Raw genomic sequence first — 922746 nt, 5'->3', positions numbered from 1 at the left:
TGCCTGCAAACGCCGTTTTCTTTATTCAGGATGAAATCAAACTTGAACAGGTCTGGCCTTGTGCACCAGCTCGGAATCAAACCAAAACTCAACCCCGTCAAATACTCTTGTGTGCAAGCGCCACCCAATGAAAATTCCGAGACTTTTATTTCCAGTGCAGGGAGTCTCGAGGCTGCAGGTCTGGAGCTGAGATCCTGTGCATTTGGAAACATGCTTTTTGTCTGCGCGTAGGCGTCTTTGCCAAGGCGACTGTTTTTCCAGGGAGAGTCTATTTGGTAGCTGAAGCTAGAGATGATTTCCTGTGTTCCAGTTCCAGCGTGCTCGTTGATTGTCGGCACGGTCGCATAGGAGGTACAGCCGGAACACAGCATCGCGATACTGACAACAACACATCCATGAGCTATTAAGCGGCGCATTCTAAATTTCAGTCCTGGTTATTGATCAGCCATTGCACTGGCGTTTTTCTGGCCTGCTTCGGCCAGCTTCTTTTGCACATAAAAAAGCATCAGCACCGAGTTTCTCTGAGCTTGCCGAGACTGTTGTTCGAACAACGTCACAAGTTCTTCTTCACGCTTGCACCCAGCATTGACATTGCCCTTTGCAAATTCGCAGGTACCGTATTGGCCCCAGCCTTTGCGGGCTTCATCGGTGTCTCGTGCGGGGTAAACCCAATACGCGTTCCATGCACCGTCGACGACAGGTTTACCGGCCGCGTCTATCTGCCCTATCGCTTGCAAGGTTGCTGTGGCAGCGGCGTCCAGAAAACGTCGAGGGTTGGCATCGGCTTTACCCGCCCCATCACGAAGCGCCTGACACTGCGCGTCAGACAAGTCGAACACTGGCAGGGCTTCAATACTTTCGAACTCATCAAACGGATCGGCATGATTGCCCGGTAACTTTGCGTGGTAAGCCGGCACCACATGGCCGGGTACGCTCATGTCCTGTATGTAGTGCAAGACCCTTCCCGCTTGCTCGTAGACCTCAACCGGGTCGGCATCAGGTTTCACCAGCAACTCGTTCAGCTTCTTGATGCGTTTGTTGAAAATCGCGTCCAGATTGCGCTCGAAGAACCAGAATGGCTCAAGCTTTTCGTTGCGGTTGTAGAAATGCCAGTGGGTGGCGCGCTGAAGGATCGTCCGCGGGCTTGAGTCTTCTGCATCCGTGCCTTTAGCCAACGCCTCGCCCAACTGCACAGGTAGCTTTACTCCGGGGCAGCGCTGAAACGCCTGCGCTGCTTCTAGCGCGTAGGCCGAATGCAGCTCGGGGGTAAAGGCCATGGCCGGGGTTGAGGGGTTGAACAGCAGTGACAAGCCCAGTACTGCCCAGTAACGGATCGGGGCTGAACGGTCTACCGGGGTGGCTTCCATGCTGTTGCTCTCCATAAACCCGCGTGATTGCGGGAGACTTGCGTTGCGACGCTAATTTAGCATCGTTAAGGGAGGCCGCTAAGGCCTCTTTCAGTGAGGGTTTTCGCCCACGCTGACCTTGATCGGAGTTGCTTGGGAAATCTTGTGCTGCCGGGTCGCCTGCCAACACAGTAGCGAACCCACCGTCACCAGCACGGCGCCCTGCCAGAACTGCATCTGCAAACTGACGCCAAGCCACACCGCAGCGAATGCCGACGACAGCACGGGCGCGGAGTAGGACGCGGTCGCCAGCAAGGTCAGGTTTCCCCGCAGAATGCCGATGTTCCAGAGTGCGTAGCCACCGGCCATGGCGATTCCCGCCGCCAGCAGTTCCAGAGAGTTTGCCCAGGTGAATGGCGGAATCTGTTCGAGGCTGAGGAACCACTTCAACCACAACACCACGGACGTCAGTACGAAAAACAGCACCACCAGATTCTGCCCGCCGGCATAACGACGCGTGACATTGCAATACAGCGCAAAAGTAATCGCACAGGTCAGGGCCAGGCTGTAGCTCAACGGGTTGGACTGAACATTGCGCACAATCCCCGGCAACGATAATCCCTCGCCACTGACCACCCACAAGATGCCGAAAATCGCCAGCGCGGAGCCTGGGATGATGAACCACCGGGTCTTCTGCCCGTTCATGACAATCGCCAGCACCACGGTCAGGCACGGCCACAGATAATTGACCACGCCCAGTTCGATGGCTTGATGACGATCACTGGCGAAACCCAACGCCAACGACAGGCACACCTCATAAGCGACGAACAAAGCGCTGCCCAGCACCAGATAGAGCCTGGAGGTCGAGCGAATCCGCGGGCGGCCGAGGAACACCAGCAAGAGCATCGCGCCCAGCGAATAGATCAGCGCAGCGCCCCCCAGCGGGCCGAAGTGCTCGCTGACGCCTCTGATCAATCCGGCTGCGGTACTCCACAAAACGATCGCTACCAAACCACACGCCGTGGCGGCCCGCTCACCTTTGATCAGCATCATGACTCCTGGCACAAAATGGCAAACCGACCGCACAGGCTAACCAGCGCAAGAGGATCAATAAAGGAACATTTTTGCCGTGCAAACCATGAGCTGTCGTTATGTCACGACCTTGATTGACCTGCGTCCAACTGTCGCAGCAAACAGCCATTGGAAAATTCCATACAAGCCTTAGAATCCGCGCGCTCTTGCAGTCGCCAGAGTTGGCGCCCGACTTGAAGGGCTAGCCACACCTCATTGACGAGTGGCCGACTCAACCGCCCTGCCCGTTCGGCAGGCATTCGCACCACACATTTTTTCGGCTTGGCAATCGCATGCGCAGAGGCGCACGTTCTGCTGTTCGATCTCCAGAGGTTTTTATGTCTCCGCGTTTGCTGGCCATGGCGCTGGCGCCCCTGCTCGGGCTGTTCATTGTTGCGCTGGGCAACGGTTTTCTATCTTCGCTGACCACCCTTCGACTCGACGCCGCCGGTGCCTCGGCGACGATGATCGGTGTCGTTTCATCGGCCTACTTCATCGGTCTGACCCTGGGTGCGGTGTTCAATGACCGTTTGATTCTGCGCATCGGTCATATCCGCGCCTACGGCAGCTTTGCTTCGCTGATCGCCGTGACCATCCTGCTGCAGGGCTTGTTCTATGACACCTGGGGCTGGTTCGCCCTGCGCCTGATCAACGGCTGGGCCACGGTCGGTGTGTTTCTGGTGATCGAAAGCTGGCTGCTGCTGGCGGGCGACGCGAAGATTCGCGGGCGCTTGCTCGCGTTGTACATGATCGTCTTGTACGGCGCCGGTGTGCTGGGTCAGGCAACGCTGGGCAAAATCACCGGGCTCAGCGACAGCGCGCCGTTCATGGTCGCCGGCATGCTCGCCTCGTTGTCGGTGCTGCCGATCGTAATCCTGCCGCGCGTGTCGCCACTGCTTGATCAGGTGGAACCGCTCAAACCACGGCAACTGCTGGGCGTGACCCCGACCGGGCTGGTCGGCTGTTTCGGCTCGGGTGTGACCATCGCGGCGATCTACACCTTGCTGCCGTTGTATCTGCAGCGCAGCGGTCTGAATGTCGGTGAAGTCGGCAGCATGATGGCCTGGACGATTCTCGGCGCGATGCTCCTGCAATACCCGGTCGGGCGCTGGTCCGATCGCAAGGATCGCTTGCAAGTGCTGACCATTCTGACGGTGGCGTGCACGCTGTTATCGCTGGTGATCGTCCTGGTGCCCTTGTCCAAGACGATGCTCGCGGTGATGTTGTTTCTGCTTGGCGGTGGTGTGTTCGCGCTGTACCCGGTCGCGGTCAGCCACGCCGCAGACCGCGCCCCTGCCGAAGCCTTGGTGCCAATGATTCAGGGCTTGCTGCTGATCAATTCGCTGGGCTCGGCGATCAGCCCGATGATGATCTCTCCGGTGATGAATTCGTTCGGCGCCAATGGTTTGTTCTGGGTATTTGCGCTGGTCAATCTGTGCATGGTCACCTTCTTCCTGTGGCGCCGTGGCAAACGTCCGGTTCCGGCAAATCCCGCGCCGTTTGCAGCGGCAGCAACCTTCTCGCCGACAGGTGCGGAATTGCGAGTGACCGAAGATCTGCGTCAGGCAGTGCAGGAGCATCCGCCAATGGTTGATGCACTGAGCGGCGAACCTTCGCCACAATGTGAGACGCGCTAAGGGTTGCGCCAGTCTGCGTCAAGCGCAGGCTGGCTCGCAGCACTATTCAGATTCGTGGGTGATGTCCACGAGCGGAATCGGCTCAATGGCCCAAGCGCGAATCTGACGACGTTCAGGGCTGGGTATTGCGCAGGCTTTGCGTCCAGTGAACGTTCGCGCGAGGCGGCCTTCATCAATGCGCCAGCCGCGCTGCTCCAGTGCCTGCACGTCTTTGCGAAAAGCAATCTGCAGCGCATCGGATTTCAACGAAACCTCCTGCTGGAAAGAGTCCGGCACACGTTCGGGCCGGACGTTTTTCAGCACGGCATGATCTTGTTCGAAGATGCGGATATTGCTCGCAATGAACCTGCGATCCAGCAGTCGGGTGCGCAGGAACGTTCTGCCCATCATCCACCAGGTGCGCGTGCGATTGGCGTCAATCGGAACATGCGCCGAGACGATGTAGATCCGCCAGCCGTTGGGCAACTGAAGCTCAAGCGTTGTACAAGGGCCGGACAGGTGAAACCCCGGAACAGTGCCGACGCTGACAAACTCAGTGGAGGATTTGCGCCGCAGCAGCCCCTTGCGTGCCGGCCTGCGCATGACTATTTGCGCGCTGCCGCTCCACGCATCGCTTGCGACCTCGAATGATTCAATCTCGGGATGATCCGGATCGCCGAAGGTTGAACCATGGACAAACGGTGCGTGCGCGAAGTCCAGACCGTTTTCAATAATCCGGTCCCAACTGGCCTGCCAGTCAAAGTGGCCCGAGACCACGCGGATGGCGGGATCGTCGATCCAGTCGAGCGCGGGCAAGGGTGGACGTTCAGACTCAGGCAGATCACCTAAAAACGCCCAGATCCATCCGTATCGCTCCAGCGTCGGGTACGCATCGACGCGGGCCTTGGCGGGAATCCGCAGGTCGGGCTGCGCCGGTATCAGCGTGCACACTCCATCAGTGCCAAACCGCCAGCCGTGATAAGGGCACTGCACGCTATTGCCCACTTTGCTGCCGGCGGACAGCGAGCCGCCGCGATGCACGCAAATATCCGACAGCACGTGAGCGACACCCGCGTCATCGCGGAACGCCACGAAAGGTTGTCCGAGCAATCGAACCGGCATCAATCCACCAGTCAACTGTGACGATGGGACAACGACATACCAGAGGTTTGTGAGCATGGGGGGCGTGTGATCCGTCAGTACGGTGAGCTCAGATCAGAAAAACCTGAAATTCAAATTCAACCAGCGCCTGCGCATCGACGATCAGCCAAGCACTCTATAGATCTCTGCAACTACCTGAGTCGTTGCGGCTTCGATGGTTCCCTCATTACGGCACAACACCCAGCCATGATCGGCAACCGCCTGCTCGAACATCTCGCTACAGACGACATGCTCGGTGTGTTTCTGGATCACTGTGCCGCCCAGTCCTCGTGATCGGGCCGTTGCCCGTGCCCATGAAATGTCCGGCGCGGTGACGACGCCGACATGCAGATCCGGCACGCGCACGCCTAGCTGCATGTTCAGATGCAGAATCTCGGCAAACGGCACGCTATGGCGAAATGCGGCATCCGACGGATACCAGCGGTCGATCAGAATGATGCTGTCCAGCGGCTGTTTGGGCAGCACCCGCTCAGAAATCCAGCGACGGCTATCGGCAAGGCGCTGACACACCGCCCACTCCAGATCCCGGGACGGATGTCTGGCGAGTTGGTTGACCAGGGCCATGGTTTCGCCGCGGTACGGATCGCTTTTTCTCTCGCACAGGCGGATGACTTTCTGGTTGTTTGCCCGCAGTGCAGCGGTAACGGCCTCCAGCAGTGTGGTTTTGCCGGTGCCCTTGGGCCCATCCAGAGAAATAAACAGCGGCAGCTTCATGGTTCACGCAACGACAGAGACATTGCTGAGCACTCTAACCTCATTTGCGCATTTCGATGAGCTGATCCCTGCCCTTTGCCTACACTTGCTTGCCAAAGATGTTTAGCCCTGCCAAAGGAGTCACCATGTCCAAGCTCTATCCGAGCATCGATCCCGAGGGATTGGTCGAGTATTCCGTGGTCTACACCGACCGCTCGCTGAACCACATGTCGCAGTCCTTTCAAGGCGTGATGAAGAACATTTCCATGACCCTGAAACAGGTCTACCACGCCGAGGCGGTGGCGGTGGTTCCGGGCAGCGGCACATTCGGCATGGAAGCGGTGGCGCGACAATTCGCCACCGGCCAGCAGTGCCTGGTGATACGCAACGGCTGGTTCAGTTATCGCTGGAGCCAGATTCTGGAGATGGGCAACATCCCGGCGGCCACTACGGTGCTCAAAGCCCGGCCGGTTGAGACGGGTCGCCAAGCCGCCTACGCCCCGCCACCTCTGGACGAAGTGCTGGCCGCCATTGCAGCGCACAAGCCGAAAGTGGTTTTCGCGCCCCACGTTGAAACTTCATCCGGAATCCTCCTGCCCGATGAGTACCTGCGGGAAGTCGGCGACGCCGTGCATGCGGTGGGCGGTCTGTTCGTGCTGGACTGCATCGCCTCTGGCACGATCTGGGTGGATATGCACCAATGCGCGGTCGACCTGCTGATCAGCGCACCGCAGAAAGGCTGGAGCGCCTCACCTTGCTGCGCCTTGGTGATGTTCAGTGCTGCGGCGCTTGAGCGTATCGAACAGACGCAAAGCAGCAGCTTCGCTTGCGACCTGAAAAAGTGGCTGCAGATCATGCAGGCCTACGAACAGGGCGGACATGCCTATCACGCGACCATGCCCAGCGATTCCCTCGCGCGGTTCAACGACGTGATGAAAGAGACGCAAGCGTACGGCTTCGACAAGGTTCGCGACGAGCAACAGGCGCTGGGCGATCGGGTGCGTGCGCTGTTGACCGGCAAAGGCATCAAAAGCGTGGCGGCTGCGGGCTTTCAGGCCCCCGGCGTGGTGGTGAGCTACACCGATGATGCCGATATCAAAAGCGGCAAGAAATTTGCCCAACACGGCCTGCAGATCGCTGCCGGCGTGCCGCTGCAATGCGACGAGCCGGCCGACTTTCAGACCTTCCGCCTCGGGCTGTTCGGACTCGAAAAACTGCAGAATATCGAGCGCACAGTCAGCCTGCTGGAGCAGGCACTGGATGAGGTGATGGTTGAGTAAGCCCTCCTCTGCCCGCCGCAGATAACCAACGTTTGAACGCCAGGAAGGCGAAATAGAACCCCTCCTGGCAAGAAGGGTCTGCTCTCCTATGCCCCCTTCAGGAATACACCTCATGTCCGCACAACACAGCCTCGTCATACTTGCTCGGGGAGGCTACGCCGCTCGGGGAGTGCTGTATCTGATCATCGGTATCTTCGCATTGCTCGCCGCCCGGGATTCGACCCGACCCAAGGACAGCCACAAGAGTCTGGAGGCTTTGCTAGGCCAGCCATTCGGCTACTTTTTAGTTGGGTTGGTGGTGGCGGGTCTGCTCGCCTTTGCGGCCTGGCGTGTCCTGCAAGCTACGCGTGATGTCGATCATCACGGCAAACAGCTCAAAGGCCTGGTGATTCGCGCCGGCCTGTTGGCGGGAGGTCTGGTCAATGGGGCTCTGGCGTTTTTTGCCTTGGGCCTGCTCGTAAGCGGTATTCGAAGCTCGGGCAATACCGGAGGGCAGACCAAAGATTGGCTAGCGCATCTCTTGTCGTGGGAATACTCGAATGTGTTGGTGTATGTGATCGCCCTCGTTCCGCTCGGTGTTGGCATTGCTCACATCATCAAGGGCTGGAAAGCGTCGTTCGAAAGGTATTTTGAGGCCGATGAAGAAGTCATGCGCTACGTCCGCCCGGTATCCCGGTTTGGTCTGATCGCTCGCGGACTGGTGTTTATAGAGATTGCATTGCTCCTGGCAATCAGCGGTTCCACCTATCAAGCCATGGATCCACCGGGTCTGAAAGAAGCGCTCGATGCGCTGCAGAGTCTGCCCGCTGGGTGGCTGGTTTTGATGATGATGGCCCTGGGGTTGATTGCCTTCTCGGTTTACAGTTTTTCTGAAGCGTTCTGGCGCAAGATCAATATGGATGTGCCAGGCGTCTCCAGGCAGTAGGGCTTCATAAAACAGCCGAAAATGCAGCGCATCCTCAGATGCGCTGCAGGCTGTTTTTACAACGCAAACGTAGTCCCGCGAGTATTCACAAACAGTGAGTAGATCGAGTGACTGCTGGCCATGAACAGCCGATTCCCTTCGCGTCCCCCAAAGCACAGGTTCGGGCAGCGCTCCGGCAGGGAAATATGCCCGATGGCCTTGCCCTGCGGATTGAAAACGCGCACACCGTCGAGTTTTTCCAGGTCGGCCTTGGGATCACCATTGCCGCCCCAGCCGCACCAGAGGTTGCCCGCTTCATCACATTTGATGCCGTCGATCGCGGCATACTCCAGCCCTTCGATGTGCTTGCGACGTTCGCCCAGTGTGCCGTCGTCTTTTACGACAATCGCCCAGATCAGCCGATTGGGTTTGGCGCGACCTTCAACGACGTACAGGGTTTTTTCATCGGGCGAAAAGCACAGACCGTTGGGGCCGTTGAGGTCGTCGATGACCCGGGTGACTTTTTTGCTTTCGCCGTCGATGCGGTACACGGCGTGGGGCTGGCTCGGAGTGATTTTGTGGCCTTCGTAGTTGTTGCTGGTCTGGAATGGCGGATCGGTAAACCAGATCGATCCGTCACTTTTGCAGACGATATCGTTGGGCGAGTTGAAGGGCTTGCCGTCGAAGCTGTCGGCCAGCACGCTGATCGTGCCATTGGCTTCGGTGCGCGTGATGCGCCTGCCTTCGCTGGTTGTGGTGGAGCCTTCGCAGACAATCAGGCGCCCTTGGCGATCCCGGCACATGCCGTTGGAAAAGTTCGAATGTTCGCGGTACACACTGAAGGTGTCGGTGATCTCGTCCCAGCGCATGATGCGATTGTTGGGGATGTCGCTGACCAACAAATAGCGGCCATCACCGATCCAAACCGGCCCTTCGGCCCAGCGCATGCCCGTGGCAAGTTTTTCAACACTGGCGTTGAAAACACGTAGTTCGAGAAAGCTGTCGTCGAGGATGTGGATCAGCGGATCAGGGTAGCGCTGACTCAAGGGTTCGGCGGCCTCGGCGAGTCGGGTTAGCGCGGTACTGCCGACGGTGGCGAGCGTGGCGGAAACGGCGAGGGATTTTTTCAGGAAACTGCGGCGGGTATTGCCTTTCGCTGGGTCAAGGCTTTCAGAATTGGCGGACAGGGATGAGTCCATGTAGCGATCTCCGTGATTTTATTTTTTTTGGGGGAAACACAGTAATACCTTGTGATAGGACATCGTACAAGTGCTGCTTTGCGACGGCTGTATGGCGTATACAGCGGTGAAAACCTCTCCCCGCGCTTTGCGTTACTCCATCCAAGATAATGCTCGCGATGCGCTGCTCGGGTCGGCAAGTCGTTAGCCAAACATCGTTTTATAGCGTTGAAGCGTTAAGTCTCTCGATAGTTGCTGAAGCATTGCTGCCTCATGCTGCAGTAAGCCGATTATCTCAACGACGCTGTTTGCCTCCTTGTTCGTCAGTTTTTGCAGAATGCTTAACAAGTCAGCGGCGCAGCTTTCGTTCACAGCGGCAGACTCAACCAGTCTTAGCTGAAGATTTTGAAGGTCACGCAGAGGTTTCATCGGCTTAATCCTTCGACGAGGGCATTATCTGAGGTCTCACCCCCATTCTCAGGACTCATCAAGAGTTTTCCTATCAGACTGTTCCTAAAATCGCGCTGAACTTGATTTGAAACGGGTTGAGTTCTCGATTGATAACGGTGCCCTGGATGCGCACCGTTTTTGAAAGGCCTGGCCGAAGTCACGGGGGCGTGGAACACGCCAAAACGATACGTTCCAACGCTACTTTCCCTCCACCGGCATGGCCCAAAAATGGAAATGGCGTTAGCATTTCACCCATTCGGCTTAACAAGCCTGTTTTTTCAGATCAGGGTCGCAAAGTGGAAAAGCTAAAACGCCTTCAAAGCGGAATCGAAGGGCTCGACGCGCTGCTTCAGGGTGGCCTGGTCGCGGGTGCTTCGTACATCGTTCAGGGCCGCCCCGGTTCCGGCAAGACCATCCTCGCCAATCAGCTCGGCTTCAATCATGCCCGTAATGGCGGTCGCGTTCTGGTCGCCACGTTGCTGGCCGAGTCTCACGACCGACTGTTTCAGTTTCTGTCGACCATGAGTTTTTTCGACGCATCCCGAGTGGGCGCTGAAATACAGTTTGTCAGCGCTTTCGATACGCTGGAAAACGAAGGCCTCGATGAAGTGGTGAAACTGCTGCGGCGCGAAATCAGCCGGCAGAAAGCGACGGTCATGGTCGTCGACGGTTTGCTCAACGCCCGCTCGAAGGCCGACTCACCGATCGACACGAAAAAATTCATCTCCGAACTGCAAGGCCATGCGGCATTCGCCGGTTGCACCGTGCTGTTTCTCACTAGCTCGCGCCTGGACGACGGCAGCCCGGAACACACGATGGTCGACGGCGTCATCGAAATGGGCGAAGAGCTGTTCGGCACGCGATCGGTGCGACGCATTCACCTGCGCAAGACCCGCGGCAGCGGCGCCTTGACCGGTGTTCACGAGTGTGAGATCACCGAAAACGGCCTGGTGGTCTATCCGCGCCTGGAAAGTCTGTACAAGCGCCCTTCCGCCCCCGACAGTGCAGACATGACACGCATTCCCAGCGGCATCGCTTCGCTGGATGACATTCTCGGTGGCGGCTTGCACAGCTCCAGCGTCACGCTCGTCATGGGGCCTTCCGGGATCGGCAAAACCACGCTGGGGCTGAAGTTTCTCGCGCAGTCGACGGCCGAAGCGCCGGGCCTGCATTTCGGTTTCTATGAGAGCCCGCAACGGCTACGACTCAAAGGCCATTCGCTGGGCATCGATATTGAACAAATGGAACACAGCGGTGCGCTGAGCATTGCCTGGCAGCCGACCACCGAGGGCTTGCTGGACGCCCTCGGTGCGCGCCTGCTGAGCCTGGTCGATGAAAAAGGTATCAAACGCCTGTTCATCGACAGCCTCAGCGGCATGACTCGGGTTTCAACCACACCGGAACGCATCACCGACTTTTTCAGTGCACTGATGAACGAGCTGCGATCCCGAGGCGTTACGGTCTTCGCCTCCTGGGAAATGCGCGATCTGTTCGGCTCCGAGGTCAGCGCACCGAATTCCGACCTGTCCAGTATTGCCGACAACCTGATTCTCATGCGTTTCTTTGAAAATCACGCTGAACTTCGCAGGACGCTTTCCATTCTCAAGATACGTGATAGCTCCTATAACCCTTCGCGGTTCGAGGTAGTCATCCGTGATCAAGATGTGTTCCTGGAAAAGGCTTTGAGAAATGAACCTTCCGTCTCATCTGAGTCATTGCCTGGTTCAATATCGTAAGTCTTCGAGCGGGTTGAAATAACATGACCACCATCCTGGTAGTCGACGACGAGTATCTGATTGCTGACATTCTTGGCTTTGCGCTGGAGGATGAAGGCTTCATGACGGTGACGGCCAGCAATGGCAAGAAAGCCCTCGAAGTGCTGGAGAGAGAACGGCCAGCACTGATCATCACGGACTTCATGATGCCGGTCATGGACGGCCTCGAATTCGCCGAAGCCGTGCGTGCCCAGCCTTGCGTCAAACACCTGCCGATCATTCTCATGAGTGGAGCGCAGGCGCACATTGGCATGCAGCGCTCGGATCTGTTTGACGTGGTGCTGCCCAAGCCTTTCGACATTGAAGTGATTGTGGCTGAGGTGAAGAAGCTGTTGGCCTCCTCATAGATACTCAACGACAAAGGCAATTTCGGCATTGGCATTGCCCGCTCTCATTTGTGAATTGGCGGGTTCAATGCGCACGAAGCGCGCTTGCAAGTCTACAGCTGCATTCCCGCCTTCCGATGTAGGCGCTTTCGTTATGTAGTTCTGATTCAGCTTGAGTGGCTTCCCGTCTCTGAAGCGCATCTGCAATGCCAAACCTTTGGCAGTGGAGCTACTGTTCAGATTTACCATGCCAGTATTAGCGTCCCACGCAGGGCTGCCCGCAGTGGGCGAAAAGGAGTAGCGGAAGTTATTTATTCCGGCAGGACAGTTTTTCATACTGAGAAAAAAGTATTGCTCCTTGGCATAGGCACCGTTCTTCGGGAAATCGCTCAAGTTATAACTACCCATATCAACTTTCACATCAGGTGTTTCGCAAGACTGTGAGACGACCCTGGTGCCATTTGTATTCATTGCCAGAGGCTCGATTTCAGCGGCGACAAAGACTCCCAATTGGCCTGAGGGTATCGTCGCACTCCCTGAAATAGTGCCCGTCTTTACGAGCCGCAAGATGTGCTCACTGCCATTCCAACCCCAACCGCCAGCAACGTCGCTGTCTCCCGGAAAGCCTTTCCATGCTTTACCCGAGGGTGGTCGAATCCATTGCCAGCCGATCCCGGTATTTCCAACAGGAAAAATCTGCGCGCCTGATTGGGTGACACCCACAGAGTTGCGCACACCTTCATTGTGTACCGCAGAGCACCTGAACGAACTGGGAATGGCTCCCAGGGTCACGATTGGGCTTTCATAGATAACCGTGCCGTTCGGTGTGTCCTGCGGCACCGAGATCGTGGCCGGAAGGACAACGTGGACATTGCCCTTGGAGTTGTCGGGATAGAACTCGCATACCGCCGCCATTGCATTTGACGACAGCACATACAAGAGCCCGACAATTAATATATAGCATAACTTCATAACACTCTCTCTGACTCTGCGTTGCATGCAAACAACTGAATGATTGACGATGGTGCGAATATTCAACCGGCAGCAAAATCACCACAACCGGAGCGAGAAGATAATGAATAAATAGCACTTGGGCAAAAAGTTTATTTATTCAACAATCAGACAATTCTCATGGATTTATAGTCAACTAACTAAATCTTTAAACCTATAAAAAGGACGCGTTGTTGAACACCTCCTTTACCAGCGCAAATAACCAACACCCAATTTAAGACTCGTCTTAAAGGCGCAACGGAACTCGGCCATTACACTGGCCGCTCGTGATAGGAGAAACGATTCCGTGAGAGCCCTCGATACCCTCAATAGTCCAAAACCCCAGAGCAACGCCGCCATCTACTGCCTGACGATTCTGGCACTGGCGCTGATCGCCATGACTGTGGTCGCCGGTTACCAGCTCAATGAACTGTTTCCACTGAAGGCTGTGGTGCAACAACAGGAGGTCCAGCTCACCCACCGCGCCGATGCTATCCAGTCAATGAGCGCAGAACTCAAGCGTCTGGCAGAACAGAAGCAAGCCCTGGAAACCGACCTGCTTACCACGAAGGAACAAGTGAAGGCCGCCGAGGCGGCAAAGACGGAGCTCGAAAACACTCAACGCGCGGCGCAAACCAGCGCCGCGTTAGAGGACGAAGATTCTCTGTGCGCGATCATCGAGCAAAATATCCGCCTTGTAGCGGATCAGCTCAGTCGCGACGACTTCTTTCGCTTGCGTGATGAGCGCGAAGCTGAAGCCGAAGCCGTGCTTGAAAGCTATGAAAAACAACTCGCCACCTGCATTGAACAACTGACGGCACAAACCGCATCGCCAGCTCAGAATTCTGCACCCGATGCGCAAGACTTCACTTCACCGATCAAGCACTGATAAAAAAGCCCTGGCAACCAGGGCTTTATGCTCACAGTCAGAGCTTGAATTCCTTGGTCAATTTGTTCAGCGACGCCGCTAACTGCGAGAGCTCCGCCGATGCAACCGCCGTCTGTTTCGAGCCTTCTGCGGTTTCGCAAGACAGGTCGCGAATGCTGATCAGGCTGCGATCCACTTCGCGCGCAACCTGAGCCTGCTCTTCGGCAGCGGTCGCCATCAGCAGGTTTCGTTCATTGATAAGATTCAGAGAGCCAGTGATGTCGGTCAGCACTTCGCCGGCGATATTGGCCATCTCGAGCGTTCTTTCGGCCTGAGAGCGGGTGTGGCTCATGGAAGAAACCGCCCTGCTGGTGCCCGATTGAATGGAGCTGACCATGGACTCGATGTCTTCGGTCGATTTCTGCGTACGCTGGGCCAGCCCTCTCACCTCATCTGCGACCACGGCAAAGCCACGGCCCGCCTCCCCCGCCCGCGCAGCTTCGATCGCTGCGTTCAAGGCAAGCAGATTGGTTTGTTCGGCGACTTCTCGGATGACGTCCAGCACGCTGCTGATATCGCTCGCCATCGTAGAAAGCGCCTGCACTTCTGCCGAGGTGCTATGCACGCTGGAAACCATCAGGTTAATTGCCGCAACCGTTTCGCTGACCCGGGTTTTACCGGCGATGGCTGCGGCGCTTGATTCCGACGTCAGTTGCGAGGTCGATGCGGCGTTGTCCGCAACCTGTTCCACCGCGGCACTCATTTGCGTCACGGCCGTGGCGGCCATTTCGATTTCATGGCTCTGACGCTGAGTGATACGCGAGATATCTTCGGTGACGCCGTGCATGACTTCCGAGGTTTCGGCCAACTGCGTGGACGAGTCACGGATCATGATCAGCGCATCACGCAAACTGGTTTGCATCGCCGCCAGTGACGACAGCATCTGCGCCGCCTCATCGGAACCATCCAGCGCGATGGTTTCGCTCAAATCGTTGGCAGCGATGCATTCCGCTACCCTCAGCGAGCCTGCAATCGGCACCGTCAGGCTGCGCGTGTACAACACCGCCAGGGCCAAGGAAGCACCGATGGCAATGACAATGAACACACTGACGATCAATAGCGTGTGTTCGTAGACATTGTCGGCCTGCTTGCCCGCTTCATATGCTTCGATCTCGTTGAGAGCAATCAGCTTTTTGAGCGCGACCTGCACGCCGTCCGAGGCGGCACGCATCTGATTCTTTGACAGCGCAATGGCCGCTTCAAGCTGCCCTTTTGCCACGGTTTCAAGGTATTGGTCCTGCGCCTGATCATTGACTTGTTGTGCTTTGGCGAACGCCTCGAAGGCCTCACGCCCAGCGTCAGTTGCCAGCAGATCAATGAGTGCTCGCTGATGATTTTTGATGAGCTGACGCGACTGCTGAATGTCCATCAGAGCCTGAGCCTTGCGCTCAGGGGTTTCGATAGGGTTGCGCAGGCGGGCGTTATTACCCTTGATTTCGATGAGTTCACGATCCAGTTGTCCGAGCAGCTTGATGCTTGGCACGATGGTCGTCTCGACATAGGTCTCTGCCTTGTTGAGCAAGTCGACTTGCTGCAAGGCGATCAGTCCGATCGCGATAATCATGAGACAGAACAAGCCAAAACACAGCGCCGAACGCGGCGCGAGATTGAGTTTACGAAGCAGCATGATGCCTTACCTTAGAGTGTATTCAAGACAATGGGGCAAACGAGTGGGCAGCACAGCAGGCGCTGGGCAATAGCACCTCAAAGCACAAGCGGATTACCGCGCGAAGGCGCAACAGCTAGCGGTTTGCACCTGAAGGAAGCGTGGAATCGGATGAGGCCGGCTCCGCCAGTTCCTTGAGCGTCGGGTCGGCCAGCATCAGAAAATCCGCCAATCGCGGCAGATTGATTTTCGAGACCAGACGCATCCAGCGTTGCGGATGCGGGTTGAAGAAGGTCTTCGACCACTGATGATCATCACTGGGGTTGAAAATCAGCAGGTGACGAATCAGCGGGTTTTCCCCAAAAAAATCGAGCGGATCCATCGCCATCTCGTTGAGCAACTCAGCATTGACGACGACCAGGCTTAGCCGTTGGGGGCAGTAATACGTCAGTACTCTCAGGTCACGATAAGTACAGACATTCACTACGCTGAGACAGCCCAGCTTGTTGAACTGTTGTTCAATCGACAGACCTCTACGCACGTCGTTATCGGCGATCAGGATCCGCAAGGATCGACTTCGGTTATTTTCAAGAAACATCGGACACCTTTGGCAGCTCCATTCTTCCTTTCAAGAAAATAACCAAGGGCCAACCTGTCCGATATGAGACTTGTCTCAAAATGACCACGGGGATCGCTGAACGAAAACCACACCTTGATGACAAGCCCGCGCTAGCGGGGCCCGGCCTGGTTCAAAGTCTTTGGAGGGAGGGGGTTTGCAACGGTGGCGAGCGGCGCAATGCCAGAAGCGCGGGACGGTTGTGTACGAACCAGACAATTCTCATTATTAACGCCCCTTGTTGTCAGTAACCTTGAAACAAGAGGCGCAAACTCATTCTTTCTCAGTCCATCAAGGCAGCGTCAGCGTCACGACGTAATTGCCAGTCGTTATCTGATGGCCCTTGTTGTCCGTGAGCAGCAAACGCTGGTCGTAATATTTTTCCTGCTCGTGGGTATCGGCAATCATCCTCACGAACACTTGCTGGCGCGGCTCACCCCGCCCTGTCGCACTGACGTTGGTCACCGAGAACATCTGACCAGTGCTCGCCTGCGGACAATCAAGCAGCTCGACAGAAGCAGAAGCACGGCTGGCGCCACTCGCCATGCAACTTGCCTCGACGATCTGTCCGCTGAAGCGAATCACTCCGCTGACGGGTGCAGACTGGGCCGCGCTGACGGTGTCAAAACCCAGCAGGCAGAGACAGGCAATCAATAAAGGACGTCGAATGATCATCGCGAAACTCCATGGTTATTAACCAAGGTATCGCCCGTTGCAAAATGATCTTTAGCATCCCCCTTCAATGCAAGGCCAGTCAGCAGAGCCCTGCGCCAATACGGTTACAGCTCGACCCGTTTGATTTTCTTGATCAGATCAGCCTGTGCATGCTCCAGCTTCAACGCGCTGCGATTGATATCCAGTGGATCGATGACCGGCGCTTCGCACTCGGCCTCAAGCTCGTTACACGCCTCAATGACCTGATGCTCGGCGACGATGCGCGCCGCGCCCTTGATCCGATGTGCCAGGTCAGCCAACAGCCCGGGATCGCTTTCGGGTATCAGCGAATGCAGTTCCTCCAGATCCTTCTCACAACTCGACAGCGCCTCGCGCAGCAGTTCTTTCATCATGTCGAGATCGCCTCCGGTGAGCTCGTTCAGACGCTCGCGAATCGATCCCAGCTCCTTGATACCCGCCGCAGGCGGGCTTTCCACTGGCTCGGTTTCGACGTTCTTTTCCCAGCCGGCAAGCAGGGTCGACAAGGTGCTGAGGCTGATCGGTTTGAACAGACAGTCATCCATCCCCGCCTCTCGGCATTTCACTTTTTCTTCCGGCTGCGCGTTGGCTGTGAAGCCCAGCACGATACACGGCGCTTCACCACTACCGCGTTCGTCCTGGCGAATGGTGCGGGCCAGTTCATAGCCGTTCATGACCGGCATGTTGCAGTCCGTGATCACAATGTCGAACGGCTCCGAGCGCCACAACGCCAATGCCTGGGCACCATCGGCAGCATCACGCACCGCCTGGCCAAGAAAACTGAGCTGCTGCGTCAGCAACAAACGGTTGGCGCTCTGGTCGTCCACTACCAGAATCCGCAGCGTCGGCACTGGCTTGTCCTGGACAACCGAAACAGGCAGCACCTTGCCGCCGAGCGGACTGAGGATATTGAAGAACAGCGACACTTCCAGGCAGGTGCCTTTGCCCAGCGTACTGGTGATGTTCAGCCGCCCGCCCATCAACTCGCACAACGAACGTGAAATCGCCAATCCCAGACCGGTGCCGCCCCGGTTCGAGGGACCGTGATTGGCTTGCGAAAACGGCTGGAACAGGTTCTGCAGATCAGCACTGGAAATACCGATGCCGGTGTCTTCGACTTTGAGGTCGACTTGCAAACGTTCGTCAGCAAGGCGTTGGCCGCGAATCGAGACGCTGACATGCCCGGTATCGGTAAACTTGATGGCGTTGCCCACCAGGTTCGAGAGCACCTGCTGGAAGCGCATCGGATCAACCAGTACGTCACAGCCGACAGTGGCGTCGATGTCGAGCTTCAATATCAGACTCTTCTGCCTGGCCAGGCCGTCGAACACTCGCGCCACGGATTCGACCAGCTCGCGCAGGTTGGCACGTTTCGGCGAAAGACTGACATGCCCAGACTCGATGCGAACCACATCGAGGATATCGCCGATCAGCTCCAGCAGGCCTTTCGCCGAGTCGTAGGCCACTTCAATCGCCGGTCGATCGAAGTGGCCCTGCTCGGCACGCTTGAGAGTGAGTTCGAGCATGCCGATCACAGCACTCATCGGCGTACGGATCTCGTGGCTCATGGTCGCCAGGAACGTGGTTTTGGCACGGCTCGACTCATCGGCCAGTTCTTTCGCCGAACGCAACTCCTCGATCAGTTCGCGGCGTTCGCTGATGTCGATCCAGCCGCAGATCACGCCTCTGACTTCCCCCGTCGTGTCGTGATACGGCTGGATCCAGTGATAAATGATCAGCCGCGTATCACCGACATGCAGTGTGCGATCCACCTCGTAAGGTTCGTCCCGCTCGATGACGCGCAGATAGTCATCGTGAAATTGCAACGCTTCCTGGCGATTGCGCTTGCCGCTTTCGAGCACGGTCTTGCCAATCACGTCCTTTTCCAACAGGCCAAACGTCTGCAGATAATTGTTATTGCAGGTGACAAGCCGACCTTCCCGATCGCGAACGTAAATGGGATGCGGCGTGCCGTTGATCAGCGCCCCCATGAACTTCAGTTGATCGCCGAGCAAGCGCTCTGCCCGACTGCGCTCGCGGATCTGCCGGCGGATATAGAAATTCCACGCCAGCGACCCGAGGATAATCAAGAAAGCGCCAGCGCTGATCTGGTAGATCAATACCTTGTAATCGCGCCACGATAAACCCGAGAACGCAGCAATGGGACGCCAACGGTTGAGAATCACGTCCAGCTCGTCTGGTGGAATGCTCAGCAGAGCCTTGTTCAGAATGCTGACCAGTTCGGTATCTGCACGTCGGGCGGCGAAGGCGAGGAAACCCTTGTTCATGCCGACGATGTTGGAGATGCGCAAACTGTCACTGTAGATGTGAGCGATGTAGTAGCGCGCACCGTGCAGCGTGGTAATCATCGCGTCCGCTCGGCCATCCTTCACGTCAGCCAGCGCACCCAGCACTGTTTCGCTGTCGACAATTTCAATGTCGGGATAATCCTTGAGCAGCTCACGCTCCGCCGAACTCTCGGGAACGGCGACGCGCTTGCCGCGTAGCTCCTGCAAGCTTGAAGGCGCGCCTGCGTCCTTGGCGGTAACGATCACAAAGGGACTGGCGAGGAACGGGTGGGTGAAACGCATACCGACTTCACGGGAGACGGTTGGCGTCAGCAACGAGATATCGGCGCTGCCATCCAGCAGGCGGGTGCTCAAGCTGGAAAAACTGTCGGTGCGCTTCACATCGATCTGCAAACCGGTGCGCCGCTGAATCAGTTCCAGCAGATCGGCGCCGATCCCGCCAAAATTGCCATCGCCATCAAAGAACGCAAATGGCGCCTGATCGTCATTGATGACGAACCGCGCGACCGGGTGCAGCTCAAGCCAGCGTGCTTCGCCGGGTGTCAGATCGATACGTTTGGGTGTCAGTGCCCCGCCGCCACCGGACCAGCGCTTGGTGATTTCGGCTATCTTGCCCTCACCCATCGACTCGATGACCGAGTCGATCAGACGCAGCAGTTGATCATTACCTCGGCGCAGGGCAAAGCTGAAACCGTTGGTTTGCGTTTTGACGAAAGAGTGCAGGCGCACATAATTGAAGTAGTTGAGGTTGATCAGATAGTTGCTGGACACCGTGTCGCCCAGAAACAGATCGACTTTGCCAAACGCCAGCGCAGCCAGTGCCAACTCGTTGGATGGGAAGAGTACGAACTCGGCGTTGGGATACAAGCCATGCAGCTGACTGGATGGCAGGTAATCGTCGGCAACCGCAATACGCAAACCGGCCAGATTGGCAGGCATCGGTCGCCGATCATCGCCGCGCATGAACATTGCCGGCACGTCTTCGACATAAGGTTTGCTGAGCGTGACGAGGCCGTCGATCAACTCGAAACTGTTGGAGCTGCCCAACATGTCGATGTCGCCGCGTTCAAGCGCCGCCATGGCATCGCGACGGTCGGGATATGCCTTGACAGTAACTTCGACATGCAGGGCCTGACCGATAATGCAGGCGATGTCGGCGGCAATTCCCTCGTAACGCGTACCGCTGGCGGTCATGACATAAGGCGGGAAATCCGGAAGCGCCGATCCCAATACGAGACTGCGTTTCTGCCGTAGCCAACTCCAGTCTTCATTGCCCAGATCGACCTGCACCTCCTTGCAGTCTGATCGACCGAAAACCTGCAGAGTGCGCGGCTCTGCTGCCCACAACGACCCGCTACCGACTACGAAAAGCACACTGACTAGCAAAACACCGCGCAACAGATGAAACATAAGCGTGTTATCCCTGGTTATCGGCTGTCAGGCTGTGCTGCAACTTGAACAGCTCTGCATCACCACGAATGCCAAGCTTTTTGAAAGCGGCCTGTTTTTGCCCACTGATGGTTTTGCGACTTCGGGAGAACTTCAAAGCGATCTGCGTCACCCCCATACCCTCGAGGCAGCAGCGCAAGACTTCTTTTTCTTTCGGCGACAGCAAAGGATTGCTCAGGAAATCGTCGCTGTGCGCCGCGCCGTCATCACTGGCACCAGCAGGCTCATCGACCGACGCAGGCAGCACATCAAGTTCGAAGGCCATTGCCGGCGACAGGTACAACTGGCCGGACGCTGCGCAGCGGATACCCGTGATCAGATCATCGACTGGCTGGGACTTGCCGAAGAATCCGCTGACGCCCGCTCCGATCGCCATGTTCACCACCGCCGGGCGCTCTTCAGAGGATGAAACGAGGATGCGCATGCCCGGATATTGCTTGCGCAGCAGGCGAATCAGATTAAGCCCGTCCAGTTCGCCATCGTGCAGCTTGTAGTCGAGTATCAGCAGGTCGATGTCGATCTCGCGCAATCCAGCGAGCAACTGCGCACTGCTCCCGTACACGCCCACGACACTGAACTCGGCTTCGCGCGTCAGCCGCGATTTCATCGCCAGACGTATGAGCGAGTGATCATCAAGGATGGCAACGCGTAACGGATTCACGACTGACCAATGCATGAGCAGCTCCATGATGAGGAGGGTTGAAGGATCATCAGCACTTGGCAACCGCAGCAGATCCCGGGCATCACCGAAGCTTTCAGGTGCATCTGATTGATTTCTCGGCACATGATGATTGTTTTGAAGATGTGACGAAATAGGGCTTTGTCCCAAAAGTCAGACCGCGTGCGCTCATTAAACGTCCGACGTGCCTATTGCGCGGCGCCAGGACGACTTTTGACCCTCGAAACGCCAATCGACCAGGTGCGCCCAATTCATGGGTCGGGCATAGAAGAAACCCTGCCCCCACTGGCAACCGAGTCGAGCCAGGTGATGAACCTGGTCTGCGGTTTCAATGCCTTCTGCCACCACACGCATGTCCAGTTCGCGCGCCAGGGCCAGAGCACCGTGGATGACCGCACTGTAGCGAGCCTGCTGGAAATTCTGCACGAAGCCGGCGTCGAGTTTGATTTCGTTGAACGGCATCTGACACAGTCGCTCCAGCGAAGAATAGCCGACGCCGAAATCATCGATCGCCAGGCTGAAGCCGAGCATGCGCAGGCGCACCATGTTTTCCATGCTGATCTCGGGCATCTGCAGCAGACCGGTTTCCGTCAGCTCGAATATGAGCCCGGCTGGCGAGGCGCCGTGTATGCGCAACAGTGCCTTGATCCGGTCGACAAGATTCGGGTTGGCCATCTGCGTCACGTCGAGATTGAATGCCAGCTTGAACGGCTTGCCGTGGGACTGCACAAAACGCTGCAGACTCAGTCCTTGCGTGAGCAGGCTGAAAAACATTTCGTCGAGCAGCCCGCAACGCTCGATCGTTGGCAGGAACATACCCGGTGAAAGTAGCCCGCGACTGGGGCTTTGCCAGCGCACCAGCACCTCGGCGCCATCCACCTCACCACTGCGCAGATGGAACTTGGGCTGGAAGTACGCGCGAAATTCCTGCCGACGTATCGCTTCGAGCACTTCGTTCTCCGAAGGCTGATCCAGATGACTTTCCGCCACTTTGGCATCGACCTGGCTGTGCGGCCGATAGCGCGCCAGCAATGGCGCCAGCACATCGACCATCAACGGCTTTGCGACACTGCCGAGCAATTCCAGGCCCTGCAACGTGACAATTCGATCAACCGTGCGCAACAAGTCTTCAGGCAATGAACTGCAGATGATCACTGCGCGAATCAATCCGGCCTCTCTCGCCAGGCGCAAAAAGGTCAAACCATCCATCCCCGCCATGCTCAAGTCACACAACGCAATGTCCACGCCCCCTGCCTGGGATATCACAGCCAGCGCATCCTTGCCGTCAGCCGCCTGAAAGATATTTTTGTAACCCAGACTATTAAGCGCGCTGACCGCAGCCGTGCGCTGGAAGGCGTGATCTTCCAATACCAATATACGAAGCGTGTTCACAAACCGGGAACCTCTTTCTATCAGCCATTAATAGCAAAACATCTGAATTATCTTTCAAGCAGAAAGAACACTGACAAACTTTGCATTGACTGAGAATTTCTGCATCCGCGAATACTAACCAAATAGAACCCGTGCGACTTTGAGAATTGTCTCATTTGATCCGTCATACAATTGACTGAAAATATAAATACGCACTTCCGATGTTACTGACTTGCTCGAACTTGCCACGCTTTAAGACAAATCTCAAAGACCCGCCACCATCACCGACCTAAGATGGCCGGGCATTTCAAATGCAGCACTTCACAATAACTTCGGATATAAACATGAAAAAGTTCGCTTTCGCAGTACTCACTCTTTCCGTGCTGGCTGCCTCCACTGGTGCACTGGCTGAAGAAGCCGCTAAAGCCGTCAAGGGCGGCAGCGGTCAAATCAGCTTCACCGGCGTCATCAACAACGATGCGTGCTCGGTAGATGGCGCTTCGGGTAACGACAAGATGATCGCCGTGGACATGGGCAGCGTATCGATCAAAGACATGGGCACCGATTCTGCTCCGGGTGCTGGTCGCGTGGCTGCAAACGATTTCAACCTGAAAGTGAACTGCAACGCCGGCACCAAGGTGTCGATGCTGTTCAAACCAACCGTCAACGGCGGTTCGGGCCTGGTTGATGGCAAGAAAGTTCTCAAGCTGCAAGGTACTGATGCGGCCAAAGGCGTAGGTATCGCGTTGCTGGACAGCAACGGCCAGTTGATCGACCTGAGCTCCGAAGCCACAGCCAAAGTACAGACCAGCCTGACTGGCGACGGCACCACTGGCGGCGACGGCACCCTGTCGTTCGCAGCCGCTTACGTCACCACCGGCGACAAGACCACCGCTACTGCAGGTACCGGTAACGCCACTCTGCCGTTCGTTCTCGAATACGAATAAGCAGCGCGTAATACCTGGACGGGGCCGCTGTGCCTCGTCCTTCCCGACCAGATCAATCGGTGAAAACTATGTTAAGTCGCTATTTTCCGCTCTGCCTGGGGCTTGCCGGGTTGTTGATGACGCACTCGGCATTCGCCAGCATCTCCTTGAGTTCCACCCGGATCATCTTCGATGGCGCGCACAAAGAGGCAAACGTCACCGTGCGCAACGGCGGGCAAACCATCCTCGCGCAATCGTGGCTGGATGCCGGCGACACGGCTGGCAGCGCGCCGCCATTTGCGGTGACTCCACCGCTGGCCCGACTCGAACCCAATCAACAGCAGCTGTTGAGGATTCTGTATGAAGGCCGCGGCATGCCTGCGGACAAAGAGTCAGTGGTGTGGCTGAACGTGCAGGAAATCCCTCAGGCCAGCGCTGCCGATGTCAACACCCTGCAACTGGCGGTGCGTCAGCGCATCAAGGTTTTTTTCCGCCCGAACGGACTCACCGGTGACGCCGCGCAAGCGCCGGTGCAACTTGTATGGCAATTGGTCACGCAAGCTGGCAAGTCGGTACTGAAAGTAAAAAATCAAAGTAATTACCACGTATCGCTGGCCGACCTGAAAGTCGCTGCAGGAAAAAAAGCAGAGTTGGTGATTGATTCGACAATGATCGTTCCGGGCGAAGTTCGTTCATTCAACTTGAAAGAGTTGCCACCTGGATCTCCGCGTCTGACTTTTTCAGCCATTAACGATTACGGCGCACAACAACGATTCGATGCACCACTCAGCGCTACCGAAAGTCATGCCGAGCGCTTGAAAGATGCATCCGCCCAATAACTTCCCCGCCCCACCCCGCCAATTTACAAGCTATTTACGAGTTCCGGACTCCGGTTGAAGCAACACGGACTGATAAGGCAAATTGCATGTTTTCCTCCCAACACCACACATCTTCAAGTTGTGTAAAGCATCACGTTGCGCGCCATAAAAACAAAACGGCGTTGGGCTGCCTGCATCCATTGTGCTTTGCCATCAATATGGCCATTTGTGGATTCGCCATGGGTGCCGAAGCCCCCGCCGCGGTAGCGGGTGAGGCGTTCAATACCTTGTTTCTGGAAGGTTCATCGGCGGTCGATCTGCAACCCTTGTTGAATGCCAACAGCGTTCTGCCAGGCCGATATCGCGTTGACGTGTTCAGCAACGGCACGCTGGTCGGTCGTCGCGACGTTGATTTCGCGGCCAACCCGCTCAACGGCAAAGTCGAGCCACGTATCACCCTGGAATTGTTACAGCAGCTGGGTGTGGACATGCGCAAACTGCGTGAGCAAGGTCTGGTTGATGAGCAACGGCCTGCCGATCACTACGATCTTGCGTCGATGATCGAGCAAGCCAGTATCAGTTTTGACGCCAACCGCCTGCGCCTCAATATCAGCGTGCCGCAGGTTGCGATGGCGCGTGGCATGCGCGGCTATGTTGACCCAGAACTTTGGGACGATGGCGTGGCCGCCGGGTTCATCAACTATCAGTTGAGCAGCACCCGCAGCAAAACCGATTACTCGACGCAAATCTCCAATAATCTGGGGCTGCGCAACGGCATCAACTTCGGTGCCTGGCGTTTGCGCAACGAGTCCAACCTCAGCAGTGCCACCGGCCGGCCCAATCGGTTTGTCAGCAATCGCACGTTCATCCAGCGCGACCTCACGGCGATCAAGGGGCAACTGAGCGCGGGTGAAATCTTTTCCGACTCAGACCTGTTCGACAGCGTGCGCTATCAAGGCGTCAAGGTGGCCTCTGATGAGGGCATGCGTGCAGACAGCGAGCGCGGCTATGCGCCGATCATTCGTGGCGTGGCTGAAACCAATGCGAAGATCGAGGTCCGCCAGGATAACTACATTCTTTACACCACCAACGTGCCGCCGGGGCCGTTCGAGATCAGTGATATCTATCCGTCGGGTTCCAATGGCGATCTGGAGATCACCATTGTCGAGGCGGATGGTCGGCGCAAGGTCACCCGACAGGCGTTCTCCGCCCTGCCGACGATGGTGCGTGAGGGACAGTTGAAGTACAGCCTGTCGAGCGGCAAATTCAACAACAACAGCGAGGGCTACGACAAGCCGGCCTTCCTGGGCGGCACTTTCGCCTACGGTCTGACCAGCAACCTGACAGGCATTGCCGGCATTCAGGCCAGCAACGGTTTCAAGGCGCTTTCCGTCGGTGCGGCGAAGAACACTTCGATTGGCGCGATGTCACTGGACGTCACGCAATCGTCCAGCAAGGCATTCGGCAAAACGACCCAGGGCAGCAGCGTACGCGCGCTCTATGCAAAGACCTTCACCGGCACCGATACCAGCTTCACCCTCGCCGCCTATCGTTATTCGACCGAGGGTTACCGCACGCTGACCGACCACGTTCAGGACACCAGCACCGGCGCTACGCGGCGCGCAGGTAACGCCAAAACCCGTACTGACCTCACGGTCAACCAGACCCTGGGCGAAGCGCGCCAGTACGGCTCGCTGTACTTGAATGCCAGTGATCAGCGCTATTGGGATCGCGGTGGCTCGCGCAGCTTTTCTGCCGGTTACAACAATAATTGGCGCGACCTGAACTACAACATCAGTTTGAGTAAAACCGAAGAGTTCGGCGCACGCGGCGACACCACTCACGACACCCAACTGAGCGTTTCGATCTCATTCCCGCTCGGATCGACACCTCGCGCACCTCGCGCCTATATTTCCAGCAATCATCAAAATACCGGCACCAGTACACAAGCCGGGATCAATGGTTATCTGACTGAAGACAGTGACACCTACTATTCCGTACAGACCGGGCGCAGTGTGCAAGGTGACCGCTCCGGCTCGCTTAGCCTGAGTACCCGGACAGCGATGGGCGATCTGGGATTGGGCTACAGCCGAGGCAGCGGTTATGAATCACAAAACCTGAGCGCGGCCGGATCGATCGTGGCCCACGCGGGGGGCATCAACATGGGCCAGACCGTGGGCGAAACATTCGCACTGGTGGCGGTGCCTGGCATGTCAGGGGTAGAAGTCAGCAGCTACTCCGGCGTGAAAACCGGCCTCAACGGCTATGCCGTCGTTCCAAATGCACAGCCCTATCGCGTGAACTGGGTGACGTTGGATACACGCAATCTCGGCGGTGAAATCGAGTTGGACAACGCCACTCAACAACTCGTACCGAGACGAGGTTCAGTCGTGCTCGCGCGCTTTGAAGGCAGCAAAGGGAGGCGGATCCAGTTCGAACTCTACGATGCCGAGGGCAAACCCCTCCCATTCGGAGCGGTTTTGATGGACGCCGATGGTAAACAACTGGCACTTTCTGACCCCACCGGCAAGGCGTTAGCGCTTGTTACCAAAGATCAAGGCATCATTACAATCAAGTGGCAGGGTAAAAGTTGCCCCGCCCCTTACAAGCTTCCAGAACGACTGAAGGATTTGAACTATGAGCATTACCGGCTTTCTTGCTCTACCAGCGTAGACACATCGAAATAACACGTTCAATTCGTCAATCTTCAACATCAAGGCTCTGATTTATTCAGAGCCTTGTCGTTTCTGCGCGTCTAGCCATGGCGCATAAAAACAAGACAATTCCTATGTCCATGCGCAGAAGGCTCATTACCATAAAAGGCGTAGTGAGCACTCCCGCGCAACCGTGTGAGATCAATAGCCCCACCGCCCTATAGGCGAGAAAGCCAAGAGAATTAGCCATGCCAAAAATCAGCGCAATCAGCGTAACCACCTATAAGAAAAAACCAGAGGACAACCAACACATAAAATCAGATTCGCAAAACCATCTATCACTCACGAAGAAAACCACAAGCGACGACAAGTTTAGAATTGATTCCAGCGAAGAAGGAGTTAATACGGTCAAACAGCCGATTAGTGCAGTCGAGCTCATAAAAAAACAAATTGCCGAGATCCAGCAACAACTTGCAACTCGCAAAGCTGAGCTGGCTAAAACCGAAAGAATGAATATGCCAGAAGAAGAGAAGGCTCAAAGAACAATCGAGATTCAAAATCAGATTTCTGTATGCGCTGGCAACCTCCACGCGCTGCAGGCAACATTGATCCAAATGACACTCAGCGTTGACACACACGCTTGAAATCCCCGCCGATGGCCGCACTGGCACGGGCCAACGCCTCATGGCGCGTCGCAACGCGACGAGCCGAAGGTACGTGGCCCGAGCCAGTGCCTACCCATCAGCAACTGCCGGGCGGGATGCCTTCCTTGTTAAAATCTTTAAGGCGCTTTTGCTCTTCCTCTGTGGAATGCGCAGGCGTCGATTGATCCGGTACTTCTTCCTCTGGAAATTGTGCTGTTTCTTCAGTCATTGCTTTGCCCTCGTTCTGGTTACGCATTCGGCATCGGCCGAGGGCTGGCAGTTCCAAAACTTCGCTCTTCTCCCTCTCGGCGAGCAAGTGCTCTTAAGTCTCTGGATAGCGCAACCTCACACCACTCGCGCTTCGTTTCAAAGCGGTTACGACCAAAAACCCTTGTGCGGCTCAGCCGCCTCCCCCTCCAGCATCGGCCCCAACACACTGACCTTGCGCTGCCCCTTGGCGAACACCTCGCGGCACGGCAAGGAGAACGTCGGGTTCTCCGGATGGTCACCGGTCAATCCCAGTAACGCATGCTCCGACAAGGCATAAACCACCCGCCCGATGCCGGTCCAGTACACCGCGCCGGCGCACATGCAGCAAGGTTCGGCGCTGGTGTACAGCGTGCACAGTTCCAGCTCTTGCGGTGACAGCAATTTTGCCGCTGCGGCGGCTGCTACCAACTCCGCGTGCTGCGTCGGATCGCCTTCCGGCGGCATCGAGTTGTTTCCCGCTTCGACAATCACCTTGCCGTTGCGGTCGGCCACCAATGCCGCGAATGGATGGCGGCCGCGTTGCTTCGATGCCTCGGACAAGGCGATGGTCTGGCGCAGCAAGGTCAGATCAAGCGCGCTGACGCCGGCCGGAATGAGCTGAGTGAATTGATTCATGGGTAACTCCTGGGCAGTGGAAAACAAAAGTCAGTCGGCCAGTTCAGCGCCGAGGGTTTCGGTCGATTTTTTGTCGTTGTTGAGCAGGACGTTGAGGACGATGGCGGTGATTGCGCCGAGGAAAATCCCGCTGTCGAGCACCAGTTTCAGGGTCGGGCCGACGTGTTCGAACAATGCCGGAAACGACATCGGTAGCACGCCGACGCTCACCGATACGGCGACGATGATGCCGTTGCGCGTCCCTTCGAATTGCACCCGTGACAATTCCTGAATCCCCGCCACCGTGGTCATGCCGAACATCACGATCGCGCAGCCACCGAGCACAGGCGTCGGCACGGCGGCGATCAACGCACCGAGTTTCGGGAACAGGCCCATCAGCACCATGATTGCCCCGGCCGCAGCGACGACGAAGCGGCTTTTCACGTTGGAAAGCGCGATCAAACCGGTGTTCTGAGTGAAGGCGTTGTAGGGAAAGCTGTTGAACAAACCACCGAGCATGGTCGATAAACCGTCGGCGCGAAATGCGTTGCCGAGGGTTTGTTGCGTGGTCGGTCTGCCGGTCAGTTTGCCGATCGCCAGGCAGTTGCCGGTGGTCTCGGCCATGATCACCAGCATCGCCAGGGTCATGATCAGAATCGGCACCGGCGCGAATTCCGGGGCGCCGAAGGCCATCGGCGCACTCAGCTCAAACCACGCGGCTTCGCTGACCTGATTGAAGTGAGTCATACCGCAAGCCGCGGCGATCAGGCTGCCGACGAACAAGCCAATCAGCACGCTGAGGTTGCCGATGAAACCCTTGAATTTGGCGTAGATCACCAGCGTCACGCTGACCGTGGCCAGGCCCAGCAACAAGTTCGCGGGATTGCCGAAATCCGCCGAGTCGGGATTGCCGCCGCCCAGCCAGATCGCCGCCGCCGGCATCAGCGAGATGCCGATAATGGTGATCAGACTGCCAATCACTACCGGTGGAAAAAAACGCAGCAAGCGGCTGAACACCGGCGCCAGCGCAATGGTGATAAAGCCAGCGGCGATCACCGCACCGAAAATCTGACCGAGACCGAATTCCTTGCCGATCATGATCATCGGCGCCAGAGCAATGAACGAGCAGCCCTGAATCAGCGGCAGCCGCGCGCCGAACTTCCAGAAACCGAGGGTCTGAATCAGCGTCGCCACACCCGAGGTCAACAGGTTGGCGTTGATCAGCAAAACCACCTGCGCCGAGGTCAGTCCCATCGCGCTGCCGAGAATCAGCGGCACGGCCACCGCTCCCGCGTACATCACCAGCACATGCTGCAAGCCAAACGTGAACAACTGTCGCAGTGGCAAAATCTCGTCCACCGGATGAATGCGTTGTGTGGTCATTTCACACGCTCCTGAAGGTGCGGCATCTGTTGAGATCGCGGGCATGCTCAGGGGCGTTTGAAAGTCAGATCCACCCCGGAGATCGTTTGACGCGGGGCCATGGTTGAACGTTTATTGCGATGAACCAAATTAGCAACCATCGCTTTTTTCGATGGCACGAATCTAGCATTCGTAATCTGCTTTACCCCCCATCCTTGACCCGGGAGTCCACCGCTTGCGCTTCTCACTCGATCAACTGTTGATGTTCGTCCAAGTGGTCAAAAGCGGATCGTTTTCCGCCGCCGGGCGCCAACTGGGCAAGACCCAATCGACTATCAGTGCGGCGATTGCCAACCTCGAAACCGACCTTGGCGTCGACCTGTTCGACCGCAGCAACCGCAGCCCTGCCCTCACCGCCAGCGGCCACAAATTGCTGGTGCAGGCCGAAGCCGTGCTCGAACGCTGCATGACCTTCGAAGCCCACGCCGATTGCCTTTCGGACAACGTCGAAACCAGCCTGACGCTCGCCATTGAAACGCCGTACGGCCCGATCATGCCGGTGCTCAAAGCCTTCGAGGCCGCGTTCCCCTTTGTCGACCTGATCATCCGCCACCCCGTTTACGGCGACGTCAGCGAACTGGTCAGCAGCGGTGAAGCGGTACTCGGCGTGGCCTTTTCGCAGCCTGGCTATCCCAAGGAATTGGCGTTCCAGCAACTGGGCAAACTGATCATGCTCCACGTCTGCCACCCCGATCATCCATTGGCGCAACTCGACAACGTCACCTTCGACGACCTGCACGTCCATCGCCGCCTGGCTTTCAGCGCTCATGCGAGCAAACTGCCAAGCAGCGAATACCTGCGCTCGACCCAGTTGTGGCAAGCGGAAAGCTATCTGGCGTTACTGGAAATGGTCCGCGCCGGGCTCGGCTGGGCCACCCTGCCCCGCCAGCTCGTTCAGCGTGAACTGGCCAAGGGTGAACTGGTGGAACTGCAGCTCTCGGCGTATCCGCATACCGACTGGCAGATTGGTGTGGATTTGCTGTGGGCGCGGCAACGGCCGCTGGGTAAAGCCGAACGTTGGTTGAAGGAGAAATTGCAGGGCAACAAGGTGTACGAACTGGATCGCAACGGACAGATCACCACGCTTTGACGTGGGGACAAAGAGGCCCGCGAAAGCGGGCCTCGATTGCAGGCGTTGTCGCTACGCCAGTTTGACTGTTTCAGTCTGAGCCTGGTGCTCAGGGCGGATCTTGAACCAGATGGAATACATCGCCGGCAGAAACACCAGCGTAATGATAGTGCCGACGAACGTGCCGCCAATCAGGGTGTAAGCCAGCGTGCCCCAGAACACCGAGTGTGTCAGGGGAATAAACGCCAGGATGGCCGCCATTGCCGTCAGCAGTACCGGCCGCGCACGTTGCACCGTGGCTTCGACCACGGCGTGGAACGGGTCCAGTCCTTCCTGTGTGTTGTGGTGGATCTGCCCGATCAGAATCAGCGTATTGCGCATCAGGATCCCCGACAACGCAATCAACCCGACCAGCGCATTGATGCCAAACGGCTGATTGAAGATCAGCAGCGTCGGCACCACACCTATCAAGCCTAACGGCGAAGTGAGGAAGACCATGATCATCGCCGCGATCGAACGAACCTGCACAATGATGATGAGCAACGTCATGGCGATCATGATCGGCAGCAGGGGCAAGATTGCCTTGCCCGCTTTGCCGGACTCCTCGATGGCACCCGCCTGCTCGATCCGGTAACCGGAAGGCAGTGTTTCGATGATCGGCTGCAACTGCTTGAGGATCGCACTCGAAACATCCGGTGGCTGCAAGCCTTCGGCAATGTCTCCACGCACGGTGATGGTTGGCGTGCGATCACGGCGCCGCAGAATCGGATCCTCCATGCGCACATCGACCTCGCCGATCTGCGACAACGGGATGCGTTGCCCCGTCGCGCCGACCAAGGTGAAACCTTTGATCTGCGCCGGGTCGAGCCGGATATTACCGGCGGCACGCCCGACGACCTGCACAGAACGAATATCCTCGCGCACCGCCGTAATCGGTACTCCGCTCAGCAGAAACTGCAGTTGCTGGGCGACCGCATTCGAGGTCAGCCCCACTGCCTGCAGACGGTCCTGATCGAGACTGAAATGCAAGGTCGGGGTCAGCGGTCCCCAGTCAGTGTTCACCGTTCTCATCATCGGGCTGTCTTGCAGCACGCCGCGTACCTGCTCGGCGATATCGCGCAGCTTCGCCGGATCAGGGCCCATCACCCGGTAGGCAACCGGAAACGGCGAATAAGGGCCAAAGACAATTTGCGTTGCCCGCACACGAGCCTCCGACGCGAGGCCTTCAGCAACTGCTTCGCGCAGTCGGAACTTGAGGGTTTTGCGTGCGTCCTGACTGTCCGTCAGCACCACGATTTTGGCGAACGAAGGATCAGGTAATTCCGGCGCCATCGCCAGAAAGAAACGTGGCGCACCCTGGCCGATATAGGCCGTGACGATTTTTGCCTCGTCCTGCTTGTGCAACCAAGCCTCAACCTTGGCGGCCGCGGCGCTGGTCTGCTCGATCGAAGTCCCGTAGGGCATCTGCACCTCGATCATCACCTCGGGGCGGTCGGAGGTCGGGAAGAACTGCTTCTTCACCAGCCCCATGCCTGGCACGGCGACGAAAAACAGCGTGACCACCGTGCCCGCCACCAGCCATTTGCGCGCGATCACCGCGGTCAGCAGCCGGCGGAAACGGTTGTAATTCGGCGTGTTGTAGATCGCCGCGTGGCCACCTTCGACCTTCTTGATGTCCGGCAACAACTTCACGCCCAGATACGGGGTGAACGCCACCGCGACGACCCAGGAAGCGATCAGCGCAATGCCGACGATCCAGAACATATTGCTGGTGTACTCACCGGCAGTGGACTGGGCAAAACCGTTCGGCAAGAAACCGATTGCCGTCACCAGCGTTCCGGACAGCATCGGCGCCGCCGTATGGCTCCAGGCATACGCGGACGCTTTGATGCGGTCGTAGCCCTCCTCCATTTTCACCACCATCATTTCAATGGCGATGATCGCGTCATCAACCAACAGCCCGAGCGCGAGGATCAATGAGCCGAGGGTGATGCGATCAAAGTTCTTGCCGGTGGCGGCCATCACCACGAACACGATCGCCAGGGTCAACGGCACAGCTGCAGCGACCACCACCCCGACCCGCCAGCCCATACTCAGAAAACAAACGAGCATGACCACCAGCAGCGCGACGAAAAACTTGACCATGAACTCGCCGACCGCCGAGTCGATATTGACTGCCTGGTCGGTGACTTTGGCGAGGGTCATGCCCAATGGCATTTCTGCATTGATCCTCGCGGTCTCCGCATCCAGCGCCTTGCCCAGATCCAGACCGTTCCAGCCCTCGCGCATCACCACACCCAGCAGCAGCGCGTCTTCACCGTTATTGCGCACAAAAAAAGTCGCCGGATCTTCATAACCGCGTTCGACCGTCGCTACATCAGAGAGCTTGAGTGTGCGCCCCTGCACGGAGACCGGCGTGTCGCGAATTTTCTGCACCTTGTCGAAGGCACCGTCGAGACGCAGAAAAACCTGTGGCCCGTTGGTTTCGATGGAGCCGGCGGGCGTCAGCACGTTCTGACTGTTCAGCGCGGCAAAGATGTCCTGCGGTGACAGGCCGAGGGTCGCCAAGCGCTCATGGGAAAACGAAACGTAGATGCGCTCGGCTTGCTCACCGATGATGTTGACCTTCTTCACCCCCGGTACATGCAGCAGACGCTGGCGCATGGCTTCCGCATCACGCACCAGCAAACGCTGCGGCTCGCCTTTGGCTTTCAAGGCGAACAGCGCGAAGGTCACGTCGGAAAACTCATCGTTGACCATCGGCCCGATCACACCGGCCGGCAACCTGATGGCTTCATCGTCGAGTTTCTTGCGTGCTTGATAGAACTCTTCCTGCACTTGCGCGGGCGGCGTGCTGTCGAGCAACGACACCATCGTGAACGCCAGTCCAGGTCGGGTGTAGGTTTCCGAGCGGTCGTACCACTTGAGTTCTTGCAGGCGCTTTTCAAGGGGTTCTGCGACCTGATCCTGCATCTCTTGCGCCGTCGCACCGGGCCACGCGGTAATCACGGTCAACTGCTTGACCGTAAACGGTGGATCCTCCGCACGCCCCAATTGAAAGAACGACAACGTCCCGGCAACGGCAATCAGGAAAATGAGGAACACGGTGATCGCCCGCTCGCGAACGGCGATGGCGGACAGGTTGAATCGCCCCTGGCTCATGGACGACTCCCGGCAACGCTGGCTTCGCTCTGTTGCGGTAATCGCACCGCTTCGCCATCGCGCAGCAGATGGGCGCCCAACGCTACAACCTGCTCACCAGCAGTGAGGTCTCCGGCGATGCGGGCCGAATCATCGCTCAACCCCAACACCTGAACCGCTCGCCAGCTCACGGTTGCCGGCGTCCCGGCGATGACCCACACACCGGGGCCTTTGCCCGGGTCGTAAATCGCTGCGATGGGGACTTGTAATGCCTGTGTCTGGGGCGCGCCCTCGGCAATTCTGAGGGTCACGGTCGCACCGATCGGCGCGTTGGCCAGTGGCCCCTCGAGCACATAGCGCGCCTCGAACGTGCGCGTTGTGCGGTCTGCCGAATCTGAAAGCAGCCGCAGTTTTGCCGTCACCGCCGCAGAATTCACCCCGTAGAGGCTGGCTTGCGCGGTGGCGCCGGCAGCCGGGCGCAGGGTTTCGGGCAGATGCACGATGGCTTCGCGCTGACCTGCGCGCGCCAGTCGAACCACCGGTTGTCCCGGGCTGACGACTTGTCCAGGTTCGGCGAGTGTTTCCACCACTACGCCGTCCGCATCAGCGACCAGCAGCGCATAACCCGACGCATTGCGGGCCACGTCGGCTTGCGCTTGCGCGGCATTGAGCTGCGCCTTCGCAGTCTCCGCAGCGGCTCTGTACTGGTCGTAGGCTGATGCCGAAATGGCGCCAACGCCGACCAGTTTGCGATAGCGAGCCTCGTCGTCGGCTGTCTGTTTGGCGCGAGCACGAGCAGCTATGACCTCCGCCTGCTGCGCCCGCGCTTGCAGTCCGAGGTCACTCGGGTCGAGACGCATCAGCGGCTGCCCTTGCTTCACGGCCTGTCCTGTATCAACCAGGCGTTCGAGCACCTTGCCCGATACGCGAAACCCCAGGTCGCCCTGAACGCGCGCCGCCACGACACCGGTGAAAGAACGAGCGATGTCAGGTGACGCTTGTACCGCAGCGGATCTGACCAGCGGCGCCTGTGTACGGGGATCTGCAACACTGGAAGATTCGCCACAGGCGGTCAGTGCAAGAGGCAACAAGCATGCGGCAATGGGGAAAAGTCGGAGCCGGCGCATAGGTTCACTTACTGAGGAATAGGATGATCATCATATTCTCAGTCTTGTGACCAATATCGTCAATAGTCACAATCTGCATCCTGACCACCTGCGAGATCGAACCATGAATCGACCGACAGGCCTGACTAAAAACGGTAGCTCACCGAAGTGCCGAATCCGCTCGCACTGTTCTTGTATCTGGCACTGTAGGCACCTCTCGATGCCGAGGTGTCGTTGACCTCGACGCTCTCCTCCCAAAGGTAGGAATAAGCCAGGTCGATCGTGACATTTTCCACGGGCGTCCAGCCGGCACCGAAGCTGAGCACCTTGCGGTCGCCCGTCGGAATGCGCGGCCCCCGATTGGTGTTGTTGGCCGGTGACTGATCAACCGAGAAACCGGCGCGCAGCACCCATTGGTTATTCAATTGATAGGCTGCACCGATCGCGTGAGCCCAAGTGTCATGCCAGTTCTGCTCTTCGCTGATCGTGCCCAATTGGCCACTCAGCAACGGCGGCAAGCCACTGTTCTCGATCGTCAGTTCCTTGAAGCGGCTCCAGCGCGTCCAGGTACTGCCGACATAAAGCGTCCAGTCGTTATTGAATTGATGCGTGACCGAAACGTCCACCGACTCCGGCGTGTCCACGTCCAGCGACGCGTCATAGCTGCGGCCGCTGACACCCAGCACGCTGAAAATGCCATCGGTGACCTTGGTTTTCGCATCCAGGTGGTAGCTGACCTTGGAGTGATAGGTCAGCCCCAAGCGAGTCTGGTCTGTCGCCTGCACCAGCACGCCAGCGTTGAAGCCCAGCGCGGTGTCATCGCCCGTGCTTTTCAGCTTGCCGTCATTACGCCCCGGGCTGAGCGGATTGGGGACCATGCCCGATATCTCGCCGCTGATACGGTTAATGGTCGGACCGAAACCGATCGAGACTTTTTCGTTAAAGGCGTAGCTGATGGTCGGCTGGAAAGTCAGCGTGGTGACTTCGCTCTTGTTGGCGTAATAGCGTCCGGCAAAGCCACTGCCGTAGTCGGTGATCAGCCCGAACGGTACATAAAATCCGACGCCGAATGCCCAGTGGTCATCAATGGGTTTGACGTAATACCCCATCGGCACTGTGGTCGTCGGCACCATGTCGCCATCTTCATTGCCGCCGAACGTACTGCGCGTGCGGCTGATATCTGACTTGGCGAACAGCGTCGCCGCGCCCACGCTGACCTGCTCTCGTTTAAGCCGCGCCATGCCCGCCGGGTTGCCGTAGATCGTACTGGCGTCTTCGGCTGATGAAGATCGCCCGGCAAAACCGGAGCCCATCCCGCTGATGCTTTGTTCGTTGAGTGCAAAGCCACCGGCAAACACATTGGAAGACGCAAGCACGACGGCCAGGCCCACGGGGCTCTTGAGCATTGTTTTTTTCATTATCGGGACTCTATGGAGATCACTGGAATAGAACATCGAGCACTACAGCGCAGCCATATTATCCATGTGACCAATTCAGTCAATGGTCACGGCGAGCTAAATTCAACGCCCTCCCGGCACTGATGTGCCGGTGGTCAGGAAACGTAATGGGGGGAGGTCGTTTGACTCGAATCGCCTGGAAACCTTGCTCAGCGATGGGTCAAGGCATGAGGCTGCGCAGGATGAGGTTTGTAGTCAGCGTGGGCGCTTGCTCGATCAGATCCAGATTGTGTTGCAGCAGCAGCGGGTTGACGAAAGGTCGCAACGCCAGATTGATCGCTTCGACGGTCTCGTCCAACGGCGTCTTGCGCTCGAACTCCCCCGCTTCTCGACCTTGACGCACGATATCGAGGATAAAGCCCTTGATCTGCGCCTCATACACCTGGGCGCTGTTCCAGCGCTCCGATGCGGAAAACGCCGCGATGTCGTAGAGCTTGCGATCGTTGAAGAACAGGTCCACACCCGTGGCGATCACAGTTTTGACCAACCTGCGCAAACGCTCGGTCGCTGAAAGCGCTTCTGCGTTAATCGCTTGTTCGACTGCTGCAGCGATTTGCCCCAGGCAGTTGGCGCAAATGGCCTCGCCAATTGCCTGCTTGGAATCAAAGAATTTGTAGATATAGGCCTTGGAAAAACCGATGGCCTTGGCCAAGTCGGAAACCGTGGTTTTACCGTAGCCGTATTGGCTGAAATGCTCGTTGGCCGCGGCGACAATCTGGTCACGAATGTCGTGTTCGGCGGGGCCGCGAGTGCTCGGCGAGGAGGTAGATACAGATGGCTGATTCATGGGCGCAGCTTACTCACCCTGTCGATGACTGACAACGTGTGATGCTCTATGAACAGCGCATTTCACCCCCACCCCTGCGCCTCTTCAATGAAGTGCAGCACCGCGCTGGACCTTTCATCAATGCGCGAAATCAGCGAAAGCTCGCTGACCATTTCCGCTTGCGCCAGCGGTACGATGCGTATGCCCGGCATGGTCAACCGCGTCATCGTTTCCGGGACGATGCTCAGGCCGATGCCGGCCGCCACCAGCCCCGGAATGCTCATCAGCGACGGCACGTGCATGATGTTCTCGGGGTGCAACTGGTTCTGCCGGCACGCCTGGAGGGTGTGTGAGGTCAGGCCGATGCCGGCGCTGTCCTGCAGGAACACGAATTTCTCATGGCGCAGCGTCGCCAGTTCGCCGGTAAAACTGTCCGCCATGTCATGGTTGTCCGGCATCAGCAGCACCAGCCTCGATTGACTGAAATGATGGGTGCGCAGGCGATCCGGCAGGTGGTCCTTGAAAACCCGGGCGAAGGCCAGGTCAAGCTTGTGGTCGAGCAACATGTCGAACTGCGCGCGAATACCGGCGTCCACCAGCGACACTTTGACTTCCGGGAAGGTGCTGAAGTAATGCCGCAGCAACTGCGGCAAATTGGCCTCGAACAGCGCCGAGTGATAGCCGATGTTGATCTCGCCCACCTCACCACGGCGCGCTCGCCGTGCAGCAGCAATCGCCAGTTCACTGGATTCGATGGACTGCCGCGCATGGGGCAGAAATGCCTCGCCGGCAGCGGTCAACGCGACGCCACGGTTTTCCCGCCGGAACAATGCCAAGCCCAGTTCGGACTCGAGGGTTCGCATTAACTGGCTCAGTGCCGGCTGTGCAACACCCAACTGTTCAGCCGCGCGACTGAAGTGCTGCAGGTCAGCGGCAACGACAAAGGCTTTCAGGTGACGCAGTTCCATACTCGCTACTCATAAGGTCGGCTTATCTATTTGTCGTGATTTCGATAATTATTCTGCAAGCAGGATGCGCTAACGTCTAGCCACCTCGACGATTCCTGCCCATTGCGTCGTTACTGCGCAGAACCGTCCGGGCATCCCGACACTATAAAAATAATGACGAGCACCCTTATGAGCACAATCAGTCACGAGACTCATGATTCGCGCATGCCTCGCAAAGCGGTGACCGCTGCGACGATCGGCACGGCCCTCGAATGGTTCGACTTCACGCTGTATGGCGCGATGTCTGCGACCATTTTGCCCAAGTTGTTTTTCCCCGCCATGGAACCAACCGCCGGCCTGCTCGCGTCTCTGGCAACGTTCGGTGCCGGCCTGGCCGCTCGGCCATTGGGCGCCATTACCTGTGGCTACCTGGGAGACAAACTTGGCCGCCGTAACCTGATGCTGGCCACCGTGACCATGATGGGGCTGGCTTCGATGCTCATGGGTTTGTTGCCCACCTACGCTCAGGTGGGCATCTGGGCGCCGATCCTGCTGGTGCTGCTGCGGATCATTCAGGGCTTTGCGCTGGGTGGCGAGTCCACCGGTGCGCAACTGATGGCGCTGGAACACGCCTCCCCCGATCGCCGCGGACGTTATTCCGGCATGCTCGGCTTGTGCTCACCGCTCAGCCAGATATTGGCCAACGGCGTGTTGATGGGTCTGGCGGCGACACTTTCAGGCGAGCAATTCGAAACCTTTGGCTGGCGAATTCCTTTCCTGATGAGCTTCGTGCTGGTCGTGGTGGCGATTTTCATTCGCCTGAAAATCGATGAGACCCCGGCTTTCGTGGCCTTGAAAAAGACTCCGGTCAAACAGGAAAAAAGCCCGCTCAAATCCGCGGTCGGCAGCCACTACAAAACCATCCTGCGCCTGATGCTGTTTTTCTGCTCGCCCGCTGCGCTGTTCTATCTGATCGTGATTTTTTCCCTCAGCTACCTGACCAAGCACCTGGGTTTCAGCCAATCGACGGGGTTCATGTCACTGATGGTGGCTAACGTCTGCGCGATTTTCGGTGCGCTGGCCGGCGGTTATCTGTCCGATCGCTGGGGCCGAAAAAAGGCATTGGCGCTGGGTTCATGCATGACCCTGCTGATCCTGTTCGTGTACTTCCCGATCCTCAACACGCTGAACGTTGCGGCGATCATGGCAATCATGGGGCTGTTTCTGGGCTTCACCCAATTCCAGAGCGGAATCCAGCCTGTGGCTTTCGCCGAGGCGTTCCCGACCCAGGTTCGCTATTCGGGTTCGGCACTGGCTTACACCGGCGCCAACCTGGTGATTGGTGGGCCGATACCGATGATCGCTGTATGGCTGATGAGCCAGTCGAACAACTCGCCGTGGCCGCTGGTGACCTTGTGCGCGGTCATCAACCTGATCTCCCTGGCGATGATTGTCATCGGCCCGGAAACCCGCGGCATTGACCTCAACGCCGTCGCCAGTGACGACACTCTCGACACCCGCGCCACCGCCCTTCTTTCCAAATAACGCAGCAGGACAACCATGAACCGCACCGTCTTCATCCTCAACGGCCCAAACCTCAACCTGCTGGGTCGCCGTGAGCCGCACATTTACGGCCACACCACACTCGAGCAGATCCGCCAACGCAGTGAAACACTGGCCGCGGAACTTGACCTGATCTGCGACTTTCGCCAGACCAACCACGAAGGCGTGATGGTCGACTGGATTCAGCAGGCGTTCGAGCAAGGTGCGGCCGTCATCATCAACCCGGCCGGACTGTCGTTCCACTCGATTCCGGTACTGGATGCGCTGAAGCTGCTCGACACACCGCTGATTGAACTGCACCTGTCGAACATCCATGCACGGGACGAACTGCACCGCCATTCGATCATGTCTGGGGTGGCCAATGCGGTAATTTGCGGCATGGGCGCCGACGGATATCCCCTCGCCATCCGCGCCGTCGATGACTTGTTGCGGCGTCAGGCAGGCGACCGCTAACCAGCCTTTGCCGGACAGTTAGTTGGCGGTCGTTTTCGTCTCTTGGCTTAAATTCAACAACCGGCGAAGCCTCGACCGAACCCTCATTGGTGGTGTATGCGCCGGCCCGGGCTTCGAAAGGAGGAAGAACCTCAGCGGACTTGGGCAGTTCAATGCATCCAACGCAACCAATTGTCCATTGAATGCCTCAAGAGAGTGAATCGCCGGATTCCAGAGTGCGATGCCCAACCCTGAGCGGGCGGCTTCGATTGCCTGGGCGTAATCACCCAGCACCCTGTCGGCGGGCCTGGAGGTCAGGCGTTTGCCGTGATGGCTCATCCACGCTCGCCACAATGTCGTATCGCCGGTGTGCAGCAGTGCAGTGTTCTGTATCAAGGACAACGGCTGTTCATTCATGGAGATGACGTCAGGTGATGCCACAGGGCAAAGCGATTCGTCGAATAACGGCTCTTCGTCACCATCATTCCATTGTCCGCGCCCGTACCTGATGGCCAGATCGACCTCGCCTGAGGAAAGGCTGGCATTCAGCGCAGAGGTGACCAGTTCGATACGCAGATCCTGAGGCGAGCCTTCCAGTTCGATCAAACGCGGGATCAACCAGAAACGCGCAAAGGATGCCGTCGTGGCCAATTTGACGACGGGCAACGTCTGGCCGCCGGGCCGCAGCTGTCGCGCTTGCTTAAGCTGATCGAAGGCATGAGCAACCTTGACCAGCGCGATTTGTCCCGTGGCCGTAACGGTGACACCGCGCGCATGCCGGTCGAACAAGGCGCATTGAAACCATTTTTCAGCCAATTCAACACGTCGGCTGATGGTCGCATGGGTAACCTCCAGTTCCTCCGCTGCTGCAGTGAAGGAGCCGGTTCTGGCGGCAGCAAGGGCAGCTTGCAGCGCTTCAAAGGGCGGGAGAATATCGTCTGAGCTGTACGTCATATGCACAGCTTATGGATAAGTTGCGCTATAGGTCAACAGCTCAAGGTTGCCTATGCTGCGCTGCCTTGTACATTGAGATAGCAGCATGTCGTCTTTCAAAGCGCTTATTTCGCTACTGATGCTCACCGCTCCAGCGCTGGGGCTGTGGGCGGGCAATTATTGTTACGCCGACTCCAGCGTACAAAGGCCCATCGTACGAGGTTACGAAGGGAATGGCGGCGTCACCGTTGAACTGGTCATGTCAGGCACGCCTGAAAACGAATGGGCATTGCTCAGGATTCGAGGAGTGGCAACGGAAACGGAGTCAGTAGTGCATCAAGCCAGTGTTCAACGCTCGCCGGTGTCGACGTCCTTCGTAGAAACTATCAACGGGGTTTCACGGACCATTTTTGAGGTGCGGATGCATCAGGGTTTTCTTCCGCGTCAAGATCAGGAGAACCATGTCCTGGGAGAAAGCGCTCGCCTGGAGCGCCTGAGTGATATCGGCAGTGAACTTCCGAGGTTCGAGTCAGAGCGTTATTCCACTCACGCGGCAGGCACTCAGGCGGTGATATCCGCAAGCCGTCCTTGAGGAGGCCGTTTGCTGCCTTGCGCGACTGGCAGAAAACGGCCCAAAGCTGTTGGTACATTCAGTCACCGGTGGAGTTAACTGTACGCAGTCACACCACGGCGGCTTCAATCGTTCTGGAACGCCACGCAAACCCCAACACCATCAGCAACCCCAGGCCCGCCATTGCGGCGCCGGCGAGGGAGATCGCCGGATAACCCAGCCCGCTGCTGATCACCGCGCCGCCCAGCGCTGCGCCAATCGCATTGCCGAAGTTGAAGGCGCCGATGTTCACCGCCGAGGCCAGATTGGGCGCGTCCTTGGCCGCTTCCATGACGCGCATCTGTAGCGGCGGCACGAGGGCGAAGCTGGCGATACCCCAGATCAGGATGGCCACGGCGGCCGGCAGCGGCCAGCGCATCAGTACGGTAAACGCCAACAAGACCACAATCAGCACGCTCAGCGAGACGATCAGAGTGCGATCTATCGAGCGGTCAGCGGCCTTGCCGCCCCACATGTTGCCCAGCGTCAAACCGACACCGTAAAGCATCAGCATGGCGGTGATGAAGGCGGTGGACGCATGGGTCTCGCTGCTGAGAATCGGCGCGATGTAGGTGAAAACGGTGAACATGGCACTTGAACCGACGACGGTCAGGGCCAGCGCGGCCAGCACCGGGCCGCGCCCCAATACGCGGATTTCCGCCATGACACCGACGCTTTGCGGCGCCCGCACGTTGGGCAGAGCGAACCACAACGCGGCCATGGTCACCACGCCGAGGCCGGTAATCCCCCAGAAAGCCGTGCGCCAACCGAACAGTTCGCCAAACCAGGCGGCCAGCGGCACACCGCCGATGGTCGCCAGGGTCAGGCCCATGAACATCGCCGCAACCGCCCCGGCACGTTTTTCCGGGGCGACCAGGGTGGCGGCGACAACTGAGCCAACGCCAAAGAAGGCTCCGTGGTTCAGTGACGTCACCACCCTGGCGACCATGAGGCTGTAGTAATCGGTGGCCAGGGCAGACATCAGATTACCCAGAGTGAAAATCGCCATAAGCCCGATCAGCAAATAACGCCGGGGAATCTTGCCGGTGGTCAGGGTCATCAGTGGTGCGCCGAGCAATACGCCCAGCGCATAAGCACTGACCAGCAAACCGGCAGCGGGAATGGAAACGCCCAGATCCGCAGCGATACCCGGCAACATGCCCATGGGGGCGAATTCTGTGACGCCGATGCCGAAGGCACCGATGGCGAGTGCGACAAGTGGTGGATTGATACGCATGGAAAGCTCCTTATCTATGCCGCCAATGCTACGATCCTGTCTTTTCAGGCGGTAGATAGCATTTTTGGCAATCACCTTTGCGTAGGAGGCACAAGTGGATTTCAACGGCAGGTCAGGTGAAATGAGCGTGTTCACCACCGTGGCGCAGGAAGGTAGCCTGTCGGCCGCCGCGCGTGCGCTGGGCCTGACGCCCTCGGCCGTCAGTCGGATCATCGCGCGCACCGAGCAGCGGCTTGGCACCCGCCTGCTGTTGCGCACCACCCGAGCGATCACCTTCACCGCCGAGGGCGAGGCGTTCCTGCGCGGCGCTCGACGTATCCTCGCCGACATGGACGAGGTAGAAGAAGCCATCGCCGATCAGGGCGTGCCCAAGGGGCGTTTGCGCGTCAGTGCCGCCCTTGGCCATGGACGCTTGGCCATTGTTCCGTTGGTCGCAGCCTTCAGCGCGCGTTACCCGAACATCGTCGTCGACCTCACCCTCGGCGACGAAGTGGTCGACATTCTTGGCGGGCAGGCCGACGTCGCAGTGCGCTTTGGCCATCTGCCCGACAGCCCGCTAACCGCACGCAGGATCGGCACCACCGGCCAGGTCGTGGTGGCATCGCCCGAGTATCTGCAGCGTCACGGCGTCCCGCAGGAACCGGAGGACCTGCTGCAGCACAACTGCCTGCGCTTCAATTTCAAGCGTGCCGAACCCAACTGGCCATTTATCCGCGATGGCAAAGCGTTTTCCCTGAAGGTCAGCGGTAACATCGAATGCAGCAGTGGTGAAGCGCTGGCACAACTCGCGCGAGTGGGCGCCGGTATTGCCCGTATCGGCGCGTTCAGCGTGAGCGAGGATCTGCAGCGCGGCGATCTGATTGCGCTGTTGGAAGCGTGGAACCCGGGGGATCAGGAGCCGATTCATGCGGTGTTCGTCGGCGGCGCGGCAATGCCAGCACGGGTGCGATTATTCGTCGACTTCTTGCTGGAGCATCACCGGATGTCAGCGCAGGTATAAGCTGATATTTGCGCAGTTGTATTGCGGACAATTCGGCGCGTGTGAATGACCTCCCAAACACAAGGTGCGAGCAAGGAAGCCACCCATTGAGTACATTTCGAAAGTATCTTTGCCTGGACTTGTTACTTTGGATCTACCTCGGTTGTTGGAATACCACGCTACCTCTGATCATCTTGCAGCGAGGAAGCCTGCTGGAGCTGGCCGCATACGAAACAGCGCTCGCGCTCGCGGCGATCATTTCAATGTTGTGCCTGGCGCCGCGTGTTGAGTCGATGCGCCGCAGTACGGCGCTTAAGGTCGGCTGTTTTGCGGTATTGATAGCTAGCGTATTGCGATACTTTTTTGCCGCAAACTGGTATTCGCTTGATGCGCTGATACTGATCGATGTGATCGGCGCATCAGCTTTTGGAATGATCCAGCCTCTCTTGGGCATCTATCCTGCGGAAACCGTTGATAAACATCCTGCGGACGCTGCTTTTCGCGTCCGGCGCATCGTTGTTACTGTCGCCAGGGTTGCGGGGCCTTTGTTGGCGGGTATTGTGATAACGGTTTCTTCACTGGAAATCTCGCTGCTATTTGTGTCGTTGCTCGGACTCGTCATTTTGCACTCTGTGCAGCGACACAAGCCGACGAAATCTGGCTGTTGAGTGCTTGCCTGTTTTTCGCCGGGGCGGCGAGTGCATGTATTACGATGGTCGGAATGGACAAGAGACTCATGTCGATCCCCTCCGGCGTCCGCGTACGACTGATGGCATCCACATTAGTGATCAGTCAACTGGGAAGCTCGGTTTCATTCATGATGACGGGCGCCATCATGTCCCAATCCGGCGCAACCAGTTTGATGTGGCTTTATCTCGGGGTATTTCTGATTATCGTCATGTATTCCATGGGATCAAAAAAGGTATGGCACTTCCTGGAAGATGACGCTGAGTCAGAGTTGTATTACGCAAACAACCATCCAAAACTGGCTGCGATCATGAGTTCATGAAGTGCGCTTGAGACATTACTCAGCGAACCCAAAGTGGGCACCAAACTTTGAATTGATCACTCCCGCCATCTCTCAACATCGCCATGACTCACGCCAGAGATTGCAGTTTGTCATCACAGACAGCAGAGCGCCTGAGCTCCAGGATCGTGCGTTCATGCACTGCTCCCCACTCTCGCATCGCACTCACCAATGGCGCGAGTGAGTGACCTAACGCTGTAAGCGAATACTCCACTTTGGGTGGCACCTCGCGATAGATTTCGCGATGAATCACCCCGTCAGTCTCCAGTTCTCTCAGCTGGAGTGTGAGCATTCTCTGCGTGATATCTGGAATTAGCCGACGCAGCTCGTTGAAGCGCTTCGTGCCTGACATCAGGTGAAAAAGTATGAGCGATTTCCATTTTCCACCAATGACATCGACAGTGAACGCCACGGGGCACGCGAAAGCCTCGATTTCGTCTTGAGGGTTACATTTTTTCACTGTTATCACCTAGGTATAAAAAGTGTGCCTACCGCACAAAATTGTGCGTACTTACGTCAATGTGCTGCAAAAGTTAGCATGGATTCCATATTCACCACTATGGAATCGGACAGATGAGTTTGTTGTTATCACCCTATGAAATTAAGGGCCTCACCCTCAAAAACCGGGTCGTCATGTCCCCTATGTGCATGCATATGGCGGCGGATGACGGTTTCGTCACTGACTGGCACCGCGTTCATTACGGCGCTCGTGCTCTGGGTCAGGCGGCGCTGATTTTTCCCGAAACGCTGGCCATTCAGGCTGACGGTCGTATTGGAGCCGGTGACCTTGGCATCTGGAGCGATGAGCACGTTGTCGGCTTGAAGGCGCTAACAGAGTTGCTTCACGGCTTTGGTGCAAAAGCCGGCGCTCAGATCGGCCATGCGGGTCGCAATGCTGACCTGCCCGGTCTGATTCACATCGCGCCGTCGGCGATTCCATTCACGGAAACCAGCCCTGTTCCTCGCGAACTTGCGGCTGACGAGATTCCGGGGCTGGTTAAACTTTTTGGCGATGCCGCACGGCGTGCCAGCGACGCTGGATTCGATGTGCTAGAGATCCATGCCGCGCACGGCTACCTATTGAGTGAGTTCCTCTCCCCGCTGGCCAACAACCGTGATGATGAATATGGCGGTGATGCCAAGCGTCGTTACCGCTTCCTGCGCGAGGTACTGGAAGAGGTCAAAACTCATTGGGGGGATCGCCCTCTATTTGTTCGCATCTCGAGTTCTGATTACGCCGAAGGCGGAAACACGCCCGAGTCGTTTCTCGAATACGGTCGCTGGATGAAAGAACAGGGAGTTGACTTGATCGACTGCAGCTCAGGTGGGATCAAGATGGTGAAGGTCGAGACCTACCCAGGTTATCAAGTACCGGCCGCTGAATTACTCCGCAAGGAGTTGCATATTGCGACAGGCGCAGTGGGTGTGATCCAGAGTGGGCGTCAGGCGGAAGAAATCTTGCAGAACGGCCGAGCTGATCTGGTGTTTGTCGGGCGGCAAATGCTCCGAGATCCATTCTGGGTTCGCACCGCTGCAGATGATCTTGGAGAAATCATTGAAATTCCTGCCGCCTACACACGATACGGATCTGTCTGGCTTGATACCAAAGCCTGATGCCTTCGTTGCACTAATCCTATGAAGCAGGAGCAAGCACATGAGCAAACCGACTTACGTGGAAGAATACCAAGCCATTACCGGGGTACTTAACAAGTACATTGAGGGCTGCAAGCAGGCCAAAAGCAGCATCATGAAGCCAGCGTTCAGTGAGCAAGCAACCATGTTCAGCGTCGATAGCGACGGTAAGCTGGCTGGGGGGGCGATTTCAATACTGTTCGAAGGGATCGACAAGGGTTTCCGCCCTTCTCCTGACGCACCGGCAGCTATCGTCCGCGTCGAAGTCGTCGGTACGGCGGCTAGCGCTCGCATTGACGCCAACGACATGTCAGGTATCTCTTTCACTGACTTTTTTCATCTGCTGAAAGTTGATGGAAAGTGGACTGTGATCAGCAAGATTTTTCAAACGCATGCAGCGCCTTGATGACTTGCGCCGTCCGGCGGCTTAGTTTTCCACTCTCCCTGCTTATGCGTTGACATTAGGATCTGCGGGAGAATCAGCTGCGATGGGCGAGAAAAAAGGCGCCAAATTGGCGCCTTTACGTTATTAAGCGACTTTGATCACAACCTTGCCAAATGCTCCCCTCGCGAGATGCTCGTAAGCTTCTCGTGCTTTCTCGAACGGATATACCTGATCGATCACGGGACGGATCTTGTGCTCGTTGAGGAAAGCGTTCATCCGGTCGAATGATGAGCGCGGCGCCACGGCGATTCCGCGAATGGTCGTCTGGCGGAAAATGAGGGGCATCAGATTCAGTTCGACAGTTTGCCCTGTCAGAAAGCCGATCTGTGCAATACGCCCCGATGCTTTGGTTGCTGCGACCGATTGATTGATACCACTGCCACCGGCGACATCGAGTAGCAGATCCACACCCTTGCCGTCGGTTAGCTTGAGCACCTCGTCCGCCCACTTCGGGGTGGTTCGGTAGTTGATGCCAGCCACGGCCCCCAGCCCCGTCACGGTTTGCAGATTCTGGTCGCTGCTCGATGTTGCGATGACCTTTGCGCCAAGTGCAGTAGCAATCTGCACGGCAAATATCGATACCCCTCCAGTGCCTTGAACCAATACGGTTTGCCCCGGCTGGATCTGTCCAAAGTCCACCAGCGAATACCAGGCTGTGAGCGCAGCAATAGGCAGTGTTGCCGCCTCCTCGTCGCTCATGTTGTCGGGGGCACCGACGGCGCTGTCTTCATGGATGATCATGTATTCGGCCAGACCGCCTGGCAACGGCGAACCGAAGCAATAATCGGGTTCGTTCGGCCCTGGCTCACCATCCAGCCAGCGTGAATAAAGGTGGGAGTTGACGCGATCACCGACTTTAAAACGCGTGACGTTGTCACCAATCGCGACCACCGTGCCGGCTGCATCGCTTACGGGAATCAGCGGTTTGGGCACCATGTGCGGTTCATAAATGCCGTCGACGATAGCCTTGTCGCGAAAGTTGAGCGAGACAGCACCGACTTTCACCAGTAACTCGCCAGCCCTGGGTTGCGGGGTCGCTACCTCTCCCAATTGCAGGTTGTCGAGTCCGAAATCTTTCAATAACCAGGCTTTCATTGCGAATCTCCAATTACACATCAATGGCCACGAACCAGAGCCGGTTCCGCCTTGGGTGCATTTTTCGCTGTTGATGGCGCGCAATAAATGCGTGGAAAAAGACATGATTGTTCTATTCTTGGATAACAATCATGCTCAACCTCTTGATTCAATCGGGGTTCACGGGAAAGCGTCATGGAATTGCTTCAATCAATGCGCCTGTTCGCCAGGCTTGCCGAACTTGGCAGCTTCACCAAAGCCGCCGAATCGCTAGACATTGGCCGACCTCAGGTCACTCGGTATATCCAGGAACTGGAAACGTCATTGGGCGTGCGTTTGTTCCAGCGCACCACGCGAAAGGTGGCACTCACCGCCGAGGGCGAGAGGTTCTATGAACGGGTACAGGAAATTCTGGCGGGTATTTCTGCTGCGACCTCAATGTTTGATCGATCCGGAGTCACGCTCACTGGCCGGCTTCGCGTCGATATTCCAAGCGCCTTCGCGCAAATGAAATTCATCAATAGCCTTAAAGAATTCACCGTCTCCTACCCAGGCATCAACATGATTCTGGGCGTGACTGATCGGGCCGTCGACTTGATCGGCGAAGGCGTCGACTGTGCGTTGCGTATCGGCGATCTACCAGATTCGAGCTTGATCGCTCGCCCTGTCGCGATGGCGACGATGGTGACGTGTGCCGCGCCCGAGTATTTGAACGAGCATGGCGAACCCAAGACACTCGACGATCTGGCCTCCCATCGAGGCGTCAACTTCTTGTCCGGTCAGAGCAACAGAACATTGCCCTGGCATTTTTCGCTAAAAGGTCAGGATCGATCCTTTGTGCCTGATGCCGGCATCACCGTCACCGAGTCGAATGCGTACGTCCAGTGTGGCGTGTCGGGCTTCGGAATAATCCAGGCGCCCGGGATCGCCGTGGCCGACCATTTGGAAAGTCGCGGTTTGGTTGAGATTCTAAAGCCCTATCGGCCAGCCCCTCGCCCTGTGTCGTTGGTATACCCGAGCCGGACTCATCTGGCACCGCAGGTTCAAGCTTTTATCGAGTGGCTGCAAGAGCGTTTTCCGCAGCTTGATTCTGACTGGCTGGAACGTGCTATCCACGACCCGATCACTCATACCCGATAATACTCGCGATACCAGCGTACAAACTGCTGCACACCGGCTTCAACCTCCACCTGCGGCGAAAACCCGATCCAGTCTGCCAGCGCCGAAACATCCGCCCAGGTCTTGATGACATCGCCTGCCTGCATCGGCAACAAATTGCGCTGAGCTTTTATGCCCAATGCCGTCTCCAGGCAGTCGACAAAATCCAGCAGCGCTATCGGCCTGCCCCGCCCCAGATTGAAAATCCGGTGGCAACCCTTGGCGTCTTTGTCCGGCATCGGCGGCTTCGGGCACAGGCGGAAGATGCTTTCGACAACGTCATCGACGTAGGTAAAGTCCCGCGCCATCTGGCCCTGGTTGTAGATATCAATCGGCCGCCCCTGCAGGATCGCCTCGGTGAACTTGAACAGCGCCATGTCCGGTCGACCCCATGGCCCATAGACGGTAAAAAACCGCAGCCCGCTGGCCTTGAGGCCGTAGAGATGGCAGTAACTGTCGGCAAGCAATTCATTGGCGCGTTTGGTGGCGGCATACAGCGACACCGGATGTTCGACCGGGTCATCAACGCTGTATGGCAGCTTGCTGTTGGCGCCGTACACCGAACTGCTGGACGCGTAGATCAGATGCGCGGGCGGATAGTGGCGGCAGGCTTCCAGCACATTGAGAAAGCCCAACAGATTCGACTGCGCATAGGCATCCGGGTTGTCGAGCGAATAGCGCACACCCGCTTGAGCAGCCAAATGCACAACCTCGGTGAATCCCTGCTCTTCGAACAGCGTCATCAACGCTGGCTTATCGACAATGTCCATGGTCTGAAAATGGAAGCCGCGCAGGTCGCTCAGTTGCTTGAGGCGCGCCTGTTTGAGTTCCACGCTGTAATAATCGTTGAGGTTGTCGATGCCGATTACTTGATGGCCTTGCAATATCAATCGTTTGACCGTGTGATATCCGATAAAGCCTGCAGCACCTGTAACAAGAACGGACATATTCGCCTCTCCAGTCAAGTCGCCAAGGCGATTAGTTATAGCGTTGGCCGAGTTACCGCGTCCAGACTTTATAACTACCCAAACTATAGCGATTAGTGCCTGATCTAAATAGCGAGCCACGACTCTGAAGTGACAGTAAAGTTTCTAGCCTTCCGACAAAAGGATGACGCCTTAAAAAACAATAACCTGCGCGCGAGTGCCATCACTAGCGGATAAATGGCGTGTTTTTTGACTGGGAACGTTTGACAGACCACAAAGACTGGCCGATAACTACCAAGGTTAATTTTTACAGGGCGCGAGCAACTTTTACTCGCGCCCTGTCGTTTCAGAGACAACTACTTAGTTACCTATCGTTAGAGCTGCATGAGCAGACCGTGCGGTAGCTTTGTCTCCTGAAAAGTTAAGCCGCGGCATATGCCCTATGCGCCGCACAATATAGCGTCACGCCCCAGTTAAACGCACCTTAATGAAACGCTGTATGATTCAAGATTGAAACACCTCAGTGTTAATAAAATAAGAACAGACTTTCGCCCCTTGCCCTTACTTAGCCCTCGATAGAGCTTCTGCCTGCATAAACTTTCGATCATTACAGAGTTTACCAGCATGCCAGTTATCAGCTCCGAACGTCCCTTTTGGTACCTTTTGCAATGCAAGCCACGTCAGGATGAGCGCGCTCACCTGAACCTGCTCCAACAGGATTACGTGGTATTCCATCCCCAACTACTCAGTGAACGCATCATTCGCGGGAAACGACAGCGAGTGCGCGAATCGCTGTTCCCCGGGTATCTGTTTATCCAACTCAGTCGTAACGACAATTGGGGACCCTTGCGTTCTACACGCGGGGTCAGTCGTATCGTCGAATTCAATCACGGGCCTGCGACGGTGGCAGAGCATGTCATCGAGCACCTGCGTGTGCGCTGTATCGAATCATCCCTGGCGGAGCCGGATCAGGCCCTGAAACCAGGGCAGAACCTGCAGATCGTCAGCGGCCCGCTGGCTCCCTTGGAGGGCGTGTTTCTCGGCTTGCACGGCAACGACCGGGTGATGGTCCTCTTGCAGTTTCTGAATCGCGAACAATCCGTTTGCTTGCCACTCAGCGTGATCGAACGTCAACAACCCAACGTTCAGAACTATCACTAACCCTTTGCCTTATAAGCCTTTGCTCAGGAGCTATAACATGGCTTTGAAGTCACGATGCCCTGTCGCACTGCTGATGGCCTCTCTCTATCCTGGAATGGCCTGGAGTATCGATCCGCAAGCCATTAATGTTTACGGATTCGATTTCACACCATCCTTTTTGTTTTCAGAAAGTTATGACGATAACTTTCGCGAAGTGGAAAACAGTAAACAGTCATCGATGGTCACCAAACTGGCGCCGACCTTCGAGCTCAAGGCCGAAGATCGCAACAGCGCCACTCGACTGATCTGGCAGCCCACGCGTTATATCTATCACGACGATTCCGATGCCTCGAACACCGCCCAGCGCGTGCGTGCCGACAGCATCATGGAGTTCACCGACCGCCATCGTCTCAAACTCGACGCCGAATACCGTAAATGGGAGCGCACCGAGTCGACGGCAGTCGAGGGCATCAACGACAAGCTCAACAATAAACGCGTGGGCGGTCTCTACACCTTCGGCGCTAAAAGTGCCGACAACCAAATCGATGTCGGCGCCAGTTACGCGCAACTTCGCTACGACAATGCCGACGGCATCAACGACGACAAGGAACGCAATACCACCGCCCTCACCAGCACCTGGTACCACCGCATCGGCAGTAACACCCGCGGCCTGCTGGAATATGACCACACCGACTTTGATTACCAACAGGCCAACAGCCCGCGCAGCAGTAAATCCGATGCGGTACTGGCCGGCGCCGTGTGGGACTTCACCGCACGTACGACGGGCAAAGTGCGCCTCGGTTATGAGCGCAAGAACTTCGACAACAGCGAATCCAAAGACCTCAACAACCCGACCTGGCAAGTGGACTTGCAATGGAAACCGCGAACCTATTCGACGTTTACCTTTGTCGCCCGTCAGGCCCTCGCCGAAGGCGACGATGGCGCTGATGCCGTGAAGTCGACGTTCACTCAGGTCGGTTGGCGCCACGGCTGGACCGAACGCATCACCACCGTGGCACAAGCCGGGTTTGGCCGTTATGTCTACGAAGGCCAAAGCCGTACCGACGATCTCCAGGACTACAACCTGGCCGTGGTGTACGCGATGCGCCGCTGGCTGGATATCGAACTGGGTTATCGGTACCGCGACAACGATTCCGATGCCGACAATGAAAGCTTCACCCGCAACGTGTTCCAGATCAGTTTCAACGTCAGCCTTTAAGAGGGTCTCGACATGAACACACGCACACTCGTCTTGCTGTTCGCCCTGTGTTTTGTACCCCATACCTTTGCCGCAGACCCCAGCACCCAATACAAACTGGCCGCTGGCGATGTCTTGCGCATCATCGTCTTCGGTGAGCCGGAATTGAGCCTGAAAAAGATCCGTCTCAGTGATGCCGGCACTTTTTCCTACCCTTTTCTCGGTGAGATCTCCGCCAAGGGGCTGACCCCCGGCCAAGTCGAAAAAATCATCGTCGACGGGCTGAAGCAGGGTTACCTGATCGACCCGAAAGTCAGCCTCAGCCAGATCGAATACCGGTCTTTCTACATCAACGGCGAAGTGAAGAAACCCGGCAGCTACCCGTTCGTGCCCGGTCTGACTCTGGAGAAAGCCATCGCCTTGGGCGGTGGCCTGACCGAGCGGGCCTCGATCAAGCGCGTGACCATTTTGCGCGGCGATGGTGGCGCGACCCTCACCGATGACGTGACGCGCAACACCACGATTGCCCCCGGCGACACCATTTCCATTGCACAAGGCTTTTTCTAATCATGGACAACAGCCCTAGCACCTACGTCGAACGTCCTTTGCAAGCGCATCTGCATCAGCAGTACAGCGAAGACAAGGACACCCTTGACCTGTTAAAGCTCTGGAGAGTGATCTGGCGCGCCAAATGGAGCATCGCCTGGCTGGTGCTGGCGAGCGCTGCGCTGGCCGCGATTGTGGTCTCGAACATCACGCCGCAATACATCGGCAGCACTACCTTGCTGTTCAACGATAAAACCCCGCCGCTGATGTCGTTCCAGCAAGTCAAGGATTCCGGCGGCAACGCCACGGATTACTTGCAGACTCAGCAGGCACTCCTGCAATCGCGCGATCTTGCCGAACGCGCAGTGAAAAAACTCGGCCTGACCACCCACCCGGTCACCGACCCGCGCCAACAAGCAAAGCCCTGGTTCACACCGCGCCAGTGGCTGGCGGATCTCGACCTTGATCAATGGATCCCGGAGCTGAGCCGGGTGATGCCGCTGACCAACAAAGAGCAGCCCACTGAAGAAGATGTTTTCAATCAGGTCACGCAGAACCTCATGCTGCACACCAGCGTCAAGTTCGTCGGCAAGAGCCAGTTGCTCGAAATCGAGGTCGAGTTGCCCGATCCGGCTCTCGCAGCCGCAGCGGCCAATGCGTTGGCCCAAGGCTTCACCGACAGCCAGCTCGACACCAGCGAAAAGTCCTCGCAAACCACCACAGCCTGGATGAACACACGGCTGGTGAAGTTGCGCGACAACTTGCGCGTCGCCGAGAAAAAGCTTCAGGGCTACCGCGAAGAACAAGGTCTGGTGGACGTTGGCGGCGTTGCCACCATCAGTGCCAACGAACTGGAAATGACCGGCAATCGCATGGTCGACGCCCGGCGCAACCGCGCTGAAGCCGAGAGTGAGTACCGCCAGGCGAAGGCTTTGGGCAACGGTGATCTGAGCCGACTGTCCAGCGTGCCTGCGGTGCTGAGCAATCCCTTGGTGCAGAAATTCCAGGCCGACCGCGCTGTGGCGCAAGCCAAGGTGGATGAACTGGCGGGCCGCTATGGGCCAAAACACCCGAGCCTGCTTTCTGCGCAGACCGAATTGCGCACCGCCACCACCAGTCTGCAATTGCAGGTGCAGCAAGTGGTCGCCGGTATTGAGCGGCAATACCAACTCGCTACCGCCAGTGAAGCCTCGCTGCGTCAGTCGTTCAACAGCAACAAGGCGCAAATCCAGGACATTGCGCGCAAAGAGTTCCAGTTGCGCGAGTTCCAGCGTGAGGTCGACAGCTCCCGCGCGCTGTATGAAACCTTCGTCACCCGCTTGAAAGAAACCACCGCCACCGCCGACATGGACTCGACCAAGGTGCGCATCGTCGACCCAGCCATTGTCCCGGTCGATGCGAGCAAACCGCGTAAAACCCTGATTGTCGCGATCGTCGGGTTGATCGCTGCGGTGATCGGCGTTGCCTTGGCGCTGCTCTTCGACAGCCTGAGCAATACCTTCAAAACCGATGAGTCGATCGAAAACGCGCTGAACATTCCATTGCTCAGTGTCGTACCACTGGTGACGAAGAAAACCCGTCGGCAACTGGCGCGCTTGTTCGAGGATAACGACAACCCGCGCTTTTCCGAGACCATTCGCAACCTGCGCACCTGGTTGATGTTGCAAAGCAGCGAAATGCCCTCGCAGGTGGTGCTGGTGACATCGACCGTTGCCGGTGAGGGTAAAAGCACCATTGCCAACAATCTGGCCAGCTCGCTGACGTCACTCGAACGAGTGCTGTTGATCGATGCCGACATGCGTCAGCCAACCCTGTCGCTGAACTTCGATTTCCCACCGGACAGCCCGGGGCTGGCGAATGTCATTGCCGGCACCGCCAGACTTGAAGACTGTATTGTTTCGGTGGGCAATCTGGACATGTTGCCGGCCGGCAAGGTCCTGCCGTCACCGCTGGACATGTTCGCCGCCCCGCGCCTGCCATCCCCGGCCGATACGCTCAATCCGTTACAGCCACCGCCGCAGGATCTGCTCAGCTCACCGCGCATGGCGCGCATGCTTGAGGCGCTGAGGTCGCGTTATCGCCACATCATTATTGACTCCCCTCCTGCGGAGATGATCAGCGACGCGCTGTTGCTGGCGCGGCATTCGGATGCCGTGATCTATGTGGTCAAGGCCGACAGCACGCCGATCAGCCAGGTGCAGCGCGGCTTGGCCGTGTTGCAGCAGAGCCATGTGCCGGTGTTTGGCACCGTGCTCAATCAGGTCGACCTGCGCAAGGCGCGCAAGTACGGCTATCACCACTCCCGGGCGTTCTATAACTACGATTTCGCGCCCAGGTAACACCAGGCGAATACGCCAACCGCTACGCCCCCTTCTGCCCACGCACAACCCGCTTCACCTCTGCCGAGCTACGGAATAGCCATCGGGCGACACGTCCTGTCCGTTCGATTAGCGCTGATGCATGACTGCTGCCTTGAGGTTAAGCCCATGACGCCGCTCTATACCGCTCACCTGACGCATCGCCGAGGCCTGACCTTCTGGGGCCAGTGGCTGTGTGCACTGTCGCTGACCACCGTATTGCTGATGTTGCTGGTGCATTGGCGCGTCGGCAGTCTGAACAGCGAATACCGCATCCTGATCATTCTCGCCGTGCTCGGCTCGGTGCCGATCTACAGCGTGATGCAGGTTTACCACAAGCGCCATGGCCTGTTGGTCGGCCTGGGCCGATTGCTCGCAGCGTGGCTGATTCTGCTGGCCGTGCTGGCGGCGATTGCCTTCATTACCCAGACCAGCGCGATCTACTCGCGGCAAGTGATCATGGTCTGGGCGGTGCTGGGTTTCGTCGTCCAGGCTTTGAGCTTTCTGCCCTTGCATTATCTGGCCCGATTGCACTCGCGCAGGGTCTGCAAAGAGCGCCGTTCGGTGATCATCGGTACCTGCCCGACGGCCCATGAGCTGGCGAAAAAACTCTCGCGACCGAACCGCGCGCTGGTGCTGGGTTTCATCGCCGCCGCCGACAATAGCGGCCCGGCCCCGAGCATTCTGCCGCTGCTCGGCCACGTTGCCGCGATCCGCGAAATCATCACGCGTCTGGAAGTGCGCCGCGTCTACATCGTGCTGACCATGACGCACGCCGCGACCATCGAAGCGCTGTACATCGACCTCTTGGACATGAATGTCGACGTGGTGTGGATTCCGGATTTCGGCAGCATGGTGCTGCTCAACCATTCGATCTCGGAAATCGAGCGAATGCCGGCGATCTACCTCAATGAAAGCCTGATCAGCTCGCACCCGGCGAGTCTGTTTTGCAAGGACCTGTTCGAGCGCAGCCTGGCTGCGCTGGCGATTGCTCTGCTCAGTCCCTTGCTGCTGGCGGTGGCTGTCGCCGTCAAGCTCACCTCCGCAGGCCCGGTGCTGTTCAAGCAGGCCCGCCACGGGTGCAACGGTGAAGTGATCAAGGTCTGGAAGTTTCGTTCGATGCACGTCCACGACGATCGCGAGGTGCGCCAGGCCACCCGTGACGATGCGCGTCTTACGCCGATCGGCGGCTTCCTGCGCCGCAGTTCCATCGACGAATTGCCGCAGCTGTTCAATGTCGTCTCCGGGCAGATGGCCCTGGTCGGCCCGCGCCCGCACGCCGTCACCCACAACATTTATTACACCGGCAAGGTGCGCGCCTACATGGCCCGCCATCGCCTCAAGCCGGGCATCACCGGCCTCGCTCAGATCACCGGGCATCGCGGCGAAACCGAGACCGTGGAAAAGATGCAGCTGCGCGTCGCCCAGGACCTCAACTACATCAACCAATGGTCGCTGTGGCTCGACATCAAAATCCTCATCAAGACGCCCTTCACGCTGTTCTCGAAAAACATCTACTGACCCCTGCCCGAGCGCTTGATCCCCGCCCTGCCCCTGCATTGACAACCTTCACCACGATCCGAGGTTTGACCATGAATGTGAGCGTATTCGGTATTGGTTACGTGGGCCTGGTCCAGGGCGCCGCACTGGCCGAGGTCGGGCACAACGTGCTCTGCGTCGATGTCGACGCGGCCCGGGTCGAGGCGCTGAAACAAGGCACGCTGCCGATCTACGAGCCGGGCCTGAAAAGCCTTGTGCGTGACAATTATCAAAGTGGTCGCCTGCGCTTCGGCACCGACCTGGCCGACGCCGTTCAGCATGGCGATGTGCTGTTGATCGCCGTCGGCACACCGCCCGACGAAGACGGTTCGGCCGATCTGCAATACGTGTTGAGCGTGGCGCAGACCATCGCGCTGAACATGGATCGGCATCAGATCATCGTCGACAAATCGACAGTACCGGTCGGCACGGGCGATCAGGTACGTGCGTGTATCGAGCAGGTGCTGGCAGACAATGATCGCCGTCACCTGACGTTCGATGTGGTGTCAAACCCGGAATTTCTCAAGGAAGGCTGCGCGGTCGAAGACTGCATGCGCCCGGACCGGATCATCATCGGCACCGACAGCGCGCATGCCGAAGCGGTCATGCGCGAGCTGTATGAACCGTTCAATCGCAGCCGCGACAAAATCATTGTCATGGACCTTCGCAGCGCTGAGCTGAGCAAGTACGCCGCCAACTGCATGCTGGCGACCAAGATCAGCTTCATGAACGAAATGGCCTGCCTCGCGGAAAAGCTCGGCGCCGACATCGAAAAAGTCCGCCACGGCATCGGCGCCGACCCGCGCATCGGTTACCAGTTTATCTACCCGGGCGTGGGCTACGGCGGCTCGTGCTTTCCCAAAGACGTCAAGGCGCTGATCCACGCCGCGACCGCTGTCGATATCGACGCCCGCCTGCTCAAGGCTGTAGAGGCGCGCAACCAGGACCAGAAAGCCAGTCTGTACAGCAAGATTTTCAATCACTTCGACGGCCATCTGCGCGGCAAGACGTTTGCCCTCTGGGGCTTGAGTTTCAAACCCAATACCGACGACATGCGCGAAGCCCCCAGCCGCGTATTGATGGAAGCCTTGTGGCACGCCGGCGCGAGCGTTCAGGCGTTTGATCCGAAAGCCATGGAAGAGGCCCAGCGCCTGTATGGCGCGCGCGATGACCTGACGTTGGCGGGGACCAAGGAAGCGGCGCTGAAAAATGCCGACGCGTTGATCATCGTCACCGAGTGGCAAGCGTTCCGCGCGCCGGACTTTGACTTGCTCAGCCAGCAGCTCAAACAACCGTTGATTTTCGACGGACGCAATCTGTTCGATCCGCAGCGTTTGAGCAAACGCGGCTTCACCTACATTTCCGTGGGGCGGCCAACCCCTTCAGTCATTTGAAGGAGCCGCGCCATGTTGCAGCTGGAACTGGTCGGGCATTACTCGGCGAAATTACTGGAGGCCAACCAGGCCTATTCCTTTATCAACTTTGCCTCCATCGGCAGCGTTTTCCAGCAGACTCCGGGCAGCGTCGCCTATTTCTGCGACGGCATGCTGATGTCGACCTTCATGTCGCGGGTGACCGGCAGGGCCATTGGCCGGGTCAGCTTCGACTTCACCTCGATCGCCGATCTTGTCCTCGGCAGCGCCGAGCAACTGGGTAAACGCGTGTACTTCGTCGGTGCCCGGCAAGCCGAGCTGGAGCTGTTTATCGTCAAGATCAGGGCGCTTTATCCGCGGCTGATTATCGCCGGTTACCACAACGGCTATTTCGACGCCGTCGAGGCTGAAGATATTCAAGCGGACATCTGTCGCAGCGCCGCCGACATCCTGATTGTTGGCCTCGGCGCCGGGCTGCAAGAACAGTTCGAACAGGATGCCCTGCGCGCAGGCTTTCGCGGTGTTGCCTTCACCTGTGGCGGGTTCATCCGCCAGGAAGCCCTGGCCACGCGGCAATACTACCCGGCGCTGATCAATCGCCTGCACCTGCGCGCGTTCTATCGAATGTACCGCGAGCCGCACACGATCAAACGCTACCTCGTCGATTACCCCAGCAATTTCTTGCACCTGCTGACGATGCTCGCCCGGCACAAAGTCGCCATCAGCGTGGGGGAATGACCATGCACATCCTGTTTATCCTCAAGGATTTCAAGCTGGGCGGTGGCGTCGAGCGCGTTCAGCAACGGCTGTCCGAGCAGTTTCTCAAGGACGGTCGCCGGGTGAGTTTTTTCGTTATCAACGCAGACGTGCCAGATACGCCCGGTGTGCAGCGCTTCAACGGCGGCGGCAGCGGTCTTGTCGGTTTGCTCAAGTCCATCGTTTTGTTGCGCCGGCTCATACAGCGTGAAGGCGTCACACACCTGATCGCCGCCAAGGAGCAGGCCAATCTCTGCACTTGGTTCGCCACCTTGGGCCGTTTGTGCAAAGTCATCTATTGCCGCCACGCGACCCTCGATTGCAGTGAACAGAACACCGGTCCCGCCAGCCTGCGCTTGCTCTACAGCTTGTACCTGTGTGGCAGCGGCAAGGTCGTCACCGTCTCCAATGCCTTGCGCCAGACGCTTATCGAATTGCTGCCCTGGGGTCAGCAGCGCATCCGTTATTGCCCCAATGCGGTGGTCACCGAGCAACTGTTTCAAGCCTCGCAGGCGCCGCTACCCGCCGGAATGCCCGGTGCTTACTGGCTGGGCCTGGGCCGTTTGGTCGAACCGAAAGGTTTTCAGTTGTTGCTCGATGCTTACGCACTGGCATTGCGCAGCGCTGCGCTGCCGGATCTGCTGATCGTCGGCGATGGCCCATTGCGCGACGCACTGACGGCTCAGGCCAGTCGTCTGGGCATCGCCCCGCGAGTGCATTTCACCGGGTTCCTGAGCAACCCCTATCCGCTGCTCCGGCACGCGCAACTGTTCATTTTGAGTTCCGTGCAGGAAGGCATGCCGACGGTGTTGATCGAGGCGCTGGCACTGGGCACGCCGGTGCTGGCCAGCGACTGCGAGACCGGCCCTAGAGAACTGCTGGACAACGGTCGACTGGGCCAACTGGTGAAGGTTAACGACGTACCGGCGCTGGCCGACGGCATGCTGCGCAGCCTGGCACCACGCGATGACGTCGCCTTCAGCGAAACCAGACTCACTGACACCCTGCGTCAGTACACCAGCCAGTACGCGGCGCAGGCGTATTACCAGGTATGGAATCAATGAAAAAACTGCTGATCATCCTGCATGACCTCAGCGCCGGCGGGGCTGAGAAAATGATGGCGCGCCTGGCCGGAGCGCTGGTGGACGCGGGCAATGACGTGACCTTGCTGATGCTCACCGGCGGCGGCATTCACGCCGCGCACCTCGACCCGCGGGTGAAAAAAGTTGAGTTGAATAGTCCGCGCAGCGTCCGTGCAGTGCCGGCACTCACGCGTTTTTTGCGGGCCAATCGCTTTGACGCACAACTGGCGGCCCTCACCCACGTCAACGTGGTGGCGATCGCGGCGTCGATTTTGTCCGGCACGCTGGCACGCCTGCACGTCAGCGAGCGCAATGCCTTTTCCCATGACAAGCACGTCAATCCCGACTTCATGGTGCGCGTCGCGTACCTGCTGGCGCCGCTGCTGTATCGGCTGATTCCCAACCCGGTGATCTGTGTTTCGCGGGGTGTCGCCCAGGACCTGGTCGACACCACCGTCGCCCGCCGCCAGGACGTGACCATTGCCGATAACCCGGTGCTCGACAACGACTTTCGCCAGAAAGCCCCGGGGCTGCCCAGCCACCGCTGGCTGCTGGAAAAGTCCGGCCCGGTGATTGTCGCCGTGGGTCGACTGGCGCCGCAAAAAGGCTTCGACACCTTGATCAGCGCGTTCGCCGCATTAGCGGACAGCAATGCCCGCCTGATCATTTTTGGCGAGGGTGCACTCAGGCCCAATCTGCTGGAGCAGGCGCGCGCACTGGGGGTGGCGGAGCGCTTCGATCTGCCGGGCTATGCCAATGCCCCGTTGGCAGAGGTCGCCGCCGCCGATTGCTTCGTGCTGTCGTCGCGCTTCGAGGGCAGTCCGAACGCGTTGGTAGAGGCGTTATCCACGGGCACGCCAGTGGTGGCTACTCGTTGCCCCCATGGCCCGCAAGACATCCTCATTGGTGGTGTGGTCGCGCCACTGGTAGACGTCGACGATCCGCTCGCCCTGGCTCAGGCGATTGCCCTGCAACTGGCTACACCGCGCAATCTGCAACGTGAATTGCGTCTGGAGGCCGCGGCCCGATTCATCAATGCCAGCGCGGTGCAGACCTATCTCAAAGCGTTGATCGGGAGCCCGTCATCATGAGCACATTGGCGATCAGGTATTCAACATTACGCGACGGCTTCACCTTGTTCGGCATCCTGTTCTACATCCAGGTGATTACCTTTGTCCTCGGCCTGGGCGGCGCCGCCAGCTTCGGCGATATCGATAAAGACCTCGAAGGCAACGTGGCCAATCAGATCTGCGGACTGATCACGCTGCTGGTGCCGTTATTCTTCTTCATCCGCAACAAGGTCTTCCTCAGCAAAACCTTCTATCGCAGCAACTTCTTTCTGTTGCTGTTCATGTTTTCTGTCATCGCCTCGATCGGCTGGTCCCACGACCCGATGCTGAGTTTCAAGCGCTTTATCGCGATGCTCAGCATGGTGTTTTTCGCCGGTTTCATTGCCTACAACTATTCGCTGGAAAAAATCACCTTCATGCTCGGCTGCGCCATCGGCGGGGCGGCGTTGATCGGCTTGATCCTCGCGGTTGTCATGCCTGACGTCGCGTTCCTCTCCGGTGGGATTCGCGACGGCGCCTTCAAAGGGATTTTTGCCGAAAAGAATGCCGGTGCGCGGCTCAACGCGATCGCTATTCTGTTGTTGCTACCGATGATTCCCCGACGCAATCACTGGGCGCTGTTCTGTGCATTCTTTTCGCTGGTCGCGATCCTGCTCGCGCAGTCTGCAACCGGGGTAGCGCTGATTGTTTCAGGCGCGATCAGCTACTGGTACTTCCTGACCTTGATCCGTTTGCGCGTCAACCATTCGCCGCTGATGTTCCTCGGCTGCACCCTCCTCTACCTGCTGGTGTGCCTGTTCCTCTACAGCAACTTCGCGGTGCTGCTGGAAATGGCCGGTCGTGACCCGTCACTGACCGATCGTACCTTGATCTGGGAACTGCTCGGGCCGTTTATCGACGGGCAGTTCCTCAAGGGTTACGGCTTCGGTGCCTTCTGGTCCAGCCCCGATGCCGATGGCTTCATTACCCGTTGGGGTTACATCGGTAACGCCCACAGCGGCTACGTTGAAACCCTGCTCAACGGCGGTGTCATCCAACTGACCGCGCTGGCGCTGATGTTTGGCGAAGCCCTGCTCAAGCAGTACCGCGCCGTGACCGCGAATCAAACGGCGCAGTTTCGCGCCAGTGCCCTGGTGATCATCGGCTTGTTCGCCGTCACCAATTATGTGGCGTACGTGATCCCCAACTATCGCTCCGCCGAGTTTCTGGTGTTCTGCACCCTCGCCCTGTCTTTCCGCCATCACCTCGCGACCTACCCCGCAACCTCACCGGCAACACAGCGTCAGCGTTTGTCTGGCAGAGCACTGCCGCGCGATTCAGCCAACGCGTAACCCAAGGAGAACCACCCGTGCCCAATCAAGCCCTCCCTTCCGTGGATTCAGTGTGCGTCGTCATCCCGATGTACAACGGTGCCGACAGCATCGAGCAGACATTGGCGTCGCTGGTCGGGCAAACCCGCCTGCCGGATCACGTCATCGTTATTGACGATGGCTCCACCGATGACGGACCGCAACGGGTCAGAGACTTTGTCGCGCCGTTTCGCCTGACGCTGCTGCAGCAAGCCAACGAAGGCCAGGCCAGCGCGCGTAATCACGGCATGCGGCACTCGCAAGAAACCTTTGTGGCGATGCTTGATGCCGATGACCAGTGGCACCCGCAAAAGCTTGAGCTGCAACTGGCCCTGTACGAAGAACTCAGTCGTCAGGGCCGGCCGGTGGGGTTGATCGACTGCTACGCGCAGGTCAATTACAGCGACGGCCGGCGGCAGCTGGACAACCGCCGCAAAAGCGGCAGGCACTTCTACGACTTCATCCACGCCAACGTCGTCAATGGCGTCTCCACCGCGCTGGTCAGACGCGAGGTGATCATGCAGCTCGGTGGTTTCGATGCCAGCCTGCGTTACTCCGAAGACCGCTACATGTGGACGCGGATCGCCGAACATTGGGAGGTTCACACAGTGCCGCAGGTACTGCTGGAGCGCACGGTCAACGGCGGCAACATGACCGCGCAACCGAAAAAGTACTACCAGAACAAGATCCATTTTATCGAGGTGTACCTCGCCCGCTACGGCGAGATGCTCAGCCAGCAGCAACGGATCAATTTCGTCCTGAGCAACCACACCGATTTTCTCGAAGCGTTTTCCCGACGCGGCGAGCATGACCAAGTGCTCGGCGTGTACCGGCGAATGCTCGAGTGCTCCTGGCAAGCGCTGATCTTCGCCAACGGCAAAGCGACCTTGCGCTATCTCTATGCGCGCGCCAGAACATGGCGCAAGGCAACGGCGTCAACTCCAGCTCATTGAATCGGTAACCGCCATGGCCAATCACCGTCTGGTGACATTGAGCTGGATCTTCACCGAGAAATTCGGCCTGATCCTGCTGTCGATGATCACCTTTGTCGTCTACGCGAAACTGCTCTCGCCGGCCGAGCTGGGTGTGGGCACGATCATCATTGCCATCGTCGAGCTGATTGGTCTGGTGTACTCATCGGTGCTGGAAGATCCGCTGGTACGCCTTGAACGGCTGGAAGACAAACACATCTGCACGGCTTTCTGGGCCGGGGTGCTCGTCAGTCTGGTGTCGATTGTCATCATCTCGCTCGCGGCATTCCTGTACACGCCCGACCCGCTGCTGCAATGGCTGACGGCAGTGGCCTCGGTGAAAATCCTGTTCACCATGATGGCGCGGGTTTATGTGGCGCAAATGCGCCGTAGCGGCAATTTCAAGATGCTCGCGTCGCGCACGTTACTGGGCAAAGTCGCGGGTGGTGTCGGCGGCATCGCGGTGGCGCTGTGCGGATGGGGTGCGTGGGCAGTGATTGCCCAAGCGCTGATCATGGAATGGGTGTCGATCATTGTCCTGATGGGTGCAGACCGGCGACGCATCGCGTTTGCCATCGACCGGACGGTCTTGCGCGAACTGTTGAAGGCTGGTGCACCGGTTGCAATCAATTCACTCAGTTCACAAACCTTGCAGCGCGGCGTCAACGTGGTGCTGGGGATGACGGCCGGGGCGAATGCGGTCGGCATGTTCAACATGGCGATGCGCATCATCGAACTGCCGCGCACGGCGATTTATAACGGTCTGCTGAGTTATGCGCTGCCGGCGTTCGCCCGGCGCAGTGCAGAACCCAAGCGCCTGCTCGGGATCATTGGCGACTCGACCGCGGTCAGCGGCTTTGTGTTGACGCCGCTGTTCATCGGCCTCGCGCTCACCGCCAACGACCTCATCCTGTTGATCTTCGGCGCCAAGTGGGCTGACGCCATTCCATTGTTGCAAGCGCTGGCTTGCACGGCTGCCATTGGCAACACCGCCATGTACGCCACCACCGCACTGGTGGCGGTCAACCGCAGTCACCTGACGATCAAGGCAGAAGTGCTCACCACTGTTCTGGCTCTCGCGCTGGTCTACAGCCTCGGCAATGTTTATGGCGGCATGGCCGCAGCCGGCGCTCTGCTCGTGCGCATGCTGCTGATCACGCCGCTGCAGATCCGCGGCCTCAACCTGGCCATCGGTTACAGCTGGCGACGGTTTGTCGAGGCCAATTACCGCAGCGTGATTGCCTCACTGGTCATGGCCGCGACCGTGCTGCTGGTGTCACCGCAACTGGGCTTTCAAGGCTACCTGCACCTGATCGGCAACATCGCGCTGGGCGCGCTGAGCTACGCCGTGGCGTACAGCCTGATCCACCCGCACTGGCCGCAGGAATTCAAATCGGTTTTCACCGCCCGCTGATTCAGTCCCTGAGACAGGAAGACCTCACCATGCGCAAAACCACGTTGATTACTGGAGGGGCCGGTTACATCGGCTCGCACACCGCTTTGGCGCTCATCAATGCCGGGCACCGGGTGCTGGTGCTCGATAACCTGTGCAACAGCTGTCAGGAGTGCATCGCGCGCCTTGAGCAACTGACCTTGACCCGGATCGATTTCATCAAGGGCGACATCCGTGACTCCGACCTGCTGGACGACATCTTCCGGCGCTATGACATCAATGCCGTGGTGCATTTTGCCAGCCTCAAATCCGTCGCCGAAAGCGTGCGCAAGCCGCTCGACTACTACGCCAACAACGTGGCCGGTACGCTTGACCTGTGCCGGGCCATGGCGCGCAACAACGTCTTCCGTCTGGTGTTCAGCTCATCGGCCACGGTTTACGGCGAGCCGACCCGTACGCCGATTGCCGAAGACTTCGGCACCGGTAAACCGGTCAATCCCTATGGCCGCACCAAGCTAATGATCGAAGAGTTGCTGACGGATTTGTGCGAGTCCGATCCGCGCTGGAGCATTGGCCTATTGCGCTACTTCAATCCGATTGGCGCCCACGAAAGCGGGATGATCGGTGAAGACCCGCGCGGCCGACCCAACAACCTGCTGCCGTGCCTGACCCAGGTCGCCATTGGCCGGATACCGGAACTCACGGTGTACGGCAGCGACTATCCCACCGTCGACGGCACCTGCGTGCGCGACTACATCCATGTTGTCGACCTTGCCATTGGCCACCTCAAGGCACTGCTGGTGTTGCAGCAGAACCACGGCATCCGTTTCTGGAACCTCGGCACGGGGGTCGGCTACAGCGTGCTGCAGATCATCCACAGTTTCGAGGACATCACCGGCATCAGCATTCCCTACCGCTTTGCACCGCGCCGTGAAGGTGACATTGCCAAGTGCTGGGCCGACCCGGCCAAGGCCGGACGGGAGCTGGGCTGGACCGCGCAACGCGATCTGCCACAGATGATTGTCGATGCCTGGCGCTGGCAGTCGTGTAATCCGCAGGGGTATCAGTCTTCCTTCGAAATTCCAGCGCTGCTTGCGTTCAAATGATGATTAAACGATCGCTGGCGGGACTACTGCTGTGGCTATCACTGGCGTGCAGCGCAGCACCTTCGCCCCCGACTGCCGGGCTGGTGCTGTGGCTGGACGCAGCCGATGCGTCCAGCCTGAGCCTGAATGCGCAGAACCGTGTGCAGCGCTGGGGCGATAAATCCGGCCAGTCCCATGACGCCAGGGTCGACGAAGGTGCCGAACAGCCGCAACGCCTGGAAAATGCCGTGAATGGCCATGCCGTCGTGCGTTTGAGTGGTACTTCGGCGTTTCTGGGCAAAAGCATTCGCAGCGCAAAAGGGCCTGTTACGGTATTGATCGTATCCCGTCGATTGCCCGAACAGGCTGGGGTCGACCCTTGGCAACGGTTGTTCAGTTCACGTGCGCAAACCGCCCACAACGATAATGTGCTGCCCAACTTCGCCATCAGCCTGGCGCAAACCGCCGCGTATGAACCGACGGTTTCCGTCCTGGAACTGCAGGATGTGCCGATCGGCCCGTATGCCGTCGGGCGCAATGCCGTCGGCACGTCGGAAAACTTTCGCGGCGACATCGCTGAGGTGCTGGTTTACGACCGCCCGTTCGCGTCCTTGGCAGAGCGCCAGCAGGCATTTCAATACCTGGCACAAAAATGGTCAGTGGCCGTCCCCAGCCATGCCGATACCTGGACCCGCGTCGGGCCGCTCGGCAAAGTTCCGACGCATCAGCACGCCTATCTGCCGCTGTCCGACCAGGCCAATGCCGGGCGCTGGGCATTCAACACGACGCTGTCTGACGACTTCAACGGCAGCACCCTCGACCCCGCGCGCTGGCACGTCAACAATGCCATCGGCAACGAATCGCTCGGACGCAAACCGGCGCTGTTCACCCCACGCAATGCCAGCGTCAGCAACGGCCATCTGAACATTGTCTTTCGCAAGGAAACCTTGCCGCAGAAGTACGTCGAGCTCGGTTTCAAGGATTACACCTCAGCCATGGTCCGTACCCGTGAACGCGGGTTCTACGGCTACTACGAAGCGCGCGCCAAACCGATGAACTCCGCAGCGTCGAGCGCATTCTGGCTGGCGTGGACGGGCTTCACGGACAACGCCACCGAGATCGACATCTTCGAAATTGGCGGCAAGACCAAGAACGCAGCCTCGGATCGCTCCTACAACATGAACGCCCACTTATGGGCGACGCCACAGAGCAACGAACACATCGCCAACGGCAGCACCTGGACCAGCCCTTGGCGCCTGGCCAGCGACTTTCATGTCTACGGCTTCGACTGGCAGCCCGACACCTTGCGCTGGTACGTCGATGGCGTGCTGGTCAGGGAATCGAAGAACCGCCACTTCTTCTTCCCGATGCAGATCGTCTTTGACAGTGAGGCCATGTGGAAATGGTTCGGCGTGGTCGACGACGCTGACCTGCCGTCCACCTTCGAGGTCGACTACATCCGCATGTGGCAACGCGGTCCATAACCGTCACGCAAAGCCTGGGACAGTCGATGCCCCGTGCATCCATAGCTTTCGCCTTGGGTCGAATTTCACTCGGCAGAGTCGTCAGTTCTCGATCAGCGCTAACACGTCCGGAGCGCCCCTACATGAACAACCGACGACTGAAGGAACTGGACTTGCTGCGCTTTCTGGCAGCGCTCGCCGTGGTGATTTTTCACTACGCGTTTCGCGGCTATGCGCGGGGCGATATGTCAGTCATGCCCTACCCGCTGCTGGCCGAGGTGGCCAAGTACGGTTACCTGGGTGTGGAGCTGTTTTTCATGATCAGCGGATTTGTCATCCTGATGACGGCTTCAAGCAACAATCTGCAAGTGTTTTTCATCTCCCGCGTGGTGCGCCTGTGCCCGGCGTTCTGGGTCTGCTGCACGCTCACCTTTCTGATCACACTGGCCTTCGGTCAGCCGAGGTTCAGCGCGGATCTTTATCAATATCTGATCAATATGACCTTCCTTGGCGACCTGCTCGGCGTCCCGCCCATCGACGGCGTGTACTGGTCGCTGTTTGTAGAAATCAAGTTCTACCTGATGATCTCGATTCTCCTGGCCTTGAAGAAAATAGACAAAATCGAACCCTGCCTCGTGCTCTGGCTACTGGTCTCGGCCACCGCGGAAGTCCTCGCTTTTGAAAAGCTGCGCTCGATATTGATCACCGATTACGCGGCCTATTTCATCGCCGGTGCCACGTTCTACCTGATCTGGGCGAAGGGTATGACAAAACTGCGCATTGCCCTGGTGGCGGGAGCATTGGCCTTGGCCACCTTCACCGCCATTACTTGGGCCGAGTCGATCGAAAGCAAATATGCGACGGAGTACGATCCGTCGATCATCGCCAGCTTCATTATCGTGTTCTTCATGACCTTCCTGTTGATCGCAACCAACAAAACAGCCGCCATCGGGCAATTGAACTGGACGACCTTGGGAGCGCTCACATATCCGCTGTACCTGCTCCATCAAATGATCGGTTTCATCATCTTCAACATGGCCTATCCGACGGTCAATGCGCACCTGCTGCTGTGGGGCACCGTCGTTTTAATGATCGGTGCGTCCTATGTCATTCACGAAAAAATCGAAACGCCGATGGCCAGACTGATGAAGAGGTCCCTGTCATTTTCCTTTAATCGTCTCCGGGCTAATTAACCCGCGGAGACGAAAGCTGAAGCGATTTAGCGAACCTTTCCCGCGAAAACAGCGTCCGAGCTAAGGCGTTAACGCTTACCGCTCACCACGAGGTTTCCGTTTGAAAGCAGCCATCGTCAGAAAATACCGTTTGATCATCAAGACTCTGGGCTATGTCGGCTGGGCGTTGTTCTGGCTGCTGCTCTGGGACATCGCCGTCACCGTCGATTTCATGCTGTTCCTCAACGCCAAGCTGAATCTGCCATTGATGCCCCTGACGTTATTGGGTTCGGCATTGATCGTGCTGATCAGTTTCCGCAACAGCAGCGCTTACAACCGCTGGTGGGAAGCACGCACGTTGTGGGGTTCGATGATCAACAATTCGCGCAGCTTCGCCCGCCAGGTGCTGACGCTGCTGGATGATCCCGATGGCGAGGTCAATCCGGTCAAGTCGACCCTGTTGCGCCGCCACGTCGCCTATGTGAACTGCCTCGCGGCGCATCTGCAAGGTCAGCCTTGCCCTGAGGAAGTTCGGGCGTTTATTCCCGCCGAAGAATTCGCGCGCAGTGGCACGACCAATAACTTTGCCAACGATATCCTCACCGGATCAGCGACTTTGCTTGCGCGCGAATACAAGGCCGGGCGCCTGGACAGCATTCGTCTGGCACGGCTGGAATCGACATTGGTGGATTTGTCCAACAGTCAGGGTGGTATGGAACGGATCGCGAATACGCCGCTGCCCTACCCTTATGTGTATTTCCCACGGCTGTTTATTTCGCTGTTCTGCCTGATCGTCCCCGTCGGCCTGGTGGAATCGTTGGGCTGGTTCACGCCGCTGGCCTCGACCGTGGTGGGTTTTATGCTGCTGGCCATCGAACGCATCGGCACCGATCTGCAAAGCCCGTTTCGCCACAGCGAACACCAGATTCAGATGGAGGCGCTGTGCGAAACCATCGAGAAAAACCTGCAATCGATGCAGCGTGATTCCTTGGGCGATGTGCGCCGGCTTGAAGAGAACGCTTGAAGATGTCGGGAGCCGTCAGCATTTCTGGCGGCTCCCGACTGAGTCAGAACGCCGGCACCACATCGCCGTGATAACGCTCAAGAATGAACTGCTTCACTTGCGGTGAGTTAAGCAGCGCGCCGAGCTTCTGCACGGCCGGGGCGTTGGCCTTGTCGCGACGCACGTACAGGTAATTGGCGTACGGCGACTCCGAACTTTCGATAAACAGCGCGTCTTTGTGCGGCACCAGTTTGGCTTCCAGCGCGTAGTTGGCGTTGATCAACGCCATGTCGACCTGATTCAACACCCTTGGCAGCATCGCCGCTTCGAGTTCCTGGAACTTCAGATGCTTGGGATTGCTGACGATGTCCAGGCGCGTCGCCATGATGTTGTCGGGATCCTTCAGGGTGATCAGGCCTTGCTTGGCGATCAGCAGCAGCGCCCGACCGGAGTTGGTCGGGTCGTTGGGAATGGCGATCGTCGCGCCATCCTTGAGTTCGCTGATGTTGTTGATCTTCTTCGAATAGGCGCCAAACGGTTCGATGTGCACGGCCACAATCGGCACTTGATCGCTGCTCGGCCGGTCTTTTTTGTAGGCCTCGTAATACGGTTTGCTCTGGAAGTAATTGGCGTCGAGCAAGCCTTCATCCGTCTGCCGGTCGGGCTGGATGTAGTCAGAGAAGACTTTGACATCCAGCGTCACCCCTTCCTTGGCCAGCTCCGGTTTCAAGAACTCGAGGATTTCGGCGTGGGGCACAGGCACCACGGCGATTTTCAGGGTTTCGGCATAGGCATTGCCCAGGGCGGCGACCAGCAGTGCTACGGAGAGCGCGACGCGTTTCACGATAGTTTTCCTTCGAAGCGTTTCAGGGAGAAAGAGGACAGATCCAGGTCGCTCGAGCCGCGCATGCACCACTGCGCAAATGCTTCGCCGAGCGCGGCGGAATGCTTGAAACCGTGCCCGGAACAGGCCGAGACGAACAGGGTGTGTTGCAGCGACGGATGCTCATCGATGATGAAATGGCGATCCGGGGTCACGGTGTAGGCGCAAACCGCCGACTTGAGCACTTTCGAGGTCACGCCGGCGATGCGCTCGTGCATCTGGTGCTCGTACATGTCCTGCGCTTCGGCCGCTGAAACCGTACGGTCGATGGCCTGAGGTGACGTTGCGGTGTGGTACTGCGCGGTGGCGATTTTCATGCTGCTTTCGCCGGGTAGCGCGGGAAAGCCGTAGTTGATTTTGTCGTCGCCGCGACCGTGGGTGAAGATGAACGTCGGTGAGTGGCCGACCAGTCCGGCGTTCTCTTCCAGTTCGAACCAGAACAGCTTTTGCCGGTAAACACTCAGCAGATTCTCATACGGTTCACCGAGCAACTCGCCGTTCCAGTTGCCCGCGCTGATCACCAGCTTATTGGCAAACAGCGTGCGCCGGTCCGTGGTGACCGTGACCCCTTCTTCGTTCGAGCTGATAGCGGTAACGGTCTCGCCTTTATAAAGCGTCGCACCGTGTTGCTCGGCCAGTTTGAGCTGCACATCGATGCAGCGTTCCGGGCGCACGAAGCCGCCGCCCGGTTCAAAATAGCCGATGGCTGAGTCGTGCACGTTGGCGAATTGCGGGAAGCGCTGGCGAATCTGTCCGGCGGACAGGACTTCGTGCTCGATGCCGTAAGTCCGCGCCAGGCCGATGGTGCGCAAGGTGAAGTCGGTCTCATCTTGAGGATCGAACTCGGCGCTCGACGTCAGCACCAACAGGCCCGATTGCTCGAACAAAGACTCTCCCGTCAGTGCCTCGAGCTCACGCCAGACGCGATGAGAATTGCGCACGATCGGCACATATTGCGCACCTTCTCCGACCGAAAGCCGAGTGATTCGAGTATCGCCGTGGCTAGAACCGAGGTTGTGCGGCGGATGATGGCGGTCGATGCCGACTACATTCACCCCCGCTTTCGCCAACTGATAAACCGTGGCAGCGCCCATCGCGCCCAAGCCCAGAACCACCACCTCACACCGCTCGGACATAAATAGCTACCTATCAAAAAGGCGCCAGTTGAGCGGTAAACCGTGGCGAATTCCAAGATTAAAAAAGCATATCCATATAGCTCGATGCGTCCTTAGACCGCTCTGGAACGGGCTGACTGGCGGTTATTCGTCGCATTTACAACCCGGTGAAAATGGATTATGCCTGAGGGCGCGGCATCCGATATCTGTCACAACTCACAATCAATCTGACAGAACAGCGATATTTGTGCGCATTTCGACAGACATTTCCACATCTGCGCCCCCCCGCAGCGTGAGTCAAAACCGCGAACTAAGCTTCACGTTGAAATTTGTGATTTAACTAGGTAGTTACCTAACTATATAATGCGCGCCTCATTTCAACGGGACACTCAACGTGAAGCAGAGTCAACGCCTCTCGGGCATATCGAAATTCATTCTGATCGGGCTGGGCGTCGTCATCGCCCTGCTCGGCTTGGCGCTGGCTGCGGGCGGCGTGAAGTTGGTCAGCCTGGGAGGCTCGTGGTACTTCCTGGTGGGTGGCTTGGTCATGGCCGTTTCCGGTCTGCTGATCGCGCGCTTCAAGCTGGCCGGTGCGTGGTTGTTCGCCGCGTTCCTGGTGGGCACCACGATCTGGGCGGTGAGTGATGCCGGCCTGGTGTTCTGGCCGGTGTTCTCGCGCCTGTTCATGTTCAGTGTGATCGGCCTGGTCGTTGCACTGGTCTATCCGCTGCTCAAGCGTGCCAACGGCGGTGTTGCCGGTCGCGGCGCTTACGCCGTGGCTGCGGTGCTGGCGGTCGGCGTGGTTGTAGCGGCCGGCAATATGTTTGTCGCCCACCCGACCGTTGCCGCCACCGGCACCGGCCCGGGCCTGACCCCGGTCGAGCCGGACAAGGCGCAAAAGGACTGGGCGCACTACGGGAATACCGAAGGTGGCAGCCGCTTCGCTGCGCTGGACCAGATCAACCGCACCAACGTCGACAAGCTGAAAGTGGCGTGGACCTACCACACCGGTGACGTCGCCGAGAGCGATGGCAACGGCGCTGAAGATCAGCTGACCCCGCTGCAGGTTGGCAACAAGGTGTTCATCTGCACCCCGCACAACAACCTGATCGCCCTCGATGCCGACACCGGTAAAGAGCTGTGGAAGAACGCAATCAACGCTCAGTCGAAAGTCTGGCAGCGCTGCCGTGGCATGGCCTATTTCGACGCCACCAAAGCGATTGCTCAGCCGAGCAACTCGTCGATCATCGAAGCCAAACCGGCGCCGGCCGCCAATTGCCAGCGTCGCCTGCTGACCAACACCATTGATGCGCGCCTGATCGCGGTCGATGCGGACACCGGCGAGTTCTGCCAGGGTTTCGGCAACAACGGCCAGGTTGATCTGAAGGCCGGTCTGGGTAACGTGCCGGACAGCTACTATCAGTTGTCGTCCGCGCCGTTGATGGCCGGCACCACCGTGGTGGTTGGCGGTCGCGTAGCTGACAACGTGCAGACCGACATGCCGGGTGGCGTGATTCGTGGTTTCGACGTGATCACCGGCGCCATGCGCTGGGCGTTCGACCCGGGCAATCCGCAGGATAAAAACGCACCAGCCGAAGGCAGCACTTATGTGCGCAGCACGCCGAACAGCTGGGCGCCGATGTCCTATGACCCGGCGACCAACACCGTGTTCCTGCCGATGGGCAGTTCGTCGACCGACATTTATGGTGTCGAGCGCAGCAAACTCGATCACACCTACGGTGCTTCGATCCTCGCGCTGGACGCCACCAGCGGTGACGAGCGCTGGGTATTCCAGACCGTGCACAACGATCTCTGGGACTTCGACCTGCCGATGCAGCCGAGCCTGATCGACTTCACCAAAGACGGCAAAAGCATTCCGGCGCTGGTCATCGGCACCAAGGCCGGGCAGATCTACGTGCTCGACCGCGCCACCGGCAAACCGCTGACCGACGTGAAAGAAGTGCCGGTGAAAGCGGCGAACATTCCGAACGAACCGTACTCCCCTACCCAGCCGAAATCGGTGGGCATGCCAGAAATCGGTGCTCAGCACCTGACTGAATCGGACATGTGGGGCGCCACTCCGTACGATCAGTTGCTCTGCCGCATCGACTTCAAAGGCATGCGCTACGACGGCCTGTACACCGCGCCGGGCATGGATAAATCGCTGAGCTTCCCGGGTTCGCTGGGCGGCATGAACTGGGGCAGCATTTCCACTGACCCGGTGCACGGTTTCATCTTCGTCAACGACATGCGTCTGGGTCTGTGGATTCAGATGATTCCGTCGCAGAACAAAGGCCAGGCCGCTGGCGGTGGCGAAGCGCTCAACACCGGCATGGGCGCCGTGCCGCTGAAAGGCACGCCTTACGCGGTGAACAAAAACCGCTTCCTGTCGGTAGCCGGCATTCCTTGCCAGGCACCACCGTTCGGCACGCTGACCGCGATCGACATGAAGACCCAGAAAATCGCCTGGCAGGTTCCGGTCGGTACCGTTGAAGACACCGGTCCACTGGGCATCCGCATGCACCTGCCGATCAAGATCGGTCTGCCAACCCTCGGCGGCACCCTGTCGACCCAAGGTGGTTTGATCTTCATCGCCGGCACCCAGGACTTCTACCTGCGCGCGTTCAACAGCGGCAACGGTGACGAAGTCTGGAAAGCACGTCTGCCAGTCGGCAGTCAGGGCGGCCCGATGACCTATGTTTCGCCGAAAACCGGCAAGCAATACATCGTCATCACCGCCGGCGGCGCGCGTCAGTCGACCGATCGCGGCGACTACGTGATGGCTTACGCCCTGCCGTAAATCACGGTGTCCACGTAAAGCGCGGCACCTTCGGGTGCCGCGCTGCTTTCCCCCCTATTGCTCATGTTTTCTGCAGGAAGATTTACATGCTATCGGCTGTTGGTTTTTCCCGTTCCGACCTGTTCAAAGGCCTGTTGCTGGGCGTCGCGTGCACCACCACCCTCCCCGCGTTGGCCGACAACGATTCCGATCTGTTGACCCGCAGCACCCTCACCGGTGACTGGGGTGGCTTGCGTCACCAGATGGATGAACAAGGCATCAAGTTCACCGGCGATTACAGCGGTGAAATGGCATACAACGCCGACGGCGGCCTGCATCGCTCGGCGCGCTACTCGCAAAACATCAAACTCGGCGTGCAGTTCGACCTGAGCAAACTGTACGGCGTCGACAATGCCGGCAAAGTCCAGTTGACCATCAACGACCGTCGCGGCAACAGCGCCTCGGAAGACCTTGTCGGCAACCGCTTGCCGATCCAGGAAAACTACGGTGGCCTGTACACGCGCCTGACCGAGTTGAGCTACGAGCGCAGCGTGTTTACCCCGGCGCTCAATGTGAAACTCGGTTACATGGCCATGGGCAACGACCTCGGCGGCCTCGACAGCGGCATTCTGTGCAACTTCATGAACGCCGGTTTCTGCGGCCATCCGCTGAACATGTCCGGCGGCAGCGGCTGGACCAACTACCCCAATGCCCATTTGGGCGTGCGGGTGAAATACGATCTGTCGTCCTCGTGGCAACTGCGCGTGGCCGCATTCAACGTCGACCCGCAAAGCAACGGCAACTCCAGCCGCGCCTGGCACCTTGGCCCGAAACACACCACTGGCACCGTGGTGCCGATCGAGCTGGTGTACAAACATGCGGGTGAATTGCCCGGCGAATACAAGCTCGGTTACTACTACGACAGCTCTGATGTAAAACGCATCGGCAGCGATAAAGAAGTGTCCGGTCGCGGCGGTCATTACCTGCTGATCGATCAGGCCGTCTGGAACTCGCCAACGTCCGAAGGCCGCAGCCTGCATGCCTTCGGTCAGTACTCGGCGGCCAGCGAAGCGGCTTCGCCGTTCAGCAAGTGGTACGGCACTGGCGTGGTTCTGTACAAACCGTTCGAAGGTCGTCCGCGTGACACCGTAGCGCTGGGTTATGGTCGCGCCGTACCGAACCCGCGCAGCCGCGACGTGCTGCAGGACGCCGCATTGAACAATGGCACGGCATTCCCGAACCTGGACAGCGCCGAGCAATTGATCGAACTCGGCTACGGTTATCAGGCCACGCCTTGGCTGACCCTGCGGCCGAATCTGCAGTACATCATCGAGCCGGGCGCGTTCTCCGGGCAGGACATCGACAATGCGCTGGTGTTTGGTTTGCAGGTCAAAGCGGCGCTCTGATCTGCAAATAGCAGGCAATAAAAAACCCGGTTTGAATGCCGGGTTTTTTATTGCCTTCAAGATCACTTTTTCTTTTTAGCCGGCTTGTCAGCCTTCTTTGAATCCTTGGCCTTCTCAGGCTTGCTATCGGCTTTCTTGGCAGACTTCTTCGGCTCGGCATCTTTCTTCTTGTCTTTCTTGTCCTTGTCGGAGGACTTTGAAAGCGCCGAAGCCGCTGCTGATTTCTTCTCAGGCGATGACTTTTTGTCCTTCAAATCCTTGCTGGCTTTCGAAGCGTCACCTTTGTCTTTGCTTTTCTTTTTGTCTTTAGCCACGTTGACCACCTCTCGGAGTGTGCCGTGACTGACACAGGGCCTGTGCGATTGACCACAAGCTAATCATTAGGCGAGCAGGCCTCGGAGCGGTTCAGATTATTTTGCGGCATTAGAAACAAGCTAAATGAAGGCCGCGCCAGCTGTCGCCAGCGCCACCTTCAACAACAGCCCGTTAATCAGGCCTTGTTGCCCGCCGCCTCCAGCGCCTTTTCAGCGTTGAAGCCGTCGAAGTTTTCGAACACGCCCATGAAACCTGGCACGGTTACCTCTCGCGCCCAGTCGCGTTGCAGTTCGCAGTACATTTGCACGCGGCTGATGAGCTTCGCACCCGCCTGCTCCATTCGGCGCAACGCCGCGTCGTGCGCAGCGAGCGACGTGCCTCCCACCGCATCGACCGGCACGTAAACCTCATAGCCTTCCTGGATCGCATCGAGCACCGGGAAGGTCAGGCACGCTTCGGTCCACAGCGCGGTCATAATCAGTTTCTTGCGCCCGAGCGCCTTGACCGCTTGCTTGAACTCGGTGTCCTCCCAACTGTTGATCGATGTGCGGTCATAGGTCGGCAGATGACCGAGCACCGCTTGCAACTCTTGAATCGGTGGTTTGTTGCGGCCGGTCGCGACATTGACGGTCGAGTGGATGATCGGCAGGTTGTAGTTGAGCGCCGCCTTCGCAACACTGGTGATATTGAAGACCAGTTCATCCCGTGGCATCGAGCGGATCGAGGACACCTGAACCGGTTGATAGTCGATGATGATCAACGCTGAATTGTCGGGCGTCAGCAGTTGATCGGTGTGGGGGTTGCGGATTGTTTCGCTTGCCATTTGCAGGTCCTTTTGTATGGGTAACGCACGTCGGTGCAGCGGCCGTGGCCCGTGCGGCTGATGGGTTCCAGAACACTGGCGTGTGACGCCGCGGCTGGAAAAGCCATTGTGCTGTTCCCCTATTCGCTGCAGTAGTAGCATCCCGAGGCGAACTGTGTCGCGCCAAGGGGAACGCGAAAATGGATATCGAAGAACTGCAAACCTTTGTCGAAGTGGCGGATGCCGGGGGTATTTCACAGGCTGCGCTGCGGCTCGGGGTTTCGAAATCAATCGTCAGCCGCCGGCTGGCCCGGCTTGAAGCAGAACTGGGCGTGCAACTGCTGGCACGCTCGACGCGCGGGGCATCACTCACCGAGGCCGGCGCGACGTTCCGCGATTACGCCGCCCGAGTCTGCAGCGAAATCGACATCGCCAAGGAAACCATCTTGCCCGCCGGCGCCCTTCGCGGTCGCTTGCGCGTAGCAGTGCCGTTGTCGTTCGGGCCGACACACTTCGCCCCGGTGCTGGCGGAAATGGCGCGCCGTCACCCTCAATTGCACATGCAGACCTGCTACAGCGATCGCTTCGTTGACCTGATTACCGAGGGCTACGATTGCGCCATTCGCGTGGGTTATCTGCAGGACTCCAACTTGATCGCAAGACGTATCGGCCCGGTCTTCACCAAGCTCGTCGCAAGCCCCGACTACATCAAAGCGCACGGCGCCCCCGAAACCCCGGACGAACTGCACGCCCATCAGGCACTCATGCAAGGCACCGAAGCCTGGCAATTCATGGAGGCTGACAAGATCATCACGGTTCGCCCGCAAGGACGCTTCAAGGCTGACAACGGCACTGCCCTCGCCGCAGCCGCGACTGCCGGCCTCGGCGTCGCCTACTTGCCCGATTGCCTCACCCACGAACACATCGCCTCGGGTGCACTCGTACCGATCATGACCAACCATCCACCGCCCCCGGCCGGTGCCTACATCCTCCGCGCGCCAGGCCCGCATCCCGCGCGCAAGATCCGCGTGCTCACGGATCTGCTGATCGAGTACTTCGGCGAATCCCCGCACCTCGCGGTGCAGCCGCTGTCACAGCACGATGAAGCGCAGGCGTTTAGCTGAGGAAGAATCAATGCTGAAGCCATCAAAGGAGAAGTGAGGTGCCGCAATGGCCACTTTCAGCGGATCAAACTCTTGTTCCGTTTTGATAAAAGTGGTCAACGCAATAGGCTCTTCCTTTGAGTGCATGTTGTTTGCAGTCCTTCGCCAGGCAAGAAGACGTATCCAGACCGCCATGATTCTCGACGATGCGTAGCTTTATCAAGGATTCCATATCAACTGATTCCCAGCCTTCGGGCGAGTCCAACTTGCGGGCGTACAGGGTTTGATACTTATCCCACTCATCGGTGCGCCAAAGCTGCCCACACTCGGGGCATTGCAATAGTTTGACCCAGTCCGCCGTTGCAAGGCAGCGCATTCCTGCGACAAACGCCGTGTAATGCTGACCAATCTCTACCAGATCGCTTCTGCCACTGCAGGTACAATGCACTGTTTAACTCCTGATCTTCTTGCTTCTACTCGCTGTAGGGCAAACCTCGGCTTCTGCCCGAACCCCTTGCTTAAGGCGTTCTCTGCGCATTATCGAAGCGGCGATCGAAAGCGTTATCCCTATAGTCGCTTTACTTCTGGAAAAATGTATAGCCGACGATGTAGCTACCTATTTTGTTTGCTCGGGCCCTCACCCACACAGCATTCGTGCCTTGTTTTATTTTTTCATTCAAGTCCGCTTTATTCGTACAAAGCTTAATTTTTCGGTGCGTGCGTGAATCTACGATCCATAATCCTGCCTCGCAATGACCGAACCTTGAAGAGGAAGGGCCAGGATAGGTTATTTCATAGGCGGATTCATATTCAATGATCTCGCCAGGCATAAGGTAGGCGGCGGCATCATAACTATTTACAGATAAAATCAAACCTAAGCAAAACCAACCAATAAAAGAATCGAAAACTTTTCTTGCGGTGTTACCGTCAGGGCGCCTGTGCATTGTTCGACCCGCCGCAACAAGTCCAGCAATAGCGCTTATCAGCAAATACGTCTGCCACTCGGGGACTTCAGGCATTAAAACTGTTCGCGCTGAAATGCCGACAGACCAAAACGCATAACTAAGCCATGCACCAAAAAGCAAAGTCACTATAATTTTAACGACTATTCTTTTCGATTTTTTCTCAGGCGAGCTTAGTTTCATCTATGTCTGCTCTGCCATGTAAATAGCTTGAATATTTTTTCAAAACTTTATTTGAGTTAAAGAAGAATTTCAGGGGCTGACAGCCTCTGCCCTAGTGCTTATTCTTTCTGCGCAGGACTGGCCCACTGCCCGATAAAGTCGCCAACTTTGCGCTCAATGTCACTCTCAACTGTGCGCAGCCGCAGAATGGGAATGCCACTTCTAGCCAGAATCTCATTTTTCATGGCGTCCCGAGCAGCCTGCACAGGTTGGTCGTGGTACCCGCCATCGACCTCGATCACACCTATCGGTTGCTTGCCCACTTTGAAATAGATCACGAAATCGCAACTGGCGCGCCGCATGAACGCCCGCTGCGGCTCCGTCCAGTCGAGGCCAGCCGGCGATGCAAGCTTATCCAGCTGGATCTGTGTGTGGTACTTCAATGCCTGGCACGCCGGGGCGGACAGCGCTTCGCGCAGCAACTGTGCCACGATCTGCTCGGACTTGTAGCGTGAATCCTCGGGCCGCAAGCGGGCATCCAGTCGTGCCAGAGACTGGTCGTACTCGCGGTACAGCAAGTCGAATGCCGACACCACCGGCGCGCGTACGATCTGCTCATCCTGCGCGTAATAGCTGATGTAGCGGATCAGCGCGGCGATGTGGCCATTGTTGTCCGTGAACACCTCGTCCCCGGTCACCAGAGTGAAGCGATGTTTGGCCCGCGAAACGGCCACGTTGATCATGCGGGGGTCGTCGACAAAATCCAGGCGTGTTCGCGCCTGGTTGTAGCGTTTCTTGTCGAGCACGCTGGAGAACACGATTTCATCACACTCGCGCCCCTGAAACTTGTGCACGGTGTCCTTGACGAAATCCGCCGGCAAGTGCGTGCCGGACAAATTGACTTGTGCCCTGAACGGGGCAATGTAACCTCGGCCCTCGCCGTCTATTCCGATGGGCTGCCCCTCCTCCTCAAGCACCTTCAGCAGGGAGTCCAGTTCCCGAAGGTTGGTGTTCTGCCTGGCGTGGTTGCCCTTGGCGGTCACCACCAGTCGCAGGGGCTCTTCGCCGTTGTCCTCGGTCATCGGCACCAGTGCATTGTCGTAAAACTGCTGGTTGCAGAACTGAATGATCCGGGGGTGGCAGCGGTAATGTTCTTTCAGCAGGGTTCTGGGCAGCGCGTCCTGGAACACGGCAATGCACGAATCCAGCAAGCTGTAGCGCTCGCAATCGTAGGCCTCGGCGGGCGCTTGAAGCCCCAGTGCCACGGGGATATGCGGCAACTGGCGGTTGTCACCCACGACGATCAGGTTCTTGGCGCAACCCAGTGGCAGGATGCCCGGCACGATGTCCTGCAAAGAGGCTTCATCGATGATCACGTAGTCGAGGACTGCTCCCGGCGCGATCGAATTGACGATCGAGTGCGTGCCGCTGCCAAGGATAGGGAAGCGCTGCAGGAAGGCATCGAAATGCCTGCGGTAAGTTTTGACATCGAAGCTGTCCGACGGCGGTACCTGAAGTTGCAGGTGGTGCTTGAGATGCTGCATCGATGCGGTTGTCAGTTCTTTCAGCAGCGCCGTGAAATTCGCGCGTGCCAACGTTTCACGGCACGCCCGCAACTGCGCTTCCTTGTCCCGCAGCGACTTGTCGTAATAATGCATTTGCAGTGCATGGAAAACGGCCATCCGCGCCTCGGCGTCGGCGAATGGCCTGGTGCGAAAGATCCTGAATTTGAACAGTAGCTCGATACGGTCTTTGAGATGAATGCGCTGCTCGCCGAGGTAAGCCAGGTAGGCCATGAGGTCCGCCGTCTTGCGCGGTGTCAGGCCGTACTTGTCGAGCGAACCGTTGGCCTGCACCTCGCTTTCTGCCTGCCACTGCTGCAGGTAGCGCCGCTCGATGACCAGCTCGTCCAGCTCGATTTGCAGTTGCGCCGCCCTGTTGTGGTCTTGCAGGTGCTGCTTCAAGCGGGCCAGCAAGGCCTGGATCTCATCCAGGGACAGTGCTGGCTCGGGCAGACTTGATGGCCACGCAGGCAAGTCGGCGAAGAAGGCCTGGCGTTTGTCTTGGTTGCCAAGCTTGGCGACCAAGTGGCCCAGGCCGTATTTCTCCAGCTTTTCGTAGACGTTTTCCACGGCAGCATTGTTGTTGGACAACACCGCTACCGTCTGCCCACGTAACAGAATATTGGCGAGGATGTTGAGGATCGTCTGGGTCTTGCCGGTTCCTGGCGGACCCTCGATCACGCAGACTTGCGCGCTGAACGCCCGCTCGACTGCCTGAAGCTGACTCTCATTGAGCCCGAACGGATAGATGAGCCCCTGCCCCGGAGCCAGCGTGCCGTTGCGCCCCGTACAGTAGGCTTGCAAAGCAGTGCCAGCGATGGCGGGCAGAGCTTCGAGTTGGCGCAGCACATTGTCGGCAATCTCACGATCAGTCTGCGACGCAGCGTGATCCTTTCGGGCGTTCGCCACTGTATTGAAATAGCGGAAGACCGGCGTGTCCTTCATCGGTGTCGGAACGGAAAAGCCAATGCCGTCCATCTTGTAGACATAGGGCTTTTTGCTGCCCGGATAGTGCACAACAGCATAGCGTTCGCCGTAAATCGTAGCGTTGGCAATGGGCTTGACGATCGTGCTGCCGCGCTTGTGCAGCAAGACATTGGTCAACTCGCGGGTGGGCGAAACCAGACAATCACTGAGCGGGCGGGTGTCTTTTTTTCTGGAGGGATAATGACAGGTCAGCTGCAGAAATGCGTCCCTGTCGCTCCAGCGAATCGCCCAGTCGCTGATCTTTGCGGTCTTGTCCTCACCATCCATTTGAATCGAAGCCATATTCCTCGTCCCTATACGCATGACATCCGGCTTCGCTTCGCGCCGAATGCTACCTCTCCAGTAGCTGCCATATTGCCATCATTGCATGCAAGGTCGATAGCCCGGCCTTTAACGCCTGCGCAGCGCCGGACGCATTGAAGAATCGCCGAGCAGATGCAGGGTTTCGTCAAGGACGTCGACATCGGCAATGACGCTGGCAAAATCCCAGTAGCGGTTGAACCTATCGGATGTGTGGTGGTAGGTATTCGAGTCATAGAAATCATGCCGCTTCATGCCTTCCTCAACGCCTCCTTTGAGCAAGTCGCTGCCGGTGCTCACCTGCACCGTGGGGATATCAATCCTGGCAAAACTCGCCTGATCGGAGCGGAAAAAATATCCCGCCGAAGGCTCTTCATCGAGACTGATTGTGCGCCCCAGGGTGTGGGCGGCACTGACAAAGGCATTGGGCAAATCGGACTGATCGCCGTCCACCAGAAACAGATCACGGGTTCTGCCAATCGGTACGAAACCATCGACGTTAAGCGCCGCCACCACCTCCAGCCCCGTCTCGCGGATCAACTGTGCGACCCGTGCGGAACCGTGCATGCCGACCTCTTCAGCAGACGTCCAGGCAAAGAGTACCGTGCGCCGCAGCGGCGTGGAGTCGGCCAGACGTCTGGCCAGCTCAAGCAAGACCGCCACACCGATCGCGTTATCGACAGCGCCCGGGTAATAACCGCTGCCGTCGGCGGTTTTGCCTAGGTGATCCAGGTGCGCGCAGAACAGGACACATTGGCGGGGAAACAGTCGGCCCTTTTGCATCGCCAGCACATTCCGACAATGCCGGATGCCAATGTCGCAATCGAGCCGCAGTTGCAGGTGTGCATCGAGACGGCACAGGCGCCCCGCCATTGGCCTGGGTGCGGCGATGAATGCATCAAGGTCAACACCGCCGTCAGCTAGCAATCGCCGTGCGAACCTTTCGCTGCAGAACCCTTCGAAATCCAGCCGACTGCGCACCGCGTGCGGAAGAAAGCGAAACGGCCGGCGCATTTCGTCCTGCACCAGATGAAACGCGCTGCCGAACAGTTCATCGGTGTGGACGATGATTACGCCCGCCGCACCTTGGCGGGCCGCTTCCTCGTATTTGTACTCCCAGCGCCCGTAGTAACTCATGCGTTGGCCGAGGAACAGTTCGCCTTCCGGGCTGTTGCGTCCGGGATCGTTGGGCAACACCACGACCACTTTGCCAACGACATCCAGTCCGGCGTAATCGTCCCAGTCAAACTGCGCTGCGACAATGCCATAGCCGACAAACACCAAAGGCGCGTGGTCGAGCGAAACCCTGGTTTGCTGTGAGCGGATCAGCAGTTCATCGTCCTGTTCGAGGTTGTAGCGGGTATCACCCTGAATGATCGCCCGGCAGCTTTTCGCATCGGATCGCACCGTGGCGCAACCGAGGGGGACTGACTGGAACAGGCCCCGGCGGCCCTGCCAGGGCGTCAACCCTAGCGCTCGGACTTTTCGCGCAATCCACAGTGATGCTCGCCACGCACCGGGTTCCCCTGCCCCGCGCCCGGCAAAACGGGCGCTGGACAAGGTCCGACAAACTTCGGCGAGCGCTGCCGCATGGAGCTTGTTTTTCAGGTAACCGCGAAAGACCGGAGCGCGAGCGTTTTTTTGCCTGGCTTTTTTCAGGAGCGCGCGTCGCATGTCGGCTCCCCTTCGCCCGGCCACTTGAACAGCCGTGCGGCGTTGTCAAAGAACACCTGCCGGTGGTGCTGCTCGTCGATGGCACTGGCGCACGCGGCCACGTACCCAGGGTAATCGACGCTGGGCCAGCCCGAACCGAAGAGGAACCGCTCCGGTTTGCCGGTGTAATCGAGCATCCAGCGGATCGGTTCGACCATCAACCGACCAAGCGTGGCTTGCGAAACGTCGCTTAGCGAACCTTCGATGATCGAACTGAGTTCGAGCCAGACGTTGTGGTTTTTCGCCGCCAGCACAGCGGCATCGGTAAACCACGGGTTAGCGCTGTGAACCAGAACGAAATTCACGTCCGGATGGTCGACGATGACCTCGTCCAGACTGAGCGGGTGGGCGTACTTGAGCTTGGAGCGATGCCAGCCTGTGTCGCCACTGTGGAACAGCACCGGGACATCAAACTGGCGCGCCAGGGTGTACAGCGGCATGAGCCTGTGATCGTCAGCATGAACATGCATGAATCCCAGATTGATTTTGATGGCCCCATAGACACCGCACGCCAGGTCCTGCGCCAGCGACTCTGGCGACCACTCAGGCTGAGCGATGACCGCGCACCTGGTCACGCCTAGCGCCTGCAACTGCCCGGCATCGCAACCGGGGTTATGCGAATCCGTTACGGATGCGCGGATGTCGAAGCGCGCTTGCAGCGCCTTGAAAGCTTGCAGACTGTCCGCCCGCGCAAATTCGGTATGCACGTGCGCATCGAAAACAGGCCCGGAATAACGACTCATCGAGAACTTCCCTGTGTGGACGATCGCAATTGCCGCGCATTCAGTTGCGCGGCGGCTCAAACGCTAGCTGCTGGCACTGCTATAGGAACGCAGCGCAAACAGCCAGAACACCCGTGACAGACAAACAAACGCGACGGCAAAAAGCAGCGCGCCCATGACCTCCTGCCAGCCGACCATGCCCATGGCCGCTGCTACCGGGACATTCGAAACGAAATACACCGGGACCAGAAACGTCAGGATCATGCGGATCGTCTGCGGAAACGCCGTGACCGGAAACCGCGCGATCTCCATGAGCGTGTAGCTGATGATCCAGACATCACCAATCTTCACAAACCAGATCGACAAGGTGCAGGTGATCAGAAACAACGAGTAGAAGATCGCCACTCCTGCCGCCATCAACCCCAGAAACGCCGCGAGATTGCCCACCCCTAGCGCACCTTCGCTGTGCATCGCATACACAACGACCGCAAGCCCGATCAATACACGAGGCAGTTCCCAAAGGCTGATTTTCGAGCATGACACCAGAAACTGGCTGTCGACCGGGCGCACCAGCATGTAGTCCAGATCCCCGGTGCGCACTTGCTCCGACAGCGCGTGCAGGCTGGGAAACAGCCAGACCTCAAGCAAACCTTCCAGCACCAGGGCCACGCCGAACAGCGCGAGTACCTGATGCAGGTTCCAGCCCCCCAGACTTCCGACTTCGCTGAACATGGCATCGAGGAAGTACAGCGCCAGGAGCATCCCGACCACCGTGTTCAGGGCATTGGTGACGGCATTGATACGAAATTCCAACTCCGCAAGCATCGAATGCCTGATCAGGGCCAGCAGCACTTTCAACGGTCGCAGGTTCATATGCCGGCCCCCGAAAAACGCTTCAACCCTTGGCGCCACAGCCTTCGGCGCAGCCCCACCAGCAGCACCACCCAGAACAGCTGCACCGCGAAACCCTGCAGCAGATCGCCGTCGGCCGCCTTGCCGATCAATACCTTGACCGGAAAATCCAGTGAGGCAGAAAACGGCAGCAACGCCACCAGATGACGGGTCGCTTCGGGAAACAGGTCGACCGGAATCAGCATGCCGCCCAGCACCGTGTACATCGACCAGACCATTGCATCCAGCGCCAGCGAATTGGCCATCCAGAACGCAAGCAGGCCGACGCAGTAATAGATATGGAAAATAATGATCCAGGCCAGCACCAGCGAGACGAGGAACAACGGTAATCGCCAGGCGACCGCTGCCAGGTCGATGGCAAACAACGAGGCCCCGATGCAGAACACGGTGATGACGATCGGTGCGCGCACCACCATCTGCCCCAAATGCTCCGCCACATGAAACCAGAAAGGTGCGACCGGTTTCAGCAGGCGACCGGACAGCGTGCCTTGGCGGATTTCGTCGTTCAAAACGAAGATGACCCATACGGCAGTCAGCTGTCTGACCAGATAGATGCCGAGGAAATACGCTACGAAATCACTGGGCGCATAGCCGCCGATGACCTTGTCCCGAGACAGCTCCCACCAGATCATCATCATGAACAACGGTGCAACGCCGCTGATCAACCAGACAAACAACTGCGCCCGGTAGACCACCGTCACCAGCACGCTTGTGCGCAGCAGGCGCCCGGCGATGCCGGGCCACGAAGCCAGAGCAACCATCACGCGTGCTCCTTTGGCAGCAACAGGCGCGGAAACGCCTGCTCCAGGGATGGCGTCTGGATCGAGATGTCCGTCACCGGAAAGTTCGCCAGCAGTTGCGCCACGGTGGCGGCGAACTGCTCTTCAGGCACCAGCAGCTCGGCGCTTTCACTGTCCAGGCTGAGCAGAGTGCCGTAAACGCTCAGTTCGTCGCTGCCGACTTGCGAGGAAAAGCGCAGGCTGACCTGGCGTTCGTTGACGTGCGCCTTGACCAGTGCCTGACGTGCGCCATCGAACACCACGCGTCCTTGGTCCAGCACAATGACGCGGTTGGCCAATGCCTCGATGTCCGCCATGTAATGGGAGGTGAGAATGATCGTGGCGCCAGACTCGCGGTTGTACTCGAGGAGGAATTTGCGAATGGCGACCTGCATTTCCAGGTCAAGGCCGATGGTCGGCTCGTCGAGAAACAGGATACTCGGGCGATGCAGCAGCGAAAGAATGAGCTCGCATTTCATCCGTTCGCCCAACGACAGCTTCCTGACTGGACGCCGAATGATGTCGCCGGCGGACAGCAACTGGCACAGCTCATCGATCCGGCGCCTGCATTCGACAGGCGCAATATCGTATAGCGCACCATGAAGATGGAAGGACTCCAGCGCTGGCAGATCCCAGGTCAACTGCTGCTTTTGCCCCATGACCAGCGCGATCGACTTGAGAAACTCCGCGCGCCGCTTGAACGGGTCATGGCCCAGTACCGAGAGGTGCCCTGCGCTGGGTCGCACGATACCCGAGAGCATTTTCAGCGTGGTGGTCTTGCCCGCGCCATTACCGCCGAGAAAGCCAACCACCTCACCCGCGTCTATCGAGAAGGAAACATCCGTAACAGCCGGCACGTACGTCTTCTCGCGACGAAAGTAACGCAGCAGGCTGCGCGACTGGTCATCACGGGCCCGGTAAACTTCGTAAACCTTGCTGATACCACACAGCTCGATTGCTTTTGACATACCTTTCCTTGAAATCCCGCATCCTTCACTTCAGTCAACACGCCAGCATGTAGCGGTGGCGATCCCTGTATGTTGGCGTACTCAGCCACGGCGAGCCAGCAGTTGATCGTGATGGTCTTGCACAGACAAACCGTCGTCGATCACCAGGCAAACCGCAGGCACCAGACTCGATTGCGCCAACAGGCCGAGGCCGAGTACTTCTTGCAGTTTGAAACCGGCCGCCAGCAGCGTCGCCTTCGTCCGATCGACGTCAACCGTGATCAGGTGCACCAGACACGGCGCCGCCATCAGCGCGGTCGACGCGTTGCCGGGTAATGTCTGACGATCAAGAAAGGCCAGACGCTGCTGGCCGATCATCAAGCGTCCCGGCTCCATTGCGATGCTGATCCGGTCATCCAGGTGTGTGAAGTAATGGTGTTGTTCCTGCTCGGGCCGGGCACAGAGCAAGGACACCCCGCCGAGCGCAAACAAACCGTTATCCGAGACTTGAGTGGCAAGGTCGCCACCGATGCCGCGCACGTACTCGATGAGCGACAGACTGACATCGTCCGTACTGCCAGTGGGTACGTTGGCGATCAGCCAGGCCGGCGCCGTCTCCCCCGCCGGAGCCTTGGCCGACATGGACAGGGCCGCGCGTTGCGACGGCAAAAGGCACGCCAGATGTGCCACCAGATCCGTTGAACACAGCCAGATTGAACAACCTCGATCGCTCCCATCCAGATTGCCCGAGCAGAACTCCAGATACCCGCCACTCAACCGGAAGAATGCGCTGACGCGGCCATCATCGTGACGCACTTGTCGCGTATGCGCCGTGAAGCCTGCACGGGCAAACTGGCCGATGACCTCATCGAACAGGCCTTGCGACACAGGGTAGACGACGTGATCCAGATGGGAAATCACCGGCGCCTTCCCGGCAACGCGCATGGCTCACCCGCTACACCTGGCGACCGCGGCAATGGTTTTTTGCGCTGCGTCACGCGGCTACGCCTGTCGAGGTTTTTGTACCTCGGGTGCACAGCGTTACGCCATGCTCTTGCACGCCACCACTTTTTTCCTCTTGGCTGACACCTTGCAGGCCCGCCGCTTTGAAGGCTTCGAGGTATCGGCTTCGTGGCCAGCGTGTCAGCTTGACCTCCAGCTCTTGCTCCCATCCCTGCGACTCTTCGCTTTCTTCGTAATAGTCCACCATGACAATCAGCTCGCCACCGGGCGCCAGCAGGCCGGCGGCTTTTTCGATGGCGGCGGTGATGTCTTCGAAGTAATAGAACACCTCCATGGAAAATATCAGATCAAACTGCATGCCCGCCGGCGGCTGCCAGTTCATGAAGCTTTCGACATCGATGTCGACGTTGTCGTAGTTCTTGACCTTGGTTTGGCAAATAATCGCCATTTCCTGACTGAGCTCCACAGCCCGGCAATAGCCGTTGGCAAACTTCGAGCGGGCCATATACTCCAGGGCATATCCGTTGCCCGGACCGATCTCCAGGTAGCGACCTGTAGAGGGTTCAAGCGCGGACAATACCGGTTCGACCCGCGCCCAATGCTCGCGGGCCATGTCCACCGCGCCATCCTCGATGGCCCATTCGTCGAAGAGCGTCTCGACTTCCTGTTCGTGACTCATCCAACACTCCTGTTTACTGCCGGGGTTCGATCCACGCTAGCGGATCCATTGATAAAAATGCACAGCGTTACGGTGCGAGCCAATCACCAGGTGCCCATCATCCGTGAGCAACGGCGAGGAATGAAATCCCGTGTCGTGCTCCAGTTGCCACAAGGTTTGTCCGCTATGTTGGGCCAGGCAGTGCAAGCGCTCGTCGGTGCCAACGAACAACGCGTCGCCGCTTGGCAGCACGGTAAAGGGTGTGTAGCGGAATTCGCAGGCGAGATTGACCCGCCACAACATCTTCAGGCTGTGCAGATCAATGCCGTACACGTGACCGTCATTGCTGCCGACATACGCCACACCTTCGGGCGACAGGCTCGGGCAGGACACCACGAAACCGTCGGTGTGAAATTGCTGCAGCACCGTGCCGTCGGCAGCATTGAAGACAATGATCTTGCCGTCGACTTCGGTGCCGATGATCCCGCGTCCCGAGGCATGGTCGATCGCAGCAGTGCCTTCAAACCGGCTGGTTTCGGTGATTCTCCAGCGCTCCTCGCCTTCGGGGCTGAAGCACATCAGCACATTGTCCGTACCGACGATGACATTGCCGTTCCCGTCCAGTGCCGGTGAACTGTAGAGGTCGTCCTCAACCTGATCGTCGAAGGATTGCTTCCACAGCAACGTGCCCGAAGCATGATCGACGGCGTAGAGCGTATGGTCGTAGCTGCCGGCGTAGACGATATCCCTGGCCGAGTCGATGGTCGGGCTGGCGTGAAACGGCCCCTGCGCCTGAAACGTCCACAGGCATTCGCCGTCACGGGAGATGCGACGTAGCAGATGGTCCTCGCAGCCCACGACGAAACTGCCGTCTGCCGACACGGCTGGCGAGCTGTAGACCGGTCCCTGAGTCGCAAACCGCCACTGTGGCTCGCCGTCACTCAAGCGTACGCACTGCAAGCTGTTATCCCAGCAGCCGAACAGAATCCGGTCATCAGCGATCCTGCCGGGAATGCTCCAAACCCTCTCGTCGCAGGACACCGTGCGTTGAAAAGTCGGAGGAGCCTGCCAGTCCTTGTGCGAGCTTTCCCGCCAGGGTCTGTGACTGCGCAGCGCCTGGTTGTTTTTGTACCAGGTGCTTAGCAGGTGCTGCGCATACACCGTTCCGGGTGCCGCGCGATCCGAGGTAGCGCTCAGCATGAGGTGTACCTGGCACTTTCGATACCGCCGCCGTACTTCTCGGAAATTTCGACCTTGTAACCGTTAGGGTCAATAAAATAAACGGAACGTGAAGAATGATATTGAACTTCATAGTCTGGCAGCAACTTGACGCCATGATCGCGAAGTTGCGTCAATACTCGATCAAAGTCCTCCACCAAAATCCCGAAGTGAGTAATTTCAAGACCATCGTTTTTTACGCCGCGACCTTCTGCATATTCATGCATGCATAAATAAAGTGTTTCATTGGCCCCGATCGTCATCCAGCGAGTAAATGCGCGAATACCCACTTCCTTGACTTCGAAGCCAAACACTCGCGCATAAAAATCGCGACTCTCTTCAATGTCAGCGACGTCCAGTTGAATATGATCGACAGCGACTATCCTGATCTTGTCGAGTGCGACGCTCATTGGACTAACCCTCGATATTCGTCGGGCAATATACCGTCAGCATGCCAGCGGTCGATGCAGGACTTGAAGTAAGGCAACTGTTCTGGAACATGTTCTCGGGCCACCCCATAACCGGCGACGCCTGCGGATATATTGGTATTGTCCAGCGACAGGGTGTCCTTGAATGCCGCCAATGCCTGATCGAAGTTGCCCATTTGCTGATGACAGGCACCCATCATGTACTGCGAGTAAGTCACTCGTGGAAAACCGATATCGTAAGCTTGCTGGTAACGTTGCAACGCACGCTGCCATTGCTGATCCTTGACTTCGATCTCGGCAGCCTCGTGGTAGGAGATGCTCCAGTGGGGATCGTAGGCGATCAACTCGTCAGCCACCTGGCGGGCGCTCTCGATGTCGCGGGCGACATAGAGCATTTCCTTGAGCTTGGATTCATAAACAGTCTTGCGCGCTTCCCTTGCCGGGATACTCGCGCCTTTTTCACCACGTATGACGGCATCGGCATATTCTTCGGCCAGCAGCATGTATTGCCGCGTGGTTGCCACATCGCCCCGGGCTGCCGGCACCATGGCCAGTCCGCGATAGAACGATGACAGCGAAACCAGATCCACCGGCGCGTCGCTCGAGGCAATCTGCCGGGCAGCCTTTTCGCCAGCGTCGATGAACCATTTGTTCAGCTCATCATCGATGGAGTCGCCTTTCAATTTCCAGACAATCGCCTGCGAGCAAACGTCCAGAACCCGCGACGGTGGCATACGCTGAGCCTGCAGCAATGCTTTGAGCGCAGTGAAGTCTTCCTGATGCGATGTGGTCATTTCAAGACGGTTCTGGATGGCGAACCGGGTCAGATGAAATGTCACACGCTGGTCGGGAAACAGTGCCTCGTAAGGGATTTTCGTCAGGACCTGATTGGCGTAGCGGTACCTGCAACTGGCGGCCAGACATTGCGCGAGGCTCAATTTCTGCACTGGCGGGGCCCACTCCAGCATGTCGGCCAACCACTTGACCTTGGTCACCGGGCCATCCATCGGGTAGGAAAAAAACTCCAGTTCGTCGACACCTATGGCGTGGCGCTGCGCCACTTCAATCAACGTCGAGGGTTCAAGCAGTTGAGGCACCCGATAAGGCACCTCATCGAAGTTCTGTTCCGCCAGCCCCGCACACACGGAGCGCGACCAATTCGTCGGATGAGCGCCTGAGTCATCATAGAAAAACACGGCGCGCGAAAACGCATCGTCCAATTTGCTGTGCATATCACTTTCCCTAATGACATGTAGAAACTGCGCTGTCGAGATTAAATACGGCCGAAGCAACGCTTCGGCCGTACCTCACAAGACACCGGTATCTTGTGTACAGCGGACAATCAGAGGATGAACAGTGCCGAAAGAATTCGGTTCTGTACGCTATTGAACTTAATCATGTTGAAGCTCCTTTTTTGAAAGTATGCATGGAGTATCCATGCGATTCCGTTACTTCATTCGCAGCCAAGTCTTTCAACACGACCGGAATAAAAGTTACCGCTTCTCAGAGGATGAACAGCGCCGACAGCATCCGATTTTGTACGCTTTGATATTTGATCATTTCACTATCTCCATGTGATTTAAAGTTTGCTGCAAATTGCAGCGCCGTAAGATTTAGCTGTCATCCGAAGATACGTCAAGAAAGTTTGTGAAAGGCACTTTCCAGGTTAAAACGAACCTTCTAGTTAGTTCCAATGGCGTTTTTCGACGTGTATCAATGGTTTAAATGAAAAATAACCCGATCATGTTTTTTGCGATTTTTGACGGTGTACAGAAAGTTACCCGCCGTCGCGCCTCGCGATTTCGGCACCTTCCGCGTTGAAAGGTACAGCAGAAACAAATTGCAACATTCCGTGGTGAATTGACGCACCTGCAAACCTCAACTAGTTTAAACAACCGTCAGCGGTGGTAACTGGAAGTATCCGCCGTGAGACAGCGCATTCGAATGGAGTTCGACCGGCCGACAACCGCCTCGTCAGCCGTATGATCAGGAGCGATCAACCATGAAGTCCCTTAATCTGGGAATCCTCGCGCACGTCGATGCCGGCAAGACCAGCCTTACCGAACGGATCCTGTTCGATGCCGGTGCGCGTCTGCGCCTGGGCAGTGTGGATTCGGGCAACACCTGCACCGACAACCTGCTGCTGGAACGGGAGCGCGGCATCACGATCAAATCCGCCGTGGCCTCGTTCGAGTTCAACCACCTGCTGGTCAATCTGCTGGACACCCCCGGACACCCGGATTTCATTGCCGAAGTGGAGCGTACGCTTGCCTTGCTGGACCTCGCCGTCGTCGTGGTGTCGGCCGTCGAGGGAGTTCAGGCGCAAACCCGAGTACTGGTCAATGCCCTGCAACGCATGGCGATACCTCATGTGTTCTTCATCAACAAGGTTGATCGGAAAGGCGCCGATTTTCTGCGCGTTCTGGAGGCTCTCGAAGTACAACTCAAGAGTCGCCTGCTGGCCTTGTACGCTGTGCACGAGGCCGGAACGGCGCAGGCGACGGTCGAGCGCATTGACCCGGCGTCAGCCGAGGTCACTTCACAGTGGCTGGACGTGTTGTGCGAACACGATGAGACGTTGTTGCACGACTACGTGACGGCGGCGCAAACAATCGACGGTTCGCGTCTTGAGCAAGCAGTGCGCGAGCAACTGGGCAGAGGACTGATCAATCCGGTGTTTGCCGGGTCCGCCATTACTGGAGTAGGTGTCGCACAGATGATCGAGACGCTCACGCGGTTGGCCCCGGCCAAATGTCACGATGCCGAGGCGCCCGTGCTCGCCTCGGTATTCAAAATCGACCGGGGCTGGGGTGGGCACCGGCGTTTTCATGTTTGCGTCCAGGCCGGCACGCTGCACGTACGCCAATCAATCGAGACGCCGCAAGGCACCAGCAGAATCACCGCCATTCAGGTCTCCGAGAGCGGCGGTCTGCAACCGGCAACCCTCGCCCGCGCAGGCCAGATCGCTTGTATCAGCGGGCTTGAAGGCGTACGCATCGGTGATCGGATCGGCGCGTGCAAAGAACGAAACACCGCCGCGCACACCTTTACCCCACCGGCGATCGAAACCCATGTTTCAGCCGCTTTGCCAGCGCAGACCAAAGCCCTCTGGGAAGCCTTGAGCCTGCTGGCAGAACAGGACCCGCTGATCGATTTGCGTCGAAATCCAGCAGGGCAAATGTTCGTCTCGCTGTACGGCGAGGTGCAAAAGGAAATCATCCAGGCCACGTTGCAAGAGGAGTGCGCCATAGAGGCGGTCTTCGAGGAAAGCTCGGCGATCTGCGTTGAAACCCTGCAAGCGTCTGGTCAAGCCCAGGAATCTATCGATGAACCCGACAACCCGTTTCTCGCCACCGTCGGTATTCGTGTCAGTCCAGGGGCCGCGGGCTCGGGGCTCACGTTTATTCGGCAGGCCCATGCAGGGCTGATGCCGACGAGTTTCTACAAAGCGATCGAAGAATCCGTCTTCGAGAGTCTCAAGGAAGGCCCGTGCGGCTGGATGGTTCACGATTGCGAGGTGACATTGACCACCGTCGACTATGCATCGCCCTCAAGCACTGCAGCTGATTTTCGACACCTCACACCGCTGGTACTGGCAGCAGCGATCACTCGCGCCGGCACCGAGGTCTGCGAGCCACGCAGCCAATTCAGCATCGAAGTGCCGGCGGCCATGAGCAGCGCGGTTCATGGTTTGCTGGCCAAGGCTGGAGCCACAATCCATGGCACCACGCTGGACGCAGAGACCGCGCGGATCGAAGGCTCGATCGTCACCACGCGAATCTACAAGTTGCAACACCAGATACCCGATGTCACCAGTGGCCTCGGTTTTATGGAGAGCCAACTGGCCACGTATACGCCGATCGCGGGTACCGCGCCTCGACGGGAGCGCACCCTGGCCAACCCTTACAACCGCCAGGATTACCTGCGGCAAGTCAGGCTGGGCTTGCGCGTCGGACGGCCGGCAAGCAGTGCCTGATGGCTATGTAACCGGCGGCTGGCTGATCTGGTTGAGATGACTGACATCGGCGGCCGGCAGGTGCAGTTGCGGGGACGCCATGATCTCGCGCAATTGCTCGACAGTACTGGCCCCCACCACGGGCGCCACCACCGCTGGTTGCGCCAGCAGCCAGGCGAGTGCCACTTGCGTACAGGTACTGTCGCAGTCCCGCGCAATCCGACGCAGTGATTCAAGGATCTGCCAGTTGCGCTCATTGAAGTAGTCTCTCTGTACACCCGGCGCGCGCGGAGAATCCGGCAATCCTGCCTGCGGGTGGTACAGGCCAGACAAAAAGCCCTTGGCGAGCGGGTTGTACGGCAGCAGCCCGACGCCCTCTTCCACGCACAATGGCTGCAGTTCGGATTCGACTCGACGCCGTTCGAGCAGGTTGTAGCGCTCTTGAACACTGACATAGCCGACCAGTGCGTTGCGCTCGCTGATCGCCAGTGACTTCATCAGGCGCCAGGCTTTGAAGTTGGAGCAACCGATGTAACGCACCATCCCCCGCTGCACCAGATGTTCGAAGGCGCGCAGGGTTTCTTCGACCGGAACGTCATCGTAGTCATCATGGGCCTGATACAAATCGATGCAGTCGACTTGCAAACGCGCAAGCGAACCCTCCACAGCCTTGACGATATGTCGCCAGGAAAGCCCCTCGTCATTCGGCCCGGCCCCCATGCGCCCGGAAACCTTCGTTGCGAGCAATACCTGGTTGCGGCTGGCCGTGGTTTTCAACCAGCGCCCGACGAACTCTTCCGAGGCCTTGCCACCGACACCGTCGCCCAGGACCGGGTAGACATCCGCCGTGTCGATCAGGTTACCGCCCGCTTCCACATAGGCATCGAACAAGCGGCGTGAAGTAGGCTCATCCACCCACCAGTTGCATTGCGCGGTTCCCATCGCAATTGCGGAAACCTTGAGTCCCGAGCGTCCCAGTCGTCTGTAGTTCATGATCGATATCGCCGTCCCTGTTACGAAGCTTCCATGATGTCGCGGGGCAGTATAGTGGAGTCGCGGCGCCTGCCCCCTTCAAGGCTGACTGCTTTTGCAGGTGTCACAAATACCACCGATACTCCCGCGCACTGATGTCCTGCATGAACGCCAAATGATCCTGGCGTTTATTCTCGCAATACACATCCACAAACTCTGCGCCCAAGCCCTCACGCAACTGCGGCTGATGCTGCATCGCGCGCACGGCCTCGAACATCTCTTTGGGGAAATCGATCCCGCTGTTGCGGTCTTCATTCAGCGGTACGATCGGTTCTTTGCCCGACTCCAGCCCGTGTTCAAGCCCGACCAGAATCGCCGCCAGCACCAGATATGGATTGGCATCCGCGCCCGCCAAGCGATATTCAACCCGCAGGTTTTTCGCGTCCGACTCGGGAATCCGCAGGCACGCATCACGGTCTTCAAAACCCCAACTGGCCTTGGTCGCCGTATTCACTGTGCCGCCCAAACGGCGCATCGAGTTCTGGTTCGGCGCGAAGATCGGCATGCTGTGCGGCAGCAATTCCAGGCACCCGGCGACCGCGTGGCGCAACGCCTGTTGCTGATTCGCGGCCAACAGATTATTTCCCTCAGCGTCGTAGAGGCTGACATGCACATGCATGCCGCTGCCGGGATGCTGCAAGTACGGCTTGGCCATGAAACTGACGCGATAGCCGTGTTTAAGCGCAACACCGCGCGTGCTGCGGCAGAACAACGCTGCCCAATCCGCCGCACGTAAACCGTCGTCGAGATGGCCGAAGTTGATTTCAAACTGGCCGGGGCCAAGCTCAGCGGTAATCACCGTGGCGTCGATGCCCTGCGCCCGTGTGGCTTCGACCATGTCATCCAGCACCGGCGCGAAGCGTGAAAGCCGCTCGATGTGCAGGTTCGGTTGATCATCGGCGTCGTCAGTCAGGTCGTCGCGGGGGAATTGCGGCAGGCCGTCGCGCAGCTTTTTGTCGAACAGATAGAACTCCAGCTCGAACGCTACCACCGGGTGAATGCCTTTGCGTGCCAGACGCTTAAGCACCTGCGCGAGGACTTCACGCGGTTCGAACTCGATCGGTTTTTCAGTGCCATCGGAAGTGATCAGCATCTGCCCCAGCGGCTGCGCTTCCCAGGTCACCGGCGTCAAGGTGCCCGGCACCAAACGGCGCACGGCATCCGGGTCGCCATCGTTGAAGCAGTAATCGCCAATCGGAAACAAACCACCCTGCACGCCCAGCAGTACGCAGTTCTGCGGCAACTTCAGGACGCTGCCAGCGGCGACTTTTTCGAGCATGTCGACTGGATAACGCTTGCCGTAAAAGTGCCCGGGAATGTCCAGGGAAATCAGGTCGACATAACGCACCTCGGGGTAGCGTTGGCGAAAGGCACGCACTTCGGCGAGCAGGTCAGCGCAGACAGCGTCCATCGTGTTCATCCTTTGTTGTGATCAGGTGTAGACCCAGAGCACGCGGGTCAGCTGCTCGGTGAGGTTGCCATAGCGGCACCGGGTGTGGCTGTCGAACTGGAAGCTGTCGCCGGCCGTCAGCGTGGTCGGTTCTTCGTCGTCGCCCAACCATAAAGTCAGTTCGCCTTCGAGGACGTAACCGCCCTGCTCCGAACTGTCGGTCAGATGGCGATCACCGCTACTCGCGCCGGCTTCGAGATGGCTTTCGAGCATGGAGAACGAGGCGCGGATCTGCGGCGATACCAGAATGTCGGTGATGCCGTTGGCGTAATACAGCGTGCGGCGCTCGTCCGGGCGCGTCACCCACGGCAACTCCTTGGGCTTGGGCAGGCTATAGAAGTAGGTGGTCGGCACGCCGAAGGTTTCGCTGATTGCGGTCAGGTCCGCCACCGTCGGCCGCGACAAACCGCGCTCGACCTGCGAGAGAAAACCCACTGAACGGCCGATCTTGTCGGCCAGTTCCTTGAGGGTCCACTTCTTGTGCTTGCGCAGGTCGTGGATAAGGATCGCCAGCGCGGCGATTTCTTCTTGCTTGTTCATGGACGCGATTCCGAAAAAAGTCTCATCAAATGCTGTCGCGCAGTCGATACCAGGCCTTGCCGATGGCTTCCAGCGGCGCCGCGAAATGTTTGCCGCCGGGGAAACGGCCATTGCTCAAGCCCTGATACAACGCCAGTTCATCCGCGTCGCCAAGAATCGCATCGGACACCGCGCGTGCGGCGGCCAATGTCGGCAATACGCCGTGGCCTGAATAGCCTTGCAGCCAATAACGATTGTCCGCGCCGCCGACATCCGGCGTGCGCTTGATCGTCAGGTCGATATGCCCACCCCAGGCGAACTCGATGCCGACACCTTTAAGCTGCGGGAACACCCGCTCGAGAAACGGCCGCGTCGCCGCCGCAATGTCCTTGGGCATGCCACCGAGATACGTGCAGCCGCCGCCAAACAACAAACGGTTATCCGGCGTGCGCCGAAAGTAATCGAGGACGAATTGGTTATCGGTCACGCAGACATTGCGCGGCAACAGCGCCGTGGCCTGCTCAGGTGTCAGCGGTGCGGTGGCGACCTGGTAAGTACCTACTGGCAGAATGCAGCTGGACAGTTGCGGGTCGAGTTCATCGAGATAAGCGTTGCACGCCAGCACCAGCACATCGGCGCGCACCGAGCCGCGCTCGCTGTTGACCCGGAAACCACCGCCCTGCTCCTGATAACTCAAGGCTTTGCTTTGTTCATGGATACGCCCGCCGGCTCGTTCGATGGCATCCGCCAGGCCCAGTGCCAGTTTCAGTGGATTGAGGTGCGCGCCCTCAGGATCGTAAAGCCCGGCCTGATAGCGATCGGTGGCCACCCATTCCGGCAATTGTTCACGAGGAATGAATTGCAACACATCGTGGCCCCACTTGTGGCTGGCCTCATGTTGCCATTCGCGGAGCAGACTGACCCGCCGTGGTATTACCGATGTCCAGAGGTGCCCAGGGCGATAATCGATATCGAAGCCGTGACGACCCGGTAATTCACGCAATTCCCGAGCAGCCCAACGCATGCCGTCCCACAAGCGTTTCGCCCGCTCATGACCGAGCGCAGCTTCCAGCGGCGGCATATCGCACGACCAGCCGAGAATCGCCTGCCCGCCATTGCGCCCCGACGCTGCCCACGCCACGCGACTGGCTTCCAGTACCGTCACGCGTTTGCCAGCCAAGGCCAGACGCAGCGCCGTGTGCAGGCCACTGAAACCGCCGCCGATGATCACCACGTCGGCGTCATGTTCACCGTCCAGAACAGCGCGATGGCGCAGAATATCGGCGCAACTGTGGGCGTAATAGCTGTCGACGTGCTGGCTGGATTGCAGGAACATTCGCGACCTCATGAAATTATCTTTTTATAATTTCATGAAAATCTATAGAGATATTTTCACCAAAGCAACTCTGAAATCATGGACGGACGATGGTCCAGCCACGCTTAGGGAATACAGCCAGTCATTCGTAAGCAAAAAAAATTGCCATCACTTTGACAGCAACCAAAGTCGAGGCTAAGCCTTATGCAGGTTCAAGGATGGAGAAATGAATGCGTCTGACAGGGATATTTCTTGCGGCCTGCCTGACCAGTGGTTGTTCCGTTGTCACTGTAAAGGGCGCTCAAACGCAGCAACGCTTCATCAACATCGGCCCGGTCAATCTACAGACCGACATGCCTGCGCGAGCCATTGTCACCAGCGCCTTCGGTGTCGGTGCCACCAGCGTTCAGGGCACCAACAATATTGGTTACCTGAATCAGGAAGTTGTTGTTATCCCCTCCCCATCCTCCTGCAACCTGATCCTGATCGTTCGCGACCACAAAGAAATTGAAAACATCAAAAGAGCATTGGGTGAAACCATCAACCACGTGTGCTCGAACTCTGCAGAGGTCTCCCCTTGAAACGCTATCTTGTTCTTTCGCTTGCACTGGTCGCCACCGGCTGTACCAGCAAAACACCTTTGGTCTTCGTATCGAAAACATCCGTGGGTGTAGAGGTCTCAGCCCCCGGCACGGGCACCGGAGAATTCGGAGCGTCGATCGGCGTGAATACTCTCGATGCGGCCTATGTTCCGGTTGTCGAACGCATCAAAAACGGAACCTCTGAATCAGTCCACGAGGTGAAATCTGGCGAGTCGTTAACCGAGGAGCAGCGTGCAAACCTTGCAGCTTTCCTGGCTAATCAGATCAGTATCGAAAAAAACAACATCAGCGCCGCCCAAGCAACGCTTGCAGGGAAGGTAACGCCTGAAACACGGGAACAAGGCGAGAAAGCTATTAACGAGGCAAACCAAAAGATCCAGAATCTGAGTGAGGACTTGAGCAACGTATTGAGTCGGGTTGACGCTCTTTCCGTGTTCTCGGCATTCGACTCAAACACACTCCTGCGAGCAGACGCTGCGGGCCAGGGAATAGGCAAAGTGTTTGCCACCGGGTTGGCGGCACAGCATGTGGCTCGAAACTTTAGTCAACAAGCCCAGGCACAAGCGAGCTGCAAAGATAAAATCGCGCCCACTGTGGCTAAACTGGCGGAGGTAGGCGACCAGACCAACAGGGACTACGCGATCAAATTACTGGAAGCTTGTGAATAGCATCAGAGTGCCTTTAAAAGCTTTTTGAGGAATTCATTGATTTCACTATCGGCGATCTTGGTATTCAGGCTATCGCACAATTTATCGTTCTTTTTCCAATCAAAGGTGGGTGATCCGCTTTTGATTGTGATGACGACCGTTTTGTCTGGATCGTCCCCCTGAGCGGCCTGTTGTGCGATCTCTTTGGTAAAGGCATCCAGCGCTCGTGGGTCCGGCGCTGAATCGGGATGACCACTGGAGAGTGCAGCAAACAGTGATTTCACATAGGCGTTGTACTTTTCGTAGTGTCGGAAGCGGGTTTTGCCTGGACAGCTTTCAAACTATGAATCTGCTGTGTCTGGGAAAGGCAGCCTGCTTGCAAAACTAACGCGGCAAACAATGGAATTGTTCTTGCGAGCGTTTTAAAGGGCGTCATCTCATGCATCCTTGCTGTGGTTTACAGCGATAAGTTGCTCTGAACATTAGTACAAGTTTGCGATAAATGCGGTCCGTCCCGCCGATCACCGCCTCAGGCCATTGCGTTCAGTTGCCGTCCGCCAACGCACTCAGCCGGTGATTTCCGTGCAGATTTCAGCAGTCAGCGAGACTCTTCGACGTACTCAGTCATTACAAAATGCCAGCATGCAGACCAAAACCTTCTACTCTGCAAATCAGGACGCAACTTATAGAGGACGTAAGCAATGCGCGCACTCATTACCATCATTGCTTTGGGCCTGATTCTTCAGGGTTGTGCCCCACTGAAACAGTACCACCCTGCTCCGCCCTACTTTAAAACCTATGATCTCGACACTCCTCTGGCCTCCTGCCCGAATGACAGCGCGAAGAAGGCAGGCTTTCAGCATGGGTTCATCGAGTTCGACGAATACGGCAATCTGTTGAACCCTGACGCCTTCGAAAGGCAGATGGCCGACATCAGGGCGGTCAACGGGCCACTTCTACTTGTGACGTACTTGCATGGCTGGCGACACTCCGCAGCGCCAGATGATGACGATGTTCGTGAGTTCAAGCTGGCAATGCGCAACATCGCCGCCATGGACGGTTGCAAACGTACCGTTGTCGGGCTGTACATGGGCTGGCGGGGCCAGGTATTTGCGTGGAACTCACCGCTGGATCTGATTACGTTTTGGGATCGTAAACAAACAGCGCACAGCGTCGGTAGCGGAGCAGTCACCGAGGTGTTGCTGCGCCTGGATAAAGAACGCGTTCGACGCAATGACAACAGCCAACTGCAAGCAAAGAGCAACACGCAGACCCGCTTGGTATTCATTGGCCACAGCTTCGGGGCGGCAGTGCTCTATACAGCGCTTGCACCGATTCTGATCGAGCGTTTCACGCAAAGCAGTGGTTTCGATCCAGCCAACGACCTTGCGACCACCGGCTGCGAGAAAAACCCGCGGGAGCCTCTTAAAACGGTTGGTGATCTCGTGGTATTGATCAACCCGGCATTTGAGGCGATGCGTTTGGCGACCTTGCAGAAGATGAGCATGGGTTGTCATTACACCGAACATCAAGCACCTGTTGTGGCAATCGTAACCGGGACCACTGACCTTGCGACGAAGTGGGCTTTTCACATTGCACGCGCGCCCAGGGCAAGATTTCAAAAATACACGGACGATGTCGTTGAAGGTTATTCCGCCAATTCGACAGCCGTCGGTCACTATGAGCCTTACCAGACCCACTTTCTTTCTTCGCCAACTTTTTCGCCTGACAACGCTGACCGGGAAACTTTCAACGGTTGCGAGCAATACATCGATCCCCTCAAATCTGACTTGCGCATCAGCCTGACAACGCTTTCCACTTCAGAACCGTCGCGCACAGTCCGTTTTACATCGCAACAGAAGCAGATTGACGGTTCGCAGAAGTTCTTTGATCTGCATCTGGAAAAAAATCCGCAGCTGAAAAATTCTCCAGACCACAATCCGGTACTAAACGTCAAAGCTTCCGCTCCGATCATTAATGGACACGGAGGGATTTACAGTTGCCAGCTCATGACGTTCATCGGTGGCCTGATTACTCAAACGATAACCAACTGAGTCTGGAGATCAGCAATGGACATGAGTGAATATCAGTCTTTTGATTTTGAGCATTCAGACTACACGCATACCGTCTATAAAAAGGGCGACGGAGCTCCTGTCCTGGTCATGCATGAACTGCCGGGGCTGACCCGCGATACCCTGCGATTCGCCGAACGGTTGATCAGCGCCGGTTTTCAAGTCTACTTGCCGCTGTTGTTCGGGAAACCGGAAGAAACGGGGTGCTTGGTCAAGGGGCGCCTCCATTGCATCAGCAAAGAATTTGCGTACCTCAAAGCCGGGCGCAGTGCACCGGTCAGTGACTGGTTGCGAGCGCTGGTACGAAAGCTGGGCGTTGACCATGGCCACCAACGTATCGGGGTCATTGGAATGTGCGTCACCGGTGCATTCGTGATTCCACTGATTCTCGAAACCAATGTGGCCGCCGCAGTCGCTTCCCAGCCAGCCATACCCTTTAAATTCAGGTACTGGCTAACGGGCCGAGGCAAAGGTCCGTGGATGAGCGAACTGAACATTGCCGATACCGAACTGGAGGCGGCAAGCCAGGCTGCCGCGACGAGAGGCTGCGCCGTGCTCATTCAGCACTTCAGCGATGATCGACTGTGTACGCCGGCGCGGATCAATCGACTTGGACAAGCATTTGCTGCGACCGGCGTTGTTTACACATACGCCCCACCAGCAGATGGTCGTAGCACCCATCATGCGTTACTGACGTACGAATACGATTCGGCGAAAGCCCCCACGCCAAACCATCCAACACGAGTGGCTTTAAAGCGTGTGATTGATTTCCTGCATGCTCATTTATAGGGAAGAGCATTGTTCGACAGCAAAAAACCTCCGACGGATCTGCGCGGGCGCGCGGGCCCGCAAGAGATTGTCGGAACTATCCGCATCTAAATCGGTAATTCCACACGAGCCACCACTCCCCCAGCGCTGTGATTACTCAACGTCAGATCGCCGCCCTGCTCTCGAATGATTGTCCTGGCTGCCGAAAGCCCCAGCCCAACACCGCCCGTGTCTCGATTGCGTGAGGTTTCCAGGCGCAGGAATGGGTCGAACACACGCTCCAGCGATTCCTCGGGAATGCCGGGCCCCTGATCAATGACCTCAATGCGTATCGCATAGGCATCACTGCGCAGGGAAATGCGCGGGGCACACGCGTACTTCACGGCGTTTTCCAGCAAATTGACGATCACCCGTTTGATCCCCAGCGGCCGACCCTCGTACACCAGATGCGCCGGGCCTTCGAAATCGACATTGATCTGCTGGTCACGGTAATCATCAACGATGGTTTGCAGCAGCTCCGACAGATCGAACGCAGTGGTCTCCTCGCGATGCGTGTCCTCACGGAAGAACGCCAACGCAGCGTTGATCATCGACTGCATCTCTTCAACGTCACGAATCAGTTTGCCCTGATGATCGAGGTCTTCCATGAATTCGCTGCGCAAGCGCATGCGGGTCAGCGGTGCACGCAGGTCGTGGGAAATCGACGCGAGCATGTGCGTGCGCTCGGCGATGAAATGCTGGATCTGCGCCTGCATGGTGTTGAAGGCGATGATCGCCTGGCGGATTTCGTCGGGGCCTTCGAGCTTGATCGGCGGTGCGCGCAGATCGGTGCCGAAACGTTTGGCGGCACGCGTGAAACGCTGCAGAGGGTTGGCCAGTTGCCGGGTGGCGACCCAGGCGACGAGCAATGTGGCAATCAGTCCCAAGGCGATGACGATCGCGATACGCACGCCAAATTCCAGGCCCCAGCTGCGCTCCGGCGGGATAAATGACAACCAGCTGCCATCGACCAATTGCACGACGGCGGCGTAATGCGCCTGGGGACTGCCGTTCGGCCAGTCGCCCGGGCTGAACACCTCGATTTTTCGATCATTGCCCAACAGTTGCTGCAGCACCGGCACCCTGCTCGCTGGCAGGCGAAGGCCGTCATTGGGCAGATCGAAGTCGGCGCGCTGTGCTTTCCACGACACTTGCAGCATGGCGCTGCTCGCCGCTGCGGCCAGTTGCGGGCGCAGGTTGGCCGGGGCGGCTTCGATCACCCGCGAGGTCGCGGCAATCTGCTCCAGCAGGCCGGTGCGTTCGATCGGCGGCCGGGCCCAGATGCCGGCGACTTGCACGAACAGCGCATTCAACGCCAATGAGGCGACCATCGCCGCCACGATGGTCAGGGCGATGTGCCGGCGCAGAGTGTCGCCGCGCCACAGTCGGCGGATCACGAGCGAGTGACCTTGGCCGTAAACAGATAGCCGCCGTTGCGCACGGTGCGAATCAGGTCCGGGCGTTTGCTGTCCGGTTCGATCTTGCGGCGCAAGCGGCTGACTTGCACATCGATGCTGCGATCGAACGCGTCATGGCCGTGGCCGTGGGTCATATCGATCAACTGCTCGCGGGTCAGAATGCGCTGTGGATGGTCGAGGAACACCACCAGCAAATCGAACTCGCCACCGGACAGCGGAATCATCACGTTTTCCGGGGAGCGCAGTTCGCGGCAGGTGATGTCCAGATGCCAACCGGCGAAGCCGATCACCGGCCGCGAAGGTTCAACCGTTTGGCGCTGTTCGCCGGCGCGACGTTGCAAGGCACGCACTCGCGCGAGCAATTCCTGCGGCGCGAACGGCTTGGTCAGGTAATCGTCCGCGCCCAGTTCCAGACCGACAATGCGATCGCTCAGTTCGGCCATGGCTGTAAGCATGATGATCGGAATGCCCAGTTGCGTATGCACCTTCTGGCACAGGCTCAGGCCGCTTTCGCCGGGCATCATCAGATCAAGAATGATCGTGTCCGGGCGCTGCTGCGCAATGGCCGCCCACATCGCCTCGCCGTTGGCAGCAACGTCGACCTCATAAGCATGCTGCACGAAGAACTTCTTCAGCAGCGCGAGAATTTCTACGTCGTCGTCGACGAACAGCAGTCTGCTCACAGTGACAGGATCCATGCACCAAAAAAAGCCAATCTAAAGCCATTTCGCCGCCCGGGTCATTTATTTCAATCGAGCAACATTTCTACGCGCCAGACATCAAGCGGACATCCTCCGGCAAAACCGCGCGGGCACTCTGCAGCTATTTCCAACGGGGGGATTGGCATGAAGGTATTGAACAGCAAACCGGGCATCACGCAGCACAACGGTAATCGGCCGTTGATTCTCAGCCAGCGCACCGCAGCGCTCGGCCCGGACACACCGGTGGTGTTTCAGGAATCGTGCATGGGGGTTTCCCCTGATCAAAGCACAGTGGTGCTGCGCCGTTACTTCGAGCATTTCAGTCCGACCAACGCGCACTGGGTGGAATACGTGCACAGCGTCAACACGGCTGATCTGATGAACTGGATCATGGCCCAAGGCCGATTGCACATCGAATGCTCGGACAACCTGGCGCAGAACAAGGAAGCCGTTTGATGTCGCGCATTCGTTCGCTGTCGCTGTCCATTGCCACCACGTTGAGCCTGGCGGCGTGCAGCAGCAAAACGCCGGAACACTCAGGCTTTCTGCATGACTACAGCGTGTTGGCCGAGCGCCAGTCGCCGTCCGGTCAGCCCGTGTTGGCGTGGGTCAGCCCGGCCCTGGCCCGGGGTCGATACGCCCAGGTTTATCTGGCGCCGAGTCAGTTCTACCCGAGTGCCGAGCCGACGCAACGGATTCCTCTGAGCACTCTGTCCGGCGTCACTGACTACTACGATGCGGCGCTGCGGCTGGAATTGAGCAAAGTGCTGCATCTGGTCAGTCAACCCGGGCCGAACACCCTGATAGTGCGCCCCGCTATCACCCAAGTGGCGACCAGCACTCAGGGTTTGCGCTTTTATGAGTGGTTGCCGGTCACCCTCGTCGCTGCCGGTGTGAGCACCGCCACCGGCATCCGTGATCAGGACAGTGAAGTCGCCACCGAAGTGTCGTTCGAGGACGGTTCGACTGGCGAAGTGATTGCCGAAGTGGTGCGCAAAGGCACTGGTGTGCCGCTGGAGAACGACCAACAGGTGTTGACCGCTGATGATGTCAAAGTCGTGCTGGATGGCTGGGCCAGCGACCTCGGCAAATCCTACGCGACCCTCCGCCGGTAGCAGCATTCCCCTGTAGGAGCTGCCGAAGGCTGCGATCTTTTGATGTTGCCCTTTAAAAGCAAGATCAAAAGATCGCAGCCTTCGGCAGCTCCTGCACAGGTGCGCCAAGAAAAAAAGCAGCGAGCAGTGAATTATTTCGTGTCCTCATGTATCTGAGCCAAAGAGTACGCGCCATCAAAAAGATGGCATCTACGCGGCACGATGGATCAGCAAAGAGAAGACCCGGATGAAATCACGCAAGAAAACCGTCAAGCCGATCGGCCTGAAAGACATCACCATTGTCGACGACGCCAAGATGCGCAAGGCGATCACCGCCGCCGCACTCGGCAATGCCATGGAATGGTTCGACTTTGGTGTCTATGGCTTCGTCGCCTATGTGCTCGGCAAAGTGTTCTTCCCCGGCGCCGACCCCGGAACGCAAATGATCGCCGCGCTGGCGACGTTCTCGGTGCCCTTCCTGATCCGGCCGCTGGGCGGCTTGTTCTTCGGCGCGCTGGGCGACAAGTACGGACGGCAGAAAGTCCTCGCCGCGACCATCGTGATCATGTCGCTGAGCACCTTCGCCATCGGCTTGATTCCGTCCTATGCCTCGATTGGCATCTGGGCGCCGATCCTGCTGTTGCTGGCAAAAATGGCTCAGGGTTTCTCGGTCGGTGGCGAATACACCGGCGCGTCGATCTTCGTCGCCGAATACGCGCCGGACCGCAAGCGCGGCTTCCTCGGCAGTTGGCTGGACTTCGGCTCGATTGCCGGTTTCGTCCTCGGTGCCGGTGTGGTGGTGTTGATCTCGACGACGCTCGGCGAAGCCAAGTTCGAGGAATGGGGCTGGCGTCTGCCGTTCTTCCTCGCCTTGCCACTGGGCATGATCGGCCTGTACTTGCGTCACGCCCTGGAAGAAACCCCGGCGTTCCAGCAGCACGTTGAAAAGCTTGAACAAGGCGATCGCGAAGGCCTCGCCGGTGGCCCGAAAGTTTCGTTCAAGGAAGTCGCGACCAAACACTGGCGCAGCCTGATGACCTGCATCGGCGTGGTCGCGGTGACCAACGTCACCTACTACATGCTGCTCACCTACATGCCGAGCTACCTGTCGCACAACCTGCATTACAGCGAAAACCGTGGTGTGCTGATCATCATCGCGATCATGGTCGGCATGCTGTTCGTGCAGCCGGCAATCGGTTTCATCAGCGACAAGATTGGCCGTAAACCTTTCATCGTCGTCGGCAGCATTGGTTTGTTCATTCTGGCGATCCCGGCCTTCATGCTGATCAACAGCGGCAAGATCGGCTTGATCTTCGCCGGCCTGCTGATGCTGGCCGTGCTGCTGAACTTCTTCATCGGCGTCATGGCCTCCACGCTGCCGGCGATGTTCCCCACGCACATTCGCTACAGTGCGCTGGCGGCGGCTTTCAACGTTTCGGTATTGATCGCCGGCCTGACCCCGACCGTGGTGGCCTGGCTGGTCGAAAGCACCAACGATCTGTACATGCCGGCGTATTACCTGATGGTCATCGCCGTGGTCGGTCTGGTCACCGGTGTAACCATGAAGGAAACCGCCAACAAGCCGTTGCGTGGCGCCGCGCCTGCAGCGTCCGACCTTGAAGAAGCGAAAGAACTGCTGCAAGAACACCACGACAACATCGAACAGAAAATCGAAGACATCGACGCTGAAATCGCCGCACTGGAAGCCAAGCGCAAGGAACTGGTTCAACAGCATCCGCGAATTAACTGAGCCGGATGCCGCGGTCAGGCAAAGCGCCTGACCGCGGCATCGATGAACTGACGAACCTTCGCGGTCTTCTTTCGATGCGCCGTGTACAGCAGATGCATTTGTCTGCTCGGCGCTTCGAATCCCTCCAGCAACCTGACCAGCTCACCTCTGCACAACGCCGGCTCAAGAAAATCGGCAGGCCCCAGCACAATCCCGAAACCATCTACCGCCGCTGATAACAACGCCTTGCTCTCGTTGACGTGTAAGCGACTGCTGACCGGCACGCGCTCGACCTGCGCACCGTTGAAAAACGACCACTCGTGATCGGCGGGCCGTGACCAATAGGCATAACCCAGGCACTCATGCTGTTGCAGATCGGCGGGCACCTGCGGCGTGCCGTGTTCGGCCAGATAGCGTGGCGCCGCGCAGACGATCAGTCGATACGGAGACAATGGCCTCGCGGTCAGGCTGGCCGTCGCCAGCGGGCCGATCCGAAAAGCCACCTCAAAACCCTCCTCCACCAGATCCACGGCGCGGTCGGTCAAGTGCAGGTCGATTTCCACCTCGGGGTACTCGCGCAAGAAAGCGGTCACGAACGGCATCAGACTGTAAGAGCCAAAGCTCACCGGCGCGCTGACCCTGAGCTTGCCGCGCGGTGTGTCGTTCATGATTTGCGCCAGTGAATCAGCGGCTGATGCCTCACTGACGATGTGCTTGCAGCGCTCGTAGTAGGCCTGGCCCAACTCGGTCAGGCTCTGCCGGCGCGTGGTGCGGTTGAGCAAGCGTGCGCCGAGCCGCTGCTCAAGGGCGGCCACGTGCTTGGCGACCATTTGCGCTGACATGTCCAGGCGTTGCGCGGCGCTGGCATACGAGCCGGCTTCAGCCGCCATCACGAAAGCCGCCATGCTGGTCAGCCGATCCATTCGATACTCCTGTTAGCGAAAGTAAGTAACAGAGTGCGATTTATCTGCACCTGATCAGGAATCATCATAGTCGCTCCCCACCTGACAGAGGACACACCATGCGCATTGGAATCGTTGGAGCCGGCTTCATCGGGCGCGCTGTCGCGCAAATCGCCCTCGCCGCCGGGCACGAAGTGATGCTCAGTAACTCACGCGGCCCGCAGACCATGAGCAGCGTGCTCGCCGGCATCACCGGCTGCCAGATCGGCACGGCCGAACAGGCCACACAGTTTGCCGACGTGGTGTTGGTGGCCATCCCCTACGAACACATCCCGAGCCTGCAACCCGCCTGGTTCGAGGGCAAAACCGTGCTCGACGCCAACAACTATTACCCGGATCGCGACGGCCACATCGCTGCGCTCGACACGTTCCAGAGCACCACCAGCCGCTTGCTCGCCGAGCATTTGCGCGGTGCCACGGTGGTCAAGGTGTTCAACGCCATTCTCGCAGCGGATTTGCTTACGGATGGCCGCCCGCATGATTCCAGCGAGCGGCGCGCACTGCCCATTGCAGCGGATGACGCGCAGGCCAAGGCGTTGGTCGCGGGTTTGCTGGATGACCTCGGTTTGGATGCGGTCGACACCGGAGGCCTTGATGACAGTTGGCGATTCGAGCGGGCAAAACCGGCCTACTGCGCGCCGCTGGACAAGTCCGGGCTGGAACAGGCGTTGGCTGCGGCCGAGCGCGAGGTTGAATTACCGTTGGGCAGTTGGCGGCACGGGTAACGCCCGGTCGCTCCCGCGCTTAACCCTTCCGGCAGGTGGATCGAGATCAGTGCGGCTGGCACCGGCCGCACACGTCACCGTTACCTATCTGTCGTGGCTCTCTGGCCACCGGGTTACGCCGTGGCGGCCGAGGCATGCTCGCGCACATGCACCCTGGGTGCCGAAAGCCTGATCAAGGTGCGTTGACCACCACATACGTGACGTCACTGCCCTGATACTGCGGCTGGTACCAGGTCGAACCGCACTGCATGTAGGCGACGTTGTACTGAATCACCTGCACACAACTGCTGGGCATTTGCGCCGGGGTAAAGATCGCCCCAACCACCGCCGCAGTGGCCGCGACGGTTGCCGTTACCGCCACTGCGGCCGCCACCGGATGGTAGTGATCGTCGTAGCCATAACGGCCATGCCCGTCGACATCAATATCGACATCGCGACTGTTGTCGATGTTGACGTTTCGGTTACCGTTGTTGACGTTCGTGCGGTTGCCGACGTTGTTGCCGGCATTGACCCGATTGCCCGAACTGACCCGATTACCGGCGCTGACATTGTTGGTGCGCTGCGGCGCATTGATGCGCTGCGCACGTTGCGCGTTCGGCGCCGGCGCCCGGTTGACGTTGGCGCGCGCATGTCCCTGAGCGCGTTGCCCCCGGGCATCGGCTTCGGCGACATAACCGGCGGTCAGCAGCGTGGCGGCGGCCAGCGACAACAACAGACTCCACGTCATCGACTTGTTCATGTCACTGCCCTCCCTGATCGCTGGCTTTTTTAAACGCAATCGCCACATCGCCTTTGCCCGGTTTGAAGGTGAACTGCGTGTCCGGAATGGTCGGCTTGAGGTTCCACTGATACACCGCGCTGTACTCGGGATAGCTCTTCTCGTCAGTGGTGGTGATCACCAGTTTGCACGGCAAGGGTTTGTCGGAGCGGGTCAGCCACAACTGCCAGTCGATACCTTCCTGACGAAACGCCAAATGGTCGCAGAGCTGGCCCTTGATGACCGACGGCCCGACATACAGCGCGGCTTTCAAGGCATCGATCTGCGCCTGATCACTGCCGAACAGAAACAGATCCTCCATCGGCACCTGCACCCCGTAGAAGTTCTCGACCTTGTGCAGGGTTTCCGCCACGGTGGCCGGCGCATCGACCGTGGTGTAGTACTTCAGGTATGGCGAATACTGGGTGAGTTTTTTACCGTTATAGAAAAACTCGCGGGTGCGCACATCGCCTTCGCTTTTCGCATACAGGCGATCCTGGCCGAGCACTTTCAGGGTGTTGGCGGATTCGGTCTTGATCTTCTGCCCTGACTCCAGAACCGTGTCGCGCGAGACTTGGGCATCGACCTGGAATTTCGGCAGGCTGCGCAGGTAATTGCCCATGTCGATGAGCTTGTCGACCACTTGCGGGTTGATCAACGGCGCATCGTCCGTGGCCTCGGCAGTGGGTGCAGCCGGCGGGTCTTCGGCGCGGGCTCCCGGCGCGAGAACCAGTGTGAACATCAGGCAGACAATACTGGCTGTGGCTTTCATCGGTTCCGCTCCTGTCCCTGGGTGGGCGTTGCGCCCGAAGGGCGACTGATTGACCAGCCTAGACCTCAGTGTGGGGGTACGCCAATGCGTCAGCGAGAGGGATGAGTGTCACGGCAGATGTTCTTTGCGCTGGCTCTCCAGAAGCTCGCTGACATCGGCCGGTTGATACACCCAGCCGATGAACAATTCGTAGCCAACCGCCAGAATCACCGGCCCGGTGAACAAACCAATAATGCCGCTGGTGACCATGCCGCCCAGTGCGCCAATGAGCACCACCGGCATCGGCACCGCGACGCCGCGACCCAGCAACATCGGTTTGAGCACGTTGTCCGCAAGCCCGGCAATCGCCATCCACACCGCAAAGATAATCGTGCCGGCGCTGACCCCGTCCACGGCGAAGACATAAATCACGATGGGCAGCGAGATCAGCAGCACCGGTAATTGGGTGATGCCCAGCAGCAACACCATCAAGGCGAGAACACCGGCCGCCGGCACACCCATGACCACCAGTGCCACGCCGACCAGCAGCATCTGAATAAAGGCGATGCCGACCACACCCTGCGCCACGGCGCGGATGGTTGCCGTGCACAATTGGGCAATCTGCGGGCCGCGCACCGGCCCGGAAATGCGGGTGGTGACAGCCACCGCTGTGCGGTGGCCGCGCTCGCCGTGGTGCATGATCAACCCGGCGACGATCAACGCGACCACAAACACCACGATGCCCGCCCCGACACCGGCGGCTTGATGCAACACCACTTTGCTCCAGTCCTTGAGATGTGGCGCCAGTTCCTGAAACACCCAGCTCAGGTCCTGCGAAGCGTGCATCCAGATGCCGTAAAGCGGCGCGCCAATCAACGGCCAGCCTTCGACACTGGCCGGTGGCGGCGGTATCTCGAACTGCCCCGCTTCGAACGTGTGCATGCTGCCCTTGATCGACTCGGCAATCGACGCGCCCAGCAGGCTTAACGGCAACATCAGAATCACCAGGCCCAGCAGCACCAGAATGATTGCCGCCCAACCGTAGCGATTACCGAGTTTGGCGCCCAGAGCCTGATTCAGCGGATACAGCGTGACGGCCAGGATCAGCGCCCAGAGCATGACATTGAGAAACGGATGAAAAATGTCGTAGCAGAACAGCACCAGAACGGTGATCAGACCCGCTCGAATGAGCACGTCGAGCAATGCTCTGGAACTCTGAAACGCTATCAGCGGTTTGTCTTCCATGTCGGCGCTCCTGGGTGGGCCATCAATGAACCGCTGTGAGCCTAGTTCACAACCGGCATATCGTCTCGACGGGGGCCCGACACGAGTCGCACATGATGGCGGCGATCAGCGCTCCAGCATGCCGTGACACAACAGATTCAAAACCCCGCGCATATGCAAGGCGTGCGCGGCCCGATCCGGGACTTCCTGCGTGGCGAGGCGAATGAACGCCATGTTCGCGTATTGGTTGAACAGCGTCGCCACCACGTCGAGATCGATCGATTCGCGCACTTTTCCCGCTTGCTGAAAATGCAGGAGCAGCGCTTTGGTTTCTTCGATCACGGCCGCGTTCCACGGACTCATCGCTTCGGCCAGTTCACCGGTCAGCAGAAATGGCGCCAGTTCCCGCCACAGCGAAGCCGGCATCGCCTGTAGCTGGTAATCGGTCATCAACCCTTCGAACTCGCACAACGCCTCCAGCGGATCGCTGTCCTCGTCCAGATTGGCCCGCGCCTCGCGCATGGCTTGCTCGTCGGGTTGCTTGAGCAAAGCCAGCAGAATCTCCTGCTTGCCGCCGAAATAGTTGACCACGGTGGGTGCGGAAACCCCCGCCTGCACGGCGATCTGGTCCAGCGTGGTGGCCGCAAAGCCGTTGCGCTTGAACAACTCGAGCGCCGCTTCGGCAATCACCTGCCGGCGCTGTTCCTTCTGCCGTTCTCTGAGTCCGCTCATGTTGCCTCTGATGATCCTTGCCAATGGCTCTCAGCCTACGGAGATCTTTTTTCACCGACAAATATTTTCTTTACAAAAATATTTTTAGATGACAAAACTTTCTCCGTGCAGCGCTGCAACGAGCTCACTCACTTGCCCTTTGCTCTGGAGATCCGCCATGTCCGCCGAACTCGATTCGACCCGCAGTACCCGCGATTACCAAGCCTCTGACGCTGCTCACCACATCCACGCGTTCGTTGATCAGAAGGCCCTCAACGAAGAAGGACCGCGAGTGATGGTCAGCGGCGATCGGCTGGCGTTGTGGGACAACGACGGCAATCGATATCTGGATGGCATGTCGGGTCTGTGGTGCACCAACCTCGGTTATGGGCGCAAGGATCTCGCCGCTGCCGCGACCGCGCAGCTGGAACAACTGCCCTACTACAACATGTTCTTCCACACCACTCACCCGGCGGTGATTGAGCTGTCCGAGCTGCTCTTCAGCCTGTTGCCCAAGCACTACAGCCACGCGATCTACACCAACTCCGGCTCCGAAGCCAACGAAGTGCTGATCCGCACCGTGCGCAAGTTCTGGCAGGTAATGGGCAAGCCCGAGAAGAAAATCATGATCGGCCGCTGGAACGGCTACCACGGCTCGACCCTGGCCGCGACGGCGCTGGGCGGGATGAAGTTCATGCACGAGATGGGCGGCACCATCCCTGATGTAGCGCACATTGATGAGCCGTATTGGTTCGCCCACGAAGGTAATCTCAGCCCGGAAGAATTCGGCCTGCAAGCCGCGCGGCAACTGGAAGACAAGATTCTCGAACTGGGCGCCGACAAGGTTGCAGCCTTCGTCGCCGAACCGTTTCAGGGCGCGGGCGGCATGATCATTCCGCCGGCGACTTACTGGCCGGAAATTCAGCGTATCTGCCGTAAGTACGATGTGTTGTTGTGTGCGGACGAAGTGATTGGCGGTTTCGGCCGCACTGGTGAATGGTTCGCGCATCAGACGTTCGGCTTTGAGCCGGACACGCTGTCGATCGCCAAGGGCCTGACCTCCGGTTACATCCCAATGGGCGGTTTGATTCTGTCGCGACGCATGGCCGAGGCGCTGGTGGAAAAAGGCGGCGTGTTTGCCCACGGCCTGACCTATTCCGGCCACCCGGTGGCGGCCGCTGTGGCGATTGCCAACCTCAAGGCCTTGCGCGATGAAGGCGTGGTCACCCGGGTGAAAACCGACACCGGCCCGTACCTGCAAAACTGCCTGCGCGAAGTGTTCGGCAATCACCCGCTGGTGGGTGAGATTCAGGGCGTCGGGCTGGTGGCGGCGTTGCAGTTTGCTGAGGACAAAGCGACGCGCAAGCGTTTTGCCAATGAAAACGACATTGCCTGGCGTTGCCGCACGATTGGTTTTGAGGAAGGCTTGATCATTCGTTCGACATTGGGGCGGATGATCATGGCGCCGGCGTTGGTGGCCATGCGCACGGAGCTGGATGAGCTGATCGACAAGACGCGGATTGCGGTGGATCGGACGGCGCGGGAGTACGGCGTTTTGTGATCGGCTGAAGGAATATGGCGGCCGGAATACAGCTATCGCGAGCAGGCTCACTCCTACATTTGAAATGCGTTCCCCTGTAGGAGTGAGCCTGCTCGCGATGGCGTCAGTCGGGTTGAAAACAGGCAAGATTCAATCCCGCCGATTACTCCGCGCGCCGCTTGGTGTTAAATAGGCGCCAGTCTTAACCTTGTCGCTTATAGCTGTGCAACGAGAACCGATATGAACACCCATTCCAGGAAAAACACCCAAATTCAAACAGCGGTGAGCGCATGATCGAAGTCACCGAAGTTTCCATTGCCCAACTGCGCGCCGCCCTTGAGTCCGGCCAGACCACCGCAGTCGAACTGGTGCAGGCGTATCTGGCGCGTATCGACGCCTACGACGGCGCCGACACACCGACGGCGCTGAATGCCGTGGTCGTGCGCAACCCGGAAGCGTTGAACGAGGCACGGGCGTCCGATGCCCGTCGCGCCAAAGGCGAAACCCTCGGCCCGCTCGATGGCATTCCCTACACCGCCAAAGACAGTTATCTGGTCAAGGGCCTGACCGCTGCGTCCGGCAGCCCGGCCTTCGCTGATCTGGTCGCTTATCGCGATGCCTTCACCATCGAACGCTTGCGCGGCGCCGGGGCGATTTGCCTGGGCAAGACCAACATGCCGCCGATGGCCAATGGCGGCATGCAACGCGGCGTCTACGGTCGCGCCGAAAGTCCTTACAACGCCGCTTACCTGACCGCGCCGTTTGCCTCCGGCTCGTCGAACGGTGCCGGCACCGCTACCGCCGCCAGTTTCGCCGCATTCGGTCTGGCCGAAGAAACCTGGTCGAGCGGGCGTGGCCCGGCGTCGAATAATGGTTTGTGCGCCTACACCCCATCGCGCGGGGTGATCTCGGTGCGCGGCAACTGGCCGTTGACGCCGACCATGGACGTGGTCGTGCCTTACGCGCGGACCATGGCTGACCTGCTCGAAGTCCTCGACATTGTGGTGGCAGAAGACCCGGACACCCGTGGCGACCTGTGGCGCCTGCAACCGTGGGTGCCGATCCCGAGCGTCAGCGAAGTGCGTCCCGCCACTTACGCCGATCTGGCCGCTGACGCCAAAGCGCTGACCGGCAAACGTTTCGCCGTGCCGCGCATGTTCATCAATGCTGACCCTGAAGCCGGCACCAGTGAAACCCCGGGTATCGGTGGCCCGACCGGCCAGCGCATCAACACCCGCGCTTCGGTGATCGACCTGTGGAAGCAGGCGCGTCAGGCCCTCGAAGCCGCCGGTGCCGAAGTCATCGAAACCGATTTCCCGCTGGTCTCCAACTGCGAAGGCGATCGTCCCGGCGCCCCGACCGTGTTCACCCGGGGTCTGGTCTCCAAAGAGTTCCTCCACCATGAACTGTGGGACCTGACCGCGTGGGCGTTCGATGACTTCCTGCAAGCCAACGGTGACCCGAAACTCAATCGTCTGGTCGACGTCGACGGGCCGAAAATCTTCCCGCACGAACCAGGCACGCTGCCTAACCGTGAGGGCGATCTGGTGGCGGGCATGGATGAATACGTGCGCATGGCCGAGCGTGGCATCACGCCGTGGAATGAAATCTCCACCGTGCCCGATGGCCTGCGTGGCCTCGAACAGACTCGACGCCTCGACCTCGAAGACTGGATGGACAACCTAGGCCTCGACGCCGTGCTGTTCCCGACGGTCGCTGACGTTGGCCCGGCGGACGCTGATGTCAATCCTGAGTCGGCCGACATCGCCTGGAGCAACGGCATCTGGGTGGCCAATGGCAACCTCGCGATCCGCCACCTCGGCGTGCCAACCGTCACCGTGCCGATGGGCGTGATGGCCGACATCGGCATGCCGGTCGGCCTGACCTTCGCCGGCCGCGCCTACGACGACTCGAACCTGCTGCGCCTGGCCGCCGCGTTTGAATCGACCGGCAGCAAACGCCAGATCCCGCCGCGCACGCCGCCATTGTCGTAACGCGATCAAAACTGTAGGAGCGAGCCTGCTCGCGAAAGCGGTGTGTCAGCTGATAGAAATGTTGCCTGATGTACCGCATTCGCGAGCAGGCTCGCTCCCACAGGTTTTGTGTGATGCCGTTCATTGAGCACATCCGCTCAATCTCTCACGCTGCAATCCCTCGATCATTCCAGCCACCTTAATTGCCGCTGGCCACTGACCATGATCGACCGCTTCCCCTCGCGCCTCACCCTGCTCGCGCTGCTCTGCGGTCTGAACCCAACCGCCCACGCCAGCGGTTTTTTCGACGATGCCCAAAGCGAAGTGCTCAGCCGCAACTTCTACCTGAGCAACGACTATCGCTCGCCTTCGCCCTCCGGAAAAAATTATAAACAGGAATGGGCTCAAGGCTTTATCGGCACTTTCTCATCCGGTTTCACATCCGGTGCAGTCGGTTTCGGCATCGATGCCCACGCCTTCGCCGGGTTGAAACTGGACGGCGGCAAGGGGCATTCCGGGACCGGTCTGCTGCCGGTCGACAGCGACGGTCGCAGCGCAAACGACTACTCCAGCGTCGGCGGCGCGCTCAAGCTGAAAGCCTCGCGGACCACCCTCGCCTTCGGTGAAATGACCGTCGAAACCCCGGTATTCGACACCTCCGACAAACGCCTGCAACCGGAGTACGCCACCGGTTTCCTGCTCAACAGCGCCGAGTTCGACCACGTCAATCTGGTGGCCGGGCATTTCACCGCGTTCAAGAATCAGGACAGCTCATCTGGCAAAGGCGACTTTTACGGTTACGGCGCCAATACCGAGGCCGGCGGCATCAGTTTTCTCGGCGCCGACCTGTTCGCTGATAACCCGATTGGCGGCGCGTTGTACGCGTCTGAACTCAGCGACACGTGGCACCAGTACTACGGCAATCTGCATTTCAAGCAATCCGGCATATTGCTCGACGCCAACCTCTACCACACCCGCGACACCGGCCGCGCACTGGCCGGTGCCATCGACAACAGCGCGTTCAGCCTGTCCGGCAAATACGCCTTCGGCCCTCACGCGGTAATGCTTGGCTGGCAACGGATCAATGGCGACACGCCGTTCGACTTCGTTGGCGGCGACTCGATCTACCTCGCCAACTCGATCAAATACGCCGACTTCAACGGCGCCAACGAACGCTCCTGGCAAGCGCGCTACGACCTCGACCTCGGCGCCTTCGGCATTCCCGGGCTGAACTTCATGACCCGCTACGTCACCGGCAGGCACATCGACGGTACTCACGCCCCTAGGGGCGGCGCCTATAACCCGTTTGATCCTGACAGCGGAAACTATCAGCCGCAGCAAGGCAATGGCGGCAAGCACTGGGAGCGCGATATCGATTTGAAATACATCGTGCAATCGGGCGCGGCGAAGGATTTGTCGGTGCAGCTATCGCACGTATCGCACCGGGCCAATGAGGCGCAGGCGGGTGATGATATCGACCGGATCTACGTAGTCGTCCAGTACCCCTTGAGTTTCTGACAGAACGCGATCGATGGAATTGAAACATCCTCAAATAATAATATTTCTCGTTTGGCACTAAATCCCAGCCCTACCCCTCGTCTTTGAACAAACGGAATTTTTCCCTCGAAGACAAGGAGTCGGCTGCGATGTTCGCGCCCATTACCCGTTCCATGACCCTGACCCTCGGCCTGTGCAGCGCTGCGTTCAGTGCCGATCTGCTAGCTGAAACCGAAGCCGAAAAAACGCCACAGCCTGCCAACACGGCGCTTGAGCTGGCGGCGACCAACGTCAGCGCACAAGGCTTGGGTACCACCACCGAAAACACTGAGTCCTACACCACCGGCGCCATGAGCACGGCTACGCGCCTGAACCTGTCGATCAAGGAAACCCCGCAATCGGTGTCGGTGATCACCCGCCAGCAAATGGATGATTTCAAACTCGGTACATTGTCTGAAGCGATGCGCCAGACCACGGGTGTGGTGGTGCAGCATCTGGATTCGGACCGAGTCAGCTATTCCTCGCGCGGTTATGCGATCAACAACTTCCAGATCGACGGGATGCTCAACACCTTCGATCGCATGAAGTCCGATTCCGACACCATCATTTACGACCGTATCGAGGTGGTGCGCGGTGCCACTGGGCTGACCACGGGGGCCGGTGATCCATCGGCGACCATCAACATGGTGCGCAAGCGTCCGACCGCGCAATGGCAGGCGCTGGCCGGGGTCAGTGGTGGCAGCTACGACAATTACTACAGCTACGTCGACGTCGGTGGGCCGTTGGCTTTCGAGGGTCGCCTGCGCGGTCGCACGGTGTTGGCCTATCGCGACAACCAGTCGATCAAAGACAAATACGCGCTGCAACGGGAGGTCGGTTATGGCGTACTGGAAGCCGATCTGACTGACTCCACCGTGCTGGCAGTCGGTTACGACTATCAGAACAAACACGTGCAAGGCTCGTCCTGGGGCACCGTGCCCTACTGGAATGCCGATGGCAGCAAGGCCGGTCTCGGGCGCTCGACCAACATGGCGACGTCGTGGAGTTCCTGGCCGCTGCAAGACAAGACCGCGTTTGCCACCCTCGATCAGCAACTGGGCGGCGGCTGGCGCCTGAAAGCCGCGTACACCCACCGCGAGAGCAATACCGACGGCAAGGTCTATTACGGTGGTGCCGGTTTTCCCGCAGCGGACCGCAGCGGCATGATCGCCTACACCTCGCACATGATCGGCACGCAGAAAATGCAGGCGTATGACTTCAATGTCTCCGGCCCTTACTCCCTGTTGGGCCGTGAGCACGAAATGATGTTCGGCTACGGTGAGGCCGAACGCCGCTCGAACTCTCCGTACACCATTGCCGGCGCACGTTCCAAGGACTACGGGACCATCCGCGACTGGAAATACATGGGCGACATCGCCAAGTTCAGCGACACCGTCACCGACCTCACCGGGTCCAAGGACGATACCCGGCAGAAAGCCGGGTACATCGCCACGCGCCTGAGCCTGACCGATGATCTGCACGCCGTGCTCGGCAGCCGATATGGCAGTTGGCAAGCGTCCAGTACCAGCAACAGTTACGACGCCAATCGGCAGCTGACGGAGGTCGATTACACCAGCCAGAAACAGAACGACGTCTGGACGCCTTACGCCGGGCTGCTGTATGACCTGACCCCGGAATACACGGCGTACGTGAGTTACACCGACATCTTCAAACCTCAGGGCAACCGCGACAAGAATCGCAAATACATCGACCCGGTGGTCGGCAAAAACTATGAAGTGGGCATCAAGGGCAGCCTGCTCGAGGAACGCCTGAACCTGTCCACGGCGGTGTTCTGGAGCAAGCAGGATAACGTCGCCGAACTCGACAACTCGGTCCCGGCAGATCCGGTTACCCGCGAGCAGTTCTACAAATCCGGCGGCAAGGGCAACAAGGTCAACGGCTTTGAAGCCGAAGTGTCCGGGGAAATCCTTCAGGGCTGGAACATGACCGCCGGTTACACCTACACCCACTCGGTCAACGGCGAAAGCGCGCGCACCAACACCAATCAGCCGATGAACCTGTTGCGCGTGTCCACGGCGTACCGTTTGCCGGGCGAATGGCAGGCGCTGACCGTGGGCGGCGCGGTGAACTGGCAAAGCGATGTGTATGGCACGTCGAGCCGACCGGTTGCCGGCGACACCGAAGAAGCGCGAATCGCCCAGAGCGCCTACACCGTGGTCAATCTGATGTCGCGCTACGAGTTCGATCGGCATCTGTCGGCATCACTGAACGTCAACAACCTGTTCGACAAGAAGTATTACGACAACGTCGGCTTCTATAACGGCGTGTACTGGGGTGATCCGCGCACGGTAACGGTGAGTCTCGACTGGAAGCTCTAAGCCTTCCCCTTCGACGCGGCGTGCCTTCGCCTGATGGCCGCCGCGTCTGTCAGATATCGCGCCGCAACATGCTGCAAAACCTACACTGAACCGGCGTTAACCCCGTGTTAATTCATGCCACCCAGACTCTCTTCCGAGATCTGCTTCATGGACGAACAGCTCCCACTTGTTCAGTAGGAGGCACCATGAAAATCACCACCATAATCCTTGCCGGGCTGTTTGCCCTGGGTTCTGCCAGCGTCTTTGCCGAAGGCGGCGCTGAGCGCATGCGTTATTACTACGACAACTTCCCGGTTCACCACGCCCAGAGCGAGCAGAAGAGCGACGCCAACGCGAAAGAAATTCGCGTTCCCGCCGACCAGACGGCGCAAGTGACCGAGTCCTATCGCGACTGAGATTGACCGAGCAACCGATGGACCTCCCGTGGCTCCGCTCTGGCCCGGGAGAAGACAGTTTGGCGCCCTGATTGGGGCGCCTTTTTTTTGGGGCATTGAGATGGGTGTTCGGCATTCTACTGTGGCGCACTCGCCCCTCATCGGAACGCCGCCCGCCCAGCCCTCTCCCGAGGGAGAGGGAGCTGTTTTGTGGTGTTTTCAAGCCTGAGTTCGACTCGATATTTCAGGTCGGCGTACCTCGTCCAAACACCTCGGTCAGTCCCCTCTCCCCCTGGGAGAGGGTTAGGGTGAGGGGCTTTTCAGGCTTTCAGGTCTGCAGATTCTTGATCCAGAACAGCATGCGCCCGTGATTCGGGTCGAACATGCCCGGCGCGAAGCCGAATTTGCTGTAGGCATTCTGCGCCACGGCGTTGCCTTCCAGCACTTCGAGGGTGATCTTGCAGCAGCCGCGCTGGCGAGAGATTTCCTCGACTTTCTGCAGCATTTTCTGGCTCAGACCGAGGCCGCGAAATTTGCCCACCACCGCCACGTCGTGGACGTTGACCAAGGGTTTGCAGGCAAACGTGGAAAATCCTTCGAAGCAGTTCACCAGACCTGCCGGCTCGCCACCGACGAAGGCCAACACGCTGAACGCATGCGAGCGTCGGGCCAGTTCTTCGGGCAGTCGACGCAGCAGATCGGGGTCGAGCGAATGACCGCCGCCCATAGGGTCTTCTGCGTAATGATTGAGCACGATACCGATGGCTTCGGCATGCGTTGGATTGCTGTAGCTGGCTTGAAGCACAAGAATTTCTGCGGAATCCATTTCCATCCCCGAACACACAAAAGCCCCGGCGCGCAAAGTGCGCACTGAAAGGCTGTCTGACCTTAGCGCGAGTGTGGACCGGCCGACAATCTTTTGTCTCGTCAGTGGCCCCAGATCAGTTCTTCAGTCCAGCCCAGTTCGGCAAAATCCTCGGCGCGCAGGCCGCTCTCACCGACACAGAAGAACTCATCCAGTTGCGGCGGCTTCACCGCGGTGTCGCTAAGCATCGCATGCACCTGACCACGGTGATGAAGCTGATGCTCGAACAGGTGCGACAGCATGCGCAAACGACTGTCGTGCTGCGGCGTATCTCGGGCGATGGTGACGATTCGAGGCAGATCGGCATCGCGCAGTTGCTCGCAATAAGCAATCAGCCGTCGATCAACGTGAGCCTGCTCTTCACGCAATTGCGGGCCGTCGGTAAACGGCTCGTCGACATTGAAAAACACATAGCAGTCGGGATGCGGCTCGGCCCCGCGCAGTTCGCGCTCCAGTGCATCGACGTAGAACCAGTCGCAGGTGAGGATGTGATTGAGGGTCAGACGAATGCTCGGGAAGAAGCTCACCCGGGGCGCGGCCAGATCTGCCGCGCCGAGCTGGCTCCAGGCCTTGGCCAGACGATGATTAGCCCAGGCATTCTGGTAAGCCATGGTCAACAAATGATGGGATAACGCTTGGCTCATGTCGGCGCCCTCTTCACTCAAGCTTCGGCAAAACGCTGCAGCTGCATTTCCTGCAAACGACTGAGGGTGCGGCGGAACGGGAATTCCAGATAACCCTCGGTGTACAGCGCATCCATTGGCACTTGCGCTTCGATGTACAGCGGCACCTTGCGGTCGTAGCACTCGTCGACCAGCGCGATGAAACGCCGCACGCCGTCGTCGTGAACCGACAATTGCGGCAACTCGCGATCACCGGCCACCACCCGTTCGGCGCCATCTTCGGTACCGCGCGCGATGCGCCCTTCACGTTTTTGGGCGCTGAGGTTCGGCACTTCGCTCAACAGAATAGCTGTGTAGCGATCGCACAGCGCGATGAAATCCATGGCGGCGAACGGTTGCTCGCAGAGATCGGCGTAGCGGCACCACACCACCGTTTCACTGGCCTGCACCACGTTCAACTGGCGATGCCCGACCGACACCGGTTCAACGCTCGCCGGTTGCCCGGCGGTCAGTGCCTGAAAGACTTCGTCCAGCGCACTGAGCGAGGACGTGGCCACAAAGTAGCGTTGCAGACCCGCCCCCGGATGCAGGCGATGATCCTCGGCGCCATTCACCGCGACCACCTGCATATGCGCCTTGATCGCGGCAATTGCCGGTACAAAGCGGTCGCGATTGAAACCATCGGCGTACAAGTCATCCGGCGGCAGATTGGAGGTGCAAACGATCACCACGCCTTCGTCGAACATCACCTGAAACAACCGACCGAGAATGATCGCGTCGCCGATGTCGTTGACGAACAGCTCGTCGAAGCACAGCACCCGCACCTCGGCCGCCAGCTCTTTGGCCAGCGCGCGCAACGGATCGGCAATCCCGGTCAACTGGAACGAGCGCTGATGCACCCAGCCCATGAAGTGATGAAAGTGTTGGCGTCGCGCCGGCACCCGCAGGCTCTGATAGAACTGATCCATCAGCCAGGTCTTGCCGCGTCCGACCGGCCCCCACAGATAAACGCCGGTGACCGAACGGGCACCGGTGTGCAGGGCTTCGTGGCATTTTTGCAGCGCCCAGACTGCGTGTTCCTGGGCTTCATCCTGGATAAAGCCCTTGTGTTGCACGGCGTGTTGCCAGGCGCTGAGAGGAGAGTCGAAAGTCATGCGCGGCAGTATGCCACGACTGTTACTACGCCAAAGACCAGCATTGGCAAATGCCCGTTCATCATCACGCCGCGCAGCTCGAATGACCGATGAGCAACAAGGCACTTGACGCTGAATATTATCAGCATCATATTGACGAAAATATGTTGCTCGTAATTTTTACTCTTGCCACGCTTTCTATCTGGAGCATCGCCATGCATTACAAGGTTTTCGGCCGCAAAACCGGCCTGCGCGTATCGGAACTGGCGTTGGGCGCCGGCAATTTCGGCACCGGTTGGGGTCACGGCGCCGAACGTGACGAAGCCAAGCGGATCTTTGATGGCTTTCTCGATGCCGGCGGCAACTTCATTGATACCGCCAACGGCTATCAAGGTGGACAGTCGGAGTCGATGCTCAGCGAATTCATCGCCCCGGAGCGTGATCGGCTGGTGATCGCCACCAAGTACAGCATGGGCACGACCCCGGCCGACGGTATTTCCCACACCGGCAACAGCCGGAAAAACATGGTTCGCGCAGTAGAAGAAAGCCTCAAACGCTTGAACACCGATCACATCGATCTGTTCTGGGCCCACGTAACTGATGGCGTGACACCCATGGAGGAAATCCTGCGCGGTTTTGATGACCTGGTGCGCGCCGGCAAGATTCACTATGCCGGCTTGTCGAACTTCCCGGCGTGGCGCGTTTCCCGCGCTGACGTGTTGGCGGAACTACGCGGCTTTGCGCCGATCGCCGCGATTCAGGTTGAATACAGCCTCGCCGAACGCAGCGCCGAGCGCGAATTGCTGCCGATGGCCGAGGCGCTCGGACTCGCGGCGACGCTGTGGTCGCCGCTGGCCGGTGGCTTCCTTACTGGCAAGTATCGCGGCGGCGATGACAACAACCGTGCGAGCAAACTCGGCATGCTGGTGCACGCGGAAAAAAGCGCCCGCGAAACCGCCCTGCTCGATACGTTGCTGGCGGTGGCCGCAGAAATCGGCGTCAGCCCGACCCATGTCGCTATTGCCTGGTTACGCGAGAAGGCCCGGCGCTCGACGACCGCGCTGATTCCGATCCTCGGCTCGCGTACCCGCGAACAACTCGACAAAACCCTGGGCGCACTCGAGGTGCAACTGAGCGAGCAACACATGGCGCGGCTTGAGGAGATCAGCGTCGTGCCGGCCGGCGTACCGCACGAGACGATTGCCAGTGCCACACCTCGCTTTACCGGCCCGCAAACGTTGTACCTGCCGATCATCCCGGTGGCCTGACCCGGCTGTGAGTGCTTGCTCGCGAAAGCGGCGGGTCAGTCGACAAGAGGTTGGCTGATCCGACGCCTTCGCGAGCATGCTCGCTCCCACAGGGGTACGCAGTGTTGCGTCAAATATCGACTTTGTGTCGGGCGGCATAGAGGCAGAGCATTTCCATCGCCAATGTGGCGGCGGCCAATGAAGTGACCTCGGCATGGTCGTAGGCCGGGGCGACTTCCACCACGTCCATGCCGACCAGGTTGATCCCGCGCAAACCACCGAGAATTTCCAGCGCTTGCACGGTGCTCAAGCCTCCACAGACAGGGGTGCCGGTGCCCGGTGCGAAGGCCGGATCCAGGCAATCGATGTCGAACGTCAGGTACACCGGGTTATCGCCCACCCGCGCGCGGATCGCTTCGACAATCGCCTCGCAACCACGGCGATGCACCTGCCGGGCATCCAGTACCTGAAAACCCATGTGATCGTCATTGGTGGTGCGCAAACCGATCTGCACCGAACGCGCCGGATCGACCAGTCCTTCGCGCGCCGCGTGCCAGAACATGGTGCCGTGGTCGACCCGCTTGCCCTCCTCGTCCGGCCAGGTGTCGCTGTGCGCATCGAAGTGGATCAGCGACAGCGTGCCGTGCTTGCGAGCATGGGCCTTGAGCAGCGGATAGCTGATGAAGTGATCACCGCCAAATGTCAGCATCGCGCTGCCGGCGTTGAGAATCTGCTCGGCGTGGCCTTCGATGCTTTCCGGGACGCTGTGCGGCGAGCCGAAATCAAAGTCGCAGTCGCCATAGTCGATGACTGCCAGATGATCGAACGGGTCAAACGTCCACGGCCAGTGGCGTTCCCAGGCAATGCCGGTGGACGCGGCGCGAATCCCCCGTGGCCCGAAACGTGCGCCGGGGCGATTGCTGGTGGCGGTGTCGAACGGCACGCCGCTGACCGCGACATCAACGCCGCGCAGATCACGGCTGTAGCGGCGGCGCATGAAACTGGTGATGCCGGCGTAGGTGCTTTCGGCAGCGGTGCCGTAGAGGCTGTCACGGGTCAGGGCCTGATCATTCTGCATGGGCACATCCATCGTGGTGCTCCTGTTGTTATTGATGGCTACGGAAAGTGGTCCACAGACGCGTGCGCTGACGCATGTCCTTGAGGCTCATGCTGCGGTCGGCGTAGAGCCGCGCACGCACGTCGCTCGGCGGATAGATGTCGGGATCGTTGCGCACGGCTTCATCCACCAATGGCGTGGCGGCCTGGTTGGCGGTGGCAAAAAACAACGTGTTGGTCAGTTCGGCCACAGAGTCCGGGCGCAGCATGAATTCGATGAACGCCCGCGCGGCTTCGGGGTGCGGAGCGTCTTTGGGGATGGCCAGATTGTCCTGCCACACCAGCGTGCCTTCCTTGGGAATGCGGTAGGCCACTTCGTATTGTTTATTGGCCTTGCGGGCCTGATCAGCGGCCATGCTCGCGTCGCCGTTGTAGGTCAGCGCGAGACACACATTGCCGCTGGCCAGATCATTGATCTGCCGACCGCTGGCGACGTACAGCACCGACGGCTGAAGTTTCTGCAACAACGCCTCGGCGGCAGCCAGATCATTCTTGTCGGTGCTGTAGGGATCTTTACCCAAGTAATGCAGAGCCAAACCAATGACCTCCTGCGGCGAATCGAGAATGGCGATACCGCAATCCTTGAGCTTGCTGGCGTTCTCGGGTTTGAACAGCAGATCCAAGCTGTTCAGCGGCACCTCGGGCAACCGTTTCTTCACGGCCTCGACGTTAATACCCAGACCCAGCGTGCCCCAGGTGTACGGCACGCCGAAGCGATTGCCGGGGTCGACAGCGGCCATTTTTTCGAGCAAATCCGGATCAAGATTGGCGTAGCCCTTGAGGCTCTCATGGGAGATTTCCTTCAATGCGCCGGCCGCCAGTCCACGCGCCAGAACGCTGGACGACGGCACCACCACGTCGTAACCGCTGCCGCCGGTGAGCAATTTGGTCTCCAGCACCTCGGAGGTATCAAAGGTGTCGTAGCGCACATGAATGCCGGTTTCCTGCTCGAACCGTTGCAGGGTTCGCGGCGGCACGTAGTCGGCCCAGCTGTAGAGGTTGAGGGTGTTGTCCTCGGCCTGAGCCTGAACAGCTACGGACAACAGCAGCGCGGGTAAACACAGCTTGAACACGGGAGCCATGACGAACACCTGACCGGAGGAAGTGGTTGCAGGATGCGTCGTCGGATACATTAGAAAAATAGCCGAATAATTATCCTGACTTTATCCCGGAGTAATGTGATGTTGGGTCAATTGCACGACGTCGATTTGCAGCTGTTGCGCTTGTTTGTGCGGGTGGTCGAGTGCGGTGGCTTCAGCGCTGCCCAAGGTGATCTGGGCCTGAGCCAATCGAGCATCAGCCAGCAAATGGCCAAACTGGAAACCCGCCTTGGTTACCGTTTATGCAGCCGTGGCAAGGCTGGTTTCAGCGTTACGCCCAAGGGCGAGCAATTGCTGATCGCGGTGCGTGCATTGTTTGAATCGATCGAAACCTTCCGCCATCAATCCAACGGCGTCGCCGGGCGTTTGATCGGTGAAGTGCGTCTGGGGATTTCCGAGTCGGTCGATCAATCGGTATTGCAACGGGTGGCGGTGGCGATCCGGCGCTTTCGCGAGCGTGATGAGTCGGTGCGCATCGAACTGATCAGTGCCATGCCCGGCGAGATGGAACGGTTGTTGTTACAACAGCGGCTGGATCTGGCCATCGGTTATTTCTCGCAAGTGCAAAGTGCCTTCGACTATCAGCAGTTGTTCAGCGAAACCCAGCATCTGTACTGCGCTGCCGGCCATCCCTTGTTTACCGATGAGAAGCCCAGCGATGCAGCCTTGCAGACCTGCGACCGGGTCGATCACCCCTATCGGTTTTTTCGCAGTGACGAACCGTTTCAGGGCAAGGTCTGCTCGGCGCGCTCGGAGCAGGTTGAGGGCACGCTGACGTTTATTCTGTCCGGCAAACATGTCGGCTATCTGCCGGATCACTATGCGCGGAGCTGGCAGGAAAAGGGCCTGCTGCGGCCAATTCGTGAGGGCGAGTTGAGTTTCGAGGTGGGGTTTCATCTGGCCCGGCATCGGGCACAGGTGCCGGGGGATGCGCAAAAGGCGTTTGAAGAAGATCTGCTCAGCGCATTTGCATGAATCGATTTAGCGGGCAACACCCGAAAAACCTGACCTTTCAGGCAGTTATTGCTCGTTGCCCTCGCCGCCCTCTTCCGGCATCCTGCGCCTCCATTTTCTGACCCGGCCCCGCCTCGCGGCGCGCAAAACACCATGACCGCCTCTGAAAAAGCCCCGCGCAACAACGACCTGATCTACGGTCTCAACGACCGCCCACACCTGACTGCCACCGTGTTTGCCGCGCTGCAACACGTATTGGCGAGCTTCGTCGGCATCATCACCCCGACCCTGATCATGGGCGGCGCCCTCGGTCTGCACAGTGAAATCCCCTACCTGATCAGCATGGCGCTGTTCGTCTCCGGCCTCGGCACGTTCGTTCAGGCCAAGCGCTTCGGCCCGGTCGGTTCGGGATTGTTGTGCCTGCAAGGCACCAGTTTTTCCTTTATCAGCGTGATTCTCAGCGCCGGGTTCATGGTCAAGGCGCGCGGTGGCGGCACCGATGAAATTCTCTCGACGATCTTCGGCGTGTGCTTTTTCGCCGCCTTCATCGAAGTGGTGTTGAGTCAGTTCATCGGCAAACTGCGCATGCTGATCACCCCGGTGGTCACCGGCACCATCATCACGTTGATGGGCCTGTCGCTGATCAAAGTGGCAATGACCGACATCGCCGGCGGCTTCGGCGCGCCGGATCTGGGTGCGGCCAGCCATGTGTTTCTGGCGGCGCTGGTGATCGGCACTATCGTCGTGTTGAACCGCGTCGACGTGCCGTTTCTGCGCTTGGGCGCGATCGTTATCGGCCTGACTTTGGGCTATGTGGTCGCGTGGCTGATGGGCACGGTGGATTTCGCCTCGATGCCCGAGGTGCCGTTGGTCAGCGTGCCGGTGCCGTTCAAGTACGGTTTCAACTTCGACTGGGTGGCGTTCGTGCCGGTGGCGGTGATTTTCCTCGTGTCGCCGCTGGAGGCTGCCGGTGATCTGACCGCCAACTCGATGATCTCGCGGCAACCGGTCAAAGGCCCGTTGTATATCCGTCGGATCAAATCCGGCCTGCTCGCCGACGGCCTCAACTCGGCGATGGCTGCCGTGTTCAACAGCATGCCGATGGTGACCTTCGCGCAGAACAACGGCGTGATTCAGCTGACCGGCGTGGCCAGCCGTTACGTGGCCTTCTTCATTGCCGGTTTGCTGGTGCTGCTGGGGCTGTTCCCGATGATTGGCGCGGTATTGCAACTGATGCCGAAACCGGTACTCGGCGGCGCCGAACTGGTGATGTTCGGCACCGTCGCGGTGGCCGGGATCAAGATCCTCGCCGAGGCCGGCCTGCATCGGCGCAATATGCTGATCGTGGCGATTTCGCTAGGCATGGGCCTGGGCATCGCGGCGGTCCCGGAAGTCCTGCGCGAGTTGCCGCAAGCGCTGCGCAACATCTTCGAATCGCCAATCACCGTCGGTGCGTTGTGCGCTATCGTGCTGAACATCTTCCTGCCGGAAGAGTTCATCGAGCTGGAAGAAGACGATTTCGATCCGGAAGCTTCAATTCTTCAGGTCATGGAAAACCCGGACATGCCGGCCAAAGGTGAACCTGCCCCGGCGGCGGCTGTCGCACAGTTGAACCGCTAACGTCTGGCCTTTGCTAGAAAGGGCTGAGCCGGAGACGGTTCAGCCCTTTTTTGTTGAGAGACTGTTTATGCGCCGCTTCCAAGCCGTCATTCTGTCACTGCTCCTGCTGTCGCTCAGCGCCTGTGCGCTATTCCCCAACCGTGATCCGGTCAACATCAACGTGGTCGGTCTCGAGCCGTTGCCGAGTCAGGATCTGGAAGTGCGCTTCGCCATCAAGATTCGCGTACAGAACCCCAATGAGACGGCCATTGATTACAACGGCATCGCGTTGGATCTGGAGGTCAACGGCCACTCGTTAGCGTCCGGTGTCAGCGATCAGAGCGGTTCGATCCCACGCTTTTCCGAAAGCATCGTCACAGTACCGGTCAGCATCTCGGCGTTCTCGGTGCTGCGCCAGACCTTGGGCCTGAGCCAGACGCAAACCCTCGACAACCTCCCCTATGTGCTGCGCGGCAAGCTTGCCGGCGGTCTGTTTGGCACCATGCGTTTTGTCGACAGCGGCAAGCTCAGCCTGCCCAAGGCTACCGCCGCCACCTGGTAAAAATGCGCTAACCTGCTTCGTTCATTGAAGACAGTCATGGAGGCTGCAGGTTTATGGAAGACATACCGACGCTGTACACCGAACGACTGATCCTGCGCCCATTGCAACTGGCCGATGCCGACGCCGTGCAGCGCGAATTTCCGCATTGGGACGTGGTGCGCTATCTGAACGCTGCCGTGCCATGGCCGTACCCGGAGGACGGTGCCCTCGCCTATCTGCGCGACATTGTCTTGCCGGCGGTTGCGGCGGGCAAGGAATGGCCTTGGACGATCCGCCTGAAATCGGCACCGGAACTATTGATCGGCAAGATCAGCCTGATGGATCAGGCGGACAACCACCGCGGCTTCTGGCTGGCCCCGGCGTGGCAAGGCAAGGGCTTAATGACTGAAGCCAGCGCGGCGGTGACCAATTACTGGTTCAACGTTCTGCAACGCCCAGTGATGCGCGTGCCGAAAGCCGCGCCGAACATCGGCTCGCGCAAGCTCTCGGAGCGCGCGGGGATGCGCTTGATCCGTACCGATGAAGGCGATTTCGTCGGTGGGCGTTTCCCGCGGGAGCTGTGGGAAATCACCCGCGAAGAATGGCAGCAACGCCACTGACTCCCAGACACACCACCGATCCATTGTAGGAGTGAGCCTGCTCGCGATAGCAATCTGTCAGTTAACGATTATGGTGTCTGGCAGACCGCTATCGCGAGCAGGCTCACTCCTACAGGTTTTGTGTCAGCCAGTGGGTTATGTGTTGAATCGCACCCCGGGTTTCACGCGTTCATCGACCGACAACTCAAACACATCCGGCCGCGCATAGTGGCCGACCACATCGTAGTCATAGCGCGCACGCACCAGTTCATCGGTGTCGATTTCAGCCGTGAGCAACCCCGCCTCCCCGCGCAACGGCCCTGCCAGCACATCGCCCATCGGCCCGACAATCACGCTGCCACCGGCAATCAGCGGTCGCTCCGCCGGCCAATTGGCAATCTCCACACCCATTTCATTGGGCGAAGCCTGCACCTGACAGGCACTGACTACAAAGCAGCGGCCTTCATGAGCAATGTGGCGCATGCTGACTTGCCACATTTCACGCTCGTCCACGGTCGGCGCGCACCAGACTTCAATGCCTTTGGCGTACATCGCCGTGCGCAGCAGCGGCATCATGTTTTCCCAGCACACCACGGCGCCGAGCTTGCCAACCGGGGTGTCGAACACCGGCAAGGTCGAACCATCGCCCTTGCCCCAGATCAGCCGCTCGGTGCCGGTGGGCATCAGTTTGCGGTGTTTGCCGACGAGGCCGGCCTGCGGGTCGAAATACAGCGCGGTGCAATACAGCGTGCTGCCGAAGCGTTCGATCACACCGATTACCAGATTAGCCCCGGTGCGCGCCGACAGGCCGGCCAGTGCTTGGGTCTCGGCACCGGGCACGTCGATCGCATTGGCAAAATAACGGGCGTAGGCTTCACGCCCTACCGGCAGGCGATAACCCAATTGCGTGCCGAAACCCTCGCCTTTCGGATACCCGCCCAGCAGCGCTTCGGGCATCACCACCAATGCCGCTCCGGACTCAATGATCGCGCCTTCCCAACTGAGAATCTGTTCCAGAGTCGCGTCTTTGCCTTCGGGCAAGGCGCCGATCTGCAGCGCAGCAACGATTGATTTGGCCATCGCGGTAACTCCATCAGGTTCAGTGGTTGCTGATTCTGCGGCGTCACGCGATCATGAATAAAGCCCCGTTCACTGCTGAATGATATGAGCCATATGAATATCGCCACCGTCGACCTCAATCTGCTGAAAGTCTTTGAAGCCCTGCATGAAGAATCCAGCGCCAGCCGCGCAGCGTTGCGTCTGGGCGTCACGCAATCGGCGGTCAGTGCGGCGCTGCGCCGGTTGCGCGAGGTCTACGGCGATCAGTTGTTCGTGCGCACCGGCCGCGGACTGGCGCCGACGCTCCAGGCCAATCAATTGAAACCGGTGGTCAGCGAAGCGCTGAACAAATGCCGGCAGAGCCTGGCAATGGTCGACCCGGCGGCCAACCAATACGAGGGCCGTTCGGTCACAGTCGGGCTGTCGGATGACTTCGAGATTGCCTACGGTCGCCGCCTGATCGAGGAAATTGCCCGCAGTGCGCCGAAGCTGCGCCTGATCTTTCGTCAGACCCACAGCCAGATCGTCGCCCGCGCGCTGATGGAGCGCAGTATCGACCTGGCAATCACTGCTGGTGGCTTTGCCGAGCGTTTGCTCAGCCGTCAGGTGTTGGGCGAAGGTGGATATGCGTGTCTGGTCGATCCAGCGAGCCTTGCGCCCGGTCAGCAGTTGATTGATCTTGAGGCATTCGTCGCCCGCGAGCACATCCTGGTGTCGTCCGGCGGTTTTATCGGGATCACCGATGAGGGCTTGGCGGCGCTGGGCCTGAGTCGACGGGTGTGCGCCTCGACCACGCATTTCGCCGCGTTGCCGTATCTGCTCAAGGGCAGCCGGGCGGTGGCGACGATTCCGGCGCATGCCGCCGAAAGCATCGCAGCACTCAGCGGTCTGGCGCTGCTGCCCTGCCCGCTGAAGTTGCCGCGCTATCCGATCGAACTGGGCTGGCGCACCAGCACGCAGATCGATCCGGTGGTGGTCAAAGTGCGTGAAGCGATTGCCGCGACGTTCAGTTGAGGCGTTACTTGTTGGCGGCCATCAGGCGATTGACTTCACTGCGCACCATGTTGGCGAACTCCGGCGGCGACATGCCGTCCAGTTCCGCGCGGACCCACTCGGCCCATTTGCCTTTGCGCTTGCCGCGCTCGCCGAACAAACGCGCGGCTTCGCCTTTGGCTTTGCCCAGATTGTTCTGCCAGAGTTCGAACAGACGGGATTTCTCGTCTTCCAGCGCAGCGCGCTCTGCGAGGGATTTGTCGGCCAGATTGAAACTCATGGGGAATTATCCTGCTGCGTAAAATGGCGACATCTTACACGCTCGACGGAAATCTCCCGCGCAGGTTTTTCTTTCTGGCCTAAATTCAGTGCAACTTTTCAGCAAGCGCCACACTCCATTGATCACTGTCCATTCAACTGCAAGGAGTCACCCAATGGCCCGCAAATCCGCCGTGCAAGCCGCCGAAGATCAAATCAAGGATCAGGCCTTCAGCGAACTTCAGGCTCTGATTCAAGAGTCCGACAAACTGCTCAAGAGCAGCGCCTCACTGGTCGGCGAAGAAGCGGAAACGCTGCGCGGACAAATCGCCCTGAAACTGCAGCAGGCACTGGATTCGGTCTCGAGTGTACGTGACCGCACCAAACCGGCAGTCGATGCCACCGAAAGCTACATTGGCGGTCATCCATGGCAGACCGTGGCGATCTCCGCCGGTTTCGGTCTGGTGGTCGGTTTGCTGCTCGGCCGTCGCTGAGTCAAACGCAAACAAAAAGGCGAACCCACTGGGTTCGCCTTTTTTATGCCTGCCTGATTTTTGCTGTTCAAATCCTGAATTCAGCTCGGTATCCCACGTCGGCGTACCTCGCCCATTCACCGCGGTCAGTCCCCTCTCCCTCCGGGAGAGGGTAAGGGTGAGGGGCCTTTGCTCTTCGCTCACACCCCCGCCAACTCACGCAACTGCGCCAATGTCTGCCCATCCAGCACAATCCCCTCCGCCAGCGACTTGCTGCGCTGCCAATGCCGACGATCCCCCGGCAAACGCTTGAGCCCGACGCCGTGCATCTGCCGCACCAATTCCCCACTGCGCTCGGCAAAACTCTGCCCGGCGGCTTTGCTCGGGTCGATGACGATCAACAATTGCCCGGTCCACGGCGTTTTCGCCCCAGGATGATTGGACCAGTCGAACTCGAAAGAAAAATTCCCCCCGGTCAGCGCTGCGGCCAACAGTTCGACCATCATCGACAGCGCCGAGCCTTTATGGCCGCCAAACGGCAACAACGCCCCGCCCTCAAGAATCGCCTTGGGATCCTGAGTCGGTTGACCGAGGCTGTCCACGCCCATCCCGGCCGGCAGCCGCTCACCTTTGCGCGCAGCAATCTGCACGTCGCCATGGGCGATCGCACTGGTGGCGAGGTCGAAGACAATCGGCGCCGCACCGGCCCGTGGCGCGGCGAACGCGATCGGGTTGGTGCCGAACAGCGGCCGGTCGGCGCCGTGGGGCACCACGCAGGTCATGCTGTTGACCACGCTGAGCGCCACCAGACCTTCATCGGCAAATGGCTCGACGTCCGGCCACAGTGCGGCGAAGTGGTGAGAGTTGCGAATCGCCAACACGGCAATCCCGGCGTTGCGCGCCTTCTCCACCAACAACGGCCGGGCGGCGGCAAGTGCCGGTTGAGCGAACCCGTTGCCGGCATCGACACGGACAAATCCCGACGCGACATCTTCGACGTGTGGCACCGCTTGGCCGTTGGCCCAGCCGCTCTTGAGGGTCGAGACATACCCGGGCATGCGGAACACGCCATGGCTGTGGGCGCCGTCGCGCTCGGCCCCGGCGCAGTTGGCGGCCAGTACTTGCGCGACGTCGGCGGAGGTACCGTGGCGCAGGAAAATCGTTTCAAGCAATTGCGTCAGCGCTTCGAGGGATAACGAGGACGAGACAGCAGAGGACACCTGATCGTGTGGCGCAGACATCTGAAGCTCCAGAATGATTATTGGAGGGAACAACAGCGTACGGACGACTTGCTCGCCGATTAACCATGCCCTGACAACTGCCTGTCAACCCTTGGCCGTGAGATCAGCAAACTTCGCCGCCAGTGCGATAACTATCTACCACCGACGCAGCACCTGTGCTTTGTAGGCTGGGCCTCACTTGCGTGCCGAACACGCGCGCCCTACCGAGGCTTGATCATGTCTGAACCGGCGTCCCCCCTGTTTTTCTCCGAAACCTTGAATTCGCCCGGCTTGTGGCCATCGCTGCGCAAAACCCACGGCCTCGACGAGGCGGACTTCAAATGGCTCGCCCATATCAAACTGGCCACCCATGCGATGCGCAGCAAACAATCCCCGCCGATGCATGCCCAACGTATCCGCCTCAATGCCGGCAAACTGGCCCCCGTCACATTGGCGGGCAGTTTTATCCTCAGTGAAAACGCAGAGGACAAACGAGCGATTCTCTACACGCCCTACGAGGGCATCAAACAATACGAAGACCTGAAAACCCTTAAAACCTTGCTCGAAATACGCGTGAACAAAGCCGATGAAGAGGATGACATTCTGGCGTTTCTGGCGTTATCCGAGCGCAGAAACGTCGCCGAACAGAGTGGCATTACCCTGACCTACGAAACCCTCGACGACGATATTTTCGACACCCAGATCGAAGTTGTTCGCGCCGCCCAGCGCCTCAATGCCGAGGCTGTACTTGGCGAATTGAAGCAACTGCCATCGCTCTCGTCCCTGCTGGAAACAATCCTCGATAATCTGTTGCGCGAGGACTTTCCCAACGTCCGCCAGGCCCTCACCCGGGTGAATTTCTATACCGATGCGTCTGCCGGCGACACCCGCTCCACGGCGGTAGCGAACAAGCATTGGCACGCCTCCATGAGTTTAAGCGAAGCACTGCTGATGTTTTATCGGCACCCGCAATGGCCTGCCGAGCAGTTGCACGAATTCTCCAACCCCGGGCGCGCAGCGTTTGCCGGCGATCAGGCGCTATGGGAAAACGCGCTCAAGCAAGCCTCGGAAAAACTCCAGGTGCTGCTGTTTGGCGAAATGGAAAAATACTGGAGCTCGCCGGCCATCGCGGGATCCGCGCGCCGCGCTTTTTTCAGTCAGGTACTGGAGGAACAGGCTCGCGCCGAACTGTTGATCAAACGCGAAAGCGGGATCATCGACGCCACGCAGTTCGCCATATTGCATCACATCATCAAACCCACAGCGGTGCCGGCACGCCGCCCGACCATCGAGAACGTGCGCTTGTGGGAGTACGAGCCCAATTACGTCGAACTCGCGGGATCGTTGATGATCACTCAAGCCAACGCGTGCCTCTACACGCCGACCATGGGCCTGCAAGTCCTGCACGATTATCTGGATCTGAAAAACACCGTGTTGAGCAAATTCCGCGCCCCCGGTCACGAGGATGAGCTGTATGGGCTGCTGAACCTCGAAGAGCGCAAACGCTTCGTCGGCTTCGACCACCCGCATGTCACCGGAGAAAACATCGGTGGCGAGACCTTCAAAGTATTGTTCGAAGCCATCATCACCAAGCAGCGGCAAAACATTGCCTACGCCACGCAAGTGTTCCGGCAAAGCGATGGCACCGTGGATATCCATGCTCTGTTCGACAAGGCCTTGGACATCCGCGCGATGGTTCATGAGCGCTTGCTGGAACTGGACGCCGGCGAACGCTGGTCGACCCGGCCGGTACTGGCCGGCGTCCAGCAGCCGTCCGTGGTGCTCGCCCACAAGGCAGAAGAGGTGATTCGGTCCTTTTCGGGAATCGATGCCTTGCTCACGGGCATGTTCAGAAGCCAGCCGTTGGTGACGCCGACGTTGCAACGGCGCTTTCTTGAAAACATGAAGGACAAACTCGCCCACTCACTGTTTGTCGGCGTCACAGGGGAAGCCGCGCTACGAGTGCTCAGTGGCTCGCTCGACACGGCTGCGCAGGCCATTGTCGATACCGTGTTCCATCCTGATCAACCGAGCCGTGACACTCGGCGTTCACTCAATGGCTTTCGCCCTGACGCCTGGTCGCTCACAGTGCAGCACCCCAAGACCCAGGCGCCACTGCCACTGGCTCACTGTGTCTTGCTGACCGAGCGCGGTGGTCTTGACGACGTGCATTCAGGTCGGGCGATTGTGTGGACGCCCGCTCAGGGGCTGGAAGTTTTCCCGAGAGTTACCCGTGCGCGACGGGCACTGGAGCGACGCCTGAAGGACAGTGTCGGACGCCTGTCGCTGCTGGAAAACCTGGCCCCCGAGGACTGGCTGTTCCATCAGGACTACACCTTGGGCGCGTTGCGCCTGATCGAAGACAATGTGCTGCACAACCGCGTGCAATCCGGCATTGAGCACTTCCTTGCGCGTTGCGATCGCGCGCGCGAGTGGTTCAAAGACCAGTCCGGACTGACTCCGACACTCAATGGTCTGAAAAAAACGCCTATTGCTACCAACCTGCTGCGCGGCATCGACCTCGCCAAGGCGATCAATCAACAGCAGTCACTTCCCGCCTGGCTCGGCATGGCGCAAGTCGAAGAGCAGCAAATGCACCTCGAACTGCTGGAGCAATGGCGTCACAGCGTCGTCGACCACAAGGATTACCTCAGCGGCCTGACCGCCCTGCCCGACTACGTCAACAAAACGCTGAAAACGCTCCTCGATGGACGATTTCCCGGGCAGCAACTCGACCCGCAGGACATCGAGATCATTCCCAACCTGGCTTTGGCGGGTCCCGCCCGCATGCTGAGCGAATTTGCCCTTAACCACGTCAACATCGCCCAAGGCACAGGCTTCTCGGTCATCTCGAAAACCGCGAAAGCGTTGCCGCCTGATCTCGATCAAAACGCGGTACGGCAACTGTTGCTGTCACTGGATATACCGACGACCTACGCCAACGCCGTGACCGCCGCGCTGTCGGCTGGCCACGCCGAGGCCGACGAACGCCAACAGCGTTTCTTTCGCCAGTTGCCTTGGCAATTGCTGCAGCACGCCCATGAACTGAAGCTACAACAACAGTTGTCGAGTGGTGCGTTCGATCAACTCTGTCAGGTGCTCGACATGCCGGACGGCATCGCACGTGCCGCGGTTGAGGGCGCCCATGCCATCGTCTCGCCTTTGTCACTGATCAAAACCGCCGGCGCCAGCGCGGTGCAAACCCTGGGTCTGTACGTGATCGGCCCCGGCAAGGGCCATCCAGGGCCACTGGTGCTGTACGCGCCGTATGCCGATCAGGTGCTACGAGAATTCACTGACGAGGCCAGCCTTATCGCCGCGGTAAACACGCCGGGCGTCTTTCAGGATCTGCTGATTCGCCGACTGCCGGCCGCGCAGCAATCGGTGTTTACAGGGTTATTGCAATCGAGCGAGGGTGAAACCAGTGAGATGACTGTGTCGAGCAACGCCATCACCGGCAATCTCCTGCACAGGTTCTACGCGGACAATCTCAAGCTCCTGCCCCAGTTGCTCGCCTGTCAGTTGAAGAGCCATGCACAAGCCGACTGGGAGGCTGCGAAGCACCTGTTCAGTCGAGGTTTCCAGGTAACCGCAGGGCTGCTGCCGGGCAAAATTTCGTACGTAACGTTTCTATGGCAGGCCTACAAAGCGTTCAAGGATTCGGCGGAAAACCTGCAGGATCATCACTGGTCTCGCGCGTTGAAGTCGTTTATCGAAGGTGCCATCCAGATGATCAGCCTGGGGCGGCTGAGTATCGAGTCCACGGAAGCCACTGCTGCAGCGACGACTACCGCGTCCCCGCCTGAAGAGAGCGACATTATCGACACGACCTCCAAGCCGCCCGCGCCAGCGCCCGCTGCCTGGTCGCAGCTGAAGATCACTTCGCCCTGGCGCACTGAACTGCAGACCTTTGAAACGCCCGCCGTGGCACTGGAAGACCTCAAGCGCCAGACTAAAAAAGGCACTTTCGAAGACCCGGTCAGCAGGCGTACTTACACCGCCGTTGATGGCAAGGTTGTGCAGATAAAACAGCCAGGCGCCATGTGGCAGATGGTCAATGACGGCATCGCCGGCCCGTCATTGACCCAGGTGGGATCGCGACTTTTGCTGGCGCCCGACCGCCATGCGGTGCATTACGGCAAAGCCATGTCGACCTTGTACAAACGCTACAGTGTGAATCAGGATCGCCGTGCCCTGATCAATATCGAGGCGATGGGCATGAACGAAATCCGGCGCAATTATCCGCATAAGGCCCGTGTTATCCAGCACGCCGTCGACCTCGCCCGTTTTTATGCTTTCAACTGCCTGCATAACCTCGCGCAACTGAAAGCCAACGTACCCGGTACGCGGCTGGACGGCTTTCTCAGGGTGTTTTTCGGTGTTCCCCAGGTTGATCTGAACCTGCTGAGCAAACTCAACACAGCGATCGTGCCCATCTGCAAGGCGTTGGTGGACCCTGACGATGACCTGATGAATACCGAACGCTTCGTGGTCGGCTCCAACACCTATTTTTCCTCGATCATTGCGTTTGTGCTGAACAACGACGACCAGAAAAAAGTGCATTTCACCGAGAACTTCTTTCACCCGCAACTCGATGGGTACAAACCGGTCATGCCTGCCGATTTCAACATTGATGGCCATGCCCAAGCGGCGACACTCATCCACGAGTTTGCCCATCAGTTTTCCAACGCTGAAGATATCGCTTCGCTGGAGGCGCGCCGACCGTTTCACGACCTGATCACCACCCTCACCTCATATGGGCGGGCCATTCAGGAGGAGCTGGTGCGGTTCCAGGCCGATGCCCTGTCCATCACAACACCTCGCGATGAACTGTTTGCGCGATGGAGCAGGCAAGAAGATTCCTTCGTAGACCTGGATCAGTTTGTGGGGGGCGAGGACCTCGGCAAGGAAATCCTCACATTGACCCGCAGCCCTGATATGGAGAAGGCTCGGGATGCGTTTCTGGATCAGGGTTCACCCGATGTTCGTATCGACGTGATCTTGCGCAACGCTGATTCGATTGCCCGTTTGGTCTGCGAAATGGGCCGGCAACTTGACCCGGTGCCGCTGCCCTGAAACAGGCGCAAAAAAAAGGCGCAGGTCGAAACCTGCGCCTTTTGCCAATCAGCGGCGGGCGCGTTGATCAGTCTTTCTGATCCCGCAGTATATTGCCCGACGCGCCGTCGATGCGGAACTCGTAGACAACGCCATCAGCCTTGCGCCCCTCGCCCTTCCAGTAGCCGTTGTTGTCGGCCTCGATCTCATAAACCTCGACATAACCGGCCTTGGTCTTGATGGTCTCGATGGCTTTTTCGATGGTGATCCAGCCCGCACCCGGCCGATCGGCCAACGCGGCACCAGCGCTGAGCAAACTGGCGGTGGCAATTAACGCTGCGAATGTCTTTTTGATCATTTTTTCACTCCATTTGTGGATAGTGTTCATAAGCGTCCTGCTTTTTGGGTGCCGGAGCGAAAAATAAGTTCCAATTTGATGGGTAAATGCCATGACGGATGTTCTCGGCCACTTCCCGACAAGGTTAGAATGTGCGAAATCAGGACGAGTCAATGACCCAAGACACCCTCTCGGAAGCCGAATACGATGCGATCACCGATGCCGCTGCGCATTGGTGCATGCGTGTGCACGCCGCCGACTGCACGGACGAAGAGCATCGCGCATTCAAGCAATGGCACGACGCACATCCACTGCATGCGTTCGAATATGAAGCCATGCTGGAAATCTGGGACGTGGCGGAACACTTGCCTCGTCCGGAATCTGCGTCAGTCGTGCCAGCCCCGCGACCTTCGCGCTCATGGCGTCAATTCGCTATTGCAGCCGGTGTCTGTGCGCTCGCCCTGCCCCTGGCCGCTTACACTGGCTGGAACCTGGGTTGGCTGCCCGACAGCTATGAGCATTTCGCCGCCACCGATAATGTCCGGCAGGTCACACTGAGTGACGGCAGCCAGATCGAACTGAACCTGAACACCGATCTGACCTTCAGCAATTACAAGGACGAACGCCGCGTCACCCTGAAAAAAGGTGAAGCGTTCTTTACGGTCAGTCACGACACGGCCCACCCGTTTGTCGTCCGCGCAGGCGAAGGCAATATTCGGGTCACGGGAACACGGTTCAACGTCTGGATGTATCAGGACCAGGTGCGCGTGAACCTGATCGAAGGTTCGGTGCTGGTCACCAGCAATCGTTCATTGCCAGGTGACGGCTTGCGCCTCGGCCCGTCGATGCAGGCGCGCTACAAGCAAGGCGATTACATGCCGCAGATCAGCCAGACCTACTCCGATGACAGTTCATTGGCCTGGCGCAACGGCAAACTGGTGTTGGATAACCTCGCGCTGAGCGAAGCACTGCCACTGATCAACCGTTATCTGAGCAATCCACTCGAACTGGCTGATAACAGCACCGGTTCGATTCGCGTGGGTGGCATCTACAACATCAAAGAGCTGAACAACCTCGCCAACAGCCTGCCCAAGGTGCTCCCGGTCTACCTGAGCCGCAACAAGGAAGGTAACCCGGTGATCAACTCGATACCGCAACAGCCGCCAAAAAGCTGAAGGCCGCAACCCTTGCAGGATGCGGCCTTCAGGCTCGTCGCCACTAACGCTCGGGTTTATTGAGCGGCAACGTTCCCCGCCTTGTCCAACGTCTCACGAACAGTCTGCACCTGATACTGCGGATCAGCCTGAATCTGCTGTTCGGTGAACGGCAACACACTCCACTGCTTCTTCGAGAACGCCTCGGTCTGGTCCCGCGAATACTTCGACGCAGGATCGCTCGACAGCGAGAACGCCAGCAGCCCTTGGGCGTGCGGGCCCTTGTCGTCAAAGGTCACGACTTGCAGGTAGCTGGTGCCACTGACCACTTCGAGTTTGCCGTCCTCACGGGGCACGCTCTGGATGGCGTTGTAGATTCCCAGGGTAGCCGGCCCGCCGTGAATCGGCGTCTGTTGCCCGCCACTGCTGACCACCTGGATATCACCCCAGCGGGTTTGCGGCTTGAGACCCATTTTTGTAGTCGATTCGACCGACGCCAGCATGGCCTCACGCAATGCCTTGGCCACCGCCGGCTGCTCGACGGCCAGGCCACGCGGAGTGTGTTGCGCATCCTTGGGATCGAACGCCACGCGCCAGACATCCGGCGAAGCCTGCAACGCCTGCATGATGTTCTGGAAGTGCACCAGGCCCACGCCCGAATCGAGATTGGCCCGGCCATCCCAGGCCTTGAGGCTGACGCAAACCGGTTTAAGGGCCTGAGCATCGGCGCCAAGGTCCGCGGCACAGAACTTCAGTAGATCCGGCACCACCTGCGTCGCCAGATACACCTGATCGTCCATCACCATCTGCTGCAGATCCTTCACCGCCAACGGCCCTTTCTTGCTCAGCGTGCTCAAACGATCCAGAGCAAACCGGGCGCGCAAGCCCAGCGGCTGGCCATCCTGACTGATCAACGGCGAGAAACCGGTTAGCGGTTGCGCCGGGTTGGCCAGCCATGCCGAGTCATTGGAGTGCTGGACGAAATCCTTGCGCAGCAGTTGCGGCAGTTGGCTGGAGGCATAAATGCCTTTCTGTGCAGCTTGCGGGTCGATGTCCCATGCGCACGCACTGTTGGAACCGTCCAGCACGATCATTTGTGTGCCGATACGCGGGTCGCTGCACTTGGCTAGCTTCTCGGCGTTGACGTTTGGCACCACCGACAGGTTCATGTACAGCGTCTGGCCCTTGTCATCGACGGCCAGGGTGTTGACCCACGGAATACCCTGAATCTTGTGCACCGAATCCTGCAGCTCCGAAAGTGTGGACGCCTGATTCATCGTGTACCACTGGTTCAGCACCCGATCATTGTCGATATTGGCGTCGCGCAAGCTGTAGGCGAACTGGTTGTCCCAGTCGAGCTTGCCCGGCCATTGCACAATCGGCCCGAATTGTGAGCTGTAGACATCACGCGAGACCGGCACCACTTGCCCGTCGGCCTGTTTCACCTGCACGGTGACGGTCTGCTTGTTCAATGGCAGAGATTTGCCATCGAGCAGATAGCGCGTGGAATCCTTCGGATCGAGTTGCAGACGATAGAGTGTGAAATGTTTCGATGAATCGACCGTGTGCGTCCAGGCCAGGTGCTGATTGAAGCCGATATTGATCATCGGCAGGCCTGGCAAGGCAGCGCCCATGACGTCGAGCTTGCCCGGAATGGTCAGGTGCATCTGATAAAAGCGCATGCCACCGACCCAAGGGAAGTGCGGATTGGCCAGTAACATCCCGCGCCCGTTGAACGAGCGCTCGCTGCCCACCGCGACAGCGTTACTGCCACGGTCCAGGGCAAAACGCTGCTGACGCGCATCGGCCAACTGATAGGCCTGCGAGTTTTGTTCGATTGCGGCGCTCGCATGCGGCGGTGTAGCACCGGCCAAGGCCTCGGCGAACTGGCCAACACCGCCCTCGACCAACAGACGGCGGGTCAGCTTCACCAGATCTTCCGGTGCAATCTCTCGCACCCACTCGCCCTGACACTGTTGCGGCAAGCCTTGCGGACGGCGCTCGGCCAGATAACGGTTGTAACCGGCCGCATAGCCCTCGACCAGATCACGCACCTGCGCAGGTTGCGCCTGCCAGAATGCTCTGACCGCTTCAGGCGTATTGAGCCAGGTAAAGAACACATCGCTGACGCGGTTTTCGCGTTGTTCGACGGTGAACTGATCCGGGCCGAAGTAACGTGAGCGCTGGCCGTTGACCGTCACGATCTCGTTGGCCAACAGGCACAGATTGTCCTGCGCATAGGCATAGCCGATGCCAAAACCCAGCCCGCGCTCGTCTTGCGCGCGGATATGCGGCACGCCAAAAGCAGTGCGGCGAATATCGGCGCTGACATCCGTGGCCGGGCTAAACGCATGGGCTGAACAACTCAGACCAAAAACCGTGCTGGCCACTGTAAGTTGCAAGCTGCGAGCGACAAGCTTCGAGCAAAAGCCATATTTGACATTCGAACCGAAGTTTTCAACTTGCCGCTCGAAGCTCGAAGCTTGCAGCTGCTTCAATCCCGTTAACTGTCTGGAAATAATCACGCTCGCTCCTGATCGACATGCCAAAGAGCGGGTCCGGCGCTGACGCGGACCCACCCTGGAAACACCCACGCGTCCACGCGCAATGAGCCTGTCGAAGAAACGAAGTCAGAGGAAAAAATTTAGGCTCTCCACGCCCCCCCCCCCAAAGCAGAATCAAAAGCCCCTCACCCTAGCCCTCTCCCGGAGGGAGAAGGAACTGACCGAGGTGATTGCGAGAGATACCGCGACATGAAATACCGAGCCGCACTCGAATTCGGAGCAAATCAAAAGCCCCTCACCCTAGCCCTCTCCCGGAGGGAGAGGGAACTGACCGAGGTGATTGCGAGAGATACCGCGACATGAAATACCGAGCCGCACTCGAATTCGGAGCAAATCAAAAGCCCCTCACCCTAGCCCTCTCCCGGAGGGAGAGGGAACTGACCGAGGTGATTGCGAGAGATACCGCGACATGAAATACCGAGCCGCACTCGAATTCGGAGCAAATCAAAAGCCCCTCACCCTAGCCCTCTCCCGGAGGGAGAGGGAACTGACCGAGGTGATGGCGAGAGATACAGCGACATGAAATACCGAGCCGCACTCAAATTCGGAAGCAAATCAAAAGCCCCTACCCTAGCCCTCTCCCGGAGGGAGAGGGAACTGACCGAGGTGATTGGGGAAGCTGCGCCTACATAAAAAACCGAGCCGCACTCGAACCCAGAAACAAATCAAAAACTACACCCTCCCCGCTCCTCACCACTCAACAGGATGAGCGTTAGCTCGGCTGCAGCTTTTGATCTTGCCGTGCTGGCCCCTTCGGCAGGCTGAGTGGAGGGATTTATCCGGGGGTGGGAGCGCAGCGACCGTTCGACGAAGTCGAATGCATCGAGAGGAGGTGCAGCGAAGCAAACCGTAGGCGATGCCCCCGGATAGATCCCGTAACGAAGGAACCCGAGCCACGGCGAGGGCCGAACGCCGGGGCCCAGACCTTTGGTTCCTTTGGGGCGTTTGCCAAAGGGACTCGCTGTAAGAGCGAAACCGCCAGCGGCAACACCCGCAGCAACGGATATTCCCCCAAAACCCAACAGCATGGTCGGCCCAAAGGCCGCCAAGGCCAACCCAATTCCAACCCGCAATCACAAGAAAAAGACAAACCCCCGACAAATTTTCTACATTTTTTCTTTCATGATTTGTCGTGCTGAAACGTCTTGTTTAGAGAGAGCAAAAAAACCCTCCCCGATCAGGCTCTGAAAAGGAGTAATCGCATGTACAACTCGCAACTACCAACGGACGGTAGCCAGGCACCCAAAGGAGTTTCCATGAGCCCCCACGCGAGCGATTTCGGGCAACGCGTCGAGCGTCACGGTAACGAACGCATCCGCTTGCTGCTGAAAAGTTTCGGGCTGCGCACCAGCCTGATTCGTCTGAAAGTCATTGATGCCCTGCTGGTCGCCGCACAAAGCGAGCGGCGTCTGGGCGTGCGCGGCGTCCACAGCCAATTGCTGGACCTGGATATTCCGCTGTCATTCCTCAGTGTGCGCGAAGTGCTAAAGCGTCTGTGCGCCGAAGGGGTGATCACCTTCAATGAAGACAAGAGCTACAGCCTGCATCCACAGGCTGCGGCAGTCCTCAACAACGATTGAATCGTGCGGCAAACGCCGTCAAGGCTTGACCTTGCGGCGCATGACGCCGTTGATGACGACCACGATCACCGCCACACCGATGGCGACGAACTGGAAAGTCTTCTCCGAAATCATGCCGGCGTTTTGCAGCCAGGACAGACCAAGCATGATGGCCAGGACCGACACGGCGATCAGAATCGAATAAATCAAGCGTTGCTTGTGGGTCATTACGGCTTCCTGAAACGTTGAAATGTATCCGTTTTGTATCCGTTTGCATGCCATGCACATACCGTTCTACGGGGATGCGCCGCTGCAATCGGGGTCTCATGTTACAGCCGATGAAGAGTTTTGGCTTCATGACGGCGTAACCATGAGGAATTTTCAAAATGCTGCGTCGAATCACCTGGCTGATTCCCGTTCTTGCCCTGCTGACCCTGAGTGGCTGCATCATCTTCCCCCACGGCGGCTGGCATGACGATCACCACCGTTATTACCAGGGTGGCCCTGGTTATTACCAACATCGCTAGAACAGGATTGTTCGCCCTGCCCGCTTACCCACAAACAGATTGAGGCAGGAAATCAACAAGCCCGATCAACTTCAAACAAAGCCCGCCCTGTTGCGGGCTTTTCTGTTTTTTGCCGACGGCTTCTGGCGCGCAGTTGAAACTTGCCTGACAAGCAAAGCGGACTTGCTAAACAAGTTGCAAGCATTTGAAATCTAATGTCGCAGCAAAAGAATAGGTGACACAAGCCTCTGCAACTAGTCTCTGCCAACTTTCTCCCACTTACTGACAGGGACGTTTATGCAGAGAACACTTATAGCGATCGGGCCACGGCAAGTACTCGGATTTTGTTTGGCACTGAGTGCTTTTGAACTTCTGACGTATATGGCAAGTGACTTGATCATGCCAGCCATGTTGGGTGTGACAACAGAACTTCAGGCCGATGTACGACATGTTCCAAACGCGTTCAACTTGTATCTGATCGGCGGAGTCTGCCTGCAATGGCTGATTGGGCCGCTGTCCGATCAATGGGGCCGGCGGCGGGTACTGTTGATCGGCTGCGCATTGTTCGCGGTGGCCTGCGCAAGTGCATTTGCCACTCAGAACATTGAAACCTTCAATCTGCTGCGACTGTTGCAAGGCATGGGCCTGGGTTTCGTGGTCGCGGTCAGTTATCCCGCCCTTCAGGAAGTATTCTGCGAGGCCGATGCGGTGCGCTTGATGGCGCTGCTCGGCAATATCGCGCTGCTTTCACCGCTGATGGGGCCGCTACTGGGCATTGTCTTGCTGCAGTGGCTGTCTTGGCGCGAACTGTTTCTGGGCTTGGGTTTTGCCGCATCAATGGTCTGGCTGGGGCTTTTCGTCTGCATGCCGGAAACGGTCGGGGTCACTCGCCACGATGGGCAAGTGCAGGCCGCCGTACGTTTTTCCTGGCGCCAGACCGGTCAGCGCTACCGAGCCCTCTTGAGTAATCGTCGCTTCCTCGCTGCCAGTCTTGCACTGGGGCTCATGAGCCTGCCGCTGATCGCCTGGATCGGCCTGGCACCGTTGCTGCTGATCCAGCTGCTCGGGCTGACGCCGCTGGAATATGCCTTGTGGCAGATTCCGGTTTTTTCTGCCGTTATCACCGGCAATCTGATCCTCGACCGCTTGCTGGACACGCATTCTTTGTCCCGGTTGATCCGGTTGGCGCTCTGGCCTTTTGGTCTGGGTCTTATGGCATTGATTGCCTGCGCGCTGTCAGGTGCCGGACTGGGCGCAGTGGTTGCCAGTCTGGGGCTGTACGCGGTCGGGCTGGGAATGAGCAACGCTGCGCTGTATCGGTTGGCGCTGTTTGCCAGCGACGACAGCAAGGGGTTGGTTTCGGCGCTGGCCGGCATGATTTCGATTGCGGTGATGGGGCTCGGCGGCTCCCTGATTGCCGCCATCGGCGGCGGCACCCAACTCGAACTCTTCGCACTCTGCGCCGCCTTCAGTGGCCTGATGTGCCTGCCCCTGTTGCACGGCTTGTTGCAACGCAAACATCCCGACTCCGCCTCTACTCAATAAAGGAGTATTGAATGAATCAGTTCCCCGCCAGCGATGCGCTTTGCGCATTGCCACACCCCTATTGCCCGGCTTCCGTGCCAGCAGGCCTGTTCGATCAGGCCATGACCGAGATCAGTCGCTTTCATTGCCAGCACACTCCCGGCTATGAACATTGGCTGAACGCCAACGGCCTCGATGTGAAGGATCTGGACAGCCTCGATGACTGGTCCCGGCTCCCGCCGATTCTGGCCAATTTTTTCAAGCAGCAAATGCTGCTCAGCCCCACCGCAGAGAATGCCCTGGAACTGACATCGTCCGGCACCAGTGGCCAAAAAAGCCGCATGCGCTATGACCCGCGCAGTCTGTCGGCCGCGCAGTTCATGGTCGAGCGAATCTTTAGTCATTACGGTTGGCATTCAGCGCAGACGCCGTGCAACTACTTGCTGCTGAGCTACGAACCGCAGGGAGCGATCACACTGGGGACGTCCTTCACCGACCAATTTCTCTGCCGCTTTGCGCCCGTCAACCGAGTTGTCTACGCCTTGCGTTGCAACGGCGATGGCCACCAGTTCGATGTGTTCGGGGTCATCGCGGCTCTGCAATCGTTCGCCGAAGAAGGCCTGCCTGTGCGCATTTTCGGCTTCCCGGCGTTTCTTTGGCAGACCTTGCAGCAGATGCAGGCCACCGGCGTGCCTGCGCTGAAACTGCCAAGTGATTCATTGGTGTTTTTCGGCGGTGGCTGGAAAACCCTCGCGAGCAAGGAAATTCCAAAACAACAACTGTATGGGCGTATCGTCCGGCAACTGGGCATCGAACTGTCGCAGTGCCGCGACGGTTACGGCGCCGTCGAGCATGCGGTGCCCTACATCGAATGTGCCCAGCATCATTTTCATGTCCCCGTTTACGCCAAGGCTTACGTGCGCAATCCGCAGGATTTTTCCATCCAGCCCTACGGTCAGCAAGGCTTGCTGGGATTCGTCTCCCCCTACATCTCGTCCAGCCCCGCGCACGCGGTGGTCATGAGCGATCTGGCGACGCTGCATCCCGGGTCGAGTTGTGATTGCGGCCTCGCCAGTGACTGGTTCGAACTGCAAGGTCGCGCAGGCACCACGGCCAGTAGAAGCTGTGCGATGGCCGCTTCCGAATTGCTGGGGGGGCACTGACATGTACCTGATCAACGGAGAACTGCTAGCAGACGTCGACCTCGACAATGCACTGGCGCTGCTGCATCAGACTTTGCCGCAACACCTCTCTACACCGCTGGACAACGCCACCGTACTAAGCGCCGCCGCACAGTTTGCGCAGCAATTGCACAACGCCGAACTGCCGCTGGACGATGAACAACGCCAGGCGCTGATCGCCTTCTGTCAGCCTCACGCCTTGCAACTCAAGCTTGAGCGCGAACTCGGCGATCAGGCTGAATCGTTGCGACGTGTCGATTATCGGCAATCGCGTTTTGAGCGCTGGAGTCCGCTCGGCCTGGTGGTCCACGTCACGCCGGCCAACGCGCCGCTGCTGGCGTGCTGCGCAATGATTGAAAGTCTCTTGGCCGGCAACATCAACTGGCTACGGCCCAGCAGCAGTGACCAAGGCCTGACGGCGCGCCTGTTACATACCCTGGTGCAATGCGACCCAAGTGGTGAGTTGCGCCATTACGTCGCTGTGTTGCCGGTGGCGACAGCCCAGATCGGCAGTTTGTGCAAAATGGCCAACGGTGTTTCGGCATGGGGTGGCGAAGCGGCGCTGCACGCGATCCGCCAACAGTTGCCGCCCGGATGTCGCTGGATCGACTGGGGGCACCGCATCAGTTTTGCCTACCTGACGCCGGACGCGGCCTCGCCACAGGCGCTGGACGCGCTGGTCGATGAGGTCTGCCGACTGGATCAGCAAGCCTGCTCCAGCCCGCAATGGTTGTTGGTCGATAGCGACGACCCCGCCGTTCTACAAGCAATCGGCGGCGAATTGGCCAAGGCGTTCGAGCGCCGCGCCGGGCAATGGCCGGCACTGATCCCGACGGCTCAGGAGGCCAGCGAAATCACTACCCGCACCCTGATGACGCGCCTGAGCCAGAGTTTTTCCGAAGTGACGGCGCAAGTCTGGAGCGCACCGGGATGGCGGGTGATCTGGAGCCATGATCAGCTGCTTGCGCCCTCGCCGCTGTTTCGCACGGTGTTGCTCAAACCCCTGCCACGTACGCGTCTGGCGCAAAACCTGCTGCCTTGGCGCAATGTTTTACAGAGCTGCGCACTGGTGTGTAACGAAGCGCAGATCGGTGCATTGTCGCGAACATTGATTGCCGCCGGCGTCAGCCGAATTGCGCCGATTGATGCAATCCATGATGGCTACGATGGCGAACCCCACGACGGTGTCTATGCACTGCAACGCCTGAGCCGGCGGGTGTCGGTCAGCGTCGCCGCGACGCAGTTGTCCACCCACATGACCCTCGACCGGCCACCTTGCAAACCGACGATGGCGGGCGTGGCGATCACCGACAAAGAGGCGTTTATCGCGCGACCGACAACAGCAGCCGCGCAACTGTTTTTCCGCTCTGGCGGCAGCAGCGGCACACCAGCGTTGGCGGGATACAGCTACCGCGATTTTCAACGGCAAATGCGCGCAACGGCCGACGGGTTGTTTGCGGCGGGGCTCGATCCGAGCCGTGACAAGGTGATGAACCTGTTCTTCAGTGGGGGTCTGTACGGCGGCTTCTTCAGTTTTGCCAAAGTGCTGGAAACGCTGGGTGTCAGCCACCTGCCAATGGGCGCTCCCGCCGACGATGACTACCGCGATATTGCACAAGTCATTATCGAGCAACAGGTCACCGTGCTGATCGGCATGCCCAGCACCCTGCATCGTTTGTTCCTCAACGAACAGCAGCGCCTGAGCCGTTATGGCGCCATCGAAAAAGTCTTTCTCGGCGGTGAACACATCAGTGATCAGTGCCGCGAACTGTTGCAGCGCTGTGGCGTTGCCAGCATCCGCTCGGCGGTGTACGGCAGTGTCGATGCCGGCCCCTTCGGGCATGCCTGCGCCGCGACCGGCGATGGTGTGTTTCATCTGATGGACGCGATCCAGCATCTGGAAATCGTTGCGCTGGAGGAGGACGTACCTGTCGTTGGCAATGAAGTCGGCCGTTTACTGTTCACCTCAAAAGCACGCGAAGGTCAGCAGGTACAGCGTTATGACGTCGGCGACACGGGGCGCTGGTTGCCCGGCGATTGTCCGTGCGGGCTGAGTTCGCCGCGTTTCGAGTTGCTGCAACGGCACGGCAGACTGCTGCGTATCGGCACCGATTTCATCTGCCTGAACGAGCTCGCCAAACACCTGCAAGCACCGTTTCAGTTACATCTCGATCACGCCCCTGATGGCCTCGAACGCCTGCTGATTCGCAGCCCCGCTGCCCCCGCCGACATCCTCCGCCGACTGGAAGGCTACGTGACGCTGGCGACCCTCGTGCGAACCGGGCTGCTCACCGTGCAAGGGCAAACCTGCGAGCCACAACAGTTCGACAGAAACAGACACAGCGGAAAGATACCGGCAGTGGTCGACGCTCGCCGCTGAAGGCCAAACATCGTCCATTATCAGAACAATTAAAGAGAACACCATGAACACCACACTTGAACTGAACAAGTTGCTCGCCTTCGCCCGACAGCACTCAACTTATTACGCCAGACATTGGCAAGGCGTTAAGCCGCAGATCAGCACACTGGATGAACTTCCGCCGATTGATCCGCAACAATACTGGGCCAGCAGCAATAACTTCGATCAATGGCCAGTACTGACTTCAACAGTCGAACGCGCACTGGTGTTCAAGACTGGTGGAACAACCAGCGCAGGTAAGCTTTCGGTATTCACTCGTGAGGAATGGCAGACACTTGTGCGCGACTTCGGGCGCCATCTGGCGAGCCAACTCAATCCGGGAGACCGGGTTGCAAATCTGTTTTTTGTCGGCGATCTGTATGCCAGTTTCATCTTTATCCACGACGCCTTGGCGCACGAAACATCGGGTATTACCGAATACCCCTTCACCGGCGACGTCGACTTTACGGTGCTGGCTGACTCGATCCGCCAACACCGGATCAATGTGTTGGCCGGCGTGCCTGCACAACTGCTGACCTTCGCCAGCGTGCTGGAGCGCCAGGGACAAACCCTGGTCGAGGTCGAAAGCGTACTTTACGGCGGCGAAAGCCTGTTCGCCGGGCAATTGCAGATGTTGCACCGAGTGTTCCCCAACGCACGGATCGCCTCCATCGGCTACGCCAGTGTCGACGCAGGGTTCATCGGCGCCACAAGCCGCGATTGTGCCTTGGGCGAACACCGCATGCTGGCCAGCCACAGCGTGCTGGAAATCATCGACGAGCACACCGGTGAAGTGATTGAAGAATGCGATCGCACCGGGCGTTTGCTGATCACCAACCTCACTCGTCGGCTTATGCCATTGATTCGTTATCCCGTGGGTGACCTCGCCTGCTGGCGAGAACCGGCCACGGCGCCCATGCGCAAATTTGCCCTGATGGGTCGCAGCATGAGCAGTCAGCGCGTACGAGTCAGCAGCCTGACCCTGCTGATCGAAGACATCGACACAATCATTCAGCGCAATACCGTCAGCGACGACTGGCAACTGGTCATCAGCCAATCGGCAAACGTCGATATCTTGTGTCTGAAGTGGGTGCCCGAGGCGCTGAAACCCGAGACGACTCAGGCCAGTACAGCCTTGCAAAACGGCTTGATCGAACATTATCCGCTGATCGCGCAACTCTGTGCTGATGGCCAACTTGAGCTACAGGTCGCCCATTGCACAGCCGATGAGCTCGCTCGCCATCCGCGCTCTGGCAAACGCCAACGAGTCGTCGACCTTCGCGACTACAACGCCCCACGTCCGGAGCAACGCCCATGGACAACGTGACGCTGCGCAGCTATCGCCGCTCCGATGCCGCAGCGGTCAGCCGTCTGTTCCGGGAAGCCTATGGTGACCATTACGTGCAGCCGCACGTGTATATGCCGCTGATGATCAACCAGAACCACGGCGATGGTAGATGGCATTCACTGGTGGCGGAATCCGGGAAGAAAATTCTCGGCCACGCCACGTTGTGCAGAAATGTGGGAACGCGCACGGCGGAACTGGCGTTGAGCGTGGTCCATCCTTCAACACGCGGGCAAAACATTGCGACGCAGTTGGGCATGCGGCTGTTGATCCATGCCCAGGCACTCGGTTGCCACGGCGTGACCATCAAACAGGTGACGCAGCACCCCTACACACAACGCATGGCTGACCGCCTCGGTTTTTGCAGCACCGGGTTATTGCTCGACTACGTACCCTCACCGTTTGGCGAGCCACTGCCGGAGTCCATCGTCATCGGCTACACCCCTGTCGAAGGCTATCGCCGCCCGCTCCCGGCATTGTCCTGGCCGCAAAGCTGCCACGATTTCATGGCGCATTTGTGCGGCATATACGGGACCCAGGAAAAAGAGGCGCTTTGGGTGGGAGAGTCGATGCAGGTTGAACAATGCTCAGGGCGTTATGACGTGATACTGAAAAAACTCGACGCCGGCTTGCTTCAGCAACTACGACGACTACCCGAACACTGGATGATCTCGATCAGACTCAGGCTGGCAACGGGTTTCGCCAGTGCCGTGGAAAGCCTCTCGGCGATGGGTTTCGTCTTCACCGGGATTGCCCCGAATGAACGTTGCGCGGGATGGCTGGCGTTGTTTCATCGTGGATATCAGCCGCGTACGCTGGAGTTGCGCTGCCCGCACATCCAGCGACTGCATGATCAGGCGCAACAACACATTGCCCCGAGCGCCAGCGAGGCGCCGCCGCTGTCTTGAACCAAAAGTCTTTACCTCGACCAGCCCGTTCAAGCGTTGGACGGGCTACACCGGTGGGGCTCAAGCCTTGGCTTTGACACCCTCGTCGGCCGGTTTCGCGGCGTTGCCTTCACCGTAGGTCTTGAGGTTCTGCAGAACATAGATCGCTTTCTTGAACTCGGGAATCAGGTTCTTGCCGTAGGCGTTGCCATTGAGCCCGTTGGTCTGGATGGCATCGAGTTGGGTGGCGAAATATTCCAGCGCATTGAATTTCGCATCGACATCGGTCGTCACGCCGAAACGGTCGAACTTGTCACCGGCGTTCATCAACGTAAACGAAGTGATCTCGGAGATCAGCCCGCGGCCACGCAGAAACGCGCTCAGGTTACCCAGTTGTTTGACCGACACATTCGCAGGATCAAAACCCTTGATCTGCTTGCGCAAACCCTGCTTGTCCATTTCAGCAGTATTCAGTGCGTTGGGATCGTTGCCGACCATGGTCAGCATCTGCTGCACCTTGACGCTCTGGGCCACCTGTTTTTTTGCGCCGGTGTTACGAACCAGAACCCCTGCCTTGCTCTCCCAACCACCGACAATACCGATCGTCATGAGAAGACTCCCTGTGAAATGACCACGAAAATGTAGGTGCCAAGCACCATTAATGGGCGCGAGTATCGACGGGCGAACTGATGGCACCAACCTTTTTCTGAACTTTTTTACAATTCTTGTACATTCTCGATACAAAAGCCAAACACCCCGCAAATCCTGACCCAGAGCTGTCATGACAATGAAATGAAAATCGGGGTTACGCGCACTGGGGCGGGCTGATACGCGTTTGTGTATCGAACCTGATACTGACCAGTCATCGGCACCTGCATGTTTTAGGACGTGAGTACCTAAAGCTTCCCGTCGCAACGACGATACGCTGTGGATACCCGCACTGTTTTAACCCTGCCCCCTAATAAGAAACGCTGCTCAAGGACCGGTCTCCATGCCCGCATTCCGCACTATTCAGGCTCGCTATACGCTGTTTCTGGTTCTGTTCATCCTGCTGCTGTCGGTGTTGACCGTGGTCGGCATCAGCCAACTGGTCGCCCCCAAGCTGCGGCATACCGAAGAACAGGTAGTCCTCAACCGCATCGCCGAAGTGGCCGAGCAGATTCAGGGCGAGTTGAACAAAGTGCAGGCGCAACAGCGCAGCATCACCCAGACCATCCCGCTGCTCGACAGCGCCGCCATCGACACGGTGCTGCCAGGCTTGGTTGATCAGTACGGCGAGTTGAAGGTGTTCGGCGGCGGGATCTGGCCACTGCCGGGGCAGCGTGAGGCCGGGCGCAACAAATTCAGTACGTTCTGGCACCGCGACGCGTCGGGCAAACTCGCCGTGAACACCTTCTGGAATAGCGACGCGGCCCCCAACTATTACGATCAGAGCTGGTACAAGGGCGGCATGGCCAAACCGCGCGGCCAATGCGCGTGGGCGGCAGCGTATAAAGATGACGCCAGCGCCGAGCCGCGCACCAACTGCGCCATGGCCATCCAGAAAAACGGTAGCGCCTGGGGTGTTTCAACCATCGACGTAACCCTCGGCTTCTTCAACGATCTGGTGGCGCGCAAGGAGAAAGACCTCAATGCCGAAATGCTGATCATCGAAGCCGACGGCAAGATCATCAGTAACAGCTCGCGCATCAGTGGCCCGATTGTGCTGAAAAACATCAACGAACTGGCTGGCACGTCGACCTTCGCCAGTCAGGTCAAAGCCGCGTTGCAGAACCGCGATCAGGCACAACGCATCGAGTTCGACAACAACGGTGAAGCCAGCACCTTCTTCATGCGCCCGATTGAAGGCACGCCGTGGTTCCTCGCCAGCGCCCTGCCGACGAAAATGCTTACCGCACAGCGTGATGACGTCCTCAGCACCTTGAGCCTGTTGCAGATTCCGCTGGTGATCCTGCTGGTGCTGTTGCAGGTCTACGCGATTCGCCAGTTGGTGCAGCGCATGAAAGCGTTGAAAGCCAACATCGATTTGCTGTCCAGCGGCGATGCCGACCTGACCCGCCGCATTACCATTCGCGCCGAAGATGAACTGGGTGCTATCGGTCATTCGGTCAACACCTTTATTGCCTACCTGCAAAACATGATCGGCGAAGTCACCCAGGCTACCGGTGCCATGGCCTCGAGCCTCGATAACCTGCAACGCACTTCGGCGAACACCAGCCAGATCCTGCTGCGTCACGCCTCGGAAACCGATCAGACCGTTACCGCCATCACCGAGATGAGTTCGACGGCAGAAAGCGTCGCGCAGAATGCCGCCGAAACCGCCGCGTTCACCCAGCGTGCCAATGAAAACGCCGACCGTTCCCGGGTGGTGGTGGGCGAAGCGACCAACAGCGTCGTGGCGCTGATCGATGAAGTGGCCAGCGCCACACACAAAGTTGAAAACATGCAGCAGGACGCCCAGCGCATCACCGAGATCCTCGGGGTGATCGGTGCGATCGCCGGGCAGACCAATCTGCTGGCGCTCAACGCCGCGATCGAAGCAGCACGCGCCGGTGAACAAGGCCGTGGTTTTGCCGTGGTCGCCGATGAAGTCCGCGCCCTCGCCGCCCGCACCCAGGCCAGCACTTCGGAAATCAACGAGATGTTGACCCGCCTGACCCAAGGCGTGAGCTCGTCAGTCAGCGCCATGGAAAACACCCAGGCCAGTTGTCAGTCTGCCGCCGACGCCACCGCGCGGGTCAACTCCGGTCTGGATGAAATGGCCGGTTCGGTCAGCCACATCAACAGCCTCAGCACCCAGATCGCCACCGCCGCCGAACAACAAAGCGCGGTGACCGAAGAGATCAACCGCAGCATGGTGCAGATCCGCCACATGGTTGATGAACTGGTGCAGAGCGGCAAAGCCAGCGAACTGAATACCCATCAGTTGCTCGAAGCCAACAGCCGGGTGAGCGCAATCATGGGGCGTTTCAAAGTCCGCTGATTCATGCCGGGGTTACTGCCAACCAGATAACCCCTGTGGGAGCGAGCCTGCTCGCGAAAGCGTCCTGTCAGTCACTGCATCCATTGCCTGACACACTGCCTTCGCGAGCAGGCTCGCTCCCACAGGTTGGTGCTGCGTTTTGCAACAACTGGAAACATTGCGTTGATGCCAAGCAGGAAAAACCGGTCAAAATGCGTTCTTTTCTGATCGTCAACCGAGCCGAGAATCCGCTATGCGAACCCACCTGCGTCTGGTCGCCCTGAGCGCCCTCTTCATCTCCTCCCTGGCCCAGGCCGCCGATCTGATCCCGATCGAAGTGCACCGCGACGCCAATTGCGGTTGCTGTAAAAAATGGATCAGCCACCTCGAAGCCAACGGTTTCAAAGTCGAAGACCACGTCGAAAGCGACATGAGCAGCTTCAAGCAACAACATGGCGTACCGCCGCGCCTGGCCTCGTGCCACACCGCAATCATCAACGGCAAATTCGTCGAAGGCCACGTGCCGGCGGAGCAGGTCTTGGCTCTGAGCAAGCGTGACGATCTGCTCGGCGTCGCCGCACCGGGTATGCCGATGGGCTCGCCGGGCATGGAAATGGACGGCACGAGCGATGCTTATCAGGTCATCGGCCTGAAGAAGGATGGCGCTGACGTCGTCGTGGCGGACTACCCGGCCCATTGATCGGCGCCGCTTACTTCGGGCTGTTCTTTGCCGCGTTCGGTGCGGCCACCTTATTGCCGTTGCAGTCCGAAGCATTGCTGGTCGGCTTGATCGTCAGCGAGCGTTACTGGCTGTGGGGTCTGCTCGCGGTGGCAACGCTAGGCAACGTACTCGGCTCGCTGGTCAACTGGTGGCTGGGCCGTGGCATCGAGCGCTTTCAGGATCGACGCTGGTTTCCGGTCAGCCCCGCGCACATGGCCCGGGCGCGCAAACACTATGAGCGCTACGGCCACTGGTCGTTGCTTCTGAGTTGGTTGCCGATCATTGGCGACCCACTGACACTGATTGCCGGTGTCATGCGCGAGCCGCTCGGGCGCTTTCTGTTGATTGTCACCCTGGCCAAAGGCGCCCGTTACGGCGTGCTGGCCATGCTGACGCTGGGCTGGCTGGGTTGAACGTTCGGGTGCGGGCATTGCCTGTGTTTAACGTCGGCATAATCCCGCCATTCCAGCATCGGCCGATTTCAAACGGAGTTTGACCTTATGTCTGTCACGTTTTCCCGTTGGCTCCCCTCCCTGCTCCTCTGCGCCGCCCTGCCCCTGTCGGTGCAAGCTGCGACGTCAAGCGCAGCCGCGCCGGAAGGCCCGGCCTATGGCCCGGAGCTGCAAGGCTTTGAATACCCCTACACACTTAAACACTTTGCCTTTCAGTCTCAGGGCAAATCCTTGCAGATGGGTTACATGGACGTCGCCGCCCACGGCAAGGCCAATGGCCGCACCGTGGTGCTGATGCACGGCAAGAATTTTTGCGCAGCGACCTGGGACAGTTCGATCAAGGCCTTGAGCGAGTCCGGTTACCGGGTGATCGCGCCGGATCAGATCGGCTTCTGCACCTCCAGCAAACCTGACAACTATCAGTACAGCTTTCAGCAACTGGCGACCAACACTCAACAGTTGCTCAAAGCGCTGGGCATTCAGAAATCCACGTTGCTCGGTCACTCCACCGGCGGCATGCTCGCCACCCGCTATGCCTTGCTGTTCCCCGAGCAGGTCGAGCAATTGGCACTGGTCAACCCGATCGGTCTGGAAGACTGGAAAGCCCTCGGCGTGCCCTATCGCACGGTAGATCAGTGGTATCAACGTGAGCTGAAAGTCAGCGCTCAAGGCATTCGCGATTACGAACGCACCACTTACTACGACGGCCGCTGGAAACCGGAATTCGACCGCTGGGTGGACATGCTCGCCGGGCTGAGCAAAGGCCCGGGCAAGCCCCAGGTCGCCTGGAACTCGGCGCTGATCTACGACATGATTTTCACCCAGCCGGTGTACTACGAGTTCAAGGACCTGAAGATGCCGACCCTGCTGCTGATCGGCACCTCCGACACCACAGCCATCGGCAAAGACCTCGCACCGCCTGAGGTGAAAGCGAAAATCGGCCATTACGACGTGCTCGGCAAACAAGTGGCCAAGCTGATCCCGCAGTCGACGCTGGTGGAATTTCCCGGCATGGGCCACGCGCCGCAAATGGAAGAACCGGCGCAGTTCCACAAGGCCCTGCTCGACTGGCTGAATACATCCAATCCCGTTCGTTGATGAGGTAAGGCTGATGGCGGTGCAGATTGCAGTGATCGATGACTGGCAGGACGTGGCCCGCGACGTGGTCGACTGGTCAGTGCTCGATAGCCTCGGTGAAGTGACGTTCGAGCATGATTACCCGGCCGACAACGCGACACTGGCCGAGCGCCTGGGCCGCTATCAGGTGATTTGCGTGATGCGCGAACGCACGCGGTTCGACGAAGACCTGCTCAAGCGCTTGCCCAATCTGAAGTTGCTGGTCACCGGCGGCATGCGCAACGCGGCGCTGGATATGCAAGCCGCAGCAAAACTGGGCATCAAGGTCTGCGGCACCGACAGTTACAAGCATGCCGCGCCGGAATTGACCTGGGCGCTGATCATGGCGGCCACGCGCAATCTGGTGAATGAGGCCAATGCCCTGCGCGGCGGTAAGTGGCAGCAAGGGCTGGGCGGTGACCTGCATGGCAAGACCCTCGGGATTCTTGGTCTGGGCAGCATCGGCCAGCGGGTTGCACAGTTCGGTCAGGTGTTCGGCATGAAGGTCATCGCCTGGAGCGAAAACCTCACCGCCGAACGGGCTGAACAGGTTGGCGTTACGTACGTGGACAAGCAGCAACTGTTCGAGCAGGCCGATGTGTTGTCGGTGCATCTGGTGCTCAGCGAGCGCAGTCACGGGCTGGTCGATGCGCAGGCCCTGGGGTGGATGAAACCGACGGCACTGCTGGTCAACACCGCACGCGGGCCGATTGTCGATGAAGCGGCGCTGATAAAGGCCTTGCAGAAACAGCACATCGCCGGGGCAGCGCTGGATGTGTTCGAACAGGAGCCGTTGCCGGCCATGCACCCGTTTCGCACACTGGACAATGTCTTGGCGACGCCGCATGTCGGGTATGTCAGCCGGCAGAATTATGAGCAGTTCTTTTCGCAGATGATCGAAGATATTCAGGCTTGGGCGGCTGGGGAGCCGGTTCGCCTGCTGAATTGAGACCTTCATGAATACGGTGGTGTAGCGACCACTGCTTTCGCGAGCAGGCTCGCTCCCACAGGGGATCTTCAGTGGGCAGAAAATCTGTTCCCGGCGCAGATCCAATGTGGGAGCGAGCCTGCTCGCGAAGGGGCACTCACTGTCCCCCCATCAACAAACTGCCCGCCCCACAACAGTGCAACCACCCTTCCCGCTAGCACAAATCGTGACCGCCCAGTCACCGTTTTGGCCCTCCCTCACAGAAAAACCTGCACTTCGTCGGTGCGTTTCCCCCTCAAAAGTTCGGTTTACGCGGCATGCCAACCGATTGTCGAACAATTTACCCATTTGCGCCGCCCCGCTCTAGGATCTGGCCTAGACTGACTTTCGCGGGGTAAAACCGACCAGTCACATTGCCGAAAAAAAGTCGAAACTTTTGCGCGCGGCGGCGGGTCATCTGAAAGGCAGGGCCAAAGCGACTGGTGCAATCCTTGCAACGGCCCGATCACCCATTCTGCTTGCGCGTGTTGGGTAGCGTTTGCTCACCGATGCGTGGCGCGTTTGCGCCCGGCCACAGGACTTGGCCATGGACATCGCTTGTTCAAGACAAGAATCAGATCAACGATACGGGAGATTCATATGATCAGTGCGGCATTGGATATTCAGGGAGAGCGTGCTCAGCAGGCGGTTGGAGAATCGAGCACCGTCAGTGTTCCCGGCAGCCGACAGATCAACGTCCCCGGCACCAAAACGCTGACTCCAGTAGCGAGCCAGAACCCCAACAAGAAAAAAGTATTGTTCGTCACCTCGGAAATCGCCGATCTGGTCAAGACCGGTGGCTTGGGTGACGTTTCCGCCGCCCTGCCGCGGGCCATGGCCCATCTGCACGATGTGCGCGTGTTGATCCCCGGCTACCCGCAAGTGATGCACAGCGAGAACCCGATCCACATCATCGGCGAACTCGGTGGCCATGCCGCTCTGCCACCGTGCAAGATCGGCCGTATGGACATGCCCGACGGTCTGGTCATCTACGTGCTGATCTGCCCGGAACTTTACGAGCGCGAAGGCTCGCCCTACGGCGCCAACAACGGTCGCGACTGGCCGGACAACCACATTCGTTTCGCCCGTCTGGGCCTGGCCGCTGCGGACATCGCCGCCAATCTCGCGCAAATTCACTGGTGCCCGGATCTGGTGCACGCCCACGACTGGCCGGCCGGTCTCGCCCCCGCCTATATGCACTGGCGCGGGCAGCGCACGCCGACCCTGTTCACCATTCACAACCTCGCCTATCAAGGCGTGACCAGCCTCGGTTCCTGCCCTGAACTGGGGATTCCCAACCATGCTCTGCAACAGGAAGGCATGGAGTTCTACGGCAAGATGTCGTTCCTCAAGGCCGGCATGGCCTATTCGAGCCACATCACCACAGTCAGCGCCACGTATGCGCAGGAAATCACCACCCCGGATTTCGGCTGCGGCCTCGACGGCTTTCTCGCCGCCAAGACCCAGCAAGGCTTGCTCAGCGGCATCCCCAACGGCATCGATGAGAGCTGGGACGCCGCCACCGATCCGCACCTGTTCGCACCGTTTGCCATCGGTGACTGGGAAGGCAAAGCGGTCAACGCCGCGCATGTGCGTGAGCTGTTTGAATTGAATGACTCAGAAGGCCCGCTGTTCGCCGTGGTTTCGCGACTGGTCTATCAGAAAGGTCTCGACCTGACGATCGCGGTATCCGAGTACATCGTTAAAAACGGCGGACAGATCGCCATCATCGGTCGCGGTGAGCCGGAAGAAGAACAAGCCATGCGCGAACTGGCGCTACGCTTCCCCGGGCAGATCGGTGTGCGCATCGGCTTCAATGAAACCGACGCCCGCAGGATGTTCGCCGGGAGCGACTTCCTGTTGATGCCATCGCGTTACGAGCCTTGTGGTTTGAGCCAGATGTATGCCCAGCGTTTCGGCTCGCTGCCGGTCGCACGCAATACCGGCGGGCTGGCCGACACCATTGAAAATGGCGTCACCGGTTTCCTCTTCGATGAGTCCACCGCTGAAAGCTATCAAGAGGCCCTGAGCCGCGCGTTCAAGGTCTTCGCCTTCCCCGAACTGCTCAACGCCATGCGTTGCCGGGCCATGGCCGCGCCGTTCAACTGGTGCAAAGCGGTTGAACCGTACGCCGAACTCTACGAACAACTGGTGGCCAAGGCGCTGGGTAAAGCTCACCACAAATAACCAGGGAGGTTCACCACGATGCCGTTACGGTCTACTGAAACCTGGCCCCACGGCGCGATCATGCTGGACGCCGAACACACACAGTTCGCGCTGTGGGCACCCGATGCGTTTTACGTCAGTGTCGAGCTTGAAAATGGCCAGTCGCTGCCGATGCTGTCTCAGGCAGACGGCTGGTTTGTGATCAAGACTCGCTGCCCGGCGGGCACGCGTTACCGCTACAACATCGACGGCGAACTGGAAGTGCCCGACCCGGCCTCCAGAGCACAGGATGGCGACCTCGACCGCCACAGCGTGGTGGTCGATCCGCTGGCTTATCAATGGCGCCACACTGCCTGGCAAGGTCGGCCGTGGAGCGAAGCGGTGATCTACGAGTTGCACGTCGGTGCGCTCGGCGGTTTCGCTGAAGTCGAACAACATCTGGCGCGCCTCGCGGGCCTGGGCATCACCGCCATCGAACTGATGCCGCTGGCGCAGTTTCCAGGCGATCGCAATTGGGGTTACGACGGTGTTTTGCCCTACGCACCGCAAGCTTCCTACGGCACCCCGGAACAACTCAAACACCTGATCGACAGTGCCCACGGCCACGGTTTGGCGGTCATTCTTGATGTGGTCTACAACCACTTCGGTCCCGACGGCAATTACCTGCATCGTTACGCCAAAGGCTTTTTCCGCGAGGACAAACACACGCCATGGGGCGCGGCGATCGATTTTCGCCGCAGCGAAGTTCGCGAATTCTTTATCGAAAACGCCCTGATGTGGTTGCTCGAATATCGCTTCGACGGTCTGCGCCTGGATGCGGTGCATGCCATCGAAGACCCGGACTTCCTCACGGAAATGGCCCAGCGTGTCCGCGCGCAGATTGACCCGAGCCGGCATGTCTGGCTGACCGTGGAAAACGAACTGAACCAGTCGAGCCTGCTCGAATACGACTACGACGCGCAGTGGAACGACGACGGCCACAACGCCTTGCACGTCCTGCTCACTGGCGAAACCGACGCCTATTACGCCGACTACGCCGCGCAACCCACCGAACAACTGGTGCGCTGCCTCAGTCAGGGTTTTGTTTTCCAGGGGCACATCACCCGTCACGGCGAACCGCGCGGCGAGCCTAGCGAACATCTGCCCTCCACCGCGTTCGTGCTGTTCCTGCAAAACCACGATCAGATCGGCAACCGCGCGTTCGGCGAACGCCTGCATCACCTGGCCGATCCGCGTGCCGTGCAGGCAGCGACCGTGTTGTTGCTGCTGTCACCGATGATTCCGCTGATGTTCATGGGCGACGAGTTCGCCGCCGAGCAGCCGTTCCTGTTTTTCACCAGCCACCACGGTGAACTGGCGAAACTGGTGCGCGAGGGTCGACGCAATGAATTCGCCGCGTTCAGTGCCTTCACTGATCCGCACAAGCGCGAGCAGATTCCTGACCCGAATGCTGAAAAAACCTTCCACGCCTCACAGCCAAGGTTGATCGGCCATGGCAGCGCAAAACAGCAGGAAACCCTCGCGCTGTATCAAAAGCTCCTGCAATTTCGCCATCAATACATCATTCCCCATCTGTCCGGCACGCAAGCGCTCGGCGCGCACATGCTCGGTTACGGCGCGGTCAGTGCACGCTGGCGGCTTGGCAATGGCAGCGAGCTGCGAATTGACCTGAACCTCAGTGACACGCCAGTGGTCAACCCTCCACAGACCGAGGCCGTGTGGTTGTTTCAGCAGCCATCCAGCGCCGATCTGTCGGAATCGGGCGAACTGCCCGCGTATTGCGCGCTTGTCAGCCTCACGGCCGCAACCCCTTTGCAACCTCTGAATGGAGAGCGCCTATGAGCGATGCGCAACTGGAAATTCTTGCCAGCCGAGCCGGCCTCGCCGTCGACTGGATCGACGCCAACGGCCGTCCGCAGAAAGTCGCCCCAGCGGTGCTGCGCAATGTCCTGATCGGACTCGGCCACCCCGCCAGCACGGCGCAGGAAATCGACGCAAGCCTGCTGGAACTGCAAGCCGTGCAACAAGACCGCCACTTGCCGCCGCTGTTGACCGCCGATGTCGGTGTCGGCGTTGATCTGGCGCGTTATTTCGCTCCGCAAACGCCGTGTGAAATCCACCTTGAAGACGGCTCGCGGCTGAACCTGAAACTCGATTCCGAGGCGATACTGCCGGGGCTGATCCCGGTCGGCTATCAACAGGTGCACATCAGCGACCAGTATTTCACCCTGGCCGTGGCGCCGGAGCGCTGCTTCAGCGTCGGCGATGCGGTGGATAATCCGATTCCCCGCGTCTGGGGGCTGAGTGCGCAACTGTATGCCTTGCGCCGCGCCGGCGACGGCGGCTTCGGCGACACTCAAGCACTGGAAGACCTGGTCCGCGTGGCTGGTGAGCGCGGCGCCGATGCCTTGGCGATCAGCCCGCTGCACGCCATGTTCAGCGCCGATACCGGGCGCTACAGCCCTTATTCGCCATCCAGTCGGTTGTTCCTCAACTCTCTTTACGCCGCACCCGGGGCCATTCTCGGTGAGCGCGCCTTGCGTGATGCGATCGACGCGGCCGGCCTGGCCGAGCAGTTCGCGCAACTGGAAGACCTGACACTGATCGACTGGCCGAGCGCCGCCGACGCCAAGCAAAAGCTCCTGCAAGCGTTGTACGAAGGTTTCATTGCTGGTGACCATCCGTTGCACCCGGATTTCGCCAGTTTCCGCCACGCCGGTGGCGAAGCACTGGAAAATCACTGCCGTTTCGAAGCGATTCAGGAAATGCGCGCCGCCCGAGGTGAAAACCTCGACTGGCGGCAATGGCCGGAACACTGGCACGACCCACGCGGCGCGGCGCTGGAGGCCTTTGCCGAGGAGTACGCCGAGCGCATCGGCTATTTCGCGTTTTGCCAATGGCTGATCCACCGTTGCCTGGAACGTGCGCAAACCGCCGCACGCAGCGCCGGCATGGGCATTGGTCTGATCGCCGACCTGGCAGTGGGCGCCGACGGTGCTGGCAGTCAGGCCTGGAGTTTTCAAGATGAACTGCTCGCCTCGCTCACCGTCGGTGCGCCGCCGGACATTCTCAATCGCTCGGGTCAGGGCTGGGGCATTTCCGCGTTCTCTCCGGAAGGCCTGATCCGCAACGGTTTTCGCGCCTTCATCGACATGCTGCGCGCCAACTTCGCCCACGCCGGTGGTTTGCGCATCGACCATGTCATGGGCCTGCAACGTTTGTGGGTGATCCCCAATGGCGCCGCGCCGGCCGATGGTGCGTACCTGTATTACCCGGTCGATGACTTGCTGCGCTTGTTGTCCCTCGAATCCCATCGTCATCAGGCGATCGTCCTTGGCGAAGACCTCGGCACCGTGCCCGACGGCCTGCGCGAGAAACTCATCGCCCGCTCCATGCTCGGCATGCGCGTGTTGCTGTTCGAGCAGGACAACACCCATTTCAAACCGATTCTCGACTGGCCGGACAACGCACTGGCGACCACCAGCACCCACGATCTGCCGACGCTCAACGGTTGGTGGCATGGCCGCGACATCGACTGGAACGCGCGGTTGGGATTTGTCGATGCCAACGGTGAAATCGAATGGCGCCAGCATCGTCAGCGTGAACGTGAAGGCCTGCGCAGTGCCTTGAGTCAGGACCCGCAGAATTTTCGCGAGGAATCCCACGAGGCCGATCAAGTGGTCGATGCCGCGGTGCGCTTCCTCGGTCACACCCGCGCGCCGCTGGTGCTGCTGCCGCTGGAAGATGCTTTAGGCATCAACGAACAAGCGAATCTGCCGGGCACTATCGACAGCCATCCGAACTGGTCACGGCGCTTGCCCGGCACCAGTGAGGCGCTGCTCGACGGCGCGGATGCGGCGCGACGCCTGGAACTACTCGCGTGCGCGCGTCTTCAGGCTGCCGAGCGTGACCAATGAATCAAGCGCTCATCCAGCCCCTGCGCGCGACATTGCGCCTGCAATTTCATAAAGGTTTTACCCTCGAACAAGCCGTACCATTGGTGCCGTACTTCGCCCGGCTCGGCATCAGCCATATTTATGCCTCGCCGCTGCTCGCGGCACGGGCCGGTTCCATGCACGGTTACGATGTGGTCGACCCGACCCAGGTCAACCCGGAGCTCGGTGGCGAACCGGCGTTAAGGCGCTTGGTCAGCACCCTGCGTGAACACAACATGGGGCTGATCCTCGACATTGTTTCCAACCACATGGCGGTCGGTGGCAGCGACAACCCGTGGTGGCTCGACCTGCTGGAATGGGGGCGACTGAGCCCTTACGGCGAGTTCTTCGATATTCAGTGGCACTCGCCGGACCCGTTGATGGAGGGTCAGTTACTGCTGCCATTTCTCGGCAGCGATTACGGCGTGGCGTTGCAGGAAGGCACGCTGAAGTTGCTGTTCAAGGCAAGCACCGGCAGCTTTTACGTCGAGCACTACGATCATCATTTCCCGATCTGCCCGAGTGACTACGGTGAGATCCTCAAACACCAAGAGACGCTGAAATCCCTCGCTGACCGGTTCAGCACGCTCAGTTATCAAACCGATGCACATTCGCTGGCGATGCCACTGAAGGAAGAGTTGCGCGAACTGGCGAGCGATCCGCAGACGCTTGAAGCGATTCACAGCAACCTGCAGCATTTCGACTCAACGACCGAAGCAGGCTTCCAGGCGCTGCATCAGTTGCTCGAGCGCCAGAGCTATCGCCTCGCGAGCTGGCGCACCGCAGCGGACGATATCAACTGGCGGCGTTTTTTCGACATCAACGAACTCGGCGGCCTGCGTGTCGAACGTCCGGCGGTGTTCGAAGCCACCCACGGCAAAATCTTCCAGTTGATCGCCGAAGGCTTGGTCGACGGTTTGCGCATCGACCACATCGACGGCCTCGCCGACCCGCGCGGCTACTGCCGCAAACTGCGCCGCCGCGTTGACCTGCTGGCACCGGGCAGGCATTTGCCGATCTACGTCGAGAAGATCCTCGGCGCCGGCGAAACCCTGCACCGCGACTGGGCGGTGGACGGCACCACCGGTTACGAATTCATGAATCAGCTTTCGTTGCTGCAACACGATCCGGACGGCGAATACGTCCTCGGTGATCTGTGGCAACGGCGCACCGAACGCTCGGCCGCGTTTATCGAAGAAGCGCAACTGGCGCGTCAGCAGATTCTCAACGGCTCGCTGGCGAGCGACTGCGAAAGCGTCGCCCAAGCGCTGCTGCAAGTCGCTCGCGATGACCTGATGACCCGCGACCTGACCCTCGGCGCGATCCGCCGGGTGTTGCAGGCGTTGATCGTGCACTTCCCGGTGTATCGCACTTACATCAGCGCCATGGGCCGCTCGGCGCAGGACGAGGTGTTTTTCCAGCAGGCCATGGACGGTGCGCGGCAAACGCTGAGCGAAGCCGATTGGCCGGTACTCGACTGTGTCGCTGCGTGGCTCGGTGGCACACCGTGGCGACGCAAACCGCGCGGCCGCTCGCGCAAAATCCTCAAACACGCCTGCGTACGCTTTCAGCAACTGACCTCACCGGCAGCCGCCAAAGCCGTGGAAGACACCGCGCTGTATCGCTCGGCGGTACTGTTGGCGCGTAATGACGTTGGCTACAACACCGAGCAGTTCAGCGCCCCGGTCAGCGATTTTCATGCAGTCAATCAGCAACGGCTGGACGCGTTCCCCGACAACTTGCTGGCCACTGCCACCCACGATCACAAACGTGGCGAAGACACTCGCGCACGGCTGGCTGTGCTCAGCGAGCGCAGTCACTGGTACGCCGAGCAGATCGAATTGTGGCGCGCCCTCGCCCGTCCCGTTCGGGTTGACGAGCAGATGCCGTCGAGCGGCGATGAACTGATCCTCTATCAAGCATTGCTCGGCAGTTGGCCGCTGCAACTGCGCGATGACGATCAGGCCGGGTTCGCCGACTACGCCAAACGCGTCTGGCAATGGCAGCAGAAAGCCCTGCGCGAAGCCAAGCTGCAAAGCAGTTGGAGCGCGCCTAACGAAAGCTATGAAAACGCCGCACAGGCGTTCACCGAAAAACTCCTCACCGGTGAAGAAGGCGAACTGCTGCGCGCCGCGCTGAGCAAGACCGTCAACAGCATCGCCGCTGCCGGCGCCCTCAATGGTTTGGCGCAAACCTTGCTGCGCATGACCGTGCCGGGGGTGCCGGATCTGTATCAGGGCAATGAGTTCTGGGACTTCAGCCTGGTCGATCCGGACAATCGCCGGCCGGTGGATTACGCCGCTCGTGAGCACGCCCTGCAGGAGCCTTTGCCACCTGTGGAGCTGCTGGCGAACTGGCGTGACGGACGCATCAAGCAAGCCTTGATCGCCGAGGTGCTGAACCTGCGTGTCGAGCATGCCGAGCTGTTCCGCCGGGGCACTTACCAGGCCCTGGAAGTGCTCGGCAGTCAGGCGCACAACGTGCTCGCGTTTGCCCGCGAGCACGAGGGCAAGCAGGCCATCGTGATCGTGCCGATCCGTTGCGCAACCCTGCTGGAAAACGGTGCTGTACCTCAGGTCGATGCGCTGCGCTGGGGCGATACGCGGGTGGTTTTACCGTTCGCCGCCTCTGCGACAAACCTGAAGGGACTTTTTTCAAGCAGCGCAGTCACAAAAAACAGGGAGCTGAATATCAGCGACGCGCTGGGGGATGTCCCGGTCAATCTCTTTATCCAACACTTAACACAAGCATGAGTTCAGTTCAGGAGCATTGCGATGAGTACCGACGATAAACGCATCCGCGAATTCGCCTATCAAATCTGGGAATCGGAAGGCCAGCCTGACGGTCAGGAGGCGCGCCATTGGGAGATGGCACGCAAGCTCGCTGAAGCTGAGGCGCTGGCACCGAAGAAACCGCCAAAAGCCGCTGGCAGCAAAACCGCGGGCAAGGCCACTGAGGCCAAGGCCCCGGCCGCCAAACCGAAACCTGCGGCCAAAGCCAAACCGGCCAGCGCCGCCAAAGTGATTCCCCCGGGCGAAAAAGCCGCCGAGAAAAAGCCTAAAGCGCCGCGAAAGCCTTCGGCGATCTGACGCTCACCGGAAATATGAATTGAATGACCGTGTGGCGGGTCCGCTCGCCACCGAGGACGCGTTCGTCCTCAAGAAACACACAAAACCCCCTGTAGGAGTGAGCCTGCTCGCGATAGCTATCTGACATTCAACATTGATGTCGCCTGATAGACCGCTATCGCGAGCAGGCTCACTCCTACAGGGGGATGTGTAAGCCCAGAATTTACCCGTTTTGCAGGAGCAATCATGACCCGTCCAAAGAAAGCCGAACCCACCGCGCACGCCGAGCCGTCGAGAATCCGTGAAGGTCTGCCCTTCCCGCTCGGTGCGACCTGGGATGGTCTGGGGGTGAACTTTGCTCTGTTTTCCGCCAACGCCACCAAAGTCGAACTGTGCATCTTCGACGATGCCGGCGAGGTCGAACTCGAACGCATCGAACTGCCGGAATACACCGACGAGATCTACCACGGCTACCTGCCTGATGCGCACCCGGGGCTTATCTACGGTTACCGTGTCTACGGCCCGTACGACCCGGCCAACGGTCACCGCTTCAACCACAACAAATTGCTCATCGACCCGTACGCCAAGCAATTGGTCGGCCAATTGAAATGGTCAGAAGCACTGTTCGGCTACACCATCGGCCACCCCGACGCCGACCTCAGTTTCGACGAACGCGACAGCGCGCCGTTCGTGCCCAAGTGCAAAGTCATCGACCCGGCGCACACGTGGGGCAATGACCACCGCGTCAGCGTGCCGTGGGACAAAACCATCATTTACGAAACCCACGTGCGCGGCATCAGCATGCGTCACCCGTCGGTGCCGGAGAACGTGCGCGGCACTTTTGCCGGGCTGATGGTCGACGATGTCCTCGAACACATCCGCAAGCTCGGCGTGTCCACCGTCGAGTTGTTGCCGATCCATGCCTTCGTCAACGACCAGCACTTGCTGCAAAAAGGCATGACCAATTACTGGGGCTACAACAGCATTGCGTTTTTCGCCCCGGACCCGCGCTATCTGGCCAGCGGCAAGATTGCCGAGTTCAAGGAGATGGTCGCGCACCTGCACGAAGCCAACCTCGAAGTGATTCTCGACGTGGTCTACAACCACACCGCCGAGGGCAACGAGCAAGGTCCGACCCTGTCGATGCGTGGCATCGACAACGCTTCGTACTACCGCTTGATGCCCGACGACAAGCGCTACTACATCAACGACTCCGGCACCGGCAACACCCTCGACCTGAGCCACCCGTGCGTGTTGCAAATGGTCACCGACTCGCTGCGTTACTGGGCTAGCGAAATGCATGTCGACGGTTTCCGTTTCGACCTGGCGACCATTCTCGGCCGTTACCACGATGGTTTCGATGAGCGTCACAGCTTCCTCGTTGCTTGCCGTCAGGACCCGGTGCTGCGTCAGGTGAAGATGATCGCCGAACCGTGGGACTGCGGCCCTGGCGGCTATCAGGTCGGCAACTTCCCGCCGGGCTGGGTCGAGTGGAACGACAAGTTCCGCGACACCGTGCGCGCCTTCTGGAAAGGAGACGACGGCCAGGTCGCCGATTTCGCCAGCCGCATGACCGCTTCCGGTGAGATGTTCAACCAGCGTGGGCGGCGTCCGTATTCCTCGGTGAACTTCATCACCGCGCACGACGGTTTCACCCTCAACGACCTGGTCTCGTACAACGACAAACACAACGAAGCCAACGACGAGAACAATCAGGACGGCAGCAACAACAACCTGTCGTGGAACCACGGTGTCGAAGGTCCGACCGACGACCCGGAGATCAACGCCCTGCGCCATCGGCAGATGCGCAATTTCTTCGCCACCCTGCTGCTTGCCCAAGGCACGCCGATGATCGTCGCCGGGGACGAATTCGCCCGCACCCAGGACGGCAACAACAACGCCTATTGCCAGGACAGTGAGATCGGTTGGGTCAACTGGGACCTGAGCGAGGACGGCAAGGCACTGCTGAAATTCGTCAAACGCCTGATCAAATTGCGCCTGACCTATCCGATTCTGCGCCGTGGACGTTTTCTGGTCGGCGAGTACAACGAGGACATCGGCGTCAAGGACGTCACCTGGCTGGCACCTGACGCTACCGAGATGACCACCGAGCATTGGCACGATGCGCACAATCGCTGCCTGGGCATGTTGCTCGACGGTCGCGCGCAGGAAACCGGGATTCGCCGCAAAGGTGCGGATGCGACATTGCTGCTGGTGGTCAACGCCCATCACGACATCGTCAATTTCACCTTGCCGGAAGTACCGGAAGGCAGTTTCTGGACTTGCATGATCGACACCAATCAACCGTCGATCCGTGGCCAGGAACGCTTCGATTTCGGCCACCAATACTCGGTCACTGGCCGCTCATTGCTGATGTTCGAACTGCAACGTGATGAAGAAGATTGATATGGATCTGCACCGTTATCTCGCCCGGCGTCCGGCGGATTATCCGCACACCGTAGCGCTCGGCAATTGCCTGCGAGCGCTGGTTGAAGCCGGGCTGGATCGTTTGCCATTGCCGGGCGGTGGCCGCACGCTGGAACGTTTCCAGCAATTGGCGGAAGTCGGCGGACATGATCTCGGTTTGTGCAAACTGTTTGAAGGCCACACCGACGCGTTGGCGATCATCGAACAACTGGGCGGCTCGCCGACACCGGGCAGCACTTGGGGCATGTGGGCAGCGGAACCGCCGCAAGCGCGGGTCAAGATCAGCCCGGCCGGGCACATGGTCGCGCTGCACGGGCGCAAGGCGTGGTGCTCCGGGGCCGCAGTGCTCAGCCATGCCTTGCTCACCGCGTGGGATGCCGATGATCAGCAACAACTGGTCGCCGTTGCCCTCGACCAACCGGGCGTGACTGTAACGGAGCAAGGCTGGCAAGCGGTGGGCATGGCCGCCACTGGCAGCGTGGAGGTGCTGTTCGACGGCGCCGAAGCGCAGGCCATCGGCAATCCCGGCGACTATCTGCAACGCCCGGGTTTCTGGCAAGGCGGGATCGGCATTGCCGCGTGCTGGTACGGCGCCGCGCGGCAAATCGGAGAAGCGTTGCGCGCGCAGTGTGGTCAGCGCCCGGAACCGCACGCCCTCGCCCATCTCGGCGCGGTCGACAGTGCCTTGCAGGCGGCCGCCGATGTGCTGCGTTTCAGCGCGCTGCACATCGATGCCCATCCCGAAGAAAACGCCGAATTGCTCGCTCGTCGGGCCCGCGCGGTGGTCGAGCAGTCTGCCGAACAGGTAACGCGTGAAGTCGGTCGCGCTCTCGGCGCCGGGCCGTTTTGCAAGGATCGACACTTTGCCCGGCTCAGCGCCGACCTGCCGGTGTTCTTGCGCCAGAGTCATGCCGAACGTGATCTGGCGGCACTCGGGCAGTTGATTGCCGAACAAAGCGGCGAGGCATGGACGTTATGAAAACCAACCCGATTGTCGGTCAGGGCACGAGCCTGCATCAGTGGCAGGCTTCGCGGCATCTGGCGGAACTGGACAGCATCGACATCCTCAGTCTGGTGCCACCGGGCGCACGGGCAGTGATTATCGCGCCACACCCGGACGACGAAGTGCTTGGCTGTGGCGGCCTGCTGCAATTGCTCGCCGAAGCTGGCCGACCTCTTCAACTAATCTCGGTGACAGACGGCAGCGCGAGTCACCCCGGTTCCAGTCTTTGGCCGGTTGAACGTTTGAGCGTGGTACGGCCGCAAGAGTCCGCCGAAGCGCTGCGCCGACTCGGTCTGCCGATGCATCGTATGAAATGGCTGCGCGGCGGTTTCAGCGACACGCAGGTCGCCGCTCAGGAAGCTGAACTGGTCGATTTCATCGCGCGTCATCTGCGTCCCGACGACGTGCTCTTCACCACCTGGAGCGAGGACGGTCATTGCGACCACGAGGCCGTCGGCCGCGCCAGTGCCGAGGCTGCCCGTCGCGTCGGTGCGACTTGCCATGAATTGCCGGTGTGGACCTGGCACTGGGCAACCCCGGAGGACGCCTTCGTACCGTGGCAACGAGCACGCAAGATTCTCCTGACGCCGGCGCAAGTCGCGCGCAAGCGTCACGCGGTGTACGCCTTTGCCAGTCAACTGGAAGGCGATCCTGACGCCGGACTCGGCCCGGTGCTCGCGCCCTATGTGCTCGATCGCCTGCTGCAACCCTTCGAAGTGGTGTTTCTATGAGTGTCGACGATCGCTATTTCGACGGTCTGTTTGCCGGCAACGACGACCCCTGGGCCTTCCGCGAGCGCTGGTACGAGCAGCGCAAACGCGCGATCACCCTCGCCGCCCTGCCGCGTCCGCACTACCGGGCAATCTTCGAACCGGGCTGCGCCAACGGCGAGTTGAGCGCCGAACTCGCCGCGCGTTGTGATCGCTTGCTGTCCTGCGACACCGCCGGTGCGGCGGTTACGTTGGCGCGCACCCGTTTGAGTCTTTTCGATCACGCCGAAGTGCGGCAAAACCGTCTTCCCGGCGACTGGCCGGAGGAAAAATTCGACCTGATCGTATTTAGCGAGATCGGCTACTACCTCGACGGCCAGGATCTGACAGAAGTGATCCGTCGAGCCAGTGATTGCCTGACTGCCGACGGCCAGTTCCTCGCCTGTCACTGGCGTCCGCCCATCGACGGCTGCCCGCTGAATGCGCGGCAGGTGCACGACCTGATCCACGAAAAACTGCGTCTGCCGCGAGTGGTTCTGCATCAGGAAGCGGACTTCATTCTTGAGGTGTGGAGCCGCGAACCGCGCTCGGTGGCGGCACTGGAGGGCTTGCGATGATCGGCATTCTGATCCCGGCGCACAACGAGGAAGAGTTGCTCGACGAATGCCTGAGTGCGGCCGTGCGCGCCAGCCGGCATGGCTTGCTGGCCGGCGAGCGCGTCGAAGTGCTGGTGGTGCTCGACAGTTGCACCGATCGCTCGGCGCAGATTGTCAGTCGCTATCCGGTGCTGAGCCTGCACATCGACGCGCGCAACGTCGGCCAGGCACGGGCGGCCGGTGCACAGCTGTTGCTGGAGCGCGGCGCGCGCTGGATCTCCTGCTCGGACGCCGACAGTCGCGTCGCCGACGACTGGCTGGTGGCGCAGTTGGGCTTGGGTGCGGACGCCGTCTGCGGTACCGTCACCGTCGAGCGCTGGCACGAGTCGTTCGATGCAGCGGCGCAAATCCGCTACCACCGGCATTACCGGGCCTGCGATGGCCATCGGCACATTCACGGCGCCAATCTGGGCATCAGCGCCGATGCTTATCGCTGGGCCGGAGGATTTAAACCGTTGGCATGCGACGAAGATGTGCAATTGGTGCGGGAGCTGGAGCGGGATGGCGCCAACATCGCCTGGAGTCATCGCCCACAAGTGCTCACCAGCGCTCGCTTCGACAGCCGTGCACGCGGTGGCTTTGGTGACTATCTGCGAAATCTGGCACAGATAGAGCAAAAAAAAGCGGATCAGATTGATCTGTGACGCGACGAAGTTCGCTTCATGAGCAATACTCTGCTGCGCGGCAATCCAGGGTTCGGAGCGTCGCAGGGCAATCAACCAGCCTTCACGGGTCGGTAGCGTCGGGCAATCACTGTCACGCGCACGACTGAGGGCGAGTCAACACAAGGACGTCATATCATGAAACCGTTAACCCTCAGCGACAGCAGTTCGTCGACGCAAATCTGGAACAGCGCCGCGCAACTGGACAACATCCCCGTGATCAATACCCGCAGTCTGGTGCCCGACGGTGCCCGCGCCGTGGTCATCGCGCCGCATCCGGGCGATGAAGTGGTCACCTGCGGCGGTCTGCTGCAATTGCTCTCCAGCCTAGGTCATCCGCTGCAATTGCTCTCGATTACCGATGGCAGTGCCAGCCATCCGGGCTCGCGACAGTGGTCGGAAAAGCGCCTGAGCGTATTCCGCCCGCAGGAAAGCGTCGAAGCCCTGCGCCGCCTCGGCCTGCCGATGCACAGCCTGAAATGGGTGCGTGGCGGCTTCACCGACAACGCCCTGTGCGACCAGCAGGCACAAGTGACCGAATTCATCAGCCGCTACCTGCGCCCCGGTGACGTGGTGTTCAGCACCTGGCGCGGTGATGGCAACGACGACCATGAAGCGGTGGGCCGGGCCAGTGCGCAAGCGGCTGAACAGGCCGGCGCGACCTTTCATGATGTACCGGTGTGGGCCTGGCATTGGCCCGAGCGCGACCAGCAACTGATCCCTTGGGAACGCGCGCGCAAATTGCGCCTCGACACCTGGACCGTGGCGCGCAAGAGCCACGCGACCCACGCCTATGCCAGCCAGCTCAAGGGCGAACCGGCGATCGGCATTGCGCCGATGCTGCCGCCGGTGATTCTCGAAAGAATGCGTTTGCCCTACGAAATCGTCTTCGTCTGAATCTTTACGACACTGCCGAGCTCTTTGTAGGAGTGAGCCTGCTCGCGATAGCGGTGTGTCATTGACGCAAATGTTGATTGATCCACCGCTATCGCGAGCAGGCTCACTCCTACAAGGTTTTGTGGATTGATCAGAAGGAACTGCCGCCCCTCCCCATCAGTCGCATGAATAAGCGGCCCGCAATCCAGAGGAGTGAACGTGTCCAGCGATCCCGAGCGTCATGTTGTCGACGCGCCCGTCATCCATCGTCTCCGGGTGTTGACGGTCAACACCCACAAAGGCTTCACCGCGCTCAATCGGCGATTCATCCTGCCGGAACTGCGCGAAGCGGTGCGCAGCACCTCCGCTGACCTGGTGTTTCTGCAGGAAGTAGTGGGAGAACACGAACGGCATTCGAGCCGTTACAACGAATGGCCGCAAACCTCGCAATACGAATTTCTCGCCGACAGCATGTGGAGCGACTTCGCCTACGGGCGCAACGCCGTCTACCCCGACGGCCACCATGGCAATGCGCTGCTGTCGAAATACCCGATCCGTGAATACCGCAACCTCGATGTCTCGATCACCGGCCCCGAACGCCGGGGTCTGCTGCACTGTGTACTGGACGTGCCGGGGCATGCCGAAGTGCATGCGATCTGCGTGCATTTGAGTCTGCTGGAAAGTCATCGGCAGTTGCAGTTGCAGCTGCTCTGCCAGTTACTCGAATCCCTGCCCGATGACGCCCCGGTAATCATCGCTGGCGATTTCAATGACTGGCAGTTGCAGGGCAATGTCGCGCTCGCTCGTCGCGACTATCTGCACGAAGCCTTCGAGCGTCATCACGGACGCCCGGCCAAGACTTACCCGGCACGTTTTCCGTTGCTGCGGCTGGACCGGATCTACCTGCGCAATGCCAGCAGCCATGACCCACAGATCCTCGGCAACAAGCCGTGGACCCATCTGTCGGATCATCTGCCGCTCGCTGTAGAGGTGCACTTGTAGCCGCAATAGTGACAGCAATACAGGACGGAATGGGGCAACTCATTCGGCGGTTAAAAATTACCGGCAGACCATCTGTCGGTAACTGAATGCCTCTGGATCGGGGCTTTCGCTGCGTTTATCCATGCAAACAACCACTTAGTTATGTGCAGAAAAACAAACGCTTGCAAAGCCCGTTTTACCACTACCGCTCATCGTTCAATTTCTTGACGGGGGCGCGCGACTCTTCTTATCTCTACCTTACTACCCCCGGAATCACTACCCGGGACGAGCCTTCGGACACTCGCGAAATCGAGCGGCCACGGTTCGCCCCGCTCCATTCGGTCGCCCCTCGTTCGGGGTAGGAGAGACGCCACACAGAGAGAATGCATGCGCCTGCAAGGTAGACCTCCATGAAAACTTCCATCAGCCCACACGAGATCAAAATCACTTTCTGCACAGTGTCGAGTTCAATCTTGCTGTGCTCATCCATGGAGGCGCAGGCCGGTCCTGCAGCGGATGAAACGACCCCGTGGTATCGCGCGGATGTGCCCGTGATGACGTTGCCCACCACCGTCATCACCCCCGGGCCACAACGCTTCAGCCCACGGCCCGATCTGCAAGGCACACGCCTGATTACCGAAGACCTCGCACCGTCGGCCTGGGATGAGCTGTACGGCAGAAGCGCCCGGCAGGCGCAGACCGATGTGCTGTCGTCAGGCTACGCGATGCCCGGCAGTGGCGACTTCAAAGGCCCCGCCGTGCTGACTCTGCAAAGTGCTAGCCATACCCAGAAAATCGGCCTGATTGGTGGTCTCAACCAGATTCAAGCCAATGGCAACGGCGTGCTCACCAGTCGCGCGTTGGCCGATCCGAACAGTGACACGCTCAATCTGCAAGGCCAGAGCCTCGGCGCTTATTACAGCCTGATCGGCGCCCAGGGCTGGCACGTGGATTTATCCGCCAGCGGCGGCCGGGTCAGCGGCTTCAGTCGCAACGGCCAAGGCGCGCGGCAAGCCACAGAAGGCAGTGCGATGACCTTCTCGGTCGAAGGCGGTTTTCCGATTGGCCTGAGTGACAACTGGGTGGTCGAACCGCAGGCGCAATTGATCAATCAACGCATCACCCTCGACACGCCATACGCCGGCTCGGGCAATGCTTCTTCCACCGATCTGACGGCGTGGAGCGGTCGCGTCGGTGCACGGTTGAAAGGCAGTTACGATTTGAATGGCTTGCCGGTCGAACCCTATGTGCGCACCAACCTCTGGCACACGGTCTACACCGGCAGCACGGTGACGCTGGATCAGGTCGACAAGATCAGCAGCAGCCGCAAATCATCCACCGTTGAGTTGGGCCTGGGCCTGGTGGCGCGGGTGACGCCGGCGGTGAGTCTGTATGTCAGTGCCGATTACAGCAGTGATGTCGATGACAATGATCTGAACGGGATCATTGGCAGCCTTGGGGTGCGGATGCGTTGGTAGAGTTTGGCTTGGCGGCGATAGTGTTTGTGCTGACGCCATCGCGAGCAGGCTCACTCCTACAAGGGGAACGCATTCCAAGTGTAGGAGTGAGCCTGCTCGCGATAGCAGCAACTCGGTACTGGATCAGCCTTCCGGTTTGAGGATCAACACGGCCAACGGCGGCAGGTTCAGTTCCAGCGACAACGATTGGCCATGGCTAGGCACTTCCTCGGTAAACGCCCCGCCGCCATTGCCATAATTGGAACCGGCATAGGTGTCGGCATCGCTGTTGAGCAATTCAGTCCAGCGCCCGGCAAACGGCACACCGACGCGATAGGCCTGACGCGGCACCGGCGTGAAGTTGGCCACCACCAGCACTGGCTTGCCGTCCTTGCTCCAGCGCAGCCAGGCATAAACGCTGTTGATCGCATCGTCACCGATCAACCATTGAAAGCCCTGCGGCGCGTCGTCCTGATCGTGCAGCGCTGGCTCGTCGCGATACAGCCGATTGAGGTCGCCCACCAGTTTCTGCACGCCCTTGTGCTCGGAATACTGCAGCAGATACCAATCCAGTTGCTGATCGTGATTCCACTCGCGCCACTGGCCAAACTCGCAGCCCATGAACAACAGTTTTTTGCCCGGATGCGTCCACATGAAGCTCAGATAAGCGCGCAGGTTGGCGAATTTCTGCCAGCGATCACCCGGCATCTTGTCGATCAGCGAATGCTTGCCGTGCACCACTTCATCGTGGGAGATCGGCAGGATGAAACGCTCGGACCAGGCGTAGACCAAGCCAAAACTCAACTCGTTGTGATGGTGCGCGCGGTACACCGGGTCCTGCTGGATGTAATGCAACGAATCGTGCATCCAGCCCATGTTCCATTTATAGGCAAAGCCCAAGCCGCCCTGCTGCGTACTTTGGCTGACACCGGGCCACGCGGTGGATTCTTCGGCGATGACCAGCGCACCCGGCGCTTCCAGTTCGACCACGTCGTTCAAATGCCGGAGAAAGTCGATGGCTTCCAGATTCTCGCGGCCACCGTGGCGGTTGGGCACCCATTCACCAGCCTTGCGCGAATAGTCGCGATAAAGCATCGAAGCCACCGCATCGACGCGCAAACCATCGACATGGAAATGCTTCAACCAGTGCAGCCCCGAAGCCAGCATGTAGCCATGCACCTCGGTGCGCCCGAGGTTGTAGATCAGCGTGTCCCAGTCCTGATGAAAACCTTCCAGCGGGTTGCCGTACTCGTACAGCGCAGTGCCGTCGAACTGCGCCAGACCATGGGTATCGGTGGGGAAATGCGCCGGCACCCAGTCAAGGATCACGCCGATCTCGGCCCGGTGGCAGGCGTCGACGAATTCGGCGAATTGCGCAGGCGAGCCATACCGCGCGCTCGGCGCGAATTGCGAGAGCAGTTGATAACCCCAGGAGCCGCCAAACGGGTGCTCCATGATCGGCATCAGTTCGATATGGGTAAAACCCAGTTCCTTGACGTACGGAATCAACCGCTCGGCGAGTTCCGGCCAGGTGTACTGGCGCGCCACTTCGCCCAGATCGTCCAGCTCGCATTGCCAGGAACCGGCGTGCAGTTCGTAGATAGACAGTGGCGCCGAATGCTTGTGACGGTCACGGCGGCTGCTCATCCAGTCCTGATCCTGCCAGTCGATCTGCAGGGGTTCCGCGACTTTTGACGCGGTATCCGGCGGCAGGCTGGTGGCCAGCGCCATCGGGTCGGCCTTGAGCGGCAGAATCCCGTGAGCGCCGAGAATCTCGTATTTGTACAACTCCCCAGCTTGCAGGCGCGGGATGAACAACTCCCAGACCCCGGACGGATGACGCAAACGCATTGGATGCCGGCGACCGTCCCAGACGTTGAAATCCCCCACCACTGACACGCGTCGGGCATTCGGCGCCCACACGGCGAAACGCACGCCGTCGACGCCATCCACGGTTTTCAGTTGGGCGCCGAGGCACGCACTGAGGTCGCGGTGATTGCCCTCGGCGAACAGATACAAATCCATTTCACCGAGCAGTTGACCGAAGCTATACGGGTCTTCGGCGACTTGCTCGCCGCCGGCCCAGCGCGTGCGCAACTGGTACGGTCGCGCCTGATCGAAATGGCCGACAAACAGCCCCGGCGTTTCGGTCTGCTCCAACGGACCGCGCTCTTCACCGCTGTCCTTGTCCAGCACCACGACGCTCAACGCACCGGGTAGATAAGCGCGAATGAACTGCCCGCCAGCGCCATCGCCGTGCGGGCCAAGAATGGAAAAAGGGTCGTGATGTTCAGCGCGGACCAAGGCGTCGATATCTTTTGCCGAGGGCAACAGTGCTTCTTTGACCTGACCCTGTTCCTTGTTCGAGAAACTCATGACTACTCTCCACCAAGATCGGAAAAGGGTTTAAGCCCCGTCAATAACCCGTACAAACCGTGCAACGGCACGGGCAGCCACGTGGGGCGATTTTCGGCTTCATAGGCCACTTCATAGGCCGCCTTCTCCAGTCCGAACAACGCAAGTGCTGCGTCGGCACCTTCAGGATCTTGCCAGGCATGATCAAGACTAGCTGCCGCACGGCGATATGCCTGCACAAATGCCTCACGGGCCTCACGCAGATAGCGCTCGGCGACCAGACGCCGCGCGGTTTCAGACTCCGCGCTATGGTCAACGTTGTGCACGTTGATGGTCATCGCTGCCGCGTAATCGAAAGAGCGCAGCACGCCGCTGACATCTTTGTACGGACTGTGTTTGCCACGCCGCTCGCTCAATGGCCGCGCGGGTTCACCCTCGAAGTCGATCAGATAGGCATCGCCCTTGATCACCAGCACCTGGCCCAAATGCAGATCGCCATGGACGCGAATGCGCAAACCGCCGACGGCTTTCTTCGCCAGCTCCTGCACATGGGCGAGGATGGTTTTCTTCTCGTCGACCAGACGTTTGACCAGTTTCTGATCCGCTGCGCTGAGTTCGCCCTGATGCTGCTTGAGCAGTTTCAAGGCGTGCTCGACCTGGGCCACGACATCCTTGCCCGTCGCCTGCATGTCTTTGGCCGTCGACACCTGCGGCGCGAAGTCGGGATTGTTGGTTTTCGCGGCGAGCACCTTGTGCATCTCACCCAGACGTTGCCCAAGCATGCCGGCGAAATCCTTCAACTCGCCGAGGGCGTTGTAATGCTGTTCCTGCTCCGACATGGCATCAGCCAGCTCATCACGCAGCGCCCGTTCGAGGTTGTTCTGCGTCCACTCCCAAGCGTCGCCCTGATTGCTCAGATAGCCTTGGGCGATCATCAGCAGGTTGTCTTCGCCCTTGGCATCGTGGCGAATCACCGAGCCGAGCAGCGGAGAGATATTGGCAAATCCGGCCTCGGTCAGGTAAGCGCTCATCTCCAGTTCCGGGTGTACGCCAGAAGCGACTTTACGTATCAGCTTGAGCACCAGGCTGTTGCCGATTACCACCGAACTGTTCGATTGCTCGGCGGACAGATAACGCACTTCCGACTCTGCACCGAGGCCGAGTTTTTCCAGATACGGCGTCGGTGCGAAGCGGACTTCACCCTCATTCGACTCCAATACCGTGTTGTTCTGCATGCCTTGCAGCACCGCACGAACAAACGCTTCAAGGCTGAACGCGTCGGTGATCAGGCCGACTTGTCGCACGCGTCTTACACGGGACAGAGCCAATTGCTGCGGCAACGCCGGGCCAACCTGATCTTCGGCAATAAAACCAAACGGCAATTGATAACGACTGGTCTGCCCAGCGCTGGTGACTTCGATTTCGCTGAGCAGCACCGGATGCTGCGCATCGCCAAAGCGCACGCCGTAGGCCAGATGCACCTTGTCGATGGCCGCATCCTTGCCGGCGAACCAGCGACGATTTTGCAGCCAGCTCGGCAGAATGCTCTGCTCCAGCGTCGTACGCGACGGCGCTTCGAGCAATTCTTCCATGCGTTTTTTCAGCACCAGCGTGGTGAAGTCCGGCAGGCTCTGCGCCGGTTCGACGTGCCAGCTCGGCATCTGGTTTTCTGCCGCCAGGGCGAACCAGTAGAAACCGTAGGGGGCCAGGGTCAGGAGGAAATTCAACTGGCCAATCGGCGGGAACGCATTACCGCCGAGCATCTCCACCGGCACCATGCCGACATAGGCCGACAGATCCAGCTCCACCGCTTGCGCACTGCGCGAGACGTTGGCCACGCACAGAATGATTTCGTGTTTGCCGTCGACATCGGTGAATTCGCGGGTGTAGGCCAGCACGCGACGGTTGTTCGGCGAGAGCATTTTCAAGGTGCCACGGCCAAAAGCCTTGGACTGCTTGCGCACCGCAAGCAGACGGCGGGTCCAGTTCAACAGCGAATGCGGATCGCCGGACTGGGTTTCGACGTTGACCGACAAATAGCCGTACTGCGGGTCCATGATCGGCGGCAGTACCAGACTCGCCGGATCGGCGCGGGAGAAGCCGCCGTTGCGGTCGATCGACCATTGCATCGGCGTACGCACGCCATCACGGTCGCCGAGATAAATGTTGTCGCCCATGCCGATCTCATCGCCGTAATACAAAGTCGGCGTGCCAGGCATCGACAGCAGCAGACTGTTGAGCAGCTCGATGCGGCGGCGATCACGCTCCATCAACGGCGCCAGACGCCGGCGGATGCCAAGGTTGATCCGCGCACGGCGGTCAGCGGCGTAGTAATTCCATAGATAGTCACGTTCTTTGTCGGTGACCATCTCCAGCGTCAGTTCATCGTGGTTGCGCAGGAAAATCGCCCACTGGCAGTTGGCAGGAATTTCCGGGGTCTGGCGCAGAATATCGGTGATCGGGAAGCGATCTTCCTGGGCCAGCGCCATGTACATGCGCGGCATCAGCGGGAAGTGAAACGCCATGTGGCATTCGTCACCGTTGAGGCCTGCCGCATCCGTGTCGCCGAAATACAGCTGCGTGTCTTCGGGCCATTGGTTGGCCTCGGCGAGCAGCATGCGGTCGGGATAATTGGCGTCGATCTCAGCGCGGATCTGCTTGAGGACGTCGTGGGTCTCGGGGAGGTTTTCGTTGTTGGTGCCGTCGCGCTCGATCAGGTACGGAATCGCGTCGAGACGCAGGCCATCGATACCCATGTCCAGCCAGTAACGCATCACCGACAGCACGGCTTTCATCACTTGCGGGTTGTCGAAATTCAGATCCGGTTGGTGCGAATAGAAACGGTGCCAGAAGTACTGACCGGCGACCGGGTCCCAGGTCCAGTTGGATTTTTCCGTGTCGAGGAAAATGATCCGCGTGCCGTCGTACTTCTGATCGTCATCCGACCACACATAAAAGTCCCGCGCCGCCGAACCGGGTTTGGCCTTGCGCGCACGCTGGAACCACGGGTGCTGGTCGGAGGTGTGGTTGATGACCAGCTCGGTAATCACCCGCAAGCCGCGTTTGTGCGCTTCGGCGATAAAGCGCTTGGCGTCGGCCATAGTCCCGTAATCGCTGTGCACGCCACGGTATTCCGCAATGTCGTAGCCGTCATCGCGGCGTGGCGAGGGATAGAACGGCAACAGCCAGATGGTATTGACGCCGAGGTCGGCAATGTAATCGAGTTTGGCGATCAGGCCGGGAAAGTCGCCGATCCCGTCGTTGTTGGAGTCGAAAAACGATTTGACGTGAACTTGATAGATCACCGCGTCCTTGTACCAGAGCGGGTCTTTGATAAAGGTGGCTGCCTTGGGTTTCTTCGCCATGTGAAACTCCTGTTCAATTCTAGAAAAACCGTGAGCCGATCACCTGACTCGAAAACGCTGAGCAACCTGTAGGAGTGAGCCTGCTCGCGATCGCGGTTTCATATTCGGCAGAGTTGTCGCCTGCAAGATTGCTATCGCGAGCAGGCTCACTCCTACAATGGATCTGTGTTCAGGCAGTGATTCGCCAGATGCCAAACGGTTGATACGCCGGGTCCAAACGCATGAACTGGTATTTGCCATGCCAGTCCCAGCGATGCCCGTTCATCAAGTCTTCGCCGTGGGTCGTCGCATCGTCGGGCAGGCCCATTTCCCACAGCGGCAGTTCGAAATTCGCTTCCTGCACGTTATGCGGATCGAGGCTGACCGCGACCAGAATGAAGTTGCTGCCGTCAAAACTGCGTTTGCCGAAGTACAGAATGTTGTCGTTCCACGCGTTGTAGATCTTCAGACCCAAGTGTGTGTGCAACGCCGGGTTCTGCCGGCGAATGCGGTTGAGTTGGGCAATCTCGGCAATGATGTTGCCCGGCGCTGTGAAGTCGCGGACGCGGATCTCGTATTTCTCCGAGTCGAGGTATTCCTCCTTGCCCGGCACTGGGGCCGACTCGCACAGCTCAAACCCCGAATACATGCCCCACAAGCCCGAACCCATGGTTGCCAGCGCCGCGCGGATCAGAAACCCCGGACGCCCGGACTCGTGCAGGAACGCCGGATTGATATCGGGCGTATTGACGAAGAAGTTCGGCCGGTAGCATTCGCGCCACGGCGATTCATTCAGCTCGGTGAGGTACGTGGCCAGTTCGTTTTTGGTATTGCGCCAGGTGAAGTAGGTGTAGCTCTGTGTGTAGCCGACCTTGCCCAGACGCGCCATCATTGCCGGTGTGGTGAAGGCCTCGGCAAGGAAGATCACTTCCGGGTACAGCGCCCGCACATCGGCGATCAGCCATTGCCAGAACGGCAACGGTTTGGTGTGCGGATTGTCGACGCGGAAGATTTTCACACCCTCCTCTACCCAGCCGATGACGATGTCACGCAGCTCGATCCACAGACTCGGAATGGCGTCCGGCGCATAGAAGTCGACGTTGACGATGTCCTGGTATTTCTTCGGCGGGTTTTCCGCGTATTTGATCGTGCCGTCGGGGCGCCAGTTGAACCAGCCCGGATGCTGCTTGAGCCACGGATGATCCTGGGAACACTGGATGGCGAAATCGAGAGCGATTTCCAGTCCGTGATCGGCGGCAGCGGCCACCAGTCGGCGGAAGTCTTCGCGGGTGCCAAGTTGCGAGTGGATCGCCTCGTGACCGCCTTCCTCACTGCCGATGGCGTAAGGGCTGCCGGGATCATCGGGGCCGGCGGTCAATGAGTTGTTGCGACCCTTGCGATGGGCGCGGCCGATCGGGTGGATCGGCGTGAAGTACAGCACGTCGAAGCCCATGTCCTGAATCATTGGCAGACGTGAGTGCACATCGTTAAAAGTGCCGTGACGGTGGGGATCGTCGGTGATCGAACGTGGAAACAATTCATACCAACTGGCGAACTCGGCCAGTTCGCGTTCGACGTCCATGGGGAATTCAGGACTGACGCTCAAGTAGGCGCGGTGATCGGCCTCAGCCATCAATTGCGCACTGCGCGAGTGCAGAAACAGTGCGACCTGCTCGGTTTCGAGCAACCCGGACAACTCGTGGTGCAACGCGGCGAGCTGTTCGCTGAGCTGGCCTTCGCTGCGTTCAGCGGCCTGTTGCACCATCGTGCGGCCTTCTTGCAACTCGAGCGAAACCGGTACGGCGGCGGTGTGTTTTTTCTCCAGTTCGTACTGGAAACTCGCGAAGTGATCGATCCACGCTTCGATGCAATAGAGAAAACGGCCCTGCTGTTCAGGGCGGAACTGGCCTTGCCAGCCGTTATTGCCCTGATCAGTCATGACTTCGCTTTGCCAGGTCTCTTCACCTTCCTCGCGCCACCGGATGCGCACGGCGAGTTTGTCGTGACCGTCGGCAAACACCTTGCTGGTGACCACCACTTCACGGCCGGCAATCGACTTCACGGCGAACTGTCCGCCATCGAGCGTCGGCATGGTGTTTTCAATGACAATGCGCGGCAGCAGCAACGCCTGCGACAGTGGCATGTGCGGGTTGTAGCTTTGTTCAGAGGGTTTTTCAGCAGTCATTGAGCATCTCTCCTTAACGCCCCAAGGACGCTCTTGTGCCGGTTCGGCGTTCACAATCGAGCGCCTGCCCGGAATGAACTCACTTAGGTTCCGAGCGACCGGCGCCGGGAAAAGTTCAGATGAAATTGCCGTGTCAGGAAAGCGGATCGAATTGCGCGCAGGGTGGTCAATCCACTTAAGCACTTCTCACGCCATGTGCCACACGGAGGTCATCAGATGAACATCCCTATCCCGGCCGAAACGCCCGATCCGAACATCGACAAACCCACCCTGCCCGAGACCGAGCCGCAACCGGTTCCCGAACAGGAACCGCCCGGCACCACGCCACCGCCGAAAGAAGAACCGCCGAGCACGATGCCGCCCGTGATCGTTTAACTTCGCGAACTGATCATTCCCACGCTCCGCGCAGGAATGATCAGTGGTCGTCAGTCTTCTCCTCTTCTTTTTCGAAGAGTTTTACGATGCGTGGCATCACGCTGAAAATTGCCAGCGCCAGAAAGGTGCTGAGCAATGCCGTAGCCTCTCTGCCCAACCCGGCCGCCACACCAATGGCCGCCGTCATCCACAGCCCGGCAGCAGTAGTCAAGCCTTTGACATGGCCTTCATCGCCTTCCTTGTTTTTCAGGATAGTCCCGGCACCGAGAAAGCCGATCCCGGCAATCACCCCCTGCACCACCCGGCTCATCGCATCGGACTCGGCCCCGGACGTCTGCGGCACCAGCACAAACAACGCCGCCCCCAGCGCTACCAGCATGTGCGTGCGCACCCCGGCAGCCTTGCCCTTGTGCTCGCGCTCGAAGCCGAGAATTCCACCGAGTACCGCCGCCATCAGCAGGCGCACGGTGATGCGCGTCAATTGCGAAGCATCTCCGACGTCGGCGAATTCCGCTTGCAGGGTTTGCCACACTTCATGCCACCACGCGTTCATCGTGCAGTCCTTGTTATTGGCTGGATAAACGATGGACAGCGGCGACCATTAATCAGTTGCGCAGAACGATCGGCGAAGTGTGCGCCCTAACCTTGCAGACCTCCCTGAAAAAAGGACTGCTCCTATGCCTCTTCGAGTCGATGAATCCAACCCCGAGCAAAAAGTGTGTTTTTTCACCGTTGAACATGGCGAGGAAATTCGCATTTGCGACACCTTGGAAGTCATGACGGATAGCGAAAAATCCATGTCGTTCGTGGAAATAGAAGGCCGGCGCGTTTACATCACCGAGGCAGAAGCTGACGCCTTGACCGTCGCAGGCGCCAAGGACGGTCGCAAACACCTGAAAGCCGACGAGAGTGATTCGGTGATTTGACTGACCTTGATCAACACCGCGCGCAAACGTCTGCGATAGGCGTTTGCGCCCACGCCTGCGGGCTGCTTCAACTTGTCGCAGGCGCCGCGCGAAAACGCATCTGATCCGCTTTTTATTGAAATACCTGAGTCTGTTATGCAAACAGATCGACACTCATAGTGCTCTGGCCTGATGGAGGCTGATGAGCGAATGACCATGAGCGAACAAATCCCCGTCCGAACCGTAGAAGTAACGCCCACTATAAAGAGTGTGCCCGCACGCCCAATGAAGGCGACGGCCAAATCCAGCGACAACCAGATCCACACCCGCAGCTTCACCGGCCTGTTCCGCACCCTGCGCATGAGCGGCGCGGGTTTTCTGTTTGTGCTGTTTTTCGGCACGGTGTGGCTGAACTGGGGCGGACGTCAGGCGGTGCTCTGGGATCTTTCCGAAAGCAAATTCCACATCTTTGGCGCGACATTCTGGCCGCAGGATTTCATTCTGCTTTCGGCTCTGCTGATCATCGCCGCGTTCGGCCTGTTCGCCATCACCGTGTTTGCCGGTCGGGTCTGGTGCGGCTACACCTGCCCGCAGAGTTCGTGGACGTGGATCTTCATGTGGTGCGAGAAGATCACCGAAGGCGAGCGCAACCAGCGAATCAAACTGCAAGCCGCGCCGTGGAGTCTGAACAAGCTGGCTCGGCGCGCGGCCAAGCACACCCTATGGCTGGCGATCAGCGTGCTCACCGGCCTGACTTTCGTCGGTTACTTCACGCCGATCCGGCCATTGGCCGAAGAACTGCTGACCCTGCAAATCGGCGGCGTCAGCCTGTTCTGGGTGCTGTTCTTCACTGCTGCCACTTACATCAACGCCGGTTGGCTGCGCGAGGCGGTGTGCATGCACATGTGTCCGTATGCGCGGTTCCAGAGCGTGATGTTCGACAAGGACACCCTGGCGATTTCCTACGACGTCGCCCGTGGCGAGAACCGTGGCCCGCGTAAACGCGACGTGAAACCGCTGGAAGCCGGCCTGGGTGATTGCATCGACTGTCAGTTGTGCGTGCAGGTCTGCCCGACCGGCATCGACATTCGCGACGGCTTGCAGATGGAGTGCATCGGCTGCGCCGCGTGCATCGATGCCTGTGACTCGATCATGGACAAAATGAATTACCCGCGTGGTTTGATCCGCTACAGTTCCGAGCGCGAATTGCAGGGTGGCAAGACCCATCTGCTGCGCCCCCGACTGATTGGCTACAGCGTGGTGCTGGTGGCGATGATCGGCGCGCTGGCATGGGCGCTGGTCGAGCGGCCGATGGTCTCGCTGGACGTGACCAAGGATCGTGGGCTGTTCCGCGAGAACGGTCAGGGGCAGATCGAAAACATCTATAGCCTGAAAGTCATCAACAAGACCCAGCAGCGCCAGGATTACAACCTGAGCCTGGTCGATGGCGACGGCTTCCAGTTGCAAGGCAAGACGGAGTTGAGCCTGGCCCCGGGTGAGATTGTCGATGTGCCGGTGTCGGTGGCGATGACCACGGAACGCCCGGCCAGCAGCTCGCAAACCTTGAGTTTCAAGATTGCCGACAGTGATGAGCCTGAGGTTTACAGCGTGGCGAAGAGCAGGTTTGTTGCGCCGATGAATCGCTGAGCCGTTAGAATCTTTTCCCCTCACCCCAGCCCTCTCCCAGGGGTAGAGGGGGCCGACCGAGGTGTCTGTCGCTATACATCGACCTGAGAAACCGAGTCGATTATGGATTCAACAAAGCATTCTCAGGTCGAGTCGATTACGGATTCGGCGAAGCACTTTCAGGTCGGTGTAGTTCACAAGCATCCCCCAATCAGTCCCCTCTCCCTCTGGGAGAGGGCTAGGGTGAGGGCTTCCTCCCTGACACACCTCAATAACACCAGCACCAAGGTACTCGATGAAACGCTACGAAAAATTCGCCGACGACATCGCTGAACTGATCCGCTCCGGCGTCCTTGGCCCCGGCCAGCGCGTGCCTTCGGTGCGCTACGCCAGCCAGACCTACGGCGTCAGCCCGTCCACGGTGTTTCAGGCCTACTACCTCCTTGAACGTCGTGGCCTGATCCGCGCCCGACCGCGCTCCGGCTACTTCGTCAACACCCATGCACCGAGCCCGTTTTCCGAGCCGGTGATCAGTAGCCACGTCAACGACTCCACCGAAGTCGACGTCAGCGAACTGGTGTTCTCGGTACTCGATTCGATCAAGGACCCAAGCACTATCCCCTTCGGCTCGGCATTCCCCAGCCCTACCCTGTTCCCGCTGCAACGTCTGTCGCGCTCGCTGGCCAGCGCTGCCCGCGAGATGGATCCGCGCATGGTCGTCACCGACATGTCGCCGGGCAACCCGCAACTGCGCCGGCAGATCGCCCTGCGCTACATGGTTGGCGGCCTGATGCTGCCGATGGAAGAATTGCTGATCACCAACGGCGCCCTCGAAGCGCTGAACCTGTGCCTGCAAGCCGTGACCGAACCGGGCGATCTGGTGGCGATCGAAGCCCCGGCCTTCTACGCCAGCCTGCAAGTACTCGAACGGCTGAAACTCAAAGCAGTGGAAATCCCCGTACATCCACGCGACGGCATCGACCTCGGCGTGCTCGCGCAAACCCTCGAACGTCACCCGATCAAGGCCTGCTGGTGCATGACCAGTTTCCAGAACCCGATGGGCGCCACCATGCCCGAGGCGAAGAAACAGGAACTGGTCGAACTGCTGCGCCGCCATCAGGTGCCGCTGATTGAAGACGATGTCTACGCTGAACTCTATTACGGTCAACAGGCACCAAAACCGGCCAAGGCTTTCGATACCGAAGGTCTGGTGATGCACTGCGGCTCGTTCGCCAAGAGCCTGGCCCCCGGCTACCGCATCGGCTGGGTCGCTGCCGGGCGCTATGCGCAGAAAATCGAACGACTGAAACTGATGACCTCGCTGTGTGCCTCGATGCCAGCGCAAGCAGCGATTGCCGACTACCTGCAACACGGCGGCTACGACCGGCATCTGCGCAAACTGCGCTACGCCCTGGAAGAACAGCAGAGCGCGATGTTAGCGGCCATCGCCCGTTACTTCCCGGCGCAGACGCGGGTCAGCCAGCCGGCGGGCGGTTACTTCTTGTGGCTGGAACTGCCACCGCAGATGGATTCGCTGAAGCTGTTTCAGATGGCACTGGCGCAAGGCATCAGCATCGCGCCGGGGCCGATTTTCTCGCCGACGCAGCGCTTCAGGAATTGTATTCGGTTGAATTATGGCAGCCCTTGGACCGAGGATTCGGAGAAGGCCATGGAGACGTTGGGGCGGATTGTGCGGTCGTTCTGACAGATTATTGCTGCCCCGTCAGAAGCTATCGCGAGCAGGCTCACTCCTACAGGGGAACGCATTCCAAATGTAGGAGTGAGCCTGCTCGCGATAGGGCCAGAGCGGTCACCGCTGAATTAACGCCCGCCCCCCAAATCAACAAACGTCCCGGTCGCATACGACGCCTTGTCCGACAACAACCAGACAATCGCCTCCGCCACCTCATCCGGCCGCCCGCCACGGGCCATCGGAATTGCCGACTCCAGCTTGCTGACCCGATCCGGATCGCCGCTCAACGCGTGAAAATCGGTGTAGATATAACCCGGGCGCACCGCGTTGACCCGAATCCCCTCGCCCGCGACTTCCTTGGACAAACCGATGGTGAAGGTATCGAGCGCACCTTTGGACGCCGCGTAATCGACATACTCGTTCGGCGAGCCGAGACGCGAGGCCACCGACGACACATTGACGATACTGCCGCCCTGCCCGCCGTGCTTGGGCGACATGCGCAGGATCGCGTGCTTGGCGCAGAGGATCGGCGCCAGGACATTGGTTTTCATGATCTTGAGAATGCGGAATTCGGACATTTCGTCGACCCGCGACTTTTGCCCGACGGTGCCAGCATTGTTCACCAGGGCGGTGACCCGGCCCAACTCGGTGTCGACCCGATGGAACAGCGCGATCACTTCGTCTTCGATGCTGACGTCGGCGCGCACGGCGATGGCCTGGGCGCCCAATGCGCGAACTTGCTCCAGCACGCTTTGCGCGGCTTGCTCATCCGACTGATAGTTGATGCAGATCCGATAGCCTTGCTCGGCAGCCAACAACGCCGTAGCGGCGCCAATCCCGCGCCCGCCACCGGTGATCACAATGACTTTATCCATGCTGGCCTTTCCCCCCAATGCACACGTAACAGTCGGGGGGAAGAATAACCGCCATTGGCGGGTTTTGCATGGAGTCTGTGGTGTCTGGACAGACGTCTTCGCGAGCAGGCTCGCTCCCACAGGGGTATGCATTCCAAATGTGGGAGCGAGCCTGCTCGCGAAGAACGATAACGCGGTCGATCAGACCACCGCCACCTGCTCGCCCCGCGCAATATCCCGCATGAATTTATCTGCCGGCATCGGATGCCCCAGCAGATAACCCTGCAACGAATCACAGCCCAACTCAGTCAGAAACGCCTGCTGCACACCGGTTTCCACGCCTTCAGCGACAATCCGCAACCCAAGCGCCTGCCCCAACGCAACGATCGCCGAGACGATCGCCGCATCATCACTGTCATGCTCAAGATCGCGCACAAAACCACGGTCGATCTTCAGCTCGTTGGCCGGCAAACGCTTGAGGTACATCAGGCTGGAATAACCGGTACCGAAGTCATCGATCGACAGATCTACGCCCATGTCCGACAACTCCTGCAACACCGTCATGCTCGCATCGGCATCGCTCATCGCCGTGGTTTCGGTGATTTCCAGGGTCAGGCTGTTGGCCGGCAAGTGGTGGGTGGCCAGCGCCTTGGCCACGCTGCGCACCAGACCGGTGTGGCAGAACTGCAACGCCGACAGGTTCACCGCAATCCGCCAATCGGTGTAACCGAGCACGTACCACTCGCGCATCTGCCGGCAGGCCTCATTGAGCACCCATTCACCGATCGGAATGATCAGCCCGGATTTCTCCGCCAGTTCGATGAACTTGTCCGGCATCAGCATGCCGTGAACTGGATGCTGCCAGCGCAGCAACGCTTCCGCGCCGACCGGACGGCCATTGGCGGCGTCGAACTTCGGCTGGTAATACAGACTGAACTGGCTGTGCTCCAGCGCCGCGCGCAGATCTTGCAACAACTGCAATTGCTTGCGCGCGTTGTTGTTCATCGACGCGTCGAAGAAGCTGTAACCATTTTTGCCGCCGCCCTTGGCGTGGTACATCGCCGCGTCGGCGTTCATCAGCAGTTCCTGCGCGTTCTGGCCATTGCCCGGATACAAGGCGATGCCGACGCTGGCGGAGATCTGCAAGTCATGCTCGGCGACACGAAACGATTGCGCAATCAGACCGACCTGACGTGCCGCCAGCCCGAGCGCGTCATTGGGTTCGGTCAGGCGCACCAGCAACACGAATTCATCGCCACCGATGCGCGCCAGTGTGTCCGGGCCGCGCAAGTCTTCACGCAGACGCAACCCCACTTCGCGCAACAACTGGTCGCCCATATGGTGACCGAAGGCATCGTTGACCGGTTTGAAGCCGTCCAGATCGATGAACATCAAGGCAAAACAGCCGCCCTGCTCGTGGACCTTTTTCATCGCCTGATTGATGCGGTCGTCCAGCAGCATGCGGTTCGGCAGGCCGGTCAGGGTGTCGTGCAGAGCCAGTTGCGTGAGTTCGCGGTTGGCCACAGTCAATGAGTGCGCCAGATCAGCGGTGCGCGCTTCCAGGCGTGCGTCGAGAATCGAGGTCAGCAAGGCAATCGAAAGCACTGCCAACGTGGTGATCAACACCAGACTGTCGAGGCCGTTGCCTTTCAAGCCATTGACAGTGGCACCGCAGAAACTGCCGTCAGGAAATTGTGCAGCCGCCATGCCGGTGTAATGCATGCCGACAATGGCGATGCCCATGATGATCGCCGCGCCGCCACGAATCAGGCGCACGTACGGCGAGTGCTGACGCAGGCGGAAAGCGATCCACAGTGCCGCAGCCGAGGCGCCGACGGCAATCAGCAACGAAGCGCCAAACAGCGTCGGGTCGTAATCGATCCCAGGCGTCATGCGCATCGCCGCCATACCGGTGTAATGCATGGCACTGATTCCGGTGCCCATGATCAACGCGCCAAACGCCAGTTGCAGAATCGGCAGCTTCGGCTGGCTGACCAGCCACAAGGCGAACCCGCAGGACAACACGGCAATCAGCAGTGACAGCGCGGTCAGAGTGATGTCGTAGCCAAGGTCGATCGGCAGTTTGAAGGCGAGCATGCCGATGAAGTGCATCGACCAGACGCCGATGCCCATGGCAAACGCACCACCGGCGGTCCAGAAATGCACCGCACGGCCCTTGGCCGTGGCAATGCGACCGGTGAGGTCGAGCGCGGTGTAGGAAGCGAGAATCGCCACGCACAACGAAATGAAAACCAGGGTGGAGGAATAACTACCGATGAGCATGGGATTTCTCGTGGCCACCCAACGCGGATTGCGTCCATTCTCGGTCGGGCAAATGCGGCGATTGTACTGATTGCGCAGAAGAACGCACTGACAAAGTAAGCAATTGGCCATCAAGCCGATGAAACGCTCGTTTGATCGGCCGACGAGGCTCTGGCGCGGCGTTCATAGCTTTGCTCAAAACTGAAATACATACCCGTAGGAGGCACATGGCGTCAGTTGGAGTTGCTTACGTCCAGTTGCCCGTCCCAACCACCGCCCAGCGCCGCTATCAATTGCACGCTGGCGATCAAGCGGCTTTGCAGAATGTTCAGCACGCTGCGCTCGTTGCTTAACGCTGTCGCTTGCACCACCACCACATCGATGTAGGCAATCAACCCGGCCTTGTACTGGTTTTCCGTCAGGCGCAGGGAGTCGCGGGCGGCATCGAGGGCTTCCTGACGCACCGCTGCTTCGTCTTCGTACACCTTGAGCTGCACCAGATAGTTTTCCACCTCGCGGAAACCGTCGAGCACGGTCTGGCGGTACTTGGCCACGGTCTGGTCGTACACCGCCTCGGTGCGCTCGACTTCTGCCGAGCGTATGCCACCGTCGAACAGCGGCAGCGCCAGTTTCGGCCCGACCGACCAGAAACGGTTCGGCAGGCTAACCAGATTCTGCGAGGTACTGCTGCTGTAGCCGCCGCTCAGGCTCAGGCTCAGGTCCGGGTAATACGCCGCTTTGGCCACGCCGATGTTGGCGTTGGCGGCAATCACCGAACGCTCTGCCGAAGCAATGTCCGGGCGGCGCTCGAGCAATTGCGATGGCAGGCTCAACGGCACCTGCGGCAGCTTTGGAATGGTCTGCACTTCGGCAATGTTGAAATCCGCCGGCGCTTGCCCGGTCAGCACGGCAATCGCATTTTCGAACTGCGCGCGTTGCCAGATCAGATCGACCAGATCGGCCTGGGTGCTTTTCAGTTGCGTCTGCGCTTGCGCTACCGCATCGCGCCCGGAAACCCCGGCGCGGTATTGGTTCTGGGTCATTTTCAGCGAGCGCTCATACGCCGCCACCGTGGCTTCGAGCAGACGTTTTTGCTGATCGATCACGCGCAATTGCAGGTAGTTCTGCACCAGCTCCGATTGCTGGCTCAGACGCATGGCCGCCAAGTCGGCAAAACTGGCCTGGGCGCTGGTCTCATCGGCTTCCAGTCCACGGCGCAGCTTGCCCCACACATCGGCTTCCCAACTGACACCCAGCTCAGCGTTATAGGTATCGCGAATACCACTGGACGAACTGCTCAGACTCGAACTGCTGCTGCCGGTGCCCTGACTGGAGCGGGTCTTGCCCAGGCTCAAGTCAACGCTGGGATAAAACGCTCCGCGAGCACTGCGCACCAAGGCCTGGGCCTGACGGTACTGGGCTTCCGACTGCGCGACGGTCTGGTTGGCGTTGTTGAGTTTTTCGATCAGTCCGTTGAGCTGCTGATCGCCGTATAACTCCCACCACGCACCACGGGCCAGCGAATCGCTCGGGTTGGCCTGAGTCCAGCCCTCGGCTTCCTTGTACTGGGCAATTTCAGCGGTCTGCGGACGCTGGTAGTCCGGGCCGACAGCGCAGGCGCTGAGCATCGCCACGCACAGCGACAGGCTCAGCAGACGCGAGCCGCGAGCAGTGGCCAGATTGAAAAGCGAACGGTCAGTCATAGCGGAGTTTCCAGAGCGGCGTCAGTACGCACGCCACGCCATTTGTTGAAACGATGGCGCAGCTTGTCGAGATAGAGGTAAACCACAGGTGTGGTGTAGAGCGTCAGCACCTGGCTGAAAATCAGTCCACCGATGATGGTCAAACCGAGCGGCTGGCGCATTTCCGCGCCTTCGGCCCGGCTGAGCAGCAACGGCAAGGCGCCGAGAATCGCCGCCAGCGTGGTCATCAGAATCGGCCGCAGGCGTTGCAGACAGGCACTGCGGATCGATTCCAGCGGCGACAGCCCTTGATGCCGTTCCAGTTGCAGCGCGAGGTCGATCATCAGAATGGCGTTTTTCTTCACCACGCCAATCAGCAGGAACAACCCGAGCAACGAGATCAGACTGAACTCGCCGCCCAGCGCATAGATCGACAGCAACGCGCCGACACCGGCCGAAGGCAAGGTCGACAGAATCGTCAGCGGGTGGATGTAGCTTTCGTACAGCACGCCCAATACCAGATACACCGCCAACAACGCCCCGAGAATCATGAACGGTTGGCTCTTCTGCGTAGCGGCAAAGGCGTCGGCCGTGCCGGCCATTTTCGCGATGACATCTTCCGGCAGGCCGAGCTTGGCAATCGCCCGTTCGATTGCGGCACTGCCCTGCTCCACTGTCACGCCTTCGGCCATGTCGAAAGAGATGTCCTCGGAGGCGAACTGGCCTTCGTGGCTGACGCGATCATCTTCCAGGCTGCTCTCATAATGAGCGATCGTCGACAGCGGCACCCGCGCACCGTCAGCGGTGATCACCTGCACTTGCTTGAGAGTCACCGGGTCCTGGGCGTATTTCGGATTGACCTCCATCACCACCTGATACTGGTTGAGGCTGTCATAGATCGTCGAAATCTGCCGCTGGCTGTAGGCGTTGTTCAACACCGAGGTAACCATGTCCATGTCGATCCCCAGGCGCTTGGCCTGATCGCGGTCGACAATCAACGTCACTTGCTGGGCACCCTTGCCTTCACGCGCATCGATCGCGGTCAGTTCGGGCAACGCCCTTAACGCGGCAACCACTTTTGGATACCACTTGCGTAACTCGCCCAGATCGCCACTCTGCAGGATGTAGCTGTACTGCGAGGTAGTCTGTTCGCGGCCGCCGCCAAATTGCAGATCCTGATCCGCCATCAGCATCAGTTGCGCGCCGGGCACCTTGGGCATTTCCTTGCGCAGGCGCTCGATGACTTTCTGCGCGTTGAGCTGGCGCTCCTTGATCGGCTTCAGACGCACCAGCATGAAAGCGTTATTGGTGCCGTTGGAGCCACCGATGAACCCGGCGACACTTTCCACCGCTTCGTCCTTGAGCACGGCGCGGCGGAAGATTTCCATTTTCGGCTGCATCACACTGAACGACAGACCGTCGTCACCGCGCACGAAACCGATCAACTGGCCGGTGTCCTGCTGCGGCATGAAGGTTTTCGGCACCACCACGTACAGCGCGACGTTGACGCCGACGGTGATCAGCAAGCTGAGTAACGTCAGGCGCCGGTGGCGCAACACCCAGTCGAGGCTGGTGGCGTATTTGCCAACCATCCAGTCGTTGGTGCGGCGGCTCCAGCGTTGCAGGCGGTTTTCCTGCCCCGGTGTGTGCGGTTTGAGCCAACGGGCGCAAAGCATCGGCGTCAGCGTCAGCGAAACCACCAGCGAGACGACGATGGCCGCGGCCAGGGTGATGGAAAATTCGCGGAACAGACTTTCGACAATCCCACCCATGAACAGAATCGACAGAAACACCGCGACCAGCGAGACGTTCATCGACAGCAAGGTGAAACCGACTTCCTTGGCCCCGAGGTACGCGGCCTGCATCGGTTTGACGCCTTCGTCGATGTGCCGGGAAATGTTCTCCAGCACCACAATGGCGTCGTCCACCACCAGCCCGGTGGCCAGAATCAGCGCCATCAGTGACAAGTTGTTCAGCGAGAAACCGTAGAGGTACATCACCGCAAAGGTGCCGACCAGCGACACCGGCACGGCCAATGTCGGAATCAGCGAGGCGCGGAAGTTACCGAGGAACAGGAACACCACCAGAATCACCAGCGCCACGGCAATCAGCAGGGTCATCTCGGCTTCATGCAGAGTGGCCTTGATCACCGGCGAACGGTCCATGGCCAGATTCAGTTTCACACTGGCCGGCAACACCGCTTGCAGGGCCGGCAGTTGCGCCTTGATCTCGTTGACCGTCTCGATGATGTTAGCGCCGGCCTGGCGGTTGATCACCAGCAGCACCGCCGCGTCATCGTTGAAGAAGCCGCTGTTGTAGCGGTCTTCGACGCCGTCGCTGACTTTGGCCACATCCTTGAGGCGCAGCGCGGCGCCGTCGGCATAGTGGATGATCAGTGACTCGTAATCCTTGGCTTTTTCCAACTGGTCATTGGCCTGGATCTGCCACAACCGTTGGCCGTCCTCAACCGAACCTTTGGGCCGGCGCACGTTGGCATCGGCGATAGTCTTGCGCACATCGTCGAGCGCCACGCCGTATTGGTTCAGCGCTTGCGGTTCGAGTTCGATACGCACCGCCGGCAACGAACTGCCGCCGATCTGCACTTCACCGACGCCCTGCACCTGCGACAGGCTCTGGGACAGAATGGTCGAAGCCAAATCGTAGAGCTGGCCTTTTTCCAGCACATCGGAGGTCAGCGACAGCACCATGATCGGCGCTTGCGACGGATTGACCTTCTTGTAGGTCGGCATGCTGCGCATACCGCTCGGCAACAGGTTGCGCGAGGCGTTGATCGCCGCCTGCACTTCCCGCGCGGCACCGTTGATGTCGCGGTCGAGATCAAATTGCAGAATGACCCGGGTCGAACCCTGACTGGAGCGGCTGCTCATGGTGTTGACGCCGGCGATTGCGCCGAACGAGCGCTCCAGTGGCGTCGCCACGGTGGACGCCATGACCTCCGGACTGGCGCCGGGCAGGCTCGCCTGCACGACGATCACCGGGAAATCCATTTGCGGTAACGGCGCCACCGGCAGCAGACCGAAGCTGACGCCGCCGAGCAGCATGATTGCCAGGCTCAGCAGCATCGTTGCGACTGGACGCTTGATGAAAGGACCGGAGAGGTTCATTGACCGCGATCCCCGACTTCACACCCATCCCCTGTAGGAGTGAGCCTGCTCGCGATAGCGGTGTGTCTGTTTACATAGATGTTGCAGGTGCCGGCCTCATCGCGAGCAGGCTCACTCCTACAGGGGTTATGTGTTCGGACAGTCATACCGACACCTCTTCAGCATCCGCATTGGTCTTGCCAAAGCGTCGCCCGAGGCGGTCGAAATACAGGTAAATCACTGGCGTGGTGAACAGCGTCAGCACCTGACTCACCAGCAGACCGCCAACCATCACCAGACCCAGCGGCTGACGCAATTCAGCCCCGGAACCGGTCGCGAGCATCAACGGCACCGCACCAAACAGCGCCGCCAGCGTGGTCATGAGGATTGGCCGGAAGCGCAGCAACGCCGCCTGATAGATCGCCTGTTCCGGCGCCATGCCCTGATTGCGCTCAGCATCGAGGGCGAAGTCGATCATCATGATCGCGTTCTTCTTGACGATACCGATCAGCAGGATGATGCCGATGATCGCGATCATGCCCAGGTCATTGCCACTGAGCAGCAGCGCCAGCAAGGCGCCGACCGCCGCCGACGGCAGGGTCGAGAGAATGGTGATCGGGTGAATGTAGCTCTCGTAGAGCACGCCGAGCACGATGTACATGGTCACTACCGCCGCCAGAATCAGCAGCAAGGTGCTCGACAGCGACGCCTGGAATGCTTCGGCCGCGCCTTGGAACTGGGTCTGCACGCCGACGGGCATGCCGATGTCTTTCTGCACCTGTTCAATGATGTCGACCGCATGCCCCAGCGCCACACCGGGGGCGAGGTTGAACGACATCATCACCGCCGGGAACTGGCCGATATGGGTGATCGCCAGTTGCGCCTGACGTTCCTCGATATGAGCCAGACTCGACAGGCGTACCTGCGCGTCATCGGTGGTCTTGACGTGAATCTGGTCCAACGCCTGCGGGCCGATTTTCTCACCGGCCTGGGCTTGCAGCACCACGCGGTACTGGCTGGCCTGGGTATAAATGGTCGAGATCTGCCGCTGGCCAAAAGCGTCATAAAGCGCATCGGTGATGTTCGCCACCGAAACGCCAAGGCGTGAGGCGGCATCGCGATCGATCACCAGATAAACCTGCAAACCCTTGTCCTGCAAATCACTGGCAACGTCGGTCAGTTCCGGACGCTGGGCCAGCGCTTCGACGAGACGGCCGCTCCACTGGCTGAGCAGTTCGGAGTCCGGCGAGGACATGCTGAACTGATACTGAGTACGGCTGACACGGTCTTCGATGGTCAGGTCCTGCACGGGCTGCATGAACAGGCGGATGCCGACCAATTTGTCCAGTTGTGGCTGCAGGCGCGCAATCACTTCAGTAGCGCTCAGATCGCGATCGCCATGGGGTTTGAGGTTGATCAGCAAGCGCCCGCTGTTGAGCGTGGCGTTATCGCCGTCGACACCGATATAGGACGACAGGCTCTGCACCGCCGGATCTTCGAGAATGATTTTCGCCAGTTCCTGTTGACGCTCGCCCATGGCCGCAAAGGAAATCGACTGCGGCGCCTCGGAAATGCCCTGAATCACCCCGGTGTCCTGCACCGGGAAGAAACCCTTCGGCACGACCATATAGAGGAACACGGTCAACGCCAGTGTGCCGATCGCCACCAGCAAGGTCAGTGGCTGGTGCTTGAGCACCCAGCGCAGCATCCGACCGTACTCAGCGATCATCCAGTCGATGACAGCGCCGCTGGCACGGTAGAAACGGCCCTGTTCATGTTCCTCGGGTTCACGTTTGAGCAAACGTGCGCACATCATCGGCGTCAGGGTCAGTGAGACCACCAGCGAAATCAGGATCGCAACGGCCAGGGTGATGGCGAATTCGCGGAACAATCGCCCGACCACGTCCGCCATGAACAGCAGCGGAATCAGTACTGCAATCAGCGACAGGGTCAAGGAGATCAGGGTGAAGCCGATCTGCTTGGCGCCCTTGAGCGCGGCCTGCATCGGGCTGTCGCCCTCTTCGATAAAGCGCGAAATGTTTTCCAGCATGACGATGGCATCGTCGACCACAAAACCGGTGGCAATGGTCAGCGCCATCAAGGTCAGGTTGTTTACCGAGAACCCGGCCAGATACATCACGCCAAAGGTGCCGATCAGCGACAGCGGCACGGCCACCGACGGAATGATCGTGGCACTGGCGCGACGCAGGAACAGGAAGGTCACCATCACCACCAGGGCGATGGCGATGAGCAATTCGTGTTGTACGTCGGTGACCGAGGCGCGGATGGTCTGCGTGCGGTCAGTCAGCACCGTCACTTCGAGGCCGGCCGGCAGGTTGTCGGTGATGCTCGGCAGCAGCGCCTTGATGCGGTCGACCACCTCGATCACGTTGGCACCCGGCTGCCGCTGGATGTTCAGCAACACCGCCTGATTCTGGTTGGCCCATGCAGCGAGGCGTTCGTTTTCGGCGCCATCGACGATTTCCGCCACGTCCTTGAGCCGCAACGGTGCGCCGTTCTTGTAGGCGAGGATCAGGTTGGCGTAATCCTTGGGCGAGGTCAGTTGATCATTGGCGTCGAGCATCGACACCCGCGTCGGGCCGTCAAAGTTGCCTTTCGGCTGGTTGACGTTGGAGGCGCTGATCAAGGTGCGCACGTCCGACAGGTTCAGACTGTTGGCCGCCAGCGCTTCCGGGTTGACCTTGATCCGCACGGCCTGGCGCTGACCACCGGCAATGCTGACCATGCCGACGCCGCTGATCTGGGCGATTTTCTGCGCCATGCGCGTATCGACCAGATCGTTGAGCTTGGGCAGCAGCATGGTTTTCGAGGTGATCGCCAGGGTCAGCACCGGGGTGTCTGCCGGGTTGACCTTGTTGTACACCGGCGGCGCCGGCAAATCAGTCGGCAGCAGATTGGTCGCGGCGTTGATTGCGGCTTGCACCTGTTGTTCAGCGACGTCCATGTTGATGTCGAGGCTGAAACGCAGGGTCAGCACCGACGCACCGCCGGAACTGGTCGAGGCCATTTGCGTCAGGCCCGGCATCTGCCCGAACTGGCGCTCGAGCGGCGCGGTCACGGCACTGGTCATCACATCCGGGCTGGCGCCGGGATACAGGGTCATGACACGGATGGTCGGGTAATCGACCTGTGGCAACGCCGATACCGGCAACAAGCGATAAGCAATCAGGCCGGCCAGAACTATGGCCAGCATGCTCAGGGTAGTGGCTACCGGTCGGAGGATGAACAGCCGCGAAATGTTCATGCGCCCTTCTTGGCCTTGTCAGTGACCACAGCGTCTGGCGTCTGGGCAGCGGACTTGCCTTGCAGGTGTTCGGTCGGCGTGGTCGGTACTTGATTGCTGTCGTTGACCACTTCCACTTCACTGCCTTCCTTCAGGCGGTCGGTGCCTTCCAGTACCACGCGGTCGCCGGCAGTCAGACCTTCGGTGATGACGGTGTTTTCGCCGTCGCTGGCACCAATCTTCAACTGGCGAATGGTGACTTTCTTGTCGCCGTCCAGCGCATAGACGAAGGTCCCGTTGGTGCCGAACTGGATGGCCGCCGATGGTGCCAGCACCACGCCTTTCAGCGTGTCAGCGAGCAAGTGAACGTTGACGAACTGGTTGGGGAACAGCGCCTGATCGCGGTTGTCGTAGCGGGCCTTGAACTTCAGGGTGCCGGTGGCGACGTCGATCTGGTTGTCGAGGCTTTGCAATACGCCGGTCGCTTGCAGTTTGCTGTCACCGCGATCCCAGGCTTCAGCCGGCAGCTTGGCGCCACTGCGATAACGCGCGAGTACGGTTTCAAGGCTGTTTTCCGGCAACGTGAAAGCCACGCTGATCGGCTGGGTTTGCGTGATCACCGCGAGGAACGTGGTGTCGTTGGCGGTAACGAGGTTGCCGACGTCAACCTGACGCAGACCGACGCGACCGGCGATTGGCGCGCGGATCTTGGTGAATTCGAGATTGAGCTTGGCGTCGTTGACCGCGGCCTGATTGGTCTTGACCGTGCCCAGATACTGGCCGACCAGTGCTTCGGCGGTGTCCAGTGTCTGTTTGGCGATGCTGTCCTCTTTGTACAGACCGCGATAACGCTCGACGTCGACCTGGGCGTTTTTCAGTTGTGCCTGATTCTGCAGCAAAGTGCCTTCAGCCTGCAGCAAGGCATTCTGGTATGGACGTGGATCGATCTCTGCCAGCAGGTCGCCGGCCTTGACCATCTGGCCCTCTTCGAAGTTGATCTTGACCAACTCGCCGCCCACCCGGCTGCGCACATTGATAGTGTTGAGCGCGGTCACGGTGCCCAGTGCCTTGTAATACAGCGGGAAGTCGCCGGTGACCGCCGGCGCCACGCGCACCGGAATCGGCCCGGTGCCGCCACCGAAGCCCGGCCGCATCATCCCCGAACGCCCGGTGTGCCCGGCCGCCGCCTTGTCAGCGCCCTCTTTGTGGGCTGAACCGGCGGGCCAGAATTTCCAGCACAGGACGGCGATCACCAACAAGACAAGCAGGCTGATCAGCCAGCGGCGGGAGTTACGAGGGGACGATTGCATGGAGTCATTAACCATTGGGCGCGTGGGCTTCTTTTACGGGAGGCTGAACGATAAGCACTAGTGGGGAAATAGCAAAGCAGCTTTACCGGCAATTTACTTACACCTTACGTTTCAAGGTGTGAGGCAAAACACTGATACACAAATGAAAACGGCCTGGACAGGGCCAGGCCGTTAACAATTGTAAAAGCGCTTACTTGAGAACGGACAGTGCCGCTTCGTAGTTAGGCTCTTCAGCGATTTCCTTGACCAGTTCGCTGTGCAGGACGTTGTCGTTTTCGTCCAGAACCACAACGGCGCGAGCGGTCAGGCCTTTCAGCGGGCCGTCAGCAATGGCCACGCCGTAGTTCTCGATGAACTCGGCACCGCGCAGGGTCGACAGGTTCTGTACGTTTTCCAGACCTTCAGCGCCGCAGAAACGCGCTTGTGCAAACGGCAGGTCAGCGGAGATGCACAGCACCACGGTGTTAGCCACTTCGTTGGCCTGAGCGTTGAACTTGCGCACCGAGGTGGCGCAGGTCGGGGTGTCAACGCTTGGGAAAATGTTCAGCACTTTGCGCTTGCCGGCAAAGTCTTTCAGGGTGACGTCGGACAGATTGCCGGCAACCAGAGAAAAGGCTGGCGCCTTGGAACCGGCTTGTGGCAACTGGCCGTTGACTTGAACCGGATTGCCTTTAAGGGTGACTTGAGCCATGACTTGAGTCCTTCTGATGTTTTGATTGGAAAGCATGCAAGAGGCCGAAGTTAACCACGAAATTGTCCGACGACCTATGCCCTGTTTGGAAATTGTTGGGTGCCTGCCTGAAAAATTGTATACAAAACCAAAACCATTCCCCTGTAGGAGTGAGCCTGCTCGCGATAGCGGTGTGTCATATACGCAAATGTTGACTGACACTCCGCCATCGCGAGCAGGCTCACTCCTACAATGGATCTGCGGTGTGAAAAATTCTCTGCATCTTTTACCAGAGACCCTGTCGATTCACCGCTGGCCCGTTCGACTAAGCAATGAATCCCACCAAACTCACGGAGTAACCGCCATGCGATTCATGATCCTTGTCAAAGCCAGCGCCGACTCGGAAGCCGGCATCATGCCCAGCGAAGAGCTGATCACCGCGATGGGCAACTTCAACGAAGAACTGGTCAAGGCCGGCATCCTGATCGATTGCGATGGCCTGCATCCGAGCAGCAAAGGCGCCCGCGTGCGCTTCTCCGGGGACAAACGCACGGTCATCGACGGGCCGTTCATCGAGACCAAAGAACTGGTGGCGGGTTACTGGATCTGGGAAGTGAAATCCAAAGAAGAAGCCATCGAATGGGTCAAGCGCTGCCCTAATCCAATGTCAGGCGATTCTGATATTGAAATCCGCCAGATATTTTCTGCCGAAGACTTCGGCGCCGAATTCACCCCCGAAGCACGTGCGCAAGAAGAACGCGCTCGCGAACAAGCCAAGAAAAACAGCTGAACCGGATATCCCCATGTAGGAGCTGCCGAAGGCTGCGATCTTTTGATTCTGTTCTTAAAACACAAGATCAAAAGATCGCAGCGTCGTTTCACACGACAGCTAAAGATTCGATCAGTCGGGCATAGAGCGGATGATGTCAGCCAGATCATCCTTGGTTATTTCATTGGCCTTGATCGCAGCGGCGACATCTATTCTGGAAAGCGGAAAACGTTTGAAAGTTTCTTTCAAGGTTTCCTCATCAACATTGTCCAGCCAGAGCGGATCGATAAATGAACCGCCATATTCAGGCTTCATGGGAATTTCTTCGTGTGCAATTGCACCTCTATGGTTGAGATACACCACATAGCGGTCATGCCCTTCAGGAAAGCTTTTATCGTGATAAAGCGTAGTGCCCAAAGGCAGAACATAGTAGTTCTCGTCGCCATTTGGGCCTTCAATCAGCAACGGCTCTTTGGTTTTGATCATTTTCCTGTCGTGCCCTTTCCCGATATCACCAAAAATCAGAAAAGCCAAAAAAACTGCATTGACGGATAAAACTACCGCCAGCCATAGGCTAATTCGCCTGTTCGTAACCATCTTCCTTATCAAACCTTTGCTCCTGCAATTGTCACGGTTATGCCCGACCGTAATTCAAGGGACGCTCCGCGTTCCAGCTTGCGAATTTGACGCAGAGCGTCAGGGGCTGCATTCCCACGCAGAGCGTGGGAATGATCATTCAATGGATCAGTTCTTGAGTTCGACGTGATCCAAGGCTTGATTCACCGCCAGTTCCCCCAGCATGACGACCTGTGCGATCCCCAATGCAGTCTTGCGCTGAGAAGTTTCCAGCGAGGCGGCGAAGTTGATCAGCATTTCGCTGGCCGAGCCGAGGGTTTCGCTGGCGTTGGCGAGCAGGGATTCGGTGTTGTACCTGGGATTGGCGAGGTACATGGGTTCCGGCTCGTTGACGCTGGACATGATATGGGCGGAGGGGTTGAGGTAGAAATCGAGGGCGCGGTCGGCGGCTTCGTGGAGTTTTTTACTGTCGACTGAGGCGTAGGGGGATGTGGTGTCGGCGTCTGATTCAGGGGGATTGGGTGTTGGCTTTTTCATGGTGTTTTCTCTATCCGAACGGTGGAGCTGGCCCATTCGGCTTCCGGTCGAATGGGTGGCAGCTGTACGCAGGCTGGAAACCCGGGGGACAGAGAAACCCGGACGACCCGAAGGTCCCCCACGCACAGCCGCCATAACTAAGTACGCACCAAAAAAGGTGCGCAAGCATACGTCATGAACGGTGCTGTTGCGTTCAGTTTTCCCCCGGGGTTTCCAGTCCCGGTCGCTGATTTGGCAGCGACGAACACAGGCTAGAGACCCGACGTCCGACGGACAACCTGAAAACCTTGTGGGAACGTTCCGCAAATTCGAAACAACGTTTAAACATCCCGAATTGAAATACGCATAGGTAGCTGCCAAATGCTCGGGCCGTGATCGGACGATCTTTTGATTTCGCATTTAAAAAACAAGCGCAGCCTCGTGTCACTCGACAGCTCCTGTCGCCAGTGCGCCGGCCGCTTGCAGGGTCAGTTGGCGGTTGATGCGCGGCGACGGCGGCAACCCGTACTGCTGCTGGTTCGTCGGCCAATAAGCAACAGCTGAGGACTTTTCCACGCGAAACAGGTAGGGTGCGCACAATCAAAGTGCCACCACTGGACCGCGTCGAAGGTTTTCATGGAGTTGTACACGCAATGAGTTGCTGGACCGTCCTTGGCCTTACGGCCGACGCCGATACGCGCAGTATCAAACGACAATATGCTGCCCTGCTCAAACAGACCCGTCCAGACGAAGACGCCGAGGGCTTCCAGCGCCTGCGTGACGCCTATGAGCAAGCCCTGAATTACAAGGAATGGGCGCAGGCCAACGAAGACCTGGAGGCTGAAGAAGACGCCTGGGACTTGACCGGCCTGACGGTAGTCGAGGTCGATGCCTTGCAACAGGCGACCCGCTCGCTGCACGGCACCAGCCTTGCGCAGTTGCAACAACGCCATGCCCTCGCCGTCGAGCAGGGTTGCGCGCACATCCTCGAAGAGACCCTGCTGCAGCATTGCATCGAGCACCCTGAAACATCGGCGCCGATGGTTGATTGGGCGGTTCAGACCTATCACTGGTTCAGTGCCTGGCAGCGGCTTGAGCTGGATGAAGAGTCGATCGAGCTGTTGCTCGATCAGCAGCGGGAACGCATCACTCGACCGCTGCGTGATGCCCTCGAAAGTGAAGACACTGCAGCCTTTTTGCAGGCCTACGCACAGTGCGCCGAATGCCTCTGGCTCGACGCTGAGGTACACCGGCAGTGGTTCAACCTGTTTCTGAGTCGATTGCTACTGGACAGCGAACACTGGTCCTCCGCTATTTTCGAGCAGGTTTGTGCGGGCCAGGGCTGGCACACCGGCCCGGCCAACCGTTGCCCGCAAGACGAATGGAAGCGTCTGATCGCTCGCCATGAAGCTCCGCTTTTTATCGCGCAGCAACGACAACTTGCCCAAGAGCCGCCAGCCACTGCCGAACACCGCGCCGCGCGCCTGTTGCTCGGCAGCGGCCCGTTCAGTCAGCGTCGCGCGCTGGCCCGACGCCTGCGCGAAGAGGATTGGGCGCAATGCCGCCAATTGAGCTCGGCACTCTATGCCAATCACCCAATGGTCTGCGCAGAGTTGCCCGGTGGCACCGCGTTTTTCTGGCGCGACTGGGAGCTCGGCCGTGGCGAATGGCCGACATACCTTGGCGTAGTGCTGGCCTGCCTGATCGGTGCTTTTGCGCACTTCATCCCGCTGGGGCTACGCGTCACCGGCCTGTTCAATATTTTCATGGTATCGATCGTGGTGTTCGGTGTAATTGCCGCCGGCCTCAATTGGCTGGCGCACGATCTGGCGCACCGTTATTGGCTGCAGGATGACTGGCTCAGCGCGCGGCTGTGTCCGGGGATCGTGGCGCCATTCGGTGTACTTCGCGACTTGATTCCCTGTGCGCTGATGGCGGCCGGACTCACTTGGCTATTCGGCCCCGTCGGCGGGGTGGTCTATGCGACGACGTTGGCGATTGTCGGTCTGGTACGGCGGCGCCAGATCCAGCCACATGTGTCCTGGGAACAACGCAATCCACTGCTGAAGATTTGCCTGGTGATCCTCGGCGTTGTTGCCCTGGTGATCGCCCTCTGCGTGCTCAATGTGATTGCCAGCAAAGACACGGTTACCCGCAATCAGGGACTGCAACCCTGGGCCGAGCGCTTGTGCAGTCGTCTGCCCGCCTCGGCGACCGGCTGCGGTGCGCCAGCCACCCGTGAGCAATGGTATGGCGCGGAGGCAAAACCATGAGTTCGAGAATGATGTTTGGCAGTGGCCTGCTGATCGCGCTGCTGGTGATGGGATTGTCGGGAGCAACCACGCCGTTCCTGCAACTCGATCTGTGGCTGGACAATCGCGACGCGCCCGTCACCGCTCAGGCCAACGCACTCAGCCCGATCATCACCTGCGTCAACCGTGTCGACGTGCATTGGCAGGTGGCCTATGAGCAATACAAAAATCCGAAACCGCCCAAGGATTATTCTGCCGCCAATTGGGTCCCCGAACCACGGGACTTCGAGGACAGTGATGCGCGCATCGTGCAGGACATCCAGAAGGATGTCTGTCTTTCCAACATGAACCTGAAGCTCGATCTTCTGGGCTATCAGCCGGGCCTCTCGCAAAGCGCCCGGGCCTATGCGAAAGCACTGCAGGGTGTAGCAACGGTATCGATGCCCTCACGATTCGATAGAAGTGCAAGTTTCGTTTCGGTGTTCCCGAATCCGTCAGGGGGCTACCGGGAGCGGTACCTGAGCGCCATCGCTGACTACCTCCAAACATCGGCGGCTCTGAGAAAAGACCTTGTGGCGCTCGATGTCGCCCAGCGCAACGAACAACTGAAACGCCTCGAAGCACGTGTGGGCAAGGATATCCACTGGTCTCTGCTGGCTTTCATGATTGAGGCCCGGGAGACACTGGAGCGACTGGAAGACGGGATGAAGCACCGAACGCTGACACCGCAAACCGTGGCGGACACCACCGCCAGCCTGCAACGAGCGTGGGATCGCCGCGAGCCTTTCATGCGCTTGCCCGAGCGCGGATTACGCACCAAGGACGACGACGCGAGGGAACTGTGGGAGTACATCCGTGAGCCATCGCAACAGTACCTTGAGGCGCTGAACACACTGCACAAGGACTGGCAAAACCACGCCTCGCCGCAACGCTTGAGCGACGACTACTACGCCGTCACTCGCGGTTACGACGCCCTGCTCAGTCACTACAACCGCCGGGCGCGCGCTGACTTTTGAGGGTGTGCACAGGCCGGAGAATCCTCGCGGACCTCCGGCCGTATGCACTTATTTGCCGGCCTTGAGCTTCAGATACGACTGACGCAGGTCTGCGGCCCAGCCATCGATGACGGGTTTGACGTCATTGGCGCTCATTGCCTGCGAATCATTTTCCAGTGGCTTGCCGGTACCTTTGCGCACCACTTGTGCGACGACCTTGTTATTCGCGCCATCGAGGAACACCGCTTCGGTGGCCAACGTGGTTTCCTGATCGCGAATACCGCTGGCCGTGCTGACCGCAGCGGCGACCAACGCAATCGGAATCACCTCGTAAGCGTGCAGGCCTTCGGTGGAACTGCTCACGGCGGTGATCGCCGCACGCACCACAATCACACCTGGACCTGGGCCAGTCGCCAACGGCAGATCTTTGCCGATTTCACGCTTGAGCGCTTGATCGTAGTAGGAAGTGATGCCATTGAGGGTTTGCTGGGAGATCTTCGCGGTCGGTTGCGGTTTCGGGTAGAGCTGGGTCGGCTCGATATAAACGCTGGTGAATTTCCTGACGTCGACCTTCGGATCGATCCAGCGCATGACCTCGGCACCTGACGGGGATTTGGCCTCCTTGAGTTGGCTGTAGTCTTTGAGGAAGCCGGAGTACTCTTTCGGGTCGACGGTTTTGCTGGAACAACCTACCACTGCGAGGGTGGCAAAACACAGTGTGCCCATCATCACTGCTAGCTTCATGCTGTAACTCCTGTCAGAAGGCCGAAAACTTTGCCTAGGGGAGTTACAGGTATAGCTAAAACCTCAGCAATTGCGATTGCAAAGCACAATATTCACGCAAGGCTGCGCGGCGGATCACATGCATCATTTGAAAGACGTCGCGCATCCGGCAACGCTGCCTCGAGCACTTGGCCATTGGTGAGCTTCAAGAATCCGCTGCATTGGAGCAATCTGAGCCAGGACGCCCGCAGATGCTGTTGCAGGGGTGGAAGAAGATGAATATGGGGGATCCGGCGCTTAAGTGATTGGCTGGAAATTGTCTTCCCTCACCCTAGCCCTCTCCCAGAGGTAGAGGGGACCGACCGGGGGATATTCGAGAGATGCACCGACGTGACCGATTGGCTTTGAATCCATAATCGACTCGGTCTTCCACGTCGGTGCAGGACCCCAGACAACTCGGTCAGTCCCCTCTCCCTCTGGGAGAGGGTTAGGGTGAGGGGCTTTTCTGGGGTTCACCCCGTTACCAGGACGAAGTCTCACCACTGCGCAACGCCATCTCCCGCCGGCTGTTGATGTGCATCGCCTTGATCAACGACACCGTGCCCACCAGCAAAATCGCCGCACCCAACAGGAAGTCGATGTTGTACAGCTGGAAATCCTGGACCGGCCCGATCAGCAGCACCCGCACGATCGCGGCGCCCAACAGCGTGGCAAGGAAGTCGATCCCCGGTTCATTACGGTAAAACACCAGCAGCAACGGCAGACACAGCACCAACAGCAGCAACAACACGACTACCTTGAATGAACCTTTACGCTCCACGCTGAAGGCACATTCGTGCGGCCCGTAAGCCTTGTAATCGTCGTCGCGGATCATCGAGTTGTTCTCGTTGATGTAGTCGACGCGGTTGTACTTCTGGATCGGTGTGAAGGTGTTGGACATCTCCATCAGTGTGGTGATGTTCTTGAAGCGCAGATCAATGCGCTCACTGCCCTTGAGGTAATAGAGCACCGGTTTGTAGCCGTAGCGATAGGTGTCGAAGGGGAATTCGGTGACCTGACCCTGCACACCGATCGGGCGCGGTTCGAGTTCGGCGTAGGCGCTTTTGTTGGTCGCGGAAAGGTTGCGGCTCAGCGGCTGCACCTTAACCTGCTCAAGGAAGATCGGCGTGACGCCGTAGGACCACTGCAACGGCTCCAGACGCAAACGCAGTTCATTGCGAGCGAGGTCATAGCGGTTGAAGGTACGTTCCGAGACCACCAGCGAACCACTGAGCATGAACTCGCCGCGCAGGTTATTGGTGACGCGCAAGGTCAGTTGATCCTTGCCCAGCAACGCCGCTTCCGTGGACGGCGGCGTGCCGCACCACGCGGTGCTTTCGCCGACACCGCCGAGCTGGCCGCTGCGGTTTTCCTTGAATACGTAAAAGTAACTGGCCCACAGCGTCACCATTAACAGCAACGCTGTGAGGCCGAGGATTTTTTTGCCCGGACTCACTGATCAGACTCCCTTCTTCGGTTCCATCGTCCAGCCGAAAACCCGCTGGCGACGGCGACTCTACCAAAAGGCCACCATCGACCCAAGGGAAAATGCCCGATTCATGAGGTTTCTAGGGGTTTCCCCGGTGTACATCGAAGATCAAAAGATCGCAGCCTGCGGCAGCTCCTACACGCAATCCACTGTAGGAGCTGCCGCAGGCTGCGATCTTTTTTAACCGTCAACGCCGACGAAAAAGCGGACGCGGCTCGATCACCGAACGCCCATACAACACGCTCATGCCGGCCAACCCCTTCAGCGCATCCTCGGCAGACTTGTCCTCGCGCACCGCGAAACTGTCGAACCCGCACTGGCGCATATGGCTGAGCTGATCGCGCAACACATCGCCAATCGCGCGCAACTCCCCTGCCCAGCCGAACCGACTGCGCAGCAGATACGCCTGACTGTAGGCTCGACCGTCGCGAAAACTTGGAAAATCCAAGGCAATCAGCGGCAACGAACCCAGCCACGGCACCAGGCTCTCGACCTCATCGTCCGGGCCGAGCCACACGGCGTGGGTCGACGGCGATTGCAGCCAGTGCATCAGCGGCAAGATCAGCAAACCTGCAGGCCTTGGCGTCGATGGTTCACGCACCAGCGTCCACGGATCGTCCTTCGCAATCCGCGCCACACCCTGCTCCAGCCGCAACAGATTGTTCATGCCGTGGCCTCCAGCGTTTTCGGATAGACCCGTTCCTTGAACGGCTCCAGGCCAATCCGTGCCACGGTATCGACAAACAATTCTTCGTGCTCGCGATAGCGCACGAAGGTGCCAATGATCCGCTCGATCACCTGCGGCACTTCGGCGGCGCTGAACGACGGGCCGATGACTTTGCCCAATGCGCTGTTTTTACCTTGGGCGCCACCGAGGGTGATCTGATACCACTCGCTGCCATTCTTATCGACGCCGAGGATGCCGATATTGCCGATGTGATGATGGCCGCAAGCGTTCATGCAACCGGAGATGTTCAGGCTGATATCGCCCAGATCATGCAGGTAATCGAGGTTGTCGAAGCGCGCCTGAATCGCCTGGGCGATCGGAATCGATTTGGCGTTGGCCAGTGCGCAGAAATCGCCACCCGGGCAGGCAATGATGTCGGTGAGCAGGCCGACGTTGGCGCTGCCCAGATCATGTTTGCACGCCAGTTGCCACAGCGCGTAGAGGTCGGTTTTCGGCACATCGGGCAAGACGATGTTCTGCTCATGGGCGATACGAATTTCGCCAAACCCGAAACGCTGCGACCAGTCGGCCACCGCCAGCATCTGCACAGCGGTCACATCTCCCGGCGGCGAAGCCATGCCCGGTTTGGTCGACAGCACCACGCTGGTGTAACCCGGCACCTTGTGCGGTTGCACATTGCGCGCGACCCAACGGGCGAACGCCGGGCTTTCCGCCAGGCGCGTGCCGAAGTCCAGATCGGTGTCGGCCAGGGTGTGATAAACCGGCGGCACGAAGGCACTGGCGACCCGTTGATATTCGGCCTCGGTCAGTTGCGCCGGGCCGTCCTTGAGGTGCTGCCATTCCTCTTCGACTTCCTTGGCAAACGCTTCGATGCCGAGTGCCTTGACCAGAATCTTGATGCGCGCCTTGTACTTGTTGTCGCGCCGGCCGTGCCGGTTGTACACGCGCAAAACCGCTTCGACGTAGGACAGCAAATGCTGCCACGGCAAACCTTCACGAATCTGCAAACCGAGAATCGGCGTGCGCCCCAGACCACCGCCGACGATCACTCGCAGCAACATCTGCCCGTCGCGCCCGGGGTAAAGATACAGGCCGATGTCATGCATCATGATCGCCGCGCGATCCTGCTTCGCCGAGCAGATGGCGATCTTGAATTTGCGCGGTAGGAAGAGGAATTCCGGGTTGATCGTCGACCACTGCCGCAGGATTTCGGCCAACGGGCGCGGGTCGATCAACTCGTCCGCCGCGACCCCGGCGAAGGCCTCGGTGGTGATGTTGCGCACGCAGTTGCCGGAGGTCTGGATCGCATGCATGTTGACCTGCGCCAGGCGTTCGAGGATGTCCGGCACCTCGGCCAGTTCGATCCAGTTGAACTGCATGTTCTGCCGCGTGGTGAAGTGGCCGTAACCGCGATCATAGTCGCTGGCGATGCTCGCCAGCGTGCGCATCTGCTTGGCGTTCAACGTGCCGTAGGGAATCGCCACGCGCAGCATGTAGGCGTGCTTTTGCATGTACAGGCCGTTTTGCAAGCGCAGCGGCAAAAACTCCTCTTCGCTCAGTTCCCCGGCCATGAAGCGCTCGACCTGATCGCGAAACTGCGCAACGCGCTCGAACACCAGCGCCCGGTCGTAATCATCGTATTGATACATGCCACTGCCACCTCATCAGGACGCACACAATTCCTGTAGGAGTGAGCCTGCTCGCGATAGCGGTGTGTCAGGCAACTGAGATGTTGACTGACACACCGCTATCGCGAGCAGGCTCACTCCTACAGTTTTCTTCAGAGCACTATGACGAAGCAGCGCAGCACGTTACAGATTCACCTGAGGCGATAAAAACCATATCAGAGCGCGGCAGAACGCCGCAGTCAGCCATTCAATCTGATCCGCACAAATCAAAGATTCCTGAGCCTGTTTTGTTTCTGGTGGGGTTTCTACAGTGCAGCTCATGCCAGACCGGGTGGCCTGGCAAGACTTTGCAACCGTGGATGAACTGACCATGAGTACAGCAACAATCGGACAGGCTTATAACTACAAGGTCGTCCGCCAATTCGTCATCGCCACAATTTTCTGGGGTGTGGTGGGCATGGCGATGGGGGTTTTTATCGCCTCGCAACTGGTGTGGCCGGAGATGAATCTGGACCTGCCGTGGACCACTTTCGGCCGCTTGCGCCCGCTGCACACCAGCCTGGTGATTTTCGGTTTCGCCGGCAGCGCGCAATTCGCCGCCAGTTACTACGCCGTGCAGCGTACCTGCCAGGTGCGGCTGTATTCAGACAAACTCGCGGCGTTCACCTTCTGGGGCTGGCAATCGGTGATCGTGATCATGCTGATCACCCTGCCGCTGGGCTACACCACCACCAAGGAATACGCCGAAATCGAATTCTCCGGCGCGGTGTGGATGGCCGTGGTCTGGGTCGCCTACGCCATCGTGTTTTTCACCACCGTGGTGCAGCGCAAGACCAAGCATATCTACGTCGGCAACTGGTTTTTCGGCGCGTTCATTCTGGTGATCGCCATGTTGCATGTGGTCAATCACCTGTCGATTCCGGTGGACTGGTTCAAGTCCTATCCGGTGTATTCCGGGGCTACCGATGCCATGGTGCAGTGGTGGTATGGGCACAACGCGGTGGGCTTTTTCCTCACCACCGGGTTCCTCGGGATGATGTATTACTTCGTGCCGAAACAGGTCAATCGGCCGGTGTATTCGTATCGTTTGTCGATCGTGCATTTCTGGGCGCTGATCACCCTGTACATCTGGGCCGGCCCGCACCATTTGCACTACACCGCGCTGCCGGACTGGGCGCAGTCACTGGGCATGGCCATGTCACTGATCCTGCTCGCGCCGAGCTGGGGCGGGATGATCAACGGCATGATGACCTTGTCCGGGGCCTGGCATAAGTTGCGCACCGACCCGATTTTGCGCTTTCTGGTGCTGTCGCTGGCGTTCTACGGTATGTCGACGTTTGAAGGACCGATGATGGCGATCAAAACGGTCAATGCCCTCTCCCACTACACCGACTGGACCATCGGCCACGTCCACGCCGGCGCCTTGGGCTGGGTGGCGATGATCACCTTCGGTGCGACTTATCACATGGTGCCCAAAGTGTTTGGCCGCGAGCAGATGTACAGCACGCCGCTGATCAACCTGCACTTCTGGCTGGCGACCATCGGCACGGTGTTGTACATCGCCTCGATGTGGGTCAACGGCATCACCCAGGGCCTGATGTGGCGGGCGATCAACGAGGACGGCACGCTGACCTATTCGTTTGTCGAAGCGCTGCAGGCCAGTCACCCGGGGTTCATCGTGCGCTTTGCTGGCGGGGTGTTTTTCCTCACGGGTATGTTGCTGATGGCTTACAACGTGTGGCGCACGGTGCGGGTGGCGGACGTTGCACTGGCGCACCGCGAAGCGCAGATCGCCTGAGGCAGGGAGCCGAATGTGATGGATATTTTTTTCAATGTGTTGGGCGTGGTGTTTCTGTGGCTGGCGGTGGAGTACTGCTTGCGGCGGGAGACGGCGGACAGTCTGGATGAAGCGAGCATGGTGCCGTTTGCCGATGACCCGGAGGTCGCTCGGCGGGTTGAGCTGGCCACTGGCAAGACAGTGAAAGCGGTGGCGCCTGAAGTAGCGAAGCCGGGGTGGGTCAATCTCGATATGTGAGGGTGTCAGGTGGGCTGCCCTCACCCTAGCCCTCTCCCAGAGGGAGAGGGAACTGACCGAGTGGTTTATGCGAACTACATCGACCTGAAATATCTAAGGTGAATGCAATCTCAAAAACGATGAAGATCGGCCCCCTTTCCCCCTCGCCCCCTTGGGGGAGAGGGCTGGGGTGAGGGGGTAAGCTCTTGATCTTAACTACGATCCCGAGGGATCAGGCTCTGCAACTGCTGGGCGAGGAAGTTGGCATCAAAGGCAAACGTATCCGGATCCTTCAAACCATTGGTCTTGCGCCACTGCCACTCACCATTCGCCAGTCCCACCAACGAAATGCTGCCATAACGCGCCGCCGTCAGCCCCATCACCGCAAGCGAAATCTGCCCCGCACTGCCCATCACATCCGGCACGAACTCCACCGGCTTGCCGGCAATCACAATACTCAGTTTCTCGGTCTTGAAGGTCGAGGTCTCCACCGGGTTGCTCGGCCCGAACGCGACATACGCCTCACGACTCACCTCCAGCAGATTCGGTGTCTGCACCGGCTCCAGCCATTGCTGAATATCACCGAACAACGCGGTAATCCGTGTAGCCCAAGCCGCCGATTGCGTCTCGAACAGTTGCTTCTTGTGCGCTTCACTCTCGGCGTAATGACGAAGCATCTCGCCCAGTTGTTGTACGTCGTCCATAGCGGTGTTCCTCGGAAAGGAGCTGCAAAGGTCGATAGTGGCAGATACCAGCCTCTGCGTACGTTTAACCTGCAGCATGCCCGATGAAGCACCATGACACTTGCGTGAAAGATCGGCAGTACAGTCACTTGTTACTGGCATCGAACGCTGAACAAAAGGAAACTCCGCGCAAACCTGAACGTTCGACACTGTCATATGCCTGAGGACATCCAATGCGCACCATCGGCCTGATCGGCGGCATGAGCTGGGAATCCAGCGCCGAATACTATCGACTCATCAATCAGCAAGTCCGTGATCGTCTCGGCCCGTTGCGCTCGGCACAATTGCTGATGTACAGCGTCGACTTCGGCCCTGTCGAACAGGCCCAGCACGCCGGGCGCTGGGACGATGCCGCCGCCATTCTGGTGGACGCCGCGCGCAGGCTCGAAGCCGGCGGCGCCGAATGCGTGGTGCTGTGTACCAACACCATGCACAAGGTTGCCGAACAGATTCAGGCGGCGATCAGCATTCCGTTCCTGCACATTGCCGAACCGGCCGCGCAGGCTGCCCTGTCGATCGACGCACGCACGGTGGGATTGCTCGGTACGGCATTCACGATGGAGCAGGACTTTCTCAAGCAACGCTTGGTCGCCAAGGGTTTGACCGTATTGGTGCCGGACGAAACAGAGCGCAAGGACGTGCACCGGATCATCTACGACGAACTCTGCGTCGGTGTGATCAGCGATCAGTCGCGAGAAATCTATCAGCGGGTGATCGAATCCCTCACCGCGCGCGGCGCGCAGGCGATCATCCTCGGCTGCACGGAAATCGGCCTGTTGCTCAAACCCGAACACAGCGCCCTGCCCCTGCTCGACACCACCGAGCTGCATGCGCAGTCGGCGGTGGCCTTCGCTTTGGGCGAGTGAGTCAGGTTTTCGGACGACTGCGCAGACGGGCCATGCTCAGGGTGTCGACCCACTGCCCGTCGCGCACCGCGTAATCGCGAAACAGGCCTTCGGTCTCGAAACCGAATTTGCGGTAGAGCGCGATGGCGGCCTCATTGTCGGCGTAAACCGAGAGTTCGACGCGGTGCAGGTTCATCCAGTTGTCGGCGATATCCAGCGCCGCCGCCAACAATCTCGAACCGACGCCTTTGCCCTGCCACGCCACAGCGACTGCCATACCGACGCTGCCGGCGTGGCTGCGACGAATCCGTGAATAGTTTTCCAGCCCCAGATGGCCGATGACCTGCCCCTGATGCAGCGCGACCAGCTTCAACACCCGTTCATTTTCCGCCAGCAGCCGTTGGCGCCAGACGTCGACGGACTGAAACGGCATCTGCAACACCTGCCGGGTGACGGCCCGCTCGTTGTAGAGCGCAGTGACAGCCTCGAGGTGCGACTCGCTGAAGCGTTCGATGTGAATGGCGGCGTTGTGGTCGGGCATGACGGATCCTTCCTGGATCGATGTGTGGCTGACCACTCTAAACCGCCAAACACGACATCAGCCATAGGTAAATACTTGTAGGAGTGAGCCTGCTCGCGATAGCGGTGTGTCAGTCAATATTGATCAATCTGACAGAAGGCTATCGCGAGCAGGCTCACTCCTACAGGGGAATGTGGGCACAGGAGGATTGCGTCAGGGCTGGAACCATTCGTGGCGTTCGTTGAAGGTGTGGTGGATGAGGTCGGTCAGGGTTTGGACTTCGCTGATATTTTGTGAGTCCGCGTTGACCGCCAGCCATGCCTGCAATTGCATGGGCTCGGCGAACAATCCGGGCAGCGCGATCAGGCCCCGATCAAAGCGGCTCATATACGCCGGTAATAAACCGATGCACGCGCTGCAACGAATCATCTCCAGCATCAATTCATAAGACTGCATCTGCACCACCCCGGCCAAGCGCTGTTCAACCAGTTCATTCCATGGGCGAAAGCTGTCGATCTGCCGATCATGTTGCCATTGCACCAGCATGAAATCGGCAAGGTCATCAGGGGTGTCCGGCCGCGCGGTGACGCGGGAGTAGCGTTTGGCGATGTGCGGCAGGTAGTCGAGACGCGCCAGCGGTTGCGGTTCGCTGGTGGCAAAGGTCGGTCCCGGGTGTGGGGTTTCGCCGTTGGCCAGCCAGAGGACGATGTCGGCGCTGACCGCGCGCAGGGACAGTTCACTGTCCAGCGCGATGATTTCCAGACGTACGCTGGCATTGCGGCGCAGCAGTGCGATGAGGTCGCGGCCGAGGATGTCGTGCAGGATCGATTCGGCGACGGCGAGGCGAATCAGCGGTTGTTCGATCACCGGGAGTTTGCGTTCGTTGGCCAGCGCTATCAGTTTGGCCTGCAATTGCTGGCCTTCGCGGGTCAGGCTCAAGGCGCTGCCTTGAAAGCTGAACAGCGTGTGCTGAAGCTCTTGCTCAAGCTGCGCCAGTTGTTTGCGCAGCAAGGTCGAGCGTACGTTGAGGCTGCGTGCGGCTTGCATGAAGCAACCGCAGCGGGCGCTGACCAGGAAGTATTGGGCGACGTCGGCGTCGATGGTGGCGGCGTGTGCGAGCCACGGTTCGCTGTTGTCCTGTGGCCAGCGGTAATCGCTGGTGCCCGGTCGTCCTGCGGGTTCGGTGAATGACATCGATGACTCCCTGTCGATCTTTGTATTTGTCTTAACGCAGCTCCCTGTAGGAGTGAGCCTGCTCGCGATAGCGTCCGGTCAGTTGACATTGACTAACCTGACCCACCGCTATCGCGAGCAGGCTCACTCCTACAGGGGGTTTGTGGTGTAGGTGAGATTAGTGTTTTTCCTCGAGGACTTTGTTGAGTTCGGCGCCATCGATGCTCAGTGTTGCGGTGTTGAGCATGCCGTCGAGATAAGCCTGGGCAATCTGCTCCTGGCGCTGCGCACGCAAGGCCTGGGTCAGTTGATCGCGCAGTTCATCGAGGGTCGCGGTGCGTGCCGGTTGTTGCTCGGTGAGTTTGATCACATGGAAACCGGCCGCGCTTTGTACAGGATCGGAAACCGCACCGAACTTGAGCCGCGCCACGGCACCACGCACCTCAGGCACCAGTTGCTGCAACGGTTGAAGGCCGGTATCGCCACCGCGTTCAGCGGTGACGCGATCCTGCGAATACTGAGTCGCCAGCGCGGCAAACTCCGCTGGCGTCGCCTGCGCTTTCTTGCTCAGGTCAAGCGCCTGCTTGCGCACCGATTCAAGATTCTGCGGATCATTCACCCCAAGGAAAATCTGACTGACCCGATACAACGCCGGTGTCTGCCAGCTTGCCTTGCCCGCGTCATAAGCCTGCTGCAATTCCGCCGCACTTGGATAATCCGCCGGCACCTGGCTGACCGAACGCAAGTAATCACGGAACACAATCTGCTCAGTCGCCGCACGGGTCTGCCGGGCCACGTCCGGGCGCTGCGCCCAGCCTTGGGCATCGGCCTGCTCCAGCACCGCTTTCTCGGCCAGCCGCGTGCGAATCCAGCGCTCCAGCACTTCTCGATTACCACTCAATTGTTCGCGGGTCTCTGGCGGGACTGTCGCCAGCAACGTCTGAAGTTCCGCAGGGCTTACCTGCTGATTACCCAACCGCGCCACCGCCGGCCCCGTTGCAACCACCGCCACAGACGACGATTGCTGGGCGGCGACCGGGTCACTGCCCGGCCGCACCACCAGCGCCACGGCCACCACCAACAGCGCCACTGCCGCAGCGCTGATCACCATGGCAGGCTTTTTCACAGCGCGACTTCCTCTTGCTCGGCCACGGCGACTTTCGCGGTAGATGCTTGCGCGGCTTGAGTGAAATCACGCAGATAAACGATGAACTCCTGCAACAGGCGATCCCACAATTCGAGGTTGCCACGCACGTGCTCGTTGCTCACGCCCGCCGCCACCACCACGTCCATTTCCATCACCAGAAACTCGCCCTGCAACGACAACCGCGCAAAACGGCGCGTGGCGTTCCACTGCTCGGCCACACCCTGTGGCAACTCACCCTGCACCCGCAGCGCACAGCTGAAAGTGAAATCGACGTAGCTGCCCTGCTCCACCGCCGGGTTGCCGAAACGCACGGCGTAGCCGATGCCCTGACTGGCGCTGAGCAATTGAACAATACCGTTCTGCTCGGTTTCGTTGACGCGATAACCCGCAGCTTGCAGGACTTCGGTCAGAGATTTTGGCGATACGTGGCTGATCAATTGAGTCATTGTTTCTTCCTTGTCTATCAGTGCGAGAGCGCAGCTTGCGGCGCGTCGAATTGAGTCTTGTAGAGCTCGTCACCGAACCCCTGAGCCAGTTCATCGAACTTGACCCGGGCACTGCCCGCAAAGGGTTGGCGGATCTTCATCACCTCGGCCACATCGATGTTTTCGTAGGCAGTGAGGATCTGCTTGGCGACGCCGTACATCTGCTGATTCTTGACTGAACATTGCTGCACTTGTGTGTCACGTTCAGCCAATTGCGCTTGAAGCTTAGACCGTTCTGCCTCTTTGGCACGCGCCATGACCAGCAACTCGTCATAGGCCTTTTTGAACTTGCCGGTCTGCTCGGCGCTGGCTGCCACTTGTGCCTGCGCCTGGCTGTGCAGGCTCTGTTGCTGCCCGGCGAGCTGTTCGGCAACGCCTTTGGCCTTGGCCAGTTCGGCAGTCAATTGCTTGATTTGCGCCTGCGCAGCCTTGGCCTCGTTCTGCGCCGCCAGTTGCGCGGCGCTGGCCTGGGCCTGCTGACTTTGCAGGGCCTGCAACTGTTGCGTGGTGCTGCGCAATTGCGTGCGCAGGCGTTCTTCCATGCCTTCGGCATGCGCTCCAGTGGCGATCAAAAGCCCGAGCCCGAGCCACACAAATCGCGTTTTCATAACCCTCTCCCGGCGCCTTAGAAGCGCGTGTTGATCTCAAGCTGCAAGACGTCGATGTCGAACGGCGCGCCGTACACCGCTTCGGTGCTCATCCAGCGCCCGGTGGCATAAACGTTCTTCGCCAGACCGTAGTTGCCGCCAATGAAATAGCCCTTGGCGTTGGTGCCGCCGAGGTGGAACGACGAGTCGTTGAAGCCGTCCGGCAAGGCGTCGGGCTGGATGTATTTGTAACCAGCGAACATGTTCCAGTCGCCCTGCTTTTTCAGGTCCAGCGCGCTGCCGAGGGTGAACTGCACCATCCACGCATTGGCGCCGCTTTCGATGTCGCCGTTGTTGTCGAGGTTGTTGACGATCTGCCCGGCCGAACGCTTGCGCATGTCGCCTTCGTCGTAGGCGAGGTTGTGGATATAGTTGCCCTGGCTACGCAGTTTGAAATCTTCCGGCAGATCGGCGTCCCAGACCACGTTCAAGTCCAGCAGATTGAATTCCGAAGCAAGGCCAACGAACTGCGGCTGCGGCGTGGTGGTCGGGTTGAGCGGGTTCGGCGTGATGTCGCGCAGCAGGAACACGCTGTTGCCCTTCTGCATGAACGCTGCGCGGCTGCCATCGCTGTCGCAACCCGGTGCGCCGGCCCACGGTTCGCAAGGGCTGGAGCGCTGGCCTTGAATGTCGTCGAAGCGGTAGTAAGCCAGTGCGCCTTTCAAGCGGTTGTTGCTGTTGATCGCCCACTTGGCGCCGATCTGCGCGCCGTACAGCCACTTGTTGTCGCTCTCTTCCTTGTCAAAGCCGTTGCTGCTGGCGGTGTCGTTGGTGTAGTCCACCGGGAACGCACCGACGGTGCCGAACACGCCCCAATCGCGGTTGAGCTTGTGGTCGAAAATCGCTGCCACGCCGTCGAAATTCAAGTCGTTGGAATAGAGCATGTCGGTGGACATGAACGGGTTGGCGAAGCGCCCGCCGGTCAGGGTCAGCTCATCCGTAGGCTTCCAGTTCAGGTAGCCCTGATCGAGCCAGATGTCCTTCTTGGCGAAACCGCCACCGAGGTTTTGCGTGGTCGACACCGGGTTGTTGTCCGAACCGGTGCCGATACGAATACCGGCGGTCCATTGCGGCGAGATCTCGGCTTTCATGCCCAACCGTGCACGAATGCGGAATTGATTGGTGCGGTCTTCGCGGGTGTTGAGCAATGGCGGCAGACTGGTGCTGCTGTTGGGGTTTACGTCGTACGGGCCGTTATTGTTGAGCTTGGCGAAGTCGACGATCTCGTTGCTGTTGCTGTCCGAGTAGTAGCGCGATTCGTTGCGCAAGCGAATGTCGCCGTCGAAACTGATGCGCGCAGCCCATTCCGGGAAGCTGTTGGGCGCGGCCCAGTTTTCCTGTTTGGCGGTAGCCATGACTTCGGCTTTGACCTGATCGCGAATCTGGTCACGCACCGCTGCCGGTACGTATTGCACACGGACATCGCCCGGTGCCGCCACTGGCCCGGCCGCCACGGCGGTGGATGTCGCTGCTTGTTTAGCCTGGGCCGCTTCGTTCTGCGCCTGAGCGATAAGCGCGTCGGCCTTGTCCTGTTTCAGAATGCCCTGCTCGACCAGCAAGCGGATCAGATTGATCGTGGCGTTCTCCGAGGGCGCGGGCGCTGCCACGGCCTGACCGACCAGGGTCGCAATGACCATGCCGACCGCCAGGGACAATCGATTCACGTTGGAAATCATCTGCACACAACTCCTTTTGGCAAAGCGTAAATAAGTGAATTAACCCGGACGCCGCCCTTGCAGGGACAGGCGCACAGGCAAAGTGATGGAGGCCGGTGGCCGTTCGCTCAGTGCCGGCGCGCCACGCAGCGCGGCCAACACTTGCGTATCAATCTCGGGGTTGCCGCTGGACTTGATCAGCTCGACCCGGGTGATCTCGCCAACGCTGCTCAGCCAGACATCGGCCTGCAGCGAGAACGCGAGGTTGCGCAGTTCAGGGTTCTCACGGAGCAAACGCTGGAAGGTGAACGCCAGAAACTGGCTGTATGTCCCCGTACCCAGACGCCCGCCGCCAGCCCCGGCCATGCCGCCGCCCTTGCCCGCGCCGATATTGAAAGCGTCGTTGCCGCTTTGAGCATCACCGTCCATTTGCATCGGGTTGGCCAGATCGTCGGCCGGCGATGGCGGCGCTTCTTCCTCGGGCTTGACCTCTTCTGGCTCGGGCGTTGGCTCCGGCTCGACGACTTTTTCTTCCACCGGGGTTTCCGGTTCCGGCGGTTTTTCTGGCGGCGGTGGTGGCGGTGGCGGCAATGGAATGATCGTCGGCACCTTCGGCGCTTCGCGGCGGATGCCACTCATGTCGTTGGCCCACTGCCACAAAAACCACGCAGCGAGCGCGCCGATGAGCAAGCCGGCGCCCCACTTCGCATAACGCAGCGCTGGTTTTTTCACCGGCAACGGCTCGATCGGGAGTTGTGCGGTCATGACTCAGCCCTGACTCGGTTTGCCGGTGACGAGACCGACCTGGGACAGTTCGAGCCGGCGCAACAGATCCAGCACTTCGATGACTTTCTGGTATTGCACCGTCGCGTCGCCGCGCACGATTACCGGGAAATCCGGACTCTGCGCCTTCTCGATGCGCAGGCGTTCTTCCAGTTCAGCCAGGGTCACCGGGTAAGCGTCGAGGAACACCTGGCCGCCGTCGTTGACCGAAATCGCCTTGGTCTTGGCCTCGGACAGCGACACCGAAGCGCTGGCCTTGGGCAGGTTGATCTGGATCCCCGAGACCTGCGCGGTGGCGGTGAGGATGAACATCACCAGCACCACCATCAGCACGTCGACCAGCGGGGTGATGTTGATGCTGTCTACCGCTGCATCTTCGTCATCATCGTGGGAGGCATTTACGGACGCCATGTCAGTGCTCCTCAGGCCGGTACGGAGTGGTTGGCGTGATGGCCGCGATGCGACGACTCACTGAACTGGCTCTCGCCGTGCATCTCTGCCAGACGGGTGATGAACTCATCGACGAACACGCGCATGTCGGCGCTGACTTCCTTGTTGCGGGTGATCAGGCGGTTGTAGCCAAACAGCGCCGGGATCGCGACGAACAGGCCCATCGCCGTGGCCAACAACGCGGCAGCCATACCCGGCGCAATGGCGTTGATGTTGACGTCGCCGGCCATTGCCGTGCCGAGGAACACCACCATGATCCCCAGCACGGTGCCGAGCAGGCCGATGTATGGGCCGCCGGCGATGGCGTTGGACAGGGTCGAGAGTTTCGAACTCAATTGCTGGTTTTCACGGGTGCGCACGCCGTCCATCGAGCAGCGGATGGCTTCTATGGTGGCCGCTGACACCGAGGAGGTATCGGCGCCCTGCTCGCGGCGGGTGCGGATCTCCTTCACCGCCACCAGATACAGGCGCCACAGCGACGAATGCTGCAAACGCTGGGCGAGTTGGGCGTCGTCGGCGAACATCTCCAGACGCGTGCCAACCTTGGCGAACTGCACGCGGAAGTCTTCGTTGGCGGCAGACACGCGGCTGAGGCTGCGGTTCTTGCGCAGCATGATGATCCACGACTGGAACATCATCAGCACCAGCACGGCGATGATCACCCAGGCGTCGATTGGCACCGCATTGAGCAGGAAGCCGAGGCTGCCGAAACCGAAACCGGACTGTTCTTCGTCGACACCGTAAGCGACCAGTTTCGACTCGGCACCTTGCGAGGTAGCGTCGGCCAGCAACAGCGCTGCCGGGCGCGAAACCTTCGACAGGCGCAATTCATCGATAGCGCCCACAAACGGCTGGAACGGGCCTTCGTGCACGTCAGCGCCGATGGCCATGACCGAGTTGAATGCCGGCATCGCCAGAGCAAGCGTGGCCGCTTCGCGACCGTTGATGAACAGGGTCACTTTGGAACCTTCAGCGGTCAGCGCGACATGCTGCCATTGGCCCGGATTCAGCGCTTGTGTGGCGACGGCACGTTGACCGTCGATTTCAACAAACGGCACACCTTGGTTGGCACCGATCAGCAGGCTATTGGCGCCTTCACGACGGGCGAGAATCAGTTGCTCGCCACTGGCCTGATCAAGTCGCAGCCAGGCACTGAAGGTGAATGCGCTACCAGCGTTGTGTTGCAGCGAAGGACTTGCCGGCAGCAGCAACGGCTGGCCGCTGAACTGCAAGGCGCGCCCGACGACGCCGTCAATCGCCGCGCCGGTCGCGCTTTGTGCGGTATTGCCGTAGGCGGTGGTGTCTTTGGCCGGAGTGCCGGTGGCACCGTCGAAGTGATACAGCGCGGTGTAATTCGGGTCGAAGGTCAGTTGGCCGTTGCCGGTCGCCGGAGCCTTTTGATTGCCGTAGTACATCCAGATGTCCTGGCGCTGACCGCCCTCGACATTCGGCACATCGACCCAGATCAGCGCCATGCCCATCAGTGCGTCGAAGCTTTCGATCTGGTGGTTGAGCACGGTCTTGTCATCGGCAGCGACGAAGCGCAGATCCGCGCCGTCCTCCTTCACGCCATCGAAGGTGAAGTTGCCAGTGTGCAGGCGCACCAATAACGCGGTGCGGCCGAGGGCCTGATTGATCGCCGCGCCTTGTGGCGTGGTGTCGACGGCGATCTGTTTGCGGTAATGCCAGTCGTCCTGCCACCAGGCCTGAGCCGTGGCCGGGAGCACGAAGCCCAGGCAGATCAACAACGAAAGGAAGAGGCGCTGCATGAACGTGCTCCTTGTTAGAAAGTGGCTTGAAGGTTGAAGTGCAGGCGCGATTCCTGTTTCGAGGTGTTCGGCCCTTCGAGTAGCGGGTAGCCCCAGTCGAGGCTGCCGGACAGCCATTTGCTCAGGCTGGCGCGGGTGCCGAGGCCGACGCTGGCCAGGGCGTAATGGGCGTCCTGATCCGGCAGTTCGTCGCGCAGGTAAAGCTGCGCGCCTTCGGCGAAGGCATAGAAACGCCAGTCCTGCATCCACGTGCCGGCGTACTTGGCCAGCGACGGCGAGCGCACTTCCTGGCTGAGCAGCAAGCCGTCATCGCCGGTGCGTTCGGCGGCCAGATAGCCACGCACCGAGGTCGCGCCGCCGGCGGAGAATTGTTCGTTGGAAACCAGCGGCCCGGACGCGAGCTGGAACGCGGCTTTGCTTGCGCTCTGCCAGTCGCTGTCGAAGGTCCAGGTGTAATTGGTGTCGCCCTTGAGCACGGCGAAACTCGGTTTGGCGCGGTAGCGTTTGTAGTCGAAATCTTCGTCGGAGCTGCCGTAGCCGAAAATGCTGCGAGTGGCGGCGACCAGACTCAGGCCGAGGCCGAGCTGGCTCTTCTCGGTGTAGCGATAGCCGTTGTAGGCGAAGGTGAACGGCGCGTATTGCAGCGGGACTTTGTCGCTATCACCGGACAGGGTCAGGCGTTCGTCGAAGTCCTTGAAGTCGATGCCGGCCGACAGCGAGTTCGACCAGTTGCCGCTGGAGGGCAGCGTATAAATCGCCGAGACGCCATAGGAATGGCCCTTGCCCAACACGTTGCTGCCGCCGATGGTGGCGACGTTGCTGTCGGACTGGTAACCGGAGAACTGCACGCTCCAGCGCTCGGTCAGCGGCGCGGTGTAGGAGCCGGACCAGACCTTGGCGTTGTCGGTTTCCTGCGGCGCGGTGAAGTACGTCAGCGAGATGCTATGGCCAAGTTGCCAGAGGTTGTTGTAGCCAAGGCTGGTGACAGTGCGCAGCTTTTCCGTGTCGGCGCTGTAGTCGTTGTTGAGGCCAACGCTCGCGGTCCACGGGTTCTGGTCTTCGACCTGCAGATCGACGTCCATGGTGCCGGGGCGCTGACCTTCGCGCACCAGCGGCATGACTTGCCGGCCCGGGGTTTTGTTGAGTTGTGCGAGTTCGCCTTGAACCTTGGCGAAGTCCGGCACCTCGCCTTCCTTCAGCGCCGGGACGTCGTCGCGAATATCCAGCGGCGAATAGTGTTTGGCGCCGACCACACGTACCCGGCCGACCTTGGTTTCGCTGACTTGCAGATAGACGATACCGTCGGCGACGGCTTGCTCCGGCAGCTCGACGAACACCGACTGATAACCGCGTTGCTGATAGGCCTTTTGCAACGCGTCCCGAGCGCCTTCGATATCCGTGAGGGCTTTTTGCGGGCCGAGGAACGGGTACACCGCTTCTTCAATCGCCCGCGCATCGAGCACGGTGTTGCCGCGCACGAAGTATTCGTTGACGTCGACCAGACGCTGCGCTGCGGTGTTTTGCGCAGCCTCTTCGGCCAACGCCGGCTGCACGCCCGCCGTCACCAGCAGCCAGCCCCACAGCGCCAGCCGTGACTTGAAAATCGGTTCCACACTACCCCCTGAATTCGCGATGACCTGTTGGCGTTTCGAACGCCGCGTGTATGGCGTCAATTGCTGGCTGTCGAGGCGCAGGCGTGTTTGCCCAGCCACGTGTGCAAAAGCGCGAAGTTCAGCGAGAACTCGGGCATTTGCAGCAGCGCGCCGCAGAACACTTCGCCGATGATTTTTTGAATAAGCAGCACCGCGCGCGGCTCGTTGAGCAGCGTGGCGATGTCGCGACTGAGGGCGTTGAAGCTCCAGACTTTCTGGTTCAGGCCAAGACCGACGAACCAGCGGAACAACAGGTTGTAATTGAGCTGTTCATACAGTTGCTGCTCGCTGGGCACCGAATACAGCAGTTGCAGGAGCAGGATGTGCATCACCGTTTGCGCGGGAATCAGCATGCCCGGCTCGGCATTGAGGTCGTGCAGGAGGTCGCGGTGGGCATCGAGCAGGTCGTCGATCTGCGGGCGCAGCAACACCAGCGAATGGCCCGGCGGAATGTAGCTCGACACCTCTTTCAAGGCGCCCTGCCAGTCATCCTGCGAGACGATCCAGACCCACGGCGCGCCGTAGCGATACACCGAAACCGGCTTCTTGCGCGCGGCTTCGACGATCTTCGACAGGCGTTGATCGAGTTCCTGCATGCCCACTTTCGAGTAGCGTTCCATAGTCCCCATTGCCTCACTCCCGGCGTCCCGCCTCGGCTTGTGAAAAGCGCCCCGTTGGGCCCCTCAAGCGCGTTACATAGGCATGACCGGACTGGCGATGTGCTACCGAACTTTTGTCATAAAAGCTTCATTACGGCGTATGGGTGTACACACATCCGATGTAGGAGTGAGCCTGCTCGCGATAGCGGTGTGTCAGCCAAAGAAATATCAACTGACAGGACGCTATCGCGAGCAGGCTCACTCCTACAGGGGATTTGTGGTGATTTTGGGTCAGGTGTAGACGGGCCAGGTGTCGACGATTTTGCCACCGCGCACGGCGAGCAGATCGCCGAATTGCAGCAGTACGGCCTCGGTCTGGGTCGGGCGCAGGAAGACTTGATCTTCGATGGTCAGGCCCACGGCATTGGAACCGTTGACCATCTCCTGATTAGAACTGCGACCGTAGACGCTGTTGCTCTGTAAACCCTTCGGCGATTCGAACTCGGCCATCCAGTTGCCGCCATAGATGAAGAAGGTCTGACGCTGATTCTGATCCCACCACGAGAACAGCTTCGACTTGTCATCCAATGCAGGAATGTTCACCGCGCCAGTGCTTTTCAACACGGGCGTGGCGATGTAGGTCGCGGGGACATGTTCGGTGAGCGATGGCAAATCGTAGTGCGTCGGTTTGAGCATCGCCGTGCCCACCGACACTTCCGTGCTGAGTTTTTCGTTTTCGTGAATGCGATAACTCGGGCTGCCGGCGGTGTTCAGGCACAAGCCGTCGTGCCACAACGCGGGGAACTGCTGCCGGGTGAAATCGACGCAACGCTGATAAATCACCATGACCTTGGCGAACAACTCTTCCGGCGAGCCGAGAATCCCCGGCACGCCCATACCCACGAACGGGTCATAGCCCATGAACCCGGCGAATTCCAGATGCTGGGGGTTGGCGCTGATCAACGTGAGCATCTGCCCCAGCGCATTCACATCACTGACGCCGCCGCGATGCAGGCCGACATCCAGCTCGATGTTGATGCGCATCCGTGTGCCCATTCCTTGAGCCAGCGCAAGGTATTGCTGCAAACGTTCGGGGCCGTCGAGCAGCCATTGCAGTTGCTTTGCGGGATCAAACGGGCCTTTGTGGGTTTGGTAGAACAGCTCTGCCGAGCGCACCGGCAATGGCTTGCCGAGCAGAATGTCGGACTGCGGAAAAACCTGCGCATCGTGATTGAGAAACGGCTGATGAAACGACATCAGCTTTTGCGTGCCGGCACGTTGCGCGATGTAGCTCAACAGCCCCGGCGAAGGCAGCGACTTCTCCACCAGCCGCAGGTGTTTGCCCCCGCGTTTGACCGACTGCATCACCACATCGATGTTGTGATCGAGGCGATACAGATCGATCAACAGCACCGGGCGCATCGGGCCTTTTTCCTTTAACTCTTTGTTCAGTGCGCGGAAATATTCGCTGTACGGCGCGCCTCGATCGCCCGGTCGCAGCCATGCTCCAGCCCCCACCAGCAACGCACCGACACCCAGCGTACCCAGTAGAAAATTGCGCCGATTGACCGCCATCAGCTCACCCCCAAAATCGACGACAAATGCGCATTGAGAAACCGCCCGCTCGGATCCAGCGCCTGGCGCACGTCGACAAACTCGCGCCAGCGCGGATACAGCGGTTGCAGGTTTTTTGCGTTGAGCGAGTGCAACTTGCCCCAGTGCGGACGCCCGTTGTACTTCCAGAAGATCGGTTCGACCGCCGCAAAGAAGTTGTGATGATCCATCTGATAATGCTGGTGCACCGAGATCGAACAGCTGTCGCGACCTTCGAACATGCTCAGCGGAATATCGTCAGCTTTGACGTAGCGGTACTCAATCGGAAACCAGGTGCGCAGATCCTTGTCCTGAATCAGCTTGAGAATCTCGCGCAGGCACGCCGGGCCGTGTTCGGCGGGCACCGAGTATTCCATCTCATTGAAACGCACCGTGCGCACATTGGCATAGATGTCGAACGAGTCACCGACGCGGTCATCGAAACTGGCCAGATGACGCAAGTTGTTGAGCAGCGTGCGGCGCAGGTCAGGGAAGTCGCTGCCGTACTTGTCGATCTTCTCGATCAGGGTGACGAACTCGTTGCCACCCTCCTCTTCAGGCGGGATCGGCGGTGTAGCCGGGTCATCGGTTTCGTTGAGGGCAATGGACAAGGCGTAGTCGGAATGGGTGACGACGAGCATTTCCCAGTGCTGGTTTTCTCGGGTGTTCTTGTCGAGGTCTTCGAGCAGTTCTTCGGTCTTGGCGATCCACTGGCGTTCGTGCAGGCGATAGGCCGGGCGGTTTTGCAGGCGGATTTTAGTGGCGACACCGAGTGCACCGAGGGAGACGCGGGCGGCGTTGAGTACTTCGGGGTGCCGTTGGCTGTCGCAGTCGAGCACCTCGCCATTGGCGGTCACCAGTTGCATGCCGCAGACGTGGGCCGAGTAGGACTGGAAGTTTTTGCCGGTGCCGTGGGTCGACGTGGCAATGGCTCCGGCGAGGGTCTGGTAATCGATGTCGGCCATGTTCTGCAAACCTTGGCCGATGTCTTTCAGCGGCTGGCCCATGCGTGACATCGGTGTGCCGGCGGCGAATTCGGCTTGCAGGGTTTTTGCGTCGTGGTCGAGCAAGCCGTTGAAATAGCTCAGCGACAACAGCGTGCCGTCGGTGGGCACCAAGGCGCTAAACGAGTGCGCCGAGCCGACCGGGCGGATCTTGCCTTGCGCCTGCTGGATAGCGGCCACCAGCTCATCAAGATTCTTCGGCGCCAGTCGCGCCGCCGGCAGGCAACTCTGCCCGCCCGACCAGTTGCGCCACGGAATCAAGCGCGGCGCACGCAGCAATTGACCCAATGCCGGACAGCTCGCCAACGCACTGAACGCGCCGACAATACTTGTCCGTTGCAACAACTGACGCCGTGTCAGATCCATCGTCATGCCGGGCACCTTATTGAGGGAGGGGCTGGTCGGCCATGAAGCCGATCAACTGCAGGAATTGTTCTTCCGAGCACTCGACACACTGGCCCATCGGTGGCATGCCGTTGTAGCCGTTGATGGCGTGGTCGAGCAGTGTGTCGGTGCCTTGCTGGACGCGTGGCTCCCAGGCTTTGCGATCACCGGTCAGTGGTGCGTTGGCGGCGGGGTTGGCGTGGCAGAGTTGGCAGCTGTTGGCGTAGATCTGCGCCAGTGCCGGGTCTTTCGGCGTGGCGTTGCTATTGACGCTGGCCGGGGGGTTGGGGGCTTCGCCGCAACCGGGCAGAGCCAGGGCCAACACCAGCAGTAGAGTGAGTCGGATTGCCCGCATAACGGCCTCGCTTATTGTTGTGCTCACACCTTAAGGCAGCAACTGCAACGGGTTGAGGGCATTGCAGGCCAGAGAGGGGGCATCCGGGGACATGACCTCCCATGCAGGAGTTGCCGAAGGCTGCGATCTTTTGATCTTGACCTTCCAAAAGCAAAATCAAAAGATCGCAGCCTTCGGCAGCTCCTACAGGGTTTTCGGTGGGAATCACCGCTCTGCTGTGCGCCTTTGCGTGACATTCGGGTGACATTTGCGGGTTTAAATTTCGGCGCATTCAGGCGTATAACCTGTAGAGACTTTTTTGATCTGCATGCGGACATCAACACGGGGTAGCGACATGACCACAGCAAACATCCTTGGCAACCTGTTCCCTTCTGTCAGCGACATCCCGGAAAAATACCGCCTCGACGGTCAGGTCGAGCAACGCGAATATCTGGTAGACGGCCAGTTGCGCCGCTGGGACGGCCCGCTCGCCACCGTGCGCAGCCCGGTCTACCTGAAAGGTGACAACGGTGACGAACAAGTCATCCTCGGCAGCACGCCGCTGCTCGATGCTGACACCGCCCTCACCGCCCTCGACGCCGCCGTCCGCGCCTACGACCGTGGCCAGGGCCTGTGGCCGACCATGCGCGTAGCCGAACGTATTCAGCACGTCGAAGCCTTCCTCGGCCGCATGCGCCAACAGCGCGATGCCGTGGTGAAGCTGCTGATGTGGGAAATCGGCAAGAACCTCAAGGACTCGGAAAAAGAGTTTGATCGCACCTGCGACTACATCGTCGACACCATCAATGCGCTCAAGGAACTCGACCGCCGCTCCAGCCGTTTCGAACTGGAACAGGACACACTCGGGCAGATCCGCCGCGTGCCGCTCGGCGTCGCCCTGTGCATGGGCCCTTACAACTATCCGCTGAACGAAACCTTTACCACGCTGATCCCGGCGCTGATCATGGGCAACACCGTGGTGTTCAAACCGGCCAAGCTCGGCGTGCTGCTGATTCGTCCTCTGCTGGAAGCGTTCCGCGACAGCTTCCCCACCGGCGTGATCAACGTGATCTACGGCAGCGGCCGGGAAACCGTCAGCGCCTTGATGGCCAGCGGCAAGATCGACATCTTCGCCTTTATCGGCACCAACAAGGCCGCCAGCGACCTGAAGAAACTGCACCCGAAACCTCACCGCTTGCGTGCTGCGCTGGGTCTGGATGCGAAAAACCCGGGCATCGTTTTGCCGGAAGTCGATCTCGACAATGCCGTCAGCGAAGCGGTGACCGGTTCACTGTCGTTCAACGGTCAGCGCTGCACAGCACTGAAAATCCTCTTCGTGCATGAAGATGTCGTCGACAGCTTCATCGAGAAATTCAACACCAAACTGGCCACGCTGAAACCGGGCATGCCGTGGGACAGCGGCGTGTCGCTGACGCCATTGCCGGAGTCGGGCAAGGTCGATTATCTGCACGGTCTGGTTGCCGATGCGCGCAGCAAGGGTGCCGAAGTGGTCAACCCGAATGGCGGCGAATCACGCGAGTCGTTCTTCTACCCAGCGGTGCTGTACCCGGTGAACCCGCAAATGCGCGTCTATCAGGAAGAGCAATTCGGCCCAGTCGTGCCGATCGTGCCGTACCGTCATCTCGATACCGTGATCGACTATGTACTGGAGTCGGACTTCGGTCAGCAGTTGAGCATTTTCGGCACCAACCCGGTGGCGGTCGGCCGTCTGGTCGACACCTTTGCCAACCAGGTCGGGCGGATCAACCTCAACGCACAATGCCAGCGCGGCCCGGATACTTACCCGTTCAACGGCCGCAAGAATTCCGCGGAAGGTACGCTCTCGGTACACGATGCGTTGCGCGTGTTCTCGATCCGTACGCTGGTGGCGACCAAATTCCAGGACAGCAACAAGGACCTGATCAGCGAAATCATTCGCGGGCGTGATTCGAGCTTCCTGACCACCGATTACATCTTCTGATCAACTGTCACGCGGATCTGAATAAGCAAAAAGGCGACGGCAACCGCTTCTGATCCAAAGTCGCCAAGCGCCCGGCAAATCAGTGGCTACACTGATGCCAGCACTGTGCTGGATGCCGGGAGCTTGACCATGCTGGATTACTTTGCGCTAGGGGTTTTGGTGTTTGCCGGGCTCGTACTGTTTTACGGGATCATCGTGTTGCACGACATTCCCTATGAGATTGCCGTCCATCGTAAACACCCGCATCAGGATGCGATCCATGCCACTGGCTGGGTCAGTCTGTTCACGCTGCATGCGCTCTGGCCTTTCCTGTGGATCTGGGCGATGGCCTATCGAGAAGATCGCGGCTGGGGATTCGGTGACGGCAAATCCGTGCAAAACCATGTCGTTCGCCTGGAGCAACAGGTGGTCGAACTGCAAGGACGCCTCGAACGACTCGAAGCGCTGAATGCCACTGCTCCCCACAACGGGGAGGGCTGAACACCATGGATCTGCTCCTTGTCCTGACTTACGCCGCGATCTGCGTCGCAGTGTTCAAGATCTTCCGTATCCCGCTGAACAAATGGACGGTGCCCACCGCCGTACTGGGCGGCATCCTGATGATCGGCGCCCTGATTTTCACCATGAACTACAACCATCCCTACTCCGAGGTGGCGCGCACTTACTTCGTTTCCGTGCCGGTGATTCCCATCGTCAGTGGCCAGGTAATCGACGTGCCGGTGAAGGGGAACGAGCCGCTGGAAAAAGGCGACGTGCTGTTTCGCATCGACCCCACACCGTTTCAAAACCGGGTGAAATCGCTCAAGGCGCAATTGATCGCCGCCAAGGGTGATCGTTATCGCATCACCGAACTGATCCGCCGTAATTTCGGCACCCAACGCGAACTGGATGCGGCCATCGCCCGCACCGATGATCTGCAGGCGCAACTCGACAACGCCCAGTTCGAGCTGGACAACACCACCGTTCGCGCGCCAAGCAAAGGCTTCGTCACCCATGTTTCGCTGCGGCCGGGGATGATGGCGAGCAAGTTGCCGTTGCGCCCGTCGATGGTGTTCATTCCCGAGGAAGGCCAATATTTTGCTGCGTGGATGCGCCAGAACAGCCTGCTGCGCCTGACCGTCGGTGATGAGGCGGAAGTCGCGTTCGACGGCATTCCCGGCAAGGTGTTCGCCGGCCGGGTGAAAAACGTCATCGGGGTGATTGCCGAAGGTCAGGTGCAACCGTCCGGCACTTTGATCGGCTATACCGGTTCGCCGCCGGCCGGGCGTGTGCCGGTGATCATCGAAATTACCGATCCGGAATTCGCCCAGTACAGCAAGCTGATGCCGGGCGGTGCTTACGGGCAGGCCGCGTTGTACAGTCAGCACTTCCACCACATTGGCACGATGCGCAAAATCCTCCTGCGTATGGCAGCATGGATGAATTACATTTTCCCTTTCCATTGACCCGAAGCCCAATCACGAGAGGCCCGCACTGAGTACTTACAGCACCCATCGACTTCCGCCCTTGCTGCGCCGTGTCTTGCGTCCGTTGCTTGATCCTTATCGACGTTACCGGCACGCGCGGCTGATTCATGCGGTGCGCGTGGCCCTCGGGTTGCTGGCAACGATCCTGCTGACCACCGGCATCAACCTGCCCCACGGCGAATGGGCATCAGTGACCATGCTGGTGGTGATCGGTGGTTTGCAGCACCACGGCAACATCGGTAAAAAAGCCGCCGAACGCGCCACCGGCACCTTGATCGGTGCTGGCGTCGGCTTGCTGCTGGTGGCGCAGCAGGCGTGGCTCGGCATGCCGTGGCTGACGTATTTTGCGATGGCGGTGGTCTGCGGTTTCTTCTCTTATCACGCCATTGGCAAGGGTGGTTATACCGCCCTGCTCTCGGCGATCACCGTGTTCATTGTCGCCGGGCATGGCGACAACCCGATCACCGATGGTTTGTGGCGCGGCGTCGACATCCTCATCGGCATCGCCCTCGCTCTGGCCTTCTCTTTCGCCCTGCCGCTCTACGCGGTGTATTCGTGGCGCTACAACCTCGCCGATGCTTTGCGCGATTGCGCCACGGTGTATGGGCGGATCATCGGCGGACAGCCGGTAAGCGCCGACGAGCATTTGAAGTTGATGGGACGACTCGGCGCGGTAATGGTGCAGTTGCGCTCGCTGATGCCGTCGGTGTCCAAGGAAGTGAAGATATCCATGACCGAACTCGACGCGATCCAGCGCAATCTGCGCATGTGCATCAGCACGCTGGAGATCCTCGGCAACATCCGACCGGATGCCAACGATCCAGAAGCCATGGCGCATCTGCAATCAGCGCTGAAGGCCGAGCACCGGCAGATTCGCGTGCAACTGATCGGTATGGCCCGGGCGCTGAAAACCGGCGCTTCGCAACGCCTGGACAAGCCGCTCGAGTTGCCGGAAGCCAACCTCGATGCGCCGGTTTACAGCGCGCTGGATGGCTACCGACTGTTGACCCGGCAACTGGCGTCGAATATCGGCGAGATGCGCCAGCGCTTGGCGAAAACCGCAGCGCACTGGAACATCTGAGGGTTACTGCGCGGCCAGTCGCCGGCTCTTCAGGCCCCAGCCCTGCTGCATGCCGGCAGCGGCCAGCAGGATCGCCGCGACACCGATCCATTGCAGGATTTCCAGGCGATGGCCGAACGCAAACCAGTCAACGAAGATCGCCGCAATCGGGTAGATGAACGACAGTGCGCCGGTCAACGCGGTCGGCAACTTCTGGATCGCGCCGTACAGCAGCACATACATCACACCGGTGTGGACGATGCCCAATGTGACCAGACTGGCCCAGGCACTCGGCGCTTGCGGCAATGCGCTGAAATGCGCAAACGGCGCCAGCAACAAAATCCCGGTGCAGACTTGAATCAATGCAATCAGATGCGGTGGCGTGCCGGTCAGGCGTTTGATGATCAGCGCGGCAATGGCATAGAGAAACGCCGCACCCAACGCCAATGCAATGCCCATCAGATAGTCGTTGCCGCTCTCGCCCTGAGTGCCGTGGGCACTGACGATTGCCAGCATGCCCATGAACGAAATCGCCAGCCAGAACAGCTTCTGCAAAGTGATTTTTTCGCCCAGAAACAGCGCTGCCAAACCGACCAGCATGAACGGCTGGACGTTGTACACCGCTGTGCCGATGGCGATCGAAGCGCGGGAATACGAAGCAAACAACAGCACCCAGTTACCGACAATCGCCATCCCGCTGAGCACTGCGAGCAAAAATGTGGTGCGGGTCAGAATGCCTGGGCGCAAAAAGCCGAAAGCGGCACAGATCAACAACAAGGTGCCGGCACCGAACACGCAGCGCCAGAACACCACGTCGAGCACCGGTTGCCCGGAGACCAGCACGAACCAGCCGATCGTCCCGGAAATCAGCATGGCAGCGGTCATTTCAAATGAGCCGCGACGGATTGTATTGTCCATCTTCAATCTCCTGTCTTTGTGACAAAAGTATGCCAAGCAAACCCGCAGGCGCTCCAGCGCAAAAAGCAGGCTAAACTCGGTATCTGCCTTTTTTATCGTGGGTGGTTTTCACCAATTGCCTAATGCTGGAGTTTTTCATGACTGACGATATTGATCAGATCCTCATCGGCGCATTGATGGAGGATTCGCGGCGCTCGCTCAAAGCCTTGGCGCAAATCAGCGGATTGTCGTCGCCGAGCGTGGCTGAACGCTTGCGGCGGTTGGAAGAACGCGGTGTGCTCAAGGGCTACACCGTCGAGATCGATCCGAAGTGTTTTGGTTATCAATTGCAGGCCATCGTCCGGGTGCGTCCGCTGCCGGGGCAGTTACAGGAAGTCGAACGGCAGATCCTGTCGATTCCCGAATTCACCGAGTGCGACAAGGTGACGGGCGAAGACTGCTTTATCGCGCGCCTGCATGTGCGCTCGATGGAACAGCTCGACACCCTGCTCGACCGCCTCAATACCTTGGCCGAAACCAACACTGCAATCGTCAAGAAGACCCCGGTCAAGCGCCGCTTGCCACCGATGGCCTAAGTGCATTTGCTGCACGTTCAGCGTAGATTGAGGTTTTTCCGGCGAAGGATTGGCGGTATGAAAGTTCAGGCAATGATGCTGAGCGCATTAATGTTAAGTGGTTGCGGGACAGTGCAAACGGTCATGCGCGACGACCAGGTCGCCGTGGACGATTTGAGATCGAACAAATCCTATTGCGGGGCGGTGCCGAGGATCTACAGCGGTGTGATGTATGACTTTTGTAGCCTGCATGCGCCGATAGACGAAGGTAACAAGTACAACGCCGCCCTGCCCGGTTGGGCGATTGATGCTGTGGCGTCCGGGGTGCTCGACACGTTGTTGTTGCCTTACACCATTTACAAACAGCAGACTGACGGCAGCATCGTGATCAACTGAAAAAGCCTGCGCACGCCGAAACGTGCGCAGGCTTTTCGCTGCTTACTCCAGCAGTTGCTGCAGGCTCGGGTCACGCATGACTTTCTGCAATGGCTGCGGCGTGGCGTTGTTGGTGGAATTGAGCATTTTCAGTTTCATATCCGACGCTTTGCTGCACGCGTTCTTGCCGTCGGCGTAGATGCCGCTCATGTTGCATTTCCACTTGAAGTAATTCACCAGACCGCCGGACAACTGCAGGCTGTAGTCAGTGCTTTGAGTGCCCGGCGTGAAAGCATGGCCGGCCGGAATGTTCTGGAACCACTTCATCCATTCAGGCGAACCCGGCTTCGGCGCATTGGCCTGGAACGTTGGATTCATGATCGCCACTTGCGGCGTTTCGGCGGTTGCATGGCAGCTCAGGCAGGAACTGTTGGGGTTGTCCACCGGACCATTGAGGCGACCGTTCCAGCCCAGATGGGTGGGTGGCAACTCCTGGGTCTTGGCGTTGATCGCGGTCTGTTGCAACGCGGGATTGATCTTGGTCTGCGTTGGTTGCGGGTTGGTGAAGTCGTTGCCGGTTTCTTCCGGATCGTTGCCCCACATGATCCCAACCGGGACGAGGTTGTCCCAGCCCGGCTTGCCGGTTTTCGCGCCGTTGTACTGAAAGGTGCCGAAGATCCAGCCCGTGGCGCTCATGCGCTGATCGCGCACGGCGATGTCCATCTGAATCAATGCGACATCTTTGACCTTGCGATTGGCCGACGTGAACGTTTCGGTGATGTAGCCCTTCCACAACACCGGATTCACCAGGAACGGCACGGTGCTGCGATCGATATCGGCGAACAGGGCTTTGCAGACTACGGTGCCGTCGGGGAAGCTGTTGGGTGCCGATGTGTACTTCGGATCAGGGTTGTTCGGGTCTTTCCAGACCTCTCCGATGGTATAGGCACCGATGTCATTATAGATGCCCACCGCGTAAGTCTGGCCGGTGGAGGTCTGCGTGGCGGCGAGTTGCTTGACCTGGATCTGCGCCTCTTTGGTCAGGCCGTGAATTCCTTCGCGTCCCAGCGGGCCGTAGTGCTGCCACGGCATGTGATACCACTGACGTTTTTTATTGTTCTGCACGTACCAATCAGCCTCGACGTTGCCTTCGAGGCAATAGGTTTTGACTTCCTCCATGTACGCACGCCAAGTCTCAAAATTGTTATCTGGCTTGGTTGGTAGATTCTTGAAAAAACCGGGTAGCGGTACTTGCGGCGCGGTTGCCGGGTAACTCTGGCTCAACTCGAACAATGGGCCAGAGTATTGGCTGGAAGGTGGCTGATAGCCGAAGTCAGGATAGACGCCGGCGAAGGTTGACGCGCTGAACAGCGCGGTGGTGACGGCCAGTACAGCCAGTTTTCCTTGGGGCTGGTTCATCGATGATCTCCTTGATTGGGACAACGCCCGCAATGGCAGGGCCTCCATTATTTTTCTGGTATCAGGGTCCCGGTCGTTCGCCGGGATACGGTCACGGTGCATGGCATTTGGCGTGGTTCACCTCCCGGTTTTCACTGGACGAACGAATACAGTCGCTCTCGACCGAAAGGCCTGGCGATCAACAGCGAGGGAAGTGAATGCGAGGGACGCAGGAATTACACGAGGGGGCTGGTTACCGACTCCTGTCGATCAGGCTACTGCTCTTCCTTGGTAATTAGGTGTAGGTGATTTCCAAAAAGACGCCACTATTTTCAGATCATTTTATAGGTAAAAGGCCACTACGCTTTTCGGCGAGCAACAAAAAACCCGCCGAAGCGGGTTTTTTGTTGAAACGACTAACGATCAGTCGTCGCGGCTCATGATGCCGAAGATCTGCAACAAGCTGATGAACAGGTTGTAGATCGATACATACAGGCTGATGGTCGCCATGATGTAGTTGCGCTCACCGCCGTGGATGATGGCGCTGGTCTGGAACAGGATGCACACCGACGAGAACAGCACGAAACCTGCGCTGATCGCCAGTTGCAGACCGCTGACCTGGAAGAAGAAGCTCGCCAGCGTTGCACCCAGCAACACGAAGAAACCAGCGGTGATGAAACCACCGAGGAAGCTCATGTCCTTACGGGTGATCAGCACGTAGGCCGACAGACCACCGAACACCAGCGCGGTCATCGCGAACGCCGAGCTGACCACTTCAGCGCCGCCCTGCATACCCAGGTAACGGTTGAGGATCGGGCCGAGCAGGAAACCCATGAAACCGGTCAGCGCAAAAGCGGACACCAGGCCCCACGCGGAATCACGGAGTTTGTTGGTGAGGAAGAACAGCCCGTAGAAGCCGATCAGCACCACGAAAATGTTCGGGTAGCCAACACGCATCTGCTGGGCAACGAAAGCCATGACGCCGCTGAATGCGAGAGTCAGAGCCAGTAGGCCGTAAGTGTTGCGCAGGACGCGGCTAACCTCTAGCTGCTCAGCCTGCACGCTGTTATTAACTGCGTAATCCTGTTCGCGCATGGCGACACTCCTGTTGGTTTGAAACGTTCAGTCGCAAAGATCATAACAGACGCTCTGTAACAAGCCATGCAGAGAGTTTGACAGTGTGTTTCATTCAGGTATTATGGCGCCCGCAACGCAACGGAGGTGTGGCCGAGTGGTTTAAGGCAACGGTCTTGAAAACCGTCGACTGTAACAGGTCCATGAGTTCGAATCCCATCGCCTCCGCCATCTTAAGTACGACAAAGCCCTGATTATTCAGGGCTTTGTCGTTTCTGGGGTTTGAGATTTCTGCCGCGCTGATTGAAAAACTACAAAACTTTCTGACCTTCTCTGCCGTCCTGCCGACCGTCACCAATCCAAAATCCTGCATCTCGTCGAAGTGCTGTAGCCAGATCGCTACCTCGGCAAGCTGCACGCGTTACTGCATCAGCAAGATGTTGAAGCCGCCGGTTACGCTGACATTTAATCAAAAGCCTCATCGAACCAACCTCCCTGCTTCGACCTAGCGATTGCAGCTTTTCTAGCTACGCTTGCCGACAAGAGTCTGGCGAAAGTACGCCTACTGCTTATCAGTCAAGGGAGCCAACATCCATGGATAGCATGCAGGGCGTTTATCCATCAGCAACCGTTCTGGTGGTCGACGATACCCCCGACAACCTGATGCTGATCGCCGAGTTACTCAAGGACAAATACCGGGTCAAGGCCGCCAACAGCGGTGAAAAAGCCTTGCGCCTTCTGCAGGCCGACCCGCTCCCCGATCTGATTCTGCTGGACATCATGATGCCGGGCCTGTCTGGTTACGACGTTGCCGAACGGCTCCAGCATGACGCCCGCCTCGCTCACATACCGATCATTTTCCTGACCTCCATGACGGCCACAGAGGACGAGATTCGCGGCTTGAGCCTCGGCGCCGCCGACTACATCACCAAGCCGATCATTCCTCCGGTGCTCATGGCCAGAGTGGAGACTCAGGTCAAGCTCAAGGCCGTCGCCGACTTTCTGCGCAATCAAAACGATTTTCTGGAACAGGAAGTGCAACGCCGTACCCGCGAAGTGATTGCCATCCAGGATGTCACCATCCACGCCATGGCCTCGCTGGCCGAAACCCGCGACAACGAAACCGGCAACCACATTCGCCGCACCCAGCACTACATAAAGTTGCTGGCCGAACGGCTGCGCGAGCACCCGCGCTTCCGTCACTTCCTCGACGAGGAAACCATCAAGCTGCTATTCAAATCCGCACCGCTGCACGATATCGGCAAGATCGGCATTCCTGATCGCATCCTGCTCAAGCCCGGACGTCTCACTCCGGAAGAGTTCGAGATCATGAAGACCCACACGACCTTGGGACGCGACGCCATCCAGCACGCCGAGGACCAGTTGGGAATCGACGTCGACTTCCTTCGCCTGGCCAAGGAAATCGCCTACGGCCATCAAGAAAAATGGGATGGCAGTGGCTATCCGCAAGGGCTGGCCACCGACGATATTCCGATCAGCGCGCGTTTGATGGCTGTGGCGGATGTCTACGATGCGCTGATCAGCCGCCGCGTATACAAGCCCGGCATGCCCCATGAGCAAGCAGTGGAAATAATCCGCGAAGGCCGAGGCAAACATTTCGACCCGGACATCTGCGATGCATTTCTGGCCAATGCCGGGCAGTTCCAGAACATTGCCGTGCAGTTCGCCGACAGTGACCAGGACATGGCCAGACAACTGGCCTTGCTTGAACAGATCGCTGACCAACCCTGAACCCTGTGTAGCACTCTGCCCCCTGTTGAACGAGGCCCTTTATGAACAGACTGTTCGAGATGCTCGAGCGCCTGTCCCTGCGCAGTAAATTGATCATCGGCTTCGCCGCGTTGCTGATATTGGTTCTGATACTGGGGGTGCAAAGCCTGCGTGCCCAGTATTCGCTCAGGAACGAAATGCAGCAGTTGTACCAGCAGGATCTGGTGGGTATCCAGCATGTGCAGGAAGTCCGGGTGCAGTTGCCGCATCTTTTGCTGGCCATGCAACGTGCGATCTCGACCAACAACGCGGACATCCGCATCAGCGCCAGAGCGCAGATGAATGTTGCCCAGGAACGACTCCACGAAGCCCTGGAACAGGTGCGCCCGACGCTGCGGCGACAGAGCAGTCTCAGCAGTCTGCTGGAATTCGAAATGCTCTTGCGGCGTCTGCAAAAAGACGGCGATGACGCCTTGGAATTCGCCGGCAAGGGCTCGCTGGGTCAAGCCTGGATGTTGCTCAACAGTAAGGATTTTCTCGCGCTGGAACAGGGCAGCGACGGGCTGCTCACGCAGATAGAGAACAACAAGCAAGCCGACATCCACGATACGGCGAAGAATCTGGCCGAATATGCGCAGCGCAGTACCACGATCACGTATGTGTTGCTGCTGGGCGGGTCGACGCTGGCGTTGCTGTTGACCTGGCTAGTCAGTTATTCCATTCGCGTGCCGCTCAATCGTGTCCGCGTGGCGGTGGACGAATTGGCGTCCGGCAAGCTGGACGGGCAAATCCCCCACACCGACCTTCGCAACGAAACCGGTGACCTCGCCCGTGCCATCGCCAAGTTGCAGGTGGAGGCTTGTCAGCTTGAGCGCCAGCGCTGGGTTAAAAACCACACTTCACTACTGCAAGTGGCTCTGCAACAGGCGGAAACGCCGCAGCAGTTGGCCCAGGCTTTTTTTAGCCAAATCGCGCCGCAACTGGGCATGTGCCAAGGGGCGCTTTACGTCCTCTATGAAGGCGCCTCGCGCCTTCGACTGGTTGGCGGTTACGCGGTGGACAATGAGCATCCTCTGCCCGTTGAACTTGAGCTCGGTGACGGCTTGCTTGGCCAGTGCGCACTGGATCGTCAACCTCGCCACCTGCAGAATCTGCCCAAAGCGTTTTGGCATGTACGCACGCAGTTGGGCGCAGCCCCCGCCAGCGTCCTGATGGTTCAACCCGTGCTGCGTGGCGAACGCCTGCTCGGGGTGGTGGAAATGGCCGGTTTTCGCCAACTGGAAGAGAACGAAGCGCTGCTCTTGCAAGAAGTGCTGCCCAGGCTGGCCGGTGCCATGGCCATCATGGAACGCAGTGAAGCAGCCCAGGCGCTGCTGCTGGAGACTCGCCGTCAGGCGGACGAAATGGGCGCGCAGACCTTGCAACTGGAACATCAGGCCAGCGAACTGGAGGCCCAGCAGGCAGCATTGCGCGCCACCGAGGCCTGGTATCGCGGCATCATCGAGGCAGCACCGGACGGTATGCTGGTGCTGGGGGCTGACGGTCGCATTCTGATGACCAACCCGCAAATGGACAGCCTGTTTGGTTATGCCCCCGGCGAGTTGATTGGCGCCAGCATCGAGCGTCTGGTGCCGCAGGCTGCGCGCGAGCGCCATGTCAAATTGCGCGACGGGTTCATTGCCAGCGGCGGCACCCGGCAGATGGGTGGCGACCTGGAGGATCTGAGCGGCGTGCGCAAAGACGGCAGCCTGTTCTCCGTGGAAATTGGCCTGTCCCACCTGCCCCGCCTGGAGGGTCGTGGCGTCTGCGTCTGTGCCTCGGTGCGCGACGTGAGTGAACGCCGGGCGATGGAAGCCAGACTGCGCACTGCCAGCGATCGCCTGAACCTGGCGCAAGAGGCTGGCGACATCGGTCTGTTCGATGTGGATCTTATCAGCGGCACAAACTATTGGACGCCCCAGCTCGAAACCCTGTTTGGTCTTGAACCAGGCGCCTTCGGCGGAACGCTGCAGCACTGGCAGGCGCTGGTGCATCCCGAGGATGTGGCGCGGGTCCGCAGCACCTTCGAGAGCGCCGTGCAGAGTGGCGATGATCGCGTCGAATTCGACTTTCGCATCGTGCGCAAAAATGACGGGCAGATACGCACGTTCCGCTCGCTCAACCGTTTCTCACGCACACCGGACGGCAAACCATTGCGCGCAACCGGCATCAACATCGACGTGACAGCGCTGGCAGAAGCAAGAGCAGCGGCCGAAGAGGCCACTCAGGCAAAGAGCGAGTTCCTTGCCAACATGAGCCATGAGATCCGCACGCCGATGAACGCCATCATCGGCATGAGCCACCTGGCGCTGCGTACCCAGCTGGATAATCGCCAGCGCAACTACATAGAAAAGGTGCATCGCTCGGCGGAGAACCTGCTGGGAATCATCAACGACATTCTCGATTTTTCCAAGATCGAGGCCGGCAGGATGAGCCTCGAACAGGCGCCATTTCGCCTGGAGGACGTGCTCGACAGCTTTGCCGCCATGATTGGTCTGAAGACCGAGGACAAGGGTCTGGAGTTGTTGTTCCAGATCCCGCCTGACCTGCCCACGGCCCTGCTCGGCGATCCCCTGCGGCTGGGGCAAGTGCTGATCAATCTGGGCAACAACGCGGCCAAGTTCACCGAGCACGGTGACATCGTGGTCGGCGTGGAAGAAGTGGGTTCAGACAACGAACACGTGCAACTGCACTTCTGGGTGCGCGACACGGGCATCGGCATGACTGCCGAGCAGTGTTCACGCCTGTTCGAGTCGTTCAGTCAGGCTGACAGTTCGATCACTCGCAAGTACGGCGGCACCGGGCTCGGCTTGTCCATCTCGAAGAAGCTGGTGGAGCTGATGGCCGGCCGAATCTGGGTGGAAAGCCAACCTGGAGTCGGCTCGACATTCCATTTCCAGGTGCAACTCGGCGTGCAGCAAGGCGCGCAACCGCGCCGTATGTTCAAAGCCGGCGAGCTACTGGGGATGCGGGTACTGGTCGTGGATGACAATGCCAGTGCGCGTGAAATTCTCTCGGGCATGGCGCGCAGCTTTGGCCTGGAAGTGGATGTCGCGCAGAGCGGTAGTCTGGCCCTGCGCATGTTGGCCGACGCCGAGCACAAGGCACTGCCTTACAATCTGGTCTTGATGGACTGGCGGATGCCCGGCATGGATGGCATGGAAGCCGTGAGCAAAATGCATTCCGCCAGCCTGATGCGCACGCCATCGGTGATCATGATCACCGCATTTGGACGCGAAGAAGCCCGCGAAGAAGCCGAGCGTCAAGGCATCCAGTTGCCGGTGGTGCTGACCAAGCCCGTCACGCCGTCCTCGCTGCTCGAAGCCATCGGCGTGGTGCTGGGCCGAGAAACACTGAGTGACACGCGAACGGGCGAACGCTCCCAGCACAATGCCAACACCGTCGCCAGCCTCAATGGCGCGCGGCTGCTTCTGGTCGAAGACAACGATCTCAATCAGGAACTGGCCAGCGAGCTGCTGGAAAGTGTCGGGATACGCCTGCGACTCGCCACACACGGTCAGGAGGCGCTGGACATCCTCGCCGAGGATGGCGACTTCGATGGCGTGTTGATGGATTGCCAGATGCCGGTGATGGATGGCTACACGGCAACCCGACAAATTCGCCAACAACCGCGCTTCAACACTTTGCCAGTGATCGCCATGACCGCCAACGCGATGGACGGTGACCGCGAGCGCGCCCTCGAATGCGGCATGAACGACCATATCTCCAAGCCACTCAATGTCGAAGCGATGTTCGCCACCCTGGCAAAATGGATCAAGCCACAAACCGCTCAAGCATCGCTGAACGCAGGGTTCGCCGATGGCTTGCCAGAGCGTCTTGAGGGCATCGACCTCGCGGCGGGTCTCGCCACCTGCATGGGGCGGCGGGATCTCTACTTGCGCCTGCTCTGCAAGTTTCGCGACACCCAGACAGGCTTTATCGAGCAGTTCCACACCGCACGGATCGATCCGGATGCTGGCGCCGCTGAACGACTGGCGCACAGTTTGCGCGGCACCGCCGGCAACATCGGCGCCAAGGCCTTGGCGCAAGCCAGTGCTTTACTGGAACAGGCCTGCCATGACGGCGAGCCTGACGCGCAGGTACAAGCGCTGGCGAAGCAAGTCGAATATTGCCTGCATCCGATTCTGGTCGCACTGGCCGACCTCAAGACAGACACACCGGCCAGCACAGGTGACGACCTGCTGAACGACTCGGCAATCAACGAGCAACTGAACAGACTCGTGGGTCTTTTGGACGAAGGTGACACGGCGGCTTTGGATGCGCTCGCGGGACTGCGCAACATGCGACTTGGTCGGGCGTTAGAAGAGCGCCTGGCTCTGGTCGCGGTACAGGTGGAACGGTTCGATTTCGATCGGGCTTTGAAGCTTTTGCAGGATGGGTGATTTGAGGAAGGACTGTAGCTGAGCTTTTTTGGCCGATAGCTGCTGCTGTCGAACGATCGTTTTTGTCCAGAAGCGGCCATCGCGTGCCTACAAAAGCAGAAGCTGCTTACAGCGATTCCGGATTACTCAGGTGATGCTGACTCGTAAAACGCTTCATTAGCAAGGTTCGAACGGTCGACACATCTCTAAATCAAGACTTGCATGATGCCGACAGCATCAAATAGCCATTACATAAGAGACCTGATTTGCCTGATACTACGCGCCGCAACTTGGCCTTAATCAGGAACACTCTCTCATGGACGATTTTTTGCAAACTGTGGCTCTGCTGCGCGCGAGGTATCAGCGCCCTGCAGACTTCAACCTCTTCTCCGTACTCCGCAGCGCGAGTGACGAGGTTCGGCTTCACTCGCGCTACCTCGCCTTTTTGCTCGACCCAAAGGCAACCCACAATAAAGGAACAGCGCTGCTGAATCTCTTATTGAAGCGACTGGGCATCCAGAACTTCGACTCAGAGAATGCGATTGTCGAAGTCGAGTACCAGAACATCGACATCTTGGTCCGCAACCAGTCCAAGCAGGCAGTGATCATCGAGAACAAGATCTACGCTGGCGATCAGGACGAGCAGCTCTGGCGCTACCACCAGCGAATGCAAGCGGAAGGCTATGGCGAGATTTGGACCACGTATCTCACCCTGGATGGTTCCGAGCCCAGTGAACAGAGTCGCAAGTCGCTGCCTGTAGTTCTTCTCAGCTATGAAGCTGAGATCATCGCTTGGTTGAAAGACTGCATCCCACTGGTTGCCCGCGAGCCCGGCGTGCGGGAAAGCGTTTTCCAATACATCGAACTACTCCAAAAGCTGACATCCAGTGACCAGGGTGAGATCTATATGAGCAAGCTAAAAGAACAGATCCTGCTTGGCGAGAATCTCTTCGTGATCGCCGACATCAACCACGCATTCAAATCCGTACTGGTCGATCTGCAACTCGATATTTGGGAGCGCATGACGGCTTACCAAGGGAGCCATTATCCGCAACTCGGCAAGCCCGAAAATTCGGCCACGAAGGAGGCTATTTCCGCCTATTACAAAAAGGCCAAAAACAGCAAATACATTGGCCTCACTTTCCCCTTCACATTTATGAATGGTGGCGTGTACATCGAACTCGACCACCGCCTTTACGTTGGCTACTACTGTGACGGTGAGCAGTTCCCGGAAGATCGTGAGCAACTTTTGGCGCTGAGTCGAGAAATCGCACCCAATACTCGGAATTCGGGAAAAATGTTTTGGAAGTACTCTACGTTTAATGTGAACCTACATGCCCCTTCCAACGAGGACCTGGCCCTTCTCCGAGATCCGGAAACAAGGGATTCGATTGCCGTCAACCTGATCGATGACGCTCACGAGCTGTGGCAGCGCGCTCACCAGCAGTTCGCCTGACGAACAAAAAGGCGCAAAAAGGGGACTGATTTATTTCTCAGAAAATAAATCAGCCCCCTTTTCTCCTTTTCTTCTCCGCTTTCCGAACGTCTGCTTTTGGCCACCCTCTGCCTGTCACGATGGGCGGAATTCGGCCAGAAACGGTTACTAATGCGCGTCCCCTTTTAGCTTTTCAATTATGAGATACAAGCACTAATGAAAACCATATTTGAAGACATCATCACGCGATATGGCACAAAGCGCGCAGAGTTTATCGCAGAGACTTGGCCGAAAAACCCAAAATGGCTTGATTTCATCAAGGTGTCGGACGCCCCAAGAGCGGAGGAGTACTTTGATCAGGAGATGGAGTTTTACAGGGCGTTCGAACTGGAAATTGATGCTATTCCCAAATTGAGAAATAAAAAAATCAGCGCACCTCAATGGGAGGAGGTTGTTCACTTTTTAAAAATTCACAACGAGAGACTATCATCTCAGATTGATAACTCGACGACGCTCACCGCCACCTTCGTTTTTATGGGGTCTCTATTTCTTCTACTTGCAAACTACATCACCAATATTTTCTACATCCCATTTGCATTCCTGTCTGTTTTCGCCATACAGATTTTTCTACAGCGGATGGGCCGTCGGCATGAGCTGGCTAGAAATAAAGAGCTTGTGATTATTATCGAGAATTACATCAAAAAGTGCCGCACATCTTCTTAAATTAATTTGTAGTGAATCGCCCTGGGTTTCGTAGATGGCGACTGTCCGCTCTTTGCCGAAAGCTGCCACACGCCAACCGTCACCAATCTGTTGACCCGTGATTCGACTAAGGAGAAGCGATCGGAACGTATTGGCCCGGATCGCTCCGAAGTGAAGCAACCGTGTTGTCAGGGCGCAATTGTCCACGACTTGCCAAGTGCCAGCCGGTGCCCATCGTCAACCCTTAGGCGAGAGAGAAGGCTTTTGGGCGCAGACAGAGAAAAGAACACCCAGTGCCCAGAACCATCAGCCATGGGTTCGTTGTCGGCGACATAAAGCGCAACCTCGCTCTCAGGCATTTTTAGGGCAACAGACAGTTCCGCTTGGGTCAACTTTCGATAATCATTCATCAGATCACTCCTTGATCCCGGCTCCATGCCGGTCCTATAGCAATAGCGCAAAAACTGGAATCCCTCCACCGCCCGGGCATGCACCGGCGTATTCCGCGCCCCCTAAAGCCCCCAATTCACACAACAACCCTTATGTAACCCAAAAACACGCCGATACCGTCGAGCAGCACGGAAGCACCGCAGCAGCACTGACTCCCTAGAAGGAAGGAACCCGATCAATGTTGGAATACCTCTGGCGCAGCATTCATTCCCCGGACTACTTGCCCAACGTACTGGAGTGGATGCTCCATATTCTCCTCAGCCCGTTCATGGTGATCATGTGCCTGATGGTCGGCGCGCTGGCCGGTAAATGGTGGCGGGCACTGCCCTACGGGAGTCTGATTTGTTATGTGGTCTTTCTGAGCCGGTCCTCTTTCTATCGGTGGGAAAGCATTTTCCCCTTAGCCGGCTTGCCTGCGCTGGCGATAGATGGCGCTCCTTGGTTTTTATTTGAAAGGAGTACTCAGAACCCGCGCAGACGCAAAACCCGAAGGCCATTGGCTGCGCAGGCTTTATCAAGGCCTTAAGGTCTTTCTGCTGACGGTCATGGTGATGTTCTGGGGATTGGTCGTGCTGTTTGTCGTGGTCTTCACTGTCTCGGTCGCGACCCAACCGTCAGTGGCGCATTGATCAGCCTTCTGCTTGATCAGACAAATCGGGACTCCGGATCGCCGGAAACAGCGCTCGAATGAGCTGCCGACTCAACAAGATGAACTTCAGTGGCGTTGCGACCCGCCAGCCAGGCAAGTACAGACGCGGCGATCAACACCGCAGCACTGAGCTCGAATGTGGCTTTGTATCCGCTCAGGTCAAAAGCCAGACCGCCAATGATTGCGCCTCCGGCGATCGCCAGTTGCACAATGGCGACGAGCAAACCGCCTCCGGCTTCCGCATCATCCGGCAGCGTCTGCGCCAGCCATGTCCACCAGCCGACCGGCGCGGCCGTGGCGACGAGTCCCCAGAGGCCGAGTAATACGGCGGTCAGCAGCGGTGATTTGCCGAAGCTGACCAACGCCAGCGCGATGGCCGCCATGATCAGCGGGATGACGGTCAACGTGCGGTACAGGCCACGGCCCATAAACCTTTCGATCAGAAAGGTGCCGATAAAACCGGCCAGTCCCAGCCCCAGCAGCATCAAGGACAAGGTTGAGACACTGACGCCCGTTACGCCTTCAAGAAAGGGCCGCAGGTAGGTGAACAGCATGAACTGGCCCATGAAAAAAACGCTGACGGCGACCATGCCCAAGGCCACTGGCAATTGCTTCATCAGCCGCAAAACGTTGCCGCTGCCTGCCTGACGCTCCGCCTTGAAGGACGGCATACTCATCAGCAGCCACACGGCGGCCAGCACTGCGACCGGAACCACGCAAAAGAATGCCCCGCGCCAGCCGATCAGCGAGCCGAGAAAGCTCCCCGCCGGAGCGGCGATGACCGTCGCCAGGGCGTTACCGCCATTGACGATGGCCAGCGCTCGCGAAACCTGTTCAGGCTGCACCAGACGCATTGCAGTCGCCGCCGACAATGACCAGAAACCGCCGATCGCGATCCCGATCAGCGCACGTCCGAACATGAATGACGGGTAGCCTGGCGCGACCGCGACGACCGTACCAGAGACGATCATCAGCAAGGTCAGGCCCAGCAGCAGCTTCTTGCGTTCGACGCGAGCAGCGACCGAGGCAATCAACAGGCTGGTGATCAAGGCAAAGGCACCGGACACGGAAATCCCCTGCCCGGCCTGGCCTTCAGTGATGTGCAGGTCTGCGGCGATCGGCGTCAGCAGGCTGACCGGCATGAATTCTGAAGCTACCAAAGCGAATGCGGCCAACGACATGGCCAGCACAGCGCTCCAGCCGCCTGTTCTTTTAGAAGGATCTGTAGAAGGAATCGTCATGGGAACTACCTGTGGTGCGAAAACGTGTGGGTGTGATGCGCAGGGGCTCAGGCCTTTTTTCGCCTTTGCGGGCACTGCCCCTGTAACAGATAGACACATTCTCCCGGTCAATCCGGCCCTTCCCTAGCGCATTCCTCTTGAATGCTTGCCTGATCCTCTGAGGATGCAGGGTGATGGATAGGAAACGTCTCGCGCGCGGATTAGAGTTCGGTCAACAGGAGTGACCCGCCATGATCGATACCCCACTGCGTCAGGAATCACCGTTGGCGCTGAACATTGACCCGCGCGTGAGCGCACCGGGTGACTTCGCCACGGCCATCCCCGGCTTGTCGCTGTTTCGTCGCGACCAACCGGCGCCCCCGGCCGTGTGCATGATCGAACCGAGCCTGATTCTCGTCGGTCGCGGCGAAAAGCGCTTGTGGGTGGGTGGCGAGGGTTACAGCTATGACCCTTCGCGGTTTCTGGTGACCTCACTGGATCTACCCGCCAACTCCGAAGTGATGCTTGCCAGTCCCGAACAGCCCTGTGTCGGCCTCGTGCTGAAACTGGATGTGAGCATGCTCGCCGAAGTCATCACCAAGAGCGGCTTGCCGGCCAAGCGGCAGCCAGCAACGGGCACGGGCGCCGCGATTGGCAGCCTGTCGTCTGCGCTGGAGGGCGCGCTCGATCGGCTGCTGGCATTGCTCGATGAGCCCGAGGCCATCCCGGTGCTGGCGCCGCTGGTTCTGCGCGAAATCCACTATCGGTTGCTCCACACCGATCAAGGCACACGCCTGCGGCAGATCACTGCCGTCGATGGCCAGGGTTATCGCATTGCCAAGGCCATTGACTGGCTCAAGGTCAACTACACCGATGCCCTGCGCATCGACGATCTGGCCGCGCGGGTGCAGATGAGCGCGCCGACCTTTCACCATCATTTCCGCCAGCTCACTGGCATGAGTCCGCTGCAGTACCAGAAATGGCTGCGGCTCAACGAAGCGCGGCGGCTGATGCTGGTCGAGCGCCTCGACGTTTCGCGGGCGGCGTTTGCGGTCGGCTATGAAAGCCCTTCGCAGTTCAGCCGCGAATATGGCCGCCTGTTCGGCACCGCGCCGAGTCGAGACATTGCCCTGTTGCGCGGGCAGCCGTTCGAGGCAGAAGCGCTCAGTACAGTAGCGAATTGAACGAAAAACGCTGATGCGCCTCGCCGCGCGTCACCGAACATAACAATGCAAGTCAACCGATGATCAGCGGGTGAACCATGGAACTACGAATCAACCAGAAGACCTATCAGGTCGATGCCGACGCCGATACGCCCTTGCTGTGGGTGATCCGCGATGATCTGGGCATGACCGGGACCAAATACGGCTGCGGATTGGCGCAGTGCGGCGCCTGTTCGGTGCTGGTGGATGGCAACGTCGTGCGCTCGTGCGTCACGCCGGTGGCCGGTGTGGTCGGCCGCGAGGTCACCACCATTGAGGCCATCGAAAGCGATGACGTGGGCAAACGGGTGGTCGCGACCTGGGTCGACCTGCAGGTCGCGCAGTGCGGCTACTGCCAGTCCGGGCAAGTGATGGCCGCCACCGCGCTGCTCAAACAAAACCCTAAACCGAGTGATGCGCAGATCGAAGCGGCGATGGTCAATCTGTGCCGCTGCGGCACTTACAACGCCATCCATGCCGCCGTGCATGAGCTGGCCGGCAAGGGAGACGCGTGATGAACGTTCGAATCGACCCTGCACTGCAAGCCTCAGCACTGGATCTGCACGAACCGATCAATGTTTCGCGCCGACGTTTTCTCACCGGTACCGCCGTCGGCGCCCTGGTTCTCGGCTTCGGCTTGCCGCTCGGTGCGACACGCGTGCAAGCTGCCGTTGCGGCGGCGACGGCCGAGCGCGGCACGCAGGTCCCGGCGTTTCTCGAGATTCGTCCGGACAACCGCGTGCGTCTGCTCTGCCCGTTCATGGAAGGCGGGCAAGGCACGTTCACCGCTATGGCGCAAATCGTCGGCGAAGAACTGGATGCCGATCCGTCGACCTTCCTGGTCGAAGCCGCACCGCCCGGCGAAGCCTATGTGGTGCTGGAAAACGGCATGCGCATCACCGGCGGCAGCATGTCGGTGCGCATGAGTTACCCGGTCATGCGCCGCCTCGGCGCCCTCGCCCGCGCCATGTTATTGCAGGCCGGTGCGCAGCAACTTGGCGTGCCGGTGAGCGAGTTGGGCACCGAGCCTGGCAAAGTCGTGCACGCCAAGTCGGGCCGCTCGCTGGCCTACGGTGAACTGGCTGAGCGGGCGATGGATCTGCCGGTTCCCGATCCTGCTTCGGTGCAACTGCGTGATCCGAGCCAGTTCCGCTGGATCGGCAAACCGGTGAAGCGCCTCGATGCTTACGACAAGTCCACCGGCAAGGCGCTGTACAGCATCGATCTGAAAGTCGACGACATGCTCCATGCTGCCGTGCAACATGCCCCGCGCTTGGGCATGACGGTCGGCAACCTGCGCAACGAAGAGCAGGTCAAGGCAATGAAAGGCGTGCATTCCGTGCATCGTCTGCCGGGTGCCGTGGCGGTGCTCGCCGAGCGCTGGTGGCATGCCAAACGTGCCGTCGAGGCGATCCAGGTCGACTGGCAAGAGCCAACGGCCGAGAGCAAAGTGCGGCCGATGCCCGCCGACTTTTCCAGCGATGCCTGGTTCAAGCGCCTCGCTGAAGATAAAGGCCCGGCCAAAGATGATGAAAACCAAGGCGACGTGGCTTCGATCCTCAAGGATTCCAAGACCCGCATCGACGCCACTTACCACAACCAATACCTGAACCACGGTCAACTGGAACCGCCTTCGGCGCTGGCCCGATTCAACCCGGACGGTTCGCTGGAAGTCTGGTTGCCGAATCAGGCGCCGGACATGTTCCGTGCCGACATCGCCAAACGCACGGGCCTCGATCTTTCGCGCATCACCTTGCATTCGCCGCTGCTGGGCGGGTTCTTCGGTCGGCATTTCCTCTACGATTCGGCTAGTCCCTACCCTCAGGCGATTGCGCTGTCCAAGGCCGTTGGCCGTCCGGTCAAACTGATCTGGAGTCGCGAAGAAGAGTTCCTGCGTGACGTGCTCCGTCCCGTGGCTGCGGTGAACTTCCGCGCCGCGCTGGACAACGACGGCTGGCCGCTGGCAATCGAAGCGATCAGTGCCACCGAAGGCCCGACCGAAGCCCTCGCCGGCAAGCAAGGAGAAAAACTCGACCCCACGGCGCTTGAAGGGTTGTCGGGCAAAACCTATGCGATCCCCAACAAGCGCATCGCGCAGATCTACGTCAAAGGCCCGGCGATGCTCGGTTACTGGCGTTCGGTGGGCAATTCGCTCAACGACTTCTTTTATGAATCGTTCCTCGATGAACTGGCCGATAAGGGTGGCAAAGACCCGTTCGACTTGCGCCTGCATCTGCTGCGTGACAACCAACGCCTGACCACTTTGCTGCAAGCGGTGGGTGAACTGTCCGGAGGCTGGAAGCGCGGGCCGTTTACCGCCGAAGACGGCAGCAAACGTGCGCGCGGCGTGGCCATGGCTTCGCCGTTCGGAACGGAGACAGCGGTGATCGCCGAGGTGTCCATCGAGAACGGCCAGGTCAAGGTGCACGACATCTGGCAGGCGATTGACCCGGGCAGCATCGTCAACCCGGCGATTGTCGAGGCGCAGGTCAATGGCGCTGTAGCGCTGGGGTTGTCGCAAACCCTGATGGAAGAAGCCGTGTGGATTGATGGCAAACCCCGGGCGCGCAACTACGACTTGTATCCGATTCTGCCGCCTGCGCGGATGGCGCGGGTCCACGTGCGGGTGGTCGAGAGTGGAGAAAAAATGGGCGGCATCGGTGAACCGCCGTTGCCCGCGGTCGCGCCCGCCGTCGCTAACGCGGTGGCAAGGCTAACCGGTCAGCGGGTGCGCAGCCTGCCCATGAGCCGACACACCTTCACTTGATCAGCGCCGGAGCGTCCATGAATAACAGCCGATTCGCAAGAACCGCTGGCTGGCTGGCAGTGCCGTGCCTGGTCGCGGCAGGCCTGCTGGCCTGGTATGTCACCCGCGAGCCTGTCTCGCGCCTGGAAAACCATCAGATCGCCGTGGCCGACATTGACCCGGCGCTGGTCGCCCGTGGCGAATACGTCGCCAGGCTCAGCGATTGCGTGGCCTGTCACAGCGTGCCAGGGGGCGCGCCATTCGCTGGCGGCCTGGAAATGGCCACGCCGCTGGGCTCGATCCATGCGACCAATATCACCCCGGACACGGAAACCGGCATTGGCCACTACAGCCTGGCGGACTTCGACCGAGCGGTGCGCCACGGCGTGGCACCCGACAGTCGCCGTTTGTACCCGGCGATGCCCTACCCGTCCTACGCCAAGCTCAGTGACGATGATGTGCGTGCGTTGTATGCGTTCTTCATGAAAGGCGTGGCGCCGGTCAAACAGGCGAACATCCCGAGTGCGATTCCGTTCCCGCTGAACCTGCGCTGGCCGATTGCACTGTGGAACGGTGTGTTTGTCGACGCCGAACCGTATGCGGCCAAACCGTCGCAGGATGAACAGTGGAACCGTGGTGCTTACCTTGTTCAGGGTGCCGGGCACTGCGGCAGTTGCCATACGCCGCGTGGCTTGGCGTTCAACGAGAAGGCACTGGATGAATCCGGTAAACCGTACCTCGCTGGCGCCCTGCTGGATGGCTGGTACGCGCCGAGCCTGCGTGATGACCACAACACTGGTCTGGGCCGCTGGAGCGAGCCGGAGATCGTGCAGTTCCTCAAGACCGGTCGCAACCAACACGCGGTGGTCTACGGCTCGATGACCGAAGCGTTCAACAACTCCACGCAGTTCATGAGCGATGACGATCTGAGCGCGATTGCGCACTATCTGAAGTCACTTCCCGGGGATCGCGAACGCGATGGCGCACCTTGGCAGTATCAAGCGGTGTCGGCAGCGCAACGTCTGGATTCGCCCGGTGCGCATACCTACGTGGCGCGCTGCGCTTCGTGCCATGGCCTGGACGGCAAGGGGCAACCTGAATGGATGCCGCCGCTGGCCGGCGCCACCTCGGCACTGGCCAAGGAAAGCGCCTCGGCGATCAACATCACCCTGAATGGTTCGCAGCGTGTCGTAGCCGCCGGTGTACCGGACGCCTATCGCATGCCGGCCTTCCGTGAGCAGTTGTCGGATCAGCAGATCGCCGAAGTGCTGACCTTCATGCGCAGCACCTGGGGCAATCAGGCCAGTGCTGTCGATGCGCAGACGGTGAGCAAACTGCGTGAACATACTGATCCGGCCAGCAGCAGCCCGATCATTCTGCAGATGCGCTAAGAGGAGACACTGATGGAAAGCATCGACTTGCTGGTCCTGCGCACGGCGCGGGACTGGCTTGCCGCCGGCGAACGTGTGTTGCTCGCCACGGTGGCGCGCACCTGGGGTTCGTCACCACGGCCGACCGGGTCGATGATGGCTTTGCGTGACGACGGACGCGTGGTGGGCAGCGTGTCCGGCGGCTGCATCGAGGATGACCTGATCCATCGCTACACCACGGCCCATGGCGGCAGCGCTTTTAGTGACAGCGTACCGCAAGTCGTTCGATATGGCGTCAGCGCCGATGAAGCGCATCGCTTCGGCTTGCCGTGCGGTGGCACGCTGGAACTGATACTTGAGTTCAACCCGGGGTGGCAGTCTCTTGATGAACTGCTGACGCAACTGGACGCCGGGCAACTGGTTCGTCGCCGCCTCGCGCTGGCGACTGGTCAGGTCATGCTCGAACCGACCGCGACGCCGGAACAATTCAGCTTCGATGGCGCGCAGATGCTCAACACCTTGGGACCGGGCTATCGGATGCTGATGATCGGGGCCGGCGCGCTGGCCGAGTATCTGGCGACCATGGCCTTGTTCAACGGTTTCAAAGTGGCGGTGTGCGATCCGCGTCCCGAGTACATCGAGACGTGGGCAGTAGACGGCGTGGAGCGCATCGTCGGTATGCCGGATGACGTGGTCCGCGACTTCGCGGTCGATCTGCGCACCTGCATCGTTGCCTTGAGTCATGACCCGAAACTCGACGATCTGGCCCTGCTCGAAGCGCTGCACAGCCCGGCGTTCTACATCGGCGCCATCGGCTCGCGGCGCAACAGCCAGCTGCGCCGCGAACGCCTGATCGAGCATTTTGGCGAGACCGAGGCGTCACTTCAGCGTCTGCACGGACCGATCGGCGTCTACATCGGCAGCAAGACGCCTGCAGAAATCGCCGTCAGCGTGATGGCCGAGATTCTTGCAGCCAAGAACGGTGCGAACTTGCCGAGTGAACTCGGCATCGCCCTGGCTAAACATGCCATCGACGCGGTGGCGATTGATTGAGCGAACGCGCCGACTCAAGTCGAGCCTTGAATCAATCAGTGATCCGCCACTCACGACAGTCCATCGAACCAGCCCAGCACGCGCATGACCTTGGTGTAGGTTTTTTGATTGGCGAGGAGTGTCAACAGCACCAAAGCGCCGCCCAACACCGTGAAAAGCACGCCGCCGGTGCCATCGATGAACAGCAGAAACACGCCCAAGGTCGCGAATGCCGCCCCCAGCGCGCCCATCACCTGTCGGCTCTGCTTCTGCTCGGGATACTTGCCAAACATCGTCCTGATCTCATTCAGTCGTTGGTATCGATCACTCTAGAACAGGTGCACACGGCTCCTGATCGTTTTTGCGTCACGGAGGCGCACATCCGTCGCAGTAAAGCGTTTGCAGATGTGCTGCAATAGGCGTCGAAAAAGTCGCATGACGGGTTAACTGGCCTGATCCGTTAACCGTCACCAAAGGAGCCCTGAATGCCGAAAAAACCGCCGGTCAATAAAGAGGCCGCCACCGCAGCAGACATCGAACGCTCTATTCAGGCCTTGAACAAAATGGCCGAGCGTCTGTGGGGGGATGGGCGTGAAGCCGAGGCCAAAGCGCTGCTCGATGCGCTTGATGCCTTGAACCGCGCACTCGACAGAATCCGTATCGGAGAGAGCCGCCGCGTTGTCACCCTGCATTGAATTGCGTATTGATCATCAGCCCTGCCAGCGTGGCAGGGCCCGATCTGCGCCTTAGGGTTTGAGTATCAGCACCGGCTCACCCTTCTTGACGATGTACGTCGCCAGCTCTGAGCCTTTGTCTTTTCCGACATTGCGGGCGATATGCGCTACGCCCTCAGGGATGAACAGCGAATCCCCGGCCTTCAATGTGACCGGCGCCCTGCCCTCCAGTTGATATTCGAACGTGCCGCTGATCACATAGGCGACTTCCACACCCGGATGGGCGTGTCGGGGCGAGGTCACGCCCGGCTCGAAATCAACCCGTGCCTGAATCACTTCGCGCTCGGCCGCGCCGAGATCCTCGCGGACCAGATCGGTGCGGCTCAGCCCATGCTGCCAGCTCTTGGGTTGAGCGTCAGCCGCGTATGCGAAGCCGATCATCGAAGCGAAGATTGCTGCGGTAGCCAGAAACAGTGGACGGTGCATGGCGGTGCCTCTCAAAGGTCATGTTGAGGTGACCTCTACTGTGGGCGCGGCATGTAGAAGGGATGTGTCGCAAATCCTCGTTTTGTTGTTCAGGTGTGTCCTTGCACGGGATTGATACACGCTTATACAAATGCCTCGCTGGAGGAGCATTGCGCCAACAGCCATGTCCTGAACGCCACGATCTTGCGGGTATCGGCGGTTTCATGGGGCGTCACCAGGTAGAACCCCAAGTCGTCCTTCAATCGCAGATTAAACGGGGCGACCAGCCGGCCCGCACGCAGATCATCGTCGACATACGTCGAACGCCCGATGCACACCCCCTGCCCGTCCACCGCCGCTTGCACGGCCATCATTGCCAGATCGAAGGTCAGGCGCGGACGCTCGGCGAATTGCGCAGGCTCACCGGCGGCGCTCAGCCAGTTGTTCCAGTCGCCGGCGGTCATGCCGCTGACTTGCAGCAACGCGTGCTCAAGCAAATCGGCCGGTGTGCTCAGGCTTTTCGACGCGCCGAGCAACGCCGGACTGCACACCGGAAAAATCTCATCGGACATCAGGAAATCGGCGCGCAGCCCTTTCCAGTCGCCACGCCCGTAACGAATCGCGGCATCGATGCCGCCCCGGCGAAAATCCATCAATTCAGTGGACGCGCTAATGCGCACATCGATCGCAGGAAACACCTGCTGAAATGCCGGCAATCGCGGCAACAACCATTTGGAGGCGACCGACACCAAAGTATTGATGGTCAACACACTGTGATAGTGCGACTCCAGTAACGCCTGCGTCGAAAAGCGCAACTCGTGGAAGGCCGCACGAATGCCGGGTAAGTAAGTCTGGCCGTGCTCAGTCAGCGTCAGCCCATCCTTCAGCCGCAGAAACAGACTCACGCCCAATTCTTCTTCCAGACGACGGATCTGATGGCTGATGGCGGTTTGCGTGACGTTCAGTTCTTCGGCAGCCTTGGTGAAACTCATGTGCCGAGCGGCACACTCAAACGCTTTCAAGCCATTGAGCGAAGGGAGTCTGGCGACCATGACGAGTTCGGTACTCATGAGATTTTGTCATACGCTAACACTGCAAATGACCTTTGCGAAGGCCTGCCCCGCCGATGGATGCTGACACTTCCTCATTCACTGGAAGTGCCATGAAACTGTATTTTGCCCCCATGACCTGCTCGCTGGCGCCACACATTGTGTTGCGCGAAACGGGCCTGCCTTTCGAGCTGATTCGCGTCAACAACCAGAGCAAGCGCACGGCCGATGGACAAGACTTTCGCGACATCAACCCCAAGGGCTACGTCGCTGCATTGCTCCTGGATAACGGCGAAGTGCTGACAGAAGGCCCGGCGATTTTGCAGTTCCTCGCCGACCAGATCCCCGAAAGCGCACTGGCGCCGACACCCGGCAGTTGGGAACGGACACGCTTGCAGGAATACCTGAACTTCATCAGCACGGAAATTCACGGTGGCTGTGCGCCGCTGTTTGATGCACAGATTCCACAGGCTGCCAAAGCGATTTTTACGCAAAAACTGTTCAAACGCCTGGACTACCTGAACCGCAGGCTGGCGGATCAGGACTATTTACTGGGCACGTTCGGTGTCGCCGATGCCTACCTGTTCAGCGTGCTGACGTGGCTGCCCAGCTTCAGTATCGACCTGCAGGACTGGCCAGCGCTGGCCGCTCACTCCCGCCGTATCGCCGCCCGCCCCAGCGTCCTTGCGGCCATGGCGGCTGAAGCGGCGACGCCGCCTGTTTGATCGCCCTCTACGCTTTCACTGCGGTGGCGGCTGATCATTTGTCCGTTGGCCGTGAATCTGTAAACTGGCGCGATTTACTCGCTCAAACAAGGGATCCGCATGGCTAACCAAGACATCACTTTTACCCCCGATCCGGACGCAGACTCGATTTCCTCGGACGTCACCACGTTCAACGGGATCATGATGTCCACGCAGATCCCGACCCGCGCCGATGGCAGCCTGGAACTGGGCGATATCACCCTGCAAAGCGAGTGCACCCTGCAAGCACTGAAGGTTGCGCTGGAACGTGCCGGCAGTTCGATGGACCGGGTGATGCACCTGACTATTTACCTGACCGACATGGCTGATCGCGCGGCATTCAACGAGGTTTACAAGCGCTACTTCGCCAAGCCATGGCCGGTGCGTGCGGCGGTGGGTGTGGCGTCGCTGGCGGTTGAAGGCATGCGTGTGGAAGTGACTGCGATGGCCGCCAAGGCCTGACCCACCACCCCAGCCCCTGTAGGAGCTGTCGAGTGAAACGAGGCTGCGATCTTTTGATCTGAGCTTCAAGATCAAAGATCGCAGCGTGCCGCAGTTCCTACTGGTCCGGAGTGGAAGATCAAAGTCGCCTGTGCCATCGGGCAGCACGGGCGTGCCGGGCGCGCGTTTCACGGGTAGAATGCGCGCCTAACCGTGACAGCCTGACTAAAAAAACTATGTCCTTGCCCAAGCATCATCTGGAATTGCTCAGCCCTGCCCGCGATGTCGCTATCGCCCGTGAGGCGATCCTCCACGGCGCTGATGCCGTGTACATCGGCGGCCCAAGCTTCGGCGCGCGCCACAACGCCTGCAACGAAGTTGGTGAAATCGCCGAACTGGTGGAATTTGCCCGCAAGTATCACGCGCGCATTTTCACCACCATCAACACCATCCTGCACGACAACGAACTGGAGCCGGCGCGCAAGCTGATCCATCAGTTGTACGACGCCGGGGTCGACGCGCTGATCGTTCAGGATCTGGGCGTGATGGAGCTGGACATTCCGCCGATCGAGCTGCACGCCTCGACGCAGACCGACATCCGCACCCTGGAGCGAGCGAAGTTCCTCGATCAGGCCGGTTTCTCGCAGCTTGTTCTGGCCCGTGAGCTGAACCTGCAGGAAATCCGCGCGATCGCCGATGAAACCGACGCCGCCATCGAGTTCTTCATCCATGGCGCGTTGTGCGTGGCCTTCTCCGGCCAGTGCAACATTTCCCACGCGCAAACCGGGCGCAGCGCCAACCGTGGCGATTGCTCGCAGGCCTGCCGCTTGCCGTACACCCTCAAAGATGAAAAGGGTGGCGTGATCGCCTACGAAAAACACCTGCTGTCGATGAAAGACAACAACCAGAGCGCCAACATCCGCGCCTTGGTTGAAGCCGGTGTGCGTTCGTTCAAAATCGAAGGTCGCTACAAGGACATGGGCTATGTGAAGAACATCACCGCCTACTACCGTCAGCGCCTCGACGACGTACTCGAAGATCGCCCGGACCTGGCCCGCGCCTCCAGCGGCCGCACCGCGCACTTCTTCCTGCCCGATCCGGAAAAGACCTTCCACCGTGGCAGCACCGACTACTTCGTCACCGATCGCAAGATCGACATCGGCGCTTTCGACTCGCCGACCTTCACCGGCCTGCCAGTCGGCACCGTCGAGAAAGTCGGCAAACGCGACATGCAGGTCATCACCCACGAGCCGCTATCCAACGGCGACGGCTTGAACGTGTTGGTCAAGCGCGAAGTGGTCGGTTTCCGCGCCAACATCGCCGAAGCCAAAGGCGAGTTCGAAGAAGACGGCGAGAAGCGCTACCGCTATCGCGTCGAGCCGAACGAAATGCCCGAAGGCCTGTACAAGCTGCGCCCGAACCACCCGTTGAATCGCAACCTCGACCACAACTGGCAACAGGCGCTGCAAAAGACCTCGTCCGAGCGTCGCGTGGCCCTGAGCTGGGTCGCACGCCTGCGTGAAGAGCAACTGGAAGTCACCGCCACCAGCGAAGAAGGCATCAGCGCCAGCGTTACCCTCAACGGCCCGTTCGGTGTGGCCAACAAGCCTGAGCAAGCGCTGGAACAGTTGCGCGACCTGCTCGGCCAACTCGGCACCACGCAGTACCACGCCACCGACATCAAACTGGATGCGCCACAGGCGTTCTTCATCCCTAACTCGCAGCTCAAAGCCCTGCGCCGTGAAGTGATCGAGAACCTGACCACCGCCCGTGTCGCTGCGCACCCGCGTGGAGGCCGTAAGGCTGAAACCAGTCCGCCGCCGGTGTACCCGGATTCGCACCTGACCTTCCTCGCCAACGTCTACAACCAGAAGGCGCGCGACTTCTACCACCGTCACGGCGTGAAGCTGATCGACGCCGCGTATGAAGCCCACGAAGAGCCGGGCGAAGTGCCGGTGATGATCACCAAGCACTGCCTGCGTTTCTCCTTCAACCTGTGCCCGAAACAGGCCAAAGGCGTGACCGGCGTGCGCACCAAGGTTGCACCAATGCAGTTGATCCACGGCGATGAAGTGCTGACGCTGAAGTTCGATTGCAAGCCGTGCGAAATGCACATCATCGGCAAGATGAAGGGCCACATCCTCAACCTGCCGCAACCGGGCAGCGTGGTCGGCCACATCAGCCCCGAAGACCTGATGAAAACCATTCCGCGCGCACCGCACTGAGTGGACGGCGTGCGCGGTGCTTCGGCGCCGCGCACGCCTGCTGTACCAAGCCTGGCCAAATCGCAGGCATAAAAAAACGCCAACTTCTTGCGAAGTTGGCGTTTTTTCGAATATGGCAGGGGCGGCTGGATTCGAACCAACGCATGGCAGGATCAAAACCTGCTGCCTTACCGCTTGGCGACGCCCCTACTGCTCTTTCCAGCTACTCCGTTAGTTTCGCTGTGAGAACGGGGCGCAATTTACCAAGGTTTTTTTGCTTTGGGAAGCGCGAAGTGAAATATTTTTTGTTTTAAAACAGCGACTTATTATTTTGGCCTGAATCCAGTCAATGTTCGGTGGATTTATCGCTGTGTATCACACTGTGTACGAACCCCACTGCGACACATCGACTTTCGATAAAGCCGTTCTTCGACACAGGTCAGATACGTCTCCGCGCTCAAATGCACTCAAGGTTTCAAGGGTTCATTCAGGCCCCTTGGCCAAAGGCTCGCAAAGGAGACGTCACCATGAAGATGGCACTGCACACCCGCAAAACCGCGTTCGGCTTGTCGATTCTGGCTTTGTCGTTGCTCGGCGCTTTTGGCAGCGCTCAGGCGCAAACCACTGAACCTGCGGGCGTCAGCTATTCCGCGCCCTCGCCTTTCGGCCCGCTCAAGCATGTGAAGGCCGGCGTGCTCGACGTCGCCTACGCCGAAACCGGCCCTGCGAATGGCCCAGTGGTGATCCTGCTGCACGGCTGGCCCTACGACATTCACAGCTACGACGAAGTCGCGCCGTTCCTCGCGGCCAAGGGTTATCGGGTGTTGATGCCGTATGCGCGCGGTTATGGCGATACGCAGTTCCTTTCCAAAGACACCCTGCGCAATGGCCAACCGGCGGCGCTGGCCAGTGACGTCATCGACTTCATGGACGCGCTGAAGATCAAGCAAGCGGTGCTCGGTGGTTATGACTGGGGCGCGCGTTCGGCGGACATCGTCTCGGCGCTGTGGCCGGAACGGGTGAAGGCGCTGGTGTCGGTGAGCGGTTATTTGATCGGCAATCAGGCCGCCGGGCAAAACCCGCTGCCGCCCAAGGCTGAGTTGCAGTGGTGGTACCAGTTCTACTTTGCGACTGACCGTGGCCGTGCCGGGTATGAGAAGAACACGCATGATTTCGCCAAGCTGATCTGGCAAACCGCTTCGCCGCAGTGGAAGTTTGATGACGCCACGTTCGATCGCAGCGCCAAGGCGCTGGAGAACCCCGATCATGTCGACATCACCGTGTTCAACTACCGCTGGCGGCTGGGCCTGGTGCAGGGCGAAGCGAAATACGCCGCACTGGAACAGAAGCTCGCTACCGCGCCGTCGATCAGCGTGCCGACCATCACCCTTGAAGGCGATGCCAACGGTGCACCGCACCCGGCGCCAGAGGATTACGCCAAACGTTTTACCGGCAAATATCAGTTCCGTTTGATCAATGGCGGGATTGGCCACAACCTGCCGCAGGAAGATCCGCAGGCGTTCGCCAAAGCCGTGATCGACGCCGATCACCTGTAGAAACAAAAAAGCAGTCAGCCGCAATGGCTGACTGCTTGATTACTTGAGGATGGGATTAAGGGATGGTCACATTTTGCAGATTCTTTGCCTGAACTGGCGTCATCGCGAGCAGGCTCACTCCTACATTTGAAATGCGTTCCCCTGTAGGAGTGAGCCTGCTCGCGATCACGCCCGACCAAACACCCTCAATCCCGACTAACGTGCGCGATCACTCAGTTGGCACAACCAGATCCAACGCTCTGTTCACCGCCAATTCCCCCAACATGACCACTTGCGCAATGCCCAGCAGCGTATGACGATCTGCGCCCTCCAGCATTCCGGCAAAATTACCGAGCATGACCGACGCGGACGCCAACGACCCGCAAGCATTGGTCAGCAACGACTCGGTGTCTGCTTGCGGGTTGGCCATGAACAGAGCGTTGGGCGTATAGGGTTCGGCCATGATCGCGGCAGGCAACAGGTAATGGTCGAGCGCACGCTCTGCCGCTTCGTGCAGCTTTCTTGAATTGGGCGACGCGTACGGCGATACCAGATCTGTGACCGGTGGTTCGGGTGGCTGAGACATCAGCTGAAACTCCAGACAAGAACCGTTGGCGGCTCTTTAATAGAAGGCCTGAAGCGCCCCGATTGCGGACGCTTCTGTGCAATGAGGGAGCGAGCCCCCTCACCCATCTGCATCGTGACTAGTGCGGCAATCGCTGGTTATCCAGGACTCGTCCGACTACCAACTCACTGAGCATGATCACCTGTTGCAGGATCAGCATCTTTTTGCGCTGTGAAGGATCAATCGAATCGGCGAGTTCACGGGCCATGTCAGTGGCGGAGGACAATGTTTCAGTGGCTTCGACGAGCAGGGTTTCGTTATCTACTGTGGGGTCGATGAGGTAGATCTTGCCGGTCTTGCGGGTGGGTATTGAGGTCTTCAGCGCGGAGGGATTGAGGTAGAAGTTGATCGCGCGGTCGGTGGCCTCTTTGATGTTTTGAGGTTCGAGCGCGGCGTCGTAGGGGATTGGATCGGTTTCTGGCGGGTTTGGCGTAATTTTGAACATAGATGACACTCGCTTAGCAAAAAATAAGGAGCCATCACTCACGCTACCAAACGAGGTGGTGACCATTGCGCAGGTTGGTAGACCGGTCTAAGCGAGTAAACCCCGGCGCTCCCGAAGGAGCCCCACGCATGGCCACCATATAAAACCGAGCCCCGAAAAGAGACTGCATATAGCGGCGCATTACGCTTAGAAAACGGGCTACCAAACCCGATCACTGTTTTGCAGTGACAGGGAAACGATACAGCCCGCCTCAAGGCGCGTAAGCCGGCGGATTCTGGCGTACGCGTAGGTAACGGCGCAAGGTGTTGTAGCCGTTATGGCGTAACAGTGCGTGTAAGTTAAACGTGTGTGGGTGCTGGTGTTTAAAAGCCCCTCACCCTAGCCCTCTCCCAGAGGGAGAGGGGACCGACCGTGGTGTTTGGGAGAGGTACGCCGACGTGAGATATCGCGTCGAACTCTGGTGAGGAAGCGGTTGGTGCCGCCTACAAATTCCCTCACTCTGGCCTTCTCCCCGAGGGTGAGGGGACCGACCGGGGTGTTTGGGCGAGATACGCCGACGTGGGATACCGAGGTGAATTTTGGTGAGGAAGCGGTTGGTGCCGCCTACAAATTCCCTCACTCTGGCCTTCTCCCCGAGGGTGAGGGGACTGACCGGGGTGTTTGGGAGAGGTACGCCGACGTGGGATACCGAGGTGAATTTTGGTGAGGAAGCGGTTGGTGCCGCCTGCAAATGCCCTCACCCTAGCCCTCTCCCAAAGGGAGAGGGAACTGACCGGGGTGTTTGGGCGAGGTTCGCCGACGTGGGATATCGAGGTGAATTCAGGTGGGTGACGGCTTGGGTTATTTGACCAGGCGTTTTTCTTTGGAAGGTCTGTAGCCGAAATATGAGCTGTAGCATTTGCTGAAATGACTTGGGGAAACGAAGCCGCACGCGACCAGCACTTCCACTTGTGACAGCTCCGTGTGTTGCAACAACCGCCGTGCTTCAGTGATGCGCAGTTCCAGGTAATAGCGTTGCGGCGTGGTGCCGAGTTGCTCTTTGAACAAGCGCTCCAACTGCCGACGTGAGCGTCCGGCATACACCGCCAGTTGCTCCAGCTCCAGCGGCTCTTCCAGATTTGCATCCATCAGTTTCACCACTTCACGCAGCGGCGCACTGACGCAGATGTTTTCATCCGGTTTGATCCGCCGGTAACGCGACTCCTCGAACGCCAGAATGTCTTCGATGCCCTCGACCAAGGCTTTGCCGTGCAGGCTTTTGATCCAGTCCAGCGCCATGTGGAAAGCCCCGGACGGACTCGATGCCGTGAGGCGGTCGCGATCAATTACGTAGGGTTCACTGCTGACGTGGGTGGTTTTGGCGATTTCGGTGAGTGCCGGGCGGTGCTCCGGGTGGATTGCGCAGCGATAGCCATCGAGCAACCCGGCGCGGCCGAGAAACCACGAGCCATTCCATAACCCGGAGAGCGAGATGCCGCGCTCCGCTGCTGATCTGAGCAAGCCGATAAACTCATCACTCGCGCGCAGTTCGGTGCGATACCCGCCACACACTACCAGCAGATCCAGTTGCTGAAGCGCGGCCGAATCCAGCCGTGCATCGGGGCGGATCACCAGGCCCAGGTCACTGATGACTTCGCCGTCGCCCAAGCCAAACGTGCGCGAGGAAAACAACCCCGGGCGCAGCAAATTAGTGGTGACAACCGTGTCCAGCGCCTGGGTAAACGCCGGCAGTGAAAAATGTTCGAGCAGCAGAAAACCGGTGCGGGTCATGCGCGGGTCTTCCGCGCTTTGCTCATTCAGATAGCGGAGGTTTTTCCCCTTCATGCCTCCGCTGAATTGGCGTCGTTCGATCAAGTTATGGTCCATCGGTCATGTTGTTATGCGCCGATAGTTGGCTTGATCCGCCAAAGAGTCAATCACGCTGGTGAATGGCGAACAGTTTCACTGGGTGGTTGTCCGCCAATCCATCTCTGACTCAAACGGCCGAGAAAACCCCGGCACCTAGTCGTCCCTCAAGCCGACCACAGAGCACGTAGTGCTGATAGGCGCTGGAGAAGCCTCCCTGGGCGACCGCGATCCTGACATCGTCATTCAATCGAAGGTATTGGGCTTCATCAAAGTTTTCTGCGCTGACTTCGCCGGCACGCCCCAGTTGCTCGCTTTCCACCGGCAGACCCTGGCTGGCACGCTGCTCGAAATCGATGATGCGATTCACCGCGTGCCGCTCCAGCACTCCCTGATTGGGATGCATCGAGTAGATATGCAGGCCTTTATTGGCGCAGCGGTCGCACATGTCGACACAGTTTTTCTGCGTCGATTTGCGTCGTGTCAGTTCTGCAAGCGGCATGTCGAGATACTTGCCGACCTGATACTCGGTCTGATTGAAGATCGTGCAGCACAGCACCGTGTTGCCATTGCAGTCGATGACCAGCCAGTCATCCTTGAGCGTGCACGCCATCTTGGGAAAGTTCTGGATGACGTTGACGAGATCGTCGTACGGCGGCAGTGCGAGGCGTTTCAGGGTGTCGATGTCCGTAGCCGTGACAGACGGGTCACGCTCGACAATGGCCAGTGTCTTCTCCAGCGGCATCATCACGGAGTACCCGGTGGTGAACATGAAGCCAAGACGCTCACTGAACTCGCGCATCAGTGATTCTTCTTCGATGTTATCCAGGTAGCGGTGATAGTAAACATCAACGCGGGTCCTCAGACCCAGGCGCTGCTTGATCTCCTGCAGGGCGATCATGTTTTGTTTTACAACTTCGATATCGCCGCCGACATGGCCCTTTTCGTAGGTCTCCTGGTAAAAACCGGAGAGCGAAATACGGAAGTAACTCGGCTCGGCCATCAAGGCCTTTTCCATATTCTTGGCGAGGTTCAGGTTGGTGCTGATGCCGCTGCCCATGCCGGCAGCATTGATGACCTCGATAAACTCGCCAATTTTTGGATGAATCAGCGGCTCGGTCCAGTTATAGAGGTAGATCGTGTTGACGCCCTCTGTCTTGGCCTTATCGACAATCTGCTTGAACATCTCGAGCTGCATGGCTTTTTTGAAATTGAGATTTTCCGAGTTGCCCATTGGGCAGGACGGGCAGCTCAGATTGCACGCACCGACGATATCGATGTACATATTCATGCGGGTGAAGCTCCTAGAATTGAAAGCCATGCATCTCATCACTACGGGCTTTCAAGTCGCCTGATTGTGTTGGTATTTTGACGGCACTGGCACAGAAGCTAGCAATAACTGCACCACAATGCTGCTACGCCATCAATTCAACGACCCAATCGATGAACACGCGCAATTTCAGGCTGACATGCCGGTTCGGCGGATACGCGATGTAGAGCGGCATCGGCGCGAGTTTCCAGTCTTCGAACAGCGGCACCAGTTCGCCGCGCGCCTCGTGGGCGGCAGACATGTATTTGGGCAGCCACAGCACGCCCATGCCCGCCAGACCTGCCGCGAGATAAGCGTTGCCGTCATCGACTGCCAACACGTGACGCCCCTTGATCTGCAGGTTTTCGCTGGTGTTGTGCAAGGCGTACGGTACTGGTCTTCCGGTGCGTGCCCAGAGAAAAGCGACGACCCGATGATGGCTGTCTTCCAGGTCCCGTGGGTGCGCAGGCGTACCGGCGCGGGCCAGATATTGCGGTGCGGCAAACACCCCCAACTGCAGATCGGCAACCTTGCGCGCCATCAGCGACAGGTCCATGAGTTCGCCCCCGCGCACCACGCAGTCGACGTTCTCATCAATGATGTCGACGATGCGGTCGCTGACGCCCATGTCGATCTGGATGTCCGGATAACGCGCGTGAAACTCAGGCAGGGCCGGCACCAGAATCAACCGTGCGAACGGACTCGGCACATCCACGCGCAGCCGGCCCGAAGGCAATGCCGCCGCACCCGGCAAGCTGCTTTCGGCATCCTCCAGATCGGCGAGCAACTTGATCACCCGCTGGTAATACGCCGCGCCATCGGCGGTGACGTTGACCTTGCGCGTGGTGCGATTGAGCAATTTCACCCGCAACCGTGCCTCCAGTTGCTGAACCAGTTGAGTCACGGTGGTCTTGCTCATGTGCAAGGTTTCCGCCGCTTTGGTGAAACTCCCCGCCTCGACCACCCGGGCAAAGGCCTGCATTGCGTCAAAACGGTCCAAGGTGCGCCCCCGATTGTTTGGATTTTACAAACAGTGAACGCCAAGCTTGCGCGTTTATCGGTCAGCTGCAAATACCTACAGTGGGCCCATCAACTCACCGATGGAGACACCCCCGATGACCCAGCGCGATGCAGTTTTCCCGCCCGCACGCCGCACGCTTTACGAACGCCACCGTTACTCGCCAGCCATTCGCTCCAACGGTTTTCTGTTTGTCTCGGGACAGGTCGGCAGCACCGAGGACGGCACGCCCGAACCGGACCTGGAGAATCAGGTGCGCCAGGCCTTCAACAACCTGAATGCGATCCTCACCGAGGCCGGATGCAGCTTTGACGATGTGGTCGATGTCACCGTATTCATCGTCGACCCGCCATCGAAGTTCGAGACGATCTGGAATGTTGTGCTGACAGAGTTCTGGGGCGAGGCGCCGCATCCGACGGTGACGGCGGTGGGCGTGACCTGGCTGTATGGGTTTGATTTTGAGATCAAGGTGATTGCGAAGCTGCCTGGATCCTGACATGCATAAAACCTGAGCTGCGGCACGCTGCGATCTGTTGATGTTGATCTTTAAAATCAAAATCAACAGATCGCAGCGTGCCGCAGCTCCTACAAGGGACAGGGCGTAAAACATCGTGAAGCTCCAATGCTGGCCTTTGCCGCCTCGAATGCGTATAACCTCGCCGTTTCGTCTACCCTGAGTTTGCGCCTCACGTCGCCACTTCAGCCCTTTTGACGCTTACGAAACGGAGAATTCCATGCTCAAACGAACCCTGGCACTGACCGCCGGCCTGGCCCTGTCCTTTTCTACGTTGATGGTGCAAGCCGCCGACGTTTTGCGGGTCAGCGCGATTCCCGATGAAGCGCCGACCGAGTTGCTGCGCAAGTTCGAGCCGCTGGGTGCTTATCTGGAGCAGCAACTGGGCATGAAGGTGCAGTTCGTGCCGGTAGCCGATTACCCGGCAGTGGTTGAAGCCTTGGCGACCGATCGCCTCGACATGGCCTGGCTCGGCGGTTTTACCTTTGTGCAGGCGCGTTTGAAAACTGACGCAACGACGCCAGTCATTCCGCTGGTTCAGCGCGAGCAGGACGCGCAGTTCACCAGCAAATTCATCACTGCCGACCCGAACGTGAAGAGCCTCGCCGACCTGAAGGGCAAGACCTTCGCTTTCGGTTCGGTGTCATCGACTTCCGGCAGCCTGATGCCGCGTTACTTCATGCTGAAAAACGACAACATCAAGCCTGAGGGCTATTTCAGCCGTGTCGCCTACTCCGGCGCCCACGACGCCACCGTGGCATGGGTGCAGGCTGGCAAGGTTGACGCCGGTGTACTGAACGCCAGCGTCTGGCAGAAACTGGTCGATGCCGGCAAGGTCGACACCAACAAGGTCAAGGTCTTCGCCACCACCCCGACCTACTTCGATTACAACTGGACCGTGCGCGGCACTCTCGACCCGGCTCTGGCAGCGAAAATCAAGAAAGCTTTCCTCGATCTGGACCCGGCCAACCCTGAGCAGAAAAAGATTCTGGATCTGCAAGCGGCCAGCCGTTTTATCGACACCAAGCCCGAGAACTACAAAGGCATCGAGGAAGCCGCCCGCGCCGCCGAACTGCTGAAATGACCCTACGCCTCAAACAAGGCAGCCTGCGCCACGCCAATGGAGTCGACGCCCTGCGCGGTGTCGACTTGCAGATTGGCGTCGGCGAACAGGTCGCCATCATTGGCCCGTCCGGGGCCGGTAAGTCGAGTTTGCTCAACCTGCTGGCCACCGCCCTGCGGCCCAGCAGCGGCGAGATTGAAGTGCTCGGCGAACGCGCCTGGCACTTGTCCGCCCGCCAGCGTCAACGCCTGCGTGCGCGAATCGGTCTGGTGCATCAGGCACCGCCGTTGCCGCCGCGTCAGCGCGTGATCACAGCGGTGCTGGCCGGCAAGCTCGGCCAATGGAGTCTGGGTAAAAGTCTTCTGAACCTGTTGCATCCACTGGATGTGGCGGGTGCGCGCGCGGCGTTGGCGCGGCTGGATCTGGGTGACAAGTTGTTCGCCCATTGTCAGCAATTGTCTGGCGGTCAGCTGCAACGTGTTGGCATCGCTCGCGTGTTGTATCAGGCGCCGGAAGTTCTCTTGGCTGACGAACCGGTGTCGGCGATGGACCCGGTGATGGCCGGGCACACCTTGTCGATCCTCTCGCGGCATGCCCGCGCACATAACGTCACGCTGGTGGCGAGCCTGCATGCGGTGGACCTGGCGCTGTCGCACTTCCCGCGAATCATCGGTCTGCGCGACGGGCAGATTCTGTTCGACAGCGCCGCCGATCAAGTCAGCCCCGAGATGCTCGACGCGCTGTACGCCAACGAAAAACTGCAATCGCCGACCGCTGCGGTGGCGCCTCTGACTGTGCAGATTCCACGATGCTGAAAGGCGATTCACGCGATCCCGCCGCATGGCCACGTCTGCTGCTGACGTTGCTGGCGATTGCTTTGCTGTGGCCGGGCATTCAGCTCAGCGAGCTGAATCTGGGCGTATTGCTCCCCGACAGCCAGAATGAAATGGGCCGTTTTGTCGCGCAATTCTGGCCACCGGCGCACGACGAAGCGTTTCTGCAGTTACTGCTCAAAGCCACCCTGCAAACTCTGGCCATCGCCACCGCCGGCATGGCTTTGGCGCTGGTGTTGGCGATACCGGCGGGCCTGGTTGCCAGCCGCGCGCTGTCGCTGTCCGCCGCCTCGCGCGGTGGCGTGCCAAGCCGCTTGGGGCGTCTGCTGCGCTGGCCGGTACGCGGCTTGCTGATCTTTTTACGCAGCGTGCCGGAAATCGTCTGGGCACTGTTGTTTGTCCGCGCTGTTGGACTGGGTCCGGCGGCGGGCGTACTGGCGATCGCCATCACCTACAGCGGCATGCTCGGCAAGGTTTACGCGGAGATTTTCGAGTCGACTGACCAGCGCCCGGCGCATGCATTGTTGCAGGCCGGCAGCGGCCGACTGGCGGCATTTGCTTACGGCACGTTACCCAATGTCGCGTCGGAACTGCTGTCGTATACGGTCTATCGCTGGGAGTGCGCGATCCGCGCATCCGTGGTGATGGGGTTTGTTGGCGCCGGAGGGTTGGGTCAGCAGATTGACCTGTCGATCCGCATGTTCGCCGGCGGTGAAGTCGCCAGTATTCTGCTGTGCTTCCTGATTCTGGTGCTGGCCGCCGATCAACTCAGCCGCTTGTTGCGCTGGAGGCTGACATGAATCGCCTGCTCAACCTGCTGCTGATCGCGGCCATTGCGTTGGCGGTCATCGCCTCCTTCGTTTATCTGGGGCTCGATCTCGGCGAACTGGGCAGCGCCACCAGCCTCAAGCAGATGGGCGCGTATGTGCAGCGTTTTCTCAGCCCGGATCTGAGCGCCGATTACCTCAAGGCAATCTTCCACGGTTCGTTGGAAACGTTGGCAATGTCGGCCCTCGGCACGCTACTCGCGGCGGTGTTCGGCATCGTCCTTGCGTTGCCTGCCGCCGGGCGTTTCGGCTGGCCGCTGCAAAGCGCCTCGCGCCTGCTGCTCAATGCCTTGCGGGCGATTCCGGAACTGGTCTGGGCCGCGCTGATGGTACTTGCCGCCGGCCTCGGGCCGAACGCCGGCACTCTCGCCCTCGCCCTGCACACCACCGGCGTGCTCGGTCGCTTGTTCGCCGAAGCCCTGGAAAACACCCCGCCACAACCGGCCGAAGCGATTCGTTTGCAGGGCGGCAACCCGCTTCTGGCTTTCTGCTATGGGACGTTGCCGAACCTTGCGCAGCAGTTGCTTGCGTACATTCTGTATCGTTGGGAAAACAACATTCGCATGGCCAGCGTGCTGGGTTTTGTCGGTGCCGGCGGGCTTGGACAGATGCTCTATGTGAGCCTCAGCCTGTTTCAGGAAGCGCAAGCCAGTACGGTAATTCTGGCCATGCTGGTGCTGGTGTTTGTGGTCGACTGGCTGAGTGCGTGGAGTCGTCAGCGCTGGGTCAAAGCCTGATGCGCGGGCCGGCGGGTGGATATCTGGCAAAAGCTGATTATGCTTCAGGAAACCTTGCAGCCATGCGAGGCAGTCAGACTGTGCAAGTTTCACGCGAGAGCAGTTGCGGCATACGCCACAAGGCCAGAGTGCGATAAGCGGTAACGGGGGACTCCGGCCTTCAACAATAAGCACGACGGAGAACACCCATGGCCACAATCGACACAGCATCCACCGGCAGTCCACCGCGCAGCGGCGGCATCACCAAGGAGGAGCGCAAGGTCATCTTCGCGTCTTCCTTGGGCACGGTTTTCGAGTGGTACGACTTTTACCTGTACGGTTCACTGGCGGCGATCATCGCCAAGCACTTCTTCGCCGGCGTCAACGAAACCACCGCGTTCATTTTTGCCTTGCTCGCCTTTGCCGCCGGGTTCGCGGTGCGGCCGTTCGGTGCGATCGTGTTTGGCCGGCTCGGTGACATGATCGGACGCAAACACACGTTCCTCATCACCATTGTCATCATGGGGGTATCGACAGCGATTGTCGGTATATTGCCCGGCTACGCGACCATCGGTGTCGCTGCCCCGGTCATCCTGATTACCCTGCGCCTGCTGCAGGGTCTGGCACTGGGTGGTGAGTATGGCGGCGCCGCGACCTACGTGGCCGAACACGCGCCGCGCAACAGACGCGGCTTCTTCACTTCATGGATTCAAACCACCGCGACGCTCGGCCTGTTTCTGTCGCTGTTGGTGATCCTCGCTTGCCGCACGGCGCTGGGCACTGAAGCCTTCGAAGCGTGGGGCTGGCGGATTCCGTTTCTGCTGTCGATCCTGCTGCTGATCGTCTCGGTGTACATCCGCCTGCAACTGAGCGAGTCACCGGTGTTCCAGAAAATGAAGGCCGAAGGCAAGGCGTCGAAAGCGCCGCTGACCGAATCCTTCGCGCGCTGGGACAACCTCAAAGTGGTGATCATGTCACTGCTCGGCGGTACGGCCGGACAAGCAGTGGTCTGGTACACCGGGCAGTTCTACGCGTTGTTCTTCCTGTTGCAGACGCTGAAGATCGACCCGCAGACCGCGAACCTGCTGATTGCCGGTTCACTGCTGATCGGCACGCCGTTCTTCGTGATTTTCGGCAGCCTTTCTGACCGCATCGGGCGCAAGCCGATCATCATGGTCGGTTGCATTCTGGCGGCGCTGACCTACTTCCCGATCTTCCACGCGCTGACCCAGTACGGTAACCCTGACGTGTTCATCGCCCAAGAGAAGAACCCGGTCAAAGTGATCGCCAACCCCGACCAGTGCTCGTTCCAGTTCGACCCGGTGGGCAAGGCCAAATTCACCAGTTCCTGTGACCTGGCGAAGACCCTGCTGGCGAAACGGGCGATCCCCTATGAGAACGTGATCGCCGAACCGGGCACCGTCGCGCAAGTGCGCATCGGTGACAAAGTTGTCGAGAGTTTCGAAGGCAGCGCCCTGCCGGCCGCCGACTTCAAGACGCGCAATGATGCGTTCACCGCAACCCTCGGCACCGCACTCAAGGAAGCCGGTTATCCGGAAAAAGCCGACCCGGCGAAAACCAACTACCCGATGGTGCTGCTCCTGCTCACCGTGCTGGTGATCTACGTGACCATGGTCTACGGCCCGATTGCGGCGTGGCTGGTCGAGCTGTTCCCGACCCGCATCCGCTATACATCGATGTCGCTGCCGTATCACATCGGCAACGGCTGGTTCGGCGGTTTCCTGCCGACGGTAGCGTTCGCCATGGTTGCCGCGACCGGGGATATCTACTACGGCTTGTGGTACCCGATCGTGATCGCGGTGATGACGGCGATACTGGGCACGTTCTTCCTGCCGGAAACCAAGGATCGCGACATTCTCAAGGATTGAACACCGTGCGCGCCCTCTCCATCGCGGGAGGGCGCCATTCGGCATAACCTGGCAAAAATATCGAACGCCTGCCGCACTGCCTGCCTCCAATGTTTACACCACTGGAGGTCAGCAAAATGAACAGCGACGATAAAACCCCGAACGCACCGCCAACCGACACGTCCGGCAAACCGGTGAACGTAGTCGAGCGCGATCTTGAAGACAGGGACGATGACACCAAAGCCGTGGATGAAGTCATCACGCCCTCGTCCACAAGAGTTAAGGAACAGGACGCCGAGACGCTACAGCGCAAGATCGATGAGATTGAACGCAAAGTGGCCGATGGTAATTAGTGTTTTTCAGGCGATCGCAACAGTCTGCTGGCTCCACCCCCCACCCCAGCCCTCTCCCCCAAGGGGGCGAGGGGGAAAGGGAGCCGATTTGTGCGCTTTTCAAATCTTGCGTTCAACTCGGTCTTTCAAGTCGGCGTAACTTGCACAAACACCTCGGTCTGTCCCCTCTCCCCCTGGGAGAGGGCTAGGGTGAGGGTTTTTTCGCCAGGTTGAGTTTCACGGCCGCCTGAATCTGCGCCAGCGTCAAGGCGTTGCCCAGCGCTGCGCCGCTGGCGGTGTTGTCGAAAATACACCAGGTCGCCGCACCTGCCGTGGCCGCTGATTGCAAGGCTTGTGCGAGATTTTGCAGGTAAGGTGAATCGTAGGCGCTGTGGTAAATGCGCGGTGAGCCGTGCAGGCGCCAGTAACGGGTTCCCGCCCAGCCACTGGGCGCTGCATCACCTCTGATGCGCGAGGGATCGACGGCCGCTAGGGCGATCTGACAAGTCTTCAACATTGGCTCAGCGCTGACCCACGATTCATGCCGTGGCTCGAGCACCACGGGGCCGGAGAACCGCTCGCGCAATGTTGTGAAGCAGGCTTCGGAGATCGCTTCGTCAAACGCCAGTGATGGCGGCAATTGCACCAATAGGCAGCCCAGCCGATCGCCCAACCCGCCGCACTCAGCCAGAAATGTGTCCAACGCTGACTCGCAGTTCGCCAGACGCATTTCATGGGTGATGTGTTTGGGCATTTTCACCGAAAAGCGAAAGTCCTCCGGTACGCCATCGGCCCAGCGCTCATAGGTTTGCCGACGATGCGGGCGGTAGAACGAACTGTTGATTTCCACGGCGTTGAGGCGCCCGGCATAGCGCTGCAAATGCGTGCCTTCCACGGGAAATGCCGGCCAATGCTCGCGCCCCAGACTCCAGCCTGCGCAGCCAATGAAAATCAAAAACACACCTCCTCACCTGTACGCGCTGATCGTTCCCACGCAGAGCGTGGGAACGATCAAATCAAGCCTGCGCTAACCGGTTATTTTTTGCCGGGCAACACGGCGCCAAGCACCTGCTTCGCGGTTTGCACGATCACCCCGGCCTCATCCGGGTCGCCCTTGAGCAGCGTCGTAGCGAACTTCTTCGCCTGCTCAAGCTTGATGTGCGGTGGCAATGGCGGCACGTTCGGGTCGGTCTTGAACTCGATCAGCACCGGCACTTCCGAGGCCAGTGCCTTTTCCCAGGCCGCGGCGACGTCTTCTTCGCGATCGACAAAAATGCCTTTCAGGCCAATGGAAATGGCAAACAAGTGGTAAGGCACATCGGGAATGCTTTGCGAAGCTTCGAACTTCGGATCACCCTCCATCACCCGCTGCTCCCACGTGACCTGATTGAGGTCCTCGTTGTTGAACACCGCGCAGATCCATTTCGGGCTCGCCCACTGTCGCCAGTATTTGGCGACAGTAATCAGCTCGGCCATGTTGTTCATCTGCATCGCACCGTCGCCTACCAGGGCAATGACCGCGCGCTCGGGGTGAGCGAATTTGGCGGCAATCGCGTAAGGCACCGCGGCGCCCATGGACGCAAGTCCGCCGGACAACGAGCATTGCATGCCACGGCGGATTTTCAGATCACGGGCAAACCAGTTGGCGCACGAGCCGGAGTCGCTGGTGATGATTGCCTGATCGGGCAGGCGCGGCGACAACTCATACACCACCCTTTGCGGGTTGACCGGATCGGCTTTGGCCATCGCGCGTTTTTCCAGGGTTTTCTCCCAGCTACCGCGCCAGCCTTCGATTTTCTTGCGCCACTTGCTGGAAGTTTTCTGTTCGAGCAGTGGCAACAACGCCGCGAGGGTTTCCGCCGAGTCGCCGACCAGATTGACCTCCATCGGGTAGCGCAGGCTGAGCATGTCGGGTTGCAAATCGATCTGCACACCGCGCGCCTGACCTTCCTTGGGCAGGAACTCCGAGTACGGAAAACCCGAACCGATCATCAGCAAAGTGTCGCATTCGCTCATCAGTTTGTAGCTCGGCTCGGTGCCGAGCAGGCCGATGCTGCCGGTGACCCAAGGCAGATCATCCGGCAACACGGCTTTGCCCAACAGAGCCTTGGCGACGCCGGCGCCGAGTTTTTCGGCGATGGCGATAACTTGCTCGGTTGCCTGCAAAGCACCCGCTCCAACTAGAATCGCGACCTTCTCTCCCGAATTCAAAACATCGGCGGCGCGCTGCAGATCGGCGTCATACGGCACTACTTTCGGTTTCGTGTAACCCACCCCGGAATGCGCGGTGCCATGGGCACGCGCTGGTGCTTGGTATTTCAGGTCCTGCAAATCGTTGGGCAGAATCAGCGCGGTCACCCGGCGTTCACCCACGGCCGTGCGCACTGCGCGATCGAGCAAATGCCGCACCTGCGAAGGCGCCGACGCCTGCTGCACAAAGGCCCCGGCGACGTCCTTGAACATCGACACCAGATCAAGCTCTTGCTGGTAGTGACTGCCCAGCGCCGTTCGCGCCTGCTGACCAACGATGGCCAGCACCGGCATGTGGTCCAAGCGCGCGTCGTAGAGGCCGGTGATCAGATGCGAGGCGCCGGGTCCGGAGGTGGCGATGCACACGCCCAACTCGCCGGTGAACTTGGCATGTGCGGAGGCCATGAACGCGGCCATTTCTTCATGCCGCGCCTGAACGAATTCGATCTTTCCCTTGGCCCGGCTGAGCGCGCCGAACACGCCGTTGATGCCATCCCCCGGATAGCCAAAAATCCGCGTAACGCCCCATTCGCTGAGCCGCTCAACCAGAAAATCTCCCACTGTCATCGTCATCTCGATCCTCGCCGTTCTCCGGTGCATGGAGCTGTCCCGGCAGAACATCCGCCGGGAGGTGTAAGGGTCTGGACAGTTGGGTTGTTGGCGAAGTTTCGATGGATTTCCCTGCGCGATCCTTGTTTGCGCACCAAACCGCCAGAGCGGCACAATGCGCGCATCGAAAATCGCAAGGACAAAGACATGGATTTCCCTGCAGCATGGCGCAGCCAATTTGCCGGTGCGGCCATCGAACAGCAGACCATTGGCGAATCGCGCGCTGATGTATGGCGGATTACGCCTGCCGGGGCGGCGCCGCAGTTCGTCAAAACCGAACTGGTGATGACCTGGGGCGAGTTGCCCGGTGAAGTGCAGCGGTTACGCTGGATGGCGACTCAGGATCTACCCGCACCGCGTGTGCTCGACACCACCACGCAAACGCAACACAACTGGCTGTTGATGACTGCCGTGGCCGGTCGCGATCTGGCCAGCAGCGAGCACCTCTCGCCCCAGCAGATCGTCACGCTCGCAGCAGAGGCATTGCGCGCACTGCACACAGTCGCGATCGAAAGCTGCCCGTTCGATCACAGCCTGGAAGCAAAAATCAGACTGGCCCGCGAACACCTGCTCGCCGGGCTGATCGACGAAGAAGACTTCGACGACTCGCGCCTCGGGCAATCCGCCGAGGAAGTGTTCCAGCAGTTGCTCGCCACACGTCCGTCGCAGGAAGACTTGGTGGTGACTCATGGCGATGCGTGCCTGCCCAATCTGCTTGCTGCCAATGGCCGCTTCAGCGGGTTTGTAGACTGCGGACGGCTGGGTGTCGCTGACCGGTATCAGGATTTGGCCTTGGCAGCGCACAGCATCACGGACAACCTCGGCGCCCAGTGGCTGCCGTTGTTTTTCGAGGTGTATGGCGTGGAGCCGGATCTACAGCGGATCGCCTTTTATCAGCTGCTCGACGAGTTTTTCTGAGGCACCCCACAAGACCTGCCTATCGGTGGTGAGGCCATTCGCGAGCAGGCTCGCTCCCACAGGGGATCGCGGTTTAAATGTGGGAGCGAGCCTGCTCGCGAAGGCGCCAGAACAGTCACCGCTGAGGCGGGCCTTTCAACAATGCGGATGCACCGTCCACGCCACCAGTTTGATCACGATCGGCCGCACGACGAGGATGCACATAAACGCTGCGGGCATCGCCAGCTTGTAGGCATGCAAGGCATTGCTCAGGTAATCGTTATCAATGCCGGAGTTGGCAGCGGTGATCACCAGCGACATCAGAAACGCCATGATCGTCGCCATGTACAGTGCAAACACATACGGCGTGGCACGCGGCGACAGCTTGCGGCGGCTGATGATCAAAGCTTCGGCGTTGGTTCTTTGATTCATATGGCTTTTCCATCCAGTGACAGGGAGACCGCACGTTAGCAAGGCTGCCCCCGCGCAACTAGACGCTCAACTGCAGGTACTTTATAAAGCAGATCTTACGAATCAACCCTCAGCGGGCCATGGATGAATCTGTTAGCGGCGATTGCCAGTTTTATCAAAGTGGTGGAATCAGGCTCGATTGTCGGCGCCGCCAAGACCCTGGGCGTCAGTGCGGCGGCGGTGAGCCAGACGCTCAATCGGCTCGAAGTGCACCTCGGCGTGCGGTTGTTGCAACGCACCACGCGCAGCATGGCACTCACCGAAAACGGCGCGGTGTATTACGAGAAAGTCCGCCGGATTGCAGCGGATCTGGAGTCCGCGCAAAGCTCGATCAGCAGCGATGAAACCGAGTTGCAGGGCCGACTGAGCATTGCCTCGACATCTGCGTTCGGCCGTCATGTATTGGCATCGCTGATCGCTGGTTTCACCGAACTGCACCCGCGCCTGCTCATCGAACTGTCGACCACCAATGGCAAGATCAACCACATTCAGGACGGCATCGACCTAAGCCTGCGCATCAAGCCGCAACTGGAGGACGGCATCGTCGCGCGCAAGATCGTTTCGCTACCCTTCATCATGTGCGCCGCGCCGGCTTATCTTCAGCGCGCCGGGTGGCCGCAATCGCCGGATGATTTGCAAAACCATGCCTGCCTGGCCTTTCGTTATCCCTTGGACGGGCGCTTTCTGCGCTGGAGTTTTATCCGCGACGGCGAGCGTTTCGACGCCAATATCAATGCCACCGCCATCAGTGATGACATCGATGCCCTGGCGCAAATGGCGGTCCACGGTGCCGGGGTCACGCGACTGGCGGAGTTTGTTGCGGCGCCTTATCTGGCGAGCGGGCAATTGGTGCCGCTGTTTGAACACAGCGTTGTCGAGCCGATGGACATCTACGCCTGCGTACAAGAACGGGCGGCGATGACGCCGAAGGTCAGAGCCTTTCTGGATTATTTGACAGCGCATCTGGCCACGCGCTGGCCGATGGAAAATGTTTAACACGAAGCGTTCAAAGAGGCTCGCTGAAGCGCGCGAATTCGGGCAAAGTCCATCTCGCCCAAACGCCCCATCACGGAAGATAACAACAATGAAAAAATCTCTCGGCGCTCTGCTCCTGGTCTGCTTGAGCAGCCACGTATTCGCTGACGCCCAACCCGTTGGTTTCCAGTACGCCACGCTGGCCGATCCGCGCAACGAACGCCCGCTGAAAATGGTCGTCTGGTACCCGAGCTCGACCACCGCTGCGACGCCACAATTGTTCGGCGACAACCCGGTCTTCGTCGGCGCCCCTGCCGTGCTCGACGCTCCGGCCGCCAGCGGCGCGCATCCATTGGTGGTGCTTTCCCACGGCAATGGCGGTAGCTGGATCAACCAGACCTGGCTGGCCAGTGCACTGGCCCATCAAGGTTATATCGTCGCGGCAGTCAACCACCCCGGCACCACCAGCCGTGATCGTAGCGCGCAGGCAGCGGCGCAGTTGTGGCAACGCCCGGTCGACCTGAGCCGCGCCATCGATGCCGTGACGGCCCAGCCGGAAAAGTTCGGCGCGGTGGCGAAGGATCGAATTGCTGTTGTGGGCCATTCTCTCGGCGGCTGGACGGTGCTCGAAACCGGCGGCGCGCGCTTCGACCCCGAACGTTTTGCCAAAGACTGCAAGGTCCACACGCAACTGGCCAGTTGCACCGCCTACCAACAAATGAATACTGCAAGCACCGCGCAAGCCAAAGCTCAATTGGCCGCCGACTGGCGTGACAAACGCGTCACCGCCGTGGTGTCTCTGGACCTGGGGCTATCGCGCGGAATGACCGATGCAAGCCTGGCGGCCTACCCCGTGCCGATCCTGGTAATTGCTGCCGGTGTACCGTCGAAAGAGCTGCCTGCGGAACTGGAATCCGTCGATCTCGCCAAACGCCTGCCAAAAAACTCATCGCGTTATGTCGAGATCAGCGATGCCAGTCACTTCAGTTTCATGGCGAACTGCAAACCTGGCGCCGTGGCCATGCTCGACAAAGACGTACCGGGCGACAGCATCATCTGCACCGATGGCGAGGGTGGCCGTCCACGCCCGGTGATTCAGCAGCAGGTGATTTCCCTGATCACCGGATTTCTGGCGCAGTCACCTGAAAGTTTGAAACAAGCCATCACCTACAAGGATCCGCAATAACAATGCTCACGCCCTCCCCTCAGACCTTCCGGGGCAGTTGCCTGTGCGGAGCGGTGAAGTACCAGATCCGTTCAAGGCCCAAGGCGCTTTCGCATTGCCATTGCAGCCAATGCCGCAAAAGCCACGGCGCGGCGTTTGCCAGCTATGGCAGCGTGCAGCGCCAGAACCTGGAATTGCTGGAGGGTGCCGACCAGCTGAAGTCGTATCAATCGTCTGAATCGGTACAACGCCAGTTCTGCACGCACTGCGGCTCGTCGCTGTTCTGGGCAAGCAATCAAGGGGAGTTCAGCGGCTGGATCTCGGTTGCGCTGGGCACGCTGGACACAACGTTCACCACAGAAAAACAGCAACACGTCGAAGTGACATCGAAGGCGCCGTGGTTTGAAATCAAGGATCAATGGCCGCAGCGCTGAGATTGATCGTGTGCCAACCGGTAATGAACGCCCAACGGAGGGATTGTAAAAAACACCTTCGACTCATTGGGCTGTGGAATACAAAGCGGGTTCTGTGGTGTCCTGTCTATTCTCAGCAGGTATTTTTCCACTCGCCAACGATGAGGCCCCTTAGATGAGCAAAGCGCCGTACGTTCCGCCCCAAGTCTGGCAACACGAAGCCCCGTCCGGTGGCCAGTTCGCCAGTATCAATCGGCCGATTGCCGGCCCCACCCATGACAAGCCCCTGCCAGTCGGCAAGCATCCATTGCAGCTCTACTCGCTGGCCACGCCCAACGGCGTCAAAGTGACGATTCTGCTGGAAGAGCTGCTGGCGCTGGGGCACAGCGCTGCCGAGTACGATGCCTGGCTGATCCGCATTGGCGAGGGCGATCAGTTTTCCAGCGGTTTTGTCGAGATCAATCCGAATTCGAAAATCCCCGCACTGCTGGACCGTAGCGTTGAGCCTCCGATTCGTGTGTTCGAATCGGGCTCGATCCTGCTGTATCTGGCCGAGAAGTTCGGTGCATTTCTGCCGAAAGACCACGCTGGCCGCACTGAAACGCTGAACTGGTTGTTCTGGCAAATGGGCGCCGCGCCGTATCTCGGCGGCGGTTTCGGACATTTCTATGCCTATGCGCCGGAGAAAATGGAGTATCCGATCAACCGCTTCACCATGGAAGCCAAGCGCCAACTGGATGTGCTTGATCGACGCCTGGCCGAAAGCGCTTATCTGGCCGGCGACAGCTACACCATCGCCGACATCGCGGTCTGGCCGTGGTACGGGCAACTGGTGCGCAACAATGTTTATTCGGCGGCCGAGTTTCTTGCGGCGCATGAATACACCCATGTGCAGCGCTGGGCAGAGGAGATTTCCAAGCGGCCGGCGGTCATTCGTGGGCAGCGCGTCAATCGCACATGGGGCGATGAAGCGACTCAAGTGCCGGAGCGGCACCAAGCCGAAGATCTGAACTGACACCCCTTGATTACCCTCGTCAGCGAGCCGATCACACGTTTCTGTGATCGGCCCGCTGTGCCTCGATTCGCCCCGCTCTCCTCCCCCGAAAAACCAGAACCCTGCGCTAACCCGCGACGCAGAGCGCCCGGCCAATTGTGAAAAATTCGTTAACTAACTGAACCGTACGACTTTCTTCGCCCGGAATGATCTGACACACTAATGCGAATAATTCCTACACGCACTCGCACCGGATTCGTTTTCGTATCATTTGGGGAAGCAGATTGATGTCGTTTCGCACCATTCACCGCCGCTCAAACCGTTCACCTAACCTGTTGGCGCTCGCCATCTGCATGGCCAGCATCGCGCCGGCATTGGCCGACGAGACAACGCCCGCCACGCCTGAAAAAACCGCGCCGACCACGCTGGAACTGGATGCGACGGAAATCGGCGCCACACAGATGAGCAGTACCACCGAAGACACCCAGTCCTATACCACTGGTCCGATGCGGACGGCGACCAAGCTGTCGCTGACCATGCGCGAAACGCCTCAGGCAGTGACGGTGATCACCCGTCAGCGCATGGACGACCAGAACATGACCAGCATCAACGATGTGGTGAAAGGCACACCGGGACTGTTTCTCAGCCAGACCAGCGGCCCGGGGCGGCAGACTTACAAGGCGCGCGGCTTCGACATCGACAACATCATGTACGACGGCCTGCCCAGCGCGTACTCGCCTTACTCCATGGCAGTGCAACCAAACCTGGCGATGTTCGACCGTGTCGAAATCGTCCGCGGTGCAACCGGGCTGGTCACCGGTGCCGGCAACCCGTCGGCAGCGATCAACATGGTGCGCAAACGTCCGACCGCCGATCAGCGCGTGACGCTCACCGGCGCGGCCGGCAGTTGGGACGACTACCGTGGCGAAATCGACGCCTCCAGCCCGCTGAACGACAGCGGCACCTTACGCGGTCGAGTGGTCAGTTCCTATCAAGGCGCCGACAGCTTTCGCGACAAGGAAGAGAACGATCATGGCTTGTTCTACGCCATCGGTGAAGCCGACTTGAGCGACAGCACCACCGCGACCCTCGGTTTCTCCCGGCAGAATGAACAGACCAACTATTTCTGGGGCGGTCTGCCGCTGGGCACCAATGGCCACCACCTCGATCTGCCCCGCTCCACCTACCCGGGCACCGATTGGGAAAACCGCAAGCTGCAAATCGACACCGTGTTCGGTGAAGTGGAGCATCGTTTCGACAACGACTGGAAACTTCACGTCGCCGGCTCCTCGTCGACCCTTGACGGCGAGTTCTCCGGAACTTACCTGTCGCGTTACGCCGGCCCGCTGGAAACCACCGCCTATCAATCCCATCACACCGACAAGCAGCGTGCGTTCGACGGCTTCGCCAGTGGCCCGTTCGAGGCGTTCGGACGTACCCACGAACTGGTCGTTGGCGCGAGCAACCGTGTGTATGACGCGACCACCAAAGAGTACGACCCGTACACCACCGCCTGGCCGATCGGCGCGCCAAAGCCCGACTTCGTCCGTGATGGCAAAACCCGCAGCGTCACCACCCAGGACGCCGTGTACCTGACCACCCGGCTGAGCCTGGCCGATCCGCTGACGCTGATTCTCGGTGGCCGGCTCGATTGGTACGACTACGATGACCGCACTGCCGATGGCGACTACAAAGTCACGCGCAACCTCACCCGCTATGCCGGCCTGATCTACAAACTCGACGACCACCACTCGGTGTACGCCAGCTACACCGACATCTTCACACCGCAAACCCAAAAGGATCTCGGCGGCAAGGTGCTCGAGCCGATCGTCGGTGAAAACTACGAAGTGGGCATCAAGGGCGAGTACTTCAACGGCGCCCTCAACGCCAGCCTGGCGGTGTTCCAGATGGACCAGACCGGCCGCGCTACCCAGGCCGACACTCAGTTCGGCTGCCCGGTCCTGACCTGCTACAACTCATCGGGCAAAGTGCGCAGCCAAGGCGTCGACATGGAACTGCAAGGCGCTCTGACCGAGAACTGGCAGGTCGGTGCCGGCTACACCTACACCCGTGCGCACTACATCAAGGACGAGAACCCGGCGAACAACAATCAGCGTTTCGATACCGACACGCCAGAGCATCTGTTCAAAGTCTCCACCGTGTACCGCTTCCAGGGTCCGCTGCAACACCTGCGCGTAGGTGGCAACGTCTACTGGCAGAGCCGCATGTACAACGATGTCGCCCTGGCCAATAACGGCAGCTACCGCCTCGAACAGGGTGGCTACGCGGTCACCGACTTGATGGCTGGGTACGAGGTCAACAAACATCTGGATCTGCAGGTTAACGCGAACAATATCTTTGACCGCGTCTACTACTCCGCGATTGGCTCCAATGTCACGTGGGGTTCCAACGACAACTACGGCAACCCGCGCAGCTACATGCTGACGGCCAAGTACAAGTTCTGAGTCGTTGACGTTCGAACCAGCGATAAAAAAGGGCGCCCGGGAAATCCGTGGCGCCCTTGTTCTTTGTGGCTAGCGCATTGGTCATGTTCGGCAATAACAGATAGTCTCTGAGCGAACTCTTCACGAAGCATCACACCATGACCAATCCGGCATTTACCCCCGACATCGACGCGATCCGCAGCATTGACGCGGTGCCGGTCATCCTGAGCATGGTCAAACACCTCACCGGCATGCGTTTCGCCGCGGTGGCACGAGTCACTGAAAGCAACTGGGTGGCGTGTGCTGTCGATGACTCGATTGATTTCGGGCTCAAACCCGGTGGCGAACTGGTGCTCGAATCAACCATCTGCCACGAGATCCGCCAGCATCAACAGCCGGTGATCTTCGGTCACGCCAGCGCGCACCCGGTCTTTTCGCTTCACCACACGCCGAAAACCTATGGGCTGGAAAGCTATATCTCCATTCCCATCGTCAAAGCCAACGGTGACTTCTTCGGCACCCTCTGCGCCATTGACTCCGTGCCGGCCAACCTCGACGAACCGGCCATCGCCAAGACACTGACCCTTTTCGCCCAACTGATCGCCATGAGCCTCGACACACAAAGCCGCTTGGAAGCGACCAAAGCCGAACTCAACAACGCCAATGAACTCGGACGCCTGCGCGAACAATTCATCGCGGTACTCGGGCATGACCTGCGCACACCACTCAGCGCCGTGCGCATGAGCGCCGACCTGCTGCAAAGCAAAACCGAAGACAAACGCTCGCTCAACCTGATTGCGGCGATTCGCAACAGTTCGGTGCGCATGGGTGTGTTGATCGAAAACATCCTCGACTTTGCCCGAGGACGACTGGGCGGCGGGATTCCGGTGCAACGCAAGTTGGTGGATGACTTGCAGCACACCCTGCAATTGACCCTGGCCGAGGTGCAAGCCTCCCATCCGCAAGCGGTGTTTATCCATGAACTGGATGTGCCGGCAGGCGTCTATTGCGATGCGCTGCGCATCAGCCAATTGCTCTCCAATCTGCTGGGCAACGCCGCGACCCATGGCTCGAACAGCGCGCCGATCGTTCTCAAAGCCTATGCGGAAAATGACGAGATCGTGATTTCCCTGACCAATCAGGGCACGCCGATTTCGGCGCAACTGATGCCACTGCTGTTCGAACCGTTCTCCCGAGCCGAAGCCGGGCAGCGTTGCGAAGGTTTGGGGTTGGGACTTTATATCGCGTCGCAGATAGCGACAGCACACAACGGCACGCTAAGCGTATCCTCAAGCGCCGAGTCGGGAACCTGCTTTGTGGCGAGATTCCCGGCCCGGTTCAAATGGGTTTAAGCCGCCTGCCGACGCATCGTCAGAATCGCCGCACCAAAACCGATAAAGGTCGAACCGACCACACGACTGACCCAACGGGACAAGGCCGGACGGGTCAGCACACCCTTCGCACGCGCGGCGAGCGCGGCGTAAACGCACAGTGAAGACACCGACAACGCCATGAAGATCGAAGTCAGGATCAGAAACTGCGGCAGCAGCGTCGCGCCCTGATCAATGAACTGGGGAAACAACGCAGTAAAAAACATCGTCGCCTTGGGGTTGGTGACCGCCGTCAAAAAGGCCGATTTATACAACTTGCCGCGAGTCGGCCGCACCTTGCTCGCCTCCCCCTCAGTCCCTTCCGGCAACATCGGCCCCTTTTTGAACAACTGCCTGACCCCGAGGTAGAACAGATACCCCGCACCGATGATCTTCACCGCGTTGAACAGAATTTCGGAACTGGCCAACAACGCCCCCAACCCCAACATCGCCGCTGCCGACAGACAAAACAGCCCACTGGCATTGCCCAGCGACGACCAGATCGTACTGCGCTGCCCGTGAGCAAGGCTATTGTTGATCGCCATCAGCGTCGCCGGCCCCGGACTGGCGATGGCAATTGCGGCGACCAGAGTGAAGGTCAATATCGAGTGAGAATCCATTTTCGCTGCTCGTATGATTGAAGTAGCCGCATGTTACAACAACCGGCCACATAGCCCAGATCAAAAGCCCCTCACCCTAGCCCTCTCCCGGAGGGAGAAGGAACTGACCGAGGTGAGGGCGAGAGATACACCGACATGAAATACCGAGCCGCACTCGAATTCGGAGCAAATCAAAAGCCCCTCACCCTAGCCCTCTCCCGGAGGGAGAGGGAACTGACCGAGGTGATGGCGAGAGATACAGCGACATGAAATACCGAGCCGCACTCGAATTCGGAGCAAATCAAAAGCCCCTCACCCTAGCCCTCTCCCGGAGGGAGAGGGAACTGACCGAGGTGATGGCGAGAGATACAGCGACATGAAATACCGAGCCGCACTCGAATTCGGAGCAAATCAAAAGCCCCTCACCCTAGCCCTCTCCCGGAGGGAGAGGGAACTGACCGAGGTGATGGCGAGAGATACAGCGACATGAAATACCGAGCCGCACTCGAATTCGGAGCAAATCAAAAGCCCCTCACCCTAGCCCTCTCCCGGAGGGAGAGGGAACTGACCGAGGTGATTGCGAGAAATACAGCGATATGAAATACCGAGTTGAACTCAATACTGCACCAGATCAAAAGCCCCTCACCCTAGCCCTCTCCCGGAGGGAGAGGGAACTGACCGAGGTGATTGCGAGAGATACACCGACATGAAATACCGAGCCGCACTCGAATTCGGAAGCAAATCAAAAGCCCCTCACCCTAGCCCTCTCCCGGAGGGAGAGGGAACTGAGCGAGGTGATGGCGAGAGATACAGCGACATGAAATACCGAGCCGCACTCAAATTCGGAGCAAATCAAAAACTACACCCTCCCCGCTCCTCACCACTCAACAGGATGAGCGTTAGCTCGGCTGAAGCTTTTGATCTTGCCGTGCTGGCCCCTTCGGCAGGCTGAGTGGAGGGATTTATCCGGGGGTGGGAGCGTAGCGACCGTTCGACGAAGTCGAATGCATCGAGAGGAGGTGCAGCGAAGCAAACAGTAGGCGATGCCCCCGGATAGATCCCGTAACGAAGGAACCCGAGCCACGGCGAGGGCCGAACGCCGGGGCCCAGACCTTTGGTTCCTTTGGGGCGTTTGCCAAAGGGACTCGCTGTAAGAGCGAAACCGCCAGCGGCAACACCCGCAGCAACGGATATTCACCCAAAACCCAATAGCATGGTCGGCCCAAAGCCCGCCAAGCCCAAACAAAAAAAAACCCCACAACCCCATAAGGCCGCGAGGCAAAAAATTGGTTGGTTGCGGCCAACCAAAGGAGCTCAGTCAAATACGTACAAAAGCCAAAATCAGATGCAATCCTGCGCAGCCCGCTCAAAACTCGAAGGCAAAAGATTCGAAGCCAACAAATGCCGCTCGTAGATAAACACCTTGCCGCCATTACCTGCCTTGTACGCCTCCAACACGTTGTCAGCAGAAATCTTGCTCGGCACCACAATCCGGTAACTGCGCTGAGTCTGCGAAACCGTCGGGGTCAACGCACTGCCCTGCAACTTCGGCACAACACAGTCGGCGTACTGCGCAGGCGTCTTGCTGGTCTGCAGAGTAAGGCTCGGATTATTCGGCGCCGAAGCACAACCGGCGAGCAACAAAGAGGCAACGGCCAAAGCAGGCACAAAGAAAAGACGCATCGGTGTCATCCTGAAAATAAAGGTTCGGTTCAACCGGCAACGGTTCAGCCTCACGGAGCCGCCGTCGCCATTTATGTTTTAAGTAATCAGCTCGACGCCACCAGCGCCTTGAGCGACACATCGAATTGCTGCAACGCGTGGAGTTGCAGGTCACGCTGCTTATCGATCTGCGCAGCGATTGCGGTTGCTGCCTGGTTATGCACCCACACCGAAGGCAACTGCTTCTCGACAGCGCCTTCAGCCTTGCCGATGTATTGCAGGTCGGCGTCGTAGAAACGTGCGGTGAAACGCGCTTCGACCAGGCTGTTTTGCTGCGTCAGCAAACGATTGAAGGTGTCGAGCTTCACCACGATGTCCGGATGCGCCTGTACCAACGCATCAAGGTTGTCGTAAACCGTCACGGACAAGAACTGCTGTTGCAGCGAACTCACCAGCCAGTCGATGGCCAGTTCCGGATCAGAACTGCTGACAAAGGCTTCACGAATCCGCGAATCCAGCGCATCTTTAGCGCCACTGACCGCCATGTCGTGGTAACGCTCAAGGTATTGCAGGTTGTCCAGGGTATTCTCGCTGAGCAACACACCCACGGTTTGCGAGTGCTGCAACGTGGCGCTGCTGCCCGTGATGGTCTGGAAATGACACGACCCGGCGTCGGCTGCGTAAGTCGGGGCTGTGAACAGTGCGCCGCCTGTCAGCAAGGCGACCAAAGCCAGTCGGGTCAATGTGTTCATCGCGCAAATTCCTTGAGCTGCGTATTCGATGGAAGTGATTTTCCGCCGATCGCCGACAAAGCAGAACTTGCGTTTCGTGATGGTCACTATTACTTCTAGCAATAGTTGCGCGACGTACAGACTGGTACACACTCAACTACAACGAGAAAAACATGAAATGAGGAGTTCGCCTTGAGAACGTTTGACCTGATCCGTGACGCCGTTCTGCCCGATTTCCGCGAGCGTGTGGCCGAGTATCTGGTTCAGTACGAAAGCGTATTGCTGAACGAAGGCATCACCGACCCGCAGCTCATCATCGACACCGCCAATCAGTTGCGCGGTTACCTGCGCGGGCTCAACACCACGCGCGTGCTGGGCATGGCCTACTGGGAGGAACTGGATCGTCGAGTCGTCGACACCTGGCTCACGCCCAAGTAATGACCGAACGGCATGTGGTCAGGGTGGCGGCTGACGACTGCGCCCTCCCGTAGCCAATGGTCTGCGCGGCAATAAGGCCTCTGCGAAAAAACCGCCCGAACGCTTACAATCGCCGGTCTAATTGCCAATCAGACAGGCTCATCAAGAAATGCCGCTCGACCCACCTACGATGTTGACCATTTCCATCGCCCTCGCAGCCGCTGCCGCGCTGTATCTGGCGATCGAATGGCGCAGCATTCGTGAGCCTTCGCTACTGTTCTGGAGCGCCGGTTTCGCCACCATCACCGTCGGCTCCACCCTGGCCCTGCTGCGCAGCAGCGGCTTTTTGCTGATCGGCATCTGGTTCGCCAACGGCTTGCTGGTGACCGCGCACTTCCTGTTCCTGCTCGGCGTAGCGCGCTTCACCCAGATACGGTTGTCGCCGGCCTGGTACCTGATCTTTGTCACTTGGCTGATCATGCTGTTGCTGCCGGACGGGCCACTGTGGTCGAAGGTCATGCTGGCGGCCAATTCGTTGCTGGTGGCGCTGGCGACCCTCAAGGCCAGCTCACTGCTGCGCCCCCATGGCAAATCGTTGAGCGTCGGCGCGGTGCAATTGCGCTATGTGCTGCTCGGTCACGGAATTTTCTACGTAGCCAAAGCCCTGACGGTGGTGATCCCCGGGACGTTGATCGATCTCGCGGCGTTTCGTGGCGAGATCATCCAGATTTCTCTGGTTGAAGGCGCGATGGCGATCATGTTGATCGCCCTGTCGATGACCGGCACCGAACGCTATCGCCGGGAAAAACAGATCGCCCGCCTCGCCGAGCGCGACCCACTGACCGCCCTGTACAACCGCCGCGCTCTGGAAAAACGCGCGCCGCGCCTGCTCGAACAGGTTTCGCCGGAGCATCCCGGCGCCCTGCTGCTGATCGACATCGACAACTTCAAACTGGTCAACGACCAGTACGGTCACACCGCCGGCGATCGTTTGCTGATCGCGTTGAGCGAGATGATCCGCTCGGTGCTGCCGCGCAATGCGCTGACAGCGCGTCTGGGCGGTGATGAGTTTGTCATCCTCCTCAACAGCGCATCGAGTGAGCGCGTCATGGAACTGGGCAACACATTGCGCGAGCAGTTTCTCAGCACCACTTCGCAGACATTCCCCACCACCGCTGCCGTGACCCTGAGCATCGGCGCCAGCCTGTTCGACAACCCGCCGGCCAACCTCACCGCTCTGATAGAACAAGGCGATGCCGCCCTCTACGAATCGAAACGCGGCGGACGCAATCGCCTGCGCCTGACCGGACTCACCACTCCAGGATAATAAAAACCATGTCCAGCCTCGTTACCCCTCTGCAAGACCTCGCCGCGCCAGAAGGCGTTTGCTACGGCTGCGGCGGCCGCAACCCCCACGGCCTGCACGTCAAAAGCCACTGGCATGAAGACGGCGAGCACGTGATCGCCGAACATCTGCCGGAGGCCAAGTACTGCGGCTGGCCAGATCTGGTCTACGGGGGCCTGATCGCCATGCTGGTCGACTGCCATTCAAACTGGACGGCCATGGCCTACCACTACCGCGCCGAAAACCGCGAACCCCGCAGCCTGCCGCGCATCGACTGCGTCACTGGCAACCTTGGCATCAAATTCATCAAGCCGACGCCGATGGGCGTGACGCTGGTTTTGCGGGCAAAGGTCGAGGGTGAAGTTGGGCGCAAGACGCGGGTTATCTGTGAGGTGTATGCCGGGGATGTGCTGACGGCAGTGGGTGATTCGGTGTTTGTGCGGGTCGATACCGGGCAACTGGCGGATTCGGCGCATGGGCGAAAAAGCAAAAGCCCCTCACCCTAACCCTCTCCCAGAGGGAGAGGGGACTGACCGAGTTGTTTGGTTGAAATACGCCGACTTGAGATATCGAGTCGAACTCGGGTTTTGAAAAGCTCACAGATCAGCTCCCTCTCCTAGGGGAGAGGGCTGGGGTGAGGGGTGAATCCACCGCCAAACTCAATGTGAAACAGCCTTAGCCCTGCTTCACATTCGCCCGCGCCGTGTGCAACTTCTTATAGCTCTCAATCAAGCGCAAATGCCGATCCAGCCCTTCCAGCTTCATGCTGGTCGGCGTCAGACCGTAGAAGCGCACACTGCCGTTGACCGAGCCAATCGCCGCATCCATCCGCTCATCGCCGAACATGCGACGGAAGTTGGCTTCGTAATCTTCCAGCTGCAGATCCTCGTCCAGTTCCATCTCCAGCACGACGTTGACCGCTTGATAGAACAAGCCGCGCTCAACGGTGTTGTCGTTGTATTGCAGGAAAGCTTCAACCAGATCCTTGGCCTGCTCGTACTTCTGCAGCGCGAGGCAGATCAGCAGGCGCAGTTCCAGAATGGTCAGCTTGCCCCACGGCGTGTTGTCGTCGAACTCGACGCCGATCAGCGTGGTGATTTCGGTGTAATCGTCCTGCTCGCTGTTTTCCAGACCTTGTGCAAGGTTGCGCAGGCCGACCTTGCTGAGGTTGTGCAGGTTGAGAATGTCGGCGCGGAATTGCAGGGCTTTGTTGGTGTTGTCCCAGATCAGGTCTTCGACCGGGTAGATCTCCGAGTAATCCGGCACCAGAATCCGGCAGGCCTTGGCGCCGATGTGCTCGTAGACCGCCATGTAGACTTCCTTGCCCATGTCTTCGAGGATGCCGAACAGCGTCGCGGCCTCTTCGGCGTTGGAGTTTTCGCCATCGCCTGAGAAGTCCCACTCGACGAATTCGAAGTCCGGTTTGGCACTGAAGAAACGCCACGACACCACACCGCTGGAGTCGATAAAGTGCTCGACGAAGTTGTTCGGTTCAGTGACGGCCTGACCGGAGAAGGTCGGCTGCGGCAAGTCGTTGAGGCCTTCGAAACTGCGGCCCTGCAACAGTTCGGTGAGGCTGCGTTCCAGCGCCACTTCCAGGCTCGGGTGCGCGCCGAACGAGGCGAACACGCCGCCGGTGCGCGGGTTCATCAGGGTCACGCACATCACCGGGAATTCACCGCCCAGCGAGGCGTCCTTGACCAGCACCGGGAAGCCCTGCTCTTCCAGACCTTTGATGCCGGCGAGGATGCTCGGGTATTTTTCCAGGACTTCCTGCGGCACGTCCGGCAGGGCCATTTCGCCTTCGAGGATTTCGCGCTTGACCGCGCGTTCGAAGATTTCCGACAGGCACTGCACCTGCGCTTCGGCGAGGGTGTTGCCGGCGCTCATGCCGTTGCTGAGGTAAAGGTTTTCAATCAGGTTGGACGGGAAGTACACCACTTCATTGTCGGACTGCCGCACAAACGGCAGCGAGCAGATGCCGCGCTGGGTGTTGCCGGAGTTGGTGTCGAACAGGTTCGAACCGCGCAACTCGCCATCACGGTTGTAAATCTTCCGGGTGTAGTCGTCGAGAATCTCGCTCGGCAACTCATCTTTCGGACCTGGTTTGAACCACTGTTCGTCCGGGTAGTGGACGAATTCGGCGTTGGCGATTTCTTCGCCCCAGAACTGGTCGTTGTAGAAGAAGTTGCAATTCAGGCGCTCAATGAATTCGCCCAGTGCCGAGGCCAGCGCGCCTTCTTTGGTCGCGCCCTTGCCGTTGGTGAAACACATTGGCGAATGGGCATCGCGGATATGCAGCGACCAGACGTTGGGCACAATATTGCGCCACGAAGCGATTTCGATCTTCATCCCCAGGTCGGCCAGAATGCCCGACATGTTGGCGATGGTCTGCTCCAGCGGCAGGTCTTTGCCGGCGATGAAGGTGCCTGCGTCCGAACCGGCCACCGGCATCAACAGCGCCTGAGCATCGGCGTCGAGATTCTCGACTTCCTCGATGATGAATTCCGGACCGGTCTGCACGACCTTCTTCACCGTGCAGCGATCGATGGAACGCAGGATGCCCAGGCGATCTTTCTCGGAGATGTCCGCCGGCAACTCGACCTGGATCTTGAAGATCTGGTTGTAGCGGTTTTCCGGGTCGACGATGTTGTTTTGCGACAGGCGAATGTTTTCAGTCGGAATGTTGCGGGTGTCGCAGTACAACTTCACAAAGTACGCCGCACACAACGCCGACGATGCCAGAAAGTAGTCGAACGGCCCCGGTGCCGAGCCATCGCCCTTGTAGCGGATGGGCTGATCGGCGATCACCGTGAAGTCGTCGAACTTGGCTTCAAGTCGAAGGTTGTCGAGAAAGTTGACCTTGATTTCCATGCGGGATTACCAGAATACGGCTAAACGAATGGCGGCCATTATCCGGTTTTTGCGCGGGAAGTCTTGCCCTTTCGGGATTGGCCGCTGATCGGCGTCCTGCACTTGGGAAGACAAATCACGCGGGGTTCACTACGCTTTCAGAGCAGTCGCCGAGAACAATCTGAACATTGCGCCCACGCCGTGGTTCTAGATTCAGAAGACAGCGGATCAAGGACGAGCACATGGACCTTTCCAGCTATGCAGCCCCGCTTCCACCGCGCCAGAGCGCCGTCACTCGCCGCCTGGCCTTCGCGGTCGGAGCGCTGTTCGTCAGTGGCGTGATTGCGGCGGCAGTCGCTTTGCTGGGTATCGCCGAGCGCCTGGACAGCGAAGAGGTCACCAAAACCCGCTTTTACTCGGCTCGCGCGCTGGAAAACCGCATCACGGCCTCGAAAAACTACATCACCAGCTACGCCTACTGGACCACCGCCTACGAGCATTTGAGCGGTCAGGTCGACACGAATTGGGCCTACACCGAGCAGAACCTCGGCAAAACCCTGTTCACCAGTGACGGCTATGACGGCGTGTTCGTGCTGAACCGCGAAGGCACCCGTTACGCGGTGGTGCGCGGGCAAATGGTCGATGCCGAGCTGTCCGCGTTCGTTCAGGTAAGCGCCACGGAGTTACTGGATCAAGTGTTGGGCCAAGGTGATCTGACCAAGCCAGTCAGCCGCTATTCACTGTTCGAAGGCTGGCCGGCGCTGGTGTCGGCGGCGACGATCATTCCCAACGATGAACGACCACTCGGCGATCCGCAGACTTCTTCGGTGCTGGTGTTCGTCGACAAACTCACACCGACCAAATTGCGTCTGATTGGCAGCGGTTACGGCTTGAACAACCTGACTCTGGCGCCGGACGAGACGATCGACCCGCAGCGCCCTCGGGTGCCGCTGGACAGCACCGGTTACAGTCTGGTCGCTGATCTGGAGCGACCCGGGCAACATTTATTGTGGTCCTTGCTGCCGCCACTCGGCGCGACGATTGTGGTGCTGATGCTGCTGACCGCGTACTTCTTCCGTCACGCCTTGCGTTCATCGCAGTACGTCGACCAGAGTTTCGCCGTCATGCAAACCTCCAATCAGGCGCTGGAAAACGCCAACCGTGAGCTCGAAGCGAGCGAAGAACGCTTTCGCGCGGTGGCCGAAGCCGCGTCGGACTGGATCTGGGAGGTCGATCGCGCCCTGGCGCTGACGTATCTGTCGGCGCGCTTCAGCGAAGTGACCGGTTACCCGCAAACCTTGTGGCTGGGGCAAGACATCGGCCACCTGTTGAATTGCGACACCACGCCACTGGAACTGTGGCTGAAAAACCTCACCGAGGAGAACAGCGCCAGTGACTTGCGTTGCACCTACCGTGACCACTCCGGCCAGCAGCGCCACTGCCGGCTGTCCGCGCGGCCGATCTTCGACAAGCACACGGTCATCGGCTATCGCGGCACCGCCAGCGACATCACCGACGAAGTCGCCGCTCATGCGCAGATTCAGCATCTGTCGATGCACGACGCCCTCACCGGCCTGCCCAACCGCAACAAGCTTGCGCGTTATCTGGATGAAGCGCTGCTGCTCAAGGAACACGCGCCACCGCTGTCGCTGCTGATGATCGACCTCGATAACTTCAAACCGATCAACGATTCGCTCGGCCACCCGGCCGGTGACGCCGTGCTGCAGGAAGTCGCCGTGCGCCTGCGTGAGTGCACCCGCGAACACGACATCGTCGCGCGTCTGGGCGGCGACGAATTCATCGTGGTGCTTAACGGTATGGACAGTCCGCACGAAATCGACAAATTCTGCACCCGCCTGATCGGCAGCCTGCATCAACCGGTGGTCTTCGAACACCATCCGCTGCACATCGGCGCCAGCATCGGCATCGCACTCAGCCGGCGCCACGGTTACTTGCCCAGCGATCTGATCCGTTACGCCGACATCGCCCTCTATCAGGCCAAATCCGAAGGCAAGAACACCTGGTGCTATTTCGAAGCGCACATGAGCGATCAGATCCAGACCCGCCGGCAAATGGAAGACGACCTGCGCCACGCGCTCAAGCACAACGAGTTCATCCTGCACTATCAGCCGCGCTACAAGGTCGATGGCAAACACATTGTTTCGGTCGAGGCGCTGGTGCGCTGGCAGCATCCGACCAAGGGATTGCTTGGCCCGGACTTGTTCATCCCGTTGGCGGAGCAGACCGACCTGATCGTCCCGCTCGGTCGCTGGGTGTTGCGCGAAGCCTGCGAAACCGCACTGGGCTGGCCGGAAGACATCCTGCTGTCGGTGAATCTGTCGCCCGCGCAGTTTGCCGTCAGCGATGTGGTCGAGGATGTTCGCGAAGTGCTGGTGCAAACCCGCTTCCCAGCCAGTCGCCTGGAACTGGAGATAACCGAAAACGTGATGCTCAACGACACCGACGGCGCCCTGACCACCATGAATGCCCTGAAAGAACTCGGCGTGCGCCTGAACATGGACGACTTCGGCACCGGCTACTCGTCCCTCGGTTACCTGCGCGCTTATCCTTTTGACGGGATCAAGATCGACAAGCGCTTCATCGCCTCGATCAGCAGCGGCACCAATGATCGCGCGGTGGTGCAGGCGATCATCGGCCTGGGCAAAGCCATGGGCCTGACCGTGACTGCCGAAGGGGTCGAGACCGAAGAGCAACTGGATATTCTCGGGGTCGATCAATGCAATGAGGTGCAGGGTTACTTCATGAGTCGGCCGATCGACAAAGTGGCGTTTGCGCGGCTTTTGCGCGACTCCAGAGGCGCGCAACAGAAGCTGAAGAAAGGCCGGGTGATCTGAGCGTTTTGAGATCTCCGCGCACTGATTAGCTGTGTGTTCGTCCCGGGTCACCGGTAAACACATTGCCCGCATCGCGCACCAACTGCCGCCACTCGGCGCTGGTGATCAGCCCCTGTTCCTCCATTTCATCGGCGGCCTTGAGCAGTTCGTCGTACTGTTGTTCCGGGTCCAGACGCATCTGCGCTTGCGTCGCCAGTTTGCGCCATGCCGCCAGTTTTTCTCGTTTACGCTGATCGAACATCGGGGATGATCTCGTGGGGGACGTCCTCCATAGAAAGACATGAGCCCCCAGTGGTTCAGCGTAATCGACGGATGGACTGCTCACTTCAAAGGGGTAGTACTTGTCAGCAATGCAGGAAACTCCACCAACCCCTGTGGGAGCGAGCCTGCTCGCGAAAGCGGATTGTCTGTCCCGAAAATATTGGCTGACCCACCGCCATCGCTTGCAGGCAAGCTCCCACAGAGATTGGGGTGGTTTGTCAGAACTTCCCGGCCACGCGCCGGTACGGATAATCCGGATCGCGGTACTTGCCCGGCTTCTGCCGTTTGGGTAATTCGACCTTGTCGCGCTTCACATCCTCATACGGAATACGACTGAGCACATCGGTGATGATGTTCAGCCGTGCGCGGCGCTTGTCGTTGGAGTCGGCCACCAGCCACGGCGCGTGTTCGGTATCGGAGTGTTTGAACATTTCGTCCCGCGCCCGTGAGTAGTCGTACCAGCGGCTGTAGGACTTAAGGTCCATGGGTGTCAGTTTCCAGGTCTTGCGCCCGTCGTTGATGCGCGCTTCAAGTCGACGGGTCTGCTCTTCGGGGCTGACTTCCAGCCAGTACTTGAGCAGGATCACCCCGGACTGAACGATGGCGTGTTCGACCAAGGGAATCGATTTGAGGAATTTGTCCGCCTGCTCGTCGGTGCAGAAGCCCATCACCCGCTCGACACCGGCGCGGTTGTACCAACTGCGATCGAAGATCACCACTTCACCGGCCGCCGGTAGATAAGGCAGATAACGCTGCACATGCATCTGGCTTTTCTCGCGATCGGTCGGCGCCGGCAGCGCCACCACGCGAAAGACACGCGGGCTGACGCGCTCGGTCAATGCCTTGATGGTCCCGCCCTTGCCAGCGCCGTCGCGGCCTTCGAAAACGATGCAGACCTTGACGCCCTTGGCGATCACCCATTCCTGCAACTTGACCAGTTCGACGTGCAGTTTGCGCAAATGCTCGAGGTATTCCTTGTTTTTCAGCTTCAGACTTTCAGGCGCCGTGGCGGCCTTCTTTTTGCCTTTTGCCATGACCTTGGCCTCTCTCCAATAAATGCAGAAACAGAGTGTTGATTGACGGGACAAACCAGACACGTGAGGTTAGTTCATGACGTGCCGTTTGCCATGACCGGGCAAAAAGCAAAATTGCCATGTGTTTCCTTCGTTCTTTCTTGCGTCGCACTGTTCATTGCCCTGCCCTTGTCTGCCTGGAGTTTTCTCGATGCCCGCGTCCAAATCCCTGCCCACCGCCCTGCTCGGCCTGGCCCTCGCCTGCCCGGCAATGGCCGAGACTCAAGGTCTGGAACTGGGGCAAGTGCTGATTTCGGCCGAGGATCGCAACGGCAGTGATGTCTCTGTTGAGGAAGCCAAGGCCCGCCTCGATCAGGTGCCCGGCGGCACCAACGTCGTCGACATGCGCCAACCGCTGCAGGGCCGCGTGGCGAGCAATCAGGATGTGCTGGCGTATCAACCTGGGGTTTATGCACAGTCGGCGGGCAACGAAGGCGTGAAAATCTCGGTCCGTGGCTCGGGCATCAACCGCGCGCCGGGCGCCCACGCCTCGGGGCTGTACACCATGCTCGATGGCCTGCCGCTGACTGGCCCGGGTGGCACGCCGTATGAATTGCTCGAACCGCTGTGGGTCGATCACGTTGAAGTGCTGCGCGGCGCCAACGGTTTTGATCGCGGTTCGCTGGCGCTGGGTGGCGCCATCGATTACGTCAGCCACACCGGCTACAACGCGCCGAAACTGCAAGTGCGCTACGCCACCGGCAGCCATGGTTATCAGCAGCGTCAGGTCAGCTCCGGGCAAGTGCTCGGCGACTTCGATTACTACGTGTCGCTCACCGATTCCAACGCCGACGGCTATCAGGATCACACCGCCAGCGAAAGCAAAGGTGTGATCGCCAATTTCGGCTATCGCTTCAACCCGAACCTGGAAACGCGCTTCTATATTCGTTACCGCGAGACCGACAACGACCTCGCCGGCCGGGTGACCAAGCACTCCATCGAACACTCGCCGCGGGCGGCCAATCCGTCTTACGTGTCGCGCGATGACAGTCGCAAGCAGCCGGGCAGCACCTTCATCGGCAACAAGACTACTTATTACATCGACGACGATTCGAGCATCCAGACCGGCCTCGTTTACCACGACTACCCGATGGACCTGCGCGAGGGCCCGAACCGCTTGAAGGTCGCCTATACCGACGTCAGCGGCACGTTTGACTACAAACGCCGCGACACGATTTTCGGCATGGAAAGCCACAGCAACGTCGGCCTGCGCGTGACCAAACACCTGCCCAACGATGGCGCCAGCGAGTTCGTGCGCATTCCTTCTGGCAACACCGCCAGCTACGTGCCCGGCACGCGCATGCGCAACTTCACCTATCAGGGTTCGGACACCGTTCTGCACTTGGGCAACGACCTGGAAATTGCCGACGACCTGTGGCTGACTACGGGTCTCGCCGCCATCTACACCCGCCGCGAAAGTGCTGTGACCTACCCGCAGAGCGGCGGCAAAACCAGCATGAACGACTGGGATTACGCGCCGCGCCTCGGCCTGCGTTACCAGATCACCCCGGACCTGCAAGTGTTCGGCAACCTCAGCCGCTCGGTTGAAGCGCCGCACCCGTGGTCGCTGATCTACAGCTCCAACGTGCGCTTTCCGGCTGGCAATGGCGCCGCGAGCGGTACACAGAAAGACCCGATCAAACTGCAGAACCAGACCGCGACCACGCTGGAGCTGGGCGGTCGTGGCGACAGCGTCGTCGGTGAATGGAGTCTGGCGTGGTACTACGCGCAGGTGCGGCATGAACTGCTGTCGGTGTTGCCGGATGCCAATGCCGTCACGCCGTATGAACTTAACGCCAGCCCGACCGTGCACCAAGGCGTGGAAGCCAGCCTCAACAGCAAACTCTGGTCGGCTGATGATGGCCGTCAGTTGAGTTTGCGTCAGGCGTATACCTTCAGCGACTTCCACTATCGCGATGATGATCGTTTTGGCGACAACCGCCTGCCCGGTCTGCCGATGCATTACTACCAGGGCGAATTGCGTTACGACTGGCCGCAGGGGTTCTTTGCGGCAGTGAACACGCAACTGGTGTCCAAGGTAGCGGTGGATTACGCCAACAGTTATTACGCCGATCCTTACGCACTGTTCGGCGCGACGCTGGGCTACAACGCGCCGAAGGGGGACTGGCAGACGTGGGTGGATATGCGCAACCTGACCAACAAACACTACGCGGCAACGGTCACGCCGGGGTATGACGACAAAGGGCTGGATGCGGCGCGGTCTACTCCGGGTGAAGGGATGGGGGTTTATGTCGGGGTGTCGTGGAGCCTGCTCTGACACCTAACCCTGTGGGAGCCAGCCTGCTGGGGAAGGCGGCGTGTCTGTTGCGAAGAAGCTAACTGACCGATCGCTATCGCTTGCAGGCAAGCTCCCACAGTGACCAGTGTTTCACCCCACTCGCATCGACAGCTCAATATCATCCGCAAACGGCACAGACAGATAACCGCTCTGCGGCGCGCGCACGTAAGCCAGGTACTCAGGGCAATAGTCGGTGTTGTCCGCCACCACCAACGCGCCCGGCTTCAGGTGTTTTTCGACCATACTCAACACGTCGCCATACAACGCCTTCGCGCCATCAAGCAGGAGCAGATCGACCGAGTCCGGCAGATCCGTCGCCAGCGTCACCAGTGCATCGCCTTGACGAATCTCCACCAGATCGCTGACACCGCCTTCAACGAAGTGATGCCGCGCCAATTCGATCTTCGAAGGCTCGAACTCACTGCCGATCAGCACACCGCCACCGTTATCGCGCAACGCGGCCGCCAGGTGCAGCGTCGAAAGGCCGAATGAGGTGCCGAACTCGACAATGGCTTTGGCTTGGGTGTTGCGCGCCAGCATGTACAACAGTTTGCCGGTATCGCGGGAGACCGGCAGCCACAGGTCTTTGAGCATTTCATAGAGTTTCAGGTATTCGGTTTTGCTGTGCATCAGGCGTTCGCGTTCTTCGCCAGACACTGTTTGCAGCACCGGGCTGGTGGCAGCGCTGGCTTGGGTGTAGAGGCGTTCGATCAGGCTCGCCAAGGGTTCAGTGGTCAGGGTGGTCATGATTGCTTTCCGTTAGTTGGGGATTAAAATGCGAGTGATTCGTCGCATTTAAATGATGCGAGCGATTCGCTTCTTGCGCTATTCGCATTCCCACGGACGCCCGAGCTGCCCATGACCAACCGCCAGACTGCCCGTATTTCCTCACGCAAACAGCCGCAGCAGGCACGTTCCACCGAGCTGGTGGCGGCGATTCTGCAAGCGGCTATTCAGGTTTTGAGCGAGCATGGGGCCAGCCGTTTCACCACCGCACGGGTCGCAGAAAAGGCCGGTGTGAGCATCGGCTCGCTGTATCAGTATTTCCCCAACAAGGCCGCAATCCTGTTCCGATTGCAGAGCGATGAATGGCTGCACACCACGCAGATGCTGCAGCGGATTCTGCAAGACTTTGAGCAGCCGCCACTCACTCGCCTGCGCACCCTGGTGCAGGCATTCATTCGTTCAGAGTGCGACGAAGCGCAGATGCGCGGCGCACTGAACGACGCCGCCCCGCTCTACCGCAACGCCCCCGAGGCCCACGAAGTGCGCGCGGCCGGGCGGCGGATTTTCGCCACGTTCATGGACGAATTGCTGCCTGAGGTCGGTGAACAAATCCGCACGTCGGCGTGCGATTTGATCCTGACCACGCTCAGTTCGGTGGGGAAAGACTTTTCCAGCAGCCCCCGTACAGAGGAAGAAATCTCGGTATGCGCCGACGGGCTGGCGGATATGTTCAGTGCTTACGTGCTGGCGCTGAATGAGCAGCGTGCACCGCTCACGCGCGCTTCGGCAGCTTCCAGTTCGGGCGAATGAAATGGCAGGTGTAGCCATTCGGAATACGCTCAAGGTAATCCTGATGCTCCGGCTCTGCTTCCCAGAACGGCCCCGCCGGTTCGATTTCGGTCACCACGCGGCCCGGCCATAGTTTTGACGCATCAACATCGGCAGCGGTGTCCTCGGCGATATCACGTTGCGCTTCGCTGAGATAATAAATCGCCGAGCGATAGCTGCGACCGAGGTCATTGCCCTGACGGTTTGACGTGCTCGGGTCGTGGATCTGGAAGAAAAACTCAAGGATCTGTCGGTAGCTGATCACGGCAGGATCGAAGGTGATTTCGATGGCTTCGGCGTGGTCGCCATGGTTGCGATAGGTGGCATTCGGCACGTCGCCGCCGGTGTAACCGACGCGAGTCTGCAACACGCCGGGATAGCGCCGCAGCAGATCCTGCATGCCCCAGAAGCAGCCACCGGCGAGGATGGCGGTTTCGGTTTGAGTGGTCATGGCGTGTCGTTCCTCTTCGGGGTGTTGGGTATAGCGATGGTTATGAGGGCGGGTTGGCGGATTCCAAGGGGCTGAGCCAATACAACTCCATCAAGCACCTGCAGCGGAATAAAAAACGCTCGCAATCAGCGAGCGTTTTGCGAGCCGGGCCACAAGGTCGGACTCACTTACAAACCTACTTGCTTCAAGCCATTACGCATGCCTTGATCCGCCTGTTCGCACCATTCCTTGAGACTGAGCGTCGGCGGCAGGTTACCCTCGAGCTTCTGGTATTCACCGTTCATAAACATCTCACCCTTGCGTCCCTGAGCTTCGATTTTGTCGCCGTCACTTTTGTCCACTGGCCCAGGCATGCCCTTAATAAAGTCGTTCATCTTCTTGGCGTTCTCAGTACTGTCAGCTTTCAAGAATCCCTTGTCGACGCAGTGGTTGATCAAACCAACCGAGTTGCGCCCCATGTCATAGGCATTTTTCAGCGCTGCAGGATCCATCTCTTCCGCATGGGCGAAACTGGCGGTGCCCAGGGCTGCGGTCATGGCGAAGATCAAAGCGGTGTATTTCATGTTTAGTCCTTTAAGGTTTACAGCGGGGGTATTGATTGAATCCAGAATGATTGAGTACCTAGCTGATCACGGCGCCTTTCGGCCCGCTCGCAATCAGCGCAGCACCGCAGGCGGTTTTAATGCCGTCGAGGGCGATGGGCGTGCCATCGACGGTGTAGGTGCTGCTGCCCTCGGCGATCGGAAAAATCCCCTTGCACAACGGGCAACTGACCTTGTGACCAACCCCGGCAATCGGTTTGCCGTTGAGGTCGGTCTGAGAAAAGGCTTCGAGCACCTTGCCACCGTGGGTGGTGGAGTCGCCCAGGCGAATCGCGTCTTTCATGTTGTCACTCCTTTGACTTGTGGTCCGGAAACAATCAGCCCGGCCGTCCCGGCATTGCAAGAAACGCTGCAAAACTTTCCGCTACCTGATCAATTTCACCCGTTTCATGGGACCACAACACAACGACAGGCTCTCCGGTTTGCCCATTTACCGCATAGTTGAAGCAGTAATAGTCGCCTGTGCCAAACTCGGCGAACGGTAGAAGTGCCGAGAAATCGGTGGAGGTATCGGAAAAATTCTCCAACCACTCCTGCCAGTCTTTTTTAAAGTGGTGAACGATCGACTCCCACGTCTTCCGTGGGTCACGAGCGTCACGCACAGGAAATATCGTTAACGCCCCCAAGGACTTTCCGTTATTTGCCAAAAGCCAATCCGAAAAGGATTTTGGCAGTGTTCGGCCGAGTTCCTTTTCTGCCGCTTGAATAGCGTCTGTCGATGTACCGATTACACGTGTCTTGGACATAAATTCTCCGTTACGGCAGCGCCCCTCGTTTAGGCAGACTTAACTTACCCGTTCCAGGAGTATTAATAGGGACAGACTACGATTAATAAACTCCAGCTCACGGCCTGTCTCCATGCCCCCTTAGGGCTTACTCAATCAATGAGCTAGTAGTGGCAAAGAAGCCAATGACAGGCACTCACCCAGACGAGATGATTTAATATGTGAGTGCTGCAGACAAGCATCCTCATATGCAATATTTTCCCCATCAGCAATATCAGACAAATATCTGTCGATCGCGAAAAAATCACAATCCGAGGGGATATCCACTGCAAACAGCGACATTTCCTGACTAACTGAGCACGAGGCACCCAACTGATGAAGATGAGCGATTATTTTACTTCTCTCTTCAGTATCACTGGCAAAGGCAAAAACTCTGACAGTCGAATGGCCACCCTGTTTTGCGACACGCACAGCTATCATCTCATTGCCACTGGACTTTACCTGCACGGAATCTCCCTTACTCACGCCATAAACGTAATAGGGAGTATTGTCTAAGATATGGGTACCATCACCGGCATAGATGCCCCAAATAGACTCAGCGGATACAGGAGGATAACCATCCTCGCCAGGCGTTAACTCAAAGACAATCTTGTGAAAAATTTCGTTCATGTCCATACACTCCGGGTGAGGAGCCGCAGGCAGACTGTGCTTGACTAACAGTCAAAAAACTTGATCTGCCCGTTAAAAACTCTTCATTCGTAAAACTGTTTCATAGTAGGCCTGACCAGCTCTACGTAACCCTTATCGATTTTTTCCATTTCCAAGAAAGCTTCATCTTCAATGGCCTTAATCAGAGTCATAAAGTGTTTTCTTGACAATCTTTCACTCCAGACATTCAGATAACTTAAAGAAAGCGGCGAGTTGTAAAGATCGTTAAATATCGCACAGATCGCGTCAGGAACGTCTTTCATAATATTTTTTATGTATTTGTCCCACTCGGATGATGAATACTCCCATCGCTCATGAATTTCTTCCCAAGCAAGATCTGTTTCTGTGTCTAAAGGCACTTCCATAAGCTGAGCCTGAATGACTGCCTCGATTAATTCGTCAGAAATTTCAATCTGGAAGTCATCGGTATTCAACCAATATGTTCTGGCAGACACACTCTTTATAAGTTGAATAGAATTGGCGCTCTGGCTTAGTGCTCGCTGGCTAGCAATTGAGTCAAGCTCAGCAAATCTTCCAGAAATTGAATCGCTAAGCTTTGAGAGCTTTTGGACAAAATCGTTTTTTGTCTTATTTATTCTTTCCTCTCTAAAATCTGCATCGTAGTAATAGTCAGCATCTCCATTCATTAACTCCAGAGTCGCCGCTCTGGCGATATTTTTTATACCATCAAGATTATCAGCAAAACGGTCCCCTAAGAGCTTTGCTGAAAAGCAGTCGGTGCTCGCAATAAAAATAATATGATCAAAATTCATTTATCGGCCCGCTGGAGCTATGGGATCTTTGTAAGATTGGCGCATGCCGTACAGCCTGAACAACAGGAAAAGTGCACGTTCACAGACGTAGCGAACGGTGCGACCTGGTTCTCCGTCGCTTTGTGTCGGGCGGCGTTCAAAGGTAAGCTTGTCGCCGTCCCAGCGCAACCGGCAAGTTTCGCCTCATATTGCTACTACGCTGTTCCCTGCCTAGCGATCTTTAAATTCATTTAAATTCAAAATACTCAATCATCATTCTCATTGGCATCGTCATATCCACTTTCAAGAATCCCAGCACCTCAAAAAACCATGAAAGATTATCTCCCATTACAGAAACATCATCTTCATCATTTGACAGCAGGCAGATAGCTAGCCGCGCCAGTAATACGTCCCTGTCTTGAAAGCCTCGTATTGCGACTTTCTCATCGATTTTTGCCCACCAAACCGCAGCCTCAGCCTTACAGGTTTCAATGGGTATCCTGCCATCCACATAGCCCTTAGCAAGACGCAAAGGATCATTCTCGCAATCAGAGAATTTGATATCCTATGCATCCACAGCTTTTACCAAAAATCCGATCTACTGCTTAAGCGCGACGGAATTATCTGCTGGACGAATAATCGAGCCGACGTTACATCTCTTAAAATCAATTGAATTCATCCCAGTTTTATTCACCCATAGCGCTTTAAGGTATAAGACTTCGGAAGCTCGACCTGCCAACCCTATTATCCACCTCTTTGGGTACGGCAAAGACCCTAACAATTTCCTCATCACATGCGGGGTCATAAAATCTACTTTCATAAAAATCGAAGATAGCTTCGCCACCTATTTTATGAAATTTATTTATCACCTCTTTCACTTCTTTCGACACGGTTATTGCGCTTTTTTCTTTTATCTTATCGATAAATCCAACTGAAGCCGCCCCGGGATAAACAAAAATATTGGGGACAATAACCTCCCGCTCATCTATTCCATAAAAATCCGTAAAAGTGATGGCATAGAAACTACACTTATCCGTTTCGCGCATTATCTTTATCAGATTCATCAAAAAGATAGCACCCCCCCGCCAGCACTTCCGAAACCTTATCGTTGCTCATCTCTCTTTTTAGAAAATCCAACCGCTTGTATCTAGACACAAGCGGTATCTCTTCGAAGCCCTCGTAACTTTCAAAGAATACACCCATATCTTTATAGGGTTCTTTGCTTATAATTTTTCTATAAATTTCAGCCAGCATCATTTAAAGATTGCTCATCCGGGATAGTTCAACCACTCCAAGTCTGATCAAAGTCTTCGATAGGCGCCCGGTCGCTATGACGTATTGATACCGAGTCAGGGTGGCCATTCATTACCGTGCTAGACATTGAACTTTTGGTAATATCTCTCAAAGATTCAAAAAACCCGGTCTATCCACGAACAATTCAAGCTTTCGAATAAGGCAAACCACGCTTAAAAAACCTTCAGAAACGTGGTCTGTCCCAGAGCAGTTTTCATCAACTCGTGCACAGGTGATTTTCTTCAGAGACCGGTTTAGGGCTAAATCGCATGACGACGCTCCCATTTCTCACTGCTAGCGCGCCAAACGCTAACCCCATCAATTTTTGGTTCATCACGCTCTACGATCACGGTGTATCGATAACGTTGTTTCAGCCCTTTTTTTCTGACTGCCTGAATATTCGTTTCCTTATCTAGCTGTTCTTCGGTATCAGTCAAAATGGTCTGTTCATACTCCGGAGGCTGTCCAGTACCTAATGTATCGAGCCTTGCTGATCCAAGGGCAATTGAAGCTTTCACACTCAGATTTTCAGAGAATATCGCTTCCAACCTTGATTTTGCCGCTTCATTCGCCTTAGTCCGATACCCCGAATCCGTCTTATATGCGTCGCATCGCTTCTCGGCATGAAATCCCACCTCCCACTCATGCATCTGCGAAAGAAAATTTTGTAATCGCTCACTAGGTGACATAAAACGCTCCTATCAACAATCGCACGAACAAGGGTTGTGGAATAGCCGACTTTCAGTATTCCCGTCAACTCTCGCCTGGTACAGAACAGAATGAGGTCGAGTGGCACCTTCATCGTACTGAGGGGTGACACGTACTATTACGTTACTACCGCCTTTAACAGCTTCGGCAATATCTCCCTCAAAGTCACGGAACTCACCACGGTTAACACTAGGGGCTTGAGGAAAAATGTTCCCCTTACCACCGCTTCCACCCAGTCGATTTCCGATGGCATGGCCAGCGTCGTCCGTATTACAGCCCAAGTTACGCGCAAACCCCCGTGAACTGGTGTTGGTATTTGTCCCAGTTCCCAAATCTTCCGGTCGAATTTTCGCGGTTACGCTCTTCAGCGATCCGTTCTCATTGTGACGATATTTTGTTATCGGGTTTGAGCCCCAAAGGCCCAATGGATCCACCCACTCAACCGGATTCGCTGCATAGGCATAAAGGTTAATGCCTCCGGTATAACTTATCGGATCTTTGCTTATGAACCGACCAACCCCCGGATCATAGTACCGATACCGGTTGTAATGCAGCCCTGTCTCATGATCGTGATACTGCCCTTGGAATCTGATCGGGTTCACCACCCCATGCTGCCGCGCCCATTCCGAACGCTGTTCCGTCACCTGCCCCCACGCCTTGTACTGCGCGGTCCACGCCATGTTGCCTTGTGAATCAGTCAGCTCTTGCGGGGTGCCGAGGTGATCACACTGGTACCAGGCCAACGCGTCAAACGGTAATGCTGTGGCCTTGTGATTCCACAACGGGTCCTCGTCCAGACTGTACTCACCGCTGTAATCCGGCAGCCCAATCAGATCGATTGGCGCGTGCCGTACAGCCTGTGCAACAGGGACAAAAGTCCCCGGTTCGAAGACGTAGTGCACCGTGCGGCCGGGCTCGCCATCGCTTTGCGCTGGACTGTTTTCCCAGGCGAGGTTGTCGCCATCCCAACCGTACAAGGTGAAGCCGCAACCCAGCTCGCGCTGTTTGCGCGCGTGTTCGTTTCTGTTCCAGAGAGAGCCTGCTTCAGGACGCTGTTTGTAATGCGCGCGGGAGTTTTTGTGCAGGCGGCGTCCCAATGCGTCGTAGGCGAAGTCAACGCTCAGACGCGGGTCTTCGAAATGCACCAGTCGATCAAACAGATCCCAGCGCAAGTCGCTGCGTTGGCCGTTGTGCCAGCGCTGGATCTGGTTGCCGCGTTCGTCGTAGTCGTAGTGGGTGCCGGCGTATTCGCGCAGCAGGTTGTCGACCAGTTTGCTGCGCGGTGGTGTCAGGTCCAGTGGGCGGCGAATTTCTGTCGCTTTGTCGTCAAGCAGGTTGCCGGCCGGGTCGAAGGCGAAGGTTTCCACGCCTTGACGTGTGGTGGCGCTGAGCAGTCGGCCGACCGGATCGTAACGATAGGCGAGCGGGCCACGACGGCTGTCGTTGATGTCGGTCAGTTGGCCGGCGGCGTCGTAGCTGTATTCGCGTTTGAGCAGTGTGGATTTGTCGTCGCTGCGTCCCAGCAGTTGTTCTTGCAAACGGCCGGCCGGGTCCCAGCTTTGGGTTTGCAGCAGGTGGTTGCCTTGATGGCGGGCGACTTCGCGGTGCAGGTCGTCGCGTTCGTAGCCGATCAGTTCGTGTTCGTCGAGGCGCAGGCCGAGCAAATGGCCGCTGCCGTAAGTCAACCAGCTGACGCGGTGGCCGTCGGGGCGCACGCTGGCGATTCGTTGGTTGAGCACGTCGTACTCGTGCTGCCAGATCGCGACGGTGGGTTTTTCCAGGCCGAGATAATGCTGGTGTTCGCGCAGCAGATTACCGGCCGGGTCGTGAAACCATTGCAGGCGGCTGTCGGCGTTGTCGGCCAGCACCAGGTTACCGTTGCCGTCGTAGGCAAAGATTTCGCTTTGCGACTGCTCGCCCAGGGTGGCGCGACGTTCGGTCAAACGGCCCATCGAGTCGAAGCTCACCGAGATCACACGGTTGCCATTGATCGATTGGGCAAGGCGACCGGTTTGCGCATCGTATTGATAGCGTGTGGTGCGGCCGTCGAAGCCGCTTTCTTCCAACACGCGTCCGACCGGATCGTAATGGAAATGCGCGCGTTGTTCGTTTTCGTTTTCCAGCGCCAATAGCTGACCCAGGCGGTCCCAGCGATAGCGCAGGGTTTGCTCGGCAGCGTCCACGCGTTCGGCGATCAAACCGGCAGCGGTATAACTCCAAGTGGTGCAGCGATCCAGACCATCGACATGCGCCAACAATCGACCTTCGGCATCGCGCTCAAAGCGCTCCTCGGTCTTGTCCGGGTGCTTGATCAGCACCAGTTGGCCAGCCTTGTATTCGTACTCGGTGGTGTTTCCGGCGGCGTCGGTGAAGCAGATCATCTGCCCCAGTTCGTTGTACTCCCAGGCGCTGGTTTTGCCCGAGCAATCGACGTACTCGACCAGTTGCCCGGCGTCGTTGTAGTCCAACGTTTTTTCGTTGCCGTTGGCGTCCTTGATCGCGGTGGGCTGGCCGGATTTGTTGTAGGCGTATTCGGTTTTGTTGCCGAGCGGATCGAGCGCTTCGACCAGATTGCCTTGGTCGTCATAGGCGCGTTGCCACTGACCGCCCTCGGCATCGCTGATCTTGATCAGCAGGTCCTGATCGTCGTAGGCGTAATGCATCACCGTGTGATCGGCGCGGATGTGTTCGAGCAGGTTGCTGCGTTCATCGTAGCTGTAGCGATCGGTGCTGCCGTCGGCATTGACGCGGCGCACGATGTTCTTCGCCTCGTCGCGGAAGAACCATTCCGAACGTTCATCGGCGTAACGGATGCGGTAGGTGTAGCCAAGGATGTCGTAGTAGTGCCAGGTCTCGTTGCCGAGCGCGTCGGTGACGTAGGTCAGACGAATGTTTTCGTCCCATTCCAGACGCGTGTCGAAACTGCCGTCGTCGGCCCATTCGCGCACGGCTTTGGCCTTGGCGCTTGAACCGTCCCACTGCAGGTTCATGCCGCGGCCGGTGCGGTCGGTGTAGCGGGTGATCAGGTGATGCTCGAACTGATACGACCAGACTGCACCGTTCTCGTCTTGTGCCTGAATCAGGTCGCCATAGGCATCGTACTGATAGGCACAGAGCTGGCGCAGTGGAGCGCCGTCAACGATCTGCCAGAGACCGATAAACCGGCCGTGCTCGTCGATCATCGTGCCGAGGTGCAAATGGACTTTGGTGAAGTCGTTTTCCTGATAGGTGATCAGGTCGGAGAGCAGCGAGTGTTCGCCGTGACGGTGCTCGTAATGCAGCATGATCCCGGCGCCGTTGCGCAGCGAAATGTTGCTCAGCACATAGCGCTGGCCACGGCGGACGTAGGTTTCCTTGCGCTCGAAACCACGGCACAGCAGCAGTTGATCTTCGCTGTTGCGGACCAGGGTGATGTCTTCGATGGCGTCGTAGTGGAACAGGCCGACCTTAGGCAACGGATAGCTGTGATCGCGGCCATCGGCGCCATAGAACATCAGGCCATCGTCAACGCAGTCAAAGCGTGTGGTGAACTCAGAAATCCAGCGAGCGCCGAGTTCGCTGTGATCGTAGGCATCGAGGCGTGAGTTGTATATGCGCGTCCACTCGACAGGGAAAGGCCCCGGCAAGCTGAAATCAGTATGACTGAGTCTTTCAGAACCCAAGGCAAAACTGATGCTGTTGCATGTGCCCGTGCAGGCGCCGTTTTTCTTCGGCTCGGGCGCGCCTTTCGCAGGAGCCTGTTGACCACTGGATCCCAATTGACCATCGGACGCCGTGTGCTTTGCCTGTCCAGTCTTGTCTGGATGGACCGCGGCGCTCTGACCATGGGCATTGCGCTTGCGCCACAGGGTGACGGCGCTGGAGAGGATCAGTAGCAACCAGCCAATGGAGTTCTGCACCGACTCATCGTCGAGTTTGCTCAGTTGGGTACGCAGCTCCGGGCCCATTACCCGCAGTTTTTTGGTTTCTTCAGAGACGTTTTTCTTGAAGTCATCGGGCACCAGATTTTGCGCCACGCTGTTGGCAAGGCCCTTGCCAGCCGCTTTATAAACACTCGCGGCAGCCCCGAACACATTGCTGAATGAGGCCAGCGGATCATTCTTGAATTGATCGACTGCTGCGCTCGCTTGGGCGCTGGCTGCATTCAGATCACCTTTGGCATCCAGATTGCCGAAAGCGACCGCCTCGATGCCTGTGGCAATCTCATTTATGACCTCTTCGCCGAGCTTGCCAGCGTCCGCAAGAATCCCGGGCAACTTGCCTTTGGCCTGTTCAACAAAATCATCCAGCGTGCCGATAATCGAGGCGTTCAGGTGCCCGATCAGCACCTCGATCACGGATGCACTGAGCAGCATTTTGCTGGTGGCCTTCATCTCTTGGCGTACCAGAAACAAAGTCGGGCGCAGGGTCATGCGCGCCGCCGCCATGGCCGGCGGTAATGGCAATACACCGATCAGATTGATGCCCAGGCTGGCCCACGCCAGCAGGTCGCGCTTCTGGGCATTCGACAGGGTGACGATGTCACCCAGCGCATCGACCAACGCCATGATGTTGCCCACCACGGGTAAGGCGCCGGCGACGTTCTTGATCCGATCAAGGGTGACCACGCCATCCGTGGCTGATTGCAACCAGGCATCGAAGGTCGCTGCGCTGCTGGCAACGTCCTGGATGTCAATGGCGTTCAGTGGAACGATGGCAACTTGAGGTTCACGTTTTACGATTTCAGTGGTCATGACAGCATCTCACCCGCCAACAGGCCCGGGGTTTTCAAGGAAGGTTTTGGAAGCGTTGGTGCCGGAAGCGTGGGTAACTGGCCGCCCTTGCTCGCCGCCCCAAGAATCCCCGACGCACTCGGCACGGCCGCACTCGCCAGCTTCGGCAACCCGGCCACCCCGCCCTGCACCACACCTTTCACTTGCTGCGCTGTTTGCATCGCACCTTGCGCCGTCTGCATCGCACTCATCCCTGTTTGCGCCATGTCCTTGCCCTTCTCCAACAGGTCCCAATTCTTGCTAGGTAATACCTGCGCGACCATCGCCTGCACCTGACTCGGTACTTCTTCGGCCCCCGGTGGATTCAACGGCCACTCCGGTTTGCCGATGTAACTGCCATCGCTCCAGGTATCCGCCGGATCCTTGCCGAACAGCACCCGCGCAGGCCCCGGTGCAGCACCGGCGACGCTGGCGAAACCCTTGCCGTCGAGCTTGCCCTTGATGCTTTTGCCCAGGGCATCGATGACTTCGTAATCGCCTTCCTTGATGCCTTGGCGCCCGGCGTATTGGTTGAACAATTCCAGGTTGCCCTTGCCCGGTTTCGGCGGCTCCGGGAATACCCCGGCGAGACTTTTCGCGCCGGTGTAGGCGAAGTTCGCCGCGTGCGCGGTGTACGGGCCGCTGGTGGCGTGGGTGATGCCGCCGGCGTTGTAGGTGGTGGCGCTGCCACCGCCCTGAATCACCAGTTCGGTCTTGGCGGTGATGGTGATGCGGTCGGCATTGGCGGTGATGTTGAGTTTGGCCAGCAGGTTGATGCTGTCCTTCAGCGCGCGCACGTCGATGTCGCCGGACGCCGCGACCAGACGCCAGCCCATGCTCTGCACGAACAGGCGCATGCCACGGCTGGCACTGGCGAGCAGGCGTTTGCCGATCGACAGGCTGGTGTGGCCGGTACTGCTCAGCGCCAGGTGTTCGCCGGTGGCAATGTGGCTGGAGCGTGGCGTGGTCAGGGCGATGCCGGCCGGGCTGGCGAGAACCAGATGCGGCTCGGTGAATTCGGGGAATTCGTTGGCGGTGAGATTGGCCGGCCCCGAGCCAAGCACGCCTTGATGCTGGGCGTGCAGCGCTTTGGCGACGTCGTCCTGATCGCCGGCTTCCTGGGCCTGAAGCTCTTTGGCTTGCACGGCAAAACCGTCTTGCTGATCGCTGGCCGTGGCGAGGCGTTCAGCGGTTTCCGGCAGATCCTTGTGGTGCTTGGATTCGTTCGGCCGTGGCTCGGTAGTGATCAGCAGACCGGCACCCGCACGTACCGCACCGTGGCGATCGGTTCTTAACTCAAACCCTTCGCCACGCGGCTGACCGCCGCTCGGGCGCGGATGGGTCAGGTAACCGAGGTTGATCGCACTCGCGCCGTGGTCACTGCGCAGCGCAATGCTGATCTCGCTGGTGGTGTCGTCGATGCGCAGTTCGTTGGCGCGGCTGCCCTTGTATTCCTTGCTCTTGACCGTGGCCAGGGTCTTGAAATCCGGCAGTTTGTACGGCGGCAGATTGGCGCCGTGGTACAGGCAACCGGTGATCAGCGGCTGATCGGGATCGCCTTCCAGAAAGGTGATCAACACCTCCATGCCGACCCGTGGAATATTGATCGAGCCAAAGGTTTCGGCCGCCCAGCTCGACGCGACGCGCATCCAGCAACTGGTCATGTCGTCGTGCTTGCCTTCGCGGTCCCAGAAGAACTGGACTTTCACCCGGCCGTACTGGTCGCAGTAGATCTCTTCGCCTTCAGGGCCGCAGACCACCGCACTTTGCGTGCCGAGGACTTTCGGTTTCGGATGATCGAGCGGCGGACGATAAGGCACGTCCCACGGAATCGCGCTGAAGCGGTTGCGATAGCCCTGGTGGAAATCGTCCTTGTTGTCGGTGGTGTCGCTGGTCACCGACTCTTCCAGCACTTGCGGCTGTTTGCCTTCGTGGAAGATCTCGGTGAGCAGCCACAGGTCGTTCCACGTCGGGTTGGCGTGTTCGGTCAGGGCGAGGAAATGCCCGCTGACCAGGATCGGCTGATCGCTGTTGCCCTCGGCCAGTCGATAGTCGCTGCGATGGCGCTCCAAGGCGCGATTGGCCAGGTGTTTGCCGCGCTCGCGATCAACGAAACGGCCCGGGTAATCGTAGTCTTCGAGGTCTGGCTGAGCCGAACTCTTGGCGTCGCTTTCCAGCTCGATCTTCGGTTTGACGAAGTCGTAATCGCGGCGCGTGGTGCGGCTGGTGCGGGTGACCAGACGCAGGCCGAAGCGCTTGACCACCGGTTTGTCAGCGACCAGTCCGGAGTCTTGCTGATAGGCCACTGGCGCGAGTTTCGGGAACACCGTTTGGTCATCGCCGAAGGTCAGTTTGTGGCCGCTGGACGTGTGCTGGAAGTGGTAGTGAATGCCCTCTTCTTCACACAGGCGCTGGATGAAATCCAGATCCGATTCGTCGTACTGCACGCAGTAGATGCGCTCGGGGTAAATCGCGCTGAGTTGGAAGTGGTAATCGCTGGCGAGGATGCCGTGTTCTTCCAGCACTTGGCTGATGATCTGCTGCACGGTCATCTGCTGGAAAATGCGCTGGTTGACCCGGTGCGCGAGGTACGCCAGTTGCGGGCGCAGGGAAATCTTGTAGCGCGTCAGGCGCTTGCCCGCCTCGCCCTGGGCGATGCTGTAGACCAGCCCGTGAATGCCAGTGCCGGTTGGCGACAGCTGAAGAAATGCCAGTTTGTGCAGCACGCTTTCGAGGTTGATCGAGGCCTTTTCACTGACCAGTTCCAGCTCGAATTCGAACGGCGTGTTGAGGGCCTCACGACCGGTAAACGACAGCACTTGGAAATCGCTGTCGACGCCATCGACGGTCAGATTGAAATGAGGCTGGTTGGCCGGTGAGAACATCCCTTGTTCCTCGCGCAGTGCTGCGATGCGCAACAGCCCGCTGTGGGGCTATTGGCAAAAATTCTTTAGAAGTGAGTGCGCCCCAACCGGTCATGCCGGTCGGGGCGGTACAACCATCAGCCGTAATTAAACGACTGGAGCACGCCAGTCATCGGAACCCGAAGTACCGGATACTTCGTGGGTCCAGGTGATTTTACGGTAGGTGAACTGCACTTCTTCCAGGTGGGTGAAGTGCGAGTTGCCTGGATCCTGGCAGTTGTGCATTTTGTTGTTGATGGCGACGATGATCGCGTCTTCCAGTTTGGTGGTGTAGTAGTGCTCTTGGGTGCCTTGAGCAGAAGTACGGAACCACTGGATAACGATTTCGCTCATGCGCTCGCCGGAGGTCAGAGCAGCTTGCAGCAGAGGCGAAGCCTTGTCGTAGACCTTGGTGATCACAACTGGCTTGTGCACGCGCTGACCGGTTGGCTGACCGGATTGTGGGTCACGCGGGATGATCACGTCGTGGGTGAAAGCCTGAACCATGACCTGGTCTTCGTGGCCTTCCTGGTAGGTGTTGCCTACGGAGTCGGCGGTGAACGCGCCGGCAGTGATCAGGCCTTGTTTTTCGCCAGTGACGGACATGTACGCTGGTGTTGCCATGGGGATGCTCTCCTTGCTTGAAAGACATACCTCTCAGGCACCATTGCCTGAAAGGATGGCCATGCGCCATCAACGTTCATACCAGCTTTTATGCAACCCATACAGATCAAGGCTTTGCGGCCATCGATTCACTTTTCTTGACACTAAACCGATGAAAAACCAAGAGAAGTGCGCAACTTCTTGCGCAGTGGTGTGCAAGAAGTTGCGCACTTGGCTGGAGGCCAATAACGACGTGGGCTACAGGGCATTCACCCGAGAAAAAAAGAAAGTCACTGCGCAACTTCTTGCGCACTTCAAAAAATGAGCTGCGTTGAAAAACCTTCAGTGCCCAACCACGGCCGCCGCTTCCGCCCCACGCGGCCCAGCTCTGAACCCATGCGCTCGAGCACTCCAGGCAATCACAAAACCCACCGCCACCAACACCGCCATCGCCCATGGGAAAGCGGCAACACCCCATCGATCCAGCAGCACCCCGCCGACCACGCCGCTGCCCGCAATCGCGCTATTCCACGCCACCACATTCAACGACAACGCCACGTCCGCGCCATCCCCCGCCGCATCCGCCAGAGCCGTCTGCAACAGCGTCGCCGCACCGCCAAAACTCAATCCCCACACCAACACGCCCAGATAAATCACCTCCGGCACCCGTCCGTAAAAGCCGAACCCTACGCACACCAGTGCAAACGTGGCCAGACTCACCAGAACGGTCTTGCGCAACAGCGGCTCAACCAATTTGGCCGTCAGCCAGATCCCCGCCAACGCTGCGAGACCAAACACCAACAACACCAGATCTACACGATCCACCAACCCCGCCGGAGCCACAAACGGCGCGATGTAGGTGTAGAGAATGTTGTGCGCCAGCATCCAGCTGATCACCACCGCCAGCACCGGCCGCACACCCGGCGTGGTCAACACGCGGCGCAACGACAGACGCTGATGCGCAGGCTGTGGTGGATAATCCGGCACTTTCACCAACACCCAAACGATCAGCATCAAAGTCAGGGCCGACATCAACCCGAACGTCGTGCGCCAACCGACCAGCCCTCCCAGCCAAGTGCCGAGCGGCACGCCCAGTGACAAGGCAATCGGCGTACCGACCATGGCCAGTGCCAGCGCTTTGCCCTGTTGATCCGGCTCGACCATCCGCCGCGCATAACCAGCCAACAGACTCCACGCCAAGCCTGCCGCCACTCCGGCGAAGAAACGCGCCACCAGCGTCACACCATAGTGCGACGACAGCGCCGTGATCGAGTTGAACAGCAGAAAACCAACGATGGTCAGCAACAACACATTGCGCCGACGCCAGCCGCGCGTGGCGATGGTCATCGGAATCACCGCCAGCACCGAGCCCAGCGCATACGCGGTGACCATCTGCCCGGCCATCGAAGGCGAAATCGCCAAGCCGTCGCTGATCAGCGGCAACAGCCCGGCGGGCAAGGTTTCGGTGACGATGCAGATAAAACCGGTCATGGCCAGCGCCAGCAAGGCGCCAATGGGCAGGCTTTTCGGCGCTGCCGATAGAGTCATTGAGGGTGTCACGGGAAACTCCTTGAGTTTGGAAATTCAGACTTGCGTACCGATCGATATAAAATACTGGCGGCAGCCGAGGCCCGTTGTCAACGACTTATGTATCGACTAGTATCCAAATCACTTTCCGAGGAGTTTCAGCTATGGCCAGAACCGGCCGCCCCCGCGCATTCGATCGCGACGACGCCGTCGACCAGGCCATGCAATTGTTCTGGCAACACGGCTACGATTCGACGTCCCTTTCACTGTTGAAGGCTGAACTGGGCGGCGGCATCTCCGCCCCCAGCTTCTACGCCGCGTTCGGCTCCAAAGAAGCCCTGTTCGACGAATGCGTGCAGCGTTACCTCGCGACCTTCGCCCAAGTCACCGAATGCCTGTGGGACGAAAGCCTGCCGCCACGCCAAGCCATCGAAACCGCGCTGCGCCAGTCGGCCCGCATGCAATGCGACGACGGCCACCCCAAAGGTTGCATGGTCACCCTCGGCGTCATGAGCGCCCCGAGCCGGGAAAACGCCCACGTCGCTCAAGCCCTCACCCACTCCCGCGCCCGAACCCGCGCAGGGATTGTGGCGTGTGTCGAGCGTGGTGTGAGTGAAGGGTTGTTAGCGGACGACACGAACGCAGCTGCCATGGCGACGGTGTTCGACAGTTTCCTGCAGGGGATTTCCATCCTTGCTCGGGATGACACGCCGATTGAGAGCATTGATGCGGCGATTACGCAGGTGATGCGGACATGGGATGTGGCGGCGGTGAGTCAGACTTAATTGGGTTTTGCGGTGATTGAAAGGCTCGCGTAGCTAAAAACCGGACGGTTACGCGACCACCTCAACATAATTCGACTCCCCACCACCCTCGGCCCCCGACAACCACCCCCACACAAACCGCAACGTCGTCCGCCCCGCCTCATCAACTCCCACCACGCCCCGCGACCAACCCGCGCGGATCTCGCCATCGGTGGTGATGCATTGATAAAGCAGCTCGATACTGTCAGGCCCGGTCACCCGCCCGACCTGGTTACCCATGCGAATATGGCCACCCGCATAAGTCCCCCAAACCGCCGCGCCTTCGACGAAGTAGTGAAACACCGTGCGTGCATCGGACAAGCCCTGAGCGTTATTCGCCACGGAAAACCGACGGTTTTGCAAACGCTCGATGACTTGCGAAAAAGCAGATTCCATAAACCACACATCCTTAGTCGAGAAGATCCATTCCAGCCTTCGGGCATCCTAATCCATTACCTCCGCGCAGCAAGGCTCTACAGCCGTTTTCTGCCAACCCGACCGCACTGCCACGTTTGACGGTCCTACCCGCCGCACCTAGTCTGCCCAAACACCCTGACAGCCAAAACCGAGTTCACGAGAGGCAAGATGAACAACTTCCCAATCGTCGCCACCGTTCTCTCGATGATCCTCGGGCTCTCCGTCACCCGCCTCCTGCTCGGCGCATTAACGGTGTTCCGCATCCGCCGCGTCGCCAAGCCCGACTGGGTGGCACTGGTCTGGGCGGTGATGCTGTTTACCATGCAGCTGCAATTCTGGTGGGCGTCAACGCACTGTCGGCGGTGAAACAGAGCTTCTCGTTTCTCGAATTTCTATTGTTGGTGATGCTGACATTGTCGCTGTTCGTCACGGCCGCGTTGCTGCTGCCGAGCCGCAGTGAGGATGAGCAGAACGGATTGCGCGTGTATTTCGAGCAGGATGGGCGCTATGCATTGCTGTCGCTGTCCACGTATCTGTGCCTGGGGCTGATCGTCAATGTCACGTTGTTTGAGGCATCGCCGGTGGCGCTTTGGGGGTTGCTGGATGTGATCATGATTGTGTTGCCAATTGGCGCGTTTATGGCTCGGTCGCGTAAAGCGTATGCGGCGATTACGCTGATTTATGTGCCGATCAATGTGATCGACACGCTGATTTCGCTGGCGAATTAACTCCCCCCTGTAGCGAGAGAGCTTGCCCCCGATGGATCGCGAAACGGCTCCCGCTCCTCCAGTCCACAAAGACATCGCAAAAACAGCTCGAACTGCCCTGTTGAAGCAATTCCCGGACTTTGTTTAAAGACACCCCAAGTTACGTCATCCCAACCTACAACGCCTTGCGCCGTTGCCTACGACTACGCCAGAATCCGCCGGCTTGTGCGCCTTGGATGCGGGTTCTATTGTGGTTCGGTCACTGAATAGCAGTGATCGGGTTTGGTAGCCCGTGTATACAAGGTGCGCAATTCCACTATTGGCGAAAGTCTTCGCCTGGCTTTTATGGTGGTCATGCGCAGGGCGCTTTCGAGCGCGCCGGTTTTCCCTGTGTCCCGGTCTACCAACCTGTGCATGGCCGCCACCCATCGTTTGGTAGCGAGTGGGTGATGGCTCCTTTTAAGCGACACAAGGGAGTTACATCATGTTCAAGATCACACCGAATCCGCCAGAAACCGACCCGATCGCGGGCGACGAATCCCCAGACGCAAAGAAATTCAACGAAGCCGTCGACCGCGCCCTCTCCCACTACCTCGGCCCTGCCCCGGAAATCATGCTCACCCCGTACCAAACCAACACGATGTTTATCGCCAACCCGAACACCAAGACTGAGGAATTGCTGGTGAATGCCAGCGAGTCGCTGGGCTCGGCTTCGGTGATGCTTGGGGATGTGATCGGTCTGGTTCACGGACCGGCGCGCAAGACACTGCAAGGCATTGCACAGGTGGTAATGCTTGGGGAGTTGGCGGTGAATCGGGCGTTGGATAACGTAGTGCCGACGGAGTAAAGAAAATTCCTCCATGACGGCTTGGATGTCGTCATGGAGGTTGATCAGACATACGCACGAAGACAGAATGATTACCACCACTCAAGCCAAGGCCGGTATGAGATATTTGATGTTCGCTTTTCTAATTTCGCTTTTGCTTATTCTGAATACAGGCTTCTATAACGAAGTTTCAGGCAGCGAAATCACTCGAATATATTTCATCAAAAAGCATCCGACCTTTCGAATGCAGTTTTTCAACATTCATGCGAATGACGGAAATTATCGACGTATAGAAAAACTCACGAACGAGCAGCGACAAGACATTATCGATTATTGTAAATACAGATTAGGCATCGACTCAGAGATAACCACCCAAGCCGACATCGAAACGTGCGCAGAGCGATAACACCAAAAAATAGACACAGATGAAATAAGGAAAATTCGGAACAGGACCGCCTCTTAATTATGCTTTGCATCGATATATTGACGATGTGAACCCATCTTGCTCTGCAAACTACAGTCTGCTGGCGATCTCCTTCCAGATGTAGGCGTAGTTGTATTCCAGCCAACGCACCAGCACCTTGTCGAACTGTCGACGAAACCAATTACGCTCTCTCGCAGCCAACCTTTCCTCAATCGACTCTCTGAGAGTTTCGGGGTCAAAGCCTGTCCACACCGGAGGTACAGCGGCCACAAGATTGGTGAAACACACCGGCGCGACCTCTGAATAAAGGATTTCGTAAAGGACGTCAGGGTCGACGCCTCTTACCTTATCCGCGACAAAATCATACTCGACCGGGAAGTCGTTGAATGGCTCTGAAAGTGCCGCTAGGATCTTGATCAGTTGTGGTTCACTCAGAAGATGCCGCAATACAAAAACCCCATCCGTCCTTTATCCAATTAACTCGCAACCGCTTCGCCCCCGCCCCCGCCCCCGCCGGCGAACACATTTCTAATTATCAACCACTTGGGAATATCGCCAGACCATTTTAGATTATGGTGGTCTGGCCCTTTTAGCTCCATGTAGCTCCACGTAGCTCCACGTAGCTCCACGTAGCTCCATGAAAGGTGAGGCCTATTTCTGAAAGTAGCTTCACCTCTTTTCTCGAATCTTCATAGTATTCAGAAGGGTATATCAGGATCAATCTTTGGATTGCTCCCAACCGATACAGGAGCATTCGATATAGAAACCTGTTCGTCGGCAGGGATATCGGATAAGACCGGGACGAGTATGGGTAGGACTTGGGCATCAGCAGTGCTAACGACAAAATCACCATCGCCATTTATGCTAATGCCATCTTGAGCATCTTCCGAAAGTTCATCCGGATCTAGATCTACATAATCATCGCCCATCATCATTTTGTAGTGTGCGTCATGCTGAGCGGCCTTGAAGATCTTAAAGAAAATCCTCATATAGTTGGCTGCCATGTTTTCACCGATAGCCACATATAGCTCATCAGGAGCGTAGTGGGAACCGTCATTGACCCAGCTAATTAAGGACTGACACTGTACTTTTTCGATACCTTCAAATTTTTCGACTAGAACGTAAGTATCGACACCCCCCAAGATTTTGAAATAATTCTCCAAAATCCTTCGCATGGTGTTTTGTAACGTAAGCGCTGGAACAGGAGTTTTCTTCAACTCTGCCCAAAGCAATTGATAGGACGTTCTGATGGGGTTGCTCGGATGAAATTCGACTATAGAGTAATTTCCAGGTTTGCGGACGATCCAGAAGGTTTCATCACTGAGAGAGGCCTCTGACTTCCTCCTTTGATCGTAAGTTATTTCTTTGTGAAAATGGACGTTATGGGTCAACACAAAAATCTGTTTGAGATGACTGCTCTTTTTTCTGACCTCCGAAAACAACTCTTTAATCAGACTACTGACAATAAAAAGCACATCACTATCGAGACTTGAAACTGGGTCATCAATAACTACAATCCGATCACTCGTAATGCCTGACGCCGTGGTACTGCCTCTAAGCAGATGGTAGAAATAAAGGAACGTTACAAAGGTTTTTTCTCCTTCGCTAAGAGTTTGCTTGGCGTCTTTACCATCACTTCGGATTAGCCTGTAGGAGTTACCTAAGCAGGCCGGATCGAGTGAAAAACTACGAAACCCGAAATTTCTTAGGATTTTATTTATTGCAATTACTGTCGGCTTCACACTTGTCAGTTCTGTTTCAATCTTGTCAATCTCGACCTCAGCAGCGCTGATATTATCCTGTGCCTTGTCCCGACTTAAAGCGATGCCAACAATGGACTTTTGCAAACTATCCTTCGCGGACGAGTAGTCGGTTAACGTACTTTTAAGCTCAGTTTCAACGATGTACTTCCACACTTCTCCAGTGAGTTTGCTTTGTTCAGCTGTGAAGCTCGCTACAAGACGATTGTGCTCAGAAACTTTCACATTGGCAGCATCGACAATCAATGTTAAATCATCCCGAATCCCCCCAGTCCCTCTAGTACAACCTCAGAGCTCGGATTGGAAAGTTTTTTATCCACTCTATCCTTGTTGACAAGGATCACAGCTTCAAGCGATTTAATCTCAAGACTGAGCCTTTCTTTATCAAGATGAGTGCAATCAAAAGTCAATAAAGCACGGGCCTGAACCAATATCTCTTCAGCAATCTGAAAATAGCTCGAGCGCAAAGCCGCAACTGCTCTGGAATCAGCTTCAAAGGTTTCATCAAAATAGTCAGTAAGATTTTTTTCGAAATCATGGGGGATATTCTGTTGGCAAAACGGACACTTTTCGTCTGTATGCTCCAGAAACTTCACACCCTGCAGAACCCAGTCGCTATTACCCAACCTCTGAATAATAGCTGAGATACTGACATCGTCTTTACCAATTACCTTCTTTATTAAAACCGGACTATCTTCAAACACAATTAACCGTCCCAAGTCCAAATTTGGAACAGAAGAAATTATCGAAGGTTCTTCACCATATAGCACCAAGGCTCGTGCTTGCAGGTCGGCCAAGTCGACCAATGGCGAAGTATTACTCGCATACTCTTTCAGAACCCTAGCTTTGAACGCCTCTTTATTGTTTCTCAAACCGGAGAAAGCACCCTTGAAAAGCTCGTCATGTTTTGTTTTTTGCTCCCAGCACCGAACGACCAGTTTTGCCTCTAAAGAGACAAGTTCGGCATTCTTTCCTGTTTTACCATCCTCACCGTCAAGAAGAATGGTTGACTTCGTCTTAATCTGTTCGTGGCGCTTTTTTTCATCCTTGAGTAACGCCAAGCGATCAAGCTGGTTTTGCTCTGCCTTCCCAAGCGTGAAAACACCTTGAAGTTCTTTCGAGTCAGTAAAGTTAGAGGTAATAAAATCATTGTTGTAGATCATTGCTGGGATCTGGATGCTCCTCAGCCACTTGATTTGAGAATGTACCGAAATGGCGGGATTCCCGATTAACCGGCTGATCGTGGTCTTGCCCGCGCCGTTTGCTCCGTAGAAGAAATTTATTGGTTTTAGGTCAACGATTTCTTCGGATTTATCGGGGCTGTAGGTGGCGATATTAGAAAGGCTAATCGACTCGATCATTCTTCGTACCCATGCAGGAAGCAGAGCCAGGCTGGCGGCGCTCACTTAAATATCGAGGGTCGTGACCGCACGGATAGCAGTCTGCCCACACCTCAATCGCGTACTGGCGATTAGCTATCCAGCCTAGGCGTCCCGGCTGGCTTTGCAAGTAAACGCCTGCGAATTTTCTTTTCTGCTAACCGCCCCGACAGCAGGAGGCACACCCACCATCTCTGCCCTTGTGAGTTCTCTTCTAGCTCAACTTTTTTACCGATGGCCCTCGCCCGAAGCATTTCAGATCCCAAGCTGCCTGCAATCATCCTCATAGTTTCAAAAAAGCGATTTAATAAAAGAAAGCCTAATTATTTCCGCCCTATGTCACCTTAATCCCTCTTCTTAAACACCTTATTCAAGTAATACCTCAAACTCCACCGATCCTTCGGCCGCGGCTTATAGTGCGTTTTATTCCTCTGCCCCGGCTCCCCGCCCACCCCACTCGCCGTGTAGTAATAAAGCGCAATCGACCGCCGAGTGATGTGCTCCGGCGTAGTCAACGGCTCCGGATGCCCGTGATTGCTGTCCTTATCCGTATTGAAAATCACACACCGGTTATAAACCGGCAGCACCTTCTTCAGGCACTTCCTCATCCCCACATCCCAAAGCTCCAGGTTGCCGCCGTACGCCTCCTGCCAGTCCTCGGTCAGGTAAATGATCACGTTCAGCCGCCGTTCAACGTTGAGCTTTTTGTTCAGCCGAAAATCCGAGTGCACGCCGAGGAAGCCGCCGGTTTTGGTTTCGTGCAGGCCGCCGCCGGCGAAATAAGGGTCGGGGATCAGGCCTTGGATGCCGGTGAGTTTTTCGAGGAATTCCAGCATGGGCGCGGAGTTGAAGGTGTTGAACACGTTTTTCAGGTACGGGCTGCAGGCGTTGGGGCTGATCTGGCGTTTGAGTTGGCCTTTGTAGCCGCGTTCGTAGGTCTGTTCGTTGTTGGTCGGTTCGACCGGGAAGTGTTCGCGGATGCTGGCGATGACGTCTGCTTGCAGGAAGTTGTCGATGACGATGTGCGGGAATGGCGTGGCCTGGGTGTATTCGCGGGTCAGCGATTCGCCGAAAGCGCTGGCGGCGTTTTGGTCGAAGTCGAGTTCTGGGGTCAGGGTGATGGGGAGTGTTTGTGTGTTGGCTTGCATTGCCGCTCCAATTAACTTGAATGCTTTCAGGTCGTGTCAAACAGGGCCAAACGCTGAGTGCATCGCCGCTATTTGTTTGCTGAGTACAGTTGCGAGCAGGTTGCCATGTTGGCCATGGCCTGCCGAGTGTCCTTCGCTTAAACATGGCGCGGCGCTGTAACGGCATGTTTCTGACTGTCACAAACCCGTCATATTGCCTCTGCTAATCTCCTCGGCGCCCTGCCCTACACCCCAGTCCTAGAGCCCCCAAACGAAGGTGCCGCCAAGGTGTTTCCGACTCCCGTTCGCCAGCAAATCATCCTGCGCTCCGACAATCTCCGTTCGGACGACTTCGGTGCACTGTTTTCCAGATTGTTTGGCAATCGTTATGCCGACAATCCGCCGCTGCCGTCGAACATCATCATTGGCGGGGTCTACGGTCGGCACGATGGCGTGAGTTTTCGGCGGATGCATTATCACGGTGATTTCACCGTCGCTTTCCCCGATCCACAGGATGAGATCACGTTCGTCATTCCCACTGCTGGCAAGATTGTTTTCAACCATGCCACCGAGTCTATCGGTATGTCGCACGTGGGGCTGGCGATCGATAAGGCGGATATCCGTTCGATGCACTTTCTGGATGATCACGCGCATCACGGGATGTCGATCAATCGTCTTCAGCTCACCGAGCGGTTATCGGCGCTGTTGGATAAACCGATTCTGCAGAAGATCGTTTTTGAGCCGAGCGTGGATCTGAATTCGGCAGCGTTTCAGGGGATCAAGGCGTTGATCGATCTGGCCACGGGGACGGAGTTTGATTTGTTGATCAACAGCGGGACGTTGATGCCGTCGCGGTTGCGCGAGATGTTGATTGATGCGGTGCTGGAGGCGTGGCCGCATAACTTTTCCGAGGCGTTGCGGCGGCCGACGGCGATGGTTGCGCCACGGCATGTGAAGTTGGCGGTGGAGTTTATTCAGGCGCATCCGGAGCAGTTGGTCAGTGGTGTGGATCTGGCGCGGTTGAGCCATGTCAGTCAGCGCGCGTTGCAGGAGGGGTTTCGGCGGTTTGTCGGGATGTCGATTGTGGCGTATCAGCGGCAGGTGCGGCTGGAGCGGGCTTATGAGGTGTTGAAGCAGCGGGGTTTGGGGTCGGTGACGGAGGTGGCGTTGCGGTTGGGATTCAGCAATGTGGGGCGCTTTTGTCGGTATTTTCAGGGGGCTTATGGGGTGAGTCCGGCGGATTTGCGGGGGCGCGGTTGATCGGTTCGTAAGTTGGAAAGCTAACTGTGGGGGCGAGCTTGCTCGCGAATGCGGTGGGTCAGTCGATGTTGCTGTTGGCTGATCTGGCGCTTTCGCGAGCAGGCTCGCTCCCACATTGGGTTTTGGGGTGTTTGTTGGATTGGGGGTCATCCTTGATCCCGCGTGTGTTTTAGAAGGCGTAGCTGGCCTTGAGGCCGCCGTTGAAGCCGTGGCTGTCGCCGCCGCCATTGGCGCCGATTTCTGCGCCCAGGCTCAGGGCGCCGAGGCTGGCCATGAGGTTGACGCCGCCGCTAAATTGGTCGCGGTTGTCGAAGGCGGCGCGTTGTTCGATGTCGAGGCCGAGCAGGTGGCTTTGGCTGTCGACCTGGTTGTCGCCCAGTGTGCGTTCGTAACCGACTTGTACGCCCGGCACCAGTTGCCATGCGCCCATCGCCACCGGGGCGAAGGCAACGTTGAGGTTGGCGACGGCGCTGCGGCGGGTGGCGCTGTTGTCGTCGACGTCGAGTGCCAGTTCGCTGCCCTTCTCTTTGAAGCCGCTGAGGTCGAGGTGGCTGACGCGCAAACCAAGGCTTGGTTCGAAAGTCATGCCGTTGACCGGGGCGCGGTAGCCGAGGGCGACAGTGGCGCCGGTGAGGTTGCCGTGGCTGTTGCCTTTCGCGGTGCCGAGGCCGCCGCCGAGGTCGCGTTTGCTGTCGTAGTCGATGTAGCCGGCGCTGGCGTTGGCGTCGACGAACAGGCCTTGTTCGAGGCTGGTGAAGCCGTAGCGGGCGCCGACGTTGAGGAAGGTGAAGTCGGTGTCGGCTTCACCACCCGCGCCGCCAACAGTGCCTTTGCTGTAGCCGAAGCCACCGCGTGCGCTGAGTTGTTCGCTGAAGCGCTGGGTGATGCCGACCATCAGGCCTTGGCTGTGCTCATTGCTGCTCTCGGCGTGGGCCGAGCCGTCGGTGCCGAGGTAGCTGGCGAGCGCGGTGGTCCAGAGGCGATATTGGCCGACCTTGAGGTCAGTGCCGCTGGCGAATGGCGCGGCGGCTTGTTCGATCATTGCGTTTTGGCGCAGTAGGTAGCTGGCGGCGTCGGCGTGGACTTGGCCGCCGACCTGCGTTTCAACACCGCCGAGGGTGCCGGCATCGATGGCCGATTGCAGGTAGTAGTTGTAGGCGCTGTAGGTGCCGGACAGGTTGGTGTTCTGCAATTCGCGGAGCAATTCGGCGCCGGTGGCGGCGTTGCCGATCAGCCCGGCCTGACCCGGCAGGCTGTTGTATTCGACCAGTTTGCCGCGCAGGACGTAGATGGTTTCCTGCGACAGGCCGAGACCTTGTTTGAGGTAGTTGTCCATGCTGCCGTATTGCGCAGCGACCTCGTCGAAGCCGGCTTGCAGGTAGCTGGCCTGGACACCGAGCAGTGGCTCGTAGACGGTGGCCATGCTTGGCGGCATGGCTTTCAACGTGGCGGCGACGCGGGCGGCGGTGTAGTCGTTGGTCGCCAGATAATTGGCCATGATGGTCGCATTGCCGACACCGGCGATGCTCTGCAACACAGCGGCGGTCCAGCCGGTGCGGTCCTTGCCGGCGGTGCAATGGAACAGTTGTGCGCCGTCGGTGCTGGCCAGTTCGTTGAACAGTTTGTTGAACTGGCCGCGCATGCCAGCATCGCTGACGAACGCGCGATTGGTCTGCTCCATCATGGCGATGGCGTCGGCGGCGCTTTTGAAGGAGATGTTGCTGATGTTCGAGCCAGAGGTGGTGCTGCCGATGATGTCGATGTTCTGCCAGGTCGCGCCGCTGATCATTGTGTCAGGGGTGGCGGCAATTTCGCTGGGGGTGCGCAGGTCGTAGACGGCTTTGATGCCAAGGCTGTTGAGGGTCGACAGGTCAGACGCCGTCGGGGTTATCGCGTTGGCGCGGTAGAACACGCCAGCGCGCATGGTACCGTCGTGGGCGGTGGAATACGCGATGGTGGTGCCGGCGACATCGCGGAAATTGTCCATGCCCTGCAGGCGCGGCGTGTCGAGCGTTACAGACTCGGCAGCATGGGCGGCGGCGATGGACAGGCTCAGTACGGACAGCGAACACAGCAGACGTTGAAACACAGTGCAGCCTCATTGTTTAAGCGTTGGGCTGGTCACTATGGGTAGGCAAGTGATACTGAATATGACAGTTTCGCTTTGAACGGAAATGGCTGCGCGAATGGGCCGTGGGGTGCGTGATCTGTCCATCCGCCAGAAGGTAATGTCTCAGGGATTAACGAAAATGGACTTTCAGATTAGAACGGCAACCCGCGACGATGCGGCGGTGATCAGTGAACTCATCGTGAGGACTTTGCATGAGTCCAATGGACGCAACTATTCAGCGCAAATCATCGACCAAGTGCAGCGCAACTTTTCACCGCAGGCGATTCTGGCATTGATGGTCAGCCGTCAGGTTTATGTGGCGACCTTCAATCAGCGCGTCGTGGCAACCGCCAGTCTTGATCAGGACGTTGTGCGCAGCGTGTTTGTCGAGCCTGCGTGGCAGGGCAAAGGGCTGGGCAAGCGGCTGATGGAAAAGCTTGAGTCGGTCGCTGTCAGCCAGGGTTTCACCAAGCTGCATGTGCCCTCTTCGATCACGGCTGAAGGTTTTTACCGATCGCTTGGGTTCGACAGGATTCGGGATGAATATCACGGAGCCGAACGCACGATCATCATGCAAAAGAGGTTGTGACCAAGCGGCAGAACCACTGTAGGAGTGAGCCTGCTCGCGATAGCGGTGTGTCAGCCAACCGATGTGCAGGATGACACTGCGCTTTCGCGAGCAGGCTCGCTCCCACAAGGATCGGTGTCAGTTGGTTTGATTGACCACATTGATGTCCGTTATCCCTACTCGCTCGGCATGTTCGAGGATCTGCTCGGGTGTCGAATCTGCGGTGGGCATGAGCAGGCCGTTTTCCGCGTCGCCCAGATGTAACTCCAGCAGATGCATCGCGGCTTCGTGGACGGCCAACTGCTGTTCTTTGAGTTCAAGCAGAAAAGTCCGAGGCTCTCCGTTGAATCGATATTTGATGTGATAGGTGTACATGATGTCATCCGCGTCAGTAGAAAAAGGCAACTGATTATCCTGACGCAGTGGTCAGTTTTTAGTTCAAATTGAATCACTCCTCAGACCAATCCGGAATTCATGGCAAACTTTTCGCTCGCCGGGGCGTCCCTTTCTTAAACCCCAACCGGCTGATTTCAGCCAAGGACTGGCGATGACCTTCTTCATTTTTCTTCTGGCCTGCGCAGCAGCGGCAACCACTGGTGTCATGTTCAAGCCGGGGCCGTGGTACGAAGGGCTGAACAAACCCGGGTTCACCCCGCCTAACTGGGCGTTCCCGGTGGCCTGGACGATTATCTATCTACTGCTGGCGTGGGCCGGTTATCGCTTGAGCCTGATCCCCGGCAGCCAGACTGTGCTGGCGTTATGGGCAGCGCAGATTGCGTTGAACACACTGTGGACGCCGGTGTTCTTCGGCGCGCATCAGGTGCTGGCGGCGATGGTGATTCTCACCGTGTTGTGGCTGGTGGTCGCGGCGATGGTGGTGCTGGCGATACAACTGGATTTGATCACTGGCTTGATCCTGTTTCCCTATCTGGCGTGGCTGTGCGTTGCCGCTGCGTTGAATTTTTCCATTCTGATCAAGAACCGCTGATGACCGATGCCAATTGGGGTAGTGAAGCGCCGTGGCCGCAGGGCGAGCGTGAATTGGCGCAGGTGCGCGCCTTCAACCGCAAACTCGCCTGGCTGCCGCGTTTCAAGATCCGCAACCGCCTGACGCCACGCTTGATTCAAGCGCTGTTGCGTGTCAGCCAGATCGGCGGCTCCGGCGTGTTGCGCAAATTTGGCCTGACTGCTGAGCGCCAACTGATCGGTAAAGTGCCCGTGCGGATCATCCGCCCCAAGGGCCCGGCGAAAGGCGTGGTGCTGGATTTTCACGGCGGCGGCTGGGTGATCGGCAATGCGCAGATGGACGATAACTTCAACGCGGCCATCGTCAATACCTGCGAAGTGACGGTGGTTTCGGTCGACTATCGATTAGCGGTTTCAACGCCAATTGAAGGTCTGCTGCAAGACTGCCTCAACGCTACGCGCGGAGTATTGAGTGATGCCGAATTTGCCGGTCTGCCTGTTGTAGTGGTCGGTGAATCGGCGGGCGGTCATCTGGCGGCTGCGACCTTGCTGGCGCTGAAACAATGGCCCGATTTACTGCAACGCATCCGCGGCGCACTGCTGTATTACGGTGTCTACGACCTCACCGGAACGCCAAGCGTACGCAACGCGCCGGCGGACACCCTGGTGCTGGACGGCCCCGGCATGGTCGAGGCGCTACGTCTGCTCACACCCGAGTTGACTGACGAGCAGCGCCGTCAGCCACCACTCTCTCCGCTGTACGGCGACTTCAGCGGCTTCCCACGGGCGCTGCTGTTTGCCGGCGAACTCGATCCACTGCGCGACGACACCCTCGACATCGCCAGGCGCTGGGCGCAATCGGCGCCGGTCGAGATGTACCTGCTGCCCTCCTCGCCCCACGGTTTTATCCACTTTCCCACGGCCATCGCTCAAGGCGTACTGGCCTACAGTCGGAAGTGGATTTCGGCGCGTGTCGAGGCCGTTAAGGTGCCTGACGAACTGGCGTAAACGTTGAGGCTTAGGCGAGGTAAAAGAAGTACAGCGCCAAACCCAGCAACTGCATGATCAGCATGATTGAAAGAACATGATTGCAAGCCTTCCACGCCTTGCTCACCGGTTTGCTCTTTGCCACCCGGTAGCGAAGATAACTGTCGAGTGACAGCGACGCCGTGGGGATCAGCACGAACAGCAACGTCAAAAAGAAATTAAACATTTCCTTTGCCCATCGACTCCCAACATGAAACCGGATTTGTTCGCTGCATCGTGCGCTGCTCAAGTCGTTTGAGCAGACAGCTTAGCTGATCGGCATGCCCCCGAAATCCGTGGTGTGCTGCACCGCAGTGATCCCTGGCAATGACACTTGGTGGGGACAAGTCAGTGACATGCAAACCCTCAAGTCCGTCATTCAATGGCAGAATCCCCTAACCCTGATGATTTCGGAGACCACAATGCTGCGCGTGTTTGAACAACGGCTCGACCCATTCCCTCCCGACGAAGCACCACCTCCGCCCGTCGGCCTGATGCGGTTCCTGTGGGCCTGCACGCGCGGCGCACGCGGTTATATCCTCGCGCTGGCGCTGCTCAGTGCCGGTGTTTCAATCTACGAAGCCTGGCTGTTTTCCTTTCTCGGCCAGGTCGTCGATCTGCTCTCGACGTGGCAGGCCGGCGGCGGTGTCAACGCGCAGGAAAGTCGCGTGCTGTGGGGCATCGGCATTGTGTTGTTTATCAGCATCGGGCTGGTGGCGCTGCGCACCATGGTTCAGCACCAGATCCTGGCGATCAATTTACCGTTGCGGCTGCGCTGGGACTTCCATCGACTGATGCTGCGGCAAAGCCTTTCGTTCTTCTCCGATGAGTTCTCCGGGCGGGTCACGACCAAGGTCATGCAGACCGCGCTGGCCGTGCGCGAAGTCTTGTTCACGCTGATCGAAATCGCACCGGGCATTGGCGTTTACTTCATTGCGATCATCGCCCTGGCTGGCGGCTTCGCCCTGAAACTCATGCTGCCGTTCATTGCCTGGCTCGCATTATTCGGGCTGGCCATGGTTTATTTTGTGCCGCGCTTGGGGAAGGTCGGCCAGGAACAGGCCGATGCTCGATCATCGATGACCGGGCGCATTGCCGACGCCTACACCAACATCACCACGGTGAAACTGTTCTCGCACTCCAAGCGTGAAGCGCACTTCGCACGCGCCGCCATGGAGGATTTCAAGCTCACTGGTTTTCGCCAGATGCGTCTGGTCAGCCAGTTCGAAATCGTCAACCAGGCACTGGTGGTCGGGCTGATTATCGGTGCCGGCGGCTATGCCCTGTGGCTGTGGCATCTTGGCCAGGTCGGCACCGGCGCGGTGGCGGCGATTACCGCCATGGCGTTGCGCATCAACGGCATGTCGCACTGGATCATGTGGCAGATGACGTCGCTGTTCGAAAACATCGGCACCGTGCAGGACGGCATGGCCACCCTCACCCGTGGTCCCAAAGTGCAGGACGCGCCGAACGCCACTGTGTTGGTGCCGGCTGGCGGCGCGGTGTCTTTTGACAAGGTGAATTTCAACTACAACGGCGAACGCCAGGTCCTCGACAACTTGAGCCTGCACATTCGCCCCGGCGAAAAGATCGGTCTGGTCGGCCGTTCCGGCGCGGGCAAATCGACTTTGATCAATCTGCTACTGCGCTTTTACGATGTCGACAGCGGTGAGATCCGTATCGACGGGCAAAACATCGCGCACGTGACGCAAGACAGTCTGCGCAGCGCGATCGGCATGGTCACCCAGGACACGTCGCTGCTGCACCGCTCGATACGCGACAACATCGCCTACGGCCGCCCGGACGCCACCGACGAAGACATCCGCCGCGCCGCCGCCAATGCACAAGCCGACGGTTTCATCAGCCAACTCAGCGACAAGCAAGGCCACAGCGGCTACGACACCCTGGTCGGTGAGCGCGGCATCAAGCTCTCCGGCGGCCAGCGCCAACGCATCGCCATTGCCCGGGTGATGTTGAAGAACGCGCCAATCCTGCTGCTCGACGAAGCCACCAGTGCGCTGGACTCGGAAGTCGAAGTGGCCATTCAGGAAAGTCTCGATGAAATGATGCAGGGCAAAACCGTGATCGCCATCGCCCATCGGCTGTCGACGATTGCGGCGATGGATCGACTGATTGTCATGGACGAGGGACGGATTATCGAACAGGGGACGCACACTGAATTGCTCAACAGAAACGGCATTTATGCACGGCTCTGGCAGCATCAGAGTGGTGGGTTTCTGGGTGAGGATCAGGGCGTGGCGGCGGCGATGGATCAGGCTTGAGGGTGTGGGGCTGGTTGGGAATGAAAATCGAATACCCTTGCTTTTCATCTCACAGATGTTGGCCAGGTTGACGGTGCCCGCAGTAAAGCGGGCACCGCTTCCTATCTGGGAAAAAGGTCTACACGTCTGCTTACCACTTGTAACTCACTTTGGCGGTAATCTCGCGACCCGGGTTGTAGAAGTTGGCGGTGCCGGAACCGACCACGTGCTGCTCATCCAGCAGGTTGCTGAGGTTCACCGCAAGGTCGGTGCCCTTGGCGATCTTGTAGTTGAACGCGGCGTCGAACAGCGTGGTGCCATCGCTTTTGCCGGAGTTGGCGGCATCGAAGTAGTAAGAGCCGACGTAGCGCGCACCCAAGCCAACGCTGACATCAGTGGCAGGCACGTCGTAATAACTCCAAAGCGAAGCTGAGTGCTTGGGTGCGGTGGCGAATTCATTACCCTTCAGGGAGCTGCCGTCGTACAACGAACCGCGCTGTACCTCGGACTCCATATAGGAGTAACCACCGATCAGGCTGAGGTTCTGCGTCACCTGCGCCTTGGCCTCCAGGTCGAGGCCACGCGCCCGCGACTCGCCCACTGTCTGTTGCTCAATAATGCCGCTCGGCAGCACCACGGCGATGGTGACGTTTTCCTGGGTCAGGTCATAAACGGCTGCGGAGAACAGTGCGTCCATCCCCATCGGCGCATACTTCACGCCTATCTCGTACTGCCTGCCCGTCTGCGGTGTGACGCCAACCTGCGGCGGCGAGACGGATTCGACCATGCTCACATAGGTGGACACTTCATCGTTGACGATATAGGTCAACGCACCTCGGTAGGAGGTTTCGGAGAAGGTGTCTTTCTCCGTGGACTCCAGACCTTTGCTGGTCAGGTCCATCGAGTCGTTGCGCACACCGCCGGTGACGATGAAACGCTCGTAGAACGACAGGTTTTGCTGCAGGAATACGGCCTTGGTGGTCGCGTCTCGCTTGTTCACGGCATACGGCGCGATTGAGCGTGAAACGCCAGTAAACACGGGGTTGGCAATGTCAATCGAGGTCGTCGGAGCGTAGACCGAGCTTTCCTTGGTGGTCGAATCGAGGTACTCCACGCCCACCAGGCTGCTGCTGTCGATGTTCTCGAAGCGGGCATCGTATTGCAGCATCAGATTGCCGTTGAACTGGTCGGCTTCGGTGTCCGTTCCAAACTGATAGCGGTCAACGGTGGTACCGACCCGTGCAGCGCTGTCGCTCAGATATACGTAGCCAAAATCATCGGTCAACTTGCTGTAGCGCAGATTGCTGCGCAGTACGAAGCCGTTGTCGAAGTCATGGGTGACGTTGCCGCTGAGGCTGGTGCGCTCGACATCGTGAAAGTTGTAGCTGGGCTCGCCATAAAACTTGCTGCGGTCGTATTCCTTGTCCAGCGGATAGCCACCACTGTTTGGCGAACTTTCGGTTTTCAGGTAGTCCAGAATCATCGTCGCCGACGTGTAATCCGTCGGTGCCCAGGTGAGCCCCCCCATGAACAACTGGTTGTCGTCCTGAGAGTGGTCGTATTCGCGGTCGCTGTTTTGGCCTTTGGCAGTAAAGCGGCCAGCCAGGGTTTTCTCGTCGTTCAGCGCATCCCCGACATCGATGCCCGTCTCGACATGGTCAAACGAACCGTAGGTCACATAGCCTTGGCCAAACTGCTCGAAGCGCGGCTGTTTGGTCACGAAATTCACCGAGCCGCCCGGGTCCGCGGGGCCAAACAGCGTGGAGTTGGCGCCACGCAGAATTTCGATACGCTCGTAAGCGAATGGATCTTCGCGTACGCCGCGCATCGAACTCAGGGTCAAGCCGTCACGGTAAGTGGTGGCCTGGAAGCCGCGGATCTGGAAATAGTCGTTGCGGTCATCCGTCCCATAGAAGTCCGTGATCACGCCCGGCGTGTATTGCAGCGCCTCTTCCGTGGTACTGACGCTACGTTGTTCCATTTCCTTGTTGGTAACAACCGATACCGATGCCGGGGTATTGAGAATGCTGGTTGCCACCTTGCCGCCAACCCAGAGCTCCTTGGCGACCACCGAGTTGGCGTCGTCGTCGGCACTGACCCTGACCTTGGCATTGATGATGAGGGGTGCAAGGCGGTAGTCCTCGACGTCCGTTGCGTCGAGTTCCAGCGGGCCGGCGGTCTTGGCTTGAGGGACCAACAGGTAGGCGTTCGGGCCTTGCTGTTCGATCTGCAATTCGCTCCCCTGCAGCAACGATGACAGCGCTGCCGAGGTATCGAGCGAGCCATTCACGCCAGCGGTGGTGCGGTTCGCAACAGTCGACGCGTCGAAGGAAAGACTGACGCCAGCCTCACGCGCAAAGCGATCAAGCGCTGGCGCCAGTGGGCCGGCAGCGATGTTCCACTGCTTGACTTGATTGCTGTGGTCAGCGCCCGACGTTTGCGCCAGCGATGGCAATGCGTAGCTGCTGACGATCAAACCCAACATCGCACCTTGCAAGGCACGATTTAATGGATGGCGCTGTGAAACCGGGGACGAACTCATTTTCTCGCTCCAAGAAAGGACATCGGCGGACTGGCCTGTATTCCGGCCTTCCTTAGAAGTCGAACGAGAATGCGAAACCACCTCATTATTTTTCAGGCAGCGCAAAAAAGTTGTGATGGACTCAGGTGGCAGCGGTCACGGTCACCCAATAACGGGTCCGATAATCAATGTGCAAGTGCAGTGATTGCGCGATCAATGCCAGCACCTGATCGTTGTCGGCGAGCTGGAAAGTGCCGGAAACGCGAAGATCGGCAACCTCTTCGGCGCAGCGCAATACCCCGGGGCGATAACGCGACAACTCCACGATGAAATCATTGAGGCGCATATTGCGCGCACTGATCACCCCGTCCGCCCAGCTCCATAGATCAAGGCCGTTGTCCCTGAACATTCGCGCGCCACTTGCTGTGAACAGCAACTGATTGCCTGCCTGGACGCTGCGGCTCGCAGGCGTTTGACTGGAGCCGGGGAAAACCGTAACTGACCCATCCTGAGCCGCGACCAGCGTGCCATCGTCACGTTCGCGCGCCAGAAAGCGCGAACTCTGCGCGCGCATGATCCCGTCACGTGATTGCACCCAGAACGGTCGCGCTTGAGGCGAGTGTTGATCCGCACCGACATTCACGATGATTTCACCCCGTCGCAGGATGATCAGGCGTCGCTGGGCGTCGAAATCGCTGTCGACGGCGCTGTCGCTATTGAGCTGGATAAGGCTGCCGTCATCGAGTTGGAAGCGTCGTTGCTCGCCGGTGCTGCTGCGTTGTTGCGCAAGCATGGCGGGAACGGGTGTGTAGTCGCGGCCGAGCCAGGCTGCCGTGCCAACAGTCGCCAATATGCCCAGTAGCTTCAGGCTTTCCCGCCGGCGCATTCCTTGATTGCTGCCATTGAGGGTTTGTCGGGCCAGTTGGGCTGGCACGCCTGCGAGTTCATCCCCAAGCGTTTCCACTCGCTGCCACGCCAAGACATGATCTTGGCGCTGCTGCAGCCAGTGCTCAAAAGCGCGCTGTGTTTGTTCATCGGCTGGATTGAAGCGAAGGCGCACCAGCCATTGGATCGCCTGCTCGACAATGGCCGGATCCAGCGCCTGCGACTCACGACTCGACATAACGCAAGCGATAGCAATGTTGCAGGGCCGTGGCCAGGTCGCGTTCCACCGTCGCGCGGGAAACACCCAGCTTTTCGGCGATTTGCGCGCACGTCAGGCCGTCGAGTCGGGCAAATAAAAACGCCTGGCGAACTCTCGGTTTAAGCAGACCGAGCATGCGGTCTATGCGCTCGAGCGCATCAAGAATCAGCAGCCGGCTTTCTTCCGAGGGGACCTCGTGTTGAGGCAGCAATGCAACGCTTTCCAGGTAGGCACGTTCGAGTTCGCGACGACGATACTGATCAATCATCAGTCCGCGAGCGATGCTGCTCAAATAGGCGCGCGGCTCGCGCAAGGGGCTGGACTGACGGGAATTGAGCAGACGTACGAAAGTGTCCTGCGCCAAATCTGCTGCGTTATCGCGACATCCAATGCGTCGGATCAGCCAGCCGTGTAACCACGAGTGGTGGGTGCGATAGAGCAGCCCTAGATCTGCAGTACCTAGCGTTTCGTCGCTGCGCATCGGAATTCCGGAAAGTACACAATTGATAATTAATCGCATTCTACTCACGCGACAGGGCCTTAGGCAAATACGCGGCACTCAGCGTTCGCATTTGTACGGATGGCGTCATTCTGTGGGCTTCGAGTGAAAGAATGCATTTAGCGTCAGAAGAGTTTCAAAGTGCTTTCATTCCGCCAGCGAAATGGTGTTGGTCAGTGCGAGGATGGCAGGCAGGATCATGAGTACTCAGTGATGGTCATCGCCGAAGCAGCGTCGGTCGGAGTTTCGGAGTGCACGCCGTTGCGCTGGAAAAACATCGACAACTGAGTGACTGGATTTGGCCGATAGCAATCGTTCGTGAGCGGATATCGGCCAGAAGCAATCATCCGAGACATGGAAATATTTACCCACTATTCCCCAAGACGCAGTCTATCGATGGCCCAGCTCTTGATGGACACACATTTTCAACTCACCGGCACCGCAAACACCGCACTGGCCCGCGCCACCGTACGCTCCCCAACATGCAAACTGACAGCAGCAAACGCCAACTGCCGGCCTTTTTTCGAGTACTCCAAACGCACTTCCAGCCACTCGTTCATTTTTACGGCGCCGAGATAATCCAGAGTCATGCTCGCCGTGATCAATGGCTGCGGAGGGTCGCTGGAAAAGGCCATGGCGTAGCCCATGCCGACATCGGCCAACGTCGCCAAGACACCGCCATGCAACGTGCCACGGCCATTGGCATGGCGTGAGTCAGTCAATAAGCCCAGCTCCAATTGCAGCCCGCTACCCCTCGCGTAGATCGGGCCAAGCAAATCCAGCAACGGGCTGCTGCGGGTAAACGGGGCGAAACCTTCGGGAATTGCGGTGACGTCCATGATCCCTCCTCGTGCCGGTGACTCACCGGCTTCATTGACCTGAACAGGAGGGTTTATGGGCAATCACCTGATGGAGCAAGAACTATACGGATGCAGAATCTGCTGTGATAACCCGTCCCGAGCGATCAGCCCGTCGACGCCAGATCCGTACGCTCCATCATCCGAACACTGGCAAACGTCGATTCATTACGTGCCTGATCAAGCGTCGTCAGCGGCCTGAGCATTGACGGCTGCATTACCGGTTTGCGACTCATCTCGGAACCTGAGCGCTCGTCACTCGGTGGCACGCCAAAGTGCTCGCGGTAGCATTTGGAGAAATGCGGCGTTGAGACGAACCCACACACATACGCCAGCTCAACGATCGACAAAGACGTCTGCTTGAGCAGTTGTCGTGCGCGAATCAGCCGCAACTTCAAGTAGTAGCGCGACGGCGTGCATTGCAGGTATTTCTGAAATAGCCGCTCCAACTGTCGCCGTGACAGATCGACGTATTCGGCGAGGTTATCGAGATCGATCGGTTCCTCAAGATTGGCCTCCATCAACGCCACCACTTCCTGCAACTTGGGCTGATGCGTACCGACCACATGCTTGAGCGGCACGCGCTGATGATCCTGCTCGTTGCGGATGCGCTCGTAGACGAACATCTCGGAAATGGCAGCGGACAGTTCACGGCCATGATCGCGGGCAATCAGGTGCAGCATCATGTCCAGCGGCGCAGTGCCGCCGGAACTGGTGAAGCGGTTGCGGTCGAGGGTAAAGAGGCTGGTGCTGACGCTGACGCGCGGGAAAGCTTCCTGCATGGCCGCCAGAAACTCCCAATGCACGCTGCATTCGTAGCCGTCGAGCAACCCGGCTTTGGCCAGCGCCCAACTGCCGGTGCACACCCCGCCCAAGCGCTTCGATTGACGCGCCAAGGCTTGTAACCAAGTCGTGTGCTCGCGGGTAATCGAACTCTGGATGCCGACGCCACCGCAGACGATGACCGTGTCCGCCACAGCGGGATTGCTCCACGCTCCATCCGGCGTGATCGGCACGCCGTCGCTGGCCCAGACCGCCGCGCCACCGGGGCTGAACGTATGCCAGCGATACAGCGTTCGCCCTGTCAGTTGATTGGCCATGCGCAATGGCTCGACGGCGGACGCCAGCGACATCAGGGTGAATTTGTCCAACAGCAGAAAACCAACGGTTTGAGTTTTACCGTCGGCCACGGAGGGGGTCGATGACATCATGTCCTCATAAAGATCGGCCTGAGATGCAGGCGTCGGTCATATCCCTCGGCCTTCGCCAAGGGAGTATCAGGTTCGGCGCGAACGCCTACCACACCGACGTGACCCTCGCCGCCGGCGCAGGATGACGCGACGTCACCAGGCCGATAAAGGAAATCGCCAACGCCAATCCAATGGTTGTGGTGACTTCGGTGCGATGTTGCGGAGTGATCATCATCACCGCCAGCGCCGCGCAGATGAACACGATCACCAGCCACGTCAGCCACGGAAACAGCCACATGCGAAAGGTCAACTCGACGTTGCGCTGTTGCAAAATCCGCCGCATGCGCAACTGCGAAACCGCGATCGCCAAGTACACCAGCAAGGCAATCGCGCCGGAGCTGGCCAGCAGGAATTGAAACAGCCCGGCGGGCATGAAGTAGCTCCACACCGTGATCAACGCCCCCAGCACGGTGCTGGCGATAACGGCCGCGCGGGGCACGCCTGCCGATGAAGTCGCCTTGAGGATTTTCGGCGCATCGCCACGACGGCCCAGCGAGTAAAGCATGCGCGAGGCAATGTAGATCGAGGAGTTCATGCAACTGGCCACGGCGATCAGCACGACGACGTCGACCATGAACTTGGCGTGGGGAATGTTCATGATTTCCAGGGCACGCTGATAAGAGCCGACCGAGGCCAGCAACGGATCATTCCAGGGCACCACGGAGATCACGACGAAGATCGACAGCAGGTAAAACACGCCGATACGCCAGATCACCGAGCGCGTGGCCTTGGCAATGTTTCGCGACGGGTCGTTGGATTCGGCAGCGGCGATGGTCACCGCTTCGGTACCGATGAAACTGAACATGATAGTGATGAAAGCGCCGACCACCGCCGACAGACCGTTGGGCGCAAATCCGCCGTGGTCGGCCATCAACCCGCTCAACCCGCTGACTTCCCTGTCGGGAATCCAGCCCATCAACACGGCAAAACCGACACCGATAAAACCGATGATCGCCACAACCTTGGCCATGGCGAACCAGAATTCGAATTCACCGTACTTGGACACGCTGAAAAGGTTGGTCACCACCAGCGCAATGATCGAGCCCAAGGCGAACAACCAGGCATCGACCTGAGGAAACCACTGGTTCAAAACATGGCCGGCCGCCAACGCTTCGATGGGAATCACCAACACCCAGAACCACCAGTAGAGCCAACCGATGGTGAAGCCCGCCCAACGACCGATCGCCTGATCGGCATAAGTCGAGAACGAGCCGGTGTCCGGGTTAGCCACCGCCATTTCGCCGAGCATGCGCATGACCAGCACGACGAGCAGACCCGAGAACAGATAAGCCAGCAGAACCGCCGGCCCCGCTGCGGCAATGGCATGCCCTGAGCCTACGAACAAACCGGCACCGATAATCCCGGCGATGGATAGCATGGTGACGTGACGAGGCTTGAAGCCCTGCGCCAATTGGCTACTCGAATCCATGGAGTTAGGGCTGATCATTAGTTTTTTATTCTCTGCTGATCGACATTTAAGCGAGTTGCTGTGAGCAAACGATCATCATCGTTGCCTGTAAAACTCCCCGAAAGAAGCCCCCTCAACCGCCGCAGTTCTTATCAACCCCATGATCTGCATGGGGTTATCTTGACTTAAAGACACCTCACCTTACCCGGCCTGCCCGGTGAGCCAGTAGACTGATTGCGCCATGATCGTGTCTGATATCGACATTCGAGAACTACGTGTTCACGATGAAAACCAAGTGGTCACCGTGCGCACATTGCAACCTATGTTCGCTGCAATGCCTCATGACTCGGCAACGCAAACACAACCCGCGCCCCACAAGGCGCATTCGCCTCCGCCCACAAGCGTCCGCCATGCGCCTCAATGATCGTGCGACAGATCGACAGCCCCATCCCCAGCCCGGTGGCTTTGGTGGTGTAGAACGCGGTGAAGACTTCTTCCGCGCGCTCACAGGCAAACCCCGGCCCGGAGTCACTGACCGTGATCCGCACGTCTTCGCCGACGTAATCACTGGTGATGGACAGCCGGCGCTCGCCCTCCTCCCTCACAGCCATCGCCTCCAGGGCGTTGACGATCAGATTGAGCAGGACCTGTTGCAACTCGACCCGGTCCGCCAATACCGCCGGCAAGTCGCTGGCCAGTTGCACGGACACCACAGCCCCGTATCGAGTCGCCTCACCACGGGTAAACCCGACCATTTCGTCCACCACCGCATTGAGGTCCAGCGCTTGCCGTTGCGGCGGCGTCTTGCGGATCAATGCGCGGATTCGGCCGAGTACGTCGGCCGCGCGGTTGCCATCGCTGATGATGCACCTGAGGCCCTGCTCGACTTCATCGGTGTTCGGCGGTTGTGCGCCGAGCCAGCGCAGCGCGGCGTTGGCATTGGTAACGGTGGCGGCGATCGGCTGGTTGACTTCGTGAGCGATGGACGCCGCAAGCTGGCCCATGGTCGCCACGCGGTTGGCGTGGGCCAGTTCCGCTTGCACCTGACGATAGCGGCGTTCGCCTTCGCGCACTTGTTCTTCCGCTTGTTTGCGCTCGCTCAGGTCGAGGACGAACGCCACGCCCTGTTGCTGACTGGCTTCAAACGCGGCCAGACCGACGATCACCGGCAGGCAACTGCCGTCCTTGCGGATGTATTCCTTTTCGAACGGCTGAGTGCGCCCGGTGCGGATCGCCGTCGCCAGCGCCGCTTCGCTTTCGGCGCGCCGAGCCGGCGGGGTCATGTCGCGCCAATGCACGTTTCCCGAGAGCAGATCATCGCGCTGGTAGCCGACCATGCGCAGGAACGCGTCGTTGGCCTCGATGATTTCCCCTTCGACACTCCAGACGATGATGCCGATGATGTTGGCATCGACCAGCCGGCGAATCTTCGCTTCACGCTCGGCGACGTCGCGATACAGCCGCGCGTTGTCCAGCGAGATGGCAGCTTGTGAAGCGACCAGCCGCAGAATGGCAATACGCGCTGGGCTGAACACCCCCGCCGACAGATTGTTCTCCAGGTACAACGCCCCGGCGACCCGGCCCTGATTCATCAACGGCAGGCACAGGATCGAGCGGGCGCCGTGCTGGTGCATATAGGGGTCAGCGGCGAATGCCGGATCGGCGACGGCATCGTCCAGACACAGATTTTCGCCGGTGCGCAAGGTCTGGTAGAGCACCGACTCCGCCAAAGCCATCGCATTGACCGGTTCATTGCAAAGTAATGTGCTGCTGTCGCCAATGCGGGTGCGCGCGGCGATATACGGCGTCTCGCCTTCGGCAAGAATCAGCACACCCTGCTCGGCGCCGGCCTGTTCGATGGCGGTGCGCATGATCGTTTCGATCAGCCGGTCGAGAACAATTTCGCCAGACACGGCTTGGGAAACCTTGAGCACCGTGGCCAGATCCAGATGCTCGACGGCAGTGGTGATGGTCGCAGTCGGGCTGGGCAGCGCGTCTTCCTGGCGCAGAAAACGGTGCCGTCGCTCCAGTTGTCGCACCTTGCCATCGGCGCCCCAACGCAAGTAACCGTAGCGCGCATCTTGCAGGTAGACACGGGCGATTTTCGCCAGACCGCGAGCACCGTAGAAACGCGCCGCCAGTTCGTTGGCCAAAGCCTCGATGTGAACGAAACCGTTATCCGCCGCCAATTGAATCGCCCGTTCGTACAGCAACTCTGCTTCGATCAGTTGCCCCGCAACCCGCGCGATTTCCGCGCCGACCAGTGCCACGTGACTGGCGAAGGTTTCGGCACACTGTTGCGCCCAGGTCTGCAGTTGATCGTGGTGTTCTGCCAAGCGTTGCAGTTGATGGCTATTGGCATCGCCGTGGGCGGCCAATGTCAGCGCGGCGTAGAAATGGTATTCGGCTTCCTCGAAAAACGAGGAGATCACCCACATCAATTCCCGCGCTTGAGCCGCGCAGTCAGCGGCCGCCGCGTAATCCCCGGCCAGATAGCGCGCCTGCAACTTGCGCACCCAATACTTGCCCCGAGCCAGCGCCAGATCAGGCGCGGCGAGGTTCGCCTCGAAACGCGCTTCATCGAACTGTTCATCGTTGAAACTACCGAACTGCGCAGTCTGCCCGCGCAACATGCGGATCAGTGCCCGCTGGCAACTCATGAAGCTGATCACCAGCCCGAAGCGGATTTTCTGCGCATAAGCCAGCCCCGCCTCAGCTTGAACCTGCACTTCCGCCAGCGGTTCGCCAATAAACAACAGGTCGGAAATCAGGCTGTTGCCGGCATAGGCTGCATAGGGCAAATCGCCGCTGCGGTTGCCGGCGCTGAGCGCGCGGCGCAGCAACTCACGGCACTCGCGCACCGGGCGCATCCAGCGCACCACGAAAATCGAGAAACACAGATACGTGCTCGCCTCGTAGCGTGTCAGGCCACGGCGGTCGACCAGATCGCAGCCCAAACGGCCAAAGCGGTAACCGCTGGTGTAGTCACCGAAGCGCCGCCCGGCGACCCGCACAACGTTGGCGTAGAGCATGCAGGAGGCGTCGCAATTGCCGTGCTCCAGACTCAGACTGACGGCTTTACAGATGGTCAGGCATGCGAGGTTCGCATCGGACTGCAACGCCGGGGCCAACAGTTTGCTCAACGCATCCAGCGTCACCAGTGAGGCCGGATCTTCCATCAGCGGCAGGTCGATCAATTGGTCGATGCTGCGCTCACCCAGTTGCGTCCAGATCTGCTGGTATTCCCGGCGCACTTGCTGATCGTCCGGATGCGCCGTCCAGTCGATGCCAACCTGACGCAGATAGGCCAGGCAGACTGCCACCGCGCGGTCGCTGCGATCGAGCAACAGGTAGACATCCATGTGCAAACACGTCACGGCCGCACGCTCCACGGTGGTTGCCGCGCGCTCGGCCAGACCCTGCAAACGGGCATCCGCCAGTGCCAATTGCCCGGTGAGAAATTCGCACTCGGCGCGGTTCAGCTCCAGGGCAAACGCCAACTCATGGCGGCTGTCGAAGCCTTGTGCGCCAAGCACTGTTGCACCCGCGCCCAGGTAGGTCAGCGCTGAGGTGTAAGCGGTCGAAGCCTTGGCGCGCTGACCGGCGAGCAGATTGAATTCGGCCAGTTGTTCACGCTCGGCCCGGGCGCTGATCAGGCTGGTGCCACGGTTGAGTTGGCCGACGATTTCAAAGATCGCCTCTTCGCGCCCCTCGCCCGGCGTTTGCAGCGCCAATAGCCGGCCGATGCGCAAATGCGTCTGCGCACGTTCGGCTTCGGCGATCAGCGAGTAAGCCGCCTCATGCACACGGTCGTGGGCAAACGCACAGGCGCCGTCCAGACGTTCAACCAGATCCTGGCGCACCGCCGGCCACAGCGCCGCGTGTACGCGCGCCGTGGACAGATCGAGCACGGTGGCCAGGGTGTCGATCCGCGCGACGTTGCCCAGGCACGCCAGTTGTTGCAGGGCCTGCCGGGTTTCCAGCGGCAAACGCGCAAGCTTGCCGACCATCAGATCGACAACGTTGTCGGTGTAGCCTTTGCCGTTGATCAGCTCAAGATCCCAGCGCCAACGATTGAGCTGATGGTCGTAAATCAGCAGTTCTTCCTCGGCGAGGGCTTGGAGGAACTGGATGACGAAAAACGGATTGCCGCCGGTCTTGTCCAGCACCAGTCGCGCCAACGTGACGATGCTCGCGGGTGGACAGCGCAACGATTCGGCGATCAGTTGTTCGATGTGCACACCCGCGAGCGGGGTCAGGCGAATCTCGGCGATGTGCGCGCCGGCACTACGAATGGCTTTGAGTTTGCTGCTGAGCGGGTGGTCGGCATCGACCTCGTTATTGCGGTAGGCGCCGACCAGCAGCAGGTGGCCAACCTCTGCGCGGGTCAGCAGCTCTTCGAGCAGATCCAGCGTCGCCGCATCCAGCCATTGCAGGTCATCAAGAAACAGCGCCAACGGGTGTTCCGGTCGGGCAAACACGCTGATAAAGCGCTGCAACACCCGCAGGAAACGCTGCTGCGCTTGTTGCGGTTCAAGCTCCGGCACCGCTGGCGGATCGCCGATGATCAGTTTCAGTTCGGGGATCAATTCGGTCATCAGCCGCGCGTTCGGCGACAGCGCCTGCAACAGCGCCGCGCGCCATTCAACGAGCACTTCGCGGCGCTTGCCCAGCAGCGTGCGCACCAGCCCTTGAAAGGCTTGAACCAGCGTCGCATAGGGAATATCGCGCTTGTACTGATCGAACTTGCCGGAGGCGAACAGCCCCCGCGACGGCACCAGCACTTTATGCAACTCGCTGACTACCGAGGATTTGCCAATGCCTGAGTAACCGGACACCAGCACCAGTTTCGGCGATTGGCTCTGCACCACGTGTGCGAACGCATCGATCAGCGTTTGCACTTCGCGCTCGCGCCCGTACAGTTTCTCCGGGATCAGCAGGCGATCGATCGCGCCCTGTTCGTTCAGGGTAAATGTCTCGATGTGCCGGGCGCGCTGCCAATCGTTCAGGCAACGACGCAGGTCATGCTCGACGCCGGCTGCGGTTTGATAGCGCTCTTCGGCGGTCTTGGCGAGCAACTTCATGACCACCCGCGAAAGCATCGCCGGCACGGTGGCCACCCGTTCGCACGCCGGCATCGGTAACCGCGCGATGTGGCAATGCACCCATTCCATCGGTTCATTGGCGCTGAACGGCAGTGAGCCGGTGAGCATCTGATAAAGGGTCACGCCAAAGGCATACAGATCACTGCGCGAATCGATCGAGCGGTTCATCCGCCCGGTTTGTTCCGGCGCCATGTACGCGAGGGTGCCGGCGATGGTTTCCGGTGGTTCCGGCGCCTGTCGTTCACGGGGCAGACGTGAGGCGAGGCCGAAGCCGGTCAGGCGTGTCTGGCCGTCGCTGCAATTGACCAGAATGTGTTGCGGCTTGAGGTCTTTGTGCACCAGCCCGCACTGGTGCAGGCGGCCCAGCGCCACGGCGATGTTGATGGCCAGCAGCAGGCCGGTTTCGGTGTCCAGCGGCGCGATCAATAAACGTGACAGCGGCTCGCCGCCGGGGTCGTCGAACAGCAGACGCGTGGTTGCGCCTGCGCGTTCAAGGGCTTGCGGTTGCAGCGCCCATTCACCGTTGAGATCGTCCTTGAGGTTGTATTCGTGCGCCAGTCGATCGAGGGTCGCAGGCAGCGGCTGAGCGAGGGTCGGGCGCATTACCAGAACATTGCGGCTGCCCTCCCCCTGGCCGCGTTCGCGGGTAAACACCCGCTCGCCGTCGTCCCACAAAATCTGTTTTTTGCTGGCCATCTGTGTCGACACCGTCAAAGGGTTTTCTGCCACGCGGTGGATGACCCGCGATTTTTAGCGAAGACCGCCGTTCAAGCGTTGCGCCGCGCCGGCTCGATGCCCAGGGCTTCGGCGATGCGCACCAGATCCGCCACCGAGCGTGCCGAAAGTTTCTTCATCATCTGGCCGCGATGAACTTTCACCGTCACTTCACTGAGGTTGAGTTGCGCGGCGATCTGTTTGTTCATCAGCCCGACAATGACAAAACTGAGCACCTCACGTTCGCGCACCGTCAATGTCTCGTAGGCCTGGCGCATAACCGCGCCAGACTGCTCGGCAAGCAACCGCGCACTGTCGCGGGCCAGCGCGCTGGCCACGGCGTCGAGCATGTCCTGATCGCGAAACGGCTTGGCGAGAAAGTCCACCGCGCCGGCCTTCATCGCCTTGACGGTCATGGCGATATCGCCGTGTCCGGTCATGAACACAATGGGAATGCGCACGCCGGTCTTTTCCATCTGCTCCTGTAAAGTCAGACCGCTTTCACCGCGCAGGCGCACATCGAGCACCAGGCAACCGGGCACGTCACGTTTGGCCGATGCGAGAAAATCCTGGGAGGTTTCGAAGGTCTGCACCTGCAGGCCGATGGAGCGCAGCAAACCGTCGAGGGCCTGGCGCATCGAGGCGTCGTCGTCGACCACATAAACCACTGGCTCGCGCAACGTCGGCGGGTTGGCGCTGGGGCTGGGGCTGGGGCTGGAATGCGACCACAGGGTCATGCTGTCTCCTCGGCGAGATCGCAACGCGTACGATGTGCAGGTGAATAAATCTAGTCCATGATGGCAAACGCAGCCAGAGGCCAGCCAAACGGTCGCGCAGCAGGCTAGCAGTCGGCGCGCGTTGCCGACAGGCCAGAAAACCCTGAAAATCGGCCATGTCGCCTCCGCCCCACTTCAGCCGATTGAACAGGCAGATTTTGATGTCCAGCGCCTTCCCACAGCCTCGCACTTCTGCCGCGCAATCACGCGACGTGGTGTTCATTGCCTACCCGCGCATGAGCCTGCTCGACCTCAGCGGCGCACAAACGGTGTTCTGGGCGGCGAGCAAAGCCTTGGCCGAACGCGGTCAACCCGGTTATCAACTGCACACCGCCAGCCTTGACGGCGGTTTGGTGTACACCGTCGAAGGTCTGGCCGTGGACACCCGCGCGCTACGCGATCTGGACATTGCCACGCTGGACACCCTCGTCGTCCCCGGTGCACCGGACATCTGCCAGACCCTCGACGAGCATGGTCAACTGACCGACTGGCTGCGTCGCAAGGCGCCAAGCGCGCAACGCGTGGTCTCGGTGTGCAGCGGCGCATTCCTGCTGGCCAAGGCCGGCCTGCTCGACGGCTGTCGCGCCGCGACGCATTGGGCCATTTGCGAAACGTTGCGCGAGCGCTTCCCGGCAATCGAGGTGGATGCCGATGCGATCTTCATCCAGCAAGGTTCGGTGTGGACATCGGCCGGGGTCACGGCCGGTATCGATCTGGCGCTGGCGCTGGTCGAGGCTGATGGCGGCCGCGAAGTGGCCTTGCAGGTCGCTCGCGAACTGGTGGTGTACCTCAAGCGCCCCGGTGGTCAGGCGCAATACAGCACGCTGCTGCAAGCGCAAGTGCAGGAAAGTCCGTTGTTCGACTCACTGCACCTGTGGCTGATGGACAACCTCGGCGATCCCAAGCTGAGTGTGGAGCGTCTCGCCGAGCAGGCCAGAATGAGCCTGCGCAACTTCACCCGGGTCTACAAACAGAGCACCGGCCGCACGCCGTCCAAAGCCATCGAATTGTTCCGCCTCGAAGCGGCCAAGCGTCTGCTGGAAAACTCAGCGCACAACATCGACAAGGTCGCGCGTCTCTGCGGCTTTGGTGACGAAGAGCGGCTGCGCGCCTGCTTTCAGCGGCACCTGTCGATTTCACCGCGTGATTACCGCAGCCGCTTCAGCCGTGAAGGCTGATGGCCCGAACGGCTGAGAGTCAAAGGGTCTCGACCGACTATACCTAGGTATAGTTTTGCGCCAGTGCGGACGGCGTATGGTGCAAGAACGACAGGAGTCGTAACGCGTGCCCATCCGGCCAGGGAGCCTTATGCACAACACGGTTGTCATTGCAGTGGTTGACGACGACGAGGCCATTCGCAGTGCGCTGAACAGCTTGCTGCGCGCCAGTGGCTACCGGGTGCTGAGCTATTCCAGCGCCTGCGCGTTTCTTCAATCAACAGGCCCCTCGCAGACGCACTGCCTGATTTCCGATATCCAGATGCCCGGCATGAGCGGCCTGCAACTCCATGAGGCATTGCACGCGCAAGGCTGGCGCATTCCGGTGATTTTCGTCACTGCTCATCCCGATGACGTGAACACCCGAGTCCCCGGAGTGGTGGCTTGCCTGCCCAAGCCCTTCCAGGCTGATGACTTGCTCAGCCATATCAAACAAACCCTGAATAAAACACCTCCCGCGTAGGAGCTGCCGAAGGCTGCGATCTTTTGCTGTTGCCCTTTAAAAGCAAGATCAACAGATCGCCGCCTTCGGCAGCGCCAACAGTTCGATACCTTCGTATACCTCCCCTCAACGCATGCGTAATCGACGCACACCGATGGACAACTGCGCCCGCAGCCCCGACGCCATAGCATTGTTTTCGACAGCGGGCGACTAAGCGCCATGCAGTACGGCAAGCAGTTTGCGGCGGCCAGTGATCGTCTCGCCAGAGTCGAAACCACGACTCGGTTTATCCAACCATCAGCGTCAGGGAGCATTTTATGAAACAGCAATTATTGGTGATCGGTGCAGGATTCGGCGGACTCTGGAGCACGTTGAGCGCCGCGCGTTTGCTGGACATGCATGACCGTCACGACGTGGAGATCACTCTGCTCGCCCCGCAAGCCGAACTGCGCATCCGTCCGCGTTTCTACGAACCCGACGTGCACAGCATGTATGCGCCGCTCGACGCACTTTTCGACGCTGTCGGTGTGCGCTTCGTCAAAGGCACCGCTGAAAGCATCGACGGCCAGGCACGTCGCGTCGGCTATCGCGATGAAAACGGTCGCCCGGGCGAACTTTCTTACGATCGCCTGGTGCTGGCCAGCGGCAGCCAACTGGCCCGTCCGCCAGTGCCGGGCCTGAAAGAACACGCCTTCGACGTTGACCAGATCGAATCTTCGGCGCGGCTGGAACGCCACCTGATCTCGCTGGCCAGTCAGCCGGCCAGCAAGGCCCGCAACACTGTGGTCATCGCCGGCGGAGGCTTCACCGGGATCGAAACCGCAACCGAAATGCCGGCCCGTTTGCGCGCCATTCTGGGTGAGGGTCAAGACGTTCGAGTGATCATCGTTGATCGCAGCAAAGACATCGCCGCGACCATGGGCGACGGGATTCGCCCGTCCATCATCGAAGCCTCGAAAGAACTGGGCATTGAGTGGATCGTCGACGCCTCGGTCGCCGGCGTGGATGCCAACGGCGTAACTCTCGCCGATGGCCGCCACATCGAAAGCAACACGGTGATCTGGACCGTGGGTTTCCGCGCCAGTCCATTGACTGAACAGCTCAACGCCGAACGCGACGTCCAGGGTCGTCTGCACGTCGATGGCAACCTCAAAGTGCAAGGTCTCGATCACGTATTCGCCGCCGGCGATGTCGCCCGCGCCGCCACCGACGACGTCGGTAACTTCTCGGTGATGTCTTGCCAGCACGCCATCAGCCTCGGTCGTCACGCTGGCAACAACGCCGTCGCCGATCTGCTCGGCGTGGCGCCAACCACTTACCGTCAGCCGAAGTACGTTACCTGCCTTGACCTGGGTGCCTGGGGCGCCGTGTACACCGAGGGCTGGGATCGCCAACTGAAACTGGTGAAAGCCGAAGCCAAAGAATTGAAGACGCAAATCAACAGCGTGTGGATCTACCCGCCGGCCGCCGAGCGCAGCGCCGCGCTGGCCGCTGCCGACCCGGCAATTCCGGTGGCTTGATCGCCCCCCTTCAACCTCGAACCGATGTCTTGCCTGAGTACAAGGAGAACACCATGACCGTGCATCTGGATTCCTTCACCGCCAATAGCGCAACCCTGCAAACCCCGCCCGAAGAACTGGTGCCGTCGCGCTACGCGCTGCGCCTGGGTGACATCGACGTGATGGTGATCAGCGACGGCGTCCTGCCGCTGCCGACCCAGACCATGTCGACCAACGCCGATCCCGAAGCCCGTGCTGCGTGGTTCAAGGAGATGTATCTGGGCCCCGACGCATTCGACTGGGCACTCAACGTGCTGGTGGTGCGTAGCGGCGAACAGGTGATCCTCGTCGACGCCGGCCTCGGCGGGCAGTTCCCCGGGTTCCCCCGCGCCGGACAATTTCCCAAACGCCTCGCGGCGGCCGGTATCGACCTACGCGATGTCACCGACATCGTAATCACCCACATGCACATGGACCACATCGGCGGCCTGCTCGTCGACACCGTGAAAAACCGTCTGCGCGACGACGTGCGCATCCACGTCACCGCCACCGAAGTCGACTTCTGGACCTCGCCGGACTTCACTTATACCGACATGCCCGCACCGGTGCCGGATGTATTGCGCTCCACCGCCAACGCGTTCATCCAGCAATATCAAAGCAAACTGCGGATCTTCGAAGACACGTTCGAAGTCGCCCCTGGCGTCGTCGCCAAACTCACCGGCGGCCACACCCCGGGCCACTGCGTGGTCTACGTGAGCTCCGGCGACGAACGCCTGACCTTCGCCGGCGACGCCCTGTTCCCGGTGGCCTTCGACCACCCGGACTGGCACAACGGCTTCGAGCACGACCCGAATGAAGCGGTGCGCGTGCGCGTCCGGCTATTGCAGGAAGCTGCGGCCAGTGGCGAACTGTTTGTCGCCACGCACCTGCCGTTTCCATCGGTGGGCCGTGTTGCCGTGAATGGCGAGGCGTTTCGCTGGATTCCGGCGATCTGGGATTATTGATCGCGATTGCGTTGTGCACCTTCGCCCGGCCTGTGTCGGGCGAAGGTGTGTCTGGGCCATGGACAATCCATCCTGAATTATGGCGACGCGCCGTGGCTCGTCGCACTGCCCGGATGGCAGCGAAGATATTTTGTGCTCGGGCGCCAGTCGCGTAGGCTGACGCTTTTGCGCAAAACAATTTGCCCCCGCAAGGACGCACTGCCCGATGAACACCACACAAGACTGGCTGACCCGGTTGGCACGCAAGCAAGGACAGCCTGCCACTTATGAGGACTACCGACGCAACGAGGCGCTGGAAATACTCGCTCACGTCGGCAGCACCGGCACATGGGCAGACGTAAGTAATCACGCCAACGGTTTTGTTCGTGAAGTCGCTGTGCGAGAAATGTGCAGGCAAGCGTCTGCCGAAGCATTGGCGGTGTTGATCGAACGCCTGAACGATTGGGTCCCGCAGGTGCGCGACCTCGCGGCGGCAGGCCTGCAACACTACTTGTCGCCCGCCCACACTCAGGCTTGGTTGTCCGCCCTTGGACCGTTGATGGCACTGGCAGCGCAACGCCGGGTCGACCACAGCCAGACGCTGTCGACGGTGCGCGCACTGCTGCAATCGGCGGAATGCCGGGATGAGGTGTATGCCGACTTCTTGCATCGTCAGGGTAAAACCGCGCGCTACCTGTTTACGCTGTTGCTGGAAAACCCTGAAAATCCCGAAACCCTGCTGCGCAGTGCTCTGGCGCATCGCGAGTTGACCGTACGCTTGATGGCAGTGCCGGCGAGTGCGATGTTGCCGGCGGCACAACGTCTGCCGTTGCTGCTTGAAGCGATGTCACACCCGGGCGCCAAAATCCGCGCGCTCGTGCTGTATGCGCTGCTCCCGCTCCTCGCCGATCCAAAACCTGTTCTGCGCGAAGCCTTATTGGATGTGTCACCCGCGGTGCGCAATCTGGCACTGTGGGCCGCACCGCGTAACGACGTTGAGGCGCATACGGTCCTCGCCGAGCGCTTGAGTCAACCTTTGCCCACAGCAAAACAACACTGGCTGGGCGTGCTCGGCCTGACCAATGAACTCGCTGACACGTTGCCAGAGCACTGGCATGCCCGCGCATTACGCTCGGCTTTTGTCACCGTGCGACAGGCAGCAGCGCGCCTGCTTCGCGATGATCAATTGCCTGAACTGTTCGCGGCACTCGACGATCCGTCGGATAAAGTTTTTTCGGTGGTGATTGCGCGACTGGACAAAGTGTCCTGGCCGCTGTTGATCCGTGGAGTGAAAGCCAAACTTGATCAAGACTGGCATGAACTCCCGTTGGCGCGGCGCAGCGCCATTTTCCAACTGCTGCCGACCTGGCAACAAGTCGGCTACTTGTTAAGCCGCCTCGACACGGGGCATGCCGGACAGAATTACTGGATCAGCCAAATCGAATCGTGGTGCGACAGGCAGTATCTGACTGCCGATCCGATAACGCCCAAGGCCGAGCGCGACGCATTGCGGGAAAAGATTCGGGAATTGACGTCAAAGGGGCTGATCCGCTCGGGTGTGCGTTTGCTCTCCTGAGTGATCCGGACTGATCAGCGCGGACGTTGTGAATCGCCTATTAGGCACCGGATCGAACAACCCACGCCGTAAATCGGGAGAGCGCTGGCTTGATCAATTACCTGATTCGAAAGGCTACGCATACAGATGCGCCGGCCATCAGTCGAACCATCACCCACACGCTGCGCGAGTCCAATGCGCAGGATTATTCTCCGGAAATCATCAATCAAGTGACGCAACACTTTACGCCTGAGGCGATCCTTCAATGGTTGACCGAACGCCAGGTACTCGTCGCAACAATCGACAGCCGAGTCGTCGCAACGGCAAGTATGGATAAGGACGTTGTCCGCAGCGTATTTGTCGACCCGCGCTATCAGGGCAAGGGCATTGGAAGACACCTGATGGCGCAGATTGAATCAAGCGCACTCGACGCAGGCGTGGAGGTGCTTCGTGTTCCCTCCTCAATCACCGCGGAGGGCTTTTACGCTTCGCTCGGCTTTCAGAAAATCCGCGACGAGTTCCACGGGGCGGAGCGCACGATCATCATGGCGAAAGCATTGGACCTGTAGCGCTGCTGCTTCGCCCGGCCTTCACCGGACGAAGTTGTTTTCACCGTTTGCCTGTCCGTTCCGGGACAACCGCTACCTTTCCTCTTTTACATGGAACGACGGTCGATCCTTGTTCTCTACCGCTGAACCTACAGCGGAGGGATTGACCATGATTGCCCTTGAAACCGGTATGAAACCGGGTGAGCGTTATCGCATTGAAAGCGTCGAGCGCGCGCCGCAATTTGCTGGGTTTTTCCTCGACGGCAAGTATTACCTGGGCCCCGAGTTGCAAACGGCCGTGGGCTGGCTCGAAGGGCAGAAATTCCTGTATGACCAACTCGATCCCAATGGTGATCCGGTTTATCCGGACAGAATCGTCGGCACTATCACCGCACGGACACTTGAGCTGACAGACGGCCTGCGTCTGAGCATCGAGGAAATGCCGTTTCAGGTAGAGGTCATTACGCCATTGCAGACGCTTGACGAAATAGCCATTGAAACCCGACCTCGGGCGATATCGCAGCGGCATACAGCAGCAGGCTTGCGCCAACCGATGCAACCTTCGGCGCTCCTGGTTGCAGGCGCTGCATTGCTGGTCGGGCTGTGCCTATTGGCGATCAATCGTTCTGGTCGTCGAGTCAGGTAGCCTGCGAATGATCCCGGCAGTGACCGTGACTGGATTGCTGCCTGCGATCAAAAACCAAGTACAGCGCTTGCTTCGCGCATGAAGATTTCCACGGTTTTCGGACCGATGCCGTCGAACTCCGCCAGCCGTTTCTCAAACGCCTGGCGGTCAGCGCTGGCCTCGACCATATGGCTGACCTTGCCCGAGTACTCATCGTTAAGTTTGCGTGCCAAGGCGTGCAGCCGCACTGCGGTGGTCTCGTCGTAACGCACGTAATGCGCCTCCCCGAGCATCGCGACTAGTTCACGGTGGCTGCACGCAGCCAGCTTGCGCGGTGTATCGCGCCCGTGTTTATCGGCAATCACCCGATAGGCTTCGGCGGCAATTTCGGCCTGTATCCGCTTGCCCATCAGGAAACTGGCAAGCAGCCATTTGAACAGGGAACCGTCATCGTTGTGCTTGAGCAGAATATCCAGATCCTCGGCACTGATCGTCTTGTTCACCGGGACCTCCGGGGGTGAGTTCGTTGAGACTGTTCGTCCGCGTATCTGCCTGGCAGACGCTCGATCTTTAGGCCACCGCCGGTTCCAACCGTTCAAAGCAAAACAATTGCCAGCGGCCTGAAACAAACCGCGAAAATCCTTTGAATTTTTTTCGTCGACAAAACTCATTTGCGTATGAGCGTAAGGAGGAACTCATGAGCAACGTCGACATCTTCGTCATCGAATACAAACTTCACGGCCAGCCAAAATCATTCGTCATCCGCGCGAAAACCATGCGCAATGCTGACGCATGGCATTGGGCGAGCTGCGATGCCGGCATTGCGCCGATTCCCAAACCTGGCAAGCCACCGTTGAAAGTCATCTCCAAACCCCAGGCCGAGCGGTTCGGCATTACCGAGGTGAAATGGCGCGAAACGGCAACGGTGGACTGGATGGAGGCGTAGTCATGCTCAAACAAATCGGCAACACGCTGATCCGCCGTGACCACCGCGCGAGTTGCCACTGCGGCGCCGTTATCCTCGAAATCCACTTGCCCGAAGGCCTGCCCACGCCCCACCGCTGCGACTGTTCGTTCTGCAAACGCCGAGGCGCGATCGTCGCAGCGGTGCCGGCTACGGACTTGAAGGTCATTCGCGGTAAGTCTGCGTTGTTGAAGTACAGCTTTGGCCAGCAAGTGGCTGAGCATTTTTTCTGCGGTAACTGCGGCATTTACACCCATCATCGACGCAGCACCAATCCGCATGAGTTTGGTTTCAATGTGGGGTGTCTTGAGGGGATCAATCCTTATGATCTGGGTGAGGTGCCGGTGGCGGATGGTGGGCTTTGGCACTCGCCTTGAGCGCGAATGCCCGCTGGCGAGCACATCAAGGCTCGCCAGCGGATCTATCAGAACGATCGGCGTTAACGAAGGAAACTTGCCTTACTGCACTTTCAATTCAAGCAACTCACCGCCCTCTTTGCTCAGACGCTCCAGGTACGCACCGGCATCGAGCAACTGATAAGGGAAGTACAGACCTGCCGGAGTGGGTGGCTTGCCATCCAGCCCGAGCAGTCGTTCCAGCAACATGGCCACGCTAAGCCCTGTCAACGCTGCGGCACCTGCCGGGTGAACGACGGCATGCCGTGTGTGCAACGTCCGACCCTTGCGATCCTCGCCGACCATTTCGATAAGGATCTCAGTCGACATCGGCCGACCCGCGCGCCGCGAAGAACTGACCCCGCTGGCCAGATTGAACTGCACATTTGGCGCGTCGGTAGCGGCAGCCAGCCCGCTAACATCGATGGACGAGAAGCCAGAGGCTTGCATCGACGTGCCGTCCAGCGCACGGAAGCTGACGCTCTGCTCCTCACCTTCACGCCAGATGTAATTGCCATCGCGCCGAGTCAGGGCGGCGGGCAGCATCTTGTTCAGGTGCTCGAAATCCTTGGCCACGGTCGGCCCGCCGCCGTCCTCCTCGTCGACCAGCGCATCAATGCGGATATCGCGCACCCGGGCAAACGCCTCAGCAATGTGCAGCGCCGCCACCGTCGTCGCGCCCACCATCCATTCGTAACCCAGCACGATTGGGGATGCGTCAGGGCGATGGATGTAACTGGCGATTTGCGGCGCAATCTCGAAAATGCCGGACGAAATGCTCAAGTGCGGCACCTTGCGTTGCTGCGCGAAACGCAGTCCGGCCAGGGAATGATCCATATAGAAAACCGCCACGGCGCTGACCGGGCGATCACCCAGCCCCAGGTCATCGGCAGCAGGATCAATGACTACGCCCTGCGCCCCGCCCATTTCCTCGGCAGCCTGTTGAGCCTTGGCGAGGTCGCGGCCGCCGATCAGTAACGGCACCTCAGGATAGGCAGCACGCAACGCTTCGGCAGAACGGTGGCCGATGGCGCCGGATCCGCCCAGAAACAAAATCGGATGAACTGACATGGGTATCCTTCCTCGTCTTTTTGGGTTGCAACTTAGTGTTGGTGCGTACCTTGGCGTGAGGGTTCCAACGCAATGATCTGAGTATTGACGCATGCCATTTTGAACGGCGTGTTGATGAGGCGTGTTTACGAGTTTTCCATCACTGTTTAAAAGACACGCCGCGTTACCGGCTCAAGGCTACAACGTCTTGCGCCATTGCCTACGACTACGCCAGAATCCGCCGGCTTGTGCGTCTGGGGCGCGGGTTTTATCGTTTCCGGGTCACTGAAAAACAGTGATCGGGTTTGGTAGCCCGGTATTTCCAGGCGCATCGCGCACCTCTCTCAGAGATCGTACCTCTTGATCTCCGTTTTATGGTGGCCATGCGTAGGGCGTCCTCGGGCGCGCCGGGTTCCTGGACCGGTCTACCAACCTGTGCATGGCCGCCACCCTTCGTTTGGTAGCGAATCGTGATGGCTCCTCAATTGTTTCCCAGGAGTGTCATCTATGTTCAAAGTCACACCCAACCCACCAGAAACCGACCCAGTTTCACCCTACAAATTCCCAGATTCCCGAACACTCAACGACGCGGCCGAACGCGCCCTCGACTACTACCTAACGCCAACCCAACGCATCATGGGCAGCGAAAAAAAACACGCTCCCATGTTTCTGGCCAACTCCGACTACGACAGCGAGTCCCTGCTCGTCAACGCCAGCGAGTCCCTCAGCTCAGCCACCGAAATGCTCTGCAACTTCGCCGCCCTCCTTGACCCAGGCCACCGCAAAACTGCGCTGGGGATTGCGCAAGTGGTGATGCTGGGGGAACTGGCGGTTAATCAAGCACTGGATAATGTTGTGCCGGTGGATTGATGGGTAATCCCTTTGTGGCGGGTCTCTGGCTGCTGCCACAAAGGGATCAAGATTGCATTGGGTGTCTGCTTTAGTCGAGCAGCGACCGGTCGCCTGATAAATAAATCTTTCCCCATTCCACCCGGCAAAAAGTTCCCCTTCCTTGAACCATGAAGGCAATGTGATAGCATGCGTTCGCCCCCCGGAGAGGGGGAATTTTTCTACATCCTGCAAGGAATATGCCCCGTGAAAGACTTCGTCATCAGCGTCAACAACACCGTCCTCTATCTCTCCCTGGCGTTCATCTGGCTGGTCGCTATCGTCGCGATTTTCACCAGCGGGTTCCTCCCGGCACTGGGTATCTTCGTGGCCGGCACCCTGTGCTGGTGCATCATTTCCGGCTTCTGGTTCGTCCAGTCGGCGACCTACGAAGAACTGCGCAAGCTAAACGCGAACAAAGGCTGAAACGTCAGGGTGGAGCAATAAGTCCCCGCCCTACCCTGAGCGCTTGGTTCCGTGCCGAGCGCTCTCGCCCACTTTGAATGGCTCGCATAAATCCCGCATTCTCCGAAATCCTGAAATTCCCGCCATTCCTTTTCTGCCAATAAAGCCCAGTACTATCTTTCTGACGTCATCTGGTTCGACCCGGCACGTGACGGTGCACCTCGCGTACAGAATGCCCACCTGGTTTGTATAAACCGCTAGTACTCCCATCGACCGAAGAGCACCGGACCGCATAGCCAAGGTTGAAGACTTTATGAATCATCGTCTCTTCATCAACCTCTTCTCCTGCCTCCAATGTGTTTCCGCCCGTTCCCCCTTTTGATATGCGATAGGCAACCACGCCGGTATCCCTGCGTTTCATTCTCACCGGGAACAACTCTGTGCCATTGTTGAGAACAAAACTGAAAGCGCGTGAAAAACGATCCTGATCCACTGCCATGGACAAATTTCCTTTACGGTAGGTAAAGGAAACTGTAGTTGATCCATGTTCTCTCGGAGTGCCTGAGCGCTGGGGGTCAGGCACGCGCCCGGCTCTCAGCGAATACGGCCATTCGCAGATCGTACGTTCTGAGGCTATGATCGCAGCACTCCAGCATCTCCCGAACCCAACCCAATGCCCACCTCAAAAACCCGCCCAACCCCCGCCCCGTTCCTCAACCCCGGCGAATCCGTAGTCCTGTTCGATGGCGTGTGCAAACTCTGCAATGGCTGGGCGCGTTTTTTGATTCGCCACGATCATCAACGTCGCGTGCGTCTGGCAGCGGTGCAGTCGCCGGAAGGACAGGCCTTGCTCGCGTGGGCCGGCCTGCCCATCGACCAATTCGACACCATGGCCGTCATCCGCGACCGCCACTACTGGGAACGTTCAGACGCGTTCCTCGAAGTCATCAGCCAATTACCCGCCCGCTGGCAGCCATTGCGACTGCTGCGCGGACTCCCTCGCGGCCTGCGCGACTGGGCCTACGACCGCATCGCGCTGAACCGCTACCGACTGTTCGGCAAGTACGACACTTGCCTGCTGCCCTCCCCGGATCATGAACAGCGCTTTCTGAAAGCAACGGCCTCTACGTCAGCAAGCTGAACAACTGCAGGGGCGTCATCTTCGTCACCATAATCAGGACGATGACAAACATCCCGGCAAACCCGAGCACGCCCATCCAGAACCATTTGCGGTAAACCGCTTGATATTGTTCATCAAGTCCGCCCCCCACCTCGCCCGCAGTCGACGCCAACACATACAGGCGCTTCTGCAGGAGCAACACCGGCAACCACAACGAGCCGACGCAGAAGAAGATGATCAACGACGTCAGCACCCACTCGGTGCTCATCGACAACCCCGAAAGTCGCATCAGCAGATAACCCGTGATGATCTGCACGAATCCGGCCGGTGTGGTGATCCAGGTGTCAAAGCCCACGACCATGCGCGCAACGTGGGCAATCACTTGTGGATTGCGCGTGCGGCTGGCGGCGATCAGGTAGAGGTAGGAACCCATGCCGAAACCGAACAGGAAGATCGCGGCGATGATGTGCAGGTACTTCAGGCACAGATAGAGCATGTCAGCGCTGCCCGTCCGAGAAGTGCACGGCCAGACTCAGGTTGTCGGGATCGTTGATCGCGGCCATGTACTCGGCGACGCTGATTTCGCCCACGCAAGGTCGGGCGCCGGCGGTCGGCACGTAGCCCTGAGCCATTTTCGTGGCCAGCGCTACGGCGGCGCAGCTGGGGATTTCCGGGCCTTTGTCGTTCAGGGCGGTGAGTTGCGCGGTCATCGACAGCGGTTTGCCGTCAAACCCAAGGCCCCGAACGTCGATGTACATCGCGCTTTTGCCATCGCCGAAACGCTCGAAGCGCAGGCCCAGTCGATGCAGTCTGCCGGCCCACAGCGCATGGTCGCGCACCAGCCCCACCTTGAGAGCCTGCGCCAGCAAGCCGTTGGCGATGCCGCCGAGTTTCAGCCCGGCGCCGGCCTTGAACTTCAGGGTCTGCGCGCCATAACGGCTGGCGAAGATGTCCATGTCCGGGACATCGACGTTGGCCAGCAGCCGGGTGCCCATCTGCGGCATTTTGCGCAAGGTCAGGTCCAGCCAGCCGGACACTTCATGCACCTTGCCGTTCTTCAGCTGTTTGATCGGCTTGCCGGCATAGGCGAGTACGCCTTCGATGGTCGACAGCCCCGGCATTTTCGCCGATGAGGAAATGCCGTGTTCGATCGAGTCGATGCGGGAAAAGCGCTGGCGCTGTTCATCGATGATTGCCGACGACAGCGTTGGGACCGAACTGCAACCGCTGAGAATCGCCACGCCGGCCAGTTTCGCCCGCGCATCGAGCACGTCGATGCCATTGACGAAAGTTCGGCAGTCGGCCAGATCGCAGTAGTTCACGCCCGCGTCGATGCAGCTCTCGGCGACGGCATAGGATTGCCCCTGAAACGGCCCGCCGGTGTGGACGACCAACTGAATGTTCAGCGCCCGCAATGCGTCTTTGAAATCGGCGCCCATGGCATCGCCGCACCAGCCTTCGCAGACATTGCCCGATTGACCATTCAGTTCATCGACTTTGCGCTGCAATTTTTGCGGATCACGGCCGGAGAGTACCAGGCCGATCTGCGGCATCAACGCCAGATGCCGGCACACGATGCTGCCGAAATTTCCGTAACCACCGACCACCATCACCCTGAACGGCATGCAATTCTTCCCTAAGTCATTCCATCACACAGGCGTGCAGGATATAGGGCCGAACGTCGGCAAGCCATTCAGATCAAAGCGATCGCTCAGGCGTCCATAGGTGGTACTGGCAGATCCAGATTGAGGAGCACTCATCGGCAAGTTGACGAACGGTCTGTCGAATGTTCAGATGCCGGCCAGTTTCAGGTGTCCCATGCCGCCGTGCATGGGGTGAAACGGGAAACCGGTACGTTCTTTTCGAACAAGTCCGGTGCTGCCCCCGCAACGGTATGCGCGTGATGCTTTCGATACACCACTGTGGCCAGACGGCCATGGGAAGGTGAAAGCCTCGATACGCGCGAGCCCGGAGACCGGCCTGGAATTTCGTTTGGCAAAATCCTGCGGTGGGCGGGCATGGGCCGGTATTGGCTGTGCGCGATGCCTTCTCTTGCATGCTCTTCTGCGAAGATCCTTTTCGAGAAGACAATGATTCGACCTTTCAACACTTCTGCTCCAACCCTCTTGTTCGGCTGCCTGTTCAGCCCACTGCTGCTGGCCGACGACGCGCCGCTCGAACTCAATCAGCAAATCGTTTCTGCACCGTCAGTGGAATCCACCACCGTCGCCGAGATGGCGAAGTTCGGCAGCAAGGTCGAGATCGTCAGCCGCGAACAGATCGAACGTGCCGGCCCCAGCGCCGATGTCAGCCGCGTCATGCAGATGTTCATTCCCGGCCTGTATGTCGCGCCAAAAAACGGCCCGTTCGACTACGGCACCTATTCGCTGCTCGGCGGGCGCAACGACGACACGCTGATCCTGCTCGACGGTGTGCGTTTGAACAATCGCCTGTACGGCGGCCTCTATCTGGACACCCTGCCGGCCAACGCCATCGAGCGCATCGAAGTGCTCAAGGGTGGCCAGAGTCTGTTGTTCGGCACTCAGGCCGTTTCCGGCGTGATCAACATCGTCACCCGCAGCCCGCAATCGCGCAAAGCCTCCGGCGAGGTCAACCTGGGCGTCGACAGCTTCGGCGGCACCACCGAAGATGCGCGGGTCGAAAATATCGTCACTAATGGATTCGGCGATCTCGGTCTGCTGGCGTATGTCAGCCACAACGTTTCCGACGGTTACCAGCCCTATCGCAACCGCGACATGAAAAACATCAGCGAGAAGCGCCGCGCCTACGAAGTCACCACGTTTGGCGGCAAGGCCATTCAGTCGTTCGGCGAGGATGCGCGGCTGGAACTGTTCTACCAATACGCCGACGCCAACCTCGACTTCGCCCGCCCGGTCGACAACCACAACACCACCAACGACCGCGTGCAACAGATCGCCACGGCGACCTTCGAGCAGACCATCAATGAGCGCCTGAGCTACTTTGTCAAAGGGCATATCAACGACTGGGACACGCGCTACACGCGGGTCAACAACGTCGTCGGCGGTGGCACCAAAGTCATTAACCACAACGACTATTGGGGCTTCACCGATTGGGGTGTGCAGGCCGAAGGCAAGGCTGAACTGCCCGGCGGCCATGTGCTGGTGTTCGGCACCGACAACCAGTGGTTCAAGGGCCAGGACGATGTGCTGGTCATCGACAACGACAAGGCTGAAGCCCATGCGTTCTACACGCAATTGCGCCCGCAGATCGACGCCCTGCCCGACTGGCACCCGAGCATCGGCGTGCGTCATGAAGCCATGAGCGGCGGCGACAGTGCCACGGTCGGTATGCTCACTTCGCTGTATGACCTGAATGACAACTGGTCGGTGCGCGGTCAGTACGGCAGCGCTTACAAACTGCCGAACGCCGAGCAACTGTTCGTCAACGAACCGGGCGACGAGATCGGCAATCGCAACCTGAAACCGGAAAAAAGCCGCAACGTTGAACTCGGTGTCGACTACAAAGGCTTCTTGCTCGATCGCGAATTCAGCGCCAGCGTGACCCTGTTCAAACGCAAGATCGACGACTTGATCACCCTCGACGGCATTCAGTGGGTCAACGGTGAAGGCACGATCCAGATGCGCGGTTTCGAGGCCGACGCCAAACTGGCGCTCAACGATCAGTGGAGCCTGCAAGCGGACATGACGCGCAACCTCACCGAATCGCGCACCGGTGTGACGATCAACGACATTCCAAGCTTTTTCGCCCGCTCGCGGGTGGGTTATGAATCGGAAAACCGCCTGTGGGGTGCCGGCGCTGCGATGCGCTACATTCGCGACATCAAAAGCTCGAAGCAAGTCGAATACGGCAACTATTCAGTGGTCGACGCCGACGCTTATCGCTATCTCGACAACGCCCGCCAACACCGCGTTAGCTTGCTGGTGGAAAACCTTTTCGACCGCGATTACGTCACCAGCCGCTCAAGCAACGTCGACAACCTCGGCCGGCCGTTCACCTCCGAAGTGCGCTACACGTACCGCTTCTGATGAGTGAAATCACAACCGTCGACGGCGTCGACACGCACCCGGACTGGTCGCACGTGCCCGAGCATGCGCGCCATGTGTTCCTCTGCACCGGCCCGCGCTGCACCCAGCGCGGCGCCTTGCAGTTATGGAAAACCCTGCGTCGGCATTTGCTGGCGCACGATCGCATCGAGACGCCAGGCGGCGTCTTGCTGACCCGCACGCACTGCCAGTTTCCGTGCAATCTGGGGCCGATTGTGACGGTGTACCCGGAACGCTGCTGGTATGGCGTGCACAGCCATGAAGATGTGCAGCGGCTGGTCGAGGGGCATCTGGTGGGCGGTGAAATTGTCGCGGATTTGCTGATCAAGGCGCGGGGATGAGATCGATTATGTTGGCGCTTGGCGCCCTGCTCTGCTCAACGCCAGTGCTCGCCGACAGTTTCAGCAATTGCGCCGAGGACTGGCACTTTGCGACAACACCACCCTCGCGAATTGTTGCGCTCAACCAGCATGCGGCCGACATTGTGTTGGCGTTGGGCGCGGGGTCATCGTTGGTCGGGGTCGCCTATCTGGATGACAACGATGCCGGTCAGCGGCAAGCCGATTATTTCGGCGTGCCGGTAATCGCGCGGCAGTACCCGGCCAGCGAAGTGCTTTACGCTGCGAAGCCGGATCTGGTGATCGGCGGTTTTGCCACGGCGTTCGGCGACGGGGTGACCTCACGCTCGGGACTGGCGCGCAATGGCGTGGGTTCGTATCTGCTGGAATCTGCCTGCAACGGGCACTCGCTGGACTATTTCGCGCATGTACGCCATGACCTGCTGACGCTGGGCAAGCTGCTGCACCAGCCGCAAAAAGCCCAAGCGTTGATCGACTCCATGGAAAAGGACCTTGCCAGCGCCCGAGCCTTGGCCGGTGCCGGTAAACCGTTGTCCGTGTTCTATCTCGACAGCGAAGTCAAAGGCCTCGACAGCGAAGGTCAACGCGGGTTTGTCACCCCGCTACTGGCCGCCGTAGGGGCACGCAATGTGTTCGCCGACATCAACCTCTATCGAGTCACCGTCAACAGCGAAACCCTGCTGGCCAGCGACCCGGACGTAATCCTGCTGGCCGACGCCGAATGGTCGCCCGCCAGGCGCAAACGCTATCTGCTGACCCACGACCCGGTGTTGTCGCAACTGCGCGCGGTGCGCGAGAACCGCATCATCGAGATCCCTTTCACACACCTGCTGCCGGCTTTCAACAGCGGCCGCGTAGCCTTGCAACTGGCGCGGCAGCTCAATGCACTGAAGAAAAATAAATGAACCCGTCGCACCGCACGCCACCTAACGAACAGACCATCAGGAGGTAGCCAATGCAAATCGAAACCGTGTGGATCGTACTGGCGGCAGTTCTTCTGCTAATCGAACTCTGGGCCATCAATCGGGTGCGCAAGAGTGAGGGGAAATCGAGCAACAAAGGTGTATGGATTGTGCTGATCGTGTTTGTGCCGCTGTTCGGCTTGATTGCCTGGGCGTTGGCGGGGCCCAAGCATGTCAGTCATAACGCGTCGTCGTAACCTGATTCATTCGCTGTCGTGCGGGGCTTGCCACCGGCAGCGCCCCGCTGTTCAAGCTCGATTTAACTGGCGGGCACCAGCGGCGGCATCTCCTCCATCTGCGCCAGCGGCACTTCACTGCTGCCGGGGGTCAGAATGACCTTGCGGCAGTTTTCCTCTTTCTTGTCAAAGATCTTGTAACCCTCGGCGGCCTGCTCAAGGGACAGTCGATGAGTGATGATCGCTTCGGGTTGCAATGCGCCGGTTTCGATGTAGCCGAGCAACTCGGGCAAGTAGCGCTGCACATGGGTCTGGCCCATTTTGAACGTTAGTCCTTTGTCGAAGGCATCGCCAAACAGAAAGCCGTGGATGAAGCCCGAATACACGCCCGGCACGCTCACTACCCCACCTCGACGCACGGCAGCAATGCACTGGCGCAACGCTTTGCCGCTGCTGCCTTCTAGCTTGAGGGTGGCGAGGATCGTTTCGGTGGTGCTGCCCTTGGCTTCAAACCCTACGGCATCAATTACTGCATCGACGCCACGACTGCCCGGAGTCTGGCGAATGATGGTATCTGCCGGGTCATCGTCGTCATCGAAGTTGATCGGTATCACGCCGTAGGTGCGTTGCGCGTAGTCAAGCCGATATGGGTGGTGATCGACCATGAAAATGCGCTCGGCGCCGAGCATCTTCGCGCATGCCGCGCTGAGCAGGCCAACCGGTCCGGCACCATAAATCGCAATGCTTGAACCCTGACCGATGCCAGTATTGGTCACGGCTTGCCAGGCGGTTGGCAGAATGTCCGAAAGGAACAACACCTTCTCGTCCGAGAGTGTCCCCGGCACTTTGAACGGCCCCATATTGGCCTTCGGCACCCGCACCAGTTCCGCTTGGCCTCCAGGGATTCCACCGTACAGACGGCTATAGCCAAACAGCGCGGCGGGTGGCGGGATGATTTTCTTGTTCATTGCCGAGCCGGGGCCGGTATTGGTGGTTTCGCACGCGGCATACAGTTCCTGCTGACAGAAAAAACAGTCGCCGCATGCAATCACGAACGGAATCACCACCCGGTCACCGCGCTGCACTGCGGTCACCGCCGAACCGGTTTCCTCGACGATGCCCATGAACTCATGGCCGAAGATATCGCCATGCTCGACCGTCGGGATCTTGCCCCGATACAGGTGCAGATCCGAGCCGCAAATCGCCGTGGCCGTCACCCGCAGAATGATGTCGTCGGCGGCTTCCAGTTTCGGGTCCGGCACGGTTTCGACTCTGACGTCATGGGCGCCGTGATAGGTCATTGCTCGCATGGTGAGTTCCTCGATCATTTGAGTGAAATGGCTGCTGTTTCCATACGGCAGGGCAACGCCAAAACGAGTTCAGAAGGCTTTCGCACATTCGGATCAGCGGGCCATGAATTGCTGCGAAGCGGTGATCTGCAATGCCTGCGCTCCCCGCTTCATGCAGGCTGCACGAAGGCTTTTTGCCTCTGACCGCGCAAGCCCTTGATCCATAGCGCTTGAACATTTGCCACGAACTGGCACGGCAAATGCGGTTGAGTCAGGGCATTCACAGATCCGTGAGAAAACGGCCTGTGTCCACTCCGTGACAGCAGAGGCAATCCCATGAACGCCATCGACCTTCTCAAAGCCGATCATGCCAAAGTCAAAGATATCCTGAGCCAACTGAGCGACTCGACCGAGCGCGCGCTGAAAAAACGTGTCGAGCTGCTGGGCAAGCTGGAAATGGAAATTTCCATCCATACCCGACTCGAAGAGGAAATCCTCTACCCCGCCTTCAAGGCCGCCGGCAGCAAGGAACAGGACGTCATGTATTTCGAGGCCAAGGAAGAACACCGCACCGTCGACTCACTGGTGCTGCCCGATCTGAAGCTGACCGACCCCGGCACACCGGAGTTTTCCGGTCGGGTGAAAGTGGTCAAGGAACTGCTTGAACACCATATCGAAGAGGAAGAAACGGAAATGTTTCCTCAGGCGAAAAAGCTCTTGGGCAAGGAAAAACTTGAAGAACTGGGTGCGCAGATGGAGGCCATGAAGGCCAGTTGCAAAAAGGAAATGGCCGCCGGAAACATGGCTGCTTAACCCGTTGAAAGCTGACGAGCCCGGCTTTCGCCGGGCTTTTTTCTGGTTGCCACTCGGCCCCCACCGCCCAGAGCGTTTTTTTCAGAATTGCGGAGGCGCTTGATTTAGACTTGGCGGCTTTTTGCAGCAAGGGATTTGCACATGCAACGCATCGTCATTCTGGGCAACTCGGGCAGCGGCAAATCCACCCTTGCTCGCGAGATGGGCAGGCGCCTGGGTCTGCCAGTGATTCACCTCGACCCGCTGTTCTGGGAACCGGACTGGGTAGAGCCGGACAATGAAGTGTTCCGCGAACGGGTTCGCCAAGCCGTGGCGGGCGACGCCTGGATCTGCGAAGGCAATTATTCGCGGCAAACCCTCGATCTGCGCCTGCCCCGTGCCGAGCTGGTTATCTGGCTGGATACGCCACGGTTGACCTGCATCAAGCGGGTCATTCTGCGCAGCGCACTGAATCGCCCACGCGCTGATTTGCCGTTGGGCTGCACCGAGCGTCTGAACCGAGCCTTTCTGCATTTCCTGAAATACGTGTGGAATTTTGACCGTATCAATCGCCCGAGCATTGAAGCAATACGTGCTACCGTCGGACCGCAGATCCCGGTCATTCACGTGCGCGGCCCCCAGCAGATTTCAGCGTTTCTGGCTGAACTGGCCGATGTGCGAAAACCTCAATGCACCCGACGCTGACACACTGACATTCAAGGAGCGCAGCATTGACGTTACGCAAGGACGTGTCATTTGCCTATCAGGATGTCTACCACTACCTCGTCGGATTGATAGAGGCCTCAAGTGGCACGACTGAACAGAAACTGCCGTCCTTGCGACAACTGGCCCTGCGCCTTGGCGTTTCGGTGTCGACGACCAAATACGCCTATGCACTGCTTGAGGACGAAGGCAGAATCCAGGCCAAAGCCAGGTTCGGTTATTTCACCCGGGCAACACCGGCGGCGCGTGTGACAGGCAGCGCAGACAGCCTGCTGGACAACGTCTTCGCCAGTGCCCGTCAGCCGGCCATGCTGGCCCTGAGCAGCGATGCCCCGGCGATGCTGTTGTCGCTTCAAGGTCCGCTGTTGACGATCGAGCGCGAACTGACCCGCCAATACCCGCACTCGCACGCACCGCTTTATCAGCCCCTAGGTGAACCCGAATTGCGCGCGGCCCTGGCTGAACGCTATACGCGCTCCACTCACGACCACTGGCAGGCCGAGCAGGTGTATATCGGCGCGGACCTGCGCAGCGTGCTGGAATTGTCGCTCAGCGCCTTGAACCTCTTTGGCAGCGTGGCATTGGTGGAGTCGCCCTGCTCATGGGCGATTCTGCGCCAATTGCAGGCTGCCAACATCCGCGTCATCGAGATGCCCCTCGGCGAAGACGGCCGCTTCAACTTGCCTGCGTTCAACGAACTGCTCACGCGCGAACCGGTGCGCCTGGCGGTGCTGTCCTCCACGGTGAATATTCCCCAAGGCCAGTTGATGCCGGCACAGGATAAACAGCAGATCTGTCACTGGCTGGCCGAGCGCGATGTCTGGCTGTTCGAAAACGATGCTTGGGGCGAGTTGTGTTTCTCCGATTCACCCGCGCGCTATCGCGATTTTGCCAACCCGGACAAGCTGCTGGTGTTCTCGACGTTCGACAAGATCATTGGCGGCGAAGCGCCGTACGGCTACGTGCTGTGTCGCCAGCAGACCGCGCAATTTCATCGACTGTTTATGCAGCGCGGATTTCGTCTCTCGCCGATGCGGCAGAAAGCGATTGCCAGACTTTACAACTCCAGGCGCATTGACCAGCACCTGACTATGCTGCGCGCACTGTTGGTCAAGCGCATGCAACAGCTGCAGACCTTGCTGGAAAAGCACGGTAGCGGCCAGTGGCAGGTAGTCGCCCCTCAGGGCGGTGCGAGCTTCTGGCTCAAGGCTGTGCGGGCGATCGACATGCAACGGGTGTTCGAGCGCCTGCTGGCCGAGCGGATCGTCATCGCCCCCGGCGAAATCTTCAGCCAGCAAGGCGCCTGGAAGCAGCACCTGCGCCTGAGCTACACCCTCGACTGGGAAAAGGACATCGGCCACGCGGTGAAACAACTGGCGCAAGCTATCGGCACAGAACATCCGGCGTAATCAGAGTCCATAACAATGCCGCGCTTCCGGAAACCGCCCATGGCGCACATCCTCAGCAAACTGCGCGCAGGCCTCACTGATCACTGCGCCGACATCGGCGTAGCGTTTGACGAAACGCGGCAGATGCTCACCGCCCAGGCCGAGCACATCTTCGGTGACCAGCACCTGCCCGTCGCAGGCCGGTGAGGCGCCAATGCCGATGGTGGGCATTTTCGACTCCAGGGTAATCTGCCGCGCCACGCCCTCGGCCACACCTTCGAGCAACAAAGCGAAAGCGCCTGCCTCTAGATTGGCCCGGGCATCTTCGGCAATCACTGCACCGGTTTCAGCCGTCAGGCCCTGAGCCTTGAAACCGCCCATGACATTGACGAACTGCGGCATCAACCCGACATGGGCCATGACCGGAATCCCGCGCGCCACGAGAAACTCGACCGTCGGCGCCAAGGTCTTGTTGGCCTCCAGCTTCACCGCATCACAACCTGTCCGCGCCAGCACCTGAGCGCAATTGCGAAAGGCCTGTTCACTGGATTCCTGATAACTGCCAAACGGCATGTCGGCCACCACACAGGCCAGGCGCGTGCTATCGACCACCGCCCGCGTGTGGCCGATGATTTCTTCGAGCTGCATGCTCAGCGTCGAGGCGCGGCCATAACCGACCATGGCCGTGGAATCGCCGACCAGAATGAAGTCGACGATCGGGTCGATCAGTCTGGCGATACTGCTGGAGTACGCCGTCAGCGAGACGATTTTCTGTTGGCCTTTCATCGCGACCAGTTGCGGCACGGTCAGGCGTTTGGTGCGGGTATGCAGGCTCATGGGCGACTCCTTGAGGCAGCCGTCCGTAAACGATAGATGTCGTCAGAATCAACGCGGAAAATTTCCATACAGTGCTCATTCCAAAAGGTTTCGAGCGCTCGATTATTCGCCTGACGTAAAAACATTCAATGCACAGATTTTCCTGAAAAAGCGACCCAGGTGCACCCTGCTTCGGACGTTCTCGGTGAAATGCCGATAGCCGCCGGGATGTTTTATTCAGCCGGTTTACCGCAGGATACGACGCTTACGAAGGATTCAACCGATCGACTTTGATCACAGTTTACAACTCGAAACGGAAGTCACCTCATGCTCGAACGCAACAGACTGGTCCCGGAATTGATGGTGAGCAACCTGCAAGACAGCCTGCGGTTCTGGGTGTCTTGCCTGGGATTCAGCATCGCTTATCAGCGGCCCGAAGACGGTTTCGCCTACCTGAATCTGAATGGCGCACAGGTCATGCTCGAACAAGTTGATCCAGATGCCGGCCAATGGTTGACGGCACCGCTAAGCAAGCCCTTCGGACGCGGCATCAACCTGCAGATCGATGTTGCCGAAGTCGCTTCGATCATCCGTCTTCTCGGGCAGGCAGGTTTTGCGCTTTACCGTGATTGCCAAGACACTTGGTATCGCGCTGACAACATTGAAGTCGGCCAACGCGAATTCATCGTTCAGGATCCCGATGGGTATCTGATCAGACTGGTAGAACGCTTGGGTGAACGAGCAATTTGAGCTTTACCCTGACGCAACGCTACGATTGCCGAACAACACAGGAGCGCCATTCATGGAAGAAGTCATTACCTACCGAACCGCCACCGCCGAAGATGCTCTGGCGATGTGCGAACTGGGCCAATTGCTCAATTCGGTTCACCACGCCGCCCGCCCAGATATCTACGCCGCCGCGACCGAAGATTTTGTCCGCGACTTGCCGCACTGGTCTGGTGTTTTCGAGAAGCCCGGTCAGATCGTCTTCATTGCCAGCGCCGGTGACCGTCCCGTCGCGTTCATTACGGCCAACCTGTCCGCCAGTTCCGGGCCGTTGATGCAACCGCAGAATGTTGTTCGCATCGGTTCGGTGTGTGTCGCCGAGCCGTTCTGGGGCAAAGGCATTGGCCGCGCGCTGATTCAACGGATCAAGGACTGGGCCATCGAGCAGAATGCACAGGACTTGCGCCTGACGGTCTGGCCATTCAACGAGCGCGCGGTGCGCATGTATGCCGAGTTCGGCTTCGAGACCCGCGCCTTTGAGATGGGCGTGCGTTTGTCAGGAGCGCCCAGGTCCGATCATCAATAACCCCGGCGAAATATCCGCATGCCCCCTATCGAACGGTCATATCCTGCCGACAACATCCTGTGTGGACGGCGAGAGGTTTCAACGATGCAAGTCCGTCCCGTAAAAGCTACTTTCAATGACGATTCAAGAGGCTGCACCCATGAGCAATGCCTGGAACGAAGGTTATTTCACCGACGAAGGCTACACCTACAGCTATAGCCGGGAAATCAATCCGGTTTTCCAGCGTTACTGCCTGTTGTTGCGCGGCTTTGCCGGTCTGGACAATCCCGACGGCTATCACTGCGAACTCGGTTTTGGTCAGGGTGTGTCGATCAATATCCACGCCACCGCCAACCCGGCAGGCTTCGTCGGTACCGACTTCCACCCCGGTCAGGCGGCCCATGCCATTGAACTCGCAGCGCTGGGCAACAACGGTGCGCGGCTGTATGACGACAGCTTCGAGCAACTGTTGGCGCGTCATGATCTGCCGCAGTTCGACAGCATCAGCCTGCATGGCATCTGGACCTGGGTCAGCCGTGACAACCAGAAGCTGATTGTCGAATTCGCCCGCCGCCACCTCAAACCGGGTGGTCATCTGTACGTCAGCTACAACGCCTTCCCGGGCTGGTCGCCTGCAGCGCCGTTGCGCCAGTTGTTCAGCCTGCATGACCGCTTTGCCAATCACTCGACGCGGGCCGATCAGCGCATCGATGCCGCGTTGCAGTTTTCCGAAGCGCTGCTGGCGGCCAACCCCAAGTACGCCATTGCTGCGCCAAGCCTGGGCGCGCGCCTGCAGACCATCAAAGGTCAGGATCGCCAATACGTCGCCCACGAATATTTCAATCGCGACTGGAACTGCATGTATTTCGCCGACATGGTCGATGCGCTGGCCCCGGCCAAGCTAGATTACGTCACGACGGCGGTGCCGCTGGATTCGGTCGACGTACTCAACCTGAGCGCCGAAGGCCTGGCCTTTCTCGACGGGATCGAACACCCGGTGATGCGCGAGCAGGCGCGTGACTACTTCGTCAACCAGGCTTTCCGTCGCGACCTGTACGTGCGCGGTGCCAACCGACTCAGCGCGACCGAGCGCCGGTCGCGCATGCTCAGTACGCGTTTTGTCCTGATGCAACCGACAGAAAACGTAGCGTCCAGCGTCACCGGCCCGGCTGGCGAAGCATCACTGCAAGCGGAAATTTATGGCCCGGTCCTCGATGCACTCGCCGGCCAGACGTATGAAGCCAAAACGATGCAGCAGTTGCTCGATGCGGTGTCACCAATGGCCTATGACGATCTCGAACAGGCCATCGCCATCCTGGTCAGTATGGGCGCGGTAGCCCCGTGCCAGAGCGAAGCCGCCGAGGCGCTGGTGTACGAACGCTGCGCCGCGTTCAACCTGCAATTGTGCAAGCGCGCGCTGCTCAACGCCGACATTCAGGTGCTGAGTAGCCCGGTTACCGGTGGCGGCGTTACCGTCAGTCGTTTCCAGCAACTGTTCCTGATTGCGATCCGTCAGGGCAAGCAGCACCCGGCGGAGTGGGCGCAACTGGCGTGGAGCGTCATCGCCGAACAAAACGAAGTGTTGGTCAAGGACGGCAAAGCGTTGACCACCGCCGAAGCCAACATCGCCGCGCTGACCGAACAGGCCCAGGCATTTGCCGAGCAATCACTGATCGTGCTGAGCGCGTTGAGAATCGTCTGATCGCCCTGTTGGCGCGCAGCGGTGCAGACTGGAGTCTGCTGCCACTCGCGCCATCAGCACACACCACTGCAAGTTTTCAAAAAGCCCACGGCGGCGCGGGCGCGAACTTCGCTTCGAGCCATTGCTTGAACGCGACGACCACCGCCGTTGGAAACCGCGCCGATGGTCTGACCAGATAAACGCCTCCAGCGCTGTCGAGTTGCCAGTCAGGCAGGACATGAATCAGCTTTCCGGCGGCGATATCGCGGCTCATCAACCAGTCTCCCGCGCCCAGAATGCCGGCATCTGCTCGGGCAGCGGCAAGCAGCGACTCGCTGTCACTGGCGGTCAGGTTGCCTTTGACGCTGACGGTTTGCAGTTCATGACCACGATGAAGGCGCCACAGCGGAAAAGATGCCAACCCACTGAAGCGTAGGCAGTTGTGCTGAAGTAAATCCTCAGGTGTTGCGGGCACGCCATGGGCCTGGAGGTAGGCTGGCGAGGCGCACAGAATCCGCCGGTGGTCGCAAAGCTTCGTCGCGATCAACCGATTATCCTCCAGCTCGCCAATACGAATGGCGGCGTCAAAACCCTGCTCGATGATGTCGACCAGCCCCTCGCTGTAGTCGGCAATAATCGAGACCTGCGGATGCGCCTTGAGAAACTCCGGCAACATCGGCCCCAGCCAGAGGCGGCCCATGGCAGCCGGCAATGCGAGGCGCAACGTGCCGCGAATTTCGCCGGCACCCTGCGCCGCTTGCTGCTGCGCGTCGTTCATCAGCTCAACGGCGGAGCGCAGGCGCTGTTCGAGTTGGGCGCCGGCCTCGGTGATGCGCACCCGGCGGGTCGAGCGCTCGACAAGGCGAACACCCAGGCGTTGCTCCATGGCGGCAAGGCGCTTGGAGATGATCGTCGGATGGCGTTGCAGCAGCCGCCCCGCCGCGACAAAGGAACCCTGCGAGGCGACGGCGAGGAAGGCAGCGATTTCGTCGCCGTGCTGATTGCTCAAAACATCGAGATTCATGGTTTTAGAATGATCGCCCCTGAAGATCGGCCCGATTCCAGGTCGGCATGGGCCAACGCGGCATCGGCCAATGGATAGCTTGCCCAGATATGCGGTTGGATAATACCGGCTGCGACAGCGGCCAGAACATCTTGCGCGCGCGCCTGATACTCAGCGACCGTTGCCGTGTGCGCGGCCAGTGAGGGACGCGTCAAAAACAGCGAGCCCTTGCTGTTGAGTGTCGCCAGTTCCACCGCTGCCGGCGCACCGGATGAGGCGCCGAACGACACCATCAAACCACGTGGACGCAGGCTGTCCAGTGACGCCTGAAAAGACAACCGCCCGATCGGGTCATACACCACATCGACCTTCTGTCCATCGGTGAGTCGCGCGACGTCCGCTGCCAGGGTCTCGGCGTCGAACACCAGCACCTCATCACAACCCGACGCCCGAGCTTTTTCGACACTGGCCTGCTTCGACACGACACCGATCACCGTCGCTCCCAGATGCTTGGCCCATGACGCCATGATCGCCCCCAAACCGCCCGCCACCCCGTAAAGCAGAAGGGTGGTACCCGGCCCTACGGGATAAGTGGATTTCAACAGGTACTGCGCGGTGATGCCCTTGAACATGACTGCGGCTGCCTCATCGCATGACAAGGAGTCAGGAATTCTGACCAGGCGCTCAGCGGGGAAGAGCCGCGCCGAGGCGTAAGCCCCCAATGGCCCGGTGGCGTAGGCGACACGATCCCCGACGCTGATGTTGCTCACACCTGCACCAATCGCAGCCACACGTCCCGCGCCCTCCAGTCCAAGGCCGGAAGGCAGAGGAACCGCGACCGCGCCCTTGCGTTGGGTCACGTCGAGAAAGTTGACACCTACCGCTTCCTGCTCAAGCCAGACTTCACCGGGCCCTGGTGCCTGCCAATCGGTTATCTGCATTTGCAGTACGTCTTGATTGCCAAACTGCTCAAGCCGGATCACGGAAACCATGGTTATCTCTCCTTTCTGGAAGTTGCTTCAACGTCAGTGGTTCCAGTCTGATAACCGATGAGTCGACGAACAAGACCCTCAACATGCAGATCATTGCTGCGTATTTTGCAGCAATTCAATCGCACATCAATAACAGCTGACGGCGACCGTGGCTCAGCGCTACGGCTTAATCAAATGCGCCGTTGAGCACCTCATAAATCAGCCCGGTTGCCAGCGCGACCAGGATCAGATCCGTGCCCACCTGCTGCCATTCGTAGCCATCGTAATGCGGCAGGTGCCCTACCAGGCGTCCATCGAGCTTTTTCGCGATCCCGGGCGGCAGCGGTTTGCCGCGTGCAAGGTTCTTTTGGATGCCCGGCGGCAGCGCGGGGCCCGGGCTCCAGTAGTCGCGGTAGCCGCCAACAATTCCGAGCACATTGCCGCGATCGATGCTTGGGCCATGACTCCAGTCACCCCCAGCGTTGTTGCCCTTGTTGCCATTACCTTTCTGGTTACCGTGGCCCTGCATGTTCTGCGGATTACCCTTGCCATTGCCCTGCCCCTTTCCGTTGCCGGGATCGGCCAATGCCATCGCCGAGCTGAAAACCAGCGCCAGCGAAGAAACCGTTGCAATCAACCTGCGTGACTTGATCATGCGGCGCGCCTTCATGGTGGGTTGCTCCTGTGTCATCTTGACGTTACACATCAGCTTAGTTTATTCCGGCTGACCGTTCGTCGATGACAGCCCGGCCCATCGACACCGCCCGACAGGAGCTATTTCATGGATTTGAAGTTCAGCCACATCGACGTACTGGTCAAAGACCTTGAACAAGCTTGTGCCTATTACGCGCAGATACTGCAGGCGCGGATCTCCACAACGCAGATATGGAATCGCGGGGGCCTGCACGTACGCTATGCCGTCGCGTTGATCGGTCAGGAACGCTTCATGCTGGTCCAGCCGCTGGCGGGCAATCTCAAGGATCTGTTGGATACGGTTGGCGAAGGCATGATTTACCGCCATTGCTACACGACCCCTGATATCGAATTGGCCTACGACGAACTGCTCGCCAGCGGGGTTCAGCCGGAGGACGAAAACGGCCAGCCGCTGACTCGCGAGAACCTGCAATCGCCGTCCGGAACGCGCATCATCTGGCTGCCGAAACGCTTCGGACATTTCTCGATCGAGATTCTTGAAGAGCAGGCGCTGGGGGCGTTTATCGAGGCAGCGTTCGCTTCTGAATGAAACTCCGCCAGCCCTGATCGATACGTCTACGCTCTCTCCATTCCCCCTACGCCCGGAGACTTCGTCATGACTCGTCCGCTACTGGCCGCCCTCGCCCTTACTGCCCTGAGTTTCCAGGCTTATGCCGACGTCGTCCCCTTCCCGCCGACCTTCCACACTCAGGACATCAAGGTCGAAGGCGCGACAATGCATGTGCGGGTCGGTGGCAAGGGTCCGGCCGTGGTGCTGTTGCATGGCTTCGGTGATACCGGCGACATGTGGGCGCCGCTGGCGGCGGATCTGGCCCGCGATCACACCGTGGTGGTGCCGGATCTGCGCGGCATGGGTTTGTCTTCGATTCCGGCGGACGGCTACGACAAGAAGACCCAGGCCGGCGACATTCGTCAGGTGTTGAGCGCGCTGAAGATCGAGCACTCGGTGGTCATCGGGCATGACATCGGCACCATGGTCGCGTTCGCCTATGCCGCGCGCTATCCCGAACTGACCGAGCGCCTGGTGGTGATGGACGCGCCCGTGCCCGGTATCACACCTTGGAACGATATCGTTCGTTCGCCGATGCTCTGGCACTTCGACTTTGGCGGTGCGGACATGGAGCGTCTGGTGGCTGGACGCGAGCGCATCTACCTCGACCGCTTCTGGAACGAGTTCGCCGGCACCCCGGCCAAAGTCGATGAGGGCACCCGCCAGCACTACGCCAGGCTTTACGCCCGCCCTGGCGCCATGCACGCCGCGTTCGCGCAGTTTCGCAGCATTCGTCAGGACGCCCTCGACAACGCCCCCGTCCTGCACAAACACTTGAGCATGCCGGTGCTGGCCGTGGGCGGTGAAAAGTCCTTCGGCAACAACGAAGCGATCGTCATGCGCAATGCTGCGGACAACGTCACCGAGGTGGTGATTCCGGCGGCAGGACATTGGTTGATGGAAGAAGCCCCGGCGCCGACCATCAAGGCTGTGCGCGACTTTATCGCGATGTGAAGAATTGGCATTGCCTTGGACGGAAGCTTACGTCAGGATTCGCGCCTTTTTGAGGGCAAAGTGCATATCTTGTGGATCGCCCCTTGATGCATACGTTTACGCCCTTCGCTAGTCGCTATTCAAACTTGTAGGCCGGACAGAAAACATGAATCGTCAAAAGAAACTCAAGCAGTTATTCAAGGAAAAGGCCAAAAAGGCCAGCGCCAAACTCGCGCCGAAAAAGCCCAAGTACATCAGCAAGGCTGACCGGGCGAAACTGGAAGCTGAAGCCGCAGAGCCAGTCGAAACCAGCGAAAGCTGAAATCCCTCTCGCCTGGCGAAAATCCTCTGCATTCTCCAACGGTCTGTCCAAGGCACAATGGGTCGCATCAACTACTGAACGGTCAATGGCGCACACGAAGGCGAAGAAACATTGCGTGCAGGTGCCCTGATCCCAAGGCGATTGCCAGTAACACCAGCAAAATCAAAAACCAATCGCCCGGACTTGGGAATTGCCCGAATATCGCCATCGAGCTGAAGATCCCGAACACAGGGATCAACAGCGACAACGGCGCCACTCGCGACATCGGGTATTCGCGCAACAGCAGGTTCCATCCCCAGTAACTGAAGTGCGTCGCGGCGTAGACCTGAAACGCGAGTGAAAACACGGTTATCGCATTGAGCTGCGACGGCAATGCCGTGAACGGTGCCGAGCCATGCAGCAGCCACGTCAGCAGCATGAGCGGGATCGGAGGAAACAAGCTCGCCCACACCACGAATGCGAAAATCTCCCGCACCTTCGAGACTTTGATCACGACGTTGCCAATGCTCCACGCCACGGCGCTGCCAATGACCAACGCCAAACCCGCCGTTGATGCGTCGCCGGGGCGGCTCAGTACGATGCCTATCAGGCCGGCGGCGGCCAGCAGAGTGCCAAGCCATTGCAGCCGTCCCAGGCGCTCGCCGAAGAAGACCACGCCCCAGCCCAAGGTGAAAAATGCACTGACCTGGATCAGCAACGATGCCGTTCCGGGGGGCACGCCCCACGCAATACCAAGGTTGATCAACGCCCACATCGCCACACCGAAAATCAATCCGTAAGCAGCCAGCCAGTGGAACGCTACGCGTGGACGCTCGACGAAAAACACCCAGGGCAATGCAGCCAACGTGAAACGCAGCGCGGTCAGCAACAGCGGGTCGATAGCGGCCAGTCCGAGTTTGGTCACGGGGAAATTCAATCCCCAGACAGCCGTCACCAGAACGGCGAGTACAAGATGCTTCTTTTGCATGGTCAATCTTTCCCGGCGCCGAGCGGAAGTACTCGGGCGCGGAGAAATATGCCGGCAATCTGCATGGCCTGCTTTCAGTCACAGGCCAACTTTCATTAGAATCGGGCCATGCGAGAAATCTCCAGCCATCCCTATCAGAACACCCCGCGCGATGCCGTCGTGACTGCCATTGACTACGCGGACGGCACGCTGTTCCCACTGCACGATCATCAGCGCGGCCAATTTGCCTACGCGGCCAGCGGCGTCATCACCGTTTTTACCGATGACGGCAACTGGGTCGTGCCGCCGCAACGCGGCATCTGGGTACCCGCGCAACTGCCGCACTCCATGCAAATGCGCGGGCCTGTCAAGCTGCACAACACCTATATCCGCAAACAAGCGGCGCAGCGCCTCGGACTGCCGGGGCACTGTCAGGTACTGGACGTGTCGCCGTTGTTGCGCCATTTGCTGTTGAAAGCCATCGATGTACCCGCGCGCTATTCCACTCAAGGGCATGACGGCCATTTGATGGGCTTGCTGCTGCATGAAATCGCCAGCATGCCGGCGCTTTCGCTCAATGCGCCGTTACCGGCAGAACCTAGACTGGCAATGGTGTGCCGCGCGTTTCTGCAACAGCCTTCGCTGGAGGTCGGTATCGACGACATGGCGCAACGTGCTGGCATGAGTCGACGCACCTTCACCCGACACTTTCGACTGCACACCGGGATCAGCTACATCGAATGGCGGCAGCAAGCCTGTCTGCTGGCGGCGATTGTCATGCTGGGCAAAGGTCAGTCGGTCACAGAGGTCGCGATGGACTTGGGCTACAGCAGTTCCAGTGCGTTTGCGACGGTGTTCAAGCAAGTGTTGGGGGAAGTGCCGAGTCGGTACTTTTAGAGGCTGTCGCTTTTACACGTCAGCCACGCCTCCCAGAACAGGCAGCTGAAAAACCGCGGCGCCTCGCCAAACCCCGCCTCAGGCCGGTCGCGTACCTAGACTGGCCGCCACGCGAGGAAAAATTCATTCGCTTCATGCCCTGCATTCCTTGCGGGAATGAGGGCGTGTGAACCGTGTGTTGTTAAAGCTGAGCGAGCAATGCCTGCAGCCCGCTGTGCCCCTCAACGATCAGGCTTTGGATCAGTGCCTGATAGTGCTCAGCGGTATTCAGTTCTTGAGGATCGAAACTTGCCGACCAACTGATGAGCGTTTTGTTCTGTCCCGTTAAAGCGACCAACTTCACGCTGGCCACGTAGTTGTCCAGCGGTAAAGGTGCCTCTTCAAAGCGATAGGACAGCGATAATGCTGAGTCATCAATCGCCAACAAGCGTTCTCTGACAACCGCGCCATCGGTCAGCGTGAGGGTGCGAATGCAACCCACCCTCTGCGCCGCCCCGCCTTCGATCTGGCTGCTCACGATCGAAGGATGCCAGTTCTGAATCTGGCCAAACTGCTTCAACACACTCCAGACCTGTTGTGCATCGCCGTCCACGACAGCGTCAAACTCAACCATCGGCATGACAAAAATCCTCTTATGTTGATCCCCGGCAGCGAGATGCCGGGAGCGGTCGGTATTCAGACCTCGAACTGGTGATACACCTTGGCGATGACCTTCCAGGCTCCGTCGATTTTGATCAGGGTCAGGTAGTCGTTGTAGTCGGCGCCAATTGCATCCGTTTCCATGTCCACACGCACCACCGCAGTGGTCGGGGTGATCGCCAGCACGTCGAGTCGCGTGCTGATTTCGGGGGCTGCGCCGTTCTTCTCGACAAAATCAAACAGGTTCTTGATCGGGCCGCCGAGCAGTTCGCCGTTGGTGAAACCGTACATCACTGCCTCTTTATGGAAGGCTTGAGCGACGCCTTGCGCGCTGCCAATGCGAAGGCCTTCGACGTATTGATTGGCGGTCGCGATGACAGCGTTGTATTCAGCCGTCGGCACGGCTTTAATGTTCTTGGACATGGTTGTTTCCTATCGTTGGGGGTGAGTGACAAAGGCTGCCAGGAACCAGGATTGGCACCCGGCAGCAGGAACAGCCGACGGTTACCAGTCCTGGCGCGTCGGCGAAATGATCAGGTCGTTGACGGTGACGTTTTCCGGCTGATTGAGCGCGTAGATCACGGCACGCGCGATATCGTCAGGTGCGATGGCGATGCGGTTCAGTTCCTGGGCAGCCTTGCGCCCTTGTGGATCACTGACCTTGTCCGCCCAGCCGGTATTGATGACACCGGGGCTGACCGTGTTGACGCGGATGCCGTGCTGCACACCCAGCTCTTTGCGCATGGACTCCGTCATGGCTTGCACGAAAAATTTGGTGGCGCTGTAAACACCCGCCGCCGGCCCGACCTGATGGCCGGCCACCGAGTCCATGTTGAGGATCTGCCCGGACTTGTGCTCCAGCATCATTGGCAGCACGGCTGCTGTGGCATTGAGATAGCCCTTGATGTTCACGTCGATCATCTTGTCCCAATCCGCCACGGCCAGATCGACCCAGTTGGAGAACAGCATCAGCCCGGCGTTGTTCACCAGAATGTCGACAGCGCCATAGGTGTCCTGCGCGAATCTGGCGAGCGCCCGGGTTTGATCCAGCCGGGTCACATCCGTGGTAAATGCAGCCACGTCATGACCGGCCTCACGCAACTCGGCGACGAAGGCTGCCAGACCGTGTTCATCCAGCGCGGCGGCAACGACGCGAACGCCGTGTGCTGCCAGCGCACGTGTGGTTGCCGCCCCGATACCGGACGATGCGCCGGTGACGATGGCGACTTTGTTGTGCAGATAGTTCATGTTCCGTTCCTCTTTACAGTGAATGCGATTGCGTCCGGGCAGTCATTCAAGCGTTGGCGGTTGGCCAGTCGATGTAGCCTTTGGCGCCCCCGCCGTAGTAACTCTCACGCGGCGCAATGGTCAGTTCGAGACCGTGCCGCAGACGTTCCACCAGATCGGGGTTGGCAATAAACAGGCGACCAAACGCCACCGCGTCGATACGCCCCTGCGCCCGACGCTCAAGCGCCATCGCCAGGTCATAGTTGTTGTTGCCAATGAACGCGCCTTCGAACTGCGCACTCAGCGCGTCCAGGTCCACGCCCGCCGGCACGGTTCGAGATGTGGCGGTGGCGCCTTCGACGAAATGCAGGTAGGCCAGATTGAATCGATTGAGTTGCTGGATCAGGTAGCCGTATGTCGCCATGACATTGCTGTCGGGCGGCGTATTGCCGGCATCGGGGGTTACGGGTGAAAGGCGGATACCGACGCGGTCGCTGCCCCAGATGGACACCACCGCTTCGGTGACTTCCAGCGTCAGCCGCGCACGGTTTTCGATGGCGCCGCCGTATCGGTCCGTGCGCTGATTGGTCGAATCGCGCAGAAACTGGTCGAGCAGATAACTGTTGGCCGAATGCACTTCCACGCCATCGAAACCGGCGCGCTTGGCGTTCTCAGCAGCCAGTTTGTACTGCTCGATGATTCCCGGAATTTCCGAGGTCTCAAGCGCACGCGGCATCGACACTTCGACAAAACCTTTCTCGGTGTACGTGCTGCCCTCAGCCTTGATCGCCGAAGGTGCCACAGGCGATTCGCCATTGGGCTGCAACTCGACACTGGAGAAACGCCCGACATGCCACAACTGGCTGACGATTTTTCCGCCGGCCGCGTGTACGGCATCGGTGACTTTCTTCCACCCGGCGACCTGCGCTTGCGACCAGATTCCCGGGGTCATCGCATAGCCACGGCCCTGAGCGGAAATGTTCGTCGCTTCGGCGATGATCAAGCCTGCACTGGCGCGTTGGGCGTAATACGTCGCGTGCATTTCATTCGGCACACCGTCATCAGCCATCCGGCTGCGCGTGACGGGCGCCATGACAATTCGATTGGCCAATTGCAGCGCACCCATGGCCATGGGCGAAAAAAGGTCGGTATCCACAGCGTTATCAATCATAAACCCTCCAACTCAATAGACCGGTCGTCTAGTAAACAGACCGAAAAAAAACGCCCCTTTGTCAGCGAGCGTGCACTCGTCATCAGTGCGGTTTAACAAGCAGATATCCGTCGTGCCGAGGTGCGACTAAAGACTCACACTTCGGCCGCAGGACGAACGCGTGCAGGTTCAAGCGTTGCTCTTTCCCACTTGGCAATCACCAGCGGTGCAATGGCATTGCCCAATACATTCAGCGTGGTCGTACCGCTGTCGATGATCCTGAAAATACCCGCGATCAATGCCACACCCTCCAGGGGCAAACCGGCTGAAGCCAACGTTGCGGAGAGAATGATGATGGCAAACCCGGGCACACCTGCCGCGCCTTTCGATGTCAGTACCATCGTCACCACCAGCAGGATCTGCTGCGACAGCGACAGGTCGATGCCATAGAGTTGCGCGACGAAGATCGTCGCGACGCCAAGGAAAATCGAAGCGCCGTCCAGATTGAATGCATAACCCACCGGCACCACGAAACTGACGATCCGACGCGGTACACCGTAGCTCTCCAACCGGGTCATCAACTGCGGCATGACGGCGGCGGATGCGGCACTTGAAAACGCCAGAATCAATTCACTGCGGAAGTAGCGAATCAATTTGAAAATGTTCTCGCCAATCAAGTAGCAAATTCCGCCGAGTATCACCAAGGCGAAAACCACCAGCGCCAGGTAAACCACGCCGATCAACTTGAGCAACGGCAACAGCGAGGCAAACCCAAACGTCGCGACAGTCGCGCCGATCATGCCGAAGACACCTATCGGTGCGTAGGCCATGACGATTGAGACAACCTTGAACATCGCATCGGAAATGCTCTGAACCAGCGCAATGGCCGGTGCACTTTTTTCTCTCGGCAGCGCGTTCAGGGCGAGGCCGAACAGCACGGCGAAGAACAGCACCGAGAGCAATTTCGCTTCCGACATCGCCACCAGAACATTGTCCGGCACGATGTTCTGCAGGATCACCAGCGCACCTTTTGACGGCTCCATGTTGATCGACGCCGTGCCGTGGGACAGGCCGGAAATATCGGTGCCGGTACCCGGCTCGAAGATATTTGCGAAACACAGGCCGACCACAATCGCCAGCGCGGTTATCGCAAAGAAATACCCCAGCGACTTGATGCCCATGCGGCCAAACGACTTGTTATCGCCACCGCCGGCAATGCCCAGGATCATGCAGCAGAACACAATCGGTACCACCACCATCTTCATCATCTTGATAAAGATGTCGCCCAGAGGCTTCAAGATCTCCGCACTCACCCATGTTTGATACTGCGGATGGGTGTTGAAATACCAACCGACGAGCACGCCAAGCAACAGCCCGGCAACGATTTGCCACACCAGGGGAATACGTTTCATGTCTAGCCTTTTTGTTGGAATGAAAGGTCTGCGCTAAGGGCAGTTGCTAGAGTCATGAGCTTCCAGCTCACTTGAGACCGAATGGCACAACCGGGTTGTGCCATGCCGCCTGTCATTTGGCGAAGAGCTGGCTCATATCCTTGAAAGCCTTGAATTCCAGAGCGTTGCCGCACGGATCAAAGAGAAACATGGTGGCTTGCTCGCCGACCTGCCCCTGAAAGCGAATGTACGGTTCGATCACAAACTCGGTGCCAAAGGACTTCAGGCGTTCGGCCAATGCTTCCCACTGTTGCCATCCCAGAATGATGCCGAAGTGCGGAACCGGAACGTCGTGACCGTCGACCGGGTTGCTGTGAACACTTTCCTGGGACGCGGTTTTCGGGTGTTCGTGGATGACCAGTTGGTGGCCATAAAAATCGAAGTCGACCCACTGAGTACTGGAGCGCCCTTCTGCAAGACCAAAGACTTCACCGTAAAAGGTGCGCGCTGCAGCCAGATCGTAAACGGGGATAGCGAGGTGAAAAGGCGAGAGGCTCATCAGAACTCCGATCATATTGTTGTGGGTTGGCGAACATTCCTGCCGTCATCGGCGCCTTAGGATTCAGCCGCTGCCGGGGAATGGGAAACATCCTAGGACGGAAAACCAAACATAAAAATCAATATATATTTCTTAGAAACACAATTAATATTTGTGAATGATCAAAGAACTGAAGACACTCATCACCGTCGCGCGCGAAGGTACTTTCGCTGCTGCAGGCAACAAAATCGGCCTCACGCAGGCCGCCGTCAGCGCACAGATCCAGCGCCTGGAAGCTGAACTCGGCTTCGAGCTTTTCGACAGGAAGGGGCGCTCGGCACACCTCAACAAAATGGGCCAGCAGATCCTCCTGCAGGCGCAAGAACTGCTCAGGCTCTACGACAGCCTCGGTTCGACAACGATGGGACTGCCGCCCAACGTGCTGGTCAACATTGGCGCGATTGCTTCAGTGCAGCGCTCTTACTTGCCGGACGCGTTGGCTAAGTTTCACCAGCACTGCCCGCAGTGCCGATCCCGCGTGGTGCCTGGGTTGTCGATGGAACTGGTCAACCTGGTGGATGTTGGCGAGATCGACATGGCCGTGATCATCCGCCCACCCTTTTCACTGCAAAGCGACCTGCGCTGGACGACGCTGGCACTGGAGCCTTACCGGTTGATCGTGCCGCGTGATATGCCGGGAGATGACTGGACCCAGTTGCTTTCCAGCCAGCCGTTCATTCGATATGACCGATCTTCCTTTGGCGGCAGGCAGGTCGACCGCTTTTTGCGGCAGATGCATTTCACACTGCGAGAGGTCTGCGAGCTGGATGAGCTGGAGGCGATTATCAGACTCGTCGAAAACGGTGTCGGAGTGGCACTGGTGCCGCAGACCGCGCCCGACTTTGCATGGCCTGCCGGTGTCCGGGTGCTGAACTTGGGGCAACACACTTTCCACCGCGATATCGGCCTGGTGCACCGGTCGCGGCAGACCTTCACCGAGCCGGTGCGGATGCTGGCTGAACTGATCAGTGCTCAGGTGAAGATCGGTTATGCGTAAGCCTGATTTACGCCTTGATGACTTCAGAAAGCCCAATCATTAACCGCGCCAATAACAGCCATTGATTCAATGAAGTTCTCTTATCAGGCTCACGGCGTAAGATCGGCTCCAGACCCAACCACTACCCCACGGAGCACACACTCATGAAACGCCAAGCCCTTCTCAGCATCGCTTTCTCACTGTTCGCCCTGAATGCTTTTGCCGCTGAACCTGCCACCCAGACTGATCCACTGTTCAGCGATGCAGTCGCCGCTGCGACCCAGACTGATCCGCTGTTCAGCGACGCAGTTGCCGCCGCCACTGAAACCGACCCGCTGTTCAGTGATGCCGTTGCCGAAGGTGGTTCGGACCGCTTGATTGAACGCCGCGCCGTCTGAATGCAGTGCTTCAGCGCCGTCACCGAAGAAAGGCCCGACCTTACCCGTCGGGCTTTTTTCGTCTGGACACTTGCTCACCTGCCCTGCTTTGCCGGAAAGTTTTCCTCCCCGATCGGCTCGATCACCTAACCTCATAGACTGTGTGATCCATTCGAGCCGCCTCACCCATGCGCAACACACTGAAGTCGTTGTTTTTTGTCGCGTTCATGCTGCTTGTTTGCGGCAGTCCGCCGCTGTGGGCAGCCGATTTGCCGGCGCCGGCCACCGCCGCCGCGCCGTTACCGGTGATTTCACAAAGCGATCTGCAGGCGTTGCAACAACGCCTCGACGGCCTCAAGCAACAGATTTCCGCAGCGAACAATTACAACCAGCTCGAAGGCCCGCAGGATCGGGTGCAGGCGTTTATTCTGGATGTCGATCGGTTGTCGGCAGCGTTGTTGCCGCAGCAGGCGCAACTGGCCGTGCAGCTTGGGGTGCTGGGGGCTGCGCCGGATGCCGATCTGGCGGCCGAGCAGGCAGATATCGTCGCGCAACGGGCATCGCTGGCCGAGCAAAAGAGCAAGGTCGACGGCACGCTGAAGAGCCTGGCTGCGCTGAAGCAGAGCGCAGCGGACCTTATTACGCAGATCGCTGGCATCCGTCGCACACTGCTTGAAAGTGAGCTGACGCTGGGCACTGACAGCGTGCTGAGCCCGAGTTTCTGGTCGCCGCTGGTGAGTCCGAGTGACGACGACCGTCAGCGTTTACGCTTTTTCGTCACGCAGGTGCGCGATACATGGTCCACCGTGTGGGCGCCGGGCGAACGCGCCTACACCAGTGTACTGATGGCGTTGGCGCTGATCATCTGGACATTCGGCCGCAGACTGGCCGAACGCGGCCTGACCTGGGTGTGCATTTACCGCATGCCCGAGGGGCGTCTGCGCCGCAGTGCACTGGCGTTCGCCTCGGCGCTGGCGACCATCGCTACCACCGGCATTGCCTTGCAATTGTTGTTCTACGCCTGCACCCGCCACCAAAATTTGCCGCCGGTACTGGAAACATTCTCCGAAGAGTTCGAGAAGGTCGTCTATGCCTGCGTGCTGATCACCGGTTTGAGCCGCGCGTTGTTGTCGACCGAACATCCCTCGTGGCGCCTGCCGGCGATTGCCGATCAGGTGGCACTGGCGCTCAGGCCCTACCCGCGCATCTTGTCCTGCACGTTATTGGTGCTGGTGACGCTGGTGCAGGTCAGCAACGCCACCGGCATGAGCAGCCAGATCGTGATTGCCGGGCGCGGGGTCATTTCGATCGTCGTGCTAGCGATCGTGACGGTCCTGCTGTTGCGCGTCGGCAAGGTGCGCAAGGCACTGGTCGCGGCCAATGATGCAGCGGCGGCCAACAGTACGTTTGCCGGGGTGATTTACACCATCGCGAGCATTTCGATGTTTGTCTCGGCGATTGCCCTGCTCACCGGTTACGTGTCGCTGGCGCGGTTCATCAGTTATGAGCTGGTGTGGGCGTACATAGTCTTGTCGGGGTTCTACTTGCTGATTCAATTGGTCAAGGACGCCTGCGAACACGTGTTTTCACCCAGACATGCGAGCGGCAAGGCACTTAAACAGTTGCTCGGCATTGGCGATCGCCGGCTTGATCAGATCGAGATTCTGCTGTCCGGTTTCAGCCGGGCCGCGCTGTTGTTGCTGGCGGTCATCGCCCTGTTTGTCGGCGGCATCGGCACCACGCTGGGACAACTGGCGAGCAACATCATGGCAATCCTCGGCGGCGCCGGGCTGCGCAAGCTGAACATCGTCCCCGGCCACCTGCTCAATGCCGTGCTGGCGCTGATGATCGGCATCTGGCTGATCCGCGCCCTGCGCCGTTGGCTCGACAACGAGTTCCTGCCCAAGACCGAGATGGACCCGGGCATGTGCGCCTCGCTGAGCACGCTGTTTTCCAACATCGGCTACGCCTTCGTGATTCTGCTGACGCTGTCGTCGCTGGGCGTGCAGTGGACCAATCTGGCGTGGATCGTCAGTGCGTTATCGGTGGGCATCGGTTTCGGCTTGCAGGAGATCGTGAAGAATTTTGTCTCGGGGCTGATTTTGCTGACTGAACGGCCGGTGAAAGTCGGCGACTTGATCAGCATCAGTGGCGTCGAAGGCGATATTCGCCGCATCAATGTGCGCGCCACGGAAATCCAGCTCAGCGACCGCTCGATTGTCATCGTGCCCAACTCGCAACTGATCTCGCAGAACCTGCGCAACGTGACATTGGGTGGCAGCGCGCAAGGCGTGGCGTCGCTGGAACTGGTGTTCCCGCTGGACATCGATCCCGAAGAGGTGAAAGACCTGTTGCTCAACACTTATCGGGAGAACGAAACCATCCTCGATAAACCGGCACCGTTCGTGCGCTTCAGCAAGTTGTCGCCGGACGGGATTACTTTGACGGTGACCGGTTATGTGGGCAGCCCGCGGATTGTCGGGGTGACCAAAAGTGATTTGTTGTTTGAAATTCTCAAGCGGCTGGGTGCGGCAGAGATTGCGTTGGCGAAACCACCGGCGAGTGGGTAATGAATCGGTGAAGCTGTGGCATGGAATATTTTCGCTGTCTGAAAAATCGCTTTCGCGAGCAGGCTCGCTCCCACAATTTTTGCGCGGTGAAGGGTTATTCCGGAAGCGCCTAAATGCCGGCTTTTTAGGTCTTTATTGGCGGTCAGACAGCAACCTTATACTCGAGCGGTTTACTCATCGTTCAATAAGGATGTTCCATGCCTCGACGTTTTCTACTGGCGGCGCTGTTCGTCGCCGTCGCCGGTTGTGCCAGCCCTCCTCCTGCGTCCGTTCACACCCATGATCCCGCCAGTTCGACCCTGCAAGGTGATACTTCGCGGCCGGCGCAGGCGCAGTGGATTCGCACCGAGTTGTACTTCTCCGTGGGTTCGATCGATGGCAAGGAAGGTGCGGTCAGCCCGGCGCGCTGGCGCGAGTTTCTTGATCAGGAGGTTACGTCGCGGTTTCCTGATGGATTCAGTGTGCTTGATGCTTATGGGCAGTGGCGGGATAAGGGCGCGAAGGAGCCTGAGCGCTTGAGCACCAAGGTGATTGTGATTTTGCATGAAAATAGTGCGAAGAATGGGGCCAGCATCGAAGCGATTCGTTTGGCTTACAAGCGTAATACGGGGGACTTGTCGGTGCTGCGGTTGTCGCAGCCGGCGGAGGTGTCCTTTTAAGAGCCCCTCACCCTAGCCCTCTCCCAAAGGGAGAGGGGACCGATCCGGGGATATTGGAGAAGTACGCCGACCTGAACGTACTTCACTGAATCCATAATCGGCTTCGACCAGTATTTGCTTCACTGAAGCCATAATCGATTCGGTCTTTCAGGTCGATGTATCCCCCAAGACACCTCGGTCGGCCCCCTCTCCCTCTGGGAGAGGGCTGGGGTGAGGGTTTAGCGTCAGTCGGCTCAACCCGGCCAACAGCACCAAGCCCACCAGCAACACCGCAATCCCCAAAAATGCCCCAAACCCCACCACCGTCACGCTGGAATACAGCATGTACAGGCACAACCCGAAAAACAGCAGCGGCAACAGCGGATACAACGGCACCTTCACCGGCCTCGGCACCTCAGGAAAGCGCCGTCGCAGGATGATCAGCGCTACGCTGCTCAAACTCAGAAACAGCCAATAAACCGGGGTCAGGTACTCGACCATGGTGTTGAAGCCGCTCTGAGTAAAACTGCCAAACAGCACCAGCAACAATGCCACCGCTCCTTCCGCCAGTAACGCTTTGCGCGGTACACCATGGCGGTCATCCCAGGCGCCGAAGCTGCGCAGTTGTGGCACATCGCGCGCAGCAGCGTAAGTGGTGCGAGCGCCGACCAGCAGGGTCGAGTTGATGGTCGCGATCGCGGCGATACCGACCATCAGCAAAATCAGCATGACACCCGGTGCACCGAAAGCACGGTTCAACAACTCAACCGCCGGTGCATTGCTGGCGGCCAGTCCAGCGAATCCCAAGCCCTGAACGAACGCCCAATTGAGCGCCAGATAGATCGCCATCAACACGCTCAGCGCACCGAGCATGGCGATGAAAATCCCCCGCCGGCCATCACGCACTTCCGCCGACAACGTCGCCGCATCGCTCCAGCCGCCGAATGCCAGAAAGACGAAAATCATCGCCGCCGAGAACCCGGCCATGCCGGTGTTTTCCACGACGGGCGCAAGACTCGGCGCAGGCGCTTCGATACCTTGCCAGGCCAGAAAAACACCGGCACTGGCGATGCTCAAAAAACCCAGCGCCAGCAGCCCCACCAACAAGGTCTGGGTAATAAAACCAGTGTGTTTACCGATGAGATTAAGCGACACCAATGCCGCAATCACCGCCCCGGCAAACAACCCGGAGCCGTACTGCCCCAGCGGCACCACCGCATCGACGTAATCGGCAAACATGAACGCCGATAACGCTATCCACCCGGTGTGCATCACCGAAAACCGCGACCAGGCGAACAAGAATCCCATGCGTTCGCCATACGCCGTGCGCAGAAAGTGATAGTCGCCGCCCGGATGCGGAAACGCCGTGGCCATCTCTGCAAAACACAGCGCGCCAATCATCGACGCGACGCCGCCCAGCACCCACAACAGGTAGAAATGCTCCGGCCCGACATTGAGGGCCACGGTCGGCGCGGTTTTCAGGATGTCGGTGGTGATCACCATGCCCAGCGTGATCAGCAACGCCTGAAACACCGGCAGATGCCGCCCCGGCCCCGCGTCAGAAACCATAGGTGGCGCGGGCGTAGTAGTAGGCGCCGTTGGTGCCGATTGGCGAGAGCACGTCGTACGGCAGGTTGCCGCCGTAGTTGATCGCCGAACCGGAACGTTCCGGGTAGTTGTCGGTGAGGTTGTTGCCGCCCACGGCAATGTTGAATTTCGGGGTGAATTTGTAGGCCACTTCGGCGTCCAGCTGCCACACCGCGCCGTAAGTTTGCTCCGGTTGCGAATCGCCGAAATCGAACACGCGAGTGGTCTCGCCCTGGCGGGTCAGACGCCCGAGCAAGCCCCAATGCTCGCTGGCCCAATTGGCGGAAAAGATGAAGCGATCCTTCGGCGCCGCGTCGGTCAGGGTGTTGGTTTCCTCGACACCAACGAGCGCGTCATTGCCAACGCCCAGCGCCGTCAGTTGCGACGGCGTGCCTTTGGTGCTGGTGACTTTGGTGTGGTTGTAGGTGTACGCGGTGGTCAGGCCCAGTTGCCCTTCGTAGAACGGTTGGTGGTAGTTGAGCACCAATTCGGCACCGTCGGTGCTGGTGTCCGCCGCGTTGGTGAAGAAGTTGACGTCGTGCACGCCAGCAACGCCGAAGTTGTCGTTGATGTAGTTTTCCAGAGCATCGCTGCCAATGCGTTGCGACAGGGTGATGCGGTCTTTGACGTCGATGCGGAACACGTCCAGCGACGCGTCGAAGCGTTCGTTCAACTGGAAAGTCAGGCCAAGGCTAAAGTTCTTCGAGGTTTCCGGATCGAGTTTTTCAGCGCCCAGTGCGCGGGCGATCGGGTCGTTGACCGAGAGCACGCGGATATCGGTCAGCGTACCGCCATCGCCGAAGTTGCTGGTGGTGTTCTGGAAGCCACTCTGGGCCAGCGACGGTGCACGGAAGTTGTTCGACACCGCACCGCGCAAGGCCCATTGCTCGGTGAGTTTGTAGCGACCGCTGAGTTTGCCGGTGAGTTTGCTGCCGGCATCGTCGTAATGTTCCCAACGCGTGGCGGCGTCGACGAAGAAGCGGTCGGTGAGATCGCCGGACAACTCGGCGTAAGTACCGAACACATTGCGATCCAGATCCGACTCTTCGCTCGGGCGCAGACCATTGGCGCCGTCGGCTCCGGAGCCGATGTAGGAGGCCTCGTCACCGGCATAGGTCAGGTAGTTTTCGTAGCGGTATTCGCCGCCAACCGCGAGTACGAAGGAGCGCTCACCGAGACGCAGTTCGCGGCTCAAGTCGAGGTTGCTGGTGGTCTGGCGCAGCTCGTAATCGCCGGTGTCGAACTTCGTCGGTGAGTCTTCGCCGAGACTGGCGTTGAGCGTGTGCCGGGTCGATCCGTCGAAGCGGTTGCGACCGTGGGTGACGCTGCTGTCGAAGTCCCACTCGTCACCGATCAGGCCTTTGAAACCGGCGGTGGCGGAGATGTCTTTGTTGTCGCCGAGCGATTGCGGCAAGTAGCCGTTGGGGTAGAACTGCGGCTGTTCGTACGGGTAGCGATAGAACTCGGCGCCGGTGGTGTGGCGCTGGTTATAGGTGCCGAAGCTGTAGGCCTTGCCGCCGGCCAGTGGCAACTCACTGTTGAACCAGAGGTTGACGTCGCGCGCGACGCCGTCGCCCATCACATAGTTGCGCTGGCCAGGGCTGTCGGCAAAACCGTCGAAACCAGCGCGGTTGGTGGGGTTGCGATCCTTGTATTCGGTGCCGCCACGGATAAACCCGCCCTCCTCGCCCAAACGCGTGCCGATCTTCGCCGTGGTCACGCTGTTCTGGCCGTCGGTGGTGGTCTTGTCGATCGCGTCCTGACGGGTGTGATAGGCGCCATAACTGGTCGACACCTCACCGCCCTCGGGGGCGTCGTCGAGGATAATGTTGATCACCCCAGCAATCGCGTCGGAGCCGTACTGCGCGCCGGCACCGTCACGCAGCACTTCGATGCGTTTGATCGCGCTGATCGGTATCGAGTTGAAATCCACGGGGGCAGTACCGCGACCGATCTTCGACGAATCGTTGACCACCGCCGACGTGTGGCGGCGCTTGCCGTTGACCAGTACCAGCACCTGATCCGGGCTCATGCCGCGCAGTTGCGCCGCACGCACATGGTCGGCGCCGCCGGAGTTGGATTGGCGCGGCAGGCTGAAGGATGGCAACAAAGTCTGCAATGCCGCGCCCAGTTCACCGTCAGCGGCGCCGGCGGATTTGAGGTCTTCAGCGGTGAGCACATCGACCGGCACCGGCGAATCCAGCACGGTGCGCGAAGTGCCACGGGTGCCGGTGACCAACACGGTACCAAGTCGGGATTCACTGTCAGCGCTTGCCGAAGTTTCTTCGGCGTTGGCCGGAAGTTGCCAGATAGCGGACACGACAGCAGCCGCCAGTAATGAACGGGAACGGTAATGCATATAACAGCTCCTTGAATCGCAGTTAATACCCGGCCGTTGCCGACAATAAAAGTTCGGCAAGCAATGCGCGGAAATGTCTGCTGTAGTTTTGGATTTCTGGAAGGCAGTGAAGGCTTTTTTACGGTGAGTTGCAGTTTCCCCAGCGTGAGACGTTTCCCCTTGAAAGCCGATGCTAGACGAGCTGCCGTCGATCGCAAAAGAACCAATAACGCTTAGGTTAGATCGCTCTAAAAAGTTGTTCTTAGTTCAACAGAAGTGTTGCTGAGCCAACACCTGAACCAACCAACACCAATTTTTTATATTGAAATGCAGTCCCCCTGTAGGAGTGAGCCTGCTCGCGATAGCGGTACATCTGTCGACATCACCGTTGAATTTAAAACCGCTATCGCGAGCAGGCTCACTCCTACAGTTTTGATCTGCGTCGGGCACTACTTAGTCGAACTCTTTTTCCAGCCAGGCATTCTCGGCAATATCCAGTTCATCCCCACTGAAACGCTGTTCGGCAAACGGATCGGCGTGCAGATGAAAGCCATTCTGCTCCCAGAACCCCGGTTGTTCCTGCTCGACGAATTCAAGCCCGCGCAGCCACTTCGCGCTCTTCCAGAAATACCGCCCCGCCACCACCAGCCGCAGTGGCCAGCCATGTTGTGCGGTCAGCGGTTGGCCGGCGTAATGGGTGGCCAGCAGACTGCCCGGATGCAACAGATCGTCGAGTCGCAAGTTGGTCTGGTAATCGTGGTCGGCATGGGCCATGACAAAATCCGATGTTGGCTGGATATCAAATGCCTGCAACAGGTCCTGCAGATGCACCCCGCTCCACTCGGTGTCGAACTTCGACCAGCGCGTCACGCAATGGATGTCGCAGCGCAGTTGCCGTTGCGGCAGCGTCTGCAGATCGGCGTAACGTAATTCGATTGGCCGTGCGAGTGTGCCGAACAGGCGCAGCGACCAGTTGGCGAGGTCGTAATCCGGTATTTCGCCTTCGTGGAGAATTGGAAAACGCTCCGTCAGCACCTGGCCTGGGGGTAGTCGTTTACCGAGCGCCGTATCGGTTTTCGGGGAACGGCTTTTGCGTAAGCGGTCAGCTTTGTTGTGCATAGTCACTCCATTTTCAAGGGTGCCCCCAATTCCCTGTAGGAGTGAGCCTGCTCGCGATAGCGCTGGGTCAAGCGCCAAAGATGTCGACAGACCTGACGCCATCGCGAGCAGGCTCACTCCTACAGGGGATCGTTGTCGGTAGGAGGATCTAGTTGACCACCGGGATCCACGCCGCCCGTGCGACATTCGCGGAATCACCAAAGCTGGGGAGCTTCTGCGCCAGATCTCGAACGTTTTTCACATCCAGATCCAGCAACTGCTGGCGGGTAATTAACGTCGGCGGTACCAGCACCTGATGCCCCGGGTTTTCCCCGGCAATCAACATCGCCAGACTGCGCACGCTGATCGCCCCGGCGACTTGCGGATTGACCGCCGCCGTCGCCGCCCAGGCACTGTCCGGTTCTTTCATGATCTGAATATCGGCGGTGGAAATATCGGCGCTGTAGATCTTCACCTTGCTGGTCAGCCCAGCCTCATCGACGGCGATTTTCGCACCTTTGGCGAACTCATCGAACGGTGCGAAGATCACGCTGATGCCTGGATTGGCTCGAAGCACGGCGCTGGCCTGATCCGCCACCGAGTTGGCAATCGGCGGATTCAGCGTGCCAAAGCGTGCCTTCTCGACGATCCCCGGATTGGCTTTCTTCACCTGACTCCAGATTTCATCGCGGCGCTCCATCGGCGTAAAGCCGCTAATGTACACGTAGCCGGCATCAAACTTTGTGCCGTTGTCCTTGATGGCCTGATCCAGTGCCAGACGCGCCAGCGCATGGTGATCCTGCTCGACCTGAGTCACTTGCGGGGTGTTCAGATCGACATCGAAAGCGACGACTTTGATGCCTTTGGCGATGGCCCGATCAATCGGCGCTTTCAGGGTTTCGGCCAGGCCGAGCTGGACGATGATGCCGTCGACGCCGAGATCGACCGCCTGATCGATCATCTCGCCCTGACTCGCCGCTTGCTGCCGGGCATCGAATACGCGCAGGTTGGCGCCCAACGCTTCAGTCTGTTTTTCCACGCCACGCAAGTACGCCTCGGGGAAGTCCCCGGAGAACAAGTAACCCACCAGTGCGATCTGTACCTGACCTTTGTCGAACGGTGCCGGCGCACCTGGCAAGGCTTTAGCCTGAGCGCCCAGCGCCACTGCCGAGAGCAACGCACCGGCGAGGCAATGACGGGCGAACTGTGTGATTGAACCGTGCATGCAACTTCCTTGAATAAAGCGGCTCAACGCGCCCGATGCGCGAGGCCGAACGTGAACATCAGGGCCAGCACCAGCACCAGTCCCTTGACGAAATCCTGCGCGTAATACGGCGCGTTGAGCATGGTCAGGCCATTGAGCAGCGCCGCCACCAGCAGCGCCCCGACCAGGGTGCCGAAGGCATTGGGCTTCTTCGCACCGAGCACGGCAAAACCGATCAGCGCCGCGCCGAGAGCATCCAGCACCAGACCGTTGCCCGAACTGACATCGCCGCGACCCAGGCGCGCTGCCAGCAACAACCCGCCGAGCGATGCGAGCAACGCCGAGAGCACGTAAGCCAACAACTTGAAGCGCTGCACCGGAGCACCGGCCAGACGCGCCGCTTGCTCGTTGCCGCCGATGGCATAGAACAAACGACCAATGCGCGTACGTTCGAGAAACAGCCACACCGCCACTGCTACCACCGCCGTGATCAACACCGGAATCGGCACCACCTCCCACAACCGTCCACGCCCCAGCGCCAGAAACGCAGCACTGAACGTACCTTCGGTTTCCTCACCGCTGGGCAGCGTCATGCCTACCGCAATCGAGCGTCCGCCAGTGGGAATCAGTTGCACGCCAATCACCAGAAACATGCTGCCCAGCGTCGCGAGAATGTCCGGCACCCGCAGTTTGACGATCAGCCAGCCGTTGAGCAGACCGACCAGCGCCCCACCGGCCAGACTGATCAACACCGCCGGCACCGCGCCCCAGCCGAGCACGACCATCACGTAACTGGCGATCATCAGGCTCATCGCCGCCACCGCGCCAATCGACAGATCGAGACCGCCGACCGCCATGGTCAGCGTCACGCCGAGCGCCAGCAGCGCGACAATCGACACCGATTGCAGGATGCTGAACAGATTGCCGACGCGCAGGAATGCCGGCTCGGCCACACTGAAAAACACCACGATCAGCGCCAGCAGCCATAACAGGCCGTAACGGATCAACCCGTGCAGCAGACGTTCGGCGCGTGCCGGCTCGGTCGATAACAGTAAACTTGAATCAGGCACTCGCTCTGCTCCTTGGCGTGGCTTGAGGGGAATGTTCGGTCACGTCGCTGCCGGCCAGTGCAGCGACCAGATCAGCACGATCGAGGCCGGCACGCGGGTACTCGGCGACCACGGCGTGATCGCGTACCAGCAGAATGCGGTCGGCAATTTCCAGGGCTTCATCGACGTCGGCGCAAATCACTAAAGTCGCGCGCCCCTCGGCGCTGTCGCGCAGCAGTTGGCCGATGTCGCGGCGGGCGCGCACGTCGACGCCTTGAAAAGGTTCATCAAGGATCAATACTCGCCCATTGCCGAGCAGCCAGCGGCCGAGCACGACTTTCTGTTGATTGCCGCCCGACAACGCGCTCATCGGCACATCGATGCCGGCAGTCTTGATCCCCAGCGCTGCCACTTGTGCCTCGACCGCTGCGGCCTCGGCGCGGTTGCGGATAAAACCGCCACGTGTGAAGCGCTCCAGAAACGGCAAGGTCAACGTCCGGCGCAGGGAAAAATCCGCCACCATCGACTGACTGGCGCGGTCTTCGGCAGCAAAGAACACCCCGCTTTGAATGGCCTGGCGCGGTGAGTCCGCACGCCAGTCAGCGTTATCCAGTTGCACGCGGCCCGAGGTCGCTTTACGCAGGCCGAACAGCACCTCGGCGATTTCACTTTTACCGGCGCCCAACAGCCCAGTGAGCACCACCACTTCGTTTTCGTGCAGTGTCAGGTCGAACGCGGCGGAGCGCGGCAGAATTTGCATGGCGTTGAGTTTCAACACCTCGCGCCCGGCCACGCACGGCTGATAAACATGCTCGGCCAGCGCCTGCCCGAGCATGGCGCTCACCGCTTCCGGCAATTGCCGAGCGGTGAACTCACCCGCGAACTGACCATCACGCAGAACGATGGCGCGATCCGCCACGCGTTGCAGGTCGGAGAGTCGATGGGAGATGTACAGAATCGCCACGCCGCGACTGCGCAAGGTGTCGATCAAACCAAACAGGCGCTGCGCCTCGGTGTCGGAGAGCGCTGCCGTCGGCTCATCGAGAATCAGCAGACGCGGCTGCAAGGCCAAGGCCCGAGCAAGCACCACCAATTGCCGTTCGGCCTGACCGAGATGCTCGATCGGTTGCTCCAGCGGCAAGGTCAAACCCAGCCCGGCGGCGATGCTCGCGGCGCGTTCCAGCAGGCGTTTGCGATTGAGCCAGAAGTCCGCGTCTGGCTTGCACAGTTCATCGAGCAGGAGGTTTTCCGCGACGCTCAAACCGGGTGCAATGCCCTCGTTGATCTGTTGATGCACCGCGACAATGCCGAAGCGCCGCGCCGACAGCGGCGAGCTGAAATGCCGTGGCGCGCCTTCCAGCCAGATCTCGCCAGCGTCGGCAGTCTGGCTGCCCGCGAGGATCTTCACCAGGGTCGACTTGCCCGCGCCATTGGCACCGAGCAGCGCCACTACTTCGGCGGGATAGATGTCCAGGCTGACGGCATCCAGCGCCCGGCTCGCGCCAAATATTTTGCTCAACTCACGCACACGAATCAGTGGCTCGCGAACTACAGCGACCGGCACACTCATACAAATCCTTAGCGGCGATGCGCCAGCGAACGAACCAATCGATCACCCAGGCTTTGCACGCCTTGGACGAGGATCACCAACACCACCACCGTGGCCACCATCACTTCATTGTTGAACCGCTGATAGCCGTAACGGATCGCCAGATCACCGAGCCCGCCGCCACCGATCACCCCGGCCATCGAGGAAAAACCGATCAGCATCACCAGCGTCAAGGTGATCCCGGCCAGCAATGCCGGCAGCGCTTCGGGCAACAACACTTTGAAAATCACATGGCCGATGTCGCCGCCCATGGCGAGAATCGCTTCGATGCGGCCCTTGTCGACTTCGTCCAGCGCGTTTTCGACGATGCGGGCGAAGAACGGAAACGCGCCGATGGTGATCGGCACCACAGCGGCGGTGCTGCCTAGTGTTGTTCCGACCAGCAACCGCGTCAGCGGAATCAGGGCGATCAGCATCACCACGAATGGCAGTGAACGGCCGAGGTTGACCATACTACCCAGCGCGGCATTCAAGCGTGGCAACGGCAACAGCCCGTCGCGACGACTGATGAACAGCAACACGCCCAGCGGTAAGCCGATCAGCAGCGTGAACAGCCCCGCGAGCAAGACCATGTACAGGGTTTCACCGGTGGCGTTGAACACCAGTTGCAGGATTTCATCCCAATTGACCGTGCGGTTCATGAGTGCGCCGCCCGTACGCCGTATTGTTTAAGAAAACTCAGGCCCGGCTCAGCGTGACCCAGTGGCAAGCCGCAGGTCGGCCGCAGCGAAGCGCCCAGTTGCGATTGCGCATCGGCCAGCAGCCTTGGCACCGGGCCGGCTTCGACCAGACGTCCGTTGGCCATGAACGCAGCGTGATCGCAGATCGACTTGACCACCTCCAGTTCATGGGTGATCAACACGATGGTCACGCCCAATTGCCGATTGATGTCGCGAAGCAATTGCAGGATCGATTCGGTGGTCTCTGGGTCGAGCGCACTGGTGGCCTCGTCCGAGAGCAGGTACGCCGGCTCTGCGGCGAGGGCGCGGGCAATGCCGACGCGCTGTTTCTGGCCGCCGGACAATTGCGACGGGAAGGCCTGCGCCTTGTCACTTAAACCGACCAGTTCCAGTAATTCGCGAACCCGCACATGGCGCCACGGTTTGCCGATATTGGCAATCTCCAGCGGCACCGCGATGTTGTCGAACACCGTGCGCGAATGCAGCAGGTTGAAGCCCTGGAAGATCATGCCGATGCGCTGGCGTTGTTTGCGCAGGTCACTGTCGGACAGCGTCAGCAGATCCACACCGTCAATCAGAATCCGGCCGCTGTCCGGACGTTCGAGCAGATTGAGACAGCGCAGCAGCGTCGACTTGCCCGCCCCGCTACGCCCGAGAATCCCGAAGACCGCACCGTCGGGAATGCTCAGCGAGACCTGATCGAGTGCCGGTTGCGCGGCCGAAGGATACGTCTTGCTCAACTGCTCGACGGCGATCATGGCTTGCTGCCCGCCACCGGAATCACTGAACCGGCAAAGTTGTCGGTGATGTATTTGGCGACTTCTGGCGAAGTCAGGTCCTTGGCCAGTTGCGCGATACGCGGGTCGTGCTCCAGCTTCGGCGTGGTCACCAGAATATTGGCGTAAGGATTGTGCTCGGCTTTCTCCAGGCCCAAGGCATCCTTGGCTGGCACCAAGCCTGCGTCGAGCGCGTAGTTGCCGTTGATCACGGCCAGATCGACGTCGTCCAGCGAGCGCGGAATCTGCGGTGATTCGATTTCGAGAATCTTCAGCTGTTTCGGGTTCTCGGCGATGTCCTTGGGCGTTGCCTGATCGGCCGCCGGGTCATTGAAACCGGATTTGAGTTTGATCAGGCCGTTGTCCTGCAACAGGTACAGCGCGCGGCTCAGGTTGGTGACGTTGTTGGGCACGGCGACTGTGCCTTTTACCGGCACGTCGGCGAAGCTTTTGTGCCGGTGCGAGTAGATGCCCAAGGGTTCGATATGCACCGTGGCCGCCACCGCAAGTTTCTCGCCGAGGGCCTTTTCCTGGGATTTCAGGTACGGCAGGTGCTGGAAGTAATTGGCGTCGACATCACCGTGCACCAACAGCTCATTGGAGTTCACCCCGTTGGGGATCTCGATGACTTTGAGATTCAGCTGCGGATCGATTTTCTGGATGTACGCCAGAATCTGCGCGTGGGGCACCGGGTCGGCGGCCACGCGCAACGGCTCCAGCGCCTGCGCACCGAACGACGTCACTAGTGCGCCGAGCACGGCCAGGGTCAAACCTGCTTTCTTGATCATGTGCGGAGTCCTTGAGCGAGTGATGAGTCAGGCGGATTTACGAACGGGCGGTGGCGGCAGCAACGCATCGGCGTAGAAGCGCTGCGCGACATCCGGATGCGAGCGCAGACGCCCCTTGAGGTAGTTCCAGCCAACATCGCGAAACAGCGGATTGAGCGGATCACTCGCCGGCCCGCGCGCCTCGCGCAACAGTGCGGTGGGCAGCGGATACAGCGGCACCACGGCATCCAGTTGCGCACCGAGGAAGAACGCGACCGACAGGCGTTCGCTACCCGCCGGTGGCGAAACCACGCGATGCACCGTGGCCCGCAGATAACCGTTGCTGGCCAGTTCGAGCAGTTCGCCGATGTTCACCACCAGGGTGTTCTCACGCGGCAACGCGTCGATCCAGCGCCCCTCTTCGATCTCGACCTGCAGACCGGCCTGCTGGTCTTGCAGGAGGAAGCTGAGGAAACCGGAGTCCTTGTGCGCGCCGACACCCTGGTGGCTCGACTCGCTGGACTGGCCGGGATAGCGCATCAACTTGATGTGTTCGTTGGGTTTGTCGCCGTAGAGCTGATCAAACGCGTCGGCCCGCAGCGACAGTGCCTGAGCGAACGCACGCAGCAGGCGCAACGACATCCGCGTCATCGCCTCTTGCCATTCCAGCAGCAAAGGTTTCAGTTCCGGCAGTGCCGCCGGCCATTGGTTGGGGCCTTGCAGCCGCGCCCAGAACGGGCTGTCCGCCGTCAATGGCAGCGCCTCGCGCTCGGCGCCCAGATCGAACTGTTCACGCAGATCAGGCTGGCCACGGGTGATCTCCGAGGCGGCACGGTTGTACCCGCGAAAGTGCGGTGAGTTGATCATGCCGACGGCGGTTTTCTCACTGTCGGGCAAGGCGAAGAATTGCCGGGCGTGGGCCTGCACCTGCTTGAGCAAGTCGCTGTCGATACCGTGGCCGGTCAGGTAAAAGAAGCCGACGTCGCGGGCGGCGTGGCGCAGGTTTTCGAGAAATTCGTAGCGCTGCTGAGCTGTGCCTTCGAACTGCGACAGGTCCAGCGTCGGTAATGCGGTGATATCGAGGGTATGCGGCATGATTCACTCCCGTGTGAATCAAACCTGAAGAACCTGTGATCGATTCAGCGTGTGCCGTCATGGCAATCGGGGGTCTATCGGTTTGATGCGTTTTGATTCGTCGTTGCGACAAAACTAAACGATCTTAAAAATACGTAGCCAATATCTTTTTCGCATTACCTTAGGTCTGAATTCCCCTCACCCCAACCCTCTCCCGAGGAGAGGGAGCCGACCGAGTTGTCTTGCGGTATACATCGACCTGAACAACCGGGTTGGATTCGGCGAATATCGTTCACGTTGGCGTGACGCTCAAGATCACCTTGATCAGTTCCCCTCACCCCAGCCCTCTCCCAGAGGGAGAGGGAGCCGACCGAGTTGTCTTGCGGTATACATCGACCTGAACAACCGGGTTGGATTCGGCAAATATTGTTCAGGTCGACGTAGCGCTCTAGATCACCTCGGTCAGTCCCCTCTCCCTCTGGGAGAGGGTTAGGGTGAGGGGCACTGACGACTCGGTATCAAGCGTCCTGCAACGCACGCGGTCGTTGGCTGCGTTGTTCGGCACTGGCTTCAGGCGCCTGCTGCAACTGGAAGTCGAACTTCAGCTCCGCATAACGCCCCAAAACCGCGTCCTCACGGAACACCACTTCCCCGACCAAGCCTTCACGGGTCGCATAGGCGAAGTCATCCCACAGGTATTGATCGCCCGACAGATTGATCTGCGTGGTCAGGTGCCGATGCCCCGGTGCGCTGATGAAGAAATGCACATGGGCCGGACGCTGGCCATGGCGGCCGAGCTGGTTCAGGCATTCCTGGGTCGGCCCTTGCGGGTCGCAGCCATAACCGGACGGAACGATGCTGCGAGCGCGGTAGCGGCCCTCGGCGTCAGTGATGATGCGTCGACGCAGGTTGTACTCGGACTGGCTCGGGTCGAAAAACGAGTACGTGCCCTTGGTGTTGGCGTGCCACAGATCAACGGTGGCACCGGCCAGCGGCTGGCCATGCAGATCGAACACTTGGCCTTCGAGGTGCATAACGGTGGCGACGCCCTCCTCGCTGCCGTCATCCATGCGACACTCACCTTCGCACAACGGCGCGCCGGCCACGTACAGCGGGCCTTCGATGGTGCGTGGCGTGCCGCCGGTCAAGCCGATCTGTGCATCCTTGGCGTCCTGCAACAGGTCGAGAAAATGCTCGATTCCGAGGCCGGCGACCAGCAGCCCTGCTTCCGAGCGAGCGCCCAAACGGTTGAGATAGTCGACCGATTTCCAGAACTCGTCCTCGCTGATGTCGAGGTCTTCGATGATGCTGGCGCTGTCCTGCAAAATGCGCAGGACGATGGTTTTCAGCCGGGAGTTGCCGTCGACCTTGGCAAAACCGGCGGCTTCTTTGAAAAACGTTTGCAATTCGGCGGTGTGGGCAATTTTCACGGTCATGGTGGTTACCTCATCTTGTTGTTTTGTCGACGCGGTTCTTGAGTTCCAGCACCGTCCCTTGTAGGAGTGAGCCTGCTCGCGATAGCGGTCTGCCAGTTGCCATCGATGCTGAATGAAACACCGCTATCGCGAGCAGGCTCACTCCTACAGGGACCGGGTTGGGTCAGCGGTCGTCGCTGTGGATCGACGACGGATGCCGGCACAGGCCATCGACCTCGATGTCCATGTAGGGAAACAACGGCAAGCGCATCAGCGTGTCGTGCAAGGCCTCAACGCTCGGCACATCGAACACGCTGTAATTGGCGTAGTGCCCGGCGATGCGCCACAGGTGCCGCCATACGCCGTCGCGTTGCAGCCGTTGGGCCAGTTCCTTTTCGTCTGCCTTGAGCCGGGTGGCCAGCGACGGGTCCATGTCGACGGGCAATTTCACGGTCATTTTTACGTGGAACAACATGCTGGTTCTCCTGATTCAGTGGCGGCGATAACGCGCCAGACGCTCTTCGTCCAGCGTCAGGCCAAGGCCCGGGGTTCGCGGGATGTGCAGGTGGAAATCGCGGTACTGCGGCGTTTCAATGACGATGTCTTCGGTCAGCAACAACGGCCCAAACAGCTCCGTGTCCCAGGTCAGTTGTTTGAGCGTGAGGAAGGCGTGCGCCGAGGCCAGCGTGCCGATGGAGCCTTCGAGCATGGTGCCGCCGTACAGCGCGATGCCGGCCGCCTCGGCGATCTGCGCGGTTCTGAGCACGGCACGCGGGCCACCGTTCTTGGCGATTTTCAGGGCGAACACACTGGCAGCACCGTCGGCGGCAAGGCTGAAAGCATCCTCGACGCTTTCGATCGATTCGTCGGCCATGATCGGCGCCGGGCTGCGCTGATTCAGGCGAATCTGCCCGGAGCGGTTGACCCGCGAGATCGGCTGTTCAATCAGGTCGATGCCGTTGTCACCCAGTACCTGACAGCCGCGAATTGCCTGGGATTCGTCCCAATACTGGTTAACGTCAACCCGCACACTGGCGCGCTCGCCCAAGGCTTTTTTGATCGCCACCACATGCTTGAGATCCTGCTCCAGCGGGTTGGCGCCGATCTTCAATTTGAAGATGCGATGGCGACGCGCTTCGAGCATTTGCTCGGCTTCAGCGATGTCGCGGGCGGTGTCGCCGCTGGCCAGGGTCCAGGCCACTTCTAGGCTGTCCCGTACGCGGCCGCCGAGCAGTTCGCTGACCGGCAGACCGAGGCGTTTGCCTTGCGCATCGAGCAGCGCGCTTTCGATGCCGGACTTGGCGAAAGTGTTGCCCTTGGCAATTTTGTCGAGCCGCTGCATCGCCGCGTTGATGTTGTTGGCCTCCATGCCTACCAGCGCCGGCGCCAGATGCGCATCGATATTGGCTTTGATGCTTTCCGGGCTTTCATAACCGTAAGCGAGGCCGCCAATGGTGGTGGCTTCGCCGATACCTTCAATGCCATCGCTGCAGCGCAGGCGCAGAATCACCAGGGTCTGCTTCTGCATCGTGTGCATCGCCAGTTTGTGCGGGCGGATGGTCGGCAGGTCGACGATGATCGTCGTCAGGTTTTCAATCAGGATTCGCTGCATTTCAATGTCCCTTGAAAACTAATCAACCGAGGTCGCCGCCACCAACCGGCAGAGTCACACCGGTGATGTAGGAAGCGTCGTCGGAGGCGAGAAAGAGGATCGCGCCAACCTGTTCGTCGAGGCTGCCGTAGCGTTTCATCAGGCTGCTGTCGAGGGTTTGCGCGACGATCTCCTGATACCAGGCCTGCTCCTGCGCCGACGGTTCGGCGGCATTGCGCGGGATCCGCCGGGGCGGTGCTTCGGTACCGCCCGGTGCGGTAGCGTTGACGCGAATCCCGCGCTCGGCGTTTTCAAAGGCCAGGCACGCGGTGAGCGCATTGATGCCGCCCTTGGCCGCGCCGTACGGCACGCGATTGACGCTGCGGGTAGCAATCGATGAAACGTTGACGATGGCGCCACGACCTTGCTTGAGCATGTACGGCAGCGCGGCGTGGCAACACCACAGCGTCGGGAACAGTGAGCGGCGCACTTCAGCCTCGATCTGTTCGACTTCGTAATGCTCGAAGGGCTTGGCCCAGATCGTGCCGCCGACGTTATTGATCAGGATGTCGAGTCGGCCGAAGGTGTTGATGGCTTCCGCCATCACCCGGGCGCAATCGGCGTATTGCTCAAGGTCAGCGGTCAGTGCGAGAGCGCGCTCGCCTTGCAGCTCGTGAACCAGCTCTGAGCGGTCTACGGCGACCACTTGTGCGCCTTCGCGCAACAGGCGTTCGCACACGCGGCGGCCGATACCCTGCGCCGCGCCAGTGACCAGTGCGACCTTGTTGGAGAATCTGTTGTTCATGACAACCTCGAAAAAGGATTTCAGGCAGCCGCAGCGGCAAATTTTTCGTAGTAGAAATTCGCCGGGGTGATGCCCTGCTCGCGGATGTATTGGCTGACCGCCTCAACCATCGGCGGCGGCCCGCACAGGTACACGTCGACGTCGCCTTCATTGAGATGGCGCGGCTCGATGTGCTGGGTGACGTAACCCTTGAGCGGATGCGCGCTCTGCGGATTGGCCACGCAGGCGCCGAAACTGAAGTTCGGGATGCGGGCGGCGAAGGCTTCGAGACGATCGAGTTCGACCAGATCGAAGTCATTGGTCACGCCATAGATCAAATGCACGGGATGATCGCTGCCCTGCTCGGCGATCTTTTCCAGCATCGCGGTGAACGGTGCCAGGCCGGTGCCGCCAGCGAGCAGCAACAACGGCCGCTTGATCTCGCGCAGATAGAAGCTGCCCAAGGGACCGGCCAGCGTCATGCTGTCGCCAGCCTTGGCCAACCCGGTAAGGAAACTGCTCATCAAGCCGCCAGGCACGTTGCGAATCAGGAAACTGACTTCGCCGTCTTTCTGCAATGAGCTGAAGGAATAAGCGCGGGTCTGTTCGCTGCCCGGCACTTGCAGATTGACGTATTGACCCGGCAGAAACGCCAGTTTGCTCAGCGCCTCGCCCTTGATCGACAGCGCGATGGTGCTTTCGGACAACTGCCGGACATCGCTGATCGAGGCCTGGAAACTGGCCTGTTCGGTCTTGCACAGCTGCGAGCCTGCCGGCACTCGCACCACACAATCGCTTTCAGCGCGCATCTGGCAGGTCAGCACATAACCTTGTGCGAGTTCGTCGGCGCTCAAGGCGTCTTCGATGAAGTTGTCGCCCATGTCGTAACGCCCGGCCTCGGCGAAACATTTGCAGTTGCCGCAGGCGCCGTCACGGCAGTCCAGCGGGATGTTGATGCCTTGGCGATAAGCCGCATCGGCGACGGTTTCATGGCCGCCAGCCTCGATGAAACGGGTGACGCCGTCTTCAAAATTAAGCGCGATCTGGAAATTCATGGTGCACCTCGCCGTGTCGACTAGATGTGGTAGATGTCGATGACCTGACGGACGTAATCGTTTTTCAGCACGACTTTCTTGGCCTTGATCAGCGGCTGTTCGCCGCGCAGACCGAGGGTGTAGAAACTGCTGCCGAAGTAGCTGTCAGTGACCTGGTAACGAAAGCTCAGGGTGTGCCAGTTGAAGCGCACCTGACACTCGTCTGCGCTCTGCTCGACGATTTCGATGTTGCTCAGGTTGTGCGAGGTGCGGGTGTCGGGAATGGTCGCGCTGGAGCGCTCGGTCTTGATCCGGAAAATGCGGTCTTCGAGGCCGCCACGGTTGCCGTACCAGATCAGCGAGATTTCGCTTTGCGGGTCTTCGGTGAGGGTGTCGTTGTCGTCCCAGGCCGGCATCCAGAAAGTGGCGTCGGCGGCGTACAGCTCCAGCCATTGATCCCACTGGCCGTCATCAAGATAACGCGCCTCGCGGTAGAGAAAATCGCGCACGCAGTCGTAGAGGTTGCTCATCACACGGCCTCCACGGGGATCAATTGTGGCTCGGAGGCAGCGGCCTTGAGCATGGTTTCCTGCCAGTACTTGTGTTGCAGTACAAACAGGCCTTCGTCTTCGGTGCGCATGCCGGAGAGCAACGGTTTGAGATCGATTTCTTCGGCCGCTGCGTCCGCGCCCTCGACCCAATGCGTCGCGCCACGGGACATGTCGTTCCAGCCACGGCCGGCGCCGTAACCGGTCTGGCACGAGCGGAATTCTTCCAGGTCATCCGGCGTGGCCATGCCGCTGACGTTGAAGAAGTCTTCGTACTGACGAATGCGCTTGGCCCGCGCTTCAGCGCTCTCGCCTTTGGGAGCGATGCAGTAGATGGTGATTTCGGTCTTGTCGACCGAGATTGGCCGGGCAATGCGGATCTGTGAGCTGAACTGATCCATCAAGTACACGTTCGGGTACAGGCACAGGTTGCGCGAGTTTTCGATCATCCAGTCAGCGCGGGCCAGACCGAAATCCCGGGCCAGTTCGTCACGGCGCTCATAAGCGGGACGGTCTTCGGGGTTGGCCCAGCGAGTCCAGAGCAGCAGATGGCCGTGATCGAAGGAATAGAAACCACCACCCTTTTTCGCCCAACTGCCGGCGCTCATGGTCTTGATCGCCTCACCTGCTTCGCGCTGTTGACGCTGGTTCTGGGTGGCGGCGTAGTTCCAGTGCACCGAGCTGACATGGTAGCCATCGGCGCCATTTTCAGCGGTGAGTTTCCAGTTGCCTTCGTAGATGTAAGAGCTGGAACCGCGCAGCACTTCCAGGCCTTCTGGCGACTGATCGACGATCATGTCGATGATCTTGGCGGACTCACCCAAGTGCTCGGCGAGGGATTTCACATCGGCATTCAGGCTGCCGAACAGAAAGCCGCGATAGGACTCGAAACGCGCGACTTTGGTCAGGTCATGGGAGCCTTCGCAATTGAAGCCTGCGGGATAGCCGGCTTCGCTCGGGTCTTTGACCTTGAGCAGTTTGCCGCTGTTGTTGAACGTCCAGCCGTGGAACGGGCAGGTGTAGCTGGAACGGTTGCCGGACTTGTGCCGGCAGAGCATGGCGCCACGATGGCTGCAGGCATTGAGGAACGCGTTGAGCACACCGTCCTTGTTGCGCGCGATGAAGATCGGCTGACGGCCCATGGTGGTGGTCAGAAAATCGTTATTGTTGGGGAGCTGGCTTTCGTGGGCGAGGTAGATCCAGTTGCCTTCGAAGATGTGCGCCATCTCCAGTTCGAACAGCCGCGGATCAGTGAACATCTCCCGCTTGCAGCGGTAGGCGCCCTTCTCCTTGTCTTCTTCAAGCATGGCATTGAGGTAGTCGATTCCCAGGGACATGGCCGGGGCCTCCATTGTTATTGTTCAGGCCAGGTCAGATTAGGGAGGCGATGCACGGGGCAATAGCCGAATCCTGCAGATCGCTATCCGTTTTGTGCAGGATGGCGCGGCAGATGATTCGGCGTGTTTCGGAGAGGGTTTAGCGCTGTGTTTTAGTGGCGGCGTTTGAAGGTCTGCGACGGCAGTTCGCCGTACTGTTGGCGATAGCTTTCGGAGAAGCGACCGAGGTGCAGGAAGCCGTAGTCCAGGGCCAGTTCGGTGAGACTGCGCACCGGGCAACTTGGATCGCTGAGGCAGGTGTGGATGCGCGCCAGTTTGCGCTGGCGGATGTATTGCATCGGCGTGACGCCGAGTTGGCGTTCGAACAAAACGTACAGCGAGCGCGGGCTCATGCTCGCCTGTGCGGCCAGATGTTCGGCCGGCAAATCCAGTTTCAGATTGCGCTCGATGTAATCGACGATGCGCTCGAAGCTGACGTTCGGTGCGCTTAGGCACTCACGGCTGACATTGGTGTTCATCAGCGAGATCAGTTTGCTACCGATGATCTGCGCGTAATGCTCCTGCACCCGCAGCAACGGGTCGCTGGCCTCGGCTTCCTGACAGATCATCGCCAGCAGATTGGTGAAGCCTTCCAGCTCATCGAGCCGATAGTGATTGCGCAGGAAACGGATACCGTTTGCCGGACGCTGCCAGCGCTGCTCGTCGCACACCGATTCAAGCACGCTGACCGGCACCTTGAGGATGAATTTCTCGCAATCATCCGAGTAAGTCAGATCGACCGGATCATCCGGATTGATCAACAGCAACTCGCCCGGCACCAGATGCTGCTCGCGCTTGTGCCCGCGCCACAGGCAATTGCCTTGCAGCAGCACTTGCAGGTGGTAAACGGTCTCCAGGGCCACGGAGGTCACGCGTACGCTGCCGCCATAGCTGATGCGGGCCAGATCGAGATTGGCGAGTTTGCGATGGTTGAGGCTGGCTTGCGGGTGGGCGGTTCTGGACAGGCCGATGAAGTGCTGGCCGACGTGCTGATTGACGTAGTCGGAGACGGCATAAGGGTCAGCGTGACGAAACACGCTGCTGCGATCGCTCAGCAGATGGCTGTCCATGGGAGGTGCTCGTTGTTGTCGTTATTTTGGTTTCACGGGGTTTCAGGCATCACGCGTCACAGTACGCCGGAGTGTCAGGGTGGGCAATTGGACGAAGGTTTGGGTACTCGATAATCGAACACTTTTTGTGGATTACAGAGTGTGTTTGAACAACGCCTACACTTGCCGAAGAAATGCCCTACACGCCAAAAAAACCCAATATAGAAAAATCCTACTTATGACAGTTTTATAAAACAAAAAAAAGCCCACTTCAGTCGAAACTGGAACGGGCTTCCCCCACCTCAACGGCCGTTACTTCAGGTCGTCAAAGTGGTCTCGCAGGAACTCGTAAAAGCGAAATGCTTTAAACAATCTCCATACAAGGCTCAGCGTACGCAGCAAAAGCTTCATACGTTTTGGCCTCCGGGGCTGGGGGCCAAACCTCCGGCAAACTTACCGGATCATGCTTGCCTTCAGCCTGCACGTTAAAGCAGCTAGTGAGGCGGCCGGTTGAAATCCCTCCGAAACATCATTCCGGCACGGGTGCAAAACCGTGTCAAAGGGCATGAAACCGTTTAGTCACCAGCCTGGCCTCACCGCTGCTCGAACAAGTGAGCGCCCGCATCATAACCTTCATTCAAAGGCTTTCAGGAAAAGTAATTTTCTGTTTTGTTAACCATTATTTCTGCCAGCTTTTTCTGGAAATGAAATAGCACAAACAACCAGCTTCATACGAACTTTAACCTTGCAAGGGGGCACAAAGACTCCTACCATGAGCGAACGTTAAAGCAGCTAGTGAAGCAACAAACCTCGGTCGCAACCCAAGGTTTACAAAAGAACCGCCCCGCAAAGGCGGTTTTTTTTCGTCTGCCTTTTCACTGCACCCACCGATGAAAATCAGATCACAACGCCCGCGCCCACGTCTGACTCACCAGATCCTTGCCAAAGCTGTGAACAGCTTCTTCCTCCACCAGTTCAAACCCGGCCTGCTGATAAATCTTGCGTGCAGCCGTCAGGTTACTGGTCGTCCACAGGGTCATTTTCTGGTAGCCAATCTGCCGGGCAAAGCGCAGGCACTCCTCGACCAGACGACTGCCAATGCCCAAGCCCCGCGCGCTGGCGTCGACGTAGAGCATGCGCAGTTTGGCAGTGGTGGCGTCCTGGCGGACGATGAACACGGAGCCGATGACCTTGCCGTCCTTTTCCGCAATCCAGCAGCGCTCGCTCGTCGGGTCGTAATCACGCAGGTACTTGGCGACCACCTCCGCCACCAACACCTCGAACTCCGCGTTCCAACCGTATTCGCGGGTATAGAGTGCCGCTTGTTGTTGCATCACCGTGCCCATGTCGCCGGGCTGCGGATCGCGCAACAGGTAAGTTGAATCCTTGCTGCCCTCCAGCAGTGCCTGGATCAGCGTCATGGCGCCGATCAGTTGTTTTTGCTGCGGTTCAGGCAATCGCTCGAGCATGGCGACGATCTGTTCGCGGGAAGCCTTTTCCAGCGGGACCAGAATTTCGCGCCCGATGTCAGTGAGGTGCAATTGTGCAGCGCGGGCATCCGTAGGCGACGGGACTTTCTGGATCAAGCCGCGCTTCTCGAAACCGCTGATGATCCGGCTCATATAGCCGGCATCGAGGCCGAGCATCTGGCGCAGATCAGCGCTGGTCAGGTCACCACGCGAGGCCAGTTCATACAAAATGCGCAGCTCAGTCAGCGAGTAATCGCTTTGCAGCAGATGCTCCTGCAGTACGCCGATCTGATGGGTGTAGAAGCGGTTGAAGCCGCGCACAACGTCGGCTTGTTCGAGGAGATGGCTGCTGGACATGGCAGATACTCAAGTAGTTGCTTAAGGCAACTATATATTTGCCTGAAGCAACCATGTCAACAGAAAGCTATTTGCATTTGGCCAAGACCACCTGACAGGTATCCGGCGTGCCTCCAGACCGACCGGCATAGCGGATGCAGTTGTTCATCGACTTCTGCCGAGCCATGTTCAAACTGGAGCCCCAGGCCAGACCGCCCTCGCCGACCGACGGCAAGGCTTTGGCGTAGCAGGCATCGCCAACACCCGACGGTGGATAGTGTTTTCGGCTGGAACAGCCTGCGTTAAACGTCAGGCTGAGGCCGATCAGGGTAAGCATGCCCCAGAGCGAGCATCGGTTGAGCATCGTATTTCACCTGCCGCCAAAGGGGTCGTGACCTACAGAGTCTAGCCCCCTCACCTGCACAAATCTTCTAAACGCCCTTCACCATTGCGCGGTATTTTATGGAGCCGCACCTTTGTAACGCCGAACACTGGAGACTTCGTGGATAAACGCAACTGGATCGATCTTTCCCAGGATGTCGACACCGGGATTGAATCGATTCGCGCTCACTTTGAGGGCCATGCCTACGATCCGCACTGGCATGACAGTTTCCTCGTCGGCGTCACCGAGCAAGGTGTGCAGCAGTTCAATTGCCGCCGCGTGCGCCATCGCAGTACGCCGGGCAACGTGTTCCTGCTGGAGCCGGGGGAAATCCACGATGGGCAAGCGCCGACCGAGGAAGGTTTTACCTATTCGATGCTCTACCTCGATCCGCACTGGCTGGAGCGTGAAATGCACGCGCTGTTCGAAGACGCCCCGGCCGACAGCCAGCCCGGTTTTGCCGACACGCTGAGTCAGGATCCGCGTCTGGCCACAGCGATCAGTCAAGCCTTCCATGCGCTGCATGACGGCGATCTGCGCATCGTCCGGCAGACCGCCGTCGATGGTTTGCTGAGCTCGCTCACGCGCCATCTCGACTGGCGCAAGCGCCAGGTTTTCGATCCGCGCCTGCCATTGGTGGCGCAACTGGCGCGGGATTATCTGCACGCGCACACCTATGAAGATATCGGTCTCGATGATCTCGCGCGGATCTGCGGGGTAGACCGTTTTCGTCTCAGCCGCGCCTTCAAGTCTGCTTTTGGCCTGGCGCCCCACGCGTATCTGATCCAGTTACGGCTGGCCAAGGCGCGGCAGTTGCTGGCCCGGGGTGAAACGCCGGCGCAGGTCGCCAGCGTGCTCGGTTTTGCTGACCAGAGTCATCTGGGCCGCTGGTTCCGCCGCGCCTACCAGCTTACCCCCGCCGACTACCGCAAGCGCTGCTCAAACCTTCCAGACTGATCCACAACGGCTGGCGATCATGGCTTCCTGTGTTTACTTCCAAGGAATCCGCCCATGGCGTCATTATTGCCCTTCCTGCTGTTTGCTTTCGTTGCCTCGATCACGCCGGGGCCGACCAATATTCTGGTGCTGAGCCACAGTTCGCGCCAAGGCTTGCTCGCCACATTGCCGATCATTTTTGGTGCCTGCGCGGCGGCGGCACTGATTGTATTGGTGGTCGGCCTCGGTGCCGGCGAAACCTTGCTGCGCTACCCGCGCGTGCAGCAAGCGATGGCCTGGGGCGGTGTGCTCTGGTTGAGCTGGCTGGCGTGGCAGATCTTTCGCAGTGCGCCGCCGTCGCTGGACCCGACGGATACGCAGGAAGAAGGTTTCAGCGTGCTCGGCGCGGCGATGCTGCAACTGGTCAACCCCAAAGTGTGGATGATGGCTGTGGCGGTGGTCAGCGTGTTTGTCGGCGGTGGTGACAAGACCCTGCGGCTGCTGGTGTTGTCGCTGGCGTTTCTGCTGGTGTCGTTGCCATGCATGACGTTGTGGGCGTTGCTGGGTGTGGGCAGTGCGCGATTGATGGGGTCGCCGAAAGCGTTCAAGCGGATGAACGCGACGCTTGCCTTGTTACTGCTGCTCTCGGCATGGCTGACTGTCCTGGCTTAACGCCCTCGTAGGAGCTGCCGAAGGCTGCGATCTTTTGATCTTGATCTTAAAAAACAAAATCAAAAGATCGCAGCCTTCGGCAGCTCCTACATTGCTTCTCAGTGCCATTTCATCAGGGTGAGGTGGCCTGCCGGTACTCACGCGGCGTAAACCCGGTCGACGCCTTGAACTGGCGGGTGAAGGCGCTGTGATCGGTATAGCCGCATTGCAGCGCCACTTCGGTAATCGGCAGGTCGGTGTGCAGCAATCGATGCGCGTGTTCGAGGCGTACTTTCTGGATCATCTGCCGTGGCGTCAGGTGAAACACGCGTTTGCAGTAACGCTCCAGCTGCGCCACGGAAATGCCAGCGATGCGGGTCAGCTCACCGAGGGTCACGCGGCGATTGAAATTCGCGCGGATATGCTCATCGACAGCCGCCAGCCGCTCGAATGCCGGGTGCGTTTCACTGGCCGATTGCAGGTCCACGGAAATCCCCGCCAGGCCAATGATCACTCCGTCACGGTTGTACAGCGGCTGCTTGTGCGTCAGGCACCAGCCTGGTTCGCGGCTGCCGTACAGATGCAGTTCAAGCTGATCCTCCAGCACAAAGCCCTCCTCCAGCACTTTGCGATCCTGCTCGGTGTAGCCCGGCCCGAGTTGCGCCGGGAATACCTGCGCGCTGGTTTTGCCAAGTAGCGGACGCAGATCCTTCAAGCCACAGCGTTGCACCAGCGTGCGGTTGGCGAGCACGTAACGGGCCTGCACATCCTTGATGAAAATCGCCGCGTTAGGGATCACATCGAGCATCGGCAGCAGCAGCGCCGCGCCGGCCAACAGCTCCTCAAGTGTCTGCGGACGATGCCCATCAATGCCTTGAGACAGGATCGAGAACGCCTGCTGCATCAAACAATCCCCTCGTAACGTGGATGGACGAAGCGCCCGCCATGCGGCCTTCGCGTGCAGATTGCAGCATGGTTCAAAGCATGTCGAGGGCCACGTTTATTCAGCGCGACTGTGCTGATTTCGTCATCGAAGCCGCCGCAAAACATCAATCGCCACAGCGTCGACACGTTCAAAGTCTGGGCGTCCCAGTGACACAACTGCCTATCCAATAACTCACAAGAAGGCGATGCCATGTCAGGCCAAGGCAAGTTCAAAAAACAGCTTTCACTGATCGACCTCACATTTATCGGACTCGGGGCGATTTTCGGCTCCGGCTGGTTGTTCGCGGCCAGTCATGTGTCCGCCATCGCCGGGCCGGCGGGGATTTTTTCCTGGCTGCTGGGTGGTTTTGCCGTGTTGTTGCTGGGCATCGTCTATTGCGAGCTAGGCGCTGCATTGCCGCGAGCCGGCGGTGTGGTGCGCTATCCGGTTTATTCCCACGGGCCTCTGCTCGGCTACTTGATGGGCTTCATTACCCTGATTGCGTTTTCCAGTCTGGTGGCGATCGAAGTGGTTGCCTCACGCCAATACGCAGCAGCGTGGTTTCCCGAGCTGACCAAGGCTGGCAGCGGCGATCCGACGATTCTCGGCTGGCTGGTGCAGTTCGGCCTTCTGTGCGTGTTTTTCCTGCTCAACTACCGCAGCGTGAAAACCTTCGCCAAGGCCAATAATCTGGTCAGCGTGTTCAAGTTCATCGTGCCGCTGTTGGTGATCGGCGTGCTGTTCACCTTCTTCAAACCGGCGAATTTCCAAGTACAAGGTTTCGCCCCGTTCGGCTTGTCCGGTATCGAAATGGCGGTGTCGGCGGGTGGCGTGATTTTCGCTTACCTGGGGCTGACGCCGATCATCTCCGTGGCCAGTGAAGTGAAGAATCCACAGCGCACCATTCCCATCGCACTGATCCTCTCGGTGCTGCTGTCGACGTTGATTTATGTGCTGCTGCAAATGGCCTTTCTCGGCAGCATCCCGACGGAAATGCTCGCCAATGGCTGGGCCGGGATCAGCAAGGAATTTTCCCTGCCGTACCGCGACATCGCCCTGGCACTGGGTGTGGGCTGGCTGGCGTATCTGGTGGTCGCCGACGCGGTGATCTCGCCGAGCGGCTGCGGCAACATCTACATGAACGCCACCCCACGCGTGATCTATGGCTGGGCGCAGACCGGGACCTTTTTCAAAGTCTTCACTCATATCGATGAGAAGTCCGGGATTCCGCGTCCGGCGCTGTGGCTGACCTTTGCTCTGTCGGTGTTCTGGACCCTGCCATTTCCGTCGTGGGAAGCGCTGATCAACGTGGTTTCCGCTGCGCTGGTGTTGAGTTACGCCGTGGCGCCGGTGACCGTGGCCGCGCTGCGCCGTAATGCGCCAGACATGCCACGACCGTTCCGGGTCAAGTGCATGGGTCTGCTCGGGCCGGTGTCGTTCATCATCGCCGCGCTGATTGTCTACTGGTCGGGCTGGAACACTGTGTCGTGGCTGCTCGGCCTGCAAATCCTGATGTTCGTCGTCTATCTGCTCTGCGGTCGTTTTGTGCCGACCGCTCACCTGAATCTGGCCAGCCAAGTGCGTTCCTCGGCATGGTTGATCGCCTTCTATGCGGTGACCATCGTTCTGTCGAAACTCGGCACCTTTGGTGGCCTCGGCATCCTCGCTCATCCGTTCGACACCATCGTCGTCGCTGCTTGCGCCACCGGCATTTATTACTGGGGTGCCGCAACCGGTGTGCCGGCGCATCTGCTGCGTCTGGAAGAGGACGATGAGGAAAGCGAAGTCAACGCCCCTGCCTCGACCGTTTCTGCACGCCCTGCCGGCGCCTACTGAAATCAACCAACGGGATCTAATCATGAAAGAACTACACGTCATTGATTCCCACACCGGCGGTGAACCCACGCGTCTGGTGATGACAGGCTTCCCGAATCTGCCCGGCAACAGCATGGTGGAAAAACGCGATGCGCTGCGCACTCAGCATGATCAATGGCGCCGCGCCTGCCTGCTGGAACCGCGCGGCAACGATGTGCTGGTCGGCGCGTTGTATTGCGCGCCGGTCTCGCCGGACGCCACGTGCGGGGTGATTTTCTTCAACAATGCCGGTTATCTGGGTATGTGCGGCCACGGCACCATCGGCCTGATCAACTCGTTGCAGTACCTGGGGAAAATCGAGCCAGGCATCCACAAGATCGACACCCCGGTCGGCCCGGTCAGTGCCACGTTGCATGACGACGGAACCGTCACCTTGGGCAACGTCCCCGCTTATCGTCACCGCAAACAGGTATCGGTGGATGTGCCGGGTTACGGCCGTGTATTCGGCGATGTCGCTTACGGCGGCAACTGGTTTTTCCTCGTCTCCGAGCACGGCCAGACGCTGACCATGGACAACGTCGAACACCTCACGGCGTACACCTGGGCCATGCTCAAGGCCCTCGAAGATCAGGGCATTTTCGGCGAAGACGGTGCCGTCATCGATCACATCGAACTGTTCGCCGATGACGATCGGGCCGACAGCCGCAACTTCGTCATGTGCCCTGGCAAAGCCTACGACCGCTCCCCTTGCGGCACCGGCACCAGCGCCAAACTCGCCTGCCTTGCGGCCGACGAAAAACTGCAACCCGGCGCAACCTGGGTGCAGGCGAGCATCACCGGCAGCCAGTTCGAAGGCCGCTTTGAATGGCATGGCGAACGCATCCGCCCGTTCATCACCGGCCGTGCCTACATGACCGCCGACAGCACGTTGCTGATCGACGAAGCAGACCCGTTCGCGTGGGGCATCTGAGCCGCCGCGCTGACTTTTCACCTCAATTTGAACGATGTGCCAAGGAGTTAAAGCAATGAGCGACAACATCTTCACCGGTTGCATGCCGGCCCTGATGACCCCGTGCACCGCCCAACGCAAACCGGACTTCGACGCGTTGGTGGCCAAGGGTCGCGAGCTGATCGATGTCGGCATGAGCGCCGTGGTTTATTGCGGTTCGATGGGCGACTGGCCGTTGCTCACCGAGGCTGAACGGCAGGAAGGCGTGGCGCGTCTGGTCGCCGCCGGGATTCCAACCATTGTCGGAACCGGCGCAGTGAACTCGCGCGAAGCGGTTGCCCATGCGGCGCACGCGGCGAAAGTTGGCGCGCAGGGTTTAATGGTGATTCCACGCGTACTGTCCCGTGGTGCTTCGCCGGCCGCGCAAAAAGCCCACTTCGCCGCGATTCTGCAAGCCGCGCCGAACCTGCCGGCAGTGATCTACAACAGCCCCTACTACGGCTTCGCCACCCGCGCCGACCTGTTCTTCGAACTGCGCCGCGAGCACCCGAACCTGATCGGCTTCAAGGAGTTTGGCGGTGGCGCCGACCTGCGTTACGCCGCCGAAAACATCACCTCCAAAGATGAAGACGTGACCCTGATGGTCGGCGTCGACACCCAAGTGGTGCACGGTTTCGTCAACTGCAACGCCACCGGCGCGATCACCGGTATCGGCAACGCGCTGCCCCGCGAGGTGCTGCAACTGGTCGCGCTGAGCAAGCAAGCGGCCAAGGGTGATGCCAAAGCCCGTCGTCAGGCGCGGGAGCTGGAATCGGCGCTGGCCGTGTTGTCGTCGTTCGATGAAGGCTGCGACCTGGTGCTGTATTACAAACACCTGATGGTGCTCAACGGCGACAAGGAATACACCCTGCACTTCAACGAAACCGATGCGTTGAGCGATTCGCAGCGGCGTTATGCCGAGAAGCAGTACTCGCTGTTCCGTCACTGGTACGAGAACTGGTCGGCGGAACAGAGCTTCGCCTGACACTTCAGCCTCACCTGCCGCGATGCGTAGTGCTACGCGGCAGGCATTTCCCTTTTCATCAGGAAGACACCATGACTCTGACGGGCCACATGCTGATCGGACAGCACTCGGTTGCGGGCAATCGCGCCGCCATTCGCGGGATCAATCCGGCCACCGATGAAGCGCTGCAACCAGCGTATGCCGGTGGATCGGCCGAGCATGTCGAACAGGCCTGTGCTCTGGCTTGGGCAGCGTTCGATGTTTATCGCGAAACTACCCTGAATGTCCGCGCCGAATTTATCGAAAGCATTGCCAAGGAAATCGAAGCCCTCGGCGATGAACTGATCGAGCGTGCCCACACCGAAACCGGCCTGCCGCGTGCGCGTTTATTGGGCGAACGCGGGCGCACTTGCCAACAATTAAGAATGTTCGCCCGCACGGTCCGCGCTGGTGAGTGGCTGGATGTGCGCGTCGATAGCGCGCAACCGCAGCGCCAACCACTGCCGCGCGCGGATCTGCGTCAACGGCAGATTGCACTGGGGCCGGTCGCGGTGTTCGGCGCGAGCAATTTCCCGCTGGCGTTCTCCGTGGCCGGCGGTGACACCGCATCGGCGCTGGCCGCCGGTTGCCCGGTGATCGTCAAAGCGCACAGTGCGCATCCCGGCACCAGCGAACTGGTCGGCCGCGCAGTCGCTCGGGCGGTAAAAACCTGTGGTTTGCCGGAAGGCGTGTTCTCGTTGCTGTACGGTTCCGGCCGCGAAGTGGGCATTGCGCTGGTCACTGATCCACGGATCAAAGCAGTGGGTTTCACCGGCTCGCGCAGCGGCGGTCTGGCATTGATTCAAGCGGCGCAAGCACGGCCCGAGCCGATTCCGGTATACGCGGAAATGAGTTCGATCAATCCGGTGCTGCTGTTTCCTGCGGCGCTGGAGAATCGCACGCAGGCGTTGGCTGAAGGGTTTGTGGCGTCGCTGACGCTGGGCGCGGGCCAGTTCTGCACTAATCCGGGCTTGGTGATTGCCTTGAAAGAACCGGCGCTGGACAGATTCATTGGCGCCACCACCGAAATTATTCAACGCAGTCCGGCGCAAACGATGCTCACACAGGGCATCTTCAGTGCTTACGAATCTGCCGTGAATGCGCTGGCCGAGAATGCCAGTGCGAACATCGCGGGTGTTGGTCTAAGCGGCAACGGCCCGAATCAATGTCAGGCCCGTGTATTCGTGACCGAAGCCGCCGACTTTCTCGCCGATCACCGCCTGCAAGCTGAAGCCTTCGGTGCAGCTGCATTAATTGTGCAATGCGAAAGTGAAACTGAAATCCGCCAGGTCACCGAACATCTGGAGGGCCAGTTGACCGCGACATTGCATCTGGATGAGCAAGATCTGGAACAGGCACGCGACCTGCTGCCGACACTGGAACGCAAGGCCGGTCGGTTGCTGGTCAACGGCTGGCCCACCGGCGTCGAGGTGTGTGACGCAATGGTGCATGGCGGGCCGTTCCCGGCCACATCCGATGCGCGCACTACATCCGTCGGTACAGCGGCGATCCTGCGTTTTCTGCGTCCGGTCTGCTATCAGGACTTCCCGGAGAACTTGCTGCCTGAAGCGTTGAAACATGACAACCCGCTGCAATTGCGACGTCTGCTCGATGGGCAAAGGGAAGCGCAGTACCATGACCAATAACGTCTCCCGCGACATTGCTGTGGTCGGCGCCGGCATCATCGGCGTCGCCTGCGCACTGCGTCTGGCGCGCCAGGGATTGCGTGTGGTGGTGATTGATCAGCAGCCACCCGGCCACGGCGCCTCGTTCGGCAACGCCGGGCATCTGGCGACCGAGCAGGTGTTTCCAATTGCCGACGCGTCCATCCTCAAGCGCCTGCCAGCCATGCTGCTGGATCCGATGGGGCCATTGCGGCTGGACTGGAAATACCTGCCGCGCGCCTTGCCGTGGTTTACCCGGCTGTTGCTGAATCTGCGCCCGGCGCCTTTTCAGAATACCGTAGCAGGCTTGCGCGCCCTGAATGAAAGCAGTCTGGAGGCCTGGCAGCGCTTGCTCGCCGACATCCAGCGGCCGGACCTGCTGAAGATCGATGGATCGTTACTGGTATTCGAGCGCCCCGAATCGCGTCAGACCATCCAGGCATTACAGGCCCGGATGCATCAGCAGCAAGTGCCGGTCGACCTCTGGCAGGCCGGCGCCATACGCGACACCGCGCCGCAACTCAGCGAACAGATTCAGGGCGGCTTGTTCTTTCCGCGCACCGGGCACTTCATCGACCCGTATCGCGTGGTGTGTGAATTGGTCGAAGCGGCCAAGGCCAGCGGCGTGAGCTTCGTACAGCAGCAGGTTCAGGGTGGCTATGTGCAAGAGCACGGGGTGACGCTGACCACCGGCAATGGCGGTCTGACTGCACGCCGCGTGCTGATCGCCTGTGGCGCACATTCGGCGAAACTCACCGCCGCCCTCGCCGGCAAAAAAGTACCGCTGGACACCGAGCGCGGGTATCACCTGATGCTGCCTCAGGAACACGACCGACTGCCCTTCCCCGTGACCTCGCTGGAACGCAAGTTCATCATGACGCCGATGTCCGAAGGGTTGCGCCTGGCCGGCACCGTTGAGTTCGCCGGGCTGGAAAAGCCACCGAGCATGGAACGCGCGTGGCAGTTGCATCGGTTGAGTCAGGGCTTGTTTCGCCAGGATCTGAGTGCTGAAGCGGCGACGCCGTGGATGGGTTTTCGACCGTCGTTACCGGATTCGTTGCCGGTGATTGATCGGGTCTGTGGAGGTAAGGTGTTGCTTGCTTTTGGGCATCAGCATCTGGGGCTGACACAGGCGGCGGTGACAGCGGAGATGGTGGTGCGGATGGCTCGGCCAGCAACGACGCATCAGGTGACTGATCTGACGGCAGATGAACGCTTCAGACTCGATCGTTTCTGAACGGCGGGTGCCGATGCGATTGAGCGTCTGCCCTCAAGTGATCGGTTGTAACGCTTCTATCAGCGCTCCTGACAACATTGCAACTAGCCGTTCCGCCGGGAGCATCAGCTCCCCTTTTCATACAGCGCCAATATCATCAACCAGACATTGTTCCCACGGCGGACAAGGAGACCACGCGTCTAAAAGCTTATCGATGAACAGGCGGATCTTGGGCGAAAGATGTCGTTTGCTGGGATAGATGATCCGGATGGGTTCTGCGGCCTCAGCGTATTCTTCGAGCAGTTGAACAAGCTTGCCGCTGCGTAGTTGGTGGCTCACTACGTACGACGGCAGTGTCGCAATACCCAAGCCCGCCATCGCGCACTCATGCAGCGCTTCCGCGCTGTCCATCTGTAGCCGCCCACCTTGAGTAAAGGCAACCGCTTGGCCGTCTACTCGAAAATTCCATGGAAGTAATCGTCCCCCGCTGACGAAATGCAGACATTCGTGCGTGGACAGTTCTTCGGGCGTTTGTGGCCGTGGATGCTCAGCCAGATAGTGGGGTGAAGCACAGGTGATCATTTGCTGGTACGCCACCGTGCGCGTCAGCAATCGAGAATCCTCTTTGGGCGGGCCAATTCGCATGGCCAGATCAAACCCCTCATCAATGAGGTCTACCAGTCGGTCGGAAAACGTAACGTCGACACTTAGCGAAGGCCAGTCCTTCAGACAGCATTCGATATGAGGGAGAACGTGAAGCCTACCCAGCGCAACCGGCAGACTCATACGCAATCGCCCACTGGGTGTCGAGCGACGAAACGCCAGTGCATCTTCGACATCGTCAAGATCTTGAAGGATGCCAACGCAGCGCTCGTAGAGAACCTGACCGTCGTCCGTCAGGCTCAGACTGCGGGTTGTGCGGTTGAGTAACCGCACTTGCAATCGAGCTTCCAGCCTGACAATCGATTTACCCACTGCCGAACGAGTGAGACCTAATTGCTTGGCAGCTGCGGTAAAGCTTCCGGCATTTACAGAACTCACAAAAGCCGCGATGTCGTTCAGGTTATGAATTTCCATACTTCCTCACTCGCTCAACGTTCGGGCGCCACGGCACTCGCTATGGGGAACCCTATTCCCCAATCAAGAGAATAGTATCTCAATTAGCTAATCCAATGCCCTCCTTCAATCGAGATCACTATGAATACGAAAGTAAAAGCAGCCGTTCAAACCTGGGCCAACAGCCTGAGCGATTTGGTACCTGTCCTCAAAGGCATTGATACCACCACGAAAATGAGCGATATCCGCGACGCCTACGCAGGAATGCTCGCGCTAAATCCAGCGCCCACCGGCGTCAGGTTCGAAGCAGTCGACATGGGCGGTGTTCCAGGAACCCTGGTGACACCCGATGAAGTCAAGACCGACGCAGTTGTGATGTACATCCATGGCGGGGCTTACATTGTCGGCCGTCCAGATGGCTACCATGGCATTGGTGGCAACTACGCGAAAATGCTGGGCGCTCGTGTATACATGCCTGACTACCGCCTGGCCCCGGAGCACAAATTCCCCGCCTCCATCGACGATACCCTGCGCGCCTACGAGTGGTTGCTTGAGCAGAAAATCCCGGCTGAAAAAATCGCGTTTTCCGGCGAGTCGGCTGGCGGCGCAATGGTTGTAAGCGTGATGGTGGCTGCCAAATCCAAAGGGCTTGCGTTACCTGCGGTGGGTTCTTCGATCTCGCCTTGGGCAAACCTCGAACACACCGGCGCCTCTATGAGCAACCGTGAGGGCCTGGACCCGCTGAATTCCAAGCCTGTTCTGGATATTCTTGCCAGAACATTCCTTGGCGAGACACTGGCCAACCATCCTCTGGCATCGCCGGTTTTCGCGGACGTCACTGGACTCCCACCCATTCTGGTACAGATTGGCGAGAACGAGCTGATGCTGAGTGACGCGATGCGGCTTGCCACCCATCTGGCGGACAACCGTGTCCGGGTCAATCTCGAGGTATGGCCTGCCATGTTCCACGCCTGGCACTTCTACTCTGCCATGCTGCCAGAAGGTCAACAGGCAATGGAGAGCTCAGTACGTTTCATTGAGGCGGGTCTGGCCGAAGCCAGTCGCTGAGTAAAATTCAAACGGCGGGAGCTTTTCAGTTCCCGCCGTTCTGCCTTCAATAGAGCGTCGGCAAGGCAAAAAAAGTAAAGAGCGATTGACCGGTTACGTTGCCCGCCGCTCTAATCGTAAAACGCCTCAACGGACACTCGGCTGCCGACAAAGAAACTATCCGCCACCAAGCGCAACGGCTGCACATCCAGGTCACTTGCCTTGTCGCCAATCAACTGCTGAAAATGCCGATACACCGCTGCGTACTCACCCTCCTCCGACACCGCTTGGCGCACACCGTCAATGCTCAACAGCGCACCACCGTTATCCAGGCGCAACACGCCTTCAGCGCAACGCACCTCGATACTCCACAGCTCATCATGGCCATGGTCGAAGTCGAACTCCGCACGCACATCGAGTTGATGCGCATCAGCCATTTTGATCGACGCAGCAATCGGCGATTGGCAGTTGCTCGGTACACGCAGTTCGGCCGATTCGACAAACAGCGGCAGCTTCAGCAGATGGGTGACGATCGACAAGGCATTGATGCCCGGATCGAATACGCCGAGGCCGCCGGGTTGCCAGATCCAGGTCTGCCCGGGGTGCCATTTGCGCACGTCTTCTTTCCAGTCGATCTGCACGCTTTGCAGCGTGCGCGAGGCGAGCCAGTCGCGCGCGGCTTCGATACCGGGCGCATAGCGTGAATGCCAGGCAAACAAGGCGCTGACGCCCTGCTCTGCTGCCTGATCAACCAAGGCCAATGCCTCACCCAAAGTGGCACACGGTGGTTTTTCCACCAACACGTGTTTGCCGGCGGCCAGCGCTTGCTGCACCAGCGCAAAACGACCTTGCGGCGGCGTGCAGAAGGCAATCGCGTCAACCTGCGGGCCGTTTTCCAGCAGCTCGCTCAGCGAACGGAAATTTTCGACTCCGGGGCAAGGCTGGCCCTGGGTGGCGACGGAGACCAACTGGAAAGCGGGATTGGCGAGGATTGCCGGGACGTGTTGATCCTGGGCGATCTTGCCGTAGCCCACCAGACCGAGACGGATTGGTTGCATCAATGACTCCTGTTTTGATTTTGTTGTCGTCAGTGAATCGGGAGATTACCTGCAAACGCCACGAGCGTCTGTCCGCGCAATGTCACAACAACGCACAGGATCAGGCAAGGATTGCACAGGAATGCACTAGTGCCCGCAGCGCTGAAGCAGAAACAATGCCTTACGACAAACCGATCGAGGATGTTCCCATGCTTGTACAAGCCTACGGCGCCCACGCGGGCGACAAACCCCTTGAGCCGATGCAGATCAACCGCCGCGCGCCGGCCGCCCATGATGTGCAGATCGACATTGCGTTCTGTGGCATCTGCCATTCCGACCTGCACCAGGTGCGCGCCGAATGGGCCGGCACGCAATTCCCGTGCGTACCGGGGCACGAAATCGTCGGTCGCGTGTCGGCCGTCGGCGCACATGTGTCGGACTACAAGGTCGGTGATCTGGTCGGCGTCGGTTGCATCGTCGACAGCTGCAAACATTGCGATGATTGCGAAAGCGGCCTGGAAAACTACTGCGACGGCATGATCGGCACCTACAACTTCCCGACCCCGGACGCACCGGGCTGGACGCTGGGCGGTTATTCGCAAAACATCGTCGTGCATGAACGCTACGTCCTGCGTATTCGCCATCCCGAAGCGCAACTGGCCGCCGTCGCGCCGCTGCTGTGTGCTGGCATCACCACTTACTCGCCGCTACGTCACTGGAACGCCGGCCCAGGCAAGAAAGTCGGCGTGGTCGGCATCGGTGGCCTTGGCCACATGGGCATCAAACTGGCCCACGCCTTGGGCGCCCACGTGGTGGCGTTCACCACCTCTGAATCCAAACGCGAAGCGGCCAAAGCGCTGGGCGCCGATGAAGTGGTGGTTTCGCGCAACGCCGAAGAAATGGCCGCACACACCAAGAGTTTCGACCTGATCCTCAACACCGTCGCCGCGCCGCACGATCTCGATGCATTCCTCGTGCTGCTCAAGCGTGATGGTGCCTTGACCCTGGTCGGTGCCCCGGCCACCTCGCACCCGTCGCCGAACGTGTTCAACCTGATCATGAAGCGTCGCACAATTGCCGGTTCGATGATCGGCGGCATCCCTGAGACTCAGGAAATGCTCGACTTCTGCGCCGAGCACGGCATCGTCTCCGACATCGAACTGATCCGCGCCGACCAGATCAACGACGCCTACGAGCGCATGCTCCAGGGCGATGTGAAATATCGTTTTGTGATCGACAACGCAACGTTGGCCGGCTAAACCTCAGCGCCCATTGGCCATTAAGCGCGGCCAATGGGCCATTGAATTCCGTCGCCGGGATTTGACAGGCCCGACGTTGCTCGCCAGAGTTGCACCCCTTTGCCTGCCATCAAGGGGTTGCCGTTGAACGAACAGACATTGTCCATGCGCCTCGAGCGGGTGGCTGCCCACGTACCTGCCGGTGCGCGACTGGCGGATATCGGCTCGGATCACGGCTATCTGCCGGTGGCGCTGATGCGTCGTGGTTTGATCAGCGCGGCCGTGGCTGGCGAGGTTGCGGCGACGCCGTTCCACGCGGCTGAACGCACTGTGCGCGAAAACGATTTGCAGCAGCACATCTGTGTGCGCAGGGCCGATGGTCTGGCAGCAATCAAACTTGACGACGGCATCACCGCCGTCAGCGTCTGCGGCATGGGCGGTGAAACCATCCGCGACATCCTCGACAGCGGCAAGGCTCACCTCAACGGCCAGGAACGTCTGATCCTGCAACCCAACGGCGGTGAACAACCTTTGCGCCAGTGGCTGATGGAAAACGGCTACCGCATCCTCAGTGAAGAAGTGCTGCGGGAAAACCGCTTCGACTACGAAATCATCGTCGCCGAACGCGCCGAACCGGTGAGCTATTCCGACCAGGAACTGTACTTCGGCCCGCTACAGATGCAGGCACGCAGGCCAGAGTTTCTGGCCAAGTGGCAACGCATACTGAACGAAAAGCAAAAGACCCTCGGTCAGTTCGCCCGGGCGCAGCAGGCTTTGCCCGAGGCGAAGGTACGAGAGATCACGCGACAGGCTGAATGGATCGCGCAGTTGCTGGCTTGAGAAGCCGTGGCCGGCAGGTGCGCATGCGCCAATTCCGCGGGCAAGCTCGCTTCCAGATTCTGGTATTGACCTCACGTCAACACTTCGCCCTTTCGTCCCTGGGCTTTGCTTTTGTCACCGTCACACTTGAACGGGAGTCCAAGTGTGACGGTGACGTGATGCTGCCCTCCCTTGAATTACAGTTGAGGGATAACGTTGTAAATCTCTGGCGGAGAGAGTTCTGAGTTCGCTTGAAAACCCTGACGTCATTGCCTTCCTCCGCAGCCGCTACCGCCCACTGCATTCAAATTACATTTCTTCACTAAGGTCAAACGCCACGCCGCTGGCTCTCCGTCAGCGGCATTACAGCACTCAGCTGACGACCGCACCCTTCGGGCCACTGGCAATCAGCGCAGCGCCACAGGCGGTTTTCATGCCATCGAGCGCGATGGGCGTGCCATCGACGGTGTAGGTGCTGCTGCCCTCGGCAATCGGGAATATCCCTTTGCACAACGGGCAACTGACGTTGTGCCCGACCCCGGCAATGGGTTTGCCGTTGAGGTCAGTCTGCGAGAAGGCTTCGAGGACCTTGCCACCGTGAGTGGTGGAGTCGCCCAAGCGAATGGCGTCTTTCATGTTGTCACTCCTTTGACCAAGCCGCTGATATTCCAATTGATCCACGGGATCAATCAAACGCGAAACCGGTGGTGAACCGGCTTCAACACTCCTTACTCAGCCATCCAGACATCTTCATAGCCGGCTGTATCGATGATGAATTTTGCGCCAGTGGGCAGACAAAGATAATTCACAACCTGAGGCAACATTTCACTCAGGTGGTGAACATGGACAGGCTTGTAGAAGTCATCCGCGTCAGAGAACTCACCACAGTGAATAAACCAGCTGATATTGCCGTCTTCCGGCAATTGAACTCTTGTGCCATAAATCGGCGACTTGCCAAGCGAGTCAATAGCGATCGCGACCATCTCTTCGGGCGGTTGCACAGGCATTCCATACTTGCTACAGATTTCTGTTTGCGCCTGGTCCGGATAAACAGCGTCAGCCTTTTGCATAAATCAGATTCCCAGCTTGGTTTTCATACATTTTGAATACGATGATGCATGCCCACCCTGTTTTTTTGAGCAGACGGGGCAGTGTGACTGCACAGCCAACAACGAGGACTGATGCGTCACATCGTTAGTGCCCGTTCGATAATACTCCACCACCAAGGCATCTTTGTGATCAGCAACCATTTTAGGCGCCACGGTTCCACACACCACACAAGGTAGGCCCTGTACCGAGGCGGTTTGCGCCGTAGTAGGCCCACACGCCGAACTTCGAGCGTAAGGCTTTGTAATGCCAGGTTTTGGAGCAAATTGACTCTTGTCGGGAATACCCAGATTGTTCATCGGAACGGTTTTCCCCGTACCGTCTGGGGTATTCGTCAAGCCTAGAGGGTCAATCCAGCCTGTGGGGTTAGGCGCGTAAGCGTAGGTGTTCAAACCACCTGCATAACCTACCGGGTCCTTGCTTATGAATCGACCGACACCAGGGTCATAGTAGCGATGGCGGTTGTAATGCAGGCCGGTCTCGACATCGTGGTACTGCCCCTGGAAACGTATCGGGTTGGCCAACCCCAACTGCTGTGCTCGAGCGGAACGTTGCTCACGAACCTCTCCCCATGCCTTGTAGTGAGCACTCCAGGCAATCTCACCGTTCTCATCAGTGAGTTCTAATGGTGTCCCCATACGATCGCACTGGTACCAGGCAATCGCATCGAAACTTTGTACAGTCGGTTGGTGATTCCACAAGGGATCGTCGTCGAGCGTGTAGTCGCCAACATAATCGGGCAGTCCTGACAGTTGTATCGAGCCGTTGGAAACAGCCTGGGCTACCGGAATGTAAGTGCCTGGCTCAAAAACGTAATGAACCGTTCTCCCCGTTCCGTCATCTGCTTGAGCAGGACTGCTTTCCCACGCCAGGTTATCTCCGTCCCAGCCAAATAACGTAAAACCGCAGCCTAACTCTCTTTGTTTACGAGCATGTTCGTTGTGATTCCACTGAGACCCTGCCTCTGGACGCTCCTTGTAGTGAGCATTGGAGTTTTTGTACAGGCGCCGGCCCAACGCGTCATAAGCGAAATCGACACTCAAACGTGCATCGTCGAAATTCACCATTCGATCAAACAGATCCCAGCGCATACGGCTGTAACTTCCGTTGTGCCATCGCTGGATAAGATTGCCACGCTCGTCGTACTCATAGTGAGTACCGGCGTATTCACGCAGGAGGTTATCGAGCAACTTGCTGCGCGGCGTGTCCTGATCAAGCGGTCTTCGAACCTGCGTAACCGCGTCATCCAACAGATTACTGGCCGGATCGAATGCAAATGTTTCGGTGCCCAGTCGGCTGACGGCACTGATGAGACGGCCAACCGGGTCGTAGCGGTACGCCAATGGGCCCCGTCGAGTGTCGTTAATCTCGGTCAACTGGCCCACTGCATCGTACTTATACTCGCGCTTGAGTAGAGTCGATTTGTCGTCAGAGTGCCCCAGCAGTTGCTCCTGAAGCCGCCCAGCCGGGTCCCACTTCTGGGTTTGTAGTAGCCGATTACCTTGATGGCGTGCCACTTCACGGTGCAGATCGTCGCGCTCGTATGCAATCAGATCATGATCGTCCAGTCGTAACCCCAGAAGGTGGCCACTTCCGTAGGTCAACCAGCTCACCTTGTGCCCGTCTGGGCGAACCGTCGCTATGCGTAGATTGAGAACGTCGTATTCATGTTTCCAGACAGCGACAAGAGGCTTGTCGAGATCCAGATAGTGCTGGTGTTCACGAATAAGATTGCCGGCAGGATCATGAAACCAGTTCAGGCGACTGTTGCCGTTGCTAGCCATGACCAGACGACCATTTCCGTCATAGGCATACGCTTCACTTTGAGACTCACCGCCCAGATTTGCATGACGATCAGTCAGGCGCCCCATGGAGTCGAAGTTGAACTTGATGACACGCTGGCCATTGAACTTGCTATCCAGGCGCCCGGTTTCAGGATTGTATTGATAGCGAGTCGTGCGTCCGTCGAACCCCCTCTCCTCCAACAAGCGGCCAAGCGGATCGTAGTGAAAGTGGGCGCGTTGTTCGTTCTCGTTCTCCAAGGCAACCAGACGACCCAAACGGTCCCAGCTGTAACGCAGGCTCTGCTCGGCGGCATCTACACGCTCACTGACGAACCCGGCCGCGGTATAACTCCAAGTCGTGCATTGCCCCAATGCATCAACGTGCGCCAGCAGTCGCCCCTCTGCGTCCCGCTCAAAACGCTCTTCCGTTTTGTCAGGATGTTTGATCAGCACCAGCTGACCATTTCTGTATTCGTATTCAGTGCTTTGTCCGGCGGCGTCAGTGAAGCAGATCATCTGGCCACGCGCATCGTACGCCCATGCGCTGGCCTTGCCAGAACAGTCAACGTACTTGGTCAGTTGGCCGGCCTCGTTGTATTCGATCGCTTTTTCATTGCCGTTGGCATCTTTGATGGCAATTGGCAGGCCGGCCTTGTTATAGGCGTACTCCGTCTTGTTGCCTAAAGGATCTATCGCCTCAACAAGGTTGCCGCGGTCGTCATACCCTCTTTGCCACTGACCACCTTCTGCGTCACTGATTTTGATCAGTTGATCATGGTCGTCAAACGCGTAGTACTCGACGCTGTCATCCGGGCGGATGTGTTCAACCATGTTCCCGCGGGCGTCGTAGCTGAAGCGATCGGTACTTCCATCTGTATGAACATGACGAACCAGATTTTTGGCGTCGTCACGAAAGAACCATTCAGAGCGCTCATCCGGATGACGGATGCGATAGGTATAGCCAAGGATGTCGTAGTAATGCCAGGTCTCGTTGCCATACGCGTCCGTCACATAGGTCAAACGAATATTGTCATCCCACTCAAGACGCGTATCGAAGCTGCCATCGTCCGCCCATTCCCGAATAGCCTTTGCGTCGGCGCCACGCCCCTGCCATTCGATGTTCATGCCCCGGGCGGTTCGATCGGTATAGCGAGTGATCAAGTGATGCTCGTACTGATACGACCAAGCGGCTCCATTTTCATCCTGGGCCAGAATCAGATTGCCGAAGGTGTCGTATTGATAACTGCACAGTTGACGCTGAGGCACGCCATCCTTGATCTCCCACAAACCGGTGAGACGTCCGTGATCATCAATTAACGTGCCCAGATGCGAAAGCACTTGAGTGACTTCGTCCTGATAAGTCATCAAGTCCGACAGGATCGATTCGTCACCGTGACGATGCTCGTAATGAAGCATGATCCCGGCACCGTTACGAAGTACAACGCCAGCCAACAGATAGCGCCGACCATGACGGACGTAGGTTTCCTTGCGCTCAAAGCCGTGGCATAACAGCAACTGATCTTCTCTGCTGCGGATCAGCGTGACGTTCTCTATAGGGTCATAGTGAAAAAGTCCGACCTTGGGGAGTGGGTAGTCGTGGCTTCTGCCATCGGAGCCAAAAAAGACCAGACCCTCTTCTCGGCAATCGAAGCGTGTGCTCAGTTCGGTTACCCAGCGTGCACCCAATGAGCCTTGGTCATAGGCATCCAGTCGAGAGTTATAGGTTCTCGACCACTCGATTGGAAAGGCACCGGGCAGACTGAAGTCGATATGACGAAGTAGCTCTGAGCCCAGCGAAAAACTAATACTGTGGCAGGTCCCCGTACAAGCGACGTTCTTGTTTGGATTGGCTGCACCTTTGGCCGGTGCTTGATGACTGGAGGCCTCTAATCGACCTTCCCCGGCCTTGCGTTGTGCCTTGCTAGTCGCATTGGGTTTGACGCTCGCGCTCTGACCATGCCCACGGCGCTTGCGCCACGTCAAAACAGCACCGCTGAGCATTTGCAATAACCAGCCGATCGAATGACGTGTACCTGGATCCCCCAACTTGCTCAGTTGGGTTTTTATCTCAGGCCCCATAGCTCGCAAGGTTCCGGTATGCGTCAACACCAGCTTCTTGGCTTGATCCGGAAGCAGATTCCTGGCTGCACTGTTGGCGACACCCTTACCTACTGCTTTGTAAGCACTGAAGGCGGCACCAAAAATGTTCCCGATGGCCGCTTTAGGATCACTGAGCAGTTGATTGCCCGCCGTGGTGATTTTCTGACTGGCCGCGCGTGCATCGCCTTTCGCGTCAAGCTTGCCGTTGACGACGGCCTCAAGCCCTTTGGCAATTTCGCTGACCGCGCTTTCGCCCAGTTTTCCAGCGTCAGCGAGTATCCCGGAAAGCTTTCCTTGGGCTTGTTTGACGAAGTCATCAATCGTGCCGACGATGGTTGCATTCAAATGACCGACCAATACTTCAATCATTGAATCGCCCAACAGCATTTTGACGCTGTTGCGCAGTTCCTGACGAACAAGAAACAGGGTCGGACGCAAGCTCATGCGCGCTGCAGCCATCGTGGGAGGCGCGGGCAAGACACCAATCAGGTTGATGCCCAGGCTCACCCAGTCGAGCAGTTCGCGCTGCTTGCTTTTGGTGAGGGTCACGATATCGCCAAGCGCATCAACCAGCGCCATGATGTTGCCGACAACAGGCAGGGCTCCAGCTACACCCTTGATACGATCCAGCGTAACCACATCGCCACTGATAGATCGCAGCCAGGCATCAAATCGAGCCGCACCGCGCCCGACATCCTGCACATCCAGAGTGTTCAACGGTACAACGGCGACCTGTGGTTCACGTTTTTGCGCACCGGCTGCTTCAGTCATGACAGTACTTCTCCGGTCAGGAGGCTTGGAGTTTTAACAACAGATTTCGAAATCGTCGGCGCTGGCAGACTCGGCAATTTGCCCGCCTTGCTCGCCGCTCCAAGAAGACCCGAAGCACTCGGCAACGCCGCACTCGCCAGCTTCGGCAACCCGGCCACCCCGCCCTGCACCACACCTTTCACTTGCTGCGCTGTTTGCATCGCGCCTTGCGCCGTCTGCATCACACTCATCCCTGTTTGCGCCATGTCCTTGCCCTTCTCCAACATCTCCCAACTCTTGCTCGGCAACACCTGCGCGACCATCGCCTGCACCTGACTCGGTACTTCTTCGGCCCCCGGTGGATTCAACGGCCACTCCGGTTTGCCGATGTAACTGCCATCGCTCCAGGTATCCGCCGGATCCTTGCCGAACAGCACACGCGCAGGCCCCGGTGCAGCGCCGGCGACGCTGGCGAAACCCTTGCCGTCGAGCTTGCCCTTGATGCTTTTGCCCAGCGCATCGATGACTTCGTAATCGCCGTCCTTGATGCCTTGGCGCCCGGCGTATTGGTTGAACAATTCCAGATTGCCTTTGCCCGGCTTCGGCGGTTCCGGGAACACGCCGGCGAGACTTTTCGCGCCGGTGTAGGCGAAGTTCGCCGCGTGCGCGGTGTACGGGCCGCTGGTGGCGTGGGTGATGCCGCCGGCGTTGTAGGTGGTGGCGCTGCCGCCGCCCTGGATCACCAGTTCGGTCTTGGCGGTGATGGTGATGCGGTCGGCATTGGCGGTGATGTTGAGTTTGGCCAGCAGGTTGATGCTGTCCTTCAGCGCTCGTACGTCGATGTCGCCGGACGCGGCTACCAGACGCCAGCCCATGCTCTGCACGAACAGGCGCATGCCACGGCTGGCACTGGCGAGCAGGCGTTTGCCGATCGACAGGCTGGTGTGGCCGGTGCTGCTCAGCGCCAGGTGTTCGCCGGTGGCAATGTGGCTGGAGCGTGGCGTGGTCAGGGCGATGCCGGCCGGGCTGGCGAGGACCAGATGCGGTTCGGTGAATTCGGGGAATTCGTTGGCGGTGAGGTTCGCCGGACCGCTGCCGAGTACGCCTTGATGCTGGGCGTGCAACGCTTTGGCGACGTCGTCCTGATCGCCGGCTTCCTGGGCTTGCAGCTCTTTGGCTTGAACGGCGAATCCATCTTGCTGATCGCTGGCGGTGGCGAGGCGTTCAGCGGTTTCCGGCAGATCCTTGTGGTGCTTGGATTCGTTCGGACGCGGCTCAGTGGTGATGAGCAGACCGGCCGCCGCACGCACCGCACCGTGGCGGTCGGTTCTTAGCTCAAAACCTTCACCGCGCGGCTGACCACCGCTCGGGCGCGGATGGGTCAGATAGCCGAGGTTGATCGCACTCGCGCCGTGGTCGCTGCGCAACGCGATGCTGATCTCGCTGGTGGTATCGTCGATGCGCAGTTCGTTGGCGCGGCTGCCCTTGTATTCCTTGCTCTTGACCGTGGCCAGGGTCTTGAAATCCGGCAGTTTGTACGGCGGCAGATTGGCGCCGTGGTACAGGCAACCGGTGATCAGTGGTTGATCGGGGTCGCCCTCAAGGAAGGTGATCAACACCTCCATGCCGACCCGCGGAATGTTGATCGAACCAAAGGTTTCCGCGGCCCAACTCGACGCGACGCGCATCCAGCAACTGGTCATGTCGTCGTGTTTGCCTTCGCGGTCCCAGAAGAACTGGACTTTCACCCGGCCGTACTGGTCGCAGTAGATCTCTTCGCCTTCAGGGCCGCAGACCACCGCACTTTGCGTGCCGAGGACTTTCGGTTTCGGATGATCGAGCGGCGGACGATAAGGCACGTCCCACGGAATCGCGCTGAAGCGGTTGCGATAGCCCTGGTGGAAATCGTCCTTGTTGTCGGTGGTGTCGCTGGTCACCGACTCTTCCAGCACTTGCGGCTGTTTGCCTTCGTGGAAGATCTCGGTGAGCAGCCACAGGTCGTTCCACGTCGGGTTGGCGTGTTCGGTCAGGGCGAGGAAATGCCCGCTGACCAGGATCGGCTGATCGCTGTTGCCCTCGGCCAGTCGATAGTCGCTGCGATGGCGCTCCAGGGCCCGATTGGCCAGGTGTTTGCCGCGCTCGCGATCAACGAAACGGCCCGGGTAATCGTAGTCTTCGAGGTCTGGCTGGGCGCTGCTTTTGGCATCGCTTTCCAGCTCGATCTTCGGTTTGACGAAGTCGTAATCGCGGCGCGTGGTGCGACTGGTACGCGTGGCCAAACGCAGGCCGAAACGCTTGACCACCGGTTTGTCGGCGACCAGTCCGGAGTCCTGCTGATAGGCCACTGGCGCGAGTTTCGGGAACACTGTCTGGTCATCGCCGAAGGTCAGCTTATGCCCGCTGGACGTGTGCTGGAAGTGGTAGTGAATGCCCTCTTCTTCACACAGGCGCTGGATGAAATCCAGGTCGGACTCGTCGTACTGCACGCAGTAGATGCGCTCGGGGTAAATCGCGCTGAGTTGGAAGTGGTAATCGCTGGCGAGGATGCCGTGTTCTTCCAGCACTTGGCTGATGATCTGCTGCACGGTCATCTGCTGGAAAATGCGCTGGTTGACCCGGTGCGCGAGGTACGCCAGTTGCGGGCGCAGGGAAATCTTGTAACGCGTCAGGCGCTTGCCCGCCTCGCCCTGGGCGATGCTGTAGACCAGCCCGTGAATGCCAGTGCCGGTTGGCGACAGCTGAAGAAATGCCAGTTTGTGCAGCACGCTTTCGAGGTTGATCGAGGCCTTTTCGCTGACCAGTTCCAGCTCGAATTCGAATGGCGTGTTGAGGGCCTCACGACCGGTAAACGACAGCACCTGGAAATCGCTGTCGATGCCATCGACGGTCAGATTGAAATGAGGCTGGTTGGCCGGTGAGAACATCCCTTGTTCCTCGCGCAGTGCTGCAACACGCCTCAGGGTGCAAGAGCCTGAGGCGAAGAATTCCTTGATCGAACAGTGAACTCGACCAGTCAGACTGGTCGAGTCGGTATCACTATCAGCCGCGATTAAACGACCGGAGCACGCCAGTCATCGGAACCCGAAGTACCGGAGACTTCGTGGGTCCAGGTGATTTTACGGTAGGTGAACTGCACTTCTTCCAGATGGGTGAAGTGCGCGTTGCCTGGATCCTGGCAGTTGTGCATTTTGTTGTTGATGGCGACGATGATCGCGTCTTCCAGTTTGGTGGTGTAGTAGTGCTCTTGGGTGCCTTGCGCCGAAGTGCGGTACCACTGGATAACGATTTCGCTCATGCGCTCGCCGGAGGTCAGAGCCGCTTGCAGCAGAGGCGAAGCCTTGTCGTAGACCTTGGTGATGACCACTGGCTTGTGCACGCGCTGACCGGTTGGCTGACCGGATTGCGGGTCACGCGGGATGATCACGTCGTGGGTGAAAGCCTGCACCATGACCTGGTCTTCATGACCTTCCTGAAAGGTGTTGCCAACGGAGTCGGCGGTGAATGCGCCGGCAGTGATCAGACCTTGTTTTTCGCCAGTAACGGACATGTACGCTGGTGTTGCCATGGGGATGCTCTCCTTGCTTAAAACACACAACCGACAGGCACCATTGCCTGTCCGGGCAGGCTTGAGCTATCAAACTCCATGCCAGCTATCACAAAACCATTATTCTTCAACGCCTTAAACAAACAGCCCGTACGCCGACCTTTGAATAAACGAGATTAAACAAATAAAAGTGCGCAACTTTTTGCGCAGTGGTGTGCAAGAAGTTGCGCACTAGGCTGAAAGCCGCGGTTCATAAGGCCTGCACAGACTTTCCCGGATGAAAACAGGCCAGGTACTGCGCAACTTCTTGCGCACTTCACCGCACGCAGCCATTTGATACACCACATCACAAATGATGTACCTCAAGCCCCATTTATCAATTCCCGCCCTCCCCCTAAAGTCCTCTCCAACAGCCGCCCATCACTCCGACGGGCCAGCGACTGGAGATACCTCAAATGCCTTTCATCAGCGTACGTATCACCCGTGACGGCGTGACCCGGGAACAGAAAGCCCAGGTCATCAAGGAAATCACCGAAACGATGCAGCGGGTGCTGCACAAGGACCCGAAACTCACCCACATCGTGATCGAGGAAGTCGACACCGATAACTGGGGTTATGCCGGCATCACCACCACCGAGTATCGCCAACAGTTGGCGGATTCGCAGTCATGAGCCGGGCCGTGAAAATCGATTTCGTCTCGGATGTCGTTTGCCCCTGGTGCGCATTGGGCGCCACCGCTCTGGAGCAAGCGATCCGCAACCTGGCAGGCGAAGTCGACGTGGAGCTGACCTACAAACCGTTCGAACTGAACCCCGACATGCCCGCCGAAGGTGAGCACGCCATCGAGCACATGATGCGCAAATACGGGCGCAGCGCTGAGCAAGTGGCGGATCGCAACGCGATGATCATCGAACGCGGCGAGCAGATCGGTTTTCACTTCGACCTCGGAAAACGCAGCCATTTCCACAACACCTTCGACGCCCACCGACTGCTGTTCTGGGCCGCCACACAAGGACGTCAGCGTGAGTTGAAGCAGGCGCTGCTCAAGGCCTACTTCACTGACGGCAAGAACCCGAATGACCACGCCACCCTGGTGATGCTGGCAGGCACAGTCGGACTCGACAGCCAGCGTGCACAAGAGGTGCTGGCCAACGCTGAGTTCAGCCAACCAGTGCGCGAACTCGAACGGTTTTACCAGCAGCGCGGCATCGATTCGGTTCCGGCCATGGTCCTGGATGACAAACAGGTCATCCCCGGTTCCCAGTCCGTCGCTTATTACCAGCAAGCGTTACGTCAGGCAGCACAGGTTGCGGCTCACGCCTGACCTGCGAAATCCGTTTATTCAAACCATCCAGATTGCATGAGGAAACATCATGAACACGTCCAAAAAAGTTGTAGTGATCACTGGCGCCTCGCAAGGCATTGGCGCAGGTCTGGTCAAAGGATTCCGTGAACGCGGCTATCAGGTTGTCGCGACCTCGCGCTCGATCAAACCATCCACTGACCCGGACATTCTCGCCGTCGCCGGCGACATCGCCGACCCGCAAACCGCCGAGCGGGTGATCCGCGAAGCCGTTGCACGCTTCGGTCGTATCGACACGCTGGTCAATAACGCCGGGATATTCGTCGCCAAACCCTTCACCGAATACAGCAAAGAAGACTACGCACAGGTCGTGGCGACCAACATGAGCGGCTTCTTCCATATCTCGCAACTGGCAATTGCCGAAATGGAGAAAAACGCCAGCGGCCATATCGTCAGCGTCACCACCAGCCTGGTCGACCACGCGATTGACGGCGTACCGTCGGTGCTCGCTTCGCTGACCAAGGGTGGCATCAACGCGGCGACCAAGTCTCTGGCCATCGAGTACGCCAAGCGTGGTATTCGGGTCAACGCGGTATCGCCCGGCATCATCAAAACACCGATGCACGGCGAAGAAACTCACGCCGCCCTCGGCAGCCTGCACCCGGTCGGACATATGGGTGAGATCGATGACATCGTGCAGGCGATCCTCTACCTGGACGGCGCGAACTTCGTCACTGGCGAAATCCTCCATGTCGATGGTGGTCAAAGCGCTGGCCATTGATACCTCACCACGGCACTGCCGGTGTGTACCGGCGGTGCCGCTTCATGAGATAAACCTGAGAATGAACCGTCAGTTGATCCTCAGGCTTACTCCATGAAGCGCCACTTTGAAGACTTGCAGTTAGGCAGCATCGAACTCTTTTGCCTCGCCGCTGAAGCCGGCAGTTTCACCGCTGCCGCCCAGCTTGCGGGTGTAACGCCGGCAGCGGTGAGCCGGTCGATTCTGCGTCTGGAACAGCGCTTGGGATCGCGCCTGTTTGCGCGAACCACGCGCAGCATTCGCTTGACCGAAGCTGGCAGAAACTTTTTCGTCCAGTGCAGCCAGGCGCTGACGCAACTGGTCGAAGCGCAACAGGAAGTCATGGGCGCACAGACGTCACCCTCAGGGCTGTTGCGCATCAGCCTGCCCACCACTTATGGGCATCACCGTATCCTGCCGCTGCTGCCAAAATTCCGCGCGCTCTACCCCGACGTCACCGTCGACATCCACTTGGGCAACCGCAATATCGACTTTGTCGGCGAAGGCTACGATCTGGCAATCCGCGTCCGCGCCCAACCGGATTCGACCATGGTCGCGCGCCTGCTGGAGGATGCAAAACTGGTGGTGGTCGCCTCTCCCGACTATCTGAAAAAGGCTGGCGTACCGCAGACGCTTGAGGATCTGGTGCAACACGAATGCATTCAGTTCGAACTGCCGAGCAGCGGACGGCGGATCTCCTGGCTGTTCCAGGAAAACGGCGATGATCTGGAAGTGATTTCCGAGGGAGGCTACTCCTGCTCAGACGATGTGCTTGGCGGCGTCACCCTGGCCAAACACGGCGCGGGGGTCTTCCAGACGTACAAGTTCATCGTCGAAAAGGAGCTGGCCGACGGCAGCCTCGTTGAGGTGCTACAGCCTTACGCCGGACGCTCGCGACCTTACACCTTGCTCTACCCGCACGGCCGCTATGTGCCGCAACGGGTCAGGGCGTTTGTCGATTTTCTGCTGCAGTTTCGTGATGAGTGGGCCGGGGCTTAGCGCTGAAGTCCACGCGGTGGCAGTCACTGCAGTTCAATGCCGCAGCAATTTGCGCAGCGGCACGCCATCCTTGAGTACGGGCGACTTGATGACGATGTAACTGAAGTACTTGGAAATGCCGATATTTTTGTCCAGCAAGCTTTCGATCACTTCCTGATAATGCTGGATGCTGCGGGTCATGAAGCGCACCAGATAATCGTAGCCGCCGCTGATCAGATGACACTCAAGCACTTCGTCGACCAAACGAATATTCGATTCGAATTTGGCGAAATCCTCGCGTTTGTGATCGCTCAAGGTGATTTCGGTAAACACCGTGACCGAGTCGGTGATCTTCGCCAGATTCAGGTGCGCTTTGTAGCTGGAAATATAACCCGCTGATTCCAGTCGCTTGACCCGTTGCAGACACGGACTGGCCGACAGCCCGACGGCATCGGCCAGGCTGACGTTGGTCATGCGGCCATCCTTCTGCAACTCGACCAGAATGCTGATGTCGATCCGGTCCAGTTTTACTATCCCTTCCATTGCATACCTCTGACTGCCATTTGTAGGACAATCTTCTAGCAAAATCAGCGCCGTAATGACAGCTGATGCTGAGTCACCAGGTCCGCCATGCTGTTGATGCAGTATTGCGCCGAGCAGGGCGTGGGTTGCCTGCCCCGATCACGACTGATCAGGCACACGTCATTCTCCGACCCTCGGCGCGCACCTGCGCGCGTGATATGGAGAATGTCGCCCGGTACCAGTGCGTTGGCGCTCAGCCAATTGGCGTCCTGCAACGGTGCGTCAGCCAATGAAATGAAGTCGTCGGCATTGATCCCCAAACGCTCGCACAGCGGGCCACGATCTTCGGCATCGCGGTCACCCTGGACCAGCAGGCGGTAGAACTTGCGCAGGTACAACATCGCACCTGGCGCGTCTTCGAACAATGACCATGCCGCCACCGACCGGGCAAAGCTCATGCCCTCCTCCCAACTGGCATTCAAGCCCCAGCGTTCGGCGAGTTGACGATGGGCGAAACACAACATGCCACTGAAGCCTAGCTCAGCGAAACGCGGATACAGCGCATGCAGCACTTCACGGTATTCAGCCAGCACCTGATCCTTGTCCGGATGACCACCCCGACTGACCAGCAGCGGTAGCAATGCCGTCCAGACTCCCGAGTCGCGGTCGACCAGCGCTTCATCGCAATCAATGAGCAACGCTCGATAATCAATCAGTCCCATGGCGTGCGAAGCCTCCAATGATGCATTCCATCCGTCCATGCTCCACAAATGCTCACAAGCGATGCGCTGACGCACCGCCGCGAGCGCACAGGCACTCAGTTCAAGACGCGTGCCAAGGCGCTTTCGAGAATCTGCAAGGCTTCGTCGATCTGCGTCGGCGTGGCCACCAGTGGCGCGAGAAAACGCAGAACATTGCGGTGCACACCGCACTTGATCACCAGCAAGCCGCCCTTGCGCGCCTCATCGATCAAGCGTTGATTCAGATCCGCATCGGGTGTACGCGCGTCGTCAGGCTTGATCAACTCGATCGCCAGCATGAAACCGGTACCGCGCACGTCGCCGATTTGCGCGTAACGGCTCTGCAACTTCAACAAACCCTGACGCAAGTGTTCGCCCAGCGCCTCGCCGCGTGCCAGCAACTGCTCCGCCTCAAAGGCCTCGATCACCGCCAGCGCCGCTGCGCATGACAACGCGTTGCCGCCGTAAGTGCCGCCCAGACCTCCGGGCAACGGCGCGTCCATGATGGCCGCTTTACCGACCACCCCCGACAGCGGCAAACCACCGGCCAGACTTTTCGCCACGGTTACCAGATCAGGCTGGATGCCCGCGTGCTGGAAACCGAACCATTTGCCCGTGCGGCCGAACCCCGTCTGGATTTCATCGAGAATCAGCACGATGCCGTGCTTTTCGGTCAGCGCGCGCAGGGCCTGAAGGAACTCGGCCGGTGCCGCGAGAAAGCCGCCGTCGCCCTGCACGGGTTCGATGATGATGGCAGCCACCCGCTCAGGCGCCACTTGCGTTGCGAACAGTTCCTCGAGGGCCTTGAGCGCCATGTCACTGGTCAGGCCGCGATAGGCATTCGGGTAAGGCGTGTGAAAGACCTCCGGTGCAAACGGGCCGAAGTTCTGTTTGTAAGGCTGGCTCATGCCGGTCAGCGTGGTGCCCAGCAAGGTACGGCCATGGAAGCCGCCACGAAAGGCAATCACCGCCGAACGGCCGGTGTGAGCCCTGGCGATTTTCACTGCGTTCTCGACCGCTTCGGCGCCGGAGGTGAAGAACGCGGCCTTATAGGCTTGCTGGCCGCCGATCATTTCACACAGGCGCTGGGCCAGATCCAGATAAGGTTGATAGGCGACCACCTGGAAGCAGGCGTGCGAAATCTTGTGCAATTGCTGCTGCACCGCCGCCACCACTTTGGGATGGTTGTGACCGATGTTCAACACGCCGATGCCGCCGACAAAATCCAGGTAGCGCTTGCCGTCCACGTCCCACAACTCGGCGCCCTGGGCGCGATCAATCACCAATGGGTGAGCGGTAACCAGGCCTCGCGGCACGAATTGATCGCGCTGACGGAGCAAATGAGGGGTGTCGTCGACTTTGCTATTCATGGCATTTCCCATCGTGAGTCCGGCAACCTGGAGGTGGTTGCGATGGTGTTCAGATTAAGGCTTGCGCGAAACGAACTACGCCGAACTTCCCCCCTGAGAAATTCGGATCGACTGTTTTGACCCTGCCAAACGGCAGATTCCTTCAGCCCGCCGAATCTGCCGCCGTCGCGTTCATCGAGCGTGACGCAGACCGTTTGCACTGACGCTTTCGACAGATCCTGCGCCGGCATTGCGCGATCATGAAAGCACCTACCCCTTTCAGGAATTGCTCATGGCCCTGCTTTATAAAGCTGACCCTGTACGCGGCGAACAGTGGCAAGCGTTGTTCGCCGAACACGCCCCGGACATCGAATGGCGCGCCTGGCCAAATATCGGCGATGCGGCCGATATTGATTACCTGGCTGCGTGGCAAGCGCCGGACGATCTGGCTGCGGTGTTGCCAAACCTGAAAGTGTTGTTCGCGCTGTCGGCCGGTGTCGATCAACTCGATCTGAGCCGCATTCCACCCAGCCTGCCGGTGGTGCGCCTGCTTGATCCCGGCATCACCCGTGGCATGTGCGAATACGCCAGTTTCGCCGTGCTCAGCCTGCACCGCGACATGCTGCGTTACCGTCAGCAACAAATCGCGCGTTGCTGGCAAGCGCATATGCTGCAACCGGCGCACACGCGGCGGGTCGGGGTAATGGGGCTCGGTGCGCAGGCGCAACAGATTCTGGCGACGTTGCAGCCGCTGGGGTTCGCGTTGAAAGGCTGGGCGCGCAGCCGCCATCAAATTGCCGGCGTGGATTGCTTCGCGGGTGACGCGCAACTGTCGGCGTTTCTCAGCCAGTGCGACATTCTCCTGTGCGTGTTGCCGCTGACCGAACAGACCCAAGGGATTCTTGATCGTGACGTGTTCCGGCAACTGCCGCACGGTGCGGCGCTGATCAATATGGGCCGTGGTGGGCATCTGGTGGAAAGCGATTTGTTGCAAGCACTGGACAGCGGACAGCTCAGTGGCGCGGTGCTTGATGTATTACAAGAAGAACCAGCACTGGCGGATCATCCGTTCTGGGCGCATCCAAAGATTCTGCTGACGCCGCACATTGCGGCGATGACGCAACCGCAAAGCGCATTTGCGGTGTTGCTGGAAAACATTCGCCGGTTTCAGCGCGGGGAGCCAATGGCGGGCCAGATCGACCGCCAGCAGGGTTACTGAAAACATCAATAACCCAAGTGTGCGAGCCTGCTCACGAATGCGCATCGTCAGTTGATCGTCTCCGGGCTGACACCGCTTTCGCGAGCAGGCTCGCTTCCCCAGGCTGATTGACGTGGGCTTAAAGGATGTCGGCGATGGCTTTACCGACGTCTTGCGTCGCGCCTTTTCCGCCGAGATCCGGGGTAATCGGGCCGTCGGCAATCACCTGCTCGATTGCCCGCAATATCCCGTCATGCGCGGCCCGATAACGCTCATCACCGTTGCCGAGAAAATCGAGCATCAACGCACCGGACCAGATCATCGCAATCGGATTGGCAATGTTCTGCCCGTAGATATCCGGCGCCGAACCATGCACCGGTTCGAACAACGAGGGAAAACGCCGCTCAGGATCGAGGTTGGCCGAAGGCGCAATGCCGATGGTTCCGGCACACGCCGGCCCCAGGTCGGACAGGATGTCGCCAAACAGATTCGAGGCCACGACCACATCAAATCGATCCGGTTGCAAGACGAACCGTGCGCAGAGGATATCGATGTGTTGCTTGTCCCAGGTAACTTGCGGGTAGTTAGCCGCCATCAACGCGGTGCGCTCGTCCCAGTAGGGCATGCTGATGGAAATGCCGTTGGACTTGGTCGCCGCCGTCAGACGCTGGCGCGGACGGGTCTGGGCCAGATCGAAGGCAAATTTCAGAATTCGGTCGACACCGCGACGGGTGAACACTGACTCTTGCAGCACGAACTCATGCTCGGTGCCTTCGAACATTTTTCCGCCGACCGAGGAATACTCGCCCTCCGTGTTCTCGCGGATCACCACGAAGTCGATGTCGCCCGGTTCGCGCCCGGCCAGCGGGCACGGGACACCGGGAAACAGACGCACCGGACGGATATTCACGTACTGGTCGAAATCGCGGCGAAACTTCAGCAGTGATCCCCACAACGAAATGTGATCGGGCACCTTGTCCGGCCAGCCGACCGCGCCGAAATAAATCGCGTCGAAGCCCTTGAGCTGCTCAAACCAGTCATCGGGCATCATTTGCCCATGCTCCAGGTAATAATCGCAGTTGGCCCATTCAAGAACTTCAATGTTCAAGTCCAACTGCCATTTGCTCGCAGCCTTCTCCAGCACACGCAAACCTTCGGGCAACACTTCCTTGCCAATGCCGTCGCCGGCAATCGCGGCGATCTTGAATGCCTTGCTCATTGAACCTGCCTCCCCATGCACGTGAATTACAGCCCGCCGATGTGGAAGGCTTTGACTTCAAGGTATTCATCCAGGCCGTACTTGCTGCCCTCGCGGCCCAGCCCCGATTGCTTGATACCGCCGAACGGCGCGACATCCATGGAGATGATTCCGGTATTAAGGCCGACCATGCCGAACTCCAGCGCTTCGCCGAACCGCCAGGAGCGGCGCAGATCCTGGGTGAAATAGTAGGCACCCAAGCCATACGGCGTGGCATTGGCCAGAGCGAGGGCTTGTGCCTCATTGTCAAACCGCATCAACGGCGCCACCGGGCCGAAGGTTTCTTCGTTGGCCAGCAGCATGCCGGCATGGGCATCGCCCAGAACGGTGGGTTGCACGAACTGGCTGCTGGCATCAGGCATGCCGCCACAGAGCAAACGCGCGCCCTGGGTCAGCGCATCGTCAATGTGCCGCGCGACTTTGCTTACTGCGGCCGGGTTGATCAGCGGGCCAATCGTGACATCAGCCTCCAGGCCATTACCGACCTTGAGCTTGCCGACCTCTTCCACCAGTCGCTGAGCGAAGCGTTCATAGATGCCGTTTTGCACAAGGATGCGGTTGGCACAGACGCAAGTCTGGCCGGCATTGCGAAATTTGCTGAGCATGACCCCGGCCACGGCCTGCTCCAGATCGGCGTCATCGAAGACAATGAAGGGCGCGTTACCGCCCAACTCCAGACTCAAGCGCTTGATGTGCTCGGCGCTCTGGCGCATCAGCAAACGGCCTACAGAGGTCGAGCCGGTAAAGGAAATCTTGCGAACTGTCGGGTTGCCGGTCAGCTCTTCGCCAATGCCGGCGGGCATTCCGGTCACCACATTGAACACACCGGCCGGAATACCGACACGCTCTGCCAATACCGCCAGCGCCAGCGCCGACAACGGTGTGAGATCCGACGGTTTGACAATGATCGGGCAACCCGCCGCCAGCGCCGGCGCGCATTTTCGGGTGATCATCGCATTGGGGAAGTTCCACGGCGTGATCGCCGCGCAGACGCCGACCGGTTGTTTCAAGGTCAGCAGCCGACGGTCGCCGCCAGGTGCCGGCATGGTTTCGCCGTAGACACGGCGGGCCTCTTCAGCGAACCACTTGACGAACCCGGCACCGTAGCGGATTTCGCCTTTGGCCTCGTTCAGCGGCTTGCCCTGTTCGCAGGTCATGATCAGTGCCAGATCATCGAGGTTGTCGACCATGGCCTGATACCAACGCTCAAGCAAAGTGGCGCGTTCGGCGGCCGGGCGCGCACGCCAGGCGGGCCAGGCCTTGTCGGCGGCCTCGATGGCGCGGCGGGTCTCCGCGCCTCGCATGGCCGGCACCCGGGCAAGCAACTGACCGCTGGCCGGATCAATAACGTCGAGGGTCGCGGCGTCATCGGCGCCGATCCACTGCCCGTTTATATAAGCGAGTTCTGCCAAAAGGCTGGAGTCTTTCAAACGATTCTTGAGCATGGTCGAGTCCTGATTCGAGACATGCTCCAGTCTAGGGAGGTACTACGGGGGAGGATGCTGAAAGCGCTTTGAGGACGGCGTCGGATGCTGAAATTTTCGCCGCAACAGCAGATCAACACAAAATCCTGTAGGCGCGAGCCGGCTCGCACCTACAGGCACCGTCATTGTTTCAGCGACCCCAGCAAACCCTGAAGAAACCGCTCCCCGGCCTCCATCTGACTGACCTCGATAAACTCATCCGGCTTGTGCGCCTGCTCGATCGAACCCGGCCCGCACACCACCACCGGCACATCCAGACGCTGCTTGAACAAACCGCCTTCCGTGCCGAAAGAGACCTTGGACACACCGGTATCCGGCGCGGCGAAGTTTTTCAGAAAGCGCACGGCTTCGACGCTCGGATGCGTGTCGAGCCCGGGATAGACGTTCAGCGTTTCGATCTCGATGGCGGCGACGCTCGACAGTAAACGCGCCTCGCGCACGATCAGCTCGGCGCGCTCCTGCATCTGCGCGAGAAACTGGTCCAGATCATCGGCCGGCAAGTTGCGCACCTCGAAGTCCAGAGTGCACAGATTGGGCACGATGTTCAGGGCGCGCCCGCCACCAATCTGACCAACATGCACCGTGGTGTAAGGCACGTCGTAATCCGTATCCTGGGCGCCCTGCTCCTGCAATTGGCGCTGACTGTCGCGCAGTGCGGCGATAAAGTCGCAAGCCACGTGAATCGCATTGACCGAGCGAGGCGCCAGTGAGGAATGCGCTTCCAGGCCACGACAGTAGGTGCGATAGGAGCCCTTGCCCTTGTGCCCGAGTACGAACTGCATGTTGGTCGGCTCGCCAATCAGGCACAGAAACGGGCGCACCGGGGCCAGATGCAAAACGTCGAGCAAGCGCCGCACACCGACGCAGCCGGTTTCTTCGTCGTGGGACAATGCCAGTTGCAAAGGCCGGTTCAGCGAATGGTCGGCAGCGTCGAGCATCGCGTCGATGGCCAAGGCAATGAACCCTTTCATGTCGCAACTGCCGCGCCCGTAAATTCGCCCGTCCTGCAGCGTCGCCTGAAACGGCTCAACCGTCCACGCCTGCCCTGCCGCCGGCACGACGTCGGTGTGCCCGGACAGCAGGATACCCGGCAAGGTTTGCGGGCCGGTGCTGGCGAACAGGTTGGCTTTCCTGCCGGTTTGGTCTTTGACGACCAGCGAATCGATGCCCTTGCTCAGCAGCAATTCGCGGACGTAGTCAATCAGGGCCATGTTCGACTCCGAAGAGACTGTGTCGAACGCCAACAAACGTTTGAGAATCTCCAGTACGCGCGGCTTCATGAGGCTTTGCTCCGTTGCTCGGTCAGGGTGGCGAACCGGCGGATGGAGAACGGTTCAATCGAAGTGCTGGTGCTGCCGGTGCTGATCAGTTCGGCCATGACGTCACCCACGCCAGGGCCGAGCTGGAAGCCGTGGCCGCAGAACCCGAAGGCATAGAACAAACCGTCAACCGTGCCGCTCGGTCCCATGATCGGCAAGGAGTCCGGCAGATAACCTTCAATGCCACTCCAGACGCGGATGATGTTCAGATTGCCGACACCTGGCAGCAGGCGCCGCATCTGTTCCATCTGATTGAGCAGACTGCGCGGCTCGAAATAGGCGCGGCGATTGAGCATGTCCGGCTTGCTGCGGTAGCCGCCACCGATGACGATGTTGCCGCGCGGAATCTGCCGAAAATAGATCACTTCCTCGGCGATCTTGGTGTAAACGCCAATCACCGTCGGCAACGCGTACGGCACCGGCTCGGTCACCGCCATTTGCGGGCCGTGGGTGTCCAACGGCACCGGTTCGCCGAACTGTTGCGACAGCTTCTGCCCCCACGCACCGGCAGTAATCAACAACTGCGCCGCGCTGAACTGGCGGCCATCGGTGGTGCTGACGCGAAAATCACCAGCAACCTTTTGCACTTCGGCCACTTCAGTCTGTTCTTCGATCCGCGCCCCCAGACGCCGTGCTGCCCGGGCAAATGCCGGTGCCGCCAGGCGTGGATTGGCGTGGCCATCGTGCGGGGCGTAAGAGCCGCCCTTGACGTCCGGGCCGAGGAAGGGAAAGCGCTCATGCAACGCTTGGCCACGGTAGATTTGCAGATCCAGCTGCGCTGCTTCCGGCGCGTTGGCATACGCCTCCAGTTCGGCAATTTCGTCGTCGCGATAACACACGCGCATGTGCCCGCTGGCGATGAACTCCAGGTCGTCATCGATCAGTTCCGGCAAGCGCTTCCACAATGCCCATGAACGGTTGGCCAGTTCCAGTTGCCCCAGATAGCGGCCCTGACGACGGACGTTGCCGAAGTTGACACCGCTGGCGTACTGGCCGATCTGGTCACGCTCAAGCAGGATCACCGAGTGCCCGCGACGACGCAGGAAAAACGCTGCCGCCGAGCCCATCAAGCCACCGCCGACAATCACCACATCAGCTTTTTCAACAGTCATGGCGACACCTCCTCGGTTAACATCGAAAGCGGTTTGACCGGCGCCTGGCCGCGTTGTCGACCGACCTGCTGCACGCTGACACCCGCCGCTGCCGCGATCACCTCGGCCCCGGCCTGGGAACAATAACGGCCCTGACAGCGGCCCATGCCGACCCGGCTGAACGCTTTGGCACGGTTGACCTCACAGGCGCCCTTCTCGCTGACAGTGCGGCGCAGCTCACCGGCGCTGATCATTTCGCACCGACAGACAATGGCAGCGTCCGGCAACGCCGAGGCTTGCTGCGCAGGCCAGGGAAAGGCTTGCGCCAGGCCAAGACGAAACTGATCCATCACCACCAGCGCCTGCCGTTGTTGCTCACGCAGACCGGCGTTTACCGGTTGGTTCAAATCTTCCAGCAAGGCCATGGCCACCAGTCGCCCGGCGTGCTCAGCCGCATCGGCACCGCGAATTTTCGCGCCGTCGCCGGCAGCGTAGACACCGCTGACCGACGTGCGCCCTGCTTCGTCGACCGCCAGCCACCACTGGCCGGACGCCTGGTCAAACGCCATCCGGCATCCCGCCAGATCCGCCAGCTGAGTTTCCGGACGCAAGTGATAACCCAACGCCACGGCGTCGCAATCCAGACTCAGCGTTTCACCTTTACCGGTGCGTATCCGCACGCCGCTGACACCGCTGGCTGCATCACCCAGGACCTGCAACGGCTCGACGCCGAGGTGCACCGGTATCTTTGCCCGATACAACTGCGCCAACAATTTCATCCCGGTCAACAGCACGCCGGGGCGCGCGAGCAATTTCGGCAGTGCGCCGATGCGCTTGTGCAGCGGCGAGGTGTCCAGCACCGCGGCCACCGTCGCCCCGGCTTTCACATACTGACTGGCCACCAGATACAGCAACGGCCCGCTGCCCATGAACACAACGCTGCGACCAATCGACACCGCCTGCGACTTGAGCGCAATCTGCGCCCCGCCAAGGCTGTAAGTGCCCGCCAGTTGCCAGCCTTCAATCGGCATCAGCCGGTCAGTGGCGCCCGTGCAGAGCAGCAACGCGTCGTAATCCAGCGTCGAGTGCCGGCCCTGACTGACGCAGCACAATTGTCCCGGCGTGAGGTTCCACACCAGGGTGTCCGGACGATAGTCGATCCGCTCGCGCAGGCGATCAAAGCTCTCATGCAGGTCTTGCGCCTTATGCGCTTCGCTGCCGTACAGCGTGGCGTAATTGCGAGTGAAACCCTCGGGCTGGCGACGATAGATTTGTCCGCCGTCGCGGCGATTTTCATCGATCAGCGTCGGTTTGAAACCGGCCGCCACCAGCGTTTCGGCACAACGAATGCCCGCAGGCCCGGCGCCGACAATGACTATGCGTGCAATGGCCATTTTGCCTCCGGTTGCGTGGTGACAATGTCCAGGCCTTCACGCACTTCATTGGAACAGGCGCGCAAACGCTCGCCGCTGCGCGTCCAGACCCAGCAATCCTGGCAGGCGCCCATCAGGCAAAACCCGGCGCGTCGACCTGAATCAAACTCCGATTGACGCAAGGCATTGCCGTGAGTCAGTAAGGCAACCATCAACGTGTCACCCTGCAACGCTTGCACCTGCGCACCATCCACCGTCAGGTTGACGCTAGGTCGCCCCTGTTCGGCCAGCCTTACAAAACGCCCGCTCATGCATAGGCTCCCTGACTCAGATTGATGACATCGCGCTGGGTTTTCAGCAGTTCGATGCTGTCGTGGTGACAGAGAATTTCACTGCCGCCGTCAATGTTGCGACGCGCAGGCGCGCTGCGATTGCACAGGCCATCGACCCGCACCGGACAGCGGTCGAGGAACGTACACAGTTCTGGTTCGTCGGATCTGGCCCCCACCGGCGGCAGTTCCCCACACGTCGTGCCGCAATTCTCCAGCCAGCCCTGGCGCAGTTCCGGGACAGAATGAATCAGCAAGTCGGTGTAGGGGTGAAACGGCGGCTGGGCAAATGCCTGACGCGTCCCGGCCTGAACTTTGTGGCCGCTGTACATCACCACAATGTCATCGCACAGCGCGCGCACGGTGGAGATGTCGTGACTGATAAACAGGTACGAAACACCCAGCTCCTGACGCAGATCGCGCAACAGTTCGAGAATCGCCGCACCCACCACCGTGTCCAGTGCCGAGGTCACTTCATCGCACAGGATCAAGTCCGGTTTTGCCGCCAGCGCACGCGCCAGGTTGACCCGTTGTTTTTGCCCGCCGGACAGTTCATTCGGGCGACGTTCGGCCAGGGTTCGGGGCAAACGCACCAGATCGAGCAGTTCGCCGATTCGTTCGTGCAACGCCGCGCCCTTGAGGCCGAAATACATTTTCAGCGGCCGACCGAGGATGGTGCTGACACTGTGCATAGGGTTAAGCGCGGTATCGGCGTTTTGAAAGACCATCTGTATCCGTCGGAACTGTTCATCGGTGCGCTCGGACAGGCAGCCGCCGAGTGGCTGACCATCGAAGGTCAACCCGCCCAGCGCCGGACACAGCAACCCCGCCACCACCCGCGCCAGCGTCGACTTGCCGGAACCGGACTCACCGATCACGCCGATGGCCTGCCCGCGACGCACGGTCAGATCAATGTCTTCCAATACGCGGATCGCCGGCATGCCGTGCGTGTTCTTGTTGCCGTAGCCTGCGGTCAGGCCTTTGATGGTCAGCAGCGGTTGCTCTTCAGCAATGCCGCAGGGTGGCCGGATCGAGGTGTCCGGGCGCGCGGCGGCCAACAGGCTGCGGGTGTATTCATGGGACGGCCCCTTCAACAACGGCGCGGTAGCGCTCTGTTCGAATATCTGGCCGCCATTGAGCACCACAATCTGGTCAGCCATTTGCGCCACCACCGCCAGATCGTGGGACACGTAGACAGCGGTCGCACCTCGTTCGCGAACCACCCGTTTGAAGGCACGCAACACGTCGATCTGGGTGGTCACATCGAGGGCGGTGGTCGGTTCATCGAGGACCACCAGCAACGGATCGCTGATCAGCGCCATCGCCGCCATCACCCGCTGCAATTGCCCGCCCGACACCTGATGCGGATAACGTTGGCCGATGCGCTCAGGGTTCGGTAATGCGAGGTCGCGAAACAACGCGATGGCTTTGGCTTCGAGCACCGCACGGGTGCCCAAACCGTGAATCAATGCGCCCTCCACCACTTGATCGAGCAGTCTTTTTGCCGGATTGAACGCGGCCGCCGCGCTTTGCGCGATGTACGACACACGGTTGCCGCGCAGTTTTTGCAGTTCTTTTTCGCTGAGGGCCAGCATGTCGTGCTCACCGACCTGCACCACTCCGCCGGACAACCGGCAGCCACGCCGGGCGTACCCGAGCAAGGCCAGGGCGATGGTGGTTTTGCCCGACCCGGACTCACCGATCAGCGCCAATACTTCGCCTTTTTCCAGAGCGAAACTCACGCCTTTGACGATTTCGCTTTCACCGCGCTCGCCACACGCGACCACCCGCAAGTCTTCGACTCGAATCAATTGGCTCATTTCAATGACCTCCCGAACGGCGACTGCGGCGAGACGACAGCCTGTCGATAAACAGATTCACGCCAATGGTCAGGGTGCCGATTGCCAGTGCCGGAATGACGATGGCCGGCGCGCCCTGATTGAGTCCACCGATATTTTCGCGCACCAGCGAGCCAAGGTCGGCGTCGGGTGGTTGCACGCCCAGGCCCAGGAAGCTCATGCCACTGAGCAGCAACACAATAAAGCCGAAGCGCAGGCCCAGATCGGTCAGCACCGGGTTGAGCATGTTCGGCAGGATTTCCACACAGGCAATGTACAGGCGCCGTTCGCCACGGGTACGCGCCACTTGTACGTACTCCAGAGCCTCGATGTTCACTGCCATGCTGCGGGCAATGCGAAAGGCCCCGGGAGCGAAGCTCAGCACGGCGGTGCATACCAGCAACATCACCGACGAACCAAACGCCGAGACCATGATCAGCGCGAGCATCTTGCTCGGGATCGAGATGAACGCGTCCATCAGGCGACTGATCACTTCGTCCAGCCATTTTGGCGACACCACCGCCAGCAGCGCGCAACTGGTGCCCAGGCCACTGGCCAATATCGCCGCAATCAACGCCAGGCCCACCGTGAAGCGGGCGCCGACGAGCACGCGGCTGAGCATGTCACGGCCCAGATAATCCGTGCCGAACGGGTACAGGGCACTGATGCTGTCAAAGACATTGTCCGACACCACTTCGCCCACCGGATGGGGTGCCAGCCACGGGCCGAACATTGCCACCAGCAACCACAGAAGGCACATTGCAGCACCGATCAGACCCAGCCAGGCCGGGCCATGGGACACCTTGCCCACCGACAGGTCGGGCGCTGAAGGCGTCGATTTCACAATGAGATTGTTCATTGGTTTCGCAGCCTCGGGTTGGACAGAATGGCGCACAGGTCGGCGAGCAGCACCAGCCCCAGGTACGCTGTACAGAACAACATGGTGCAGGCCTGAACCAGTGCCATGTCACGGTTGGTCACGGCATCGACCATCAGGCTGGCGATACCGGGATAGTTGAAGATGGTCTCGACGATGACCACCCCGCCCAGCAGGTAGGAAAGGCTCAGGGCGATGGCGTTGGCAATCGGCCCGATCGCGTTGGGCAAGGCGTGCCGCAGTACGATACGAATCGGGCTGACCCCTTTGAGCCGGGCCATTTCCACGTAAGGACTGTCGAGTTGATCGATCACCGCTGCGCGGGTCATGCGGGCCATTTGCGCGACGATCACGCAACACAGGGTCATCACCGGCAACGCGTAAGTGCGCATGAATTGCCACGGTGAAGTGATGTCGCTGGCATAGGACAGCGCCGATAACCAACCCAGGTTTACCGCGAAGATCAGCACCGCCAGGGTCGCCACCAGAAACTCCGGAACCGCGACCATGGCCAGGGTAAAAAAGCTCAACAGGCTGTCGAGTCGCCCGCCCCTACCCATCGCCGAACCGATGCCCAGAATCAGCGCCACCGGTACCGAAACCAGTGCGGTTGCGCCGGCCAGCATCAAGGTGTTGGGGACGCGCCCGGCCATCAGCTCACCCACCGGCATGGCGTTGGAAACCGACAGGCCCATGTCGCCACTGAGCAAGTTCATTAGCCAGTGCAAATAGCGCAACACGCCGGGCTGATCGAGTCCCAGTTTCAGGCGCAACGCCGCGACCTGCTCCGGCGTGGCGAACTGCCCCAGCGATTGTTGCGCGGCGTCGCCCGGCAATACCGCCGTGATCGCGAACACGACCATGGACACAATCAACAACGTCACGATCGCGGCGCCCATGCGCCTACCGATCAACCACAAGGTGTTGCTGTTCATCGCCTGTCCTCCTGCACTGTTACTGCCGCTCAAACCGACGGCTTATCAAGCGTCCAGCCAGACCTGCTCGGCGAACATGTAACCCATGAAGCCGCCCAGCGGATTGCTGCTGTAGCCTTTGATGCGTTGGTCAACGCCATCGATGTTGCTGATGAATACCGGCACGCCGATGCCGCTGTGGTCGTGCACCAGCGTTTGCATATCGGCGTACATCTTGCTGCGCTTGGCGTCGTCGGTTTCGGCGCGGGCGAGCATCAGCAATTGGTCGAACTGATCGTTCTGCCAACCGGACTCGTTCCACGGCGCTTTCGACTGGAAGAACTGCGAGAACATCACGTCGGCGTTCGGCCGCGGGTTGATGTTGCCGAAGCTCAGCGGGTGCTTCATCCAGTGGTTGGACCAATAGCCGTCGCTCGGCAGACGGTTGACGTCGAGTTTCAGCCCGGCCTGTTTCGCCGATTGCTGCAACAGCACCGCGATATCCACTGAACCGGTGGCGGCCGGCGATGCGACCAGCGGCATGCTGATGTTTTCCATCCCGGCTTTCTTCAGCAGGAACCGCGCTTTTTCCGGGTCATAGACGGTTTGTGGCAGGTCGGCGTTGTAATAGCGCGAACCCGGCGCAATCGGATGGTCGTTGCCGACCACGGCAAAGCCACGGAACACCGCCGATTTGACCTGCTCGCGGTCGAGCAGATACTTCATCGCCTGGGTGAATTCGGCGCTTTTGCCGGGCATCTGATCCTGACGAATGATCAAATCAGTGTAGTTGCCCGAAGGCGCATCAACGACCCGATGCTTGGCACTGGCTTTGATCCGGGTGGTAGAACGCGGATTGACCTCGTTGATCATGTGTACGTCGCCGGAAAGCAGCGCGTTGACCCGCGACGGTTCGTCACCAATGGCGATGAACTCGATTTCGTCGAGGTACGGCAGGCCTGGTTTCCAGTAACCGGTGTTGCGCGCAGCCACCGAACGCACGCCCGGTTTGAATTCCTTGACCTTGAACGGCCCGGTGCCGATGCCCTGATTGAAGTCGGTGGTGCCTTCGGGAACGATCAGCAGGTGCGACACAGCGAGAATCGACGGCAGCTCTGCGTTGGGGGCGCTCAGGCGGATCTGTACTTCGTTGGTGCCGGTAGCCTTGATCTCGACGAACTGCTCCATCAGCGGCATGACTTTCGAACCGGTGAGCGGGTCCTTGTGCCGCGACAACGAAAACACCACGTCGGCGGCGCTCAGGGTCTTGCCGTTGTGGAAGGTCACGTCTTTGCGCAGGGTGATGGTCCACACGGTGGCGTCGGTGTTGTCGATGCGCTCGGCCAGTTCCAGTTGCGGCACCAGATGCGAGTCGAATCGGGTCAGGCCGTTGTAGAACATGTAGTGGCGCACATAGTCGGTGGACAACGCGCCTTTGGCCGGGTCGAGGGTGTCCGCCGTGGAACTGGACATCCCGGCGACACGAATGCGCCCGCCCGGTTTGCCTTTGCCCGGTGTTGCCGTTTCATCGGCGAACAGCTTGCCCGCGGCGCCAAACAGGCTGCTGGCGCCCGCCGCGGCAACCCCCGCGACACCGAGCATTTGCAGGGCATGACGGCGTGACATGCCACGATTGAGGCCCTCGAAAACCCGCAGGCTTTCTTCGCCGGAGATCAGGGGTGAGTCGTTCTTGTTGTCAGTCATATCAGTGCTACCTGTCGAAGATGAGAAGGCTCGAGTGTTCCGGTTGACCGGAACGTCCTGAAACGCAAACGACGGTGACGCCACAACAGCAACTCAATGCAGATAATCCTGAAAGCGGTAATACGCGCCCACGAACGGCAAAAACCACGGCTTGCCGAAATGCCCGGGGATGGCTGGCCATTCAAGTTCGCGCCATGGATTGGCCTCAACGTTACCCGCCATCACCTCGGCCATGACCTGGCCCATGTGTACCGACATCTGTACACCGTGGCCGCTGTAACCCATGGAGTGAAAAACCCCGCCATGCTGACCGGCCCGAGGTAGCCGATCGGAGGTCATGTCGACCAGCCCGCCCCAGCAGTAGTCGATTTCCACCTCGGCCAATTGCGGGAACATCTGCACCATGGCGGCTTGCAGGACCTTGCCGCTCTTGGCGTCGTTGACGCTGTCGGACATGGCGAACCGCGCGCGGCCGCCAAACAGCAAACGGTTGTCCGGGGTCAGGCGAAAGTAGTTACCGATCATGCGGCTGGTGACATAGGCACGACGACACGGCAGCAATTGGTCGATCAACGCGTCTGGCAATACCTCGGTAGCGATGACGAAACTGCCGACCGGAACGATGCGCCGCCGATACCAGCTCAAGCCGCCGTGTTGACAAGCGCCAGTGGCGAGCAGCACCTGCCCGGCGTGCAGCGAACCCTTGCTGGTATTGACCTGATAGCCGCCGGCCCTGGCCTTCCAGTCCAGTACCGAAGTGCCTTGATGGATCAGAGCACCGTGCCGCGCCGCCGCTTCGGCCAAGCCGACGCCGAAGCGGCCGACGTGCATTTGCACGCCGTTGCGTTGCAGCAGAGCGCCGTGAAACTGTGCCGAATTCACTTCAGCGCGGGTCTGCTCAGCGGACAACAACTCGACATCGGCATCGACCTCACGACGAATCAGCTCACAAGTGCGCGCCAGGCCTTCGTAGTGCATGGGTTTGGCGGCCAGTTTCAGCTTGCCGTTGCGGATCAGGTCGCAGGCGATCTGCTCCTGTTCCACCAGCGAAACAACACTTTGCACTGCTCGCTCATACGCCTGGTAATAGGCGCGCGCCTTGTCCGCACCGAGGCTGGCACTGAGGCCGGCGTAATCCTGGGCCACTCCGGTGTTGCATTGCCCACCGTTACGCCCCGAGGCTTCGCCGATCACTCGCCCGGCTTCGAGCACGACCACACTGGCACCCTTGAGCGCCAAGGCGCGGGCCGCCGCCAACCCGGTGAAACCACCCCCCACGACGGCCACATCGACCTGCGCGGGCAATGCGCCGAGTTGCCCACCGGTGAAAGCCGGCGCGGTGTCGAGCCAGTAGGATTCACTGCCCATGTCTGATTCGCCTATGCCAGAAAAAAAGCCGATGCCGATGCAACTCAGAGACCGACCAGCGCCGGCAGTCCGCCGATGTCAGTGATCTGCTGATAGCCGTAAAACGCATTGCCCGGAACTTCGTGACCACGGGCGACGAAGGCCTTGTTCTTGATCTTCATGTCGTGTGCCGGCATCAAGTCGTAACGGAAGCTGGAGGACACATGCAAGATGTCTTCCGGGCCGCAGTTGAGGTTGTCGAGCATGAACTCGAACGCCGCCAGGCGTGGCTTGTAGGCTTGTGCCTGTTCAGCGGTGAAGACCTTGTGAAACGGCGCGCCGAGTTTGTCGACGTTGGACATGATCTGACTGTCGCTGGCGTTGGAAAAAATCACCAGCGGGATCTTGTCGGCAATTTTCGACAGACCGGCCGGCACATCCGCGTGTGGGCCCCAGGTTGGCACGGCGTCGTAGTACAGCTGACCTTCGTCGCGGTACTCGACGCCCCAACGCTTGCAGGTACGCGCCAGTGCTGTCTTGAGAATCTCGTCGTAAGGCATCCAGTCGCCCATGACCTGATCCAGGCGATAAGCCGAGAAATCCTTGACGAACTGGTCCATCTGCTCCGCTGGCACGCGATCGGCGAAGAGTTCGCGCGTCATGGTGCCCATGTGGAAATTGGTCAGCGTACCGTAGCAGTCGAACGTAATGAATTTGGGACGAAGAAAGCTCATTGGGTGCGATCCTGAAGTTCGTTGAGGTCATGGCGCGGCCAGCATTCGCTTGATTGGCAAGCGGTGATGCAACGCTGCAGCACACCGTCATTACAACACTGTGAATTCAGCAGATGGCGTTAAAAGCGACCTCTGCTCGATACAAACCACCGTTTTGGCCACCTGCCTCAGCAGACTTTGCGGCTCGCTCCAGCCTTGGGCAAACCCTGTATTTGTGCGCCCTTATGGACCTCTTTTGGCTGTTTGCGCGCAGGTTTTCCTGCATTCACCGCAGAAACTGCGCCGAGCAAAACGAAAACGGGCGCGTCCCTAAGGACGCGCCCGTTTGGCGGCTGATGCAAGCGTTACTGATGCCACTGGATGACCCGATCTCTGCGAGCGCGAACCTGCTCGCAAAGCGCTGTGTCAGGCAACATCAATGTCGCCTCAGGCGCCCTCTTCGCGAGCAAACTCGCTCCCACGGCTTGATCGGCATTACTGAACAATATCGATCAGCACACTCTTGAAGCGCAGATTGGCCTCGAACGCCTCGCGCCCCAGGTCCTTGCCGATACCGGAGCGTTTATAGCCACCGGTGGGCAGGATGTAATCGTTACTGCGCCCGTAACGGTTGACCCACACCGTCCCCGCCTCCAGTTTGCGCACCAGGCGCAAGGCGCGATTGATATCAGCGGTGTGTACGCCCGCGGCCAGACCGTAAGTGGCGTGCGCAGCCAGACTGAGTGCCTGCTCCTCGTCATCGAACGCCTGCACCGTCAGCACTGGCCCGAAGATCTCTTCGCAGACCGCCGGATTCTGATTGTCGACGCCGGTCAGCAACGTCGGTTGATAGTAAGCACCGCCCATTTCTTCAAACAGTCCGCCGCCGGTCAACACCTCGGCCCCGGCCTGGCGCGAACGCTGAACGATGCCATCGATGCGACTGGCCTGCAGACGCGAAATGATCGGCGACAGCGTGCTTTGCGACGACCACGTAGGGCCGGGACGCAGCGTCTCGAAGTAAGTCTGCAAGTGCGCCAGGAAGGGTTCCATGATCGAGCGTTCAATCAACAGCCGTGAGCCGGAGACGCACACCTGGCCAGCGTTACCGGTAATTGCCAAGGCCACGGTGCGCGCGGTTTTGGCAATGTCGGGGATATCGGCGAAGACCAATTGTGGACTTTTGCCACCGAGTTCCAGTGTGACCGGTTTGGGCCCGACCAGCGCGCACGTCGACATGATGCTCGAACCGGTTGCCGTGGAGCCGGTGAACGTCACTTTACCCACACGCGGATGCCGACACAGTGCGTCGCCCGTCACACGGCCATCCCCCTGCACGACGTTGAAGATGCCGGCCGGCAGCCCGGCGAGCAACGCCAGTTCAGCAAAGCGCAGACTGGAGAACGGCGTCAGCTCTGAAGGTTTGAGCACCACGGCATTGCCCGCAGCCAAGGCTGGCGCGACCTTCCAGGACGCCATGCTCAGCGGAAAATTCCATGGTGCGATGGCGGCGATCACCCCATAGGGTTCTGCAATCTGCATGCCCAGGCGATCAGTCTGGGTGGCGGCGACCTGACCGCCATGCTTGTCCGCCAGCTCGGCAAAAAAACGAATGCCTTCGGCCACATAGGGAATATCCCAGGCAATCACATCTTTGTGCGGGCGGGTTGAGCCGACAGCTTCCAGAGGCGCAAGAATCTCCGCGTCCGCCTCAATCAGATCGGCCCAGCGCCGCATCACCCGCGCTCGCTCGCGCGGTGGACGGCTGGCCCAGTCACTGCGATTGAAGGCCTGCCAGGCATTATTGACGGCTTCGTCCACCAGGTCGGCATCCGCCACCGGCAGTTCGGCATAGACCTGGCCGTCGGAGGGGCGAACCACTTCCAGCCCTGAATGCGCATCGCGGTATTGACCGTCAATGAAGTGGGCGCTGCGAACAGCGATAAGGCGGGGATCGAAGCTATTCATGGAGCACTCCAGAAGAGGGGCCGGCGAGTCATTACTCAGGCCTCCATCGTAGAAAAAAAGCCCAAGCATTTGCTGCCGACCTTGCCGTGCAAATAAGTAGTAAGTGTGGTCTTGCGGGCATCGTCTCGCCGAATCTGCCGAATGCGCGATCGCCCCTTGTCAGCGCTTCACCCAGATGGGATACAGGCACCATCGCGCCGCAAAACCGGGCGCTCGCGCACATTGTTCAACGGAGACTCGCCATGTCCGCCTCACACCCGTCCGCTTATGTTTATCGCCCGATGACCGCCGCCGATCTCCCCGCCGCCCATGCCTTGTCCGTGCAGCTGAAATGGCCGCATCGACTGGACGACTGGGCGATGCTGCAACGGGTCAGTGCCGGTTTCGTCGTGCTTGATGGCGAACGGTTGATCGGTACGGCATTCGCCTGCCCGCAAGGTGATTTCGCCACCATCGGGCTGGTCATCGTCAGCGACGACTACCAAGGCAAAGGCATCGGGCGCCAGTTGATGGAGCAAGCCCTCGATGCCTGCCAGGCGCGAACGCCCATGTTGAATGCGACCCTCGCCGGTGCGCCGCTGTATGCCAGTCAGGGTTTTGTCGAGTTTGGCAGGATCCAGCAACATCAGGGCCAGGCGCACGCACCGGCGCTGAGTGCGCTGGCCGAGGGCGAAGCATGTCGTGCCCTGACGGCTGCGGATCAGCAACAACGGTTGACGCTGGCGAACGCGGCCAGCGGCCTGGATCGGCGCGCTGTGCTGGACGACCTGGCGCCGGTGGTGGAGCAGTCCGTCGGCATTCAACGCGACGGCCAGTTGCGCGCCTTCGCGCTGATGCGCCCGTTCGGACGCGGCCGCTGCATAGGCCCGGTGGTTGCTGAAAACCTCGAACAAGCAAAGTACTTGATCGGCACATTGTTGAACCAAGTACCGGACGCCTTTGTGCGCATCGACATTCCGGCCGATTGTGGCCTCGCCGAATGGCTGGAAACAGCCGGACTCAAGCAGATCGACACCGTCGCGCAAATGGCCCGAGGCACGCCTCCTGCGGCCGCCAATGGCATGCGCCAGTTTGCTCTGGTTACCCAAGCCATCGGTTGATTGCGCTGTTGCAGTGCCTCAACGTTTTCTAATGGAGTGTTCTTCGTATGTCGCAACCTACTGTTCTGCTGTTGGCTCGCGCCGACGGTGGCCGCATCGCTACGTCTTTCGAACAGATGGCGCTGAGCGCCAGAGATCCTTTTGCCGCTGGCCGACGCGTTGCTTGGCACGGTGATGACAGCATCAGTGCAGGCATCGTTGAGGTTGGCGATTCGATGGAAATCGAGGATTGTCCGCACACCGAAACCATTGTCGTGCACGCCGGGCACGTGCGGCTGAAAGCCGGCGAACAGACATTGGCATTGGCTGTCGGCGGCAGCGCAGTGATCGGCCGTGGCACCTCGCTGCGAATAGAGGCTCAGGTCGGAACGCAATGGGCTTTCTGTGCAATGACCACTGACACCCCGACACCCGGCCTCACCGGCCTCGATCCGTTGGCGATGCTATCGCCGTCGGCGGCACCGCAAGAACAGATTCTGATTGGCGCGACACCACAATGCCGTTCCCGCAATGCCTTCGAAGATCCGGTAACCGATCTGCGTGTCGGTGTGTGGGATTCGACGCCCTACGAACGCCACGGCCGAGCACACACACTCAATGAGTTGATGCACCTGATCGAAGGCAGCGCCGCATTACTCGCAGCGGACGGATCGAGCGTTACAGTCGATACCGGCGACAGCGTGTTCGTACCGCGCGGCGCGTCCTGCGCGTGGAAGAGCACGCGCTATGTGCGCAAGGTTTACGCGGTTCGATAGTCGCCTGTTTTTTCAGAGCTCTGAGGATCCACCATGACTGTGGCGAGGGAGCAAGCGCACTCGCCACAGGTTTTTTTCTCTCGTGCTATCGCTTGGTTGCGTCGGCTTGGAATTCAGAGTTTCACCTGCCCGCTTGATCAACCCGCGCCGTGCTGTCGCGCTTGGTCAATGCGAACGGCAATACCACATGCCGTTGCGGCAACGGCTGTTTCTCGATCAGCGCGATCAGCATTTCCACGGCTTTCTCGCCGAACATTTCGGCGGGTTGGGAAATGGTCGTCAGCGGTGGATCGGAGTACGCGGCCATTGGAATATCGTCGAATCCGGCGAGAGAAATATCCTCCGGCACACGCAGCCCCTGCTCTTTGATCCGCTTGAGCGCGCCGATGGCCATTTCGTCATTTTCACAAAACAGCGCGCTCGGTCGGCTGTCGAGCGCGAGTAGTTTGCCGGCACCCGAATAGCCCGCGTCGAGCGTGAAATCGCCGTGACAGATAAGCGTGTGATCCAGCGCGAGACCGGCATCGCGCAGGGCCGCCTCATAACCCGCCAGACGATCACGCGTGAGCGGGCTGCCTTTGGGTCCTTTGATCAGTCCGATGCGCTGATGCCCCATCGCGATCAGGTGCTCGGTCATGGCTTTGGCCGCCGCAACGTTATCCAGACTGATCGTTGGATGCCGTCCGTGCCGGATGACTTCGCAGGCATTGACGATCGGGGTCAGTGCTGGCTCGGCGGCAGATTCTTCGAAGGGATCATAGGCGCGCAACTGTATGACGCCATCGGCTTGATGGGCGTGCACCAGATCAGCGAACTGGCGCTCAAGTGATGCCTGGCCCTGGGTGTCGCACAACAGCAACCGGTAACCGGCGGCCTGCGCGGCTTTTTGTGCGCCGCTGATCACTCTGGCGAAAAAGGTGTTGGCAATGGTCGGGACCAGAATCACCAGGTTTCCCGTTCTACGCGAGCGAAACTGCACCGCCATCAAATTCGGTCGATAGCCGGTTTGCTGGACGGCGGCCATGACCCGATCGCGGGTATCGGGCAGCACCCGCTCGGGGGACTTCAATGTTCTCGACACCGTTGCCACCGAGACACCCGCCAGCCGTGCCACTTCGCGGATATTGGACAAGACTGCCTCGCTCTTTCAATCAAATCGGCCGTCGAGCTTACCGCACAGCGTCACGCGCCGAAACGTTGGCATTCGTCAGATGCGGTTTGACACTCGCTGATTTCAGGCCTAGATTTTGCCGACAATGTAACCGGTTACATCATCAATGTTCCGCATGAATCCACTGAGACAATTGCCATGATTGCTGCAGGTCGAAAAATAAGAATGGGCTTCGTCGGCGGTGGTGAAGGCGCCTTCATCGCCCAAGCACACCGGCAAGCCGCCGGTCTTGATGGACGCTTCGAAATGGTCTGCGGTGCGTTCAGCCGCGACGCACACAACAATCAACGCAGTGGTGCGGCGCTCGGGCTGCCTGCGCAACGCTGCTATGACGACTGGCAGAACATGCTGGCCGCCGAACACACACTGCCGGCCGATCAGCGCATGGAGCTGCTGGTGATTGTCACGCCCAATCATCTGCACGCCCCTATCGCCAGTGCAGCACTGAGTGCGGGTTTCCATGTGTTCAGTGAAAAGCCTGCAGCGCTGAATCTGGCGCAAGTGCAGGACCTGGCCCGCGTGGTCAACAACAGCCAGCGAATTTACGCCCTGGCGCACACCTACCTGGGGTATGCGATGGTCTGGCAGGCACGCGAGATGGTCGCCAGCGGTGAAATCGGGCGCCTGCGCAAAGTCCTCGTCGAATATCCGCAAGGCTGGCTCAGCAGCGATGTGGCTGGCCAAGGCAACAAACAGGCGGGCTGGCGCGACAATCCTGAACAATCCGGCATCGGTGGCTGCATCGGTGACATCGGCACGCACGCGTTCTCCCTCGCGGAGTTTGTCGCCGGTCAACCCATCCAGTTCATCAGCGCGATGCTCGGCTCACATTTGAGCAGTCGCCAACTGGATGACGACGCCTCGATGCTGTTCAAAATGGCCGACGGCGCCAGCGGCGTATTAATCGCCAGCCAAGTGTGCGCCGGCGAAGAGAACCCGCTGAAGATTCGTCTGTATGGCGATAAAGGCGGGCTGGAATGGCGTCAGGAAGAGCCCGCCAGTTTGATCCATCGACCCTTGAATGAACCGATGCGCGTGCTGCGCTCGGGCCTTGGTCAACCTTGGCTGTGCGCAAACGCCACGCGGCGCATGCGCTTGCCCGCCGGACACCCGGAAGGCTACCTGGAGGCCATGGCCAATCTCTACGGTGACCTCGCGCAGGCCATTTTCAACGGTGCGAGCGGCCCTGACGCACCGGGCGTTCCCGGTATAGCCACCGGGCTGCGCGGCATGGCCTTCATCGAGACCGCCATCGCCAATCATTGCGGCGAAGCCAAATGGACTGCAATACCTGACCTTGCCAATGGAGCAACCGCCAATGAACGTTAATCAACAACGCCCGAGCGGGATGCGCGGCCCCGGCATTTTTCTCGCCCAATTCATCGCCGACGAAGCGCCTTTCGATACCTTGGCCAACATCGCGCAATGGGCAGCTTCTCAAGGCTACAAAGCCATTCAGTTGCCAACCCTCGGCACGCGCTTCATCGACCTTGAACGCGCCGCCGACAGTCAGGATTATTGCGACGAACTCATCGCTGTATGCGCCAAGGCCGGTGTGGTGATCAGCGAGCTGTCGACACACCTGCAAGGCCAACTGGTCGCGGTGCATCCAGCGTTCGACGCACTTTTCGACGACTTTGCCCCAGCAGCGCTGCGTGGCAATCCGCAAGCACGCACCGAATGGGCGATCAACCAGTTGAAACTGGCGGCGCGCGCCAGTCAGCGCTTGGGGCTGACGGCCCACGCGACCTTTTCCGGCGCCCTGCTCTGGCCATACGTCTACCCGTGGCCGCAACGTCCTGCCGGCCTGGTGGAACAGGGCTTTGCCGAATTGGCGAAACGCTGGTTGCCGATCCTCGAGTGCTTCGATGAGGCCGGTGTCGACCTCTGCTACGAGATCCACCCCGGTGAGGACTTGCACGATGGCGCCTCTTTCGAGCAATTCCTCGAAGCGGTGAATCATCATCCCCGCGCAGCGATTCTGTATGACCCGAGCCATCTGTTGCTGCAGCAAATGGACTACCTGGGCTTCATCGATCGCTACCACGCGCGCATCCGCATGTTTCACGTCAAGGACGCGGAGTTTCACGCCAGCGCCCGGTCCGGCGTCTACGGCGGCTATCAGGGTTGGGTTGATCGCCCGGGCCGGTTTCGTTCACTGGGCGATGGCCAGATCGACTTCAAGGCGATCTTCAGCAAACTGACTCAATACGACTTCAACGGCTGGGCCGTGCTGGAGTGGGAATGCTGCCTGAAAGACGCGGCACAAGGCGCTGCCGAAGGGGCGGCCTTCATCGAACGCCACATGATCACCCGAACCCGCAAGGCATTCGACGATTTCGCCGGTGTGAGCGCTGACGAGCTATCCAACCGGCGTCTGCTGGGCCTTGGCGAACGCTGATTACCACGCTGTTACCGACATAAAAATAATACGGTGATTGAAATGAACGTAATGAATGCGCGACTCAGCGTCATGATGTTTTTGCAGTTTTTTATCTGGGGCGGCTGGTTCGTCACCCTCGGCACTTTCCTCACCACGACACTGGCAGCAAGCGGCGGCCAAGTGGGAATGGCGTTCTCCACGCAGTCGTGGGGCGCGATCATTGCGCCGTTTGTCGTTGGTCTGATTGCTGATCGTTTTTTCAATGCCGAACGCATTCTGGCGGTGTTGCACCTGCTGGGCGCGGTGTTGCTCTTTCAGCTTTATCGGGCAGCTGATTTCAGCGCGTTTTATCCCTATGTGCTGGCCTACATGCTGGTCTACATGCCAACGCTGGCCTTGGTCAACGCAGTAGCCTTCCGCCAGATCAAAGACCCGGCCCGGGAGTTTTCCCGCATCCGCGTGTGGGGCACCGTTGGCTGGATCGTCGCCGGCATCGTGATCAGTTTCGGCTTTGCCTGGGACGCTCAACAGGCGATTGCTGCAGGCGGTTTGCGCAACACGTTCCTGATGTCTGCCGTGGCCTCGCTGGTGTTGGGGCTCTACAGCTTCAGCCTGCCGAAAACCGCACCGTTGAAATCCACCGCCGATGCGCCTGGCATCAAACAGATGCTGGGGGCTGACGCGTTGGGCCTGCTCAAGGATCGCAGCTATCTGGTGTTCTTTCTCGCGTCCATCCTGATCTGCATTCCTCTGGCGTTCTATTACCAGAATGCCAATCCGTTCCTGGCCGAAATCGGTGTCACCAATCCCACCGCGAAGATGGCCCTCGGTCAGGTCTCCGAAGTGCTGTTCATGCTTCTGCTACCCCTGTTCATCCAGCGTTTCGGCATCAAGATTGCGTTGCTGGTCGGCATGCTGGCCTGGGCCTTGCGCTATGTGTTGTTCGCCTACGGCAACAACGGTGACCAGGCTTTCATGCTGTTGATCGGTATTGCGCTGCATGGCGTGTGTTATGACTTTTTCTTCGTCTGTGGGCAGATCTACACCGATGCCAAAGCGCCCGAGCGCTTCCGCAGCTCGGCTCAGGGCCTGATCACCTTGGCGACTTATGGGGTGGGCATGCTGATCGGATTCTGGGTGGCGGGACAGATCACTGACCACTTCACCGCGCAAAACGGCCACGACTGGAGAAGTATATGGCTGTTCCCGGCAGGATTTTCGGTGGTGGTTCTGCTGTGTTTCGCACTGGCGTTCAAAAGCCGTGGCGGCGAAAAGGAAGGGATGCCGTCGACCGTCTAGAAACGCCGTTCTGATAGGCGCAGCGGCAGAAAACAGAAAAAGCCTGCTTTTCAGGGCAGGCTTTTCGTTTGCAGCGCGCAGGCTTACTTCTGCTGAGCGGTCAGCGCCGAGTAGCTGTTCATCAGGTTGCGGTAGTTCGGAATCCGCTGCGACAGCAGATTGCCCAGCCCTTCAATGTCGTTGCGCCAGTCGCGGTGCAGCTCACAGGCCACCGAGAACCAGTTCATCATCTGTGCGCCGGCCTGAGTCATGCGGCTCCACGCGGCTTGTTGCACGGTGGTGTTGAAGGTGCCGGACGCATCAGTCACCACAAACACCTCAAACCCTTCCGCCAGCGCCGACAAGGTCGGGAACGCTACGCACACATCCGTCACCACACCGGCAATGATGATCTGTTTACGGCCGGTAGCCTTGATCGCTTTCACAAAATCTTCGTTGTCCCACGCGTTGATCTGGCCTGGGCGAGCAATGTACGGCGCGTCCGGGAACATCTCCTTGAGCTCTGGCACCAGCGGGCCGTTCGGGCCTTGTTCGAAACTGGTGGTGAGGATGGTCGGCAGTTCGAAGAACTTCGCCAGATCAGCCAGGGCCAGCACGTTGTTCTTGAATTCGTTTGGCGAGAAGTCCTGCACCAGGGAAATCAGGCCGGTCTGGTGATCAACCAGCAGCACGATGGCGTCGTCTTTGTTGAGGCGGTTGTAGGTTGGAGTAGTCATGGTGTGCGTCCCTTTTGAGTTTTTGAAGTTGTTGTTGCGTTCAAGTTGGGTACAGATTACTGACGCACAGGGACGGGATAAATCGGCTGAAAAGCGTTTCACCGTCAACTCAAAAAGGACAATACCGATCAGCCAGGCACTTCTGCACTGTCGGCGGACATCAGCAACGACGCGGTCATTTCAGCGTGGCATACCGCAAGGATTTCATCGGCCAGCGCGGAATCAGCCGGGCAGGCCCGCGACAGGATGATCGCGCCAACCGCACGCGCCAGCATGTCGATCATTTTCACTCGCCCCTCACCAGATGCCGCGTCGGGCCCTGTCGGGTACTTGTCGCCAAGCGTCTGCAGCGTGCGCTCGATGCCGTCGGCAAACGCGGTTTTCACATCGTCAGACTGACGCGCTGCGTCGCCGCACAAAGCGGCCATGGTGCAACCGCTGCCCCGCCCGTCGCGATGTTCTTTCGACACATAGGCGTCGATGAAGCCTTGAACATCGACCATTTCGGCACCGGCTAACGAGCGCGCAAGGCTGTTGGCCGAGGCTTCGGACATCAGGTCGGCCTTCGAGCCGAAGTGTTTGTAAAAACCACCGTGGGTAAATCCGGCTGCCGCCATCAGGTCCGCGACGCCGACACCGTCAAAACCTCGCTCACGAAACAACACCGAAGCGGTCTCGACGATGTGCTCGCGGTTTGCCTGCGCCTGGGCTTTGCTCACTCTCACGTGCAATACCTCCGCTGAAAAATCATGCGCAGATGATACATAGATGTCAGCCATAATCAAAACCGTTGACAGTTTAGATTTCGATCATCATCCTAATTACAGACATTATCGCTGCTCATCCACAGGCACGGATCCAACCCCATGACCGATCAAAATCTGTTCACGCCGTACACGCTTGGCTCCCTGACGCTGGCGAATCGCATCGTTCTCGCGCCGCTGACCCGCAATCGAGCGGGCGAAGGCTTTGTGCCCAGTGAGTTCGCAGCCACCTATTACAGCCAGCGCGCCTCCGCTGGCCTGCTGATTTCTGAAGCGACGCAGATCTCCCGACAGGGCCAGGGCTATCAGGACACCCCGGGGATTTACACGCAGGCGCAGATCGATGGCTGGCGCAAGGTGACCGCTGCGGTACACGAAAAAGGCGCGAAGATCTTTCTGCAACTGTGGCATGTCGGCCGCGTTTCGCACGTTGACCTTCAAGAAAACGGCGCCGCACCTGTAGCGCCCTCGGCGATACGCCCGGCGACCAAAGTGTTCGTCAACAACCGCTTTGAAGACGTTTCCGCGCCGCGAGCACTGGACATCAGCGAACTCCCGGGGATCGTCAACGATTTCCGTCAGGCAGCGGTCAACGCGATCGCCGCGGGGTTTGATGGTGTGGAAATCCACGGTGCCAACGGCTATTTGCTCGATCAATTCATCAAGGATGGCGCCAACGTGCGCACCGATGCCTACGGCGGCTCGATTGAAAATCGTGCGCGCTTGTTGCTGGAAGTGACGGCCGCGGTCGTCGCCGAGATTGGCGCAGATCGCACTGGCATTCGCCTCTCGCCGGTGTCGCCGGCCAACGGGGTTTCAAGCAGCGACCCGCAAGGGCAATTCGACTACATCGTCGAGCAACTCGATGCGCTGGGCATCGTTTATCTGCACGTGGTCGAAGGCGCAACCGGTGGGCCGCGCGATATCGCGCCGTTCGATTTCGGCTCTCTGCGCCAGCGTTTCAAAAACACCTACATCGCCAACAACGGCTATGACCTCGACCTGGCGAACGCGCGAATTGCCGAGGACCACGCCGATCTGATCGCCTTCGGTCGCCCGTTCATTGGCAATCCCGATCTGGTCGAGCGCCTGGCGGCCGGTGCGCCATTGGCCGGTTTCAACCCCGCCACCCTGTATGGCGGCGGTGCGGAAGGCTACATCGACTACCCGACCCTGGCTGAATGGAGCACTGCTGCTCAGTAAGCCGAGCTTCAGCGCATTTACTGCCTCTCCTTAATCGATGTTATTGAAAAGAGATGACCCTATGAACGCCCACCCTGCTGTTCTGATCACTGGCGCCTCTACCGGCATCGGCGCGGTCTATGCCAAACGCTTCGCTCAACGCGGGCACGATCTGGTGCTGGTCGCCCGCGATCTCGAGCGCTTGGAAACACTCGCCGCGAAACTGCGTAGCGAACACAGCGTCACCGTGGATGTGCTTCAGGCCGACCTGACCCAACTCAAAGACCTGACCACCGTCGAATCGCGCCTGCGCGACGATGCGCGTATTGGCATCCTCGTCAATAACGCGGGTGCCGCGCAGTCCGGCAACTTCATCGAGCAGAGCACCGACCAAGTGGCCAATCTGGTCGCCCTCAACACCACGGCACTGGTGCGGCTCGCCAGTGCCATCGCTCCCCGTCTGGCGAAGGCCGGTGACGGCGCCATTATCAACATCGGCTCGGTGGTCGGTCTGGCCCCGGAGTTCGGCATGTCGGTGTACGGCGCGACCAAAGCGTTTGTACTGTTTCTGTCGCAGGGCCTGAGCCTGGAACTGTCGCCACTGGGCGTCTACGTGCAAGCCGTGCTGCCGGCCGCGACGCGTACCGAGATCTGGGATCGCGCGGGCATCGACATCAACACCTTGAGCGAGATCATGGAAGTCACCGATCTGGTCGATGCGGCGCTGGTCGGTTTCGATCGTCGCGAGCCGGTGACCATTCCGCCGCTGCATGAAAGTGAGCGCTGGGATGCCTTGCAGACCGCGCGGCAGGGCCTGCTGGCGCAGATCCGCCAGTCGGCAGTCGCCCAGCGCTATCTGGCGTGATTGCAGTGGAACACATGCCTTTCGTCAACGCCGCCAACCAATCGATTTTGGTTGGCGGCACGGCGTTCGCCTATCGAGACCTCGGCCCGAAATCGGCGGTGCCGCTGATCCTGCTCAATCATTGGGGCGCGGCACTTGACGACTTCGACCCGCGAATCGTCGATGGTCTGGCGCGAACCCGGCGCGTGATCGCCATTGACTATCGCGGTGTCGGTGGCTCAGCCGGCACAGCGCCCCTGACCGTCGCGCAGATGGCCGACGACGTCATCAGCCTGATCGCAGCGCTGAAATTCACCAGCGTCGATCTGCTGGGTTTTTCCCTCGGCGGATTCGTTGCTCAGGACATCGCGCTCAAAGATCCCGCCTTGGTGCGGCGCCTGATTCTGACCGGCACCGGACCGGCTGGCGGAGTCGGTATCGCCAAGGTCGGTGCGGTTTCCTGGCCACTGATGTTCAAGGGTTTGTTGACCCTGCGCGATCCCAAGTTCTACCTGTTTTTCACCACGACCGCCAACGGACGGCGGGCCGCGACAGACTTTTTGCAACGCCTGAAAGAACGCCGCAAAGATCGCGACAAGCGCCCGACACCCAGCGCTTTTCTACGGCAGTTGAGAGCCATCAAGGCATGGGGAAAACAGACACCACAGAACCTTGGCGGCCTGAAAATTCCGACATTGGTGGTCAACGGTGACAACGACATCATGGTGCCCACGGTCAACTCGATTGACCTGGCAAACCGGATTCCCTACGCGCAACTGATCATTTATGAGGACGCCGGACACGGCGCGATTTTCCAGAACTACGCTGACTTTGTCAGCAAGGCGCAGGCGTTTCTCGATCGCTGAACCAGTCTGCTCAGACAACACTGCCCTCCCCCAGAACCGTGAGAGCCGCCCCCACCATGAAAGCTTATTTTATCGATCGCTACGGCAAGCAGAACGGGCGTATTGGCGATATCTCCGAGCCTGTAGCCGGCGCCCATGACGTGCTGATTGAAGTACATGCTGCCAGCGTCAACGTACTCGATTCAAAGATTCGCAGCGGCGAATTCAAACTGATTTTGCCGTACTCATTCCCCTTGGTGCTGGGCAACGATTGTGCCGGCGTGGTGATTGCGGTTGGCGCAGCGGTCAAGGGTTTCAAGCCCGGCGACGCGGTGTATGCGCGCGTGCCCGAACAGCGAATCGGCACGTTCGCCGAGCGAATCGCCGTCGACCAAAACGCGGTGGCCTTGAAGCCCGCCAACCTCGATATGGAGCAAGCCGCGGCTATTCCTCTGGTCGCCCTGACAGCCTGGCAAGCGCTGGTCGACATCGCCCGTTTACAAAAGGGTCAGAAGGTCTTGATTCACGCCGGTTCCGGCGGTGTCGGCAGCATCGCCATTCAACTGGCCAAACACCTCGGCGCGGTTGTCGCGACCACCACCAGCACCGCGAATGTCGAATGGGTTAAAGCGTTGGGCGCAGACGTGGTGATTGATTACAAACAGCAGCACTTCGAGGAGGAACTGCGCGACTACGACGTGGTGCTGAACAGCCTCGGCACCGACGTGCTGGGAAACTCGCTGAAGGTACTCAAACCGGGTGGTCAGCTGATTTCCATTTCAGGCCCGCCAACTGCCGAGTTCGCCAAGGCGCAAGGCCTGGCGTGGCCGCTGCGGCAAGTCATGCGCTTGTTGAGCCTGAGCATTCGGCGCAAGGCGCGCAAGCAGGATGTCCGTTACAGCTTCCTGTTTATGCGGGCCAACGGTGCACAGCTGCAAGAAATCACCACCCTGATTGAAGCCGGCGAAATAAAGCCCGTGCTGGATCGCACCTTCGCCTTCGAGTCAGCGGGCGAAGCCCTGACTTACGTCGAACAGGGCCGTGCGAAAGGCAAGGTAATTGTGCAGATCAAATAGTTGCCTGCCTGTAATCATCTGGCGAAAGACCCATGGATAACGTTGCCTGCGACACCGAAAAGCCCCCCGCCGACGAATTGCAAGACACGGAGAACAAACACCCACCTGAACCCGCGAACCACGAAACGCCCGACCCTAAGCAGCACAACGCAATACTTGGTGTTGCTCCGATCGTCTGGCGGCCCTTGATGCTTGAGCCCTAGGTGTTCAACGGCGATTGCGGTGTATCCGGATTGAGTTGCCGGCGGCGAAACTGTCCCGGCGGCTGACCGTGAATCTGCCGAAAGCGTCGCGAAAAATAGGCTTCGTCAGCGAAGCCGCACAACCGCGCCACCTCGCCCACCGAGCGCGTGCTGTTGAGCAGAAAATTGCGCGCCGCGTGCATCCTGCGTTCGAGCACCAGTTCGGTGAAGGTCTTGCCGATCTCCTTGCGCAACCAGTGCGTCAGATAGGTCGGCGACAGGTACGTCGCCGCAGCCACCTTGATCAGATTGAGATCGGGGTCGGCAATATTCTTGCGCAAATATTCGAACATGCGGCCCAGCGCATCCCGACGGCTGACCTCGGCCGCATTCTCTTCGGCCAGACGCTTGAGTGGCTCGGCGTAAAGAAAACACACGCTGCCAATCAGTTGCAGCAACAAGCCCTTGAGCATCTCGCGCGTCCCAAACTGACGGTTCTCGTCCAGCGTGCGCATCTGCTCGATCAAGGCACAGACCTTGGCGAAGTCCTCATCCCCAAGAATGAAATCCAGATGCTCCTGAAAGCGGAATGGCGATAACTCCGGCGCCAGCAGGATCGACACTTCTTCCAGATCCATCGGGTCGCACTGCAAATGCGGCAACAGAAAGGTCTGGGAAAAATTGATCACCATGAAATTGCTGTCCGCTGGATGCGGGATTACGTGCACCCGGTGCGGCAGGATGAATGCCAGGGTGTTGCGCGGGAACGGACGCTCGACGTTGCCGATGTGCTGCACGGTGTCGCCACCGAGGTTGATCTGAATCTGGAAATACTCGTGTCGATGGGGACTGGTCTCGGCGCGCCGGCCCTTTTTGTCGCGAATGTAGAAGTCGGTCAATTCGCTGCGCTGCTGCATGACATAGGTGGGAATACGGCTGAGTGACGACATCTGCGCAGAATCCTCGACAAGTATTGGCAGTGAGCTGACGACCCTAATCTTGCAGACATGTACGCAATACACGCAAGCAGTCATACGACGACCTGCCTTTCCAAGGATTTTTTATCCTCGATATGGCGTTTAGCCTGTCCAAAACCGTCGAGAACGCATCAAGATTTTTTATTGTTAATAATCAATGGATTAACAGCAATGTCTAAAAAGACACTTAGGAAATCATTCGATTTATTTTTTGGACAGGTTTAGCAACGCCGCTTTCATAGAAAAAAAACGTTCTAACCCCTCGGTTGCTTTACCAACGTTGTACGACCACTGTGAGCCGACGCAGCCCAACCTCTTCCAAAAACAATCACAGGTGTGCACGTCATGATTCTGCTATTCCCCCTCGCCACCCCTCCCGACATTGCCCCGATCACGCCGACTGGAAGACGTTTCTGAACGTCTGACGCTGGCTGCTCGCACCGTTCGTTTCAGTATCGATTGGCATGCCCCGACCATCGCGGGCAAACGCCTTCGGCTGCACGAAAACATCTCGACTCTTCTAACAATAACGAGGTCTCTTCATGTCGAATTCACATGCTTCCCAAGCCACCGTGCCGCCGGTGATAGACGGCGCCCGGGACGCCGTCGTGCCGCAACGCCTGCCCTCGCGGCGGCGCTGGTTCATGCTCTCGTTGCTGCTGATCGCGACGATCATCAACTACATCGACCGGGTCAATATCTCGATTGCCGCGCCGTTCATGGCCAAGGATCTTGGCTTGGACAAGATCGAGATGGGCCTGATTTTCTCGGCATTTGCCTGGACTTACGCCTTGGCCCTGGTGCCGGCCGGGTTCATCGCCGACCGCTTCGGTTCGCGCTTCACTTACGGGGTTTCCCTGATCAGTTGGTCGACGGTGACCGTGTGCCAGGGCTTTGCCACGGGCTTCGCGTCCTTGTTCGGGTTGCGTCTGGCGGTCGGTGCGATGGAAGCACCGGCGTTTCCGGCCAACAGTCGTGCGGTGACGGTGTGGTTTCCGGCGCGGGAACGCGGTCTGGCCAGCAGTATCTACGTCTGCGGGCAATATCTGGGGACGGCGCTGTTTACCGGTGCACTGCTCTGGCTGGCAACCACCTTCGACTGGCGTCACGTGTTCTACAGCACCGGCGTACTCGGCATCGTGTTCGGGGTGTTGTGGCTGTACCTGTATCGTGACCCGCTGAACTGCAAGAAAGTCAGCAAAGAAGAACTGAAGTACATCGAAGCCGGCGGCGGTCTGGTCAAAAGCAGCCAGGAGCGCACCCGCTTCAACTGGCGGCAAATCGCCGAATTGTTCAGCTACCGCCAGATCTGGGCGATTTGCATCGGCAAATTCGCCAGCACCTCGGCGCTGTACTTCTTCCTGACCTGGTTCCCCACCTACCTGATCGAAGAACGCAAGCTGACCATGATCAAGGCCGGGATCTTCGCTGTTCTGCCGTTTGTAGGCGCGACGGTCGGCATCCTCCTCGCCGGCATCGTCTCTGACTTGTTGATCCGCCGTGGCTACTCGATGTCGTTCGCCCGCAAGTTGCCGCTGGTGATCGGCTCGATGCTGGGCATGTCCATCGTGCTGGTGAATTTCACCGACTCGAACACGATCTGCATCGCCGTGCTGACCATTGCCTTCTTCGCCCAAGGCATCGCGTCGTCTTCGTGGGCGGCGGTGTCGGAAGTTGCGCCCAAGGAGTTGATCGGCTTGACCGGCGGGATCACCAGCCTTGCCGCCAACATCGGCGGCATCGTCACGCCGATCGTGATTGGCGCGATTGTGCATGCCACCGGTTCCTTCGCTTGGGCCTTCTGGTTCATTGGCGGCGTAGCCCTGATCGGCACCCTCTCCTACTCGCTGTTGCTCGGGCGCTTGTACCGCATCGAATTGAAGGTGCGCTGAAGCCAACAGCACCGTTTTCTCCAACTGCAGGCGGCTTTCGTCCAACTTCACCAACGACTGCCGCCGTACGCTGAAGCTACCAACAGGACTCTTAACAGGATGAACATGACCGAATACGTCTTCACCCCGGATCTGCCCGTGACTTTGCCGGTTGTCGGCAGTGAGCAGCGCTTTCCCGTCGGTCGGGTGTTTTGTGTCGGCCGCAACTACCCGTGGCCAGACGCCATCGGCCAGTCGCGCCAGCCGCCGGTGTTTTTCATGAAACCGGCGAGCAATGTCGTCGACGCCGTTGGTGAGGTGGCATTCCCTTCGCTGACCGATGATTTCGCCCACGAAATCGAACTGGTGGTAGCCATCGGTGAAGGTGGCGCGAATATCCCCGAAAGCGAAGCGCTGGCCTATGTCTGGGGTTACGCCGCCGGCCTCGACCTGACCCGCCGTGATGTTCAGCGCGCCGCCAAGAGCAATGGTTTGCCGTGGGAAGGTGCCAAGGTATTTGACGGGGCCGCGCCGATGACCGCGATTGTCCCGGTGACCCGCGCTGGCCATCCCGAAGGCGAATTGTGGTTGAACGTCAACGGCGAGGAGCGTCAGCGCGACAGTCTCGACAGCCAGATCTGGTCGGTGGCTGAAGTCATCAGCCGGATCTCCCGGTCAGTGGCGCTGAGGGCCGGCGACCTGATCATGACCGGCAGCCCGGCCGGCGTCGACGGCCTGCAACCGGGCGATGTGATCAACGCCGGAATCGACGGCATCGGCCAACTGGAAATGCGTGTCGGCCGCAAGGCTTGAACGCCCTGCACGCCTCAGTGATTTGAAGACAGGAGAACAACAAAATGTCCATCACTCAACCTTTGAAAGTCGCGCTGGTCACCGGCGCCGGCAGCGGAATCGGCCGCTCTGTGGCGCTTGGCCTGTTGGCCGACGGCTACACCCTGGTGCTTGCCGGTCGCCGGCCGGAACCGTTACAGGCGCTGGTCGAACTGGCGGCAAGCGAGGGGCACGAAGCCCTGGCGGTGCCCACCGATGTGCGCGACCCGGCCAGTGTCGATGCGCTGTTCGCAACCATTGCCGAGGTTTACGGACGGCTGGATGTGGTGTTCAACAATGCCGGGGTCAATGCCCCCGCCGTGCCCTTGGATGAGTTGACGTTCGAGCAGTGGCGCAACGTGATCGACACCAACCTCAACGGGGTTTTCCTGTGTGCTCGGGGTGCCTTCGGCCTGATGCGCCGTCAACAGCCTCAGGGCGGACGCATCATCAATAACGGTTCGATTTCGGCACACACGCCACGTCCATTCAGCAGCGCCTACACCGCCAGCAAACATGCGGTGCTGGGCCTGACCAAATCGCTGGCGCTGGACGGTCGTGAATTCAACATCGCTTGCAGCCAGATCGATATCGGCAACGCCCTCACCGAAATGTCGGTACGCATGACCAAAGGCGTGCGCCAGGCCAACGGCAGCATCGCCGTGGAGCCAATGGTCGACGTCAAGCATGTCGCCGATGCGGTGCGCTACATCGCCGGCCTGCCGTTGTCGGCCAACGTTCTGAACATGACCGTCATGGCCACCGCCATGCCGTTTGCCGGCCGCGGTTGATCCGGCCTTTTTATTCGGTAAGAGAGGTTTACATGAAGCCAGAAATCCTGCAGCTCAGCCCGATCCTGATTCCTGAAATCAATGCGCGTCTCGATGAACTGTTTACGGTCCGACGCTATTTCCAGCAGGCCGACAAACAGGCGTATTTGCAGGAACACGGCGCGAATATTCGCGGAGTGATCACCGGTGGCCATACCGGCATCACCCAAGCCGTCATGGCGCAACTGCCGAATCTTGAGGTGGTGGCGGTCAACGGAGTCGGCACCGACGCGGTTGACCTGGCTTACGCCCGTGATCGCGGCATCCGCGTGACCGCGACCATTGGCGCGCTGACCGAAGACGTCGCCGACCTTGCCATCGGTTTGCTGATTTCCGTGTGTCGCGGGCTGTGTACCAGTGATCGCTATGTACGCTCGGGTCAATGGCCGCACAGCGCCACACCGCTGGCGCCTCTGCCGCTGGCACGTCAGGTGTCCGGCATGCGTATCGGTATCGTCGGCATGGGCCGGGTTGGCCGCGCGGTGGCCAGCCGAGCGGCCGCCTTCGGCTGTCCGATCAGTTACACCGACCTGCAACCGATGAGCGATGTACCCCACACTTTCGTCGCCGACCTCAAGCAATTGGCCCGCGACAGCGATGCGCTGATTCTCGCCGCCGCTGCGGACAAGGCTGAAGCCATCATCGATGCCTCGGTGCTCCAGGCCTTGGGCAAGGACGGTTATCTGATCAATGTGGCACGGGGCAAACTGGTCAACGAGGCTGATCTGGTGGCGGCGCTGAATGCCGGAGAGATCGCCGGTGCGGGGCTGGATGTGTTTGTTGATGAGCCGAATGTGCCAGAAGCCTTGTTCGGTAACGAGCAGGTGGTGCTGCAGCCGCACCGTGCCAGCGCGACATTGCAGACGCGCACGCGCATGGGGGAAATGGTAGTGGCGAGTTTGCTGGACAGCTTTGCAGGGAAAACGCCGCAGGGTTGTATCACTGGTTAAGTGGCAGGTGCCGAACAGCGGCCCTCACCCTAGCCCTCTCCCCCAGGAGAGGGAACCGATTTGGGGATATTGACGATAAACGCCGACCTGAAATAACGCCTGTGAATCCAATGCCGTCAAGCATTACCGATGGGCCCGTAATCGACGCGATCTGTCAGGTCGATGCATAACCCAAGACACCTCGGTCGGCCCCCTCTCCCTCAGGGAGAGGGCTGGGGTGAGGGGCCGCCGTTGCAGCGTCGAACGCGGCTTACAAGGTGTAGGAAATCCCCACCTGCACCGTTCTCGGCGCACCCGGATAGGCGTAGACATTACCGAACGCGCCCTCTTCATAATCCCGATCAAACAGGTTCTTCACGTCAAGATTGAGCCGCACTTTCTCGTTGACCTTATAGAAACCGAGCAAATCGACAACGGTGTAGCTGTCCATCGAGAAGGCAGTATTGGCGGTTTGCCCGGCGCGTTCGTCGACATATTTGAGTCCGGTACCCAGGCCCAGGCCTTTTAGCGCGCCGTCCTGAAACTCGTAAACGTTGAGCAGGCTGAAGCTATTCTGCGGAATGTTCATCAGCCGCGTGCCCGAACGGATCACGTTGTCTTTGGTCACTTCGGCATCCACGTAGGCGTAGCCGCCGATGACGCGCCATTCGGGTGTCAGGTTGCCGGCGACGTTCAGGTCGAAACCACGGCTGCGCACTTCCCCGGCCGCCACACTGAAGGTCGAGTCCACCGGGTCGGTGGTCAGCACGTTGCGTTTTTCGATCTGATAGATCGCCGCGTCGACGCTCAACTGATGATCCAGCGCTTCCCACTTGATGCCCATTTCGTAAGACTTGCCTTTCTCCGGGGCGAAGCCTCCGCCCACGCGGCTTGCACCGGTATTGGGCTTGAACGAGCGCGCAGTGTCGGCGTAGACCGCCAGCGTGTCGGTCAGATCGTAGGTCACGCCGAGTCGTGGAGTCACCGCGTTGTCGCTGGCCTGCCAGTTTTTGCCGCCTGGCACGTAGGTTTCATAATCGTGCTCGAATCGTTCGAACCGCGCCCCGGCCAGCACTTTCAAGCGCTCGGTCAACGCCACTTGGTCCTGCACGAATGCGGCGTAGGTCTTGAGGTTTTCCTTGTCGTGGGTCGGCGTGCGGGTCAATGCCGGGCGTGGCTGACCGTAAACCGGATCAAAGATGTCGATCGGGTAGGCGCCGATCGCACCACTGGAGCGCTGAATGATCGACTTGTAGTCGTAATCTTCGTATTCGATACCGGTCAGCAAGGTGTGCTGCAAGCCACCGGTGCTGAAATGCCCGGTCAGATTGAGCTGGGTGTCCTTGTCGGTCCACTCCAGTTTGCGGTAGTTGAAATTGCGCCCCAGGGTTCGACCGTCATCGGCAATGCCGTTGGCTTCGATGGCATTGCCCTCAAGCGAGCCGTCGAGCCACTGGAAACCACCGCCCAGCGTCCAGTCATCATTGAGCAGATGTTCGAAGCGCAGTTGCGCCATGTTGTTGTCGTTGTGCAATTTGCCGGCGTCTTTTTCGCCGAAAAACGTGTCCCGCGAGGCGGTGCCAATCTGCTTGGCGTAACGCGTCACACCGCGATCCAGCGGATGATTGTTGCGCATGAAATCACCCTCGAAGATCACCCGGGTGGCATCGCTGGCCTGCCAGGTCAGCACTGGCGTGATGCCGTAGCGCTCAGTCTCGACGTGATCGCGGAAGGTATCGCCGCCCTCACCCACCACGTTCAGTCGATAGGCCAGGCGCCCCTCTTCATCCAAAGGGCCGGAGGCGTCCAGCGTGCCGCGCTTCATGCCTTGATCATTCAACTGGCTGCCCAACGTGACCGTGCGCTCGGCCAACGGCTGCTTGGACACGACATTGAAGGTGCCGCCCGGATCGCCACGGCCATAGAGCATCGTCGCCGGCCCGCGCAGCACTTCCAGACGCTCGATGGTGTTGGCGTCGGGCATGTTCGGGTAGCCGCGATTGATCGGGAAACCGTTGCGGTAGAACTCGCCAGTGGTGAAGCCGCGCACGGTGAACGTGGTCAGGCCCTGCCCGCCGAAATTGTTCGCGCGGCCGACGCCGCCGGCGTAATCCAGCGCGTCTTGCAGACGGGTGGCGCCGAGGTCTTCGACAGCATCTTTAGTGACCACGCTGATCGATTGCGGGGTTTCATGGATCGAACTGTCGGTGCGCGTGGCGCTGGCCGAGCGCGTCGCGCGGTAACCCTGCACCGGGCCGTCGGCCCGTTCGTAATCCGCTGTACCGACCACGTCGGTCGCCTCCAGCTCTAGCGCTGAGGATGTTGAATCGGCCTGTTCGGCCCACGAGGAAGAAGACAACGCCTGCAGCACGCAAATGGAAAGCAGAGTACGACGCATGAAATGAAAACCTTGTGAATAGGCCAGAACGAAGGGTGAAACCGCCAGAACAGCGGCGCGGATGGTATACCAGAGATCATGTAATTGAAACTTATTCTTATTTGTCATGTTGGTCAGGATTCGTGAGCCGGACTCATGACTCCATCCTGGCAAGGCGCATTATCAGATGCGTTTCAATGGCCTAGGCTCGTAGGCGATATGGCCTGCAAACGCTGGCGCTGAGGCGCCCGGCGTTGTCCGCCAGCCCGCCTGAAGAGGAAATCAGTGATGAAATTCGACACACCGGCCGGCACTAATCCGATCGATCAATTGAACGTCATCGGCAAGCCCGCCGACCGCATCGATGGCAAGTTGAAAACCACCGGGACCGCGCCCTACGCGTATGAACAACATGCCGCAGTGCCCAACTCCGCCTATGGCTATGTGGTCGGCGCCGGGATCGGCAAGGGACGAATTGCCTCGATCGACTCGACGCAGGCGAGCAACAGTTCCGGGGTGATCGCGATAGTCACCTACGAGAATGCCGGGCCTTTGGCCAAGGGCGAGTTCTATGTCGCGCGCGCCTTGGCCGGCCCGCAGGTGGACCACTATCACCAGGCTGTCGCGATCGTCGTCGCGCAGACATTTGAAGAGGCCCGCAGCGCCGCCCACCTGCTGGAAATCACCTATGTGGCCGAACCCGGCGCGTTCGATCTGGCGGCCGCCAAGGATTCGGCCACACCGCCCCCACCCGCCGGTTTCGGCCCACCGCCGCAGACGCAGACCGGAGATTTCGAAGGTGCCTTCAGCGCCGCGCCGGTCCAGATCGACCAGCACTACAGCACGCCGGATCATGCGCACGCGATGATGGAACCCCACGCCACCATCGCCCAGTGGAACGGCAATTCGCTGACGTTGTGGACGTCGATACAGCAGATCAACTGGGGCGTGCGCGATCTGGCCAGGACACTCGGTATACGCAAAGAAGATATTCGTTTGATATCGCCCTACATCGGCGGCGGTTTCGGCGGCAAAGGTACGATCTTGTGTGACGCGGTGCTGGCGTCGCTGGCGGCACGCCACGCCGGGCGCCCGGTGAAAGTCGCGCTGCCACGTCCGCTGATGTTCAACAATTTGACCCATCGCCCCGCGACGCTTCAACGCATTCGCATCGGTGCCAGCCGCGAGGGTTTGATCACTGCCATCGGCCATGAGAGTTGGTCAGGCAACCTGCCCGGGGGCCGGGCCGAAGCCGCGACGGCCTCGACGCGTTTGCTCTACGCTGGCGCCAACCGCATGACCCGCTTGAATCTTGCCGTGCTGGACATGGCCGAAGGCTCGGCCATGCGCGCGCCGGGGGAAGCACCGGGGATGATGGCGCTGGAAATTGCCATGGATGAACTGGCGGAAAAACTCAGCATCGACCCACTGCAGTTGCGCCTGCTCAACGACACCCAGGTCGACCCCGAACAGCCATCACGACCGTTCTCGACACGGCAACTCGTCGAGTGCTTACAAACCGGCGCCGAGCACTTCGGCTGGCACCAGCGCAACGCAAGCGCCGGCCAACGTCTGGAGAATGGCTGGCTGATCGGCATCGGTCTGGCGTCTGCCATACGTGGCGCGCCAACCACCGCCTCGGCGGCCCGTGTGCGCCTTGACCGGCACGGCACAATCACCGTCGAAACCGACATGACTGATATCGGCACCGGCAGCTACACGATCATTGCGCAGACCGCCGCCGAGATGATGGGTGTGGAACTGGACCGGGTCGAAGTGCGCCTTGGCGACTCGCGCTTTCCGGAGTCGTCGGGATCGGGCGGGCAATGGGGTGCAGCGTCGTCTACCGCCGGGGTCTATGCCGCTTGCGTCAAGTTGCGCGAAGCCGCTGCCCGCGCCGTCGGACTTGATCCGCAAACGGCCGAATTTGCCCACGGCGAGGTGCACGATGGCACGCGGCATTTTCCTTTGGCTCACGCGGCGGCCGCAGGCGATCTCGTTGGCGAAGACCGCATGGAATTCGGCGATCTGGCCCAGCGCTTTGCCCAGCAGACCTTTGGCGCACATTTCGCCGAAGTCGAGGTCAACGCGGCGACCGGCGAGATTCGCCTGCGTCGCCAATTGGCGGTCTGCGCAGCAGGGCGGATTCTCAATCCGAAGACCGCGCGCAGCCAAATCATCGGCGGCATGACCATGGGCGCCGGGGCCGCACTGATGGAAGAACTGCAGGTCGACAAGCGCCTTGGTTTTTTCGTCAACCATGACCTCGCCGGTTACGAAGTGCCGGTGCACGCCGACATTCCCCATCAGCAGGTGATTTTTCTCGATGAGGTCGACCCCTACGCCACGCCGCTCAAGGCCAAAGGTGTCGGCGAGTTGGGCATCAGTGGCGCCGCAGCGGCCATTGCCAATGCGATTTACAACGCCACCGGCGTGCGCGTGCGCGATTATCCGATCACGCTGGACAAACTTATCGCGCACTTGCCGGAGCAGATTTGACGCCCTGTTCAGTCAGCCCGGCGCGCGCTGGCTGAACACTTCCTTGAACACCGGCACGGCGGAAAACGCATTCGGCCATCCGGCATAGAACGCCAGTTGGGTAATCATTTCCGCCGCTTCGGTCTGGCTCAAACCGTTGTCCATCGCCCGACCCAGGTGATAGCCGACCTGGCCGGTCTGCCCGTTGGCCACCAACGAACTGACCGTGATCAGGCTGCGATCGCGAGGCGCCAGACCTGGCCGCAACCACAGATCGCGGAACAGCGCTTTGGTGGTGAACTCGACCAGCCCCGGCGCCACTGATCCCACCGCCGCATTCACGCGCTCCACGCGGTCAGCTTCGCGAGCCTGGTCCAGCGGCAGCAATGACGGCGCAACCGGTGCCAGTTTCTCAGCATCGATGTTGCGGGCGATGAACACCTCGGCGGCGATGGGCAGAGCCGCTGATGCATTGCCCCAACCGGAATAAAACGCCAGGTGATTGAGCGTTTCGGACAGCTCAAGCGGCGTGACACCGTTGTCCAGCGCAAGGTTGAATTGCGCGGCCATCTCGGCGGTTTGCCCGCGTGCGATCAACACCGCAACCGTCACCAGACTGCGGTCACGCGGTGACAAGCCCGGGCGTTTCCATACTTCGCCAAACAACATGGCGTCGGTGTTATGAGCCAGTGCCGGGGACACGGCAGCCGCGGCATCGGAGGTCATTGCAAGTGAACGTTTCATGGAGGTCGAACCTTTTTCAGTTGAAGCACAGGCTGTCAGCAACAGTGCGATGGCTGTCAACAGAAGTCGGCTGAAGTGGGTCACGCTACGAACCGGGTGTGCTGGCATCGCAAAGCTCCTGCTGGCGGGATAATCAGCCGCTACGTTAAACCGACGAGGATCCCGCGACTATCTGCGCTCAGCGTCATGAAGTCATGAACACCGTTCATCAATCTGCATAAAGCGAATGGTGCCAAAAACTGGCACTGCCCCGTTATAGAGTCGGTGTCATGTCCACTCTCGGAAGGCGAACCCAACATGTCAGCAGGCTATAAACGTATTCAGTACTCGTGCTACGGCGGCCCGGACGTGATGCGCGTCGAAGCATTCCCGCTGCCGGCCCCCGGCAAGGATGAAGTGCTCGTGCAGGTCAGATTTGCAGCGATCAACCCCATTGACTGGAAGTTGCGTCAGGGCCGGATGAAGCTGATCACCGGCAGAACATTTCCGCGCGCGATGGGGATGGATTTCTCTGGCGTGGTTCTTGCGGTTGGCGCGAGCGTCAGCCGCTTCCAGGTCGGCGACGCGGTTTTCGGGCTATCCCGCTTCAAAGAAAGTGGCGCATTGGGTGAAGCCGTCGTGACCAGAGAGGACTTTCTGGCGAGCAAGCCGGATACTCTTTCCTTCGCCGATGCGGCGTGCCTTGGCACACCGGGCATTACCGCGTGGAACGGGCTGATCGACAAGGCCAGACTGCAAGCCGGTCAGCAGGTTTTCATCAATGGTTGCGCCGGGGCTGTCGGCGAAGCGGCGGTGCAGATCGCCCTGATGTCGGGGGCCACGGTATCGGGCAGTTGCAGCGCGTCGGACGCTGCCCGGGCACAGGCGCTGGGGGTATCGACCGTCTACGACTACCGGTTAACGGACCTGAAGAGGCTGCCGACGCGCTTCGATGTGGTGTATGACACGGCCGCGTCGATGACGGTCTCGACCGGTATCGGATTGCTGCGTCCGGGCGGCTGTTTGCTTGATCTCAATCCGGGTCCGGGTAAATTCCTGCGTGGCCTGATTGATCGGCGACTGAAACTGGTCATTGGCACACCGCGACACGAAATCCTCGAAACACTGGCCAGCGCCGCCAGTGAGGCACGCTTGAAGATTCGGCTAGGAGAAGTGGTGCCGCTGGACGGCGCCATACAATTGATCCGCGAGCTCGAACAGGGCCGCAAACTCGGCGGCAAAGGCGTCGTCGCCATGGAGCGTTAATGGCCAGAAGTCATCGTCTGTTTGAGCTGATGCAAGCGCTGCGGCGTCATCGTCGCACGGTGTCCGGCAAAGCCTTGGCGGCTGAATTGGGCGTGTCGTTGCGCACGATTCGCCGCGACATCGTCACGCTGCAAGGCATGGGGGCCGAGATCGACGGCGAGCCGGGTCTTGGGTATGTGCTCAAGCCCGGTTTTGTCCTGCCGCCGTTATCGTTCAGCGCCGAGGAAATACAGGCTTTGGTCATCGGCGCGCAATGGGTCAGCCGGCAGACCGACAGCCAACTCGCGAATGCCGTCAACAATGCCCTGGCGAAAATCAGTGCCGTGCTGCCCGCGCAGATGCGGCCGATTTTCGAAGACGAAACCTTTTACGTGGCCAAGCCGCACAAGCCCGGCACAACCATCGACCTCAGCGAGATTCGTCGGGCGCTGCGCGAGCAGAACAAGCTGCGCATCGCACTAGCGCTCGAACATGCGGATGCCGCCGAACACATCATCTGGCCGATCATGTTGGGCTTTATCGAAGGCAAGCGCTGCATTGCGGCGTGGTGCGAAAGCGACAGCCGGTTTCGCGTGATCGATATGGCTGACCTTGCGACGGTGCAGGTGCTTGTCGAACACTACGCGCCTGACCGCCGGCGCTTGATCAAACAATGGCGCGCCGAGGATGTGCGGCCCTGCAACAGTCAGGGCGAGGCGTGTTGAGTCATGTAACCTGGGCCACAACGGCCCCACCGCTCATACCGCCAGCAGTTGTCGGGTCATCGCCATCGAGGTCTGCAACGACTGCCCGGTGCGCTGCAATTTGTTCAGCAAACTGGCGCCCAACCACAGCTGATACAAGGTTTCCGCCAGATGCCGGGCATCGCCCTGGGGCAGGCTGTTTTCGGCTTGACCCTGTTCTATACACAAGGAAATGCGCGCCACCACTTGCTCGGCACCATCGCGCAAGGTCAGGCGCATCGACTCCGACAAATCGGCGACTTCGGCGCTGAGCTTCACCACCAGACATTCGTCACCGTGGCCTTCGAGGGTGCAGCGGTTCTGCCAGCCCTGCCAGTAATCCATCAACCGCTCATAGGCGCTCAGCCCTGGCAGCGTCAGGCGCCGCTCCATGTCAGCGAGGTAGCCGACGAAGTAATCCGCAAGCAACGCCTGGCCGTACAGTTCTTTGGATTTGAAGTAGTGATAGAACGAACCCTTGGGCACACCGGCGGTTTGCAGGATTTCGTTGAGGCCGACACTGGTAAAGCCTTTCTCGGCCATCATCCGGTGGCCGGTGTCGAGCAAATGTTGGCGGGTGTCGTCGTAGGTCGGTTTCATGGGGCGCAAATTACCAGGCAATAGACCAGTCGTATTTTCGGAGGAACGGAAGTTTGCCATACCTGTCGATGAAAAACCGCAGGATAAAAAATTACTAGACGACCGGTCTAATTGGAATCTATGCTGCGCCCCGACAAACGTTTTCTGACCGGTGTGGCCGATGGGCGAATCCTTCGCTCAATCGAAGACACCTGATCGACTCAAGGTGCTCTATGAAAATCCTGATGGTTTTGACTTCCCACGATCAACTCGGCAACACCGGCAAGAAAACCGGCTTCTGGCTGGAAGAGTTCGCCGCGCCCTACTACGCCTTCAAGGACGCCGGTGCCGACGTCACCCTGGTCTCGCCGGCCGGTGGCCAACCGCCGCTGGACCCGAAAAGCGATGAGCCCGATGCGCAGACTGCCGAGACTGATCGCTTCCGCAAAGACTCCGCCGCGCAACAGGCACTGGCCAATACCGGCCTCCTGGCTGACGTCAGCGCTGATGATTTCGATGCGGTGTTCTACCCGGGCGGCCACGGCCCACTGTGGGACCTGGCCGAAGACAAGCAGTCGATCGCGTTGATCGAAGCGTTTGACCGCGCCAACAAACCCCACGGTTTTGTCTGCCATGCGCCGGGTGTGTTGCGTCACGCCCTCACCGCTGACGGCAAACCGCTGGTTCAGCATCGCCAGGTCACCGGTTTCACCAACTCCGAAGAAGAGGCCGTCGGGCTGACGGACGTGGTGCCGTTCCTGATCGAAGACGAGTTTCAGCGTCTCGGCGGTTATTACTCGAAAGTGGCTGACTGGCAGGTTCATGTGGTTGCCGATGGGCAACTGGTCACTGGCCAGAATCCGGCCAGCTCCGCCGCTGTTGCTAAAAAGCTTTTGGAAATGCTCGGCTAAAACCCTACAACCTCATCGAACGCCGGGGGCGTATCACCCGGCGTTATTTTTTCGCCCACCAATTAGTCGACTGGTCTAATAAACCCAAAGACAAGGTAATCCATGAATAGCAGCCCGTTCTTCACCCCGGCCAGACTCGGCCATCACACCCTGAAAAACCGCATCGTCCTGCCGCCACTCACCCGCCAGCGCAGCACCCAACCGGGCAACATTGCCAATGATCTGATGGCCGAGTATTACCAACAGCGCGCCGGCGCCGGTTTGCTGGTCACCGAGGGCACGCAGATCGAGCCTCGTGGCCAGGGTTACGCGTGGACGCCGGGCATCCATACCGCAGAGCAAATCGCCGGATGGCGCAAAGTCACCGAAGCCGTACATGCCGTGGACGGGGTGATTTTCGCCCAGCTGTGGCACGTCGGCCGCGTCTCCCACACCGCGCTGCAACCCGATGGCGCAGCGCCGGTTTCGGCCTCCGCCGTGGCTACAGATCGGGTCAGCGTGTTTATCGAAACCGCCCCCGGCGCCGGTGAACTGGTGCCACCGTCGGCACCGCGTGCACTGAGCACCGACGAAGTGCAGGAACTGGTTCAGCTGTACATCCAGGCCGCACGCAACGCCATGGACGCGGGTTTCGATGGCATCGAATTGCACTGCGCCAACGGTTATCTGGTCAACCAGTTCATCTCGGCTCACAGCAACTTGCGCGACGATCAATACGGCGGTTCGCTGCACAATCGCCTGCGCTTTTTGAAGGAAGTCGTCGCCGGCGTCGCCGAGTGCATCGGCAAGGAAAAAGTCGGCGTGCGTTTCGCCCCGCTGTTCACCACCACCGATGAAGCGCGCACTTACCTGGGCATGGTCGAGGAAGATCCGCACGCCACTTACATCGAAGCGATCAAAATCCTGCAAGACGTCGGCATTGCTTATCTGTCCATCGCCGAAGCCGATTGGGACAACGCCCCGGCGATGCCACAAACGTTCCGCCAGGCGGTGCGCGACACCTTCAGCGGCGCGATCATTTATGCCGGGCGTTACACCGCCGAATCCGGCGCGCAACTGCTCGATTCGGGGCTGGCAGACTTGGTCGCTTTTGGCCGCCCGTTCATGGCCAACCCCGATCTGCCTGCGCGGATTGCCAATGACTGGCCGTTGCATGCTCTCAACCCGGCGACGGTGTATGGCGGCAACGCCGAAGGCTATACCGACTACCCCGTTTATCCCGGCTAAGCCTTTCCACGCGGCGTCAAGCGCTCCCGCAACAGCGGGAACGCTCATCCGAGTCGGAGTGCAAGCCCTTGTGGGAGCGAGCCTGCTCGCGAAAGCGGCGTGTCAGTCAGCCAACATGTTGAATTTGACGAAGCCTTCGCGAGCAGGCTCGCTCCCACAGGGGAGATCTGAATATCACGCAATTCACCGCACAAAAACCTATACACAGACTACAATCTGTACAACTATCTGGACTTGATGCTTAAACGTCCACTCGGCAGCCTGCTGCTCACTACGCTGAATCCGCTAAATGAACAAAACCCATCGGCTGTGCCTCGTTCTGGGTGACCAGCTCTCTTTTGATCTGGCTTCATTGGCAGGTCTGGATCGCGAACAGGATCGTGTGCTGCTGGTCGAGGTTATGGAAGAAGCCAGCCATGTTGCCCATCATCCGCAGAAGATCGCCTTGCTCTTCAGCGCCATGCGTCATTTCGCTCAGGCACTGAAAGACCAAGGCTTTCAGGTGCATTACGTGACCCTCGACGACCCGCACAACAGCGGCTCGGTGCCCGGCGAATTAAAGCGCTGGCAGGTGCTGCTGCAGGCCGACGAATTGCACATGACCGAATGCGGCGACTGGCGTCTGGAGCAATCACTGAAGGATTGTGGCTTGCCGATCCACTGGCATGCCGACAACCGTTTCCTGTGCAGCCGCGACGAATTTCGCGCGTGGGCCGCTGGCAAAAAGCAGCTGCGCATGGAGTTCTTCTATCGTGAGATGCGCCGCAAGAGTCGCCTGCTGCTCAACGGCGACGGCACCCCGGTCGGTGGCGCCTGGAACTTTGATGCCGACAATCGCAAAACCTTGCCCAAAACGGTAAAGGCGCCCTACCCGGCGGGTTTTACCAACGATGCAATCACCCTCGAAGTTCTCGCACTGGTCAAGGATCGCTTCGCCAGTCACTACGGCAGCCTGGATGATTTCAACTATCCGGTGACCCATGCCGATGCCCAGGCACTCTGGGCCTGGTTTCTCGATTACGGCCTGGCCGGATTCGGCGACTATCAGGACGCCATGGCCAGCGACGAACCGTTTCTGTTCCATGCCCGCATCAGCGCTGCGCTGAACATTGGCTTGCTCGATCTGCGTCAACTCTGCAGTGACGTGGAGTCTGCCTATTGGTCAGGCAACATTGCCCTGAATGCCGCCGAAGGCTTCATCCGCCAACTGATCGGCTGGCGCGAATACGTTCGGGGCGTCTACTGGCTGCACATGCCGGAATACGCCGAGGGCAATGCCTTTGGTAACACGCGGCGCTTGCCAGAGTTTTACTGGACCGGCGACACAAAGATGAACTGCATGCGCCAGGCCATCGGCCAAAGCCTCAAACACGCCTACGCCCATCACATTCAGCGCCTGATGGTGACTGGCAATTTCGCCCTGCTCGCCGGCATCGCACCGAGCCAGATTTGTGAATGGTATCTGGCGATTTATATGGACGCTTTCGACTGGGTCGAACTGCCCAACACCCTCGGCATGGTCATGCACGCCGACGGCGGTTACCTCGGCTCCAAGCCTTATTGCGCCAGCGGCCAATACATCAACCGGATGTCCGACTACTGTCGCGGCTGTGCTTACTCGGTGCGCGAAACCACCACTGACAACGCCTGCCCGTTCAATGCCTTGTACTGGCATTTCCTGATGCGCCACGGCGACCTTCTGCGCAGCAATCAGCGCATGGGCATGATGTACAAAAACCTCGATCGCATGCCGCTGGAAAAACAGCAGGCTTTGTGGCAACGCGGGCAGAGTCTGCTCGACAGAATGGATCGCGGCGAATCGCTATGAAAACGCGTGTGCCTTTGGCCCGTGTGCAACTTAAACATGGGGCCCCGGGTCAATGGCTGACAAAGCTTGTGAGGCCGATGGTTTGAAACACGCCAATTGAACGCAAGCCAACCATCAACGCATGAAGGGTGAACATCCTGAAACAGCTTACTCGCGAGGAGCTTGAGTCTGAGGTCACGCGCCTGCGTCTGGCCGTCAAGGCGACCTGCGACGCCGTCTGGGACTGGGATCTGAAAACCAATCAGGTCATCTGGAACGACTCGCTGCAACAGGCGTATGGCTACGCGTCAGCAGCCATCGAGCCGACGTGTGACTGGCGATTTGCGCAGATTCACACGCAGGATCGCGCGCGCGTGACAACCTCGATTCGCTCGGCGATTGACGGCTCCGGGACGACCTGGAGCGCTGAGTACCGCTTCCTCTGCCAAGATGGTTCATACGCCGAAGTGCTGGATCGCGGCCATCTGATCCGCAATGCCGATGGCCAGGCCGAACGCATGATCGGCGCGATGCTCGACCTGACCCGCTCACGCAGCGCCGAAACCGCACTGCGCCAGAGTGAAGAGCGCTTCAGCACCATTCTGGAAACCATCGAGGCGGCGTTCGCCATCGTCAAAGTCAAATTCGACGCCGACGACCACCCCATCGACTATTACTTCGTCGAGGCCAACCCGGCATTCGAACGTCAGGCCGGGGTCAATCTGCGCGGCAAGTGGGTTACCGAGTTTGCGCCCAACCTGGAAAAATTCTGGTTCGAGACCTACGGCCATGTGGCCAAGACCGGCGAGCCGGCCAACTTCGAGAACTACGCCAATACCTTCGAACGTTGGTTCGATGTACGCGCCGTCCGCGTCGGCGACCCGGCCGATCGGCAGATTGCGATCTTCTTCAGCGATGTCACCGAGCGCCGCGACGCGCAAGAACGCTTGCGCATCAGCGAGGCCGTCGCCCGGGAAAACGTCGAACGTGTCCAGCTGGCCCTGGCCGCCGGCGCCATTATCGGCACCTGGCACTGGCACTTGCCCAGCGATCGTTTCAGCGTCGATGAGGCCTTCGCGCGGGTTTTCGACCTCGATCCGGCCTGGGGTCTCGACGGTTTGAGCCTGGAACAAGTGGTAATGACCGTGCACCCGGACGACAGGGAAGGACTCACCACCGCGATCAACGAAGTCATTGCCCGTGGCGGTGCCTATTCGCACCAATACCGAGTGCGAGGCGCGGATGGCCAATACACCTGGATTGAAGCGAACGGCCGCGTCGAGTGCGCCGAAGACGGCACGCCTTTGCGCTTTCCCGGCGTGCTCATCGATGTCGAAGACCGGCGCAACGTCGAAGCCGAGCGCGACCGGGTCACCGCCGCGTTAAAAGCCCTCAACGACACACTGGAACAACGGGTCTCGGCGCGCACAGCGGACCTGATGCAGGCCGAAGAAAAGTTGCGGCAATCGCAGAAAATGGAAGCGGTCGGGCAACTCACCGGCGGTCTGGCCCATGACTTCAACAACCTGCTGGCGGGCATCTGCGCATCCCTTGAGCTGATGGACAAACGCATAGCCCAGGGTCGTTCGAACGACATCGACAAATACATGCAGATCGCCCAGGACGCCGCCAAACGCGCCACTGCCCTCACCCACCGTCTGCTGGCCTTCTCTCGACGTCAGACCCTCGATCCACGTCCGACTGAAGTCAACGCGCTGATTGCCGGCATGAGCGAACTGATCCAGCGCACCGTCGGCCCGAGTATTCGCCTGAAGACGGTCGCCGCCGCCGATCTGTGGCCGGCGCTGGTCGATGCCAGCCAACTGGAAAACGCCCTGCTCAACCTGTGCATCAACGCCCGCGATGCGATGCCCGATGGTGGCAGCATCATCGTCGAGACCGCCAATCGAACCCTGGATGCTGAATCAGCACGCTTACGGGAAATGCCCGAAGGACAATACCTGTGCCTGTCGGTCGCCGACACCGGTACCGGTATGAGTGCGGAAGTGATCGCCAAGGCCTTCGACCCGTTTTTCACCACCAAACCGCTGGGCCAGGGCACCGGGCTCGGGCTGTCGATGATCTACGGTTTCACCAAGCAATCCGGCGGGCAGGTGCGGGTGCAATCGACTGTGGGTCAAGGCACCACCATGTGCGTTTACCTGCCGCGCTACCTCGGCGAAGCGCAGCGCAATCACGATGACGCGCAAAGCTCGGCGACGCCTCATGCCAAGGCCGGTGAGACCATCCTGATTGTCGACGACGAACCCACCGTCCGCATGCTGCTCAAGGACGTGCTGAGCGACCTCGGCTACGACTTGCTCGAAGCGGGCGACAGCGTTGAAGGATTGGAAGTGCTGCGTTCCAGCGCGCACATCGATCTGCTCATTACCGATGTCGGTTTGCCCGGCGGCATGAACGGCCGGCAGATGGCCGATGCGGGCAGGCAAATCAGGCCGAAGTTGAAGACCTTGTTCATTACCGGGTACGCGGAAAACTCGGTGATCGGTAACGGTCAACTCGGCCCGGGCATGCAGGTGCTGACCAAACCGTTTGCCGTCGACACGTTGGTGTCACGCGTCAGTGGCCTGCTGTCCATCGAAGTCGAGTAAGGCTTGCGCGCGAGACGCCATGAAGCGGTTGCGCCCGGCCAACTTCGCTTGGTACAGCGCCTGATCGGCTGACTCGATCAAACCGTGCACCGGGTCCAGGTGCGACCCGCGCGCGGCGGCGATGCCAATGCTCAGGCTCACGCGGGCCACCGGGCTTGTCGGGTGGTCAATGTTGGCTTTCTGCAAGCGCTCGATAATCAACTGCGCTACCACGGCGGCACCGTCGATGTCGGTGGCGGGCATGATCACCGCGAACTCTTCACCGCCGTAGCGCGCGACCAGGTCTGACGGTCGCCGCACGCATTCATCCAGCACCCTGGCGACAGCTTGCAGACAAGCGTCGCCGGCAACGTGCCCGAGCGCATCATTGAACAGTTTGAAATAGTCGATATCGATCATCAGCAAGGCCAGCGATGAGCCGTCGCGCTGTGCCCGCCGCGCCTCTGTGGCCAGGGTCTGGTCGAAGCAGCGCCGATTCGCCAGACCGGTCAGCGCATCCTTCATGGCCAGCAGTTCCAGTTGTCGGTTCGAGCCGAGCAACTGCTGCTGAGCAATGCGCAGTTCGCCTTCAACCTGGGTCCGGCGCCGGATATCGAGGATCAAGCACCAGCCGATCAGGCCGGTCAGTCCCAACAGCCCCGCCACCACCACCGCCGACAACAGCGCCTCGGTTCGCCAGGCCGTGAGCGCTTCACGCTTGCCGATGGCGACCGTGGTGATCAGCGGCAATTTTTCACTTTTGCGGAAGGCGTAGAGGCGTTCGACGCCATCCAGGCTGGAGGTATACGACGCGGTGCCGACCGATTGATCGACCAGGTACTTGGCGTAGATCGGCGACTTGGAAAAGTTGCGGCCCATGTCCTGTTCGCGGAACGGATAGCGCACCAGCAACGTGCCGTCGGTATACGACAAACCGATGGCACCTTCCTGCCCGACGTCGAGTTTGCCGAACAGGCGCAGGAAGTTTTCCACGCCCAAGGTCACGGCCACGACCCCGGCAAACTCGCCGCGATCATCATTGAAACGGCGGCTGACGGTGATCACCCACTCCTGATTGGAGCGGCTACGGATGGGTGGCCCAATAAAGGGTTCGCGGCTCGGGTCGTCGCGATGATGAATGAAGTAGGCCCGATCACTGCTGTTGGCCCCCGCCGGAATCGGTCGGTTCGACGACATCAGCCAATGGCCCTGACGGTCATAGATGGTGATCCCGCTCATTTGTGGCATCAACGGCTGTTGGCGGTTGATCAACGCACCCAAGCGCTGGATCTGCGCGGGGCCACTGCCTTCGGTTTCCAGGCGCTCGACCAGCCCGAGCAACAGCAGCGAACTTTGCCGGACAATGCCCTCGGAATAGGTCTCGAGTGCCTGGGTCAGGTTCAACCCGTGCACGTTGACTTCCTCCAGCGCGCGATCGCGCGAGGACAGCACTTTCCAGATGGTCAGCGACGCCAGGGAGCAGCCGATGACCAGCAGCAAGAGGATGACGAGGTGGGTATCACGCTTCACGAAAGTACCTAATGGAAAGTCCGGTTTCCCGTTCCGGCCGTTACTGATTCAAGGCAATAACAGCGGTCGTATGTCCTCGACCGGCGCAAGGATACAAGTAGCGCGTCGAACGTGCAGCAACCGTATGACGGAACGTCGTTTTCAGCCCCTTGGCGTTGTTTCGCAACGACACGGCAGCGGCCTGCAACTTATATTCACGGGCGCAGGTCATTAGGCTTGCTGAGGTGGAATCCATCCGCAAACCTCAAACATTGAAGACACCGCCGTGGCCGCTGACCTCGATCGCCGCAACAACCTGTCCCTGGACAGCCTGAACTTTTTCCTCGCCGACGTGCGCGACGGCCTCGGCCCCTATCTGGCCATCTATCTGTTGGCGGTGCATCACTGGGAGCCGGCCAGCATTGGTCTGGTGATGACCATCGCCGGGGTCGCCGCGCTGATCACCCAGACACCCGCCGGCGCCTGGGTCGACAACAGCCGACGCAAACGTGCGTTGATTGCGATCGCCGCGCTGCTGGTGACCGGCAGTTGCCTGCTGCTGCCGTTCGTGACGTCGTTCACTTGGGTGGCTTTGACGCAAACCCTGAGTGCAATGGCCGCCTCGATATTCGCCCCGGCCATCTGCGCGATTACCCTGGGCATGACCGGACCACGGGCGTTCACCCGGCGAACCGGGCGCAATGAAACCTTCAATCATGCCGGCAATGCCTGCGCCGCCCTCCTCGCCGGTGTATTCGCTTATCTGTTCGGCCCGGTGGCAGTGTTCTACCTGATGGCGGCCATGGCCCTGGCCAGTGTCATCGCCATCGCCTGCGTGTCGCCAGAAGCGATCGACCATGATCAGGCCCGCGGGCTGGACCCGGCCGACGCTGGGCATCGCCAACCCTCCGGGTTATCCGTGCTGCTGGGTAACCGGTCGCTGCTGCTGTTCGCCATTTGCTGTGCGCTGTTCCACCTCGCCAATGCGGCGATGTTGCCGCTGGTGAGCCAAAAACTTGCGCAAGCCAATCTGCAGATGGCCACCCCGCTGACCTCGGCCTGCATCGTCGCGGCGCAACTGGTGATGGTGCCGGCGGCATTACTGGTCGGGGCAAAAGCCGATCTGTGGGGACGCAAACCGCTGCTGCTGGCCGGTTTTCTGATCCTGCCGTTGCGCGGTGTGCTCTACACGCTGTCGGACGATGCTTATTGGCTGGTCGCGGTGCAGCTGCTCGACGGCGTCGGCGCCGGTCTGTTCGGCGCCTTGTTTCCGATCATGGTCAAAGACCTCACCCAGGGCACCGGCCACTTCAACGTCAGCCTCGGCGCACTGACCACGGTGTTCGGGCTGGGCGCAGCACTGAGCAACGGACTTGCCGGGTTCGTTGTGCAGGAGGCCGGTTACAGCGCGGCATTTCTGACCCTGGCCGGTATTGCGGCGGTGGCGGTTGTGCTGCTTGGGATTGGGGTTCCGGAAACCCTGCGCAGTGGCCGTCAGGCTGAAACCGGAGTGGCCGACGCCAGCGCTGAATCCTCAGCGTAATCCATATCCCGTGCCTGCCCTCTGATCGCCGCCATATCGTGTCTGCGCGGCGTTGAAAATCCAGACTCAGTGGATCAGGCAAGCAATCCAGAGGAATGCACTACGGCGCTGAGGCGCTGATCGAGAGAATGTTCGTGCACAGGCTCAGACGAATAAACCCTCAATCGCAAGGACATTCCAGTGAAAGGTTTTTGCTTGGCCTTCGGGCTGCTCTTCAGTACTTTTTCAGCCATGGGAGCCGATATGTCGAACGGCGCAGACAACTTCTACACCAGCGATAAAGTGACCGTGGAAAAGGTCACCTTCAAGAACCAGTACGGGATGAAGGTCGCAGGCAATCTGTTCAGCCTGAAGAACCTTGACCCGCAGTCAAAAAATGCCGCGATCATCGTCGGCCACCCGATGGGCGCAGTGAAAGAGCAAAGCGCCAATCTCTACGCGACCAAAATGGCGGAACAGGGTTTCGTCACGCTGTCGTTCGACTTGTCCTACTGGGGCGAAAGCGAGGGCCTGCCACGCCAGTCGGTTGCACCGGACATTTATGCCGAAGACTTCAGCGCGGCGGTGGACTTTCTCGGCACTCGCCCGCTGGTCGATCGCGAGCGTATCGGCGTTATCGGTATTTGCGGCAGCGGCAGCTTCGCCATCAGTGCCGCCAAGATCGACCCACGTTTGAAGGCGATTGCCACCGTGAGCATGTACGACATGGGCGCCGCCAACCGTAACGGCCTCAAGCATTCGCTCACGCCAGCGCAACGCCAATCCATCATTGAACAGGCGGCGCAGCAGCGTAACGCGCAGTCCTGGGGCGGCCCGGTGCGCTACACCGGCGGCACACCGCTGAAACTCACCGGCAACGCGGTGGGTGACGAGTTCTACGATTTCTACCGCACCCCGCGTGGCCAGGTCACCCCGGCCGGCGCTTCGCCGCAGACCACCACCATGCCCACACTGATCAGCAATGTGAAGTTCATGAACTTCTACCCGTTCAATGACATCGAGAGCATCTCCCCGCGCCCGCTGCTGTTCATTGCCGGCGCTCAGGCGCACTCCCGCGAGTTCAGTGAAGACGCTTACCAGCGCGCGGCCGAGCCCAAAGAGCTGCTGATCATTCCGGGGGCCGGCCATGTCGACTTGTACGACCGGGTCAACCTGATTCCCTTCGCCAAATTGACCACGTTCTTCAGCCATAACCTGAAGTAACGCCATCGCAACGCTGCCAGCGCTTTCAAGCGCAGACACGACAAAAGCCTGCTTTCAAGGCAGGCTTTTGTTCGGTCGCGTCAGCTTACTTCTGCTGGGCGGTCAGCGCCGAGTAGCTGTTCATCAGGTTGCGGTAGTTCGGGATCCGCTGCGACAGCAGATTGCCCAGCCCTTCGATGTCGTTGCGCCAGTCGCGGTGCAGCTCACAGGCCACCGAGAACCAGTTCATCATCTGTGCGCCGGCCTGAGTCATGCGGCTCCATGCGGCTTGTTGCACGGTGGTGTTGAAGGTACCGGAAGCGTCGGTCACCACAAACACATCAAACCCTTCTGCCAGCGCCGACAAGGTCGGGAACGCTACGCAGACATCCGTTACTACACCGGCAATGATGATCTGCTTGCGGCCGGTGGCTTTGATCGCTTTGACGAAGTCTTCGTTGTCCCACGCGTTGATCTGGCCTGGACGAGCGATGTACGGCGCGTCCGGGAACATCTCTTTCAACTCTGGCACCAGCGGGCCGTTCGGGCCTTGTTCGAAACTAGTGGTGAGGATGGTCGGCAGTTCGAAGAACCTGGCCAGATCAGCCAGGGCCAGCACGTTGTTCTTGAATTCGTTTGGCGAGAAGTCCTGCACCAGGGAAATCAGGCCGGTCTGGTGATCAACCAGCAGCACGATGGCGTCGTCTTTGTTCAGGCGGTTGTAGGTTGGAGTGGTCATGGTGTGCGTCCCTTTTGAGTTTTTGAAGTTGTTGTTGCGTTCAAGTTGGGTACAGATTACTGACGCACAGGGACGGGATAAATCGGCTGAAAAGCGTTTCACCGTCAACTCGAACAGGACAATCAGGCAATAAAACACGCTCCGCGCCGAACTTTCTGGCGATCCTTGTCATACTGTTGCGATGCATTACGTATGAAAAAAGGAGATGTTCATGCTCGGACGCCGTCCGCCAGAGCCGAACACCGTAGACCCAAGCAGAGCCGCCTCTGCCCGCAACGCCGTGCGCGCCGGCTCGACATTCCGCCTGACGGTCAGCTTTATGCTGGTGGTGGTATTGGCCTTTTTGACGGTCGAGAGCTGGCGCACCTGGCGCGACTATCGCGCTGCATTCGCCTCGGCGCGCGATTCGGTGACCAACCTGGCCCGCGCCACCGCGCAGCACGCCGAAGACACCATTCGGCAAATGGATGTGCTGACCGCCGCCCTGAGTGAGCGGATCGAAGGCGATGGCCTGCAGAATCTCGACGTGCCGCGTATTCATAAACTGCTGGTGCAGCAATCGAAAATCATGCCGCAGCTGCATGGCTTGTTTATCTACGGGGCGGATGGGCAGTGGCTCGTCACCGACAAGGAAGTCACGCCCGAGACCGCTAACAACGCCGATCGCGATTACTTTCAATACCACCGCAGCCATGATGATCGGCAGGTGCGCATCGGTGATGTGGTGGAAAGCCGATCGACCCATGACCTGATCATTCCCGTCTCCCGTCGTCTGAACAATCCCGACGGCTCGTTCGCCGGGGTGCTGCTGGGCACGGTCAAGGTCAGCTACTTTGTCGACTATTACGGCGACTTCAGAATCGATGACAAAGGCGCACTGGTGCTGGCCAGACGCGACGGCACCATCCTCGTGCGCCGGCCGTTCATCGCCTCGGTGATCGGCAAAAGCCTGGCCAACAGCGAGATCTTCAAGGTCTACCTGCCCAACGCCAACGCCGGTATTGCGCAAGTCCGCGCGGTGGTCGACGACACTGAGCGGTTGTATGGCTATCGCGCGCTCACCACCTATCCGCTGGTGGTCGAGGCCGGGCTTTCACGGGACTCGATCATCGAACCGTGGCAGCAGGATTTGCTGAAAAACGGCTTCGTGCTGGTGTTTCTGATTTTGGTGCTCAGCGGTTTCGGCCTGGTGGTGCTGCACCAGTTGCGCCAGCGCATGGCCATGGAGCGGGAAATTCGCTACGCGCACCAGACCATGCGTGACATGGCGCTGACTGACAGCCTGACCGGACTGGGCAACCGCCGACGTCTGGACAATGCGCTGGCGGACGAAATCCGTCTAGCGCGGCGACAAGGTTCGGCGCTGTCATTGATCATGCTCGATGTCGACCACTTCAAACGCTACAACGATCAGTATGGCCATGCGGCGGGTGATGATTGCCTGAGCGCTGTCGGGCAGGCGATCCAGCAAGCAGTCAAACGACCGAGCGACCTGGCGGTGCGCTACGGCGGCGAAGAGTTCACCGTGCTGCTGCCCAACACCGACAATGCCGGCGCCATTCAGGTTACCGAAGACATACTGCAGGCCATCCGTGCACTGAAACTGGAGCACGCCGGGCATCCTTTGGGTTATGTCACCGCCAGCGCCGGGATTACCACTTGGCATCCAGTCGATGACACGGTAACCCCGGCGACCCTGTTGAAAGCAGCCGATACCTGCCTGTATCAAGCCAAGCAGCAAGGCCGCAACCGCTGGTGCTCACAGGGCAAGCAACCCGACGTCGCGGTTATGAGCAAATAACACCTTCATTAAACCGTCGCTCAAACGTTGTACTAGGATAGGATCCAAGTCTGCGGTATTTCGTCGACCAAGGAGATCGTCGACAGTGCGGCAGATGTTTATGAATTAACGTCTCTCAGGGATGACACGCAAATGAATTCACACTTGTTCCCCCACATCGGCAAGGTTATTGCCAGCACCGGCAGCCGGCACTTTCCGCGCATGCTGCATGACCTGATCCTGACGCAACTGGCGGTCGACGCCACGCACATCCGGCAGATGCGTGTCGAACCGGTCGGCCGCACGTCGAGTCGCAGTGAGCCGGAGCCGCTGAAAGAGCCGGCCCTGATCGCCGAAACGGTGTTTTCCGAGCACAGCGCAGCGCCCGCCCATCATTTGCAGAACCCGCCAGCCGCGACCAGCGCAGAAGCCTCGCAACTGCACCTGACCCGACGCAAGGACGGCTACCGCTACGTGATTTCGGTGTACCGCAACGGCGAATCGCAGCGCTTTTCCGCGCAGGAGCGCAGCCTGTTGCAGGACATTTCCCCGGTGCTGCTGCCGATGGTGGAAAAACACATCAACGCCCTGCAACCGGCCAACCCTGACTCACAAAGCCCACCCGAGGCCGTCGAAGGCAACGGCCTGGAAACCTTGCGCCTGCGCTTTGACGAGCGCCTTGAGCAACTGGGGCTGAGCCTGTCGAACCGCGAAACCGAAGTGTGTGTCGGCCTGCTCGCCGGCCGCACGGCGCCGGAACTGGCGGAACAATTGGCGTTGAAGGTCAACACCGTGGAGAGTTATCTGAAACGGGCGGCGATCAAGTTGGGTATCAGCGGACGGCATTCGTTGATGCGCTGGATGTATTCGCCGTTGGAGGCGTTGGCGTCGAGTGCGGCTTGATACGCAGGGATTGAGAGGGTTTCGGTTTTTTGGGTGTGTCAGTGAGATTCCCCCCTCACCCCAGCCCTCTCCCCCCAAGGGGGCGAGGGGGAAAGGGAGCCGATCTTTGCACTGTTCAAAACCTGAGTTCGGCTCGGTATCCCACGTCGGTGTACCTCGAAAGAACACCTCGGTCAGTCCCCTCCCCCCTGGGAGAGGGTTAGGGTGAGGGCAATCCAGCGACGTGCTCCAATGCCTGATTCACCGCCAATTCCCCCAACATCACCACTTGCACGATGCGAGGGAGCAGGCTCCCTCACGCGGCTGTTTCGCAATTAGTTGGGCAAGCGCTGGTTGTCGAGGACGCGACTCACCACCAATTCACTCAACATGATCACCTGTTGCAGGATCAGCATTTTTTTGCGGTGAGGACTGTCGACCAAGTCGGCAAGGTCGCGGGCCATGTCACTGGCCGATGACAACGATTCGTAGGCTTCAACGAGCAGGGTTTCGTCGTCGATGGTGGGGTCGATCAGGTAGATCTTGCCGGTTTTGCGAGTAGGTTTTGAGGTTTTGAGCGCGGAAGGATTGAGGTAGAAATTGATCGCCCGTTCTGTGGCCTCTTTGATGTTTTGAGGTTCCAGTGCGGCGTCGTAGGGGATTGGATCGGTATCTGGTGGGTTGGGTGTGGCTTTGAACATAGATAAAGTCTCGTATCGAAATTAACCGGAGCCATCACTTTCGCTACCAAACGAAGGTGGCGGCCATGCGCGGGTTGGTAGACCGGTCGATACGGAAACCCGGCGCTCATGAATGAGCCCCACGCATGTCCACCATATAAAACGCAGCCGCAAAAAAGAGACTGCATAAGGGGGCGCCATACGGCGGTACCGAAGCGGGCTACCAAACCCGATCACTGATTTGCAGTGACAGGCAAACGATATATCCCGACCCATAGCCGCGTAAGCCGGCGGATTCTGGCGTACGCGTAGGTAACGACGCAAGGTGTTGTAGGCGGTATGACGTAACGGGTCGTGTAATTTAAACGCACTCACGGTATCGTGTTTATTGATGGAAATTCTGGATGGCGGTGGTTCGAGTTTTTGCGGTGTGTCAGTTGGATCTACCCCCTCACCCCAGCCCTCTCCCCCAAGGGGGGCGAGGGGGAAAGGGAGCCGATTTTTGTGCTGTTCAAAACCTGAGTTCGACTCGGTATCCCACGTCGGTGTATCTCCAGCAAACACCGCGTTCAGTCCCCTCTCCCTCTGGGAGAGGGCTAGGGTGAGGGTCAGCTCTTAATCCCGTGCCAACGCCTCAATCGGATCAAGCCGCGAGGCATTCCGCGCCGGCACAAACCCGAACACAATCCCGATCAACGTCGAGCACACCACCGCCGTTAGCACCGACGCCAACGAAAACACCATCTCCCATTCCTTGATAAACACCGAAAACAGATGCCCGATCGCATACGACAGGGAAATTCCGATCGCCCCGCCCAACAAACAGACCATCACCGCCTCCACCAAAAACTGCTGACGAATGTCCGACTGCCGCGCGCCCACCGCCATGCGAATGCCAATCTCGCGGGTACGTTCGGTCACCGACACCAGCATGATGTTCATCACGCCGATACCGCCCACCACCAACGAAATCACCGCAATCAGCGACAGCAACAGCGCCAGCGAGCGGCTGGTTTTCTGCACGGTCTGCAGGACGCTGTCGAGGTTGTTGGTGAAGAAATCCTTGGTGCCGTGACGTTGCAGCAGCAGTTGGGTGACGTGCTCCTCCACCACTTTGCTCGGCTGGCCGTCCTTCATGCGCACGCTGATGCTGTCCAGATAACGCTGACCCAACACCCGCCCGGCCGCCGTTTCGTAAGGCACCCAGACGTTGAGGGTTTTACCCGAGGCAAACAGGCCTTTATCTTCGGCGGCCACGCCGATCACCGTGCACGGCAGGTTGCCGATCAAAATCACCTGACCCAACGGATCGACATCCTGCCCGAACAGACGCTGCCGGGTGTTGTGATCGATGACCACCACCTGCGCCTGGCGCCGTGCATCGTTTTCGCTGAACGGGATACCCGCTGCCATCTTGATCCCGCGCACCTTGAAGTACTGATCGCTGACGCCGTTGACCTGCGCATCCAGGTCGATATTGCGATAGCGCAGCAACAGGCTGCGGCCGATCATCGGCGTGGCGCTGTCGACGTAGTACAGCTGATTCAGCGCGGTGACATCGGCCGGTGTCAGGGTTTCGATGGCCGCTGCACGTTTGTCGCCGTAACTGCTGCCGGGATAGACATCGATGGTGTTGCTGCCAATCGCGGCGATGTCCTTGAGCACGTAGTTCTTGGCGCCCTCGCCCACCGCTGAAATTGACACCACCGAGGTGATGCCAATGACGATGCCAAGCATGGTCAGCAAGGTGCGCATGCGATGGGAAATCAACGCCACCCACGCCATGGCGAACGCCTCTTTGAACAAACCGAGACTGGCAACAAGACGTCGAGAGGCGGTGGCTTTCGGCGTCACCGGTTCGTCGCTGAGCAGCTGCGTGGTGTCGCGTTCGTTGGCGCGGTCGCTGAGGATTTCGCCGTCGCTGACTTCGATGATGCGCTCAGCGTTGGCCGCGACTTTCGGGTCGTGGGTCACCAGAATCACCGTGTGCCCTGTCGCGTGCAGCTCCAGCAGGATGCGCATCACCTCTTTGCCGCTGGCCGTGTCGAGAGCGCCGGTCGGTTCGTCGGCGAGGATTACTTCGCCGCCATTCATCAAGGCCCGGGCGATACTCACCCGTTGCTGCTGACCGCCGGAAAGCTGGCTCGGCCGATGCGTCAGGTGCCCTTCCAGACCCAATCGCGCCAACAGCTCACGGGCGCGGGCATGGCGCTGAAGCTGCGGTGTGCCGGCGTAAATCGCCGGCATCTCGACGTTGTGCATCGCGCTCAAATGCGGCAGCAAGTGATAACGCTGGAAGATGAAGCCGAAGTAGTCACGGCGCAGCTCGGCCAGGGCCTGATTGTCCAGATCGCGGGTTTCCTGGCCGTTGATCCTGTAGCTGCCGGCGGTGGCGTAATCGAGGCAACCGAGGATGTTCATCAGCGTCGATTTGCCGGAACCGGAGGCACCAATGATCGCGACCATTTCCCCGGCATTGATCGTCAGATTGATGTTGTTCAGCGCGAGAAACTCGCGGTCGCCGGCGGTGAAGCTGCGGGTGATGCCGGTCAGCTGTAGCAGCGGCTCAGTCATGCTCAGGCCCCCGCCACATTCGTCAGCGGATCACCGATGACCACGCGATCACCTTCCGCCAAGCCATCATTGATCTGCACTTTGACGTTGTTGTTGATCCCGGTCTGCACATTGCGCGACTGCGCGTGGCCCTTGGCGTCCAGCACCCGTACCGAAAAACTGCCATCGGCATTGCGCGGACCGAGCGCCGCCACCGGCACGGTCAGCACCGACTTGGCGGTGTCGAGGATAATGCGCACCTGCGCGGTCATCGAGATGCGCAGGCGATGATCGGGATTGGGCACCTCGAACAAGGCGTTGTAGAACACCGCGCTGCTTTGCTTAGGCGTGCCGGCGGGCGGTGTTTCAAGAAAGTTCTGCGGCGCCGGGTCGGTGCCGCGCAGCTTCGCGTAGTAGCGTTTGTCCTCGCCAAGAATGGTGAAATACACCTCTTGCCCCGGCGCAATGTGGATCACATCGGCCTCGGACACCTGCGCTTTCACCGTCATGGTGTCCAGATCCGCCAGTTTCAGCAGGACCGGCGCCAGTTGGCTGGCGATCACCGTTTGCCCTTCCTGTGTTACCACGCCGACCACATCGCCATCGATCGGCGCAACAATCCGCGTGTAGGCCAGATTGACCTTTGCCGTGTCGATCTGGATGTGCGCGCTTTTGATCTGCGCGTCCAGTGACATCAGATTGGCCTGCTGCACCTGATAGTTCGACTCGGCGGTTTCGAAATCCTGACGGGAGATCGAGGCGTCGTCCTGCAAGTTCTTGTAGCGCTCGTAAATCGCTTTGGTCTGCCTCAGTTGAGCCTGCGTGGCGCGTTTTTGCGCCTGCAGGTTCTCCTCATCGACCTGGGCCTGACGCAGGGTGTTCTGCAACACCAGCGGATCGATTTCCGCCAGCCACTGGCCCTTCTTCACCTTGTCGCCAACCTTGACCTTGAGCGACTTCAATTGCCCGGACACTTGCGCGCCGACGTCCACTTGTTTGATGCCTTCAAGCAACCCGGTGGCCAGCACCGCGTTTTCAATATCACTGCGTTCAACGGGCGCCGTCAGATATTGCGGCGCCTCGGCCGGTGCCTGCACCGCATAGAACGCCAATCCCGCGACCGCCACCAACGCCAGACCCATACCGACTTTGCGCAACTTCGACTTTTCCATAAATGACCACAAGTCCGTTCAGGGGTGAGCCCGGCCAGCGGCCGGGCTCTGGTAGATAAACAACAATCAGGAAACCACTTGGCCGGCCGGCACTTTCAGGCCGTCATGCCACCACGCCGCGAGACTGAAGACGTTGGGCGCCTTGAGAATCGTGAAGTGGTTGCCCGGCCCGTACCACACCGCCAGATCCGCAACCTGGCGCTGCCAACCCTCGACCATCGCCGCTTGCTCGCGCTGATTGCCCCACGCATCCAGCGTCGGGTCATCGACCAGCGCCAGCCGCACCGGGCCGGTGTAGGCCAGTTGCGGTTGATAGACCGTACGCAATGCCGTGGCGAAGGTGCGCACCGGGCCGTGCATCGCCTGCGCTGACGAACGCGCAGACAACACACCCGCACGCACCATGCCCTCGTGCAACAGGCGCATTTGCGTGGTGTCGTCAGCCTCGGCGAACGCCAGCGGATCGATGCCCAGGGACTTGCCGCTGGACAATTGCAGCGTCTCGATCAAGCGTTCCAGCGCGGCAGTCGTCGTGTACGGCTTGCCCGCCGTGCCATTGCCGCCGGGAGATTCGCTGTCGATCAGGGTCAACGACGCTACCTCACGTCCGATCGCCTGCAACTGCGTGGCCATGGCATGCGCGACCCAACCGCCGAACGAATGGCCGATCAAATGCACCGGGCCTTGCGGATACAGTTGCTCGACGGCTTGCAGATAACACGCCGCTGCCGCTTCTACCTGACTGTGCGGCACGCCGTGACCATCCAGGCCACGCGGTTGCAGACCATAGATCGGCCACTCAGGACCGAGCGCTTCGGTCAGGTGAATGAACCCGGTGACACTGTCGCCCGCCCCCGGCACACAGAAGATCGGCGCATGCCCGGCGTGCCCACTCTGGATCGTCAATACTGGCTGATACACCTGTGGTTGCGGGACCCGCGCCGCCGCCATGGCCTGACTCAAAGCCTGGCCGAGCGCCTGGATATCCGGGTTTTTCATCATGCTGCGGTGATCCCCCGGCACATCGATGCAGCGCAGCAAACCTGTACCGACCTTGTTCTCCCAACCACGGGTCGGACTCGGCTGTGCCTGTCCCGGCATCAATGCCTGGGCGCGGAACAAGTGCACCGGCTGGCTGGCCGGGCTGACGCGGTAATGCGCCAGCGCCAGGCCATGAGCGGCCTCACGATCAAAGTAACTCCAGGCATCCGCTGCGCTCAGTGCGGCCAGTTCCGGGTCAGGCAATTGCTGTTCGCAGCAGCGCTGGAACAGTTCGTCGAAGCCGGTCAGCTCGACTTCAGCCTCAAGCCTTTCGACGTCAGTCAATGCTTGCTGCCCTTCTTCACCGCGCATCTGTGAGCGCGCCCGGCAATGTTCGAGCAATTGACGCTTGTCGCGATGCTCGCCGCTCCAGCGGGTTTTATCCTGGCTGGCTGGATGCGGTGCGTAAGTATCAAGCAGGCCGACAAACGCCACCGCCTCATCGAGACCGAGCAATTGCTGCGCGACTTCGTACGCCAGCAAGCCGCCAAACGACCACCCGGCCAGATGATACGGCCCATGCGGCTGCACCGAGCGGATAATCCCGACCATCCGCGTGGCCATGCACTCAAGGGTGCGCAGTTGCGGCTGCCCCAGTGGCACACCGGGCAAGCCGTAAATCGGAAACTCGCCCTCGATATGCAGGCCCAATGCCGGGAAATATACGTCCCGGCCGCTGAATTCATGAATCAGGAATAGCGCATTACCGCCCTCGCCCGGCCGCACCACGACCAGTCCTTCCGGCTGTTCAGGCACGCCACTGCGCTGGCTGATCAGCGCTGCCAGTGATTCGATACTCGGCCGCTGGAACAGCTCCGCCAGCGTCACCTGTTGCCCCGCCCGCTGCAGCAAGTTGACCAGACGAATCGCCAGCAGCGAATGCCCGCCCAATTCGAAGAAATTGTCGTGACGTCCGACCTGCTCGACATTCAGCACCTCAGCCCAGAACCGTGCCAACACGGTTTCAACCTCGCCTTGCGGTGCTTCGTAGTGGCGGCTGAGCACGGCGTCGAGCCCCGGTGCCGGCAGTGCCTGACGATCGATTTTGCCATTGGGACTCAAGGGCAAGGCGTCGAGCGCAACAAACGCGCCCGGCACCATGTACTCCGGCAACTGCTCGAGAATGAACGCGCGCAACGTATCGATAGCGGGCACTGCACTGCCCTCGCGCACAGTAAAATACGCGACCAGACGCTCGTCGCGCATCAGCACCACCACCTCGCGCACCTGCGGGTGCTGGATCAATCGCGCTTCGATTTCACCGAGTTCCAGACGCAAGCCGTGCAGCTTGACCTGAAAGTCGTTGCGCCCGAGGAATTCGAGGTTGCCGTCGGCGCGGTAACGCACCAGATCGCCGGTGCGGTACAAGCGATCACCGGCCACGAACGGGCTGTCGATAAAGCGCTCGGCCTGCATCTGCGGCAGCCCCATGTAACCGCGCGCCACACCGATGCCGCCAATGTGCAACTGGCCGATGACGCCAATCGGCACCGGTTGGTCATGCGCATCGAGCACATACACACGGGTGTTACAGATGGCCTTGCCAATTGGCAATTCGGATGACGGTACCGGCATGTGCGGTTCCAGTGTCCATGCCGTGCTGTCGACCGTGGCTTCGGTCGGGCCATACACGTTATGCAGGCGCACCCACGGCAGTTGCTGGCGCACGGCAGCGGCCAGTGCCGCCGTGAGTTCGCCGCCACCACAGAAAATATCGCTGAGGCTGGTGCATTCACTGACCTCCTGCAGCTCAACAAACTGCTGCAACAGCGCCGGCACAAACTTGACTACGGTAATCCGTTGCTGACGAATCACTTGCGCCAGATACGCCGGTTCCCGATGACCGCCCGGCCGTGCCAGTACCAGGCGTACGCCGGCCGTCAGCGGCCAGAAGAACTCCCACACCGAGCCATCGAAACTGAATGGCGCTTTCTGCAACAGCGCGCCGTCTGTGGTCGGTGGGCAAATCTGCGAGCCCCAATGCACCAGATTGCACAAGCCACGGTGTTGGAGCATCACGCCTTTCGGTGTGCCGGTAGAACCTGAGGTGTAGATCATGTACGCCAGATTCGAAGGCGTCAGGCCAGGCACCTGCGGATTGCCCTCCGATTGCGCGTGCCAGTTGCATTGGTCAAAGTCGATCACAGCTACGTCGGTCCCGGCAAACAGCGATCGGGTGGCCGAGTGAACCAGCACTGCCACCGGCGCGCAGTCCCTGAGCATAAAGTCGAGGCGCTCCGTCGGGTAAGCCGGATCCAGCGGCACGTAGGCGCCACCGGCCTTGAGAATGCCGAGCAGCCCGACCACCAGATCGAGTCCACGCTCGACGCACAGCGCCACCCGCGCATCCGGCCCCACGCCCTGCTCGCGCAGGTGATGCGCGAGACGGTTGGCACGGGCGTTCAGCTCGCGATAGGTCAGGCTGTGTTCGCCAGCCTGCACGGCGATGGCATCCGGCTGACGCTGCGCCTGCGCTTCAAACAGGCTCTGAATCGGTTGTTCGACCGGGCAATCAACCGCCGTCGCGTTGAAGTCGCCGAGCAAGCGCTGCTGTTCATCCGCCGCGAGCAGGTTGACCTGCGCCAACACAGCTTGGTCATCGCTGACCAGCGCTTTCAGCAAGCGCTGCAAGTAACCACTAAAACGCCGCACGGTCGCCTCATCGAACAACGCCGTGGCGTAGCGCAGCGCGCCACGGATGCCTTGCGGGTTTTCCCCCAGGCTCAGCGACAGGTCGAACTTCACAAAGTGATTTTCCCCGGCCACGCCTTCCAGCGTCAGACCGCCCAATGCCAGGGCCGGCGCGACGCTGCTGTCCCAGCTCACCAGGGTCTGGAACAACGGGGAGTGGGAAAGGCTGCGCAGCGGTCGGGTGATTTCCACCACGTGTTCGAACGGCAGATCCTGATGCGCCTGCGCGGCCAGGGTCTGGGCCTTGACCCGCGCCAGCAGCGCTGCGCCCGTCAGATCACCTGAGGTATCGACACGCAACGCAAGGGTGTTGACGAACATGCCGATCAACCCTTCGATCTCGACGCGGGTACGGTTGGCCACCGGCGAGCCGATGACCACATCGGACTGCCCGGACAAACGAGCGAGCAACATTGCCCAGGCGCTCATGAGCACCATGTACGGTGTCACGGCGTGACGCTGACACAACGCCTTGAGACCGACGCTGGTCTGCTCGTCCAGCACGATCTCGACACTGCCACCGCGATGATCCTGTTGCGCCGGGCGCGGACGGTCGGTCGGCAGGCTCAACAAGGCCGGGGCGCCGGCCAGCGTCTGCTGCCAGTAATCGCTCTGGCGCTGCAGCACCTCACCGCTGAGCCAGCGACGTTGCCACACCGCGTAGTCGGCGTATTGCAAGGCCAGCGGCGGCAGCGGGTCGTCCTCGCCGTAACTGAACGCCTGATACAACGCCATCAATTCACGAGTCAGCACGCCCATCGACCAGCCGTCGGAGATGATGTGGTGCATCGTCAGCAAGAGCACATGGTGCTCATCGGCCAGCCGCACCAACCGTCCCCGAATCAACGGACCGTCCTGCAAATTAAACGGTCCGCGAGCTTCAGTTTCGATCAGCGCGCGCAATGCCTCGTCGGTCTGCGGCTGTTGCCGCCAATCCTCTTCAATCAGCGGCAGGCCACTGTCGACCGGAGCAATCAGCACCTGTGCTTCGTCGTTCAATTGCGCAAAACGACTGCGCAGGGTTTCGTGACGAGCGGCGATCCGCGCCAATGCCCGTTGCAGGGCCACGGCGTCGAGTCGGCCGCGCAAATGCAGGCCCAAAGGAATGTTGTAGGCGGTATTGCCGCCGTCCATCTGCGCGAGGAACCACAAGCGTTGCTGGGCGAACGACAACGGCAGCACCTGATCGCGCGGCGCCGGCAGAATCTGCGGCAAGCTGCTGCGTTCGGCCTGACTCAACACTTCGGCGACTGCCGCCAGTTCCGGGTTGGCGAACAGATCAGCCAGCGCCAGTTCCACACCCAATTGCTGGCGCACCTGGGACAGCATGCGCATGGCCAGCAATGAATGCCCGCCGAGTTCGAAGAAGTTGTCATGGCGCCCAACCTGTTCGACCTGCAACACCTCGGCCCAGACCTGTGCGAGGCTGATTTCCAGTGGATTGGCCGGCGCCTCGTAAACCCGGCTGAGCAGCGCCTCCTGCGTCGGTGCCGGCAGTGCCTTGCGGTCGACCTTGCCGTTGTTGTTCAACGGCAATACGTCGAGTTGCACCCACGCCGTCGGCAGCATGTATTCCGGCAGTCGTGCGTGCAGCTGCGCGTGCAGATCGGCGTTGTCCAAGGGTTCATCGTGCGCCGTGTAGTACGCCACCAAACGCGTGGCGTCCTGACCGTCGCGGCGCGCCAGCACCACCGCTTCCTTGATCCCCGGGCATTTCAACAGGCGGTTTTCGATTTCCCCCAGTTCGATGCGGAAGCCACGGATCTTCACCTGATCATCGTTACGCCCGATGCAGTCGAGTTGCCCCGGTGCCAGCCAGCGTGCGAGATCGCCGGTGCGATAGAGCAACGCACCAGGCGTCTCGCTGAACGGATCGCGGAGGAACTTCTCGGCGGTCAGATCCGGCCGGTTCAGGTAACCCAGCGCCACGCCCTGCCCGCCGATATACAGCTCCCCGGTGACGCCCATCGGCACCGGTTGCTGATACGCGTCGAGCACGTACACCTGCGTGTTGCCGATGGGGCCGCCAATCGGCACGTTCTCGGCGTCCTGCGCCACTTCCTGCACTTCGAATGTGGTGGCGTAGGTGGTGGTTTCGGTCGGGCCGTAGCAATGCACGATGCGCAACGCGGGTGCTTCGGCCAACAGTCGACGGAACGCCGCCGGATCACCACGTTCACCACCACACAAGAGGATGCGCAAGCCCTTGAGCGCCTGCGCAATCAGCTGCACGTACTGGTTGAACAGCGCGGTGGTGACGAACAGGATCGTCGCGCCACTGGCACTCAGTTCGCGGCCGAAGGCATTCGGATCGAGCAGGGTTTGATGGTCAATGATCACCACGCGACCGCCATTGAGCAGCGGCCCCCAGATGTCCATGGTGCTCGCATCGAACGCCGGGTTCGAGGCGAAGACCACACGATCCTGAGCATTGAAATCGGCATAACCGTTGTTGAGCACCAAGCGGCCGATGCCCCGATGCGGCACCATCACCCCTTTCGGCGTGCCGGTGGAACCCGAGGTGTACATGATGTATGCCAGCGTCTCCGACGACTGCAACAGGTTCGGATTGTGCGTCGGCTGGCCGCTGAGGGTCAGCATGTCCAGATCGATACGCGGTGCGGCGTAGTCGATGACTTCGCCGCTCAAGGTCAACAGCGCCACCGCTTGGCAATCATCGACCATGAACGCCTGGCGCTCGCTCGGTGCATTGATGTCCAGCGGCACATAGGCCGCCGCGCATTTGGCAACGGCCAGTTGCGCCACCAGCAACTCCAGCGAACGTGGCAACAGAATCGCCACGTGATCGCCCGGCTGCACGCCGTGAGCAATCAGGTGATGGGCCAAGCGGTTGGCTTGCGCGTTGAGTTCAAAGTAGCTCAGTGAATGTGCACCATGCACTGCCGCCACAGCCTTGGGATGCGCGGCTGCCTGCTGTTGGAAAACCCCGTGTACGGTCAGTGTTTGCGGGTAGTCACGCGCCGTGGCGTTGAAGTCGTACAGCAAGCGCTGGCGCTCATCGTTTGCCAGCAATGGCACACGTTCCAGCACCGTTTGATCATCGATAACCATCGCGTCGAGCAGACGTTCGAAGTAGCCGATGTAACGCTTGATCGTCAGCGCATCGAACAGCGCCGTGGCGTAGTTCAGCGTGCCACGAATCACCCCGTTGACCTCGCCCAGTGTCAGCGTCAGGTCAAACTTGGCGACCTCGCCCGGCCCGGCAACACCCTCCAGTGTCAGCTCGCCCAACGCCAGTTGCGGGCCGACACTGCTGTCCCAGCTCAGCGTGGTCTGGAACAACGGGCTGTGCGCCAGACTGCGCAGCGGTCGGGCGATTTCCACCACTTGTTCAAACGGCAAATCCTGATGCGCTTGCGCCTCCAGTGTCCGCGCCTTTACCCGCGCCAGCAGCGCTTCGACACTCGGCGCGTCCGAGGTGTCGATGCGCAAAGCGAGTGTATTGACGAACATGCCGATCAAGCCTTCGATTTCAGCGCGGCTGCGGTTGGCCACCGGCGCACCGATCACCACATCGGTTTGCCCGGACAGACGACTCATCAGCAGCGCCCAGGCGCTCGTCAAGGTCATGAACAGGGTCGTGCCGTGACGCTGGCTCAACGTTTTAAGGCCAGTGCTCAAGCGTTCGTCCAGCAACACCTCGACGTTGCCGCCGGTGTAATCCTGCTGCGCCGGGCGCGGGCGATCGGTGGGCAACGTCAACAAGGCCGGCGCGCCGTCGAGGGTCTGCTGCCAATAGTCGCTTTGCCGCTGCAGCACTTCACCGCTGAGCCACTGACGTTGCCACACGGCGTAGTCACCGTATTGCAAGGTCAGTGGCGGCAGCGGATCAGGCTGACCGTGGCTGAACGCTTGATACAACGCCATCAACTCAGCGGTCAGCACGCCCATCGACCAACCGTCGGCGACGATGTGATGCACGGTCAACAGCAAAACACAGTGATCGTCGGCCAGGCGCACCAACCGTCCGCGAATCAACGGATCGTTGTGCAGATCAAACGCTGTCGAGGCTTCCTGCGCCATCAATCCCTGCACGGTGTGCTCGGCTTGCAAGTCCTGGCGCAGATCTTCCACGCGCAACAGTAAACCGCTGTCGACCGGGGCAATCGACACGTGTGCGCTGTCGTCGAGGCTGATGAAACGGCTGCGCAAGGTTTCGTGGCGGGCAACGATGCGTGCCAGCGCCGCTTGCAGGGCATCAACGTGGAGGTGGCCGCGCAGGCGCAAGCCGAGGGGAATGTTGTACGCCGAGTTGCCACCCGTCATCTGCGCCAGGAACCACAGGCGTTGTTGGGCGAAGGACATCGTTAACGGTTGATCACGCGGTACCGGCACAATGTCCGGTAGCGCGCTGCACCCGGCGCGATTCAATACTTCAGCGACTGCGCTCAATTGCGCGTCGGCAAACAGGTCACTCAGCGCCAGTTCGACGCCGAGGCGCTGACGGATCAGCGAGACCATGCGCATCGCCAACAGCGAATGACCGCCGAGTTCGAAGAAATGATCGTGACGGCCGACCTGCTCGACTTGCAGCACTTCGGCCCAGATCTGCGCCAGTGCGGTTTCCAGTTGGCCTTGCGGCGCCTCGTATTCGCGGGCCGGCAACGCGGCCAGATCCGGTTTCGGCAACGCTCGGCGGTCGACCTTGCCATTGGCGGTCAGCGGCAAAGCTTCGAGCCGGACAAACGCTGCCGGCACCATGTAATCCGGCAACTGCGTCAACAGCTGTGCGCGCAAGTCGCCCACCGCCAGTGGCTCGGCCCCCGTCTGTTCGGTGAAATAGGCCACCAGTCGCGGCTGACCGGGTTGGTCTTCGCGGGCCAGCAGCACCGCTTCGTTAATCCCGGGGAGCCGATTGAGGCGGGTCTCGATTTCACCCAATTCAATGCGCATGCCACGGATTTTCACCTGGTCGTCGTTACGCCCCAGGTAGGCGAGCGAGCCGTCTTCGCGCCAACGGGCAAGGTCACCGGTGCGGTACATGCGCGCATTCGGCGTGTTGCTGAACGGGTCTTGCAGAAAGCGCTCGGCGGTCAGGTCGGCGCGGTTCAGATAACCCCGGGCCACGCCCGCGCCACCGACGTACAACTCGCCCAGGACGCCCATGGGCACCGGACGTTGCTGCTCGTCGAGCAAGTACACCGCCGCGTTCGCCACCGGTTGGCCGATGTGCAACGCCGCACCGACTTCAATACGTCCTGAAGTGGCGACCACAGTGGCCTCGGTCGGGCCGTAGTTGTTGATCACCGCGAAGCGCTGCTGACGGCTGAACTGGCGCAAGCGATCGCCACCGATCAACAGAGTGCGCAAAGTCGGGTGATCGAGGTTCTGGCTGAACGCGTATTCGGCGACCGGGGTCGGCAAAAAGCTCACGTCCAGCGGTTGCGCACGCCACCATTCGAGCAAGGCATCGACGTCTTCCGCGCCGTCGTGAGTAGGTGCCAGATGCACCGTGGCGCCCGCGCACAGAGCCGGCCAGACTTCCCACGCCATCGCATCGAAGCCAAATCCGGCAAGGCTTGAGGTGTGGCTGCCGGCGTGTAAATCGAATGCATCACAGTGCCAGTCGACCAGATTGGACAGCGTCTGATGCTCGACCATGACCCCTTTGGGCAGACCGGTCGAACCCGAGGTGTAGATCACGTACGCCAGATGCGTAGCGCTCAGGCCCGGCACTGCAGGGTTGTGCTGCGCCTGCGCTGGCCAAGCGCACAGGTCGACATCGATCACTGGCACGGTCAGCAGTGGCAGTCTCTTGTGCAGATCGCTTTGCGTGAGCACCGCAGCCGGCGCGCTGTCGCCGAGCAAATAGCTGATCCGCTCGGCAGGATGCGCCGGATCGATCGGCACATAGCCGGCGCCGGCCTTGAGGATGGCGACCAGCCCGACCAATGTATCCAGCCCCCGGCGGGCGACAATGGCCACGCGGTCATCGGGTTTCACCCCGATGGCGATCAAGTGATGAGCCAAGGCATTGGCCTGGCGATTGAGCTGCAAGTAAGTCAGTGGCTGTCCGGCAAACAGCGCTGCAATAGCCTGCGGACGCTCGGTGACCTGCGATTCGAAGCGCTGGGTAATCGTCAGCTCACGCGGGTAGTCAGCCTCGGTCGCATTGAAATCCACCAGCAACTGTTCGCGCTCATCTGCCGGCAGGATCGACAACCGGTCAAAGCCCACGTGCGGCGTGTGCTCCAGTGCCTCCAGCAAAGTCATCAACGCACCCTGCATGTACCCGCAGATACGCTGTGCATCAATCCCCGCACCGGCCAATACCTTCAGGCGGAAGTCTTCGCCGAGATCATCAACGCTGAGGGTCAGGCGATAGTTGCTGTGCTCCTCGGCTGCCAGCAATTGCATGCCCTGCCACGCCGTTTGCACCTCGGCGGATATCGGCCCGACCGGGGTGCTGTGACGATAGTTGAGCAGCGTGCTGAACAGCGGTGTGCCCGCCGGCATCGCGCTGCACTGTTGCACCTGCGCCAGTTGCGCATGTTCATGAGCCAGCAACTGACTCAAGCGTTCATGAGTCGCCAGTGCGGCGCCTTTGACGCTATGGGCGTTCAGCTCGATGCACAGCGGCAAGGTATTGATGAACACACCGAGTGCCCGCTCCGATCCTTCACCGCCCTGCAATCGCCCGAGCAACACCGTGCCAAACACCACGGCGTCGCGTCCGGACAATTGCCCCAGCACCTGTGCCCAGGCGAGGTGCATCAGGCTGGCGGCGCTGACACCCAAGCGCCGAGCCTGTTGACGGACGCTGTAGCTGAGGGTGTTTTCCAGCGCCAACTGCGCTTCTTGCGCGGGCCCGTCATGGGCCAGATTCTGGCCATAGGGCAAGGTCGGCTCATTGACCGCGCCGAGCATTTCGCGGAAGAAGCTTTCGTGCTCTTGCGCGCTAAGCCCGGCGCGGGTGTGCGCCACGTAATTGCGATACGGCACCGGCTCGCTCAAGTGTGCGGCGTTGCCCAGCAGAAACGCCTGCATCTCGTGCTGCAACACCTCGAGCGCCACGTGATCCATGACCAAATGATGGAACAGCAACAACGCCACCACCCGTTGATTGACGGCATCACGGCTGTACACCACGCGCATCAGCGGCGCCTCGGTGACGGGCATGCGGAAGTTATCGATGCTGAAGCGGTCACGCAACTGGCTCAGCGCATCGCCCGTTTCGGCATCCAGCGCCAAGGCCTCGCAGCTCAGCGAAGCCTGACGCCAGACCACTTGCACCGGCTCATCCAGCCCCTCCCAGAACAGCGAAGTACGCAGAATGTCGTGGCGCTCGATCACCCGTTGCAGTGCCTCGATGAAAGCTTGCAAACGCTGCTCGTCGGCGAAGGCAAACTGCGCCTGCAACACGTACGGATCGCCCTGCGCGGCCGACAGATGATGGAACAGGATACCGGTCTGCAAAGGCGCCAGCGGATAGATGTCCTGCACGTTGCGCACACCGCCGGGGACACTCGCAACGATGCGGTCAAGCGTCGCTTGATCCAGCGCCACCAGTGGCAGCAGTTCGGGCGTGATGCGCGTGCAATCGGCCGGAACAAGATTGGCCGGCACCGCTGCCTCAGGCTCTCCGCCCACCGCCGCTGCCAATGCGGCCAGCGTCGGTTGATCGAACAGCACGCGGATATCCGCCGACAGGCCGGCCCGGCGCATGCGCGCGACCAGATTGACCGCCAGCAGCGAGTGGCCGCCCAGCTCGAAGAAATGATCAAAGCGCCCGACCCGCTCGACCTTCAGCAGCTCGGCCCAGAGGCCGGCAATGACCGTTTCAACTTCACCGAGCGGGGCTTCGTACTCGCGGGTCAGCAGTGCAGTCTGGTCGGGAGCCGGCAAGGCTTGACGATCCAGTTTGCCGTTGGGGCTCAGCGGCAAGGCCTGCAAATGCACAAACACGGCAGGCACCATGTAATCCGGCAGATGCTTGAGCAATTGGCTGCGTAGCTGATCTGTTTCCAGTGGCTCGCCGCTGTAATACGCCACCAGCCGCTGATCGCCCGGCACGTCTTCACGGGCCAGCACGGCCGCTTCACGCACGCCATCAATGTGCGCCAGATGCGCCTGAATCTCGCCCAGCTCAATCCGCAAACCACGGATCTTGACCTGATCGTCGTTGCGCCCCAGGTACTCGATGTTGCCATCGGCCAGATACCGTGCGACGTCCCCGGTGCGGTACAAACGCGCGCCGGCCTGATCACTGAACGGATCGTCGAGGAAGCGTTCGGCCGTCAGCTCAGACCGATGCAGATAACCCCGCGCCACCTGCCCACCGCCCAGATACATCTCACCAACCACACCGAATGGCACCGGTTGCTGATGAGCATCAAGGATATACACGCGGGTATTGCACAGCGGTTTGCCGATCGGCGGCGTGCCGTCCGGCACCGGCGAATCCGCCTCCAGCGTCCACACGGTGCTGTCGACGGTGGCTTCGGTCGGGCCATACACGTTGTGCAGGCGTACCTGCGGCAGACGCTCGCGGACGCTGCGCACCAACGCGGCAGTCAGCTCACCGCCGCCACAAAACACATCAGTAAGACTGCGGCACTCGCCCACCTCTTCCACTTCAAGGAATTGCCGCAACAGCGCCGGTACAAACTGGACGACATTGACCTGTTGCTCACGAATCAGTTGCACCAGCGCGGCCGGATCGCGGTGATCATCCGGGCCGGCGAGAACCAGGCGCATCCCGCAGCTCAACGGCCAGAACAGTTCCCATACCGAGGCGTCGAAACTGAACGGGGTTTTCTGCAACAGCGCGGCGCCGGTAGGAAGCGGACACAGTCCGGCGCTCCAGTGCAGCAGATTGCCCAGGTTGCGGTGCTCGACCATCACGCCTTTCGGTGTACCGGTGGAGCCGGAGGTGTAAATCACATAAGCCAGGTTCGCGGCGCTCAGGCCGGGTACCTGCGGATTGTTTTGCGCCAGGTTTTGCCAGGTGCACTGGTCGAAATCGACCCGCACGCCCGCCCACTCGCCGATCAGCGCACGCGTCGGCGCATGCACCAGCAGCACCGTTGGTGCGCTGTCCTCAAGCATGTAGACCAGACGTTCGGCAGGATACCCCGGGTCGAGCGGCACATAAGCGCCGCCAGCCTTGAGAATCGCCAGCAGACCGACCAGCAACTGCGGCCCGCGTTCGACACAGATCGCCACCCGCGAATCGCTACCCACGCCGCACTGGCGCAGGTGATGGGCGAGTTGGTTGGCGCGGCGGTTCAGTTCGGAGTAACTCAAACGCAATTCACCGGCCACCACGGCATCAGCGTCTGGCGTGCGCAACACCTGCGCTTCGAAGCGACCATGAACGGTCTGCTCGAGATCGTGGGCGACGGCGGTTGCGTTGAGATCGAACAGCAGATGCTGACGCTCGTCATCCGCCAACAACGCCACCTGCTCCAGCACCGCTTGATCATTGCTGGCCATCGCCTGCAACAGGCGCTGGAAGTAGCCGACGTAACGTTGAATAGTCGACTCATCGAACAAGGCAACGGCGTACTCCAGCACACCGCGAATCCCGTCCGGCACCTCTGCCAGCGTCAGTGACAGATCGAATTTGGCAAAGTGGCTTGGTTCGGCGACGCTTTCCAGTGTCAGCTCGCCCAGACTCAGGCTGGCGCCGTGGCCGCTGTCCCAACTGAACATCGCTTGAAACAACGGGCTGTGTGCCATGCTGCGCAGCGGCCGGGTGATTTCCACCACTTGCTCGAACGGCAGATCCTGATGCGCTTGCGCATCCAACGTCCGCGCCTTGACCCGCGCCAGCAGCGCCTCGGTGCTCAAAGCGCCCGAGGTATCGATACGCAAGGCCAGCGTGTTGACGAACATGCCGATCAAGCCTTCGATCTCGGCGCGGGTACGGTTGGCCACCGGCGAACCGATGACCACTTCCGATTGCCCGGACAAACGACTCAACAGACTCGCCCAGGCACTGAGCATGAGCATGTACATGGTAACGCCGTGACGCTGGGCCAAGGCCTTGAGCCCGGCACTCAGGCGTTCGTCGAGCACCACGTCGACGGTGCTGCCGGCGTAATCCTGCTGTGCCGGCCGCACGCGGTCAGTCGGCAGCGTCAACAGTGCCGGAACGCCCGCCAAGGTCTGTTGCCAGTATTCACTCTGGCGCTGCAACACCTCGCCACTGAGCCAGCGTCGCTGCCACACCGCGTAATCGGTGTATTGCAGCGGCAGCGGCGGCAGTGGATCCGCCTGACCCTGGCTGAAGGCCTGATACAGCGCCATCAGTTCGCGGGTCAAAACGCCCATCGACCAACCATCAGAAATAATGTGATGCATCGTCAGCAACAGCACGTGATGATCGTCGGCCAGACGCACCAGCCGTCCGCGAATCAGCGCATCGTCCTGCAAATCGAACGGCCCCGAGGCTTCGCCCTGAATCAGCGCCTGCAAGGCCTGGTCCGGTTGCGGGTGTTGGCGCAGGTCTTCAACGCGCAGCAGCAGACCGCTGTCGACCGGGGCGATCAGCACTTGCGCCTGGTCATTGAACTGGGCGAAACGGCTGCGCAGGGTTTCGTGACGCGCAACGATACGCGCCAAGGCTTGTTGCAGCGCATGCTCATTCAGTTGCCCACGCAGGCGCAGGCCGATGGGAATGTTGTACGCGGTGTTGGCACCTTCCATTTGTGCGAGAAACCACAAGCGTTGCTGGGCGAACGACAGCGGCAACGCGCCGTCACGGGCCACCGCGACAATCTCCGGTTGCGTGCTGCGCCCGGCCTGCGCCACCGCCTCGGCAACCGCTGCCAGTTCGGCGTTGGCGAACAGATCGCCCAGCGCCAGTTCCACGCCAAGACGCTGGCGAACCTGGGACACCATGCGCATGGCCAACAGCGAGTGACCACCGAGTTCGAAGAAATGGTCCTGACGCCCGACTCGCTCGACTTGCAGCACCTGCGCCCAGATCTGTGCCAAGGCGCTTTCCAGTTCGTTGTGCGGTGCCTCGTATTCGCGGGTGAACAGCGCCGCACGCTCAGGTTTCGGCAGGGCCTTGCGATCGACCTTGCCATTGGCGGTCAACGGCAATGCGTCGAGTCGGACGTAAGCCACCGGCACCATGTACTCCGGCAACTGCGTCAACAGGTGCGCACGCAACTCGGCCACCGCCAGCGGTTCAACCTGACTCTGCTCGGTGAAATACGCCACCAGTCGCGGTTGGCCGGGTTCATCTTCACGCGCCAGCAACACCGCTTCCTGAATGCCGGGCAACTGATTGAGGCGGGTTTCGATTTCACCGAGTTCGATGCGCACGCCGCGGATTTTCACCTGATCGTCGTTACGCCCCAGGTACTCGATCGTGCCGTCGGCGCGCCAGCGTGCGAGATCGCCGGTGCGATACATGCGCGCATTCGGCAAGGCGCTGAACGGGTCATGGAGGAAGCGTTCGGCGCTCAGGTCGGCGCGGTTCAAATAACCGCGCGCCACCCCGGCGCCGCCGACATACAACTCGCCCATGACGCCAATCGGCACCGGACGCTGCTGTTCATCCAGCAGGTACACCGTGGCGTTGGTCACCGGTTTGCCGATGTGCAAGGCGTCACCCGCCTCGATTAGCCCGGAGGTCGCAACCACGGTGGCTTCGGTCGGGCCGTAGTTGTTGATCACATCGAATTGCTGGTTGCGGCTGAACTGGCGCAAGCGGTCGCCACCGATCAGCAGCGTACGCAACGTCGGGTGTTCGAGGTTCTGGCTGAAGGCGTATTCGGCGACGGGCGTCGGCAGAAAACTGACGTCCAATGGCTGCGCGCGCCACCAGTCGAGCAGCGCATCGATATCCTCGATGCCTTCGTGAGTCGGTGCCAGGTGCAAGGTCGCGCCGGCACACAACGCCGGCCAGACTTCCCAGGCCATGGCGTCGAAACCGAACCCGGCAAGGCTTGAAGTGTGGCGCCCGGCGCACAGATCAAACGCTGAGCAATGCCAGTCGACCAGATTCGACAAAGTGCGGTGTTCGACCATCACGCCTTTGGGCAGACCGGTGGAACCAGAGGTGTAGATCACGTAGGCCAGATGTGCGACGGTCAGTCCCGGCACCTGCGGATCAAGGGTCTCGCTCAGCGGCCAGGTCAGCGGATCGAGATCGATCACCGGCACCTGCAGCGCCGGCAAGCGGTCCCGCAGATTATTCTGGGTGAGCACGGCGACGGGGGCGCTGTCGCTGAACAAGTAGTGCAGACGCTCGGCCGGGTGCGCCGGGTCGACCGGTACATAACCGGCGCCGGCCTTGAGAATGGCGACCAGCCCGACCAGCGTATCGAGGCCACGGCGGGCGACGATGGCGACGCGATCATCAGGCTTCACCCCAAGCGCGATCAGGTGATGGGCCAAGGCGTTGGCATGCCGGTTGAGTTCGGCATAACTCAATTGCTCACCCAGGCACTGTGCTGCCAGCGCTTCTGGTCGCTGCGCCACTTGCGCCTCGAAACGTTGGGCAATGGTCAACGTTGCCGGGTAGTCGGCCTGAGTGGCATTGAACGCCAACAGCACCTGCTCGCGCTCGGCCGCCGGCAGAATCGGCAACTGGTTGATTGCGGTATCGGGCGCCTGCTCCAGTGCCAGCACCAGACTTTCCAGGGCGCAGTGCAAGTAATCGCAGATACGCTGTGGATCGACCTCGGTGGTAGCCAGCAAGGTCAGGCTGAACGCATCGCCGAAATCATCAACGCTGAGGGTCAGCGGATAGTTGGTGCGTTCTTCGGAGCTGATCGTGCTGATGCCTTCCCAGGCGGCAAGCACCTCGGCACTGGCCGTCGCCGCCGTGTGGCTGTGACGGTAATTGAGCAAGGCACTGAACAACGGCGTCGGCGCGACCACACCACTGCAACGCTGTGCCAGGGCCAGCGGCGCGTGTTCGTGGCGCATCAGCGTGGTCAGGCGTTTGTGGGTCGCCTCCACCGCCGCACGCACGCCTTGCGCATCGACATCGACCCGCAGCGGCAAGGTATTGATGAAAATTCCCAGCGCCCGTTCGGTGGCTTCGGCGCCCTGCATGCGCCCCATCAGCACCGTACCGAACACCACGTTTTGCTTGCCAGTGAGCACCGCCAGTACCTGCGCCCAGCCCAGATGAAACAGGCTCGCGGCACTCACGCCGAGCTGCCGCGCCTGCGCGCGCAGACGCTGGCCGAGCAACGGGTTGATCGGCAGGCTCAGTTCGGCGATGCCGAGGCCGTCACCCTGCACATCCTGCAAACCGTAGGGCAGCGTCGGCTCGGCAATGTCAGCGAGCATCTCGCGGAAAAAAACCTCGTGCTCGGCTTCGCTGATGCCCAGCCGCGCTTGCGCCACGTAATTGCGAAACGGCACCGGGCGCCCGAGCGTTTGATCCTGGCCGGTGAGGCAGGCGAGCAGTTCGTGACGCACTACATCGAGTGCCGAGTGGTCCAACGCCATGTGATGAAACAACAACGTCGCGACCACGCGCTGACCGTCCTCGTCCCATGCGTAGGCCAGACGCATCATCGGCGCGCACCGGACGTCCAGACGGAAATGCCGCGCATCGAAACGCTCGTGCAGTTGCTGCAGCGCAGCGCTTGCGCCGTCTGCCAGCACGACCTCTTCGATCGGCAACTGTGCCTGACGCCAGACCACTTGCAGCGGCACGTCCAGCCCCTCCCAATGCACCGCTGTGCGCAGGATGTCGTGGCGATCGATGACTTTTTGCAAGGCTTGAGCGAAGTCCTGCAGACGCTCATGGCTGCTGAACGCGAAGTACGATTGCATGACGTAGGGATCGCCCTGCTCGTTGCTCGCGTGGTGATAGAGAATCCCCTCCTGCAACGGCGCCAGTGGGTAGATATCCTGCACGTTGGCGGCGCCGCCCGGTACCTCGGCGAGCAAGCGGTCAAGGGTCGGCTGATCCACGTCAGCCAGAGTCACCATCGCTGGCGTGATGTGCGTGGTGCCGGGAAGAATGCCGTTGGCCGGCACATCGATCTGGCCAACGCGGGTGGCCGAGTATTGCCCGGCCTTGATCAGTTCGATCAGTGCCGGTTTGTGCTCGCGCAGCGCCGCCAGCAGCGCCGGATCGCTCAATGCCTGCTTGTTGCCGTTGACGCGCAATTGCTCATCGGTCACCGCCAACTGAATGTCTTTTGCCTTCAGGGTTGCCAACAGTTCCAGCACATTCACAGGACGATCTCCATTCTTTCGGTAATTGCGGCGTAGCCGGCCAGGGTCGGTTGTTCGAACAACGCCCTGACATCGGCTTCCATGCCTTCCTGACGTAACCGGCCGATCAGACTGACCGCCAGTAATGAGTGACCACCCAGTTCAAAAAAGTGATCGTGACGCCCTACCCGCTCGACGTTGAGCAGTTCGGCCCAGAGCCGTGCGAGGGTGATTTCGACGTCGCCGACCGGGGCTTCGTATTCGCGGGTTTCCAGCGCTTGCCGGTCCGGCGCCGGCAGGGCCTTGCGGTCGAGTTTGCCGTTGGGGCTCAGCGGCAAAGCGTCGAGATGCACAAACACCGCAGGCACCATGTAATCCGGCAAATTTTCCAACAGTTGGGCGCGCAGCACGTCGATTTCCAGGCGTTCACCGGTGTAATACGCGACCAGACGTTTGTCGCCGGGCACCTCTTCGCGAGCGACCACCACGGCTTCCTGCACACCTTCGATCTGGGCCAGGCGTGCCTGAATTTCGCCCAGTTCAATACGCAGGCCGCGGATCTTCACCTGATCATCGTTACGCCCCAGGTACTCGATATTGCCGTCCGGCCGATAGCGCGCGACGTCGCCAGTGCGGTACATGCGCCCGTGCGGATGAAACGGATCCTCGAGGAAGCGTTCGGCCGTCAGCTGCGGTCGGTTCAGATACCCGCGCGCCACCTGCACGCCGGCGATGTACAACTCGCCGATCACGCCTTGCGGCACCGGTTGCTGTTGCGCATCGAGGATGTACATCCGAGTGTTGGCGATCGGTTTGCCGATCGGCGTGTTGTCCGGAACCTGCTCGATAGGCCCGGCGCAATCCCACGCGGTGACATCGACGGCGGCTTCAGTCGGACCGTACAGGTTGTGCAAACCACTGCCCGGCAATTGCAGTTTGAAACGTCGCACCAGACTGCCCGGCAACGCCTCGCCGCTGCACATCACCTGCCGCACGCTGTCGCAGCGTGTGGTGTCGCTGTTGGCGAGGAACACGTCGAGCATCGACGGCACAAAGTGCAGCGTGGTGATGTTTTCGGTTTCGATCACTTCAGTGAGGTATTGCGGATCCTTGTGTCCGCCGGGCCGCGCCATGACCAGTCGCGCGCCGGTCATCAGCGGCCAGAAGAACTCCCACACCGAGACGTCAAAACTGAATGGGGTTTTCTGCAATACCGAATCGGCAGCGGTCAGGCGATAGGCGTCCTGCATCCACAACAAACGGTTGACCACCCCGGCGTGCTCGTTGACCACGCCTTTCGGTTGGCCGGTCGAGCCGGAGGTGTAGATCACGTACGCGCTGTGCTGTGGCGTCAGCGCCGGGATCTGTGGATTTTCGGCAGACAAGGATTGCCAAGTGTTCTGGTCAAGATCGACCACTGCCGCGTTGACATCCCCCAGCAACCCGCTGGTAGCCCCGTGTACCAACACCACGGCCGGCGCGCTGTCCTCGAGCATGTAGGCCAGGCGCTCCGGCGGATAGGCCGGATCGAGCGGCACATAACCAGCGCCGGCCTTGTTGATCGCCAGCAGACCGATGACCATTTCCAGGCTGCGTTCAACGCAGATCGCCACCCGTGAATCCACTTGCACGCCAAGGCTGATCAAGTGCAGGGCCAAGCGATTGGCGCGTTCGTTCAGCTGCGTGTAGCTCAATGCGTGTTCGCCGGCGACGACGGCCACAGCCTCTGGCGTACGCTGCACCTGCGCCTCGAACAAGCCATGCAGCGTCTGCTGCAAATCGTAATCGACGTTGGTGTCGTTGAGGCCGAACAGCAACGCCTGCCGTTCCTCCTCCGGCAACACCATCAAGCGGTTCAACGGTTGCAGTGGTGTTTGTTCCAGCGCTGCAACCAGTGCGATCAGCGCGTTGTGCATGTACTGACCGACGCGTGCCGCACCAATGCGCGACGGCGTCATCACTGTCAGTTGGAAGCCACTGCCCAGATCGTCGACGTTGAGGGTCAACGGGTAATTGGTCCGTTCCTCGCCGGTCAGCGATTCAATGCCTTGCCAGGCCTCACGCTTGGTATTTTGCTGAGTTTCACTTTCGCTATGCCGGTAATTGAGCATCGCGCTGAACAGTGGCGACGGTGCCGCGATACCACTGCAACGCTGGGCCAGTGCCAGTGAAGCATGTTCGTGGGCCAACAGTGCACTGAGCCGCGCATGGGTCGCCTTGACCCCGGCGCGCACGTTGCTTTCGTCGACATCCACGCGCAATGGCAAGGTGTTGATGAACATGCCCAAGCCGCGATCCGCGCCCGCGCCGCCCTGCATGCGCCCGAGTAACACGGTGCCAAAGACCACGCGTTCCTGACTGGACGTTACCGCCAGCACCCGCGCCCAGGCGAGATGGAACAGACTGGCGACGCTGACACCGAGCAAGCGTGCCTGACTGCGCAGACGCTGCGCCACCGCAGCAGGCAGTGGCTGGCAGACTTCCTCGATGTCATTGCCGTCGCCGTGCACGTCCTGCAAGCCGAATGGGAGCGTCGGTTCGTCGATGTCGCCGAGCATTTCGCGGAAGAACACTTCGTGCTCTTGTTCGCTGACGCCAAGGCGGGTCTGCGCGACATAATTGCGGTACGGCACTGCGGGCACAGGCAATCGTTCATCACCGCGCAAAATCGCCTGCATTTCTTCGCTGACCACCGCCAGCGCGGTGTGGTCCATGGCAATGTGATGGAACAACAGCATGGCGACGACACGCTGATTGTCCGGATCGAGGGCATACACCAAACGCAGCAACGGTGCCCGATCAAGTTCCAGACGCCAGTGCCGCGCATCGAAGCGCGCCCGCAGTTGATCGATGGCCTCTCCCTGCGCGGGCTCCAGCGCCACAGCTTGTACCGGCAACTCCGCCTGACGCCAGACCACTTGCACCGGCGCCGCAAGGCCTTGCCAGACTATCGAAGTGCGCAGGATATCGTGGCGCGCCATGACTTGACGCAGCGCCGCAGCGAACCCTTGAAAACGTTCGATACTGTCGAACGCCAGACACGATTGCAGCAGATACGGATCGCCTTTCACGGCGCTGAGGTGGTGATACAGAATCCCTTCCTGCAACGGCGCCAGCGGATAAATATCCTGCACATTGGCCGCGCCGCCCGGCACCGTGGCGACGATGCGCTCAATGCTGGCCTGATCCAGTTGCACCAGTGTCAGCATGTCCGCGGTGATGTGCGTGCAATCGGCAGGAATCAGATTCTCCGGCACTGCAACCTCACGCCCACTGCCCACCGCCGCCGCCAGTGCAGCCAGGGTTGGCTGGCTGAACAGCACGCGCACGTCGGTGCTCAGATCGACCTGACGCATGCGTTCGATCAGCGTCACCGCCAGCAACGAATGCCCGCCCAATTCGAAGAAGTTATCGTGACGCCCGACCTGTTCAACGTTCAAGACGTCCGACCAGATCTGCGCCAGGGCGATTTCCACCGAACCTTGTGGCGCGGCGTATTCGCGGCTCAGCCACGCCGTTTGATCCGGCTCCGGCAACGCCTTGCGGTCGAGTTTGCCATTGGCGGTGAGCGGCAGTGCTTGCAGACGCACGTAAGCGGCGGGCACCAGGGCTTGCGGCAATTGCGTTTGCAGATGACTGCGCAGATCCTCGATGTCGACGCTCAGGCGTTCGGTAAACCACGCCAGCAACTGCGCGTCGCGCACCAGCACCACGCAATCCTGCACGGCCGCGTGACTGCTCAACGCCGCTTCGATTTCGCCCAGCTCGATGCGCACACCGCGTAGTTTCACCTGATCATCGTTGCGTCCCAGATACTCGATTGTGCCGTCGGCGAGCCAGCGCGCGAGGTCGCCGGTGCGGTACATGCGCGCCTGCGGTTCGTCGCTGAACGGGTCGTCGAGGAAGCGTTCGGCAGTCAGCTCGGGGCGATGCAGATAACCGCGCGCCACGCCGGCACCGCCGACATACAACTCGCCCGCGACGCCGATTGGTACCGGGCGCTGCTGGTCGTCAAGCAGGTAAATCTTCGCGTTGGCCATCGGCCGGCCGATATGCAGCACCTGCCCGGACTCGACCGCGCCGGAGGTGGCAACCACCGTGGCTTCGGTCGGGCCATAGTTATTGATCACCGCGAAGGTCTGCTCGCGGGGGAACTGGCGCAGTTTGTCGCCACCGATCAACAGCGTGCGCAAAGTCGGGTGGCCGAGGTCGCGACTGAACGCGTATTCGGCCACCGGAGTCGGCAGGAAACTCACCTGCAACGGCTGCGCACGCCACCATTCCAGCAACTCATCGAGGTGCTCGTTGCTCACCGTTTGCGGCGGCAGGTGCAGGGTCGCGCCGACACACAGCGCCGGCCAGACCTCCCACGCCATCGCATCAAAACCGAAACCGGCGACGCTCGACGTGTGGCTGCCGGCGCGCAGGTCAAACGCCTCGCAGTGCCAGTGCACCAGGTTTTCCAGTGTTGCGTGTTCGACCATCACGCCTTTCGGCTGGCCGGTAGAACCCGAGGTGTAAATCACATAAGCCAGATGCGCCGGGGTCAGCGTCGGTAATTGCGGATTGCTCTCGGACAAGTGCTGCCAAGTGGGATGGTCCAGATCAATCAACGGCACGGCGCCGAGCAAATCAGCCGTCGCAGCCTGCGCCAGTACCGTCATCGGCGCGCTGTCCTGCAACAGATACGCGATGCGTTCCGCCGGGTACGCCGGGTCGACCGGCACATAACCGGCGCCGGCCTTGAGGATCGCCAGCAACGCGACGAGCATCTCCGGGCCACGGCGCAGGCACACGGCGACGCGGTCATCGGGCTGCACGCCAAGCCCGAGCAAGTGATGGGCCAGGCGATTGGCGCGCTGATTGAGCTGCACGTAGGTAAGGTGCTGCGTGCCCTGCACCACCGCCAGTGCGTCCGGCTGCTGCTCGGCCTGCGCCTCGACCATGCGCTGAATCGTCGCGCCACGCGGATAAGCCGCTGAGTGCTGGTTGAAGCCGACCAGCAAGTGCTCGTACTCGGCCACCGAAAGCACTGGCAAACGGTTGAGCGGACATTGCGGCGCCTCTTCCAGTGCCGTCACCAGATGTTCGAGTGCGGTGTGCATGTAACTGCAGATCCGTTGCGCACCAATCTCGGCGACCGCCAGCACGTCGAGGACAAAACCTTCGCCCAGATCATCCACCGACAGGGTCAGCGGATAATTGCTGCGCTCCTCGCCGCCAAGCATGCGCACGCCTTGCCAGATGCCCTGGCCGTCCTGCGGCTGTTGCTCGGCGGCACTGTGTCGATAGTTAAGCAACGCGCTGAACAGCGGCGCGGAACCGACCATGCCACTGCATCGTTGAGCCAGCGCCAGCGATGCATGTTCATGAGCGAGCAGCGCCGTCAGCCGCGCATGGGTGGTTTTCACCCCGGCACGCACGCCTTCAGCGAGATCGACGCGCAGCGGCAAGGTATTGATGAACACCCCCAGCGTGCGGTCGGCACCCTCACCACCCTGCATGCGCCCCATCAACACCGTGCCGAAGACCACGTCACGGCGTCCGGAGACCACGCCCAACACCTGCGCCCAGGCCATGTGCATCAGGCTCGCCGGGCTGACACCCAACTGTCGCGCCTGTTTGCGCAGGCGCAGATTGAGAGCGACATCGACCGCTTGCAGCGCTTCTTCGATGCCCCGCCCATCGCCCTGAACATCCTGCAGACCGAAGGGCAAGGTCGGCTCGTCGATATCGCCGAGCATCTCGCGGAAGAACGCTTCATGTTCCTGCTCGTCGGCGCCCAGGCGGGCCTGCGCCACGTAGTTGCGGTACGGTATCGGCGGCGTCAGCGTGTCGATCTGATCGAACATCAATGCGTGCATTTCCCGACCGATCACGTCCATGGCGGTGTGGTCGAGAATCGAGTGATGGAACAGCACGGTGGCGACGACTTGCTGTTGCGCCGGATCCTCGGCGTAGACCATGCGAATCAGCGGTGCCTGATTGAGGTCGAGGCGGAAATGCCGGGCATCGAAACGCGCGTGCAACTGTTCGAGAATATCGCCGTCCTGTGCATCAAGTGACACTTGCTGGACGACCATCTGCGCCTCGCGCCACACCACTTGCTGTGGGTTGGGCAAGCCTTCCCAGACCACGCTGGTGCGCAGAATGTCGTGACGGGCGATGACCTGCTGCAAATGCGTGGCGAAGGTTTGTAAACGCTCGAGGCTGTCGAAGGCCAGACGTGATTGCAGCAGATACGGATCGCCCTGCTCGGCGCTGAGGTGGTGATAAAGAATGCCTTCCTGCAACGGCGCCAGTGGATAGATATCCTGCACATTGGCGGCGCCGCCCGGCACCGTGGCGACGATGCGTTCGATGCTGGCCTGATCGAGTGTGGTCAGGGTCAGCATGTCCGGTGTGATGTGCGTGCAACCGATCGGAATCAGATTGGCCGGCACCTCGATTTCCCGTCCACTGCCCAAGGCCCGTGCCAGCGCGGCCAGGTTCGGCTGATTGAACAGCACGCGCACATCGGCGCTCAGACCGACCTGACGCATGCGTTCGATCAGGCTAACCGCCAAAAGCGAATGGCCGCCCAGTTCGAAGAAATTGTCGTGGCGGCCGATCTGCTCGATATTGAGCACGTCGGCCCAGATCTGTGCCAACGCGATCTCGACCGGGCCTTTCGGCGCTTCATATTCACGGCTGAGCCACGCGTCCTGATCCGGTTCGGGCAAGGCCTTACGGTCGAGTTTGCCGTGTGCGGTCAGCGGCAGGCTGTCCAGTCGCACGTAAGCCGCCGGCACTAAAGTGTCGGGCAGTCGCGTTTGCAGATGCTGGTGCAAGTCGCTGATCTCGACCGACTCGATCTCAGTGAACCAGGCGACCAATCGTCCGTCGCGCACCAGCACCACGCATTCGCGGACCGCATCATGTGCGCTCAGCGCCGCTTCGATTTCGCCGAGTTCAATGCGTACACCGCGTAGTTTCACCTGATCGTCATTGCGTCCCAGGTATTCGATATTGCCGTCCGCCAGCCAACGCGCGAGGTCACCGGTGCGGTACATCCGTGCGTGCGGCTCGTCGCTGAACGGGTCGTCGAGAAATTGTTCAGCGGTCAGTTCCGGGCGATTCAGATAGCCGCGTGCGACCCCGGCACCCCCGACGTACAACTCACCCTGCACACCGGTCGGCACCGGCTGTTGCTGGCGGTCCAGCAAATAGACTTTGGCATTGGCAATCGGCCGGCCAATGTGCAAAACCCGCCCGGGCTCAATGCGCCCGGACGTCGCCACCACCGTGGCTTCGGTCGGGCCGTAGTTATTCATGACGTCGAAGGTCTGATCCCGTGGGAACTGGCGCAACTTGTCGCCCCCGATCAGCAGCGTGCGCAGGGTCGGATGGCCCAGCCCGCGACTGAAGGCATATTCGGCCACCGGGGTCGGCAGAAAGCTCACCTGCAACGGCTGCGCGCGCCACCATTCGAGGAGTTCATCAAGGTGTTCATTACCGATCGCGGGCGGTGGCAGGTGCACGGTCGCGCCGACGCACAGCGCGGGCCAGACTTCCCAGGCCATGGCATCGAAACCGCAACCGGCGACGCTGGCGGTGTGGCTGCCGGCATGCAGATCGAAGGCTTCAGCGTGCCAGTGCACGAGGTTTTCCAGAGTGCGGTGCTCGACCATCACGCCTTTTGGTTGCCCGGTGGAACCCGAGGTGTAGATCACGTAGGCCAGATTTTCCGGGGTCAGTCCCGGCCGTTGCGGATTGTCGTCAGGCAGGTGCCGCCACTCGCTGGCATCCAGATCAATCACCGGTACAGCGCCGAGCAGGTCGCGCGTCGATGCCTGCGCCAGTACCGCAATCGGGTCGCTGTCCTGCAACAGGTAGGCGATGCGTTCTCGCGGATAATCAGGATCGATCGGCACGTAACCCGCGCCGGCCTTGAGAATCGCCAGCATTCCAACAAGCATGTTCGGGCCGCGACGCAGGCACAGCGCGACTCGGTCATCGGTTTGCACGCCGAGGCCGATCAAGTGATGAGCGAGACGATTGGCGCGCTGATTCAGTTCGCGGTAGCTGAACTGTTGCTCACCCTGCACCACCGCCAATGCTTCGGGATAAGCCAAGACTTGCGCTTCAAAGAGCCGCGGCACTGTCTGCGCGGACGGGTATTCACGACCGCTGATGTTGAAACCAACCAGCACACGCTGCCGCTCGCCCGGCGACACGATCGATAGCTGCTGCAACGGCGCCGTTGGCGTGTACTCCAGTGCTGTGACCAGGCTGTGCAACGCGGTTTGCAAGAAGTCGCAGACCCGCGCGCCATCCACCTGAGGCACGGCTTGTACGCTCAAGCGGAACCCTTCGCCAAGGTCGTCGACACTGACCACCAGCGGATAATTGCTGCGCTCGCGCGAACTGAGAATCTGCACGCCATCCCACGTTACAGCGGCCGACTCCGGCGCACTGTGGCGGTAGTTGAGCAAGGTGCTGAACAGCGTCTGCGAACCGGCGACACCACTGCAACGCTGGGCCAGCGCCAACGAAGCTTGCTCATGGCCGAGCAATTGCGCCAGACGTGCATGGGTGGCACGCACGCCGAGTTCTACCGATTCAGTACCGACGCTGACACGCAGCGGCAAGGTGTTGATGAACATGCCCAGCGCCCGATCAGCGCCCTCCCCACCCTGCATGCGTCCGAGCAATACCGTGCCAAACACCACATCCTGCTGGCCGGACACCTGCGCCAACACCTGAGCCCAGGCTTGATGCACCAGACTGGCCACGCTGACACCCAGGCGCGGCGCCTGCTCGCGCAGGCGTTCGCCGAGGCCGACGTCCAGCTCGGCATGACTGTCGAGGATATCGCTGCCGTCGCCGTGCACGTCCTGCAAACCGAAGGCCACGGTCGGCTCGTCAATGTCGGCAAGCATTTCGCGGAAGAACGCCTCATGCGCCTGATCATCGGCGCCAAGGCGCGCCTGCGCGACAAAGTGGCGGTACTGCACCGGCGGCGGCAGGTCGCTGCTGCAGCCGAGCATGACGTCGCTCATTTCCGCCACCAGCACGTCCAGCGCGGTGTGATCGAGGACGATATGGTGCATCAGGAGAATGCCGACCCACCGGTTGTGCGGCTGATCTTCGGTGTAGACAAAACGCATCAGCGGCGCGCGATTGAGGTCCAGACGATAGTGGCGTGGATCGAAACGCGCCTGCATCTGCTGGAGCACGTCGCCGTCGAGTTCATCGGCATCGACGCGTTCCAGCGCGAGTGGCGCCTCGCGCCAGACCACTTGCACGGCTTCCTCAAGCCCCTCCCAGACCACGCCGGTGCGCAGAATGTCATGGCGTTTGATCACGCCGTTCAAGGCGCGGACGAAGGTTTTGATCTGTGCCAGACCGTCGAAGGCGAATTGCGCCTGCAACACATACGGGTCTCCGGCGCTGGTTGCCAAGTGGTGATAGAGAATCCCCGCCTGCAACGGCGCCAGAGCATAGATGTCCTGCACATTGGCGATACCACCCGGCACGGTTGCAACGACACGGTCGATCGCGGCCTGATCGAGATTGGCCAGCGGCAACATGGCCGGAGTAATGCGCGTGCAACCCGGTTCGATCAGGTTGTCCGGGACAACGATGGCACGTTCGCTGCTCAAGGTCGCTGCCAGCGCCGCCACGCTCGGCTGACCGAACAGTACGCGCACGTCGCAATGCAAATCCTGTTGGCGCATGCGCTCGATCAGCTTCACTGCCAACAGCGAGTGACCACCGAGTTCGAAGAAGTTGTCATGGCGACCGACCTGCTCGACACTGAGCAATGTCTGCCAGAGACCGGCTATCAGGTTTTCCACGGCACCGACCGGCGCTTCGAAACCACGTCGGGCGAAGGCATCGCTGTCCGGTGCCGGCAAGGCTTTGCGGTCGAGCTTGCCATTGGTAGTCAGCGGAAAAGCGTCCTGGCGCACGAAAGCGCTTGGCACCATGTAGTCAGCCAGCGTCGCCAGCAAATGATCACGCAATTGCGCCACATCAGGCGCGGCATCGGCGTCAGCCAGCCAGTACGCGACCAGACGCTGGTCACCGGGGCTGTCCTCACGGGCAATCACCACGGCTTCGCGCACGCCTTCGCAAGCAGACAGCCGCGCCTCGATCTCACCCAGCTCAATGCGGAACCCGCGAATCTTCACCTGATCGTCGTTGCGCCCCAGGTATTCGAGGCTGCCGTCCGCCGCCCAACGCGCAAGGTCGCCGGTTTTATACAACCGCGCCTCGGCATTTGCGCCAAACGGATCATTGATAAAACGCTCGGCCGTCAGTGCTTCGCGATTCAGATAACCGCGCGCCACCCCGGCGCCACCGACATATAGCTCACCGATCACGCCGACGGGGACCGGTTCACGCTGCGCATCGAGGACATACAGTTGCAGGTCGGGAATGCGCACGCCAATCGGGCTGACGCCGAGCAATTGCGCGTCGGCGGCCTGCAACGGCCGATAGGTCACGTGCACCGTGGTTTCGGTGATGCCATACATGTTCACCAGCCGCGTTCCGGCATTGCCGACCCGCGCGTACCACGGCTTGAGCAATCCCGGTTCCAGCGCTTCGCCACCGAAAACCACTTCCCGCAAGGAATGCTGCAAGGTGCTGCGGCCCTGAGCGGCGATCAGTTGGCGGAAGGCGCTCGGCGTCTGGTTGAGCACCGTGACGCCGGTTTCGCAGAGCAGTGCATAGCAGTCGTCCGGCGAGCGGCTGACGGCTTGCGGGACCAGCAGCAATTGCCCGCCGAACGCCAATGCACCCCAGATTTCCCACACCGAGAAGTCGAACGCGAAGGAATGGAACAGCACCCCGATGTCTTGCTGGTTGAACTGGAACCAGTCATGGGTGGCAGAAAACAGCCGCGCCACGTTGCGGTGCTCGACCATCACGCCTTTGGGCAAACCGGTGGAGCCGGAGGTGTAGATCACGTACGCCAGATGCGCCGGGGTCAGCTCGGGGATCTGCGGATTGCTGTCGAGTTCGGCCTTGAGGTGAGCGCTGCCGAGGTCGATCTGCGGCACATCGAGAGCGGCCACGCGATCGCGGGTCGCCGCCTGCATGAGAACCGCCGCCGGGGCGCTGTCCTGCAAGGTGAAACTGATTCTGTCGAGCGGATAGGCCGGATCGATCGGCACATAACCGGCGCCTGCCTTGAGCACGCCAAGCAGGCCGATGATCATTTGCGGGCCACGCTCGACGCAGATGGCGACACGGTCGTCAGGGCGAATGTTCAGCGCCAGCAAATGGTGGGCGACCTGATTGGCGCGGCGGTTGAGCTCGCCGTAGCTGAGCGTCTGCCCTTCGAAGATCAGCGCCGTGGCGTCCGGGCGGGCCTGTGCATGGATTTCAAATTGCTGGTGGATCAGCGGGGTGTCGGGGAACTGCGACAGCGGCAAATTGCTGCCGTACAGCAGGTGTTCGCGTTCGCTGGCGGGGAGGATTTTCAGTTCTTGCAGCGCCACATCGACGCTGGATTGCAGGGCCGCCGCCAGACTCTCCAGCGCCGTGTTCAGATAAGCCGCCATGCGCTCGGCACCCAATGCCGGATCCGCCAGTGCGGTGATGCGCAAGTCTGCGCCGAGGTCATCGATGTTGATGGTCAGCGGGTAGTTGGTGCGCTCGCGGGCACCCAATACCTGCACACCGGGAGCAATGTCGACCACATCAGCGACTTCTTCGACGCTGCTGTGCCGGTAGTTGAGGATCGCGCTGAACAGCGGCGTCGGCACCGCGACGGCGCTGCAGCGTTGTGCCAACGCCAGCGAAGCCTGCTCATGCGCCAGCAACGCAGTCAGGCGCTGATGGGTCGCCCGCACGCCGGCGCGCACGCTTTGCTCACCGACATCAACGCGCAGCGGCAAGGTGTTGATGAACATCCCCAACGCCTGCTCACCGCCCTCGCCCGCGTCCATCCGCCCCAGCAGTACAGTGCCGAACACTATCGCTGTGCGCCCGGACAATTGCCCGAGCACCCGCGCCAGCGCCAGATGCGTCAGGCTCGCGACGCTCACGCCGAGCTGCCGCGCCTGCTCGCGCAACTGCCGGCTCAAGCGGCTGTCGAGCATCAACGAAGACTCCTCGATAGCATGGCCGTCACCCTGCACATCCTGCAAACCACACGGCAGCGTCGGCTCGTCGATATCGGCGAGCATCTCGCGGAAAAACGCTTCCTGTGCCTGCTCGTTGCCCGCACTGCGGGCCTTGGCCAAGTGATCACGATACGGCACCGCCGCTGGCACTTGCGCAGTCTGCCCGAGCAGACAGGCCTGGATTTCCCGGCGCAGTACGTCCAGCGCCACGTGATCCATGATCATGTGATGAAACAGCAACAGCGCGACCACGCGGCCCTGAGCAGGATCCTGCGCGTAGACCATGCGCAGCAAGGGCGCTTGCTGCATGTCCAGACGAAAGTGCTGCGGATCGTGACGTTCGAGCAATTGCGTTAGTACGTCGGCGCCACTGTCGACGTTGATTTCCTCACACAGCAGCGGCGCTTCGCGCCAGACCACTTGCACCGCCTCGTCGAGGTATTCCCAGACAAACGAGGTGCGCAGGATGTCGTGACGTTTGACCACCCAACGCAGCGCGTCGGCGAAGGCGTCCAGCCGTTGCTGGCTGTCGAACACGAAGCGCGCCTGCGAGATGTAAGGGTCACCGGCAGCGGCCGAAAGATGGTGGTACAGCATGCCTTCCTGCAACGCCGACAGCGGATAAATGTCCTGCACGTTGGCCGCGCCACCCGGCACCGTGGCAACGATGCGGTCAAGGGTGTCTTGATTCAGCGTCACCAGCGGCAGCATGTCCGGGGTAATGCGAAAGGCCGGGCTCAGCCAGTCGCCGCCATGTTGGGCTACTAGCTCCAGCAGTTGCGCCTTGTGCGCCGAAAGGCTGTCCCACAACGCGTCATCCAGCGCGTCGTCGCTGCCCAGAATGACCAGGTCTTCATCTTCCTGTTGAAGGCGGATCGCATGGGTGGAAATAACAGCCATCAGTTCGCTGAAATGCATGAGGTAACCTGCTGTAAATACGGAAAAAAGGAGCGCGCAGCAGCGAGTCCGTGCAGACGGCGCGCAGCCTGGAAAAACTAAAACATCGGGGCGTGGGTGTCTGACATGGGAAGCGGGGACAAGCCATACCGGACAGGAGCCACACAACCCCCCGTGTAGGAGTGAGCCTGCTCGCGATGGCGTCAGGTCAGGCGATATGTTCGTGACTGACCCACCGCAATCGCGAGCAGGCTCACTCCTACAGGGTTTGTGTGCGCCGTTAGAGGCGGCGTTTGCGGTTGAGGTTGGGGATGGTGGTCGGGGCGATCTCGACCTGCCTGGCCTGCCGCGAGGTCTGTGCCGCCAGCGCGGCCAGTGTCGGCTGACTGAACAGCGTGCGCGCGTCGACATGCAGGCCGGCCAGACGCATGCGCGCGACCAGACTGACCGCCAATAGCGAATGCCCGCCCAGTTCGAAGAAGTTGTCGTGACGCCCCACCTGCTCGACGTTGAGCACCTGCGCCCAGATCTGCGCCAAAGCACTTTCCACGTCACCTTCGGGTGCCTCGTAAGGACGGCTGAGCAGTGCCTCCGCCCCCGGCTCCGGTAATGCCTTGCGGTCGATTTTGTCGTTGGGCGTCAGGGGCAGCACCGCCAGCATCACATAGGCACCGGGCACCATGAACTCCGGCAACTGCGCCAATACATGCGCTCGCAATGCTTCAAGCGTCGGCGCAGCCAGCTCGGTACGCAGGGTGTAATAAGCCACCAGCCGCTCATCGCGCACCAGCACCACTGCCTCACGGATCGCCGGATGTTCAAGCAGGCGCGCTTCAATCTCGCCCAGCTCAAGGCGCACCCCGCGCAGCTTGACCTGAAAGTCGTTGCGACCGAGGAATTCGAGGTTGCCATCGGCGCCGTAACGCACCAGATCACCGGTGCGATACAAGCGATCACCGGCCACGAACGGACTATCGATAAAGCGCTCGGCCTGCAATTGCGGCAGGCCCAGATAGCCGCGCGCCACGCCCACTCCACCAATGTGCAAATGCCCGCTGACGCCAAGCGGCACTGGCTGATCGCAGGCATCGAGGACATACAGCCGCGTGTTGCTCAGCGCCTTGCCGATTGGCACCAGTGTCGGCGGCAGCGGCTCGCCGGGCTCCAGGGTCCAGCCGCTGCTGTCGACCGTGGTTTCGGTCGGCCCATAGACGTTGTGCAGACGCACCCACGGCAGGCGCTCGCGCACTTGCCGGGCCAGGGCGACGGTCAACTCGCCGCCACCGTTGAGCACATCGGTGAGGCTGGTGCACTGGCTGACGTCGTCTTGTTCGATGAACTGCTGCAACAGCGCCGGCACGAATTTGACCACGGTAATATTCTGTTCGCGGATCACTTGCGTGACATACGCCGAATCACGGTTGCCGTCGGCCCGCGCCAAGACCAGGCGCATGCCCGAGCACAGCGGCCAGAAGATCTCCCACACCGAACTGTCGAAACTGTACGGAGCCTTTTGCAGCAACGCGCCGTGTTCAGTCGGCGGCGACAACTGCGAGCCCCAGTGCACCATGTTGCAAGCGCTGCGCTGTTCGATCATCACGCCCTTCGGCGTGCCGGTGGAGCCGGAGGTGTAGATCATGTAGGCCAGATTCGCCGCGCCGAGACCCGGAACCTGCGGATTATCGTGCGGCTGCTCCTGCCAGGCACCGAGGTCGAGATCGATCAGCGGCACGCCGGGCTCGCCGAGCAGATCGCGCGTTGCGGCATGCACCAGCAACGCGACCGGTGCGCTGTCCTGCAACATGTAGTTCAGGCGTTGCAGCGGATAATCCGGATCGAGCGGCACATAAGCACCGCCAGCCTTGAGAATGCCCAGCAGACCGATCACCAACTCAGGCCCACGCTCGACGCAGATCGCGACTCGCGAATCCGGTTGTACGCCGAGCCCGCGCAGATGATGGGCCAAGCGGTTGGCCTGCTCATTCAGCTCGCGATAGCTCAGGCGTTGCTCGGCGAATTGCACGGCGATGGCATTCGGTTTGCGCTGCACCTGTTGTTCAAACAGCGCCTGAAGTGGCTGGTCCATCGGGCAGTCGACCGCCGTATCGTTGAACTCGATCAGCAGCCGTTGCAGTTCTTCCTGTGGTAACAACGGCAAGCTATCCAGCGCCCGCTGCGGCGTGGTCTCCAGCGCCGCGACCAAGCCATTCAGCGCCGACTGCACATAACTGCAAATGCGCTGCGCACCAATGCTCGACAGGGTTCGGGTGGTCAGACGCAAGCCCGTGCCGAGATCATCGACACTCAGGGCAAACGGGTAATTGGTGCGTTCCTCGTTGGCCAGGGTCTCGATGCCCTGCCAGGTTTGCCGGGAAGTCTTTTGCTCGACATCATCGCTGTGCCGGTAGTTGAGCAAGGCACTGAACAGCGGCGCTGGCGCGGCAACGCCACTGCAACGCTGGGCCAGCGCCAAAGAGGCATGTTCATGGGCGAGCAAAGCGGTCAGCCGTGCATGGGTGGACTTCACCGCCGCGCGCGCGCCTTCACCGACGTCGACCCGCAGCGGCAAGGTGTTGATGAACACCCCCAGCGCCCGGTCGGCACCCTCGCCGCCCTGCATGCGCCCCATCAACACTGTGCCGAACACCACGCTTTGCTGGCCGGATGTCGTCGCCAACACTTGCGCCCAGGCGAGGTGGATCAGGCTGGCGACGCTGACGCCCGCCAGACGTGCCTGCTGCTGCATGCGCTGATAGAGATCGCTCGCCAGGGTTTGCTCGGCTTCTTCGATGTTGCTGCCGTCACCCTGTACGTTCTGCAAAGCGAACGGCAAGGTCGGCTCGTCGATGTCGGCGAGCATCTGGCGGAAAAACGCTTCATGCTCCTGTTCACTGACACCCAGTCGCGTCTGCGCCACATAGTTGCGGTATGGCACCGGCGGCGCCAGCGGTTCAGCGCTCCCGGACAGGCAGGCGTGGATTTCTTCGCGCATCGCCTCCAGCGCAATGTGATCCATCGCCAAATGATGGAACAGCAAGATGCCGACCACCCGGTTGTGCGCGGGATCACGGGCATACATCAGGCGCAGTAGCGGCGCCTGACTGACGTCGAGGCGATAACGCCGTGCATCGAAACGCTCGTGCAACTGATCGATGATCGCGCCGCCAACAGGGTCGAGTTCGACTTCCTCCACCGGCAAAATGGCCTCGCGCCACACCACTTGCACTGGCGACGTCAACCCTTCCCAAACCACCGCCGTACGCAGGATATCGTGCCGCGCCATGACCTGACGCAACGCAGCGGCGAAGGCCTCGACCCGTTCGAGGCTGTCGAACGCCAGCAGCGATTGCAGCAGGTACGGATCGCCCTGCGCGGCGGTGATGTGGTGATAGAGAATGCCTTCCTGCAACGGCGCCAAGGGGTAGATGTCCTGCACATTGGCGGCACCACCCGGCACCGTCGCGACAATGCGCTCGATCATCGGCTGATCCAGTTGCACCAGCGGCAGCAGATCCGGCGTGATGTGCGTGCAATCGGGCGCAATGCGGTTGGCCGGCACCTCGACTTCGCGGCCGCTGCCCTCCGCTGCTGCCAATGCGGCCAGTGTCGGTTGGCTGAACAACACGCGAACATCGCTGCTCATGCCAATCTGGCGCATGCGTTCGATCAGGCCGACGGCGAGCAAAGAGTGGCCGCCCAGCTCAAAGAAGTGGTCGTGACGCCCTACCCGTTCGACTTGCAAGACCTCGGCCCAGATCTGTGCCAAAGCGATTTCTACGTCACCTTGGGGCGCCTCGTATTGCCGCCGGATCAGCGCTTCCGGCCCCGGCGCCGGCAAGGCCTGGCGATCGAGCTTGCCGTTGGCCGTCAGCGGCAACGTCGCCAGACGGATATAGGCGGCCGGCAGCATCGCTGCTGGCAAGCGCGATGTCAGGTGCGCGTGCAGTTGCAGGATGTCCAGCGTTTCACGTTCGGTGAACCACGCCAATAGCTGGCCGTCACGCACCAACGCCACGGCTTCCTGCACCGCGTCATGGCTGGCGAGTGCCGCTTCGATTTCGCCCAGTTCGACACGCACGCCACGGACTTTCACCTGGCCATCGTTGCGACCGATGTACTCAAGATTGCCGTCGGCGCGCCAGCGGGCGAGATCGCCGGTGCGATACATGCGCGCATCCGGCTGTGCACTGAACGGGTCGTCGAGAAAGCGTTCGGCGGTCAGCCCCGGGCGATTCAGATAGCCCCGGGCCACCCCGGCGCCGCCGACATACAGCTCGCCGATGATGCCGATCGGCAGCGGGCGCTGCTGATCATCGAGCAAATACGCCGTGGCATTGCTCACTGGTTTGCCGATGTGCAACGCCTGCCCGGACATGATCAGCCCCGAGGTGGCGACCACAGTGGCCTCGGTCGGCCCGTAATTGTTGACCACCGCAAAACCCTGCGCACGGTTGAACTGGCGCAGACGATCACCGCCGATCAGCAAGGTGCGCAAGGTCGGGTGACCCAGTTGTTTGCTGAAGGCATATTCGGCAATCGGCGTTGGCAAAAAGCTGACATCCAACGGCTGCGCACGCCACCAGTCGAGCAGCGCGTCGATGTCTTCGTTGCCTTCGCTTGCGGGCGACAAGTGCAATGTCGCCCCGGCACACAACGCCGGCCAGACCTCCCACGCCATCGCGTCGAAACCGAAGCCGGCGAGGCTCGAAGCGTGCTGTCCGATGCCGAGCCCGAATGCCTCGCAGTGCCAGTCGACCAGATTGCCGAGTGTGCGGTGCTCGACCATCACACCTTTGGGCAATCCGGTTGAGCCGGAGGTGTAAATTACATAAGCGAGGTTTTTCGTGGTCAACCCCGGCACGTCAGGATCGACCATGTTATCGAGCGACCATTCGCGCCGATCGAGCTCGATCACCGGCAGCGCTGTGGCGGGCAAACGCTCACGCAGATCGCTTTGGCTCAGCAACGCCACCGGAGCGCTGTCACTGAGCAAATAGCTCAGGCGCTCGGGCGGATGCGCCGGGTCAATCGGCACATAAGCGGCGCCAGCCTTGAGAATCGCCAGCAACCCGACCAATGTATCGAGGCCTCTGCGGGCAACGATCGCTACCCGGTCATCCGGCCGTACACCGAGGCCCAGCAGATGATGGGCCAACGCGTTGGCTTGCCGGTTCAGTTCGGCGTAGCTCAGCGTCCGCCCCTGACAAGTCGCGACCACAGCGTCCGGTTGTTCGGTCACTCGGGATTCAAATCGCCGTTGAATCAGCTGGCCCTGCGGATAACTGACTCGGGTGTCGTTCCACTCATCGAGCAGGGCCAGCTCTGCCGGGCTATTGAGGTTGAAATCGGCGATTGCCAGCGCAGGGCATTCCAGGCCTTGCTCCAGTATCAACAACAAGTGTTCGGTCAACGACGCGATCTCGTCTGCCGTGAAACAGGCCGGCGAGTACACCAGATGCAACCAGGCCTTATCGGTGTAACGGTTGCTGCGCAGGTGAAGGGCCAGCGGTGTCGCCTCGTACTGGTTGGAGACCTTGACCGAGTGTCCCGACGCCTCACCGTAACGGTAGTCATGGTCGTCCTGTTCGTACGACACCGACAGTTCGAACAGTTGCGCACGGTCTTCACGCAACAGGCCCAGCGCGCGGTTCATCTCGCTCAGCGGGTAGCGTTGATGGCGGAAATCCTGCTTCAGGCCAGCGCCGATCGCCTTGATCAATTCACCAAATGACAGTGCCCGGCCAAACTCCATACGCATTGCACTGACCTGGGTGAATAACCCTAGAGTGCTTTTGAAGCGGGCACCGGAGCGATTGAGAATCGGCAACCCGACCACCCACTCGTCACGTTGCGCGGTGCGACTGAAATACACGTGCAGCGCCGCCAGCAACACGTGAAAGGCCGAGCCACCCAATTGCCGCGCGCAGTCCTTCATGCGCTCGTGCAGCACGGTTGGAAAAGCCTCGACGTGGATGCGACTGGGGGCGGCTTCAACGTCGAGGGATTCGCGATGGCGGGCAGTCAACAAGGGTTCGGGCAAGCGGCGGTACTTGTCCAGCCAGTAGCGTTGATCTCGCTCATAACGGGGTGACTGGTGGTAGCGCGCGTCATCTTCGATAAAGCCGACGTAGGACGGTGCCGCCCCACTCGGGCGCTCGCCAAGGCACAACGCGCTGTAGATGTCGCCCAGCGACTTGAACAGCAGAGCGAAAGCCCAGCCATCGATAATCAAGTGGTGGGCCTGCGCTGCCAACCAGTGGCGATCGCGATCGAGGCGAATCAGAGTGAAGCGGAACAACGCTTGCCCGTGCAACACGAAGGCATGCGCCATCTGCTCTTCGACCAGCGTGCGGGCCGCCGACTGCGGATCGGGGTGTCCACTGAAGTCATGCAGCGGCATGGCCACCGGCAACGCCTGGGCAAACCCTTGCAACGGCAGCCCGTCGTGACCAACTTCCGATCGCAGAACAATGCGCAAGGCATCATTCGCTTCCACCAGACACTCAAGCGCCGATTGCAGCAATGCCGGATCCAGCGGCCCGGTCAGCTCCACATAACCGCCAATGTTATACAGCGGCGAATCTCCACGGCTCAGTTGGTCCAGCCAGATATCCCGTTGAGCGGCAGTCAGCGCGAATGTCTCGACAGGCACGGACAGATCGTCCGCCACGTTGGCAGAAGTAGGCTGCATAAGATCCTTCTCATGTGATTTTGCCGGTATTCAAGCATCGGCCCCGAGGCTGACATGACACCTGAAACCCGGACAACCGCGAGGCTCGAACACGCCTGTCTGACGTTACGGGCGTGTTTATCGTAGGCACTGTCGAAAAGCTCGGAGAGGAAATACTGAAAAGCTTGTAGGAAAAAAACCACATAGCAGCGCCGCCATTTGCCCGAGCGCTGCCGATCAGAACTCCCCTTCGCCAGGTTTTCCGGGGCTTGAGCGTGACTGAACAGTCACTCATGCCGGTACACCTGGGTTCATCGGCGTCAGAACCCCGGCGCCAAGATTCAGAAATAGTGGCACTTTGTGTCCCTGTTTTCCCCTACAGACGTAGGACAAATCCATAGGCTTAAATCCCGCTCCAGATCATGTTCAAGGAGAAATGACTGCGTGGGCGGCTTTTACAGAGACGGCAGACGATTCAGTGATGGCTCTGAACCAGGGATGAAGGATATGAATCTGACCGGCACTATTCGCAACACCGAAAACCCGCATTTCTACTGGCAACTCGGTGAACTGATTGCCAGTACCGGCGATGATCACTTCGCCACGAACATGTTCCAGTTGGTCGACACACTGGTGCCGGTCAACCGGGTGGATCTCAGTGAGTGGACGCTGGATGAGCGACAGGCCAGCGTGGTCGAGATCAAGCCATTGGGCAGCGCCGGTCCGGCACAGACGTGTGCGCCGCCCGATCTGCTGGAGAGTCCCGACGATCATCCGCTGTTGCAGAAGATGATCGAGATGAACGACTCGTTGCTGATTCAACTGAAAGCCTCGCTCCAGCCTCGCCATCCGCAGCACAGCGCCCATCAATGCAATCTGGTTTCGCGTACGTCCAACCGCCGTTGCGTGATTTCGTTTTACCGACCGCATACCCAACGGGTGTTTTCCCTGCCGGAGCTGTCGTTTCTCAAAAGCCTGTCCGATACCCTGCTGCCGCTGATCGAACGTCACGCGCAGATCAGTCGGCAAATCCTCGCCCGGCAACCGCGCCAACCGTTGGCCGAACTGGATCAGGCGCCGCTGGCACAGGTGTTCGATGAGCGCCTGGCATTGAGCGACATCGCCCTGTCGGTGCGCGAGAAAGAAGTCTGCCTCGGCCTGTTGACCGGCGGTACCGTGCCGCAAATGGCGGAAAAACTGCGGGTGAAAAACAGCTCGATCGAGACGTACCTGAAACGTGCCACCGCCAAACTCGGCGTCAGTGGCCGCCATGGTCTGGCGAAATGGATGGCCGGGGCCTGAGCACAACGCTCTTATATGCATGAGGCAGTTCGATGTTGACGTTGCGACTTTCCCTGCTGTCCATCGCGGTGCTGATGGGCGGTTGTTCATTGATTCCCGAGTATCAGCGCCCCGCATCCCCCACCGCCGCGCAATATCCGACAGCAACGCAAGCGGCCAGGAACGGCGAAGACTGGCGCACACTGTTCACCGACCCGGCGCTGCAACAGCTGATTGAAAGCGCCTTGGTCAACAACCGCGACCTGCGCGTAGCGGCTCTTAACGTCGAAGCCTTTCAGGCGCAATACCGCATTCAGCGCGCCGACCTGTTCCCGGCGGTGTCGGCCAACGCCAACGAGTTGCGCCAGCGGATGCCGCCGAGCGTGACCCAGGGCAAAGCGCTGATCAACTCGACGTACTCGGCCAACCTCGGCATCAGCGCCTATGAACTGGATTTCTTCGGGCGCGTGCGCAGCCTCAGCGAGGAGGCCTTGCAGACCTGGCTCTCGACTGAAGAAGCGCGGCGCAGTGCCGAGCTGAGTCTGGTGGCCAGCGTCGCCAACGCTTACCTGACCTGGCGCGCCGATCAGGAACTGCTGGAACTGACCCGCGACACCCTTGCCGCCGATGAGCAGAGCCTGCACCTGACCACGCGCAATCGCGAGGCCGGCAAATCGTCGGCGCTGGAACAGGCGCAGGCGCGGACCAGCGTCGACAGTTCCCGGGCCAATCTGGCGCGCTACCAGCGTCAGGTCGCCCAAGACTTGAACAGCTTGACCTTGCTGGTCGGCGCACCGGTGCCGGACGCCCTGCCCGCCCGTCCGCTGGCCAGCGATCTGGTGCAACAACTGCCGGCCGGACTGCCTTCGGACCTGTTGCAGCGCCGTCCGGACATTCTCCAGGCTGAATACAAACTCAAGGCCGCCAACGCCAATATTGGCGCAGCGCGGGCGGCGTTTTTTCCCAGTGTCAGCCTGACGGCGAATGCCGGCACCTCCAGTCGTGACCTGTCCGGATTGTTCGGCGGTGGCTCGGGCGCGTGGAGCTTTCAACCGCAGATCAGCCTGCCGATCTTCAATGCCGGCAGCCTGCGCGCGAGTCTCGATTATTCGAAGTTGCAGAAAGACGTCGCAGTGGCCGAATACGAAAAATCGATTCAGACCGCGTTTCAGGAGGTCGCCGACGGCCTCGCCGCGCGCAGTACGTATCAGCAGCAATTGCAGGCGCAGCGCGATCTGGTCGCGGCCACGCAGACCTATTACAACCTGGCGCAGAACCGTTATCAGAATGGCGTCGACAGCAGCCTGACGTTCCTCGATGCGCAGCGTTCGTTGTTCAGTTCGCAGCAGGGTCTGATCACCGATCGCCTTGCGCAACTGGTCGCCGAGGTCAATCTGTACACCGCGCTGGGCGGTGGCTGGAGCGCTGACGAGTCGCGAATGCAGTGAGCCATCGTCACTTTTTCTTACACCTTTTGTCGCTCGATCCTGTGCCGTGCGGCGATCCGTGGCCGGCCTCTGCCCTCAGTTTGGTATCATGCGCCGCTTTTACGGTTAACCCCCCGCCAGTCCTGCTGACTGACGGGCTGCAAAAGGCGGTATTAGATGACGGCTTTGTTGACTCGCCGCAAGGTGCTTGCGGGAATGGGCGTGCTCGGGCTAGGCCTGCTCGCCGGCTGCGACACCCGCGGCCAACTGTCGTACAAGTACGGCAAGGATCTGAGTAACAAGATCATGGGGCGCACCTTCAAACTGAAGAACACCGACGGCGAAACCATGACGCTGTCGAGCTTTCGCGGCATGATGCCGATGGTCTTCTTCGGTTTCACCCAGTGCCCGGCGGTCTGCCCGACCACCCTCGCCCGCGCAGCAAAAATCAAGAAACTGATGGGCGCCGATGGCGATCGCTTGCAGGTGATCTTCATCAGCCTCGATCCCGAGCGCGACACCCCGGAAATCCTCGACGCCTACATGAAAGCCTTCGACCCGACCTTCGTTGCGCTGTACGGCACGCTTGAGGAAACCGCGGCCACGGCCAAGGAATTCGACGTGTTCTACGAGAAAGTCCCGGCCGGCGACACGTACACCATCTCGCACACCGCCACCAGTTACGTTTACGACTCCAATGGCGGCTTGCGCCTGGGTCTGTCCACCTCGCTTTCGGCAGAACAATGCACGGAAGATTTGCTTACTGTTATGGAGGTTTGCTGATGCAACCTGTTCTGAACCACCTCAAACGCGCTGTTATCGGTCTGTCTCTGCTGGGCCTGGCGTTCCAGGTCTCCGCGCAGACCAAAGTCGACGACGCCTGGGTGCGTGCCACCGTGCCAACCCAGACCGCCAGCGGCGCGTTCATGACCCTCACCGCCGACAGCGACAGCAAGTTGCTCAGCGTCGCGACGCCGGTGGCCAAAGATGTGCAGATCCACGAAATGACCATGAAGAACGACGTCATGAGCATGGGCCCGGTAAAGTTCGTCGAGCTGCCGGCCGGCAAAGCCGTCAAGCTTGATCCGAACGGCTACCACGTGATGCTGATGGGCCTGACCGGTCAGCTTAAGGAAGGCGAAACAGTGCCGCTGACCCTGACCGTGGAAAACGCCAAGGGCGAGAAAGAAACCATCGAAGTTAAGGCACCGGTTCGTGCGCTGACCAACATGGAAGGTCACGATCACAGCAAGATGCATTGATCACTGAGCGGCAGTAAAAAAGGGGCGGCCCGATCGATGATCAGGCCGCCCCTTTTTTTGTTTTTGATGTGTGCCGAATTAACGCTTGCGGGCCAATGCCTTGCGCACGCTTTCCCGTGACATCCCCGAGCCGGAACGGGTCACGGCTTTCTCTACGGGCGCCTTGGCCAACTGTCCCTTGCGCTTTTCCACCTCACGCCACTGGTAACCGAGATATCCGCCTGCCGCCACAATCCCCAGCCAACCGAACACCGAACTGACGAAGAACCACAGCCCGAGGGTGATCCACACGTTTTTCGAGGTGAACAGCTTCAAGCTGTCATCAGCAGGCAACGGTTCAACCGGTTCAACCGCTGCCTGCTGCGTCACCGGCACTCTATGCACGCCATCCAGATCAATGCGCCAAGCGAAGTCCGCCCCGGCCACCGGAATGTCTAGCTGATTGCCTTCAGCACGATGCCCCCGAATGTCGCCATCGACGAGCGACGTGGAGCTGAAACTGATCTGGGTTTCATAGTGAATCTCGCCGTTGACCTGGGTCACGACCGTTCGTTTTTGGTCAATGCGGGTGTCGCGCATGTCGATTCCTTGAGCGTTCCACGTCGGACGACGTGCGAAGGGATAATCCGTTGGGCTCGAATGCTACTGAGTGGTTATTACGCTGTCCAGAAGGCGTGCTTTTAAGCTACTGACCTAGGCGAAAATCCTCCGGCATGAGTCTGTTCTAGGCTACCAGCCATGATGGAAAGTGTGCTTTACATCGAATAAATCTTCAGCGACCATGTAAAGGGTCTTTTACATAGGAAGTGAAGAATGAACCGGTACTACCTCGAATTGGGCGCAGCATTAATCATCTACATGCTGGTCCTGACAGCCTCATTGATTGCCTCGCAATACCTGATGGACGCCCCCATCGTGCTGCGCTCGGCCGTCGCACTGACGCCGATCATTCCGGCGGGACTGATGTGCTGGGCCATTGTGCGCAACATGCGGCGCATGGACGAAATGCATCTGCGCATCCAGTTCGAAGCGCTGGGCTTCGCCTTCGCCGCCTCGGCACTGTTGACCTTCAGCTACGGTTTTCTGGAAAACGTCGGCGCTCCGCACATTCCGTGGACGTGTGTGTGGCCGGTGATGGGGCTGATGTGGATTGTCGGCCTGCAAATTGCGCGACGCCGCTACCAATGAAAAACCGCCTTAAGGAATTGCGCGCCGAGCGCAAGTGGTCGCAAGTCGATCTGGCTGAACGCCTGAGCGTGTCGCGTCAGACCATCAACGCGATTGAAAACGAACGCTACGACCCGAGTCTGCCATTGGCTTTTCAGATTGCCCGGGCGTTCGAGATGCCGATTGAAAGCATTTTTGATGATGGCGAACCTTGAATGAAAAAAGGGGCAACACACGTTGCCCCCTGTTGTATCAACTCCCCGCGCCGCCATGCGCCTCTTCAAAGAAGTAATCCTTCCAGCTGTCGGCCTTGTTCTTCAGCACGCCCAGTTCCTGCAATTTCTCGGCGTAGATAAAGGTGCGCTGCGGCACCACGGTGAAATCGATTTCCGGGTCTTTGACGATTTGCTCGACCAGGGCCAGCGGCAATTTCGACTGCTCGACACGAATGTACGCCTGAGCCGCTGCCGGCTTATCAGCCTTGATAATCTTCTCGGCCTCGGCCAAAGCGTCGTAGAACGCCTTGTAGGTTTTCGGGTTTTCGTCGTGGAATTTTTCCGTGGTGTACAGCACGTTGAACGTCGCCTGCCCGCCAAGCACGTCGTAGGAACTCAACACTTTGTGCACGTTGGGATTCTGCAGGGCCTGGTACTGGAACGGCGGACTGGAGAAGTGCGAGTTGATTTCCGAGCCGCCGGCGATCAGCGCGGCGGTCGCATCGGGGTGCGGCAGGCTGACTGAGATGTCATCGAATTTCTTGTACTGCGCGTCACCGAACTCCTTGGCGGTTTCGATCTGCAAAGTACGCGACTGGAAGCCGACACCGGCGGCCGGCACAGCAATTCGGTCCTTGTCGGTGAAGTCCTTGAGCGTCTTGATGTTCGGGTTATTGGTCAACAAATAGTTGGGCATCGAACCCAGTGCGGCGATGGCTTTGACGTTCTGTTTGCCTTTGGTGCGATCCCACACGGTGAGCATCGGCGGCACGCCCGCCGAAACCACATCGAGCGAACCAGTCAGCAGCGCCTCGTTCATTGCTGTAGCGCCGGAAATGCTGTTCCAGTCGACCTTGATATCGAGGCCCTGCTCCTTGCCGTGTTTTTCGATGAGGTTCTGATCGCGCACCACATCGAGAATCAGGTAACCGATGCCGAATTGCTGGGCGATGCTGATCTTGCCTTCGGCCTGAGCGCCGGTGCTGAACAACGCACTCGCGGCCAGAGAAGCGGCCAGCAGAGTCAGTGCGGAACGTTTGAACGGTGTGGCCATGACAACCTCGCAGCATGGGGTGGTTTGCTGAAAGGCCTGACTTTATCGCTATAAAAAATAGAAATTAAATATCTTTATCGCATATCGATAGCACGGGTTGTTGAGCGGAATGAGGCTGCAATCTTTTGATTCCGGGTTTCGATAACAAGATCAAAAGATCGCAGCGTCCCGCAGCTCCTACATTGGAATTCGGTGGCGGCTCGAAGGGTTAAACAGCCTGAAACAATAAATCCACCAGCCTCAATATCGTCGATTGCCGTGCCACGCGAGGGCCGGTCAGGGCTGCAGACGCGACATCACCTTCGAAAGCTCGCGCACCAGCGCATCAGCTGTGCGTTTAAAAGGGCGATCAGACAGCCCACCCTTGGTATCATCGCGCACACTTTTATGACGATTTAATGGCTGGAAGGTCTTTTTTGTGAGCGCTCTTTTTAACCGGTTGCGGCAGCCGTATGCCCGCCTCTTTTCGCTGATTTTTCTCGTGTTGATTGTGCCGGTGTGCCTGCGTGCAGCACTGGGCTGGTCAACACCGCTGGGCTATGTGTCGGACCTGGCCATTGGCAGCCTGTTGGTGGTGTTGCTGCATCGCCGGGCGTGGTGGCTGGCCTTGCCGGTATTGGTGTTCTGGGGATTGCTGGCGGTGGCGACGGCTGAGCTGGTCAGCGCGGTCGGGCGTCTGCCGACACCTTCGGATATTCATTACCTGATCGATCCGCAGTTCGTCGAGAACTCCACCGGCGGCGGGCTGGCGCATCCGGCATTGGGCATCACCTTGCTGCTCGCCCTGCTGTTTTGGCTGCTGACTCAATTTGCCGGCCGTGGCATGCAGCGTCCAGCCCTGCCCCGCGCGGTCTGGGGCGCGCCGCTGGCGCTGTTCGCCGCGCACTGGGGCGCGCAAAACCTGTGGCCAAGCGAAGCGGATCCGTGGCGCCAGTACAATCTGCCGCACCAGTTGCTGGCGACCGAAGTGGCCGATCTGCAGATCCGGGCCGAGGAATGGCTCGATGGCGATGTCGAAGAACCCGCGCCGGCCATGGCCGGACTCACCGACGTCGACCTCAACGGGCAGAAACTGCTGGCCGTACCAGGTCAGGCGCGCAACGTACTGATCATCGCCCTCGAAGGCATTCCCGGCGCCTACATCCGCGCCAACCGCGAGGCCATCGGCAGCCACTATCAGGAAGACCTGATGCCCAACCTCAGCCGCTGGGCCGAGCGCGGCATGAACACCCCGGATTACGTGCTGCATACCCACCAGACCATTCGCGGTCTGTACGCGATGCTTTGCGGTGACTACGACAAACTCAACAACGGCACGCCCAAAGGCGTGGAAATGCTCACCCTCAACGAACGCAATCAGGCCTGCCTGCCGGCGCAACTGCGGGAGCACGGCTTCAGCACGCACTATCTGCAAGGTGCCGGCCTGCGTTTCATGGCCAAAGACAAGATCATGCCGCACATCGGTTTTGATGCGACCCACGGTCTGGAGTGGTTCAGCAACAGCAACTATCTGGAATTCCCGTGGGGCAAGGATGACAAGGCATTTTTCGAAGGCGCGCTGGACTATGTCGGCCAACTGAAAAAGCAGAAAAAGCCGTGGATGCTGACGTTGCTGACCGTCGGCACCCATCAGCCCTACTCCGCGCCTGAGGAATATCTGGAGCGCTACGAAACGCCGAAACAAGCCGCCGTCGGTTATCTCGACGATGCGCTGGAACAGTTCCTCAGCGGCCTCGAACATCAGGGCGTTCTGAAAGACACGCTGGTGGTGATCACTTCCGACGAATCCCACGGCATCGACGGCGTGCGCCTGGCCTCTTCATGGGGCTTCAATCTGACCTTGGCGCCGGAGCAAGAACAGCTGCCGCGGCTGAATAAAGGCGTGTATGGCCACGTCGATCTGAGCACCTCGATCCTCGACTACTTCGACTTGCCGGTGCCCTCCGCGCTGAGCGGTCGTTCGCTGTTTCGCGACTACGACAGCGGCCGCGAAATCATGTCGTTCACCAACGGCAAGCTGCGTTATCACAACGGTCAGGGGATCTTCTCCGAGTGCGACATGCCACGCCGTTGCCGCTATTACGAAAGCGCCGGCTTCATCGCCGAAAGTGCCACATACAAAGGCAACTACAGCGGCCACCCGGCCCGGCAGATCGCCGCCCGCGCCAATGCGCTGGACCTGTCACTGCTGCGTACGCCGCTCAATCATCGCTATCAGTTCGGCAGCACCAACGTCATCCCGCTGCAGGCGCAGATCAAGGATGACTGGGCCGACAATCTGATCGGCGCGCAGTACCTGGAAATGCCCAAAGGCTCGCACACCCGCGTGCGCCTGACCGTACGTTCAGTCGACCCGCAGCAGGCTGCGTACATTCAGCTCAAGGCCAAGGAGTTTGAACAGGACGTACAGATCGGTTTGCCACAGGAGATGGTGGCAACCGCCGACCAGCCACTGCAAATGAATTTCAGCTTCGACAACCCGCAAGAGCGCAAAGCGTTTTCTTTCCATTTGCTGGGGTATGGGTTGGGTGCGGTTGAGGTGACGGACTTCAGTGTGATTACTGAATTGCCGGGGCAAGAGGATATTCTCGACGACGTGCCGGAGGACGACACCGCCCAATCCACCTGACCAAGGTTCTATACGGGCGAGCGCGCAGTAAAAGGTTCTGACTATCAATGTCCAATAGTCGGCCTATTAGCTGACTCTCCAAGTCGGGTCTAGCCTTACTAGTCCGAAGTCGGCACGAGCCGGCCGTAGCAGACCTGATAAGGACCCGAACATGGCAAACGAATCGAAATGCCCGTTCAACCACGCCGCCGGTGGTGGTACGACGAACCGTGACTGGTGGCCGAATCAACTCAACCTGAAAATCCTCAGTCAGCATTCGCCAAAGTCCGACCCACTGGGCAAGGATTTCGACTACGCCAAAGCCTTCAAAAGCCTCGACTTTCAAGCCCTGAAACAAGATCTCAATGCGCTGATGACCGACTCCCAGGACTGGTGGCCGGCCGACTTCGGCCACTACGGCCCCCTCTTCATCCGCATGGCCTGGCACAGCGCCGGCACCTATCGCACCGCCGATGGCCGTGGTGGCGCCGGCTCCGGCCAGCAACGTTTTGCGCCACTGAACAGTTGGCCGGACAACGTCAGCCTCGACAAGGCCCGCCGCCTGCTGTGGCCGATCAAGCAAAAATACGGACGCAATATTTCCTGGGCCGACCTGATCGTTCTGACCGGTAACGTCGCGCTGGAATCCATGGGTTTCAAAACCTTCGGTTTCTCCGGTGGCCGCCCCGATGTGTGGGAGCCGGACGAAGACGTCTACTGGGGTTCGGAACACGAATGGCTGGGTGGCGACAGCCGCTATGGCAAAGACAAGTCCGCCATGCAGGAGCCCGGAGACGGCACGCTGGTCGCCGAGCCGGATTTACACGGTAAAGAGGAAAGCCGCACCGATCAGGGCGAACGCAATCTGGAAAACCCGCTCGCTGCGGTGCAAATGGGCCTGATTTACGTAAACCCCGAAGGTCCGGAAGGCAATCCGGACCCGGTCGCGTCGGCCCACGATATCCGCGAAACCTTTGGCCGCATGGCCATGAACGATGAAGAAACCGTCGCGTTGATCGCCGGCGGCCACGCCTTCGGGAAAACCCACGGTGCCGGCCCTGCCGATAACGTCGGGCCGGAACCGGAAGCGGCCGGCCTCGAAGAACAGGGCCTCGGCTGGCGCAACGCGTTCGGCACCGGCAAGGGTGGCGATACCATCACCAGCGGCCTCGAAGTGACCTGGACCACCACACCGACAAAGTGGAGCAACAACTACCTGGAAAACCTGTTCGGTTTCGAGTGGGAGCTGACAAAAAGTCCCGCTGGTGCGCACCAGTGGATTCCGAAAAACGGCGCCGGTGCCGGCACCGTTCCGCATGCCCATGATCCGAGCAAAAAACTTTCGCCGACCATGCTCACCTCCGACCTGGCGCTGCGTTTCGATCCGGCCTACGAGCAGATCTCGCGGCGCTTCCTCGCCAACCCGGATCAATTGGCCGACGCCTTCGCCCGCGCCTGGTACAAACTGATCCACCGCGACATGGGCCCGCTGTCGCGCTACCTCGGCCCGGAACTGCCGAGCGAAGAATTGCTGTGGCAGGATCCGATTCCGGATGTCACTCATCCGCTGATCGACGACAGCGATGCGGCGGCGCTGAAAAGCAAAGTACTCGCCTCAGGCCTGTCGGTGTCGCAACTGGTCTCCACCGCCTGGGCGGCACTCTCGACGTTCCGCGGCTCAGACAAGCGCGGCGGCGCCAACGGTGGTCGCCTGCGTCTGGCACCGCAGAAGTTCTGGCAGGCCAACCAGCCTGAGCAACTGGCCAAAGTGCTGCAAACCCTTGAGGGCATTCAGGGCGAGTTCAATGGCGGCGGCGCTGGCAAGAAAGTCTCGCTGGCAGACCTGATCGTGCTGGCAGGCAATGCCGGGGTCGAGCAAGCGGCGAAAAACGCCGGGCACTCGATCAGCGTGCCGTTTAATCCCGGACGCACGGATGCCACTCAGGAGCAAACCGACGTCGACTCCTTTGGCTTCCTTGAGCCGATTGCCGATGGTTTCCGCAACTACAGCAAAGGCAAATACACCGTGTCGGCCGAAGCGTTATTGATCGACAAGGCTCAACTGCTGACGCTCACCGCACCGGAAATGACTGTGTTGCTGGGTGGTTTGCGGGTGTTGAATACCAACGTCGGGCAGACCCGTCATGGTGTGTTCACATCGCAAACTGAAGCGCTGACCAACGACTTCTTCACCAACCTGCTGGACATGGGCGTGGAGTGGAAGCCGACTTCAAGGGATGCGGATGAGTTCGAGGGGCGCGACCGTAAAACCGGCAGTGTGAAGTGGACCGCGACGCGGGTGGATCTGGTGTTTGGTTCCAATGCGCAGCTAAGGGCGTTGGCTGAGGTGTATGCCAGTGCGGATGCCAAGGAGCAGTTTGTTAAGGATTTTGTTGCGGCTTGGACGAAGGTCACCAACCTGGATCGTTTCGACCTGAAGTAACTTTTAGCCAATAAAAACGCCGCATTATTAATGCGGCGTTTTTTGTGTGTACGGTTTGGGATTTGTGGTGATGCTTGAATCCTACCCCCTCACCCCAGCCCTCTCCCCCAAGGGGGCGAGGGGGAAAGGGAGCCGATCTTCGTGCTGTTCAAAACCTGAGTTCGACTCCGGACTTTCAGGTCGGCGTAACTCGAACATTCACCTCGGTCAGTCCCCTCTCCCACTGGGAGAGGGTTAGGGTGAGGGGCCCATCAAGCCAGGCTCTTGCTCACCACCTCATACACATCACTCGACAGCTGCCCCGACGCCCGAATCCGCTCCAGCTCGCCCTTCATCAAGGCCTGACGCGCATCGTCATATTTGCGCCAGCGGGTCAGCGGCGCCAGTTGCCGCGATGCAATCTGCGGGTTAAAGCCGTTCAGCTCGATCACCAGATCCGCGAGGAAGCGATAACCGGAACCGTCCGCCGCGTGGAAGTTGATCAGGTTCTGTCCGGCAAATGCACCGACCAGTGCACGCACCTTGTTCGGGTTCTTGATGTTGAACGCCGGGTGCTGCATCAACGCTTTCACGCGCTCCAGACCGCCTGGCAAAGTACTGCCGGCCTGCACGCTGAACCACTGATCCATGACCAGAGGATTGTCCTTGAAGTGCTCGGCGAAACTGGCCAGTGCCAGTGCTTTCTGCTCTTCGAACGGCGAGTTGACCAACACCGCCAGCGCCGTCAAGCGCTCGGTCATGTTGTCGGCGCTTTCGAATTGCTCCAGCGCCGCCGCCAGTACTTCCGGCTTGCCGCTGAGCATCAGGTACGACAGCGCAATGTTCTGCAGCGCGCGACGAGCAAAGTGCTCGGCCTCGGCCACATACGGGGTCTTTTTCGACAGATCACGATTGGCTTGATAACGCAGCCAAAGGGCTTCGAACAAACCTTCCGCCAGTTGCTGACGAGCGAACTCACGGGCGATGTGAATGGCATCGACATCAGCCACTTCGCTGATTTCAGTGAGGTACGCCTCACCCGGCAGCGAGAGCATTTCCGCGACCATCGCCTGATCCAGCGACTCATCCGACAGCACCGTGCGCAACGCTGAAACCAAACGCGGATCGAGCTTCAGGCTTTCGCCCTTCTGCTGCTGGCCAATCAGCTCTTGCAGCACTTGCACTGACAGTTGCTGACCGGCATCCCAGCGGTTGAAGCCGTCGCTGTCGTGTTGCATCAGGAACATCAACTGATCGCGGTTGTACGGGAAGCTCAGTTTCACCGGCGCCGAGAAACCACGCAGCAGCGAAGGCAGCGGCTGTTCAGCGATGTCAACGAAAGTGAAGGTCTGCTCGGCTTCGGTCACCGAGATCACGCGGGTGGTGCCTTGCGCCGACGCTTCGCCGCTCAGACGCAGGGCAATTTCGTTGCCCTTGCTGTCGAGCAGGCCCAACTCGACCGGAATCACGAACGGCAGTTTTTCAACTTTGTCCGGGGTTTCCGGGCAGCTCTGGCGGAAGGTCAGGCTGTAGGTTTTCGCGGCAGCGTCGTAAGACTCGCTCACCGCCAGACGCGGTGTGCCGGCCTGGCTGTACCAGCGCTTGAACTGGGTCAGGTCGACGCCGTTGGCATCTTCCATCGCCTTGATGAAGTCGTCGCACGTCACGGCTTGGCCGTCATGACGTTCAAAGTACAGATCGCTGCCCTTACGGAAACCTTCAGCGCCGAGCAAGGTATGGATCATGCCGACCACTTCCGAACCCTTCTCATAAACAGTCAGGGTGTAGAAGTTGGAGATTTCGATAAAGCTGTCCGGGCGCACAGCGTGAGCCATCGGGCCGGCATCTTCGGCGAACTGGTGGGTACGCAGGTAGGCGACGTCCTGAATGCGCTTGACCGTGGCCGAGTTCATGTCGGCGGAGAAGCCGGAATCACGGAACACGGTGAAACCTTCTTTCAGCGAGAGCTGGAACCAGTCGCGGCAGGTCACGCGGTTGCCCGACCAGTTGTGGAAGTATTCGTGAGCGACGATCGCTTCAACGCGCTGGTGTGCGGCGTCGGTCGCGGTTTCGGCGCGGGCCAGTACGGCGCTGGAGTTGAAGATGTTGAGGCCTTTGTTCTCCATCGCACCCATGTTGAAGTCGTTGACGGCGACGATCATGAAGATGTCCAGATCGTACTCGCGACCGTAAACCTCTTCGTCCCAGCGCATCGACTTCTTCAGGCTGTTCATCGCGTGCTGGCACTTGTCGATGTTTTCCGGCTCGACGTAAATGCGCAGTGCAACATCGCGGTTGGTCATGGTGGTGAAGCTGTCTTCAACGCACCACAAATCACCGGCCACCAGCGCAAACAGGTACGCCGGTTTCATGAACGGGTCTTCCCACGTCGCCCAGTGCCGGCCGTCTTCGCCCGGGCCCGAGGCGATCGGGTTGCCGTTGGAGAGCAATACCGGATAGCTGTGCTGCTCGGCGACCACGGTGGTGGTGAACTTGCTCATCACGTCCGGGCGGTCAAGGTAGTAAGTGATCTTGCGGAAACCTTCAGCCTCGCACTGGGTGCAGAACATCGTGCCGGACTTGTACAGGCCTTCAAGCGCAGTGTTGGTTTCCGGGTGGATCCTGACGCTGGTGTCGACTGTGAAGGTTTCGGCGGTCGGCTGCAGGGTCAGATGATTCTCGGACAATTCATAGTCAGCAGCGCCAAGCTCTTTATCAGCCAGCGTCACCGACAACAACTCCAACTGCTGGCCATCGAGCACCAGCGGCGGCAGGCCCGGGCCACGTGCCGGGTTGCGGCGCATGACCAACTGCGCGTGCACCAGGCTGTGATCCTCGAACAACTCGAAGGTCAGGTGTGTTTCGTCGATCAGGTACTCGGGCGCCTGATAGTCCTTCAGGTAAATCATCTTCGGTTGTTCGGTGCGCATGCTGGGGTCCTTATTGATGCACGGCGAGCTGATAAGCCGTGTACTTGCGAATATTGATCACGCCGGTATCGAAGATCAGGTACTGGCCTTTGATCCCCAACAACGTGCCTTCGGCAATCGGGTTCTTGTCCAGGTTGAAGCTGACGATTTTGGCCGGGTATTGCTCGACCGGATAGCGGATTTCCAGCGGTTCGACATCGGCAATGGTCTGAATCGCCTGCAGGCCGAATCGCTCTTGCAGGCCTTGCAGACCTTCAGCGCAACTGTCGAACAGTTGATCGCGCACTTGTGCCAGATTGACCGCCACCGCATCGCCCTTGAGCAACGCGCGCCAGTTGGTCTTGTCGGCCACTTGGCTGCGGAACAAATCTTCGACGAAGCCCGACTGCTGCCGCGTCGAAACGCGCATGATCGGCAAGGCCTGACACGCGCCCTGATCGATCCAGCGGGTCGGCAGTTGCGTTGCACGGGTGATGCCAACCTTGATGCCAGACGAGTTGGACAGGTAAACCACGTGATCGGTCATGCAGAACTGCTCGCCCCACGCAGGATCGCGGCACGTGCCGGCGTCATAGTGGCAGCGCTCCGGGCTCATGATGCACAGGTCGCACTGCGCCAGTTTGGTCATGCACGGGTAGCAATAGCCCTGACTGAAACTGGTCTTGGTTTTACGCCCACAATGGGTGCAGTGAATCGCCCCCAGGTACTCCAGACGCACCGTGGTGCCGATCAACGGGTTGACCGGCACCTCGACGTCATCCAGACGAAACGCGTATTGCACATTCGGCCCGTCCAGGCGCGCCGACATTTTGCTGATTGCACCGCGGCCAATCTCGATCAATGGATGGCATCCGACTTGAACAGGATGTTCGGCACTTCGATCGACTTCGATGCACATTCCTGCGGGCCCATGTAACCGGTGCGCTGGTCTTCAGGCAGGTTCTGGATTTCCCAGGCGATCATCGCCTGCAACGACAGCTCGCGCTGCTCGGCGGTGAGCTTGCCACCGTCGGACCATTTGCCGATTTCCACGGCCAGCTTCAGGCTCTCGTAGATGTCCGGGGTGATGTTGTTGATCATGTCGTTAAAAGAGGACATCAGGGTCTCCGTGCTCTTTATCTACAGAAAAATTTTAGGCGGCCAGTTTACGGCGGTTATACAAACCGCCCAACAAACCGGTGAAGCATCCGATGAGTAACCCGCTGACATGCGCGGCGTTGGCGATTTCGCCGAAGCCGATTACCGAGATCAGCCCCGACATGCACACCAGCAACCACACCAGCATCATCACCAGCACGCCACGCGGCAGGCGATAGGCCGGGTTCGGCGCCAGCAGCTGGAAGATCCAGCAGTGCCCGAGCAAGCCGTAAAGTACGCCGGACAGCCCGCCGAACAAGGTCGCGCCGCTCCAGACAAACTGCGCGTAGTTGGAAACGAGGCTGAACAGCAGCGTCAGCCCGATCAGGTTGATGCTGCCCTGACGCGACTCGATGCGCCGCCCCAGCTCCCAGTACCACATGCCGTTCATGGCCAGATGGAGGATGCCGAAGTGGATCAGCATCGGTGTGACCAGACGCCACCACTGCCCCGCCGCCAGACTGTCGGCCAACGGCGTGAAATGGATGTACTCGCCGACCACCTGAAAATCGAGGAACGTCAGCCAGCGCAAGGTCTGCAGGTTCTCACCGAGGTATGTCAATCCGCCAACGATCAGGCACAACAACAGGATGAACCCGGTGGCCTTGGCGTATTTCAGTTGCTCGGCGAAGCTCGGTCGCTTGAAGGTTGGCGCGGCGGGGATGTCCATTTGCTGATCGGGATCACCTGCCGGGAAGCGCTCGTACAGCGAGCGCACGTCTTCGCTGATTTCCGCCGGTGCCCACAGCACTTGTTCGCCGGCCTCTTCGCTGACGCGATGCGGCACTTGCATGCGTTGCAGCAGTTTGACGAAACCACTCAAGTCCACCGCCAACGGCAGACGCAATACTGCTACCGCACTCATTGCAGCACCTCCGGCCGCTCGACATCGACCCAGACAAATTTATGCGGATCCAGACGTGTTTCCTGATCCAGACGATAGGCCACCAGTTTGCCGTAGAGCACCGCGCTGTAATCCAGACACGCGAGGTTCGGGCGGATCGGCGCCGGTTTGCCGCTGCGCCAGTAGTGGCCGACGAACAGCAACGGCTCGTCGACACCGTAGCGCAGCAGGTTATTTTTTTCGCTGGAGGTCAGCGGCTTCTGCGCCACCGGATCGGGCAGCGCATCGGGCTGGAAGACGATATCGCCGTAGGTCTTCGGATCGTCTTCCCAGAACTTGGTGCGGAAGAACGAACGCACCAGGCCATCGCCGCTGGTCATGGTCAGACCATCCGGCAGACGCATGTCGGTGCCGCGCAACAGGCGGTCGAACACGGTGCAGGCGAAACTGTCCGGCACCGCCGAGGCCTGCAGGAAGTGTTCATCGATGCAGCCGTTGGGGAACAGCGCGCGCAACGGTTCGATCAGTCCGGCATCCCAACAGGCATGCACGACGCGGAAACGTCCGGCGTCGACAAACAGCGGCAGCTCATAGAACCAGCGCTGGAAATCATGCCAGTCGCCTGGATGGTCTTCGAACTGGGTCAGGGTTTCGTGCAGCAGACGCGCATGGCGCGGCGTGTGTTCGCGGACGAACTGCTTGCCGCTGCCCGGCGGCGCCGGCGTGCTCCAGCCGAGGGCGTTGAATTCGTGGTTGCCCATGATGCACAAGGCCTGTCCGGCCTCGACCATGTCGTGAACGATGTGCAGCGCCTCGCGAATGCGCGGGCCACGGTCGATGATGTCGCCGACGAACACGGCCATGCGCGATGGATGCCGCCAGACCCCGCCCTGCTTGTGATAACCGAGGCGGTCGAGCAAGTGTTCGAGGGTCAGGGCGCATCCGTGCACGTCACCAATCAGGTCATAACTGCGCGCGGGATCGAGCATCAGTCGCCTCCACCGCCCAGCTTGCTGCCCCAGCCGAGCTTGGTGCGGCAGACTTCGTAGTAGTTGTGATCAAGCGGGTGAATCAGGCGCAGCTTCTGCGCTTTCTTGCTGACGGTGATGGTGTCGCCCGGCGCGCAGGTGAAATGGTTCTGCCCGTCACAGGAGACTTGCGGGTAAATCTGCATGTTTTTCGACACGACGATTTTCAGCTCACTGTTGCCATCGACCACAATTGGCCTGCTCGACAACATATGGGGGTACATCGGCACAATCACAATGGCATCGAGCTTGGGATGCATGATCGGCCCGCCGGCAGACAGCGCGTACGCGGTGGAACCGGTCGGCGTGGCGACGATCAGGCCGTCGGCCTTCTGGCTGCAGACGAACTGACCGTCGATGTACAGCTCGAACTCGATCATCCGCGTTGATTTGCCGGGGTGCAGCACGACATCGTTGAGCGCATCGCCCTGACCAATGGCCTCGGCGTGGCGGCGCACTTCGGCTTGCAGCAGGAAGCGGTTTTCCACCAGATAGTGGCCGTCGAGCACCTTGGCGACTTCGACTTCCAGCTCATCCGGGCGAATATCGGTGAGGAAACCGAGGCTGCCACGGTTGATCCCCAGCACCGGAATATTGTGTTTGGCCAGCGCTCGCGCGGCACCGAGCAGGCTGCCGTCACCGCCAACGACGATGACCATGTCGCAGACTTCGCCGAGCATCTTGCGCGACGAGGTTTGCAGGCCGTGGCCCGGCAGGACTTCGGCGATGGTGTCTTCGAGGATCACATGCAGGTGACGATCGAGCAGAAACCGTTTCAGTCGGCGGACGGTATCCAGCACCTGGGAACTGCCCAGGCGACCGATGATGCCGATATTACGAAATTGCTCCATGGGACCTCTGCGGACAATCGAAAACGCGAAAAACCCGATTATGGGCGAAAGCGCCGGTTAGACAAAATCCTTTCAGCCTCAAGGGTGTGCTCGTGTTTACGGCTATGCTCGCAAGATGATCCTATTTCCCGACTTGCTTCAGTTGCCTCACCAATTACGCCATCCGGAAGTGCGCGATCTGGCGTGGGTGATCCTCGCCCCGCCGATGCTTGCTACCACGCCGTGGCCGCAGCGCCATCCGCTGGCGGGCAGCGATTGGGTGCATGACCCGCAGCGACTGGAGCACTGGTTGCGCCAGCTCGACCGCGACAGTTATGGCTTATTGCATTGGCTGTCGCAGGCGCGCACGCGGCGTCTGGGCTTGTATTACGAACGGCTGTGGCAGTTTGCCGTGGAGCATGCGCCGGGCATTGAACTGATCGCCGCCAACCTGCCGATCCGCCGCGAGGGCCACACCCTCGGCGAGCTGGACATGCTGTTGCGTGACCGCGACGGCGTGCATCACCTGGAACTGGCGATCAAGCTTTATCTGGGCCCGCAAAATGGCGACGGTCGTGATCCCGCGCAGTGGCTAGGCCCGGGTTGTCATGATCGGCTGGATCGCAAACTAGCGCATCTGGCCGAGCATCAACTGCCGATCTCCGCGCGTCCGGAAAGCCGCGAAGTGCTGGCGGCGCTGGATATCGAGGTGTTCAGCGCGCAGCTGTGGCTGGGTGGTTATTTGCTGTACCCGTGGCCCGGGCAGGCTGAATCACCGAACGGTGCGCATCCGCAGCATTTACGCGGGAGCTGGTTGCATCAGAAGGATTGGCCGGCATTTGTTGCGCAACGTCCGGCCGGACGCTGGCAACCCCTGCCCCGCCATGCATGGCTGGCGCCGGCGCATTACCCGGCGGATCAGACCTGGACATTGGAGCATTTACGGATGTGGCTGGAAGACCTCGAGCCGCTGGCACCGGCACAGCTGATGGTGCGCCTGATCGAGAATTCGCAGGGGGAATGGGAAGAGGCTGAGCGGTTGTTTCTGGTCTCCGATCTTTGGCCGAATGTACCCGGCCAGCCCTGAAGTTTTTGTGGCGTTTGTACAGGCCCTATCGCGAGCAGGCTCACTCCTACATTGGAATGCGTTCCCCTGTAGGAGTGAGCCTGCTCGCGATAGGGTCACCTCGGTCTAAAGGGAAAGCCGCAAAGCCAAAGCCGCCAACGTCACCAACAACACCGGCACCGTCAGCACAATCCCGACCCGGAAGTAATAGCCCCAGCCAATGTGAATCCCCTTGCGCTCCAGCACATGCAGCCACAACAACGTGGCCAGACTGCCAATCGGCGTAATCTTCGGCCCCAGATCGCTGCCAATCACGTTGGCATAGATCATCGCTTCCTTGACCACCCCGCTCGCCTGACTGGCATCGATCGACAACAAGCCAATCAACACCGTCGGCAAGTTATTCATGATCGACGACAGCAACGCCGTCAGCACCCCGGTGCCCATGGCCGCGCCCCAAACACCATGACCGGCGAAGACATCCAGCCAACCGGCCAGATACCCGGTCAGTCCGGCGTTGCGCAGGCCATACACCACCAGGTACATGCCGAGCGAGAAAATCACGATCTGCCACGGCGCTTCTTTCATCACCTTGCGCGTGGAAATCTTGTGACCGCGAGCGGCGATGCCCAACAGCAGTGCGGCGCACACGGCGGATATCGCACTGATCGGAATGCCCAGCGGCTCCAGCGCAAAACAACCGATCAGCAGAATCACCAACACCGCCCAGCCGGTATAAAACGTGGCTTTGTCATGGATCGCGGTTTCTGGATGCTCAAGTTGCTCAGGGTCATACGTCGATGGAATGTCGCGGCGGAAAAACCACAGCAGCATGCCCAGCGTCGCCGCGACGCTGACGAAGTTGACCGGCACCATCACCGCTGCATAGCGGTTGAAGCCGATGTGAAAGAAGTCCGCCGAAACGATGTTGACCAGGTTCGACACCACCAGCGGCAGGCTCGCGGTGTCCGCGATAAACCCCGCGCCCATGACGAAGGCCAGCGTCGCCGCCGGGGAAAACCGTAGCGCGAGCAACATCGAAATCACGATCGGGGTGAGGATCAGCGCCGCGCCGTCATTGGCAAACAACGCCGACACCAGCGCGCCGAGCAGCACCATGAAGGCAAAAAGCTTGCGCCCACTGCCGCGTCCCCAGCGCGCCACATGCAGCGCGGCCCAGTTGAAGAACCCGGCTTCGTCGAGCAACAGACTGATGATGATCAGCGCGACGAAGGTGCCGGTGGCATTCCAGATGATCTGCCACACCAGCGGGATATCGCTCAGGTGCACAACGCCGAAGATCAGCGCCAGCACCGCGCCAAGCGTCGCACTCCAGCCGACGCCGAGGCCTTTGGGCTGCCAGATCACAAGGGTAATGGTCAGCAGGAAAATCAGTGACGCAGCGAGCATCCGCAACAGCCTTAAATTGAAATGGGGTTATGAAGCCAACACAAAACCTGTAGGAGTGAGCCTGCTCGCGATAGCGGACTGTCAGTTACCAATTGGTCGACTGACACACCGCTATCGCGAGCAGGCTCACTCCTACATTGTTCCGTGTACAGGTTACTTCTTGTGTTGTTCTACGAATTGTCCGTACGCATTGATAAAACTCTGCAGAAAAGGTTTCACCGATTCGCTCAATTTTCCCGCCTCATCAAACGCCGAACCCGCGCCGCCCAGGTACGCTTCTGGCTGCTGCATGCACGGCACATTGAGAAATACGAACGACTGGCGCAGATGCTGGTTCGCGCCGAAACCACCGATAGCGCCGGGCGATACACTGATCACCGCGCCCGGCTTACCACTCCAGACAGCTTTGCCATAAGGCCGCGAACCGACGTCAATGGCGTTTTTCAACGGCGCCGGCACCGAACGGTTGTATTCGGGCGTGACAAACAGCACCGCGTCGGATGAACCCACTTTTTCCCGGAAAGTGCTGTAGGCTGCCGGCGGTGAATCACCGTCGATGTCTTCGTTGTAAAGTGGCAGATCGCCAATTTCGACAATCTCAAGTTTGAGGTTCGCCGGTGCCAGCTCCGCCAGTGCCAGGGCGACCTTGCGATTGATCGATGCTTTACGCAGGCTACCGACCACTACAGCGACGTTGTAGACATTGCTCATGGAAGACTCTCGATGGTCCGTGGGAGGAGCCAGTAGTTATAGATGATCCGGTGACGATTCCACCAGCACACAATGGGAAATTCCCGCGCGCTGATTATTTTTTTCCTGTAGGAAAACTTACAGGCCTTGATGGCGGTCTACCAAGCCGCAAATCAAGCGTTTTATCTCCAGAGGTTCTAAGCAGATGGCAGCAGTACTCGTCGGTCAGTTCCATGCAAGAGATGCGGAAGGCCGCGTTTATTCCGTGCATGAGTTCCAGGAATCCACCCCGTCGGACGACGGTCTCACTGGCTCGGAGCCGATTTACCGACTGGCCATTGGCGATCGCATTAAAAAGATCGATGACCAGACATTCGAACTGGTTCAGTCCGGCATCACCCTGATCCGCGAACCCGAGCCAACCATCGCTTCATAACTGGCCGTTATGAGCAGAAGTCATATGCGCAGACTTGGGGTAGGATTCAGCCACTGACCCCACCTGCTGAACATGGACTTCACGCATGCGTTTACGTCATATCGAAGTGATTCAGGCGCTCTTGCAGACCGGTCACCTGGGCACCGCCGCCGAATGGCTGCAGTTGCCGGTGGCCGAGGTCGAAGAGCGTTTGCGCGAAGCCGAGAGTCAGTTGGGGTTCATGCTGTTCGCCAGCGTGCGCGGACGCCTGCAATCGACGCCCGAAGCACGGGCGTTGCAGGTGGAAATCGCCCACGTTTATGAAGCTCTGGAACCCGTGCAACGGTTGGCCAGCAGCCTCAAGCAATACCTCGCCCCGCCACTGCGCATCATCGGCACCCCGCCGCTGGCGCAACAGTTACTCCCGCAAAGTCTCGCCGCCCTGCGCCGACGTCTGCCCGACGCACCGTGCAGCCTGCTCAGCGCGCCGACCCGCGACATCGTCCGCAGCCTGTTGCTGCGCGAGAGCGATCTGGGCTTGAGCCTGCACGATCCCGAACACCCCGACATTGATTGCCGGCCACTGGCCCAGGGCAAGCTGCAATTGCTCGCGCCCCACGGTTGGTTGCAACCGAAGCAGAAATACATTTCTTTGCAGGATCTCGCTGGCCAGGCGATGGTCGGCCTAGAAGGTCAGGACCCGCTGAGCCCGGCGCTGGAAAACAAGCTGCAGGCCTTGCGCCCGGCGCCAAGCATCCAGACCCGCGTGCAAACCCATCAGATGATGCGCAGCATGGTCGAGGCCGGCGAAGGCCTGGCCATCGTCGACCCGTTCACTGCATTGGGCGCACGCTCTGCCGGGCTGGATGTCTGCCCGCTGTCGCCAGCGGTGCCGATCAGCCTGTACGCCCTGACCTTCAAGCACGCCGCGCCGTCAGCGGCGATTCAGACCCTGCTCGCCATCGTCACGGAACAAGCCGAGGCGATGCTGTCGAACTGAGCGGGTTTTCCAGTGGATTATCGAACAATCGGTACCAGAACAGCGCCACTTCGGCGGTGTTCGGATCAATGCCGCGATAGCGCAACTGGTCCACGCCACCAATCACGTAGCCGCAGCGCTCATACAACCGACAGGCGCCGAGGTTGTTGTTCTGGGTTTCGAGCATGATCCCCGGCAGCTTTTTCTTGCGGCTCCAGAACTGCGCGACATCGAGCAACGCCTTGGCCACACCATGCCGACGAGCCGGCGCGTGCACCGCCAGCTCGTCGATATGCGCGAAGCCGTTCCAGTTGGTGCTGATCACCAGATGGCCAACCGGCTCATCGTCGAGATAGGCCATGAAAATCGCGCTGTCCGGCGCGTTGTGAAAGGCGCTGAACTCCTCCGGATCGATGCCGTAACACTTGCGGTACGGGATGATCGGCGTCACCCGCCATTGCTCGACCGGCTGGCCAATCACGGCCGCGCCATAGGCGGCGACTTCGAAACTGAAGTCGCTGCCCCAGATATACGGCGCAAAGCCTTCATCGGCGACACGCACCGACAGCCCTGGGTATTTCGGATTCATGACCGGTTGCATACTGGGAAATGTCCTCATTCCTTGACGCAATCGACGGTGTATTGCCGTCCATTGCCTTCGTCTTCGTGCTGCAATCCATGCACATCCACGACAAAACCGGGGAAGCTGCTATCGAACGTGCGAGCAAATTTCAGGTAATCAATGATCGAGCGCGTCGATTCGGTAAAGCGTTCGCCGGGCATGATCAGCGGAATCCCCGGCGGATACGGCACCAGCATCACTGCGGCAATGCGTCCTTCGAGCTCATCGATGGGCACCGCTTCGACTTCACCACGTACCAGATGATCGTAGGCATGAGCCGGTTTCATAGCAATTTCCGGTAGCACGGTGTACATGCGTTTAAGGTGTTTGGCCGTGGCGTTGCTGCGATAGCAGGCGTGCAGTTGATCACACAAATCGCGCAGGCCCATGCCGCGATAACGCGCGGTGTCTTCTTGTGCCACGCACGGCAGGCAGGTTTCCAGACGCACGTTGGCATCGTAACTGCGTTTGAATTCCAGCAACTCGGTGAGCAGCGTGCTCCATTTGCCCTTGGTGATGCCCATGGAGAACAACACCAGAAATGAATACAGACCGGTTTTTTCAACAACCAGGCCACGCTCCCACAGAAACTTGCTGACCACCGCCGCCGGGATGCCCTTCTCGCTCAGTGCACCGCCGGCGTTCAGCCCCGGCATTACCAGCGTGACCTTGATCGGATCGAGCAGGACGTAATCGTCACTGACTTCACCAAAACCGTGCCAGTCGGCCTGCGGTTGCAGCAGCCAGTCCTCCGTCTGTACGCGGTCAATGCCCTCGACACCCGGCGGCTGCCAGATCGAAAACCACCAGTCATCAGCGTCGATATGCTGGCGCAGATTGGCCAGCGCGCGGCGGAAGCTCAGCGCTTCATCGAAGGTTTCCTGCAACAGCGAACGCCCGGCCGGGCCTTCCATCATCGCCGAGGCAACGTCCAGCGAGGCAATGATGCTGTACTGCGGCGACGTCGAGATATGCATCATGAACGCTTCATTGAAACGATCGCGATCCAGTTGCCGCGCGCCGCCGTCCTGCACATGAATCATCGACGCCTGACTAAACGCGGCAAGCAATTTGTGCGTGGAATGGGTGGTGAACACCAGCGGGCTGTCTGCGCTGCGCGAGGTGGCCATACCATAGCGCCCGGCGAAGAATTCGTGAAACGCCGCGTAGGCGTACCAGGCTTCGTCGAAATGCAGTACTTCGACACTGTTGCCGAGGCTTTGCTTGATCAGTTCGGCGTTGTAGCAGAGGCCGTCGTAGGTCGAGTTGGTGACCACCGCGAGTTTGACTTTCGGCGCACGGTCCTTGGTCAGCGGGCTGGCATCGATCTTCGCCTGAATCGATTCGCGGCTGAATTCGCTCAGTGGGATCGGGCCGATAATTCCCAGTTCATTACGCTCCGGGCACAGGTACAACGGAATCGCGCCGGTCATGATGATCGCGTGCAACACCGACTTGTGGCAGTTGCGATCGACCAACACCAGATCATCGCGGCCAACCATCGAATGCCAGACAATCTTGTTGGCGGTCGAGGTGCCATTTATCACGAAAAAGGTGTGATCGGCGCCGAAATTGCGCGCCGCACGCTCTTCGGCTTCGGCGAGCGGCCCGGTGTGATCGAGCAGCGAGCCAAGCTCCGGCACCGACACCGACAAGTCCGAACGCAAGGTGTTTTCGCCAAAAAACTGGTGAAACGCCTGCCCCACCGGACTCTTGTGATACGCCACGCCACCACCATGGCCGGGGGTGTGCCAGGAATAATTGGAATCGGCGGTGTGCTGCACCAACGCTTTGAAAAACGGCGGCAGCAAGCCGTCCAGATACTTGCGCGCCGCCCGCGCCACTTGCCGGGCCAGAAACGGCACGGTGTCTTCAAACAGATAGAGAATGCCGCGCAGTTGATTGAGCTCGGCCATGGCATCGGCCGGGGCATTTTCCAGGGTAACTTGCTCGCCCAAGGCAAAGATTGGCAAATCCGGTGCGCGCACCCGCGCGAGACCAATCAGTTCGGCCATGTTCTGCAGCAGATGGGAATTGGTGCTGGCGTCCTCGGCGGCAATCAGCATGCACGCGAGGCCGTGGTGGGTCGACGCCACCAACCGCCCTTCAGTGTAGTCGATAGCCGAAACGATATTGAAACCTTCCTGCTCCAACTCCCGGGCGATGCCACGGATACGGTCACCGGCGACCGTGTCGGCTTTGATGTCGCGATGGACGATCAACACCGGAAACTTCAAATCTTTGTACATGGGGCTCAGTGTCCTGAGGCGGCGGCTCAATGTCTGCCAATGCACTCAGGGTAGAGGGTTGCGGCGAATGTGGCGAGGGTGGCCACTTGGCTTCATACCGCCAAAAACAAAAGATCGCAGCCTTCGGCAGCTCCTACAGAGGATCGCATTCCAATGTAGGAGCTGCCGAAGGCTGCGATCTTTTGATTTTCAAGCCTGAGCGTCCGCCTCGGCGATTTGCGTCCACATCGCCGGGCCACCGGCAGACTTGGCAATAATTTCCAACCGCGCCAGATGCGCCGCCAGTTCATCTTCCGTCGCACGAATGATCCGCGCTGGCTGACGATCCGCCGGCAAACGACGAATCTCGGTCGCCGAGTTGTCCGCGCCATCGCCGGTGCCATTGCCGTCAGACGCATTGCCCGCCAGCGACAGACTGGTCTGGCCACCGGTCATGGTCAGGTAGACGTCGGCGAGAATCTCCGAGTCGAGCAAGGCGCCGTGCAGTTCACGGCCGGAGTTGTCGACGCCATAACGTTTGCACAAGGCATCGAGGCTGTTGCGCTGCCCCGGGTGACGTTCCCGGGCCATCATCAGGGTGTCGAGGATCGAGCAGTGCTGCGTGATGTCAGCGCGATCCTGCTGGCCCATCAAGGCGAATTCGTTGTTGATGAAGCCAACGTCGAACGCCGCGTTGTGGATGATCAGCTGCGCGCCTTTGATGAACTCGAAAAACTCATCGGCGACTTCGGCAAAACGCGGCTTGCCGACCAGGAATTCGTTGGTGATGCCGTGAACGCCGATGGCGCCTTCATCACTCTCGCGATCCGGTTGCAGGTAAACGTGAAAATGCCGGCCGGTCAGGCGTCGGCCGATCAGTTCGACACAGCCGATTTCAATGATCCGGTGACCATCGGTCACCGGCATGCCGGTGGTTTCGGTATCGAGTACAACGGATCTGGTGGCCATCAGTGTTCAGCTCTCAACGGGTCGTTCTTGCAAAAAAACGCGGATGTTAACACGCTCGGCGGGGTGTTTCAGTCAGACCGTGGCGTCCCATTCGCGAGCAAGCTCGCTCCCACAATGGATTTGTGTTGTGAACACGACCCAGTGTGGGAGCGAGCTTGCTCGCGAAGGGCCGCACCACGGTTCAGAGGCGAAATCAGCTCTGCTTGTAACCGCGGACCTCATCCACCCCACGATTAGCCAACTGGTCCGCCCGCTCGTTACCATGATGGCCAATATGCCCACGCACCCATTTCCAGGTGACCTTGTGGCGGTTGACCTGCTCGTCCAGTTCTTTCCACAGATCAGCGTTCTTTACCGGTTCTTTCGCGGCGGTTTTCCAGCCACGCTTTTTCCAGTTGGCCATCCACTCGTTGATGCCCTTCATCACGTACTGCGAGTCGGTCACCAACAGCACTTCACACGGACGCTTCAAGGCTTCGAGGCCACGAATCGCGCCGAGCAGTTCCATGCGGTTGTTGGTGGTATTGGCTTCGCCGCCCCACAGTTCCTTTTCGACGCCCTTGCACACCAGCAAGGCGCCCCAGCCGCCCGGGCCGGGATTGCCCTTGCAGGCGCCGTCAGTGAACAGTTCTACGGTGTCGACGCTTTCAACGCTTTCGCTCATGCCAATCTATCCAGAAAAATGCCTGTCTTGCCGATCACGGACCGACAATGACCGAGGCCGGGACAAGCCCGACCACAAATAAAGAAGGTTTACGGTTCGATGCGCCGGCGATTGACCTTGGCCATGGGCAGCGGAATCAGCTTGCCCATCGGCTCGCGACGCTCCTGACGCAGCGGCCGCAACCCAACCACGATCTTGCGCGCGACCAGTAAATAGAAGCCGCCGCCCGACAACTGCCAGTCACCGGCCTTGCGTTCCCAGCCGGCCAGACGGGCCTGCCACTTGGGTGACGCGAGCGGCGGACGATAGCACCCGAAGCGGCGTTTCTCCAGCGCGAAGCCCAGCAGATTGAGCCAGTCAGCAACCCGCGACGGCGAGATGCAGCGTGCCTGGCGCAAGGCGTCGTGGGCGAAAACATGGCGCAATCCCCAGGTGCTCCACGGGTTGATGCCGATGATCAGCAAATGCCCGCCGGGGCGCACACTGCTCGCCGCTTCACGCAGCAAACCATGGGGCGACAGGCAGAAATCCAGACCGTGCTGCATCACTACCACGTCGGCAGCATGCTCGCTCAGCGGCCAGGCCTGTTCTTCGCAGACGATCTCGACGCCGGGCAACGGCGCGCCAAGGCGCACATTACGCTGCACTTGCGGCGCCGCCGGCGGGGTTTCGGCCGACGGCCCGTAATGCACCAGATAACCGCCAAAGAACCGACCCAACTCGTCTTCGAGCATGCGCCGCTCTTCATCGAGCAGAAATTGCCCGAGCGGGCCGGACAGCCATTCACGGGCTGCACCGATCAAGGCCAGCCAGTCAGGATCAGCCTGTGCGAACGCTTTATCACTCATCGCATTCTCCAAAGCGCCAGGAACTACTAAGATGCGCCAATGTTTCCCGCTTGGCGAATTCCGACAATGATACAGATCAGTGCCCTGCCCGCGTTCACCGACAACTACATCTGGTTGTTACAGGATCACCGCACCCAGCGCTGCGCTGTGGTCGACCCGGGCGATGCCGCGCCGGTTCAGGCGTGGCTTGCAGCGCATCCGGGCTGGGTGTTGAGCGATATCCTGATCACCCACCACCATCATGATCACGTCGGCGGCGTCGAACGCCTGAAAGCGGCGACCGGCGCCAAGGTCTACGGGCCGGCCAGCGAAAACATTCCGGGACGCGATGTGGCGCTCAAGGATAACGACACAGTCAGCGTGCTCGGCTGGGACTTCGACGTCTATGCGGTGCCCGGTCACACCCTGGGACACATTGCCTATTACCACCACGGTCTGCTGTTCTGCGGCGACACGCTGTTCGCTGCCGGTTGCGGACGTTTGTTCGAAGGCACGCCGGAGCAAATGCACCACTCGCTCAGCCGCCTCGCCGCGTTACCGGAAGATACGCTGATCTACTGCACCCATGAATACACTCTGAGCAATCTGAAGTTTGCCGCCGCCGTCGAGCCGGGCAACCCGGACATTGCCGCCCGTCTGGAAAAAGTCACCCAGCAACGGCAAAACGGCGTGATGACCCTGCCTTCGACCCTGGCCCTGGAAAAACTCACCAACCCGTTTTTGCGCACCACTGAAACATTAGTTACACAAAAAGTGGACGAACGGGCAGGCGCTCAAAACCGGGCGCCGAGCGAGGTATTTGCGGCTCTGCGGGCCTGGAAAGATACGTTCTAAGTGACCCAGCACTTGATACAAAAATTCTGAATGGTTGACCTAGGGGGGTGCGCTTTCTAGAATCGCCCGACATTTTTGCCCGGAACTTACTTCCAGCCAATGTCGTCATCCATACGTAAGTCCGTCAATTCAGACGCATTGACCCGCCTGGCGCAAGCCATCGCGGTGGCTGTGTCCGCCACGCTGGCGGGCTGTTCCAGCCATGCTCCGCAGACTGAAGCGACCCATACGCCGAACATTGCTGCGCGAGCCAAGCAGAAGCCGATCTGGCTGACCGAAAAGCCCAGCCCACAGGTTCCTCAGGACATCTGGGAACGCATGCGCCAGGGCTTTCAGCTGCAGGAAGGCCTCGGCGTCAACCCGCGCATCGAGCAGCAGCGCCTGTGGTTCGCCAGCAATCCCTCTTTCCTCGAGAACGCCGGCGAACGCGGCAGTCTCTATATTCACTACATCGTCGAACGCCTCGAAGAACGCAACATGCCGCTGGAACTGGCCCTGCTGCCAGTGATTGAAAGCGCCTACAACCCGATGGCCTATTCACGGGCCGATGCTGTAGGGCTGTGGCAGTTCATTCCTTCCACCGGGCGTTACTTCAACCTGCGTCAGACCCGCTTCTATGATGGCCGTCGCGATATCACCGCTTCGACCACGGCAGCCATGGACTACCTGACCCGCCTGCACGACATGTTCAACGGCGACTGGTTGCTGGCCCTGGCGGCGTATAACGCCGGTGAAGGTACCGTCAGCCGCGCGATCGAACGTAACGAAAAGCTTGGCCTGCCAACCGACTACTGGAACCTGCCGCTGCCGGCGGAAACCCAGGCGTACGTGCCGAAACTGCTGGCATTGTCGCAAGTGGTACTGGCGCCGGAAGCCTACGGCGTGAACCTCAACCCGATCGCCAACGAACCGTACTTCCAGGTCGTCGAAATCAACCAGCGCATGGACCTGTCGAAAGTTGCTGCGGTGGCCAACATCGACGAAGACGAACTGTTCCAGCTCAACCCGGCCTTCAAGCAGCGCACCACCATCGACGGTCCTCAGCATTTGCTGGTGCCAACGTCGAAGGCGCAATTGCTCACTGCCAGTTTGCAGACCATGCGGCCTGACGAACTGATCAGCCCGCGCTCGCTGAAGCCGGTGTTCGAGGGTGCCGATCCTTCCGAAGTGGCAAAACTCAAGCGTGCTTATCGCGTGAAGCGTGGCGATAACCTCGGTTCCATTGCCAAGGCCAACAAGGTCGAAGTCAAGGATCTGCAACGCTGGAACAAGCTGACCGGCAAGAACCTCAAGGTCGGCCAGACCCTGGTCATGCAGGACACCACCAAACGCGCACCGGCTCGCAAGTCCGGCCGGGTCAACACGGTGGTTGCGGCCAACAGCAAGAGCAAAGGCAAAGACGACAGCGCGCAGCAGACTCAGTACAAGGTCAAGCGCGGCGACACGCTGTACGTGGTGGCCAAGCGCTTCAACGTTGAGATGCAGCATCTCAAGCGCTGGAATCCGGGTGCGGGTAAAGCACTGAAGCCGGGGCAGATGCTCACGGTTTATCAGCCGCACTGACAGATGAGCCCCTGAGATTTCGGGGGCTTTTTTTTGGTGATGTTTTTGTGGTGTGCTTTAGATCCATCCCCCTCACCCCAGCCCTCTCCCCACGGGGGCGAGGGGGAAAGGGAGCCGATCGAGGGCTTTTCAAAACGTGAGTTCGACTCGGTATTGCACGTCGGTGCAACTCTCGCAAACACCGCAAACAGTCCCCTCTCCCCCCGGGAGAGGGTTAGGGTGAGGGGCTCTTCGCGCAAACGATTAACCGCGCATTAACCCGCATCTTTTTCCTGTCCAGACAAGCTGTTACTGTACGGCCCACTAAGCCCAAGCCGCCTGGATCGGATCTGACTTGAAGCGTCCCCTCCTCCTGCTCCTGATCAGCCTGGCCTTGAGCTCAACCGCAAGCGCGACGATTACCCAAAGTCACGGTTATGCGCAATTCGGCACGCTCAAGTACCCGGCCAGATTTACCCACTTCGACTGGGTCAACCCGCAAGCGCCCAAGGGCGGTACGTTGCGGGTGATGGCGTTCGGCACCTTCGATACGGTCAACCCGTACACGTTCAAAGGCACCAGCCCGGTCACCACAGCGAATTTCCTCCAGTACGGCATCAATGAGCTGAACGAGCCGCTGATGGTCGGTACCGGTCAATATTCGCCGTCCGGCGACGAGCCGGCGTCGAGCTACGGCTTGATCGCGCAATCGGTGGAGTACAGCGAAGATCGCAGCTGGGTCGTCTTCAACCTGCGTCCTGAGGCGCGTTTTCACGACGGCACGCCGATCACCGCTTATGACGTAGCGTTCTCCTATCGAACGCTGCTCAAGGACGGCCATCCGCTGTACCGCACTGCGTTGCAGGAAGTACTGCGGGTCGACATTCTCAACAAACAGCGCATCCGCTTCGTGCTCAAGCGCTCGGGCAATCCGCTGCTGATCCTGCGCCTCGGTGAGTTACCGGTGCTGCCGCAACATTACTGGAAAGACCGCGACTTCAAGGCCACCACCTTCGAACCGCCACTGGGCAGTGGCCCCTATCGCATCACTTCGGTGACGCCGGGTCGACAGTTGATCTTCGAACGGGTCAAGGATTACTGGGGCAAGGACTTGCCGGTCAATCGCGGCAAGTACAACTTCGATCGCATGGAAGTCGAGTTCTACCGTGACAGCGATGTCGCCTTCGAAGCGTTCAAGGCTGGCGAGTTCGACATCTACATCGAGCATCAGGCGAAGAACTGGGCCAACGGCTACAACTTCCCGGCCATACGCCGTGGCGATGTGATCAAGGCACAGATCCCGCATCAGATCCCGACCCAGAGTCAGGGCCTGTTCATGAACACCCGCCGTGCGACGTTCTCGGACGTTAAGACCCGTGAAGCGCTGGGCCTGATGTTCGATTTCGAGTGGACCAACCGCGCACTGTTCAGCGATGCCTACAAACGCACCACCAGTTACTACCCCAACAGTGAATTCACAACCTCCGGCCTGCCGGTCGGGGGTGAATGGCTGATGCTCAAGCCGTACAAGGAACAACTGCCGGCCAAGCTGTTCACCGAGCCGTTCACCCTGCCAAAAACCGACGGGCGCGGCATTCCCCGGGAAACCATGCGCAAGGCGTTGGCATTGCTCGCCGAAGCCGGCTGGAAGCTCAACGGCCAGCGCCTGCAAAACGCTAACGGCCAACCGCTGCGGTTCGAGCTGCTGCTGGTCAATCCGAACCTGGAGCGCCTGTACCAACCCTACATCGAGAACCTCAACAGCATTGGCATCGACGCGCGCCTGCGCACCGTGGATCGGGCGCAATACAAACAGCGCCTCGATCAATTCGATTTCGACATGATCTCGATGACGCTCAACCAGACCCTAAGCCCGGGCCTTGAGCAGTGGCAGTACTTCCACTCCAGTCAGGTGAACGTCAAGGGCAGCAAGAATTACGCGGGCATCGCCAACCCGGTGGTCGATCACCTGCTCGAACAATTGCTCGCCGCGCGCACTCGCGACGAACAGGTCGCCGCTGGCAAGGCGCTCGACCGCGTGCTGCTCTGGCAGCATTACAGCATTCCCAACTGGTACCTCAATTATCACCGTCTGGCCTACCGCAACCGGTTGGCCTTCGTCACCACGCCGCCCTACACCCTGGGCCTGAGCGCATGGTGGCTGAAGTCTTCGGAGAAAGATCGATGAAACCCATCCGCGCCCTGCTCGTCCAGGCCAGCGGCTTGCTGTTCGCCGGGCTGGCCTTTGCCGCCCCGCAACACGCCGTGACCCTGTACAACGAGCCACCGAAATACCCGGCTGATTTCAAGCAGTTCGATTACGTGAATCCCGATGCGCCCAAGGGCGGCGTTTTTCGTCAGGCCGGATTCGGCGGCTTCGACAGCCTCAACCCGTTTATCAGCAAAGGTGTGCCAGCCGATGACGTCGGGCAGATCTACGACACCCTGACCAAACACAGCCTCGACGAGCCGTTCACCGAATACGGCCTGATCGCCGGCAAAATCGAAAAAGCCCCGGACAACAGCTGGGTGCGTTTCTACCTGCGCCCCGAAGCACGTTTCCATGACGGCCACCCGGTGCGCGCCGACGACGTAGTATTCAGCTTCAATACGCTGACCAAGGAAGGCTCGCCGATGTTTCGCGGCTACTACAGCGACGTATCCGAAGTGATCGCCGAAGACCCGCTGAAAGTGCTGTTCAAGTTCAAACACAGCAACAACCGCGAATTGCCACTGATCCTCGGCCAGTTACCGGTGCTGCCGAAACACTGGTGGGCCGATCGCGATTTCAACAAGGGCAACCTGGAAATCCCGCTCGGTAGCGGCCCGTACAAGGTCGCCGAAGTGAAGGCTGGCCGTTCGGTGCGTTACGAGCGGGTCAAGGATTACTGGGGCAAGGACCTGCCGGTCAACCGTGGCTTCTACAATTTCGACACGATGACCACCGATTACTACCGCGACAACACCGTCGCCCTCGAAGCGCTGAAGGCCGGGCAGTTCGATTACTGGCTTGAAATGACCGCGAAGAACTGGGCCAACGCCTACAACATTCCGGCGGTCACCGAAGGTCGCCTGATCAAGGAACAGATCGCCAACAGCAACCCGACCGGCATGCAGGGTTTCGTCTTCAATCTGCGCCGCCCGCTGTTCCAGGACGCGCGAGTGCGTCAGGCGCTGGGTCTGCTGTTCGATTTCGAGTGGACCAATAAACAGCTGTTCAACGGTGCCTACTTCCGCACTCGCAGCTATTTCGAGAACTCGGAAATGGCCGCCACCGGCCTGCCCGATGCCGATCAACTGGCGATCCTCGACCCGTTCCGCAGCAAACTGCCGGCGCAAGTGTTCAGCGAAGCCTTCGAAAACCCGAAGACCGATGCCAGCGGCATGATCCGCGCCCAGCAGCGCGAGGCCTATCAACTGGTGCAGGAAGCCGGCTGGAAGATCGTCGACGACAAAATGGTCGACGCCACCGGCAAACCCGTGGTGATCGAGTTCCTGCTCGCGCAGACCGAATTCGAACGCGTACTGCTGCCGTTCAAGCGCAACCTCAGCGACCTCGGCATCGATCTGGTAATCCGCCGCGTCGACGTTTCGCAGTACATCAACCGCGTGCGTTCGCGTGATTTCGACTTGATGGTCGGCAGCTTCCCGCAGTCCAACTCGCCGGGCAACGAACAGCGCGAATACTGGATGAGTGCCGCCGCCGATAAACCGAGCAGCCGCAACACCATGGGCTTGAAGGATCCGATCGTCGATCAACTGGTCGAGAACCTGATCAACGCCGACTCGCGCAAAAGCCTGGTGGCCCACGCCCGTGCACTCGATCGAGTGCTGCAATGGGGTTATTACGTCGTGCCCAACTGGCACATCAAGACCTGGCGCGTGGCTTACTGGAATCACATCGGTCACCCGAAGGTCTCACCAAAATATGACATCGGCATCAATACCTGGTGGATCAAGCCGGACGCGAAACCGGCGATAGAAGTCGAAACCAAACTGCAAACCGACCCTGTGGGCACGGAGTAATCAGATGCTGGCGTATATTTTTCGGCGACTGCTGCTGATCATCCCGACGCTGTTCGGCATCTTGCTGATCAACTTCGTGATCATTCAGGCCGCGCCCGGTGGCCCGGTGGAACAGATGATCGCCAAGCTCGAAGGCTTCGAAGGCGCCACCAGCCGGATTGCCGGCGGCGGTGCCGAGGTGTCCGTGGCCGGTTCGTCCTATCGCGGCGCGCAGGGTCTGGATCCGGCGCTGATCAAGGAAATCGAGCACATGTACGGGTTCGACAAATCGGCCCCGGAACGCCTGTGGATCATGGTCAAGAACTACGCGACGCTGGATTTCGGCGACAGCTTTTTCCGCGACGCCAAGGTCATCGACCTGATCAAGGAAAAGATGCCAGTGTCGATCTCGCTGGGGCTGTGGAGCACGCTGATCATGTACCTGGTGTCGATCCCGCTGGGGATCGCCAAGGCCACGCGACACGGCAGCCACTTCGATGTGTGGACCAGTTCGGCGATCATCGTCGGCTACGCGATCCCGGCGTTCCTCTTTGCGATTCTGCTGATCGTGGTGTTTGCCGGCGGCAGTTATCTCGACTGGTTTCCATTACGCGGACTGACCTCGAACAACTTTGATGAACTGAGTTTTGGCGGCAAGATCCTCGATTACTTCTGGCACTTGGCGCTGCCGGTGACGGCACTGGTGATCGGCAACTTTGCGACCATGACCCTGCTGACGAAAAACAGCTTCCTCGACGAGATCAACAAACAATACGTGGTCACCGCCAAGGCCAAAGGCCTGACCCGTCATCGCGTGCTCTACGGCCACGTGTTCCGCAACGCCATGCTGCTGGTAATTGCCGGGTTCCCGTCGGCGTTCATCGGCATTTTCTTCACAGGCTCTCTGCTGGTGGAAGTGATTTTCTCCCTCGACGGCCTCGGGCTGATGAGTTTCGAAGCGGCGATCAACCGCGACTACCCGGTGGTGTTCGGTACCCTGTTCATCTTCACCCTGCTCGGGCTGGTGGTGAAACTGATCGGCGACCTCACCTACACCCTGGTCGATCCGCGCATCGACTTCGAAAGCCGGGAGCATTGAGATGAACCTGTCCCCTCTCAACCGCCGCCGCTTCGAACTGTTCAAGGCCAACAAGCGTGGCTGGTGGTCGCTGTGGCTGTTTCTGATCCTGTTCGGCCTGAGCCTCGGCGCCGAGCTGATCGCCAACGACAAGCCATTGGTGGTGCATTACGACAACAACTGGTACTTCCCGGCGATCAAACGCTACCCGGAAACCACCTTCGGCGGCGAATTCCCGCTGGAAGCCAACTACAAGAGCCCGTACATCCGCGAATTGCTCAAGGCCAAGGACGCGTGGGTGCTGTGGGCGCCGATTCCCTACAGCTACCAGAGCATCAACTACGACCTGAAAGTCCCGGCCCCGGCCCCGCCCTCGGCGGACAACCTGCTCGGTACCGACGATCAGGGCCGCGACGTACTGGCGCGGGTGATTTACGGCTTCCGCATTTCCGTGCTGTTTGCGCTGACCTTGACTGTGTTGAGTTCGATCATCGGCGTGATTGCCGGTGCGTTGCAGGGCTTCTATGGCGGCTGGGTCGATCTGGCCGGGCAGCGTTTTCTGGAGATCTGGTCGGGGCTGCCGGTGCTGTATCTGCTGATCATTCTCGCCAGTTTCGTCCAGCCGAATTTCTGGTGGTTGCTGGGGATCATGCTGCTGTTCTCGTGGATGAGCCTGGTCGACGTGGTGCGCGCCGAGTTCCTCCGTGGACGTAACCTTGAATACGTGCGTGCGGCGCGGGCGCTGGGCATGCAGAACGGCGCGATCATGTTCCGCCATATCCTGCCCAACGCGATGGTCTCGACCATGACGTTTATGCCGTTCATCCTCACCGGCGCCATCGGCACCCTCACCGCGCTGGACTTCCTTGGTTTCGGCTTGCCGGCCGGCAGTCCGTCGCTGGGTGAACTGGTCGCGCAGGGCAAATCCAACCTGCAAGCGCCGTGGCTGGGCATGAGTGCCTTTGCCGTGCTGGCGCTGATGTTGAGTTTGCTGGTGTTTATCGGCGAGTCCGCTCGCGATGCCTTCGACCCGAGGAAGTGAAATGAATCAGGACAATCTGATCGAAGTGCGTGACCTCGCCGTCGAATTCGGTTTCGGCGAGCGCGTGCACCGGGTCGTCGAAGGCGTGAGTTTCGACATCAAGCGCGGTGAAACCCTGGCGCTGGTGGGCGAATCCGGCTCGGGCAAATCGGTGACCGCGCACTCGATCCTGCGCCTGCTGCCCTACCCGATGGCCCGTCATCCCGCCGGCAGCATCAACTATGCCGGGCAAAACCTGCTGGGCCTCAGCGAAAAGACCATCCGGCATATTCGCGGCAACCGCATCGCGATGATCTTTCAGGAGCCGATGACTTCGCTGAACCCGCTGCACTCGATCGAGAAGCAGATCAACGAAGTGCTCGGCATCCACAAAGGCCTGACCGGTAAAGTCGCGACCAAGCGCACGCTGGAGCTGCTGGAGATGGTCGGCATTCCCGAGCCGCACAAGCGCCTCAAGGCCCTGCCCCACGAATTGTCCGGCGGCCAGCGTCAGCGGGTGATGATCGCCATGGCTTTGGCCAATGAACCGGAACTGCTGATTGCCGACGAACCGACCACGGCGCTGGACGTGACCGTTCAGCTGAAAATCCTCGATTTGCTCAAGCAATTGCAGGCCCGATTGGGCATGTCGCTGTTACTGATCAGTCACGATTTGAACCTCGTGCGAAGAATTGCGCATCGCGTATGTGTCATGCAGCGCGGTTGCATCGTCGAACAGGCATCGTGCGCAGAGCTGTTCCGTTCGCCGCAGCATCCGTACACTCGCGAATTGCTCGGCGCGGAGCCCAGCGGAGGCCCGGCGAGCAATAAAATCGGCGCGCCGCTGCTTGAAGTCGAGGACCTGAAAGTCTGGTTCCCGATCAAGAAAGGCCTGCTCAAACGCACGGTGGATCACGTCAAGGCAGTGGACGGCATCAATTTCAGCCTGCCCCAGGGTCAGACCTTGGGGATTGTCGGGGAAAGCGGTTCCGGCAAATCCACGCTGGGTCTGGCGATTTTGCGGCTGATCGGTAGCAAAGGCGCGATCCGCTTTGAGGGCAAGCAGCTAGACTGCCTGACGCAGAACGAGGTTCGCCCGTTGCGGCGGGAGATGCAGGTCGTGTTTCAGGACCCGTTTGGCAGCCTGAGCCCGCGCATGTGCGTCGGCGATATCGTTGGCGAAGGCCTGCGGATTCACAAGATGGGCAGCGCCGAGGAGCAAGAAGCGGCGATTATTGCGGCATTGAAGGAGGTAGGTCTGGATCCGGAAACCCGGCACCGCTACCCCCACGAATTTTCCGGTGGGCAACGGCAACGAATCGCCATTGCCCGGGCCTTGGTGCTGAAACCGGCGCTGATCCTGCTGGACGAGCCGACTTCGGCGCTCGACCGGACGGTGCAGCGGCAAGTGGTGGAGCTGTTGCGTTCACTGCAAGCCAAGTACAACCTGACGTATTTGTTCATCAGCCATGACCTGGCTGTCGTCAAAGCGCTGAGCCACCAGTTGATGGTGGTCAAGCATGGCCAAGTGGTCGAACAGGGAGACGCGCAAAGTATTTTTGCCGCCCCCCAACATCCGTATACACAGCAGTTGCTGGAAGCCGCTTTTTTGGCACCAGCCACTGCGCAATAACCTGAAAGAGGAGCAACACATGGGTTTTCTCGCCGGTAAGCGCGTACTGATCGTCGGTGTCGCCAGCAAGCTGTCCATCGCATCCGGCATTGCTGCCGCCATGCATCGCGAGGGCGCTGAGCTTGCCTTCACTTATCAGAACGACAAACTGAAAGGTCGTGTTGAAGAATTCGCCCAAGGCTGGGGTTCGAGCCCTGAGCTGTGCTTCCCGTGCGACGTGGCCAGCGATGAAGAAATCGCCAAGGTCTTCGAAGCACTGAGCAAGAAGTGGGACGGCCTGGACTGCATCGTTCACTCCGTTGGTTTCGCCCCGGGCGACCAACTGGACGGCGACTTCACCGAAGCCACCACCCGTGACGGTTTCCGCATCGCTCACGACATCAGCGCCTACAGCTTCGTGGCCCTGGCCAAAGCCGGCCGCGAAATGATGAAAGGTCGCAACGGCAGCCTGCTGACCCTGTCGTACCTGGGCGCCGAGCGCACCATGCCGAACTACAACGTCATGGGCATGGCCAAGGCTTCGCTGGAAGCTGGCGTGCGTTACCTGGCCGGCTCTCTGGGCCCGGACGGCACCCGCGTCAACTGCGTATCGGCTGGCCCGATCCGTACCCTGGCAGCCTCCGGCATCAAGAACTTCCGCAAGATGCTGGCCGCCAACGAAGCGCAAACCCCGCTGCGTCGCAACGTCACCATCGACGAAGTCGGCAACGCCGGCGCCTTCCTGTGCTCCGACCTGGCGTCGGGCATCAGCGGTGAAATCATGTACGTCGACGGTGGCTTCAACACCACCGCCATGGGCAACATCGAAGAGTGATCTTCGCTTAGCCAATAAAAAACCCGCCTTTCAGGCGGGTTTTTTATTGGCCGAAACACTGTCCCCTGTGGGAGCGAGCTTGCTCGCGAAGACGTATTCCGCCACACCGATAACCTTTCTGACGCGCCGCCGATTGGTCACCTGATCTTTCCGAATATTGGCCGTTTGAATGCGCCACCCTGCGGACTACTGTGATTGCACTCCCAACCCTCACAGGTAGCCTGCCATGAAAGCCCTGCCCTTCTTCGCCGCCGCCCTCGCCCTGAGCCTTTGCACCTCGGCCGCTTTCGCTCACGATCCCTCGGAAAAAGTCACCGTCCTGCAAGACCAGATGCTGAAAAACGCCCCGGGCAAAAAAGCCATGATGATCGAGGTCGACTACAAACCCGGCCAGTCTTCCATTGCCCACAAACACGACGGCACCGCCATGGCTTACGTGCTCGAAGGTGAAGTGATTTCCCAGGTCAAAGGTGAACAGGCGATCACCTACAAGAAAGGCCAGTTCTGGTACGAGCCCGCCGGCTCCGAACATCTGGTGTCAAAAAATGCCAGCAAAAGCAAACCTGCCAAGTTGCTGGTGTTCTTGGTGCTGTCCCCGGATGAACAGGTGTTGATCCCGCTGAAAAACTGATGGCTGTTTAATCAGCCATAAATAAACGGGCGCAAATCGACGATTAGCGCCTTTTTATTTCCCTGCGCAATTAGCCGCTACGGGTTAAAGCCAATCAAACTATTGCTCTGGTTTTATTACAGCAAATTGTCAGCTTGGCGGGTTTAGTCTGAATTAACTGTCGTCGCCGACGGCATTTCAAACTTTCCGACTGATGTTGTTTCACGGGAGAAACACCATGAAACTTGCGTTCACCAGTGTACTGGCGATATCGGTTTTGGCTCTGTCCGCCTGTTCGGTACCCACCGCGCCGCAAGCCGTTTCCTCACTGGATACCCTGCTCCCCCATCCCACCGGCCGCAGCAGCGCCGCGCAAGTGAAAAGCGGTCCCGGCGTGTCCTTGGGCGTGATCTACAGCCCAAGCACCCAGACCAACCGCGAATACCTGCGCGACTATCAGGCCAACGCTGGCACCGGTTTTGGCCAGAGCCTGCTGGTGCAACCGATCCATGACGCCTACGTCGCCAGCTCGAAACCAGACATGGCGGTGGAATGGGTCAACGCATCCTTGCAACGCCAGTTCGGCTCGGTGACGGTGTATCCGAATATGCAAAGCCTGCGTGCGGCCAGGCCGGATGTGGTAGCAATCGTCGACACCCACAGTCAGTTGATCACTTCGCGCAGTTCCGATATCAAGGCCGATGTCAGTGCCGACTTTTATGATGCGCAGTTGAACTATATCGGTACGGCGAAAGGTTCCGAGGCGAGAGAGTTGACGCCAGTATGGGCGGACTTCAAGCGGTCGGAAGAGATAGTTGCCGATATTAATCAGCAGCAGGATGTGCAAGTTCGGGCGCTGCAGAAGTTTGACCAGTCGCTCAACAATTTAGTCGCGCGGCCTGCGGATAAAGTGTCGATGCTGGATAGTAAACAAGGTCAGAAGTTGTATTGACAGTAAGGGCCTCTTCGCGAGCAAGCTCGCTCCCACAGGGGAACGCATTCCAAATGTGGGAGCGAGCCTGCTCGCGAAGGGGCCAGACCTAACACTACAACCCCCTCAGACATAAAAAAGCCCCAGCATCTCTCGACGCTGGGGCTTTCTCATTCAAGCACTACTTACGCCAGTTCAAGCTCGGCATTCGCAGCAACCGCAGGCACTACCGCTTGCCCGCTCAACGCCAGATCCAGCAGTTCCCGGTTGGCCACTGCATACATGGCGTAGTCCGTGCCGCTCGCCGCACGGATTTCCACCAGCATGGCGCGCCAGCGCGAGATCATGCTTTCGTGCTGTTCCATCCACAGCGCCAGACGTGCTTCCACATCCAGCGTGCCGTCGCCCTGTTGCAGGACGGAGATGGTGATCGCACGTTGCTGCCAGTCGACATCGTCACGGAACGCTTCACGAGCCAGGGCTTGCCAGTTGTTTTCAACCGGCAGCGCGCTGATCTGTTGCAGGTACCAGGTGATGTCCAGCGCACTGCCCACAGCGAAGTAGGCCTTGGCCACTTCAGCAGGGTTCTGGCCAGTCACGTCGGAGGCTTCGATGATCGGCAGCAGCGTGTACAGGTGCGAGGTGCCCGCGACCATACGCGCCAGCAATTCCGGTACACCGGCTTCGACGTAAGCCTGATAACGCGCCTGCCAGTTTTCACGGATTTCGCCGCTCAGCAGTTCGTCGAGCTTAAGACCCAGCTCTTTCAGGTGCGGACCGAAGTGCGCGACGTCACGGGCAGCGTTCTGCTCGTTGCGGCGGGCACGCAGGAACCAGCGCGTGGCGCGACGGCCCAGACGCATCAGCTCATCCATCAGCTCCAGCTGCACGTCAGCGGATACCTGATAGTCCAGCGCTTCGATCTGACGGAACCAGTGCGGGAGGTGGAAGATGTCGCGCACGATCACATAAGCACCCGCCACGTTCGCCGGGCTCATGCCGGTCGACTCTTTGAGTCGTTGAACGAAGGTGATGCCCATGTGGTTGACCAGGTCGTTGGCGATCTGGGTGCTGACGATTTCGCGCTTCAGACGGTGACGACGCATGGCTTCGGAGAACTTGCTGACCAGGGTCGGCGGGAACGCCGTTTCCATGTCGCGGGTCAGGTAATCGTCGTCCGGAACCAGCGAGCCCAACAGCTGCTCTTTGAGGTCGATCTTGCTGTAGGAGATCAGCACGGACAGCTCAGGACGGGTCAGACCGTGGCCTTCAGCAATACGCTCGGCCAGTTGCTCTTCGGTCGGCAGGAACTCGATGGCACGGTCCAGCTTGCCACGGCCTTCCAGATCGCCCATCAGACGCTTGTACTCAGCGATGCGCGCATAGGCACGGCGCGCCGCCAGGGACAGGGCCTGAGTCTGCTTGTAGTTGTTGCCCAGCACCAGATTACCGACTTCGTCGGTCATGCTCGCCAGCAACTGGTTGCGTTGCTTGTCGGTCATGTCACCGGCCTGAACCACTTCGTTCAGCAGGATCTTGATGTTCACTTCGTGGTCGGAGCAGTCCACGCCACCGGCGTTGTCGATGAAGTCGGTGTTGGAACCGCCGCCATTCAGACCGAACTCCACACGACCCAGTTGGGTCATGCCGAGGTTACCGCCCTCGCCAACGACTTTGCAGCGCAGTTCGTTACCGTTCACGCGCAGCGCGTCGTTGGCCTTGTCGCCGACATCGGCGTGGCTTTCGGTGCTGGCCTTGACGTAAGTACCGATACCGCCGTTCCACAGCAGATCCACCGGCGCCTTGAGCAAGGCGTTCAGCAGTTCGGTCGGGGTCAGCTTGTCAGCCTTGATGTCGAAGCGTTCCTGCATTTGCGGGGAGATCGCGATGCTCTTCGCGCTGCGCGAGAAGATACCGCCACCTTCGGACATGATGCTGGTGTCGTAGTCGGTCCAGGCCGAACGCGGCAGGTCGAACATGCGCTGACGCTCGACGAAGCTGGTCGCCGGATTCGGGTTCGGGTCGATGAAGATGTGCATGTGGTTGAAGGCCGCGACCAGTTGCAGCTTGTCCGACATCAACAGGCCGTTACCGAACACGTCACCGGCCATGTCGCCGACGCCCACTACGGTGATGCTGTCTTCCTGAACATTGATGCCGCGCTCGCGGAAGTGGCGTTGTACGCCGACCCACGCGCCTTTGGCGGTAATGCCCATTTTCTTGTGGTCGTAACCGGCCGAACCACCGGACGCAAACGCGTCACCCAGCCAGAAGCCGTAATCGATGGCGATGCCGTTGGCGATGTCGGAGAAGGTTGCAGTGCCCTTGTCCGCTGCGACCACCAGGTACGGGTCGTCATCGTCGTGGCGAACCACGTTCAATGGCGGTACCAGCGCGCCGTCTTTCAGGTTGTCGGTGATGTCCAACAGACCGGAAATGAAGATGCGATAGCAGGCGATGCCCTCGGCTGCGATCTCGTCACGGCTGCCGCCCAGTGGCAGGCGACGCGGCAGGAAGCCGCCCTTCGCGCCCACTGGCACGATGACCGAGTTCTTCACTTGCTGGGCTTTTACCAGGCCGAGGACTTCAGTACGGAAGTCTTCTTCACGGTCGGACCAGCGCAGACCACCACGGGCGACGTTACCGAAGCGCAGGTGCACGCCTTCAACGCGTGGCGAGTAAACGAAAATTTCGAACTTCGGCACTGGCTTCGGCAGTTCAGGGATCGCGTGCGGGTTGAACTTGAAGCTGAAGTACGACTTGTTCTGGCCGTTGGCGTCAGTCTGATAGAAGTTGGTCCGCAGGGTGGCTTTGATCAGGTCGAGGTAACGACGCAGGATGCGGTCTTCGTTGAGCACCTGGACGTCGTCCAGTGCGGTCAGAATCGCTTGTTCCAGACGCAGTTGCTTGTCTTCCAGATCGTCGTCGCTGAGTTTGCGCGCCAGATAGAAGCGGGTCTTGAACAACCGGGTCAGCTCGCGAGCGATGTCGGTGTGGTTGTTCAGGGTGCTGGCGATATAACCGAGGTCGAAGCCCAGACGAATCTGCTTCAGGTAACGCGCGTAAGCACGCAGCAGCGCCACGTCGCGCCATGGCAGGCCGGCGGTCAGTACCAGACGGTTGAACGCATCGTTTTCGGCGTCGCCGCGAACGATGTGGACGAACGCGTCCTGCAGGGTGTCGTTGAGTTGCTGAATGTCGAGGTCGAGGCCTTCAGCGGCAGTGAACGCGAAGTCGTGAATCCAGAACTCGCGGCCATTGGTGTGACGCAGACGGTACGGGAATTCACCCAGTACGCGCAGGCCGAGGTTTTCCAGAATCGGCAACACGTCGGACAGCGCCAGCGGCGTGTCGGCGTGATACAGCTTGCAATGCAGCTCGCGCTGGCCGGAGACCTGACCGAGCGGCTGGTAGAAGCTCATCACCAACGGATTTTTTTCGTTGAGGCTCAGCAGGTGCTGCATGTCGACCACGGCCGAATGCGCGGCAAAACGCTCGCGGTAGCCAGCCGGGAAGCCTTTCGGGAAGTCGGCCAGCACGTTGGTGCCGTGGGCTTCGCCGAAGCTCTCGACGGTCAGTGCGGCGTAATCGTCCTGCCAGCTGCGGCAGGCTTGAACGACTTCTTTTTCCAGCAGCACCGGGTCGATGTCGAGACGGTTTTTCGGGTCGACACGCAGGATCAACTGCACGCGCGCCAGCACGGATTCGGAGAAGAACGTCCAGAATTCGCAATCGGAAGCCTTCAGGCGCTCCATCAGCACTTGCTGGATCTTCTGACGAACTTCGGTGGAGTAGATGTCGCGCGGCACGTAGGCCAGGCAGTAGCAGAAACGCCCGTACGGGTCTTTGCGCAGGAACACGCGGATCTTGTTGCGTTCCTGGATCTGCACGATCGACATCACGGTGGTGAACAGTTCGTCGACCGGGGTCTGGAACAGGTCATCACGCGGCAGCACTTCGAGAACCTGCGCCAGTTCCTTGCCCAGGTGAGCCTTGGACTGGAAGCCGGAGCGCGTTTCGATTTCTTCGACCTTGCGGCGGATGAACGGGATGACCCGCACGCTCTCGCCATACACCGACGAGGTGTACAGGCCCATGAAACGGTGTTCCTTGATGACTTTGCCGTCAGCGTCGATTTCACGGATCGACACGTAGTCCGGGTACGCCGGACGGTGGACACGGCTCGGGTGCGCAGCCTTGGCGAATGACAGCAGAGTCGGTTCGCGCAGGTAGGCAACGGCGTAGTCTTCGATGCGCAGGTCTTCGTAGGTCAGGCCGGTGCGCAGCAGTTTGGTCAGGCCAAGGAAGGAGTTCTGGTCGTACTCGATGTGGCCGCCATCGGCCTGATCGGTGACCACGAATTCTTCGTAGCCGAGGAAGGTGAAGTGGTTGCCCACCAGCCATTCCAGGAAGCTTTTGATTTCGTTCTTTTCGTCGGCATCAACGGCGAACGCGCTGTTATCGAGCTGGGTGAGGATGTCCTGCACCTTGGCTTTCATCGGTTCGAAATCGGCGACCGCGACGCGGACTTCACCGAGAACCTGTTCCAGCTCTTTGCTCAGCACATTCAGTTCGGCCGCGTTGGCGCAGCGGTCGATTTCCAGGTACATCAGCGATTCATGCAGAACGCCTTCGCCGGTGCTGCCCTTCGGCAGGATTTCCAGCAACTCGCCCTTGCTGCCACGACGCACGCTGAGCACGGTGGTTTGCAGGGTGTGGATGCTGTAGCCGCGACGGTTCAGCTCGGTACGAACCGAGTCGACCAGAAATGGCAGGTCATGGTGCAGGACTTCGACCGCGGTGTGGGTCGACTGCCAGCCATGACGCTCGTAATCGGGGTTGTAGACGCGCACTTGCGGTTGCGCGTGATCGAAGCGCTCAAGCAAGCGCCACGCGGAAAGAGTACAGCCAGCGAGGTCGGAGAGGCGACGTTGAGTCAGCTCGTCCAGGGAAATGATGCCGAAGAATTGTTCAGCGAACAGCGCCACTTGTGGCAGTGCCTGTTCACTGATGTGCTGCGCCAGTGCCGCTTGCAGTTGGTGCTGGAAGTCGGCTTTGCTGGCTGCGGTGAAGAACGCCATCTGTGGTACTCCGCTTAAGCTTGTTATTGATGGAAAGCGTCGCGTGCAACACCCCTTTCGGGGCTTGTGTCGCCCTGTTCCTGATTCTCGGGCAGAGGAAACAGGGGGACAGGTGGGTGAAGCTGGACGGGACACTCAGGTCACATTCACCTTCCATTGAATGGGCATCTGCAAAAGCGACTGCCAGCGGTGCCGACAATGCCTTTACGGGTGCTCATCCGTTGCGCAGCTTAAAGGGTGCGACAATGTGTCTGCTTGCGGTGCTGCGACATATTCGGTCATTGGCACGTAAACCAAGGGTTTGGCACCGGTAAACACTAGCAGTCGTGGCGGAAAACGCCGGGCTACATGCCCGTATTTACGGGACATCCGTCCCAAGTGCAGACCTTTTCCCTCTACATATCCAGAAACCAAAACGCCCAAGGCCGTTCTATCGACCTTGAGCGTGGCATCGGGTTCAGCGCGAGCGGTTGACGCGGATCAGTCCCGCCACGTAAAAAATCCTACCTTCGCGTCAGCAATTTCATCTCCAACAATAAGAAAATATCGCAGGATATTTCTACCGCAGCTCTTTTTAAATCAAAAAAACACCAAAAATAACGACCACCAAAAAGCTTTTATAAAAACTTACAACCCGACAAGAATTGTCTCACAAAACTAAAAGACCGGACCCTACAGAATATTTCTGCCAGCAGCGCTATTAATATGAGACCGAACCACGGAACAGGTTCTTTATCAGGAACAGGAGTCAGCACATGAGACAACTGGAACTTCCGACAACTGTATTTTATGGCGACGGCACATGGGAAATAATCAATCTGAACCCAGGCTCCATTCGCGGTGACATTCTAAAGAATTATCCGCTTGGTAATCCAATGCATGGATTTACACTGGCCATCGAAAGCGACTATCTCGCGCAACAACAAAACCTTGAGCACAACTTGCAAATAGAGCTCAATCTGGCAGACAGCCGACAGCCACCATTGATTGATGCAACCCCGCAAGCATGGCTCGACAGAGCAACCAACACCGTCAACGAGTTACTCTTTCAGAAGAATACGGCACTGCAACAAAAGCTGAGAGACGTGCAGACTTCTCGACAGCATGCAAAGTTGCAAGCGACTTATGATGCGATGCTGTTGAATGCGCAAATTTCCAGCCTTCAATCAAGACAAGCACAACTGTATGCCGAGATAGCCCGTCGACAGGCCGAGGCGCTTGCGCAACAACAGGCTGCCGAAGCGGCGCGACGTGCTGAAGAAGCTCAGAGACACGCGGCAGAACAAGCTCATTTAGCCGCTCTGGCGGAAGCTCAACGACAGGACGACGAAAAAAAGCGAATTGCGGCCGAAGCAGAAGCCAAACGCATTGATGACTACAAACGCGCGGTGGCTTTCGTCGCCGACGCGAACAAATACATCTTCGAGAAATATGGCGCCAATCTGCACCAGGTGGTCATGGATCTTCAAAAGGATATTTCGGGGAAGAAGATCAGAAGCTATGCGGAGGCGATGCAGACTTTCGAGACAGTGCGGACCAATCCCAATGCGCGGCTCAGTCCGCAGGATACGCGTGCGGTTGTGGACGCGCTCAATGCGCTGGATAAAGCGACCTATATGGACAGTGTCAATAAGCTCGCCAAGGGGTTTGGCGTGACCGGAAAAATCGTTCAGGCCCATTCGGTGATCGAAAAGACGGTCATTGGCTTCCGGGACGGTAACTGGAAGCCCTTGATTCTGGAGCTTGAGAGTATCGCGCTCGGCGTGGGTGCTGGCGCGGCGGTGGCGACATTGCTCGCAGTGTTCAGCCCGGGTTTCGCCGCTAGCGCAATAGGTATCGTTGCCGTTGGCGTAGCGATTGCCACAATCGCATCTCTTTTAAATGCCAATAATGTAGAAAAAATAAACGCTTTCATCGCTGACCACCTAGAAACTGCACTGAAAGATCAGCGCTAAAGTCACTGTCGGGGTCGAGCACGCCTAGCCAGACCCCGATTACCAAAGCGGCATAAACCTCGATTCCAAAGAGTGCAGTTCATGACGAGTAAAAAACCAGATCAACCTTTACCTTTGATTGCATTCGGACTGTTCGCGACGCCAATTTTTCTAATTAACCTGATCCTTCCCGCCCACCCTCAGTCCAACTTGGATATGGCGATTGATCACTTTCTGGACAATCAGCTATTCGGACTGATTGGTTTCTGGTCATCCTTATTTCCTTTCAGCTCAAAAGCGACTGCAAATTATATTGCGCTTTTTGCCCCCCTGCTCGCTGCTGTCTCAACTTTTTATGCCTTCACGGAAAAGTTCGACTCAACGCAGTTCGATCAAATGACACTTAGACGATATCTGACCTTGCTTTTCGCAGGCGTAGCTCTCTCAGCACTTTTTATCTGGTGTTTTTATTTGACATCAACAGACCTCGGAACAACCAAAGGCAAATACGGAAATTTGTTCGGACTTAATGTCTTTTTCTTTTCCGCCCACAACGTGGCCATGTCTTTATTTCCATTTCTCGTTGTACCATTTATGGTGCAACGCTGCTTGTATTACATCCCATGTCGCATTCTAAAAAGGTGGTGGAACTCTAGAGAAAAAGCGTGAAGCAATAGCAGCAAAAACTTTTTTAGGGTGGCAAAATTACATTTTGTCCGCGCCAACTAGGAATACCCCGATGCAAATGACCACCGCCCTACTGATCGTCAACCCGTGCGATGACGAAGAAGACAACATGGCCATGCTCTGCTGCCACAGCGACAAGGGCGACATGTTCCTGATGAGCCGCTATCCGGATGAGGATGAGCTGGAGATCACCCTGGATGGCGAGCCTTCGACGCTCGACGGCGTAAAAATTACTTTGACCTCGACGCTGCTGAAGATCGAGATTGCGGCGGCGGATGCTGATGCGTTGAATGGGGATGATGTACTGGAGATCAGCTTTAACCCGGATATGGTGGATATGGATGAGGTTGTCGAGACCTTGACGAATATCCTCGACGGGACTGGCACCTTCATTAACGAAGTTTGATGGTTTCTGAATAGGCCTCTTCGCGAGCAAGCTCGCTCCCACATTTGAACTGCGTGTACACCGTCAATGTGGGAGCGAGCTTGCTCGCGAAGGGACCCTGAAGAACACAGCCCCTCCCCCGGCACTACAAAAACCCAACAATTCCCCCAGTCATTTCCCGCACTTTGCGCAAAATGCCGTTAGTCGCCACCCCCCGCGATGGATTAAAGTAACGCCCCCAGCCCCGGCGTTATCCGAACGCGCGTGGCCACCCCTTTCCAGGAACAGTCACCGATGGAACATCGTGAAGCGCTGCTGGCGCTGCGAACCTTTCTTTCAACGCAGATTCTCGGCCAGGAAAAACTCATCGAGCGTTTGCTCATCGCCCTGCTCGCCGACGGCCACATGCTGGTCGAGGGCGCTCCGGGTCTGGCCAAAACCAAAGCGATCAAAGAACTCGCCGAGGGCATCGAAGCCCAGTTCCATCGCATTCAGTTCACCCCTGACCTGCTGCCGGCCGACATCACCGGCACCGAGATCTATCGCCCGGAAACCGGCAGTTTCGTGTTCCAGCAAGGGCCGATCTTCCACAACCTGGTGCTGGCGGACGAAATCAACCGCGCCCCGGCCAAGGTGCAATCGGCGCTGCTCGAAGCCATGGCCGAGCGTCAGGTCAGTGTCGGCCGCAGCACTTACGAGCTGTCGCCGCTGTTTCTGGTGATGGCCACGCAGAACCCGATCGAGCAGGAAGGCACGTATCCGCTGCCGGAGGCCCAGCTCGATCGTTTCCTGATGCACGTAAAAATCGGTTTCCCGGACGCCGCCGTCGAGCGCCGCATCCTCCAGCAGGCCCGTGGCGAAGCGTTGAACGGCGAAACAAAACCCGAGCGCCGCGTCAGCCAGCAGGCAATCTTCGCCGCGCGCAAGGAAATCCTCGGTCTGTACATGGCCGACGCCGTGGAGGAATACCTCGTGCAACTGGTCATGGCCACGCGCAACCCGGCCAAGTTCGACCCGGAAATGGCCGAGTGGATCGCTTACGGCGCCAGCCCGCGCGGTTCGATTGCCCTCGACCGCTGCGCCCGCGCTCATGCCTGGCTGGCCGGTCGCGACTTCGTCAGCCCGGAAGACATTCAGGCGGTGCTGTTCGATGTGTTGCGTCACCGCATCATTTTGTCGTTTGAAGCCGAAGCCGCCGGCATCGATCAGGATCGGGTGGTGCAGCGGATTCTCGACGTCGTAGCCGTCGCTTGACCCCCATGAACGCCTCCCTGCCGTCCGAACCGGGCATCCGCGTCAGCCTCGCCGAGCTGATCGAGATGCGTCACCGCGTACGTGAAGTGCAGCTGTTTTCCACGCCGAGTCAGCGCAGCCCGCTGATCGGCCTGCATCACTCGAAATTCCGTGGCCGCGGCGTCGATTTCGATCAAGTGCGGGTCTATCAGGCCGGCGACGACGTGCGCACCATCGACTGGCGCGTGACGGCGCGCACGCAAGAGCCGCACACCAAGCTGTTCCATGAAGAACGCGAACGGCCGATTTTCATCATGGTCGAGCAAAGCACGCGGCTGTTTTTCGGCTCCGGGCTGATGTTCAAATCGGTACTGGCGGCGCAAGTCGCGGCGTTGATCGGTTGGGCCGCGCTCGGCCATAACGACCGCGTTGGCGGGCTGGTGTTCGGCGACAACGAGCACTACGAAATCAAGCCACGGCGCAGCAAACAGAGCCTGCTGCAATTGCTCAATCGTCTGGTCAAGGTCAATCAGTCGCTGCACAGCGAGCGTGAACCGGATCGCGATGCGTTCGGCGTGGCCTTGCGCCGCGCCCGTGAAGTGCTGCGCCCGGGCAGTCTAGTGATCGTCATCTGCGATGAACGCGCGCTGTCCGATAGCGCCGAACAGCAACTGAGCCTCCTGTCGCGCCATTGCGATCTGCTGATGTTGCCGCTGTCCGATCCCCTTGATCACGCCCTGCCCGCCGCCGGCCTTCTACGGTTCGCTGAACGTGGCGCGCAGCTTGAACTCGACACCCTCAACTTCGACCTGCGCCAGACCTATCGCGCCCAGGCCGAAGCGCGCATCGCTCGCTGGGAACTGCTCGCGCAAAAGCTACGGGTGCTGCTGATGCCGCTAAGCACGCAAAGCGAAATGGTCGAGCAGATGCGCGAATTCCTCAATCCGCAGCGACCGGGGAAAGGTCGATGAGCGGCCTCGAACAACTGCAACCACTGATCTCGCCGCCACCGATCGCCTTCTGGCCGCCGGCGCCGGGTTGGTGGCTGCTGCTTCTGTTGCTGCCGCTGCTCGGTTATGCCGCGTGGCGTCTGCGCCGTTTCTTTCCGATGAAAAAGCGCCCGATCGTGCGCGCCGAACAGCCGCTCGACCCCGTGCGCATCGCCGCCCTCGCCGAACTGGCGCAAATGCCCAAACCCTACGACGGCGCTCCGGCTGGCGCGTGGCTGCAGCAACTCAACGGCCTGCTCAAACGCCTGTGCCGCAACCACTATCCCTACAGCCAGAGCCATACCCTCAACGGGCGCAAATGGCTGGCGTTCCTCGACAACCGCTGCCCGGCGGCGGGCCTGACGCGCTGGATGGTGCTGGTCGAAGGCGCGTACAAACCAGAATGCAAACTCGACGACAAAGCCATCGCCGGCCTGACCCAGGCTGTCGACACGTGGATTCGCAAACATGTTTGAGTTCGCCTGGCCGTGGATCTTCGTGCTGGTGCCGCTGCCGTGGCTGATGCGCCTCGTATTGCCAGTGGCCGACAGCGGCGAACCGGCACTGAAAGTCAGTTTCTTGTCCGACCTCGAAGGCCTTGCCCGCCGTCGCGCTCGCGCCAATCTCCCCGCATGGCGCCAACAAGCACCGTTCATGCTGTTGTGGCTGTTGCTGCTGACCGCCGCCGCGCGCCCGCAATGGCTCGGCGAACCACTGCCGATTGCTGCCAGTGGGCGTGATCTGCTGGTGGCGGTGGATGTGTCCGGCTCGATGGATTTCCCCGATATGCAGTGGCAGGACGAAGAGGTCAGTCGCCTGACGCTGGTGCAGCATCTGCTCGGTGATTTCCTTGAAAGCCGCGATGGCGACCGTGTCGGCCTGATCCTGTTCGGCAGTCAGGCTTATCTGCAAGCGCCGCTGACCTTTGATCGCCACACCGTGCGCGTCTGGCTCGACGAAGCGCGCATCGGCATTGCCGGCAAAAACACCGCCATCGGCGATGCCATCGGTCTGGCGCTGAAACGCCTGCGCATGCGCCCGGCGCAAAGTCGCGTGCTGATTCTGGTCACTGACGGCGCGAACAACGGCGGCGAAATCGATCCGCTGACGGCGGCAAAACTGGCCGCTAGCGAAGGCGTGAAGATTTACCCGATCGGCATCGGCGCCAATCCGGAGGACAGCGGTTCAACCGGCCTGCTCGGCGTCAATCCGAGCCTGGACCTCGACGAACCGGCGCTCAAAGCCATCGCCGAAGTCACCGGCGGCCAGTATTTCCGCGCCCACGACGGCAAGGAACTGCAAGCGATCAAAGACACCCTCGATCAACTCGAGCCAGTCACCCAGCAACCGACTCAGGCACGCCCGGCGCAAGCCTTGTATCACTGGCCTCTGGCGCTGGCGTTGTGGCTGAGCCTGTTGCTGGTCGCCCGGGAATTGTGGCCGGACAACCCGCTGCAACGCCTGTTCACCAAGGAGCTGTATCTGCAAAGTCCGCTGCCTGACTGGCGCGAGCGCCTCAAGCGCCTGCGTCTGCGGAGGCGCCGATGATCGCGCTCTGGCCGCACTGGTTTCGTCCGTGGTGGCTGCTGTTGCTGCCGCTGCTGGGCTGGCTGATCTGGCAACTCTGGCACCGACAGAAACGTGCCGGGCGCTGGCAGATGATCTTGCCGCCAGCGTTTCATGCCACCCTGCTCAGCGGCGGCAATGGTCGCGACAGCAAACTGCCGTGGGTCGCCCTCGGCGTGGCGTGGTTGCTGACGGTCCTGGCGCTGCTCGGGCCGAGCTGGGAACGCGTCGAACAGACCAGCCAGAAACCCGCCGATCCGTTGGTGGTGGTGCTGGAACTGACCCCGGAAATGCTCGCCACCGACTCGCCGCCAACGCGACTGGAACAGGCGCGGCGCAAGCTCTTCGACCTGTTGCAGGCGCGCAGCGATGCGCAGACCGCGATCGTCGTCTACGCCGGTAGCGCGCACACGCTGGTGCCGCTGTCGGATGACCTGGCGACCAGTCGCAATTTGCTCGATGCGCTCAAGCCTTCGCTGATGCCGGAAAGCGGCCACCGTGCCGATCTCGCCGTGAGTAAAGCGCTGGCGCTGCTGAAACAGGGTGCACTCGGTCAGGGGCGGATTTTGCTGATCGGCTCATCGCTCGATGAAGAAGAACGCCAAGGCATTCGCCGCGCACTCAGCGGACAATCGGCGCAGTTATTGATGCTCGGCGTCGGCACCGCCGAAGGTGCGCCAATCGCTCAAGAGGACGGCAGTTTCCTCAAGGACGAACAAGGCGCGATTCGCGTGCCGCAACTCGACAGTCCGGGCCTGAGCGCTTTCCTCAACAGCGTCGGTGGCGAATACCACCCTGCGCGCCTCGACGAAGCGGATCTTGGCGCGCTCGGCCTGCTCAACGGCCCGCGCAGTCTGCGCGATGATGGCCAGACCGTGCGCCTCGATACCTGGGCAGATCAGGGTTACTGGCTGCTGTTGCCGCTGTTGTTGCTCGCCGCGTGTGCCGGGCGTCGTGGCTGGTTGTTCTGCCTGCCGTTGCTGCTGTGCTTGCCACAGCCGAGCTACGCTTTTGATTTTGAGGACTTGTGGCTGCGCCCCGATCAACAGGGCCTGCACTTGCTCAAACAGAAGCGTCCGGCCGAAGCCGCGCAGCATTTTGACGATCACCAATGGCAAGGGGTGGCGTTGTACGAGGCCGGCGACTACAGTGGCGCCGCTCAGCGTTTCGCCGAAGGCAGCGATGCCCGCGCCCACTACAATCGCGGCAACGCTTTAGCGAAAAGCGGTGAGCTGGAAGCGGCAATCGACGCCTATGAACAGGCACTGGAACTGCAACCGGATTTGCGCCCGGCGCAGACCAACAAGGCGTTGGTGGAAAACCTGCTCAAACAGAAAAACACGCCGCCGCCCGCCGAACCGGACAACAAATCGACCGAACAGAGCCTGCCCGGCGACGAACCACCGCCTGCAACCGCACCACCACCGGCGGTAAAAAGTGAAACCCACAGCGAAGCGCAACCGAGCGAATCGGCCAGCGAACCGCCACCGACCACGCCGCCGCAGCCAGGCCCCAACGAAGTGCCGGGCAGCGACGAGGAAGAACAGACGGACACCGTGCCGACGCTGCGCCAGAGTGAAGACAACCTCGAAGGCGAGCAACGCCAGGCGCTGGAACAATGGCTGGGCAAGATCCCGGATGATCCGGGCGAATTGCTGCGACGCAAATTCTGGTACGAACAGCAACAACATCAGGATCAGGAAAACACTCGATGACCCGCTTCACCGCTCTCTTGCTGCCCCTGCTGCTCTGCACGGCCACCGCCCAGGCGGCCGAGCTGACCGCCAGTGTGGATCGCAGTCGCCTGAACTCCGGCGAGACGGTCGAACTCACCCTCGAAACCAACGACGTCACCCAGTTCGGCAAACCCGACCTGACTGCGCTGGAAGCGTTGTTCGAAGTGCGCGGCACGCGGCAGGTCAACCAGCTCAACACCCTCAATGGTGACAACCCCGCGACCACGCGCTGGATCATCACCCTGCTGCCCAAAGAGAACGGCAGCGTGGTGATCCCGCCGCTGCAATTGGGCGACGCGCAGAGCCAGCCGATCACCGTACAAGTGGTCGAAAGCGACACCCGCGAGAATAAGAACAGCCTTGATCCGGTGTTCATCGAGGCCAGCCTCGATCAGTCCAGCGTGTATGTGCAGGCACAGGCAATTCTGACCCTGCGTATCTACCATTCGGTGTCGCTTTACGACGACAGCAGCCTGACGCCGCTGCAAATCGCCGATGCGCGCATCGAGCAACTCGGCGACACGCGCACCTACGAAAAAGACCTCAACGGTGTGCGCCACGGCGTGATCGAGATGCGCTATGCGATCTACCCGCAGCACAGCGGTTTGCTGACCATTGCGCCGCAAACGTTCAGCGCGACGCTGGTCGACACGCAGCCGTCTCAGGACGCGAATGCGCAGGGCCCCAAGCCGGGCAAACTGATGCGCGTCAGTTCGTCCGAAATCCCCCTGACGGTCAAACCCAAACCGCTGACCTATCCCGTCGACGCGCCTTGGCTGCCCGCGCGCAGCCTGAGCCTGAGCGAAAGCTGGAACCCGGAGCCGGAGCACACCCAGGTCGGTGATTCCCTGACACGCAGCCTGACGTTGAAAGTCGAAGGCCTCGCCAGCTCGCAACTGCCAGCGCTGCCCGCCACCGACGTCAACGGCCTGCGCCGCTACCCCGATCAACCGGTGCTGAGTAACCAGAGCACCGACCGCGGTATTGTCGGCAGCCGCGAAGAACGCGAAGCGCTGGTACCAAGTCGCAGCGGCGCCATCGACTTGCCGACGGTGGACGTGGTCTGGTGGAACACCTTCGAAGACCATCTGGAACACAGCAGCCTGCCCGCACGCACCCTGCAAGTGGCCAACAACCCGAGCCTGCAAGTCGACACCCCGGCCGGCAATCTGCAAGTGAGCGCCGTCGATAACGATGTGTTGTGGTGGTGGAAACTCAGCACGCTGATCCTCGCCTGCACCACCCTGCTCGGCTTCGGCCTGTGGTGGCGCGCGCGCTGGCAACCGGCAGTGCATCGCGCTGCCCAAACCGGCCCGAGCCCGCGCACGTTGATGGATGACATCAAGCGGGCGAGCCAGGCCAATGATCCACAGGCAACGCGGCAGGCGCTGGATGCGTGGGCGCGTCAGCAGCCGGAGACATTGGCGGACATGGCGGCGCGGTTTGTGCCGTTGTCGGATGCGCTGGATGGGCTTAATGGTGCGCTGTACAGCGAGACGGGGCAGCATTGGCAGGGTGAGGATTTGTGGCGGGCGATCCGGACTATTCCGGCGGCGGAACGGGTGCAGGACCCGGTGGGTGACAGCGGGTTGCCGCCGCTTTATCCGAAGTAAAAGCAAAAGATCGCAGCCTTCGGCAACTCCTACAGAGGGTATGTGTAGGCGCTGCCGAAGGCTGCGATCTTTCGATTCTACTTTAGGGAAAAAAGGCTGAAAACAATCGGAATCAATAGTCGAATTTCGTTTTCACTTGTTCGCCTTCGCGATAGGAGAGAACAAATGCCTTCCAGGGTTCACCGCGAGCGACCGCACGCTCGTGTAATTTTTCTACAAGCGCATAGATTTTCGAATGGTTGAAATCAGTTTCAGCGTCCCAGATTTCTGAGCCATTTTTTTCAACGGCGAGGTCTGCCTCCATATAGTTCCCCCCCCATTCAACGCGGTATCGAAAGGCGTCATAACCGTGAACAATTCCGGCCTCAACCAGCTGAAAAATGGCTGTCACAAGTTCAAAATCTTCAGCAATCACTCTCTGACCTCCGGAAATTTATTGTTCCAATCATCCCCTCTTTTAAGTGTGCGCGGAAAAGCTCGACACAGTTGGCCTCGACATCCTGTCAACTTCAATCGCCCAATCCCAAGCAACTAATTCACTTCCTTTATATAGGAAGAAAACTGTCCACCACCTTGGTCCACGTGCAGCCGCCCGCACTGCTGGCATCGATAAACCGTAACAGCCCCTTGGTCTATCGCTTCGTAGAATTCGTCTTCAGACAGCCAGCGATTTGATAGCGCATAGCCAATTTCATCTATCTTCTGTTCAGCGACCAGAGACATTTCACACTCGGACGTCCCTTGAGACAGGTTAATGACGTGACCGCATACACAAGCAAATTTTGGCATGGCTACTGAAGTGTCCTTTTTCTGTTCAAGTTGCCTTATGGCGATTTTGGAGTCACACCCACGAAAGATCCCTCATGGACAGTCCACGTTTTTTTTTAAAAGAGGTCTGTCCCGTTATCCTCCGCCTATTCAACCTATGCCCGTAGTCTGGACATGCTGGTCGGCGCCTACAACTACCTCGACCTCACGCCCAAGGGCAGAAATGAGGACGAGATCATGGAGTGGGTGCGGCATCATGATCGGTATGATAATGAGACAAAATCCTGCGGATGCCATGAACGATAAAAGATTCCACCACTTCATGGAGATAGCACTGAACCTGGGAGATTTACGTTGAGTAAATCTCCCAGGGCTTTACAGGAAAAAAACACTCAACCTTCTTCTGGCGCAATGTAGTTGAAATCAATTTTCAACTTCCCCAGCACGGTATCCAACGTGATAACACAGCTGTTCCAAACCGGTAGCCCGGATGTCATGTTTTGCGCTTTATAGAGATTCCTCAGCGCTATCAGGTTTTCATGAATACCAACATCGACCTCTGGGCTGCCTGGGCTGAACCAATCTTTCTTTCCATTCTCATCAATATAGTCAAACAACAACTTACAATGATCATCCTCGGGTGAAAGTTCAGCCTCAACGATAACCGCACTCGCTGTATCAGGAGCAGTGTTAATCAGAATTTGGCCGATCTGGCGATAAATTTCGTCTTCACTCATCCTACCCCCCCGTTTACACCCCAGCCAGCGGCCTCTTAATCCGAAACTTTTTCGTAAACAAAACCTTTGGGGATTTCCGGCCAAATAGGTTTTTTTACCAGCGCATCGAGATCGTCATAAATATCGCGGAAAAAATTAGCCAGATCCATGAAGTCCACACGTGAATTCATCAGCGCAACTTTCAACATGACATCGTCTGCATTTTCCTTGGCGGATGCCGCTCTGGACATATTGTAGAGAGCGTTTCCCAACCTTTCGGAAAGTTCAACCTCCCAGTCCAGCTTGTAATCGGCCTCCAAACTATTGCCATCAAAGCTACCCGCCTTTTCTTTCATCAGCTCGATGATCAGCTGTTTCACCGACTCAAAATCATTCATCTCAATTTTCTCTCATAGTAAAACGGGGACAGACTACGTTTTCGGAGTACTTTCTAAAAGTGGTCTGTCCCCATCATTTACTCGTATGTCTCAAGAAATTGTCACTCGATTCAACGGTAAGAACTCTCTGTGCCGCTCTCCCCTGATTCATTTTTCAACTATGGCAATTTCAGTATCACAACCTCATCGGAAGCTTTTGGCAGCTCTAAAGTATGCTTCCATTGTTTCAGGATCTTGCGCCACTCCTCCAACGTAAACCAGCTTTGCGGCTGACCAGTCCAGTCATCGTTGATCAGAATATCCACCTGTACTCCCTCGGAGCTCATATTCAGCAGAACATCGTTTCCCCCTTCAGTGACTGAGGTTTGCGCGCCCCGCTCTACTGTTGAAATAGCTGCCAGCAGACGATCACAATCCTCCGGAACTTGTGCGATGGCATCAAGAACACTGCATACATAAAGCTGGTAGCGTTGCGCGTCTTCCTGATCACAATTCACTTCAACGATCGCGTGAAACAACTGTCCTTCGGGGTAGATACCGCCGGCGGTTTGATAAAATTTCAGTTCCATAAATGCCTTGGAATTTACGACTACTCCTCAGCGCGTGTGCTGAGGGTCAAAATTTTCTATGGCAGTTGGACTAACACAACCTCATCTGACCCCTGGGGCAACTCCAAAAGGTGTTTCCAGCCCTCAAGAATTTTTTGCCATTCCTGCAAGGTGAATTTGCTTTCTGGCTGACCGATCCAGTCGTCATTGATCGAAATGTCAACCTGCACACCCGCTGTATCAATATTCAAAACAACGTCGTTTCCACCCGCACAAATTGATCGCTCTGTGCCATCCAGTACAGCCGCCAGATACCCAAGCATTCGATCACAACTGGCCGGGGTTTGCGCAACGGCGCCCAGCACGCTGCAGACATAAAGCTCATAGCGTTGAGCCCCCTCCTGCCCCGAGCTCACTTGCGCCATTTCATAAAAGACCTCGCCCAAAACAGGGTGAGGACCGGCCGAGTGATAAAAAAACTTCAGCTCCATGAATGTGCCCGATATTTAGGATTCATAGACGGGAAAAACGTTGTGCCAGGATTCCATCAGGGTAAAACCGCACGACCCGTTAATTTGCGCTTTTTCCGTAATCAAACCCTTCAGGAATATCCGGCCAGACTGGTTTTACCAGCAGTGCATCGAGATCGTCAAAGATGTCCCTGAAAAAATTTGCGAGGTCCATGAAATTCATCCGGGAATGCACCAGCGCCGCCGTCAACATGACACCATCGCCACTCTCCCTCGCGGAGGCCATTTTAGACATACTGAAAAGAGCGCTCTCAAGCCTTTCCGCCAACTCGGACTCCCAATTCAGCTTGTAATCAGCCTCCCAACTGTCGGCATCAAAATCACCGGTTTTTTCTTTCACCAACTGGATGATCAGGTCTTTCACCGCCTCGAAATCATTCATCTCAATCTTCAACCTTATCTCCAGTACGACTCTGACTGTTACGTTTCGCGAAGCGACTGTTTAGTAGCTCTTCGGCGCTCAAGCATCGACTTCCATCTTCAACTTTTCTTTGAAACTGAGCACCTCCGACAGAGGGACGACCCACTCGGAAATCCTGTCGCCATCTTCGTTAACGACCTCTCGTGCACCGACGTAAGAATTAACATCATCCAGATTGAACCCGGAAACAACGTAGTCTAGAAAAACCACATTATTCTGAATGTGAACAGACTCTCCAACAAAGTATAAAACCCAGACCATCAGAAAATTTGCGGAGTCTGGATCAAGCATTGAAGTGACTAATACAGAATGCTGTCTCCTTTCGAGACCGAGACAAAGCGATGAGTACCAGCTACTCACGTATTCCTGCCTGCCCCAGAAGGAGATCGGAGCAAAGAAGTTTTCCTCTTCGTCACCCAGTCGTATCAATCCACGTAAGGCCTGGGTTCCAAAGTGCTCGAAAGGCTCTTTTTCCAGCAGGATTTCAAAACTCATTAGCTAATCCTTCACCCAGTTCAAATCTTTCAATCATGGCTACTCTTGAGTTATCAACCAGCAACCAATAGATATCTTCCCCTTGTTCAGGAACCCAATCCAGCACGAACGCAAGGTTGATAGCAGGAAAGCAAGACCTCAAAACCTCAAGCAAACCAGTATTCTTCTCACCGGAAAACAATGCGTCTTTTGCGCCCAACGACTCTTCCTTCCATTTCTCATCAACAGCAATTCCACCCCCCCCGGAAAGGCTGGAGAACCGGGGAATGACAACGTTTATTTAAACGTGGTCTATCCCATTCACCACCTATGGCTCTTCGGAAATGACGTCCAACTCGTCCCACAGCATTGAAAGCCCCATGCTTTGCATGTAAGTACCATAATCCATAAAAGGTCCAACGCCGATTTTCTCAATTGAAAACCAGATGGCGTCACACTCTGGGCATATAAATAACTCAGTCCCGGTAGCCCTGATACTGGCACCGACAATGTGGTCCTGCTCACACCTCGGGCAAAGTATCTTCACTGTCCGGATTCTCCGGGCGGAAAGCCTGCCGACCCACTATCAATAATTGCTTCACCTGATAAAACGTAATCACCGGACCGTAATTTTCGTCGGAGTTCGAGACCTCGACACTAAATGATTTGTCCGGGAATTTTTCCTTCAGCACCATGCGCCAGGCAAAACCAATGACCTCGCACAACTGCAGAAATATGCTTGCTGATACGCCATCCCCGTATTGACCAAAAACATCGTAGAGCTTCACATAATTCAACAGTCGCTCAGCCTCTGCCATGTCGTGAGAGGCCAGACTCAAGCAGCGCGCGAACGTTTCTACTGAAAAATTTCGCTCTAGAAAAACGCCCCCTTGAGACATGACGAACGTCGGGAAGAACAATGTCGAAAACACCAGCATCTGTTCCGGGTGGCATTGATCATGGATGTAAGAATGGATATCCAGGCCTTCCTGATTCGCCCACTGTTTCTTCCAGGCGTCATATTGTTCAGTGTCGATGACCGGGGGTATAGAGTTGATCAGTTGCACTGCGTTTGCTCCATGCATCCGAGGTGATATCAATATGATGGCCAGATACTAGATAGCTGCTGTTTGGGCGTCAATCAAGGGATTCATCGAAATGCCCGGCCGCGTGCCGTCCGGACAAGCCCTCCCACCGCAATAATCTGTAAACTCTCCCCTCTTTCGCCGCCCTTCATTTCTTCGCGGCCATCACCTCTTTAATTGTTGCGGAGTCCACCTTGCGTCTGTTCCACACCTCCGACTGGCACCTTGGGCAAAACCTGCACGGCCAGGAGCGCGATTTCGAGCATGCGTGCTTCCTCGAATGGCTGCTGCGCCAACTGCAACTGGCGCAGCCGGATGTGCTGCTGATTGCCGGGGACATCTTCGACACGGTCAATCCGCCGGTCAAAGCCCAGGAACGCCTCTACGATTTCATCGTCAGCGCCCACGAACAGCAGCCGTTGCTGACCATCGTGATGATTGCCGGCAACCACGATTCCGGCTCGCGGATCGAACTGCCCGCGCCGCTGATGCGCCGTTTGCGCACCCATGCGCTGGGTCGGGTGCTGTGGCTGGATGACGGTCAACTCGATGCCGAGCGTCTGCTGCTGCCGTTGCCCAATGCCCAAGGCGAAATTGCTGCGTGGTGTCTGGCGCTGCCGTTCCTGCGTCCGGCGGAGGTGACTGGCGCGCATCTGGGCGACAACTATCTGCGCGGCATCGGTCAGGTGCATGAATGGCTGATCGAAGCGGCCAACGCCAAGCGCAAACCCGGTCAGGCGCTGATCGCCATCAGCCACGCGCACATGGCCGGCGGTTCGGTGTCGGAAGACTCCGAGCGCAGCCTGATCATCGGCAACGCCGAAGCCCTGCCCGCCAGCCTGTTCGGGCCGAGCATCAGCTATGTCGCCCTCGGCCATTTGCACAAGCCGCAGAAGGTCAACGGTGAAGAACGCATTCGTTATAGCGGCTCGCCGATTCCGTTGTCGTTTTCGGAGATTGGCTATCAGCACCAGATCCTCGACGTCATTCTCGACGGTGAAACCCTGGTCAGCGTCGAGCCGAAACTGATCCCGCGCTCGGTCAATCTGCAACGCATCGGCCCGGCACCGCTGGCCGAGATTCTGCTGCAACTGGCCGATCTGCCGAACATCGACCTGCTCGCCGAAACCCAGCGTCAACCGTGGCTGGAAGTACGGGTAACCCTCGACGAGCCGCAGCCGGATTTGCGCCATCAAGTCGAAAGCGCCCTGCAAGGCAAAGCCGTGCGCCTGGTGCGCATCGCCGCCGAATACGCCGGCAATCGTGGAGCTGACGGTACCGAAGACGGCGCCGCACTGATCGAACTCGACCAACTTACTCCGCAAGAACTGTTCAGCCGCGCCTGGCTCGACAACTACGGCAACGAGGTCGATGAGCAGACGCTGAAGGACTTTGCCGAATTGCTGCAGGACGTACAACTGGAGGGCGAGCAGCCATGAAGATTCTCGCCATTCGCTTGAAGAACCTGGCCTCGCTGGCCGGCCCGTTCGAAATCGATTTCACCGGTGAACCATTGGCCAGCGCCGGTTTGTTCGCGATCACCGGCCCGACCGGCGCCGGTAAAAGCACCCTGCTCGACGCGTTGTGCCTGGCGTTGTTTGGCGCTGTGCCGCGTCTGAACAACACCGGACGTGACGCCAAAGTCCCGGATGCCGACGGTGAAATCGCCACCGGCGACCCGCGCACTCTGCTGCGTCGCGGTACCGGCGAAGGTTATGCCGAAGTGGATTTCGTCGGTGTCGATGGCCGTCGTTATCGTGCGCGCTGGGAGGCCAACCGCGCCCGCGAGAAGGCCGGCGGCAAGCTGCAGGCCAGCCGTCAGAGCCTGCGCGACATCGATCAGGATCAACTGCTCGCCAGCCAAAAAGGCGAATACAAAACTCAACTGGAAGCTGCGCTCGGCCTGAACTTCGAACAGTTCACCCGCGCCGTGCTGCTGGCCCAGAGCGAGTTCAGCGCATTCCTCAAGGCTGACGACAACGACCGCAGCGAGCTGCTGGAAAAGCTCACCGACACCGCGCTGTACACCCGCCTCGGCCGCCGCGCCTTCGACAAGACCAAAGAGGCCCGCGAAGCGCACAAGCTGTTGCAGGATCAGGCCACCGGCGTGACCCCGTTGGCACCTGAAGCCCGGGCCGAGCTGGATGAGCGTTTCAATGCTGCACAACAGCAAATGAAGTTGCAGCAGGCGCAGCTCAAACAACTTGAGCAACAACACAGCTGGCTCAAGGATTTGCGTGTGTTGCAGGACGCGCAGCAAGCTGCCACCGAGCAATTGCACAGCGCACAGCAGCAATCCGACAGTCTGGCCGGCGAACGGGTGAAACTGACGCGGCTGGAGCAGCTCGGCCCGCAGCGGCATCAGTTCGCGCGCAAAAGCGAACTCGATGCCCTGCTGACGCCACTGGCCGCGCAAATTGCCGCGCACACCCGGCAACATGCCGAACTGACTGAGCGCCAGACGCAACTGGAGCAAACTCTGGAAGCGGCGAAAGTTGCCCTGAGCGAAGCGCAGCAACGGCAAAGTGAAAACGCGCCGCTGTTGCGTCAGGCCTTTGATGAGCAAAGCACCCTCGCCCGTCTGGCCAAGGATGTCGCGCAAAGTACCGAAGCCAAGCTCAATGCGCAGCAGGCTTGCACCGAGGGCCAGAATGCCATTCAAGCCTTGCTGGATAAACAGACCCAAGTCGCCGAACGCCTACAACGCATCGCCGCTGAGCTGGAGCAAAGTACCCATCTGGCACCGCTGAGTGATGCGTGGAATGCCTACCGCGATCGCCTGCAACAGTTGATGTTGATCGGCAATCGCTTGAACAAGGGTCAGGCGGAACTGGCGAGCCTCGAAGAAAACGCCACTCGCAGCGCCGCAGAGCTGACCACGCAAAAGCAGCAACTGGAAATGCTATTCAAGGAGGCCGGCGCCGAACCTGATGCCGTCGCCGAACAGATCGGCCTCCTCAGCACGCTGTTGCAGGACAACCGTAAACAACTGCGCGCCTTCGAAGACCTGTCGCGTCTGTGGGCCACGCAGCAAGATCTCGACAAGCGCAGCAGCGAACTGCAACAACGCCAGCTCAGCGCCCAGCTGGAACGCGAGCGGCTGACTCAGGACGGCATAAAAACCAAGGCCGAGCTGACCGTTGCCGAGCAAACCCTCAACGTCACTCGCGAGCTGCTTGAACGTCAGCGGCTGGCGCGCAGTGCCAGCGTCGAAGAGTTGCGCGCGCAGTTGCAGGATGATCAGCCGTGTCCGGTCTGCGGCAGCAACGAGCATCCGTATCATCAGCCCGAAGCGCTGTTGCAAAGCCTCGGCCGCCACGACGAAAGCGAACAGGCCAACGCTCAGCAAGTAGTCGATCAGCTCAAGGAAAAACTCATCGAACTGCGCGCCGAAGTCGGTGGCGTGATAGCTCAGCAAAAAGAATTACTGCAACAGCAGGAACAACTGGCCACTCAGCAACAAGCGTTGGCGCCAAGCCTCGACGCGCATCCGCTGTCCGCGCAGTTGTTCAATCAGGACGCCGACAAGCGCGATGGCTGGCTCGCCCGGCAAAACGAGCAACTGAACCAGAGCATCACTCAGGACGAACAACGCCAGAGCGCCCTGCTCACCCTGCAACAGGATGCCGCGCGTCTGACCCAGCAATTGCGTCAGGCCGAAACTACGCATCAACAAGCGGCGCAGCACCTGAGCAATCAGCAGCGCGAGCTGAGCAGCGACCGTCAGCGCCTCGACGAAGAACTCACTGCGTTCGGCAGTCTACTGCCGGCCGACACCCTTGAGGCCTTGCGCCAGGAACCGGCGGCGACCTTCATGCAGCTCGACCGGCAGATTGCCGAGCGCCTGGCGCAGGTCGATCAGCAGAAGGAGGAGCAGACCGAACAGCAACAACGTCAGCAGACGCTGGAGAAGGAGCAGGATCGCCAGCAGACCCGCGCACAGCAGTTGCTCAGCGCCGAACAGCAATTCGCCGCGCTCACTGAGCAACAGCAAGCCTGCCAGCAAAAACTTGCACAGTTGCTCGGCGAGCACAGCAGCGCCGAACACTGGCAGCAGCAGCTTGAGCAAGCGGTTGAGCAGGCGCGCAATGCCGAAACCGGTACCGCGCAGGAACTGCAGAACGTGCGCACGCAACTCGTGCAGATCGCCGCCGAACTCAAGGCGCAGCAGGAACGTTTGCAGGCGCTGCAAAGCGAAGACCAGGATCTGGCCAGCAAGATTGCCGACTGGCGCGCTCGCCATCCTGAACTGGATGACGGCGGCCTCGAAGACCTGTTGCGGGTCGACGACGGGCAGGTCGCCGAGCTGCGCCAGCGCTTGCAGCACAACGAAAAAGCCATCGAACAGGCCAAGGTGTTGTTGCAGGAGCGTGACCAGCGTCTGCTCGATCATCAGGCGCAGCACAACGGCAATCTGGATGCCGAACAACTGGCCAGCGCCCTCGCGGACCTGCAAAACCAGTTCACCGTCAGCGAACAGCAGTGCGCCGAATTGCGCGCCGAACAGGTCGAAGACCAGCGCCGGCAGAACGCCAATCAGGCACTGGCGCAGCAGATTGCCTCGGCATATGCCGAGTATCAACGCTGGGCGCGACTCAGTGCCTTGATCGGCTCGGCCACCGGCGACACCTTCCGCAAGATCGCCCAGGCTTACAACCTCGACTTGCTGGTGCATCACGCCAACGTGCAACTGCGCCAACTGGTCAAACGCTATCGCTTGAAACGCGGCGGCAGCATGCTCGGCCTGCTGGTGATGGACACCGAAATGGGCGATGAACTGCGCTCGGTGCATTCGTTGTCTGGCGGCGAGACGTTCCTGGTGTCGTTGGCGTTGGCGTTAGGCCTGGCGTCGATGGCGTCAAGTACGCTGAAGATCGAATCGCTGTTTATTGATGAAGGTTTTGGCAGCCTTGATCCGGAGTCGCTGCAACTGGCCATGGATGCGCTCGATGGCTTGCAAGCGCAGGGCCGCAAAGTGGCAGTGATTTCCCATGTGCAGGAAATGCACGAGCGGATTCCGGTGCAGATTCAGGTGCAGCGTCAGGGCAATGGTTTGAGCACACTGGAGGTGAAATGAACACGCTGTACTCCTTCCGCCGCTGCCCGTACGCGATGCGCGCGCGAATGGCACTGCGCTATTCGGGTGTGCCCGTGGAGATCGTTGAAGTCAGCCTCAAGGCCAAACCGGCCGAGATGCTGGCGATCTCTCCCAAGGGTACGGTGCCGGTGCTGGATGCCGGTGGGCTGGTAATTGATGAAAGTCTGGAGATCATGCGCTGGGCGTTGGCGCAGAATGATCCGCAGGGTTGGTTGCTTGATGGCGACTCGCGGATTGCTGAATTGATCGAGGCGAATGATCAGGGGTTCAAGGTGCAGTTGAATCGCTACAAGTATGCCGAGCGTTATCCCGAGCAGCCAATGGAGGTTTATCGGGCTGAAGGCGCGGTGTATTTGCAGCGGCTGGAAGCGCTGCTCAACGATCGCGATTATCTTCTGGCCGACCATCCGAGCCTGGCAGATATCGCCCTGCTGCCCTTCGTTCGGCAGTTTGCCCATGTGGATCGCGAGTGGTTTGCACAGACGCCTTATGTTCGCTTACAGGCCTGGTTGCAGCGCTTCCTCGAATCCGAGCTCTTCACTTCGATCATGAAGAAGTAACTCACTGTAGGAGCTGCCGGAGGCTGCGATCTTTTGATTCTGATCTTTTAAAAACAAGATCAAAAGATCGCAGCCTTCGGCAGCTCCTACAGAGGTCAAGCCAGCGCATGGCACATGCCGAGTGCCATGCAATCGACTTCGAAAGGCCCGAGAAAATCCGCCGAAACCTTTACCGGCGGATTGCCTGCCATCAGCCCTAAGGTATTCGCCCGTTCGATGTTGTGCGCGATCGTGTGATTAGCCTCTATGGCCCGGGCCAATGCCCCCACCGAGCCTTGACCGATACCCAATAATGAAGCGCCGTTGGTGAAAAACGCCAAACCGGCGACTACCCAAAGTCTGTAGCCTTTCATGCTCCGCCGACTCCCGCGAGTTCGGCCCGGTCGACCATCACGCTTTGCGAGCGGACTTCGAACTGGACGCCGGGGTGGGCGACTTGAATCGGCGCTTCGAAGCTGTGTTCCATCTGCGAGGCGATGCTGACGACCAACACTACGGCCAGGTAAAGACCGATGGCCAGATAGGCGCCGCGTTTGGCTGAATGAATGATTGCGCTGGCCATGGTGTTCTCCCGTGGGCATGTTTCGATGTCCACAGAATCGATCAAAAAAGCCGTGGCAACCACTCAGGGTTTTCCATAGTAAACATCAGCTTCGTTGATTATTTAGCCAGTCTATTTGCGTGTTTGAAGAAACCTATCGTGCTGCGAACAACACACGCACACGTGTAGGAGCTGCCGAAGGCTGCGATCTTTTGATTTTGCTTTTGCCGATCGTTCCCACGCTCTGCGTGGGAACGATCAAACAAGATCAAAAGATCGCAGCCTTCGGCAGCTCCTACAAGGGAGTTGTCTGCAGACTTTCAGTGTTGGGCTTTGTGATCCAGGGCGGCGTAGAAGTTGGCGCTTTGTTGCAGGTATTTCTGGGTGTAGCTCTGGGTGTGGGATTTTTTGCTGGCGATTTCAACGTTGGCACCGGCTGGCAGTACCACGGTGGCAGAGATGGCGGAAGCGGCAATTACGGAGAAGAGATTGAAGTTCATGGCGGTAACCCTCGTGTGCGGTTGGCTTGTTTGCCCGATTGGGCTGTGAAGCAAACTTAACGCTCGAGGGTTGATCGCTTGAAATGCTTTGTAGCATTACCGGATATCAGCGCGATTAATACAAAGAGACAGGCCCCGAAAACCGGGGCCTGTGGCTTATTGTCGCACTATGAACTTGAGGTCGCTGGGGGCGTCCATCGGCAGTTTCTGCACGGTTTTTCCGAGCAGACCGGTCTTGCCATCGCGCTCGACGACGACGATTTCGTTGCTTTTCTGGTTGGCGATCAGCAGGAATTTGCCGCTTGGATCGAGGCTGAACTCGCGCGGGTGATCGCCTTCCACCGAACGCTTTTGCAGCTCTTTGAGCTGGCCGGTGGCCGGATCGATCGCGAACACCACCAATTGATTGGCGGTACCACGGTTGCTGACGTAGAGGAACTTGCCATCGGCCGAGGCATGCAGCGCCGCACCGGCCTTGTCCGAGGTCGGCTGGCCGGCGGCCAGGTCGACCAGTTGCGTCTGCGTCAGCACGCCGTCGTGGTAGTCGAACACCGCGACCTGCGCGCTCATTTCCATGGTCAGCCAGGCGTGTTTGCCGTCAGCGCTGAACAGCAGATGACGCGGGCCGCTGCCGGCCGGCAAGGGCACTGCAGCGGTCATCGCAGGTGTCAGCGGCAAGTCCGGGTTGGCCTTCGGATCGAACAGGTAGACGAAGACCTTGTCCGCGCCCAGATCGTTGGAAAACACGTAGCGGCCGTCAGGCGAAGAAACCGTCGAGTGCACGTGGTTGGAGGCCTGGCGCTCAAGATTGATCCGGCTCGCCGGATGCGCGCTCATCTGCACGACGGGTTTGAGTTTGCCGTCGGCACCAACCGGCAATACCGCCAGCGTTCCACCCGGATCTTCCATCACCGAATAGTTGCTGACGAACAAGTGACTGGCATCACCGCTGAGGCTCGAATGGGTCGGCTCGTTGCCCAGGCTTTGCACTTGATTGATCAGGGTCAGCGTGTGGGTTTTCGGATCAATCGAATAGCTGCTGACACGGCCGACCGGGTCTTTCTGGCCCGGGCCGTTTTCATTGACCACGAACAGCCTGCGCTGGTCTTTGGACAATGTCAGCCATGACGGATTTTCGCTTTTGACCACTTGCAGCGGTTTGGCAGCGATCTGGCCGGTGGCACTGTCGAAGTTCATTCGATAGAGGCCTTGGCTGGTGTTGGCGGTATAGGAACCGACCAGCAACTGGAAGCTTTCTGCAGAGGCCGTGGACAGGCCCATGGCGCCGACGCTGCCGGCCATCAGCAGCGGCCAGAATTTACGCATTTTCATCAGATTCTTCCTCGTCATCGCTGCTGCTGACTACATCGCCATGACAAACCAGGCGGTGTTCGCCGATCGCTTTGGTTTCATTGAAATAACCGACGATCAGCCAGCTTTGCAGGGAGTCATCAAACGTTGCCGCTGCAACCTGAGCCGGGGTGAATTCCCAATACTTGACCGCTCGGCCGTCGATGCATTCGATGTGCAGGTTGTCGTCTTCATCAAGGAAAAATTCGAAGGCGTGCAGGCCGTCGATTTCGACCATATCGGAGTGTTCGAGGACGTCGAGAAGGGTTTGGGCAGTCATGGCAAACAGTCTTTCTAGGGGGGAAAGGGCCAATGATAGCTCAATGTGATCCAGAGGCCTTATGGGAACCCTTGTGGGAGCGAGCCTGCTCGCGAATGCGGTGTGTCAGGCCATGAAAGGCTGACTGAAAGAATGCATTCGCGAGCAGGCTCGCTCCCACAGGGGATATTGGCTGTCGGTTACAGGGCGTCGCGTGAGGGCTTGCCGTCGACGAGGCGCTGGATGCGCAGCGGGTTGGCGTTTTTCAGTGGCTCCGGCAGCAAGCTGTCCGGGTAGTTCTGGAAGCATACCGGGCGCAGGAAGCGATCGATAGCCAGGGTACCGACGGAGGTGCCACGCGCATCGGACGTCGCCGGGTATGGACCGCCGTGGACCATCGAATCGCACACTTCGACACCGGTAGGATAACCGTTGAGCAGGATCCGCCCGACCTTCTGTTCCAGCAGCGGTGTCAGTTCTGCGAAGCGCTCGAAGTCCGCCAGCTCGCCAATGATCGTCGCGGTGAGTTGCCCGTGCAGACCGTTCAACGCAGCGCTGAGTTGCGCCTGATCCGCCACTTCGACAATCACCGTGGTCGGGCCGAACACTTCTTCCTGCAGCACTTCATCGCCATCGATCAACAGGCTGGCATCGGCCTTGAACAACTGCGGCTGCGCCTGATTACCCTGCTGCGGATTGCCGGCCAGATGCTCGATGCCCGGATGTGCCAACAGCTTCTGCAAACCTTTGCCGTAGCTGCCGAGGGTGCCGGCGTTGAGCATGGTTTGCGCTGGCTGATCACCGATCAGACCGGCGACTTGCTGAACGAACGCGCTGAACTCTGGCGAGCGGATGCCAATGACCAGTCCCGGATTGGTACAGAACTGACCGCAGCCCTGCACCACCGAAGCGGTCAGGTCGCGGGCAACCGTTTCCGAACGCTCGGCAAGGGCCTGCGGCAGGACGATCACCGGGTTGATGCTCGACATTTCGGCAAACACTGGGATCGGTTGCGGGCGTGCCGCGGCCATGTCGCACAGTGCGCGTCCGCCCTTGAGCGAACCGGTGAAACCGACCGCCTGGATCGCCGGATGCTTGACCAGCCATTCGCCGACGCCACCGCCGTAGATCATGTTGAATACGCCGGCCGGCATCGAGGTTTTTTCGGCGGCACGGATCAGTGCATCGGCGACCAGTTCAGCCGTGGCCATGTGACCGCTGTGGGCCTTGAACACCACCGGGCAACCGGCAGCCAGCGCCGACGCGGTGTCGCCGCCAGCGGTGGAAAATGCCAGTGGAAAGTTGCTTGCGCCGAACACCGCGACAGGGCCGAGGCCGATGCGGTACTGGCGCAGATCCGGACGTGGCAGCGGTTGGCGATCCGGCAGCGGTAAATCGATTCGCGCACCATAAAAATCACCTCGACGCAGAACCTTGGCGAACAGGCGCATCTGCCCGCTGGTGCGTCCGCGCTCGCCTTGTATGCGTCCGGCCGGCAACGCGGTTTCACGGCAGACCACGGCGACAAAATCATCACCAAGGGCATCCAGTTCATCGGCGATCGCGTCGAGAAACTGCGCGCGGCGTTCGGCGCTGAGGCTGCGATAGGCCGGGTACGCGGCAGCAGCGGCTTTGGCGGCGGCGTCGACCTCTTCGGCCGTGGCCTGAATGAAATCGTGCGGCAACTGTTCGCCCGTCGTGGCATCGACGGATTGCAGTTTGACGTCGCCAGCAGCGCTGCGCTGACCGCCAATGTAGTTGTGACCGAGAATCTGAGTCATGGGATCTCCTTAAAGGGTGCCGATGCTGTCCGGCGCAAAAGCGCCTGCGATCGGCACGATGCCGTTGACCAGCGGTGCGCCGAATTCGGCCTGGCTGATTTCGAACAGGTCGCCCGGTTGCGTGCGGATGCCATCGGCGAACGACAGCGTCGCGGTGCCGAAGAAGTGAATGTGCACGTCGCCCGGACGCAAGAACTGACGGTATTTGAAGTGGTGGTATTCGAGGTTGGCGAGGCTGTGGCACATGTTCGCCTCGCCGCTGAGAAACTCGTTCTGCCAGAGCACTTCGCCGTCACGCAGAATTCGACTGGTGCCGGCAAGGTGTTGAGGCAATTCACCGGTGCGAAGTTCCGGGCCATAACTGCAACTGCGCAATTTCGAGTGCGCGAGGTACAGGTAATTCTTGCGCTCCATGACGTGGTCGGAGAACTCGTTGCCCACCGCGAAACCGAGACGATAAGGCTTACCGTCGTGACCGATCACATAGAGGCCGGCCATCTCCGGTTCTTCACCGGCATCCTCGGCGAACGGCGGCACCGGGAAAGGTTGGCCCGGACGCACGACGATGCTGCCATCGCCCTTGTAGAACCATTCCGGTTGCACACCGGCCTGCCCCGCCGCCGGTTTGCCGCCCTCCACGCCCCATTTGAAAATGCGCATGGTGTCGGTCATCGCCGCTTCGTCGCCGGCCTGCTGGTGCATTTTGTCCCGCGCCGAGGCGCTGCCCAGGTGGGTCAGGCCGGTACCGCTGACCAGCATATGTGCCGGGTCCGGATGGTCGAGTGGCGGCAGAATGCGCAGTTGCGACAGTAGTTCGGCGTAGTCGTGGCTGATGCCGAGGCCGAGGTTTTGCACGTGCTGCTCAAGGGAGTGGCCGGCCTCGATGGCGGCCAGCGCCAGATCGCGCACGCTGCGCGCATCCTGCACTTCGCGCACCAGAGCGTTGTCGACCACGCCGACGCGGCGCTCGCCGTTGCTTAATTCGAATTGAACCAGATGCATGTTTTTCTCCTGTGTTATTCGAAACACCGCAGATCCTTGTAGGAGTGAGCCTGCTCGCGATAGCGGTGTGTCAGCCAAAAAGTTGTCAACTGATAGACCGCTATCGCGAGCAGGCTCACTCCTACAGGGGACCGGTGTGGGTCTGTCAGGTGCGGGTTGCGCCACGGGCGCTGGCGGCAAATTGGTCAACCGGCAGGACGTGTTTGCGTTCCAGCACGCGGTAAACCACGCCCGTCAGGATCAAACCGAACACCATCACGCCCGACAGGAAATACAGGCCGGACGCCAAATTGCCGGTGTATTCCTTCAACGCGCCAATCACAAACGGCCCGATGTACCCACCCAGATTCCCCACCGAATTGATCAACGCAATCCCCGCCGCCGCACTCGCGCCGGCAAAGAACCGTCCCGGCAAGGTCCAGAACACCGCCGTGCAGGAAAACAGCGCAAACGCCACCAGACACAGCGCCGCCAACTGCGCTACCGGCAACGACAGCCAGGCACTGAGGAACAAGCCAATCGCACCCAGCACATACAGAACAGCCAGATGTCCGTAACGATCATTTAAACGATCGGAACTGCGCGGCACGATCAGCAAACCGATAATCCCGAAGATGTACGGCACCGACGAGACGAAACCGGTGACCAGATCGCTGCCGCCAAACTGTTTGATCAGCGTCGGCAACCATAGACCGAGGCCATAAATGCTCAACGTCACCGGCAGATAGAACAGCGCCAAGAGCAAAACGCGTTTGTCTTTCAGCGCATGCAACGGGTTGCCGTGGCGGGTCTGGCCGTACTCCTGCAGGTCCTTTTTCAGCTCACCGGTCAGCCAGTCTTTCTCTGCCTGATCCATCCACTTCACTTGCTGCGGGCCGTCCGGCAACCAGCGCAACACCGGCCAGGTCAGCAGGATCGCCGGGGTGCCAATGACGATAAACAGCCACTGCCAGCCGTGCAGACCCAGAACGCCATCCATGCCGAGCAAACCGCCGGACACCGGGCCGGTGATCATCATCGCGATCGGCTGGGAAAGGATGAACAGGCCAAGGATCTTGCCGCGATGGCGTACCGGGAACCATTGGGTGATGTAGTAGAGAACGCCCGGAAAGAACCCCGCCTCGGCCGCGCCGAGCAGAAAGCGCATCACGTAGAAACTGTGCGGGCCCTGAACGAAGGCCATGCCGATGGTGATCGCGCCCCAGGTAATCATGATTCGCGCGAACCAACGCCGTGCGCCGAAGCGTTCAAGCATCAGATTGCTAGGGATTTCGAGGAGGAAATAACCAATAAAGAACAGCCCGGCGCCGAGGCCGTAGGCCGCGTCGCCGATACCGATGTCGGCGCCCATGTGCAGCTTGGCGAAGCCGACGGCGGAGCGATCCACATAGGCGATCAGGTACAGCAGGATCAGGAAGGGAATCAGTTTCAGCGTAATGCGCCGTATCAGCCGCAGTTCCTGGCTCATGAGATCGGTCTCCGATTGTTGTTTTTATAGAACCTCGGGGGACGCCTCTCACGGAAAACCGCCAGGGCCATCCCTCCGTCGAAAACGACTATATAGTAATACTAATTCACCAACAACACTTCCAAACCTTGGATTTTACGCTTAGATTAAGCCGTAGCTGGAACACTATAGTCATACAATAAGAGAATCGATCATGTCTGATAAGAAACCCACCCTGCGCTCCGCCCAATGGTTTGGCACGGCCGACAAGAACGGCTTCATGTACCGCAGCTGGATGAAGAATCAGGGCATCGCCGACCACCAGTTTCACGGCAAGCCGATCATCGGCATCTGCAACACCTGGTCGGAACTGACCCCGTGCAACGCGCACTTCCGCCAGATCGCGGAGCACGTCAAACGCGGGGTGATCGAGGCCGGTGGCTTTCCAGTGGAGTTCCCGGTGTTCTCCAACGGCGAATCGAACCTGCGCCCGACCGCCATGCTCACCCGCAACCTGGCAAGCATGGACGTTGAAGAAGCGATTCGCGGCAACCCGATCGACGGTGTGGTGCTGCTGACCGGCTGCGACAAAACCACCCCGGCGCTGCTGATGGGCGCGGCCAGTTGCGACGTGCCGGCCATCGTTGTCACTGGCGGGCCGATGCTCAACGGCAAGCACAAAGGCAAAGACATCGGTTCCGGCACGGTGGTCTGGCAGCTCAGCGAGCAGGTCAAGGCTGGCACCATCACCATTGACGATTTCCTCGCAGCCGAGGGCGGCATGTCGCGGTCGGCGGGCACCTGCAACACCATGGGCACCGCATCGACTATGGCGTGCATGGCTGAAGCACTCGGCACTTCGCTGCCGCACAACGCGGCGATTCCAGCGGTGGACGCACGACGTTATGTGCTGGCGCACATGTCCGGCATGCGTGCGGTGGAGATGGTGCGCGAAGATTTGAAGCTGTCGAAGATTCTGACTAAAGAAGCCTTTGAGAACGCTATCCGCGTGAACGCTGCTATCGGTGGTTCGACCAACGCGGTGATTCACTTGAAGGCCATCGCCGGGCGCATCGGCGTCGAGCTGGATCTGGACGACTGGACCCGCATCGGTCGCGGCATGCCGACCATTGTCGACCTGCAACCGTCGGGGCGTTTCCTGATGGAAGAGTTCTATTACGCCGGTGGCTTACCAGCGGTGCTGCGTCGTCTCGGTGAGGCCAATCTGATTCCAAACCCGAATGCACTGACCGTCAACGGCAAGTCGATCGGCGAGAACACCAAGGACGCGCCGATCTATGGCGAAGACGAAGTGATCCGCACCCTCGACAATCCGATCCGCGCCGACGGTGGCATCTGCGTGCTGCGCGGCAATCTGGCGCCACTCGGTGCGGTGCTCAAGCCCTCCGCTGCGACCCCGGAACTGATGCAGCATCGCGGGCGTGCGGTGGTGTTCGAGAACTTCGACATGTACAAGGCGCGGATCAATGATCCGGAGCTGGATGTCGATAAGGATTCGATTCTGGTGATGAAAAACTGCGGGCCGAAGGGTTATCCGGGCATGGCTGAAGTCGGCAACATGGGCTTGCCGGCCAAACTGCTCGCGCAGGGTGTGACGGACATGGTGCGCATTTCTGATGCGCGAATGAGCGGCACGGCGTACGGCACCGTGGTTCTGCATGTGGCGCCGGAAGCGGCGGCCGGCGGGCCTCTGGCGACGGTGAAGGAAGGCGACTGGATCGAGCTGGATTGCGCCACCGGGCGTCTGCATCTGGATATTCCGGATGCCGAACTGGCGGCACGCATGGCGGATCTGCAGCCACCGCAGCAGTTGCTGGTGGGCGGATATCGCCAGTTGTACATCGACCATGTGCTGCAGGCGGATCAGGGTTGTGACTTTGATTTCCTGGTCGGTTGCCGAGGCGCCGAAGTCCCACGCCACTCCCATTAACGGCCCAGCATCATAGCCTGCATTGGAATGTATTCCCCTGTAGGAGTGAGCCTGCTCGCGATAGCGGTGTGTAAGTTAGCAATTGTTCATCTGACACGCCGCTATCGCGAGCAGGCTCACTCCTACATTTGGTTTTGTGTACTCCCTCAGGATTGTGCCGTGCCTGCTATGATGCGCGGCATCTCCATCGCTCAGGATCGCGCCGTTCCCCATGGATTACCGCAAACCCTCCGACCGCAAAAGCATGCACTCGCGCATCGTCCAGGAACTGGGCATGCAGATCGTCTCCGGACGCTTCAAGCCCGACGACAAACTGCCCGCCGAAGCCTTGCTCTGCGAGGAGTACGCGGTCAGCCGGCCGGTATTGCGTGAAGCGACGCGGGTGTTGGTGGCCAAAGGTCTGGTGTATTCCAAGCCGCGTGTGGGAACTGTGGTCAAGGCCCGCCGCGAATGGCACATGCTCGACCCGGACGTGCTGCACTGGCTGATGCAAAGCAGCCCGCAGAATGAATTCTTCAATGTGCTGACCAGTGTGCGCAGCATTATCGAGCCGGCGGCTGCCGCCCTCGCCGCTCAACATGCGACCGAGGCTGATATTGCCGCGATCGGCGAGGCTTACCAGCGCATGGAAGCGGCGCCGACACCGGAAGCCTTGTTGCAGCCGGATCTGGATTTTCATAGCCGGATTGCCGATGCGACGCACAACGATTTGCTGGCGAACCTGTGCAACATGTTGTCGGTGGCGATTGCCGAAGCGTTGAAGCATTCGAATCAGCGGCCGAATCTGCATGAATTGGCGTTGCCGCGGCACAAAGCAATTCTTACCGCCATCGAAAACCGCGACGCCCTTGGCGCCCGGCATGCCACGCTGGTTCAGCTCGATGATGCGCGCAGTGCATTGAATGTTGTATTGGGCAACGACCCTGTGTAACCGCGCCCGCTTCAAGCTTTGAATGATTTGATGTGCGGTATCCCGTTACCGCACCTGAATACGTACTGCGTTTTACCGTGTGCAATCCCCAACGTGCCAAGGATTGCACTATGCCTACCTCCGACCCAACGGACTCAACCAATATCATCGCCCGGGCCGTCAGCGCCCGGTTCAGCAACCGCCCGACATTGCGCTCGGAAACCGCGCGTCTGCTCAAGGACGGCTTGCTGGAAAAATATCCCGACCTCGAGTTCGACCCCTATCTGACCCGAATTGCGCTGCCCATTCCCGGGGGCGCCTGGCGCCTGTCTTTATTACTCGACGAGGTACTGGAATACCTTGCCAGTGGCGTGAAACTCGACCTTTCCGATCAATACGATCGCAACTGTTTCCTGACCAACAAAGTCCCCAAGCAGATGCGCACCGGTAAGGGTTTCGCACCCTGGCCCGATATGCAGGTCATTTCCAACGTGATCCTCGAACTGCCGAGCATTGTGTACATCGGCTTGCAGGACGCTCTGACGAACTACTGGAGCGACGACAACAACACGGGGATCAGCCGCTGGCAATGGCTGGGTGACTTGCTTGCCGGGGTGTTGAAAACGGCAGCGGTTCGCCACGTCACTGTTGACGCCTTGCAGGCCGGAATACTGGCAGAGCTGGCTGAACACCCCGATCGCAGGCAGCGTCCGGGCAGTGCCCTGCAAGCCTGCACACTGCAAACGACACTGAGCAAAGGCAAGCGCTCGGCCACGTTGCAGGCACCCGATCTTTTGGTCAGCTGCGGGCAAACCCATCTATTGTGCAGTTTGACCGGTCGCGTCGAGGCCTATACATCACTGGAGAGTTTTGGCCTGGCGTGGGCCAAGCGTTTTCAACGAGACTTTTCGGCCGACGTGACGACCTGGAAGCGCTTCGAGCCTGACGGCAATATCTTCGACCTGCAGGCCGCCCTGCTGCTGAATCAGCAGTTGGACAATCTGGCAGCACTCAAGCTGCCCGCTAACCAAACTCTGGACGAATTGCAAAGGCGGATTGACGCAATCACTGATCTCGCCCGCGTGTTCGTCGACGAGACGCCCGATCTGCACAACCTTGTCCCGATCCAGGCGGGCCTTCCGGACTGGTTGCAAACAGCGAGTGCAGACAATCGAATGGCCTACCGGCAACACGTTCTGGCGCTCGCGAGGACCCGGCAGCAAACCCGGGGGCGATCCTTCAGTGACGGGATTGACGACCTTCACACCTTTGCGAAAAAAGCACTGCACAAGCAGATGCTGGAGGACAAACCCCAGGCGCCCGGTTACAACGCCGACGAATTGGAGCTGACCTTTCACGTGCCTGTCGGTGACATGGGCAGCGGCTACATCGAAAAGGTGAAAATGTCCCTGACCGAACTGGCAATCAAGAACCTTGCGGGCAAGCCAAAAGGCCGGATGACCATTCGGCACACAGGTAATCAACTGATTCAGGACTGGACCACCGAGGCGTACCTGCTGGATTTGGTAAAACGCGTCGATGTCGGCAAACACTATCCGCAACTGATCGATACGTTATTGCTGGGACACAGTACCGAGACGCGCGAGCGCGAGCGACTGTTTGCGCTGGAGCTTGCCATTCAGTTACCGCTGCAGGCGCTCGAACATTCGATTCGGGGCGAGCACGGTTTTAACCGACTGGGCTACCGGTACGTCAACGCGCTGATGAAGGGCAGCAGCACCGACCGCCTTGTCGAAGGGCAGGCCATCGTCATCAGGCCATTGGCGTTTCAACGCAAAGCAGATGCCGCCATCGATACAGTCGCCAACATGTTTGTCATCGAAGCCAAAGACCTGAATGCCGAGGGTCCCCACATTCTTTATCGCCCGCTGTATACGCCTGCCCTTCAGCAATACGCGAGTCGCAGGGATCTATTCAAGGCGATCGCCCTTCCCGGACCGCTGCAAGACAGTGTGCTGACATGGCTCACTGATCGAACCAGACCGATCTACGCCAACAACGGTTTCAATGAACCGCACATCCGCCATTTTCATATTGGCGACGAATTCCCTTCGTTCGAAAAACCTGCGCCCGCGATATTGGTTGGCAACGCAGCCGCCGCTGAATGGTTGAAGGCTGTCGAAGAGAATCGGGTATTGCGCAGCCTGTTCGTCAGCAATGCTCAGGCATTGGTCCAGTTTGCAGACCAGCAAGCTGTGTCCAATGCAGAGAGCCGCTGGGCGATCATGCTTGAAGGTGGCTGGCTGATCTTCAACCTCCTGCTCCTGCCGTTGCGCGGCCCGGCAATGATCGTCGGCTGGATGCTTCAGCTCACCCATAGCCTGATCAACGATATTCCGGCATTGGACAGTGATGATGCAACGACCCGGAACCAGGCGTGGACCGACCTTTTGTTGAATATTGGCCTGGTCGTGCTGCATGTGGCGAAGGAATCCAGTAGCGCCGCGTTGCCCGGTAGCGTCGACAGGGTCGTCCCGCTGGCTCTTGAACCGTTACGCCATCCATACCCGTCGCCATTTGATCCAGTGGTGCGTGAGGAGGCCCCCGGGTTGCCCTCCGCGCCACCTGGCGATGGCAATACGGTGCTGGATTTCAACTTCTCGACAGCCCGGGACTCGACTTCGGCCAGGTTGCTTGACACGTTTCGGGAGATGCATGTTCCGTGGCCGACACCTCTGCCCAGTCCGACCACAACCGGCCCTTTCAAAGGGTTATATCTGATTGCCAACGAGTGGCACGCCAGCCTTGCCGGCCTGCTGTTTCGCGTGCGTATCGTGCCGGGCTTCGGTGAGGTGTACCTGTTCCACCCGGACCATCCAGGCATCAAGTTACGAAGCAACGGCCAAGGGCAATGGCGTCTGGATCATGGCCTGAAACTGGGTGGCGGCGGTCCCAAAGCAAGAATCAGCAAGCAGCGAGACCAAAAAAATCGCCGCATCGAAAAACTGGATGAAAACTACGACAATTTTATCGCTCAGCAGGCGGGAGCTCAGGCACGCGTGGATTTCGCTGAACAGTTGATGAATCGCACGGGTATCACCGAGCCGGAACGAACGCGACTCAGGCAATTGTTCAGCGCCAAGCTGGAACAACAGACCGAAACCTACCTTCAGCAGATCGCCGAACAAAAGGAAATTGCCGAGCTGAAAAAAACCGATCCGGATGTTTCCCGCATCAGGCCATTGCTGAGAAACAGCATCAATAACCTCAGAAAACAGATCGTAATGGCTGACCTGGACCGTCGAGCCATAATCGTCAAATATCGCGAGTTCAACATTAATCGTGACCAAACCAGCGTAGCGTTGTTAACCGGAGGGGACGCCATGAGGAACCGCTACCTTGAGTTTCTCCGCGAAACCTCCACCGTCAATGAAACGATGATCAAGCTCTATGACGAAGTGGAAATCCGGTTGCAGGAATTGAAAAAGATCCCAGACAAAACCACGCCTTCTGCCTGGGAACAATTGACCAGTGGCCGCCCCGAAGAACTGACAGCCTTGCGACTCAGGGCTTTTCAACTTGGAGTACTGCGTCCGCTGAGTATCAAGACCCTGGAATTTGAAACCGTCGTCGGCCTGGACGACGCTGTTGAGCCTGTGGTGGTGCTGTCTCGTTCACACTCCGATCTGCAAGGCCTGGAAGTGTTTGACAGCAAGGAACGTATTGCCGTGTTTGACAACCTGGTCGAACGCTACGGCAAGGCGCAGGACGCGCTGGAAAGTATCGGCATTTTCAACAGCGAGGAACTGGAGCCGAGCAATTTCAGTCGCTTGCGCGAGATCATCGTCGAACTGCGCAACGACGCTGAACGTCGCTTGGCAGACGAACTGCAGCAACTGCCTGAACCGCCCGAGTCACCTGCTCCTCAAGCCGGCTCCAGCACTGCTGCGGCCAAACCTGCAAAACCTGCAAAACCCGCCAGACCGGTCAGGCCAAGGGCCAGTCACAAGCGCGTTATCAAAACCGACACAAAAGGTGTATTGATCGGCGACTTGCGTACCCCGGTAGCGGGTCAGGTCACGAACATCGTCGATGTCAGAAACCCGATGGACGAAGGCATCCTCGCTTCTTTCGAGGAAAAACAACCGGATGTCTGGAAGGAGATCACACCCCGCAGGGCCGACGCCGCGACGGTGGCAACGCCCTACTCACAACTGAAGGGTTATGCTCGAAAAGCCTTGGCCAAGGTTGACCAGGAGATGCTGAAAATCGAGGGGTATGCGCTCCGAGCCAGTTACCCCAAGGAGATTGAAGAACAGTTGCAGCGTGAGGCAACGAAACTCGCCGAATTTGCGAGCAAGCTCGAAAGCCATGTGCAGGCTCCAGCGAATAACGAGCCGGATGCCCGGCTGATCAGTCAACTAAGGGACAAGGCGACGGTTATCAATACCAAAGCCATTGAACTGCGCACACAGATGACGCTGGCCGCACCACCGACTAGCGAAGGAGTCGAGTATTTGCTGAACAAGAAAGTCATTTACGCTCGCACGGACGGTAAACGCGTTCAGCTGACAACCGGGCGAAAAGACTTCATGCAGGAATACACCTTGATGGTCAACGAGGACACTCCCCTTTGGTACGCGCACTTTCACTATGACAATCTCACTGACGCGAAGGCCAATTACAGACGCACACATCTGAAAACCAAAGATCAGCGATATGAAAACTACGAGACGGCGTTGGCGAAAGCCGCGGACTCACGGCAGAAAATCGACATCCATCGGGCGAACATCAGCGATGAACTGGCCCTGATATTCCTGCCAATTGAACCACGCTGAACCCAAAAAAAGCCGCAACCCTAAGGTTGCGGCTTTGTCGTTTCAGCGCTTCAGATCAATGCGCAAACAGCGAATTGCCCTTCTGCCCCGCCAGTTTCTCCGGCTTGATCAGGAACTTCGCCAGTGCCGGCAGCAGCCACAGCGCACCGAACATGTTCCACAGCAGCATGAAGGTCAGCATCAGGCCCATGTCGGCCTGGAACTTGATCGCCGAGAAGATCCAGGTGCACACGCCGATCGCCAGGCACAGGCCGGTGAACAGCACCGCTTTACCGGTGGATTTCAGCGTCTGGTAATAGGCCTCCTGCAACGGCAACCCGGCACGCAGGAAACTTTCCAGACGGCTGTAGATGTAGATGCCGTAGTCGACACCAATCCCCACACCCAACGCCACCACCGGTAAGGTCGCAACCTTCACGCCGATGCCCATGAACGCCATCAGCGCGTTGCCGAGTACCGAGGTCAGCACCAGCGGCAGGACGATGCACAAGGTCGCCGCCCACGAACGGAAGGTGATCATGCACATCACCGCCACGCAGATGTACACCAGAATCAGGATGGTCAGCTCAGCCTGTTTGATCACTTCGTTGGTGGCCGCTTCGATCCCGGCGTTACCGGCGGCGAGGATGAACTCCAGACCGTCCTTGTTATTCTCCTGGGCAAACTCCTGCACCGCATGTACCGCCCGATCGAGGGTTTCGGCCTTGTGATCGTTGAGGAACACCAGCACCGGCGCCAGCGAGCAACTGTTGTTGTACAGGCCGTCGGCACGGGCAATGGAGTTGTTCAGCACGTCCGGGTTGCGCGACAGGGTTTCCCATTTCAGGTTGCCTTCGTTCATGCCCTTGATCATCTGCTTGGACACGGTCACCAGCGAGATCGCCGACTGCACGCCCTCGGTGTTCTGCATCTTCCACATCAACTGATCGATCGGCGCCATGGCTTCATAACGCGAGCAGCCTTCAGCCTTGGTCTTGACCATCACCACCAGTACGTCAGAGCTGGTGGAGTAATTGCTGATGATGAAGTTGTTGTCTTTGTTGTAGCGCGAGTCCGGACGCAGTTCCGGCGCGCCCTGGTCGAGGTCGCCGATTTTCAGGTTCTGGCTGTACCAGAGGCCGCCGCCGAAGGCGATCAGCGCCAGCAGCACCGAGATGCGTGCGACTTTCGGGTTGGCAAAGTTCGACAGCAGGCGCCAGAACGGATGCTCGCGGTTGGCGTCCTTCTTGCTCCTGGCAATCGCACGTTTACTGATGCCGACATAGGAAATCGCCACCGGCAGCAGAATCAGGTTGGTGAACACGATCACCGCCACGCCGATCGACGCGCCAATGGCCAATTCACGGATCACGCCGATGTCGATGATCAGCAGCGTGATGAAGCCCACCGCATCCGCCAGAATCGCGATCATCCCCGGCAGAAACAGTTGCCGGAAGGTACGCCGCGCTGCGGTCAGTGCGTTGTCGGCCTCGCTGGATTGCAGGGCGATGCCGTTGATCTTCTGCACGCCGTGGGAAATACCGATGGCGAAGATCAGGAACGGCACCAGCATCGAATACGGATCGAGTCCGAAACCGAAGAAGTGCATCAAGCCGAGCTGCCAGACCACCGCCACCAGCGTCGTACTCAATACGGCGATGGTGCTGCGCACGCAGTTGGTGAACCACAGCAGCAGGATCAGGGTGATGACGAAGGCGATGCCGAAGAACAGCACCACCATCACCAGACCGTCGATCAGGTCACCGACCTTCTTGGCGAAACCGACGATGTGGATTTTGACGTTGGGGTTCTGCGCTTCGAACTTGTTGCGGATCTTGTCTTCAAGCTCATGGGAGAACTTGCGGTAGTCCAGCGCCAGTAACTTGCCCTGGTCTTCCGGATCCGGGTAGGACTCCAGCAGCGGAATGTCGACGATGCTCGACTTGAAGTCGTTGGCCACCAGACGCCCGACCTGACCGGACTTGAGCACGTTGTTACGCAACAGATCGAGGCTGTCCTGCGAGCCGTTGTAGCTCTGCGGGATCACTTCACCGCCGGCAAAACCCTCTTCGGTCACTTCGGTCCAGCGTACGCTCGGACTCCACAGCGACTTCAGGCCGGAGCGGTCGACGCCGGAGATGTAGAACACCTCGTCGTTGATCTGCCGCAGGGTCTCCATGTACTCCTTGGAGAAGATGTCGCCGTCCTTGGCTTCCACCGAAATACGCACGGTATTGCCGAGATTCGCCAGATCGTTGCGGTGCTCCATCATCTTCTCGATGAACGGATGCTGGAGCGGGATCATTTTTTCGAAACTGGTGGAAGGCCGGATCAGCGTGGCCTGCCAGAACAGGAAAATGCTCACCACTAGACAGATCAGGATTACTGCCGGGCGGTTGTTGAAGATCAGGCGTTCAAGAAACGTCGCCTTGTCCTGCTGAGGAGTGATCAAGGAAGTCATAGCCCCGCCTTCTTGTTATTGATCTCGGCACCGTTCGGCAGTGTGGTGTGAACGCCGCCCTGCCCGCTCAGAATCAGGTTGCCGTCGCCGGCCGCAGTGACCGATGACAGCGAAATGCGGTCCGGACGGTTGAACACGCTGAAGGTCTCGCCATTGTCACTGCTGCTGATCACCGAGCCGCCGTTGCCGACGATGACGATCGAGCCGTCTTCGAGCAGGGTCGCACCTGACAGGCCGAACTCCAGCGCCCCACGTGCAGCTTTCAGTTCGACCTGCTCCCAGGTGCTGCCGAAATCCGTGGAGCGATAAAGATTGCCGCGCAAGCCGTAGGCCAGCAGGGTTTGCGGTTGTGCCGTGCCGATCACGCCAAACAGCGAGCCTTCGTACGGGCCTTCGAGTTTTTCCCAGGTCTGGCCGTCGTCGGCGGAGCGAAACATGCTGCCCGACTCGCCGACGATGAACAGCCCGGCATCCTTCACCGCCGCGATGGCGTTGAGGTGGAACTGGTCTTCGTTGTCGAGGCGGTCGCTGACGTCTTGCCAGTTTTTACCGCCATCGGTGGTTTCCAGCAGCGCGCCGTACGCGCCCACGGCGAGGCCGCTGTTGACGTCCTTGAACCAGACGTCGAGCAGCGGCGATTCACGTTTGAGGTCTTCGAATTGTTTGGTCCAGGTCAGACCGCCGTCTGCGCTGGCGAGGATTTGCGCGTCGTGGCCGACCGCCCAGCCGTGCTTGTCGTCGACAAAGTACACCGCTGTCAGCAGTTGCCGGGTCGGCACTTTGGCTTGGGTCCAGGTTTTGCCCTGGTCATCGGAATAGAGAATGTGCCCGCGATCCCCGACCGCCACCAACCGTTTGCCGGCGTGGACAACATCGAGAATCAGGCTTTTCGCGGCTTTGGCGGATTCGGTGGCGTAGACCACGTCGGCTGGCGCCTCGGCGGCAATCACCGGTGCCGATAACGTGGCAAAGCCCAGCAGAGAGAGTGCTGTGGCCAGCAACGCGGTGTTGCGTAACGCCGGCGGGCGGCAACGACTCATAGACCTTCCCCTATTTATTATTGTTAGGCCATCTGGCCTTCAAGGGCGCCGCAAGTGTGCTCCGCTGATGGCTGCTCAGGAGCATAGTCCTGAAACCCGCAATCCAGAGCCACTTCGGAAGCTGGCTCATCCTATCGGGCTTTCGAAACGTCTGACAATCGGCGCCACGTTATCTTTTGTTAACCGCATTGCCGACGGATTCCCCTGTAGGAGTGAGCCTGCTCGCGATAGCGGTGTATCAGGTAAGAAATCATTGACTGACACACCGCTATCGCGAGCAGGCTCACTCCTACAGGGGTTGTGGGGGCTTTGGGAGTTGAATACATGACCATTCGCCGGGGTGATGCGGCAAAAGTCATCGAGGGGACTTGCACGATCGGTATTATGGTATACCATCAGACGCACAGACACTCTCAATACACCTACGGAGCAGCTCATGAGTTTCGAAATTCGCAAGATCGTCAGCTATGTCGAAGAAACCTTCATTGAAGGCGGCAAGGCCACTGACAAACCCGTGACCATGGTCGGCCTGGCCGTGGTGATGAAAAACCCATGGGTGGGCAACGGTTTCGTTGAAGACCTCAAGCCGCAGATCCGCGCCAATTGCTCCGACCTCGGCGCGCTGATGGTTGAGCGTCTGGTCGGCATCATTGGTGGTGCGGAAAAAATCGAGGCCTACGGTAAAGCGGCCGTGGTCGGTGCCGACGGCGAGATCGAACACGCCTCCGCCGTGATCCACACCCTGCGCTTCGGCAACCACTACCGCGAAGCCGTCAACGCCAAGAGCTACCTGAGCTTCACCAACAAGCGCGGCGGCCCGGGCACCTCGATTCAGATCCCGATGATGCACAAGGACGACGAAGGTCAGCGTTCGCACTACATCACTCTGGAAATGCAGATCGAAGACGCGCCGCGTGCCGACGAAATCGTCGTCGTGCTGGGTTGCGCCGACGGTGGTCGCCTGCACCCGCGCATCGGCAACCGCTACATCGATCTGGAAGAACTGGCCGCCGAAAAAGCCCAGTAATCACAATAAAAAGGCATTGCAGGAGCGCTCCATGATTCGGCTCACCGCTGAACTCACCCCGGCTGGCACCAGTTACCTGGCGACCGGCCAAGGCCAGCCCGTGGTTTTGATCCACGGCGTGGGCCTCAATAAAGAAATGTGGGGCGGGCAGATTGTCGGCCTGTCCAGCCAATATCGGGTGATCGCCTACGACATGCTCGGTCATGGCGCCAGTCCGCGACCGGCCAGCGGCACCGCCCTGCTCGGTTACGCCGATCAGTTGCTGGAGTTGCTCGATCACCTGAATCTGCCACAGGCAGCGGTGATCGGTTTCTCCATGGGCGGTCTGGTCGCGCGGGCCTTTGCCCTGCATTACCCGGAGCGCCTGCAAAGCCTGGTGGTCTTGAACAGCGTGTTCAATCGTAGCGAAGAACAGCGTGCCGGCGTCATCGCGCGCACCGCGCAAGCGGCCGAGCATGGCCCGGACGCCAATGCCGAAGCGGCGCTGTCACGCTGGTTCAGTCGCGAATATCAGGCGGCCAACCCGGCGCAGATCGCGGCGATTCGCCAGACCCTTGCCGGCAATGATCCGCAAGGCTATCTGACCACTTACGAATTGTTCGCCACCCAAGACATGTACCGCGCCGACGACCTGGGCAGCATTCAGGCGCCGACGCTGATCGCCACCGGTGAACTCGATCCGGGTTCGACCCCGGAAATGGCCGAGCAACTGGCCCGACGCATCCCCGGTGCGAAGGTTGCCGTGCTGTCTGAGCAACGGCATATGATGCCCGTAGAGTCGCCGCGTCTGGTCAATCAGACACTGCTGGAATTTCTCCAATTCGCACACTCCCGACAAAACCATATAAAGGGGATCGTTGCATGACGCTCGCACGCTTCCAGATGTGCATCGGCGGAGAATGGGTCGACGCCCTCTCCGGCAAGACCTTCGAAAGCCTCAACCCGGCCACGGCGCAAGCCTGGGCCCAACTGCCCGACGCTGATGAGGCGGACGTCGAACGCGCCGTGCAAGCGGCACAAACCGCCTTCGACAGCCCGGCGTGGCGCGGTCTGACCGCCACCGCACGCGGCAAATTGCTGCGTCGTCTCGGTGACTTGATCGCGGAAAACAAGGAACAACTGGCGCAGCTGGAAAGCCGCGACAACGGCAAGCTGATTCGCGAAACCCGTGGCCAGGTCAGCTATCTGCCGGAGTTCTTCCACTACACCGCCGGTTTGGCCGACAAGCTCGAAGGCGGCACGCTGCCGCTGGATAAGCCCGATCTGTTCGCCTACACCGTGCACGAAGCGATGGGCGTGGTAGCCGCGATCATTCCGTGGAACAGCCCGCTTTATCTGACCGCAATCAAACTGGCGCCGGCCCTCGCCGCTGGCAACACGATTGTGATCAAGCCGTCCGAGCACGCCTCGGCGACCATTCTTGAGCTGGCGCGTCTGGCCCTCGAAGCGGGGATTCCGCCGGGTGTGGTCAACGTCGTCACCGGTTACGGGCCGAGCACTGGCGCCGCCCTCACCCGCCATCCGCTGATCCGCAAGATCGCCTTCACCGGCGGCGCGGCGACGGCCCGGCATGTGGTGCGCAGCAGCGCCGAGAACTTCGCCAAGCTGTCGCTGGAACTGGGCGGCAAGTCGCCGAACATCATCTTCGCCGACGCCGATCTGGACAGCGCGATCAACGGTGCGATTGCCGGGATCTATGCCGCGTCCGGGCAGAGCTGTGTATCGGGTTCACGGCTGTTGGTGCAGGACGAAATCTACGACGAATTCGTCAATCGACTGGTCGAACGCGCCCAGCGCATCCGCATCGGCAACCCGCAAGAAGACAACAGTGAGATGGGCCCGATGGCCACCGCGCAGCAACTGGCGGTGGTCGAAGGTCTGGTCGCTGATGCCATAGCTGAAGGCGCCCGTTTGCGTACTGGCGGCAAGCGGCCAACGGATCTCGGCGAAGGCTGGTTCTACGAGCCGACGCTGTTCGAATGCGACCGCAATTCGATGAAGATCATGCAGGAAGAAGTCTTCGGCCCGGTGGCTTCGGTGATTCGCTTCAAAGATGAAGCCGAGGCGCTGGCGATCGCCAACGACTCGCAGTTCGGCCTCGCCGCCGGCATCTGGACCCGCGATCTGGGCCGTGCTCACCGCCTCGCTCGCGATGTGCGCTCGGGGATTATCTGGGTCAACACTTACCGTGCGGTGTCGGCAATGGCGCCGATCGGCGGCTTCAAGAATAGTGGCTATGGACGCGAAAGCGGCATCGATTCGGTGCTGGCCTACACCGAACTGAAAACGGTGTGGATCAACCTTTCCCAGGCGCCAATGCCTGATCCGTTTGTGATGCGCTAGGAGTCCTGCGAAATGATCGAACCCGGCATTTACAAAGACGTCATGAGCTCGTTCCCGTCCGGCGTCACGGTGGTCACCACCGTTGACCCCGAAGGCGGGATCGTCGGCATCACCGCCAGCGCTTTTAGTGCGCTGTCGATTGATCCGGCGCTGGTGCTGTTCTGCCCTAACTATGCTTCCGACACGTATCCGGTGTTGCGTGACAGCAAGAAATTTGCGATCCATTTGCTGTCCGCTGACCAGACAGCTGAGGCCTACGCCTTCGCCGGAAAGGGCAAGGACAAGGCCAAGGACATCGAGTGGCATTTGAGCGAGTTGGGTAACCCGATTCTGGCCAAGGCCACGGCGATCATCGAATGCGAGTTGTGGCGGGAATACGACGGTGGTGATCACGCGATCATTGTTGGCGCGGTGAAGAACCTGATCCTGCCCGCGCAACCGGTGACACCGATGATTTACCACAAAGGCAAGCTCGGGCCCCTGCCAACCCTGGCCTGACGGATTCACACAAAACCCTGTAGGAGTGAGCCTGCTCGCGATAGCGGTGGATCAGTCGACATCCATGTTGAATGTCAGTCCGCTATCGCGAGCAGGCTCACTCCTACAAGGGATCTGTGGTCACAGGAGGAATGATGAATAACGAAAAGTATGAAAAAGGCCTGAAGATCCGCACGCAGGTGCTCGGCGAAGCCTACGTTCAGCGTTCAATCGACAACGCCGACGATTTCACCCGCCCTCTGCAGGAAATGGTCACCGAATACTGCTGGGGCCATGTCTGGAGTCGCGACGGTCTGTCGCTCAAGGAGCGCAGCATGATCAACCTGGCGATGATCTCGGCGCTCAACCGTCCGCATGAACTCAAGCTGCATGTGCGTGGCGCCTTGCGTAACGGCCTGAGTCGTGAGCAAATACGCGAAATTCTGCTTCAGGTCGGCATTTATTGCGGCGTTCCGGCAGCCGTGGACAGTTTCCGGCTGGCCCGTGAAGCCTTTGCCGAAGCCGACGCCGAAGCCTCAGTCAACCCCTCGGCTGTTTAGATGCCCGTCTGGCATGGACAGCCAACTTAAAGAGCGGACCCCATGAAACGCCAGCCACTCGACGACAGCTTCAAGGTCAATCGCAACCCCGTTACCCTGCGCGAAATCGTGCTGGATAAACTGCGTAGCGCGATCATGAATTTCCAGCTCATGCCCGGCGATCGTCTGGTCGAGCGCGATCTGTGTGATCGCCTTGGCGTCAGCCGCACCTCCGTGCGCGAGGCCTTGCGTCACCTGGAATCCGAAGGTCTGGTCGAGTTCGCCGATGCCAAAGGCCCGCGTGTCGCCATCATCACGTTGGCCGACGCCGTCGATATCTACGAGTTGCGTTGCGTACTGGAAGGCCTGATCGTCCAGCTGTTCACCCTGCGTGCCAAGGCCAAGGACATCAAAGCCCTGGAAAAAGCCCTCGACGAAAATCGCAAGGCGCTCAAGGACGGCGAACTGCAACAGGTGATCGACTCGGTGCAGGGCTTCTACGATGTGCTGCTGGAAGGCTCGGGCAACCATGTCGCGGCGACTCAGCTGCGTCAGTTGCAGGCGCGCATCAGCTACTTGCGCGCGACCTCGGTGTCGCAGGAAAACCGTCGCGGCGCGAGTAATCAGGAAATGGAAAAAATGGTCGAAGCGATCAAGAGCGGTGATCCGCTGGTGGCGCATCAGGCCTGTGTTGATCACGTTCGCGCTGCCGCTGCGGTAGCGCTCGACTATCTCAAGCGCAAGCAGGAAGAGACCGGCTCTGTCGTTAAAGGCACGCCGGCCATGACCCTGCCGATCGCGCTGAAAGAACCGCGTATAGGTCACTGATATGTTCAGCCCGAGCTATTGCCCGAAATGCGGCGGCCCTGACCTCGGTCAGCAGGTACCAGCGGGCGATACGCACGAGCGCCTGATGTGTCGCGGTTGCGGCTACATCCACTACGTCAATCCGAAGATCATTGCCGGCTGCATCATCGAGCAGGACGGCAAATACCTGTTGTGCCAACGGGCGATCCCACCGCGCCCGGGCACCTGGACGCTGCCCGCCGGTTTCATGGAAAGCGGCGAGACCACCGAGCAAGCGGCCCTCCGAGAAGTCTGGGAAGAAAGCGGCGTGCGTGCGGAAATCGTCTCGCCGTATTCGATTTTCAGCGTGCCGAAGATCAGCGAGGTGTACATCATCTTCCGCGCGATCGCGCTGGAGATCACCGGGCAGTACGGGCCCGAGACCATGGATTACAAGTTCTTCGCGCCGGAAGACATCCCGTGGGAGCAGATCTATTACCCGGCGATCCGGCAGATTCTCGAACGCTATATCGAAGAGCGCCAGGCTGGGGTGTACGGGATTTACATGGGCAATGACGACAGCGGCAAGATCCACTTCATCCGCTGACAACGCAGCCCGCTCTTTGTAGGAGTGAGCCTGCTCGCGATAGCGGTGTGTCAGTCGGTGAAAATTTTGACTGATAAACCGCTATCGCGGGCAGGCTCACTCCTACAGGGGTTTTGTGGTGTGGCTTAAACTGGGGCGATGCCTTCAACGATGATGATCTCCGCCCTCGCCCATTCTTCCCGATAACTTTTCGCCTCCTGGTACGCCGCCGAGTGGTAGCAAGCCACAGCCTTCTCATAGCTCTCGAACTCGATCACCACGCTGCGCTGCGGCGTCTCGCGCCCTTCCATCGCCTCGCTGCGCCCGCCTCTGGCCAGAAACTTCGCGCCAAACTCAGCGAAGGCTGCCGGCGCGCGCTGGGTGTATTGGCTGTAGTGATCGGCATCGGCTATATCCACATGAGCAATCCAGTACGCCTTCATAGTGACCTCTCTGTTGATTTTGTATTATGGTATACCAATATATTTCCAACGAACCCTGAGAGTCCAGCATGGCCTTCAACAGCATTGAAGAAATCATCGAAGATTATCGTCTCGGCAAAATGGTTTTGCTGGTCGATGACGAAGACCGCGAAAACGAAGGCGACCTGTTGCTGGCCGCCGACCGTTGCACGCCCGAGGCCATCAGTTTCATGGCCCGAGAAGCGCGAGGGCTGATCTGCCTGACATTGACTGACGAACATTGCCAGCGTTTGGGCCTGGAGCAAATGGTCCCGGCCAATGGCAGCGTGTTCAGCACCGCGTTTACCGTGTCGATAGAAGCGGCGGTTGGCGTGACAACCGGCATTTCGGCGGCGGATCGCGCCTGCACGGTCGCCGCCGCCGTCGCACCGAATGCCCGTGCCGAAGACCTGGTGCAGCCGGGGCACATCTTCCCGCTGCGCGCCAAGGAAGGTGGCGTGCTGACTCGCGCGGGTCACACAGAAGCGGGTTGCGATCTGGCGCGTTTGGCCGGTTTCACCCCCGCCTCCGTGATCGTCGAGGTGATGAACGACGACGGCACCATGGCCCGGCGCCCGGATCTGGAAGTGTTTGCGCGCAAGCACGGGATCAAGATCGGCACCATCGCTGACCTGATCCACTATCGCCTGAGCACCGAGCACACCATCGAACGGATTGGCGAACGCGAGCTGCCGACGGTGCATGGCACGTTCCGTTTGATCACCTTTGAGGATCGCATCGAGGGCGGCGTGCACATGGCGATGGTCATGGGTGATCTGCGCCGTGAAGAGCCGACACTGGTGCGTGTGCATGTAATCGATCCGCTGCGTGATCTAGTCGGCGCGCAATACAGCGGGCCGACCAACTGGACGCTATGGGCGGCGCTGCAACGGGTTGCGGCTGAGGGGCATGGGGTTGTTGTGGTGCTGGCCAATCACGAGTCTTCGCAGGCGTTGCTGGAGCGGGTGCCGCAATTGACTCAGCCGCCGAGGCAGTTCAGCCGTTCGCAATCGCGGATTTATTCCGAGGTGGGGACTGGGGCGCAGATTTTGCAGAATCTGGGGGTTGGCAAACTGCGTCACCTAGGCCCGCCGCTGAAGTATGCGGGGTTGACGGGGTATGACCTGGAAGTGGTCGAGAGTATTCCGTTTACCGAGTGAAGCTGCCCTCACCCCAGCCCTCTCCCGGAGGGAGAGGGAGCTGACCGGGTTGTTTGAACGCTATACACCGACCTGAGATACCGAGCCGAACTCAGGTTTTGAACAGCCTCCGATCGGCCCCCTCTCCCGAAGGGAGAGGGCTGGGGTGAGGGGCTGGATCTAACATTCACAAAAAACATCCAAGCCGAACGCATCAAATAACCGCCCGGCCAGATAACCGGTAAGGCAAAGTGCTTGCACAAAGTTTGGAATACCATAATATGATATTCCATAGACCGGACGCTCCAATGAACGTCCAGCTACTGCTCCCGACAGGCGGGCAACAACGCAAGCCCGCTCAAAAACACAACAATGAGGGCGTGAACATGGTGTTGAACAAAGCTGCAACCGCGATCTTTTTTGCGGGACTGCTCAGCGTCACCGGCCAGGCTGCAATGGCGGCCGAAAGCGTGAACTTCGTCAGTTGGGGCGGAAGCACCCAGGATGCGCAGAAACAGGCCTGGGCCGATCCGTTCAGCAAGGCCAGCGGCATCACCGTCGTGCAGGACGGTCCGACCGACTACGGCAAACTCAAAGCCATGGTCGAGAGCGGCAACGTGCAATGGGACGTGGTCGATGTCGAAGCCGATTTCGCCCTGCGCGCCGCCGCTGAAGGCCTGCTCGAACCCCTCGATTTCAAAGTGATCCAGCGCGACAAGATCGACCCGCGTTTCGTCAGCGATTACGGCGTCGGCTCGTTCTTCTTCTCCTTCGTCCTCGGCTACAACGAGGGCAAACTCGGCGCCAACAAACCGCAGGACTGGAGCGCCCTGTTCGACACCAAAACCTACCCCGGCAAACGCGCCCTGTACAAATGGCCAAGCCCTGGCGTGCTTGAACTGGCGCTGCTGGCCGACGGCGTAGCGGCTGACAAGCTCTACCCGCTGGACCTGGATCGCGCCTTCAAGAAACTCGACACCATCAAGAAAGACATCGTCTGGTGGGGCGGCGGCGCGCAGTCGCAGCAACTGCTGGCGTCCGGTGAAGCGAGCATGGGCCAGTTCTGGAATGGTCGCATTCATGCCCTGCAAGAAGACGGCGCACCGGTCGGCGTGAGCTGGAAACAGAACCTGGTCATGGCCGACATTCTGGTCATCCCTAAAGGCTCGAAAAACAAGGACGCGGCGATGAAGTTTCTCGCCGCCGCCAGCAGCGCCAAAGGCCAGGCCGACTTCTCCAACCTGACCGCCTACGCCCCGGTCAACCTCGACAGTGTGGAGCGTCTGGATTCGACGCTGGCCCCCAACCTGCCGACTGCCTACGCTAAGGATCAGATCACTCTTGATTTCGCGTACTGGGCCAAAAACGGCCAGGCCATCGCGACACGGTGGAACGAATGGCTGGTCAAATGAAAATGGCGGCCACCGCGTCCCGTCCCTCCACTGCCACCGGGAGCGCCGCAAGCGCTGCCGGTTCGGCCCACGGAACACAGGCGGTTGCGATGCAGCAAGCCCCGTCACTCAGACAACGCTGGCGCGGCGCCGGCAACCTCGCCCCGGCGCTGTTGTTCATCGGCCTGTTCTTTCTCGCGCCGTTGATTGGCCTGCTGTTGCGCGGCGTGCTCGAACCGACGCCAGGCCTCGGCAACTATGAACAACTGTTCGCCAACTCGGCCTATGCCCGCGTCCTGCTCAACACCTTTTCGGTGGCCGGGCTGGTGACGCTGTTCAGCCTGTTGCTGGGCTTTCCGCTGGCCTGGGCGATCACTCTGGTGCCGCGCGGCTGGGGACGCTGGATTCTCAACATCGTGCTGCTGTCGATGTGGACCAGCCTGCTCGCCCGCACGTATTCGTGGCTGGTGCTGCTGCAAGCGTCGGGCGTGATCAACAAGGCTCTGATGGCGATGGGCATCATCGATCAACCGCTGGAAATGGTCCATAACCTCACCGGCGTAGTGATCGGCATGAGCTACATCATGATCCCGTTCATCGTGCTGCCGTTGCAGGCGACCATGCAGGCCATCGATCCGATGATCCTGCAGGCCGGATCGATCTGCGGCGCCAGCCCATGGACCAACTTCTTCCGGGTGTTCCTGCCGCTGTGCCGGCCGGGTCTGGCCTCCGGTGGGCTGATGGTGTTCGTCATGTCGCTCGGTTACTACGTCACCCCGGCGCTGCTTGGTGGGGCGCAGAACATGATGCTGCCGGAGTTCATCATTCAGCAGGTGCAATCGTTCCTCAACTGGGGCCTGGCCAGTGCCGGCGCCGCGTTGCTGATCGCGATCACTTTGGTGCTGTTCTACTTCTACCTGAAGCTTCAGCCGGAATCCCCGGTTGGCGCCAGTAACGCGAGGTAAGCCGACATGCTCCTGACCCCCAATGCGATGAGCCGGCGCATGCGTTTCGGCCTCTACGCCACCACCGGGCTGATCGGTCTGTTCCTGCTGTTGCCGATCGTCTTCATCGTGCTTTTGTCGTTCGGTTCGTCGCAGTGGCTGGTGTTTCCACCGCCGGGCTGGACGCTGAAATGGTACGGCCAGTTCTTCTCCAACCCGGACTGGATGAACGCTGCAGCGGCGAGCCTCAAGGTTGCTGTGCTGACGACGATCTTTGCCGTGGCCCTTGGTTTGCCGACGGCGTTTGCGCTGGTGCGCGGACGCTTTCCCGGTCGGGAAATGCTCTACGGTCTGTTCACCCTGCCGATGATCGTGCCGCTGGTGATCATCGCCGTGGCGGTGTACGCGCTGTTCCTCAAGCTCGGTTACACCGGGACGATGTTCGCCTTCGTCGTCAGCCATGTGATCGTCGCGTTGCCGTTCACCATCATCTCGATCATCAACTCGCTGAAGCTGTTCGACCAGTCGATTGAAGACGCGGCGGTGATCTGCGGTGCTTCACGCCTGCAAGCGGTATTCAAAGTGACCTTTCCGGCGATTCGTCCGGGCATGGTCGCCGGCGCCCTCTTCGCCTTCCTCGTTTCGTGGGACGAAGTGGTGCTCAGCGTGATGATGGCCAGCCCGACCCTGCAAACCCTTCCCGTGAAAATGTGGACCACCCTGCGCCAAGACCTGACGCCAGTGATCGCCGTCGCCTCGACGCTGCTGATCGGCTTGTCTGTTTTGGTCATGGTCATCGCCGCCGCATTGCGCCGGCGCAACGAAATCAGCGCCTGAGCGCCCAGGAGTACGACATGAGTGCCGTGATCAAAGACGCTTCCCAGCAGAACGACAAACCCCTGGTCAGCCTGCGCAACCTGAACAAGCACTACGGTGATTTTGCCGCCGTCGACAACATCTCGCTGGACATCAAGGACGGCGAGTTCCTGACCTTCCTCGGCTCCAGCGGCTCGGGCAAAAGCACCACGCTGTCGATGCTCGCCGGGTTTGAAACGCCGAGCAGCGGCGAGATCCTCGTTAACGGCCAATCGCTGGTGAACGTGCCGCCGCACAAGCGTGACATCGGCATGGTGTTCCAGCGCTATTCGCTGTTTCCGCATCTGTCGGTGCGCGACAACATCGCCTTCCCGTTGGCGATTCGCAAACTGGCCGCTGCCGAGCGTGACAAGCGTGTCGATGCGATGCTGAAACTGGTGCAGTTGGAACAGTTCGCCCATCGCCGCCCTTCGCAACTGTCTGGCGGCCAGCAGCAACGTGTCGCCATTGCCCGGGCGCTGGTTTACGAGCCACGCATTCTGTTGATGGACGAACCGCTCGGTGCTTTGGATAAAAAGCTGCGTGAAGATCTGCAGGATGAACTGCGCCAACTGCATCGTCGCCTGGGCATCACCATTGTTTACGTGACCCACGACCAGGAAGAAGCCATGCGTTTGTCGCAACGCATCGCGATTTTCAGTCACGGCAAGATTGTTGGTCTGGGTAGCGGTTATGACCTGTATCAGAATCCGCCGAATGCGTTTGTGGCGTCGTTTCTAGGCAATTCGAACTTCCTCAAGCTCAAGGCGCAGGGCAATGCGGCGGCTTCGTTTGAAGGGCAGTCATTGTCGATTCGACTGACCGCTGGGTTGCACACCGATCAGGACGTTTTGCTGATGGTGCGGCCGGAAAAGGCACTGGCTTTGAGCGTGGCGCAAGCAATCAGCGAACCGCTGCCGTCGGGCTGGAATGAGGTTTCAGCGAAGGTCGTGGAGGTGTTGTTTCTGGGTGAGAGCCAGACCTGCAGCGTAGTCACCTCGGGCGGCACGTCGATGACGGTGAAAGCACTGTCGGCGGCGGGCATGCCGCTCAAGGCTGGCGACCCAGTGCAAGTGCGCTGGGCCACTGCCGACGCCTGCGTCTACACCGAATGGACCGAAAGCGACCTGAACAAGGCTGCCGGCGCTCACTGATAGCGTGTTGCCTGTGAGATTTACCCCCTCACCCCAGCCCTCTCCCCCAGGGGCGAGGGAGAAAGGGAGCCGATCTCCATGTTGTTCAAAACCTGAGTTCGACGCTGCATTCTCAGGTCGGTGTAACTTGTCCAATCAACCCGGTCAGTCCCCTCTCCCTCTGGGAGAGGGCTAGGGTGAGGGAACCAGTCGACGCGGTATCAGACAATAGCGCGGTAGCCTTCAATCTCATCCGGCCACACGGTCAGGATCTCAAACCCCGTCTCCGTCACCGCCACCATGTGCTCCCACTGCGCCGACAACGAGCCATCCCTGGTCAGCACGGTCCAGCCATCCGGCATGTTCTTTACATGGCGTTTGCCGGCATTGAGCATCGGCTCTACGGTAAAAATCATCCCCGCCTTAAGCTTCATGCCCTGATCGGGAAAGCCGTAATGCAGAATCTGCGGCTCATCGTGATAGACCTTGCCGATCCCGTGCCCGCAATACTCGCGCACCACGCTGAAGCCTTCCTTCTCCGCCAACGTCTGGATCGCGTGGCCGATATCGCCCAAGGTGGCGCCTGGCTTGACCACGCGAATCCCCGCGCACATGGCGTCATAGGTAGTCTTGATCAGATGCTGCGCCTCAGGTGTCGCCTCGCCGACCACGTACATGCGGCTGGTATCACCGAACCAGCCGTCCTTGATCACCGCGATGTCGAGGTTGACGATGTCACCATCTTTCAGCGGAGTGCCCGACGGAATCCCGTGGCAGACCACATCGTTGACCGACGCGCAGACGGTTTTCGGAAAACCGTGATAACCGACGTTGGCCGGAACCGCTTTCTGCACGTTGACGATGTAGTCGTTGCACAGTTTGTCGAGTTGATCAGTGGTGACGCCAGCCTTGACGTGCGGCACCAGCATCGCCAGCACTTCAGCGGCGAGTTTGCCGGCAGCGCGCGATTGCGCGATGTCGGCGGGGGTGTTGATCTTGATCTGGTTTCTCATGCGCTGACGGCTTCCTGAGTCAGTTGTTGCAAATCCAGCCCGCCGTTCTGTTCGGCGCGGATCAGCAAGCGGCAAATGGCGCTGTGGTCGAGGTTGGGGTGCAGTTCGGCGAGCATGCCGATGCGCATCCAGTGCTCGGCCTGCGCGTTGATCGAGCGGCTGAGTGCATTGCTGGAGATGCGCAGGTTCTCGTGCATGTCCTCTGAAATCTTTACGATGCCCATATATGAACCATATACGATGTGTATATAGATCGTATATTAGCCAACCTCTATTAAAAATTGCAAATACGACCCTTGGAGGAGCTGCCGAAGGCTGCGATCTTTTGATCTTGCTCTCCAAAAACAAAGTCAAAAGATCGCAGCCTTCGGCAGCTCCTACAGGGATTTCGCTGAATTTTGGGCAAAAAAAAGCTGCCAAAAATGGCAGCAAAAACTTTAAGAACACGCGATGTATTGGCCTCAGCATAAACGCCGGATAATGACAGTGTCATGACAGCCACACATTCACTGAACCGCCCCTGCCCCGTCATCAGGATGTCATCAAGATCACGGCAGAATCCTCGCAAACCGTCTCGCGCCTCCCGACGGGCGCTTTGCAAGGATTCCCATGAAAGACGACGCCTCGCTGTTTGCCGCCATCGACCTGGGTTCGAATGCCTTTCGCCTGATGATCGGCCAGTCGGTGCGCAGTCGAAAGGGCTTGCAGATTCAGGAAGTGAAAACCCTGCGTGAGCCGGTGCGCCTCGCCGAAGGATTTGACGGTGGCGCGCTGGACACGTTGGCGCTGGATCGCGGCTGGCAGGCGTTGGCGCGGTTCGGCAAAAAACTGCGCGGTTTCGAGGCCGGCCGGGTGCGCGCGGTGGCCACCAGCGCGGTGCGTGAAGCGGACAACGCGCAGCTGTTTCTCGCCAGTGCCGAACGGCATCTGGGGTTTCCCATCGACGTCATCTGCGGCCATGAAGAGGCGCGGCTGGTCTACGCCGGCGTGACCCATGCCTTGCCAAGCGCTGAAGACCTGCGCCTGGTGGTCGACATCGGCGGTGGCTCCACAGAGCTGATCCTCGGTCAGGGTGCGCAACCGTTGCTCACCGAAAGCATCGCCATCGGCAGCGGCACCTTGAGCACGCGCTTTTTTCGCGGCGGCGATGTGTCCGCCGGCGCGCTGCAGGAAGCCGAACGCTTCGCCATCCTGCAGTTTGAAAAAGTTGCCCGGCGTTACCGTGCTCAGGGTTGGCAGCAAACCATCGGCTCTTCCGGCACTGCGCGCATGCTCGCCAAAGTGCTCAAGGCCAACCACCTGAATGACTTCGGCCAGGACGGCATCACCTACGGCGGGCTACTACGCCTGTCGCTGCTGCTGTTGAAAGTGAACAACGTCCAGCAACTGAAACTGACCGGTCTGCAAGCGCACCGCCAGAGCATTCTGCCCGGTGGTCTGGTGCTGATGCTGGCGGCGTTCAAAGTGTTCGGCATCGCGCAGATGGTGCCCTCCGAACCGGGTCTGCGTTTGGGCGTATTGCACGGTTTGATGAGCCAGCACTAATCCGCGCCACGACAGATTCGTCTCCCCTTCAGCGGCTCGATCGACTAACATGCCGCCGCTGGTTCCCGAACGGGACTAACAGGGAATCCGAGGTGCTTGCACAGCATTGATCGGAACTGCCCCCGCAACTGTAGGTGCCGAGCCTGCTCCACGACTGCCACTGGGTGAACCCCGGGAAGGCCGGAGCCAGGCGATGACGCATCAGTCAGGAGACCTGCCGGCACAGTGACTACTAACCGGCGGGGTGTCCGGGAAGGACATCGTGCCGTGCGCGTCTTTGTTTGCTGCCCGGCCTTGCGCGGTTGCCCTGACTGCGTTCGAAGATGTGTTTCCGATCCGTACTCTCCCGCTCCCCGTACGGTTCCCTCGGAGACTGCCCCATGCTGCTGCCCCGCATCGCCACCCTCATTACCGGCCTGAGCCTTTGCGCCATGGCGCAGGCGGCCCCGACGGCCTATCCACTGACGATCGACAACTGCGGCAGCACCCTGACCTTCCAGCACGCACCGATGCGCACCGTGACCATCGGCCAGGCCGGCACGGAAATGCTCTACGCCATGGGCCTGAGCGATAAAGTCGTCGGCACCTCACTGTGGTTCAACAATGTGCTGGCCAAGTACAAAGCGCAGGACGACAAGATCCAGCGCCTGGCCGACAACGAGCCGAGTTTCGAATCGGTGATCGGCAAGCGCCCGGAACTGGTTGCCGTTGAACTGGAGTGGATGGTCGGCCCACAAGGTGCGGTGGGCACCCGCGAGCAGTTTCATGAACTTAAGATTCCGACCTACCTGCTGCCCTCCGATTGTGAGGCCAAGGACAACCTCGTCGGCGCCGATGGCACGCGACTGGCGCCGTTTCGCATCGAGACGATTTATAAAAGCGTGAGCCAACTGGCGCAGATCTTCGATGTTCAGGAGCGTGGCCAGCAACTTAACGACGAGCTCAAGGCCAGCCTCGCCAAATCGATTGCCACCGCCCAAGGCAAACAGCTGAAGGACGCCAGCGCGCTGGTCTGGTTTTCCAGTGCACAAATGGACATCGAGCCGTTCGTGGCCGGGCACAAAGGCGTTCCCGATTTCATGCTCAGCACCCTCGGCGTGCGTAACGTGGTGGCGTCCGATGAAGAGTGGCCAACGGTCGGCTGGGAAACCATCGCCAAAGCCAACCCGACCTTCCTGGTCATCGCGCGCATGGATCGTCGACGCTTTCCCGCTGACGACTATGAAAAGAAACTCGCCTTCCTGCGCAGCGACCCGGTGACACGCAACATGGACGCGGTGAAACACAACCGCATCATCATTCTCGACGCCATGGCCATGCAGGCGAGCCTGCGCATGTTCGACGGCATCGAGCAACTGGCCACGGCCATCAACGGCTATGACCTGCCACAATGAGTGCCAGCCTGATCCGTACGTTGCTGGCTTTGGCGACGCTGTTGATTGCAGTGGTTGCTGGCGTGGCCATTGGTGAGACGTCGATTGAACCTAGCGTGGTGATGCAAGTACTGGCGAACAAATTGTGCGGCGCCGGGTACGCGCTGGATCCTATCGACGAAGGCATCGTCTGGAACTACCGCCTGACCCGCGCACTGGTCGCGGCCGCATGCGGTGCCGGACTGGCGACGTGCGGGGTGATTTTGCAGTCGCTGTTGCGCAACCCGTTGGCCGATCCGTATCTGCTGGGGATTTCTGCCGGCGCCTCGACCGGAGCGGTGATGGTGGCGCTGCTCGGTGTTGGCGCCGGGATGATCTCGCTGTCAGTCGGTGCCTTCGCCGGCGCGGTCACGGCGTTCGTGCTGGTGATTCTGCTGGCGCGAGTCAGCGGTTCGGCCAGCGGCACCGGGCAGATCATTCTTGCCGGGATCGCCGGCTCGCAGCTGTTCAACGCGCTCACGGCGTTTCTGATCACCCGCTCGGCCAGTTCCGAACAGGCACGCGGGATCATGTTCTGGCTGCTGGGCAATCTTGGCGGCGTGCGCTGGCCGTCGGTATGGCTGGCGGTGCCGGTGGCCGTGTTCGGTTTGGTCGTGTGCCTGTGGCATCGTCGCGCGCTGGATGCGTTTACCTTTGGTGCGGATTCGGCGGCATCCCTCGGCATTCCGGTGCGACGTGTGCAGATTTTGTTGATTGGCTGCGCGGCGCTGGTGACGGCGGTGATGGTGTCGATTGTCGGTTCGATCGGTTTTGTCGGGTTGGTGATTCCCCACGCCGCACGGCTGTTGCTCGGCACCGGGCATGCACGTTTGCTGCCGGCCAGTGCGTTGGGCGGCGCGGTGTTTCTGATTGCTGCCGATGTGTTGTCGCGCACGTTGATCAAGGGCCAGGTGATTCCGGTCGGGGTGATTACCGCGCTGGTCGGCGCGCCGGTGTTTGCCTTGATTCTGGTTGGCCGCAGGTCCGCTCGATGAATAGTGTTTTGAGTTGTTCTGGTCTGAGCTTCAGAGTGCGCGGCGCCGAGTTGCTCAGCGGTGTCAGCCTTGAAGTTCAGCGCGGCGAAACCCTGGGCATCGTCGGGCCGAATGGATCCGGCAAATCCACCCTGCTTAAACTGCTGGCCGGGCTGCGCGAACCGAGCGCTGGCGAGGTCCTGCTCGAAGGTCAGCGCCTGGGCAAAATGGCCCGGCGCAGCATTGCGCAAAAGCTTGCGGTGGTTGAACAGCAGGCCGACACCGACGACGGCATTCGCGTGTTCGATGCGGTGGCGTTGGGGCGCACGCCTTGGCTGTCGGCGCTGCAACCATGGTCGGCGGCGGACGACGCGATTGTTCAGCAGGCGCTGACCGACGTTGACGCAATGCACCTGCGCACGCGTCTGTGGCGCAGCCTGTCCGGCGGCGAACGGCAACGGGTACACATTGCTCGGGCATTGGCCCAGCGCCCGCAAATTCTACTGTTGGATGAGCCGGCCAATCACCTCGACATTCAGCATCAACTGACCATTCTCAACGTGGTGCAAGCGTTGCCGGTGACCACTCTGATCGCTCTGCATGATCTCAATCAGGCGCTCAAGTGTGATCGCCTGGCAGTGCTTGAGCGCGGGCGGCTGGTGGCGTTGGGCGCGCCGCTGGAAGTGCTGACACCGCAGCGGTTACAAGACACTTTCGGGGTCAGGGCGCATTACCTGACGGACCCGTTCGATGGGGCGCAGATTCTCAGATTTCACTCATGACGTTGTGCATGTGGGTTGTTTGCCAGACCGGGTCAGCGTCGACATCGATTATCTCGAAGCCCTGCCGCTGCCAGAACTCGATGGCCCCCGGCAGAAACGGATGGGTGTGCAGGTAGATCACCTCGACTCCGTCGGCGAGTGCCAGGTCTTTGAGTGATCGATATATCGCACCGGCCAGCCCTGAGCGGCGCTGCGATGGCAGGACAAACAGACGGACGATTTCCACCACTTCAAGGTCCGGATAGGGCAAGTGCGGGAAGCGCCGGTCGTAAGGGAGATAGCCGATGGACGCGACGATGTGCCCTTCATGGCGAGCAATCAGAAAGCGCCCTGCCCCACGCAGATAAACCTCGGCAAAACGCGCCAGATCGTCAGGCATACCGGTCGCGCTGAGCTTGGGAAAAAGCTCGGCACGGGCCTTTAGAACAAAATCCAGAACTTCAGGAATGTCTGCGTCGGACACAGTCTGGATAACGGGTTGATCACTCATTTAGCGGCAAATACCTGAACTGCGGCTGACTACAGTAGCAACAGCTTTTCGGCGATGCCATGAGAATTCCCGTTTCTGAAAATACATACACAACCCCTGTAGGAGTGAGCCTGCTCGCGATAGCGGTGTGTCAGTCACCGATGAGTTGACTGACACACCGCTATCGCGAGCAGGCTCACTCCTACAAGGGGTTGTGTTTATTCAGGTGGTTAAGGTGTCAGGTCAACTCTTTACGCAATTGCCGGGCGGCAGTAACCATGTGCACCAGCGCCGCTTCCGTCTCCGGCCAGCCACGGGTTTTCAAACCGCAATCCGGGTTGACCCATAGGCGCTCAGCCGGAATCCGCTTGGCAGCCTTGCGCAGCAGATTAGCCATTTCCGAAGCATCCGGGATGCGTGGCGAGTGGATGTCGTAGACGCCCGGGCCGATGTCGTTCGGGTAAGCGAAGGCTTCGAACGCCTCCAGCAATTCCATGTCCGAGCGCGAAGTCTCGATGGTGATCACGTCGGCATCCATCGCCGCGATGGATTCGATCACATCGTTGAACTCGCTGTAGCACATGTGCGTGTGGATCTGCGTTTCGTCGCGCACGCCCGAGGCGCACAGGCGGAACACTTCCGTCGCCCAGTCCAGATACTGCTGCCACTGCGCCTGACGCAACGGCAGCCCCTCACGGAAGGCCGCTTCGTCGATCTGCACGATCTTGATGCCGGCGGCCTCCAGATCGACCACTTCATCGCGGATCGCCAAGGCCAGTTGTCGGGCCTGCACTTCGCGGCTCACGTCTTCACGCGGGAACGACCACATCAGCATGGTCACCGGGCCGGTCAGCATGCCTTTCATGACTTTGTCGGTCAGGCCTTGGGCGTAGCGGATCCACTCGACAGTCATGGCTTTCGGGCGGCTGAGGTCACCGAAGATCACCGCCGGTTTAACGCAACGCGAACCGTAACTTTGTACCCAGCCAAAACGGGTAAACACATAACCGTCGAGCTGCTCGGCGAAGTATTCGACCATGTCATTGCGCTCGGCTTCACCGTGCACCAGCACATCGAGGCCCAGACGCTCCTGGATTTCCACTGCGTGACGGATCTCGCTGTGCATGGCTTCGGTGTATTCGGCTTTGGTCAGCTTGCCCTGTTTGAACGACTGACGAGCGAGGCGGATCGACGCGGTTTGCGGGAACGAACCGATCGTCGTGGTCGGGAACAGCGGCAGGTCCAGGCCAGCGCGCTGTTTGGCAATGCGCTGGGCGAACAGCGACTGACGCTGACTGTCCTTGGCCGTGATAGCGGTAACCCGAGCCTGAACGGCAGGCTTGTGAATACGTGGCGACGCCGCGCGGGCGGCCTGCACCGAACGGCTTTCGGTCAGGGCACGCAGCACATTCGGCGCTTCCGGTTGGTTGACGGCTTGGGCCAGCACCGCCACTTCTTCGCACTTCTGTACGGCAAAGGCCAGCCAGCTTTTCAACTCGGCATCGAGCTTGTCTTCACGGCCCAGATCCACCGGGCTGTGCAGCAACGAACAGGACGGCGCGACCCACAGACGATCGCCCAGACGCTCGTGCGCATGCTGCAAAGTCGCCAAGGCATTTTCCAGATCGCAGCGCCAGACGTTACGGCCATTGACCACGCCCAAGGACAACACTTTATAGGCCGGCAGACGATCAAGAATGGTCGGGTATTGCTCTGGTGCGCGCACCAGATCGATGTGCAAACCGTCGACCGGCAGGTTGGCGGCCAGGCCGAGGTTTTCTTCCAGGCCCCCGAAGTAAGTCGCCAGCAGCTTCTTCAGCGGATCCCGCTGAATCTGGTTGTAGGCCCGCTCGAAAGCGTTCTTCCATTCCTGCGGCAGGTCGAGCACCAGAATCGGCTCGTCGATCTGCACCCACTCGACGCCTTGGGCGGCAAGACGCGCGAAGATCTGCCCGTACAGTGGCAGCAGACGATCAAGCAGTTCGAGCTTGTCGAATTCGGCGCCTTTGGCCTTGCCCAGCCACAGATACGTCAGCGGGCCGATGATCACCGGTTTGACGTTATGGCCCAGTGCACGGGCTTCTTCGACTTCTTCGAACAACTGCTCCCAGCCCAACTGGAACTGTTGATCCGCACTGAATTCCGGGACCAGATAGTGATAGTTGGTGTCGAACCACTTGGTCATTTCCTGGGCGTGTGCACCGCCACAGCAGCTGTCGCTGACACCACGGGCCATGGCGAACAAGGTCTGCAGATTGGCTTTGCCGTCATGCGGACGGAAGCGCTCGGGGATGACGCCGAACATCAGCGAGTGCGTCAGCACCTGGTCATACCAGGCGAAATCGCCAACCGGCAGCAACTCGATGCCGGCGTTTTTCTGCAAGTCCCAATGGGCCTTGCGCAACTCGCGACCGACGTCACGCAGGCCTGCCTCGTTCAGTTCTCCTTTCCAGAACGCCTCTTGCGCTTTTTTCAGTTCGCGGTCGCGACCGATGCGCGGAAATCCAAGGGAATGGGCCAGTGCCATAACAAACAACTCCAATGTTCTGTTGATGGCGGCCATTGTCGGCATCGGTCGCTAGTGAGACAAACTCAATTTAATCTTGATCAACACGAGTTTCCCTCATGATCAAATCATCCCAGCCTGTCAGTTGAAGACATTGCAGAGTTGAGCGCGCGGGCGACGGCTGGACGGTTTTTGCGGCAGTAAATTTCTTGGTAATTCAAGCTGTTCGTCGCCATGAAGACGCCCTTTGAAAACTCGATGACGCCTCCGTATAAACGCCCCCGAAAGCACCCCGGCAGGTCTTTGATTTCGATCTATCGTTAGATCGAAATGGCTGTATTTGCGACCGACTAAAGGTTGCGACAGCTGATGTCTGAGCCTATGTTGCACGCGAGTCTTTTCCCCGCGATTGGAACGCGATCAACACCACAAAGAGGTGAAGAAATGTCTAAGGAATCACGCCCTGCCGTACTTGGGCTGATCGGCAATACTCCACTGGTGCAAGTCACCCGCTTCGACACTGGGCCTTGCACGCTGTTTCTCAAACTTGAATCGCAGAACCCCGGTGGTTCGATCAAGGACCGCATCGGTCTGGCGATGATCGACGCCGCCGAACGTGATGGTCGCCTGCAACCCGGCGGCACCATCGTCGAAGCCACCGCCGGCAACACCGGCCTGGGCCTGGCACTGGTTGGCCGCGCCAAAGGCTATCGCGTGGTACTGGTGGTGCCGGACAAAATGTCCACCGAGAAAGTCCTGCACTTGAAGGCCATGGGCGCCGAGGTACACATCACCCGCTCCGACGTCGGCAAGGGCCATCCCGAGTATTACCAGGACGTCGCCGCCCGTTTGGCGAAAGACATCCCCGGCGCGTTTTTCGCCGATCAGTTCAACAACCCGGCCAACCCGCTGGCCCACGAATGCAGCACCGCGCCGGAAATCTGGGCGCAGACCGAACATGATCTGGACGCCATCGTCGTCGGTGTTGGTTCGGCCGGCACGCTGACGGGCCTGAGCCGTTTCTTCAAGCGTGTGCAGCCGGATCTGGAAATGGTCCTGGCCGATCCGGTCGGTTCGGTGATGGCGCAATACAGCCGCGACGGCTCGCTGCCGACGCCCGGTTCATGGGCGGTGGAAGGCATTGGCGAAGACTTCATTCCATCGATCACCGACCTCTCCAGCGTGCGCCACGCCTACTCCATCAGCGATGAAGAAAGCTTCGATCACGCCCGCCAGTTGCTCAAGGCCGAAGGCATTCTCGGCGGCTCCTCGACTGGCACCCTGCTCGCAGCGGCGCTGCGTTATTGCCGCGAACAGACCGAGCCAAAACGTGTGGTCAGCTTCGTTTGCGACACCGGCACGCGCTATCTGTCGAAGGTTTACAACGACCAGTGGATGACCGATCAAGGCCTGTTGCAGCGCAAAGGCTATGGCGACCTGCGCGACCTTATCGCCCGCCGCTTTGAGGATGGCCGCGTGATCAGTGTCGGCCCTGACGACACCCTGCTCACCGCGTTCCAGCGCATGCGTCTGGCGGAGGTTTCGCAGTTGCCGGTGCTGGTGGAAGGCAAGCAACTGGTCGGTGTGATCGATGAATCGGACATCCTCCTGCCGGTGCACGAAGACGCCGCCCGCTTCAGCCAATCGGTGTCCAGCGTGATGACCGACAAGCTGCAAACCCTCGCACCCGGCGCCAGCCTTGCCGAGCTGGAAGCGGTGCTCAGCCGTGGCCTCGTCGCCATCATTGCCGATGCATCGGGCTTCCATGGCCTGATCACCCGCACCGACATGCTCAACCAATTACGGAGATCCCTCGCATGAGTCAGCACGACGACAAATCCCAAGGCTTCGCGACCCGGGTGATCCACGCCGGGCAGACGCCGGACCCGACCACCGGCGCGCTGATGCCGCCGATCTACGCCAACTCCACGTACCTGCAAGACAGCCCCGGCGTGCACAAGGGTTTCGATTACGGGCGCTCGCACAACCCGACGCGTTTTGCCCTGGAGCGTTGCGTGGCGGACCTTGAAGGCGGCACCCAGGCGTTTGCGTTCGCCTCCGGGCTGGCGACGATTTCCACGGTGCTCGAACTGATCGATGCCGGTTCGCACGTGATCTCCGGCAATGACTTGTACGGCGGCACGTTCCGCCTGTTCGACAAGGTTCGTCAGCGCAGTGCCGGACACCGTTTCAGCTACGTCGATTTGACTGACCTGGCGGCGTTCGAAGCGGCGCTGCAGGACGACACACGTCTGGTGATTGTCGAGTCACCGACCAACCCGCTGTTGAGCCTGTCGGACCTCGCCGCTATCGCCCGTATCTGCCGCGCTCGCGGGATCATCAGCGTGGCCGACAACACCTTTGCCAGCCCGTATATCCAGCGGCCGCTGGAGCTGGGTTTCGACATCGTGCTGCACTCGACCACCAAGTACCTGAACGGTCACTCCGACGTGATCGGCGGCATCGCCGTGGTCGGCCAGAACGAAGCACTGGCCGAGAAGCTGGGCTTCTTGCAGAACGCCGTCGGTGCGATTGCCGGGCCGTTCGATGCATTTCTCACCCTGCGCGGGGTGAAGACTTTGGCGCTGCGCATGGAGCGTCATTGCAGCAACGCGCTGGACCTGGCGCAGTGGCTGGAACAGCAGCCACAGGTCAAACGCGTCTACTATCCGGGGCTGGCCTCGCATCCGCAGCATGAGTTGGCCAAGCGCCAGATGCGCGGTTTCGGCGGGATGATTTCCGTCGATCTGAACAGTGATCTGGCGGGTGCGCGGCGCTTCCTTGAGAACGTGAAGATCTTCGCATTGGCGGAAAGTCTCGGTGGCGTGGAAAGCCTGATCGAGCACCCGGCGATCATGACCCACGCGACGATTCCGGCGGATACCCGCGCCAAACTGGGCATTGGCGACGGTCTGGTGCGCCTGTCGGTTGGCGTTGAAGACGTCGAAGACTTGCGCGCCGATCTGGCGCAGGCGCTGCAATCGATCTGACCTTGCATGAACGACAAAGCCCGCACGAAGCGGGCTTTGGTGTTCGAGCAGGCGGCCAGTGCTGGTCTCTGGCTTACAAGGTTTATCGGGCTTCCCACAGTACCGGGCCAAATTGAAAAGGTACGGCCTCGGCTGCTTCACACGGCATAAGGGCTGGATCTCAGCGCGGAGATCTTTCTAACCGTGTACCTTTCGGAGCGCGCCCCACGCCCCCTTGCTATCCGATTGCGCATCAGTCTGCGTCTTCGCCTACATCTTTGAGCCTAGCAAAGGCTCGCCGACGCGGGTCAGTGTTTTTAGACTGATTCGAGCTTTGCCCCAATCGGGCAGGAAGAGAAGCGCCTAACGGCCGTCGATCCCCCACTGCACTAGCACATTTGTGCTAATCGACCGCCCTGTCCGCTGGCGCTATATTCCACCGCACCCCCGATGTTCCTCAACGTTGCCTGTTCGCAGCGTACGGGATCGTTGTGCCTGGAAATCAGAACAACACCAAGGAAGACACACCATGAAACTGCATGCAAACCTTTGCAAGATCACCCTGGTCGGCGCTGTGCTGTTCGGCGTTGCCGGCTGCCAGACCGTCAAACCCACTGAAGCGAGCATGAAAGAACGCGCGCAAACGGTGATCGGTAAACCGGTGTCGAAAATCGACAATATCCGCAACGACAGCACCCTCACCTACTACACCGCGTACACCCCGGCCGGGGAATACAACTGTGAATTGCCCAGCGGCGTAATTATCGCCGTGGCGAGCATGGGCATGATGTCGCCGCCGCTTTCCTGCCTGCCAAAAGGCGCTTCGCCAATCCCGCTGCAATAATTTCCCCGCCCGGTAAAGGACACCGTTTGCCCATGAAAACTCTGATCGCAACACTCACCCTCAGCGCCCTGTTCCTGACCGGCTGCGCCACACCCAAACAGTGGGAAGCTACCGGCGGCAGCAAAAACGATGGCGTCGTCCAGGTTTCCTATGAACTGGGCCAGTTCGAAAGCGGCCAGACCAGCGCCGAACAAGGTTTGACCGTTGCCACGCAACGCTGCAAGACCTGGGGCTACAAAAACGCCGAGGTCACCGGTTCCGAGAAAAACATCTGCCGCACCATGGGCCAGTACAACTGCCTGCAAACCACCATCACCCAGGATTATCTGTGCAAGCGCTGAACACGCACTAACCCTGTAGGAGCTGTCGAGTGCAACGAGGCTGCGATCTTTTGATTTTGATCCTGAAAATGAAGATCAAGAGATCGCAGCATGAACAGAGTATCTACAGGGTTTGGGTTTCGCAGTCGCGCAGCGCTCGCAGGGTCGCGCGCAGTTCGACCGGGCGCACCGGTTTGGACAGAATGGCAATCTGGCGATCGTGCAGGGCCGCCTGGATTTTTTCGACGTCGTGCCCGGTGATGATCATCGCCGGAACCGCCCAGCCTCTGCGCTTGCGGACATCGTCAATACACTCGATGCCAGTGGCGTGGGTGCCGAGGTCATAGTCGGCGACGATGATGTCGCAGTCGGTCATCAAATCCTGCCCGCTCAGTTCCGCTTGAACCACACAGCCCCAACGCTCCAATAACGCTGAAGTCGCGAGCAATACGTTGCGATCATCCTCCACCAGACACACCTTCAGCCCGGTCAGCAAACCGACCTGACGCGCCTCGTCGCGATTGACCGTTAACGGTGCGGGCGCAGCGATTGACAGGCCGTACAAGGTCACTGCCGTTCCCCGCCCAAGCCGAGAACGCAGGTCAACGCCGACACCGATCAACTCGCCCAGACGCTTGACGATCGACAACCCGAGCCCGACGCCTTCGACGTCTTTGTCGCGTACTTGGCGCACCCGATAAAACTCCTCGAACACCTTGGCCAGATGGTCTTCGGCGATACCGTTGCCGCGGTCATAAATCACGATGGCCAGCCCCGCTCCGCGCCGGCGCACGCCGATCAGCACCGGCCGATGCGCGCCATATTTGAAGCAGTTGGAAAGCACATTCTGCACCAGGGTCGCCAGCAACGCCGGATCCGTGCGCACCCAATATTCACAGGGGCGCAACCGCAGCTCGACCCCGGCCCAACGTGCTGCTTCAGCGTTCTGGCGAATCAGATCCGCGAGCCATTCACCCAAATTGAAGGTTTGCAGTTTGGGCAGAATCCGGCCGTTATCGAGGGTGTACAGATCGAGAATCGAGCGGAACAGTTGCGAAACATTGAGCAGTGATCGGTCGATGTTATCGACCAGACGCCGCTCCTCATTCCCTAACCGCGACTCCCGCAGGCACGCGGTAAACAGGCCGATGGAGTGAATCGGCTGGCGCAGATCATGACTGGCCTGAGCGAGAAACCGCGACTTTTCCAGATTCGCTGCGACGGCTTCTTCGGAGGCTTTACGTGTGCGCTCCAACAGCAGATGCGCATAGAACGGAATCACCGTGCTGGTGAGCATCAGCATCAACACCATGAACGGTTGCGCTTGCCACACTGGCGTCAGGCGATAGACACACAGCAACGCCACTAACGCCAGCGCCGTGGCAATCGCCAGATAGCGCGAGCCGTAGCGCATGCCATTGCCGAGGTTGACCCAGATGATCACCGCATACAGCGGCAACGCCGCCTCACCACCGACCACCAGACCGAAACAGGTGCCGGTGTAATCGTGGACCATGGAAAAAATCCGCCGCGCCGGGTAATGCCCCGGCCAGCGTGCAATCGCCTGACGCAAACCGATCGAGGCCAGCAAAAACAGGCCAATGTAAGTGATCACGGGCAAATACGTATCGAAGCGCTGTCCCGGCAAAAAACCGAGGACGAGCATGTAAACCACGGCAATCGCGGCGATGATAATGCGCAGATTGGCCTGGTCCAGTTCGGTGTTTTTCTCGAACTTCATGGGAAACGTCCTTGTGCGGTATTCGTCAGATTCAGAAGCAGCCTACAGGCAACCCTTGCGCTCGGTGCTAATGTGCAGATCTTGAGCAACGCCTGACCCAGGGAGGGTCATGCCATGACATGCCGAATTATCATAGCCGACGATCACCCGCTGTTTCGCGAGGCAATGTTGCGCACGGTGCAGCGTTTACTCCCCGCAGCCGTCATCGACGAAGCCGGCGATCTCGACACGGTGCTGACGCTGCTGCTCTCGGGTGAAGAGCCCGACACCCTGATACTCGATCTGCGTTTTCCCGGACTGACCTGCGTCAGCCAGCTCGCCGGGCTGCGCCAGCGCTTGCCGCGCACCACGCTGATTGTGGTGTCGATGGTCGATGATGAGGCGTTGATCAGCGAAGTCATGGCCGCTGGCATTGACGGTTTTATCGGCAAAAATATTGCCCCCGATGAAATCGGTCAGGCGATTCTGGCGATTCGCGAAGGTGAAGTACTGGTGAAGTTCGCGCCGTCAGGCCTGCTACCGCTGGAAACCGACACCGCCCTCACACCCCGTCAGCAGGACGTGCTGCGCTTGATCGCCCAAGGCAAGACCAACAAGGAAATCGCCCGCGACCTGGATATCTCCCCGTTCACGGTGCGCATTCATGTGTCTTCTTTATTACGCACGCTCAATGTGCCCTCGCGAGCGGCCGCCGCCGTGAAATACACGGGGACTCTGTAGCAGCAATTCCATGGCCTCAGTGGAAAATCGGTAGGTCTTGTCACTCCCAAGCACGATCAGCCCCTCTTCCCCCAGACGCTTGAGCACTTCACGCACACTGACGAACGACAGCTCGGGCGATGAAGACTCGACAAACGCATGCACACCATTCACCCCGATCCCATGTCCGTCACGGTCGGCCACCACCAGTGCATTGATGACTTTGAAGCGGATCAGGCTGGTGCGCAGTCCGAAGTGGCGCAGCAGTTCGCGAATATGCGTATTGGCGCTGCGATCAAACTCAAAGGCCAATGGGTTCTTCGCTGTCCGAAACGCTGAAGGTGCGTTTACAGCGCCAACGCCTGGGTGGTTAAACATGGCGAATACTCCCTTTCTAAAATGTTCAGGCGGGTCGCAGCTGCTTCCCGCCTGCCGACCACGTGTCGGACAGGCAACGTGATCGTGACTTTCTATATAGAAGGTGACGACAGCGCCGCCCTTCCCGCCCCGTCAGAAATCGACCGTGGCCGACAGCTGCAAGGTCCGTGGATAACCCGGAGAGAACGCGCCGTAGGACGCCACGCCCGACCAGTACTCACGATCGAAGACGTTCTGCACGGTGGCGCGGAACGTCGTTGGCCGGCCTTCGATTTTGGTCGCATAACGCGCGCCGGCGTCGACGCGGGTCCAGGCATCCAGTTCCTGGGTGTTGGCCTGGTTGACGTACTGGCTGTCGGTGTAGATCGCACCGCCGGTGAGGGTAAAGCCTTCAAGCCATGGCGTGTCCCATTCGGCCCAGAGATTGGCCTGCACGTCCGGCACGCCCACCGGTTTGTTGCCCCGGTTAGCCTTGGTCGCCGAATCGGTCAACTCGCCGTCGAGCACCGTCACACCGCCCATCAACCGCGTGCCCGGTGCCACTTCGCCGAACATGCTCAACTCGACACCACGGTTGCGTTGTTCGGCCTGCACCGAGAACACGTTGTCGGCACCGACTTCACCACTCGGTTTCTCGATCTGGAACAACGCCAGCGTGGTCATGAATGTGCCGTGTTCGTATTTCACGCCGATCTCATGCTGCTTGGATTCGTACGGGGCAAAGGTTTCGCCGGCATTGGACGCCGTGCCCGGGGCGATGTCGCCCTTGCTCAGACCTTCGACATAATTGTAGTAGAGCGAAACGTCCTCCCAAGGCTTGATCACCACGCCGACCAGCGGGCTCGTGGCGTTGTCCTTGTATTTCGAACTGACCGCACCGGCCGCGTTGTAGTTACGCGATTCGATGTCCTGGCGACGCACGCCGAGGGTCAACTGGAAGCGGTCATCGAGCATCGACATCGTGTCGGTCAACGCCACGCCGGACAGTTCCGATTCGGAAACGCGCAACACTTTCGGCGAATTGATGTACTGCTGCGGCCTGTCGATCGGATGGTAGATATTCGACAGGATGGCCGTGCCGTTGTTGATACCGCGTGACAGCTCATCCTGATACCGGGTCGCCATGACCGTGGTGGTGTGAGTGATCGGCCCAGTGGCAAACACACCACGCATACCGACGTCAGCCGTCGAGCGATCAACGTTGAATTTGTAGTAGCCGGGAATGTTGCTGGTATCACCGGCGTCATTGAGGATTCTCGGCACCTGGTCGGACAGGCGTTTGACGTCGGATCTACCACCGCCGGCATGAGCGAACACGGTGACGTTGTCGGTCAGGTCATATTCGCCACCGAGCAACGCCGACTGCTCTTTGGTATCCGACCAGCCCCAGTCCTGCGAGTGATTGGTGCGGCCGTTCGGCGCAGACGGCACATCAACGCCCGGCGCAATGGTGAAGGGCCGCGAAGCGCCCTCCCAGCTTTCTTTCTGGCTGATGTAATCGAGGTTCAGGCGCAGACGCTCGCCGCGATAATCCAGAGCGATCGCGCCGACACCGAGGTCGCGATGCTGATCATCGACGGCGGTATCGCCACCCTGCAGGTTGCCGTTGAAACGCACGCCGAACTGGTTCTCCGAACCGAAGCGCCGGCTCAGGTCCAGGTGCCCGCCGACCTGAGAATCTGAGGCATAGGTGCCGGTGAACCGGGTCAGGTCTTCATCCAGCGGGCGCTTGGGCACGATGTTGATCACGCCGCCGACGCCGCTGTTCGGCGAAATGCCGTACATCAGCGCGCCCGGCCCTTTGAGCACTTCGACGCGCTCGGCGTAGTCGGTGAACACCCGATAATTCGGCGCGACACCGTAGACGCCGTCGAACGCCAGCTCACCAAGGTTGCCTTCGCCAATCGGGAAGCCACGGATGAAAAACGAGTCGACGATACCACCGGTCTGCCCGGTCGAGCGCACCGAAGGATCGCGCTCCAAGGCGTCGGCGACGGTCACGGTTTGCAGATCAGCGAGGGTTTTGGCGGTGTAGCTGGTGACGCTGAACGGCGTGTCCATCACGTCTTTGTTGCCCATCATGCCCAGTCGTGCGCCGCGCGCCACCTGACCACCGGCGAGGGTTTCCGGCAAGGCAGTCGCGCCGTTGTAACGGGCGTTGACGTTGGTGGTGTCGAGGGTCAGCGCGTCCGGCGCGGCGTTCGCAGTCGGGTCGGCGGCAACGCCTGGTTGCTCGGGGCTGGCGGCCCAAGCGTTGGCGCTTCCTGCGACCAAAACGAAATTCAGCATGGCGGTACGCACGGCGAGTGCTAACACCCGCTCACCGCAAGGACGACTGACAACAGGCATGACGTGAGGATCCTTTTCATCGAGGGAAAATGGTAATCACTCCTATTGCCAGTCGATCTGCGAAAAAGTATCACCCGCAGTAAAGTTTTTTTCCGTCGCCCGATCAGGGTCAGGCGTAGAGGCGCTCCAGCGGAATCGCGACCAGCGGCAGCGCGGGGTCAAACGCGTGCCGGGTGGTCTTGTACGGCAAAATCTCGCCGCGAGCGATGGTGGTGAAAATTCGCGCCACCTCGAACGCTTGTCCAGTTTGCCAATGCCGCACACAGACCCGCGGATCGGAGTAATCGAGCTGGATGCACGGCAGCCGTTTCAAACCCAGCTGCAACGCCGCGGTGAAACGGTGATTGCCGTCCATCACGATGCCGCGCGAACGCTCGACGATGATCGGTTCCAGCCAATGCCCGGCGCGGACAATCGACTCGCGCAGCAGCGTCACGTTGGCCGGGTCGACCTGCTCCGACTGCAACACGTCGCACAGCGGCCGCAGCGCAATCTGATAACCGTGGTCCATGATGATCTCCTGATTCGCCGGGGATTCAGCAGGCATCGGCGCGGGCAACCGGCGCATGCTGACTGGCCACATCGAGCAGGCGCTGAGCGTGTTCGATCAGCGGCAAGTCGACCATTTCGCCGTCCACTTGCACCGCGTGGCTGCCCGTGGCCACCGCCCGCATCACCCGATCGGCCCACGCCAGTTGGCGCGAGTCCGGCAGGAAGGCGCGCTGCACCGTCGCCAGTTGCCCGGGATGGATGCACAGCTTGGCGCCGAAGCCCAGCGAACGCGCGTATTGCGCGTCTTGGGCAACCACCGCCAAGTCGCTGATTGCCGGCGTCACGCCATCGATCGGCGACGGCAGATCAGCCGTGCGCGACGCCAGCACGATGCGGTTGCGGGCAAACAGAAACGCCTCGGGCACCTGGCTGCAGTTGATATCGAGCGAGAAATCCAGCGAGCCAAACGCCAGCCGCGCCACGCCCGCAATCGCAGCGATCGACTCGACCTGCTGCAGGCCTTTGGCGGTCTCGATGATCGCGACGATCGCCAGCGTCGGTTGCCACTCCAGCAAGCGCTCGACCGCCCGCGCCAGCGTCTCGGGACATTCGGCCTTGGGCAAAAAAATCCCATCGCAACGCTCGGGGTAACGCATGTCGCTGAGCCAGCTCAGGTCCTGGCGAAACAGCGAACTGCTGACGCTGTTGAGGCGGATGTAACGCTCACAAGCAACGCTCGGCGTTTTCTCCTGCCACGCCTGGATGGCGTCACGGGCGGCGGCTTTGCTGTCCGGATGAACGGCATCCTCAAGGTCGAGAATGATCGCGTCCGGCCCTGCTTCGCAGGCTTTGGAAAAACGCTCGGGACGGTTGCCCGGCACGAACAGGTAGCTGATCGCGAGTGGCGCTTTGCGGCTGAGTCGATCGGATTGCATGGCGTTGCTCCTTTGACGTGAACCCGTCGTGGTTTGTGAAAGTTTTCAGGCCCGTTCAACGGCAGATTTGCCTGCCGTTCCGGGGCTTATCGCAACAGCCCTTAACGCCTTATTGATCAAGCAATTAAGAGACTTTTTAATCTCGGGACGAACGAGTCCTTGAGCGTGTAAATACACGTTCATGGATTCGCCTTGAGCAGGTCGTTATTGAAAAATATTTGAAAACCTTACTTGATAATCGTTCCTGTTCGCAATATTGTTCACGCCGCCAAGAGGAACTATTCTCGTTTCAAAGCAAGTCATCGGTATCGGAAAAAGTACCTGTCAGTGATGTCACTTAAACATCAGCTACAGGCTGCTACAGGGCAATGGCCAGCAACTAATGGCCATTCAGTACATCCGCACAAACCTTATGGAACGGGGTTCTCATGCAATTGTTTTGTGAACCATTTATTACGATCAGGGCTACAGATCCAATAGCGGATTTCACTTGGCATCCGCCTCCAAGTTGTTAAAAGCCTCGACGCTGACGAGCAAAAAAAGACGATCCACACCGATAACGATCGGTGATCGAACTATCAATGGCGACGTAACTTTCGACGCCAGGGGTTAACTATGCCTACAACAAATAAATCTGCTGTTGAACAGCCGTATAAAGTTCATCACCCGGAGATGTTAACGCCGTTGATCGACCCGGTTATTTCCACGTTTATCAACAAGTTCCCGAACAAACTTACAGACTTGGTGGAACAACAGGGCTCACCGTTAAATCTGGTCTGGCCCCATGCGTTTGAATTAAACACGCAAGCGCTGCTGAACGTGTTGAAGCAATACCAGGTGCCCCATGCCATTTTCTACGGGGCCAAGGCCAACAAGTCGCAAAGCATGCTCGGCGCTGCAGCGAATTCGGGGATCGGCGTCGATGTGTCGAGCATTCACGAGTTGAATGCTGCCCTGCGCGCAGGTGTGCCGGGCACCAGAATCTGCGCCACAGGACCGGCCAAAACAGCCGTCTTCCATCAAGCGCTGATCAGCGCCGGTTCATTGATTTGTGTGGATTCGCTGGAGGAATTCGATCACCTGCATAGCGTGTTCCCAACACAGCCAGGTCCGACGAAAACCAGAGTTTTACTGCGTTACAGACCGCAAAGCAGTCCGAAGAGCCGATTCGGAATGGGCTCGCAAGACCTGCTGCAATGCCTGCAAAGGCTGGCAGAAAAACCTGAGCTTTTTCACTTTGAAGGTTTCCATTTTCACCTCGGCGGCTATGGATTCGAATCCCGCGCACAAGCCTTTCGTGAGGTCAGCGGATTTATCGAGGCTGCCAGGGAAATGGGCTTGAATCCGCAGATAATCGATATCGGTGGCGGCTTGCCGATTCGTTATGTCGAACCGCAGGCCTACGCTCAATTCCTGCAGAACGACAATAACCCCAGCCACTATTACAATCAGAAAGTTCCCGCCGCTTATTATCCTTACGGCAGTGAACTGACCGCGACACAATGGCTGACGTTATTGCTCGAAGCCGAGCATTCGCCGGGCTTGTCGATTGCCAATTACTTGCAGACGCAGAATATAACCCTCGCACTCGAGCCAGGCCGAAGCCTGGTCGACCAGGCCGCCATTTCAATATTTCGCGTCACGCGCAGCAAACAATTGGCTGACAATAAAACCGTCATCTTCGTTGAGGGCAGCAGTTTCAGCGCTTGCGAAACCTGGTTTACCTCGGAATATCTGGTAGATCCGATACTTGTCAGCACCAAACAACAGCCACACGCCCCGATCCAAGCTTATATCGCCGGCCATAGTTGCCTGGACGATGACGTCATTACCCATCGCCTGATCAACTTTGCAACGGCACCGCAAGCCGGTGACTTATTGATTTATATCAACACCGCCGGTTACCAGATGGACTTGCTGGAAAACGAGTTTCATCGCCATCCCCTGCCCCGGCGGTTGACGGCGACCTGTTGTACGGAAGGTAACTATGCGTTTTCACCTGACTACTAAAGGGAACAATTGCAATGATCTTGAATAAAGTTTCTGACCTTATCGGTAATACACCGATGTTGGGCATCGATGTTCCGGATACCAACGCGCGATTATTGTTGAAGATTGAAAAGAACAATCCCGGCGGCAGTATCAAAGACCGCATGGCGCGCAACATGGTGCTGGCGGCGCTCAAGTCCGGTCGCCTGAAACCCGGCGGTGTCGTTGTCGAATCGTCGTCGGGCAATACCGGGATTGGCTTGGCCATGGCCGCGGTCGAGTTCGGTCTGCATTTCATCGCCGTGGTCGATCACCACGCCGCGCAAGACAAGATCGCCGTGATGAAGGCCCTCGGTGCCGACATTCGTTTCGTCAAAGGCACTTATCGCGAAGACGAAGTCGCGGTGGTCGAGCGTCAACAGATGGCCGCCGAACTGGCCAGCGAGATTCCCGGCGCGGTATTCATGAACCAGTCCGACAATGCGGCGAATGCCGGCGGTTACAATGATTTCGTCCGCGAAACCATTGTCCAGGCTGAAGGCGTGGTCGGCGCTTACGTCGGTTGCGTCGGCACCGGCGGTTCGATGACCGGCATCGCACGCGGCTTGAAAGTGCACAACCCGGAAACCGTCACCGTCGCGGTGGAACCGGCCGGTTCGATTGTCTTCGGTCACCCCGGCTACCCGTACTACCAATCCGGCACCGGCACGCCGGCCGGCGACACCGTGGGTCTGGTGCTCGACTACAGCTGCATCGATCTGGGCGTGCAAGTCACCGACTCGCAGGCATTCGAAACCGCGCGCTACATCGCGCGCAACTTCGCCCTGCTGGTCGGCGGCTCCACTGGCGGTGCAATTTTCAAGGCGCTGGAGCTGATCCACAAAGGTGTGCTGAGCGGCAACGTCGTGGTGCCGATTGCCGACGGCGGCGAGAAATACCTGCACACCGTGTTCGACGACAAGTGGCTGCAGGAGCGCGACCTGATCGATCCGAGCATCGCCCCGCAACTGGACGCCTGGCTGGGCAAGACCCACTGGCTGGACTCTGTTTCCGCGCCGCTGCAACTGAGCGTCGCATGACCCACCCTTCACACAGGAACGCCTCTCGATGAATCTATTGAAAGTCGCCATCTGTGGTGGCGGCAGGACCGGCCATCTCAACGCCATCCTGTTCAAGCAGCTACCCAATGTTCAGGTTTCGCTGCACACCCACAATCAGGAGGTCATCGAACAGCACGCCCGCCAGACGCCGATGCAGGCCTTGTTGCCGGACGGCTCGACGCTGAGCGCCCGACTGGATCGAGTGACCAGCGATGCCAGGGTTGCGGTGGAAGATGCCGACATCGTCATCATCACCGTGCCGGCCCATGCGCGTCCGCAAACATTGAAAGATATCGCGCCGCATCTGACCACCAGCAAACCCGTGTTCATCGGCGCTATTCCCGGCTTCTGCGGTTTCGACTGGCTGGCCGAAGCGACCCTGCCCGACCGGCCGAACGTGGTGATCTGGGGCATGAAAGATGTGCCGCACACGGCGTTCGAATTGACCCCGGGACGCTCGATCAAAATGGGCGGCGGTAAAAGCCAGTTGTACGTCGCGACCCATGCCCGAGAGCCGCAAACCGCGCGCCGCCAATTGGAGAAAACACTCACCCGGCTTTATGGCCCGTGCGTGACGATGCTCGACCACTTTCTGGAAATCACCCTGACGCCGGGCAACCCGATCATGCACAGCTCGGTGATCTACGGCCTCATCGGCCCTTACGGCCAATGGCATCGCAAGATCTTCCCGCAACGCATGTGCTGGTGGACCGAATGCCCGGAACTCGGCGCCTATTTCCTTGAACGCATGGATCAGGAAAGCCAGCAACTGTGCGCGGTGATCAGCCAGCGTCTGGGCATCGACCTGTCTTCGGTGAAATCCCTGAAACAGGAAATCGTCGAGGCCTACGGCGAGCAGATCCGCGACCAGAGCAGCATGCTCTCGATCCTGCGCACCAATCAGGCCTACAACGACATCCTTGCGCCGATGGTACCGGCCGCGGACAACCGCGCCGGCTATGTGATCGAGCGCGAGAGCCGCGCCTTCAACGAAGACGTCGCCTACGGCCTGGTGCTGCTGGTGGAAATGGCCAAACGCTTCGACCTCAAGGTGCCTTATATCGAGGAAGTACTGCAGTGGAGCGTGGCCTACATGGAAGGCCTGCGCGGCTCGGCACTCGACTATTTCCCGCGCCAATGGCCGCACACGACAAGCGCCGCCGCTTGATCTTCTTACTCAATTTTCGACGAGCAGACCGCTGATATGGATGACTTCAAGACACTGATCGCCTACTCCCGCAAAAACGCCATGCGCCGTCTGGTGCGTTGCCTGTTTGCGGAAAACATCCTCGACCGTTCGGCCCTGAGCTTTTCCGTAGAGGGCCACCAGGCGACTTACCCGCTCAAGGGCGGTCGCGCCCATCTGGCTTTTTCCGACATCGCCAAAGGCCCGGCCGATACGGTGGTCAACGACGGCGACGTGGTGTTGGTCACCGATGAAGGCGTGCGCCAGGTGATCACCAGCCACCAGGACATGCTCGATGTGCTGCGCGACAGTTTCGACTTCGCCCCGACCGACGAAGGCGTGGCCGGGCTCAAGTCCGACATGGAAAACAGCCTGAGCAACGACGCCCACGCCCGTCAGCATCGTCAGCATTGGAACGCCCGACTGGCACAAGCCGCCAAGGATCAAGGACTGCACAGCTTCACTGATTACTTGCGCCAGCACGCCAAAACCAAGGACGCCGCGATCCTGCTCGACCAGTGGGGTTCACTGGAGGGCCACCCGTATTACCCGACCTGGAAAGCCCGCCCGGGCCTGACCGATGAAGAGGTCGAGCAACTCTCGCCCGAGTTCAACGCACAGGTGCCGCTGCGCATCGCCGCACTGCGCGCCGACAACGCGAAAAGCGAAAGCATGCCGCACGTGATCGATTACCGCGCCTGGTTCGCTGAGCATTTCCCGACGCAATGGGCGCAATGGAAAGCCTCGCTCAACAGCAAGGGGCTGGACGAAAACCAATGGCTGCCCTTGCCGATCCACAGCTGGCATTTACAAGCCTACGTGCTGGAAACCTTCGCGCAGGAAATCGCCGACGGCATCCTGATCACCGATGGTCCGGACCTGCCAACCCTGCCGACCATGTCCTATCGCACGATGATGCCGGTGCTGAACGAATCCGCGCCGCTGATCAAACTGCCGATCGCGGTGTGGATGACCAGCGAACTGCGCAGCCTGCAAGCCAAGTCGATTCACATGGGCCCGCGCATCAGCACGGTGATCAGCAAGATTCTCGAGACGGAAAACGGCTTCGATCAGCGCCTGGAAATCTTCCCGGAAGAAATCGGTGTGCGTTACAAAAATGCCGTGACGCAGGACGATCATCCGGGCCGGCATTTGTCCGTGGTTTATCGCGCCAGCGCACCGGCATTCGAACGCAACGATGAGTGTCTGCCGATAACCGTGGCTTCACTGTTCACCCGTTTGCCCGGCAGCGGTCGTCCGCTGTTCACTGATCTGATTGAACGCGACGGTGTGCGCGCCAATACTGCGCAGGTCGAGAACTGGTTCCGCGAGTACGCGAAAGTGGTGACTCACCCGGTGGTGGCGATCTACTTGATGTACGGCATCGGCCTTGAGGCGCACCAGCAAAACACCATGGTGCTGTTCTCCCCGGACGGCAAAGCACGTAGTCTGCTGATCCGCGATTTCGGCGATGGCCGCACTTACGCGCCGTTGCTCGAGGGCCGTGGTTACAGCCTGCAACCGCACGTACAGCCGGGCATTCTGCCGACAGTATTCTCCGGTGATATCGAGCCGGTGCGCATGTTTGTGCTCGACGCGGCGTTCCTCACGCACCTGCATGAAATGGCCCTGTGGCTGACCAAGGAATACGCTTTCAACAACACGCGGCTCTGGCAGGTGTTGCGCGAAGAAACCGACCTTGCCTTCGAAGCGGTGCGTGACCGCGTCGCGGCAGATGTGTGGGAAACCGAGCACAAGGCGTTCGTCGAAGAGCCTTGGCCAACCCGTTCGTTGTTGCGCATGCACTTGATGCAGTACAGCAACTATCGTTTGCAACACACCCTGACCAACCCGCTCGCTAGCGTTTAACCGAGGCTGACTCATGTCCCAAGCAGGTGCCATCCAGGGTTCGAGAGTAAGAATCCTGATTTATCTTCTATTTGCGATCCAGCTGGTATCGATGGGCGCGATGGAAATGAGCGGGCCGTTCTGGCCTATCCACCTGCGTGGGCTGACGACGTCAGAGTCGCTTTTCAGCTTCGCCAGCATCGCCGTGTACGTCGGGCCCATGCTGGGCATTATTCTCACCAGTGCATTCTGGGGCCGGATCGGTGATCGCTACGGCCACAAGTTGATGATGATCCGCGCCCTTGCCGGCTTGTCGTTGACCCAGCTTGGGCTGGCCCTGTTCAGTGATATCTGGGTGATTCTGATCCTGCGCTTTCTGCAAGGCGCGTTTGCCGGCTATATCGCGCCGGCACAGGCCTACGGCGTGAGCATTGAAGCGCCGTCGCGGCGCGCACGGCTGTTCGCCATTCTGCAAATCTCGACCAACGTCGGCTCGCTGCTGGGTGCGGTGGTCGGCGGTTTGATCCTCGATTACGCGACGTTCTTCTGGATCAACATCATCGCTTCGGCGCTGTGTGCGGTGTGTACCGTGATCGCCGCCGTGACCTTGCCGGACGTGCCGCCGGTGAAGAAAGCCGTGGCCGTCGACAAAACTGCACCGGCGCGTTCCGGCAGCCTGTGGCAAGGCTCACCATTGCTGTCGCTGCTGGGTGTGATGGGCATTCTGTTGCTGGCGCGGATGCTGCCGCAGACCTCGTTTTCGCTGTATGTCAGCTCGGTGTTCGAGGTCAGCAATTCGGTGGTCGGTCTGTGCTACGGCTTGCTGGCGCTGGGCTTCATTCTGTCGGCCACGACGTGGTCGCGTTATTTCGAACACCGTGGTCAGCAGGACACCTTGCAACGCATGACTTACGTGGTCATCGGCTGCATCGTCCTCACTGCGGTGGCAGGCGTCACCCACAACCCGGTGGTGTTCGTCATTGCCTACTTCATCTGGGGCGTGCTGCTCGGTGCGACTACACCCGTGTTGATGGCGCTGATCTCGAAAACCGCCGACAGCTCGCAACAGGGTCATGTACTGGGCATCGCTCAGGGCACTGCGCAATTCGCTTCGATTGCGGGAATTTCCGCCGGCGGCCTGCTCAGTCAGGTCTACGGTTTGCAGTACACCTATCTGTTTGTTTGCCTCGCTTACGTCGTCGCACTGATCCCGATCGTCGCGTTGCGCTACTGGCCGGCGGCGATGCAAGCAAGCCCTGCCCCGGACGGGGAATGATCAAGGAGTCTGCTTTTGAATATTGAACAACTGCGCGCCGACACCCCCGCCGTCGCGCAACTGATCCACTTCAACAATGCCGGCGCGGCGCTGATGCCCGCGCCGGTGATCGAGACGATGACCCGTCATATTCAGCTTGAAGCGACTCAGGGCGGCTATGAAGCTGCCGGACGGCAATCGGCCAACCTGGAAAACGTGTATGGCGCCATCGGCCGTTTGATCAACGCCCAGCCTGATGAAATTGCGGTGATCGAGAACGCGACCCGCGCATGGGATATGGCGTTCTACTCCTTGCCATTGCAACCCGGCGATGTGGTGCTGACGTCGACCACCGAATACGCCGGCAACTACATTCCCTATCTGCAAATGAAGCAGCGGCGTGGCATCGAGATTCGGGTCATTCCTAATGATGAACACGGCCAGGTTTCCCTGTCGGCACTAACGGCAATGCTCGACGATGATCGGGTTGCGCTGATTTCCCTGCCGGTGATCGCCACCAATGGCGGCCCGGTGCAACCCATCGAGCAGATTGGCGCACTCGCCCGTACGGCTGGCGTGCTGTTTCTGCTCGACGCGTGTCAGGGTGTCGGGCAGATGCCGATCGACGTGCAGAAAATCGGCTGCCACATGCTCGCGGCCACCAGTCGCAAATACCTGCGCGGACCGCGCGGGATGGGCTTCTTGTATGTCGAAAAGTCCCTGTGCCAGAACCTGGAACCGGCATTTCTCGACTTGCATGCCGCCTCATTGCAGGACGCCGAGACGTTCGAAATCCGCGCCGATGCCCGACGTTTCGAGAACTGGGAATGCAACGTCGCCGCCAAACTCGGTCTCGGTGCGGCAGTGGAATACGCGCTGGCGCAAGGCATCGAACCGATGTGGCTGCGGATTCAGCAACTGGCTGATTACCTGCGCCGACAACTGGCAGATATTCCTGGCATCACGCCGCGAGACCTCGGGGTGCAGAAGTCCGGCATCGTCACGTTTACTCATCTCGACAGCAGCGCTGCGCACGTTCAGCAGTGGCTGGCTGGCCAGGAAAAGCGCATCAACGTCAGCACCTCGACCGTGCGCTCGACTTTGCTCGACATGCAGCACAGGGACTTGCTGGAGGTCAGCCGTGCCTCGTTGCATGCGTACAACACCGAGGCGGAAATCGACACAATGGTTGCTGCGCTGCGCGGTTTGCAGGGCGCCTGAACAGGACGCCAATCGGCGCTTGCGTCAAAGAGGGGTTGTAAACTAGCATTGGGAATACTTCTCAATTGCATGAAAATCTGCAGCCATGAGCGAAACCCTTCCCGCGAATAATGCCAATCACCTGCGCGCGATCGAAGCCCTGTATAGCGGCCATCATGGCTGGCTGTACGCGACGCTGAGAAAAAAACTGGGAAACGCCATGGATGCGGCGGATCTGGCGCAGGATACCTTCACGCGCATTCTCGCCTCGCAAGTCACCGTCATTGAGCAGCCGCGCGCGTATCTGAGCTGCGTGGCCAAGGGCATTCTGGTCAACTGGTATCAGCGCAAGGCACTGGAACGGGCCTACCTGGACGCCCTCGCCCATGTGCCGGCGCCGGAAGTGCCTTCGCCGGAATTGCGTTTCATGGTGCTGGAAACCCTGCACGAAATCGACGCGATGCTCGACGCCCTGCCGCCGCTGGTCAAACGCGCCTTTCTGTTGTCGCAGATCAGCGGGCTGAAATACGACGACATCGCCGAGCAGTTGGGCGTATCGCTGATCACCGTCAAACGCTACATGAAGCAAGCCTTCGTGCAGTGCCTGTTGCTGGTGGAGTGAATGCTCAGCCGCCGCCATGAGCCGCACCTCGATCACCAGGCCCTGGAAGAAGCCGCGGACTGGTTGATCCGCATGAGTGAAGGCGAACTCAGCGACAGCGAGCGCGGCGAATGGGAATACTGGAAAGCCAGCACGCCCGAGCGCGGTCGTGCCTGGGCGCGGGCGCAGTTGTTGCAGAGCAAACTCGGCGGCCTGCCACCATCCTTGGCGATGTCCGCACTCGATCGCCCGAGCAGCCCGGAGCGCCGTGCGGCGTTGGGCAAACTGGCGATGATTCTGGCGATCCTGCCGGCCGGTTGGGGCAGCTGGAAGCTGGCAGAGTCGCAGCAATGGTCAGCCGACTACCGCACTGCGATTGGCCAGCAACGCGAGCTGACCCTCGCCGACGGATCGAAAATCACCCTGAACACCGACACCGCCATCGACGTGCTGTTCGACGCCAATCAACGCCTCATCCACCTGCGCGAAGGCGAAATACTGGTGCAGACCGCGCCGGACATTTCACCGTTGGCGCGACCGTTTCTGGTCAGCACCCGTCAAGGTCGCATGCAGGCACTGGGCACGCGTTTCACCGTGCGCGAACTGCAACCGCGCACGCACCTCGCGGTGCTCGAAGGCGCGGTCAAAGTCGAGCTCGCGGACAATCGCCAGACCACGCCGCTGATCGTCAACGCCGGTCAACGCACCGACTTCTCGTCCCACACTTTTGGCCAGATCAGCGTTGCCGACCGCTATGTCGGAGCCTGGAGTCAAGGCATGCTGATGGCCGACAAGATGCGTCTGGCCGACTTCGTCGAAGAACTGACGCGCTATCGCCGTGGCTTCGTGCGCCTCGATCCGGCGCTTGCCGATCTGCGCATTTCCGGCGCCTACCCGATCAGCGACAGCCAGCGCACCCTGAACATGCTGGCGCAAACCTACCCGATCCTCGTCAGCGGCCACCTGAATGGCTACTGGGTCATGCTTTCCCCCGCCTGAGTGAAAAAATATTTGCCGCAGCGGTGATACTTTTTCCGATCTCGACTGGCTACTGGGGAGAAGCACCTTTTCGTCCTGTTCATAGGCTCATTCATCCATGCTTGCCGCACGCCACCTGCGCCCGGAACGTCAGCTCAAACCCGTTGTTCGCAGTGCGTTGCTAAGCCTTGTCCTGATCGGTGCCGTTTGCCCGTTTGCCTTGGCCGCCGTGCCGGTGCAACTGGACGCTGTCGCGGTTCGTGCCTACAACATTCCTGCCGGGCCACTGGGTGCGACCCTGTCGAGCTTCGCCGTGGACGCCAACATTGCCCTGTCGTTCCAGCCCTCGCTGGCCGAAGGCCTGACCAGCCCTGCGCTGATCGGTCATTACTCGACGCAGGAGGCGGTCAATCGCTTGCTGGCCGGCAGTGGCCTGGACATGGTCTTGCGCAGCGACGGCAGCTACACGCTGGTGCCACGCCGGGTGACACTGGATGAAACATCGATCATCGGCACCGAAAAGCGCGCCGATTCCCTGCCAGAAGTGTATGCAGGTGGCCAGGTGGCCAACGGCGGACGTTTGGGCTTGCTCGGCAACACTGACGTGATGGACGCCCCCTTCAGCATCAGCACCTACACCTCGGCGCTGATCAAGGATCAACAGGCCGTCACCGTCGGCGATGTGCTGGAACGTGATTCTTCGGTGCGCTCCACTGGCCAGACCGGGGGGATTGTCGACTCGTTCTTCATCCGTGGCTTTCCCGTCGGCGAAGGCAACCTCGGTGAACTGGCCTTCGACGGCGTGTACGGAGTGGCGCCCAATTACCGCGTGTTCACCGAATACGCCGAGCGCATCGAACTGGTCAAAGGCCCCGGCGCCCTGCTCTACGGCATGTCCCCCAACAACGCGGTGGGCGGCGTAATCAACGTGGTGCCGAAACGCTCCCTCGATGAAGACCTGACCCGTTTCACCGCCAGTTACGCCATGGATGCTCAGGCCGGTGGCCATCTCGATGTAAGTCGCCGCTTCGGTGAAGAGCGCCGTTTTGGCGTGCGCTTCAACGGCAGTACGCAACTGGGCAACACGGCGATCGACGATCAATCGCGCCACGTCGACATCGGCGCGATTTCCCTCGACTATCAGGGCGAACGCCTGCGCACAACCTTCGACTGGCTCAACCAGAAAGAAAGCTTCGACGCCGCTTCGCGGCCGTTCCTGATTGCTTCAGGCGTGGACATTCCTTCCGCCGCCAATGGTCGCAGCAACGTCAGTCAGGATTGGGGCTGGTCGAAAACCCGTGACAAATCGGCGCTGCTCAGCGGCGAATATGACCTCAGCGACGCATTGACGGTGTTCGCCCATGCCGGTGGCGGCAAATCCGATGTGGCGCGGATGTCCGACCAGACGCCGACCATTATCAGTGCCGCTGGCGACACCTCGTCGATCCCCGGTTACTACAAGTTCGAAGTCGAGCGTTACACCGTTGATGCCGGTGCGCGGCTGCGCTTCGATACCGGGCCTATCAGTCACCGCACCACCGTGCAGGTCAGTCGCTATCGCGATGTGTTGTCGCGCGGGATCATTTCCGGAGCACCGATCCTGTCGAACATTTATCACCCGGTGGATCGCCCGCAACCTTACATTCCCAAGCCGGATACGCCGAAGGTCTCGCAGAGCGAACTGACTGGCGTGGCGCTTGCCGACACGCTGTCGATTCTCGATGATCGCGCGCAGGTAACCCTGGGCTTGCGCAAACAGAACATCAAATCCGACAACTACAACGCCGCCGGCGTGGTGACCACGTCCTATGACGACGGCCGGACGACCCCGTTGTTCGGCGCGGTGATCAAGCCTTGGGATCACGTTTCGTTCTACTACAACTACCTCGAAGGGCTGAGCAAGGGCGACATCGCGCCTTCCACCGCGTCCAACGCTGGCGAGATCTTTGCCCCTTATGTTTCCCGCCAGCACGAACTCGGGGTCAAAGCCGACTACGGCACGTTTACCTCCACCATCAGCCTGTTTCAGATCACCAAACCCAGCGGCGAACTGGCCTCCGGGGTGTTCTCGGTGCAGGGCGAACAACGCAATCGCGGGCTGGAGCTGAACGTGTTCGGCGAAGTCACGCCGGGCACTCGCCTGCTCGGCGGCGTGACCCTGCTCGATGCCGAACTGACGAAAACCGGCGTGGCCGCCAACCGCGGCAACAAACCGGTCGGCGTGCCCGAGGTTCAGGCCAACCTCTGGGCCGAATGGGACACCTCATGGGTCGAGGGGCTGACGCTGACCGGAGGCGCGATCCACACCGGCAGCCAGTACGTGAACCAGGCCAACACACAAAAACTCGATGACTGGACCCGCTTCGATGTCGGCGCCCGCTACAGCACGCGCATCGATGATCGACCGACCACGTTTCGCGCCACCGTGCAGAACGTGTTCGACCACGAGTATTGGTCGGGCGTCGCTTCCTACGGCGCGTTCTCCCAAGGCTCACCGCGCACCTTATTACTGTCGGCGACTGTCGATTTCTGAAACGTTCAGCCGGCCAGCGGTGTGAGCCGTTGGCCGAACTGACCTTTGCAAAGGCTTTGACCATGGTGATTTTCGATCGACGCAGCCTCGCGATGGCTGCGCTGTTACTGGCAGGACTGCTGAGCCTGTCTGCGCTGGCGCCGCGCAATGCAAACGCCAGCGAAGCGGATACGGCGCGCACCGAAGTGACCGATCTGCTCGGGCGCAAGGTCAAGGTGCATCTGCCGGTCAGACGGGTCATTCTCGGTGAAGGCCGGCAGTTGTATCTGCTCGCCGCGCTGGACACACAGAATCCGATCGAACGCATCGTCGGCTGGCGCAAGGATCTGATCCAGTCCGACCCGGACACCTACAATGCCTACCTGCGCAGATTTCCCGGCATTGCCAAAATCCCCACCTTCGGCGGCTTTGAAGACGGCACCTTTGATATCGAACAAGCGATCTCGCAGCGCCCGGATGTGATCATCCTCAATATCGAAGCGCAGCACGCCACCGAAGATGCGCGCTACATCGAGAAGCTCGACGCTTTGGGCATCCCGGTGGTGTACGTAGATTTTCGCAACAACCCGATGCAGAACACCGAACCGACCATGCGCCTGTTCGGCAAACTGTTCGGTAAAGAGCAACGCGCCGAAGCCTTCATTGATTTTCGCAACCAGCAGATTCACCGCGTCACCGACGTCATCGAGAAACAGCACCCACCGCGTCCAAGCGTGTTCATCGAGCGCATCGGCGGCTATACCGACGATTGCTGCCTGAGTTTCGGCAACGAGAACTTTGGCCTGTTTGTCGATATGGCCGGCGGCAACAACATCGCCCGGGGGATCATTCCGACCACGTTCGGCCAGTTGAATCCCGAGCAGGTCATCGTCGCCAATCCGGCGCACGTGGTGGTCACCACGGCCAACTGGGAAGCCTTTGCACCCGGTGGCCATTGGGTCGGTGTCGGGCCCGGCGCCGACATGAACCAGGCACGGAAAAAACTCGCGTGGTATACGCAGCGTCCGGCCTACGCCGGGATCAAGGCTCAGGAGACACAAGCCTTCCACGCCATCTGGCATCAGTTCTACAACAGCCCCTACCAATTCGTGGCCATTCAGCAATTGGCCAAATGGTTTCACCCGGAGCTGTTTGCCGATCTCGACCCGGACGCCTCCTTCCGCGAACTGCACGAGCGTTTTCTGCCCGTGCCGTATGAGTCGGGCTACTTCGTCAGCCTGCGCAATCCTGAGGTCAAGCCATGAGTTCGTTGACCGACACCGTCGAGGTGCAGCGCGAAACCTACCGGCGACTGGTGCTGCGTAAACGCATGATCCTCGCCGGGCTGGTGGTTCTGTTGCTGTGCAGTGTGCTGCTCGATCTGGCACTGGGTCCGGCGAGTTACAGTTTCAGCGAAGTGCTCGGCGCCCTGTTTTCGCCGGACAGCGCCTCGCCACAAGTGCGCGTGGTGATGTGGGACATTCGTCTGCCGGTGGCGTTGATGGCCGTGGCCGTCGGCGCGGCGTTATCGCTGGCCGGCGCGCAGATGCAGACCATCCTCAACAACCCGTTGGCCAGTCCATTCACCTTGGGCATTTCCGCCGCCGCCAGTTTCGGCGCGGCACTGGGCCTGGCCTTCGGCGTTGCGCTGTTCCCGCTGGCCGCGCAATTCATGGTGCCGCTCAACGCCTTCATCATGGCCATGCTCTCGGCGCTGTTGATTCACTTTCTGAGCATGCGTCGTGGCGTCACTGCCGAAACCATCGTACTGCTCGGCATCGCATTGGTGTTCACCTTCAATGCGCTGCTGGCGCTGGTGCAGTTCTTCGCCACCGAACAAGCCGTCGCCGCCGTGGTGTTCTGGACCATGGGCAGCCTGACCAAAGCCACCTGGCCGAAACTCGGGGTGATCTGCCTGGTGATCCTGATCACCCTGCCGATCTTCGCCAAACGCGCCTGGGCCCTGACCGCCCTGCGCCTGGGCGACGACAAGGCTGCCAGTTTCGGCATCAACGTGCGCAGCCTGCGCTTTCAGACGCTGATCATGGTCAGCCTGCTCGCCTCGTTTCCCGTGGCCTTCGTCGGCACCATCGGCTTCATCGGTCTGGTCGGTCCGCACATCGCGCGCATGCTGATCGGTGAAGATCAGCGCTTCTTTTTGCCGGCCTCCTTGCTCACCGGTTCGTTGATTCTCTCGGCCAGTTCGGTGGTCAGCAAGACCCTGATCCCCGGTGCGATTTTCCCTATCGGCGTGGTCACCTCGCTGATCGGCGTGCCGTTCTTCATTTCACTGATTCTCGGCGGGAAGAAAAACTCATGGTGACGCTGCAACTGGACAATCTGGGCGCGCGCTACGGTCAGCGCGAGATCATTCGTGGCGTCTCGACGGCGACGTTTTCTGGCGGTCAGGTGGTGGCCGTGGTCGGGCCCAATGCGGCCGGTAAATCGACCCTGTTCAAACGCATGGCCGGGCTGATCGATGGCCCCGGGCAGGTGATTTTGCAGGACTCGAAAAAAGGCCCGAGCGGCATCAGTTACATGCCGCAAGGCTTGAACGCCAGTGCGCGTTTGACGGTGTACGAATCGGTGCTGCTGGCGCGCAAGCAGCTGACGCCAGGCTGGGTGGTCCACGATGATGAGCTGAAACTGGTCGACGAGATTCTCGCCGCACTGGGCATCACCGGGCTGTCGTTCCGTAACCTTGGTGAACTCAGCGGCGGTCAGCAGCAGTTGGTCTCCATCGCCCAGACGCTGGTGCGCGAACCGGAAATCCTGCTGATGGACGAACCGACCAGCGCCCTCGACATGCATCGGCAAGTGCAGGTGCTGAACTTCATGCGCGGCCTCGCGCGCAAACGCGAGGTGATTGTGTTCATTGCCATCCATGATCTGAATCAGGCGTTGCGCTTCGCCGATCAGGTGCTGGTGATTGCTGATGGCACCAGTCAGGGCAGCGGCCCGAGCAATGAGGTGATCACCGAACAGATGCTGCGCGATGTCTATCAGGTCGAGGCGAGGATCGAGCAGTGCAGCAAAGGGCTGTCGCATATCCTGATCGACGACATCGTCTGATCTCCCCGCCCCTGTAGGAGCTGCCGAAGGCTGCGATCTTTGTTTTTTAAAAGACAAGATCAAAAGATCGCAGCCTGCGGCAGCTCCTACACGGTGGGGTGTGTTATGGATCGACTTGGGCCATCAGCTCTGGCACCGATTCCGGGCGCTTGGCGTAGCGCTGAGCCAGCACCGCGCAGACCATCAGTTGAATCTGATGGAACAGCATCAACGGCAGGATCAGCACGCCAATCGTGCTGCCGGCAAACAACACCTGCGCCATCGGCACGCCGGTGGCCAGGCTCTTTTTCGAACCGCAGAACAAAATGGTGATGCGGTCTTCCTGGCTGAAGCCGAATGCCTTGCCCAGCAACGTCGACGCCAACAGCACCAGCGCCAGCAGAATGCAGCAGACCACCACCAGCCCCAGCAACTCGAACAGCGGAATCTGATGCCAGATACCTTCGTTGACCGCCTCGCTGAACGCGCCGTAAACCACCAACAGAATCGAACCCTGATCAACGAACTTCAGCCAGTTCTTGTTGCGCCCCACCCACGCGCCGATCCAGCGACGGGCGATCTGCCCGGCAATGAACGGCAGGAGCAATTGCACGCTGATTTTCAGGATCGCATCGAGGGTTGAGCCGCCATCATCGTGGACATTGAGCAGCAGCGTCACCAACAGCGGCGTGAGGAAAATCCCGAACAGGCTCGATGCCGCCGCGCTGCAGATCGCCGCTGGGATATTGCCGCGCGCCAGCGAAGTGAAAGCAATGGCCGACTGCACCGTGGCCGGTAGTGCACACAGGTAAAGCATGCCCATGTACAGCTTGTCGCCGATCAGCGGTGACAGCAGCGGTTTCAGCGCCAGGCCCAGTAACGGGAAAAGGACAAACGTCAGGCCAAACACCAGCAAATGCAGGCGCCAGTGACCGGCGCCGGCGATGATCGACTCGCGGGACAGCTTGGCGCCGTGCAGGAAAAACAGCAGCGCGATGGCGATGTTGGTCAGCCAGCCGAAGCCGACGGCGACTTGGCCGCTGGCCGGTAGAAAACTGGCCAGCAGCACGACGCCAATCAGCGTCAGGGTGAAGTTATCGGGCAAAAAACGTGGGCGAGTCATGGTCGGTTCATCCGGGGGTTGCCAGTGCGTGCCGACGACTCTAACGTGACTGCCAATTACCGACTAACGCCGAAGGGCCACAAGATGCCGCCTAAAGGACATGACAAGAGCGTGCGCCGCAGCATTCCCGGGCTGCCCAGCCTGCCGCGTCCACTCTACGGGCGCACCGAATCGCTACCCAATCGCGCCCTGACCCGACGCCACAGCCACCCGTGGGTACAGTTGTCCTACGCGATTCAGGGGGTGCTGGAAATCCAGACCAGCGCCGGCCGCTTTGTCGCCCCGCCAGAGCGTGCCGTGTGGATCCCGGCCGGTGTGCCGCATCGGGTATTCAGCTCGCCACACACGGAAATGCGCAGCCTGTACATCGATTGCAGCGTTGCCGGATGGGCAATCGAGCGTTGTCATGTGCTCGGCGTCAGCGATCTGCTCAGGGAGCTGATCCGCGCGTTCAGTCAGGTCCCGGTGGAATACGACCAGAGCGGCCCGCATGGACGCCTCGCTCAAGTGATCCTCGATCAACTGGCCGAGGCGCCGCAGATCGACCTGATGCTGCCGTTGCCGCAAGACGCGCGCTTGAAGCAGATCTATCAGAGCCTGGAACACCATCCGGAACAGCAAACCACGCTGAGCCACTGGAGCGAGAAGTTCGGCGTCACCGAAAAGACCCTTACGCGCCTGTTTCTGCGCGACACCGGCCTGACATTCCGCGCCTGGCGCCAGCGCTTGCGCCTGCTCGGTGCGCTGACACCGCTGGAGAAAGGTGAACGGGTTACCGATGTCGCACTGGCCTGTGGTTACGACTCGACGTCGGCGTTTATCGCGGCGTTTCGTCAGCAGTTTGGCGAAACACCGGGGGAGTTTTTTCGCTGATCAGCGATCCGCCAGTTCTTCCAGCAAATCCGCCGACGGCACGAAATACAGACTCCCAGTCACGGCCGTGCTGAAATCCAGCAACTTGTCGTAGTTGCCCGGTGGCTTGCCGACAAACATGTTTTCCAGCATCTGCTCCAGCGGCTCGGGCGAGCGCGCGTAGCCGATGAAGAAGGTACCGAACTCCCCTGCTCCCGGCCGGCCGAACGGCATGTTATCGCGGAGGATCTTCACTTCCTCACCGTCTGCGTTGGTGATGGTGGTCAGCGCACTGTGCGAGTTGCTCGGTTTGACCGCGTCATCCAGTTCGATATCGGAGAGCTTGGTGCGCCCGATAACGCGCTCCTGAGCTTCAACGCTCAAACCGTTCCACGCGGTCATGTTGTGCAGGTACTTCTGCACCAGCACGTAACTGCCGCCGCTGAAACCCGGATCTTCGTCACCGACGATGGTGAAGTTGAGCGCTTTGCGCCCGACCGGGTTTTCCGTGCCGTCGACAAATCCGATGATGCTGCGCATGTCGAAATAGCGGAAACCCTGCACCTCATCGACCACGGTCACCGCATCGCCGAGGGCCGCCATGATTTGTGTGGCCAGCTCAAAACACAGGTCCATTTGATCGGCGCGGATGTGCAGCAGGAGATCGCCAGGTGTCGCAGGGGCGTGGCGCCCTTCCCCGCCAAACTCGCGAAAACCATGCAGCGCCGCTGGCCGTGGATGGCCGAACAGGCGATCCCAGGCGTTCGAGGAAAAGCCGCAAATGCAGGTCAGATTGCCTGTCGGTACACGCTTGCCCACCGAGCGCACCAGCCCGGCGACATCGCCGCACCAGTCTTTCACGGTTTGCGCGGCTTCAGCCCCCGCATTCAGCGTCGCGACGATGAAAATCGCGCTGCTGGTGATCGGACTGCACACCGCTTGAGGTTCGAGAATGTCGGTATTCATCGCTGAAAAATTTGCTCCGTAAAGAGTGCCCGAGCTGTTAACGAGGGCAGATACTTCGTTTTTATCGAACTGTTGCGCAGAAATAAACGATTTTTCTTTGCTGCAAACTCGTCGCTAGCATGGCCTCGTCTGACCCCAATCCAAGAATAGACAGGGAGCGTGACATGCCAGCCACAAACATCAATATCGGCGAACCGTGGATGTGGGGCGCTTTCATCGTCTTCGTGCTTGCCATGCTGGCATTGGACCTGTTCGTCTTCGGTGGACGCAAGGCGCATCGGGTCTCTGTGCGCGAAGCCTTGTCCTGGGTCATCGCCTGGTGCTTGCTGGCACTGAGTTTCGCGGCACTGCTCTGGTGGTATTTGCACGGTGCGTTCGGCGCCGAGATCGCCCGGGAAAAGACCCTCGAGTTCCTCACCGGTTATCTGATCGAGCAATCGCTGTCTATCGACAACATGTTCGTCTTCGTAATGATCTTCAGCTACTTCGCCGTACCGCCGGAGTTACAGCGGCGGGTGCTGCTGTACGGTGTACTTGGGGCGATCGTGATGCGCGCGGTGATGATTTTTGCCGGCGTGTGGCTGGTGTCGCAGTTCGAATGGCTGCTGTATGCGTTCGGCGTGTTCCTGATCTTCACCGGGATCAAGATGCTGGTGTTTGCCGACCACCAGCCGGACCTGGACAAGAATCCGTTGCTGCGCTGGGTGCGCGGGCATATGCGCATCACCAGTGGCTTTCATGGCGAACGCTTTTTCGTCCTGCAGAACGGCGTGCGCTGGGCCACGCCGATGTTTCTGGTGCTGGTGCTGATCGAGGCCAGTGACTTGATGTTTGCGGTCGACAGCATCCCGGCAATTTTCGCCGTGACGACTGACCCGTTCATTGTCTTCACGTCGAATATCTTCGCAATCATGGGCCTGCGGGCGTTGTATTTCCTGCTGGCGGACATGGCGGACCGCTTTCACTTGCTCAAGTATGGGCTGGCGATTGTGCTGGTGTTTATCGGAGGGAAGATGGTGTTGATGCCGTGGCTGCACATGCCGGTGGAGTGGTCGCTGGCGGTGGTGGGAGGGGTGATTCTTGGCTCAGTCCTGCTCAGCTTGGTCATGACCAGAGATGCCGAACGCCGCACGGAATGACACACCACAAAACCCTGTGGGAGCGAGCCTGCTCGCGAAGGCGTCGGACCAGTCAACATCGATGTTGAATGACACTCCGCTTTCGCGAGCAGGCTCGCTCCTACAGGGGATCGGTGTTACTTATCGGACTTGATACTGGTCCACACGCGCGTACGCACACGCTCAAGCTTCTGCGGCAACGGCTGCACGACGTAGAGGTTTTTCAGCGCCTCAGGTGTCGGCGTCAGGTTCGGGTTGTCGGTGATTTCCTTATTGATCAGCGGTATCGAATCCTTGTTCGCATTCGGGTAGCCGAGGAAGTCGCTGATCGGCGCGATCACTTTCGGGTCGAGCAGGTTGTTGAGGAATTCATGCGCCTCGGCGACGTTCTTCGCGCTCTTCGGAATGGCGAAAGTATCGAACCAGATCGGCGCGCCCTCCTTCGGCAAGCGCCAGTCGACCACCACGCCGTTCTTCGCCTCTTTGGCGCGGTTGCCGAACTGGTAGAAGCTGCCGGAGTAACCGATGGCCACGCAGATGTCGCCGTTGGCGATGTCGGTCATGTATTTGGCCGAGTTGAAGTAGGTCACGTACGGACGAACTTTGAGCATCAGTTCCTTGGCTTTTTCATAGTCGGCGGGGTTCTGGCTGTTCGGGTCGAGGCCCAGGTAATGCAAGGCCAACGGCAGGATTTCTGTCGGCGAATCAAGCATCGCTACACCGCAGGATTTGAGTTTTTCCATGTTCTCCGGTTTGAACACCAGATCCCAGCTGTCCACCGGCGCGTTGTCGCCCAATGCCGCTTTGACCTTGGCCGGGTTGAAGCCGATCAGCACGGTGCCGACCATGTAAGGCACGCCGTACTGGTTGCCCGGATCATTCTTGCCCAGCAGTTTCAACAGCTCCGGATCCTGGTGGCTCCAGTTCGGCAGTTTGGATTTATCCAGCTTCTGAAACACGCCAGCCTTGATCTGCGTTTCAAGGAACTGGTTCGACGGCACCACCAGGTCGTAGCCGGAGTTGCCGGTGAGCAGTTTGGCTTCCAGGGATTCATTGGTGTCGAAGGTGTCCCAAATCACTTTGATGCCGCTTTTGGCGGCGAAATCCTTGGGCACGGACGGCAGGATGTAGTCCGCCCAGTTGTACACGCGCAGTTCGCGTTGCTCGGCCTGGACCGCGCCGGCCAACAGCGACAGCCCACACACAGTGGCACCCAGAATGCGTTTCATCGTGACCATGGTTGTTCCCCAAAAGGCAGCGTGAGTTCGATGGTTTTTATGTTCTGTACACGGCAGCGGCTGTAAAGGTAGCCAAGGGTAGAAAAGGTTCAGCGTCTGGTTATGGTTTTGATTCTTGCTGACAGCGTAGCTGGAGCACAGTGGGGGATGGGCCAAAAGGGGATCGATGTGGCCATTTTGATTGACCGCCGGGATGCGGAAACAACAATGCCCGGCGAATGGCCGAGCATTGGGGTGAAGCGGATCAGGTCAGTCGGTGTAACCCAACCTCGCCGCCCTGCTCTGCTGAGTCTGGCCGCGTGTCGCCAGGCAGTAATACAACGGAACGGTGACCACCAAGCCCACCAGCCAGGACAGATCCGCGCCGTCGACCAGATTGGCGTACGGCCCGACGTACAGCGAGGTATTGGCGAACGGCAACTGCACAAGGATGCCGATGAAGTAGGCAATGATCGCGTGCAGGTTGAAACGCCCGTAAATCCCGCCGTCAGCGCGAAAAATCGAGGTGATGTCGTAGTTGCCTCGCTTGATCAGGTAGAAGTCGATCAGGTTGATCGACGCCCACGGCACCAGCACCAACAGCAGTGCCAGAATCAAACCGATGAACTCGGAAATGAAATCCGCCGACGCACCCAGCGCAACCACGCAGCAACCCGCCAACACTACGCTCGACAACACCACGCGCACCTTGATGCTCGGCGTCCATTGGCTGGCAAAGGTCTGGATCGAGGTGATGATCGACAGCACCGCACCATACAGATTCAGCGCGTTGTGGCTGATGATGTTGAGCAGAAACAGCACCATCAGAATCGGCCCGAGCCAACCCGTCGACTGCTTGACCGCGACCATCGCTTCGGTGCCTTCCGGGGTCGCCAACACGGCAACGGCGCCGAAGCTGAACGACAGAATCGTGCCCAGCGTCGCGCCCAGATAGGTCGCCCAAAATGGTTTGGCAATGCCAATGTCCGCAGGCAAGTAACGCGAATAGTCAGACACGTACGGCGAGAAACTGATCTGCCAGATGATCCCCAGCGACACCGTTGCCAGCCAGCCGGACAAGTTGAAGCTGCCGCGAGTGAGAAAATCCGCCGGCAAGTCATGGGCAAAGATATAGATGAACCCCGCCAACAACGCGCTGCCCATCACCCAAGTGCCGATACGGTTCAGCGTGTGGATGAAGTTGTAGCCGATCACGCCAATCGCCGTGGCTGCCAGTGCACCGATCAGAATGCTCAACGGCGCCGGCACCGACGGCGCGATGCCGACGATGGATTTGCCCGCCAGGACGATATTGGAAATAAAGAAACCAATGTAGATCAGCGCGGCAAAGAACACGATTAACAGCGCGCCATAACGGCCGAACTGGCCGCGACTCTGAACCATTTGCGGAATGCCCATACGCGGGCCTTGCGCCGACGCCAGCGCGATCACCACGCCGCCGATCATGTGCCCCAGCGCAATCGCCAGCAGCCCCCAGAGCAAATCGAGATGGAACACCTGAACCACCATGGCGCCGGTGACGATGGGCAGTGGCGCAATGTTGGTGCTGAACCAAAGGGTGAATAGGTCGCGGGCCTTCCCGTGGCGTTCCGCGAGTGGGACGTAGTCGACCGTATGGTTCTCGATCAACGGATCTTGCCGGGACATCTGGGACATATGCATGAACTCGAGTTTGTCTGTTCTTATCGTTGTATGAAGCCAAACCGGGGGGACTCTCTGGCCGCCCCTCAGATGCAGACCATATTATGGTATTCCAAACAATTCACAAGACTGATCCGTAGTTTGCGGCGCTATCTGATACGCCATCCTTACTGAAACCGCGGCTTGCAGACCAGCCGAAAGCCCCGTAAATGCTGAGTTTCCGACGAACGCGGCACGTTTATCGGTTCAGCTTAAAAGGCCTTGCAAAGATCGAATAGTGGTATACCATCAGACCAACAAACACATAAAAACAGCAGCACCACACCCGAGGACCGACCAATGATCGATGCCGCCATCTACAAACAAGTCATGGGCTCGTTCCCGTCCGGCGTAACCGTTATCACCACCCTGGACGATGACGGTCAGATCGTCGGCCTGACTGCCAGCGCGTTCAGCTCGCTGTCGATGGACCCGGCGCTGGTGCTGTTCTGCCCCAACTACAGCTCTGATTCCTACCCGGTACTGATCAAGAACAAGCGCTTTGCCATCCACGTTCTGTCCGGCGGCCAGCAAAGCGAAGCCTACGCCTTCGCCCGCAAAGGCAAAGACAAGGCGCAGGGCATCGAGTGGACCTTGAGCGAACTGGGTAACCCGATCCTGGCCAACGCGACAGCTATCATCGAGTGTGAACTGTGGCGCGAATACGAAGGCGGCGACCACGCCATCATGGTCGGCGCGGTGAAGAACCTGATCGTCCCCGAACAGCACAGCGGACCGCTGGTGTATTGCCACGGCAAGATGGGCGCCCTGCCCGTCCTGGCCTGATAAAAGAACAACGCATAACAATTGTGGGGGCGAGCTTGCTCGCTCCCACATGTAGCCTCAACAACAAAAGATCCGAGGAAGCGTCATGAAATTTTCCCTGTTCATCCACATGGAACGCTGGGACGAAAGCGTCAGCCACCGCCAACTGTTCGAAGACCTCACCGAACTGACCCTGATGGCCGAGGCCGGCGGTTTCAGCACCGTGTGGATTGGCGAACACCACGCGATGGAATACACCATCTCGCCAAGCCCGATGCCATTGCTCGCCTACCTCGCCGCCAAAACCACCACCATCCACCTCGGCGCCGGCACCATCATCGCGCCGTTCTGGCACCCGCTGCGCGTTGCCGGTGAATGCGCCTTGCTCGACGTGATCAGCAACGGCCGCATGGAAGTCGGCCTGGCCCGTGGCGCCTATCAGGTTGAATTCGATCGCATGGCCGGCGGCATGCCTGCCTCCAGCGGTGGCCAGGCATTGCGCGAAATGGTCCCGGTGGTCCGCGCCCTGTGGCAAGGCGACTACGCCCACGACGGCGACATCTGGAAATTCCCCACCTCGACCAGCGTGCCAAAACCGATCCAACAGCCGAACCCGCCAATGTGGATCGCCGCCCGCGACCCGGATTCGCACAACTTCGCCGTGGCCAACGGCTGCAATGTAATGGTCACGCCGCTGATGAAGGGCGACGAGGAAGTCCTCGACCTGAAGAACAAGTTCCAGACCGCGCTGGACAACAATCCAGACGTACCGCGCCCGCAACTGATGGTGCTGCGTCACACCCACGTGCACACCGCTGATAACCCGGACGGCTGGAAAGTCGGCGCGAAAGCCATCTCACGTTTCTATCGCACTTTTGATGCGTGGTTCGGCAACAAGCAGACACCGGTCAACGGCTTCCTCGCGCCAAGCCCGGAAGAGAAGTTTGCCGGGCGGCCGGAGTTTGAGCTGGAGAGTCTGCACAAGACGGCGATGATTGGTACGCCGGAAGAGATCATTCCGCGCATCAAGTACTACCAGGAACTGGGGGTGGATGAGTTCAGTTTCTGGTGTGACAACAGCTTGCCGCATGAAGAGAAAAAGAAATCACTGGAGCTGTTTATCAAGCATGTGGTGCCAGCGTTTCGGTAAACACTATGCTGGTTCAGCCCGTAAATGAAAACGCCCCGACATTGTTCGGGGCGTTTTCTAACCTGCGATTCAATTCCTGAACGTGAAGCCGAAATTGCAACGCATCGCCCAAGCAACAGACCACGTTTTCGGAGTGTTTTCTAAACGTGGTCTGTCCCCAGTCATTTTTCCCTCTTCATTCCCGAAAGAGCAGGAAGTTGGCCGATTATTACGATTCAATACTGGTAATCCAAAAAGAAGAATATTGCGTATAGAAAGAAAGCAAAAGACGCCAAACCGGCTCGCCAGGTGGGATCTGCATCTCTGCCCAGCCCACCCGGGGCGATTGAAATACCCGCGCCACGAAAGTAGCAATAGACACCTTGTGCAAACCATAACTGGGTTGCCAGCACAGTGAAAAAGCGCCCCCAGCTACCATTGAATTGCAGATAACCATTTATGACTGCGGCGACAAGCAATGCAACACCCACCATGTGGTGGTGTTTAAAAAGCGCTGCAATTATTGATTTAATGGGAATAGGCATCAGCCGCTTCCTTTACAAGATTGTCCCACACCTCTTGCGTTCCTAAGTAATTGGAGATCCTTCCCGCATCCACGGCCGGAATGCCCTTAGCTACCAGAAATTTCTCAAACCCTGTGCTCAAGATATTACTGGCGGTTGTTTTTGGCAGATCACTGTCCAAATATCCCGCGAGCATCGATGCAGCCATTGATGAGTTCGACAAAATTACCGATGCTTTCGCCGGCCCCATGACTGCTCCCCAACTCATCGCATACCCAACATCCTTGACCATTTGAATGTTTGCAGCTCTGATCCACTTGAGTGTCTGTGGATCCTTCAGATCAATATTACCTCCCGTTGCGATGCATTCAGCAGTTGCACAGGGATAAAACCGTGGTGTGTAGTTCTTGCCGTCGATGGTGATGGGTACACGATACCCGCCATTGCTATCCATGGGGTACCCAGTGAGCCGGTCACGACCGCCAGAACCATCAGAACTGAACTGAGACCATCCATCTTTGACGATTGATGAAAACCCCATCTCCGCTTCCAGTGTCCATGAATAGAGGTCGGTTTTCCCTTGTATGTACGCCACAACATCATGATCGCTACCAGTGAAGTTCTGTACAAAGAGTCCACTATTACCCAGCGGCAACCAATTACCATCGGGATCATACATACCTTCTTGAGTCGCTACGATATCGCTGCCTGGGCCGATCTTCGTCCCTTTGACAAAAGACAATCGCAACTGAGCTTCAATCTGCTCCACCGTGTACTTGCCATTGCTTTCAGCAGCCAGTCGCCGTGCCAGAGCCTTCTCTTCCGGGTGTAACTGGCGGTTGAACGTGGTGGCGTTCATGGCGATCTGAGCACCAGTGTCGACGTCCCCTCCCACCGCGGATGAAGCCAGAATACCGGTGAGTTGAGAAAGCACGCCTTCAATGTTTTTGTCGCCATTAGCCATACTGGCCAGCACGTTTATCATTGCCTGATTGAGCCCTGCCGAAGCCGCACCAGTGGCGAAGTCACTGCCTGTCGCTTTCGAAAGTAGCCCACCCATAATGGCGTGCGCGAGAATTTTCTGCGGACTGCCTTCAGGGTAAGAGACGTAGTCGCCTACCAGTTTGAATCCGATCGCCATGGCCGAGTTACCGGCCTGCGATGCTAAAGCGTTGCCTAGATTGCGCCCCAAATCCCCACCGTTCAGAGCAGTACTGATTGTTGCCTGAGTAGCGCCTTGACTCAACGAATAAGCCGTAAAGCCCAGCATCCCGTCGAGCGTACTAAGGTTGAATCCATGTTCAGGCTGAACGACTTCAATGCCTTGAACGCCGAAAAAATCATTCAAGAAGGAAGACGTGAAGCCGGCTGTTGCAGCCCCGGTCAGATAGTTCTTCAAATTGTCTTCAGCCAGGAGATCTTTGAAGACAGCACCTATATCTCCCTGGTTATTGATGAAACTGATTGAAGCAGTTCCGGCCATTGATGTCAGAACACTGGAGGCCATCACGTTACCCCATCCAGCTGCAGTGAACTGAGCGCCTGCCGCAACGGCCTGCGCGGTAGTCGCAGCCGCCATGGTGGTCCCTGATCCGGCAGTTGCACCTGCGGCTGCCCCTACAGCACCACTGGCAGCACCTGCAGTAAGAACAGTGATAATGATGAGCACCGCCAGCATCAAACCGGGCCCCATGCCGGAGCTACTGTACTGGTATGAGTCGTGCGTTTCCTTGACCAGACGCCAGTCCACGTCCCCGCGAGCTTCCAGATCCTTAAGCCACGCGAGCTTTGGGTCTGCGTTGACCATTACATCGATTGTCTGACTGATAGTGTGCTGGTCTAACTGCTTGATATCGACAGTCAATCCATTAACCGCATGAATGACCAGGTTACCTTCGGCAGTCAATTCACTCTGGCGTAAAGTCTCATCGGTTGTACCTTTGCCTTTGGCAGAATTCCAAGCAAGGCTGCTGCTGCTTTTATTGTGACTTTCCTGCTTGAGGTCTTTGACGCCTTCAAAAGTGATAGAGCCGCCACTGAAAAGGGACAGATCTTTTGCACTGGTGAGTTCAGCTGCTTGATAGCGCTGATCACCAGCGCTGACAAGAGTCAAATTGCCGCCACTGGAAATTTGCGTACCAATATTAGTTATCTTGGTGACTTCATCCCGCTTGGTTTCCTTTTTACCCCAGCTACTCTTTTTCTTTTTGTCATATAGAGAATAGTCACTGTCCTGTGCCGCCAGTAAATTGAGCTGATCTCCCGCGATCAAATAAGCCTCTTCGCCGGCGGTGACACGACTGGCTATCAGCGTCATGTCATCCCGAGCGCTAAGGGATATTTTCCCACCCGCTTCGACAGTCGTCTGAACCTGGTCAACGTGATCTTCCTTGCGGACAATTTTGCGATTTTTCGAGGCCGAGTGCTCTTCGTCGGCCGCAGAAGCAAAGAGAATATCTTGGCCCGCACTCATCGAGATATTCTGCTTGGCCGTAATTTCACTTGCGATTACAGCGATGTTTCGGCCACTTTCCACTGAAAGATTTCGACCCGCATCGACGTAAGAGCTCAACTGATCAACCGATTCTTTGAAATTTACAGAGTTACCTTTGTAGGAGCGCTCTTCCATCGACAGAATATTGACATCCCGCCCGGCATCCAAAAGCATGTCACGCCCACTCTGCAGTACTCCACCCGCAATAGTTACGTCACGCCCGGCTTTGATTGTCAGATCGTTTGCAGCCTCCACGCGCGCGGCAGAGTCGCCGTAGTCCTGATGTTGGGTTATATCAAGACCGCTGCGATCCATTCCGATAATCGTTCGCTCATTGATCACGTCGCCACGAACAGCCACCATGCTGACATCACCCCCGGTGATGATCCCGCCGGCCTTGTTCACCAGATTCTCACTGGCTAACAAATCCACTCGTCCGTTCGCTTCGATCAATCCACTGTTAACAAGATCTTTACTTGCGGTGGCCGACAGATTATTCGTCGCCTTCAACGTCCCGACGTTATCCAGGTTCTCACCGGCAATCAGCGTCACATCGTTACCGGCAATCAACGCCCCGGTCGGGCCCAAACGGCCATTGGCCTGCGCCAGATACACCACCGGCACCAGCACTTTTTCGCCATTCACTTCGTGCTCTTCGAGCCAGACGATGTCGTGGGTCAGTGCTGCCACTTGCTGGGCCGTGAGGCCGACACCGACCGACAGGTTGAGCGCATCCTTGCTGGCGATGGCGTTGTTCATCAGGTACTTGAACATGCCCTCGTTGGAGGTCTGGCCATCGATGAAAGCCTGGCCGGTGCGCGCAGTGACGGCTTGCTGGATCAGGCGCTGTTCGTAGAGACCGTCACCGAGGCGCTTGGCGCTCTGGTCGGGGTCATAACCGAGTTTTTCCAGCAGGTAGTCGGAGCTCATGAACGACTTGAGGTCGGTGAGTACCGGGTTGGTTTCGATCAGGTATTTGTGCGTATTGGACGGCGCCTTGGTGTCCGGCAGGCCGGTAACGCGGGTCACCGAGCGGGTGTCGATCGAGTCTTTGGCGTCATTGCCGACGCTGGGCGTGCGATGGAATGTATCGACTGCGCGGGTGCTGTCGGAGACTTGGGCCGGCGCGTCGATAAACAGGTTGCGCGGGCCGCCACCGGTGGCAACGGCCATATGGTCCTGAGTGCTGAGCGCTTCACCGCCCACCGTCCAGGTAGGCGCCGATCCATTGCCGGACGATGCCGTGCTGCTGCCCTGCCCGCTCAAACGGAACAACCCGTTTTCGCCGGTGGGCAGGGAGAAGCCTGGCAAGCTCAGCGGATTGACTTGCTGCTGCGCGAGGTCTGGCGGCAGTTGGCTATTGATGCGCACAACGGTGGTGCCGCTGCTGCCGACGTTGGTGTTGGCCACTTTATTAGTGCCGCCGCTGGAGCTGTAGTCTTCGTGAATAACACTGTTTTCAACTTCGCGGGTCGCCGTGATCGAGACTTTTCCGCCCGCCTGGATAACCGCGTTGCGACTGGTGACTGTCCCGGTGGAGCCGGTGCTGTCAGTGGCTACCTCAACGGCATCGCCTTGCTGGTAGGGCGCCAGTTGACTCGGTAAGGCAACCAGATTGTTGGGGTCGTACAGCGATGGCATCGAGGTTTCAAAGCCATACTTCAGCCCGGACAGTGCCCGACCGTATTTGCGCTCACTGACGATTTCGCCCGTTTCACTGTCTTTGAGTCTTACGACTCGAAACGTCTCTCCGTCTCGCCCGCCTTCCCTTTTACTGCCGGATTCAGCGATGGCTTTACGGACGACTCCGTCAGGGGCCAAGTAATACACATACGGAAAGTCGGGGTTGTTGTGCTGGTTGTACGGCACAACAAAGTCGGACATGAAATTTTCTGTGCTGCCAGCGCCCATTTCAAAGGCGTATTCGCGGGTCACTTCGATAGTCCCGCTTTTTGCGCCGATATTCTTCAGACTCGTCGCGTTGATATCGATGTTGCCACCGGCCGCCACCGTGCTTTTACTGTTGAGAAACGTACCACCCTGAAACACAAAATCCTTGCCGACGTTGAGCACGGCAGAGGCACTGGCGTCAGTGTCGACACTTTCATAAATCTCACGAGCCGTGAGGAAGTTGCTGAAAGTGCTGCCGACGCAGTCGCCACAACTGGCCGCGATATACCCCGATATCAGCTTGCGCTCAGACGAAGCCGCCGAGCCTTCAGTCCGGTTCTCGAACACATCGGCATTGAGCGTGAACCCGCCCACGCTCTCCATCGAGCCGGAAATGTTGTAGACCCCGGCAGCCCGCGCCGCACCGCCATATCCGCCGATGACTACATTGCCCAGGCTGTAGAAATCACCGTTCTGGTTGGTCAATGTGCTGACGCCGAGCGTCATGTCATTGCCGCTGAAAATCAGTCCGCGATCGTTGAGCAATGAAGGCGTGTTGATGGTCAGGTTCTGCGCCGCCCCCAGACTGCCGTAGTTGGCAACGCTGCCAGCGTTGACGGTCAGGTCTTCACTGGACGTGATGCGGCCCGAGTTGATCAGTTGCCCGCCGACACGAATGGTCGACGTCGCACCGGCGGCAAAACTGCCGCCTGCACCGATGTTCATCTGCGCGACAGACAGTTCGGTCCCTCGCTGGCTGGTCAAGCGGCCGCTGCCGCCGTAACTGCCCGACAGCTGCATGTCGATAATGCCGTCACTGGCGATCAAACCGTGGTTGGTCCAATTGCCGCCACGGGCCTGTAGAGACTCCGAAGCCAGCAGCTTGCCGCTGGTGCTCTGGCTGAACTCGCGCACGTTAACGTTCAGGCGACCGGCCTGAATCGTGCTGGTGTTGTTCCAGGTATCTGCATTGAGCTCCAGCAGGCCGCCGGTCACGATGCTGCCGCCGGCCCCCAGCACATTGGCCGTAGAGATATCGAACTTGCCGCGCCCGACGTGGTTGAGTTGCCCCCCGGCATTGAGGAAGCTACCGACCGCGAGGGTCATGTCAGTGTTGGCGGTTTCCAGTACGCCATTACGGTTGTCGAGCAAGCCGCCGAGCTGAAATTCGGTCTTGCCGGAGGTGCCCAGGGAGCGCAGGCGACCGTTCTGGTTGTCGACGCTGGCGGCTTTGACGCTCAGTTGGCTGTTGCTTTCGATGACGCCCGTGCCATTGCGCAGCGCACCACTGAGGCCGAAGTCGATACGCTCGGCGGCGATCTGGCCGCCACTGTTATCGAGGCTTGCGGCGGTAACACCCAGCAGCCCTTTCGCGTAAAGCACCCCAGCGCCGTTGTCCAGCGCCGCCGTGGTGATGCTGCTGTCTGCCGCTTGCGCCGAGATCCGCCCGCCGTTGTTGTTCAGGCCGGCCAGTGCCGACAGCGTCAGGCCCTGTGCCTGAATGATGCCGCCCTGACGGTTGTTGTTCAGGTCGAAACCATTGCGCAGAACACCAACCGTGCGTGCTTCCAGTGCACCTTTGATGCTGGCGAGTGTGCCGCCACGGTTATCGATGTTGGCGGCTTTGATCAGCACATCGCCATTCTGGGCGATGACTTTGCCGCTCTGGTTGTCGAAATCGCCGCTGATCTCCAGCGTCAGCGCGCTGTCGCTCTGGATCGAGCCTTTAGCGTTGAGCAAGCTTGCCGCTTTCAGTTGCACATCGGCTTTCTGGCTGTAGATCAGGCCGTCGGCATTGTTGCTGACGGCGCCAGTGGCGGTGATCAGCAACTGGTCATTGGCGGCGACGGTGCCCTTGTTGCTGTTGTCCAGCGAACCCGTGCGCAGGTCCAGGGTTTTCTGGCTGGCGAGTTGGCCGTTCTGGTTGTGCAGATCGGTTACGCCCTTGATCAGCAGCGGACCGGCAGCAGCGAGTTTACCGGCGTTGTTGTTCAGGTCACCGCTCAGGTTGAGGTTGATAGCATTGTTGCTGGCGATCTTTCCGCCACGATTATCGAGGCTCGATGCCGTGGCATTGAAGACCTGCTGTGCATTGATCACACCGCCGATATTGCTGAATGCCGTGCTGACGATATCCAGCGCCGCGCCACTGGCAATCAGGCCGCCCTGATTGTTATCAAGCGCACCGGCCAACGTCAGGGTCTGCCCCGCCCCACTGCTGAGATTACCTTTGTTGCTGTTATCGACATTGTCAGCGTTGATACTCAGATTGCCCTGAGCGACCACAGCACCCGCGCCACTGTTGAGCAGCGCGCCCGTCAAATCTACGCTGACATCGGCGTACTTGCTGGACAGCGTGCCGCTGTCGCGGTTGTCCAGGCTGTTACCGTTGACGATGAGCCCTTGCCAGCCGGACATCAGGCCTTTCTGGTTGATCAGGTTCGAGCCGCGCACGAGCAGTTTTTCACCGCTGATGATTTTGCCGGCGCTGTTGTTCACCGCTCTGGCGATCACATCGAAACCGAGATTGCTCGAGAGTTCGCCATTCTGGTTGCGCAGGTCGCGCAGACGCTGGAGGGTCAGCGGACCTTTGGCGGTGAGCTGACCGTTCTGGTTGTCGAGGTCGCCGTTGGCCAGATCCAGTGTGATCGATCTGTCACCCAGCAGTCGCCCGCCGTTCTGCGTCAGCGAGGTCAGCGTCAGGTCTATGTCGCCATTGCTGGAGACTTCGCCATCATTGCTGGAATCGAGACCGGTCGCCCTCAGCGTCAGGTTGCCTTTGCTGTTGATCAAGCCACTGTCGCGGTTGTTCAGTTCGGCACTGTCGATGTGCAGCGCCTGCGCGGCGCTAATCAAGCCTTTGGCATCGTTACGCAGCAGGCCATCGACCGTGAGTTCCAGGCCGCCACGGCTGATCAGGTTACCGCCGCTGTTGTTCAGGCTGGCGGCGCGGGCATCGATCGATGCGGCGCCGATCATGCCTTTGACGTTATCCAGCGCTGCGGCAATGCGCAGGATCAGCCCCTGATTGCTCAAAAGATTGCCGTTGCCGTTATCCAGACTTTGCGCGGTCAGCGTGAAGGCTTCAGCGCTGGAAATCGTACCGCCCTGGTTGTTGATGCCGTTGAGTTGTTTGAGCAGCAGAGTGCCAGGGGCGCTGATCAAACCACCATTGTTCAGCTGACCGTGATTCAAATCCAGACTCAGGCGCGTGTTGCTGAACAGCTTGCCGCCCTGTTGATCGAGTCCTGTAACCGAAGCCGTCAAAGCACCTTGACTGCCGATACTGCCGTCACCGGCATTGGTGACCTGAGCGGCGACGAGGTTCAGGGTGTCGGCACTGCTGAGCAGACCGTTGCTGTTATCGAAGGCGCCGGTAGTAACCGTGACTGCACCTTTACCGCTGAGCGTGCCGTGCTGGCGATTGTCGAGGCTGCCACTTTCAATGACCAGTGCACCGTCGGTAACAACCTTGCCGCCCTGGTTATCAACGCCGTCACGGCTGACCAGCTTCAAATCGGCGGCACTGGAAAGACTGCCCTGAGCGTTGGTCATCTGCGCGGTGTCGACCGTCAATGTCGCTTCACTGCTGACCTTGCCCTGGGTGTTATCAAGGGCTTCGATGGCGGTCAGGAGCATGGTTTGCTGACTGCGCAATTCACCGCCGTTGTTGGCCAGGGTGCGCGATCTCAGCGTCAACAACGTGCCCGCATCGATCAGGCCTTTATTGCGGTTGAGCACGTCATCGACAGTCAGCGTCAAGGCTTTGCCGGTGAAGACCTTGCCGCCGTCACTGCTGTCGAGTTTTTTACCGGTGAGCAGCAGATCGCTGTTGGTGCTGATTTCACCGCCGCGGTTATCCAGTTCACCCACAGTCAGGGTCATGGCTTTGGTCGAACCCAACAGACCGCTCTGGCGGTTATCCAGTTGAGCGGCGTTCAGTTTGAGCACGCCGGTGGCGATCAACTTGCCTTTCTGGTTATAGACGTTCGGTGCCTGCACGCTGACGTCCGATTTGCCGGCGATGTTGCCGACCCGGTTGTCGAGAACACCGACCGTGAGCGTGAGCTGACCGTCGGCAATCACTGTGCCCAGCTGGTTATCCAGCGTTTTGTCGGTAGCCAACAGCAACACACCGCGACTGCTGATCAGACCTTCATGGTTATCGAGGCTGGCGCTGTGGCTGTCCACGGCGGCGGCGGAAATTACCCCTTTGACGTTGTTCAATGCTTGCGCCATGCGTAGCGTCAAGCCTTGTTGCCCGAGCAGTTGACCGTTGCTGTTGTCGAACAGGCCGGTATCAATCCGGCTGTTCTGTTTAGCGATGATCAGGCCTTTTTGACTGTTGTCCAGACTTGCGCTGTTGATGGCCAATGCGCTGTCGGTGCTGATCGAACCGGCCCGGTTGAGCAACGCTCCCGCGCTGGTGATCGTGAGCATGCCGGCACTGCTCAGATTGCCGGTGCTGTTATCGATACGCCCGGCATTGAGGGTCAGCGTGCCTTCACTGCTGATGACACCCGTGGCGTTGGTCAGTGCATCATCAAGAGTAATCACCAGACCGTTGAGGCCACTGAGGATGCCGCCGCTGTTGTTCAGTGTGCGCCCGCTCACAGACGTTGCGCCCTTGGCCGAGATCTCGCCTGTGTTGCGGTTGTCGAGCAATCCGCTGACACGCACCGTAAGGCCGCCATCGCTGACCACCACGCCGCCATCGCGGTTATCTAGACCGGCCGCTTTGAAGCTCACTGACCGTCCGGACCCGAGCATGCCGTCACGGTTGTCCAGCGCCCCGCTCAGATCAATGTTGAGGCCCAGATCGCCAAGAATCTGGCCGCTGCGATTGTCTACAGTCCCGCCGCCCATGGCGATGGCTTGTGCACTGAGCGAACCGCTGCGGTTGTTCAGGGTCGCAGCGTTGACCGCCAAATAGCGGCTCGCCACCAGGCTCTTGCCGGTGTTATCGAGGTTCTGCGCGGTCAGGCTCAAATCCCCCGTAGCATTGCGACTGCCATCAGCATTGATGCCGGCTTCAATCACACCGTTGTTGGTCAAGCGGCCGCCAGCACTGAGTGTGATGTTGTCGCGGGCCGCAAGGCTTTGCCGGTTATTCAGATCACCTTGGGTTTGCACGTTCAGTGCGGTCCCCGCATAGACCGGACCGCGCGCATCGAGGCTGGCGGCTTTGACGTTGACCGCGCCGGTGGCCGAGGTATCGACCAGACTCAGTTGCCCATTGGCATCAAGCTGGATGTCGCCACCGCTGGCGATCAGTTTGCCGTCGAGTTTCACCCCGACCCCGGCTTCGGTGCCGACCAGTTTGATCGCCCCGGCGTACATGCCGCCGAGTGCCGAGGAGTCGATGGCCAGCTGCGGTTTGCTGCTGCCGTCCTCAACGCGTGCGGTGGCGTTGAGGGTTTGCGCATTGACGTCGTTGCGACCTGCGACGATGGCCAGGTTCTGTGCCTGAATCTGTGCGTTGATTTTCGCGCTGCGGGTGATGATTTCGAAACGGTCGACGTTGCTGGCGTTAAGCCCGGCGCCCTCGATGGCCACCGAGCCCTGATCAACCTGAAAGCGATCCAGCCGGCCGTTGTCGAGCACCGGTTTGCCAGTGGTCAGCGTCACTCGAGGCGAGTTGATGAAGCCGCAACCGTTGCAGGTGATGCCATACGGGTTGGCGACAATCACACGCGCCGACTGCCCCGCCACTTCCGTGTACCCGCGCAACTGGCTCGGGTTTCCGCTGATGACTTCATTGAGAATTGCTTGCGCCGAACCGCTGTTCTTCAGGTTCGGGTTGTCGACGATGTGCCCGCCCAATTGGGTGACGTTATTCTGCGTGGAGCCGTTGTTGAGGATCAGCCCCTGCGCACCGACGTTATAGTCGTGGAACTGGTTATGCGACAGGCCGCTGGCGTTGGGCGTTGCGATGTTGATGATCGGCACGCCATTGCCGGCGCGATCCAGCGAGGTGTTGGGGTTGGCTACGACAATGCCGTCAGCCTGCGCCCACATCGGTTGCCAGAACATCACGTTCGCCAACAGGAACGCCAACCCGCGTTTGGGCATGCCCAAAAAAGACTCACGTGTTTTCACGGCCGCAGAAGGTTGGTCTGCAAGGAAGGCGAACTGACGAACATCCATGTCGATGATCTCGAAAAGTTGTTTTTAGATAAAAAAATCGAGGCGGAAATAGATCGGTGCTTCACGCTCGGTCAGCGCGTCCGGTCGTTCCAGGGAATGGGCAAACGTCACGCTGGCGGCGACGTGCTGGCCACGGGTGAACAGTTCCAGCGAGTTGCTCGACATGCGCCCATGCTGATTGCCGTTGTACTGATTGTTCTGGATCACGCCCTGGTCGTAACCGAGGCTGGTGCCGTACTCGGCGAACACCGGTTGCAGCCACTCGGCAGTCACCGGACGGCTCCAGCGCAGGTCGTTGCGCCAGTAGCCGCCGCTGTCGCCGGACAGCGATTGATCCTTGTAGCCACGGATCGACGACGATCCGCCGAGACTGGTGCGCTGTGAGCTGAACAACACGTCTTCACTGCGTTGACCGGTCATCAAACTGCTGAAACTGAACGACTCGCCCCACACTTTGAAGGGCTGCAGATAGCTCAGGGTCGCGGTGTATTTGCGGTAGCGCGCATTCGGCTCGCCGGGGCCGGGGTCATGGCTACCCTGTGCGTCGAAGGCGCCGATGCCTTCCTGCATGCCCGCGTCAAAGTTGACGAAGGCACTGCCGACACGGCGACCGTGGTTGAAGCCAAATTGTGCTTCGCTGATGCGGTTGCTGCTCAGTTTGAGTTTGCTGTCTTCGATGAAGTTGTTGGTGCGCAGGTACGACAGGCCAGCGCTGAGCGAGGTTTTGCTGACGGCGTCGCGATGGATCACCCGCTCGGCGCGCAACTGATGGTTTTCGCTGTCGCCGGTCTGTTTGAAGTTGTAGCCATTGGCGGCGATTTGCGAGCGGTACTCGCTCTGGCTGTACGTGTAGCCAAATGTCCACCAACCCCATGGCAAGCTGTAATTGAGCATGGCGTTATTGGAGGTGTGTTGATGGTCAGTCATCGCATCGTGACCGCCGCGCAGGCTCAACTGATCCGCCAGGCCAAGCGGGCTATCCCAATCAAAAGTCGTGCCCCATTGCTGCTCACCGGTGCTGCGCTGACCGTCGTTGTTGCGCGACAGCCCGACTCGCCATGGCTTCTGCGGGGTGTTGGTGACCAACACTTTGCTGCCACCGACGTTCTGGCCGGGCGCCAGCTCCATTTTTGCCTGATTCGATGGCAGACGGTTGAGCTGATCGACCATTTGCTCGATCTCGCGCAGGTTGACCAGTTCACCGGTTTTGCCGGGAAAGGCCATGGCCAGTTCCCGCTCCGAGAGCCGGCTGTTTTCCGCGCCTTTCATGCCTTCGAGCTTGCCTTCGACCACCAGCACTTGCAGGTGCCCGCTGGACAGATCCTGCTGTGGCAAGTAAGCGCGGCTGGTGACCAGACCTTTCTCGATGTAGTGATCGGTGATGACTTTGAGCAGTTCGTTGAGCTGCGGCACACCGAGGCATTCACCGATATAGGGTTTGAGCAGGCGAGTCTTGTCGCGCTCGGAAAGGCTGTCGGCACCTTTGAGTTCGATGTCTTTGATCGGGAAACAGCGGGTATCGTTGGGGGCTGCCGGTTGCGCAGGCCTGGCGTCCTTGCCGGGCAGATCCTTGAGTTCTTCGAGGCGCCGCTGCTGCTCTTCGAGCAAGCGGTTCTGCCGGTCACGGATAAGGTCGGTGTCACCGGGAGTCGGAGCGGCGACGGCAATCTGAAGTGGAGACAGGCACAGCAACGCTACGCACAACCTCGCCACGAGGGCGGGTGAGGACATGTTCGATCCCTCGAGACGAAAAGTGACATCAAAATAGTGGCGCGATATTAGATGGCCATCATTTTGACGTCAAACAATCGTGTCGACCGCTTGTCGGGTTTGTATCGAGGAATGTACGACCGGTTTCGGTGCAGCGAGGGCCCGTTTTCATTGATCTGGCGGCAGCGGGTGACTCAGTCAAGCAGCCCCGCCTTTCAGTGTTCAACACCCAGTCGTGTGGCGACGTCCTCGGGGGCCAGCACGCGGCCATCGGCCGCCGTTAAGGTCAGCTTGCGAATCGGCTGACGATTCTTCGCATCGACCATCACCGAACCCGGCTCACCCGGCGCATACATGAATTCACCACCCCACTGCGACAGCGCGACGATCACCGTCTGCAAGGCTTTGCCGCGCTCAGTCAGCACGTATTCCTTATACGCGCCGCCATCGGCCGCAGGCAGCGCTTGCAGGATCCCCTGCTCCACCAGCCCTTTGAGGCGCGCGCTGAGCATGTTCTTGGCGATATCCAGACTCTTCTGAAAATCATTGAAACGGCGAATCCCGTCCAGCGCGTCACGAATGATCAGCAGTGACCACCAGTCGCCGATCAGGTCCAGCGTCCGGGCCACCGGGCAGGCATTGCCCTGCAAACTTTTGCGTTTCACGTAGGAGTACTCCATGCATTCGTCGATTGGCCTCGCGGCTCTCAGTTGCATCATACAACTCCAGGACACGTTCACGACTGGACCGACGCAAAACCAGCACCTGCATACAAGTAGCCGGAGCGCTTTGCGCTGATAGTGAATGCCGCCATTTCGGCAATGAACCCCGAAGCAGGAGTTTCCATGAGCACCTTCACCACGCAAGACGGCACCGATATCTACTACAAGGATTGGGGCAGCGGTAAACCCGTGCTGTTCAGCCACGGCTGGCCGCTGGATGCCGACATGTGGGAATACCAGATGGAATACCTGAGCAGCCGTGGCTATCGCACCATTGCCTTCGATCGCCGCGGTTTCGGTCGTTCCGACCAGCCGTGGACCGGTTATGACTACGACACTTTCGCCGATGACATCGCGCAACTGATCAATCATCTGGACCTGCGCGACGTGACGTTGGTGGGCTTCTCGATGGGCGGCGGCGACGTCAGCCGCTACATCGCCCGACATGGCAGCGAGCGGGTCGCCGGGCTGGTGTTGCTGGGCGCGGTGACGCCGTTGTTCGGCAAGAAAGCCGATTTCCCGCAGGGCGTCGACACCTCGGTGTTCGACGGCATCAAGGCCGGCCTGCTGCAGGATCGCGCGCAGTTCATTGCGGATTTCGCTGCGCCGTTCTATGGCACCAATCAGGGCCAGAAAGTATCTGACGGCGTGCTCACACAAACCCTGAATGTCGCCCTGCTAGCGTCGCTCAAAGGCACGGTGGATTGCGTAACCGCGTTCTCGGAAACCGACTTCCGTCCGGACATGGCGAAAATCGATGTACCGACGCTGGTGATCCATGGCGACGGCGATCAGATCGTGCCGCTCGAAACCACCGGCAAACAGGCTGCTGCACAAATCAAAGGCGCCGAGTTGAAGGTCTACGCAGGAGCGCCACACGGCTTTGCGGTGACACATGCGCAGGCCTTGAATGAGGATTTGCTAGCGTTTCTCAAACGCTGAAAATTCGGCATTAAAAAAGTCCGTCGGCATCGGCTTGACGGACTTTTTTGTTACCCTCGTTCAATGACCCCTTCCGACCGCAACGAAATGGACGAAGACATCTCTCTGCAAGCCGCCGATTGGTGCATGCGTCTGCACGATGATGAGTGTTCGCCGGCTGTACGCCAGGATTTCCAGCGCTGGGTACAACTCGACCCGCGCCACGCTTTCGAATACGCCAAAATGCTCGAGATCTGGGATCTCAGCGGCCAATTGCCGGATGAACCCGAGACGGCGAAAAAACTCCTCACCGGTCATGGTCTGGCGCTTGAGCGCAAGCGTGAAATTTAAGAGTCAGGTTCACCCCGACCTTCCCGCCTGCAAAGCTGTAGCCCGCATGGTTCAAGGCTTTCGCCCCTCTGCATCAGAATTTTATCTTCACATCCCAGCTTAATAATATTTTACCGATATCCCCCCTCTCCCTAGTCTGACCTCAAGCCAAACGGACAAGCCAACAGCGGCCCGAATCCCACTGCCTTGCTAGGAAGGATGTAGAGATGACCCCTGAAATAATAAAAACAGACACGTTGATCGTGGGTGCCGGCCAGGCAGGCGTCGCCATGAGCGAGCACCTGAGCAAACTCGGCGTGCCGCACCTTGTGCTGGAGCGCAATCGCATCGCCGAACGCTGGCGCACCGGGCGCTGGGACTCGCTGGTCGCCAACGGCCCGGCGTGGCACGACCGCTTCCCGGGCCTGGAATTCGATGACGTCGATCCCGACGGTTTCGCCCCGAAAGAACGTGTAGCCGACTACTTCGAAGCCTATGCGAAGAAATTCAATGCACCGATCCGCACCGGTGTTGAGGTGAAAAGCGTGGTGCGCAATGTCGGTCGCCCGGGTTTCACCGTCGAGACCTCCGAAGGTGTAATCGAAGCCAACCGCGTAGTCGCCGCGACCGGGCCGTTCCAGAAACCGGTGATCCCGGCGATTGCCCCGCAAGACGAACGTCTGCTGCAAATCCACTCCGCCGACTACCGCAACCCGCAGCAATTGCCGGCAGGCGCGGTGCTGGTGGTCGGTGCCGGTTCTTCCGGTGTGCAGATCGCCGATGAGCTACAACGTAGCGGCAAGCAGGTTTACCTGTCGGTCGGCGCTCACGACCGCCCGCCTCGCGCTTATCGCAACCGGGATTTCTGCTGGTGGCTGGGTGTGCTCGGCGAGTGGGATCAAGCGGCGATGAAACCCGGTCGCGAGCACGTGACCATCGCAGTCAGTGGTGCCCATGGCGGTCGCACCATCGATTTCCGTGGTCTGGCCCATCGCGGCATGACCCTGGTTGGCGTTACCGAGTCGTTCAATAAAGGCGTGGTGAGTTTCAAGCAGGACCTCGTCGGCAACCTTACTCGCGGCGACGAAAACTACCTGGCGCTGCTGGATGCTGCCGATGCCTACATCGAGCGTAACGGCCTCGATCTGCCGGAAGAACCGGAAGCGCGCGAAACCTATCCGGATCCCGAGTGCGTGAAAAACCCATTGGCCGATCTCGATCTGGCCAAGGCTGGCGTGACCTCGATCATCTGGGCCACCGGGTTCGCCGTGGATTACTCCTGGCTGCAAGTCGCCGCGTTCGACGACAAGGGCAAGCCTGTGCATCAGCGTGGCGTGTCGAGTGAGCCGGGGGTGTATTTCCTTGGTCTGCCGTGGCAGTCGCGTCGTGGCTCGTCGTTTATCTGGGGTGTTTGGCACGACGCCAAACACGTCGCCGATCACATCGCCACCCAGCGCAAGTATCTGGACTACCGCGATGCCGAGCAGCGTGAAGCGGAGTTGCACCAGAACACCCACAGCAAAGCTACCGACACCGTCGACGCTTGATGTCCCTTTTCGTACCGGCGCCGATGGCGCCGGGGCAAACCTTCTTCAGGAGCGCTCAATGAGCCAGCCAACCCACACTCGCATCCGCATGTTCAACACCAAAGACACCTACCCCAACCAGACGCTGGACAACGATTTGTGCCAGGCCGTGCGCGCCGGCAACACGGTGTATGTGCGCGGTCAGGTCGGCACTGATTTCGACGGCAATCTGATCGGTCTTGGCGATCCGCGCGCGCAGGCTGAACAAGCGATGCGCAACGTCAAGCAACTGCTCGAAGAAGCCGGCAGCGACATGAGTCATATCGTCAAGACCACGACGTACCTGATCGACCCGCGTTATCGCGAAGCGGTGTATGGCGAAGTCGGCAAATGGCTCAAGGGTGTGTTCCCGATTTCAACCGGACTGGTGGTGTCGGCGCTGGGGCAGCCGCAGTGGTTGATGGAGATTGATGTGATTGCGGTGATTCCTGAGTAAGGCATCACACCGAGTCGCGGCCTTCGCGAGCAGGCTCGCTCCCACATTTGGAATGCATTGCATTGCGGGAGCGAGCCTGCTCGCGAAGAGGCCAGCCCAGACACACAAGGAGTTCATTAGATGACCTTTTCAATCGCAGCCCGCTGCGCGGAAACCGGCCAGTTCGGTGTCGCCATCAGTTCCTCCAGCATCGCCGTCGGCGCGCGCTGCCCGTGGCTGCTGCCGGGTGTTGGCGCGGTGTCGAGCCAGAACATCACTCTGCCGTCCCTCGGCCCGGAAGTCCTCGCTTTGATGGAACAAGGCCTGGCACCCGACGATGCGCTGGACAAAGTCCTCACGCGCAACGGCTACAGCCAGTACCGTCAGATCACCGCGATCAACCACCTCGGCCAGACCGCACATTTCAGCGGTGCGCAAACCCTCGGCATACACAACGCCGTCAGCGGCGAACAGTGCGTCGCCGCTGGCAACATGCTCGCCGGGCGTTCGGTCATCGAAGCGATGGTCAGTGCCTTTGAGGGCGGCGAAGGTCAACTCGCTGATCGCCTGCTCCAAGCCCTGCACGCCGCGCAAGCACTCGGTGGCGAAGCCGGCCCGGTGCATTCGGCCGCTGTCGTGGTAGTCGGCGAACAGACCTGGCCGATCGTCAACCTGCGCGTCGACTGGGCTGATGAAGACCCGATCGGTCAGTTGCAAAAGCTCTGGGATGCCTACGAGCCGCAGCTTCAGGACTACATCGACCGCGCCCTCGATCCGGCCAAAGCGCCGGGTTATGGCGTGGCCGGTGATAACCGATGAACAGCGTCGAGTTGCTCAAAGCGTTGGTGGCGTTCGACACCACCAGCCGTGAATCCAACTTGCAGTTGATCGAATTCGTTCGCAATTACCTCGCGGGTTTCGACGTGCCGTGCGCGCTGATCTATAACGATGAGCGCAGCAAAGCCAACCTGTTCGCCACGATCGGCCCGGTGGATCAACCGGGCATTGTGCTGTCCGGGCATACCGATGTGGTGCCGGTCGATGGCCAGCCGTGGACGCTGCCGCCGTTCGAACTGACGGAACGCGACGGCAAAGTATTCGGGCGCGGTACCGCAGACATGAAGGGTTATATCGCCTGCGTGCTCGCCCTGGTGCCGTCACTGGTTAAAACGCCGCTGCGCATGCCGGTGCACATTGCCTTGTCCTATGACGAAGAAGTCGGCTGCCTCGGAGTACGTTCGCTGCTCAAGGTCTTGCAGCAACGTCCGATCAAACCGTTGCTGTGCATCATCGGCGAGCCGACCGAACTGAAACCGGTGCTCGGCCACAAGGGCAAACTGGCAATGCGCTGCGATGTGCATGGCCATCCGTGCCATTCGGCCTATGCCCCGCTCGGGGTCAACGCGATTGAATACGCCGCCGAACTGATCGCTGAACTGGGCCGCCTCGGCCAGCAGTTGAAAGCGCCGGAGCATCACGATGCGCGCTTCGATCCGCCCTACAGCACGGTGCAGACCGGTGTGATCAGCGGCGGCAAAGCCTTGAATATCGTCCCGACCGATTGCCGTTTCGATTTCGAAATCCGCGCCCTGCCCTCACAGGACCCGATCCTCGTTGCCGAAGCGCTGCAAGCCTATGCCGAGCGCGAAGTGCTACCGCGTATGCGAGCGGTCAGTGCGCAGAGTGATATTCGCTTCAGCGCCTTGTCGGCGTATCCGGGGTTGGCCACTGATGCGCAAAGTCAGGCCGCCGAGTTGATTTCGGCTTTTTGCGGTTCGAAGGATTTCGGCACTGTGGCGTTCGGAACTGAAGGCGGTCTGTTTGATGCTGTCGGCATTCCGACCGTTGTCTGCGGGCCCGGTAGCATGGATCAGGGCCACAAACCCGATGAGTTTGTCAGCCTCGATCAGTTGCAGGCTTGCGATCAGATGCTCCAGCGCATGCTTGCGTTTATCAGAGCTTGAACCCTGGCCCGACCGCCCTCACGGGTGCTCTCGGGCCAGTTCTTCGCGGCAATGATCGACAAACAACTGCGCCGGTTTGGTCAATTGCACACGACGCAACCAGGCCGCCGACAAGCCCGAACCGGTGACGTTTTCCGCCAGCGGCACACAGACGACTTGCTGACCGTCGTAGGTGTAGTCGCTGAACGGTTTGGTCACCAGAATCGAAAAGCCGAAACCATTGCCGACCATGCCGCGCACCATCTCGATCGACGGTGAGCTGAAGACGATGTTCGGCGTCAGCCCGCGCTCTTCGAAGATACTCACGAAATAGGTGCGGCTCGGCACCACGTCGAGCAGGATCATCGGTTCCAGCACCAGATCATCCAGCGAGACTTTCGCCTGTTGCGCGAAGCGGTGGCTGGCCGGCAGCAACGCGTAAGGCTGTTGCGGCGGCATCAGCGGCGCAGTTTCGATAGTGCTGTCCAGATCGTGTTCGAACAGCATCGCCACGTCGATGCTGCCAGCGGTCAGGGCCTGCACCAGTTCTTGTTGCTCGCCATCACGAATGCGGATTTCCACCCCCGGCCAACGCGCCTTGAACCCGGCGATCAGACGCGGCAGGTACAGCGGAGCAACGGTTTCGAAACAGCCGATATCGATCTGCCCCGCGACCACATCATTGTCGGCCAGCGCGTTCTGCTCGAATTCGTGAGCCACGCGCAGCAGCTCCAGCGCCTTGCGATAGAACCGCGAACCGCTGGGCGTCAGAGAGACGCCTTGAGCGTGATGGCGGATGAACAACTGCACGCCGAAGCTTTCCTCCAGGTGCTTGATGGCCGTGGAGACCGACGGCTGCGCGATGTACAGCTTGCGCGAGGCTTCGGCGACGCTGCCGCAGTCGGCCGTGGTGACGAAGTATTTGAGCTGACGCAGGTTGTAGGCAGCCATGTGAGTCTCCCGAAGAGCGCGAGTGTTCGCCCTGTTCCCTGGCGCACGATCAGGTTTGAACATACCGGACGCGCGCATCCGTCGAAGCATATTTTTTTTAAGGTCTGAAGCAACAAACTTACTAATTTATCTATCCCGACGCTTTGCACATGATCACTTCAACAAGAAATGCGCCGCCCGTGCCGGCGCTTGCCGAAGTACGTCCACGTACTCATCCTTGCCTTGGAGTTCGTCATGGCTACCCCTGCAGCATCCTCCGCTCCGCTGATTGAAAAACACACGATAGGATACGTGCCCCACGAAGATCGCCACGGAAAGGTCAGGGATCTGTTCACGCTCTGGTTCGGCGGCAATATCGCGCCGTTGCCCATCGTCACCGGTGCGCTGGGCGTGCAGTTGTTTCACTTGAATCTGCTCTGGGGCATCGTCGCGATTCTGGTCGGCCATCTGGTTGGCGGCGTACTGATGGCGCTGCACTCGGCGCAAGGCCCGCAAATGGGCATCCCGCAAATGATCCAGAGCCGCGCGCAGTTCGGCTCCCTCGGTGCGTTGCTGGTGGTGTTGATTGCCGGCGTCATGTACATCGGCTTTTTCGCCTCCAACATCGTGCTGGCCGGCAAGTCGCTGCATGGCGTGGTCGACAGCGTTCCTGTGCCGGTCGGCATCGTCATTGGCGCAGTCGGTTCGGGAGTCATCGGCATCATCGGCTACCGCTTTATCCACGTGCTCAACCGCATCGGCACGTGGGTGTTGGGGATCGGCATCGTCGTCGGTTTCGGCTATATCTTCACGCATATTCAGACCGATGATTTCCTCACTCGTGGCAGCTTCAACCTCTCCGGTTGGCTCGCCACGGTGTCGCTGGCGGCTTTGTGGCAGATCGCGTTTGCGCCTTACGTGTCTGATTATTCGCGTTACCTGCCGGCGGACGTGAAAGTCTCGTCGACGTTCTGGACCACGTACCTGGGGTCGGCGCTGGGGTCGAGTCTGGCGTTCATCTTCGGTGCCGTCGCAGTGCTGGCGACGCCGGTGGGCATGGACACCATGGACGCGGTCAAACTCGCCACTGGCTCCATCGGCCCGCTGATGCTGGTGCTGTTCCTGCTCAGCGTGATCAGTCACAACGCTCTCAACCTGTACGGCGCGGTGCTGTCGCTGATCACCCTGGTGCAGACCTTCGCCTATCGCTGGATCCCCACCGCCAAGAGCCGCGCGGTGATCTCGATCATCGTCTTGCTGGCCTGCTGCTTTGCCGCCGTTGGCGCCTCGAAAGACTTCATCGGCCACTTCGTCGACATGGTGCTGGTGTTGTTGGTGGTGCTGGTGCCGTGGACGGCGATCAACCTGATCGACTTCTACGCGATCCACAAAGGCCAGTACGACATCCAGTCGATCTTCCAGGTCGATGGCGGTATTTACGGCCGGTACAACCCGCAAGCCCTGCTGGCCTACGCGATCGGTATCGCCGTGCAGATCCCGTTCATGAACACGCCGCTGTACGTCGGCCCGGTGTCGGCGCACATCAACGGCGCGGATCTGTCGTGGCTGGTGGGACTGCTGGTGACCTCGCCGTTGTATTTCTGGCTGGCCAATCGGGACACCTCCTATCGTCGGCGGATGATGGGCGGGAAACTGGCGAGCAGTCTGTGAGATTGTCCCGATGAAAAACCAAGGCCCGCCTAGTGCGGGCCTTCTTTATTTCGGTATGGTACTTCTTCAAGCCTGACGACTTTGGGGAAAGGGAAATCCAATGCTGCGAATACTCGGTAAAGCCTCATCGATCAACGTGCGCAAAGTGCTGTGGACTTGCGCTGAATTGCACATTCCTTTCGAGCGCGAAGACTGGGGGTCGGGCTTCAAATCGACCAACGATGCGGAGTTTCTAGTGCTCAATCCCTGTGCCATGGTGCCGGTAATTCAGGACGGGGATTTCACGCTATGGGAATCGAACACGATCATTCGTTATCTGGTGTCGCGCTATGACGGCGCGCAGTTTTATCCGACGGAGCCGATGGCTCGAGCGCGGATTGATCAGTGGATCGACTGGCAAGCGTCGGAGCTGAATCGTTCGTGGTCGTACGCCTTCATGTCACTGGTGCGTCAGTCGCCCGACTATCAGGACAATGCCACGCTGGCGGTCGGGATTGAGCAATGGTCGAAAAACATGGCCATCCTCGACCGGCAACTGGAAAAGACCGGCGCTTACGTCAGCGGCGAGCAGTTTTCCCTGGCGGACATTCCCATCGGGCTGTCGGTGAACCGCTGGTTCGAAACGCCACTGGCTCACCCGGATTTTGCCGCAGTGAAAGCCTATTACGAACGCTTGAGCCTGCGTCCCGGCTACGTGCTGCACGGTCGCAACGGCACGCCGTGATAGAGATCATTTGCCTTTGAATGCCTCACGCCGCGCCTGTCGTTCGGCGGCGTAGGCTGCTTGTGGCTGGCTGATCAGATCTTGCCGACGCAAGGGTTCGCCACAGTGATCGCACAGCGGCCCGAGGCCGGCGTCGTGGTTGCAGTTTTTGTGGGTCATGTTCACTGCCAGCCCTTCCTCCGGTGCTTTGCACCAGGTCTCACCCCAAGCCCGCAACGCGATGATCACCGGATAGAACGCCTCGCCTTTCGCGGTGAGGTGATACTCGTAGCGTTTCGGCCGCTCGTTATACAAGCGTCGTTCGACCAACCCATCCGCTTCCAGACATTTCAGACGCGCGGCAACCATTTGCGGCGTACCGCCGGTCTGCGCCTGGATTTCGTCATAGCGATGATTGGCCATGAACAACTCGCGCAAAACCAGCACCGTCCAGCGGTCGCCGACGATCGTCTCGGCCCGGGAGATCGGGCACAGCGTGTCAGGAAGACTATTGTTTACTGCCATCAGGGCTTGCCTCTTTTACAGTTACTATGATTATCATATCTACACGATGCCGGGACAAGCCCTGCGCACCGATAATCCCAATGCCGGAGCAAGCCGCCATGTCGAATACCCCCTATCCGCTGGACAGAACCGCCTACCTGCTGGTCGATCCGTATAACGATTTTCTGTCGGACGGCGGCAAAATTTTCCCTTTGATCAAACCCATGGCCGAACAGAATGGCCTGCTCGATAACCTGCGCAAACTCGACCGCACCGTGCGCGAGCTGAAAATGCCGGTGGTCATCGTACCCCATCATCGCTGGGAAAAAGGCGACTACGAAAGCTGGGACCACCCTACCCCGACCCAATGCAAGATCATGCACATGCACCACTTTGCCCGCGGAGAATGGGGCGGTGAATGGCACCCTGATTTCGCCCCGAAGGACGGCGATATCGTGGTTCAGGAACACTGGGGTTCGAGTGGTTTCGCCAACACTGACCTGGATTTTCGCCTGAAGCAGCAAGGCGTCACCCACGTGATCATCGTCGGCCTGCTGGCCAACACCTGCATCGAAGCCACCGCGCGCTATGCCTCGGAACTGGGCTACCACGTCACCCTCGTACGCGATGCAACAGCGGCCTTCAAAGCAGAAATGATGCACGCCGCCCACGAGCTCAACGGCCCGACATTCGCTCACGTGATTGCCAACACTGACGAACTGATTGCCAACCTCCAATCCCAAGGTGAAGCGCAATGAATCTGTCCGGCCATTTGCTGATCGGCGCGGCGGATGTCGCCGCCACCGCAGGCACGATGAAAGCGCTGAATCCGGCCACTGATCAGTTGATCGAACCCGACTTCGCCTTCGGCGGTGCCGCACAAGTTGATCAGGCTGCAACACTCGCCGATGCAGCGTTTGACCGCTACAGCCACACCTCGCTGGCCGAACGCGCGGCGTTCCTCGAAAGCATCGCTGACAATCTCGATGAAGTACGCCGCGAACTATCTGCACGCGCCGCACTGGAAACCGGACTGCCGCAAGCCCAGCTCGAAGGCGAAGCCGCGAAAGCGGCAACCCAGTTCCGCCAGTTCGCCGATGTGGTGCGCCGGGGCCGCTTTCTGCAATTGGCCATCGACCCGGCGCAACCCGAGCGTCAGCCGCGCCCACGGATGGATCATCGCCTGCAAAAAATCGCCATTGGCCCGGTGGCGATTTTCGGCGCGAGCAACTTCCCGATCTCCTACTCGGTGGCGGGTGGCGATACCGCGTCGGCACTCGCGGCCGGGGCACCGGTGATTCTCAAGGCACACAACGCGCATCCCGGCGCCTCGGAAATCCAGGCCCGCGCCATTCGTAAAGCCGTGCAGGCCCATGGCTTGCCCGAAGGTGTTTTCTCGATGGTGCGTGGTGGCGGCAATGCCATTGGCGAAGCGCTGGTCGATCATCCGCTGATCAAGGCTGTGACGTTTACCGGATCTGAACAGGGCGGCATGGCGCTCTATCGCCGCGCGCAATTGCGCCCCGATCCGATCCCGGTATTCACCGAAATGACCAGCGTCAACCCGACCTTCATCCTGCCCGAGGCCATGGCGGCTCGCGGCACCGAGATCGGCGACGGCTTTATCGAGCGCATGCTGGTCAACGTCGGTCAGGCCTGTTTGTGTCCGTCGATCCTGATTGCCATCCGTGGTGCCGGGTTTGAAGAGCTGCGCAGCGCCATGCGCAAACGGGTCAGCGCGGCACCGGCGCGGACGATGCTGACGCCGGGCATTCATGGCGCCTACGTCGAGGGCTTGATGGTGATGAAAAGTGCCGGCGCGCAGGTGATCGCGGCAGGCACACCGGCCAATGCCACATTCGCCGGACGTGCTGCGTTGCTGGAAGTCGAGGGACACCAATTGCTCAGCGAGCCGGGGTTGGCCCATGAAGTTTTCGGCCCGTCGGCGCTGCTGGTGGCGGTCAACGATGAAGCCGAACTGCTGGCGGTCGCCCGCTCATTCAAGGGTCAGCTCAGCGCGGCGATTCACCTTGAAAGTGTCGATCTGGAATTGGCGCGGCGCCTGCTGCCGATTCTGGAACGGCGCACCGGACGCATCGTGGTCAACGCCTTCGCCCACCCACAGGAAGTGACCTTTGCTACGGTGCACGGCGGCCCTTTTCCGGCCACATCGGACAGCCGCTTCACTTCGGTCGGCATGACCTCGATCGAACGCTTCTTGCGGCCCGTGGCTTATCAGGGTTTTCCGGATGAGTTGTTGCCGCAAGTGTTGCGCGAAGGTAATCCGCTGAATCTGCCGCGCAGCGTCGACGGGCAATAACAGGAGCCAGTGCGCGGCAGACGCGATCATGCATCTGCGCGCACGACCCCGCGCTCTTCCAGCAAGCGCACAAACATGCTCAAACTGCGCGACACCGTGCCCCGTCGCCACACCAGCCAGGTGGTCAGATAGCGAAAATCCGCCGCCAATGGCCAGACGCTGACGGTCGCACTCCCGGGCATGCTCTGCAGCATTTTGCGCGGCATCAGCGCCAGACCGGCGCCGGCGCTGACACAGGCGAGCATGCCGTGGTAGGACTCCATTTCGAAAATCTTGCCCGGCACAGCGGCGTCGGTGCTGAACCATTTTTCAAAGTGGTGACGGTAGGAGCAGTTGGAGCGGAAGGCATAAATATTCTCGCCGTTTACGTCCGCTGCGCGCTTCACGGGCGGGTGGTTGATCGGGGCGATGATGACCATTTCTTCCTCGAACGCCGGCACGCCTTCCAGTGTTGGATGCAGCACCGGGCCGTCGACAAACGCTGCAGCCAGACGCCCGGACAGCACGCCGTCGATCATCGTGCCGGACGGTCCGGTGGACAGATCGAGATCGACTTTCGGGTGCAACTGGTTGTACGCCGCCAGCAGTTCGGGGATGCGCACCGCCGCGGTGCTTTCCAGCGAACCTAACGGAAACGCGCCCTGCGGTTCCTCCCCCGCCACCGTGGCCCGAGCCTCCTGCACCAGATCGAGAATGCGCCGCGCGTATTCAAGAAAACTCCACCCCGCCGGGGACAAACGCAGACGGCTTTTCTCGCGAATAAACAGATCAACGCCCAAATCCTGCTCAAGTTGCTTGATCCGCGTGGTCAGGTTCGACGGCACGCGATGGATCTGCGCGGCGGCGGCGCTGATGCTGCCGTGTTCGGCAACGGCTTTGAAGATTTCCAGCTGCACCAGATCCACATTCATTCTCCAATCGTGAAAGAAACGATCTTTATTATTCAGTTTCCAGAAAACAAACACCACTCTACTCTAGGCTCATCCGACGAACACGCAGGACGATGCCATGAGCCAGATTTCCAGCCAGACCCACGCCATCTCGATCAACCCCGCCACTGGCGAGCAGATCGGTCATTACGCATTTGAATCCGCTGCCGCCCTCGACGCCGCGCTGACCCGCGCCGCCTACGGCTTCGGCAAATGGAAGCGCAAGCCGTTGCAGGATCGCTCGCGCTTGTTGACCGCCCTCGCCGGTGCGCTGCGTGAAACCAGCGAGGCCATGGCCACCATGATCACTCAGGAAATGGGCAAGCCAATCGCCCAGGCTCGTGGCGAAATCGAAAAATGCGCCAAGCTCTGCGAGTGGTACGCCGAACACGGCCCGGCCATGCTCGACGCCGAGCCGACGCAGGTTGAAGGTGGCAAGGCGCGCATCGAGTACCGTCCGCTCGGCCCGATTCTCGCGGTGATGCCGTGGAACTTCCCGATCTGGCAAGTACTGCGCGGTGCCGTGCCGGCGCTGATCGCCGGCAACACTTACGTGCTCAAACATGCGCCGAACGTGATGGGCAGCGCCTATCTGTTGCGCGATGCCTTTACCCGCGCCGGTTTCGCCGAGGGTGTTTTTGAGGTGATCAACGTCACTCCGGAAGGCGTTTCCACCGCCATCGCTGATCCCCGCATTGCCGCCGTGACCCTGACCGGCAGCGTCCGTGCCGGCATGGCAATCGGCGCGCAGGCCGGTGCTGCGTTGAAGAAATGCGTGCTGGAACTGGGCGGTTCCGATCCGTTTATCGTGCTCAACGACGCCGATCTGGACGAAGCGGTGCAAGCGGCGGTCATTGGTCGCTACCAGAACTCCGGTCAGGTCTGCGCGGCAGCCAAACGCCTGATCATCGAAGAAGGCGTGGTTGAAGAATTCACCCGCAAGTTTGTCGAAGCCACGCGCAAGTTGAAGGTCGGGGATCCGCTGTCCGCCGACACATACATCGGCCCGATGGCGCGTTTCGACCTGCGCGATGAACTCGACCAGCAAGTGCGTGACACCCTGGAAGAAGGCGCCACCCTGCTGCTCGGCGGCGGCAAGTCCGCAGGCCCGGGCAACTACTACGAGCCAACCGTGCTGGCCGATGTCACCGATCGTATGACCTCGTTCAGACAGGAACTGTTCGGCCCGGTCGCGTCGATCATCACCGCCCGCGATTGCGCGCATGCCGTGGCCTTGGCCAATGACAGCGAGTTCGGCCTGACCGCTACGATCTACACCGCCAACGTGGCACTGGCCCAGCAACTGACCAGCGAACTGGACACTGGCGGCGTGTTCATCAACGGCTACTCCGCCAGCGATCCGCGTGTGACCTTTGGCGGCGTGAAGAAGAGTGGTTTCGGTCGCGAGCTGTCGCACTTCGGCGTGCGCGAGTTCTGCAATGCGCAAACTGTGTGGCTGGATCGCAAATAATCCAGACACCGGAAAACCCTGTGGGAGCGAGCCTGCTAGCGAAGAGGCAATGTCAGTCAACCCATCCGTTGCTGACTCACCGCTTTCGCGAGCAAGCTCGCTCCCACATTGGGTTTATGCAGCAGCCTGTTGTGGCTCGGCGACGCTGCGATCCTTGCTCAACAAGCCCAGCACCACCACCGCCGACACCAGCGTGATCACCGTCAGGATATGCAGTAGATATTGAAACGCTGACGCATAACCTTGCACCAGGCGTTCATTGGCCAGACCTGGCACGGTGTTGATCGCATGCGCCATATCACCCGTCGTCACCCGGTGCGCGGTCTCGGCAATCAGCGATGCCTCGGCGCTGCCTGTCACCACGTGCACGGCACTCGACAGATCAGCGTGCAGCAATGACGCCAGCACTGCCGCGACAATCGCCAAGGCAATCCCCTCACCCGCCACGCGCACAGTGCTGAAGATGCCCGCCGCCATGCCGGCGCGCTCTTTCGGCACGACGCTGACCGACAAACCATCCATCAGCCCCCAGGGCAAACCGGCGCCTACACCGATCAGCAGCATCGGCACCACTAGCGCGAATTTCGCCTCACCGACGCTGTACAAACTCAGCCAATGCAGACCCGAGGCGGCAATCAGGAACCCGGTGCCGGACAAAATGCCAGCGGATACAAAGCGCGCCAGCGCGGCGGCCAGCATCGGTACCACCAGCATCGGCGCCGACAACGCCAGCAACAGCAGACCGGCATCGATCTCGCTCAAGCCCTCAACGCCGATAAAGCGCAGCGGCAACATCACCACCAGCACGATGTAGCAGAAACAGGTGCCGATCGGCAGCATCTGCACGCCAATGAATCGCGGATAACGAAACAGGGTCAAGTCCAGCATCGGCCGCTCGACACGCATTTCGACGCGCACGAACACCGCCAGCAATATTGCCGAAGCACCCAACAAACCGATGACCAGCGGACTGCCCCAACCACTGTCCGGCGCCTGAATCAGGCCAAACGTGAACAGCGCCAGCATTGTGCTGAACAGCAACGTGCCCGGCCGGTCCAGCCCTTTGGCATCGGGGTCACGGGTTTCGCGCATGCGTGGCAGACCGAAGACCATTGCGATCATTCCAACCAACGCCGTAAAGACAAAAATTGCTCGCCAGTTGAAAACCTCGATCAATGCCCCGGCCACTAAGGGTCCGAACGCCAGACCAATGCCGAACGTCGTGCCAAGCACGCTGTACGCGCGGGTCCGGGCGTGCCCTTCGAACTCTTGCGCCAACGCCGCCGAACCGCTGGCCAGCGCCGCTGCCCCCGCCACACCTTGAACGGCACGCAACACGTCCAGCCAGAACACCGAAGGCGCCAGACTCTGCGCAAACGACGCGGCGGTGAACAGCAGCATGCCAAAGGTGAACAGGCGTTTGCGCCCATAAACATCAGCCAATGCGCCGGCGGCCATCAGCAAACTGCCGAACGACAACATGAACGCATTGGTGATCCAGGTCAGCGCCACCGGGCTGCCGCCCAGATCGCGACCAATGGCCGGCGTCGCCACCGCGCCGCCGGTAAAACTCAACGGCAGGACCAGTGCCGAGAGACACACGGCCGCGAGTACGAGCAACTTGTCGCGCGCTCCGTGCGGCTGAGTCATAGAAATCATTCGTTCCATCCTTTGAGTTATCACAAAGCTGCGTCGCGCAGCGAATAAGGCGCAAAGCACACAGAAAAATCCACCGAAGTTTGCGCACGAAAAAGATGAGAGCGAGCAGCCTCGCTCTCACAGCTCTGGCGTTCAGTTGGCGAAGTCGGTGGACAGCGCCAGCTCATTCCACTCGGCCAACTCCTGCGCCACCAGGCGATTCTTCGCCTCGATCCGCGCCACCGTATCGCTGCCCAGCGCCAGGCGCAGCGGCGGGTTCGGTGCATTGACCAGCGCCAGCATCGCCTCGGCAAACTTCTGCGGATCACCCGGTTGTGCATGATTCGCAGCTTCGGCAAACACTCGCATCTTGCCCACGGTTTCGTCGTAGTCCGGCAGCTCAAGTTGCGTTTTGATCAACGACTGTTCATCAAGGAAATCAGTGCGAAAGAAACCCGGCTCGACCACCGTGGCTTGAATGCCCAGTGGCGCCAGTTCCTGATGCAACGCTTCGGTGATGCCCTCGACGGCGAACTTGGTCGAGCCGTAAACGCCCCAGCCCATGTACGCCTGATAGCCGCCAATCGACGAGATGTTGATCACCCGACCACTGCGATGCGCCCGCATATGCGGCAACACGGCGCGGGTGACATTGAGCAAACCGAACACATTGGTCGCGAACAAGCGCTCGGTCTCGCTGGCGCTGGTTTCTTCTACCGCGCCCAGTACGCCAAACCCGGCGTTGTTGATCAGCACATCGATACGGCCAAAACGCTTGATCCCTTCAGCGACCGCTTGATGCGCTTCGTCTTCACGGGTGACGTCGAGACGCAATGCCAGCAGGTTCGGTTGCTCGCCGAGGCGATCAGTGATGTCTTGCGGGTTGCGCGCGGTAGCGATGACCGCGTCACCGGAACGCAGGGCCTGCTCGGCGATGAGAATGCCAAAGCCACGGGAAGCGCCAGTAATGAACCAGGTGCGCATAACAACTTCTCCTGTTAGAAACCCTGACATGGGTGCCGGGCCTGTTTGATAAGTTGATGCGACTTTAAAGCCGTGCTACTGATGCGATAATCCCAACAATTTTGCATAACTTTGTGAAAGGCATTCACAGATGAAATCACCTTCGGCGGCAGATCTCAGCGTTTTCCTCTGCACCGCGCAGTACCTGAACTTCAGTAAAGCCGCCATCGAACTCGGTCTGACGCCCTCCGCCCTGAGCCATTCGGTGAAGGCGCTGGAAAACCGTCTAGGCGTGCGCCTGTTCAATCGCACCACCCGCAGCGTGGCGTTGACCGAGGCTGGCGAGCGCCTGTACGCGCGATTGAAACCGGCCTTTCGTGATATCGACGATGCGCTGGAAGACCTCAACCATTTTCGCGATAAACCCTCGGGCAACTTGCGCATCACTTCGGGGCGGCAAGCCTGCGAACTGGTGTTGCTGCCGATTGCCAGTGAGTTTTTGCAGGTGTATCCGGACATTCGTCTGGAAGTGGTCGAGAGCGATGCGCTGCTGGATATCGTCGCCAATGGGTTCGATGCCGGCGTGCGCTTCGGTGATCGCCTGGAGGCCGACATGGTGTCGCTGCCGATTGGCCCGCCAATGCGTTCAGTGGTCGTTGGTTCACCGGCGTTTTTTGAACGTCACGCAGCACCGCAAAAGCCCGAAGACCTGCACGGACTGCCATGCATCCGCCACCGCTACCCCAGCGGTTCGATGTATCGCTGGGAGTTCGAGCGCGGCGGCATTGCCCAGGAAATCGAAGGCAACGGCCCGCTGACCCTCGGCGATGTCAGCCTGATGGTCGGCCCAGCGCTGCAAGGGCTGGGCCTGGCCTATGTGTTCGAAGACATGGTCAGCGAACACCTCGCCAGCGGGCTTCTGGTGCAAGTGCTGGCAGACTGGTGCCCGTTCTATCCAGGTCTGCACCTGTACTACCCGAGCCGCCGTCATGTGCCGGCAGCGCTGAAGGCGTTTATCGACTTCGTGCGCAACCGGCGCTAGCGCTTACAGGTACTTCAACCAGGCGATGTCGCGACGACGGGCCTTCAACGCCGAGAACCAGCGCACGGCCGGGTACAGCGCTATCGACAGAAGCGCTGCCGCCAGCCAGATGGCCGCGACTGACGAGAAACCGAAATAGCTGCCCTGATTCAGCCCGAACAAGGCCACGCCGATCAGGTACAACACCTTCAACGCGTACAGGTGCAGCAGGTAGAAAAACATCGGCGCCGAACCGAATACGGTCAGCCAGCGAATCCAGCGACGATCCTGCAAACGTTCGAATGCCAGTAGCAGCAACAGGCCGACGCTCACGGTCAGCGCGATAAACAGCAACGACGGCGGGTACTTGGTGATGTTGAAAAAACTCATCAGGGTTTGCACCGACGTGTCGCCCACGGCCCACGGTTTTTCGCCATAGCCATTGATCAGCCGCAGCCCGACAAAGCCAAGCAGCCCGGCGCAACCCGCGATCAACAGGTGGCTCTGACGCAAACCCGCTTCAACGCCGCGAGCAAACCACGGCCCCAGTGCATAACCCAGACCAATCACACCGATCCATGGCAACAACGGATAGGAGGTGCGCAGGCGCAGAGTGTCGCTGACGTCGATCCAGCCGCGATCATGCAAAATCGCCCACGGCACATGCAACGCCGACTCCACCGGGAAATGCACAGTGTCGAGCAGGTTGTGTCCGGCGATGATCGTCAGGCTTAACGTCAGCAACAGCCAGCGCGGCAGCCAGACCAGCAGCGACAAGGCGATCATGCTCAAACCGATCGCCCAGATCACTTGCAGATAAATCACGCTCGGTGGCAGCTGGAACGTCCACGCGAAGTTCACCAGGGTGAATTCCAGCAGCACCAGAAACAGACCACGCTTGAACAGAAAGGCGCTGACATCAGACTTGCCCGCGTACTTTTCACCGAACAACCACGCCGACAATCCCGTCAGCAGCACAAACACCGGCGCACACAGATGCGCCAACGTGCGGCTGAAAAACAGCGCCGGCTCGGTGCTGGCAATGTCCATCGGGTCGCTGACCTGACGGTGCAGCAAAAAGGTTTCGCGCACGTGGTCGAGCAGCATGAACAGAATGACCAAGCCTCTGAGGGCGTCAATGGACAGCAGCCGGCCAGCGGCCAACGGGGCAGAACGAGGGAGCACAATCGTCATGAGCGTTTCGCAATCGAAGGGTTAACACCGGATGCCCACAAGGACCACCCCTGAAAATTCGCGTTACCTTATAACAATAACCAGCAAAAACCCAAGCTCAATCGATAGTGATTCTCAGAAAAACCTCAGTTGATCACGCCGGGCAAGTTGCCCAATAGCCTCAGGCTTCTATAGTGATCAAGTCCCCTGCCCTTGCGGCTTGCTGTCGAGCGTTGTCCATGGTCAACACCGAACACCTGATCATCTGCGAGCACTGCGATTGTGTGTACGAAAAAACCGTGCTGGCCAAACACCAGAAAACCTCGTGCGTGCGCTGCGGCGGCGTACTCCAGCGCTTCAACGGTTTGACCGTCGAACAGCGCCTGGCACTGACCTTCACGGCGGCGATGCTGTGGCTGTTTGCCAATTTCTATCCGGTGATGAGCATCAGCCTCAAAGGCCTGAAAAACAGCGCGACACTGTGGGATTCGGTGCTGGCGCTGAGTCAGGGGCCGATCACCTTCATAGCGATGGTCGCGGCAATTTCGATCATCATTGCCCCGGCATTTCAACTGGTGCTGCTGATCTGGGTGCTCAGCTTCGCGCTGTCCTCCCGACGCGCGCCGGGCTTCAAGCTGTGCATGCGCTGGCTGGAAACCCTGCGGCCGTGGAGCATGCTCGAAGTGTGCCTGCTGGGGGCGATGGTCGCGGTGTTCAAACTGGCGGGATTGCTCGACGTGTTGCCCGGCATCGGCCTGTTCGCATTGGCCGTGCTGAGTTTGATGATGATCAGGATTGCCGGCCGCGATATCCGCGACCTATGGGACATTCCATGAACCGACCCGCGACTGCCAGCGAACTCAACCTGTGCCTGTGCCACAGCTGTGGCCTGGCCTGCGACATGACCGACGAGCCACATGAATGCCCGCGCTGCGATGCGCCGCTGCACCGGCGCAAAACCAATTCACTGGCGCGCACCTGGGCCTACATGCTCGCGGCGCTGGCGTTTTACGTGCCGGCCAATCTGCTGCCGGTGATGAACACCACCATGCTTGGCAGCGGCGCCGACAGCACGATCATGAGCGGCGTGCTGGAGTTCTGGCAGCATGGCGCGTGGGACATCGCACTGATCATCTTTATTGCCAGTATCGCCGTGCCGGGCGTCAAGTTCGTCGCCCTGTCGCTGTTGTTGATCACTGTGCAACGCGACAGTGGCTGGGCACGCCGGGAACGCTCGAAAATGTTCCGCTTCGTCGAGCTGATCGGCTACTGGTCAATGCTCGATGTGCTGGTGGTCGCACTGGTGGCAGCGTTGGTGAAGTTCCAGACACTGGGCGATATCGAACCGCGACCGGGCATCCTGTTCTTCGGCATGGTCGTGGTGCTGACCATGCTCTCGGCAATGAGCTTCGACCCTCGGCTGATCTGGGACAACGCTCCAGACGATGAACCACTCAGCGACGCAGAGCCGTCAGCAACACCTGCAACGGATGGCGCAGTGCCTGATCCGACTGGCGCTTGACCTGACTACGGCAGGAATACCCCGTGGCCAGTGCTTCGCCATGCTCTGCCGGCGCGTCTACCTGACGTGCCCACGACTGCTCGTAGATCACCGCTGAGGTTTGGCGGTTGCGCGCCTCGTGGCCATAAGTCCCGGACATGCCGCAGCAACCGGTGGCCTGCGTGGCCAGCTTCAAACCTGCGCGTTCGAACACCTGTTCCCACTGGCGGGTCGCGGCCGGGGCATTGGTTTTCTCGGTGCAATGGGCAAGCAGTCGGAACGCTGCGCTTTTATCCTGCACCGCCTGCTCTGGCATCACTTTGAGCAACCACTCCTGCACCAGCGCCACTTCCGGGCATTGCTCCATGCCCGGCACTTTCAGGTATTCCTGGCGATACACCAGCGTCATCGCCGGATCGAGGCCCAGCAACGGCACGCCCACATCGGCCAATTCACGCAACTGCCGAGCGTTGCGCAATGCCGCGCGGTTGAACGCCGAGAGGAAGCCCTGCACGTGAAGCGGCTTGCCGTTGGCGCTGAACGGTGCCAGATACACCTGATAACCCAGACGCGAAATCAACTCGACCAGATCGGCCAACAATGGCGCTTCGAAGTAGCGGGTGAAGGCATCCTGCACGATGACCACGCTGCGCTCGCGTTGCGCCGGGGTCAGCGCCGCCAAGGTCGACACCGTCGCCGGCTGCACCTGCCAACGGCGCATCGCCGCATGGAAATCAAAACGACTGAGCAACGGCACGTCGATCATGCCGCCGACCCGTTCCAGCAAGCTACGAACGAATGAAGCGCCCATCAAACCGTTGTACAGCGCCGGAATCCGCGCCATGTACGGGATGCTGTACTCCAGCGAAGCAATCAGATAATCCCGCGCCGGACGCAGATAACGGCTGTGATACAGCTCAAGAAATCGCGAACGAAACTCCGGCACATTGACCTTCACCGGACACTGCCCCGCGCAGGATTTGCACGCCAGGCAACCGGCCATGGCGTCGTAGACTTCGTGGGAGAAATCCTCGGACTGTGCACGGCTGTTGCGCCAGCGCTGCCACAACGTGCTGAAAAACGCCGGCTTGCGAATCGCATCGGACAACACATCAACGCCCGCCTCGCCCTGCAAACGCAGCCACTCACGGATCAACGAAGCGCGGCCCTTGGGCGATTGCGCGCGTTCGCGGGTGGCTTTCCACGACGGGCACATGGCGTCATCGGGATCGAAGTTGTAGCAGGCGCCGTTGCCGTTGCAGTGCATGGCCGCGCCGTAGCTTTGCCAGACTTTTTCGTCGATCTGCCGATCCAGTTCGCCACGCAGAGTGACTTCATCGATTTTCAGCAACGCCGCACCGGTGTTCGCCGGCGTGGCGATCTTGCCCGGGTTGAACTGGTTGAACGGGTCGAACGCGGCCTTCAAGGCTTGCAGTGCCGGATACAACTCGCCGAAAAACGCCGGGGCATATTCCGAGCGCAGGCCTTTGCCGTGCTCGCCCCACAGTAGCCCACCGTAACGCTGGGTCAGCGCGGCGACGCCATCAGACACAGGGCGCACCAGCGCCGCTTGCTGCGGGTCTTTCATGTCGAGAATCGGCCGCACGTGCAGCACGCCCGCGTCGACATGACCGAACATGCCGTACTGCAAACCATGGCTGTCGAGCAGGTCGCGCAACTCGGCGATGTACTCGGCCAAGTGTTGCGGCGGCACAGCAGTATCTTCGACAAACGGCTGCGGCCGCGCTTCACCGGCGACGTTGCCGAGCAGGCCTACCGCACGCTTGCGCATGCCGTAGACCTTGTTCACCGCCGCATGACCGACCGCCAGCGTATGACCCAGGCGCTCAACGGTTTGATCGCGGCTCAGGTGTTCGACGAATGCTTCGACCCGGCGCTGTAAATCCTCGGGATCGTCGCCGCAGAACTCCACCAGATTGATGCCCAGCGTCGGGCGCTTGGCGCTTTCCGGGAAATACTCGGCGACGCCGTGCCAGACGATGTCCTGCATCGCCAGCAACAGCACTTTCGAGTCGACGGTTTCGATCGACAACGGCTTGAGCGCCATCAAGGCCCGCGCATCGCGCAAAGCATCCATGAACCCGGCGTAGCGGATGTTCACCAGCATCGTGTGTTTGGGGATCGGCAACACGTTCAGCCGCGCCTCGACGACAAACCCCAGCGAGCCTTCCGCGCCGCAGAGCACGCTGTTGAGGTTGAAACGGTTGTCCGCCTCACGCAAGTGCGCGAGGTCATAACCGGTCAGGCAACGGTTGAGATCGGGAAAACGCGCCTTGATCAGCTCGCCCTGCTCATCAATGATCTGCCGCGCGCAGCGATAGACTTCACCGACGCGATCTTCGCGGGCACACAGCGCTTCAAGCTCACTTTCCTCAAGCGGCAAACCGTGCAGACGTTCGCCGCCGCGCAAAACCATGTCGAGTTCGAGCACATGGTCGCGGGTCTTGCCGTAGGTGCAACTGCCTTGGCCACTGGCGTCGGTGTTGATCATGCCGCCGACGGTGGCGCGGTTGGAGGTCGACAGCTCCGGGGCGAAAAACAGTCCGGCGGATTTCAGCGCAGCGTTGAGCTGATCCTTGACCACCCCGGCCTGCACGCGCACCCAGCGTTCCTCGACGTTGATTTCGAGGATGCGGTTCATGTGCCGCGACAGATCGACGACGATGCCGTCCGTCAGCGATTGGCCGTTTGTGCCGGTGCCGCCGCCACGCGGAGTGATCACCACTTGCTGGTACGACGGCTCGGCGATCAGTCGCGCCACCCGCGCCACGTCCTCGGCATCCAGCGGAAACACCGCCGCTTGTGGCAGGCGCTGATAGATCGAGTTGTCGGTCGCCAGCACCACGCGGCTGGCGTAATCGGCGCTGATTTCACCGCGAAAACCGCTGGCTTTCAGGGCTTGGAGGAACTGCTGGTAATCGCTGGTCAGGGCTTTGGCAGGGGACAGCTGGGCAATCATCGGTCAGGTTATCTCGGTCAAAATCGGGCCGCGCGGCGGTGAACAGTTGTACGCAACGAATGATTGCGTCAGGCTCCGCCATCTCATGGTGCCCATGTTCATTGCTGGCGAACGCCGGGACAACCGTAAATTCGACCCGCTATTGATGACTTTTACGAATGAATCCGCGCACGCTCACCCCTTCCATGTCGTTATTGCTGGCCTTTGAGGCCGCCGCGCGCCATGAAAGCTACACCCGTGCCGCCCACGAACTGTCGCTGACGCAGAGTGCGGTCAGCCGTCAGGTGCAGATTCTGGAGAAAATGCTCGGCATGCGTTTGTTCACGCGCGAAGGCAGGCAAGTGGTGCTGACCGATGTCGGACGCATGTATCAGCGCGAACTCGCCGAAGCGCTCGGGCAGATTCGCAGTGCGACGTTGCAGGCGATGGCGTTTGGCTCGGGCATTCACAGTCTGCGCCTGGCGACGCTGCCGACTTTCGGTTCAAAATGGTTGCTGCCGCGCTTGAAGGATTTCTACACCGCACATCCAGGCATGACCGTGCACTTGCATTCGCGTATCGAAGCAATCGACTTCGATACCAGCGAAATCGATGCGGCGATCTGCGTCGGTGGTGGTGAATGGCCGGGGCTGACGGCCCTGCCCTTGCACACCGAGGAACTGGTGGTGATCGCCAGTGCGCAACTCTCTGACACTGAGCGCGACGACGCCGAGCAACACATCGCCGGGCAACTGTTGCTCAACGTCAGTAGCAATGCCCAGGCGTGGGCGGAATGGTTCAGCCATCAAGGTCTGCCGCACCGAAGCATGCGTATCGGGCCGAGCTTTGAAATGACCTCGCACTTGATTCAGGCGGTGCGGGCGAATATTGGTGTGGGGTTGGTGCCGCGGATTCTGGTCGAAGATGAGTTGTTGAAGGGTGAACTGCTGCAACTGGGTGAGCCGATTACCAGTCGCCGCAGCTATTACCTGGTGTATCCGTCGCGTAATGAGAATTTACCGTCGCTGAAAGCGTTTCGGGATTGGCTGGTAAAAACGTTGTGAACATGAGGACGCCAATCGCGAGCAGGCTCACTCCTACAGGGAAGCGCATTCCAACTGTAGGAGTGAGCCTGCTCGCGATGGCGTCAAATCAAACACCTCAAAACCGTGGCTTGACCGCCTTCCAGTCCGGCTTGTAGCGCTGCATCTGCCGCACATCATCACGCTGGCGAATCCCGCACGTCAGGTACTGATCATGCAGCTTGCCCAACTGATCCTGATCCAGTTCCAGCCCAAGCCCCGGTGCGCGGGTGATCTTCACGCAGCCATCGACAATCGGCAGTTTGCCGCCCTTGATCACCTCCTCATCCGGCTCCTGCCACGGATAATGCGTATCGCAGGCGTAATCCAGATTCGGCACCGCCGCCGCGACATGCGCCATCGCCATCAGGCTGATGCCCAGGTGTGAATTGGAATGCATCGACACGCCGAGGCCAAACACGTCGCACATCTTCGCCAGGGTCTGCGTGTCGCGCAGGCCGCCCCAGTAATGGTGGTCGGCGAGAACAATCTGCACGCTGTTTTGCGCGATGCTGCGGCGGAATTCGTCGAAATCGGTGACCACCATATTGGTCGCCAGCGGCAGGCCAGTGCGCTTGTGCAGCTCGGCCATGCCGTCGAGGCCCGGGGTCGGGTCTTCGTAATATTGCAGATCATCGCCGAGCAACTCGGCCATGCGAATCGAGGTTTCCAGTGACCAGTTGCCGTTCGGATCGATGCGCAACGGATATCCCGGAAAGGCTTTTTTCAGTGCCTTGATGCATGCCACTTCATGCTCCGGCGGCAACGTGCCGGCTTTGAGCTTGATGCTCTTGAAACCGTACGCCTCGATCATCCGCGCAGCCTGCGCGACGATCTGCTGCTCGCTGAGCGCCTCGCCCCAATTGTCCGGTTTGTACGGCGAATCGACATGCTGTGCGTACTTGAAGAACAGGTAAGCGCTGAACGGCACTTCATCACGAATAGCACCGCCGAGCAGGTCCACCAGCGGCACATTCAGGTAATGCGCCTGCAAATCGAGAAACGCCACTTCGAACGCCGAGTAGGCATTGCTCACCGCTTTGCTGGCGTGGGAACCGGGTGCCAGTTCGGCGCCGGCAAGACTGGCCGGTTTGTTCGCGGCAACGGTGGCCTGCACGATCGCGCGTAACTGATTGAGGTTGAACGGGTCGAGGCCGATCAGCTGTGCCTGCAACTGCTGCTGAATCGCCAGCGCCGGGGCATCGCCATAGCTTTCGCCGAGGCCGATATAGCCGTTGTCGCTTTCGATCTCGATGATCGAGCGCAGGGCGAAGGGTTCGTGGATGCCGCTGGCGTTGAGCAGCGGCGGATCGCGAAAGGCAATCGGGGTCACAGTTACGCGGGTGATTTTCAAGATAACGCTCCTGACAGATCAACAATCAATTCAATGGCTCGCGGCCGGGCTGGCCGTCACGACAACGGCGGCCTCGTCATGCGGCTTTGCAAGGTTTTTACCTTTCGCGCCAGGCGCCGTGCGGGCAAAAAAGATCACCACCGCAGCGACCAGCGACGTCGCCGCCAGGCCGTACAGTCCGCCCTCGATGGAGCCGGTGGTTTCTTCGAGGATGCCGAACGCCGTCGGCGCAACGAAACCGCCGAGGTTGCCGATGGAGTTGATCAAAGCGATCACTGCAGCGGCGATACGCGCATCCAGATAGCTTTGCGGAATCGGCCAGAACAACGCCGACGCAGCCTTGAAGCCGATGGCGGCGAAGCAGATGGCGACGAAGGCGAAGATCGGCCCACCGGTGGTCGACATGAACATGCCAATCGCCGCAATCACCAGCGTCAGCGCGACCCAGGCTTGCTGGAACTTCCACTTGCCGGCCATCGCCGCAAAGCCATACATGGCGACAATCGAAATGATCCACGGGATCGAGTTGAGCAGGCCGACCTGGAAGTCGCCGAGATTGCCCATCTTCTTGATCATGCTCGGCAGCCAGAACGTCGCGCCGTAAATGGTCAGGGCGATAGAAAAGTAGATAAAGCAGAACAGCGCAATCTGCCGATCCGCCAACAGCTTGAACATCGACGGCTTGGCCACTTGCGACGCCTCACGAGCGCGCTGCTCTTCGGCAATTGCCGCCACCAGTGCTTCGCGCTCTTCTTCGCTCAGCCACTTGGCCTGACGCGGATGCGATTGCAGCCAGAACCAGACGAATGCGCAGAGCACCACTGAAGCCGCGCCCTCGATCAAAAACATCCATTGCCAGCCATGCAGGCCCAGGCCACTGATGTGCAGCAACGCACCGGAGACCGGGCCGGAGATCACCGAAGCAATGGCCGAACCGCTGAGAAATACCGCCATGGTCTTGCCGCGCTCGGAGGCCGGCAGCCACTGAGTGAAGTAATAAATAATCCCCGGGAAGAAACCCGCCTCGGCCGCACCGAGAATAAAGCGCAGCACATAGAAACTGGTTTCACCTCTGACGAAGGCCATGGCCATGGCCGCTGCACCCCACGTGAACATGATCCGCGTCAACCAGACCCGCGCGCCGTAACGCTGCAAAAGCATGTTCGACGGCACTTCGAACAGCGCGTAGCCAACAAAGAACAATCCAGCGCCGAGGCCGTAAGCCGCCGCGCCGATGCCCAGATCGGTTTCCATGTGGCTGCGCACAAAACCGATATTGACCCGATCGATGTAGTTGACGATGAACATCACCACGAACAGCGGCAGCACGTGGCGCTTGACCTTGGCGGCGGCACGGGCGAGAACCGTGACGTCCAGCGGACTCTGGAGGGTTTTCAAGGGGCGACTCCCGATCTTGTTTTTTTAGGGATGGCGTAAAGCGATGGACCGATCATGGACGGCGATCATTGATCCCGTCTAATCTAACTTGGCATTCGATTGATACCCGGATTAGATCAATGTTCGAACTGACCCAATTGCGCTGCTTCACCACCGTCGCCACCGAACTCAACTTTCGCCGCGCCGCCGAGCGACTGAACATGACGCAGCCGCCGCTGAGCCGGCAGATCCAGTTGCTGGAGCATCACCTTGGCGTCGAGTTGTTCACCCGCAGCACCCGCAGCGTCGCGCTGACCGCCGCTGGCCGTGCATTTTTCATCGAAGCACAGAACCTGCTGGAGCGCGCGCAGCAAGCAGCCGTCACCGCCCGACGCTTTGCCGAGGGCGATATCGGTTCGGTGAACATCAGTTTTGTCGGCAGCGCGGTGTACGAGTTTCTGCCCAAAGTGATCGCCGAGGCACGGCTGAAACAGCCGCAGGTGAAAATCGATCTGTCGGAGATGAACACTTACCAGCAACACGAAGCCCTGCGCGCTCGCCGCATCGATCTGGGCATTGCCCGTGCGCCGTTATTGGAGCCGGGCTACGCCACCGAATGCCTGGTACGCGAGCCGTTTGTATTGGCGGTGCCGAGTGGACATCCATTGGCAACGGCGGCTGAAGTGGCGGTCAGTGATCTGGATAAACAGCCGTTCCTGATGTACTCCCACGCCGCGTATCCGCCGTTCAACGAACTGCTGACCGGCATGCTGCGCTCAGCGCGGGTCGCGCCGGATTATGTGCAGTGGCTGGGGTCATCGCTGACAATTCTGGCTTTGGTTAACGCCGGCATGGGCCTGGCGCTGGTGCCGCGTTGCGCCACCAGTGTGGTGTTCAAGAATGTGGTGTTTCGCGATATCGATCTAGGCGAAGGGGTGCAGAGCGAGCTGCATCTGATCTGGCGGGAGAACAACGACAACCCGGCGTTTGCGATGTTGCTGGAAGCGATTCGCCGGGCGGTGGCTGAGGGTTGGGGCTGAAGAAATACTAGTTCTTCAGAGGTGGTGGAGCACTGGGTGCCTTGGGCTGCGCATTTGCCACTGGCTTGCCATCTTTCGTGTAGCGACGCGCTACCCATTCCGGCATTGGTTGCGGTGCTCTGGCTGTCATATAGAAACCTCCGATTTCGGGCCGAATTCGACCCACTTGACCTTCCCGGAATCTATCAGCAAAAACTAAGCGCCAAAAGGCACTTCTGCCCCTTCCGCATCCAGCCAACAGGGATTCTGCATGACGAACTGGCCACTGCTGGATTCCGGTGGCCACTCCACGGGCCAGCCAAACACGCGCCTTTCATCGATCAAATGCAGTGTGACCAGACGATGGTGCTGGGCAAAAATGCTGAACCATTCGCTGGGGTAGGAAGTTTGTTTCGTGACATTTCGATTGCGTAACCAGCCGTGCAATTTGTCATTCGTGGCCAGATAACAGGAAAACAGCCCGAGCGTCACCGACACAACGAATGCCCACATCGTTTCGCTCTTGGCATCCCAGCGCCCGACAGAAAACCCCTTCGAACCCACCCACAAACACAGAGTGCCCACGCCCCAAACCGCGCCCTGAATCACAAACGTAAAAATCAGCGCCTGCACAATCTGCCCGAACGTATCCGGTCGCTTGAACGCCGTCAGCGAATAAAAAATCCACGCCGACAAAAACCCGGGAATCAGATACTGCAACAGCGGAATAACTTCTTTGACCAGATCATCCATGATCCGCGACTCCTTGAAAGACCGGCCGACCTGACTATCGACCGCCCCGCAAAAGCCTAGTGCACACCGAGGAAACCCTTCGTGCGCAACTGTCACCGTTCATTTCGCGAATCAAATCCACACCTTATCAGCCTCCAGGCAGGCAAAAAAAAACAGAAACCGACGATACGGCTTCTGCTTTTTTGTCTCGGCAGGCGTCGTTACAGGCAATCACGCACCGACTGGCGCAACGACCCGGACTTGGCCCACGGCGGGCCCTGATACAACGAAACCCGGCTGCCGTCCTTGTATTTGACGATGTCGAGGATCTCGTCCGCCGTAATGATGCTCGGCGCGGTGATGCGGTAGCCGTTGGAAATCGATGTCTGGGAAGTCTTGGCCACATCCTTCTGCCACAACGGTAATAAACACGCAGCATAGTCCTTGGGCGACTTGTCGCTGGTCTTGCTGATATTCGGCTCACCCGGCACCAGCGATGCCGGCAACGAACAACCCGCCAACATGGCCAACGCCAGACTCCCGATCCATATCCGCATGGTGCATTCCTGATCTGAAAAAAGTGAATGTAGCGTGTAAGCGGCGCTACATCCATCGTGGCACCGCGCCCTCGGCGCAATCTGCACAACTTTTCACAACCGTCCGGCTTACTGACGAACAGGCTTTGCCCATCGACGAAAAATGCGACTACTCTTTTCTACCGAGAATGTTCTGGAGGTGATCATGCGGCTCAATGAATACGAACACGAACTTCAACGCGACCTGCAAAGCGTTGCATCGGACTTGAGATGGTCGGCGGTCGACCTGAAACGAATCGCAGAACAGCTGCGCAAATCCGGCAATGAGGCGGACGCACAAACCGTGCTGAGATCCTGCGAGGTGCTGCAAAGCGACGAAGAACGGCTGCAACTGTATGCCAAGGAAGTGAAAGCCCGCGCCATCAGCCGAACCAAGGTCCACTGAGAGCACCCTCCCCCAAAACAGAAGCCCCGACAATTGCCGGGGCTCTTTAATTACAGGCAGCCTGTCAGTGGGTTTTGTGACTCTGCACGCGCGTCGAGCGTTTTTTGTAGCCAGGCAATGCGGCGGCGTAGGCCAGCGCCTCCTCCCGGCTGCCAAACGACGCCAGCCGATCACCCTGGGTGCAAACCCGCCATGGGCCATTGTTCACGCTAAGCACGTCATAGCCGTTCATGTGCATCTTGTTCAACATCGGCATGCTCATGGACACCTCCATTTTTGCTAACGGTCAGATCCAGCTTCACGCTTTTACCTTACACCCTGATCCGCCCGAAATGCCGACCGGGTGTCGCAAGCCGCATCCGTCATGGCTCTGGCACTTTTCGCCGCCGCGAACGCTCCAAACTCCAATGAAACCTTTGCCGCAAGCCTCGGCTCAAATATTGCAGTTTTATTTCTTTTTTGTGACAGGCAGTAAACAGGTAACAGATGAAAGTACGCGCCACCGTTATATGCGAACAGGATCGCCACATTCTCCTGGTGCGCAAACCCCACTGCCGCTGGACATTGCCCGGCGGCAAAGTAGAGCCCGGAGAAACCCGCGCGCAAGCCGCCGTACGCGAACTGCAGGAAGAAACCGGCCTGAACGCCGACGACGTGTTGTATTTGATGGAACTGCAGAGCGGCAGCACGCGACACCATGTCTACGAAGCGTCAGTGCAGGATCTCGAACAAGCGCGGCCGCAGAACGAGATCATCGATTGCATCTGGCATCCGCTGGACGCAGTGCGCAATTTGAATACCAGCGACGCGACGCGACGCATCGTTCAAGCGTTTCAGCGACGGTTATGAGGGATTAGCCAGCGAACGCACGACGACCGGCGCTCATTTCCGTGCGTAATTCACCGATGAAGTTGGAAATGTCACGAATCGTGACGAGGTGTTCCGGGGAGACGCCATTCAACAGCAACTCGACTCGCCCGCTGTCCGGTTCATACACCTTGATCTGCAATAGCCCCTGCGTGCTCGGAATGCAATCGCACTTGAACGCAGGAAAGCCGGATTCGACAATCCGGCAGATATCGTCAATGGCAAGCATGAGTGGACGCCTCGCAGGCGGTGGGTCGGTCGACTGGTTGAGCATAGACGAGCAATTTGTGTCTCGCTCGAGACAAAAATGCCAACCCGATCACAACTTTCAAGCACGCCGTCAATGCGCGTCATGATCCCAGATCCAGTTCCACATCCCCGGCAAATTCACCGACTCCGAACTGTTCTCCACGGCACGCGCCAACGCGGCTTTCTCAAGTTCAGCGTGATCATCATAGAAAGGCTTGTCCGCCAGCTTCACGCCCGTGGCAGCGGCGCTATCCAGCAGAATCTGCAGGTATTCGCGGGTGTGCCGCGCGGTATAGCGGTTGAGATCATGAAACGTCACCACGACCGGGATGACCCCGTCCACGGCGGGCAATTCGCCACGGGCGATACGTTCACGGACTTCGGATAACTGTCGCAGCATGTTGGCCCGACGTCGCGGGCTGGCATTGAAGCCCCAGATCTTGCCGTCATTGGCGCTTAAATCGGTGAGCAATACATGCAAGCCATGCTGTTGATAGGCGGCGAAGGTGCGCTTGTCGTAATTCCAGAACGGGGGGCGCAGTAGCGTCGGCGGCGCCCCCGTAATGGCGGCAATATCAGCTGTGCCGTTGCTCAGCGACTCTTCCAGTTCTTGCGGGTCGAGCAAGCGATGATTGGTGTGCCAATGGGTCGCGGTGTGAAACGCGAGGATGTGCCCCTCCTCATACTCACGGTGCATGATGCCGCGACCGATGTCACTGTTGCCCGCTCGCGGTGCACGCGTCTGCACGAAGAACACCGCTTTGATGTCAGGCATCAGCGGATTGTCCTTGAGACTGTCGAGTACCGTGGCCGACGGATTCCACAAACTCGAGGCACTGGGGCCGTCGTCGAACGTCAGCAGAAAGCGCACTGGCGCCTGGGTCTTCAGGCGCGTTTCGGTTTGCGCGGTCATTTCGATCGGGGCGGCGATACAACCGGCCAGCCCGAGAGCAATCAGCGCGGCACAAAGAAGTTTGAATCCGGATGTCATGTTTTGCCTTGAGCACGGCGGCTGCCGTCATGTGGTCGACTGGCAAAACTCCCTCGCCCCTATCCATCCCTGCGCTCGGATATTCGAACCGAGGTTGGATAAGGTACACAGGGTTTGGTTCCGGCGCTCGCTCAGTGAGCCAATGCCTGTTGAAAAGACGTGTCGATAATGCCAGCGGTGGCCAACGGAGCTGGCAGCGCTTTCACTTTGAACAGGAAGTCGGCAGTGCTTTGCAGGTCCGTCGCAGCCTGCTGATCCACCGGCCCGACCGTCATGTGCGCCTGACGCAACCAATGCCGCGACACCTGCTGATCGAGATTGGCTTTCTTCGCCCACAGATCGGCGTATTCGTCCGTATGGCTGTCGACCCAGGCCCGCGCCAGTTTCAAACGACCGAGAAAATCCGCAATCGCTGCACGTTTGCTGTCGATGGACGGTGTCGACGCCGCGATTGCACTGAGCCCCGGCATCAGGTTTTTTGCGGTCAGGATCGGCCGCGCACCGGAGAACACGATCTGCTGGGAAATATACGGTTCCCACACCGGGAAGGCATCAATACTGCCCTGTGGCAGGGCTGCGGCGGCATCGATCGGCATCAGCTTGACGAAGTCGACGTAGTTTTCCGGCAGACCGCCCTGCTCCAGCGCGCGCAAGGTCAACTGCTGACTCCAGGCTCCGGGCCAATAAGCGACCTTTTTGCCCTTCAAGTCGGCGATGGTTTTCACCGGAGAATCCTTGGGCACCAACAACGCGATGGTGTCCGGATTCTGCCGCGATACGCCGATCAGTTTCACCGGCGCCTGCTTGGCAGCCAGAAACAGAAAACCGGAATCGCCCAAAAAGCCCAGGTCGAGCGAACCGGTTTGCAAGGCTTCCGCCAAGGGTGCAGCGGCCTGGAAGTGTTTCCAGTCGACGGTATAAGGCGTGTCTTTCAACACACCGGATGCCTCCACCGAGGCACGGATGTTGTAGTAGTTCTGATCGCCGACATGCAGGACCAATGGCTCGGCTGCATAGGAAAGCGGCGAGGTGAACAGCGCTGTGAGTAGCGCACTGCGGAGGAAACGAGAAAGCTTCATGGCGAGTCCTGCAAAGGTAATTGCATAGACCATAACGCTGTTGATTCAAGGTTTTGAAATTCGATAAATGCATAAGCTCATCACGGTTGATACTTGCTGTTTGCTTGGCAACAGTGGCAGATCACACTGTTGCCCACGCAACAGCTGAAATCCTGCACTTGACGTTAAAACCCTTACAAACCGGGGCTTTCAAGCACATGGCACAGAGCCTGCAATATTCCATTCATGCAGGAAGCATTCGATAAAAATATCTTTTTGGACATAAGAAACCTGTGCCTTTGCCGGAGCGCCCCATGACATCGTTCTTTCCTCGACTCAAAACCCTGCTGGCTGCCAGCGCAGTGGCACTGAGCCTGCAACCGCTCGCCCACGCGACTGAAACGGCGCCGGCAGAAGTGCATCTGGACTACGCCTATTACTCACCAGTCAGTCTGGTGCTCAAGCACTTCGGTTTCCTCGAAAAAGCCTTGCCGCAGACCAAGGTCAGCTGGGTCCTGAGCCAGGGCAGCAACCGCTCGCTGGAATACCTCAACAGCGGCGGCGTGGATTTCGCTTCCAGCGCCAGTCTCGCCGCCGTGCTGAGCCGAGCAAACGGCAGCCCGATCAAATCGGTCTATGTCTACAGCCGCGCCGAATGGACAGCATTGGTGGTGCGCAAGGATTCTCCTTACCAGACTGTCGCCGACCTCAAGGGCAAAAAGATCGCTGCCACCAAAGGCACCGACCCGTACCTGTTCACCCTGCGCAGCCTGCAACAGGCCGGGCTGAAAAAAGACGATGTGGAACTGGTTCATCTGCAACATCCAGATGGCCGCACCGCACTGGAAAAAGGCGATGTCGACGCCTGGGCCGGACTCGATCCGCACATGGCCGCCAGTCAGGTGCAGGCCGGTTCGCGCCTGCTCTACCGCAACCCGGCGTTCAACAGTTACGGCGTGGTCAGCGTCACCGAGCAATACGCCAAAGAACATCCGCAAACCATCGACACCGTCATCAAAGCCTACGAACAGGCCCGCGACTGGGCGCTGAAAAATCCCGATGAATTCGCCGCCCTTCTCGCCAAGGAGTCCGGATTGCCGCTGGATGTAGCCAAGTTGCAACTGTCGCGCACTGACCTGAGCAGCCCGCAACTCACTCAACAGGACATCAGCGCCTCCAAGGCAGCGGCGCCGATTCTGGTCTCCGAGGAACTGGTGCGCCGTGGGGTGAATGTCGATCAAGTCATCGATCAATTGCTCGACAGCGGTGTGCAGCAAGCCGTCGCCCACCAGTAACCGATCAGCCTCACGACAAATCCGCGCCCCGTCGCGGATTTGTCGTGAGCGGAGCCAAAACCATGACCACTCACAGCAAAGACTTGCCCGCGCCACTTGCCGTACCGCGCCAGCGTCCTGCGAGTTTGAATCCGACGTGGCAGCGCCGCGGCAAAGGCCTGGCCCTGCCGCTGCTGATCATCGTTGCACTGGAAATTATCGTCCGCATCGGTTGGCTGCCGTCCTACCAGATGCCGGCGCCGAGCGAAATCGCCCTAACCCTCACCGACCTTGCTGAGGGCGCGCTGTGGAAGCACATCGGCGCCAGCCTGATTCGCGTGTTGCTGGGTTTTGCCATTGGCGCCAGTCTGGCGCTGGTGTTTGCTGCCTGGGTCGGCTTGAGCCGTGAAGCCGAGGCCTATCTGGAGCCGACGTTCGCCGCCCTGCGCTCCATTCCGAGCCTGGCCTGGGTGCCACTGCTGCTGTTGTGGCTGGGCATCGACGAGACCTCGAAAATTGTCTTGATCGCGATCGGCGCGTTCTTTCCGGTGTATGTGAATGTCGTCGCGGCGATTCGAAATATTGATCGCAAACTGGTGGAAGTCGGCCGCATCTATGGTTTCAGCCGCTTGCAACTGGTGCGACGAATATTGCTGCCCGCCGCCCTGCCCGGCCTGTTCACCGGATTGCGCAGCGGCATGAGCCTGGCATGGATGTTTCTCGTGGCAGCAGAGTTGATCGCGGCCACCAAGGGTTTGGGCTATCTGCTCAGTGACGGCCGGGAAACCTCGCGGCCGGACATCGTGCTGGCCGCGATCATCGTGCTCGCCTTGCTCGGCAAACTCAGCGACGGCTTGCTGGCCATGCTCGAACGCCGCTGGCTGAACTGGCGTGACACCTTCACCGGGCAGGACGCCAGCGACTAAGCTGAACTCTCCAACCGGAGATTCAGCCCATGTGCGGAAGACTCTCGCAGTACCGGGGCATTCACGACTTCGTCGCGGTGCTGAGCATTCCCGACGCGTTGATCAATCACGTCGGCGACGCGCCGCTCGATCGCTACAACGCGGCGCCGACCACCGCGCTGGCCGTCCTGCATCAACAAGGGCAACACCTGCATGCCGACAATCTGCGCTGGGGCTGGCGCCCGCATTGGGCCAAGGATCGTCCACCACCGATCAATGCCCGGGTCGAGAAAGTCGCCCATGGACCATTCTTCCGGGCGATCTGGCGACATCGTTTGATTGTGCCCGTGGACAACTGGTTTGAATGGGTCGATAGCGCAGACAAAACACGACAACCATGGCTGATCCGTCGCGCGGATCACGAAGCGGTTTTCTGCGCAGCCATCGGGCAATTTCCTACAGCCGAAACGCCAGCTCGGGATGACGACGGTTTCGTGATAATCACCGCCGATGCTCTCGGCGGCATGCTCGATATCCATGATCGCCGACCCGTAGTCTTCTGCGCAGACTTGGTGCATGAATGGCTGGATCCGGCGACACCCTTTGAGCGCGCCGAGCAAATGCTGCTGTTCGAAGGTGAACGCAACGAAGTGTTCGAATGGTACAAAGTCGGCAAAGCTGTCGGTAACGTGCGCAATCAGGGGGCCAGTTTGATTATCGAGCAGACTTAAACATTTGCCGACTTCAAGCGTTTATCAATGTAGGAGCTGCCGAAGGCTGCGATCTTTTGACGCAGCGTTACAAGCAATAAAACTATTGCAAATTTTAGCGACTCATAAAGCGAATCACTGTTGTTACAAACACTGTTTCATTTTTGAGACGGAGCACATAAAACAGACGTTCGAATGAACTAACCGCCTGTCTGACATTTCAACCGTCATACATACATTTATATGCACTACGGCTAGCATGCGCGCCGCATTTCCATTTGGTATACCAGTTGACCAAAGAGTCAACAAACCAGGAACCCCCTAACGTCTACAAGCCTTGCAGAGAAATAAGTTGCGCGACGATTTTGCAATCAAACAGGTCAGCGGCCTGGAGTGTATTCATCTGTCGATGACAGAACGCTTTGAACTCGACTGTTTTATCGGCCACTACATCAAGACCCGAAACCTGCGTTCCGTACCCGATATCGAACACATCCTGCGCACCACCCTCGAAGGGTATCCCGGCCACGCGCCGGTGATGGTCAACGAGCTGAATGCGTGGATTGATCGAACCTTGGGATATCGGGCCACACACCCCGATTTCACGCAGCTGGACGATCTCTGAACCACAAAAAAGCCCTGCATTTGCGGGGCTTTTTCGTAGAAGTCACTCAAAACTTGCGGTCAGGATCGGAAAGCTCTCGGCCATCATCGTGCTTCCAGGTCTGTTCCTTGTGCTTTTCACGCTCTATTTCTTCTTGCGTCGGTTCGTCCGTATCTTCGTCATCCGTGTCTGGATGCTTTTGCTCAGTCGCCATGTGCACCTCCCGTTATCAGTTAATCTCCATCCCTGAAGCGTAGAACAGACAACTTACAACCACCAGCGCAGCAAAAAGAAGAACGCCATGCTCAACAGCATGCTGAGCAAAGTACTGCGGGTGTATATCACCAGTGCGATCGCTACCAGCGAACTAAGCAGATAAGGATTATCCCACTGCAGATTCAGTTGTTTGTCGGGCATGAAGACAATCGGCCCACAGATAGCGGTCAACATCCCCGGTACCGCAAACCCGAGAAACTGTCGCGCATTGCTGCTCAGACGCACCGGCAAACGCGGTTCGAGAAACACGTAGCGATTAAGAAAGACCAGAATCCCCATGCCGAAAATCACCGCCCAAACCATCATGTGCGCTCCCGATACAGCTTGTTGCAGATAAACCCTGCGGTCATTCCGGCCAGCCCGGACAACACCAGGGCCGAGCCCCATTGCCAGTAACTGAACAACACCGAACAAAACAGCGACACCGCCACACACACCACCGTCGGCACGTTACGCACCACCGGCGTGATCAATGCGATAAACGTGGCGGCAATCGAAAAATCCAGCCCCAGGTGCTCAAGCCCCGGAATGCTGCTGCCGAGGACAATGCCGGCGAGAGTGAACAGATTCCACGCGATGTAGAACGTCAGGCCAACGCCGAGCGCATACCAGCGATTGAATTGTTGACGATCATGCTGACTGGTCAGTGCAAACAACTCATCGGTAAGCAAAAAACCCAGACCTATGCGCCAGCGCCCCGGCAGCGGAGAAATGACCGAACGCATGCTCATGCCATAGAGCAAGTGCTGCGACGTCAACAGCAGCGTAGTCAACAGAATCGAAAAAATCCCCGCGCCGCCCTTGAGCATGCCAATCGCCACCAATTGCGCCGCCCCGGCAAACACAATGCTCGACAAGCCTTGGCCTTGCAGCGGTGTGAGATTGGCTTCGATCGCCATGGAGCCGGCCAACAGCCCCCACGGCGCGGTGGCCAGAGACAACGGCATGATCGCCGCAGCGCCGCGAAGGAACGCACTGCGCGGCATGAGTGAGTCAGACATAAACGTTCTTCAACCAGGAAAACGGTCTAAGACTGTGCCAGCCATTTCGCCTTTCTGGCTTGAACAATCTTGCGCACTTGTGGGAAATCGGCCGGATGCGCGCGCAATTCGCTGATTTTCGCACTGACCTTTGATCCCCTGACCGGCGTAACATGGCGCTATTCACAATCGCGTCAGGGAGACGACATGCTGTACCGAATCGCAGCCGACGGGCTGGTGCTGTTCCATTTGTGCTTCATTTTGTTCGTGCTGTTTGGCGGGCTGCTGGTACTCAAATGGCCGCGTTTGATGTGGCTGCATCTGCCGGCAGCCGCCTGGGGCGTGGCGGTCGAAGTACTGCACTTGACCTGCCCGCTGACCTACTGGGAAAACCTTATGCGCCACGCGGCCGGGCAGACTGAATACGCCGGCGGCTTCATCGAGCATTACATCTGGCCGATCATTTACCCGGCCGGGCTCACCCCGCAGATTCAACTGGCGCTCGGCAGCGTGGTACTGGCGGTGAACCTGTTGGTTTACGGCCGTTTAATCCGGTCGTGGAAACTGCGCCGAGCACTGTAATCAACGCGCCGTTTGCTTCAAGGCCTCAAGCCAGGCCGGATCCAGGCGCGTCTGCGCGGTATCGAGCCCCAGCGCCTGCATCCGCTCCTTGTGTGCTTCAGCTTCCCGCCACAATTGCCCGTGATCGCTGGAGTTGCCATCCAGTTCGTGCATTTGTGTCAGCCCTAGATGGTAGAAGCGCAGCACCTTCATCGCCGTCGCATCGTTCTGCTCCACCGCCGCCTTGACCTGATGCATCACATTGGTGATGCTCATCAGGTTGCGCTTGAGTCGCCAGCTATACACCGCTGGCGCCATCCAGCTCTGATTCCAGAAGCGCCCGCGCAGTAATGCCGCAGTCAGCAGAAATGCCAGAAAAACCCCGCCGACATTGAAGCGCAGGTTATCGCCGCCAGGCTCGCCGAACAGCGCCACCGCGACGCTGGAAAACAGCATCGCCAGCACCAGGAACAGCACGGCGATGATGATCGTGCTGCGGCGTGTCTGCTGACGAAAAGTGGCGGCGTCCATCGGCTGAATCTCGAACATCACAAATGACTTCCTTGAGCGACAAAAGGGCTAACAGAAAAAACCGGCCGGCGCATTATCGCCTCTACCGCGGATTTAGCTATGCTGGGGCTCCTTTTCATCTTTTCAGCGTCCAACGGGGACATGGCGGTACAGCGCAGATCGTGCCATCTTCATTCATGGATACACACTATTCGGATGCCATTCGCCGGTTTTGGGATGACATCGTTTTAAGGATCATTGCATGACCCAACGACACGTAATCAATGCCTCGGTCAGCCCGAAAGGCAGCCTGGAAACCCTTTCTCAACGTGAAGTTCAACAACTGAGCGAAGCCGGATCCGGCAGCACCTATACCCTCTTCCGCCAGTGCGCCCTGGCCATCCTCAATACCGGCGCCCATGTCGACAATGCCAAAACAATCCTCGAAGCCTACAAGGACTTCGAAATCCGCATTCACCAACAGGACCGCGGCGTACGCCTGGAGCTGCTGAACGCTCCGGCCGACGCCTTCGTCGACGGCGAAATGATCGCCAGCACCCGCGAAATGCTCTTCAGCGCCCTGCGCGACATCGTCTACACCGAAAACGAACTCGACAGCCAACGCATCGACCTGACCACCTCGCAAGGCATCAGCGACTACGTTTTCCACCTGCTGCGCAATGCGCGCACTTTGCGTCCGGGCGTCGAGCCGAAAATCGTCGTGTGCTGGGGCGGTCACTCGATCAACACCGAAGAATACAAATACACCAAGAAAGTCGGCCACGAACTCGGCCTGCGCAGCCTCGACATCTGCACCGGCTGCGGCCCCGGCGTGATGAAAGGCCCGATGAAAGGCGCGACCATCGCCCACGCCAAACAGCGTATTCACGGCGGTCGTTATCTCGGCCTCACCGAGCCGGGCATCATTGCCGCCGAAGCGCCGAACCCGATCGTCAATGAGCTGGTGATTCTGCCGGACATCGAAAAACGTCTGGAAGCCTTCGTCCGTGTTGGCCACGGCATCATCATCTTCCCGGGCGGTGCCGGTACCGCGGAAGAATTCCTCTACCTGCTGGGCATCCTGATGCACCCGGACAATAAAGGGCTGCCGTTCCCGGTAATCCTCACCGGGCCGAAACACGCCGCGCCGTATCTGGAACAACTCGATGCTTTCGTCACCGCGACCCTCGGTGAAGCGGCCAAGCAGCACTACGAAATCATCATTGACGACCCGGCCGAAGTGGCACGGCAGATGACTCAGGGGCTGAAAGCGGTGAAGCAGTTCCGTCGCGAGCGCAACGACGCGTTCCACTTCAACTGGCTGCTGAAAATCGACGAAGGCTTCCAGCGTCCGTTCGATCCGACCCACGAAAACATGGCCAACCTGAAACTGCACCGCGACCAGCCACCGCACGAACTGGCGGCGAACCTGCGTCGGGCGTTTTCCGGAATCGTCGCCGGCAACGTCAAGGACAAGGGCATTCGCCTGATCGAAGAGCACGGGCCGTACCAGATCCGTGGGGATGCGGCGATCATGCAACCGCTCGATGCCCTGCTCAAAGCCTTCGTCGCCCAGCACCGGATGAAACTGCCGGGTGGCGCGGCGTATGTGCCGTGTTATCGAGTGGTGGCGTAATACTTTCAGCTACCACCTGACCTTGTAGGAGTGAGCCTGCTCGCGATAGCGGTATATCAGTCACCTTTTATATTGACTGAACCACCGCTTTCGCGAGCAGGCTCGCTCCCACAGGTTCTGTTATGTGGCGCAAATGGTATTTGCAACCTGAATCCCCCTGTGGGAGCGAGCCTGCTCGCGAAGAGGCCCGAAAGAACAACCTCAACCCACCAACCGCGCCGCCAACGCCTTGGCCTGCAACGCCACATCCGTCACCGCCGTACTCTCCCACCACATCCCGCGCAATGGCGGTCCCATTGCAAACAACCGGCTAGCCGCAAGCCCCTCGGCATCCAGCACCGCGCCATCCCCTGCCGCCGCAATCCCCAACGCCAACGGTCCCGGCTGCACCAGACCACGCGCCAGCACCTGCTGCGGCAACGGTCGCGCCACCCGACGCCAGTCGTATTCGATGCCACTGGAATTGATCAGCGCGGCGCCCTGCACCACGCAGATTTCCGACTCACCGCGCCGTCGAATACGAATGCTGACGCCATCTTCAGGGCTCGACTCAAGCCCCTTGAACGACGCTGCCTGAATACGCAATCGCCCTTCTTTATAAAGATGCTCAACCAGCGCCGCACTCAGCGGCGGCGAACGGTGATGATGGCTTTCCCACCACGGCCGCACATGCCGTACGAATTGTCGACGCTGCACGTCAGTCGCCTGACTCCACAACCGGGCGATGTGCACCCGCACCGTGTCCAGCGGCGCTTGCCAATCGATACCTTGGGCGATGGCTGCCCGGCATTGCCGACGCAACTCGCGCAATAACTGTCGGGGCGTGCGAGTACTGTGATCGTCGCCAAGAAAATCCACCCAGGCCGGCGGTTGTCGGCGCACATGGGGTAACAAGCCATGCCGCGAAAACACTTCGATCGGCCCGCGATGCCCCGCCTGCTCCAACGACACCACGGCATCGACCATGGTCAGGCCAGAGCCGATGATCAACACGGTCGATTGCGGGTCGAGTTGACGCATCGCCGCGACATCCCACGGATCAAGCGCGGCGGCGTTGAGGCCGCTGGAGGCTTTCTGCGGAGTTCGTGCGGCAGGGAACATTCCAGTCGCCAGCACTGCGCAGACTCCAGACAATGACTGACCATTGCTCAGCGTGAGCTGCACCGAATCGGCATCGACCTGCAGATCGACGACCTCTGCACGAATGTGTTCAACGCTCGAACCATAACGCGCCCCGACAGTGCAGGCTTCAGCCAGACGCTGCTGCACATAGACCCCGAACAATCCACGCGGCGGGAACAGTTCGCTGACCGGTACGTTCTGCTCTGCAGACTCCGGCCAGCCTCCGCCGGCAATGTGTTCAGTCAGCCATTGCGTCAGATCATCAGGATTATCCGGATCGACGCTCATGCGCGCCGCATTGCCGTTGAGTGTGTGGCCCAACTCGACTGCACTGTAGGCCTCGCCGCGTCCCAATTCAGCACGCGGCTCAATGATCAGGACCTTGCGCTGGCCGGGCAGACGCAACAATTGCACCGCCAGCATCGTGCCGCTGAGGCCGCCGCCGATGATCAGGATAGTTTCCTGTTTGTTTAAGGGGGAAAATTGCCTGTGCTGCGCTTCGTCCATGCTGATTTCGCCAGCCTGAGTCAACCTGATAGTTCCAACACTTTAGAGGTTTGGCTGAGGAAGAGACAATGATGAGATCTAATATTGAAACGCAAGTGATGACCATCTCACGAAGCGTTTATGCAGTCCCCCTATTGTCGGATCGGTTGTGTCTTCGACGTCAACATTCGAGACGTCGAAGACCGTGACCTTCTCTCTTTCAAGAAGGTAGAATGTCGTAAAAAACAACATCCGAATAATACGAATTGCCGAGTTGGTCATAACCGACATACGAAAATGACTTCTGTGGGCCGGTGTGATCATGCAGGTGGGCTCTTGGAATGAAAACCTCTGCACTTACAGGTTGAATTTCCACAACAATTTTATCGGAGATCAGGATTTCAATTTCACGAACATCACCATGTACAGTAATTTCCGCTGTCGCGCCCTGAGCGGGTACGTCCCCCATGCTGATCGCCCCCTCTTTTGCTTCTTTGATAGTGAGTGCGTAGGCCATTTTCCAACTCCTTTCCATTGCAGTTTGGTTTGAATACCGCGAAGAGAATATGGCCCGTATCCAAGATTAAGGTCTACTGTCAGAAATTACAGGTAGACACGTTTTACCGACAAACGGTCATATGACCACATTGCGCACAAACCGCGCCGCAACATCGCCATCATTGCGATAGGAATGCGGCTGGTTGCTGGCAAACATGAAAAACTCCCCAGTGCCGATGTGCTGCGGCTGATCGCCGAGCATCAGCGTCAGGCAACCTTCAAAGACGAAAATCTGCTCGCTCCAGCCCTCGGCATCCGCTTGCGACGGGTAGACCTCGCCCGGTTGCAGACACCATTCCCATTGCTCGACTTCGCGAGTCGCCGTCGCTTTGGAGAGCAGCACCGCTTTACTGCCCGGGATCGTGCCCGCCCAGGCCACCTCGTTGATGCGGCTTGGATCACGCGCATCCGGTGCCTGGATCAGATCGCTGAACGCCACATCAAGCGCCTCGGCAACGCGATCAAGCGTGGTCAGACTGACGTTCTTTTCGCCCGCCTCAATCGCCACCAGCATGCGCCGGCTGACGCCAGATTTTTCCGCCAGCGCGGTCTGGCTCATGTCAGCGGCATGGCGTAGACGTCGCACATTCAGGCTGACGTGTTGCAGGACGGACGCCCGTTGCGTTGAATCTTTGTGCACTATATTGCTCACTCGGTGAGGTTGGGCAGTATACTGCGCAACGTTGGGCGCATTGTGCGGCCTCCTTTTTATAGTGCGCAAGGTCATGACGTCGCAGAACAGCTCTCCCACTCCCCTTCGTTTCTCTCGTTTCAGCAAAGCCGAGTGCGTGCTGGTGCTGATCACCATGATCTGGGGCGGCACCTTTCTGCTGGTTCAGCATGCGATGACGGTCAGCGGGCCGATGTTTTTTGTCGGTCTGCGTTTTGCGGCGGCGGCTTGTATCGTGGCGCTGTTCTCGTGGCGGCATCTGCGCGCACTAACCCTATTCGAACTCAAGGCCGGCGCGTTTATTGGCGTGGCGATCATGCTCGGTTACGGCTTGCAGACGGTTGGCTTGCAAACCATTCCGAGCAGTCAGTCGGCGTTCATCACCGCGCTATACGTCCCGTTCGTGCCGTTGCTGCAATGGCTGGTGCTTGGACGCCGTCCGGGGTTGATGCCAAGCATCGGCATCATGTTGGCGTTCACCGGTTTGATGCTGCTGTCCGGGCCGTCCGGCGCAGCGCTGAATTTCAGTCCCGGCGAAATCGCCACGCTGATCAGCGCCATCGCCATTGCCGCCGAAATCATTCTGATCAGCACCTACGCCGGTCAAGTTGATGTGCGCCGAGTGACCGTCGTGCAACTGGCAACGACCTCCGTGCTGTCGTTCCTGCTGGTGGTGCCGACCGGGGAAATGCTTCCGGACTTTTCCTGGACTCTGCTGGTGACCGCGCTGGGGCTGGGCGCAGCAAGTGCGGCGATTCAGGTGGCGATGAACTGGGCGCAGAAGAGTGTTTCGCCAACCCGGGCGACGTTGATCTATGCCGGTGAGCCGGTATGGGCCGGGATTGTCGGACGGATTGCCGGGGAGCGCTTGCCGGCGATTGCGCTGGTGGGCGCGGGGTTGATTGTGGCGGCGGTGATTGTCAGTGAGTTGAAGACCAAGGGTAAGGTTGCTGAAGCCGAAGCTGGGTTGGAGCAGGAAACCCAAGGTTAACCCGCATCACCTTCAGCGTCTGGCCCAACGCTTTCGCGAGCAGGCTCGCTCCCACATTTTGAAATACATTCCAATGTGGGAGCGAGCCTGCTCGCGAAAGGGCCATCTGCCACAACATCGCTGCCCCTGAAACAATGCCAAACAGAAAATTCCAGACTACTTTGTAGGATTCTGAGACATCCTGGCGTTTGGTGATCGGGGAGCTGGCACGTATGATGCTTCACAAACTTCCGCAGATTAGAAGCCTATGTCCCTGATAGTTCTACTGCTTCTGCCATTCATTGGCAGCTGTCTGGCAGCGGTGCTGCCACACAACGCGCGTAATACCGAATCCCTGCTGGCAGGTCTGGTCGCTCTGATCGGCACCGTCCAGGTCGCGCTGTTGTACCCGCAAATTGCCCACGGCGGCGTGATCCGCGAAGAATTCATGTGGCTGCCCAGCCTCGGGCTGAACTTCGTTCTGCGCATGGACGGTTTCGCCTGGCTGTTCTCGATGCTGGTGCTCGGCATCGGCACGCTCGTTTCTCTCTATGCGCGTTATTACATGTCGCCGGACGATCCGGTGCCGCGCTTCTTTGCGTTTTTCCTGGCGTTCATGGGTGCCATGCTCGGTCTGGTGATCTCCGGCAACCTCATCCAGATGGTGTTTTTCTGGGAACTGACCAGCCTCTTTTCATTCCTGTTGATTGGCTACTGGCACCACCGCGCCGACGCCCGTCGCGGTGCCTATATGGCGTTGATGGTCACCGGTGCCGGCGGATTATGCCTGCTGGCGGGGGTCATGATTCTCGGCCATGTCGTCGGCAGCTATGACCTCGACAAGGTCCTGGCCGCCGGCGACATGATTCGTGCACACGCCCTCTACCCTATTCTTTTACCCCTGATTCTTATCGGCGCACTCAGCAAAAGTGCGCAGTTCCCTTTCCATTTCTGGTTGCCGCACGCAATGGCGGCGCCGACACCGGTTTCTGCCTATCTGCATTCGGCAACCATGGTCAAGGCCGGGGTGTTCCTGCTCGCGCGTCTGTGGCCATCGCTGTCTGGCAGTGAAGAATGGTTCTACATCGTCAGCGGGGCCGGCGCGTGTACGCTGTTGCTCGGCGCGTATTGCGCGATGTTTCAGAACGATCTCAAAGGTCTGCTCGCTTACTCGACCATCAGCCATCTCGGCTTGATCACCCTGTTACTGGGCCTGAACAGTCCGCTGGCTGCCGTGGCGGCGGTGTTCCACATCCTCAACCACGCTACGTTCAAGGCTTCGCTGTTCATGGCCGCAGGCATCATCGACCATGAAAGCGGTACCCGCGATATCCGCAAACTTAGCGGCCTGATCAAACTGATTCCGTTCACCGCGACGCTGGCCATGGTTGCCAGCGCCTCGATGGCGGGTGTGCCATTGCTTAACGGTTTCCTGTCGAAAGAGATGTTCTTCGCCGAAACCGTGTTCATCAACGCCACGGCGTGGGTTGAAGCGGCGCTGCCGATTGTCGCGACCATCGCCGGTACATTCAGCGTTGCCTACTCGCTGCGTTTCACCGTCGATGTGTTCTTCGGTCCACCGGCCACTGAACTGCCGCACACCCCGCATGAGCCGCCGCGCTGGATGCGTGCGCCGGTAGAACTGCTGGTGTTCACTTGCTTGCTGGTGGGGATTTTCCCCGCGCAGATCGTCGGCCCACTGCTCGCGGCAGCCGCCTTGCCTGTCGTCGGCGGCGAACTGCCGGAATACAGCCTGGCGATCTGGCATGGCCTCAACGCGCCAATGATCATGAGCCTGATCGCCATGTCCGGCGGCATCATCGTCTACCTGTTGCTGCGCAATCAGCTCAAGCGCGGTCGCTTCAAGTACCCGCCACTGGTAGGCCGCTTCAACGGCAAGCGCCTGTTCGAGCGCAGTCTGGTAGTGATGATGCGCATGGCCCGGCGCGTCGAGCGGCGACTCGGCACCAAGCGTCTGCAGATGCAATTGTTCCTGATGGTACTGGCGGCAGTGCTCGCCGGCCTGATCCCGATGCTGCACAGCAGTCTTAGCTGGGGCGACCGGCCGAAGATTCCTGGTTCGATCGTTTTCGTGACTCTTTGGCTGCTGGCAATTGCCTGTGCCCTCGGCGCCGCGTGGCAGGCCAAGTATCACCGTCTCGCGGCCCTGACCATGGTCAGCGTCTGCGGCTTGATGACCTGCGTGACCTTCGTCTGGTTCTCCGCGCCCGACCTGGCCCTGACACAACTGGCGGTCGAAGTGGTCACCACCGTGCTGATCCTGCTCGGCCTGCGCTGGTTGCCACGCCGTATCGAAGAAGTCTCGCCACTGCCAAGCAGCCTGCGCAAGGCGCGGATTCGTCGTCTGCGCGACTTGCTGCTGTCGATTGCCGTCGGCGGTGGCATGGCGCTGCTGTCCTACGCGATGCTGACGCGGCAGACGCCGAACGACATCTCCTCGTTCTACCTCAGCCGCGCCATGCCCGAGGGCGGCGGCAGCAACGTGGTCAACGTAATGCTGGTGGATTTCCGTGGCTTCGACACCCTCGGTGAAATCACCGTGCTGGTCGCCGTGGCGCTGACCGTGTTCGCCCTGCTGCGGCGTTTCCGCCCGCCGAAAGAAAGCCTGCAATTGCCAGCCCAGCAACGCTTGCTGGCGCCGGACGTGGTCACCGATCTGGTCAACCCGCGTTCAGCCAGCGACACCGCGCTCGGCTTCATGATGGTGCCTGCAGTGCTGGTGCGTCTGTTGCTGCCAATTGCGCTGGTGGTGTCGTTCTATCTGTTTATGCGCGGACACAACCAACCGGGCGGTGGTTTCGTCGCCGGTCTGGTGATGTCGGTGGCGTTCATCCTGCAATACATGGTCGCTGGCACACAGTGGGTCGAGGCGCAAATGAGCCTGCGGCCGCTGCGCTGGATGGGCACCGGGTTACTGTTCGCCACCGCCACCGGCCTGGGGGCGATGGTCGTCGGTTATCCGTTCCTGACCACGCACACCTGGCATTTCAGCTTGCCGGTGCTGGGTGACATCCATATCGCCAGCGCGTTGTTCTTCGACATTGGCGTATACGGTGTTGTGGTCGGCTCGACGCTGTTGATCCTCACCGCCCTCGCCCACCAATCGGTGCGAGGTCACAAGACCGCATCGCTGCCCAAGTCCGTCGCCAGCAAAGGAGCCGTCTGATGGAAGAAGTCATCGCAATCGCCATCGGCGTGCTCGCCGCGTCCGGCGTCTGGTTGATCCTGCGACCACGGACCTTCCAGGTGGTCATGGGCCTGTGCCTGCTGTCGTACGGCGTCAACCTGTTCATCTTCAGCATGGGCAGCCTGTTCATCGGCAAGGAGCCGGTGATCAAGGATGGCGTCACCCAGGATTTGCTGCATTACACCGACCCGCTGCCACAGGCACTGGTACTCACCGCGATCGTCATCAGTTTCGCCATGACCGCGCTGTTCCTCGTCGTTCTGCTCGCCTCGCGCGGCCTGACCGGCACCGACCACGTCGACGGCCGGGAGCCTAAAGAATGATGGCGATGACTCACCTGATCGCCGCACCGATTCTGCTGCCGCTGCTGACCGCCGCCATCATGCTGATGCTCGGCGAGCGGCACCGACCGCTGAAGGCGAAGATCAACCTGTTCTCCAGCCTCGTCGGCCTGTTCATTTCGGTGATGCTGCTGCAATGGACGCAAACCACTGGCGTCCCCGGTTCCATCGGCGTTTATCTGCCGGGCAACTGGCAGGCGCCGTTCGGCATTGTGCTGGTGGTCGATCGCCTGTCGGCGCTGATGCTGGTGCTGACCGGGATCATCGGCGTCAGCGCTTTGCTGTTTGCCATGGCCCGTTGGGACGGCGCCGGTTCGAGCTTTCACGCACTGTTCCAGATTCAGTTGATGGGCTTGTATGGCGCATTCCTGACCGCTGACCTGTTCAATCTGTTCGTGTTCTTCGAAGTGTTGCTCGCCGCGTCCTATGGCCTGTTGCTGCACGGCTCGGGGCGGGCGCGGGTTTCATCGGGGCTGCATTACATTTCGATCAACCTGCTCGCCTCGTCGCTGTTTCTGATTGGCGCGGCACTGATCTACGGTGTCACCGGCACGCTGAACATGGCCGATCTGGCGCTGAAGATTCCGCTGGTGCCGGAAGCCGACCGAGGCTTGCTGCACGCCGGTGCTGGCATTCTCGCGGTAGCGTTCCTGGCCAAGGCCGGTATGTGGCCGCTGAACTTCTGGCTGGTACCGGCCTATTCATCGGCCAGTGCACCGGTGGCCGCGATGTTCGCGATCATGACCAAGGTTGGCGTCTACACGCTGCTGCGTCTGTGGACACTGTTGTTCTCAGGGCAGGCCGGAGCGTCGGCATTCTTCGGCGGCGACTGGCTCATTTATGGCGGCATGGCGACCATGGTCTGCGCCGGCCTGGCAATTCTCGCCGCGCAACGCCTGGAGCGCATGGCCAGCCTGAGCATTCTGGTCTCGGCGGGGATTCTGCTGTCCGCCGTTGGCTTTGCCCAGCCGAACCTGATCGGCGCGGCACTGTTCTATCTGGTCAGTTCGACCCTGGCGTTGAGCGCGCTGTTCCTGCTGGCCGAGTTGATCGAACGCTCGCGTTCGGCCAACGAGATCCCGCTGGAAGACGAAAGCGAACTGCTGCCACGTCCGCAGGAGTCCCTGCAACCGCCCAAAGGCATCAACCTCGATGACGAGCAGAAAGCCGTGGTCGGTCAGGTCATCCCGTGGACCATGGCGTTTCTCGGCCTGAGCTTCATTGCTTGCGCGCTGCTGATCATCGGCATGCCGCCGCTGTCCGGGTTCATCGGCAAACTCAGCCTGATCGGTGCTTTGCTCAATCCGCTGGGCCTGGGCACCGACGCGCCGATATCCAACGCTGCATGGGCGTTGCTGGCATTGCTGATTCTCACCGGGCTGGCATCGCTGATGGCGTTCTCGCGTCTCGGCATCCAGCGCTTCTGGACGCCAGAGGAGCGCCCTTCACCGCTACTGCGCAAACTCGAATGCGCGCCGATCTTCCTGTTGCTGGGGCTGAGCGTCGTCCTGACTTTCAAGGCTGAACCCCTGTTGCGTTATACCCAGGGCACCGCCGAGGCGCTGAACAATCCGCAGCAATACGTGATGGCGGTGCTCGGCACCCGTGCCGTACCGAGCCCGGAAGCCAAATCGGCGATGCTGGAGGTGCAGCCATGAAGCGTGTGTTTCCTGCACCGTTGTTGTCGCTGGCGCTGTGCGCCTTGTGGCTGACCCTGAACCTGTCGGTCAGCCCGGGCAATCTGCTGCTCGGCGCGATACTGGGTTTTGCTGCACCGTTGATGATGCGCAAACTGCGTCCGAAACAGGTACGCATTCGCCGTCCGGGAACGATTCTGCGCCTGTTCTTCCTCGTCGGTCGCGACGTGGTGGTTTCCAACCTGATTGTCGCGTGGGGCGTGCTCAACGCCGGTCGTCGCCCGCTGCGTTCGGGCTTTGTCAAAGTCCCGCTGGACCTGCGCGACGCCCACGGCCTGGCGACTCTGGCGATGATCTGCACGGTGGTGCCCGGCACGGTTTGGTCGGAGCTGTCGCTGGATCGCAGCATTCTGTTGTTGCATGTCTGGGATCTGGATGACGAAGCGCAATTCATCGAGCACTTCAAGAGCACCTACGAGCGGCCGTTGATGGAGATTTTCGAATGAGCCCATTACTGTCGAACGCGATTCTGCTGACGCTGTTCCTGTTCTCGCTGGCGATGGTGCTGACGCTGGTGCGCTTGTTCAAAGGCCCGTCAGCGCAGGATCGGGTCCTGGCGCTGGACTACCTGTACATCGTCGCCATGCTGATGATGCTGACGCTGGGCATTCGTTATTCCAGTGACACTTACTTCGAAGCGGCGCTGCTGATTGCGCTGTTCGGCTTCGTCGGTTCGTTTGCCCTGGCGAAATTCCTGCTGCGTGGTGAGGTGATCGAATGAATGCTGAATTGTCTCTGTGGGTCGAGATTCCGGTGGCGATCCTGCTGGTGCTCAGCGGTCTGTTTGCGTTGATCGGTGCGATCGGATTATTGCGCATGAAGGATTACTTCCAGCGCATGCACCCGCCGGCACTGGCTTCGACGCTGGGCGCATGGTGTGTCGCACTGGCGTCGATCATCTGCTTTTCGGCGCTGAAATCCGGGCCGGTCATACATGCCTGGCTGATTCCGATTTTGCTGGCGATTACTGTACCGGTGACCACGTTGCTGCTGGCGCGGGCGGCGCTGTTCCGCAAGCGCATGGCCGGGGATGATGTGCCGGCTGAGGTCAGTAGCCGACGCACCGAGAGTGGTAGCTGAAGTTTTGTATTGTCTGCAATGACGCTATCGCGAGCAGGCTCACTCCTACATTTGGAATGCGTTCCCCTGTAGGAGTGAGCCTGCTCGCGATAGCAATCTCCAGATCACCTCAAATATCAAACCCAAGCCACCGCCAACAACCCCGCCCCCAACAGCGCGCACAACGGCGAATACACCCAGGTGTCCAGCCGCGCAAACCGCGAATCCTTCACTTCCTTGAAGAACCCGACCAGATTCGAATCACCAATCGCCCGGGCAAACATCAACAGCGCAATCGCACTGATCACCCATTGCAGTGCCTTGTGACTCACCGCCGGCATCCCCCAGCCAACCCGCATACACACCAACGCAGCAATCACCAACAATGCCGCTGCCACAATCAACGTAAGCCAGCCTGACGGCTTGAACGCCGGCCGCACCGTTGCGACAAAACCGCGCACCGGCACCTGCGGCACCACCACCGCTGCCGCCCACTGCCCACCCAGCGCCCAATACACGTGCATCAAGGCGATCACCGCGAAAGTAGTCACCAGCCATTGAGCCAACACAAAGGTCATGGTTGAAATCCTTGGAAAGGGATTTGAACAAATCATCCTAGTCGGATTTTTTTCAAGTGCACGACCGATCAGCGGTACGGTAAAGTGCCGCCCCATGAAATTCTCCCGTTCCGATCGCTCACTGCTGGCCTGGATGCTCTATTGCTGCGTCCTGTTCAACGTGTTCGCCTGCAGCATCGGTCACGGACAAATGGTCGGTATGCAGCTGAACGGTATCGGTGGCCAGTTCTGTACAGTCGACCCGGCCACTCAAGCGCCGCTCGCCAGCAACCCCACCGAAGAACAACTGCCGACCCTGTCCAAGGCCTTCGGCTGCCCGCTGTGCTCGGTCGGCGGCGGCATGGGGCCGGCGTTCAACTCCAGCCTGACGCTGGCGATCCTGCCGGAACAACACAGCCCGCCACTGGCGCCCATCGTCAGCGCTGACCTCCCTGCCCGCTTCACCTGGCCTTCGGCCAACCCTCGCGCCCCGCCGCTCGCCTGAATGTCCCTGCCTTTTTGATTTGTCAGCCCACTGCGCCAACGCGCGGCGTTCGCCTGTGCGCTGACTCCTAGACAAGCATTCAGGATTCAATGATGAAACAACTCACTCTACTGGCGAGCCTGTGCGGCTGCCTGTCCGTCAACGTCTGGGCGCAATCCACCGTGGATCTGGCGCCGATCACCATCGACGGCGAGTCCGGCGCGGAACCGGGCCTGAGCCTCGACCAATCCAGCGGCATGGCTTCGCGTCTGGGTTTGAGCGTGCGTGACACACCGGCTTCGGTGGCCATCGCCAATCGCAACGATATCGAACGCCACGGCGCGCAGAACTTCCAGGACGCCGCCAACACCTTGCCCGGTGTCAACGCCAGCGCGCCGCCGGGTTTCGGCGGGTTCGTTTCCTATCGTGGCTTTACCAGCAGTCAGATTACCCAGATGTTCAACGGCATCAACGTATCCGGCGGCCTCGCCCGCCCCGTCGATTCGTGGATCTATGACCGCGTTGAACTGGTCGGCGGTCCGTCATCGCTGATCAATGGTGCAGGCTCCGTCGGCGGCTCGCTGAACTACGTGACCAAACTCGCCACCCGTGATGAACAAGCCGTTGAAGGTCGGGTCAGCTACGGCACCTACGACACCACCGAAACCGCGTTCGGCCTCAACCACGCCCTGACCGAGCCAGGCGCCGACGTGCAGCACTATGCGCGACTCGACGTCAGCCACAACACCAGCAACGGCTACATCGACCGCCAGGAGCGCGATGCCTGGAGCGTGGCGTTCTCGCTGCTCAGCGATCTCACTCCGAACCTGTCGCACACGCTGGCGCTGGAATATCAGGACGAACACGAAGACAGCCCTTACTGGGGCACGCCCGTGCTCAATCCCAAGGCCGGCGAATTGAAGATCGACAAACACAATCGCTTCAACAACTACAACGTCGAGGACGGACGTTACGAGCAGCGAACGATCTGGGTACGCTCGATCATCGACTACCGCATCAACGACAACACCACCCTGCGCAACACGCTGTATCACCTCGACAGCCAGCGCGATTACCGCAACCTCGAAACCTACCAGTACAACGCCGACAACACCGCGGTGAACCGTTCGACCGCCTATCAGGTTCGCCATCAGGGCGAACAGAACGGCAACCAGTTAGAACTGCGCCACGACAACACGCTTTTAGGTCTCGACACCACGTGGTCGGGGGGCTTCGAATACAAGGTCAACCAGACCACCAACTCGCCGCTGAACATCAAAGGTGCGAGCACCGTTGACCCGAACAACTACCGCCCGGGGCACTTCTACGACATTCCCGGCACCAACCCGAAATTGATCAGCGACAAAACCAACGAGGTCACCACCAAGGCATTGTTTGTGGAAAACCGTTTGGCGTTGACCGACAAACTGTCGCTGCTCACCGGTCTGCGCTATGACGACATTGACCTCGATGTGACCAACCATCGCACCGTCACCGCCGCCAATCCCAAGCACCTCAAGCGCAGTTGGGAGCCAGTCACCGGCCGCGCCGGCCTGAGCTACCAGTTCATTCCGTCGGCCAACGTCTACGTGCAATACAGCACCGCCGCCGAGCAACCGAACGGCACGCAGGACTTTGATGTCTCGACCGGCAAGCAATGGGAGATTGGTAGTAAATTCGATTATCTGAATGGACGCGGCTCGGCGACGATTGCCGCTTACACCATCGAGCGAAAAGACTTCGCGGTGACGGACCCGCTAGATCCGGCCGGCAGTATTCCGGTCGGTCAACAGACGTCGAAAGGGGTGGAAATCGCCAGTTCGTTGCGGATCACCGATAAGCTTTTGGCCGAAGGCAACTTCGCCTGGGTCGACGCGCAGTACGATGATTTCACCGAAAAGAATGCCGCCGGTGTCGTGGTGTCACGCAAGGGCAACACGCCGACCAATGTGCCGGATCGAGTCGGCAATCTGTGGCTGACCTATGACTTTTCGCCGCAATGGCAAGGTGGGGTGGATGCGCGGTATGTGGCGTCGGTGTATGCCGATACTGCGAATACCATGACCGTGCCGTCGTACACCTTGTTCGGCGGTTTCCTCAGCTACAAGGTTGATTCGCACACCACCGTGACCGGGCGCGTGCGTAACCTGACCAATGAGGTGTATGCCGAGTTTGCGCATGTTTCGCCGGCGTATTACCTCGGATCACCGCGTACCTTCGAATTGGCGGTGCAGACCCGATTCTAAAAGCATCGCAAGCAGGCTCACTCCTACAGGGGAATGCATTCCAATTGTAGGAGTGAGCCTGCTCGCGAAGAGGCCGGCCGCATCAGCCTCTATTTCAAATCAGCCGAAACCTTCTCCGCGACATCCTTCGGCAACCAGGCCTGCCAAACGTCCGGGTGCGCCTTCATGAATGCCTCCGCCGCCTCACGCGGCGCCGTGTGCTTCTCGCTCATCTCGGCCAACGCCTTGTTCAGCGGCTCGATCGGGAAATCCACTTTGCTGAAAAACTCGGCAATCTGCGGATACTGCTTTTGAAACGGCGTAGACACACCAATCGACAGCTTCGACGCCAGCGACCGGGTCGGTTTCGGATTCGGATTATCGGCATCGGTCAGCGTTTTCCACGCCTCGGCATCAAACGGCGGCTCTTCCAGTTGCACCAGTTTGAACTTGCCCAGCAGCGGCGTCGGCGACCAGTAGTAAAACAACACCGGTTTGCCACGACGAATCGATGAGCTGATCTCGGCATCCAGCGCCGCCCCCGAGCCACTGCGGAAGTTGGTGTAGTCGTCCTGCAATCCGTAAGCCGTCAACTTCTGTTTGTTGACCACTTCCGAGGTCCAGCCGATCGGGCTGTTGAGGAACCGCCCCTTGTTCGGGGCTTCCGGATCCTTGAACACGTCCTTGTACTTCTTCAGATCACTGACACTGCGCAGATCCGGCGCCAGCGGCTTGATGCCTTTGGCTGGGTCGCCCTTGATCACGTATTCCGGCACCCACCAGCCCTCGGTAGCGCCCTTGACGGTATCACCGAGGCTGACGACTTTGCCTTCGGCCTCGGCCTTGACCCACACAGGACTGCGCCCGGCCCACTCCTCACCAATGACCTGAATGTCATTGTTGGCCAGTGCGGTTTCCAGCGTGATGGTGGTGCCAGGCAAGGTGTCGGTCGGCAAGCCGTAACCCTTCTCGACGATGATCCGCAGCACATCGGTAATCAGGCTGCCGCTTTCCCAGTTCAGGTCGGCAAAATGGATCGGCGCCTGGGCGGCCGTCACCGATTGCGCTGATGTCAGCAAACCGAACGTGGCCACGCTGGCGGCCAGTAACCGTCGAAATCCGTTCATGCATTGCACCTCGTGCTGTTCACAGCAATGGCAGGATGGCCTGACAGAAGACCGCAAGCCTCTGAATACTCAGTCAACTGACTGTAGCCGAGGTTCCTGCTTTTTCCGGGCCGCACTCCGGACGAGGTTATGAATCAGACTTTTCCTGCAGGCTTTGCAGCTCGCGTCTGACCATGCTGGCGTATTCCGCGGGACGTAACTGGTAGATCTGCGCAGCCACCCAGTTCAGCCAGGCGCCCTGCAATTCGGCCTTGGCGGCGAACAAACGCAGGGCTTCCTCGCGTGCAGTGTCGAGGTTCTGCGAATGGAAATCTGAGCGACTCACTCGCTGGCCTTGAACGTCACCAGCTCGCCCTTGCGCCATTTGGCGGCTTTGGCGGTCACGGCTTTCAGGGTTTTGGTCAGGCCTTCCTGCAATTGCTGATGAGCGGCGAACACGGTCACCACGCTGTGGCCTTCCTTGAACAGGATCGCGTGCCCGTCAGCAGTTTCGACGAAGGCGTAATCGCCCAGTCCATAGACCGTGAGTTTGATTTCGCGAAAGCGGATATCCATCTTGCCGCCTTCACGGCTGGGCAAGACCGATGCACTGAAATGATCGCCGACCTTGAGCTTGAGCCCTGGTTTGTCATCGACCACCAAGGCGCTTTCGGTGTCGATCTCGGCCACGTAAATGCCTTCGGCGTTCTGCTCGGTGATGTAAACAAAACGCGACTGGAACAACTTGACCAGCTTTGCACGCAAATCACCCAACACGAACAAAGCATGCATATCGAGATTACTGACTGCCAAAGAAACATCCCCACATCTGAAAAAACCGCACACGGAAAACGCGCACGGCAAAAAAAAGCCAGGCCAATGCAACTACCAAATGACTCAAATAAATACCCGAATCGAGCAGAGTGCTGATTCAGCGCGAGGCCCCTAAGACTACTGGATTGTCACTCGCGAAACTCATCCAGATTTCGCCAAAGCTTGAAGGAAAAATCCTCACCGTTGGCAAGAGCAGTCTGACTACGAACTTTAGGGAAAATTCTCACGAAAAAAAGCACTTTTCCGACATATCGCTGGCGAAAAATTGCTTTAGATAAGCCCTGTCGTCAACAGGTACTGGCGATTCTAGAGCAGCGATGCTCATTCCGACTACCCGAAACGGCCTGTAAATATCGGCCAACTGATGAAAAGGACTTCATATGTGCACTCGGACTCACTTTGCCATGACCACAGACGCCCGTATCGAATCGCCGCTGATCCTGCATCTCAGCGCCATCAACGAGCATTGGCCACGCTTTCAAGTCGTACCGGCCGGCAACGCCTTCTTCCACATCAAGGAAACCTCGACCGGGCGTGTAAGAGGTTTCCGTGAAGATCACAACGAAGCCTGCGCCCTCGCCCGTTCACTTGAATCGAAGATCGAACTCCTGGCGAATGGCTGCCTCAGATAAAGAGACACCTACCACGCCAGACCGGCGCCCACCGAAGGAGTACACGATGGAACTGCCAGCATACGATCTGAAAACCCTGTTCGATCAACTGGGGCTAGATTCAGAAGGTAACGCAATCGACGATTTCATCGAGGCGCATCTACTGGACGCCAACACCAAACTGATCGACGCTGACTTCTGGTCACCGCAACAGGCGCAATTGCTAAAGGAATGGTTACGGGCGGACGGTGAAGAAGCGGTCATGGTCGACGAGCTGAATGTGCGCCTGCACCGAGACAAGTAATCCCGGATCAGTGAAGGCTGTCACATGGCTCGGCATGCAATTGCACGAGCCACGCAGCCTTGCACTCCTCGGCCTCGTCGCGACTGGCAAACGCGGTACCGCGACGCTCGCCATTGAGCAACACCACCCAGCAAACGCTGCGCCCCATTGCGCGCAAACCGGCCGGCACGCCACTGCCGATCATCACGGCAACATCAACTCTGCACTGCATGCAGCTCTCCCGAAATCATTAGCAACCTAACTAAGCGGTCAGATTAATGGTTTCTTTCGAGCGGAAACAGCAAGCTCCATGCACAGATTTATTGCACCGAGAGTAACAATCCCTCAGCGCGGTTTTTCCGGTTTATAGCCCAGACGCAATCCACCCCAGTGCCGGCCCTTGATCATGATCGGCACCGACAGGTCATGCATCAGCTCACCAGTGTCGCGGGTATAGGTCTGCAACAACACCGGTTGCTGATGGCTGCCGCAGCGAATACCCGTGCGGTCGGCAAACTTGCGTTTGGTGCGATTGTTCACCGCGTCGACCTGTGCATCGCCGGTCAACGGCTGGCTGAACAACTGATTGTGCGTCGGCACATAACCCTGCTGCGTGCAGGCAATGGCGAACACCAGCCCCTCGTGACGCGGCAACAAGGGTTCCTGAATCGCCGGCAGCACCTGATCGGTGTAACGGTCGAAACGGGTTTGGAATTTCGCCGGCTGCGTATTCGGGATCGGCTGATACTGGCGGTCAAACAAATCCTCAAGGCTGATCCGGCCCTGCTCGACATCCGCCTCGAACCGCGCAGCAATCTGGCTCGCCCCCTCACGCGCCAGATCGTAGATACGCTGGTGATAGTCATCCAGCCCGACTTCGGCCAGACGCTCACTGATGGTTTCCGCCTGCCCTTCCATCTGCACCGCCGCTTCGGCGAGGCGGCGCGTCTGTTGATCGCTGATCGCCAGATCGCTGCGCATCTGTTCAATGGCTTTAAAAAGACTGTCGAGTTGTTCGCGATTGGTTTCCGCGCCCTGGGCAATTTCACCGACCTGACTTTCCACACCGGCAGCCAATCGTGCAATGTTCTCCAGATGCTGACCGGTGTGCTCGACCTGCTCGACACCGGTCTGCAGATCGCTGGACAGCTCACGAATCTGCTCAACCACCTGCGCCGTGCGCTGTTGAATGTCCGCGACCATCTCGCCCACTTCACCGGTTGCCGAAGCTGTGCGTGCCGCCAACCCGCGAACTTCGTCCGCCACCACCGCGAAACCACGACCATGCTCACCGGCCCGCGCCGCTTCGATCGCCGCGTTCAATGCGAGCAGATTGGTCTGGCTGGCAATCGACTGAATTACCAGGGTCACGCGCTGAATATCATCGCTGCGCAGACTCAAGGCTTCGATCAATTCACGGCTGGCATTGGCGCGCTGACTGAGCTGATGCATGCGCGCGATCGAATCCACCAGTTCCGTGCGCCCCACTGCGCTGCTGTGATGCGCCTGACTGGCCGCCTCAAGCGCCGTACGGCTGAGCTGTGAAGTGGCGTGTTCAGTCGCGATCATCACCTCGGCGTTGCTGACGATCTGCGCCGCCGCATCGAGTTGCGATTCGAGTTTGCTCGCCAGTTCCTTGACCGAAAATGCCACGCCGGCCGCCGACAAGGCGTTATGACTGGTGGTGTAGGAAAGGTCGCGGGTCAGTTCAGACATGGCGCTGCCGCTGTCGGCAGGCTGGGTATCGGGGATGGTGCGGGAGCGTAGGCGTGGCAGCCAGACAATCAGCACCGCCAGCGGCATGCCAATGTACAGCGACCATCCGGCCAGGGACATGCCGGCCAGCAACAGCATCAGGGCGATGCTTTGCAGGGTCGGTGCGATCCAGCGGTTTTTCGGCAAAAGCACTGGTGCAGGCAAAGCCCCAACCAGAGATCCATCTCTCGTCATATCAACACCCCACGCTTGTTCTCATTGTTGTGACTGCATTAAACGCCACTACAACGCCATTATCCATGGTCCGTTAGTCGTGGGGTCTGTGGCAGGTCAATGGAATCGCGGGGAAATATTGCGGACGAGCAAAAACAAAGATCGCAGCCTCCAGCAACGCCTGTGTAGGAGCTGCCGAAGGATGCGATCTTTTCAAGGCGCCCCTATCGAAAGGGTCACCTCACAGAATCAGGCCTGACGCTGGTGCTTGTCGATCTGCTCGTGGCGCTCTTGAGCTTCGATGCAGTACTTGGTGGTCGGGCTGATCAGCAGGCGTTTCAGGCCAATGGCCTCGCCGCTGTCATCGCACCAGCCAAAGCTGTCTTCCTTGATGCGCTCAAGGGCTTGTTCCAGCTGTGGCAGCATGCGCTGGTCGCGATCGATCGCGTTCACCAGCCAAGTGCGCTCTTCTTCAACCGAAGCCGCGTCCGCCGGGTCAGCCGGGGTGTCCAGGCTTTCGATGGCGATACGGTTTTGCTCAATGCGCTCGTGGGTTTCGACTTTCATGTTCTGCAACAGCTCAGTGAAGAAAGCGTGCTGCTCGGCATTCATGTAGTCATCTGCCGGCATGGCCAGCAACTTGTCCTTTGTCATTGATATCTCTATAAAAAAACGTGCATTAAGGCGAATTAGGGAGCGTTTCGGCGAACCGCGTGCGGTCGGCGAAAAGGCATCGTTTATTGCAAATGCCACCCGGCACTCAATTTACGAGGGGCGGCAGTCTAAGGCCCGAATGAGGCCTCAGCAACTGTAAATACAGGGAATTTGTCCGACAACGTCCGGAAACTGCTCTGACACAGGGTTCACACGGGCAATCGGAGTGCGTTTATAGCAAGAAATTCAGTCGAGCGGCTGTATATAGAAGACAAACGGCTAACCGCACAGCGTTCAGACGCAATTTTTTACCACGCACTGCATCGTTTCAGCAAAGCAGAACCGCAAAAGCCCCCCTACTATCAGGCCCATCGTGAGATCAAACAGCCTGAAGGAAGACCTATGCCCCGCCCCGATCTGCCGGCCACCGACGAGGTTTCACTCGCCAGCCCCCCGATCAATGCCGAGCGCCTGCTGCAACTGATCACCGACGAATACGACGCCCTGCCGCGCCAGCTCAAACGCATCGCCAGCTACATCAGCCAACAGAGCGACCGGATCATGGTCGACCGCATCAGCGACATCGCCCGTGAGTGCGAAGTCCACCCGTCCGCCATCGTGCGCTTCTCGCAACGCTTCGGTTTTAGCGGCTTCAGCGAAATGCAGGCGCTGTTCCGCAGCGCCTACACCCACAAAGCCTCACCGGTGCAAAACTACCAGCAACGCATCCGCAGCATGATCGCCAACCAGTCGCAGCAAGCCAGCGCCGGCGACCTCGCCCGCGAATGCATCGACGCCACGCGCTCCGGCATCGAACGCCTGGGCCGCGAACTCGACGACACCGCGTTCGAAAAAGCCGTCGACCTGATCGTCAACGCCGACAACATTTATGTCGTCGGCGTGCGCCGCTCCTTCGCCGTCGCCGACTACCTCGTTTACAACTTGCAACACACTCAGAAAAAAATTCATCTGGTGTCCGGGCTAGGCGGCAGCTATCGCGAGCAAATGCGCAGCGTGCGCGCCAACGATCTGGTCATCGCCATCAGCTTCGTGCCCTACGCCAAAGAAACCCAACATTGCCTGCGCTTCGCCCGCCAGCAGCAGGCCAACACCCTGATCCTCACCGACAGCCACCTCTCGCCGCTGGCGAAACTCGCCAACAGCGTATTGCTGGTCAACGAAGGCAGCGCCCTCGCCTTTCGCTCGCTGAGTGCGACGCTGTGTTTGTGTCAGGCGTTGTTTGTGGCGGTGGCCTATCGGCTGGAACTGAATGTCGATGAGATTCACGAACAACCCGGCTTCGACGACTGACAATTGCCTCAACGTCGGCTAGGTTATGCCTTCCCACCGGTTTGACTTGAAGGAACGCGTCATGAAACTGATCGGCATGCTGGACTCCCCTTACGTGCGTCGCGTGGCGATCTCCGCCAAACGCCTTGGCATCGACCTCGAACACGAGTCAGTCTCGGTGTTCCGCCACTTCGAGCAATTCCAGCAGATCAACCCGGTGGTCAAAGCCCCCACGCTGATCCTCGACGACGGCGTGGTCCTGATGGACTCCACCCTCATCCTCGACTACCTCGAAGCCAGCGCCGGCAAAAGCCTGCTGCCAACCGACCTGAAACAACGCGCCCAAGCCCTGCGCCTGATCGGACTCAGCCTCGCCGCTTGCGAAAAAGCCGTGCAGCTCTACTACGAACGCAACCTGCGCCCGGCCGACATCCAATACCAGCCGTGGGTCGAACGCGTCGAAGGCCAACTCGCCGCCGCCTTCACCGCCCTCGAGCAAGAACTGGAAAAAACCGGCCTGCCCACCGACGGCACCCTCACCCAGGCCGGCATCAGCCTCGCGGTTGCTTGGAGCTTCACCGACCTCGTCGTCCCCGACCAGATCGACACCCGCCGCTACCCCCACATCGCCCAATACACCGCCTACGCCGAAACCCTCGAAGCGTTCGTCAGCACCCCGATGACCTGACCATGAGCACCACCGACACCGCCGCCCCGGCGTTAAAGGAAATCTTCAACGCCGAGCGCTTGCAACACATTGCCAGCGAAATGAGCGCCGTCTACCCAGCGTTCAAGGCCAAGGCGTTTCTCAAACACGCCCAAGACGGACTCGCTGAACTATCAGTGATGCAACGCATGGCGCGGGTTAGCGAAAGCCTGCACGCCGTGTTGCCGCTGGATTACCAAGATTCCCTCGATGTATTTCGTGAACTCGCACCAAGGCTGAACAGCGGATTCGTCAGCATGTGCCTGCCGCATTACGTCGCGAGCTATGGCGGACATGCGTTTGATACCTCCATGGATGCGCTGAAATACTTCACCACCTTCGGCTCTTCCGAATTTGCCATCCGCCACTTTCTCCGCAGCGACCTGGAGCGCTCGCTGGAACGGATGCACGACTGGACCCGAGACGAAAACCACCACGTCCGCCGACTCGCCAGCGAAGGCAGCCGCCCTCGCCTGCCCTGGTCGTTTCGGTTGGAAGCGGTGCAGGCGGATCCGCAGTTGGCAGCGGGGATACTGGATCGGTTGAAGGCGGATGAGAGTTTGTACGTGCGCAAGTCCGTGGCGAATCATTTGAATGATGTGACGAAGGTACATCCGGAGTGGGTGTTGGACACGATTGAAGGTTGGTCGTTGGAGAATAAGCACACGGCCTGGATTGCGAAGCATGCTTTGAGGAGTTTGATTAAGCAGGGGGATTTAAGGGCGTTAACGGTGATTGGGGCTGGGGCGAAGGCTGAGGTTGAGTTGTTGGATGTGCGGGTTGAACCAGCGGTGGTGCGGTTGGGGGAAGCGATTACGTTGTCGTTTGTGGTGAAGTCGACGGTGGCGCATGAGCAGAGGTTGGTGATTGATTATGCGATTGACTATGTGAAGGCGAATGGCGGGGTTTCGGGGAAGGTTTTTAAGTTGAAGACGGTGGGGTTGGCGGGGTTTGAGAGTTTGGGTGTGGGGAGGCGGCAGGTGATTAGGGACTTTACGACGCGGAAGCATTTTGTGGGGCGGCATGGGGTACGGGTGATGGTTAATGGGGAGGTGTTGGGTAATGCTGCGTTTGACATCGTTGCTGGATGAGGCCGTGTGTGGATTCGTTGATCTGCAATACTCGGAGTGATAGGGAATTGCGCATGGGGCGGCTTTCGGCCAATAGCGAGACATTCTCAATCCCTAATGCTCCCGTGACATGTGTCTCAGAATTTCGATCAAACCCTCCCCAGATCCAGCCTCTGATTTTGCCTGCTTCCTTCTTTTAACCTTCGAGCCAGACGAAGCCGGACGATCTGGCGGCAAATGAGGGTTGACAGCTTTAATGGTATGCAAGGCCTATCGGCCATGTGCGCGCAATGAAGGTCGCCAAGCAATGGGATAGGCCAAAAAGATCCTGAAGAAAGACAACGGTTGGTGGAATCCTTGCGTTTAATTGACGGCAGGCATGAAAGACGAAAATATGTGGCCTTTTAATTCACTCGCCAATGGAATGACGTTCGATGAGATTGCCTCCAGCACGACCAGGAAAAAGAGTTGATTCAAGGCAACGGGTTGTGGACTTCTCGTTCTGGCCGGCCACACTTGCTCACAAGAACAGATATAAGGTCCAACACACTCTGTTCGCTTTGGATCCATGGTCAATTATAGAGGGAAGCATAAGCCAAAAATGCCCGGCGGCCGCTAAAGAAGAGGCCCAAGCGTGCTTGCGTCAAGCACGAGATTTTTTTCAAGCTGCAAACCAGGCACAGACGCTAGAGTCAAGACCGCTCTCTCTCTATTACAGCTACATGAATTTAGTTAAAGCTTTTTGCCTGACTCGTGGACAACAACCAACATTTGATAAAGCGCAGCATGGCTTGTCCGAGCAGCTCCGCGCCCCAAATGTCGAGCTGGTTGATGCGTACCTCGCCGCATTTCCCAGCCCGAACAACAAACAAATACTTCAAAACTTTGATGAGTTCTTACGAGCTGTGACAGGAACGTCACTATCCGCCAGCTTCAATTACGAACTAACAAAACTATTGCCTCAGACGGTAAGCGGACACCGATTGTGGTGTGCAGCAGAGGATGCAGATGAGCGAATGTTCCCAATAGAAAGCATCCAGTACTGGAAGGACTATCAGGGTAAAACTGCATGGATTAGGATGATTTTGAAAACCGAAAACCTTACCAGGCATGGCATGACGCGTTCTCAACTCTTGAAAAGAACCGGTTTGAATGTTGATTTCAAAATGGTCAGTCAGGACCCTATCACAGATAAAGTTCTGACCACCCTCGAGATGAAGGCACCGATTCCGATTGGTGGCTACGCCACCGATAAGGTTCAGGAACTATCAAAGATTATTAAGGACCGTATTTGGTCGATAGTATCTACCGTCCCGCCCTATCGAAAGTACTATCTGTATGCATGCCCACCAGCAGAACAGCAGCATGTTTTACCCCAACTACTCAGCATATACGCAATTTCCTATTATTTGGGGTCAATTACCCGGTACAGGCCTCATCAATTACCAAAAATATCCCAAGGCAATTTCGGCCCGCTAATCCAAGATTTTATTACTGGGCAGCCGATGCAGTTCCTCTACTTGATGGCATCAGAGTTCTCAGAGCAAGATGTTGCCAAGCCCGCAATCGTCCTACAGTAATCATTACTAGTAAATTGAAGGTAGTGCTCTCAAGAAAACTCAACGTGAAATCGACCTTGGAGCGTATGGGATGAGCAATTACTGCATTTATTTAGATGGACCCAGCACTGACTTGAGCAAAGAGCACATTATTCCGATTTCGCTCGGGGGCTTAGACAGTTTCTGCATTCAAGCGGATAGGAAATTCAACAATGAAGTGGGATCCAAAGTTGATGGCGCTATTGCCAACGATTTTTTGATGCTTTTCAATCGCGACAGGGCGAATGCCAAAGGCCACTCGGGTTCCCAGCCGCAGCCAAAAGCCCGCCGTGCGACGCTGATTGACGGTTCCCCTGTGCAAGTAACTTTTTCAAAGAATGGGCTGCAGATTTACGACTTAAAACAACGTAGATATTTGAAAAAAGGGGAACGCCGCGGAGGTCAAGTAAAAATCGATGGTTTGACGCTGGATTTAAACGCCGACATAAAGTTTGTGGCAAAGGTGGCTCTGGCCGCGGGCTTCTACGCTTATGGTGACCTGTTTCGAAAAGGGGTCATGCATTCCGAACCTCGAAAAATAGTAACCGCTAATTCTTTGATGGATATTCGGCCTGATGTTCGACTCTACACTCGCTTCCAAAACGATCAAGACCTACCAGATCCGGGTGATTTCCAAATGTTCAAAATGATAGTAGAGCTAAGCAATTGTTCCTGCGTGCTCATTATTCCTGGAAAAGGGTGCTTTGGAGTAGTGGTAGGTATCCTAGGTGAGTTTATGGGGATGATTAACATCCCAGCCGATACTACCGGATTCCCAAATGAAAATGACTATGATCTTGGGCACTGCATATTTCTGCAAAACGGGAAGGTGAAGCGAATGTCGTTTCGGCATATTGCAAAGAATTTGTCAGATTACTTAGAGGCAAAGAATGAAAACCTTACGACGTTATTAGAGTTCTAGGCACCCGAGATACAGCGTTGTCGCGAATTTTTTTATTTCTTTCGGTATATCTCTGGCTCGTTGCTGCCCGTAAACGAGCGGCAGCAATCTGCCAGTCGAACTGTCTACACAGTTGGCGAGGATTCGGAGAGCGGTTTTTTTAGTTTAATGCAGGCATCTAAAAACAAGCTTCCCAACGGAGAGATTTTAACGCCGCCTCGAATTACTCTAGGCTTATACTCAGACTCTTCTGAAATACTCAAAATTATTTTTTGGGTTTCCTCGCCATCTTCCAATCTGCTATATCCGTCAGAGTCGTGCAGGCCATATACAGGCAAAACCTCTAAAAGACCCAAGCGCCTTAAATTATCTAAGTAATAAGGACTCATATCAGGCAACTCACACTGCGCATCATCACCAAGGAAGTTAATTAGTATTGTATGATCAAATCCAGCATTACCTTCTTTTACCTCTGCCCGAATAGTTATGGTCGGACAAGCATTCCTATCTAAAAATAATTTCATTATTTTTGCTTCATCAGCCGTCATTTGACGAATTATCTCAACGAATGCGGGATGAGAAGATTCTGCTGTTTCTTTATCCATTGCTGTGGCCAGAAGACTGGCATATAAATCACTAAGCGCCTCGTCATGACCAATGTATCGAAGCGCGTCCAATGCCGGTCCTGCTACGTTAAGCTTAGGCGGTATTATGTTTTCAACCGGCGTATGGCTGAGCTTTTCTGCCACCTTTATCGTCACGAATTTACTAATTTGATCATAACCCCAAACTAGAGCGCCAAGAGGTGATAATGCGATATTCACTGTCTTAGCTACAGTGTGTAATCCTTTCCCAACCTCTCGAACCGAGGGCTGTAGTAAATCTTGATAGACGGGAATTTCTTTGACTAGACCAGTGACTGCATCTATCGTGCTTTTGACATTTCCAGACTCAGACATGTGTGCCTCCTGATCTTATGAGTTTCGATTGTGCCATGCGGGTCAAGAATAAACATCGCTACATTTATTACTCTTTGCGCTAGAAGACATGCGACTGAGCTGCCCTGGATGCGCGTCCACTTTTGGGCAAAAACGGTCACTTGTGAACCTCCTTTTATGACCGAAAGCGGACCTCCGTTGAACCCAGCATTGACACGGCAGCTGTCAAAGATGGTTACTCAAAACCACTTTGCTGGAAGACAGGTAGGAGAAATACCTTCTGCCTGCCTCTTACCAACTTCCATACGGAATGCCGTACTCTTCCACATATCGCTTAGCCTTCTCACTTACCGGATAGGCATAACGACCACCGTGCTTCCCTTGTTCCGGCCCCAAAACTTCTATCCCACCTTGACCTCGGGCAACCGCAACCGGATTTCGACATGAGTCTCTAACCCATGCTTGAAGTACGCCGCCTGGAGCGAGCCCCACGTAAAGTGACGCCATAAAGCGAGCAGTTTTCTCCGGTGTTTCCGGGCAACGCTGGTGTGTTGACTTCACCATCAGTTGCCTGCCCTCTTCCGGAATTTCGATGAAACCTTGGTAGGTTTTTTGCTCTGTTATGGATTGCCAGCGGACAAAGATTTGTTTTGGAAGATCAGCGCCCGTTACAGGCATCCCAGTCCCCGATACTGTCCCCCAACCACGAGCAGACTCTGTGCTGATATCGGGCTCACCGCTAGCAGCAGTGCTCTTGCCAGCGCGAAAGAAAATTCTGTTATTGATGTCTTGGACGGAGCTGTCCTCTACCCAGACCCTCATGTAATTCGGCTCAACGAACACTAACTCCCACCATGGATATTTAGGGTCATTTTCGCCGGTTTCTGGACCTCCGATTTGGCAGCCAGATATCAATAAAGCGCCCAGCAGCGCAATCCTTGCGTTCATTACAAAAGATCCATTCAGTTAAGTGTCACGACTACCAACTTCCGTATGGAATGCCATATTTATCGATGTACCGCTTGGCCTTTTCACTCACCGGATAAGCGTAACGCCCTTCGTTCTTACCTTGGCTCGGCCCCAGTGGCTCAATTTCAGCCTGCGCTCGAGCGACTTTAACCGGGTGGTGGCAAGAGTCTCTTACCCAAACCTGCACAACACCACCGGGGGCCAACCCTAGATAAACCGACGCCATAAATCTCGCTTCCTGATCAGGCGTCTGCGGGCAACGTTGATTGACGGACGCCACCATCAACTGCCTGGCTTCCTCTGGGATTTCTACCCATGCCTGCCACGTTTTCTGTTCGACAATAGATTGCCAACGGACCCAGATGCGAACAGGTAAATCTGCTCCCACCACTCTCCTTCCGCTGCCGCCTACCCCACCTGTCCAACCTCGGGCAGACTCCGTGCCATCTTCAGGTTCTCCCCCCGCAGCGGTGCCGCCGCCGGTTTTGTAGAAAATCCTGCCGTTAATGTCTTGAACAGAACTGTTCTCTACCCAGACCTTCATGTAGTCCGGCTCGGTAAACGCCAACTCCCACCACTCGGATTTCGGGTCATTTTTTGCTGAAAGTGGATCCGCTGACTGGCACCCAGTAATGAACAGCGCGCATAGCAGGGTAAAAAGTACTTTCATCACCAAAGTTTCCAGTCAGCTACATGAGGGTGTTGTACGCGTATCGAGTCCGGCGTCGGGGCATTGATGTAAACGGCGCGGACGCCAGTGCCATCTCTGCGCCCGAGAGGATGGTTCCAATTTGCAGACATGTGAATGTACTTCAGCTTCAGCAGTTGGTCTTCTTGCATTGAGGTGTCGTAACTACCCGCCAGAAATCGATCACACAGCGCTTGAAGCTCTGCGGGCACTGCCAACTCAGGCGTATCGGGAATGTCTTGGAACCGAACGCCCTTCTCTTTTGCCAATCGGTGCATCACTCGTAGATATACCCTGGAGAGCAAGCCACTCACAGGACGTTTGAGTTGCACTGCGGCATATACGCGCTTCATGCGTGGGCTGAGCCGATCCTGCCGATCAATTGGCAGAGGAAGGGCATCAGGCGTGACGATCTCCAACATCTCTTCTGGCCATCCTTTGGCAAGCCACTGCGCCTTCACCGTTACGGCATCACGGTAGATCGACGTAGTGGAGACATCGGTAAATTGCGACACCTCAAGCGTTTGCATCGGACTGACGAGCACACACTCTTCGACCTTATCGCGGTAGCCACCGCCGATGTCGGAATGAACCCCGGGCAGAGTTATTTCCAAGTGATCCGCTTTAACGCGGCTCAGAGCGAAGTTGGCCCGATATTCGTCACGTGCGGATAGCTGCACGACATCTGTGAAGAAGCGACGGTCGAGGTAAAGTTTGATTCCTGTTGCGATGGGACTTTTGATATCCCCCAGATTCGACCAGCCCGCAATGGATGGCACCGTATCAAAAAGGCCAATAAAACCAATGTTGATGCTGCTTTTGTACTCTTCGATGAAGGTCCGGCTGAGGGCATTGGCGTTGCTGCGCAAAACCTCCCCGAGTGGCCCCTGCTTTCCACGTACGACTTCGTTGGCAAAGTGTCTTGCCGCAGCAGCACCACGGCTGAAGCCGAATGCATCAAAGGTCAGGGACGTAATTTCACTATTGGGATTGTTGTCCAACACGTCCTTGATACGCGTTTTGATCTCTGCAAACGACAACTGAACTCGGCCCGCCACGCCTGTTTCGCCTCGGCCAGTACCACCACCTAACGTACTGTCCTTCTTGCCTGACTGAGTTCCTATTCCCTCGATGTAAATCATCCGGAACGCTTGCTTTTGCGAACTATCCCCTTCGGCCTTTTGAGGTGCGAAGTACAGTTCGCTCAGTTTCTGAACATTGGTGGTGTCGTTGGCGTAGCTGCTGTCCGGATCCCTCATATAGGGCTGACAACTGGCAGGGATATCCTCGGGCGCAATCGGATGCTGCGCCCCACACAGCAATCCCGCCGCCGTGTTATTCGCATTATTCCCAGTGCCATCAAAGAAAACCCCAATCCTCAACGCAATCCCGATTTTCTCAGGTTCGCGCGCAGGTTCTTTCCCGTGTTTCTCATATTCCGCCCAACGCTGGGCGTGAATATCGACGGGTTTGGCTTCTTCGTAACGGTAATTTTTCGGGGGGTTGGGTACGTAGCCACTCATCCGTGATTCCTGGTTCTGATCCTTGAGAACGGCCCGAAGGGTGACAGCCGTGGCTGGGGGGCGCAAGCCGTGGCCGTGTGCCAGCCAGGCTGTGACAGCGGGGTTCGACGAGGGTTTCCCCTCGTCGGGGTGGGGGTTAGCTGGCGATTTCGACGTTATCCAGCGCTTGGTTTACGGCGATTTCGCCGAGCATCACCACCTGGGCGATGCCCAGTGCGGTTTTGCGGTGCGGGGTGTCGAGCATGGCGGCGAAGTTGAGGAGCATTTCGCTGGCGGAGCCGAGGGTTTCGCTGGCGTTGGCGAGCAGGGATTCGCTGTTGTACTTCGGGTTGGCGAGGTACATGCGTTCGGGCTGTTGGGTGCTGGCCATGATTTGGCTGGCGGGTTTGAGGTAGTGGTCGAGGGCGCGTTCGGCGGCTTCGTGGAATCGCTTGGAGTCGGGGGATTCGTAAGGGGATGTGGGGTCGGTTTCTGGTGGGTTGGGTGTTGGTTTGATCATTGATGAAGCTCCTACGTCAAAAAAAGGAGCCATCACTCTCGCTACCAAACGAGGGTGGCGGCCATGCGCAGGTTGGTAGACCGGGACGTAGAAAACCGGCGCGCCCGAAGACGCCCTGTGCATGACCACCATAAAGCCGTGTCGAACAGACACTGCGAATCATGATGCTTATGCAATCTACGAAAACTCAGGGCTACCAAACCCGATCGCTGTTTTCAGCGACCGACAGACGATAGAACCCGCGACCTAGACGCACAAGCCGGCGGATTCTGGCTTAGTCGTAGGTAACGGCGCAAGGCGTTGTAGGGTTTCGGTGGTTACTTGAGGCTTCGTTTAAACAGTGGTGGTTTTTACTGTTTATTTCGGTTAGTGGTTGATGGGGTGGCTGGGTGGGCGTCTTCGCGAGCAAGCTCGCTCCCACAGGGGGTTTGTGGGTGGCGCGAGACTTGTGGTGGCTGGGCTGGCGTCTTCGCGAGCAGGCTCGCTCCCACAGGTTTTGTGTCGGGCTCTGGGTTCGCGGTCGCTGGGCTGGCGTCATCGCGGGCAAGCCCGGCTCCCACAAGGATTGGGGGATGATTAGGGTCGGCGGCGCGTCATGTTGATCAGCGCTGAACGTCCACCATTCGGTGCCGGGCGCTCTTCGATGGAGTACGGCACGAAGCCGAGTTTTGGGTAGAGCAGCAGGCCTGCGGTGTTTTCGTTGAAGCAGGACAGTTGCACTTCCTTGGCCTGGTATTTTTCGAAACCCAGCGCGGTCATGGTTTCGACGATGTACCGCGCAACACCCTGGCCTCGGGCGTAGGGCGCGACGATGACGTTGCCGATGCAGCAGATGCCATCGTGCTCAGCGCGGTAGAAATTGGCGAAGCCAACGAACTCGCCGTTGGCCAGAAAAGCCGTGGAGTCGAAGCGTTGGCTGATCGCGCTGTGCATCTGTTCTTCCGTCAGCGGGAAGTTGGCTTTCGGGAACATGAAGAACAGTTCTTGTTCGCCCTGCGGAAAGCTGCAGAGAATGTTGACGTCGTCGGCCGTCACAGGCCGGTGGGTGAAATTCATCGCTGCCCTGCCCTCACTTTTTACCCGCCAGATGATGCGCAACCAAGGCGTTGGCATGGCCGTGGCCCATGCCGTGTTCTTCCTTGAGCCACGCCACCAGTTCCATGTGTTTCTTGTCGGTGATGCCGGCGAGCAGGTTCAGCCAGTGATCGATGGGCCGGCCGTATTTTTTCTCGATGGAGGGAAAGTATGACGCCGGACCTTTTACCTTGTTGTCTTCGCTCATGCTGCAAGCTCCCTGTGGTCACGACGGAGGGTCGGCGGACGCTCCTTGTCGGCAGGTCATAGAGTGGACGCGAGAGACTATTCCGGCAAGTAGCCCGCCGATCAGTTCGGGCCACACGGCACCGCTTATTTTTTCGATAGCGCTCTGAGTCGTTCTCTATCGGTCAGCCCATCGGTCCTGACGCTGGCGACAGTCGTGTGGTTTTTCTGCTGCGGCGAAAGGATCGGTTCGCCGGGGTATCGGTAATCGCTAAAACCCTGCATGACTTTTTGGTCGATGGCACTGTTACCGCAACTTTGCCGCAAGGCAATCACTGGCACCAACGAGCCGGGCGTGTAAGTCAGTTCCAGCTGCACCGACTTGCGCTCGGGGGTCGACAGCTTTTCTTGCGCCAACGCTTTCTCGATACCTTCAATCTTCGCCCTGACGCCGTACTGCATCCTATTGAGATAAACCTTGTTGTACTGCTGTTGTTGTTCGATCGTCATCACCACGCCTTTGGTGCCCAGGCGTTGGAGGTTGTCCCATGAGTCGGCTTTGAAATACAGCTTCAGCGCCCCCTGAAGGTCTTGCGGGCCGCCTTTGCCGTTCTCCAGAAACTCGGCGACTTTGAGTTCCATTGCGGTATTGCCGGGCTCCGCGATAGAGCGCTCATAAAAGTCCCGGGCAGCCACCAGATCGACCGGCCCGCCGACACCGGCTGCCGCCATATCGCCCAGTCGGCTGTAGACATTCGGCGCACGTCGGGCCACCGACTCATAGATGTCTTTGGCCTTCTCGATGTTTTTCGGCACGCCATGTCCCTGCTCGTACATCTCACCGAGGATCACCTTGCAGTTGGCGTTCTGGGTGCTGAGATAGCGGATTTCGTCGAACTGCTGCTCACTGATCGACGCTTGCTTGAAGTACGCCGCACAACGAAAGCTGGGGAATTCATCGTCCGCAAAATTGGGGTGATGGTGGGATTTGCAGCCTGCAACGAGGGCAGTAAGCGCCAGTACAGCAACTACCTTGTTCATGAATGGCATCCGTTGAAATCGTGCAGATTTCATCGGCAGGCAGGCGCAAAACCTGAAGTGTCGGTTACTTGAAAACACCACAAAAACCTGTGGGAGCGAGCTTGCTCGCGAAGGCGGTGTGTCAGCCAAGATCATCAACACCATCGCCACGCAGTTGGGCGGTCGAATCACCCTGGCCGACAGCGCTGAGGGCGGCCTGCGCGCCACCTTGTCGATGTCTAACCCGCTTCGCAACGTAGCACCCGCGAGCCGCCGCAGAGTGGTGTCTGCCGTCCCTCGCCGAGGGACGGCCTCAGGTCGAACGCTGGTTGACCCGCGCCATCAATTGCTCAGAACTTTCCTTACGCTCGGAGTAACGATCGACCAGATGCGCCTGTTGATCGCGCAGCAGCACGGTGAACTTCACCAGTTCTTCCATCACATCGACCACACGATCATAAAACGGCGACGCGTTCATCCGCCCGGTGTCGTCGAACTCCATGTAGGCCTTGGGCACCGAGGATTGGTTGGGGATGGTGAACATGCGCATCCAGCGGCCCAACACGCGCAATTGGTTGACCACGTTGAACGACTGCGAACCGCCGCAGACCTGCATCACGGCCAGGGTTTTGCCCTGGGTCGGGCGTACCGCGCCGAGTTCCAGCGGGATCCAGTCGATCTGCGCCTTGAACACGGCGGACATCGCGCCATGACGTTCAGGTGAGCACCAGACCTGCCCTTCCGACCACAGCACCAGATCACGCAGCTCCTGCACCTTGGGATGGTCGACCGGAACGTCGTCAGGCAGCGGTAGACCGGAAGGGTTGAAGATGCGCGTTTCGGCGCCGAAGTGTTCGAGCAGGCGTGCGGCCTCCTCCACCAGTAAACGGCTGAAGGAGCGTTCGCGGGTCGAGCCGTAGAGCAGCAGGATGCGCGGTTTGTGTTTATCCAAAGCAGAGCCTTCGAACAGCGAATGATCAAGATGGGGCAGGTGTTCTGACATGTGTCCTCCAGCTCAGAGAGAGCCGATACGATCCAGCTCACGCTGGAGTTCAGCGCGGCTGAGTGCTTTAAATGGCAGGCCGAGGAAGGTCGCGCAGCGCCGCTCGATGATCGCCAGCGTGGCAGCAAATGCCGCGTCCACGGCGGCATCGTCACCGAGCACATCCGAGGGATCTGCCAGCCCCCAATGGGCTTTGAGCGCGGGGCCGAAGTACACCGGGCAGCTCTCACCGGCGGCCTTGTCACAGACGGTGATGACAATGTCTGGTGGATTGTCTTCGAACGCGTCATTGCCCTTGCTATACAGACCATCGATGGCAATGCCGGCCTGTTGCAGCGTCGACAGGCTGCGCGGCAACACTTGGCCCTTGGGGAAACTTCCGGAACTCACGGCCTCGAATCCGGGGCGCGCCAGATGATTGAACATGGCTTCGGACAGGATGCTGCGGCAGCTGTTGGCCGTGCACATAAACAGAATTCGCATGGTTTTCTTGCTTCCTCAGCAGCAGGCGGTTTCACGGACGGGACGACCGTCCATGTTCTGCAGGCGCGCGGCATTGTCCTTGAGCCAATCGGCGTTGGCTTTGGACGTCACTTGCAGGATTTCGCGTACCCACGCAGGAAGATCAGGGTTGAGGCGGTAATAGACCCATTGCCCCTGACGGCGATCAAGCAGCAAACCATTGCTGCGCAGTTGCGCGAGATGGCGGCTGATTTTCGGTTGGCTGTCGTCGAGCGCACACATCAGCTCGCAGACGCAGAGTTCACCTTGATCGGCGATGAGCAGCATGGCGCGGACGCGGGTTTCATCGGCGAGGCTCTTGAAGACTTCGGTGGGGGTGATCATGGAACGGGCTCAACACATACGGAAATTCGAATATACGGATATCCATATATAAATCAACCCGGAGATGACACACATCTCGAGTGATATGCGCATACCCCCTGTGGGAGCGAGCCTGCTCGCGAAGGCGGTGGGTCAGGCGAGATTTGCGTATCAGATACATCGCTTTCGCGAGCAGGCTCGCTCCCACAGGGGGATTTGGATCTAACTGGTTAACCGCGTAAAAGCCCCTGCTCCGCTTCACATAACCCCACCACATAATCCCAGACCACCCGCAGCCGCACCGATTTGTGCAACTCGCGCCGCGTGCTGATCCAGTAGCTGCGCTCGATGCTTTCATCCGGCAGCAACGGCACCAGATCGGGATCCGACTCGGCCATGTAGCAAGGCAACACCGCAATGCCCAATCCCGACCGCGCTGCTTCCTGCTGAGCAATAACGCTGGTGCTATGGAACACAACCCGAGGGCTGCGACAAAAGCTGTTGAGAAACATCAGTTCCTGGCTGAACAGCAAATCATCGACATAACCGATCCACGCATGCCGCCCGAGGTCTTCGCGGCTTTGCAGTGGCGGCGCCTTATCGAGATAGCGTTGGCTGGCGTACAACGCGAGTCGATAGTCGGTGAGTTTGCGCGTCACCAGCATGTCCGCCGCCGGGCGCTCCAGATGGATGCTGATTTCCGCCTCGCGGTTGAGGATGCTGACAAAGCGCGGCACGGCGACCAGTTCCACTTCCAATCCCGGATAACGTTCGAACAAGCCGATCATGCGACTGGCGAGAAACTTGATGCCCAGCCCTTCCGTCACCCCCACACGAATCTTGCCCAACGGCGCAGTGGATTGGGTGATTTCCTCCTGCGCCAGCAACGCAACGTTTTCCATCGCTTCAGCGTGTTTAAGCAGCGCCTCCCCCGCCGGGGTCATTTCGTAACCTTGGGCGTGCTGGACGAACAGCGCGGTGCCGAGGCTTTTTTCGATGGCTTCGATATGGCGGGCGACGGTGGCGTGGGTGGTGTTGAGGCGGCGGGCAGCGGTGAGCAGGCGGCCGCTGCGTTGCAGTTCGAGAAAAAACCGCAGGTCGTTCCAGTCGAACATGGCGTGTCCTTGTCGGCTATGGTCTATGCAGGCTGTTTGAAAACGCACAGCGGCTGCGCAAAAACTAACATTCTTTTAACGAAAGCTAACAACTAGAGTGTCCGACAATAAAAACAAAAAGCGAGGTCAGGGAATGCAGACTTCCCTCGATGAATACGACTACATCGTGGTCGGCGCCGGCCCTGCCGGGTGCTTGCTGGCCAATCGGCTGTCGGCAGATGCGCAGCAGCGCGTGCTGCTGCTCGAAGCCGGCGGGCGCGACAACTATGCGTGGATTCACATTCCTGTCGGTTACCTGTTCTGCATCGGTAACCCGCGCACCGACTGGTGCTTCAAGACCGAAGAACAACCCGGCCTCAACGGCCGCGCGTTGAGCTATCCGCGCGGTAAAGTGCTGGGCGGTTGTTCGTCCATCAACGGCATGATCTACATGCGCGGCCAGGCCAACGACTACGACGGCTGGGCGGCCGAGGGCAATCCGGGCTGGGCCTGGAATGACGTGTTGCCGCTGTTCAAACAGAGCGAAAACCACTTTGCCGGTGCGGCTGAATTTCACGGCGCCAAGGGTGAGTGGCGGGTTGAACAGCAGCGCCTGTCGTGGCCGATTCTGGATGCCTTTCGCAGTGCGGCTGAGCAGAGCGGCATCGCCAGCATCGATGACTTCAATCAGGGCGACAACGAGGGTTGCGGCTACTTTCAGGTCAATCAGAAATCCGGCGTGCGCTGGAACGCGGCGAAGGCGTTTTTGAAACCGGTGCGCGACCGGACGAATCTGACGGTGCTGACCGGGGTTGAGGTGGATCGTGTTCTGCTGGAGGACGGTCGCGCCTCGAAAGTCAGCGCGCGTCACGAAGGTCAGGCCAAGCAGTTCAAGGCGCGCAAAGAGATTGTCTTGTGCGCCGGCGCGGTCGGTTCACCAAGTATTTTGCAACGCTCCGGGATTGGTCCTCGGCCACTGCTCGAACGCTTGGGTATCGGCGTGATTCATGAGCTGCCGGGCGTCGGCGGCAACCTGCAGGATCACCTGCAATTGCGCCTGATCTACAAACTGGAAAACGCCCGCACCCTAAACCAGATCGCCGGCAGCGTATGGGGCAAAATGGGCATGGGCCTGCGTTATCTGTATGACCGTAGCGGGCCGCTGTCGATGGCGCCGAGTCAGTTGGGCGCGTTTGCGCGCTCGGGGCCGGAGCAGACTTCGGCGAACCTTGAGTACCACGTGCAGCCACTGTCGCTGGAGCGTTTTGGCGAGCCGTTGCACAGTTTCCCGGCGTTCACCGCTTCTGTGTGCGACCTGCGTCCGCAGAGTCGTGGGCGCATCGACATTCGTTCGGCGGATCCGCAGGAAGCGCCGTTGATTCAGCCCAACTACCTCAGTCATCCAGAGGATTTGCGCGTCGCGGCAGATGCGATTCGCCTGACCCGCCGCATCGTCAGCGCCCCTGCCCTGCAAGCGTTCAAACCGGTGGAGTACCTGCCCGGCGCCAACCTGCAAAGTGAAGAACAATTGCAGCAAGCAGCGGCGACGATCGGCACGACGATTTTCCATCCAGTCGGTACCTGCCGCATGGGCAATGACGGCGATGCGGTGGTCGACGCACAGCTGCGCGTCCACGGCGTGCCCGGTTTGCGCATTGCCGACGCGTCGATCATGCCGCGCATCACCTCGGGCAACACCTGTTCGCCTACGCTGATGATTGCCGAGAAAGCGGCACAACTCATCCTCAACCCTAATGCTGTGAACACAACCCCTGTAGGAGCGAGCCTGCTCGCGATGACTGAATAACATTCAACATCTGCGTTGGCTGATACACCGCTATCGCGAGCAGGCTCACTCCTACAAGGGACCGCGTTTAATTCAAGGCATCACCCGGACACGCAACACCAGTGGAACAACAAAAACAATCACTGTGAGGGATACCGATATGTCAGAACACGTTCAGCCGCTGGACGCCGTGCGCAGCGCGGAGACCAGCCCGGATACACGCAAAGTCATCTTCGCCTCATCACTGGGAACGGTGTTCGAGTGGTATGACTTCTTCCTCTACGGCGCCCTCGCGGCGGTGATCAGCAAGCAGTTTTTCGCCGGAGTCAACGACACCACGGCGTTCATCTTTGCGCTGATGGCTTTCGCCGCAGGCTTTATCGTGCGGCCGTTCGGGGCGCTGGTGTTTGGTCGGTTGGGCGACATGATCGGGCGTAAATACACCTTTCTCGCGACGATCATTCTGATGGGCGTGGCGACGTTCTGCGTCGGTCTGCTGCCGACCTACGCCAGCATTGGCATCGCCGCGCCGATCATTCTGGTGGTGCTGCGCATGCTGCAGGGCCTGGCGCTTGGCGGTGAATACGGCGGCGCGGCGACCTATGTGGCCGAGCATGCGCCAATCGGCAAACGCGGATTCCACACCAGTTGGATTCAATCCACCGCGACTCTCGGCCTGTTGCTGTCGCTGCTGGTGGTGCTCGGTTGCCGCTACTTCACCGGCGATCAGTTTGAGGTGTGGGGCTGGCGTATTCCCTTCCTGCTGTCGATCGTACTGCTGGGCATTTCCACTTGGATTCGCCTGAGCCTGCACGAGTCGCCGGCGTACCTGAAAATGAAAGAGGAAGGTAAAACCTCGAAAGCGCCGATACGCGAATCCTTCGGCAAATGGGAAAACCTCAAAGTTGTGCTGATCGCCCTGTTCAGCATCAACGCCGGGCAAGCGGTGACCTTTTACGCGGCGCAGTTCTACGTGCTGTTCTTCCTCACCCAGTTCCTGAAAATGGACCCGGCGGTGGCCAACACCTTGCTGATCATCAGCGTGGTCATCGGCGCGCCGTTCTTCATCTTTTTCGGCTGGCTGTCGGACAAGGTCGGGCGTAAACCGGTGCTGATGCTGGGCTTGCTGCTGGCCACCGCGTTGTACTTCCCGATCTTCAAATCCCTCGCGCACTACGCCAACCCGGCGATCGATCAGGCCAGCCGTCAGGCGCCGATCACCGTGCTGGCGGATCCGGCGACCTGCACCTTCCAGTTCGACCCGGTCGGCAAAGCCAAATTCGACAGCCCGTGCGACAAGGTCAAGACCTTCCTGGTCAAGCAAGGCCTGCCCTACTCCAGCGCCGCTGCGCCTGCTGGCAGCGCCGTGCAAGTGAGCGTCGGCGACGTCAAACTCGACGGCTTCGATGAGGCTGCACTGCGCGGTGCGATCACGCTGGCCGGCTACCCGCAACAGGCCGATCTGCAGCAGATCAACAAACCGATGATCGTCGCCCTGATCGTGGCGTTGATCATCATCTCGGCGATGTGCTACGGCCCGTTGGCGGCGCTGATGGTCGAACTGTTCCCGACGCGCATTCGCTACACCTCGATGTCGCTGCCATATCACATCGGCAACGGCTGGTTTGGCGGATTCCTGCCGACGGTGTCGTTCGCGTTGGTGGTGTACACCGGGGACATCTTTTATGGGCTGTGGTATCCGGTGTTGATTACCGGGGTGAGCCTGGTGGTGGGGATGATCTGTTTGCGTGAGACGAAGAATATCGATCTCGACAAGAACTGAAACTCAACCAGATAATTCAATCGGCGAGGGTTTTTACTCTCGCCGATTTTTTTGCTCAGGCATCAGCCTTGATCACTTCGAATTTCACCTGATCCGGATAAAACGCCACGTAGTCCTTGATCGGCCCGACCGAGATTTTCGGCTTCTCATAAGTCCACACCGCGTTCGCCCCTTCATGCCCCGGCACTTGCAGGCTGAAGTAGTTGGCGTCGCCCTTGTACGGGCAATAACTGGTGTGGTCGGTGCGGGCGAAGTACTTTTCGTCGATGTCTTCGCGGGGGATGTAATAGACCGGCGGGTAGTTGGCTTCGTTGAGGATCAGTACGTGGGACGAGGCGGCGACCTGGATGCCGTGGAATTTCACTATCAGGCAGCCGGGAAGTTGTTCGAGGGCAATGACGGGACTAGGGCCGGAGCTTTTCATGGGGGTTCTCCTGGATACGGCGAAGAGACCGGTTCAGGTATAGCTCATTGGTTCTGGTTGGGGTGGGTTTGCAGCCGAACGGCCCTTCAACATCAAAAGCCCCTCACCCTAGCCCTCTCCCGGAGGGAGAGGGAACTGACCGAGTTGTCTGGCGAAATCCATCGACCTGAAAAATCGAGTCGATTATGGATTCAAAGCCAATCGTTCAAGTCGGTGAATTTCGCCAATATCCCCCAATCGGTCCCCTCTCCCACTGGGAGAGGGTTAGGGTGAGGGCCGTTCTTCAGGCATCACGCAACGATATCAGTCGCCACCGCTTGCCCCACCACACCCACAGCAAAGTCCACCGAACCCTGCCCCGTCAGGTCAACCATCAGGCTGGTCTGATTGGTCTGCGCGAAGTAGGTCAGGATCGCGTCGCCCGCATGCCCGGTGAAGCCGCTGACAAAGTTCAGCGACGCCGCGCCCGTGGCGAAACCGGCGATCCCCGACAGGTCGATCTTGTCCAGGCCGCTGGTGAAATCCATGATCCAGTCCGGCGCAGTCATGGTCGAATCGCTGGCAGCACCGAACACAAAAGTGTCTGCACCTGCTCCGCCCCACAAGGTGTCGCCACCGCCACCACCGTAAAGGATGTCATTGCCGGCACCGCCGACCAGTTCGTTGGCAACGGTGTTGCCGATCAGCAGGTCATTGCCTGAACCGCCGATGGCATTTTCCACGGTCACACCGTAAGCGATGGACACATTACCGACGAGGCCACCGATGTCGGAGAACGAACCTTCATTGAGGTTGATCTTCTGGTTCTGGTTGAAGCCGGAGAAGTCCAGCGTGTCGTTGCCGCCGCCATCCCACACCGAGAACACCACTTTGGAGGACGCCGAAGTGGCGCTGTAGAAATCGCGCTCGGCATTGGAGTTGAAGCCGTACGTGGTGTCATCGGCACGGGTCGCGTAGTTGGCGCCATACAGTTTCTGCACCGCGACGATATCGTCGAGCAACGGCGCCGAGGCGTACGCGCCGCTGCCGTCCTTGCTGAAGTTTTGCTCGGTGTTGGCTTCGCTCCAGTAGCTCATCAGGCTGTAGCCACGGGTGTCTTCGGCGTACTTTGCGTCGTTATAGGTCGGGTTGCCATTACCGGCGTTGTACGCGCCCGGATGCGACAGGCCAAGGGTGTGACCGATCTCGTGGGTCAGGGTCTGGCGCCCGTAGTTGTTGATGTCCGGGGTTTTGTTGACCTGGTATTGATCGTTGATCAGGTACCACGACTGGCCGTCATAGCTGCCACCGCTCGGTAAGTAAGCGAATGCCGCACCACCGGTGCTGACATCGTAGTTACCGAAGGTCATGTGGCCATCGCCGCCCTTGCCTTCAGTGAAGGTGACGTTGGCGACATCAGCCCAGGATTGCATGGCCAGCACGGCCTGGGCCTTTTGCTGGGCGCTGAACTCGCTGAAGTTGCCCAGTTTGACGTTGTAGTTCGTCGGTTTCTCGGTCAGGAAGGTGTAACTGAGGTCTACTTTGCCGTCAGCGTTCTTGTCGCCCCACGACAGGCCTTTGCGCAGGATTTCATCCGCAGCCTGATCGGCAGTGAATGAGGGTTTGCCATTGACCAGCCCGACGCCACGGTCATACAGATGGCTGAAGGTATCGATTTCGTCGAAGGCGCTGCTGGTGTTGGATTTGGCTTGAGCCATGATGGACTTCCTTGTTTCTGAGTAGTCAGTGTCGACAGACCACGGCGATCTTCTGGCGAGATCGTCCTGTCACTCGCGTGTTTTGAATCGGCGAAAAACCTGACACAGGCGCAAACCGGGCGCTAATCAATTTCTCGATAGCCGGGCCTGCGTCCCTGTATTGCCCGTCACCTGCTGCAATGTTTTTTATCTGTATATCCATACAGATAAAAGTTGCCCCTGACGCCAAGTCCGGCCATTCTGTGCACCTGTTCGGACCTTGATCGACGATGGTGGTTATGCGGCTGTACCTCTGTGAAAAACCCTCCCAGGCCAAAGACATTGCGGCCGTGCTCGGCGCCAAGCGTCGGGGCGACGGCTGCTGGCTGGGAACGGACGTCACGGTGACCTGGTGCATCGGCCACTTGCTCGAAACCGCGCCGCCGGATGCCTATGACGCCCGCTACAAGCGCTGGGTACTGGCCGATCTGCCGATCATTCCGGACAAGTGGAAAATGACCGTCAAACCGCGCACGGCCAGCCAGTACAAAGCGGTCAAGCGCCTGCTCGGCGAGGCCAGCGAGCTGATCATCGCCACCGACGCCGACCGTGAGGGCGAGATGATTGCCCGGGAACTGGTCGAGCATTGTCGTTATCGCGGGCCGATCCGCCGCTTGTGGCTGTCGGCGCTGGACGAAGCCTCGATCCGCAAGGCTCTGGCCGCATTGAAACCGGGGGCCGAGACCTTCAGCCTGTATCACTCGGCGCTGGGCCGCTCGCGGGCGGACTGGCTGATCGGCATGAACATGAGCCGACTGTTCACGCTGCTCGGTCGGCAATCGGGTTATCAGGGCGTGTTGCCGGTAGGCCGGGTGCAGACACCGACCTTGCGGCTGGTGGTGGATCGCGACCGCAGCATCGCCGATTTCGTGCCGGTGCCGTTCTGGGCGATCGATGTCGATCTGCTGCGCAACGGCATTCCGTTTACTGCGCAATGGCGTGCACCACCGGATGCCTGCGATGATCAGGAGCGCTGCCTGAATCAAACGCTGGCCCAGCAAGCGGCCGCCGCCATCAACGGCGCTGCCAATGCCCGGGTGGTCAAGCTGAAAACCGAGCGCATGCGCGAAGTGGCGCCCCTGCCCTTCGATCTCGGCACCTTGCAGGAGGTCTGTTCGAAGAAGCTCGGCCTCGGCGCGCAGGAAACCCTCGACATTGCTCAGGCACTCTACGAAACCTACAAAGTCATCACCTACCCGCGCAGTGATTGCGGCTACTTGCCGCTAAGCCAGCACAGTGAGGCGCCGGGAATTCTCGCGGCGTTGCGTCAGGCCGACTCGAGTCTTGAGGCACTGCAAGGCCATCTCGACCCCCAGCGCCGCTCCCGAGCGTGGAACGACGCCAAGGTCAGCGCGCACCACGGCATCATTCCCACCGCTGCAGCGAAGAATCTAGAGCGCCTGACAGGCAAACACCGTGCGGTCTACACCCTGATCCGCGCACGCTATCTGGCGCAGTTCCTGCCCAATCACGAATACGATCGCACCCAGGCCGACTTCGATTGCGCCGGTGAAGCGTTGCGCGCGGTCGGCAAGCAGATCATCGAACCAGGCTGGAAACGCGCGCTGCCCGAGGCACTGGCGCCGGCCAAGGGCCGCGAAGCTCCCGCGCCGCAAACCTTGCCGGCGCTGAGCCAAGGCGTCGAATGCGCCATCGCCGCAGTGAAGTTCAAGGATCTGTGGACGCAACCACCGAAACCCTACACCGAGGGCGATCTGATCAAGGCGATGAAGAACGTCGCCAAACTGGTCGAGGATCCACTGCTCAAACAGAAACTCAAGGACACCACCGGCATTGGCACGGAAGCCACCCGCGCCTCGATCATTCAGGGCTTGATTGACCGTGGTTATCTGGTGAAAAACGGCAAGGCCCTCGCCGCCACACCGGCGGCGTTCAGCCTGATTGATGCGGTGCCACGCGCGATTGCCGACCCCGGCACTACGGCGATCTGGGAACAGGCGCTGGACATGGTGCAAAGTGGCGAAATGAGTCTTGAAGAGTTCGTCACCAAACAAGCGGCGTGGATGAGCAAACAGGTGACGCGCTGCTCCAGCCTCAGCCTGACCATCAGCGGCCCGCCGCCGGCCGGTAAAGCGGCGGCCCCGTGGAAGAAGAAACGCAAATCATCGACCCGCAGCAAAACCACAGGCACCACCAAACGCACGCCGAAACCAGCTGCCAAATAAAACCCGCTAGTCTTTCTGCAAGGCTCATCACTTTCAGGAACCCGGCGTATGGCCAATATCGAACTGCACCCAGCCCGGCGCGATGAGCTGGAAATCATCGAAAACCTCATGCAGTTCTACATGTACGACTTCAGCGAATGGCTGCCGCTAAAGCTCGCTCCGCATGGTTTCTTCTCCATCCAGCCGAAAATCGACTACTGGCGCCACCCGGCCACCCAACCATTTCTGATTCGCGTCGACGGCGAACTCGCCGGTTTCGTGACCGTCGATAACGAAACGCATATCGCCGGGGCTGAGCACAACATCGGATACTTTTTCATCGCGCGACGCTTTCGTGGCCAAGGCGTCGCGCAGTTTGTCGTCTCTGCCCTCTTGAGCCAGATCCCCGGTCAATGGCAGTTTTTCCATATCGACGCCAACCTGCCGGCCCAGCGCTTCTGGGCCAGGCTGATTCCGTTATTGAGCGACGCCCACTTCACCCTGCAGCAGCGCGAAGTAGGCGGTTATCCATGCACCTTCTATGCGCTGCGCACGCCTTTTTCCGTTGCCTGAACGGACTCTTTCTCATTCCAAAACTGCTTTGTCCGACAATATGTAGTGAGTAAAAATAATCACTACAAAACCGTTGACGGCATCGTTTTGCTTTTGCATGATGAAGACGTTCCCCGATCGGGAACATCGGTAACACGCTTGAGCAAACTCGTCTGACCGCCGAGTTGTTTTTTCCGGATACACGCTGCCCACAAGGCAGATTGAAGAAGCTGACCTGGCCTGAACGTCCAGTACAAGGACGAGAAGCGCTGGCGAAAATTCTCAAGACGCTTGTGGTCGACACGGTAAATGTCGTCAAGGAGCCTCCCGGTTTTCGCTGCTTCTCCTCGTTGTGACGCTATTGCGTAGCAGTTATTCAACACGACTACATGCAACAGATGCACGACCCCGTACTGCACACGGGCGAGCGCTGACGTCCTGGTTTCGGTGCCAGGGATCAACTAACCGATGGGCTACCTGTATTAGCGAATCAACTTTGAAAGATCACCAGACTGGTCAAGGGGCAATATCATGAATCTGAACAATCAACCTACTATCGAAGAACTGGCTCGTATGTTCGCTGCGCAGAAAGACAGCCACGACAGCCATATTCTGTGGATCAGCAAGTCGGGTCAGGTACATATCGACTGCCTGGCGACCCATGCTGACGAAGACGAGTTCGACCGCAACCATCAGAACCTGCTGGCCCGCCTGAAGATGTACCGTCGCGGCCACGGTTATGTTGGCAAGAAAGCCGCGGCCGACAAGGACTTCATCGGGAATGTTCTGCAAACGCTGAAACAGGCGTGGGGTTCGATGCAGAACAATAATGAAGTTCGGGTGATTGATCGGTTCTGCTGAGTTAGTCATTAAATAATTGAAAGGCCTGCTTCCTTAAAGGAAGCAGGCCTTTTTTTGTTCGCTTGCATTGATTTGGCGTGACTGGAATTGTAGCCCCTCACCCCAGCCCTCTCCCGCAGGGAGAGGGAGCCGATTTGTGCTGCGCTCAAAATTTTAGTTCGGCTCAAAACTTTCAGGTCGGCGTAAATCGCACGAACACCTCGGTCAGTCCCCTCTCCCTAAGGAGAGGGAGCCGATTTATGGTGCTTTAAGAACCTGAGTTCGACTCAGGTTTCTCAGGTCGGCGTAGATCGCACAAACACCTCGGTCAGTCCCCTCTACCTCTGGGAGAGGGTTAGGGTGAGGGGCTTCCCATGCCCAACACCAATTCCACAAACGCCACCGCCGCCGCACTGTGATAATTATTGCGCCGCCGCAACAACGCCGCTCCACGCTGCGGCGCATCACTCTCCACGCGCAACCGGCGCAACGCCCGATCCTCCGTCGCAATCGCTTCCGGCAACATCGTCGCCAGCGGCGAATGCCGCACCACTTCCAGCAACGTACTCACCGAATTCACCTCGATCCGCACCTGTGGCGTAATCCCGTGCTGGCGGAAATACTCGTCCACCGATAACCGCGTGATGAAGTCGGGCGCCAACAAGGCAAAGTCCAGCGAAGCAATATCCCCCGGCGTCAGTACCGAGCGACTGTCATACAACGGATGCTCCCGCCCGACCATGATCCCCAAGGTTTCGGTAAACGCCGGAATACACTCGATATCGGCGCTGCGCACCGGCGTAAACGCAATCGCGATATCCAGAGAGTCATCCGCCAACCCCGCCTCAATGTCATCCATCGACAACTCGAAGATCTGCAAATGAATCCCCGGATACCGCGCGGCAAAGTCGCGCACCAATGGCCCGACCAGATACGCCATGAACGTCGGCGTCATCGCCAGACGCAACGTGCCGCGAGACAGATCCTTCACGTCATGCAGCGCGCGCTTGCCCGCCTCCAGCTCGACCAGCACCCGTCGCGCGCATTCGATGTAAGCCGCGCCGGCATCCGTCGGTTTTACCGTGCGCGAAGTGCGATCAAACAGGTTCACCCCCAGGGTTTCTTCCAGTTGGCGAATCTGCTGCGACAGGGTCGGCTGCGACACATGCAACGCCTCGGCGGCACGGGTGAAGCCGCCGTGATCGGCAACGGCCAGCAGATAACGCAAATGTCGCAGCAGCATGGCAATCACCATCTATAGGCAGGACTTATGCGAAGCATTGTATATCGGTCTTGGACGCTATGGATGAATCGGCAGAAGATCAATCCCACACAGCAAGCCAACCCCTGAAAGGAGTGACACCATGCAACAGTCCCACGCCTACAACGACACCAGCCTGGCCCTGACCACCCGCGTTCTCGACGCCAAGGCACGCAAAGATCTGTCGTGGCAGGATCTGGCCGACGGCACCGGCCTCAGCCTGGCATACGTCACCGCTGCCCTGCTCGGCCAGCACCCGCTGCCGGAAAACGCCGCCCAAGTGGTCGGCGACAAACTCGAACTGAGCGCTGAAGACGTCGCGGCGATGCAGATCATCCCCCTGCGTGGCAGCCTCAGCGGCGTGCCGACCGACCCGACCATCTACCGCTTCCACGAGATGATCCAGATCTACGGCACCACCCTCAAAGCGCTGGTTCACGAGCAGTTCGGCGACGGCATCATCAGCGCGATCAACTTCAAACTCGACATCAAGAAAGTCGAAGACCCGGAAGGCGGTTCCCGCGCCGTGGTCACCCTCGACGGCAAGTTCCTGCCCCTGCGTCCGTTCTGATCCGCCCAGGCCCGCACCGAGCGTGCGGGCCAACCCACCTCGAATGGCTACCCGTCACCCAACACATCTGGAGGCTGCCCCATGCAAAAAATTCTGTTGATTCTGGCCCTGCTCGGCGGCGTTTGCGCCCAGGCATCTGCCGCTGACGAGGTCGTCGCCTACCGCTACGGCATGCCACTGGACATCGCTCAAGTGCTGAGCATTACCCCGGTTACCGATGTGTGTGGCGTAGTGCCGGTGGAGATGACGTATCTGGACAGCCACGGTGGCAAACACATTCTTCAATACAGCGAATTCGGCAGCGGTTGCTCGAACTGAGAGGACAACACCATGAAAAACCTGATTGATGGCTTCCTGAAGTTCCAGAACGAAGCGTTTCCGCAACGCACCGAACTGTTCAAACACCTGGCGACCACGCAACAGCCCGGCACCTTGTTCATCACCTGTTCCGACAGCCGAGTAGTGCCAGAATTATTGACCCAACAAGAACCCGGCGAACTGTTCGTGATCCGCAACGCCGGCAATATCGTGCCGTCCTACAGCCCGCATCCGGGCGGGGTTTCGGCGACGGTGGAGTACGCGGTGGCGGTGCTCGGGGTGACCGACATTGTGATCTGCGGGCATTCGGACTGCGGCGCGATGACCGCGATCGCGAAGTGCAAATGCATGGATCACTTACCTGCGGTCAGCGGCTGGCTGCAGCATGCCGAGTCGGCGAAAGTGGTTAACGAAGCGCGGCCACATGCCAATGACGCGGCGAAGTTGAGCTCGATGGTGCGCGAAAACGTGATCGCGCAACTGGCGAACATTCAGACCCACCCGAGCGTGCGTCTGGCGCAGGAGAAAGGCCTGCTGAACCTGCACGGCTGGGTGTATGACATCGAGACCGGCTCGATCGATGCGCTGTCCTCGGACCGCCGCACGTTTGTGCCACTGGCCGAGCAACCGGCGACTTGCGCGATTCATGCACAAACCACCCACGCGGCCTGAGCAACTGATCGTTCCCACGCTCTGCGTGGGAACGATCATTGTCCGCCAGATCAGCGTTTTACTGTGAGATCGATCTGGGTCATGCGGCTGCGCACAGTGAACACGCCGTCACCGGAAAGAATCGCACTGCGCGCAAACAAGCGCCCGCTCTCCCAGTTCGAAAGCCCCAGCTCCGGCTTGTTCAGCGCGTACTGGCCGTCGACCCAACGGGTAATGCCATTGCCCACGAACGGCGCATTCACCGCGTTGTAGAAACGCTCTTGTACGGCTGCATCCTCACTGATCAAAGACACAGTGAACTGCGGGCTGTAGCGGTTGAACAGCGCAATCGCCTGATCCAGATCGTCAACGATCATCAGGCTGACTTCCGGGGTTTCTTCCCATTCCCACTCGCGGCCCAGCGCCGACTCCGCCAAAGGTTCAGCCAACGCTTCGGTCTGAAAACCCTCGGCGCGATAGACCTCGACCGTCGCGTTCTGCCACTCACTCGGCAAGCATCCTTCACTGCCTTCAACGATGTGCAATTTGCAGCCCTGGCCACGCGCAGTACCGGCCTGTTGCAGCGCATCAAGAAACAGCGGCACCAGTTCCGCCGCGCGATCACGCTGGATCAGGCAGACGTTGAGGGTGTTGCACACTTTGCGGTCCAGCGAGTTGCGCACCACGGCGGCAAAACGTGTGGCATCGGCAGCACGATCGGCGATCAACCACGCGCCACCCGTGCCATGCAGGCTGACCGCGGTGCCAGCCTGCTGGGCAATGCTGCCCAACTGACTGACCGCACGACCCGAGCCGCGCGCCACCGCCAGCGACAAACGGCGGTCAGCGAACATCGCCCAACCGGCGGCGTGATTGACACTTTCCACCAACGACACCGCGCCGGCCGGCAAACCGGCATCGGCCAGCGCCGGGTTCAAGGCGTGAGTGACAATGGCTTGCGCGGTGCCCAAGGCATCGCTGCCGATACGCAGCACAGCGGTGTTGCCGGTGCGCAAGACACCGGCCGCATCGGCGAACACGTTCGGCCGACCTTCAAAGACAAACGCGACAATGCCCAGCGGCGAGACCACTTGTTCGACCTTCCAGCCGTCGTGCTCGACACTGCTGATGACTTTACCGCGCGTGGCGGCGGCATCTCGCCAGGCACGCAGGCCGGCAATCATGTCGCCGCGCATGCGCTCGTCGGCGAGCAGCCGGGTGGTGGAGCGGCCGCGCGCCTTGGCGCGTTCGATGTCGGCAAGGTTGGCGGTTTCGATGTGCGCCCAGCACGCCGGGTTTTCCAGACGTTGCGCGAACAGGTCAAAAAACGTGCTGATCGCTTCATCGGATACAGCCGACAGCGCAGTGAATGCGGCGGCTGCGCGCTCGATCGCTACCGACGCCGCTTGCTGATCCGCCACGGGGATCAACAGCAGCTCGCCACTGACCTGCTCCACCAGCAGGTGATCACCGGGCTGAAAGCGCGCGGCCAGTTCGGGGCTGACCACGGTGACGCGGTTACCAGCGAAAGGGATCGGCGTGCCAGCGACTAGACGTTCGAGCGCAAGAGACATGAAGCGGATTCACCATGCAGGGAGCGGCCGGAAAATGTATAGGAACACCCTCTCCCCAGGCAACACAAAACCCCTTGTAGGAGTGAGCCTGCTCGCGATAACGGTGGATCAGATATACACATGTTGACTGACACTAAGCTATCGCGAGCAGGCTCACTCCTACAGGGATTGGGTTTCAGATCAAAATACTGACCAGCCAATCCGCGAACTGAGCATCTCCAGCGCCGCCATCCCCGCCAGCGAGTTCCCCGCCGCATTCAATTCCGGCGACCACACGCACACCGTGAACTGCCCTGGCACCACCGCGACAATCCCGCCACCAACGCCGCTCTTGCCCGGCAAGCCAACGCGGTAAGCGAAGTTACCCGCTTCGTCATACAGCCCGCTGGTGGCCATGATCGAGTTGACCTGCTGGGTTTGCCGACGCGTGAGGATCTGTTCGCCGCTGTGTTTGCAAAAACCGTCGTTGGCCAGAAAGCAGAACGCCCGCGCCAGATCAATGCAGTTCATGCGCAACGCGCAGTGGCTGAAATAGCTGCGCAGCACCGCTTCGACATCGTTGTGAAAATTGCCGAACGACTGCATCAGATACGCCATCGCCGCATTGCGCGCACGGTGTTGATATTCAGAATCGGCGACTTTGCCGTCGATCATGATCTGCGGATTGCCTGACAGGCGCCGGACGAAATCGCGCATCGACAGGGTCGGTGCGGCAAAGCGTGACTGGTTGATATCGCAGATCACCAGCGCACCGGCATTGATGAATGGGTTGCGTGGCCGACCGCGCTCGAATTCCAGCTGCACCAGCGAGTTGAACGGCTGCCCGGACGGCTCGTGACCAAGGCGCTCCCAGATCGCTTCGCCGGAATGATCGATCGCCTGCACCAGGCTGAACACCTTGGAAATACTCTGCACCGAGAACGGTGTCTCGGCGTCCCCGGCGCAATACATCTCGCCGTCGTTGCCGTACACGGCGATGCCCAGTTGATTGGCCGGCACAGTGCCGAGGGCGGGAATGTAGTCAGCCACCTTGCCTTGCCCGATCAGCGGGCGGACAGCGTCAAGAATCTCGTTCAACAGCGCTTGCATGCCGGGTTCCGAAGTCTCGCCCCATGGGATTGCGGGGACACTGGGGCTAGACGCTGCGCCCGCCCGTCGAATCACACCGACCGCCATCGCACTGAATGTTCTAGGCTCAACCGCACATTCAGAAACCGGAGAGCTCCCATGCATCTCGAAGGCTCCTGCCATTGCGGCGAGGTCACATTCAGCCTCACCAGCGCCCACCCCTACCCTTATCAACGCTGCTACTGCTCGATCTGCCGCAAGACCCAGGGCGGTGGCGGTTATGCGATAAACCTCGGCGGCGACGCGACCAGTCTCAAAGTGCGCGGGCGCAAACACATCAGCGTTTACCACGCGAAGATGAAAGACGAAGGCGACAAGCGCGCCCATCGCAGCACGGCCGAACGCCATTTCTGCTCACTGTGTGGCAGCGGTTTGTGGCTGTTCAGCCCTGAATGGCCGGAGCTGATCCACCCGTTCGCCTCGGCCATCGACACGCCTTTGCCGGTGCCGCCGGAGCACACACATCTGATGCTCGGTTCGAAAGCACCCTGGGTCGAAGTCGAGGCCAAAACCAAAGACCAACAGTTCGACGTCTACCCCGAAGAATCCATTGCCCAGTGGCATGAACGTCTCGGCTTGACCCGCTGAACCGTGCCCCCTGTAGGAGCGAGCCTGCTCGCGATAGCGGTGGATCAGACACACCCATGCTGACTGACCCGACGCTTTCGCGAGCAGGCTCGCTCCCACAGAAGAACGCATTCCATTTGTGGGAGCGAGCCTGCTCGCGAAGGGGCCGGCGCAGGCAACAGCATTCAATCCAGATGCGCCCAGGTCATCCGGAACGACGCCCCACCCCAAGCCGAATCGCCCACTTCAACCTGCCCGCCATGGGACTGCGACACTCGGCGCACCAACGCCAAACCCAAGCCAAACCCACCCGTACGCCGATCCCGGCTGGCATCCAGCCGCGAAAACGGTTCGAAGATCTTCTCCCGCCCATGCACCGGTACGCCCGGCCCATCATCGTTGACCCGCACTTCGTAATAATCGCCGGTGCGCACCAGCGTCACCTCAACTCGCTGCTCGGCGTAACGAATCGCGTTGCGCAGCAGATTGATCACCGCCCGCGCCATGAATCGCGGCTCGATACGCACGGTGTCGAGCCGGCAATCACCGATCAGCAATTGCACTCCCGCCGCTTCGGCCTCCAGCGCCACGCTGCCAACCACACTGTCGAGCCAATTGGCAGCCTGAATGTTTTCGCGTTTGATTACCGTCGCACCGCGCTCGAGGCTGGCGTAGGTCAGCAGTTCCGAGACCATTTCCTCGAGTTCGCCGAGGTCGGCGTACATGTCGGCAATCAGCTCGCGGTTCTGACTGGCGTCCGGTTGCTGTTTGAGCTGGTCGAGTTCAAACGACAGCCGCGCAATCGGTGTGCGCAGTTCGTGGGAGACGGCGTTGGTCAGCTCACGCTGGTTGGCGATCAGGCCTTCGATGCGTGCGGCCATCAGGTTGAAGTGCTCGGCCAGATCGCGGATGTTCGAGCGCTTCGACAACTGGATGCGCACCGACAGATCGTTGTCGCCGAAACGCTCGGCGGCCAGACGCAGTTTCTCCAGATCGCGCCAGTGCGGACGCACCCAGAAAAACAGGACGATGCCGATCATCACGGCAATCATCAGGTAGGCGCCGGCGATGTAGAACGGCATCAGACTCGGCTCGGCCGGCAAGCGAATACTGAGTAATTGCGGCCCCTCATCAATCGCCGAAATGTACTGGGTGTACTTGTCGCGGATCACCAGCAACCCTTTGGCCAGTTCGGCCTTTTCCTCGTCACTCAGGGCGAGTTCAGAAGTGTCGACCAGCGTCAGCCCCAAGCCGTAATGCGGGCGGATCGTTTCTAGCTGCTTTTCCCGGGCCGGGCCGTCGAGGTCACACAACTGCTGGCCCAATGTCCATGCCTGCCCGCGCACGGCCTCACGGTTGTAGTCCTGCATCTGGTAATCGAGCAAGGCATCAAAGGTACGTTCGACCGTCTGCAACGCCAGCACCAGACCAATTGTCATGACCAGAAACAGCCCGAGAAATAACCGCAGCATCTACAGCTCCCACGCGAACGGATTGAACAGATAACCCTTGCCCCACACGGTCTTGATGCACATCGGCTCACGGGGGTTGTCTTTGAGTTTGTTGCGCAACTTGCTGATGTAAACGTCGACGCTGCGATTGAGCCCGTCGAAGGCGATCCCGCGCATGCGATTGAGGATGTCATCACGCGACAGCACCTTGCCGGCCGCGCTGGCCAGCAACCACAGCAGCTCGAATTCCATGGTGGTCATTTCGATGACCTCGCCCGCCAGCCGCACTTCCCGACAACTGCGGTCGACGCTCAACTGGCCGAACTCCAGAAAACTGACGACATTGCTATCCGGCACCTGGCGCCGTTGCAGCGCCCGCAGCCGGGCCAGCAACACCGGCGGCTTGATCGGTTTGATCACATAGTCATCGGCGCCGGATTCCAGCCCGAGAATGTGGTCGAGATCGTCCTCCTTGGCAGTCAGAATCACGATCGGCGTGTCCGATACACTGCGAATCTCGCGGCACACGTGCAAACCGCTCTGCCCCGGCAACATCAGGTCGAGCACCACGACTTTCGGCTTGAATTCCAGAAAGGCAGCCACGGCCAGGTCGCCGCGCAGCACGGTGCGCACCTCGTAGCCGTGTTGTTCGAGAAAGTGCGCGATCAGCGCCGCCAGACGCTCATCGTCTTCCACCAACAGAACTTTGCCAAAACCCAGGTTATCCATAACGACCGTCTGCCACCCAAGTGTGAAGTGGTCGGCATTATGGCGGCAATCGCGCTGAAGGCGTTTGCTTCAGGCAGCAAAAACCGGCCGCTGGGGCCGGTTTTCGGTGATGTTTCATACTCTTAAGAGTTTTTAACATTCAAACGCAAAAGATCGCAGCCTTCGGCAGCTCCTACAGGGAAACGCATTTCCAAGTGTAGGAGCTGCCGAAGGCTGCGATCTTTTGATCTTTAAGTGTTGGCAGGCACACCGCTGTGGAAGCGAAACTCTTCATCCGGCGATTCGATCAGTTCCTGCTCGGCGGCGCGGACCTTGTCGATGACCTGGGCAATATCTTTCGCATCACCGTACTGATAGGCCAGCTTCAAATACCCCTGAAAATGCCGCGCCTCGCTTTTCAGCAGGCCAAAGTAGAACTTGCCGAGTTCTTCGTCCAGATGCGGCACCAGCGCTTCGAACCGCTCGCAACTGCGCGCTTCGATAAACGCGCCGACCACCAGCGTATCCACCAGTTTCACCGGCTCGTGGCTGCGCACGACCTTGCGCAAGCCCGAGGCATAACGACCGGCGTGGAGCTGGCGCAGTTCGATCTTGCGCCGTTTCATGATGCGCATGACCTGCTCGTGGTGCACCAGTTCTTCCCGGGCCAGACGCGACATCATGTTGATCAGGTCGACGTGGGAATGGTACTTGGCAATCAGGCTCAGGGCGGTGCTGGCAGCCTTGAACTCGCAGTTCTTGTGGTCGATCAGCAGGGTTTCCTGATCGGCCAGTGCCGCCTGAACCCAGGCGTCGGGGGTGCGGCAGCCAAGGAATTCGTGGATTTCGGGAAGGATCATGGGGCTCACGGTAAAAGGTGTTCGAGCGAAGGGCGCCGATTATACCGGCCTGCCCGCAGACCACCAGCGGCTGGCGTTGATATGCATCAAGTCGCGCATGATCGAGCAGCAACTATAGTTGTGCAACGCCGTGCCTTTTCTTTGCTGGAGACTCCGCTCATGCAAGCCATTCGCAGCATTCTGGTGGTCATCGAACCCGAACATTCGGAAAGCCTGGCGCTCAAGCGCGCCAAGTTGATCGCGGGCGTGACCCAGGCCCATCTGCACCTGCTGGTGTGCGACAAGAAGCACGATCACGCCGGTATGCTCGGCGTGCTCAAAGCCGCACTGCTGGCCGACGGCTACAGCGTGACCACCGAGCAGGCGTGGAACGAGAGCCTGCACGAAACCATCATCGATGTGCAGCAGGCCGAAGGTTGCGGGTTGGTGATCAAACAGCATTTCCCTGACAGTTCGTTGAAAAAAGCCCTGCTGACCCCGGCGGACTGGAAGCTATTGCGCCACTGCCCTACCCCGGTGTTGCTGGTGAAAACCGCCGGTTCGTGGAAGGACAAGGTGATTCTGGCGGCGGTGGACGTGGGCAATGCCGATGGTGAGCACCGGCATCTGCACACAACGATCATTGATCATGGCTACGACATTGCCAGTCTGGCCAAAGCGCATTTGCATGTGATCGCCGCGCATCCATCGCCGATGCTGTCAGCAGCGGACCCGACGCTGCAACTGAGTGAAACCATCGAGGCGCGTTATCGCGAGCAATGCCGGGCGTTTCAGGCGGAATTCGATGTCGATGACGAGCACCTGCACATCGAGGAAGGCCCGGCGGATGTGTTGATCCCGTTCATGGCGCACAAGCTGCAGGCAGCGGTGACCGTGATTGGCACGGTGGCGCGTACCGGGTTGTCAGGGGCGTTGATCGGGAATACGGCGGAAGTTGTGCTGGATGCACTGGAGAGCGATGTGCTGGTGCTCAAACCGCAGGAGGTTGAGGATCATCTGGTGGAGTTGGCGGTGAAACACTGAACAGCCACATTTGAAATGCGATCCCTGTAGGAGTGAGCCTGCTCGCGATGGCGGTGTATTGGCCGAAGACTATGTTGAATGTACCGGCCCCATCGCGAGCAGGCTCACTCCTACAGGGGTACGCATTCCAAATGTGGGGCGAGCCTGCTCGCGAAGCTTCTAGGCGCCGAAAGCGTCTTTCAAAAAGCCCGGGGCGATGTAGCGCTGATAATGCGCTTCCGACAGCAGGAAGAATTCCCGATCAATGGCATCGCGCAGTTCCGGCAGGTTCCAGTCGCGAAACTCCGGCAGCAACACCATTCCGTAGGCTTCCAGATTAATGATCACCCGCGCACCGCGAGCAATCAGCTGATACGCCCAGCAATATTCCGACTGATGCGGCACGAAGCGGATCTTGCGCTGCTCCAGTTGCTCGCGCAGGCGCGCCGAATCGAAAATCTCGACCTTGCCTGCCATCACTTGTGACAGCAATTGCTCCAGACGCAACCACACCGCGCGCTTTTCCTCCTCGTTGTACCCATTCCAGTGGATCACTTCGTGGTGGAAACGCTTGCAGCCACGGCACACCAGATCACCGTAAACAGTGGAGCAGAGGCCGACGCAGGGGGTCTTGATGGTCTGATTGGGCATAAGATAGGCAAAACACTGAAACGCGGAACAGGTCGGCATGTTAGCCCTTTGTCGGGCATTGATCACCCCTCAAACATCAGGGTCTCAGTCGCACCGCGCGTTTGACCCAGACACGCGCATTGCCACGAAAGTCCAATAGTGCCCGACTTACCTTTAAATTTTTTTTGCCGTAGAATCAGCCAGCCTTTTAAGGCGCCAATGTCCGTTAGAAGCTGTTTTCAAAGCGTCACGAGCACAGTCGTTCCTTCAGAGCGGTGTTGGCGAGGGATTTTTCCAGCGGGGAAAAATCCAGCGCCAACCCTCATCAGTTCCCCGTTCTGCAGGCGTAAAACTTTGAAAGCAGCTTCTGTAAGGAATTGCCGGTAATTCTGGCCGAACGACCCACAACGTCGTGAGGAGCATGAGTACGGCAATTTCGGGATGAGCGTCCCGGACACCCATTTGGGACCACTGATGAGGGTAATAACTGTGCTTGAAGCCTACCGCAAACATATCGAAGAGCGTGCAGCCCTGGGTATCGTTCCCCAGCCGCTTAACGCCGAACAAACAGCAGGCCTGGTCGAGCTGCTGAAAAACCCTCCGGCTGGCGAAGAAGAATTCCTCGTTGACCTGATCACCAATCGCATTCCACCAGGCGTGGACGAAGCGGCTTACGTTAAAGCCGGTTTCCTGTCTGCACTGGCCAAGGGCGAAGTTTCCTCCCCTCTGCTGGACAAAAAGCGCGCTGTAGAACTGCTCGGCACCATGCAGGGCGGCTACAACATCGTCACTCTGGTTGACCTGCTCGACGACGCCGAACTGGCGCCAGTCGCCGCCGCGCAACTCAAGCACACCCTGCTGATGTTCGATGCGTTCCACGACGTCGCGGAAAAAGCCAAGAACGGCAATGCTCACGCTAAAGCCGTGCTGCAATCCTGGGCTGACGGCGAGTGGTTCAAGAACCGCCCAACGCTGGAAGACAAGATCAGCCTGCGCGTATTCAAGGTCACCGGCGAAACCAACACCGACGACCTGTCCCCTGCTCCAGATGCCTGGTCGCGTCCAGACATCCCGCTGCACGCCCTGGCCATGCTGAAAATGGCCCGTGACGGCATCGTTCCTGATCAGCAGGGCGCCATCGGCCCGATGAAGCAGATCGAAGAAATGCGCGGTCAAGGCTTCCCGATCGCCTACGTCGGTGACGTGGTCGGTACCGGTTCCTCGCGTAAATCGGCCACCAACTCGGTGCTGTGGTTCTTCGGCGACGACGTTCCTTACGTGCCGAACAAGCGTGCTGGCGGTTTCTGCTTCGGCAGCAAAATCGCTCCGATCTTCTACAACACCATGGAAGATGCCGGCGCACTGCCAATCGAGTTCGACGTTTCCAACATGAACATGGGCGACGTGATCGACCTGTACCCGCATGCTGGCAAAGTCTGCAAACACGGCACCGACGAAGTCCTGACCACCTTCGAAATGAAGACGCCGGTGCTGTTGGACGAAGTCCGTGCCGGCGGCCGTATCCCGCTGATCATCGGCCGTGGCCTGACCGAGAAGGCTCGCGCCGAACTGGGTCTGCCACCGTTCGACCTGTTCAAGAAGCCTGATGCACCGATCGAAAGCACCAAGGGTTACACCCTGGCGCAGAAAATGGTCGGCAAGGCTTGCGGTCTGGCAGAAGGCAAAGGCATCCGTCCTGGCACCTACTGCGAACCGAAGATGACCACCGTAGGTTCTCAGGACACCACCGGTCCAATGACCCGTGACGAACTGAAAGACCTGGCGTGCCTGGGCTTCTCCGCTGATCTGGTGATGCAGTCGTTCTGCCACACCGCGGCGTATCCAAAGCCGATCGACGTGACCACCCACCATACCCTGCCTGACTTCATCATGACCCGCGGCGGCGTTTCCCTGCGTCCGGGCGACGGCATCATCCACTCGTGGCTGAACCGCATGCTGCTGCCAGACACCGTCGGTACCGGTGGTGACTCGCACACCCGTTTCCCGATGGGCATTTCGTTCCCGGCCGGTTCCGGTCTGGTTGCGTTTGCCGCTGCCACCGGCGTTATGCCGCTGGACATGCCGGAATCGATTCTGGTGCGTTTCAAAGGCAAAATGAAGCCTGGCATCACCCTGCGTGACCTGGTTCATGCCATTCCTTACTTCGCCATCCAGAACGGTCTGCTGACCGTCGAGAAGAAAGGCAAGAAAAACGCCTTCTCCGGCCGCATCCTGGAAATCGAAGGTCTGGAAGGTCTGACCCTGGAGCAGGCGTTCGAACTGTCCGACGCCTCGGCCGAACGTTCGGCTGCCGGTTGCACCATCAAGCTGTCGAAAGAGTCGATCACCGAGTACCTGAACTCCAACATCACCCTGCTGCGCTGGATGATCGGTGAAGGCTACGGCGATGCACGTACTCTGGAACGTCGCGCTCAAGCGATGGAAGCCTGGGTTGCCAACCCGGAACTGATGGAAGCCGATGCCGACGCCGAATACGCCGAAGTCATCGAAATCGATCTGGCCGACATCAACGAGCCGGTACTGTGCGCGCCGAACGATCCGGACGACGCCCGTCTGCTGTCCAGCGTTGCTGGCGAGAAGATCGACGAAGTGTTCATCGGTTCGTGCATGACCAACATCGGTCACTTCCGCGCTGCCGGTAAGCTGCTGGATCAGGTCAAGGGTCAGCTGCCAACCCGTCTGTGGCTGTCGCCGCCGACCAAGATGGACGCTCACCAACTGACCGAAGAAGGCTACTACGGCATCTACGGCAAGGCTGGCGCACGCATGGAAATGCCAGGCTGCTCGCTGTGCATGGGTAACCAGGCACGTGTAGAGCCGAACAGCACCGTGGTGTCGACGTCGACCCGTAACTTCCCGAACCGTCTGGGCGACGGCGCGAACGTCTACCTGGCTTCGGCCGAGCTGGCGTCCGTGGCTTCGATCCTGGGTCGCCTGCCGACCGTCGAGGAGTACATGGAATACGCTGGCAAGATCGACAGCATGGCGGCCGATATCTACCGCTATCTGTCCTTCGACCAGATCGCCGAGTTCCGTGAAGCTGCTGCGAACGCCAACATCCCGGTCGTTCAAGCCTAACGTTGCAACGCAATGAAAAACGCCGCCCATCGTGAGATGAGCGGCGTTTTTTTATGCCTTGGGGTCTGGTTTGAGGGCTTTCTGCACGGCGCCATCGACGCTCAAACCGCTGAGGATCACACCGCTGGCCTGCACTTCAGGCAATGCGTCCAACACCGTCAGCGCTTCATGCTTGAGCCGCGCCAGAATCAATCGCTTGCCTTCCTGATGCACCCGCAGGAAAAACTCCTGCATCGCCTCAATACTGGTGCCATCCAGGTCAGGCGTCTCCTCAAGACTCAGAATCACCGTGTGCACCGGCACCTCTGCATGGCGGATCAGCCGTAACGCCGCCCCCAGAATTCGTTCAACGTTGGCAAAAAACAACGCTTCACTCGGTCGAATGATCAGTACGCCGGGTTCCGTTTGCGCAATGGGATGACGCTGCACATCGACAAAATCGTGCCCGCCATCAATCCGTCCCAACACTTGAATGTCCGCTGCCGACATCTGCTTGAGCATCAACAGCACACTGATCGCCACCGAGACCAGCAAGCCGTCCAGCACGCCCAACATCAAAACGGCCGAGACCGCACAGATAACCAGCACACGATCCCGGCGCCAGATGAAGTAGCGGCCCAGCGGCTGCAAACTCAAACCGCGACCCAACGCATGCATGACAATCGCGGCAAGAACCGGCTCCGGCGTCAGGGCAATCCACGGCAACACCGTCAACACGATGATCAACACCACCAACGCGGCTACCCCGCCGGCCCAGCGAGACGTCGCCCCTGCGGCTTCATTTGCCGAGGTCGCCGAGTACCCAGCCCCTGCCGGCATGCCATGAAACAACCCGGAGAGCAGGTTCGACGCTCCCAGCGCCAACAGATCACGGTTTGAGGTGACGCGGTCGCCATGCTTGAGCGCATAGGAACTGATCGATCCGTAAGACTCCGCATACAGAATCATCACCAACGCAAACCCCACCTCCCCCAGTCGTAGCCAGTCGGCGAACGGCAGCGCCGGCAGGTTGGGGACGTCCAGGCTGAGGTCGATAATGCCGATCATCTTCACACCATGCGCTGGCAGGTTCAGCCATTGCCCGGCGGCGATGCCGATCATTACCACCAGCAAGCCACCGGGTAGACGAGGGAATCGTGAAAACAGCCCGAGCAATACCAGCGCAACGGCAGCGACACCTGCGGCCGGCCAGTTCCATTGCGGCAGTTGCTCAAGCAGTTGCGGGGCGAAGCGCACCAGATTGGCGTCGGTCAGATGCACGCCGACCACACTGGCGACCTGCTTGAGAATGATCGTCAGCGCCAGACCGAAGGCGAATCCACGCAAAACCGGTTTGGCGATGAAGGACGTGACACTGCCCAGACGAAAGGCCCCGGCCAGCAAAAACAACACGCCCGTGACCAAGACCAGGCCAACCGCCAACGTTGAGCGCAACTGCGGGTCTCCATTGGCCAGGGTCGCCGTTGCCGCAGCCAACACGGCGGCCGAAGAGGAAGTGGCCGAGACAATCGCAAAACGACTGGTGCCGAACACCCCGTAACACAACAGCCCGGCAAACAGGGCGATAACCCCGGCCTGTGGCGCCAGAGCGGCGATGGTCGAATACGCCACCGCTTCGGGCAGCAAGAGGCCGGCTATCGATAGGCCGGCCAGCACATCCTGCCAGCGATTGGGTGGTTCAGGTTGCGGGGCGCTCGACAATCCACTGTCTCCAGACGAAAAAAAGCCGCTGCATACACCGTATGCAGCGGCCACTGTAGCTGAGTATCTGGAGTTGTGGCTTACGCGGTCAGCGAATAAATCAGCGCCGAAATCGCCACCAGACCTACTGCGGTGACAAACACGTTAGACGCCTGACCACGATAACGCGCCATCGCCGGCACCTTACGGATGGCGTACATCGGCATCAGGAACAGAATCGCTGCGATCACCGGGCCGCCGATGGTTTCGATCATGCCCAGAATGCTTGGGTTCAGGGTCGCCACGATCCAGCACACCACCAGCATGAACGCCGCCACGATGCGATCCAGCGCCTTGGCGCCCGGACGTTTGCCGCTTTTGATGATCAGGCCTTTGAGACCTTCGCTGGCGCCGATGTAGTGACCGAGGAACGACTTGGAGATCGCCACAAACGCAATCAACGGCGCCGCGAAGGCGATGGTCGGATTGCTGAAATGGTTGGCCAGGTACGACAGGATCGACAGGTTCTGCGCCTTGGCTTCCGCCAGTTGCTCCGGCGTCAGGGTCAGCACGCAGCTGAAGACGAAGAACAGCACCATCGCCACCATCAGCAGGTGCGCGCGGGACAGGATCTGCGAGCTGCGCTCTTCAGCGTGGACGCCATAACGACGCTTCTGATCGACCGCAAACGCCGAGATGATCGGCGAATGGTTGAACGAGAACACCATCACCGGAATCGCCAGCCACAGTGTGTGCAGCAACGCCGACGGCGCTGGCACGTGCGAAGCGGTAGCAAGGATGCCGCCGTTCCAGTGCGGAATCAGGTACACCGCGAGGAACAGCAACGCGACGATAAACGGGTAAACCATCAGGCTCATCGCCTTGACGATCGCCTGCTCACCGCAGCGCACCACGGCCAGCAGACCGAGGATCAACACGAACGACAGCAGCGCGCGCGGTGGCGGTGTGATGTGCAGTTGGTGTTCGAGGAAACTGGCGACCGTGTTGGTCAGGCCAACACTGTAGATCAGCAGGATCGGGAAAATGGCGAAGAAGTACAGCAAGGTGATCAGCGCACCGGCCTTGATGCCGAAATGCTGCTCGACCACTTCCGTGATGTCGGCGCCTTCGCGACCGGAAAGTACGAAACGGGTCAGGCCACGGTGCGCGTAGAAGGTCATCGGGAACGCCAGCAGCGCGAGGACCACCAGCGGCCAGAAGCCACCCAGACCTGCGTTGATCGGCAGAAACAGGGTGCCGGCGCCGATGGCCGTCCCGAACAGTCCCAACATCCAGGTGGTGTCCTGGCGATTCCAGCTCGAAAGTTCAGCGGGTGCTGCTGCATCAAAGCGCTCTTCGACGCTATTGGCCTGATCATTCATCCGGTCGGATCTCCGCATTCCGGTCACTTGCCACTCGGTCAGGACGCGTCGGAAAAAACCGACAGACATGCTCCGGCCGAAACAGGGGCGCGATTCTCCGCGATAAATGAGCAGAAGCAAAGACTTAGCTGAGGAATGGTTGTGCGGAGCAGATCCGTTTGGTGTCGTTTTCGGGAAATTATCTGTCGTAAACAGGTATTCATGATGTCGTTAACAGGCACATGCAAGGGTATTCAGAGGGCTCGAGCCAACACCATCACGAAAGCGATCCCCACCGCACCCATCAGCATTCCAAGGCCAAACAGCAAAACCGTTTCACGCCTTTCGGCTTTGCGAAAGGGCTTCATGGCTTCTCTGAACTCAAACTCCTCTTGATACAGTCGGTCTATCCTGGCTCTGCTTTCCTCTGTGCTCATACTGCCCCCTTCCCTTTTTTTGGTGCTCTGAATCAACACGCATGCGCAACGGCAACCTGCTGCGCTCTCTTACAGCTTCAGATAAAGCCCAACGGCGGTGGCAATTGCAGTTAATGCCCCAGCCCCCACCACAAGGGGATACAAAAAAGTCTCAGGTTTCAGTTTTGCTTCCTCCGCCAAGAGCTTGCGCCTCTCCGCGCCGAGCTTTTGGGTTTCCGTTTGTAGCCTTTCGATCTCCACATTTTTGTAGTCATCAAGATGCATGAACCTTCCTTGGCTGCTGACAGTTAACGCTCGGGAAGCTTTTCCATCCTGGACCACCTCCCATTGCTGCCCCATGATTTCGCGTTAACCGTCTGCCCGATAGCAGATGGCTCTGCCAAATGCGTAAGTAAAATCCGCGAGTTTCGTAGGTAGCCTCATACAAAAACAGCAACGAGGTCATCACCCCATACTTTCAATCTGGTTGATATGTTCTAGCGTGAATGAGTCCCCTCCCACCGGAGTCTCTGCCCATGCCCCTCGTTCGCGTCGACATCAAACAAAACCCCGACCCAACTTTCGCCAAACGCATCGGTGAGCAGATCTATTCCGCCCTGCGCAGTTGTATCGATGTGCCGGAGCACGACAACTTCCAGATCCTCACCGAGCACGATGGCCAGCACTTCGTCTACGACCCGCAGTATCTGGGAATCCAGCGCAGCGACGGCGTGGTGTTCATTCAGATCACCATCAGCGAAGGGCGCTCGGTAGAGAAGAAACAGTTGCTGTTCAAAACCATCGCCGAAAGCCTGCACACCCAACTGGCGGTGCGCCTGGAAGACGTCTTCATCAATCTGGTGGAGGTGAAAAAAGAGAACTGGTCATTCGGTAACGGCGTTGCGCAATACGTCACTTGAGCGGGTGATTGACAGCCCGGCATCGGTGCCAGCATGATCGGTTCCATGAACATTCGCGCGCTGCAACGCACCCGCACCACCACGACCGCCACCGGCGGGCCGTGGTGTTTGTGCTTGAGGTAAACCCAGCGCAGCAAACCCAGGGCCCCGCCAGCAATGGACGGGGCCTTGTTGTTTCTCCCGTCCGTGCGGCATCTGCAGCACTCAAGGAGAAGCACCATGCCCGCAGCACTGTTGATCATCGATATGCAGGTCGGCCTGTTCCACGGCCCGGAAAAGCCCTGCGACGGCGAACGGATTCTGGCCAACATCCAGCGCCTGATCGCTCAGGCACGCGCCAGTCAAGTGCCAATCTTCGCCGTTCGCCACACCGGCCCGGAAGACTCACCGATTGCCGCTGGCAGCCCATTCTGGCAATTGCTGCCAGCGCTTGAACTGGACGCTGATCTCGACACCCTCTTCGACAAATCCCGGCCGAATGCCTTCCATGGCACTCAATTGGCTCGGCAACTCGAATCCGCGCAAGTCGATGACCTTTATATCGTTGGCATGAAAAGCCAGTTCTGCATCGACAGCACCTGCCGCGCCGCCGCCGACCTCGGCTTCAAGCCACTGCTGGTCGTTGATGCTCACACTTGCATGGACACTGCTGCGCTACCGGCCGCAGCGATCATCGAGCATCACAACGCAACCCTCGGCGGCGCCTTCGCGCGGTTAATCGACAGCGCGCAAGTGACGTTCTGAAAAAGCGCCTCTTGAAATCGACGCAACTTCATTGACTGCAGTTGCGTCAATCAGGAATTTGTAACCCTATTCCCCGTCCTACAACACCGTGTAGGTCATTAACATTAATCGCGACATTAATGACAGAACTCGCCAACAAACAAGCTCATCACACACCCAATACTCAGAATTTTCCTACAACTAATAACACCGAAAAAACCTGCAACAAAACACGACCAGAAACCAAACAACAGGCATTTGTTACAAGCAACTACGCAGCCATTGAATATCCCTCCACAGCGGGTCTATATTTTTCACGCCGTGAGTTCAAACAACCAATAGCAAGCGATCTTTAAAGTTTTTCAAGAGGATCACCGCATGCAAAAGAACCTGATGACCGGCCTGTTGTTGGCCGTACTGTTCTCCTCGCCCGCCAGCGCTGACGTCCGCGAACTGGCTTCCTCGCCCCGCTGGCTGACAACCCGGGTATATATCGACGGTGCCCCTGAAACCGACGTTAAAGCAAAGTATCCCGATGTCGTGGGGATATCGACGTGGGATCCCGAGCGTAATCGCTATGAGTTCTTTTACGCCGACACAGGCGAGTCAAAGTACAGCAAGGGTGGTGGAGGTTACTTCTTTGTCACCGGCGATCAAAAACAGCACGTACTGGTGCCTGATATCGGCCCCACCAAAACGATTGTCAGGCAGCTGGAAACAATGAACAGCGTTGAATTCACTTATTCTCGGGAAGTCCCTCGCGACATGATGGAAAACAACTCGCTGGTGCGCATTCATGTCGTTCATGCACCGTATACCGGAACTATTGAAACAAAGTCCGCCATCAACAATAAAGCCAGGAGTCGATGATGCAAAAGTCACTTAAAACCCTGCTGATTTCCACGTTAGTTGTCTCATCGGTATATTGCGCCGGTGTCAACGCGCAAGCCGCCGCCCAACCCGCCAAAAATGCAGTTGCCACGGCCGACAACGCCATGATGCTGACCGTGTTTCTCAAACATGATCAGACCCGTCCGTTGAACGAGCTCAAAGCCCAGCTGACGCAACAAGGCTTTTACAAAACCTTTCCTCCCGCCGGGGTCGAAGTGGTGAGCTGGAACATCATGATGGGCATTGGCCAGGTGGTGACCGTGCGCTTTCCCGCCTCCAGACTGGCAGAAGTGAACCTCGCCCTGGAAAACACCGCGTGGGGCAGTTACCGAACCGAGTTTTATCCGACCTACGATTTCAAGCCGATTGCCCTGGCTGAACAATCCAAAGCCCAAGCGGCCCAATGATGCCGACAGCACAGCGGATCACCGGTGTGCTGCCTCCCCTTGCTTCTTGCCCGAAGCCGTCCAGAATCAAAAGCACCACTGCGTGAATGACAATGATTGCCAAGCCGCTGCGGATTCAGCACTCTGAAACGACTTTCGCGACCAACCCGCCGCCGATCACAGGAGCCGCGCAATGCCCGCAACCGTTCTGGTACTGGTTGAAACCATCAATGACTATTTACCGATTCTCGAACATCAGGGCTTTCACCTGATCCTCGCTCCCACGCCCGCCGAACGTGCGCAGGCCATTGCCACCCAAGGCAGCCGCATCGACGCAGTGCTGACCCGTGGCCCGCTGGGCCTGACTACCGATGAAATCGCCGCCCTGCCCGCGCTGAAGATCATTACCGTCATCGGCGCCGGTTACGAACAGGTCGACCTGCAAGCCGCCAGCAACCGTGGCATTACCGTCACCAACGGCGCCGGCGTCAACGCCTCGTCGGTGGCCGACCATGCGATGGCAATGTTGTTGGCACTGGTACGCGATATCCCGCGTTGCGACGCCGCCGTACGCCGGGGTGAATGGCCGAAGATCATGCGCCCGTCACTGGCGGGCAAACGCTTGGGGATTCTCGGGCTGGGCGCCGTGGGCATGGCGATCGCCAAACGCGCCAATCTCGGCTTCGACATGGAAATCAGCTACCACAGCCGCCAGGTGCGCAGCGATGTGCCTTATGCGTTCTGCTCAACGCCGACCGAACTGGCGCGGGCATCGGACTTCCTGATCATTGCCACGCCTGGCGGAATCGGCACACAGCATCTGGTCACTCGTCCGGTGCTGGATGCGCTCGGGCCGAAGGGCTTTATCGTCAACATCGCCCGCGCCAGTGTGATTGCCACGACGGATCTGATCACGGCGCTTGAACAACGCCGAATTGCCGGTGCGGCACTGGATGTGTTCGACCACGAGCCGCAAGTGCCCGATGCGCTGAAAACCCTGAGTAACGTGCTGCTGACGCCACACGTCGCAGGCCTGTCACCGGAAGCGACGCAAGGCACAGTGGAACTGGTGGGCAAAAACCTCGTGGCATTCTTCTCCGGCGAACCGGTGCTGACGCCCATCGCTCTTCCACCGAAACTCAACAACCAGCGCGTGCACTGACCAACACCCGACCGCTGCAGAAACGCCGCAGCCTGCGGCGGCTTGTGCATAGGGCTTCTGCGCTTATTCGGAACGCTGATTATCCGGCAACACGCTAACCTATAAGACCGTACCGCGCTTGTGAGCAATCGGGCGCGCCATTAGATTAGCCAATGATGTCTGGCCTCCAAAATAAGCAGAAGGGATAAGCATGGCGCTTACTGACCAGTCCACCCGTATCCGCTCTGGCGAAGAACTCGATGCCAGCCTGATCGATCCGTACCTCAAGGCGCACATTCCGGGCCTCAGCGGCACACCTGCGATCAGCCAGTTCCCCGGCGGTGCGTCGAACCTGACCTACCTGCTGGAATACCCGGAACAGGAATTCGTCCTGCGCCGTCCGCCGTTCGGCCACAAGGCCAAATCCGCCCACGACATGGGCCGCGAATTCCGCATCCTCAATCAATTGCGTGACGGCTTCCCGTATTGCCCGAAAGCCTACGTGCACTGCACCGACGAATCGGTAATCGGCGCCGAGTTTTATGTGATGGAACGGGTCAAGGGGATCATCCTGCGCTCGGAACTGCCGCCGGAACTGGGCCTCGATTCGGCAAAAACCGAAGCGCTGTGCAAAAGCTTCATCGATCGCTTCGTCGAACTGCACCGCGTCGATTACAACGCCTGCGGCCTCGGCGACCTGGGCAAACCGGAGGGCTACGTCGCGCGCCAGATCAAAGGCTGGAGCGAACGCTACGAAAAAGCCCTGACCCCCGACGCGCCACACTGGGAAAAGGTCAAAGCCTGGCTCAACGACAAGATGCCGGCCGACCACCCGACTTCAAGCATCGTCCACAACGACTATCGCTTCGACAACGTCATCCTCGATCCGCAGAATCCGATGCAGATCATTGGTGTTCTGGATTGGGAACTGACCACCCTCGGCGACCCGCTGATGGACCTGGGCAACACCCTCGCCTATTGGATTCAGGCCGAGGACCCGGCGCCGGTGCAACTGATGCGCCGCCAGCCGAGCCACGCACCGGGCATGCTCACCCGCCGCGAGTTCGTCGATTACTACGCCGAGCGTTCGGGCATCCAGATCGACAATTTCGACTTCTACTACACCTACGGCCTGTTCCGTCTGGCCGGCATCGTGCAGCAGATCTACTACCGCTTCTACCATGGCCAGACCCAGGACAAACGCTTCGCGCAGTTCATTCACATGAACAAACTGCTGGAGCAGATGAGCTTGCAGGTCATTGCGAAATCGAGCCTCTGACGGCCCACACCCAGGAACCCTTATGTCCAAGACTCAGTTGTTCGACCTCGACGGCAAGATCGCTTTCGTTTCCGGCGCCAGCCGTGGCATCGGTGAAGCCATCGCCAAACTGTTGGCCCAGCAAGGCGCCCACGTGATCGTCTCGAGCCGCAAACTCGACGGCTGCCAGCACGTCGCCGATGCGATCATCGCTGCTGGAGGCAAAGCAACAGCCGTGGCCTGCCACATCGGTGAAATGGAGCAGATCAGCCAGGTCTTCGCCGGGATCAAGGAACAGTTCGGCCGCCTCGACATTCTGGTCAACAATGCCGCGACCAACCCGCAATTCTGCAACGTGCTGGACACCGATCTGAGCGCGTTCCAGAAGACTGTCGACGTGAACATTCGCGGCTACTTCTTCATGTCGGTCGAGGCCGGCAAGCTGATGCGCGAAAACGGTGGCGGCAGCATCATCAACGTCGCGTCGATCAACGGCATTTCGCCGGGGATCTTCCAGGGCATCTACTCGGTGACCAAAGCGGCGGTGATCAACATGACCAAAGTGTTTGCCAAGGAATGCGCGCAGTTCGGCATCCGCTGCAACGCCCTGCTGCCGGGCCTGACCGACACCAAATTCGCCTCGGCGCTGGTGAAGAACGATGCGATTCTCAAGCAAGCGCTGACGCAGATCCCACTCAAGCGCGTGGCGGATCCGAGTGAAATGGCCGGTGCGGTGTTGTACCTGGCCAGTGATGCGTCGAGCTACACCACCGGGGTTGCGCTCAACGTCGACGGTGGATTTCTTTCCTGATCCGGATCTGAAATCGAATTTGTAGGAGCTGCCGAAGGCTGCGATCTTTTGATCTTGATCTGAATAAATCAAAGTCAAAAGATCGCAGCCTTCGGCAGCTCCTACAGGGATTTGTGTATCAGGCAATGACTCTGGGTAACTGCCAGCCAAAATGCACCGACAGCAAACGCAACATCAAACACCCCGCCCCCGCCAGCAACGCCGCCGCTACCGGTGAAACGCCCAACCTGCGCGCAACGATCAACACCGCCGCACCGACAAACGCCGAGCTCGCATACAAATCCGCCTGCAACACCACCGGTATCCGCGCCAGCACAATGTCACGAATCACCCCGCCGCCAACGCCGGTGATCGTGCCCATCAGCATCGCCACAAACGGCGTAATGCCGTAATTCAACGCCTTCTGCGCACCCGCCACGGCAAACAACGCCAACCCCGCAGCGTCCAGCACGATCAGGGTTGAACCGGACCAGCCCAGCACCTGCTCATGAAAGACAAACGCCAGCCCGCCCATGAAAAACGCCAGTGCCGGATAGCGCCAGTCGGCCACGGCATTGGGTGGCGTCGCACCAATCAGCAAGTCACGAGTAACCCCGCCGCCGAGGGCGACGATAAACGCAATCACCATCACCCCGAGCAAGTCGAGCTGACTGCGCATCGCCGCAATCGCACCTTCCACGGCAAACACCGCCGTACCGGCCAGATCGGCCACCAGCACAATCCGCTCAACCCGGGACTTGCGCCCCGCCGGCGCTACTGCGTGACGCAACGGGTGGTGGTGATGTGTCGAGTCACCTGCCCGTCGGCGTACACGTCACCGGCGACTTCAGTGTTTTCGAGCACCTGGCAAGTACGTTCCGGTGGCGGAGGTGGCGCTACCGGTGGAGGTGGCGGTGGACTGGCACAACCCGCCAGCAAAACGGTAAAAAAAACCAACGGCAACACGCGTTTCCCAAGATTGTTCATAGGACGACCCGCGATGAATGGAAGAGCAACTCCCGCGACCCAACCGACCACGGAAGACCTGACCACTCATTCTTTATAGCCGAGCGCCCTGCAAGCGCCAGTGAATCGGCCGGATCGGGAGAAAGTGGCTGTCGATTTTGCGTTCGGATTCGAGAGAATTGGCAACTTGAAATGTGCTTTGCCAGACAAGGCCTCTTCGCGAGCAGGCTCACTCCCACAGGGATCATGTACATCTGGAAGATATTGGTCGGCTGTCAGGCCGCCATCGCGAGCAGGCTCACTCCTACAGAAAAGCAAAAGCAAAAGCAAACCGCATCGGCTTCTAACCACTCAACAGGATGAGCGTTAGCTCGGCTGCAGCTCTTGATCTTGCCGTGCTGGCCCCTTCGGCAGGCTGAGTGGAGGGATTGATCCGGGGGTGGGAGCGCAGCGACCGTTTGGCGAAGCCAAACACAGCGAGAGGAGGTGCAGCGAAGCAAACCGTAGGCGCTGCCCCCGGATCGATCCCGGAACGAAGGAACCCCGAGCTTTAGCGAGTGGGCCGAACGCCGGGGCCCAGCCTTTTGGTTACTTTTTGGCGTCTGAAAAAGTGACCCGCTGTAAGAGCGGAACCGCCAGCCGCAGCCCCCGAAGAAACGGATATCCCCCCCAACCCCCAAGAGCATGGTCGGCCCAAAGGCCGCCAAGCTCAAAAGCCCTAAGCCAAACCCGAATCCCGAGACGAACGCAAAGAATTGCTCTCAAGCTCATACCGCAACTCTTCAACCAACGCCTCGACCGACTCAGGCGAACGCAACCCATCAAGCTTCAACCCACTGATCACCAGATCCACCTGCCCCGACACCGGGTGATAAAGCTTTACGGTAAGCGAATGATCACCATCCACCAGACACTCACACGCCAGCGGCGAAAAACTGCGTTCAAGCTGAGCGCGCAACTGCGCAAGATTCATCATTGCAGCTGTTCCTTTACCAACTTCGAAGGGACGCGACCACAAACCTCAAAAGGCTTGCACCGCACCCCACCAGACTAAGAACAGCCGCCGCCCGCCAACACCTCAAATTGCACCAGACCCACTAGTGCATTTGCACCCTATCGCTGACCCTTGCCACCCGACTCCCCGGAGAACAATCCACGCTCCCGCGCCCAGACAATCGCCTCACTGCGACTGTGCACATCCAGCTTGGAATACACCGTGGCGACATGATTACGCACCGTGTTCGGCGCGAGTTTCAGCCGCGCCGCGATCTCCTTGTCCGCCAGCCCTTCACAGATCAGCCCCAGCACATCACGTTCACGCGCCGTCAGATCGGTAAACGAAACGGTAGGCAATTGCGGCGAGTTGACCTTCTTCACATTGGCCAGTTTTTCGATCAGCGTCCGACTGAACCACGAAGCATCTTTCATCACCTCCTCAATCGCCGCCACCAGTTCAAGCTCGGTGCGCTTGCGCTCGGTGATGTCCATCAACACCAGCAAATAACACGGTGTGTCCTGAATATTCACGGTGTCGGCGGACAGCGCACATTCGAGCAGATCCGCATCCTTCCTGCGCACCCGCACATCCACCCGATCGACTCGCCCGTTTTTCGCCAGCGCCGCCAGCAACCGCGTGCGCGCACCGCTGTCATCAATGAAATCCAGCTGCGTCACGGTTTTGCCGAGCACGTCTTCGCTGTCATAAGCCAGGGTTTCGAGGAAGGCCTGATTGACGTCGATCACCTGCTGTTCGTCGGCACTGCAAATCAGGATCGGCACCGGCGTCAGGCGAAACGCCTTGGCAAAACGCTCCTCACTCTGGCGCAACGCCACTTCCGCCTTGTGCCGCAGCTCCATGTCGACAAAGGAGAACAGCATGCAATCCTCATCGTTGAGCGTCAGCGGCTGGCCCGCCACGATCACCTGCTTGCTGCTGCCATCGGGCAGGCGCAATTCGGCCTGCATCTGCGGGATGGTCGCGACATCGCGCAGGCGCTGAATCGCCAGATCGCGGTGTTCGGCCTGCTCGAAAATATCGATTTCATAAGAGGACGTGCCAATCACTTGCTCACGGGTGTACCCGGTCATGTCCAGAAACCCCGAATTGACCTTGATGTAACGCAGATCACTGAGCCGGCAGATCACCGCCGGTGCCGGGTTGGCGTTGAACGTCCTTTCGAAGCGTTGCTCGGCGTTGGCCCAGTCGGTGACGTCGCTCATGATCAGCACCAACGACTCGGGCTGCCCTTCGCGATCGGTGAGAATCATGCTGCGCACGCTGTGCACCCAGATGCGCTCGGGGTCGTCGCTCGGCGACACTTCAATCAACACGTCATTGAAACTCTCACAGCGCGCTACCCGGCTGATCGGATAGTTTTCGGCGGTGATCGAGTGATTATTGCGATAGCGCAGGTTGAATTTCTTGGCGTATTCGTCGGCATTGTGGCCCAGATCGGTGATCCGCTTGACACCGTGCATGACCAGGGCCGCTTCGTTGGCCCAGAGAATTCTCTGATCCAGCTCCAGCAGAATCACCCCGTCGGACAGCCCGGCGATAATCTGCTGCAACTGGCGGCGGTTGGTTTCGGTGGTCAGGACTTCCTGGCTCATTGGATCTCCACAAGTGATACGCCCATGTGAAGAGTACGACCGCGGCGACCTCTGATCGTGCCGAGCATAAATGTTCGCAACGGTACAAATCCCTTTGTAGGCCTTCGCGGCACATTCGCGACTTCCGGCTTTGTCGTCTAAAGTTAATACCTCATCGGATTGAGCCCCTGCCCGCAACACCGGGCTCTTGATCAAGGAGAGACTGATGACGTCGCGTCGCAACATCGAACAGACCTACCGCGCCTGGTCCAGCCCGATTCTGCTGGAGCTGAAAAAGCGTGAACACCAAATGGCGCCGGTCGAGCGTCAGGCGCTTGAGAATGTCTTGGTGGAAAGAAGGTTGCTGGACAGCGGCGGCCCGGAGGGTATTGAACGTCGTCGCAACAACGGTGGCTGATACTCAGTTTTCGCCAGCAGGCTCGCTCCCACCCTGATCGAGGTCGGTCACAAAACTTGTGTTCACCTGCAATCCTGTGGGAGCGAGCCTGCTCGCGAAGAGGCCGGTACAGAAACCGTCATCACTTGGGCCGCGATTGCCAAACTAACCACGGCGCCCCGATGAACCTTTCCTTAGCCGATTATCAAACCAGCAATCCGGCATTCTCCAGCATATCGTGCAAACCTTTCGGTACCAAAGGCGCTAGCGCGCTGAAGCTTGAGCTGTCGTGCCAGCGCGCGGTGAAGGGAGCGCCGTCGCTTTCATGTCCATCGATCTGTGGGTGCGCGTAAACGCTACGGTCGATAAACGTCGCGTCATACACCTGAACGATTTCATGACCCGGTTTGCCGTTGTAGACGAAGAGGCTTTCGAGTGTGCCGAGCAGGCGCACGTCACTCACGGACAGGCCCAACTCCTCCTGCACTTCGCGCACGATCGCTTCGGCGCTGGTCTCGCCAAATTCAATACCGCCGCCAATAGGCCGAAAGCAGGTTTGCTGGCTGACCGGATCACGGAACTCATTGACCAGAATTTTGCCGTTGTGATGAAAAACGCAAAGTGCGAGGGCGCGGATCCGTTGTTCGGCCATGGGTGACGTCCATTTCCAGCTCTGAAGGCGCGGCATTTAAACACGATTCGCGCGCAACTCCTCCGACATCACCCGGTGGCCATCTCAGACCGGAGAAATCGTTGCGAGCAGGCCGATCAGAATGGTCAGTGTCAGAAAGCCACCCAGAAAAATCGCCATCTTGTTCATGTTGCTCTCCTCAATGCTGAGCTTGCGGTGCACTGGGCGCTTCGGAATGAAGGACTGTCGCGAGTGACCGCACTGCCGGGGCATTTTGGACGTTTGGCTGCGCCGGTAACAGCGTCAGATAAGACGAAAAAATACGGATCAGATACGCATCTGATCTGCACCGGCCATGGGCCGATATTCAGGTCGGCACACAAGGGTTTCCTTTCACTGAGATTGATCTAGAGTCATGGCGGTCGCCAGAAAACCAACAACATCGCGGAGTGCACATGACTGACCTGAACCTGCAAGCCAACGTCGCCGAATCCCTGAAGCAATGGCACGAAATGATCCGCACCGGCAGTTTGAGCGCCCTGCCCTCATTGCTTGATCCGCAAGCCGTGTTCCGCTCGCCGATGGCGCATACGCCTTACCCGGGTGCGCCGGTAGTGTCGATGATCCTCAATACCGTATTTGAGGTGTTTGAAGACTTCATCTACCACCGCGAACTGGCGACTGCCGATGGCTTGAATGTGATTCTGGAGTTCAGCGCCAAGGTGGGTTCGAAGGAGCTGAAAGGTATCGACATGATTCGCTTCAATGAGCACGGCAAGATTGTCGAATTCGAGGTAATGGTTCGCCCGCTGAGCGGATTGCAGGCGTTGGGGGAAGAGATGGGGCGACGACTCGGCGCTTATCTGGCCAAGGCAAAAGCCTAAACACCTGAGCACAGATATAACCCCGTAGGAGCTGCCGAAGGCTGCGATCTTTGACTTTTCTTCAAGATCAAAAGATCGCAGCCTTCGGCAGTTCCTACAGGGACGTAAAGGGCAAATGCAAAAAAAAGCCCACTGACCGTCGCCGGTTCAGTGGGCTTTGTGTGTCAGGCGGCTAGTTACAGCGCCATGTCACGTGCAGCGTTTTCCTTCGGCGCTTCAGCTTTCTCAGCTGCAGGTGCCGCAGGAGCAGTCACCTGACCGATCACTGGAGGCGTCGGCAGTTCGAGGATCTTGGCGGTGTAGGCCCATTCTGCAGCCACTTTGGCTGGATCGCTGTTCAGCTGAGTGCCGTAGCTTGGCACGATCTGGTGCAGCTTGGTTTGCCACTCAGGCGATGCAACTTTGTCTTTGAAGACTTTCTGCAGCACGCTCAGCATGATCGGTGCAGCGGTCGACGCGCCTGGCGATGCGCCCAGCAGGCCGGCGATGGAGCCGTCTTGTGCAGCAACGATTTCGGTGCCCAGTTTCAGCACGCCACCAGCGGCTTCATCACGCTTGATGATTTGCACGCGTTGGCCGGCTTGCCACAGGCGCCAGTCTTCGGCTTTAGCGTTCGGGAAGTATTCCTTCAGCGCGTTCAGACGGTCTTCATCCGACAGCATCAGTTGACCAGCCAGGTACTCGACCAGCGGGTATTCCTTGATGCCGACCTTGGTCATAGGCCAGATGTTGTGGGTGGTGGTGCTGGTCAGCAGGTCCAGGTACGAACCTTCCTTCAGGAACTTGGTGCTGAAGGTCGCGAATGGGCCAAACAGGATGACGCGCTTGCCGTCCAGAACACGGGTGTCCAGGTGCGGAACGGACATCGGTGGTGCGCCAACCGAGGCTTTACCGTAGGCCTTGGCCAGGTGCTGTTCAGCGATGGCCGGGTTATCGGTCACCAGGAACGAGCCGCCTACCGGGAAGCCAGCGTATTCCTTGGCTTCAGGAATGCCCGACTTCTGCAGCAGGTGCAGTGCACCGCCGCCAGCGCCGATGAAGACGAACTTGGCGTCGGTTTCGGTTTTAGTGCCGTCTTTCAGGTTTTTGTAGCTGACGCGCCAAGTGCCGTCGGCATTCTTGGTGATGTCCTGCACTTCGCTCGACAGTTTCAGATCGAAGTTAGGCTTGGTCTGCAGGTGGGCAGCGAACTGGCGGGTGATTTCGCCGAAGTTCATGTCAGTACCCAGCGGGCTCCAGGTGGCCGCGATTTTCTGGTTCGGGTCACGCCCTTCCATCATCAGCGGAACCCACTTCTTGATCACAGCCGGGTCTTCGGAGTACTGCATGCCGGCGAACAGCGGGCTCGCTTGCAAGGCTTCGTAGCGCTTTTTCAGGAACTTGATGTTGTCATCGCCCCACACGAAGCTCATGTGCGGAGTGGTGTTGATGAACGAGCGAGGGTTCTTCAGAACGCCTTGCTGAACCTGCCAGGCCCAGAACTGACGGGAGACCTGGAACGCTTCGTTGATCTCGACGGCTTTCGGGATCGTTACGTTGCCTTTGTCGTCTTCCGGGGTGTAGTTCAGCTCAGCGAGCGCCGAGTGACCGGTACCGGCGTTGTTCCAGCCGTTGGAGCTTTCCAGGGCGACGCCGTCGAGGCGCTCGACCATTTCCATCGACCAGCTTGGCTCCAGCTCATTGATCCACACACCGAGGGTGGTGCTCATGATGCCGCCGCCGATCAGCAGGACGTCGACTTTCTTTGCTTCGTCAGCATTGGCGGATGTCATCCCCATCGCCAAAGCCAGACCCAGCAGGGCTGTGTTCACTTTCTTAAACATCTGTTGCACCTATGATAAAACGCCTTCCGCCCGCCGCTGTTATCTGTATGCGATCCGCTTTGATGACGCTCAGGCTAGCGTCGCAGATTCCGGCACACTTCAATTTTGACGGGTGGGCACACAAGGCCGACATGTTGCATCGACCTCAGTTAATGTCCCTTCTGAACTGACTTCTTATCATTATTGGCTCAGCTACTTGAGCGACAGGGATTCCGTCGGCCCGCCCTGAGGCAAGCAAACTGAATAAGGTCAAACCAAGTTGGCGCGAAGAATATCACGTCAGGGCAAACCCGCGCGTCTGTTCCCGACTTGAGAGTCTTTTTCCGCTCTGGACGGTATCGGCCGATGAAGGCTGAACATGACCCCGACGATTAGCGCTTTGGGGCAGTGCCTTATCCAATCATTATCTGCTAGGTTGTACGATGACTGACGAACCAGTCATCACCCATAACAACAAGGAAACACATGTCATGACCAAGACCCGACTCCTGATCGGCTTTCTCTGTGCCTTCAACGGTTACGCCATGGCTGCGTCTGCCCCGGCGGAAAAAGATGTCGCCCAAGCGGTGGATCATCTGACCCAGGCAATGCTGCACAAGGACATCGCCGAACTGAACGCCCTCACCGCGCCCAACCTGACCTACGGCCATTCCAGCGGCAAGATTCAGGACAAGAAAGAATTCATCGCCGATATCGAAACCGGCAAGAGCGCGTTCAAGACGCTAGAGATGCAGAACCAGACCATTACCCTGTCCGGCGATACCGCGCTGGTGCGCCACCACTTTTCCGCGCAGGCGTTGAAGGGGACCGAGGTGATACCGACCGAGATCGAGAATTTCCAGATCTGGCAGAAGCAGGACGGCAAGTGGTTGTTGGTGGGGCGGCAGGCGTTCAAGTTTTGATCGGGGTTAACTGACTCTGAATAGATGTTGACTGGGCTGCCCTCTTCGCGAGCAGGCTCGCTCCCACAGGGGAACGCATTCCAAAGGTGGGAGCGAGCCTGCTCGCGAAGGCGGCAGCCCAGGCACTACACATCTTTCTGGTCACAACCGAAACCGATCCACCGACTGCGCCAACTGCCCCGCCAGACTCGACAACTCATCGGTGGTATTCGCCGTTTGCCCGATCACACGGCTATTGCCCTCGGACATCCCGGCAATCATTTCCACCTGATGGGCAATTTCGTTACTGGCCTGACTCTGCTCGCCAATCGTGCGGGTGATGTCGTTGACCAGTTGCGTCGTGCTCAACGTCGCCTCGAGGATTTCGCGGATGGCCCGCTCGACATCCGCCGTCACCGCCATGCCCTTGTCGACCTGCGCGACACCCGCCTCCATGCTGCTGACTGCCTCGCGGGTGCTGTGCTGAATGCGCGCGACCATCGCGGCGATTTCCTGGGTAGAAGCGCTGGTGCGTGCCGCCAGACTACGCACTTCATCCGCGACCACCGCAAACCCCCTTCCCTGCTCGCCGGCCCGGGCCGCTTCAATGGCGGCGTTGAGCGCCAGCAGGTTGGTCTGGTCGGCGATGCTCTTGATCACCTGAATGATGTTGAAGATGGCTTCGGATTCCTGATCCAGCGTGCGGATCACCTGTGCCGACTGTTGCGCCGAGCGCGCGATATCGTCCATGTCGCTGACCACTTGATGAATCACACCACCGCCCTCTTTCGCCAGGGTTTCGGCTTGATTGGCCATGCTCAGGGCGCGTTCGGCGTGGCGGGTGATTTCCTCGATGCTCGCGGTCATCTGGCTGGCGGCGGCGGCCATGGTGCCGGCAGCCACGCTTTGCTGCTGACTGCTGTCGGCAACCTGATGGCAGCCGTGGCTGAGCTGTTCGCTCATGCCACTGACGCCGTGAGCATTGCGCCGCACCACATCGATCATGTTGCGCAAGTCGCGCTGCATGGTCGCCAATGTACGAATCAAGACACTGGCTTCATCCTTGCCGGACGGTTCGGCAATCAGCTCGCTGAGGTTGCCGTGGGCGATGCTTTCGGCGATGCGACTGGCGGTCTTCAACGGCCCCATGATGCTCAAAATGACCCAGCGCCCCTGGATCAAGAGCAGCACAAGACTGGCGATCAACACCACGCCGAGCGCAACGTTGGCGCTACGGATCGCTGATTCGGTTGCTGCGCTGGTCTGCAGCGTATTGGACTCGATCGACTCGCTTAACGCAGCCATTTGCTCTTCAAGCTGACCAAACGCCGTGTTGAAGGTGCCCAGTTCCTGTTGAGCGGCATCAGGATTGTCCAAGGCCAACCCGACGATCCGTTCACCCGCGTTGATGTAGGTATCGAGGCTCGGTTTGATCTTTTCCAGGGCCGTGCGCAATCTCGGGTTGATCGGCAGTTTGAGGTTCTCCTCGAGCACTTCGCGAAAATGCCCGGCATGTTCGTTGATCGAATCGCGCACCTCGCTCGCCGTGCTGGTGCTTTTGCCTAGCCCGACCAGCATCGCCGAGTAGACATCGGCGCGCAGGGCGTCGTGCATCATGTCGGCTTCCATGTGGTTGCGCAGCGCGCTCATGCTGACCGCGTTATCGCTGACCGCTGAGGCCATCCGCTGGTTGCCGACGTAACTGACCAGACTCACGATCAACGCCGTCAGCAGACTTGTCACAATCAGCAACACTAAACGCAGTTTGATCGACACCGGATTTTCCTCTCTCGTTACGCCCGTAAGCGCTTGTCAGCCTTCAGTTAAGCCTATTTGCGCAGGTCTGCCGCGCCAGAGCGTGTCAGCAGGTGTCGGCATGCTGGCTAAAGGCAGCAAAACTTTCGGATTGCGCAGCAAGTCTCACTTTTCAACGCGCACGGCCAACGCCTTCATCGCCGGTTAATGCCGTCAGGCTATTGAGTCCGTCGCTCTGAACATTCGTACAGCAAAAGGAAACGCCTATGAAACGCGCATTGTGGTTGGGTTTGCTCGGCACCTTCGCCATTGGTACCGCACAGGCGGCGACGGAAAAAGTCGCCATCAATCTGGTCAGCGCCGACGGTGCGCCGCAGGCGATCGGCTCGGTCACCATCAGTGAAACCGCCTATGGCCTGCTATTCACCCCGGATCTGAAATCCCTGCCTGCCGGCATCCATGGTTTTCACGTGCATGAAAACGGCAGCTGCGAAGCCGGCATGAAGGATGGCGTGAAAGGCGCCGCACTCGCCGCAGGCGGACATTTCGACCCGCAGAAAACCGGCAAGCACCTCGGCCCGTACGCTGATGGTCATTTGGGCGACCTTCCAGCGGTCTACGTGACTGCCGACGGCATCGCCAACTACCCGGTTCTGGCGCCGCGCCTGAAAAAAATCTCCGAAATCAAAGGCCACGCGCTGATGATTCACGCTGGCGGCGACAACCACGCCGACATGCCCAAACCGCTGGGCGGTGGCGGTGATCGCATGGCCTGTGGAGTGATCTGACTCATTACAGAGTGAAAGACGGGCAACCCGCCATGGCGTTGCCCGCGCCTGTTTGCAATAACGCAGACTTTGTTGCGCCACGGAACTCCCGCCGCGCGCGCCCCTCTCACATTATGTAGTCCTTCCCTTTTTGCTTCGCGCTTGTGGAGGAACACCGTCATGCGCAAGTTAGTGCTCGTTTCTTCTTTACTCCTATGCCTGCCCGTTGGTTCCGCTCTGGCCAAAGTCGATGCCGGAGATGTTGCCACTTCGGCCGGTGTCTCCGCGTCGCTGTACTCGACCTTCAAGGATCACAAAATGGTGATTCCGGCCCGTGACGACTTGTCTGCATTTGTCGCCAGTGGCGGGGCCATTCGTGGGGTTTATCTTGAGTCGGTGCTGCAACAGGTTCGCCAGGACAATCCTGGCATCAATGCCAGCGATGAAGATCTGGCCAACGCGATTCTGGTGCATTACGAAGGCCTGAATCAGTAGCTGTCACGGATAAAGCAGCCGATGGATGGCCGCTGAAGGCGCATAGGCAAAACTGTCCGACGGCCTCTATGATGGAGGCCATGACGACTTCTGTGCCCTTGCGCTCACCCTGCCCGCCCGGCGCCTGCAATTGCGGGCGCGACCCGTTGCTGGAGATGCCCGATGCAGATCTGCGCATCCTGCGTTTGACCCGAGAGGAAGAAAAACGCCTGCTCGCTCGCCTCGAAATGCTCAAAGACCTGAATGATCTCAAGCATCTGCAACAGCGGATGTTCGAGCAACTGGGCGTTCGCGTCGACGTCGCCCCCGGTTTCAACGAAGTCCGCACCATGCGCGGCATCGCCATTCAAATCGATGAGTTACCCGGCCTGTGCCGCAAGACCCGTGCAGCGATTCCGGCCGCCATCCGCCGCGGACTGGAAAACCACCCGGAAATTGCCTTCGAACTGCTCAACGCCCACGACTTGCTGCGCGACACCTGATCACTTTTTCAGACCCAAGCGTTTGCGCATCTCGGCCGTGATGCTCTGGCGGGTTTTCTTCATGTCGGCCCATGGCTCGTCGCCAACTTCCGCCAACCGCTCATGAATGTTGTGCACGTTCCACTGATTGCCGCCCTTGATCTCGGCGACCTCCTCGCGAAACAGCGGCACCGACACCGGCAAGCCTTCGCGGGTGCGCGCGGCGTAGGCGCAGATGGTGGTGGCGCCCAGACCGTTGCGCAGGTAATCGATAAAGATTCGCCCGACGCGGTTTTTCGGCCCGGACACCGCCGAAAACCGCTCCGGCAACAGCTTGGCAATATGACGGACGATGGCGTGGCTGAAGTCCTTGACCTCGTCCCAGCCAAGTTTGCGGGTCAGCGGCACCACTAGGTGGATGCCCTTGCCGCCGCTGGTTTTGAGAAACGCTTTGAGGCCCAGTTCATCAAGTACGGTCAATGTCAGTGCCGTCGCTTCGACCATGCTTTTCCATGGCAGTGCCGGATCCGGGTCGAGGTCGAGAACGAAGCGATCGGGCTTGTCCAGATCGATCGTGGTGGCGTTCCAGGTGTGCAGTTCGACCGTGCTCATCTGCACCGCGCCGATCAGCGCTTCGGCGTTGTTGATCAACATCACCGGCTGCCCGGTAACGTCCTTGTCCAGCGTGGTGATGCCGGGGATCGCCAGGCGTTCGGCGTTTTTCTGGAAGAACAGTTCGCCGGCGATGCCGTCCGGGGCACGCACCAGGGCCACCGGGCGATCCTTGAGCTGCGGCAGAATCCATTCGGCAACGCTGGCGTAATACTCGGCCAGTTGCATCTTGGTGGTGCCACTGACTGCGTCGATCACCCGATCCGGGTGTGTGATGCGCACCTTGCCGTTGGCTAGTCCAAGTTGAGACGGCGCGGTTTCGGTGTTGCTCGCCGGGGCCTTTTTCGGCGCTTTCTTCGCAGGCGTTTTCTTCTCTGCAGTCTTCACCGGTTTCGCTCGCTCCTCTGTGATGCCCTTGGCCGGTTTGTCATCGCGCAAGCCATGGAACACAGCGTGGCGCACCGAACCGTCCTTGGTCATTTCGGCGAATGCGACTTCTGCCAGCAGTTTCGGCTTGAGCCAGTGCACGCCTTTGACCTCGAAGCCGCTGGGTGGATTGACCACCGCCGCCTTCTTCACCTGCAAGGGTTTGAGTTGGGCCAGAATGCTTTTCAAAGTTGATTCGTTGAAACCGGTGCCGACCTTACCGGCATAGCGCAATTCGCCGCTGTCGCGATCGTGCAGCCCCAACAGCAATGCGCCAAAGGCACTGCGCGAACCTTTCGGATCGGTGTAACCAACGATCACGAACTCCTGACGGTGTTTGCACTTGAGCTTGATCCAGTCGCCACTGCGCCGCGACACATACGGCGAGCCTAGGCGTTTGCCGATCAGGCCTTCCATCTGCATCTGGCAGGCACTGTTGAGCAGTGCATCCGGGGTTTCGTCGAAGGCTTCAGAGAAACGCAGCAACGGTTGTTCGTGGACGCCGAGCACCGTGGCCAGCGCAGCGCGCCGCTCTTCAACCGGCACTTCACGCAGGTCGACACCGTTGAGATACGGCAGATCGAACAGGTAGTAGAGGATGTTGCCGCTACGCCCTGCTTCAAAGGCATTTTGCAGGGCCTGAAAATCCGGGACGCCCTGATCGTTGGCGACGACCATTTCCCCGTCCAGCCACGCCGATTCCAATCCCAGCGCCGCCAGAGCTGCGGCCTGTTGCGGCAACTTGTGCGTCCAGTCGTGACCGTTGCGGGTAAACAACTGCACCTGATCATGATCAATGCGCGCCATGATCCGGTAGCCGTCGAATTTGATCTCGTAACTCCACTGCCCTTCGGGCGCACTGTCGACCAGCGTGGCCAGTTCTGGCTTGAGTTGCGTCGGCAGTTTGGCCTTGTGCGCGCCGGTGAGCTTGCCGCTCACGGGCTTGCGGGTTTTCGCCGCAGGTTTCTTCAGCGGTTTGCTTTGCTCGGCGGCCAGTTTGGGTTTGTCGACGATCGTGCGTTCGCTCAGGACACTGTCCGGTTCGGCCAGCAACACGTCGTAGTCATCCTGCGGCCGTGCAGCGCTGTCCTGATGCTTGATCAGAAACCATTGCTCTTTCTTGCCTGGCATGTGCGTGCGCACCAGGTTCCAGATACCGCCGAGCTTTTCGCCTTGCAATTCGAACTTGAGCTTGCCCTTTTCGTAGGCCTTGTGCGGGTCCTCCAGCGGAATCCATACGCCACGATCCCAGACAATCACATCCCCGGCGCCGTAATGCCCTTCGGGAATGCTGCCTTCGAACGTCGCGTAATCCAGCGGATGATCCTCGACATGCACCGCCAGACGCTTGACCTTGGGGTCGAGCGACGGCCCTTTCGGCACTGCCCAGCTCTTCAAGGCGCCGTCGAGTTCCAGGCGAAAGTCGTAATGCAGGTGCGAAGCATCGTGCTTCTGGATGCAGAACTGCAACGCGTGATCCGTAGCGGTTTTACGCCCCGAGCGCTTGACGGCGGCCGGTTCCGAGGTCGCCGAAAAATCGCGCATGCGGTTGTAGTCGTCGAGGTTCCTGTTCATCGTCCACCTGCCTTGTTTCAACCCATTCGGGTCACGGTCAGCGCCACCACTGCGATGCGGTCGACTCGTTGATAGCCGGGGTTGAGCAACTCTTCGCCGAAGACATCCGGATCGAGTTCGCGGTACGTCCAGCCGAAGCGCTTTTCGTCGAGTCGCGGTAGCACGGTGTCGAGAAACGGATCGCGACCATCGACCATCGCCACGCCCGTGTAGAGCAGCAGCGAGCCACCAGGTGCCAGCCGATTCAGTGCCTGCTCGACGATGCGCAGCGACAACCCTGCCCCAAGCGTGCCGCCACCATGGCGATAGGCGCGCTCGGCCGGATCGGCCATGTACGGCGGGTTGGCGACGATCAGGTCGAACTCGCCGTCGACGCCCTGCAACAGATCACTGGCGTGCGCTTCAACGTTGGCAACTTCCGCCAGCGCGGCATTGATAGCAGTCAGACGCAGCGCGGCAGGGTTGATGTCCAGCGCCAGCACCTGTGCCTCGCGACGGGCGCGGCCGATGAGAATCGCACCGACGCCAGCCCCACAGCCGATGTCCACCGCGCGATGGATCGGCGCGAAGTTTTGCTGCAGGTGAGTGTGGATCAGTTGCGCAAAACGATAGGTGTCAGGGCCGAAAAACACCGCATCAGCCGCCTCGGTGGGGAATGCCGAATGCACGAACAGCAAATCATCCAGGCTCGACCAGCGCACGCGACTCTTCAGGTGGCCTTCGTAATTATCAATGACCTGCGCGTCGTGCAGTTGCCGCTGCTCATCGGCCGACAACAACCCCGGCGCGAATGGCCGCGACCAGCCGAACACATCGCGCAAAGAGTCGGCCATCTGACCCTCGTCACGCTGGTTGACCCTTTGATGGGTCAACGGCGTCGGGGTGGTGAACCGATATCCATCTGCCAACAAGCGCCGGCCGAGGTGCAGCAGCACAAGATCGTTGGGGCAGAGTTGTTCTTCCTGATTCATCGGCAAGGTCCTTAAGGCAAGCGGGATTTGAGTTCGATAAAACGCCGGGTAGCGAGCAGTCCGGCCGGGTGTGCATGGCGGGCCGGGGCGAGCCAGGGGATCAGGATCGCCATCTGCGCCAATCCGTCCTGACCTTGCAGCGCGGCGTCGAGTGCCTGTACATCGGGATCCTGTTCAAGCCCTTCGATGGCCGCTGCGGTCTGACTGTGCCGTCGAGCGGGTTTGGTTTTATCCGAAGAGGTCCAGTCACCCGCAATCCAGTCGTGCACCAGTTGTTTCTCGTAGGCATTGAACACGCCAAACATCGCCGCACCGTCGCCCGCGATCAGCTGCCAAAAGCGGCTCGCCTGCGGGTCTTCGTGGCGTTTGATCCAGCCTTTGTTCTGCAATGCCTGCAGAAATCCGGGCAATTGCTCCGGTGCAGCCAGCCACTGATTGACGGTCTGCCCTTCGAAGCGGCAGTAATCGGAATGCATGTGCTGGGCGAACGGACACTTGCGTTCGAGCATCGCCAGCAGCTCCCGCTCAAGGTCGAAACCTTCGATGATCGCGCGACTGCCCTGCCCCAGATCGTTGAGTCGATAGCCCAGCGCTACCCGGCGCAGAAATTCGCCGCGATCGGCCTCCAGCGGCAGCAGATCGAGCGCCGCCTGCACAGCCTTTTGCGCATGGCCGGTGCTGGCGTTGTCGATGGTCACATGCAGGGTGAAATAGTAAGGATCGATGCCCAGTTCGCTGAGTTCGTAGCTGCTGATCAACAAGTGCAACGGCAGCTGTTCATAGCCGAGGTTGTAGCCGATCACTTCGGGCAAGTAATCAGTGCCACAGACACCTAGGGCTAGTTGTATCGCGCCTTGCAGGTAGCGTTCATCGTCGATGGCGTTGCCATCCTGCAAATCGTGCTCGGCGAGCAATTTCTGGTAAATCACCACGTGATTTTGCGCCGGATTGCCTTCGCCCAGTTCTTCCAGAAAGGTGCGCAGCAAGCCTTGGAAACGCGGGTCCTGCCAGCGCGGCAAGAGGCCAAAAAGCCAGGCGCCGTCGACCAGTTTGGTCGGTGCCACCGCTCGCAGGAAATACAGCGCCTGCGCTTTGCCACGGAAGAATTGCCGAGGCCCGCCGGACTTGCGTTGTTGCAGATAGTCGGCGTATTGCCGGGCGACATCGGCGCAATGTTCGGCCACCCAGGCGTGCCACGTCGTCGGGTCTTCAGGAAGAGCATCGGTGAGGGGCGCGGCGTGTTGCAGTTGCTCCTGCAAAAACGCCTGCGCAAGCTCTTGGGGATTGTCATCGCGCAACAGCGCTTCATAGACCTGGCGGATATTCCCGGCGGCATTCATAAGATGCGGTTGGGCAGGCGCGGCCTGCAGGTTTGTCAGGACAGTCATGGCAAAATTCTCGGTCGGTTGGCAGGACGCTGTTCCACACGCCTCTACAGCAGCAGAGAGGCGGCGCCTGTGAAAAATTCAATCGACGTGAAAATTGCCCGGACGGACGGCCGTCAAATGCACTGAAACACCGTGTAGGAGCTGCCGAAGGCTCGAGCCGCGATCGGACGATCTTTTGATTGTGATTTTAAAAACAAGATCAAAAGATCGCAGCCTTCGGCAGCTCAGGGTTACATCGTGCAATGGGTTGAGTTCGCGTAACGGTGAGGGATGGCTAACGTTCAGGGACGATGTTTTTGGGAGGGCAAAGGAATGCCTGTTGCTGCAAAGGCGTGTGGATTACGCAAGGGACGCTATAGCGAGGATGGACGTATTTATCTGCTTACCGCCGCCGTTCACGAACGTCAGTCGGTGTTTTCGGATTGCGTTTGGGAAGACTGCTGGTAGAGCAAATGCGTGCAGCCAATGACGAGGGAATGGTTCAGTCGCTGGCGTGGGTGGTGATGCCGGATCATCTGCATTGGCTGATTGAATTGAAACAAGGTTCATTGGCAGCGCTCATGTGCCGCGTGAAATCGCGCAGTTGTCGTTCGATCAATCTCAAGCGCGGCAGTCAGGGACGGTTATGGCAACGCGGTTACTACGACCGCGCGTTGCGTCGCGATGAAGATCTTAAAGAGGCGGCCCGATATATCGTTATGAACCCGAAACGCGCCGGATTGGTTCGGCGTGTGGGGGACTACCCGTTATGGGATGCAATCTGGTTTTGATGTTGCTTTCAGGCCTGGCCCTTGGCTTGCTGCTCCAGATGCACCTGCAACTGCGGGTCGATATTCAACGCTGCTGCCAGCTCATCCAGATAACTGCGCTCGGCGTCCTGCTGGTCGTCCACCAGCATCACGCTGGCCAGGTACATTTCGGCGGCGACGGCTGGGTCACCGTTTGCCGATTGCGCTACTTCCTCAGGATCCAGCGGCTTGGCGACTTCGGCATTGAGCCATTGCTGCAACTGCGGATCGTCGGTGTGTTTGCCGATTTCGCTGCTGATCAGGTGTTTCTCGGATTCATCGATACGCCCGTCAGCCTTGGCTGCTGCGATCAACGCGCGCAATACCGCGTGGCTGTGTTCTTCAATCTCCGGGCCAGCCAGGAGGTTAGCCGTTTGCGGTGTTTGTTGCGGTGCCGAGCTGGCCTGGCTGCGTTGCCAGGCCTGATACGCCTGGAACGCCATCATTCCCAGCGATGCCAGCGCCGCATAATTGGTACCGCCGGAACGACTTTGCGTACCGCCCCCGCCGCCCAGTGCGCCACCGAAGGCGCCGCCCAGCCCTCCACCGGCACCGCCGCCGAGCAAACCACCGAGCAAGCCACCCAAGCCGCCAAGTCCACCGGCAGATCCGCCGCCGCTGGCCGCGCCCGAGCCGCCACCGAGCAGCCCACCCAGCAACCCACCCAAACCACCGCCGGCAGACGCTGAAGATTGTTGTCCCGCCGGGGCCTGGCCTCGCAGCAGTCGTTCAAGCAAATCGCTGGTGTTCATGACGTCATCCTCAAACATTGGCAGTGACTGCGTCTGGCAACGATAGACCCCTTAAGCCATAGCGCCAGCACCGTTTGGCTGACACTCAATGCCTTGGCGGATTTCGCCCGCGTATTTTTTCGCCGGCCAGCTAAGATTGATCATTGGTGAACCTTATCCCGGCCAGACCGGTCGATAGCTGCAACCCCGACCCGGTTTGCCGGCGCCCTGTTACTCAAGGGTGATACCCGGCTTGCTTCACTTTCTGGAGAACGCCCCCGTGATATCGACCGTACACATCGCCAGGCTCAAAGCATGGGGCGCCCATGGTTTTACCGCGACTGGCGTGGTCACTGCTTTTCTGGCCACCCTCGCCCTGTTGGAGAACCAGCCGACCCACTGCCTGATGTGGCTGGGCGTAGCGCTGATTGTCGACGGCCTCGACGGCGCGCTGGCGCGCAAGGTCAACGTGCAGTCGGTGCTGCCGAGCTTCGATGGTTCGATCCTCGATCTGGTGATCGATTACCTGACCTATGTATTCATTCCGGCACTGTTTATCTATCGCTACATTCCGTTGCCCGACTACACCCTGCTGCTGACCGTGTCGCTGATTCTGGTGTCGTCGCTGTTCTGTTTCTGCAACGTCAACATGAAGAGCAAGGACAACTACTTTGTCGGGTTTCCGGCGGCGTGGAATGTGGTCGCGCTGTGCCTGTACATCATCGGCCCGGGGCCGTGGATCACTTTTCTGACGGTGATTGGCCTGGCGTTGCTGACGGTGACGCGGATGAAATTCCTGCATCCGTTCCGTGTGCGCCGGTTCATGCCGATCAACATTGCGGTGACGGCAATCTGGCTGCTGTGCAGTTTGTCGCTGGTGCTCAACCACCCGCTGATCAACCCGTTGGTAATGGGCTTGTGGTTGCTGATGTCGGCGTATTTTCTGGGGATCTGCATCTGGCGCACGGCGCTGGAGTGGTTTGAACGGCCGCAGGTGAAATAGGCTCCAGAGCCCAACACAAATCCATTGTAGGAGTGAGCCTGCTCGCGATCGCGGTCTGTCAGCTGAATATTTTTTGACTGAAAGACCGCTATCGCGAACAGGCTCACTCCTACAGGGATCTTCATTCAGCGTTTAGTGATCACCACCTCCAGATATTCACTCGGCACCACCAGCGACGCCTCCCCTGCCCGGTTCAAACGGTTTAGCAAATCCGCCAGATCACTTTCCAGCGCCTGCCCGCTCTCCGGCGGCAGTGCCGCGAAGGCCTTGTGCACCGGCCCGTACCAATGGCGGAAGATGTCGATGAAATGCGCGGCCGAGCGATAGCGGAAGTTGAACTCGCGCCGCGTCACACGCAGCAGAAAATCGCGGTCATCGAAATGTTTGTGCAGCCACGCATCGGAGCCCCAATTCGAGGGAGGTTGTGCGCCGGCAGGTGGTGGCAGATGCCGGCCGAGGTTTTTGAACATCTGGCCGACGAAACCTTCCGGCGTCCAGTTGGCCAGACCGATCCGCCCGCCACGGCGACAAACCCGTCCCAGTTCGGCGGCAGCCTTGTCCTGATCCGGTGCGAACATCACGCCAAAGGTCGACAGCACGGCGTCGTAGCTCTCGTCGGCGAACGGCAGCGCTTCGGCATCGGCAACCTGAAACGTCACGTCCAGATGCTCCGCGCGGGCACGATCCTGGCCGCGTTCCAGCAGCGCCGCGACGTAATCGGTCGAGGTGACCAGGCAACCGCGCCGCGCCGCCGCCAGCGTTGCATTGCCATTGCCGGCAGCGACATCCAGCACCTCCTCGTCGCAACGCAGGTCGCAGGCTTCGGCAAGGTTTTCGCCAACGATTTGCAACGTCGTGCCAATTACGGCGTAGTCGCCACTGGCCCAAGCGATTTTCTGGCGTTCTTTCAAGGCAGTCAGATCAATCGGGGTACTCATAAGCGTGAACTCCGCTGCGGGTGGGGTCGGTGATCATTCGGCCGTCGTCGGATCGGTGACCGTCATCACCCGCGCCACACTGTTGGCAGGAAATCCTCCAAGCCTGGCGTGTTCGCGTACCTGCTCTTCGTCAGGTGCGATGTACACGCAATAGATCTTGTCAGCGGTAACGTAGCTCTGCAGCCACTGCACTTGCGGACCGAGTTCACGCAAGACATCACAGGACGTTTTCGACACGGCTTTGAGTTCTGCGTCCGACAGCTTCCCGGCCCCTGGAATCTCGCGTTCAATCACGAATTTCGGCATGGCAACCTCGCGTTCTTTTTATGTGGCAAGGCCGGCAGTGACCCTGCTCCTGCACTATCGCGCCGAGTTCGGCCGGCGTCCCTGCCAATCGTCTGGCAAGCCCGGAAAACCGAGGGTTTGCCGATGAGTGGTGGATATCTGTAAAGCGTCTGGAACACCTTGACGATTGCCAAGGTTCGGAGATTGGTTTCTGATGCGCTCTCGCTTCTGGAACGGACTCGACTGATGGCACTGAAACTCGATTGGCTCGCGCATCACATGCACTACAGCGACCGTTATGCTCAATGGATCCACGAACAATTCCCCTACGAATACTTCGATCACCCGCTGGCCGAATGGCAGCGTGAATTTGCCGAGGGCCAAAGCAATGGCGACTGGTCCTGCCTGATCGCCATGGACGGTGATCATCTGGTCGGCGGCGCCGCGCTGGCACGCGATGACCTCGCCCTGCGGCCCGATCTCGGACCTTGGCTGGCCTGCGTGTTCGTCAGCCCTGAAGCACGCGGGCAAGGTCTGGCGGAGCGTTTGATTGCAGGGATTTGCCAAGAGGCGAAAGACTGCGGCTTTGCACGCCTGTATCTGCACACGCAGAACAAGCAGGACTACTACGCCAAGCGCGGCTGGCAAGTCCTGGAGCGTTTTCGCGCCTGGGACAACGAACAATGGCTCATGGTGCGTGACCTCTGAGCCATTGCCTTTGCTGATCAAGCGGCAGGCGCTTTCGCCTCTTGCAGCAATTGCTGGATCATCTGCTCCTGCGCTTCGTAGCGACCTTCGCCGAAGTGGCTGTAACGCACTTGCCCTTTGGCGTCGATCAGGTAATGCGCCGGCCAGTATTGATTGTCGAAGTTGCGCCAGATCGCATAGTTGTTATCGATGGCCACCGGGTAAGTAATGCCGAGTTTTTTCACCTGATCCCGGACGTTGTCGATGATCCGCTCGTAGCCGTATTCCGGGGTGTGGACACCGATCACCACGAGCCCGTCCTTTTCGTATTTCTTAGCCCAGTCCTTTACGTACGGCAAGGTGTGCTGGCAGTTGATGCAGTCGTAGGTCCAGAAGTCCACCAGCACCACTTTGCCGCGCAGTGACTCAGCGCTCAGCTCGGGCGAGTTCAGCCATTGCACTGCGCCGGCCAGCGACGGCATCGCGCCTGTGCCCTCCTCCATCGGCGAATCCGCACGGACTTTGCTGACGAAGTAGTCGACCACTTTCGGCACGTTTTCCAGCACGCTTTTCTCGACGCTGGCCACGCCTTGGGAGGACGTGTTCGCCAGCAAGGTTTTATCGAAGCCAGTGGCAATTACCGCCGCCGTCGCGAGTACCGCAACACCGGCACCACGACGCAACCAGCCGGTGAACGGAATCGACGGTTTCAGGCGATTGACCAAGCCGCGTCCGGTGAAGATCAACGTACCCAGCGACAATGCACTGCCGGCGCCGTAGGCCAGCAGCAACAGGCTAGTCTGCGCGTTGGCGCCTTGCAGCATGGCCCCGGTGAGGATCACGCCGAGAATCGGTCCGGCGCACGGAGCCCAAAGCAGTCCGGTAGCCACGCCGAGCATGATCGAAGCCATCGGTCCGGCCTTTTTCCGCATGCCCGGGTCGAGACGGTTGCCGAGCATCACGAACGGTCGCGTCAGCCAGTCACCGATGCGCGCCGAGATCAGTGACAGGGCGAACACGCTCATTACGATCAGGGCGACGTAACGTCCGCTGTTGCTGGCCTGGATCACCCACTCGCTGCTGACCACGGCCAGGCTGGAGATGAGCGCGAAGGTCAAGGCCATGCCGCCGAGGGTCAGCAGTATCGAAGCGCGGCTGCGTTGGGCGCCGGCAAACAGAAACGGCACCACCGGCAGAATGCAGGGGCTGAGCACGGTCAGCAGACCGCCGAGAAATGCGATGAGGTACATAGTGAGTCACCCTTGATCAATGAATGTGACGAGCCATTCAGACGCTCTGACTTTCCAGCCAATGGCTCTGCGGCGTACGGCTGGCGCCGTTCTCGGCAAACATCTGGCCCTGCGGCGTGCGGCTGGAGCCATCGGCGGCAACCATCTGGCCTTGTGGCGTGCGGCTGGAACCGTCTGCAGCAACCATCTGGCCTTGTGGTGTGCGGCTGGAACCGTCCGCGGCAAACATCTGGCCCTGCGGCGTGCGGCTGGAACCGTCCGCGGCAATCAAGCCGTCGCTGCCCTGCTTGGCCACCGGAGTCAGTTGGAAGCAGGCGCTGCTGTGGCAGCTATGCTGTTCAACCGCGGCGTTGGCATGGGCGGCGACGCCGGCGAGAGAGAAAGCGATGGCGGTCAAAAAACGCGATACGTTGTTCATGGCTGTTTCCTTCTATAAAGAGTGATGGCTTAGTTGTCGTTGTTGCAGCCGTCGGCGAATTTGCTGTAATCGAGTACGCGGGTCTGACCGGCCGAGTCGAGGTAGGTCATGCGCGCCTCGACAATCCCGCAATTCACTGAATTGTCCTGTTTCAGCGAGATCACTTTCTGGATATCCAGGTGGGTGCCGTAGGTGTAGGTTTGCGCGGTGACATCGGCTTCGGCGCGGGCCGACAGCGTGCAGATGTTCAGGGCGGCAAACAGGCAGGCGGCAATTACGGATTTGTTATTCATGGCGTGTTCCTCAAGGCTTCAGTGGGGTTTGAGCCGAGGCGATCTGTGTGGGCCTCGATGGAGCCTATTTGAGGCTCGCGAGGTATCGCGTCTGTGTCAGGAACAGGCGCGTTTCAATCGCTGTGTATCCCTGCCATCGGGGGATACACAGCGATACAAAACCCTGTAAAAATCGCGTTTTTGCGTCTCCGTGTATCCGCCGACATGGCAGATACACTGCAATACAAAGGCAGGCAGGCGAGCCACTGAAGGCTCTATAGACTGCACGGCATTCCCCTTCTGGCTGAGGCTTGAACCGATGGATCATGTCGATCACATTCTCATCGTCGACGACGACCGCGAGATCCGTGAACTGGTAGGCAACTACCTGAAGAAAAACGGCCTGCGCACCACCGTGGTCGCCGATGGCCGGCAGATGCGCAGCTTTCTCGAAGCCAACACCGTCGACCTGATCGTGCTCGATATCATGATGCCCGGCGACGATGGCCTGCAGCTGTGCCGCGAACTGCGCGTGGGCAAACACAAGGCCACGCCAGTGTTGATGCTGACCGCACGCAACGATGAAACCGACCGCATCATCGGCCTGGAAATGGGCGCCGACGATTACCTGACCAAACCGTTCGCCGCCCGTGAATTGCTCGCGCGGATCAACGCCGTGCTGCGCCGCACGCGCATGCTGCCGCCGAATCTGGTGGTCACCGAGGCCGGTCGCTTGCTGGCCTTCGGCCGTTGGCAACTGGACACCTCAGCCCGTCATCTGCTCGACAAGGACGGCACCATGGTCGCCCTCAGCGGTGCCGAGTATCGATTGCTGCGGGTTTTTCTCGATCACCCGCAACGGGTGCTCAGCCGCGATCAACTGCTCAATCTAACGCAGGGCCGTGACGCTGACCTGTTCGACCGCTCGATCGATTTGCTGGTCAGCCGTTTGCGCCAGCGTCTGCTCGATGATGCGCGCGAGCCGGCCTACATCAAGACCGTGCGCAGCGAGGGTTATGTGTTCTCGTTGCCGGTCGAAATTCTTGGTGCCCCGGCATGAGCGTCAATCAACACTGGCCACGCACCCTCGCCTCGCGCCTGTCGCTGATTTTCCTGATTGGCTTGCTGCTCGCTCAGGCGCTGTCGTTCGGCGCGCAGTATTACGAGCGTTACCAAAGCGCGAAAAACACCATGCTCGGCAATCTCGAGACCGACGTGTCGACCTCGATTGCGATCCTTGATCGACTGCCTGCCGAAGAGCGCCCTGCCTGGCTCGAGCGTCTGGCGCGAAAAAATTACGGCTACTTGTTGAGCGAAGGCGAACCGGGCACGCAGATCGACGTCGGGGATATGCCGGTGGCCGTTACCTCGATCACCGAAGCCATCGGTGAACGCTATCCGCTGACCTTCACCGATATTCCCGGGCCGAAGAAACACTTTCAGGGCCATCTGCGCCTGAGCGACGGCAGTCCAGTGACCATCGACGTGCGCCCCGCCATGGTCCCGTTATCGCCCTGGTTGCCGGTGGTTTTGCTCGGCCAACTGGCGCTGATGATCGCCTGCACCTGGCTGGCGGTGCGTATTGCGGTTCGCCCGCTGACCCGTCTGGCCAACGCCGTGGAAACCCTTGACCCCAACGCCCACCCGATCAACCTCGACGAAAGCGGCCCGAACGAAGTGGTTTACGCGGCACGTGCATTCAACACGATGCAGGCGCGCATCGCCGCTTACCTCAAAGAGCGCATGCAACTACTGGCGGCGATTTCCCACGACCTGCAAACGCCGATCACGCGGATGAAACTGCGCGCCGAGCTTATGGACGATTGCGCTGAAAAAGACAAACTGTGGAATGACCTCAGCGAGATGGAACATCTGGTGCGCGAAGGCGTGGCGTATGCGCGCAGCATCCATGGCTCGACCGAAGAAAGTCGCCGCACCAACATGGATTCGTTCCTCGAAAGCCTGGTGTTCGACTATCAGGACATGGGCAAGCAGGTGCAACTGGTCGGCAAGAGTGCAGCCGTCATTGATACCCGACCTCATGCGTTGCGCCGGGTGCTGGTGAACCTCACCGACAACGCACTGAAGTTCGCCGGCGCCGCCGAAGTCTGGGTCGAAGCCAACAAAGGCAACCTGGCAATCACCGTCATGGACCGTGGCCCGGGCATCGCCGACGCCGAACTGGCGCAGGTGCTGCAACCGTTTTATCGCGTAGAAAATTCGCGCAATCGCGACACCGGCGGCACCGGACTGGGACTGGCCATCGCCCAGCAGCTGGCGATGGCGCTGGGTGGTTCGTTGACCTTGAGCAACCGCGAGGGTGGCGGATTGTGTGCGGAACTGAAACTCCCCCTGCACCCCTGAGAACAGCTCGCTCCCACAGTGTGCGGCGCAATATTAGTACTCAAGGTGCCAGACCGATCACCTGGTCCTCATGCATCTGGCGCAACAACACCAGGCCGTTATCCATGAACGAATTGCTGGCGGGCTGCCCGGCCTCCTGCGCCAGAGCTTGCAACTGCTCGCGCCCCGTCAACGACGCAAACTCAGTGACGCGCTGCAGCAAGCGCCAAGCCAGCGGACTCAGTTCGGAAAACTTCATACTCCAGTCTGCCGTACGCCGCACCAGCAACAGCGTCGGTTGCGCCGGGGGCGTGGCGGGTTGATGGTGCGGATCGAGTTCGTGCACCGGCCAGACATACGCCAACGGCCAGGCCAGTGCCGAGATCAGCAACGGGCGTTCCAGCAATAACGCCGGATCGGTCGGCAGCAGCGCTTGGGCATCAGATTGCTGCAAAACCATCTCAACCCATTCGTAATGTGCCAGCTCCAGCAAAAACGCCGGCCACTGACCTTCGCGCAACACCTGTGGTTGCGTGGCCAGGTAGTCGAGAAAGGTTCCGGCAATCTCGCCAAACTTCGGCGTCTGCGCCCGCCAGTCGCGCAAAAAGCCGCGCACCAGCAGACCCCAACGTTGCTCACCGACGATGCGGATCAACACCGGAAACGTGCCGCTCAACAGTTGCGATACGTTGTTGAACACCAGATCGCGATAGACATTGACCCGCGCCGCGTTCATCTCGGCCGGCGGCGATTGATGGTCGGGATCGCGCAAGTATCGGGTCAGTGCCTGTTGTTGCAGTATCAGGTTATCCACGATGGTCGCCCCCCGCCTGCAAGTGGCGAATGGTTTGCAACTCAGCGACCAGTTCGGAAAACGCCGGGAAGTTGAAGTCCCGCTCAAGCAGCGTTGGCTGCGCGCCAAACCGCCTGTAAGCCTCCGCCAGCAGAGACCACACGACCGGTTTGACTGAGGCACCATGGGTGTCGATTTTCAGCGTGTCGGACTCATCAAAATGCCCGGCCACATGCATGCCGACCACCCTGCTCGGCTCGATAGCGGCGAGAAACGCTTGCGGATCAAATCCGTGGTTGATCGCATTGACGTAGACATTGTTGACGTCCAGCAGCAGATCGCAATCGGCCTCGCGCAACACGGCGTTGGTGAAGCACACCTCGTCCATGTCCTGACGCGGTGCGGCGTAATAGGAGACATTTTCCACGGCCAGACGCCGGCCGAGAATGTCCTGAGCCTGACGGATCCGTGCGGCGACGTGGTGCACCGCTTCTTCGGTAAACGGCAATGGCAGCAAGTCATACAGATGCCCGTCATCGCTGCAATAACTCAGGTGTTCGCTGTACAGCGGCACGTTGTAATGGTCGAGAAACATCCGCACTTCCTGCAAGAACCCGACGTCCAGCGGCGCCGGTCCGCCAAGTGACAGCGACAAGCCGTGACAGGACAACGGGTAGCGTTCGGCCAGTTCACGCAACGCCGCGCCATGAGCGCCGCCAACGCCGATCCAGTTCTCCGGGGCGACTTCGAGAAAGTCGAAAGCGCCGGTGCGGGCCGCTTGCAGGTCTTTCAGCAGGCCACGGCGCAGGCCGAGGCCGACGCTCGGTTGCAGTGATGAGACAGGCGTTTGCATAGGGAGTACCTCAGCAGTGGGTTTTCTCCAGTTGAAGCGCTGGCTGTATCGCTGGTGTGTACAACTGAATAAACATTTGCAGCCCGATGTATCTCTCAACAACCGCGATACACAGTGATACACGCCAAAAAACCTGTGGGAGCGAGCCTGCTCGCGAAGACTGCTGAACAGTCGACAACGATGTTGACTGTACTGGCCTCTTCGCGAGCGGGCTCGCTCCCACAGGTTTTTTCAGTGTTTACAAATACAGCGGCAGTCGCGGACCGGGGCTAGACTCCTTTATTACCCAGTCGAGGGGGACGCAGGACGTCAGCCGTGCCCTGCCCAACTCCGTGACCACCGCCCGGTGGCGCACGCCTCGACCTTCGACGCCGCCGGACCGTGATCCTGTTTCAGGAGCACACATGATGGACGAGGCGAAGCTCAACCAATTCATGGCCAAACTGGTCAACGACATGGGCGGCGCGGCGATGCTGGCCAATGTCATCGTCGGCGAAGAGCTCGGCTTGTACCGGGCCATGGCCGACAGTCAGCCGGTCAGTGCCGATGCCCTCGCGGCAAAAACCACCTGCAACCCGCGTCTGGTGCGCGAATGGCTCAGCGCTCACGCGGCCTCCGGCTACATGGAACACCACGACGGCCAGTTTCGTTTACCGGAAGAACAGGCGCTGGCGTTGGCCGTCGAAGACTCGCCGGTTTACGTCGCCGGTGGCCTCGGCGTGGTGGCATCGTTTTTCCATGACAAAGACAAACTGGTCAAAGCCATGCGCGGCAATGGCGCCCTGCCCTGGGGCGATCACCATCCGTGCATGTTCACCGGCACCGAACGGTTCTTCCGGCCCGGCTACAAAGGTCACCTGATCGCCGAATGGCTGCCGGCGCTGGACGGTGTGGTGGCCAAGCTTGAAGAAGGCGCCAAAGTCGCCGACATCGGCTGCGGCCACGGCGCCTCGACGGTGATCATGGCCCAGGCATTCCCCAACTCGCGTTTCGTCGGCTACGACTATCACGCGCCGTCGATCACGGTCGCCACCCAGCGCGCCGAGGAAGGCGGAGTCAGCAGCCGGGCGAAGTTCTTCCAGGGCTCGGCGAAGAGCTACCCGGGCAATGACTACGACCTGATCTGCTATTTCGACTGCCTGCACGACATGGGCGACCCGGTCGGTGCAGCCCGCCACGCCTATGATTCACTGAAGGACGACGGCACGGTGTTGCTGGTCGAACCGTTCGCCAACGACACGCTGGACGACAACATCAACCCGGTAGGACGGCTGTTCTACGCGGCCTCGACATTTATCTGCACACCGAACTCGCTGTCGCAGGAAGTCGGCCTCGGCCTAGGTGCGCAAGCCGGGGAAATACGCTTGCGTAAAGTGTTTGTCGAGGCCGGGTTCAAGCACTTCCGCCGGGCCACGCAAACACCGTTCAACCTGATTCTGGAGGCGCGCAAGTAAGCCTCGCGGGTCGCGTGCTAACCTGCTGGCATCGTCCTTATCCGGAGCGCTGACCATGCTCGACAGCCCGACCCGCGAACACCTCGACACGCTCCAGCAAGTGATGGCGGACGGCGATTTCCTCGTATTGACCGGGGCCGGTATCAGCACGCCGTCGGGCATTCCGGATTACCGCGACAGCGACGGTGTACGCCGTGGGCGGCAACCGATGATGTATCAGGAGTTTCTGGCCGCCCCCGAATCACGCCGCCGCTACTGGGCGCGGGCCATGCTGGGTTGGCCGAGGGTGCGTCAGGCGCAGCCGAATGCAGCGCACGAGGCGTTGGCCGGTTTGCAGCGCCACGGGCTGATCCACGACTTGATTACCCAGAACGTCGACACCCTGCACGATCAGGCCGGCAGTCAGGATGTCATTGAGCTGCACGGCAGCCTGCATCGCGTCCTGTGCCTGGACTGCGGCCAGCGCAGCGAGCGCGATTCGATTCAACAATTGATGGAACGGCAAAATCCATATCTGGCCGGGGTCGATGCGGTGCAGGCGCCGGATGGCGACACCCTGCTCGATCCGGCGTTCGAGGCGCGTTTTCAGGTACCGCACTGTCCGCATTGCTTTGGCGAGCGGATGAAACCGGACGTGGTGTTTTTCGGCGAAAACGTCGCGCAGCCCACGGCGGCTCGGGCGATGGCGGCAGCGGAAAATGCGGCGGGGATGTTGGTTGTGGGGTCGTCGTTGATGGCGTATTCGGCGTTTCGTTTGTGCCGGGTGATTGCCGATCGCGGTAAGCCGCTGATTGCGATCAATCTGGGCAAGACCCGCGCGGATGACTTGCTCGATTTGAAGATTGAAGCGTCGTGTGAACAGCTTCTACCCCTGTTGGTCAGGGAGCTGGATCGGTGAGTTGCTGCACTCTGCGCTCGACTCAGGACCCAGGCCCCTCACCCTAGCCCTCTCCCAAGGGAGAGGGAACTGACCGAGTTGTAGTCAAGCGATACATCGACCTGAAAATTTCGAGTCGAACCCATTTTCTGAAATACCCCCGATCAGCTCCCTTCCCCCTCGCCCCCTTGGGGGAGAGGGTTGGGGTGAGGGGGTAGATCTCACAGTCGCCCCAGATCTTCAGCCTTGAGAATATCGAACAACGCCTGCGCCGCCGCCGACAGTTCATTGCCCGGCTCGGTCAACACACCAATCGCCCGTTCCACCGAGTCGTCCAGCGTCAGGCAATGGGCGCCAAGCTCCTGCATCTGCCCGGCGCACAACGCTGGGACGGCACTGACACCCAGCCCGCTGGCGACCATGCGTCCGACGGTCGCTAATTGATGGCTTTCAAATTCCACCGGCAACTTCATACCGCGAGCCTGCAAGTGCTCTTCGAGCATCACCCGCACCGTCGATGGCCGCTGCAAGGTGATAAACGGCTCCTGAAGCAACGTCTGCCAATCGATCTCAGCACGCTGGGCCAACGGCGAATCCTTCGATACCACCGCAACAAAGCGATCCATATACAACGGCGTGAACGTCATCGCAGTGTTTTGCATCGGCTCGAACGCCACCCCCAGTTCCACCTGACGATCACGAACCATCTCCAGCACCTGCTCGTTGATCACGTCATTGACCGTGACGTTGACGTTCGGATAACGCGCGCGAAAGGTCTTGAGGATCGGCGGAAGCAGATTGCCGGCAAACGACGGCATCGCCGCTAGCGTCACCCGCCCGCGTTGCAGGCTGAAACGCTGGCGCATTTCATCTTCGGCGTTGTCCCAGTCGGCGATCAGCCGCCGCGCCAGCGGTAGCAGCGACTCACCTTCTGCGGTCAGCGCCACATTGCGGGTGTTGCGGCTGAACAGGCGACCGCCCAAGCCCTCTTCCAGCGCTTTGATGGTCAGGCTCAAGGCTGATTGCGACAGGTGCAGACGCTCGCAGGCCACGGCAAAACTCAGGCTCTGTGCCACGGCGAGGAAGGCGCGGATCTGTTTGATGGTCATGGTCGCTTCGCTCCAGTTGTAAGCTACAAGCGTTAAGCGGCAAGCCATGATGATCGTTCCCACGCTCCTGCGTGGGAATGCAGGCCGGGACGCTCCGCGTCACTGGACGGGGAGCGTCCCTAGAGGCATTCCCACGCGGAGCGTGGGATCGATCAAAGCAGCCGCCATAACGCGACTATTGAGCTTTATCAATCAATCAACCTTAAAAATCAACTTAACAAATATATTCTTCAGCGAGACACTCCAACCATTCGGCTAGCCAGCCGCCCGCAAATAATAAAAGAGGTGCATATGGCAGGTTTCGACAAGCGCGTGAGTTCCTACGAGGAAGCCCTCGCCGGGCTTGAGGACGGCATGACCGTCATCGCCGGCGGGTTCGGTCTGTGCGGCATTCCGGAAAACCTGATCGCCGAGATCAAGCGCAAAGGCACCCGCGACCTCACCGTCGTCTCCAACAACTGCGGCGTCGACGGCTTTGGCCTCGGCGTGCTGCTCACCGATCGTCAAATCAGCAAAGTCATCGCCTCCTACGTCGGCGAAAACAAGCTGTTCGAAGAGCAACTGCTCAAGGGCGACATCGAAGTCATCCTGACCCCGCAAGGCACTCTCGCCGAGAAAATGCGCGCGGGCGGCGCCGGCATTCCGGCCTTCTTCACCGCCACCGGCGTCGGCACCCCGGTCGCCGAAGGCAAGGAAGTGCGTGAGTTCAAAGGGCGCAAGTACCTGATGGAAGAATCCATCACCGGCGACTTCGCTATCGTCAAAGGCTGGAAAGCCGACCACTTCGGCAACGTCATCTACCGTCACACCGCGCAGAACTTCAATCCGCTGGCCGCCACCGCCGGCAAGATCACCGTGGTTGAAGTCGAAGAAATCGTCGAACCCGGCGAACTCGATCCATCGCAGATCCACACCCCGGGCATCTACGTCGATCGGGTCATTTGCGGCACGTTCGAAAAACGCATCGAACAGCGCACCATCCGCAAATAATTCAGGCTGACGGAGAATAAAAACATGGCACTTACCCGCGAACAAATGGCTCAGCGCGTCGCCCGCGAAATGCAGGACGGCTTCTACGTAAACCTCGGCATCGGCATTCCGACCCTGGTCGCCAACTACATTCCCGACGGCATGGAAGTCATGCTGCAATCGGAAAACGGCCTGCTCGGCATGGGCCCTTTCCCGACTGAAGACACCATCGACGCCGACATGATCAACGCCGGCAAACAGACCGTGACCGCGCGCATCGGCGCGTCGATTTTCAACTCCGCCGAGTCCTTTGCAATGATTCGCGGCGGCCACGTCGACCTGACCGTGCTCGGCGCGTTCGAAGTCGACGTCGAAGGCAACATCGCTTCGTGGATGATCCCCGGCAAACTGGTCAAGGGCATGGGCGGCGCGATGGATCTGGTGGCTGGCGCCGACAACATCATCGTAATCATGACCCACGCATCCAAGGACGGAGAGTCCAAGCTGCTCGCCAAATGCAGCCTGCCGCTGACCGGCGCCGGTTGCATCAAACGTGTGCTGACCGACCTCGCGTACCTGGAAATCGAAAATGGCGCTTTTGTCCTCAAGGAACGCGCACCTGGCGTCAGCGTCGAGGAAATCGTCGCCAAAACCGCTGGTAAACTGATCGTCCCGGATCACGTACCGGAAATGCAGTTCGCTGCCCAGTGAGGAATTCGAAAATGCAAGACGTCGTAATTGTTGCCGCCACGCGTACCGCGATCGGCAGTTTCCAGGGTTCCCTGGCCAGCGTTTCCGCCGTTGATCTGGGCGCGGCGGTGATCCGCCAGTTGCTCGAACAAACCGGCCTGGACGGTGCTCAAGTCGATGAAGTGATCATGGGCCAAGTTCTTACCGCCGGCGCTGGCCAGAACCCGGCGCGTCAGTCGGCGATCAAGGCTGGCTTGCCCCACGCCGTACCAGCGCTGACCCTGAACAAAGTGTGCGGCTCGGGCCTGAAAGCCCTGCACCTCGGCGCACAGGCGATCCGTTGCGGCGACGCTGAGGTGATCATCGCCGGCGGCCAGGAAAACATGAGCCTGTCCAACTACGTGATGCCGGGCGCACGCACCGGTCTGCGCATGGGCCACGCGCAAATCGTCGACACCATGATCAGTGACGGTCTGTGGGATGCGTTCAACGATTACCACATGGGCATCACCGCCGAGAACCTCGTCGACAAGTACGACATCAGCCGCGAACAGCAGGACGCGTTCGCCGCAGCCTCGCAGCAGAAAGCCGCTGCCGCGATTGAGGCCGGTCGCTTTGTCGATGAGATCACCCCGATCCTGATCCCGCAGCGCAAAGGCGATCCTGTTGCCTTCAAGGTCGACGAACAGCCGCGTGGCGACACCACCGCAGAATCCCTGGCGAAACTGCGCCCGGCGTTCAAAAAGGACGGCAGCGTCACCGCTGGCAACGCCTCGTCGCTGAACGACGGCGCCGCTGCGGTGATTCTGATGAGTGCCGAAAAAGCCAAATCCCTCGGCCTGCCTGTGCTGGCAAAAATCGCCGCCTATGCCAACGCAGGCGTTGATCCAGCAATTATGGGCATCGGCCCGGTATCGGCGACCCGCCGCTGCCTGGACAAGGCTGGCTGGAATATCGATCAGCTCGACCTGATCGAGGCCAACGAAGCCTTCGCCGCACAATCGCTGGCAGTGGCCAAGGATCTCCAGTGGGATCTGGACAAGGTCAACGTCAACGGCGGCGCCATCGCCTTGGGGCACCCGATCGGTGCCTCGGGTTGCCGCGTGCTGGTGACCCTGCTGCATGAAATGATCAAGCGTGATGCGAAAAAGGGTCTGGCGACCCTGTGCATCGGCGGTGGCCAAGGTGTGGCGCTGGCGCTGGAACGCGCATAACCAGAGTTCAACAGTGATCGGCGGATCCACGACATCCGTCGTTGGCTGGCAACAAAAACCCGGTGCGACTTGCGTTGCACCGGGTGTTTTTTTGCCTGCTCGAAATGTGCGTTGAATGTTCCGGCGCCTTCGCGAGCAGGCTCGCTCCCACAGGGAAATGCATTTCAAAATGTGGGAGCGAACCTGCTCGCGAAGAAGCCATCCCAGCCAGCGAAAATCTATGGCTTGCGTAACAAATACGTATCCATGATCCACCCATGCTCCGCCCGCGCAGCCTTGCGCACCCGCTCGATCTCATCCGCGACATCGGCAAGCCTGCCACTGATCAGAATCTCATCCGGCGTGCCCAGGTAGGCCCCCCAGTAAATCTCGGTCTGCTGATCGGCGACATGGTGATAAGAGTCTTCAGCATCGAGCATCACCACCAGACTGTCCGTATCACTCACCTGCCCGGCCGCCAAACGCCGCCCGGTAGTGATTTCGATGGAACGACCGATCGTGTTCAGCGGCACCTTATGCTGCGCCGCCAACGCCTGAACGCTGGTGATCCCGGGAATCACGTCAAACTCGAAGGCACACGTGCCCGAGGCCAGTATTGCCTGGAGGATACGCACAGTGCTGTCGTACAACGCCGGGTCGCCCCACACCAGGAAACCGCCGCACTGACCATCAGACAATTCGTCATTGATCAGGCGTTCGAAGGTCTGCTGCTTGGCGCGGTTCAGATCATCGACACTGGCCGTGTAGTCGACATCGCCCCGTTCGCGTTCCGGGCTGTGGGCTTCGACGAAGCGGTAGTCGGGGTCGTCAATGTAGCGCTCACAGATCCCACGACGCAGGTCGATCAGCTTGTCCTTGCTCTGGCCTTTATCCATCAGAAAAAACACGTCGACCCGGTTCAGCGCCTTCACGGCCTGCATCGTGATGTAGTCGGGGTTACCGGCCCCGATGCCGATTACCAGCAGTTGTTTCATCAAGGTGCTCCTTTAACCTCCAGACTTGGCAGAAGCAGGCGCCAGCGCCCGGTGAAGCGTAGTTCGACCATCGACAGCGGTTCGACATCAATGTCATGAAACGCCGAACCGCGCATCACGTGGATGAGCGCCGCGCGGATGACAAACGGATGCGTCACCGCTACCACATGCCCCGGCGTGGCTTGCAGGCTGGCCAGCCACTGCGCCACGCGCTCACACAACTGCGCCACCGACTCACCACCATGGGGCGTGGCGTGGGAATCTTCCAGCCAAGCCTGCAGCGCGGCGTCTTCCGAGCGTTGCAGATCCTTGATCGACATCCCGTGCCAACGTCCCCAGTCACAATCGCGCAGCGTCTCATCCACTTGCGCATCCGCGCCAAGCCACGCCGCCGTCTGCCGCGTGCGCAATTCCGGCGCGCAAATCAAGCGTCGCGCAGCGTCGAAACGCTGGGCCAATGCAGCCGACGCCAACTCGCCATTTTCAACAGGCTCATTCGTAGGAAAACACGCCAGTTTCTGTGCGACGGTTCGCGCATGGCAAATCAATGTCAAACGGGTGGTTTGCACAGGGATCGCTCCGGAAGGCCTTCATGTAAATCAACGACACAAAGCCGTTCTGTCGGCAATTGTGCCGTAAACGGAGGGCTGCGGGACTGTTTGTTCTCCCCGGCAACAGCGGACAAAGGCAGAAATACGGCAATGTCTGACACGGTTATGGGCGATGGACTACAAAATCAGTCGAATTCGGTGTAGCCCTTGTTAAACGGGCATCTTGGCCCATTTTGCAGGCCTTTCAACATGCAAAAAAATTCACTAGACATGTAACGTTAGTTACATAAATACTGTTTTAATGGATTTTGAAGCGAATTCAACACCTCATCCAGCAGGAGCCCGGATGCCCCCTCTCAGAGACCTGATCACCGATCCCGGCCTGGATCTTACGCCGTCGGAGCGCAAAGTCGTTCGCGCCTTGCTTGATCAGTACCCACGCAACGGTCTGGGGCCGATGGCGCGTCTGGCCGAACATGCCGGGGTCAGCGATCCGACTATTGTGCGGCTGGTGAAAAAACTCGGTTTCGGTGGTTATGCCGAATTCCAGGATGCCCTGCTCAGTGACATGGACCATCGCCTGCGCTCGCCGCGCACGCTGTTGCAACCGCGCGCCCATCAGCACAAGGACGACGCCTGGAGCCACTATCTGGGCGACAGCCATCGCCTGCTGGTCGAAACCCAATCGCTGACCCAACCCGAAGACGTGCGCATTCTCACCGACTGGCTGCTCGATGCCCGGCATCAGGTGTACTGCTTTGGCGGGCGCTTCAGCAGCCTGATGGCCACTTATCTGCTCAATCACTTGCGCCTGCTGCGCTCCGGTTGCTTCGCTTTGGAAGACAACGCGCAACTGCCTGATCGCCTGTTCGATCTGCAACGTCAGGACGTGGTGCTGCTGTTCGACTATCGCCGCTATCAGACTCAGGCCCTGCGGGTCGCCAGTGCGGCGAAAAACAATAACGCACGCGTGGTGCTGTTCACCGACATCTACGCCTCACCGCTGCGGGAACTGGCCGACCTGATCATCAGCGCCCCGGTGGAATCGGCCTCGCCGTTCGACACCATGGTGCCGGCGCTGGCGCAGGTCGAAGCACTGATTGCCTGCCTGACCTTGCGCACCGAAAACCTCGCCGATCGCCTGGAAGGCATCGATGCCCTGCGCAATGACTTCAACACCCACCTGCTGGAGGATAAATAAGGATGTTCAGCCTTCCCCACCGCTCGCCGCGGGACTTGCCGTTTGTCACCGATCACACCGCGCTGTTGCTGGTGGACATGCAGCGTGCCTGGCTCGAACCGCAGTTCGACGCGCACCTCAACGGGCCTGACGCCGAGTACTTCCTGACCCGCGCGCACATGCAGGTGGTGCCCAACCAACGTCGTTTGCTCAGTGCCTTTCGCGAGGCGCGGCAGAATGTACTGCACACCATTATCGAAAGCCTTACCGCCGATGGCCGCGACCGCTCGCTCGATCACAAGCTCTCGGACATGCACCTGCCCAAAGGCAGCGTGCAGGCCAGGATCATTGAAGACCTGACCCCGGTGGAAAACGAAATCGTCCTGCCGAAGACCTCGTCCGGGGTGTTCAACTCGACCAACATCGACTACGTGCTGCGCAACCTGGAAACCCGTCATCTGATTATCGCCGGCATCGTCACCGACCAATGTGTGGATATGGCCGTGCGCGACGCTGCTGATCGCGGCTATCTGGTCACGCTGGTCGAAGATGCCTGCGCCACCTATAGCGCCGAACGCCATCACGCCTGCCTGAATGCGATCAAGGGTTACTGCTGGATCACCGACACCGACACCGTGCTCGCTCGCCTGCAGGAGATGCGGCCATGAGCGCCCGCCTGACGCCGCTGCCGATGACCACTCTGGTCACCACCGACCTGATCGGCATCACCCGTGGCCGCTCGTTTCCCACCGATGAGCTGGAGCATTATCAGGCCGCCGGTTGCGGCTGGGTGCCGGCCAACAGCGCGTTGACGCCGCAGGACATCATTGCTTCAACCAATCCGTGGGGCGCCTATGGCGATTTGCGGCTGATTCCCGATCTGAGCAGCCGCGTCACCGTCAGCAACGGCCCGGACGTCAACGCGCCGGCGCTGGATTTCATCCACGGCGATATCCGCGAAACCGATGGCCGCCCTTGGGGCGCCTGCCCGCGCACGCTGTTGTGCGAGGAAATCGAGCGATATCGCGATGGGTTGGGCTTGCAGGTCAACGCCGCGTTCGAACACGAATTCAACCTGCACGCCGGTTTCGCCGAGCATCTGGCATTTTCCCTCGAAGCTCAGCGTCAGGGCGCCGAGTTCGGCGGCTGGCTGCTCAGCGCCCTGCGCGCCGGCGGTGTCGAGCCGGAAATGTTTCTGCCCGAATACGGCAAGCACCAATACGAAATCACCTGCCGCCCGACGCTCGGCGTGGCGGCGGCGGATCGCGCCGTCAATGTGCGTGAGATCAGCCGCGAGATCGCCCGGCAAATGGGCCTGGACTTGAGCTTTGCGCCGAAAACCGCCGCCGACGCGGTGTGCAACGGCGTACACCTGCACGTCAGCCTGCTCGATCTGGCCGGTGTGCCGATGCTCTACGACGCAGGCACCAGCAATGGTCTGTCGAGCCTCGGTCAGCATTGGGCGGCGGGAATCCTGCATTACTTGCCGGCACTCTGTGCCTTCACCGCGCCGACGCCGGTGTCGTACGAGCGCTTGCAGCCGCATCACTGGAGCGCTTCCTACGCGTGTCTGGGCCAACAGAACCGCGAGGCGGCGCTGCGCATCTGCCCGACCGTGACCCTCGGCGGCAAGTCCGTGGCCAACCAGTTCAACCTCGAATTCCGCGCCATGGACGCCACCGCCTCGCCGCATCTGGCGATGGCCGCCCTGTTGATCGCCGGACGGCTGGGCATCGAACAGCGCCTGGCGCTGAACGCGATCACCAACGAAATTCCCGATTCACTCAACGACGAGCAACGCCAGGCCCGGGGCATCGTCGCCCTGCCCGCCTCGCTGGCCCAGGCGCTGGATTGCCTGCGCAACAGTGGCGCCTTCACCGAATGGCTGCCCAAGCCGCTGCTCGACACCTATTACGCCCTGAAAACCGAGGAACTGGCGCTGACGGAACAGCTCTCGCCCGCTGACTTGTGTGAGCACTATGCACGCCTGTACTGAATCCGCCGAGCTGGGGTTGTACACCCGACCGGCCTATAACCTGAGCCGCGAAGACTCGACGCACCCGTTGATTCTGGTGTGCGAACACGCCAGCCGCTACATCCCCGAAACCCTGAACAATCTGGGCCTGGACGCCGCCGCCGCTGCTGAACACATCGCTTGGGACATTGGCGCGCTGCAACTGGCCGAGCAACTATCGAAGATGCTCGGCGCAACCCTGTTGAGCGCCAATTATTCGCGCCTGCTGATAGATCTGAACCGGCCACGCCACGCCCCGGACAGCATTCCGGCGCAGAGCGAGATTTATCAGGTGCCGGGCAACCGCGAGCTGGACGAAGCCACCCGCGAATACCGACGTCAGATCCTGTTCAAACCGTTTCACGCGCGCTTGCAAACGTTGATCGACGAACGTGTTGCTAAAGGCCAAGCAGTTCGTGTGGTGGGGATTCACAGTTTCACCCCGGTGTATTACGGCCAGCCGCGTCCGCTGGAGGTCGGCGTGCTGTTCGGTCAGGCCAAGGCTTACGCGCAACGTTTGCTCGATGGCCTCGGCGAACATCCGCTGAAAGTGGCCGGCAACCAGCCCTACAAGATTGATCCGCTGGGCGACATGACCGTGCCGGTACACGGCGATGCCCGTGGCCTCGACTCGGTGCTGATCGAGGTGCGCAACGACTTGCTGCGCAGCCCCGAAGCCGTATCGCGCTGGGCCGGATACCTCGCGCCATTGCTGTAATGAATAAAAGACGGCTGATGCTGTAAACGATGGACCGATAACAACTAAAACGACCGACTGGCTGACAAGGAGTTGCGCTTCATGGAAATTGAAGAATTCGGCTACAAGCAAGAGTTGAAACGTAGCCTGACGCTGACCGACCTGGTGGTGTACGGGATGATCTTCATGATCCCCATCGCCCCGTTCGGTGTGTATGGCTACGTCAACGCCGAGGCCCCGGGGATGGTGCCGCTGGCGTACATCATCGGCATGGTGGCGATGCTGTTCACCGCGCTGAGCTACGGCAGCATGGCCAAGGCTTTTCCGATTGCCGGCTCGGTGTATTCCTACGCGCAACGCGGCCTCAATCAACACGTCGGCTTCATCGCCGGTTGGCTGATGCTGCTCGATTACCTGCTGATTCCGCCGCTGCTCTACGTTTACGCGGCGATGGCGCTCAACCATTTGTACCCGGACATTCCGAAAGTCGGCTTCATTCTGGCGTTTCTGGTCAGCGCGACCTTCGTCAACCTGCGCGGCATCACTTTCACCGCGCGGATGAACATCATCTTCCTTCTGGCGCAACTGGTAGTACTCGGCATCTTCCTGTTCTACGCCTGGAATGCCTTGCACAACGGTGGCGGTAACGGCGAGCTGACCCTGGCGCCGCTGTATCACGCGGAAACCTTCAACTTCGCCCTACTGATGCAAGCGGTGTCGATTGCGGTGCTGTCGTTCCTCGGCTTCGATGCGATTTCGACGCTGGCCGAAGAAATCAAAGGCGATCCGGGCAAGAGCGTCGGCAAAGCCGCGTTGATAACCCTGGTGGTCATGGGCGTGATTTTCGTCGCACAAACCTGGATCGCCACCGATCTGGCAGCCGGCATGGGCTTCAAATCCGCTGACACTGCGTTCTATGAAATCGCCGAAATCGCCGCCGGCAGCTGGCTGGCGACCCTGACCGCTGTTGCGACGGCGCTGGCCTGGGGCGTGGCCGTGGCCATCACCTCGCAAGCCGCTGTTTCGCGCCTGCTGTTCGGCATGGCGCGCGACGGCAAGCTGCCGAAAGTGCTGGCCAAGGTGCACCCAAAACACAACACACCGTACCTGAGCATTTATCTGGTGGCGGTGCTGTCGCTGGTGATCTGCTACCTGTTCATCAACTCGGTCGACACCCTGACCTCGCTGGTCAACTTCGGCGCGCTCAGCGGCTTCATGCTGCTGCACCTGACAGTGATCAACTACTACTGGCGTCGGCAAAAGTCCGGTCAGGTCGTGCGTCACCTGATCTGCCCGGTGATCGGCTTCATTATCGTCGCGGCCATCATGTACAACATGGGCGTCGATGCGCAGAAACTCGGGCTGATCTGGATTGCTCTGGGTCTGGTGTACCTGTTCTTCCTTAACAAGCTCGGCGCCAGCACCGCGCTGCCCGACCCGAGCAACGGCTGACAAGAAAAAGAGCGGCGTCTGACAACAAATCAGGCGACCGCCGATTTATCGCGTGGAAACCGACAGTGATAGTCAGGTTCGGCGACTTTGCCGAACCTTTTGATACAGGAGTACATCCATGCTGGTCCTACGCCCAGTCGAGCAGACTGACCTGCCCCAGCTCCAACAATTGGCCCGCGACAGTCTGGTGGGCGTGACCTCCCTGCCGGACGACAGCGAGCGCCTGCGCGCGAAAATCGCCGGTTCCTGTGCCTCGTTCGCCAGCGCAGCGACAGCCCACGGCCCGGAGAATTACTTCTTTGTGCTGGAGGATCTGGACGATCAGCGGCTGGTTGGCTGCTCGGAAATTCTCGCGACTGCAGGCTTCGACGAGCCGTTCTACAGCCTGCGCAACCGCCACTTCACCAGTGCGTCCCGCGAGCTGAACATCGAACACGGCGTGCCAGCGCTGTCGCTGTGCCATGACCTCAACGATCACACGCTGCTGCGCGGTTTTCATATCGACGCCGGGCTGGTGCGCACGCCATTTTCCGAATTGCTGTCCCGCGCGCGCCTGTTGTTCATCGCTGCCCATGCGCCGCGCTTTGCCGAAGCGGTGATTACCGAAATCGTCGGCTACAGCGACGAGACCGGCAATTCACCGTTCTGGGATGCGCTGGGCAAACATTTCTTCGATCTGCCCTACGCCGAGGCCGAACGTCTTTGCGGCCTGCAGAGCCGCTCGTTCCTGGCTGAACTGATGCCGCAATACCCGATCTACGTGCCGATGCTGCCGCAAGCGGCGCAGGATTGTATCGGTCGTATTCACCCGGACGGTCAGGAAGCGTTCGACATTCTTGAGCGCGAAGGCTTCGAAACCAATAGCTACATCGACCTGTTCGACGCCGGCCCGACCCTGTATGCGCGCACGTCGAATATCCGTTCGATTGCCCGCAGCCAGACCGCAACGGTGCAGCAACGGCCACAGATCGATGCCCGTGGCCGTTATCTGCTGAGCAACGATGCGCTGCACGGCTTCCGCGCAATCATGGCCGAACTCGATTACCAGACCGATCAACCGCTGCCCCTCACCCCTGCAATGTGTGCGGCGCTGAACGTGACCGATGGCAGCCCGATCCGGCTGATTGCCCTGTGAAACCCGCGCGGTTGCGCAGTCAACGACAGTGCCCGAACAGGCGCGCAGAAGGAGTTACAGCATGATTGTCCGCCCGGTCAAAGTCAGCGACCTGCCAGCCTTGATGGCGCTGGTGCAACAGGCCGGCCCGGGGTTCACCACCCTGCCGGCCAACGAAGATCGCCTGTCCCACCGGGTCCGTTGGGCACAACGGGCGTTCGCCGAACAGGTGGAGCGGGCCGACGCGGACTATCTCTTTGTACTCGAAGACGACGACATGCGCGTGGTCGGCGTCAGCGCATTGGCCGGGGCGGTCGGCCTGCGCGAGCCCTGGTACAACTACCGGGTCGGGTTGACCGTGAGTTCGGCGCCGGACCTGGGTATTCAACGACAGATCCCGACGCTGTTTCTCAACAACGAACTGACCGGCCAATCGGAACTGTGCTCGCTGTTTCTCGGCCATGATCAGCGTCACGGCAGTAATGGCCGCTTGTTGTCACTGGGGCGCCTGCTGTTCGTTGCCGAATTCCCGCACCTGTTCGGCGAGAAGATGATTGCCGAATTGCGCGGCAGTGCCGATGAACACGGTTGTTCGCCGTTCTGGGACAGCCTGGGCCGGCATTTCTTTCAAATGGACTTCAGCCATGCCGATCACTTGTCCGGGCTGGGTAACAAATCGTTCATCGCCGAACTGATGCCGCGCCAGCCGTTGTACACCTGCATGCTCACCGAACAGGCGCAGGCGGCGATCGGCCAGGCACACCCGAATACCGAGCCGGCACTGAAAATCCTCCAGGCCGAAGGGTTTACCCACAAAGGCTACATTGACATTTTCGACGGCGGCCCGGTGATCGAGGCGCCAGTGCGCAATATCCGCACCGTGCGCGAAAGTCTTGAGCTGACCTTGAGCCTCGGCAGCCCGGATGAACAGGCACCGTTGTGGCTGATTCACAATCGTCGTCTGGAAAACTGCCGCATCACCGTCGCCCGCGCCCGCCGGGTCGGCAGCAGCCTGGTGATTGACCGCCTCACGGCCAAGCGCCTGCAACTGCAACCGGGCAATTCGGTGCGCGCGGCGATGCTGCCCAATCAACAGCAACAGGCGGTGGCGGCCTGACGGTCACCATCGCAAAAAGGTAAATCCTTTCAGCAAAAGCGTCCGCGACAACCTGTCCCTTGCAAATTCGTCATGATCATTGACCCATTCGCGTGATAGCCTTTTCATTCTTCGGCGTTGACACCTTTGTTCAAGCCTTTCCATTCCTTTGTATTGGTGGAACTCGTATGACCAGGCTTTCCCATCAAGATTTGCGCCGTAACTTCCGTCAACTGCTGGCTTCCGACACCTGCTATCACACGGCGTCGGTGTTCGATCCGATGTCCGCGCGCATTGCCGCTGACCTGGGTTTTGAAGTGGGGATTCTCGGCGGTTCCGTGGCCTCGTTGCAGGTGCTCGGTGCCCCGGACTTTGCCCTGATCACCCTCAGCGAGTTCGCCGAACAGGCCACCCGCATCGGCCGCGTCGCCCAATTGCCGGTGATCGCCGACGCCGACCACGGCTACGGCAACGCCCTCAACGTGATGCGCACCATCGTCGAACTGGAACGCGCCGGGGTCGCCGCCCTGACCATCGAAGACACCTTGCTGCCGGCACAATTCGGCCGCAAATCCACCGACCTGATCACCGTGGCCGAAGGCGTCGGCAAGATCCGCGCGGCATTGGAAGCCCGGGTTGATACGGAAATGGCGATCATCGCCCGTACCAACGCCGGCATCCTGCCGAACCAGGAAATCATCAGCCGCACTCGCCAGTATCAGGCGGCCGGGGCTGACGGTATTTGCATGGTCGGGATTCAGGATTTCGATCAGCTCGAGCAAATCGCCGAACACCTGACCGTACCGCTGATGCTGGTGACCTACGGCAACCCGGCGCTGCGCGACGACAAGCGTCTGGCCGAACTCGGTGTGCGCGTGACCATTGATGGGCATGGCGCTTACTTTGCCGCGATCAAAGCGACGTATGACAGCCTGCGCGAACAGCGGCAGATCTTTACCCAGGCGTCCGACCTGAGCGCTACCGAGTTGACGCACACCTATACCCAGCCGGAGGAATACATTCTCTGGGCCAAGGAATACATGAGCGTCAAGGAGTGATGGGTTGGCCGGGCTGACGCCATCGCGAGCAGGCTCACTCCTACAATTGATCAGTGTTGAACACAAATACTGTGTGCACTGAAGATCTACTGTAGGAGTGAGCCTGCTCGCGATAGCAACAGCCGCTACACCGCTAAACCGGTGTCTTGTAAGCCTCCTCCCGCTGCACCGCCCGCGCCTGAATCACATTCAGAATCGCACAGCCCTCGCGCATCAACAGATGTACCGCACTGGTCACTCACAGCTTCCACTTTTCCCACAAAAGCCCCTCACCCTAGCCCTCCCGAAACGTCGGACCGCCCAGAGGGAGAGGGAACTGATTGGGGGATGCTCGGGAGTTACGCCGACTTGTGATACCGCGCTGAATCCGATTTTGAATTCAAAATGGATCTTTCAGGTCGCCGTGTTAATCACACACAACACGGTCAGTCCCCTCTCCCTCTGGGAGAGGGTTAGGGTGAGGGCAAATGCACCTGACACCCCACCCGCATCAGTCACACCACGAACCCACTCACCGCGACTTGGCCAACTCCATAATCATCCGCGACAACAGATAAATCCGCGGCGCCACGCTCGCCACTTCGGCGTATTCCTCCGGCGTATGAATATTGCCACCAACAATCCCGAAGCCATCCAGTGTCGGCGTGCCGACCCCGGCGGACAGACTGGCATCCGCCGCACCGCCACTGCCCTCCTCCGTCAACTTGCGGCCAATCTCGCCGTAAATCCCCTGAGCCATGGCCATCAGGCGATCCGACTCAGGCGTCTGCGGCATCGGTGGCAAGCCGCGCTGCAGAGACGTCTTCACTTCCGTATCAGCAATCAGCTTGTCCTGGGACACCCGCGCCAGATCCTTCTCGATCCGGTCGAACTCCTCCGGCACCGCCGCGCGCACGTCGGCCTTGGCCGTGGCTTGATCGGGAATCACGTTGGTGCGGTCGCCGGCCTTGAGCACGGTGAAGTTGATGGTGGTTTTCTTCGCTTCATCGCCGAGTTTGCCCAGTTGCAGAATCTGGTGCGCCGCTTCCATTGCGGCATTGCGCCCCAGTTCCGGAGCGACGCCGGCGTGTGCGGCTTTGCCCTTGACCTCGACCAGCGCCGTCGCGCTGCCCTTGCGCCACACCACCAGACCATCGGCCGGGCGCCCCGGCTCCAGATTGAGGGTCACGTCGTGCTGTTTGGCGGTTTTCTTGATCAGGTCGGTGGCGACGTCCGAGCCGGTTTCTTCGCTGGCGTCGAGCAGAAAAGTGATTTGCGCGTAGTCCTTGAAGTCGAGGTTTTTCAGGACTTTCAGCGCATAGATCCCGGCGACGATGCCGCCCTTGTCATCCATCACCCCCGGCCCGTAAGCACGACCATCCTTGATGTGAAACGGCCGCTCGGCCGCTGAACCTTCCTTGAACACCGTGTCCATGTGCGCCATCAGCAGGATTTTCGCCTTGCCGGTGCCTTTCAGCGTCGCGAGTACATGGTTGGATTTTTCCGGTGTGTTCGGTACCAGTTCGATGGTGGCGCCGAGTTTTTTCAGCTCATCGATGGCGATATCGCCGACTTGCTTGAGGCCCGGCTCGTAACCTGAACCGGAGTCGATATTGACCAGCCGCTCCAGCAGTTTCAGGGCTTCTGGCTGGTATTGTTCGGCATCGGCGAGCACTTGTTTGTGCGGTTCGGCGAAGGCGTAGGCAGCGGAGAAAGCAAGAGACAGGCCGAGACTGGCGGCCAACAGGGAGCGAGAAAATGAGAACGTCATGAAGCGATCCTTGTTTCGCGTCGGGGGGATTTAACCGTACCCGACATCGGCGCGAGGCTCTACACCGAATGCGACACTGATCTAACCGACAACACACAAACCCTGTGGGAGCGAGCCTGCTCGCGAAGGCGTCGTGTCAGGCGATATCAATGTTGGCTGACCCAGCGCTTTCGCGAGCAGGCTCGCTCCCACAGGGGATCTACGGTGTAGCGGTCAAACCGAATCCAGCAACGTCCGCCGGGGCTTGTCATCACAATTGCAGATCACCCGATTACGCCCGCTCGCCTTGGCCTCGTACAACGCCTGATCGGCATCATTGAGCCAGCGTGTCGCGTCGGCATGCGCCGGATCGTACGCCGCCAGGCCGATACTCAAACTGACCTTCAACGCCGGATTCTGCTCATAACCCAGAATCGCGAAACGCTCGCGCAACGCTTCCATGGCTTGCGCGGCGTTGAACAGCGGCAGATCCGGCAAAATCACGCAGAACTCATCACCGCCGTAACGCCCGGCAACGTCAGTCGCCCGCAGGTTTTGTTTAAGTAATTTGCTCAACTGGCGCAACACGATGTCGCCCGCAACATGGCCGCAAGTGTCGTTGATTGCCTTGAAGTGATCGATGTCGATCAACGCAATCGCTGCGCCCTGCTTCTGCCGTTTGCAACGCTGAAAAGCGATCTCCAGTTGATCCTTCCAGGCGCCGTGATTGAGCAACCCGGTGAGGCTGTCGGTGCGGCTCAGGGCAAGCAATTCGCGTTTATGCCGACCCAAGGTGTAGGCCTGGCGAAAGCAGATCCAGCCCAGCGCCAACGGGTACAGCAGCAGTAACGGGAAACAGGCATACATTTGCGCAGGCGTGGTCTGAGGAACGAATGCCGGAGCAAACACCACCAGCCCGACGCCGACCCCGAGCAATTGCGCCGCCGAGCCTGCCAATAGAAAACGTGAACCACCGATAGCGACGTTGTTCATCGCCATCATCGAAATGGTCGTCGCCGTGGGCAGCGGATTGAAATGCATGGCGGCAAGCCAAAAGCCGCCGAAAAAGGCGTCGATCAACAGATTGCGGTGTTCAGCGTGGTAAGGAACCCGGGCGCGGCGTGCCCATTGAAACGCCAGATGCGGCCAGACCAGGCCGTTGAAAAACATCAGTGCCCAGACCCACAGCGGCGGATCGAGCGAGTACATCGCCACGCTCACGCACACGAGCCCCAGAATCAACCCGAGGATGCGCGACGTATAAAGCCTCCTGGCCAATGAAAGTCCCTTTCCTCCGGTATTTCCCATAAGGACCTCGATCACGCACACCGCAGGACGGATGTGCTGGAAGTCTAACAGGGCGACGTTAAATAGCCATCACCGGCCAGCGGGCTGAATAGAGCGACATCATGGCCGCACACAGTGCAAATATTTGGCTATACATGAAAGGAGCAAAATGGAAAAACAACTATAAGAAGGAGGCCCATGCACACCTATCACGTGTTGATCATTGGCAGCGGTTTTGGCGGTCAATGTGCTGCGGTCAACCTGCTCAAGGCCGGGATCGACGATTTTCGCCTGCTGGAGCGACGGGACTTCTTTGGCGGCACCTGGTGCCAGAACACCTATCCCGGCGCGGCGGTGGACGTGCCGTCGCCGCTGTATTCGCTGTCGTTCGCGCCGTACCGCTGGTCGCAGATGTTCGCCGGACAGGCCGAACTGCAGCGCTACACCGAGCATGTGATCGAGCAGTTCGATTTGCGCAAACGCGTGGAGCTGCAAGCCAATGTCGAGCGCGTCGAATGGGACGCTACGGAAAAACGCTGGGCCGTGCATACCGCCAGCAAAGGCACCTTTTATGCGCAGTTCCTGATCAATGCCACCGGGCCGCTGAGCCAACCGGTCATCCCGCACTTTCCCGGCCGGGATCGCTTTCAAGGCAAGACGTTTCATACAAACAACTGGGATCACAGCTACGACTATCGCGGTAAACGCGTGGCGATTGTCGGCAGCGGCGCCAGTGCCGTGCAGGTGATTCCGGCGATTGCGCCGCAAGTCGAGCAACTGCACTTGTTCCAACGCACGCCGCATTGGGTGCTGCCCCGCGCTGATCGCCAGTTCGGGCCGCTGCAACGCTGGCTGCTCGGTCTGAAACCGGCCTACAAGCTGTTGCGCTGGCTGATTTACTGGCAATTCGAAACCCGGGTCATCGCCTTCAAATACTCGAAAGCGGCGATTCACATGGTCCAGCAGCACGCCCTGCGTTTTCTCAAACGCCAAGTGCCGGACCCGGTGCTGCAAGAAAAACTCACCCCGGACTTCACCATTGGCTGCAAACGGGTGCTGGTTTCCAGCACCTATTACCCGGCGCTGAGTCGCGCCAACGTCACCTTGCATACCCGCGAGCAAGGCATCGCTTCCATCGACGAAACCGGCATCAACACTCAGGACGGCCAGCACATCGATGTTGATCTGATCGTCTGGTCGACCGGTTACGACGCCACCGACGGGGTTATTTCCTACCCGGTCAGCGGAAAAAACGCCGTGCAACTCAGAGAGGTCTGGGCGCAATACCCGCGCGCGTATCTGGGCACCAGCCTGCCGGACTTCCCCAACCTGTTTATCGTCACCGGGCCCAACACCGGCATTGGGCACACCTCGGCGCTGTTCATCATCGAGTCGCAGATGAACTACATCCTCGACTGCATCCGCACCGTGCAGGCCAAAGGCCTGCGCAGCATCGAAGTGCGCCGTAACGCGGAACGTACCTACACTGAGATGATTCATCGGGAGATGGAGCGCACGGTATGGAAGTCCGGCGGCTGCCACAGTTGGTATCAAAGCAAGAGCGGTCATGTGATCGCGATGTTTCCCGGCTTCAGTTTCAGCTATCACCGCTTGACCCGAGCGCTGAAACCGGCCGACCACATTCTGTCCTGAACACGTAAAAGGAAGACGTCGATGCTTTTGCTGTTTGTCGCCCTCGCGGTTTTCGTGGCCTGGAGCTGGTTGAGTTATCCGGCGGTCGGTCATTGGCTGTACGACCTGAACATGGCCATCGAGGCCAAGTTGTACAAATTGCACAAGATCGAAGTGCCGATCGCCGAGATGACCGTCTCGACCTGGCAGGGCGGGCCGTATGAAGCGGCCAGCGCGATTCTGATGCTGCATGGCTACAGCGGCGAGAAGAACCTGTGGCTGCGCTTTTCCCGGCACTTTGTGCGCCAGTATCGGGTGATCATCCCGGACCTCGCCGGCCATGGTGAAACCGGCTTCAAGGCGGGCGGCGGTTATGACATTCCGCTGCAAGCCAAACGCATGATCCAGTTGCTCGACGTCTGCGGCGTGGAGAAAGTCCATGTGATCGGCAACTCGATGGGCGGCTACATCGCCGCGTGGCTGGCGGCGACTTATCCCGACCGCATCGCTTCGATGGCATTGATCGACCCGGCGGGCGTCACCGCGCCCGAGGTCAGCGACATGGAGCGGCATCTGGCGCGCGGGCATAACCCGTTTCTGATCAACTCCCGGGAAGAATTTCGCCAGTTTTACGCGATGACCATGGAGTCGCCACCGTGGGTGCCGAACCTGGTGCTGGACGCCATCGCCCAGCGCTACGAGCAACAACGCGATGAACTGGAAGAGATCTTCCGCGATTTTCGCGCCAGCCCGCCGATGGAGCCGAAACTGCCCGACATCAAGTGCCCGGCGCTGTTGCTCTGGGGGCGCAAGGATCGGCTGATCGATGTCAGCAGCGTGCCGGTGTGGAGCAAGGGCATCGCCAATTTGCGCGTGGATGTCTGGGATCATGTCGGGCACATGCCGATGGTTGAACAGCCGGGGAATACTGCACGCCTGTATCGTGAATTCCTCGGAAGCCAGAAATGACACTCAACACATCCTGTGTAGGAGCTGCCGAAGGCTGCGATCTTTTGATTCTGCTTGTAAAAAACAAGATCAAAAGATCGCAGCCTCGTTTCACTCGACAGCTCCTACAAGCTGACGAGGTCTGAGGTGTAGATGAACATTCTTTATGACGAACGCCTCGACGGCCCGTTACCGAAGGTGAACAAGGCCGAATTCCTCAAGGCATTGCAGCAAGCGCTGCCTGACCTCGACATTTTGTGGCGCGAGGAAGAACTCAAACCCTACGAATGCGACGGCCTCTCCGCCTACCGCACCACGCCGATGCTGGTCGCCCTGCCCCGACGACTTGAGCAAGTGCAAACCCTGCTCAAACTCTGCCATCAGAAGAACGTCCCGGTGGTTGCGCGTGGCGCCGGTACCGGGTTGTCCGGCGGCGCCTTGCCGCTGGAACAGGGCCTGCTGCTGGTGATGGCGCGCTTCAATAATATCCTGCACATCGATCCCGCCGCCCGCACTGCGCGGGTGCAACCGGGGGTGCGTAATCTGGCGATTTCCCAGGCAGCCGCGCCTTTCGGTCTGTATTACGCGCCGGATCCGTCCTCGCAAATCGCCTGTTCGATCGGCGGCAACGTCGCCGAAAATGCTGGCGGCGTGCATTGCCTCAAGTACGGTTTGACCGTGCACAACCTGCTGAAAATCGAAGTGCTGACCATTGAAGGCGAACGCCTGACCCTGGGTTCGGACGCGCTCGACTCAGCGGGTTTCGATCTGCTCGCGTTGTTCACCGGTTCCGAAGGCTTGCTGGGGATCATCACCGAAGTCACGGTCAAACTGCTGCCCAAACCGCAAGTCGCGAAAGTCCTGCTGGCCAGTTTCGATTCCGTGGAAAAGGCCGGCCGCGCAGTCGCCGAAATCATCGCGGCGGGGATCATTCCCGGCGGCCTGGAGATGATGGACAACCTCGCCATTCGCGCCGCTGAAGATTTCATCCACGCCGGTTATCCGGTCGATGCTGAGGCGATTCTGCTGTGCGAACTCGATGGTGTCGAAGCCGATGTCCACGACGATTGCCAACGGGTGCGCGAGGTCATGACCGCGGCCGGCGCCACCGAAGTTCGTCAGGCCCGCGACGAAGCCGAGCGCGTGCGCTTCTGGGCCGGGCGCAAAAATGCGTTTCCCGCGATCGGCCGTTTGTCACCGGACTACTACTGCATGGACGGCACCATCCCGCGCCGCGAATTGCCCGGCGTCTTGCAAGGCATCGCCCGCCTCGGCGAAGAATATGGATTGCGCGTGGCCAACGTGTTCCATGCCGGTGATGGCAACATGCACCCGCTGATTCTGTTCGACGCCAACCAACCCGGCGAGCTGCACCGCGCCGAAGCCTTGGGCGGCAAGATCCTCGAACTGTGCGTGCAGGTCGGCGGCAGCATCACCGGCGAACACGGCGTCGGCCGCGAGAAAATCAATCAGATGTGCGCGCAATTCAACAACGACGAACTAAGCCTGTTCCATGCAGTAAAAACCGCGTTCGACCCACAAGGCCTGCTCAACCCCGGCAAGAACATTCCGACCCTGCACCGCTGCGCCGAATTCGGCGCGATGCACATTCACGCCGGGCAATTGCCCTTCCCCGAACTGGAGCGTTTCTGATGGCTGACGTCGACGCCGCCAGCGCTCTGCTCGATCAGGTCAACGAGGCTCGGGCCAATGCCACGCCGCTGAAAATTCAGGGTGGCAACAGCAAAGCGTTTCTCGGCCGCGAGGTCGCCGGGGAAGTGCTCGACACCCGCGCCCACTGCGGCATCGTCCGTTATGAGCCTACCGAACTGGTGGTCACGGCGCGCGCCGGCACGCCTTTGTCCGAGCTGTTTGCAGCGCTGGATGCCGCCGGACAAATGCTGCCGTGCGAACCGCCGGCGTTCGGTGAAGGCGCGACAGTCGGCGGCATGATCGCCACCGGTTTGTCCGGGCCACGACGACCGTGGTCGGGCTCGGTGCGCGACTTCGTCCTTGGCACGCGGGTGATCACTGGCCTCGGTCAGCACCTGCGCTTCGGCGGCGAAGTGATGAAGAACGTCGCCGGTTATGACCTGTCGCGGTTGATGGCCGGCAGTTACGGCTGCCTCGGCGTGCTCACCGAAGTGTCGCTGAAAGTCCTGCCGAAACCACGCCAGTGTCTGAGCATTCGTCTCGATATGGACTGCTCGCTGGCACTGGCCAAGCTTGCCGAATGGGGTCAGCAACCGCTGCCGATCAGTGCCGCGTGTCACGATGGTCAGAGTCTGTATCTGCGGCTTGAAGGCGGCGAAGGTTCGGTGACGGCGGCGCATCAACGACTCGGTGGTGAGCCGCTGGATTCAGGGTTCTGGCGAGATCTGAATGAGCAGCGTCTAGCCTTTTTCAACGAAGGTCTGCCGCTGTGGCGCTTGTCGTTGCCGAACAATCTCGGGCCACTGGATCTGCCCGGCGAGCAACTGATCGACTGGGCCGGGGCACAACGCTGGCTGAAATCCGACGTTGAGCACATTCATATTCTCGCTCAGGAACTCGGCGGCCATGCCACCTGCTTCACCCACGGCGCCAGCTCTTCGCCATTCCAGCCGCTAGCCTGGACACTGCTGCGCTATCACCGACAACTCAAAGCGCAACTCGACCCGCAAGGGCTGTTCAACCCCGGGCGCATGTACGCGGAGTTCTAGCCATGCAAACCACCCTCAGCGAACAGTCACGGCAACTGCCCCGCGCCGCCGAGGCGGAAAAGATTCTGCGCACCTGCGTGCATTGCGGCTTTTGCAACGCGACCTGCCCGACCTATCAGTTACTCGGCGATGAACTGGATGGCCCGCGCGGGCGCATCTACCTGATCAAGCAAGTGCTCGAAGGTGCGCCGGCCACTGCACAGACGCAACTGCATCTGGACCGCTGCCTGTCGTGCCGTAACTGCGAAACCACCTGCCCGTCCGGCGTCGACTATCACAACCTGCTCGACATCGGCCGCGCGGTGGTCGATCACGCGGTGCCACGTCCGGCCGCGCAACGCCTATTGCGCGAAGGGTTGCGCGCATTGGCGCCGAATCCGGGGTTGTTCAAAGGCTTGCTGCGGGTAGGCACGACGTTCCGGCCGCTGTTGCCGCGCTTGCTTGAAAGCAAACTGCCGCAGCATCTGCCGTTTTCCGGTTTGCGTCCCGCCCCGCGCCATGCCCGGCAAGTGCTGCTGCTTGAAGGCTGCGTACAACCGGGGTTATCGCCAAACACCAATGACGCCACGGCGCGGGTGCTGGATCGCTTGGGCATCAGCGTCACCCCGGTGGCCGAGGCCGGGTGTTGCGGCGCATTGGACTATCACCTCGACGCCCAGGCCAAAGGCCTCGACCGTGCCCGGCAGAACATCGATGCCTGGTGGCCGAACCTGCAAAACGGCGCCGAAGCGATTGTGCAGACCGCCAGCGGTTGCGGCGCATTCATCAAGGATTACGGGCATTTGCTGGAAGACGATCCGCTGTATGCGGCCAAGGCCCGGGAAATCAGCGAGCGGACGCTGGATCTGGTGCAGATACTCGCGCAGGAACCGCTCGAACAGATCTGCGCCGCCACTGAACGGCGGATTGCCGTGCATTGCCCGTGCACTTTGCAGCACGCGTTGAAACTGGGCGGCGCGGTGGAAGCCGTGCTGACACGCCTCGGTTTCAACCTCGCCGCCGTGCCCGACGGCCATTTGTGCTGCGGCTCGGCAGGCACGTATTCGCTGACGCAACCGGTGCTGGCCCGGCAACTGCGCGACAACCGCCTCAATGCGCTGGAGAGTGGCCGCCCTGAGCTGATCGTCACTTCCAACGTCGGCTGCCAGAGTCATCTGGCCAGCGCCGGACGCACGCGGGTGATGCACTGGATCGAACTGGTGGATCAGTCGTTGGCAGAATGAAGTTCGTAGGATTCTTCGTTTGCCCGTGTGCGAGAAGGCTGCGATCTTTTCCCACATCCATTCCGTGACCGTGGCAGGAATTTTTTTCATGACCGTGCAGCCGTTCGTCAGCCCCGACCTGATCCGCCAACGCTTCTCCAAAGCGATGTCCGACATGTACCGCGAAGAAGTGCCGCTGTACGGCGCGCTGATGGAGTTGGTGGAACAGACCAACCGCGAAGTGCTTGCACGTCAGCCGGACATCGCCCGGCAACTCGATAGCACCGGCGAAATCCAACGGTTGGAAATGGAGCGCCATGGCGCCATTCGCGTCGGCACCGCGACGGAACTGGCCACCCTCGCCCGCCTGTTTGCGGTGATGGGCATGCAACCGGTGGGTTATTACGACCTGACCCCGGCGGGCGTACCGGTGCATTCGACGGCGTTTCGCGCGGTGCATGAAGAGGCGCTGCAAGTCAGCCCGTTTCGGGTGTTTACGTCGCTGTTGCGCCTGGAATTGATTGAAGATCCGCAACTGCGTGCCTTTGCCGAATCAGTGCTGGTCAAGCGTTCGATCTTTACCTCGGAGGCGTTGCGCCTGATCGAGCAGGCTGAAAACGCATGTGGACTGAATGAAAGCGAGGCCGAGGCATTCGTCCTACAGGCATTGGAAACCTTTCGCTGGCATCACAGCGCCACGGTTACTGCCGCGCAATACCAGACTTTAAGCGCCCAACACCGTTTGATCGCCGACGTCGTGGCGTTCAAAGGCCCGCACATCAATCACCTGACGCCGCGCACGCTGGACATCGACCGCGTCCAGGAACAGATGCCGGCCCATGGCATCACCCCGAAAGCCGTGATCGAAGGCCCGCCGCGCCGGCAATGCCCGATCCTGCTGCGCCAGACCAGTTTCAAAGCGCTGGACGAGCCGATCACCTTCACCGATCAAAACCAGACCCGTGGCAGTCACAGCGCGCGTTTCGGCGAAATCGAACAGCGCGGCGCGGCGCTCACGCCCAAAGGCCGGGCGCTGTATGACCGCTTGCTGAATGCCGCACGCGATGAACTCGGTGACTTCCCCAACGAAGCCAACGCCGCACGCTACAACGCGCTGATGGCTCAGCACTTTGGCGAGTTTCCTGACAGTGTCGAGGGTATGCGTGAACAAGGGTTGGCGTACTTTCGCTATTTCGCTACGGAAAAAGGGCAGGCTGCTGGAGGGCTTGGGCAGTCATCTCTGGAGGACTTGTTGCGCGATGGTCATGTGAAAGCGGAACCGTTGGTGTACGAAGATTTCCTGCCGGTGAGTGCAGCGGGGATTTTTCAGTCGAACCTAGGCGATGCGGCGCAGGCGCACTATGGCGAGCATTCCAATCGGCAGGCTTTTGAGCAGGCGCTGGGGCGCGCGACCATTGATGAGTTGGGGTTATATGCGGCGACGCAGCAGCGTTCGATCGATGATTGTCTGACACAATTTGCGCGTTGAAAAATCAAAAGATCGCAGCCTTCGGCAGCTCCTACAGGGGAAATGCATTCCAAATGTAGGAGCTGCCGAAGGCTGCGATCTTTTGATCTAAAAGTTTTAAGCAGCCGCCTCGACCAAATGATGGCATCTGGCCATCGTGCGCAAGAAGTTGCGCACTTGTTTTGCAAAAAAGCCTGATAAAGCCGCTGAGAGCCACGTCGCACAAGGCCTGCAGCCAAGTGCGCAAGAAGTTGCGCAGTACTGCGCAACTTCTTGCGCACTTTTGCATTCGGCGAACGCTTTTTTTCGCACAAGCGCCTGAAAAATCAGACAAACACCCCGGCCCGCATGGTCGCCACAATTGTTGGCACGCTCCTTGATAACAGTCAGGCACCCACCGGGCGATTTCGCCTCCCGGGCACCTTAAATTATTCCGCAAGGAGAGCACCCCATGGCAACACCAGCGTACATGTCGGTTACCGGCGAAAAACAAGGCCTGATCACTGCAGGCGCGTTCACCGCTGACTCCGTAGGCAACACCTACCAGGAAGGCCACGAAGACCAGGTTATGGTTCAGGCTTTCAGCCACGACGTGATCATCCCGCGTGACCCACAATCCGGTCAGCCAACCGGTCAGCGCGTTCACAAGCCAGTTGTGATCACCAAGGTCTACGACAAGGCTTCGCCTCTGCTGCAAGCTGCTCTGACCTCCGGCGAGCGCATGAGCGAAATCGTTATCCAGTGGTTCCGTACTTCTGCTCAAGGCACCCAAGAGCACTACTACACCACCAAACTGGAAGACGCGATCATCGTCGCCATCAACAACAAAATGCACAACTGCCAGGATCCAGGCAACTCGCACTTCACCCACCTGGAAGAAGTGCAGTTCACCTACCGTAAAATCACCTGGACCCACGAAGTATCCGGTACTTCGGGCTCCGATGACTGGCGTGCTCCAGTCGTTTAATTACGGCTGATCGTTACAAGCATCGGCCAGCTCTGCTGGTCGATGTTGTTTTCGCCCTCCAGAATTTCGCGTAAGTTGAGCCGCTTTGCGGTCGTCGACGTACGCCGCTGTACAGCACGAGGAACAAGGGATGTTCGCGCCGGCCAATGAAACCCACTTTGCCCTGACCATCGAAGGCCTTTCCGCCGATTTCCAGGTGTTTACCCTCACCGGTCGGGAAGCCATCAGCCAGCCTTTTGTGTTCGAGGTGGAGCTGGTCAGTGAGCAGCCGTCGCTGGACCTCGAAACCCTGCTGCACAAACCGGCCTTCCTGCAACTGTCGCCCGACGGCAGCGGCATCCACGGTCAGATCTACCGCGCCGCGCAAGGTGATTCCGGCAAACGCCTGACCCGTTACTCGGTGACCCTGCGCCCGCAACTGTCCTACCTGGCGCATCGCGTCAACCAGCGCATCTTCCAGAACCTCACCGTACCGAAAATCATCGGCATGGTCCTCGAAGAGCACGGCATTCAAAGCAACGCCTACGAATTCAAGACCGGTTCGATTTATCCCGAGCGCATCTACTGCGTGCAATACGATGAGTCGGACCTGCATTTCATCCAGCGCCTGTGCGAAGAAGAAGGTATCCACTACCACTTCGAGCACACGGCAACGGCGCACAAACTGCTGTTCGGCGATGACCAGACGGTGTTCCCGAAACTCAAGCCTGTGGCCTATCAGCAAGACTCCGGCATGGTCGCCAGCGACCCGGTGATCAAGCGTTTCGACCTGCGCCTGGAAACCCGCACCAGCCGCACCACCCGCCGCGATTACGACTTCGAGAAACCGCGCCTCACCCTCGAAAGCGAAAACCGCGGCGACGCCCTGCCCGACCTCGAAGACTACGATTACCCAGGTCGTTTCATCGACCGCGAGCGCGGCAAACACCTGGCCAAACGCGCCCTCGAACGTCATCGCAGTGATTTCAAGCTGGCTGAAGGCAAGAGCGATCAACCGTTGCTGGTCAGCGGCCACTTCCTCGCCCTGACCGCGCACCCGAAAGCCAAATGGAATGACCTCTGGCTGCTCACCGAAGTCCACCACGAAGGCAAGCAGCCGCAGGTCCTCGAAGAGTCGGTGACCAGCGACACCACCGCACTCAAAGACGATTTCCACCAGGGCTACCGCAACCGCTTCCAGGCCACCCCGTGGGACGTGCCGAACCGCCCGCCCCTGCGCCACCCGAAACCGCGCATCCTCGGCAGCCAGAGCGCTGTGGTCACCGGCCCGAAAGGTGAAGAGATCCACTGCGACGAATACGGCCGCGTCAAAGTCCAGTTCCACTGGGACCGCGAAGGCGAAGCCGACGACAAAACCAGCTGCTGGCTGCGCGTCTCCAGCGCCTGGGCTGGCGCGCAATACGGCGGCATCGCCATCCCACGCATCGGCATGGAAGTGCTGGTCACCTTCCTTGAGGGCGACCCCGATCAACCGCTGATCAGCGGCTGCCTGTACCACAAGGAAAACACCGTCCCCTATCCACTGCCGGCGAACAAGACCCGCAGCACCTTCAAGACCCTCAGTTCCATGGGCGGTGGCGGCTACAACGAACTGCGCATCGAAGACAAAAAAGGTCAGGAACAGATCTACCTGCACGCCCAGCGCGACTGGGACGAAAACATCGAGCACGACCAGAAAATCCGCGTCGGCAACGAACGCCACGACACCGTCGAGCAAAACAGCTACAGCGAATTCAAAGCCGAAGAACACCACACCGTCTACGCCGACCGCAAAGTCGAAACCCGCGCCAACGACCACCTGACTGTCGGCGTGAACCAGCACATCAAGATCGGCACCGGCCAGTTCATCGACGCAGGCCAGGAAATCCACCTCAGCAGCGGCATGAAAGTGGTGATGGAAGCCGGTAGTGAGCTGACCCTGATCGGTGGCGGCAGCTTTATCAAGATCGATGCTGGTGGCGTGACCATGAGCGGGCCGGTGATCAACATGAACTCCGGGGGTAGTCCGGGGAGTGGCACCGGCGCGGCTCCTTTGTTGCCGGGCGTCGTGAAACAGGCTGACGCTGACAAGGCTGGCAAGGTGTTAGTCCCGCCAATGACCAATCCGTTTGTACGAAAAAGCGTTCAAGGCCTGCCCCTTGTTCCGATCTGTGGAAAGCAAGCCAATGGCGCTTGCTCGCGAGAGGTTTGCCCATGTCTGAATGGCTGAGTCATTTCCTTGAACAACCCGTGGCCACAACGCCATCGGGCAACAGTGGAAACCGCACCCTGTATGGAATCATCGACAGCGTTCGCCAGCCTCGGGCTCTGGAAAAGCTTTATCAACAGTCCGGGTTGAATGGTGTTGAAAAGCTGTTTCAGGACACGCCGTTTGCCGAAATGAATGATGTCAGTCCGATCTGGCTGCAACTGACACCGGGAAGTCCTGCCGCCGCCCAAGCCATAGAGCTATGCCGCGACAACCGCGCGGGAATTTTGCTGACCTCGCGTGAAAAGCCAGAGACCGCGCTCTTGCATGCTCGTCGCCTCCTGCGCATGAACGACCCGTCTCATGGTGACTCGCTGGCGCGCTACTACGACCCGGCATTCTGGAGCGCGCTGGCGCTGACGGTACCCGCCCGAGCGCTGTTCGGCCCCTGGGCCAGCGTCTACACCCCGCCCGCCCACAGCGACGATCAACAATGGCGTGTTTGGGAACAAACAGAAAAAGTTGATGCCTCTAATGGCGAACAAAAATATCCGCTGCACCTGAAGAGCGACACGCTGATAGTGTTCGATGAGATCCGCTGGTGGTACTGGATTCGGCTGCGGAACGCCGAGTCCGCAGCGGGCTTATCGGATTCGCAATTGTCTGACGTGGCCGATAATTTGCAACTGCTGGTGGATCACGGCATTGAAGAAGGACGTCATCTTGAGCACCTGCTGCCGAATCTGAACCAAGGTCCGTTGCAGGCCCGCACCGACGTCATGAACGTGCTGAGCAGCGACATGCCGGCATTCGAGAAAGTACAACGACTGGAAGTCTGAGATGACAGGTACGTCCGAACAAACACCCGCGCCAGAACAACCACCTGTTGTCATTCCGGCCGATCCACCAAAAAAGACTGCCGACGCGGAAACGTTCTGCAAAGACAAGAAGCCGGGCTGCAGCGGCAGCTATGACGACATCATCTACGTCACCGGTCAGCGCCGTTTCTGGCTGTTGCCCAAGCGCACGTCCGAGAAACTCAAGGAAAGCGTCAGCCTGCTCAAACAGAAAACCGTCGACGCTGATAAAGCCACGCGCATGAGCAACATCGCCGACGCGGGTTTGATGGACTATTTCCTCACCCCTGGCCCGGAAGCCTTTCTCGAAGGCGAGCAACATAGCAGTTACCTGGCGTCGAAGTCGGCAATCCCCGAAGACACTGCCAAAAAGGCGCAGTGCCGCAAGGATTGGGAAACGGCAAAAGCAAAGGGTGATAGCGACGCCACGATGCACGCCGAGCGCGAGATGTTCCACGCTGGACAACGCATCGAGAAAAACCAGAAAAACATGGAAACCCTCGAAAAAGTTTCCGACGAAAAAGCAAAAACGTTGGGGTACAAACGAGAAAACGGCGTCTTCTATACCCCTCGCGCGTTAAAGGCCTGTGAAGCCATCGATACGTACATTAAAGAGCGCGACAAGGCGAAAGCCCACGGCTACAAAATGTTCGATCCAGGCACCAAGAAGATCGCCTCGGCTTGGGAACATCTGAAAGAATATAAGGCCCTTCACAAAAAGCTGATTGAAACCGGCGAGATCGACGAAAAGAAACTCAAGGGTGTGCAAATCAACATCCTGGCGTTGAAAGACCTGATGTCCAAGTACATCAATGCCATCGTCGAGCTTGCCGAGTGCGGGATTGCAGTTCCCGAGTTTGCGCTGAGTCCCGATGACCAATACGCCGGTACCGAGGATTTTCAGGCATTCATCGAGCTGACCACCAAACGCGATGAGCTTGAGAAAAAGATCGAAGAACGTTACTCCCAATGGGTCTCGGCCACTGGCGGCAAATCTGCTCCACCCGGCGTGCTCTTCGTCAGCTTGCAGAAACAGTGGTACGACCTGAATGACGAGGCAGAGCGAATTCAGAACACCGCCGAAGCACGCGTTCGAACACTGAAGCCGCCCCGTCTGTTTCTCTGGGACGCGGAAAGCTACAAGCCAAAACCCCTCGAACGACTGGCCAAAACAAACATTCCACTGCGTGAGCTCAGCAGCGCATCGTCGACGACGATCCTGAACCACATCAGCCTGAAACATCTGGCACAGGTCAGCGGCAACGCATTCGAGGGTCAACTCAAAGAACTCGCGACCAGTTTGCCCAAGTCGATTGCCAAAGAATCCGACGACGACCGGATATTCAGTGATTGGCTGGAACAGGAAGGCGCGCTGCAGTTCGATGAAAAGGGACCATGGTTCGATGAACATGGACTTTTCGTGCCTGAAAAATTCTTCACCGCACTGGAAGCCAAAGGCTACAGAGTCGAAAGCATCAAAGCCGAAGCCAAACGCAAAAGCTGGGGCGAAAACCTCAAAGCCATGGTTTTCGAAGATAAACAGTTGCGCAACCTCATGCTGTTCGACAACAGCCCGCAGGCCCAACTGGTTCGATGCTTGCTCCCGGAAAGTGCCAACCTGCTGTCCGAAGTCAAAATGGAAGGCCCCACGCTGAAAAGTGGTTCCCCTCAGATTGCCAACGTAGAAGTAGCACTGGATGTAACTGCGTGGCGCGGGGAAGTCAGCTTACTCAAAGTCGAATTCCCGAAACGGGCAAAAGCCGATCCTTGGGTCGCGAAATACAAGGCCCAGGACGGCAGCGTGCGCAGCGTCAACTTCGGCAAACTGTCTCTGGATCTGGAAGCCAAGGCCTGGGGATTCGCTGGCGCAAGCCTCATGCTGTCACGCGACCTGACCCTGGACCAGAAAACCGGCTACACCAGCCTGGTCGGTGTGGACATTGCCGAGAAATCCGGCGACCTCGCCAAGTTCGAGGTGTTTGCCGGCGCCCAAGCCGGGTGCAAAGTCACCGGTAAGCTGTTCTGGTGCCCTCCCCCAAGCGTCCTCCCACCTGCTCCCGTGCCCAATCGCATTTCAGCCAACCAGTGGCGCCCTATGGCCAAACTGGAAGTTGAAGTGGCCGTGGCCATCGGCGCCGGCTACACCGGCGACATGCAACTGCGGATGCAAAACGGCCTACTGCTGTTATCGATCAAGGGCGCGCTGGTTTGGGGCGCAGGCGTCAAAGGGTATTTGACCTTTGAAGTCGGCTACGACAGCATCGTGGCTTTGACGGAACTGGTGCGACAGGAAATGGCCGCGAACCAATACAAGGATCTTGAGTGGGTCGATGGCGAAGCGTTGGACTACCTGCAAAAACTGAGCTTCCTCGGCGCCACTGGTATCGATGTGGCGTTTGCCTATGTGCGTGGGTATGCGATTGTTAAAGGGATATTTGATGCGCTGACTGAGGGGGGGCGTGGGGGGGTCATTGCGTACTCAATCGTTAAAGATGAGCATCAGAAAGAAATGCAAGATTGGGTTTACAACCTACAGCCCCAAGCTTTTGGCGCCTTATTATTTGCGTTGAGCACCTCCTCTAAACCGTTTACCGTAGAGGAAGAAGGTGAGGAAAAACAAAGTTTTAATGAGGACAATGCTCAGCTTCTTCAACAGCAGGCGATTGAACTATGCCTAGGATGGATAGCTAACAAAAACGATGCTAATCGACAATTTGAAGAAACGATCATTTGCATGAATCGAGATGGAATGCGCCCTAATCAAGCGGGTAACAACTACTGTAAGAACATGGCAAAACTAGACGCCTTTATGGCAGAGCGAGTTCTTGGATTCGCCGACGCCAACAATAAAATGCGCTCAAGATATCGGCTTACCGCTTCAAAACTCGGCGCACGTTTGAACAAATACTGTGAACGCAGCATTGTTTATAAGGGGCCCGCTTTTGCACCTATTCAAGAATTAGAATCCATTTACAAAGGACCTAGCATTGATTAAGCATGTTTTATCCGGACTGCTGTTGACAGTGTTATTCAACTGCGTTTCTGCTGCCCAATTAACTGAGCAACAGAGCGAAGCGCGAAATAAGGGTATTGCTCTGTATCACCAAAGCGCTTGGTCCTCGTCTCAGCCCTTTCTAAGAACTGCAGCCGAAGCTGGCGATGTAAAATCCCAATACTTCTTGGGTGAGGCCATTCGTTTAAGCAATCGCTATATGACTGAAGAAGCGAGAAAATGGTATGAGGCTGCTGCTAACCAAGACGACCTTTATGCGATGCTTCGAATTAGCAGTAAAGACGACTTATGCCACGAAGTCGGCACTTGCTTAGAGAAAAGCGGTGAAACCTGGAGGGAAAAATCAATAAAAATCGCCCTCAAACGTGCAGCAGCAGGTGACACAGAGGCGATGGTTGTACTCTTTACTGCTAAACAAGGTTTGGAGTGGCTAGAAAAGGCTGCAGAGTTGGGGGATAACTTTGCCCAGCAACTTCTAGCAAGTGCCTACCAAAGTGGACAGGGTTCGTTCCTGATCCCAGGCAGTCGAGAGAAAGCAGTCAAGAAGTGGTTTAAGGCGTCTGCGGAAGGGGGCTATCCTCCCGGAATGTACCTTTATGCTAACTACCTATATGAGCACAATGGAAAAAAGGAAGAGATAGGACATTGGCTTAAAAAAACAGCCGAAGCAGGACATATCGATGCACTTGGAAGCTATGCCCTCAATATCGCCCACCTTCCGAACAGCTACGACTTTCCGCTCGATTTAGTCAAAGCCTATGGCTTTACCTATTTGATAACACAGCTTCAAGGAGGGGGAGCAGCGCCAAGGGAAGCGAAGATCAGCCTCCCTGAGATTGCAGAAAAAATGAAACCTGAAGAAATCGAAATGGGGATTTCATTCGCAAAGGAATGGGAAAAGACACACCCTCCGCTTTCCTATTTTGATCCAATTTACGGATATTAAGCCAATTTATTCCCAAGGCTACCGCCAAATATTCTAAGTGCGACTAGCCCTTGGGCATTTGTAAAACCAACGATCATATAACAAGAAATTAAAATTTTATAGACCCCATCAATGATCAAAAATATCACCTTATTTTTATTGCTCTCGTTAGCACTATCTAACCCAGCTTCCGCCGGAATGACAGCAGCGCAAAAAGAAGCAGGAGAAACGGGAGTTATTCTTTTCAAACAGAGCGACTGGTACGACTCCCAGCCCTTCCTGAACATTGCTGCAGAGGCAGGGGATCGTGACGCACAATATTATTTGGGCGAAGCTATTAGACTCAGTCAGCGCTATATCACTCCAGACGCAAAAAAATGGTATGAGGCCTCAGCTGAGCAAGGTTCTTTATATGCAATGCTCCGCTTAAGCAACAAAAATGATTTGTGCGGAAGTATGGGTACCTGCACAGATAAAAATGGAGTGGACTGGCGAGAGCGTTCACTAACAACGGCTCAAGAACGAGCAAAAAAAGGCGACACAGAAGCAATGACCGTCCTATATACGGCTGGTCAGGGCCTGCCATGGCTTGAGAAAGCGGCCGAAGCAGGTGACAGTTACGCACAACAAATGCTGGCTAGCGCTTACAAAAGCGGTGCCGGGTGGTTTTTGATTCCAGGTAGTCGAGAAAAATCGATTATCAAATGGTTTAAAGCGTCATCGGAAGGTGGTAACCCGAGAGGTATGTTCCTCTATGCGAATTACTTATACGACCATAATGGTAGTAAAGAAGAGATCGCATACTGGGTGAAAAAATCAGCGGAGCACAGCCATATAGATGCAGTTGGCACCTACGCATACAAAATTTCAGATCCGTCCAATGAGCTTGGTTACCCAGAAAATCTGATTGAAGCATACGGTTTGACGCTTTTACTTTCGAAACTGGAAGCAGGAACAGCACCAGAAGATGCAAAGCGTCTGCTCCCGGATTTAGCTAAAAAGATGAACCCTGCAGAAATAACAGCAGGGATTGAGTTTTCGAAAGAATGGAAAAAAATCACCCTCCCTTATCCTATTTTGACCCAATATACGGATACTAGACGATCAAATATTCTTAACAACCCAACCTCCGCTCAATTACATTCAGGGGCAGAACACAGTTTGTCATGTTTTACATATGGCATGCCCCCGAGTAAAAATACCATTGACAGATTAGACTTTTTTGCACCAGAGACAAGAATCCATAGCCACCATACTTAATCGAACGTAAACACTGGCCATAATTTCTCTCCATTCAAGTAGTCAAAGCTTTCCATACAGGACGAATCATTGACTAAAATAATATATACCATCATTTTATACTCAATATATTTATTCACTCCAGCTTTCGCACAGCTAACAACACAACAGCTATTAGCAAGAAATTACGGGATTATTCTTTATCAACAAAGTGATTGGTACGATTCACAGCCACTACTGAAAATCGCGGCAGATGCAGGGGATAGTACAGCGCAATATTACCTGGGAGAGGCTATCCGCCTCAGCCACCGCTACACCACCGAAGATGCAAAAAAATGGTATAAATCCGCAGCCAATCAAGGAAATTTGTACGCAATGCTTCGGCTGAGTGCGCATAACTTGTGCAAAGAGATGGAAAGTTGCTTAGGTAAAAACGATGAAGAATGGCGGAGTTATGCGCTGCAGATTGCAAATGAACGCGCCGAGAAAGGCGATACTGAGGCAATGATTTTTTTATTCACCGCTAGCCAAGGTTTGCAATGGTTAGAAAAGGCAGCGACAGCAGGCAGTGGATTTGCTCAAAAAACGCTCGCTGGTAAGTACAAAGATGGTGAGGGTTGGTTCCTTATTCCTGGTAGTCGCGAGAAAGCCGTTGAAAAATGGTTCAAAGCTTCAGCTGACAGCGGTTACCCGCCGGGCATGTACCTATACTCAAATTTTTTATATGAAAATAATGCGCGCAAAGAAGATGTAGGATATTGGCTAAAAAAAGCGGCTGAGTCAGGTCATATTGATGCTGCTGGTGGATATGCCCTCACTGTCGCGCATCTCCCTGACAGTTACGGATTCCCTTTTGACTTGGTAGAAGCCTATGGAATCACCTACCTTATCTCCCATTTGCAAGGCGGTGGCGTAGCCCCTGAGGATGCTCGAAGAAGCCTCTCTGAAATTGCCGAAAAGATGAGTCCTCAAGAAATCGAGGATGGGATTCGCTTTGCCAAAGATTGGGAAAAGACTCACCCACCACTTTCCTACTTTGTTCCGGCTTACGGCTACTGACCTAAGGAAGTTTATCTGTGTCCGCTCTCCGCCCTCTTTTCTTAAGCATCGCCTTGTGGGTTTCCACAACATCAATTTCCAACGCCCAATTAATTGAAAATCAAGCGGTAGCGAAAGAAACTGGCATTATGCTTTACAAGCAAGGTGCATGGACTTCCTCGCAACCGTTTTTACGAACCGCGGCTGAGGCCGGCGATAAAAAATCTCAATATTTTCTAGGTGAGGCGATACGACTGAGTAATCGCTACATGACAGAGGAGGCCAGAAATTGGTACGTAGCTGCGGCAGAGCAAGGTGAACTTTACGCTATGCTACGTCTAAGTAGTAAAAAGGATCCTTGCAATTTACTAGATAACTGCGCGGGGAAAGGTAATGTTGATTGGAGAGAGCAAGCTTTAAAAATTGCCCATGAACGTGCCGACAAAGGTGATACTGAGGCAATGGTTGTGCTGTTTACGGCAAATCAAGGATTGGAATGGCTGGAACGAGCCGCAGAATCGGGTGATAATTTTGCTCAACAGCGGCTCGCTAGTGCTTACCAAAGTGGAGAGGGATGGTTTTTGATCCCTGGGAGTCGCGAGAAAGCAGTTAAAAAATGGTTTAAGGCTTCAGCAGAAGGAGGTTTTCCTCCGGGCATGTATCTGTATGCAAACTATTTATATGAACACAATGGTAGTAAAGAAGAAGTAGGAAGCTGGCTCAAAAAAACAGCTGAATCCGGACATATAAATGCACTAGGGGGTTATGCATTAAATATTGCCCATCTTCCAGATACTTATGGATTTCCTTTAGATCTCGTTAAGGCTTACGGCTTCACCTACTTGATAGCAAGCCTCAAAGGCGGAGCAATCGCACCGGAAGATGCAAGATTGAACCTCCTGGAAATAGCAAAAAAAATGCAACCTGGAGAAATAAAGCTAGGAATATCATTCGCAAAAGAATGGGAAAAATCCCACCCTCCTTTATCGTATTTCCATCCGACATACGGTTACTAGCAAATCCATTGCAAATAGAGAACAACCAACAACACAAAGCGATAGATTTATTTAACAGACACTTCAGCAATTAAATAATCCGTCGCTTTTTCCTTCCAAAACAGCCATTTCTTTCAGAGCCGCCGCAGGAGCAAAGGAAGCAAGCGTGGAGAACCCAAGTGCTTAAAAGTAAGTATGAGCGATTACCCCACGCGGGGGACTTCGAAAAAGAAAATGGACTAGAAATAATATACTTGTCTCCGAAACCGATACCAACCGGGATGCCTGCGATCAGCTCTCGGCAACTACACCGCAATGCCAATAGTACCTTCCTGGACTTTTCTACAGGGCAAGGGAACTTCGAGTTCATGGCGCGAATCGGTATTGGTTCGATAATGTTAATTATTACCTCACTTTTTTTCTTCTCGGCTTTCGCTTCTTGGATCAGAAGATACTCAGAGCCGTTCCTGAGTGCTTGGGCGAGCTTTTTCTTCAACCCCGTGATATGGTTCATAATTCTATCGATTGCTGCACTCTATCTTTATTACTTTATAAAGTTAGCCAATGAACTCTCTTCAAACCCGCCTCTACGTTTTAATCGTGAGCGCCGCGAAGTTGTATACGTAGCTAAAAAGGGAGACAAGCCCAGATATACATCTTGGGAAAGCGTTATAGCCTGCGTATCTTCCGGCAAGCTGATAACACAATATTCTGTGACCCCAGAACACAAGCTAATGATCGGTCTGCGCGAGACGACCAGCGGCGAAGTCCTTTGGAGTGTAATACCATGTGGTAGCTTAAGTCTGGCGCTATCAGAATGGGAAGCTATTAGAGCTTACATGGAGAATGGTATAGACAGCCTCCCAACCAATTATAGCGACGAACTTGAAGAAGGTACTGTCGAGTTTTTCAAATTATGCCGTGAGAGCTATCGCGAAGAACATTCCCTAGTACGTTACATCTGGGGCTTTATCACAATTCAGTTATTTAGTGGTTGGACTTTACCATGCCACATATCCGAATGGATTAACAATCGTCCTAAAGCGCTATTCCCCAAAGAAGTATTAGAGTGGTCAACGCCTCTCCCACTAGCCGATCATGCAAAGCCCAGCAAAGAGCTAGTTGCGGAAACCGAAGAAATCCGCAAGCACTTCGCAAGAGAGAAGACTCTTTTAGATTACTTCAGCGTAAAATTCTCTGATATGGATACAAAATCCGAGACAAATGAATAATTACTACCTAGGACTCTGCGTCGCTGGCATATATGGTGCATTCCTAGTTCCCGTAAGATGCCATATACAACAGAGCAACCGCAAGGGATGCCACACTCTACCGGAACAACTCAATGCCTGCTAAAAAATACGGCCGTTTGCCAAAGGCAGGAGATACCGAAAACAAGTCGGGAATTGACTTCCTTTATCTATCCCCCAAACCGCTCCCAACGGGTACGGCACCGTTTAGCTCAAGGCAACTACATCGTACGAGCAACGAAACCTATTTAGACTTTGCTGTCGGCCGAGGCAACTTTGAGTTTATGGCACGGGCAGGCATTGGTTCGATAGCCTTCATAACACTGTTCTTTCTATTCGTATCTGGCTTTGGCTCTTGGCTTAGAAGGGATATTCAGCCTTTTCTCGCTAGCTGGTTTGATTTTTTTACAAACGCCTTTACCCAAGGATTTATCTGGACTCTTTCTGCTGTTTACCTTTTCATTTTCATGTACGCAGTTCGTCAAGTTAGCGTGCATCCTCCTATTCGTTTCAATCGCCACCGCCGCGAGATAGCATTCATAGCGAGGCGCGGTGACCACCCACGCTATGTACAATGGGAAGACATTATTGTCTGCGTGTCATCAGGGCAACTAATAACTCAACATGCCATGATGCCTGAACATAAATTAATGATTGGGTTACGAGAGACGCTAACCGGTGACGTCCTATGGACCGATATATCAACTGGCAGTTTCAACCTGGCTGTTTCTGAATGGGAGGCGATACGCATATACATGGAGGAAGGACCTAAAACGACTCCAACCCACCACTCCGAGGAACTTGAAGAGGGAAGTATAGAATTCTTCCATTTGTGTCGTCGCAGCTATCGATCCGAACATTCTTTTATACGCTATATTTTTGGTTTTCTAGTAATTCAATTTTTTAGTGGATGGACACTACCTTGCTATATTTCTAACTGGGCAAATGGGAGACCAAAGTCCGGCTTCCCTAAAGCAGTTTTAGAATGGTCAAAGCCACTTCCAGTGGAACAACGAGCGAAACCTAGCAAAGAACTAATCGATGAGACTGCGACAATTCTAAAAGAATTTGCAAAAGGTCGAGATTTATTCAGCTATTTAAAAAACAAAGCCAATGACAAACGGACACAAGGAATGAACCTTTGATTAAGCTTGTACTAATCACACTTCTATCCACCCTTTTCCCCTGCACAGCTTTTGCGCAATTAACCCAAGAGCAGCAGCTAGCAAAAGAAAAAGGTCTAACTTTATATCAGCAAAGCGACTGGTATGATTCTCAACCTTTACTAGAGAGTGCTGCCATAGCCGGGGACGAGACAGCTCAGTATTACCTCGCAGAGGCAATTCGCCTGAGCAACCGATACACAACCGGTGAAGCGAGAAAATGGTATGAAGCAGCAGCGAATCAGGGCCACCTCTACGCAATGTTGAGACTAAGCAGTAAAAACAATATTTGTCTCGATATGAAAGGCTGCGGTGGCAAAGGTGCAGACGAATGGCGTGATCAAGTAATACAAATAGCTCAGGAACGAGCCAAGAACAACGACACTGAAGCGATGACCGTTTTATTCATCACTAGACAAGGCTTTAGTTGGCTGGAGATGGCCGCTGAGGCAGGTGATCCTTTAGCGCAAAATACACTCGCTGGAATCTACGATGACGGAGACGGATGGTTTCTTATTCCGGGTAGCCGCGATAGAACCATTCAAAAGTGGTACAAAGCCTCAGCTGAAGGTGGATATCCCAAGGCAATGTATCTTTATGCCAACTATCTATTCGAACATGATGGCAAGAAAGAAGAAGTTGCTTATTGGCTGAAACAATCGGCCGAAAACGGTTATGCCAGCGCAGTCGGGAATTACGCTCTCAGGTTAGCCCATTTGCCAAACGATCTAGACTATCCAAAAAACATGATTGAGGCTTATGGACTAGCCTATCTGATGTCTAAATTCGAGGGCGGCGGGACAGCAGGTGAAGATGGAAGGATGATACTGCCTGATATAGCTGAAAAAATGACGGAGCAAGAAATCAAGCAAGGCCTTCTATTCGCAGAAGAATGGAAAAAAACGCACCCACCGCTTTCTTATTTCGTCCCTGTTTATGGCTACTGAGATCTCTTGGTAGTTAAAGAAAATCACCGCCCCGGAGCCGGGGCCTGATCCCGGAGCGGGCGAAGCTGCGGCTGGAGCGCTCTACGATCACCGACGGCGAATGGGAACAATGGGGGATAAACCACGTTTTCTTTCTTCTAGAAGTGGTCTCCCCCCGAATGGCCTGCCCCCTTACTCGGTAAACAGCTAACCCGCATAAAAAATCCACGAAAAGCTGAAGAACAACACTTACGTCATCGAAGCTGAAACCCCGCACCCACAATGCATCTACTCAACCAGTTCGCCCGCCACTTCATACTTCACCACAACCCGATTCCGATAAAGCCTCTCCCTTTCCACCAACTGCCCCACCTGCCCTTTTTCCCTGACCTCTCGCCAAATCTCGTTCTCGCGAAACACCCTGCTGCCTTCCCGCACAAACCGATGCGCCTCCTGGAACACGTGATAGCGATATTCCCTCACCCGATCACACAACAACTCCCCTTCGAGTTGTGTCTCGCCGACGTTCAATTTCAGCTGGAAGTGCCGATCCGTCGGGTTATGCAGCACCAGATCAACGTAGTTATAGAAAATCGCTGCCCCTGACCCGAACGGCAGCACCCGCCCCTCATCCGGAAACGGGTCGAAGCTGTGGTTGGAGCGTTCGACCACCACCAGCGGTGAATGAATGGCCATCCAGTGAATCAGGTTGCTCAGTTGGCAAATGCCACCGCCTACCCCGCGTCGAGCCTCGCCGAAGGACAGTTCCATGCCTTCAACGTAGCCGCGCTTCAAGGTCGGGCGGCCGACGAGGCGGCAGAAGGAGAAGTGTTCGCCGGGGGCGATGATGACGCTGTCGATGGCGGCGACGGCGAGTTTGAGGTTTATGACTTTGTTGTGTTGCAGGGCGAGGTCGGAGTCGCCGAGTTTGCGGATGAGCTTCGAGGTGTGTTTGAGGTAGCGAAACGGTAGACGCTCGGCCGTAGCGACGGGGCGTGCGTAGCGTTTGCTGGAACAGCGCCAGGCAATCTGGCGGAACAGTCTTTTTTGCCACACGCGCAGCCAGTACAAGGCCGGGTGGTAGAGGGAGAGTGGTTTCATCCGTGACACAACGGCGTGCGCCGTTTCTTCCTTGAACCGTGAGAGGGGCGCGCATTTTATCCGGTAATGACCGGCAGCACCCCATGCATTTCATAAGACCAGCAGCCTCTCTTCGGCATACATCTACCGTCACATCCGCAAATTAAGGTTCGACTAAGGTTGCCTCGCTACGATCGCGGCAACGAAACCCTGTTGTCTTTGAATCGCAGATGAGTCCTTCCGACATGAAAGCGTTTGATTTACCAGCCCAGCCAGCGTCGAATTTCAGCCTTGTCTTGGTAAATTACAAAACCCCGGACATCACCCGAATGTGCCTCGAGCTTTTGCGTGAGCATGTCCAGGAACAACGCATTCCTGTGTGGGTGGTGGACAACGATTCGGCGGATGCCAGTCTCGATTACTTGCGTTCGCTCGACTGGATCAACTTGATTGAACGGCCTTCCCCGGGTAAGGAAATCGGCCATATTGCGCACGGCAAGGCGCTGGATCTGGCACTGGAAAAAGTCGACACCGATTACTTGTTCCTGTTGCACACCGACACCTTTGTCTACGACAAAGAAGTGTTCGCCATGATGATGCGTGAATGCACGAAAAACCCGGATATGGCCGCAGTCGGTTGTGTCGAACAACTCAATCGCGGGATTGTGCGTGACACCTGGCGTTTAACTTCGCGTTTCTGCAAGCACTATGTTCGTAAAGCAAAAGTGCGTCTTGGCCTGCGTTCGAAAATGCCAAGACCCTACAAAGAAACTCATCTGAAAAGTTTCTGCACATTGTGGAACGCACGTTTGATGAAGTCCCTGGGCTTGCACTTCTGCATGGATGAGCAGGTGCCCGGTTATGCGCTGCAAGATCGCATGAGCAGCCTGGGCTATGGCATCAAGTTTCTGTCGCCACGCAAGATTTTTAGCTATCTGGATCACATTCAGTCAGGAACTGTCGCGGCTGCCGGCACCTACGGGGAAAATCACCGCAGGACAAAAATGTATCAGGCCACGTTGAAGCGCTTTCAAGGGGCAGCTAGACACAGCTGAAGCGCACACCTCGGACTAATTCACAGCAAACAAAAAGGGCGACTATAAAGTCGCCCTTTTTGTTTGCAGAAATTGTATACATCCACTCCGAAGAGGTGTTCGCCCAGTGTAATGGCCTGGCAATCCATGCACCGGTAAAGAGCCCTGACACTGGGCGAACGGGGTGGATTTTAATAGAAGTTGGCGCTTATGTCCTCATTCTTGAATATGAAATTTATGTACGGAAACGTTAATAGATATTTATCGGCGATTCCTTTCATGAAACTTTCAATGAGGTCAAACCACACTAATAGTATGACTACTCTCATACAAAAACTGTACAAGAGCAGTCATCCTGTAGAGTTAAAGCTCAACTTTCGTGTTGACTGGTCACTTTCAAGATATCGGTGTAAGTGACAATAACGCTCTGCCCTTCTTTCAGATCTTTCAGCTTGGCTTGAATTTCAGGCTGTTTCACGTCGAGGACTTTCGATACGCCCGCCGGGTTTTGCAGGGTCACCTGATTTGTTTTCAAATCAATTTTGGTGATTTTCAGTTGCACCTGAACCTGACGGTACGCTTCGCCACCGGGGTTATCGCTGCCCGGAGCCTTACGCAACTCACCGGTACGTTCGGTGGTGCCAGGCAGACCTTTATCCACATCGGTGTCGAGGTAAGCAGCGACGGAACGCTGTACCTGGATGTTGACCTGATCGCCGGCCTTGAGATTGGCGAGGTTTTTCGCCTTGTCGCTGAGCTGAACGTGAACCGGCTTGCCTTCCGCGCCTTCGAGCACAACCTGATGGTTGGCGGCATCGACGGAGATCACTTTGGTGGTGACCTGATCGGCTTCAACTGTGGCAGACAGCGGAATATCGGCAGCCAGTGCGCCGAAGCTGGTGGCGGACAGTACGGTTGCGAGGGTGATGGCCTTGGCCAGTGCGTCGAGCTTCATAAGCGATACCTTCCCTGTGATTAATGGCAGCACTCGCCGCCGAATCGACTTCGGCGACGAGCGTGACACTGAGCATAGACGCAGTTCAGGGCTTGGCTTTGGTTTGTGACGGCGAGGTTTGTTGCTTAGCGATGTCTTGCGCGGTGGATTCGCCACTGGGCGTGCCTTTGCCATTGTTTTCACGCTGTTTCGGGTCGGTGGGCCGTAGGGCGTCGTTGTCACGTTCGGTCTCGCCCGGTGGCCGGGGTTCGTCGGGGTGTTCGCCTTGGGTGATGGGTTTCATGGGGTTGTCCTCAGGCTTCGGGGTCGTCGAGTTCACGGGTGACGTTGATGGCGGGGGAATCCTTATGCAGGTCGTCGGCTTTGCCGCGCAGGATCTGCCATTGCTCAAGATCGATGGCGCCTTGGCCGAGCATATCGTCGGCGATGCGCTGCAGGTCGAAATAATGCGCGTCGGGGGATTGCTGCCAGTAGGTTTCGTCGTCGAACAGGCGCTGCCAGGTGGTCATGTCTGGGGGTTGCAGGTCGTCGCTCATGGCTAATCCTCGGCAGATTTTTCTGTAGAGGACAACACACCAAGCCAAGTTCAAACCGATCCATTGTAGGAGCTGCCGAAGGCTGCGATCTTTTGATTTTGCTTTTAAAAAACAAGATCAAAAGATCGCAGCCTTCGGCAGCTCCTACAGGGATTCGTGGGTACCTTTCAGTACCCGGTCATTTCCAGATAGCCCTGGCCGGAATGACTGCCGCTGATGTGCACCGGGCCTTCCCAGTAAGGGATGCGCAGGTTCATCCAGGCGTTGGGGTTGAGCGCGTCGAGGCTGATGTCGAGGTGTTTGTCGGGGATTTTGATCGACCATTTCACCGGCATCGCCCGGCCGGCTACTTTAGAGGTTTTTTGCGGGGTGAGCTGAATCTGCGAACTGCGCAGGGTTTGCGTCTGGCCATCGGCGGCTATCCACGTGCCGGTGAGATACGGCGCGCCGTCCTTCTGGCGCATGCGGTACAGCATCACGTGTTCGCCGCTGTCCAGATGCAGGGAAAACCAGTCCCAACCGGTTTGATTTGCGGTCAGCGGCTGGCTGCTCCATTCGCGATCAAGCCATGCCGGGCCGCTGACGGTGTGGCTCTGGCCGTCAATCTGCAACGTGCCGCTGGCCTGAAAAAACGGCTGGCTGTAGTAATACGACGCCTGACCTTCTTCGGATTTCTGACTGAAACCCTTGTCGCCCTGCAACACCAACGGGCGACTTGAGGTGAGGTGCAGTTGATAGGCGAAATTCTTGTCGCGAGCGCCGAGTTGCAGGTCGCTCAGCGGATCCTGCGCCTGACTGGCGAACCGCCAATCATCGATCCACGCCTCGAACGGCGCCAGTTGCACACCCGCCTGCCCCACCCCGCCTCGGGCGTAACGTTCGGCGGCGTGATGCACCGTGCTCGAAGTCACCGCCGCGTGCCCCAGCCAGATCGTCTGGTTGCCCCACCCCGCCTGCTCCGCCAGCGGTTTCAGCGCACTGCGAAACAGCGTCCACTGCACGCCAAACTCATTGCCCTGCTGATCCTTTAGATTGGCGGTGACGTACCACCACTCAATGCGAAAACCGTCATGCGCCCCGTGATCTGCCGGAAAACTGAACACCCGCCCCGGCACCACCGGCGTAAACGCCAACGCCTGATCGCCCATCCCGGCGAAGCCTTTTTGCTCCGGAGCCGATTGATCGCAACCACCGAGCAGCAACAAAACCAGGAGCACAACGAGGTTAATCCTCATGGGCAAACGTCCTCAGCAGGTCCGCCGGTTGCGTGCGGTACAGCGAGTACAGCGGCCATGCCGAAGCCAGTAACGTCGCCAATAATGCCAACCCCATCAACTGCAGCAATTGCCAAGGAAACACCCGCAACGGCAGCCGCCAGCCAAACGCCTGCACATTGATCACCGCGTCCAGACACCACGCCAGCGCGATTCCCAGCGGCAACGCCAGCACCAGCGTCAGCACCGCCAACAGCCAGGTCTGACCAAGATTGAGCAGCATCAATTGCCGCCGCGTTACGCCCAGCGCCCACAGCGGTGCGAGTTGGCCGAGGCGACTTTGACTCTGGGTCAGCAGGCTGATGAACAGCGCCACGCCCGCCACCGCCAGGGTCAAGCTGTTCAACGCCGCCGTCGCCGCAAAGGTCCGTTCGAAAACCTGCACCGACCAGCCCTTGAGCCGCGCCTGATCGACGATGCGGCTGTCATCCAGTTGAAAGCGCGCCTGCAGGCTATTCAACAACGGCGGAATGTTCTGCGGTTCGATACGCAGATTGAAACGGTTCGGCGTCAGTTGCGGCCAGCCACGCAGCAGGTGATGGATGTTGACCAGCAAGTGCCCCTTGGGATTGCCGTAATCGGCGTAGATGCCGACGATGCGCGGCGTCCACGCACCATTCGGCGCAGGAATCGTCAGTCGATCACCCGCGCGCACCTTCAGTCGACGCGCCAGCTGTTCGCTGAGCATCACCGCATCGTCGGTGGCCAGATGCGCCCATGGGTCGCTGCCACTGACATCGAGCAACGGCCAATGCTGGCGATAATGCGCGTGATCGATAATGCCGAACACCTCCGCCGGCCAGCCCTGCAATGTCACCGCGACCTGCCAGTTGGGCAGCACTGCCGCGACGTTCGGCTGCTGCTTGAGCCAGCTGTACATTTCCCGCGACTGCGCCGGATTGCTCGGATTGATATACAGCTCGGCACTAAGGCGTTGTTCGAGCCAGTCATCGAAGGTCTGGCGAAAACCGGCGGTCATGCTCCCCGCGCCGATGTTGGCGGCAAGCGCCAGGAGCAACGCCATCAGCGCCAGACTCAGTGCTGGCAATTGCTGACGGCAATCGGCGAGAAACCACTGCCCCAGCACCGAGCGACTGCGCCCGAGCAACTGATTCAACAACGCGCTGAGCAACACCGGCAGCGCCAATGCCGCGCCGATCAGCAATCCGGCCATCAAGACAAAACCGCTGGCCAGACTGTCGCCCCAGATCAATGCCACCAACGCAATCAAACCCAACCCTGCCGCCAACCAGCCCTGCCGACGCAACCAACGCGCATATTGCTGATGCCAGGCTTGCGGATCCGCCACGGCCAACAACGGCAAACGGGCGGCGCGCAGCAGACTGTTGGCCCCGGCGAGCAAGGCGCCGAGCAGGCTCAAACCGATGCCGCTGAACCACCACCAAGAACTCAGACGCAACTGCCCCGCCACTTCTGCGCCGTACAAACCGCGCAGGCTGGCGGCGACGTCCGGCAGCAACACACTCGCCAGCCAATAGCCGCTGATCACGCCGAACAATCCGCCGATCAGTGCAAGAACCCCCAACTCAACGATCAAGCAACAGATCAACATCCGCGCGCTGACCCCGCAGGCGCGCAGCGTACGCAGCAGACCGCGCCGTTGCTCAAGAGCCAGGCCAATCGCGGCGTGGACGATGAACAAGCCGACCACGAACGAGAGAAATCCCAACGCATCGAGATTGAGGTGAAAACTCTCGGTCAGTCGCGCCAGATTGTTTTCCTCACCGCTGCTTTTTAGCTGCAACTGACCTTTGAACACGGCAGGCAACTCGGCGTGAAAATCCTTGGGCAGCAACAGCCGCGACAATTGCCCGGGCTGTTCCAACAGGGTTTGTGCGACGCCGATGTCCACCAGCAACACGCCCGGCGCCATTTCCTTCTGCGCGAGCAGCGGTGGCAGTTTCAAGCCATTGAGCGTTTGCGGCGTATCACCTTCGCGCAGATTCAGCGCCTGCAAGGTATCCGGGGAAATCCACGTATTTCCGGGCGGCGTGAAAAACTCGACGACACGCTCGATCGGCAACGCCTGACCGGCCACCGCCGAATCGGCCGGCAGCGACACCGGTTCGATGCCCATCAATTGCAGCCGCTGATTGTCGAAGCCCTTGAGCAGCACCCGACCTTGCAACAGCGGCGACACCGGCCAGCCCTGTCGGCGCAGATCAACGAACCATTGCTGCGCGAACGTCGCGCCATTCGGCGTACCGAGACTGGCCTGCGGTTCGTCGCCGATCAACTGGCTGGCCCGCGCGTAACTATCGCGCGCCTGACTGTTCAGCGCTTCGACGCCGGTGAGCAGACTGGTCGCCAGCCACAACCCGGTCAGCACACTGAAAAACTGCACCGGATGGCGCCGCCAATGGCTGAGCAGAGCACGCAGGGTCTGACGGAAAACGATCACGTCAGCCGCCCACTGGACAACACCACTCGCTGCGCCAGACGCGCCGCGACCCGTTGGCTGTGGGTGACCATCAACAACGTGGTCGGCGTGTCGTCGAGCAATTCCAGCAACAGCCGCAGGACTTCATCACTGGTCGCTTCATCGAGGCTACCGGTGGGTTCATCGGCCAGCAGCAATTTCGGCTGCGACGCCAATGCCCGGCCCAACGCAACGCGCTGCTGCTGGCCACCGGAAAGCTGCTCCGGATAACGCTTGAGCAAATCGCCCAGCCCTAAGCGTTGCACCAGATGCGCCTGCCATCGTGGTTCATGGCGCCCGGCAAGACGCGCCTGAAACGCCAGATTGTCTTCGACGCGCAAACTGCCGATCAGGTTGAACTGCTGGAACACCAGACCGATTTCCGTTCGCCGCCAATTCGCCAGTTGCGCCTCGTTCATCGCTTCCAATCGATGCTCGCCACTGCGGATGCTGCCGCTGTCGACTTTGTCGAGACCGGCCACGAGGTGCAGCAACGTGCTTTTGCCACTGCCGGATTCGCCCATCAACGCCAGGCTGCTGCCGGATGCCAGCGTCAGGTCGACACCTTGCAGCACCGGCAATGGACCTTGCGGGGTGAGATAGCTTTTGAAGACGTTTTCAACACGAAGCATGCCGCCACCTGATCAGTCAGTGTGGGGCAAGGATAGCGGATGGCGATGACAGACCTGAATCTTGCGTTGAAGCAAATGGCCCCTTCGCGAGCAGGCTCGCTCCCACAGGTTGATCGCATTACAGAGGTGGGAGCGAGCCTGCTCGCGAAAGCGTCAGCCCAGCCAACTCAAAACTTACTGCCCCGCCGCCACACTCGCCGGCGCCTGCGACGGCGTGACAATGCTGCCCAGATCAATGTGCTTCCACTCAGGCTTGGCCCCCAACCGCGCGTTGAAGCGGTAGTTGAAGGTGAACTCATCCGCCGTCGCGACACTCAGTGGCTTGCCATAAACAGCCTCGATCCCCGCCAGGTCGTAGCCCATCAACTGCAGCAGGGTCGGAAAAATGTTGTAGTGGCTGGAACGATCCTTGTTCGCCGCCAATTGCGCCGACCAGTCCAGCGTTTTCAGATCGCGGCCCTGAATCACCACCAACGGCACCAATCCTTCCTCCTCCACCGGGTCGCCACCGCAGTGAGTGTTCAAGCCCGGATTACCGCGTTCATGCAGATCCTGGCCATGATCAGAGGTATAGATCAGCAACGCATTGTTCAGACTGGCCTCGGCGAACACCCGCGCAAAAAACTCGCCGACATTCCACAACACGGTGTTCTTGTAGGCATTGCGGTACAGCACCCAGTCATCCGGCTGGCCATTGAAACCGTTGCGCTCGCCGGTATCGGCCACCTCGGTGAACTGCCCGCGCGGCAAGGTCGGGCGGTAAGCCATGAACGCATCCGGATATTTGTCATGCACCGGGAAGTGCGCGCCGACCTTGTTGATCACCACCAGCTCCGGCTTGTCATCGTTGAGCAATTCGATGAGCTTCGCCGCTGCCGCCATGTCGCGATCGCGCACGCTGGTCTGGTCGAATTGCACGAACTGGTCGATGTCCTTCTTTTCGGTATCGGTCATCAGATTCTGCAGATTGCCGGCGGTGCGCTGGGCGTCGATGTACACGGTGCGCAGCCCAGCCTTCTTGGCGTACTGCCAGATCGACGGCAGCGTGGTGTTGATGCGCATGTAATCGGCGCGGGTGCCGCCGTAACGCAGGGTCACGTTGGTGTCGGCGCTGCAATTGGCAATGGACGCGGCGTAGCCGTAATTGAAGATGTCGACGCCGGGGTGCGCCTGCTTGAGATTGCTGTGCACACCGAACGGCGCGTTGATATCCAGATAATTGCCGGAGATGCTTTCGTCGATGATCAGCACGATGTCATGGCCGACCGCTTGCGAGGTGCGCGCCAGGGTCACCGGTTCACGCGGGCCGACGGTGTTGTGCAGCGCTTCATAGGCAAACAGGTTCAGATAGGCCAGCGGCGTGTACATGATCGGCAAGCCACGAGCGCCCTCTCCCGCACGCAAGAACAGCACGGCACTGAGCAGCAACACGCCGCACAACGGCGCCGCCACACGCAGCGCGTTGGGAATCGCCAGACCATGGCGGGGCTTCAGACCGATGCCGAGTAGCAACAGCAAACCGCTGAGCATGCCACGCAGGAGCGCGTCCCGGTACTGGTACGCCGCCTCCTGGATGAAACCGCCGGAGTAAACCAATGAGACGAAACCGCTGTAGGTCAGGTAATCCGCCGTGACCCGGGTATAGACATCGAAAAACACTGCCGAGACAAACATTGCCAATGCGAACACGTGGCGAATGAGAGCCTGCCTTATATACGCCATTAGATATAACGCAAAAGTAAGCGCCAAAAACATCGCGCCAAAAAGAAGTACAGCAAAACCGAGGCCGATAGCATTTAACCGATCAATGTAATATTCGGAATAAATCAACAAATAAACAATTAAGAACAATTCTTTGGCATATCTGAACATGGCGATACCGATCGGGCAAAACGGCAGGGAGTCAAAGGTTTGTCAGTCAGAACCTGACACTAGCACCCAGCCATCAAAGCGCAAGAATTGACTGTTTTCTGTAGAAAGCGTCAAAAAAACGGTGACTCAAATCTGACACAACCGAGACGCTACAAGCCTTTAAATTAGCGGCCTACGACCGTTTATCGCATATTTTAAATCTGAACAAATCTGCACAAAAGCAACAAATTCAATCGCAGCAATGACTTGATGGCCAATCGCCAAAAAATGCTCAAGTGTTATACAGATGCAACATGTCATTTTGCTGACACGCTTTTCAAACGCTGCGCTATACCCCTTTAACTATCTCATTCCGTAGTTAACTTTTGGTGTTATTGAGGTGCGCAGATGGACGTGAGCGTATTTGGCACTGGCTATGTCGGACTTATACAAGCCGCCGCACTTGCAGATGTCGGTCATCGCGTTTTATGCGTGGACATTGACCCAAACAAAATTAAACAACTGCAACAAGCAGTGCCGCCCATTAGCGAGCCAGGTTTATCGAGCACGCTTGAGGAAAACATCAAGGCCGGCCGTCTGTTGTTCAGTACTCAGGCCAGCGACGCGGTCGAGCATGCCGAGTTGATTTTCATCGCCGTCGGCACCCCGGCCGATGAGGATGGCTCTGCCGACCTCAGTCACGTGCTCAACGTTGCCCGGCAAATCGCCTCGTACATGGAGGCCGATCGCACATTGATCATCAAATCGACGGTGCCGGTCGGCACGGCGGATCAGGTGCTGGCCGCCGCCAACAGCGAACTGCAACGCCGCGACAAGAGCAGCCTGACAGTGCGCGTGGTGTCCAACCCGGAATTCCTCAAGGAAGGTAGCGCCCTCGCCGACTGCATGCGCCCGGATCGGATCATCGTCGGCACCCGTGACGATGTAGCCCGCGAGCAGATGAGCGAGTTGTACGCACCGTTCTGCCGCAACCGCGAAAAACTGATGTTCATGGACAACCGCAGCGCCGAGCTGACCAAGTACGCGGCCAACGCCATGCTTGCCACGCGCATCAGCTTCATGAATGAGCTGGCCAATCTCACCGAATTGCTTGGCGCCGACATCGAAGCGGTGCGCAAAGGCATCGGCTCTGATCCGCGCATCGGCTACCACTTCATCTATCCGGGCTGCGGCTTCGGTGGCTCGTGCTTTCCCAAAGACCTGCGCGCCCTGCTGCACACCGCCGAACACAACGGCATGCCGCTGAAATTGCTGCGCAGCGTCACCGACGTCAACGACCTGCAGCGGCACATCCTCTTCAGCAAACTCAAAGCACAGTTCCCGCAGGGCCTGGCGGGTAAATCGATCGCGATCTGGGGCCTGGCATTCAAGCCAAACACCGATGACATGCGCGAAGCCCCGAGCCGTTATCTGATGGATGCGCTGTGGGCCGAAGGTGCCAGCGTGCAAGCCTACGACCCGGAGGCCATGTCCGAATGCCGGCGCATTTACGGTTACCGTAACGATTTGCACCTGTGCGCGACCCGCGACGACACCCTGGAAGACGCCGACGCACTGGTGATCTGCACCGAGTGGAAAAACTTCCGTGTGGTCGATTTCGAGTTGCTCGCCGAAAAGCTGCGCTCGAAGGTAATCATCGACGGCCGCAATCTGTACAACCCGGAACAAGTGGCGGCCGCCGGCCTGCATTACAGCGGCATCGGCTTGCGCCACATTGCCCCTGAAGGACTACGGCCATGAAGGTCTTGGTCACCGGTGCGGCCGGTTTCATTGGTGCCCATTGCGTACTGCGGCTGCTGCGCGACGGGCATTCAGTGGTCGGTCTGGACAATTTCAACGGCTACTACGACCCGCAGCTCAAGCACGACCGCGTGCAGTGGGTGCGTGAGCAGGCCGGCGATTTCCAGCTCGCGACGGTTGACCTGGCCGATGCCTCGGCCATCGAAGCACTGTTTGTCCGTGAACGTCCGCAAGTGGTGATTCACCTCGCGGCGCAGGCCGGGGTGCGTTACTCGCTGGAAAATCCACGTGCGTATCTGGACAGCAATCTCAACGGTTTTCTGAACATTCTGGAAAGCTGCCGGCATCACCCGGTCGAGCACCTGATCTACGCGTCGTCGAGTTCAGTCTACGGCGCCAACCAGCACACACCTTACTCGGTGCAGGACGGCGTCAATCACCCGTTGTCGCTGTACGCCGCGACCAAGAAAGCCAATGAACTGATGGCGCACAGTTACAGCCACCTGTTCGGCATTCCCTGCACCGGCCTGCGTTTTTTTACCGTGTACGGGCCGTGGGGCCGGCCAGACATGTCGCCGATCCAGTTCGCCCGGGCGATCAGCGAAGGCACGCCGCTGAAGCTGTTCAACTACGGCGAGCACCAGCGCGACTTCACCTACATCGACGACATCATCGAAAGCATCGCCCGCCTCATCGAGCAGCCACCGCAGGTCAATCCGCAGTGGGATCGCGAGCAGCCCGACCCGGCCAGCAGCATGGCGCCGTGGCGCCTGTTCAATATCGGCGGGCAGCACCCGGTCGAGCTGAAAACCTATCTGGCGCTGCTGGAAAAGCACCTCGGTCAGACCGCCATTGTCGAGTTGCTGCCGCTGCAACCGGGCGACGTGCTCAACACTTGCGCCGAGGCCAGCGATCTGGCCCAGGCCACCGGATTTCAGCCCCGGATAGAGCTGGATGAGGGACTCGGACGCTTTATCGCCTGGTTCCGCGACTACTACCCCACTGCCTATCGCCCACGCGCCGTTCGCGGCTGAATTACTGTGGAGGACTCCATGACTGGACATGAGAAAGGTGTACCGATCCTAGAAATGCGCCGCGACAAGCGCGTGGATCCCGAGCACCGAATGCGGCTCGACGCGGCGATTCATCGCCAGGGTCGCGGCTGGTTCACGGGCCGCGACGGCGGTCGCCCATGGCAACTGTCACGCACCAATCGCGTGGTCGCTTGCCTCGGTGCGCTGATGATTCTGCTGCTGATTTCGCCGTTGTTGATTGGTCTGGCGCTGACCATCAAATTCACCAGCGAAGGCCCGGTGATGTTCGTGCAGAAACGCACCGGTTATCGCGGGCGCAAATTCGGCATGTACAAATTCCGCACCATGGTCGCCAACGCCGAAGAGTTGAAAGAGTCACTGCGTCACCTCAACAAGCACGGTGCCGACGCCATCGATTTCAAGATCGACCACGACCCGCGCATCACCCGCATCGGCGGTTTCCTGCGGCGCACCAGCCTTGATGAACTGCCCAACCTGATCAATGTAGTGACCGGCGACATGCGCCTGGTCGGCCCGCGTCCGACCTCGTTCAACGCCTATCGCTACAAGGACAATCACCTCGCGCGTCTGGCGATCTACCCCGGCATGACCGGCCTGTGGCAGATCTCCGGACGCAGCAATATCGACTTCGACCAGCGCGTTGAGTTGGACCTCAGCTACATCGCCGAGCAGAGCCTTCTGCTTGATCTGAAGATTCTGTTGAAAACCCCCTTCAAAGTATTCAGCGGCCACGGAGCAAGCTAATGGACGGTTCAACCAACAAAAGCCTGAGCATCGCCACCCCCAGCGAATCGAACCTGACCTCGACCGTGCTGGATCTCGATCTGCGGATCCTGTTCCTGACCGCCGCCAACCCCGGCTCAGGCACCACCACCAGTGCGCTGGCGCTGGCCAGCCAACTGGCGCAAATGAGCAGCGGCCAAGTGCTGCTGGTCGATGCCAGTCAGTCGGCAAACAATCTCACCCAGCAGTTGAACCTGAGCAAGGAGCGCGGCCTGCGCGACTTGCTGTTCAACCCCGACAAACCGCCGCTGTTGCAGGACTGCGTGGTGCAGGTCTCGAGCCTGCCGTTCCACGTGCTGCCCAATGGCCGGCCGATCCGCACCCTGGAGCACCTGACCGCCGAGCGTCTGAGCCCGTTGCTTGATCAATTGGGCAGCCAGTATCGCTTTGTGGTGATCGATGGCGACGCGGTGTACTCCGACGCCGACACGCTGGTCATCAGCACGCAAGTCGATGGCGTGGTGCTTGTCGTACGCGCCGAAGACACGCGCTGGGAAGTCGCGCAAGCCGCCGTGCAACGCCTGACTCAGGCCGGGGCAAAAGTGGTCGGTAGCGTGTTCAACCGGCGCAAGTACTACATGCCCAAATGGCTTTACAAAAACCTGTAAGCGAACGCAAAGGATGACGCCATGAACGCCAAAATGCTTGTCCTGCTGTTGCTGCCGCTTGCAGGCTGCTCCAGCAATTCCGACACCCGCAACATGCCGGTGAATATCCTCACCGCCACACCGGCCAATGCGCAAGCTACCGACATGCCGAGGGTCGAGCAGACCCTGCGCCCGAAAGACGTGCTGGATGTGATTTTCCACATCAGTACCAGCGGCTCGGACGCTTATCGCGTGCAGTCGGGTGACCAGATCGGCCTGAACTTCACCGCCGCCAGTCAGCTCAACGGCACGCAACTGGTGCTGCCTGACGGCACCATCGAACTGCCGGGCGCCAACACCTCGGTGAAAATTGCCGGGCTGACCAGCGACGAGGCGCGGCAGGAAATCCAGCGCGCCTATCAACGCAAGCAGTTGTTCCAGCCCAACCGCAATCAACTCTCGGTGCAGATTCTCAGCCCGCTGAGCAACGAGCAAAACCTCAAAAGCGCGCTTAACCACCCGGCCACCGGCATGAGCCGCGAAATCACCGTCGGCACCGATGGCTATGCGAGTTTTCCGGAAATAGGCGCCGTGCCGCTGCAAGGCATGACGGTCAATCAACTGGAAACCTTCCTCAACAGCAAATACGCGCAACTGCCGGGACGGATGACGGTGGATGTGCTGCTGAAATCCACCGCCGGCAACGAGATCTACGTGCTCGGCGAAGTCGCTCAGCCGGGCTCGTACCCGATCCGCCGGCCGGTGTCGGTGCTTGAGGCGCTGACCCTGGCACGCGGTACCAATGTCAAGGCGCGTCTCGATTCGGTGGTGATCATGCGGCGCAACGGCAATCAGGTGCAGGCCATGAACTACGACGTCGAGAAAGCGCTGTCGGGCGATGCGCCACAGATCGCCTACCTGCAACCGGACGACATGCTCTACGTACCGAAAACCAAACTGGCCAGCGCCGGCGAACTCGCCCGCCAACTGGCCGATGTGGTGCTGTTCCAGGGCGTGGGGTTCAGCTTCGGCTACCGCGTCGACAACAAAGGCAGTGACAACTGACTCTCAGGTGAACGACATGAACCCAAAAGAAAATTACCTGCACGAGTTCTTCAGGATTTTCTTCGCCAACAAGCAACTGGTGAAGCGCATCTTCCTGATCTTTGCAGTGATCGCGCTGTTGCTGCCGCTGTTGCTCAAACAGAGCTTCGATATCACCGCGCAGGTGATCGTGCAGTCGAAAAAACTGTCTCAGGGCGATGCGACCACCTCGCTGACCCAGGACAACGCCACCTTCATTCCGCCATCGCTGGCGGACATGGAAACCGAAAGCAACATCCTCCGTTCGCCGGCACTGATTCGTCAGACCATCAGCGAACTGCGCGACCAGGGTCAGTACAACCCGCCGCCGGGGATGCTCAGCAAACTGGCCGAACCGTTCAAGCGTTATGTCAGCACGCCGCTGCGCGAATACGTGATCAATCCGCTGCGTGATGCACTGGGGATGGAAACCGATCCGGTGCGCGACACGGCACTGGACGGCTTGACCCAGGAGGCCATCGACAATCTGAAGATCGAAACCCTGCCGGGTTCCAATGTCATCTCGATCGTCTACAGCTTCCCCGATCCCGCCCAGGGCACGACGTTCGTTGCCACGCTGTTGCGCAACTATCTGGTCGATCGTCAGGCGTTGCAATCGATCGAGCTGCCGCACTCGTTCTACGAGACCAAGAAGCTTCAGTATCAGGTCCGCCTCGACGGTCTGGAAGGCGAGCGGCTGAGCCTGCTGGAAAGCGTCGGTTCGTCCGATCCGAAAGAGGAAATCACCTTTCGCCTCAACGCGATCAACACCGAAGAGCAGGCACTCAACCTGTATCGCGATCGCTTGCTGCAAAGCCAGCGCTGGCTCGATTACCTGAAAACCAGCCTGGCCACCGCCAACACCAACAAACTCAATGACTACACCTTTCCGTTCACCTTCACGACGACGGTGGACAACATCGCGTTCGAGGATCGCGAGATCCGGCAGATGGGCGAGGCGCTGACCACTCAGGTCAGCCGCTATATGAACGACCTCGCGATATTTCAGCCCAGCAGCGAACCGATGTTGCTGGCCCGCGAGCAGATTGCCCGGACACGCCAGCAGTTCCTCAAAGTGGTCAACAACCGCATCCAGGAACGCACGATCGACCTGTCGGTGGTCAGCCAGGTCATCGAGCAGAAAACCGCGCGCATTGCCGAGTTCAAGAATCGCATCCATCAATTGCAGCAGACCCAAAGCAAGCTGCGCCAGATGGACACCGAGATCGGCGCATTGCATGCAGCGTTCTCAACCTATGCGCAACGCTTTGCCGAAAGCAGCACGACGCGAGCGCTGGATAACGACTTGTCCAACGCCCGTGTCTTGAGCCCGCCGTATGAACCGACCGAGGCGGCGTTTCCGAAACCGATGCTGATCATTCCGTTTGGTCTGCTCACCGGTCTGCTGCTGGCCATTGCCTTCGTCTATGTACGTGAGTTCTTCGATCACCGCTTCAAGCATCCTGCGCAAATCAGCCATGAACTGGGCCTGCCGGTGCTGTTGGTGCTCAACGAAGAAACATCGCAGCCGGGCAATCCGCACAAGAACTGGACCGTGCCGAGCCTGGTTCACTGGGTGCGCAATTGAACGCGGCGTCTACCCCGTGCGTCGCCCTGCCGATCATTCATTTGCTCAGCAGCGGCGGCTTCTACGGAGCCGAGCGGATGTTGCTGGATCATTGCCTGGCGACGCCGGGGCAGCACCAGGTGCTGTTCCTCGATGCGCCACCAGAGCTGATCGAGCGCTTTCGCGAGGCCGGGGTGGACGCTCGCGCCTGTGCCGGGCTCGGCGGACTGCTGTGGCACTTGCATCAGCGCCGTAGTGACAAGCCGTTGCTCAACACGCACAACTTCAAAGGGCTACTGTTCGGCTGGTTCGGCGCCACTGTGTTGCGCCTGCCGCTGGTGATCACTCAGCACGGTTTCACCCCGCGCAGTCGCAAGCAGAAGTTCTACACCTGGCTAAGCCTGCAACTGTGCCGCACGGCCTCGGTGAAGCGGGTGGTCTGCGTCGCGCAAAGCATCGCTGTGCTGCACCGTCAGGCCGGCGTCCGTGCCGAGAAGTTGCAGGTGATTCCCAACGGTTTGCCAGCGGCGCCTGCGCTGCCGCCGGCACTGGAACGACAACGCTGGCTGGTCGGTTACGTCGGTCGGTTGAGCAGCGAGAAAGGCCCGGATCTGTTTCTCGATGCGCTGATTGCGTTGTGTCACCAGCATCCGCAACTGGACGCCGTGATGCTCGGTGACGGTCCGGAACGTGAGGCCTTGCAGGCGCGTATCGACGCTGCCGGTTTACCACAGCGGATTCGCTTGCCGGGCTATCAGACGGCGATGCAAGGCTGGTGGCAGCAACTCGATGCGCTGGTGATCAGCTCGCGCACCGAGGGTACGCCGATGATTCTGCTCGAAGCGATGCAGGCCGGTGTGCCGGTGGTGGCGTTCGCGATCGGTGGCATTCCCGATGTCTTGCAGGACCGCCACAACGGCCTGCTCGCCGCACCGACCGATACCGCCGCCCTCGCCCGTCAGCTCGACACGTTGCTGGCCGAACCGAAGCTGGCCGCACAACTACGCGACAACGCCAGACGCACACAACAGGAACGCTACGACCTCAAGGCTTTGGCTGAACGCTGGTCGCAGCTGTACATCCACACGGCACCGGAGGCACGCGCATGATTTTCCCGCTCTCGATCGTCAGCCTGCTGGCACTGGTCTGCATGGCTTTGCTGGTCAGTCCTTATCCGTATCTGGCGCCGGGGGCGGTGTTGGGGCTGCTGGGTTTCACGGTGCTGTACCGCAAACCGTCGTGGGGCCTGCTGGGCATTGCCGCGCTGGTGCCGTTTGAAGGGTTCTTCAAGGACAGCGCGTTATCCGGGAGCAAATTGATCGGTGCTTCGCTGGCGCTGATCCTGGCGTTGCAACTGGCATTGCATCAGATTCCATCGCAGCGCCTGCGCAGCAATCTGTGGCGCTACCTGATCGGCTTCATGGCGCTGTACCTGCTGAGCCTGCTCGCCACCGACAACATGGGCATGTCACAGAGTCATCTGCGTGAACTGAGCGTGGGCCTGATTCTGTTCGTGATCACCTTGTTGGTCGGCCGCGAGCTGAACCTCGATCTGTTCGCCCGGCTGGTCACGCTCAGCGTCAGCGCCACCTGCGCGATGGCGATGTTTTCCAGCCGATTCCAGGACAAGGGCCGCGCCGCCGGCCTGCTCGAAGACCCGAATGCCTTTGCTCTGCTGATCGCCTTCGCCGTGCCGCTGGGCCTGCTGTTGGTGATTCGCGGCCCGAATCTGCTGCACCGTCTGTTCTGGGCGGGCTGCTGTCTTTTGCTGCTCGGCGGCATGACCAAAACGGAGTCGCGCTCGGGCTTGGTGGTACTGGCCTTGAGTCTGGCGATCGGGGTCTGGCATTACCGCCAGCACCTCAACCGCATCCGCCCCCGGCATTTCGGATTCGCCATGCTCGGCGCGGCCATCGTGCTGCCATTGGCGATTTATGCGATGCCTGCCGGTTACCTGGCGCGCATCCAGTCGCTGAGTATCTTGAGCGCCGGGGCCAAGGCTCAGGATGAATCCCTCGGCCGTCGCGCCTCGTACATTGTCGTCGGCAGCCAGATCATCCGCGAACATCCGCTGCTCGGCTCCGGCCCCGGGACCTTCCCGTTGCACTATGCGACCACCGGTTATGCCAAGGCATTCTCGGCCAACCGCAAGATCGGCGACCTGTATCGCCGCGCGCATAACACTTATCTGGAGATTTTCAGCGAATTGGGGATTCCCGCCGGCCTGCTGTTTGTCGGCATGCTCGTGCAGGGTTTCTACAACCTGATCCGCGCACGACGCGAATGGCTGCAACGGCGCGAGTGGCAGCACGCCGACCTGATGACCCATCTGGGAATGAGTTTTCTGTCGTTGACGTTGTTCCTGATGTTTCTCAGCGCGCCGAACCTCAAATACCTGTGGATCATGCTTGCACTGACCTGGGTGCTGCGCCTGAAAGCCGAGCAAGCACCGCTGACGGAGGCCAGGGCATGAGCCGGATCAGCATCGTCATTCCGATGTACAACGAGGCACGGCACATCGGCCGCACCCTCCTGGCCGCTCGCAAAGCCGCGAACGCCGCCGACATCGACTGTGAACTGATCGTCGTCGACAACGGTTCCACTGATGACGGGCCACAGATCGCTCGCGCCTTCGGCGCACAGGTGCTGGTGCTGCCCGGCCTGCTGATCGGCGCTTTGCGCAATCGTGGCGCAACGGTTGCCAGCGGTGAATGGCTGGCGTTCATTGATGCCGATATCGAAATGCCCGAAGACTGGCTGAACGAATTGTTCGCTCTCGAAGCGCAGAATCAGGGCGACATTTTTGGCCTGGATCTGCACACCCCCGCCGCCGCGCCGTGGTACGCGACCGCCTGGCAACGGCGCATGTTGCGTCCATCAGCGCACGCCAATCGCACCGTGGACTGGCTGCCCAGCGCCAACCTGTTGATGCGCAAACGCTGGTTTGACCTCGTCGGCGGATTCAACGAAACCCTGCGCACCGGCGAAGACAAGGAATACACCTTGCGTCTGAGCACACAGGGCGCTCGGCTGCTGTCGACCAGTAACAGCATCGCCCTGCATTGGGGCTACGAAATGAACTGGCGCGAGTGGATGGGCAAGGAGCTGTGGCGCCAGGGCAGCCACCTGCAGTTGCTGCGCACCCATGGCATGAGCCTGCGCCTGCTGCGTTTTCCGCTGCTGTCGTTGCTGGTCTGGATGACGGATTTTCTACTGATCGTTGCCTTGCTCGCCGGCCTCGCGCAGCTCGCGGTGATCCTGCTGGTGCTGACCCTGCTGCCGAGTCTGATGCTCAGCGTGCGGCAGAGTATCAAGCACCACAACGCTCGCCTCACCTTGCAACTGTGGGGTCTGCACTGGTTACGCCTGCACCTGCCCAGCGCGGCACTTGTTCTCAGTCTGTGTCATTGGAACGCCAGGAGGCCCGCCCGTGGCTGAATTCATTTTTTGCCTGTGCCTTGTGCTGCCGGCGTACGCCTACATTGGCTATCCGCTGCTGCTGACCTTGCTGGCGCCGCTGTTCCCGGCCTGGCGGCACGCGCCGGCACCGCCGCTGAACGTCAGCATCGTCATCGCCGCGCACAACGAGGCGCGACACATCGAGCACAAGTTGCGCACCCTGCTGGCCCAGGATTATCAGCCCGCCACGCTGCAGATCATTCTCGCCAGCGACGGTTCGAGCGATGACACCGTGGCCTGCGCGCACAAAGTGATCGATCCGCGCATCACCGTCCTCGACCTGCCGCGCCAGGGCAAGGCCGCCACACTGAATGCCGGCGTCGCCGTGAGCAGCGGCGACATTCTGGTGTTCACCGACGCCGACAACCAATGGTCGCGCGACACCCTCGGCCATTTGCTCGCGCCGTTGAGCGATCCGCAGGTCGGTGCCTGCGCCGGGCACATGGTGATCCCGGTCACCGGTGGCGGCCTGAGTATTGGCGACAGCCTCTATCGGCATTACGAAGGCTGGTTGCGCCGGGTCGAGAATCGCACCGGCTGCATGGTCTCCGCCGACGGCGCCCTGCTCGCCTTGCGCCGCGAGCTGTTCCAGAACGTACCGGCCGAGGTCAACGACGACTTCTTCATCAGTACCTGCGCGCCGGTCGCGCACAAACGCATTGTTTACGTCCCCCAGGCGCAAGTGATCGACCAGGGCGTCGACGAAGCGGGCAAGCAATGGCGCCGCCGCCAGCGGGTCACGGTCGGTGGCCTGCAAAGCCTGGCGCAACGCAGCGCCCTGCTGAACCCGTTCAAGTACGGCCTGTATTCCATCGCCTTGATCAGCCACAAACTGATCCGCCGCCTCGCGCCGATTCTCTTGCTGCCGCTGCTGCTGAGCAATTTCTGGCTGTGGAACGAGCACGGTTTCTATCGCCTGAGCCTGGTGGCGCAATTGCTCGGCTACGCGGTGGCCATCGCCGGCCTGCTGGATTCGCAACACCGTTTACCCAAACCGTTCCGCCTCGCAGCATTCCTGCTGGTGACGCTGGCCGGCATGAGCGTCGGTCTGTGGCAGTTCCTGCGCGGGCAACGCTACGCACAGTGGAATCCTGACCAGAATCGTTGAGAGGACTCATGCCATGGCGATCAAACAACTGCTAAAACGCACCAGCGGCTGGCTTTATCTCAACTCGTCAGTGGGGCGCAACCAGTTGCACGGTGCCGGGGTCATTCTGATGCTGCACCGGGTGCTGGCCAACGACCGTGCCGCCAACCTCCCGCACCGCAATGAACTGTGCGTCGGGCCCAAGGCCTTCGAGCATTTACTGCTGTGGCTGCGTCGGCATTTCGATTGCGTGCCGCTGATGGAAATCCTCCAGCCCAATTCGCTGCGCAGCGAGCGCCCACGGGTGGCGCTGACCTTTGATGACGGCTGGCGCGACAACGCCGTCAACGCCTTCCCCCTGCTGCAGAAACATCAGGTGCCGGCGAGCATTTTCCTCTCCACCGATTTCATCGGCAGCCGTCAGCGTTTCTGGTGGGAAAGCCTTGGCGAAACCCTGTGGGGCAGCCACGGTGAAAAAGCGCGGATGCACTTGATCGAGTGCCTGCAGTTCATGCATCACCCATTGCCGGTAATGCTCGATGACATCGATGTCGACCGCCGCAGCCTGGCGCTGCTGCATTTCCTCCAAGGGTTGAAGACGCTTGACCCGCAGGAACTGGAAAATCTCACCGATGAGTGCCCAGCCGAATCACAGCCGCAAGCGCTGGACTGGCATCAAGTGCGCGCGCTGGAGGCTTCCGGTCTGGTGCGCTTTGGCCCGCACGGTGCCAGCCACGCCATCCTCACCGGCCTTGATGATCAGCGCCTGAACGAAGAAATCAGCCGCAGCCGCGATGCCTTGTACAACGGCTGCAACCGCCCACTGCCGGTGTATTGCTACCCCAACGGCGACAACGATGAACGCGTGCGCGAGCAGATCGCCAATCACGATTATCCGTTCGCCCTCGGCACCGGCACCGGCATTTATCGCGGCGCAGGCGACCCGTTGAACCTGCCGCGCTTCGGCATCAGTCAGCGCATCGCGTGCAATCCGGCGCTGTTGTCGTGGCGCATTTATCGCGGGGCACGGCCATGAGTCGCGGCAGCTACCTCAAGCATCTGGCCCTGAGCATGGGCACCAAACTGGCAATGATTGCCTTGCGCCTGCTGCGCAATGTGTTGCTGGCGCGGATTCTCGGCCCGAGTGAACGCGGTTTGTTCGCCCTGCTCAGCACCCTGCCGGATCTGATCAGCGCGGCGACCAGCGGCGGCTTGAATTCGGCAGTCGGTTATCAAGCGGCCAATCAACGGCCGATGGGCCTGTTGCTCGCTCAGGTGTTGGTGTTCGGCTGCCTTCTGGCCGGGCTGCTGACCTTGCTGGTGGTCGCGCTGGCCCGTGAGTTCGGCAGCGAACTGGATGTGACGATGCAGCTTGGTCTGTTGGCGTGGCTGTTGCTGCTGGCGGTGCCGTTGACCGTCCTTAAGAGCGGCTTGCTGACCTTGCACAACGCGTCGGGTGGTGTGGTCGCCTTCAATGTTCTGCGGCTGATCGAATCCCTGGCGCCGCTGCTGTTGTTTGTTGCGCTGTTCTGGATGTGGAAAGAGGCAGCACTCGAAGCCGCGCTGATCAGTTGGCTGGCCGGCATCAGTCTGGTGGTGCTGGTCGGCTGGATGTGGCTAAAACGCGCGCAGCCGCTGCAACTGCAATGGGACCGTGCGAGCCAGAACGAGCTGCTGCGATTCAGTGCGCGCAGCCATCCGGACCTGCTGTTTCAACAGATCATTCTGCGCTCCGACTACTTGTTTATCGGCGCCCTGCTGGGCAGTACCGCGCTCGGCCACTACGCCATGGCCAGCGCCGCCGCCGAACTGTTGCTGATCGTTCCGGAGGCGGTCACCACACCGCTGATGAAGCGACTGCTGCAACAGGACAAAGGCATGGACAAGGTCACTCCGCTGGCGCTGCGCCTGACCGCCACGGTGATGCTCGGCGCCTGCATCACCATGGCAGTGATCGGCGAATGGTTGATCGTCACGCTGTTCGGTGCGGCGTATCAACCGGCGTATCCGGCGCTGCTCGCGTTGCTGCCCGGTCTGCTGGGCCTGTGCTATGCGAGCATTCTGCGCCTGGATCTGATTGGCAAGGATCGCCCGGGCACGGTGTCGTTGCTGATGGGCATCGGCGCTCTGTTCAACCTGGCGCTGAATCTGCTGTTGATCCCTGCCTTCGGCATTGTCGGTGCAGCGGCGGCTTCATCAATCGCCTATCTGGCGGTGACGGTGGCGATGCTGGTGCTTTATTGCCGCTTGAGCAACGTGCCGTTCTGGCAAACCTTGATCATCCTGCCCAGCGACATCACCCCGATGTGGTTGATGCTGCAACGTCGGAAAACAGCATGAAACGCCTTGCCCTGCTGTTGGGACTCGGCCTGACGCTGAACGGTTTCGCGGCGCCGATGCAGTGGGGCGATATCCGTGACGGCAGTTTGTATCTGCAAGCGGATCGCCCGGACACCGTAACAGTGCGATGGGTGCCGGCATGGCAGGCCGAGGCCAATGAAGAGCATATCTATCTGCTCGATGGTCAGGGCAAGCTGCAGGGCGAACGGCTGATCAAAGCCAGCGAAACTCGCGGTTCGCAGAGCTGGACGTTGCTGCCCGGGGCTGCCAGCAGTCGACTGGAAATTCCCGGCTATAGCTTTCGTAGTTACCGGATTGAACATGATGAAAAAACCGTGGCGCTGTTCGCCCCGGCCAAAGTGCATTTCAGTCTCGAAACACGCAATGGCGATGAGCTGTTTTTCCAGGTGGCACCGGGTGAGCACGCGCTGCTGAACGGCAAATATCATGGCGGGGTCAACGCGCTGCAAGCCCAGCGCATGGACGATGGACAGCAACTGTCGCTGGCCCTCAAGCCATACCGCGCCTATTGGCAATTTGACCACGTCGCCTTGCCGGTCAGCGACCGGCCCCAGGTCTGGCGCTTGCGCCTGCAGGGCAGCGGCAAAGCAGCATTCTGGCTCGACGGCACAGCCAATCTGTTTGCGCAAAATCCGCAGCAGCTTCAACCCTTGCGTGAAGAGCCGGGCCAGGTACGCCTGACCCTGCACGATAAGGTGCTCGGTCGCACCCCCGATCTGGGCATTGCCCTGCCCAATCTCATGCCGCCTGCGACTAGCCATGCCGCACTGGACGCCTTGAAGCCGAGTGCTGCAAGTTATTACAGCTATGTTGACGTCACTTCGAAAAATGCCCGTGGCGCTGACCCGGTTCGTCAGCTCTATCAGACTCGCTTCGGCATCCGCCAGGACATCACCCTGCTCGCTGGCACCGGGCGTCGGGCCGATCTGCGTGCCGACGTGCAAAGCAACAACGGCCTTGAGGCATGGCTCGCCGGCACTCGTGCCCTGGAGGGTCAAGGCACGCATTACATCGGCTTCGCCGACGAGCCGAACCTGAACTATTCGAGCTACGAAGATTATCGGGCGATTTTTGTCAGCATGGCCCGCCAGGTGCGCAGCGATCCGGCGAATGCCAAGGCCGGCGTGCGCATCGCGATGCCCGCCAGTTCACGTTTTGTCAACGGGCCGTTCGCCCGCAACGCAGCGGACAAGCGCGGCATCGATTGGGCGCGGCGTCTACTCAGTGAATCCGCCGATCAGGTCGATGCCTTGGCCTGGCATGAATGGATGATTCGCGACTTGCTGGCGACCCGGGTTTACCGCGATAGCGTACGCCGCGCAGCAGACTTGGTGGGGCTGGACGCTAAAGGTCAGCCACGCAAAGCGTTGCTGCTGGATCAGACCAATCTGTCCAGTGGCTCAGCCCTGAGCCCCTACGATCAGGAAACCCATTACACCGCGCTGTGGTGGGCCTCGGTGGTGATCAACGCCTCTCAGGATGGCCTGCTGAGCATGCTCAACTGGTTTCAGGCCGCCGACGAACCGCCCTACGGCAAGGGCATGGTGCGCATACATGACGATGGTCGCTTCGAGCTGAAACCGGTGGGTCTTGCCCAGCAATTCATCGCCCGGCATTGGCTGCCGCAAGTGCTGCGACTGGATAACGACGCTTTTGAGGTGGATGTTCTGGCGATGGCCGGCGACGAGCAGCGCGCACTGCTCGGGGTGAACAAAGGCACGCGCCTGCAACGGGTTGATCTGAGCGGTGCCAAGTGCCCGCTGAACCAAAGCGCCCTGCGTTTCTTCGGCGCTGACAATCGCAGCCGCGACATACCGTTTGCCTGCGAAAACGGGCGCGTACGTTTCGAATTACCGGGGCAAACCCTGTTTGCCCTGAACTGGAGCGCTTCATGAACCGCCCTTCGATGTTCTGTCCCGCGAGCCTCTTGCTGTGCGCGGGACCCTCAACAGGAGAAGAGACCATGGATGTTTTGCAAAAACTCAGCGGACATATCCGTCGTAAAGGCCTGCGAGCGACCTTGGCGAAGATCCGCAGAATGTACATTTTTGCCCATCAGGAACTGCTGTGGATGGAGCGCGATCTGGTCAGCCCAGTGCCGCCACACAGCCTCAAGCCCTACCCGCCACTGCGCATGTTGAAGATCACCGAAAGCAACGCCAGCGCCTTTACCCGCTACTTCGGCAACCGCGTCGGCGTCATGGCCGAGCTGGCCAGTGACGGTCACACCGGGCACATGCATATCGACGACAACGGCGATGCCGTGGCGTTTATCTGGGGCACGCCACGCGACTATTTCGATCGGCATTACTACCGTTGCCGGTTCCCGGTTAAACCCGGCGAATTTTTCGAGTTCGGCGGCGAACTGACCCGTGCCTACTGGGGCACCGAATTGTCGGTAGATCTGCAACTGCGCCTGTGGGAAGCCATGGCCTTGAAAGGCTGCCGCAAAGTGGTCGATGTCTGTGACTCGAGCAATGTCCCGGCGCTCAAGCTGCACCTGCGCATGGGCTATACCGAACAACAGCGGATCATGAATATCTACACGCTGTTCGGCCGCTGGCGCTTTTATCGCGAAACCCGCTACAGCGGTTCGCGCCTGGCGGCGCTGGGTAAAACTTCCCGTCCACCTGTCAAAGCAACGGCGGCCTGAACCTATGGTGATGCGATTCGAATGGCGCACGTCCCTGTGCGCTGCCGACTTCCCGGCCACAGCCTACGAAGCACTGCGCCTGCGCGTGGCCGACCACACGCCGTTCAACAACCTTGGCTGGTTGTGCGCGGCAGAGCAGGCCTTGGGCGAGGATCAGCGCCTGCACATTCTGCTCGGCTGGGAAGCCGAGCAATTGCTGCTGTGCCTGCCACTGGTGGCCAGCCGCGAACGCTTCGCTGGTGTGCCGTTTCGCGTTTTGCATCACTTGGGTCATCCAATGGCCGATCGCCTGGCCCTGCTGTCGTTGCTCGGCAGCGAAGACATGCACAAAGCGCTAGTGCTGATCCGTAAGCATCTGCCCCACGCGCTGCTGCAACTCAATGAACTGTCGGAACCTGCCGGTGAAGAAAGTGCGCTCACCGAATGGATGGCGCGCAGTTCCACGGCTGAACGGCGCCTGAGTTGCCGGGTGCCGGTGCATCTGATCAGCGACGCCGATCATCAGGAGATATCCGGCGACCCGCGCTACAAGTTGCGTCGGGCGCGCAAACGGATTGCCGCATGCGATGCGCAAGTGCGGCGAATCACCCCCGATGCGCTGTCGATGCCTACGATTTTAGAAGCGCTGCAGGAAGTCGAGTCGGTCAGTTGGAAAGGTGACGAGGGCGTCGGGATTTTCGCCACCGAACGCAGTCGTCAGTGGATGCAAAGCGCCTTCACCGCCCTCGCCGCCCAAGGCCTGGTGCGGGTCGTGACGCTGGAGCTGAACGGCCGCTGCATCAGCTATCGCCTCGGCCTGCTCGAACAGGGCCGGCTCTACGATTACAACCTGGCGTTTTTGCCGCAGTACGCCGACCTCGGTAGCGGACGGGTGTTGCTGGAGGAATGGATTCGCTGGGGGCTGGATGAGCACTGGCGCTGGATCGACGCGTCGCGGGTCAGCCTGGAAAACTCCAGCCATCAACTGCACGAACGCATGACCGGGCAACTGGAACACTGGCGCTGGAGTTTCTACTCATGGCGCCCAAGCGGCTTGCTGCTGGGCCTGGGGTTACGCCTTTGGCACCACGTCAAACCGGCCCTGCAAAAATGGCGCGCACAGCGTGCCGGCAACTCAACAGCGAACACATCCGAAATTCAACCGGCAACACCATCCAACACACCTGGGCTAGCGCCTCGGAGGGCATCATGAGCGTCATCGAAAATCTGCTTCTGCGCATCAGACAAAAAGGCCTGCGCCGCACCCTTGGCGCACTGTGGAAACGTTACGTCTTCGCTCACCGTGAACTGCTGTGGATGGAGCGCGATCTGGTCACGCCGATTGCCCCGAACAAACTGCGCCCCTGTGAAGGCTTGCGCAGAGTCGACATCACCGAGGACAACGCCAAGGCATTCGGCAAGTACTTTGGTGACCGCGTGGAGACCATGGCCGAACTGGCCGCTGAAGGGCATACGGGGCACATGTACCTGGACCAGGACGATCACACCGTCGGGTTCGTCTGGGCCAGCACTCGCGACTATTACGACCGCCACTTCTACCGCTGCACGTTCCCGGTCAAGCCCGGTGAATACTTCCAGTTCGGTGCCGAAATTACCCGGCACTATTTCGGCAGTAGCTTGACCGTCGACGCACAGACCGCACTTTGGCAAGTCATGTCTGCCCGGGGCTTTAAAAAAGTCGTGGATATCTGCGACAACGCCAATGTACAGGCCCTGAAGATGCATATTCGCCTGGGCTATCAGGAACAAGGGCATATCACGCATGTTTACGACCTGTTCGGGCACTGGCGTTTCTTCCGCGAATCGAACTACAGCGATTCAAGGCTGGAGGCACTGCGCAAGCCGGAAAGACCAGCAGTGACGGTGGCGGCGCAGGCTTGATTCAGTCTGGATATTTGTGGCGGCTTTGATGCTGCCATCGCGAGCAGGCTCACTCCTACAGGGGTATGCATTTCAAATGTAGGAGTGAGCCTGCTCGCGAAGAGGCCGGTTGTCGCGATCAAGAATTCAGGACTTGGTGGCGATCAGGGTAAAACACATCGGCATCTGCGCCTCTCGATTCAGATACTGGTCATACACCTCTTCCCGATTCGAATGCGCGTACTCCCTGAAGTGCGCAATATTCAGCCCCGCCCCGATGGCACCACTGAAAATCGCCCCCAGCGTATGCACAAACCAATACGACTTTGCCGACTGCTGCTCAACCTTGCCGACATAGACAATCGGTTCTTCCTGGACAAACGGCTCGGCGCGAAAGTACGAACTGGCGAGGCGATAAGGATCTTCCGCATCCGGGTCGACCATTTCCAGAAACGGATGGGTTTCGTAGATCACCAGTTTGCCGCCAGGCTTCAGCGTTGAAGCGACATGGCGGAAGAACTCGCCGATGTCCGGCATCCAGTTCAAAACACCAATGGTGATCAGCGCCACGTCGAAGCGGTTCTGCAATGACACTGGCAAATGATGGATATCGGTTTCGATGAATTCAGCGTTGTGCGGTGAACGCTTGTTCAGCTCACGCGCCTGATCGAGAAACGCCGTCGACTGATCGACACCGACCACGCTTCTGGCACCGAGCGCAAACAGGGAGAGACTCTCACGGCCGTTGTTGCTGCCCAGTTGAATCACATCCTTGCCATCGACCTCCAGCAACCCGCTCAACGTCTCATCGAGACAAGAGAAATCCACCTGCACGACCTCGCCGAGCAAAGCCTGCCAGTCAGGCGAATCCTGATGGTGGCGAGCGGAATCGTTCCACGCCTGTCGATTGCTCTCGATGGCGGTTTTATTATTGGGCACTTCCATGGCGCACTCCGGACGATGCTCGTGATTGAGCGGATCCGAGTCTAGATCAGCCCGGCAATTGCGGTTGTTGCAAACTTGTAAGCCAATTCGTGTAGGAGCTGCCGCAGGCTGCGATCTTTTGATCTTGTTTTTAAAGGTCAAGATCAAAAGATCGCAGCCTGCGGCAGCTCCTACAGAGATCCGATGTGGATCGAGCGTTGGGGGCGTGGGCAGCTATAGTTAATAGCCTTGGGGAAAACCGCACTCGCAGGTGCCGCCATGCAAATGCTCGAACGGCTGTTGTTGACCGGCTGTCTGCTCGCTGCCACACAGGCGCAAGCGCTGGACAGCAATTTCAATTATTACGGGCCTAACCAGCCCTTCGCCCACCCTGCTCCGTATTCACTGAGTTCCACGCCGCCCAAGCCTTACGACGATACGGCGCCGCAGGATTTTGTGGTGATTCCGGGTGACCATGAGTTCTACGATTCGCAGTTGCACACCGTGGCGGATGCGACAGTGCGGGTGTTTATCCGCACCTACGATGCGGAGCGTGGGATTTATGTGAATGACGAGGTGCTGGATCCGGGTTGTTTGCTGGAATGTTTGAGTCGACAGCAGCATTGATTCTGACGACCAAGAATTAACCAGACACCACAAAACCCTGTGGGAGCGAGCCTGCTCGCGAAGGCGGTGGACCAGTCAACATTGATGTCGGCTGACATGCCCTCTTCGCGAGCAGGCTCGCTCCCACAGGGGAAATGCGGTGTGTCTGGGTTACCACTGGCGTTTATCCGGGCGGGCGAGGCCGAGCTTTTCGATGCGGTAGCGCAACATGTCGCGGCTCAGGCCCAGCAGGCGCGCGGACTTGGTGACGTTCCAGTCGGTCTTGTCGAGCATCTTGCGCACCATGTCGCGTTCGACTTCCGGCAGGTTCATCGATTCGGTGTTGCTCGCCGGGCGCGGTTCGTAGTGCATTGGGGCTTCATGAATATGCAGCGGCGGCTCGTCGACCAAGCTCATGCACACGTTGAGCTGATGCGCGGCGATGGTGTCGCTCGGCGCCAACAGCACGGTCTGCTCGAGCATGTTGCGCAGCTCACGCACGTTGCCCGGCCAGGTATAACTGAGCAGCAATTCTTCGGCCTGCTGGCTGAAGTGAAGATTCGGTTTGCCGTAGCGTTTGCCGTGACTGGCGAGGAAGTGCCGCGCCAGCAACAGAATGTCATCGCCACGGGCGTAAAGCCGCGGCACTTTGATCGAAATGATCCGCAGACGGAAAAACAGATCGCGACGGAATTTGCCCTGCTGCACCATCTGCTCCAGATTGCAGTTGGTCGCGCTGATCACCCGCAGATTGACCTTACGCTCCTTCACCGAGCCGACGCGGCGAATGGTGCGGTCCTCCAGCAACTTCAAAATCTTTGCCTGCAACAGCAGATCCATCTCGCCAATCTCATCGAGAAACAGCGTGCCGCCATCCGCCGCTTCCACCAGCCCGACCCGGCGATCCTTGGCATCGGTGAACGCACCCTTCTCATGCCCGAACAGCTCAGATTCCACCAGATTCGACGGGATCGACGCGCAGTTGAATTCGATAAACGGACCTTTGCTGCGCGGGCCGTCGAAATGCAGCGCCCGCGCCACCAATTCCTTGCCGGTACCGGTCTCACCTTCCACCAAAACCGGGGGCAGATCGGTGTTGGCCATGCGCCGCTCGGCATCGAGCAACTGGCCGATAGTATTTTTTAGATATTGCATCGGTGCCGAGTCGCCGATCAGCGCCTGCACCCCGGATTTCTGCGCCTCGCGCTCCTGATAAAACGACAGCGTGCGCTCCATCCGTTCGGTGGCCAGAGCCTTGTCGAGCAGCAGTTTGAGTTCCTGCAGCGCGACCGGTTTGGTGACGTAATGAAAGGCGCCCTCCTTCATCGCCACCACCGCATCTTCGACGTTGCCGTACCCGGTCATCATGATCACTTTGAGATCCGGCGCGCTGATGCGCAGCTTCTGGATCAGCTCGTGACCGCTCATGCCCGGCAGCGAGTTGTCGGTCAGCACGATGTCAGGCATGAAGCTGCCCAATTGCTCCAGCGCGTCTTCGGCGGAATGGCAGACGGTCACCTCGAAGTCTTTGCGCTCCAGGTAGGTCTGAATATTTTCGGCCAACAGTTCGTCATCCTCGACCAGCAGAATGCTGTGTTCCATATTCCCCTCCCGATGCCACTTTGAAGTTGAGACTGACGCGGGTTCCTTCCTGCTCGCGGCTGGTCAGCACGACCGAACCTTCAAAACGCTCCATAATTCTTTTGACCAACGCCAGACCAACCCCGAGGCCGCCCTGTTTGGTGGTGAAAAACGGTTTGAACACCAACAGTTGCTGCTGTGCGCTCATGCCCTTGCCGGTGTCGCTCAGGGTCATGCGTACGCGGTCCGGCTGCGGCGATTCGAATTCGACGCTGAGCACACCGCCCTTGGGCATGGCTTCCAGGGCATTGGCAAACAGGCTATTGAGTATTTGCGTGAGCAACACCTTTTGACTGACGACCGGCGCGCAGTTTTGCGGACTGAATCGCACTTCGACGCCACTGCGTTTAATCAATGCATCAAATGCGCCAAAGGTGTCTTCTACTGCCATTACCAGATCCACCGCCTCGCCGTCGTCATTCATCGGCCGCAGTGAGACGAGCAATTCGCGCACCCAGCGCGACATACGATCGACCTGACTGATGATGTCGCCGATGTTGCGCTGCGCACCGGGGCTGGCGATCTCTTGCGCCAGTTCGGCGCTGGAGCGAATGGTCGCCAATGGATTGCGCAGACTGTGCGCCACCGCCGAGGACATCTCGCCGAGGGCGACAAAGGTTTCGTTGCTGATCAGTTGTTGCTGCTGGCTCTGCAGCAATTTCGCGGCACGGCGGACGATCCAGAACAACGCGAGAAAGATCGCCGCACCGCCGAAGCAAGTCGCCGCCCAGATCGAGGCGAAGCCACGGTCGATGCGGTCGACCAGATCCGCCGGCTCCTTGTAGACCTCAACCATGGCGACGACTTTGCTTTTGTCGGCGTTGAACATCGGGATGTAGTTCTCGATGAACAGGTATTTCGGTTCGCGCAGCATTTGCTGTTCGGGTTTCTCATCGTCGATCTTGTGGTAGCTGGAAGACACCGGCACTTTCATCTCGAATGATTCGTCGAGCTCATCGTCATCCTTGATGTGCACACCGATAAGCTCAGCGTTGGTCGACCAGATCACCGTGCGATCCAGCGCATAAACCGTCGCGAGCAAAATGTCCGGCAAGTGTTCGACGTGATCGAGAAACTCGGTGCGTGCCGAAGCCTGTAACGCCGGGTCAACATCGGGATATTGGTTGTCCTGGCGCGGGTCGAGCATTTCGCCCATCGTCCGGTTCGGATTGATTTTGGCGTGACGCATTTCCGCCGCGCCGATGGCCTGAACGAATTGCGCGGTCAGCAGCGCATCGCGCTCGACGCTTTCGGTGACCACGAAGCGCGTGGAGATATACCCCAGCCCCAGCGCCACGGCGGCGATGATGAAAAAACTCGCGAGCGAGAACCAGCGCAGCAGATTGAACTGCTCGCGCCAGCCCTTGCCTGCGACCGATGGGTTCGGTGCAGAGGTTTTTTGTGCTTCCAGTCGCTGCATGGGAGTGCCCTGGAGTTTTTCAATCGAGTCGCGTACAGACATCAGTGTAGGTGGCTCTGACCGCGACACACGGTTCAATGATGCTATTTCGCCGCTACTGCATACGACTCAACGTCGCGGCGTTATCGCCCGGTTTTACTGGCGTCAAAGCGCCGTCGGCCAAGGCTTTCGCGGACGGTTGCTGACGCTCGGTTTCATCGTGGAGGTAGTCGATGATCGACTGCGCGGACGGCTCGTCGAGGCGCAGGTTGGGCATCGGAATTCGCTCGAACTGTTCGTACAGCTGCAGGGCAATCGGGTCTTTTTCCGCGAGCAGGCGATCCGGTTCGCGTATCCAGCGATTCAGCCATTTCGGATCTCGACTACGCGTTACGCCAATCAGATCCGGGCCGATGCTGCGCATGCCGATGCCCTGCCCGTCCATGGGGCCGAGGCTGTGGCACGAGGCGCAGCGGGTGCGGAACAGTTCTTCGCCATTGCTCGGCGGGCGAATGTCCGGGGCGTTGGCGTAACTTTCTTCGATGCTCGGCTGCTTCCAGTTCTGCAAGGTGTTGGCCAGTTGATCGGCAAGGATCCACGGGTTCTCGAACGGCGAGGCTTTCATCCAGCGACCGGTGCTCTGGTTGCCGACGATCAGGCTGAGGTTGTGATCCTTGTTGCGACCGTTGTCGACGCCTTCGATGAACAACCCGAGTTTCTTGCGCAGGTCGGTGACGTCTTCGAATTCGCCGGTGAGAAACTTCCAGCCGGCGCCGACCTTGAAGCGCTGCGAATAGGCCTTGAGCACTTCGGGAGTGTCGCTGAGCGGATCGATGCTGATCGAGTAGAAGAAGATGTCCTGGCCGACCCGATCGCCGAGCAGTTTCTGCACCTGACGCAGCCGTGCGGTTTCCAGTGGGCAGGAGTCGCTGCACGACGTGAAGATGAAATTGATCACCACCACTTTGTCTTTGATCAGGTCATCGAAGAAATGCACCTGCCGACCGTCCTGATCGGTCAGCAAGGTGTTGGGGAAATAGTCGCCACCCCACGGGGTGGCGGATTCACTGGCCGCTGGCGGCTCGCCGAGGCTGGCCTGGTGTGCCAGTAGCACACGGCTGGCGAGCACACAGACCACCAGCATCAGCACCAGGTGCATGCCCAACGCCCGGGAGCGCGGGGTATGCAGCGGTTGGCGGTCACCGTGGCGGCGGTTCATGGCTTGACCACCACTTGTGGGCCAACACCGTCACCGTTGCGGAAGGTAGGCAGCGCGGCAGAGTTGACGTAGCGCACACCGTCCCAGCTTGGCAGTGGGGTTGGCATCAGTTGCAGTTGCCCGGGCTTCTCCAGGTCCCAACGCAGCAGCATCGAGTTGTCCTCATGCTGAGTGTTGTGACAGTGCTCCATGTAGGTCCCGGCGAACTCGCGGAAGTTGATCGCCATTTCGACGCTGTCCAGACCGTCCTTTTCGGAGCCGATGCGATAGACGTCCTTGCGTGCCCATTTTTCCCACTCTGGCGGGGCCTTGCCGCCGCGACTGAGGATGATCCCCTCCTCGAAGTGCACATGCACCGGATGGCTCCAGCCCGTGCCACCAGCCTTGATGTTCCACACCTCCAGAGTGCCGAACCCGGTGACACCGGCATCGGTCGGGCCGCTCGACAGTTGCGTCGAAGCGTTCAGGCGACGCGGGTCCATGTGGAAGCCGAAGCCGCCATCGGTCTTGACCGTCCACGGCGCTTCATCGGTGCCGTCGGAACGGCCGAAGGTGAAGGTGCGGTGGCGCGCCTTGGCCAGCACGGCTTTATCGGCGGCGTTGTCGCGGTGGAGCTTCAGCGGGATCATCACCAGCCCTTCCGCCTTGCCCGGTTTCGCCGGTTCGTAGGCTGCCGGGTTCATCGCCAGATCCTGACCGGTGTAAGCCTTGACGTTGAGCTGCAAGACCTTGCCCACCGCCGGGTCGCCTCTGTCCCACTGCGGGCCCTTGCTGGTCTGCCTGATCACCGCCAGGTATTTCTCCGACAGGATGTCGCCCAACGGGATGACGTCTTTGGGTCCCTTGCCGTCGTCGTGAGCCTGCAGGTTGACGAAGAACAGCTTGTCGCCTGGCTTGATGCCGTTTTTCGAGAAGTTGACGATGATGTCGAAGCGCTCGGCGATGCCCTGAGTCGGCAGGATCGCGTTGTGGTTCTGTTTGTCGCCATCGGCATCGAGATCCATGCTGCCGTCGAACGGCACGCTGTGTTCCATGATGTTGCCGTCGTTAGCGATCATGTGGAACGGCACACGGCTGTACGACACACCGGAGTTTTTCGGCCCCTGGAACTCGCCGCTGGTGCCTTTGATTTCCCGCACCAGCGCCAGTTTGAAGTAGCGCGACACCGAGCCGTTGAGGATGCGGAAGCGATAACTGCGCGCACGCACATCGAGGGCCGGTTTCCATTGCCAGTTGACCAGCAACTGATCACCGAGGAAGCCGTCGGTGTTGAAAGGGTTGAACCACAACTGCCCTTCCTGATCCCAGGCCTTGTCGGCGAACACCAGGTTGACGTCGTAGTCACGGTTGCCCCATGGCAAGGCGCTGCCGCTGGGCAGACGCAGGTTCACGCCGTCGTCCACCGACTCGTTGCCGCGATCCAGGGCACTGTAGTAATTCATCATCGCCGCGTTGCCCTTGTAGACATTCTGCGCGGTGAAATCGAGCATGTGATCGTGGAACCAGTGGGTGCTCATGGTCTCGCGCCAGTCGCCACGGATTTTGATCGTGCCGTGGTCGCAGGTTTTCTTCGCGGGGGCCAGGTCGTTGACCCACAAGGTTTCACCCGGTGCACACGGGAACGCCGCACGCGGGTCTTCAGCCTTGGTGTTGATGCTGTCGTAACCGGCAAGCTGGATCGGCCAGCGATAGTCATAGAACTGCCCAGGAAAGAAGAACGCGTTGGCATAGCCGTCGCTTTCCGCCGGCGCGTGACCGTTGTGCTCGTGGGTGCTGATGGTGTGCAGACCGAATCCACGGTTGGCCGACGGGTCGATCGGCAAGCCGTTGTAGTGGCGCATCATCACCGGTTGGCCGTAGCGCACCATCAACAGTTTGGGCGGCAACGTGCCGTCGAAGGTCCACACCGAATTGTGGTTTTGCGCCGGCATGGCCGGGTGGAAACGCGGGTCGACACCTTTGGCGGTGCCATCGGTCGCTGGTACGCCAGCGACGTTGTGGTACAGGCCGCCGGGGCCGAATTCGCCCACCGCGTAATGGTGCATTTGCACGCTGTCACGCAGGCCACCATTGAGGCGTGCACCGGTCTGCGCGGTTTTGTAGGCGACTTGCGGGTAGAACTCGTTCCAGCGCTGGTGCGCCCAGCCTTTTCCTGGCGGCCGACCTTCGGCGGATGAGCCGATATGGCGGTTGAGGTACACCTCGATCTGCGCCTGCCACGGGTTGCGGTCGACGACGTTGGCGAACTGGCTGGGGAACGGCGTTAGCCCCGGTTGGCGCAGGAACGCATCAAGGGCGGTGCCGGGTGGCGCGCTGCGGGCGATGTTGTTCGGGTCCTGAGCCGGTGCCGGGCCAATCGCGGCCGGCGGAAACGGCAGCGGCGCGGCCGGGGTGGTCGGGTCGAGTTTTTCCGGCCCGAACTCTTCGAACAGGGTCAACTGCTGGGTGAACGGCTGCGCGCCATAGAGCGGGCTCGGCTTGCCGTTGGTGGGGTAATTGAAACTGGTCTGCACGGACGGCGGCAGGACGTTTTCCACACGCGTTTCAGCGCGGTCGCCTTTGACCCCGTCGGGCAAATCGAAAGAGTCTTCGTTCGCCTCCGGCATGGTCAGAATGGCATTGAGCGCACCGGCGCGGTCAGCCGGTTCGTCGTAGTACGCCGAAGGATCGGAGGTTTCTGGCTGTCGCTCGTCATCGATCGGGCTGGCGCGAACGCCGGCCATGCTGCCGAGGGTCAACATCAGAAAGACGCTCAAGGGCGTCAGCAAAAAGGTGTTGCTTGGGGCACGCGTTGTTCTGTCCATCACCAGCCGCCTCATCAAGGAAGGGGTGATGGTGTTTTGCAACTACTGCGCCAATAAATTATTTCCAGTTGTAACAGGGGCTTGGGGATGCTGTGAGTTTCCCCACTCCCCGGTGACCGGGGCTTGACACCCACTGATGGGGGAAGTTCACATTTTTTTGTTCATACAAATCCCCCCTGTAGGAGCTGCCGAAGGCTGCGATCTTTTGATCTTAAAAACAGAATCAAAAGATCGCAGCCTTCGGCAGCTCCTACAGGGGAATGTGTTTATCAGGGGACGAGTTGGAAGGCCAGACGAACGGTGGTGCCCTCGCCTTCGCGGCTGTCGAGGGTCACGCCGCCGCCGAAGCGTTCCATGATGCGTTTGACCAGGACCAGACCGACACCCAAACCACCCGATTTGGTCGTGAAAAACGGCCGGAAGGCCATGGTCCGTTGTTCTTCATTCATGCCTTTACCAGTGTCGCTGAGCACCACGCAGACGCCACGGTCGTCGCTCGGTTCCAGGCTGACGGTCAGCGTGCCGCCCTTGTCCATCGCCTCCAGTGCATTTGCCAGCAGGCTGTTGAGGATTTGTGTCAGTTGTACTGGCTGGCTGAGCACCATCGGCGTGTGCTGGGGATGAAACACCACCTGCACGCTCGCTCTGGCAATCTGCTGTTCGAACGCCACCAGGCTTTCGTGCAACGCGGCCACCAGATTCACCGGTTCCGGATCATCGTTGAGCGGTCGCAGCGATTGCAGCAGCTCGCGCACCCACTTCGACATGCGGTCGACCTGGCCGATGATGTCGTTGATGTTCTTCTGCGCCGGGCCGGCATCGAACTCCAGCGCCAGTTCGGCGCTGGAGCGAATCGTCGCCAACGGATTGCGCAAACTGTGCGCCACGGCGGAAGACATCTCACCCAGAGCGACAAAGGTTTCGTTGGCAATCAGTTGTTTTTGCTGAGCGGCGAGCAGAATCGCCGCGCGCCGGACGATCCAGTACAGCCCCAGATAAATCAGCCCGCCGCCGAGCGCGGTGGCCAGCCAGATCAGAACCAATCCGCGCTCCATGCGTGCGATCAGATCCTTGGGCTCCTTGTAGATCTCGACCATCGCCGTGACGTTCTTGCCCTCGGCGTCGAACAGCGGAATGTAGTTCTCGATGAAGATGTAATCCGGCGGCGTGATGAATTTCTGTTCTTCACGGGCCTTGTCGACGTCGTGGTAGCTGGCGGATACCGGAATCTTTTCGTTGAAGGCGCGATCAAGGTCTTCGTCGGCATGAATGCTGGTACCGATCAGCACGGGATTGGTTGACCAGATTACCTGGCGGTCCGGCGCGTAAATATTAGCCAGAATCACGTCCGGCAAGTGTTCGATGTGATCGAGAAACTCGCCCCGTGCATCGGCCCGGGCTTGCGGACTGACGTCGGGAAAGTGCATGTCCTGACGCGGATCGAGCAATTCGCCCATGGTCCGCACATTGGGAATCGACACATGGCGCACCTCGGCCGAGGCGATCGCCTGAATGAACTGCGCGGTGAGCAAGGCATCGCGCTGTACGCTTTCATCAATGACAAAACGCGTCGACACCGCCCCAAGCGCCACAGCCACCGTGCCAATCACCGCCATGCTGATCAGCGAAAACCAGCGCAGCAGGTTGAACGACTGCTTGCGCGAGTTCAAGCGCAGATTGCCCTCCTCGACCGGTAGCGATTTCGACTGCATGTTCATGGCGGCGACTTCTCTATACGTCCCTATAGGGTTATAGCCCACCGTTGGGTGTTTGCCCGGTTGCGGGGGTATCGACCCGGTTGAGTTGATCCCACAGACACCGCCAATCCCTTGTAGGAGTGAGCCTGCTCGCGATCGCGGTGGGCCAGTCGACATTTTCATTACAGACACATCGCTATCGCGAGCAGGCTCACTCCTACAAGGGTTCGGTGTACGACAGGTATTCAGTTTTCATCCCCACCGTCCCCGATTCTGGGGAATGACGCCCTTTCCCCGCTGACCAAAAACCTCACGCCCATACCCGCCAAGCCTTCTACCCCGGCCCTCTGCCGCCCATTCACCGCACCTTGGCATGGAAGGTGTACAGGCCCTGTGCAACTGACCCATCCCCAAGGGGCAGGTACTTTGATAGAGGGATTAACTCATGCACCCTTTACTGTCCAAAACCGCGACTGTCCTGGTCGTGAGCGCATTGGCCCAAGGCATTGCCCAAGCCGCTTTGTTTGCTGTTGATCCGGGTCCGTACACACCGGCCAACGGTGGTTTCGCCAGTTGGTATCAGGACTCCCACGGTCGCACCCTGGATCTGTGCCTGTCCAAAGCGCTCAGCTCCCGAGTACCCAGCGCCCCCGGCGCGCCGTCGTACATGTGCTCGCTGCTGCCGACCCCCGGCGTGTTCGATGACGCGCAACCAATTGTCTTCCCGACAAACTTTCCCGACGAAGCGTTCTGGTTCACCGGCGAAACGGCCCTCGTCGACGCCGCACGGGGAATTGATCTGGGCTACGTCAGCGCCATCGAAGCCGCATTCGCCGCTGAAGAACCGGTCGAGGGCGATCAAGTCAGCTTCGCCCGAATCCGTATCCGGGTCGATGTACCCACCGCCGGCACCTACGTCATCACCCACCCGTATGGCGTCGATGTGTTCAACATCGACACCCCCGGGCGGCGCGCAATCAACATGACTCGCGACATTGGTATCGGCACGCCGAAAACCTATGACGGCGCGCTCAAGGGTGACATCGGACCGTTCCTGCGCAGCGTCAACGGTCCCTACACCGAGACCAATCCGCTGACCGGTGCCGCCGAACAATTCGTCGGCGACCCGAACCTCAACGAGGCAGTCACCGGCAGCCCGTTCAACACTAACTACGTACGCATCGAAGGCCCTAACGGCCTCGATCTGCGGACGAACGTGTTCGCCGTTTCGGGCAAGTTGTCGACGGTGGTCCGGCCAACGCCAATGATCACCCAGCGCAGCACCTACTCGCGCAAGGCCGGCGACAGCGCACCGGTGGCGCAGCAAGACGTGTTCGTCCTTGCTCCGCCAGCTCCGGGTACGGCGGCCGTCACCAGCAGCACCCCGGTGCTGAACATGACCGAAGCCAACAGCACCGGCAGCTGGTACGCACAGTCCTCGGTCAACCCGACCTTGCCAACTACTTTGCAAGTGACCGCCGACAACCACCTGGCCATCGCCAGCAGCACGCCGACCACCCTGCCCATGACCCTGACCGACCTGGTGGTGATCCAGAGCGCGCAATACAGCCTCAGCTCAGGACAACTCACCGTGGTGGCCTCGACCAGTGACGAAACCTCACCGCCGGTACTCACCGCCACCTCCGGCAGCGGCGCCGCCATCGGTGCGCTGGGCGGCGACGGCGCGGTGAAAACCCTGGCCACCGGGATCTCGCCGATCCCACCGGCTAAGGTCCGTGTGACGTCGTCCAACGGCGGCAGCGATACCGAAGAAGTGGTCATCGTGCAATGAACGCTCACATGCCCAGATCCGCATCAGGAGGCATCATGAACAAGTGGCCACGCTTTGCGCTCAACGCGCTCGGGCTCGCTCTCTCGCTGACCGGCAGTGCCTATGCGCAACTCGCCGCCGTCGACCCCGGCCCCTACACCTTCGCCACCGGGAAATTCCCGATGTGGTATCAGGACAACAATCTGCTGTCGATGGAACTGTGCCAATCGCGCGCCGCCAGCTCGCGCGTTGCCGCGACCACGCCGCCGGCCTACATGTGCATTTTGCTGGCTGAACCGGGTATCTACGACGACGCCCAGCCGATGATTTTCCCAGACAACTGGCCGCCGGAAGCCTTCTGGTTCCTGGCCGAAACCACGATTGCCGACAACGCTGCCGGTTATGGCGTGGACGCTTATGTCGCCGGGATCGAAGCGGCATTCGCCTCGGAAAATCCGGCCGATGGTGATCAGCAAAGCTTCGCGCGGATTCGCATCCGGGTGAACGTACCCGTTGCCGGCACCTATACGATCACTCACCCGTATGGCGTCGAGACGGTCAATGTCACCGCGCCTGGACGCCGCGCGATCAACATTACCCGCGACATCGGCATCGGCGCACCGGGCAATTTCACCGGTGCCGTCAATGGCGCCATCGGACCGTTCCTGCGCAGCGTCAACGGCCCGTACACCGAAGTGAACCCCGACACCGGCGCCACGGAAACTTTCGTCGGTGACCCGAACCTCAACGAAGCGGTGACCGGCAGCCCGTTCAACACCAACTTCCTGCGCATCACCGGGCCTGCAGGGACGATCCAGTCGAACGTGTTCAGCCTGTCCGGCAAAGTGCTCGACAACCGTCAGCAGACCCAAGTGGAAATCGACCGCGCCACCTATCGCCGCACCGCCGCCGGCGTGCGTGCCGAAGTGTTTGCCAAGGCCAGTAACAGCTCGACCCTGTGCTTCCGCGAAACCGTGGCGCTGCTCCCCGGCCCACCGCCAACGCCGTGCCAGACCACTCTGCTAGGTGACAACAATGGTCTGTTCTTCGGCCACCGCTTGGGCATTGGCGCGGTACCTCCGGTAGTCGTCGTGACCGCCACCAACCCCGCCGGCACCACGCGTCCGACGGCCGTATCAGCCAAGCTCACCGACGTGGTGAAAGTGCAGACTGCCCGTTACAACTGGGCCAACCATAGCTTGCTGATCGAGGCCACTTCGAGCGATGAAGTGGCGATCCCCGACATGGTTGCCCAAGGCTACGGACGTCTGTCGAAGACCGGCACCCTGCAGCGCATCACCGTCGCCGACCTGACTCAGCCACCCGCTACCGTGACGGTGAAATCTGCCGCTGGCGGTGGTGACACTGAAGCGGTCGTCGTGGTCGGCAGCGCGCCGGACACGGGTGAAAATCAAGCGCCGATCAGCAATGCCGACACCGGCAGCACAAGCTTCGGTGTGCCGATCACCCTCAGCCTGTTGACCAACGACAGCGATCCCGATGGCGATAATCCACTGGGCATCACCGCGTTGACTCAACCGGCCGCGGGCCAAGGCACCGTAGCGCTCAACGGCACCACATCGGTGGTCTACACGCCGCCAGCGGTAGTCAACGCGCCACTGACCACGACCTTCACCTACAAGGCGCAGGACGCCAAAGGTCTGGCCTCGGCCAACCCGGCGACCGTAACCATCACCGTCGCACCGAACCAGGCCCCGACCGCCGTCGCCGACAGCGTCGCAACACTGGGCGTAGCGATCCCGATCAACGTGCTGGCCAACGACACCGATCCGGAAGGCAACGTGCCACTGGCCGTCAACAGCCTGACCCAACCCGCCGCCGGGCGCGGCACGGTTAGCAGCAACGGCACGGTGATCACCTACACCCCACCGGCCACCGTGACCACGGCATTCACCACGACCTTCACCTACATCGCCCGGGACGCCTTCGGTGCCCTGTCGACGCCGGCCACGGTCACGGTGCAAGTTTCGCCACGGCCAGCAGCGGAAACGTTCGCCGTCACCGCGTCGACGGTGCAGGCACGCTCCGGCGGGCGCTTCAACTGGGACTTCACCGGCACCTCGTCAGTGACCACCGGCAACACCATCACCGTGCAGGTCACCACCCCTTCCGGGCTGGTCACCCTTGGCACCACCACGGTGCCGTTAACCGGACGCTGGCGGCTGACGCTGAACAACACGCTGGTAGTGCCTTCGGCCAACCCGACCGCGACGATCCGCTCGTCCCAAGGCACCGTGCGCACGGTCTCGGTGACCACGCTGTAAGCCAGATCCCCAGCCACTTTCGGGTGGCTGGGGCACGGTTCTAAACCGGATAACGCCACACAGGATTTTCGCCATGAACACGCCGATCGCAGCCCTGCTTTGCCTGCTCCTGCTGTGCAGCACTGCGAGCGTGCGCGCCGACGACCTGATGGAAAACGACGACCTGGCCCCGACCAGCAGCGATCTCGGCGAACTGCCCCCACCGGTGGGTCAGCAAGCCCTGATCGACCAGCTCGGCCAGGCCAACGTCGCCCTGCTGCAACAGAACGGTCAGTCGCTGCTCGGGCAGATCGTGCAGTCGGGCAGCAATCAGGAGGCGTACATCCTGCAACAGGGCAGCGACCTGATGGCGCTGATCAACCAGAACGGTTCCGGCAACGCCGCCTCAATCACGCAAAACGGCAGCCACAACCGCGCGCAGATTTCGCAAAACGGCAACAACAACGACGCCAGCATCGAGCAGGCCGGCGCGGGGCTGCAAAGCGCCGTGACCCAGTCGGGCAACGGCATGAGCGTTTCGGTCAAGCAATATCGCTAAGCACTGCAAATCATCGGAGAGTTCATCATGTTCAAACTGACGCCCCTCACCGCCGCCATCCTGGTCATGATCAGTGCCCAGGCGATGGCCGACGACAGCCTGTCCAACCAAAGCCAGGTCGGTACCGCCAACATCGCGGACGTTAAACAGACCCAGGCCCCATTCAGCACCGCAACCCAGACCCAACTGGGCCAGGGCAACGACGCCGCCGCCGTGCAAGACCATGCCACTAGCGTGATCACCCAGGACGCGGTCGGCGACTACAACGCCGCTTACGCGGAACAACTTTACGAAGACAACGCCACCATCACCCAGCAACAGGTCGGCGCCTTCAACACCGCCCACGCCAGCCAGTCGCTGGGCTTCGGCTCACCGAACAATGCGCTGCAACAACAGCAAGGCACTGGCAATTTCTCGTTCATCTATCAGGATTCGCAGAACGGCAGCGAAGGCAAAACCTTCCAGTTCGGCGACAGTAACGAAGCCAACATCGAACAACTCTATGAAGGCACCGGCAACAGCGCCGTGATCACCCAGTACGGCACCGCCAACTACGGCACCGCCGAACAAGTGCTGCACAACGGTGGCCAGATCGGCATCAACCAGGCCGGCGAAGGCAACTACGCCTACGGCGACCAGCGCAATGGCACCGGCGGCAACATCACCATCAACCAGTTCGGCAACCTCAACGGCACTGAAATCTGGCAGGACGCGCAACTCGCCAGCCAGGCCACCGTCAACCAGTACGGTGACAGCAACGAAACCGTGGTCGACCAAAGCTTCGGCGAAAACAACACCGCCGCCGTCACCCAGGTCGGCAACACCAACGCGATCTACGCCGACCAGTTCGAATCGGTCAACTCGACACTGGCGCTGTATCAGGTCGGTAACGGCAACGTGCACTTCACCTACCAGAACGGCGACAGCCACGTGCTCAACGCCACCTCCGTGGGCAACGACAACAAGGTCTACGCCAGCAACTGGAAAGGCCCGCAATCCGGCGGCCAGTTCGGCAGCGGCCAACGCGCGACCGTTACTCAGGCGGGCAATGGCAACATCGCCAGCTTCACTCAGGATGGCGTCGGGCAAGTCATGACCACGCATCAGACCGGGACGGGCAACAAGACCACGGTCAGTCAGGCTGATTCGTATAACGAGCTGTATTTTGATCAGAATGGTAGCGACAACATTTTGATCTCCGATCAACGCGGCACGGGCAACCTGGTGCAGGGTTCTTCGAATGGCACGGGTAACAGTGCTGAGTTTGATCAGTCTGGGTCGGGGAATCAGGCGTATACCGCGCAGTTGTATGGCAGCGACAACATGATCACTGTTAAGCAGGCGGATACGATGAACGTGGCGTATGTGACCCAGGGCGGCACGGGGAACATTGCCAATGTCGATCAGAGTGGGGTTACGCAGACGGCGAATATTCAGCAGTTCGGGTCGGCTAACCAGGCGACGGTGTTGCAGCAGTAGGGTTGGGTGTTGATGGGCCGCGATTCTCTGGTGAGGGGGGTCGCGGTTTTTTTTGCGCTTACGCTTGAGTTGCGTCCTACGGAAAACGGAACGTTTTCAGAAATTCGGGGAGTTTTCTGACAAGTTCTGGCGGTTGGCCGTCGGAAGTGCAGGCTCTAGGATTTGCCAGGACAACTTGATCCTAATGGAGCTTGGCCTACATGCAATTCATCCAGACAGCGACGACAGCGATACCGTTAACGAATAGACTTCGAGGCACCAAACCCGGAGGCTCTATGATCGACCCGTCCTTGATCGACCCACTGTGCCCAGTCGTCTCGGATCTTGATCCTGAAGAACAGGCTGCGAGTTATGACCGCTGGTTCAGGGCGGAAGTACAAGCGTCTCTCGATGATCCGCGCCCGAGTATTCCCCATGAGCAAGTGATGGAGGAAATCAATGCCTTGATGGAATCAATGCGCAAAAGCGCTGATGCAGATTAAGTGGCGACCCAAGGCTCGGGTCGAACTCTCGAAAATCCTGAAGTACATTGGCGAACGAAATTTTGTAGCGGCGACTGCACTTCACACGTCCGTCGTAAAAACTACATCTGCGCTTTGTTGGCATCCACACCTGTATCGCAAAGGCCGCTCTCCTGGCACTCGAGAGATTGTGGTAAGCCCGAACTATCTCGTCGTTTATCAAGTGGCGGACCAAATTGAGATTGTGAGCATCTTGCATGCGCGTCAGGAGTACCCTCGACGCGACCCCGGTTAAGATCGCTTCCTCGTCTCAACACAAAAAACCGTGCCTCCCGTGGAGGTACGGTTTTTTTGATCGTTCCCACGCTCTGCGTGGGAATGCCTCTCGGGACGCTCCGCGTTCCAACTCGCGAATTTGACGCAGAGCGTCAGGGGCTGCATTCCTTTGCTGCGCGTGGGAACGATCAATCAGCCATCCTTCAGCTCGACGTGATCGAGAGCTTGATTCACCGCCAGTTCGCCCAGCATGACGACTTGTGCGATACCCAGTGCAGTCTTGCGCTGTGAGGTTTCCAGCGAGGCGGCGAAGTTGATGAGCATTTCGCAGGCTGAACCGAGGGTTTCGCTGGCGTTGGCCAACAGGGATTCGGTGTTGTACCTGGGGTTGGCGAGGTACATGGGTTCCGGCTCGTTGGCGCTGGACATGATGTGGGCGGTGGGGTTGAGGTAGAAATCGAGGGCGCGGTCGGCGGCTTCGTGGAGTTTTTTGCAGTCGACTGAGGCGTAGGGGGATGTGGTGTTGGTGTCTGGTTCTGGGGGGTTGGGTGTTGGTTTTTTCATGGTTATTTACCCTGTATGACGGTTATAGCTGGCCCCCCATTCGGTTTCCAAGCGAATAGGTGGCAGCTGTACGCAGGTTGGAAACCCGGGACAGAGGCAACCCGGCAGACACAAGGTCTCCCACGCACAGCCGCCATAACAAAGTGCACACAGTGAGGTGCGCAAGGATACGTTATGAATGGCGCTTGTGCGCTCTGTAGTTACTCGGGTTTCCACGCCCGGTCGCTGAATTGACAGCGACGAACATAGGCTAGAGACCGGACGTCCGACGGACAACCTGAAAACATTGTGGGAAGGTTCCGCCGATTCAGACACTTCTTTAAACACACTTCAGATCGCAGCCCTCACCCTAGCCCTCTCCCGGAGGGAGAGGGGACTGACCGGGGTGTTTGGAAGAGGTACGCCGACGTGAAATACCGAGTCGAACTCAGGCTTTGAAAAGCCCACAAATCGGCTGCCTCTCCCTCGGGAGAGGGCTGGGGTGAGGGGCGAATCCACCACAAATCCAAAGCCGACCACGCTGTGCTCCTCACCACTCAATAGGCCGAGTGTCAGCTCGCCTGCTCTTGATCTTGATCCACGGGCGACGTCGGAAGGCTGAGTGGAGGGATTGATCCGGGCGTGGGAGCGCAGCGACCATTTGGCGCAGCCAAACACAGCGAGAGGAGGTGCAGCGAAGCAAACCGTAGGCGCTGCGCCCGGATCGATTCCGGAGCGAAGGAACCCCGAGCTTTAGCGAGTGGGCCGCACGTAGGAGCAAGCGTTTTTTTGCTTACTTTTTTTAGGCGTTTGTAAAAAAAGTGAGTCGCCGTCAGGGCGAAACCCTAAGCAGCCGTTACCGCAAGAATGGATATGTACTCAGCCAGCCAGAAAATCATCGCCAGCAGGCTGGCTCCCACAGTTGGAACTGGGTACATCTGCCAGAGATTGGTCGGCTGTAAGGCCGCCATCGCTGGCAAGCCAGCTCCCACAAGGATTTGGGTACATCCGCAATAGCTCCTGTGTCTGAGAAATAGCTATCGCGAGCAGGCTCACTCCTACAGGTTTAAACCGGTTTCGACCGAGAGAGCCTGGTCGGCTGTCAGGCCGCCAAGCTCAACAGCAAAAACCTCACTCCGCATCCGGATCAATCTTGTTCTGGCTCAAATACCGATTCAACACATCATCCTGCCCCGGCACAGAAGCGTCCCCCGCCACCTGCCACAACCGCCGCTCAATCCCCTGCGCCACCATATGCCCCACCGCCGCCTCAATCGCCGACAGAACACAAAGCTGCGCCGGCTCATTCGTCGTATACCCAACCTCAGCCTCAAGCAACTTCTTGAACTCGATAAACTTGAAAATCCCCGCACTGCGCGCCACCGAATAAATCGTCTTGCTGGTCATCACATTCGCCAACACCTGCCCGCTACGCACATCCACCGCCCGCAAATTCACCGTCACCTGATCCACCCGATACTCACGCTGCAAATCAATCCCCAGATACCGCGCCCCTTCCCCACCGCTACGCACATTCGTGTCATACGCGATGATCCCGCCCTCGAGCATCATGTTCGCCGCCTGCAACGGTGGCAGCTCACCCTGAATATTCACCGGCGTATTCGGCTTCTTCTGCGACGCGCGAATGATCTTGCGTTCAGTCAACAGGTTCTGCAGCCCTTCCCGCTCCAACACCACAAACCAGCCACTGGCCTGCATCGCGTCCATCAACATCGACGCCGCGCCCTGAGTCACACTGGTGGAAAACGAACTCGCCGGCGTCGGCTTGTACTGCCCGGTCTGATCACGGAAGCCGTACACCACCGCCATCAACCGCCCCTTGGGTCGCGGCATCTTCAGCAAGTCGTAATAAGTCGAGGCCCTTGGAGTCAGGGTCGGGGTTTCGGTGTCCTGCTCGGCCGACATCGGCTCACGCAGACTGCACCCTTGTAATGTCGCCAACAGCAGCCCTAACGCGATGATCTTTTTCATGTCCGTTCTCCCCGGAACCGTCAGCCCGTCACGGGTTGAGGCCGTTCACCTGAATTTCCGAAACCTCACCGGTCGCTCGATCGGTCACTTCAATACTCAGTGCCCCGGAGTCGTCGATGACGTTGACGATAAAAGAGTCGGTGGACAGGCTCCCCGTATTGCCAGTGGAGATGTTGTCCAGCAACTGCCCTAGCAGCCGCGATTGCAATTGACTGGTGAAGCGCTCCAGCGCCGAGGTGCCGGCCACGCTCGAACGGCTTTTCAGGTCCGGATCGTCGTGATCGTTTTGCGCCTGCGCGTTATTGAGTAACCAGGTGCCGTTGAGCGGGTTGCCGCCGAACGACGGGTTGACCGGCGTGTAGACCAGTTCAGTGGCCTGGACAGCGGCAGCGCTGGCGAGCCCGATCAACAACCCCGAGATCCAGAATCCGCTGCGCCGTGAGAACGTTGTGCTGTTCATAGTTCGTCCTTCTCAAGGTCGGTGGTGTCCTGCAACAGAGCCTCCAGCTTGCGCTGGACAACCTGGCGTCGAACCCAGTCGGCGGCCGCGTAGGCCTCGTCCTTCAGTTCCACGGTGTTCGGCGGCAGGAAGCGCCGATAAACCAGGCGTTGCTGATATTCCACGGTCACCAGGCTGCCCCAGCGCGCGTCGGGCCGCTCGCGCACCACCAGGTTGAAATCCATCCGGCTGGTGTCGCGCAGGCGTTCACTGAACGAGTAGTAAAAGTCGTGTCCGATGTGCGAGATCGTGTCATCGACGATGAAACCCATCATTTCGTCTTCTTCACCGGCCTGGGCGCAGCCCGCCACCACGGTGAGGACCAACGCGCACCACCATTGGCGAGTCATGGCTGCAACGCCTGTGGCAGATTCGACTGGCCTTTGGCCGGGCCATTGGTGCCGTCGAGGAAGGCTTTTTCGGCGACGAACTGCCAGTCCGAATAACGCTGCATGCCGTCGAAATCCGACCACTGCGTCGGGAAGCCCGATTGCTTCAAAGGCAGCTCGGCCGAAGGGCTGTTGAGACCGGTAATGCGTCCATCGAAACCGCGTTGCAGCGCCCATTCACCTTGGCCGATCGGGTCCGGATAGAGCTGACGCAGGTGATGCTTGGCCTCGGGAAAGCGCTGATCTTCAAGCAGATCCGCCAGTTCTTTCGGGTACTGCGCCAACCCCGGTGAACTGCGGTAGTAGCTGCGCAACGCCTGGGCGTACTGAGTGCCGACCCAGAGCAACTGGCGTTCACGGTCACGGCGCGAAGCGGTCGACCACAACTCACCGGCACTGGCCAGGCCCATGCCCATCACCACAATCAGGAACAGCACGCCGAGATAGGTGAAGCCACCCTGCTGCGCGCGGTTACCACTCGGAAAATTGGCTGCCATCACGCGCCCTCCCGGAAGCACCGCTTTTGATGTCGGCCACGCCACCGGCAACGCCATCCGGTGGCGCGATCAGCACCCACTGATCTTTACGTTCGGTGATCGGATCGAGTGGCGCGTTGCGCAGGTAACGCTGTTCGATCAGTTGCTCGATGGAATCCGGATAGCGCCCGGTGTCACCGTAGAAGTGATCCAGCGCCTCGCGCATCGCCGACAGACTTTGGCGCAACGTGGTTTCCTTCGACGCTTCGAGGCTATTGAAGTAGCGCGGCAGCGCGATGGTCATCAGCGTGGCGATGATCGTCATCACCACCATCAACTCCAGCAAGGTAAAACCTTTTTCCCGGCGCATGAGGTTCACCACTCGCGGTAGGCGATGCCGTTGAGGCCCTTGCCGCGGGCGTGGGAGTAGACGTCGAACACGTCCTCGCCATCGCGCGGGTTCTGAGCCGAACTGTTGTAGGCGCGCACGCCCCAACCCCCTTCGTCATCACGTTTGGCCGGCACCAGCGGATCGCGCGGGATGCGGCGTAAAAAGTAGAACTTGGCGCCTTTGGCACTGCGCACATCGCGCACGCCTTCGACCAGTACTTGCAGGTTCGGCGGGTAGCCGCTGCTGTTCAGCGACTTCTCGATGTACCCGGCATCGAAGGCACGCTTGTAGGCGTCGATGCCATCGCGAATCTGGTACAGCGCGTTGCGCAATTCCTGCTCCTTGCCACGCCGCACCAAAGTCTCGGTCAGCGGCGCGGCCATGCTCGCCAACAGGCCGATCAGGGCCAGCGTCACCACGACTTCGATTAGGCTGAAACCGCGTTGGGAGGCGTTCATGATCAAGGCTTCTCGACAGTGACGCGGGTGGTGGCCACGGCCGATTCACCGACTGCACGCGGCTGCGCGGCAGGCGATGGCATCACGTAACTCTGCGAACGATCCGGTGCCTGGATGTGCATGCTGGTTTCAGTGCCGGTGGAGAACTCCATGTCCGACGGGCTCTGGTACGGCAAGTTGCGCACGATCCGTGGGGTGATCGACAGCACCAGTTCGGATTTGCCGACGGTGTCCTTGTTGCTGCCGAACAAGCGGCCAATCCCGGGAATGTCGCCGAGGCCGGGAATCTTGTTGCCGGTGGCGCCGTGGTCGTTGCGCATCAGGCCGGCGAGGATCTGCGTTTCGCCGTCATGCAGGCGCAGCGAGGTTTGTGCGTTGCGGGTGTCGACCTGCACCGGGATCGTGCCCTGACGGGTCGGCTCCAGCGGCGTCGCATTACTGACTTCGAGGGCAATCTTGATCGCCACTTCGTTGTTCAGGTGCACGGTCGGTTGCACTTCGAGCTTCAGACCGACGTCGAGGTAAGTGACGCTTTCAGTGATCACCGGGCCTTGCGTCGACGGCACCGACGTGGCGCTGATGATCGGCACGCGCTGACCGATGTGGATCCGTGCCTGCTCGCGGTTGCTGACGCGAATCACCGGGCTGGCCAGGGTGTTGATGTCGTTGTCCTGGGCGTTGATCTTGGCTTGCGGTGACGGTGAAATCGAAATCCGGCTGGAGTTGATGCCTTTCAGTTGATCAAGCAGGGTCACCGCCGAACCGTCGCTGTTGACCACGCCGAAGGTGTTCGGCCATTGCAGGCCGAGGTCGAGAATGCGCTGGGTGGCGACTTCCATCACTTCCACTTCGAGCACCACTTCCGGGTTGGACTGGTCTTGCGACTGCAGAAGTTTTTCGGCCATGCGCACGGCGTCTTCGGTGTCGCGCATGGTCAGGGTGTTGAGGCGTTCATCAACGAACACGTCGCGGGTCTTGAGCATGGTTTTGACCATGTTCAGCGCGGTGTTGGCGTCGATGCTGGTCAAGTAGAAGGTGCGCATCACCAATTCCTGGTAATCCTTCACTTTCTGCGGCGAGTCCGGGTAGATCAGCAAGGTGTTTTCGTTCACCACTTTCTGGTGCAACTGGTTCTGTTGCAGCAGCAGGGTCACCGCATCTTCGATGCGCACGTCACGCACGAAGATCGTGGCTTTCATGTCCGGGCGCAGGTCTTTGTCGAAAATGAAATTGAGCCCGGCGACCTGCGACAGCACCTCGAAAATGGTCTTGAGGTTGGCGTCGCGAAATTCCAAAGTCACTGGCCGATCTAGCTTGGTGCGCAGTTGCGGATAGGCAATCACGTTGCGGCTCTGCACCAGACGAATGTTGCCTTGCAGCTCCAGCGCACCCTCGTTGTTCGGGTCGAGTTCGAGGATCTGTTTGACCTGGCGATCAGCGCCGTAGATGTCGCCGCGACGCAGGTCGCCACGGGCCAGTTCCAGTTTTTCGTCCATGCTGCGCAGGTAATCCATCTGCTTCAGGGCATCCTGAGCGCGGCGGTTGTTCGGCTCGATGGTCAGCGCGCGGTTGTAGGCCACCCGTGCCGAAGCAAAGTCGCGGCGCGAACGGTCAGTGTCGCCAGTCGTCAGCAACGCCGTGATCGCCTTGGCCCGACCGCTGTTGAGCAACAGATGCAGTTCGGTGTCCCGTGGGTTTTCGCGCAGGCCTTCTTCGATTCGGGCCAGACCCGCCTCGTACTGACCCTGTTCAATCAGGTCGGCGGCCTCCTTGTTCGCCACTTGTGCAGAACTGCACGCGGCCAGCCCGGCGCACAGGCCCAGGCTCATCAGCAAACGGCAACGGTTCATTGCGTACTCCCCACAGACAGGGTCTGCGACAAATGCAAGGGCAGGTAGACCAGACTCAGTTCCAGATCGGAAATGCCGGTGATCTTCCAGGTGTCGTCGATCACATCCCCGTTGCGCACGACGTAGATCTTTTCGCCGTTCTGCAAAAACACTTGCAGGTCGCTGCGGTCATGCAGCCTGCCGACGAACTGAAACGGCACCGGTGGCAGGCTCGGGGCTTGCACCACTGTTGCTGGATTGATGGCCATTTCGGTGACCGTGGCCAGGGTTGGCGCGGCCTTCCAGGATTTGGCCGCGAACAGGTCGCCGGCCGGGCTCAGGTCCTTGATCGGGGCGTCTTTAGCCTTGGCGGTGCTGGCCGGCAGCGCGCCTCGGGTCTTCCCCGGCGTAGCGACAGCCACTTCGTTCGAGTCGGCGTCTTCGCTCGGCGAGAAATATTCCGGCAACCACGCCAGCGCGGCCGCTACGCCGAAGAACGCCAACCAACCTGTCACGCGTTTGGTATTCATCACGACCTCGACAGGTAAAGGGTCATACGGATCCGGCCATTGAGGTCGGTGTCGCCAATCTTCTTGCGTTGCAACTCGAGGTCTTCCACCACCACCGCCGGCAACTGACCGAGCAAGGCATGCAGAAAGCGGCGCAGTTGCGGGTAGCTGCCGCGCACTGGCAGGAGGATCTGATAGCGCGCCAGATGGGTTTTAGGGTCGACGCCGAGGGCGTATTCGCCGCGAGCCAAGGTGATGTGCTCCTGGGCTGCGAGGGCGTAGATGCGGTCGATGGCGACGGTGGCTTGCGGCTGCGTCGGCAGTTTGTTGCGGAAGTCGTCGAGCTGACGCTGCGGCACCACCGGCGGCGCGATGCTGCCGTCTTCAACCTTGGCCAGATACGAGGTGGCTTCCTGAGTCTGTTGGCTGATGTGCTGCAACGATTGCCAGCCCGGCAGTAAACCGCCGAGTGCCCAAGCCACGGCGACCAGCAGCAGCGCCAGTCCGGCGAGGCCCGGAATGCCAAGGCCTTGCAGGTATTCGTGGACGATCAGTCTAGGGATTCGCATCGCCAATCTCCCAAGTCGCCGACAGGTTGAATTGCACCGGTTGTTCCGGCGATTTGACGACGATTTCATGGCTCAGCAGCGACACGTCGGACAGCTCGTCGCTGGCTTCCAGCCGTTTGTGGAAGTCGAGCATCGCTTGCAGATCCCGTGCTTCGGCGCTGATCCGTACCTGGCCTTTGCGCGCATCCGGGGTCAGGGTCAGCAGCGCGACGTCATCGCGCGGCATCGCTTCGAGCATGGCGAACAGGCGTTCCCACGGCCGGCGCAGTTGCTGCGAGACCTTGCGCATTTCGGCGAGGTTTGCCGCTTGCTCGCGGATTTGCGCCGGGCTCAGGGTTGACTTGGCGCCGCTGTCACCGTTGAGCTGACGCTGGGTGGTTTGCAGGTGGCCCTGTTGCTGTTCGGTGTGCGCGTCGAGGTGCTGTTGCACGCCGAAGCACAGCGCCGCCAACAACACACCGCCGCCAAGCAGGCTCCAACCCAACGGGCCGGAACGGGGACGCGGTTGAAAATCCAGATTCAGGGCGCGCATATCAGGCCACCGCCCGGGACATGACGTACAAGCCGTCACGCACGTTCATCGAGGCGTCTTCAAGGGTGCGCAGTTGCACCCCCGCCACGTCCGGATGCGCATCGAGGCGCGCCGGGGCATGCAGATAAACGTTGAAGGCGCGTTCACTGGTCGAGGCTTGCAGCTGCCGCTCGCGACCGATCAGGGCATTCAACGCGCCATCGCTGTCGCTGCCGCCCACTGAGCGCACACCGGCCCAGCGCCCTTCCCTCGCCAGCAACAACACGCTGCGTTGCGGCTCGGCGACGACGAAGAGGAAGTCGCCGGCATCGAGGCTTTTGTCGAAGCGGTTGAACGCCGTCATCAGGTACGGCTGCACCGAGCGCAGGCGCAAACCGCGACCGTTGACCAGCGCGCGCAGACGTTCAAGCAAGTCTTGCGGCAAGGCGCTGGCAATGCGGTCGTAACCGGCAGGCTCGGCGGACAGCACCAGACTCCAGGCTTGGCTTGGCGCTCCGAACAGGTCTTCGAAACACAGTTGGGCGAAACCACGCAGTTCTTCAGGGCTGCTGATCTGCGCGCTCCACGGCACCAGGCAGAAGCGGCTGAAGTGCCCGGAGATGACCACACTCAATTCGGCACCGGCGCGAGCGTGTTCACCGAGCAGGCGATCGAGGGTATCCAGCGCCACCGCGTAGCTCTGGAAGCCTTCGTCGATGTAACCGACGCTGCCCAGCCACAGGGTGTCGCTGCCACGCCGCTGACCGAGGCCAACACCGCTGGCGCCGAGCACGGCGACAAAACGCTCACGAGATAAAAGTGACACGATTGATCTCCTCCAGCGTGGTGCGACCTTGTTCCACCAGTTCCAGCGCCGATTCACGCAGCAGGCGCAAACCTCGGGCACAGGCCAGGGCTTTGATTTGTTTGATCGGTTGGCGCTCGACGATCATCTGGCGCAGCTCGTCGTCGAGGTGCAGCAGTTCGGCAATCGCCGTGCGCCCGCGGTAACCGCTGCCCCGGCAGTGGCCGCAGCCCTTGCCATGAACGAAGTGG

Annotated in this window: 795 protein-coding genes, 2 tRNA genes, 7 pseudogenes and 2 riboswitches (2 of these 806 cut by a window edge); of the genes and pseudogenes, 415 read left to right on the top strand and 389 right to left on the bottom strand. The window is 59.2% G+C overall.

What is annotated here, in order from left to right:
- The 3 genes from PspR84_RS14700 to yddG form a co-directional block, all read right to left on the bottom strand.
- Nucleotides 1-416: the 5' portion of a hypothetical protein gene (locus PspR84_RS14700; protein ID WP_160057832.1), read on the bottom strand. 148 nt of this gene lie to the left of the window's left edge; 416 of the gene's 564 nt are visible here — the first part of the coding sequence; it begins with the start codon at nt 414-416; its stop codon lies off the left edge, out of view.
- Between the two features lie 18 nt (nt 417-434).
- Nucleotides 435-1367: a hypothetical protein gene (locus PspR84_RS14695; RefSeq protein WP_160057831.1), complete on the bottom strand. Its 933-nt coding sequence runs from the start codon at nt 1365-1367 to the stop codon at nt 435-437.
- A gap of 90 nt (nt 1368-1457) precedes the next feature.
- Complete coding sequence (gene yddG, locus PspR84_RS14690) at nt 1458-2396, bottom strand: aromatic amino acid DMT transporter YddG (RefSeq protein ID WP_160057830.1); 939 nt, start codon at nt 2394-2396, stop codon at nt 1458-1460.
- A 359-nt stretch (nt 2397-2755) separates the two neighbouring features.
- Between yddG and PspR84_RS14685 the strand changes: the two genes are divergently transcribed.
- Entirely contained in the window at nt 2756-4054 is a 1299-nt protein-coding gene (locus tag PspR84_RS14685; RefSeq protein ID WP_160057829.1) for an MFS transporter, read from the top strand.
- Between the two features lie 42 nt (nt 4055-4096).
- Here the strand turns inward: PspR84_RS14685 and PspR84_RS14680 are convergent, their stop codons facing one another.
- Together PspR84_RS14680 and PspR84_RS14675 are read right to left on the bottom strand one after the other, a co-directional pair.
- Nucleotides 4097-5212: an aromatic ring-hydroxylating dioxygenase subunit alpha gene (locus PspR84_RS14680; RefSeq protein ID WP_160057828.1), complete on the bottom strand. Its 1116-nt coding sequence runs from the start codon at nt 5210-5212 to the stop codon at nt 4097-4099.
- A gap of 84 nt (nt 5213-5296) precedes the next feature.
- On the bottom strand, nt 5297-5908 hold the full coding sequence (locus PspR84_RS14675; protein WP_160057827.1) for a dTMP kinase: 612 nt from the start codon (nt 5906-5908) through the stop codon (nt 5297-5299).
- Nucleotides 5909-6033: 125 nt separating this feature from the next.
- Between PspR84_RS14675 and PspR84_RS14670 the strand changes: the two genes are divergently transcribed.
- Nucleotides 6034-7167, top strand: a complete 1134-nt coding sequence (locus PspR84_RS14670) for an aminotransferase class V-fold PLP-dependent enzyme (protein ID WP_160057826.1) — start codon at nt 6034-6036, stop codon at nt 7165-7167.
- A gap of 112 nt (nt 7168-7279) precedes the next feature.
- Nucleotides 7280-8092 (top strand): DUF1206 domain-containing protein, encoded by an 813-nt coding sequence (locus PspR84_RS14665; protein ID WP_160057825.1) that lies wholly within the window; start codon nt 7280-7282, stop codon nt 8090-8092.
- Between the two features lie 56 nt (nt 8093-8148).
- On the opposite strand, the gene PspR84_RS14660 is transcribed toward PspR84_RS14665, so the two are convergent.
- Together PspR84_RS14660 and PspR84_RS14655 are read right to left on the bottom strand one after the other, a co-directional pair.
- Nucleotides 8149-9270 carry an SMP-30/gluconolactonase/LRE family protein gene (locus tag PspR84_RS14660; RefSeq protein WP_160057824.1) on the bottom strand — a complete coding sequence of 374 codons (1122 nt, stop codon included), beginning with the start codon at nt 9268-9270 and terminating at the stop codon, nt 8149-8151.
- A 183-nt stretch (nt 9271-9453) separates the two neighbouring features.
- On the bottom strand, nt 9454-9678 hold the full coding sequence (locus PspR84_RS14655; protein ID WP_160057823.1) for a hypothetical protein: 225 nt from the start codon (nt 9676-9678) through the stop codon (nt 9454-9456).
- Nucleotides 9679-9995: 317 nt separating this feature from the next.
- Here PspR84_RS14655 and PspR84_RS14650 point away from each other — a divergent pair, with 317 nt between their 5' ends.
- Both PspR84_RS14650 and PspR84_RS14645 read left to right on the top strand, forming a co-directional pair.
- Nucleotides 9996-11435 carry an ATPase domain-containing protein gene (locus PspR84_RS14650; RefSeq protein WP_160057822.1) on the top strand — a complete coding sequence of 480 codons (1440 nt, stop codon included), beginning with the start codon at nt 9996-9998 and terminating at the stop codon, nt 11433-11435.
- Nucleotides 11436-11458: 23 nt separating this feature from the next.
- A complete protein-coding gene (locus tag PspR84_RS14645) occupies nt 11459-11821 on the top strand; it encodes a response regulator (protein ID WP_093431585.1) in 363 nt (120 codons plus the stop codon).
- On the opposite strand, the gene PspR84_RS14640 is transcribed toward PspR84_RS14645, so the two are convergent.
- Nucleotides 11816-12772, bottom strand: a complete 957-nt coding sequence (locus tag PspR84_RS14640; RefSeq protein ID WP_160057821.1) for a fimbrial protein — start codon at nt 12770-12772, stop codon at nt 11816-11818. The genes PspR84_RS14645 and PspR84_RS14640 overlap by 6 nt on opposite strands.
- Before the next feature lie 325 nt (nt 12773-13097).
- Between PspR84_RS14640 and PspR84_RS14635 the strand changes: the two genes are divergently transcribed.
- Complete coding sequence (locus tag PspR84_RS14635) at nt 13098-13679, top strand: hypothetical protein (protein ID WP_016984511.1); 582 nt, start codon at nt 13098-13100, stop codon at nt 13677-13679.
- 37 nt (nt 13680-13716) lie between these two features.
- Here PspR84_RS14635 and PspR84_RS14630 read toward each other — a convergent pair whose 3' ends face one another.
- From PspR84_RS14630 to PspR84_RS14605, 6 genes are all read right to left on the bottom strand, one after another.
- Nucleotides 13717-15345: a methyl-accepting chemotaxis protein gene (locus PspR84_RS14630; protein WP_160057820.1), complete on the bottom strand. Its 1629-nt coding sequence runs from the start codon at nt 15343-15345 to the stop codon at nt 13717-13719.
- Between the two features lie 115 nt (nt 15346-15460).
- A complete protein-coding gene (locus tag PspR84_RS14625) occupies nt 15461-15892 on the bottom strand; it encodes a hypothetical protein (RefSeq protein ID WP_238785106.1) in 432 nt (143 codons plus the stop codon).
- 339 nt (nt 15893-16231) lie between these two features.
- Nucleotides 16232-16615 carry a hypothetical protein gene (locus tag PspR84_RS14620; RefSeq protein ID WP_016984508.1) on the bottom strand — a complete coding sequence of 128 codons (384 nt, stop codon included), beginning with the start codon at nt 16613-16615 and terminating at the stop codon, nt 16232-16234.
- 104 nt (nt 16616-16719) lie between these two features.
- Nucleotides 16720-20352 carry a transporter substrate-binding domain-containing protein gene (locus tag PspR84_RS14615; protein ID WP_160057818.1) on the bottom strand — a complete coding sequence of 1211 codons (3633 nt, stop codon included), beginning with the start codon at nt 20350-20352 and terminating at the stop codon, nt 16720-16722.
- Nucleotides 20353-20359: 7 nt separating this feature from the next.
- Nucleotides 20360-21067: a response regulator transcription factor gene (locus PspR84_RS14610; RefSeq protein ID WP_160060092.1), complete on the bottom strand. Its 708-nt coding sequence runs from the start codon at nt 21065-21067 to the stop codon at nt 20360-20362.
- Between the two features lie 174 nt (nt 21068-21241).
- On the bottom strand, nt 21242-22462 hold the full coding sequence (locus PspR84_RS14605; protein WP_160057817.1) for an EAL domain-containing response regulator: 1221 nt from the start codon (nt 22460-22462) through the stop codon (nt 21242-21244).
- 323 nt (nt 22463-22785) lie between these two features.
- Between PspR84_RS14605 and PspR84_RS14600 the strand changes: the two genes are divergently transcribed.
- The 4 genes from PspR84_RS14600 (at nt 22786) to PspR84_RS14585 (ending at nt 27483) form a co-directional block, all read left to right on the top strand.
- Nucleotides 22786-23388, top strand: coding sequence for a fimbrial protein (locus PspR84_RS14600; RefSeq protein ID WP_016986831.1), 603 nt, complete (start codon nt 22786-22788; stop codon nt 23386-23388).
- 68 nt (nt 23389-23456) lie between these two features.
- Complete coding sequence (locus PspR84_RS14595; protein ID WP_160060091.1) at nt 23457-24206, top strand: molecular chaperone; 750 nt, start codon at nt 23457-23459, stop codon at nt 24204-24206.
- A gap of 218 nt (nt 24207-24424) precedes the next feature.
- Complete coding sequence (locus PspR84_RS14590) at nt 24425-26872, top strand: fimbria/pilus outer membrane usher protein (protein ID WP_160057816.1); 2448 nt, start codon at nt 24425-24427, stop codon at nt 26870-26872.
- 215 nt (nt 26873-27087) lie between these two features.
- Entirely contained in the window at nt 27088-27483 is a 396-nt protein-coding gene (locus PspR84_RS14585) for a hypothetical protein (protein WP_160057815.1), read from the top strand.
- 97 nt (nt 27484-27580) lie between these two features.
- On the opposite strand, the gene PspR84_RS29795 is transcribed toward PspR84_RS14585, so the two are convergent.
- The 3 genes from PspR84_RS29795 to PspR84_RS14575 all read right to left on the bottom strand — a co-directional run bounded on the left by PspR84_RS29795 (nt 27581) and on the right by PspR84_RS14575 (nt 29730).
- Nucleotides 27581-27712 carry a hypothetical protein gene (locus PspR84_RS29795; protein ID WP_086936038.1) on the bottom strand — a complete coding sequence of 44 codons (132 nt, stop codon included), beginning with the start codon at nt 27710-27712 and terminating at the stop codon, nt 27581-27583.
- Nucleotides 27713-27858: 146 nt separating this feature from the next.
- Nucleotides 27859-28368 carry a nucleoside deaminase gene (locus PspR84_RS14580; RefSeq protein ID WP_160057814.1) on the bottom strand — a complete coding sequence of 170 codons (510 nt, stop codon included), beginning with the start codon at nt 28366-28368 and terminating at the stop codon, nt 27859-27861.
- Between the two features lie 30 nt (nt 28369-28398).
- Entirely contained in the window at nt 28399-29730 is a 1332-nt protein-coding gene (locus PspR84_RS14575) for a nucleobase:cation symporter-2 family protein (protein WP_160057813.1), read from the bottom strand.
- Between the two features lie 214 nt (nt 29731-29944).
- Between PspR84_RS14575 and PspR84_RS14570 the strand changes: the two genes are divergently transcribed.
- Complete coding sequence (locus PspR84_RS14570) at nt 29945-30859, top strand: LysR family transcriptional regulator (RefSeq protein WP_099759165.1); 915 nt, start codon at nt 29945-29947, stop codon at nt 30857-30859.
- 51 nt (nt 30860-30910) lie between these two features.
- Here the strand turns inward: PspR84_RS14570 and PspR84_RS14565 are convergent, their stop codons facing one another.
- The 5 genes from PspR84_RS14565 to PspR84_RS14545 form a co-directional block, all read right to left on the bottom strand.
- Entirely contained in the window at nt 30911-34000 is a 3090-nt protein-coding gene (locus PspR84_RS14565; RefSeq protein WP_160057812.1) for an efflux RND transporter permease subunit, read from the bottom strand.
- Entirely contained in the window at nt 33997-35106 is a 1110-nt protein-coding gene (locus PspR84_RS14560; RefSeq protein WP_160057811.1) for an efflux RND transporter periplasmic adaptor subunit, read from the bottom strand. Before PspR84_RS14560 ends, PspR84_RS14565 begins: the two co-directional genes overlap by 4 nt.
- 125 nt (nt 35107-35231) lie before the next feature.
- On the bottom strand, nt 35232-36503 hold the full coding sequence (locus PspR84_RS14555; RefSeq protein WP_160057810.1) for an outer membrane protein transport protein: 1272 nt from the start codon (nt 36501-36503) through the stop codon (nt 35232-35234).
- Between the two features lie 199 nt (nt 36504-36702).
- Nucleotides 36703-37329 carry a TetR/AcrR family transcriptional regulator gene (locus tag PspR84_RS14550; protein ID WP_160057809.1) on the bottom strand — a complete coding sequence of 209 codons (627 nt, stop codon included), beginning with the start codon at nt 37327-37329 and terminating at the stop codon, nt 36703-36705.
- Between the two features lie 62 nt (nt 37330-37391).
- A complete protein-coding gene (locus PspR84_RS14545) occupies nt 37392-38276 on the bottom strand; it encodes a LysR family transcriptional regulator (RefSeq protein ID WP_123449816.1) in 885 nt (294 codons plus the stop codon).
- A 168-nt stretch (nt 38277-38444) separates the two neighbouring features.
- Here PspR84_RS14545 and PspR84_RS14540 point away from each other — a divergent pair, with 168 nt between their 5' ends.
- Complete coding sequence (locus PspR84_RS14540; protein WP_160057808.1) at nt 38445-39800, top strand: MFS transporter; 1356 nt, start codon at nt 38445-38447, stop codon at nt 39798-39800.
- A gap of 15 nt (nt 39801-39815) precedes the next feature.
- Nucleotides 39816-40271, top strand: a complete 456-nt coding sequence (locus PspR84_RS14535) for a type II 3-dehydroquinate dehydratase (protein ID WP_160057807.1) — start codon at nt 39816-39818, stop codon at nt 40269-40271.
- A gap of 18 nt (nt 40272-40289) precedes the next feature.
- Here PspR84_RS14535 and PspR84_RS14530 read toward each other — a convergent pair whose 3' ends face one another.
- A complete protein-coding gene (locus PspR84_RS14530; protein WP_160057806.1) occupies nt 40290-41204 on the bottom strand; it encodes a LysR substrate-binding domain-containing protein in 915 nt (304 codons plus the stop codon).
- Nucleotides 41205-41289: 85 nt separating this feature from the next.
- Between PspR84_RS14530 and PspR84_RS14525 the strand changes: the two genes are divergently transcribed.
- Nucleotides 41290-41775 (top strand): hypothetical protein, encoded by a 486-nt coding sequence (locus PspR84_RS14525; protein WP_160057805.1) that lies wholly within the window; start codon nt 41290-41292, stop codon nt 41773-41775.
- A gap of 88 nt (nt 41776-41863) precedes the next feature.
- Here the strand turns inward: PspR84_RS14525 and PspR84_RS14520 are convergent, their stop codons facing one another.
- Nucleotides 41864-43030, bottom strand: a complete 1167-nt coding sequence (locus PspR84_RS14520; protein ID WP_123594619.1) for an MFS transporter — start codon at nt 43028-43030, stop codon at nt 41864-41866.
- A gap of 94 nt (nt 43031-43124) precedes the next feature.
- Between PspR84_RS14520 and PspR84_RS14515 the strand changes: the two genes are divergently transcribed.
- The 3 genes from PspR84_RS14515 to PspR84_RS29645 all read left to right on the top strand — a co-directional run bounded on the left by PspR84_RS14515 (nt 43125) and on the right by PspR84_RS29645 (nt 45018).
- A complete protein-coding gene (locus PspR84_RS14515; RefSeq protein WP_160057804.1) occupies nt 43125-44030 on the top strand; it encodes a LysR family transcriptional regulator in 906 nt (301 codons plus the stop codon).
- 86 nt (nt 44031-44116) lie between these two features.
- On the top strand, nt 44117-44677 hold the full coding sequence (locus tag PspR84_RS29650; protein ID WP_238785280.1) for a hypothetical protein: 561 nt from the start codon (nt 44117-44119) through the stop codon (nt 44675-44677).
- A gap of 68 nt (nt 44678-44745) precedes the next feature.
- Nucleotides 44746-45018 carry a hypothetical protein gene (locus tag PspR84_RS29645; protein ID WP_238785277.1) on the top strand — a complete coding sequence of 91 codons (273 nt, stop codon included), beginning with the start codon at nt 44746-44748 and terminating at the stop codon, nt 45016-45018.
- 88 nt (nt 45019-45106) lie between these two features.
- On the opposite strand, the gene PspR84_RS14505 is transcribed toward PspR84_RS29645, so the two are convergent.
- Nucleotides 45107-45496, bottom strand: a complete 390-nt coding sequence (locus tag PspR84_RS14505; RefSeq protein ID WP_160057803.1) for a helix-turn-helix domain-containing protein — start codon at nt 45494-45496, stop codon at nt 45107-45109.
- Nucleotides 45497-45609: 113 nt separating this feature from the next.
- Between PspR84_RS14505 and namA the strand changes: the two genes are divergently transcribed.
- A complete protein-coding gene (gene namA / locus PspR84_RS14500) occupies nt 45610-46650 on the top strand; it encodes an NADPH dehydrogenase NamA (protein ID WP_160057802.1) in 1041 nt (346 codons plus the stop codon).
- A gap of 40 nt (nt 46651-46690) precedes the next feature.
- Nucleotides 46691-47074 (top strand): nuclear transport factor 2 family protein, encoded by a 384-nt coding sequence (locus PspR84_RS14495; RefSeq protein ID WP_160057801.1) that lies wholly within the window; start codon nt 46691-46693, stop codon nt 47072-47074.
- Between the two features lie 123 nt (nt 47075-47197).
- Here PspR84_RS14495 and PspR84_RS14490 read toward each other — a convergent pair whose 3' ends face one another.
- Nucleotides 47198-48208: an NAD(P)-dependent alcohol dehydrogenase gene (locus PspR84_RS14490; protein WP_160060090.1), complete on the bottom strand. Its 1011-nt coding sequence runs from the start codon at nt 48206-48208 to the stop codon at nt 47198-47200.
- A 174-nt stretch (nt 48209-48382) separates the two neighbouring features.
- Between PspR84_RS14490 and PspR84_RS14485 the strand changes: the two genes are divergently transcribed.
- Entirely contained in the window at nt 48383-49327 is a 945-nt protein-coding gene (locus PspR84_RS14485; RefSeq protein ID WP_160057800.1) for a LysR family transcriptional regulator, read from the top strand.
- Here the strand turns inward: PspR84_RS14485 and PspR84_RS14480 are convergent.
- Nucleotides 49315-50292 (bottom strand): NAD-dependent epimerase, encoded by a 978-nt coding sequence (locus PspR84_RS14480; protein WP_160057799.1) that lies wholly within the window; start codon nt 50290-50292, stop codon nt 49315-49317. The two genes, PspR84_RS14485 and PspR84_RS14480, sit on opposite strands and share 13 nt — an antisense overlap.
- A 603-nt stretch (nt 50293-50895) precedes the next feature.
- Between PspR84_RS14480 and rfaH the strand changes: the two genes are divergently transcribed.
- The 16 genes from rfaH (at nt 50896) to PspR84_RS14400 (ending at nt 69789) form a co-directional block, all read left to right on the top strand.
- On the top strand, nt 50896-51432 hold the full coding sequence (rfaH, locus tag PspR84_RS14475) for a transcription/translation regulatory transformer protein RfaH (protein ID WP_160057798.1): 537 nt from the start codon (nt 50896-50898) through the stop codon (nt 51430-51432).
- Nucleotides 51433-51469: 37 nt separating this feature from the next.
- Nucleotides 51470-52630, top strand: a complete 1161-nt coding sequence (locus tag PspR84_RS14470) for an outer membrane beta-barrel protein (protein ID WP_095118955.1) — start codon at nt 51470-51472, stop codon at nt 52628-52630.
- A 12-nt stretch (nt 52631-52642) separates the two neighbouring features.
- Nucleotides 52643-53176 carry a polysaccharide biosynthesis/export family protein gene (locus PspR84_RS14465; protein WP_095118956.1) on the top strand — a complete coding sequence of 178 codons (534 nt, stop codon included), beginning with the start codon at nt 52643-52645 and terminating at the stop codon, nt 53174-53176.
- Between the two features lie 2 nt (nt 53177-53178).
- Nucleotides 53179-55494, top strand: a complete 2316-nt coding sequence (locus tag PspR84_RS14460) for a GNVR domain-containing protein (protein WP_160057797.1) — start codon at nt 53179-53181, stop codon at nt 55492-55494.
- A 147-nt stretch (nt 55495-55641) separates the two neighbouring features.
- Entirely contained in the window at nt 55642-57033 is a 1392-nt protein-coding gene (locus PspR84_RS14455; RefSeq protein ID WP_160057796.1) for an undecaprenyl-phosphate glucose phosphotransferase, read from the top strand.
- A 71-nt stretch (nt 57034-57104) separates the two neighbouring features.
- On the top strand, nt 57105-58445 hold the full coding sequence (locus tag PspR84_RS14450; protein ID WP_160057795.1) for a UDP-glucose/GDP-mannose dehydrogenase family protein: 1341 nt from the start codon (nt 57105-57107) through the stop codon (nt 58443-58445).
- A gap of 12 nt (nt 58446-58457) precedes the next feature.
- On the top strand, nt 58458-59162 hold the full coding sequence (locus PspR84_RS14445; protein ID WP_160057794.1) for a WecB/TagA/CpsF family glycosyltransferase: 705 nt from the start codon (nt 58458-58460) through the stop codon (nt 59160-59162).
- Nucleotides 59163-59164: 2 nt separating this feature from the next.
- Complete coding sequence (locus tag PspR84_RS14440; RefSeq protein ID WP_160057793.1) at nt 59165-60244, top strand: glycosyltransferase; 1080 nt, start codon at nt 59165-59167, stop codon at nt 60242-60244.
- On the top strand, nt 60241-61353 hold the full coding sequence (locus PspR84_RS14435) for a glycosyltransferase (protein WP_160057792.1): 1113 nt from the start codon (nt 60241-60243) through the stop codon (nt 61351-61353). Before PspR84_RS14440 ends, PspR84_RS14435 begins: the two co-directional genes overlap by 4 nt.
- Complete coding sequence (locus PspR84_RS14430; protein WP_160057791.1) at nt 61350-62663, top strand: O-antigen ligase family protein; 1314 nt, start codon at nt 61350-61352, stop codon at nt 62661-62663. The genes PspR84_RS14435 and PspR84_RS14430 overlap by 4 nt, the downstream gene beginning before the upstream one ends.
- A gap of 17 nt (nt 62664-62680) precedes the next feature.
- Complete coding sequence (locus PspR84_RS14425; RefSeq protein WP_160057790.1) at nt 62681-63634, top strand: glycosyltransferase family A protein; 954 nt, start codon at nt 62681-62683, stop codon at nt 63632-63634.
- A 13-nt stretch (nt 63635-63647) separates the two neighbouring features.
- Nucleotides 63648-65066: an oligosaccharide flippase family protein gene (locus tag PspR84_RS14420; RefSeq protein WP_160057789.1), complete on the top strand. Its 1419-nt coding sequence runs from the start codon at nt 63648-63650 to the stop codon at nt 65064-65066.
- 29 nt (nt 65067-65095) lie between these two features.
- Nucleotides 65096-66151, top strand: coding sequence for a UDP-glucose 4-epimerase GalE (galE, locus tag PspR84_RS14415; protein ID WP_160057788.1), 1056 nt, complete (start codon nt 65096-65098; stop codon nt 66149-66151).
- Nucleotides 66148-67614, top strand: coding sequence for a family 16 glycosylhydrolase (locus PspR84_RS14410; RefSeq protein ID WP_160057787.1), 1467 nt, complete (start codon nt 66148-66150; stop codon nt 67612-67614). The genes galE and PspR84_RS14410 overlap by 4 nt, the downstream gene beginning before the upstream one ends.
- Before the next feature lie 122 nt (nt 67615-67736).
- Complete coding sequence (locus PspR84_RS14405; protein WP_160057786.1) at nt 67737-68786, top strand: acyltransferase; 1050 nt, start codon at nt 67737-67739, stop codon at nt 68784-68786.
- A 100-nt stretch (nt 68787-68886) separates the two neighbouring features.
- Nucleotides 68887-69789 (top strand): bestrophin family ion channel, encoded by a 903-nt coding sequence (locus PspR84_RS14400; protein WP_160057785.1) that lies wholly within the window; start codon nt 68887-68889, stop codon nt 69787-69789.
- 43 nt (nt 69790-69832) lie between these two features.
- On the opposite strand, the gene PspR84_RS14395 is transcribed toward PspR84_RS14400, so the two are convergent.
- Complete coding sequence (locus PspR84_RS14395) at nt 69833-70612, bottom strand: MetQ/NlpA family ABC transporter substrate-binding protein (protein WP_160057784.1); 780 nt, start codon at nt 70610-70612, stop codon at nt 69833-69835.
- Nucleotides 70609-71787 (bottom strand): N-methyl-L-tryptophan oxidase, encoded by a 1179-nt coding sequence (gene solA / locus PspR84_RS14390; RefSeq protein WP_160057783.1) that lies wholly within the window; start codon nt 71785-71787, stop codon nt 70609-70611. The genes PspR84_RS14395 and solA overlap by 4 nt, the downstream gene beginning before the upstream one ends.
- 373 nt (nt 71788-72160) lie before the next feature.
- Between solA and PspR84_RS14385 the strand changes: the two genes are divergently transcribed.
- Together PspR84_RS14385 and PspR84_RS14380 are read left to right on the top strand one after the other, a co-directional pair.
- Nucleotides 72161-74566, top strand: coding sequence for a glucose/quinate/shikimate family membrane-bound PQQ-dependent dehydrogenase (locus PspR84_RS14385; RefSeq protein WP_160057782.1), 2406 nt, complete (start codon nt 72161-72163; stop codon nt 74564-74566).
- An 86-nt stretch (nt 74567-74652) separates the two neighbouring features.
- A complete protein-coding gene (locus PspR84_RS14380) occupies nt 74653-75951 on the top strand; it encodes a carbohydrate porin (protein WP_160057781.1) in 1299 nt (432 codons plus the stop codon).
- 62 nt (nt 75952-76013) lie between these two features.
- Here the strand turns inward: PspR84_RS14380 and PspR84_RS14375 are convergent, their stop codons facing one another.
- Nucleotides 76014-76274: a hypothetical protein gene (locus tag PspR84_RS14375; RefSeq protein ID WP_174244450.1), complete on the bottom strand. Its 261-nt coding sequence runs from the start codon at nt 76272-76274 to the stop codon at nt 76014-76016.
- 167 nt (nt 76275-76441) lie between these two features.
- Nucleotides 76442-77089 (bottom strand): hydrolase, encoded by a 648-nt coding sequence (locus tag PspR84_RS14370; protein WP_160057779.1) that lies wholly within the window; start codon nt 77087-77089, stop codon nt 76442-76444.
- A gap of 179 nt (nt 77090-77268) precedes the next feature.
- On the opposite strand from PspR84_RS14370, the gene PspR84_RS14365 reads away from it, so the two are divergent.
- Nucleotides 77269-78192, top strand: coding sequence for a LysR family transcriptional regulator (locus tag PspR84_RS14365; RefSeq protein ID WP_160057778.1), 924 nt, complete (start codon nt 77269-77271; stop codon nt 78190-78192).
- Here PspR84_RS14365 and PspR84_RS14360 read toward each other — a convergent pair.
- From PspR84_RS14360 to PspR84_RS14300, 13 genes are all read right to left on the bottom strand, one after another.
- On the bottom strand, nt 78160-78318 hold the full coding sequence (locus PspR84_RS14360; protein WP_160057777.1) for a hypothetical protein: 159 nt from the start codon (nt 78316-78318) through the stop codon (nt 78160-78162). The genes PspR84_RS14365 and PspR84_RS14360 overlap by 33 nt on opposite strands.
- Nucleotides 78319-78749: 431 nt before the next feature.
- Nucleotides 78750-79316, bottom strand: a complete 567-nt coding sequence (locus PspR84_RS14355; protein WP_160057776.1) for a hypothetical protein — start codon at nt 79314-79316, stop codon at nt 78750-78752.
- A gap of 98 nt (nt 79317-79414) precedes the next feature.
- Nucleotides 79415-82126, bottom strand: a complete 2712-nt coding sequence (locus PspR84_RS14350) for an AAA domain-containing protein (protein WP_160057775.1) — start codon at nt 82124-82126, stop codon at nt 79415-79417.
- Between the two features lie 108 nt (nt 82127-82234).
- Nucleotides 82235-83611: a M20/M25/M40 family metallo-hydrolase gene (locus PspR84_RS14345; RefSeq protein WP_160057774.1), complete on the bottom strand. Its 1377-nt coding sequence runs from the start codon at nt 83609-83611 to the stop codon at nt 82235-82237.
- Between the two features lie 188 nt (nt 83612-83799).
- The gene (locus PspR84_RS14340; RefSeq protein ID WP_160057773.1) at nt 83800-84600 is read right to left on the bottom strand and encodes an amidohydrolase family protein; all 801 of its coding nucleotides are present in this window, start codon (nt 84598-84600) and stop codon (nt 83800-83802) included.
- A gap of 63 nt (nt 84601-84663) precedes the next feature.
- Nucleotides 84664-85452, bottom strand: coding sequence for an ABC-2 family transporter protein (locus PspR84_RS14335; protein WP_160057772.1), 789 nt, complete (start codon nt 85450-85452; stop codon nt 84664-84666).
- Nucleotides 85449-86252 carry an ABC-2 family transporter protein gene (locus PspR84_RS14330; RefSeq protein WP_160057771.1) on the bottom strand — a complete coding sequence of 268 codons (804 nt, stop codon included), beginning with the start codon at nt 86250-86252 and terminating at the stop codon, nt 85449-85451. Before PspR84_RS14330 ends, PspR84_RS14335 begins: the two co-directional genes overlap by 4 nt.
- A complete protein-coding gene (locus PspR84_RS14325; RefSeq protein WP_160057770.1) occupies nt 86252-87238 on the bottom strand; it encodes an ATP-binding cassette domain-containing protein in 987 nt (328 codons plus the stop codon). The genes PspR84_RS14330 and PspR84_RS14325 overlap by 1 nt, the downstream gene beginning before the upstream one ends.
- An 81-nt stretch (nt 87239-87319) precedes the next feature.
- The gene (locus PspR84_RS14320) at nt 87320-88162 is read right to left on the bottom strand and encodes a hypothetical protein (protein WP_160057769.1); all 843 of its coding nucleotides are present in this window, start codon (nt 88160-88162) and stop codon (nt 87320-87322) included.
- A 49-nt stretch (nt 88163-88211) separates the two neighbouring features.
- Nucleotides 88212-88859, bottom strand: coding sequence for a class I SAM-dependent methyltransferase (locus PspR84_RS14315; RefSeq protein WP_160057768.1), 648 nt, complete (start codon nt 88857-88859; stop codon nt 88212-88214).
- 36 nt (nt 88860-88895) lie between these two features.
- Nucleotides 88896-90038 (bottom strand): PQQ-binding-like beta-propeller repeat protein, encoded by a 1143-nt coding sequence (locus tag PspR84_RS14310; protein ID WP_160057767.1) that lies wholly within the window; start codon nt 90036-90038, stop codon nt 88896-88898.
- Nucleotides 90032-90466 (bottom strand): VOC family protein, encoded by a 435-nt coding sequence (locus PspR84_RS14305; protein WP_160057766.1) that lies wholly within the window; start codon nt 90464-90466, stop codon nt 90032-90034. The genes PspR84_RS14310 and PspR84_RS14305 overlap by 7 nt, the downstream gene beginning before the upstream one ends.
- Nucleotides 90463-91716 (bottom strand): tetratricopeptide repeat protein, encoded by a 1254-nt coding sequence (locus tag PspR84_RS14300; RefSeq protein WP_160057765.1) that lies wholly within the window; start codon nt 91714-91716, stop codon nt 90463-90465. Before PspR84_RS14300 ends, PspR84_RS14305 begins: the two co-directional genes overlap by 4 nt.
- 770 nt (nt 91717-92486) lie before the next feature.
- Between PspR84_RS14300 and PspR84_RS14295 the strand changes: the two genes are divergently transcribed.
- Nucleotides 92487-94460: a GTP-binding protein gene (locus PspR84_RS14295; RefSeq protein ID WP_160057764.1), complete on the top strand. Its 1974-nt coding sequence runs from the start codon at nt 92487-92489 to the stop codon at nt 94458-94460.
- A gap of 3 nt (nt 94461-94463) precedes the next feature.
- On the opposite strand, the gene PspR84_RS14290 is transcribed toward PspR84_RS14295, so the two are convergent.
- The 4 genes from PspR84_RS14290 to PspR84_RS14275 all read right to left on the bottom strand — a co-directional run bounded on the left by PspR84_RS14290 (nt 94464) and on the right by PspR84_RS14275 (nt 98776).
- A complete protein-coding gene (locus PspR84_RS14290) occupies nt 94464-95432 on the bottom strand; it encodes an aldo/keto reductase (RefSeq protein ID WP_160057763.1) in 969 nt (322 codons plus the stop codon).
- Nucleotides 95433-95535: 103 nt separating this feature from the next.
- Entirely contained in the window at nt 95536-96882 is a 1347-nt protein-coding gene (locus PspR84_RS14285; protein ID WP_160057762.1) for a glutamine synthetase family protein, read from the bottom strand.
- 21 nt (nt 96883-96903) lie between these two features.
- Nucleotides 96904-97461 (bottom strand): XRE family transcriptional regulator, encoded by a 558-nt coding sequence (locus tag PspR84_RS14280; RefSeq protein WP_160057761.1) that lies wholly within the window; start codon nt 97459-97461, stop codon nt 96904-96906.
- A gap of 25 nt (nt 97462-97486) precedes the next feature.
- The gene (locus PspR84_RS14275; RefSeq protein ID WP_160057760.1) at nt 97487-98776 is read right to left on the bottom strand and encodes an FAD-binding oxidoreductase; all 1290 of its coding nucleotides are present in this window, start codon (nt 98774-98776) and stop codon (nt 97487-97489) included.
- Between the two features lie 209 nt (nt 98777-98985).
- Between PspR84_RS14275 and PspR84_RS14270 the strand changes: the two genes are divergently transcribed.
- A complete protein-coding gene (locus PspR84_RS14270) occupies nt 98986-99336 on the top strand; it encodes a hypothetical protein (RefSeq protein WP_160057759.1) in 351 nt (116 codons plus the stop codon).
- Nucleotides 99333-100025: a hypothetical protein gene (locus tag PspR84_RS14265; RefSeq protein ID WP_160057758.1), complete on the top strand. Its 693-nt coding sequence runs from the start codon at nt 99333-99335 to the stop codon at nt 100023-100025. Before PspR84_RS14270 ends, PspR84_RS14265 begins: the two co-directional genes overlap by 4 nt.
- Before the next feature lie 2 nt (nt 100026-100027).
- Here PspR84_RS14265 and PspR84_RS14260 read toward each other — a convergent pair whose 3' ends face one another.
- On the bottom strand, nt 100028-100288 hold the full coding sequence (locus tag PspR84_RS14260; RefSeq protein ID WP_160057757.1) for a hypothetical protein: 261 nt from the start codon (nt 100286-100288) through the stop codon (nt 100028-100030).
- A 417-nt stretch (nt 100289-100705) separates the two neighbouring features.
- Here PspR84_RS14260 and PspR84_RS14255 point away from each other — a divergent pair, with 417 nt between their 5' ends.
- Both PspR84_RS14255 and PspR84_RS14250 read left to right on the top strand, forming a co-directional pair.
- A complete protein-coding gene (locus PspR84_RS14255; RefSeq protein WP_160057756.1) occupies nt 100706-102058 on the top strand; it encodes a hypothetical protein in 1353 nt (450 codons plus the stop codon).
- 15 nt (nt 102059-102073) lie between these two features.
- Entirely contained in the window at nt 102074-102865 is a 792-nt protein-coding gene (locus PspR84_RS14250) for a dienelactone hydrolase family protein (RefSeq protein ID WP_160057755.1), read from the top strand.
- A gap of 86 nt (nt 102866-102951) precedes the next feature.
- Here the strand turns inward: PspR84_RS14250 and PspR84_RS14245 are convergent, their stop codons facing one another.
- Nucleotides 102952-104280, bottom strand: a complete 1329-nt coding sequence (locus tag PspR84_RS14245; RefSeq protein WP_160057754.1) for an ATP-binding protein — start codon at nt 104278-104280, stop codon at nt 102952-102954.
- On the bottom strand, nt 104277-104999 hold the full coding sequence (locus tag PspR84_RS14240) for a response regulator transcription factor (RefSeq protein WP_160057753.1): 723 nt from the start codon (nt 104997-104999) through the stop codon (nt 104277-104279). Before PspR84_RS14240 ends, PspR84_RS14245 begins: the two co-directional genes overlap by 4 nt.
- Nucleotides 105000-105146: 147 nt before the next feature.
- Between PspR84_RS14240 and PspR84_RS14235 the strand changes: the two genes are divergently transcribed.
- The 3 genes from PspR84_RS14235 (at nt 105147) to proP (ending at nt 107846) form a co-directional block, all read left to right on the top strand.
- Entirely contained in the window at nt 105147-105458 is a 312-nt protein-coding gene (locus PspR84_RS14235) for a hypothetical protein (protein ID WP_160057752.1), read from the top strand.
- Nucleotides 105458-106117: a DUF3313 domain-containing protein gene (locus tag PspR84_RS14230; protein WP_160057751.1), complete on the top strand. Its 660-nt coding sequence runs from the start codon at nt 105458-105460 to the stop codon at nt 106115-106117. The genes PspR84_RS14235 and PspR84_RS14230 overlap by 1 nt, the downstream gene beginning before the upstream one ends.
- Before the next feature lie 226 nt (nt 106118-106343).
- Nucleotides 106344-107846 carry a glycine betaine/L-proline transporter ProP gene (proP, locus tag PspR84_RS14225; protein ID WP_116030251.1) on the top strand — a complete coding sequence of 501 codons (1503 nt, stop codon included), beginning with the start codon at nt 106344-106346 and terminating at the stop codon, nt 107844-107846.
- 14 nt (nt 107847-107860) lie between these two features.
- Here proP and PspR84_RS14220 read toward each other — a convergent pair whose 3' ends face one another.
- On the bottom strand, nt 107861-108748 hold the full coding sequence (locus PspR84_RS14220) for a LysR family transcriptional regulator (protein WP_160057750.1): 888 nt from the start codon (nt 108746-108748) through the stop codon (nt 107861-107863).
- Nucleotides 108749-108846: 98 nt separating this feature from the next.
- Between PspR84_RS14220 and PspR84_RS14215 the strand changes: the two genes are divergently transcribed.
- Nucleotides 108847-109512 carry an NAD(P)-binding domain-containing protein gene (locus PspR84_RS14215; RefSeq protein WP_160057749.1) on the top strand — a complete coding sequence of 222 codons (666 nt, stop codon included), beginning with the start codon at nt 108847-108849 and terminating at the stop codon, nt 109510-109512.
- A 172-nt stretch (nt 109513-109684) separates the two neighbouring features.
- Here PspR84_RS14215 and PspR84_RS14210 read toward each other — a convergent pair whose 3' ends face one another.
- From PspR84_RS14210 to PspR84_RS14195, 4 genes are all read right to left on the bottom strand, one after another.
- Nucleotides 109685-110251: a hypothetical protein gene (locus tag PspR84_RS14210; RefSeq protein ID WP_160057748.1), complete on the bottom strand. Its 567-nt coding sequence runs from the start codon at nt 110249-110251 to the stop codon at nt 109685-109687.
- Between the two features lies 1 nt (nt 110252).
- Nucleotides 110253-111041 (bottom strand): DUF2092 domain-containing protein, encoded by a 789-nt coding sequence (locus tag PspR84_RS14205; RefSeq protein ID WP_160057747.1) that lies wholly within the window; start codon nt 111039-111041, stop codon nt 110253-110255.
- A gap of 108 nt (nt 111042-111149) precedes the next feature.
- On the bottom strand, nt 111150-112265 hold the full coding sequence (locus PspR84_RS14200) for an AI-2E family transporter (RefSeq protein ID WP_160057746.1): 1116 nt from the start codon (nt 112263-112265) through the stop codon (nt 111150-111152).
- Between the two features lie 105 nt (nt 112266-112370).
- Nucleotides 112371-112976 carry a TetR/AcrR family transcriptional regulator gene (locus tag PspR84_RS14195; RefSeq protein WP_099759206.1) on the bottom strand — a complete coding sequence of 202 codons (606 nt, stop codon included), beginning with the start codon at nt 112974-112976 and terminating at the stop codon, nt 112371-112373.
- A 157-nt stretch (nt 112977-113133) separates the two neighbouring features.
- On the opposite strand from PspR84_RS14195, the gene PspR84_RS14190 reads away from it, so the two are divergent.
- The 5 genes from PspR84_RS14190 to PspR84_RS14170 all read left to right on the top strand — a co-directional run bounded on the left by PspR84_RS14190 (nt 113134) and on the right by PspR84_RS14170 (nt 120738).
- Nucleotides 113134-114516, top strand: coding sequence for an aspartate aminotransferase family protein (locus PspR84_RS14190; RefSeq protein WP_160057745.1), 1383 nt, complete (start codon nt 113134-113136; stop codon nt 114514-114516).
- 269 nt (nt 114517-114785) lie between these two features.
- Entirely contained in the window at nt 114786-116489 is a 1704-nt protein-coding gene (locus tag PspR84_RS14185; RefSeq protein ID WP_160057744.1) for an amidase, read from the top strand.
- Nucleotides 116490-116690: 201 nt separating this feature from the next.
- Nucleotides 116691-117986, top strand: a complete 1296-nt coding sequence (locus PspR84_RS14180; RefSeq protein WP_160057743.1) for an OprD family porin — start codon at nt 116691-116693, stop codon at nt 117984-117986.
- Between the two features lie 128 nt (nt 117987-118114).
- On the top strand, nt 118115-120343 hold the full coding sequence (locus tag PspR84_RS14175) for a TonB-dependent siderophore receptor (protein ID WP_160057742.1): 2229 nt from the start codon (nt 118115-118117) through the stop codon (nt 120341-120343).
- A gap of 185 nt (nt 120344-120528) precedes the next feature.
- A complete protein-coding gene (locus PspR84_RS14170) occupies nt 120529-120738 on the top strand; it encodes a hypothetical protein (protein WP_160057741.1) in 210 nt (69 codons plus the stop codon).
- A gap of 307 nt (nt 120739-121045) precedes the next feature.
- Here PspR84_RS14170 and PspR84_RS14165 read toward each other — a convergent pair whose 3' ends face one another.
- The 3 genes from PspR84_RS14165 to zapE all read right to left on the bottom strand — a co-directional run bounded on the left by PspR84_RS14165 (nt 121046) and on the right by zapE (nt 123359).
- Nucleotides 121046-121543, bottom strand: coding sequence for a GNAT family N-acetyltransferase (locus PspR84_RS14165; protein WP_160057740.1), 498 nt, complete (start codon nt 121541-121543; stop codon nt 121046-121048).
- 101 nt (nt 121544-121644) lie between these two features.
- The gene (locus tag PspR84_RS14160; RefSeq protein WP_160057739.1) at nt 121645-122226 is read right to left on the bottom strand and encodes a DinB family protein; all 582 of its coding nucleotides are present in this window, start codon (nt 122224-122226) and stop codon (nt 121645-121647) included.
- Between the two features lie 17 nt (nt 122227-122243).
- Complete coding sequence (gene zapE / locus PspR84_RS14155) at nt 122244-123359, bottom strand: cell division protein ZapE (protein WP_160057738.1); 1116 nt, start codon at nt 123357-123359, stop codon at nt 122244-122246.
- 194 nt (nt 123360-123553) lie between these two features.
- On the opposite strand from zapE, the gene PspR84_RS14150 reads away from it, so the two are divergent.
- The gene (locus PspR84_RS14150) at nt 123554-124606 is read left to right on the top strand and encodes an aldo/keto reductase (protein ID WP_160057737.1); all 1053 of its coding nucleotides are present in this window, start codon (nt 123554-123556) and stop codon (nt 124604-124606) included.
- A 109-nt stretch (nt 124607-124715) separates the two neighbouring features.
- Here the strand turns inward: PspR84_RS14150 and speB are convergent, their stop codons facing one another.
- Together speB and PspR84_RS14140 are read right to left on the bottom strand one after the other, a co-directional pair.
- The gene (speB, locus tag PspR84_RS14145) at nt 124716-125675 is read right to left on the bottom strand and encodes an agmatinase (protein WP_160057736.1); all 960 of its coding nucleotides are present in this window, start codon (nt 125673-125675) and stop codon (nt 124716-124718) included.
- Between the two features lie 16 nt (nt 125676-125691).
- Nucleotides 125692-126783: a polyamine ABC transporter substrate-binding protein gene (locus PspR84_RS14140; RefSeq protein ID WP_160057735.1), complete on the bottom strand. Its 1092-nt coding sequence runs from the start codon at nt 126781-126783 to the stop codon at nt 125692-125694.
- Between the two features lie 99 nt (nt 126784-126882).
- Between PspR84_RS14140 and PspR84_RS14135 the strand changes: the two genes are divergently transcribed.
- The 4 genes from PspR84_RS14135 to PspR84_RS14120 all read left to right on the top strand — a co-directional run bounded on the left by PspR84_RS14135 (nt 126883) and on the right by PspR84_RS14120 (nt 130515).
- Nucleotides 126883-127776, top strand: a complete 894-nt coding sequence (locus tag PspR84_RS14135) for a LysR family transcriptional regulator (protein WP_160057734.1) — start codon at nt 126883-126885, stop codon at nt 127774-127776.
- Nucleotides 127777-127908: 132 nt separating this feature from the next.
- Nucleotides 127909-129375 (top strand): nucleobase:cation symporter-2 family protein, encoded by a 1467-nt coding sequence (locus PspR84_RS14130; protein ID WP_123450049.1) that lies wholly within the window; start codon nt 127909-127911, stop codon nt 129373-129375.
- Nucleotides 129376-129442: 67 nt separating this feature from the next.
- A complete protein-coding gene (locus tag PspR84_RS14125) occupies nt 129443-129916 on the top strand; it encodes an LEA type 2 family protein (RefSeq protein WP_160057733.1) in 474 nt (157 codons plus the stop codon).
- Between the two features lie 53 nt (nt 129917-129969).
- Nucleotides 129970-130515, top strand: a complete 546-nt coding sequence (locus PspR84_RS14120) for a GNAT family N-acetyltransferase (RefSeq protein WP_160057732.1) — start codon at nt 129970-129972, stop codon at nt 130513-130515.
- Between the two features lie 135 nt (nt 130516-130650).
- On the opposite strand, the gene PspR84_RS14115 is transcribed toward PspR84_RS14120, so the two are convergent.
- Nucleotides 130651-131574, bottom strand: a complete 924-nt coding sequence (locus PspR84_RS14115) for a carbon-nitrogen hydrolase family protein (protein ID WP_160057731.1) — start codon at nt 131572-131574, stop codon at nt 130651-130653.
- A gap of 84 nt (nt 131575-131658) precedes the next feature.
- Here PspR84_RS14115 and PspR84_RS14110 point away from each other — a divergent pair, with 84 nt between their 5' ends.
- Nucleotides 131659-132567 (top strand): LysR family transcriptional regulator, encoded by a 909-nt coding sequence (locus tag PspR84_RS14110; RefSeq protein WP_160057730.1) that lies wholly within the window; start codon nt 131659-131661, stop codon nt 132565-132567.
- A gap of 4 nt (nt 132568-132571) precedes the next feature.
- Here PspR84_RS14110 and PspR84_RS14105 read toward each other — a convergent pair whose 3' ends face one another.
- On the bottom strand, nt 132572-132826 hold the full coding sequence (locus tag PspR84_RS14105; protein ID WP_007917411.1) for a hypothetical protein: 255 nt from the start codon (nt 132824-132826) through the stop codon (nt 132572-132574).
- Nucleotides 132827-132980: 154 nt separating this feature from the next.
- Between PspR84_RS14105 and PspR84_RS14100 the strand changes: the two genes are divergently transcribed.
- Complete coding sequence (locus tag PspR84_RS14100; RefSeq protein ID WP_007917413.1) at nt 132981-133298, top strand: DUF883 family protein; 318 nt, start codon at nt 132981-132983, stop codon at nt 133296-133298.
- Nucleotides 133299-133477: 179 nt separating this feature from the next.
- Here the strand turns inward: PspR84_RS14100 and PspR84_RS14095 are convergent, their stop codons facing one another.
- Entirely contained in the window at nt 133478-134518 is a 1041-nt protein-coding gene (locus PspR84_RS14095; RefSeq protein ID WP_160057729.1) for an Ldh family oxidoreductase, read from the bottom strand.
- Nucleotides 134519-134734: 216 nt separating this feature from the next.
- Between PspR84_RS14095 and PspR84_RS14090 the strand changes: the two genes are divergently transcribed.
- Nucleotides 134735-139573: a DUF6543 domain-containing protein gene (locus PspR84_RS14090; protein ID WP_160057728.1), complete on the top strand. Its 4839-nt coding sequence runs from the start codon at nt 134735-134737 to the stop codon at nt 139571-139573.
- 67 nt (nt 139574-139640) lie between these two features.
- Here PspR84_RS14090 and PspR84_RS14085 read toward each other — a convergent pair whose 3' ends face one another.
- Nucleotides 139641-139910 carry a PepSY domain-containing protein gene (locus PspR84_RS14085; RefSeq protein WP_160057727.1) on the bottom strand — a complete coding sequence of 90 codons (270 nt, stop codon included), beginning with the start codon at nt 139908-139910 and terminating at the stop codon, nt 139641-139643.
- Nucleotides 139911-140062: 152 nt separating this feature from the next.
- Between PspR84_RS14085 and PspR84_RS14080 the strand changes: the two genes are divergently transcribed.
- On the top strand, nt 140063-141064 hold the full coding sequence (locus PspR84_RS14080; RefSeq protein ID WP_160057726.1) for a FecR family protein: 1002 nt from the start codon (nt 140063-140065) through the stop codon (nt 141062-141064).
- Between the two features lie 56 nt (nt 141065-141120).
- On the opposite strand, the gene PspR84_RS14075 is transcribed toward PspR84_RS14080, so the two are convergent.
- Nucleotides 141121-143445, bottom strand: coding sequence for an acylase (locus PspR84_RS14075; protein ID WP_160060089.1), 2325 nt, complete (start codon nt 143443-143445; stop codon nt 141121-141123).
- A 1364-nt stretch (nt 143446-144809) separates the two neighbouring features.
- Between PspR84_RS14075 and PspR84_RS14070 the strand changes: the two genes are divergently transcribed.
- Entirely contained in the window at nt 144810-145187 is a 378-nt protein-coding gene (locus PspR84_RS14070) for a fe2+ zn2+ uptake regulation protein (RefSeq protein ID WP_077572726.1), read from the top strand.
- An 18-nt stretch (nt 145188-145205) separates the two neighbouring features.
- Here PspR84_RS14070 and PspR84_RS14065 read toward each other — a convergent pair whose 3' ends face one another.
- A complete protein-coding gene (locus PspR84_RS14065) occupies nt 145206-145394 on the bottom strand; it encodes a hypothetical protein (protein WP_038363103.1) in 189 nt (62 codons plus the stop codon).
- Between the two features lie 158 nt (nt 145395-145552).
- On the opposite strand from PspR84_RS14065, the gene PspR84_RS29480 reads away from it, so the two are divergent.
- The 6 genes from PspR84_RS29480 to PspR84_RS14040 all read left to right on the top strand — a co-directional run bounded on the left by PspR84_RS29480 (nt 145553) and on the right by PspR84_RS14040 (nt 153028).
- Complete coding sequence (locus PspR84_RS29480; RefSeq protein WP_007918111.1) at nt 145553-145693, top strand: hypothetical protein; 141 nt, start codon at nt 145553-145555, stop codon at nt 145691-145693.
- 276 nt (nt 145694-145969) lie between these two features.
- Nucleotides 145970-147217 (top strand): MFS transporter, encoded by a 1248-nt coding sequence (locus PspR84_RS14060; protein ID WP_160057725.1) that lies wholly within the window; start codon nt 145970-145972, stop codon nt 147215-147217.
- Between the two features lie 11 nt (nt 147218-147228).
- Nucleotides 147229-148359, top strand: a complete 1131-nt coding sequence (locus PspR84_RS14055) for an acyl-protein synthase (RefSeq protein ID WP_160057724.1) — start codon at nt 147229-147231, stop codon at nt 148357-148359.
- A gap of 1 nt (nt 148360) precedes the next feature.
- Complete coding sequence (locus PspR84_RS14050; RefSeq protein ID WP_160057723.1) at nt 148361-150757, top strand: acyl-CoA reductase; 2397 nt, start codon at nt 148361-148363, stop codon at nt 150755-150757.
- A 43-nt stretch (nt 150758-150800) separates the two neighbouring features.
- Nucleotides 150801-152102 (top strand): AMP-binding protein, encoded by a 1302-nt coding sequence (locus tag PspR84_RS14045; RefSeq protein ID WP_160057722.1) that lies wholly within the window; start codon nt 150801-150803, stop codon nt 152100-152102.
- Nucleotides 152090-153028, top strand: a complete 939-nt coding sequence (locus PspR84_RS14040; RefSeq protein WP_160057721.1) for a GNAT family N-acetyltransferase — start codon at nt 152090-152092, stop codon at nt 153026-153028. Before PspR84_RS14045 ends, PspR84_RS14040 begins: the two co-directional genes overlap by 13 nt.
- Nucleotides 153029-153088: 60 nt before the next feature.
- Here PspR84_RS14040 and PspR84_RS14035 read toward each other — a convergent pair whose 3' ends face one another.
- Nucleotides 153089-153616 (bottom strand): hypothetical protein, encoded by a 528-nt coding sequence (locus tag PspR84_RS14035; RefSeq protein ID WP_160057720.1) that lies wholly within the window; start codon nt 153614-153616, stop codon nt 153089-153091.
- 382 nt (nt 153617-153998) lie between these two features.
- Between PspR84_RS14035 and PspR84_RS14030 the strand changes: the two genes are divergently transcribed.
- The 18 genes from PspR84_RS14030 (at nt 153999) to PspR84_RS13945 (ending at nt 177187) form a co-directional block, all read left to right on the top strand.
- Complete coding sequence (locus PspR84_RS14030; protein ID WP_160057719.1) at nt 153999-155990, top strand: methyl-accepting chemotaxis protein; 1992 nt, start codon at nt 153999-154001, stop codon at nt 155988-155990.
- Nucleotides 155991-156222: 232 nt separating this feature from the next.
- The gene (locus PspR84_RS14025; protein WP_160057718.1) at nt 156223-156669 is read left to right on the top strand and encodes a DUF411 domain-containing protein; all 447 of its coding nucleotides are present in this window, start codon (nt 156223-156225) and stop codon (nt 156667-156669) included.
- Nucleotides 156669-157103 (top strand): YqaA family protein, encoded by a 435-nt coding sequence (locus PspR84_RS14020; RefSeq protein ID WP_160060088.1) that lies wholly within the window; start codon nt 156669-156671, stop codon nt 157101-157103. Before PspR84_RS14025 ends, PspR84_RS14020 begins: the two co-directional genes overlap by 1 nt.
- An 87-nt stretch (nt 157104-157190) precedes the next feature.
- Nucleotides 157191-158240 carry an alpha/beta hydrolase gene (locus tag PspR84_RS14015; protein WP_160057717.1) on the top strand — a complete coding sequence of 350 codons (1050 nt, stop codon included), beginning with the start codon at nt 157191-157193 and terminating at the stop codon, nt 158238-158240.
- Between the two features lie 13 nt (nt 158241-158253).
- Nucleotides 158254-159207 carry a D-2-hydroxyacid dehydrogenase family protein gene (locus PspR84_RS14010; protein ID WP_160057716.1) on the top strand — a complete coding sequence of 318 codons (954 nt, stop codon included), beginning with the start codon at nt 158254-158256 and terminating at the stop codon, nt 159205-159207.
- A gap of 618 nt (nt 159208-159825) precedes the next feature.
- Entirely contained in the window at nt 159826-161412 is a 1587-nt protein-coding gene (gene glgA, locus PspR84_RS14005; RefSeq protein ID WP_160057715.1) for a glycogen synthase GlgA, read from the top strand.
- Nucleotides 161413-161430: 18 nt separating this feature from the next.
- Entirely contained in the window at nt 161431-163233 is a 1803-nt protein-coding gene (gene treZ / locus PspR84_RS14000; RefSeq protein WP_160057714.1) for a malto-oligosyltrehalose trehalohydrolase, read from the top strand.
- Complete coding sequence (gene malQ / locus PspR84_RS13995; protein WP_160057713.1) at nt 163230-165308, top strand: 4-alpha-glucanotransferase; 2079 nt, start codon at nt 163230-163232, stop codon at nt 165306-165308. Before treZ ends, malQ begins: the two co-directional genes overlap by 4 nt.
- Complete coding sequence (locus PspR84_RS13990) at nt 165305-168079, top strand: malto-oligosyltrehalose synthase (protein ID WP_160057712.1); 2775 nt, start codon at nt 165305-165307, stop codon at nt 168077-168079. The genes malQ and PspR84_RS13990 overlap by 4 nt, the downstream gene beginning before the upstream one ends.
- Nucleotides 168080-168100: 21 nt before the next feature.
- Complete coding sequence (locus PspR84_RS13985; protein ID WP_160057711.1) at nt 168101-168415, top strand: DUF2934 domain-containing protein; 315 nt, start codon at nt 168101-168103, stop codon at nt 168413-168415.
- 225 nt (nt 168416-168640) lie between these two features.
- On the top strand, nt 168641-170800 hold the full coding sequence (gene glgX / locus PspR84_RS13980; RefSeq protein ID WP_160057710.1) for a glycogen debranching protein GlgX: 2160 nt from the start codon (nt 168641-168643) through the stop codon (nt 170798-170800).
- A 1-nt stretch (nt 170801) separates the two neighbouring features.
- Complete coding sequence (locus PspR84_RS13975) at nt 170802-171800, top strand: acyl-CoA dehydrogenase family protein (RefSeq protein ID WP_160060087.1); 999 nt, start codon at nt 170802-170804, stop codon at nt 171798-171800.
- A complete protein-coding gene (locus tag PspR84_RS13970) occupies nt 171797-172555 on the top strand; it encodes a PIG-L family deacetylase (protein WP_160060086.1) in 759 nt (252 codons plus the stop codon). The genes PspR84_RS13975 and PspR84_RS13970 overlap by 4 nt, the downstream gene beginning before the upstream one ends.
- Nucleotides 172552-173151: an SAM-dependent methyltransferase gene (locus PspR84_RS13965; RefSeq protein WP_160057709.1), complete on the top strand. Its 600-nt coding sequence runs from the start codon at nt 172552-172554 to the stop codon at nt 173149-173151. The genes PspR84_RS13970 and PspR84_RS13965 overlap by 4 nt, the downstream gene beginning before the upstream one ends.
- On the top strand, nt 173148-173834 hold the full coding sequence (locus PspR84_RS13960) for a glycosyltransferase (protein WP_160057708.1): 687 nt from the start codon (nt 173148-173150) through the stop codon (nt 173832-173834). The genes PspR84_RS13965 and PspR84_RS13960 overlap by 4 nt, the downstream gene beginning before the upstream one ends.
- Before the next feature lie 156 nt (nt 173835-173990).
- Entirely contained in the window at nt 173991-174749 is a 759-nt protein-coding gene (locus PspR84_RS13955) for a PIG-L family deacetylase (protein WP_160057707.1), read from the top strand.
- 198 nt (nt 174750-174947) lie between these two features.
- A complete protein-coding gene (locus PspR84_RS13950) occupies nt 174948-175730 on the top strand; it encodes an endonuclease/exonuclease/phosphatase family protein (protein ID WP_122661320.1) in 783 nt (260 codons plus the stop codon).
- Between the two features lie 389 nt (nt 175731-176119).
- Nucleotides 176120-177187, top strand: coding sequence for an autotransporter outer membrane beta-barrel domain-containing protein (locus PspR84_RS13945; RefSeq protein WP_160057706.1), 1068 nt, complete (start codon nt 176120-176122; stop codon nt 177185-177187).
- Nucleotides 177188-177310: 123 nt separating this feature from the next.
- Here PspR84_RS13945 and glgB read toward each other — a convergent pair whose 3' ends face one another.
- The 3 genes from glgB to PspR84_RS13930 form a co-directional block, all read right to left on the bottom strand.
- Nucleotides 177311-179542 (bottom strand): 1,4-alpha-glucan branching protein GlgB, encoded by a 2232-nt coding sequence (gene glgB / locus PspR84_RS13940; RefSeq protein WP_160057705.1) that lies wholly within the window; start codon nt 179540-179542, stop codon nt 177311-177313.
- Between the two features lie 2 nt (nt 179543-179544).
- Nucleotides 179545-182886: a maltose alpha-D-glucosyltransferase gene (gene treS / locus PspR84_RS13935; RefSeq protein WP_160057704.1), complete on the bottom strand. Its 3342-nt coding sequence runs from the start codon at nt 182884-182886 to the stop codon at nt 179545-179547.
- Nucleotides 182887-183055: 169 nt separating this feature from the next.
- Nucleotides 183056-185050: an alpha-1,4-glucan--maltose-1-phosphate maltosyltransferase gene (locus PspR84_RS13930; RefSeq protein WP_160057703.1), complete on the bottom strand. Its 1995-nt coding sequence runs from the start codon at nt 185048-185050 to the stop codon at nt 183056-183058.
- A 216-nt stretch (nt 185051-185266) separates the two neighbouring features.
- On the opposite strand from PspR84_RS13930, the gene PspR84_RS29475 reads away from it, so the two are divergent.
- Nucleotides 185267-185425, top strand: coding sequence for a hypothetical protein (locus tag PspR84_RS29475; RefSeq protein WP_164979430.1), 159 nt, complete (start codon nt 185267-185269; stop codon nt 185423-185425).
- Between the two features lie 40 nt (nt 185426-185465).
- Here the strand turns inward: PspR84_RS29475 and PspR84_RS13925 are convergent, their stop codons facing one another.
- Nucleotides 185466-185978: an MgtC/SapB family protein gene (locus PspR84_RS13925; protein ID WP_160057702.1), complete on the bottom strand. Its 513-nt coding sequence runs from the start codon at nt 185976-185978 to the stop codon at nt 185466-185468.
- Between the two features lie 124 nt (nt 185979-186102).
- Between PspR84_RS13925 and PspR84_RS13920 the strand changes: the two genes are divergently transcribed.
- The 3 genes from PspR84_RS13920 (at nt 186103) to mapR (ending at nt 189661) form a co-directional block, all read left to right on the top strand.
- Entirely contained in the window at nt 186103-186351 is a 249-nt protein-coding gene (locus tag PspR84_RS13920; protein ID WP_038368975.1) for a DUF3203 family protein, read from the top strand.
- A 195-nt stretch (nt 186352-186546) separates the two neighbouring features.
- Nucleotides 186547-187977 carry a cytochrome c oxidase accessory protein CcoG gene (gene ccoG, locus PspR84_RS13915; protein WP_160057701.1) on the top strand — a complete coding sequence of 477 codons (1431 nt, stop codon included), beginning with the start codon at nt 186547-186549 and terminating at the stop codon, nt 187975-187977.
- 274 nt (nt 187978-188251) lie between these two features.
- Nucleotides 188252-189661, top strand: a complete 1410-nt coding sequence (mapR, locus tag PspR84_RS13910) for a GntR family transcriptional regulator MpaR (RefSeq protein ID WP_034155962.1) — start codon at nt 188252-188254, stop codon at nt 189659-189661.
- Between the two features lie 116 nt (nt 189662-189777).
- Here mapR and PspR84_RS13905 read toward each other — a convergent pair whose 3' ends face one another.
- The 7 genes from PspR84_RS13905 to tpx all read right to left on the bottom strand — a co-directional run bounded on the left by PspR84_RS13905 (nt 189778) and on the right by tpx (nt 202796).
- Nucleotides 189778-190524 (bottom strand): SDR family oxidoreductase, encoded by a 747-nt coding sequence (locus PspR84_RS13905; RefSeq protein ID WP_038368973.1) that lies wholly within the window; start codon nt 190522-190524, stop codon nt 189778-189780.
- Between the two features lie 180 nt (nt 190525-190704).
- Entirely contained in the window at nt 190705-192786 is a 2082-nt protein-coding gene (locus tag PspR84_RS13900; RefSeq protein WP_160057700.1) for an EAL domain-containing protein, read from the bottom strand.
- 212 nt (nt 192787-192998) lie between these two features.
- Nucleotides 192999-194468 carry an efflux transporter outer membrane subunit gene (locus tag PspR84_RS13895; RefSeq protein ID WP_160057699.1) on the bottom strand — a complete coding sequence of 490 codons (1470 nt, stop codon included), beginning with the start codon at nt 194466-194468 and terminating at the stop codon, nt 192999-193001.
- Nucleotides 194465-197572 (bottom strand): efflux RND transporter permease subunit, encoded by a 3108-nt coding sequence (locus tag PspR84_RS13890; protein ID WP_116032998.1) that lies wholly within the window; start codon nt 197570-197572, stop codon nt 194465-194467. Before PspR84_RS13890 ends, PspR84_RS13895 begins: the two co-directional genes overlap by 4 nt.
- A 142-nt stretch (nt 197573-197714) precedes the next feature.
- Entirely contained in the window at nt 197715-200816 is a 3102-nt protein-coding gene (locus PspR84_RS13885) for an MdtB/MuxB family multidrug efflux RND transporter permease subunit (RefSeq protein WP_160057698.1), read from the bottom strand.
- Nucleotides 200813-202120 (bottom strand): MdtA/MuxA family multidrug efflux RND transporter periplasmic adaptor subunit, encoded by a 1308-nt coding sequence (locus tag PspR84_RS13880; RefSeq protein WP_160057697.1) that lies wholly within the window; start codon nt 202118-202120, stop codon nt 200813-200815. Before PspR84_RS13880 ends, PspR84_RS13885 begins: the two co-directional genes overlap by 4 nt.
- A gap of 175 nt (nt 202121-202295) precedes the next feature.
- Nucleotides 202296-202796, bottom strand: a complete 501-nt coding sequence (tpx, locus tag PspR84_RS13875) for a thiol peroxidase (protein WP_016987527.1) — start codon at nt 202794-202796, stop codon at nt 202296-202298.
- Nucleotides 202797-203139: 343 nt separating this feature from the next.
- On the opposite strand from tpx, the gene PspR84_RS13870 reads away from it, so the two are divergent.
- Nucleotides 203140-203565 carry a YciI family protein gene (locus tag PspR84_RS13870; protein WP_160057696.1) on the top strand — a complete coding sequence of 142 codons (426 nt, stop codon included), beginning with the start codon at nt 203140-203142 and terminating at the stop codon, nt 203563-203565.
- Between the two features lie 111 nt (nt 203566-203676).
- On the opposite strand, the gene PspR84_RS13865 is transcribed toward PspR84_RS13870, so the two are convergent.
- The 3 genes from PspR84_RS13865 to PspR84_RS13855 form a co-directional block, all read right to left on the bottom strand.
- A complete protein-coding gene (locus PspR84_RS13865; protein WP_238785274.1) occupies nt 203677-204078 on the bottom strand; it encodes a hypothetical protein in 402 nt (133 codons plus the stop codon).
- A 210-nt stretch (nt 204079-204288) separates the two neighbouring features.
- The gene (locus PspR84_RS13860) at nt 204289-204657 is read right to left on the bottom strand and encodes a DUF6124 family protein (protein WP_160057694.1); all 369 of its coding nucleotides are present in this window, start codon (nt 204655-204657) and stop codon (nt 204289-204291) included.
- A gap of 423 nt (nt 204658-205080) precedes the next feature.
- The gene (locus tag PspR84_RS13855; protein WP_160057693.1) at nt 205081-205236 is read right to left on the bottom strand and encodes a hypothetical protein; all 156 of its coding nucleotides are present in this window, start codon (nt 205234-205236) and stop codon (nt 205081-205083) included.
- Nucleotides 205237-205289: 53 nt separating this feature from the next.
- Between PspR84_RS13855 and PspR84_RS13850 the strand changes: the two genes are divergently transcribed.
- Both PspR84_RS13850 and PspR84_RS13845 read left to right on the top strand, forming a co-directional pair.
- Nucleotides 205290-206909 carry a J domain-containing protein gene (locus PspR84_RS13850; protein ID WP_160057692.1) on the top strand — a complete coding sequence of 540 codons (1620 nt, stop codon included), beginning with the start codon at nt 205290-205292 and terminating at the stop codon, nt 206907-206909.
- Nucleotides 206906-207904, top strand: a complete 999-nt coding sequence (locus PspR84_RS13845) for a DUF3829 domain-containing protein (protein ID WP_160057691.1) — start codon at nt 206906-206908, stop codon at nt 207902-207904. The genes PspR84_RS13850 and PspR84_RS13845 overlap by 4 nt, the downstream gene beginning before the upstream one ends.
- A gap of 48 nt (nt 207905-207952) precedes the next feature.
- On the opposite strand, the gene PspR84_RS13840 is transcribed toward PspR84_RS13845, so the two are convergent.
- From PspR84_RS13840 to PspR84_RS13825, 4 genes are all read right to left on the bottom strand, one after another.
- Entirely contained in the window at nt 207953-208627 is a 675-nt protein-coding gene (locus tag PspR84_RS13840; RefSeq protein ID WP_160057690.1) for a DUF3313 domain-containing protein, read from the bottom strand.
- Between the two features lie 499 nt (nt 208628-209126).
- On the bottom strand, nt 209127-210101 hold the full coding sequence (locus tag PspR84_RS13835; RefSeq protein ID WP_160057689.1) for a hypothetical protein: 975 nt from the start codon (nt 210099-210101) through the stop codon (nt 209127-209129).
- Between the two features lie 220 nt (nt 210102-210321).
- Complete coding sequence (locus tag PspR84_RS13830; protein ID WP_160057688.1) at nt 210322-210801, bottom strand: DUF934 domain-containing protein; 480 nt, start codon at nt 210799-210801, stop codon at nt 210322-210324.
- Entirely contained in the window at nt 210798-212471 is a 1674-nt protein-coding gene (locus PspR84_RS13825) for a nitrite/sulfite reductase (RefSeq protein ID WP_160057687.1), read from the bottom strand. Before PspR84_RS13825 ends, PspR84_RS13830 begins: the two co-directional genes overlap by 4 nt.
- A gap of 349 nt (nt 212472-212820) precedes the next feature.
- Between PspR84_RS13825 and ccoN the strand changes: the two genes are divergently transcribed.
- The gene (gene ccoN / locus PspR84_RS13820; protein WP_095119025.1) at nt 212821-214248 is read left to right on the top strand and encodes a cytochrome-c oxidase, cbb3-type subunit I; all 1428 of its coding nucleotides are present in this window, start codon (nt 212821-212823) and stop codon (nt 214246-214248) included.
- Nucleotides 214249-214266: 18 nt separating this feature from the next.
- Nucleotides 214267-214485 carry a CcoQ/FixQ family Cbb3-type cytochrome c oxidase assembly chaperone gene (locus PspR84_RS13815; RefSeq protein WP_102898951.1) on the top strand — a complete coding sequence of 73 codons (219 nt, stop codon included), beginning with the start codon at nt 214267-214269 and terminating at the stop codon, nt 214483-214485.
- A 191-nt stretch (nt 214486-214676) separates the two neighbouring features.
- On the opposite strand, the gene PspR84_RS13810 is transcribed toward PspR84_RS13815, so the two are convergent.
- Nucleotides 214677-215168, bottom strand: a complete 492-nt coding sequence (locus tag PspR84_RS13810; protein WP_160057686.1) for a hypothetical protein — start codon at nt 215166-215168, stop codon at nt 214677-214679.
- 212 nt (nt 215169-215380) lie between these two features.
- Here PspR84_RS13810 and PspR84_RS13805 point away from each other — a divergent pair, with 212 nt between their 5' ends.
- Complete coding sequence (locus PspR84_RS13805; RefSeq protein WP_160057685.1) at nt 215381-216073, top strand: aspartate/glutamate racemase family protein; 693 nt, start codon at nt 215381-215383, stop codon at nt 216071-216073.
- 1 nt (nt 216074) lies between these two features.
- Here the strand turns inward: PspR84_RS13805 and PspR84_RS13800 are convergent, their stop codons facing one another.
- The 14 genes and pseudogenes from PspR84_RS13800 to PspR84_RS13735 form a co-directional block, all read right to left on the bottom strand.
- The gene (locus PspR84_RS13800; protein WP_160057684.1) at nt 216075-216593 is read right to left on the bottom strand and encodes a GNAT family N-acetyltransferase; all 519 of its coding nucleotides are present in this window, start codon (nt 216591-216593) and stop codon (nt 216075-216077) included.
- Between the two features lie 192 nt (nt 216594-216785).
- Nucleotides 216786-217766 carry a LysR family transcriptional regulator gene (locus tag PspR84_RS13795; RefSeq protein ID WP_160057683.1) on the bottom strand — a complete coding sequence of 327 codons (981 nt, stop codon included), beginning with the start codon at nt 217764-217766 and terminating at the stop codon, nt 216786-216788.
- Nucleotides 217767-217923: 157 nt separating this feature from the next.
- Entirely contained in the window at nt 217924-218871 is a 948-nt protein-coding gene (locus tag PspR84_RS13790; protein WP_160057682.1) for a peptidylprolyl isomerase, read from the bottom strand.
- Nucleotides 218868-219338, bottom strand: a complete 471-nt coding sequence (locus PspR84_RS13785; RefSeq protein ID WP_160057681.1) for a YbjN domain-containing protein — start codon at nt 219336-219338, stop codon at nt 218868-218870. The genes PspR84_RS13790 and PspR84_RS13785 overlap by 4 nt, the downstream gene beginning before the upstream one ends.
- A 17-nt stretch (nt 219339-219355) precedes the next feature.
- Nucleotides 219356-219985, bottom strand: a complete 630-nt coding sequence (locus PspR84_RS13780; protein ID WP_160057680.1) for a DNA repair protein — start codon at nt 219983-219985, stop codon at nt 219356-219358.
- Nucleotides 219986-220002: 17 nt separating this feature from the next.
- A complete protein-coding gene (locus tag PspR84_RS13775; protein ID WP_160057679.1) occupies nt 220003-221700 on the bottom strand; it encodes a putative porin in 1698 nt (565 codons plus the stop codon).
- A gap of 39 nt (nt 221701-221739) precedes the next feature.
- Nucleotides 221740-222444, bottom strand: a complete 705-nt coding sequence (locus tag PspR84_RS13770) for an energy transducer TonB (protein WP_034156521.1) — start codon at nt 222442-222444, stop codon at nt 221740-221742.
- A gap of 3 nt (nt 222445-222447) precedes the next feature.
- Complete coding sequence (locus tag PspR84_RS13765) at nt 222448-222873, bottom strand: biopolymer transporter ExbD (RefSeq protein ID WP_007915482.1); 426 nt, start codon at nt 222871-222873, stop codon at nt 222448-222450.
- 11 nt (nt 222874-222884) lie between these two features.
- A complete protein-coding gene (locus PspR84_RS13760; RefSeq protein ID WP_160057678.1) occupies nt 222885-224681 on the bottom strand; it encodes a MotA/TolQ/ExbB proton channel family protein in 1797 nt (598 codons plus the stop codon).
- 14 nt (nt 224682-224695) lie between these two features.
- Nucleotides 224696-226294 (bottom strand): ShlB/FhaC/HecB family hemolysin secretion/activation protein, encoded by a 1599-nt coding sequence (locus PspR84_RS13755; protein WP_160057677.1) that lies wholly within the window; start codon nt 226292-226294, stop codon nt 224696-224698.
- 56 nt (nt 226295-226350) lie between these two features.
- A pseudogene (locus PspR84_RS29790) lies at nt 226351-226680 on the bottom strand (transposase); the annotation flags it as partial.
- Nucleotides 226681-227223: 543 nt separating this feature from the next.
- Complete coding sequence (locus tag PspR84_RS13745; protein WP_174244509.1) at nt 227224-228432, bottom strand: DSD1 family PLP-dependent enzyme; 1209 nt, start codon at nt 228430-228432, stop codon at nt 227224-227226.
- Between the two features lie 74 nt (nt 228433-228506).
- Entirely contained in the window at nt 228507-229835 is a 1329-nt protein-coding gene (locus PspR84_RS13740) for a D-arabinono-1,4-lactone oxidase (protein WP_174244508.1), read from the bottom strand.
- Nucleotides 229836-229911: 76 nt separating this feature from the next.
- Nucleotides 229912-230268, bottom strand: a complete 357-nt coding sequence (locus tag PspR84_RS13735; protein ID WP_160057674.1) for a c-type cytochrome — start codon at nt 230266-230268, stop codon at nt 229912-229914.
- A 334-nt stretch (nt 230269-230602) separates the two neighbouring features.
- On the opposite strand from PspR84_RS13735, the gene PspR84_RS13730 reads away from it, so the two are divergent.
- From PspR84_RS13730 to PspR84_RS13715, 4 genes are all read left to right on the top strand, one after another.
- On the top strand, nt 230603-232228 hold the full coding sequence (locus tag PspR84_RS13730) for an NADP-dependent glyceraldehyde-3-phosphate dehydrogenase (protein WP_160057673.1): 1626 nt from the start codon (nt 230603-230605) through the stop codon (nt 232226-232228).
- A gap of 129 nt (nt 232229-232357) precedes the next feature.
- On the top strand, nt 232358-232708 hold the full coding sequence (locus tag PspR84_RS13725; protein ID WP_160057672.1) for a DUF3302 domain-containing protein: 351 nt from the start codon (nt 232358-232360) through the stop codon (nt 232706-232708).
- 5 nt (nt 232709-232713) lie between these two features.
- A complete protein-coding gene (locus PspR84_RS13720) occupies nt 232714-233673 on the top strand; it encodes an HlyD family secretion protein (RefSeq protein WP_160057671.1) in 960 nt (319 codons plus the stop codon).
- 61 nt (nt 233674-233734) lie between these two features.
- Nucleotides 233735-234775, top strand: coding sequence for an FUSC family protein (locus tag PspR84_RS13715; RefSeq protein ID WP_174244449.1), 1041 nt, complete (start codon nt 233735-233737; stop codon nt 234773-234775).
- Between the two features lie 3 nt (nt 234776-234778).
- Here the strand turns inward: PspR84_RS13715 and PspR84_RS13710 are convergent, their stop codons facing one another.
- The gene (locus PspR84_RS13710; RefSeq protein WP_160057670.1) at nt 234779-235672 is read right to left on the bottom strand and encodes a DMT family transporter; all 894 of its coding nucleotides are present in this window, start codon (nt 235670-235672) and stop codon (nt 234779-234781) included.
- Nucleotides 235673-235809: 137 nt separating this feature from the next.
- On the opposite strand from PspR84_RS13710, the gene PspR84_RS13705 reads away from it, so the two are divergent.
- Nucleotides 235810-236247, top strand: coding sequence for an Lrp/AsnC family transcriptional regulator (locus tag PspR84_RS13705; RefSeq protein WP_064381847.1), 438 nt, complete (start codon nt 235810-235812; stop codon nt 236245-236247).
- A gap of 57 nt (nt 236248-236304) precedes the next feature.
- A complete protein-coding gene (locus tag PspR84_RS13700; RefSeq protein WP_160057669.1) occupies nt 236305-236622 on the top strand; it encodes a YceK/YidQ family lipoprotein in 318 nt (105 codons plus the stop codon).
- A 42-nt stretch (nt 236623-236664) separates the two neighbouring features.
- Here PspR84_RS13700 and PspR84_RS13695 read toward each other — a convergent pair whose 3' ends face one another.
- Complete coding sequence (locus PspR84_RS13695) at nt 236665-238020, bottom strand: hypothetical protein (protein ID WP_160057668.1); 1356 nt, start codon at nt 238018-238020, stop codon at nt 236665-236667.
- A gap of 402 nt (nt 238021-238422) precedes the next feature.
- Nucleotides 238423-239094 (bottom strand): Bax inhibitor-1/YccA family protein, encoded by a 672-nt coding sequence (locus PspR84_RS13690; RefSeq protein WP_007915443.1) that lies wholly within the window; start codon nt 239092-239094, stop codon nt 238423-238425.
- Nucleotides 239095-239216: 122 nt separating this feature from the next.
- On the opposite strand from PspR84_RS13690, the gene PspR84_RS13685 reads away from it, so the two are divergent.
- The 5 genes from PspR84_RS13685 (at nt 239217) to PspR84_RS13665 (ending at nt 247383) form a co-directional block, all read left to right on the top strand.
- Nucleotides 239217-239304, top strand: a tRNA-Ser gene (locus PspR84_RS13685).
- A 363-nt stretch (nt 239305-239667) separates the two neighbouring features.
- Nucleotides 239668-240825, top strand: coding sequence for a two-component system response regulator (locus PspR84_RS13680; protein ID WP_160057667.1), 1158 nt, complete (start codon nt 239668-239670; stop codon nt 240823-240825).
- A gap of 41 nt (nt 240826-240866) precedes the next feature.
- Nucleotides 240867-245246 (top strand): response regulator, encoded by a 4380-nt coding sequence (locus PspR84_RS13675; RefSeq protein ID WP_160057666.1) that lies wholly within the window; start codon nt 240867-240869, stop codon nt 245244-245246.
- A gap of 295 nt (nt 245247-245541) precedes the next feature.
- A complete protein-coding gene (locus tag PspR84_RS13670) occupies nt 245542-246681 on the top strand; it encodes a PD-(D/E)XK nuclease family protein (protein ID WP_160057665.1) in 1140 nt (379 codons plus the stop codon).
- 195 nt (nt 246682-246876) lie between these two features.
- Nucleotides 246877-247383 carry a hypothetical protein gene (locus PspR84_RS13665; protein ID WP_160057664.1) on the top strand — a complete coding sequence of 169 codons (507 nt, stop codon included), beginning with the start codon at nt 246877-246879 and terminating at the stop codon, nt 247381-247383.
- A gap of 167 nt (nt 247384-247550) precedes the next feature.
- Here PspR84_RS13665 and PspR84_RS13660 read toward each other — a convergent pair whose 3' ends face one another.
- On the bottom strand, nt 247551-247772 hold the full coding sequence (locus PspR84_RS13660) for a hypothetical protein (RefSeq protein ID WP_095112016.1): 222 nt from the start codon (nt 247770-247772) through the stop codon (nt 247551-247553).
- A 218-nt stretch (nt 247773-247990) separates the two neighbouring features.
- On the opposite strand from PspR84_RS13660, the pseudogene PspR84_RS13655 reads away from it, so the two are divergent.
- Nucleotides 247991-248441 (top strand): annotated as a pseudogene (locus PspR84_RS13655) (hypothetical protein).
- Nucleotides 248442-248457: 16 nt separating this feature from the next.
- Here PspR84_RS13655 and PspR84_RS13650 read toward each other — a convergent pair.
- The gene (locus PspR84_RS13650; protein WP_160057663.1) at nt 248458-249702 is read right to left on the bottom strand and encodes an MFS transporter; all 1245 of its coding nucleotides are present in this window, start codon (nt 249700-249702) and stop codon (nt 248458-248460) included.
- 230 nt (nt 249703-249932) lie between these two features.
- Between PspR84_RS13650 and PspR84_RS13645 the strand changes: the two genes are divergently transcribed.
- From PspR84_RS13645 to PspR84_RS13625, 5 genes are all read left to right on the top strand, one after another.
- On the top strand, nt 249933-250865 hold the full coding sequence (locus tag PspR84_RS13645) for an AraC family transcriptional regulator (protein WP_160057662.1): 933 nt from the start codon (nt 249933-249935) through the stop codon (nt 250863-250865).
- Nucleotides 250866-250942: 77 nt separating this feature from the next.
- A complete protein-coding gene (locus PspR84_RS13640) occupies nt 250943-251398 on the top strand; it encodes a (2Fe-2S)-binding protein (protein ID WP_007915396.1) in 456 nt (151 codons plus the stop codon).
- The gene (locus tag PspR84_RS13635; protein WP_160057661.1) at nt 251398-253650 is read left to right on the top strand and encodes a molybdopterin cofactor-binding domain-containing protein; all 2253 of its coding nucleotides are present in this window, start codon (nt 251398-251400) and stop codon (nt 253648-253650) included. The genes PspR84_RS13640 and PspR84_RS13635 overlap by 1 nt, the downstream gene beginning before the upstream one ends.
- Nucleotides 253651-253667: 17 nt before the next feature.
- The gene (locus PspR84_RS13630) at nt 253668-255020 is read left to right on the top strand and encodes a cytochrome c (RefSeq protein ID WP_160057660.1); all 1353 of its coding nucleotides are present in this window, start codon (nt 253668-253670) and stop codon (nt 255018-255020) included.
- A 12-nt stretch (nt 255021-255032) separates the two neighbouring features.
- Entirely contained in the window at nt 255033-256052 is a 1020-nt protein-coding gene (locus tag PspR84_RS13625; RefSeq protein WP_160057659.1) for an XdhC family protein, read from the top strand.
- Between the two features lie 50 nt (nt 256053-256102).
- Here PspR84_RS13625 and PspR84_RS13620 read toward each other — a convergent pair whose 3' ends face one another.
- The gene (locus PspR84_RS13620) at nt 256103-256324 is read right to left on the bottom strand and encodes a hypothetical protein (RefSeq protein ID WP_160057658.1); all 222 of its coding nucleotides are present in this window, start codon (nt 256322-256324) and stop codon (nt 256103-256105) included.
- Between the two features lie 192 nt (nt 256325-256516).
- Here PspR84_RS13620 and PspR84_RS13615 point away from each other — a divergent pair, with 192 nt between their 5' ends.
- Nucleotides 256517-256726, top strand: a complete 210-nt coding sequence (locus tag PspR84_RS13615) for a hypothetical protein (protein WP_160057657.1) — start codon at nt 256517-256519, stop codon at nt 256724-256726.
- Nucleotides 256727-256777: 51 nt separating this feature from the next.
- On the opposite strand, the gene PspR84_RS13610 is transcribed toward PspR84_RS13615, so the two are convergent.
- Together PspR84_RS13610 and PspR84_RS13605 are read right to left on the bottom strand one after the other, a co-directional pair.
- Nucleotides 256778-257191, bottom strand: a complete 414-nt coding sequence (locus PspR84_RS13610) for a cupin domain-containing protein (RefSeq protein WP_160057656.1) — start codon at nt 257189-257191, stop codon at nt 256778-256780.
- A gap of 122 nt (nt 257192-257313) precedes the next feature.
- Nucleotides 257314-258222, bottom strand: coding sequence for a transcriptional regulator GcvA (locus PspR84_RS13605; protein WP_174244507.1), 909 nt, complete (start codon nt 258220-258222; stop codon nt 257314-257316).
- A 110-nt stretch (nt 258223-258332) separates the two neighbouring features.
- Here PspR84_RS13605 and gstA point away from each other — a divergent pair, with 110 nt between their 5' ends.
- From gstA to PspR84_RS13590, 3 genes are all read left to right on the top strand, one after another.
- Nucleotides 258333-258944 carry a glutathione transferase GstA gene (gstA, locus tag PspR84_RS13600; protein WP_160057654.1) on the top strand — a complete coding sequence of 204 codons (612 nt, stop codon included), beginning with the start codon at nt 258333-258335 and terminating at the stop codon, nt 258942-258944.
- Nucleotides 258945-259043: 99 nt separating this feature from the next.
- Complete coding sequence (locus tag PspR84_RS13595) at nt 259044-259424, top strand: RidA family protein (protein WP_007919637.1); 381 nt, start codon at nt 259044-259046, stop codon at nt 259422-259424.
- Between the two features lie 215 nt (nt 259425-259639).
- On the top strand, nt 259640-261628 hold the full coding sequence (locus PspR84_RS13590) for a U32 family peptidase (protein ID WP_160057653.1): 1989 nt from the start codon (nt 259640-259642) through the stop codon (nt 261626-261628).
- A 113-nt stretch (nt 261629-261741) separates the two neighbouring features.
- Here PspR84_RS13590 and PspR84_RS13585 read toward each other — a convergent pair.
- Nucleotides 261742-261816 (bottom strand) — tRNA-Gln (locus PspR84_RS13585).
- 318 nt (nt 261817-262134) lie between these two features.
- On the opposite strand from PspR84_RS13585, the gene PspR84_RS13580 reads away from it, so the two are divergent.
- A complete protein-coding gene (locus PspR84_RS13580; RefSeq protein WP_160057652.1) occupies nt 262135-263163 on the top strand; it encodes an alpha/beta hydrolase in 1029 nt (342 codons plus the stop codon).
- Nucleotides 263164-263371: 208 nt separating this feature from the next.
- Here the strand turns inward: PspR84_RS13580 and PspR84_RS13575 are convergent, their stop codons facing one another.
- From PspR84_RS13575 to PspR84_RS13555, 5 genes are all read right to left on the bottom strand, one after another.
- Complete coding sequence (locus tag PspR84_RS13575) at nt 263372-263728, bottom strand: DUF6124 family protein (protein ID WP_160057651.1); 357 nt, start codon at nt 263726-263728, stop codon at nt 263372-263374.
- 118 nt (nt 263729-263846) lie between these two features.
- Entirely contained in the window at nt 263847-264212 is a 366-nt protein-coding gene (locus tag PspR84_RS13570; RefSeq protein WP_007919069.1) for a hypothetical protein, read from the bottom strand.
- A gap of 840 nt (nt 264213-265052) precedes the next feature.
- Nucleotides 265053-266078, bottom strand: coding sequence for a GlxA family transcriptional regulator (locus tag PspR84_RS13565; protein WP_160057650.1), 1026 nt, complete (start codon nt 266076-266078; stop codon nt 265053-265055).
- Between the two features lie 109 nt (nt 266079-266187).
- Nucleotides 266188-267348 (bottom strand): radical SAM/SPASM domain-containing protein, encoded by a 1161-nt coding sequence (locus PspR84_RS13560; protein ID WP_141129207.1) that lies wholly within the window; start codon nt 267346-267348, stop codon nt 266188-266190.
- A 124-nt stretch (nt 267349-267472) separates the two neighbouring features.
- Nucleotides 267473-268366, bottom strand: a complete 894-nt coding sequence (locus PspR84_RS13555; protein ID WP_160057649.1) for a LysR family transcriptional regulator — start codon at nt 268364-268366, stop codon at nt 267473-267475.
- 115 nt (nt 268367-268481) lie between these two features.
- Here PspR84_RS13555 and PspR84_RS13550 point away from each other — a divergent pair, with 115 nt between their 5' ends.
- The 7 genes from PspR84_RS13550 (at nt 268482) to PspR84_RS13520 (ending at nt 274558) form a co-directional block, all read left to right on the top strand.
- Nucleotides 268482-268880 (top strand): RidA family protein, encoded by a 399-nt coding sequence (locus PspR84_RS13550; protein ID WP_160057648.1) that lies wholly within the window; start codon nt 268482-268484, stop codon nt 268878-268880.
- A gap of 238 nt (nt 268881-269118) precedes the next feature.
- Entirely contained in the window at nt 269119-269982 is an 864-nt protein-coding gene (locus PspR84_RS13545; RefSeq protein ID WP_160057647.1) for a putative selenate ABC transporter substrate-binding protein, read from the top strand.
- Nucleotides 269979-270776: an ATP-binding cassette domain-containing protein gene (locus tag PspR84_RS13540; protein WP_160057646.1), complete on the top strand. Its 798-nt coding sequence runs from the start codon at nt 269979-269981 to the stop codon at nt 270774-270776. Before PspR84_RS13545 ends, PspR84_RS13540 begins: the two co-directional genes overlap by 4 nt.
- Nucleotides 270770-271594, top strand: a complete 825-nt coding sequence (locus tag PspR84_RS13535) for an ABC transporter permease (RefSeq protein WP_160057645.1) — start codon at nt 270770-270772, stop codon at nt 271592-271594. Before PspR84_RS13540 ends, PspR84_RS13535 begins: the two co-directional genes overlap by 7 nt.
- On the top strand, nt 271591-272358 hold the full coding sequence (gene phnE, locus PspR84_RS13530) for a phosphonate ABC transporter, permease protein PhnE (RefSeq protein ID WP_160057644.1): 768 nt from the start codon (nt 271591-271593) through the stop codon (nt 272356-272358). The genes PspR84_RS13535 and phnE overlap by 4 nt, the downstream gene beginning before the upstream one ends.
- A 188-nt stretch (nt 272359-272546) precedes the next feature.
- Entirely contained in the window at nt 272547-274226 is a 1680-nt protein-coding gene (locus PspR84_RS13525; RefSeq protein ID WP_150708481.1) for an MFS transporter, read from the top strand.
- Nucleotides 274227-274342: 116 nt separating this feature from the next.
- Nucleotides 274343-274558: a hypothetical protein gene (locus PspR84_RS13520; RefSeq protein WP_160057643.1), complete on the top strand. Its 216-nt coding sequence runs from the start codon at nt 274343-274345 to the stop codon at nt 274556-274558.
- A gap of 184 nt (nt 274559-274742) precedes the next feature.
- Here PspR84_RS13520 and PspR84_RS13515 read toward each other — a convergent pair whose 3' ends face one another.
- Entirely contained in the window at nt 274743-275492 is a 750-nt protein-coding gene (locus PspR84_RS13515; protein ID WP_160060084.1) for a DUF72 domain-containing protein, read from the bottom strand.
- A gap of 80 nt (nt 275493-275572) precedes the next feature.
- Nucleotides 275573-277360 carry a thiamine pyrophosphate-requiring protein gene (locus PspR84_RS13510; protein WP_160057642.1) on the bottom strand — a complete coding sequence of 596 codons (1788 nt, stop codon included), beginning with the start codon at nt 277358-277360 and terminating at the stop codon, nt 275573-275575.
- 183 nt (nt 277361-277543) lie between these two features.
- Here PspR84_RS13510 and PspR84_RS13505 point away from each other — a divergent pair, with 183 nt between their 5' ends.
- Entirely contained in the window at nt 277544-278314 is a 771-nt protein-coding gene (locus PspR84_RS13505) for an APH(3')-II family aminoglycoside O-phosphotransferase (RefSeq protein ID WP_160057641.1), read from the top strand.
- Between the two features lie 135 nt (nt 278315-278449).
- Here PspR84_RS13505 and PspR84_RS13500 read toward each other — a convergent pair whose 3' ends face one another.
- Nucleotides 278450-278725: a DUF2798 domain-containing protein gene (locus PspR84_RS13500; protein ID WP_077572627.1), complete on the bottom strand. Its 276-nt coding sequence runs from the start codon at nt 278723-278725 to the stop codon at nt 278450-278452.
- 123 nt (nt 278726-278848) lie between these two features.
- Between PspR84_RS13500 and PspR84_RS13495 the strand changes: the two genes are divergently transcribed.
- The 6 genes from PspR84_RS13495 (at nt 278849) to PspR84_RS13470 (ending at nt 286107) form a co-directional block, all read left to right on the top strand.
- Nucleotides 278849-279760, top strand: a complete 912-nt coding sequence (locus PspR84_RS13495) for a LysR family transcriptional regulator (RefSeq protein WP_160057640.1) — start codon at nt 278849-278851, stop codon at nt 279758-279760.
- Nucleotides 279761-279848: 88 nt separating this feature from the next.
- Complete coding sequence (locus PspR84_RS13490; protein ID WP_160057639.1) at nt 279849-280925, top strand: alpha/beta fold hydrolase; 1077 nt, start codon at nt 279849-279851, stop codon at nt 280923-280925.
- A 2-nt stretch (nt 280926-280927) separates the two neighbouring features.
- Complete coding sequence (locus PspR84_RS13485; RefSeq protein WP_160057638.1) at nt 280928-281338, top strand: GFA family protein; 411 nt, start codon at nt 280928-280930, stop codon at nt 281336-281338.
- Between the two features lie 154 nt (nt 281339-281492).
- The gene (gene yghU, locus PspR84_RS13480) at nt 281493-282332 is read left to right on the top strand and encodes a glutathione-dependent disulfide-bond oxidoreductase (protein ID WP_160057637.1); all 840 of its coding nucleotides are present in this window, start codon (nt 281493-281495) and stop codon (nt 282330-282332) included.
- Between the two features lie 266 nt (nt 282333-282598).
- The gene (locus tag PspR84_RS13475) at nt 282599-284776 is read left to right on the top strand and encodes a TonB-dependent siderophore receptor (RefSeq protein ID WP_160057636.1); all 2178 of its coding nucleotides are present in this window, start codon (nt 282599-282601) and stop codon (nt 284774-284776) included.
- A gap of 137 nt (nt 284777-284913) precedes the next feature.
- Nucleotides 284914-286107, top strand: coding sequence for a GAF domain-containing sensor histidine kinase (locus PspR84_RS13470; RefSeq protein ID WP_160057635.1), 1194 nt, complete (start codon nt 284914-284916; stop codon nt 286105-286107).
- Here the strand turns inward: PspR84_RS13470 and PspR84_RS13465 are convergent.
- The 3 genes from PspR84_RS13465 to PspR84_RS13455 all read right to left on the bottom strand — a co-directional run bounded on the left by PspR84_RS13465 (nt 286104) and on the right by PspR84_RS13455 (nt 289138).
- The gene (locus tag PspR84_RS13465) at nt 286104-286745 is read right to left on the bottom strand and encodes a LysE family translocator (protein WP_160057634.1); all 642 of its coding nucleotides are present in this window, start codon (nt 286743-286745) and stop codon (nt 286104-286106) included. The two genes, PspR84_RS13470 and PspR84_RS13465, sit on opposite strands and share 4 nt — an antisense overlap.
- Nucleotides 286746-288065: 1320 nt before the next feature.
- The gene (locus PspR84_RS13460) at nt 288066-288407 is read right to left on the bottom strand and encodes a hypothetical protein (protein ID WP_160057633.1); all 342 of its coding nucleotides are present in this window, start codon (nt 288405-288407) and stop codon (nt 288066-288068) included.
- Between the two features lie 86 nt (nt 288408-288493).
- Nucleotides 288494-289138 (bottom strand): ATPase, encoded by a 645-nt coding sequence (locus PspR84_RS13455; protein WP_160057632.1) that lies wholly within the window; start codon nt 289136-289138, stop codon nt 288494-288496.
- Between the two features lie 171 nt (nt 289139-289309).
- Between PspR84_RS13455 and PspR84_RS13450 the strand changes: the two genes are divergently transcribed.
- The 3 genes from PspR84_RS13450 to PspR84_RS13440 all read left to right on the top strand — a co-directional run bounded on the left by PspR84_RS13450 (nt 289310) and on the right by PspR84_RS13440 (nt 291385).
- Entirely contained in the window at nt 289310-289555 is a 246-nt protein-coding gene (locus tag PspR84_RS13450; protein ID WP_160057631.1) for a hypothetical protein, read from the top strand.
- 148 nt (nt 289556-289703) lie between these two features.
- Nucleotides 289704-290861: a GGDEF domain-containing protein gene (locus PspR84_RS13445; protein WP_160057630.1), complete on the top strand. Its 1158-nt coding sequence runs from the start codon at nt 289704-289706 to the stop codon at nt 290859-290861.
- 8 nt (nt 290862-290869) lie between these two features.
- Nucleotides 290870-291385, top strand: a complete 516-nt coding sequence (locus tag PspR84_RS13440; RefSeq protein WP_160057629.1) for a PaaI family thioesterase — start codon at nt 290870-290872, stop codon at nt 291383-291385.
- Nucleotides 291386-291554: 169 nt separating this feature from the next.
- Here PspR84_RS13440 and PspR84_RS13435 read toward each other — a convergent pair whose 3' ends face one another.
- Nucleotides 291555-293753 (bottom strand): OsmC domain/YcaO domain-containing protein, encoded by a 2199-nt coding sequence (locus PspR84_RS13435; protein WP_160057628.1) that lies wholly within the window; start codon nt 293751-293753, stop codon nt 291555-291557.
- Nucleotides 293754-293974: 221 nt separating this feature from the next.
- Between PspR84_RS13435 and PspR84_RS13430 the strand changes: the two genes are divergently transcribed.
- Complete coding sequence (locus tag PspR84_RS13430; protein WP_160057627.1) at nt 293975-296587, top strand: EAL domain-containing protein; 2613 nt, start codon at nt 293975-293977, stop codon at nt 296585-296587.
- Between the two features lie 25 nt (nt 296588-296612).
- Here the strand turns inward: PspR84_RS13430 and PspR84_RS13425 are convergent, their stop codons facing one another.
- Nucleotides 296613-296828, bottom strand: a complete 216-nt coding sequence (locus PspR84_RS13425; protein WP_160057626.1) for a hypothetical protein — start codon at nt 296826-296828, stop codon at nt 296613-296615.
- Nucleotides 296829-297066: 238 nt separating this feature from the next.
- Nucleotides 297067-297882 (bottom strand): polyphosphate kinase 2, encoded by an 816-nt coding sequence (ppk2, locus tag PspR84_RS13420; protein ID WP_160057625.1) that lies wholly within the window; start codon nt 297880-297882, stop codon nt 297067-297069.
- A 190-nt stretch (nt 297883-298072) separates the two neighbouring features.
- Between ppk2 and PspR84_RS13415 the strand changes: the two genes are divergently transcribed.
- Complete coding sequence (locus tag PspR84_RS13415; RefSeq protein ID WP_160057624.1) at nt 298073-300199, top strand: TonB-dependent receptor; 2127 nt, start codon at nt 298073-298075, stop codon at nt 300197-300199.
- Nucleotides 300200-300310: 111 nt separating this feature from the next.
- Here PspR84_RS13415 and PspR84_RS13410 read toward each other — a convergent pair whose 3' ends face one another.
- On the bottom strand, nt 300311-300967 hold the full coding sequence (locus PspR84_RS13410; protein WP_160057623.1) for a class I SAM-dependent methyltransferase: 657 nt from the start codon (nt 300965-300967) through the stop codon (nt 300311-300313).
- Nucleotides 300968-301078: 111 nt separating this feature from the next.
- Between PspR84_RS13410 and PspR84_RS13405 the strand changes: the two genes are divergently transcribed.
- The gene (locus tag PspR84_RS13405; RefSeq protein ID WP_160057622.1) at nt 301079-301756 is read left to right on the top strand and encodes a TetR family transcriptional regulator; all 678 of its coding nucleotides are present in this window, start codon (nt 301079-301081) and stop codon (nt 301754-301756) included.
- Here PspR84_RS13405 and msrA read toward each other — a convergent pair.
- The 14 genes from msrA to PspR84_RS13340 form a co-directional block, all read right to left on the bottom strand.
- Nucleotides 301719-302225 (bottom strand): peptide-methionine (S)-S-oxide reductase MsrA, encoded by a 507-nt coding sequence (msrA, locus tag PspR84_RS13400; protein WP_160057621.1) that lies wholly within the window; start codon nt 302223-302225, stop codon nt 301719-301721. The genes PspR84_RS13405 and msrA overlap by 38 nt on opposite strands.
- 167 nt (nt 302226-302392) lie before the next feature.
- Nucleotides 302393-302788 (bottom strand): hypothetical protein, encoded by a 396-nt coding sequence (locus PspR84_RS13395; RefSeq protein WP_160057620.1) that lies wholly within the window; start codon nt 302786-302788, stop codon nt 302393-302395.
- A gap of 58 nt (nt 302789-302846) precedes the next feature.
- The gene (locus tag PspR84_RS13390; protein WP_160057619.1) at nt 302847-303110 is read right to left on the bottom strand and encodes a PAAR domain-containing protein; all 264 of its coding nucleotides are present in this window, start codon (nt 303108-303110) and stop codon (nt 302847-302849) included.
- Nucleotides 303111-303144: 34 nt separating this feature from the next.
- On the bottom strand, nt 303145-303573 hold the full coding sequence (locus tag PspR84_RS13385; protein WP_160057618.1) for an SMI1/KNR4 family protein: 429 nt from the start codon (nt 303571-303573) through the stop codon (nt 303145-303147).
- A gap of 135 nt (nt 303574-303708) precedes the next feature.
- Nucleotides 303709-304221, bottom strand: a complete 513-nt coding sequence (locus PspR84_RS13380; protein ID WP_238785272.1) for a DUF4265 domain-containing protein — start codon at nt 304219-304221, stop codon at nt 303709-303711.
- Between the two features lie 83 nt (nt 304222-304304).
- Complete coding sequence (locus PspR84_RS13375; RefSeq protein ID WP_160057616.1) at nt 304305-305033, bottom strand: hypothetical protein; 729 nt, start codon at nt 305031-305033, stop codon at nt 304305-304307.
- Nucleotides 305034-305259: 226 nt separating this feature from the next.
- Nucleotides 305260-305544, bottom strand: coding sequence for a hypothetical protein (locus PspR84_RS13370; protein ID WP_238785270.1), 285 nt, complete (start codon nt 305542-305544; stop codon nt 305260-305262).
- 172 nt (nt 305545-305716) lie between these two features.
- Entirely contained in the window at nt 305717-306058 is a 342-nt protein-coding gene (locus PspR84_RS29635) for a hypothetical protein (RefSeq protein WP_238785268.1), read from the bottom strand.
- On the bottom strand, nt 306042-306269 hold the full coding sequence (locus tag PspR84_RS29630) for an Imm15 family immunity protein (protein WP_238785266.1): 228 nt from the start codon (nt 306267-306269) through the stop codon (nt 306042-306044). The genes PspR84_RS29635 and PspR84_RS29630 overlap by 17 nt, the downstream gene beginning before the upstream one ends.
- A 296-nt stretch (nt 306270-306565) precedes the next feature.
- On the bottom strand, nt 306566-306994 hold the full coding sequence (locus PspR84_RS13360) for an NTF2 fold immunity protein (RefSeq protein WP_102901682.1): 429 nt from the start codon (nt 306992-306994) through the stop codon (nt 306566-306568).
- A gap of 12 nt (nt 306995-307006) precedes the next feature.
- Entirely contained in the window at nt 307007-311746 is a 4740-nt protein-coding gene (locus PspR84_RS13355) for an RHS repeat-associated core domain-containing protein (RefSeq protein WP_160057615.1), read from the bottom strand.
- The gene (gene tssI, locus PspR84_RS13350) at nt 311743-314649 is read right to left on the bottom strand and encodes a type VI secretion system tip protein TssI/VgrG (protein WP_160057614.1); all 2907 of its coding nucleotides are present in this window, start codon (nt 314647-314649) and stop codon (nt 311743-311745) included. Before tssI (PspR84_RS13350) ends, PspR84_RS13355 begins: the two co-directional genes overlap by 4 nt.
- A 126-nt stretch (nt 314650-314775) precedes the next feature.
- Nucleotides 314776-315291 carry an Hcp family type VI secretion system effector gene (locus PspR84_RS13345; protein WP_123593248.1) on the bottom strand — a complete coding sequence of 172 codons (516 nt, stop codon included), beginning with the start codon at nt 315289-315291 and terminating at the stop codon, nt 314776-314778.
- Nucleotides 315292-315612: 321 nt separating this feature from the next.
- Nucleotides 315613-316830, bottom strand: coding sequence for an MFS transporter (locus tag PspR84_RS13340; RefSeq protein WP_160057613.1), 1218 nt, complete (start codon nt 316828-316830; stop codon nt 315613-315615).
- A 131-nt stretch (nt 316831-316961) separates the two neighbouring features.
- Here PspR84_RS13340 and PspR84_RS13335 point away from each other — a divergent pair, with 131 nt between their 5' ends.
- On the top strand, nt 316962-317582 hold the full coding sequence (locus PspR84_RS13335; protein ID WP_160057612.1) for a TetR/AcrR family transcriptional regulator: 621 nt from the start codon (nt 316962-316964) through the stop codon (nt 317580-317582).
- Between the two features lie 48 nt (nt 317583-317630).
- On the opposite strand, the gene PspR84_RS13330 is transcribed toward PspR84_RS13335, so the two are convergent.
- Nucleotides 317631-317996, bottom strand: coding sequence for a hypothetical protein (locus PspR84_RS13330; protein ID WP_160057611.1), 366 nt, complete (start codon nt 317994-317996; stop codon nt 317631-317633).
- 189 nt (nt 317997-318185) lie between these two features.
- On the opposite strand from PspR84_RS13330, the pseudogene PspR84_RS13325 reads away from it, so the two are divergent.
- From PspR84_RS13325 to PspR84_RS13315, 3 genes and pseudogenes are all read left to right on the top strand, one after another.
- Nucleotides 318186-318745 (top strand): annotated as a pseudogene (locus PspR84_RS13325) (hypothetical protein).
- 463 nt (nt 318746-319208) lie between these two features.
- Nucleotides 319209-319571, top strand: coding sequence for a DUF6124 family protein (locus tag PspR84_RS13320; RefSeq protein ID WP_160057610.1), 363 nt, complete (start codon nt 319209-319211; stop codon nt 319569-319571).
- Between the two features lie 67 nt (nt 319572-319638).
- Nucleotides 319639-319956, top strand: a complete 318-nt coding sequence (locus PspR84_RS13315) for a hypothetical protein (RefSeq protein ID WP_238785264.1) — start codon at nt 319639-319641, stop codon at nt 319954-319956.
- Between the two features lie 108 nt (nt 319957-320064).
- Here the strand turns inward: PspR84_RS13315 and PspR84_RS13310 are convergent, their stop codons facing one another.
- From PspR84_RS13310 to PspR84_RS13300, 4 genes are all read right to left on the bottom strand, one after another.
- Nucleotides 320065-320421, bottom strand: coding sequence for a hypothetical protein (locus tag PspR84_RS13310; protein WP_160057609.1), 357 nt, complete (start codon nt 320419-320421; stop codon nt 320065-320067).
- 251 nt (nt 320422-320672) lie between these two features.
- The gene (locus tag PspR84_RS29785) at nt 320673-321980 is read right to left on the bottom strand and encodes an AAA family ATPase (RefSeq protein WP_275113773.1); all 1308 of its coding nucleotides are present in this window, start codon (nt 321978-321980) and stop codon (nt 320673-320675) included.
- 2 nt (nt 321981-321982) lie between these two features.
- On the bottom strand, nt 321983-323140 hold the full coding sequence (locus tag PspR84_RS29780) for an AAA family ATPase (protein WP_275113772.1): 1158 nt from the start codon (nt 323138-323140) through the stop codon (nt 321983-321985).
- 317 nt (nt 323141-323457) lie between these two features.
- Nucleotides 323458-324261 carry a 2OG-Fe(II) oxygenase gene (locus PspR84_RS13300; RefSeq protein WP_160057608.1) on the bottom strand — a complete coding sequence of 268 codons (804 nt, stop codon included), beginning with the start codon at nt 324259-324261 and terminating at the stop codon, nt 323458-323460.
- A 267-nt stretch (nt 324262-324528) separates the two neighbouring features.
- Between PspR84_RS13300 and PspR84_RS13295 the strand changes: the two genes are divergently transcribed.
- Nucleotides 324529-325500, top strand: coding sequence for an AraC family transcriptional regulator (locus PspR84_RS13295; protein WP_160057607.1), 972 nt, complete (start codon nt 324529-324531; stop codon nt 325498-325500).
- 169 nt (nt 325501-325669) lie between these two features.
- Here the strand turns inward: PspR84_RS13295 and PspR84_RS13290 are convergent, their stop codons facing one another.
- Entirely contained in the window at nt 325670-327589 is a 1920-nt protein-coding gene (locus tag PspR84_RS13290; protein WP_160057606.1) for a tyrosine-protein phosphatase, read from the bottom strand.
- A gap of 160 nt (nt 327590-327749) precedes the next feature.
- Here PspR84_RS13290 and PspR84_RS13285 point away from each other — a divergent pair, with 160 nt between their 5' ends.
- Nucleotides 327750-328199: a GNAT family N-acetyltransferase gene (locus tag PspR84_RS13285; RefSeq protein ID WP_160060082.1), complete on the top strand. Its 450-nt coding sequence runs from the start codon at nt 327750-327752 to the stop codon at nt 328197-328199.
- Between the two features lie 117 nt (nt 328200-328316).
- Here the strand turns inward: PspR84_RS13285 and PspR84_RS13280 are convergent, their stop codons facing one another.
- Nucleotides 328317-328553, bottom strand: coding sequence for a hypothetical protein (locus PspR84_RS13280; RefSeq protein ID WP_174244448.1), 237 nt, complete (start codon nt 328551-328553; stop codon nt 328317-328319).
- A 172-nt stretch (nt 328554-328725) separates the two neighbouring features.
- Here PspR84_RS13280 and PspR84_RS13275 point away from each other — a divergent pair, with 172 nt between their 5' ends.
- Both PspR84_RS13275 and PspR84_RS13270 read left to right on the top strand, forming a co-directional pair.
- Nucleotides 328726-329166, top strand: coding sequence for a TspO/MBR family protein (locus tag PspR84_RS13275; RefSeq protein ID WP_007916213.1), 441 nt, complete (start codon nt 328726-328728; stop codon nt 329164-329166).
- Nucleotides 329166-330152, top strand: coding sequence for an alpha/beta hydrolase (locus tag PspR84_RS13270; protein WP_160057604.1), 987 nt, complete (start codon nt 329166-329168; stop codon nt 330150-330152). The genes PspR84_RS13275 and PspR84_RS13270 overlap by 1 nt, the downstream gene beginning before the upstream one ends.
- 10 nt (nt 330153-330162) lie before the next feature.
- Here PspR84_RS13270 and PspR84_RS13265 read toward each other — a convergent pair whose 3' ends face one another.
- Nucleotides 330163-330357 (bottom strand): hypothetical protein, encoded by a 195-nt coding sequence (locus PspR84_RS13265; RefSeq protein ID WP_160057603.1) that lies wholly within the window; start codon nt 330355-330357, stop codon nt 330163-330165.
- Between the two features lie 235 nt (nt 330358-330592).
- Here PspR84_RS13265 and PspR84_RS13260 point away from each other — a divergent pair, with 235 nt between their 5' ends.
- Nucleotides 330593-332452, top strand: a complete 1860-nt coding sequence (locus PspR84_RS13260) for an ABC transporter ATP-binding protein (protein WP_160057602.1) — start codon at nt 330593-330595, stop codon at nt 332450-332452.
- A gap of 130 nt (nt 332453-332582) precedes the next feature.
- On the opposite strand, the gene PspR84_RS13255 is transcribed toward PspR84_RS13260, so the two are convergent.
- The 8 genes from PspR84_RS13255 to PspR84_RS13220 all read right to left on the bottom strand — a co-directional run bounded on the left by PspR84_RS13255 (nt 332583) and on the right by PspR84_RS13220 (nt 346666).
- On the bottom strand, nt 332583-334973 hold the full coding sequence (locus PspR84_RS13255) for a TonB-dependent siderophore receptor (protein ID WP_160057601.1): 2391 nt from the start codon (nt 334971-334973) through the stop codon (nt 332583-332585).
- Nucleotides 334974-335094: 121 nt separating this feature from the next.
- The gene (locus PspR84_RS13250) at nt 335095-336075 is read right to left on the bottom strand and encodes a FecR domain-containing protein (protein WP_160057600.1); all 981 of its coding nucleotides are present in this window, start codon (nt 336073-336075) and stop codon (nt 335095-335097) included.
- Nucleotides 336062-336577 carry a sigma-70 family RNA polymerase sigma factor gene (locus PspR84_RS13245; protein ID WP_160057599.1) on the bottom strand — a complete coding sequence of 172 codons (516 nt, stop codon included), beginning with the start codon at nt 336575-336577 and terminating at the stop codon, nt 336062-336064. The genes PspR84_RS13250 and PspR84_RS13245 overlap by 14 nt, the downstream gene beginning before the upstream one ends.
- A gap of 443 nt (nt 336578-337020) precedes the next feature.
- Nucleotides 337021-337434 (bottom strand): PaaI family thioesterase, encoded by a 414-nt coding sequence (locus PspR84_RS13240; RefSeq protein ID WP_160057598.1) that lies wholly within the window; start codon nt 337432-337434, stop codon nt 337021-337023.
- 125 nt (nt 337435-337559) lie between these two features.
- Entirely contained in the window at nt 337560-338660 is a 1101-nt protein-coding gene (locus PspR84_RS13235) for a GlxA family transcriptional regulator (protein WP_160057597.1), read from the bottom strand.
- A gap of 88 nt (nt 338661-338748) precedes the next feature.
- Nucleotides 338749-340149: a GABA permease gene (gabP, locus tag PspR84_RS13230; RefSeq protein ID WP_160057596.1), complete on the bottom strand. Its 1401-nt coding sequence runs from the start codon at nt 340147-340149 to the stop codon at nt 338749-338751.
- A gap of 281 nt (nt 340150-340430) precedes the next feature.
- A complete protein-coding gene (locus PspR84_RS13225) occupies nt 340431-345911 on the bottom strand; it encodes an AAA family ATPase (protein WP_160057595.1) in 5481 nt (1826 codons plus the stop codon).
- A 71-nt stretch (nt 345912-345982) separates the two neighbouring features.
- Nucleotides 345983-346666, bottom strand: coding sequence for a response regulator transcription factor (locus PspR84_RS13220; RefSeq protein ID WP_160057594.1), 684 nt, complete (start codon nt 346664-346666; stop codon nt 345983-345985).
- 200 nt (nt 346667-346866) lie between these two features.
- On the opposite strand from PspR84_RS13220, the gene PspR84_RS13215 reads away from it, so the two are divergent.
- From PspR84_RS13215 to PspR84_RS13185, 7 genes are all read left to right on the top strand, one after another.
- A complete protein-coding gene (locus PspR84_RS13215; RefSeq protein ID WP_160057593.1) occupies nt 346867-347883 on the top strand; it encodes a GlxA family transcriptional regulator in 1017 nt (338 codons plus the stop codon).
- Nucleotides 347884-348013: 130 nt separating this feature from the next.
- Nucleotides 348014-348385 (top strand): response regulator, encoded by a 372-nt coding sequence (locus PspR84_RS13210; RefSeq protein WP_160057592.1) that lies wholly within the window; start codon nt 348014-348016, stop codon nt 348383-348385.
- A 296-nt stretch (nt 348386-348681) separates the two neighbouring features.
- Complete coding sequence (locus PspR84_RS13205) at nt 348682-349884, top strand: NAD(P)/FAD-dependent oxidoreductase (protein ID WP_160057591.1); 1203 nt, start codon at nt 348682-348684, stop codon at nt 349882-349884.
- Between the two features lie 53 nt (nt 349885-349937).
- A complete protein-coding gene (locus PspR84_RS13200; protein WP_160057590.1) occupies nt 349938-350867 on the top strand; it encodes an MBL fold metallo-hydrolase in 930 nt (309 codons plus the stop codon).
- 205 nt (nt 350868-351072) lie between these two features.
- The gene (locus PspR84_RS13195) at nt 351073-352422 is read left to right on the top strand and encodes a PBS lyase (protein ID WP_160057589.1); all 1350 of its coding nucleotides are present in this window, start codon (nt 351073-351075) and stop codon (nt 352420-352422) included.
- A 92-nt stretch (nt 352423-352514) separates the two neighbouring features.
- Nucleotides 352515-352970, top strand: a complete 456-nt coding sequence (locus PspR84_RS13190) for a GNAT family N-acetyltransferase (RefSeq protein WP_160060081.1) — start codon at nt 352515-352517, stop codon at nt 352968-352970.
- 148 nt (nt 352971-353118) lie between these two features.
- A complete protein-coding gene (locus tag PspR84_RS13185) occupies nt 353119-353595 on the top strand; it encodes a short chain dehydrogenase (RefSeq protein WP_160057588.1) in 477 nt (158 codons plus the stop codon).
- A gap of 47 nt (nt 353596-353642) precedes the next feature.
- Here PspR84_RS13185 and PspR84_RS13180 read toward each other — a convergent pair whose 3' ends face one another.
- Nucleotides 353643-354077 carry a DNA methylase gene (locus PspR84_RS13180; RefSeq protein ID WP_160057587.1) on the bottom strand — a complete coding sequence of 145 codons (435 nt, stop codon included), beginning with the start codon at nt 354075-354077 and terminating at the stop codon, nt 353643-353645.
- Between the two features lie 194 nt (nt 354078-354271).
- On the opposite strand from PspR84_RS13180, the gene PspR84_RS13175 reads away from it, so the two are divergent.
- Together PspR84_RS13175 and PspR84_RS13170 are read left to right on the top strand one after the other, a co-directional pair.
- Nucleotides 354272-354520, top strand: a complete 249-nt coding sequence (locus tag PspR84_RS13175; RefSeq protein WP_016984867.1) for a DUF6555 family protein — start codon at nt 354272-354274, stop codon at nt 354518-354520.
- Between the two features lie 2 nt (nt 354521-354522).
- A complete protein-coding gene (locus PspR84_RS13170; RefSeq protein WP_160057586.1) occupies nt 354523-354915 on the top strand; it encodes a GFA family protein in 393 nt (130 codons plus the stop codon).
- Between the two features lie 81 nt (nt 354916-354996).
- Here the strand turns inward: PspR84_RS13170 and PspR84_RS13165 are convergent, their stop codons facing one another.
- Complete coding sequence (locus PspR84_RS13165) at nt 354997-356004, bottom strand: NAD(P)-dependent oxidoreductase (RefSeq protein WP_160057585.1); 1008 nt, start codon at nt 356002-356004, stop codon at nt 354997-354999.
- Between the two features lie 486 nt (nt 356005-356490).
- Here PspR84_RS13165 and PspR84_RS13160 point away from each other — a divergent pair, with 486 nt between their 5' ends.
- Both PspR84_RS13160 and PspR84_RS13155 read left to right on the top strand, forming a co-directional pair.
- Nucleotides 356491-356853, top strand: a complete 363-nt coding sequence (locus tag PspR84_RS13160) for a hypothetical protein (protein WP_160057584.1) — start codon at nt 356491-356493, stop codon at nt 356851-356853.
- Between the two features lie 225 nt (nt 356854-357078).
- Nucleotides 357079-357297, top strand: a complete 219-nt coding sequence (locus PspR84_RS13155) for a hypothetical protein (RefSeq protein ID WP_007916145.1) — start codon at nt 357079-357081, stop codon at nt 357295-357297.
- Nucleotides 357298-357463: 166 nt separating this feature from the next.
- Here the strand turns inward: PspR84_RS13155 and PspR84_RS13150 are convergent, their stop codons facing one another.
- The gene (locus PspR84_RS13150) at nt 357464-357775 is read right to left on the bottom strand and encodes a hypothetical protein (protein ID WP_160057583.1); all 312 of its coding nucleotides are present in this window, start codon (nt 357773-357775) and stop codon (nt 357464-357466) included.
- A 174-nt stretch (nt 357776-357949) separates the two neighbouring features.
- Between PspR84_RS13150 and PspR84_RS13145 the strand changes: the two genes are divergently transcribed.
- Nucleotides 357950-358417 (top strand): thiol-disulfide oxidoreductase DCC family protein, encoded by a 468-nt coding sequence (locus PspR84_RS13145; RefSeq protein ID WP_160057582.1) that lies wholly within the window; start codon nt 357950-357952, stop codon nt 358415-358417.
- Here PspR84_RS13145 and PspR84_RS13140 read toward each other — a convergent pair.
- Both PspR84_RS13140 and PspR84_RS13135 read right to left on the bottom strand, forming a co-directional pair.
- Nucleotides 358401-358892, bottom strand: coding sequence for a DUF2269 domain-containing protein (locus tag PspR84_RS13140; RefSeq protein ID WP_160057581.1), 492 nt, complete (start codon nt 358890-358892; stop codon nt 358401-358403). The genes PspR84_RS13145 and PspR84_RS13140 overlap by 17 nt on opposite strands.
- 1 nt (nt 358893) lies before the next feature.
- Nucleotides 358894-360021, bottom strand: a complete 1128-nt coding sequence (locus PspR84_RS13135) for a saccharopine dehydrogenase (RefSeq protein ID WP_160057580.1) — start codon at nt 360019-360021, stop codon at nt 358894-358896.
- Between the two features lie 167 nt (nt 360022-360188).
- A riboswitch (cobalamin riboswitch) is annotated at nt 360189-360395 on the top strand.
- Nucleotides 360396-360486: 91 nt separating this feature from the next.
- Here PspR84_RS13135 and PspR84_RS13130 point away from each other — a divergent pair.
- Genes PspR84_RS13130 through PspR84_RS13115 form a run of 4 tightly spaced genes read left to right on the top strand, consistent with a single transcriptional unit; the run spans nt 360487 to nt 363960 of the window.
- Complete coding sequence (locus tag PspR84_RS13130) at nt 360487-362424, top strand: TonB-dependent receptor (protein ID WP_160057579.1); 1938 nt, start codon at nt 360487-360489, stop codon at nt 362422-362424.
- Nucleotides 362424-362783, top strand: a complete 360-nt coding sequence (locus PspR84_RS13125) for a (2Fe-2S) ferredoxin domain-containing protein (RefSeq protein WP_160057578.1) — start codon at nt 362424-362426, stop codon at nt 362781-362783. The genes PspR84_RS13130 and PspR84_RS13125 overlap by 1 nt, the downstream gene beginning before the upstream one ends.
- The gene (locus tag PspR84_RS13120) at nt 362780-363706 is read left to right on the top strand and encodes an ABC transporter substrate-binding protein (RefSeq protein ID WP_160057577.1); all 927 of its coding nucleotides are present in this window, start codon (nt 362780-362782) and stop codon (nt 363704-363706) included. Before PspR84_RS13125 ends, PspR84_RS13120 begins: the two co-directional genes overlap by 4 nt.
- Nucleotides 363707-363756: 50 nt before the next feature.
- Nucleotides 363757-363960: a PLD nuclease N-terminal domain-containing protein gene (locus tag PspR84_RS13115; protein ID WP_160057576.1), complete on the top strand. Its 204-nt coding sequence runs from the start codon at nt 363757-363759 to the stop codon at nt 363958-363960.
- 62 nt (nt 363961-364022) lie between these two features.
- On the opposite strand, the gene PspR84_RS13110 is transcribed toward PspR84_RS13115, so the two are convergent.
- A complete protein-coding gene (locus PspR84_RS13110) occupies nt 364023-365249 on the bottom strand; it encodes a zinc-dependent alcohol dehydrogenase (RefSeq protein WP_160057575.1) in 1227 nt (408 codons plus the stop codon).
- A 315-nt stretch (nt 365250-365564) separates the two neighbouring features.
- Here PspR84_RS13110 and PspR84_RS13105 point away from each other — a divergent pair, with 315 nt between their 5' ends.
- The 3 genes from PspR84_RS13105 to PspR84_RS13095 all read left to right on the top strand — a co-directional run bounded on the left by PspR84_RS13105 (nt 365565) and on the right by PspR84_RS13095 (nt 368152).
- Nucleotides 365565-366041, top strand: coding sequence for a hemerythrin domain-containing protein (locus PspR84_RS13105; protein ID WP_034155440.1), 477 nt, complete (start codon nt 365565-365567; stop codon nt 366039-366041).
- A 141-nt stretch (nt 366042-366182) separates the two neighbouring features.
- The gene (locus tag PspR84_RS13100; RefSeq protein WP_160057574.1) at nt 366183-366725 is read left to right on the top strand and encodes an AAA family ATPase; all 543 of its coding nucleotides are present in this window, start codon (nt 366183-366185) and stop codon (nt 366723-366725) included.
- A gap of 26 nt (nt 366726-366751) precedes the next feature.
- Nucleotides 366752-368152 carry a PLP-dependent aminotransferase family protein gene (locus PspR84_RS13095; protein WP_160057573.1) on the top strand — a complete coding sequence of 467 codons (1401 nt, stop codon included), beginning with the start codon at nt 366752-366754 and terminating at the stop codon, nt 368150-368152.
- On the opposite strand, the gene panB is transcribed toward PspR84_RS13095, so the two are convergent.
- The gene (gene panB / locus PspR84_RS13090; RefSeq protein WP_160057572.1) at nt 368153-368968 is read right to left on the bottom strand and encodes a 3-methyl-2-oxobutanoate hydroxymethyltransferase; all 816 of its coding nucleotides are present in this window, start codon (nt 368966-368968) and stop codon (nt 368153-368155) included.
- 306 nt (nt 368969-369274) lie between these two features.
- Here panB and PspR84_RS13085 point away from each other — a divergent pair, with 306 nt between their 5' ends.
- The 3 genes from PspR84_RS13085 (at nt 369275) to PspR84_RS13075 (ending at nt 371940) form a co-directional block, all read left to right on the top strand.
- Nucleotides 369275-369697, top strand: coding sequence for a VOC family protein (locus PspR84_RS13085; protein ID WP_160057571.1), 423 nt, complete (start codon nt 369275-369277; stop codon nt 369695-369697).
- 52 nt (nt 369698-369749) lie between these two features.
- On the top strand, nt 369750-370259 hold the full coding sequence (locus tag PspR84_RS13080) for a GNAT family N-acetyltransferase (RefSeq protein WP_174244447.1): 510 nt from the start codon (nt 369750-369752) through the stop codon (nt 370257-370259).
- A 139-nt stretch (nt 370260-370398) separates the two neighbouring features.
- The gene (locus tag PspR84_RS13075; RefSeq protein WP_160057570.1) at nt 370399-371940 is read left to right on the top strand and encodes a class I SAM-dependent methyltransferase; all 1542 of its coding nucleotides are present in this window, start codon (nt 370399-370401) and stop codon (nt 371938-371940) included.
- A 76-nt stretch (nt 371941-372016) separates the two neighbouring features.
- Here PspR84_RS13075 and PspR84_RS13070 read toward each other — a convergent pair whose 3' ends face one another.
- The 3 genes from PspR84_RS13070 to PspR84_RS13060 form a co-directional block, all read right to left on the bottom strand.
- On the bottom strand, nt 372017-372943 hold the full coding sequence (locus tag PspR84_RS13070; protein ID WP_160057569.1) for a LysR family transcriptional regulator: 927 nt from the start codon (nt 372941-372943) through the stop codon (nt 372017-372019).
- Nucleotides 372940-373914: a quinone oxidoreductase gene (locus tag PspR84_RS13065; protein ID WP_160057568.1), complete on the bottom strand. Its 975-nt coding sequence runs from the start codon at nt 373912-373914 to the stop codon at nt 372940-372942. The genes PspR84_RS13070 and PspR84_RS13065 overlap by 4 nt, the downstream gene beginning before the upstream one ends.
- Nucleotides 373915-374080: 166 nt before the next feature.
- A complete protein-coding gene (locus PspR84_RS13060) occupies nt 374081-374548 on the bottom strand; it encodes an anti-virulence regulator CigR family protein (protein WP_174244505.1) in 468 nt (155 codons plus the stop codon).
- A 126-nt stretch (nt 374549-374674) separates the two neighbouring features.
- Here PspR84_RS13060 and PspR84_RS13055 point away from each other — a divergent pair, with 126 nt between their 5' ends.
- From PspR84_RS13055 to PspR84_RS13045, 3 genes are all read left to right on the top strand, one after another.
- On the top strand, nt 374675-375136 hold the full coding sequence (locus tag PspR84_RS13055; protein WP_160057566.1) for a VOC family protein: 462 nt from the start codon (nt 374675-374677) through the stop codon (nt 375134-375136).
- 66 nt (nt 375137-375202) lie between these two features.
- A complete protein-coding gene (locus tag PspR84_RS13050) occupies nt 375203-376111 on the top strand; it encodes an alpha/beta hydrolase (RefSeq protein WP_160057565.1) in 909 nt (302 codons plus the stop codon).
- Between the two features lie 145 nt (nt 376112-376256).
- Nucleotides 376257-376412, top strand: a complete 156-nt coding sequence (locus tag PspR84_RS13045) for a DUF2986 domain-containing protein (RefSeq protein ID WP_077572520.1) — start codon at nt 376257-376259, stop codon at nt 376410-376412.
- Between the two features lie 82 nt (nt 376413-376494).
- On the opposite strand, the gene PspR84_RS13040 is transcribed toward PspR84_RS13045, so the two are convergent.
- On the bottom strand, nt 376495-377379 hold the full coding sequence (locus PspR84_RS13040; protein ID WP_160057564.1) for an EamA family transporter: 885 nt from the start codon (nt 377377-377379) through the stop codon (nt 376495-376497).
- Between the two features lie 108 nt (nt 377380-377487).
- Between PspR84_RS13040 and PspR84_RS13035 the strand changes: the two genes are divergently transcribed.
- Nucleotides 377488-378255 (top strand): helix-turn-helix transcriptional regulator, encoded by a 768-nt coding sequence (locus tag PspR84_RS13035; protein ID WP_160057563.1) that lies wholly within the window; start codon nt 377488-377490, stop codon nt 378253-378255.
- A 181-nt stretch (nt 378256-378436) separates the two neighbouring features.
- Here PspR84_RS13035 and PspR84_RS13030 read toward each other — a convergent pair whose 3' ends face one another.
- From PspR84_RS13030 to PspR84_RS13005, 6 genes are all read right to left on the bottom strand, one after another.
- A complete protein-coding gene (locus PspR84_RS13030) occupies nt 378437-378874 on the bottom strand; it encodes an SRPBCC family protein (RefSeq protein WP_160057562.1) in 438 nt (145 codons plus the stop codon).
- A gap of 56 nt (nt 378875-378930) precedes the next feature.
- Nucleotides 378931-379317 carry a nuclear transport factor 2 family protein gene (locus tag PspR84_RS13025; protein ID WP_160057561.1) on the bottom strand — a complete coding sequence of 129 codons (387 nt, stop codon included), beginning with the start codon at nt 379315-379317 and terminating at the stop codon, nt 378931-378933.
- A gap of 81 nt (nt 379318-379398) precedes the next feature.
- Nucleotides 379399-380142, bottom strand: a complete 744-nt coding sequence (locus tag PspR84_RS13020; protein WP_160057560.1) for an SDR family oxidoreductase — start codon at nt 380140-380142, stop codon at nt 379399-379401.
- A gap of 46 nt (nt 380143-380188) precedes the next feature.
- Entirely contained in the window at nt 380189-381292 is a 1104-nt protein-coding gene (locus PspR84_RS13015) for an alkene reductase (RefSeq protein WP_160057559.1), read from the bottom strand.
- A 134-nt stretch (nt 381293-381426) separates the two neighbouring features.
- Nucleotides 381427-382683: a cation:dicarboxylase symporter family transporter gene (locus PspR84_RS13010; RefSeq protein ID WP_160057558.1), complete on the bottom strand. Its 1257-nt coding sequence runs from the start codon at nt 382681-382683 to the stop codon at nt 381427-381429.
- A 112-nt stretch (nt 382684-382795) separates the two neighbouring features.
- Complete coding sequence (locus PspR84_RS13005) at nt 382796-383221, bottom strand: VOC family protein (RefSeq protein WP_108225465.1); 426 nt, start codon at nt 383219-383221, stop codon at nt 382796-382798.
- A gap of 157 nt (nt 383222-383378) precedes the next feature.
- On the opposite strand from PspR84_RS13005, the gene PspR84_RS13000 reads away from it, so the two are divergent.
- The 4 genes from PspR84_RS13000 to PspR84_RS12985 all read left to right on the top strand — a co-directional run bounded on the left by PspR84_RS13000 (nt 383379) and on the right by PspR84_RS12985 (nt 387842).
- The gene (locus PspR84_RS13000; RefSeq protein WP_160057557.1) at nt 383379-384257 is read left to right on the top strand and encodes a LysR substrate-binding domain-containing protein; all 879 of its coding nucleotides are present in this window, start codon (nt 383379-383381) and stop codon (nt 384255-384257) included.
- Nucleotides 384258-384400: 143 nt separating this feature from the next.
- Complete coding sequence (locus PspR84_RS12995; protein ID WP_160057556.1) at nt 384401-384634, top strand: hypothetical protein; 234 nt, start codon at nt 384401-384403, stop codon at nt 384632-384634.
- A gap of 167 nt (nt 384635-384801) precedes the next feature.
- Nucleotides 384802-387183: a DUF3772 domain-containing protein gene (locus tag PspR84_RS12990; protein WP_160057555.1), complete on the top strand. Its 2382-nt coding sequence runs from the start codon at nt 384802-384804 to the stop codon at nt 387181-387183.
- A gap of 197 nt (nt 387184-387380) precedes the next feature.
- A complete protein-coding gene (locus PspR84_RS12985; RefSeq protein ID WP_160057554.1) occupies nt 387381-387842 on the top strand; it encodes a DUF3574 domain-containing protein in 462 nt (153 codons plus the stop codon).
- 147 nt (nt 387843-387989) lie between these two features.
- On the opposite strand, the gene PspR84_RS12980 is transcribed toward PspR84_RS12985, so the two are convergent.
- The 20 genes from PspR84_RS12980 to PspR84_RS12885 all read right to left on the bottom strand — a co-directional run bounded on the left by PspR84_RS12980 (nt 387990) and on the right by PspR84_RS12885 (nt 409969).
- The gene (locus PspR84_RS12980) at nt 387990-389390 is read right to left on the bottom strand and encodes an APC family permease (RefSeq protein ID WP_160057553.1); all 1401 of its coding nucleotides are present in this window, start codon (nt 389388-389390) and stop codon (nt 387990-387992) included.
- A complete protein-coding gene (locus PspR84_RS12975) occupies nt 389380-391767 on the bottom strand; it encodes a TonB-dependent receptor (RefSeq protein WP_160057552.1) in 2388 nt (795 codons plus the stop codon). The genes PspR84_RS12980 and PspR84_RS12975 overlap by 11 nt, the downstream gene beginning before the upstream one ends.
- A 432-nt stretch (nt 391768-392199) precedes the next feature.
- Nucleotides 392200-392865 carry a sulfite oxidase-like oxidoreductase gene (locus PspR84_RS12970; RefSeq protein ID WP_160057551.1) on the bottom strand — a complete coding sequence of 222 codons (666 nt, stop codon included), beginning with the start codon at nt 392863-392865 and terminating at the stop codon, nt 392200-392202.
- Nucleotides 392866-393013: 148 nt separating this feature from the next.
- On the bottom strand, nt 393014-394069 hold the full coding sequence (locus PspR84_RS12965; RefSeq protein WP_160057550.1) for a substrate-binding domain-containing protein: 1056 nt from the start codon (nt 394067-394069) through the stop codon (nt 393014-393016).
- A gap of 23 nt (nt 394070-394092) precedes the next feature.
- On the bottom strand, nt 394093-395118 hold the full coding sequence (locus tag PspR84_RS12960; protein WP_160057549.1) for an ABC transporter permease: 1026 nt from the start codon (nt 395116-395118) through the stop codon (nt 394093-394095).
- Nucleotides 395111-396667, bottom strand: coding sequence for a sugar ABC transporter ATP-binding protein (locus tag PspR84_RS12955; protein ID WP_160057548.1), 1557 nt, complete (start codon nt 396665-396667; stop codon nt 395111-395113). Before PspR84_RS12955 ends, PspR84_RS12960 begins: the two co-directional genes overlap by 8 nt.
- A gap of 8 nt (nt 396668-396675) precedes the next feature.
- Nucleotides 396676-397347, bottom strand: coding sequence for a methionine ABC transporter permease (locus PspR84_RS12950; RefSeq protein ID WP_160057547.1), 672 nt, complete (start codon nt 397345-397347; stop codon nt 396676-396678).
- Nucleotides 397344-398144: a methionine ABC transporter ATP-binding protein gene (locus tag PspR84_RS12945; RefSeq protein WP_160057546.1), complete on the bottom strand. Its 801-nt coding sequence runs from the start codon at nt 398142-398144 to the stop codon at nt 397344-397346. Before PspR84_RS12945 ends, PspR84_RS12950 begins: the two co-directional genes overlap by 4 nt.
- Complete coding sequence (locus tag PspR84_RS12940) at nt 398141-398950, bottom strand: MetQ/NlpA family ABC transporter substrate-binding protein (RefSeq protein ID WP_095049871.1); 810 nt, start codon at nt 398948-398950, stop codon at nt 398141-398143. Before PspR84_RS12940 ends, PspR84_RS12945 begins: the two co-directional genes overlap by 4 nt.
- Nucleotides 398951-398977: 27 nt before the next feature.
- On the bottom strand, nt 398978-400024 hold the full coding sequence (locus PspR84_RS12935) for an isopenicillin N synthase family oxygenase (RefSeq protein WP_160057545.1): 1047 nt from the start codon (nt 400022-400024) through the stop codon (nt 398978-398980).
- 497 nt (nt 400025-400521) lie between these two features.
- Nucleotides 400522-401439 carry a catechol 1,2-dioxygenase gene (gene catA, locus PspR84_RS12930; protein WP_160057544.1) on the bottom strand — a complete coding sequence of 306 codons (918 nt, stop codon included), beginning with the start codon at nt 401437-401439 and terminating at the stop codon, nt 400522-400524.
- Between the two features lie 163 nt (nt 401440-401602).
- A complete protein-coding gene (gene catC, locus PspR84_RS12925) occupies nt 401603-401893 on the bottom strand; it encodes a muconolactone Delta-isomerase (protein WP_034155472.1) in 291 nt (96 codons plus the stop codon).
- 15 nt (nt 401894-401908) lie between these two features.
- A complete protein-coding gene (locus PspR84_RS12920) occupies nt 401909-403030 on the bottom strand; it encodes a muconate cycloisomerase family protein (RefSeq protein ID WP_160057543.1) in 1122 nt (373 codons plus the stop codon).
- A gap of 22 nt (nt 403031-403052) precedes the next feature.
- Nucleotides 403053-403814 (bottom strand): 1,6-dihydroxycyclohexa-2,4-diene-1-carboxylate dehydrogenase, encoded by a 762-nt coding sequence (locus PspR84_RS12915; protein ID WP_160057542.1) that lies wholly within the window; start codon nt 403812-403814, stop codon nt 403053-403055.
- Between the two features lie 20 nt (nt 403815-403834).
- On the bottom strand, nt 403835-404848 hold the full coding sequence (gene benC, locus PspR84_RS12910; protein ID WP_160057541.1) for a benzoate 1,2-dioxygenase electron transfer component BenC: 1014 nt from the start codon (nt 404846-404848) through the stop codon (nt 403835-403837).
- A gap of 20 nt (nt 404849-404868) precedes the next feature.
- Entirely contained in the window at nt 404869-405357 is a 489-nt protein-coding gene (gene benB / locus PspR84_RS12905) for a benzoate 1,2-dioxygenase small subunit (protein WP_160057540.1), read from the bottom strand.
- Nucleotides 405357-406712: a benzoate 1,2-dioxygenase large subunit gene (benA, locus tag PspR84_RS12900; protein WP_160057539.1), complete on the bottom strand. Its 1356-nt coding sequence runs from the start codon at nt 406710-406712 to the stop codon at nt 405357-405359. Before benA ends, benB begins: the two co-directional genes overlap by 1 nt.
- 152 nt (nt 406713-406864) lie before the next feature.
- Nucleotides 406865-407821, bottom strand: coding sequence for an AraC family transcriptional regulator (locus PspR84_RS12895; RefSeq protein WP_160057538.1), 957 nt, complete (start codon nt 407819-407821; stop codon nt 406865-406867).
- Nucleotides 407822-408702: 881 nt separating this feature from the next.
- A complete protein-coding gene (locus PspR84_RS12890) occupies nt 408703-409626 on the bottom strand; it encodes a helix-turn-helix domain-containing GNAT family N-acetyltransferase (protein WP_095118487.1) in 924 nt (307 codons plus the stop codon).
- A 67-nt stretch (nt 409627-409693) separates the two neighbouring features.
- Nucleotides 409694-409969 (bottom strand): hypothetical protein, encoded by a 276-nt coding sequence (locus tag PspR84_RS12885; RefSeq protein ID WP_095118486.1) that lies wholly within the window; start codon nt 409967-409969, stop codon nt 409694-409696.
- Between the two features lie 138 nt (nt 409970-410107).
- Between PspR84_RS12885 and PspR84_RS12880 the strand changes: the two genes are divergently transcribed.
- Nucleotides 410108-410944: an AraC family transcriptional regulator gene (locus tag PspR84_RS12880; RefSeq protein WP_095118485.1), complete on the top strand. Its 837-nt coding sequence runs from the start codon at nt 410108-410110 to the stop codon at nt 410942-410944.
- A gap of 54 nt (nt 410945-410998) precedes the next feature.
- The gene (locus PspR84_RS12875) at nt 410999-411595 is read left to right on the top strand and encodes a LysE family translocator (protein ID WP_160057537.1); all 597 of its coding nucleotides are present in this window, start codon (nt 410999-411001) and stop codon (nt 411593-411595) included.
- Nucleotides 411596-411707: 112 nt separating this feature from the next.
- On the opposite strand, the gene PspR84_RS12870 is transcribed toward PspR84_RS12875, so the two are convergent.
- Nucleotides 411708-412478 (bottom strand): AraC family transcriptional regulator, encoded by a 771-nt coding sequence (locus tag PspR84_RS12870; RefSeq protein ID WP_160057536.1) that lies wholly within the window; start codon nt 412476-412478, stop codon nt 411708-411710.
- 231 nt (nt 412479-412709) lie between these two features.
- Between PspR84_RS12870 and PspR84_RS12865 the strand changes: the two genes are divergently transcribed.
- The 5 genes from PspR84_RS12865 to PspR84_RS12845 all read left to right on the top strand — a co-directional run bounded on the left by PspR84_RS12865 (nt 412710) and on the right by PspR84_RS12845 (nt 419206).
- Complete coding sequence (locus PspR84_RS12865) at nt 412710-414335, top strand: APC family permease (RefSeq protein ID WP_160057535.1); 1626 nt, start codon at nt 412710-412712, stop codon at nt 414333-414335.
- 22 nt (nt 414336-414357) lie between these two features.
- Nucleotides 414358-415284 carry a 4-hydroxyproline epimerase gene (locus PspR84_RS12860; protein WP_160057534.1) on the top strand — a complete coding sequence of 309 codons (927 nt, stop codon included), beginning with the start codon at nt 414358-414360 and terminating at the stop codon, nt 415282-415284.
- Nucleotides 415285-415339: 55 nt separating this feature from the next.
- Nucleotides 415340-416287: a dihydrodipicolinate synthase family protein gene (locus PspR84_RS12855; RefSeq protein ID WP_160057533.1), complete on the top strand. Its 948-nt coding sequence runs from the start codon at nt 415340-415342 to the stop codon at nt 416285-416287.
- 71 nt (nt 416288-416358) lie between these two features.
- The gene (locus PspR84_RS12850; RefSeq protein ID WP_160057532.1) at nt 416359-417951 is read left to right on the top strand and encodes an aldehyde dehydrogenase (NADP(+)); all 1593 of its coding nucleotides are present in this window, start codon (nt 416359-416361) and stop codon (nt 417949-417951) included.
- Nucleotides 417941-419206: an FAD-dependent oxidoreductase gene (locus PspR84_RS12845; RefSeq protein ID WP_160057531.1), complete on the top strand. Its 1266-nt coding sequence runs from the start codon at nt 417941-417943 to the stop codon at nt 419204-419206. Before PspR84_RS12850 ends, PspR84_RS12845 begins: the two co-directional genes overlap by 11 nt.
- A gap of 117 nt (nt 419207-419323) precedes the next feature.
- On the opposite strand, the gene PspR84_RS12840 is transcribed toward PspR84_RS12845, so the two are convergent.
- Complete coding sequence (locus tag PspR84_RS12840) at nt 419324-420262, bottom strand: LysR family transcriptional regulator (protein WP_077572477.1); 939 nt, start codon at nt 420260-420262, stop codon at nt 419324-419326.
- Nucleotides 420263-420382: 120 nt separating this feature from the next.
- Between PspR84_RS12840 and PspR84_RS12835 the strand changes: the two genes are divergently transcribed.
- Nucleotides 420383-421309, top strand: coding sequence for an alpha/beta hydrolase (locus PspR84_RS12835; RefSeq protein ID WP_174244446.1), 927 nt, complete (start codon nt 420383-420385; stop codon nt 421307-421309).
- 110 nt (nt 421310-421419) lie between these two features.
- On the opposite strand, the gene PspR84_RS12830 is transcribed toward PspR84_RS12835, so the two are convergent.
- Nucleotides 421420-422346: a Gfo/Idh/MocA family oxidoreductase gene (locus tag PspR84_RS12830; RefSeq protein WP_160057530.1), complete on the bottom strand. Its 927-nt coding sequence runs from the start codon at nt 422344-422346 to the stop codon at nt 421420-421422.
- A 188-nt stretch (nt 422347-422534) separates the two neighbouring features.
- On the opposite strand from PspR84_RS12830, the gene PspR84_RS12825 reads away from it, so the two are divergent.
- Both PspR84_RS12825 and PspR84_RS12820 read left to right on the top strand, forming a co-directional pair.
- Nucleotides 422535-423584 carry an NAD(P)-dependent alcohol dehydrogenase gene (locus PspR84_RS12825; protein ID WP_160057529.1) on the top strand — a complete coding sequence of 350 codons (1050 nt, stop codon included), beginning with the start codon at nt 422535-422537 and terminating at the stop codon, nt 423582-423584.
- Nucleotides 423585-423707: 123 nt separating this feature from the next.
- The gene (locus tag PspR84_RS12820) at nt 423708-424403 is read left to right on the top strand and encodes a tRNA (adenine(22)-N(1))-methyltransferase TrmK (protein WP_342794635.1); all 696 of its coding nucleotides are present in this window, start codon (nt 423708-423710) and stop codon (nt 424401-424403) included.
- Nucleotides 424404-424754: 351 nt separating this feature from the next.
- Here PspR84_RS12820 and PspR84_RS12815 read toward each other — a convergent pair whose 3' ends face one another.
- The 5 genes from PspR84_RS12815 to PspR84_RS12795 form a co-directional block, all read right to left on the bottom strand.
- Nucleotides 424755-425018 (bottom strand): PAAR domain-containing protein, encoded by a 264-nt coding sequence (locus PspR84_RS12815; RefSeq protein ID WP_123376776.1) that lies wholly within the window; start codon nt 425016-425018, stop codon nt 424755-424757.
- Nucleotides 425019-425110: 92 nt separating this feature from the next.
- Nucleotides 425111-425452, bottom strand: a complete 342-nt coding sequence (locus tag PspR84_RS12810; protein ID WP_116029673.1) for a hypothetical protein — start codon at nt 425450-425452, stop codon at nt 425111-425113.
- A 3-nt stretch (nt 425453-425455) separates the two neighbouring features.
- The gene (locus tag PspR84_RS12805; protein WP_160057527.1) at nt 425456-430144 is read right to left on the bottom strand and encodes an RHS repeat-associated core domain-containing protein; all 4689 of its coding nucleotides are present in this window, start codon (nt 430142-430144) and stop codon (nt 425456-425458) included.
- Nucleotides 430141-433047 (bottom strand): type VI secretion system tip protein TssI/VgrG, encoded by a 2907-nt coding sequence (gene tssI, locus PspR84_RS12800; RefSeq protein ID WP_160057526.1) that lies wholly within the window; start codon nt 433045-433047, stop codon nt 430141-430143. The genes PspR84_RS12805 and tssI (PspR84_RS12800) overlap by 4 nt, the downstream gene beginning before the upstream one ends.
- 125 nt (nt 433048-433172) lie before the next feature.
- Nucleotides 433173-433688 (bottom strand): Hcp family type VI secretion system effector, encoded by a 516-nt coding sequence (locus tag PspR84_RS12795; protein WP_008084998.1) that lies wholly within the window; start codon nt 433686-433688, stop codon nt 433173-433175.
- Nucleotides 433689-434122: 434 nt separating this feature from the next.
- On the opposite strand from PspR84_RS12795, the gene PspR84_RS12790 reads away from it, so the two are divergent.
- The 4 genes from PspR84_RS12790 to PspR84_RS12775 all read left to right on the top strand — a co-directional run bounded on the left by PspR84_RS12790 (nt 434123) and on the right by PspR84_RS12775 (nt 436768).
- Nucleotides 434123-434338, top strand: a complete 216-nt coding sequence (locus PspR84_RS12790) for a 4-oxalocrotonate tautomerase family protein (RefSeq protein WP_016987787.1) — start codon at nt 434123-434125, stop codon at nt 434336-434338.
- Nucleotides 434335-434991 (top strand): DsbA family oxidoreductase, encoded by a 657-nt coding sequence (locus PspR84_RS12785; RefSeq protein WP_160057525.1) that lies wholly within the window; start codon nt 434335-434337, stop codon nt 434989-434991. Before PspR84_RS12790 ends, PspR84_RS12785 begins: the two co-directional genes overlap by 4 nt.
- A gap of 49 nt (nt 434992-435040) precedes the next feature.
- Nucleotides 435041-435751 carry an SDR family NAD(P)-dependent oxidoreductase gene (locus PspR84_RS12780; protein ID WP_108225372.1) on the top strand — a complete coding sequence of 237 codons (711 nt, stop codon included), beginning with the start codon at nt 435041-435043 and terminating at the stop codon, nt 435749-435751.
- Nucleotides 435752-435844: 93 nt separating this feature from the next.
- On the top strand, nt 435845-436768 hold the full coding sequence (locus PspR84_RS12775) for a LysR family transcriptional regulator (protein ID WP_160057524.1): 924 nt from the start codon (nt 435845-435847) through the stop codon (nt 436766-436768).
- A 33-nt stretch (nt 436769-436801) separates the two neighbouring features.
- Here PspR84_RS12775 and PspR84_RS12770 read toward each other — a convergent pair whose 3' ends face one another.
- From PspR84_RS12770 to gabT, 3 genes are all read right to left on the bottom strand, one after another.
- Complete coding sequence (locus PspR84_RS12770; RefSeq protein WP_016987783.1) at nt 436802-437290, bottom strand: Lrp/AsnC family transcriptional regulator; 489 nt, start codon at nt 437288-437290, stop codon at nt 436802-436804.
- A 44-nt stretch (nt 437291-437334) separates the two neighbouring features.
- A complete protein-coding gene (locus PspR84_RS12765; RefSeq protein WP_123594368.1) occupies nt 437335-437991 on the bottom strand; it encodes a 2-haloalkanoic acid dehalogenase in 657 nt (218 codons plus the stop codon).
- Nucleotides 437992-438086: 95 nt separating this feature from the next.
- Complete coding sequence (gene gabT / locus PspR84_RS12760) at nt 438087-439379, bottom strand: 4-aminobutyrate--2-oxoglutarate transaminase (protein ID WP_150729112.1); 1293 nt, start codon at nt 439377-439379, stop codon at nt 438087-438089.
- A gap of 271 nt (nt 439380-439650) precedes the next feature.
- On the opposite strand from gabT, the gene PspR84_RS12755 reads away from it, so the two are divergent.
- On the top strand, nt 439651-440577 hold the full coding sequence (locus PspR84_RS12755) for a glyoxylate/hydroxypyruvate reductase A (protein WP_160057523.1): 927 nt from the start codon (nt 439651-439653) through the stop codon (nt 440575-440577).
- A 118-nt stretch (nt 440578-440695) separates the two neighbouring features.
- Here the strand turns inward: PspR84_RS12755 and PspR84_RS12750 are convergent, their stop codons facing one another.
- From PspR84_RS12750 to PspR84_RS12690, 13 genes are all read right to left on the bottom strand, one after another.
- Nucleotides 440696-441775, bottom strand: a complete 1080-nt coding sequence (locus PspR84_RS12750; protein WP_137216568.1) for a tartrate dehydrogenase — start codon at nt 441773-441775, stop codon at nt 440696-440698.
- 26 nt (nt 441776-441801) lie between these two features.
- Nucleotides 441802-443259: an NAD-dependent succinate-semialdehyde dehydrogenase gene (locus PspR84_RS12745; RefSeq protein ID WP_160057522.1), complete on the bottom strand. Its 1458-nt coding sequence runs from the start codon at nt 443257-443259 to the stop codon at nt 441802-441804.
- A 161-nt stretch (nt 443260-443420) separates the two neighbouring features.
- Complete coding sequence (argE, locus tag PspR84_RS12740) at nt 443421-444578, bottom strand: acetylornithine deacetylase (RefSeq protein WP_160057521.1); 1158 nt, start codon at nt 444576-444578, stop codon at nt 443421-443423.
- Complete coding sequence (locus PspR84_RS12735; RefSeq protein WP_137216565.1) at nt 444575-445729, bottom strand: FAD-binding oxidoreductase; 1155 nt, start codon at nt 445727-445729, stop codon at nt 444575-444577. The genes argE (PspR84_RS12740) and PspR84_RS12735 overlap by 4 nt, the downstream gene beginning before the upstream one ends.
- Complete coding sequence (locus tag PspR84_RS12730; RefSeq protein WP_160057520.1) at nt 445726-447102, bottom strand: FAD-dependent oxidoreductase; 1377 nt, start codon at nt 447100-447102, stop codon at nt 445726-445728. The genes PspR84_RS12735 and PspR84_RS12730 overlap by 4 nt, the downstream gene beginning before the upstream one ends.
- A complete protein-coding gene (locus PspR84_RS12725) occupies nt 447084-447392 on the bottom strand; it encodes a (2Fe-2S)-binding protein (RefSeq protein WP_160057519.1) in 309 nt (102 codons plus the stop codon). Before PspR84_RS12725 ends, PspR84_RS12730 begins: the two co-directional genes overlap by 19 nt.
- Nucleotides 447389-449230 (bottom strand): ABC transporter ATP-binding protein, encoded by a 1842-nt coding sequence (locus PspR84_RS12720; RefSeq protein ID WP_160057518.1) that lies wholly within the window; start codon nt 449228-449230, stop codon nt 447389-447391. The genes PspR84_RS12725 and PspR84_RS12720 overlap by 4 nt, the downstream gene beginning before the upstream one ends.
- Before the next feature lies 1 nt (nt 449231).
- Nucleotides 449232-450107 carry an ABC transporter permease gene (locus tag PspR84_RS12715; RefSeq protein WP_160057517.1) on the bottom strand — a complete coding sequence of 292 codons (876 nt, stop codon included), beginning with the start codon at nt 450105-450107 and terminating at the stop codon, nt 449232-449234.
- A complete protein-coding gene (locus tag PspR84_RS12710; protein WP_077572462.1) occupies nt 450104-451060 on the bottom strand; it encodes an ABC transporter permease in 957 nt (318 codons plus the stop codon). Before PspR84_RS12710 ends, PspR84_RS12715 begins: the two co-directional genes overlap by 4 nt.
- A gap of 45 nt (nt 451061-451105) precedes the next feature.
- Nucleotides 451106-452743 carry an ABC transporter substrate-binding protein gene (locus PspR84_RS12705; protein ID WP_160057516.1) on the bottom strand — a complete coding sequence of 546 codons (1638 nt, stop codon included), beginning with the start codon at nt 452741-452743 and terminating at the stop codon, nt 451106-451108.
- Nucleotides 452744-452836: 93 nt separating this feature from the next.
- The gene (locus PspR84_RS12700; RefSeq protein WP_160057515.1) at nt 452837-454111 is read right to left on the bottom strand and encodes an FAD-binding oxidoreductase; all 1275 of its coding nucleotides are present in this window, start codon (nt 454109-454111) and stop codon (nt 452837-452839) included.
- Nucleotides 454112-454155: 44 nt separating this feature from the next.
- On the bottom strand, nt 454156-454824 hold the full coding sequence (locus PspR84_RS12695) for a haloacid dehalogenase type II (protein ID WP_123594359.1): 669 nt from the start codon (nt 454822-454824) through the stop codon (nt 454156-454158).
- A 474-nt stretch (nt 454825-455298) separates the two neighbouring features.
- The gene (locus tag PspR84_RS12690; protein WP_016987767.1) at nt 455299-456771 is read right to left on the bottom strand and encodes an aldehyde dehydrogenase family protein; all 1473 of its coding nucleotides are present in this window, start codon (nt 456769-456771) and stop codon (nt 455299-455301) included.
- Between the two features lie 242 nt (nt 456772-457013).
- Here PspR84_RS12690 and PspR84_RS12685 point away from each other — a divergent pair, with 242 nt between their 5' ends.
- Together PspR84_RS12685 and PspR84_RS12680 are read left to right on the top strand one after the other, a co-directional pair.
- Nucleotides 457014-457871 (top strand): GNAT family N-acetyltransferase, encoded by an 858-nt coding sequence (locus tag PspR84_RS12685; protein WP_160057514.1) that lies wholly within the window; start codon nt 457014-457016, stop codon nt 457869-457871.
- A 47-nt stretch (nt 457872-457918) separates the two neighbouring features.
- Nucleotides 457919-458626: a cupin domain-containing protein gene (locus tag PspR84_RS12680; RefSeq protein WP_160057513.1), complete on the top strand. Its 708-nt coding sequence runs from the start codon at nt 457919-457921 to the stop codon at nt 458624-458626.
- A 121-nt stretch (nt 458627-458747) separates the two neighbouring features.
- Here the strand turns inward: PspR84_RS12680 and PspR84_RS12675 are convergent, their stop codons facing one another.
- On the bottom strand, nt 458748-459758 hold the full coding sequence (locus tag PspR84_RS12675) for a LacI family DNA-binding transcriptional regulator (RefSeq protein ID WP_160057512.1): 1011 nt from the start codon (nt 459756-459758) through the stop codon (nt 458748-458750).
- A 177-nt stretch (nt 459759-459935) separates the two neighbouring features.
- On the opposite strand from PspR84_RS12675, the gene PspR84_RS12670 reads away from it, so the two are divergent.
- The 3 genes from PspR84_RS12670 to PspR84_RS12660 are packed head-to-tail and all read left to right on the top strand — an operon-like array spanning nt 459936 to nt 463479.
- Nucleotides 459936-461126 carry a Gfo/Idh/MocA family oxidoreductase gene (locus tag PspR84_RS12670; protein ID WP_160057511.1) on the top strand — a complete coding sequence of 397 codons (1191 nt, stop codon included), beginning with the start codon at nt 459936-459938 and terminating at the stop codon, nt 461124-461126.
- Nucleotides 461116-462198, top strand: a complete 1083-nt coding sequence (locus PspR84_RS12665) for a sugar phosphate isomerase/epimerase family protein (protein ID WP_160057510.1) — start codon at nt 461116-461118, stop codon at nt 462196-462198. Before PspR84_RS12670 ends, PspR84_RS12665 begins: the two co-directional genes overlap by 11 nt.
- Nucleotides 462199-462240: 42 nt before the next feature.
- Nucleotides 462241-463479 carry a nucleoside permease gene (locus tag PspR84_RS12660; RefSeq protein ID WP_160057509.1) on the top strand — a complete coding sequence of 413 codons (1239 nt, stop codon included), beginning with the start codon at nt 462241-462243 and terminating at the stop codon, nt 463477-463479.
- A gap of 83 nt (nt 463480-463562) precedes the next feature.
- Here the strand turns inward: PspR84_RS12660 and ycaC (PspR84_RS12655) are convergent, their stop codons facing one another.
- Together ycaC (PspR84_RS12655) and PspR84_RS12650 are read right to left on the bottom strand one after the other, a co-directional pair.
- Nucleotides 463563-464195 (bottom strand): isochorismate family cysteine hydrolase YcaC, encoded by a 633-nt coding sequence (gene ycaC / locus PspR84_RS12655; protein WP_007915995.1) that lies wholly within the window; start codon nt 464193-464195, stop codon nt 463563-463565.
- A gap of 128 nt (nt 464196-464323) precedes the next feature.
- Nucleotides 464324-464920: a TetR family transcriptional regulator gene (locus tag PspR84_RS12650; protein ID WP_160057508.1), complete on the bottom strand. Its 597-nt coding sequence runs from the start codon at nt 464918-464920 to the stop codon at nt 464324-464326.
- A 141-nt stretch (nt 464921-465061) separates the two neighbouring features.
- Between PspR84_RS12650 and PspR84_RS12645 the strand changes: the two genes are divergently transcribed.
- The 4 genes from PspR84_RS12645 to PspR84_RS12630 all read left to right on the top strand — a co-directional run bounded on the left by PspR84_RS12645 (nt 465062) and on the right by PspR84_RS12630 (nt 468906).
- A complete protein-coding gene (locus PspR84_RS12645; protein WP_160057507.1) occupies nt 465062-466162 on the top strand; it encodes an alkene reductase in 1101 nt (366 codons plus the stop codon).
- Between the two features lie 61 nt (nt 466163-466223).
- Nucleotides 466224-467006 (top strand): SDR family oxidoreductase, encoded by a 783-nt coding sequence (locus PspR84_RS12640; RefSeq protein ID WP_160057506.1) that lies wholly within the window; start codon nt 466224-466226, stop codon nt 467004-467006.
- A gap of 14 nt (nt 467007-467020) precedes the next feature.
- Nucleotides 467021-467851, top strand: coding sequence for an alpha/beta hydrolase (locus PspR84_RS12635; protein WP_160057505.1), 831 nt, complete (start codon nt 467021-467023; stop codon nt 467849-467851).
- A gap of 56 nt (nt 467852-467907) precedes the next feature.
- Entirely contained in the window at nt 467908-468906 is a 999-nt protein-coding gene (locus PspR84_RS12630; RefSeq protein WP_160057504.1) for an NADP-dependent oxidoreductase, read from the top strand.
- A 199-nt stretch (nt 468907-469105) separates the two neighbouring features.
- Here PspR84_RS12630 and PspR84_RS12625 read toward each other — a convergent pair whose 3' ends face one another.
- Complete coding sequence (locus PspR84_RS12625; protein WP_095111883.1) at nt 469106-470038, bottom strand: AraC family transcriptional regulator; 933 nt, start codon at nt 470036-470038, stop codon at nt 469106-469108.
- A 569-nt stretch (nt 470039-470607) separates the two neighbouring features.
- Between PspR84_RS12625 and PspR84_RS12620 the strand changes: the two genes are divergently transcribed.
- From PspR84_RS12620 to PspR84_RS12605, 4 genes are all read left to right on the top strand, one after another.
- The gene (locus tag PspR84_RS12620) at nt 470608-471957 is read left to right on the top strand and encodes an MFS transporter (RefSeq protein ID WP_160057503.1); all 1350 of its coding nucleotides are present in this window, start codon (nt 470608-470610) and stop codon (nt 471955-471957) included.
- A 99-nt stretch (nt 471958-472056) separates the two neighbouring features.
- On the top strand, nt 472057-472749 hold the full coding sequence (locus PspR84_RS12615) for a fumarylacetoacetate hydrolase family protein (protein ID WP_160057502.1): 693 nt from the start codon (nt 472057-472059) through the stop codon (nt 472747-472749).
- A 50-nt stretch (nt 472750-472799) separates the two neighbouring features.
- Entirely contained in the window at nt 472800-473558 is a 759-nt protein-coding gene (locus PspR84_RS12610) for an SDR family oxidoreductase (RefSeq protein WP_034155520.1), read from the top strand.
- Between the two features lie 32 nt (nt 473559-473590).
- A complete protein-coding gene (locus PspR84_RS12605) occupies nt 473591-474547 on the top strand; it encodes a 2-hydroxyacid dehydrogenase (RefSeq protein ID WP_160057501.1) in 957 nt (318 codons plus the stop codon).
- 250 nt (nt 474548-474797) lie between these two features.
- On the opposite strand, the gene PspR84_RS12600 is transcribed toward PspR84_RS12605, so the two are convergent.
- Nucleotides 474798-476924, bottom strand: a complete 2127-nt coding sequence (locus PspR84_RS12600) for a TonB-dependent siderophore receptor (protein WP_160057500.1) — start codon at nt 476922-476924, stop codon at nt 474798-474800.
- A gap of 267 nt (nt 476925-477191) precedes the next feature.
- Between PspR84_RS12600 and paoC the strand changes: the two genes are divergently transcribed.
- Nucleotides 477192-479402 (top strand): aldehyde oxidoreductase molybdenum-binding subunit PaoC, encoded by a 2211-nt coding sequence (gene paoC, locus PspR84_RS12595; protein WP_160057499.1) that lies wholly within the window; start codon nt 477192-477194, stop codon nt 479400-479402.
- Nucleotides 479403-479414: 12 nt separating this feature from the next.
- On the opposite strand, the gene PspR84_RS12590 is transcribed toward paoC, so the two are convergent.
- Nucleotides 479415-480125, bottom strand: coding sequence for a carboxymuconolactone decarboxylase family protein (locus tag PspR84_RS12590; protein WP_238785262.1), 711 nt, complete (start codon nt 480123-480125; stop codon nt 479415-479417).
- A 297-nt stretch (nt 480126-480422) separates the two neighbouring features.
- On the opposite strand from PspR84_RS12590, the gene PspR84_RS12585 reads away from it, so the two are divergent.
- Both PspR84_RS12585 and PspR84_RS12580 read left to right on the top strand, forming a co-directional pair.
- Entirely contained in the window at nt 480423-481370 is a 948-nt protein-coding gene (locus tag PspR84_RS12585) for an NAD(P)-dependent alcohol dehydrogenase (protein ID WP_160057497.1), read from the top strand.
- Nucleotides 481370-482074: a YafY family protein gene (locus PspR84_RS12580; RefSeq protein WP_160057496.1), complete on the top strand. Its 705-nt coding sequence runs from the start codon at nt 481370-481372 to the stop codon at nt 482072-482074. Before PspR84_RS12585 ends, PspR84_RS12580 begins: the two co-directional genes overlap by 1 nt.
- 33 nt (nt 482075-482107) lie before the next feature.
- On the opposite strand, the gene PspR84_RS12575 is transcribed toward PspR84_RS12580, so the two are convergent.
- Nucleotides 482108-482692, bottom strand: a complete 585-nt coding sequence (locus tag PspR84_RS12575; RefSeq protein WP_160057495.1) for a TetR/AcrR family transcriptional regulator — start codon at nt 482690-482692, stop codon at nt 482108-482110.
- Nucleotides 482693-482904: 212 nt separating this feature from the next.
- Between PspR84_RS12575 and PspR84_RS12570 the strand changes: the two genes are divergently transcribed.
- Both PspR84_RS12570 and PspR84_RS12565 read left to right on the top strand, forming a co-directional pair.
- Entirely contained in the window at nt 482905-483582 is a 678-nt protein-coding gene (locus PspR84_RS12570) for a type 1 glutamine amidotransferase domain-containing protein (protein WP_160057494.1), read from the top strand.
- Between the two features lie 102 nt (nt 483583-483684).
- Nucleotides 483685-484809, top strand: coding sequence for an alkene reductase (locus PspR84_RS12565; RefSeq protein ID WP_160057493.1), 1125 nt, complete (start codon nt 483685-483687; stop codon nt 484807-484809).
- Between the two features lie 68 nt (nt 484810-484877).
- On the opposite strand, the pseudogene PspR84_RS29625 reads toward PspR84_RS12565, so the two are convergent.
- Nucleotides 484878-485003 (bottom strand): annotated as a pseudogene (locus PspR84_RS29625) (metal ABC transporter ATP-binding protein); the annotation flags it as partial.
- A 95-nt stretch (nt 485004-485098) separates the two neighbouring features.
- Here PspR84_RS29625 and PspR84_RS12560 point away from each other — a divergent pair.
- Nucleotides 485099-486637 (top strand): cryptochrome/photolyase family protein, encoded by a 1539-nt coding sequence (locus PspR84_RS12560; RefSeq protein WP_160057492.1) that lies wholly within the window; start codon nt 485099-485101, stop codon nt 486635-486637.
- Between the two features lie 128 nt (nt 486638-486765).
- Nucleotides 486766-489228 carry a hybrid sensor histidine kinase/response regulator gene (locus PspR84_RS12555; RefSeq protein ID WP_160057491.1) on the top strand — a complete coding sequence of 821 codons (2463 nt, stop codon included), beginning with the start codon at nt 486766-486768 and terminating at the stop codon, nt 489226-489228.
- Here the strand turns inward: PspR84_RS12555 and PspR84_RS12550 are convergent.
- Entirely contained in the window at nt 489190-490737 is a 1548-nt protein-coding gene (locus tag PspR84_RS12550; RefSeq protein WP_160057490.1) for a sensor domain-containing diguanylate cyclase, read from the bottom strand. The two genes, PspR84_RS12555 and PspR84_RS12550, sit on opposite strands and share 39 nt — an antisense overlap.
- Nucleotides 490738-491002: 265 nt before the next feature.
- Between PspR84_RS12550 and PspR84_RS12545 the strand changes: the two genes are divergently transcribed.
- Nucleotides 491003-492259: an MFS transporter gene (locus tag PspR84_RS12545; RefSeq protein WP_160057489.1), complete on the top strand. Its 1257-nt coding sequence runs from the start codon at nt 491003-491005 to the stop codon at nt 492257-492259.
- Between the two features lie 180 nt (nt 492260-492439).
- Nucleotides 492440-493462: an alpha/beta hydrolase gene (locus tag PspR84_RS12540; RefSeq protein ID WP_160057488.1), complete on the top strand. Its 1023-nt coding sequence runs from the start codon at nt 492440-492442 to the stop codon at nt 493460-493462.
- 85 nt (nt 493463-493547) lie between these two features.
- Here the strand turns inward: PspR84_RS12540 and ycaC (PspR84_RS12535) are convergent, their stop codons facing one another.
- Nucleotides 493548-494180 carry an isochorismate family cysteine hydrolase YcaC gene (ycaC, locus tag PspR84_RS12535; RefSeq protein ID WP_064390431.1) on the bottom strand — a complete coding sequence of 211 codons (633 nt, stop codon included), beginning with the start codon at nt 494178-494180 and terminating at the stop codon, nt 493548-493550.
- A 211-nt stretch (nt 494181-494391) separates the two neighbouring features.
- On the opposite strand from ycaC (PspR84_RS12535), the gene PspR84_RS12530 reads away from it, so the two are divergent.
- Both PspR84_RS12530 and PspR84_RS12525 read left to right on the top strand, forming a co-directional pair.
- Nucleotides 494392-495981 (top strand): sensor domain-containing diguanylate cyclase, encoded by a 1590-nt coding sequence (locus PspR84_RS12530; protein WP_160057487.1) that lies wholly within the window; start codon nt 494392-494394, stop codon nt 495979-495981.
- Between the two features lie 132 nt (nt 495982-496113).
- Nucleotides 496114-496863: a helix-turn-helix transcriptional regulator gene (locus PspR84_RS12525; protein ID WP_160057486.1), complete on the top strand. Its 750-nt coding sequence runs from the start codon at nt 496114-496116 to the stop codon at nt 496861-496863.
- 314 nt (nt 496864-497177) lie between these two features.
- On the opposite strand, the gene PspR84_RS12520 is transcribed toward PspR84_RS12525, so the two are convergent.
- The 6 genes from PspR84_RS12520 to PspR84_RS12495 form a co-directional block, all read right to left on the bottom strand.
- Nucleotides 497178-497543 (bottom strand): DUF6124 family protein, encoded by a 366-nt coding sequence (locus PspR84_RS12520; protein WP_095118446.1) that lies wholly within the window; start codon nt 497541-497543, stop codon nt 497178-497180.
- Between the two features lie 594 nt (nt 497544-498137).
- Nucleotides 498138-500096, bottom strand: a complete 1959-nt coding sequence (locus tag PspR84_RS12515; RefSeq protein WP_160057485.1) for a MacB family efflux pump subunit — start codon at nt 500094-500096, stop codon at nt 498138-498140.
- 2 nt (nt 500097-500098) lie between these two features.
- On the bottom strand, nt 500099-501247 hold the full coding sequence (macA, locus tag PspR84_RS12510) for a macrolide transporter subunit MacA (RefSeq protein ID WP_160057484.1): 1149 nt from the start codon (nt 501245-501247) through the stop codon (nt 500099-500101).
- 66 nt (nt 501248-501313) lie between these two features.
- Nucleotides 501314-519157, bottom strand: a complete 17844-nt coding sequence (locus PspR84_RS12505) for a non-ribosomal peptide synthase/polyketide synthase (RefSeq protein ID WP_160057483.1) — start codon at nt 519155-519157, stop codon at nt 501314-501316.
- Nucleotides 519154-532170, bottom strand: a complete 13017-nt coding sequence (locus PspR84_RS12500; protein WP_160057482.1) for a non-ribosomal peptide synthetase — start codon at nt 532168-532170, stop codon at nt 519154-519156. Before PspR84_RS12500 ends, PspR84_RS12505 begins: the two co-directional genes overlap by 4 nt.
- 259 nt (nt 532171-532429) lie before the next feature.
- The gene (locus PspR84_RS12495; RefSeq protein WP_160057481.1) at nt 532430-538840 is read right to left on the bottom strand and encodes a non-ribosomal peptide synthetase; all 6411 of its coding nucleotides are present in this window, start codon (nt 538838-538840) and stop codon (nt 532430-532432) included.
- A gap of 486 nt (nt 538841-539326) precedes the next feature.
- Between PspR84_RS12495 and PspR84_RS12490 the strand changes: the two genes are divergently transcribed.
- The 4 genes from PspR84_RS12490 to PspR84_RS12475 all read left to right on the top strand — a co-directional run bounded on the left by PspR84_RS12490 (nt 539327) and on the right by PspR84_RS12475 (nt 542789).
- A complete protein-coding gene (locus PspR84_RS12490; RefSeq protein WP_160057480.1) occupies nt 539327-540121 on the top strand; it encodes a helix-turn-helix transcriptional regulator in 795 nt (264 codons plus the stop codon).
- A 32-nt stretch (nt 540122-540153) separates the two neighbouring features.
- Nucleotides 540154-541548, top strand: coding sequence for an efflux transporter outer membrane subunit (locus PspR84_RS12485; RefSeq protein WP_160057479.1), 1395 nt, complete (start codon nt 540154-540156; stop codon nt 541546-541548).
- Between the two features lie 156 nt (nt 541549-541704).
- Nucleotides 541705-542310 (top strand): SCO family protein, encoded by a 606-nt coding sequence (locus tag PspR84_RS12480; RefSeq protein WP_008079652.1) that lies wholly within the window; start codon nt 541705-541707, stop codon nt 542308-542310.
- On the top strand, nt 542310-542789 hold the full coding sequence (locus PspR84_RS12475) for a copper chaperone PCu(A)C (protein ID WP_160057478.1): 480 nt from the start codon (nt 542310-542312) through the stop codon (nt 542787-542789). The genes PspR84_RS12480 and PspR84_RS12475 overlap by 1 nt, the downstream gene beginning before the upstream one ends.
- A 78-nt stretch (nt 542790-542867) precedes the next feature.
- Here the strand turns inward: PspR84_RS12475 and PspR84_RS12470 are convergent, their stop codons facing one another.
- Complete coding sequence (locus PspR84_RS12470) at nt 542868-543368, bottom strand: hypothetical protein (protein ID WP_160057477.1); 501 nt, start codon at nt 543366-543368, stop codon at nt 542868-542870.
- 234 nt (nt 543369-543602) lie between these two features.
- Between PspR84_RS12470 and PspR84_RS12465 the strand changes: the two genes are divergently transcribed.
- Together PspR84_RS12465 and PspR84_RS12460 are read left to right on the top strand one after the other, a co-directional pair.
- Entirely contained in the window at nt 543603-543977 is a 375-nt protein-coding gene (locus PspR84_RS12465) for a hypothetical protein (RefSeq protein WP_102899169.1), read from the top strand.
- On the top strand, nt 543974-544171 hold the full coding sequence (locus PspR84_RS12460; RefSeq protein ID WP_160057476.1) for a helix-turn-helix transcriptional regulator: 198 nt from the start codon (nt 543974-543976) through the stop codon (nt 544169-544171). Before PspR84_RS12465 ends, PspR84_RS12460 begins: the two co-directional genes overlap by 4 nt.
- Nucleotides 544172-544208: 37 nt before the next feature.
- Here the strand turns inward: PspR84_RS12460 and PspR84_RS12455 are convergent, their stop codons facing one another.
- Nucleotides 544209-545225 (bottom strand): ABC transporter substrate-binding protein, encoded by a 1017-nt coding sequence (locus PspR84_RS12455; protein ID WP_127928543.1) that lies wholly within the window; start codon nt 545223-545225, stop codon nt 544209-544211.
- A gap of 418 nt (nt 545226-545643) precedes the next feature.
- Here PspR84_RS12455 and PspR84_RS12450 point away from each other — a divergent pair, with 418 nt between their 5' ends.
- Both PspR84_RS12450 and katG read left to right on the top strand, forming a co-directional pair.
- Nucleotides 545644-547854: an LTA synthase family protein gene (locus PspR84_RS12450; protein WP_160057475.1), complete on the top strand. Its 2211-nt coding sequence runs from the start codon at nt 545644-545646 to the stop codon at nt 547852-547854.
- 151 nt (nt 547855-548005) lie between these two features.
- Nucleotides 548006-550276: a catalase/peroxidase HPI gene (gene katG / locus PspR84_RS12445; protein WP_160057474.1), complete on the top strand. Its 2271-nt coding sequence runs from the start codon at nt 548006-548008 to the stop codon at nt 550274-550276.
- Between the two features lie 251 nt (nt 550277-550527).
- On the opposite strand, the gene pepN is transcribed toward katG, so the two are convergent.
- From pepN to PspR84_RS12415, 6 genes are read right to left on the bottom strand one after another with little or no spacing between them, the layout of a single operon-like run.
- Entirely contained in the window at nt 550528-553185 is a 2658-nt protein-coding gene (pepN, locus tag PspR84_RS12440) for an aminopeptidase N (RefSeq protein ID WP_160057473.1), read from the bottom strand.
- 10 nt (nt 553186-553195) lie between these two features.
- Complete coding sequence (locus PspR84_RS12435; protein WP_160057472.1) at nt 553196-554026, bottom strand: DUF2797 domain-containing protein; 831 nt, start codon at nt 554024-554026, stop codon at nt 553196-553198.
- Nucleotides 554023-554283 (bottom strand): DUF1315 family protein, encoded by a 261-nt coding sequence (locus PspR84_RS12430; RefSeq protein WP_007919229.1) that lies wholly within the window; start codon nt 554281-554283, stop codon nt 554023-554025. Before PspR84_RS12430 ends, PspR84_RS12435 begins: the two co-directional genes overlap by 4 nt.
- A 34-nt stretch (nt 554284-554317) precedes the next feature.
- Nucleotides 554318-555187, bottom strand: a complete 870-nt coding sequence (locus PspR84_RS12425) for a rhomboid family intramembrane serine protease (RefSeq protein ID WP_160057471.1) — start codon at nt 555185-555187, stop codon at nt 554318-554320.
- Nucleotides 555184-556155 (bottom strand): metallophosphoesterase, encoded by a 972-nt coding sequence (locus tag PspR84_RS12420; RefSeq protein ID WP_093430727.1) that lies wholly within the window; start codon nt 556153-556155, stop codon nt 555184-555186. Before PspR84_RS12420 ends, PspR84_RS12425 begins: the two co-directional genes overlap by 4 nt.
- A complete protein-coding gene (locus PspR84_RS12415; protein ID WP_003224174.1) occupies nt 556155-557045 on the bottom strand; it encodes an NAD(+) kinase in 891 nt (296 codons plus the stop codon). The genes PspR84_RS12420 and PspR84_RS12415 overlap by 1 nt, the downstream gene beginning before the upstream one ends.
- Nucleotides 557046-557160: 115 nt before the next feature.
- Here PspR84_RS12415 and PspR84_RS12410 point away from each other — a divergent pair, with 115 nt between their 5' ends.
- A complete protein-coding gene (locus PspR84_RS12410) occupies nt 557161-558111 on the top strand; it encodes a DUF1853 family protein (protein ID WP_160057470.1) in 951 nt (316 codons plus the stop codon).
- 105 nt (nt 558112-558216) lie between these two features.
- Here PspR84_RS12410 and PspR84_RS12405 read toward each other — a convergent pair whose 3' ends face one another.
- Together PspR84_RS12405 and PspR84_RS12400 are read right to left on the bottom strand one after the other, a co-directional pair.
- Nucleotides 558217-559500 carry an arsenic transporter gene (locus PspR84_RS12405; protein WP_160057469.1) on the bottom strand — a complete coding sequence of 428 codons (1284 nt, stop codon included), beginning with the start codon at nt 559498-559500 and terminating at the stop codon, nt 558217-558219.
- Nucleotides 559501-559653: 153 nt separating this feature from the next.
- The gene (locus tag PspR84_RS12400) at nt 559654-560211 is read right to left on the bottom strand and encodes an NAD(P)H-dependent oxidoreductase (RefSeq protein ID WP_007910565.1); all 558 of its coding nucleotides are present in this window, start codon (nt 560209-560211) and stop codon (nt 559654-559656) included.
- 184 nt (nt 560212-560395) lie between these two features.
- Between PspR84_RS12400 and PspR84_RS12395 the strand changes: the two genes are divergently transcribed.
- Both PspR84_RS12395 and PspR84_RS12390 read left to right on the top strand, forming a co-directional pair.
- The gene (locus tag PspR84_RS12395; protein WP_160057468.1) at nt 560396-560626 is read left to right on the top strand and encodes a hypothetical protein; all 231 of its coding nucleotides are present in this window, start codon (nt 560396-560398) and stop codon (nt 560624-560626) included.
- 85 nt (nt 560627-560711) lie between these two features.
- Entirely contained in the window at nt 560712-561605 is an 894-nt protein-coding gene (locus tag PspR84_RS12390; protein ID WP_160057467.1) for a LysR family transcriptional regulator, read from the top strand.
- Here the strand turns inward: PspR84_RS12390 and PspR84_RS12385 are convergent.
- From PspR84_RS12385 to PspR84_RS12365, 5 genes are all read right to left on the bottom strand, one after another.
- Nucleotides 561571-562185 (bottom strand): GNAT family N-acetyltransferase, encoded by a 615-nt coding sequence (locus PspR84_RS12385; RefSeq protein ID WP_160057466.1) that lies wholly within the window; start codon nt 562183-562185, stop codon nt 561571-561573. The genes PspR84_RS12390 and PspR84_RS12385 overlap by 35 nt on opposite strands.
- A 14-nt stretch (nt 562186-562199) precedes the next feature.
- Complete coding sequence (locus tag PspR84_RS12380) at nt 562200-564455, bottom strand: Orn/Lys/Arg decarboxylase N-terminal domain-containing protein (protein ID WP_160057465.1); 2256 nt, start codon at nt 564453-564455, stop codon at nt 562200-562202.
- A 189-nt stretch (nt 564456-564644) separates the two neighbouring features.
- On the bottom strand, nt 564645-565403 hold the full coding sequence (gene dnaQ, locus PspR84_RS12375) for a DNA polymerase III subunit epsilon (protein ID WP_160057464.1): 759 nt from the start codon (nt 565401-565403) through the stop codon (nt 564645-564647).
- A gap of 193 nt (nt 565404-565596) precedes the next feature.
- On the bottom strand, nt 565597-566067 hold the full coding sequence (gene rnhA, locus PspR84_RS12370) for a ribonuclease HI (protein WP_007910572.1): 471 nt from the start codon (nt 566065-566067) through the stop codon (nt 565597-565599).
- 89 nt (nt 566068-566156) lie between these two features.
- Nucleotides 566157-566915 (bottom strand): methyltransferase domain-containing protein, encoded by a 759-nt coding sequence (locus PspR84_RS12365; RefSeq protein WP_007910573.1) that lies wholly within the window; start codon nt 566913-566915, stop codon nt 566157-566159.
- A 66-nt stretch (nt 566916-566981) separates the two neighbouring features.
- On the opposite strand from PspR84_RS12365, the gene gloB reads away from it, so the two are divergent.
- The 10 genes from gloB to PspR84_RS12315 all read left to right on the top strand — a co-directional run bounded on the left by gloB (nt 566982) and on the right by PspR84_RS12315 (nt 579404).
- Nucleotides 566982-567749 carry a hydroxyacylglutathione hydrolase gene (gloB, locus tag PspR84_RS12360; RefSeq protein ID WP_160057463.1) on the top strand — a complete coding sequence of 256 codons (768 nt, stop codon included), beginning with the start codon at nt 566982-566984 and terminating at the stop codon, nt 567747-567749.
- Nucleotides 567750-567848: 99 nt separating this feature from the next.
- Nucleotides 567849-569312 carry a transglycosylase SLT domain-containing protein gene (locus tag PspR84_RS12355; RefSeq protein ID WP_038366034.1) on the top strand — a complete coding sequence of 488 codons (1464 nt, stop codon included), beginning with the start codon at nt 567849-567851 and terminating at the stop codon, nt 569310-569312.
- A gap of 334 nt (nt 569313-569646) precedes the next feature.
- A complete protein-coding gene (locus tag PspR84_RS12350) occupies nt 569647-571479 on the top strand; it encodes an extracellular solute-binding protein (RefSeq protein WP_160057462.1) in 1833 nt (610 codons plus the stop codon).
- Entirely contained in the window at nt 571476-573317 is a 1842-nt protein-coding gene (locus PspR84_RS12345; protein ID WP_160057461.1) for an extracellular solute-binding protein, read from the top strand. Before PspR84_RS12350 ends, PspR84_RS12345 begins: the two co-directional genes overlap by 4 nt.
- 4 nt (nt 573318-573321) lie before the next feature.
- Entirely contained in the window at nt 573322-574395 is a 1074-nt protein-coding gene (locus PspR84_RS12340; protein WP_016987121.1) for a microcin C ABC transporter permease YejB, read from the top strand.
- A 1-nt stretch (nt 574396) separates the two neighbouring features.
- Complete coding sequence (locus tag PspR84_RS12335; RefSeq protein ID WP_064587187.1) at nt 574397-575416, top strand: ABC transporter permease; 1020 nt, start codon at nt 574397-574399, stop codon at nt 575414-575416.
- Nucleotide 575417: 1 nt separating this feature from the next.
- Nucleotides 575418-577028 (top strand): ABC transporter ATP-binding protein, encoded by a 1611-nt coding sequence (locus tag PspR84_RS12330; RefSeq protein ID WP_160057460.1) that lies wholly within the window; start codon nt 575418-575420, stop codon nt 577026-577028.
- Nucleotides 577029-577047: 19 nt separating this feature from the next.
- Entirely contained in the window at nt 577048-577842 is a 795-nt protein-coding gene (gene fabI, locus PspR84_RS12325) for an enoyl-ACP reductase FabI (protein ID WP_007910591.1), read from the top strand.
- 226 nt (nt 577843-578068) lie between these two features.
- On the top strand, nt 578069-578473 hold the full coding sequence (locus PspR84_RS12320) for a cupin domain-containing protein (RefSeq protein ID WP_160057459.1): 405 nt from the start codon (nt 578069-578071) through the stop codon (nt 578471-578473).
- A 217-nt stretch (nt 578474-578690) separates the two neighbouring features.
- Nucleotides 578691-579404: an ATPase gene (locus PspR84_RS12315; protein WP_160057458.1), complete on the top strand. Its 714-nt coding sequence runs from the start codon at nt 578691-578693 to the stop codon at nt 579402-579404.
- Between the two features lie 164 nt (nt 579405-579568).
- Here the strand turns inward: PspR84_RS12315 and PspR84_RS12310 are convergent, their stop codons facing one another.
- Nucleotides 579569-584464 (bottom strand): NAD-glutamate dehydrogenase, encoded by a 4896-nt coding sequence (locus PspR84_RS12310; protein ID WP_160057457.1) that lies wholly within the window; start codon nt 584462-584464, stop codon nt 579569-579571.
- A 755-nt stretch (nt 584465-585219) separates the two neighbouring features.
- On the opposite strand from PspR84_RS12310, the gene PspR84_RS12305 reads away from it, so the two are divergent.
- The 9 genes from PspR84_RS12305 to PspR84_RS12265 all read left to right on the top strand — a co-directional run bounded on the left by PspR84_RS12305 (nt 585220) and on the right by PspR84_RS12265 (nt 594607).
- Nucleotides 585220-586419, top strand: coding sequence for a colicin-like pore-forming protein (locus PspR84_RS12305; RefSeq protein ID WP_160057456.1), 1200 nt, complete (start codon nt 585220-585222; stop codon nt 586417-586419).
- An 81-nt stretch (nt 586420-586500) separates the two neighbouring features.
- Entirely contained in the window at nt 586501-587067 is a 567-nt protein-coding gene (locus PspR84_RS12300; RefSeq protein WP_095122866.1) for a hypothetical protein, read from the top strand.
- Nucleotides 587068-587137: 70 nt separating this feature from the next.
- Nucleotides 587138-587491 (top strand): hypothetical protein, encoded by a 354-nt coding sequence (locus tag PspR84_RS12295; protein ID WP_160057455.1) that lies wholly within the window; start codon nt 587138-587140, stop codon nt 587489-587491.
- 273 nt (nt 587492-587764) lie between these two features.
- Entirely contained in the window at nt 587765-588724 is a 960-nt protein-coding gene (locus PspR84_RS12290) for a MoxR family ATPase (RefSeq protein WP_007913915.1), read from the top strand.
- A gap of 5 nt (nt 588725-588729) precedes the next feature.
- Complete coding sequence (locus PspR84_RS12285; RefSeq protein WP_160057454.1) at nt 588730-589674, top strand: DUF58 domain-containing protein; 945 nt, start codon at nt 588730-588732, stop codon at nt 589672-589674.
- Nucleotides 589671-590168 (top strand): DUF4381 domain-containing protein, encoded by a 498-nt coding sequence (locus PspR84_RS12280; protein WP_160057453.1) that lies wholly within the window; start codon nt 589671-589673, stop codon nt 590166-590168. Before PspR84_RS12285 ends, PspR84_RS12280 begins: the two co-directional genes overlap by 4 nt.
- Entirely contained in the window at nt 590161-591240 is a 1080-nt protein-coding gene (locus tag PspR84_RS12275) for a VWA domain-containing protein (protein ID WP_160057452.1), read from the top strand. Before PspR84_RS12280 ends, PspR84_RS12275 begins: the two co-directional genes overlap by 8 nt.
- Nucleotides 591237-592973, top strand: a complete 1737-nt coding sequence (locus PspR84_RS12270) for a tetratricopeptide repeat protein (protein ID WP_160057451.1) — start codon at nt 591237-591239, stop codon at nt 592971-592973. Before PspR84_RS12275 ends, PspR84_RS12270 begins: the two co-directional genes overlap by 4 nt.
- Nucleotides 592970-594607, top strand: a complete 1638-nt coding sequence (locus PspR84_RS12265) for a BatD family protein (RefSeq protein WP_160057450.1) — start codon at nt 592970-592972, stop codon at nt 594605-594607. Before PspR84_RS12270 ends, PspR84_RS12265 begins: the two co-directional genes overlap by 4 nt.
- Nucleotides 594608-594719: 112 nt before the next feature.
- Here the strand turns inward: PspR84_RS12265 and PspR84_RS12260 are convergent, their stop codons facing one another.
- Nucleotides 594720-595022, bottom strand: coding sequence for a hypothetical protein (locus PspR84_RS12260; protein WP_160057449.1), 303 nt, complete (start codon nt 595020-595022; stop codon nt 594720-594722).
- Nucleotides 595023-595522: 500 nt separating this feature from the next.
- Here PspR84_RS12260 and PspR84_RS12250 point away from each other — a divergent pair.
- Nucleotides 595523-595681: pseudogene (locus PspR84_RS12250) on the top strand (DUF899 family protein); the annotation flags it as partial.
- Between the two features lie 86 nt (nt 595682-595767).
- On the opposite strand, the gene PspR84_RS12245 reads toward PspR84_RS12250, so the two are convergent.
- The 8 genes from PspR84_RS12245 to PspR84_RS12210 form a co-directional block, all read right to left on the bottom strand.
- Entirely contained in the window at nt 595768-596112 is a 345-nt protein-coding gene (locus PspR84_RS12245; protein WP_160057448.1) for a hypothetical protein, read from the bottom strand.
- 35 nt (nt 596113-596147) lie between these two features.
- Nucleotides 596148-596489, bottom strand: coding sequence for a hypothetical protein (locus PspR84_RS12240; RefSeq protein WP_095122880.1), 342 nt, complete (start codon nt 596487-596489; stop codon nt 596148-596150).
- A gap of 158 nt (nt 596490-596647) precedes the next feature.
- A complete protein-coding gene (locus tag PspR84_RS12235; RefSeq protein ID WP_160057447.1) occupies nt 596648-597058 on the bottom strand; it encodes a hypothetical protein in 411 nt (136 codons plus the stop codon).
- Nucleotides 597059-597114: 56 nt separating this feature from the next.
- Nucleotides 597115-597528, bottom strand: coding sequence for a hypothetical protein (locus PspR84_RS12230; protein ID WP_095122884.1), 414 nt, complete (start codon nt 597526-597528; stop codon nt 597115-597117).
- A gap of 79 nt (nt 597529-597607) precedes the next feature.
- Nucleotides 597608-597961 (bottom strand): hypothetical protein, encoded by a 354-nt coding sequence (locus tag PspR84_RS12225; protein WP_174244444.1) that lies wholly within the window; start codon nt 597959-597961, stop codon nt 597608-597610.
- Between the two features lie 66 nt (nt 597962-598027).
- Complete coding sequence (locus PspR84_RS12220; protein ID WP_160057446.1) at nt 598028-598483, bottom strand: hypothetical protein; 456 nt, start codon at nt 598481-598483, stop codon at nt 598028-598030.
- Entirely contained in the window at nt 598473-598682 is a 210-nt protein-coding gene (locus PspR84_RS12215) for a hypothetical protein (protein WP_160057445.1), read from the bottom strand. The genes PspR84_RS12220 and PspR84_RS12215 overlap by 11 nt, the downstream gene beginning before the upstream one ends.
- A gap of 301 nt (nt 598683-598983) precedes the next feature.
- Nucleotides 598984-599529, bottom strand: a complete 546-nt coding sequence (locus tag PspR84_RS12210) for a hypothetical protein (protein WP_178121144.1) — start codon at nt 599527-599529, stop codon at nt 598984-598986.
- A gap of 212 nt (nt 599530-599741) precedes the next feature.
- Between PspR84_RS12210 and PspR84_RS12205 the strand changes: the two genes are divergently transcribed.
- Genes PspR84_RS12205 through PspR84_RS12195 form a run of 3 tightly spaced genes read left to right on the top strand, consistent with a single transcriptional unit; the run spans nt 599742 to nt 605205 of the window.
- Complete coding sequence (locus PspR84_RS12205) at nt 599742-600986, top strand: exonuclease SbcCD subunit D C-terminal domain-containing protein (protein ID WP_160057444.1); 1245 nt, start codon at nt 599742-599744, stop codon at nt 600984-600986.
- Entirely contained in the window at nt 600983-604624 is a 3642-nt protein-coding gene (locus PspR84_RS12200; protein WP_160057443.1) for an SbcC/MukB-like Walker B domain-containing protein, read from the top strand. Before PspR84_RS12205 ends, PspR84_RS12200 begins: the two co-directional genes overlap by 4 nt.
- Complete coding sequence (locus tag PspR84_RS12195) at nt 604621-605205, top strand: glutathione S-transferase (protein ID WP_160057442.1); 585 nt, start codon at nt 604621-604623, stop codon at nt 605203-605205. Before PspR84_RS12200 ends, PspR84_RS12195 begins: the two co-directional genes overlap by 4 nt.
- A gap of 95 nt (nt 605206-605300) precedes the next feature.
- Here the strand turns inward: PspR84_RS12195 and PspR84_RS12190 are convergent, their stop codons facing one another.
- The 8 genes from PspR84_RS12190 to PspR84_RS12155 form a co-directional block, all read right to left on the bottom strand.
- Entirely contained in the window at nt 605301-605558 is a 258-nt protein-coding gene (locus tag PspR84_RS12190) for a hypothetical protein (RefSeq protein ID WP_160057441.1), read from the bottom strand.
- The gene (locus tag PspR84_RS12185) at nt 605555-605767 is read right to left on the bottom strand and encodes a hypothetical protein (protein ID WP_160057440.1); all 213 of its coding nucleotides are present in this window, start codon (nt 605765-605767) and stop codon (nt 605555-605557) included. Before PspR84_RS12185 ends, PspR84_RS12190 begins: the two co-directional genes overlap by 4 nt.
- 299 nt (nt 605768-606066) lie before the next feature.
- Complete coding sequence (locus PspR84_RS12180) at nt 606067-606246, bottom strand: hypothetical protein (RefSeq protein WP_026000548.1); 180 nt, start codon at nt 606244-606246, stop codon at nt 606067-606069.
- A 156-nt stretch (nt 606247-606402) separates the two neighbouring features.
- Nucleotides 606403-607578, bottom strand: coding sequence for a lactonase family protein (locus PspR84_RS12175; protein WP_160057439.1), 1176 nt, complete (start codon nt 607576-607578; stop codon nt 606403-606405).
- Complete coding sequence (locus PspR84_RS12170) at nt 607565-607876, bottom strand: DUF5629 family protein (RefSeq protein WP_160057438.1); 312 nt, start codon at nt 607874-607876, stop codon at nt 607565-607567. Before PspR84_RS12170 ends, PspR84_RS12175 begins: the two co-directional genes overlap by 14 nt.
- Before the next feature lie 179 nt (nt 607877-608055).
- Entirely contained in the window at nt 608056-609636 is a 1581-nt protein-coding gene (locus tag PspR84_RS12165) for an aldehyde dehydrogenase (NADP(+)) (protein WP_160057437.1), read from the bottom strand.
- 9 nt (nt 609637-609645) lie between these two features.
- Complete coding sequence (gene araD1 / locus PspR84_RS12160) at nt 609646-610638, bottom strand: AraD1 family protein (RefSeq protein WP_160057436.1); 993 nt, start codon at nt 610636-610638, stop codon at nt 609646-609648.
- Between the two features lie 145 nt (nt 610639-610783).
- Nucleotides 610784-612106 (bottom strand): MFS transporter, encoded by a 1323-nt coding sequence (locus PspR84_RS12155; protein WP_038368111.1) that lies wholly within the window; start codon nt 612104-612106, stop codon nt 610784-610786.
- Between the two features lie 193 nt (nt 612107-612299).
- Between PspR84_RS12155 and PspR84_RS12150 the strand changes: the two genes are divergently transcribed.
- The 3 genes from PspR84_RS12150 to PspR84_RS12140 all read left to right on the top strand — a co-directional run bounded on the left by PspR84_RS12150 (nt 612300) and on the right by PspR84_RS12140 (nt 619745).
- Nucleotides 612300-614036, top strand: coding sequence for an IlvD/Edd family dehydratase (locus PspR84_RS12150; protein WP_007917984.1), 1737 nt, complete (start codon nt 612300-612302; stop codon nt 614034-614036).
- A 211-nt stretch (nt 614037-614247) separates the two neighbouring features.
- Nucleotides 614248-614967, top strand: a complete 720-nt coding sequence (locus tag PspR84_RS12145; protein ID WP_160057435.1) for a FadR/GntR family transcriptional regulator — start codon at nt 614248-614250, stop codon at nt 614965-614967.
- A gap of 110 nt (nt 614968-615077) precedes the next feature.
- Nucleotides 615078-619745 (top strand): DUF6543 domain-containing protein, encoded by a 4668-nt coding sequence (locus tag PspR84_RS12140; RefSeq protein ID WP_160057434.1) that lies wholly within the window; start codon nt 615078-615080, stop codon nt 619743-619745.
- 55 nt (nt 619746-619800) lie between these two features.
- Here PspR84_RS12140 and PspR84_RS12135 read toward each other — a convergent pair whose 3' ends face one another.
- Together PspR84_RS12135 and PspR84_RS12130 are read right to left on the bottom strand one after the other, a co-directional pair.
- Nucleotides 619801-622185 (bottom strand): RND family transporter, encoded by a 2385-nt coding sequence (locus PspR84_RS12135; protein ID WP_160057433.1) that lies wholly within the window; start codon nt 622183-622185, stop codon nt 619801-619803.
- Nucleotides 622182-623225 (bottom strand): YCF48-related protein, encoded by a 1044-nt coding sequence (locus PspR84_RS12130; protein ID WP_160057432.1) that lies wholly within the window; start codon nt 623223-623225, stop codon nt 622182-622184. The genes PspR84_RS12135 and PspR84_RS12130 overlap by 4 nt, the downstream gene beginning before the upstream one ends.
- A gap of 436 nt (nt 623226-623661) precedes the next feature.
- Here PspR84_RS12130 and PspR84_RS12125 point away from each other — a divergent pair, with 436 nt between their 5' ends.
- The 7 genes from PspR84_RS12125 to PspR84_RS12095 all read left to right on the top strand — a co-directional run bounded on the left by PspR84_RS12125 (nt 623662) and on the right by PspR84_RS12095 (nt 629004).
- The gene (locus PspR84_RS12125) at nt 623662-624252 is read left to right on the top strand and encodes an amino acid synthesis family protein (RefSeq protein ID WP_007917992.1); all 591 of its coding nucleotides are present in this window, start codon (nt 623662-623664) and stop codon (nt 624250-624252) included.
- Between the two features lie 31 nt (nt 624253-624283).
- On the top strand, nt 624284-625117 hold the full coding sequence (locus PspR84_RS12120) for an alpha/beta fold hydrolase (RefSeq protein ID WP_160057431.1): 834 nt from the start codon (nt 624284-624286) through the stop codon (nt 625115-625117).
- Nucleotides 625114-626595 carry an aldehyde dehydrogenase gene (locus tag PspR84_RS12115; RefSeq protein ID WP_160057430.1) on the top strand — a complete coding sequence of 494 codons (1482 nt, stop codon included), beginning with the start codon at nt 625114-625116 and terminating at the stop codon, nt 626593-626595. The genes PspR84_RS12120 and PspR84_RS12115 overlap by 4 nt, the downstream gene beginning before the upstream one ends.
- Nucleotides 626596-626607: 12 nt before the next feature.
- Entirely contained in the window at nt 626608-627093 is a 486-nt protein-coding gene (locus PspR84_RS12110) for a flavin reductase family protein (protein WP_016984497.1), read from the top strand.
- A 134-nt stretch (nt 627094-627227) separates the two neighbouring features.
- Nucleotides 627228-627632, top strand: a complete 405-nt coding sequence (locus PspR84_RS12105) for a carboxymuconolactone decarboxylase family protein (RefSeq protein ID WP_160057429.1) — start codon at nt 627228-627230, stop codon at nt 627630-627632.
- Nucleotides 627633-627674: 42 nt separating this feature from the next.
- A complete protein-coding gene (locus PspR84_RS12100) occupies nt 627675-628439 on the top strand; it encodes a GntR family transcriptional regulator (protein ID WP_053121182.1) in 765 nt (254 codons plus the stop codon).
- 1 nt (nt 628440) lies between these two features.
- A complete protein-coding gene (locus PspR84_RS12095) occupies nt 628441-629004 on the top strand; it encodes an NUDIX hydrolase (protein WP_160057428.1) in 564 nt (187 codons plus the stop codon).
- A 125-nt stretch (nt 629005-629129) separates the two neighbouring features.
- Here the strand turns inward: PspR84_RS12095 and PspR84_RS12090 are convergent, their stop codons facing one another.
- Entirely contained in the window at nt 629130-629426 is a 297-nt protein-coding gene (locus PspR84_RS12090; RefSeq protein ID WP_160057427.1) for a DUF1330 domain-containing protein, read from the bottom strand.
- Nucleotides 629427-629494: 68 nt separating this feature from the next.
- Between PspR84_RS12090 and ribBA the strand changes: the two genes are divergently transcribed.
- The 5 genes from ribBA (at nt 629495) to PspR84_RS12065 (ending at nt 634927) form a co-directional block, all read left to right on the top strand.
- Nucleotides 629495-630604, top strand: a complete 1110-nt coding sequence (gene ribBA, locus PspR84_RS12085) for a bifunctional 3,4-dihydroxy-2-butanone-4-phosphate synthase/GTP cyclohydrolase II (protein ID WP_160057426.1) — start codon at nt 629495-629497, stop codon at nt 630602-630604.
- Nucleotides 630605-630969: 365 nt separating this feature from the next.
- Nucleotides 630970-631995: an ABC transporter substrate-binding protein gene (locus tag PspR84_RS12080; RefSeq protein WP_127926899.1), complete on the top strand. Its 1026-nt coding sequence runs from the start codon at nt 630970-630972 to the stop codon at nt 631993-631995.
- A complete protein-coding gene (locus PspR84_RS12075) occupies nt 631992-632939 on the top strand; it encodes an ABC transporter permease (RefSeq protein ID WP_174244503.1) in 948 nt (315 codons plus the stop codon). The genes PspR84_RS12080 and PspR84_RS12075 overlap by 4 nt, the downstream gene beginning before the upstream one ends.
- Nucleotides 632940-632945: 6 nt before the next feature.
- A complete protein-coding gene (locus tag PspR84_RS12070; protein ID WP_122594265.1) occupies nt 632946-633755 on the top strand; it encodes an ABC transporter permease in 810 nt (269 codons plus the stop codon).
- Between the two features lie 17 nt (nt 633756-633772).
- Complete coding sequence (locus tag PspR84_RS12065; protein WP_095050091.1) at nt 633773-634927, top strand: ABC transporter ATP-binding protein; 1155 nt, start codon at nt 633773-633775, stop codon at nt 634925-634927.
- A 200-nt stretch (nt 634928-635127) separates the two neighbouring features.
- Here PspR84_RS12065 and map read toward each other — a convergent pair whose 3' ends face one another.
- The gene (gene map / locus PspR84_RS12060) at nt 635128-635919 is read right to left on the bottom strand and encodes a type I methionyl aminopeptidase (RefSeq protein ID WP_160057424.1); all 792 of its coding nucleotides are present in this window, start codon (nt 635917-635919) and stop codon (nt 635128-635130) included.
- Complete coding sequence (locus PspR84_RS12055) at nt 635916-636143, bottom strand: ParD-like family protein (protein ID WP_007918027.1); 228 nt, start codon at nt 636141-636143, stop codon at nt 635916-635918. The genes map and PspR84_RS12055 overlap by 4 nt, the downstream gene beginning before the upstream one ends.
- Nucleotides 636144-636528: 385 nt before the next feature.
- Here PspR84_RS12055 and PspR84_RS12050 point away from each other — a divergent pair, with 385 nt between their 5' ends.
- From PspR84_RS12050 to PspR84_RS12035, 4 genes are all read left to right on the top strand, one after another.
- On the top strand, nt 636529-637464 hold the full coding sequence (locus tag PspR84_RS12050) for a Ppx/GppA family phosphatase (protein WP_160057423.1): 936 nt from the start codon (nt 636529-636531) through the stop codon (nt 637462-637464).
- A 42-nt stretch (nt 637465-637506) separates the two neighbouring features.
- Nucleotides 637507-637701, top strand: a riboswitch (cobalamin riboswitch).
- A gap of 143 nt (nt 637702-637844) precedes the next feature.
- Nucleotides 637845-638858, top strand: coding sequence for an ABC transporter substrate-binding protein (locus PspR84_RS12045; protein ID WP_160057422.1), 1014 nt, complete (start codon nt 637845-637847; stop codon nt 638856-638858).
- An 8-nt stretch (nt 638859-638866) separates the two neighbouring features.
- Nucleotides 638867-639871, top strand: coding sequence for an iron ABC transporter permease (locus PspR84_RS12040; RefSeq protein ID WP_174244502.1), 1005 nt, complete (start codon nt 638867-638869; stop codon nt 639869-639871).
- Nucleotides 639868-640632: an ABC transporter ATP-binding protein gene (locus tag PspR84_RS12035; RefSeq protein ID WP_160057420.1), complete on the top strand. Its 765-nt coding sequence runs from the start codon at nt 639868-639870 to the stop codon at nt 640630-640632. The genes PspR84_RS12040 and PspR84_RS12035 overlap by 4 nt, the downstream gene beginning before the upstream one ends.
- Here PspR84_RS12035 and PspR84_RS12030 read toward each other — a convergent pair.
- The gene (locus PspR84_RS12030; protein WP_160057419.1) at nt 640616-641122 is read right to left on the bottom strand and encodes a GNAT family N-acetyltransferase; all 507 of its coding nucleotides are present in this window, start codon (nt 641120-641122) and stop codon (nt 640616-640618) included. The genes PspR84_RS12035 and PspR84_RS12030 overlap by 17 nt on opposite strands.
- A 217-nt stretch (nt 641123-641339) precedes the next feature.
- On the bottom strand, nt 641340-643628 hold the full coding sequence (gene metE, locus PspR84_RS12025) for a 5-methyltetrahydropteroyltriglutamate--homocysteine S-methyltransferase (protein WP_160057418.1): 2289 nt from the start codon (nt 643626-643628) through the stop codon (nt 641340-641342).
- A gap of 423 nt (nt 643629-644051) precedes the next feature.
- Here metE and PspR84_RS12020 point away from each other — a divergent pair, with 423 nt between their 5' ends.
- The 4 genes from PspR84_RS12020 (at nt 644052) to yecR (ending at nt 647761) form a co-directional block, all read left to right on the top strand.
- On the top strand, nt 644052-645428 hold the full coding sequence (locus PspR84_RS12020) for a pyridoxal-phosphate dependent enzyme (protein WP_160057417.1): 1377 nt from the start codon (nt 644052-644054) through the stop codon (nt 645426-645428).
- On the top strand, nt 645425-646597 hold the full coding sequence (locus PspR84_RS12015; protein WP_160057416.1) for a cystathionine gamma-synthase: 1173 nt from the start codon (nt 645425-645427) through the stop codon (nt 646595-646597). The genes PspR84_RS12020 and PspR84_RS12015 overlap by 4 nt, the downstream gene beginning before the upstream one ends.
- A 508-nt stretch (nt 646598-647105) precedes the next feature.
- Nucleotides 647106-647420 (top strand): hypothetical protein, encoded by a 315-nt coding sequence (locus tag PspR84_RS12010; RefSeq protein ID WP_160057415.1) that lies wholly within the window; start codon nt 647106-647108, stop codon nt 647418-647420.
- 32 nt (nt 647421-647452) lie between these two features.
- Nucleotides 647453-647761, top strand: a complete 309-nt coding sequence (yecR, locus tag PspR84_RS12005) for a YecR family lipoprotein (RefSeq protein ID WP_160057414.1) — start codon at nt 647453-647455, stop codon at nt 647759-647761.
- Between the two features lie 103 nt (nt 647762-647864).
- Here the strand turns inward: yecR and PspR84_RS12000 are convergent, their stop codons facing one another.
- Complete coding sequence (locus PspR84_RS12000) at nt 647865-649481, bottom strand: hybrid sensor histidine kinase/response regulator (protein WP_160057413.1); 1617 nt, start codon at nt 649479-649481, stop codon at nt 647865-647867.
- Nucleotides 649482-649595: 114 nt separating this feature from the next.
- On the opposite strand from PspR84_RS12000, the gene PspR84_RS11995 reads away from it, so the two are divergent.
- Nucleotides 649596-650201: a response regulator transcription factor gene (locus tag PspR84_RS11995; protein WP_160057412.1), complete on the top strand. Its 606-nt coding sequence runs from the start codon at nt 649596-649598 to the stop codon at nt 650199-650201.
- Here PspR84_RS11995 and PspR84_RS11990 read toward each other — a convergent pair.
- The 4 genes from PspR84_RS11990 to PspR84_RS11975 all read right to left on the bottom strand — a co-directional run bounded on the left by PspR84_RS11990 (nt 650139) and on the right by PspR84_RS11975 (nt 654334).
- Nucleotides 650139-650558 (bottom strand): fe2+ zn2+ uptake regulation protein, encoded by a 420-nt coding sequence (locus PspR84_RS11990; RefSeq protein WP_160057411.1) that lies wholly within the window; start codon nt 650556-650558, stop codon nt 650139-650141. The two genes, PspR84_RS11995 and PspR84_RS11990, sit on opposite strands and share 63 nt — an antisense overlap.
- Before the next feature lie 132 nt (nt 650559-650690).
- On the bottom strand, nt 650691-652907 hold the full coding sequence (locus tag PspR84_RS11985) for a TonB-dependent siderophore receptor (RefSeq protein WP_160057410.1): 2217 nt from the start codon (nt 652905-652907) through the stop codon (nt 650691-650693).
- A gap of 109 nt (nt 652908-653016) precedes the next feature.
- Nucleotides 653017-653418: a ParB N-terminal domain-containing protein gene (locus tag PspR84_RS11980; protein ID WP_160057409.1), complete on the bottom strand. Its 402-nt coding sequence runs from the start codon at nt 653416-653418 to the stop codon at nt 653017-653019.
- Nucleotides 653419-653443: 25 nt separating this feature from the next.
- Nucleotides 653444-654334 (bottom strand): CoA ester lyase, encoded by an 891-nt coding sequence (locus PspR84_RS11975; RefSeq protein WP_160057408.1) that lies wholly within the window; start codon nt 654332-654334, stop codon nt 653444-653446.
- A gap of 615 nt (nt 654335-654949) precedes the next feature.
- Between PspR84_RS11975 and PspR84_RS11970 the strand changes: the two genes are divergently transcribed.
- From PspR84_RS11970 to PspR84_RS11915, 12 genes are all read left to right on the top strand, one after another.
- Nucleotides 654950-656344 carry a Y4yA family PLP-dependent enzyme gene (locus PspR84_RS11970; protein WP_160057407.1) on the top strand — a complete coding sequence of 465 codons (1395 nt, stop codon included), beginning with the start codon at nt 654950-654952 and terminating at the stop codon, nt 656342-656344.
- Between the two features lie 14 nt (nt 656345-656358).
- Nucleotides 656359-657402, top strand: a complete 1044-nt coding sequence (locus PspR84_RS11965) for a cysteine synthase family protein (RefSeq protein ID WP_160057406.1) — start codon at nt 656359-656361, stop codon at nt 657400-657402.
- A 28-nt stretch (nt 657403-657430) separates the two neighbouring features.
- Nucleotides 657431-658591, top strand: coding sequence for an NAD/NADP-dependent octopine/nopaline dehydrogenase family protein (locus PspR84_RS11960; protein WP_160057405.1), 1161 nt, complete (start codon nt 657431-657433; stop codon nt 658589-658591).
- Nucleotides 658592-658627: 36 nt separating this feature from the next.
- A complete protein-coding gene (locus PspR84_RS11955; RefSeq protein WP_160057404.1) occupies nt 658628-660478 on the top strand; it encodes an IucA/IucC family protein in 1851 nt (616 codons plus the stop codon).
- Nucleotides 660479-660491: 13 nt separating this feature from the next.
- Nucleotides 660492-661733, top strand: a complete 1242-nt coding sequence (locus PspR84_RS11950) for an MFS transporter (protein ID WP_160057403.1) — start codon at nt 660492-660494, stop codon at nt 661731-661733.
- A 15-nt stretch (nt 661734-661748) separates the two neighbouring features.
- Nucleotides 661749-662933: an aminotransferase class V-fold PLP-dependent enzyme gene (locus tag PspR84_RS11945; RefSeq protein WP_160057402.1), complete on the top strand. Its 1185-nt coding sequence runs from the start codon at nt 661749-661751 to the stop codon at nt 662931-662933.
- 85 nt (nt 662934-663018) lie between these two features.
- A complete protein-coding gene (locus PspR84_RS11940; RefSeq protein ID WP_016987079.1) occupies nt 663019-663534 on the top strand; it encodes a sigma-70 family RNA polymerase sigma factor in 516 nt (171 codons plus the stop codon).
- A complete protein-coding gene (locus PspR84_RS11935) occupies nt 663535-664512 on the top strand; it encodes a FecR domain-containing protein (RefSeq protein ID WP_160057401.1) in 978 nt (325 codons plus the stop codon). It begins immediately after the preceding gene.
- A gap of 97 nt (nt 664513-664609) precedes the next feature.
- A complete protein-coding gene (locus tag PspR84_RS11930; protein ID WP_160057400.1) occupies nt 664610-667024 on the top strand; it encodes a TonB-dependent receptor in 2415 nt (804 codons plus the stop codon).
- Between the two features lie 62 nt (nt 667025-667086).
- Nucleotides 667087-668268 (top strand): ABC transporter substrate-binding protein, encoded by a 1182-nt coding sequence (locus tag PspR84_RS11925; protein ID WP_160060077.1) that lies wholly within the window; start codon nt 667087-667089, stop codon nt 668266-668268.
- On the top strand, nt 668265-669326 hold the full coding sequence (locus PspR84_RS11920) for an iron ABC transporter permease (RefSeq protein WP_160057399.1): 1062 nt from the start codon (nt 668265-668267) through the stop codon (nt 669324-669326). Before PspR84_RS11925 ends, PspR84_RS11920 begins: the two co-directional genes overlap by 4 nt.
- Nucleotides 669320-670075: an ABC transporter ATP-binding protein gene (locus tag PspR84_RS11915; protein WP_160057398.1), complete on the top strand. Its 756-nt coding sequence runs from the start codon at nt 669320-669322 to the stop codon at nt 670073-670075. The genes PspR84_RS11920 and PspR84_RS11915 overlap by 7 nt, the downstream gene beginning before the upstream one ends.
- A 103-nt stretch (nt 670076-670178) precedes the next feature.
- On the opposite strand, the gene PspR84_RS11910 is transcribed toward PspR84_RS11915, so the two are convergent.
- Nucleotides 670179-671177 (bottom strand): bile acid:sodium symporter family protein, encoded by a 999-nt coding sequence (locus tag PspR84_RS11910; protein WP_160057397.1) that lies wholly within the window; start codon nt 671175-671177, stop codon nt 670179-670181.
- Between the two features lie 84 nt (nt 671178-671261).
- Between PspR84_RS11910 and PspR84_RS11905 the strand changes: the two genes are divergently transcribed.
- Entirely contained in the window at nt 671262-672050 is a 789-nt protein-coding gene (locus PspR84_RS11905) for a helix-turn-helix transcriptional regulator (RefSeq protein WP_160057396.1), read from the top strand.
- Here the strand turns inward: PspR84_RS11905 and PspR84_RS11900 are convergent, their stop codons facing one another.
- Complete coding sequence (locus PspR84_RS11900) at nt 672051-672995, bottom strand: Dyp-type peroxidase (protein WP_160057395.1); 945 nt, start codon at nt 672993-672995, stop codon at nt 672051-672053.
- Nucleotides 672996-673159: 164 nt separating this feature from the next.
- Here PspR84_RS11900 and PspR84_RS11895 point away from each other — a divergent pair, with 164 nt between their 5' ends.
- The gene (locus PspR84_RS11895) at nt 673160-674134 is read left to right on the top strand and encodes a TerC family protein (protein WP_160057394.1); all 975 of its coding nucleotides are present in this window, start codon (nt 673160-673162) and stop codon (nt 674132-674134) included.
- Nucleotides 674112-674240: pseudogene (locus tag PspR84_RS29620) on the top strand (metal ABC transporter ATP-binding protein); the annotation flags it as partial. The gene PspR84_RS11895 and the pseudogene PspR84_RS29620, both read left to right, overlap by 23 nt.
- Nucleotides 674241-674250: 10 nt before the next feature.
- Here the strand turns inward: PspR84_RS29620 and PspR84_RS11890 are convergent.
- Together PspR84_RS11890 and PspR84_RS11885 are read right to left on the bottom strand one after the other, a co-directional pair.
- Nucleotides 674251-675351, bottom strand: a complete 1101-nt coding sequence (locus PspR84_RS11890; protein WP_160057393.1) for a polyamine ABC transporter substrate-binding protein — start codon at nt 675349-675351, stop codon at nt 674251-674253.
- A gap of 249 nt (nt 675352-675600) precedes the next feature.
- On the bottom strand, nt 675601-677007 hold the full coding sequence (locus PspR84_RS11885) for a cytosine permease (protein WP_160057392.1): 1407 nt from the start codon (nt 677005-677007) through the stop codon (nt 675601-675603).
- A gap of 324 nt (nt 677008-677331) precedes the next feature.
- Here PspR84_RS11885 and PspR84_RS11880 point away from each other — a divergent pair, with 324 nt between their 5' ends.
- Together PspR84_RS11880 and PspR84_RS11875 are read left to right on the top strand one after the other, a co-directional pair.
- The gene (locus PspR84_RS11880) at nt 677332-677817 is read left to right on the top strand and encodes a flavin reductase family protein (protein WP_095120372.1); all 486 of its coding nucleotides are present in this window, start codon (nt 677332-677334) and stop codon (nt 677815-677817) included.
- 85 nt (nt 677818-677902) lie between these two features.
- On the top strand, nt 677903-678946 hold the full coding sequence (locus PspR84_RS11875) for an LLM class flavin-dependent oxidoreductase (RefSeq protein ID WP_077573303.1): 1044 nt from the start codon (nt 677903-677905) through the stop codon (nt 678944-678946).
- A 215-nt stretch (nt 678947-679161) separates the two neighbouring features.
- Here PspR84_RS11875 and PspR84_RS11870 read toward each other — a convergent pair whose 3' ends face one another.
- The 4 genes from PspR84_RS11870 to PspR84_RS11855 all read right to left on the bottom strand — a co-directional run bounded on the left by PspR84_RS11870 (nt 679162) and on the right by PspR84_RS11855 (nt 692355).
- Nucleotides 679162-679470, bottom strand: a complete 309-nt coding sequence (locus PspR84_RS11870; RefSeq protein ID WP_160057391.1) for a hypothetical protein — start codon at nt 679468-679470, stop codon at nt 679162-679164.
- A complete protein-coding gene (locus tag PspR84_RS11865; RefSeq protein ID WP_160057390.1) occupies nt 679454-689980 on the bottom strand; it encodes a DUF637 domain-containing protein in 10527 nt (3508 codons plus the stop codon). The genes PspR84_RS11870 and PspR84_RS11865 overlap by 17 nt, the downstream gene beginning before the upstream one ends.
- A 24-nt stretch (nt 689981-690004) precedes the next feature.
- Entirely contained in the window at nt 690005-691711 is a 1707-nt protein-coding gene (locus PspR84_RS11860; RefSeq protein WP_160057389.1) for a ShlB/FhaC/HecB family hemolysin secretion/activation protein, read from the bottom strand.
- Between the two features lie 194 nt (nt 691712-691905).
- Nucleotides 691906-692355 (bottom strand): helix-turn-helix domain-containing protein, encoded by a 450-nt coding sequence (locus tag PspR84_RS11855; RefSeq protein WP_160057388.1) that lies wholly within the window; start codon nt 692353-692355, stop codon nt 691906-691908.
- 180 nt (nt 692356-692535) lie between these two features.
- Between PspR84_RS11855 and PspR84_RS11850 the strand changes: the two genes are divergently transcribed.
- The 6 genes from PspR84_RS11850 (at nt 692536) to argE (PspR84_RS11825) (ending at nt 697628) form a co-directional block, all read left to right on the top strand.
- Entirely contained in the window at nt 692536-693354 is an 819-nt protein-coding gene (locus tag PspR84_RS11850) for an alpha/beta hydrolase (protein ID WP_160057387.1), read from the top strand.
- 63 nt (nt 693355-693417) lie between these two features.
- Nucleotides 693418-693684, top strand: coding sequence for a DUF4880 domain-containing protein (locus PspR84_RS11845; RefSeq protein WP_160057386.1), 267 nt, complete (start codon nt 693418-693420; stop codon nt 693682-693684).
- Nucleotides 693685-693890: 206 nt separating this feature from the next.
- Nucleotides 693891-695210: an NAD(P)/FAD-dependent oxidoreductase gene (locus PspR84_RS11840; RefSeq protein WP_160057385.1), complete on the top strand. Its 1320-nt coding sequence runs from the start codon at nt 693891-693893 to the stop codon at nt 695208-695210.
- Nucleotides 695211-695268: 58 nt separating this feature from the next.
- The gene (locus PspR84_RS11835; protein WP_099758743.1) at nt 695269-695685 is read left to right on the top strand and encodes a RidA family protein; all 417 of its coding nucleotides are present in this window, start codon (nt 695269-695271) and stop codon (nt 695683-695685) included.
- A 120-nt stretch (nt 695686-695805) separates the two neighbouring features.
- A complete protein-coding gene (locus PspR84_RS11830) occupies nt 695806-696483 on the top strand; it encodes a DUF1028 domain-containing protein (RefSeq protein ID WP_160057384.1) in 678 nt (225 codons plus the stop codon).
- Nucleotides 696480-697628, top strand: a complete 1149-nt coding sequence (argE, locus tag PspR84_RS11825) for an acetylornithine deacetylase (RefSeq protein ID WP_160057383.1) — start codon at nt 696480-696482, stop codon at nt 697626-697628. Before PspR84_RS11830 ends, argE (PspR84_RS11825) begins: the two co-directional genes overlap by 4 nt.
- A gap of 18 nt (nt 697629-697646) precedes the next feature.
- Here the strand turns inward: argE (PspR84_RS11825) and PspR84_RS11820 are convergent, their stop codons facing one another.
- Nucleotides 697647-698558 carry a LysR family transcriptional regulator gene (locus tag PspR84_RS11820; RefSeq protein WP_160057382.1) on the bottom strand — a complete coding sequence of 304 codons (912 nt, stop codon included), beginning with the start codon at nt 698556-698558 and terminating at the stop codon, nt 697647-697649.
- A 234-nt stretch (nt 698559-698792) separates the two neighbouring features.
- Between PspR84_RS11820 and PspR84_RS11815 the strand changes: the two genes are divergently transcribed.
- Complete coding sequence (locus tag PspR84_RS11815) at nt 698793-700208, top strand: cytosine permease (protein WP_160057381.1); 1416 nt, start codon at nt 698793-698795, stop codon at nt 700206-700208.
- A gap of 100 nt (nt 700209-700308) precedes the next feature.
- Nucleotides 700309-700932: a glutathione S-transferase gene (locus tag PspR84_RS11810; protein ID WP_160057380.1), complete on the top strand. Its 624-nt coding sequence runs from the start codon at nt 700309-700311 to the stop codon at nt 700930-700932.
- Between the two features lie 6 nt (nt 700933-700938).
- Here PspR84_RS11810 and PspR84_RS11805 read toward each other — a convergent pair whose 3' ends face one another.
- The gene (locus PspR84_RS11805) at nt 700939-701436 is read right to left on the bottom strand and encodes a helix-turn-helix domain-containing protein (protein WP_160057379.1); all 498 of its coding nucleotides are present in this window, start codon (nt 701434-701436) and stop codon (nt 700939-700941) included.
- Nucleotides 701437-701534: 98 nt separating this feature from the next.
- Here PspR84_RS11805 and PspR84_RS11800 point away from each other — a divergent pair, with 98 nt between their 5' ends.
- Both PspR84_RS11800 and PspR84_RS11795 read left to right on the top strand, forming a co-directional pair.
- On the top strand, nt 701535-702173 hold the full coding sequence (locus tag PspR84_RS11800) for an isochorismatase family cysteine hydrolase (protein ID WP_160057378.1): 639 nt from the start codon (nt 701535-701537) through the stop codon (nt 702171-702173).
- Nucleotides 702170-703735: an aldehyde dehydrogenase (NADP(+)) gene (locus PspR84_RS11795; protein WP_160057377.1), complete on the top strand. Its 1566-nt coding sequence runs from the start codon at nt 702170-702172 to the stop codon at nt 703733-703735. Before PspR84_RS11800 ends, PspR84_RS11795 begins: the two co-directional genes overlap by 4 nt.
- Before the next feature lie 26 nt (nt 703736-703761).
- On the opposite strand, the gene PspR84_RS11790 is transcribed toward PspR84_RS11795, so the two are convergent.
- On the bottom strand, nt 703762-704640 hold the full coding sequence (locus PspR84_RS11790; protein WP_160060076.1) for a LysR family transcriptional regulator: 879 nt from the start codon (nt 704638-704640) through the stop codon (nt 703762-703764).
- Nucleotides 704641-704743: 103 nt separating this feature from the next.
- Between PspR84_RS11790 and PspR84_RS11785 the strand changes: the two genes are divergently transcribed.
- A complete protein-coding gene (locus PspR84_RS11785; RefSeq protein ID WP_160057376.1) occupies nt 704744-706135 on the top strand; it encodes an aldehyde dehydrogenase family protein in 1392 nt (463 codons plus the stop codon).
- Between the two features lie 114 nt (nt 706136-706249).
- Here PspR84_RS11785 and PspR84_RS11780 read toward each other — a convergent pair whose 3' ends face one another.
- Nucleotides 706250-707794, bottom strand: coding sequence for an MFS transporter (locus PspR84_RS11780; RefSeq protein WP_160057375.1), 1545 nt, complete (start codon nt 707792-707794; stop codon nt 706250-706252).
- 132 nt (nt 707795-707926) lie between these two features.
- Nucleotides 707927-708757, bottom strand: coding sequence for an oxidoreductase (locus PspR84_RS11775; protein ID WP_160057374.1), 831 nt, complete (start codon nt 708755-708757; stop codon nt 707927-707929).
- 130 nt (nt 708758-708887) lie between these two features.
- Here PspR84_RS11775 and PspR84_RS11770 point away from each other — a divergent pair, with 130 nt between their 5' ends.
- On the top strand, nt 708888-709778 hold the full coding sequence (locus tag PspR84_RS11770; protein ID WP_160057373.1) for a LysR family transcriptional regulator: 891 nt from the start codon (nt 708888-708890) through the stop codon (nt 709776-709778).
- Between the two features lie 3 nt (nt 709779-709781).
- Here PspR84_RS11770 and PspR84_RS11765 read toward each other — a convergent pair whose 3' ends face one another.
- A complete protein-coding gene (locus PspR84_RS11765) occupies nt 709782-710951 on the bottom strand; it encodes a DUF1624 domain-containing protein (protein WP_160057372.1) in 1170 nt (389 codons plus the stop codon).
- 218 nt (nt 710952-711169) lie between these two features.
- On the opposite strand from PspR84_RS11765, the gene PspR84_RS11760 reads away from it, so the two are divergent.
- Nucleotides 711170-711766, top strand: coding sequence for a paraquat-inducible protein A (locus tag PspR84_RS11760; RefSeq protein ID WP_160057371.1), 597 nt, complete (start codon nt 711170-711172; stop codon nt 711764-711766).
- Entirely contained in the window at nt 711763-712452 is a 690-nt protein-coding gene (locus PspR84_RS11755) for a paraquat-inducible protein A (protein WP_095125707.1), read from the top strand. The genes PspR84_RS11760 and PspR84_RS11755 overlap by 4 nt, the downstream gene beginning before the upstream one ends.
- Here the strand turns inward: PspR84_RS11755 and PspR84_RS11750 are convergent.
- Nucleotides 712385-715411, bottom strand: coding sequence for an FAD-binding and (Fe-S)-binding domain-containing protein (locus PspR84_RS11750; RefSeq protein ID WP_160057370.1), 3027 nt, complete (start codon nt 715409-715411; stop codon nt 712385-712387). The two genes, PspR84_RS11755 and PspR84_RS11750, sit on opposite strands and share 68 nt — an antisense overlap.
- A 158-nt stretch (nt 715412-715569) precedes the next feature.
- Here PspR84_RS11750 and PspR84_RS11745 point away from each other — a divergent pair, with 158 nt between their 5' ends.
- Nucleotides 715570-716454 (top strand): LysR substrate-binding domain-containing protein, encoded by an 885-nt coding sequence (locus PspR84_RS11745; protein ID WP_160057369.1) that lies wholly within the window; start codon nt 715570-715572, stop codon nt 716452-716454.
- A 97-nt stretch (nt 716455-716551) separates the two neighbouring features.
- On the opposite strand, the gene PspR84_RS11740 is transcribed toward PspR84_RS11745, so the two are convergent.
- Nucleotides 716552-717826: a glucarate dehydratase family protein gene (locus PspR84_RS11740; RefSeq protein WP_160057368.1), complete on the bottom strand. Its 1275-nt coding sequence runs from the start codon at nt 717824-717826 to the stop codon at nt 716552-716554.
- A 30-nt stretch (nt 717827-717856) separates the two neighbouring features.
- A complete protein-coding gene (locus tag PspR84_RS11735; RefSeq protein WP_160057367.1) occupies nt 717857-719224 on the bottom strand; it encodes an MFS transporter in 1368 nt (455 codons plus the stop codon).
- Nucleotides 719225-719343: 119 nt separating this feature from the next.
- Here PspR84_RS11735 and PspR84_RS11730 point away from each other — a divergent pair, with 119 nt between their 5' ends.
- Complete coding sequence (locus PspR84_RS11730; RefSeq protein WP_127926836.1) at nt 719344-720243, top strand: LysR substrate-binding domain-containing protein; 900 nt, start codon at nt 719344-719346, stop codon at nt 720241-720243.
- Nucleotides 720244-720438: 195 nt separating this feature from the next.
- Here the strand turns inward: PspR84_RS11730 and PspR84_RS11725 are convergent, their stop codons facing one another.
- Together PspR84_RS11725 and PspR84_RS11720 are read right to left on the bottom strand one after the other, a co-directional pair.
- Nucleotides 720439-720975 carry a DUF6338 family protein gene (locus tag PspR84_RS11725; RefSeq protein WP_174244443.1) on the bottom strand — a complete coding sequence of 179 codons (537 nt, stop codon included), beginning with the start codon at nt 720973-720975 and terminating at the stop codon, nt 720439-720441.
- Between the two features lie 200 nt (nt 720976-721175).
- On the bottom strand, nt 721176-721511 hold the full coding sequence (locus tag PspR84_RS11720) for a hypothetical protein (RefSeq protein ID WP_160057366.1): 336 nt from the start codon (nt 721509-721511) through the stop codon (nt 721176-721178).
- A gap of 184 nt (nt 721512-721695) precedes the next feature.
- Here PspR84_RS11720 and PspR84_RS11715 point away from each other — a divergent pair, with 184 nt between their 5' ends.
- Complete coding sequence (locus tag PspR84_RS11715; protein ID WP_008085812.1) at nt 721696-721935, top strand: hypothetical protein; 240 nt, start codon at nt 721696-721698, stop codon at nt 721933-721935.
- A 64-nt stretch (nt 721936-721999) separates the two neighbouring features.
- On the opposite strand, the gene PspR84_RS11710 is transcribed toward PspR84_RS11715, so the two are convergent.
- Complete coding sequence (locus PspR84_RS11710; protein ID WP_160057365.1) at nt 722000-722197, bottom strand: DUF2188 domain-containing protein; 198 nt, start codon at nt 722195-722197, stop codon at nt 722000-722002.
- Between the two features lie 224 nt (nt 722198-722421).
- Between PspR84_RS11710 and PspR84_RS11705 the strand changes: the two genes are divergently transcribed.
- On the top strand, nt 722422-722784 hold the full coding sequence (locus PspR84_RS11705; RefSeq protein ID WP_160057364.1) for an NUDIX hydrolase: 363 nt from the start codon (nt 722422-722424) through the stop codon (nt 722782-722784).
- Between the two features lie 4 nt (nt 722785-722788).
- On the opposite strand, the gene PspR84_RS11700 is transcribed toward PspR84_RS11705, so the two are convergent.
- From PspR84_RS11700 to PspR84_RS11690, 3 genes are all read right to left on the bottom strand, one after another.
- Complete coding sequence (locus PspR84_RS11700; protein WP_016983016.1) at nt 722789-723031, bottom strand: DUF1652 domain-containing protein; 243 nt, start codon at nt 723029-723031, stop codon at nt 722789-722791.
- A gap of 111 nt (nt 723032-723142) precedes the next feature.
- Complete coding sequence (locus PspR84_RS11695) at nt 723143-724042, bottom strand: polysaccharide deacetylase family protein (protein WP_160057363.1); 900 nt, start codon at nt 724040-724042, stop codon at nt 723143-723145.
- A gap of 131 nt (nt 724043-724173) precedes the next feature.
- On the bottom strand, nt 724174-725121 hold the full coding sequence (locus tag PspR84_RS11690) for an ABC transporter substrate-binding protein (RefSeq protein WP_160057362.1): 948 nt from the start codon (nt 725119-725121) through the stop codon (nt 724174-724176).
- A gap of 293 nt (nt 725122-725414) precedes the next feature.
- On the opposite strand from PspR84_RS11690, the gene PspR84_RS11685 reads away from it, so the two are divergent.
- From PspR84_RS11685 to PspR84_RS11670, 4 genes are all read left to right on the top strand, one after another.
- Entirely contained in the window at nt 725415-726395 is a 981-nt protein-coding gene (locus PspR84_RS11685) for an aliphatic sulfonate ABC transporter substrate-binding protein (protein WP_160057361.1), read from the top strand.
- Between the two features lie 62 nt (nt 726396-726457).
- Nucleotides 726458-727300 (top strand): ABC transporter permease, encoded by an 843-nt coding sequence (locus PspR84_RS11680; protein WP_077573337.1) that lies wholly within the window; start codon nt 726458-726460, stop codon nt 727298-727300.
- 29 nt (nt 727301-727329) lie between these two features.
- A complete protein-coding gene (locus tag PspR84_RS11675; RefSeq protein ID WP_160057360.1) occupies nt 727330-728010 on the top strand; it encodes an SOS response-associated peptidase family protein in 681 nt (226 codons plus the stop codon).
- Nucleotides 728011-728341: 331 nt separating this feature from the next.
- Nucleotides 728342-728614 (top strand): hypothetical protein, encoded by a 273-nt coding sequence (locus tag PspR84_RS11670; RefSeq protein WP_160057359.1) that lies wholly within the window; start codon nt 728342-728344, stop codon nt 728612-728614.
- Between the two features lie 46 nt (nt 728615-728660).
- On the opposite strand, the gene PspR84_RS29470 is transcribed toward PspR84_RS11670, so the two are convergent.
- From PspR84_RS29470 to PspR84_RS11660, 3 genes are read right to left on the bottom strand one after another with little or no spacing between them, the layout of a single operon-like run.
- On the bottom strand, nt 728661-728807 hold the full coding sequence (locus tag PspR84_RS29470; protein ID WP_174244442.1) for a hypothetical protein: 147 nt from the start codon (nt 728805-728807) through the stop codon (nt 728661-728663).
- Nucleotides 728808-728860: 53 nt separating this feature from the next.
- Nucleotides 728861-729172 carry an AzlD domain-containing protein gene (locus PspR84_RS11665; protein ID WP_174244501.1) on the bottom strand — a complete coding sequence of 104 codons (312 nt, stop codon included), beginning with the start codon at nt 729170-729172 and terminating at the stop codon, nt 728861-728863.
- The gene (locus PspR84_RS11660; RefSeq protein ID WP_016983007.1) at nt 729172-729870 is read right to left on the bottom strand and encodes an AzlC family ABC transporter permease; all 699 of its coding nucleotides are present in this window, start codon (nt 729868-729870) and stop codon (nt 729172-729174) included. The genes PspR84_RS11665 and PspR84_RS11660 overlap by 1 nt, the downstream gene beginning before the upstream one ends.
- 186 nt (nt 729871-730056) lie before the next feature.
- Between PspR84_RS11660 and PspR84_RS11655 the strand changes: the two genes are divergently transcribed.
- Complete coding sequence (locus tag PspR84_RS11655; protein ID WP_077573342.1) at nt 730057-730431, top strand: DUF2784 domain-containing protein; 375 nt, start codon at nt 730057-730059, stop codon at nt 730429-730431.
- Here PspR84_RS11655 and PspR84_RS11650 read toward each other — a convergent pair whose 3' ends face one another.
- A complete protein-coding gene (locus PspR84_RS11650) occupies nt 730432-730959 on the bottom strand; it encodes a DUF3087 family protein (protein WP_160057358.1) in 528 nt (175 codons plus the stop codon).
- A gap of 223 nt (nt 730960-731182) precedes the next feature.
- Here PspR84_RS11650 and ppnN point away from each other — a divergent pair, with 223 nt between their 5' ends.
- Nucleotides 731183-732556 carry a nucleotide 5'-monophosphate nucleosidase PpnN gene (ppnN, locus tag PspR84_RS11645; RefSeq protein ID WP_008085844.1) on the top strand — a complete coding sequence of 458 codons (1374 nt, stop codon included), beginning with the start codon at nt 731183-731185 and terminating at the stop codon, nt 732554-732556.
- A gap of 201 nt (nt 732557-732757) precedes the next feature.
- Here the strand turns inward: ppnN and PspR84_RS11640 are convergent, their stop codons facing one another.
- From PspR84_RS11640 to PspR84_RS11630, 3 genes are all read right to left on the bottom strand, one after another.
- Entirely contained in the window at nt 732758-734185 is a 1428-nt protein-coding gene (locus tag PspR84_RS11640) for an FAD/NAD(P)-binding protein (RefSeq protein ID WP_160057357.1), read from the bottom strand.
- Nucleotides 734186-734384: 199 nt separating this feature from the next.
- Entirely contained in the window at nt 734385-734681 is a 297-nt protein-coding gene (locus tag PspR84_RS11635) for a hypothetical protein (protein ID WP_160057356.1), read from the bottom strand.
- Between the two features lie 117 nt (nt 734682-734798).
- The gene (locus PspR84_RS11630; protein ID WP_160057355.1) at nt 734799-735362 is read right to left on the bottom strand and encodes an XRE family transcriptional regulator; all 564 of its coding nucleotides are present in this window, start codon (nt 735360-735362) and stop codon (nt 734799-734801) included.
- 85 nt (nt 735363-735447) lie between these two features.
- On the opposite strand from PspR84_RS11630, the gene PspR84_RS11625 reads away from it, so the two are divergent.
- From PspR84_RS11625 to PspR84_RS11595, 7 genes are all read left to right on the top strand, one after another.
- Nucleotides 735448-736383, top strand: a complete 936-nt coding sequence (locus PspR84_RS11625; RefSeq protein ID WP_160057354.1) for a DMT family transporter — start codon at nt 735448-735450, stop codon at nt 736381-736383.
- A 247-nt stretch (nt 736384-736630) separates the two neighbouring features.
- Complete coding sequence (locus PspR84_RS11620) at nt 736631-739549, top strand: monovalent cation/H+ antiporter subunit A (RefSeq protein WP_160057353.1); 2919 nt, start codon at nt 736631-736633, stop codon at nt 739547-739549.
- Nucleotides 739549-739893, top strand: coding sequence for a Na+/H+ antiporter subunit C (locus PspR84_RS11615; RefSeq protein ID WP_007910763.1), 345 nt, complete (start codon nt 739549-739551; stop codon nt 739891-739893). Before PspR84_RS11620 ends, PspR84_RS11615 begins: the two co-directional genes overlap by 1 nt.
- Entirely contained in the window at nt 739890-741569 is a 1680-nt protein-coding gene (locus PspR84_RS11610) for a monovalent cation/H+ antiporter subunit D (protein WP_160057352.1), read from the top strand. The genes PspR84_RS11615 and PspR84_RS11610 overlap by 4 nt, the downstream gene beginning before the upstream one ends.
- Nucleotides 741566-742054: a Na+/H+ antiporter subunit E gene (locus tag PspR84_RS11605; RefSeq protein ID WP_160057351.1), complete on the top strand. Its 489-nt coding sequence runs from the start codon at nt 741566-741568 to the stop codon at nt 742052-742054. The genes PspR84_RS11610 and PspR84_RS11605 overlap by 4 nt, the downstream gene beginning before the upstream one ends.
- On the top strand, nt 742051-742329 hold the full coding sequence (locus tag PspR84_RS11600) for a K+/H+ antiporter subunit F (RefSeq protein ID WP_007910754.1): 279 nt from the start codon (nt 742051-742053) through the stop codon (nt 742327-742329). Before PspR84_RS11605 ends, PspR84_RS11600 begins: the two co-directional genes overlap by 4 nt.
- Nucleotides 742326-742688, top strand: coding sequence for a Na+/H+ antiporter subunit G (locus tag PspR84_RS11595; RefSeq protein WP_016982998.1), 363 nt, complete (start codon nt 742326-742328; stop codon nt 742686-742688). Before PspR84_RS11600 ends, PspR84_RS11595 begins: the two co-directional genes overlap by 4 nt.
- 116 nt (nt 742689-742804) lie before the next feature.
- Here the strand turns inward: PspR84_RS11595 and PspR84_RS11590 are convergent, their stop codons facing one another.
- Nucleotides 742805-743245: a DUF3995 domain-containing protein gene (locus PspR84_RS11590; protein WP_160057350.1), complete on the bottom strand. Its 441-nt coding sequence runs from the start codon at nt 743243-743245 to the stop codon at nt 742805-742807.
- A gap of 94 nt (nt 743246-743339) precedes the next feature.
- On the opposite strand from PspR84_RS11590, the gene PspR84_RS11585 reads away from it, so the two are divergent.
- Nucleotides 743340-743729, top strand: a complete 390-nt coding sequence (locus PspR84_RS11585) for a DUF2946 domain-containing protein (protein WP_016982997.1) — start codon at nt 743340-743342, stop codon at nt 743727-743729.
- 92 nt (nt 743730-743821) lie between these two features.
- On the top strand, nt 743822-745954 hold the full coding sequence (locus PspR84_RS11580) for a TonB-dependent receptor (RefSeq protein WP_160057349.1): 2133 nt from the start codon (nt 743822-743824) through the stop codon (nt 745952-745954).
- Nucleotides 745955-746043: 89 nt separating this feature from the next.
- Here PspR84_RS11580 and PspR84_RS11575 read toward each other — a convergent pair whose 3' ends face one another.
- The 3 genes from PspR84_RS11575 to PspR84_RS11565 all read right to left on the bottom strand — a co-directional run bounded on the left by PspR84_RS11575 (nt 746044) and on the right by PspR84_RS11565 (nt 747831).
- A complete protein-coding gene (locus PspR84_RS11575; RefSeq protein WP_160057348.1) occupies nt 746044-747060 on the bottom strand; it encodes an ABC transporter substrate-binding protein in 1017 nt (338 codons plus the stop codon).
- A 127-nt stretch (nt 747061-747187) separates the two neighbouring features.
- The gene (locus PspR84_RS11570) at nt 747188-747385 is read right to left on the bottom strand and encodes a hypothetical protein (RefSeq protein WP_160057347.1); all 198 of its coding nucleotides are present in this window, start codon (nt 747383-747385) and stop codon (nt 747188-747190) included.
- Nucleotides 747382-747831, bottom strand: a complete 450-nt coding sequence (locus tag PspR84_RS11565; RefSeq protein WP_052178306.1) for a hypothetical protein — start codon at nt 747829-747831, stop codon at nt 747382-747384. Before PspR84_RS11565 ends, PspR84_RS11570 begins: the two co-directional genes overlap by 4 nt.
- Before the next feature lie 422 nt (nt 747832-748253).
- Between PspR84_RS11565 and PspR84_RS11560 the strand changes: the two genes are divergently transcribed.
- Nucleotides 748254-748505 carry a hypothetical protein gene (locus tag PspR84_RS11560; RefSeq protein WP_160057346.1) on the top strand — a complete coding sequence of 84 codons (252 nt, stop codon included), beginning with the start codon at nt 748254-748256 and terminating at the stop codon, nt 748503-748505.
- Between the two features lie 46 nt (nt 748506-748551).
- A complete protein-coding gene (locus PspR84_RS11555) occupies nt 748552-748788 on the top strand; it encodes a DUF2789 family protein (protein ID WP_160057345.1) in 237 nt (78 codons plus the stop codon).
- A gap of 7 nt (nt 748789-748795) precedes the next feature.
- On the opposite strand, the gene PspR84_RS11550 is transcribed toward PspR84_RS11555, so the two are convergent.
- The 3 genes from PspR84_RS11550 to PspR84_RS11540 all read right to left on the bottom strand — a co-directional run bounded on the left by PspR84_RS11550 (nt 748796) and on the right by PspR84_RS11540 (nt 751350).
- Nucleotides 748796-748999: a hypothetical protein gene (locus PspR84_RS11550; RefSeq protein ID WP_160057344.1), complete on the bottom strand. Its 204-nt coding sequence runs from the start codon at nt 748997-748999 to the stop codon at nt 748796-748798.
- Nucleotides 749000-749112: 113 nt separating this feature from the next.
- Nucleotides 749113-750717, bottom strand: a complete 1605-nt coding sequence (locus PspR84_RS11545; RefSeq protein ID WP_160057343.1) for a methyl-accepting chemotaxis protein — start codon at nt 750715-750717, stop codon at nt 749113-749115.
- Between the two features lie 228 nt (nt 750718-750945).
- Nucleotides 750946-751350, bottom strand: coding sequence for a TraR/DksA family transcriptional regulator (locus tag PspR84_RS11540; RefSeq protein WP_003225981.1), 405 nt, complete (start codon nt 751348-751350; stop codon nt 750946-750948).
- 402 nt (nt 751351-751752) lie between these two features.
- On the opposite strand from PspR84_RS11540, the gene PspR84_RS11535 reads away from it, so the two are divergent.
- The 5 genes from PspR84_RS11535 (at nt 751753) to PspR84_RS11515 (ending at nt 756936) form a co-directional block, all read left to right on the top strand.
- Complete coding sequence (locus PspR84_RS11535) at nt 751753-752661, top strand: MurR/RpiR family transcriptional regulator (protein WP_122607146.1); 909 nt, start codon at nt 751753-751755, stop codon at nt 752659-752661.
- Nucleotides 752662-752722: 61 nt separating this feature from the next.
- A complete protein-coding gene (locus PspR84_RS11530; protein WP_160057342.1) occupies nt 752723-753328 on the top strand; it encodes a glutathione S-transferase in 606 nt (201 codons plus the stop codon).
- Between the two features lie 2 nt (nt 753329-753330).
- Nucleotides 753331-754437, top strand: a complete 1107-nt coding sequence (locus tag PspR84_RS11525) for a DNA alkylation repair protein (RefSeq protein ID WP_160057341.1) — start codon at nt 753331-753333, stop codon at nt 754435-754437.
- Between the two features lie 413 nt (nt 754438-754850).
- Nucleotides 754851-755996, top strand: coding sequence for a YaaC family protein (locus PspR84_RS11520; RefSeq protein ID WP_160057340.1), 1146 nt, complete (start codon nt 754851-754853; stop codon nt 755994-755996).
- Between the two features lie 70 nt (nt 755997-756066).
- Nucleotides 756067-756936 carry a hypothetical protein gene (locus PspR84_RS11515; protein WP_160057339.1) on the top strand — a complete coding sequence of 290 codons (870 nt, stop codon included), beginning with the start codon at nt 756067-756069 and terminating at the stop codon, nt 756934-756936.
- A 104-nt stretch (nt 756937-757040) separates the two neighbouring features.
- Here PspR84_RS11515 and PspR84_RS11510 read toward each other — a convergent pair whose 3' ends face one another.
- The 12 genes from PspR84_RS11510 to PspR84_RS11455 all read right to left on the bottom strand — a co-directional run bounded on the left by PspR84_RS11510 (nt 757041) and on the right by PspR84_RS11455 (nt 766755).
- Complete coding sequence (locus PspR84_RS11510; RefSeq protein ID WP_160057338.1) at nt 757041-757874, bottom strand: DUF4393 domain-containing protein; 834 nt, start codon at nt 757872-757874, stop codon at nt 757041-757043.
- Nucleotides 757875-758144: 270 nt separating this feature from the next.
- The gene (locus PspR84_RS11505; RefSeq protein ID WP_160057337.1) at nt 758145-758801 is read right to left on the bottom strand and encodes a DUF2931 family protein; all 657 of its coding nucleotides are present in this window, start codon (nt 758799-758801) and stop codon (nt 758145-758147) included.
- A gap of 31 nt (nt 758802-758832) precedes the next feature.
- A complete protein-coding gene (locus PspR84_RS11500) occupies nt 758833-759492 on the bottom strand; it encodes a DUF2931 family protein (RefSeq protein ID WP_095111524.1) in 660 nt (219 codons plus the stop codon).
- Nucleotides 759492-761033: a DUF2235 domain-containing protein gene (locus PspR84_RS11495; protein ID WP_160057336.1), complete on the bottom strand. Its 1542-nt coding sequence runs from the start codon at nt 761031-761033 to the stop codon at nt 759492-759494. The genes PspR84_RS11500 and PspR84_RS11495 overlap by 1 nt, the downstream gene beginning before the upstream one ends.
- Nucleotides 761034-761169: 136 nt before the next feature.
- Nucleotides 761170-761532 (bottom strand): DUF6124 family protein, encoded by a 363-nt coding sequence (locus PspR84_RS11490; RefSeq protein ID WP_016982978.1) that lies wholly within the window; start codon nt 761530-761532, stop codon nt 761170-761172.
- A gap of 576 nt (nt 761533-762108) precedes the next feature.
- Nucleotides 762109-762588 carry a GNAT family protein gene (locus PspR84_RS11485; RefSeq protein WP_160057335.1) on the bottom strand — a complete coding sequence of 160 codons (480 nt, stop codon included), beginning with the start codon at nt 762586-762588 and terminating at the stop codon, nt 762109-762111.
- Nucleotides 762589-762601: 13 nt separating this feature from the next.
- Nucleotides 762602-762814 carry a DUF4287 domain-containing protein gene (locus tag PspR84_RS11480; protein ID WP_160057334.1) on the bottom strand — a complete coding sequence of 71 codons (213 nt, stop codon included), beginning with the start codon at nt 762812-762814 and terminating at the stop codon, nt 762602-762604.
- 125 nt (nt 762815-762939) lie between these two features.
- The gene (locus PspR84_RS11475) at nt 762940-763962 is read right to left on the bottom strand and encodes a tetratricopeptide repeat protein (RefSeq protein ID WP_238785259.1); all 1023 of its coding nucleotides are present in this window, start codon (nt 763960-763962) and stop codon (nt 762940-762942) included.
- A 163-nt stretch (nt 763963-764125) separates the two neighbouring features.
- Complete coding sequence (arsH, locus tag PspR84_RS11470; protein ID WP_160057333.1) at nt 764126-764815, bottom strand: arsenical resistance protein ArsH; 690 nt, start codon at nt 764813-764815, stop codon at nt 764126-764128.
- A gap of 12 nt (nt 764816-764827) precedes the next feature.
- Entirely contained in the window at nt 764828-765298 is a 471-nt protein-coding gene (locus tag PspR84_RS11465) for an arsenate reductase ArsC (protein WP_150794676.1), read from the bottom strand.
- A gap of 15 nt (nt 765299-765313) precedes the next feature.
- Entirely contained in the window at nt 765314-765661 is a 348-nt protein-coding gene (locus tag PspR84_RS11460) for a metalloregulator ArsR/SmtB family transcription factor (protein WP_026000441.1), read from the bottom strand.
- Nucleotides 765662-765870: 209 nt separating this feature from the next.
- The gene (locus PspR84_RS11455) at nt 765871-766755 is read right to left on the bottom strand and encodes a LysR family transcriptional regulator (RefSeq protein ID WP_160057332.1); all 885 of its coding nucleotides are present in this window, start codon (nt 766753-766755) and stop codon (nt 765871-765873) included.
- A gap of 133 nt (nt 766756-766888) precedes the next feature.
- On the opposite strand from PspR84_RS11455, the gene PspR84_RS11450 reads away from it, so the two are divergent.
- On the top strand, nt 766889-768541 hold the full coding sequence (locus PspR84_RS11450) for a GMC family oxidoreductase N-terminal domain-containing protein (protein ID WP_160057331.1): 1653 nt from the start codon (nt 766889-766891) through the stop codon (nt 768539-768541).
- A 139-nt stretch (nt 768542-768680) separates the two neighbouring features.
- A complete protein-coding gene (locus tag PspR84_RS11445; protein ID WP_095047447.1) occupies nt 768681-770303 on the top strand; it encodes an MFS transporter in 1623 nt (540 codons plus the stop codon).
- Between the two features lie 55 nt (nt 770304-770358).
- Here PspR84_RS11445 and PspR84_RS11440 read toward each other — a convergent pair whose 3' ends face one another.
- Together PspR84_RS11440 and PspR84_RS11435 are read right to left on the bottom strand one after the other, a co-directional pair.
- On the bottom strand, nt 770359-770727 hold the full coding sequence (locus PspR84_RS11440; protein WP_116255400.1) for a DUF427 domain-containing protein: 369 nt from the start codon (nt 770725-770727) through the stop codon (nt 770359-770361).
- 290 nt (nt 770728-771017) lie between these two features.
- Nucleotides 771018-772424, bottom strand: a complete 1407-nt coding sequence (locus tag PspR84_RS11435; protein ID WP_160057330.1) for a serralysin family metalloprotease — start codon at nt 772422-772424, stop codon at nt 771018-771020.
- Nucleotides 772425-772702: 278 nt separating this feature from the next.
- Here PspR84_RS11435 and PspR84_RS11430 point away from each other — a divergent pair, with 278 nt between their 5' ends.
- The 3 genes from PspR84_RS11430 to PspR84_RS11420 all read left to right on the top strand — a co-directional run bounded on the left by PspR84_RS11430 (nt 772703) and on the right by PspR84_RS11420 (nt 776041).
- Entirely contained in the window at nt 772703-774649 is a 1947-nt protein-coding gene (locus PspR84_RS11430; protein ID WP_160057329.1) for a DNA topoisomerase III, read from the top strand.
- A 48-nt stretch (nt 774650-774697) separates the two neighbouring features.
- Entirely contained in the window at nt 774698-775201 is a 504-nt protein-coding gene (locus PspR84_RS11425) for a GNAT family N-acetyltransferase (RefSeq protein WP_160057328.1), read from the top strand.
- A gap of 510 nt (nt 775202-775711) precedes the next feature.
- Nucleotides 775712-776041 carry a hypothetical protein gene (locus PspR84_RS11420; RefSeq protein WP_160057327.1) on the top strand — a complete coding sequence of 110 codons (330 nt, stop codon included), beginning with the start codon at nt 775712-775714 and terminating at the stop codon, nt 776039-776041.
- A 334-nt stretch (nt 776042-776375) separates the two neighbouring features.
- Here the strand turns inward: PspR84_RS11420 and cynR are convergent, their stop codons facing one another.
- A complete protein-coding gene (gene cynR / locus PspR84_RS11415) occupies nt 776376-777263 on the bottom strand; it encodes a transcriptional regulator CynR (RefSeq protein ID WP_160057326.1) in 888 nt (295 codons plus the stop codon).
- Nucleotides 777264-777384: 121 nt separating this feature from the next.
- Between cynR and cynS the strand changes: the two genes are divergently transcribed.
- The 3 genes from cynS (at nt 777385) to PspR84_RS11400 (ending at nt 778842) form a co-directional block, all read left to right on the top strand.
- On the top strand, nt 777385-777852 hold the full coding sequence (gene cynS, locus PspR84_RS11410) for a cyanase (RefSeq protein ID WP_016982959.1): 468 nt from the start codon (nt 777385-777387) through the stop codon (nt 777850-777852).
- Nucleotides 777853-777933: 81 nt separating this feature from the next.
- Nucleotides 777934-778170 carry a DUF2790 domain-containing protein gene (locus tag PspR84_RS11405; protein ID WP_160057325.1) on the top strand — a complete coding sequence of 79 codons (237 nt, stop codon included), beginning with the start codon at nt 777934-777936 and terminating at the stop codon, nt 778168-778170.
- 12 nt (nt 778171-778182) lie between these two features.
- Nucleotides 778183-778842, top strand: a complete 660-nt coding sequence (locus PspR84_RS11400) for a carbonic anhydrase (protein WP_160057324.1) — start codon at nt 778183-778185, stop codon at nt 778840-778842.
- A 50-nt stretch (nt 778843-778892) separates the two neighbouring features.
- On the opposite strand, the gene PspR84_RS11395 is transcribed toward PspR84_RS11400, so the two are convergent.
- Both PspR84_RS11395 and glsB read right to left on the bottom strand, forming a co-directional pair.
- Complete coding sequence (locus tag PspR84_RS11395) at nt 778893-780395, bottom strand: aldehyde dehydrogenase family protein (protein ID WP_160057323.1); 1503 nt, start codon at nt 780393-780395, stop codon at nt 778893-778895.
- A 180-nt stretch (nt 780396-780575) separates the two neighbouring features.
- Nucleotides 780576-781484, bottom strand: coding sequence for a glutaminase B (gene glsB / locus PspR84_RS11390; RefSeq protein WP_034152462.1), 909 nt, complete (start codon nt 781482-781484; stop codon nt 780576-780578).
- A gap of 138 nt (nt 781485-781622) precedes the next feature.
- Here glsB and PspR84_RS11385 point away from each other — a divergent pair, with 138 nt between their 5' ends.
- Nucleotides 781623-782111 carry a GFA family protein gene (locus PspR84_RS11385; RefSeq protein WP_160057322.1) on the top strand — a complete coding sequence of 163 codons (489 nt, stop codon included), beginning with the start codon at nt 781623-781625 and terminating at the stop codon, nt 782109-782111.
- Between the two features lie 164 nt (nt 782112-782275).
- Here PspR84_RS11385 and PspR84_RS11380 read toward each other — a convergent pair whose 3' ends face one another.
- From PspR84_RS11380 to miaE, 3 genes are all read right to left on the bottom strand, one after another.
- Nucleotides 782276-783562 carry an ATP-binding protein gene (locus PspR84_RS11380; protein WP_160057321.1) on the bottom strand — a complete coding sequence of 429 codons (1287 nt, stop codon included), beginning with the start codon at nt 783560-783562 and terminating at the stop codon, nt 782276-782278.
- On the bottom strand, nt 783563-784270 hold the full coding sequence (locus tag PspR84_RS11375; protein WP_160057320.1) for a winged helix-turn-helix domain-containing protein: 708 nt from the start codon (nt 784268-784270) through the stop codon (nt 783563-783565). It abuts the gene before it with no gap.
- Nucleotides 784271-784500: 230 nt separating this feature from the next.
- Nucleotides 784501-785109: a tRNA isopentenyl-2-thiomethyl-A-37 hydroxylase MiaE gene (gene miaE / locus PspR84_RS11370; RefSeq protein WP_127926765.1), complete on the bottom strand. Its 609-nt coding sequence runs from the start codon at nt 785107-785109 to the stop codon at nt 784501-784503.
- Nucleotides 785110-785268: 159 nt separating this feature from the next.
- On the opposite strand from miaE, the gene PspR84_RS11365 reads away from it, so the two are divergent.
- Nucleotides 785269-786132, top strand: coding sequence for a universal stress protein (locus PspR84_RS11365; RefSeq protein ID WP_160057319.1), 864 nt, complete (start codon nt 785269-785271; stop codon nt 786130-786132).
- A gap of 159 nt (nt 786133-786291) precedes the next feature.
- On the opposite strand, the gene PspR84_RS11360 is transcribed toward PspR84_RS11365, so the two are convergent.
- Nucleotides 786292-786762 carry a DUF1289 domain-containing protein gene (locus PspR84_RS11360; RefSeq protein ID WP_038366489.1) on the bottom strand — a complete coding sequence of 157 codons (471 nt, stop codon included), beginning with the start codon at nt 786760-786762 and terminating at the stop codon, nt 786292-786294.
- A gap of 468 nt (nt 786763-787230) precedes the next feature.
- Here PspR84_RS11360 and acnB point away from each other — a divergent pair, with 468 nt between their 5' ends.
- On the top strand, nt 787231-789840 hold the full coding sequence (acnB, locus tag PspR84_RS11355) for a bifunctional aconitate hydratase 2/2-methylisocitrate dehydratase (RefSeq protein WP_160060074.1): 2610 nt from the start codon (nt 787231-787233) through the stop codon (nt 789838-789840).
- A gap of 51 nt (nt 789841-789891) precedes the next feature.
- Here the strand turns inward: acnB and PspR84_RS11350 are convergent, their stop codons facing one another.
- From PspR84_RS11350 to PspR84_RS11335, 4 genes are all read right to left on the bottom strand, one after another.
- Entirely contained in the window at nt 789892-791541 is a 1650-nt protein-coding gene (locus PspR84_RS11350) for a SulP family inorganic anion transporter (protein WP_160057318.1), read from the bottom strand.
- 80 nt (nt 791542-791621) lie between these two features.
- Nucleotides 791622-792902: an HAAAP family serine/threonine permease gene (locus PspR84_RS11345; RefSeq protein WP_160057317.1), complete on the bottom strand. Its 1281-nt coding sequence runs from the start codon at nt 792900-792902 to the stop codon at nt 791622-791624.
- Between the two features lie 233 nt (nt 792903-793135).
- Nucleotides 793136-793318 (bottom strand): hypothetical protein, encoded by a 183-nt coding sequence (locus tag PspR84_RS11340; protein WP_160057316.1) that lies wholly within the window; start codon nt 793316-793318, stop codon nt 793136-793138.
- Between the two features lie 69 nt (nt 793319-793387).
- Nucleotides 793388-793582 carry a hypothetical protein gene (locus tag PspR84_RS11335; protein ID WP_160057315.1) on the bottom strand — a complete coding sequence of 65 codons (195 nt, stop codon included), beginning with the start codon at nt 793580-793582 and terminating at the stop codon, nt 793388-793390.
- A 251-nt stretch (nt 793583-793833) separates the two neighbouring features.
- On the opposite strand from PspR84_RS11335, the gene PspR84_RS11330 reads away from it, so the two are divergent.
- From PspR84_RS11330 to PspR84_RS11300, 7 genes are all read left to right on the top strand, one after another.
- Nucleotides 793834-794217 carry a tautomerase family protein gene (locus tag PspR84_RS11330; protein ID WP_160057314.1) on the top strand — a complete coding sequence of 128 codons (384 nt, stop codon included), beginning with the start codon at nt 793834-793836 and terminating at the stop codon, nt 794215-794217.
- Nucleotides 794218-794436: 219 nt separating this feature from the next.
- A complete protein-coding gene (locus PspR84_RS11325; RefSeq protein ID WP_160057313.1) occupies nt 794437-794961 on the top strand; it encodes a cysteine hydrolase family protein in 525 nt (174 codons plus the stop codon).
- Between the two features lie 357 nt (nt 794962-795318).
- Complete coding sequence (locus PspR84_RS11320) at nt 795319-795810, top strand: DUF4822 domain-containing protein (protein ID WP_160057312.1); 492 nt, start codon at nt 795319-795321, stop codon at nt 795808-795810.
- Entirely contained in the window at nt 795810-796238 is a 429-nt protein-coding gene (locus PspR84_RS11315; protein ID WP_160057311.1) for a hypothetical protein, read from the top strand. The genes PspR84_RS11320 and PspR84_RS11315 overlap by 1 nt, the downstream gene beginning before the upstream one ends.
- 172 nt (nt 796239-796410) lie before the next feature.
- Nucleotides 796411-797379, top strand: coding sequence for a 2-hydroxyacid dehydrogenase (locus PspR84_RS11310; protein ID WP_160057310.1), 969 nt, complete (start codon nt 796411-796413; stop codon nt 797377-797379).
- A gap of 190 nt (nt 797380-797569) precedes the next feature.
- A complete protein-coding gene (locus PspR84_RS11305; protein ID WP_160057309.1) occupies nt 797570-798637 on the top strand; it encodes a phosphotransferase family protein in 1068 nt (355 codons plus the stop codon).
- A 22-nt stretch (nt 798638-798659) separates the two neighbouring features.
- Nucleotides 798660-799427, top strand: a complete 768-nt coding sequence (locus PspR84_RS11300) for an SDR family oxidoreductase (RefSeq protein ID WP_034152479.1) — start codon at nt 798660-798662, stop codon at nt 799425-799427.
- Between the two features lie 118 nt (nt 799428-799545).
- On the opposite strand, the gene PspR84_RS11295 is transcribed toward PspR84_RS11300, so the two are convergent.
- From PspR84_RS11295 to PspR84_RS11280, 4 genes are all read right to left on the bottom strand, one after another.
- Nucleotides 799546-800196 carry a trimeric intracellular cation channel family protein gene (locus PspR84_RS11295; protein WP_238785257.1) on the bottom strand — a complete coding sequence of 217 codons (651 nt, stop codon included), beginning with the start codon at nt 800194-800196 and terminating at the stop codon, nt 799546-799548.
- Complete coding sequence (locus PspR84_RS11290) at nt 800181-800393, bottom strand: hypothetical protein (protein ID WP_160057308.1); 213 nt, start codon at nt 800391-800393, stop codon at nt 800181-800183. Before PspR84_RS11290 ends, PspR84_RS11295 begins: the two co-directional genes overlap by 16 nt.
- 697 nt (nt 800394-801090) lie before the next feature.
- Complete coding sequence (locus tag PspR84_RS11285) at nt 801091-801348, bottom strand: DUF1652 domain-containing protein (protein WP_160057307.1); 258 nt, start codon at nt 801346-801348, stop codon at nt 801091-801093.
- A gap of 137 nt (nt 801349-801485) precedes the next feature.
- Nucleotides 801486-802982: a helix-turn-helix transcriptional regulator gene (locus tag PspR84_RS11280; protein WP_160057306.1), complete on the bottom strand. Its 1497-nt coding sequence runs from the start codon at nt 802980-802982 to the stop codon at nt 801486-801488.
- A gap of 205 nt (nt 802983-803187) precedes the next feature.
- Here PspR84_RS11280 and PspR84_RS11275 point away from each other — a divergent pair, with 205 nt between their 5' ends.
- Nucleotides 803188-803379 (top strand): hypothetical protein, encoded by a 192-nt coding sequence (locus PspR84_RS11275; RefSeq protein ID WP_160057305.1) that lies wholly within the window; start codon nt 803188-803190, stop codon nt 803377-803379.
- A 184-nt stretch (nt 803380-803563) separates the two neighbouring features.
- On the opposite strand, the gene PspR84_RS11270 is transcribed toward PspR84_RS11275, so the two are convergent.
- On the bottom strand, nt 803564-804010 hold the full coding sequence (locus tag PspR84_RS11270) for an NUDIX hydrolase (RefSeq protein ID WP_160057304.1): 447 nt from the start codon (nt 804008-804010) through the stop codon (nt 803564-803566).
- Between the two features lie 434 nt (nt 804011-804444).
- Here PspR84_RS11270 and PspR84_RS11260 point away from each other — a divergent pair, with 434 nt between their 5' ends.
- Nucleotides 804445-804873 carry a nuclear transport factor 2 family protein gene (locus PspR84_RS11260; protein WP_160057303.1) on the top strand — a complete coding sequence of 143 codons (429 nt, stop codon included), beginning with the start codon at nt 804445-804447 and terminating at the stop codon, nt 804871-804873.
- Nucleotides 804874-805049: 176 nt separating this feature from the next.
- On the opposite strand, the gene mqo is transcribed toward PspR84_RS11260, so the two are convergent.
- Entirely contained in the window at nt 805050-806696 is a 1647-nt protein-coding gene (mqo, locus tag PspR84_RS11255) for a malate dehydrogenase (quinone) (RefSeq protein WP_160057302.1), read from the bottom strand.
- 470 nt (nt 806697-807166) lie between these two features.
- On the opposite strand from mqo, the gene PspR84_RS11250 reads away from it, so the two are divergent.
- Nucleotides 807167-807598, top strand: coding sequence for a nuclear transport factor 2 family protein (locus PspR84_RS11250; protein ID WP_095120253.1), 432 nt, complete (start codon nt 807167-807169; stop codon nt 807596-807598).
- A 141-nt stretch (nt 807599-807739) separates the two neighbouring features.
- On the opposite strand, the gene PspR84_RS11245 is transcribed toward PspR84_RS11250, so the two are convergent.
- Nucleotides 807740-809353: a methyl-accepting chemotaxis protein gene (locus PspR84_RS11245; protein ID WP_160057301.1), complete on the bottom strand. Its 1614-nt coding sequence runs from the start codon at nt 809351-809353 to the stop codon at nt 807740-807742.
- A gap of 245 nt (nt 809354-809598) precedes the next feature.
- On the opposite strand from PspR84_RS11245, the gene sodC reads away from it, so the two are divergent.
- The 3 genes from sodC (at nt 809599) to PspR84_RS11230 (ending at nt 811076) form a co-directional block, all read left to right on the top strand.
- Nucleotides 809599-810120, top strand: coding sequence for a superoxide dismutase family protein (gene sodC / locus PspR84_RS11240; RefSeq protein WP_160057300.1), 522 nt, complete (start codon nt 809599-809601; stop codon nt 810118-810120).
- A 159-nt stretch (nt 810121-810279) separates the two neighbouring features.
- Nucleotides 810280-810594 carry a DUF2388 domain-containing protein gene (locus PspR84_RS11235; protein ID WP_141129811.1) on the top strand — a complete coding sequence of 105 codons (315 nt, stop codon included), beginning with the start codon at nt 810280-810282 and terminating at the stop codon, nt 810592-810594.
- Between the two features lie 80 nt (nt 810595-810674).
- Entirely contained in the window at nt 810675-811076 is a 402-nt protein-coding gene (locus PspR84_RS11230) for a hypothetical protein (RefSeq protein WP_174244441.1), read from the top strand.
- Here PspR84_RS11230 and ligD read toward each other — a convergent pair whose 3' ends face one another.
- From ligD to PspR84_RS11215, 3 genes are read right to left on the bottom strand one after another with little or no spacing between them, the layout of a single operon-like run.
- Nucleotides 811077-813668, bottom strand: a complete 2592-nt coding sequence (ligD, locus tag PspR84_RS11225; protein WP_160057298.1) for a DNA ligase D — start codon at nt 813666-813668, stop codon at nt 811077-811079. It abuts the gene before it with no gap.
- 17 nt (nt 813669-813685) lie between these two features.
- Nucleotides 813686-814639 carry a class I SAM-dependent methyltransferase gene (locus PspR84_RS11220; protein ID WP_160057297.1) on the bottom strand — a complete coding sequence of 318 codons (954 nt, stop codon included), beginning with the start codon at nt 814637-814639 and terminating at the stop codon, nt 813686-813688.
- Nucleotides 814640-814650: 11 nt separating this feature from the next.
- Nucleotides 814651-816027: an iron-containing redox enzyme family protein gene (locus PspR84_RS11215; protein WP_160057296.1), complete on the bottom strand. Its 1377-nt coding sequence runs from the start codon at nt 816025-816027 to the stop codon at nt 814651-814653.
- A 312-nt stretch (nt 816028-816339) separates the two neighbouring features.
- Between PspR84_RS11215 and PspR84_RS11210 the strand changes: the two are divergent.
- Nucleotides 816340-816797: pseudogene (locus tag PspR84_RS11210) on the top strand (transposase).
- 8 nt (nt 816798-816805) lie between these two features.
- Here the strand turns inward: PspR84_RS11210 and PspR84_RS11205 are convergent.
- Nucleotides 816806-817567, bottom strand: a complete 762-nt coding sequence (locus PspR84_RS11205; RefSeq protein ID WP_160057295.1) for a tellurite resistance TerB family protein — start codon at nt 817565-817567, stop codon at nt 816806-816808.
- A gap of 259 nt (nt 817568-817826) precedes the next feature.
- Between PspR84_RS11205 and pcsA the strand changes: the two genes are divergently transcribed.
- On the top strand, nt 817827-818549 hold the full coding sequence (pcsA, locus tag PspR84_RS11200) for a phosphatidylcholine synthase (protein ID WP_160057294.1): 723 nt from the start codon (nt 817827-817829) through the stop codon (nt 818547-818549).
- A 125-nt stretch (nt 818550-818674) separates the two neighbouring features.
- Here pcsA and PspR84_RS11195 read toward each other — a convergent pair whose 3' ends face one another.
- Complete coding sequence (locus tag PspR84_RS11195) at nt 818675-819487, bottom strand: class I SAM-dependent methyltransferase (RefSeq protein WP_160057293.1); 813 nt, start codon at nt 819485-819487, stop codon at nt 818675-818677.
- A gap of 33 nt (nt 819488-819520) precedes the next feature.
- Complete coding sequence (locus PspR84_RS11190; protein ID WP_160057292.1) at nt 819521-819793, bottom strand: DUF4242 domain-containing protein; 273 nt, start codon at nt 819791-819793, stop codon at nt 819521-819523.
- Between the two features lie 225 nt (nt 819794-820018).
- On the opposite strand from PspR84_RS11190, the gene PspR84_RS11185 reads away from it, so the two are divergent.
- The gene (locus tag PspR84_RS11185) at nt 820019-820480 is read left to right on the top strand and encodes a GNAT family N-acetyltransferase (protein ID WP_160057291.1); all 462 of its coding nucleotides are present in this window, start codon (nt 820019-820021) and stop codon (nt 820478-820480) included.
- 17 nt (nt 820481-820497) lie between these two features.
- On the opposite strand, the gene PspR84_RS11180 is transcribed toward PspR84_RS11185, so the two are convergent.
- From PspR84_RS11180 to PspR84_RS11170, 3 genes are read right to left on the bottom strand one after another with little or no spacing between them, the layout of a single operon-like run.
- Nucleotides 820498-821709: a cytochrome c biogenesis protein DipZ gene (locus tag PspR84_RS11180; RefSeq protein ID WP_160057290.1), complete on the bottom strand. Its 1212-nt coding sequence runs from the start codon at nt 821707-821709 to the stop codon at nt 820498-820500.
- Nucleotides 821710-821746: 37 nt separating this feature from the next.
- Nucleotides 821747-822127 (bottom strand): hypothetical protein, encoded by a 381-nt coding sequence (locus PspR84_RS11175; RefSeq protein ID WP_160057289.1) that lies wholly within the window; start codon nt 822125-822127, stop codon nt 821747-821749.
- Between the two features lie 29 nt (nt 822128-822156).
- Nucleotides 822157-822420, bottom strand: coding sequence for a DUF2790 domain-containing protein (locus PspR84_RS11170; protein ID WP_160057288.1), 264 nt, complete (start codon nt 822418-822420; stop codon nt 822157-822159).
- A gap of 298 nt (nt 822421-822718) precedes the next feature.
- Between PspR84_RS11170 and PspR84_RS11165 the strand changes: the two genes are divergently transcribed.
- Both PspR84_RS11165 and PspR84_RS11160 read left to right on the top strand, forming a co-directional pair.
- Nucleotides 822719-823459 (top strand): response regulator, encoded by a 741-nt coding sequence (locus PspR84_RS11165; RefSeq protein ID WP_007919579.1) that lies wholly within the window; start codon nt 822719-822721, stop codon nt 823457-823459.
- The gene (locus PspR84_RS11160; protein WP_160057287.1) at nt 823456-824763 is read left to right on the top strand and encodes a HAMP domain-containing sensor histidine kinase; all 1308 of its coding nucleotides are present in this window, start codon (nt 823456-823458) and stop codon (nt 824761-824763) included. The genes PspR84_RS11165 and PspR84_RS11160 overlap by 4 nt, the downstream gene beginning before the upstream one ends.
- 40 nt (nt 824764-824803) lie before the next feature.
- Here PspR84_RS11160 and PspR84_RS11155 read toward each other — a convergent pair whose 3' ends face one another.
- Nucleotides 824804-825556, bottom strand: coding sequence for a putative DNA-binding domain-containing protein (locus PspR84_RS11155; RefSeq protein ID WP_160057286.1), 753 nt, complete (start codon nt 825554-825556; stop codon nt 824804-824806).
- Complete coding sequence (locus PspR84_RS11150; RefSeq protein WP_160057285.1) at nt 825549-826388, bottom strand: DUF692 domain-containing protein; 840 nt, start codon at nt 826386-826388, stop codon at nt 825549-825551. The genes PspR84_RS11155 and PspR84_RS11150 overlap by 8 nt, the downstream gene beginning before the upstream one ends.
- 407 nt (nt 826389-826795) lie before the next feature.
- Here PspR84_RS11150 and PspR84_RS11145 point away from each other — a divergent pair, with 407 nt between their 5' ends.
- Both PspR84_RS11145 and PspR84_RS11140 read left to right on the top strand, forming a co-directional pair.
- Nucleotides 826796-827842: a class I SAM-dependent methyltransferase gene (locus PspR84_RS11145; RefSeq protein ID WP_160060072.1), complete on the top strand. Its 1047-nt coding sequence runs from the start codon at nt 826796-826798 to the stop codon at nt 827840-827842.
- A 55-nt stretch (nt 827843-827897) separates the two neighbouring features.
- Nucleotides 827898-828740, top strand: a complete 843-nt coding sequence (locus PspR84_RS11140; RefSeq protein ID WP_160057284.1) for an NAD-dependent protein deacetylase — start codon at nt 827898-827900, stop codon at nt 828738-828740.
- Between the two features lie 200 nt (nt 828741-828940).
- Here PspR84_RS11140 and PspR84_RS11135 read toward each other — a convergent pair whose 3' ends face one another.
- On the bottom strand, nt 828941-829828 hold the full coding sequence (locus PspR84_RS11135; RefSeq protein WP_160057283.1) for a LysR family transcriptional regulator: 888 nt from the start codon (nt 829826-829828) through the stop codon (nt 828941-828943).
- A 291-nt stretch (nt 829829-830119) separates the two neighbouring features.
- Here PspR84_RS11135 and PspR84_RS11130 point away from each other — a divergent pair, with 291 nt between their 5' ends.
- Genes PspR84_RS11130 through PspR84_RS11120 form a run of 3 tightly spaced genes read left to right on the top strand, consistent with a single transcriptional unit; the run spans nt 830120 to nt 832701 of the window.
- On the top strand, nt 830120-830818 hold the full coding sequence (locus PspR84_RS11130; RefSeq protein ID WP_016983257.1) for a CoA transferase subunit A: 699 nt from the start codon (nt 830120-830122) through the stop codon (nt 830816-830818).
- A gap of 24 nt (nt 830819-830842) precedes the next feature.
- Nucleotides 830843-831508 (top strand): CoA transferase subunit B, encoded by a 666-nt coding sequence (locus PspR84_RS11125; RefSeq protein ID WP_122843518.1) that lies wholly within the window; start codon nt 830843-830845, stop codon nt 831506-831508.
- Nucleotides 831509-831519: 11 nt separating this feature from the next.
- The gene (locus PspR84_RS11120) at nt 831520-832701 is read left to right on the top strand and encodes an acetyl-CoA C-acetyltransferase (protein ID WP_160057282.1); all 1182 of its coding nucleotides are present in this window, start codon (nt 831520-831522) and stop codon (nt 832699-832701) included.
- A gap of 218 nt (nt 832702-832919) precedes the next feature.
- Here PspR84_RS11120 and cobF read toward each other — a convergent pair whose 3' ends face one another.
- Together cobF and PspR84_RS11110 are read right to left on the bottom strand one after the other, a co-directional pair.
- On the bottom strand, nt 832920-833675 hold the full coding sequence (gene cobF, locus PspR84_RS11115) for a precorrin-6A synthase (deacetylating) (RefSeq protein ID WP_160057281.1): 756 nt from the start codon (nt 833673-833675) through the stop codon (nt 832920-832922).
- Nucleotides 833675-834244, bottom strand: a complete 570-nt coding sequence (locus PspR84_RS11110) for a histidine phosphatase family protein (RefSeq protein ID WP_160057280.1) — start codon at nt 834242-834244, stop codon at nt 833675-833677. The genes cobF and PspR84_RS11110 overlap by 1 nt, the downstream gene beginning before the upstream one ends.
- Nucleotides 834245-834572: 328 nt before the next feature.
- Here PspR84_RS11110 and PspR84_RS11105 point away from each other — a divergent pair, with 328 nt between their 5' ends.
- From PspR84_RS11105 to PspR84_RS11070, 8 genes are all read left to right on the top strand, one after another.
- Entirely contained in the window at nt 834573-835427 is an 855-nt protein-coding gene (locus tag PspR84_RS11105; protein ID WP_160057279.1) for a MurR/RpiR family transcriptional regulator, read from the top strand.
- Between the two features lie 2 nt (nt 835428-835429).
- On the top strand, nt 835430-836074 hold the full coding sequence (locus tag PspR84_RS11100) for an isochorismatase family cysteine hydrolase (protein ID WP_160057278.1): 645 nt from the start codon (nt 835430-835432) through the stop codon (nt 836072-836074).
- On the top strand, nt 836071-837402 hold the full coding sequence (locus tag PspR84_RS11095; RefSeq protein WP_160057277.1) for a glutamine synthetase: 1332 nt from the start codon (nt 836071-836073) through the stop codon (nt 837400-837402). Before PspR84_RS11100 ends, PspR84_RS11095 begins: the two co-directional genes overlap by 4 nt.
- Nucleotides 837386-838138, top strand: a complete 753-nt coding sequence (locus PspR84_RS11090; RefSeq protein ID WP_160057276.1) for an N-formylglutamate amidohydrolase — start codon at nt 837386-837388, stop codon at nt 838136-838138. Before PspR84_RS11095 ends, PspR84_RS11090 begins: the two co-directional genes overlap by 17 nt.
- A gap of 81 nt (nt 838139-838219) precedes the next feature.
- Nucleotides 838220-839569 carry an APC family permease gene (locus PspR84_RS11085; protein ID WP_077572161.1) on the top strand — a complete coding sequence of 450 codons (1350 nt, stop codon included), beginning with the start codon at nt 838220-838222 and terminating at the stop codon, nt 839567-839569.
- Between the two features lie 118 nt (nt 839570-839687).
- Entirely contained in the window at nt 839688-840704 is a 1017-nt protein-coding gene (locus PspR84_RS11080) for an arginine N-succinyltransferase (RefSeq protein ID WP_160057275.1), read from the top strand.
- A 61-nt stretch (nt 840705-840765) separates the two neighbouring features.
- Nucleotides 840766-841800, top strand: a complete 1035-nt coding sequence (astA, locus tag PspR84_RS11075; RefSeq protein WP_077572158.1) for an arginine N-succinyltransferase — start codon at nt 840766-840768, stop codon at nt 841798-841800.
- A gap of 167 nt (nt 841801-841967) precedes the next feature.
- Nucleotides 841968-842837, top strand: coding sequence for an oxaloacetate decarboxylase (locus PspR84_RS11070; protein ID WP_007919546.1), 870 nt, complete (start codon nt 841968-841970; stop codon nt 842835-842837).
- A 511-nt stretch (nt 842838-843348) separates the two neighbouring features.
- Here the strand turns inward: PspR84_RS11070 and PspR84_RS11065 are convergent.
- Together PspR84_RS11065 and PspR84_RS11060 are read right to left on the bottom strand one after the other, a co-directional pair.
- Nucleotides 843349-844587: a M20/M25/M40 family metallo-hydrolase gene (locus PspR84_RS11065; RefSeq protein ID WP_160057274.1), complete on the bottom strand. Its 1239-nt coding sequence runs from the start codon at nt 844585-844587 to the stop codon at nt 843349-843351.
- A 213-nt stretch (nt 844588-844800) separates the two neighbouring features.
- Entirely contained in the window at nt 844801-845874 is a 1074-nt protein-coding gene (locus PspR84_RS11060) for a diguanylate cyclase (protein WP_160057273.1), read from the bottom strand.
- Nucleotides 845875-846051: 177 nt separating this feature from the next.
- Between PspR84_RS11060 and PspR84_RS11055 the strand changes: the two genes are divergently transcribed.
- The 17 genes from PspR84_RS11055 to PspR84_RS10975 all read left to right on the top strand — a co-directional run bounded on the left by PspR84_RS11055 (nt 846052) and on the right by PspR84_RS10975 (nt 868387).
- The gene (locus PspR84_RS11055; RefSeq protein ID WP_160057272.1) at nt 846052-847506 is read left to right on the top strand and encodes an NAD(P)/FAD-dependent oxidoreductase; all 1455 of its coding nucleotides are present in this window, start codon (nt 846052-846054) and stop codon (nt 847504-847506) included.
- A gap of 21 nt (nt 847507-847527) precedes the next feature.
- A complete protein-coding gene (locus PspR84_RS11050) occupies nt 847528-848454 on the top strand; it encodes an alpha/beta fold hydrolase (RefSeq protein ID WP_160057271.1) in 927 nt (308 codons plus the stop codon).
- Between the two features lie 132 nt (nt 848455-848586).
- The gene (gene glcD, locus PspR84_RS11045) at nt 848587-850086 is read left to right on the top strand and encodes a glycolate oxidase subunit GlcD (protein ID WP_160057270.1); all 1500 of its coding nucleotides are present in this window, start codon (nt 848587-848589) and stop codon (nt 850084-850086) included.
- Nucleotides 850086-851135: a glycolate oxidase subunit GlcE gene (gene glcE, locus PspR84_RS11040; RefSeq protein ID WP_160057269.1), complete on the top strand. Its 1050-nt coding sequence runs from the start codon at nt 850086-850088 to the stop codon at nt 851133-851135. The genes glcD and glcE overlap by 1 nt, the downstream gene beginning before the upstream one ends.
- A gap of 2 nt (nt 851136-851137) precedes the next feature.
- Complete coding sequence (gene glcF / locus PspR84_RS11035; protein WP_160057268.1) at nt 851138-852358, top strand: glycolate oxidase subunit GlcF; 1221 nt, start codon at nt 851138-851140, stop codon at nt 852356-852358.
- Between the two features lie 88 nt (nt 852359-852446).
- Nucleotides 852447-853826 (top strand): VOC family protein, encoded by a 1380-nt coding sequence (locus PspR84_RS11030; protein ID WP_160057267.1) that lies wholly within the window; start codon nt 852447-852449, stop codon nt 853824-853826.
- Between the two features lie 430 nt (nt 853827-854256).
- Entirely contained in the window at nt 854257-854772 is a 516-nt protein-coding gene (locus PspR84_RS11025; RefSeq protein ID WP_007919523.1) for an Hcp family type VI secretion system effector, read from the top strand.
- A gap of 130 nt (nt 854773-854902) precedes the next feature.
- The gene (gene tssI / locus PspR84_RS11020) at nt 854903-856981 is read left to right on the top strand and encodes a type VI secretion system tip protein TssI/VgrG (RefSeq protein ID WP_342794571.1); all 2079 of its coding nucleotides are present in this window, start codon (nt 854903-854905) and stop codon (nt 856979-856981) included.
- A complete protein-coding gene (locus PspR84_RS11015) occupies nt 856966-857799 on the top strand; it encodes a DUF4123 domain-containing protein (RefSeq protein WP_160057266.1) in 834 nt (277 codons plus the stop codon). The genes tssI (PspR84_RS11020) and PspR84_RS11015 overlap by 16 nt, the downstream gene beginning before the upstream one ends.
- A gap of 1 nt (nt 857800) precedes the next feature.
- Complete coding sequence (locus tag PspR84_RS11010) at nt 857801-860812, top strand: hypothetical protein (RefSeq protein WP_160057265.1); 3012 nt, start codon at nt 857801-857803, stop codon at nt 860810-860812.
- A complete protein-coding gene (locus tag PspR84_RS11005) occupies nt 860805-861776 on the top strand; it encodes a sel1 repeat family protein (RefSeq protein ID WP_160057264.1) in 972 nt (323 codons plus the stop codon). Before PspR84_RS11010 ends, PspR84_RS11005 begins: the two co-directional genes overlap by 8 nt.
- Nucleotides 861777-861887: 111 nt before the next feature.
- Nucleotides 861888-863015 (top strand): sel1 repeat family protein, encoded by a 1128-nt coding sequence (locus PspR84_RS11000; RefSeq protein WP_238785252.1) that lies wholly within the window; start codon nt 861888-861890, stop codon nt 863013-863015.
- A gap of 69 nt (nt 863016-863084) precedes the next feature.
- Complete coding sequence (locus PspR84_RS10995; RefSeq protein WP_238785250.1) at nt 863085-864053, top strand: sel1 repeat family protein; 969 nt, start codon at nt 863085-863087, stop codon at nt 864051-864053.
- A gap of 17 nt (nt 864054-864070) precedes the next feature.
- Entirely contained in the window at nt 864071-865048 is a 978-nt protein-coding gene (locus PspR84_RS10990) for a sel1 repeat family protein (protein WP_160057263.1), read from the top strand.
- 158 nt (nt 865049-865206) lie between these two features.
- Nucleotides 865207-866259 (top strand): DUF6708 domain-containing protein, encoded by a 1053-nt coding sequence (locus PspR84_RS29615; RefSeq protein ID WP_238785247.1) that lies wholly within the window; start codon nt 865207-865209, stop codon nt 866257-866259.
- 113 nt (nt 866260-866372) lie between these two features.
- Complete coding sequence (locus PspR84_RS29610) at nt 866373-867422, top strand: DUF6708 domain-containing protein (RefSeq protein WP_238785244.1); 1050 nt, start codon at nt 866373-866375, stop codon at nt 867420-867422.
- Complete coding sequence (locus tag PspR84_RS10975) at nt 867419-868387, top strand: sel1 repeat family protein (protein ID WP_160057262.1); 969 nt, start codon at nt 867419-867421, stop codon at nt 868385-868387. Before PspR84_RS29610 ends, PspR84_RS10975 begins: the two co-directional genes overlap by 4 nt.
- A gap of 267 nt (nt 868388-868654) precedes the next feature.
- On the opposite strand, the gene PspR84_RS10970 is transcribed toward PspR84_RS10975, so the two are convergent.
- Nucleotides 868655-869467, bottom strand: coding sequence for a VanW family protein (locus PspR84_RS10970; RefSeq protein WP_160057261.1), 813 nt, complete (start codon nt 869465-869467; stop codon nt 868655-868657).
- A 224-nt stretch (nt 869468-869691) separates the two neighbouring features.
- Between PspR84_RS10970 and PspR84_RS10965 the strand changes: the two genes are divergently transcribed.
- Nucleotides 869692-870501 carry a glycosyltransferase gene (locus PspR84_RS10965; protein ID WP_160057260.1) on the top strand — a complete coding sequence of 270 codons (810 nt, stop codon included), beginning with the start codon at nt 869692-869694 and terminating at the stop codon, nt 870499-870501.
- A gap of 349 nt (nt 870502-870850) precedes the next feature.
- Here the strand turns inward: PspR84_RS10965 and PspR84_RS10960 are convergent, their stop codons facing one another.
- The 7 genes from PspR84_RS10960 to PspR84_RS10930 form a co-directional block, all read right to left on the bottom strand.
- Nucleotides 870851-871435 carry a hypothetical protein gene (locus PspR84_RS10960; protein WP_160057259.1) on the bottom strand — a complete coding sequence of 195 codons (585 nt, stop codon included), beginning with the start codon at nt 871433-871435 and terminating at the stop codon, nt 870851-870853.
- A gap of 85 nt (nt 871436-871520) precedes the next feature.
- Nucleotides 871521-871718: a hypothetical protein gene (locus PspR84_RS10955; protein ID WP_160057258.1), complete on the bottom strand. Its 198-nt coding sequence runs from the start codon at nt 871716-871718 to the stop codon at nt 871521-871523.
- Nucleotides 871719-871728: 10 nt separating this feature from the next.
- Nucleotides 871729-871971, bottom strand: coding sequence for a hypothetical protein (locus PspR84_RS10950; RefSeq protein WP_160057257.1), 243 nt, complete (start codon nt 871969-871971; stop codon nt 871729-871731).
- 167 nt (nt 871972-872138) lie between these two features.
- A complete protein-coding gene (locus PspR84_RS10945) occupies nt 872139-873206 on the bottom strand; it encodes a lipocalin-like domain-containing protein (RefSeq protein ID WP_160057256.1) in 1068 nt (355 codons plus the stop codon).
- Nucleotides 873196-875667 carry an FtsX-like permease family protein gene (locus PspR84_RS10940; RefSeq protein ID WP_160057255.1) on the bottom strand — a complete coding sequence of 824 codons (2472 nt, stop codon included), beginning with the start codon at nt 875665-875667 and terminating at the stop codon, nt 873196-873198. The genes PspR84_RS10945 and PspR84_RS10940 overlap by 11 nt, the downstream gene beginning before the upstream one ends.
- On the bottom strand, nt 875664-876317 hold the full coding sequence (locus PspR84_RS10935; protein ID WP_160057254.1) for an ABC transporter ATP-binding protein: 654 nt from the start codon (nt 876315-876317) through the stop codon (nt 875664-875666). Before PspR84_RS10935 ends, PspR84_RS10940 begins: the two co-directional genes overlap by 4 nt.
- A gap of 174 nt (nt 876318-876491) precedes the next feature.
- Nucleotides 876492-878189, bottom strand: a complete 1698-nt coding sequence (locus tag PspR84_RS10930; RefSeq protein ID WP_160057253.1) for a sulfatase-like hydrolase/transferase — start codon at nt 878187-878189, stop codon at nt 876492-876494.
- Between the two features lie 387 nt (nt 878190-878576).
- Between PspR84_RS10930 and PspR84_RS10925 the strand changes: the two genes are divergently transcribed.
- From PspR84_RS10925 to PspR84_RS10850, 16 genes are all read left to right on the top strand, one after another.
- Complete coding sequence (locus PspR84_RS10925) at nt 878577-879929, top strand: UDP-glucose/GDP-mannose dehydrogenase family protein (RefSeq protein ID WP_160057252.1); 1353 nt, start codon at nt 878577-878579, stop codon at nt 879927-879929.
- Nucleotides 879926-880963, top strand: a complete 1038-nt coding sequence (locus tag PspR84_RS10920; RefSeq protein WP_160057251.1) for an NAD-dependent epimerase — start codon at nt 879926-879928, stop codon at nt 880961-880963. Before PspR84_RS10925 ends, PspR84_RS10920 begins: the two co-directional genes overlap by 4 nt.
- An 18-nt stretch (nt 880964-880981) precedes the next feature.
- Nucleotides 880982-881728: a sugar transferase gene (locus PspR84_RS10915; RefSeq protein WP_122854624.1), complete on the top strand. Its 747-nt coding sequence runs from the start codon at nt 880982-880984 to the stop codon at nt 881726-881728.
- Nucleotides 881728-882375 (top strand): CpsD/CapB family tyrosine-protein kinase, encoded by a 648-nt coding sequence (locus PspR84_RS10910; RefSeq protein WP_137217211.1) that lies wholly within the window; start codon nt 881728-881730, stop codon nt 882373-882375. Before PspR84_RS10915 ends, PspR84_RS10910 begins: the two co-directional genes overlap by 1 nt.
- Nucleotides 882376-882396: 21 nt before the next feature.
- Nucleotides 882397-883419 (top strand): polysaccharide biosynthesis/export family protein, encoded by a 1023-nt coding sequence (locus PspR84_RS10905; protein ID WP_038369600.1) that lies wholly within the window; start codon nt 882397-882399, stop codon nt 883417-883419.
- 16 nt (nt 883420-883435) lie between these two features.
- The gene (locus PspR84_RS10900) at nt 883436-885025 is read left to right on the top strand and encodes a Wzz/FepE/Etk N-terminal domain-containing protein (protein ID WP_122600406.1); all 1590 of its coding nucleotides are present in this window, start codon (nt 883436-883438) and stop codon (nt 885023-885025) included.
- A complete protein-coding gene (locus PspR84_RS10895) occupies nt 885022-886113 on the top strand; it encodes a glycosyltransferase family 4 protein (RefSeq protein WP_160057250.1) in 1092 nt (363 codons plus the stop codon). Before PspR84_RS10900 ends, PspR84_RS10895 begins: the two co-directional genes overlap by 4 nt.
- Nucleotides 886110-887477 (top strand): O-antigen ligase family protein, encoded by a 1368-nt coding sequence (locus tag PspR84_RS10890; protein WP_160057249.1) that lies wholly within the window; start codon nt 886110-886112, stop codon nt 887475-887477. Before PspR84_RS10895 ends, PspR84_RS10890 begins: the two co-directional genes overlap by 4 nt.
- Complete coding sequence (locus PspR84_RS10885) at nt 887474-888442, top strand: glycosyltransferase (RefSeq protein ID WP_160057248.1); 969 nt, start codon at nt 887474-887476, stop codon at nt 888440-888442. The genes PspR84_RS10890 and PspR84_RS10885 overlap by 4 nt, the downstream gene beginning before the upstream one ends.
- Nucleotides 888435-889571 carry a glycosyltransferase gene (locus tag PspR84_RS10880; protein ID WP_095047547.1) on the top strand — a complete coding sequence of 379 codons (1137 nt, stop codon included), beginning with the start codon at nt 888435-888437 and terminating at the stop codon, nt 889569-889571. Before PspR84_RS10885 ends, PspR84_RS10880 begins: the two co-directional genes overlap by 8 nt.
- Nucleotides 889572-889584: 13 nt before the next feature.
- A complete protein-coding gene (locus PspR84_RS10875; RefSeq protein WP_160057247.1) occupies nt 889585-890586 on the top strand; it encodes a polysaccharide deacetylase family protein in 1002 nt (333 codons plus the stop codon).
- A complete protein-coding gene (locus PspR84_RS10870) occupies nt 890583-891890 on the top strand; it encodes an oligosaccharide flippase family protein (protein ID WP_160057246.1) in 1308 nt (435 codons plus the stop codon). The genes PspR84_RS10875 and PspR84_RS10870 overlap by 4 nt, the downstream gene beginning before the upstream one ends.
- A complete protein-coding gene (locus PspR84_RS10865) occupies nt 891887-893806 on the top strand; it encodes a hypothetical protein (RefSeq protein WP_160057245.1) in 1920 nt (639 codons plus the stop codon). Before PspR84_RS10870 ends, PspR84_RS10865 begins: the two co-directional genes overlap by 4 nt.
- Before the next feature lie 68 nt (nt 893807-893874).
- Nucleotides 893875-894564, top strand: a complete 690-nt coding sequence (locus PspR84_RS10860; RefSeq protein WP_160057244.1) for a GNAT family protein — start codon at nt 893875-893877, stop codon at nt 894562-894564.
- A gap of 4 nt (nt 894565-894568) precedes the next feature.
- Nucleotides 894569-895756 carry a GNAT family N-acetyltransferase gene (locus PspR84_RS10855; protein WP_160057243.1) on the top strand — a complete coding sequence of 396 codons (1188 nt, stop codon included), beginning with the start codon at nt 894569-894571 and terminating at the stop codon, nt 895754-895756.
- The gene (locus PspR84_RS10850) at nt 895753-896445 is read left to right on the top strand and encodes an N-acetyltransferase (protein WP_160057242.1); all 693 of its coding nucleotides are present in this window, start codon (nt 895753-895755) and stop codon (nt 896443-896445) included. The genes PspR84_RS10855 and PspR84_RS10850 overlap by 4 nt, the downstream gene beginning before the upstream one ends.
- 126 nt (nt 896446-896571) lie before the next feature.
- Here the strand turns inward: PspR84_RS10850 and PspR84_RS10845 are convergent, their stop codons facing one another.
- The gene (locus PspR84_RS10845; protein ID WP_160057241.1) at nt 896572-897369 is read right to left on the bottom strand and encodes a class I SAM-dependent methyltransferase; all 798 of its coding nucleotides are present in this window, start codon (nt 897367-897369) and stop codon (nt 896572-896574) included.
- Nucleotides 897370-897627: 258 nt separating this feature from the next.
- Here PspR84_RS10845 and PspR84_RS10840 point away from each other — a divergent pair, with 258 nt between their 5' ends.
- On the top strand, nt 897628-897975 hold the full coding sequence (locus PspR84_RS10840) for a hypothetical protein (RefSeq protein ID WP_160057240.1): 348 nt from the start codon (nt 897628-897630) through the stop codon (nt 897973-897975).
- 150 nt (nt 897976-898125) lie between these two features.
- On the opposite strand, the gene PspR84_RS10835 is transcribed toward PspR84_RS10840, so the two are convergent.
- From PspR84_RS10835 to PspR84_RS10815, 5 genes are all read right to left on the bottom strand, one after another.
- Nucleotides 898126-899556, bottom strand: a complete 1431-nt coding sequence (locus PspR84_RS10835; RefSeq protein ID WP_160057239.1) for a sigma-54 dependent transcriptional regulator — start codon at nt 899554-899556, stop codon at nt 898126-898128.
- Nucleotides 899525-901015: an ATP-binding protein gene (locus PspR84_RS10830; RefSeq protein WP_160057238.1), complete on the bottom strand. Its 1491-nt coding sequence runs from the start codon at nt 901013-901015 to the stop codon at nt 899525-899527. The genes PspR84_RS10835 and PspR84_RS10830 overlap by 32 nt, the downstream gene beginning before the upstream one ends.
- Before the next feature lie 94 nt (nt 901016-901109).
- A complete protein-coding gene (locus PspR84_RS10825; protein WP_160057237.1) occupies nt 901110-902213 on the bottom strand; it encodes an SCO family protein in 1104 nt (367 codons plus the stop codon).
- Nucleotides 902210-905017 (bottom strand): multicopper oxidase domain-containing protein, encoded by a 2808-nt coding sequence (locus tag PspR84_RS10820; RefSeq protein WP_160057236.1) that lies wholly within the window; start codon nt 905015-905017, stop codon nt 902210-902212. Before PspR84_RS10820 ends, PspR84_RS10825 begins: the two co-directional genes overlap by 4 nt.
- A gap of 269 nt (nt 905018-905286) precedes the next feature.
- Nucleotides 905287-906735: an ATP-binding protein gene (locus PspR84_RS10815; RefSeq protein ID WP_160057235.1), complete on the bottom strand. Its 1449-nt coding sequence runs from the start codon at nt 906733-906735 to the stop codon at nt 905287-905289.
- A 424-nt stretch (nt 906736-907159) separates the two neighbouring features.
- Here PspR84_RS10815 and PspR84_RS10810 point away from each other — a divergent pair, with 424 nt between their 5' ends.
- The 6 genes from PspR84_RS10810 (at nt 907160) to PspR84_RS10785 (ending at nt 913543) form a co-directional block, all read left to right on the top strand.
- Nucleotides 907160-908506, top strand: a complete 1347-nt coding sequence (locus tag PspR84_RS10810; RefSeq protein ID WP_122600424.1) for a hypothetical protein — start codon at nt 907160-907162, stop codon at nt 908504-908506.
- A 35-nt stretch (nt 908507-908541) separates the two neighbouring features.
- A complete protein-coding gene (locus PspR84_RS10805) occupies nt 908542-910770 on the top strand; it encodes an Ig-like domain-containing protein (RefSeq protein WP_160057234.1) in 2229 nt (742 codons plus the stop codon).
- A 73-nt stretch (nt 910771-910843) separates the two neighbouring features.
- Nucleotides 910844-911308: a curlin gene (locus PspR84_RS10800; protein ID WP_160057233.1), complete on the top strand. Its 465-nt coding sequence runs from the start codon at nt 910844-910846 to the stop codon at nt 911306-911308.
- 27 nt (nt 911309-911335) lie between these two features.
- The gene (locus PspR84_RS10795; protein ID WP_160057232.1) at nt 911336-912787 is read left to right on the top strand and encodes a curlin; all 1452 of its coding nucleotides are present in this window, start codon (nt 911336-911338) and stop codon (nt 912785-912787) included.
- 275 nt (nt 912788-913062) lie between these two features.
- Nucleotides 913063-913269 (top strand): hypothetical protein, encoded by a 207-nt coding sequence (locus PspR84_RS10790; RefSeq protein WP_034152589.1) that lies wholly within the window; start codon nt 913063-913065, stop codon nt 913267-913269.
- A complete protein-coding gene (locus tag PspR84_RS10785; RefSeq protein ID WP_160057231.1) occupies nt 913259-913543 on the top strand; it encodes a type II toxin-antitoxin system RelE/ParE family toxin in 285 nt (94 codons plus the stop codon). The genes PspR84_RS10790 and PspR84_RS10785 overlap by 11 nt, the downstream gene beginning before the upstream one ends.
- A 173-nt stretch (nt 913544-913716) precedes the next feature.
- Here PspR84_RS10785 and PspR84_RS10780 read toward each other — a convergent pair whose 3' ends face one another.
- From PspR84_RS10780 to PspR84_RS10720, 13 genes are all read right to left on the bottom strand, one after another.
- Complete coding sequence (locus PspR84_RS10780) at nt 913717-914088, bottom strand: DUF6124 family protein (protein WP_160057230.1); 372 nt, start codon at nt 914086-914088, stop codon at nt 913717-913719.
- 1110 nt (nt 914089-915198) lie between these two features.
- The gene (locus PspR84_RS10775; protein WP_095111635.1) at nt 915199-916059 is read right to left on the bottom strand and encodes a CsgG/HfaB family protein; all 861 of its coding nucleotides are present in this window, start codon (nt 916057-916059) and stop codon (nt 915199-915201) included.
- 28 nt (nt 916060-916087) lie between these two features.
- Nucleotides 916088-916519 carry a curli assembly protein CsgF gene (locus PspR84_RS10770; protein ID WP_016987875.1) on the bottom strand — a complete coding sequence of 144 codons (432 nt, stop codon included), beginning with the start codon at nt 916517-916519 and terminating at the stop codon, nt 916088-916090.
- Complete coding sequence (gene csgE, locus PspR84_RS10765) at nt 916516-916908, bottom strand: curli production assembly/transport protein CsgE (RefSeq protein WP_127926659.1); 393 nt, start codon at nt 916906-916908, stop codon at nt 916516-916518. Before csgE ends, PspR84_RS10770 begins: the two co-directional genes overlap by 4 nt.
- On the bottom strand, nt 916905-917444 hold the full coding sequence (locus PspR84_RS10760; protein ID WP_160057229.1) for a type II secretion system protein: 540 nt from the start codon (nt 917442-917444) through the stop codon (nt 916905-916907). The genes csgE and PspR84_RS10760 overlap by 4 nt, the downstream gene beginning before the upstream one ends.
- Nucleotides 917419-917793, bottom strand: a complete 375-nt coding sequence (locus PspR84_RS10755; RefSeq protein ID WP_160057228.1) for a type II secretion system protein — start codon at nt 917791-917793, stop codon at nt 917419-917421. The genes PspR84_RS10760 and PspR84_RS10755 overlap by 26 nt, the downstream gene beginning before the upstream one ends.
- 5 nt (nt 917794-917798) lie before the next feature.
- Nucleotides 917799-918272, bottom strand: a complete 474-nt coding sequence (locus tag PspR84_RS10750) for a type II secretion system protein (protein WP_038364886.1) — start codon at nt 918270-918272, stop codon at nt 917799-917801.
- Between the two features lie 2 nt (nt 918273-918274).
- On the bottom strand, nt 918275-920122 hold the full coding sequence (locus PspR84_RS10745; RefSeq protein WP_160057227.1) for a secretin N-terminal domain-containing protein: 1848 nt from the start codon (nt 920120-920122) through the stop codon (nt 918275-918277).
- Nucleotides 920119-920631 carry a hypothetical protein gene (locus PspR84_RS10740; protein ID WP_095047573.1) on the bottom strand — a complete coding sequence of 171 codons (513 nt, stop codon included), beginning with the start codon at nt 920629-920631 and terminating at the stop codon, nt 920119-920121. The genes PspR84_RS10745 and PspR84_RS10740 overlap by 4 nt, the downstream gene beginning before the upstream one ends.
- Nucleotides 920631-921179 (bottom strand): GspMb/PilO family protein, encoded by a 549-nt coding sequence (locus tag PspR84_RS10735; RefSeq protein ID WP_160057226.1) that lies wholly within the window; start codon nt 921177-921179, stop codon nt 920631-920633. Before PspR84_RS10735 ends, PspR84_RS10740 begins: the two co-directional genes overlap by 1 nt.
- The gene (locus PspR84_RS10730) at nt 921166-921711 is read right to left on the bottom strand and encodes a PilN domain-containing protein (RefSeq protein WP_160057225.1); all 546 of its coding nucleotides are present in this window, start codon (nt 921709-921711) and stop codon (nt 921166-921168) included. Before PspR84_RS10730 ends, PspR84_RS10735 begins: the two co-directional genes overlap by 14 nt.
- A 1-nt stretch (nt 921712) precedes the next feature.
- A complete protein-coding gene (locus PspR84_RS10725; protein ID WP_160057224.1) occupies nt 921713-922516 on the bottom strand; it encodes a hypothetical protein in 804 nt (267 codons plus the stop codon).
- A protein-coding gene (locus PspR84_RS10720) for a GspE/PulE family protein (RefSeq protein WP_160057223.1) crosses the window boundary here: on the bottom strand, nt 922497-922746 show its 3' end. The gene runs 1457 nt beyond the window's last position; 250 of the gene's 1707 nt are visible here — the last part of the coding sequence; its start codon lies off the right edge, out of view; it ends in the stop codon at nt 922497-922499. The genes PspR84_RS10725 and PspR84_RS10720 overlap by 20 nt, the downstream gene beginning before the upstream one ends.

The sequence above is a fragment of the Pseudomonas sp. R84 genome (assembly GCF_009834515.1).
Taxonomy (GTDB): domain Bacteria; phylum Pseudomonadota; class Gammaproteobacteria; order Pseudomonadales; family Pseudomonadaceae; genus Aquipseudomonas.
This window is presented reverse-complemented; position numbering and strand designations above follow the sequence as displayed.

What these genes read in the sequence shown, in the direction of transcription:
- PspR84_RS12735 (WP_137216565.1), bottom strand. Translation starts at nt 445,729, where the DNA reads ATGACTGTTGAAAAAGCTGATGTGGTGATTGTCGGCGGTGGCTTGATG.
- PspR84_RS13545 (WP_160057647.1), top strand. Translation starts at nt 269,119, where the DNA reads ATGCTCAAACGAACCCTGGCACTGACCGCCGGCCTGGCCCTGTCCTTT.
- PspR84_RS12630 (WP_160057504.1), top strand. Translation starts at nt 467,908, where the DNA reads ATGAAAGCTTATTTTATCGATCGCTACGGCAAGCAGAACGGGCGTATT.
- PspR84_RS11180 (WP_160057290.1), bottom strand. Translation starts at nt 821,709, where the DNA reads ATGTACCTCATCGCATTTCTCGGCGGTCTGCTGACCGTGCTCAGCCCC.
- PspR84_RS14445 (WP_160057794.1), top strand. Translation starts at nt 58,458, where the DNA reads ATGTTGCAGCTGGAACTGGTCGGGCATTACTCGGCGAAATTACTGGAG.
- PspR84_RS13005 (WP_108225465.1), bottom strand. Translation starts at nt 383,221, where the DNA reads ATGAGCCTCTCGCCTTTTCACCTCGCTATCCCCGTTTACGATCTGGCT.
- PspR84_RS11755 (WP_095125707.1), top strand. Translation starts at nt 711,763, where the DNA reads ATGAACCGACCCGCGACTGCCAGCGAACTCAACCTGTGCCTGTGCCAC.
- PspR84_RS14580 (WP_160057814.1), bottom strand. Translation starts at nt 28,368, where the DNA reads ATGAATCAATTCACTCAGCTCATTCCGGCCGGCGTCAGCGCGCTTGAT.
- PspR84_RS14460 (WP_160057797.1), top strand. Translation starts at nt 53,179, where the DNA reads ATGGACAACAGCCCTAGCACCTACGTCGAACGTCCTTTGCAAGCGCAT.
- PspR84_RS14365 (WP_160057778.1), top strand. Translation starts at nt 77,269, where the DNA reads ATGGATATCGAAGAACTGCAAACCTTTGTCGAAGTGGCGGATGCCGGG.
- PspR84_RS12775 (WP_160057524.1), top strand. Translation starts at nt 435,845, where the DNA reads ATGAAGCGCCACTTTGAAGACTTGCAGTTAGGCAGCATCGAACTCTTT.
- PspR84_RS14250 (WP_160057755.1), top strand. Translation starts at nt 102,074, where the DNA reads ATGGACATGAGTGAATATCAGTCTTTTGATTTTGAGCATTCAGACTAC.
- PspR84_RS11565 (WP_052178306.1), bottom strand. Translation starts at nt 747,831, where the DNA reads ATGCATGCTTTGTTCGTGTTGGGTGATTTGCGTGCAAAGCTGGTCAAG.
- PspR84_RS14420 (WP_160057789.1), top strand. Translation starts at nt 63,648, where the DNA reads ATGGCCAATCACCGTCTGGTGACATTGAGCTGGATCTTCACCGAGAAA.
- PspR84_RS11000 (WP_238785252.1), top strand. Translation starts at nt 861,888, where the DNA reads ATGATCAAAAATATCACCTTATTTTTATTGCTCTCGTTAGCACTATCT.
- PspR84_RS14035 (WP_160057720.1), bottom strand. Translation starts at nt 153,616, where the DNA reads ATGACGATCGGTATTGTCGGTGGTTGGGAGAGCAAGGCAGGGGTTCTG.
- PspR84_RS13635 (WP_160057661.1), top strand. Translation starts at nt 251,398, where the DNA reads ATGAACGTTCGAATCGACCCTGCACTGCAAGCCTCAGCACTGGATCTG.
- PspR84_RS12915 (WP_160057542.1), bottom strand. Translation starts at nt 403,814, where the DNA reads ATGAACAACAGATTCTCCAACAAGGTCGCACTGGTCACTGGCGCGGCG.
- panB (WP_160057572.1), bottom strand. Translation starts at nt 368,968, where the DNA reads ATGAGCCTGCATACCCGCACCAAACGCCTGACCGTGCCGCAACTGGTC.
- PspR84_RS12575 (WP_160057495.1), bottom strand. Translation starts at nt 482,692, where the DNA reads ATGAAACCGACCTACGACGACACCCGCCAACATTTGCTCGACACCGGC.
- PspR84_RS12185 (WP_160057440.1), bottom strand. Translation starts at nt 605,767, where the DNA reads ATGGCCAGCGCAATCATTCATTCAGCCAAACGCGGCGCCTATCTGGCC.
- PspR84_RS11485 (WP_160057335.1), bottom strand. Translation starts at nt 762,588, where the DNA reads ATGAATTTCACCCACCGGCCTGTGACGGCCGACGACGTCAACATTCTC.
- PspR84_RS12850 (WP_160057532.1), top strand. Translation starts at nt 416,359, where the DNA reads ATGACTCTGACGGGCCACATGCTGATCGGACAGCACTCGGTTGCGGGC.
- PspR84_RS14330 (WP_160057771.1), bottom strand. Translation starts at nt 86,252, where the DNA reads ATGGTTGCTCTGGCTTCGTGGCCCGGCATCGCCGGGCGCCTGCTGCGC.
- PspR84_RS12190 (WP_160057441.1), bottom strand. Translation starts at nt 605,558, where the DNA reads ATGAAAGGCTACAGACTTTGGGTAGTCGCCGGTTTGGCGTTTTTCACC.
- gabP (WP_160057596.1), bottom strand. Translation starts at nt 340,149, where the DNA reads ATGATCAGCCCTAACTCCATGGATTCGAGTAGCCAATTGGCGCAGGGC.
- PspR84_RS11080 (WP_160057275.1), top strand. Translation starts at nt 839,688, where the DNA reads ATGCTGGTCCTACGCCCAGTCGAGCAGACTGACCTGCCCCAGCTCCAA.
- PspR84_RS13675 (WP_160057666.1), top strand. Translation starts at nt 240,867, where the DNA reads ATGAACAGACTGTTCGAGATGCTCGAGCGCCTGTCCCTGCGCAGTAAA.
- PspR84_RS13390 (WP_160057619.1), bottom strand. Translation starts at nt 303,110, where the DNA reads ATGAAAGACGCGATTCGCCTGGGCGACTCCACCACCCACGGTGGCAAG.
- PspR84_RS11650 (WP_160057358.1), bottom strand. Translation starts at nt 730,959, where the DNA reads ATGTTCGAGATTCAGCCGATGGACGCCGCCACTTTTCGTCAGCAGACA.
- PspR84_RS13410 (WP_160057623.1), bottom strand. Translation starts at nt 300,967, where the DNA reads ATGACCACCCTGACCACTGAACCCTTGGCGAGCCTGATCGAACGCCTC.
- PspR84_RS11765 (WP_160057372.1), bottom strand. Translation starts at nt 710,951, where the DNA reads ATGACGATTGTGCTCCCTCGTTCTGCCCCGTTGGCCGCTGGCCGGCTG.
- PspR84_RS14465 (WP_095118956.1), top strand. Translation starts at nt 52,643, where the DNA reads ATGAACACACGCACACTCGTCTTGCTGTTCGCCCTGTGTTTTGTACCC.
- PspR84_RS13050 (WP_160057565.1), top strand. Translation starts at nt 375,203, where the DNA reads ATGACTCGTCCGCTACTGGCCGCCCTCGCCCTTACTGCCCTGAGTTTC.
- PspR84_RS12415 (WP_003224174.1), bottom strand. Translation starts at nt 557,045, where the DNA reads ATGGAGCAATTTCGTAATATCGGCATCATCGGTCGCCTGGGCAGTTCC.
- PspR84_RS14640 (WP_160057821.1), bottom strand. Translation starts at nt 12,772, where the DNA reads ATGAAGTTATGCTATATATTAATTGTCGGGCTCTTGTATGTGCTGTCG.
- PspR84_RS10870 (WP_160057246.1), top strand. Translation starts at nt 890,583, where the DNA reads ATGAGTCGCGGCAGCTACCTCAAGCATCTGGCCCTGAGCATGGGCACC.
- PspR84_RS12195 (WP_160057442.1), top strand. Translation starts at nt 604,621, where the DNA reads ATGAACACGCTGTACTCCTTCCGCCGCTGCCCGTACGCGATGCGCGCG.
- PspR84_RS12180 (WP_026000548.1), bottom strand. Translation starts at nt 606,246, where the DNA reads ATGAACTTCAATCTCTTCTCCGTAATTGCCGCTTCCGCCATCTCTGCC.
- PspR84_RS13690 (WP_007915443.1), bottom strand. Translation starts at nt 239,094, where the DNA reads ATGCGCGAACAGGATTACGCAGTTAATAACAGCGTGCAGGCTGAGCAG.
- PspR84_RS14270 (WP_160057759.1), top strand. Translation starts at nt 98,986, where the DNA reads ATGCGTCTGACAGGGATATTTCTTGCGGCCTGCCTGACCAGTGGTTGT.
- mapR (WP_034155962.1), top strand. Translation starts at nt 188,252, where the DNA reads ATGAAACGCTACGAAAAATTCGCCGACGACATCGCTGAACTGATCCGC.
- PspR84_RS11750 (WP_160057370.1), bottom strand. Translation starts at nt 715,411, where the DNA reads ATGATTGCCCAGCTGTCCCCTGCCAAAGCCCTGACCAGCGATTACCAG.
- PspR84_RS12020 (WP_160057417.1), top strand. Translation starts at nt 644,052, where the DNA reads ATGTCTAAGGAATCACGCCCTGCCGTACTTGGGCTGATCGGCAATACT.
- PspR84_RS12515 (WP_160057485.1), bottom strand. Translation starts at nt 500,096, where the DNA reads ATGACTGAGCCGCTGCTACAGCTGACCGGCATCACCCGCAGCTTCACC.
- PspR84_RS12985 (WP_160057554.1), top strand. Translation starts at nt 387,381, where the DNA reads ATGCCTCGACGTTTTCTACTGGCGGCGCTGTTCGTCGCCGTCGCCGGT.
- PspR84_RS12145 (WP_160057435.1), top strand. Translation starts at nt 614,248, where the DNA reads ATGGATTACCGCAAACCCTCCGACCGCAAAAGCATGCACTCGCGCATC.
- PspR84_RS11615 (WP_007910763.1), top strand. Translation starts at nt 739,549, where the DNA reads ATGGAAGAAGTCATCGCAATCGCCATCGGCGTGCTCGCCGCGTCCGGC.
- PspR84_RS13110 (WP_160057575.1), bottom strand. Translation starts at nt 365,249, where the DNA reads ATGCGAGCAATGACCTATCACGGCGCCCATGACGTCAGAGTCGAAACC.
- PspR84_RS11150 (WP_160057285.1), bottom strand. Translation starts at nt 826,388, where the DNA reads ATGCAAACGCCTGTCTCATCACTGCAACCGAGCGTCGGCCTCGGCCTG.
- PspR84_RS14670 (WP_160057826.1), top strand. Translation starts at nt 6,034, where the DNA reads ATGTCCAAGCTCTATCCGAGCATCGATCCCGAGGGATTGGTCGAGTAT.
- malQ (WP_160057713.1), top strand. Translation starts at nt 163,230, where the DNA reads ATGAGCGATGCGCAACTGGAAATTCTTGCCAGCCGAGCCGGCCTCGCC.
- PspR84_RS11850 (WP_160057387.1), top strand. Translation starts at nt 692,536, where the DNA reads ATGAGCACCTTCACCACGCAAGACGGCACCGATATCTACTACAAGGAT.
- PspR84_RS12700 (WP_160057515.1), bottom strand. Translation starts at nt 454,111, where the DNA reads ATGGGCAGTGAATCCTACTGGCTCGACACCGCGCCGGCTTTCACCGGT.
- PspR84_RS10970 (WP_160057261.1), bottom strand. Translation starts at nt 869,467, where the DNA reads ATGAAACCACTCTCCCTCTACCACCCGGCCTTGTACTGGCTGCGCGTG.
- PspR84_RS11600 (WP_007910754.1), top strand. Translation starts at nt 742,051, where the DNA reads ATGAGCCCATTACTGTCGAACGCGATTCTGCTGACGCTGTTCCTGTTC.
- PspR84_RS10935 (WP_160057254.1), bottom strand. Translation starts at nt 876,317, where the DNA reads ATGCTTCGTGTTGAAAACGTCTTCAAAAGCTATCTCACCCCGCAAGGT.
- PspR84_RS12310 (WP_160057457.1), bottom strand. Translation starts at nt 584,464, where the DNA reads ATGGCGTTCTTCACCGCAGCCAGCAAAGCCGACTTCCAGCACCAACTG.
- PspR84_RS11520 (WP_160057340.1), top strand. Translation starts at nt 754,851, where the DNA reads ATGAGATTGCCTCCAGCACGACCAGGAAAAAGAGTTGATTCAAGGCAA.
- PspR84_RS11400 (WP_160057324.1), top strand. Translation starts at nt 778,183, where the DNA reads ATGAAAAACCTGATTGATGGCTTCCTGAAGTTCCAGAACGAAGCGTTT.
- PspR84_RS11730 (WP_127926836.1), top strand. Translation starts at nt 719,344, where the DNA reads ATGTTCGAACTGACCCAATTGCGCTGCTTCACCACCGTCGCCACCGAA.
- PspR84_RS13275 (WP_007916213.1), top strand. Translation starts at nt 328,726, where the DNA reads ATGACCTTCTTCATTTTTCTTCTGGCCTGCGCAGCAGCGGCAACCACT.
- PspR84_RS11120 (WP_160057282.1), top strand. Translation starts at nt 831,520, where the DNA reads ATGCAAGACGTCGTAATTGTTGCCGCCACGCGTACCGCGATCGGCAGT.
- zapE (WP_160057738.1), bottom strand. Translation starts at nt 123,359, where the DNA reads ATGACTTTCGACTCTCCTCTCAGCGCCTGGCAACACGCCGTGCAACAC.
- PspR84_RS14595 (WP_160060091.1), top strand. Translation starts at nt 23,457, where the DNA reads ATGTTAAGTCGCTATTTTCCGCTCTGCCTGGGGCTTGCCGGGTTGTTG.
- PspR84_RS11310 (WP_160057310.1), top strand. Translation starts at nt 796,411, where the DNA reads ATGCCCGCAACCGTTCTGGTACTGGTTGAAACCATCAATGACTATTTA.
- PspR84_RS14240 (WP_160057753.1), bottom strand. Translation starts at nt 104,999, where the DNA reads ATGGATCCTGTCACTGTGAGCAGACTGCTGTTCGTCGACGACGACGTA.
- PspR84_RS11160 (WP_160057287.1), top strand. Translation starts at nt 823,456, where the DNA reads ATGAGCGTCAATCAACACTGGCCACGCACCCTCGCCTCGCGCCTGTCG.
- PspR84_RS13445 (WP_160057630.1), top strand. Translation starts at nt 289,704, where the DNA reads ATGCCGCTCGACCCACCTACGATGTTGACCATTTCCATCGCCCTCGCA.
- PspR84_RS13075 (WP_160057570.1), top strand. Translation starts at nt 370,399, where the DNA reads ATGAGCAATGCCTGGAACGAAGGTTATTTCACCGACGAAGGCTACACC.
- katG (WP_160057474.1), top strand. Translation starts at nt 548,006, where the DNA reads ATGGCAAACGAATCGAAATGCCCGTTCAACCACGCCGCCGGTGGTGGT.
- PspR84_RS14095 (WP_160057729.1), bottom strand. Translation starts at nt 134,518, where the DNA reads ATGTCTGCGCCACACGATCAGGTGTCCTCTGCTGTCTCGTCCTCGTTA.
- PspR84_RS12105 (WP_160057429.1), top strand. Translation starts at nt 627,228, where the DNA reads ATGAATAACGAAAAGTATGAAAAAGGCCTGAAGATCCGCACGCAGGTG.
- PspR84_RS12685 (WP_160057514.1), top strand. Translation starts at nt 457,014, where the DNA reads ATGTCCGCCTCACACCCGTCCGCTTATGTTTATCGCCCGATGACCGCC.
- PspR84_RS13580 (WP_160057652.1), top strand. Translation starts at nt 262,135, where the DNA reads ATGAAGATGGCACTGCACACCCGCAAAACCGCGTTCGGCTTGTCGATT.
- PspR84_RS11780 (WP_160057375.1), bottom strand. Translation starts at nt 707,794, where the DNA reads ATGATTTCTATGACTCAGCCGCACGGAGCGCGCGACAAGTTGCTCGTA.
- PspR84_RS12305 (WP_160057456.1), top strand. Translation starts at nt 585,220, where the DNA reads ATGAGACAACTGGAACTTCCGACAACTGTATTTTATGGCGACGGCACA.
- PspR84_RS13380 (WP_238785272.1), bottom strand. Translation starts at nt 304,221, where the DNA reads ATGAACGAAATTTTTCACAAGATTGTCTTTGAGTTAACGCCTGGCGAG.
- PspR84_RS12895 (WP_160057538.1), bottom strand. Translation starts at nt 407,821, where the DNA reads ATGGACAGCCATCTGCTGAGCGATCGCAGCAGCGTGTTTCGTCACGCT.
- PspR84_RS11260 (WP_160057303.1), top strand. Translation starts at nt 804,445, where the DNA reads ATGACTGACCTGAACCTGCAAGCCAACGTCGCCGAATCCCTGAAGCAA.
- PspR84_RS11820 (WP_160057382.1), bottom strand. Translation starts at nt 698,558, where the DNA reads ATGGCTGCCTACAACCTGCGTCAGCTCAAATACTTCGTCACCACGGCC.
- PspR84_RS12730 (WP_160057520.1), bottom strand. Translation starts at nt 447,102, where the DNA reads ATGGCCATTGCACGCATAGTCATTGTCGGCGCCGGGCCTGCGGGCATT.
- PspR84_RS11510 (WP_160057338.1), bottom strand. Translation starts at nt 757,874, where the DNA reads ATGTCTGAGTCTGGAAATGTCAAAAGCACGATAGATGCAGTCACTGGT.
- PspR84_RS14575 (WP_160057813.1), bottom strand. Translation starts at nt 29,730, where the DNA reads ATGACCACACAACGCATTCATCCGGTGGACGAGATTTTGCCACTGCGA.
- PspR84_RS12470 (WP_160057477.1), bottom strand. Translation starts at nt 543,368, where the DNA reads ATGCGCGACACCCGCATTGACCAAAAACGAACGGTCGTGACCCAGGTC.
- PspR84_RS14405 (WP_160057786.1), top strand. Translation starts at nt 67,737, where the DNA reads ATGAACAACCGACGACTGAAGGAACTGGACTTGCTGCGCTTTCTGGCA.
- PspR84_RS13210 (WP_160057592.1), top strand. Translation starts at nt 348,014, where the DNA reads ATGCACAACACGGTTGTCATTGCAGTGGTTGACGACGACGAGGCCATT.
- PspR84_RS13185 (WP_160057588.1), top strand. Translation starts at nt 353,119, where the DNA reads ATGATTGCCCTTGAAACCGGTATGAAACCGGGTGAGCGTTATCGCATT.
- glcE (WP_160057269.1), top strand. Translation starts at nt 850,086, where the DNA reads ATGGCTGACGTCGACGCCGCCAGCGCTCTGCTCGATCAGGTCAACGAG.
- PspR84_RS14480 (WP_160057799.1), bottom strand. Translation starts at nt 50,292, where the DNA reads ATGTCCGTTCTTGTTACAGGTGCTGCAGGCTTTATCGGATATCACACG.
- PspR84_RS13255 (WP_160057601.1), bottom strand. Translation starts at nt 334,973, where the DNA reads ATGAGTTCGTCCCCGGTTTCACAGCGCCATCCATTAAATCGTGCCTTG.
- PspR84_RS14335 (WP_160057772.1), bottom strand. Translation starts at nt 85,452, where the DNA reads ATGAACCTGCGACCGTTGAAAGTGCTGCTGGCCCTGATCAGGCATTCG.
- PspR84_RS11690 (WP_160057362.1), bottom strand. Translation starts at nt 725,121, where the DNA reads ATGAAGCTTTCTCGTTTCCTCCGCAGTGCGCTACTCACAGCGCTGTTC.
- PspR84_RS10850 (WP_160057242.1), top strand. Translation starts at nt 895,753, where the DNA reads ATGAGCGTCATCGAAAATCTGCTTCTGCGCATCAGACAAAAAGGCCTG.
- PspR84_RS12755 (WP_160057523.1), top strand. Translation starts at nt 439,651, where the DNA reads ATGGCCCTGCTTTATAAAGCTGACCCTGTACGCGGCGAACAGTGGCAA.
- PspR84_RS13945 (WP_160057706.1), top strand. Translation starts at nt 176,120, where the DNA reads ATGAAAACTTCCATCAGCCCACACGAGATCAAAATCACTTTCTGCACA.
- PspR84_RS12580 (WP_160057496.1), top strand. Translation starts at nt 481,370, where the DNA reads ATGGCCAGAAGTCATCGTCTGTTTGAGCTGATGCAAGCGCTGCGGCGT.
- phnE (WP_160057644.1), top strand. Translation starts at nt 271,591, where the DNA reads ATGAATCGCCTGCTCAACCTGCTGCTGATCGCGGCCATTGCGTTGGCG.
- PspR84_RS12790 (WP_016987787.1), top strand. Translation starts at nt 434,123, where the DNA reads ATGCCTTTCATCAGCGTACGTATCACCCGTGACGGCGTGACCCGGGAA.
- PspR84_RS13425 (WP_160057626.1), bottom strand. Translation starts at nt 296,828, where the DNA reads ATGTTCGATCAGCGTAAACGAGAAAAACTGGCGGCATGGCGCAAACTG.
- PspR84_RS13000 (WP_160057557.1), top strand. Translation starts at nt 383,379, where the DNA reads ATGATCAAAGAACTGAAGACACTCATCACCGTCGCGCGCGAAGGTACT.
- PspR84_RS14010 (WP_160057716.1), top strand. Translation starts at nt 158,254, where the DNA reads ATGGCGGTGCAGATTGCAGTGATCGATGACTGGCAGGACGTGGCCCGC.
- PspR84_RS10745 (WP_160057227.1), bottom strand. Translation starts at nt 920,122, where the DNA reads ATGAACCGTTGCCGTTTGCTGATGAGCCTGGGCCTGTGCGCCGGGCTG.
- PspR84_RS12875 (WP_160057537.1), top strand. Translation starts at nt 410,999, where the DNA reads ATGGCGTCATTATTGCCCTTCCTGCTGTTTGCTTTCGTTGCCTCGATC.
- PspR84_RS12570 (WP_160057494.1), top strand. Translation starts at nt 482,905, where the DNA reads ATGAAAATCCTGATGGTTTTGACTTCCCACGATCAACTCGGCAACACC.
- PspR84_RS13810 (WP_160057686.1), bottom strand. Translation starts at nt 215,168, where the DNA reads ATGGACGACGTACAACAACTGGGCGAGATGCTTCGTCATTACGCCGAG.
- PspR84_RS11590 (WP_160057350.1), bottom strand. Translation starts at nt 743,245, where the DNA reads ATGACCTTTGTGTTGGCTCAATGGCTGGTGACTACTTTCGCGGTGATC.
- PspR84_RS10805 (WP_160057234.1), top strand. Translation starts at nt 908,542, where the DNA reads ATGAACAAGTGGCCACGCTTTGCGCTCAACGCGCTCGGGCTCGCTCTC.
- PspR84_RS13965 (WP_160057709.1), top strand. Translation starts at nt 172,552, where the DNA reads ATGAGTGTCGACGATCGCTATTTCGACGGTCTGTTTGCCGGCAACGAC.
- PspR84_RS13405 (WP_160057622.1), top strand. Translation starts at nt 301,079, where the DNA reads ATGACCAACCGCCAGACTGCCCGTATTTCCTCACGCAAACAGCCGCAG.
- PspR84_RS10820 (WP_160057236.1), bottom strand. Translation starts at nt 905,017, where the DNA reads ATGGACAGAACAACGCGTGCCCCAAGCAACACCTTTTTGCTGACGCCC.
- PspR84_RS14090 (WP_160057728.1), top strand. Translation starts at nt 134,735, where the DNA reads ATGTCTGAACCGGCGTCCCCCCTGTTTTTCTCCGAAACCTTGAATTCG.
- PspR84_RS11760 (WP_160057371.1), top strand. Translation starts at nt 711,170, where the DNA reads ATGGTCAACACCGAACACCTGATCATCTGCGAGCACTGCGATTGTGTG.
- PspR84_RS29645 (WP_238785277.1), top strand. Translation starts at nt 44,746, where the DNA reads ATGTCGATCCCCTCCGGCGTCCGCGTACGACTGATGGCATCCACATTA.
- PspR84_RS11515 (WP_160057339.1), top strand. Translation starts at nt 756,067, where the DNA reads ATGAGCAATTACTGCATTTATTTAGATGGACCCAGCACTGACTTGAGC.
- PspR84_RS11230 (WP_174244441.1), top strand. Translation starts at nt 810,675, where the DNA reads ATGACGACTTCTGTGCCCTTGCGCTCACCCTGCCCGCCCGGCGCCTGC.
- PspR84_RS12620 (WP_160057503.1), top strand. Translation starts at nt 470,608, where the DNA reads ATGTCGAATTCACATGCTTCCCAAGCCACCGTGCCGCCGGTGATAGAC.
- PspR84_RS12885 (WP_095118486.1), bottom strand. Translation starts at nt 409,969, where the DNA reads ATGCTCAACCGATGCTCGCTCTGGGGCATGCTTACCCTGATCGGCCTC.
- PspR84_RS13225 (WP_160057595.1), bottom strand. Translation starts at nt 345,911, where the DNA reads ATGGCCAGCAAAAAACAGATTTTGTGGGACGACGGCGAGCGGGTGTTT.
- PspR84_RS14540 (WP_160057808.1), top strand. Translation starts at nt 38,445, where the DNA reads ATGAGCACAATCAGTCACGAGACTCATGATTCGCGCATGCCTCGCAAA.
- PspR84_RS11940 (WP_016987079.1), top strand. Translation starts at nt 663,019, where the DNA reads ATGAGCGAAACCCTTCCCGCGAATAATGCCAATCACCTGCGCGCGATC.
- PspR84_RS11440 (WP_116255400.1), bottom strand. Translation starts at nt 770,727, where the DNA reads ATGAAAAGCTCCGGCCCTAGTCCCGTCATTGCCCTCGAACAACTTCCC.
- PspR84_RS14490 (WP_160060090.1), bottom strand. Translation starts at nt 48,208, where the DNA reads ATGAAAGCCTGGTTATTGAAAGATTTCGGACTCGACAACCTGCAATTG.
- PspR84_RS13455 (WP_160057632.1), bottom strand. Translation starts at nt 289,138, where the DNA reads ATGAACACATTGACCCGACTGGCTTTGGTCGCCTTGCTGACAGGCGGC.
- PspR84_RS14440 (WP_160057793.1), top strand. Translation starts at nt 59,165, where the DNA reads ATGCACATCCTGTTTATCCTCAAGGATTTCAAGCTGGGCGGTGGCGTC.
- PspR84_RS13355 (WP_160057615.1), bottom strand. Translation starts at nt 311,746, where the DNA reads ATGACCACTGAAATCGTAAAACGTGAACCTCAAGTTGCCATCGTTCCA.
- glcF (WP_160057268.1), top strand. Translation starts at nt 851,138, where the DNA reads ATGCAAACCACCCTCAGCGAACAGTCACGGCAACTGCCCCGCGCCGCC.
- PspR84_RS13430 (WP_160057627.1), top strand. Translation starts at nt 293,975, where the DNA reads ATGGACCTTTCCAGCTATGCAGCCCCGCTTCCACCGCGCCAGAGCGCC.
- PspR84_RS13135 (WP_160057580.1), bottom strand. Translation starts at nt 360,021, where the DNA reads ATGCCGTTCAGGGTGATGGTGGTCGGTGGTTACGGAAATTTCGGCAGC.
- PspR84_RS11860 (WP_160057389.1), bottom strand. Translation starts at nt 691,711, where the DNA reads ATGTCCTCACCCGCCCTCGTGGCGAGGTTGTGCGTAGCGTTGCTGTGC.
- PspR84_RS11060 (WP_160057273.1), bottom strand. Translation starts at nt 845,874, where the DNA reads ATGGGAAATACCGGAGGAAAGGGACTTTCATTGGCCAGGAGGCTTTAT.
- PspR84_RS13160 (WP_160057584.1), top strand. Translation starts at nt 356,491, where the DNA reads ATGTTCAAAGTCACACCCAACCCACCAGAAACCGACCCAGTTTCACCC.
- PspR84_RS14340 (WP_160057773.1), bottom strand. Translation starts at nt 84,600, where the DNA reads ATGAGTCGTTATTCCGGGCCTGTTTTCGATGCGCACGTGCATACCGAA.
- PspR84_RS11785 (WP_160057376.1), top strand. Translation starts at nt 704,744, where the DNA reads ATGAGCCAGATTTCCAGCCAGACCCACGCCATCTCGATCAACCCCGCC.
- PspR84_RS11480 (WP_160057334.1), bottom strand. Translation starts at nt 762,814, where the DNA reads ATGAGCGAAGACAACAAGGTAAAAGGTCCGGCGTCATACTTTCCCTCC.
- PspR84_RS11715 (WP_008085812.1), top strand. Translation starts at nt 721,696, where the DNA reads ATGCGGCTCAATGAATACGAACACGAACTTCAACGCGACCTGCAAAGC.
- PspR84_RS10945 (WP_160057256.1), bottom strand. Translation starts at nt 873,206, where the DNA reads ATGAGGATTAACCTCGTTGTGCTCCTGGTTTTGTTGCTGCTCGGTGGT.
- PspR84_RS14355 (WP_160057776.1), bottom strand. Translation starts at nt 79,316, where the DNA reads ATGAAACTAAGCTCGCCTGAGAAAAAATCGAAAAGAATAGTCGTTAAA.
- PspR84_RS12460 (WP_160057476.1), top strand. Translation starts at nt 543,974, where the DNA reads ATGAAAAACCGCCTTAAGGAATTGCGCGCCGAGCGCAAGTGGTCGCAA.
- PspR84_RS11185 (WP_160057291.1), top strand. Translation starts at nt 820,019, where the DNA reads ATGGCACTGAAACTCGATTGGCTCGCGCATCACATGCACTACAGCGAC.
- rnhA (WP_007910572.1), bottom strand. Translation starts at nt 566,067, where the DNA reads ATGAGCGAAAGCGTTGAAAGCGTCGACACCGTAGAACTGTTCACTGAC.
- PspR84_RS12045 (WP_160057422.1), top strand. Translation starts at nt 637,845, where the DNA reads ATGCTGCTGCCCCGCATCGCCACCCTCATTACCGGCCTGAGCCTTTGC.
- PspR84_RS11435 (WP_160057330.1), bottom strand. Translation starts at nt 772,424, where the DNA reads ATGGCTCAAGCCAAATCCAACACCAGCAGCGCCTTCGACGAAATCGAT.
- PspR84_RS14360 (WP_160057777.1), bottom strand. Translation starts at nt 78,318, where the DNA reads ATGCACTCAAAGGAAGAGCCTATTGCGTTGACCACTTTTATCAAAACG.
- PspR84_RS14285 (WP_160057762.1), bottom strand. Translation starts at nt 96,882, where the DNA reads ATGGACGCTGTCTGCGCTGACCTGCTCGCCGAAGTGCGTGCCTTTCGC.
- PspR84_RS13465 (WP_160057634.1), bottom strand. Translation starts at nt 286,745, where the DNA reads ATGGATTCTCACTCGATATTGACCTTCACTCTGGTCGCCGCAATTGCC.
- PspR84_RS12035 (WP_160057420.1), top strand. Translation starts at nt 639,868, where the DNA reads ATGAATAGTGTTTTGAGTTGTTCTGGTCTGAGCTTCAGAGTGCGCGGC.
- PspR84_RS12980 (WP_160057553.1), bottom strand. Translation starts at nt 389,390, where the DNA reads ATGGTTTCTGACGCGGGGCCGGGGCGGCATCTGCCGGTGTTTCAGGCG.
- PspR84_RS13335 (WP_160057612.1), top strand. Translation starts at nt 316,962, where the DNA reads ATGGCCAGAACCGGCCGCCCCCGCGCATTCGATCGCGACGACGCCGTC.
- PspR84_RS13320 (WP_160057610.1), top strand. Translation starts at nt 319,209, where the DNA reads ATGTTCAAGATCACACCGAATCCGCCAGAAACCGACCCGATCGCGGGC.
- PspR84_RS11375 (WP_160057320.1), bottom strand. Translation starts at nt 784,270, where the DNA reads ATGGATAACCTGGGTTTTGGCAAAGTTCTGTTGGTGGAAGACGATGAG.
- PspR84_RS10840 (WP_160057240.1), top strand. Translation starts at nt 897,628, where the DNA reads ATGCAAATGCTCGAACGGCTGTTGTTGACCGGCTGTCTGCTCGCTGCC.
- PspR84_RS13205 (WP_160057591.1), top strand. Translation starts at nt 348,682, where the DNA reads ATGAAACAGCAATTATTGGTGATCGGTGCAGGATTCGGCGGACTCTGG.
- PspR84_RS13770 (WP_034156521.1), bottom strand. Translation starts at nt 222,444, where the DNA reads ATGACCGCACAACTCCCGATCGAGCCGTTGCCGGTGAAAAAACCAGCG.
- PspR84_RS13930 (WP_160057703.1), bottom strand. Translation starts at nt 185,050, where the DNA reads ATGACTGCTGAAAAACCCTCTGAACAAAGCTACAACCCGCACATGCCA.
- PspR84_RS14190 (WP_160057745.1), top strand. Translation starts at nt 113,134, where the DNA reads ATGTCCGCCGAACTCGATTCGACCCGCAGTACCCGCGATTACCAAGCC.
- PspR84_RS13145 (WP_160057582.1), top strand. Translation starts at nt 357,950, where the DNA reads ATGCCCACCTCAAAAACCCGCCCAACCCCCGCCCCGTTCCTCAACCCC.
- PspR84_RS12785 (WP_160057525.1), top strand. Translation starts at nt 434,335, where the DNA reads ATGAGCCGGGCCGTGAAAATCGATTTCGTCTCGGATGTCGTTTGCCCC.
- PspR84_RS11070 (WP_007919546.1), top strand. Translation starts at nt 841,968, where the DNA reads ATGACCAGGCTTTCCCATCAAGATTTGCGCCGTAACTTCCGTCAACTG.
- PspR84_RS12170 (WP_160057438.1), bottom strand. Translation starts at nt 607,876, where the DNA reads ATGACTGCCCAAACCCTTCTCGACGTCCTCGAACACTCCGATATGGTC.
- PspR84_RS14070 (WP_077572726.1), top strand. Translation starts at nt 144,810, where the DNA reads ATGTACAACTCGCAACTACCAACGGACGGTAGCCAGGCACCCAAAGGA.
- PspR84_RS14435 (WP_160057792.1), top strand. Translation starts at nt 60,241, where the DNA reads ATGAAAAAACTGCTGATCATCCTGCATGACCTCAGCGCCGGCGGGGCT.
- PspR84_RS13660 (WP_095112016.1), bottom strand. Translation starts at nt 247,772, where the DNA reads ATGAATGATTATCGAAAGTTGACCCAAGCGGAACTGTCTGTTGCCCTA.
- PspR84_RS12300 (WP_095122866.1), top strand. Translation starts at nt 586,501, where the DNA reads ATGACGAGTAAAAAACCAGATCAACCTTTACCTTTGATTGCATTCGGA.
- PspR84_RS13125 (WP_160057578.1), top strand. Translation starts at nt 362,424, where the DNA reads ATGAGTGAAATCACAACCGTCGACGGCGTCGACACGCACCCGGACTGG.
- PspR84_RS11525 (WP_160057341.1), top strand. Translation starts at nt 753,331, where the DNA reads ATGAGCACCACCGACACCGCCGCCCCGGCGTTAAAGGAAATCTTCAAC.
- PspR84_RS11465 (WP_150794676.1), bottom strand. Translation starts at nt 765,298, where the DNA reads ATGCGAATTCTGTTTATGTGCACGGCCAACAGCTGCCGCAGCATCCTG.
- PspR84_RS14585 (WP_160057815.1), top strand. Translation starts at nt 27,088, where the DNA reads ATGCCAAAAATCAGCGCAATCAGCGTAACCACCTATAAGAAAAAACCA.
- PspR84_RS12805 (WP_160057527.1), bottom strand. Translation starts at nt 430,144, where the DNA reads ATGACTGAAGCAGCCGGTGCGCAAAAACGTGAACCACAGGTCGCCGTT.
- PspR84_RS14120 (WP_160057732.1), top strand. Translation starts at nt 129,970, where the DNA reads ATGGAAGACATACCGACGCTGTACACCGAACGACTGATCCTGCGCCCA.
- PspR84_RS13890 (WP_116032998.1), bottom strand. Translation starts at nt 197,572, where the DNA reads ATGAACCTCTCCGGTCCTTTCATCAAGCGTCCAGTCGCAACGATGCTG.
- PspR84_RS13395 (WP_160057620.1), bottom strand. Translation starts at nt 302,788, where the DNA reads ATGAAATACACCGCTTTGATCTTCGCCATGACCGCAGCCCTGGGCACC.
- PspR84_RS13595 (WP_007919637.1), top strand. Translation starts at nt 259,044, where the DNA reads ATGGCTAACCAAGACATCACTTTTACCCCCGATCCGGACGCAGACTCG.
- PspR84_RS13845 (WP_160057691.1), top strand. Translation starts at nt 206,906, where the DNA reads ATGAGTTCGAGAATGATGTTTGGCAGTGGCCTGCTGATCGCGCTGCTG.
- PspR84_RS13470 (WP_160057635.1), top strand. Translation starts at nt 284,914, where the DNA reads ATGACCAATCCGGCATTTACCCCCGACATCGACGCGATCCGCAGCATT.
- PspR84_RS11640 (WP_160057357.1), bottom strand. Translation starts at nt 734,185, where the DNA reads ATGGACGAAGCGCAGCACAGGCAATTTTCCCCCTTAAACAAACAGGAA.
- PspR84_RS14065 (WP_038363103.1), bottom strand. Translation starts at nt 145,394, where the DNA reads ATGACCCACAAGCAACGCTTGATTTATTCGATTCTGATCGCCGTGTCG.
- PspR84_RS12615 (WP_160057502.1), top strand. Translation starts at nt 472,057, where the DNA reads ATGAACATGACCGAATACGTCTTCACCCCGGATCTGCCCGTGACTTTG.
- PspR84_RS11705 (WP_160057364.1), top strand. Translation starts at nt 722,422, where the DNA reads ATGAAAGTACGCGCCACCGTTATATGCGAACAGGATCGCCACATTCTC.
- PspR84_RS14695 (WP_160057831.1), bottom strand. Translation starts at nt 1,367, where the DNA reads ATGGAAGCCACCCCGGTAGACCGTTCAGCCCCGATCCGTTACTGGGCA.
- macA (WP_160057484.1), bottom strand. Translation starts at nt 501,247, where the DNA reads ATGGAAAAGTCGAAGTTGCGCAAAGTCGGTATGGGTCTGGCGTTGGTG.
- PspR84_RS11315 (WP_160057311.1), top strand. Translation starts at nt 795,810, where the DNA reads ATGCAAAAGTCACTTAAAACCCTGCTGATTTCCACGTTAGTTGTCTCA.
- PspR84_RS13700 (WP_160057669.1), top strand. Translation starts at nt 236,305, where the DNA reads ATGAAAGTTCAGGCAATGATGCTGAGCGCATTAATGTTAAGTGGTTGC.
- PspR84_RS12465 (WP_102899169.1), top strand. Translation starts at nt 543,603, where the DNA reads ATGAACCGGTACTACCTCGAATTGGGCGCAGCATTAATCATCTACATG.
- PspR84_RS11325 (WP_160057313.1), top strand. Translation starts at nt 794,437, where the DNA reads ATGCCCGCAGCACTGTTGATCATCGATATGCAGGTCGGCCTGTTCCAC.
- PspR84_RS13615 (WP_160057657.1), top strand. Translation starts at nt 256,517, where the DNA reads ATGCCGAAAAAACCGCCGGTCAATAAAGAGGCCGCCACCGCAGCAGAC.
- PspR84_RS11885 (WP_160057392.1), bottom strand. Translation starts at nt 677,007, where the DNA reads ATGTCCCAGATGTCCCGGCAAGATCCGTTGATCGAGAACCATACGGTC.
- PspR84_RS14200 (WP_160057746.1), bottom strand. Translation starts at nt 112,265, where the DNA reads ATGGAAGACAAACCGCTGATAGCGTTTCAGAGTTCCAGAGCATTGCTC.
- PspR84_RS12720 (WP_160057518.1), bottom strand. Translation starts at nt 449,230, where the DNA reads ATGAGCCAATTGATTCGAGTCGAAGACTTGCGGGTGGTCGCGTGTGGC.
- PspR84_RS13150 (WP_160057583.1), bottom strand. Translation starts at nt 357,775, where the DNA reads ATGGCAGTGGATCAGGATCGTTTTTCACGCGCTTTCAGTTTTGTTCTC.
- PspR84_RS14015 (WP_160057717.1), top strand. Translation starts at nt 157,191, where the DNA reads ATGTCTGTCACGTTTTCCCGTTGGCTCCCCTCCCTGCTCCTCTGCGCC.
- PspR84_RS12405 (WP_160057469.1), bottom strand. Translation starts at nt 559,500, where the DNA reads ATGCTCGCTGCGTCACTGATTTTCCTGCTGACCATTACCCTTGTGATC.
- PspR84_RS12795 (WP_008084998.1), bottom strand. Translation starts at nt 433,688, where the DNA reads ATGGCAACACCAGCGTACATGTCCGTTACTGGCGAAAAACAAGGTCTG.
- ccoG (WP_160057701.1), top strand. Translation starts at nt 186,547, where the DNA reads ATGAGCGAACAAATCCCCGTCCGAACCGTAGAAGTAACGCCCACTATA.
- PspR84_RS11145 (WP_160060072.1), top strand. Translation starts at nt 826,796, where the DNA reads ATGGACGAGGCGAAGCTCAACCAATTCATGGCCAAACTGGTCAACGAC.
- PspR84_RS12945 (WP_160057546.1), bottom strand. Translation starts at nt 398,144, where the DNA reads ATGATCGCCGTCGAGCAGTTGAGCAAGACGTATCCTTCGGCCGCGCAA.
- PspR84_RS11865 (WP_160057390.1), bottom strand. Translation starts at nt 689,980, where the DNA reads ATGGATGTTCGTCAGTTCGCCTTCCTTGCAGACCAACCTTCTGCGGCC.
- PspR84_RS10790 (WP_034152589.1), top strand. Translation starts at nt 913,063, where the DNA reads ATGATCGACCCGTCCTTGATCGACCCACTGTGCCCAGTCGTCTCGGAT.
- PspR84_RS13540 (WP_160057646.1), top strand. Translation starts at nt 269,979, where the DNA reads ATGACCCTACGCCTCAAACAAGGCAGCCTGCGCCACGCCAATGGAGTC.
- PspR84_RS11405 (WP_160057325.1), top strand. Translation starts at nt 777,934, where the DNA reads ATGCAAAAAATTCTGTTGATTCTGGCCCTGCTCGGCGGCGTTTGCGCC.
- yecR (WP_160057414.1), top strand. Translation starts at nt 647,453, where the DNA reads ATGAAAACTCTGATCGCAACACTCACCCTCAGCGCCCTGTTCCTGACC.
- PspR84_RS14165 (WP_160057740.1), bottom strand. Translation starts at nt 121,543, where the DNA reads ATGGATTCCGCAGAAATTCTTGTGCTTCAAGCCAGCTACAGCAATCCA.
- PspR84_RS12200 (WP_160057443.1), top strand. Translation starts at nt 600,983, where the DNA reads ATGAAGATTCTCGCCATTCGCTTGAAGAACCTGGCCTCGCTGGCCGGC.
- PspR84_RS13345 (WP_123593248.1), bottom strand. Translation starts at nt 315,291, where the DNA reads ATGGCAACACCAGCGTACATGTCCGTCACTGGCGAAAAACAAGGCCTG.
- PspR84_RS12265 (WP_160057450.1), top strand. Translation starts at nt 592,970, where the DNA reads ATGACCCGCTTCACCGCTCTCTTGCTGCCCCTGCTGCTCTGCACGGCC.
- PspR84_RS13495 (WP_160057640.1), top strand. Translation starts at nt 278,849, where the DNA reads ATGAATCTGTTAGCGGCGATTGCCAGTTTTATCAAAGTGGTGGAATCA.
- PspR84_RS12010 (WP_160057415.1), top strand. Translation starts at nt 647,106, where the DNA reads ATGAAACTGCATGCAAACCTTTGCAAGATCACCCTGGTCGGCGCTGTG.
- ppnN (WP_008085844.1), top strand. Translation starts at nt 731,183, where the DNA reads ATGACCCAACGACACGTAATCAATGCCTCGGTCAGCCCGAAAGGCAGC.
- PspR84_RS12125 (WP_007917992.1), top strand. Translation starts at nt 623,662, where the DNA reads ATGAGTTTCGAAATTCGCAAGATCGTCAGCTATGTCGAAGAAACCTTC.
- PspR84_RS12070 (WP_122594265.1), top strand. Translation starts at nt 632,946, where the DNA reads ATGCTCCTGACCCCCAATGCGATGAGCCGGCGCATGCGTTTCGGCCTC.
- PspR84_RS11845 (WP_160057386.1), top strand. Translation starts at nt 693,418, where the DNA reads ATGACCCCTTCCGACCGCAACGAAATGGACGAAGACATCTCTCTGCAA.
- PspR84_RS12600 (WP_160057500.1), bottom strand. Translation starts at nt 476,924, where the DNA reads ATGCGTCGTACTCTGCTTTCCATTTGCGTGCTGCAGGCGTTGTCTTCT.
- PspR84_RS14235 (WP_160057752.1), top strand. Translation starts at nt 105,147, where the DNA reads ATGAAGGTATTGAACAGCAAACCGGGCATCACGCAGCACAACGGTAAT.
- PspR84_RS12410 (WP_160057470.1), top strand. Translation starts at nt 557,161, where the DNA reads ATGATCCTATTTCCCGACTTGCTTCAGTTGCCTCACCAATTACGCCAT.
- PspR84_RS12385 (WP_160057466.1), bottom strand. Translation starts at nt 562,185, where the DNA reads ATGCAACCGGTCATGAATCCGAAATACCCAGGGCTGTCGGTGCGTGTC.
- PspR84_RS12965 (WP_160057550.1), bottom strand. Translation starts at nt 394,069, where the DNA reads ATGCACGGTTCAATCACACAGTTCGCCCGTCATTGCCTCGCCGGTGCG.
- PspR84_RS11890 (WP_160057393.1), bottom strand. Translation starts at nt 675,351, where the DNA reads ATGGTCACGATGAAACGCATTCTGGGTGCCACTGTGTGTGGGCTGTCG.
- PspR84_RS11830 (WP_160057384.1), top strand. Translation starts at nt 695,806, where the DNA reads ATGACCTTTTCAATCGCAGCCCGCTGCGCGGAAACCGGCCAGTTCGGT.
- PspR84_RS13035 (WP_160057563.1), top strand. Translation starts at nt 377,488, where the DNA reads ATGCGAGAAATCTCCAGCCATCCCTATCAGAACACCCCGCGCGATGCC.
- PspR84_RS10905 (WP_038369600.1), top strand. Translation starts at nt 882,397, where the DNA reads ATGAACGCCAAAATGCTTGTCCTGCTGTTGCTGCCGCTTGCAGGCTGC.
- PspR84_RS13015 (WP_160057559.1), bottom strand. Translation starts at nt 381,292, where the DNA reads ATGATTGATAACGCTGTGGATACCGACCTTTTTTCGCCCATGGCCATG.
- PspR84_RS11655 (WP_077573342.1), top strand. Translation starts at nt 730,057, where the DNA reads ATGCTGTACCGAATCGCAGCCGACGGGCTGGTGCTGTTCCATTTGTGC.
- PspR84_RS11125 (WP_122843518.1), top strand. Translation starts at nt 830,843, where the DNA reads ATGGCACTTACCCGCGAACAAATGGCTCAGCGCGTCGCCCGCGAAATG.
- PspR84_RS12475 (WP_160057478.1), top strand. Translation starts at nt 542,310, where the DNA reads ATGCAACCTGTTCTGAACCACCTCAAACGCGCTGTTATCGGTCTGTCT.
- PspR84_RS10740 (WP_095047573.1), bottom strand. Translation starts at nt 920,631, where the DNA reads ATGAATACCAAACGCGTGACAGGTTGGTTGGCGTTCTTCGGCGTAGCG.
- PspR84_RS12220 (WP_160057446.1), bottom strand. Translation starts at nt 598,483, where the DNA reads ATGAGTTTTGAAATCCTGCTGGAAAAAGAGCCTTTCGAGCACTTTGGA.
- PspR84_RS13665 (WP_160057664.1), top strand. Translation starts at nt 246,877, where the DNA reads ATGAAAACCATATTTGAAGACATCATCACGCGATATGGCACAAAGCGC.
- PspR84_RS11965 (WP_160057406.1), top strand. Translation starts at nt 656,359, where the DNA reads ATGATCTTGAATAAAGTTTCTGACCTTATCGGTAATACACCGATGTTG.
- PspR84_RS12770 (WP_016987783.1), bottom strand. Translation starts at nt 437,290, where the DNA reads ATGGAAGGGATAGTAAAACTGGACCGGATCGACATCAGCATTCTGGTC.
- PspR84_RS11085 (WP_077572161.1), top strand. Translation starts at nt 838,220, where the DNA reads ATGGAAATTGAAGAATTCGGCTACAAGCAAGAGTTGAAACGTAGCCTG.
- PspR84_RS11065 (WP_160057274.1), bottom strand. Translation starts at nt 844,587, where the DNA reads ATGACGTTCTCATTTTCTCGCTCCCTGTTGGCCGCCAGTCTCGGCCTG.
- PspR84_RS11900 (WP_160057395.1), bottom strand. Translation starts at nt 672,995, where the DNA reads ATGAATACCGACATTCTCGAACCTCAAGCGGTGTGCAGTCCGATCACC.
- PspR84_RS13115 (WP_160057576.1), top strand. Translation starts at nt 363,757, where the DNA reads ATGCAAATCGAAACCGTGTGGATCGTACTGGCGGCAGTTCTTCTGCTA.
- PspR84_RS12140 (WP_160057434.1), top strand. Translation starts at nt 615,078, where the DNA reads ATGCCTACCTCCGACCCAACGGACTCAACCAATATCATCGCCCGGGCC.
- PspR84_RS11925 (WP_160060077.1), top strand. Translation starts at nt 667,087, where the DNA reads ATGGTGATTTTCGATCGACGCAGCCTCGCGATGGCTGCGCTGTTACTG.
- PspR84_RS14140 (WP_160057735.1), bottom strand. Translation starts at nt 126,783, where the DNA reads ATGGCTCCCGTGTTCAAGCTGTGTTTACCCGCGCTGCTGTTGTCCGTA.
- PspR84_RS11995 (WP_160057412.1), top strand. Translation starts at nt 649,596, where the DNA reads ATGACATGCCGAATTATCATAGCCGACGATCACCCGCTGTTTCGCGAG.
- PspR84_RS11420 (WP_160057327.1), top strand. Translation starts at nt 775,712, where the DNA reads ATGAATCTGAACAATCAACCTACTATCGAAGAACTGGCTCGTATGTTC.
- PspR84_RS13840 (WP_160057690.1), bottom strand. Translation starts at nt 208,627, where the DNA reads ATGAAGCTAGCAGTGATGATGGGCACACTGTGTTTTGCCACCCTCGCA.
- PspR84_RS14450 (WP_160057795.1), top strand. Translation starts at nt 57,105, where the DNA reads ATGAATGTGAGCGTATTCGGTATTGGTTACGTGGGCCTGGTCCAGGGC.
- PspR84_RS11545 (WP_160057343.1), bottom strand. Translation starts at nt 750,717, where the DNA reads ATGACGAGAGATGGATCTCTGGTTGGGGCTTTGCCTGCACCAGTGCTT.
- PspR84_RS12120 (WP_160057431.1), top strand. Translation starts at nt 624,284, where the DNA reads ATGATTCGGCTCACCGCTGAACTCACCCCGGCTGGCACCAGTTACCTG.
- PspR84_RS11290 (WP_160057308.1), bottom strand. Translation starts at nt 800,393, where the DNA reads ATGAACAATCTTGGGAAACGCGTGTTGCCGTTGGTTTTTTTTACCGTT.
- PspR84_RS12870 (WP_160057536.1), bottom strand. Translation starts at nt 412,478, where the DNA reads ATGCAGCAGGCGTTCTCGATCCTGTCTCAAGGCATTGATGGGCATCGT.
- PspR84_RS10835 (WP_160057239.1), bottom strand. Translation starts at nt 899,556, where the DNA reads ATGGAACACAGCATTCTGCTGGTCGAGGATGACGAACTGTTGGCCGAA.
- PspR84_RS12705 (WP_160057516.1), bottom strand. Translation starts at nt 452,743, where the DNA reads ATGACTGACAACAAGAACGACTCACCCCTGATCTCCGGCGAAGAAAGC.
- PspR84_RS13525 (WP_150708481.1), top strand. Translation starts at nt 272,547, where the DNA reads ATGGCCACAATCGACACAGCATCCACCGGCAGTCCACCGCGCAGCGGC.
- tssI (WP_342794571.1), top strand. Translation starts at nt 854,903, where the DNA reads ATGTTCGCGCCGGCCAATGAAACCCACTTTGCCCTGACCATCGAAGGC.
- PspR84_RS12845 (WP_160057531.1), top strand. Translation starts at nt 417,941, where the DNA reads ATGACCAATAACGTCTCCCGCGACATTGCTGTGGTCGGCGCCGGCATC.
- PspR84_RS12935 (WP_160057545.1), bottom strand. Translation starts at nt 400,024, where the DNA reads ATGCCGCATACCCTCGATATCACCGCATTACCGACGCTGGACCTGTCG.
- PspR84_RS13165 (WP_160057585.1), bottom strand. Translation starts at nt 356,004, where the DNA reads ATGTCAGTTCATCCGATTTTGTTTCTGGGCGGATCCGGCGCCATCGGC.
- PspR84_RS13605 (WP_174244507.1), bottom strand. Translation starts at nt 258,222, where the DNA reads ATGGTCGCCAGACTCCCTTCGCTCAATGGCTTGAAAGCGTTTGAGTGT.
- PspR84_RS11140 (WP_160057284.1), top strand. Translation starts at nt 827,898, where the DNA reads ATGCTCGACAGCCCGACCCGCGAACACCTCGACACGCTCCAGCAAGTG.
- PspR84_RS12130 (WP_160057432.1), bottom strand. Translation starts at nt 623,225, where the DNA reads ATGAGTCGTTGCCGCCCGCCGGCGTTACGCAACACCGCGTTGCTGGCC.
- PspR84_RS12090 (WP_160057427.1), bottom strand. Translation starts at nt 629,426, where the DNA reads ATGAAGGCGTACTGGATTGCTCATGTGGATATAGCCGATGCCGATCAC.
- PspR84_RS14105 (WP_007917411.1), bottom strand. Translation starts at nt 132,826, where the DNA reads ATGAGTTTCAATCTGGCCGACAAATCCCTCGCAGAGCGCGCTGCGCTG.
- PspR84_RS13850 (WP_160057692.1), top strand. Translation starts at nt 205,290, where the DNA reads ATGAGTTGCTGGACCGTCCTTGGCCTTACGGCCGACGCCGATACGCGC.
- PspR84_RS12335 (WP_064587187.1), top strand. Translation starts at nt 574,397, where the DNA reads ATGAACCTGTCCCCTCTCAACCGCCGCCGCTTCGAACTGTTCAAGGCC.
- PspR84_RS11795 (WP_160057377.1), top strand. Translation starts at nt 702,170, where the DNA reads ATGAATCTGTCCGGCCATTTGCTGATCGGCGCGGCGGATGTCGCCGCC.
- PspR84_RS11915 (WP_160057398.1), top strand. Translation starts at nt 669,320, where the DNA reads ATGGTGACGCTGCAACTGGACAATCTGGGCGCGCGCTACGGTCAGCGC.
- PspR84_RS13250 (WP_160057600.1), bottom strand. Translation starts at nt 336,075, where the DNA reads ATGTCGAGTCGTGAGTCGCAGGCGCTGGATCCGGCCATTGTCGAGCAG.
- PspR84_RS11990 (WP_160057411.1), bottom strand. Translation starts at nt 650,558, where the DNA reads ATGTTTAACCACCCAGGCGTTGGCGCTGTAAACGCACCTTCAGCGTTT.
- PspR84_RS11100 (WP_160057278.1), top strand. Translation starts at nt 835,430, where the DNA reads ATGTTCAGCCTTCCCCACCGCTCGCCGCGGGACTTGCCGTTTGTCACC.
- PspR84_RS10960 (WP_160057259.1), bottom strand. Translation starts at nt 871,435, where the DNA reads ATGAAGCTCGACGCACTGGCCAAGGCCATCACCCTCGCAACCGTACTG.
- PspR84_RS12110 (WP_016984497.1), top strand. Translation starts at nt 626,608, where the DNA reads ATGATCGAACCCGGCATTTACAAAGACGTCATGAGCTCGTTCCCGTCC.
- PspR84_RS14100 (WP_007917413.1), top strand. Translation starts at nt 132,981, where the DNA reads ATGGCCCGCAAATCCGCCGTGCAAGCCGCCGAAGATCAAATCAAGGAT.
- PspR84_RS10815 (WP_160057235.1), bottom strand. Translation starts at nt 906,735, where the DNA reads ATGAACATGCAGTCGAAATCGCTACCGGTCGAGGAGGGCAATCTGCGC.
- PspR84_RS10865 (WP_160057245.1), top strand. Translation starts at nt 891,887, where the DNA reads ATGAAACGCCTTGCCCTGCTGTTGGGACTCGGCCTGACGCTGAACGGT.
- PspR84_RS12380 (WP_160057465.1), bottom strand. Translation starts at nt 564,455, where the DNA reads ATGTACAAAGATTTGAAGTTTCCGGTGTTGATCGTCCATCGCGACATC.
- PspR84_RS14430 (WP_160057791.1), top strand. Translation starts at nt 61,350, where the DNA reads ATGAGCACATTGGCGATCAGGTATTCAACATTACGCGACGGCTTCACC.
- PspR84_RS10780 (WP_160057230.1), bottom strand. Translation starts at nt 914,088, where the DNA reads ATGAAAAAACCAACACCCAACCCCCCAGAACCAGACACCAACACCACA.
- PspR84_RS11335 (WP_160057315.1), bottom strand. Translation starts at nt 793,582, where the DNA reads ATGCATCTTGATGACTACAAAAATGTGGAGATCGAAAGGCTACAAACG.
- PspR84_RS12745 (WP_160057522.1), bottom strand. Translation starts at nt 443,259, where the DNA reads ATGCTCAAGAATCGTTTGAAAGACTCCAGCCTTTTGGCAGAACTCGCT.
- PspR84_RS12840 (WP_077572477.1), bottom strand. Translation starts at nt 420,262, where the DNA reads ATGGAAATTCATAACCTGAACGACATCGCGGCTTTTGTGAGTTCTGTA.
- PspR84_RS13705 (WP_064381847.1), top strand. Translation starts at nt 235,810, where the DNA reads ATGACTGACGATATTGATCAGATCCTCATCGGCGCATTGATGGAGGAT.
- PspR84_RS14520 (WP_123594619.1), bottom strand. Translation starts at nt 43,030, where the DNA reads ATGCGTATCAATCCACCACTTGTCGCACTCGCCATCGGTGCCTTCGGC.
- PspR84_RS13130 (WP_160057579.1), top strand. Translation starts at nt 360,487, where the DNA reads ATGATTCGACCTTTCAACACTTCTGCTCCAACCCTCTTGTTCGGCTGC.
- map (WP_160057424.1), bottom strand. Translation starts at nt 635,919, where the DNA reads ATGAGAAACCAGATCAAGATCAACACCCCCGCCGACATCGCGCAATCG.
- metE (WP_160057418.1), bottom strand. Translation starts at nt 643,628, where the DNA reads ATGGCACTGGCCCATTCCCTTGGATTTCCGCGCATCGGTCGCGACCGC.
- PspR84_RS13175 (WP_016984867.1), top strand. Translation starts at nt 354,272, where the DNA reads ATGAGCAACGTCGACATCTTCGTCATCGAATACAAACTTCACGGCCAG.
- PspR84_RS14300 (WP_160057765.1), bottom strand. Translation starts at nt 91,716, where the DNA reads ATGCACAGCAAATTGGACGATGCGTTTTCGCGCGCCGTGTTTTTCTAT.
- PspR84_RS12990 (WP_160057555.1), top strand. Translation starts at nt 384,802, where the DNA reads ATGCGCAACACACTGAAGTCGTTGTTTTTTGTCGCGTTCATGCTGCTT.
- PspR84_RS11135 (WP_160057283.1), bottom strand. Translation starts at nt 829,828, where the DNA reads ATGACCATCAAACAGATCCGCGCCTTCCTCGCCGTGGCACAGAGCCTG.
- PspR84_RS11445 (WP_095047447.1), top strand. Translation starts at nt 768,681, where the DNA reads ATGTCAGAACACGTTCAGCCGCTGGACGCCGTGCGCAGCGCGGAGACC.
- PspR84_RS13040 (WP_160057564.1), bottom strand. Translation starts at nt 377,379, where the DNA reads ATGCAAAAGAAGCATCTTGTACTCGCCGTTCTGGTGACGGCTGTCTGG.
- PspR84_RS11810 (WP_160057380.1), top strand. Translation starts at nt 700,309, where the DNA reads ATGCTGCGAATACTCGGTAAAGCCTCATCGATCAACGTGCGCAAAGTG.
- PspR84_RS10730 (WP_160057225.1), bottom strand. Translation starts at nt 921,711, where the DNA reads ATGCGCGCCCTGAATCTGGATTTTCAACCGCGTCCCCGTTCCGGCCCG.
- PspR84_RS13415 (WP_160057624.1), top strand. Translation starts at nt 298,073, where the DNA reads ATGCCCGCGTCCAAATCCCTGCCCACCGCCCTGCTCGGCCTGGCCCTC.
- PspR84_RS12680 (WP_160057513.1), top strand. Translation starts at nt 457,919, where the DNA reads ATGTCGCAACCTACTGTTCTGCTGTTGGCTCGCGCCGACGGTGGCCGC.
- PspR84_RS12825 (WP_160057529.1), top strand. Translation starts at nt 422,535, where the DNA reads ATGCTTGTACAAGCCTACGGCGCCCACGCGGGCGACAAACCCCTTGAG.
- PspR84_RS11985 (WP_160057410.1), bottom strand. Translation starts at nt 652,907, where the DNA reads ATGCCTGTTGTCAGTCGTCCTTGCGGTGAGCGGGTGTTAGCACTCGCC.
- PspR84_RS14125 (WP_160057733.1), top strand. Translation starts at nt 129,443, where the DNA reads ATGCGCCGCTTCCAAGCCGTCATTCTGTCACTGCTCCTGCTGTCGCTC.
- PspR84_RS13590 (WP_160057653.1), top strand. Translation starts at nt 259,640, where the DNA reads ATGTCCTTGCCCAAGCATCATCTGGAATTGCTCAGCCCTGCCCGCGAT.
- PspR84_RS12425 (WP_160057471.1), bottom strand. Translation starts at nt 555,187, where the DNA reads ATGAGTGCGGTAGCAGTATTGCGTCTGCCGTTGGCGGTGGACTTGAGT.
- namA (WP_160057802.1), top strand. Translation starts at nt 45,610, where the DNA reads ATGAGTTTGTTGTTATCACCCTATGAAATTAAGGGCCTCACCCTCAAA.
- PspR84_RS12920 (WP_160057543.1), bottom strand. Translation starts at nt 403,030, where the DNA reads ATGCAGCGAATCCTGATTGAAAACCTGACGACGATCATCGTCGACCTG.
- PspR84_RS13070 (WP_160057569.1), bottom strand. Translation starts at nt 372,943, where the DNA reads ATGAATCTCGATGTTTTGAGCAATCAGCACGGCGACGAAATCGCTGCC.
- PspR84_RS13720 (WP_160057671.1), top strand. Translation starts at nt 232,714, where the DNA reads ATGGATCTGCTCCTTGTCCTGACTTACGCCGCGATCTGCGTCGCAGTG.
- PspR84_RS11535 (WP_122607146.1), top strand. Translation starts at nt 751,753, where the DNA reads ATGCCCCGCCCCGATCTGCCGGCCACCGACGAGGTTTCACTCGCCAGC.
- PspR84_RS11490 (WP_016982978.1), bottom strand. Translation starts at nt 761,532, where the DNA reads ATGATCAAACCAACACCCAACCCACCAGAAACCGACCCCACATCCCCT.
- PspR84_RS13990 (WP_160057712.1), top strand. Translation starts at nt 165,305, where the DNA reads ATGAATCAAGCGCTCATCCAGCCCCTGCGCGCGACATTGCGCCTGCAA.
- PspR84_RS13565 (WP_160057650.1), bottom strand. Translation starts at nt 266,078, where the DNA reads ATGGACCATAACTTGATCGAACGACGCCAATTCAGCGGAGGCATGAAG.
- PspR84_RS14555 (WP_160057810.1), bottom strand. Translation starts at nt 36,503, where the DNA reads ATGAAAAAAACAATGCTCAAGAGCCCCGTGGGCCTGGCCGTCGTGCTT.
- PspR84_RS14370 (WP_160057779.1), bottom strand. Translation starts at nt 77,089, where the DNA reads ATGGCAAGCGAAACAATCCGCAACCCCCACACCGATCAACTGCTGACG.
- PspR84_RS14080 (WP_160057726.1), top strand. Translation starts at nt 140,063, where the DNA reads ATGACCCAAGACACCCTCTCGGAAGCCGAATACGATGCGATCACCGAT.
- PspR84_RS12280 (WP_160057453.1), top strand. Translation starts at nt 589,671, where the DNA reads ATGAGCGGCCTCGAACAACTGCAACCACTGATCTCGCCGCCACCGATC.
- PspR84_RS14350 (WP_160057775.1), bottom strand. Translation starts at nt 82,126, where the DNA reads ATGGCTTCGATTCAAATGGATGGTGAGGACAAGACCGCAAAGATCAGC.
- PspR84_RS13300 (WP_160057608.1), bottom strand. Translation starts at nt 324,261, where the DNA reads ATGCAAGCCAACACACAAACACTCCCCATCACCCTGACCCCAGAACTC.
- PspR84_RS12975 (WP_160057552.1), bottom strand. Translation starts at nt 391,767, where the DNA reads ATGCATTACCGTTCCCGTTCATTACTGGCGGCTGCTGTCGTGTCCGCT.
- PspR84_RS11840 (WP_160057385.1), top strand. Translation starts at nt 693,891, where the DNA reads ATGACCCCTGAAATAATAAAAACAGACACGTTGATCGTGGGTGCCGGC.
- PspR84_RS13760 (WP_160057678.1), bottom strand. Translation starts at nt 224,681, where the DNA reads ATGCAGCGCCTCTTCCTTTCGTTGTTGATCTGCCTGGGCTTCGTGCTC.
- PspR84_RS11500 (WP_095111524.1), bottom strand. Translation starts at nt 759,492, where the DNA reads ATGAAAGTACTTTTTACCCTGCTATGCGCGCTGTTCATTACTGGGTGC.
- PspR84_RS14175 (WP_160057742.1), top strand. Translation starts at nt 118,115, where the DNA reads ATGTTCGCGCCCATTACCCGTTCCATGACCCTGACCCTCGGCCTGTGC.
- PspR84_RS13610 (WP_160057656.1), bottom strand. Translation starts at nt 257,191, where the DNA reads ATGCACCGTCCACTGTTTCTGGCTACCGCAGCAATCTTCGCTTCGATG.
- PspR84_RS11560 (WP_160057346.1), top strand. Translation starts at nt 748,254, where the DNA reads ATGTGCACTCGGACTCACTTTGCCATGACCACAGACGCCCGTATCGAA.
- PspR84_RS12765 (WP_123594368.1), bottom strand. Translation starts at nt 437,991, where the DNA reads ATGGGACTGATTGATTATCGAGCGTTGCTCATTGATTGCGATGAAGCG.
- PspR84_RS10925 (WP_160057252.1), top strand. Translation starts at nt 878,577, where the DNA reads ATGGACGTGAGCGTATTTGGCACTGGCTATGTCGGACTTATACAAGCC.
- cobF (WP_160057281.1), bottom strand. Translation starts at nt 833,675, where the DNA reads ATGAAACAACTGCTGGTAATCGGCATCGGGGCCGGTAACCCCGACTAC.
- PspR84_RS13460 (WP_160057633.1), bottom strand. Translation starts at nt 288,407, where the DNA reads ATGCGTCTTTTCTTTGTGCCTGCTTTGGCCGTTGCCTCTTTGTTGCTC.
- PspR84_RS14055 (WP_160057724.1), top strand. Translation starts at nt 147,229, where the DNA reads ATGAATCAGTTCCCCGCCAGCGATGCGCTTTGCGCATTGCCACACCCC.
- PspR84_RS13030 (WP_160057562.1), bottom strand. Translation starts at nt 378,874, where the DNA reads ATGCCGATGGTTGAGTTTGACGCTGTCGTGGACGGCGATGCACAACAG.
- PspR84_RS10855 (WP_160057243.1), top strand. Translation starts at nt 894,569, where the DNA reads ATGGTGATGCGATTCGAATGGCGCACGTCCCTGTGCGCTGCCGACTTC.
- ycaC (WP_064390431.1), bottom strand. Translation starts at nt 494,180, where the DNA reads ATGACCACTCCAACCTACAACCGCCTGAACAAAGACGACGCCATCGTG.
- PspR84_RS12695 (WP_123594359.1), bottom strand. Translation starts at nt 454,824, where the DNA reads ATGAGCTTTCTTCGTCCCAAATTCATTACGTTCGACTGCTACGGTACG.
- PspR84_RS13055 (WP_160057566.1), top strand. Translation starts at nt 374,675, where the DNA reads ATGGATTTGAAGTTCAGCCACATCGACGTACTGGTCAAAGACCTTGAA.
- PspR84_RS11695 (WP_160057363.1), bottom strand. Translation starts at nt 724,042, where the DNA reads ATGACATCCGGATTCAAACTTCTTTGTGCCGCGCTGATTGCTCTCGGG.
- PspR84_RS11910 (WP_160057397.1), bottom strand. Translation starts at nt 671,177, where the DNA reads ATGACTCGCCCACGTTTTTTGCCCGATAACTTCACCCTGACGCTGATT.
- PspR84_RS13560 (WP_141129207.1), bottom strand. Translation starts at nt 267,348, where the DNA reads ATGAATATGTACATCGATATCGTCGGTGCGTGCAATCTGAGCTGCCCG.
- PspR84_RS11880 (WP_095120372.1), top strand. Translation starts at nt 677,332, where the DNA reads ATGATCGATGCCGCCATCTACAAACAAGTCATGGGCTCGTTCCCGTCC.
- PspR84_RS11970 (WP_160057407.1), top strand. Translation starts at nt 654,950, where the DNA reads ATGCCTACAACAAATAAATCTGCTGTTGAACAGCCGTATAAAGTTCAT.
- PspR84_RS11300 (WP_034152479.1), top strand. Translation starts at nt 798,660, where the DNA reads ATGTCCAAGACTCAGTTGTTCGACCTCGACGGCAAGATCGCTTTCGTT.
- PspR84_RS29475 (WP_164979430.1), top strand. Translation starts at nt 185,267, where the DNA reads ATGAACATCCCTATCCCGGCCGAAACGCCCGATCCGAACATCGACAAA.
- PspR84_RS12245 (WP_160057448.1), bottom strand. Translation starts at nt 596,112, where the DNA reads ATGAGTGAAGACGAAATTTATCGCCAGATCGGCCAAATTCTGATTAAC.
- PspR84_RS12750 (WP_137216568.1), bottom strand. Translation starts at nt 441,775, where the DNA reads ATGAGCAAGGCATTCAAGATCGCCGCGATTGCCGGCGACGGCATTGGC.
- PspR84_RS11805 (WP_160057379.1), bottom strand. Translation starts at nt 701,436, where the DNA reads ATGGCAGTAAACAATAGTCTTCCTGACACGCTGTGCCCGATCTCCCGG.
- PspR84_RS10965 (WP_160057260.1), top strand. Translation starts at nt 869,692, where the DNA reads ATGAAAGCGTTTGATTTACCAGCCCAGCCAGCGTCGAATTTCAGCCTT.
- PspR84_RS13485 (WP_160057638.1), top strand. Translation starts at nt 280,928, where the DNA reads ATGCTCACGCCCTCCCCTCAGACCTTCCGGGGCAGTTGCCTGTGCGGA.
- ycaC (WP_007915995.1), bottom strand. Translation starts at nt 464,195, where the DNA reads ATGACTACTCCAACCTACAACCGCCTCAACAAAGACGACGCCATCGTG.
- PspR84_RS11585 (WP_016982997.1), top strand. Translation starts at nt 743,340, where the DNA reads ATGAAATTCTCCCGTTCCGATCGCTCACTGCTGGCCTGGATGCTCTAT.
- PspR84_RS12235 (WP_160057447.1), bottom strand. Translation starts at nt 597,058, where the DNA reads ATGGAACTGAAATTTTATCAAACCGCCGGCGGTATCTACCCCGAAGGA.
- PspR84_RS12115 (WP_160057430.1), top strand. Translation starts at nt 625,114, where the DNA reads ATGACGCTCGCACGCTTCCAGATGTGCATCGGCGGAGAATGGGTCGAC.
- PspR84_RS13280 (WP_174244448.1), bottom strand. Translation starts at nt 328,553, where the DNA reads ATGTACACCTATCACATCAAATATCGATTCAACGGAGAGCCTCGGACT.
- benC (WP_160057541.1), bottom strand. Translation starts at nt 404,848, where the DNA reads ATGAATTTCCAGATCGCGCTTAATTTTGAAGACGGCGTCACCCGTTTC.
- PspR84_RS11505 (WP_160057337.1), bottom strand. Translation starts at nt 758,801, where the DNA reads ATGAACGCAAGGATTGCGCTGCTGGGCGCTTTATTGATATCTGGCTGC.
- PspR84_RS12095 (WP_160057428.1), top strand. Translation starts at nt 628,441, where the DNA reads ATGTTCAGCCCGAGCTATTGCCCGAAATGCGGCGGCCCTGACCTCGGT.
- PspR84_RS12165 (WP_160057437.1), bottom strand. Translation starts at nt 609,636, where the DNA reads ATGACTCAGATTCTCGGTCACAACTACATTGGCGGTCAGCGCAGCGCT.
- PspR84_RS11030 (WP_160057267.1), top strand. Translation starts at nt 852,447, where the DNA reads ATGACCGTGCAGCCGTTCGTCAGCCCCGACCTGATCCGCCAACGCTTC.
- PspR84_RS14655 (WP_160057823.1), bottom strand. Translation starts at nt 9,678, where the DNA reads ATGAAACCTCTGCGTGACCTTCAAAATCTTCAGCTAAGACTGGTTGAG.
- PspR84_RS11430 (WP_160057329.1), top strand. Translation starts at nt 772,703, where the DNA reads ATGCGGCTGTACCTCTGTGAAAAACCCTCCCAGGCCAAAGACATTGCG.
- PspR84_RS29470 (WP_174244442.1), bottom strand. Translation starts at nt 728,807, where the DNA reads ATGGCGACTGAGCAAAAGCATCCAGACACGGATGACGAAGATACGGAC.
- PspR84_RS12830 (WP_160057530.1), bottom strand. Translation starts at nt 422,346, where the DNA reads ATGCAACCAATCCGTCTCGGTCTGGTGGGCTACGGCAAGATCGCCCAG.
- PspR84_RS14545 (WP_123449816.1), bottom strand. Translation starts at nt 38,276, where the DNA reads ATGGAACTGCGTCACCTGAAAGCCTTTGTCGTTGCCGCTGACCTGCAG.
- PspR84_RS11330 (WP_160057314.1), top strand. Translation starts at nt 793,834, where the DNA reads ATGCCCCTCGTTCGCGTCGACATCAAACAAAACCCCGACCCAACTTTC.
- PspR84_RS12240 (WP_095122880.1), bottom strand. Translation starts at nt 596,489, where the DNA reads ATGAATGATTTTGAGTCGGTGAAACAGCTGATCATCGAGCTGATGAAA.
- PspR84_RS12420 (WP_093430727.1), bottom strand. Translation starts at nt 556,155, where the DNA reads ATGCTCGATCCCGCGCGCAGTTATGACCTGATTGGTGACGTGCACGGA.
- PspR84_RS13105 (WP_034155440.1), top strand. Translation starts at nt 365,565, where the DNA reads ATGAACGCCATCGACCTTCTCAAAGCCGATCATGCCAAAGTCAAAGAT.
- PspR84_RS12330 (WP_160057460.1), top strand. Translation starts at nt 575,418, where the DNA reads ATGAATCAGGACAATCTGATCGAAGTGCGTGACCTCGCCGTCGAATTC.
- PspR84_RS14150 (WP_160057737.1), top strand. Translation starts at nt 123,554, where the DNA reads ATGCATTACAAGGTTTTCGGCCGCAAAACCGGCCTGCGCGTATCGGAA.
- PspR84_RS12345 (WP_160057461.1), top strand. Translation starts at nt 571,476, where the DNA reads ATGAAACCCATCCGCGCCCTGCTCGTCCAGGCCAGCGGCTTGCTGTTC.
- PspR84_RS13120 (WP_160057577.1), top strand. Translation starts at nt 362,780, where the DNA reads ATGAGATCGATTATGTTGGCGCTTGGCGCCCTGCTCTGCTCAACGCCA.
- PspR84_RS12955 (WP_160057548.1), bottom strand. Translation starts at nt 396,667, where the DNA reads ATGAGTGTGCCGGTCGCTGTAGTTCGCGAGCCACTGATTCGTGTGCGT.
- PspR84_RS11305 (WP_160057309.1), top strand. Translation starts at nt 797,570, where the DNA reads ATGGCGCTTACTGACCAGTCCACCCGTATCCGCTCTGGCGAAGAACTC.
- PspR84_RS12835 (WP_174244446.1), top strand. Translation starts at nt 420,383, where the DNA reads ATGAATACGAAAGTAAAAGCAGCCGTTCAAACCTGGGCCAACAGCCTG.
- PspR84_RS12000 (WP_160057413.1), bottom strand. Translation starts at nt 649,481, where the DNA reads ATGAAGTTCGAGAAAAACACCGAACTGGACCAGGCCAATCTGCGCATT.
- tssI (WP_160057614.1), bottom strand. Translation starts at nt 314,649, where the DNA reads ATGTTCTCACCGGCCAACCAGCCTCATTTCAATCTGACCGTCGATGGC.
- PspR84_RS14310 (WP_160057767.1), bottom strand. Translation starts at nt 90,038, where the DNA reads ATGCTGAGCGCTACCTCGGATCGCGCGGCACCCGGAACGGTGTATGCG.
- PspR84_RS10755 (WP_160057228.1), bottom strand. Translation starts at nt 917,793, where the DNA reads ATGCGCCGGGAAAAAGGTTTTACCTTGCTGGAGTTGATGGTGGTGATG.
- PspR84_RS12230 (WP_095122884.1), bottom strand. Translation starts at nt 597,528, where the DNA reads ATGGAGCTGAAGTTTTTTTATCACTCGGCCGGTCCTCACCCTGTTTTG.
- PspR84_RS10785 (WP_160057231.1), top strand. Translation starts at nt 913,259, where the DNA reads ATGCAGATTAAGTGGCGACCCAAGGCTCGGGTCGAACTCTCGAAAATC.
- PspR84_RS13045 (WP_077572520.1), top strand. Translation starts at nt 376,257, where the DNA reads ATGAATCGTCAAAAGAAACTCAAGCAGTTATTCAAGGAAAAGGCCAAA.
- PspR84_RS11130 (WP_016983257.1), top strand. Translation starts at nt 830,120, where the DNA reads ATGGCAGGTTTCGACAAGCGCGTGAGTTCCTACGAGGAAGCCCTCGCC.
- PspR84_RS13630 (WP_160057660.1), top strand. Translation starts at nt 253,668, where the DNA reads ATGAATAACAGCCGATTCGCAAGAACCGCTGGCTGGCTGGCAGTGCCG.
- PspR84_RS13650 (WP_160057663.1), bottom strand. Translation starts at nt 249,702, where the DNA reads ATGACGATTCCTTCTACAGATCCTTCTAAAAGAACAGGCGGCTGGAGC.
- PspR84_RS11605 (WP_160057351.1), top strand. Translation starts at nt 741,566, where the DNA reads ATGAAGCGTGTGTTTCCTGCACCGTTGTTGTCGCTGGCGCTGTGCGCC.
- PspR84_RS14320 (WP_160057769.1), bottom strand. Translation starts at nt 88,162, where the DNA reads ATGCGCGTTGCCGGGAAGGCGCCGGTGATTTCCCATCTGGATCACGTC.
- argE (WP_160057383.1), top strand. Translation starts at nt 696,480, where the DNA reads ATGAACAGCGTCGAGTTGCTCAAAGCGTTGGTGGCGTTCGACACCACC.
- PspR84_RS11280 (WP_160057306.1), bottom strand. Translation starts at nt 802,982, where the DNA reads ATGAGCCAGGAAGTCCTGACCACCGAAACCAACCGCCGCCAGTTGCAG.
- PspR84_RS11815 (WP_160057381.1), top strand. Translation starts at nt 698,793, where the DNA reads ATGGCTACCCCTGCAGCATCCTCCGCTCCGCTGATTGAAAAACACACG.
- PspR84_RS14455 (WP_160057796.1), top strand. Translation starts at nt 55,642, where the DNA reads ATGACGCCGCTCTATACCGCTCACCTGACGCATCGCCGAGGCCTGACC.
- PspR84_RS13625 (WP_160057659.1), top strand. Translation starts at nt 255,033, where the DNA reads ATGGAAAGCATCGACTTGCTGGTCCTGCGCACGGCGCGGGACTGGCTT.
- PspR84_RS11875 (WP_077573303.1), top strand. Translation starts at nt 677,903, where the DNA reads ATGAAATTTTCCCTGTTCATCCACATGGAACGCTGGGACGAAAGCGTC.
- catA (WP_160057544.1), bottom strand. Translation starts at nt 401,439, where the DNA reads ATGACCGTGAAAATTGCCCACACCGCCGAATTGCAAACGTTTTTCAAA.
- tpx (WP_016987527.1), bottom strand. Translation starts at nt 202,796, where the DNA reads ATGGCTCAAGTCACCCTTAAAGGCAATCCGGTTCAAGTCAACGGCCAG.
- PspR84_RS13520 (WP_160057643.1), top strand. Translation starts at nt 274,343, where the DNA reads ATGAACAGCGACGATAAAACCCCGAACGCACCGCCAACCGACACGTCC.
- PspR84_RS12950 (WP_160057547.1), bottom strand. Translation starts at nt 397,347, where the DNA reads ATGAACCGCACGGTCAATTGGGATGAAATCCTGCAACTGGTGTTCAAC.
- PspR84_RS11425 (WP_160057328.1), top strand. Translation starts at nt 774,698, where the DNA reads ATGGCCAATATCGAACTGCACCCAGCCCGGCGCGATGAGCTGGAAATC.
- PspR84_RS11635 (WP_160057356.1), bottom strand. Translation starts at nt 734,681, where the DNA reads ATGGCCTACGCACTCACTATCAAAGAAGCAAAAGAGGGGGCGATCAGC.
- PspR84_RS11195 (WP_160057293.1), bottom strand. Translation starts at nt 819,487, where the DNA reads ATGAGTACCCCGATTGATCTGACTGCCTTGAAAGAACGCCAGAAAATC.
- PspR84_RS11015 (WP_160057266.1), top strand. Translation starts at nt 856,966, where the DNA reads ATGTCTGAATGGCTGAGTCATTTCCTTGAACAACCCGTGGCCACAACG.
- PspR84_RS14135 (WP_160057734.1), top strand. Translation starts at nt 126,883, where the DNA reads ATGTTGGGTCAATTGCACGACGTCGATTTGCAGCTGTTGCGCTTGTTT.
- PspR84_RS10915 (WP_122854624.1), top strand. Translation starts at nt 880,982, where the DNA reads ATGACTGGACATGAGAAAGGTGTACCGATCCTAGAAATGCGCCGCGAC.
- PspR84_RS13475 (WP_160057636.1), top strand. Translation starts at nt 282,599, where the DNA reads ATGTCGTTTCGCACCATTCACCGCCGCTCAAACCGTTCACCTAACCTG.
- PspR84_RS11960 (WP_160057405.1), top strand. Translation starts at nt 657,431, where the DNA reads ATGAATCTATTGAAAGTCGCCATCTGTGGTGGCGGCAGGACCGGCCAT.
- PspR84_RS11675 (WP_160057360.1), top strand. Translation starts at nt 727,330, where the DNA reads ATGTGCGGAAGACTCTCGCAGTACCGGGGCATTCACGACTTCGTCGCG.
- csgE (WP_127926659.1), bottom strand. Translation starts at nt 916,908, where the DNA reads ATGACTCGCCAATGGTGGTGCGCGTTGGTCCTCACCGTGGTGGCGGGC.
- PspR84_RS13880 (WP_160057697.1), bottom strand. Translation starts at nt 202,120, where the DNA reads ATGGTTAATGACTCCATGCAATCGTCCCCTCGTAACTCCCGCCGCTGG.
- PspR84_RS11205 (WP_160057295.1), bottom strand. Translation starts at nt 817,567, where the DNA reads ATGAACACCAGCGATTTGCTTGAACGACTGCTGCGAGGCCAGGCCCCG.
- gabT (WP_150729112.1), bottom strand. Translation starts at nt 439,379, where the DNA reads ATGAATAGCAAAGTCGACGACACCCCTCATTTGCTCCGTCAGCGCGAT.
- PspR84_RS12285 (WP_160057454.1), top strand. Translation starts at nt 588,730, where the DNA reads ATGAACGCCTCCCTGCCGTCCGAACCGGGCATCCGCGTCAGCCTCGCC.
- PspR84_RS13680 (WP_160057667.1), top strand. Translation starts at nt 239,668, where the DNA reads ATGGATAGCATGCAGGGCGTTTATCCATCAGCAACCGTTCTGGTGGTC.
- araD1 (WP_160057436.1), bottom strand. Translation starts at nt 610,638, where the DNA reads ATGCATCTGGTTCAATTCGAATTAAGCAACGGCGAGCGCCGCGTCGGC.
- PspR84_RS11620 (WP_160057353.1), top strand. Translation starts at nt 736,631, where the DNA reads ATGTCCCTGATAGTTCTACTGCTTCTGCCATTCATTGGCAGCTGTCTG.
- PspR84_RS12355 (WP_038366034.1), top strand. Translation starts at nt 567,849, where the DNA reads ATGTCGTCATCCATACGTAAGTCCGTCAATTCAGACGCATTGACCCGC.
- PspR84_RS11550 (WP_160057344.1), bottom strand. Translation starts at nt 748,999, where the DNA reads ATGCAGTGCAGAGTTGATGTTGCCGTGATGATCGGCAGTGGCGTGCCG.
- PspR84_RS12665 (WP_160057510.1), top strand. Translation starts at nt 461,116, where the DNA reads ATGAACGTTAATCAACAACGCCCGAGCGGGATGCGCGGCCCCGGCATT.
- PspR84_RS12080 (WP_127926899.1), top strand. Translation starts at nt 630,970, where the DNA reads ATGGTGTTGAACAAAGCTGCAACCGCGATCTTTTTTGCGGGACTGCTC.
- PspR84_RS12155 (WP_038368111.1), bottom strand. Translation starts at nt 612,106, where the DNA reads ATGAGCCAGGAACTGCGGCTGATACGGCGCATTACGCTGAAACTGATT.
- PspR84_RS12660 (WP_160057509.1), top strand. Translation starts at nt 462,241, where the DNA reads ATGAACGTAATGAATGCGCGACTCAGCGTCATGATGTTTTTGCAGTTT.
- PspR84_RS11575 (WP_160057348.1), bottom strand. Translation starts at nt 747,060, where the DNA reads ATGAACGGATTTCGACGGTTACTGGCCGCCAGCGTGGCCACGTTCGGT.
- PspR84_RS29635 (WP_238785268.1), bottom strand. Translation starts at nt 306,058, where the DNA reads ATGCGCGAAACGGATAAGTGTAGTTTCTATGCCATCACTTTTACGGAT.
- PspR84_RS13645 (WP_160057662.1), top strand. Translation starts at nt 249,933, where the DNA reads ATGATCGATACCCCACTGCGTCAGGAATCACCGTTGGCGCTGAACATT.
- PspR84_RS12395 (WP_160057468.1), top strand. Translation starts at nt 560,396, where the DNA reads ATGGCAGCAGTACTCGTCGGTCAGTTCCATGCAAGAGATGCGGAAGGC.
- PspR84_RS14615 (WP_160057818.1), bottom strand. Translation starts at nt 20,352, where the DNA reads ATGTTTCATCTGTTGCGCGGTGTTTTGCTAGTCAGTGTGCTTTTCGTA.
- PspR84_RS13815 (WP_102898951.1), top strand. Translation starts at nt 214,267, where the DNA reads ATGGATATTTTTTTCAATGTGTTGGGCGTGGTGTTTCTGTGGCTGGCG.
- PspR84_RS12030 (WP_160057419.1), bottom strand. Translation starts at nt 641,122, where the DNA reads ATGAGTGATCAACCCGTTATCCAGACTGTGTCCGACGCAGACATTCCT.
- glcD (WP_160057270.1), top strand. Translation starts at nt 848,587, where the DNA reads ATGAACATTCTTTATGACGAACGCCTCGACGGCCCGTTACCGAAGGTG.
- PspR84_RS11385 (WP_160057322.1), top strand. Translation starts at nt 781,623, where the DNA reads ATGCATCTCGAAGGCTCCTGCCATTGCGGCGAGGTCACATTCAGCCTC.
- PspR84_RS12690 (WP_016987767.1), bottom strand. Translation starts at nt 456,771, where the DNA reads ATGAATAGCTTCGATCCCCGCCTTATCGCTGTTCGCAGCGCCCACTTC.
- PspR84_RS14530 (WP_160057806.1), bottom strand. Translation starts at nt 41,204, where the DNA reads ATGACGTACAGCTCAGACGATATTCTCCCGCCCTTTGAAGCGCTGCAA.
- PspR84_RS14550 (WP_160057809.1), bottom strand. Translation starts at nt 37,329, where the DNA reads ATGAATCAGCCATCTGTATCTACCTCCTCGCCGAGCACTCGCGGCCCC.
- PspR84_RS11905 (WP_160057396.1), top strand. Translation starts at nt 671,262, where the DNA reads ATGCCGCCTAAAGGACATGACAAGAGCGTGCGCCGCAGCATTCCCGGG.
- tssI (WP_160057526.1), bottom strand. Translation starts at nt 433,047, where the DNA reads ATGTTCTCACCGGCCAACCAGCCTCATTTCAATCTGACCGTCGATGGC.
- PspR84_RS11050 (WP_160057271.1), top strand. Translation starts at nt 847,528, where the DNA reads ATGCTTTTGCTGTTTGTCGCCCTCGCGGTTTTCGTGGCCTGGAGCTGG.
- glgX (WP_160057710.1), top strand. Translation starts at nt 168,641, where the DNA reads ATGACCCGTCCAAAGAAAGCCGAACCCACCGCGCACGCCGAGCCGTCG.
- cynR (WP_160057326.1), bottom strand. Translation starts at nt 777,263, where the DNA reads ATGCTGCTGCGACATTTGCGTTATCTGCTGGCCGTTGCCGATCACGGC.
- PspR84_RS12530 (WP_160057487.1), top strand. Translation starts at nt 494,392, where the DNA reads ATGCTCGGACGCCGTCCGCCAGAGCCGAACACCGTAGACCCAAGCAGA.
- PspR84_RS13730 (WP_160057673.1), top strand. Translation starts at nt 230,603, where the DNA reads ATGACCACAGCAAACATCCTTGGCAACCTGTTCCCTTCTGTCAGCGAC.
- PspR84_RS12340 (WP_016987121.1), top strand. Translation starts at nt 573,322, where the DNA reads ATGCTGGCGTATATTTTTCGGCGACTGCTGCTGATCATCCCGACGCTG.
- PspR84_RS10885 (WP_160057248.1), top strand. Translation starts at nt 887,474, where the DNA reads ATGAGCCGGATCAGCATCGTCATTCCGATGTACAACGAGGCACGGCAC.
- PspR84_RS11170 (WP_160057288.1), bottom strand. Translation starts at nt 822,420, where the DNA reads ATGAATAACAAATCCGTAATTGCCGCCTGCCTGTTTGCCGCCCTGAAC.
- PspR84_RS13170 (WP_160057586.1), top strand. Translation starts at nt 354,523, where the DNA reads ATGCTCAAACAAATCGGCAACACGCTGATCCGCCGTGACCACCGCGCG.
- PspR84_RS14085 (WP_160057727.1), bottom strand. Translation starts at nt 139,910, where the DNA reads ATGATCAAAAAGACATTCGCAGCGTTAATTGCCACCGCCAGTTTGCTC.
- glgB (WP_160057705.1), bottom strand. Translation starts at nt 179,542, where the DNA reads ATGAGTTTCTCGAACAAGGAACAGGGTCAGGTCAAAGAAGCACTGTTG.
- PspR84_RS10860 (WP_160057244.1), top strand. Translation starts at nt 893,875, where the DNA reads ATGGATGTTTTGCAAAAACTCAGCGGACATATCCGTCGTAAAGGCCTG.
- PspR84_RS12075 (WP_174244503.1), top strand. Translation starts at nt 631,992, where the DNA reads ATGAAAATGGCGGCCACCGCGTCCCGTCCCTCCACTGCCACCGGGAGC.
- PspR84_RS10950 (WP_160057257.1), bottom strand. Translation starts at nt 871,971, where the DNA reads ATGAGCGACGACCTGCAACCCCCAGACATGACCACCTGGCAGCGCCTG.
- dnaQ (WP_160057464.1), bottom strand. Translation starts at nt 565,403, where the DNA reads ATGGCCACCAGATCCGTTGTACTCGATACCGAAACCACCGGCATGCCG.
- PspR84_RS13920 (WP_038368975.1), top strand. Translation starts at nt 186,103, where the DNA reads ATGCCTCTTCGAGTCGATGAATCCAACCCCGAGCAAAAAGTGTGTTTT.
- PspR84_RS12855 (WP_160057533.1), top strand. Translation starts at nt 415,340, where the DNA reads ATGAGCGACAACATCTTCACCGGTTGCATGCCGGCCCTGATGACCCCG.
- PspR84_RS13220 (WP_160057594.1), bottom strand. Translation starts at nt 346,666, where the DNA reads ATGACCCTGTGGTCGCATTCCAGCCCCAGCCCCAGCCCCAGCGCCAAC.
- PspR84_RS14315 (WP_160057768.1), bottom strand. Translation starts at nt 88,859, where the DNA reads ATGAGTCACGAACAGGAAGTCGAGACGCTCTTCGACGAATGGGCCATC.
- PspR84_RS10750 (WP_038364886.1), bottom strand. Translation starts at nt 918,272, where the DNA reads ATGAACGCCTCCCAACGCGGTTTCAGCCTAATCGAAGTCGTGGTGACG.
- PspR84_RS11215 (WP_160057296.1), bottom strand. Translation starts at nt 816,027, where the DNA reads ATGACTGTCCTGACAAACCTGCAGGCCGCGCCTGCCCAACCGCATCTT.
- PspR84_RS11665 (WP_174244501.1), bottom strand. Translation starts at nt 729,172, where the DNA reads ATGGTTTGGGCGGTGATTTTCGGCATGGGGATTCTGGTCTTTCTTAAT.
- PspR84_RS11090 (WP_160057276.1), top strand. Translation starts at nt 837,386, where the DNA reads ATGCACGCCTGTACTGAATCCGCCGAGCTGGGGTTGTACACCCGACCG.
- PspR84_RS29610 (WP_238785244.1), top strand. Translation starts at nt 866,373, where the DNA reads ATGCCTGCTAAAAAATACGGCCGTTTGCCAAAGGCAGGAGATACCGAA.
- PspR84_RS14590 (WP_160057816.1), top strand. Translation starts at nt 24,425, where the DNA reads ATGGGTGCCGAAGCCCCCGCCGCGGTAGCGGGTGAGGCGTTCAATACC.
- PspR84_RS12390 (WP_160057467.1), top strand. Translation starts at nt 560,712, where the DNA reads ATGCGTTTACGTCATATCGAAGTGATTCAGGCGCTCTTGCAGACCGGT.
- PspR84_RS13385 (WP_160057618.1), bottom strand. Translation starts at nt 303,573, where the DNA reads ATGTCCAAGACACGTGTAATCGGTACATCGACAGACGCTATTCAAGCG.
- PspR84_RS12400 (WP_007910565.1), bottom strand. Translation starts at nt 560,211, where the DNA reads ATGAGCAATGTCTACAACGTCGCTGTAGTGGTCGGTAGCCTGCGTAAA.
- PspR84_RS13830 (WP_160057688.1), bottom strand. Translation starts at nt 210,801, where the DNA reads ATGAACAATCTGTTGCGGCTGGAGCAGGGTGTGGCGCGGATTGCGAAG.
- PspR84_RS11660 (WP_016983007.1), bottom strand. Translation starts at nt 729,870, where the DNA reads ATGTCTGACTCACTCATGCCGCGCAGTGCGTTCCTTCGCGGCGCTGCG.
- PspR84_RS14380 (WP_160057781.1), top strand. Translation starts at nt 74,653, where the DNA reads ATGCTATCGGCTGTTGGTTTTTCCCGTTCCGACCTGTTCAAAGGCCTG.
- PspR84_RS14050 (WP_160057723.1), top strand. Translation starts at nt 148,361, where the DNA reads ATGTACCTGATCAACGGAGAACTGCTAGCAGACGTCGACCTCGACAAT.
- PspR84_RS14410 (WP_160057787.1), top strand. Translation starts at nt 66,148, where the DNA reads ATGATGATTAAACGATCGCTGGCGGGACTACTGCTGTGGCTATCACTG.
- PspR84_RS11870 (WP_160057391.1), bottom strand. Translation starts at nt 679,470, where the DNA reads ATGCCTATTCCCATTAAATCAATAATTGCAGCGCTTTTTAAACACCAC.
- arsH (WP_160057333.1), bottom strand. Translation starts at nt 764,815, where the DNA reads ATGTCAGAACACCTGCCCCATCTTGATCATTCGCTGTTCGAAGGCTCT.
- PspR84_RS11395 (WP_160057323.1), bottom strand. Translation starts at nt 780,395, where the DNA reads ATGTCTCTTGCGCTCGAACGTCTAGTCGCTGGCACGCCGATCCCTTTC.
- PspR84_RS13195 (WP_160057589.1), top strand. Translation starts at nt 351,073, where the DNA reads ATGAACACCACACAAGACTGGCTGACCCGGTTGGCACGCAAGCAAGGA.
- PspR84_RS11935 (WP_160057401.1), top strand. Translation starts at nt 663,535, where the DNA reads ATGCTCAGCCGCCGCCATGAGCCGCACCTCGATCACCAGGCCCTGGAA.
- PspR84_RS11285 (WP_160057307.1), bottom strand. Translation starts at nt 801,348, where the DNA reads ATGATGAATCTTGCGCAGTTGCGCGCTCAGCTTGAACGCAGTTTTTCG.
- PspR84_RS11175 (WP_160057289.1), bottom strand. Translation starts at nt 822,127, where the DNA reads ATGAACAACGTATCGCGTTTTTTGACCGCCATCGCTTTCTCTCTCGCC.
- PspR84_RS14220 (WP_160057750.1), bottom strand. Translation starts at nt 108,748, where the DNA reads ATGGATCGGCTGACCAGCATGGCGGCTTTCGTGATGGCGGCTGAAGCC.
- PspR84_RS14185 (WP_160057744.1), top strand. Translation starts at nt 114,786, where the DNA reads ATGATCGAAGTCACCGAAGTTTCCATTGCCCAACTGCGCGCCGCCCTT.
- PspR84_RS11360 (WP_038366489.1), bottom strand. Translation starts at nt 786,762, where the DNA reads ATGCCCAATCAGACCATCAAGACCCCCTGCGTCGGCCTCTGCTCCACT.
- PspR84_RS11105 (WP_160057279.1), top strand. Translation starts at nt 834,573, where the DNA reads ATGCCCCCTCTCAGAGACCTGATCACCGATCCCGGCCTGGATCTTACG.
- PspR84_RS13970 (WP_160060086.1), top strand. Translation starts at nt 171,797, where the DNA reads ATGAAAACCAACCCGATTGTCGGTCAGGGCACGAGCCTGCATCAGTGG.
- PspR84_RS14565 (WP_160057812.1), bottom strand. Translation starts at nt 34,000, where the DNA reads ATGAGCCAGGGGCGATTCAACCTGTCCGCCATCGCCGTTCGCGAGCGG.
- PspR84_RS13550 (WP_160057648.1), top strand. Translation starts at nt 268,482, where the DNA reads ATGACCCAGCGCGATGCAGTTTTCCCGCCCGCACGCCGCACGCTTTAC.
- benA (WP_160057539.1), bottom strand. Translation starts at nt 406,712, where the DNA reads ATGTCCCTGGGAATCGACTACCTCAATGCCATGCTTGAAGAAGACAAG.
- PspR84_RS11380 (WP_160057321.1), bottom strand. Translation starts at nt 783,562, where the DNA reads ATGCTGCGGTTATTTCTCGGGCTGTTTCTGGTCATGACAATTGGTCTG.
- PspR84_RS12725 (WP_160057519.1), bottom strand. Translation starts at nt 447,392, where the DNA reads ATGAGCGGGCGTTTTGTAAGGCTGGCCGAACAGGGGCGACCTAGCGTC.
- PspR84_RS14645 (WP_093431585.1), top strand. Translation starts at nt 11,459, where the DNA reads ATGACCACCATCCTGGTAGTCGACGACGAGTATCTGATTGCTGACATT.
- PspR84_RS11835 (WP_099758743.1), top strand. Translation starts at nt 695,269, where the DNA reads ATGAGCCAGCCAACCCACACTCGCATCCGCATGTTCAACACCAAAGAC.
- PspR84_RS13870 (WP_160057696.1), top strand. Translation starts at nt 203,140, where the DNA reads ATGCGATTCATGATCCTTGTCAAAGCCAGCGCCGACTCGGAAGCCGGC.
- PspR84_RS12270 (WP_160057451.1), top strand. Translation starts at nt 591,237, where the DNA reads ATGATCGCGCTCTGGCCGCACTGGTTTCGTCCGTGGTGGCTGCTGTTG.
- PspR84_RS13725 (WP_160057672.1), top strand. Translation starts at nt 232,358, where the DNA reads ATGCTGGATTACTTTGCGCTAGGGGTTTTGGTGTTTGCCGGGCTCGTA.
- PspR84_RS12055 (WP_007918027.1), bottom strand. Translation starts at nt 636,143, where the DNA reads ATGGGCATCGTAAAGATTTCAGAGGACATGCACGAGAACCTGCGCATC.
- PspR84_RS12815 (WP_123376776.1), bottom strand. Translation starts at nt 425,018, where the DNA reads ATGAAAGACGCCATTCGCTTGGGCGACTCCACCACTCACGGTGGCAAG.
- PspR84_RS14115 (WP_160057731.1), bottom strand. Translation starts at nt 131,574, where the DNA reads ATGGCCAAATCAATCGTTGCTGCGCTGCAGATCGGCGCCTTGCCCGAA.
- PspR84_RS14685 (WP_160057829.1), top strand. Translation starts at nt 2,756, where the DNA reads ATGTCTCCGCGTTTGCTGGCCATGGCGCTGGCGCCCCTGCTCGGGCTG.
- PspR84_RS14620 (WP_016984508.1), bottom strand. Translation starts at nt 16,615, where the DNA reads ATGATCATTCGACGTCCTTTATTGATTGCCTGTCTCTGCCTGCTGGGT.
- treZ (WP_160057714.1), top strand. Translation starts at nt 161,431, where the DNA reads ATGCCGTTACGGTCTACTGAAACCTGGCCCCACGGCGCGATCATGCTG.
- PspR84_RS11725 (WP_174244443.1), bottom strand. Translation starts at nt 720,975, where the DNA reads ATGGATGATCTGGTCAAAGAAGTTATTCCGCTGTTGCAGTATCTGATT.
- gloB (WP_160057463.1), top strand. Translation starts at nt 566,982, where the DNA reads ATGATACAGATCAGTGCCCTGCCCGCGTTCACCGACAACTACATCTGG.
- PspR84_RS13270 (WP_160057604.1), top strand. Translation starts at nt 329,166, where the DNA reads ATGACCGATGCCAATTGGGGTAGTGAAGCGCCGTGGCCGCAGGGCGAG.
- PspR84_RS14040 (WP_160057721.1), top strand. Translation starts at nt 152,090, where the DNA reads ATGGACAACGTGACGCTGCGCAGCTATCGCCGCTCCGATGCCGCAGCG.
- PspR84_RS14160 (WP_160057739.1), bottom strand. Translation starts at nt 122,226, where the DNA reads ATGAGCCAAGCGTTATCCCATCATTTGTTGACCATGGCTTACCAGAAT.
- gstA (WP_160057654.1), top strand. Translation starts at nt 258,333, where the DNA reads ATGAAACTGTATTTTGCCCCCATGACCTGCTCGCTGGCGCCACACATT.
- PspR84_RS14210 (WP_160057748.1), bottom strand. Translation starts at nt 110,251, where the DNA reads ATGAACAAGTCGATGACGTGGAGTCTGTTGTTGTCGCTGGCCGCCGCC.
- glgA (WP_160057715.1), top strand. Translation starts at nt 159,826, where the DNA reads ATGATCAGTGCGGCATTGGATATTCAGGGAGAGCGTGCTCAGCAGGCG.
- PspR84_RS12890 (WP_095118487.1), bottom strand. Translation starts at nt 409,626, where the DNA reads ATGTCCAGCAGCCATCTCCTCGAACAAGCCGACGTTGTGCGCGGCTTC.
- PspR84_RS10735 (WP_160057226.1), bottom strand. Translation starts at nt 921,179, where the DNA reads ATGCGAATCCCTAGACTGATCGTCCACGAATACCTGCAAGGCCTTGGC.
- PspR84_RS11580 (WP_160057349.1), top strand. Translation starts at nt 743,822, where the DNA reads ATGAAACAACTCACTCTACTGGCGAGCCTGTGCGGCTGCCTGTCCGTC.
- PspR84_RS13245 (WP_160057599.1), bottom strand. Translation starts at nt 336,577, where the DNA reads ATGCGCAGCGACGAAACGCTAGGTACTGCAGATCTAGGGCTGCTCTAT.
- PspR84_RS14180 (WP_160057743.1), top strand. Translation starts at nt 116,691, where the DNA reads ATGATCGACCGCTTCCCCTCGCGCCTCACCCTGCTCGCGCTGCTCTGC.
- PspR84_RS13510 (WP_160057642.1), bottom strand. Translation starts at nt 277,360, where the DNA reads ATGACGATGACAGTGGGAGATTTTCTGGTTGAGCGGCTCAGCGAATGG.
- solA (WP_160057783.1), bottom strand. Translation starts at nt 71,787, where the DNA reads ATGTCCGAGCGGTGTGAGGTGGTGGTTCTGGGCTTGGGCGCGATGGGC.
- PspR84_RS13710 (WP_160057670.1), bottom strand. Translation starts at nt 235,672, where the DNA reads ATGGACAATACAATCCGTCGCGGCTCATTTGAAATGACCGCTGCCATG.
- PspR84_RS14535 (WP_160057807.1), top strand. Translation starts at nt 39,816, where the DNA reads ATGAACCGCACCGTCTTCATCCTCAACGGCCCAAACCTCAACCTGCTG.
- PspR84_RS14130 (WP_123450049.1), top strand. Translation starts at nt 127,909, where the DNA reads ATGACCGCCTCTGAAAAAGCCCCGCGCAACAACGACCTGATCTACGGT.
- PspR84_RS29795 (WP_086936038.1), bottom strand. Translation starts at nt 27,712, where the DNA reads ATGACTGAAGAAACAGCACAATTTCCAGAGGAAGAAGTACCGGATCAA.
- PspR84_RS12640 (WP_160057506.1), top strand. Translation starts at nt 466,224, where the DNA reads ATGAACGCCCACCCTGCTGTTCTGATCACTGGCGCCTCTACCGGCATC.
- msrA (WP_160057621.1), bottom strand. Translation starts at nt 302,225, where the DNA reads ATGACCACTCAAACCGAAACCGCCATCCTCGCCGGTGGCTGCTTCTGG.
- PspR84_RS11610 (WP_160057352.1), top strand. Translation starts at nt 739,890, where the DNA reads ATGATGGCGATGACTCACCTGATCGCCGCACCGATTCTGCTGCCGCTG.
- PspR84_RS12275 (WP_160057452.1), top strand. Translation starts at nt 590,161, where the DNA reads ATGTTTGAGTTCGCCTGGCCGTGGATCTTCGTGCTGGTGCCGCTGCCG.
- PspR84_RS13535 (WP_160057645.1), top strand. Translation starts at nt 270,770, where the DNA reads ATGCTGAAAGGCGATTCACGCGATCCCGCCGCATGGCCACGTCTGCTG.
- PspR84_RS11220 (WP_160057297.1), bottom strand. Translation starts at nt 814,639, where the DNA reads ATGAATCAGGAAGAACAACTCTGCCCCAACGATCTTGTGCTGCTGCAC.
- PspR84_RS11930 (WP_160057400.1), top strand. Translation starts at nt 664,610, where the DNA reads ATGCTTGCCGCACGCCACCTGCGCCCGGAACGTCAGCTCAAACCCGTT.
- PspR84_RS14680 (WP_160057828.1), bottom strand. Translation starts at nt 5,212, where the DNA reads ATGCTCACAAACCTCTGGTATGTCGTTGTCCCATCGTCACAGTTGACT.
- PspR84_RS12970 (WP_160057551.1), bottom strand. Translation starts at nt 392,865, where the DNA reads ATGCACAACAAAGCTGACCGCTTACGCAAAAGCCGTTCCCCGAAAACC.
- PspR84_RS12150 (WP_007917984.1), top strand. Translation starts at nt 612,300, where the DNA reads ATGTCTGATAAGAAACCCACCCTGCGCTCCGCCCAATGGTTTGGCACG.
- PspR84_RS12590 (WP_238785262.1), bottom strand. Translation starts at nt 480,125, where the DNA reads ATGAAACGTTCACTTGCAATGACCTCCGATGCCGCGGCTGCCGTGTCC.
- PspR84_RS10920 (WP_160057251.1), top strand. Translation starts at nt 879,926, where the DNA reads ATGAAGGTCTTGGTCACCGGTGCGGCCGGTTTCATTGGTGCCCATTGC.
- PspR84_RS12480 (WP_008079652.1), top strand. Translation starts at nt 541,705, where the DNA reads ATGACGGCTTTGTTGACTCGCCGCAAGGTGCTTGCGGGAATGGGCGTG.
- ppk2 (WP_160057625.1), bottom strand. Translation starts at nt 297,882, where the DNA reads ATGGCAAAAGGCAAAAAGAAGGCCGCCACGGCGCCTGAAAGTCTGAAG.
- PspR84_RS14025 (WP_160057718.1), top strand. Translation starts at nt 156,223, where the DNA reads ATGCGAACCCACCTGCGTCTGGTCGCCCTGAGCGCCCTCTTCATCTCC.
- PspR84_RS12015 (WP_160057416.1), top strand. Translation starts at nt 645,425, where the DNA reads ATGAGTCAGCACGACGACAAATCCCAAGGCTTCGCGACCCGGGTGATC.
- fabI (WP_007910591.1), top strand. Translation starts at nt 577,048, where the DNA reads ATGGGTTTTCTCGCCGGTAAGCGCGTACTGATCGTCGGTGTCGCCAGC.
- PspR84_RS13570 (WP_007919069.1), bottom strand. Translation starts at nt 264,212, where the DNA reads ATGTTCAAAATTACGCCAAACCCGCCAGAAACCGATCCAATCCCCTAC.
- PspR84_RS13975 (WP_160060087.1), top strand. Translation starts at nt 170,802, where the DNA reads ATGGATCTGCACCGTTATCTCGCCCGGCGTCCGGCGGATTATCCGCAC.
- PspR84_RS11365 (WP_160057319.1), top strand. Translation starts at nt 785,269, where the DNA reads ATGCAAGCCATTCGCAGCATTCTGGTGGTCATCGAACCCGAACATTCG.
- PspR84_RS13200 (WP_160057590.1), top strand. Translation starts at nt 349,938, where the DNA reads ATGACCGTGCATCTGGATTCCTTCACCGCCAATAGCGCAACCCTGCAA.
- PspR84_RS11055 (WP_160057272.1), top strand. Translation starts at nt 846,052, where the DNA reads ATGCACACCTATCACGTGTTGATCATTGGCAGCGGTTTTGGCGGTCAA.
- PspR84_RS10830 (WP_160057238.1), bottom strand. Translation starts at nt 901,015, where the DNA reads ATGCAGCGACTGGAAGCACAAAAAACCTCTGCACCGAACCCATCGGTC.
- catC (WP_034155472.1), bottom strand. Translation starts at nt 401,893, where the DNA reads ATGTTGTTCCACGTAAAAATGACCGTGAAATTGCCCGTCGACATGGAC.
- benB (WP_160057540.1), bottom strand. Translation starts at nt 405,357, where the DNA reads ATGAGCAACCTCTACGACTGCGTGCGCGATTTTCTCTACCGCGAGGCG.
- PspR84_RS12050 (WP_160057423.1), top strand. Translation starts at nt 636,529, where the DNA reads ATGAAAGACGACGCCTCGCTGTTTGCCGCCATCGACCTGGGTTCGAAT.
- PspR84_RS13500 (WP_077572627.1), bottom strand. Translation starts at nt 278,725, where the DNA reads ATGAATCAAAGAACCAACGCCGAAGCTTTGATCATCAGCCGCCGCAAG.
- PspR84_RS13375 (WP_160057616.1), bottom strand. Translation starts at nt 305,033, where the DNA reads ATGAATTTTGATCATATTATTTTTATTGCGAGCACCGACTGCTTTTCA.
- PspR84_RS12625 (WP_095111883.1), bottom strand. Translation starts at nt 470,038, where the DNA reads ATGTCGTCACTCAGCCGTATTCCCACCTATGTCATGCAGCAGCGCAGC.
- PspR84_RS13010 (WP_160057558.1), bottom strand. Translation starts at nt 382,683, where the DNA reads ATGAAACGTATTCCCCTGGTGTGGCAAATCGTTGCCGGGCTGTTGCTT.
- PspR84_RS11895 (WP_160057394.1), top strand. Translation starts at nt 673,160, where the DNA reads ATGCCAGCCACAAACATCAATATCGGCGAACCGTGGATGTGGGGCGCT.
- PspR84_RS11165 (WP_007919579.1), top strand. Translation starts at nt 822,719, where the DNA reads ATGGATCATGTCGATCACATTCTCATCGTCGACGACGACCGCGAGATC.
- PspR84_RS13060 (WP_174244505.1), bottom strand. Translation starts at nt 374,548, where the DNA reads ATGATCAAGTCACGCAGGTTGATTGCAACGGTTTCTTCGCTGGCGCTG.
- PspR84_RS11625 (WP_160057354.1), top strand. Translation starts at nt 735,448, where the DNA reads ATGACGTCGCAGAACAGCTCTCCCACTCCCCTTCGTTTCTCTCGTTTC.
- PspR84_RS13825 (WP_160057687.1), bottom strand. Translation starts at nt 212,471, where the DNA reads ATGTATCAATACGATGATTACGACCGGGCGCTGGTGTTCGAGCGCGTT.
- PspR84_RS11010 (WP_160057265.1), top strand. Translation starts at nt 857,801, where the DNA reads ATGACAGGTACGTCCGAACAAACACCCGCGCCAGAACAACCACCTGTT.
- PspR84_RS14660 (WP_160057824.1), bottom strand. Translation starts at nt 9,270, where the DNA reads ATGGACTCATCCCTGTCCGCCAATTCTGAAAGCCTTGACCCAGCGAAA.
- rfaH (WP_160057798.1), top strand. Translation starts at nt 50,896, where the DNA reads ATGCCAGTTATCAGCTCCGAACGTCCCTTTTGGTACCTTTTGCAATGC.
- PspR84_RS11770 (WP_160057373.1), top strand. Translation starts at nt 708,888, where the DNA reads ATGAAATCACCTTCGGCGGCAGATCTCAGCGTTTTCCTCTGCACCGCG.
- PspR84_RS13100 (WP_160057574.1), top strand. Translation starts at nt 366,183, where the DNA reads ATGCAACGCATCGTCATTCTGGGCAACTCGGGCAGCGGCAAATCCACC.
- PspR84_RS11235 (WP_141129811.1), top strand. Translation starts at nt 810,280, where the DNA reads ATGCGCAAGTTAGTGCTCGTTTCTTCTTTACTCCTATGCCTGCCCGTT.
- PspR84_RS12455 (WP_127928543.1), bottom strand. Translation starts at nt 545,225, where the DNA reads ATGGCCACACCGTTCAAACGTTCCGCACTGACTCTGCTGGCCGCTTCT.
- PspR84_RS12175 (WP_160057439.1), bottom strand. Translation starts at nt 607,578, where the DNA reads ATGAAAATGCGTAAATTCTGGCCGCTGCTGATGGCCGGCAGCGTCGGC.
- PspR84_RS14280 (WP_160057761.1), bottom strand. Translation starts at nt 97,461, where the DNA reads ATGAACAAGCAAGAAGAAATCGCCGCGCTGGCGATCCTTATCCACGAC.
- PspR84_RS13215 (WP_160057593.1), top strand. Translation starts at nt 346,867, where the DNA reads ATGTCCAGCGCCTTCCCACAGCCTCGCACTTCTGCCGCGCAATCACGC.
- PspR84_RS12865 (WP_160057535.1), top strand. Translation starts at nt 412,710, where the DNA reads ATGTCAGGCCAAGGCAAGTTCAAAAAACAGCTTTCACTGATCGACCTC.
- PspR84_RS14630 (WP_160057820.1), bottom strand. Translation starts at nt 15,345, where the DNA reads ATGCTGCTTCGTAAACTCAATCTCGCGCCGCGTTCGGCGCTGTGTTTT.
- PspR84_RS13435 (WP_160057628.1), bottom strand. Translation starts at nt 293,753, where the DNA reads ATGGAAATCAAGGTCAACTTTCTCGACAACCTTCGACTTGAAGCCAAG.
- PspR84_RS13640 (WP_007915396.1), top strand. Translation starts at nt 250,943, where the DNA reads ATGGAACTACGAATCAACCAGAAGACCTATCAGGTCGATGCCGACGCC.
- PspR84_RS11095 (WP_160057277.1), top strand. Translation starts at nt 836,071, where the DNA reads ATGAGCGCCCGCCTGACGCCGCTGCCGATGACCACTCTGGTCACCACC.
- PspR84_RS11025 (WP_007919523.1), top strand. Translation starts at nt 854,257, where the DNA reads ATGGCAACACCAGCGTACATGTCGGTTACCGGCGAAAAACAAGGCCTG.
- PspR84_RS10900 (WP_122600406.1), top strand. Translation starts at nt 883,436, where the DNA reads ATGAACCCAAAAGAAAATTACCTGCACGAGTTCTTCAGGATTTTCTTC.
- PspR84_RS12715 (WP_160057517.1), bottom strand. Translation starts at nt 450,107, where the DNA reads ATGAACAATCTCATTGTGAAATCGACGCCTTCAGCGCCCGACCTGTCG.
- PspR84_RS11450 (WP_160057331.1), top strand. Translation starts at nt 766,889, where the DNA reads ATGCAGACTTCCCTCGATGAATACGACTACATCGTGGTCGGCGCCGGC.
- PspR84_RS13020 (WP_160057560.1), bottom strand. Translation starts at nt 380,142, where the DNA reads ATGAACTATCTGCACAACAAAGTCGCCATCGTCACCGGCGCATCGTCC.
- PspR84_RS12430 (WP_007919229.1), bottom strand. Translation starts at nt 554,283, where the DNA reads ATGTCCTCTTTTAACGACATGATCAACAACATCACCCCGGACATCTAC.
- PspR84_RS11720 (WP_160057366.1), bottom strand. Translation starts at nt 721,511, where the DNA reads ATGCGGATATGGATCGGGAGTCTGGCGTTGGCCATGTTGGCGGGTTGT.
- treS (WP_160057704.1), bottom strand. Translation starts at nt 182,886, where the DNA reads ATGGCGAAGAAACCCAAGGCAGCCACCTTTATCAAAGACCCGCTCTGG.
- PspR84_RS12135 (WP_160057433.1), bottom strand. Translation starts at nt 622,185, where the DNA reads ATGACTTCCTTGATCACTCCTCAGCAGGACAAGGCGACGTTTCTTGAA.
- PspR84_RS10955 (WP_160057258.1), bottom strand. Translation starts at nt 871,718, where the DNA reads ATGAAACCCATCACCCAAGGCGAACACCCCGACGAACCCCGGCCACCG.
- PspR84_RS14470 (WP_095118955.1), top strand. Translation starts at nt 51,470, where the DNA reads ATGGCTTTGAAGTCACGATGCCCTGTCGCACTGCTGATGGCCTCTCTC.
- PspR84_RS12635 (WP_160057505.1), top strand. Translation starts at nt 467,021, where the DNA reads ATGCCTTTCGTCAACGCCGCCAACCAATCGATTTTGGTTGGCGGCACG.
- PspR84_RS13240 (WP_160057598.1), bottom strand. Translation starts at nt 337,434, where the DNA reads ATGGACGTCACCGCAATTCCCGAAGGTTTCGCCCCGTTTACCCGCAGC.
- PspR84_RS13265 (WP_160057603.1), bottom strand. Translation starts at nt 330,357, where the DNA reads ATGTTTAATTTCTTTTTGACGTTGCTGTTCGTGCTGATCCCCACGGCG.
- yghU (WP_160057637.1), top strand. Translation starts at nt 281,493, where the DNA reads ATGAGCAAAGCGCCGTACGTTCCGCCCCAAGTCTGGCAACACGAAGCC.
- PspR84_RS12100 (WP_053121182.1), top strand. Translation starts at nt 627,675, where the DNA reads ATGAAACGCCAGCCACTCGACGACAGCTTCAAGGTCAATCGCAACCCC.
- PspR84_RS29480 (WP_007918111.1), top strand. Translation starts at nt 145,553, where the DNA reads ATGCTGCGTCGAATCACCTGGCTGATTCCCGTTCTTGCCCTGCTGACC.
- PspR84_RS14060 (WP_160057725.1), top strand. Translation starts at nt 145,970, where the DNA reads ATGCAGAGAACACTTATAGCGATCGGGCCACGGCAAGTACTCGGATTT.
- PspR84_RS11250 (WP_095120253.1), top strand. Translation starts at nt 807,167, where the DNA reads ATGACCAAGACCCGACTCCTGATCGGCTTTCTCTGTGCCTTCAACGGT.
- PspR84_RS10875 (WP_160057247.1), top strand. Translation starts at nt 889,585, where the DNA reads ATGGCGATCAAACAACTGCTAAAACGCACCAGCGGCTGGCTTTATCTC.
- PspR84_RS14325 (WP_160057770.1), bottom strand. Translation starts at nt 87,238, where the DNA reads ATGTCAAAAGCAATCGAGCTGTGTGGTATCAGCAAGGTTTACGAAGTT.
- PspR84_RS13780 (WP_160057680.1), bottom strand. Translation starts at nt 219,985, where the DNA reads ATGAAAACGCGATTTGTGTGGCTCGGGCTCGGGCTTTTGATCGCCACT.
- PspR84_RS11320 (WP_160057312.1), top strand. Translation starts at nt 795,319, where the DNA reads ATGCAAAAGAACCTGATGACCGGCCTGTTGTTGGCCGTACTGTTCTCC.
- PspR84_RS13085 (WP_160057571.1), top strand. Translation starts at nt 369,275, where the DNA reads ATGCTCGAACGCAACAGACTGGTCCCGGAATTGATGGTGAGCAACCTG.
- PspR84_RS14255 (WP_160057756.1), top strand. Translation starts at nt 100,706, where the DNA reads ATGCGCGCACTCATTACCATCATTGCTTTGGGCCTGATTCTTCAGGGT.
- PspR84_RS12810 (WP_116029673.1), bottom strand. Translation starts at nt 425,452, where the DNA reads ATGCAAAAGGCTGACGCTGTTTATCCGGACCAGGCGCAAACAGAAATC.
- PspR84_RS13955 (WP_160057707.1), top strand. Translation starts at nt 173,991, where the DNA reads ATGAAACCGTTAACCCTCAGCGACAGCAGTTCGTCGACGCAAATCTGG.
- mqo (WP_160057302.1), bottom strand. Translation starts at nt 806,696, where the DNA reads ATGTTTAAGAAAGTGAACACAGCCCTGCTGGGTCTGGCTTTGGCGATG.
- PspR84_RS10930 (WP_160057253.1), bottom strand. Translation starts at nt 878,189, where the DNA reads ATGTTCAGATATGCCAAAGAATTGTTCTTAATTGTTTATTTGTTGATT.
- PspR84_RS11275 (WP_160057305.1), top strand. Translation starts at nt 803,188, where the DNA reads ATGACGTCGCGTCGCAACATCGAACAGACCTACCGCGCCTGGTCCAGC.
- PspR84_RS11950 (WP_160057403.1), top strand. Translation starts at nt 660,492, where the DNA reads ATGTCCCAAGCAGGTGCCATCCAGGGTTCGAGAGTAAGAATCCTGATT.
- PspR84_RS13905 (WP_038368973.1), bottom strand. Translation starts at nt 190,524, where the DNA reads ATGGATAAAGTCATTGTGATCACCGGTGGCGGGCGCGGGATTGGCGCC.
- PspR84_RS14600 (WP_016986831.1), top strand. Translation starts at nt 22,786, where the DNA reads ATGAAAAAGTTCGCTTTCGCAGTACTCACTCTTTCCGTGCTGGCTGCC.
- yddG (WP_160057830.1), bottom strand. Translation starts at nt 2,396, where the DNA reads ATGCTGATCAAAGGTGAGCGGGCCGCCACGGCGTGTGGTTTGGTAGCG.
- PspR84_RS12290 (WP_007913915.1), top strand. Translation starts at nt 587,765, where the DNA reads ATGGAACATCGTGAAGCGCTGCTGGCGCTGCGAACCTTTCTTTCAACG.
- PspR84_RS14170 (WP_160057741.1), top strand. Translation starts at nt 120,529, where the DNA reads ATGAAAATCACCACCATAATCCTTGCCGGGCTGTTTGCCCTGGGTTCT.
- PspR84_RS11460 (WP_026000441.1), bottom strand. Translation starts at nt 765,661, where the DNA reads ATGATCACCCCCACCGAAGTCTTCAAGAGCCTCGCCGATGAAACCCGC.
- PspR84_RS13765 (WP_007915482.1), bottom strand. Translation starts at nt 222,873, where the DNA reads ATGGCGTCCGTAAATGCCTCCCACGATGATGACGAAGATGCAGCGGTA.
- PspR84_RS11540 (WP_003225981.1), bottom strand. Translation starts at nt 751,350, where the DNA reads ATGACAAAGGACAAGTTGCTGGCCATGCCGGCAGATGACTACATGAAT.
- PspR84_RS12995 (WP_160057556.1), top strand. Translation starts at nt 384,401, where the DNA reads ATGAAACGCCAAGCCCTTCTCAGCATCGCTTTCTCACTGTTCGCCCTG.
- PspR84_RS12520 (WP_095118446.1), bottom strand. Translation starts at nt 497,543, where the DNA reads ATGTTCAAAGCCACACCCAACCCACCAGATACCGATCCAATCCCCTAC.
- PspR84_RS14215 (WP_160057749.1), top strand. Translation starts at nt 108,847, where the DNA reads ATGCGCATTGGAATCGTTGGAGCCGGCTTCATCGGGCGCGCTGTCGCG.
- ribBA (WP_160057426.1), top strand. Translation starts at nt 629,495, where the DNA reads ATGGCCTTCAACAGCATTGAAGAAATCATCGAAGATTATCGTCTCGGC.
- PspR84_RS10890 (WP_160057249.1), top strand. Translation starts at nt 886,110, where the DNA reads ATGATTTTCCCGCTCTCGATCGTCAGCCTGCTGGCACTGGTCTGCATG.
- PspR84_RS13960 (WP_160057708.1), top strand. Translation starts at nt 173,148, where the DNA reads ATGATCGGCATTCTGATCCCGGCGCACAACGAGGAAGAGTTGCTCGAC.
- galE (WP_160057788.1), top strand. Translation starts at nt 65,096, where the DNA reads ATGCGCAAAACCACGTTGATTACTGGAGGGGCCGGTTACATCGGCTCG.
- ccoN (WP_095119025.1), top strand. Translation starts at nt 212,821, where the DNA reads ATGAGTACAGCAACAATCGGACAGGCTTATAACTACAAGGTCGTCCGC.
- PspR84_RS10795 (WP_160057232.1), top strand. Translation starts at nt 911,336, where the DNA reads ATGTTCAAACTGACGCCCCTCACCGCCGCCATCCTGGTCATGATCAGT.
- PspR84_RS14205 (WP_160057747.1), bottom strand. Translation starts at nt 111,041, where the DNA reads ATGAAAGCCACAGCCAGTATTGTCTGCCTGATGTTCACACTGGTTCTC.
- PspR84_RS11595 (WP_016982998.1), top strand. Translation starts at nt 742,326, where the DNA reads ATGAATGCTGAATTGTCTCTGTGGGTCGAGATTCCGGTGGCGATCCTG.
- PspR84_RS11700 (WP_016983016.1), bottom strand. Translation starts at nt 723,031, where the DNA reads ATGCTTGCCATTGACGATATCTGCCGGATTGTCGAATCCGGCTTTCCT.
- PspR84_RS13670 (WP_160057665.1), top strand. Translation starts at nt 245,542, where the DNA reads ATGGACGATTTTTTGCAAACTGTGGCTCTGCTGCGCGCGAGGTATCAG.
- PspR84_RS10810 (WP_122600424.1), top strand. Translation starts at nt 907,160, where the DNA reads ATGCACCCTTTACTGTCCAAAACCGCGACTGTCCTGGTCGTGAGCGCA.
- PspR84_RS12565 (WP_160057493.1), top strand. Translation starts at nt 483,685, where the DNA reads ATGAATAGCAGCCCGTTCTTCACCCCGGCCAGACTCGGCCATCACACC.
- PspR84_RS10800 (WP_160057233.1), top strand. Translation starts at nt 910,844, where the DNA reads ATGAACACGCCGATCGCAGCCCTGCTTTGCCTGCTCCTGCTGTGCAGC.
- PspR84_RS13440 (WP_160057629.1), top strand. Translation starts at nt 290,870, where the DNA reads ATGTCCAGCCTCGTTACCCCTCTGCAAGACCTCGCCGCGCCAGAAGGC.
- PspR84_RS12780 (WP_108225372.1), top strand. Translation starts at nt 435,041, where the DNA reads ATGAACACGTCCAAAAAAGTTGTAGTGATCACTGGCGCCTCGCAAGGC.
- PspR84_RS14560 (WP_160057811.1), bottom strand. Translation starts at nt 35,106, where the DNA reads ATGCGCCGGCTCCGACTTTTCCCCATTGCCGCATGCTTGTTGCCTCTT.
- speB (WP_160057736.1), bottom strand. Translation starts at nt 125,675, where the DNA reads ATGGATGTGCCCATGCAGAATGATCAGGCCCTGACCCGTGACAGCCTC.
- pepN (WP_160057473.1), bottom strand. Translation starts at nt 553,185, where the DNA reads ATGCGCACCGAACAACCGAAGATGATTTACCTGAAGGACTATCAGGCG.
- PspR84_RS12495 (WP_160057481.1), bottom strand. Translation starts at nt 538,840, where the DNA reads ATGCAGCCTACTTCTGCCAACGTGGCGGACGATCTGTCCGTGCCTGTC.
- PspR84_RS13260 (WP_160057602.1), top strand. Translation starts at nt 330,593, where the DNA reads ATGCTGCGCGTGTTTGAACAACGGCTCGACCCATTCCCTCCCGACGAA.
- PspR84_RS12320 (WP_160057459.1), top strand. Translation starts at nt 578,069, where the DNA reads ATGAAAGCCCTGCCCTTCTTCGCCGCCGCCCTCGCCCTGAGCCTTTGC.
- PspR84_RS12065 (WP_095050091.1), top strand. Translation starts at nt 633,773, where the DNA reads ATGAGTGCCGTGATCAAAGACGCTTCCCAGCAGAACGACAAACCCCTG.
- PspR84_RS29630 (WP_238785266.1), bottom strand. Translation starts at nt 306,269, where the DNA reads ATGATGCTGGCTGAAATTTATAGAAAAATTATAAGCAAAGAACCCTAT.
- PspR84_RS11345 (WP_160057317.1), bottom strand. Translation starts at nt 792,902, where the DNA reads ATGAATGATCAGGCCAATAGCGTCGAAGAGCGCTTTGATGCAGCAGCA.
- PspR84_RS13330 (WP_160057611.1), bottom strand. Translation starts at nt 317,996, where the DNA reads ATGGAATCTGCTTTTTCGCAAGTCATCGAGCGTTTGCAAAACCGTCGG.
- PspR84_RS10775 (WP_095111635.1), bottom strand. Translation starts at nt 916,059, where the DNA reads ATGAAAAAGATCATCGCGTTAGGGCTGCTGTTGGCGACATTACAAGGG.
- PspR84_RS13315 (WP_238785264.1), top strand. Translation starts at nt 319,639, where the DNA reads ATGATTACCACCACTCAAGCCAAGGCCGGTATGAGATATTTGATGTTC.
- PspR84_RS13065 (WP_160057568.1), bottom strand. Translation starts at nt 373,914, where the DNA reads ATGGTTTCCGTGATCCGGCTTGAGCAGTTTGGCAATCAAGACGTACTG.
- ligD (WP_160057298.1), bottom strand. Translation starts at nt 813,668, where the DNA reads ATGAACAGGAACCTCGACGACTACAACCGCATGCGCGATTTTTCGGCG.
- PspR84_RS12560 (WP_160057492.1), top strand. Translation starts at nt 485,099, where the DNA reads ATGAACAAAACCCATCGGCTGTGCCTCGTTCTGGGTGACCAGCTCTCT.
- PspR84_RS13505 (WP_160057641.1), top strand. Translation starts at nt 277,544, where the DNA reads ATGGATTTCCCTGCAGCATGGCGCAGCCAATTTGCCGGTGCGGCCATC.
- PspR84_RS13140 (WP_160057581.1), bottom strand. Translation starts at nt 358,892, where the DNA reads ATGCTCTATCTGTGCCTGAAGTACCTGCACATCATCGCCGCGATCTTC.
- PspR84_RS13800 (WP_160057684.1), bottom strand. Translation starts at nt 216,593, where the DNA reads ATGCCCGACCACAACGCCGCCATTCACATCGAACGCTTCAGCGAGTCG.
- PspR84_RS12645 (WP_160057507.1), top strand. Translation starts at nt 465,062, where the DNA reads ATGACCGATCAAAATCTGTTCACGCCGTACACGCTTGGCTCCCTGACG.
- PspR84_RS12940 (WP_095049871.1), bottom strand. Translation starts at nt 398,950, where the DNA reads ATGATCAAGAAAGCAGGTTTGACCCTGGCCGTGCTCGGCGCACTAGTG.
- PspR84_RS14045 (WP_160057722.1), top strand. Translation starts at nt 150,801, where the DNA reads ATGAACACCACACTTGAACTGAACAAGTTGCTCGCCTTCGCCCGACAG.
- PspR84_RS13900 (WP_160057700.1), bottom strand. Translation starts at nt 192,786, where the DNA reads ATGCTCATCGGTAGTTATTCCTCCACCCTGGTTTTCATTTCGTTGTGC.
- PspR84_RS12315 (WP_160057458.1), top strand. Translation starts at nt 578,691, where the DNA reads ATGAAACTTGCGTTCACCAGTGTACTGGCGATATCGGTTTTGGCTCTG.
- PspR84_RS11920 (WP_160057399.1), top strand. Translation starts at nt 668,265, where the DNA reads ATGAGTTCGTTGACCGACACCGTCGAGGTGCAGCGCGAAACCTACCGG.
- PspR84_RS10910 (WP_137217211.1), top strand. Translation starts at nt 881,728, where the DNA reads ATGGACGGTTCAACCAACAAAAGCCTGAGCATCGCCACCCCCAGCGAA.
- PspR84_RS11975 (WP_160057408.1), bottom strand. Translation starts at nt 654,334, where the DNA reads ATGCAATCCGATCGACTCAGCCGCAAAGCGCCACTCGCGATCAGCTAC.
- PspR84_RS11270 (WP_160057304.1), bottom strand. Translation starts at nt 804,010, where the DNA reads ATGGCCGAACAACGGATCCGCGCCCTCGCACTTTGCGTTTTTCATCAC.
- PspR84_RS13025 (WP_160057561.1), bottom strand. Translation starts at nt 379,317, where the DNA reads ATGTCCAAGAACATTAAAGCCGTGCCGACGGCTGAATACAACGCTGTC.
- PspR84_RS11340 (WP_160057316.1), bottom strand. Translation starts at nt 793,318, where the DNA reads ATGAGCACAGAGGAAAGCAGAGCCAGGATAGACCGACTGTATCAAGAG.
- PspR84_RS13795 (WP_160057683.1), bottom strand. Translation starts at nt 217,766, where the DNA reads ATGTCATTCACCGAACCCGCAGGACGACCGGGCACCAGCGATTACCGC.
- PspR84_RS12585 (WP_160057497.1), top strand. Translation starts at nt 480,423, where the DNA reads ATGTCAGCAGGCTATAAACGTATTCAGTACTCGTGCTACGGCGGCCCG.
- PspR84_RS10760 (WP_160057229.1), bottom strand. Translation starts at nt 917,444, where the DNA reads ATGGCAGCCAATTTTCCGAGTGGTAACCGCGCGCAGCAGGGTGGCTTC.
- PspR84_RS11680 (WP_077573337.1), top strand. Translation starts at nt 726,458, where the DNA reads ATGACCACTCACAGCAAAGACTTGCCCGCGCCACTTGCCGTACCGCGC.
- PspR84_RS13985 (WP_160057711.1), top strand. Translation starts at nt 168,101, where the DNA reads ATGAGTACCGACGATAAACGCATCCGCGAATTCGCCTATCAAATCTGG.
- PspR84_RS11530 (WP_160057342.1), top strand. Translation starts at nt 752,723, where the DNA reads ATGAAACTGATCGGCATGCTGGACTCCCCTTACGTGCGTCGCGTGGCG.
- PspR84_RS13775 (WP_160057679.1), bottom strand. Translation starts at nt 221,700, where the DNA reads ATGATTTCCAACGTGAATCGATTGTCCCTGGCGGTCGGCATGGTCATT.
- PspR84_RS12365 (WP_007910573.1), bottom strand. Translation starts at nt 566,915, where the DNA reads ATGAGTGATAAAGCGTTCGCACAGGCTGATCCTGACTGGCTGGCCTTG.
- PspR84_RS14230 (WP_160057751.1), top strand. Translation starts at nt 105,458, where the DNA reads ATGTCGCGCATTCGTTCGCTGTCGCTGTCCATTGCCACCACGTTGAGC.
- PspR84_RS11955 (WP_160057404.1), top strand. Translation starts at nt 658,628, where the DNA reads ATGGATGACTTCAAGACACTGATCGCCTACTCCCGCAAAAACGCCATG.
- PspR84_RS11685 (WP_160057361.1), top strand. Translation starts at nt 725,415, where the DNA reads ATGACATCGTTCTTTCCTCGACTCAAAACCCTGCTGGCTGCCAGCGCA.
- cynS (WP_016982959.1), top strand. Translation starts at nt 777,385, where the DNA reads ATGCAACAGTCCCACGCCTACAACGACACCAGCCTGGCCCTGACCACC.
- PspR84_RS11745 (WP_160057369.1), top strand. Translation starts at nt 715,570, where the DNA reads ATGAATCCGCGCACGCTCACCCCTTCCATGTCGTTATTGCTGGCCTTT.
- PspR84_RS13360 (WP_102901682.1), bottom strand. Translation starts at nt 306,994, where the DNA reads ATGTCACCTAGTGAGCGATTACAAAATTTTCTTTCGCAGATGCATGAG.
- PspR84_RS14110 (WP_160057730.1), top strand. Translation starts at nt 131,659, where the DNA reads ATGAGCCATATGAATATCGCCACCGTCGACCTCAATCTGCTGAAAGTC.
- PspR84_RS13895 (WP_160057699.1), bottom strand. Translation starts at nt 194,468, where the DNA reads ATGACTGACCGTTCGCTTTTCAATCTGGCCACTGCTCGCGGCTCGCGT.
- PspR84_RS14485 (WP_160057800.1), top strand. Translation starts at nt 48,383, where the DNA reads ATGGAATTGCTTCAATCAATGCGCCTGTTCGCCAGGCTTGCCGAACTT.
- PspR84_RS14195 (WP_099759206.1), bottom strand. Translation starts at nt 112,976, where the DNA reads ATGAGCGGACTCAGAGAACGGCAGAAGGAACAGCGCCGGCAGGTGATT.
- PspR84_RS14675 (WP_160057827.1), bottom strand. Translation starts at nt 5,908, where the DNA reads ATGAAGCTGCCGCTGTTTATTTCTCTGGATGGGCCCAAGGGCACCGGC.
- PspR84_RS13620 (WP_160057658.1), bottom strand. Translation starts at nt 256,324, where the DNA reads ATGTTTGGCAAGTATCCCGAGCAGAAGCAGAGCCGACAGGTGATGGGC.
- PspR84_RS11710 (WP_160057365.1), bottom strand. Translation starts at nt 722,197, where the DNA reads ATGAGCATGCCGATGTTGAACAAGATGCACATGAACGGCTATGACGTG.
- argE (WP_160057521.1), bottom strand. Translation starts at nt 444,578, where the DNA reads ATGAAGCCGCGCGTACTGGAGATTCTCAAACGTTTGTTGGCGTTCGAC.
- PspR84_RS11190 (WP_160057292.1), bottom strand. Translation starts at nt 819,793, where the DNA reads ATGCCGAAATTCGTGATTGAACGCGAGATTCCAGGGGCCGGGAAGCTG.
- PspR84_RS11775 (WP_160057374.1), bottom strand. Translation starts at nt 708,757, where the DNA reads ATGCGCACCTGGTTCATTACTGGCGCTTCCCGTGGCTTTGGCATTCTC.
- PspR84_RS13785 (WP_160057681.1), bottom strand. Translation starts at nt 219,338, where the DNA reads ATGACTCAATTGATCAGCCACGTATCGCCAAAATCTCTGACCGAAGTC.
- PspR84_RS13490 (WP_160057639.1), top strand. Translation starts at nt 279,849, where the DNA reads ATGAAAAAATCTCTCGGCGCTCTGCTCCTGGTCTGCTTGAGCAGCCAC.
- PspR84_RS13080 (WP_174244447.1), top strand. Translation starts at nt 369,750, where the DNA reads ATGGAAGAAGTCATTACCTACCGAACCGCCACCGCCGAAGATGCTCTG.
- PspR84_RS13805 (WP_160057685.1), top strand. Translation starts at nt 215,381, where the DNA reads ATGCGCACCATCGGCCTGATCGGCGGCATGAGCTGGGAATCCAGCGCC.
- PspR84_RS12485 (WP_160057479.1), top strand. Translation starts at nt 540,154, where the DNA reads ATGTTGACGTTGCGACTTTCCCTGCTGTCCATCGCGGTGCTGATGGGC.
- PspR84_RS13885 (WP_160057698.1), bottom strand. Translation starts at nt 200,816, where the DNA reads ATGAACATTTCGCGGCTGTTCATCCTCCGACCGGTAGCCACTACCCTG.
- PspR84_RS13860 (WP_160057694.1), bottom strand. Translation starts at nt 204,657, where the DNA reads ATGAAAAAGCCAACACCCAATCCCCCTGAATCAGACGCCGACACCACA.
- PspR84_RS14275 (WP_160057760.1), bottom strand. Translation starts at nt 98,776, where the DNA reads ATGTTCCTGCAATCCAGCCAGCACGTCGACAGCTATTACGCCCACAGT.
- PspR84_RS14305 (WP_160057766.1), bottom strand. Translation starts at nt 90,466, where the DNA reads ATGAGCGTCGCACTCGACAAGATCAGGATAGTCGCTGTCGATCATATT.
- PspR84_RS11455 (WP_160057332.1), bottom strand. Translation starts at nt 766,755, where the DNA reads ATGTTCGACTGGAACGACCTGCGGTTTTTTCTCGAACTGCAACGCAGC.
- PspR84_RS14525 (WP_160057805.1), top strand. Translation starts at nt 41,290, where the DNA reads ATGTCGTCTTTCAAAGCGCTTATTTCGCTACTGATGCTCACCGCTCCA.
- PspR84_RS12525 (WP_160057486.1), top strand. Translation starts at nt 496,114, where the DNA reads ATGAATTCACACTTGTTCCCCCACATCGGCAAGGTTATTGCCAGCACC.
- PspR84_RS12605 (WP_160057501.1), top strand. Translation starts at nt 473,591, where the DNA reads ATGAAGCCAGAAATCCTGCAGCTCAGCCCGATCCTGATTCCTGAAATC.
- paoC (WP_160057499.1), top strand. Translation starts at nt 477,192, where the DNA reads ATGAAATTCGACACACCGGCCGGCACTAATCCGATCGATCAATTGAAC.
- PspR84_RS12490 (WP_160057480.1), top strand. Translation starts at nt 539,327, where the DNA reads ATGAATCTGACCGGCACTATTCGCAACACCGAAAACCCGCATTTCTAC.
- PspR84_RS14290 (WP_160057763.1), bottom strand. Translation starts at nt 95,432, where the DNA reads ATGAACTACAGACGACTGGGACGCTCGGGACTCAAGGTTTCCGCAATT.
- PspR84_RS11980 (WP_160057409.1), bottom strand. Translation starts at nt 653,418, where the DNA reads ATGGACCACGGTTATCAGATTGCGCTGCGGCCGCTGTGCGACGTGTTG.
- PspR84_RS10825 (WP_160057237.1), bottom strand. Translation starts at nt 902,213, where the DNA reads ATGAACCGCCGCCACGGTGACCGCCAACCGCTGCATACCCCGCGCTCC.
- sodC (WP_160057300.1), top strand. Translation starts at nt 809,599, where the DNA reads ATGAAACGCGCATTGTGGTTGGGTTTGCTCGGCACCTTCGCCATTGGT.
- PspR84_RS14610 (WP_160060092.1), bottom strand. Translation starts at nt 21,067, where the DNA reads ATGCATTGGTCAGTCGTGAATCCGTTACGCGTTGCCATCCTTGATGAT.
- PspR84_RS12670 (WP_160057511.1), top strand. Translation starts at nt 459,936, where the DNA reads ATGATTGCTGCAGGTCGAAAAATAAGAATGGGCTTCGTCGGCGGTGGT.
- PspR84_RS14495 (WP_160057801.1), top strand. Translation starts at nt 46,691, where the DNA reads ATGAGCAAACCGACTTACGTGGAAGAATACCAAGCCATTACCGGGGTA.
- proP (WP_116030251.1), top strand. Translation starts at nt 106,344, where the DNA reads ATGAAATCACGCAAGAAAACCGTCAAGCCGATCGGCCTGAAAGACATC.
- PspR84_RS13575 (WP_160057651.1), bottom strand. Translation starts at nt 263,728, where the DNA reads ATGTCTCAGCCACCCGAACCACCGGTCACAGATCTGGTATCGCCGTAC.
- PspR84_RS14295 (WP_160057764.1), top strand. Translation starts at nt 92,487, where the DNA reads ATGAAGTCCCTTAATCTGGGAATCCTCGCGCACGTCGATGCCGGCAAG.
- PspR84_RS11495 (WP_160057336.1), bottom strand. Translation starts at nt 761,033, where the DNA reads ATGAGTGGCTACGTACCCAACCCCCCGAAAAATTACCGTTACGAAGAA.
- PspR84_RS13735 (WP_160057674.1), bottom strand. Translation starts at nt 230,268, where the DNA reads ATGCGGGCAATCCGACTCACTCTACTGCTGGTGTTGGCCCTGGCTCTG.
- PspR84_RS11555 (WP_160057345.1), top strand. Translation starts at nt 748,552, where the DNA reads ATGGAACTGCCAGCATACGATCTGAAAACCCTGTTCGATCAACTGGGG.
- PspR84_RS12710 (WP_077572462.1), bottom strand. Translation starts at nt 451,060, where the DNA reads ATGAACAGCAACACCTTGTGGTTGATCGGTAGGCGCATGGGCGCCGCG.
- PspR84_RS13285 (WP_160060082.1), top strand. Translation starts at nt 327,750, where the DNA reads ATGGACTTTCAGATTAGAACGGCAACCCGCGACGATGCGGCGGTGATC.
- PspR84_RS12500 (WP_160057482.1), bottom strand. Translation starts at nt 532,170, where the DNA reads ATGCATTTCAGCGAACTGATGGCTGTTATTTCCACCCATGCGATCCGC.
- PspR84_RS12295 (WP_160057455.1), top strand. Translation starts at nt 587,138, where the DNA reads ATGCAAATGACCACCGCCCTACTGATCGTCAACCCGTGCGATGACGAA.
- PspR84_RS14030 (WP_160057719.1), top strand. Translation starts at nt 153,999, where the DNA reads ATGCCCGCATTCCGCACTATTCAGGCTCGCTATACGCTGTTTCTGGTT.
- miaE (WP_127926765.1), bottom strand. Translation starts at nt 785,109, where the DNA reads ATGATCCTTCCCGAAATCCACGAATTCCTTGGCTGCCGCACCCCCGAC.
- PspR84_RS13235 (WP_160057597.1), bottom strand. Translation starts at nt 338,660, where the DNA reads ATGTCATCGACCCCCTCCGTGGCCGACGGTAAAACTCAAACCGTTGGT.
- PspR84_RS11800 (WP_160057378.1), top strand. Translation starts at nt 701,535, where the DNA reads ATGTCGAATACCCCCTATCCGCTGGACAGAACCGCCTACCTGCTGGTC.
- astA (WP_077572158.1), top strand. Translation starts at nt 840,766, where the DNA reads ATGATTGTCCGCCCGGTCAAAGTCAGCGACCTGCCAGCCTTGATGGCG.
- PspR84_RS10770 (WP_016987875.1), bottom strand. Translation starts at nt 916,519, where the DNA reads ATGAACAGCACAACGTTCTCACGGCGCAGCGGATTCTGGATCTCGGGG.
- glsB (WP_034152462.1), bottom strand. Translation starts at nt 781,484, where the DNA reads ATGCAAGCGCTGTTGAACGAGATTCTTGACGCTGTCCGCCCGCTGATC.
- PspR84_RS12860 (WP_160057534.1), top strand. Translation starts at nt 414,358, where the DNA reads ATGAAAGAACTACACGTCATTGATTCCCACACCGGCGGTGAACCCACG.
- PspR84_RS13925 (WP_160057702.1), bottom strand. Translation starts at nt 185,978, where the DNA reads ATGAACGCGTGGTGGCATGAAGTGTGGCAAACCCTGCAAGCGGAATTC.
- PspR84_RS13695 (WP_160057668.1), bottom strand. Translation starts at nt 238,020, where the DNA reads ATGAACCAGCCCCAAGGAAAACTGGCTGTACTGGCCGTCACCACCGCG.
- PspR84_RS10845 (WP_160057241.1), bottom strand. Translation starts at nt 897,369, where the DNA reads ATGGAAGTGCCCAATAATAAAACCGCCATCGAGAGCAATCGACAGGCG.
- PspR84_RS14665 (WP_160057825.1), top strand. Translation starts at nt 7,280, where the DNA reads ATGTCCGCACAACACAGCCTCGTCATACTTGCTCGGGGAGGCTACGCC.